The sequence below is a fragment of the Paenibacillus amylolyticus genome (genome assembly GCF_047302515.1).
GTDB lineage: Bacteria > Bacillota > Bacilli > Paenibacillales > Paenibacillaceae > Paenibacillus > Paenibacillus amylolyticus_G.
On record NZ_CP168019.1, the window covers coordinates 2,306,852 to 3,229,597 of the forward strand.

A 922,746-nucleotide genomic window follows, 5' to 3' on the forward strand; every position below is an offset into this window, starting at 1 on the left:
TATTCGCTTGGCAGAAGACCTGTCAGTTCGCGGAAAATCCGGCTGAAATATTTTTCATCCGTATAACCCACTCGCTCCGCAATCCAGAAAATCGTATTATTCGTATTGAGCAAGTACTCTTTGGACTTCTCTACCCGGATGAAGCGGGAGTACTCATTAAAGGTTTTCCCCATCAGATCTTTGAAACATTGACTGAAATAACTTCGGCTGATGTTGAGTTGTTGGGAGAGACCTGAAGCTGTATAGGCCTGCTCCAAATCATGCTGCACGATCATCACTGCTTTTTTCACGGCATCGATGATTTCCTGTGAATACGAAGTCTGTTCATCAGACTTTCGAATGCTTACAGCAGTCTGTTTAATCCATTCTTCAACCTCGTACCAGGACTCGAAAGAATGGATCATCGAGATTCTTCCAAGCGTAGTTTGGGCAAAAAGGTGGTTCCATTCCATCACGATCGAGTACAGCAATCCCATCAACTGACCTTTATGTAATCGTAAGGATATAAACTGATCAATGAGTTGATTGTAGTAACTGTCGTGGTGGGTCCATGGGGTTTGGAACCAACTTTGCTTAATCCGATTAAGGTCCTCATCCTGCGGTTCTTTTGAAAATGTATTTTCCTCATTCATCGAAACGGCAATGACTTGGTTATTGGGGTTGTATGCATAGAATAAAGACGTCTCTGTATAATTCATAATCCAGTTTTTGATTTGCGACCATGTTCGCTCTTGTACATCAGACAAAACCAACAACGTACACTGGGGAACTTGATTCAGGGATTCCTTCAATTGATGAAAAAGTTGATCCTCTTCGTGCGCGGGAGCTGCCCACATCCAGCTATTTCGCTCAACCTCCCATCTTATCTCATCTTCATGCGCAGTTAGCTCCATTGGCCACTTATGCTCTGATTTCCGATCTTGTGAAACAAGAGCATACACATTTCGATAATGGAAATTGATTTCATTCTGTGAAGGCATCTTTCTTATCGTGCTTGTCAACCCGTTAATTCGGGTATGAATCCGTTGCAGAACATGTTCGAATTGCTCTTTCTCCAGCTGCACTTTGGCTATATAATCGATGGCTCCGAGTCTTAGCGCTTCCTGTATATAATCGAAATCCTGATGCAGGGTTAACACAACGATATGAAGTTCGGGATAGAGCTGCCTCGCAGCTCGCATCAGTTCGATCCCTGACATGACAGGCATCGCAAGATCCGTTAGCATCAGATCGACCGGTTGGGTTTTCAGAAAATCCAGTGCTTTCAACCCGTTGCTTGCTTCTCCTACAACCTCCATGTCGAACTCGTTCCATGGCATCGCAGAGCTAATGCCTTTACGTACCAACTTATCATCATCTACAATCAATACCTTAATCATGCCGAGATATCTTCTCCTTTAATAGGCAATACGAGCAGTATGCTTGTCCCTGTTCCCAATTCACTCTCGATCACCAGTTGTGCTTGATCCCCGTACTGTGCCTTCAACATGCGGTGAACGTAATTGAGTCCGATGCCCATCCCTACTTTTTGTTGTTCAGCTTCACGATTGTTCAGCAGATTATGAATGGTTTCCTCAGTCATACCTGCGCCATTATCTTGTATCATAATGTTCAACGTTGAAGTGCATGTCACTTCAATCTGAATAAAACCTTCGTCACTTAATCCATGATATAACGAATTTTCAACCAGAGGTTGCAGAATAAAGCGGGGCACAGGAATTTGAAGCACTTGTTCATCTGCAGTAATGCGAACGTCAAATTCAAAGTCATAACGAATTTGCTGCAAAATCAGATACTGCCTTAACGCATCAATCTCCTCTTCCATTGTGGACACTTGCCCTAATTTGCCCAAATTGTAATAGAGCAGTTTGTTCAACGACTGTACCAGCTTGTCGATCTCCCCTTGTCCGTTCATGACCGCTAGCCAGTGCACCGTATCCAGCGTATTCATCAGAAAATGTGGATTGATCTGATAGAGCAGTTTTTCCACTTCCAGGTCTGCACGAATCTTCTCTTTCTGCTGCACTTCCCTGAAGAGGTCACCGATTTGATGCTGCATATTCGAAAATTCACCCAACAGAAAATCAAATTCAGGAATCTGAGTTCGCGCTCGTCTCCCTGTTGTTTGTGGATTTTTGGACATCCCATTGATTTCCGAATGGAACAGGCCGAGTGGTTTGTACACCATCTTCCACAGAAGCCAAGCAAGAAATACAGTAAAACCAAGGAAGAATAAAGCGACCAGCAATATTTGAAGCAACCATTGGTTTTTCTCCTGTTGATATTGGGCCTGCGAAATGACCGATACGACACTCCATTTCTGTGAGGCATCCTCCTTGAACCAGTGATACCCGCGGGATATCCCGTCCTTGGCAGGATCTACTGTTAAGCTGGAGAAATTCTCCCCTACCTTCATGGCTTCCGGTATTTCGCTGTACACAATGTTGCCTTCACCATCCAGGATGAGATGAGATAATGCGCCGTTGTATTGATTGTAGCCCAAGATATCTTGAGTGAGGCGAAAGCCTGATTCTACGTAAATGAACACGTCGTTCCTCTCGGATAGTTGTACTTTACGCATAGCAGACAGAACGAGTTGATCATCAAATCGGTTCATACTCATATGGGGGCCATAGTACTTAATGCCATAGGTTTGGAAGAGCACAGGCAGAGACTCAGGAGAGAAACGATCCTTGATTGGAAAGTTGCCGAACTGAGTAGTACCTTCTTTTTGAAAGTAATATAGGGTCAATCCGATATTAGGATTGGTGAAGGTCACAACACTTAACTCGTTTTTTAATTCGTCCCTGGCCTCAATCAGTTCGAAGATATCGGAGGACGGATTCAAGAATTCATCTAATCTTTTGCCTAAAGTACCCCTGTAAGATAATTGTTGCGTAACATGATTCAGATTGGTGATGGAATTCTCCAATGATGATGTCACCTGCTGCAAATTGCTACGGATACCATCATCGATCTTATTTGCGAAAATGGAGTCGATCGTATAATAAGAAATCGCAAATATACTGATAAAGGGGATAAACGCACTGAGAAAGAACAGTAAAAAGATTCTTTTTTTAAGTGTCATGGGAACCTATTCTCCTTCTGAAAATGAAACAGCAAGCCTCCTGCGTATGGAAGCTTGCTGTGGATATACATACAGCTATGCCGGTTATCGTTTTCTCCATAGGCCTCGTCCAAGTCCAATTTCCTTTCATCATTATAGATTGATATTCAAATAAGTCAAACGCTTTCATACTGTGCGCATATAAAAAGTGCTACTCCTCAAAATAATGAGGAATAGCACTTTTATATGCGTACCTTACTTCAGTTGTAATCACTTCTTGTTAATGGAATGCTCAAACATTTCAGTCTACTCTCGTACCGTCACATTTAATTTGTGTGATCTGGTTTCCCCTGAAGAATTACGAAGTACAGCTTCATACTCGTAGATTCCAGGTGCCCTTCCAGAGATTGAGGTAACCGCAGACTGTGCACCAGGCGAATGTGATTGCAGCGATTGTGTGTCAATCGATACACCATTTTCGTAAAGTTCGTATTCGGTTGCGTTTGTTCCCCACCACAGATTCATGGTGACATTATAGTTGCCGTCACCGTCCCAGTTGTCGTTCGACAGAACAGCTTGCCCCGGGGAAGCATCCGTGACGATGACTGTCAGTGGAACACTCATGGTTGAACCCAGTGCATTGATCAATTCTCCAGTATAGATATAGGTGCCATTTTTCTTTCCAGTAATATCAACTTGAACAGATTGGGCGGACGGGGATTGATCGACCAGAGAAATTTCTTTAATCAATTCACCGTTCTCATACAGTTTGAACTGATTGCCGTTATTCCCCCACCATAGATTCATCGTGATTGTGTAGTCGCCGTCTTTGAGCCCCGTGTCGTAACCATTATTATCAGATAACACCGGGGTGCCTGGGGCACCGTTTGCAAGTGGCGTTGTCTGATGGAGCCATTCCTCCCACTTAATCAGCACACTTGTCTGCTCATCCGTAAATACGGTTCCTCTAGCTGCTTGAACGTCATTACCGAAGGATGCAAGCAATTGACGCGCTTTTGCTCCTTCACGATCGTTTGCTGCCTGTTTGGCCTGCTGTAACGTGTTTGTGAGCTGATCAGCAAGAATGCTGGCATTAGGATCGATCGATTCATCAGCAAAGGTGTTGGTCAGATTAATCAGGCTGTCGAATGTAGTAATAACTGCAAAACTATATTCTACCGTCTGTTCCCACCCAGCCAAATCGGAGACGGTTGCCGTAACCTGGTTCAGTCCGGGTTCCAGTGTATACGCAGGAGTGTCGATAAGCACACCCTCTGGTTCTTCTACACCGGATACCGAATCGGAGGCTGTATAGCCAATTTCCACCTGCTGATCAATGGTGTATTCGGTTTGACCATGAATTTCAATGGTTGGAGGTACGAGATCAATGGATATGGACAAAGACTGTTCGCTCTCTTTGTTACCGTCAACATCGACGCTCCAGTAGGTGATGGTATGTGTTCCTTCTTCAGTTAGGGTCAACTGTGTGCCACTCACCGTTTCGCCACCATTAATTTGATAATAGGTCCCTTCGATATCGGAATCTTCATCGCTTGCTGTGAAGGTTACTTGTGCCGGAGAAGTATACCAGCCGTTTTGCAATTCTCCTTCCACAGTTGCCGTAGTATGCGGGGCCTTCTGCTCCGGAGATTCTCCTTCCAACGTAACAAAATCAGATAAAGGTATATTCAATTCCTTCACAAGGTGTGCTACGAGTTCAGACACCTTGATTGCACCGTTCATTTGCAAATGTGTATTGTCTTCCGTTGTGCCTACCCACATGAATATCGATTTGGTTCCTTCTGTGCCAAGCTCCTGGAAATGCTCCCAACTGGCTTGGTTCAGATCGATGATAAGCGTTTCCGTTTCCTGCGCCGTTTCTTTCATCGCCTGTACGTATTCCGGGAAGCTTTTGTTCAGCACCTCTCCGGTAAAATCACGACGGTTCACTGGTGTGACCAGAACCGGAATCGCACCTCTCTGCAGAGCACCGTTAATGTATTCTTTCAGATATACCTTAAATTGCTCTGGTGTAAGATAACGCTCTGGACGTGAAGGTGTGGAATCGTTATGAGACCACTGCATGAATAGATAATCGCCTTCTTGAATGTCGAGTAAAATATCGTTGAGATATCCACCGACCAGGAAGGTCTTACTGCTCAAACCTCCAACTGCCCGGTTATCAATACTGACTTCATTTGGATCAAAATATTCACCCAACGTTTCTCCCCAGCCCGCTTGCGGACGATAGTTTTCCGCGTAATTGGCTACAGTGGAATCGCTGGCCAAATAAATAACTGGTTTATCGCTTGCACTGTGATCTGGCAGTCGCTCCAGCTTCAGCGCATTGATTTTCGGTGCATTTCCGGTAAAGTTGAAGTTAAATACCCCATCAATCAGGGCAACGTCATACGTGATTTCTTTGAATTCGCCCTTGGCAATGCTTGTAAGCGGCAGCTTTGTCATCTGCTCTACAACCACATTTGCGCTGGTTGATTCCTGCGCATCCCCGATGGTCATCGTTACCCGGTAATTCGCCGGCTCCATTTCCGTCAGGAAAGAGGTACCGTTTACTCGTGTGAGATCTTCCTTGAGCAAATCTCCGGTTCCCCGGTTCTCATCTTTGGTCAGCGCAGTATCAGCAAAGCCGTACCCATTGCCTTCAATGTACGCTCTTTTGGCATCTACCTTGATGTATCCGTCGGCTGCATTGCCAGAACCAAAGTCAAATTTGTATTCACTTATCTCTTCGCTTGGTTCACTTGTCAATGAATCCTTCGCCACAGTTAACATGTTAAACGTATGGTCAACTTTAGCCTGGGTGGCTTCCGTATTGAATATAGCTTCCGCAGCTGCCAAAGCCCGGTTCACCACGGCCTTCGATGCATCTGTATAATCCGACAGATTCAGTGCTTTGATCTCATCGTACAGAGCGATTAAGGCCGTCTGATCGCCGCTCTCCGAAGAGAGCTGAGTGCCTTCAATTCGCACGTTGTCGATCTGGGTAGTCCAGTTCAACGTGCCTCCACCACCTTTTCTTGTTCCCAGGAACCGCATGGATCTGACGTTGTCCGCATATGCGGCGGAACTCAGCGAGATATCTGCAATCGTTTGGGTAACTGTCGGATCGGCTAAGTTCGTTAATGTCAGATCCAATGTTTTCTCGGGAAAATTAACGGTTGCATCCACATTGACCCACTGGTTCTTCGAAATATCTGTAGTCGTTCCCCCTTCGGGTATGGCTGTATCCCCTGTGCCGTAGTCTGGGTTATATGCACCGACAAAATAATGAATTTTGGTGCTTCCGGTTTTGGTATACAGCGTGAACAGGGCATTTTCGTTAGAATCCTGTATTGTGAGATGACCTTCTGATGGATAGGCACTCACATTACCGGATTGCCAGTCAAAGTTCACGTTCACCTGATCGCCGTTTACGGCATCAAACAGACGGAATACCTTGGCCCGATTGCCCGATCCGGAACCCGCGACGGACAGTAATTTATTTCCAGACTGTTCAACAACGGTTCCCGTCATGGTTCCTGCAATACCCGTGGCATTGACCATAGCATATTGGTAGTTGGCAGCGTCGCCTTCAAAGTCCTCCTCATATAGCTGGGCTTCCGGCTCTGGCTCGGGTTCGGAAATATCCGGGTCGATGACCAGTGATGAAATGCTCAGCTCCATGTCTTTAACTGCACCAGCAACGAGTCCGGCAATTTTCTGTGCACCATAGCTGCTGAAATGCGTATTATCGTTGATCCCATTCGGGTATTTTGGATATTCACCCGGATTAGCATATAGGAACACTTTTTCCGTAGCTGTATTTCCAATTTTGTCGTAGTAAGCAATACTCAACTTGCTGAGATCAATCAGCGGCACGTCCTGCTCCTCCGCCACTTCTTTGGCAGCCTGAACGTATGCCGGGAAGCTGACGTTGAATTCTTGAGTCACCGTGTTGAAATCTCTGCGTCCAACCGGAGTGAGCAATACCGGTGTAGCGCCGCGCTGTTTGGCACCGTTTACATAACGAGCCAAGTAAATCTTATAGTCCTCTGGTGATGCGTAACGGTCCGGTATCCCTGCACTGGCGTCGTTATGACCAAAGGAAATGAAGAAAAAGTCCCCCGGCTTAATTCGTTGCAGGATCGTATCCAGACGACCGTCTACCATAAAGGATTTACTGCTTCGGCCACCGATCGCATCGTTCACGATCACTGCCCCATTGGAGAAATAACGTCCGAACTGCTGCCCCCATCCTTCTTGAGGAGCCTGCGCTTCACTGTACGATTGCATGGTTGAATCACCAGCCATATAGATCGTTGTTGCCGCACCAGCCGCTTTCTCTGGATATTTCTCGATGATGACGTCTTGGATGTCTATGGCTGTACCCGTGAAGAGAAGATCGAGCTGTCCATCCACCAATGCAACATCATAGGAATACTCCAGTGGTGCTCCTGCTGTCACATTGGTTAAGGCGAGCTTCTGGACGAATTCGGATTTGACTCCAACGTTCGAGTCATTTGCATCATTGCCCAATCGCAGCGTCACCTTATAGTTGGCATTTGGCAGGTCAACAGCAAATGTCGTACCTGTAGCGACCGAGACCTGGTTTGCCCCTACCGTAACACCACTTGTATCCTTGAAGCCGTATCCCGGATCTTGTGCGTAGAGCGTATCCTGTATGTTCGTACTTCCTGACGCAGTCTCTGTACCGAAATTAAAGCGGTAGACCGGCTCCAGCATTTCAGCTTCGCGAGTCAGCGCCAGATCGGCTTTAGGGAATGCTGTAGCTTCCGCTCCAAGATAAAAGCCGGTATGAGGCGGCTGGTTGTAGGCTACATTTTGCCAGGCTACGCCAAGTCGATACACAGGGTCCTGCATCAGCGTAGGGATGCGATAGTCTGAAGGAATGGTCGTTGTGTAGAGACGATACTCCGAACTATCTTCGCTCCGCAGCAGAAGCTCCTCACGCCAGTCACCCAGAATGTCCGCCTGAAGTGCCGGATTGCCTTTGGTATGGTTGTTCGTTAACGTACCGGTTGCCCGGAAGATTTCATTCAGCTTTTTGTTTTGGTAATCCCACTTATAGATGAGCGGAATTCCTTTGGCTGTGCTATTATCCCACTCATGGTCCAACAGCTCCCGCTGAAGATCTCCATCCCACCAGATGGCGAAATTGGCGGTTTTGGGCCCTTCCTCCACAGTATAGATAGCCTCTCCTGCTGCTGAATAGGTATTGGTTACAGGTACACTTTGCCCGTTGGTAACGGTCGTGGCCCATGATTCGTAACCTGGATAGTTCGGATCAATGTCCGCCGACATCCCGCGACCGGTGTCAAAACCTGTTTTCTCACCCCAGAGGATTTCACCTGTTGCCGCATTGCGCATCTCCAGTCCGTATGCTGCATCCGAATGCTCGTGCACGCTTACGACCTGATAGCCCTCCCGGTTCGGATCGAGCTGGCCGGCGTGCATGGCGTCACCGTGGCCGAGTCCAGTGCTGTACAGCAAGCTGCCGTCATCATCAATGGCCAAGGCGCCAAACATAATTTCGTCCTTGCCGTCCTTGTCGACATCCAGCACACTTAGATTATGGTTGCCCTGTGATTGATATTGTGATCCTGCTTGGTTTGTATCGAACGTCCAGCGTTTGACGAGTTCCCCGCCAACATAATCATAAGCAACAAGCACTGTGCGGGTATAATAACCCCGGCTCATTACGACACTTGGCTTCGTACCGTCCAGATAAGCAATCGCGCCAAGGAACCGATCTACACGGTTGCCATAGCCGTCACCCCAATCGTTGACGTTGCCTCTTGGCGGATCATAATTCACGGTGGATACAGCCGCGCCAGTCTCACCGTTAAACAGCGTGAGATATTCTGGACCTGACAGTATGTATCCGCCGTCGTTGCGATAATCCTTCGTGCCATCACCAATGACTGTGCCTTGGCCATCCTTTGTGCCGTCCGCCGTCTTGACAACAACCTCGGCCTTTCCGTTGCCATCGAGGTCATACACCATTAACTGCGTATAATGCGCTCCTGCGCGGATGTTGACTCCCAAGTCAATTCTCCACAGCTTGGTGCCATCCAGTTTGATAGCATCGATATACACATTGCCGGTATAACCTGCCTGCGAATTGTCCTTTGAATTGCTCGGACTCCACAGGAAAACAATTTCATATTCACCATCCCCGTCCAAGTCAGCTACGGAAGCATCTCCTGCATAATAGGAGTATGTTCCGCCGTCCTTAGTCCGGCCATCGGCTGGTTTATCGAGCGGAATAGGGAGATAATCGTTATGCCAGACTGATACAACCTCCGGTTGCATTTGCTCTTTGCCTGCAATAACGGTGGAGATCTGATATTGCGAGCTGTCGAAACCAGTGGTGTCCACATAGTTCGTCACATCGCTTATGGGTGATGTGTTCACTTTGGTTCCATTTTTATATATATTGAAAGCGATATCATCTGGATCGTTGTTTAAATACCTCCAGCTTAAAAAAACGCCGTTGTCTACAAGAACCGCAACCAAACCCCGGTTAAGATACTCAGCTTGGCGACCCGGCTGGCTACTTGATGACTCTGCACGTATCGGCGCCGGAGGGACAGCCAGTGAAATAACCATAAGGAGTGCTAAAAAAGAGACAAACATCGATTTCTGGATGGAAACAGTTCTTCGGATCATTCGATTAACTCCTCCTTATCTAAAAATTCATTTTTAGAATCATCAGTTCGATCCTGCCCTGCTTGTTGTCATATGAACACAATTTACAGCCACCTCCTCTTTATGTTACCGCTTACATTTATCTTACAGGTCTAAAAAAAGACAGACAATCTAAAAAATGTGACGTATTATATAAGATAATTGACTTTTTTAGGAAGGAGATGAAACGATGGTTCATACGGTTTCTTATGCTTTTCGTAATGATGATACATCAATCATGACACTGGACTCTATTGGATGGCAGATCGTTTCTAGCGAGGAATATCGTTGTCCAAGTGATGATAGACCAGACCCGGGGCATGTCGTTTTTCAATACACACTGAATGGTCAGGGTTATCTGGATATTGACAATCAAACGCTCCCTTTACCGAAGGGGCATGCCCTACTTGTCAAAATTGCAGGAGAACATTGCTATTACTATAAACAAGAGAACAACGAACCATGGGAATTTATATGGATCAACATTCGCGGGGATGAAGCCAATCGAATTTGGGATATGATGCATGATAATGAGGGACATGTCATTCGACGAAACGCAGACTCTCCCTTGATTCAAGAGTTATGGCAAATTATCCATTTGATTCATCAAGAGAAGGTTACGGACAAGTATCGCTTGTCCATGCAAGTCTATCGGTGGTTGCTGATCCTGGTACAGACGAGTCGGGATGCGGAGAAGGATATCGGTGCCCTATCCATAACAACGATTGAGAAATGTAAAAAGTTCATCCGAGAGAATTATGCATCTCCATTGACGTTGGATCTTCTAGCCAGCCATTGCGATATCAATAAACACTACTTGTGCAGGTTATTTCAGAAATCAGAGAAAACATCACCGCTAGCCTATCTCAAAGACAGACGGATTGAAGTTGCAATCCGACTACTCCGCACGACGGAACTTCCGATTTCCCAAATTGGTCAACAATGCGGTTTTGAGAGTCCCAGCTATTTCGGCAAAGTTTTCCGTCAATATATGTCCATGTCACCCAAAGAATATCGCTTGAATAAGTTAGAGTTTCCTTATGAGGCCATCTATTATGAATAGCTAAATTCGCTGTTTGCTAGTTGTCCTTGGATTGGGAACTTGCTCTTATACCAATACAATAAAAAAAAGCCGCTAGAATAGCGACTTTTAATGGAACTATGTTCTTTGTGTGCTTCGACAATCGCTGCACTTATTGAGCGGTGTATCCTCCATCTATGATCAGGCTATTTCCTGTCATATATGAAGAATCGTCGCTAGCTAGGAACAGAACGGCTTTGGCCATCTCTTCTGCTTGACCCAGACGTTTCATTGGTGTTGCCGCAGAAAGTGCTTGCTTGCTCTCTTCCGGGATAATCGGTGTATCGATAAAGCCTGGGCAAAGCGAGTTCACCCGAATATTCTGCTCAGCATACTCCAGCGCAAGCGAACGAGTCAGGTTTACAACGCCGCCTTTAGCTGCATTGTAGGCTGCTGAACCAGGCGAACCAACCCATCCGTACATGGAAGCCGTGTTGACGATTGTGCCTCCACCAATTTTGAGCATTTCGCGAATCGATTCACGAGCGACCAAAAATACGCCGTCCAGATCAACATTGACTGTATTGCGCCATTCGGCATAATCAAGCTCATGCGTCGGATGAACACGTCCGATTCCCGCATTGTTGAATACGATATCCACTTGACCAAATGCTTCTACGGTTTGTTTGAAAATCTCAGAAACCTCTTCTTCACTTGTTATGTTTGCTTTAATAAAGAGAGCTTCTGCTTTAAGCGCTTTCAGTTCCTGCTCAAACGCCTTGCCTTTTTCTTCATTCAGATCCACCAAGACCACTTTAGCTCCTTCGGAAACGAATAAGCGAGCTGTCGCTGCGCCAATCCCGGATGCTCCTCCTGTGATGACTGCAACTTTATCTTGAAGTTTGCCCATGAATAAATCCCCCAGTATAATATTTTGAATAGCGCCTATATAAATAGTGCTATATGATGTTTACAAAACTTATTTTATGCTTAAAATTGTAACATTCCAATCATTAAGATGTGACCAAGTGTCTACCTCGTAGACACTTTATAAAACTATGTCTATATTTATAGGAGTTTTTTTGAATGAATAATGAACTTATTGTGACATCTCAACATCGTAATCGAACCAAGGAGCACCTAAAAACTGCTCTGATTCAGCTCATTAAGAAAAAAGGATTCCATGGTGTTTCTGTCAAAGACATCGTTGATCAGGCGGGTTATAATCGCAGCACGTTTTATTTACACTACCAGGATAAATATATTCTCGCCGAAGAGTTGTTGATTTTGACACTCGAAGGATTGAGAGGCGCAGTAGGCAAACCTTATTGGCACGGTCAAAAGGTTTCAACAAACAAGCTGGATGCCGAATCTTTTCAAATCGTGGATTATATCTACGAGCACCGTGACTTCTTCGAACTGATTCAATACGATGATACGTTACCCGGTTTACATACAGGCTTTCCACAGACCATACTCAAAATCTATCAGGAGCAATTTGTCTTTGAGACGATCAACAACTCCCCAGTTAATATGGATTATTTCAAGTACTATACCGCCTACGGTTTTTTTGGACTATTAAACAATTGGATATTAAGCGGATATCGTGAATCACGTGAGGCATTTATCAAAAACGTGATTGAACTCACCAAAACGCATATTCACTCTTTTCATTATGTCGGTAATACGTTTGAATCATGATCTCAAGTAAGTTGATTTGAACATCACGATGAACGATATGTCTGCCTTAGATAACAGGCCAGTTGCAGATGGAGCAGATGCTCCTGATTACTCAGGGACATGCCCAGAATCTCTTCGATTTTATGAATACGCTGATACAAAGTATTGATATGAATATGAAGTGCTGCCGCAGCTTGGACCGCAGAACTTCCGCACGCCATATACGTCATGAGAGTTTCCTCTAGTCCGCCGGTCTGCCCTTTGGCAGGCCGAAGCGGCTCAAATATCTCTGCCATAAATGCATTTAAATCCTCAGCCGGTTGCCGGATAAACAACCGGTTAACACCAATATCCGTATATCGGATCGTCCCCTGTTCTCCTCTTGTCTTCTGGTATGCAAGCGCCTTGTCCGCTTCCTGGTATCCCGTATTAATGGCATCGACCCCAGACCGCACTGAACTTAATCCCCCCAACAATTTCACATGATTACGATGTTCCCACTCCGGCAGTAATGCGCTGAACTGTTGTTCCAGTTTGCCTGGCTTGTGCGACTCGTTTAGCATAAGCAGTACTGTAATTCGTCTTTCATTGCCAAACGCAATGGGCAGCGCTCCTGCTGGCATTTTCTCTCTTAGATAAGCTACCAATTGAACAGACAACGCGCTAAGCGTAGAAGGGTTGACCCACTCCGCAAACTCCAGCAGTCCCACCACGATGGAGGTTGAAGGAACGATTCCGATCTCCCCGGACTTCTGCCAATAATCCTCTGAATCCTGACTGAGCCTCAAGTCGTTGAAAAATTGCTGTGTTTTTTTAAAATAAAATTCGGCCAGAGACTGTTTGCGCATTAATTCCAGGGCCAAAATGGAGCTTCCCTGCTCCAGCGCAATTAACTGCAATGGTTCAAGCTTTGTGTTCATCTGGATAATAAGATAACCAAGGCACTGATTGGCTGAAGCAATCGGATATAGATATTGATACGATCGGTCGGCTACTCCCTCGATACACGTCAGATAATCCGGATGATGCAAGGATTCGTACAAGCTGCGAAGACTTTCTGCATTCCAGCCATTCATGATTTTGCTGCGTTTCGGAATCCATTCGTTGTCGATAAAATCCACAAAGGTCATCGATACGCCAATAACACGTGCCAGTTCGTTAACAATAGATACCGCGCCCTTATTTTGCAGCGAAAGCCGCATAAGCGAGGAGTGAATCTCATCCCGTTTCATGAGTGTCTCGTTCTGTTTGCTCAGATTCTCGTACAGTTTGGCATTGGTGATCGCAATCGAAACCTGATCTGCAAAGCTTTGCAGTAGCCTAACATCCGACTCCGTGAATAGCGGGACCCTTCCTTTTTGATAAACGATTAACACACAATCCGATTGGCCTTCTACCTTGATCGGCACCGAAATAATTGAACCTATATCTTGAAAATTATACGCCGAATTCAGATGATATTTGTTCTCCGATGTCATATTGCCAAAGTCGTCTTCTACTGTAGATAAGCCGTTGTAGAGCTTTGGTGTACCTCGCTTAAAGGTGTTCCCGATGATCCCTTCACCTGGCTTCAGTTTCATTCTCAGCATGCCTTCACCCATCTCCCCTGCTCTTGCCTTGACCGTCAACGCGTCGATCGCAGGGTCATATCTCCACAACACACCTATGCACTCATAAGGGATAACCGATAATGCACTTACCAAAATCCGTCCAAGCAACTCGTTCAGATCCAGAAGTTGAGTCACATCCCTGATACTGTTCATGATTTCATTCAAGGCTCGTTCATTCTTGCTTGCCACAGCTTCCGTATAGTATGGGTAAAGCAAAGACGACAGTGTAACTAAATCTTCCGCAGAAAACTCCCAATTCTTAAATACCCGGATAGCCACACATATATTGTTATTGTATGGAAGAAAAACTAACATATTTTCTTCTGATTCCCATTCTACTTTGGGATGTTGCAGTGGAAGCTGTTCCGCGAAACAAGGCGGTGTACTTTCTCTTCTGCCTATCGCTTCGATCAGTACCCAATCCGCCCAGTTACTGCTGATCCATACCTCATAATCGCAGTTCCCCAAGCGTTCTTGCATGATTTTATGTAAGATTCCATTCAATGCAGCCGCCTCCTGTCAATGTAGGTTTTCACATCATGATTCAGATAATTATACAGAGATATACATTGTCTTGAAACCCCTACATCATGTAACTTTAAAGCAACACAGAAATTTAGTTAACATTTGATGAGAAAGAAGGTAACGCGATGTCTAAAATCATGCACAGTAAACACTTCAAGTACATTGTTCTCACTCTCTTGTTTCTCGGCTGGTGTCTTGGCAACCTGGATCGTTTCGTCATCAACTATGCCATTGTAGGCATTACTCAGGATCTGGGCCTAGGTGCTTCTGCACAAGGAATTATCCTCAGCAGCTTTTTTCTCGGATATGCCATTATGCAAATTCCAGGCGGAGCACTCGCCGACCGTTTCGGTTATCGGAAAGTTATTCTCGTTTCCTTATTCTCCTGGTCTGTGTTCACTATTCTGACTGGTTCAGCCTGGTCGCTGTTCTCACTCATCTTTGTTCGTTTCCTGTTTGGGATCGGAGAAGGCAGCTTCTTCCCTTCCGGTTCCAAGGCGATTGCCACGAACTTTCCCATTAATCAACGCAGTGGAGCCATGTCCATTATGCTGTCATCCGCAGCCATTATGGGGGTAATTACTCCGATTCTAACCGGACATGCCCTTGTAACCATTGGCTGGCGCAACCTGTTCTATATCATTGGTGCGGTAGGGATCCTCATCACAGCCTTGATGTTCTTTTTATTAAAAGAACCCGCCAAGCCTGCACTTGCGACCTCCGGCTCGGCCCAACAACCCAAAACGTCACTGAAAACCGTCCTGAAGACGCCTATGATCTGGAATTTGTTCATCAGCTACTTCAGCATTTATGCAGTGAACTGGGGGCTTCAATCCTGGATGCCGACGTACATGGTCAATGTCCGGGGACTGGATATGACTCAAATGGGACTGCTCGCTGCCATTCCGGCTTTGGTTAGCATTTTCACCATGATTCTCAGCGGATATGTGCTTGACCGCATCCCGGCAGGCAAAGATCGAATGATCGCTTCCGTGTTCGGTGTACTTGTGGCCTTGTTCCTGTATCTGATGGGCTCCGCGGGCAGCATCACCACATTCATTACGTACATGACAATCGTTACGGCAATGGCCGGATTTATCTCAACACTGATCATTTCGAAGTCCCTTAAAACGATGCCCGAATCTGTCGTCGCAACAGCCAATGGATTCATTAACACAGGAGCTCAGCTTGCAGGTTTCCTGACTCCGATGCTGATCGGATTCCTGGTTGAAGCTTCCGGAGGATCTTATGCCACTGCCTTTATCATGCTGATCGCTTTCGCTCTGATCTGCTCCATTACCCTGATGTTCTCCCGTCGTTCGAATTCGGGTCAGGATAACACAACTGAGATGCAAGCAAAAGCGGTCTAAACACAAGAGTTTGCCGCCACATGTTACTTCGACATTTAGTTCATGTTCTATATGAAAATACAACCATTTTAACGAATAAAAGGAGCAAATAATTATGACTACAACTGTAGATTTGACTCAATTTATATCGGAAGCGATTGAGGGAAAACGCGATATGTTCACCAATGCCAGTGACCAAATCTGGGGATTTGCAGAGACCCGTTTCGATGAATTCCAATCAGCAGAGCTGCTTATGGGGATGCTGGAATCCGAAGGCTTCACGATTGAGAAAGGTGTGGCAGGATTGGAAACTGGGTTTATCGCTTCCTTTGGTTCGGGGTTGCCCGTCATTGCTCTATTGGGCGAATATGATGCCCTGGCTGATCTTAGCCAGGAAGCCGGAATCAGCACATATCAACCTGTTCAGCCGCGTGGAAACGGTCATGGATGCGGGCATAATCTTCTCGGCATCGGTGCATTAGCTGCCGCAGTTGCGGTCAAAGACTATCTTCAGGAACATCCGGAAACCCCAGGGACGGTGCGCTTTTACGGATGTCCCGCAGAGGAAAGTGGATATGGTAAAACGTATCTGGCTCGCGAAGGTTATTTTAAAGATGTAGATGCTGCTCTCTCCTGGCATCCTCATTCCTTAAATGCCGTTATGCATGGAAGCTCCAATGCTGTCATTCACGGTACATTTACCTTTAAAGGCATTAGTGCTCATGCTGCTGCCGCTCCTCACCTGGGACGTAGTGCTCTCGATGCAGTTGAGCTGATGAATATCGGTTCGAACTATATGCGTGAACATATGATTGATCAGGCCAGAATTCATTATGCGATCACGAACTCAGGCGGCTTGGCTCCCAATGTAGTGCAAGCGGAAGCCGAGGTCACTTATCTCGTTCGAGCTCCCAAGAGCGCACAGGTACGCAGTCTGTTTGAACGTCTGGTGAAAGTGGCCGAAGGGGCCGCCCTGATGACCGAAACAACGATGAACTTCAAATATGAAGGCGCCTGCACCAACCTGATTCCGAACAGTACGCTTGAAAAAATAATGCATCAACATCTCGTTGCCTTCGGTGCACCTCAGTATGAAGAGGATGAATACAATTATGCCAAAGCGATCTATGATACGTTGCCCCTGCAGAACCAACAGGAAGCTGGTACGTTAGTTGGCCCTGAACTTGCGCCTCTTTTGGCTGAACGACCACTTCCGAACTTTATAGCTCCGTATTCGGACGAGCGGGAAACGTTCATGGGTGGTTCAACCGATGTAGCAGATGTCAGCTGGAATGTGCCGACAGCGCAGTGTATCACGACCACGATGGCGTTTGGCACGCCGCTTCACGCATGGCAAACCGTTGCTCAGGGCAAGAGCAGCTTTGCTCACAAAGGCATGTTGCTTGCAGCCAAAGCGATGGCGGCTACGGCCATTGAGTCCATTTTACATCCAGAGATCGTCAAGGAAGCGCAGCAGGAATTACTGGACAGACTCGGTGGGGAAGCCTACGACTGTCTCGTTCCGGCAGATGTGCAACCTCCGAAACGGGGAGAATAAGACAGTGAGGTTCAAAGACGTATTTTCCATTATCGGTCCAGCCATGGTTGGACCTTCAAGCTCCCATACCGCTGGAGCAGCACGGATTGGACGGACGGCTAGACATCTGTTCGGGGAATGTCCTTCACATGCGGAGATCCTCATGTTTGGTTCTTTTGCCGCAACGTACAAAGGACATGGAACCGACACCGCCATTGTCGGCGGTCTGCTCGACATGGACACGGATGACCCGAGACTACCTGATGCATTTGCCCATGCAGACACTGCCGGTATGGAAACCATCATCCGTCCAGGGACAGGTCTGTACCCTCATCCGAACACGGCCGAGATTGTATTAACCAACGCTGCGGGAAATCGCATATTGAATATGGTAGGCACGTCGATCGGCGGAGGGAATATCGAAATCGTCCGGATCAACGGCTACAACCTCAAGTTGACGGCGCTCTACCCTACACTCATCATCCGTCATAGCGATGAACCGGGTGTCATTGCTGTCGTCACTCGGTTGCTCGTGGATAATCATATTAATATTGGACACATGTCCGTCGATCGAAAGAACCGACGCGGCGAAGCCATGATGGTACTGGAGTGTGATGGCAAGATGGATCCTGTCGTGGTCCGCCAGATTGAGGTGCTCCCGGAAGTCCATGATGTCACTCTACTCTGTCTATAGCTTAAATATCTGACTTCAGCTCTCTCAAAAAAAGGAGTTAACACCAATGAATTTCCGAACGTTAAAACAACTTGCTGAACTGGCGGAGACCCGTAACCTCACCCTTGGCCAGCTCATGCTGGAAGAGCAATGTCATGAGTCGGGCGAAGACAAGAACGTGGTCTTCAGCCAAATGCATGAGTATTATGAAATTATGAAAAGTGCGGTTCATCAAGGTCTTCACACCGATACAACTTCCAAAAGCGGCTTGACTGGAGGAGATGCTCGTAAGCTGATGGCCTACCGTACAGGTGGACAGTCCCTACTCGGCGATCATGCCAGTCTGTCGATGAGTTACGCCCTTGCAGTTTCTGAGGTCAACGCCTCGATGGGCCGAATTATTGCTACACCGACAGCGGGTTCCTGTGGCATTATTCCTGGGGTTTTTATCAGTAGCCAAGAGCGGTTTGGATGGACTGATGAACAGATGGTCTACGGCCTGTTTGCCTCTGGAGCCATTGGTTACGTCATTGCTAACAATTCGTTCATTTCTGGCGCGGAAGGCGGCTGTCAGGCGGAAGTGGGTTCTGCCATCGGGATGGCAGCCGGGGCTTTGGTGGATATCCGGGGTGGGTCCCCTTCTCAGTCTATCCACGCCGTTGGACTTGCTTTGAAAAACACACTGGGCCTGATCTGTGATCCGGTAGCTGGCTTGGTCGAGATACCTTGCATTGTGCGCAATGGCTTTGGCGCAATTACGGCTCTCGGAGCTGCCGATATGGCTCTAGCCGGAGTACGCAGCATCATCCCTTCGGATGAGGTTGTACAAGTCATGCTAGAGGTTGGATCAGCCATGCCTGAATCTCTTCGCGAAACAGCCGGTGGCGGCCTCGCCCAGACACCAACGGGACGCAAAATCACAAGGGATTTACAGCATAAATAAAAAAACGGGCATGTCATTTATACGAGAGGAATAAAATCCTCAAGATAAATGCATGCCTAATTAAAAATTAATTTAGATACAAGCCTAAGCGGTAAGTAATTGGACTATTTTCTTTTCTCTAGACGATTGAACATAGACTACTCTGTATAAATTAAATCATTATAATACGGGTCCCATTCTCCAGTTACAAATCTAGCAATGACTGCTTTTTCTAAACTAACAGGTGACCAAGACTCCAGTTCGGAGGCAACTTCAATCTGTGAAGCACTGGGAGTTTCAGTCACAATATCACCCTTATGATCTACCAATGTATATCCATCTTCAGTTTCCTCTTTGTACATGGGAAATGTCATCCTAGGTATTGGAGCATTACCAATCACTTTCCAGATACCATCTTCAATCCTGGAGTTTACAGTCTGTATTAAGAAAATGATTGGTTTGGAAGTGATCTCACTTACTGTTGGGTGTTCCATTGATATCAAATCAAATACAATCATACAATCTGATATTCTTCCTTCAGAAACAACTTGTCCATAACAATCCAAATCCTGATTTAGTTTTATTGAGAAGACATCTCCTATCTTCACCGAAACTCTTTTTTTCATTATTTTATCCTTTACTATTTCTTTTTTATTCGACCTAGTCTTCTAAGTGGAAGTTTTAACAGCGTATTAATTATTCAGGGTTGCAGAATACTTTTCAGTACCTGCTTTATTAATTAAAGCAACTTCAAAATCAGATACCCATGTAAGTTCACCTAGATGTTCAGCATAGGCAAATTCATCTGGTTGTTCTGATATGACCTTCTCTACAAGTACTTGCGTACCATCACGTTGTAAAATAGATAGGAATATATCCATGCTATCTACATTATGATGACATATGACTCTAGCATTGTACTTCTTATTAGGGCTCTTTACATCCTTTTTCCAAGTCCATTCATTTACATAATCTAACTCCTCTATTTGCAAAGCTATCTCCCTAAATGGATCAATATCCCAATTATTACGTAGAGCAAGTTTCTCTATGCCTTCCATTAGCAGGCGAAGCGTAGCCTTTTTTTTCTCCAACTCATTTTTTCCACTAAAGTCATTCAAACTAAATTGGATCGGTACCGAACACACACCAGAATCGTTAACAATACGTTCATCCGTAATGTTTTCTACACACTCTATTAGGACTTTCCAACAATCTTTCGTTTTGTATTTCCCCAACAGACGTTCATACATCGCTGTAATACAGCGAGTTTCCAAACTAAAAGAGCGTCTTTTCCATTTCCAATTCAACGCATAATCTAATTTTGTTGCTTCGTTGTACTCACATTTTTGTTTTTTCATTATAGATTCAATATTTTCATCATCTACAATATACGGTAAATCCAAATTGAGTTCTTTTAGATACATCTGGTTCTCTCCTTAGATTACTCCCGATGGTTAGTGCATTATTAACTTCTTTCCAAACTTGAAGCCCAATTTTTAAAGCAATTAAGCATTTCTTCTAAATTTTTTGCTCCCCCTGCACTGTGAAACACTCCATCTCTCACGATACAGTAGAACCAATCTTCTTCATTTCTCTCTTCTTCAATCGAATCAAATGGCACATCTTCTAAATAGGTATCCGTCAAATCGATTTCGACAGACCAACCAGGATTATCCACCGTATCAATTCGCACACCGTATAAATGCTCCCAATCACCGTCACAGTTTTCATAATACCAGCTTTGAATCCATTTTAGGATATCCATCATCGTGACCTCTTTTTTTGTTTTTTCTACTCTAGGGACTTATTATTTAAAGGAATTCTCATGCCATGTTGCATACTTTTTTCGTATGAATTACCTTTTAGTAATAATTTGCTTTTTTTACGTAGGGTATACTTAAAAACAAGGGGAAAACTTTATTTCAAATCAAGGAGGTCATTATGAAAAAAATAATATTGTTTATCTTCATTAGTATGATTATACTTTCGGGCTGTTCTAACAAGGATGAGAAAGAGAATTATCCAGTTTTCGAGGGCACTGTAGTATTTAAAACAGATGAAAATGACAAGTACAAATTTCTTGTTCTTCAAAATGTAAGTAAGGAAGACCTGGAGAATGGAAATCTTGAGGATTTTATAGAATTAGCACAAGACCAGGATGGTTCGTATTATTTGGTCAATAGAGAAACATATAAAACAATTGAGGTAGGGCAAAGAGTAAGAATTACTACTGGCTTTGACCAACTAGAACCCTCGCCACCCATTAGAACCGTTGTGAGTATTGAAAAAATCAATGATTAAAACTTATTAAATATGAACTATTTTAAGTTATGTATCATTCTCTCATTCGAAATATATTTCCCCAAATGATAAAAAGACCTTAACGTTTTAAAGCAAAAGTAAGGTCTCTTTATCATTTTAATTTCAAGATCAGAGTTGAATCACGTGCAGTTAAATCCGACCACCCGGTTCTCTCCTTTTATTACGCGATAAACCCTCCCGAAATTCAGGCAAATCAATACTAAGGCTTTTGAGGTTTTTTAATCATCTCTACGCCGTCAAAGGTAAGGCTATCAATATCCGCATCCTTTTTCAACATATATTCATCAAAGAACGCCTTTGTATAAGAAGTGATAATGTTGCGCTGTTCCATCGCGTCCCGGGTTCCTCTGGATGCTTTATCCGTAGTTGTAAACAAGGAATCGGAGAAGTCACCATGGACTACATTATCAATAATGGCAAAGTAGGTGTCCTTGCTGTTGGATTCAAGAAGAAATGCATTCGTATTATAGGCAAGTACAGTGCTGAGCTGCATGAAGGGTTTCTTAAAATCACTATCCAAGGCACCTAACATATTACCGTCAAGGTTTACAGCGCCGACAAATCGGTCATCGTCACGGCTAACAATTGCCGCTGTCGTTCCTCCAAAAGAATGTCCGAACACACCCATACCGAGATCAAGCTGCAATCTGCCTTTAAACATAGATTCCATGTCACCTGTATTCATTTTGTACAAGTTATCTGCAACATATCGAATATCCTCGCTCTGTAAAACGGCATAGTTAGCAAACTTGACTGCTTCAGGCGCGGAAGTTAATTTGCGAGCAATCTCAATAGCTTCTTCTTCCTCAAGCTTCTCTGTCACAATTTCAGGTGGTGTTAGGGTGGCCGCCTCCATTCCGTATTTCGTTACTTCGTCCATAAATTTCTCTGACATACCAACCGTTCGTCCATCTTTAAGTTTGTACACACCACTTTCGGCATGGCCGATGGATACCACAATATAGCCGGCGCTTGCCAGGTCTTGAGCGAATAAAGTGCCTTGCTGTGGGTAAGCGCCTGCGCCATGAACAAAGAATAAAACCGGATATTGTTTTTCCTTTTCAGACAAGGCCAGATCGTCGTAAGACCACGTCTTGAAATTGGAATCAAAAAGCTGCTCACCACCCGCCGTGCCCCCTAATCTAACCAAAAGCTCATCCCTCAGTGAATGAAACTCCGGAAATGCATACTCTGCCGTCGGCTTGCCCTCATTGCTGTCGGACGGATAGAAAAATAATGCTGTCAGTTCTCTTTCTGAATGGTCTGATGCTGTGTACTTGAAGTCCATCTGTGTACGCCCGACCGTATAACTTCCCAACGGTTTCGGAAACTCATTCTGATCGGAAGCGACTTTATTTTCAGGTTTCGGAATTTCCTCCTGTTTGGAAGTACCGATACTAGTGCTACTGCAGGCGGATAGCATGGTCAGTGAGAGAACAGTTGCCAGAATCGTTGTCAGTCTTTTTTTCATCATTTTTCCTCCAATTTGTATTCATGCAACTATCATAAACGGAGGAGAAAAATAAAAAATCGTACAAAAGGGCAAGACCCAAGTGTACGATCGGGCAAATCTATGAAATGTTCGATTATAAATGCAATATTCCACGTTCTACCGCAACGGCGACGGCCTGCGGTCTCGAATCTACACCCAATTTATTGTAAATACTCGTTAAATGAGTCTTTACTGTCCGTTCGGATATCCCCATGTCAAAGCCGATCTCTTTACTTCGAGCTCCACGGGCAATCGCTTGAAGTACGATCAGCTCTTTGTCTGTAAGAGATATCCTGGCGGAGGATGACTCTTTCGCCTTTTCTGATGTCTTGTGAGCAAATACTTTCTCGCTGATCTCCGGAAGTAGCAACGTTTCCCCCCGCATCGCTGCATCAATCGAGCGAAATATCATCTCTCGTCCCGTGTCCTTCAGCAAATAACCTTTTGCACCTAATGCCAGTCCGCGGATCATCATTTCATCCTCGTTATATGTAGTCAAAATAATGATCGGTATATCCATTCCTTTAGCTCTGAGCGCTGTCATGGTATCAAGGCCGCCCATTTCAGGCATGTTTAGATCCAATAGAATAATGTCCGGCTTGTAAGTATCCACCCGTCGAATCGCTTCCATACCGTTAGATGCTTCTGCAACTACCTCGTACCTTTGATTGGTTTCCAGGATCAGCTTAAGTCCCTCCCGAACGACGAAATGGTCGTCCACGATAAGAATCTTGATTGTCATGCGTTGGTGTCCTCCTGTTGTAATGGGATGCGAACAGAAACTTTGGTTCCTTTTTTTCCACTTTCAATTTCGATCTCCCCGCCCATAATTCGGGTTCGTTCATATAAGCCAATTAAACCATAACTACCGGATTGTTTCTCGATGAGGTTAGTATCGAACCCTATTCCGTCATCCGTTATGCTTAGCTCGATTTCGTTTTCCCGTGCAGCAACCACGACTTCTACATTCGTAGCATTAGCATATTTAGCTGTATTGGCCAAGCATTCTCGGATGATATGTAAGCTATGTTCGAAGATCAACTTCGGCACCACCAGATGGGGCATCGATAACCGAGTGACAACACAAATCCCTGTTATATGTGAGAAATGTTCAGCCTCTTCCTTCACTTCTTTAGAAATATCTATGACCTCTGCAGAATACGAACGCAAGTCGTCAATTGCACTTCTCGCTTCTGAAAGCGTGCGCTTTGCTTGGGCTTTTGACAACTGAACAATCTCGTGGGCACGATGGTTATTATCATTTTCTAAATGCGCATCCACGGCATCAAGCTGCATGATAAGACCTGCCAGCCCTTGTGCAAGGGTATCATGTAAATCACGGGCCATCCTTTGACGTTCATTGGCAATCGTTAGCTCCTCCACTTTCCTGTGCGCTCGTTCCAATTCACGTAAAAACGTCTGGGTCCGCAATTTGGCACGAACTTGTTTATAGAACAAAGCAGCATAGCCGATTACGAAAAACATGATGAAGAAGAGCGATGGTACTGTAGATGGCAAATCCTCGGTAGTCCCGTGCCAAACCAGGGAGACAGAAAACAAGGTGCAGTAAAAGGTACATACCAGAAGCACCTTCATCCGTTGAGCGTATACGCCAATACTCTGACCGGCCAAAGCCGTCAATAGACTTACAAAAATGAGAGAATGAGCATTAGGCATGAATAACGCACACCCCCAGACAATACATCCTTGTGTCATAAAATAAATCCAGGGTCTTCGATCGACAACGTATCCGGCATACCAATGCAGCAGAATGTGAACCAGAATGAGAGCTGTAAACATCATAAATTCAAACCATGTGGGCAACATCGGTAGCTGAGAGTACAATGCAGAAAAATAAATCAGAATGCCCCAGATCAAAGCAGGCAGACGAGAATCACGCAGAACATTTTGAATATCAGATCGGGAGCTTGTATACGGTTTGTTTATCGAATAATCACTCATGCTTGATCACCTCTATCAGGTACTGTCTCAAAACAATCTCTCTAAACACAAAAAAAACGGTACATTACTGTACCGATCATTGACTCACTCCATCTATGTTAATGTACGAAGTGTCTCGAAGTCCAGCTCCAGCAGAATCGTCACGATCACACGCAGCCTTACCGCCCCGCACTATCCCCTGATCAATTTTCTTCTGTGAGCATGTATTCTTCTATTCTGCTGCTATACTACCCATTTTCATTTCATGGTCCTCTGCTCCTTCCAAGAAGACCGTCACATGTTTTCCGATACACCAGCTGTATGCTTTGTTTCTTTATACATAAAGTAATCAAAATCGGCATGTTTGCGGGTTCCACCTAGATCCTGCACACAAAGACCGATATAGGTTCCCGTAAACCGGATATACTCCGGAGATTCATCGGACAGATGTGTGATATCAACCCACCCGCCTGCTGTATTCCAGGATGAATCACTATTTATTGCATAATAAAAGCGGGCGCGATCTTGATCCACCACAACCTTTAAACGGAGCGTGCTCACCGACTCTAGCGGAATATCCTCCAGCAGTTCGTCGTATACCCCGTATTTGGACTGAATGATCCCCAGGCAGAGCCCTTTCTCCTCATGATAAGTTACACGTAAGTAGAGATAGTCCTGGGTATCGTAGTACAAAATCAATCCGGCCATTTGCTGTGGATGGTCCGGCGCAAATTCCAGACACGTCTCGGCTTCACACTCCAAGGCCTGAAGTCTCCGTGCGATCATGCTTTGCCTGTGCGTTGAACTCATCGACTCCATGCCGTGCAATCGTAAGTAACCGGGACGTTCCGTCAAGCTGAGCCAAGTTGAATCGGGTGGAATGCGAAGTGTATTCCAATCATGCCGAAGCTCAAAGTGATCGAAATGATCCATTTCAGCAATCGGCTCAAACGGATGGGACTGGATCATCGGTGCAGGCACCTGAACCTCCGGATATCGGTCACCGCTCGCAAGTCTCAGCCAGCCGTCCTCACTCCACGTACATGGCTGAAGTGCGGTCTCACGTCCAAGAATGCAATATTTGTGCTGAACGGGTCGTCCGACCAGATGAGCCATGTACCATTCGCCGGTATGCGTTTCGACCAGACTACCGTGGCCTGCCTTTTGCAGAGCTAAATCCGGTCTGCCGTATGAAGTGAGGATCGGATTGGCAGGATCGACCTCATAAGGACCTTGTAACGTACGGGAACGTGCTGAGGTAACCGCATGCTCATAACCGGTTCCACCTTCAGCCGTAATGAGATAATAATAGTCCTTCTGTTTATACAGGTGGGGTGCTTCGGTCAGGCCTAATTCTGTTCCCTTAAATATGTTCATGGCCGGTCCGATCAGCTTATGTTCCTGGACGGAATATTCCTGAAGAACGATGCCTGCAAACCGATTTTTGCCCTTACGGTGATCCCAGATCATATTGACCAGCCATTTGCGTCCGTCTTCATCATGAAACAGGGAAGGATCAAAACCGCTGCTGTTCAGATACACCGGATCGGACCAAGGGCCCTCGATATCCGTTGCTGTCACAAGGTAATTATGGGTATCTTTAAAAGCGCCTACCCGGCTTTTGACATCGGTGTAGATCAGGTAAAACACACCGTTGTCGTAACTAAGACAGGGTGCCCATACGCCTCCGGAATTAATGTTGCCCTCCATGTTCAACTGCGTTACACGAGTCAGCGGAGAAGCGATGGGCCGCCAATGAACCAGATCCCGGGAATGGTGAATCCGTACACCAGGGAACCATTCAAAGGTGGAAGTGGCGATATAATAATCCTCCCCTGCTCGGCATATGGACGGATCGGGATGGAAACCGGGAAGGATGGGATTGGTGATCATTTTCTTGATCTTATTCATGGAAGAAACCTCCGGTATGAAAGTAATGATCTGTACAACAACAGATACAAAAGGTGGATATCAGTACCAGCCCAGCGCTTTTTTGCCGGCTTCCAGGGCGGTTACGATCCGCTCTACATCATATACATTCCCTCTCCAAGTCCCACCGCTGACCGATTGCAATGCAGCCCAGAGCTTTGTATCATCCGGCAAAGCTTCATCAGGCCTCATATCTGGATGAAAGGGCCTTTGTGCCAGGATGAGAGCACCTTCTTCCGGCGAAAACTCCAGATCGCCTTCTCCGACAAAGTTAATGCTACCCTCCAGCGTGTTACGATCAACCGCGATGTCAATCAGGTCTCCGTTCTGCAGCTTGCCAATCGGTCCGCCTGCCAGCGCTTCGGGGCCAACATGACCAATACACGCTCCGGTGGAAACACCGGAGAACCGGGCATCCGTAATTAGTGACACGTATTTTCCAAAAGGCAAATGTTTAAGCGCAGATGTAAGTTGGTACGTCTCCTCCATTCCGGTTCCCGATGGACCTCGCCCCAGAAGCACAACAACGTCGCCAGCCAGAATACATCCGGTCTTAATCGCATGGATCGCCTCACGTTCAGTGGTAAACACCTTTGCTCTGCCACGATGACGGTATACGCCATGCTCATCCAGCACAGCAGGATCAATAGAGGTGGATTTGATGACAGAACCTTCTGGAGCGATATTCCCGGTTGGAAATGTTACGGTCGAAGAGATTCCAAGCCGCTGAGCGTGTTCTACACTCATGATGACACTGTCCGGATCAATGCCGTCCTGCTCTTTTAACTGCTTCCGCATGAGATGACGGCGTTCCGACGATTCCCACCAGTCCAGTACCTGACCCAATGAAGTACCTGTAACCGTTGGTACAGACTCATCCAACAGACCAAGCTGTCTGAGGTGGAGCATGACCTCTGGTACACCTCCGGCCTGAAAGACACGTATGGTCGGATAAAAGATCGGTCCGTTTGGCAGGGCACTAACCAGCCTTGGAACATTTTTGTTGACCTGTATCCAGTCCTGTACCGTGGGCACGGTTAAACCAGCCGCATGGGCAATTGCCGGTATGTGAAGAAGCAGATTGGTCGATCCGCCAAACGCGGCATGGACGGTCATCGCATTGCGAATGGATGCATCCGTGACAATGTCTGCCATCGTCATCCCCTGTGACTCCATATGGATGAGTGCACGTGACGATTGGCGCGCCATTTCAAACCAGATCGGCTGTCCGGAAGGTGCAAGCGCGGCATGTGGCACTGTCATACCCATTGCCTCGGCTACAACCTGGGCTGTAGCCGCGGTACCTAGAAACTGACAGCCTCCTCCCGGTGTAGCACAAGCCCGGCATCCTAAATCCGACGCCATTTCCAGAGAAAGTTCCCCGTTGACGTACCGTGCACCGATGGTCTGAATTTTACCGGCATCCTCTCCATTGGTAGGCGGAAGTGTGACGCCACCGGGAACGATTACACCAGGCAATTGCGGCATGCCGGCAAGTGCGAGCATCATCGCTGGAAGACCTTTGTCACAAGTGGCGACACCAAGCACGCCTTTACGCGTTGGCAGCGAGCGAATCAGTCTGCGAAATACAATAGCGGCATCGTTCCGGTACGGAAGCGAGTCAAACATGCCGGTTGTCCCCTGTGATCTGCCGTCACACGGGTCGCTGACATATCCAGCAAACGGGATTCCTCCCCGGCTTGACAGTTCTTCTGCGGCAGCCTTCATCAGCAGGCCGACCTCCCAGTGGCCGGTATGGTAACCGAGTGCTGCCGGGCTGCCGTCTTCATTGCGTATGCCACCTTGTGTACTCAAGATCAGAAATTGTTTTCCGTTCAATTCCCCGGGCTTCCAGCCCATTCCAACATTCTGGGACATGCCGAACAAGTCGCCGCTTGGAGAATTCCGCAGCAAATCATCCGTTAAAGGCAGACGTCCGGCAGCCCCTGGAGCATGTGCTATGATATCGAAGCAGTTGGACGCGGTCTCTCCCATAATCGACGTAATCTGTTCGTACATGGTTGCCTCCCACAGTTTATGACTTCACAAAGACCGTTTTGATGGCCGTGAAAAACTCGATAGCCGCTTGCCCCTGTTCTCTTGAATGTGAACTTGACATCTTCATTCCGCCAAACGGAGCCTGCAGCTCTACGCCGGCCGTTTCTGCATTAATTCTGACCAGTCCCGCATCCATGTCCCGGATGAAAGACAACATGGCTCCGACGTTCTGTGTATAGATGGAAGCACTCAAGCCGTAATCGCTATCATTAGCCGCTTCGATCGCTTCCTCGAGGGAATCTACCGCAATCAAGGCCAGAACCGGGCCAAAGATTTCTTCCCGGGCGATGGACATATGGGATTCGACCCCTTCAAATACGGTCGGCTGCACATAGAATCCCTCTTCCAGTCCCGGACCGTCCCCTCTTTTTCCGCCAGTGAGCAGAACGGCACCTTCATCTTGGCCTTTTTGAATATAACTCAGCACGGTATTGAGCTGTCCTTCGCTTGCACATGGACCCATCCAGCTTCCAGAAGACATGCCGTCACCCAGCCGGACTTCCTGGATTTGCGAGAGCAGCTTTTCTTTGAAGGTATCGTATACTTTTCGTTCAATAATGACCTTGCTGGTGGCCGTACATTTTTGCCCGGTCGATTTCAACCCACCGCTGATCGTGGCTTCCACAGCCAAATCCAGGTCAGCGTCAGCCGCGATAATAATCGGGTTTTTCCCACCCATTTCAAGTTGATACTTGGCCCCACGTGCCAGTGCTGCGCCGCCGACCCGTTTGCCCACTTCATTGGAACCTGTGAACGTTATTCCGCCCACATCCGGATGCTCAGCAAGTGCAGATCCGATCACTGAGCCTCTGCCGCATACCAGATTAAGAACGCCTGCCGGAATGCCCGCCTCTTCAAAACACTCCATTACTTTAGCCGCAGTGACCGCAGTTTCCTGAGCAGGCTTCAACACAACCGTATTGCCGTAAATCAAGGCCGGAGCCGTTTTCCAAATCGGAATGGCTACCGGGAAATTCCAAGGAGCAATAACCCCAACAACGCCAAGGGGTACGCGAGTCGTAAACATCAGTGCTTCGCTGTCCGTTGATGGAATGACATCCCCAGTTTTTCGCATGCCTTCTCCGGCGTAATACCTTAAGATTGCTACACCGCGCAGTGTCTCTCCTTTAGCTTCTGGGAGTGTTTTGCCCATTTCCCTGGTCATCGCCTCTGCAACTTCATCGGCCCGGCGTTCCAGCACATTGGCTGCCTGAAATAGATAGTTTCCGCGTTCCGCGCCCGATAACCTCCGCCAATCTTTTGCTGCTTCCTTCGCGGCTGCAACAGCCCGGTTCAGATCCTCTACGCCTGAGGTGGGTACGTAGCCAACTACCTCCTTCCGATTCGCCGGGTTGATGCTCGGTTCGGTTTCACCGGATGTCGCCTTCACCCATTCTCCGTTAATGTAATTGCTGTATGTCTGCTCTACCTGAAATGTGGTCATTGCATTCATCCTCCTTGTACATTAGTTTGAAATGACTGGATTAATAAGTGTCCCGATATCGCTAATGGATATTTCAATGCGGTCCCCTGGTGCAAGTGTAAAATCATTAGGGGGCACAATGCTTGTGCCTGTTAATAACACCGTACCGTCAAACAGATCGTTATCTCTGGCCAGAAAAGAGACCAGTTCATCGAGTTTTCGGTTTAACTCACTTGTGCTTGCCTCGCTTTTGACAACTACTTCACCTTCGCGATATATCTCGCAGACGATGCTGAACGCATATGGATTCTGCACCGTTTCCGCTAGACGAATGGCTGGCCCTATCGAGCAGGAATTGCGCCACATTTTTGCTTGCGGTAGATACAACGGATTCTCCCCTTCAATATCGCGGCAGCTCATGTCATTGCCAACGATGTATCCCACAATGCTGCCATCCGCGGCAAGCACCAACCCCAGCTCAGGCTCCGGGATCTGCCAATTGGAATCGCTGCGAAGTGTGACAGCTTCATTGGGCCCGACGGTGCGGGCTGCTGTAGATTTAAAAAAGATCTCCGGTCTTTCGGCATCATAAACTTTATCGTAAAAGGTCTTTGCATCCAGCTTGCCTTCCGTCGCTTCATAATTTCGCGCTACGCGGCTGCGCTGATAAGTCACACCCGCCGCCCATACTTCCGGAGCTTCCAATGGAGTAATTAGATGTAAGGAAGTCCAATCGTCAGTTAACTTGTTTAATGGTTTAAAAGCGCTTTCAACAAGTTGAACTGGAGAAATCCCCTGCTTTCTTGCTTGATGGATCAAAGTCATAAAATCTGCTTGTGGCAAACGATACGCTTGTTCATCATCCGTAACGGCTGCCAGCCACTTCTGTTGTCCGTCCAGAAATCGAATAATTCTCATTCAAGCTTGCCTCCATTTTTCCCCATCGGGTTGATAATACTACCATAGCACCCGCTATGGTTCATGACGATGTTCTAATCACTCCGAAGATTTACCCTTTTCACGCATTTTTTTCTGTTAAGATGAGGTTAGATCCATTAAACTAAAGATGGTTTACGAGGATACTCCGATGACAGGATGTTGGTATATAGAATAGTACAAGGGGGTTGGTTTGCTGTGACCAAGCTTTCGGATGCTGTGTATTTAGGTCGTCTGCCCGATGTTCGCATGTCTTTTCAATTATTGGGGCTGCATGCAAGAAAGGTAGATTCCAGCTGGACTTATCCGTCTCATGAACATTCAATGTATGAAGTCCACTGGATGATGGACGGGCAGATGAACATGGTTGTCAACGGGCAGTCTTATCGTCAGTCGGTTGGCGACCTTCTGTTCATCCGGCCTGGTATGACCCACTCTTGCACCGGAGCCGGACCGGAGGGGTTCACTTATTTTTCCGTGCATTTCAGCATACACGATACATCCTTTTGCAGAGAACTTAACCGTTGCAAAGACATCTATTATCCGGCAAATTCAAATTTGGCTCTGGGGCTTTCCCCTTCCCTGTCTACCTTGTATGGTCTGGCCACAGAGCATTTGTCTAGCTCGCTATCTTCCTCCAAACAAATGAAGGTACACGCCGCCGTGTTTGAACTGCTCGGTTCCTTGGTCGGTCAGTTATCTCAGCAAGCATCCGTTACGTTGTCGAGAAAAGAAACCATTGCCCATCAGATTGCTGAGCACATTGAGGATTCGGTAAGATATATCCATCTTCACGGGGAAATTCAGGAGAGCGATCGAACCTGGATTCAGGACATTGCCAAGTCGCTAAGCATTAGCCCGTCACAGGTTAATCGTATTTTTCGGCAGGTATACGGCATCGCTCCGCGCAAGTTTCTATCTGAAACCCTTCTGAACGAAGCGCAGCGGCTGTTAAAGCAAACCGACCTGAACATAGACCATATTGCGATGATGCTGGGATATAAGACCAATGCGCATTTTAGCCGCCAATTCAAGCGGTGGACAGGCATCGCGCCTAGCGAATATCGCAGCCGTTCGCAGCATGCAGGAGAAGCCCAATCGGATGTTTGAAGAATACTTTGGATACTCTTTCTAAGAACAGCGCACACTGTTGGCCAAAATAGAGAGCGCAATCATTTTTTCTGGCATGGGGGGCGGTAAGCCCCGTCCTCTTACATCTCCTTACATCTATAAAAGCATTTTATTCCTCGCATATGCAGCTGCACCGATCATCCCTGCTTGCCCGCCTAATTTCGCTTGAACTATTTTACATGCACCGGAAGAAAGCCTTAACGCATGATTCTCAACAGTATCACGCACTGTATTCAGCAAGCGATCACCGGCTGCCGACATTCCTCCACCAACAATAATCACTTTTGGATTGAACAGATTGATAACATTGGAAAGACCAAATCCAAGAGACTACCTGATTGGAATCCTGGAGCTTAACCCCATTTCAACCTTTTTGAATTAGTTATCTATACCTATATCTCCAAACAAAAGAAGTCACTAATTTAGTGACTTCTTCGGACATAAAGTTTCCTATTATAAATTTCTTTAACTTAAAAGGTTCTGATTCATCAATCCTTAATTAAGGGTTCTATTGGGATGAAGTGCACGAGCCATTGCATCCATATAACCCTTAACAGTGCGTTGACTCACTTCTGTTTCTGGAGCAAGAATTTCGAAAAGGTGGAAGCAACCTGGATAGAGGTGAAATTCAACATCCACACCTGCTTGTGCTAGTCGTGCCACATACTCCATCGTCTCGTCCCGGAATAGATCGAGCTGACCTACACAAGTATAGGCTGGCGGCAATCCGGCCAAGCTCTCTGCTCTAGAAGGTACTGCATAAAAAGAACTTTCAATGACATCGTTCTCCTCACCAAGGTACATATTCCAAGCAGCCACGTTGTCCGTTCGGTTCCAGATTGAACCCTCTTCTGTAATCTCATGACTAGATGGCGTGATGTTACGATTATCTAACATCGGGTACAATGGCATTTGGAAAATAATAGACGGACCTCCTTTATCACGTGCCATCAGCGCGAGTGCTGCTGTCAGCCCTCCACCACCGCTAGCACCAGCAATTGCAACCCGATTCACATCGATGCCAAGCATTGCTGACTCCTCCGTCATCCATACCAATCCAGCATAACAATCTTCAATCGCCGCAGGATATGGATGCTCAGGAGCGAGCCTATAATCAACTGATACGACAATACATTCTGCTGTCTGAACAAAACGTTCGCACAATTTGTCGTCCATATCTGGATGTCCTAACACGTATCCGCCCCCGTGAATCCATAACATGGCTGGCAGTAAATCATTCGTTCGATCGGCAGGTTCATATATTTTGACAAGCATCTCACCTCCATCGCTCGGAATTTTCCGGCTGGTTGTGTTTACATGCTCTGATTTTCTCACCGATGCAGCCGATACTAAGTTTCTGCTCCACTCTAAATTTCTCTCCAATTCAAACCCTGGAAATTGTGAATATACCTCTTTTAATTCTGGTAATATACGTGTCTCAATACTCATGATAATTCCTCCAAATATAATAATGAATTCGTTCATTTATGTTTTTTTAGTTAATTCTTATCTCTTTTCAGCTTCCCACTTGGAAATTTCCTCTCGTACTCGCGGTGCAACCTCTTTACCGAGCAATTCTATAGCCCGCATTACCAACTCATGCGTCATCGTGCTTAAGGGAACATACATCATGAAACGTGTAATTCCTACATGCTTGCGAAGATGAATAATTTTTTGAGCAACTGTTTCCGGATCCCCTACATACAACGCACCATCAGAGCGGCGGGCAGCATCATAGCTGGAACGATCATAATATGCCCACCCCCGCTCTTTGCCGAGTTTATTCATGCCGTACTGAGTGGACGGGAAAAAGAGTTCTGCGGCCTTTTCTGTATCTTCTGCAACAAATCCGATAGAATGTGAACCTACCCGAAGCTGCGATACATCATGACCAGCATGAGTTGCCGCCTTTTTATACAGTTCTACAAGTGGCGCAAATTTCGTTGGATTTCCACCGATAATTGCAAGAACAAGTGGCAGACCTAGAATTCCAGCACGTATGGCAGACTCCTGAGTACCTCCGCTACCGATCCATACAGGTATAGAATTCTGAACAGGACGCGGGTATACCCCCAGATTATGTATCGCTGGTCGATGGCCTCCACTCCAAGTTACTTTCTCGGATTCCCGTAATTTAAGAAGCAGTTCAATGTTTTCATTAAATAAATCCTCGTAGTCATGCAGGTTATAACCAAACAGTGGAAAGGACTCAATGAAGGAACCCCGACCCGCTATAATCTCGGCACGTCCATTGGAGAGACCGTCAAGCGTAGCAAAATCCTGAAACACACGGACAGGATCTGCTGAAGATAGGACCGTCACAGCACTTGTCAATCGAATCCGTTTTGTGAGGGGCGCGGCAGCGGACAACACCATTGCTGGTGAAGATGCTGCATAATCATCACGATGATGCTCACCTATGCCAAACACATCAAGTCCTACCTGATCTGCAAGGACGATTTCTTCCACGACTTCTTGCAATCGCTGTGCGTGACTCATCACAACTCCGGTCTTAGTATCAGGCTTTGTTTCTACGAATGAAGTAACACCTATCTCCATAATTAATCTCTCCTTATATTTTTCTTTCCTTAAGAGGAATGCTCAAGACAACGGATTAAAGCCGCCCAATCCAACTCACCATAACCATGGGTAATTCCTTCAGAGAGGTGTTGATGAATAAGCTGACCTAAAGGGAGTGGAGCTTGAACTGACTTGGCTGCCTCGATAGCTAATGCAACATCCTTTAACCCGAGCTTCATTTTAAAACCGGCTGGTTCAAATCGCTGTTCAGTCATGATCGCGCCATAGTTCTGATATACTGGAGATTGAAAAAGAGCATTCACAACATCCATATATCGGGACGGCTTAATGCCGTGCTTTTCAACCATGAGCTGCGCTTCCGACAATGATTCCAGCATTGAAGCAATTAGAAAGTTAACGCCTATTTTGACAATGTTACCTTCTTCGCCATGATCCCCAATCTCAAATATCTCTTGACTTAGTACTGTTAACATGGGAAGTACTCGCTGTCTTGCATGTTCCGGACCAGCTAAAATAATGCGCAATGTAGCTGCTTTAGCGGCATCCGGGCGCCCCATTACGGTGGCAGACACAAAGTGCTGGTGTCTCTCCGCATGCAAAGCGGATAATTTTCGAGCCAGATCTACGCTGATCGTACTGGCAGATACGTGAATTCCATTTTCAGATAATCCGTTCAGAACTCCATTTGGTCCCTCAACAATCTCTCTCAAAGCAGCATCATCAGATAACATGGTAATTACAAGATTGCTTTCTTTCGCTGCCTCTAGTGGTGTTTGGACATATCGTGCTCCCTGTTTTATTAATGGTTCAGCTTTTTCAGGGGTCCGATTAAAGATGACTACTTCATAACCCGCTTTCAAAAGGTTTTGTGCCATTGGAAGCCCCATATTTCCAAGTCCAATAAACGATACCTTCATTGGTTGCATCTCCTTATTGTTGATGGAATGTTTCGATAACGGAATGAATGTTCCAGAATGATTAAAAAAATTATGGTCTTACAGATACTCTTCAAATGGCACCTTCAAAATATGAGGAATATAATAACGGAACAATCATTCCAATATTGCTAAAAAAAATTATATCCCTGCAATTATAAAGCTAATCATCTCTTTTGCACGTTCTGGATTTTGACCTGTTTTGGCCATAATATTTATGCTTTGATGTAAATTCAGCAATAAATAAGACAATGTTTTGATATCTGTTGTTTTATCTATCTCTTCCGATTGTTGGCCCTTCTCCAAAAGCTCACAAAATGCTTGTTCCAAATCCGAAAAACTAGTCTGTATCAAGACATTTATCTGTTCATCTGGTGACTCCAATGTTGTAGCTGTATTCGTTACAAAACATCCGCCCGGTAGGCTGGTATCGTATGCCGAAGCAATATGATACTCAAAAAATTGAAGAATTCCATCTCTTACGCTTGATGCTTGTTCAAGAATAGTCTGCTTATTGGAACTCCCTTTTTTATAATGCTCCAGGGCATCTCTGTACAAGGTTTGCTTGTCGGAAAACGTATCATAAAGGCTGGATCGACTAATGCCCATCACTTCCAGTAAATCCGGTATGCTAGCAGCCTCGTATCCTTTTTTCCAAAACAACAGCATTGCTTCGTGTAACGCTTGATTTTTGTCAAATTCTTTAGTCCTGGCGATAAGTAACACCTCCCGTTTCAGAAATATAACATATCTGAACTGATCAGTCCAGAAAAGAATTTCGCAGATTGTCGATCCTTATTGAAAATTTATCCATTAAAGAAATATATATGCTATATTTGATAGGTAACTTAAAACATATTAAGGAAAAGAGGATGTTCTATGAAAAAATTCTTTTTATCTTGCATTGCCATGCTCTTATTTTTGATTCCATTTTCCCCCGCGACTTCCGCTGCCAGTGGAGATCGGCTGATTTATGACATTATGTATAATGTCGCAGGTGGAGGATTAGTGTCAAACAATAACAGGTTCTCGTTTCAATTTGATAATTATGGGGATGCGCAGATCTGGGACGTCAAGTCACGTAAAATGATATGGCACAGCAACACCAAAGACACAAGAATACATAAACTCCAGATTAATTATTTCAGCGGGAAGTTGGTCATATCAGATCCGCAAAACACACCTTATTGGACATCGGATAACCTGGCGTGGGCTAAGGCATGGTACGGAGCAGATAATGTGCCAGCCAATCTTAGAGGCAATGTGCTCATCATGCAAACTGACGGCAATCTGGTGCTGTACAACAATGAAAATCCGGCCTTGGGCTGGTATCCTGTCTGGGCTTCGAATACAGGTGGACAGTAAACAACATAACAGTAATTTGTTAATGGATTCATGCTCTATTCTACCATGATGATGTAATGTGATTCTCATTATAACTTTGTTATACACCAAAAAGATCTCTTGTGCAGTGAATGCTGAAGAGATCTTTTTTATTTTACATATAACCGTCAATTACATCTCAAAAAAGCCAAGTACTGAAAAGCAAGAATTACCCATCTCTGAAATTACACTGGATCTGGCGTTCCGGTCCTGCTTCTCGATTTCTTAAATAGCAATATGGCAAGAAGTAAAGCAATCCCTACAGCTCCAAAACCCAACCAATTCAAATACATGACAGATGTACGACTGATTACAAGCCCACCTAATCCAGATCCCAGTGCAAAACCAAATTGGATAAACGACGTATTTACGCTAAGGGCAATGTCCGGATTACGAGGTGCCAGTGTAACCAGATATAGTTGCTGGGCCGGAGATATGCTCCACGTTGCTAACATAAAAATCATTAAAACCAAGATTAACATGATAAGATTAACTCCAGCTAGAGCAAACAAAAGAAGAGTTACGCCTTGTAACAGAAGGCCTAGACAAATTGTAAACTTTGATCCCTTTGCATCTGCCAATTGTCCGCCCACTTTTGATCCGACAAAGCTGCAAATTCCCGCGAGAAACAGAACACCGCTTATCTCGGTCATGGAAAGAGAAGACGTAGCTTGTAAGAAAGGCGTAATATACGTGAACAGTGTGGAATAACCGCCGATATACAATAACGTAATAAGCAAGGCAGTCAGAATGAGTGGATTTTTCAAAATGGAGAGCTGCATTCTGAGGGTGATCTTTTCTTCCTCTTTGATTGCCGGAACCTTTTTGTAGATAATAAGTAATGGAAGAACACTTAACAATCCAATGAATACAAATAGAACTCTCCATCCAAACATTTCACTAAAAAATGTGCCCAATGGGACACCAAGCACTAGCGAACTGCTTAGCCCCATCAAAATGATGCCGATGGCATTGCCCCTTTTTTCTTTTTCAACCAGTCGTGTCGATACGGCCATCGCTACTACGGTAGCCACTCCTCCGCTAGCTCCTTGAATAATTCGCACCCATAGTAAAGTTTCGTAAGAAAGGTCAACAAGCATAAGTCCGTTGCTGGCTATAAACACACTGAGGGTGGACACCAGTAACTTCTTGCGATCTATATTTATTGTAAATGCAATGAGAATCGGGGCGATAATGGCCGCTGCTAGAGCAAACACAGTCACCAGTAAACCCACTTCGGAAGTAGATACGCTCAAGTCTGAGGCGATCATTTCTATGACTCCTGTAATAATGTATTCAAGGGTTCCGATCAGAAAAACAGCCAATGCCAAGATATATATAATCCATTTATTTTTCACTTTAATCCACTCCGTCTTCTCTAGTTATCTATTTAGTATTGGAATTTGTATTTCTATAAACTGTACATCTTGTTCTTGAGATAAGGGTAAATATAATTCCCTACCAGCTCCGTTCTCCTTGATCTGATAGTTATTATTCTCAATCCATGTAGCTAGATGAACACAGGCTTTACAGGCAAAGGTGGCATTGGAACGATAAGCAAAGGTGGCCATCATGGGCTCGGCAGGAAGAGTCCGCAGTTGAAATGGGTCGGGAGGTGATCGCAGATCACAGCAGAAGTAACCTATTTCAAACTCGAACTCTTCCTCTTGTCCTGCGATTTCTTTCCACAAAACAACCTGAGGTCCGTCAATCAGTTGGCGCATTTCTTTTGTTACTGACTGATCAAACTGACGAAATAAACTCGGGATCTCCTCTTCCCTCCCGCACCCTGTCTGAAAAAGAAACTGCCGAGCACCTTCCTCTTTGATTCGAATTTCTTGCCCAGTTTCGACGTGCCCCTCTTCCTCTATAAGCTGCATGCGTTCCTCAATCCGGACGAGTTTGGCTTGTTCCGTATCTATAATCTGCTGAATTTCGCTTCTTTTTAGCTTAAACATGCCTTGAATATTCTCCAATGTAATATGTTCCTGTAACAGCTGTGTAATTTGTGGCAACGTAAACCCCAATTCTTTATAAATGAAGATTCGGTTGAGCTCGAGAAGCTGATCTGCGGAATAGTAACGGTAACCCGTATCGTGATCTACCTTTCTCGGCTTAAGTATGCCAATCTGGTCATAATAACGCAGTGTTTTTAATGAGACCCTACTTAGCCTGGAAAACGCACTGATTTTGAACAACATATCATCTCCAATCTAACATAATGCGAGTATATAGTTTCCCGTACAGGGGAAAGTCAAGGGTATATATGCTTCTCATTTGCCTAGCTAAATCAACCACCGTCCTTGTCATCACTCTATGTTGCTGTTATGTGTAAGTCAAAGAACCGTTTCTGAATGAAACGTTCATTTTTTTTGAACAAAAAAATGCCACGCATCGTGGCATCCTCTCGGTACTCATTCAATTATCCTGCTCAGGCAGGTTTGTATTATTTTCCGGTTTCAGCAAATGTTTTAATACGCTCCCCGATCTGGTCTCGAACCCTTTGGAATACGGCCCATTTCTCTTCATCAGACCCTTGCGCTTTTGCAGGATCATCAAATCCCCAGTGTTCCCGCTTCACATGTGGAGGCGTCATTGGACATTTATCTGCGGCATCCCCACACAACGTGACTACGAAATCAGCGTTGTTCAACAACTCTGAATCAATGATATCGGAAGTTTGAGTAGAAATATCCAGAGCAACTTCGTTCATGGCTTCCACTGCTTTTGGATTCAGACCGTGTGCCTCGATTCCTGCACTATAGATGTTCCAGTCCTCACTTAGATATTTCTTGGCCCAGCCTTCGGCCATTTGGCTCCGGCAAGAGTTGCCTGTACACAGGAAGTACAGTGTTTTTTTACTCATATCCATCGTCTCCTCGTTGTTTGAATTATAGAATGCTTAACCACAGGTACAGACCCACTAGCGTAATAAGCAGAGTCGGTACGGTGATCATGATACCTGTCTTGAAGTAAGTGCCCCATGAGATTTTGACACCTTTGGTGCTAAGCACATGAAGCCAAAGCAGGGTCGCGAGTGAACCAATCGGGGTAATCTTGGGACCCAGGTCTGATCCAATAATATTGGCGTAAATGAGTGCCTCCCGAACCGTTCCTGTAGCCGTTGTTGCATCAATGGCAAGCGCATCAAGCAGCACGGTAGGCATATTGTTCATCAAGGATGAAATGATTGCCGCAATAAAGCCCATACCCATCGTTGCAGCAAACAATCTCTGATCCGCCACAGCCTGAATGACCACGGCTAGAAGATCCGTTAAACCCACGTTACGTAGACCATAAACCACGACATACATGCCGATGGAAAAAAATACTATGGCCCACGGCGCTTCTTTGAGAACCAATGTAGTTGGTACAGCTGAACTGCGGGAAGCCATGATCAGGAAGAATATCGCGACAATACCTGCCACAAAAGATACGGGAATGCCGATAAATTCACTGGTAAAGTATCCAATAAGCAGAACCCCTAACACCACCCACGACAACCGGAACATTTTCATATCCTTAATGGCAGATAACGGAGGCTTCAATTCACTGGCATCAAAACGTTTGGGAATACTCTTGCGGAAAAAGAGATACAGTACACCGATACTCGCCGCCAGCGAGAACAGATTTGGAACAAACATCCTTCCCGCGTACTCCATAAACGTAATACCAAAGAAATCGGCAGACACAATGTTGACGAGGTTACTTACAACCAGCGGCAAGGAAGTTGTATCCGCAATAAATCCGCTGGCGATAATAAATGGAAATACTTTTTTCTCATCAAAATTCAGTGCACGTACCATAGCTAAAACAATGGGCGTCAGAATCAGTGCGCCTCCATCATTGGCAAAGAAAGCAGAAACCACCGCTCCCAGGATGGAGACGTAAACAAACATCCGTACACCATTGCCATGAGCGGCTTTGGCCATATGTAAGGCAGCCCATTCAAAAAAACCAATACGATCCAGAATTAATGAGATCAGAATGATTGCGACAAAAGCAAGCGTGGCGTTCCATACAATTTGTGTCACATCCCATACATCTTCAAAATTGACCACACCGACAAGTAAAGCAAGGATTGCTCCGCCGCAAGCAGACCAACCAATTGACAGGTTTTTAGGCTGCCAAATAACGAGTACAAGTGTAATCAAAAAGATGATGCAGGCTAACAGCGTAGAAAACAAAACCATACACCCCCTTCCAGTTCGACTTAATTTATATTTGCATATAATGATATGCTTATATATTGATCAAAAATTAATTACATACTGAAGTAAAGTTTTCTTTATTTAACGATTTAAGAATAGTTGCTGTATCTGGCATCAATTCCAGGACAGATGTAATATAGGGTGTATTCTCTACATTTAAAGAGTAGTATACCCACTGACCACGTTTATTTTCTTTAACCAAACCTTGATCCTTCAGCTTGCGCAAATGTTGACTAATTCCAGGTTGTGACATGTCTAAAATCTCTACAAATTCACATACGCACCATTCACGTTCTTTGAGGAGAGTAAGAATAGTAAGGCGTGTTTTATCGCCCAGCAATTTAAGCTTATCCGCTGCCTCTTGCATAGAATCCATAGCACTTCCTCCTTCAATAATATATAAGTGTATGCTTATATTATAATATCAAAAAAATGAAGTCAATGTTTATTTGATGATTAAGTCCAAAAAGCATTGGTTCGAATTCGAATCAACGCTTTTTGGAGTTTGTGATAATTTTCTATATAAACAGGTTATGATTTGCTTGTGATGCTTGTCCAAGATAATAACCGACCCCACCAATTTTGACTTCCTCTATTAATTCTTCACGCTGAATTCCCATTAAATCCATGGACATTTGGCAGGCAACGATCTCTACTCCTTGTGCAATTGCGCTCTCAATCAATTCTTCCAACGAAGGTACATGATGTTTTTTCATCAAACCACGGATCATCTTCGGGCCTGCTCCGAGCATATTCATTTTGGACATGCCAAGCTTCTGGCTACCGCGAGGTAACATCATATCAAACATACGGCCGATCATGGTTTTGGATAACTTCTGCGGTTGCGGCTTACGAATGATACTCAATCCCCAAAATGTGAAAAACAGGGTTACTTTCCGTCCACTCGCTGCTGCCCCATTTGCAATAATGAGTGAGGCGATCGCTTTATCCAGATCACCACTGAAGACAACCATCGTGCTGGCAGGATCGCTGATGGGGGAATCCGATACGGGTTGTGCTGTATTTTTAACAATGACGGACTCAATGGTACCGCCTTTCATTCTTTCCAACTGCAAGATTGTGGAACCCGACATCGTGGCCCATGCTTTGACATCTTCATAGAATCCTGGATCGGAAGCCTTCACGCGAAGGGTTTCTCCGTTCGAGAGTTGATCCATTTTCTGCTTAACCTGAATTAGCGGACCAGGACAACTTAATCCACATACGTTCAACTCATGATCAATACGTTGCGGCTGTGTTGAGTCAGTCGGAATAGACTTTTTTTCCTTAACGTCCACCGCAGGATCATGATGATCTTGTTTTTCAGTAGTAAATGGAGCAGGCTTAAACTGGGCTTGACGGTATGTTTTATAACCACCACTCAAGTTTTTTACGCTAAAACCATGCTGACGCAAAATTTGCGAAGCAGTGTAACCACGTAAGCCGACTTGACAGTATAGCCAGATTTCTTTGGATGGGTCTAATTCATCTAAACGTTGACGAAGCTCATCAACTGGAATAGAGAGTGAATCCGGAATATGACCATTTTGATGCTCGATTTCACTGCGAACATCCAGAAGTATCGACTGCCCCGGCTGACGATCAGCCAGTTGATTATAAGTGAACGTCTGAACACGTCCGGTAATCATATTCTCTGCTGCATATCCAGCCATATTCACGGGATCTTTGGCAGAGGAATAAGGTGGCGCGTAACTCAGTTCAAGCTCTGTTAAATCCCGGACATGTCCTCCGAAATGAATGGCTACAGCAATATCATCAATTCGTTTATCCACTCCATCATAACCGACTGCTTGTGCGCCTAAAATTTTACCTTGCGGAGTAAACAGCAGTTTAAGAGTAATTGCGCTTGAACCCGGATAATACGATGCATGAGAAGCAGGGTGTACGATAACGGTTTGATAGTCCACGCCCAGACGTTGCAGTGTTTTTTCATTACTGCCTGTCGTCGCTGCGGTCATTCCAAATACTTTGATAATGGACGTACCTTGTGTTCCTTTATAGGTAGAAGGAAGCCCAGCGATACGGTCGGCAACAATACGTCCTTGTTTGTTGGCAGGTCCGGCAAGTGGAATCGTTGCCTTCGTACCATGAATGGTTTCCGTTACTTCGATGGCATCCCCAACAGCATAGATATGTGGCACACTACTTTCCAAGGCTTCATTTACGATAATATGTCCACGTGCACCCAGCGAAACGCCGCTATCTTTCAAAAAATAGGTGTCTGGTGTTACGCCTATCGCAAGAATAACCATGTCAGCTGTCAACACATGACCATCGGCAAGTTCAACCCCTATGCCCTGCTCTAAGGAATGAAATCCCTGAACACGCTTGGAAAACAGCAGGTTTACACCATGATTCTCCATTTCCTGTGCTAATGCGGCTGCTAACTCGGTATCATAGGGTGTGAGTACTTGTGCGTTCCCCTCAATCAGCGTTACATCCAGACCAGCTTCCTTTAAATTCTCAGCCATTTCCACACCTATAAATCCACCGCCTATTACGATCGCATATTGGTTGTTAGACGAACTTATCTGGTCTTTGATCCGATCAATATCTGGAATACTTCGTACGGTATAAATTAGCGGATTGTCCTTGCCCGGCAGATCGGGAATGATCGGTTTAGCACCTGGTGACAATATCAACTCATCATAGCTTTCTTCATATGCACCGCGCTCTTGGGACTGTATCTTAACCACTCGCTTCTGCGAATCAATAGCTACGACCTCACTTCTTAAACGCACATCAATACGAAAGCGATCTGCCATCCCTTTTGGCGTTTGCACCAGCAGACGCTCTCGATCATCGATTGAGCCACCTATATAATAAGGTAAACCACAATTGGCAAATGAGATATAGGGTCCTTTCTCAAAGATAATAATCTCGGCATGTTCATCCAGACGGCGAAGACGTGCAGCTGCAGAAGCACCTCCAGCTACACCGCCAACAATAAGTACTTTTTTGCTCATGATTCACAATCATCCTTTTCAAATAAAGTTTTAATAATCTGTTCAACCCGTTGATCGGCAAGCACATAGTTCACTTCAAGACCATTCCGCTCCGTAGCAACAATACCTGCACTACGAAGTTTCTGGAGGTGTTGAGAGACTGTTGATTGGGGAAGATCCAGACATTCCTGCATATAAGAAACATTACATTTTTTTTTCATCATCAGTCCCCGCACAATGCATAAACGAATGGGGTGAGACAAAGCTTTCAGCAGATTAGCTGGTTCATCGAACTGTTTAATGTTATTGCTGTCAAAAGCGGGAGTGTTCAAAAGTATTCCTCCTAAATCGTTATATCGTAATAATACGATTTATTGATTCTCATGTCAAATGTATTCTGGAGTGAATACGCTCATTAAGTCGCATAGCCTCTCAGCCCTACGGTTTTGACTTGTTCCAGGTGGATGATAAAAATGCCTGCCAAAACCGCTAAAAGCGACATTTGACAGGCAATCATGCTGTATCAGTTCTTCATAAAATAGTGATTTAATTGAACATCTTATGTTAGAGTATGACCGGCTGAATCAGTCCGTCCTTACCAAAAAGAATCGGCTCCATACATATTTCGCGGTGATACCCCTTTCCAGATGAAAATCTGGATAGTGGCGTTACAAAACGGTGATAGGCAATCCGTAGTTGACCGGTTTCATTTTCATTAAAGATACAGTGATGACCTGTTCCCAGCATGCCCTTCTCCACATTTTTGCTCAGGATTGGGTATCGATAGGTAATTGGACCATATAATTGCTCTGCCGTACCATAATTCACATGATAGTCTTCGCTACCTGTGTCATCACAGGACCATGTAAAGTGGTATAGTCCACCCTGCTTCAACACGGCTACCGCCTCACGAAAATCATGCAAGCCCGCCAGATTGCTCATTGTGTCCTCAACGACACTTATCATGTCTTCACCAAGCTCCACAATGGCAGCATGTCCATTACCAAATAGCAGATACGTTCTTCCATCCTCTTCGACATAGATGGAGGGATCAATGGCCTGACCCATGGTGATGCCCAGACGTTTCAACTGCTCCATTGTGATTAAAGGCTGTGACTCGGCCAGGAATGGACCAATCGGTGTATCTGCTACAGCAACGCCAATGGCACTCTCGCCGTTCAGCATTTTGCCACAGAAATAAAAATAGAACTTTCCGTTTCGGCTGGCAATTGCCGGTGCCCAGGCATTACCGGTTGCCCAAGTGACATCCTCTGTTCCCAGATCAAGGATGACACCTTCATCTTGCCAATGCTTCAGGTCTGAAGAAGAAAACACCTTGAATTGTGTCCCTGACCACCCCTCGAAGCCATCTGTTGTTGGATACATATAGTAACGATCCCCAAACTGTGCGATATCAGGATCGGCATATTGTCCGGGAAGCACCTGATGACCATCTCCAAAAGCCGCGAGAAGCAGGCTGCACTCCTCAGCTGTGATTGGCAGGACACTTCCATGACGCTTTTGAGTTGATCCCATATCGAATTCACCATCAGGGACGATTCGGAAGTCTCCACTTCCCAGATCTGTAGTCAGCAGAGGAAGATAACCCTTGCCTTCAGCAAATCGATCAACAATCAGGCACCATTCCTCCCGGTCATTGAATTTAAAGATTTGAGGTCCCTCCACACCTGCCATAGCCTCCAGTACCGGAGCTTGAAGCGTAACAAATGCCCCTTTGTCGAGAGAGTCTCCTTTTTCTACCCGTATGTTTTTGGTTGTTTCATCCTTGGAGTATCGATAATAAGAGCCATCTGCAGGAAGAATCGTTGTATCAATAATATGATTATCCCGCTCAATGTATTTTTCCGATGCAGAAAACGTACGAAAGTCTTTTGTACGAGCACTGTATATTTTTTGCTTTCGTTCTTGCTCCTGAGGTTCCTGCGTCGCAGAAGCCCAGAATACAAGAAACTCATCTGCCATTTCATCATACACAGCTTCTGGTGCCCAGACACATCCAGCGCCCTCAACACCTAGTGTAACGTTCCATGGGGATGACCAGTTTAAGAGATCGCTGGATTCCCATACGATTACGTCACGGCTCCCGGCATTAACGGCATGAGTCCATCCTTTGCCGCTTGCGATGCGGAGATCCGTAGCAATCAGATAAAAATTTTTATCCTTGACTGAACGAACCAGAAACGGGTCCCGTACCCCCTTTTCTCCAAGGTCGGAAAACAGCACAGGTGAGCCTCCATTAAGATCCTTCCAGTGAAGACCATCCTCGCTATAGGAGAAATAAACCTGCTCTCCGTCTGGTTGTTCGCCAATAAAATGTACAAAGAGATACCCATCATAATTTGGAGTTGTTTTGGTCAATGGTAAAGAGCCTCCTGAAAATGAAATTGATGTTATACTAATAGTAATATAAAAATGAAAGCGTTCTACTTATGTTGTATCATACTTCAAAAATAGCAGAATGAGTATATTTTTGTAATCTCGTATGTTGCAGATCATGTGAATCTTTCGCCGGAAACATTTTGCCCTGATTGGAAACCTTAACTTGCTCCTCATGCAAAGAAATAAAGTTATCGCCGTATTTGTTTATTTTACCTCAGGTATACATAATTCTTGGTTTTCATTTACATATAAATGCTAATCTTCTTAATGATGAACAAATGAATATAGATTCATGGATTCATTTTGTTTTTGAGATATTACGAGGAGGAATCATTGTGAAATTATCCAAAAGAGTATTACCAGCGGTAGCGCTGACTCTGGCTGTATCGGCTTCTACTCTCTTGTCCGCCGGACAAGCAAGTGCCGTTCAAGCTGTAAGTGTGGAGAAAAAACAAATCAAGAATATCATCTTCCTCATTGGGGATGGCATGGGGACCTCTTATACTTCAGCCTACCGTTATATGAAAGATGATCCTTCGACAAAGGGCATGGACAAAACCGTATTCGACCCTTATCTTGTTGGGGCACAAATGACCTATCCGGATGATGATAAACAAAATGTAACGGATTCCGCTTCCGCAGCAACGGCTATGTCGGCGGGCGTGAAAACATACAATGCGGCCATTGCGGTTGACCCTGAGCAGAAGGAAGTCAAAACGGTACTTGAGCAGGCCAAAGAAAACGGCAAGTCCACGGGACTCGTGGCTACATCGGAGATCACTCATGCCACACCAGCTGCATTTGGTGCCCATGATATCAGTCGAAAAAATATGGATGCAATTGCCGACGATTATTATGATGAGTTGATTAATGGCAAGCATAAGGTGGATGTACTTCTGGGTGGAGGGAAATCCAATTTTGTACGCGAGGGTCGTGACCTGACGAAGGAGTTCCAGAAGGCCGGATTCAGTTATGTGACGGATCGTTCCTCTCTCCTTGCCGATAAGAATCAACAAGTGCTTGGACTGTTTGCGGACGGAGGTCTGGACAAGTTGATTGATCGTACTGCTGCAACTCCATCATTGGCTGAGATGACCAATACAGCGATTGATCGCCTCAGTTCGAACGACAAAGGATTCTTTCTAATGGTCGAAGGCAGCCAGATCGACTGGGCAGGACATGATAATGATATCGTTGGTGCGATGAGTGAAATGGAAGATTTCGCAGCAGCATTTCAGGCAGCTATTGATTTTGCCAAAAAAGACGGTGAAACACTTGTCGTAGCTACTGCCGACCACTCCACAGGTGGACTTACGCTTGGAAAAGACGGAGAGTACAACTTCTTCGTAGACCCGATCAAAGCTGCACTGCGCACACCTGACTTCATGGCATCAAAAATTGCGAAAGGTGCTTCGGTTGAAGAAACACTGAAAAGTTATCTCAAACTGGAGTTGAAACCTGAAGACATTCAATCGGTGAACGAAGCAGCCAAAAGTGCGGATGTAACAAAGATTGATAATGCTATTGAAGCGATTATTGATAACCGTTCATTTACCGGCTGGACAACAGGTGGACATACAGGTGAAGATGTTCCGGTCTATGCCTACGGTCCGGCAAGTCATCGCTTCGCCGGTTTGATCGACAACACAGATAATGCCAAGATCATATTTGATATTCTCAGCAAGCACCAGTAATTCGACAATAATTCAGTAGTTTACGATCATCCCTTCTCTTCTTTCATCCGAAGAGAAGGGATTTTTTTCATAAAATCCTTATTGATATGCCATTTAGTGTCCATTCACTTCGAGTAAGGCGTACGATGCCAGACGGATGCAAGAGCATGCCTGTTCCGAATTTGCTGATATGCATTATATCCCATGGATTTGGTTACCTTATACAAAACCGCTTGCATTGAAGGGAGAGAAATCCGATAAATGCAGTTAACGATTGGTTAAGGCAGATTAGCCACAATTATATTCTCATTGTCATTGCTGCAGTGCTCTTTTTTGCAGTTAAAGCCGTCATTGGATTCTATACGTACAAGCATTATGATAAAAAATTGGATGCACTGACAGATAAGGTGGATCGCCTTCTGGAGGAGAAGACAACGGAGTGATGCAGCTTATTGTGAGCTATAGAAGTAACAAGCTTTGGAGGAGAATTGCATGTTAGGAAACATTCTGTTGGGTATGGTCATTCCCATTATATTGGGTGTATGGATTCTGCGTCGGAACTTTACAATCCTTATTCTATATTATCCACTTGGTGTGGCTATTTCAGCATCCATCAACAATATCGGGTTTAATTACTTCTGGAATATTCTTCCGAATACTCATAATCAATCCTTGGCTGCTCTTCCAATGGATCTGGGGGTCTATCCGATTGCCGGCTGTTTGATGATGTATGCCATTATAGTCAAAGGTGCCGGGCCATGGTTGGCGATCCTAGTTGCATCATTGTCGCTGACAGTCATTGAATGGTTTGCCAAAATGATGGGGCATGTCATTTATTTTAATGGATGGAACATTATTGGGACCTTTTTGTCATACCTCCTGCCATTTTTTCTTGCTTATGGTTACAGTAAACTATTGAGGTATACGAAGTGAAGTTTCACTGAAGCTTTCGACTAATAAGGTGGGACAGATGATATGCGTTAACGCTGATGGGCATACGTGCATATCTTAACTCATATTGGTCTTGGAGGGATTCGTAATGTATGTGGCATATCCTTATGGTTACAGGTATACTTTTACTCCGGTATGGGCAACATCATCAGTCGAAGCACTTGAATTAATCAAAACGGCTGTACAGGGAGAACGAAACGATGAGATGTTCTATGATTCCCTGATTCAGTTGTCACCCGATGCCAATCAGGCTACCATCATCACGAGCATCCGCAATGATGAACGCGGACATAATCAAATGTTCCGCCAAATGTACAAGGATCTGACAGGTCAGGAGATTTCGGGCGTAAACAGTGAGCCAGTTGAGACGGTCACCTCTTATCTCGGCGGACTGCAAAAGGCGTTTCAGGGTGAATTGGCCGCCGTGGAAAAGTATAGAAAAATATGGTTTGGTCTCCCGTATGGCATATATAAAGACACGGTGTGGGGAATCATCCTGGACGAACAGAAACATGCCGATAAATATAACAATCTGATTACCTACAATTTGCCGAGATAGTCATGTATGGGATAAATAACACGCGTATTTTTTAATGATGAACAATTGAAATCAACGAAAAACCAGTGAATGAGTAAAGCTCACTGGTTTTTTTGCTTTGCCGAGTCGCTCTTTTATAATCCTGAGTTTAAATGCACTCTTCCAACGTATCAGGTTCCACATGAACGTGAACGGTGTATACGTCATGTTCCTCAATTAACTCGTTCTCCACGTCTGTACAGATATCGTGTGCTTGTTGAAGATCCAGCTCAGCATCAACTGTTATGACAACGTCTACTACAACGTTATTGCCATAGTTCCGCGCTCTCACGTCTTTAACTGTCTCTACGCTGTCAATTCCGGCAATCGTTTTTTTGTACTCCTGAATCAGTTCAACATCAAAACCATCCGTCAGATGATGTGTGGCTTCCTTGAAAATGTCCCAAGCGGTCTTGCAGATCAGGAAACCTACAATGACAGCCGTTACAGGGTCCAGCCATGGGAGGCCGAACTGGGAACCCGCGATCCCAATGACCGTACCGGTGCTCACCCAGGCATCGGAGATATTATCTCGAGCTGCAGCCATGACTGCCTGACTTTTAATACGAGTAGCAAGTCTCTTGTTATAGCGATAGACCAGATACATGATAACTGCGCAGAAAATGCCTGTGTACCCAGCGATGATATCCGGAGATTCATGTTTACCCTGAAACACAGAACCAATGGCTTGAAACAGTACTTGTAAACCTACTGCCATCATAATGAAAGAAGCAACAAGTGACGCAACGGTCTCTGCTCTCCAGTGACCATATGTATGATCTGTGTCGGCTGGGCGTTGGGCAAGCTTCAAACCGATCAGTACAGCTATTGAGGCCACAATATCGGTGGCATTGTTTAATCCATCCGCCTTGAGCGCTTCTGATCCGGCCATATTGCCAACGATCAGTTTTAATACGGTCAAACATATGTAGGCGATAATGCTGATGATAGCTCCGCGCTCCCCCAGCTTTAGATTATCGTATTTAAGTTGATCCACATGATATCCTCCTGCAATCTTCAATTCAAGCACGTGTATGATGGTACCATTGAAGATTTGTGTGGGTCTAGAGAAACGTTTTGAGTGTGACGAAACATAATCTGAACGCGGCAATTTTTTTACAAGAATCCAAAAAAGTTGGATTTGGCAAACTTAAGTGATTAATGGGTGGTAAGAGGAAGGTGGCCGACTGCCTTCCCTTGTAACCACACTTTCTTGCACTTAGACATAAAGAGCCGAATGGATCGTTTTGATCCACTCGGCTCTTAGCATTATTTTACAATCATTTGTATAACATCACTTACCGTTGTTCCACTTTCATTCATAAATCACTGCCCTCAATCAGAAAGTGTCGGTTCACCTTGCACCTCATTGGCAAGCAGCTCCGAATCATCAGAATGCCGTTCGAACATAACCGCGTCAACCCTCGTATAGATCATATCCGCAGGAAGCGTTGGAGGGTCTACCGTTGTAGGTGTAACTCTGGTTAACCGGACATACTCGCTGCCGTCACCCGTAAAGTCGAACGTTCCCAGATTAACCCAACCCGATGAGCCGACTGTTGCATCTATATAGGTGATCTCGGTACCCGTTTTATGTTTCACTTCCACTTTGACATTGTTATCGTTTGCGGTCGTATGGACGAGTTTATAGATCGAGACCGTATATTTCCCCTCTGGGAACTGGCCTTTCCACGTTGCTGATGAGCCTTGAACTGTTGAATAGCGGGATTTAACCCCAATTTTGTATCCGGCTAAATTGCTTTGGCTCCACGACCCTTCTGTCGTGTATAACCCCGTTGTATTTGTACTATCGACGATAACCGTTAGGTCCCTGATCGAGATGTTCAAAGGTGGTGTGGTTAAGGTCACTCCGTCAATCGTAACAGTAGCCCATACCTCAATGTGATCCGTGTTCCCATCGAGATTAAGAAGAGTCAACAACCCACTGCTATTCACTTCGGCCAGATCCGTACGATCAACGAAATACTGCACATCGGCCTGTGTTAGATCACCGACCAAACCGTTATCCAAATAACCGGTTACGGTCAGTTGTGCGGTTTGAGTCATCTGCAGTTCGTTCCGATCGGACAGGATCACAGCAGACTCCAATTGCGGTACCCTGTTTGGGTCCACCCACATGATTGCATCGGCAACGACTCTGGACTTGTTGGCCTTATTGGTTAGTTCCACGTACCCGCTATCGCCTGCAGCAAAAGGATAATCCCCCAGGTGCACCCAAGTACCATTCGCCGTTGTCGCATCAACAGTAACCGTATCGGAGCCTCCGCTATAATAAACGGTAAACGAGGCATTTGTTGCCCAATTTTCACTCGCAGTGGTGATTTGCGGAATCTTGTAATACACACTGTAAGTGACACTTTCCGGCAGCTCAGGCCGCCATCTCATTTTGCTTGTCGCTGTGCCGGTCGTAGATTTGGCATACACGTAGTTATCATAATAATAATCGTTAGCTGTCGTATCCCTTATCCAGACCCCTTCTGTCTCCGCCTCCGTATTATCCACGATGATGGTTGAACTATCCTGCCCATCGGGTTGGAGTGGAGTTTCCGATACCTGATCCGGCAGATAGAGTGTCCGTTTACGGGTCTGTTTCCCCTCCGATTCCACGTAATACGTGAAGGTTTGGGATAGATCATTCACCCGTATCGACCATTCCATCGGATATATCGTATCTGGGATGGTCGTGTACGTGGCCCCGCCATCCAAGGAATAATGGATTGTCGCTGGTTTCGTCGTTTTGGCCTGCACATAAGCATCATAGACCGTTTCGTCGGGCTTAACCATCAGCATGCCTTTGACCGCATCGATTGGACTGTGGATGTCGAAAAAATAGCTTGCATCCGATGTATCAGCCGTTCTGACCTGATGCAGCGGCACATTAATGTTAAGTCCTTCTACAATGATCGCGGTGATGCCCTTGCCTGAAACCGTGGCTTGAATGATTCCGCCACTCATAACTGCTTGCTCTGGTGTACCATTGTCGCGGACGATCGTTACGGTGTAGTCCTGTGCCGGGTTGAATCCAATGATATGTTCATTCAATTCAATTGGAGTCTGAACTTCTTCTGAAGATGCGTTGCTTAACCCGATGTAGAATTTATCCCTGCTCTCACCCGTTATCCAATTCAATTGAGGATGATTGGTCTTAATAATCCCCTTGGGCATCCAGAGCCAAACGTCCGAATTACCATAAAATTGCCCTGGTTTATTCCCATAGAGATGATATTTAAACCATAAAAAATTCGTTTCAAAAACGGAAGGAAACGTAATACTCCCGTTTGATTTCAACGATTGTTCGCTGATCAAATAATCCATCGTTTGCCCGAGCTGCCCCGGGATATGGTGATAATAGATGGATGTAGCCCCGCTTGGGCCTTCCAGAGGAAAATCCGGTTCAAGTTGGCTAACGGCGAAGCCTTTATAGTAATAACCTGGATAACTGGAATATCGTCCAATAACCGCATTATGAGCAATATCCTGCAGCAGTTCATCCCCCGTATAGAGCGACAATCTCAGCATGAATGGAGCTTCCTGAGCATTCATCCGATAATAACCGGTTGTACTTCCTGCTTCAAATGTCAATCCGCTCGGTGAAACAAGCCAACGCTCCGCTTGAACACCTCCGGCTATATCTTCGGGAAGCTTGAGCCTAGGATATTGAAATTTACCACTTTCCGGCCAATGGAACGACTCCGCATAATTATACGTCTCAGGCTGAGGAATCGTAACGTTACCTTCAGGAACCGGGCGAGCAACAAACATGGTTGCATACCGTTTGGCTTCCTTATAAGCGGCATTCAAGTATTTGGGATCCTGCGTTTCCTCATATAACTCCAAGATCTCCATCCACAGCTTGCTATAATAATAAATGAACTCATTTTTACTCACATCGATGGATGCAGGCGTATCGATATGTTGCGTGATATAACTATCGGCTGCATCTTTCGCAGCTTGCAAATACTGCGCCTCTCCCGTCATACGATACATCATCAGGGGCTGAATGACAGGCCCGCGGTCTTTCTGATCCGGGTCACGTACGAGGTATTCTTCCTGTGCCAGCGCCCCAATACCAGCTGTAGTGCCCATCATCTGGTGAACAGCGGTGACACTTGAAACATCAAACGGCAGAGTAGCCATTTTCCATAACGAAGGCACACCGTATACTTTTTTCTGCGTTGGCGACCAACCGATACCGTTTCGCGATACGCCATACTGGACGGACGGCAGTGCTCTCGTATCGTATAGCTGGTCATCTCCAGTCAAATAGTAAGCCCCCAAAAGAACCGCATTTGAGCTTGTTCGGACGCTATCCTCGTTTTCGATATCGATAAAACCCTTGGCACGGCTCCACCACCCGCTGGGTGACGGAACATAATTAACAGAGTCGTCTCCTTGCGGCTCAATCTTAAGCAAATCGATCATATTAAACATCGCGTCAGTAAGCGACTCTGACACATTTTCGCGGTATGCTGAATAATCGTACTCATTGCGAAGAATATCCGCGTAGGACTCATACAGATTGCTTTTTTGAGCGATTAGCCCCATATGAAATTGATAGGTACTTTCTGCGGTCATTTGCGAATAAGTCCCTAATTGAGGCGCATACAGGATGGGCTGCACGCTGCCTTCGTTGTTGACCAGGCTCATGCCAAGCCGTTGTTTTGTAACACCTCCCGTCGGTTCAAATTCAACCGGAAGCTCTGCCGAAGGTACAAATACGCCATACGTCAATGGATTTCCTGAACCATCATTTTTCTCAACCAGGCTCATCGGAGCGCTCAGCTCTCTTAAACTTGTTGATTCCACCGTACCTACCATTTTGGCATGTGACCTGAATCCATTTAACACTTCATTGATGCCTGAGACTGCCTCTGTTGTGAAGGACTGATATCCAATCACATAATTGCCGTCGCGGCGAGGTGTAAAGGCAAAAGAAACATCTGGTTTATCCCCTGCCATGGACCAGTTCACTTCAAAATCGTAATCACTGCCATGCGTAGAATCGGTTAATACCGCCGTCTGGCTGTCTGGAAAATGGACCCCGTCGAATGTAATCCAGCGTTTGTTCATCGTATCGTAGTAATTGGTTCGGCTGCCCGCATTCCCATCCAATAAAACCCATTGCTCCTCAAGTCTTTCCGATTCATTATTGATTGGGACCCAGTTCCCTGTCTCCGTGTTTTTGTAGAACATGTCACGAACGATGGATTTGCCCCCATCCCATGCCGCTTCATAAAAGGTCGCCTTATAGTTATCATTTTCGATGCTGCCTTTCTCTGTGTAACTGAGATTCGCTAAGGTACGGCTTCTTAACGGGGAGAGCGGTGGTGCTTGTTGTCGGATATTCCCCTCGAACTTGACTGCATCAGCCCGCGTAATAATTGTACCCGTAGAAGGCTGCGTTCGAGTCAGCCTGACAAATTCGCTATCATCACCACTAAACTCATACTCCCCCAGATCCACCCATCCAACCGATGGACCTGACGAAGGTCTAAGATCCATAAACTTAACATCCGTAATCCCGTTATGAACAATCTCAATTTTCACATTACTATCTGCTTTATCCGCCCAATCCAGCTTATAGAACGATATTCTCGCCGTCCCTGCTTCCAAGCGTGGATTCCAGGTGATGCTTCTACCTACAGCGTCTGTAAATTTGGAACTGGAATTATTGTATCCCTTCACTCCTGCACTTGTCGTCCAATAAGGAGCGGAGAACCCGTTACTGACGTTGCCTGAATCAACCGTAACGACATGATCAATTGTGAGGCTCCCATCATCAATGATGATTGTCTTATGTGGCTCTTTCTGCGTTATATTCCCTTCGAACTTGACCGCATCCGCGCGCGTAAGGATCGTGTTTGTGGTGCCGGTAGACCGGGTCAATTGAACAAATTCTTCACCAACTCCAGAAAAATAGTACTCTCCCAAATCAACCCACCCTGCTGGAGCACCAGATGAGGGTCTTAGATCCATATAGACTACATCCGTTGTTCCATTATGAACAATCTCGATTTTTACATTGCTATCAGCCTTATCCGCCCAATCCAGCTTATAGAACGATATTTTCGCCGTTCCTGCTTCCAAGCGTGGATTCCATGTTATCGTTCTGCCTGCTGTACTCGTATATTTGGTGCTGGAAAGATCATACCCCTTCACCCCTGTGCTTGTAGTCCAATTTGGAGCCACATATCCATTGTTCTCATTACCCGCATCAAGTGTCACAACATCATTGATCTTGATACTCCCGTCATCGATGATAATCGTCTGATAAGGTAAGGTCTCCGCATAAGCGGTCCTTGTTCCGATCAGGCTGGAAGGAACTACGACCGTCAACATGAAAACGATGAAGAAAAACAGCTTCCTTTTGACCATACAATTCACAGCCTCTCCTTAAAATGATAACGCTTCCATAAATGCATTGCCTTTTGCTCAAATGATTGTAAAAAAGCAATTAACCTTCCCCTTCTGTCTAATTCCGCTCTGTCGTTTTTATCTTAGCATGTTACATGACGGTGAAATTTCTTTCATTTTAAGAATTTCTTATACGATTTTAAGTAAAAAAAGAAACCTACATCCTAATTGATTGCTCAGTTGCAGTCAGATAGAATATAGGTCTTCCAAGTGTTCCAAGAGGACTAATCAATTATAAAGGCGGCTGCACCAATAACAACTTTCCAAGCTGAATGACGGTTTGATCATACCAAGCTGGATGCTGCCGAACATGTTCCATACCTCGTTCATTGCCACTTGCCTCAAACACGACAGCTTTGTCTGTCTTCTCGTGACCGATCTCGAAGCGAACCGTATGTTTCCCATTTGGTAGCTCCGGCAAGAAAACATATTGATTTCGATTATGATCGTTATAGGGTGTGAATCGATCAACAAGGAAGGGTTCCCCTCCATCCACCGACACCTTCAATCGGCCAGAATCCGGCCCCCCGATATCAAATAAGCCGATGTGGGTTCCCTCAAACTCCACTGTGATCGTCTCTCCGGCATCAACTGCTCGCCATAGACCGGGGAACAACCAATCGTACTCACGCACTAAAGGAAAATCATCAGGGGTCATGTAAGACCACCCTGCGGAAAAATGAGTAAGACGATCCAGTGGCAGCATGGTTGCATACTCCCAAGGATTGGACGGGACCAAGGGGTCCTGCGGCAAGTGATGTTCGACTTTTCCCACGTGATCACGAAGTTCTCTGATTTTCTCAAACGACCGGGTGATTGTATCTGTGTAAATCTGATGTCCTTTGGGGATCGTTGGATGGATCGAATCATGCGTGAAAATAACTGCTCCGGGGATGGATACGTCTGCCCTTGAAGTAAAAATAAGCTTTCCATCCGAAACCAATTGACTGACCGCTACGCCCAGATGAATCGAAGGAATGCCGTAATAGTCGGCGACTTCCTCTTGCATAAGAGCGCTCTTCTGGTATTCGCCGGATTGAAATGAGATCAAATCCCGCTCCTTAACCGTATATACAAACAGGATATCGGTAAACCGGCTCCTCTTGCGAATCTGTCGGACAATGCCTTCGATCCGCGCTTTGGATTCGGGAACTCCGCCATCGTTGCCAACAAATTCAACAAACACAAGATCAGGCTGATGACTCAGTACATCTGTCTCCAAACGGGCGCAGCCGAGGTCCGATCCTGTCCCATCAATGCCTGCATTCACAGAGCGGATATCCGCATTGGGATATTGCCCCCGCAGCCAATCCGCCGTCATGACCCTGTATCCTTTCGAACGTGTATTACTGCCGCCAAAATAAACGATGGTCACGGTTTCCCCATTTTCCAACTTCTGAATGACATTAGGCAGCCCTCTCCGAGGAAAAAATTCCTTCATTGTGACTTCACCGCCCTCACTTAGCGTTATTAGGAGCAAAAAGTTTTACAGCAAACACTTCATAATAAGGCGAACCATACGTTGCACAGAAATCAAACCGGATTTGGGTTACAGCTTGTGCATGCACCTGATGTTTATTCAACGAAAGATAATTCCCACGGACTTTAGTTACACTCTCGGTCCCGTCTTCTAAAGTTAAGGTCACATCATAATCTTGAATTAATGGTTCGATTGGATCGTCGAAATGCTCCAAATTCAGCTGCGAATTGAAAACAAGGTGGATTTCATCCAGATTCTTGGGGCTTGCAAAACCAAATTCCAACCATTCCTGTCCTTCCGTACGTTCCGAAATCCAGCTGTTCGGCAAACCATAAGGTCTGGAAAAACCGTTGACGACATTTGCGGGATTATACATATCCTGGAATGGTATCAGGTCTTTGAAGCAAATGCTCTTATTAAGTTTCTTCAGCCTGGCAGGCTCTTCCGGTCTATAAAGGAAGCTAACCGCTCCAGTCATTTTCTCTTCATTGCTGTGTACAGTGAGGTCCGCCGTACCTTCCAATACGATGTAGATTTTGTCGTCTTCTGGCTTCTTACAGCTGAGGTCCAGTGTAATCCAGTCATCGTGACCCGCTGAAATCACCAAGTTGTAGCCCTTCAGCTCGCTGGTGGGAATATAGTTTTCCTTCCGATCACCGCCATACAGCTTCACTTGCAGCGTTTCCGAATGCTCGGAACTATTTTTAATTTTGATCTGCACGCTCTCAACCACAGATGTCTGAATCGGCAAGACCAAACATAACGCTTTGTCCAAGGATGCCTCTTCGGTTGGACGAAGATGTTCATAGCTTCGCTGAGATGAGGCACGAATCGTTAATCCGTCTGCGAAATAAGGATCTAACGGCTCTTGGAGGCCTACAATCGTTTGCCCGTCTCGAAGCAGCTGCGCCTGTAGCTCACCCATATGGGCTTTGACTATAGCCGCGGGGTCTGTCTCATATTTTGCGCATAATGCAGCAGCCGTTCCTACCGCCTGCCCCATACAACCACAGGTTGCCATGACCCTTGTAGACCCAAAGGCCACATGAGTAGCGCTTATATTACGGCCAGCGAACATGAGATTAGGAATATTGCGTGAAAATAAGCTGCGGAAAGGGATATTATACAATCCCGGCACAAAATTCCACGCTGTAGCCGGACCCTCATCGTAGATGCCTTTATTCGCATGCAGATCCATATACCAGCCTCCGACGGATACCGCATCTTCGAAATGAGTCTTTGTTGTAAGATCATTCTGAGACAGCATGTGTTCCCCTATAAACCGCCTCGACTCCCGTTTTCCCGGAATCGGGCATACATAATCCAGGATGAGATTGTCTACATCATCAAACTCACCGCTATTTTTGATATAATCCCAGATCCCGTACACCAATTTACGCAGTTCCAATGCGATGTCTTCATTATTTTTGATAATGTCCATATGTCCGCCGTATTCCAGCCACCACAATCCGCCAAGCCCGTTGATTTTCCTTGGAAAAGACCGATGGTTTAATCCTTTTCTGATACTATCAAAAAACTCCAGCTTCGTAATATCATACGCAAAACCTGGCCTTTTGTAAGGAACGGAATAGTCTACGTCACGGGCTTGAAACAGAATCGTATCACCCATGGTGTAATGATCCGCCACTTCTGGAGCGAGCTCCTCCTGGTATTCATGCTTCGCCTCTCTTCCCCATCGGAAGTGAGCACCTGCTTGATATCCAACAATTCCATCACCCGAGCAATCGATATAGGTTGGGCTTTCAAAACGGAATTTTCTTTCGGAAGCTAATTGAAGGCCCTCCACCCATTGTATTCTGCCGTTCTCCATGCCCGTTTCGTGTACACATGTATTGAGAAATAGAGAAATGTTGGGCTCATCATAAACCATGTCGAGCAAGACCGTATCCGAAAGTGAAAGCATAAGCTTTTTGTTATATAACGGATTGCAATGAAAGATTTTCAGTTTGAGTTCTTCTACCAACCCGCCCTCACGAGCATAGTAGGATGGACTATTTCCGAGATATGCCGACCCGTTGATATGAACTCTGACCTCGCTGCTCGCATTTCCACCCAGAACTGGCCGATCATTGATAAGTGAAACCAGGAGTCCTTGGCGTGCGGCAGCAATGGCAGCACATATCCCGGCAATTCCTCCACCTATGACGGTTACATCTGCTTTCATAAGCTCCATTTTGATAACCTCCATGATTAGATGCTCCTATCATGGTAATGGTTTTGGCCCCTTTTTTTTTACAGGATTTCGCGAAAAAATCATACATTTTTTGTATCCTTATTAGGATTTCTACCGTGTCATTTTTATCCGATATTGTTTAGGTGTATCCCCCGTATATTCTTTAAAAAGTTTGCAAAAGTACCCTTCATTGACGATACCTACTTCCTCGCACAATTCCAATAAAGAATAATCCCGACCGTTTAACAACTCGAGGGCGAGATGGATTTTTTTACGGTTAATGTAGCTAATAACACCTTCGTTCATTGTTTTTTTGAATAAGCTACTAAAATACGATGGTGCTAAATTCACTTCCTCCGCAATTGCTTCCAGCGTTAAGCGTTGTTTCAGGTTTGTCTCTATATAATGCATAGCACTCATAATTTCTTCACGATGTAACAGTTGGCCCGCATGCACGTATTCGAATGTGAAGTCGCCAATATAAGCGAGCTGCTCCTGAAAAGCCATAAATTCCATGGGGAAATCTGGAACTTCCGTGGCCATTTTATTCCCCGATTTAAATTTCAAGGTAATGTCTCTGTACAAGTCTCTAATCATTGGCACCATGATGGACTTGTGGATTTTATGGTCGGTAACAAATTGCGACAGATCGGCAAGTGCATTGTCCAGCTCTTCCTTGGAAATCTTCCTCTTCAGGCGTATAAGAAAATCAGCAAGCTTCTGCTGAAAGTCTGCTTTTTTGTCATTATGGTATTGGAACCGATGCATCGGTGTTTTTACGACTTTTTCGGTATGATAATAGAAATCCTCACTCACATTTTTAGCTTCCGTGTACGCCTGTTTGATCGATTCCCAGCCTCGGTGCGGACTTCCAAAAGCGACAGATACCCTTTTATTCAAATATTGATGCAAATGAGAGATGATCTGCCCTCCCAAAGATAGGCAAGCATATTCCGTTTCCATATCACTGCGGTTATTTTCCCAAGATAAAAAGCCAATAAAACGATTATCGGACAGATCCGCAGCTACGCCACTGCTACCATTCATCACCGTTTCTTCGATGATATTTGTTATCGCATACTTCAAGATATTTTGATCTGTGGCCGCGTATTCGTTTCGGAAACTTTCATACGTATTCATCTCAACGATGAAGCAGCAATAGTTGGCTTGAAAGAAATGAAACTGCATGCGATTGGCAAAATCCGATGCCCGATGAGAAGGAATTTCACCTCGGATTAATTCGTTAAAAAATTGCTTGCGGACTCTGTATTTATTTTCAAGCACGGATACGTTTAACGAGTGGAATTCCGCCTCTTTTTTCTCAAACTCATTTAAAATTCCGGCTGCCTTATCCAACGCTCGATTCAAATCAGCTTCCCGTAGTGGAACCTTTACAATGTACTCCAATACGTTGGCTTGAATCGCTCGCTGAGCGTATTCGAAGGATGAATAGGCGGTCAGCAGTATGTATTGGGTATGGGGGAGCTCCGCCTTGAGCTGCTCAATCATGGAGATTCCGTCCATTCGCGGCATTACAATATCAGATATAACGATATCCGGTTTAAGTTTTATGATCTCCTCGATCCCATTCAGCCCATTATTCGCTTTGCCCACCAGAACAAAACGTCTATCCCTGTGAGAGAGTTCATTAAAAAACAATTCCAATCGTTGAATGATCAGGTCTTCATCGTCAACAATGAAGCAGGTATAGTCTCTCCCCATTATGCATCTCCTTTTGGCAATTCTGCCGGGAATACAGCGCGTATACGGGTTATTTCCTTAGGTATGCTAATGATATCCAGCCCGAATTGATCTCCGTAGTGGAGTCTTATTCGCCCATGAATATTGTTCAGTCCGATTCTTTTCCTTTTCACTTCCTCTTCACTCGGTTCTGAGATTAAAATATGTTTTATTTTATCAGCTGGGATTCCCTCACCTTGATCAACAACTTCAATGATGACGATGCCGTCCTCCCTGTACGCATGAATCGTAATAGGCCCCTCAATTCCCCCTCCGTTATAACCATGGAAGATACTATTCTCCACAAGGGGTTGCAGCAGCATTCGGAAAACCGGAAAATCCATTAACCCTGCTTCGATATCTTCAATCAAGTGGAAGTTTCGGTTATACCGGATGTTCTGGATCTCGATATAGTCTGCTACATTGCGTAATTCCTGGCGTAGGGAAACCTTCTCTGATGCATCATCTATCCCATATTCCAATAATGAAATGAGTGACCCGATCACCACATCTACTTTCTCTATTTGTCCGAGACGTATTACATTGCTGATCGAACCAAGTGTGTTATACAGAAAATGAGGGTTAATTTGAGACTGTAACACCTGAATTTCCAACTTCCGCTCAAGTTCATTATGAAGCTCGGCTCGGCGAATCAGTTCAACAATCTGCTGAAGCATACGATCGAATGCTCGTGAAAGATCGCCAAACTCATCGTTTCGATTAATCGTTACTGTCGTTGTGAGGATGCCTTGTTCCACCTGCTTCATTTTTGTTTTGAGCGTATAAAGTGGTTTTCTTATATATTTGGCAACCAAAAAAGAAATGAACAAACTTAAAAGAAGACCTGCAGCGAGAAGCTCAATATAATAGGTTTCCAATCTGGACAAAGCTGCTTTCAAGCGTGATTCATCATTAACGGAGACAATGGTCCAGTTGAATTTCTCCGTTGGTTTTTTCAAAAGGGAGACCGGAGTGCCATCCTTCGTATGCACTTGAAGGGTGGTTTCTGACGTATCCAAAATTTCTTCCGCTGACGTCTCTCCGATTGAAAATGTATGATCTTGAATACTAAGGGGTCCTTTATTTTCAGAAAATCCGGCAATGATCTTACCTGACGCAGTGATCAGAGCCAGATTCATTTGTTCCTGTTTATTAATCTTAAACAAGGTTTCTTCAATGGCATTTAGATCCAAATCAACCGCAATGGCCATAGGAAACGGAGCACCGTTCAGATATCGAACCATCGTAACGGTCCAGCCGGAATACTTCGATTTGTAAGGTTCACTAACAAAGGTAGTCCTTCTATTTTTGTCAGCCGCATCAAATAAAGGTGCTCTTTCAGATAAAGGTTCATCGAATATTCGAGTAGGTGTACTTCCGCCCAGAATGGATAAATCGCTTTTGATCAAATATATATTACTGACATAAATACTGTTGAGTTCATACAGCTCTCTTAATTGCTTTTTTATCACTTCGGTATTGTTAATGTTGGCTTTCACTGATGTTTCGACTGAGAAGAGAATCGTCTGGAAGGAGGAAAAATTAACGGTGAAATACTGGTCAACCTTGTCTAATATTTGATTGGTGTAAAAAATGTCATTGGTTCTTATTTCCTTTTGGACATAGCGATAAGATAATTGGCTTATCAAGATGATGCAGCCTAATACAAAGGCAAATACGATAAAAAATAATTTTAAAGGCAAGCTGATTCTTCTTCGCATCCATCATCTTCCTTTTAGTTCGGTTTTAAACTAAGAATAGCATATGCTAATAAAGAGAGGGGCTACGAATAGCCACTCTCTCTTCGTTTATTTTACTTGATAAGGCCGGCTTCTTTAAATTGCTGGATTGCTGTTTCCTTATATTTCTGCATGTCAAACTTGGTATCCAGCGTCTGGAGGAAATTGTCCCAGTTGGAAAGTGGCTCTTTGCCCGTCATAAATTTAACCAAGCTTTCATTAATGAAACGTGTGCGGTCAGCATCCAAGGTATCGCTGGGGTCAGGGGTCAATAAATTTCCGGGCAACGTTGGCCCCACATATTGCTGATTGTCCTTGAAAGCTTCCGCCGTCTTCGGATTCTGGAAGCTGAAGTACTCCGCATCATCACCACGACGTGGCATTCTATAATGATCAACCCACAGGTACTTTTCTTTCATTTCTTTTGATAACTCAGAGGTTTTATTTTTGATCTTGCCGTCTACGACATCCCAATGAATCCCTTTGATTCCGTATGCAAAGTTTGGATAAGCTTCTTCATCCGTAAAGAGATAATTTAGCATGGACAAGATCCGAATGATTTTGTCCTCATCCACTTTTGCGGATATGGCCCATGAATTACCCTGGAATGATTTTCTCTCTACAATTTGATCCCCGTAAGGACCTTTCATCGGAGGAATGACGATCCATTCCGGCACCTCGCCACTAATTTCTTTCATTTTCTGCTGATAATCCGGCTCCAGTCTGCGAGCATCTCTGATCATGAAGCCAACTCTACCCTTAAACATCTTTTGGTCCAACAGATCAGGCGAATTCATCGTCACCCAATCCGGGTCAACCACTTTGGCTGCCATCATCTTATTAATATAAGCAAGCGCCTCTTTCATTTTGGGATCGATAAACAGAAATACCGGTTCATTATCTTTTATCTCAACGGCCGAAGGAGGATTGACGCCAAACATCCACATCAAGCTATCAAAGCCGTAGGTTTGCAGATTGCCTTCTTTATTCATACCGCCGATGAATCCGTACGTATCGTTTTTACCATTCCCGTCTGGGTCTTTCTCTGTAAAGGCTTTCATAACTTCGAACAACTCATCAGGTGTCGTTGGTACCTCCATATTCAACTTTTTCAACCAATCGTTACGGATGAAGAAGCTTCGACTGATACCGTTTACATTATCATAGCCTGGAACTCCAATGGTTTTTCCTTGATAGGACATCGCCTCCCAGGAGTCGTTGCCAAATCGTTTCTGTAGTTCAGGGAATTGGTCCATATACGGTGTCAAATCCGCAAGAACACCTTGGTCGTAATATTGCGCGAGGTCAGCACGACTCTTCAAGAAGATCAAGTCTGGAATATCCCCGCCTGCAATTAGTGTATTCAGTTTGGTTGTTGCTTGACCAGCCTGAGGAATCATCATCTCCAAGTCGATGTTCATCTCTTCTTCCAACATTTGGCGTTGAATATCTTCATCACGTGGAGGTACCGGAGCAGCAGCATTAAAAGTGCCTTGGTTAAACATTGAGATTTTCATTTTGGTTGCAAACTGGCCAGACTGGCCTTGCGAATTACTCGAAGTTGTCGATGTAACTTCTTCATTTCCCCCACATCCTGACAAAAGCGTTCCAAGCCCTAAGATTGCCGACAGAATAGCAAATGAAATCTTTTTACGCTGCATATTGACCTCTCCTTTGCTTGTATATTATCACGGTTTCCCCGTAATAAGTTAGGTTGGAACACCTTTTATCCTTTAACGGATCCCAGGAGTACACCTTTGGTAAAATGCTTTTGCAAAAATGGATAAACGATCAATATCGGGACTGTAGTTACAACAACTGTAGCCATCTGCACAGCGAACGTACTGACAGCCCCGGAATTGGCGAGCGAATCAGCGCTTTGAGTTGCAACGTTAAGCAGGATGTTACGCAAAATCACTTGAAGTGGCATGTAGTTGGAATCATTGATATATACAATGGCATCAAAATAACTGTTCCAATGCCCAACTGCGTAAAATAAAGAAATGGTGGACAGGACCGGTAAGGACAAGGGTAAAATGATCCGCCATAACGTCTGAAGTTCACTTGCACCGTCTACCCTCGCTGATTCCTCGATTTCACCAGGTAATTGCTCAAAAAAGCCTTTGATGATCACCAGATTAAATGCACTAATGAGATTTGGTATGATCAATACCCAAGGACTGTTTAACAATCCCAGAGAGCGGATTAGTAAATAAGTCGGAATTAATCCCCCACTGAACATCATGGTAAACACAATGAAGAGTAAAAACGGACTTCTTCCGGGCAAATATTTTTTGGATAGCGGGTAGGCCGCGATTACCGTAAAAAACACATTTAACGCAGTCCCTACAATCGTTCGGAACAACGTAATTTTATACGCCTGCCAGATCCCATGAGAAATGAATACTTCTTTATAGGCCAGAAAGGTAAAGGATTCTGGTATAATCACAATCCCTCTTCTTAATACTTCCGATTCTGGTGTTACGGAGACAGCAACCACATATAGGAAGGGCAGCACGCACAGTAGGGATAACAAAATAAGAATTACATAAACGACGGTTTGCCAGACTTTTTCCCCGATTGTCATATGGATCATTCTAAAGACCACCTCACCAGATTTGCCCATCGAATTTTTTGGCGAGCTTATTTGCTGCCAATACTAAAGCAAATCCGATGACAGCTTTAAACAATCCTACAGCAGTAGCCAAGCCAATCTTAAGACGCTCCAACCCTTCCCGGTATACCCATGTGTCGATAATATCGATCTTCTCCTGGTTAAAGGTGTTGGCAAACATGAATATTTGGTCAAAACCCGCATCCAGAATATGGCTTAATTTAAGAATCAGCATCAGAATAATGACTCCTCGAATACCAGGTAACGTGATATGCCAGAGCTGTCTCCATTTGGATGCGCCATCCATTCGTGCCGCTTCATATAAGCTTGGGTCGATTCCTGCTAAGGCGGCAAGGTACAAAATCGCCCCCCATCCAATATCCTTCCATACTTCAGATAAGATGATCAGCATTCTGCCCCAGGCAGGTTCCGTTAGAAACGAGATGGGTTCAACACCAAAATCCTTTAAAATCATGTTAAAGAGACCGTCCCCTGGAGCTAGTAAGGCTACCATAATTCCATAAACAATGACCCATGATAGAAAATGAGGCAAATAAGTGATGGTCTGTACGATTTTCTTAAACCATTGGCTATACACTTCATTGAGGAGTAAAGCAAGTACGATGGGTGCGGAGAAACCAAACAATAGCTTATACAGGGATATGACGATCGTATTTTTCATGATGTCCCAGAAATAAACGCCGTTCATAAAATCCGTAAAATTCTTGAATCCCACCCATGGGCTATCCCATAGTCCCAAAGCCAGGTTGTAGTTTTTAAAAGCAATCATGATTCCCGCCATAGGAATGTATTTGAATACCGCAAAGTAAATTAAAGCTGGTAATAAGAGAGCATACATCACTTTGTGCCTTCGTATCGTCCTTATCCATGTCTTTCGCTTTTTGGAGATGGGAATGGCGTCCGCTGCCAATTTTGCTTGCATTTCATCACCTCGTCTTTGTTTGTATTTGTATAATAGCACCCGCCTATCGGATAAATTTCTGAAATATCAAGAATTTCTTATAAGATTTTAAGGAAGTGTGCCAGGGTTCGTTCCAACAGCTAATTCCGGCAAGTGAGACAAGAACTTGTTCTACTAAAATAAAAAAAGCCGCTATAATAGCGACTTTCAAATGCCGTATTTATACTTCTCCCCAAAAAATCTCAGTTTCATAATCGAATTCAACAAGACCATTTTGATTATTTTTATCAAATAAATTCCGTAGTTCTGTCATCATTGGATCGTAATTTGCATGCCCGGGTACAGGGCTGTAAGAAGATGATAACAACCGGCCCTTCAATCCCTCGAAATCGAACTCCTGACTCATTTTGAATCGCATTTCATGCATTGAACCTTCCTTGAAAAAAGAGAGCAATATCGCCTGAGAAATATTTTTATGATTAACTTTTTCGTAGTCGGTTCCATATGTATGGAGCAGTTGATTGTACTCTTCACGAAATGGAGTACCGTTAGTAAGACGTGAATTCCAGATGAGTATTACTTTCCCACCCGGCTGTAGAATTCTGCGAAACTCGATTTGGGCTGCGGAGCGATCAAACCAGTGAAATGCCTGAGCACAGACAATAAAATCAACCGACTGATCAGGTAATCCTGTAGATTCTGCAGAACCTGATGTACTCTGAAATTTCGGATTACTTTCTAACATTTGCTCGGCGGCTTCCCGCATTGCCTGATTTGGCTCCACCGCGATTACATAGCTTCCGCGTTCCAGAAGTAGTTTTGAGATGATGCCAGTACCTGAACCGATGTCTGCTATATTACTGTTCACACGTAAACCAACGACGTCGTACAAATAGTCAATAACCTCTTTTGGATAACTCGGGCGGTATTTCAAATACGAATCGACCCGGCTCGAAAACCGTTCTCTATTGTTCATCGATCGTCACGCTCCCATCACTATTTTGACATCCTATATACTGGCTTCAGTAACAGCTTCAAAATCTTACTGCCCCAAAAAGCAAATACCGTCGTTCCGGTCCATGAACTGCGCTTATCTTGGCTGTATTGATCGTTGATCATATAGGTCCGAGTTGAAATAGGACTCTTCAGACCGAACTGTTCCCATATCTCGGGATCATTCGAACCTCCGAGTTTTCTAAGCATATTCGCCGACTCATGATCTATTTTAGCCGGAATTTTCTCGAATGATTGGGTGATTTGCGTATGAAACTCGTCGATTGGGTTACGACTGGTAATGCTCTCGAGATGAATGCTTTCACGAATGTAAGAAACGTATGCCAGATGGTCAGCCCAGAACTCGTCGATATAAAAAAGCCGTACACGCCGCTCCGATGGACTCATCAGTCTCTCAGCTTTCAAAATTCCGAACCGTTCTTCATATAGAATTCGCCTCTGATCCTCCACCATATCCGAATAACAGTTCAATTCCCGCTGAATATCGAAGTTTTGACCTATAATAACGCGCTGGATATGCTCGATTTTGCTGTGAAGCGCCGGATCATCAAGAACCTCGTCCTGATTTGGGGCGCGAAACAGTTTATGAATGCCAAAGCGAAGCATCAACTCGTCCTCCAGGCTAATATAAAATACGGAAGACCCAGGGTCACCTTGGCGGCCGCAACGTCCGCGCAACTGGTCGTCAATCCGCATGCTTTCGTTCACATATGTACCTATCACGTATAATCCGCTCAGTTTGGCAACCACTTCTGCCTGTGCGGGATTACCGCCGCCGAGACGAATGTCGACGCCGCGCCCTGCCATATTCGTAGATACCGTTACCGCGCCTATTTCTCCCGCTTTAGCGATGATTTCGGCTTCTTTTGCATCGTTTTTTGCATTCAGAACCTGGCAAGGTACGCCAGCAATGGCAAGCGCCTCCGCGAGCATATCAGATTCCTCGACGCTTGACGTACCAATAAGAATGGGGCGTCCTACCCTATGGACGGAAGAGATTTCTTGTACAAGCGCCTTATATTTGGCTTCTTTATGGGTGTAAATTCGGTGTTTGTGGTCGATCCGTATGTTTGGCTTGTTTGGCGGTATTTGCACGACTTGCAGCGCATAGATATCCTCAAATTCCATTGCTGAAGCATGCGCCGTAGCCGTCATTCCGCAAATTCCCGAATACAGGCTAATAAAATGTTGAATAGTGATCGTGCCGAGAATTCTCCCACCTGCCTTCCACTGCAACCCTTCTTTTGAAACCAGCGCAGCTTGCAGCCCGTCCGGCAAATACCTGTTCTCGGCCACGCGTCCGGTGTGTTCTTCGATTAGCTCGATTACACCGTCCCTGACGATGTAATCAACGTCTTTTTTTAATAACGATTCCACATGCAGCGCACAATTCAATGACGTTAACCAATGACTGTTATGGCTATCGTACAAATTGCCACATCCCAGCAGCAACTCTGCTTTTGCAGCACCCGCTTCATTCAAGTAAACGTTCCGCTGGAACTCGTCAAAATCGTAATGCTCTCCTGGCTGCAGCTGCCGGGCCACTTCTGCGAAAAGAACGCCATCACTCTTGGAAGCACTCGAATCGCCACTAATGACTAACGGCACTCGTGCTTCATCAAGAAGCAATGAATCTGCTTCGTCGACGATGACGTAATGGAAAGGACGATGCACGGTATCAGCTTCATTGAATGCTATTGTGTCACGCAAATAATCAAACCCTGCTTCTTTAGCCGTAACATAGGTTATGTCCTTGGCGTAAGCTTCCCGTTTCTCAAACAGGCTCATGCCCGCTTGAACCGAGCTTACCGTTAACCCGAGGAAACGGTAGATCGGGCCCATCCACGCTGCATCTCGATTTGCCAAGTAGTCGTTAAAAGTAAGCACATGAACACCTTTGCCTGTCAACGCGTTGAGATACACAGGCATAACAGCAGAGAGTGTTTTTCCTTCACCGGTATGCTGCTCGATCAAAAATCTTTCGTGCAAAGCGATAGCAGCCATAATCTGGACATCATAAGGCTTTAATCCGAGTGTCCTCTTCGCAGCCTCGCAGACTAAAGCATAAGCATCGACAAGCAGTTCATCCAAAGGCGTGCCTGATCTTGCTTCTTCTTGCAGCCGAAGCGATTCCGCTTGCAGGCGCTGATCGTCCCAAGTTTCCAAATTCCGTTTCCTTATAAGCTCCACTCTGTCTCGATAATTTTTCAACAAACGCCGGGTATCGCGCTCTTTAAATTCACGTATCAACTTGACGACTACATTCATCGGAATTTGATTCCTCCTTAGTAGAAATAAGTTGTGAAAAGAAAAGACTCCATATGGAGTCTTTTCTTTGGATGATTAACGCGCCACTCAAACCATTTGTTATAAGAGATAACTACATTACTTCTCCGATGGGAGTGGTGTAAAGAGCAGATTGACCGGAAGGTTACTTCCTGGCGCGGCAGAGAATAGAATCGTTACGCTCTCTCCAGTTAATCCTGTGCGGTAAAGAACGCTTTGTTCACTTGAATTGCTAACCGCAACGTTACCTTCAGCAATCGCAACCAACTGATTATTCACCAGAGCTACTCCGGAGTACTTCCCTCCACGTGGGTTAAAGGAGATAAGTGTACGCGGAGCGACATTGGTCAGCGTGATTTTGTACAGTACGCCGAAATTGCCCGCATTGGATGCGTCTGTGTAAGCCATAGGATCTGTTCCTACCAGATTGGGATCGCTTGAATTGTCACCAATTGGCAGACGCGCTGGTTTCGTTCCCACATGCTCATCGTACTTTATGATGCGAGTCGCATTCGGGTACGTACCCCGGTTGTGTACTCCGTCACGATCCAGCACAGGTAGCAATGGCAAAGCCTCGAACGGATCTTTATTTTCTTCCACAAGGATAACGTTATAGTCTAAGGAATAATCACTATAAGCGTCCGAATAGAGAGAAATGACTTGTCCTTCTTTCATCGGCGTTTTATTAAGTTCAGTCAAAATCAGTTTGCTTTCCCCAGGTTGAAGGTACTCTTTCTTTTGATCCGCTCCAGTCTGAATCGACTTGAACCATTTATCAATAGACAATTTCCCAGCTACGGTAGCATACGGTGTAGGTCCGGCAAAGCCCATATTCTGTTGTTCAAATACGGCTGGGTTTGGATTGTTATTGGTTGCAATCACATACATTTTTACTCTTTTGCCTGTATTGTTCACGTGATGAATCATGAAACGGGTCTGCCCTGAAGATGATTCTTTATATACAATGCCTTCTGTATTCACAGTTTCCGGACTGTTACTGCGGATCAGCAAACTTGGCTCATCCATGTACGTATACGGCACTTTCTCCATCGTAGTCACTTCGCCGCCGTTAAAGGTGAATTTCTGTCCTACAGGCGTGAAGAGTAAATTAAAATCGGTAAATGAATATAAGGTTTCGTTCGTTATGGTGATGACTTTGGAGTACGTGTTCGTAGCACCGTGATTGTCAGTAACCGTAAGAGTCACCGTTTTTGGACCCGGTTCAAAGAACGCAAGTGAATTGTTCTCCCACACCGCTTTAACAATATTATTTTCATCATCTGTACTTTGGTCTGTATATGTTATTTTTTCGCCCATTTTGTACTGTTCTTTATCCGTGGCGAACATGGCTACAGGAGGAAGATTAGGAGCCAAAACTTCAATCGTAGTTGAATAGGGATCGCTCCATTGACCATTGGAATCCTGTACTTGATATGAAATCGTATATGTACCTGCTTGATCAAATGAATCCTGGCGACCAGTCCAGCGTTCGTCAACGATATCCATTCCATTAGGTGAACTGGAAGAAGTCACGTAGTCCACTTGATCACCCGCAAAGATTTCCTTTTGGGAAATGGTAAAGCTTGCAACAGGTTTTGTATTAAGATTCAACACAACCGTTTTAGCCGACTGATTCACTTTATAGGTGATGTTCAGAGCTTGAGTAATGGAAGTTAACGGCACCATGAATGTACTTTTTTGCTGATAAGCAGGGCCTTTCATCGTTCTGGTCTCTCCATTTACCGTATAGTCCTTGCTGTTAGTTTTGAATCGGAGTTCATCTTCACCACTAATAATGATGGTTTCCTTGGTTTTGTTATCGTATTTGACGCCATATCCCACACGGTCAACCAGCGCACGGATTGCAACATAGGATACACCGTTTTTTATAGCCATTGGCTGTCCAGCAAGATACGTTTTTCCATCCTGCTCCATTTTGTTGCTATTCATGTACAACGTCAGATTTCCACCTGCTACTGCAGGAGACGTCCCATCAACGGATGGTTGCTCTATCTGGGCAGGCGTAGCTGGCGTTTCAACCTTCTCAGGGGTTTCCTCTTGAACTACAGGTTTTGTACCCGTTTCGTTTGTAGTGGTCTCTCCCCCATCCAAAGCAGCTTTCTCGCTCTCTGTTTTGGGTGTTGCCTCAGTGCCGGTTGAGGTTTGAGTATTCTTGGCTTCAGTGGGCGGAGTATTGATAAATTTGTTATTGCTCTCCGTCTTCACTTCACGCTCTGCAATCGGTTGCTCTTGCTTTAACACCTCAACTGATTCTACATTGGCTGTGTTTACTGACGCGGTGTCACCTTGCGGTGCTGATTGCGCACTCACAGAACCGACTGCAAATGCTTGAAAAACGGCTAAAGCGGTAAAAATGGATAATTTCTTCTTCATATTCATGTTTTGTCTTTGGCTCCTTCTACTCTCTAGTAATTTATAACCCCTCAAAAAGTCATAATATTAGACGCTAGATTTAGGAAAAAGTTTCTAATTGAATTGTAAATTATGGATTTGTGAACCTCCGTATCGAACTTCCAGTAACGATCGTTGAGTATGCAATGAATCATCTTCAGGAAAAAGACACAATTGAACGTCTGAAACCGCAAGTTATCCGATGACATGACTCAGGACGCAGAACAAATTATCAAGACACTTCAGCAAAGTGGTTGTGATTCCTTCGGTATTGGCAGACATTTAATTGCCCATTACCCGGACTTATGGAAAAGCCTAAACTGGAATAAAGAATATGCCCAAGTTCGTTTTCACCCGGAAGTAAAGGTTACAATAGTCGGCAGCGGCGTTTTAAATTAATAACATGCTGTCGTGCAATTGGGAAAGCTCTCTTCCATTTGGAAGAGAGCTTTTGACTGTTGACTTAAAAAGAAGGATTTCCTAATACCTCTAGTCGTTAAGAAGCACTTCAGTGAAAAGTTTTATCGTGCCTGGTTGAGTATAACATCGGCAGTGAAGCTGACCTATAAAATAGGTGAAAGAAGACGTGATATTCCTTCTTTAAATTTGATAATAAGGGACCTATTTCTATAACGATCAGAAGTAAGTTCTGTACTTAACTGGCTATCTTGATGAAACAATTCTTGAAGTTGTTTTGCAACTCGCTCGTCATATACAATTGCATTCACCTCAAAATTCAACCTAAAGCTCCGGGAATCAATATTCATCGTCCCTACTGAAGCGACTTCTTCGTCTACTACAATGGTCTTTGCGTGTAAGAATCCATTATCATACAACAGAATCTTGGCTCCATAGTCCAATAATTCACCAGCATACGCCCAAGTCGCCCAATATACAAACGGGTGATCGGGCTTATTGGGAATCATAATGCGCAGATCCACCCCGGATAGCAGTGCGATTTTACATGCATCCATAAAAGTGCCGTCAGGAATAAAGTAAGGCGTTTGAATATACACACTCTTTTTGGCATTTACTATAAGCTTGATGTACATATTCTTCAGGTGTTCCACCTGTGAGTTAGGACCACTAGACACAATCTGAACTGGACTTGAACCATCAAGCCTTGCTGTGTTGAAGGAGAATTGTTCGTAACTTACTTGATCGGATTTGCTGGCGTGTTTCCAATCCAAAATAAACCTTCCTTGAATATGATTAACGGCATCTCCGTGCATTTTAAAATGTGTATCACGCCAGTATCCAAACTTTTTATCCATGCCTAGATACTCATTCCCCAGATTAAATCCGCCAATATAAGCAATCTCCCCATCAATAATACAAAGTTTTCGATGATTTCGATTATTCATACGGAAATTTAATGGCCTAATCAGTGACGGGAAAAAGACCTCTACTTCTCCACCGGCAGAGATTAGTTCTCTGAAAAACTTCAATGAGAGTTTCTTTGAACCAATTTCGTCATAGAGAACTCGCACTTTTACGCCTTCTTTAGCTTTTATAGTTAATTCATCTCGTAATTTCTTCCCTAAGGAATCCGGTTGAATAATGTAATATTGAATGTTAATCTCTTTCTTGGCTTCCTTGATATCAGCAAATAAAGAATCAAATTTCTCTTGTCCATCATCGAAGATGAATATCTCATTGTCATTGGTTAGGATTGCATTGGATGAAGTGAGATTCAATTGAATCAGGTCAGCATATTTCATGAGCAGTGGGTTGTTTTCCTTACGTTGTTCCTTCAATGTCACTAACTGGTTCTCGACAATTAACTTTAGAGAGTTTCTCTCTTCAGCTGAAAGTCCGTAGAAATTTTTCTTTTTGAGGTTACGTCCCAGAAAGAGATAAACGATAAAACCTAAAATAGGAATGAAGTAAAATATCATGAGCCAGGCCCAAGTATAACCAATGTCTCTCCTTTCAAAAAACAAAAATACCGCTGAGAGTAATATGTTTATAATCATAACGAGCGAAAGTATCAGCGTGACCATACTGCTATATCTCCTGCCTTCCATTGACTTTATGTAAATAATAAAAAATACTTATTACTTAGCTGTTCTCGAATGAAGCCGTCATCACAAAGAATATGATAACATACTTGAGGAATACTAAATCTATTAAATGATAATCACTAGACATCGAACTACAAAAGAATCCACTTCCTATAAAAGAAGGGATTCTTTCACATTGAATATCCTATACTTAGAATCTGTAATTCAAAGAGAACGCAATTTTGATACTTGTTGTTCCCGCACCAGCTCCAATGACACTTATAGAATTAATTGTTGGTGCAGTATAAGATCTACTACTACCTGGGGCTACGACAAAACCAGGAATTTGAACACCGTCAATAAGCAAAGCAGCGGTGGGTGAAGCCCCCACTCCGTTATTCTCAATTAGAATAGTTCCATTTACCAGAAACGTTGAGGAATTTTCATAAATAATTGTAGGTGTCCCACCCGTATCTGACAAACTTATCGTAGTACATACGGCATCGTTTACCACCGCTGGAGAAACGGTATTATTACAGTTCCCAATTTGAGCCATTAATGAACCTCCTTAAAAATACTCTTTCTATAAATATATGTGGGGAGATAGTAGTGGTTCGGGCTATTCCAACTTTGTTTCCATTTATTCCTCATCCTCTTCTTCATTTAGAACTTGATAGTATATATCTATTCCAAATGTGCCGCTTGCAATATTGTTTAAGCTCTTTTCAATCTCCACTTCAATATGATGCATTCCGGCACAGCTAAAAGCACAGGTGTTACCCGGTAGAACAGGAAGCGAACACGTTCCTTCATTATGTATTATGTTCAAAAAGACAGATGAATTACTTTGTTTATGATTATAAATACTTACTGTACCATGTACGTTTAAGGTTGAAGATGCTGACCACAGGGTTAAAACCTCTGTTATGGTTGCTGAATTAATATGGAACTCCCCACAAATGGTTGTTTCAGCGAGACGAGTATTCACTCAGACTGCTCCCTTCCATAATTCTTCCTTTCATCTATTTTATTAGTGATCTGCTGTTTTCATGTATGATCATGCTCCTAATGAACAATAAAAAAAACCGCTACATGGTCATACCCCTGTCAAGTAGACAGATGAAAAAAGCTATGCTGCCAGTGCGCATCGATATTCAATCGGTGCGCGCTGTTTAAGTTTGGCTTGAAAGCGTCGGTAGTTGTAATTGTACATGTAATCTTCCACGGCTTGTCGAATCTCTGCTTCTGAATTACACTGGTTAAGGTACAGCTTCTCTGTCTTGAGATGCGAAAAGAAGGATTCGATGCATGCGTTATCCAGGCAGGTTGCTTTGCGAGAGTGGCTGCCTTTGACGCCGAATGCTTCTAATCGTGTGTTGTACGCCTGAGACGTGTATTGGAAGCCCTGATCCGAATGGAGCACGGCTTCTGAAACGTCTCTTTTTTGTGTCCATTGTTCCACCGTATCCAATACGAGCTGAACATCGTTCCGTTTAGATAACTGCCAAGCTACAATCTCGTTGTTGAACAAGTCTTGAATCACGGACAGGTAAACAAATGAATTCCCATCCGAAATATAGGTAATATCCGTCACCATTTTTTGCTGGGGTGCTGTAGCGTGAAATTGGCGTTTCAGGCGATTCGGATAGATCACAGATGGCGTATAGCTGGACTTCTTCCGCTTCTTACGAATTACCGATTGGATCGATAGTTCCCGCATGATTCGCCATACTTTCTTGTGATTCACGTTCAGACCAGCCTCCCACAACGCCGTTGTCATGCGAGGATAACCAAACTCTCGGTTTTCAAAATGAATAGCCATCATGTGTTCTTTGATCTCACGGTCACGTTCTTGTCTTGCGTCTCGCTGCGGCTGGGTTGCTCGCCATTTATAGTAACTGGATCGGGGTATTCCTGTAATCGATAGTAGGCGTGTAATGCCATGCGAGCAGCGCAATTCATCGATGATATCGTAGTTCTCCCGTTGGCTCAGCGCTTCTCCTTTACTAGATTTGGATACCGCTTTTTTAAATAATCCACCTGTGCTTGAAGATAGTCTCGTTCTTCCTCCACGCTGCCAAAGGCTGTACGAGGACGTCCCTTCAGTGGATTGGGCACACTGTTTTTTCGTTCATCGAATGCTTCCCCTTTTTTCCACTTTTTCACCCACACCTTCAGTTGTGAACAGTTTCGAATTCCTTCGCGTTCAGCGACCACCTTGTAACTTGAAGAACCTTCGACATAGGATCTAACTGCATTCAATTTGAATTCTTCCGTATACGTCTGAAATGTTTGCCCTTTTTTCGCCATAAAAATATCCCCTCCAAGTTTCACTTGAACCCCCATGATAACATGAAGGTTTTTTTAAGTGTCTACTTAAAGGGGATAATACCAACATTAGCGGCTTTCAATAGTACTATAATTCGTTACTTTAAACGATATACGACCGACTATCCAATCTCCCCTGCTCGTTAGTTCCTTACCACAGGAATCCACATTTCACCATATACCACGCCGTTTCTCTCGCCCATTTCAACCGTTGTATTTGGACCGCCAACATAGGCATAATCTTTTTCTACGGGGAGGACTTGACCAAAGGCAATGCCAGTAAGCATGTTACTGAGCGCATCAGCCGTCTCTGCTTCACCCTTCACAACAAGGTATTCTCCCTTAGGAAATTGGATTACTCTCGTTGCTTCTGGCAGAGATTCTTCTGTCATGACACCAGCATAATGCATCATCTGGTTATTCACTGCTTCGTTTACGGCAAAAATGTAGTCGTTTGTTGCCAGAGACTTTAGTTTATCCAGGCTTCCATCCTCTTTCACCGTGGACCAAAAATCCGCCTTCTCCTTGCTGATGCCAACATAGTCTGTATAGTCGCTCTTAAGATCCGTTCCAATACCTAACACGATAAAGCTCTCTTTTTCTTCAAAATGATAATTACTCATGGTTTACACCGTCCTCTTTCAATTTTCAATTGATTTGTGTTTTCACTTGATAGGTTTATAATAACCTTAAATCATGTCAGAATATGATACTGTTTAGGGGGCCCAATGAAAAAAGTTGAACGCATAAATATCATCACGCGTTATATCAATAACCGTGCACACTTTACTATCTCTGAAATCATGCGAGAATTTAATATTTCTCGTTCGACAGCCATTCGAGATATCAGAGAAATTGAAGCCATGGGAATGCCACTTGTCGCTGAAGTTGGGCGGGACGGGGGTTATTTTGTAATGAACAACTCCCTCCTGCCCACGGTACGGTTTACCGATAATGAAATCAAAGCGTTATTCATTGCCTTTATGGCGACAAGAAATCAACAGCTTCCTTATCTAAAGAGTCGTCAATCTTTGGCTGAAAAATTATTGGGCCTTATCTCAGAAAATCAGCAAGATGACCTTGTGCATTTGAATCAAATATTGCTTTTTGAAGGGACCAATCCCCATAATCCAGACTTACTTGATCTATCAGACCTGCCTCACCCTACCTTGGAAAAACTCATCCAAATTCTTCTTATAGAACGTTATTTGTTAGTTACTGTCCAAGAAGAGAATAAAACAAAGTCCTATCCCATTGTTCTCTTGCACCTTCATCATCAAAAAGGCCATTGGATCATTGAAGGTTTTGACTTGGAGGAAGAAAAAAGACGAATCGTATCCGTTGACAACCTCATCCATGTCGAAGCATACCCGGCGAAAAAAAGACTGAGTACAAAAAAGATTGTAGAACAACTCAAACGAAATACGCAGGCAGAAGTTATCAACCTTGTCCTGGAACTTGGCCCAAAGGCGATTGCGCAATTCAAAAAATACCATCCTTTAAAGTTTTCAATTGCCTATACAAATCCATACCAGACTACGGCTCTCTTAAAGGCATTTATGAATGTTCATAACTCAGAAGAGTTAACCGAAATCACCAATTGGTTGCTTTTTCTAGGAGAAGATATCAAGGTGAAGGAGATTCCCAAAGAAGCCCTGAATGCTGTACAAGAGAGATTAAGCTTATATCAAATGAAGCAGTGAGCAGCCCCCTCCTTCCCAGTCTCTCCATTATCTAACAATGCCTTACCTGAATTCAGGCTGAGGGTTCAGTACGAAAAACCAAAAAAGCCGCTATGTTAGCGACTTATAATGGAATCATATTCATATTCATTCATGTCTCACGCCAATGCTTGGCGTGCTGTTCCTTCTGTACTAAAAGTCAGCATTAGACTGGGCATGATTAGGTGTATGCTGCGGGACGTTTTTAACGAATAGAAAATAAGTAACAATCGCAATGATACTGGTCATTAATAAAGTGAGTCCTAACGGGACGGCAGTGTCCTCACCTGCGATACCGACCAGAGGAGCAACCAGCGCACCCAGAAGAAAAGGAACGACTCCGAGCAGTGCTGCTGCACTTCCGGCCATCTTAGCTTGACTCTCCATGGCAAGCGGGAATGCTGCTGTAGACGTAATGCCGATCGAGCAGACGAAGAAGAACAATGGAATGACCAGTGCGAAAAGTGGACCATGAACCAGAGTTACGACCAAAGCAGCAACACTTGCTATTATAGCAAGCCATAGACCAGATAATAGAAGGGTCTGCTCAGGTATACGTTTGGCCAATCGACCCACGATTTGAGAACCGATGATCAAGCTAATTCCGTTTGAAGCAAACAGTATAGCAAATACAGTTGGTGTGACCCCATAAATATTTTGGTAAATAAATGGTGTTCCTGCTACATAAGCAAAGACCCCTGCTGTCATAATTCCTTGTGCCAGCATGTAGCCTACAAACTTACGGTCACGCAGAAGCATTCTGTAATTACCCAATTGCTGTTTGAAGTCAGGAACCATACGTTTTTCTACGGGGTGTGTTTCTTTTAAGCTCCACTTTGTCATGATTAATAAGAAAATCCCCAAGAATGAAAGGCAGATAAATACGCCAATCCATGTTGTGAATGAAAGAACCCCACTTCCCGCGATGGGTGCTGCCAGAGGCCCCAAATTCCCTACAAGCAACAGCAAAGAGAAAAATTTAGTGAGTTCATGTCCACTGTATAGATCTCTAGCTATCGCACGGGAAATGACAATTCCAGCTGAAGCCGCAAATCCTTGCGTGAAACGAAACAAAATCAATAGTCCGATATTCGGAGCAAAAGCACATGCCAAGGAACAAATAATGTAGGCTGCCATGCAGATTAGCAATGGTCTGCGTCTACCGTACGCGTCACTCAAAGGACCCATAACAAGTTGTCCTACACCGAGTCCTAATAAACAAGCAGTAAGACTAAACTGTACAAGTGATGCCGTTGTATTCATATTTTGTGCAATCTCCGGAAAAGCCGGTAAATACATATCAATCGTAAATGGACCTAATGTAGAAAATAAACCTAGTAGTATTGCCAGTCCAAAAACATTCCAATTCGTGCTCTTCGCCATAATAAATAAAATCTCCAATTCCTCATATAATTTGAAAGCCTAATCGGAGTATAAGACATAGAGTTACCTGTAAGTCAAGTCTTGAGAACATTAAAGCGAAAAAAGCCGCTAAAATAGCGACTTTCATTGGTACTATAGTCGAGGGATTTTTTTCGTAGTAGAAATTCTGTTATTTCCACTCTGTAATTTGGCTGATCGGAAGACGAACAGGCGGGCGCGCATCTGAAGCTGCCTTGCCGATTGAAATGAGCAGTATTGGAACATATCGATCTGGATCTAATCCCAATACTGCTGCAATCTTCTCTTTGTTAAAGCCTGACATTGGATTTGTCGCATAACCATGAGCATGTGCCGTAAGCATAAACTGCATAGAGACAAGTCCGCCATCCAGCAACACAGACTCTCTTTTCTTATCCATCGAAAATTGATTATACATGGGTACAACCATAGCAAGCATCTTATCTTTAATTTCCTGCGTTATATAGCCAAGATCAGCGGTTTCCTTGTAAATTTCTTCTGCACTGTCAACAAAATTCAGATCACCAAAGACGGCGATAACTGCTGACGAAGTATTAATTTGTGAAAAGTTGAAAGGCGCAATCTCGAGCAGGTCTTCCTTACCTTGGTCACTTTCAATAACAACAAAACGCCAAGGCTGTAAATTGAATGCTGACGGAGCCAAAGCAGCATCTTCGAGCATTTCAATGATTTCTTCCCGACTAATTTTATAATTTGGATCGTACTTCTTTATCGTACGTCGGCCATGTAAAACCTCACTAAAATCTTTTGTTAATGCATTCATTCTTGTATTCCTTCTTCCCGTAGTCTGTTTAAGCTATGCAAATCATTGCTTATTAACAGCAAGTAGTTGATCAATGATCCCGTTCAAAGCATTTTTTCTCTCCAGATATTCTTGTTCATTCCAAGTAAACACACCGCGATCAAGCCAAAATGCAGCACCTACCAAAAGAAACTCCGCTTTAAGCTCAGGTTGTTGAGCAAGAAACTCTCCCTCTTCTGCCCCTTGCCGAACGATTTTTTTGATATGGGGAATCAATGCATTAATTTCGATAACAATCCATTTTTGATGCAAAGTACTGTTACTTTCCTTATGAAGATATTCAAATACATCCTCATCCTGTTCGTCAGGGGTTGCATCCATAAAAATACGAATGAGTTTTTCTCTCGCGTTGAGCTCGCAATTTTCAACTAAATGATTTATTGCTTCCAAACGAGATGCTAATGTTCGTTCACAAGCAGCATTAAGTACATCTTCTTTGGATTGAAAATAATTGTAGAAAGTTCCTTGTGAGACACCAACTTTTCTTACGATTTCACTGACGGATGTATTTTCGTAGCCATTCGAGTTGAATAATTCCATAGCCACAGTCAGTATTTCATTTTTTCGTTCCTGGGGATTCTTGCTTACTCGTGTCATTGTCAGATCTCCTTTGTCACTCCTTTATATTAGTTTAAATGTACAACTTGACTAACTGTCAGTCAATGTTATAAGCTCAATATACAATATGACTGACAGTCAGTCAATACAATTCGGAGGTGTTTTATGAACAAACGACGATTGCTCTTCATCTTGGGGATTTCTGCCGCTATTGTATCACTTGCTCAAAGCCTGTACATTCCTTTGCTACCTGATCTGCAACAAGATCTAAATACGTCATTACATTTAGTAAATCTAACGGTTACTTTATTCACTGTGGCTATGGCAACCATGCAAATCATACTTGGCCCCATTGTTGATCGTAATGGACGTAAGAAAATTCTAGTCCCGGGTATAATTATTTATGTAATTGCTACTATAGGATGCATGTTTTCAGGTTCGATAGAAATGTTACTCATTTTTCGAGTCATTCAAGGAATAGGCGCATCATCTGTTCCATTAGTAGCTGCTACAATGATCGGAGATGTTTTTGAGGGTAAAGAACGTGGCGAAAGTATGGCTACATATCAGATGATTCTTGGGATTTCACCAGCTATTGGTCCGCTCATCGGTGGCATTATCGGTAGTAAATTCGGTTATACGGGTACGTTTGGTTTTGCAGCAATCAGTGCTCTTCTAATCTTGATAGCAGCCATATTTATGTTACCTGAGACAAAACCAGTCAACATAAAACCAGTGGGAACAAAACTAGGTTTAAAATCATTTGGGAAAATTCTAGGAAACAAAACCGGCGTTGTAGTTCTTTTGAGTGGTTTCATCATGTATGATGTCTTTTACACATTCATCGTATTTTTACCTACAATATTACAAACTAAGTATGCTTTAGGCGCTGCAAGCATTGGCTTTTTCTCCCTTGCCCTCATGATATTCAATCTTGTTGGAAGTAAAATGAGTGGAAGTTTACAAGCCCAAATAGGGTCAGTTCGAACACTCTTCTGGGCCGGTATAATGACCATTTTGAGTCTTGTGATTTTTATTTTTGCTGCAGATTATTCTCTAATTGTTTTGCTTCTCTCTCTGATGCTTACTGGATTCGTGATGGGACTTGCAACACCTGTGATGCCAACCCTCTTGTCCTCAGAGTTTGTTGAAGAGCGTGCTACGGCAATGGGTGTTTATAATTTTGTTCGTTATCTTGGTATGGCTACTGCTCCACTAATTGGAAGCTTTTTGTTTCCTTTAGGCAATATCCAACTTTTAATCGGAATAACAGCTCTTCTCGTTGTAATGGTCGTATTCGTAATAAATCGTTTACTACCAGTTAAAAAGGCCGAGGTGTCAAACTAGACTCACTGATCATGGATCACAAACATCATCTATTTCGTACAACCTGGTTATAAGTTCACAGAAGATCATTCAACGTTAAAAAATAGACGACCCTGGATTAACAGGATCGTCTATTTTCAATGCCTAAATGAAGCCTGGCTGCTTTATCAAAATTTAGTAAGTTCTCTTTCTGAACCCATATGACCCATAATCATTTCGGCAGCTCGCTTGTAACCGCCAGCCTGCCTTAAAGATTCACCAATGAGATAAGCCTGCCGTCTATATTGCGAATTGTGTAGTACTTCTGTTAATGCCTCTCTCAAATCAGTTGCACTGAGGTTATGTTTATTTAAAGTAATACCCGCGCCCAACTCCTGTACCCGATTGGCGACAAGAGGCTGATCCGATGTTAATGGAATCATCACCATTGGAACGTTGTAATATAACGCCTCACTTGTGCTGTTCATTCCAGCGTGTGTAATAAAAACATCGGTATGCTGTAGCATGTCCAACTGGGCAATGTATGGCTTGACGATAAAATTAGGAGGAACTTGATTCGCCAGCGGCGTCATGTCCGTGTACTTTCCTGAAGATAAAACAACATTCACGGGTAGATCCCCTAATGCTTCAAAGCAAAGCTGATAGAAATCCAAATTTTTATTTAAAATCGTACCCATAGCAATGTACACGGTTTGCGGGTACCGTTCACGAAGCACCTCAAACGAGAAGGTTGGAGCATCTTGACGTGTTATGATCGAAGGACCCGTGAAAATAAAACGATCATCCAGCTTTTCTGCCTGCGGCTGAAAATAACGGCTGGTGTACACAAGCTTTAACTGACCTGCATGTGCCGGAATCTCTTCCATGGCTGGAATACTCACTTGAAACGCTTCGGCTAACTCCGTTGTGATCTTCATCGTAGCCTCATATAGCTCCTTCGTCTCCGTCTCATTCAGAACTGAGCTAGACCCCAGAGGCTCCACAAAAGCAAAGGACGCAATCGAGCACACCGCAGGAATTCCCAGTTTTTCTGCAAGAATAGTCCCTCCCCATCCCATCAGGGAATCAAAGATCATATAATCGAACTTTTGATCCTCGACCACCTGTAGCACATTGGGGATGATCCTCCGGATAATACCGCTTACCATCATATAAATGAACTGATAAGAATGCTTGTATTCCTGGGGTTTCAACACCGGATCATGAGAGAAGGCATCTTGTGGAAATGGATAGGTAATGATCTGGGCACCGGTTTGTTCAATTCGGGAACGGTACTCCTCCGTGCACACATAGATGACTTCCTCACCATTGTCTATCAACTGAGTAACTAATCCTAACGATGGATTCACATGTCCTTCAGCTGGAGTAATGACTACTAATACACGTGCCATCTTACCCACCTCCCAATGCAATTAGTCCCCCCGTTCTTCATGATGTATTTAACGACGCGGTCGTCATCCGTTACATGGAGATGTTATCCTTCACTTGGTTGATTGGATGATGTTCTTGATGAACGAGTTTGGTAATTCGTAGTGATGCCAAGAAACTTAACAAGACCCATAATAATTGCAGTGTTAACACGATCAAAACACCTGTCGATATGCCCCACTGTAACGTTTCGGACAAGGCAATCAGAGCGCCACCAACGCCAATGCTTACCCCCATATAGAAGGAATCCACAAATTGTAGATTCGCGGACATTTCGCCCTCTTTCCTGGGCAAGGCATGTTGTAAAGCAATGGCTGCCGTTGTAGGGTTGGCCAATCCAACACCGAACCCTGTAATCATTTGTGAGAGAAGGATGAGTATAATCCCACCGTCCGTCAAAATAAGAGCCAGGATCACAAGTGCAGTTCCAACGATCATAATCCCAATGCCCGTCATGACCCTACCCTTTCGGGCACGACCTTGATCTCGTGCATCAAGCTTGGCTTGTAACCACGCTGCGGCGGACCAGCTCAGGGAACCAGCTGCTACAATGAGGCCAGCAAGGTCGGCTGATAGTCCCTTCACTTCGGTTAGTGCCAAGATCACAAAACTTTCCGTTGTAAAATAACAAGCAACATATAGCCCTCTCGAAACCAAAGTAGCAGGCAATCCTTTTTTTACCGAAAAAGTGCCCACAGGCAGCAATTTACGCATGGGTGTGATCATGATGACTAATCCAGCCAAAGTGAGTAATATACCTCTCCAATCGGTTATCATACCAAGTCCTGTGAGCAACAGCCCCGTTCCAACGGCAAGCAGAATCGCATACATAATCTTTGAGTCGGTTGCTCGCGCTGGACCTGACAGATCTTGCTGAAGCTGCAAATTACGAAAAGAACGGAATGTGAGACTCAACGCTATTCCAATCAAGGGTAAAACGATCCAGAAAACATATCGCCACGAGATGTAGGAAGCTATAAGGCCTGCTGCATAAGGTCCGATTAAGGTAGGCAGGACAAAGGCCAGGGAGAATGCGGCCAGGATTTGAGTACGAAGTGTATCTGGATAATGCAACGTCACACAGGTATAAACACATGTAATCAGGGCCCCCGCTCCAAAACCTTGAAGGGCTCTTCCGGCAATAAGCATATGCATATCGAAAGAGATAGCGGAGACCACAGTTCCTAACACAAAAACACTAAAAGATACCAGCATGGATGTAAAAACACCGCGCTTGTCAACCTGCTGACCCATAACCAAAGTTCCAATAAGCTGAGATAACAAAAATGCGCTGAAGATCCAACCGTATAAATGAATGCCCTCTAAACTTTGTGCCATTTTCGCAGCAATCGTCGTGATAGCCAGTCCTTCGAAAGCTACGGTTGCCAGAACCAGCATAATACCAATTGTAGGCGCCCTATACTGAGCATCAAAAATCCCAATCTGATTGTTGTTTGTCTTCTACACCTCCATAATTTGATGGATATTATGGTAAAATAAACCTTTTAACTTCCTGAATATACATGAAGTGTTATACTTTGTAAAGTTAAATGTTTAAAAAGTAAGATTATGGTCTAGAATAGAGTTCCCATGTTCAATAGGAGATTTTGCTTGAAAATATGCCATTTTCATTACAGTCAATTTGGAGAAGTTCATCTTCCAGAATCCAGGCATCTGTTTTTTCAACAAAGAAATGAAATCCTCCAATGGATTGAACCAATGCGGGATCGACCGGTGTAGCACTGGCATTTATGCCAATTGTAAAAGCATCGGAGCCTCCTCCGACATATTTTGCGTAAATCCTTACATATTGGTCCTCTTCCAATTCCCATTCATTCTTAAATAAATCGATTGCTTGGTCAGATATTACAAATGAGATCATTGCTCTGCACTCCATCCTTCATTAATCACATTTTTTCACTTCGCCACGATAATTGGCCATTCTGAAACTGGCCCCGCATCCACACGAAACTTTGGCATTTGGATTATTCATGGTGAATCCGCCTAACATTCCGCTCTCTTCATAGTCAATCTCAAGACCATCAATATATGGAATACTGTTTGCGTGAACCAATATTTTAAATTGCTTTTTATTTAACACAGTGTCTTCTTCTGCCTGTTGTTCATCCACGATAAGGGTATAAGATAAACCACTGCATCCCCCTTCATCAACGCCTACTCTAAGGAAGGCATTTTGGATATCCGCACCTGATAAGATCTCAACGATTTTGTCCGATGCTGTATCACTGACCTCAATAATCATCTTTATTCCTCCCGGTGGTATCATTTTGAAATTTGGTATCCCAGTCCATTAGACAGGGTATGAATGCTGCAAGAGCAGCTCCTTTTGGCGTAAGTTCATAAATAATTTGTGTAGGACGTGTCACTATTGTTTTTTTGACCAAATGATCATGTTGAAGACCCTTTAAACGTCTGGAGAGGATCATTTCGGAAATGGAAGGAATGTTATCGAATATTTCACCAAATCTCTTCGGGCCTTGAGACAGAGCACATAAAATATGGATCGTCCATTTCGTTCCGATGATGCGATAAGCTGTAAATAGTTTATTCGGATCTTCAGTGAACAATGGTCTGTACACCCACTTTCTTATTCATCCGCGTGGTGAGATCCGAGTGCTGGCAATGATACTCGTGACGATCAACAAGAGATGGAAACCCATGGCTACAATTAAGCCGGATTGAAGTGACATACCGCCAGCCTGACACACGACAAGAATGGAACCACCAATGCCGATCACTACGCCAGGTGTAAAAGAATCTGCAAATTGCAGATTTGCCGAGGTTTGGCCCACGCCTTCTTCCCCCGTTTGGGAAAATGCGACAACACCGCTAATCGGATGCGCCAATCCAATACCAACTCCTGCAATGATCTGACCAATAACTGCAATGGTAACGGTCACAACAGGTACCCAAAATACGATGGCAATCCCTATGGCAAGTAACAATACGCCAAGAATAATTCTCATATGACGTCCACTGCCCTGATCTGCCGCATCCCACCGTCCTTGCAGATACGCAATGATACACCAACTTAATGCAGCACTCGCCACAATTAATCCGGCCTGAGAAGGTGTAATTCCTTTCACATCGATTAGAGCCAATACCAGGAAATTCTGTGTACTAGTATAGGCAGCGAAGAACAATCCACGTGTTGCCAAAATAGCTGGCATTCCTCTGCGCAACGTAAGTGTTCCCTTCGGTAGCAATTTACGGAGAGGAAATATCATCAATACGAAGCCAATTATGACTAAAACAAATCCCATAATGCTCGGAAGCCTACTTAGACCAACCAGGAAAATCCCTGTACCTAACGTTAAGAGTAACGCCATCCAAGTGGATGAAGATCCGCTATCCCCTCCCGTCTTCTGCACTTTCAATTTCCTAAAGGCAGGTAAACTAAGCAATGCTGAAACCACCAGCACAGGTAAGATCCCCCAGAAAACAAAGCGCCAGGACCACTGATCTGCGATAACTCCTGCTACATAGGGACCGAGCATGGACGGAAGAACATAGGCAGTACCAAATGCTCCAAGAATTTTGGCACGCAGCTCATCCGGGTAACTTAACGATATAGCTGTATACACACAAGTCATCATAGCTCCGGCACCCAAACCCTGTAGAGCCCGTGATCCTATCATGGTATACATGTCGCCTGCGGTTGCGGCAGCGATCAGCCCTACGATAAACAACAGAAGTGCAAAAGTGAACGGTGCTGCAGGTCCTCTTTTATCAATGATTCGACCGACGACCAGCGTCCCGATAATCTGCGCAAGCAGATATGTACTGAATATCCACCCGAACAGGCTAAGACCGTTCAAGTCTCCAGCAATTGAAGGAGCAATGGTGGTGACGGATAAACCTTCGAATCCAACGGCCATCACTGACAAAATGATTCCTATGGATAATGCAAAATAACGCGGGCTGAAAATACTCTGATGATTAGAAGACATGAAATGTGACCTCCAAGAAAATTGTTATGTATACATCGTATCCGGATACTTAGTAAACATTTTTGTTTATAATGTCTAAGCTACAGTTCGGCTTTGACTTTGTCAACATTTTTGTTTAAAATGTAGTTAGTCATTAGACTCAGTTGCGTCATAAGGAGGTGCACCATGAGCGGAAATCAAACCAAAAAGGATGCCTCGACCAGTACCCGGAGAGCAATTATTAATCTGTTAAAAGAGCGCGGGGGAATGGATGTTATGGCACTCTCCACTCAGTTTTCGTTATCTGGAATGGCTATTCGTCAACATCTGAATGCGCTAAAAGGAGAAGGATTGGTTACCACTGTGGAAGAGGCCCGTCCCATGGGTCGCCCCACCAAGTTATGGATATTAACTCCCGCGGCTAATCGTTTTTTCCCAAGTGGATATTCCGATTTATCCGTCAGCCTCATCAATTCGATGAAAGAAGCTTTTGGTACTGAAGGGCTGGACAAGCTGCTGGATGTTCGAAATAAAAATATGCAAGAACAATATCTTCAGCATCTTGGGGATGCATCGGATGTTCGAGAGAAATTGGAGAAATTGGCCGAGATTCGCACCAATGAGGGTTATATGGCCGAGGTTCAGGAGCAGGATGATGGCAGTCTCCTACTCATTGAGAAGCATTGCCCCATCTGTGAAGCGGCCGCGGTATGTACCGGGTTATGCAAGAATGAGTTACATTTATTCAAAACAGTTCTAGGCGATAATGTTCATATTGAACGGGGAGAATACATTCTAGCCGGAGGAAGAAACTGCGTATACACCGTTAGGCAAAATAAGTCATGACCAAAAGAGCAACCTCATTGGAGATTGCTCTTTTGGTTTGGATTTTGAACTGATTAGAACGATGCAGATTTCTCTAAATTATCCTTCATTATACCCGTTATTTCTAACTCCTTCATAATCGTATGTACCCGATTATGTAATTTTGAATTGAGATAGAGTATAGTAAGAGTGTCGAAAATATACTCTAGGAGGCTACTACCATGTCACAAAAAATTTGGATGAACCTGCCGGTGAAAGATGTTGTGAAATCCACTACCTTTTTCAATGAGATTGGATTCCATGGGGAGAATGTTGGTAACGAGAGAGCCCAGCTTGTCATAGGCTCAACAACGATTCTCCTGTTTCCGGACGCAACGTTTGAGAAATTTACAGGTGCCAAAACCGCAGATACTTCCCATAGCGCAGAAGTGATATTTTCCATTGGTGCTGACAGCAGAGAAGAAGTTGATGCTTTTATTGAAAAAGTCGAGTTAGCTGGAGGAACCATCTTTGGCAAGCCGGGTGAAATAGACGGCTGGATGTATGGCGCGGGATTTGCCGACCTGGACGGTCACCGCTGGAACCTGCTCTACATGGATGAGAGCAAAATGCCGAAACGGTAATGTATAACGCTTATCACTATGTCCGCCTCTTATCCTCCAACTTTGAAGCCCTCGAATCGGCCAGTCATGGAGATTCTGAAGTAATTCGTTACGATACTAAAGATAAGGAACACGATTCCTCCAACTACAATATATTGTGTACTTATTCCAGTTACGATTAGTCCACATACACTAGCACCAAGTGTTGTTCCCAGGTTGGAAGAGGTCAGAAAGATCCCATTCGACAATTCGGGTGCCTCTGGTGCTGCCGATACCACCCAATATTGAGTGATGTTGCCGCCTATGCCTCCTAAGATCCCCCAAATGAAAATAAGGAAGGCTGTTGGCACACTGAATTGTCCAAAGGTGAACAACAAGATGTATACCGTTATTAATGCAATGGGATACATCTTGATCGTTCTTAAAGGGAAATTAGCGAGCAGTTTCCCTGCTATCATGTTCCCAACCATATTGGCCAAGCCATATAGAAATAACAACACACTGGCGGTGTTCCAGTCATATCTTGTCACGGTTTTCAGAAACTCAGCAAGGTAACTATAGACCCCAAATACAGCTCCGTTCATGAAAATCACGCCAACAATGGATAGCCACATCACGGATCTTCTCAATACATACAGATGAGTACCCATAGAGATTCTTTTCGTAACTGGCATGGAGGGCACAAAAAGAAGTGTTGCTACAAATGCGACGATTGTTACGGCGGCAAAGAACAACATCGCATAGAACAACGATGTGCTGGTGGCAATCAAGCTCGAAAGGGGTACTCCAAGTACCATGCCTGCCGACACGCCTACAAATACTTTAGCCACTGCCTTCGGCGCTTCTTCCTTGGGGACTGACGCCGCTGCGACCGTAAATGCCAATGAGCAATAGACAGGATGGAAAAAAGCCGGAACGACACGTGCAATGACCAATACCGTAAAGTTCGATGTGATGGCGGAGACCAGGCTGCCCACAATAAAAATGCCAAGTACGAACAACATAACATGCTTGCGGTTCATGCCCGAAAATAATAAGGGTAAAATGGGGCCAGATACAGCAACCGCAAGCGCAAAAAGACTCACAATCAAACCAGCGGTTGAGATACTGACCTCGTAATGTTCTGCAATCAAAGGCAAGATTCCGATTACGCCCATCTCCGTATTTAAAATACTGAATACACCAAAGGTCAGAATGAATACAAGCAGGTGATTTCGTTTAGTTGTCATATGCCATGGATTTAGAGAGATCCCGGTAAGCATTGATCTCTGTCTGAAGGTTGGCAATTTTCTGCTCTGCAATGTCTATCGCGTCGGCTCCTGCAATGAAGCGTTGCGGCGGTTGGGCCTCGTTTGCAATCTTGAGGAGGGCCTTGGCAAGTTTTTTTGGATCTCCCGGTTGCTGCCCGTTCTGATTATTAAAAAATTCCATATGTCCAGCTCTCCGGTCATCATAATCTTCAATCGAGGGTTTAGCAAAAGTTGAGGATGCGTCCGTAAGAAATTCTGTTCGGAAAAATCCGGGATTGACTATAGTCGTATGAATACCGAAAGGAGCTACCTCAGGAGCCAGTGCCTCCATCCATCCCTCAAGCGCAAATTTCGCAGCACTGTATGCCGAGTTAAACTCAAATCCTGAAATGCCAGCGCCAGAAGAGATCGAGATCACATGTCCTGAACGTTGGTTACGCATCACAGGTAATATGGCCCGGGTAACGTGCATGGAACCAACCAACGCCACCTGTAGCTGATGTTCAATCTGGTCCGGGGTCAGTTCCTCAAAATACCCTCCACAGAAATGTGCCGCATTATTAACGAGTACATCGATTGCCCCGAACCGTTCAATTGCCGCCTTAACTGCGGAATGTGCATCTGCAGGCTCGCAAACATCTAATGAGACAACCATTACATTCTCGGACTCACCGATCGCACGAACCACTGCATCAGGATTCCGGCCCGTAGCCACAACCTTGTGTCCAGCAGTTAAAGCAGCCTTCGCAATAGTAGTGCCCATACCTCGACCAGTGCCAGTGATAAACCATACCTTTTTCTTATCCATATCAATCATTCCTTTCAATTTCTTCTCCAGTTGCCTTGCTCTATAGTTTAGCGTTTATACACCGCATAGCAAATACTCATATCTCATAACAAGATATGCTTGAAAGGCATTTCTGGTTTATTGTAGAATATAGAAGGATAAAAGGAGGAGTTAAAATGGAGATTAGAGTATTGCGTTATTTTCTTACGGTCGCCAGAGAAGGAAGTATTACACGCGCTGCTGACTTCTTGCATGTTACGCAGCCCACCTTGTCCAGACAATTGAAAGACCTTGAACAAGAGTTGGGAAAGAAATTATTTATTCGCAGTAGTTACAGTATTATTCTCACAGATGAAGGTATGCTTTTAAGAAATAGAGCTGAAGAAATTGTGGGTATGGTCGATAAATTAGAGGCAGAATTTGAATCCATGGAAGAAACCATAAGTGGTGATATTTATATTGGCGGTGGAGAAACGGAAGCCATGAAACAGATTGCAAGAGTGGCAAAAGACGTGCAGAATAAATATCCCAATATACGCTATCACCTATACAGCGGCAACGAAGATGATGTAACTGAGCGGCTCGACAAGGGACTCCTTGACTTCGGTATTCTAATCCAGCCAGCAGATGTTTCCAAATATAACTATATCAATTTCTCAGACAAGGATGTTTGGGGAGTGGTTATGAGAAAAGAAAGTCCACTCGCCTCCAAACATACGATTCGATCTACTGACTTATTGCATGTTCCACTGATCTGTTCAAGACAGTCAATGAAGCAGACATTTTCGAAAAATGAGTTTGCGGACTGGTTTGGTGAAGATTTTGACAAATTAAATGTCGTTACTACATACAATCTTGCATATAATGCTGCCATTATGGTTGAAGAAGGCATTGGTTATGCATTAACACTTGATAAAATAGTGAATACGTCCAGTGAAAGCGATCTTTGCTTCAGACCTCTAGAGCCAAGACTTGAATCTGGCTTAAATATCGTTTGGAAAAAACATCAGGTCTTTTCGACTGCTGCGGATTTGTTTTTAAAAGAAATTCAGGCTAAAATTGTTTAGCATTTATACAGGGTGTGGAGAGCACCGAAACTCTTTCGGTGTTCTTTCTTCGTGCTTTTTGAAAGACTGGATAAAGTGATTAACGTGATTAAAGCCTACTTTCTCGGCGATCTCGGTTATTGTATCATTCGTCGATAATAAGAGATCTTTGCTCTTCTTAATCCGGTAATTAATCAAGTACTCGTATGGCGTCATATGAGCCGTTTTCTTAAAACATCTGGTGCACTCTGAAATGCTCAAATGTGCGACATCAGCAATCTCACGAAGCGTAACCGGATGAGCGTAATTTTGATGGATAAAACTGAGCATTAACTGTAATCTCTCCTGCTGACGCTTCTCGCTTCTTGGGGTTTCTCCGGAAGGAATCGAAATGTTGGATATCAATACAAACCATAACTGTACCGTTTTAATAGAAATTTCATATTCCCATCCCCATTTTTTCTCTGCATTAAACGTCTCCCTCATTCCCCAAAGCATGTCTAATATCTGCGTTTCCCACTCCGAATCTTTTTTAATCACAAGCGAAACCAAGGAAGAATTTGTATACGGCAATACATAATTTTTTTCCATTGCACTGTCTACATGAAAGGCTAATAGCTTTTCCGGAAAATTGAAACTAACATATTGACCATCATGTGTCAGCTCTGTTGTGATATGAAGAATTCTCTTGTTGATCAGGATTGCCTGACCCGTTTCCAATGTATAATCAATTCCGTTAATTTGGATAACAAGCTTTCCTTTTGTGACTAATGTGATCTGTAGATCTTCGTGCCAATGTAGATCGTTGAACCCTCTTCCTGGGGGGATACTTGTATGACGTGTATGTGTGTACATGATATAGGGAAACGAAAGGTCCGAATACAAAATATCCTCATAAAGTTGCTTCACCATGTTATGACGTTCCTTTCTTTGACGATATATCTATATTATATAGTGATTTAATTGCACGAAATCCACAAAAATAATGATATTATTATATCAAATCTACGGCTTATCACAATAGCCTGTGCACAGACGACCGGATAAGAACTTTTGGAGGCTTATTTGTGAAAGAAAATAAATTATCGCTGCTTTTTCATCCCTATGTATTGCTGTTTATCGCCATTTTGTCGGTATCCGTCTCTTCAATCATGATTAAATCTTCGGATACTCCGACCGCTATAGCCGGTATGTACAGGTTGTATATATCAGCCATTATTATGCTTCCGTTTATCCCTTGGAAGACGATCCGATTCTTAAAAATGAATTCAAAGGATTGGAGCACAGTTTTTCTGGCTGGCCTCCTACTAGGTCTATATTTCTTGTTTTGGATGGAATCGCTGGTGTATACCTCAGTCGCTAGTTCCATGGTGATTCTGGCGCTGCAACCTTTGTTTGTGATGATCGGGTCATACTTTATGTTTAAGGAAAGAGCGAGTATACCTACCATTCTATGTTTGATTACCGCCCTGTTCGGTTCGGTGATCATCGCCTGGGGAGATATTGGCGTTTCAAGAGAGGCTCTGATCGGAGACGGTCTGTCACTAATAGGAACCATACTGGTGTCGGCTTATATGCTGGTGGGACAGAAAGTCAGTCGAAAAATCGACGCGAATATATATAGTGTTGCTGTCTTTATTATTGGCGGAAGTGTCCTGCTGGTCTACAGTTTATTGAATAACTTTTCGTTGACCCATTACGACTCATCCGATTGGATGTATTTCCTGCTACTTGCGATCATACCTACCATTTTTGGTCAATATATTTTCAATCTGCTGCTCAAATCCATTGGTGCAACAACGGTTTCTGTAGGCATTATCGGTGAACCCGTTTTGGCCATTATGCTGGCGTATCTAATGTTGGGAGAAACCATCTCTGCTTTTCAATTCGTAGGCGGATTAATTACATTGTTAGGCATGCTGATGTACTTTGGGCTGAAATCTTACCATGTTCAACTTTCGAAGTTCCTGCGCTTTAATCGATTCAGAAAATTAGGATAAAATGAATGTGCTGATTAAGCAGAAACCCACCGGAATTTATTTCTCGGTGGGTTTCTTTATTACTTGTTCGATCCCCAACAAAATCAGTTTCAAGCCGAACTCGAAAGCTCCGTCGGTTCCCATCACCTCAAACAGACCATTCTTGTACATCCTGCTGAAAAGTCCAGCTTCCTTCTCACTCATAGAATCCAGAAGTTGGATCATCTCTTCACCCTGAAATGATTCCTGATCCTTAAGAACAGCAGATATATTGCGCTGATGCTGATAATCGTCTAGTACAAAATAGAATACATAGTTGACCAGTGTAAGAACGGCCTGTAATTTCTGCTCTTGCTCTAGTGGTGTTGATTCCATGCAGAGCAACATGCGGTTGGTGAAGCGGATCATGTCCGGTTCATGGGGCAGCGTCATCATCATAAGCTGTGTGGAGCACGGGTATCTGCTGAGCACACTCCGTACTGTCACCGCAAGCCCCTCCATCTGCTCCTTCCAGTCCCCTTCAGTGTGAAACTCGTCCAGAATTATTTTCGATATCTGGTTGGCCAGACGCTGGTAGAGCGTCTGCTTGCTCTTGAAGTACCAGTATAGAGATGGAGCCTGAATCCCCAACTTGTCTGCCAAGCGTCTCATGCTGAATTTCTCGATGCCCTCTTCCCCGAGAAGCTCCCACGAAATTTCCAAAATCTTATCTTCCGAAATCTGAGGCTGTTGTTTTTTCATCAGTATCCGCCCTTTTATCTAACAGTTTAAGTTTACGCTTTACAGGTTCATAAGTTCATGATAACATCTAACACTGTAAGGTTCAATCTAACGGTGTTAGATTGGATCAATATTAACGAAGAAAGTAGTGACCCACATGGATGCAGAAAACCTCCATTACTTTGAAAAAGCACCAATCGCCAAAGCCGTAGCTCACTTTGCTGTCCCGATGATGCTAGGCACGTCAATGAGTGTTATTTACTCCATCTTGAATGCTTATTTCCTTGGCACACTGGGTAATACGGCAATGTTAACCGCACTCGCATTAACTTTACCTTTATTCGCGGTCATCATGGCCCTTGGTAATTTAATTGGTATAGGCAGCGGTACATTCATCTCTCGTTTGCTGGGAGAGAAAAAAGTCGATGATCTGAAGCATGTATCTTCATTTGCCTTTTACAGTAGTTTAGTTCTCGGGATTATTGTGATGGCCGTTGGGCTCCCGCTGATTGAACCAATCGTTCATGGGCTGGGGGCAACGCCAGAGTCCTTCGGATTTACGAAAGAGTATGTCACGATTATGCTTATGGGTTCACCCTTCGTCATCTTATTCTTTACCCTGGAGAATATCGTGCGCTCAGAAGGTTCAGCAATGACTTCTATGACCGGTATGATTCTCAGTGTTGTTATAAATATTATCCTTGATGCACTATTCATTTTTGTCTTCCATTGGGGCGTGATTGGCGTTGCATCTGCTACCGTCATCTCCAACTTGGTTGCGAGTGCATTTTACGCTTACCATATGAGTTATAAGAGTCAATTCTTAACCGTCTCCCTGAAATGGTTCAAGGTAACAAAGGACATCCTGAGCAATGTGTTCAAAATCGGTGTTCCCGTCTTTGTTATGAGTGTCTTTTTGGGTGCAATGTCGCTTATTCTTAACCTTTTTCTTGTCGAATATGGGGATCAGGCCGTTGCGGGGTATGGAATCTCATCACGTTTACTGCAATTTCCTGAATTTATTCTGATGGGCTTGTGCGAGGGAGTTGTGCCGTTGATTGCCTTCTCATTCACAGCGAACAAATTACGCATGAAACAAACGATTGGATTCACGATCAAAGCTATTTTGGGCTTAGCCGTCCTGTTCGGTGTTATCGTATATCTGATCTCTGACCACTTGATTGGTTTATTTACGACTGACCCGCAATTAATTGAAATGGGTAGCTACATTCTGCATGTAACCTTCTTATCCTTGTTTATTACAGGAATGACTTCTTTGTTTATGGGGATCTTCCAAGCAACAGCCCAAGGAACCGCCGCGTTTGTTATGTCCATAATTCAAGGGATTACACTAATTCCTGTATTGTATATCGCTAATCAAATGAATGGCTTTCATGGAGTGATCTGGTCGCTCGTTATTGCGGATGCCGTGGCGTTCCTAGTTGGGGCCATTATGTTATATGTTTTGCGGACCAAATTGCAGCCGGATCTGGAACATTTGGCACAGTAGTTAACGTATAACACGCAAAAAGGCAGGATAAGGGCGCTCCCTGACCCTGCTCTTTCATTTCGAAATGACAATTATCTATCTGATCGTAAACCCTCTGTTATAAGGAAAACGCGGTCAACATATGTTCTATTTCATCCATATACCCATCCACTGTAATGCTTCTCGGAGCAAACAGAAATCGTAGTGATTGTTTCCATTCCGAGCCTGCAATAGAGGTTGGTAACATCGAATGTTCTGTATTAGAGAAGATTTTCACATGAAGCAAGGAAGATGGCTGAATTCCTTTACGATATGCTTGCTCTGTATCAACAATGTCCACATTCACATCATCTTCTCCAAGCAGAAGGAGTACAGGGGTTTTGAAATGATGCAAATCCGCCGTGGCATCTGAAGCAAAATTTTTCTTTATGAAGTTCCAACGTTCTTTGGAAATCAGATCATCCTCTCGAGCAATCTTGGTGTACTCTTCATATGTGCCATGTTTCTTTAAAATCTCTTTAATCTGGTTTTCATAATCGACCTGATTTTGAATCTCCTCCGTGGAATGACCGTCTTTCGCCATTCGGCTACGTGTGTTGTATTCTCCCTGTTCCAACCAGTTTATCGCTGGTGATACCAAGATACTGAAGGCGAGATGTTCTTTCCCAGCAAGCTTAGGAATCACCCAACCTGCTTGGCTGGCACCCCATACGCCTATTTTGGAATCATCAATGATGGATTGTTCTTTCGCCCATGCAATTGCTTGTTGTGCCTCCACAACACGATCATCCATGCTTTGATCTAGCCAGTTTCCCTCTGAACCCCCGATTCCCCGTTTATCTAGCGACAAGGATGCATACCCGATCGATGCCAGTCGCTCCCACAACGGTTTGTATCCCTCACCCTGAGTAGAGTCTATCGAACCGTCACCGTGAATAAACAGTACTAGACCTAGCTTGCCTGAATGGTTTCTGGGTAACGTGAGCGTACCTGTTAACTTACCCTGTGGAGATTGAATTTCAATGGTTTGTTCCTCCATGTCAAAATCACTTTGATCGACTATGTACAGTCCTGCACCAACCATCAGTAAGATTGCCACAATAACTGAGATGTATCGTTTTTTCCAATTAAACATAACTATCTCCTTTGTAAATCATGTAATGCCATTGATTTTCGCCTAAGAGCAGGCCGGTCAGAAAGCTGTTTGTGCTATACTGCTTGCGAAATTGATAGCGTTCATATAACTGTATCGCTTGATGATTCTGACTTGCCACATGCAAGCTAAGAGATGACATTGATTTCGATTGCAACATATATTTCTGTGCCCATTGAAGCAACTGCGTACCAATTCCCTTGCCTTGGTGCTGTGGATGTACAACCAGATCTTCCACATAACATTCGCCTAATTTAGGAGTATGCTTCAGCAGATGTAAACCAGTTATTAACTGAAGCAGTTTCCACATGCCAACTCTATTGCAGTGGCTCCACCAATGAGGATTGGCACGAACGCTTGTTATTGCTGCTCTGTTATCTGCTTCCTTCCATTTCAAGCACATGGTGCCAACAATCTCCTCATTTTCACGAGCAATGATACGAAGAGTACTTTGTTCCATGGGCGGATAATTGAGCAACTGTTCAAATACGTAAGCCAGATCAGTTATGGACAATGAAGTGATCTTTTGAAATTTGTGTCCAAAACCATAAGCCATGAGTTCAGCAACAGCTTGATGAAACTGGGGACAAACGGGTTCTATCTGAATGGAAGTTGTCACTGTGTGCCTCCCCTAATCGATCATTTGTAACAACAGCTCATAATGAAGCTTTTCTGGTGTGAATAAAGATAAATAAGATTTTTCTACCATAATAAGTGGACCGTGATAGGGATAGCCCTGATCTTCTGCGTAAGCATAAAATTCGTTGATATGTTCTTTGAGTTCAGCTTCAATTTGTACATATACATGACGAGAAAGGTATTTTCCTCTAGGCAAAACTAAATCGTTTGCTCCCTCCTTTTGTGTATAAATTCCTACGGTGTCCGTCTCGTCGTACGCATAATGGATGTCGGCTTCAAATAAATTGGGAATGTTTCCTTTATGTTGGGTCAGTTGCCTTGCTTGCAAGTACCCTTGCGCTTCCATATGGAACCACAGGGATAAGTGAATCTCCTCACGAGTATCAATATAATAAGTCACTTGATCCTCATCACGTGGAATATGATCTTTCTCCTGCAGCAACTTGCTGATAAGGTGCTTTGTTTGCTGAAGCTGAGTGATGGCTGCTTCCGTGTCTGCTAACGCTTGGCGAAATAATGATGTGATTTGAACGGTTGTCAGGTTACTCAAACATTCCTTGATCATTTGAACAGACAGTCCCATTTTGCGAAGCAATAAAATATGAGATAGACGGTAAATTTCATCTACCCCATACATCCTGTATTGGTTTTCTGCTATATAAGCAGGGTGTAACACCCCTTTTTCTTCGAAGTATCGAATTTGATGTACAGAGACTTTCATCAGCTTTGCCAGCTCACTAATCGTAATTTCATCACTCAACCAATTCACCACCTTTGCTGTTTTTCATATTACAAGCATAAACCTTAGGTCTGACCTAAGGTCAAGTCTTTATTTTAGCCTCTCCTGATAACAAAAAAACCACGGCACCAGATTCGGTACCGCAGTTTATTAATCAATCATCCTATTGGATTTGTTTCATGTAAGATTTGAATTCCTCGGCAATTTCTTTGTATTTCGTATGATGCAGGTAATGTGAACCTTCCATTGGGATCATTTTGCCCTGCGCGGATTGTTTGGCTTGTGCTTCATGTAACGGAATCCACTGCGGGTTTTTCTCGTTATTGGATTGAACAAAGAGAAGCACTGGCAGATCACTAGGATACGTGAGTTTTTCTCCATTTTTGAAATTGGAACCCAGATGTTTAAGCTCATTTACTAATGTCGGATTTGTCGAGACTTGATTCGAAATCAACTTCATCTGTTCTTTGGTATGTTCATCATAGTCAAGTGATGCATATGAATCACCACTCACTTTATTGAGTACTCTCATTAAGCCTGATTTTTGAAAGAATTTCATTAAGTTCAAAGGTAATTTAACATCCATGCCAGGTTGATTCGGAACACTGCTATCGATCCCGACAAAAGCAGAGACTTCATCCGGATACGTGTTCACATAAGTCGCCGCGTACAGTCCCGTGATGGAATGCCCCATCAGAATATAACGATCTATACCGAGCTGTTGTACAGCTTCATGAATCTCACTAACAATATTCTCGGTGGTTCTCTCCGTTTCGGTTTGGTCACTTAACCCATAACCGAAAGGCTCAATCGCCACAACTTTGTAATCAGAAGTTAATTCATCGATTAACAATTTGAAATCAAGTACTGGTGACGGTGTTCCTTGTCCGGGAAGTAACACGATGGTTTGTTCGCCGCTACCTTGAATGGATACATTCATATTCTTCCCATCAACATTGACATATTGGCCGTACGATTCGATTTTCTTTTTCTCTGCCCCATTACTTATCGTATGAACGACAAACGTGATGCCCATGAACAGCACCAGCGCGCCGACAATACCACCTATTATTTTCAACCATAAGTACCGTTTTTTACGGCCCTTAGTCCCCGTTGTTGTTACATCCACTGCTTCTGCCATTTCCATCTTCTCCTGTCCTTTATATCTGTAGAGCCGCTCTTGCGACATAGGTATAGTGTAACCATGGAAGATGTCCCCTTCGTGACGGGAATATGAACGGAGTATGAACTACAAAAAAAAGAGAGCTGCTTGTTGAGAGCAGTTCTCCATAGGATAAGACAGTTTTAGTGGTCCAGGAACACAAGTTGAATGAAGAACAATACCGCAAAAATGTAGAAGATTGGATGAACATCTTTACCTTTTCCACGAAGCAGCTTGAGTACCGGATAAAAGATAAAGCCTACGCCGATGCCTGTCGCAATACTATGCGTCAATGGAGTAAGGATGATAATCAGGAAGGCAGGAAATGCTTCTTCGAGATCATCCCATTTGATTTTGCTGATAACGTTAATCATAAAGTATCCAACAATGATTAGTGCCGGAGAAGTGATCGCCGGAATGCTTGATATTACACTTACGATTGGTGTGAAAAACAAAGTCAGCGCAAGCAGCACACTTACCGTTACAGCGGTCAGTCCCGTTCTTCCTCCGGCGGCAACCCCTGTGCTGGACTCGATATAAGCTGATGTTGGGCTTGTTCCGAGCAAAGCGCCACTGGTTGTTCCTACGGCATCTGCCAATAATGCGCCACGCGAGCGTGGGAATTTACCATCCTTAAGCAATCCTGCTTGTTCAGCAACGCCGAGCATCGTGCCCGTCGTATCAAACAGTGTGATCAACAAGAAGGTAAATATAATTGTATATAAACCATTCGAGAATACCCCTGCCAGATCCAGTTGCAAAGCCGTTGACGCGAGGCCTTGTGGCATGGATACAATCGATTCCGGCATTTGGAATAGTCCCATGATCCAGGCAAGTATCGCTGTTACCACCATTCCAATGAACAGGTAACCTTTCACATTATAAGCCATCAGCACAACGGTAATAATCAATCCGATAATGGTCAGATAAGCCATCGGCTCAGCCAAGTTCCCGATCGTAATCAAATTCGATTCTGAATCGGCAATAATCCCGGCATTTTGCAAACCTACCGTTGTAATAAACAATCCGATCCCTGCGGTTATGGCATGTTTTAAGCTAGCAGGAATTGCATCAAGCAACATGTAACGGAATGAAGTCAGTGATAAAATAATAAACAAAATCCCTGCTATAAATACGGCTCCCAGTGCAACTTGCCAAGATACGCCATACCCGGCAACTACACTATAGGCAAAGAATGCATTCAGGCCCATACCCGGCGCAATGACGATTGGATAATTGGACCATATTCCCATAATCAGAGTTCCCACAATACTTGCCAGTACCGTTGCTATGAATACTCCGTTAAAGTCCATGCCTGTGCTGCTGAGTATTCCTGGGTTTACGATAACTATGTATACCATTGTGAAGAATGTTGTAACCCCTGCGATAATTTCTGTGGGGATGGTCGTGCCTCGTTCTTTAAGTTTGAACCATTTGTCCATGGTAAAGCCAGCCTCCAACTTTCAAATTATACTCCAAAGCTAAAAACAAAAAATCCTAATCTTCATATAGGATTGTAATATTGTCGCTCCTATATTCGTTGTTAGGATTAAAAGATTCAACAGCTAAGCTCTAAACTAAACATAAAGATACTCATATCTGTTTTCAACCTGAAGTCCATTTCGTATTCTAATTAAAATTACATGCAATGTCAATGAATTAACGATTTGTTCACAGTTATTTACGAACTATACAGACATTATCTCTTGTGTTCATTCGTTTTTAGAATAGAGTAAGTACGTATCGCTCAATGTCTGCGATATATGAAGAAAAGACTGCCAGCAATGTTTACTGACAGTCTCTTGCTTAATTCGTAGTAGGTTTCTCTTCATATTCGCTGGTTAATTCTTTAAGCGATTTGATTTTGCCATGGGGATGCTGTCATTCCTGGACAACTTTATTCTGCATGCATAGGTAATAAGAGAATTAGGCAAGCATATAAGACAAATTAGATATCGGTTTTTAGAGCAGGAATGCCATAATATAGACATGCCACAACTGGAGGTTAATATATGCAAAAAGTAATTTTAAATAATGGTGTTGAGATGCCTATTCTCGGCTTTGGTGTGTTTCAGATTGCAGATGCAAACGAATGTGAACAAAGTGTTATGGATGCCATATCGGCTGGGTATCGTCTCATTGATACTGCTGCCTCTTATCTAAACGAGGAAGCCGTGGGCAGAGCAATCAAACGTAGTGGCGTGGCCAGAGACGAATTATTTGTCACGACAAAACTTTGGGTTCAGGATACGGGTTATGAACGTACCAAACAAGCATTTGAAAAATCCTTGGAACGATTGCAATTGGACTATTTGGATTTATATTTAATTCATCAACCTTTTGGAGATGTACATGGTTCTTGGCGTGCAATGGAGGAGTTGTATCGTGAAGGAAAAGTACGTGCAATCGGAGTGAGTAACTTCCAGCCGGATCGTCTGATCGATTTGATTCTGCAAAACGAAGTAACTCCTGCTGTAAACCAGGTCGAAACACATCCCTTCAACCAGCAGATCTTAACTGGACAATTCATGAAAGAAAATAATGTTCAGATCGAGTCTTGGGCACCTTTTGCTGAAGGAAAAAATGACTTGTTCCAGAATGAGGTATTGTTATCTATAGGTGAAAAGTACAACAAATCGGTTGCTCAAGTGGTTTTGCGTTGGTTGACACAACGTGAAGTCGTGGTTATTCCAAAATCGGTTCGTAAAGAAAGAATTATTGAGAATTTCAATATTTTTGATTTTGAATTAAGCCAAGCAGATATTGAGTCGATTACTGCGCTAGATACCAAACAGAGCCTATTCTTCTCCCATAACGATCCTGAAATGGTGAAATGGATTAGTACTCGCAAATTAGATATCTAATCCTATCTATCCAATTTAACTATCTATTCCTTCTCTTCACGGAGAGGTCAAAAAATCCGATTCCGGCATCACGGAATCGGATTCTTCATTTATTATTGTAGCCTCAATAATATAGAGAATTCAGAAGCTAATTGGCAGGACCCAGATTAATCAAGCTGACCTCGGATAATGAGACGGTTGTGTTGCCATCTTGCTCACCATCAATGTTACCCAGATCAAATGAAATTCGAGTATTCGCATAGCTGTCTTCTGTTGCATCAAATGTAAACGTGAACTCCTGTTCTTCTGGAGTCAAATCAACTCGTGCCCCAAAGAAACCATGCCATTCATAGTTGGCAGCGGCATCGACCCATCCAATCCCCAAACCCAATTTCCTGGACTTCTCCGCTTTGGCTTTAAACGTTAATTTATATTTAAAACCTTGCTGTATGCCAAATCCTTCATTGATGACTTGACGATCCCATGGATGCTGCCCTGCATGACCAATCTTGGCTTGAAGCTGTTGATTGTTAACTTGCATCTCAAGGTCCGCTGCATTACCGTCCGCATGGGTAAACCAACCTTCCTTACCTTTGGAGAAGTCTCCATTAGGAATAAGATTAACATGAGCAGGCTGCCCTCCTTGATCTGCATTCGGATTCACTTCATATAATTGGACGTTATTGATGTGAATCGAGTGTTCACCTGTAGATAGCGGATATCCTAATCCGAATGCAAGCATAGCTGCCGAATCGGAGGTATCCCCCATGGTGATTGTGTAACTATACGACTTTTGATCCGCGGTTAATTCCACTTCTTCTTCAAAATACTTCACAAAATCCCCTGCATTCTGAGAAAGAACCGCTTGCATGGATTTAGGACTTGAAGAGGATGCCTCGAAGGTAAGTCGGTACGTTTTGTTTGCATCAAGTTTGATCTGATCTTGTTGTAACAAAGCATCCCACCACTGTTCACTTGTACCAGGCAAATTAATCGTTAATCCTTCGCCCTCGTCATGTGAGGCTGTCAGATCATTAGGAATTATCTCCCAATGATTCAGATCAGCTGTTAGCTCACTGTTCTGAATTTTGTTTTGTGAAATATCCACCCAACGTGTATTATAATCTGCTCCTTCAAAATTCACATAATAGGGTTTGCCTGCTGTCAAGTTGACCCTTGGAAAATACACCGTTTTATATGCTTGCCATCCACCCGTGTCTCCGAGACTCAGGTCTGATTGTGCAACGGTTGTACCTTGTTCATCCTGAATGCTGAACTGAACCTTGGAATCACTTTTTCCACTGGCCATTCGGGCAGACAGAACATATACTCCGTCGTGAGCTACATCGATTTTATATTGCAGCAGATCTCCCTGATCCATGTAACTGACATGTTTTCCTCCTTCTACGGAGTCCTCCAGTTGTAAGCCTTGCATCATCCAGGCTTCGGTTGCAGGAACATGTGCGTAGCCATTCACTGACAGAGGTTTGCCGCGTTTCGTCAGACGAACATTGTCCACATATACCTTACCTTTAGAACTGCCAAATAACAGTCTTAGCTCGGATTGTGCGATTGATGCTCCATCTCCAATGATGATTTCTCCGGTGAATGTTTTCATTTCTTGGTTCAAGGAGAGGTTTTGCCCTTGATGAACCTGTACCGTATGCCCATTACTGCTGACAACATCAATGTCGATGCTTCGCGGTGTGTCTGCCTTGGCATCTAAGGAGAAACCATACGTTGTATTCGCTTCCAGCTTCAAATCCGGTTGGTTCACCGAAACTTGTTGTGGGTCATTATTCGTTTGAGTTACATCAACAACCAGTTGACGCTCCATAATCGGGAATTTCGAAAAGTTATTTACACTTATATTGGCTGCCGCACTGTCCTGAATGCTGCTTGACCAGAATCCCAGACGCTCCTTGCCTTGATCGAATGTGCCATTGTAAATAAAGTTGCCATCAGGTAGCGCGTTTCGTTCGACAGGTAACGGATCAGCTTCACCCACCTCAATCAGTCTGGCATTGGCAAACCAAACGGTTGTATCATCCAACCCCAGATTAAATTCGAATCTGGCATTGTTATCCGTGCCATCCCGCATATTGAAGGTGTAGTCATAGGATTGCCAATCTGTCGTGAGTGCAAAGGTGTTATCACCCGAATAATTGGTCCAACTTTTTTCAAATTGGTTCAGTTTGGACATGATTGTACGGTTAGCAGATGCTTTCGCATCAAATTGTATCTTGTACTTTTTGTTTTTCTTGATGTACATCGGCATCTGAGTGAGTTGAACCGAGTAGTTTTCAGTACCCGATGCATCAATGGTAACTTCTGCTGCTTTCCCTTTCTGCTCATCCGTTACAACTTTGACACTGCCAGCTCCATCAGCATTTGTGATGAATTTCCACTGAAGAGGCACTCCATTGTCTGCAGACCCTTCCGCAAAACGATCATTGTAGATTTGATTGCCATTGGTTTGTGGGTCACGCTGTTGCGCAGGCTCGATGGGATTTGTTGTTACATCAGGCCATATGTCTAGATTTTTGTAAGTATATACTCGCACAAAGTCAACATTCATCTTTTCGGAAGTGAAGTTGCTTTCAGGTGCCCCCGGCCAGTCTCCTCCAACTGCCAGATTCAGAATCAGATAGAATGGACGATCAAATGGTGCAGGGAACGTATAATACTCGGGTTGGCCCGCGGCCTTCGTTTGCCAGTTGGTCACTTCATGATGCAGCTTTCCATCCACATAGAAACGAATCATACCCGGCAACCATTCCACCTGGAAATCATGATAATCGTCAGCGAAAGTTTCTCCCTTCGGAAGAGTAAGGCTTCCCTGATCATGTCCATGGGAGCCGTCAGGCTTCACACTGTCATAATGCAATGTGCTATATACCTTGTTATTACTCTCTTTGCCACCAATTAGCTCCATAATATCGATTTCTCCAGAGGCAGGCCATCCACCATAATGTGCTTCATCTGTTGGCATCATCCATATGGCAGGCCACATGCCTTTTTCAATAGGAAGCTTCGCACGTACAACTACTTTACCGTAGGTCCAGTCGCCTTTTCCCATGGAGATCAGTTTGCCAGAGCTGTAATCTTTACCGTTTTTCGGACCCTTTTTTGCTTCAATCTGCAACACGCTTCGATTCTGATCTTTTGTAATGCGAGTGTTATCGGGGCTGTAATATTGCATTTCATTGTTATAAACGAGTCCTGTATCCTGCACGGTCCATTTGGAAGAATCAATCGAAGGTCCGTTAAACTCATCATTCCAGACCAGCTCCCATTGATCATGCGGAATCGTTGTTGCTGGAACCGGTTTTTCGCCCGCCGGATTGCTTGGTGTAGACGGTGATTGCCCGTCTGGAGAAGATGGTGTAGGTGTGCTTGTCACATTGGTTGAACCACCAGGCTGCGCTGAAACAGGTTGTTGGGCTTCACCCACCATGGATGTGCGCAATCCTTGTATTACTTTCTCTCCGTTAATAACAACATCAATGGCGTCTACACTTAATTTTTGGATTGTACCTTTGGTATCCATTTGAGTCTGACTCGCTTCTGCATGAATATTCATGGAATCAATCAGGCTGTTTGAAGAGATCTCCAGAATGGATTTCTGCTTTACATGCATCTCCTGAATGTTACTTTCTTCCGTAATGGCAACTCTGACGGGTTCCCCACGTTTGTCAACGACTACTCGCTTCAGCTTGGAGTTGTTAATGTTGATGGAATGACTGCCTCCGCCTTTAATAATGACACTTCCTGTAACCGTTACGCCCTGAAGAACAACAGATCCCTCGCCAATGCCTTCTGCCAGCAGCAGATTTCCATTGACAATCATATTTTTCAACGTGACATCTGTCGATTTAATAATCAAGTTGCCATCTACCCGGGACTCATATGTTCCAGGAGTGCTTTTTACATCTGCAATCATCGCTGACAGTAACTCTGCCGTCTCCGCTCGTGTAATCGGGGCTTTGGGATTTAATTTGCCTTGGAAACCTTTTATAATATTTTCGTTCACCAGATAGGTAAGCGCTTTCTTTGCATAGCTGGAAAGTTCATCTGCATCCTCAAATTTCAATCCTTCACTATCTTCATTTGAAGTCGCTGAAAGTTGGAAAGCTCGATCTACCATAACCGCTGCATCTTGGCGTGTAATCGGTTGTTGCGGTGACAGATGTTCACGGTCTGTTCCTTCGATGATGCCAGAACCATTCGCTCGTACCATTACGTCATAGTACCAATCGTCTGAAGTCATATCCACATATGAGCCAGTCGCCGCATTACCGGTGAAACCAAAGGCTCGATCCAGAATCATCACGAATTCAGCTCTGCTAATGACCTGACTGGGCTTGAATGTACCGTCCGTATAACCTTTCAATAAATTCAAGTCTTGCAAACGTGTAACTGCAGATTGTGACCAATGCCCGGTCAGGTCTGTATAGGGAACAGAGAAGTGCAGGCTTTTTGCCTGCACATTTCCCACCTCCGCTTGACCCTGTACACTTTCTGCTCCAGCAGTTGCTGGATAAACGAGAGAAGCCATTAAACTCCATGCCACCATACATGCCAGTCCTTTTCTCATCCTTCTTCCTCCCTCAGCTCAGTTATCCTTGCATTTGCATAGCCTATTCCTTAACTGCTCCAATAACGATCCCCTTAACGAAGAAACGTTGTAAAAACGGGTATACCATCAGGATCGGAAGCGCGCCGATAAAGATCTGTGCTGCGCGTACGGTTCGCTGCGAGATATTCTCCAACATGGAAGGATCGACGTTGATTTTGCTGAGATCTTGCTGAACGATAATGGTCTGTAATAGAGAAGCAAGTGGATAATTTTTAATATCAGACATATAGATCATGCCGTCGAACCAGGAGTTCCACTGATACACCATCGTAAACAAGGACAAGGTTGCGATAGCTGGAAGCGACAGTGGTACGTAGACCAGAATCAACGTTTTGATATGACCTGCGCCATCCAAATAAGCTGCTTCCTCAAGTTCTTTGGGCAGACCGCGGAAGAAGTTCATCATGAGAATAACGTTCCACACGGACAGTGCCCCAGGCAGAATAAGCGCCCAGATTGTATTCATCAAGCCAAGCTTCTGGATCAGAATGTAACTTGGAATCAAACCGCCGCTGAACAAAATGGTAAATACGAAAAACCACGTATATAAGGAGCGGCCTTTAAAACTGATATCTTCCTTCGACAACGGAAATGCGGTTATGAGCATGATGACCATACCAATGATCGTCGCAATTACAGTCCGTTTAAGTGATACGATCAAGGAGTTGATGAAGTTTGAATTCCCGAATGTTTTCACATATGCGTCGGTTGTGAACCCGATGGGCCAGAAGGTAACCAGGTTTGATGATGCTGGCGCCATACTGCTGAATGAAACAGCCAATATATGAATAATTGGTAAAATGCAGAGTATCGATAATATCCCAAGAAAAGTATAGTTAGCGATGCTGAATATGCGGTATCCTTTTGTTTTATAATACAAGCCCTTTTCTCCTCTCTAGAAAACTCGATAATTAGCTAGTTTGTAAGCCATTCTGTAAGATATAACAATCAAAATGGTAGCAACCACAGATTTGAACAACCCTACTGCTGTGGCGAAGCTCATCTTCCCGTTCAGAATCCCGAGTCGATATACAAAGGTGTCAATGATGTCGCCTTTGTCATACACAAGCGGATTGTACAAGTTGAACACCTGATCAAAACCGGCGTTCAGGATATTGCCGATAGAGAGTGTCATCAGTACGATTGTAATCGGCATTAATGCCGGAATCGTAATGTGCAGCGTCTGTTTAAATCGGTTGGCCCCATCCACCTCGGCAGCCTCGTAGAGTGCAGGATTAATGCCTGAGAGAGAAGCCAGAAATACGATCGTACCAAAACCAAATTCTTTCCACACATCACTGAGGATCAGCGTTATTCGGAACCATGTACCGTCTCCCAGGAAGAAGATCGGTTCTCCTCCAAAGGCTACGACAAGCTGGTTGACCATGCCGCCCTGAGGAGACAGGATATCGAGCAGAATACCACCGAGAATAACCCATGATAGGAAATGCGGTAGATACACAAGCGTTTGACTTACTCTCTTGAATGCCGTCAAGCGTACTTCATTGAGCAAAATGGCAAACAAGAATGGAGCGAATAGTCCTGCGATGATTTTGAAAAATGCAATGACCAGCGTATTCCAGATCACCTGACCTACGTCCGGATATAAGAATAAATATCGGAAATTGTCCCAACCCACCCATTTGGATTCAGAAAATCCCAAGTATGGTTTGAAATCCTGAAAAGCAATTACAATGCCGCCCATCGGTATGTACTGAAACACCAGTGCCAGCAATACAGCTGGAATGAGCATCATATGCAAGGTCCAGTTCCGTTGCATATTCCAGCGCTGTTTAACCCTGGTGGAGCGCCGTTTATGCGGCGTTTCTAACGTATGTTCCTTCACTCCTGCATCCCCCATGTTCTAAATTTTGTATTTTACAAGTCATCGTGAACTTGTATATTAAAATTATAGCAATGGAAATTTGTGATCTATATCCTAATATTGCAACAACGATATCAATATTTTAATAAGATTAAGGAGGTTGGACTTTGTTCACACGCTTGAATGTCTTTACCAAAATTACACTGTTGTTTGTGATGCTGCTTATTCTGGTGCTGTTTCTCTATACATACTCGAACCGGGAAAGCGTGCGTGTTATCGAACACGAGATTCAGAACAATACCATGAATCATCTCTCAACATTTGCTGACTCAGTAGAATCCAACATTTACCAATTGTCGTTGTATGGGATGTCTATCGGACAAGATTCGAGTATTCAGGAATATCAACGCCCCGACTACAAGGACATTCCCTATGAACGTGTCAAAGTTGGAAGCGCCATTCTGGAAAAGATGAATCTGTACAATGCAGCAAGCAAATGGCATTCGACCATCACACTATACTTCCCGCGGATGCAAAAAGTGATATCAACGGATTATTATGCTTACATTCCGTACAGGGATGATGAATTTAAGGAGCCTCTCTCGCAATCCTGGACCTATGCCGATAATCAATTTATTTGGTACACCACCGATCCAACGACAGCGATGGCGAGACCTGGCAAAGCCAGATTGATTACCAAAATCAGTTTTCCAGTTCATCACTTAACTGCGCTTCTTAATCAAAACAAGTTAAATAATAAAGGCGACCCGTTCATGTTCCATCCCGATTATGGATTAATCAGCAATAGTTCTGGAAAGGAAACCTTGAACGCGATTCTGCCTTCCCTGAAAGAAGCAAAACTGCAGGCCAGCGGTGGATTCAGTACAACGTTGAACAAAACGGAATATTACGTCTCTTATATTCAATCCAAGAGCCTCGGCTGGTATTATGTTGACTATGTGCCTATGCAGCAAATTTTGAAACCGATTACGAGCAGCCGGAATCTTTTTTACGCTTCAATTGCCGTTCTGATCGTGATGAGCGTTGTTGTATTATATACACTCTACCGAAGTGTGCAGCTTCCACTTTTACAGTTGGTGAAAGGGACGAATCGCCTGTCCACCGGGGACTTTTCCGTTCGGCTTCATCATTCTGCACGCAATGAGTTCAGCCTGTTATTTGCACGTTTCAACATCATGGCTCAACGAATTCAAGAATTAATCGAGAATGTATATGAGGAGAAATTAAGAAGTCGGGAAGCCACGCTCAAACAGTTGCAATCGCAGATTAATCCGCATTTTCTATATAACTGTCTGTTCTATATCAAGAACATGGCCCGAATGAAAAATGAAAAGGCCGTGGTAGCCATGGCACTGAATCTGGGGGAGTATTACCGATACATAACCAGGTCCGAAAAGGATCAAGCCACGCTTCGTGAAGAACTGACGATGGTCAAAAATTATTTGGAAATCCAGTCACTTCGTCTGGAACGAATGCATTTTACAATCGACGTGCCCCATGATATTTTAGATAAAACAGTTCCCAGACTAACCCTCCAGCCTATTATTGAGAACGCTATTATTCATGGTCTGGAGCCCAAATCGGTAGATGGTGAGATTAAAATCTATGCGGACTGTGAGGATGATGTGTACACCATTATCGTGGAGGACAGCGGGCTTGGCATGTCTGAGAAACAACTTGATCATCTGAGAGATAATCTTCTTAAACCGCTGGATGAGAATATGGGATGTGGTACATGGAATGTCCATCAGCGTTTATCTTTTCTGTACGGTGAAGGATCTGGACTATCTTATGATCATTCTTCAATGGGTGGGATTAAAGTTAACATCACGTGGCACGACAATACAGACAAGTAGGTGAACGACCCATGCTGCAAATATTATTAGTTGACGATGAACGTTCCGTCGTGGAAACGCTGGCAGAGACCATTCCGTGGGAAAGCTGCGGGATCGGTACAGTTCATGAAGCATTATCCGGTGCAGTAGCGCTGGAAATTATGGACAACCACGACATTGACATTGTAATTACGGATATACGTATGCCCGAAATGTCAGGCATTGCACTGATTACAGCGATTCATGAAAAGTGGCCTCATGTGCAGACGATTCTGTTATCAGGTCACGCCGACTTTGAATATGCGAAACAGGCCATTTCGCAGGAAAGCTTTGATTACTTACTGAAACCCGTTAGTGATGAAGATCTGATCGAATCCGTGCAACGTCTTGTTCATCGAATTAAAGAAAAGTGGGAAACCGCAGCATCTCATCAAAGAGCCTTACACGCCTTTCAGGATCATCTGCCATTGCTTCAATCCACGATGCTGCATGAGTTGCTGACTGGAAAAGTCTATGATCAGAAGACGCTGGCAGACAAGCTTGATCTGCTGGAGCTTCCCTACTCCGTAGGAGAAGATCTCGGCATGCTGATTATTCGTATGGAGAAACATCTATCCGATATGGCACACGGCGACCTGGCCCTAATGGAATATGCGATATGTAATATCATAAGTGAAGTGATGCATAATCATTTTCATATCTGGCATACACGTGACGTTCATGATTACATTGTTGTTCTGGTAAGCATGAAACATTCCACAACGATGAGTTATAGCAGGAGTGAGACGCCTCAGACATTGCTTGAGCAGTATGCTGCCCAGATTCAAACCAATGTTCAGTTATACCTGAAAGGTGCAATCTCCATTTCCGTCTCCAGTTGGGGCAAGTTTCCCCACGAAATTGGAGAACTCTATGAGCGAACGGTTATGTCCATGCGTAAACGGATGGGTCAGGTGCAAGGTTTGTTTGTCACCGCTTCCGATGAAACGGATGCCAATCCTCTACATACGATTAGGTCGCTGTATCAGCCGCCAACGTTGATTAGCCTGCTCGAAGCTGGTCGCTTTGAGGATGTGGAACAGAAAATCGAGCACATTTTTGAGGAACTGCTGCATTCCAATGAACATCATGATATTGCCGAGTCAACCTTTGAGGTGTATTTTGCTATTGCGGGCGCGTTTGCGTACATCATTCATAAAAATGGCAAACAAATCTCTTCTTTGATTCCAGCAGAGTCCTATCGTTACTTTCAAGCTCCCAGCTATTCCACTGCGCAGCAGCTACAGGACTGGTCCGTGCGTACACTTCATTACATACGAGATGATGCTGAACAAGAGCTTAGAGACAATCACAGCACCATTGTGCGCAGCGTCAAAAGTTTTGTCGACCTTCATCTGGCTGGAGATGTATCACTGCCTGCAATTGCCGACCATGTGCATCTGCACCCAGTCTACTTGTCCAAGGTATACAAGGCGGAGACAGGTGAAGCACTTACTGCCTATGTGTACCGGTTAAGAATGGAGAAAGCAGCCTATCATTTGCGAACATCAACCGCCAAAGTGTTTGAGATTGCAGAACTTGTCGGTTACAACAATACCGCATATTTCATCCGAGTTTTCAAGAAATTTTATGATCTTACACCGCAGGAATATCGGGAAAATCTGCCGGTTTAAGAGAGTACACAGACCAGACTTGACGTTCTGGTAATCTCTCCGGTTTCCCCTTCTCCATATCAAATACAAAAAGGCATTGCCGGAGATCTTCTCCTGCAATGCCTTTTTGGTGCTTATGTGGCCGGGATGAATCATTTCAGCCAGCCCTGCGTCATCCTATTTTCCGCTTTTCACGGAATCATACCACTCGTTAACTTCTTTCGTAATCTGATCTCCACCTGAAGACTTCCACTTCTCAACAAATGAGTCGAACGCGTCCACAGAGGTTTTGCCATATACAATTTGAGAGAAGGTGTCTTTCTCCATCTTTGTCAAAATGTCATTGTTCATCTGCATCGTCATTGAAGGTGCACCGGTAAACATTTGATTGAACACGATATCTTTTTGATCCAAAACAATCTTGGCTGCATCAAGCATAGGTACTGGTACACCTGATTTGATTTTCTTCTCAAACGGTGTAGTTGCTTCTTCACCGCTTGCCAGCTTGGCAAGTGTTGTCATGCTTAGATTTGGTATTCTCGCTCCATCAAAAGTCAACGTGTACTTCTCGGGAGCATAACCACCCGTAAGACTTGCATCGGTTGATGGTTTCCCATCTACCATAACCCAATCGTATCCTTCCGCAAATCCATGCTCGAACTCATCGCCCTCTTTAGGATTTGCATAGTGATCAAAGAGATAGTTCTGATAGGTGAAAAAGGCTTCCGGATTTTTCATGTCTTTGTTAATTAGAATTACGCCATTTCCGTTCGACGTACCATGTCTGCCTGCTTGACCGTTTGGACCAGAAGGAATTGGATACGCCTTGTATTCAGCCTCAGGATTGTTTTTCTTCACATCCTCCAGCGGCCAGGATGGCATCCAGTGAGGACCAACCACAATACCTGCTTTTCCGGCAGTAAATTCTTCAGCTGCTTTTGTCTCATCATACACGCCGGCTTCTTCCGGGATATAACCTTTGCTCATCCAGCTCTGTAATTTGGCCAAAGCCTGTTTTGCACCAGGTGTAACGGAACCGTATTCAAGTTTTCCGTCTGCCGTCAGATTCCATTGGTTTGGCATTGTACCATAAGCACCAAATACCCACCCAGCTTCAGACATCCATGTGTTCAGCCAGTTCTTGAAGCCAATGGTGAGTCCGTAAGTGTCCTGCTTCCCATTTCCATCCGGATCTTGATTCGTAAACGTTTCCATAATGACTTCAAGATCATCTATGGTTTTAGGTGCTTCCAGATTGAATTTCTTCATCCAGTCTTCACGGATCCACATGACAGGATCACCATTATAGGAATAGTCCAGAATCGGAATACCGATCTTTTTGCCATCTTGCATGTATGGATACCATACGGAAGGATCTTCGTTTACGGCTGCTTTCCATGTGTCGCTGGCATATTTGTCAAACAACTCGCCCGCATCGACAAATTTTCCGGACTCAATCAATTCACGCACCAGATTGAATTCGCCGCGATACGAAATAATGTCCGGCATGTCCGCATTGGAAGCAAGCGATAGACGCAGTTTTGTCTCAAATGCATTATTGGTGGATGGAGATATCCACTGGTTTTTCAACTCAATTCCGAGTTTCTCCTTGGCCCATTTTGTATGGACGTTGTTATCCTGATCCTCGCCTGACTTAAACTTCACGTCTGGACCCCATGGTCGTAAATACGTAATGGATACTGGTGGATCATACTTCCCATTTTTGAGCTCCAACGTTGTCGCTGGTGTACTCGATTCTGTTTTCTTATCGCTCCCGTTACTACACCCACTCAAGGCTGCAGATAGGGCCAATACACCGATCATGACCAAACTGCCTACTCGTCTCTTTTTACTTGTGTCCAACTTCGTTCCCCCAGTCTATGTAATGTTGCTTACAGGTTAATCATAATGAATTTTTGATATTTATGCCCATACTAATATTGCAACATTTATTGCATTAATTTAGGATATTGGATATTGAATACATATATTGAATAAATACAATGCCAGAATATAGAAAAAAGCAGCCGCTAACGGCTGCTTCAGTCTGCTTAATTACTCGTATATTTGACCCAATCGTACTCTGCATAGAGCGGATTAGCCCCATTATAAGGACCGAGCCAGCTATCTACTCCTGTTCCATTCCACAGGTTCATCATGATTTTTCCGGGTGTTTTAGGAATATTGCTGGTTGCCGTATGTTTCAATACACCATCAACATACCATTTGATATGTCCCGGCTGCCAGTCAAATGCGTAAGTATGGAAGCCCTGGGATGCATCAAACCCTAGATTGATAATCTTCTCATGATTACCAACCCCATTGGTATAATAATTAAACTGAACTTTGGTTGTGTCTTTTCCTAAAAATTCGATATCAATCTCATCCCATTGGGTGCCATGTGCAGGGCCTGTGTATGTGAAAAATGAGGAAACTACACCTGTGTTCTTGGCAGGTTTCATACTGACTTCATACAAGCCGTACCCATACGTATTCGTGGTACGATACTCTCCGCAATCAAACTTGTTCTGTGCAGAGCTGGTCAAACCAAGCTTAAGCTTGCCGTCACTTGTAAAATTAACATTGTTAGCCCTCCACGTACAGTTAAACATGTTCCCATTGGAATACCCATCCGCTTTTTGCCACGTACTTGCGTTAAAATAGGTTAGAGGTTCCCAGAACACATAACCCGCGAAAGCGCTTACCGAAAAAAACAAAGAGATGACACCGGTTACCGCCAAAGTATACCAAGACTTCCTCTTCATCATACACCTCCATGAATGATTCCAACATGTATAATCAGCGCAATAATAGATAGCGCTTACATGGTTGGTATTTCCATTTTATCCGGAAGCATGGTGGTAAACTATAGCAAACTTTAAAGCAGAGATATTCAATTTTTAAGATCTTCGTTCTTGTATCTAATCATGTTATGTTAAGACTATGCCAGTTTCATACACGTAAGATGGATTGAATGAAGCGCCTGCCCTTCAGCATAGAAGGAATCAGGCGCTCCATGAAAACCATTTTTACATATATCTCAACATATTTGTTTCTTTATTCACCCTAAAAGGGTTCTATTTCGCACCAGCTCGTACCAAAATGTCTTCAATTTCTTTGAAGCCATTATTCTTCGCATGACTGAGTGGTGACACCCCATCACGGTCCGATATGTTTACGTCTGCTCCGTGGTCAATGAGTAATTGTATCGTCTCCTGCTGCCGAGCATTGCCATCGTTAAGAATGATCGCTTCGAGTAGTGCTGTCCATCCCAATTGATTCACATGGTCCACATCCACCGAAGTTTGAGTCAGTAGTTCTTGCACTACATCCACATATCCATGCTCCGAAGCTGGAATAAGTGCTGTCCCTCCATATCGATTCGTTATCGCTGGGTCCGCTCCCGCCTCGATTGTCAGCTTCAAAATATCCAAGTATCCTTCAGCGCCAGCATACAGAAACGGAGTATTTTTCATATCGTCCTGTATATTCACATCTGCCCCCGCTTCAATTAACACTTTAGCCGATGTTGAATCATTATTGTAGGTTGCAATCATTGTAGCGGTTCGTCCACTCTGATCTTGAGCATTGATATTGGCACCTGCTTGAATCATTTGTTCGATGCGTTCAGTATCGCTGTCCTCTACTGCCTTGAACAGCTGTTCATCTGCTGAAGTCATGGCCTTTTTCTCCACGTTGGAGTCGTTTCTCATTTCAGGCACGCAGCCCTGGACGATTAACATACTGCTTATCAGGACAACGATGATCAGTGATTTACTCATACTGCCTCCTTTACTCCAGTGTCAAGGTGACCGAAGAAGCGATACTCCAATCCCCAACTGGGTTTATTGTATACGTAGTACCCGGAGTCAACTTTCCATCATTTGTTAGGTCGAATACACCCGTCGCACCTTTTCGGCTTGAATATTTATAAGTGGCCGTCAGAACATCCCCGCTAGGTGAAGTTAACGTTACACTTCGACCAGAGAACAGTTCATCCCCAGGGTCCTGGTCAAGTGTAACTTCAATGGAGGTTTCGCTCACTGCTTGAGCACTTGCAACCACTAGTGCATCAAACGATTTCGCCGTAAATGAAGCATTTTCGATGTTGGCCCAATCCGAAGAAACCGTATATGTGACACCTGATTTCAGCGTTTGTCCCTCAGGCAAACGGAACTTCGGTTCTTGTTTACCGTCTGTGGATTGCGTGAACGGAACATATCTGGCAACGATAGGCTCGTCACCTTCTGGCGTAATTACAACTTGTCTTGCCTGCATGGAAGAGATGATCTGATACGTTTTGCCTCCTGCTTGCTCTTGATCATTCAGCACAAATGCATTAGCTCCTCGACCACCACTGTAAGCCGAAATGATGTAACCATAATCCACGACACTGTTCACTTGCAATGCTTCAATCTCGAATGTATCATTCGTTACTTGACTAACCGTTGTCATGTTTATTTTCGTACCACTGCCTTCAAAGGAACCAGCGTCTTGGCCTTTGTAAGTCAGGTTGTACACTTCACTAGCATCTTGTACGGACGTTGGAACGATGTAAGTCGCGATTGACCCTGTTTTCAAACGGGGCATATTGGTTAACGTCAACCCGCCACTAAACGCAAAGTCCGTTTGTGCCTTGGCAAAAGCTTCATTCGCTGCTGTCAGCGGCTTGTCAAAAGTTACAATTAACGTAATGGCATTCAGTGATCTAACGCTCTTGATTTGAGCTTGCTCCGAAGGAATAGCTTGGTGTGCAGTTTGCAACAGCACTGCTGTTTCGCCGCGCGTTGCTGTACCGTTCTCGGAGTAGAACTCGCTCATCCAATGGTGAACGGACTTTACATCACGTTGCATCGCTTTGGATACGACCTGTTCGAGTTCAGCATCCGACACTTGAGTTTGCGGATTGAATTGTCCATCGTTAGCCTGCATGATGCCAAGTTCAACAAGCTTTGACGCATATGGCGCATACCATGCATTCGGATTCACATCCGTCAATTCTACGGTTTCTCCCGTCTTGCTCTCCAAATTAAACGTTTTGTAAACCAATGAAGCTAACTCCGCACGGGTAATTGCTCGATGTTCACCCATAGATTGATCTGCATACCCGTTCATGATCCCCAAGCTATTCAGATCCTTGATAGCAGCTTCAATCTGTTGTTGGGTAAGCTGTGTGGTTGTTGCCGCAATGTTAGTAACGTATGTAGCTGCATGTACTTGATTCGCAGTTAGCGGGAACACTGCTGTACCTAATGCAGTTATGGTTAGAAATGTAGCGATTTTGCGGGTTGTAGAATTCATAGTTGAATTCCTCCTCTATAGGTTGTAGTTGCCTGTATCTATAGAATAGAGGACAAAAAGAAACTCCCAAGGCTAAAGTTATTAACAAAATATAAACTGGCTCTAAATTTTCACGAAACTTATGCAGTAAACCGGTAGCCTGCACCCCAGACGGTCTCAATATACTCCGGATTTTTGGGGTCTGTCTCCAGCTTGCCGCGCAGTTTGCGAATATGGACGGTAACCGTTGCAATGTCTCCGGTGGAATCCATGCCCCAGATCCGCTCGAACAGATCTGATTTGCTGAATACACGGTTGGGATGACTCGCAAGAAATACAAGTAACTCGAACTCCTTCGTTGTAATGGCAACCTCTTCTCCATTAACAAAAACGCGGCGTGATCCTTTGTCAATGTGAAGCCCCCGAATGTGGATTTCATCCTGCTCAGCTGGTTTGTTTTTGCCAAGTAGTCTCTCGTATCGGGTCAAATGAGCCTTTGCTCGCGCAACCAATTCACTTGGGCTGAACGGTTTTGTAATAAAGTCATCAACTCCCAGATTAAATGTCCTGATCTTATCGATTTCTTCCTTTTTCGCGGAAACGACAAGGATGGGCACCTCCTTCACCTCGCGAATGCGCCTGCAACATTCGAAGCCGTCGAGTCCCGGAAGCATCAGATCAACAATGATCAGATTATAGTCCCCCTCCAGTGCCTGCTTCAGACCTTCATCTCCAGTATGGCAGAGATCCACGGAAAATCCGTTGAGCTCAAAATAATCCCGTTCCAGTTCCGCAATCGTTGTTTCGTCTTCAATGATCAAAATGTTTGCCATTACTCATTAGTTCCTCTCTTCATTCAGCCGTTTCAGCTTGATATATATGCTCGTGCCATCATTGGGCTGGCTTTCTGCCCAGATGAAGCCCCCATGTCCATCAATGATTTGGCGGGCAATTGCTAGCCCGAGCCCACTTCCGCCCGTTGAGGAATTCCGAGATTGTTCTGCACGATAGAAGCGTTCAAATATATAAGGCAGTGCCTCTTCAGGTATTCCCCTGCCATTATCTTTAAACGCCATCGTAATCCAGTTCTCATCAGCTTGAAGTGTAATCTCGAATCGTTTATGTTCATTCTCCATGTATTTGAGTGCATTATCCACCACATTAACAACGGTACGTTTTAACTTCTCCGGATCCACAGCAGCCATAGCGGGACCAGACACCTGGTTAATCCAATCCAGGGCGACACCTTTATCCTCCAGATCATATCTCAGCTCTTCAATGCTATCTTCAAGGAAATCAGCGAGATCAACTGTTTTAAACAGGAAAGGCTCTTGGTTCAAGTCGAGCTTGGAATACAAAAACAGTTCATCCACCAGCTTATCCATGCTAACTGCTTTGGAGTGAATGATATTAACATAACTCTCCATTTTCTCTGGAGTATTAGCCACTCCGTCACGAATACCCTCAATATACCCTTTGATATTGGTAATCGGCGTACGGAGATCATGCGAAATGTTGGAGATGAGCTCTTTGCGGTTCACTTCGTCCTGCTGACGTAACGCATAAGAGCGCTGTAATTGATTCCGCATACTCTCAAACGCTTCGCTGAGTTGACCAACCTCGTCATTGGAATTTAGCTGAAGTTTAAAGGATAGATTGCCATCCTTAATATGTTCGGCTGAACTTCGTAGTTGATTCAAGGGTTTAATGAAGCTGCGCGTGATCCAGCGGAACAAGAGCAGATTTGCAATGATGAGGACGCCAATAAGCAGGAATGACATCACAGGCAGCAACTTGCGAGTAAGCTCCGCAAAGGGGCTTCTCTCACGAATGACAAAGATACTCCCCCGTTCCCCATCTGAATATTGAAAATCAAATTTTGCATACGCGTAAAATCGCTCACCAATATTGAAGGTGCTCCGAATCTGATAATTGTTAAGATCATAGGCAGGCAGTGCTTGCTTCAGTTCTGGCTGGTTGAAGGTCAGCGATTCGAAGATCTGACTATTCTCTCGTCTGATGTAGAGCCCTGACTTCTCAGCTCGAAGCTTCATGTCATATTCACGCAGCAAAACCTTGTTCTGCAGGTCGTCGGGGTCATTTTTGGCCAGGAACTTCATCTCTTGAAAGATCGATTCTCCCTGCTCAGTCAGGGGGTTGATCTGATAATGTACCTTGTATATATCACGGAAACTCTGTAGATCCCCCGTAGCCGCAATCGTATACAGACTTGCCGTAAGCAGGATGAACAGTAGACTTATAACAAGCATGCCCGTAAAGGACAGCAGCATTTTTATTCGAATTGACATGGGTTCCCCTTCTCAAGCAAACAATTGGATTAGTTAGTGCACATGTTAACACAAGATAGATTCTATTGCCCATTTGTATTTCCTCTTACAGGAAAAATACAATTTGAATTTGATGGTACGTCATATATTTTTTCACCAAGAAAAGTTGTACATGGGGGCGCGAAAATGAAACTGGATCAAACCGTGTTTCATAGAACGGACTGGGAATATATCCTCGTTTTATACCGGATATGTAGTTCGGACCTCGAAGAGACAAGCTTTTCCCATCAGCATTTTGAATTATCAACGGGTCAGTCTCCACGTCTGATCGAATTAATCACGCGTCTTTGGCATGTGTATAACCAGCGTGGAGGTATTTCAAAGTTTCAGACCGAAATGCTATTTCGTGATGTACTGAATGAGACCTTAATATGTGTTGATCATAGGCAAAATAGTTGCGAATCAGATGTTTTATTCGAACGGGTCTCTACCTATATCCAAGAATACTATGATCAAAGTCTGACTGTCGCATCGCTTGCAGAACAAAATAACGTTAATCGAAATCGACTTTCCTACGTGTTTAGAAGACATGCAGGTATGGGTCCAGCAGAATATGTATTGAAATATCGTATAAACATGGCACAGCAAATGTTATTGGCAAGTGATGCGTATGTACAACAGATTGCTGAGAGCGTTGGCATTGCTGACCCCTTTTATTTTAGCAGAGTGTTTAAGAAACAATGTGGTATTTCTCCTACGGAGTATCGTCTGAAGTTCATCAATAATCCATCCTGATTTCAATAGGCATCCATGTTATACAAAAGCATAGATCAGTATACTGAACATATAGGATTAATACACAGGAGGAATGACGATGCACTATCAAGCTATTAAATTAAATGAGGAATTTTCGAAATTAAACGATCTTTGGTCTCCGAAACTCATTGGTGAAATGAATGACTATCAATTTAAGATCGTTAAGATTGCTGGAGATTTTGAGTGGCATGTTCATGAGGAGACTGACAAGTTATTTTTTGTGCTCGAGGGGGAAATGATAATTGATTTTCGTGATGGCCAAGTGAAGATTTCCAAGGGCGAGATGTGTATTGTGCCTAAAGGAGTCGAGATCAAACCTTCCGCTGAAAAGGAATGTCATATCATGTTGATGGAGCCTGGAAGCGAAGTAAACAATGGCGGGACTAAGGCGGAATAAGCGTCAGTTATCGGAACCAGGATGTCAATTTGTAATATCAGAGAGCCGATAACCCCGTAATAGGGTTATCGGCTCTGCGTCTGTACGGCTAGCTCTTTGACATGCATTAATCAGCAATCTCGCGGTTATGTCACTTGTTGCTGGTCTTCCTGATCAATTCCACACCATCGTATGCCAGGCTTTCCACACTTGCAGCCTTCTGCAGTATGTAATGATCAAAAAAGTTCTTTGCATAGTTTGTAACAATATTTCGCATCTCCATAGCATCCCGTTCACCTCTAAGTTCCTCATTAACACTGGTAAACACGATGTCACAGTAATCCAAATGCGCAACACGATCGACTGAGAAATAATAGGTTTTCATGCTATTGTTAGCGCCAATAACCGCATTCATATTATAGTTAGGTTCACAAAACAGGAACAAGAAGGGTTTCTTAAGATCGCTGTCAAGAAGGCCAAACGCACCGCTATCCAAGCCAATCCCGCAGGTGAACCGATCGTCATCCCGGCAAACCATCGCCGTGGTAGGCCCTCCATAAGAATGTCCGATTATACCCATGCCGATGTCAAGCAGTAATCTACCCTTAAAGATGGAATTCAGCTCTCCAGAGTCCACTTTGTAAAGATAATCGGCTACATACCTCACATCTTCTGCCTGTAATTCACTAAACTCTGTTATCTTGGAAAGTATCGGTAGTGCAAGCACGTTACGGCACATCTCAATGGCAGTTTCATCGTCAGGACGCATCTCCATCTTACCAGCCAACGCCAGCATCTCCGAATCTTCACCAAACGCTGTAATGACATCCGAAAAATTCTTGGATACATTAAACAGGCGCCCATCTTTACGTTTATACATCGTGCTATTCTGATGGCCGATGCTTACCACAACATACCCCATGCTTGCCAAGTCTGTACAGAGCACTGTCCCCCATTCTGGAGATCCGCCCCCGCCGCAAACATAGAATAACACTGGATAGCGCTTTTCCTTCCCGGAAAGAGCAAGGTCGTCGTAACACTGGGTCTTGATATCTATAGAGAAAACATCCTTCAACGCGGTGACAAGTGGCTGCTCATTAAACATCTCGTAGACTTCAGGAAACATGTACGTTGATGTAGTCTTACCTTCGCTACTGTCAGACGGATAGTACACAAAAGCGGTCAGTTCTCTTTTGGAGTAATCTGATGCCGTGTACTCAAAATCCATCTGGGTTCGACCGACAGTATAGGCGCCAATTGGTTCTGGAAATACGTCATAGGTTTTCATTTTCTTTCCCCCTTGAGATCGCTAACCATTTCAGAATATTTATGATCTTCAAGCAGCCCATGACCCATAAATTCAGCAAAGTACTTGCTGATCTTATGTTGCAGCTCAGAGTCCTTAATATCGAATTCCCTAAAAAACAAGATTAAATTAAGCTGCATTGACTCAAACATAAAAGAAATCAGGTCGTCGTCAACATCCGGTCGAAGATATCCATCAACCCTCATTCGGCGTAAAATGTCCTTGATCATGGGGAATGACTCGCCCTTTAACACATTCACATATACTTTCAGCAAAATGTCCTCAGGAATATATGAAAATGTTTTAGTCAGTTTGATTTCCAACTCATTCAGTGGCTCGGTCACCATGCCATTAACGTTACCAAATAAGCCAGTAAGGAAATAGCTGTAAAGGGAATCTTCATTACTGTTACTGAAGTATGCAGCTCTTTTCTGTGTCACATTACGTATTAAGTGACAATAAAGGTCATCTTTGTCTTCAAAATACCGATAAAATGTTCCGGGATGCATGGACAAACTATCCAAAACCATCTTCATAGTTATATCCTCGTAAAGATTATCAACAAAAAGATGCATAGCGCTATTCGATATTTCCTCGCGCCTTGCTTCGTCTAAACGAAAGAAAGTATTTTTTGGCATAGATTACTCCTTAATTTGAAGTGTGAACTGATTCACACTATACTGATAATACATTCACAAGTCAAGTCGTATTAAAATAGAGTGTTCACTCCATTCTCCCTATCATTCAGGCTGACCGGGAACAGCTTGAAACAGGAATTTGGTCCCTGATAACAAAAAAAGCCGCTAAAATAGCGACTTTTAATGGTACTATGTTTTTGTCCTTGGCTTCATTACAATCCGAGATCATCAGCGAGTCCTTCAACACCTGTGAAGATGGAATCCCCGTAACCCCAGAAGTTGTTGAAATCAATAATGTAGATTTTTTTGTTTTTAACTGCGTTAATGTTTTGTACCTGCTTGTTGGCAAGCAGCTTTTCAATCGTCTGCTCAGGATCAATACCACCTGCATACCTCGAAATAATCATTGCATCCGGATTAATCTCGATTAACTTCTCCAGACTGAGTGTGCCAGTTTCATTAATCAGCATATTATGCATATTGATTAATGACATTGCACTTTCAATAAACGTATCACCATTTCCGTTGTAAATTCCAATGGTTCCATCACCATTATCCGAAAATGATGCATAATTGATCGTCTCAGCGCTAGCTCGGGCCGACAAGGCATTCTCGCGTGCTTTAAGCGTCTCAATATATGCCGCTGCATTGGCTTGTACGTTGAATATCTCACCTAATTCAGTAATATCCTGATACAGACTATCTAACGATGCATCAGGAACACTGGTGCTTTGTACATATGTTTTGATCCCCATATCATTCAAGCTGCTTACTGTACCAACACCCCAGTCCGCATCCTCAAACAATCCACCACGACCAACAACCAGGTCAGGCGTAGCCCCTATTGTCACTTCCTTGCCTACATAGCCTTCAGCAAGCACAGGAATTTGTTTAAACTCGTCAGCAATATCTTCAGGTACACTACCAAACAACGCAGCTACACCTACAAGTTTGTCTATCAAACCAAGGCGAATCATCAGCTCGGCTGCACCCTGGGTATTGGCAACTACTCGTTCAGGTGCCTTGTCAAACGTTTGATCCTTCTTCACCCATGTGCCGTTCTCTGTTGTATAATTTGAAACGGTTACCGGGTAAGTTGTTTCGGAAGGTGCTGAAGCGTCTGCGTCGGTTTGTTCCCCATTTGTTGCTTCATTCGTGGCACTGCTCTCCGCAGCCTGCTGTGAGCTGCCATTTGCATCTTTGCTGCCACCATTGCTGCTTGAACACGCTGCGAGCACCAAAATCATTGCAGTAATTAAACAAAGAAACATCCCTTTTTTAACGGATACCAACATGTAAATAATCTCTCCCTTTTCAATTCTCTCTTGTCTTTTATACCAATATGTAAAATAACTATTGTCAGTATACAGTAAATGTCGAAGCGTGTAAATGAGAACAATAATCAATATCATTCGTCTGATGAATAAAAAGAGACCCCCATATGGTGCCTCTTACTTTGGCCATAAATTTTAGTTCATGCAACCTGGTGGCTCACAAAGAAACCAAGTTCAGGTCCTTTGTTTAGGATTGAACTTGGTTCCTCTTTTACTTAACTATTCATTACGTGCCTGATTAACCTTGGCGATAAGTTCATTAATAATTTCATCAGGTGACCGCTCATTCATCCATTGTTGACCGAACATTTGGAATACTTTGATCATTGGGAAATCTGCCCAGAATCCCACAAACTCCTCGTTAAGGTATACCTTGTCCGTAACGTGCTCGTTCATTTCATTCAGGCAATGCTCCAATTCCTTTTTCGCTGCAGGATCACTCATCCACTCACTGAGCAGACTGAATTTTTGGAACGTGATTTCTTCCTTACCAAAGTCACAATGCAGACGTTCCGTAATTCGGAGATCTTTGGACGAGCTGCCAAGTGAAATTTGGAAAAACCCGGTCTCTGCCACCCAACGGTTATACTTGGTGTTGTAATATGAGAAATCTCTTTCTTCCAGTTCAAAAGTAATCTTGCGTTCTTCACCCGGCTCCAGTTCAACTTTGGCAAAAGCTTTTAATTCTTTCTCAGGACGGGTCCATGTGCACTCTTCATCGTGAACATACAATTGAACAACTTCTTTCCCCTTGCGCTTCCCGGTATTTTTCAATTGGAAGGAGACTGTAACACCGGTGTGGGTCTGAGCCACTTCCAGATCCGTATAGGAAAACGATGTATAAGACAATCCGTGTCCAAACGGGAATTGAGGTGCCAGTTCTTTCCGGTCATAATATCGATAACCCACGAACAAGCCTTCGCGATAATACAGCTTGCCGTTCTCTCCGCGAATTCGCATATGTGAAGGGTTGTCCGACAGTTTGACAGGGAATGTCTCAGACAGTTTGCCCGAAGGATTTGTCTGTCCGAATAATACATCTGCAATCACTTTACCCATGCCTTGACCAGACAACCAAGAATGAATCACACCAGGTACATGCTGTACCCATGGGCGCATCGCCAGTGCGGAGCCGCTGCTCGTTACGACAATACACTTGGGCTGAACCGCGGCTACCGCGAGAATCAATTTCACTTGATGCTCGGGAAGATCAATGCCTTGCAAATCATGCATCTCCGATTCCGCATATTCCGGTTGGCCAACAAACAATACAGCAACATCGGAATTCATGGCTAATGACACACTTTCCTTGATTAGCTCATCATTGATGGAGTCATCCTCCGGGTACCCTTCTGCATAATTCATGGTCATGGCATCACCAGCCAGTTTTTTTATCTCATCCCATGGAATATCGACTCTTGTAGGCGTTACCTTCGCACTGCCCGCTCCCTGAATTCTCGGTTTTTTGGCAAACCGTCCGATCACGGCAATCGACGAAATGGACTCCTGCCGTAGCGGGAGAATCGCGTTCTCATTTTTCAGAAGCACAATACTCTCGGCCGCCGCTTTACGTGCGAGTGTATGATAGTCCGAATCTGGAGAAGAATCCATGTCTTTCTTGCCCGTTACCCGCTCAACCAGCTTCAAAATACGACCCACGCTGCGATCCAACTGTTCTTCGGAAAGGCTTCCGTTCTGAACCGCTTCAATGATCGCTTTGGCATTGTAATTGGCGGGACCCGGCATCTCCAGATCAAGCCCAGCCTTCAGACCGCGTATGCGATCATTAACAGCTGTCCAGTCGGATAGAACAACACCTTCATAACCCCACTCTTCTCTCAAAATGTCATGCAGCAAATGTTCGTTTTCACTCGTATACGTTCCATTCAATAAATTATAAGAACACATAACCGTCCAAGGGTCGGATTTCTTAATAATACGTTCAAAGGCGCTCAGGTAAATCTCGCGAAGCGTTCGCTCGTCGATTTCCGAACTGGTTACCATCTTTTCAAACTCCTGGTTGTTTCCTGCAAAGTGTTTGACAGAAGCGCCCACGCCTTCGCTTTGGATCCCGTTTATAAACGCCGCTCCAAGTTCCCCCGTCAAGTATGGGTCTTCCGAGTAGTATTCGAAGTTTCTTCCGCCAAGCGGCGTTCTTTTCATATTGACACCCGGTCCAAGCAGCAGCTCAACGTCCATGGTTTTTGATTCACGTCCCAGTGCCACACCAACTTCATATAACAATTCCGTATTCCACGAAGAACCGATGGCTGAACCCGTAGGGTAACAGGTTGCGGGTACATTTTCCGTTGTAATCCCCATTTCTTCGTCGCTGTTTGTTTTACGAATGCCGTTTGTCCCATCGTACATATGAACTGGCGGAATGTTTAACCGCTCGATTCCTTTTGTCATCCACATATTCAATCCTGCGCAGAGTGAAGCTTTCTCGGCCAGCGTTAATGCCGACAACAATTCATTAATTGATTTATCCATAGTACTCACCCTTCTGATATCAATTTTGTTCCTGTTCTTTCTTCAGTTCCTGTGCATCATACAGTTTGAAAAACGGAAACCAGACAATAAATACAATCACCAGGACGACTGCCAGCAAGATAAGCCCATTGAGTCCGGACATAATATAGGTGGACAGGCCGATCGGTGTGTACCATAACTGGAAGATCTGGCTCGGAATCCGCACCCAACCCCAGTCGAGAGCCAAATACACAATCATCGGCGTGATAAGTGAGTTAATCCACATCGGTACCATGAGTAATGGATTAAAGGCAATCGGTGCTCCGTACACGACGGGTTCATTGATGTTGAACAAGGATGGGATAATAGTTGCCTTGCCGACAGATTTCAGTTTTTTCGAACGTGCCATCAGGAACCAAACAACTAACGGCAAGGTCGCTCCCATTCCTCCAATACCCAGCCATCCGGAGAAAAAGGTTTCAAACGTGTTGATATTGACGGGATCTTGTCCCGCTGCCACAAGAGCTGCATTTTCTTCGATGGCAGGTATCCAGATCGCGTACCAGATCGGTGTCATGACCCACGGGCTTACGCCGAAAGAATACAGTACAACGCCAATGAAATTGAACAATAAAAATCCGGTTAAACTCTGCCCTACGGCATTGATCGGCTCAAATACGTTTACGATCAGTCCAAAAATATCAAAATGAAGCTGATATACAAGCACCCATCCTGTTGCTAATACCAAGGCGATCGGGACGAGAAAATCGAACCAGTCCATAATGAATTCGGGAAGTGAAGACCCCTTTTTGAAGAACGAAAATTTGTTACACATGATCATTACAAGAGCGACAAATACACCTACTAGGAGTGCTGTTATCATCCCCGAGGGTCCAAATCGTTCAAGGATAAACTGAATGGTACCGTCTTCGTTTACCGTCGGGTTAAGCAGCATGACGAACAGAGATATCCCCGTCATTCCCGCCAGCAATTTGATTTTGTGTCGTTCTCTTTTTTCCATCACGACATAAGGCGTCAGAAAAGCAATAAATAACCCGAGCAAACCAAAACTGAATGTCGTGATAGGTGTCAGGTCCGGCATTCCCGGAATGAAATCCTGCAAAATTGAAATCAATGTAATAATCGAACCGATGAAAATCATCGGAATGGCGACCATGATGGCTTCTTGAATCGAAGAAACCCAAATATTGTTCGTAAACGCCTCCAATCTTGGCGCAAACGAATCTGTCATCCATTTCATGAAACGCTTCATCCAAAACTCCCCCTGTCTTCCTCTAAGCTGCCACAACCATAGTATATCGATTTGTGTTAACGCTTTCTTGTTGGAACTTGCCGCATCATGGTTCGTTTTTTGCCCAATCCATCGCTATAGTTCTAGCTTGCCAGCCTGAACAAGAAATAAACAACAAAAAACATCCCTTCAAACTGAAAGGATGTCTTATAAGCACTTTTTTTAATATTGTCTATCCAAAATGAGCAGCATTACCCCATGCGGTGGAAGCAAAATCTCTCGGTGCCAACTTTCATCTCTTACCATCTCTGTCCCCAACACGGGTCCACTCCTGCCGTTTAGATAGGCGATTTCTTCTTCCGCCAAGGAATAGGGCGATCCCATGCGGGTCCACTCATCAAATACCGATCCATGCTCCCGATCCAGTTGATAACTGGTGCATTTATAAGGTCCCTCGAGATTGCTCAGGGTAAGTTCATAAGCTTTGCTGCCTTTTTCCTCAAATACGTCATAGCGGGTTGAGCTGGATAATTCCGACCAATCTCCACTTGCAAACAGCTGATCTACATGAACATAATGATAGAACAAAAATTGCATGCTTCCATCCCCTTTTCGGGTTCCAACATAACCGTCTCCCTTGACCATCAGCTCATCACCAAGCTTTTGCATAAGCTCAAATGCATAATAACTGGGTTTCTTCAGCCCATCGCGGTTAATCAGGCCAAAACCTCCGTAGAAAGGAGAAGCGGGAACGATACTTTCTTCGAATACATCGGTAAAAGACCAGAAAGCCATCGCTTTCACGTCACCGAGTGTGTTCATGGTGTGGTAAATGACAAACGGAGCCATGAACATGGTATCGTGCAGCAAGTTCCGGTCATACAGCGAAAAGTTCCACTCGGTGACATGAAGTTCAACATGACCGTACGAAGACGCATTCATTTTTTGCCGCATAAGTTCAATACTCTCTTTATAAAAAGCTGGCGGCATGATCTGGGTTAAACGATCGTCTTCAACTTTTAGCTTGGGATACTCCGAATAGATATGAAACGAATAAAAGTCGAGAGCCACTTCGCGCTTGCGGCAATAGGACAAAAATTCCTCAGCCCAGGTATCATTCCAGAGAGATCCGTAACCCATAGCTGGGCCCCCCACCGTCAGTTCCGGCAAAATCGATTTGATGGCATGAACGGTCGATTCGTAAAACGCAAAGTATTCTTCTTTGCTTCCTGCCCAACAAACACCCGCCAGGTCAGGCTCGTTCCATACTTCGAAATACCACTGCCTCACTTCTTCCGCACCATAACGATTCAAACAATGGCGAACAAATTCACCAACAAGCGCCTGCCACTTGGCAGGGTCGGATGGCGGGCTAATATTCCCCCTCCACCAAAACAGCGTTTCTTTGGATCTCGCCAGCTGGCTCGGCATAAAACTTAATTCCACAAATGGCCGAACGCCCTGATCCAGCAGGAAATCATATAATTTGTCCACATAAGACCAATTATAGAGGGGAGTGCCCTGCTCATTCTCGCTGTACACCATCAACTCGTCATTAAAGATGCCGTGAAATCGAATATATTGAAAAGGGATTTTTCCTTTCAGCGCGGAGAGCTGCTTCCGCCAATCTTCACGTAAACCTTCAATGGCTCTCCCTGCCGTCATGGTCATATTCCAGTGCTTTTCGTAGACAGACGACGTCTGATCCGCACGAATCTCAATATAAGTTTGGTCTGACAGATGTACAGACGGTACAGGAAGCGTGTCCTGATCGGCGTCAACCTTAACATCCAGATATCGATACAGTAAGCCAATCGCATTCAACGTTTCCATCTCGTAATAATCTCCGCTTGAAGATTCCTCATATGTTTTGGGTTTGCGGTTTACATTCAACTGATGGAGTTCCGGTGTACGAGAATCTTCCCGATAGGAACCGGGCGTACAGCCGTACTTTTCCTTGAAGTATTTGTTAAACAGCTTCACATTGGCAAATCCGCAATCCAGCGCGATCTCCGAAATATTTTTATCGTTTGCTGCCAGCTGAGCCTGAGCCTTCTCCAAGCGAATGAGCGTCAAATACTTTTGGAAAGGTATCCCGATTTTGTCGGTGAAGAAGTGGGAGAAATAATGCAAACTTAAATGTTCGGAATGCGCCATATCCTGCAGTGTAATCTTCTCATTGTAGTGTAAATCAATATATGTGAGGACCCTGTTCAGTCTTTTATAGTCATAATCCCTGCTACCGTCTTCCAATGCGGAATTCGTTCCACTGGAAAAATACCTCTGCAGGCATCCGCATAACATCTGTAATCTGCCCATTGTGAAATTTTGATAACCCGGCGTTTTTTTGTTGATCTCCCATACCATCTGCGCAAGATATTGTTTAATACTTTGCAGGCGAGGAGCGTTTTGTTCCACGTTCATAGCAGAGTTACAGGAGATAAACGCATTATTTTTCATCAACTCGGGACCGAACTGTAATGTTAATAACACATTGTCCTGATTGGTTCGTTCGATCTTGTGGACGGACATACTGTTAACCACGATCACATCATCTTCATGCAGTGTATATTGCTGCTGGTCCAGATACATGATGATTGAACCGTGGAGAACATATACAACTTCCACTTCCTTGTGCCAATGAAAATCAATATGTTTTACCGAGTTCACGAAGAGTTTCATAGGCAGATCGTCCTGATGTTGAATAAACTCATATAGATAGCGAATTGTCTGCACCTTCCTTCATACCGATTATTATAGCCACAGCATTTTGAAGATATCAACAAGCTAAACAGTAAGAACAAAAAAGCCGATCAATTAAGGTTCAATTGATCGGCTCTTCTATATAAATGTTCAAACTACCTATTCAACTAAATGCACTGCTATCTTACCAACCGCGGTTGGACATGCGCTCTTCTGGAGCCAATTTAGAAATTTCGATCCCTTTCATCGGGGCGCCCAAGTTTTTGGATACTTCGGCAATCAGTTTGTAATCTGTGTAATGTGTTGTAGCTTCAACGATTGCACGAGCGAATTTCTCAGGGCTATCGGATTTGAAAATACCTGATCCTACAAACACACCGTCTGCTCCCAGGTGCATCATTAATGCTGCGTCTGCCGGAGTAGCTACACCGCCTGCTGCAAAGTTAACGACAGGAAGTTTGCCGTTTTCATGAACTTCGCGCAGTAACTCATAAGCTACACCCAGATTTTTCGCTTCAGCGTACAGCTCATCTTTGGACATGTTTTGCACTTTGCGGAGCTGGCTGTTAATTAGACGCATATGACGAACTGCCTCAACAATGTTGCCCGTTCCAGGCTCACCTTTTGTACGAATCATCGATGCACCCTCACCAATACGGCGAAGAGCTTCTCCCAAATCTTTGGCTCCACATACAAATGGTACAGTGAACTCATGTTTATCGATATGGAACACTTCGTCTGCAGGAGTAAGAACTTCACTTTCATCGAGATAGTCCACACCTAGGGATTCAAGCACTTTGGCTTCTATGTAATGACCGATACGTGCTTTAGCCATAACTGGAATAGAAACAACCTTCATAACCTCTTCAACGATGGTAGGATCTGCCATGCGAGCTACACCGCCTGCTGCACGAATATCAGATGGTACCCGCTCAAGAGCCATAACAGCTGTTGCCCCTGCCGCCTCAGCAATTTTAGCTTGCTCTGCATTCATAACGTCCATGATGACGCCACCTTTTTGCATCTCAGCCATTCCTCTTTTTACACGATCTGTACCTGTTTGCATGATTGTAGTCCTCCTAATTAACTTTTGGGTGGTTTTCAATAAAGGCATCGCTCTAATCTATGATTTAGTATAGAATGAGAATGGTCATATAAAAAGATCCAATATTTTTGGTTTTTATTGTACCACTTCAATGATAACTCTGGAGGTCCTATGCAATTTCATGTAGCTTACAGTTCATATTTGAACCGAAAATATACAAAGATGAAGGCTCTCTATCATGCCATTCGTGATGCAATTCATGAAGGTAATCTTATACATGGTGAGAAGTTACCCTCTACTAGAGAGTTAGCTGCGACGTATCACATTTCCAGAGGAACTGTGAATCAGGTCTATGATACGTTGACTGCTCAAGGTTACATTCATTCAGAGCATGGAAGAGGAACCTTTGTTGCTTACCAGTTGGATTTGAACAATAATGCGTCCACCGAGAAAGCTTGTACGCATCACTTATCCGCCTGGGGAAATCGTATTCAGCAGTTTGAACAGCAGTCGATTCAAAGAAATTCACCAGCCAATGCTTATACACATGATTCCAGAATGAATAGCGACGAAGTGATCGACTTTAGCAAATATCAACCTGATTTCTCCAAGTTTCCTTACGATGAATGGAATAATCGATTGTATGCAGAGATAAGGCAGCGTGAGCATCACCTGAAAACAACCTCTGCCATGGTTAGTTCAACCGGGGATCCAAAATTGAGAGAAGCCATTGCTGCCTATCTTCGGAGGATGCGGGGCATTCAAGTCGATCCGGATCATATTGCAGTAACTGCAGGCTCCATGCAAGCTATAGCTCTCCTCACTCAATTACTTGCAGATCCGGGGGATTATGTAGTGACAGAGAGTCCTTGTTATGTCGGGATTTCTAAAGCCATATTGGCTGCGGGTGCAAAGTTGATTGAAGCCAATCTCGATGGTCAGGGCGTTGTGCCCCAAGACTGGGAAGCACGTATGTTGTTTGTCACGCCGTCACGACAATTTCCTACTGGTGAAATGCTCAGTCTGGAACGCAGACAAACCTTGCTGGACTGGGCACAGCGAAATGATGCCATGATTGTTGAGGATGATTATGATAGTGAATTCCGATATCGCGGAATGCATGTTGAACCTCTGAAAACACTCGATAAAGCAGGACGTGTAATCTACCTGGGTAGTTTTACCAAAACCTTGCCTTTAGAGGTACGACTTGGTTATGTGGTTCTTCCCCCTACCTTGGCTGACACCTTTAGAAAGGCACAGGCGTTATACGAGCCAAGACCCGTCAACCTGATCGAACAACGGGCATTAGCTGCATTCATGACAAGTGGTCAATATGAGCGTCATCTGCGCAGAATGAATCGATTATACAGTCGCAAATTCCATCTGTTACTCAAACTTTTGAACAAGCAGCTCTCTACATGGTTTGATTGGGTGGAGAATGAAGCGGGTCTACACGTGTTTGGTTGGTGGCGAGGTAATGTGACCACTTATGAGGCCTTTCGGGAATCAGCTAGGTCACAAGGTGTGGTATACTCAGAAGTCAGCAGTTCAACGTCTGTTGGTATGAAGTATGGTATCTATTTGTCTTTTGCACATTTGTCAGATGAACAATTACAGGAAGGCGTATCCAGATTGAAAAATGCCGTTACAACTGCATTGTGAGATAAATCGTCTCCAAAGTAAGTACAAGAAGATCATCATTCGGAAGAGAGGCGATCGTTATGAATTGGTTAAATGAACTTTATAAAATGAATAAACAGGAACCGGACAAGGAAATCGAACGTTCTTTGGTTAACGCCATCTTCCGAATATATGACCGGTTCCCCCGAATTGGCCTTAGAGAGCGAATTGGACAGCAAGAAATGTCTCTCGATATCGCCGATGCTTATATCCATGGGCATAATGCCATGATTGAAGCTGGTGTCGGAATCGGTAAGTCTTTTGCGTACCTGATCCCAAGTCTGCTCACGAATCAAATGTCCCAGAAACCAGTCATTATAGCTACATCCTCCATTCAGCTCTCGGAACAGATACATAAAGATTTAAGAATCATTGGTAGTCGGTTGGGATTCTCAACGGTTCGCTCCGTGGTGGGGAAAGGCATGGGTCAGTACGCCTGTCGAAGTAGAGCAGCGGAATGGATCAATCTTGATGATGCAAACTCCTCCGTATCTACCCTCGCACAGCGCATATTAGATTATGAAATTGATGAAAGAGCCGATATTAAAGCTGGAGTTAGTGATGCCGAATGGTCCCACGTTTCCGTGAATGATTGCAAATTTGAACGTTGTCATCACAAAAATGCATGTTTGTTTTACGATATGAGAGCGAAATTGAATGCAAAAGCTCACGAGATTGATTTTATTATCGTGAACCAGGACTTGCTCATACGAGATTTGATGAAGAAAAAAGAAGGAACCAAGAGCATCATCTCGGAACAGCCTGCTCTGATCGTCATTGATGAAGCGCATAATCTGGAAGCAAAAGTTCGGGATGCCAGAACACTTGAGTTCACTTATCGGGGAATCTGCCGCATTCTGGATAACGCGGTGCAGCTTCTAACGAAGCAGTCCGGGGATAAAAGTCTCTTCTCACAATCCAAGTTCATCAAAAACTGCGCTGAGCGCATCTTCAAACAGGTAAACGCGGATCTGCTCCACCATGCCAAGCAGGATAACGACCGAATCAAAGTGTCGGAAATCAAAGGAATACCGTTAAACCAAGTCTTAAACGATTTAAAAGATCTCAGTCTGCGCCTTTCCATTTTGACCTCACGCCACGAGCGGGAAATCGATGACGCTTTTGAAGCCATCAACGGGCTTATTACCCTTATTAATGTCTTATCTGAAATTGAGGACAACTATCTTTTATGGGCAAGCAGCCCCCTTAGAGTAACCACAATCAGCATCTGTCCCAAAGATATAAGCCAATTTCTGAAATACGCTTTATTTAATGGTAAGGTACCTGTAATCCTAACATCAGCAACACTGTGCCAAGGCGGGGATACGCTGGAGGAACAATATTCTTATATGACGCACTCCCTTGGTTATAAGGGAGATTTCTTAGAGCGCCAACCCTCCCCTTTTGACTACACCAACCATGCCACGATGTACATTTCGAACAAAATTCCATATTACCAACATGACCAGCGCGAAATCTATCTTGAAGCAGCTTATAAGGAATTGGTTCAACTCTGTAATCTAACTCAAGGAAGAACAATCGTCCTTTTTTCAGCAAAAGAGGACATGAAGTACATTCACAAAAAGTTGATCTCAAGGGCTAATGAATACACATGGGCAGTCCATGTTCAGAAAGAGGGTTCATCACAGGACAGTGTCATCGCCGAATTCAGGAAAAGCAAAGGTGTACTGCTGGGTACCGGTGTATTCTGGGAAGGTGTGAATATCGAGGGGTCTGACCTGTCACAGGTCATTATTTTCCGGCTGCCCTTCCCTGTTCCATCGGATCCTGTTTATGAATATAAGTCATCTGTAACGGAGAATCCGTTCATGGAGGTGTTTGTACCGGACATGCTTCTTCGGTTGCGGCAAGGAACGGGTCGTTTGATTCGTAGTGAAACGGACCTCGGCATACTCAGCATACTTGACTCCCGTCTCAGCGAAGCGGCTAAAAAGAGTTATCGGGGACAGGTGCTGGACACGTTGCCGTTCAAAAAAGTGACGGAGGATTTTGCGGTTTTAGAGAAGTTTGTCCAAACTAAGGGGATACGACGAACGGATTAGAAGTGGTATAACCAAACGCTATAAGACTGCTCCATTTACATGAAGCAGCCCTTCCACCTATCAAGCGGAAGGGCCCATTTCAATGCTGGAAGTAAGATTTATGCTACAATATATTCCAGATCTATGATCACAAAGGAGGCATTACCATGGTTGAAAGACCAACTACAGAGGAATATGCAGCTTATTATGAAGGGTACATCCAGCTTGTTCCTGAAGGGAACATCATCGAACGCTTAGAGCTGCAAGCCAACATCATACCAACTTTGCTCTCTTCATTGACAGAGGAGCAAGCAAATTATCGTTACGCCGAAGGCAAATGGAGCGTGAAAGAGGTCATCGGTCACCTTTTGGATAACGAACGCATCATGAGCAGCCGATTGCTTCGCATCGCCAGAGGTGACCAAGCGAATCATCCCGGCTACGATCAGGACGTGCTTATGCAGACCCACCCTTTCAATGCGTATACCCTGGCTGATTTGAGCGAAGAATATGCCGTCACACGCCGCTCAACCATTCTTATGCTTCGTCGCCTCACCCCGGAAGCATGGCTCTGTAGAGGGATCGTCAGTGATAACACTGCTTCAGCTCGATCGATTGCATTTGTTATGGCTGGACATGAGCTCCACCATTGTTCAGTACTTCGCGATCGTTATTCGTTGGATTTGAAATTATAAAATTCATTCAAAAAGACTTTGAACCTGCATTCGCTGTAGGAACAAAGTCTTTTCTCATCAGTCGTTTTATCATTCAAATTATCGTTCAAAATGAATCAGATGTGCGTCCTCTCGCAAAGATAATGTGGAATAATCATTTAGAATCGGAATGTCCCCATTGAATTCAATCGGCAGTACCACATAGCTGGATTGAAAGTAATCCGATCCGTTCCAGCGATCTGCAAAATATAAGTACTCCTCCGCTGATCGCTTCAGCACAAACGCTGGTTGCGTTTGATACGTCGTTTCATCGCCAAAATCGCTTAGCATCCCCCATGGACCATCCATCGTATTAGCCATCGCGTATTTCCCTTGATTGGGAGCCCAACCCGTGCAAAATGAGGTCACCATATAATACTTCCCTTTTCGTTTGAAGACAGCTGGCGCCTCCCGATATTCGCCCTGCCAGAGCTTTCCGACAAGACTTTCTACATTAAGATAATCTTTCTGCAGACGATAGATGTGCAGGTCCGCATTGTCTCTGGCAGCCGAAATAAAATAAGCCGTCCCGTCATCGTCCTGAAAGAGCGTACAGTCACGCGACATATACCCGTACGGATTAAAGCTGCCATGATACACGAAATGACTATCCGGAGAATCCGATGTGGCAATGGAGCATGCGGCATCGTTGTAATTATTACCATTCTCATAGTGAACCCAGAGGACGAACTTCTTTGTCACCGTGTTGAAAAGAACTTTAGGCCGTTCGAGATTTACTTTTCCACCTTTATCGTTCACTAATGCCAGATTTGTCCGAACTCGAATGGGTGCAGCTGGCGTAGAGGTGGTCAAGATATGGTTCCGAAACTCCCAGTTGAATAGATCTTTGGAACGGTAACAACTAACATATATATCGTCCCTCCGATCTTCGCCATACCAGTAATAATAGTCGTCATGGAATAACATATGTCCACCATGGGCATGGATCGGCTGACCGCTTGAATCATTCCAGATGCCACCATTGGTTAATTGATTATTCACACCGTTACCTCTCTTCTGTTAAGAACATCGTTAATTGGTGTCCGATCCAAATACCTTCACTTCCCATAGTCTTGGCGTGTACCAATTGTTTGGATTGTTATGAAGTGCCGCATTTTGCATATTAATTCGTACATACCTGGCAGCAGTGCTCGATAGAGTATCTGAGGTGAAACCGTAAGATGTGTTGTTGGTTCGATCCAATGCCACGGTCCAGTTTACATTATCCGTACTGGTCTCGATTTTGTATTTGTAATAACCTTCGGAGCCTTTTTGCATCCACCAGGAGATTTGCACATTATTCAACTGTTGAACAGAGCCGAGATCGACCTTCCACCAATGTGGCCAAGAACTGCCTGTACCGACCCATTCGGTTTGGTAGTTGCCATCATTAGCATAACTTGCCGGATTTGTTCCAGTAGCCGTTTGGGCTGTTGCTGGTTTACCTTGGGACAGCAGTTTTCCATTTTGAACGGGAACGACAACATCATCGCTTGTGTTATAAAGGACTTGATCAAAATAATCATAAAATGCGTAACCATCAGAGAACCAAACGGGAAGCAGTCGTTCCTCTGTTGTTCCATTTTGCGTACCTGCCCAGCCAAACATCCAGCGATACGCAACCATAACCACGTTGTTACCCATATCTGGCTTCACCCGCATGACGGAACCCGACTGCGCCGAGAAGGTTGACGTGTTGCCAATCGTCCGCAATTCAGACCAATCTCCGTCTATACTTGTTGCTGATGAATACAGGGGGATACTCGGGTACCAACCTGCCGCTTGGGAAGAGAACAAATAATAAATGCCATCTTTTTTGATCATCTTGGGCAGTTCCCTGTGTTGACTTTGATAAATAACAGAAACTTGATGATCCACATCCAACCAATCGGAGGTTAACTTATATAAGATGGTGTCCGAATTATTATTGGCCGTAGAGATCAGATACGCCGAATCATCATCATCTTTGAAAATGGAGATATCCCGGGATTGGTTCCCTTCCGGCCGAAAGCTTTTGTGAAATGTAAAGTCTTCTCCAGGTGTGGCTGAAGCCACCGATACCCTCGCAAGTGTGTAGTCTGTACTGTTCTCATAGTGAGCCCAAAAAACAAATTTGTTCGTGGGTGCATGGTAGAGGATATTGATCCCCTCAAATTTTGAATTCGCCAGATCGGGATGATCCGTGTAGGACAGGACCACTTTGTCGTTACCGTATGTGATGTCATCCGTTGATGTCTGTTGAATCATTTCGCCAAAACCGCCTGATGACTTTTGCACGAAATTAAATCTGTAGTAGGTGTCTCCAACTTTAAGTTCATTCGGGAGCATAAGCGTTGATTGCGTTGTGTTATCAAAAGTTGTGAGGTCCTCTGGAAGGCTGTAAGGGGTATATTCTGGCGAGACAGCGGAGGTTAACAAGGAAGTTCCGCCATATGCCTTCACTTGATACTTGTATGTGTTACCTATATTGAGTTCATAATCATCCGTCGTTGTACCTGTTAAGGTCTGTAATAACGTATAAGGCGCATTGTTCTCTGATCTGTATAACTCGTATACAGTCGCTTCCTGGACAGGTGCCCAATGGATTTTGGCATTGGATACTTCGGATTCATTCTTCAGCACAAACAGTGTTGCAGCAATATGAGTCTCTTCACCAGCAGCGTGAACGGTTTGAGCTGAGGACGTTAAATGAACTATTAACAACATCAATGCAATGACGATAGCCATCCACGATTTACCTTTGATCATGTCTCATCATCTCCTTTTTTAGAAGACCAACCTTCCTGTTGTAGGAAGGCTGATCCAGGTGAAACTTGACTTTATTTCAAATTCATCAGTGTCATTACATCCGTCTCACTGGCTTGGTTGTACCATTCGTTAACTTCTTCGATCACGGTGTCTCCGCCTTTTTCATGCCACTGTTTCACAAAGGTATCAAATGCTTCAAGCGGCTCATTGCCATATATGATTTTGGTGAACGTCTCTTGTTCCATGGTGGTCAACTGTTCCCACACATTTTGCATCGTTGGCGTTGGTGGACCGTTAAACTCATTTGGCAGTAAAACATCTCTGTTTTCATACGAAATCCGGTATCCGTCCTGCGTCGTTTGATCCTTCGAGGCGCTCTGAATGAGGACACCCGTATCGGCTTTAACTCCATTCGCCAGATCGTAGTAGGATTGACCGGGGCCATCAACACTCGGTGTATTTTTGGTAAATGCCATTTTCCCAACGCCTTGCACGGCCTCTAATGGCGTATTAAATTTCGTTGGATCAAAAGTGACTTTATCGTTAACGATATCGTAATCGTATCCTTGAGCGTAGCCGTATTTGAACTCCCCTGTGCTGAACGCTGCGTCGTACATTTTATCGTAGTACAGGAAGAAGGCTTCCATGTTCTGAAAATCCTTGTTAAACATGAATACACCATCGTTCAACTGGGCGGATTGGTAGGTCTTATCACCGTTCACACCTTGAATGGTCGGGTAAGCACTAATTTTCGCACCATCCACATTTTTCTCCACATCTTTCACACTGTCGTACAGCCAAGGACGACCAATGATGATACCAGCTTTCCCCTCCGTAAAATCGGATAATGCATCCCATGCCCCTTGGGTGGCCAATTCTTTGTTCAAGTACCCTTTTGCATACCAATCGCGTAACTTGGCCAATGCCTCTTTGTTGCCAGGAGCCACAGTTCCATAGGTGAGTTTGCCATTGTCGTTATGCCATTGCCTTGGAAGGTGCTTGCCCGTGAATGCGCTGAATATCATGACTGGATCGCTGACCCAGCCCGTATTGTAGGAATCTTTACCTGAAAAAGTAAAGCCGTATGTGTCTTTCTTGCCGTTCCCATCTGGGTCCTCATTAGTGAACGCCGCGATGACTTGTTCAAACTCATCAATCGTTGTTGGCGCTTTCAATTTTAACCTGTCTAACCAGTCCTGGCGGATCAACATGACTTCGCCTTCCGTCAAATTCGGCGCAATCGCCATCCCGTAGACCTTGCCCTCCCTAACCACTGGATTGAAGGTGGTTGGGTATTGTTTGTATATTTCTTTTATCCGGTCAGGCATGTAGGTTGAGATGTCTTCTGTAATCTCCTTGACTTGCCCCGACTCAATCAGATCATTGACCAGCATGGTGTCATAGACGGGCAGAACGTCGGGTAGTTTCTCGGAACCCGTTAACGCCAGCCGCAGCTTGGTATTATATTGTGAAGCATCACCTCCCAGCAGGGTGGTTTGGATTTTGATACCCAGGTTTTGTTCGCCCCAGCGAGTCAATACATTGTCATTTAACGTCTCACCATTGATGTACTTCCCAGCATTTTCATCTTGTTGTTTGGCGATGGTGATCGTAAACGGTGGATCATATTTTCCGTCCTTAAGCACCGATGCCGGTGCGGTCTCGGAAGCACTCTCCCCTTTGTTACAGCCAGCCACAAGAGCAGCCGACAGCATAACCATACTTACCATTTTCCATAAATCAGTTCTTTTCTTCATGGAAACATGCCCCCTTCACTCATACTCAATTTGTTTTCTATATAAGTTCAACTAATTGCATATTTACACTGGTACTCCGATGACAGAACAACCTTCCGATCGCTGTTATCGTGTAAATTTTAGTTGAACTTATATAGCGATCCAATTTTTCGTAATCCTAATTATTCTTTTACAGCTCCTAGTACGATCCCCTTCACGAAATAACGTTGTAAAAAAGGATAGACCAAAATGATTGGTAGCGTGCTGACAAAAATTTGGGCTGCTTTGATGCTTTGCTCCGACATGGCTGCCACCTCAGACTGGCTCATCGCCATATTTTGCATATTGCTCTGCACGACAACCGTCTGTAAGAAAGAAGCCAGCGGATACTTACTCGCATCCGACATGTACAAAATCCCGTCAAACCAGGAGTTCCAGTGCCCTACCATAATGAACAAGGATACGGTCGCGATGCCAGGCAGAGATAATGGTAAATAGATTTTGCTGAGAATTACGAAAAAGGACGCTCCATCAATAAATGCTGCTTCTTCCAAGGCTTTGGGAATCGTTTTGAAAAAATTGACGAGAAGAATCAAATTATAAGCACCGAATGCTCCCGGGAGCACAAGGGCCCAGATCGTATCCTTTAATCCAAGGGCTGTGATCAATATGTAAGAAGGTATCAATCCCCCCGAGAAGAGCATGGTAAAGATAAAAAACCACATGAGCACGTTGCGGCCCCGAAATTCTTTGGACAGGGCATATCCTGCACAGGTAAGGATGAACATGCTGATGGTCGTACCCAAAACGGTTCGAGTGATGGATGTCAGCATGGCACCGTTAAAATTGGAATTGTTGAACGTTTTTATATAGGCGTCCACATTGAATCCGACCGGCCAAAATGACACCATGTTACCGCTAATGGCCGCTTTGCTGCTGAGCGATTGCGCGAGCAGATGAAGCAGTGGTAGAAAACACGCCAGACCTGCCAGTATCATGAATGCGTAATTAAAATAGGAGAATACTTTATAGCCTGTCGTCTTATGGTACATGATCCCTCTCCCTCCTTGTTAGAATATTTTGTAATTGGCATATTTATAGGCCAACCTGTAGGATACGACAATCAAGATCAGGCTGATCCCTGATTTAAACAGTCCTACAGCGGTTCCGAAGCCATATTGCCCGTTTAACAAGGATGAACGGTAGACATAGGTGTCAATGATATCTCCCGTACTGTAGACAAGCGGATTGTACAGATTGAAGACCTGATCAAAGCCCGCGTCCAGAATATTGCCGAGACTCAGCGTAGAAATGACGATAATCATAGGCAACATGCTAGGCAAGGTGACGTATCGAATTTGCTGCCGACGTGTGGCACCATCAATCTCGGCCGCTTCGTAATAAGAAGGATTAATTCCCGCAATGGTCGCCAGATAAACAATCATGCCAAAGCCAAAGCTCTTCCACACATCGCTGATCACAACCGTGAATCGAAACAGATCAGGATCACCCAAGAAGTAAATGGGATCGTTCCCGAAAATCTGGGTCAAGATGTGATTGATCCCTCCATCTAATCCGAGAATGTCAATCATCAACCCCGCGACCGTAACCCAGGATAAGAAATGTGGCAGATACACCAGTGTTTGAACACTTTTCTTAATGCCCATATTTCGGATCTCGCTCAGCAGAATAGCCATGACGATTGGAACGATAATACCAACGATAATTTTAGAAACGGCGATAATTAACGTATTAACAATCGCTTGTGTGGCTTCTTTGTACTGGAAAATTCGTTCGAAATTATCTAACCCGATCCACCGTGAACCTGTGATGCCCAGCCATGGTTTGTAGTCCTGAAATGCCATGAGCAAACCTACCATCGGGCCATAAGAAAAGATGCAGACAAACACAAATGCGGGAATACACAGTACGTACAAAGGCCAGCTTTTCTTAATTTCCTTTTTGAATGAAGTCCGCTGGGAAAGCTTTGTTTTTGTTTTTTTCGCGGATCTGGCGGGCACAATCTCGTTAATGTTGCATACCTCCTCTATGATGGCTTTTCGAAAGCGACCCTTGAAGATAAGCTTAACAAAAGCGCTTTCACTCCAAAATGCCAAAATTTCAAGATCATCACCCCACCCTGAAGCACTTTAAAACCGCTTTCATTTATCGCCGTTGCTGCCCTTCCGCTTTTCGAAGGTTTGGCTTATATTAAAGTTAATCCGATCTGGAGTTTAAACTTCTGCGTTTGGCGATATGAAAGGAAACATATATGATCAGAAAAATGTATATGAAGCGATTCATCTATTTCTTTGTTTTTTTTCTGCTGCTGACGTTAAGTTTGTTTTTCGTGATGAACCGATTAAGCTCCAAGACACTTGAAGAAAATCTGATTGGCGCTTCCAAAAACCAGCTTGATTATGTGAAAGGCATTCTGGACGGGATTATATACGAGGCTAACATGTACGGAGTTCAATATGCGGCAGACAGTGATGTCCGATTTTATCAGAGGCATGTTATCGAGCTGAGCAATTACGATTCCCAAATGAAGAAAAACGATATTGTTGATCGCCTGCGGCAAACGCTCCTCTCCAGTCGATCGATTGAATCGATCGGCATTTACTGGAAGTCTGAAGAAACGTTTCTGTCCACCAACAGTACGCTGGAAGCGAGACTTCCGTTCAAGGATGTTCATCAACGGGGATGGCAAATCGTCGGCAATAGCTTGTATTACTTTGCCCTCTACCCTTACATCCAAAAATCCGGACAAAATGAACCGACTCAGTACGTCGTTGGTGTAAAGCTGAATACCGATTATTTGAAAAATCTGCTGAAAAAGGCTGTGAATAACGACAGCTCAAACGCTTTTTTTTGGTTTAATTCCCATCAGTTATGGAGTGAGAAAGAAGTCGACAACGATCTATTGAAAGCGGTTACTGAAATGATTTCTCCACAGCCGGAGATCACTTTAAAATATGATTATCACACCAAGTCGGACGACTATTATGTTCTTTCCCGATATATTGAATCAATCGACGCCTACCTGATTACATATACACAGACGAATGATTTTCTGCAACCGATTGACCGCAACCGCAAAGTTTTTTTTGCCAGCATTTTAGCCGTTTTCACGCTTGGTCTGGTTGTGATCTTTACGTTTTACCGGAACTATTACCGTAATATTCGTTTGTTGGAGCGGAAGTTTTCACAGGTCGAACAAGGCAATCACAATACACGTATTACCGAAAATACGGATAGAGAGTTCTACAGCCTGTTCAGAAGTTTTAATCACATGGTTACTGAGATCCAGGATTTGTTTGTATCCTTGAAGACTGAAACGGAACTAAGACGAAGTGCGGAACTTCAACAACTCCAAGCTCAGATCAATCCTCATTTTTTGTACAACAGTTTATTTTTCATTATGTCGGTGGCTCAGTTTTCACCTGATTCTGTCATGCGCATGAGCAAACATCTAGCTGAATATTATCGTTATTTAACCAAATTGGACCGGCATGAAGTCACGCTGGAAAGTGAGCTTCAGTTTGCGGAACATTTCCTGATAATTATGGCTCTAAGCAAAAAAATGGAGTACAGCATTGATCTGCCGTCGGAATTGTCCTCCCTTCCCCTCATGCCGCTAATCATCCAGCCAGTGGTTGAAAATGCGATTCAACATGGAATTGAAGGACAACAAGGTGCCCATCGGGTGACGATTGAAGTAAAACAGACGGAGGCTGCAATAACGATCAAGGTATCCGATGACGGCAAAGGTCTTTCGCTGGATGATATCCGTAGTCTGGAGGCTCGGCTTGAGAGTGATACCCCGCCTGAAGGAATTAAAGGCGTAGGGCTCTGGAATGTAAATCAACGTCTGAAAAATACGTACGGCGAACGTAGCGGGTTACATTTTACTACTAATGATTGGGGCGGCTTGTCCGTCCTGCTGCTCATCAGCATTCCCGTGGTGAAAGGAGATAACTAATGCGATTATTAATTGTGGATGACGGACATTATGTCGTTGAGTATATGAAGCACTTGCTCGATTGGAACACCTTTGGCATTGATCAGATCGAGACGATGACCAATTCGATTGAAGCCCGAGAGTTGTTGACTCAAAACCACATCGATATTCTGATTACTGACATCCGAATGCCTGAGGTTTCTGGTATTGATCTGCTTCAACATATCCACCAACATAACTTGCCAACCAAAGTGATCATCCTTTCCGGCTACTCTGAGTTCGAATACGCGCAACAAGGAATTCGTTTAGGAGCGCTGGACTACTTGCTCAAACCTGTCGACAAAGATGATGTGGAGAAAGCCATGTCCAAAGCCATCAACAATATTACAAAGACACGGCCCGCTCAATCTGTTGCATGGGAGAACTTCGATGGATTGGAGTATCTGCTTTCACTTCTTGGTCATAACGAGACATTAAGGAAGCAATATGATGTTTATACTGAATTTTTAGGGCGTCGTCGTATGTGCTGCTTCAAGCTGGACGGTTTCACACAGGAACATGAGGACGTTATAAAACATGCTGTCGGAGACAAATTGGATCGTCTCGTGTGGGCTGCGGGAACGGGACTGTTCGGTCTTGTTCCGGAAGAAGCTGCTGGGGAACTGACCATCAAACTGGAGCAATCGGTCGCGTCTCCTCCCTTTTCATTGACCGACCGAAATGTGACCCGACAGATGTTCTACCGATTCTTTCTTAATGAGGACGTACACTCAGAAGACTTCAATGGCATATTCAACCATTCTCCGTCATGCGGTGATTGGGAGTCGGCGGGAAATATCATTAAAAAATATGAACACATCCATCTCCATAAACAAAAAATAATCTTTCTCATGGAGACCATTCTATATGTATATCTGACGGATAAGGATCGCGATCCCTCTGAAACCGTAGATTGGATATTCAACCAGTTACGGTATCCTGATGAACTATCCTCAACTCTCATGGATCGGGTCAGTCGGATCAGAAACAACAAACAGATGTCCATTCAAACCATCGTTGACAAAGTACAAACGTATATCGAAGACCATCTGTCACATGGCCTTAGCCTGGATGAACTGGGGAAAGTTGCACATCTCCATCCCGTCTACTTTTCCAAACTATTTAAACAGGAGACGGGCGAAAATGTGTCAAACTACATTTCCAGGAAAAGGTTGGAGAAGGCTTCTCAATTGCTTCAAGATTCGGAACTCCGTGTAGCCGATATAGCGCAGATGGTTGGTTACCGAAAAAATCAATATTTTATCCAGTTGTTCAAAGTCGAATACGGAGTTACGCCCTACCAGTACCGGAGAAATATGATCCATCAATAGTGCTGTAAAACTAAACGACCGTTCCCCGGTAGAATACCGTAAAACGGCCTCAGCCTAAATCTATTGGTTTTACAGTTTAGCTAATAGAGCGAATTCGATGATTGGTTCTTCGTAACGGATTAACCGTGAACCTGCTGTTTATGGCTTACTACAACAGTAGGTTCTGAAAGTCCCAGATGCTCTCGCAGCGTTGTCCCCTCATACTCCCCGCGGAAGAGCCCACGTCGCTGAAGCTCTGGAACGACGTGCTCGACGAAGTCATCAAGATCTCCAGGCAGAACCGGCGGCATGATGTTAAAGCCATCGCAGCCGTATCCATTAAACCATTCTTCCATGAGATCGGTAAGCTGCTCAGGCGTTCCTACGAATTGCATATGACCACGGGCACCGAGAAGCCTCCGTCCGAGTTCGGCAATGGATAATTGCTCGTCACGTGCAAGGTCCATAATGAGTTGCACGCGACTCTTCATTCCGTTGCTTGCTTCGACCGGATCTGAGATGTCTGGTAATGGACCGTCCACAGGATACCCGCTGAGGTCTGTTTGAAGCATGCCGGACAGCATCATTACCGCTTCCTGCGGATCGATGAGGTCGAGCAGCTCCCGTTCCTTGCGTCGGGCCTCCTCTACAGTTGAACCGAGGATCGGCGACAAACCCGGCATGATGAGCAAGCTGCCACGTTCACGTCCCATTGCCAGAAGTTTCTCATTCACCGTGCGATAGAAATCTTGCGCAGCAGCGAGTGACGTCTGTGCTGTAAAGATCACTTCGCCGACTTTCGCGGCGAAATCCTGACCTGGATCTGAGGAACCGGCCTGAATAAGGACGGGGTAACCTTGCGGTGGACGAGGGACGTTCAAGAGCCCTTGTGTGGAATACCATTTCCCTTTATAGTCAGCGACACGCAGCTTGGATTCATCGACGAACGTGCCTGATGCCCGATTCATGACGAGTGAATCCTGTGGCCAGCTATCCCATAATGCTGCAACGACGTCAACGAATTCCTGCGCCATCTCGTAACGTGTTCCATGTTCAGGATGCTTATCTCGACCGAAGTTTCGAGCTTCCGTGTCAACTTGCGACGTGACGATATTCCATCCGGTCCGTCCTCCGCTTATGTGGTCGAGTGTAGCTAAACGGCGCGCGGCATTGAATGGCTCGTTATAGGTCGTCGAGAGAGTTGCTGTCAACCCAATTTTATCCGTTACCATGGATAGTGCAGAGAGCAGCGACACCGGGTCCAGCATGCCTGCTGCGGCGCGACTTGGGTAGATCAAGTGCAGTAAGTCAGCAAAAAAAATCATATCAAACTTACCTTTCTCAGCTGTCTGGGCAATCCGCTTATACCATTCGATATCAAACATCTTCTCAACCCCTGAGTCTGGATGCCGCCATCCGGCATGATGATGTCCGGTGAAATATATAAATGCACCAAGATGAAGCTGGCCCTGTCGTTTTTTTGTCATATCCGTTCCTCCGCTTTCATTCTAAATATCTATCTTCAGCCTTTATATGTGTTATTCCATCGCAGTAATCTTCTTTCCACCAGTCTGACTGCCGAATCCGACAGTTTGCCAACCAAAGCAAACATAATTATGCCCACGAAGACGACATCCGTCTGTGCATATACACGTGCGTCTTGTATCATATAGCCGACTCCTGCGCTTGCGCCCATCATCTCTGCCACGGCAAGCAATAGCCAGGAGGCACCCACAGATAACCGAATACCAAGTAGAATGTTTGGCAACGCCGAGGGAATAATTAGCCTGGTTAACAGTCGGAACTTAGAATATTGCAAGATTCGGGTAACCTCATACAGCTTTCTGTCCGCACTCCGGACCCCCAAATGTGTATGGAAATAGAGCGGGAAAAATGACCCTAGTGCAATGAGCAGCACTTTGGATAATTCCCCTACTCCGAACCAAAGAATGAACAGTGGAATAACCGCAAGCAACGGAACCGTCCGCAGCATCTGTATCGTCGGATCAAGCGTTTGTTCGACCCATTTGCCTAGACCAGTAAACACACCGAGCAGCAATCCTGTTACGGCTCCAAGTAAGAATCCACCAATCGCCCGAATGGTGCTGGCTGTGAGATGCTGCGTCATATCGCCGTTTACGCACAGTTGCCAGAATGTTCGAGCAATGCGTGATGGAGCTGGCAGTGCCGAGTCAGACAACAGTCCAAGAGCAGAGCCTGCCTCCCATAAAGCTAATATAATAACGGGCAACACCCAGCCATACAGCCAATTTGGCATTCTCCGCTGGCGCCCCCTTCTTATTGCCCTCTGCTTCTCATTAGCCTTGGAGTTTAATATAATATCGTTCGTACTCATAATCTGTTATCCATCTCCCTCTATGGAATCCTGCCAACGCAGCAACTTCTTCTCTGCCAGCTTAACCAGTGAATCGGTCACTTTGCCAACAATCGCAAAGACAATTATGCCGACGAAGATGACAGACGTTAGTGAGAAGGATCGTGCGTCATTGATGATATATCCGATCCCGGAACTTGAACCCATCATCTCCGCGACAACCAGGCCAAGCCAACTTACCGCAATCGAGAGCCGAACGCCTAAAAACAGGGAAGGAAGTGAGGCAGGAATAATCAGTTTGGTAATGGTCTGAAGTTTCGTGAATTGCAATACGCTTGCTACATCGAACAACTGGCGATCCACCGAACGAACGCCCAAAAAGGCATTTACATATAAAGGGAAGAATGCCCCCTTAGCGATGAGTACAATCTTTGAAGTTTCGCCAAAGCCAAACCACAGAATGAACAATGGCGCAACAGCCAAGTGAGGCAATGTCCGAAGTAGCTGAAGTGACGGATCGAGCAGCCGTTCCGCTTTTAACGAAAACCCGACCCATAATCCTGCGGCTAATCCCAGACCGCCGCCCAACAAGAACCCGAGTGCTGCTCTCCCCGTCGAGATGCGCAAATTCGTCAGCAGTTCTCCTGAAGAGATCATCCGTCCAAATTCAGCCACGATGTCCTTCGGAGGAGGAACTAACACCGGATTTACCCACCCATTCGAGGATACAATCTGCCAAATGATTAATATCGCCGCCGGTACTGACATCCCGATCAGGAGATGAATAGTCCGAAAAACAAGCTTGTTTCCCGATATTTGCATAACCGCACCTCTACTTTATTTAAGAGCTTCTTCAATGTACTGGTTGTCGAACACATCAGCCACGTTGATTTCCTTGCGAATTGTACCTAATTCAAATTGAAAGTTAGCGGTGTTCTGCTGATTGGCAATCGTTTCGTCACTCACCGGAATATTGATCATTGCCGCCCGCGATTGAATACCCTTCACCAGGTCAATAGGAATGTTGCGTTCGTCGGCATAGCGCTGGAACGCTTTCTCTTGATTATTTGCTTCCCACTGACGTGCTTGCTCGAATGTCTTTAGATAAAGCGTAACCAGCTCAGGATAATCATTCGCAAAATCCGAACGAACCAATTGGAAGGATGGAGACAGTACGCCTTCACTTTCCCCATCAGCCAGCACTTTTCCCTTGCCACTTAATGTATTCAGGGTAATGTAAGGATCCCAGACGGCCCAGGCATCCACTTTTCCGCTTTCGAAGGAAGGCTGCGTTTCATCAGGTTGTAATTGAATTTCTTGAATATCGGAGTTATCTAGACCATCTTTTTGGAGTACTTGATATAGGAAGTTATAGGCGTTGCTCCCCTTTGTGACAGCTACCTTTTTGCCTTTGAGATCCGCGATGCTTTTGATCGGGCTGTCGTTCGGCACAATGATCGCTACATTGTTCTTGCCATCAAGTAGCTGTGAGATAATTTTGAAGTCAATGCCAGCTGCTTGTGCAGAGATTGGGGGCATGTTGCCCATGCCAGCAAAGTCCAAATGATTAGAGGCCATCGCTTCGATCATTGGAGGACCGCTCTGGAATTCCAACCACTCCACTTTTACCCCCAACTCTCCGAATGCATCCTCAAACCACTTCTGTTCTTGCGCTTTGCCGAACAAGCCGCCTTTGCCCTGCACACCAATCTTCACCGTGACATCATCATAGGATGCATTCGGATTCGAACTACCTTCTACCGGCTTGGCATCCTCGCCATTGCCAGCATTGTTGTTTGCATTGCCGCATCCCGCTACAACGAGTATCAAAACAAGTATGACTGCGATCAAATTATATTTTTTAACCATATATTCGTATCCCCTTTATGAACGTAAATTCGTTTATGCGTATAATTTAAATGCCGGCACCCTTATCAATTAGGGGAGAATGTTCCACTTTTTCGAACTCGCCTAACACGCGGGAGCGAAGCTCCTGAAAGGACCCTCCACTGCGCTTACGCGGGTAGGGGAGATCTACAGGAATTACATTGCGAATATGACCGGGGCGAGGGTTCATAATGACGACTTTCTCTCCAAGAAATACCGCTTCGTCCAAGTCATGCGTAACAAACAACATGGTCGTCCGGCTGTTCTGCCAGATGTCTAGCAGCGCCTCTTGCATGTGTGTGCGAGTGAAGGCATCGAGTGCTCCAAAAGGCTCGTCGAGCAGCAGTATCTCCGGTTTACGCAACAATGCTCTTGCAATGGCCACGCGTTGAGCCATTCCTCCAGATAACTCCTTCGGATATGCTTTCTCGAATCCTTTCAGACGAACTAGCTCAATCAGCTCTTGGACTTGATGGCGAACCTGAGCATTGCCAAGCGAGAGATTGGCTGCGATATTCTTCTCGACCGTCATCCAGGGGAACAAACGTGGCTCTTGAAAAATAAACCCTTTATCAACACTCGGTCCCGTAATTGCCTTTCCGTTCAGTTCCAATGTTCCTTCATAGGTCGTGTCTAACCCGGCCACGATCTTGAGCAATGTACTTTTGCCGCATCCGCTTGGTCCGATAAAAGTAATAAATTGTCCCGGCTCAACTTGCAACCGTATATTACTTAGCGCCACAATCGGCCCGGTAGGAGAAGCGAACGTTTTGTTCAACCGCTCAATAATCAGCATAGGGTGTTACCTCCAATTAAAATTAATTTTTCGGATCTATTTACTTGGTTTTATAGTTATAAAAAAAGCCTTCTGCTTGTATATCTTTCTCCATGAACGATCTCTGGTTGTCCAGTCGAACTCTCGTTCACAAACCGAGCGATCACTCGGTTTGTTGGGGAAATTGTAGCAGTGGCCTGTATCTGTTGTCAATCATTTCTTTTGGAGTTATGTAGAGACACAGCAAATAAAGAGACAATCGAACGCGCCTGCGCACGGATCGGCACTTCAGCGCCTGGCATTTTCTGTAGCGTCAGTCCTTGAATTAAACTTACAAAATAATAGGCAAGCTCCAAGGGAACACCACTGACGATGAGTCCTTCCTTTTGCCCCTGTTCCATTATGTTCGCGACAGGACCAAGGTTATTCGTGAAACGTTCCGTAACTTCCCGCCTAATCTCTTCGGAGGAAGTTTCCGAAAGTCGGGCTGTGTGGATAAGGATCGTGTAAGCCCAATTGTTTTCCAACGCAAGCCACGACTCAGATAGGAGTAAAAGCTTATTCAGAGCATCGCCTGATTGCTCAGCGAGTTGGGAGACATGTTCTCCGTAACTGGTCTGGCCTCTTCTCAGAATTTCGCTGATAATCTCATCTTTGGACTTGAAGTAGTGATACATGTTCCCAATGCTCATGCCTGCTGCCACTGCGATGTGGTTGATGCTTACTGAACCGATTCCTTTAAGAGCAATGATCTCAAGCGCGGTATCAAGGATGTGGTTGATTCTTTTTTCCCGTTGTTGCAAGTCCTTCTCTATGTTTCTAGGTGACATTAACGTGGCATCCCCTTTCTGAATTTCATTATAGCATAGCCGTTTTCAAGGCTTGATGAACTAAGAAACATGTTACCTGAGTTCCTTGCAAGGATGGCAAGTCAACCTAATGGGACTAACTACCTCGGCATAGGAAAATACAATGTTAACACAAAACAAAAAGCCGCTATAATAGCGACTTTGATTGGTACTTGGATTTTGTGTACGTATCTATTGTTCAGCCAATTTAACATATTCTGAAGCCAAACGGCCAGCCAGGATACTTGCGCTATTCAGGGAATTATCAAAGATAACAAGATGGTTGTTTTTGACCGCTTCCAGTGAATTCCATACCTTTGAAGATTGCTTATCCTTGACTGCTGCCTCTGCGACGTCAATACGATGCTGGATAATAATATAATCGGGATTCATGCTGGAAAGCCTCTCTAACGTAAGCGATTCTCCTCCCTCAGGATATCCCTCTGGTGCCAATAATCCAAAACCTGCAGTTTGATTGTAGTACATCGTGTTTTTAGATCCTTGCGCATTAAAATTGGATTTTCCGTCAACCCGCAACAAGGCAAATGTCTTATTTTCAAGCGTACTTAACTGCTCTTTCTCTGTTCATATGGCTCCCCATCCGATAAGTTATCAATTATTTTGTGTACCAATGTTTCATTAATAATCTATTAAATCCCTAGGTGATCTCGCAAAGTAGCTCCCTCGTATTCGCTTCGGAACATTCCTCGTTCAACCAACTTTGGAATCAGCTGTTCAAAGAATATCTCCATCGATTTTTCTGAACCGCCTGGCAACGCTATGAATCCATCAATCGCGCCAGCCTCAACCCGCTCGATAATATCATTTAATACAGTCTCGACGGTCCCCACAGATACCCAATGGGCTGATCCAACAACCTCCGGTCGATCCAGGATTTCTTTCACTGTAGGCTGATATTTTGTAATAAAGCTACGTAGTAACTCTGCATGTGTACGGCTGCGGACAGCCTGACTTGGATTGGCAAGCATTTCAGCAGTTACGCGTTGATCCAGAGGGTAACCTGTTAGATCAAGACCCATTACCGATTGGAGTGAGGCATGTCTGCGTTCAATATTTAAGTGCGAGTGCGCAGCCTTATGCAGTTCAAGCGCTTCTTCATGCGTATCGCCCAGGAAAAAATACAGACCCGGCAAAACTTTGATGGCATTTGGATCACGCCCATGTTCTACTGCATGGCAGTCACTTTATCCTTATCTGAGAACAGGCCTGACTTGCGGTCAATGACAATGGCTTCATTCGGGAAACTCTCCCAAAGTTTGCATACGATATCCGTTAACTCCATTGCCTTTGCATATCTCTCTTCCGGTGATGGCATAGGTGAATTGCCGAAATTATCGGCCCCTTCAATAGAAGTGACAATATTCCAGCCTGCACGTCCATTGCTTAGCCAGTGTAAAGACTGAAGTTGTCTGGCAACAACATACGGTGGATTGAACGTGGTCGAGATCGTCGTAACCAGTCCGATCCGGTTCGTTTCACGAGCGATTGCTGCAAAGAACAGCGTAGGATCCGGGCTACCAAAGTTGGAGGAATCGCTTAACATTTGCGGGCTAATATACAGATAATCCGCTCTGAAAAGAAAATCAAGTTTGAATTTCTCCGCTATTTTTGCCCAATGAATATAGTAGTCAATGGTTCCTATTTGCTCCACTCCGCTATCCGGGTGCCGCCAGCCGTCACCTTTATTCCATGTTGCATTTAAGAATAATCCAATATATAATTCTTGATTTGAAGTCATTTCTACCAACCTTTCATTTCATTGATTTGCTCCTAAAAGACCTGCGGTCCAACTTTAGGTTTATCTAATTAATAATGATTCTCATTATCAGAAATAAAGTTTAGCAAGGATTCAACGAAATTTGAATACATAAGTTACTAATTGGATATGCATAATTATCTAATCGCTCATCGGAACAAGCGCTTGCCCACGACCCCTGGGATAGGAACTTGTACGGATAAAACAAAAAAAGCCGTCAGTATGACGACTTTTACGCCTTCTTATTTCAGTTTTCAGCTCAGCGCAACATATAACGCCCCGTACTTACGCATGCCAAATGCGTGGCATCGGCATGGACTCTTTACCAAGCTCTGCCCAAGCGTATTTGAGCAAAAGCTCCGTCTTTAACTGGGAATAATCTGGATCATCCCACAAGTTGCGAAGTTCGCCAGGGTCCTCCTGTAAATCAAATATTTCGCCATAAGTCTGGCGGTAGTACAGTGTCAGCTTATACCGCACGTCTACATAGGTTTTTTGATGAATCGTTGTAGGTTCATGATGGAATTCGCATAGTACATGATCGCGAGCCATCGAATCAATCCCCATCCAAACCTTACTCTGATCTAGGCCCGTCATTTCATTCGGAGGTTGAATTCCGCAAAATGACAAGAAGGTAGGTGCAAGATCGACCAGCGATTGAATCGCATCATTTTGTGTATCTGCCGGCACCTTCCCAGGATAACGAACGATGAAAGGCAGCCGAATCAGATCTTCATAATGAAAACCACCTTTATGCTGAAGCCCATGCTGCCCAAAAAAGTGTCCATGATCCGTTGTAAACACAACAATTGTATTATCATATAGCCCTAACTTATCCAGATGTTCAAGAATTTTGCCGATATATTTGTCCATCAGACTGATCATGCCATAATAGGTGGCGACCAGTTGTTTGCGCTCATTTTCTGGAGTCAGATGGGACTGGTAGCCATGAATACTGTGGCTGGTTTCCTGTAAATAACCAAAATCCGGATTCTCTTCCTGCGTTAGCTTAAAATGTGGAGGATTATGATCATGCTCTCCCTCTACAACAGAAGGAATCGTTAACGACTCCGGGTCATACAGCGTATCCCAAGGCTCGGGAACCAAATAGTCAGGGTGTGGGTCGAAAAAGCTGGACCATAGGAAAAACGGTTGCTCTTCCTCCCGATATTGCTCTAGAAGTGCATTCGTACGTTCGGCTATCCAGTTGTTATAATGGTACTCTTCAGGTATCGCCCATTTGTGTTTTACAGAAGGATCCATTGTTCCTGTCGGAGGAAGAAAGTAATCTCGCCAATTGGTACATCCCCTCTCCTCCAACCAACTAGCGTAGTGCTGTCCGACATGTGCTTCGTTTGTATGATTTCGCGCCAGCTCTACACGATCAAATCCATAAAATGGCCCATGAAAGGAACCCCAGAAGTCCAAATCCTGCAAGATCGGATACGACTCAAGGGAGGGATATTCTTCGGTCCCCCGAAGTGGCTGAAAATGTGCCTTTCCAACCAACGCTGTCCGGTAGCCATTCTCATGAAAGTCTTCGCCGACAGTATGGCGGTTCTCCAGCAGCTTCGTTCCCAACGTCCAAGCTCCGTGCTGACTTGGGTACATGCCGGTAATGATCGATGACCTGCTGGGCGTACAGACTGGACTCGGACAGTAGGCCCGCTTAAAGCTTGTTCCTTCCTGAGCCAGACGATCCAGATTAGGTGTCTCGATCTCGGAGTTGAATGCCCCAATGGTATTCCAATGTTGCTGATCGCTTGTAATTAACAAAATATTCGGTTTATTCATACTGCGCCCCCCTGATTCATCCCGTGGCCTGCTTGGTCTGGATTTCCAGTGCATAGATGGAAGCTGGACGCAGGAGATACCCCTGCTGCCAAGCATTTGTTGGAATGACACTCTGTCTACAAAGGATATGTTCAGGATCAAACACGGAATTAATGTCATCTGTGGAATTACCTATGATTTCATACAAGAGGGTTTCCTCGTCAGTGCTGAAAGCGGACAATCTAAGTTCAGCCTTTACAGCGTGCAAACTGCGATTCACCATAAATACAGTGACTAGGCTTCCGTCTTCATTCGTACAAGCCACTACGTCCAGGTCCGGTAGTGTATCAAGCAGGACGGGAGCTGACTTCAGGGTTTCGACCGAGAAAGTCCCGCTCACAACATCCACAGAGAGCAATCGCTGGATGTCCCGTCCCGCATAAAGCTTCAATACTTCATACGTGGGGGTTCCGTATACAACAAGCGGATGCCCGCTCCAACCGGGTACTTTGCCAGCGTATTGATCAGCATAGTTATCCCCTACGCGTATACATCCCCCAAGCCAGCCGTTCACGAGATCGGAGAAGCTGCCGATATGCACCACATCACTGCAACGGAGCATCTCATTCAGGTTTGCGGCATTGGCAACGGCTGCCCCCAGCGTATGCTCGTCAGGGTTTCCTTTTCTCACTGTGTTCGGATAGTACATGGTGTTGTATTCAGTGATGGCCAGCTTCACATGGTGATGCTTCTCATGCTTACGAATATGCTCCACGGTTTGCAAAATGTTGTCACGAGTCCATTCAGGAAAAGACGCCATAGCTTTATATCGCTCCTCAGCTGGTGTGTCCCGATTCATCCCGAACCGTCCATATCCGTGATACAGATGCAGCGTCAAATAATCCATATGTTCACCTGCAATATCGAGCACGGTCCGGTTCCATTCCTGATCGGTATGACCGCAGGCCAAAATAATGAGAGAAGGATCTGCTCTCTTCATGGCCTCGGCAAATAAAATGCTGCGGTGGGCGAACTGATCTGGGGAACAGTGACCCACCTGCCAGTCTCCCCATACTTCATTGCCAATTTCCCAATATCGAACCTGGTACGGCTCGGGAAAACCGTTCGCTGCGCGCCTTGCTCCCATCGGGGTTTCAACGCTTCCATTACAGTATTCGACCCATTTCGCAGCCTCCTCAGGGGTGCCGGACCCGTCGTTTATACAGATGAGAGGTTCCACCTGTAGTTCCCTGCAAAACTGGATGAATTCATCCGTACCAAAATATTTGCATGTCCACCCTCCCCATGCTTCGTTATACATGACTGGTCGTTCAAGTACGGGACCTATGGCAACCTCAAAGTGGTAGGCACTAATGTAGTTACCTGCGAGCCTCATCATGCCTGCATTAAGTCCTCTCGTCATCTCGACAACCTCAGGTTTCACTTGCCCAATGCTGTCAGCTGGCAGCATTGACACATGATCGATCCAAAGCATACCGGTCGACACGTGATCCAGCCATCTGGGATGCTCGGATGGCACATACAGCCGAATTTCGGCATCGGAACAGGCGCGGGTAACGAACATCTTGGCATCATAGTGCTCCCAGTTGTGATTCATGATTGGGATGGTTACCAGCCCAAGCTGCTCCTCCGTACGTCGATCCACCACTTCAAGAACCACATATTGAAGCTCGATGGACGCTCTCGCAACCAGCTTGAGCGAATATTCCATCGGTCCTTTTAATGCTGCGCTCTGTGCGATACCGGCATGCCCTTCATCATCGCTTAATATGCGAATGCGTTGAGCACGCCCCGAATGCCCCCGAGCAGGCGATTCCAGCGCATACTTTGTATTGCGCCCATTCGTATAGGGCCTCCAGCTTCCAGATACAGCTGTTCCTATTAACGCATCGCTTTCAAAATCCATGTCTTTCAAGGGATAGGCCAGCATGGCTTCCATGTGATCCCGAATATCTTCCACAAAATGCCCGAACAGATAAGGGCTGATGACATGTTCGCTTTTTTGGCTACAGTCGATTGTAATCGTTGCTTTCGAAGTCAATCTAAAACCTCCAATCCCAATTAACCTTTGATTGATCCAATCATCACACCTTTGACAAAATGCCGTTGCACAAAAGGATACATGATCCATACCGGCAAGCTTGATACGATGATGACCGCGTATTTGATGCTTTCAGCCAGCATAATCTTATCCTCCAGACCAACGGTGCTATCCATGGCATCGGATTGGCTGAACATCAATATTTCACGCAGAATCAGTTGAAGCGGATATAACGCTTCGTTGCGAATATAGATCAGAGCATTAAAATACGAATTCCAATGGCTAACCGCATAGAACAAAACCATTACTGCCAGAATCGGCTTGGAAAGCGGCAAAATAATGCTCCGCAGCAACCTCCAGTTCGAGCAACCATCTATGGAGGCAGCTTCTTGCAGCTCCCAGGGAATGGTCTGGAAATACGTTCTCATAACGATCAGATTGTACGTAGAGATCGCGCCGGGAATAATCAGCGACCAGATCGTATCGACCATGCCCAGATTTTTGATAAGTAAATAGGTCGGAATCAGTCCTCCACTGAAGAACAGGGTTAGTGTTATAAATAACATCAATATTTTGCGACCGGGAAGATCAGGTCTCGACAATGGATATGCAGCCAAAATAGTCATGATCACGTTGATCACCGTGCCGATCACGGTATAGAAGATCGTATTACGGTATCCCAACCAGATCTTTTCGTTATGCAAAATGTTGGTATAGGCATCCAGGGTGAAGCCCTTGGGCAGCAACCAAACCTCCCCGCTGAGTACTTTCGCCGGATCACTCAACGAAGCGCTGACCAAAAAAAGCAGCGGATAGAGCACGAGGACGATGATAACCGCTGCGATTGTGTAGACAATTGCGTCAAACACCTTTTCATCCCATACCCCTTTTGTCGTAGCTCGCTTGATCACTTGCTTCCTCCTCCCCTCTACCATAGACTTGTTTCGGATGTCTTACGCGCAATACGATTCACCAGCAATAGCAACGTAAGATTAATCACCGAGTTAAACAGCCCGATCGCGGTCGTATATCCATACTCTCCCTTGAGGATACCCGTTGTATAAACAAAAGTAGAGATCACGTCGCTCGCTTCGGAATTCAAGCTGTTTTGCATGAGCAATACTTTCTCAAAACCGATATTCATGAAATGGCCGACATCCAAGATGAGCAAAATGACAATTGCCGGAACAATCCCGGGCAGGGAGATATGCCAAACACGCCGTAATCGGGAAGCACCGTCGATCTTGGCCGCTTCATAGAGCTGCGGGTTAATCCCGCTAAGCGCCGCGATATAGATGATGGACTGCCATCCCATGTTCTGCCAGATATTCGAACCGATAAATATCGTCTTAAACCAACCGGCTTCCTCAATGAAGCGAATTGGCGTACCTCCAAATGTCTGGATCAGAAGATTGACCGGGCCACTTGTTGGAGAAAAGAATAAAGAGATCATGCCTACGATAACAACAACCGAAATGAAATGTGGGATGTACGTAATATTTTGCAGCCATTTACTGAAAGCTTTATTGGGAATCTCATTTATGATTAATGCCAGAAAAATAGGGATCGGAAAAGCAATCAATAACGAGAACAAATTGATGGATACCGTGTTCCATAGCAGCCTCCAGAAATAATAGGAATCGAAAAATCGTACGAAGTGCTCCAAGCCCACCCAGCTACTGCCACCAATTCCTTTGCCGGGATTGAAGTTTTTGAATGCAATTTGCAGCCCGTATAGCGGAGCATAATGAAAGATGAGATACCAGATGATGGGAAGAAGAAGCATCAGGTATAAATCATAACGTCTGGCCATTTGCCTTAGCAGCCCAATCCCCGGTTTTGAACGAGCTCGGGGCAAACCAGATGTGGGAACGACCCCAGCCTTTTTCATGAGCTTCCTCCTTCCTTGTTGCTTAAAGCATTCTTTCTGCAAAAACAATAATCATTTCTTCATCGAGTCGTAAGCATCCTGATACAGCTTTTCCAATTCGTCGATCTTCATCTTCTTCAAGGTGTCTTGGAATTCGTTCCATTGATCGAAGCTCAGTGAACCGACGATAAATTTCGTAGTCTGTTCCTCGTAATACTTATCGATGTCGTTGCGAAGGATTTCGACTTTGCGGGCGGTTTCCTCGTCAAACATCGGTGATGAGTAGCGAATGTCCGGCAAATACGGATCTAGTTTTTTCTGAGCTTCTTGTACCTGAGGAGGATTGATATAAGAAGCAACTTCTTCACTGATCAGATGAGGTGCGCCACCTCCAGCATAAGGGGTGATTTTTGACTGATTGCCAGAATTCAGGAAGTCCTCTTTGTAATAGGGGATGCCATCCTTAAGCTCGTAATGCTCTCCTTCTCTTCCGAATCGGAGCAAGGTTGAGCCTTCTTCACTATAGAAATAGTCAATCCAGCGCAGCGTCGCTTCAGGATACTCATTGACTGAAGTAATGGCGAACGCTCCAAAGTCTCGTGGAACCGGTGCGCCCTGGCTTTGCAGACGATCCCCGTGCGGACCCTCAAGAGGGGCTATTCCGGTATATTGGTCAGCAATCTTCAGAAACGGATTATTCGTTTGATCAAAGAAGAAACCGGTGTTTCCCGACGCCTGTTTGGCAAGATACTGAGCTTCTGTATGCGAGAAAATCTCGGGATCTAGCAGCTTTTCCTGGTAGAGCTTGTTCAGATACATGAGCAGTTCCTTATTGCGCTCGCTCCCCATCCAGATGTTCACCTTGTCGTCTTCCAAATTAATGTTATAGCCTAATTGCATATCCAAGCCGAATGATCCGCTCATCATCGCCACAATAGGCAATCCCTGACCCTGGCCACCGCCTGCACGTGCCGTCATCGGAATTTCATCCTGTTTCCCATTGCCATTAGGGTCTTTGTCCCGGAAGGCGGTGAGCACCTGATACAGGTCCTCGGTCGTTTCAGGCTCCTTCAGGCCAAGCTTTTTCAGCCACTTCTGATTGATCCACTTTTTGTCCATGCGTGCAGAGCTTAAGGTGACCACTGCGGGGAGACTGTAAATGTGACCTTCTGGGGTCGTTATCGCGGGAAGGATTTCAGGATACTGTTCCATCAGTTTCTTAAAATTAGGCGCATACTCGTCGATCAGATTTTCCAGCGGAATCAATTGGCCGGACGTTCCGTAACGAATGGTCTCCAGCGGACTAAGACCAGTGCGGAATAGCGCATCGGGGAGCTCATTTGAGGCGAAGAGCAGATTCTTTTTCTCTTGGAAACCGTCAGTAGGCACTTCAGAGAATTCCACTTGCACGTTACTATTTTTTGAATAATCCTGGAATATCGGCATATCCTTGAATGGGCCGTTCACAGGTGCAATTCGGGTGAACATCTTGAGCTTGAGCGGTTCTTTTACGATCGGAAAGCCCTCTTTACTCACATCAGCTGCATGCTTTCCAGGCACAGCCTCGTTCGTTGCCACGATGCCGGAATTACATCCGGATAACACTAGACTGAACATGATCATCGTTCTTAAGGTTAATTGCTTCCATGGTTTACGCATACACACTGCATCCTCCTCTAAAACATAGTATTACTAGAAATATAGTAGGTATTGAGTTATAGCATAATGTAACCTAATACAAATAGAAATAACATTTCGTTGTCAGTCATTTAGCATTTTGTTAGGGGCAGCATTCTGCTGCGAAAATTGGAAGGTGACATACCGTAATAGATACCAAAGGCTCTGGAGAATGTATACAAGTCCGTGTATCCGAGAGATAACGCAATTTCCGTAATGGATAATGCCCCGTTCTGCAGCATTTCATCGGCACGTTCCATGCGTAGCTTAATTAAATAATCACGTGGGCTTATGCCGAAACATTGCTTGAATCGGGTAGATAGATGCGATCGGTGCATGCCGGTGAACTCGGCAATATCTGCAACAGTAATGCCTTCGGCATAATGCATCTCCATATATTGCATGCAGGCTTTAAGCTTGTCTTCCATCACATTATGAAGTGGGCGTGACAGCATTTCGAACAATCGGTAAAACAGGATCTGAAGCTGTAAATCTCCATCCCTTTGACGGCCACCAATCTGTTTCATACATGCCTTCAACAGCTCTTCCATCTCGCTCGTGAGTTTGTTGCGCAAATACGGCTTCTGTTCCGTAATTTCAATTCTTCTTACTAGTGATTCCGCCTGTGTTCCATTAAACGCCAACCAGCACATGCGTAATGGAGATTCGGGATCGTATTGGGATACCCAATAGCTATATTTCACATTCGGGAATAGACAGAAAATACCACCTTTCGTCAGGGTCACTGTTTCTCCCATGCTGGACAACGTTACCGCACCGCTCAGCACAAAATGAAAGGAAAAACATTCGATGATTCTCGCACCAACGCTATAATTGGCCTTCGCCACATTATGTCCGGTCCGTAGTGGCCAGAGCCCTCCTAGCTTCTCAAACTCATTCGGCGTGTAATAATAGATGTCTGCGTATTCATGACCGTAATCCTTCATAGCCCTCACCCCATAAAAAAAGACATAGCAGGTTGTAACTGCTACGTCTCTAGTTTTCTAGTAAACACTCAGTAGATATAAGTTGTTCGCTGGATTGTTTTTCTATTATACTATTGGGCCTGCTTCCATCGTCAAGAGATTTTATGGACAGTAAAGGTTTCGATATTAAAATAACTACGTAAACTGCTCCCCATTTCGCCTTTACTTATGCGATTGACGTACATATAACCTACTAGTTTCCTCCCATATTTCTCCCATTTCCAAACTGAATAATCCAACTTCATCCAGTTTCATGTCCAGATTGGGAGCATTCACAAGGTTAATCTGGGGTTCCGGACAGAAAAATCCTCCCTGTGCACCATTGTTCCAGATCATCCACTGTTTATAGGACGTTCCCACATCATAGATTAGCGACACGCCACTTTTGGTATCGTGTAGCTCCATCCGGTTCCGCCCATTCTGCGGCACTGCAGTGTAATGGTTATCCATCTCGGCAAAAAAAGGGTACACTCCCGAATCACGCATCTGTTCTTCTTCGGGAACGAATGGCTGAAAATGTGTCGTTGGTAGCATGCGTTCGTCCAGTTCCCATCGGTCTCCTACGGTCAGCTTGAGTTTGTAATCACGAGCCGATCCATCTGCGGTAAATGGAGCATTTATGGAGGTATGGAAGGCAAGCAGGCATGGCATCGTTGATTCTCCATGATTGCGAATTTTCACATGCTGCATAAGTCCATCACTGCTTAGTGCGTAGCGTAATGTAATGCTGAAGCTGAACGGAAAGAACGAGTACACCGGATGGTTCTCATCGATTGTAATAGAGACGGATACATAGCTTTCCTTTCCCGTATGACCGTACTCCTCCACTTTCCACGGGATATTATACAAAAAACCGTGTAAGTGATTGCCCGTAGCTTCTTCATTGACCGGGAGTTGAAGCATCTCTCCATTCCAGGCAAACTGTCCATTTTTATAACGGTTTGGTGGAAACAATACAGGAATTCCGTGAATCATCGGTCTGGCTTTGAAAGATGTCATCTCTTCAGGTGTCGGTTCATGCAAAAATTGATAATCTTGTACATGATCACGATAAGCAACCAGGTTGCCTCCGATTTCTGGAAGCATCACAGCTTCATAGGAACCGTAGCGCAGATAAATGGCCTTCTCCCCTTGATAATCACCTTCTGAGGATGCACTTGCTGCACTGGTAGTATTTGTGTTCAGTCGCGTTTCCCCCTTATTCGTTAACGGATGATGGGTTATGACCATCAATAATGGCACGAATCTGTTCGATCGGCATTTTCGGCTGTCTGTCATATGTCAGCAACCCGTTGATTTCCTGCTCCACATCCGTCAACTGTGTATAACAAAAGCCTTCCACCACAGGAGAATCCAGCAGTGGTTGTATCACGGCATGCAGTCTCTCCGCAAAGTCTTTATCATCCTCTGCTCCGGAATAACCCCAGCCTTCCCAATTGCTCTTCTTGTACCCGATTCCGCCAAATTCAGTAATCAATATCGGTTGGCCATCATAACGGTGCCCTCCTACGCTTAAATGACGATTACCCGGAAGGCCGTTGACCGCATTTTCCCTGGATCGATACCGTTCTTCGAGAACCTCCTTTCGCCATTCGTAATCATGGATATTGTACAAATCGGTCTGAACCATCTCCCAACCATCATTGGAAATGACCGGTCGGGTTGGATCAATCGACTTGGTCAAATAATACATGGATAAGGCATGATACTGCTGTTCCTTGCTGGTCAAAATGTTTGGTACACCCCAACTTTCATTAAGAGGTACCCAGACCACGATACATGGATGATTGTAGTCCCGATCTATTGCCTCCTGCCATTCTCTTGTCATTCGGGAGACATATTCCTGTGAGAATTCATAGGCATTAGCCATTTCTCCCCAAACCATCAGACCCAGTTTGTCACACCAGTACAGATATCTTGGATCTTCGATCTTCTGGTGTTTTCTGGCACCGTTAAATCCCAGTTCTTTCGTCAGTTCCACATCCTGGCGGATTGCTTCGTCACTCGGCGGAGTTAGGTTGCCATCTGGGAAATATCCCTGATCCAGAACCAATTTCATAAAGTAAGGACGATTGTTCAGAAACAACCTACCTTGTTCAATCGAAATTTTCCGCATGCCGAAATAGCTATCCACTTCATCGCTCGGTACACCGTCCACTAGCAAAGTAAAGTGGATATCATACAGATTAGGATGCTCCGGTGACCAAAGCCTTCCAAGTCCGTGCTCGTTAAAGGTATGAAGTCCAATGGTGCGACTCTCTTCCTTGGCACTGATCCGGTACTCATCCGCAGTTAGTTCCTCCCCCTGGTAGGAAATCTGTACACGCAGTCTGACATCCCGCGCATCCAGTGTCCCATGGACATAAGAAGTAACATTTATTTGGTTCCGGTCAATATCCGGGGTCATGCGCACTTTCTGCAAGTGGATTGGGTCCACAGCCTCCAACCATACCGATTGCCATATGCCAGTCGTACGAGTGTAAAATATTTGTGCGGATTGCTCCTGCCAAAATTGCTTCCCGCGGGGTAACGTCACATCCTTGCTGTAATCCAGCGCCTGTACCGTTAATACATTGGTTCCCTCTTGCAAAACGTCTGTAATCTCGCCATGAAAAGGGGTGTGTCCCCCTTCATGCCGAACCACAAGCTGTCCATTGACCCAGACAAAAGCTTCATAGTCCACGGCTCCGAAATGCAACAGCAGACGGTTGCCTATAAACCCATCTGGAATTTCAAATGTGCGTTTATACCAGACGTTGTCGTGGAAATCCGGATCTCCAATATCGCTAAGCTGACTTTGAAAGGCAAACGGAACCTGAATGCGACGACTGAACGATTGGGTACCTTCGCTCCATTTTTCTGAACGTCCACGATGATCGTCATCAAATTCGAATTCCCATTGCCCATTCAGACTCATCCAGTTTTGTCGCACAAATTGCGGTCGTGGATAATCTTCTCGTAACATTGTGATTTACACTCCTGTTCCCCATGAATCTGTAATGTATACTTGAGGCTTCATGCCAGATTGATTTTGCGGATGACTTCCAGCGGCACTTTCGGCTGACGATCTTCCGTCAACAGACCATTAATCTCCTGCTGCACGTCCGTGACCTGTGTGTAACAATATCCCGAAATATAGGGAACAGCTTTGATCGCTTCGGTGATGGAACGAAACCGTTCGATAAAGGCTTCAACCGAGTCCACCTGATTGCCATAACCCCAGCCTTTATCCGATTGGAAAGCAATCCCGCCGAATTCACTGATGATAATGGGTTGTCCTTTATAGTGGTAACCTTCGGCAAAAGCAAACTTCCATCGATTGGAAGCGGTTTTGTTATTTACGATCATGTCCTTATCTTGATACCGTTCCGAAAAAGCTTCTCCTGACTCCACATAATCATGGAGTGTCAAAATATCCGATACCGTATGCTCCCATCCGTCGTTGGTAATAACCGGGCGATAGGGATCGATGGCCTTGGTCAGATGATAGATGGATTGCGTAAACTGCTGCTGTCTCACCTCGTGGGCTATCGTAGGTATTCCCCACGATTCATTAAACGGAACCCAAGTAATGATGCTGGGATGATTGTATTGCTGTGGTACAATTTCCAGCCATTCTTTGGTGAACCGGGAAACAGCCTCATCATTGAACTCAAAGGTCGCCGCCATTTCCGACCAGACCAGCATGCCTTTTACATCACACCAATATAAAAAGCGTGGGTCTTCCAATTTCATGTGTTTACGGATTCCGTTATATCCCATCTCGGCAATTTTATCGATATCCTCAATCAGTGCTTCCACTGAAGGCGGGGTCAAATGGCTCTCCGTCCAATAGCCCTGATCCAGAATCAGTCTTTGGTACAATGGAGCATTATTCAGCAGAATCTGCCCATTTTCAATGGATATTTTTCGCATGCCGAAATAGGAATGAACCCGATCGATTTCCTTCCCATCTTCGTACATCACAAACTCGATATCGTATAGGTTCGGTGAAGCCGGAGACCACAACGACTGTTTCCATGGCCCACCCGCTTCATGTTTGACACTGGCTTCAACGGTCATCCAAGGTCGATCTGGAGACAGACTGATGGATTGCACATGCTGACCCTTCAGCTCAATCCTTGTTTCCAAACGCAAGTTGTTTTTTCCTTCTATTCCATTTAATTGAAAGTCCAAACGTATCATATGACGATCGATATCCGGTGTCATCTTGACCATTTCAACCCTCGCTTCACTTACATGCTCCAACCAAACACTTTTCCATATGCCGGTGCTTTGCACATAAAAGCATTCAAAATTTTCATCCACCCAGCGTTGTTTCCCCCGTGGCTGCATCGCGCTCTGACTGTCTTCTACTTCAAGAACAATATTGTTCTCCGAACCGTAAGTGATATAAGGTGTAATGTCGAAGGAAAAAGCCGCATATCCCCCCTCATGTTCACCCGCAACCGTTCCGTTCACCCAGCATTTGGCGCGATAATCTACACCCTGAAAATTCAAAATGGTTCTCTTCCCTTTGACCTCCTGAGGGATGACGACTTGCTTGCGGTACCAAACTAGCGGATGAAACGTCTCAATCCCGATTCCGCTCGCCTGTGTTTCATAGGTAAAGGGAACTTTAATTTGGAGTCCTTCCGGAAATTGAGCTTGATCATACCAATGCTCGCTTTCGCCCACCTGATTGTCATCAAAACTAAAGTCCCATTCTCCATTCAAATCCAGCCAGTCCTTACGTACAAATTGTGGTCTTGGGTAATCTTTACTGTAAAATTTAGTCGTCATATCGTTTCTCCCATCTCTTTGAGCTACATTGGCTCGCTGGCCTGAAATAGCTGCTTTGTTTTTATGAAATTCGTACTTGCTCACATTATCCCTTAATTCCGGACATACTGATTCCCTTGACAATCTGCTTCTCGAAAATGATAAACAGAATAATAATAGGAACTGAAGCCACTGCATTGATGACCATGGGTTTTACATAATCCTCGGAGTATTGACCCATCAGCGTAGGAATGCCCATCGGTAGTGTAAATAAATTATCATCAGTTATGGACAAGAACGGCCACAGGAAATTGTTCCAGGAACCAATAAACGTCAGAATGGCCATGGAAGCCATTGCCGGACGGGTGAGCGGTAACATAATGCTGGTGAAGATCCTCCAGAAGCCACCACCGTCAATCTGTACACTCTCCAACAGATCATTGGGAACACCGTCAAAAAAACTTTTGAGTACGATGACAGCTACGGGCGAAGCAAGAGCCGGAATAATAAGTCCGCTGTATGAATTCAGCAAATGAAGATCTTTCGCCACCTGATAGAGTGGAATAATGGTAGCTTCCCCTGGAATCAACAGCCCTCCAAGGATGAAAAAGAAAACAATGGTACGGTAGCGAAACGGTACCTTTGACAGCGCAAACCCCGCCATTGCTGCAAAAATGACAGTGAGCACCGTTACAACCACTGCCACGAACAAACTATTGGCAATCCATTGAGACAATTTGGTCGTCGTTAGAATCTCTTCGTAAACGGCTAAAGAATAGGGAGGTTTGAACCAGTCCAGCACTGTAATGATCTTCATGCCTTCTTCCTTAATTGAGACGACAAGCATCCACACCAGCGGAGCCGCAAACATTACAGCCATCAATGCAGAACCCGTACGAAACAGCCACTTCATCAGCTATCCGCTCCCTTCCGGTTGTTAATCCAGTATTGCAGCACCGATAACACCAGTAGAATGACGAATAAAATATAGGACATCGTCGCGGCATAACTGAGGTTATTATTCTTAAATCCGGTTTGATAGATCAACTGAATAATTGGACGAGTCTGATCCAACGGCCCCCCGCCCGTAATAACATATATCTGCATAAATACTTTGTATGAAGCGATGATTTGCAGCATCGTTATGGTTTTGGTCAGTGGAGCTAGATAAGGAAGCGTTATTCTCCAGAATATCTGAGTATCACTTGCACCATCCAAACGTGCAGCTTCATAGATCTCATCCGGGATCTCCTGCATTGCCGAGAGATACAAAATGAAATTAAAACCCACCGTCCACCACAAGGTAATGACTGTAATGACGATCCAGGCCAGGCTCGTTTCGGTTAGCCAAAAAATTTCGCTGTTTTGGGGTAGCAGCCCAATGAGGTGCAGTACGGAATTGACGAAACCCGTATAAGGCTGGAATACGAACAACCCTAGGTAAGCTGCGACAGCAACCGAGAGTACACTTGGGATAAAAAAGATAATCCGGTAGAACTTTTGCAAAACCGATTTTCGATTCGCAATCAGTGCCAGCACAATGGAGAGTACAATCATGGTCGGAGTACTTAGAAAAACAAAGAAGGTCGAGTGCCATATCGCTTCCCAAACTTCCCTGTCCTGAAGTACCTTGCGGAAGTTATCCAGGCCGACAAAATCCATTTTTTTAATTAGTGTCCATTTGTAAAAGGTCATTTCAATGCCTTTGATCATCGGCCAGATCGTAAACAATACATAGACAATTAGGAATGGAAGCAGAAATACAAGTGCCTGCATCTCCAACCTCATTTTTTTGAACTTCATACCCGTCTCCCCTTTGATTGACACGCAAGCCCGCGATAATGCTTACCCTTGCGCAACGCTTGCGTGTCCCGTCTTCCTTCTATTCACTCAGTATTTTCTGAATGCCTGCCTCCATGTTGTTCATGGCATCAGACGGTGTCATTTTGTTGACCCATACTTCATTCAAAAATTTAAAGGCGACTTCTTCACGGATTTGGGCAGTTTTGGTTGATTGTTTACTGAACTTAACGACACTTGCCACCTCGGAGTAATCGCTGCGATAAGGCATATCCTTAAATTCCTGTTTTTCTAGAACGGATGGTTTGGAAGGAATATGGCCAGCTTTGGCCCATACTTGGCCATTGTCTGCAACCCAATCGGCGAATATCATGGCCGCTTTACGTTTGGCTTCGTCTTCATCCTGAGTCAAAGGCAGAACAATCGTGTGGGAGTCTCCCCATGTTGCTTCCTGATTATAAAATTTGGGAATCGGCATAGCACCAAATTCAAAATCTTTGGTGGATTCCCAGGTTCCTGTTGTCCAGACACCCGTCATCGTAATTGCGGCAGTTCCACTTTGGAAATTTTTATAGAAATCCGGATCATTTTTCTTGATATAACCTTCGGTATATAACTTCTGGATGTAATCGGCTGCCTGGATCCCTTTTTCTTTATCAATAGCCGCGGATTTCAGATCATCCGATACTACATCATTGCCACCCAACTGCGTATACAACGACCACCATAGACGGAAAGGATCATCATTGTTATTGGACAGTGCAAACGGAGTAGCCTTGGCCGGCAACTTTTCTTTTAGTGTCTTAAGGAAACTTACAAAACCATCAGCCGATTGCTCCAACACCGGTTTTCCATCTTCGCCGAGCAGACCTGCTTCTTTAAGTAACTTTTTGTTGTAGAACATGATAAAAGCATGTGTATCAATGGGCACTGCATAATGCTGACCGTCCACTGTAACCGCATCCAAAAGATTCTGGTTGTAAGAATTCCAGTCCACATCTGCATCTGTAGCGGGTGTGTCGAGCTCAGTTACAACGCCTTGATCGATTAGATCGGGCAGCCTGGAGGAATGGGAAATACCGATGTCAGGTCCATTGCCATTACCAACAGCAGTAATCAGTTTAGTGTAATACTCACCCCATGCCAGCTTGGTATTTTTCACTACAATGTCAGGATGGGATTTATTGAATTCGTCAACCAATGTCTGCATGTTCGCACCGTCTCCACCATCGAATAGCGTCCAGAAAGACAATGTCACTTTTCCATCACCGGAATCCCCTTCTCCAGCACCGCTATCGCTTCCATTACATGCGCTTAGAACCATTGATAGTAAGAAAAGTATTGTGAGTGCCAACAAGCCCATTCTTCTTTTCATGCGAGTATCCCCTTTGTTCTTGTTTTATAGATACAAACGATATAATCAGTTTATTACACTAATATTGTATCTATACGGGGATTATATCGATGAAATCATCCAATGTCAACGCTTTCAAATGGTTTTTATGTAATTATTAATCAAAAAACAAGCCTTAGTTACAGTATATCCGCAACTAAAGCTTATTTTCACCACATTTCCTGATCCATTGCATAATTCAATGTCATTTTAATATTCTGATCATAATCTCCAAATTGCCGTCCGAAGAGGTTAATTCCCCCTTGATACACGGCATCTGGTTTAATGCCTACACGCATTCTCAACTTATGGGTGTCCTGCAGATTAAGCTGATTCAACGTCACAGTGGAAATTTTCTCCATGTCCAGAGTTGTCTTTTCCCTGTCCACTCGCCATGTCTTCAACAATCCATACTGAGTAGACCACTCGTACCACCAGGCAGGATTCAGTTTGCCTCTTCTGTCTCCAAAATCTCCGGGACACGTCCAGGTGCCAATATCTACACCATTAATCCAAACAGAGATATCCGATGGCCAGTTGTGGTCGTAGTTAGGCGCTTCGGAGCAGATTTCCATGGACAGTTCAAGCGATTCAATCCGAGCCCCAGTCGGGATCTCAAGTGGCATTAAATATTCTACATAACCCTTGCGGAACCACATAATTTGGGCTCCAATATGTTTGGGGTGAAAAAAGCTGGCAGGCTCGTCTTCTCTTATAATCATCCCATCGGCACTCGCCATGCCGCAAGTAGGAGATACTTCGCAATCACTATAATGACCAATAGGCATATCTACCTCATACACCTGTACATCCCCTTTGGGTAGGGCCTTCTCCGTATTCAACGCAATGTGAATGTCATCATAATTGCGGCTACATACCTTCATAGCTCCGCGTGAAGCGGGCAGCAGTTCTGTATTAATTAACCGTGCTGCTTCCAGTACCTTGATGTTGCTTGCTACGGTAGACACTGGAAGTTTGAGGGCTTCAGCGATTTCTACGATATTCAGATTCTTCAAAATCAGAAGGCGGAGAATATCAACTCGGGAGCGTGTGGATAAGGCATGAGTCACTGTCACAAGCTTGTCCGGATCATCAAAACTAAGCTCAAGCATTACAATTCCCACCTCATTTTATGAGTATATTACAATAATTTTACTGGTATACCCCAAAAGAGTCAATATTACTGTATTAAATTATTTATTTTGTATCAAACAGAGTTATTGCATGTATACCCTGGATGGCCAGTTCTGCAGGCTGGAACTTTGACATTAGATGCATAACGACAAAACCCCGCCAAGGTCCGCGAGGGCCTGACAGGGTTCTGATCGTATTATATTGACATCTAGTTCACAGGTTTAATATCAAAAAAGTCCAGTTCTCCATAACCTACACCCTTGGAAAAGCGAATTTTATTCACACCGGCATTCAGCTGTACTCGGGCAGTAGACATTCCCCAGTTCTCCCACCCTTTGTTAGTGATATGAAAAGGACTCGCTGTGCCACCATTAACACTCAGCAATAGATTGGACCAGTTGCCACCAGCAGTACCATTTGCCGTTCTTGCCAGCAAAATATATTGGCCAGCGGACGCTGCATTCACATTAAATTCTACATAGCTGTCGACTGTATCGATATGTCCTGCTTTCATGCCCCCCGAACCGGAAGGACTTTGAGAAGCGTAAGCAATCCCGCCGAACGTCCCCTCTTCACCTTCGTATCGAACAACTGACTTTTCTCCCGAAGGCAAGGCAATTGGAGCATTGGGATTCACCGGTACCCCCAAATTCGGAGTATTATCAGCGTTCCATGTGAATTTTTGCAACCGGATCTCCCGATTCCAACCGGAATTGTTGAACTTCGCTGTATGGTACATGATCCAGTCTTCGGTTCCATCAGGAGACTTGGTAAAGGAATGATGCCCCGGACCATATAGGCCGTTTCCGGATTGGAAGATGGGCTGACTGCGCTTGCTCCAGGATGCCGGACTCAGCAAATTGCTGGAGGTGCTGGCAGTAATAAGACCAAGGCAGTAGTTATTGGTCCAACTGCCACTTGCCGAGTACACAAGGCTGATTACCCCATTTCGAACGATCACTTGCGGACCTTCGTTCACGTTCGGGGAATGATTCGTTTCCCAGGCGTAGGTTGGTCTTGCAATTTCCACACGATTCGAATCGATGGTCCAGGGATTGCTCATATGGGCGATGTACAGGTTCTGCCGCACATTCGTGTCGCCTTCCCATCCTGACCAGATGAAGTAAAGCTGTCCGTTGGACTGCAGCACCGTACCATCAATGGCCCACTTGTTCGTCGGGTCCGTGATTTGACCTTTATATTGCCAGGTTCCCTGGGTCGGATCAGCGGATGTGTTTTCCATAACGTACATGCGATGATTGATGTTGTCTCCGTCATCCTTGGCATAATAGATGTACCATGCGCCATTGATATAGTGAAGTTCAGGAGCCCAGATGCCGCAGCAGCCTGTATTCACCACTGTGGTTGGTGCTGCATCAATGGTTGTTAATTGAGCAGACTTCCAGATCGTTACGTTACCACCTGTCGTTTTCGTAAAATAATAGAATCCATCTGTATGCTTATACACCCATGGATCTGCCCCGTCCTGCATGACAACATTATAGAAGTTATTCTGCGTGGTTGCAGCATGTGATATCTGCCCCATGGGAAAAATGAGAAATGCACATAAGGCCAACAGCAATTTTTTCCTGTAATTCATGATTTTCATCTACAGTCACACTCCCTATCGGATTATGAATCATGTACGTAACGAAGCGATATTGCTCAATCTTCTATGGCAGCCTTGCGGGAATTGATTCGACGAATCGTTTCCGGATTGAACTTTGGACGTCTGTCATAGGTATATAGTCCATTCACTTCCTGTTCCACATCATATAATTGGGTGTAACAAAAACCGAACATCATGGGATGATCCAGCAGAACGTTGGTTAAGCCCTCATACCGGGTAATGAACGCCTCTTCCGATTGGGGTCTGTCGCCATAGCCCCAGGACTTCTCATCCTGCTGATCCGAATTCCACCAGATTCCACCGTACTCACTGATAAAATAAGGCTGCCCTCCATACGTCTGCCGCTCCGGAAACGTATTAAACACTTCTCCACCATTTCTCATCGGTTCATATCTGGCCTGGAACGTTTCGGGATTCTGATCATAATCATGCAAGTCGAAGATATCCGTCACGACATGAAAGTTACCGCTGGTATCGATGACAGGACGTGTCGGGTCAAGACGTTTGGTCATCTCATAGACAATGCGCAGCACATCGTTATCCTGGCGGGTTCCACCGCGATCCCACGTTTCATTGAAAGGACACCAGCCGATCAGTGAGGGATGATTAAAATCACGTTCCATTCCTTCCACCCATTCCGGTAGAAAACGCGCAAGGCTTTCTGTTGTTGTGATATCCAGTCCCCAGTTAGCATGTTCTCCCCATACCAGATAACCGAGTTTGTCAGCCCAGTACAGGAAACGCGGCTCAAACATCTTTTCATGTAATCTTGCCCCATTAAAGCCAAGCTCCATTGAGATTTCGATGTCCTTACGCAGATCCTCGTCACTTGGTGCCGTATAGATGCCTTCCGGATAAAAGCCCTGATCCAACACAAGCCGCTGAAAAACGGACTTCTCATTGATGCGAAACGCCATACCATCCAGTCTTACCGACCGTAATCCAAAATACGATGTTACCGTATCGCTTGCCTGTGACTTCCCTTGGATCTTCAATTCCAGATCATACAGTTTGGCATGCCCCGGCTCCCATAAATGAATCTCTGACAATGGGACAGTAAGCTTCACGGAAGGCCCATGGATAACTGCTGTTTCTGATCCAACATCCCTCCCTTCGAAGCGGGCAGATGCAGACAGTTCAGCTCCAGCAGCGTTACCACAAATCTTCACTTCGAGGTGGGCACAGGCATTATCCGGGTCAGCCACCACTTTCATATCGGAAAGATATACATCTGGCACGCTTTCCAACCACACCGTTTGCCAGATGCCCGTGGTACGGGTGTAATCACAGCCATGCGAGTGGAATCTTTCGCTCTGTTTGCCTCTCGGCTGGCGTCCCGAACGAACGTCGTCTTCCGCATAGACCGTGACCACATTGGTGCCTGATGAAACATGGGGTGTGATATCAAAATGGAATGGTGCGTATCCTCCCCGATGTTTGCCAATGGATGTCCCGTTTACCCAGACCTCAGCCTCATAATCAACCGCGCCAAAATGAAGCAAAATGCGACCATTCATCCAAGTATCCGGTATGGTGAATTCCCGTTTATACCATACGGCTTCGATAAAGTCGGTATATTCCACTCCAGACAGCTTGCTCTCTGGACAGAACGGAACAGTGATTGTTCCGTAGAACTGATGTCCGCTCTGCTCATACCCACGCTCTTTCCCGCTTTTCCCATGATCGATTTCGAATTGCCAGGAACCATTCAGATTGGTCCAAGCCTCTCGAACAAACTGGGGCCGGGGATATTCCGGACGAGGAGTTGATGACATGCTGCTACTCTGTTCTTTCATTGGTAAATCGCTCCTTTTAACCTTTTATTGAACCAACAAAGACACCTTTCACGAAATATTTTTGCAAGAAAGGATAGACCATCAGGATCGGAATAGTGGATACGACTATGGTGCAGTATTTGACCAGTTCCCGATAAGCCGTTGCACTGCTCGCACTGTCAATCACAACGCCGCCTGCACTCCCCATGATTGTTGCACTTGAGTCTTTAGCGACTAGGATCTCTTTCATCAGAAGTTGCAACGGGAATTTGTCCCGGTCCTGCAGCAGAACCATGGCGTTAAACCATGAGTTCCAGTTACCAACCAGATAGTAGAGGAAAATGACAGCAAGGGTGGCCTTAGATAGCGGCAAGATTACATACATCAATATCCTCGCCTGACTCGCACCATCAATCGTTGCTGCCTCTTCCAATTCCAATGGGATTGCCTGTTCGCAAAATGATAATATTCCAGGTACTGAGCGCCGTAGACAAAATCATGGCCCACAGATTATTGAAAAGACCTATATCTTTCATCAATAAGAACCAGGGGATCAGGCCACCTCCGAAGAACATCGTAATTGTGATGACAATCATGATCGCATTTTTAAAATACAAATCACGTCTGGACAGAACAAAGGCTTCCATAATGGTCATGACCATATTAACGAAGTACCCAGTCCCACATAAATCAACGTGTTTCTATACCCCACCAAAAGGCTGTTATCCTTAAAAATCAGCTTGTAGCCATCCAAAGTAAATCCCAATGGTCTAAGCAGAAGCCCTTTGTGAGCCACCAGTCGGGCCGGTTCGCTGAAAGAAGCAAACACAATATGCAGAATGGGGTACAGACAGGCCAGCGTCAGCAGGGTCAGTAACGTATAATTGAAGATGTCGAACATTCGGTTGCCCATCGTTTTGCGATATTTCATATGTCTTCACTCCCTCCTACCACAGGCTGACCTCAGAGTTACGCTTGGCAATTCTATTCGTTGCCCATAGCAAAGCGAAATTGATGATGGCGCTCAACAGTCCGACAGCCGTGGAATAGCTCAGACTCGCTTCTCTTAACCCTCTTCGATACACATAAGATGGAATGACATTGGCGGTATCATAGGTTAGAGGATTATATAGAAGGATAATTTTCTCGTAACCGGATGCCATCAGTCCGCCAATTAGGGATACGCTGAATAATCGTTTGGAATGGTTTCATCGTACAGATCTCCCAAATAAGTGTCGTTTAACGTACGGTTTACCTCATCAGCCTGCGCTTGAGTAGGAGTTTTGTTACCACGGATATTCTGGCTTATATCCGTGAATGTGACCTTGTTTCTCTCTTTTGAAACCTCTTTTCCTGAGTTCCGGCCTCTCCGGCTTCATTTTGGTTGCTGCATGCTGCAGTCCAAAACACCACCTAATGACGCCTACTTAACTTGTAATTTTCTATATTTTAATCAAAATATAATTACATAATAACTGTAAGTTAACGCTTACAATTTATTTTATTGTAATAAATAATTCAGATTACGCTGGTTAAATAATATCTATTTTATTCAAGAGCAATTGGAACTTTTTTAATTACAAATTTATTGTAACTACAGGCATACCTGTACATCATCTCCGCGTTTTCTTTTTCACTCGCCGGATGGAACCTGCAGCGCTTCATTATCACTGAAAGGTACACCAAAGTCAGGGGTTCCGTCCGGATTCCAACCAAATTTTTGAACTCGCGTTGCCCTTAAGACCGTGTCAGCACCAGGATTCGGGAGCGCATGGTATACAATCCAGTCCTCCTCACCATCAGATGACGTAGTAAAGCTGTTGTGTCCTGTGGCATATACGCCATTCTCCAGACTTTTCCGAAAAACAGGTTCTGCAGACTTGGTCCACGAAGATGCTAGCATCGGATCATCCCATTCATTCATGGTCAACATGCCAAGTGCGTAATCTTCCGACCAGGTTGTACTCCCCGAGTATACCAGAAAAATTCGTCCATTCCGGTGTAGCGTAACGGGTCCTTCATTAATCGCCATTCCGCCCTGCTTCTCCCAGATAAAGGTCGGCGCCGTGAGCAAAACATGTTCACCTGTCAGGGAATGTGGGTCGGACATCCTCATAATATAAATTGCTGATCCATAGTCCGGAAAATGACCATATCCAGCATACAAAAAATAGAGTTGCCCCCCAAGCATCAGCACAGTACCGTCCAAACCGGGAACAGGAGTATGTAGAGCCCCCTTCCATACCCATTCACCCTCCATCGGATTTGGACTTTCATTTTCCAGCACGCAAATCCGCCGTGAATCGTCCCCTCCACCATCATTAGCGGTATAGTATATGTACCATTTTTCATTCAAAAAATGAATTTCCGGTGCCCACAAATGATGACTGTAAGGCCCTCCAGGCTCCGGTGTCCAGACGATTTTACGAGTTCCCGCATCAATTTTCGATAAACGGGATGATTGAATTAGTTCAAGCTTATCGGACCGTGTACGCATAAAATAATAATAGCCATCCGAGTGTCTATATACCCATGGGTCAGCTGATTGCAAGGCCACCGGGTTATAGAAAATGGTCTTGTTTGTCATTTCTTCATTCTCCCTTCGTATCGATCTAATTTCTATTATCTGGCAGGTTTTGATTACAAACAACTATGAAAACGCTTTAATTTTATATTCAAAAAAGACAACCTTCAAGCGGTTTCGTCGGTTGAAAAAAACCGTCCGTAGACGGTTTGCCTGTTGAGGCTCTAATGTTTGTTTTGGATTCGCCACTCCAGCGGAGTAAGCCCAACGGATTTAACAAAGAAATCATAAAACCTGCTAGACGAGGTAAATCCCACTTCTGAAGATATCATCTCGACAGCCTTGTTGGTGTGCTGTAACAGCCGCTTTGCTTCCATTAGACGAAGATTGATGATGTACTGCTTCGGGGAGACACCCACGGTTTCCGTAAATTTCTTTCGCAGATTGCTTGCGGACAGAAAGTATCGAGACGCCAACTCGCTAACCGTAATTGGAGTGTAATATGCTGAATGAATCTCTTTCAGCACTTCCTGAATTATGCCTTGACCGGTTGGATCGTTAACAATATGAGGAACTTCTAGCGAGCAATTCCGCTGGAACAGTAGAAGTGTAGTCTCCATCGCTAGACGTATCAAATGACCGGAGTCAGTGCTCTGCTTGTTGCCCGACCGCCACTCCTTCTCCAATTCGGATAAACTGATATCTGCCCAGCGAAAACTGTCTTTATCGAGATGGGCAAGTTGAATGCGATTCCTCTGTTGATCCTGCCCATTGAAGAGATATCGACAATGCACCGGCAGGTGATCATGATAATAATGCACAGAAATGCCCTGCCATGGCTCAGTACACACAAAACCGTGATAAAGCCCTGGCGGGATCATAATGAGGTCACCCGCAACCACTTTGACATTCTGTTCTGGTGAGCTGTAATACCCTTCTCCATCCAGTATAAGTGTCAGTTCATCATAAGCATGTGAATGAGATTTGAATAAACCTTCCCCCTGCTCCAAATGAAACCAATTCGGTTTGAAACGCTCGATACTCACAATAAATGATGTACCGTTATTTGGCATATCTCGCATCCTTATCACCTACATTCATCGTATACCTTACCTGCATTATAATGTTCTGTTCATGATCGCCGAACTCATTGCCAAACAGGTTGATGCCTCCTTGATGCTTGGCATCCGGATGAATTCCAATACGTAATCTTAACTTGGGTTTATCTCCGAGGTTAAGATCTGACAGGGACACATCAGAAATTTTCTCCTTGTCCAGCATGGTCTTGTTGTTATCCACACGCCATTTTTTGAGAAGACCGTATTGTGTGGAACCATCAGGCCACCATGCCGGATTCAATTTACCACGGCGATCGCCCAAATCTCCGGGACTTGTCCACGCCCCGATCTCAATGCCATTAACCCAAATGGAAATATCCGAGGGCCAGTCATTGTTATAGGTTGCTACTTCAGAACAGATTTCCATGGACAATTCCAAAGCTTCAATCGTTGCATCTGTTGGAATATCCATCGGAAGTAAATATTCCAGGTATCCCTTTGCCAGCCAGATAATCTGAGCATCAATATGCTTGGGATGATAAAAACTGGCCGGGTCGTCTTCCTTCAGAATCATGTTCTCTGTGCTCGCCATACCACATGTTGGCGCAACCTCACAGTCACTGTAATGCCCTATCGGCATCTGAACTTCATAGATATTCGAATCGCGTGTGGAAAGTGAGGAAACCAGATCCAGAACAATATGAATATCATCATAATTACGGCTGCAAACCTTCATTGCTCCACGGGAAGCCGGGAGCATTTCCGTATGTATTAAATTGGCCGCCTCCAGCACTCTAATATGATTGGCTACCGTTGACACAGGCAGCTCCAGCGATTCGGCAATTTCGATGATGTTTAATTTGTTGGCATGTAAAAGCTGAAGAATGTCAATCCGGGAACGAGTCGACAGGGCATGGGTTACAGTTACCAGTTTTTCCGGGTCATTAAAGCTAAGTTCGAGCACGGTTTGGTTCTCCTTTGGACAATAGAAATTAAAGTCAATTTTACTGAATAACCGACACAAACACAATTAAACCCTTTATCAGCCCGTATCCCTCCCAACGCATAAATATTTTTAAATTATATCTAATTGGTTATAAGAATCCGTGCGTCCCTTTGTTATACTCCAATATAGAAAGCGTTCACATTTTGGATTCAGGAGGTGTGTTTCTCTCTATTTTGAAATGTATTTTATTAAAAAGCCATTTAATAATGAAGGAGTTGCAATATGAAAAAATGGAGAATTCTGTTTTTAAGTGCAGCCTTATGCTTTCTGATGCCGACCAATATTTATGCGTACAATAATCCGCTTAATTTATCAGACTCTTGGCATTGGTCGAATAGCGATTTTTATGGTGAGGGTGACCCGTATATCTTGAAGTTCAACGGGACCTACTACCTGTATGTGAGCACAGTAGATGACTCGATAGGTGTAAAAGTGTGGTCTTCCACAAATCTGGTTGACTGGACCTATCGCGGTATATGTACGAAGGAAGCGGTGACCAAGGCGGCGTATGCTCCCGAGGTTGTTTATTGGAACGGTCAATTCTATATGTATACCTCCCCAGGAGGTGGCGGTCACTATGTACTTTCCAGTCCCAGCCCCACTGGCCCATTCACGCTTCAAACAGGCAATTTGGGTATGGGCATTGACGGTAATGTCTTCATCGATGATGACGGCAAATGGTACTTCTACTCCACCGGAGCAAATACAATCGAGGCGCGTCCGATGACAAGCCCGACCACATTTGGTGCTCCTATCACAACCGGATTATCCATGGCTGGATGGACAGAAGGATCAACCACTTTTAAACGAGACGGAAAATACTACATGACGTACACCGGTAACCACGTATGGAGTACTGCATACCGTGTCGATTATGCTACGGGAAGCAGTCCTACGGTTGGATTCAAGCCGACGGCGGATCTGAATCCGGTACTTATCAATACCGAAGGCACCAATGTCGGACTTGGCCACAACTCGATCATCAAAGGGCCTGACCTTGATTCAGATTATATCGTTTATCATAGTCATGCTTCTGATGGGAATATAACCTACCCTGGCCGCAAGATGAATATGGATCGGATCGTTTGGAATGGAGAGAAGCTTCTCGTTCAGGGCCCCACAATCGCATCGCAACCAAATCCGGAACTGCCGGATTTTGAGGATCGCTTTAACCGAACATCGATCGGCAACAATTGGACGAATGTTGGTGGCGGCACATGGGGGATTTATAACCAAGAGCTCATGTGGCAAGATACCATAGGTTCAGCATCAACGTACCGGCAGATCACAGCAGTCAACAGCGCCAGCGATTATACGGCCGAGTTTAACCTAAAACAGATAAAACAAGGCACCATTGAAAATCCAGTCTATGGTACTGTCTTCTCCTATACCAACGAGAACTCGTATGGCGTGGCGGTACTGAATCGCAATAAAAATCGTTTGGAGACGAATTACGTTGTAGAAGGCGTGAGCCAGGGCTGGCAATATGCATCGCTTCCAGCAGGGTACGACTACTCCAAGTGGCATCAGATCCGAGTAGAGAAGGCTGGTTCATCCTTTACTGTTTATGTGGACGGGATGAAGAAGCAGACTCGAACAATTCATGGACTCAACGGCGGTAAGATCGGTTACACGACTACGGATGCACACGCTGATTTTGGCTATACGGCATTCAATAATAAAGTGAACGGTAGCAGTGCCTGGAACATGTATAAGCCTTTACCGGGCAAGATTGAGGCCGTTCATTATATGGATGGAATTGAGGGCACTGCTTATCATGATCTTACACCAGCTAATATTGGAGGTGCCTATCGTAAGGACGCAGTTGATATTCGCAGCTCAGCGGCTGAAGGCAAAAATGTTGTTGGCTGGAATCAGACTGGCGAATGGCTTAAATACCGCGTCAATGTAGCTGAGACCGGATACTATGATTTGGATGTTCGACTAGCCACGACGTTTAACGATGCAAGCTTCCGCGTATGGGACGGGGCAACCGATCTGACAGGCATCATAAGTGCACCTAATTCAGGTGATTGGGAAAAATGGACAACGGCCAGCAAGAAGGGATTGTATTTAACTGCTGGCAACCATGAATTACGGTTTGAGTTTGTGCAAGGAGAATTTGATTTCAGCGATATGACTTTTACGCGTGGTGAGGCAGTGGCAGACATGGTGGATGATTTTAATGATGGCAATGATAATGGCTGGACTCGATTCGAGGGAAACTGGTCCGTTATTGGCGGTGAGCTCGATTCTGCAGGCAACGGCGTATTCGGAAAGACAACTATAGGCAAAGAGTCTTGGGCTGACTATACGGTTGAATCGGACATTAAACTTATTGATACTAGTGGGGATGCTGGCATTCTGTTTCGGGTCAACAACCCTTCGAATGGTAAAGTACTTGCGAACAATCCGGATTATGTACAAGCATACTATGCATTCATCAAGCCAGATGGTGTCTACCTGGGCAAAATGAACTACGGCTACGAACAACTCGCTTCAGTCCCCCTTTCAATTGCTTCAGGTATCTGGCAGCATATGAAGGTAGTTACATCCGGCACGACAATTAGAGTGTACGTAGAGGATATGAACACTTCAAAGATTACGTACAAAGACAATAGCATGAATCCGTTCACACATGGCAAAGTCGGCCTGCGAACTATGAACAATCACACGCGGTTCGACAATTTCCGTATAACACCATAATAAAAAGAAGTGATCCGGCATAACTGCTGCTGGATCACTTCTTTTTATTTTATTATTGTTATGATGATGGAATCCATTCCATTGGCACAAAGAGATTTTTGGGGGTTCGTATGCCGTGATGTATCTGATCCAATAGCAAGGTGACAGCCTGTATACCAATCATCTTCTCATCTTGCTGAACATAGGCAATACCATCGATCCCGGGATCATCGAACGTGACGATCGCTATGTGTTTTGCCTTCTCCCTGCCAATAGTACGGATTAACGAATAATGAGCTAAACGGGCTAGTTCAACATCAACAGCCACCAACGCTGTAAATCGACCATAATATTGACTTATCCAATTGTCCAAGATCTGTTCTCTATGCTGAATCGATTCAATAAAAATTTCATAAGGCAACGTAAGACGAATAATATGCTCTGGTGATATATGTGCTTTCGCAGCCGCTTTTTCAAAACCTGCAATTCGTTCGATAACGACGCTGTGTGCCTTGGGTGGGGTAACTAAAGCAAACTTTCGAAACCCTTGCTTAACCAAATTAGTTACCGCTTTGTATGCCCCCTCTATATTATTCGAGCAGACGCTTACGTTTGGTTTGTCCGTATAATAACGGTCAATTAATACATAAGGGAATCCTAGTTCTGTAGCTCTGTCAACCGTTTGTCGTTCATGTTCACTCCCAATGGAAAACAGCACTAACCCTACAACTTTCAATTCATAAAGCTCATCAATAGCTAGGAGTTCTTTTACTGAACTGCCTCTCGATACACGAATAACCAACGTATATCCGTTTTCATTGACAGCGTTCTCAATTGCATCGAGCAGACGCTGCTCCACTTTGGTACGCATTGACGGGATGATTATGCCTATCATTTCTTTTGCTTTTGGAGGTAACGGGATGTGATGAGCCGCAAGGCTCTCGTCTGTTTTTTGGTATGTCTCAATGGGTATGCGTAGTTTGAACGAGGCTTGGCCAGCAACGAACGTCCCTTTTCCTTTTATGCGAACGACCACACCCTCTTCTGCTAGCCCCGCCATAGCATTTTTGGTCGTTATTAAGCTGACGTGGAATTGTTCAGCCAGTTCTTTTTCCGAAGGAATTCGGTCTCCTGAACGCAGATTTCCGAGCCAAATTTGATGTTTTATTGCATGTTGAATTTGTTTGTATAATGGTATGTTCTTCATGACAATCACCATGTTTAATATACTATGTGTGCTACTCCTAGGACAACTAATTTCGTCAAGTGAAGGCTGCTGATTATACACCTACGATCCAAGGTAATACGTAGACCTTTTAATAAAAAGTTACACATGTTCTCCATAAGAAATCGACTGAAACAATGGACCATATATACAACCTGATCTCCACGCATTAATCTATAAAATATTTCCCTGAGTGCAAATCTTCTATTTCTTGAGAAAGTCTTTTAGTCTGTGGCTTCATATAACTTTGAGCTATTTGCAAAATATCTGATTGCCCACCTAGATCATACAATATTGTAGTAGATAACACTTGTACAATATAAAGGTCCGATTGAATTGCCATCCATTCAAAAAAATTGAAAAACTTCTCAATTAGTTCTGTGTCATCATTTTCACGAAGCAATCCTTCAACATAAGTAGCCACTTCATCACCAAAAAACACATGTCCCAGAAACTCTTGATTTAAATCCAGATGTTCGATGTAACAATCGTAGAATTCAGGGAAAAGTCTTAGGAACTGATTGATTAAAATGTCACTATCCATGCTCCAGCCTCCTATCTACTATTTCAGGCCACTTTTAACTCAGAACTTAATATATGTATCATCTGCAGACCATTTTTCGATTGGTCTACTGTTCTTTGCGTTTAAAAAACATCTTGCCAACAATAAGTCCCATAGCCGATGAACAGATCAGATATCCAAAGAACAAGAAAAGTAAATAAACACCATGAAGATCTGCAGGAATTTGTTTCAAACCTTCAAACCAAGCAAAACGAAAAGGATAAAAGATGACTACCCAAATGATCAGCAAGAAAAGAAGAAAATTAATTATTTTTAGCACAATAATGATCCTTTCAAGCTTGAGTGGAACAGTTGAATGTATATGCTTTATCTTTCATTTCGCATTACCTTACCACTGCCCGCACTATAATAGTTAGCTTATGTATTAGGGTTGATATGTTGAATCTATAAATAACTACTAATTATAACAGGAAACACTAGGGGGATATCATATTCTTCAGTCCAACGTTAAAGTTAAGTAGATAATTCGTGTCTTACTTTAATTTTAGGAAGATGATCGTTACGGCATAAAGAAGCCCTTTCTTTTGGTAGAACGAGCTTCTTTTTGCGTTTCACGATAACACTTTATGCTTACTGGACACCAGGCGCGTTTTCATGCGTAGTTAAGTTCGATCTTTTCTTCTTTCTTGGCTGCCCTTTCCAGGACAGATATGTCCAAATCCGTAGCAGGTACTCGATAGGACCATTGCTAAATTTCTTGAGATATAGCGGACTGAGCCACAATTGAATGCCGTAGACAGCAAGCGCAATAATTGCTCCGATAAACACGCCAGCACGACCAAACAGTCCTAGGCCGTATCCATAGAAAATTGTCGTACAGATTACGCTCTGCATCAGATAATTCGTCAACGAGAGACGGCCAACCGCCTCGAACCTACCCATCAGGCTGGAACGGCGGTTTCCCGCATACAACAGCGCAAATGCGTATATATATCCCAATGCAAGCAACGTTCCTCCAAGCGTCCCCCCGATTCCGATTCCGAGCCAACCTTCCGCACCCAATTGTGGCGCCAATACACCGTATGTTTTGAGTATCAAACCTACTGGAATCAATAACGATGCCCGGCGAAGATACATAGCTCGCATCGTTTGGGGATCGCTAAACGTGCCGATTCTGGCAGCGTGCATGCCCAGCAGGAACATCGGTACTGTCATGAGTGGAGCTAACAGCAGGATCAATAAGGCGAATGACACCTCCAAATCCCCGCCGAATGGATCGCCGTTATTACTGAAATCCCTTATCTCCGCGTAGCTGCCGTTGCCGTATACATCCTGACTTTGAATGATGTAGTTCTCCATATGAATGGACTCAATCGCCAGCGGGTTCATCGGATTAGATGCCGGGAGACCAAGTATCCCCGCTCCCATGAGTAGCAGTACCGCCCAAATGAGCAGCGTTTTGGGTTTCCGATTAAGGAACATGAGCAGGAAGAAACCGAGTACGCCATAAAAAGCCAGGATATCCCCTTCCCACAGATAGATGATGTGCAGTAATCCGATTCCAAATAGTAGGAGAAAACGGCGTGCCAGATGACACTTTGGTCGTAAATCTCGTGATTTTAGGCTTTCCGAGAGCTTAACCATTCCAAAGCCAAACATAAATGCAAAAATCGGCATAAAACTGCCCACCACAGTGATCAGCAGGAATGAGAGGAAAGCCTGATCTGCTCCGCCAATCCCGAACAGTTGGGGTTTACTCTGCCCATACATTCCATATTGGAAAGCCAGCATATTTGCCAGCACAATGCCGGCAAGACTGAATCCACGCAGTCCATCAATGAATTGAACGCGCTTTTTTGATGTGCTCAATCAATCACCTCTGTCTATAACATAAAGATCAGATCTAAATATACGTTAAATCCTTCCATAATTTCAACATAAATTAATAAGTGAACGTTGATACTAAGATTTATTTTGACGTACCAATAAAACAAAAAAAGTCGCTAAATTTAGCGACTTTCAGTTTGAACACCTTAAAGAGTGACAATAATTGGACCATTTTTAGTAAGAATAATGGTATGTTCTATTTGAGCTACATAGCTGTTTTTAGTAACAAAGGTCCAGCCGTCTCCTGTTTGGTCTACTTCTTCTTCTGAAGTTGAGATAAATGGCTCGAATGCGATAACCATTCCTTCTTTTAACAATTCATCATCCGATGGATCATTATAATTATAGATGTGATCAGGTGCTTCGTGTATTCCACGTCCAACACCATGTCCTGTAAGGTTTTTAATAACCGTTAATTCATGTTGTCTGGCAGTTTGGAATACGGCTTTTCCGATTCCGCTTTTTTTGGAGCCCGGTTTTGCTTTTTTAAGACCTGCTTCAAATGCTAGTTTAACAACGTCGCATATTTTCGTTAACACTTCTGCACCTTCGCCTACGACAAACGAGAGTCCCGTATCTGCAAAATAACTGTTCTTGGAGCCAGACACATCAATATTGACGATGTCCCCTTCTTGAATAACCCGGTCTCCCGGAATACCATGTGCCACTTCTTCATTAACACTAATACAAGTAAATCCAGGGAAATTATATTCACTTTTTGGAGCAGAAACTGCGCCAGCTTTCTCAAAAAGCTCTCCTGCCAAATCATCAAGTTCTTTAGTCGTTATGCCTGGGATGGTTCTTTGAACCAATTCATCTCGAATAGAAGCCACAATTTTGCCAATTTCCTTCAAGCCATTAAAATCTTCTTCTGTTTTTGCGATCATTTTTTCTACCTCACTATCTTTTATCATCCATTGATTACATAAGTGTTATCTTTGATTGCACATTAGATAATCATATCCAAAGCAGCAAAGCTTCGCAACTTTTTTATCAAGCTCACAGATCAAAATCCGATGGGTTCAAATACGGTCAGTGAAGCTGTTAAAGTTGATAGTATTCCATTAACTCGGATACAACAGCAACAAGTCTGTCCTTCAAACGCTGTGGTTCGATGACTTGAATGGATTTTCCATAGGATAGGAGAAAATAGGGGACGTATGTATCAATTGATTTTTCATCAAATAAAAAGATGGCTTGATTAGAAGTCCGCTCTTTCAGATAATGTCCCATAAACCAATGCAGCCCCAAGTCATCCAATGCCTCTGATCGGCCTTCGATAACCAAGGAAATTAACCCTTCTTTGCCCCCTACATCAGGTAACAAATTTTGCAGAAAAAATTCACGAGCAGAGAAAGCTTCCGAACGCTTAAAGCGGAGCGGAGTAAGCTTGATTCCCAGAATACGATCTGCCCGGAAGCTGCGGAATTCATTCCTCAAGTGGCAAAACGCAATGGTATACCATTTATTATTCCAGTGAACCATTCCATACGGGTCTATTACTCTATTCTTGGGTTGTTCATCACGGCTTCTGAGATAATCAATTTCGACAGAGCAATCATTAGCCACGGCTTGCTCCAATTCCGCCAAGATCGGCTGAACGGATGGATCTCCCATGCGATTGATAACGTTAAACCCGGCTAAATGACGGCGAAGTGTGTTTTCCTGATCCTGATTTGTATACATTTTCAATTTTGATGTGGCATTGTCCAATGCCTCACTCAAAGGGTATCCAGCTTCTTTTGCAAACACAGCAGCTTGGAGAAGCGCCTTTTTTTCATCAATATCAAATAACAGAGGTGCTTTAATATGCTGATTCAGCAAGCTATACCCGCCGTTGTGACCTGTATCGGAAATGATCGGTACTCCACTGGCACATAATGCATCAATATATCGATATACGGTTCTTATATTGATTTCTAACTTTTCGGACATTTGTTTTGCAGTTACTTTGGTGCCTGAATTCAGCATCCATAGAATGGCTAACATATTATCGTTCTTTGGCATAACCTACATCCTCATCTAAAGAAAATATTAGTTTGCGAATTGAATAAGTCCTCTAGCATCAATCAACTATACATTTTTAAACAAGCATAACTAAAGACAATGGGATCAGTATACCATTTATTGAAGGAATAATTACTGTTACATTTGCACACAAAAAGAAACCAATGAGAGAAGATAAGTCTCCCATTGGTTTCTCTTGTATTATTTTCACTAAGTCATTTCATTTTACCTTATCCAAAAGTCCGATAATAAGTGTGATTGCCTCCGCCCGCGTAGCTGTCTGCATCGGTGCAAAACGATTGCTGCCCACACCGCCTACCAATCCGGATTCTACAGCAGAAGCTACATACGAAACTGCCCATGCCGGAACATCCTTGGCATCTTTGAAGTTTAGTTTCGTATTAGAATCCGTAGGAATTCCGCCTGCACGCACGATCATGGTGACCATCTCGGAGCGGTTTAATGTTTTGCTCGGGCCGAAAGAACCATTTGCGTAACCATTGATAATGCCTAGGGATGTAGCCGCTGTAATGTAAGGCTTAGACCAAGAGGGAATCTTGTTTTCATCCGTATACTGAACATTGTCGCTTATGTTATTTAGATTCAATGCACGACCCAGCATCGTGATGAATTCAGCACGTGTAACCTTCTGATTCGGACGGAATGTATCGTCGCCGTATCCATTCACGAATCCAGCTGCAAGCGCCCGATCAATGGCAGACTTGGCCCAGTGCCCAGCCGTATCTTTCATTGGAGGTGTATTTTCACTATTACCATTGTTGTTTGATCCTGTATCCGTCTCATTCCCGGGATTACTTCCATCACCAGTACCGTTGTCTGGACGGTTATCGGTTGCCGTATTTCCAGCGTTTCCTGAGGAGCTATTCCCGCTGCTAGACCCGTTACCTGAGCCAGGATTTGATGTTCCCGGATTGGTTGTACCAGGATCCGGAATCGTAGTCTCTGTTTTCTTCACAATACCAAACTGATCAATGATGAACGGAGTTGCCCCATTCACATTCTGATCAATTTCATACGTTATCGCCGTCAGTTTGCTACCATCTATCGTAATACCCACAAAGTTCTGGACCTGACTACGTTTTGGACGACGGTTGTCACTTGGGTCCGGTCCATATTGAGCCGCATGATTTTCTTCCGCGCGCTCAAAAAGACTGTAGTAGGCCTCTCCCAGACTTGTGCTTTGATTTTTGTAATAAACTTTTGGACCTGCTGTTGCCGGAATCAGATAGATTGTACCATCAGGATTCACAGAGTACTCCATCTTTTGTCCATTTTGCATTTCCGTGATCATCTCTGGTTGACGTGCATTCCCCTTCTGATCAATTGGTTTTGTGCGGGCATAGATATGGTCATGCCCCTGAAGAACAAAATCAATGTCAAGTTCCGCCATGATCGGAGCAATTTTGGAGCGCACTCCATTCACTCCCATAATGTCAGAATCTGTTGCATGGTTCGATGTTGTGTATGGGCCTTTGTGAATGTTGACGATGACCCATTCTGCTCCCTTTTTCTTGGCAGCCTGAACATCTTCCTTGAGCCACTTGACTTGCTCTAAAGAAAAGTTGTCATACTCCGTTGAATCCTCATTGGAATTCAATACAACAAAATGCGCATTGCTATAGTCGTACGAATAATAAGCTCCTGTTTCTGTTGCGGAATTCGCTGGAGGCTGTACATTAAAATGATCGATGAATGCATAGTTTTCGTCCTCATGATTCCCTGAGGACGGGACAATGGTTGTATTCAACAGGCTTTCCTGTGAGTGTCCGAGCAGCCAGTTCCACTGTTCTTCTTTGACACCTTTATCAACAATATCACCGTTATGCACAACGAACTGTGCATCCGGTACAGTAGTCAGTGCTTTGGCCAACGTCTCGGAGGACAGAATAGCTTCATCTTCTTCTTTTGCTTGTGTATCCGCCAGATCAATGAAGGTAAATTTGCCTTTTGCCGGTGCTGTACGGAACGTACCTGTCGCACTCCATACTTGCTTGGTAGCGTCACCTACACGGAAGAAATAGGTCGTATTTGCTTTCAGATCTGTCGCTTCTGCTTTGTGCATCCGCTCCGTTGGAGAATTGGCAGGCTGTACAGAACGTCCTTGAAACAGCTTGGCTTGATTGAAATCAGGTGTTGCTTCTGTTTTCTCCACGACTTGAAGGTCGCTTTGCAATAATTGATCCGATGTGTACCATGTAAAACCTTTATTCTTGGTCGGATCTCCATGGAAAGTTACCGTTATCTTGCTAATCTGTTCCGGAACGGGAACTGTATCTGTTTCTTTGAGAATTCCGAATTGATCTACAATGAATGGCTCACCGTTATTGGTATGTTGGTCAATCTCATATGTTACAGCAGTAAGCTTGCTGCCATCGATTGTGAATGACACGAAATTCTGAACCTGTCCTCTGGCTGCACTCGTAGTATCACCATACTGCCTTGCATGGTTCTCTTCAGCACGCTCGAACAAGCTGAAATACGCTTCGCCTAATTCTGGCTTTTGGTTCTTAAAATATACTTTTGCCCCTGCGGTAGCAGGAATCATATAGATCGTTCCATCTGGCTTCACTGCGTATTCGATACTCTGTCCGTTCAGAGTCTCCGTAATTTTGGACACGTCTTCAGCCGTGCCATCGCTTTTTATTGGCTTGGTCCGTGCATAGATATGGTCATGTCCTTGAAGAACCAAATCGATACCCAGTTCGTTCATCAACGGAGCAATTTTATTTCGTACACCGTTCGCGCCGATAATGTCGCTGTCTGTGGCGTGATTGGATGTTGTATATGGCCCTTTATGGATGTTGACGATGATCCACTCTGCTCCGGCAGCCTTTGCCTCTTCAACATCCTGCTTCATCCATGCCACTTGCTCGTTGGAGAAGTTGGCGTACTCCGAGGAATTTTCGTTGGAGTTCAATACGATAAAATGAGCTTTACTGTAGTCATAAGAATAATATGCACCTGTTACTGTTGCAGCATTGTCTGGCTGCTTCAGGTTAAAGTGCTCGTAGAATGCATAATTCTTGTTCTCATGATTGCCCGCGGATGGAGCAATGGTCGTGTTCATCAGACTGGATTGGGAGTGACCAAGCAACCAGTTCCATTCCTGCTCTGACGTTCCATTTTCTACAACATCACCATTATGAACAACAAACGCAGCATCTGGAACTTGGCTCAACGCTTTGGAGAGCGTAGAGCCAGATAGAATAGCCTCATCCTCTTCTTTAGCTTGGGTATCCGTCAGGTCAATAAACCTAAAGGCTCCGTTAGTGGGAGCTGTTTTGAATGTACCAACCTCACTCCATATGCCCAGATCTTGATCGCCAACACGAAAATAATAGGAGGTATCGGGTGTCAGTTCTGTTGCTTCGGCCTTATGCACCATCTCTCCCGGGGAATTGGAAGCCACGGATGAGCGTCCGTTGAAGCTTTGCGCCTGACTGAAGTCAGCAGCCGATCCTTGGTTTGGTACCACTTGGACAGTGCTTTGTGTGGATGCAAGAGGTGTATACCAAGTAAAGCCTTTACTCGTTGTAGCATCACCATAGAAGGTAACGGTTACTTTATTGATATCCAACGATGGTGCTTCCGCCAATGCTTTAAGCTCCATGTCAAAATACAAATCTGAGCTGCTGTCGCTTTGTTGATGAACTTCGACCGCAATTTCGTTGTTGCCATCGTGCAGGTAGGCTTTCAGCGGCTCAGTCAGATCTATGTCCTCATACATTACAGGCAAGTCCTGACTTGATGTTGCTTTGGTTGAGTACTGAATCTCGCCTTCAGGCATGCCAAAGCGACGTACTTCAACACCATTTACATAGATAACTGCCCCATCATCAATACCGAATGTGCCGAGAATCTGTCCATAACCATCAATCTCATCCTTGTTGACGGTTAGGCTTGTTCTTAAATAGGTCGTGCGGTATTTTAACTTTTTGTCTTCACCATAGCTTACTTCCGTTTTGAGAGGTCCAAAATAGGAAGTGCTTATGCCATTGCCGTTATCCTTGTAGCCAAACGGTGCGAGGCCGAATTCCCATGATGAATCATCATATGAAGCACGCCATTGCGATTCCAGATTCTGTCCTTGATCGAAGTATTTCCAATTGGCATTACGTTCTAACAGAATGTCAGGCTCAGATAACGATGCGGCTTGAGCTGAATTTGCTCCCCCAAATCCCGCAAACCATCCGATTACTAAAGAAAGCGATAACAGGATGGGTAACATCTTTTTGTAGAGGTGACTGATCATAATTCTCTCCCTTGTCTGTTTAATAGATTGACTTATGTAACTCCAAACAGACCTAGCATAACAAGAGAAGATCAAAGGTTCATTACCTAGAGGTAAAACTTATGTAAAGAATTACATTTTATAAATTTCATATAAGCTCTAGCTGTTACAATCGGAGAGACACAAACAATCCACTCGTCAGAACTAGGATATATATTCAAAGGGTTAAGCTTAACTCATCCAACTGAATTTTTACATAAAATAACTGCGTTGGGCGATACTACAAACAAATTCTCCGGTTTGGAGTGAAGCCAATGAAGCAAGCCACAACCAAGATCAATACCTCTGAGGTTATTATTGTGGTTATCAATTCAATACTCGGAGCTGGAATTCTAACACTCCCTCGCACCATTAGTAAAGCAGTAGGAACACCAGATGTATGGATTTCTGTCATTTTATCAGGATTAATTGTAACCACAATCAGCATCCTCCTTGTAACCTTGTGTCGTAGGTTCCCCGGTAAAACGGTATTCGAATTTATACCCGAAATCACAGGTCATTGGATTTCTTATCTATTGGGACTTTTAATTATCGTGTATTTTGTTGTTCTTTGTTCATTCGAAGTTAGAGTGATGGCCGAAATTACAAGTATGTATATCCTTGAGCGCACGCCTACTTGGGTCACCATTATGGTCAGTTTGTGGATTGGTATTTATATGTTAACGGGTGGTCTTAAGGTCATCATCCGGGTCTTTTCAATCGTGTTGCCCGTTACGCTCGCGTTACTAGCGCTGGTGTTCCTTTTAAGCAGCAAGTTGTTTGAACTTAATAACCTCAGACCACTCCTGGGCGATGGATTCATGCCTGTGTTGAAGGGTCTTAAACCTTCGTGTCTCTCCTATTCTGGATATGAAGTTTTACTCATCATCACAGCCTACATGGTGGACCTGAAAGCGAGCAATAAGGCTGCTATATACAGCATACTTAGTTGTACGATCATATATTTGGTCACGATTGTCACCGTTGTAGGAAATTTATCTTTGCCAGGAATTCAAACACGAATGTGGCCAACGTTCGACATGGTTCGGAGTTTTGAAATTGAGGGATTTCTTTTTGAGCGTTATGAATCACTGTTCATTGTGTTTTGGCTGATGCAGATCTTTGCAACCTATGCTTTTAAACACTATTTTGCGGCAATCGGGGTCCGAGATTTGTTTCGTCTCAAAAATATAACGAGCATACAATTCGCGATGTTGCCAGTCTTGTATGTAATTGCTTATTTGCCTAAAAACCTGGATGAAACGTTAGCTTTGGGTGATTTTCTCGGAAACATGTCCATTTTCTTATTTGGCTTGTTACCACTGCTACTGCTGATCATTAGTTTTGTTCGTAAAAAAGGCGGGAAGCAGGCTTCTAGTGAAGCGCTTAAGGCAAGTTGAATGTTTGGTTCTTATTGTATGTAGACAGTAAAAAAAAGCAAAAAAGCCGCTAAAATAGCGACTTTTAATGGGATTAGATTTTCTTCATTATTTATTAAAAGTAACCTTTTCTGTACCGCCTTCAAAAATGATAGATGTGTCCCGCGGCTTCGATTCCGCAATTTTACGGCCGCCTCTGTAGGAATAAAGTACGCCGGCTTGTTTGCGAACAGCCTCATATTCGTTCTCTGCTTCAAGTACGATGAAGTTAGCAGGTTTACCTTCTTCAATACCGTATACATCCTCAATGTGTAACGTTCTTGCGCTGTTTTTCGTAATGAGGTCGATCGAATTCACGATCTGGTCGTAACCAAGCAACTGCGAAGCATGAATCCCCATGTGCAGTACTTGCAGCATGTTGCCTGTACCGAGCGGATACCATGGATCGAAGATGTCATCGTGACCAAAGCACACATTTAGACCTGCTTCCTGCAACTCTTTGACACGCGTCAGCCCTCTTCTTTTTGGATACGTGTCGAAGCGTCCTTGCAGGTGAATGTTAACCAGCGGATTGGAGACAAAGTTCAAATCGGCCATCTTCAGCAAACGGAACAATTTGTACGTATAAGCGTCATTGTATGACCCCATTGCTGTCGTGTGGCTTGCCGTTGTTCGTGAACCCAGTCCACGTTCGTAAGCTTCCTTGGCAACAACTTCAACAAAACGGGATTGCTCGTCATCGATTTCATCGCAATGGATATCGATGAGACGATCGTATTTTTCGGCCAGATCAAACGCAACTTTCATTGAATCAACGCCGTATTCGCGTGTGAATTCGAAGTGTGGAATGCCGCCGACCACGTCAACGCCCATTTTCAGTGACTCTTCCAGCAATTCTGCCCCGTTTGGATAAGAGTGAATGCCTTCCTGTGGGAAAGCAACAAGCTGAATGTCCATATATGGAGCCATTTCTTCTTTTACTTCAAGCATCGCTTTAACAGCAATCAAGCTTGGATCGGTAACGTCCACATGGGTCCGTACATGCTGGATACCTTGTGCCAATTGCCATTTCAGTGCCGTTTTGGAACGTGTTTTGACATCCTCATGTGTCAAGAAAGCCTTGCGCTCTGACCAGCGTTGGATGCCTTCGAACAGCGTTCCGCTTAGATTCCATTCCGGCTCACCTGCTGTGAGCGTTGTATCGAGATGAATATGCGGCTCAATGAAAGGTGGCAGCACAAGCGATCCGTTGACATCCAGGATCTCTTCATTTTCGGTCGTTTCCAGCGATTGTGTGATTCGTTCGAACTTTCCGTCTTTCACAACGATATTCCATAGTCCTTCTTTACCCCGCAATTTTGCGTTCTGTATAATCATTTATTTTCCCCATTTCTTTGGATTCTTTCGCAGGAACAATCAGCATCAAGACGATATAGGCCACTGCTGTACCAAGCAGTGCGTTCAATGGTGTTACGCCAGGAGCCAGTTGGGCGAATGCAACGCCGATGGCCCAGGCCACCATCGCTACCCAGTTTACATTTTTGAATGACATGTCGGCAAATGGCTTATAGTTTCTACGTTTCACAATGAAGTAATCTGCGATAATAATAGCCCCGATGGATGGTACCGCCGCGCCCAGTACGTTCAGGAAACTGACGAAGTTGTTGTACATCCACATGGCGAATACGGTACCCACGATGCCGTTTACGATGACGAAGAATTTCTTTGAGATTTTGGTGATGTTGGCAAAACCAAGACCTGAAGCGTACAGTGCATTATCGTTGGTCGTCCAGATATTCAGGCCCAGAACGATGATCGCCGGGATGATCAATCCTTGCAGGAACATGACCTCCGAGATATCAGCCAGGTTATAAGCCATTGCGCCAACTGCTCCGAACAGAAACATAAGTGAGTTACCCAGGAAGAAAGCAATAACGGTTGCGGTAACTGCCTGTTTGGATGTCCGGGAGAACCGGGCAAAATCGGGTGTCAGCGTTCCTCCGCTTATGAATGATCCGATACAGATCGTCAATGCAGCGGCAGCCGTAAGTGTCTGTGTTGGTGTGTAATCAAGCAACCCTTGCAGACCTCCCAGCGAACCTGCACCTTCGAACATGGAGTAACCACCGAGAATGGCAATCGCAGGAACTGCGATATAACCAAGAATGACGAGTGACTTCATACCGAAGATGGCTGATGCCGTCATGGCAAGTCCAAATACGATGATCAGCAGGTACACGTTCCAGTCCATGGCTTTGGCAACCGGGATTGCGAACATGGCTACGCCTACTCCGAACCATCCGACTTGTGTGAATCCTAACAGGAACGAAGGCAGATACGACCCTTTTGCACCGAATGCATATTTAGCGAGCAAATGTGTGGACAAGCCTGTTTTGGCAGCGATATGCGCCAGTGCCCCTGTATAGATACCGAGCACCAGATTGCCTGCAAGTACGATGCCAATGAACTCCATGAACGTCAAGCTGACGCCCAACGTGCCTCCTGCCAACATGCTTGCTGAGAAAAATGTGAAACCGAGCATGACGGATAACGTCTTCCAAAAGTGGTTTCTTTGCGATTTCGGCACAGCTTGCCATGAAAACTCTTGATCTTGTTTGCTCATCAGAATACCCCCAACATAAAGTGTATCTGATACCAAAAAAAGCAGAAAAAAGAGGCTACTCGTCAAGTTATACACTGACAAGTAGCCTCTTTTTGCATCATAATCCGCGCGAAGACACAGAGCATCCCATGACGGAATATGCCCTTGATTCTCGCGTGATTATGAAATCCGCTGCCCTTGCCAGCCTCTCTGGACTGAATTAAAGGTACCAGTATTCAATTACATACTATTATTTTGGAAAACTCTGCAGTTGTCAATGTCATTATTATCCAACTGTTATTAATTTCTTATACAGCAAGCTATTTTTTTGATCATTCCTCCTTAACTAGTGGCTGGAACAAGCAAATAAATAATGTCGAGTTTACGATATGTGTTCAACAACTTCTGGTAATACTCTTTCATATTCCTTATACAAGACATAACGATTAACACCTCTGGAAGAGTTAAGTGCTTCATGAGCGTGCTGGATGGCGGTATCACGGTTTTCTGCTTTGAGTTCAAGACCCGCGAGCAATGTTGATCGCATCCACTGTTTTTTAATGGATTGAAGTCTTTCACGCGCATCTTCACTTTTCCCGTCTTCCAAGAGTAGAATGGTTTCGTAATATGTACGGTAGTCCGATAAGCCGATATGAGCTACAGCTTGCCGAATGGCAAACATATCCTTGAGATATAATCCGTAAGCTGCCTTGAACTGTGCTTGTGTTGTTTTTCGCTTATATTTCTGCATAATCTGCTCCATAACTAGTTCTACCTCATCATCAAGTCTGTTCGCAAGAACATAAATAATGTATGTCCCAGGTGTATTTTGCTGCTTGGATAAAAAGGACTCTAAACGATCTATACGCTTATCGAATACTAAAGGATAAAAAACATGCTTAATAAACGCGATAAGAATGGTAACGACTACAACCCCCACAATCAGAAATAGAGGATATTCGTTTATTTGCATAAACAAGACAAACATCAATACAACCAAATAAAACCCGAATTCCCACCAAGAGTACCTCATAATGAATCTCCTTCTAATAGAAAAATAACCAGCAAGTCTATATTATATCAAATTTAATTCCCCTTTTTGTATAATCTTAGGAAGAAAATCACGAAGAATATTCTATCTGTCGCAAAATCAAGCCTGATTAGATTTACTAATACAACAAAAAAAGTCGCTATACTAGCGACTTTCAGTGTAAACATATGAATTTATTTATGTGCACTTAATATTTCTTCAAAAGCTTTTATGTTCGTGTCAAAATCAGGAACGGTTTGAGTTTCTTCAGCAGATTTAACCAGTTTTACAACTAAATCATTATATGGTGTCGCAATTCCCGTACCTTCTGCCCTGCTTGAAACAACCCCATTAATATAATCAATTTCCGTTTTGCGGTTCTTCTCCAGATCTTGAAGCATGCTTGCTTTGAGCAGTCTGGAGGGCTCCATCACGTAACGTAATGTTTTCACCCGTTCAGGGATATCTTCTTCGCTGTTCAGTTCGAGTGAAGCGATGTCGAATCCATTCATTTTAACCAATGTGACCCCATTGGCGCGAGCAACTTTAATCGTCTCGTCCGCAATATGAGCTGCACTTACAATGCCGGCTTCGTGATCAATAATGTCCCCGTATTCACCATTCAATGCAGCCGATAAACCACTAAATGCATTGTTGATCAGCAATTTGGACCATTTGGTTCCAACCAGGTTATCGGAAATATGTGTTCCCCCCACAAGATCCAACACCGACTTCACACGTTGAATTCGTTCGGTGATTTCACCATTTAATTCGCCAATCTGAAAAGCATACTGCTTAAATTGAGTGTACTCGGTAGTCAGACTTGATACACCTGGTTCAATGAACGTAGCGCCAAATTCAACGGAGCCTGCAATGACACGTTTTTCACCCACGATGGACGCCACTTTTTCTTCCGGAATCCCGTTCTGCAAGGAACATACCATACTGTCTTCTTTCAAGAATGGAAGTAATTCCTGAAGAATGGAATTGTTATAAAGTTGTTTGGTTAAAAGTAAAACAAGGTCATATTGTCCTGATTTCTGATCAGGAGTAATTGCTTTTACTTTGGCCTGAAACTCTGTGGTACCCGTCACTTTAGCACCCGTCTGATTTAAAGCATTTACATGTTCCTGATATGCATCAATTAACTCAACGTCCAGTCCACCATCCGCAAGGTATGCACCTACGATGGTTCCCAAAGACCCTGCTCCTACAATTGCAATTCTCATTTTATTTTTCCTCCTTATTTCTCTTCCAGGTAGTTATATACAGGTTGTGCAGCATTTAAGGTTAGGTTGGTAAGGATATGAGAAGCGGACACCACTTCCAACACAGGCAGATCTGCAAGAGGTGCCAACGCATGTTCGAACAGTTGAAGTCGGGCAGGTCCTGTCCAGGCTTCCTTCACTTCGATGTCCGTAATTTGAGTACGGATCAGATCACATATTCTTAAATTCCCGGTATAGTCGGTAGCAATCTTAATCATAAAATTAGGTCGGCATATTTCACGTTTGGCGAACTCTTTATCCATCTCCACATGTTTATATCCCATCGTTGCCGTGGCTACACGCAGCGTTCCATAATCTAGTGTGCCAACAAGTGTATCCGAATCGGTATACAACTTGGGTGCGCCCAACTTTTTCGGATAGGCGGTGAGCTCTCGACCACTTGCAATCGCGGGGAAATTGTCTACGTACATCGAATGCACATAATCGCCTTCCTCCCCATTGAATTGCACAGGGATAACTTGTCCAGCTTCTGTATAAGCACCCAGTCCAGAAACATCCGGCATCCACATCACTTCGAATTTAACCAATGGTTCAGTAATTTCCAGAGGCTCTGGTACAGCTGCCCGCAACGCTTTTTCATCGGTTCGATAAATAATATTCAAGTATTCACGATTTACGAATTTGTACGGTGGCATCGGGTATGCCGGAGCCGTTAGGGGTGTATTCAGATTTTTAGCTATGTTATTCACATCGATTTTCATCAAAGACACCAACCTTATAAATTTAGTTGAATTTTGGTATTTAAAATTTGATCTGTATCTCATAAAAAAATTCTACATCAATATTTAAATTTAATATAATACATAATAAGTACTATATATATTTATCAGAATAAATAAGGAGTGCGCGTGAATGGAATTGCTTCAGCTCAAATACTTTCAGACCGTTGCCTATACTGAACACATCTCCAAGGCAGCTGCGCAATTGAATATTGCTCAACCTTCCCTAAGCTTGACGATTAAAAGACTTGAAGATGAACTGGGTACCCTCTTATTCCACAGAAGAGGACGAAATATTCAATTGAATCCCTCAGGTGAGATTTTATTGAAGCACGTGAACAGGATTTTTATTGAAATTGAAAATGCAGAGATGGAGATTAAAGCGGAGGAACAGCAAATATCTAATACAATCAGGATCTCGATTACGAATACTCGGTTCCTCACAGGTCTCATTAGTGACTATATCAACGGTTCCCCCGAAACCAAGCTTCATCAGGGTATTGGGACCCGCAGTGAAATTATTACAGGTTTGAAGAAAGGCGACATGCATCTGGGCATTACGGGGCATCCGATTCAGGATGAGGAGATTGAGAGTGTTGTCCTGGTTGAGGAGGATATTGTTCTGGTTGTGCCCATGAATCATGCATACGGCGGAGAGACAAGCATTTCATTAAGTGTTGTTGCAAATGAGCCCTTTATTTCCCTTGCCGATAATAAGGAGTACAGCCGGTTTACCACCATGCTCTGTGAAAAAGCAGGCTTTCTGCCCAATCATGCATTTGAGGTCGATTCCCATACCCTGCTCGAAATTATTAGACTTAACCAGGGTGTTGCGTTGCTTCCTGTCTCCGTATGTAGAACACTAGGGTTACGTTATGCGAAAATTGCTGATGATTCAGCGATATATCCAATTAGCCTCTCCTGGGTCAAACAAAAATGGTTATCTCCTGCTGTAAGAGAATTTCGTGATTTTATTACTTCGTACTATGAAGACCATGCTGGATTGTTTAAAGTGGAGTAGGATTTTTTTGAAAATAGTAAAGAGCAAAGACCACATTAGCCCTTTAAACGAGCTTACGTGGTCTATCATCATTCTCCATTCTTAGCTATACTGCAGTCTATCCTTGTACCAAACGTCCGGAATCATCTTACGCTCCAGTTCCAACAATTCATGGATGATCTTGTCCGCATCACTGATGGAACTCACGAGCGGGTCGGTGAGCATCGCCCTTCTCAGCTTCTCGTAGCTCTGTTCCAGAACAGCTTCAACTGTGAGCTCATGCGTATCCAGTACAAGTTCTTGCATCCCTCTTATCCCACGTGGCATCTCGCCTACATGGAGTGGCTTCACTCCATCCATATCTACATCGCATAGTAGTTCCAGGAACGAATCCGCATTCATATTAGTTACCGCGCCTTGATTGAGCGTATTGATGAAGAACTTTTTGCCCAAGTTACCCACCATATTCTCGATGATGTCAGTCGCATGATCTGGTCCGAAGGTGCTCATGTAATCGGCAATTGGGATGTTCCCCGCTAGAAAGTCATCCACCTGACGCCACATTTCGTCGTGACGCTCATATCTGTCCTCTGTCTCCCAGATCGATAATGGCGGGATGGTGTCCGCAGTTTTGCCAAGACCCTGCCAATACCGAACGTATTCCTTCGTATGCGCCGTACAAGTAGGAATGATTCCGAAAATATCATACAGTTCATAGGTAATTGCATCGTTATACAGAGCTTTTGCGCCGCGATCACCGCCGTTATTCTCATCACCTGCCATCTTACGCATGGCTTCTGCGATCGTGGGCATCACATTTGTTCCTTCATACTCGGCTTTGAGCAGCCAAGTGAAATGATTGACACCAGCGATACGAAAATCGAATTCCTGGTTGATCTCTTCAGTGAACTGGCTATTGTCTCCAATGATTCCGGCTCGTACAGCGTAATAGGCTTTTTTATGCGGCATATGATGACTATCGCACAGCGCAAATGATTTGAGCTTCGGTGCATAACGATGTAAAGCGATGCCGTGAACGGTAGACGGGTTAATATAATTGATCACCCACGCATCCGGACACAACTCCTCAATGTCTTTGGCGCATTCCATAATAACCGGCAGTTCACGCATTGCACGAAAGATCCCACCCGGACCAATCGTATCGCCAGAACACATGCGAATCCCATACTTTAGAGAAATCTGGCAGTCGATGCCCCGATATTTCACCGATTCTTCCGCAAAGCTGAGCACAACGAAGTCGGCTCCCGTTAGTACCTGTCTTCGGTCCACTGAACCCTCAATCTTTAGGGATACGTTGTTCTCCTTGGCGACCATTTCCGCTAGTTTCACCATTTTCGAAAGCCGTTCCTCGTCCGTATCCACCAAAGCCAGCGTTCCCTGATTCAAATATGGGGAGTGTACCATCTGCCAGATGGACTGCCGACCAAAAAACAGGCTGCCCGCCCCAATAACAACTACCTTTGGATGCTGTGTACTTTTAGCATTCATCAATAACCCCTCCTCTTAACGATATAAGTTCATTATAGGTGAGTGGGCTGGAATCGGAATGTGTGATAGTTTTCAAAACATGTCATATCGTACGATAGTTAACAAGAGATAAATCCTTTGTTATGATAGTAAAATATAAAGGATGTCATAAAGTCGAGAGGATTAGGTTGGATTAGATGCACACAGGAACTGTAAATATGAGTATAATCGACGAACTTTCGGAGTATATCACACTTCGCATGAGCTCTTATTTGGAACAAACGCACGACAGTAATTGGACGGAGCACAAGTCTCATTCCGATTATGATCTGTGGTTCATTACAGCTGGCTCCGTGCTAATTACCATCGATGGAATCGAGCATATGGCGAACCCGGGTGACGTCGTGTTTTTTTATCCAGATATGCCCTACACCGCTTCCACGACCGGAGAGTTGTGCCGATTCGTATACATGCACTTTGATTTCAGCATCGCTGAGCAAAAGCGAATTCTCGGCGAGTTTCAGCTCCCGGGCATCGTACTTGGCAATCTGATTCAAGAGGAATCAACGCTGTTCACCTCGTCCTATCGAAGATTCAAGCAGAGTAGCGGCGCTTCCGCCAGTCCACTTTATTTGAAAGCCTCTCTACTTCTCGTCATCGCCAAAATTTTGGAATTACACGGGCAAGGCTTATATCACGGTGAGTTTCTGAAAGACCGAAAACCGAGGAAGATCGAAGGAAGTCTGGAGGTTCTGCAGAATGTCTTTCCATACGTGGATGCAAATCTGCATCGTGCCATCCGAGTTAACGAACTTGCAGATATTGCCGGCGTCTCTGAGAAATATTTTATTTCGTTGTTCAAGAAAATTCTCGGTATTACACCGGGGCAGTATATCAATCAGATCAAAATGAACCGGGCCAGAGACTATCTGTATGAGAAAAAATATACGATTCAGCAAATTGCCGGATTTCTGGGTTATCCCGACCCCTTTACGTTCTCCAAAGCATTCAAAAAATTCTACAACGTGCCCCCTTCCAAATTTGAATAACATACCGCAGACAAACAAAGAGGCAACCGATCGATCCGGCTGCCTCCCCACTTGATGAATCCTTGGTTATTCAGGGTTTAGTTTACGTACAAATCTCTTCAGCGTCCCTCATACTCAAAAGGAGCTTCAGTGGAATACATCTCATGGAAAAATCCTTTATACGGTATATCCTCTTCCAGACATTTAATGAGATACAACAGTTCTTCGTTAGCTTCCAGTTCTTCGCCAGCACGCTGCATTTCCTCAAATTGACCTAGAATATTCTCCAAGAGAGTGACTTGAATAAATAAAGGCAGCTTCTCCAGCATCGAATCTTCGATCTTGGTTTCGGAAGTATATCCAGCGAGGGCGGTTTGGAAATAATCATCCATGAACTGTTTGCGTTTATCCGCATTCGGCTCAAATTGAATCCAGCCGACGCCGTGTGTCCATAGATCTGCCAGATCATACATATACCAACCGAAGCATGAATTATCAAAATCATACACGGTGATCTGACCGGTATCAAAATCAATCGAGTAATTCCCATCGTTATAATCAAAATGGATCATGCCGAATGTCTCTTGGTTTGTATCCAAACCTTCTAAGGTATTCAGAAGCTCAACCATCTTCTCCTTAAGCAGAGGAAATGATTCAGGTACCAGGTTATCGATATATTCACCGCTGTAATTGTCAATCAAATGATGCCGGCGATGGATGGGAGTGTACCCTTTCGATAGTTGATGCATTCTGCCCAGAACTTTTCCGCTATTATAATAGTATTCGCTAAGTGGGACCCCTTCACGGTACTGATAATGGTTCTCTACCAGTAACTTCCCCTTGGCCTTCACAAACATGCAGACAAAGAACGTATGCTCATCATAAGTGATCTCTTCCAGAAGATGGCCCTTTTTCGAGCTGACTACATTCGAGACACTTGCACCGTGCTCAAACAGATACCGGACATACTCCAGTTCGGCAATGTAATCTTCCCGCTTTCTGTCAGGCAAAAAAGACACCCGTAGAATTAGCGATTCACGCCCCTCTTGCTCGCAGATGTAAACGACATTCCGTCCACCCTCATGAGGCGGAATAAGCTGAATGTTGTAACCCTCCAAATGAAACAGCTCGGATACCAGCGTCAGTAGATGCGTATTGCTGATGTTAACAGCTTCGTTAAAATTAATAATAATCTCCTCCAGTAAACATTGTCGGGACGGTTTCCCGCAATGCAATGTCCACAAAAGGAATCCCTGTAACGCAAATATCCTTCTGTGAACCTAAAGCACAATCACATTGTTAGACATTGAATTCACTCCTCTTGTTTGAATACCACAATTTTACATAATTACCTCTTATTTTACTAGTGTAAAATAAAGAACCGCCCATACGGGCGGCGTGTAAGAATTTTGTATAATTACAGGATTTCTCCGTTCGTTTCGATAACTTGTTTGTACCAGTGGAAGGAGTCCTTGCGAGTTCTTTCAAGCGAACCATTGCCGGCATTGTCTTGATCTACATAAATAAATCCATACCGTTTTCCCATTTCAGAAGTCGAGCAACTAATGATATCGATCGGTCCCCAACTGGTGAAACCCATCAGTTCCACGCCATCAGCAACCGCTTCTTTCATCTGCTCAATGTGACTGCGAAGGTACTCAATCCGGTAAGTGTCATGTACACTGCCATCCTCTTCCAGTGTATCCTTAGCGCCAAGTCCGTTCTCCACAATGAAGAGCGGCATCCGGTAACGATCATACAATCGGTTCAGCGCGACGCGAAGACCAATCGGATCGATAGGCCATCCCCATTCAGTAGCTTTCAGATGAGGGTTTTTGATCTGACTGACCAGCATACCAGAGTTGCTGTTGTCATTGGGATCATATTTTCCGATATACGTCATGTAATAACTGAAAGCAATAAAGTCCACGGTATTGTCCCGGATAATAGCATCGTCGTCAGGAGCTTTAACCAGTTTGATGCCGTTTTCCTCAAAATATCTTTGCATATATGACGGATATTCTCCTCGTGCCTGCACCTCTGGGTAGAACAGGTTCATCTGATCTTCCTTCATCGTCTGCAGCACATCTTCCGGTTTACTAGAAGCAGCATACGTTTCCAGACGGCAGATCATGCAGCCAATCTGAGCATTTGGCATCTTCTCTTTACCACTCTTGACAGCCAGTGCGCTTGCCACAAATTGATGGTGAGTCGCCTGATATGCCACCTGTTCCTGCGAACCTTTAATTTTATCTTCCAGAATGCCGCCGCCAGTATACAGACTTGTCAGCATCATGTTCATTTCATTGAAGGTGATCCAGTATTTCACTTTGTCTTTGTAACGGTCAAACAGCGTATTGGCAAATTTCAGATACAGATCGATCATCTCGCGGCTTTCCCAGCCGTTGTATTTGCGGGTTAACTCTACGGGCATCTCGTAGTGAGAGATCGTTACGAGCGGCTCAATGCCATATTTCAAGAGTTCATCGAGCACGTTATCATAGAAGGCAAGACCAGCTTCATTGGGAACTGCTTCTTCTCCTGTTGGGAAGATCCGTGTCCACGCGATCGAAAGACGAAACACTTTGAAACCCATCTCTGCAAACAAGGCAATGTCTTCTTTGTAGCGATGATAGAAATCCACGCCGTTCCGTTTAGGGAAATATACGTTGGTGTTACCGCTCAGATATTCTTCCAATTGAACAGAATCCACGTCGAAGGTGAAATCCTTGCCATTGCGCTCCTCATGAGGAACGAATGGAGCCATGTCTGAGGTAGATAGTCCTTTGCCGTCTGCGTCATATGCACCTTCGAGCTGATTGGCAGCGGTAGCTCCGCCCCATAAAAATCCTTCGGGAAATGAGTGTTTAATTGTTTTTGTCATGTTGTTTCTCTCCTTTTTTGTATGTGGTATTTCATGAAGCTGTCAACGAACGGTGAGGAGAAGCAATTCATTCATTGGAATCACCCCCTTCACCTGAACAGGTACTACATCGAGATAATCCGGCGTATTGGTTACGATGACTGGTGTCACAAGATCAATACCCGCACCCTGGATGCCATCCATATCAAATTCCAGAAGCAAATCACCCTTCTTCACTTCTTGTCCGGTAACAACCTTCACGTCAAAATATTTCCCTTTGAGCGACACACTGTTTAGTCCAACATGAATGAGAATGTCGATTCCACTGGACGAGGTCAGCATAATCGCATGTTTGCTCTTGGCAACCAACGTGACGGTTCCGTCAAAAGGAGCTGTAACACGTCCATCCTGCGGACGAATGGCAATACCTTTCCCGGTCATTTCCTGAGCAAACGTTTGATCCGGAAGCTCTGCGAGCGGCACCAATTCACCAGTGAGCGGGCTGAACACCTCCCCCTTCTTTTCTTCAATGGAATGTACTGTGACAGGTGTCACGGTTTCTTGAGAAAAGGCAGTGGTTGTATCCTGTTCCTGTTCGGTTAAAGTTTGTGCTGAGTCGGACATGTCGGAATTACGTGCATTTGTCTCATCCCACTTGAGCAGCAAAGTCACCACGAAGGAAACAGTAAAGCTGATGCCAATTCCGATTAATGCATACCAGAAATTGGACATGCCACCATTCGGGCCAATGTATAACGGAAGTGACAGCAATCCTGGTACAGCAAAACCGAAGCATTTCAGACCCACTGCGGTAATAAAGCCACCCCCTGCTGCCCCACCAATGAGTGAAGCGTAAAACGGTTTTTTCAGCTTCAAGGTGACACCATACAGTGCGGGTTCAGTAATGCCAAGCAAGGCGGATATGCCACTGGATAAAGCAATGGATTTCATTTTTTTATCTTTGGTCTTGAGGAAAACAGCCGTGACTGCACCAGCCTGACTCATATTGGTTATCAGGTTGATCGGCAGCAAAAGCACGTCATATCCGAGTTTGCTCAGATTCTGCAATGTGCCTGGGAAGAACGCATAATGCATACCTGTCATAACAATCAGCGGCATGAAGCCGCCAAGAATTATGCCGGTTAACGGACCCGAATGGGCAAAGAGCCAGGAAGTACCCATTTCCAGATAGATGCCCATGTAATTCCCGAGGGGGCCAATCGCAATTAATAGAATCGGCACCGTGATGACTAGCACAATCATCGAGGTAAAGATGACTTTGACCGGACCGGGAATAAAACGATCCACCCAACGATGTACATAACTCAGAAGCCACACACCCAGAATAATGGGAATAACGGACTGGGTGTAATTCACAATGGACACGCGCAGCGAGAGAAAACGAATCGGTTCAAGCTGGTTTGCCAGATACGCGTTCAGCATCGTAGGATACAATAAAGTACCTGCAAGCGTCAGGGCGATATATTCATTCACTTTGAATTTTCGGGCTGATGATAGAGCCAGAAGGAAAGGCAAGAAATAAAAGGCCGCATTTGCGATGGAAGACAGAACTTGATACTCACCGCTGTTCTCCTGTATCGCTCCAAGTGTAACGAGCAGTGCCAGAATCCCCTTTAACATCCCGGTACCTACGATGGCAGGCAGAATCGGAGTGAAAATGCCGGAGATCGTATCCAAAACAGCATTAATCCCTTTAGAGCGTGGCGCGTCTGTTTCGGGCTTCGCTATGCCACTCTGCTTCATCTGATCCTCGATCTGCTCATATACGGCTGCAACCTGGTTGCCAATGACCACCTGAAACTGATCGTTCTGAAACTGTGCACCGAGCACACCATCAAGCGCTTTGATCTGTTCCAATTGAACTTTGTTTTGCTCTCGAACGTTGAAACGAAGCCGTGTGATGCAATGCCAGGCTTGGGTAATATTCTCTTGCCCTCCTGTTAACTGGATAATTTCTTTGGACAACTCCCGATGATTCATGTTGCTTCCTCCTTTTTTGGCGAAAAAAAAACCAAATGTAATACCGGCCCGCCGCAGATGCGGAGTCGGAAACATTTGGTGGTGCCTGATCGAATCAGTAACACTCCATATTCAATTCATATTGCTGATGGTATAACTTCAAACAGGTTGTATGGAGATCAATCCGTATCGGTACGGGATGTCACTCTCTCGATGTGGATCATGAGATATACCATCTCATCGGGAGTAATCACAAATCCGCGTTGCTGCTCCATCGCCTCCTTTATTTTGAGTGCGCATTGGAAACTGACAGGATATCGCTCCGACAATACATCATATAGAAATTGCTGATCTTTGAAAGAGAGCACTTCCCGGTTCAACTGACGAACAATGAAGTATCTCAGATGGGTGATGAACCTGGAAAAATCAGCAGATTCCTGATTCAGTGCCATTCCAAAATGTTCTGTCATGATACCTAAAATGTCGTTAATCATCTGTGTAATTTTAATTGTTTGGTTCATACTGCCCGAGTCGAATTGTGAGTTCACGAAATGAAGGGCAATAGAGCTTGATTCACCAGATGGCAATGAGACTAGAAAAGCATCATTGATTTTTTGAACTGCCCATTCTCCGGCACGGTATTCGGCAGGATATAGATGGCGAATGTCCCAATGAAGCGGATTTTGCACATCCACGCCTTTTTTGAAACGATCCAGCGCAAAATGAATATGGTCCGCAAGTGTTAACAGGATCGAGTCATTCAGCTTTTTTCCGATCATTGTCTTGCCTTCTTCAATAATCTGATCCGTAATGTCGATGACTTGCAGTGGGATATCACTGAGAAATTGCTCGACTCGCTGATATTTATCATTCGAGCCGATTCGGAACATTTTCTGGATCTGGCTCTGCTCAATCGGCTGTCCTTTTACTTTTTTGAAGCCAACACCCGTTCCGATGACAATGACTTCGCAGCCTTCGGCGTCTTCCGCCAGTGCGATATTGTTATTTAACGATTTTTTAAACCTCATGATGCAATCACCCCCAGTATGCAAAAAGCACCACCAATGTCCAATTCACAAGTAATAAACAAACTTGTGAGATCCAGACTTTGGTGGTGCCTGATCGAATCAGTGACACTCCTTATATAGCTGTATCTTATATCAGCTATGTAATCGTTGTCAATACCATTACTCTGGAATTGTTCTGCAGGTGGTTCATCGTGGAACTCCCTCTATAAACTGACATCAAAACGAAAATCCTATTCGTCTGGAGTCTTATTTTCCTGAGCATCATAATAGTATCGAATCAGAATATCCTGATCATAGTTGCCAAAACCTTTGCCAAACAGGGTGAGTCCGCCTCGGCCAGCAACTCCCTCTTCCGGCTTCAATCCAAAGGTCCAATAGGTGGATGCACCCAGCTCCAGGTCTTGAACGCGCACGTCCGAGATGCGCTGACCATCAATAAACGTGCCTTCCCCGTTAATACGCAACATTTTCAATACACCATACTGGTTGACATCCAGCTTCCACCATAGTGGCGTATGTTTACCTTTCCGATCCCCGAAATCACCAGGGCTTGTCCAAGTACCGAGGTCATTGCCGTTAAGGGTAAAGCGAATATCTGACGGCCAGTTTTCGTTCACCTTTGGTGCTTCCGAGCTTAATTCAAGGGAAATTTCAATCTCTCGAAGATGCTGATCATTATACAGATAATTGGGAATCTTATATTCAAGAAAACCTCGTGCCATCCAAAGGATTCCCGCGTTCACCCGATCCGGGTCCATAAAGCAGGCCGGTGTGTCGTACTGTCCAATCATCTGCGTAGTTGTTGCAATCCCGCAAGTCGGCCACGCTTCATAATCTGTATACTGACCTACCGGTATGGATATTTCATGGTAAGGAGCATCAACAGGCTCTGGTGACAGGTTAATAGTCATGAACTCTCGTACGATAAAACAGTATTTATAGGTTCCACCGTTCTCCCGTTTCATTCGGCTACCGACAATTCCGGCTTTTTGCAGCTTACTTACATGTGTACTTACAATAGCTTTGCTCAGAAAAAGCTCTTGGGCAAGCGCATTGATATGCATTTCCCTGTTTTGTAGCAGCAGGCGCACAATGTTTAAACGGGCTTCACTTGCCAGTGCCTCGTAAATTAGTAATGAAGCTGCATCTGTCCCAAGCATCATGATGTCCACTTCCTTTTTGAGTAAAATCGATCTATTTCAATTTCAGGATTCGTTATTTAGCGAACTCATCAAAATGAACTTGCTCAATATATAAGCATTATGATACATATTAGATAACAAATCAATGAATTGATTTTGCTTTTAAGCGAATTCAATATCGCTGTTACTTCTTTCAAGAATATGAATTCATCCAATGGAGGTACTTACCATGCTTACATCCAAAATGCTTATCGATAAAGACTTTCAGATTGCTGAAGTAGATCCGCGTGTCTATGGTTCATTTATAGAACATCTGGGACGGGCCGTATACGGCGGTATTTATGATCCAGGTCATCCTACGGCAGATGCTCAAGGTTTCCGTCAGGATGCCATTGAAGCGATTAAAGCTTTGAATGTGCCAATTGTTCGTTATCCGGGCGGCAATTTCGTATCCGGTTACAATTGGGAAGACGGTGTGGGCCCGGTAGCCGAGCGCAAGCGCAGACTTGAACTCGCTTGGTGGACGATTGAAACAAATGCGGTAGGAACAAACGAATTTGCAGATTGGGCCAAACTGGTTGGAACCGAAGTCATGATGGCTGTAAATCTGGGTACTCGCGGCATTGATGCGGCCAGAAACCTGATCGAATACTGTAACCACCCATCTGGCACATACTGGAGTGATCTGCGTATCTCTCACGGTTACAAGGACCCGCATAAATTCAAAACCTGGTGTCTAGGCAACGAAATGGACGGCCCTTGGCAGATTGGTGCAATGACTGCATATGAATATGGCCGTATTGCCAATGAGACCGCTAAAGCGATGAAATGGGTTGATCCGGATATCGAGCTTGTGGCTTGCGGCAGTTCCAGCCGTGACATGAATACATTTGCAGATTGGGAAGCAACCGTGCTGGATCTCACCTATGAAAATGTGGACTACTTGTCCCTGCATCAGTACTACAACAATAATAAAGACAACACGTATGACTTCCTGGCGACATCGCTGGATCTGGATCAATTTATTGATAGTGTGGCTTCAATCTGTGATTTTGTACAAGCCAAGAAACGCAGCAAAAAGAAATTAATGCTGTCTCTGGATGAATGGAATGTCTGGAAATCCATCGGCACAAGCCGTATGGAAGAACGGTGGCAGATTGCGCCTCCAGAGTTTGAAGATGTGTATACACATGAAGATGCACTGGCTGTGGGCTGTTACCTGATTACCATACTCAAGCACGCCGACCGTGTAAAAATGGCTTGCCTTGCTCAGTTGATTAACACCATTGCACCAATTATGACCGAGAATAACGGAGCGATCTGGTTCCAGACGACCTATTTCCCGTTCATGCATGCATCCAACTTCGGTCGTGGTACGGTGTTGCGATCCATCACCTCTTCACCTAAATATGATTCCAAAGACTTTACAGATGTGCCTTATCTCGAAGCGATCAGTGTGCATGATGAAGAAAACGGCACGATCACAATCTTTGCGGTGAACAGACATCTGGATGAGAAGTTGGAACTGAATGTGGATCTGCGTTCCTTCGGAGAAACCACATTTGTGGAGCATATCGTATTGGAGAACAACGACTTGAAAGCCACCAATACCAAAGAAAACCCACGTAACGTTGTTCCTCACAACGGCGGATATACAACGGTTGACCAGGGTAAAGTGCAAGCAGTCTTGAACAAAGCATCATGGAACGTGATTCGCCTCAAAACCAAACAGGCATAAAGGCTTAATAACAGCGGAATAGAATCGGTTTCCACTCTGCAATACAGCATTGTTTTTCGCACCGCGTGCAGCTCCCTGCGCGCGGTGCTTTTTGCTGTATGAGGGTAGTCGGCCCAACTACATAGTTCCAAAGTTAGACGTGTGGTGCGTATTGGAAATCTCAGTTTTCATTCCTCGCAACGAACGAATTTAACGAACACAGGAGAAGTTATGCTGCAGAATCAGCCCCTTTATCACACTATACCTACATTTTGCAGAGAATAGGGTTTGTCATGTTCGTTAGAATTTTAATGACTTAATATTGAGCCGAATAAGGTTTCTGAGGTTCGTTAGCACTGAGCAAGCATGCGAAATCGAGCTGGTTTGAACCTCATATACAGCATAAGCAAATAAGCCACCCTCCGTTTTTCGTCCGGAGAGCGGCTTGCAGTTAAGCATCTAGCGAAGCAGCTGAAACAGAACAGATCAGAAGATAAGGAACAGAACAGATCAGAAAGAGATCAGATCACCCAACATACTAGCAATCCTTCCTTCCCAAATGCAACGAAGGTTGTGTTCTATTTCACGATTTTCATTTCAAGTATTATCCTTGTTGTGCTTCCTCTTCACCATCGGTTTCAGCTTGAGCTGCTTGGCTTGCTGGAGTCATCAGCCCTTGAACTGCCCCCATAAATGGCTGAATCTGCTTAATCATGCCATACCCCATTTTGACCACAGGTGTAAACCGCTGGATCATGCCAAACAACCGCATACCACCGCCTAACATACCTCCAATCGAGCCTGCACCGCCAAAGCCACCTAACAATGAGCCTAGCATAGGCATGAAAGATGATACCTGGGCTTGCCTAGACTTTGAACGTGACATCGACCGGGATCGTACCTGCGACTTACGAGTGCTGTTCACCCGTTTACGGTTTCGGGAGGATACTGTTTTTCTCGTAGCCCCTGCTTTAGGTTTGGTTTTGCGAGCACTGCCTTCAGATGAGGGTGCTGTGATTGCGGTCTGTGTAAGCTTTCCGCCCCCGGTAAGCACTACGCCTTCGCTGTTAACGCCAGAGATGTACCCGACGTACGTCTCGCCATTATGAAGAGTCACGCAGACTGGGCGATCCTTGAGCCGTTTCACCCGGACGTGTATTTCATTGGTTTTAGCCATGGAATTCACCTCACTTGACTTGATCTACTTCAGTCTACGCAATGGGTGGACGACTTGCCTGTGCGAATAACACATCCGTGTGCCGAAAGCAGGAAGATTCTTACATGGCTCCTGTCTCAAATATGCTCAATATACATCTCATTCAAAATATGACCTATACGATATGTGTGCTCTGCCAATTCAGATTTCACATATGATTCAATATCACTCTTTTCGATACTGTACAAGCCCTCAATTTCTTTAGAGAAAAGAAGGTGTCCCTCATTGATTTTCTGTTCCAACGAGGTTATCTGTTTGGGTTTCAGATCACCACCGAGTACCTGCTGAAGTGCTTGCACATATGTTTCAAGAGAACGCGCTCCGACAATTTTCATACCCTGGTTCTCTTCATTCACAATGATAATGGATGGGAAACCTCTAACTCCCAAACTAGCCACACTCTCAAAGTCTTCCTCTAATAACTCTTGTGCAGATTGCTCTGCAGCCGCCTCAACCACTTCTTTTCCATTCAAGCCCAGTTGATTGACGATATCCGTCAGCACATCATCTTCTCCAATATTTCGATTAAATGCAAACACGGCTTCACGCGCACGTCTTAAGAAGTCCTGCTCTTTACCAGGGTGTGTACTCTGAATGACCTTAAATACGCGAGATGGCGGATAGGAAGAAAGTATGGGATTATCATGCCATAAGGAACCGTCGATGGGCATGCGTGAATGTTCACCCACTTCCTTCCAATGCTCTGCAACGTCCGAAGGTTTATGAATCCCGTTAGCGCCATCCGAGAAACCATTCCAGTTAGCCAGTAGCCCACCCATTTTAATTTGCAGCGTAAAATAATGACCGTATTCCTCAATAAACCGATGAAGCACAGGCTCAAGCGCCCAGCAGTGAGAGCAGATCGGATCTGTTGCGTAATATAGAGTTATCCTTTTCTCAACATGATTCAGATTGATTTCTTGCATCGCCTCTTCCTCATTCACACCACATACGCCTGTTTCCAGATCACACATCATTGATTCGTTACTCACGTTTATCCCGCCTTTATCTTGTCTTATGAATTGATTTTCTTGTGTTAGTTTGATTATAATGTCTACAATCTTCTGAACAAGTACGATTCTTTTTCTGACTTAGTATCAAAAAGTATACTATTGGAGGGTATCAAGTGAAATACGAGTTTAATTTCGATCAGTTATGTCCAGCGACTTATGCATTTCAGGTCATTGGAGGCAAGTGGAATCTTCCGATCCTGGCAATCCTCAGTGAAAATGACTGTATACGTTACAATGAATTAAAAAGAAGACTGCCTGGCATTACCGGAACGATGTTAACGAACTGTTTGAAGGATTTGATTCATTCCGGCATCGTGCATCGGGAGCAATATAACGAGGTGCCACCGAGAGTGGAGTATTCGCTCACAGAATCAGGCAAGGAATTGGTTCCTTTAATTGAATCCATGGTAATATGGGGTCAGAAAAATATGACAGCAGGCGTGAAGCAACAAGATATATAACTCTTGGCCTAATTTAACCCCTTATAATAGACGTTCATTTTTGAATCGCTTTGTCACTTTGTTCAACGACAAAAAGGCTATTTCACTGGACCATCATGTCCTTTGAAATAGCCTTTCCTTTATAAATACAAGACGGCCGCTTGTTTACGACGTGTACACATCTAACTATTCAGGTCGTCATCTTCCTCATTTCCTAAATACATAACCGTTTTTTCTCCCTCAACCAATCTAATGATCTGCTTTCGTAATTTTGAAGGAAATAAAGGTAGTTCGTTTATATTTTTAATTTCGAGCCATTCATATTCCACCTGATTTTCGTCACTTGGCAGAATAGAACTATCTTGGTCCATCAAACCTATGTACTCGCATAAAAAAACAAAATCTACACGATGAAGGGCTTCACCGTATACACCTTCAATGACAAATTCCAGTGATAACGGTTCTACATCTATTCCGATTTCTTCCGCAACTTCACGCTTCACAGCATCCGTCAGGGTTTCACCTGCATTCTGGCTCCCACCAGGCAGGATGTAGATGACTTCATCATTATCATCCTGCTTCATTGCAAGCATTCTCCCGTCTTTAATGATCAATGCTTTTGCAGAATTTCTAATCTTTCTCTCCATTGCTAATCCCCCATATATATCTGTATCATGTTGTTGAAGGTTGATTCCATTTAACCTCACGATCTCCATGAAAAATATTTTAACATATACATCTAAACAAATTCTGAACAATCAAATCAACTCACTCTTGGCGACCTCCATGAAAGCAGCCATGGACGGAGAGATCCATTTTTCCCGATGCCAGAGCATTTGCGCAGAAAAGGATACATCTGATAAATCCCACGGCAGAGCAACCACTTCCCCATCGCTCAACTCTTTCTTCAAAGCCATTTCAGGTAATAAAGCGATCCCTAGACCAGCCGCAACACATTGTTTAATAGCCTCTACACTGTGAAACTCCAGCTCTGTCAGAGCATCCGCACCTTTCTTCGTTATGGATTGGTCAAAATAAGTGCGATACGAACAGTTCTTCTCGGTCAGCAAAAAATGCTGTTTGTGGAAGTCATCGATAACTAACGCGGAACGCGATGCTAACATATGATCGGGAGAAACCACCATTTGAAAGGTCTCATCCTTTAAAAACTCTGAATGAAGGTCTTTGGAATTAATAGGCTCATCCAATACAAAAACGACATCGGTATGCCCTTCTCTCAGACTTGATTTAAGCTCTTGTCCAGACAAGGGGCGGAACAATAACCGCACACCAGGATAGTCCGCTCGGAAGCGTTTGAACAAGGCTGGAAGAAGATATGCACACAGCACTTCGTCTGCTCCGATCACAACCGTTCCCGCTAATTCTCCGTGCTGACTGGATATGCACTTCGCTTCCTCTACATCGTTTAATATCTTAGTGGCGTAAGGCAGAAACTGCTGGCCAGCATCTGTTAACACGACCTTTTTGCCTAATCGATCCAGCAATTTCACCCCAAGCTCTTCTTCCAGCGATTTGATTTGCATGGTTATGGTAGATGGTACATAGCTCAATAATTCAGCAGTTTGACTAAAGCTGCAGGTCGATGCAAGTGTCCAAAAGGTTTTTAGCTGGCGTATTTCCATGAGTCAGGCACCTCCTAAGTTCAAAATAAATGAATGATATGTTCGATAACGTTTCGTTGAATTGATAATAGACGTATTGTAGAGTGAAATCAAGTTATTACTATTTTATAAGGAGAATCAATCTATGAACGATTATGAAACATATAACCTTGGAGATACATTACTTCAATCGGGACAACAGCTCCCTCAAGCCTTTATCGCTTACAAGACCTATGGAAACTTAAATGCGGCAAAGGACAATGTTATTGTTGTCCCAACATGGTTTGCTGGAATTCACACAGATAATGAATGGTTAATTGGAACAGACAAGGCACTGGACCCCAGTCGCTATTTTATCATTGTGCCCAATATGTTGGGTAACGGTTTATCTTCCTCTCCAAGTAATACCCCTGCCCCATATGATAAGAACAACTTTCCCCTCATCTCCATGTATGACAATGTGCGCGCCCAACATCAACTCATCACTCAAAAATTCGGTATTTCCAAAATTAAACTTGTTGTGGGGTGGTCTCTGGGAGCCACGCAGGTTTATCAATGGGGAACCAGTTATCCTGAGATGGTCGAGCGTATTGCCCCCTTTGGCGGAACGGCAAAGAGCAGCCCCCATACACAGTTGGTATTCGAAGCAATGATCGCGGCGTTACAGGCAGATTCAAATTATAAAAATGGTAGATATGAACGCCCTCCGGTTGCCGGTCTCGCAGCGATGGGAAGAGCTTATGCTCCATGGGGGTTCTCGCAGGCGTACTATTTGGAGAAATTGTACCAATCTGAGGGTTACGACTCCTTGAAATCTTATGTAGAAGATTACTGGGATCAAGTATTTCTACCCTTCGATGCTAACGACTTGATTACCATGTTGCGTACAGGAATCTATGGAGACATTAGCGATAATCCCATAGATGACGGCAACTTCGAACAGGCGTTAAGCAAGATCACTGCTCCTGCACTCGTTATGCCAGGATCAAGTGACTTGTTTTTCACGCCAGAAGACAGTTCATATGATGCTCAGCATATGCCAAACGCGGTGTATCAGCCTATAGAGTCCAAGTGGGGACACTGCTTTGGAATCGGAGCAAACGAAGAGGATTCACTCGTTATCGATCATCATCTAAAGCAATTTTTGGAGACATGAGTAAAAAAAGAAGAAGTACAAAGTAAAAAAAGTGCACAAAGCTCTTTTATCTTTTCTCCGCTACAACTCAAAAGTAAAAAAAGATACCAGTTCTCGTCAATAACCTTTATATCACGTTCCCCCTTTCTCGTTTAGAATATTTTCAAGAAAGCGTTATTGAAATATGACTGATAAGGGGGAAAAGAAATGAACAAGAAAACAAAAGCCTTAGTCTTGTCTGTGTGCATGTCAACCTTATTACTCGCAGCCTGTAGCAATGGAAGCGGTGCTGATAAAGGTTCAACGACGGACACGGATTCCAACGAGGCTGGAACGACAACCATTCATACCGTAACATCAGAATACTCTTCTGCAAAATATCCAAAGGGCGACGACATCACCAACAATGTATGGATTAAGCGATACAAAGAGAAGTTTAATATTGATGTCAAAACAGACTGGGTTAGCGATGAGTACGATACAAAACTCAATCTGGCTATCGCATCGAACGATCTTCCTGACGTATTCAGAGTTAATCCATCACAACTGAGACAGTTAGTCGAAGCAGATATGGTCATGGACCTTTCCGAGGTCTTTGATCAACACGCTTCAGATCGTCTCAAAGGTTATATGGAAGCAGATGCGGACAGTTACGAGTCTGGAAAGAAGGACGGTAAGCTGTACGGGATACCACAGATGCACTGGGGATTAATTGAACAACCAGACTTCATCTGGATCCGGAACGACTGGAAAGAAGAATTGGGAGTCCAAGATCCAAAATCTGTGGAAGACATCAAAAATATCGCACTAAAATTCATGGAAAAGCACGGTGGTTATGGTATAGCGGTAGACCAATCGTTGGATTACCTCAACCTGCTCGCCATTGCATGGAATGCGCATCCAGATATGTGGATGGAGGATAGCACTGGAAAACTCGTGTACGGCTCCGTGCAGCCTGAGATGAAGAATGCGCTGGCTGAGTGGTCAGAATGGTACAAGCGAGGCATCATTGATCCGGAATTTGCAATCAAAGACTTTAATGCGATGAACGCGGACATTGTAGCCGGCAAAGTGGGCATGCAACCTTATTACCAGTGGTGGGGTTATAATCCGGGTGTCGATACGGTATCCAATCTGGGTAAGGACGCTATCTTCTACCCTTATATCATCCCTACCGTTGATGGGAAAGAAGCCAAACAATCCATCTTTTTCGCCAACAACAATTATATCGTCATGAAAAAAGGATTTAAGAGCCCTGAAGAAGTGATCAAAATTTTGAACGACTATGCTTATATTGTGGATGAAGGCAATGGCAAGGAATCCACAGAAACGTTATCCGCCTTGCTGGACAACGATATTGCCCATGTTGTTGGAGCGTTCCGTGTACTTAATCCGAATTCCGATTACGAGCAATTTGAGGCGGTCTCCGCTGCCCTTCAATCCAAGGATACCAGTGGACTCACGACTTCGGGTATGTGGCAAAAATATAACAACAGTGTGGAATTCATAGAGAATGCAACCCCAGGAGCAGTTGGTGATTATTTGCAACAAGGGGCTCCAAAGAATGCGTATGGTCTTGCCAAGAAAGTACTGGACAGCGAGAACTATACAAAGACGGCCTTATGGGGTGTTACGCCAGAAATACTTTCAAGCTACGGAACAACCTTGGATGATATCCTGACCGAAGGCTTCACCAAGATCATTATGGGTAGCGAAAGTATCGATTATTTCGATGTTATTGTCCAGAATTGGCGTGCAGCCGGGGGCGATGACGCAACTCAGGCAGTTAATGAAGCCTACGGGAAGAAATAATCTCGTTTGTCACAAAGAGGGGATGAGGGTCATCTCTCCCCTTTATTTGATAGCGATTACATTTGGCGTACAAGGAACGGAGGAATATGTATGTTGAGAAAATGGAAGCAGCAGAGTCCTTACCATCTCATGTTGATCCCAAGCCTGGTCTTGGTCTTCATCTTTTGTTACATCCCTTTCTACGGACTTATTATTGCGTTTCAGAAGTACAATCCGGGGCTCGGCTTCAACTCGCCATGGGTAGGGTGGGATAATTTTACCCACATATTTAATCAGCCGAACTTCGTAAGAACGATCTGGAATACATTGTACATGTCTGTCTTTAAGATTATCGGTGGTATAATCGTACCCGTAATTTTTGCATTATTGCTTAACGAGGTACTACACAGTGGAATTAAACGTACATTTCAAACACTTGTCTACATTCCGAACTTCCTCTCTTGGGTCATTATGGCTGGCATCATGCTGGATATCCTTAGCTCCGACGGCATTATCAATACATTTCTAAGTGTATTTGGTATTGCACCGATCTCCTTTCTTGGCACACCCTCTATTTTTCCTTGGACGATGATTGTGAGTGACATATGGAAAGGTTTCGGGTTTGGCACGGTTGTTTATTTGGCAGCCCTGACCAGTATTGATCCGGGACTTTACGAAGCCGCGGTGATCGACGGAGCGAAACGGTGGAAACAAACCATCTACATTACGTTGCCTCTACTAATGCCAACCATTGTTTTAATGACCGTACTTTCACTTGGGAACGTACTCAATGCTGGCTTTGACCAAATCTATAATCTCTACTCCCCTGTTGTCTATCAGACGGGTGATATTATTGATACCTATGTCTACCGTTTAGGAATTCAACAAGCACAGTATTCAATTGGTACCGCTGTCGGGTTATTCAAATCGATCATTTCCAGTGTTCTCGTTGCTGTATCGTACATCCTGGCTTACAGAGTGGCTGGCTATCGTATCTTCTAAGAAGGAGGAACTTACATTATGATCTATGATAAAAGTATGAGCAGACGTGTATTTCTTATCATAAACTACACCATATTGCTTCTAATCTCTCTCCTATGTATTCTGCCGTTTATCAACCTGCTGGCTGTTTCATTCAGCAGCAGCGCGGCTGTATCTGCGGGGAGTGTTACGTTCTGGCCTGTGGAATTTACGACAAAAGCCTATGAATTTGCATTAACTGGAGGATCATTTTTCTCCTCTCTCTGGGTAGCCATTCAACGAACCGTTATCGGAACGTTGGTGAATCTGGTTCTGATCGTACTCACGGCTTATCCCCTCTCCAAATCAAAACAAAAATTGATGGGGCGTAATATCTATATGGGATTTTTCATCGTAACCATGTTATTCAGTGGAGGTCTAATTCCAACCTATCTGGTAGTCGTCAAAATGGGACTGATCGATTCCATATGGTCTCTGATCCTGCCTGGGGCCCTCCCCGTATTCAGTATGATTATCCTCATGAATTTCATTCGGGGGCTGCCCGAGGAGATTGAAGAATCAGCCATTATCGATGGTGCTGGGCCTGTACAGGTATTGCTTCGTATTCTACTCCCACTTCTCAAGCCCGCTCTCGCTACGGTTGGTTTGTTCAGTATCGTTGCTCACTGGAATTCGTGGTTCGATGGCATTATCTATATGAACAATCCAGACAATTATCCATTACAAAGTTACCTCCAGACCCTTCTGCAAAGTTTTGAGCAAATCATGCTGAAATCTGGGTCAGATTATACGCAGCTGTTGTCCATGATGAACGCCAGAACGGGGCGCGCCGCTCAGATGTTCTTGGGTGCCATTCCGATTTTACTTGTGTATCCGTTTTTACAGAAATACTTTACCAAAGGTTTGGTGCTAGGAAGCGTCAAAGGGTGAACAAAAGGGCTTGCAGTTCATACCTGTAAGCCCTTTTGTTCATATCTAAACTTATTTTTGTGATCGCTGTACCGCATTATGAGATGCTTAAATGAAAGTATGAATGACTATTTGGCTTCTATGATGGCAGGCAGCAGAATGGAGAAAATGGTGCCTTCACCCATTTTACTCTCCACCTGTATTCCATAGGGTTTCCCAAAATGAAGTTGAATCCGCCGCTGCACATTATGCAATCCAATCCCATTGGTTCCCGTACTTGCACTGGACTTTTCTTCCAATAGATTCTGCATCGTATGATGATCCATACCAACGCCATTATCGCAGATTTCGATTACAACTGTATCCACCCGCAGTTGAATCCGAATGGTAATGATTCCGTCTTCCTCAAGCTCGGCCAGACCATGAAAAATAGCGTTCTCCACAATGGGCTGCAGGATCATTTTGGGCATGTGATAATCCAACACTCTATCCTCAATCTCATACCTCATCTGAATACAATCGTAGTACCTGACTTTCTGGATCGTTACGTAATTCGTTATATTATCAAGTTCCTCACGAATAGTTACGAGGGTTCCATCAGATTTTGTTGCATAGCGGAGCATCGAGATTAAGGCATCGGTCATTTCCACAATTTTATCAGCCTGCTGCATCGAGGCAATCCATTTCACTGACCCAAGGGTGTTATACAGAAAATGTGGCTTGATCTGGTCATGGAGCGCACGCATCTCGGCCTTGGCTTTCTCTATTTCTTCCTGCTGCATCCGTTCGACCAACCGCTTCAATTCATGCGACATTCTGTTAAATCGAATGGATAAATGTCCAATCTCGTCTCTTGATCCAATAGGTTCAACTTGTTCAAACTGACCTTTCTCGACTAGAGCAATATTCCGCAGCAGTTTTTTAATGGGAGTTGTGATCACGTGAGATAAAAAGATGGATATGACGGCAGCAAAAAGAACAATGACAATGGCAAGCGTCACCAGATTACGGCCCAATATTTTGCCATCAGCAGTGAGCTCATCCAAAGGCATATATAAGTAAGTTGTCCATTTTTGCTGACTAAGGGGACTGGTCACCACGACATTTAGTGCTTCAGGCGGACGAACGTTGTCCCGGAACAATGTCCCGATTAATCGTTCGTTCACGTTATATACGATCTTGTCATCCTCATCAACGATCATGAATCTGGAGCGCAGCCCTTCCTGCAAGTTGCGGTTGACGATTTCAATGAATTTGATATCAATGCTGACAACAATCACGCCAAGCAGTTTTCCACTAGTTACATCATGAATTTTGCGAGCGTGTGACACTGCCAGTATTTTATTCTCCAATTGCTCGTCAATTCGTGTTGTGAGGGTAATGGTTCGATCCTTATCATGCATGAACTTTTTAAACCACAATTCGTTTGCTACTTTGAAGTTTGGATCAATGGGTTGATGTGGACTGACAAAAAGGTCTTGCCCCCCGTTCATATTGTAGAGGTAGATGGAGAATACGCGATCTTTCATCATGATATAATTCATCAGAATATTGTATGCGGCAATCTCATGTTGTTCATCACCCTCTCGCAGGAAATCCTGGATCGGAAAACTCCCTTCATGAGTCGCAGACAGATTGTCACTAAGCCCATTGCTGGCGAGCAGCGAAATTTTCTCAATCTCCTTGAGGAACTCGTCAATGCGAATATTCGTCTGTTTGGCCAGATCGTTTAGCAACGTTGTATAGTTCTGTGCCAACAACCGCTCTGAGGAGTAATACGAATTGATTGTCATCACCAATACCGGAAGGATAATGACCGTCATACAGATCACCATAATTTTGTATTTAATTCGGAAGGGCCGAACATGCTTCATATGCTGCACCTCTATTCACCGATTACATTCATCCCTGCTGTAATTCTCGATATTCCTCCGGAGTGACACCTACCGATTTTTTGAAAATTTTACTGAAATACGTGTAATTATGGTAGCCCACCTTTTCTGCGATTTCATACACTCTCATTCCTCTGCTCAATAGATACGCCTTGGCATGTTCAATTCGAACTCGGGTCAAGTACGTAATAAAGTTCTCTCCTCGTTCCTGTTTGAACACACGGCTGAGATATGACGGATTCACACTGATTTGGCTAGCGATACTTTGCAGTGAGATATCTTCCGCATAATACTTGTCGATCAATTCAGTGGCGAGATCGGTGTAAGTGCTTTCCTGTTTGATTTGGGAATCGGTTTGGAAGTAATACGCAATATGAGCAAGCATATCTTGGTGGATATCCTCCCAATACTCCCCCTTTAGAACGATTTCATAGGGTGATTTCTCTGTTAAAGAAGGCGCACCTCTTTCCGTAGCTCGGGATAGATGGGAATGTATCGTTTCCATTACCATGATATATTGCTTGCGAATGCTATTCTCATCTGCTCGCAGCTGTTCCAGATTGGATCGGATTCCTTCAAGGAACTCTTCCGCCTTTTGGTTGTCTTTGCTTACCCACAACTTCAACAAATCTCGTTCTTGTTGCGGGCTTAAAGCCCCCTTAACTTCATGTCGATCTGGGGATTGAACCATATCATCGTAATACAACACCTGATTGCTTCCTGTGAAGAAACCCTGTTGTAGAGCCGTTTCTGCCTCTTGGCAGGCCTTCCTGATGTGAAGGAAACCGGAAGTCATTCTACTTACCCCAGCCGTGAGCGATAGATTCATAAAATCCTTGATCGAAGATAGCAATTTATTACATAGTTTATTCAAGTCGGCGTGTACAGATTGGCTCTCAGGAAGTACATTGACGATCACCCAATATTCTGAGGAACTTTCAACAAAAATCTCTTTCTCCCACTTCGATGGAATGATCTCTTCCATAATATTAAGAATCGAAAATCGGAGCAGCTTTTCCCCCTTCTCAATATATTTCCGCTTTGCATCCTCGTAATAGTTCACGATGAACTTCATGACAACCAACTGGTCCGAACGTATACGAAAATGCAGTTCTTCCGCTTTGGTGACGATATCTTCCTCACTAATGAATCCGCTTACAATATCTTGAAAGAAACTATCCTTTAGATATCTTAGGCTCTTGGAATAGTCCTGTGTTATAGAGGGTGTGTTGGTTGGGTGAACATGTTCACTTTGCAGTTTCTGTCCAACAGTGCTCAGGAGGTCAATAAGGGAGGATTCGGTGATCTCACTTTTAATCAAGTAATCTGAAGCGCCAAGTTTTAGCGCCTCTTTCACATAATGAAATTCGTCAAAATTACTCAGGATGACATACTTACAGGTTTTCAGTACGCAGGAAGCCTCTTGTATAAGCTGTAGCCCATCCATAATCGGCATCTTAATATCTGTAATAATTAGATCAGGCATCACTTCAAGCGCAAGGCTTAATGCCTCTTTTCCATTTGCCGCCTCACCAACAACATAGAAATTATACTCTGCCCAATTCAGCATGGAACGAATTCCAACTCGCATGAGCAATTCATCATCTACGATCATCAGTTTATACATGCGTATCCCCCAACATGAACCATTTTTAGATATTTTACCATTAAACGAACTGTTGCAAAGATGTCTAGCGAACCTTATTGAATTACGGGTATCATAAATAACACTTTTACAGAACGTATGTTCCTGTTATAATATGATTATCGTATTTGGTGTAGCATAACATGCCCGTCTGGAAAGGATACATATCATGAATTTATACAAGTTTGAATTAACGGTGAATGGATATCTATTACGTGTTCATTTCAGTGCATCTGAAGAAAGTGGATTGAAATGGTGCAAACGAGTTGCTTCTGAATTCCAGAATAACGTTGCCAATCTGGAGATCAAGGTTGATATACATAAAAAGCAGAAACAAAAGCATGCACGGGAATATCACGGAAAGCCATATTTGTATGATAGGACACTAAGGAAAAAGCCGCTTGCGAAGAAAAATAAGGTGTCTGAATCATCTGCTGTTATGTAAAGATGTTTACAAGACGTAAGAAAAGACAAAGAACACATTCAATCGTTGTTTGATTTTCATGTTGAGTATAATTATGAGACGTTCTTCTGATGTACCGCATAAGAACCAAGCTTCTTAAAAACAAAAAAAGTCGCACTCTATTTATGCGACTTTTTTTAAGGGATATTCTATTTTATAGTTCTCCAGTTTCTCTAGGTTTCCTTTCTCAGTGCCTCTACAATACTCGTTTGGTTTAATCGATACATCGGCCAAACTGTAGCAACGAGTGTTGTTGTTATGGCACCTGCACAAGCAAGAACAATACTAGACCATGGAATGGCCCAACCTACGTCGAAAGCACCTTTGAAGAGATGATGAATGCCATAGCTCAGTACTGTTCCGAGTATACTACCGTATACCGCAGCGTATAGGCCGTATAAAACACCTTCTAATAGGATCATTTTCCCAACATTACGCTGTGCCATGCCGATCGCTTTGAGTACCGCAAATTCTTTGGAACGTAGAATGAGATTGGTGCTGACGGTGTTCAGTATATTCAGAAAGGCAATCAGGACAATGACACCAATAAATCCATATAAAAAGATCTTGGCGGTTGTCGCGTCGTTTTTAGCTTGAGCAAGTTGTTCCACCTTATCTGTGTAGCTGTAACCTGCATCTTTTTGAGGCAAGGATTTGAGATAGTCCGTGATTGGTTTGTTGGAAATATCGGATTTGGCAAGAATAAAGATTCTGGAGTACGTATCGTTTCCCGTAACCTTCTCTACGACTTCAGGCGTCGTTATGAATTCAAGCACTGCACTCTCATTGTAGTTGCTCGACAATAAGCCTTGATCAACAATTCCAGTTACCGTCATTGTTGTGTAACCACGACCCTTCTCGTCCGAGTCCAAGCTGCGTACTTTGATGTGATCCCCAACCTTGAATTGGGTTTGATCCATAACGATCTGTCTGCCATCCTCTGTTGTCATTCTTAATTTCTGATTGACGATAACACCATTTTCCCGGTTCATCTTCTCTTTGTCGATCTTACCAGCCGTTAGTTTGGATTTCAGAGCATCGAGTCCGTTATCTCCGTAAGATTCGAGGTAATTGTTATCTGTGCGATACCCCTCTCCTTCTTCAACAGAATACATTCCTGGACGGAGTTCATAGTACTTGGGATTCACTTTTTCTTTCGGAAAGGTAGCCATCACTTGATTAATGTAATACGGATAAGCATGTTCTACTGCATCAAGCTTAACAATGTCAGAATATACGGAATCATCGATCCGTTTGGAAGGTCCTTCATAGATAACCGAGTAGGAATAATCGATACCTGATTGCGATGTCTGCCCCAGCAAACCAGCTAGTCCGCTAAAAACAATAAATAGAATCATGCTGACCACTATGGAAAAGGCAGTGATGCGGAAACGCTTTTTGTTCCGCCTGATGTTTCGACTGGCAAACTGTCCTTCAATACCCAACAGTTTTCCCAGCAGTTTTGATTTTCGAACAGATGTGATGTCCTCCACCTTGGTGCTTCCCGAGCTATGAATCGCCTCAAGTGGGGATACCTTCGCTGCCAGTCTCGCTGGTCCGATTGCCGACAGATAAACAGTCAATAATCCCAGTACCCCGGCGATGATCAAAATTGGCAGGGAGATGACCATTTGCATATCATTCAGAAATCCCAACGCCAAAAAGCTGATGTTGTAAAACAGAAGTTTCATAAAAACAGTTCCTGTCAATAATCCAATAGGAATGGCAATCAGACTGAGTATTGTCGCCTCTTTGAGAACTAATTTACGTATTTGTGATGGGGTAGCCCCAATGCACCGCAGCATTCCGAATTGGGAGGTCCGCTCCAGAACAGAAATATGAAACGTATTATATATCACTGCACTCGTACAACCCATAATAATAATGATGATTGCTGCGAATGCATATAACAAACTATGATTTACACCTTCATAGGTGCTTTTGCCATACAGCTTAAGCAGTTCATTATTATATTCGACTCGAATATTTTTATATTGAATATCCTTATCCAACGCTATGGCAGAGCCTTGATCCACTTGCTCTAGCTTCAACGAAGAAATCATCGCTTCCGTCTTCGCCTTAATATGATTCATCGATTTCATTTTGACATAAATAAAATAATTTTTATCCGCATCGATTTTTTCATTATCTTCATACGTGATGGCTGGTAAAATGAAGCTGGCAGACCACGAAGCGTTAGTACCTGTCTTCATAAACCCTACAACGGTGAATTCTCTCTCTTTTTGTGGGTGAAAGTCTTCATCCAGATCCCAGCCAAAATCACCCAAGCCATTGATCGGTTTGATCTCCCCGGTTGATGCGACAGTTCGCTCTCCCAGACTCAGAGTAATCGAATCTCCAAGCTTTGGTTTGGTCGCAAAACGATCCAGGCTCCAGGTCGAAAGAAGAACCTCATGCGAATTTTTGGGCAGCCTGCCCGAATCCAGCTGAACCTGGAGCATGTTCATCGCATCGGCATCATAGCCTTTGAGATTCAAATACCGATAAGGTGCAGCAAACGGGTTTTCCTTCTTTTCTTTCTCACTCGTTTTGCTGATGACCGAATAACCTTCTCTGCTGATAATTCCAGCACTCTCTACGGATGTGTTATTGACGACTCTTGAGACTGCTTCTCCTGGTAATCCGTTAAAAGAAACATGGTAATCCCCGTACTCTTGAACGGTTTGTCGAACCACCTTGTCTCTGAAGCTAAGGCCAATGGTTCCGATGGCTGTAAGTAGTGTCACGGACAAAATAATACCAACAATCGTGAGTATTGATCTTTTTTTCTGCCCTAGCAAATATTTTTGGGTAAGACTGGTATACCTATTCACGATTCTTTCACCCCTGTTTGCTGCAAGAGTGTGCCGTCTTTTATATTTACAACACGGTCCGCTCGCTGGGCCACATTCAAATCATGTGTGATCATAATCAAGGTTTGATTGTACTTTCTGACGGAGTAGGTAAGCAGATCTACGATTTCTTTACTGTTCTTGCTGTCCAGATTGCCCGTTGGTTCGTCAGCCAAAATAATCGATGGTTTATTGATCAATGCACGTCCAATTGCAGTTCGCTGCTGTTGCCCGCCTGATAATTGGGACGGAAGGTGCTGCCTTCGATCGCTGAGTCCCAGCACGCTCAATAATTCCTCAAGATAACCCTCGTCCACATGTTTATTCTCAAGCAGCATCGGCAATTTAATGTTCTCTTCCGCAGTTAACACCGGGATCAGATTGTATGATTGGAAAATAAAACCGATTTTGCGTCTTCTGAACACAGCCAGTTCATTTTCACTTTGAGAATACAGGTCCATACCGTCAATAATGACGTGGCCACTTGTCGGTTGATCCACTCCCCCGAGCAGATGCAGCAATGAGCTTTTGCCAGATCCGCTGGCGCCCACGATCGCAACGAATTCTCCTTGATTGACGGACAGATTAACATCTCTCAATGCTTCCACCCTAGCCTCAGCACTTCCGTATATTTTACATAAATGATCGGTCTTCAAAATTTCCACCTTGTTGTACCTCCAGTTGTATGATTAACATTGCTTGATTGTTATTATAGGTGTGGAAGCTTACGTTGAAGTGAAGAAGAAGCTTACATTATCGTAAGCTTCTTCTTAAGTCCTCTCTTTTTTGAAAAATGAAATTCTGAATGTTGTCCCTTCTTGAAGCACACTCTCCACCGTAATGATCCCTTGTTGTTCCTCAATGATCGATTTGGTCAAAGCCAGACCAATCCCTATACTGTTGGGCTTGTTATGGTTCTTTCCTTTATAGAATCGCTTGAAGATGTGAGGCATATCATCGGGATGAATACCTTCGCCGTTGTCCTGAATAATGATTGTATCAAACAGTGCGTTCTCCTCCAAATGGATTCGAACCTCCCCCTCTGGTGGGGTGTGTTCCAGTGCATTTTTTATCAAATTCATGACAGCTTCCTTAAGCCATTCTTCATCTGCCTGCACAAACGCATTCTCACTTCCGAGGATGGACATGTTTGGCCGCTTCTGATCTGCTACCGTCCGGAGTGAATAGACAACGCTCTCCAACATCTCCCTTAGCTCGATCCTTTCTTTTCGAAATCCAATTGCGCCTGCTTCGACTCGTGCCAGCTTGAGCAGGCTGATGATGAGCCATTCCATTCGATCAAGCTGCTGCCGACTTCGTTCCAAAAACGTCATTCTCATTTCTTCTTTCATCCCGGGATCATTCAGCAGATTTTCATTGAACACAATCAGAGAAGCCAGGGGTGTTTTCAGCTGGTGGGAAATGTCGGATAACAGATTGCGCAGAAAGGTTTTTTCCTGCCGGAGTAGCTCCAAGCTGTTGGTTAATCTTCCAGCCATTGCATTAAAGCTCCGGCCGAGCGCACCGAAGTCTCCATCCTCCGTCTCAGGCAGTTTTTTATCGAATTGCTGTTCCACAACCTGCTCCGCCGCATGGGAAATGGTTCTGATTTTTACGAAAAATGTACGATACTCCCACAGAAGCAATACCATGAGTGGAATCAGGAACAACAATACTTGAGTCGCTGTTTTTAAGGGTAATGCTCGTCCTGAAAGAGCCGGCTGCTCTTCTATAGGCATGTCCTCCTGATAACCGTATTGTGCAAGGATACGTTGCCCCTTAGCGATTTCATCGGTCTGGGCTCCTTGGGTAACAAAGTGAATCACCTCACTCTCCAACTGGGGATTTTTCATCAACAGATGTCCGATTAGGGCGCTATTTTGATTCACGATAGTTGTATTGATGCTATCAACTTGATGCTGCATGTATAAAAACATCATTAACGACAAAAGAACTTGCAGAGCAAGCACTTTAATGGCGATGGATTTCCACTCTGGATTTCGCATGACTTCAAACATGTTCATCTCCCTATAACTTCCACGTTCCATTTATATCCGATCCCCCGAACGGTTACGATATATTGTGGTGCTGCAGGAATATCTTCGACTTTCTCTCTTAATCTGCGGATATGGACAGAGAGCGTATTATCATCAATGAAGTCACCCGAGAGATCCCAGAGATGATTCAGAATTGAACTTCTGCTGCATATCTGCTTCGGATGAGAGATCAACATCAATAGTAGTCGGTATTCAAGCGCCGTCAGTGTAACTTCACTATTGTATTTGAGTACAGTTCCCTCTAAAATACGCACCTGGATGTTATCGGATATCCATAAGCTTACTTCTTGTTTTCCCTTGTTGTTACGTCGTAATACGGCTTTAATTCGTGAAATAAGTTCTTTGGTTCGAACAGGCTTGGTTACATAGTCGTCTGCTCCGAGATCAAGCCCTGCGACTACGTTTGCTTCCTCATCCAAAGCCGTCAAAAAGATAATGGGCACTTGCGACGTTACCCGAATCTCACTGCATAGTTGATATCCCGATCCATCAGGCAAAGTGACATCCAACAAAATCAGATCGATCGACTTTGCCTGCAGTGCCTGTCTAGCTTCTTCCAAGTTCCCCGCCACAACGACCTCATATCCTTCATTGGACAATGTATATTGAATACCAAACACCAGATTATCATCATCTTCTACGAGTAATAAGCGATTCATCGTACACCTCAGCTCATGCTAGTTTAAATTTGTATTTATTTCATGTTGATTATAGAGTTCCTGCGTCATTATACATCATTTGAGTTCATACAAGTGAATGTTTGCTCACTTTACGATGTTCTCGATGGATCAACAAAAAGACTAAAGAACAACTTACTGATGAGAACAGATAACATCAGTAATGTTCTATAGCCTGCTATTAAATACTACCGACACCTTGAATAGGACTGATATTCGTTTTTACGCCCCAGCGTCTCCAATCATTTGTCGTTCAATTTGTTTCATTTCATAAAAATAACCTTTTTGCTCCATCAGCTCGGAGAAGGAACCCGATTCCACAATCTTGCCTTGGTCCATGACCACAATCCGATCCATTTCTTCCAATCCCGTCAGCCGATGGCAGATCAGGAGAAGTGTATCTTCGGCAGCTTGTGCAAAAAGATGCTGGAGCACACGTTGTTCTGTGACGTAATCCAGCGAAGAAGTTGGCTCGTCCAGAAGCCATAACCGTCCTTTGCGTAGCATGGCCCGTGCGAGAGCCAGCCGCTGCTTCTCACCATCCGACAGGTTCTCCCCTTTTTCATAAACCAAATCACTCAACAACTTATTCGACAGTTGGACTTTATCCAGCACAGCCGACAGTTGTTCATCTGAATGTTCTTCTCCATTCAGCAACAGGTTGTCCCGGATGGTTCCCCGGAAGAAATGACTTTGCTGCAACACAACATTCGCGTTTTGCCAAATGCTCTCTTCATTTAATTCCTGCACCGGAACATCGTTTAACCGGATATTGCCAGACGTTGGTGTACGTAGCTTGAGTAACAGATCGATAATCGTTGACTTACCTGACCCGCTCGGCCCGACAATCGCTGTTTTGGAGCCTGCTGCAAGTTGCAGGGAGAGCTCCCTCAGCGCCGGTCTCCATTCCCCTTCATATTGGAAGTTAACACCGGATAGTTCAATCGAAACCGACTGATCGGCTGACACTTCACCGCTTGGCTGTACAGGTTGCACATCGGAGGTTGGCACCGTTTCCGCCAGTCGCTGAGCGGCGTGTTCACTGTCCAGTTTATATAGAGGCAATATAGCCATTGCGGCAGCTTCTTCGAACACGGTCTGCGTGGCCAGGATCAACATGGCGAGAAATACACCGGCAAACGCTCCATTCACAATTAAGAAGGCGCTCAGTGCTAGCACACCCCATGTAACAAGATACGTCACAAAAACGTGCATGGATTGCCCGCGCAACAGGTGCGAAGCGGCTTGTTTCTGTTCCGTTGCCAATGCAGCGGAAGCCTGCTGAAGCTGTTGCTCACGCTGTTCCAATTGGCCGTACACTTTCAAATCCCTGAAACCATACAACACTTCGGTTACTTCCGTGGACAGCAAGGCCCGTTGCTGGCGGACACGTCCGTGTATTTTTCGCTGACCTAACAAGACAATACCTGGTACAACAAATGCCGTAATCAGCATACCTAGTACTAACAAACACGCAATCCAGATCGAAAAGGCCGAAGTGAACAGCATGGTAGCCAAAAACACCATAACGACCATGATGGGTGGATACGCGACCCGCAAAAAGTAATTTTGCAAGCTTTCCACATCACCCACGATCCGCGCAAGCAGATCCCCGCTTCGGTTTTTGTTCAATATACCTGGCGTTACCGGGATCAGTTTGGCAAAAAAGGACGTCCGCAAACGGCTCAGCATGGAGAATGTTGCCCTGTGCGAATACAAGCGTTCCCCGTAGCGACTTGCCGCTCGAAGGAAACCAAGTAGTTTGACCATGGAGGTGAGTACAATTAAGGTGTACAGCGGTGGCGCAAATACCGTTTGCGATATCATATACCCACTCGCGGAAAAGAGAGCTACCCCTGCTATGCCGGCGATAAATCCGCCCAATATCGAAAGCAAGATATCCTTGAGCTCCTGAATCATCGCTTTTGACAGAATCGTCAGCTCATTCATGCTAACCCTCCTTTCCGTTGTACATCAACCATCTCCGCATATTGAGGCAGGCGCGCCAGAAGCGCTTCATGATGTCCTGAATCCACTAATACCCCACTATCCATAAACAAAATGTTGTCCGCATGTTGAATTGTATATAAACGGTGTGCCACCGTAATCATCGTTGCCGTTTTGGCTAATGCCGCAATAGATTGTTGCAATACCCGCTCGGTGTGTAGATCCAGTCCTACGGTGGGTTCGTCGAACAAAATGACGGATGGTCTCTTCAGAAAAGCACGTGCTAAGGCAAGTCGCTGCTTTTCCCCACCAGACAGCCCCCGGCCACCTTCACCAACAAATGTGTCCAGTCCCTGCTCCAATTGAGCGACAACGCCAGCAAGTCCTGCTTCCTCTGCCGCCTGCTCAATTTTAGCTCTGGAGACGTTCCGACCCGCGCCAATCGCTATATTTTCGGCAAATGTACCTGCAAAAATATACGGATGCTGTGTAATATAGCTAACACGTTCAAACCATGCAGCCTCATCATGTTGCGAAAGCTGGCTTCCGTTAACCAGAACCGCTCCCGAATCTGGTTTCAGTAAACCGGCAATGAGATGAAGCAACGTGGTTTTACCTGAGCCGCTTTTGCCTACAATAGCAATCTGTTCTCCCGGTCCAATCGAGATCTGTCCTGTCTCAAGTCCAAAGGAATCAGGTGTGTACTGGAATCGGACATCGTTCAGTTCAATGGTTGGTGGCATTGGAATCAACTCGGCACGAGCTGTACGAAGCTCTTCCGTCTTTGCAATTGCATCGACATCGGTTAATTCGCTTTGATCCGGTCCTTCTTCAGGCTTCGTTTGTGTGCTCTTGACACTAGTGTCCGCGAGCATCTGTTCCACCTTGCGAATGGCCCCCATACTGGTTCGCCCGCTGTGAAAAGCCGTTCCTGTATTCTTCAACAGACTGTAAAACTCAGGGACGAGTAACAACACGAGAAAGGCTGTGTGGAAGCTCATCGATTTGAACACGAGTAACTGGATAGCCAGTTCAAGCGCGACGATACCAATGCTTAACATCACAATGGATTCCAGCATAAACGTATTAGTAAATGCAATCTTCAAAATGCCCATGGTGGCATCACGATACCCCAGACTGCTGCGTTCAATTTCCTGTTGCTGACGTTTAGCCCGTCCGAATATTTTTAACGTAACCAGCCCTTGAAGCGAATCCAGGAATGTACCGGAAAACTCGGCAAGTTGCGCGTATTTCTCTTCTGATTTGTTCTTTGTCTGGAGCCCAACCAGGATCATGAACAGCGGGATAAACGGTGCCGTAAACAGCATAATCCAGCCTGTGTTGGCGTGCTGCGTAAACGTAACAACCAGAATCAGAATCGGGATCATCGCAGCTTCCATCATTCGAGGCATATATTGACTGAAATAACTGTCAGCCTCATCCACAGCATCCAAAGCAACGCTGACCTTTCCTCCCGTCTGCCCACGAAGGGTTGAAGGCATGGAAGCGCGGGTCAGATTTTGCAACACAGATGCTCGCATATTCGTCTTGGCACGGGCTGCCATATGCAAGCCCACTTTCCCATTACCATACGACAATAGTGAGCGTACAGCCATAACAACCAGTAATAGGCCAAGCAACAGGATCACTGATGAAAAGGAAGCTTTCTCTACAAAGATTCGCTGGACTGCTTCAGCCACCAAGGTGGCCTGGCTTATAATAGCTACACCAAGGGCCAGCGAAATGATCGCAAGGAGAAGTCTGTTTTTTCGTTGTAAAGACATTTGTTGCGAGATCAGATTGGATTTGGCTCTCCTCTTCATTGAACGCTCCTCCTTTATTTTTTCCCTTTCACATAATCCGCATCAAACAGGAACAGTTTGAAGACCAGAATAAGAGAAGGAATTAACAGGCACAGACCACCGATAAACACAACGACGAGTGCAAAGCCCATTGCAGGTGATGTGGCGCTACTCTGAATGGTGATGTATGGATCGAGAATGTAAGGATATTGCCCAATCCCGTAAGCGAAAAAGGCTGTGAGAAATTGCAGCATGATGCATATAAAAGCTAAACCATAACGGCGTCCGTTATATAACAGCCACATGGCAATCATGAAAAACGCAACGGAAAGCGCCAGCAGCCACCATAAATCCATCATATTTTGAAAATGACGCTCATTGTGTTGACCCAAATATATAAATGCAGTCAGCGCGAGAATAATGGTCGGTGTGCTCCAGAACAAAGCATAGTTCCGCATCAGCTTCAATGCCGAATGGTCCTCTGCGCGAGAAGCGTAAAATGTGAGAAATGACCCACTAATGAACAATACGGACACGATCGCCAGTCCAACGATGCTCCACGATAATGGATTCGTAAATAGCGCCCAGTAATCCAGGGAAACGGTATCTCCCTGCTTCAAAATAAAGCCACCTTCAGACAGGGTCAGTGCCACTGATAATGACGCTGGAATAAGCAACCCTGTAGCTCCATATAAGAACAAATACACGATACTTTTTTTGGAACCATAATTTTCGAAAGCATAGAACGACCCACGAATGGCAAGTAGAATGACGGCAATACTTCCTGGAACAAGCAGCGCGGAGCCATAATAATAGGCCGTGTCCGGGAAAAATCCGACGATACCAATATAGAAAAAGACAAAAAATACATTGGTGATCTCCCAGACAGGTGATAGATAACGGGAGATCAGACGATTAATCAGATGATCCTGCTTTGTCAGGCGTGCATAAAAGGCAAAGAAACCTGCTCCAAAATCAATGGAAGCTACAATAAGATAGCCGTACAAGAACAGCCAGAGTACCGAAATACCAATTAATTCATAACTCATCAGACCTGATCCCCTTTCTTGGCTGATTGATCATGCTTCTCCTTCAACCATTTCTCCATCTCGAGTTCAGCAGGATTGTTATTGAACAACCGTCTCAGTACGACGACACACATAACGCCTAGCAGGATGTAGAGAAGCAAGAAGACAAAAAATAAAATTCTCACACTCGGTGAAGAAGTAGCAGCCTCTTCTACCCGCATATAACCTCGGATGATCCATGGCTGCCGCCCGATCTCTGCATAGAACCAACCCATCTCAACGGCTAGAAAAGCAAGCGGTGCACTCAGTGCAACCATACGAAGCATCCACTTGTTAAACTGATTACGTTTCTTCCAGAATACAAACAGGAAGTACAGACTTGATATAGCAAGCAGAGCGAATCCAATACCAGCCATTAGATCAAACAAATAATGCACAAGTAAGGGCGGGTGTTCATCTGGTGGAAATTCGTTCAGCCCGGTTACCTCGGCGTTAAAGTCTCCAAAGGCAAGGAAACTGAGCAGTTTCGGCAAATGAAGAGCGCCTATAATTTCATGTTCTGCATTCAGCCATCCCAAAAAAATCAAATCCGCGCCGCTTTCCGTCTCGAAATGCCACTCGGCAGCTGCGAGCTTCTCCGGCTGATGCTCAGCCAAAAACTTGGCAGACACATCTCCAGCTAAGGAATTTAATAAACTGAATACCAGCACAACGGCCATCATGAGATTCAAGCCTTTTTTGTGGTAGGCTGACACTCCTTTTCTCAGCATCGCAAAGGCTGCTATTCCTGCTAACAGGGCAGCTCCTGTCAGATAAGCCGAGCTTAATACATGGAACACTTTGGAGAACGTCGCCGTATTCAGCATCGCTTGCACGGGGTTCACTGCCATGAATTGACCTGCTTCCATAACAAAACCTTCAGGCTGGTTCATGAATCCGTTCACTGTTGTAATAAAAACAGCAGACATGCCTGCCCCGGCGACAATTGGGATAGTTAGCAACCAGTGGATATACGGATTTTTGAACCGATCCCACGTATACAAGTAAATTCCCAGGAAGATGGCTTCAAAAAAGAATGCGAATACTTCCATAAATAGTGGCAGTGCAATGACATTCCCGGCCAGCTTCATAAAATTCGGCCATACCAAGGCCAACTGCAGTGAGATCGCTGTGCCTGTCACAACACCAACAGCCACAGATATGACGAACCCTCGTGACCACCTCTTTGCCATAAGTATGTAATGGTGATCCTTCTTCCGAATGCCGATGAACTCTGCAATAGCAATCATCAAAGGTACGCCGACACCAAGCGTTGCAAAAATCACGTGAAATCCCAGCGTCAAACCAGTCACTAACCTGCTCCATAACACCGTATCAATAGCCATTCTTTGTGTTGCCTCCTTTCAAACTCTGTTCAATTTAGAAACATTCAATATCAGCTTTGGCCAAGCTCAATGCAGAGTTGCGAAAAAATTCACAAAGTTAGGTATGACGATATCTTGCCACACCTTGATGCACTTAAAGTACTAACCAAGCCTATTAATCAAAATTATTATATCTTTATTTTTACCTAATTCAATCAAAGACACCTCTTCTACCCTAAACGTTCAAGAAAGGATCAACTCTTTCTGACAACTTGGTGAAAATCAAAAAATACACCCAATGGAGCTATTGATTCATTGGGTGTAAACGTGTTATTGCACGGAAAATTCTCTATTTTACTTTCTCCGGACTCACCGCACCTGCCTCGCGACGTACGCTCATGATGATCAGTGATGCAGCTAATACCGTAAGGATGATTCCAAGCTTCTGAAATCCTGTCACATTGAATGTATCCCCCATAACAATTCCAATCAATAACGACGATAAAATGGTCCCCAGGTAGCGTGATGTATTAAAAATACCCGATGCCACTCCGATCATTTCTTTCGGTGTGCTTTTAAACAGTGCTGCTTGCATGCCGACCGCGTTTAGGCCATTACTTATTCCAAATAAAGCTAAAGCAACAATGATTATGAAGATTGGAGAAGTTTCATTCATAACAACGATCAATATAGAGCCAAATGTCATTAAAGAAGCGGATACGATCAGAGCTGGCCGTGATCCTGATCCGTCAATCCAGCGCCCTGCGATCGGAGCAATAATGACTGAACATAACCCCAAAGCTAGCATACTCATTCCTGTATGAACTTCGTTGAGATGTCGTACCTGCTTCAAATACGTAGGAACTCCAAAAAAAAGTGCGTAAAACAGGATGTTCACCAGCATGTATTGCACATTCACCCAAGTCATCTCCGGATATGAGGAAAATGTTCGCAGAGGGATAAAAGGCGTGGCTGCTTTTAATTCATGTCGGATGAACATGACGAGTGCGATTAACCCGATCCCCCCTGTCAGCAGATGCCATGTTGAAATATCTCCTGTGGAATTTACTGAAAGTAAACCGATGAGCAGAGTCACCAAAGCTACCGTAAACATCAGGATACCTGGTGCGTCAATTAACGCAAGCCATTGCCGAATGGACATGTGACCAGAGATAGACGGAGATTGCTCGTCCTTCGGAATTGTTTTCCAGGCGAACCAAAAACTCGCCAAGACAAACGGAATATTAACGAAGAATATGCTGTGCCAGTCCCACCAATGAATCAATACTCCACCAATAAAAGGTCCAATTGCAGCCGCTCCAGAAAGGAATATAGCCAAGGTGGACAAGGCGGAGGCTTGTTTTTCAGTCACGTTAATTCTGACAATCGCCATTCCGACGGCCACCATCATGCTTGTGCCAATTGATTGAACGATCCGGAATACGATGAGCCACGAAAAACTGGGAGACCACGGAGCTAACATGGACGATACAAAAACAATAACAAGACCCATGAGGAATATCTTCCTGCGGCCAAACAAATCACTACACTTGCCCATGACGGGTTGAGCGACAGCACTGGCAATGTAAAATGATAAAATAATCCACGAAACGGCTGTAAAATTAAGTTGATACACTTGTTGTAGCCTGGAGATTGCCACCGAAATCATGGAGGAATTCAACGGATTCAACATAATTCCGAATCCAACAGCTAACATCAATCCTTTATTTCGAACGTTCATTGGTGCACCTCTCTCTCTTCTGCTGTTATCTTACTTGAACCTATTCATTTATTCCAACGCATTATATGTTATGATTTGATGAACTAGAAGGAATGAAGGAATGGTGTAAATGGAACTTCTTCAACTAAAATATTTCCTGACAGTGGCCCGATGCGAACATGTTACGGAAGCTGCGGGAAAGCTGCATGTCACGCAATCCTCCCTGAGCAAAACGATACAACGATTAGAGGACGACTTGGGAGTCCCTTTATTTGATCGAATCGGGAGAAAGCTGCGACTAAACGACTTTGGAAGAACATTTCTTCAGCGAACTGAAAAAGCCTTATTTGAATTGGAACAAGGAAAGCGGGAAATCGCTGACCTCTCCAACCCGGATCAGGGTACACTGCAATTGGCGGTGACTACGGCGAGCACATTGCCAGGTATACTGCGGGAATTCCGGAAAAACAAGCCGGATATTCAGTTCCATGTGCAAATGGTTTCGTTAGAAAACATGTCCAGACTTCTACATCGGGGCGAGGTGGACTTTTGTCTCTCCTCCCCTCCGATTCAAGGTGACGATATCGAATGTCAGATACTATATGACGATCCGATTGTAGTCGCTGTTCCTATGGGTCATCGATATGCAGACCGAAGCAGCATTCAATTAACCGAGCTTAAGGACGAGCGGTTTGTTGGGGTGAAGCAAGGGTATGGGGTTCGTGATATGGTAGATTCCGTATGTCAATCCGCTGGTTTCCTACCGAAGTATGTATATGAAGGTGATGAGCCTGCAAGATTAACAGCCCTTGTTGAAGCGGAGATTGGTCTAGCATTTATACCTAGCACAGCCAGAAACCCGCATGAGCGCATTAGATATCTTCAGGTAGAGGAACACCAGCTCGTTCGGGAAATCGCTCTACTTTCGCACAAAAACAGATATATTTCCAAAGCCGCTTTAGAGTTTCGCAGCGTGGTTATGGACTATTTCAGTGCTATGCCATGAGCATAAATTCAATCCAAAGGAGATGTCATTTTGATATTAAAAGCAGAAAAAATTTGATCATATTTCAGAAGAACGGCTAGTCATCCGACCATTACAGAAAGACGACTATGAAAATAGGGTTTATACACGAAAATAATGAATGGACCGATCACTTGGTGTATTACAAAAATTCTAATTAAACGGTTCATACAACTTACTCTAAAACAAGGGAACTCCATATCAAGAAGTTCCCTGTTTTCTATGTTTGTTGAATATTCTTCTTTTTGCGATGAAGGGTTACCACTCCAAAACTAGCTACTGAAACCAACAATAGGATCATTGCATTACTGGAGATTAATGATTGCACTGTATCTAGTTGTAATAATTGCGTAATTATCCTTCCCTCATACGGTGAAAGTGTGGCTCCCAAGTTATACGCGATCAGAACAATGGTGGTACCCAACTTTGCCACTTTGGCGATGTGTTGAGCAAAAGTATGCAATAAATAGGGCATTATACAGCGGAATGAAAACCCGATGATCATTGAGCACACGGTAGTAAGAATAATACTTTGCGAGATCGTCGTAACGAACATCGAGCTTCCAAGTAACAGAATCGATAATGGAACGATATAGTTACCGAATGTTTTGTATACTTTTCCAAAAGAAAAGCCGGCAACAAAAGCTCCCAAACCTATAAATGCAATTATGTTGCTTCCGTTTGTCGCAGTTCCGATATTTTTTTCCAAAATCAAAGGAGTAATCTGTAAATTATAATTGATGAAGATAGCTACAATCACAAATAATAAGAGACCATAGCCAATCATGGAGTGCACCCCTTAGAATAGACATTGGAAAAACCCCTGGGTTTAGCCGATGAAATTCTAGGGGGTGCATTTTTTTATGGCGATTAAAGGACAAAAGTATAAAACGTATTCGGAGAAGATAAAAAAGAGGCTATTCGTCTGCATACGGTTGAGGGCTGGACTTACCGAAAGATCAATGAACATTTGGGAATTCATGACCCGGGACGAATGAAACGCTGGATGCGAAAACACCGGGAACAAGGCGAGTTTGGACTGATGGATCAGCGAGGTCGACGGAAAGAATATTTGGATCAAGAACGCTATGTGCAAAAACTGAAACGGGAGAATGAGTTGCTAAAAAAGTGCTTGGTAATCTGGAAGGAGGAAGCAAACAAGAAAGATTTCAGATCATAGAAAAAGTAGCGGCATACGGGGATATCCAGAAACTTTGTGATGTGTTTGGCGTGTCACGGAGTGGATTTTATGCCTATGTAAAACGTAAACGATTCGATCGCGACGCAAAGGCGAAGAAACAGGTGCTTCAAACGTATCAACGATATGAAGGCAAATATGGTTATCGGCAGCTCCAGTTGTTCCTTTGGCAAGATCAGGGGATTTGGATGAACCACAAAAAGGTGCTACGCCTGATGCAAATGCTCGGTATTCAATCTCGAATCCGTCGTAAACGGCGCTCCAACAGCTCGTATGCACCTGCGCAGCGTGTAGCAGAGAACCGCTTGAAGCGAGATTTCAGTGCAGAAAAACCGAATCAGAAATGGGTCACGGACATTACCCAGTATCGTGTGGGAGAGCGCTGGATATATCTTTCAGCCATAAAGGATCTGTTTAATAACGAAATTGTGGCCTACGAAATAGGCGAACGCAATGACAATGAACTGGTGCTCCGCACATTCAGCAAGGCGTTTGCGAAGCAAACAGACGTGACCGGACTAGTCGTTCACAGCGACCAGGGATTCCAGTACACATCTCATGCTTACCACGACATGCTGCCAAAGGTTGGCGCCCAAATCAGCATGTCTCGCCGAGGAAATTGTTATGACAATGCCTCGATGGAGAGTTTCTTCTCGCATCTCAAAACGGAAGGACTCTATCCTTATCATATCCGAACGCTTACCGAAGCACAAAGCAAAATCGAAAAGTATATCCGTTTTTACAACCGAAAACGACCACAACGGAAACTAAAAAAACTGACGCCGGTAGAGTACCGACGCCAGTTTGCAGCCTAGGGTTTTTTTTATAATGTCTACTAAATGGGGTCTTGACCAATCATGACTTGAAGGGCTTTTTTATTATTTGTGTGGCTTGGATTCGTGGTGACCTCTTCTCTTCTATTAAGCTCTTTTTTATCAGAAGGAACGAAAATCAGGAATGCAATGAAAATAGGAAGTGCCAGGGCGTAGACATAAAATGATGTGTGCCAGCCCATTTTCAATAGTTGACCAACGAGTAGTGTTAGACAAATGCCTCCTAATCCCTCAAAGGCACTTTCTAAGCCAATTACGGTTGCTTGTTTACCTGGATTTTTATGATACATATCACTGATCATCTGAATGATGAGCCGGTTAAATAAACCTACACCTAACCCAAACAAACAGCGAGAAATGAACAGCAACGAAAAAAGGTCATGATACAATGCAGGGAATACTCCCGCAATGAGAACAAGTCCTAATCCAGTTAGTATAGTTGCTTTCTTCCCAATAAGAAGTTCAAGTCGATTAGCAATTAACACACCAAGAATGACAAATAATGAAGGTATGGTCGTTAATAATCCTACATGTGTTACCGATATCTCTGGAAAATCATTGGTTATCGCAGGAATGTTAGCGGCAATCACTGGACCTGAAGAATTTAATAACGCAACGGACAATAACGAATATGTTTTAAGCTTCTCCATGGATATTATAAAAAACCAACTCCTAATGTTTGTATTTGCTCCATATGGCCGATAGTTAGCCTTGATGCTACGATAAATGGATAAAGCAGTAACGCATAAGTCGATGACTTCATACGTTACTGCTCAGTCGATTAGAGTTCTTTGCCGTTACTTTGAACAACTTTTTTGAACCATTCAAAGGATTTTTTCTTGTTGCGTTTCAACGTACCATTTCCAGCGTCATCTTTGTCGACATGTATGAAACCGTATCGTTTACTCATCTCTCCAGAACTTGAGCTTACTAAATCGATGCATCCCCAGGACGTGTAACCCAACAACTCTACGCCATCTTCTTCCACTGCTGTTATGAAAGCTTGGATGTGTTGACGTAGATACTCGATTCTATAATCATCAGCAACATATCCCGTCTCATCAGGAGTATCTATCGCTCCTAAACCATTTTCAACGATGAATAGTGGCTTTTGATAGCGGTCATACAAGGAGTTCATTGTAATTCTGAGACCTTCAGGATCGATTTGCCATCCCCATTCACTTGTTTTCAAATGAGGATTGCGCAGTGTCGGAAACAGGTTAGCTGCCGTTTGTGTGTTTACTTCCGGGTCTGCACTGGTTAATCGTGAACCATAATAACTGAACGAAACGAAATCAACCGTATTATTTTTCAAACATTCCTCGTCCCCGTCTTCCATGGCTAAATGAATATTCATTCGTTCTAACATTTTCTTGGCATAGTTTGGGTATTCTCCCCGGGATTGTACATCGACGAAGAAGTAATGCTCGCGATCTCTTGTCATGGCTTTCCAGACATCATCTGGTGCACATGTATAAGGGTAAGTGTTGGCGCCCGCTAACATACACCCAATCTGAAATGCCGGGTTAATTCTACGCGCAATTTCAGTTGCTTTTGCACTTGCGATCAATTGATGATGAGCCGCCTGATACTTCACAGCGTCCTCATTCTCACCTTCTTCAAACACTAGACCTGAGCTGCCAAAAGGTAGATGCAAGAGCATGTTAATTTCATTAAAGGTAAGCCAATACTTCACTTTATCTTTATAACGGGTGAAGATCGTTTCACACAATCTCTCATAATAATCCACCATTTTTCGACTTCTCCACGATCCAATGGTTTTCACCAAATGAATAGGGACATCAAAATGGGTAATGGTGACTAACGGCTCAATGCCATACTTCAAACATTCATCAAATACATTTTCATAGAATTTCAAGCCCTCTTCGTTGGGTAACTCGTCATCTCCATTAGGGTAGATCCGAGTCCATGCCAAAGATAAACGGAAACACGTAAAGCCCATCTCTGCTAATAAAGCAATGTCTTCTTTATAACGATGATAAAAATCAATAGCCTCATGACTCGGATAAAAATGCTCTTGATCACACTCCAACATTTTTAATTGCCCTCGCATGACAGGAACACGATCTTTCCCTGCCGGGATTACATCAACTGTGGATAGTCCCTTGTTGCCTTCTGCATATCCACCTTCACATTGGTTAGCAGCAACTGCCCCACCCCACAAAAAGTCTTTTCTTAAAGTCATTAAAACACACTCCTAACCTGTAGTTTTGTTAAGCTTTGACAACCAATAATGTATTGTTAAAATCAATATTTTGGGGACTAATCTCTGCGATCACATCCGAGTAACTATACGAATTGGTTACAATAACGGGCGTTTGAGTGACATATCCTTCTTGTCTGATTTTGTCCAGATCAAAAGTCAGCAAGGTCTGTCCTTTTGTGATTCTCTGACCTTCTTCAACAAAAGCTTCAAAATATTTTCCGTTCAGCTTTACCGTATTCAAGCCGACATGAATAAGAATTTCGACTCCTTCATCGGATAATAGTCCAATAGCATGTTTCTTAGGAAATAGGGACACAATCATGCCATCAAATGGAGCAATGACTTTCCCCTCGCTAGGTTCAATAGCAATTCCTTTACCCATTGCCTCTGAGGCAAACGCTGCATCTTGTACATCCTGAAGTTGAATAAGCTGACCTTTAAGCGGAGTTGCAATAACAGAATCTTTAATTGTAATGACTTCATCCGCAACCCCACTCCCTGCGTTCGTATTTGAAACAGTGTTCTGTGAAGGTGCATCTTTTTCATATTTCAAACTGAGCAAATAGGTAAGCACAGCAGTTACGACAGTTGTTATAACAAGTGCGATCAAAATGTTATATAGATTCCAGATATTTTCACCAATGTACAGAGGAATCGCCGGGATTCCTGAAGCGCCTGTTGCGTAACGAGAAACATCCATTAGCCCTGCAAAGAGTCCCCCACTGGCAGCTCCAATCATACCCGCGACAAGCGGGTATCTCTTCGGTAAATTTACGCCGTAAAGAGCTGGTTCCGTGATTCCCATCAACGCTGTGATCCCACTGGAAGCAGAAATTTGTTTTAATGCTTTATCCTTGGTTCTCATCCCTACAACTAATGCCGCGACACCTTGACCTATACAATTGATCATCGCTCCAGGACCGAGGATATTCTCATAACCTGATGTGGTGATTTGAGCAATGGATAGAGGCACAATATTATGGTGTAGTCCAAACATAACCAGTATTGGCCAGAAGGTTGCAACCAGGAAAATAACCAGCCAGCTACCATGTGCGCCCAAGAAGTCAAAGCCCATCGCTAAATACGTTCCGAAAAATGACCCCAGTGGTCCTAATACGGTTAAAGCCAGAATTCCCGTTACTAAAATAGTGCACATGGGAACAAAAATAACTTTCACTGCATTCGGAATGATCCTTTTAAACAACGATTCAATATATGATTGTGACCAAACTATTAAGAGAATTGGAACTACAGAAGAACTATAAGATACAAGAGTTAGCGGGATTCCAAAAACACTTACGTCAGTCCCATCCAAACGTAATTGTGTCAAGTTGGGATGGAGTAAAACACCGGCTAAAACGAGTGCTAAAACGGGACTGCATTTTAGTTTGTTTGCAGCTGAAAACGCCAACAAGAATGGTAAAAAGTAGAAAATAGCATCTGACATAAGACTTACGACATAGTAGGTTTGGGAATCTTTTGAAATCCAGTTGAACAAAATAAGTAGAGCGAGTAATGCCTTGATCATACCAGCCCCAGCTATAGCAGGAACAATCGGACTAAATGTTCCCGAGACGAAATCGATTAATTTCCCCAAAATACTAACTTTCCTAGCTTGAGTTGGTTCACCCGATGAACTCGCGTTAGGTTGAAGATGCTTGATCACTTCTTTGTAAACGTCTTCAACATGTGTGCCGATGACGACTTGAAATTGTCCGCCGCTCTCAACCGCATCAATAACACCATCAAACGATTTAAGCGCTTTTTGATCTGCTTTATTAGTATCATTCAGTGCAAATCTAAGCCTAGTCATACAGTGAGTCAGAGTGGATACATTCTCACTACCGCCCACTTTCTCTACAATATCTTGAGCCAACTTCTCGTATTTCTTGCTCATCCAATAATGCCCCCTCTTGTTGTTGCCATCTAAATGAATGAGACCAAAAGCGCTCTAAATAACTTCTCTTTGCAATAAAAAAAGCTATTTATCTGAAATACATAAAGGCTGCATTCATTACACCTTTAAAATATCATCTGATAAACAGCTATAGCCAATACCTATAATTCATACTTTATTATGCCTGAAAGGCATGCCTGATATGTTCCAAAAAACGTACCTCCGTTTGACTGAATACCTTATGTTTTTTCCAGACAATCACTGTTGGAAACTGAAGTTCCGGTTGAAAAGGTCTAAAGCATAATGTGTCAGACTGCTTCATTGCAAGCGCACCCTCAATACAGATGGCCGTTCCTAACCCCTCCTCCACGAGGTTAAGTATGTTAGATATTAAATTATAGGTCGCAACAAAGTTTAAATGTGCATACTCATCGGCAAACCAGCTTGCAATCTCATTCTGTACGACAGATCGGCTGGATATGAGCAGAGGCACTCCGGCTAAATCGGTTGAAGTGACATATTCTTTCTGGGCAAGAGGTGATGAGGTCTTCATAAGGACTCCCCAACGCTCCTTCTGGGGCAGTCTGATGAAATCGTATTTCTCAATGTGGATGGGCTCTAACAAAATGCCCACATCGAGCAGTCCTTTATCGATTCGCTCCTTTATGTCATCCCCCGTTCCACTATAGATGTGATATTTAACCTGCGGATACTCCATATTGAAGTCTTTTAATAATTGTAAAATAACATTGGACGTTAATGATTCAACACTCCCGATCGATACGGTTCCTCCAACAAGGTTGTTCTGATCTTTAAACTCTTTCTCCGTTTTATCGGCAAGAGTGAGAATTTCTTCTGCTCTTTGACGTAGAAGCATGCCTGCATCTGTTAGTGTTATTTTACTTTTCCCGCGTATAAACAATTGAGTTTCTAAATTTTTTTCCAGATCAGCCAACTGCCTGCTTAACGTCGGCTGTGTCACATGTAAGATCGTTGCAGCATGTGTGATATTTTCTACTCGAGCTACTGTCAAAAAATATCGAAGTACTCTTAACTCCATAATTCCTCCTGATTTACATTCATTTAAGTGTCTCCTGAATCATTCATTTCTTTACTATACCTTCCTGTTAACCAGAAGAAGACAGTTGATTGGGATAATCAACTGTCTGTTGTTTCAAATAAAGAAGATTATTTCTCTGGAATGATTTCATTAACGCAGGCTAAAGCATTTAGTGTTCGAGGAAATCCCATGTAGGGAAGGCAGTGAGTTAGAGCGGTGATCATGGTTTCTTTATTATTGCCAACATTGATGTTACCCTGAACGTGTGCTTTGACTTGACTATCCGCACCTCCGAGTGCACTTAGTATACAAAGAGTAAGAAGTTCTCGTGTTTTCAGATCCAGACCTCCGCGGGTATAGAAGTCACCAAAGCAAAATGCTGAAAGATAGTCCTGTATATGCTTCTGATTTGACGGGGCATTTTCCCGGTTTTTCTCAATAATATCGCCAAAAATCTCTTTTTGAATACCAAGTCCTTTGTCAAAGCGATTATCTTCTTCAACCCGTTTTTGACTTTCGAGAGGCAGTGCAACATTTCGCTCTTTGAACACTTCAATCATTTCCGATATGGCATTTAAGGTTTTGGGGAATCCCAAATAAGGTGCGCATTGATAGAGTGCTTCTTGGATCTCCGTTGGTGTCAACCCAACATTTAGCGCTGCACGAGTATGTGCTTTGAGCTGTGGCAACGTTTGATTAGTAGCCAGTACGACCAAAGTAATAAGCTCACGTTGCTTATCGTCAAGGGCACCTTGATCAAAAATTTCACCAAATATGAAGCGACTCAATATGTCCTGAAATTCAGGATGTGTAGCATATGCCGCTGGAACTCCCTCGCCGAATAGCCTTTTATATGTTTCCTGGCTCTTTTCGATTCGATTCATATTCATCTAACCTCCTGTTTCTTTTTAGTTAAAACTAGGTGTACCCATTTTACATTGAAAGAGGAAAGAATCCATATCCTATTCATATCATTTTATTGCCTAATCCTATCAAATGAATGTTTGTTGATGAAAAAAGCGAACAAAGCACTTGCGTGCCCTGTTCGCTCTTCTTGGTGCAGCCATATTTCTGTCTTCGCCTTACTCACCCAAGCTGTTCCAGAATGATTGGAACGCGCCTTCCTCCACTTCCAGGAATGCCGGAACATTACCGTAACGCACCAGACCATCACCAAACAGAACCAGTGGGACCTGCGTTTTATCTTCCAGCGTGAGATAGATGATCTTGCGATCTTCCTTGCCGTAGAGGTTCTCTTCCAACTCCAGGCTCGTTGCGATCGGTTTGGCAGCATTTAGCGATGAGATAAAGTTGTCCAGTGCTTCATCCGCTGGTAACGGTTGAAGCTGCTGCAATCCGTTGTTCCAGCTATTAAACGTCTCCCATTGCGCCGAGGCGATGTTGCCTTCGAGATGAAGCTTGCCGATCAGGTCGGCACCAGTACCAATGGTGATCCCGTTGTTCTTGTCGAATAGCTGGGCATACACCTGACCATCGATCTCGGTGTAGGACATGATGCGGAAGTCCTTATCGTAGCCATTAACAGCATAGATGTCAGCTTCGCCAATGTTGGAAGCAAGCTCCGTATATTTATCCTGGCCGCTCAGCTCATCAATGCCGCCAGTGGTGGTACCCAGTTTATCCCCCCGCAGGTTGAGTGCATTTGCGCCTTCAAGCAATGTTGGGGACTGCGTATATACGCTTCCTCCATACACAACCAGTTGCATCATATCAGCCATCGCGCCTTTGCCCTGTGAACTCGGCAACTCCATCTTCGGAATCACGATCGGGTCAACCGACGCGCCTGGAGTCACCGCTGCCACCTGTGGTGTTGGTGCGGCTGGCCCATTGAATTGTTGCCATACACTTGGCGCAGCCAATCCAATGCTGGCAGCGATAACAACACTTGCTGCAATGTATAGTGGTTTACGTTGACGTTTTGGTCCCTGATGTTGCGTGTTTAAGGATTGCTCTACCCGTTTTTTCATTTGTTCGTTTGTTTTCATATGATCCACCGCTTTCTTGTAGTTTTGTTTGAATTGTTCTTCGTTCATTACAGTTCCTCTCCTTCCAGCTCCAGTTTTAACAGCTGTCTGCCACGTTTTAATCTCATTTTCACTGCTGATTCGCTAATCTCCAGGATCTCGCTGATTTCTCGGATCGAATAATCTTCGTAATAATACAGATGAACCACCGATCTATACTTGACGGGCAGTGACAGCACAAGTTCGATCAGCGCGTGATCTTCAGGGTTGTCTGTTGTAAGAGGATCGACTCCCTCCAGTTTGACCTCCCGTTTGCGCCAGCCTCTGCCTAATAAGGATTTGCAATGATTGGTGATGACCCGAATCAACCATGCTTTTTGATGCTCCGCATCGTTGAACGTAGGGGCTTTTTCTATTAGTTTGATGAAGGTATCCTGAGTGGCTTCCTCCGCGTCTTCTCGTCTGCCGAGGTGCACCATGGCAATCCGGAACAGCGTATCCGCGTATGTCTCATAGACTTTCATCACATGATCGCCCAGCTGGGGCACTGATCGCTGCATGGTTGTTATGCCCTCCTTTATACCTCTAACACTCTTACGGACGGCATTTGGTCACATTTTGTTTTAGGATTTTTTTACTGGTCCATTTCATTCAAAATGCAAAAAAAGAAAGCAGCTCCATGAAAAGGAGTTGCTTTCTTCATCCAACCAACTAGAATTTCTTCTGTAAAAGCTCAATGTTGTCTTCCAAACTGCTGTCCAAGCTTACGCCTACCTTCTGCAGTTTGTTTTGGTAATATGCTTTTACATCTTCCCATTTATAGTACGGATAGGTCTTTGTTTCAATCGGGAACGCGATCTCTTCTTCATTTCTAAGCATTTTCACGAGAACATCCTTACCATTGGAATACAGAATCCATTGGATATTTGCTCCCATCGGTGAGATAACCGAGCCATTCCAGTTTTGGGTCACGTCCTGCGGTTTGTCGATACTCACATTAGCTCCTGCGATATCCAGGAATGAAGATAGTGGAATGATGGTTTCTGCGTGAGCAAAACGAAATATACCAGCCGTGTCTTTTTGCTGAATGGACTGGTCGGTAGACACGATTAACTCTTTGACCAGAGGTGCAATGATATTTTGCGGCAGATCCGTTGATGTTAAAGATGGACCTTTTTCATAGAAATCATTGATATTGTCAACGCTCTCGTACCATTTCAACTGATTAGCCGTGAAATACCGCCCGAATTCGAAGTCACCTTCTCCTTTTATATTCGAAGAAATGATGTACAGTTCATATAGATTAGAAGCAGTCTCGGTTGGGTTGCTGAGCTTCACTTTTCCCTTCTCATCCTTCAGTTCAAACTCTTCAGCGTTCAGCCGTTGATAGAAGTCATCAGAGAAAAATTGCAAAAGGACCTCTTTTGCATAATGCGTTCCAGTGCTCTGTGTGACATAATCCTCGTATAACTTAACCCAGTCTCCATCTTCTACGTACTCGTTATACTTCGTAGCCAAGTCGTAGGGCCGTAGATAGGGGTCTTTCCCTTCTTCAAAGGCTGAAGCCAGAATGTCTACCTTATTATCTCCCAAGCTTTCCTTTAACCCGTCAATAAACTGATCTCTGCTCTGCGGCGTTCGATCTTTGAAAGTCGCTTGTGCTATCACTTTTTTATCCGATGTAAATAGTTCTTTGAAATTCTGCCCAACTCTGGCCCCTATTCCTTTCAGTTCTTCTCCACCCGTAGTGGATAACAATCCATAATGATCTTTTTCAACCTTCATCAGATTGCCAATTTCCTTCTTCAGCTCTTTGCCCAGATTAGTGATCTGCCCGTCCTTTTCAGCGATGTCGAGCAGTTCAAATAACGTCTTGTCGTACTTGGAACTGGATAGATGTCTGGAACCATGTCTCCCTATGTAGTTAATAAATATGGGTTCATATCCACTAGGAGCTTTTGTATAACTTGTTTCTTTAAAAGGATACGGCGTTTTGGTACCGCGATACCCCTGCTGATCGTTCATTTTTTGTCCAACAAACACTGATTGGGTGTTGTTATCCCAGTCTACCTTTTGCCCCAAGGCTTCACCAATCGCTCTTGCAGGTACATAAGTAACCCCATTGTAGAGAAATGATTCGCCTTCCACCCTTTGACCGTTCACAACCACGTTAGCCGATTGTTCGGACACTTCGATCATGCGTTTGGAGCCTGCGCCATATACGTCAAACACACTTACAGACGTTAAGATGGCGAGTGATGCTACTGAAATCCCGATTTTTTTGATCATCATATTGATTAGTTTTCTCCTTATTCCGCCTGATTTTGGTTTATTTTCGCTCATCATACTATAGGTGAGAAGTGTCTGCGCCGTATCCATCCTATGTTAATTAATTGTAAAAGAATACATATAAATATTGACGTAAAGTCTCATACGACAAAAAGAGCCGCTTATTTAGCGACTCTGAATCAGCATAACATGCTATCTTGCTCCGAGACACATGAACAAAATAGTTATCACATGTCTAGCATTATCATAGCGCCCTATATATTTTTATATCTATCCCTGACTCCGTCGGATGACCTTCTCCAACAAGTGTCTCACGGTTCAAGAAGGATAAGGCTTTGCTGTCTGTAATCATTTTGGGAGAAGTGCGAAATAAAGCAGTTTTCAGCGTTTTATCAATATTTCCGTTATTTTCGATATAAATTTTGCAGGAATTACCTGTGTTGTCGGTACCTTGGAGCATGTATCTTGCCGATAGCGTATGCGGGTCACCATTCTTCCCGATGATCTGCGTATCCACTCCTCCACCCAGCACAATTCCCTCAAAGTACTTTCCGGTTACGCTGCCTGTAAAAGTAATCATAACAACCGAATCATCTTCGCTATTCTGTAAATCAAATGATTCTTCGATGTTCACACGTACCGTAAACAATTCCTCTAATTTCACGTGTTCCCACCTCCATATGAATTCAATTATAACTCTACTCACTAAAAAAAAGATTTACATAATTCCTTCAAATCATTTAAAATGGTTTACACAATGTAAAGGTTAACAAGTTGTAAATGAAGGGGTTAATGACGTACATGAGTACATTACCAAAATCAGTTCGCTTTCCACTGTTCATTCTGATGTTAAATCTGTTTATCGCTTTATTGGGGCAAGGGATGCTCATCCCCATATTGCCGGAGTATTTGAAGCTTTTTCATGCGGGAGGTACTGTCGCAGGATTTTTAGTTGCAGCCTTCGGTGCCGCTCAATTCTTCTTTTCACCTCTCGGGGGACAACTGTCTGATCGATTTGGACGCAAAAAGTTGATTATCGCAGGTATGTTTCTGTCTGTCATTTCAGATATCATATTTGCGCTGTCGTCGTCATTGCCGTTCCTCTATGTCGGACGGTTTATCGGTGGAATCAGTCTTGGTTTAATGGTTCCTGCCAACCTTGCCTATGTCGCTGATATTACAACGCCAGAGACACGTGCAAAAGGCATGGGATATTTCGGCGCAGCTATGAACTTGGGGATGGTTCTGGGACCTGGTCTGGGCGGGCTCATTGCCGAGATGGGCATTCGCATGCCCTATTTCTTCGCAGCGGGTCTGGGACTGATTGCGGCCCTAATGACGCTGCTATTGCCTGAGACACTTCCCCCCGAGAAAAGAACAGTCTCCATCCGTCTTCAAAAGGGAGATCACTTGGGCAAGAAAATCTGGAGTTCTTTTAAAGTCCCCTATTTCAAATACTTGATAGTGTTGCTTGTCATGACCTTTGGCCTCATGAGTTATGAGACGGTATTCGCTCTTTTTGCAGAGCAAAAATACGGATTCGACGCTGCAACAATCTCCATCATTATTACCTTGGGCGCGATTATCGGTATCGTTGTGCAGATCTGGCTTTTGGATTGGTTCGTACAGAGAATCGGTGAAGTTAAGTTGATCCGTCTATCTTTAATAGTCACACCCATAGCTTTATTGTTAATGTTAATTAAGGTCAACCTTGTGTTTCTGTTGTTCGCTTCTGCGTTATTCTTTGCCTTTAATTCGTTTTTGCGGCCTTCGGTCAGCACGTTAATATCCAAAAATGCAGGAGATCGGCAAGGTTATGCATCGGGTCTGAATACTACATTTTCCAGTCTCGGCACGGTGATTGGCCCGCTGATCGCAGGACTATTGTTTGACAAAAACATAAACTTCCCGTATATTTTTGGTGCAATTATGCTGCTAGCTTCTCTCGGACTGACCTTGAACGCATTTCGTTCGAAGAAAGGACAATTGTATACAAGTGAATGAAAACTGGCATCAACAATTGGGAAATAAACATCGTGATGATTTGATTGCAGCAGGTAAGGAGCTTTTTTTGAAATATGGATTGCTCCAGGTGAAGATTAAGGATGTATGTACGAAAGCTGAACTTAGTAGAGTGACCTTTTATAAACATTTTCAGTCTATGGATGAGCTTCTTCTAGCCATTCAGATGCAACTGATCGAACATTTAACGGATGAGGTTAGCCGTGCTTCAACGAAGGACTTGAACGGGCGGGAACAACTTAGGGTCATGTTGAATGCATGGGTTGTTTATGCCGAGAATCATCCAGATTACATCCGGTTTATTCAATTATTTGATATCAACTATGAGATGTATGATTTTAGCCCTGAATTAAGAGAAGAGTATGATAAGTTTAACCAGAACGGGAAAGAAAATCATTTCCTGATGGGCGCTTTATCCCAAGGCGTTGTTGACGGTAGTATTAAGAACCCATCTCCTCCGCTGGATCTGGCTCAGTTTATCTTCACAACGATGATGGGCATGCTCCAGCGCATGGTAACTATTCGTGCTGCTCATGATAATTCATTGGATATGCGGATGACGGAGCAATTTGTGAAGATGCTGCTCCATTTTGTTTGTAGTGAAGAAATACCCGAGTGATGGCATGGTGGATGGATCGATAAAACAAAAGTTTGAAATAAAAAACGGATTCCGTATGCTGGAATCCGTTTTTTTTTTCATTAATTAAGCGTTAATCCGTTAGTACGGGCAACTGTCCTCCCGCTTTCAGTTGACCAAGCAATACTTTGATCCCGGCAGACGTATTTGGTTCCTGCTTTCCATACACAGCAAGCCCTGAGCGCACGTTCTGCAAATAGATCATCTCGTATGGGTTACCGAGTGAGAACAGCGTGTATCGCTGATTACTCTTGTTCATCGCATTAATCAAGGTTTGATACTCACTCCAACCGAACTGGCTGGCCACATTGCGGAATTGGTAAGAAGCAAGAATAACGTAATCGGCCTTGCCAATCGCCTGAAGTGTTTCATTCGTTTTGCCTTGACCAACAAGTGATATTTCAGTTTTTAACGACAGATTATTAGCGGCTTGCAACAGTTGTTTCTCAAGCTGTTTTGCCTGTTCCTGCTCGGCTGCGACAATAACAACCCGGTCACCTTGCTTCATTGGATCAGGAAGTACACCTTCGCGACTGCTGAGAACAGTGACCGCCCGCTCTGCGATTGTCTGCTCCACTGCTCGGTGCGCTTTCGATCCGATGATACCGTTAAGCTGAGTTAGCTTTTGCGCAAGGGTTTGACTGCGTTCAAATAAACCATATTTCGCTTTCATCTCCAAGATACGTTTCACAGATGCATGTATGGTTGCATCCTTGATCGTTCCATTGTTCACCGCTTTCACCAGCGTTTGATGGGCCGCTGCTGAATCTTTTGGCATAAGGATGATATCAACCCCTGCGGAAACGGCGCGTTCTACCGATTGATTCTCCCCAAAATGCTCCGCAATTGCATTCATGGTAAAGGCATCCGACACAATGAGATCTTCGTATCCAAGCTCTCCGCGAAGAAGTCCTGTCAGTACCTTTTTTGATAAGGTGGCAGGAATCGGCACACGTTCACCGTCTTTGAGCGAAGTGACATGTTCGTTGTCTATGGCAGGGAAAGCAATATGTGCGGTCATAATCATCTCCACATCATTTTTGATTGCAGCCCGAAACGGTTTTAATTCTACCGCATCAAGCCGTTCTCGGTTATGGGCAAGCACAGGCATACCAAGATGGGAATCTACCGTTGTATCTCCATGTCCCGGAAAATGCTTAACTGCCGCCATCACCCCTGATTGCTGTAGCCCTTTTATTGTTGCCAGACCAAGCCGTGTCACCAAATCCGCCTCCGAGCCAAACGACCGTATACCAATGATGGGGTTATCTGGATTGCTGTTGATGTCCAGCACTGGCGCAAAATTAATCTGCAATCCCAGTGCCTTCAGCTCCTCCCCTGTCAGCTGACCAGCTGCTTCGGCTAGTGTTGCATCTCCAGTTGCGCCAAGCGCCATTTGACCTGGCAGGTTCGTACCGCCTGGTATTCGCTTAATAACGCCTCCTTCTTGGTCGATGCTAAGAAATAGAGGAATGTCACCTGCTTCTCTTTGTATATCATGTGTGAACGTTGTAAGCTGCGTCACGTCTACAATATTTTTGTCAAAAAGAATAAGTCCGCCCAAGTCCTGATCATGGATCGTGCGTTTCAGCCCCTCATTAACGGTCGTTGTCGCCTTACCATTCCATTGCCTAATGTCAGGCATAAGCATCTGACCAACTTGCTCACTTACCGTCATATAGGATATCAGTTTGTCCCAATCTTGTGTCCGAATGGCCGCTTCACGTTCGAAGCGAATTACTCTCGCCATAAATACGGCATATTCAGCACGCGTGACAGCTTGATTCGGACGGAAGGTGGCATCTGAATAACCGCCGACCAAGCCGTTTGAACTCATAATAAGAATGGGTGCTGCTGCCCAATGCCTGTCCGTGTCTGTCCATTTTGCGGCGTTCTTACCTTCCACGAGTGCATATGCCCGTGTAAGGAAGGCCGCAGTCTCTGCGCGGCTAAGTGGTGCGTCCGGACGGAAAGTTCCGTTAGGAAAACCACTTGCAAGTCCATTTTTAGCAGCTATCATGATTTCTCGATGGAAAGGATGTGTAGTTGGAACATCGGAATAAGTTGTGCCTTCCACTGCTCTTTGAAGCTGATCTGAATAGAGCTCGCGCACCATAAAAGTGACAGCTTGTGCCCTTGTCACAAGTGCCTCTGGCTTGAAGATCCCATTGCCGTATCCGGCTACTGTTCCCCGTTTCGCCATATACGTGATGCCATCCTCTGCCCACTTTGAATACTTTAGATCAACAAACGTTTCTTCCGCAGCTGCCGTTCCCACCCCTATAAGCATAGAGCCAACAACGGCACCAATAATCGTCATCCATTTTACATGCATTTGTTTCACTCCTGTTGTATTCTATGGATGAATAGACGTTACTACGGTATAGTTTGTTGCGTTTTCATAAGTTCAATGAAATTATATTCAGGTCATGACTAACCCTTTACACCGCCAATCGTCATACCCTGGACAAAGTATTTCTGTAAGAACGGGTACACCATCAGAATAGGAACACTTGCAATAATGGTCATGGTCGCTCGAATCGAGGTTGGTGTGACCGCCGTTGCATTGCTTTCGGCAGACTGATAAGCATCACTTGCTGATGAAGTCGCTGAGGTCGTTGAAGTTTGCAGAATCTTCATCAACTCATATTGCAATGTGCTTAATTCTTTATTGGAAGAGTTGTACAGGAATACATCGAACCAGGAATTCCATTGTCCCACAGCTACAAAGAGTGATACGGTTGCCATTGCGGGAATCGTTAGCGGCAGGACAACGCGGATAAATGTCGTGAACTCCCCTGCCCCGTCAATACGGGCTGACTCCAGAATGCCTTCAGGAAGACCTTCAATAAATGAACGGATAACAATCATATTGAAGACTCCAATTACACCCGGAATGATATATACCCAGAAGGAACCGATCAATCCAAGGTCTCGAATCAGAAGATAACCGGGGATCAACCCCCCGCTGAAATACATGGTGAATACAAAAAACATCGTAACAAACTTGCGAAGCACAAATTCCTGACGACTAACCGTATACGCGAGCATGGCTGTACAGAAGACGGACACCACGGTTCCAATGACCGTACGCAGCGCCGAGATCAGAGTTGCGTGATAAATATCGGATTCTCCAAAAATGTATTTGTAGTTGTCCAGTGTCCATACACGAGGCCATAGATATATTCCACCCCGAATGGCATCGTTTGCATTATTGAAGGATACGGCAATCATATTAACAAAGGGATAAATCGTCACAATCATCAGACATATCATGAAGATGATGTTAAAGGTGTCAAACGCTCGATCCCCGGTGCTGCTATTCCGCAAGCGGGATGTGTTTCCTTTACGCATGGCATAGGCCTCCTTTTAGAATAGTCTGCTCTCTCCCATTTTTTTCGCTATATAGTTCGCTGAGAAAAGGAAGATGAAGCTGACCACCGTTTTGAATATGCCAGCTGCTGTACCTAAGGAAAAGTTCCCCATCCCTAATCCATATTTCAGTACAAAGATGTCCAGATTCTCCGAATAGTCCATATTCATCCCGTTACCCAGTAGATATTGTGGTTCGAATCCGGATTCAAGAATACTTCCCATGTTCATGATCAACAAGATCACAATAACCGGTTTCAAGCCAGGCAGGGTGATATATAACATCCGTTTGAAGCGACTGGCTCCATCAATCTCTGCAGCCTCATATTGCGCAGGGTCAATTGCCGTAATCGCTGCCAGATAGATAATGGTGTTCCACCCGACATCTTTCCAGACCTCAGTTGCCCCCAGAATACCCCAGAAGTATTCACCTTTCCCCATCCATAGTACCGGACTGTCAATCAGGTGAAGCTTCATCAGCAGCAGATTGATAATTCCGTCTGGTGACAGGACTGTTAATACAATGCTGGAAGCAACAACCCACGAGATAAAGTGAGGCAGATAACTGACGGTTTGCACAAAACGTTTAAATATGACATTTTTCAACTCATTCAACAAAAGGGCCAGTGTAATTGCTGTCACAAATCCCAACACCAATTTAATGGAACTCATGACAAGTGTATTTCGCAACACCCGGTAGAAGGTATTGTCCTCAAACAAGATACTAAAGTGATGCCAGCCTACCCACTGCTGATCGGAGAAGGACCTCGCCGGTTTGAAATTCTGAAAAGCCATGGTCCATCCCCATAACGGCAGGTACTTGAAGATAAAAGCCCAGATGACAAAAGGAATACACATCCAGGCAAGCGTTCGTTGCTGCACAAGTCGCTTAAAGAACGAGTGTGCTCTGGTTCCCTTCGGACTCGAGGCTGGAGGCATCGAGTTAAGGGAGACATTAGGTTTCTCCACGGTGAACCTGCTCCTTTCCTGTGCTGTTATTCATGCGAGGAGAAGCCGGAGTTTATGCTCTTTCGTCTTCTCCTGCGCATGTAACAGTTTGTTTTAAAGAGGTTGTTCAAAAAGTCCGCTTTTGATTACGAAAGACGCCTTGCGGCATCATCAGCATCGAATATGGAATTCAGCCGAAATGTCCGTTGCTCACGTAGTTTTCCCTACGCTCCGCTACTCCATTTCTAGCTTCATCCCATCTTCTTGGTACTGAAAACCGGTCTTATTGAACACGCACTTAAAGTGTTCGTATTACCATTTTCCTGCTACACGATCCTTCACAACTTTGGTAATGGTCGCTTCATAACCAGCTTTGTCCAATTTGTTCAATTCAGCCATGTAGGCATCCCACAGCTTATCAAAATTCGATGGTGCCCCCAATATCATTTCCGGTAAATATTTACGCTGCAGATCATCCGATTTGGTAGTGAAGATCTGTTCAGGTGATCCTTGTTCAAGGGCGATGGACCATGCGGGGAACCATGGCCGCTCTTCCGGTTTGTTAAATAATTCACTAAAGGTTTGGATACCGTAGGCTTCAAGGAACTTATTGTCTCCCTCGGTGTAAGATGCAGCGGCTACTTCTGGCTGGTTGCCAGGGCTATAAGCATTACCATCGGTAAGTGTAGATTCACCGCCATATCGCGGCCAGTCTGATCCGAAGTAGGTGAACCCGAATTTACGGCTCAGCTCCAGATCATCATGGACTTTGCGTTGATCCTCATTTGCAAAATAGAATCGTCCCTTTTCATCCACACTGTACGTCTCGTCCTTGATTCCCCATTGCACTAGAACCTGATTCTCTTCCTTCAGCAAATTATCGAAATATTTGATGATACGAACAGGGTCTTCGGCATTCACCGAGATGCCTGTTGCATAGTTGTTGACAAAGCCCGGAGGATCAACATACTGATCCTTAATTCCTTCATCAAACACAATCGGAAGTGGTGCATAACGTTTCTCATCAATGCCTGCCGAGAGCAGGTTTTTCGACGCGTCTCCAACCTGCCAGCCATAATTGAAGTATCCTAACACACGACCCGAAGTCAGCTTGGCCAAATACTGGTCTTTGTTCATCGTAAAGGATTCCGGATCAAGCATGCCTTGAGCATTGATCTCATTTAACTTCTGAATCCATTTTTTCTGGGCATCTGTTCCGGCGACAACTTTTGCTTCATGGGTAGTCATGTCGACCATGACACTGCCATCGTTCGGATAACCGGCAAGATGCATCGCTGGATTTTGCAGTGTGAAGAAGTTATTAGCCACACCCGCAAGTGACACAAATCCGATTGTGTCTGCACCGTCGACAGTTGGATGTTTTTCCTTATAATCCTGAATTAGATCAAAATATTCATCCAGTGTAGTGATCTTGGGATAATCAAACTCTTTGAGCACAGAGCGTTGAATCCAGAAAGCCCCTCCGCCCACATTTGGACTACCTGAATACTCACCCTGATTAGCCGTATAAGGCAGCGCATAGATTTTTCCATCTTCGGCATTTTTCATTTTATCGAAATATGGTCCATACACCCTTTTGATATTAGGACCGTATTCCTCAATCAGATCATCCAGCGGAATATAGGCACCGGCATCCAGTAACTTGGACATCTCACCACTGGAGCTAATGACATCAGGATAGTCTCCACTGGCAATCATGACACCGGCTTTTGTAGCACTATCACCTACCAGATATTCCATCTTCCAGTCCACACCCGTCTGCTCTTGCAACGCTTTACCGATGGTTGTTTCGCTTGCCAGAACATCCTTCTTGCCTGGAGAGAACATGTAATACGAGAACGTGACTGGACTGTTCTCATCATCACCTGTGGCTGAAGGCGCTGATGACGAACTGTTCTGACTGCACCCAGCCAGCAAAGCTGTTAGTAATACAGCTAAACCCACGGTTCTAAATTTTGGTTTTATCATGTGAATATTCCCCCGTTCCGTGTTTTCTCTTATGGATTACACTCACCATTTGCCAGCTACACGATCCTTAACGGCCTGTGTTATCGTAGCTTCGTATGTTTTCTTGTCGAGTTGATTCAATTGACTCATATATTCATTCCATGTGTTCTCGAAAGTGGAAGGCGAATCCATAATCATTTTGGGTAAATATTTCTTCTGGAGGTCTTCTGCCTTGGTGATAAAAATCTGTTCAGGAGAGCCCTGCTCCAGTGCAATGGACCAAGCAGGAGACCAAGGACGCTCATCCGGCGTGCTGAATAATTCTGTGAATGTCTCCACACCATATTTCTCTAACAAAAGCTTATCTCCGTCGGTGTAACTAAAGGTAGCCACTTCTGGTTGATTGCCCGGCCCATAGGCGTTGCCATCCTCCAGTACGGAGTTATTGCCGTAACGAGGCCAGCTGTAATTAAAATAGTCAAAGCCGAATTTACGACTTAATTCCGGATCTTCATGTGCTTTGCGTTGGTCATCATTTTCAAAGTAAAAGCGGCCCTCATCATTCACACTATACGTCTCGTTCTCAACACCCCATTGAACCAGAATCTGGTTTTCTTCCTTGAGCAAATTATCAAAATATTTAATAATTCGCACAGGATCTTTGGCATTTACGGTAATTCCGACACCATAGTTGTTCACAAAACCTGGCGGGTCCACATACTGGTCTTTGACACTGTCATCAAATACGATTGGTAGAGATACATAACGTTTATCGTCAATACCAGCCTTCTTGAGATTGTTCGTTGCGTCTCCAACCTGCCAGGAGTAACTGAAATATCCCAGCACCCGACCAGACGTCAACTTGGCGAGATACTGATCCTGGTTCATTGTGAAGGATTCGGGATCAAACATCCCCTGTGTGTTAACCTCGCTCAACTTCTGAATCCATTGTTTCTGATAATCAGATCCGGCTACCAGTTTGGCTTCATGGCTCTGCATATCCACCATCACACTGCCATCGTTTGGATAACCCGCTAGATGCATGGCCGGATTTAGCAGGGTGAAAAAGCTGCCCGATTCACCCGCAAGTGTGGCGAAGCCGATGGTTTCTTTTCCATCGATCTGCGGATGCTTTTGCTTGTATTGCTCAATCAAGTCAAAATATTCGTCCAGCGTTTTGATCTTGGGGTAGTTAAACTCTTTTAACACAGCACGCTGAATATAAAAGCCGGTCTGAAAATTAGGCTCTGACACATAACCGATGTTGGCAGTGTATGGCAAGAAGTATATCTTTCCATCCTCCTGTCTGAATTTGTCCATATAAGACCCGTATACCCGCTTGATGTTAGGCCCGTATTGATCGATCAGTTCATCCAGCGGGATAAAAGATCCTGCATCCATCAATTTGGCCATTTCACCACTGGAGTCGATGATGTCAGGGTAATCCCCACTCGCAATCATTACACCTGCCTTGGTTGCACCGTCGCCGACCAGATATTCCATCTTCCAGTCAACGCCTGTTTGTTCCTGTAGCTTCTTGCCAATGGTCGTGCTGCTTGCCAGAATGTCCTTCTTGCCACCGCCAAACGTGAAATATTTAAAGGTGACCGGGGTGTTGTCATTACTGTCAGGATAAGAGGCTTCCGGGCTGGCTTTATTACAACCTGCCAGGGTTACAGCCAGTAAAATGGCCAGACCTGTTATAATGTTTTTTTTTCTAAACATGTAGCAAATGCCCCCTTAACGTATTGTTTGTGTCTTTAAGCCTTCTCAATATATCAAGATAGCGCTTTCAAAGTTACCCATGAAAGTGTACCTCCTACTTTGAAAAGTATATCCCTCATATTTAGTCGCCTGGCATGTCTGATGGATCAAGTGGAAGCTTAATTTGGATACGAGTACCTTCTCCTTCCCATGTCTGGATGTCGAATGTAAAGTGATTTTTATAACAAAGTTTTAAGCGACTATACGCATTTTTCATGCCAACATGCTCTCCCATATCGGTGTTTTGATCCAGGTAACTTAACAACTCTTCCAATTTTGCGTGTGACATCCCTATACCGTTATCCGTTAGTCTGATATGGAGCTGGTCATTTTCCATCGAAACGAAGAGTTGAATGATACCTACACCCGGAGATGACTCAATTCCATGAATACTTGCATTCTCAACAAAGGGAAGGATAACCATCTTGGGGATTCGGTACATCAGTACCGCAGGATCTGCCTCAATGGTATATTGGAGTTTTTCTCCAAAGCGGTATTTTTGAATTTGCAAAAAACTCTCGATGAGTTCCAATTCTTCCTTCACTGTCACATCATTCTGATTCCAACTAATCGACTTGCGGAACATCTTGGCCATGTTATGCACGATTTTGGCAGTCTCTTTCTCGCCTTTGATGAGGCTCCGCATACGTACCGACTCCAGCGTATTAAACAAAAAATGTGGGTTGATCTGACTATGGAGCGCATGAAGCTGTGCTTGCTGCTGCTTTAACTCCAGGTCTTTCTTTTGGATGTCGGCGAGATATACTTCATGAATCAGGTTATGGATCGTCTCGGTCATTCGATTAAATTCCATCGTAAGTTGACCTATTTCATCTCTTGCATCTTCAGGCGGAATCGTCTGGAAATTCTGTGTTTTTACTTTTTTCATATGTTTTAGAATGCGCACCAACCTGACATGGATAGTTCTGGACATCGCCGCGATGATAATAGAAGGCAGGACAAAATTAATGCAAGCCAGCCATACGACGAAGGAACGGGACTTCCGCACCTCCTTCAACACAATTTCTTCATCCATCACCCCTTGCAGGGACCACCCTTCCAGATAATTAATACCTGTATACGTAAGTTCAAAGGGAATCATTTTGTTCGGGAACTGGATCTCGCTGTAACGTTTCCCTATCTGAGCTTCTTCCGCTGTGGGATCATTTGAAAATTGGATGTATCCCCCCGGATCAAGAAGATACACTTTTCCATCAAATCCGCTGTTGTGAAAATACTGCTTGATCATATCCATATTCAGGTCAATTTTAAGTAACTGCTCTCTCCCCCCAGTGTCCAGATTGTCGAGTCGTTGAACCAGACTTAACATCTGATCCGATGAGATCAGTGCCGGATAAGGGGCAGAGTATGCCTGAAATTGAACGTACCAGTTAGAGCTTCGGACCACGTCAGTCAAACGATCAATATAACCGGAAGATAAAATGGTAGAATTATCGGTATACACTTGATACCAGCGAATCCCCTGATTCAATTGACCGGAGAATTGCCCTTTTAGATAGGAATTATAAGCGTCAATGTACTCAAAATGACTTTGAAATGAACGGGAAATGGTGTCGTTGAATACAGGGTCAGTATATAACGAATAAGAGAGGCCGACGCCCTGATCAATGGTTACCCGCAGATCGTTCTTCAGATTGTTCAGTGCCATGCCGGCATCACGAGTTTTCTGACTACGAATATTGGCGGATGTGACATTGTAGAACACCACATTGGTGACAACGATAGGAATAAACACGGACAGGACATACATCAGTAGTAGTTTATCTCGAAGCTTCATGTAGTTCAGGTTCCATCTTGGCATTGTGCACCTCGCTGCTCATTTCCCATAAGGAGATTGCGATACTCTGTAGGCGATAACTTAACCAATTTCTCAAACTGGGTTACGAAATAATCCGCATTCTGAAATCCTACGCGTGCAGCAACCTCGTACATTCTCAGATCCGTCTGGCGTAATAACTTCTTCGCCTCATGAATCCGCAGGTTCAGCAGATAGTCATTGAAATATTGATTGTAGCTTTTGCGGAATAACCGTCCAAGATAAACGGGATTCATATAGAAAAGCGCAGCAATGCTTTTGAGATTAATGTTCTCGGTATAATTTGCATCAATATATCGTTTGATCTTGCTGATATCCCCTTTGGATCGCTCCATCCTCAGATGAGAGACATACTCCTCGGCTTCCTCCAGCGCGATGAGAAATGCATTCTTCAATAGTCGTAAATTCCAACCGTCATGACTTTGTTGTGCAAGCTCCTTCAGTTGCTGTAACCCTTCATCATTACCACCCATTTCGTTGACTACAGCGAGAATACCCGTTATATAACGCAAAAGAGAACCCGATACAGCCTGAGGAGAAAATCGATTCATATGAAACAATATGAATTTCTCTTCTACAATCTTGTGGTAAGCAGGTCTATTCCCCTCTTCCAGGCTCAAAATTAATTGATCCACCTCGTCCTGGTATACATTGAAAACAAACAGCGGTTTGTCCTTGATCTCCGTATAACGTACGACACTACTAGTTTCTGCATATTTATGCTTGGCTGCTTCTTCAGCCGCCACAAGGGATTGTGGGACATCCCCAATTTTTTTGACGAGCGTTCCAGCGTAAAGGCCAATGTCCAGATTGAACCTTTTGCTCATTGTTATATGAATACTATGCAGTTTATCCTGTAACGCCGAGCCCCCTTGATGATGATCAGGCCACAACAGTAATAATGCAAACGTGCCGCGTTGTTGCTCACTGATGAACATTTTGCATAAATTACTCTCGAGAGAATGTACTGCTTCACGTAGCTGTTCGATCGTAATTTTAATTGCATCTAATCCGGTCTGAAGTTCAATCAAAGTCATGAGCAGACTGGAGTTACGATTGATCCCAAGCATCTCGGCATATCGATGTTCATCTTCCACCTGTACATGGCCTTTGATCACATCCTCCAGCATGATGTTACTGGCCTGTCCCTCAGCCAAAAGAATATGTTTTCTTTTATTGCAAATGAGTTTTGCCGACTTCTGCAACGTCGCCGTCAGTTCTTCATCATCAATAGGCTTCAGGATATAGTCATGAACACCGTACCTGATTGCCTGCTGTGCATATTTGAAGTCATGATAACCACTGATGATAATGAACACAGGTTCCAGATGTGGCATTTTCTCTACGGCACGTATAAGTTCCAGTCCATCGAGGATTGGCATACGGATATCTGTAATAATCACGTCTGGTTGCAGGCTTTCAATCAGATTTAATGCCTCTGCACCGTTCTCTGCCTCTCCGATAATCTCCATATTAAGATCCATCCAATTTATGAGTTCATACAGCCCCTTTCGTACATACATCTCGTCATCTACCAGTAATACTTTTAACATTCGTGTGTCCCCTTTCCTCCAACGAAAATAAACCGCCGGTAGCATCTCTCCCTATCGGCGGAATGAATCTAATATGGTGACTGTTGTAGTTATTGCAAAATACATTCATTCATGTCGTGCATAATCCCAATAGTCGCCAACGAGGCCTTCGATGATCGATCCACTGGCCCATGGCATCAGGCAAAACCAGGTGCTGGCTGGTGTACCATCCGCATATTTTTCAGTGACCAGTCCTTCCGAATGACAGAAGCGTTCAGACATCCATCCTTTTTTGCCATAGCCGAATTCTTGATCATAACGATTATAGGTCTGACAACCCCACCCGATGGTATCCATCATGCGTTGACGAACATAATTCTCGTCCCGCTGTCCAACATAATACAACAGCTCATCCACTAGATTGCTGGACATGGGGTGAATATGCGGATTAGCTACTGAAGTAACACTTCCCCCGGAACTGGACCAGCCTAATATACTGAGAGGCGGAATCTTAATAGGAGAGTTGTAACAAAATTTGAAGCTGAATTCATAACTGATCGCATCTCTCATGTGATCTAGAAACAGCTCGTCACCGGTCAACGCGTGTAGAAACCGAACAGCTTTGATGTAAGCCAGAATGCCTTCCGAATCCACTGCCTTGTCCGCATCCAGTGGAGCGCCGTAACATTCCATGTGTTGCACATAGGTGTTGTAATAGTGGGCTTCACTGCGTCTGAGCTCATCCAGAGAAGATTCATCATGGGTTAACCAACAGTAATATGCCTTGGCAGCAAGACACCAGACTCCACTAAAAGCATCATATTCAAGACCTGCTCCGGTCCGCTCTGACAAAATGGTGGGATATTCTCCATCCGTATTTTTCGTGCACTCCAGACGATCAAGTACTTGCTTGACGTAAGCAAGCCAATCATCGTGTCTCACATTTCGAATGTGCTTCTCATAATCGTAGCTTTTCAGAATGTAGAACATCGCTTGAGCTACAAGGTATGAGGAATGTCCTGGGGTACGCATGCCGTCGAACCACCAGCCTTTAACACCCCATATCCCATCCTGATAGGCATCGTACGGAAGTCCGGATTCGGGATTCATGGCATTCTCGATAATATTGTTAATGCAGGATAACGCCTGCTGTCGCATAGGCTCATTATTCAAGCGCAGTGCGGCCATAAGCATTGGAGCAGCTATGGTCATACCATTTGTCCAACTGATTGAGATAATTTTGTTGTATCGGTAGCCACCGGTTTCAGCAGCATCTTCATATACAAATGTGGAATAATGACGATCCTCCGGAAGCCAGGCATACTCATAGATGGCATTGGACAAATCCGTTACCGTTGTCTGAATGTCACTTCCTTCTCTTGGTTTTTCGTGATACCTCTTATAGATTGTTTCCAGTGCAGGATTGATGCCCAGTTCTGATTCAGACTGGTAGTTATATAGTTCAAGTGTGAGCCCAACCGATTCACCTGCCGCAAGTTCAAAACAGTTTTCTCCAAGGGCAGCTCGCTCATGGACAAGTCTGGATTTGATAAATAACAACGGAGCATTCTCATATCCCAACGTATATCCGACCGTACCCTTTTCAATAGAACATGTGAATCCCCCATATTGCACAAACGTTCCTTCCATTCCTGGATACCATTGCTGCTTCTGGTTTCCCGTATTGATCCAGTAGGGACTTGCGCTTAGACCAACAATCCGACCTTCATCATAGATAAGTGCAGCTGGATGAGACAGACGATCACTTCTTACCATCCACCAGGGTGATGAAGGGCGGGAAGGACTGCCCTCCCTTAGTCTGGGGAACTCATTTGGAACATTCTGGGGTGCTTCGCCCCGGTTGCGGCCATACATAAATGCAGGCAAAAAAAACCTCGGATTCTGTTTGTCCAACGGCATTTCCACATGAATAACCCCTGCCCAGGCATTCTGGCCCTCGTTGTAAATCTGAATGTCGGCTTGCCATGGGTCTTCTGCACTGCCGTTCCCGCTTGTTACTTTTACGTCTGCCTTGAGAGCATGCTTATTCAATGCTGTGTACTCCACGGTGTCCTGCCCTCTACTTCGTGCCGTGAAAATCAAATCCATCTTTTCCTCCAATCGCGTTGTACACCACTGAGTGGAAACGCTTGCAATTATGTATCCATCATGCTAGGATGGTTACATTTTATAGGTTCACGTCTGCAATTTCATTGCACAAACGGCTATATTTATTGCGCGAAACGACAAGGAGGTCATATATCTGATATGAATGAGACTTCAGAATACCTGTTTGATCCAATCCAGAATGAGCTGTTGTACCTTCATCGCACCACCACGTATAATATGGGAACGTTTTATCATCGACATAATGCATATGAACTCTACTTGTTTCTTCGTGGCAATGTAAACTTCTATATTGAGAACCATTGTTACCATTTGCAACGTGGCGATCTGCTCGTTCTTAGCCCGGAGGAGATGCACCGTTCCTTTGCTTTGGACAAAAACGAATATGAGAGAATTACCATAAATCTGAAAAAGTCATATCTGAACCGCTTGTCTACTTCAAGCACCAACTTATCCGCATGCTTCGACTACCGTCCTAAGGGTAAGGGTAATATCGTACATCTTGAAGAGGAAGAGCTTCAACGAGTGCTGCAATTAACTGACGAGCTTGAACAGTGTCTCTCATCAAGTGACTATGGAGCGGATATTCTGGGGAATATTTTGATTACACAGCTACTCCTTCTAACAAATCTAACTTTTCAAAATACGGATTTTGTTGCAACGGACATTATGCCTGAACTAGTTCGAAACACGATGGATTACATTGAATGTAATCTGACGAGGCAACTGACGCTCGAACAATTGTCAGAGGCTATGTTCACGAATAGCAGTTATATTAGTCGACAATTCAAAAAGCATACCGGACTCACGATTCGAGCATACATTCTTAGTCGCCGTATAGAGCTGTCGAAATCTTATTTAATGGAAGGATTGAGTATTACAGAGGCCTGTTATCAATCCGGTTTTGGAGATTATGCCAATTTTATTCGCAGCTTCACCAAGCAGGTCGGCACTTCACCTGGTAAATTTGTTAAATATGGAAGGCTGCTTTAAACATTGCATTGAGCAAAAACATGCCAACTCTTGCCTATATCTTATCTCAGCAAATAAAAAGAGCGAATTCGCACGGCAATTTTGTCAGCCGGCATTCGCTCAGGTAATCGGTAAGTTCTTATTTGTTATTCCATTTATTCCCTTTCAATTCAATCATAGCATTGGGGCCAGGAAAGGTTAATTCTATCTTTTGGTCCAGATAGGATACGGTTACTCTTGATTCTGCAATAGAGCGAATTCTGGTATTTAATAGACGACCATTTTCCCATTCCAGATCTATTTCAAATCCGCCACGAGCCCGAATACCACGAATATATCCTTTTGGCCACGCTGCTGGTAAAGCAGGTAACAATCTGATTACTTCGTTATGGCTCTGGAGAAGCATCTCTGCTATCCCTGCAGTACCTCCAAAGTTCCCATCAATTTGAAATGGAGGATGGTCACAAAACAGATTGGGTAACGTGGAGGAACGTAGAAGTTCCACGATGTTATCGTGTGCAAGTTCGGACTCCTCTAATCGTGCCCACATGTTGAGAATCCACGCCCTGCTCCATCCTGTGTGTCCACCACCATGTTCCAGTCTTCTGTCGAGTGTTACACGAGCTGCCTTGGCCAGGTCAGGCGTTGATTGCAATGTAATTTGTGTTCCAGGATGCAAAGCGAATAAATGAGAAATATGTCTGTGGCCCGGTTCCAATTCATCATAATCGTTACTCCACTCTTGGATCTGACCATGTTTTCCAATGGAGGTCTCCGGTATTTTGGTTAAAGCACTACGGAGTACTTCTCCGAATTCCTGATCTTCTTGCAATATTCGGGTACTTTCAATGCAACGCGTGAAGAGTTCTCTAATAATCTGATTGTCCATTGAAGCACCAAAACATAAAGCCCCCGACTCTCCATCATCTAATATATAGCGATTTTCCGGTGAGGACGAAGGACATATCACCCAATTGCCGGAAGGATCCTCTATTAGATAATCCATAATAAACATAGCCGCATCTTTCATCGTGGAGTAAACTTTTTTGAGAAACTGAGCATCCTTATTGTATTCGTAGTGGTCCCATAGATGTAATGAAAGCCATGCTCCTCCCATAGTCCAAAACGTCGATGTCATGCATACATCCTGCGGAGCAGCGTCTGCCCAGATATCCGAATTGTGATGAGCAACGAACCCCTTGCATCCATACATGGTTTCAGCGGTTTCCTTTCCCCGGACTTGCAGTCGATCTATAAAATCAAACAATGGAATGTGACATTCAGACAGATTGCAGCTTTCTGCAGGCCAATAGTTCATCTGTGTATTAATATTAATCGTGTATTTGCTATCCCATACAGGAAGCATGTCTTTATTCCATATCCCTTGAAGGTTTGCCGGTAAAGAACCTGGACGGCTGCTTGAGATAAGCAGATAACGACCAAATTGAAAGTATAGACTCATCAGTTCCGGATCATGCTTACCAGCTCTAAGCCGCTCAAGGCGCTGATCGATTGGAAGTTCGGAGCATATCACATCTTTATTTTCATCTTCGAGATGTATATCCATCTTTTTGAATAAGGATTGATAGTCCGAGACATGATCGGCGAGCAGTTCGCTATATGGTTTTGCGGAAGCAGCCTCAATTCTTCGGAGGCACTCCACTTCGAGTTGTTCCTTGGGTACTCGAAAATCCGTACAAGCCGTGATTAGAATAGTCGCTGAATTACCATCCTTCAAAGAAAGCTGACCGCTTGAATAATGAACCTGCCCCCCTTCAGATATAAGGCGAATCGCACAACAAAATCGAATTCCTTCCTCTCCCCCACTTCTTCCTCGGATGATCAAGTCATTCGTTCCACGCTTCTCGATCCGGTCCAGATAGGATTGGAAACCAACAGGATGCTTAAGAATATCAGAATATTTCGTTGATTCCAGAACGGTTCCCCTGCCAAAAATAGTGGAGAAAGATAACTTTCCAGGTGCGCTAGATTTGAGATGAACAACGAGCACTTGATCCGGGTAGCTAGCAAAATAATCACGGCTGTAAATGGATTGATCTGCGGTATAATTCACGTTTACCTTGCCTTGTTCCAGATCGAGATGTCTTTGATATCCATTTGGTTCATGTTCACTGTGATCCATAGCGATATAGAAGTCCCCTAATGGCTCATAATGTCTTTGCCCGTCAGGAACACCTACCAGAGTATCTGCTGCGAGTTCTTCTGCTTCCCTAATCTTACCGTCAAAAATCAGGCTTCTGATCTGAGATAAAGATTCAAGTGCTTGAGGATTATTCCGCTGCATCGGACCACCATACCACAGACTATCTTCATTAAGCTGAATTCTCTCGATCTGTGTTTTCCCAAAAATCATGCCTCCAAGAGTTCCATTTCCGATAGGCAATGCCTCTTCCCATGTTCCAGCAGGTTGATTAAACCCGATATTTTTGGTCTTCACGTTAAAACCTCCAACGAATTATAATTCCTCACATTTTCATGTTTAGTGTGTTCTGTTTGTATGTTCTTTCAGTGTACTGTAATCTCTTAAGCATCTAAATGAACAAAATTAACTTGAATTATCACAATCTTATCCCAGCATTAGAGGTGTAATCGTGAATTCCGAAACTGACAGTACAAATTCTTTGTTCTGGATAGGGAAGTATAGCTATTGGCAATAAAAAAAGCCGCTATAATAGCGGCTCGGTTTCGTTCATTTATTTAGCTTACGTGAAGCTTGGCATAAGTTATAAGATATTTCGCTCCATTTGTTGCATGAATTGCCTCAATATCAGCCGATCTTCCGAAGAAATGGATTGAAGTAGTTTCTCTTGCTGCTCTCTCCATTTATGCTCAACTGGTTTTTCTAATTCTTTGCCCTTATCGGTTAGAAAGATACGCATAATCCTTGCATCCTGTACATCACGCTTGCGATATATAAATCCGTTCTGCTCCAGTGATTTGACCATGTTTGTAACCGTTGGTGGTTCGCATTTCATATGTTCACTTAGTTGCATCTGTGTTACCCCATCACCCAACCACAGCCGATACAACAGATTATCTTGTCCTACATAGAGATTAAGTTCCCGAAGAGATTCACTATAATTTCGACGCATTTGGGAGGAAATTCGATCTAAAGACTGTCGAATTTCACAATCTACTGTATTTGTCATGAACGATCCCTCCCTAACATCCGAATTATATTTAGCAGACTAAATGTATCATGGAGATATACAGGTGTCAATTCACCTTAGTGTCACCGTCTAATATTTTCATAAACCTAAAATATGGTCAATCGTATCTCAGTTGAACGGAAAAGTAGATTTTCAATAAAGCGTCAGAGTTGGTAACAATGAAATTAAAGTCTTGAAAAAGTGAAATTAATGGCCTTTTGCAGCTTGGCTCGCCATATCGTTAAGTTGGGTTACAAAAGCTCCTTCATTCGGGCCTTGATTATCACGAATCATTTTCGCTTGTTCCACTAGAACCTCTTCAGCATCCGTACCGAGTAATCTTATTGTTCCTTCAATGAATGCTTCAAGTGGCATCGCATGCTGATCGTTACTAAGATCTGTCATGAGTTCCGTTTGAACCCCAGGTGGTATAATTTCTAATACTTTTACTGTTGTATCTTTAAGCAAATAACGTTGTGATAAGGTATAAGAATGGAGCGCTGCTTTGGTTGCCGAATACACCGCAGTCGCTGCGTACGGAATAAACCCGATTGAAGAAGTCGTATTAATGATCACAGCTTCTTCTTTAGACTTCAAATGTTCAATTAATGAAGACGTCATTCGAATTGGTCCAAGCAAGTTTGTTGAGACCGTTGAAACCAGAACCTCTTCGTCAATCACACCCGCAGCCTCATCGAAAAGCATGATGCCGGCGTTATTAAATAAGACATTCAAATCAGGGAAGTCCCGAATAAGTTGCTTAGCGGTTGCCTCAATACTGGAAAGATCCTGTATGTCCAGTTCAACTGCAGACATTCCGGGATTAGCACTAAGTACTTCCTCCAGACGCTCTTTTCTTCTACCCGAGATGATTACTTTGTTTCCAAGCTTGTGTAAAGCTTCTGCCAATGCACGTCCAATTCCTGAGCCGCCACCTGTAATGAAGATCGTGTTTCCTGTAAGTTTCATTTAAGATTCCTCCAATATTTGGTTATTTATTTACTTTGAATTTTATTACATACATTGTTAGATGAAATCGGCACTTACTATTAACCTTGCACTTTAAAGTTTCTGAATGGACTAACCACCTTCTTAGTATTATACTATTACAACAATAGTTGCTTTAGTAGTTCAATTGTACCCGGAACATCATTGAGGAACAACCAACAATGCGAGCCATTTGTTGGTTTAAAAAAGGAGCTAGATCTATGGGACTTAAAGTTAGAAATATTCGTACAACTCGAACAAGAGAATCCATTTTCGAGTCACTTTTTGAACTAATGGAAGAAAAAGATTTTGATAAAATCACAATACAAAATTTAACGGAACGGGCCCAAATCAATAGGGCTACTTTCTATGCTCATTTCCAAGATAAATATGAATTGTTGGATGAGATTATAAGAAAATCAGCGGAAGAACTTATTCAACAACATACTAATGGTGTTTGTGCATTTACAAAAAACAATATGATGCAATTAGTATTCGCAGCATTTGAGTACCATCAACAAGTCAAAAAGAAATGTCGAAGAAACTATAATAAAATTATTCCTCTTCTCTCTTCAAAATTAGTCATTGCACTAAAGCATTATTTGGATCTTTGTATGCAGAACATATACTCTGATGAACGTACTTTGTACGTACAAATCTATGCTAACATGATTAATGAAGCCGTTACTCTGCATACTGCGGAACAAACTAAACTAACAGAACGAAGTATAGCAGAGCATATTGTTCAAATGATAATTTTGGACTGACCGGAAAAGCGAGCGGTAGTTAGGTAACAGCAGCTACGGTTTTTCCATTGTAATTTATAAAATTGCAGCCACGAACCAGCTGCGAATATTACAATCAACTGCATCTGTCATGAATTATCCCCTACTGGAGAAACTCTAAGGTTCAGGACGTTTGGCTTTGTCGTAAACCTATTTTTTAGCAAATCCTTGCTTGTTCAAATAGTCCATCATTTGAGGCTGAATACTTCTCTGGAGATGATCCTGGATGTGGTCACTCCATCCTTTTACTTTTTTCACAGTGAAAGGGGCTCTCGTCGGTCGATTTTCATAATACTTCAACATTGTTTCATCATAGGTTGCTAATTTCTCTTGATCAAGAGAATGGTAATGATTTTCAAGCAACACCATAGATTGCGGTAGCCGAGGTTTCAGCTCAGGTTTATCTCCAGCTGGATTACCTATGCATAATCCTACCAAAGGAATCACATATTTCGGTAAATTTAATACTTCAGATAGTTCGTTAATATTAGCTCTGACCCCACCAATAAACACACCTCCAAGTCCCATAGATTCGGCCGCTGTTAACGCATTTTGTGCCACTAGTCCGGCGTCGAATGAACCGATTAACAGAAATTCAATATATTCGATATCTACTTCTGGGGCAATTTGATGACTGCGGTTAAAATCTGCACAGAAAATCCAAAACTCAGCCGCTTCTTCAATATAAGGCTGATTGACAGAAAGTTTTCTGACTTTGTTTCGAATCACTGGATCGGTGATTCGAATAATGGAAACGGCCTGTAAGAGACTGAATGATGAAGTTTGATTCGCTGCCTGAAAGATCGCATTGATTTGTTCCTCAGTTAGGGGTTGAGATGTATAAGAACGAAACGATGTATGGTTATGAAGCAATTCAAGCGTATGATTCATTAAAATCCTCTCCTCTATTCATTTATTCCATATTCTCTCGTAATATTTTCCTTCAAATTCTTTTTGGTTAGGATTAGAAATATTGACGTTCACCTGTCTGTGCTGATTTTTCGACGGCATCCAGTAACTGATGAAGTTTCACCGCATCTGCAAAAGTAGGTGCTAAGGTCGTACCTTCCTGAATATCTTGGGCGAACTTACGATAAGCCTGAGCCATGTTCAGAACAAATCCTGAATCGTTATATAGAGAATGTGGAGCCCAGTAATAGGCATCGGGAATGGTTAGTTCATGAAGCTCGTTGTCCGTAGCTCCTGCACCGCGTAATTGGTGTGATCCGAATTGAATGGATGCGGGCGCACTCAACACGATTGTCCCCTTATCTCCGAAAATTTCAAGCGTTAATCCTGTCTGATGTTTGACGCCACCTTGAATATGGATACTAGCTGCGGCACCACTCGTTAATTTTCCAGCAATCAGTATTTGATCATCTGTCGTCTTCTTGATGGTTTTCTGAATATCCACCAATTCGACTTCAGGAAACTGCTGTGCTGTGAGAGCAGAAAGTTCCGTAAAGTCCCCAAGCATGTAGGTAAATGCATCCAGATTATGTCCACCTACAATGGTCAGCAAATTCCCTCCAACCTTCCGGTCATACAAGTACGCAGTCGACTTGTCACCAACGCCACCCATGCCATCTATAGAGATCTTCAGGTTGGCAGACAACACTTTACCGACATAACCTTCTGCCAATAAATCTTTAACATATTGAACGGCCGGGGCTTGTCTAGCCTGTAATCCAATCGCATTTGGCAGTTGTGCGGATGCTACCCATTTCTGCATTTCAATTGATTCATCTGTATTGGATCCAAGTGGCCATTCGCAATAGATCGGTTTTCCAGCAGGCGCGATGGTTTTGACGGCGTTATAATGTTCCTTGACATTAATACTGACAACGACCATGTCCACATCAGGATGTTGAGCCAGTTCCTCTATGTTTTCAAAGCCATGATCTGCGTGAAAAGCTTCTGCGCTTTTCTTCGCACTAGCCATATTGCTTGTCCCCACTGCTGTAAGCTCAAACTCATCCAAATGCTCAATAGCTGGAATGTGTGTACCACTCGCCCACCCATTATTAATGGAAGCCCCTATGATTCCTGTACGAATTTTCTTACTCAATGTATAACATCTCCTTTATTTTAAATAACAAATTTCTGATTGTTTACTTCGTGTATTGATTTTCAGGGTAAGGTAGACCTAAATTCCCCCGAAGCGTGTCGTCCTCATATTCCTTGCGGAATATGCCTTTATCTTGCAAGATGGGAACAACCAATTTAATGAAGTCCTTAAACCCTGCTGGATGATCTTGTCTGATGAGCAAGATATCCATGACGCCTGCTCGATACCAATGTTCGATTTGTTCGGCAACGTGCTCCGCCGACCCTATCAACCCAGGCTTCGTCATTCGATAACCTTGTGGCATCCATGATTCCATTTCCCTTAGCTTTTCCAGCGCTTCTTTTTCCGTTCTACCAACGATCGGGTTGTGAGAAGGCATCATCAACAGGTCATGTGGTGAGCGCCCTTGATTTTGAACTTTACGTTTCAGTTCAGCAGTGAATGCCTTGAGATATTCCAAATCATGTCCAGGTGCCATGATGACTTCGGCATGTTTTGCAGCAATATCCATGAATGCTGGGGAAGTCCCAGCTTGGAAGACTACTGGTCTGCCTTGCCTCGACCGACTGATATTTAGGGGTCCCTCCACGGAAAAGTAATTCCCCGTATAATCTAGCGGATGCATCTTTCGGGGATTATAAAAAATCCCACGTTCCTTATCACGTATAAAAGCATCATCTTCATACGAATCCCAGAGGCCTTCAACAATCTCCAAAAATTCTTTTTTCATAGGATAAAGATCTGCTTTCGTTAAATGGGACCGACTGTAATTGGCTAATCCGCCAGGATTCGAAGTGATCGCATTCCAACCTGCTCTACCCTTGCTAATTTTATCGAGTGAGGCGATTTGTCTCGCAACCGTAAAGGGGTCAGCATAAGAAGTCGCTATGGTAGCGGCCAAGCCAATAGAGTGAGTTACCATACTTAGTGCCGACAAAATGGATATGCCCTCAAACATGCTTAGATAGTGTGGGATCATGCCAGGTCCAATATGACTTACGTCTGCTAAAAAGATGAGATCGAACTTACCTTGTTCAAGTTGTATGGCTTTCTGTACGTAATACTCAATATTTTCACTGGCATCTGCTGGAGTATCGGGGTGTCTCCAACCTGTATGATTCCAACCCACGCCATCAATAATTCCTCCTAATTTAAGCTTTCTTGCTGCCATGGTTGAATGATCTCCTTTTCACGAGCTCATCACTTATTTCCTTGTGATAAACCTAATTCTTTTGCCAATAATTCATGCCCTTTCTTGCGGCTCTCTTGATTCGGATAAAAGTCCGCAATCATGATTTCATCCACTAAACTTGCCTTCGCAAGCTGCGTAAGCTGATCCGCAACTTGTCCAACACTTCCAATTACAAAGCGATCTTTATTACGCTCCCTAGCCAGCTCTTCATGTGGTGTGTATCTGTGATTTTTGGCTTCTTCTGGTGTAGGGAAAGTAAGATTTCTCGTCCCTGTGCTCATCTGTGCCCACATTAACTCCGCCGGCCCTGCAATATATTTAGCCTCTTCTTCCGTCTCAGCTGTAATAACCATCGTCGCTAACATACTTTGGGGTTCAGTCAAATAGGATGAAGGCTTGAAATTCGCATGATAAGCTCTCAACACAGGAATAGCCAGTTGTGGTGCCAAATGTGCAGCAAATACAAACCCTAATCCTTTTTCCAAGGCAAAATGCAATCCACCCTCGCTAGATCCCAACATAAACATATCTGGAACCATTGACTGATCTCCCGGAGGATGGATGGAACTAAACGGGTGGTTTTCTTTAAAGTCACGGGCAAAGAAGGAAAGCATTATCTAACTGCTCTGGAAAATCATTCACTTCCATTAATTCTTGAGATCTCAACAATGCCCACATCGTTCTGCCGTCCGTGCCTGAAGCTCGTCCAATCCCGAGGTCAACCCGCCCTGGATATAATCCTTCGAGGAGCGTAAAGTTTTCCATCACTTTCAAGGCACTGTGATTCGGCAACATGATGCCACCAGAACCTACCCGAATGTTTTTCGTGTGAGCTGCCGCATGCATGCTCAGTAAATCTGGTGAAGTACTCATCAAGTTTTTGGTGTTATGGTGTTCTGCAAACCAATATCTATTAAAACCCCACTGTTCTGCTAGTTGGACCATTTCTGTCACGTTCTGAAGGCTTTCTGAAGCCTCATATCCTGCATAGATATGAACAAATTCCAAAATCGAAAGTTTTATTCCATTAGCTGTACTCACATCTGATACTCCTTTCTGTGACATAATTATTATTTAGCTTGCTAACTATAAGATTAAAAAATATAATTACTACTTAGCCTGCTAACTATAAAACCAAAATAAATTTATTATTATTTTACATCTTAGGTAAACTAAAATGGTTTTGTTTTGGTTGTTGACCCAATCATAAGTGTATTCATCTCGTTTGCAAAGAAGGCAATTTAAATGAACATAGTACATTTTTATGTACCTATAGACTAGGAGTGATATGAATGAGAGTTTGCAACGAAGGATTTGAACAAGAGTTTATAGATGGAAAAAGTGACATGTACGCCATTGCTTTTACTCAGAATGTCCTTTCTGGGCGCTGGAAATATTTTATCTTATGGTACCTAAAAAACGAAACACGTCGATATACGGATATCAAAAAATTCCTTGGCGATCTGTCTCAAGGCTCCCTCACAAAGCAGCTTAAAGAGTTGGAGAATGATGGTGTTATTCAACGTGAAGTTTATCCGGAAGTTCCTCCGCGAGTTGAGTATTCGTTAACAGACAAGGGAATGAAGTTACTACCGATCCTTGAAAAGATGGAGGACTTTGGCAAAGAATACGGCTAAGCACTTAAACTAGGCCTCCATATTACTTATCTTTGTTAAAGGGGGGATAATATGTTTTTCTTCTTTTTCTTTCTGTTGCTTGGAATGATTGGTTTATTCTTTGGGGTTAGAGCACTGAGACGACCCAACTCATGGCCTTTTAATCGTACGAAGGATGAACTTCATGAATACGATATGATGGGCATCAAGTTTAGAGGCGTTTTTCTCCTTGCTTTTGGTACTGTTCTGACTATCGCCTCTGTTCGACTTCTCCTTATAGACAAATAAAGTTGCTATTGTAGCAACTTTATTAAAAGGCATTTTTAGATTTCTTCAGCATTTTCAGGTTCATAGATTCCATAACCATTCTTGCCATTCTTTTTAATCTTATACATGGCTCCATCCGCATGTCTCAGAAGTTCGGAAGGCTCCTGTCCATGCTTGGGAAATAGGCTGATACCAATACTCATCGAAAGGTTGATATAGTTTCCGGCAATTTTGAAATGAGTACTGAATGCAGCTTCCAATCTTTTGGCGATGACTTCAGCATCGTGATCATCTTTCAGATGGCTTAAAATGATGAATTCGTCCCCGCCAAGCCGGGCTACAGTGTCCGCACTTGGAATTGTTTCGCTTAATCGCTTTGCCATTTCCAGCAACACTTGATCGCCAACATGGTGTCCATATGTATCATTCACTTGTTTAAATCCATCAGCATCCACAAACATGACGGCTAGTTTATTATGGTTTCTTTTGGCATTACTGATGGCCCAGGCAAGACGGTCATTATAAGCAAGACGATTAGGCAGACCTGTAAGTGGATCATGCAAAGACAAATGCTTGCTGATTTTCTCGGAGATTTTGATTTTGGCGTACTCCGTCTCCAGTTCTTTGATCAGATTTTTAAGTTTATATACCCTGGTATTGGTGTTAGTCATGTCAGTAATCTGAATAAGGGCATAACTCCGATCTTCATGATAGAGCGGTTCAACATGCATATTTTGTCTGAATAATTGTTCATCCTCTCCTTCATTAGGAAGAATGAATGCCTTATGTAAAGCGCTTGAGCAAAATCTGCTCTGTCCATGATACAACGCATTTTGCAAAATATTTAAATACATGTTCGACTTAAACCGTGGGCAGACCTCAAGCAGATTTAAGCCCACTACCTCTTCTACATTCTTGCCAGTAAAACGCTCCAACCAGGCATTCCACACAACAACTTTCAAATGCCTGTCCACGATCATTATTCCCATATGGGCTTTGTTCAAAGCTTGTGAAATAAGATTATCCATTGTCCGCCTCCAACAAAGCGTCCATTTTGGCCAGCAGGCTCGATATGGAGTTCATACTTAATGCTATGACAATGATACCTGTCACATCTGTATCAGCAAGTAAAAACGAGGTATGTAAAACCAGGACATAGACTTCATTCTGAAGCAATATTTGTTGATCGGAATTGGTGACATAGATCAGTTCAATATCAGGCAGGACGTATTCCAGTTTGATCTCCAGGAAATTACCTAATTCCCCAATAATGGCGTTAAGCAGGACATTGCTAACTTCCTTCAAAACGTCCAAATCCGTATCCATCAGGTTCGGATCGTTCGGTATAACGCTCTCACCCAGTTCTCCAAGACAGATGTTTGCCAATACTTTAGCCTGCTCAACAGGAAACATCAGAAATGCTTTTCCCTGAAATTCGTATCCAAACTGTAAAGATGACCTAAACAGGTGACCTTCACTAAAGAAAATGTTGTATCTTCGATCTCCAGGATCAACATCGGATATGGAGATTAGTTCCACTTCCGGAATATTCAAAACGATACGCTTGTCTACAATCTCTGACAACATGTTAGCCGCTTGTCCCACGTAAACGTTTACTAGTTCAGTAAGCAAATCCTTCTGTAAATCATTCAGCATGATAGGCCGCCTGAATCAGTTGAATCATGGTAGTTGCCTTCTCTGCGGTTAACGGTTTATTCAAAAAACCAGAAATGCCTAACATTTCAACTTCATCCCTAGTTGTCTTCTGAATATCTGCGGATAAGATAATAATTTTGACATTGCTATCCGTTTCTCGAATCATACGAAGCATTTCTTGTCCGTTCAAACCAGGCATCAGCAGGTCGGTGGTTATAAAATCAGGTTGAAATTCCTTAAATAGGTTGTATCCTTGCTCTCCATTGTTAGCAATCTGAATCTCGCATCCTGGAATATGATCAACAATCAGCTTTGTAAGCAATTTCTGTACGAAAATGGAGTCTTCCACGATTAATACTTTCATTTTCTCTTCAGTCTCCTTGATAAAATGGTAAGAGCTCGGGATGGTCAGGCGCTGTGGACAGTTCTTGATATAGGGATTTCGCGCGCAGTGGCACCCTGAAAAGAGACTGACTGGTGAATCAAGTAAATATAAATTATAGTAACTTTAATTTAATTGTCAACAACATTATTGAATAAGTTAGATTCGTGTGCAATTGACATACTACGGCCCGCCGTTTAAAAAACATGAAAAAACGGTCACCATAGTGACCGTTTTTGATCGGTTATCTGGAACTGCATTAAGTTTACTCTTTTACCCCTCCAAGCTGCAAGCCATGAACGAAATACTTCTGCAAAAATGGATATACGACTAAGATGGGTAATGCGGCAACAATCGTAATCGCTGCCCGAATAGATACAGGTGTAACCATGTTACGCGCAGCACCAAGATCTGCACCATTGGCAACGGCTGCACTGCTGTTGGAATTCATAGAAGATGATAATAGTTTCATCAACTCATATTGCAGCGTGCTTAGGTTTTGTTTGGAAGATGCATACAGAAACGTATCAAACCAAGAATTCCATTGACCGACTGCAATGAACAGTGCAACAGTAGCGAGAACCGGTTGGCACAGCGGTAGAATAATGGAAATGAATGTTCTGAAATCTCCAGCACCATCAATTTTGGCGGATTCGATCAATCCCTCCGGTAGTGTCTGGATATAGGTTCGAATAACAATCATATTAAAGGCACTGATCAGCCCAGGAATAATGTACACCAGGAAGTTGTTTAACAAATGCAAATCTTTCATTAGGAAGTAAGTTGGAATAAGACCTGCACTAAAATACATCGTAAGAACAACTGTAATGGTAATGGGCTTTCGTAATATATAATCTTTTCGGCTTAGTGTGTAAGCCAGCATGGAGGTTAAGAATAGACTTAAAACTGTCCCCAAAACCGTTCTCGCCACTGATATACCAAAGGCGCTGAAGATGGTCCCTCCTGCAAATACTGCTCTGTAGTTTTGATCTGTCCATACCCGAGGCCACAGATAAATCCCACCCCGGATGGTGTCATTACCGGCATTGAATGATACGGCGAGTGTATTCACAAACGGATACAGGGTAACAATCGCGATTGCGATCATCAGTATACCATTTAACGTATGGAAGACAATCGGTTCAAGCCGAGATTTATTGATTCCCATCTCTAGTCCCCCTTATATTAATCGGTCTTCCCCGAGCCGTTTGGAAATTGAATTCGCCGCAAAGATCAGCGTGATACTAACTACTGTTTTGAAGATACCTGCCGCAGTAGCCAAAGAATAATTCCCGATCTGTAGTCCGTATTTCAGGACAAATATATCTATCGTCTGTGACCAGTCGACAACCACACCATTACCTAACAGATACTGAACCTCGAATCCAGCTTCCAAAATCCAGCCCATATTCATGATCAGCAAAATGATAACAATGGATTTGATTCCGGGTAAGGTCACATACAGCATTTTCTTATATCGGTTCGCACCATCAATCTCTGCCGCTTCATAGAGGGAAGGATCGATAGACGTGATGGCCGCCAAATAAATAATGGCATTCCAGCCAACTTCTTTCCATACATGGGATGCGCCTACAATGCCCCAGAAGTATTCCGGAACGCTAAGCCACATGATAGGTTCTTGAATGATATGCAGCTTCATGAGTACCACATTCACAATACCACCATCTACAGATAGTGAACTTGCTACGATACCTGTCACAATAATCCATGAGAGAAAGTGAGGTAAATACGATATTGTTTGAATGGTTCGTTTATATAACTTATGTTTGATCTCATTAAGTAAAATGGCAAATATAATTGCTGTCGCAAATCCGAGCACCATATTGATGACGCTCATCGCAATGGTATTACGAAGCACGTTAAGAAATGCATCGTCTGTTAACAAAAACTTAAAGTGTTTGAGCCCGACCCATTCCTGCTGCGTGAAACTCTTCGCAGGACTGTAATTCTGAAAGGCCATAACCCAGCCCCAAATGGGATAATACGAGAATACGAGAATGTACGCAACGATGGGCAATGACATGAACATGAGTTGTCTTTGTCCGCGCAATCGTTTTAACAGTGGTGCTTTGGGAACGACTGTACGGGTGGTTTGCTCTGGTATGGCTCCAGGCGTGTTCGCCATCTTTCACTCCTCCTATTGGCTTGCAGCGACTTTAAGCATGATGTCCCCGGAAGGCACTCCCCTGAGTAATCCTTTGGTTGATACCTTCCGAGAGAATCATTGCCGCATTTTTTTATTTAACAGACCAGTTCTCGATTCTCCATTTCAGTTGTTCATTAATCCGATCTTCATAGGATTTGACATCGATCTTCTTGTAAGCGTCTACATATTCAATCCAAATGTTATCGAACTCATTCGGTTTTGACATGATTGCTTTAGGCAAGAATTTCAATGAAGTGTCTGTCATTTGTTTGTTCGCTACAGCAGCATCAGAACCTTCTTTCAGATCGACCTGCCATGCTGGATAGTACACTGGATTTTCTGGTGCAGGAGAGAAGAAGTCACTCCACGTTTTGAAGCCGTATGCATCCAGAAGTTCTTTATCTTCCGGTTTGAGGTTGTCATAGAATTCCTCAGGTTGGTTGATCGCTCCAATTGCATTCCCATCTTCAAATGTTCCTTCGAGCTTCGGTGCAGCAGCGTAGAAACCTTCAGCTTTGTTAACCAATCTCCATGCCGGATCATCCTGCTCTGTCCGTTGCTCTGGTGTACGATAGAATCTTCCCTCTTCATTCACTTGGTAGTCTACACCCTCTTCACCCCATGACAAGAGCTTCTGGTACTTCTCGTCCATAAGCTTATCGAGGAATTTGATGAGTGCGACAGGGTCTTCGGCATCTTTACTGATACCAAAACCATTGTTCAAGTTAATGACCGGACGATCCAGATAATGATCTGTGATACTTGTATCATAGACAAGCGGGAAGCCTACGTATGTCTGGCCAATTTTCCCCTGTGCTACGAGTGGGTCTTCGCCGGCTTGGAAATTCCAGTGCTGGTCGAACATACTAAGCACACGTCCCGAAGAAATTTTGGCCAGATATTGATCGTAGTTCTGAACAAAGGCTTCTTTATCCAGCAATCCCTCGTTGTACAGATTGTTTAGTTCTTTATAATACCGTTTGGAGATATCTTTGTCGGCAAAAACGGTTGCGACTCCACTATCATCTACGACTACGCCCCCGTCGTTGGGGTGACCCGTAAGATGTTCAGGTGGGTTAAGCAAAGGGAACGTCCGCCAGTCTGAAGCCAATGTAGTGAAACCAATCGTCGGTTGACCATCAATAGTTGGATTCTTGGCTGCATAATCACGGACCAACTTTGTGAAATCATCCAACGTTTTTGGAGTTGGGTACCCGGCATCCTTCAGTATGGACTTTTGGATCCAGAATGCAGGACCAGAATAATAGTTACTAATGAACTCTCCTGTATACACTCCATAGTTAGGCAACCAGTAAATATGTCCGTCACTGGAATCTTTCATCCGGTTCCAGTCTTTACCGAAATGTTTCTTCAGATTAGGTGCATGCTCTTCAATGAGATCTTCGAGCGGAATAACCGCACCCGCTGAGACCAACTTGGTGTCTGCTGTGATCAGATCCGGGAAATCGCCCCCAGCAATCATAACGCCCAACTTCTGTTGAAGATCACCTACTAGAAACTCCATCTCAAGATTAACGCCGAGTTCGTCCTGGATCTTCTTGTAGATTCGGTTATCTTTAGCTGGCGCCTGATTTGGCGTTCCGATAAAGGCCGTGATGTTCAGTACCTCTTTCCCATCCTTTGTAGTCGCTTTCTCATTGTCACCGCTGCATCCTGCCAGTGCCAAACTCAAAGCCAGAACGAGTGATACGGAACCCCAAAGCTTCTTTTTCTTAAGTCCCCCCATGTACTTGCCCTCCTTGGAAGTGGTATGTCTTACTGTTTTTAGTATGAAGAAATGTATGCGGTTACAAAATATATACATTTAAGGTCTACCCCCCTGTAATTGTAGGTCTTATTCAGGAGGGGTTCTTCTTTTTCATGGATCAATTCGCATACTTTTGCCTGTATTCTACTGGTTTCATGGCTGTTCGTTTTTCGAAGTGTCTGAGAAAATGCTGGTAACTGCGGTACCCAACTTGCTCCGCAATCGCACTTGATGTTTGATTCGTCTGCTGGAGCAGACGCTTAGCTTCTTCCATTCTTAAATCATGTACTACCTCGATTACACCCTTACCATACTTTCGCAAAAAGGATTGCCCTAAATGGACAGGATTCACGTAGAATCGTTCTGCGAGCTCCTGGATCGTAAATGTCTCCCTGTAATGCATCTGCACATATTCAGCAACCGTCGCCTGGATGCCACCCATTTGCCTCTCCCGGAAAATCGCCAGTGCTGACTTGCATTGTAAACAGAAATGTTCCAGATTGTTAGCAACCTCTTCTATATTTCGATGGCCCTTCTCCAGAATTCCGCTCGCCAATTCGTTCATTAGAGCATTAGGTTCTCCTCCTAATTCTCTGCACAGGGACAATCCGCGGAATATAATATGGGTAGAGAAAATATGTACAATCTCTGGCGCAGCCTTCATCTGTACAAACAGTTCAAAAGCACTCCGAATCGCAGACGAGAGTTCCTCCACAGAACCGTTTTCAAGCAAATCGCAAATATGGTCCACCTCTGACAGCGTTTCCGGATCAAACTGCCAATTCTCCAGCTGAATATCTTTGGCAAACAAAAGACGCTCTTGATTAAAAAACAAATAACGCCCAACTTCCTGAGCGGAGCGGAAGGATTCAGATAAATGCTCCAGTTTGTTGACCGTTAATCCAACCGCGATATGAATTTCTTCGCAGCCGTTATGTTGCATATTATTCATCAAACGCTGGGTAAAAGCTTTAATTGCTTCAAACGTCTCATTTCTATCATTCGTTTCCTCCCCCCATACAAGTCCCAATGAGTCTCTTGTTCTGTCTATCACATAACAGCAAGTTGTTTCTTCAGCCGTTTGTTCGACTACTGAACAGACTTCCTGAATATCTCCCTGAAAGGCTATCCGCAGGTATGCCCAATGGGACTTGTTTAAACGAGGACGTATCTCTGACATCTCCTCCTCCGATATATTTTGCTTATCCTTAATCAGTGCGGACAAAAACGCTTTGATCCTTTGCTCGTTTGCATGTTCCCTTATACGCTCCTGGGTTTCACGCTCCTGCAATTGCATACGGAGACGGACCAACATATCCTCTGCTTCTGTAGTGTCAACCGGTTTGGTTAGATAGTTAGAGACACCTAATCGAATAGCTTGTCTGGCATAATTAAAGTCACTGTATCCACTTGTGATGACAAACAGCACAGACTCATGTTCCAATCGTCGTGCTTCTTCTACAAGTTCCAGCCCATTCATCACAGGCATACGAATGTCTGTCACCACGAGATCAGGTCGATCTTGTTCCATCATCCGAATGGCTTCCTCACCGTTGGCGCACACGCCTCTGATTTCGAAACCATACTTTTCCCAATTGATCAGAAGCTGTAACCCTTCAATGGCATAAGGTTCATCATCGACTAATAGCACTTTATACATGAGAGTTTACCTCCTATTTCCTCTGTTCCAGCTTAGAGATCGGTATACGGTACCCTGCAATGGTTTCCTTTCCAGGTACACTGCTTAGATCAAATATCGCATTTCCTTCATAAAAGAGTTCCAGCCTGCGGTAGACATTGCGGAGTCCTACATGCTCGCCGTTCCTGGGTCTTTCAGAACGAATATCTCGCAGGAGCTCGGTTAATCTCCCTGCATCCATACCGATTCCATTATCGATCACCTGAATAACCAGTTCAGTTGCGTTTCGTCTCGCCGTTATCTTGATCTCTCTTCCATTTTTTCGCGCCTGCAAGCCGTGTTTGCAGGCATTTTCGACAAGCGGTTGAATACTCATTCTGGGAATGAGCAACGAAGCTGCATCAGGATCAACCTCGAAGGTGTAATCAAACAGCTCTCCAAAGCGAAACTTCTCAATCTGGAGATAAAGATTCGTAAATTGCAGCTCTTCTTGCAAAGGAATCAGATTGTCAGAATGACTGAGCAACTGTCTCATCAGTTTGGACAGACTTTTGATAATCTCAATTACTTCTGTATATCCATTCTTCGTACTAACGACCAGCAAAGCATTCAATGTGTTAAATAAAAAATGAGGATTCATCTGACTCTGGAGCATAGACAATTCAGTCCTCACTTGATCCAGCTCCAGGTCTTTTTGACGGATTTCCAGTTTATATACGTCATTAATCAGCGTATGAATTTTACCAATCATGATGTTAAATGTACGAATAAGCCCGCCAATTTCGTCGCGGCCTTCGTGAATTTCAATCAGATCGAATCGTTCGTTACGAACCTTCTCCATATGTCTGGATAACTTGCGAATCCGATAGTGGTAGGAACGCAAAATAATGTAGATCAATACAGAGGGGACCACGATACTTAATGCGAGCAACCCCAGAATTGATTTAAAGGCTTCTTGCAAAAGGTGGTCAAGGTGACGCGTATCGGCAACTCCAATCAATTTCCAACCCTTTAGATAGGCTAGATTCCCCAACGATTTTTCGAGCGTGTAAGCAGAATCTCCAGATTCCTTGAGCATTGATTCATTATCAAGGGGGGATAAGTCGGTTTCGCTGAATTCCCCACTTGAAACGACAGTTCGATTGTTGCTGTCCACCAGACGCAGCTGAAGACTGTCTGATTCACGATTTAAAATGCTATACACCCGGCTAAGTTCCAGATCAATCTTGGAATACTTGTTGTAATTGGCATAGGAAGTATAGGTATCCATTTTGCCAATCACACTGATTCTTCTTCCCGCGTTAAATCCGGATGGCTCAATATAATCAACGACAAGAATGCCTCCACTGGTGGATTTCAGCTGTTTCAATCCAGGGAGTACATTCTTGTCTTTCATGACGATATAATGACTGCCCGTCTGAATGGTATCGTTATCCGTATAGATACGCACCTCCAGAATATTCGCTGACATGTACCGTGTTAATTTATCTCGCAGGAATGCATGGTAGACGTTGTAATAATCCACGGGGGAGTGATAGGTCCGATCCAGTGCCTCATATAGCGAATCGTCTGCTGCAATAATTCGGCTCAGGGCAACGCTCTCATCAATCATGCCTAGCAGTTCCCCCGCAGCCCTGTCGATGGATTTACGCAGATTTTCCTGTTCTCTAATCTTGATATCCGCAGAGGTTCGTTCATAAAAGAAGATATTAATCGTTATTACAGGAAGGAGAATACTAAGTACATAAATAAGCAGAAATTTGGATCGGAGAGGAATATCATTAACCTTACTGAACATCCAGAATTTATGACGCATATAATCACCCTTGGTTTTTGTTTTTATAGACTGACGGAAGCTCCCCTGTATGCGCTCTGAACTTTTGGGTGAAATATTCAGCATCATGATATCCTAGCCTGAATGCAATGTCAGTGATCTTCATATTGGTACGTCGCAGGAGTTTACGGGCCTCCTCAACACGAAGCTGGTGCACATAGTCACTGAAACTGACCCCCATCTCCCGCTTGAACTGTTGACCCAGGTAGGCAGAATTCACGTGAATACGATCAGCTACATCTTGTAATTTAATTTTACTTCGATAGTGTTGCTTCAATTCAATCACTGCTTCTGCAACAAGCCCTCCCGTACCCGTCTTTTGCTTCAATTCAGACTGGAAAAGTTGCTTGGACAGTCGAACACACAGGTCTTGCAATGTTCCGGAAGACCAACTCGCAGCCTCATGCCAATCTTTTTCACATAGTATTTCTCTGCAACCCTCTCTTTTTCCATATTTTCGTAGCAACTCCCCATGGATATATCGGATGACATGATGTATCCATTCCAACGAAACCTCTGCTTTCTCACTTTTCTCTAACAGTGCACTCACTGCAATATCGATGGAATACGTGTTTTCTGCTTCAATCAACGCCAAGATCTCTTTGGAGATATTCATCATTTGCTCTAAATCATATTCTTCGCCTATTCGATATTCATTAAGATGATTCTCATAGGCTTCATCTGTAACCGTGACTCCATTTTTCTGTTTTTGCTCATTTCTGCGTTTGTCCAGAGGTTCAATCATGTCCATAAGGATTTGATGAATCTCCTCGGGAACAAGAGGTTTAAGCACGTACTGATCGACCTGATACCGTATGGCTTGCTTCGCGTAATTAAAATCGGAGTATCCTGTAACGATAACAATTTTAGAGGTATAGGCGAGATCTTCTCGCAAGGTGTGAATCAAACCAAGACCATCCATAACAGGCATTTGAATATCCGTGACGACAAGATCCGGTTCAACCGAGTTGAATAGAGCAAGTGCTTCCTCCCCATCTGTTGCCGTTCCGCAGAGTTCATATCCACAAGCTCGCCAGTCAATCATTGTTCTCCATCCTTCTAGCATAAACGGCTCATCATCCGCGACAATGACCTTGTACATTAGCTCACCTCACTTTTATCCTTGATCAGCTGCATGTATTTTATCTATATCAATAGGTAGATTCCAGTTGTTCTGAAAACGCTAAACAGCAGAACAACAGCAGGATTGTTGTCTGCTCGCACAACTTTGGAGAACAAAATTTCTACCAGTCTCATCGTCATTTATCAATAACATAGAACATGGTTCCATCGGACCGTACTATAAGAACGCTCCGATTGTAGCGAAGCGCCGGGATAACAATTCAAGTGTAACGCTTACATTTTGGTACAACAACCTGTTAAACTATAGGTTTTCACCCGACAAAGTATAGGTTTAGCTCAGAAGTAATCTATTGTCAGTAGAAAGATTTTTCATTCTCCACGTACAATACGGAATCCTTGATCGGGACCAAAACCATTTGCATCAAATTTGCCTCGAAATGATATTTCATTGTTATTGACACCGCCGATCCAGCCTCCGCCTTTCACAACTCGCCAAGTTTGATTTGGACTCTCCGAATCGCTGTACCAGTCCCAGCACCATTCTCTCACATTCCCAGACATATCATAGATTCCTAACTCATTCGCCTTCTGAGTTCCGACTTTTTTGGTTTGATTACGATTGCTCTCAATAGCGGTCCAGCTCCAGTCACCCGTCAGAATGTTCTCGCCGGCATTTACCCAGTACCAAGCAACTTCATCAGGATTGTTACTTCCGCTGTATGTGTAATTTAAGCTCTTTTGACCTCCGCTTGCAGCGTATTCCCATTCTGCCTCTGTGGGTAAACGGTAACCGTTGGCGTCCTCGTTGATCGTTACATTCCATTTTATAGTATCATTTTCATTGTGATTATTCGTGTCCTGGTTGTCTTTATCTATATTGTAATAAGGTTTCAGGTTTTCTTTTATACTTTTTTGATTACAGTATTCCACTGCGTCATACCAGCTGACCATTTCAACAGGCAGGTCATCTCCCTTGAAGCCAGAAGGGTTTTCCCCCATAACCTCCATCCATTCTTTTTGAGTTACTTCGTATTTGCCAATATAGAAGGAATCCAGCGTTTCATTCCTATCGATCTGACTCGGCTTACTGCTCTTGAAGGCTCCTCCTTCGACGAATACCAAGTCATCGCTTAATTTCGTATTACTTGCTGAACAAGCACTTAGACTAACAACTATAGCGATTAAAGTTAACCATACCAGCTTCTTCATTCAATTATTCTCCTTTACTAGCTTAAATCCGGCAACGTCGAGGTCCGTTAGTCTGGAGAATAACGTTACTCAACGCTACCGGAAAATTGAATTTCAAATGCAGGTGCAGAAGTTGAACTGCATCACATCATTTTTACCAAACCGTCACGTTTGCGCTTCCGCTACTTTGATAACCTTCCGTTGCCATCACCTGATAGGACCAGCTGTTGCCTAAGTACATCCCTTTGCTCGCCCATGCATTCACATGATTACTGAACGTGATGGTAGAATTGACTCCGATTGGTTTCTTGGTCTGTCTAACACTCCAATACTGAGGGAAAGTCTGAGTACCATCAATGGAAGGTGCATTGTATCTCATCGTTGTATAGATGTCATATGTGCCGCCATCACTAGTCATCGAGCCCTTATACGTTCCGGTAGGACGATACGTTCCCCAGCTATCCACCACGTAATATTCAATTAGAGCGTTTCTAGTCCAACCATAGAAGGTGAGATAGCCGTTACCTGAAGGAGAGAATACGCCGGCATTATAATTGACCACTCGATTAGGCGTACCGTATGTCCACCCTTTCCCGACAACAAAGTTCCCGGTATTTTGCCAATTCACGCTGTAATTCCCGCCCGATCCATTCACGGCGTTGACCGTTCCTCCACCATCTGTCCAATTTTGCCAATAATCTGTTGCTGCGCTCGATGTGGCTGCGAAGACACCAAAACTCATGGAAGCTGCAAGAACAACGGTTAACAATTTTTTGCTAAATTTAAACATAGATTATACCTCCTGATATTTTAATAGATTTGGTTGATGCTACAATCCGATATGAATGTTCTTCAGCAAATTCACTTGAAAAGACGTTGCGAAAACAGATACAGATCGTTTTTCCACACGGGCCAATCATGTCCTCCACTTTCCTCATGCCAAATGTGAGGTACTCCGTGATGCGCCAGATATTGATGAACCCCAAGACTAATCTCTATAAGATTGTCCTGTTCACCGCAAGAGATCCATAGCAGCGAGAGTGATGAAGGCGCTTTCGAAAGATCAGGGACAAGTAGCTCCGGACTTCTAGTATTTGGGGCTGCGGAGAAAGCACCGATCCATGCAAAATGGTCTAGATTACTTAATCCGATATTTAAGGATTGACCTCCACCCATGGATAAACCAGCAATCGCCCTTTTATCCCGGCTTTTATGCAAAGGGTAGTTCGACTCCATGTAAGGTATCAAATCGTTGAGCAGATCGGATTCAAACCGTTTAAATGCTTTGATTTTCTCAGGTTCAAACAGGTCTCCTTCGGCTCGGTCGTTCGACATAGCGCGACCGTTAGGGAAAACAATAACCATCGGCTCAAGCAAATGATCGTTGTACAGATTATCGAGAATAATTTGCGGAGAACCATGAGTATGCCATTCGGTTTCGTCTCCACCAATACCATGCAAAAGAAAAAGTACAGGATACATCGTTGTCGAAGAAAATTCTGGTGGGGTGTACACCATCGCTTTACGGGAATTGCCAACCGTGGTGGAAGGATACTCTACCGTCTCCATGACTCCACGTGGTATATTCTCCCGATACTGGTCATATCCCGTTACTGCTGGTGAGATCAATTCCATTCTCTTTTCCTCCGAACATATGAGTGACTATCAGTCTTCAGTTAATCCACATAGCCAAAACCCAGAATAGTGAAGCATTTATGTTCATGGCCTTCCGCCATTTCGATCTCGATGGAGTGCTCCCCCACATGCTCTTCGTTAAGCAGAAGGATGGCATGGCAATGGGTCCAATTCACTTGACGCGGATCGACTTTTTGGACGAATACCCCATCTACCTTGATATGTGCAGTTCCGAATTCGTCGTTACCAGAATCCTTGAAGATCAGAATGAGGCGTTTGCACTGCAAACTTATCCGAAAGCTGCTCTGATCCTCTTTTCCCTCTCCTGTACGCATCCAGTTGTTGGGGAACTGAGGTGTACCATAGTCATGAGCATCCATCTCAGCCATCTGCAGATCCGTATCCGTTTTACAAAAAGAGCCTGCATCGATTCGGGCAATGTGATTGCCGTTTTTCCGATCCAACAGCTTCACATTAACAAATTCATTTCCAATTAGCGGAGCTTTTTCAATATCATGATCTTTCTCATCCCACTCAGAACGATTCGTCACGTCGAACAAATATTCCAAACAATCGGCCATAATTCGATGTCCTATGTTAGTTGGATGATATATATCATGGAAAAAATGCTTTTTGGAAATAACGTTGCCTTCACCTCTTGTCTTGCTGAACTGATCTACGACAGCATCTTTCACACTTACCATTGGCAGATCATAATGCCAGCCTACCGGAGCGAGACGATCCTGTAGATTCCAGTCATTTTCGAATACACTGAATAACAAGATGACCGCTGGCTTGTTATCGGCAGTAAGTGCTTTGAGTACCAGACTCTCGTAACATTTACCTTGGGTTTCATCATCTGCGTCATTGACTGCGAATTCAATTATGACAATATCCGGCTGAACGGCACCTCCCCTCAGCACATCACGATCATAACGTACAATCCCCAGTTCTGAAGGAGTTCCACCCACACCTGCTTTAATCAGATGAATCGGACTATCTTTTGAAAGCGCAAACATAAACTTGAACGACTCATACGACCGATAAGCGTAACTTTGGAGATGAATAGGTACTGCACCAGCACCATGGGTAATGGAGCCTCCAATATAAGCGATAACGACAGGTTCGCCGTTTTTTGCCTTCTCAATGGCTCGTTTTAATCTGACATTATTTCCTTTGTTCAGAAGAGATCGGCCAATCATGTCGCGATATCTATGTGACTCAAAATCAATTGCGGGCTTGACTGCCGACGCTGTCACTCCAACTGGATCGCGCGGTGCAGTGAATTCCGTGTTTTCACCTGCATCTCCTGAATCCTGGAGCATAAATCATCATCACATCCTTCCGGTTTAGATTCTGACCATCCTCAAACAACTTTTAAAGAATCACAGCTTGTATTATTAGATCAGATGTGATCCTTCTCCCAAAGTGTATCCCTTACATAATTTTACAACAACCTGACAAAGTATAGGATTTTAACCAATATATCATTTTAATTTGAGTACAATGACATGCAGATCAGAACACCTATAATTTTTCATGTAAACGCTTTAATTTGTATACTATTTCCATGATATAATTTTGAAAAACCGCATTGATGAAGGAGGATACTCATGAATATCACGGGTCAAGGCGCGTGGGATACGGGTACATATACAAATCTGTTCTTGAAGCTAGGCTACGATGAGAATGAGATCACGAACAGATTGGAAGAAACATGGAACGAGCTGTTTTATGGCGATGACAATACTCGAATATATTACCCCATGGGTGAGGACAAGGGTTATTTGCTGGACACTGGTAATCTCGATGTTCGCTCCGAGGGCATGTCCTATGGCATGATGATGGCTGTTCAGATGGACAAAAAGGAAGAATTTGATCGACTCTGGAATTTCTCACACACGTTTATGCAACATAAAGCGGGACGTTATAAAGATTATTTTGCCTGGCATTGCAAGCCTGACGGAACCCGACTCTCGCAAGGTCCTGCTCCTGATGGTGAGGAGTTTTTTGCCATGGCGCTTTTTTTTGCCTCTAACCGCTGGGGCGATGGCGCTGAACCTTATGATTATAAGGCACAAGCCCGCAAGATCCTTCATGCATGTATACATCAAGGCGAAGACGGCGAAGGCGATCCCATGTGGGACCCGGAAACAAAACTGATCAAATTCATACCAGAAACACCGTTTAGCGACCCATCCTACCATCTGCCTCATTTTTATGAACTATTCGCGAAATATGCGGATGAAGAAGATCAGAGCTTCTGGAAAGAAGCTGCGGCCGCTAGTCGGGCTTACCTTCATACAGCCTGCCATCCCGTAACCGGACTATCACCTGAATATGCGAACTATGACGGCTCTCCGGCTCCAATACAGCCGCATGGTGATTTCAGACATTTTTACAGTGATGCCTACCGTGTTGCTGCAAATATAGCGCTGGACTGGGAATGGTTCCGCAAGGATCACTGGCAGATCGAACAATCCAATCGGATTCAATCCTTCTTCAGTGATATTGAAATGTCCGATTATCGTCGCTATACAATAGAAGGTGAACCTTTCGACGAACCTTCACTGCATCCTGTAGGTTTGCTGGCTACCAACGCCATGGCTTCACTGGCTGCGGACGGTCCACATGCTGACACATTCGTTCACAAGTTCTGGAACACACCTCTGCGTCAGGGAGAGCGACGTTATTACGACAATTGCCTGTATTTTTTCAGCATGCTCGCTCTAAGCGGAAGATATCGCATGTACTAAACTAAGGGAATGTGCACGAGCCGTTGAACCTGCCCTGTGAACGTTTGGCTTGCAGGACAGGTTCAATCACAGAACTTTAAGAAGGATGCAATGATATTACGATTTAATCTATATCAATAAAAAACGTTCCCGGCTCGCATATGTTGACTGCGAACCGGGAACGTTTGGTTGTACAAATACAGGCAGTAACTTTTCCCGCTCTGTATGATTCAGATACTTTAATTATTTGGAAACAGAAGAAGTATCATAGGAAGACTGCATAATCTCCAGATATCGATTAATGTTCAATCCCTCCAGGCCTTTCACATATTCATCCCAATCCTTATCCAGACTTTTGGCGCCAGTAATAAATTGCAGGGCGTTCTGATCGATGTAATCCTTGAGATTGGTCTGCATCATGCTGGCTTCATCAGCTTGGGACGGATCTACCCACAATGCCCAATGAGGGAAAATCTCTTTCGGTTCCTTGCCCTCCATTAACAATGTCGCCTCATAGAGACGTCGCTCACCACCATCATTGGCATAGATGTCTGTCCCCTGTACTTCGGAGTCCCGATATGCCTGATAATGATTGTACTGACTCAATGCAGCCCAACTGTCATTACGAGGTTCTTCTCCAGAAGGAAGCGGAATGGCTTTATATAACGGCTCAATCTGATCATTGAGCGCCACTTCTCCTTCTTGTGGTTTGCGCCAGCTTACGCCCTCTTCTCCCAGATATGATGCCATGGTTCCTTCCTGGGTATAGAGATAATCCAGCAGCTTTATGGCCGCGATCTGCGTTTCCTCACTGGCTTTGTTTGTCAGTACAAAGGACGCTCCGGGATCAATCGGATAGTTGTACGTAGCATAAGCAGCATGGGGTCCCTTCAATGGAGGGATGGGATTGTAATCATTCCCGTAAGGAGAACCTTCGGCAGTAGTTACGAATAATGATGGATGCATCGCTGCTCCCGCACCGAGAAGCTGTGCATCAGCGTTATCGCCAATTTTTTTGAAGGCCCCGACGTTTTGGGTAAATGCCCCTGGATCAATCAACCCTTCATCGTACAGTGATTTAATATAGGCAAGCCCTTCTTTCCACTCCGGTTTGTTCACTACGGTCTCCACTTTCCCCTGATTGACAATGAGATAATTCCGATCGTCGTCATAGATAAAACCGTTCATCAAGTACGGAATAATGTGCACACCGAAATTTTCAGTCGAACCGCTTAGCGGTACTTCGTCGGCTTTACCGTTACCGTTCGGGTCTTTCGTTTTAAATGCCCGAAGCATTTCCTTAAATTCTTCTGTCGTCGCGGGTTCGGTCAGGCCTAGTTGTTCCATCCATTTGGTGTTGACCCACATCTTGTTCGGGTAGGAACAGTGAAAACATTCATTCAGACCCGTCAGGCCGTAGATATTTCCGTCAGGAGCAGTGTTCATCGCCCGATAATAGTCATTGCTTTCAAGCACTTTTTTAATATTGGGAGCATGCTGCTCAATCAGATCATTCAGCGGCAAAATAACCCCCTGCTGACCAAACTTCAACAAGTCTGTCTGGGAGAAACGATCTACCCAAGGGATGAGCAGATACAAGTCCGGATAATCACCGGAAGCCAGTGAAATCTGTCTTTTCTCCGCTGCACCGTCGAATGGAACCGTAGTCCAGTTGAACTTAATATCAAACTTCTCTTCCATTTTCTTCGTGAATTTATTAGTGGACAGGTTGGTATCCGAACCCTGGTGAGCAAACACATTAATGGCCGTCTTGCCTGATGGATCGCTGCCTTCCCCCTTCCCCTTATCAGAGCTTGAACATCCGGCAAGTACCAACGAGGTAAACAGCATACAGGCAAGAATGATGAATCCCGCTTTTTTCAATATAATCCTCTCCTTCATGAATGATAGAAAAAATGACTTATCCTTTGACTGAGCCAATCAACATACCTTGCACGAAATACCGTTGAACAAAAGGATAGATGATTAGCACCGGCAAGCTGGCCATTACAATTAACGAGTACTTCATGAGTTCAGCCATCTGCTGCTGTTTGATCATTTCCGATGCATCCATGCTCCCCGTACTGCTGTTCAGAATAAGAATGCTGCGTAATATCAGCTGTAGCGGATAGAGCGACTGTGATTTCAGATAGATGAGGGCGTCAAAGTATGCATTCCACTGACCGACAGCGTACATAAGTGACAACACGGCGATAATCGGTTTGGCGAGTGGCAGGATAATACTGAAGATAAACCGGATGTCACTGCAGCCATCGATGTCTGCTGCTTCGGACAATTCTTCCGGTATCGAATTCTGAAAAAAGGTGCGGGCAATGATGACTTGCCATACCCAGACGGCATTGGGAATCAGCAACGCCCAGCGCGTATCAATCAGTCCCATGGTTTTGACCACCAGATAGGTAGGGATCAAACCGCCTGAGAACAACATGGTGAAGGTAATAAACATCATTAACGAGCTGCGACCAACAAACGTTTTTTTGGATAATGGATAAGCAATCATAATGGTCAGTGCCACGCTGATGAAGGTGCCGCAGGCTGTATAGAAAAGGGAATTGGCATAACCGGTAAGGACTTGATCATTCCGCAATACAGACTTGTAACCGTCAAACGTCAGGTCAATGGGCCACAACCAGACTTTTCCCGAGGAGACGGCAGCTGGGCTGCTGAGCGAAGAACTCACAATATATATCAAGGGATACAGCACGGCAATCAGCACCACTGTCAACATGAAGTAAACAACCGTTATAAATACGCGGTCTCCCCAGGATTCACGAATCGTACTGCTGCTCTTGATCCGCGAACGACCTGCATTTGTCTGTGTGTTAGGCATGGGTTGGTTCTCCTCCTTTCGCTCCCGTTACCATAAGCTTGTATTGGACAGTCGCTTGGCAACCGCGTTTACAATTAATAGCAGAATCAGGTTAATCACCGAGTTGAACAGGCCAACCGCAGTAGCGAAGCTATAATTGGCATTCAGCAATCCTATTTTATAGACATATGTGGAGATAATCTCCGAAGCAGACAGGTTGAGCGGATTTTGCAGCAAATATATTTTTTCGAACCCAACAGCCATGATATTCCCTACACTCAGGATCAGAATGATGACGGCTGCCGGAAGTAGTCCAGGCAGATCAACATTGATGATTTTCTGTATTCGGTTGGCTCCGTCCACTTTGGCGGCTTCATACAGGGATGGATCAACACCTGCCAGAGCAGCCAGATATATCACAGCGGAGTACCCCATTCCCTGCCACACATCGGAGAATACGTAGATGGATCGAAACAGTCCAGGCTCACCGAGAAAATTCACCGCTTCGAAACCAAGGGCACCTGCAATCGTGTTGACAATACCCAGCCTAGGAGACAGAAAGAGCATAATGATGGAGACCATAACAACGGTAGAGATGAAATATGGAGCATAGGTCACCATTTGTACTGTTTTTTTGAATCGTATGTTTTTGATTTCGTTCAGCGCGAGCGCCAGTAATATAGGAATCGGGAAACCAACGATCAGGCTGTAAAACGAAATGTAGAGCGTGTTCTTGATCAGCATAACAAACGCAGGATTTTTAAAAAGTAATTCGAAATACTTGGTTCCGGCCCACGGACTGCCCCAGATCCCCTTGATGACGTTGTAATCTTTAAATGCCAGGACCGCATTCACCATGGGTACATACTTGAAAATAATAAAGTAAGCAATCGGTGGCAGGATCAGCAGATACAGCTGCCAATGTCGCCTCCAGCTTCTGGATAATGCTTGCTTCAAGGCAAACGCTTTACTTGGTTTCTCCACGGACTTTGATTCACTGGTCATTGTGGTTCTCAGAATCATCCCCCCATTCTTGGCTCCCAATCGTGCTGAACTGCAACTCGACTTGGTAGCGCTTACTTTTTGAGTAATCATAAGATTGCGCTGGGGATGCGTAAAGGTACACTTACGCTGAGAAAGTACAAAAAGCGAATATAGTTCCCGAGAAACAGCCTACATTAACCGCTATGAACGTCCATTTTCCGAAATACACTCGGAGAAATGCCGCGTACCCGCTTGAAAGCTCGACGGAATGAATGTGCACTGTTATACCCGGTGGCCTCCGCTATCTCGTCAATGGTCTGACCAGTGGAGTGCAACAAGTTCGAGGCAGCATCAATGCGTACCCGTTCTACATAATCGGAAAGATTCTCTCCCGTGTGTTCTTTGAACAGTTGGGATATAAACTTCTCGGACTTGCTCATGTGCTCGGCAATCCGATAGATCGTCAAGTTTGCATCCCCATAATGTTGTTGGATAAAACAAATCATTTCGCTTACAGTATCCGCATGTGCTCCTGCTCTTCTTCTCTGGAAATCACCGCAGATGTCTTCTGTTAACCGTTTGAATTTTGCACGCAGCGAAGTAATCGTTTCTGTCATCTGAATGGATGTCACCCGAGTTTTATATTCCTCCAGCAGGGAGGCATCCAACTTGAATTTTGGTTCGTCCAGCTTCAGAAAAGTCCCCTTCAGCTCCATGATGAACTGCTGTGTCATCTCGTAGGACAGTTCCCGCTCCTCTAAATTACGAAGAAACAATTGCTCCAGAATACGTACCGCCTCTTCAGGCTCCCCGACTTTGATTGTGTTCAGCAGGCGCTGTTCAGACTCAATCGGATAATAAAACATTTCATTTTCCTTCATCGTATCTTCAAATCTCACCAGATGATCTGTTCCCATATGAATGGCATAATCCAGAGCTTGTTTGGCTTCGTCAAAGGAACGTCCTGCATCATTCCAAACCTCGTAAGCTGCACCTGTGCCAATTGTTGTAGATATCCGATGCTCCCGGTAGATCACTTCCATCAAGGTGTTCAGCTCTTTTTCACATCTCCCTATAGCTTCATTCAGTGAGTTCTCATCCAATGGACAGGCAAAAGCGATCTGGTCTGTTCCCCAATCCGTGATCAGCAGCTGCGCATTCCATTCTGTAAGTACTTGTTTGATGAGCAGCCTTGCAACACCCAGTTCATGGATAGTTTCTTCACTGTCCGGATTGGCATATCCGTTTACCTTCACTAAGCCTGCCAAGCCCTTGCTGCTATGAAGAGAAATGTGCGCCTGGGATGAGATAACCTCCAACTCAAGTGAGGTATAGACTTCTCCGGTTAACAAACGTTTGATAAAACCGTCTCTCAATAACGGAATCTGCTCATTCATGGCGTTTTTAAGTGAGTCATTATTAGCAATGAGATTGTTAATATGGCTTGCCAAAAAATCATATTCATTGCCCCGTCTGCCTGGGGAATCGGTGATTTGTTCCCGAAAAGAGGCCAACAATCTGTATACGGGTGCACTATTCCGATAGGCCAGAACCAGCCCGAATAACAGTCCCAAGGCAATGGTTGCCAAAGTAAAGACCAGCGTGACTTGTTTGATTTGGTCCGCTTTTGTCATGAGTGCTTTCTCCGGAATCCCTGCCATGTAATTCCATCCATTTTGACTGGACTGCATCGATATCAGCAGCCGACCATCACTTCCAGGCTGTACATTCTGCACGTTCAGCTCCGTTTTCGCATCATTACCTTCTCTCTGGCGACTCTGTGCCATTTGCTCGGCTTCGGCTTGTTCAATGCCATGGGAGAAAATGATCTGTCCTTCCGCATCAGTGACGAGAGTCCAGCCGCCATATTGATCCACAATATTTTGAGTAAGGCTGGCCATCTGATCCTGATCAATCATGACACCAATCGTTGCTTGCGGTTTGTTGAAGCTGTTCAAAGGCAGAGATTGCAGAAACGTAATGGCGGGAACGTCTGCTAGCACAGTGCCGAGTATTTCACGTTTATAGTTTCGAAGCGGTATGATTTCATTAAAGTGTGGTTGTTTGAGAATTTGGTCATGCCATTGTTCAAACGACATACCGTCCAGCTGATTGGCAGCATAATAATGCTCTGGACGATAATACACAGTTCTTGGTGTGATGATGGCATTGTAGTTCGGAATGTGAATGAAGAAATGGGACAAGTAATCATTGGTACTGCTGTACATGGAGAGGCTCCGCTGCATACGGTTCATACCATAGACATTGTAGAGATCATGCGGCTTTGGCCCAGCAATTAAATTTTGCAAATCGGGATTGACGGCAAGCTGTCTGGTAAAAGCTTCGACTTGAAGTAGATTTCGCTCAATGATCTCTTTGCCAAGACTCAGCGACTTCAAACTGTTCTCAATGGAGCTGGAACGAGCCGCTTCAATGGAAGCTCGGTAAGAGGCATATCCCGCAATTTGAGGAATCATCAGAATGACAAGATACGAAATGAGGAATCGGCGGAACACGGGTGAAAATTTGGACCATAGGAGCTGCATATGTACCCTCCCTTTTTTTATCGAGCGCTTACATTTCTCTGTGTTAAGGTAGCTGTTCAATGATACACCGGGCATTTCTTCCTGGTGAAGGTACAACTTCTTCCTTATGGTACATTTACATACTGTAGCGTACAATGCTTGCATGAAAATAATTGTTGGTCTGCGGGTTAGCGCACAAATATAGTTGTATTTTACCTTCGCATGACATCCATCCCAAAGTATCAAAAATAAACGCAAAAAACCTCCCCAGTCATGGAATGACTTGGGAAGGTTTTTGTTTAACGTTGTGCTTATTAATTGCTAACGGCAACAAATTTCCATTGTTGGTTTGTAGCACCTGTGTAGGTGTTCTGCTGCAGCAAGGCTCCATCCGAAGTGGAAGCGTTTGCCACTTCAATCGCTTTATTGCTGTTCACGTTGACGATACTCCAGTACCCGTTACCAAGATCGTTGACCTTAAAATGCTGAGCGGTTGTGTTCAGATTGCTCATGAGTTGAACCGCTTCCCCATTGGTGAGGGTACCGTTGCGAATGTCGATGACTTTGTCCGGCGAGTTCACACTTGTCAGTGTATAGTTGCCGTTACCGATCGAAGTCAGAACCCACTTCTGAGGGTTACCGCCCAGATCACTCCACTGCTGGAGCTGAAGATTATTTTCATTTTGACCACCAGGAACATCAACAACTTTGTTGGAATGCCGGGCTACGATTTTATAAGTTGCACCGGATACAAGACCCGTTGTCGGTCCGCCGCCTTGTCCACTGCCCGGGTAAGTCTGAGCACGTTCATGGTACCAGTTGAACAGGAATCGTCCCATGGCACTCCGTGAAGCATCTCCATCCCATTTCAGTCCAGCCGTTGGGTCGGCAAAGGAGCTTCGTGGTCCTTCACTTAGAATGAATCCGTTCATATGAGCTGCAATGCTGACATTACCTGATGCGTTGAAAATCGTTTTGGTATTGGTGCCAAAACCTTCATTGCTACCATTAAACAAGTTCCAATAGGCCGAATCGCCAGGTTTGTTTTTGAACCAGGTTACCTCGGTAATATTAATCGGATATTTGTCAGCAGCTGCCTTCACGTTGGTATTCCACTGGTCTTGCAGGATAGAGAAGTTGTCATATGCGCCATAACCAGGGTACCAGTGAACCGCATATCCATAGTTATTGAGCGGATCAGTCAATGGATGGCTTGCCGTCAAGCTGTAAAATTGGTTGTATCCCAGACCTGCCGCCCAGATGACGTTGTCCGCACCTTTGCTACGAATTGTTGAAATCATGGAATTTTGGAAATTACGCAAGTCATTCCAGTGATCCACAAAGTCATTTTCCCCGTTGTATCCACCCCAATGTCCATTGGCATAGGATTTCACCGGTTCGTTGATCAGTTCAAAGTGAACGTTGTCTGCACTTTTGATCTCCGGGCGTGAAGCGAGATAACCCCAGATTTCGTTGAATTTTTGCAGGTTGGCAGGTGTTGTTGCCTGATCATCCTTCAGTGTGAAGTCCAGTCCCAGGACAACATAGACACCTTTTGTTTTGGCATATTGAATGTACGGAATAATTACATTTTGCGTAACGGTCTGCACACCGGCAAAGTTATATGTACCAGCAGCCACATCTCCCATGTCCTGACGATCGATGAACAGACGCACCTGATTCATATTCCAGCCATGATTGCTTCCGTACTTCGCGCTGGTGTCAGCAAAAGTATCGGTAATGTCTTTCAGATAAGCCAGTGTAGCTGCATGACGGTTATTGCCGTGCAGATTGAGATAATAATTGCTGTCCTGATATGTCCAGTAGGCACCTGAGGGTTGATGCCAACCGTTCAGTAGCACAGGCTGGTTGTTGCTGTTCACCAGGTTTTTGCCGTTTACGTGCAGCTTGCCCATCGGCATGCCCACCCATGCTTCGGCACGGCTGCCTCCCCATGGAGCAATTGTGATCAATAAAGCCAGAATGAGTACAAGTTTACAAGATGTCATGAACTTCTTCACTTTAATTCCTCCTGATCTGATATATTGCCTTGCAATAATGCGAGGTAAGCTCCGTAAGAGTATCTCTGATCAAATAGATCGCTCAGGTCGGCGCCCGCTCCCGCAGCCCGTTCCACACCAGTAGGGGGATCCTGCGCAGGGAAGGATCGCGGTTCTGCTGTGAGCAGACGTTCATGAGATCGTTACATGCCCCCTTTTCACAGATGGAATGTTGCATGAAGTTCATCCTCCCTCTTCCAGTCTGATCCCACTCCAAACGTACAGAAGAACTTAACTTAACCGACGATTCCCGTACGCTCTACACTCTCTACGAAATATCGTTGCACAAACAAATAGATGATGATCAAAGGCAGAATGGCAAGAAGAATTCCTGTATCCTGGATCATGCTCAGATAGAACGGATCGGCCTGGGAAGCTGCACCGTCGGTAACCTGCTGGGCCAGATTATACGGAAGGGACGATAACTGGGTCGACATGACTTTACTTGAAGTCAGATAAGTCGTCGTATAGAAGCTGTCGTTCCACTGCCATACGAAGGAAAACAGCATGACTGTTACCATGGACGGAATGGCATTGGGCAGCATGATTCTTGAAAATGTTCGTCCGATCCCCGCGCCGTCCACATAGGCCGCCTCCTCCACTTCCTTCGGAATACCTCTGAAGAATTGCCGGAAGATAAAGATGTACAAACCGGCCTTAAGTGAATTGGCCGTAATCGCCGTCAGAATAAACGGCCAATAGGTATTAAGCAAATTAACAGGTTTGCCGACTATAAGCGTCATAAGCCCCATGAGATCAAAGCTTTTCAGATTCAGGTATACCGGAATGAGAATGGTCGTTGGCGGTACAAGAATCGTCAGAATTACACCAGCAAACAGCCAGTTGCTTCCCCTGAATTTCAGTCTGGCGAATCCGTATCCTGCAAGTGCACAGGATGCTGTAGTCAGCAGTGTAGTCGTTGCAGACAGGGCAAACGTATTAAACAGCGTTGCCCAGTAATCCATTACGCGTATCGCCTCTTTGAAATTGTCGATGGAGAAGTTCTGTGGAATCCACACCACCACTGCCGAATACAGATCACCTTTAGCTTTGATGGATGTGGAAACCTTCTGAAATATGGGAAACAGGATAACGAAGGAAAGCCCGGTAATCAGAACGAATCGGATCATGGCCCACAGCCAGCCTTTCCAATGCTCCAGCGATAATAATCGTGATGTTGTCACGTGGGACACCCTCCTTTCTAATCTTGATAGAAGACTCGCTTCGAGAAAATGATGTTTACGATAACCAGAATGATGGCAATGGCCAGAAAGTAGACCCATGCCATGGCAGAACTTAATCCAAAGTCAAATTTGACGAAGCCGGTATCCCGGATCAGTTCCGTCATGGCGTTATTGGCAAACGAATCAATGATTGTATAGATCGCATTGACAAAAATAAGCGGGCTGACCATTGGGAACGTAATTTTCCAAAAGGCTTCATAACCCGTTGCACCTTCCATCTTCGAAGCCTCATACAGTTGAGGGGAAATCGTCTGGATCCCTGCCAAAAAGATCAAAATCTGTACACCGGATTGACTGACGATCTGATAGATCCGATCTACGGCGCTGCTCAGATACGTAACGATCCAATCGCTCACTCCGGCGTTAACCATCAGATTTTCGAGTTCAAATGTCCCGAGTGAGCTTCCACCTGTGCTGCTCTGATTAACCGCTTCAATCAGGCTGGTGCTCTCCAGTGTCATAATCACTCCCGATGCCAGAATAACGGGCAGGAAAAAGATCGACCGCGCTACAGCCCGGCCCCTGAACTTCTGATTCAGGATGACGGCAAGGAACAGACTGAATATAACGATAAGCGGTACGTTGATGAGCACGTCTGTGATCGCCTCAATTAACGCACGGTTAAAGCTTGTATTGACGGTCAGCGCCTGAATATAATTGGCAACACCGTTGAACTGAATTGCTATGCCTTCCGCGTTAGCCTGAATTGTACTCATGCTGTATCGCAGAGAGGCTAACAGCGGAATGAAGAAAAACAACACAAAACCAATGAGCCAGGGAAGCACGTAGATTACGCCCCACATGGCTTTCTGCTGAGCATACGTACGACTTCCCCATTTCCATTTCAGGAGCGTCTTCAGAGCTGCTCACCACCAGTCACATAGCTTTGGGCTTCCACTGTATCGTTGTCAACTTCTACAGGGAAGTCGTTATAATTGACAATTACGAACCCGCCACCTTCATATGTTGTCCGGAAGACGCCCTCCTCCAGGGATTCATGTGACATCATGGAACGTCCGGCAAACGGTTGGTTCACCTGGTTCACCTCGTTGTAGATCTCGGCAGCCAGATCGATCCATTGTTCATAATTCGCCGCGTAGAGATCATCATAATCCGTTTCTTTCACAACATGGTTTGGCGCATTGAACCATGCAAAGTAAGGACTGGCTCCATATTCAATCAGCTTCAGCACATATTGCCTTGCATTGGTATATGTGGAGAGATTGTATGGCGTCCCCGTATAACCGATGCTGCCGTGTACAACGAGCTGATAGAACGGAATCTCTTCATCCTCCAGCTTGAAACGACTGCTGGTCATCGGCGCATCTGTCAGACCAGTTACATACGGCAGGGCATAAGCGTTCCCGCCTTCAGCAACAAGCGAGCCAGCCTGCTGCCCGATCTGTTCAAGTGCCTTCTTTACGGAGCCAAGCGCTTGTGTTCGGTCCACCAGCTTTTTCGGATTCATATCGCTGTTTAACTGAGCTGCCAGATCATTCAGGCTTAGTGACAGTCCATCCTTTTGAAGGGACCTCAGCTCATCTAACATGTCTGCCGTCACGTCCTCCAGCATGTTGGGCGAAAGCACATAGGATGGTGAACGATCCCGGTCCCGCCGCTGGATGGCCTGGTTCATCGGATACAAGACCGCCGGTTCCTGAGTTAATGTGCGTGAAGCTTCTTTGGACGGTTTAAACCCTTTTTTGGATTGCACATTCAGCAGAGCGATATCGGGATAGAAGCCGATGCCCGCTTCTTGTGTGTATGTGCTGAAATCCCGCAATCCCTTTTTCCCGCCTACCGCGCCATCTACTTGGATGGAATCCGGCAGTCGATGATGAAGTCCGCCGTTAAGCCATCCCGCATAGCGCACCTGAATATTGGATACCTTCTTCTCCGTCAAGGCGGAGAGAATGTTTTTGGCTTCATCAAACGTGGTCAAAGCCTCCGTTGAATCATACGGTATGCCCAGCATATGCTGCCTTGTTGTCATGCCGCCGAACAGTTGCAGATAAAAGGGAACGTTACTCTGCTCTTTGCTGGCGTTTAACTCGGGAAGTCCACCGTTTTGCATCAGATAATCCCGATAGAGAGATGCAAGCCCTGAGTACGAGGCTTTATCCGCCCCCACAAAAGCATATCGAACGACGAAGTCGGACACAGTCGGGTTCTTCTGGAATTTCGGAAGTGTACGAACCATATCACTTGCCTGAAGCGTCACATCGCTCTTGTTCACTACATAGAAGCTTGGATATACGTTGTTGTAACTGTTCAGTTTGCCGCTGATATCGGCATTCACAACTGCAACGGCATCCCCTTCTTCAATAATGCCCAGGAAAGCTCCCTCTTTCCGAATCAGTCCAAATACGGGCAACCTGGCTCTGGCTTCATTCGAACTTGCTTCCCGAAGTTTCATGGTCATATCCGGTCCGTATATATCTTGTTGATAGGCAGGATACTGCAGCTTGCCATTGTTAAAATGGATCAGTGCTCCCGAACCGTCTGGCACCAGTATGGAGCCCTCTTCTTCTGAACCCCCGGCCCCGAAATAATCCATTACAGATATGCTGTTGATCGGATATTCCTCCGGAAAATGAATACCTGAGGACGGAACACGCACGAGCAGATCCTCTCCATCCAGCTCATATTCCATCGTAAGCATAAACAGCCGTGGTCCACTTCGTTCCTCTTCAATGCCAAACTCGGCATGATCCTGAGCCAAATCCTCCGATGTGTAACCGGCTGTGTCAAAAGCCTTCAAGGCCCGGGACAATTGCAATCCTTGCATCGCCTTATCAATACGGACGTAAGCGCCTTCATCCTTGTCTTCCGCATAGCCGACCTTCAAGGCCCGTTGACCGGCCTTGTCTAGCTGTGCAAGCAGCCTTTGTTCGAATCGCTCCTTGCTGATCTTCATCGGCAAGTCTTCTATGGATCGCTCAGTGCTTCCAAACTGGTAGTGGACCCGCACGCCGCTTGGTAGCACCTCGTAGCTTATCTGCTTGTGTGCAACACTATCCGTGAAGGAATTCACGGTGCTGCTCTGTCCGAGGCTGTTGAAAAAGCTGAGCTTCGTCTGTGATGACAAAAGGTCTTTGTTTATCCCGGCTGCAACCCCATCCTGCTCACGATCTGCAGGATTGCTGCGCCAGATCTGGCCGCTCTGCGTGTGAATCACTGCAATCTCGGCAGTCTCTTCGTTAATGAACAATTGCAGCGCAGCATTCTGCGCAATGCCTACCATGCCGGGAAGGCGGACATCGCTGAACGATGATTTCAGTTTCTCTCCGGGAGGCAGGGAGGGAAAGTCCGTCGAATCAGCGGCAGTCACTGTCTCGTGAGCGAGCGGTGTTGGCGAGAATTGACAACCGCCAAGTAGCAGACTGCCCGCGAGCAGCATTCCTGTTATTTTTTTGGCTACGGTATAATTCATAACAATTTCCTCCTCCCTTAGCCCCGAAGCACTAATTCCTGATAGATGGTTACGACAAACGATACAATCTGCTGTACAAGACTGAAGAATAACAGGCACAGAAATGCCATAAACGCCATCGCTACAAGTGTCAGCAGCATCGTGAGCACCGTTTTGGCTGATGTGTACTGATGAACCGTCATATTCCCCACAAATAACAGATATACCGTCCATGCAACGGCGAGTGCATTGGAGAAATAATAAAAGGCAGTTTCCTGCGCAGAGATCACAAGACTCAGCCAGATCCATGGAAAATGAATGAGTAACAACGGTACCAGTGCAAAGCACGTTGACATGAAAATCTCGGAGAACTTGCCTTCCCCGTCCATCAATGTGGTTAACGACCAGTTAGCCACACACCAAAACAGTACCGGTATAATGACATATAACATTTCGAGCAGACTGTTCAGGTACTTTGGATTACTGAGGTTAATGAGAAAACCGCTGTACTGGGCATGCAAAATTTTGGTGATGACCAGAAGAACCAGGATCATGAAAGCAATCAGCAGTGAGTTTCTCTGGTTCCGTTCATATTTCAATTCCCAGTATCCGTCAAACGGATGAAAAATCAGATGCAGCGGGTACTGGTATAGTTGCTTACTTGATGCCTGCATTCGTAGTCCTCCTTTTCTGCCTGCGAACGATGATGACGGTGACAATCGCAGCGACAGCCAGGAATATACCGGACATCATCCATGAAAAATGCTCACGCATCAGCTCTTTGCGGTACAAAAGAAAAGCTTTGGAATACCCTTTGGGTTCCATGCTGCGCTTGAAATATTTCGCAGACTCGGCGTATTCCTTCTGACGAAGCAATGCTTTGCCAATTCCCGCATACGCATATTCCAAGTTAGCGTTCATCTCGGCAGCTTGGGCAAACAGCACCGAAGATTGATCTTCATCACCGTTATAGTAGCTGCGCACCGCTTCGTGGAGTGTACGTCCGTATTCAGTTGTTTGAAAGACGGTGATTTCACCCAGCGCTTTATCCAGAACTAACATCCGGTCTCCCGCACGTTCCAGGGCAACAGGTGTATTAAATTGGCCCAGCCGGTTCCCGATGCCACCATAAATATGGAGCAGGTATCCGTCTCCATTGTAGGTGAAGATTCGGCCCTTGCTGGAATCCAGTACGGAATACATGTCACTGTCACCCACATCCACATCAATCAGGCGGGATGGCCCTGCTTCTTGGGTATACAGCAAATCACCCTGCGGAGTCTGATAGCCTTCTCTGCGCAAAATGTCTGTACCCTGGGCATTCAGCTTCTTGACCGGATCTTTGCCGCGATCCCCGCTAGTGGCGTAGATGAAGCCCTCTTCATCCATATCCAGATTGGTAAATTCCGTTGGAGTGAACATCACCATCTGGCTCCGCTGCTCCCGTGTTGCAAACCGTTTCCAAAGATATTCCACCGGGTCCACCTGAACTCTGTTCGCTCCAATGAAGGAAGAGAACGTACCGTCGGCGCTGAACTCCATGAATCCATCAAATACGCCTTCGGCCATGACGTAAATACGCTCCCCTTTGTCCATAACAATCCGCATCGGTTTAAACTGGAAGTCTGCTTTTAACAGATCCGATTTTGGTTCAGACACGATCTTGACCAGCTTCCCCTGTTCATCCAGATGCACCACCCGGTGATTATCCGAATCAGCGACCAGCAGATGGCCTTTTTCCGTGACGTACAATCCCTGTGGATTTTTAAAATGATCTTCCTTGCCTTCCTGCTTGAATGAATCAATCGTCCGTACCAGCTTGAAGTTGCGATCCATCTCAATGATGCGGCCATTGCCCGAATCGAGCACAAAGACGTGCTGATTGGCGGTAACATGCATGTCGCTTGGCTCTTTCATAGGAGTTGTGTTCAACTTCTTGCCGGTGATAATGGTTGTTGCCTCATATGCCGCCGGTGAAGGAACTGCGTCACCCCAGAAGGAATAATGATACGCATCCGTTTTACCGTCTGCATTCACGTAGGGCGCCTCTTGAACGAACAACAGGAGGCAGATCATGCCCATGATGATCGATTTACGTTTTTTCCATGTGCTTCTCCGCACCTCGCTGCCTCCTTTCTACTCTTTCATGCCCGAAGTGGCCATCGTCTGCATAACACTGCTCTGAGAGATGATAAACAGAGTGATCGGTACGATCATCAGCAGCAAGGCAACAGCCGCACCTACACCGGCTCTTGCAATCCCTCCCTGCACAATCTGACTGAGCGCATAATGCAGCGTTTTGAGATTTTCACTGTAAATGAAGCTCCCGCCATCCGTTCCCCATAACGCTGGAAACTGCAGGATCATGAGCGTAAGCCATGCCGGCTTCACATTGGGCATCACGATGCTCCAGAATATCCGGTATTCATTGGCTCCGTCGATTTTGGCTGCCTCCAGCAAAGCATCGGGAATCTGCTCCATGAACTGTTTCATCAGGAAAAGTCCCAGCGAGAACGCAAGTGATGGCACAATAATGGACGCATGAGTGTTAATCCAGCCAAGCCAGGACATGACCATGTAGTTCGGAATCGCCGTAACATGCGGCGAGAACATCAGGGACAGAATGACAATGGTGAACAACACTTTGGAACCCGGAAAACGATATTTCGCCAGCGGATAAGCTGCTGCAGATGCAAGCAGGATATGCCCCGCTGTGCCAAGTATCGTAATGAGCAATGTGTTGGCAATATAGCGGGATAACGGCACCCACGAATTGCCCATGAGATTGATCAGATCGGCAAAATTCTCCGTTGTCGGATTGTTCACCCAGAAGCGCGGCGGGAAAATAAACAGCTCATCCAGCGGCTTGAATGCATTGTTGACAGCATAGATGAGCGGAAGCACCATAAAGGAGCCGAACACGCCCAGCAATGCAAATAACATCAGGCTGACGGTAAATGACCGATTAAGCCTTTTTGGCATGCCAAACACGGCACGTACTTTGCTGGTCATCGTCATTCACCTATCTTTCTAAGCATTTTTTGCGTGAAAACGTTTGTACCCAGCATCAGGGCAAACAGGACCGTAGCGATGGCCGAGGCATATCCCATCTCAAAACGAATGGTTCCGAAGTCCATCAGATGTGTGACAACTGTGTGTGCCGCATAGTTTACGCTCGGGAAACCTGCCAGTGCGATGGAAATCTCAGCTACGGCGAAGGAAGCGGTAATCTGCATTACCGCACCAAACATCAGCTGCGGTCTCATTGAAGGCAAGGTGATGTACCAGAGCTCCTGCCAGCGGTTTTTGATCCCGTCTACGGTTCCTGCTTCAACCAGAGAGCGATCAATGGTTTGCAGTCCTGCAATAAAGGCCAGGAAGCTGGTTCCCAGGCTCAGCCACAGCTGTACAATAATGACGATTGCCAGTACATACTTCTCGTCTGCGAGCCATTGGATCGGTTCCAGTACAACGCCAAGGCGCATCAGGAAGCCGTTCATATACCCGTAGCTGTCACCCGAGAAGATGATCAGCCAGATGAAAAAGACGTTGCCCGATATGGATGGGGCATAGAAAACCAGCGTCATGACCGCTCGAATTTTAGGAGACAGCTCATTGATGATCCACGCAAACAAAAAGCAGGCTACATAACTGAGAGGGCCTGTAATTACGGCAAAAAGCAGCGTGTTTTTGAGCGCGATCAGAAATACGTCATCGTTCAGGAAAAGCCGGGAATAGTTCTGCCAGCCGACAAATCGCGGCAGCTCCAGCATATTGAAGTGAAAAAAGCTGAGCCCGAGTGAAATGCCGACCGGAATGACAGTAAACATGAAAAAAATCAGCATAAACGGTGCCATCAATACATAATAATGCCTGCTGAGATACAGATCCCGCTTCAATAGGGACCACCAGCCGACCTGGCGGGTATGGACGGCAGGAGCGGCGGCTGTCTTGGTAGTTTTAGCTTGCAACCGTTACCCTCCCTTTCCTCTATTTCAGATTAAATTCCTTGCGTTTCAACTCAATTTCATCATCAATGTACAACACATAGTCCGATAAGGCTTCACGCGGATTTTCATTAGCATTGACCACCTTGCGGAAGGCGTTGTCCAGATGTCGTCCCGTGAAATAACCTCCAGGAAGCTGCGGGATTCCCTGTACCCATTCCCATTGTTTCTCGAGATTTTGATAATCCTTCACAGGCCAAGGCAATTGCTTCAAGGCTTCGATATTGGCCGTCGGGTAACGGGCAGCCGCTCCCATAAGACCTTCCATTTCTCTCCCGTATTCAATCTGGGTCTGCTCAGCAGTCCACCACTTCATGAACTTCCACGCCGCTTCCTTGTTGTCGGCATTTTCGAGCATCATCACCGCACTCGTAGCGCTGGCCACTTCATGCCGTATGGATCCATCCGGAAGCTGTGTACCCGGAACAATCGTAAAGTCCCAGAGATTGCGGATTTCCGGAGCCATAACTGTCAGCATGTTATACGTGGTGTAATCAGCAATTCCGATCGGCATCTCCCCGGTACGGAATCGGTTCGGAAAATCGGCTTTGAGCGGAAACTTGTAATTGGTATAAAATTGCGTCCAGCGTTTGAACGCGTCCATTGAAATCTCCGAATCCAGTGCACTTTTCTTCTGGTCTTCGGTGTAGAACGTTCCGTCATTCTGATATAACAACATGGCAAAGGTTGAATTCGGAACCAGGTTGGCATTGTTCAGCGTATCCTCTATCGGCAGATAAAACTCCATGTTATGCTTCTGCAGCACGGCGATGGCGTTATATACGTCTTGCCACGTTTTCGGCGGTTCGAGGCCCAGTTCATTCAGAATATCTTTGCGGTAAAAGAGCATTGGAAAATGCTGCTGCTCCGGAAGGGCATATACCCCGTCGTTGTAGCGGTAAGGCGTCAATCCGCTTTCACGGAACCTGCCCGAAATTTCCTCGAAATCGGGGAACTGGCTCAGATCCGCTGTTGCATTCCTCATCGCATAGTTCACCGGAATGTCTTCGCCCATCTGCATGGCAACATCCGGTCCTTCTCCCGAGATTGTTGCGGGCAGCAAAATATTCGGCGGAACGAGACGTAACTGCACGGACACATCCGTATCCGGGGTAAACGAATCGTCGATCATGCCTTTCAGTACTTGGGCCTGATCTCGTCCGGTTGTGATCCATACGGTGATGGCATCCTTCTTTTGTTCCACGTTACCAATGCTGTCGTAATCTTCGGTATACGAGGCAACATATGCGCCCAGTTCGTGCTTCACCTGCTGGACGGTGCTCGCTTCCGCTTTGGGCAACGATTCACCCGGCGGAGATACAACAAGGTAATCCAACGTAATCGGCTGTTCACGTACCGATAGAATCCATGTGCCGAGACCACCTACGTTAATTTTGAACGTATCCAGCCGTTTGGGAACCGTCTCTGGTCTGGCCGCCATATCTTCAAGCTGCAATACCATGGCGTGAAGTACGGCCACTTTGTCACTTTGCTCACCCGTGGCCTTTTCCAGGTAATCTGCAACAGAGCGCAAGGTGTCAGCTTGTCGTTCAAACACCTCCGTCATCTCCGGAATACGCCGTTCCAGCTGGTAATCCCGCAGTGGGTCTGGACTGTTGGAGGTAATCATTAATATTTTGCGATACATCTCATTCAGTTCCAGCACGCTGGATTCCACGGTCCGCAGCAACGGAGCGATGTCGCCAAGTGTAACCGTCATTCGGATTCGGTGTTTCCCTTTTTCAAGATGAAACTGATATGGCTGATCCTCTCCCGAACCCAACACCTGAGTTTGCCAGGCCGGGCTGTAGTTAAATCGAATGCGTTTCATTTCCTTAAACGGAACTTCGCCGTTAATCGTCAGACTGCGGGTGGCATAGATGCCACGCAATTGATCCTGCTTTACCTTAAGCGCCAGTTGATACAGTCCGTCTTCAGGCACGTCAATTTCCCATTCAATCCATTCGCCCGGCAGTTTCCAGTTAATGCCCCCGATGGCGTTCATCCGAATTTTCGATACATTATAAGGCTCGAGTGAAGGGCTTGATCGGTCCGAGATTGGTGCCAGTGTAGGGGATGATTTGCTGACAGCTTCCTCCCCCTGTACTTTCAACATGACAGGAGCCGATTGTTTCAAGCCGAGTGAGGCATAGGTCTGCTCAAGCTCTGCATAGGAAGGAACTTCGCTTTCTTGATACAGCTCGATATAATCGATCGCCATGCTTTCTCTTAATGAAGTGAGCGATAACTTCTGACTGCCTTTTTCAAAATAAAACTGAAACGGTTCCTCGAAGTACCCTGCGCTGTCCTTGAAGGAAGTCAGTTGCCATTCGGGCTGCTCCACTTGTCTGGGTCTGAGCTCGTTGCCACGATCGTCCTGCCGGACGTTATCCTCGCGATTCCCCCATACCCTGTCAAACAGAAGAATATCGGCCCCTCTGAACGGGACCTTACCATTAAGCTCAAGCCTGCGTTCGATCCCGGAGCTTTTGCCTTCTACGGGATAATAGTGAATGCGAATGTTGTACAAACCGCTCACTTGAACGGGAACATCCCAGCGAATGGTTCCAGTTTCCGGCGTAATTACGGCATTTCCGTCTAATCCGGCGTACCCTTGCACAACCTCAAATTCCCCATCCTCTGCCTGAACATAAGATTCGCCTTCGATGCGTACAATTTCATCCGGTTTGGCCGTATTGTCATGAGCAGTCAGATAATGCTCATAACTGAATGAATCCTCGGTTCCCGATACCGCCTCAAAGTCCTCAAGCGCATGTACCGTTCCCGGATTACGATCCCGCGATGGATATAGTGTCCATATGGAGAGCACCAAGGCCAGGACAAGCACCAGGATTAGTCCCTTTTTCTTACGTGACCGCATGTTTGAATGTATCCCCTTTCCTGTAAGCGTTGAGAGAACTGAACGATTGACTAACCCGGACAGACCGCACCTTCACTGGTGCGTTCTGCCCGTGTAACGTGATACTTATTTGTAAACCTCATCAATCGCAGCCTGGAAAGGAGCCTTGTATTTCTCGATCAGCGTAGATACGGATACCCCTTCTTTGAGTTCCCCATCAAAATCCCAGAACGGCAAGGACGGGAATGTGTTATGGTCGAGAACCAACATACCTTCCGCAACCTCTCTGGCGTTGTTGATATCTGCTTCATCGGTCAGATGTGTCTCCAATGTGGATTGTCCTGGATACTCATAGATCGATTCGATCTCATTAATTTTCTCCCAGATGTACATCAGTTGTTCCGGATTCTCTACCGCTTTAGGAATTGTTATAGCTTGGTAACGTGACTCACCGGAGTGATATGCTGTTGCACTTGGACCTTTTGGAAACGGTACAAAACCAATATCGTAGTCCTGCATATCCGTCATAATACCTTCGACTTCGTACATGGCACCTGAATACATCAAGGTGTTGCCTTGACGGAAGAACGTGGATGGCTCTGTCCAATCGCCGCCCTCAGAAGCTCTGCCGACCTTCTCGGTAGCCAGTTTGGACAGGAAGTTCAACGCTTCTTTTGTTTTTGGATCTTCCAGGTTCTGCTTATCCTCTTTGGTCAGAGAAGCCTCGTTGGAATACAGAATCGGTTCCAGCAAGCCCGTTTGAGCGAGTCCCCAAGTGTCTAACTTGCCATCATTGTTTCGATCCTTGTTCGCTTGCTTGGCAACACTGATGAACGTATCCCAGTTCCATTCATCGGCATCCACATACTCCTGGAGTGGCTTCAAGCCGAGCTCTTGCATGAGTGTGCGATTATAGAAAATTCCGTTGATAAACGAGGACTGGTCCTCGGTAAAGCCGTAACCTTTGCCTTCATACTGCATGTATTCCTTGGTTGTTTTCTGGTTGAATACCTTGTCGTTTTTAATATAATCATCCACCGGCCATAACAGATCCTGTTTGGTCAATGCCGGAATGGCATAGTTTTTGCCCAGTCTCACCAGATCGCCAAGCGGTTCACCGGCCATTAGGGAAGCAACTACTTTTTCCTGATATTCACCAAAATCGATGGAAACGTATTCAATATTAAAGTTGTGTTTTTTCTTCAGCGCTTCGAGGTTCTCAAGGCGTTGAATGTTGTCCGGGTTGTTCCCCTGTATTTCCATGTCCCACCAAGCAACAACCTTGATGGTTCTGCCGCCCATGTCAAAGTCCATTTCTGGCGTGGAGTTTTCATTCTTTGGCTCGGTTTCCGCGGGTTTTTGTTCCTCCTGTGGTGTTGTCTTTTCCGGCTCGGGTTGAGCGGTAGGTGCAGAACTGCATGCAGCAATTACCAACAAGACCGCAAATACCAGGCTCAGTAGCATGAACTTGTTTTTTCTCATCGTCTTCCCCCCTGATTGTCGTTTGCTATCACAGTGTATCGTTCAAATGAAAGCGCAAACAACCTGCCGAAATACAGATGTTTACCCGGGCTGAATATAGATTTTCGTAATTTTGCACGAGCAAAGTGCATTATAGGTTTTAATTGGTAAAGAAATGCACTGTCTACAAAAATATGCACATTGTATGCGCTTTCTTTTATTACCATAATGAAATTAAGTCAAATTTCAGTTAATCTAGCGCATTACAATTCAGCAGAAGGTGAGGTATTGCTTCATGTATGATATTTTACTTGTGGATTTCAGCCGTCGTTTGTGCGGAGAGTTGCAACAGATGTTGCTACGGAGCAAAGCTCAATATACTATCGCAAATTGTGTGTTCTCATCGGCCGAGGCTTTGACCGCATTGTCAGAACGAGACTTTTCCCTTGTTATGGTACATACAGAGAGGTTTGATACCGCGGGGCTCTGGTTATGCAATGACATTCGAAAAAAAAGTCAGATACCGATCCTCCTGATGGGTGGAAGAGATCACTTCAGGTTCGTACGCAAAGCCCTGACGTATCAGGTAAATGATTATCTCCCGTATCCTGTTAGTCCCTCTTCTTTACTTAACAGTCTGCATGGACTTAGATCCCACCTTGAAACCGACCCGGCACACAAAACGTCGTCGTTCTTCAAAACACCCGTTCAAATGAATGGTAAGCCCATGCACTCCAGTCATGTTATTCGTATCGTTAAGGCCTATGTACGGGATCATCTGAGTGATGAAATCACGCTGAAGAAGATCTCTGACATGCTTCACTTTAACTGTGCGTACCTTGGACAGAAGTTCAAGCTGGAAGAGAAGATGTCTTTCAACGATTATATGCTCCAGCAACGTATGGAAAAGGCACAGCAGTTGTTGTCTTCCACGAATTTGCGAATATATGAGATTGCTATTGAGGTAGGCTATAAGGATATTGATTGGTTCTATAAAAAGTTCAAAGCGTATGCCGGATCGAGTCCCAATGCTTATAGAAGACAAAAAATCCACACGGCCTAAAGGTGGATTGCCGAATCGGTTTGTTTATCAATTAGATATTAACCACAAAAAAACGCAGGATGTATTCTTCTTCCTGCGTTTTTTTGTGGTTGTTTGGGTTTGGTCATCCAAAGGTTTCACCATTAACGTACCAAAAGGGATTCCCGGTATTCTTGGGGAGTCATTCCCGTTATTTTCTTAAAAAGTCGGGTAAACGAATGTGCAGCCTCGTACCCCACTTGAAGTGCGACCTCACGCACCATAAGATTTGTGTTCTGAAGCAATTCTTTGGCTTTCCGTATTCGGCAGTCGTCAATGAACTCTGACACGTTTATTCCCATTTCCTGCTTAAAGAATCGCGACAGATAGGATGGATTAAAATGATGAAGTTCTGCCAGTCTCACCAGAGAAAGATCTTTCTCCAGGTTCTCCTTGACGTAACTACATAAAGAATGAATGACAACGTTAGCGCGTTCCTGTTCATTTGATCTTTTGTAGCGTACTAATTCATCGGCAGCACGATATAGAAATTGTACTGCATCCTTCATGCATGTATACTCCCCTAAGTGCAGCAAGCTTCGTTGATCCGGGATTTTCTGTTGAAGACCCCAACGATTGATCGTTGAATGCAATAATAAGGCCAGATTGTAGTATGTCTCCATAGCGCGTTCCATCGTAATATCCTGTTGCAGCAGTTCTCCTGCAAGCTCCTCAAATATATCGTAAAATGGCTGAATTCGTCCCGTTTCCAAATATCCTGACATAATCTCGATCCGGTTTGAGATCCGCATGGATTCTTTGGGTACATCAGATGAGAGCTCATTGCGATGATCCGTGAGTACCATGGATACACCATCCCCAATTTTCATCCACTGGAGTAATCTCAGACGTTCATATTGTTTGGTTAACTCGGACCAATTGCAGCTGCGACTACTTAATGAAAAAGCAATGGATACGCCGAGTGATACCATGCATGCTTCCTGTACCAGTTCCAGTGTACCTTCTAGAAACCGCACAAGTTTATCATTTGTCATCTCTTCCTCCTGCTTCGGCTGAAGCAGCCAGATCGTATCCCCATAATGGTCCGTTACACTTGTGCACACTGTACGCTCATTCATCAGAGAGGAGCCGATAATGCGAACAGATTCCTGAACTTGTGTGAGGTCCGAACCTTTTTCTGGCGGATTATTGAACCGACCCAGTATGAGATAAACAGGCGAGTTGATCTGTAATCTTATATCTCGTTTGAATAATTCGTCCTGCATATCCATAGTAGAATCTATAACCGCTGTACAATCTTGAAGTAACTTCCGCAAATACTCTTTTTGCTGAATCAGTGCAAGCTGCGAATTAACTTTATGAGAATGTTCCAACAACTCAACCATGCTGTGACTTCGCCGGATCTCTTCCATCACATCTTCTACAACCGACATCACCTTGTCATAACCTTCCGTTTTGAGCAAGTAACGCACATTAGCCATCTGAAAAGCTTGATATGCATAATCAAAATCGCTATGTCCTGTCAGAAAAATGACGCGACAATTCGGCCAACTGGCTTGAATCCGCTCTGTCAGTTCCAACCCACTCATGCCCGGCATACGGATGTCCGTTAGAACAATGTCAATTCTCGAACGTTGCATCCAGGACAATGCTTCTGTTGCAGAGTAGGCCTTACATACATCAAGCTGTTCGGGTATATGTCTGGCGAACGTTTCATAGAGACTATCCGTAATAATCTCCTCGTCATCTACAATCAAAAGTCGATACATTCGTTTTCTCCCTCTTTCCACTGGATTCGAATTGTGACTTTTAACCCTTGCAGTTCACTTCTGGATAGGAAAAGGCCACTTCCTTCTCCATACGTCAGGACCAGACGTCGATGAATATTGATTAACGCGGTCATTTCGTCTGTACCTCCGTCCTTATGAAAACGTTGTTGAAGAGTTTGAATGTGTTGCTCTTCCAACTCATTTCCATTATCCTCTACGGTGATCTCGGCATATGAACCTTCCATATTAAACCCAATAATTAGAAGACCGGAATCCGTATTCTTTTCAAGGCTGTGTTCGTAGGCATTCTCAATAATGGGTTGAATAATGAGTCTGGGAACTTTAATATGTTCCATCTCAGCAGGTAATGACCCAAAATCAACTTTGATTCGTCTGGAGAATCGTAATTGTTGAATCTCTGTATAGATTCGTGAATGCTCAACTTCCACTTTCAACTTCACATGATCTGTTTCATTCCGGGTAATGAACCTGAAATACTCTCCAAGCATGTTCGTGAATTGCTCAATACGTTCGGTTTCTCCTGTCCTTGCCAGTGAATTCAGAATAAAGAAACTATTATACAGAAAATGAGGATTAATCTGCGATTGAAGCTGTTTCAACTCGGCCCGCTGCATCATCAGTGTTTTCTTGAAATCACGGTCGATAAGGGATTGAAGATTTTCAATCATTAGATTGAAACGGGTGTAGAGGAAGCCAAATTCATCCTTTCGGTTATGCGCAATGGGGACATCAAGCATGCCTCCCTCCATTTTTTTGAATCTTTTCACCAACAACAGTAACGGGATATGAATCAACTTGTAACTTGAATAGAGATACGCCGAGATGGCAACAAATGATGTAATTGCAAACAGCCAAGCCCAATGATAGAACTTGCTAAGTGGCTTCGTAACAATTGCCTCCGGTAGATATGTGGCTACGGATAAGCCTAGGGAGTCCACATGCAACTGACTAACATGGTACATGGTGTCCCCCACCTTCATCCGAAAGCCATCAAGTGTACCCTTTACACTGTGCTCACGGTAATTCGCGAGAATAACACTAGCTTGATGTTTATCTGTGATGGCATGCCCCGTTTTGTCCTCAATCAGAAACGTTGAACTCTCCGGGTACAAATTAAGCCGTGTGAGTTCATTCTGAAAATGGTATGTATCCAGCTCCACCTGAATGACAAAAAGCGGGGGTTCTCCTCTCGTGCCTGTCAACCTGACGGCACTTAAGTTCAAGGCGTCCTCTTTCACAGTGAAACGTGTACCTTTTCCTTGCATGCCTGAACTGAAGTATAGATATGAACTTTTATCGAAATCATCGATGCCTTGGATCGCGGATATACTCTTGCCAACAGAAGGGATATGTACATGAACATTTTTGATATAAGCAGTGCTATTTTTGAATGAAGCGAGTCGTTCAGTCAGGTAATTTAATGTATCACGCCGCTCAACCTGATCCATCATGTCCCAGAGAATGGCCAGACGATTGAGTTTTCGATCCTCAACGATATCAAACTGCTGTAATTCCATCCATTCTATCTCTCTATTCAATTCCACCACATATTGGTTCAACCGTCTCTCCGTTGACAACGATATTTCCTGGCTTGCATTGTCATAACTCCAATGATACAGATACACGCCAAGAAGAATAAGGGGGATTACAAATACCAGATAGGTGATTATTAATCGCGCAAATATACTGTTAAACCATGATTTAGCAGGGATCTTGATCAATACATTCACCTCCAATGCCAAAGGCTGAGTGGGTTCCTTGTATGAATAAAGTGAACATTAGCGCTCCTTTGGCTTGCTGGCGCGAAACCACGCGTTAACCTCCGATGTGATCTGATCTCCCCCCAGCTTGCGCCAGTTCTCAACGAATTGATCAAACTCATCTATCGACCTGCCTAGAATAATGTTCATATAGGCTTCAAGCTGAAGATCCCGAAGAATAATTTGTCGATCAACCATCGTGTCCGTAATTCCGCCCGTGAATTGATCATAGAGAAGTTGGCCGTTCTTCTCGTAAGAATCTGCAATGCTAAAAGCACCCGACGGCCCATAGGTTTGTTTCCAGCCCCAGCCGCTCTCTACATTTTCCAATTCATAGGCCACAATGCGTTTGTGAATGGCGAGAGCTTCATTCTGCAGAGCCGAGAAGTCTCCTGTACTTCTGGCATCACGAATTTGTTTGTATGCATCTATATTTTTATTACCGGGAAAAGGAGTTACCGGTGAAAGCATCCACACAGCTCGGGAGTCGTCATTGTAGTATGTTTCATACTGTGCCTGATCCCCCCAGTTGATGTCCAGATGCAGATTCATGAGCTTTACAACAACTTCCGGATTAGAGAAGCCCTTTTTTACAGCAAAGTATTGCCCAGTGTTGGAACGTAGCGGTACGAACAGGCTCCGGTCCGACTTGGCAACAATGGGATATGCCTGCCATTCTACATCTATATCTGTATCTTTATCACGGGTGCTCTGAAGCATAAAGGATGTCCACTGTTCGCCGTAAAGCATCCCTATTTTTCCATCTTGAACTAGACGAAACGCCTTGTTTCCACTTTTATAACCAAAATCCGGATCAAGTTGGCCTTCACGATACAACGTTTGCAGTACTTTCAGAGCCTCCCGAACTTCAGGCTGTATACCTCCATAAGTGAGGTTTCCTTCTGCATCTTTAACCCATATATTAGGGTAGGCACCGTAGCCGGACATGAACCCTGCAGCTCCCATAACTGGATCCCATAGATGGTTCGTTAGCGCAAGTCCGTACGTATCATGCTCTCCGTTCCCGTCGGGGTCCTCCTCTGTAAACGCTTTCGAAACCTGAAGAAGCTCTTCCATCGTTTCAGGCGGCCGTAGCCCCAGTTGCTCCAACCAATCGGTTCTAATCCACAGGTACTGCGCTGTCTCAATGGAGGAAGATGATTCGGGAATAGCCATGAGTTTGCCATCAATGGTTGCCGCATCAAATGCGCCTCTTCCCTCCGCCTCCAATATACTCTTTGTAAGTGGGGAAGCATACTCTTGGTATACATGGGTTAAATCTTCGATCATTCCAGCGTTGCTCAGTTGTCTAAGTTGATATGGATTAACTTTCACCACATCTGGAAAACGTCCTGCAGCAAGGGATACACCCAACTTCTGATTGTATACATCTCCCTTAGCAGTCCAGTCATAGTGAATTTGAATACCTAGCTCTTTCTCGTACAAACGAGTCCAGCGATTATCCAGTATCGTCTCACCAGGTAACTGACTAATCATGCGCTCAAGGTCATCTCCAGTTTCCCTGACAAAAGAGACCACGATGGGAGGAGAATACCTCTCAAACGTAGCGGGAAGTTGAATCTGCTGCCCATCTTGCTGCGGATGATGTTGTTTGGTATTACCTTCGGTATGACCTGCTGGTATGGATACAGCAAGGAACAGAATGAAGGTCCATCTTGTTATGTCCAGACATCTCTTATACATGACGACATGCCCCCAGTTCGGTTTGAACAACTCTCTTCTCTCTGTCAACTTTAATCCATATCATTGTACAACAACTTGTACTCATTGAATACGAAAAGCCGCCGTTGGGCGGCTTTTCGTATTTTTATTGTTACTCAACAGGATTAATCACGCGATATTCAAAATTCGAAAAGTCAGCTGTTCCTCCAGCTATTTCCGTTGAATATACAAACAACCCCGTTCGACAACCCATAAAATGATCCAGTTTATATATCATTTTGTGGACAATCCCTATATCTCTCCATTCAGTTCCATCGAAATAGGCAAAAGAGCACTCATCCAGATTGTTCTCAAAATTCCCGAATGCCTTTAGTTTAACTACTGGATCTGATACCGGGATACGTTCATGTTCAGTGGCTGGCTTCTGGTCGATCAGGTTGCCAAATATGGTGGAATCTTCACTATCTCTGGCATGCATGACCAAGTAAAACTTGTTATCCTGCTTCGTAAGAGCGATCATACCGTACGAACCGATCAGAAAGCACAATCCGGCATAATCCCCATCATTCAGACGACTGCCGTCAAGCGTAACTATTGCTTCGCAAGCGGGCCCCATTGAACGCTGGGTTAGTGTGTTTACCGCAAACGTCAGATTTGGGCTGATCTGTCCCGTTCGAACACGATACACCCCCGATTTCTCTGTAACAGACCAGAGTTCATGATTAGGTGTATGATTCCATTGCCAAAAATCACGGAGGCGGATGCTTCCATCTTCCTCGGGTTCATAATTGAAACTGTCGCTACCCACTAACGGGTTATAACGGTGCTCTGGTCTCGTGCTCGGGATATCAATCTGCTTCGGAGCTTTGCTTGCAAAGATCGGTTTACCTTGATCAAAGTGTAGCGGAACCAAAACAGGAACCCGGCCAACAGCCCCATGATCCTGAAACAGCATTGCATACCAGTCTCCATCCGGCGTATCCACGATACCGCCCTGAGCAACACCTGAATTGAAATAATCCATATCGTCATTGAATACTTCTCCACCCGTGAAGACATCTTCCAGAGAGTCTGCCATATAAAACGCCTGTGTTCTCCGTCCAGAAGCTTTTGTTATATGAATCAGGAACACAATATATTTACCATTGATCTTGTAAAAATGTGCTCCTTCATAACCAAGGTGATGAGGCTGCTTGTCTTTTACAATCAAGCGATGCACTCCACCAGGTTTGGGCCCGGACAGATCAGAGCTTAATTCGGTCAGATATATCTCGGTATTACCGTACACGAGATATGCTCGTTCATCATCGTCAAAAAATAAGGAGCAATCATGGTAAAACCCTTCCACAATCTGCTTCTTCCACACTCCCGAGATGGAGGTCGACGTATACAAGTATGTCTTACGGGTATCATTCGCAACAAAGATCACATAGAACATCCCTTGATGATAGCGGAGTGATGCAGCCCACATGCCTTTACTATAAACGTGATGACCATCCACCAGACGTTGTGCAGGTGTATCGTCCAATGTGTCGTATACATATGTGGCTACTTCCCAATGGATCAGGTCATATGAACGCAGGATGACACATCCCGGCATCATATGCATGGTTGTACTGACCATATAATATGTGTCATCTACACGAATAACGTCAAGATCCGGGTAATCGGCCCAAATAATCGGATTCGGATACATGCTTTCATTACACCTCATTTTTTCTGTTAAACTTCCATTCTCTTAAAAGGATGGTTGAGCTGTCTGTTGAACTTTTAAACTTAATATACAAGTCTTGCACACCTGTTGCACCCGTAACATTCGTTGTTAGTTCCATCCATTGAAGAGATCCGGTTGCAGGCGGAACAATGATTTCTCCAATTAACAGTCCGTCTGCACGATCAAGTCGAAGTTCCAACGTACCTTCGGTTCCTTGATTCGCAATCGTGGCTGTGAAGGTTGTGGGTCCTTCACTTTCAAAGTCGACCTTGGATATAGCTATCCAGCTGTCATTTTGCAGCTTAGCGGAAATTATATTCGAATCTGATGAAGACAGCTCACCAGAGTCAAGATATTGCTCTGTTGATACTCCGCTACTCCATCCAATCGTCGAACCGCTTACATGTTGATAGGGATCGAAGCACTTGATTTGATCTACGCCCTGATAATCTGCATGTACCTTCTTGATCTTACCCGTGGCCTCATCATGTTCGACTCGATTCAGATGCGTTGAACGGTAACCTTCGGGGATGTTCATGGCTTGGCATAATGTTTGGGCATGATAGGCAATGTACCACTGATCTGCCAGTTGAAATATAGCGTGGTGGTTGTTGCCGCCAATGTCAAAGAAGTGTCCAGGATTCTGGAGTAGCGTGCCTTGATATGTCCATGGCCCCATTGGTTGAACGCTGGTCATATATGCAATTTCACCAGGTGGTGGGCTGCCCTCTGGCCGATCCCCCTCAACAAAATTGGAACAATACGTATAGTAGTAACTATTATTATATTTATGTATCCCTGAACTTTCAAACATATAAGGTGCCTGAATAACCTTCGCTTTGCCAACAACGCTGATCATATCGTCTCCCAATCGCATAACTCTTGCCGTATCCGGTTTTTCTGCTTTTCCGTGTGGAATACCACCACCAAAGTAAAGGTAGGCTTGATGATTATCATCTACAGTGACAGCCGGATCGAATAACCAGGTTACTTCCTCCACTCCCGGAGTCTCTCTTGTAATAAGTGCTTTTCCTATAGGGTCTATCCATGGACCTATAGGTGTGGGTGCAGACAGTACACCTATTCCACTGGCATTGTTGGCGAAATAAAGAAAGAAACAGTCCTTTCCATCCAAGATTCGATGAGCAGCTGCCGGGGCCCAGGATTGCGAAGCCCATGTTGCAGCGCCTTGAGGTCCAGCAACTCTGATCTCTCCATGATCGGTCCAGTTGATTAAGTCATCCGAAGAAATGACCGTAATCCGGTTGATTGAACTGTAGCTGTTTTTCTGAGGAAGACCGTCCTTATCATATTCCAGCTTATCACTAGTCATATATAAGTAGACTCGATTGTTAAATACTAAAGCATAGGGATCGGCTCCAAATTTGTGGGCCACCAGAGGATTACCGTTGGGACGAAGCTTTCCAATCTCCCCTGGAATACGCTCCAGATTGGCAGCTTGATCTTGCTTTTGCTCACCAGCTTGTGGTGTAGAATGATGATTCATCAAAAGAATCCCCCTATAATCGTTTTTAGTTGTTCTTTTTACAAGAAAGCGTTTGCAATACAAAAGGTATCATGATAGGATGATTACATTTTAAGGTAAGCTGAGTACAATTTCATTGCGTTAACCGCTCTATTTATTGCGTGAAATGACGGGAGGTACTTCATGAGTGGATCCTCTGAGTGTTTTTATGATCCCATCCAGCCTGAGCTCTTATATCTACACAGCGTAACGACGTATAAGCTGGAAACGATCTATCATCGCCATAATGCATACGAGATCTACCTGTTTCTTCGTGGCAACGTTCACTTTTATGTAGAAAATCGATGTTACCAGGTACAGCCTGGTGATCTGCTTGTGATGTCACCTGAGGAGATGCACCGAGCCTTTATTCTGGATGAATCTGAGTATGAGCGAATTACAATCAACCTCAAAAAAACATATCTTTTTCAACTTTCCACACCATCAACCAATCTATCGTCATGTTTTGATCATCGCCCCAAAGGAACAGGCAACATCGTACATTTAGACGACTATAACTTGAAGCAGATGCTGCAATGTACGAAAGAACTGGAAGGATTGCTTGCTTCCGATGCTTATGGCACCGATATCAAAATAAATGCAGCCGTAGCCCAATTGTTGGTCATGATTAACGTCTGGTTTCATAACAATTCCTTTGTTCCCAATGACATTATGCCTGAACTAGTTCGTGAAACCATGGATTATATTGAAACACATCTAAATCAAGACATTACACTTCGCAAACTTGCCGAAGTGTTCTACATGAACAGTACTTATATCAGCCGCCAGTTCAAAAAGCATACTGGATTGACCATCCGTTCCTACATTTTGGGTCGTCGTATTGAACGGGCCAAATTCCACCTGTCAGAAGGAATGAGTATTACGGATGCATGCTTTCAATCGGGCTTTAGTGACTATGCCAATTTCATTCGCAGTTTTACCAAAATGGTCGGCATCTCCCCCGGTAGATATATCAAACAAAGACGTGATGTAATTGAAGCACTGCCAAGATAATGATGAGCTCATTCAATGTAAACTGAAAACATCGAGCCATCCTGCATGGCTCGATGTTCTTTAAGTTCTTGATATACTTCGGATCTGCAAACAATTTTATTGTGATTATACGCCAGTTAATTGATCTCTTTACCCGTCCACAATCGAACGCGATCTTTAATCCACTCCGTATACTGCTGTTCCATGGCTACTGCACCTGCATTATCAAGTTCGGTAATCATATTGTCGTATATGTCTTCAAAGGCACTCGGAGAGGATGTAATCGCTTCGGCGATCCGTTTCTGAATAATATCCTGCGTTTTCTGGTACACAACGTTATAATCCACGCTATCCGAAGGAATCGGCATATTGTAAGCAGCGCCCCACTCTTTCACGGGAAACTTCTCTTCGGAAGGGAACAAATCCTTCCATGTGGTGATGCCATAGCCTTTCAAAGCTTCTTTCTCCTCATCAGAATAACTTTGCTGAATCTGTTCAGGATAATTCGTTGTATAGTAGTTATCCGTTGAATCTTTGACGCCATCCCCGTAGTGAGCACCAAAAATGTAATACAAGCCTACTCCGGTTTCTTTGGTAAATGTGTTATTGTCTTTGTTTTTACGTTCCTGTACATCGGCCGGGATGGTGCGAACACCGTCTTCCACATTATATTGCTCGCCTTCAACGCCCCAGTTTCTCAGTACTTGCCCTTCTTCAGAAGACATCCAATCCAAAAATTTGATGGCACGGACAGGATCTTCACAATCGACTGTTATGCCAATGCCATAACCGTCAAAGCCAATATTCTGGAAATCTTTACGCTGAAAGTTGTCATCTAGCGTGACCGGATAGAATCCGTAGGTCATGTCGTCTTTTCCTGCGCTTTTCAAAGCATTTTCCGCATCACTGAATCCCCAGCTTGGATCAAGCAAGGATAACACGCGACCACTGGCGATTTTGGACTTATACTGGTCATCCTTCTGAACAAAACTGTCCTTGTCCAGCAAGCCTTCATTGTACATCTTGTTCAACCACCGGAAATATTCCTTCTCCTCGGGACGTTTGTAATGCAGAACGGCTTCGTAGGTGTCCGGATTGATGAAATATTCACCATCTCCAGGTCCTCCAGTAGACATGACAGCGGGATCAGTAACAGTGATCATTCGCCGCCATCCATCTGCACTAAGCGTCAGCGGAATTGTGGGTTGGCCATCATCTGTGGTCGGATGTTTCTCGTAATATTCACGTAGCACATTTTCGAAATCGTTTAAGGTTTTGATCTCAGGATACCCGAGTTCCTTGACTACACGATGTTGAATGGCGGTACCATTCGTGGCATCGAAGCTCACCTGATCGATCGCACCATTCGTTGGAATCCAATAGATCGAAGGATCGTCATTGCTGTATTTCAACCGATTGAAATGCTCACCGTAGATCTTTTTCAAGTTGGGGGCGTGTTCTTCGATCAGATCCGTCAGATCAATCATTGCCCCGGCATCAACGAGTCTGGTCAAGTTACCTTTGGGGAAAATCAAATCCGGATAATCGCCGCTTGCAGCCATCAGGGAAATGCGGTCGTTTCCGCCTCCGCTCGAAATATCGAATTCTGCATCAATACTTACACCGGTTTCTTCCGTAATTTTCTTCCCTACCGCATCCTGCATTTTGTTCCAGTTGGGACTTGCATCTGCGCCGAAGAAGGTAAATGTGATCGGGCTGTTGGGGTCACTCGTATTTGATTCGGAATTCTCTCCAGCGTTTCCGCAACCGGCGGAAACTAACACAACACTTGTTACGAGACATGCTCCTAGCATTTTTGAAATGACTCTCATTATTTTTCTGCCCCCTAAATGGTGTTAGTCGTAATAACCAATCCAGACATTACGATGGTACACTTTGAAATAGTATACGCTTACATATTCAACCGTCAGTAAACGATTACAATCCTGCCTACCCTATTCCATGTTTAAAGTATAAGGAAGTCTACTAACCCCAACCTTGATTATTAAGCCATGAAAATAGCATGATCTAGACATAAGTCTCAGTAAAAATGTGAAGACCAAAAAAGCGATGGTTGCCCATCGCCTCATAAAGCCAAAGCTGCTTTTCAATAATATAATTCCAACGTAAATCCTTGGATCTCCCCTTCCACATCACGTAATAATTCCATGACTTGGTCAGCGTAATCTCCAAGAATCTCTTTGCTTTTCTCAAAACCAATCCATTGAACAGTAAGCGGCATGCTTACAGCCCCAGTCAAGACATCCCATAGAGCGTCCAAATTGCCTCCATAGCTCTCGTCTAACTCAAGCTGGTTCTGCAAAATTTGATGAAGCTCTTCCTTGCTGTGAAAGTCGTTTCCGTTAATCTGAATGATGCTCATATCATTTCCTCCGTTTATTTTAACTGTTCAAATGACTTATAATGATCTGTCGTCTGGTAGATTAGACCGTCATTCGAGTATAGAATTCGGTCGCTTCCGCGCCGTCCTCCTGAGTAATTTATATCGGCTTCGTACCAGATCCGGCCTTTTTTGTTGGGGAGTAATCCTTCCCGGTTCCTGAATACGTCGCCGCCGATGCTTTTGCCTGGAGCGACTTCTCGCAGGTTACCTTCGCTTGGTTCCCATCCCAGATCTCTTGCCTCTTTCTTGGTAATATAATTTGGTGGGAGTTCATTGTGCTCCGAGATATAGTCGGCAACCTCATCAAATCCCATATCCTCCGAAACTTGAGGTGATCCGAGATCACGCAAAGACTCTGACGTACAACCTGAGAACAATAATGCAGCGAGGATAATCACTAACGTGTAAGCAAATTTTCTGAAAAACATAATCTTTTCTCCTTTTGATGTTCTTGCTCTTGCTGTCTTCCGTTTTGGTGCTATTTCGATGACAATGCTTCTAATGTTAACGATTTGTGGTAATTAAAGCAATTCTGTAAGCCTATTATGGAGTTGAAATTCAATCAATTAAAGTTGTTGCCTTGCTCCATTGAAGCATTATTTTTATTCTACAACAAAAAAAGCCGCTAAAATAGCGACTTTAATCGTACCACGATCATTACCATTCAACACATTCATTTAATACATTATTTTAATTTGCCCATCCAGTTCTCTAGGGCTATAACTACCTCTTCCAATTGCTTTTCTTCCGTAATTACAGGTTGATTATCTCCTTTTTGCATGCCGTACGAGCCAAATTGACCGTGATTTCCACCCTCAATACTCACATATGTCGTGTCTTCCGGAAGATTTGCTTTGGAGTTCTCCCAGTCTTCCCAGTTAAGCACTCCGTCATCCGAGCCTGTAATCTGTAAGATAGACAAGTCCGTATTCTTTACGCTCCCTCCTTCATCTGCATAAGAAGCCAAGAAAAAGACGCCTTCCAACTTCTCATTGTGCTCCGCAGCATACCGTGATGCAAATGACCCTCCCAAAGAATGGCCACCAATAACAAACGCTTCGTCAGGATGTTCCTCGATAAAGGATTCAGCCTTGTTTTGACCGAAAATCGCCAAGTTTATTGGCATGTTCGCGATATATACGCGGTGACCCTGTTCTGCCATTTCTCTGGCAAGTGGAGAATAACTTTCAGGTTCAACCAGACCACCTGGATAAAAAATAATATTCGGTTTGGTTATCTCTGTACCCACGGGTTCAAATCGGTAACCGTCCTTAATCTTGGCGACATTAACCTGAGCATCACTTGTCATCGCCGTTTCAGCTCGCTCAGAAGGACTATACGTAACCGAATTAAGATATACGTAAACGCCGGCCACGATGATAACGATGGACAAGATGGTCCACATGATTATTTTTTTCCATTTGTTAGTACGTTCTGCTGTTTTCAACCTTAAAACCACCTTAGTATGAGGATAATGATATGCCTTTTTTAACTCTTCATAATTATACTTACCGGTAAGTATAATTACAAGATGATTTTGCTTACTATCGTTATTTGTCATAAAATATTCATGGAGGGAAGTCCAATGACAGAAAAATCACCCAAACGATTGCCTGGAAGACCCAAACATGGCAACGACGATATCTCAATTCAGCAAACCATTATTCAAACTGCTTCACAGTTATTCATGGAGTTTGGCTACGAAACGGTCACGCTTCAGCAAATTGGCAAAACATGTAGCGTGTCAAAACCAACCATTTATTATCATTTCACCAGCAAACCAGAGCTTTTTAAAGTTGCCTTTACAACGATGTTACAGAATGTGAGCCGGTTAACCTCGCATATCCTTGATCAAGCCGAGAATCTGGAGTCGGGGCTTGTTCGTCTGGCAGAGGCCAGACTGGGAAATCCACATGCGGAGATTGAAACCATGCTCAGGGAAGCTGAGCCTTTTCTTGAGCCAGCTCAAATTCAGGATATACGCAACGCGGAGCATCAGATTCATGAAGTGTTAGCCTCCCATTTCCAACGGGCAATGGATGAAAACAGACTGCGGACAGACGATCCGTTTTTCCTGGCAGAGACCTTCTCGACATTGATGTTAATGGGTAATCGGGAAGATAACCTGCATAAATATGGTTCCAACTTTTCGCTAGGCCAGAAGCTAGTAGATATTTTCATTCGCGGAGCGCAGTAAAAATTTAGGGCAACAAGGAGAGCTGACATGAATATCCCTAGAGGAACCTATGGGTTTCGATTCGCGGAAGACAAGGAGCTCCAACTGTGTGTACTGTATGCGGCTGGATGTGATTCAATAACCGATCCTTCTTATCATTGGGATGGACTCGAACGTTCGGACGGGCCTCTCCTGTTATTCCAATATACAATCTCGGGTGAAGGTGTATTTGAGTCGAATAATCGCATTCATCATGTTACCGCAGGACAAGCTTTTTTGGCAGAAATTCCAGGGCCACATCGCTATTACTACCATTCAGCATCAAAAGAACCTTGGGAGTTTCTGTTCCTGCTGTTCAGGCCTACTCTTATTCTGTCCCATTGGAGAAAATTTCTTCGTGAAGCGGGAGAAGTTCCCTATCTTCCCGCTGATTGTACACCCATCCGTCTGTTGCGGATGATCGTAACTGATGCCGCAGCAGGCAGAATCACTGATCCTCTGATCGCATCATCCAGCGTATATCAGTTCATGACAGAATTAACGCGATTACAGAAAACAACATTGCGCAACAGGGAGAATTGGTCTGAAAACATTCAAATAGCCGTTGAATACATAGAAAACAACTACTCCAAGATGATCAGTATCGATCACCTAGCGGAGCATGTTTCCCTTTCCAAATATCACTTTATACGTCGCTTTTCCTCCAGTACGGGCTTGACGCCTGGTGCTTATCTAACCCGTGTACGTACCGAGAAAGCAATGGAACTGCTGCGCGGAACTTCTCTTAGCATTGAAGTCATCGCCGAGCAAGTCGGGTATTCCAGCGGAAGTTATTTTATCAAAGCCTTTCGCAGCATAACCGGCGTTACGCCAGGTGAATTTCGCAGTGGCGGAGAAAGCCTTGTGTACCGTAAATTGTTCTTCGATTAACCGCAATATTTTGCTGTTCCACACTCAACATTACTGTAGATATTAATAAAATCCTTTATTATGATGAATTGAGCGAGAGCAATAATTAATCCATAAAGGAGCATTCCCATGAATCATACACTTGCAGCATCAACTCCACCGCTTGGCTGGAACAGCTGGGATTGTTACGGCGCAGCCGTTACGGAAGACGAAATTCGTGGCAACGCCGAGTACATGGCAGAACATCTTAAAGACTTTGGCTGGAGCTATATTACGGTCGACATTCAATGGTACGAGCCTTTGGCCAATTCTTCGCAATATCGTCCGTTCGTTCCACTCATCATGGATGAATATTCGCGGCTTATGCCTGCCGAGAATCGGTTTCCCTCCGCTGCAGGTGGACAGGGATTTAAGCCATTAGCCGACTACGTTCATAGTCTGGGGCTGCAATTCGGCATTCACATCATGCGCGGTATCCCACGTCAAGCTGCACATGCTGGGACTCCGATCCTGGGAACAACCGCCACTGCGCGCGATATTGCTCATCCGAACTCCATCTGTCCCTGGAATACGGATATGTATGGTGTTGATAGCTCAAAAGAAGGCGCACAAGCCTACTACGATTCGCTTTTTGAACTGTATGCACAATGGGGCGTTGACTTGGTGAAGGTTGACGATATTGCTGCTTCAAGGCTCTATGACACCCATCAACCTGAGATTGAGATGATATCCAAAGCGATTGAGCGCTCCGGTCGGCCCATGGTACTAAGTCTCTCTCCTGGCCCTGCTCCAGTAGAATACTCAGAATTCTTGGCTGATCATGCCAACATGTGGCGTGTCACGGACGACTTCTGGGACCTCTGGCCACTGTTATTGGATATGTTCGACCGCTGCCGGACGTGGCAGAGCGTTCCCAAAGCAGGCTGCTGGCCAGACTGTGATATGTTGCCTTTGGGTCATATCGGTATCCGTTCTGTAGACGGTGGTGGAGCGGATCGCTGGACTCGGTTCACGCCTGACGAGCAATTGACAATGATGTCACTGTGGAGCATCTTCCGTTCCCCGCTCATTTTTGGTGGTGAACTGCGAGATAACGATGACTGGACACTGTCCCTGCTAACTAATCGTGAGGTTCTGCGAATGCATCGCGAGAGTTACGGAGCCAGAGAAGCTTTACGCAAAGAAGATCTTATTGTGTGGACTGCCCAGCATGCGGATGGCTCCTCTTACGTTGCTGTATTCAACATCGGTGAGAATACTCTACCTGTGGATCTGTCCATTGATGAGGTGGGACTGTCCAGCATTACCAAAGGTACCGAATTGTGGAGCGGTGAAGCAACTGAATTTACGGAGAATTCCTTAGTTACGACTGTACCTGCGCACGGTGTGCGTCTCTATCGGTTTTCCTAAGCTTGCAAAAGAAAGAGAGAGGTCTGTCGTTCATTAGACAGACCTCTCTCTCATTTCATCAGTATGTATCCATGGCTTGAACGGCCAGATGAAATGCTTTAATCCTTCTTTCTAGAAGAGTCTTTTGTGGGCTAACCTCTTTAGAATTGGCATACATGCTCTCTAGAGATGGGAACAATCCCATCAAGACAAGACGAGCTTCTGCGATATCTTCCTCCGTGTAGGGATGAGATTTCTGATTCCATACCTTGTCCAACAGTGCTAGGCCGATGTATAAAGCTTGGAGACGTTTCTGTAACAATGTTGTGTTATTCCTTTTCTGAGTCATATTCACTAAGGCATTTTCCGATTTGCGGATGGTTGATTGAAAGGCTTTAATGGATTGCAGTTGATCTTCTTGTGACACGTTTTCCATAGAGTACTGACCTCTCTTTCTTGGCTTAGTCTGATCGGTCTTTCTATTAAATCACCTCATAAATATAACAAAAAAAGCCGCTTAAATAGCGACTTTTTTTGTGTTCATTCTCGATTTAGTGCTATAGTACCTTCTCCAAAAAGCTGATCGTCCGTTCATTCTTCGGATTTCCAAATATCTCTTCAGGCGTGCCCTGCTCGACAATATAACCACCGTCCATGAAGATCACACGATCAGCTACTTCACGGGCAAAACCCATCTCATGGGTAACGATCATCATCGTCATGCCTTCGCTCGCGAGGTCCTTCATAACACCGAGGACTTCTCCTACCATCTCAGGGTCAAGCGCCGACGTCGGTTCATCAAATAACATCACATCCGGATTCATAGCAAGCGCACGAGCGATAGCTACACGTTGTTTTTGTCCACCTGAAAGTTGTGTTGGGAAGCTCTCTGCTTTATCAGACAGACCCACACGCTCAAGTAATTTGAGTGCTGTATCACGAGCCTGCTGTGCATTTAATATCCCGAGTTCTCTGGGCGCAAACATGATGTTTTTAAGCACACTAAAATGAGGGAACAAGTTAAAATGTTGAAATACCATTCCAATATTTTCGCGAGCTTTGTTCAGGTTGGTTTTAGGGTCATTCAGATCCTGATCATCCACGATAACTCGGCCTGCCGTAATATCATCTAATTGGTTGATACAGCGCAAGAAGGTACTTTTTCCTGAACCGGAAGGCCCGATGACACAGACAACTTCTCCTTCGTTGACCGCCACATCAATTCCCTTGAGGACCTGATTCGAGCCGAAACTTTTCTTCAAACCTTCAACTTTTATTTTAGCCACGACGAACCTTCACCTCCAGATAATCAGCAATTTTGGTCAATGTGATGATGACAATCAGGTACATAACCGCAACCGTTAACCAAATGTCAAAAGAGGAGAACGTTCTTGCAATAACAATTTTACCCGATTGTGTCAACTCTACGAGACCAATAACGGACAAGATTGACGTATCCTTCAACGTGATAACCATCTGGTTAATGAAGGACGGAATCATAACCCGCACTGCCTGCGGAATAACGATCTTTATCATCGCTTTGCGATAAGGAATGCCCAATGAACGGGCAGCTTCCATCTGACCACGATCAATGGATTGAATCCCGCCTCGGATAATCTCGGTTACGTACGCCCCTGCATTCAGACTAAGTGTCAGAATGGCTGCCAAGAACAATGGCATCGTGAAGCCCATCGCCTGTGGAATCCCGAAATAGATAAAGAATGCCAGGACAATCAGCGGTATACCGCGGAAGATATCCACAAATACGGTGGCAACACCACGAAGGAATTTGTTCTGTCCCACCTTCATAAATCCGAAAATCAGACCGATGATAAACGCGAAGAACAGGGACACAATCGTGTATAAAAGTGTTTTTCCCAGACCTTTAAAAAGTGCAGGAAGAGATTTCTGTATTAACTCCCAACGCCCCAGATTTGCGACTTGTGCATTCTCTCCAACATATTCTTCGATAATGCGCTTGTACTCACCGTTAGCTTTGATATTCACAAGACCAGCATTGAACATCTCCAGAAGTTCCTGATTTTTACCCTTACTTACCGCAAATCCGTAGGAAGCCCCATCTTCTTTGGCGGTAACGATTTTTAAACCATTATTCTGCTTTACCCCATACCTTAGAACGGGTTCATCTTCAAAACAGGCCACCGAATTACCGGTCTTTACATCATCATACATTTGATATGATTCATCGAATGGGACAACGGTAAAGCCATATTTTGAGGCGATGGACTCAGCAAAGCTGTACCCTTCTGTTCCCGTTTTTACAGCGACCTTTTTACCACGAAGATCTTCGTAACTTTTAATGGTATCATTATTGGAACTAATCCCCATAACAACGCCTGAATCATAATATGGCTCTGAAAAATCAAATTTCGCTTTTCGCTCATCCGTAATACTCATCCCTGCGATCACACCATCGACTTGATTCGCCTCAAGTGCCTGTACAGCTGCGTTAAATCCCAGGGATTTGATTTGATACTTGAAATTTTGATCTTTGGCGATGGCATCCAGTAAATCCATGTCGATACCAACAAAATCACCATTCTCATCTTCATATTCGAATGGAGCAAATGTGACATCAGTTCCGATAACATAGGTTTTACCGGAATCGGACGCTGCAGCAGCGTTCCCTACCCATCCTGATAGACCGCTCACCAGGAGCAGCATCAGTGAAAGTATAAAAAATGAGATCTTCGTTGTTTTCATGTGTCCTCCCCGTCTCGGTATTGTCCGAATAATCATTATTTTCTTTGGAATCGGTATTACGGTTATGCTTTTTGTCGATCTTCTGCCCATTTGATTGTTATTATTTACTGTATATTAACAATCAATGCTTTGCCTTTCCACTTGCAACATTTTCCTCCATCATTTTTTTCCAACCAGTAAAAGTCCTTTTAATACTTACCCTTTAGGTAAGCTTCGCGAAACCCAATATTACATTGTGAATCTGAAAAAAGGTACATTTACTTTAAAACGTATTATTTAAAATTTAAAACTCAAAAAAAGCCGCGATTTCCGCGACTTTTATTGTACAGTTTTTTATAATCTATTAATTTGCTCTGGTTGTCAATACAATCTCGAACTTCGAACCAGCTTCACCCGCGAATACAATAGTTCCGTTCTCAGGCAACACAATTTCGTTTTGTCCACTGACCACTGTATGATTAATGCCTACGCCTGCTTGGTTATATACAGCAAATGCGCTGTTTGCAGACATCTTGACCGTCATTTCTTTACCTGCAGCTGATGCTGGAATCGAATACCATGTGGCATGACCATTCGCTTGAATCGTTGTCTTCGATTGTTTGCCCGCATAGATCGGTTTGATGATGTCTTGAGCAGCATAAACGTTGCCTCCAGCTTTAACGTATTCCACGCCATTTTCCTCATAGAAATTAAACTCCATCGTGTCACGGCCCGCTAATCCAGGAATTTGCAATTGGTTCACAGCTTGGTTAGCTCCAACGATTTTATTCGTGTAGACATAACCAGGCAACTCATTAAAAGTATGAATGGGAATCATCGGCATTGCTGCGTTGTACAGTGTTGATGTGTATTTTTCATTGACCAACACGTAGGCTTTGCCTTCCCGTTTCTGCCATGCGGCCTTTACTTCTTCCGACAATTCATTGGTTTCAAGCTTTTCTGCCTTATATTCAGAGGAAGCAACTTGCCCAAGCCCAGGAACAGACTGATACGAGCGAGACCACAAATATGTGTTCCCGTTGACTTCCTGAACGAACTTCAGCTTTTCCGTAGCCGCATCATTAACAAATGATCCATCAGCGGTGTACGTATAGGTCTGATCAGAACTGTTAGGAGACGACAGATTAGATAGCGTTAATTGCCCGTCATCTTTTACGTCCAGCTTCATTAACATGTTTGCCCCACCCGCGTACATGCCTGTGTGCTGTGTAAGTTCCTTCGGCATGGTTGTTTTCATCGGTGCATCATGTGACTTCTCCGGTTTACGCTCTGGAATGATATTCTTCTCCTCAAGCGCACTAAGCAACAGCTCAGTTGCCAGCAATTGATCCGTTGAGCTATGACCACCCGAAGAGGTTACGGCAGCAGCCATATTATACTCCGGAAGTACAATCAATGAGGAATGATAGGTTATTGTATTGCCGCCTTTGCTTACTGCCTGGATGCCGTAATCATTAAAAGGAAACAGGTTAACGCTGTCCCAGCCCAGGCCGTAACCAATAGAAGAATCGCCTTCTTCCGGCCACATGCCTCTCTTGTATTCTTCTTGCTCCATGGCCTCTACGGATTCCTCCGAAAGAATACCTTCAACTTCACCTGTAAAGATTTTCGAGAACTGAACCAGATCTTCAGCGGTGGAATAGATGCCTCCCGAGGCAATCATATTTGTAGTCTCTAATGGGAGTTGCTCCTCATCCGAAGGGGAATATGTTGCTGCCATCTGGCTAAAGTCCACAATATCCTGTGGTGTTTTGGTATGCTCCATACCAAGGGGTTCGGTTATGTACCGGTGCATGAAAGTTGTGAAGTCCATGCCGCTGACCCGCTCAACCAGAATTTCAGCTAATGTAAAACCGTCATTACTATACACCGAGTATGCGCCAGGGTCGGCCTTCAGATGTTGCGTCGCCAATTGTTCCAATAACGTATCATGTGCATGGGTATCATTATCTCTAAACAGTATTGCGCTGTTACTTGACGTTCCGAGAAGTCCGGATGAATGATTCAGTAACATGCTTGGTGTAATCTGTTGGTAACGCTTGTCTTTCATTGTAAAGTCCGGAATATACTTCACGACAGGTTCATCAAGATCGATCTTGCCCTGGTCCACTAGCTTCATTACGGTGGTTGTGAGCATCATTTTGCTGGTTGAACCTATGCCATACATGGTATCTGAAGAAAGCGGGATGTTGTTTTTCAGGTCATTTTTGCCTGCCTGACCGGAGATCACAATCTCGCCCTCATCCATCAGTGCGTACTGCACACTTGTCGTAGCGTATGATTCAGTGAGTACCTTGGCCTTTGCACTTACTGCCTTTTTAGTTAGATCATACTTAGGGCTACTATCGTTACTGGTAGCGGGTGTGGCCATGGCCGACATTGGGGACATCATTGCAAACACCAAGGTTATGGCGGCGATAGACGTTCGTTTCTTTCGTGTCAATCTCATCTTCTCCTGTCTAGTCTATGGATTAGGAATCTCTGTGTTAGTACTCCCGTAGTGTAACCGAAGAAGATGAACTGTCTGTGGCTTGAATATGAATCGAGTATGAACCAAGCAGGACCGACCAAAATAGGTTGGACACACGGTAAAAATCGCTTTAGTCCAGCTTTATTTTGTTTGCAAATTAAACTTTTGCTATAATGGTATATCAATCAATGGAGTGCCAATAACATGGCTAAGTACATAAATAAATGCAGTCCATAATTCAGCATGAGTAATGGAGTTGAAGCAATGCTAAAAGTTAATCGGAATGACCAACGCCCGATCTGGCAGCAACTTTTGGATCAAGCGATTCATAATATCACAACCGGGAAATGGCAACCAGGCGAATTGCTACTCCCCTCACGTGAACTTGCTCAATTAATTGGTGTTTCACGCTCAACCATACAGATTGTGTACGAGGAATTATTCAGCCGAGGGTATACGGTAACCTCCCGACGAGCCGGGACAAGAGTTAGTGATTGGACATATGCACCTCGTTCATCAGAAGGCGTCACGATGCAAGGGCCTATTCCGCCCGATCTGCCTACACTAAACGAATCGATTGGTCATCTGCATAGTTGGTTTGGCAATAGAGACAATCGCAAAATAGAAATTGATTTTAATCCCCACGAGCCTTATCTGGATGAAAGTTTCACAAAAGCTTGGAGGCAATCTTTTTTACAAGCTTCCACTGAACCTAATCTGGATATATGGGCTTATGGCGATGCCAGAGGGTTATTGGCGTTAAGAGAGCAGATTCAACGTTATTTGTCACTTGAACGAGGCATTCATATCGATGTTGATCAAATCTTGTTAACCTCAGGTGCACAACATAGCATTGATTTAATTGCCCAGGCACTTTTAAGTGAGGGAGACACAGTTTCCGTAGAAGATCCCGGCTTCCCTGCTGCTTGGATGGCGATGAAATACCGCCGGATGCAAGTCGATCCCGTTCCGGTTGATGAGTATGGATTATGTGTAGATCATATTCACCCACAGACGAAACTCGTATTTGTCACACCTTCTCATCAATGCGCAGTTGGTGTTATTATGTCGGAGCCACGCAGGCAACAATTGATGCACTTGGCAGCTCATCATCGATATTGGATTGTTGAGGATGACTACGATAGCGAATTTAGGTACCGTGGAGATCCGCTTCCAACTATATTTAGTCAGCAACCTCAGAATACGCTTTATATGATGAGTTTTTCCAAAATGGTTGCACCTGGCATTCGACTATCCGCTATCATCGGCCCCAAAATAGCCATCGATCGCCTAACCCAAGTTCATGAATTAACCTATCGTCATCTGCCGATTATGGAACAATTAACGCTAACTCATTTTATTGAGCGTGGTCATTTTATGCGCCATATGAGAAGAGTTCGGAACATATATCGACGCAGACACGAAGTCATGACCAAAGCCATTGTTGCTTCTGGGCTAGGCTCACGATTTACATTAAGTGGTGTGGAAACGGGATTACATATGCTTCTAGAATCTGAAACGTCATTTGACGAAGAAGCGCTGACAAATGCTGCCCTTGATCAAGGTGTACGCGTGTATCCGCTTAGTAGGTATTGCTTGGAGAGTCATCGAAAAGGATGGATATTAGGTTTTGCGAAAGTGGATGAGGAGCAGATTGAGGAAGGCATACATCGGCTTGCAAAGATTGTATTATGATGGAGAACATGCTCTGCAATCGGATTCGAAAGGATGTTTTTTGTAATGAAAATTTTAGTGTTAGGAGCCACCGGACGAGTTGGAAGTCATTTCGTCTCTAATGCCCTACGTTCCAATCATCATGTAACTGCACTGGTTAGAAGCCCGGATAAGTTACAAATCAACGATGACAATTTCATTCTGCATCAAGGAAACGCTTTAGTCAAAGAGGATATTCATCACGCCATACAGGGTGTGGATCTCGTTGTTAGTTCCTTAAGTACCGATGGAACGACTACATTATCGCAATCCATGGGACATATTGTTGAAGTTATGGCTCAGGAGCGTATCAAAAGAATCATTACCATTGGTACAGCAGGAATATTGGAAAGTCGAACGGATCCTGGCTTGCTTCGTTTTCAATCCCCTGAGTCCAAACGTAAGTCCACGCGAGCAGCTGAGGAGCATCTGGAGATGTACAACATTCTCAAGGCTTCAAAGTTAGAATGGACCATCGTGTGTCCTACCTACTTATTTGATGGAGAATCTCTTGGTAAGTACCGGGTTGAGCGCGACTATTTGCCTGACGGTGGAACTTCTATATCTGTAATCGATACTGCGGAGTTTGCTTATCAGCAATTAATGTCTGATGAGTATGTACAGTCTCGTGTAGGTATAGCCTACTAGGGCCGTCTTAAGTTCAATATAAACAAGCACATTACGAGCCTGCAATTGTTATCCATTAGGAACAATTGCAGGCTCTATTTGTGTCTGCTGTTGAGCTATTTAAGCCCTTCATATAGAGGAAATTGCGAAGTGATTTCACGGACACTACCTAATATTTGATTTTTCACATCCGAGTTCTTTGGATTTTTAAAAGCAAGCCCTATCAGCTGAGCAATTTCTTTCATTTCCCTGGCTCCAAGCCCTCTTGAAGTCATAGCCGGAGTTCCAAAACGAATACCGCTTGTAACCAAAGGACTTGCCGTATCGTGAGGAATTGCATTTTTATTCGCCGTAATCCCTACTTCATCCAGTAAAGCTTCGGCTTCTTTGCCTGTAAGGCCCATAGTTCGTAAGTCAACCAACACGATATGATTATCTGTCCCACCTGATACAAGGGTGAGCCCTTCATTCATCAAAGTTTCTGCCAATACGTTGGCGTTATTCAAAACACCTTCAATATATGTTGTGAAATCGGATTGCAATGCCTCACCTAATGCCACCGCTTTCCCCGCGATAACGTGCATGAATGGCCCGCCCTGAGTCCCAGGGAATACAGCTTTGTCGATCGCCTTTGCCCACGACTCCCGGCACAAAATGGCTCCCCCTCGTGGTCCTCGTAAGGTCTTGTGTGTGGTGGTTGAAACAAAATGGGCATGTGGTACCGGGTTAGGATGCAAACCTGCCGCAACAATTCCCGCTATATGCGCCATATCTACAAAGAAAAGAGCTCCCACTTCGGCGGCAATCTGGGCAAATAATTCAAACTCAATGGTCCGCGGGTATGCACTTCCACCTGCAACAATCATGCGTGGACGATACTTATAAGCAAGTTTACGTACTTCGTCAAAGTCAATGCGGCCCGTCTGTGCATCGACACCATATGAAACAAAATTGTAAAACCTACCTGAAAAATTAACAGTACTTCCGTGGGTTAGATGACCACCCTGGGATAGATTCATGCCAAGGATTGTGTCCCCAATCTCAACCGAGGCAAAATATACTGCCATGTTGGCCTGAGAACCGGAGTGAGGCTGCACATTCGCATGTTCAGCTCCAAAAAGTGCTTTAAAGCGGCTATTTGCTATCTCTTCGACTGTATCGACATGCTCACACCCGCCATAATATCTTCTGCCCGGATACCCCTCCGCATATTTATTGGTCAATACCGAACCTGTTGCTTCCATCACAGCTTGACTTACAAAATTCTCTGATGCAATCAGTTCTATCGTATCCCGCTGCCTTCCAAGCTCTTGCTGGACAGCCATTCCTATTACTTTATCTTGCTTCTCCAAATGTTTCATGAACATCTTCCTCTCAATATTACGGTTATTTATTCGTTCCAAGTTGTTTTTTGGGAAATTTACTATTCATCAGTAGATGTGCCATCATTCCTGCAAACAGTCCCCAAAATGCACCACCCACACCAAGCAAAGTCACATTCGCTGCTGTCGCCAAAAACGTAATCAATGCAGTTTCACGTCCCTTAGGGTCCGTTAATGCATTGGCAAGACTGCCACCGATGGTTCCAAGTAAGGCCAATCCCGCTAATGTTGCAATAAAGGTAGCAGGAAGAATCAAAAACAGAGCAGCCAATGTTACGCCAAAAATGCCGACAAAAATATAAAAAACACCACAAGCAATACCTGCAATATACCGCTTCGTTGAATCCTCATGTGCATCCTTTCCTGTACAAATCGCTGCTGTAATAGCTGCCACATTAAAAGCATGTGATCCGAATGGGGCTGCAAGAAGCGAACCCAAACCTGTTACAGCTAAAATAGGATTGGCACTTGTCTTGAATCCATCATTACGCAGAACAAGCATTCCGGGCATATACTGCCCTGTCAAGGTAATAATGAACAGCGGTAGCGCAACGCCAAGTAAAGCATTTAACGAAAATGCTGGAACAACAAATACAGGCGATGCTACAGCCAATTGGATCGTACTGAAGTCTGTTTTCCCCATGCATATCAAATAAATCAAACCAATTGCCAATATGCCAACAATGGCGTAACGGGAAGTAAACCTTCTTAGCACGATATAGCCTGCAAACAGTACAATCACAAGCAAAGGATCTACCTTCGCCCCTCCAAAGGCCGAAATACCAAACTGTAGTAAAATACCAGCTAACAATCCGGAAGCGATGCCTGGGGGAATAAGTCGAACGAAACGTTCAAACATGCCTGACAAACCTAAAATAATAAATCCGACTGCTGAAATCATGTAAGCGCCAATAGCTTCTGGATAAGGGGTTACCGCTAGTGCTGAAACGAGAAACGCCACACCCGGTGTAGACCAGGCTGTAATAATCGGTTCCTTATATCGATAACTGAGCCAAATTCCCGTTACGCCTACCCCAATCGAGATGGACCAAATCCAGGAAGCGGTCATTTCCGGGCTTAAACCAGCCACTTTTGCAGCTTGAAAAACAAGGATAAACGTACCCCCGTAATTAACAATTACGGATATTAAAGCGGCGATCACCGGCGATATCAAATCACGGCCACGTAACGAAGGGGATGCTGTCTTCATATTTAACACTACCTCTCACTTAATCATCGATGCGTGTGTTTTCATTCCAGTAATACTCGTCCGGTAAGTAGCGTTGACCAAATACACTTGTCCCTACACGTATCATAGTAGCTCCTTCTTCAATGGCGACTTGGAAGTCACCCGACATACCCATCGATAAAATATCCATATCTACGCGTGGAATATTTTTCTCTTTAATCTGTGTACGGATCTGGTTTAACAATCGAAAACAATGTCGTGTTTCTTCGTTTGTCGCATTCAGTTTTCCAATGGTCATTAAACCTTTCACGTTTAATGTCTCGAATTGAGCCAACTGTTCTACAAGCTCAACGGCTGTTTCTGGAGAGGCACCAAATTTACTTTCTTCGTAGGACGTATTAATTTGCACAAGAATGTCTAAGGTCTTATTCTCTTTGAGAAGCTGGTTATGTAACGCTTGACCCAGTTTCAGACGATCTACGGAATGGATGAGAGTAACATATTTAACTACGTCCTTTACTTTATTTGTTTGCAGATGTCCGATAAAATGCCATTCCACCTGCTTGCTTTGTTCCATGAGTGGGAATTTGTCTCGGAGTTCTTGAGCTTTGTTTTCTCCAAACAGGACCTCACCTGCTTGAATAGCTATTTGTAATTTCTCAAGCGGTACCGTTTTGGTCGCGAGCAACAATTGGATGTCCTCTATGTTGCGACCTGAAGCCTGGCAGGCCAATGCCATTTGCTGTCTTACAGCTTGAAGATTTTCTTCTACTAGATGTTTCATGTCAGCCACCTTCTTTCTATTCCAAACAGGAATGAATCAATGAGATTAGCTCCTCCTTATGTATTGTGAAGACTGTGTAGAACGTCATGCTAGTATAGCAACCCATGGATTGGATATACATATCCAAAAGTGCTCTTTTGTAGCAGTCCAAAGCTACAAAGTGGAGATTAATTCAATTGGGGTTCCTTTAATATGCTTTTAAAAGTCAATAATTTGATTGATGTGATGCCGCACGCTTCTTCTGAAATGAAAAAAGCCGCTAAATTAGCGGCTTGGTTTAGTCCTATGTTCATGTCCAAAACGAAGATACATGTTTATGATGATTTACTCATTTACATTTTCCTTCGTTACCAGCTTCAATTCAGCGGGAATCGATGAATCCACCTGCTTGCCACTGAGCACATCCAGTGCTGCTTGCAGCGCCAGTTGGCCAATCAGTATAGGCTGCTGAGCGACTGTTGCTGTCAATTTCCCATCCTGAATGGATTTGATTGCATCATCATTGCCATCAAATCCGATGACCGGAATGTCTTTACCTGAGCTTTGAATCGCTTCAATCGCACCAAGTGCCATCTCATCATTATGGGCAAATACTGCCTGCACGTCAGGATTACCCTGAAGCAGATTCTCCATGACATTTAATCCTTTGGACCGATCGAAATCAGCAGATTGTTTGGAAACCACATCAAGTTGCTTGTCAGCCACTTCATGGAAACCTTTACCCCGTTCTCTTGTTGCGGAAGCGCCAGGTACACCCTCAAGTTCAATGACTTTTGCTCCCTCGCCCAGTTGTTCCACAAAATATTCAGCTGCCATGCGCCCACCTTTAACGTTATCAGATGCCACTAGTGCCGCCACTTCGCCTTTATCTGCGGAGCGATCCAGCGTGATTACAGGAATGCCCACACTATTAGCGGATTGAACCGCTGTGGAGATCGCTGCAGAGTCCGCAGGGTTAATTAGCAGTGCACTAACGCCTTGCTGAATGAGATCATCCACATCATTGGTTTGTTTGGCCGAATCGTTCTGCGCATCCACCACGATGACCTGTATTCCCTGTTTTTTGGCTTCAGCCATTACCCCGTCCTTCAGTGATACAAAGAATGGATTGTTCAGTGTAGATATCGACAAACCTATTTTCTTCTGTCCGTTATTTTTGTTTGGGTTAGGTTTCGCCCATTCCGGTGGCTCCAGAGAGCACCCGGCCAGAACGATGATCATCAGCATACTTATGAGTGTTACAGTCCACTTTTTCATATTCGCTTCTCTCCTTATGCTGTTTTCTTGCGGTCCAGCAGGACAGCAATGGCAATGACGATACCTTTTACAACCATTTGATAAAATGAGTTTACTTCAAGCAAGTTCAATCCATTATTCAATACTCCGATAATCAGAACACCGATCAGTGTACCAACGATGCGTCCGCGTCCTCCAGCAAGACTTGTACCACCCAATACAACTGCTGCGATCGCATCCAGCTCGTAGGATGTACCTGCCGTTGGTTGTGCTGAATTCAAACGAGATGTCAGAATTGCACCTGCCAGAGCAGCTAGCATACCTGTCAGGGAGTAGATCATAATTTTCACGCGATTCACTTTGATCCCCGAGATAATGGAAGCTTTCTCATTACCGCCGATGGCGTACGTTTTGCGCCCAAAAGCCGTTTTATGCAAAACAATCCACAGAATCATGAAGGTAATCAGCATCGTGATTGCAGGTACCGGAATGCCCAGCAGGTAACCGCGGCCAAACAGTTGGAACAACAGGTTATCCCCGAGCCCTGTAATTGGATTACCATTGGTGTACACCAATGTCAGTCCTCTGAATATCGTCATGGTTGCCAATGTAGCGATAAACGGAGCCATTTTACCTTTGGTAATCATTAGTCCGTTCACCATACCCATGACACCACCGAGTGCTACACCAATAATGATGGACAAGATCGGATCGAGACCAGACAACATCATATTTGCTACAAAAGCACTGGATAAAGCCAGGATTGAGCCGACCGACAGATCAATTCCACCCGTCAGGATAACAAACGTCATACCAAAAGCAATCAGCGCATTAATCGAGACTTGACGCAATAAATTCAAGATATTGAGCGGTTCCAAGAAACTTGGATTCAACACCGATACGATGAGAATAAGAATGATTAAGCCAAGCAGCGGTCCCAATTTTTGTATCACGTTTGAGAAACGGAATCCGCTTTTAGCCGTTTTGTTTTCCTGCATTGTTGTCATATCACTGTCCCCCTGTGGCCAATGTCATAATGTGTTCTTGTGTTGCTACTTCCCTTGCAACCTCGCCACTGATGTGTCCCTCATGCACAACCGCGATCCGGTCGCTCATGCCAAGCACTTCAGGCAGCTCCGACGATACCATGATGATTGCAACGCCGCGGTCAGTCAGTTCATTCATCAATTCATAGATTTCGCGCTTCGCCCCGACATCCACTCCGCGGGTAGGTTCATCCAGGATAAGTACGCTTGGTCCGATACCAACCCATTTCGCGATAACCACCTTCTGCTGGTTACCCCCGGATAGATTCCTTGCCGCCGTCTCGGAGGATTGCGTTTTGATCTGTAGACGTTTGATCAGTGTATCTACGAAGTCTTGTTCTTTTGAAGTTGAGATGAAACCTTTGCTTGAGAAACTGAACAGATTTGGCAACGCCATATTCTCGCGAATAGAGAAGTCTAATACCAGCCCCTCATCCTTGCGGTCTTCTGTAATAAACCCGATTCCATGTTTCACTGCATCTGCCGGTTTACGAATGTTCGCTTTTTTGCCGCGGATGAAGATTTCACCGCTATCCAACGTATCCAAACCAAAGATGGTTCTCATGATCTCTGTTCGTCCAGAACCCATGAGTCCAGAGAAACCGAGTATTTCCCCCGCTCTCACGGTGAAGTTAATATTCTCGAATAGACCTTTGCTGCTTGCATTCCTTACTTCGAGGACAACTTCACCATAAGAAGGATTCCGGACAGGATAACGCTCGGTAAGTTCACGACCTACCATTTTCCGCACCACTTCATCAGAGCTTGTCTGCGGAATAGCTTGTGTGTCTACCGTTCTTCCGTCACGCATGATGGTAATCCGGTCACAGATCGTGAATATCTCCTCCATTCGGTGAGAAATATAGACGATGGATACGCCTTCCTTCTTCAGCGAGCTGATTACACCAAACAGCTTCTGGATCTCACGCTCCGTAAGTGCTGCTGTTGGCTCATCCATAATGATGACCTTGGCATCTGTCATTAGCGCTTTGGCAATCTCGATCATCTGTTGCTGCCCGACAGAGCACTCTCCCGCAGGACGTTCCAGTGGTATGTCTACGGAAAGCTTGGCGAACTGTTCTTTGGCAAGCGCTTTCATTTGTCTTGTGTTGAGCAATCCGAACGATGATGTCAGTTCCTTACCAATAAAGAGATTATCCAGCACCGTCATTTCAGGCCATACATTCAGCTCCTGATATATGAATGTGAGACCCAGTTTCTCGGCTTCCTTCGGACTTGCAAAATAGTTTTCTTCTCCGTCTATGGTAATGGTTCCCTGATCACGCTGATGAAGACCGATCAGAATGTTCATCAGCGTGGATTTGCCGGCTCCATTCTCCCCCATCAGGGCATGAACTTCACCATCCTTTAGTTCAAAATCCACTCCGCTCAGCACCTGATTCGTTCCAAACGCTTTATGAATGTCTTGCATCTGAATGTGCATTACGCAACCTCCTTTTAACCGAAATGGACTCCCGATTGTAAAATGCAATTGGCATAAGGTGTGGCTTCACCTGTACGGATAACAGCTTTCACCTGCCGGGTTAATGCTTTGAATTGTTCGTGGCTGACGGAAGCATCGATTGCTTCTACCCCGAATTTCTCTGTGATGAATTGCATGGCTACGGGATTGCCTTCGCAAATCTCTTCAGCCACAATGACTTTCTCAATGACCATATCTTCAGCGATCGCTTCCACCACTTCGCGAAAACTTGGTGTTCCCAGTTTGAGGGCCAGATCAATTTTGAGTACCCCGTCCGGTACCGGCAGACCTGCATCCGCAATCGTAATCATGTCCGTGTGGCCCAGATCAGACAAAATCTTGGAAATGTGACTATTCAACATGCCATTTCTTTTCATTACAAGCTCTCCTCTACTTCATCACGCGTCGGCATGCCGCCCTGCGCTCCGAACTTGGTGACAGACAACGATGCAGCCCGATTGGCGAAGCGTATACTCTCTTGCAACGCTTTTCCTTCAGCCAAAGCAACTGCAAATGCGGCGTTGAACGTATCCCCTGCCCCCGTAGTATCAACAGCCTCAACTTTATAAGTTGGGACTAGAATTTCGTCAGTGCCATCAAAGTAACGTACACCTTTACTGCCCTCCGTGATGAACAACTTGTTAGGATACTGACGTAATGCCTGTGCCGGACTCATGCCCTGAAACAAAATCTCGGCTTCATGCTCGTTCGGTGTGATATATGCGGCATTGTCGATCACTTCTTGCGGCAATGTTCTCGCCGGAGCGGGATTAAGCAGCAGCGGTGTTCCGAATTCTGCACACAATGCACTCACATGCACAACCGTTTCCTCCGGAATTTCCTGCTGAATTAATACGATATCTGCATCGCGGATCACTTCAGCTGCTTCATCGACATATGCAGGAGTGACTTCCCGATTCGCCGCTTCAACCACTACGATACTATTATCACCTTCTGCCAGAATGATATGAGCCGTTCCACTTTCTAAATGTGTAACCGGTTTCACATTTTGCGTATTTACAGCATTTGCTCTAAAGTTCTCTACAATATCTTTGCCAAAAGCATCGTCGCCTACCCGGCCGATCATCGTAACCTCGCCACCCAGTCGTGCAGCAGCAACAGCCTGATTGGCTCCCTTACCGCCAGGGACCGTTTTGAAGCTGTCGCCAAGAACGGTTTCACCCGCCCCCGGCCGTCTTGACGAAGTAACAACCAGATCCATGGAGCTGCTTCCTATTACACATATTTTAGCCATCTGATCTCACCTTTCTCGTAGTGCCCCGTTCGATGAAACTTACGGGCAGCTGTATGTTTTTGTTCTCTATTGCAGCTTGTTCCACAAGCTGGATAAGTAATCCCGCCGCTTCTCTTCCCATCTCGTATGCTGGCTGATGGATGGTGGACAATGCCGGCGATAACAGGCTGCTCATCGGAATATCATCGAAACCAATCACCTGGACGTCATCAGGAACCTTCCTTCCGATTCGTGATGCCTCGTGTAGTACTGCCATGGCTGCGATGTCATTGCTGGCAATGACCCCGTCTGTGTCCGCATACTTCCTGAATAATTCTTCAGCCCACATACTTGCCTCGTTAATTGAAAATGAGGTCGTCTGGATTACCCGGTAGTCTAGCCCGGCCTCTCGTATACTTTCAATCGCTCCTTCGAAGCGATCCTGAGCGGGTCTGATCTGTGACGGTCCTTGCATAACCGTAATCCGGCGACTACCGCGTTTAATGATCTCCCTTGCAGCTAGTCTTCCACCTTCCCTGCCATCCGCATATACGGATGGACGATCCAGTGAAGTTCTATCCAGAAACACCACGGGAATCTTCAGGTTTTCATATATTGAAGAATGAGGATAATTCGTTGAAGAGATTACACCGACCACGTTATTCTGGATAAACGTCTGGATGTAATCCTGCTCCTTCCGTTCATCCTCATCACTATTTCCAAATATCAGTCTGTAATCCTGCTCTTGCATCCGGTCCTCTACGCCGCGGGCCAACTGCGGGAAGTAAGGGTTCGTAATATCCGGCAACAACAGGCCAATCAGTTTGGATTTACGCTTATATAATGAGCGAGCCACTTCATTTGGCGAAAAGTTAAGCGCCTTCACAGCATCTTCCACTTTCTTGCGTGTGTCCGCATGAACATAACCTCTATCATTAATGACCCTGGATACGGTGGCTACAGATACGCCAGCCAGTTGAGCTACGTCTTTAATTGTTGTCATAAGTTGCTCTCCTCTATGTGTAACCGGTTACAGACATTAAATTATCATATTATTTTCAATTTGACAAGCGTTTTAATTCTGGAAATTTCTCCAAGTATACATAAATGTGCACTGGAATTCATCTATATCATGGTTTTCTCCTGTCAGGGAGATCGATACTTCATAGGCGCAAAGAGGCCATCACTCAATTAAAACTCAGAGTGATGGCACCCAGATCAACATAAAATCAGCAAGCCCCTGAACTTAATTGGCCTTTAATTTAACAAATTAGATAGTAACATTTTCCAATAAATCAATTCATAGCGTTTATATTACAACTTCCCGTAAACTTCATCTGTCACTAGTTCCAACCATTCGGGTGTACCCGCAGTGATTGCAATGTGTTCAAACCAACTGTCTTTAGCGGCCCCATGCCAGTGTTTTACACCATCGTGAGTCACAATAACATCGCCGGCTTTGAGGAATTGGGCAGCCTTTCCTTCTTCCTGATACCAACCTTCCCCACCAGTCACTAACAACAGCTGAAATCCACCGCGATGGATATGCCAGTTATTTCTGCATCCCGGTTCAAACGTTACATTCCCAACACCCACATTCACTTTGGGATCAGCAACCAAGGATTGGAGATAACTTTGCCCTATGAAATATTGCGAAAATGCTTCGTTTTTTTCTCCTACCGGGAATATCACTCCATCTTTAACTTCTTCATGTTTAGCCATCTTATTTCCTCCAATGTGATCTTATTGATTAATGCGTCCTTCTCCTATGTTGACCTAAAAGTGATTACACACATACGTGCGATATCGCACATTCGTGTATAATATAAAATAATTGCACTGACTCTGCAAGGATCAAATGAACTCGATCTGTGCCTTATGGCGCAAGGAGACAACATTTGTGCAATTACTCTCTGGAAAGAATGGTGATTACTATCGTTTCTATCACAGATCGAAAAGATCGAAGAATAATTAAGTCTCAGGAAGCGATCAAATCCGCTTTTATCAAACTCATGAACGAGAAACCTTTTGATACCATTACGATGCAAGATATCTCTGATCATGCAAATGTCGGCCGCAGAACGATATACCATCACTATTCGGACAAATTTGACTTGCTGGATAAATTAATTGAAGAACATATCGATGAACTAAGGAGATTGTGCAAGGAAGCATCCGATCTGGATTTTATAGAAAGCAATGTACTTTGGTTCGACTATTTTGAAGTTCACTATTCATTTTTCTCGGCTATGTTACTGAGTAAAGGAGCCCCTTTTTTCCGCAATCGCTTCCTGGCTCTCGTCATTGAAGAACTGGAAGATGAGGTGAATGTAACGGAGGGGAAAAATAAAGGACTAACAAAAGAAGTTATTCTCACGTTCTTTGGTACAGCAATCGTGGGTATCGTGGAATCCTATTTCACGAATGGATTACCCCGGCAACCTCACATTGTCGCAGAACAAGTAGGGATTTTATTAGAAAGGAATCTATAACATAGACTCCTCATGAACCGTTCCTTCTTTATAATCTTACCAATTGAAGAGCGGTTCATTAATTTTCATTACAAACATTGGCGTTATGTGATATGGTCAGTGAGGATATTAATAGATTCATACATACATATGTACATGAAATGTGAGGAGAAGATCGAAAGTGATAGAGAGAAATACCCTTGAGAAACCAAGTAAGTTTAGTGATCCCATTTTTGTCATGCTCGTGGCAAGCCTGTGTTGCTTGTTATGGGGAAGCGCGTACCCATCCATCAAACTTGGATATATCGCGTTTAACATTCTGCCGGAAGATATTGCTTCCAAGTATGTATTTGCCGGATACCGGTTTACACTGGCGGGTATGCTGCTCTTGCTCCTGTCTCGTATCGTTAGAAAACAGAAGCTCCAATTAACCAAGCCTCAGTGGACAGGCCTCATCATGTTAGGTATATTGCAAACCGGTTTACAATACATGTTTTTCTACGTTGGCGTAGCCAATACGACGGGTGTCAAAGGCTCCATAATGAACGCTACTACAACCTTTTTCAGTGTTGTTCTGGCCCATTTCATCTATAAAAACGACAAGTTAAGCAGAAATAAAATCGTTGGTTGCTTGCTTGGATTCGTTGGCGTAATCATCGTAAACTTCCATACGGATCTGCTTGCTTTTTCCTTTTCATTCACAGGCGAAGGGTTCGTTATTATAGCAGCACTTGTTTTTTCCGTTACAGCCCTTTACGCAAAACGTCTCACCGCCACCATCGATGTTCTGATCATAACAGGTGTCAGCTTATTCGTCGGGGGACTGGTACTTACAATGTTAGGTCTATCACTCGGCGGTCGTGTCACCCATTTCACCTTGGAATCCACCAGTAACTTAATCTACCTGGCTTTGCTGTCATCTGTCGCATTTTGTCTCTGGAATATGCTTCTCAAGTACAACAAGGTCGGAAGAGTGTCTGTCTATAACTTCCTAATTCCTGTATTTGGAGCTTTATTATCAGCGTTATTCCTGGGGGAAACGATCTTGGAACTGAAAAATTTGGCCGCATTACTGTTCGTGTCAGTCGGCATTTATTTAGTCAATCGTGTACGTTCTGTGCAAAGCTCTAATGACACTCCAATAAAATAGACTCCCCGTCCACTTCCATGGACAACCAAAAAAGCCGCTAATTAGCGGCTTTTCATGGTAAATACGATTAAGATATACTTTCATTTCTTTACGATGTTATACCTTAATATATACTCGTAAAGTCAATCAAGTCCTCTTCTTCCTCATAGTTGAATACAATTGCGTGATTACCTAATTGATATACCATCTCATAACCACCAACGACTTCATTGTAGTATTCTGAGGAGGGTTTCCCCATCCATATTTTCACATTCCATGGTGAAAGATTCTGCTTTTCATTGTACAAATCAAAAACGGCAATACGTGATTTGTTGGTAAGCTCGTGCATGTATGAATCAAATCCGACGCCGAATTTAGAATAATAATAGAACGCTCCCCATTCCTCATTTGAACGAGAGGTTGGTTTCCCCAGCTTTTTTTGCGCATTTTGAAGCGTCATGCCAATCTTGATGTCCGTCCGGCCTGGTAATGCACCCTTTAAAGCGGCTTCCTTCAGGCTTTTCAGGTAAGCGCGATCGCCAACACCCGAGTTCGGCCAAGCATCTGAACGAAGGTTGCGCGTATCTTCCAACCGCAATTCCGATTTGTTCACATTCAACTTAAACGTATCAACCCCATAGACAAATTGAAGGTTGTTGTAATTTTTGAACTGCACTCGGGCACCTGAAAGAGTACGGATTCCATCATCTCTGCTTGCAGAGTAGGAATCGTCGATTTTTTTCCCCTTATTATCGACATATGTTACACGGCGCAATTCCCCGGAACGAACAATATACGTTTTCACCTCATTAAAATTAGAAGTTCCCCAATCGGTGATCATCAGCATGTCTGGTGTACTAGCCTCTTTGCTTTTCACAACAAAGTTCCAGGTTTGAGGCAAAATAATCGTATTCAGATCCAGTTTTGCTGCCTGAACAGTTCCGTATGCTGCACCTTTTTTCAGCAAGGCTGCACGATACGTGCCTGAATAACTCTTGTCGCCTTTTTTATTGTTGGTCCAACCATTTTCTTCGGTCAGCGTTCTCTTCTGTTCATCATAAGCGAAAATATAAACGGTGTAAGCCGTTTGTTTGGCATCACGAAGCGTAAATGAAAGCCGGCTCATACTTTCGAGCTGTTTGGCGGAAATTTGCTCTCCTTTGGCAGCAGCATTGGGTGGTAGCAGAAGCAATGCGCTCAGAACATAGGCGATTAAGGTAAGTAAGGCCAGAGAAGCCCATTTTGCCGTGTGTTTAGGGTGTATCATTGATGACTCTCCTTTGAGTAAAAAAATAAAAAACTAACAACTCTTTTCTAATTATGAATCGTTCACAATCTCAACATTCAAACAGGTACTTGCTAGCGTGTAATCTTGATCAAACTATGTAATTAATTTAGGTTCATGTTCAATAAGCATATCCTCCTACTAGTACTAATTTCCTAAGAATGATAACATACCCTTTCTAATAAAGAAATAACAATCTAATTAATAGATTTCGACTCATATAACATAAAAAAAGCCGCTATTTAGCGGCTCTTCAAGTAACTTCGAATACGATATGATTTACAGGCAGGAATACACGACATTTCGTAAGCGTCGTTGAACGTATGGTTCCTGACTGTTAAGCAAATGCTGGGCGTACATGACTGTAAGCTCTGAATCCGGATCAATAATAGCCATACAACCAGCAGCGCCGCTCCATCCAAATTCGCCTATTGGACTCAGCGAGCCGCTTCCTGCTTTGGAGATATGTGTGCGAACACCCAGTCCATAGCCGTATCCATACATATGATCCCACGAATAATCACTGCGAGTCATCTCGTTCAGGTGGTCCGTTCGCATCAGTTCCACTGAAGCTTGTGACAGAATGCGCATGCCTTCGGGACTCGTACCATGCCCAGTAAGCGCGTTCAGAAAACGTGCATAATCGCTAACGGTTGATAGCAACCCTGCACCGCCGCTTTCCAGCTCCGTACCCACACGGAATCCATTGCCGTCCAAACGTACAGCCTTTTCAAGCTCATCATTGTAAGCATACTGTGGAATCAGGCGTGTCTGCTGCTCATCGTTCAGATTAAACGCTGTATCGTTCATGCCAAGGGGTCCGGTGATTTCGTCCCGCAGATACGTACCAAAGCGTTTGCCACTTACCACTTCCACCAAGGCTCCTAGCACATCATGGCACATGCTGTAATTCCAGTGTGTCCCTGGTTCAAACAGCAACGGTTCTTTCGCAAGCGCTCTCGCGAAATCACGTGTTGGCAATGTTCCGTCGGTGCTTTTTACAGCTTCTTGAATGCTTGGACAACCAACGTCATACGAGAACCCGGCAGTCATGGTGAACAAATCACGTACTGTAATGGCTCTTGTCGCCTTTTCCAGTCGGATCTCCCCGTTCGCCATTGTTTTTTTCACCGTCATCTCAGCATACTCTGGCAGATAATCAGACAAGGGATCGCTTAACAGCATTGCCCCTTTCTCCACCAGTTGCAGCCCTGCCACGCAAGTCATAATTTTGGTCATGGAGTATAGATTGAAGATCGCTCCATCACCGATAGGTGTTTTCTCTTCCAGATTGGCGTATCCATTACGATAATGGAAAACGGTATCATTTCGATGCATCACCAGCACCTCTGCCCACGGTATACGCCAGGTTGTAATGCGGTCGATAAATGAAGCAAGCGGTTTAAAGTCCATTTTTTCCCGTCCTTCTATGTAAAATCGTTTATCATTTTGCGATGTGGTACATGTTCACTCCCACAATCGACATATTATTAATATACGACCTTTTACAACGATTGACCACCACCTAAATGGCTGAACCATCCATTTATTGACCGCCGAATTTGGATTTCACTTCGTTCATGATTTGGCAGGCAGTGTGAGATAACGTTAATCAGAAACAGTTTGAAATCCTCAATGTCTGACATCCAATCAACATCGATATTCAATTATGCAAAAAAGCCGCTATGTTCGCGGCTTACAATGAGTTCGTTTCACAGCTCGGAACCGTATGAAGTATCACTACTACTGTACTTCTGCTCTTGCCGTGGAGACAAAGGTCATCAATTCTTCTACAGGTGTGCGAGGACGAGGTTTGGGAACCTTGTTTGTATCAAAATACCCCAGATGAAGTGTGCCAATGATTCTCTCCCCTGCTTTTACACCTGTCTTGGAGTAGAAATCAGGATCGAAATTATATTCATTTGTCTTCCACACAACGCCGATATCCTGCTCCCATGCCAGAAGTTGTATATTCTGAATAAGCGCAGCACTTGCGCCCACAGCATCTTCCCATACCCGTTGTCTCGGATCAGCCTCAATCACAACCAGCAGATGGGCTTGGATAGATTCGCAATAGTCCTTTTGCAGCTTCTCTGTCCAGCGCTCCCGCTCATCTTTGGAAAACGTATGTAACACCGCATCAGCAAATTGCTTCCGACCTTCTTCTACAAATAATATGAAGCGCCATGGCTCTTTACGGGAATGAACAGGTGCCCACACGGCCGCTTCCAGCAAGTGCATGATCGTTTCTTTCGCCAGCGGTTTGCCATTGAACTGACGAATGGTTCTTCGTTCACGAATAAGCTTCTCTACGACGGACGTTTTCATATGCATTAATCCTCCTGTCTTGTTTTCTTATTGGGTAAGGAAATTTACCGCTTCGTCGATAATCTTGCTCTGTCCAATGGGTCCTCCCGGACCTTGGAACCACAAGCCGTAGTCAACGATGTAGACATTGTTGTTTTTAACAGCATTCAGGCTCTTCCACACTGCTGTTTTTTGCAATTCTGTCGTTTCATTCTCGTCTGATGACAACAGGAAAATATGATCCGGATTAATCGATGGTAACGACTCCATGGAGATTACTTTCATTGAATCTGTCGGGTCAGGTATGGATACAGGAGGTGTCAGGCCTAGATCGTCGTACAGAACCTCATAGTTTCTTTTACTGTAATAACGCACTTCTTTATCGGATAAACGCAGGAACATCACGGTCTCGTCTCCGATGGATTGCTTGATTTTCTCACGGGCTTCTGCAGCCTTCTTTTCGTATTCTTCAATGACCTGTTTGGCCTGATCCGTCTTCCCTAACATATCTCCCATATGTAACAGGCTTGTCTTCATACGAATAATACCTTGCTCGTCCTGCAGCTTCTCTGCCAGCAAGGTAGGCGCAATTTTGCTGAGGCTGTCATAGGCATCACTCATGAAATCCTGACCGATAATCAGGTCTGGCTCTGCCGCCAATATGCTTTCGTAGTTGGGATCAACCTGCCAGCCCAGATTTTCTTTTCCTTGTAGTTGATCGGACAGGTAGGTAGGAAACTGATCACTCCCCTCCTCATTACTGGATGCTGCCTGGGGTACAATACCGAGTGCTAACAAATAGTCAGTTGCAACCGGGAACAACGAAATAATATGCTGAGGATCACCTTTGATGACCGTTTCTCCCCAAGGATGTTTAACAACACGCTCCTGTACTGCTGATTCGGTGGATTGCGCGACTTCGGTGGTTGGAGCATTGTTACCGCTTGTTCCATTACTGCTTGTTGCTGAACTGCCCTGAGAAGGGGAACAGGCTGATATTAATAATGTAAGGCTGAGCATCAAAAGCAATGCAACGGGTTTTCTCGATCTCATAGATGTAAGTGATTCTCCTTTTGAGTTGTATTGATAATAATTATCATCATCAATAGGATCATAACCGCGATGCATGGGACTGACAATGGACAATTCTGATTCTTGGATAGCATTATTCTGACCGGTTGGCAGGGCGATACATTTTTGTTTGAACCGACCTGGTGAAAGGCCAACATACTTTTTAAATAAACGATTAAAATAGATCACATCCGGAATGCCGATTGCCTCGGCAATCTTCTGAAGAGATGCATCTGTGTGCAACAGCAGCTCCTTGGCTTTGTACATCCGTATCCGAGTTAAATAGGTAATCAGACTGCTGCCTGTCTCTTTCTTGAACGTTCTCGACAGATGCCCTGCACTGCAATCCAGAAGTTCTGCGAGCGGATCGACCATAACGGGCAACATGTAATTCTCTTGAAGATAACGAACGGCTTGAGCTACCAGATCGGGCTTGGCAGTCTCAATTCCTTGTGCACTTAACTGCCTCATTAATTCATTAATAAATTGATAAAATAACGTCTTTACCTGAAATTTCGAGAACGCATCCGTCCGTTCCCAATGTTGCTCTATTCTTTGGACTTTATCATATAATTCAATGGGATAGCTTGGGGCGAAAGCATATTGCACATGAAACGGGACATGTTGCCTGAGCAGAGCTTGATTCTCACGAGTATTGGATAACGACAAATTAGCCCGATAAAACATCAAATAAAATTCGAATGAATCCTCGTTCAGGGAAATATTCATCCATACCCCCTTGCCTCCATGTAAGACTTGCATCTGATTGATCGCGTACATCGTGTCATCCAGCGTAATCGTTGCATTGCCGTGAACTGTATATATAAAACCGCTAATTGGAAATCGATAGGCATGGATGGGTTCGCCAGCGCGCACGACGACGTGACGCACATCCCATATTTTAATTGAGGCCAGATTCCATAACTTCACATGCTCTTCTACGTGCATCTCTTCCTTCACCTTCCACAACCCATTAAGTTAGCAAAACATCAGCAAAATCAGCGGATATTTTCACTTTTCTCCATTCTATCGATAATCATTCTCAACTACAACATATATCTTCCTGTTCAATAAAATGCTTCGCACGAATAAGCCGATCCAATAAAGGATCAGCTTATGTTGTAACGTTTTAGACTTCGCCGCGTCTGTTCTCAACCGATTTCATACGGTTTTGGTCATCTGGCACTCGGTCAACACTGAACTCTTGACCAGCTTCAACCTCACCATGACCTGAAATATTTCGGGAAAAATTAGTGAACTGTCTTTTTTGATCATCCAGTTCATGTTTTTGCTTCAAAAGCTCTTGCGGGTCCTGCTTTGTCACTATGCTAACCTCCCATACATACTTGAAGTCATGCAATTTAATTCGCACTACAGAAGTTTTCCATAAGAGAGCTGTACTTATGCATGAATATAGATGAGATGAATATCGTTCCGTTGTTAGTGCAGCTAATTTATACAGTTAAGAGACTAGTTTCAATCCCACAATACTGATGATAATCCCACTAACGATAGCCAACTTCTTAGCATTTTTGGGCTCTTTGAATACATACATCCCTAATAATACACTGCCCGATGCCCCAATACCTGTCCAGATTCCATAACCAATGCTGATTGGGATCTCTCTCAAAGACAGAGAAAGAAAAATGAAACTTAATGCCAGAAACATAGCGAACATCAATGTATGTTTCAATTTGGTGAATCCATCTGAAAGTTTCAGAAATATTACACCCCCAACTTCAAATAAACCAGCTAAGATCAAGAAAAACCAACTCATATCTATACACCCGCCTTTGGTTTAGGTTCATTAGATACAAATTTCAGACCGATGATGCAACTGATTAATATCATGACCAGCACAATTTTGATTGCACTTACGGAGTCCCCCAAAAAAATCATTCCCACAATTGCGGTTCCAAATGAACCAAGTCCGGTAAACACCGCATACGCCGTTGATACAGGAAGTACTTTAGTGGATTTTGCAAAGAAGTAGAAGCTGCCAATCATTAAAATAACCGTGGGGATTACGATCTCGATTTTCGAAAAACCATCGGAGAATGACAAACCTAATGCCCAACCTACCTCTAAAATCCCTCCAAGAATAAGGAATAACCACGCCATAAAACATTCTCCTCTTCTGCATTCATGTTGTTGTTTTGTAATCAATATTCACATTCAACAATGATAGTTATTTGTATCATTTGATATAATAGTAAACCATCTATATTTTATTTGCAAATTTAAATATTCGTATCGAACTAACAAGAAAATCCGCCTGTTAAAACTCCAAGTTACGCTGTGAACATACAAAAAAAGCCAACCAGAAGTTCTGGTTGACCAACTACGTATAAGTTGATTTTGTTTTTCGGAATCAGTGAATATCTTTCTTTTTGAAATTACCACCTCTGACTTCAGCTACATCGTATACGACTACAAAAGCAGTTGGGTCAATTTCGTGAATGATATCTTTAATTTTACTCTCTTCCATCCGGTTAATGACACAAGTAATTTCCTTGAATTGCTCATTAGAATAGCCACCGTACGCCTCGGTGTACGTTGCACCACGACCTAGTCGGTCACGAATGGTTTCAACCATGATTTCTGGTTGATTCGTAATAATTTTAAATGTTTTGGAGCCGCTCAAGCCCTCTTCAACAATATGTATTACTTTAGAAGCAATGAAATACGCAAGTCCTGACAAGATCGCGCCTTGCAGACCAAACACGGTAGAAACGACAATAAATACAAACATGTTGAGGAACAGGATGAGATCACTGGTTCCAAAAGGTACTTTTCGCGAAAGGAGTACAGCCAGCATATCTATGCCATCCAATGCCCCACCATTACGTAATGCAAGCCCCATACCAAAACCGATGATAATCCCGCCGACAACCGTAACAAGCAAGGTATCACCTTCAATGATGGTTGGTACATGGTGCATCAGACTCGTGCTGATTGCGAGTGAAGCAATACCGATGATCGAATATAACGCAAAGCTTTTTCCGATTTGCTTGTACCCGAGCCACACAAATGGAATGTTAATAATCCCGATGAGCATCCCTAGTGGTAATCCGAACAGCTGTGATCCTACGATACTCAGACCTGTGACACCACCATCTGAGACATTATTCGGGATCAATATGGCTTCGAGGCCGTATGCCGTTATAAATCCCCCAATGATAATCAATAATACTTTGGAGAGAATCTTTAACTTGTTTGACTTTTGTTTTCTGTTTTGATGCATTGCATTTCCCCCTTGATGAACAACCGATAAAAAACAGTCTATAATAAAAATCACTGTTTTGGCAATAGATCGTCATTTATGTGTGTTAGTTCATTGTCCGATGAGCGTTCGATACGACGAAATTTTATGCTCAAGCATCTCATCTGCTGTGTGAAGTATGTGCATCTGTTTTTGAATCGACTCTTTATGCTCCTCCAGCAGCTTCAAACGATCCGCCGCCGTATGCTCCCCTTCCTTAAACAAGGACGCATACTTCTTAATAATAGCAATGGGCATTTGAGTCTCTTTTAATTTGATCACAAATTGCAGCCACTTCAGGTGTGACTCGTTATATCGCCTGTCTCCACTGGCATCTCGGAGAGGAGTTACAATCTGTTCCTTCTCATAATAACGCAACGTATGTGCACTGATATGGAGTAATTCTGCCACTTCACCAATGGTATACATGGTTAACCTCCCCTCCATTTTCCCGCTTGACTTAGAGTAAGCTCTAATCAGTATAATCAACTCGTGGTCACATCACAATAAAAAATGAAATCAGATCTAGGAGGAATTCCCATGAAATATACAGTGATTACCGGTGCCAGTTCAGGCATTGGATATGAAGCGGCTTTAGCTTTTGCAGCTCGTGGCAAAAATATAATCCTGGCAGCACGCAGAACCGATGAATTGGACAAGTTAAAAGCAAAAGTAGCTGAAATCAATCCTGCTCTGGATGTTGTCATTCGTACAGTGGATCTTTCCATTGCCGCTAATGTGCATGAATTCTATGATAGTCTTCAGGCTTACTCCATTGAGACGTGGATTAACAACGCAGGATTCGGAAATTTTGCTTCCGTTGGCGAACAACATCTGCCCAAGATTGAGCAGATGCTTCATCTTAATATAGAAGCTCTTACGATTCTTTCTTCCCTGTATGTACGTGATTATTCAGATGTTGATGGCACACAGATCATTAATATCTCCTCTGGTGGTGGATATACGATTGTAGCCGATGCAGTAACCTATTGCGCAACCAAGTTCTATGTAAGTGCCTTTACGGAAGGACTTGCGCAAGAGTTAAAAGGTAAGAACGCAGCGATGCAAGCCAAAGTTCTCGCACCGGCTGCAACCGAGACCGAGTTTGCGAAACATTCCTTTAATGTAGACGAGTTTGAATATGAAGGCAGAGTTCCCAAATTCCATACGGCGGAGCAAATGGCTGGATTTTTGCTGGAGTTGTATGACAGTGAGAGTGTAGTCGGCATTGTGGACGGGTTGACGTATGACTTTGAACTAAGAGAACCGCTCTTTCCATACGCAGCAAGACGTTAAACATCCGTTAACGTTAAAAAGGGAACCTGTCTCCAGGTTCCCTTCTTTGTATTTATATTGAATGTTTACTATATAATGAAGTAATTATGCCAGCCTCATTTTGAAATCCTGATATCCGAATTCGCGAACAACTTCGCAATCGCCGTCTTTTCTTTTGACTGCAATCGCTGGAAGCGGCATGCCGTTGAACGTATTGGTTTTCACCATGGAGTAAATCGCCATGTCCTCGAATACCAGACGGTCGCCTTCTTGCAAAGGCTGATCGAATGAATAATCCCCAATCACGTCACCAGACAGACAGGTTTGTCCACCTAGGCGATACAGATGAGCCTTCTCACCCACTTCTCCCGAACCGATCAGCGGCGGGCGATATGGCATTTCCAGCACATCCGGCATATGGCATGTAGCTGAAGTATCCAGAATGGCAATGTCCATACCGTTCTTATGGAAGTCCAGCACAGAAGTCACCAGATAACCCGCGTTCAGCGCAACAGCTTCTCCCGGCTCCAGATATACTTCCAGGCCATAGTCGTTCTGCATACGTTTGATGCATGCTTCCAGTCTTGGAATATCATAATCTTCACGTGTGATATGGTGTCCACCACCGAAGTTGATCCATTCCATCTGCGGCAACCATTGTCCGAACTTCTCGACAACTGCGTTCAGCGTAGTCTCCAGATCATCGGAATTTTGCTGACACAGCGTGTGGAAGTGTAATCCGGAGACACCTTCCAACAGGTCTGCATCGAAATCCTCCAGTTTCGCGCCAAATCGCGAACCTGGAGAACACGGATCGTAGATCTCGTGCCCTTCTTGGGTAGAGCATTCTGGATTGACGCGCAAGCCGACCTTACGGCCAGCTTGAAGCGCCTTATCCTTGAATTTTGCAAGCTGCGAAAATGAATTGAAAATAATGTGGTCGCAGATGGAGATAATCTCGTCGATCTCTTCTGCGCGGTATGCTGGAGCAAAGACATGATTCTCTTTGCCCATTTCCTCGTGGCCCAAACGCGCTTCATATAAACCGCTCGCCGTTGCACCGCTCAGGTATTCTCCAATCAGCGGATACATCGCAGTCATGGAGAATGCTTTTTGAGCGAGCACGATTTTGGCACCTGTACGCTGCATAACACCGTTCAGGATTTTCAGGTTTTTCTCAATAAGCGCCTCGTCAACAACAAAACATGGTGTCGGTAATTGCTCGAACCGCATTTTAGCGAACAAGCTCCGATTCTTTAACTTCTTCTGGCAGCTCATCAACGAGTACCGGGTTGAAGTCTTCTACCCATGGGAGGCCCCATTTGTTCAACTCTTCCATGAATGGATCCGGGTTGAACTCTTCTACATTATATACGCCTGGTTTGTTCCATTTGCCTGTCATGACCATTGCTGCACCGATCATAGCTGGAACGCCTGTTGTGTACGAGATTGCTTGGGAACCCACTTCTTTGTAGCACTCTTGGTGATCACAGATATTGTATACATAATATGTTTTGTCTTGACCATCTTTTTTGCCTTTGAAAATACAACCGATGTTTGTTTTACCCACAGTACGTGGTCCAAGGGATGCTGGATCCGGCAGTACTGCTTTCAGGAATTGCAATGGAATAATTTGTTGACCTTCATATTCAATAGGCTCGATTGAAGTCATGCCTACATTTTCGAGAGCTTTCAAGTGAGTCAGGTAGCTTTGACCAAATGTCATGAAGAAACGGATACGTTTCAGACCTGGCATATTTTTTGCCAAAGATTCCAATTCCTCATGGTACAACAGGTACATGTCTTTTTCGCCAACTTCTTTGAAGTCGTAGACACGTTTGATTTCCATTGGTTTTGTTTCGATCCATTCACCATTTTCCCAGTATCTTCCGTTCGCAGATACTTCGCGAATGTTAATCTCAGGGTTGAAGTTGGTTGCGAACGGATAGCCGTGGTCGCCGCCATTGCAGTCCAGAATATCAATGTACTCAATTTCGTCGAAGTAGTGCTTCAGGGCATAAGCGGAGAATACGCCAGTCACGCCTGGATCAAATCCACTACCGAGCAATGCAGTAATGCCTGCTTGTTCAAAACGCTCTTTGTAATCCCATTGCCAGCTGTATTCAAACTTCGCTGTATCATGTGGCTCATAGTTAGCTGTGTCCATGTAATTTGTTTTAGTTGCAAGGCAAGCATCCATGATTGTCAGATCTTGATACGGCAAAGCAAGGTTCATAACGATATCAGGTTTAACTTCGTTGATCAAAGCGATCAGCTCGTCAACATTGTCAGCATCAACTTGTGCTGTTGTAATTTTTGTTTTTCCGCCGTCCAGCTTGGCTTTGAGTTCATCACATTTGGATTTTGTACGACTCGCGATGCAGATTTCCTCAAAAACTTCGCTGTTTTGAACGCATTTGTGTACTGCCACGGAAGCAACGCCGCCGGCGCCGATGATTAGTGCTTTTCCCATTTTACATTCTCCTATCCCAATATGTATTTTTTTAATTGGTTTAATACGGTGACAACAAGACAACAAAAAAAGCAAGGTGAAAAATGCTCGCAATCGCGCATCATCACACTTGCTTATCGATATACATCATAAAAAGACGTGAAGTCTCCATGACCAAAAAAGTTCACAAGAACTCCTTGGCGGAAAGCTCCTTCATGTATATCAATATTGGATCAGAGTCTATATAGCAAATAATTCGCCTTTACCACTCTTATTGACCGTTTCACAAGTTGATGTGCAATTGCACTGGTTGTAAAGTAACCAACTTATAAAATTTGAGCTTTGAACTCAATCAATAAAGCAACGTAAGTTGCCAATCGGCGTTTGACCCGGCTGTCCGTATGGCCTTAACTTCCTGGTGAAGTGGTCAAAATTATCTGCTGGAAAGCTCCAATTCATATTGATAAATAAACTTCCCAAAATCACAGGTCTTACACTATCAGACGTTGAAAAAAAAATCAAGCAATTATTTAAAAAAAATTTGTCCGGATGATGACTAGGCATGAAATTGATATCCTTCGAATACTTTTAACCCTTCTGCATTAAGTAATTCCCCAGTTACTTCAGGCTTTTGAGGACTTTTCTCAAATACTGCGAGCTTGCAGAGCAATCTCAATGACTTTATGCATAAATAATTCATCTTTATTCATAAGGTTTACCTCCACAACAAAATTATGTACTCAAATATAACTTTGCTTTTAAGCATTGATCAATGTCACAGCCAGCCTCTGTTCATTCCATTCTATCATCATTACAAATAAAGAGTATGACGAAAATTCGCCATACTCCAGTGAGCCATACTATGTTCATCTATTAAAATTTTACCGGCAATGATGCCAATCCCTCAGATAATAGTGAGTAGTGCCAATGAATTTCTTCGGGAGGAACACTAAGCTGAAGACCGGGAAGTCGACTTAATAGCGTAGTAAATGCTACGTCTCCCTCAACCCGGGCCAGTGGAGCGCCAAGACACATATGAATGCCGTGTCCAAAGGCCAAATGCCGTTTTATTTTGCGTTCAAGATCCAGTTCTTCAGGTTGGTCAAACTGTAACTCATCCCGATTGGCTGATTTCAAAAGAGGAATCACAACATCTCCTTTTTGGATCGGTTGACCATCTAGTTCTGTGTCCTGCGTTGCATAACGAGGGCCTGAAGAAGTCGCGGGCCCGTTGAATCGTAACAGCTCCTCAACCGCAGAAGGAACCAGATTTAAATTTTGTTTAAGTTGTTCCAGTTGTTCGGGATGTGTCAGAAGAAGATAAGAGCCGGTTGCAATCAGATTGGAAGTTGTCTCATGTCCAGCAAATATTAATAACGTGATCATGGATATTAATTCATCTTCATTCAGTCGATCACCCTCCTCCTCAATCGCAATTAATTGACTGATGAGGTCATCTGAAGGTTCCACTCGTTTGTTCGCCACAAGCTGAGCCGTGTATTCTGCGAATGATCGCAAATGCTGCTCTACTTCAGGGTCTTGTTTACCAAAACCAAGACCTTTGGCAATGGCTTCAGACCATACATGGATCTGAGGTCGGTCTTCCTGAGGTACACCGAGCATTTCGGATATGACATTAATTGGGAAAGGGTAGGCATAGTCTTTTACAAGATCCATCTCTCCCTTCCCTTCAACCTGGTTAATCAATTCATCGGCGATTTCCTGGACGCGTGGACGCAGGCTTTCCATATATCTTGGGGTGAACGCTTTGGAAACCAGGCTACGTAGTCGCCGGTGATCCGGTTCATCAACAAAGAGCATCGACTTTCCGGTAAAAAAGGTCTGGGGTTCCGATGAACCCAGCTCGCCTGAGAGATTCTTTCTAATATCATTGTCACTATCAATAGAGTTCATATCTACCGTAAATCGGGAGTGATCTTTTAACACTTCCATGGCTACATCCATCCGAGTTATAATCCAGGTTTGCTCTGATCCACCCATTGGATTGGGAACAGGAACAATGGAGCCTCTGGCTCGCATCTGTTCAAAGATGGCAAATTGATCTTTAACATTTTCTTCACTAAACAAATTGAACTCTGATTTTTCCGATGTTTGGTTATTATTCATTGAAATCTTCCTTTCGTAGTGAAGTTATTAAAATCTATGGAAATATATGTTCATTTTCATTATATACTAGTCGTATATTTAATTTCAAATCAAAGAGTTAGTTCGACAAAAATCACTATCATTACAACTTTTTATGTATATACGATAAGTATAATAACAGTCATTTTGAAAATAAAAAAGAGGTCGGCTTTTGGCCAACCTCCAAATCAATTACGGTGCTTCACCAGTTCCAAATACCACCAACAGGCTTCGGTCAGTCTATTGGCTTCAGATTGAAACGCACTGGATTTGTACTCTTTGTGAAATGCTTGAAGTACCACTTCGATTACAGGAATATTTAAATCCTCTTGATCCTGTAATAGCGTTAAAAGCCCCTTCGAAAGTTGCTTCAATGATGCAGATTCCTTGGATTTTTGTACACAGTTGTTGAACTCATCAAATTCGATCAATACATTATCGATGTCCAGACCCATATCATGGTTACGCTCATCGGCATTCAGGAAATAGAGAGACTGAACGTCGAAAATATGTTCATTTCTCTGATGCATTGTTCTTAATATCACTTCGATGTAGGTTAATACTTTTGGAACAACTTCGTTCCAAACCGGTTTTTTCGTATTTAGACTTCTCGAGGTGTTGGCAATCTGATGCAGTATGCCATAGCACAATATTGCACCTTCGTTGGCATATAAGCTGATGTCTTTTCCGAACACCTGAATCAAGCGTGTAGACAGCCAGTTTAGATGTACTTTAGCCAATTTCGCTGAGTTGATCTCTCCGGCGTAAAAACCAGTCCAATACAATTCCCACACTCGCTCTTTGTCAGGTCCAGACATGGGAATGGCAATCTGATCAACAAGCAGGGCATAATCCGATGTATAGTGATTTTGTTCAAGCTCTTTACGAATGAAAACATCCTCTTGCATACGCTGATCAATAATAGAATATAAACAGTCTTCTTTGGAACTGAAGAATTTGTAAAATGTGCCTTTGGATACACCTGATTGATCCAGGATCATCTGGATTGTTGTATTTGCATAGCTGTGCTCTAAAAATAGTGCAAGTGCTGTTTCCAATAAACTTTGTTTACGACTACTCATATCTCGTTATCGCCCCAAGTTTTTCTATTGATTTTAACATTCATTCCTCAGGAGTTGAAGCATTGATTCGCAGGATAGCTGTCATATAAAAATAATTGCACAATGAGTAAATTTGCACAATGGGCAACTTGTTTGTTATGATAAACCTCACAAAGTGCATATTCAGTAAGTTTGCTCTTCTTAAAAGAATTAAACCATAGTCATTGATGTTGGAGGTGAACGCATAAGCGGAGAATAATGATCAAACGAAACTTGCGACATTTGAAAAAAGAAGCAACTGAAAAAGCACTTGCTAGTGCTGCATTTGAACTTACCCTTGAACATGGGCTTGATGGCTTTACGGTCGAAGATATCGTGCATCAGGTGGGTTGTTCACGTAGAACATTTGCAAACTACTTCACATGTAAAGAAGAAGCCGTAGCAAGAGGCGCAATATCCGTTCAGAATACAACGGAACTCGAAGAGTTACTTACAGAAATGCCCGACAACGTCTCCTTGCTTGACGTACTGTATAACCTGATCAAGATGCAACTTACAACAGAACTTATAGGAAGACTTCATCAACTACTCTCGCTATCCCAGACCTATCCCGTGTTAGAACCGCATTACCTTGGAGCCATGCACCGGATGCAGACGCAGGCACAAGATACCTTATTAGACTTATCTAACGGGAAATATGATGAGATCTATACTTATCTTCTGATTAACGCACTATATGGATCGATACTGCCATTAATTGATGGAAGACTCAATGTGTTGCTGCCCGGACAAGTCATTACTGAAGATACCAAGCCCGGTGTTTTAACATTCGATCAATTTTTGGAAACCACGTTTAATCATTTACGGGCAGGATTTGAACATGCCAACCATCCACATTCATCATAGAGGAGTGTAAAATAGAGAAATGTCTACGTTATTATACAGAGTGGGGAAAACCGCTTTTAGCAAACCTGCCTATTTCATCATTGGCTGGGTTTTAATTCTGGGAATTGTCATCTCCATGATCAGCATCAATGGTATTCACATCAGTTCCGAAATGAAGATTGAAGGCACAGAGTCACAGAAGGTTCTGGATCAATTGGCAAAAGAACTGCCAGCCGCCTCCGGCGGTCAAGGAAGTGTTGTCTTCAAAGCTCCAGACAACGAGCGTTTGGATACGCCTGAACGTTTGGCGGCCATGATGAAAGGTGTTAATGAAGTTTACGGATTAGACAAAGTCATTAACCCTGCGGACTATGCAGCTGAAGCGGGTAATTCGGGTGCTCAGGCGGAGATGGCTCAGAATGCTCAGGCTACTGATATGGCGCAATCCGCAGCAACCACGCCTCCTCCCTATGGGCCTTTGATGGTGGATGGTGTTCCTGTACCTGGAATGCTGATCTCTTCGGACGGCAGCATTGCACTGTTCCAGTTCCAATTTACAATTGAGCAGTCTGCCATAACACAGGATGTATTTGATTCCGTTATTCAGTCCGTTACGACGGTTGAGCAAGGAACCAATATTAAGGTGCTGCCGGGCGAAACACTCAAAACGGTATCGATTGGAGTCGGCTCGGCAGAGATTGTCGGACTGGTCATTGCTGTCATTGTATTGCTGATCACCCTTGGCTCCGTTGTTGCAGCAGGTCTACCTCTGATCACTGCACTCCTCGGAGTTGCCATTGGAGTTGGTGGTGCGTTCTCCATCTCCAAATTCATCGAAATGCCTAGTGTTACTTCCGTGCTGGCTCTCATGGTTGGATTGGCTGTTGGAATCGATTATGCTCTCTTCATTGTTAATCGCCAACGTCGAATGATCATTGATCAAGGCTTGAGCGCAAAAGAAGCAACGGCCAGAGCCATTGGTACATCGGGCAGCGCAGTATTTTTTGCCGGATTAACCGTCATTATTGCACTGTGCGGTATGCTTGTCATCGGTCTCACATTCTTGTCTACGATGGCTTTGGTCGCAGCTGCCACCGTACTCATCAACGTATTCGTTGCTTTAACCCTGTTGCCGGCTTTACTGGGATTGGTAGGAGAACGCATCTGTTCCGCCAAAGCTCGTGAGAAAAGCACGAAACATCCTAAAGCCACTAACCACGGAGTCGCGGACAGATGGGTGAAATTCGTTATCAAAAATCGTTGGGCTACCATTATCGCCATCATCGTCATTCTTGGTTTTGCCGCGACGCCGATCACCAAAATGGAAATGGGTATCCCCGGCGCTTCCTCAGCGAATCTGGATACAACCGCAAGACAAAGTTATGATGCCATCTCCGAAGGCTTCGGGGAAGGGTTTAACGGGCCACTTATTCTGGTCGCAGAGCCTAATCAATCATCCACAAAAGTTACACCGGAACTCTTGGGCGGTCTGGTGATGGAACTTCAAGGTCAGAATAACGTTGCACAAGTCACACCGCTTGGTATGACAGAAGATTTAGCTATTTTCAGTCTCATTCCAAAAACGGGTCCTAACGATAATCTCACTAAAACACTAGTCACTGATCTACGCGCGGCTGATTCCAGCATCGCACAGACCTATGATGTGAAACTTGGAGTTACTGGACTTACAGCTGTAAACATCGATATGTCAGCCAAACTGGCGCAGGTGTTCCCTATTTATGTAGGCATCATAATCCTGCTCTCGCTGATCATCCTGTTACTCGTTTTCCGTTCGATCATCGTTCCCATCAAAGCAACAATTGGCTTCCTGCTTAGTATCCTGGCTACATTCGGGATCACAACTGCTGTATTCCAATGGGGCTGGCTGCATTCGCTCTTTGGTTTCGATACCGGCGGCCCGCTGTTGAGCTTTATGCCGATCATCGTGACAGGTATCCTGTATGGCCTCGCGATGGACTATCAAGTCTTCCTTGTTAGCTCCATGCGGGAATCCTATGTTCATGGTCATCGCGGGACCGAATCCGTTGTTCATGGATACAATCAGGTAAGTCGCGTGGTTGTTGCCGCAGCAGTGATTATGGTCTCTGTATTTGCAGGATTTATATTCACTGACGATGTCATGATCAAACAGATTGGTTTCACTTTGGCGGTAGGCATTCTGATTGATGCTTTCATCATCCGTATGGGCTTGGTCCCTGCCATCATGGCTATTTTTGGAGACAAAGCTTGGGCACTTCCAAAATGGCTGGATCGCATTCTGCCAAACCTGGATGTTGAAGGCGAGAAGCTGATTGCTTCCCTGAATGCTGAAGAGCATGCCAACACGAAGTCTGGATTAAAATAATCCTGCCAATAGAATGGTGATACCACGATTACTATCACGATTCCATTTACCAATACTAGGACCTCCTCTGTTTTTATAAACAGGAGGTCTTTTTTTCCTTTTCACATTTTATGCGGTGATGTCTTCAATATGGATAGTATAGCGTGGGGATTTAGAAGCATTAACAAACGCCGCAAATAACTTCTGACTATAGTCATCTACTTTATAGCTGTACTCTGGATGCCACTGCACAGCCAAAACAAATGAACGGTTTGGCATGACCACGGATTCAACGAGTCCATCTTCAGCGACTGCCACGGCAGTTAACTTATCCGATAACATCTTGATTCCCTGATGGTGGTAGCTGTTCACTTTTATCGTATCGGTTTGCAAGATATCGTATAGGATATTTTTTTCCTCAATATGTACATCATGTACGAGATTCGTATACGGCGGACTTTGCTTATGATTAACGATCTTGTTCCCATGAAGTTGAAGGCTAGTTGGAATGTCTTGATATAACGTTCCACCCAACATAACGTTAAGTAGCTGTAGTCCACGGCATATGCCAAAGGCAGGCTTATCAATCTCAATTACTTTTTGTAATAATATCGACTCCATCAGATCGCGTTCAATACATAACTCTCCACAGGTAACCTCTGCATACTCATGATACAGCTCAGGATTGAGATCATGTCCCCCGGTGAACAGGAACCCATCGAACTCATGAGCCAACGTAGCAAGGATCTCGACATCCGTTGTCAGAGGTAGCATGATTGGAATCCCACCTGCTCCTTCTATGGCGTTCATATAATCCGGAAGCATCCAGTAACTTTTTTTGTCAGTATCATATAAAGGCAGTACACCGATCATGGGCTTTTTCATAGCTTTACCTCCCAGCTTTTCATTCATTTTATCAGATCTCTTCATATATAAATTCACTGAATTATTGCATTATCCTACCTCTATCATCTGCGAACCCGTTTCATCCGGAATGCTGGAAAACTAAAAAAACAAACAAAGCCGCATAACAGCGACTTTGTTTGTAGTCTAAATACCACGGATATGGATTCATCCATTTAGTTTAAACATCATCTCATCTAAGCTGCTTTTACAGTGGTTGCTTCGTCTGAATTCAATTGGATAGAACGCTGGCATATCAGGGTTATGACAAAAGCCAGCAATGCAAGCATCACAGCCACTGGAGGCACCCAATGAACACCACCCATATTAACGGCAATTCCCCCGACGCCGGAGCCTAACGCTATACCCACATTGGCCGCCACAGGCAGGAGTGTAGATGCAAATGCTTTGGACCCCGGCGCGATCGATCCTGACACATCAAACAAATATAACTGGGATGCCGCGCTCATGGAGGATGACAGACATCCAATCAGGAACAGAAACGCCAAGCCGAGCCACACATTAGAAACGGTAAAACTCATTCCTAGGAACAAAATGGCTTGGATGACGAAAAGTCGCTTGAGCTTGGGCAGGAAGTCACCCTTGGCTATTTTGGCACCAATCCAGTTACTCAGGATGCTACAGGCACCATAGATCAGGAGTATGGCACTAATCCAATGTACTGGCACACCCATCGTCTCACTCAGGAGTGGCGTAATGTACGTAAAAACGACGAAAATACAGCTGTTTCCCAGTACCGGGATCAGACAGGCCAGCAATATCCGTGGTTTCACAAAGAGAGACATCTGATCATTGAACGAACCTGCAATCGTTGTTGTTTGGCGTGGCAGAATACGGAACATGAACACCAGCGGCACAACACCTATGCATGCCGTAACAACAAACGTCATGGACCAGCTCAGATGTTGTCCGATAAATGTACCGAGCGGAACACCAAGCACATTAGCGATTGAAAATCCGCCCAGAATCCAGGCGATAGCTTCCCCTCTTCGCTCCCGGTTCACTGCGTCGCTTACGATCGAGATCGAAAGCGATATCGTAAGTCCACAAGCAACGGCCGACACGATGCGAATGGCCATCAGAGAAGAGAACGTTGTTGAGAACACGGTCAATAGATTTAATGCTAACACGATTGCAAATCCGATCAATATGGAACTTCTTCTGGATATTTTGGCTAAGAAGGCCACAGCAAATGGTGTACCCACTGCGTATGCAATCGCAAAACCGGAGACAAGCATACCCGCGGCAGCAAGTGATACTTTCATATAACTTTCAATTTCCTTCAACACACCCACGATAACATACTCGGTTGTTCCCAGTACAAAGCTAACTAGCGTAAGCGTTAAAATAAGTAGGTTCTCTCTATTTCTAGTCATAAATCAATACTCACTAATCCTTTCTATTGTTGCAAGCGCTTCAATTCTGTCTACGATCATTAATTCATGTATTTTCTGCTTTCCATCCCTTCACTTTCGATATATAGTACATTTTGGATAGTGAAATTGTACTGTCAGATACGCTATGCCGACAATCAAGGTTGTTGTGGTTTTATTGCAAAACATTATATATGTTGTCATTTCAACACAGACTTTCATTACAGATTCTGAAGGGAAGACATAGATGAATACACACCACGAATTCGGCCAACTGCATCCAAATCGAAATTGCACCATTATTTATGTAGGAAAACTGGCCGACAATCCCCATTGGAGTTTTCCGACGCATAAACATGACGATCTGCATGAGATTATCTATGTAACTGAAGGCAAAGGAGTGTTCACCATTGACGGCACCAAACACTGGGCTCAAAAAGGGGACATGCTCATTTATAACAAGGGTACTCTTCACGAGGAGAAGTCCAATGCTGAATTCCCGTTATCCACTTTTTATTGTGGCTTTCGTTTTGCAGAAGGCACCCAATCCCTTGAGGATTGGGTCATTCCTCCCTCTAACAATCCAATCATTCGAGCTAACCGATATTCCGATGAGCTCCATTCGTTAATGCAGACTCTCTTCAATGAATTTTCAATTCGGGAACATGGTTATGAGTCTATCTCTGGACATGTGTTAAAAGCAATACTTCTAATCATCGATCGGCAGTCCCGTCAACAGCTTCCTAGTGGGGAGATCGTTGGGAGCAATACCCTTGCTGAGAGCATTAAAGACTATTTAGATACCAACTATCGGCAGAACATTAAACTTAAGGAATTGGCAGATCAATTTCATATCGATTTCTATTACTTAATTCATATGTATAAAAATCACTATGGCACTTCTCCTTATCATTACCTGATTCAACGAAGAATGGGTGAAGCCACCCGATTATTAGTTTCAACCAACAAAAAAGTATGGGAAATTGCCAAACTGGTCGGTTACGATAACCCCAATTACTTTACGATTTTATTTACCAAAACGGTTGGTGAATCTCCACGGAGTTTCCGAAAAAAGAATCAAAAGGATATGTTCGGGGATAAGGTGTCACATTCTTACTAATCTCACTACTCTCTCTAAGCGCAGAAAGGCGCTCCATTTGGGGAGCGCCTCTAGGCCTTACATATTTCTTTACACATTTACTTACTTCTACTCTAAAGCTTAAAGCGGCGAACCAATTCTTGCATGTTCTCAGCTGTTTTGGATAGCTGTGCAGATGATGCCGATATCTCCTGCATCGCCGCCATTTGCTCTTGGGCTGCTGCTGAAGTTGTCTGAGCACTGTCAGCCGACACTTTAGAGATATGACTCATCGCGGCAACTGTAGCCGAGACTTCTTCCGTACTGGCTGACAACTGTTCTGAAACAGCAGAAATATCCTGAATTTGATCCACGATATGTGTTGTATACTGTTCAATGTTCGATATGGTTGCTGAAGCTTCTTGACTGATCCGCATTCCTTCACCAACTTGATTACGAACTTTATCATTCATAAGAGATGTCGATTTGGCAATCAGATCAAGCATTTTGCCAATGGTAGCGCCAATCTCGTCCGCACTTTGTTTGGATTGCATCGATAACGTTCGTACCTCTCCAGCAACGACAGCAAAACCTTTACCGTGTTCTCCTGCTCTTGATGCTTCAATAGAGGCATTCAGTGATAGAAGATTGGTTTGCCGAGAGATATCCGCAATTGCTTCATTCATTCGATTGGCTTCGGCGGATAGACTGGACAGCTCATTAATCAATGCCGAGGTTTCTTCAACAGCTCCGAGAATATGTTCCATTTGTTCTCCGACCTGATTTATCGTTTTTCCACCTTTAGCAACAGCGCGCTCCGTCTCTTCAGCCGAATGCACAATCGCACTCGCAGATTCTGCAATTGTACTGATGCCTCTCGCCATCTCTTCTACGGCATTCGCGGTTTGTTCCGAATTCTCCGCCCCAACGATAGCTGATTCCGCAGTCTGTTGCATGGTTTCAGCCACATGTTGAACCGATTGAGTCGTTTGTTCTGTGCTCTCCTGAATCATTTGTGAAGAGTGGCTCAACAACGATGATGTCTGATGAAGTTCAGCAACCACCGATTGAAGGGAACTGGTCATTTGATCAAAATCATTTGCCAATATACCAAATTCGTTTTCGGTTTTAAGATTCACTCGTTCAGACAGATTGCCTTCGCTTACGCTACGGGTGGCCTTTCGCAGTTTTTGCATAGGTACGATAAAAGATCTCAGAATGAAGAAAATAATTACACCGGCAATCAATACAGAAATAATAATTACCGTAAAGCTAGTGACCAGGATGGGTTTCGCTGCGGCGATAAAGTCTTCATGACCCATCAAAGCAATGACATTCCAGCCTGTTAAAGCATTAACACCCGAATGTACTTCCAGATCATACGCCAGATCCGTTCTGACAAATTGAGAAAATGCCATCGGTTCATCGGAACTTGAAGCCGTATTTGGATGGACTGGAATTCCCTCGATGAGTGCTCCGCCGAGCTCTCCTCCCCCACCTTTTACAATGGCACCGGACCAAGCCACGATGGTTCGATTGGAGTCAACCACAATCAGACTTCCATTACCTCCGACATCCACAATCGATATTTCATTTGCTAATCGCTCCAGATCAAGTTTAATACTTGCTACACCTTGTTCATTTGACAGAGCTTTTGAAATCTCTACATAAATCTTCCCGGATACCGGATCTTTCATAATACTCGAAAAATAGAGTGATCCATTGTTACTTATACCTTTGGCATACCATTCTGTGCTGCGTGGATCGTATGTTGCATCCTCTATTGCTGGAGATGATATAACATCGCCTTGGTCGTTGCCCACGGTTATGGCAAGAATATCAGGATATGTATCAGCTAACTGGTCGATTCCTACTTGTACTGCTTCGTTGTTCGTCTGACTGGGGGTGGTGCCATACATACTGTCTATGTAACTCAATAATGCTGCTTTTTCCCCCACCAGATTGTTAATATGCTGCCCTGTCATGGTTAAAATGGTGTTGATGGGATCCGTCATTTTTTGTTGTACCTGATCTTTGGCACTATCATATGAAAAGTATCCGATAAGTGCAGTTGGGATGATAAGTACCGCAAGGAAAGCTGCAATTAGTCTGGTGCTCATTAAACGCAAAACGGTTCCTCCTTTCTTCAAAAATGAACTTTCTTTCTTTTTCTTTTCCAAAGTGAATCTTCCTCTCTTTATCTATTTTTGGTAGAATCAATCGGCAAGTAAACGCAAAAAAACCCATATATATGCACACCCAAAGAAACTTTGAGCATGTATATACATAGGTATTGCCTGAATGAATTCAGTAACAAGCCGTATTTGTTTAGTATTATAACATAAATAAAAAGGGTTTGTTAACTATGATTGGGTCTTTATACCAGACATCTGTTGTTTATAATCCGTAGGACTTAGCCCCGTATACTCTTTGAACACCTTCGAGAAATAGTGCTGATCGCTAAACGACAGCAAATCGGAAACTTCTTTAAACTTCATGTCGGGTTGACTTTCCATCAGTCTGCAAGCCTCCTGAATGCGAAGACGGGTGTAATACTGAACAAATGTAATTTGTGTTGCATTTTTGATCACTCTGCTGACGTACGATGGGCTAACGTGAAACTTCATGGCAATGTCGTTGATAGACAATTGAGAGTATTTATTTAGTTTTACGTAATCGTCAATCTGTTCGAAGAGGATCGCCTTGCTTTTTCGTACGTGGGATTGCAGCATATCGAAGCACTGTCCCGTCCATTCCGTCAGTTCTCGGCAAAAATCGGCATAGGACTGTGCCTGGGCGAATTGTCTTGACCGAAGCTCCAGACCCAATCTCATGCCCGCCCCCTGTTCCTCGTACAGATGAGCAAACGTGTCTACAATTAATCCAATAAACCGCTCCACCTCGGTCATATGTACATTTTTCTCTGCCCATCGATTCAGCAATTCAGATAACTTAAGAGCAAACCGTTCTTTCTGCCGAGCCTGTGTCATCTGTACAAAAGCAGATTCCTGCACGGGATCCAGACAGCCTGTCTCAGATCTGGCCATCGACACCGGATTCCCGGTATCCAACACTATTCCTTGTTTCAACCGTTGCTGCTCAGACAAAATGGACGACATGCGGTGATAGAGCTCCGGCAGATTACCAGACTCAGCGAATAGAAGTTGTCCTCCAATGATTGCATCGATGTCATGCGCAACCAAATGCCGTCGCAACGATTCAAGACATTCATGTACGGAAGAGTACACCTCAAGTGCACTCTTGTTAACAAAAGCAATAAATTGATATGGGGTTTGACTGGTGTACACACGACAAGGATGGAATGCAAAAAAATCCTGCACTATACCCTCAAGTTCCACCTGCACCCATCGTTCATGCCCTGCGGTAAAAGGCTGTTTGCTCATAATGATCATCATCTGGCTGAATAAAGGCGGAAAAGCCTCCCCTTGTTTCAGTGCAGTTTCACATTGGGGATGAATGATTTCCTGCAAATCCAGCAGTTCCTTGGACATCTGTTGATCAAGTTGGTCAATTACCCGACCCATGACTTCTTCAAGCGCCTCTCGCTCGACAGGTTTTAACAAATAGTCAAACACTTGCAGGTTCAATGCTTTTCTTGTGTATTCAAAATCGCTGTAACCGCTAATCAAGATGACCTTCAGATCCGGGTTGGCAAGCTTGGCTTGCTCAATCAGGGACAGCCCATCCATTTTCGGCATTCGTATATCTGTCAACAGCAGATCAATCGGTGACTGCTTGATCGCTGCCAAGGCTTCTTCTCCATTCGTTGCCGTAGCAGCTACACGAATCGGGAAGCTCAGCGTCTCCAAGAGCATTTTAATATTACGTAATATCGGTTTGCTATCCTCAACGATCATAACGTTATACATCGCCTATACCCCCTTGCTAGTAAAAATCCTTCGTCAGTGAGCCGATGATCTGAATCGTTGCTCCATGTTGCTCTTCCGCATGATTGTTAAATATATTAATAAAGAGCCGGTTGTTATACATTAGTTTGAGTCGATTAACACTATTGATAATCCCCATGTTACCAAGGGCTGTTCCACAATCGGCGGTCTGGTTCATTCCGGAACCTGATGCCTGAATATTGGCTAAAATCTCCTGGATCTTATCCGGTGGAAAGCCCTCTCCGTTATCTTTGATCTCCAAAGCCCATAATCCGTTATATTGCTTCACGGTAATCTGGATACGCCAAGGCGGCGTGGTGTTGGCAAAGGCATGTTCAATGCAGTTTTCCACAAACGGCTGAATGACCAACCGCGGCAACCGGATATCGTTCGCCAGCTCGTCAGCACAGATGTCCCACTCCAGATCCTCTTCGTACTTTTGTTGTACAAGAGACAAATAATGTCTCGTATGTTGAAGCTCCTCAGCCAAAGTCACATGCGCGTATGGTGAAGAGACAATATAACGCAGACTGTCCGAAAGATGTTTGCACATATCCGATACAACTTTGGTCTTCCCCTCTTGAGCGGCAATACTGATCAGGTATAAGACATTATGAATAAAATGAGGTGCAATCTGGGCTTGCAGCGCCGAATTACGCGCCTTTACTTCTTCATGAAGCGCCGACTTTTCCCGGTCAATCGATTGCTGCAGCCTCTCCATCAGATCCTGAAAGGCTTCATTCAGCAATAAGAGATCGTTATTCTTCGGCGTTTCATCCACTTTCAGATTCATATTGCTGTAGTTCATGCGCCAGATCTGACCGCGCAGCTTGCGGATGGGTAACAGCAGGTTACGTGTCGACAGGAAGATATACACAAACGAAACTAGCATCAGTGCTGTAATCAGCAGAATGGACATCGTCTGAACCGAATGGATCGAGCCTAGAACAGATTTTTTGGGCGTTATGATATACGTGATCCAGCCTGTACTGGGTGAAGTGGAATGCGTGATATAATTGTCGTTTTTGTCCACATCCAGTCCCTCGTCTGATGAAGGCTTTGTCCAATTGGCAAATGTCACACCCGCTTCCGAACCTGTCATCTGCTCCCCTTGTTCATTCAGAATATAGACCTCGCCAGCGGTAATACCCTCTGTTAGGTTCTGTATATAGGCCTGTTCCATCTGGATGCTAAGATAACCGTACACCTTGCCGTTCTGATCATTGATCGTGCGCACAAAGGAGATCGTATCGTCTTGACGCAGCAGAACAAAACCACTTTCCGTCCAATCTCGTCCGACCTGACTACTCTCCATCATGGTGTTCAGGATTGCGGGAGGATTGCCCGAACCCAGATATGATGTCAGGAGAACCCCGTGATTGTCGTAGATGGACATGTCCTTGATATTCATGCTCGGCCCGATGGCCTGAAACATGATGTCTTTGATGATCCGAATCTGTTTCAGCCTTTCATAATTACTATGTGCTGAGGAGCTCTTGTCCATGGCTGCAAATATATTTTTGCTGGATAATATTCGCTGCGACATCTGGTTCTGTTGTTCTACGTAGAGATCAACTTGCTCTCTTACCTTCGTAGCTGTAACGAGCGTATCCTGCTCTGTTTTCAGTTTGAGCGGGCGGACAACGATCACATTCACATAAACGATAAAACAGCCCAGCACGAACAAAAGCAGAGTCAGAAATGTCAAAAACACCTTTGTCTGCAAACTGAATTGAGTTGCTTTATGTATGAGCTTTGCCATTCTCAGAGATGCCCTCCTGTTCTGACTTGATGTGAAATCCCTTATATTCATGTCTACTCTATCACGGTATTTCATGAAATGATAGCGATTTCAAGTTCAGGATTTTACACATCAACGTTCAAGCACAGACATGTACCGGGGCGAGAAAAGAATCTATAATCGGACTTGTAAACGGATTCACTACACGTTTTAGAGGGGGATTTGCATTGAAAACAATAAAAAGAAAAAAGGCGATTTCCATTATTCTGGCCAGTTTATTATCGGTCTCGTTAACGGCTTGTGGATCAGGAGGTACGGATTCCGGCACAGCTGCTGGTGGGGACAGCAAGAGTGGCAAAGTCACATTGGAGCTGGCGATCTCTAAAAGTTCTCAGGACTCTGCTTTCATCCAGCAGGACATTCTCGATGCATTCGAAAAACAAACGAACATTCGTGTCAATTTGCAGCTGATTCCAGCGGAACAAACGACAACTGTACTGCAAACCAAACTGGCTGTAGATGAAACGCCTGACATTATTCAGTACAATCTGGCGAGCGCAGTCACAGACCTGAACCTTGAACGTAACTTCGAGATTCTGGATAACGAGTCTTGGGCGAGCAGAATTGTGAACAAAGACGTCCTCTCTTCTGGTGGTCATCTCTACAGCTTCCATGTCAGCCAAGATACGGGGATGCAAGGGGTCGTTTATAACAAACAAATCTTTGAAGAACTCGGGTTGTCGCTTCCAACCAACTACGAAGAATTCCTGGCGATCTGTGAAAAAATCAAAGCAAGTGGCATTACACCTGTATTCATGCCTTACAAAGATGCCTGGGCTGCCAACATCTGGCCTGCTGCAGCTTTTGCCGATTTTGTAGCCAAAAATGAACCGACTTTTTTTGATGAGTTGAACAGCAATAAGAAAAAATGGTCTGATATCCCGGAATTCAAAACATTCCTGGAACAACAATATGAAATTTACACCAAAGGTTACACCAACACGGATGTGCTTAGCGACAGCTATGACATGGCCGTAGGTAAATTCCTGAACAAGGAAGTGGCCATGATGTTTATGGGCGATTGGTTAATTGAAGGCGTGGCCGAGCAAGATCCAAATATGGAACTGGGCGTATTCCCGATCCCATCGTCGGATAATGCCAGTCTGGGCGCAAGTCCACTGGGCGGACAATTGTTCATTCCGAAGAAATCCAAACATTTGGAAGAAGCTAAACAGTTCCTGGACTATATCGCTTCCAAGGATGTCGCACAACAGATCGTCGATTCCAAAGGATACGTATCTAATTTCAGTGACGTTACTACACCGGAACTGCCAGCCTACAAACAGGATATTGTAGACAACTATATTACGCCGAAGAAAACCGTGCTGACAACGGATGCTTTCATGCTGGTTGATCGCAGCGAACTGTACCGATTGTTGCAGGATCAATTTGCAGGCGGATTGTCACCTGAAGAAGTACTGAAATCCTGGGATGAGAAGTTCAGTCAGCTAATGCAGGATAAAGGGGTAGAAGGTTTCTAAAGAGTGAAATATAAGGCAGCATAACAGATCGACCGTTATGCTGCCTGGCTATAACGGAGTGTGAGACATGAAAAGGACTAAAAATCTGTACTCGTATTACATGATATTTCCCGCACTGATTATCTACTCCATCTTTTTCGTTGTGCCTGCTCTCGCCGCTTTCTATTATTCATTCACGGATTGGCGGCTGGATCGGCTGGAGCTGAAGTTCATCGGGTGGGATAATTTCGAGAAAATTTTCTCGGACAAAACGCTGATCCTGGCGCTGAAAAACACGGCGATATTTGCAATCGTCACCGTCGTTGGCAAGAATGTCATCGGCCTATTGCTGGCCGTAGGACTTAACATGCGATTAAGAACAAAGAACCTGCTGCGCGCGATCTTCTACTCCCCTTCCATTCTCAGCATCCTTGTGATCAGCATTTTGTTCACTCCCATGTTGCGTACCGAAGGTACAATTAACAATCTGTTGGAATCTGTTGGGTTACATTCGTTAAGCCAAGCTTGGCTGACCAACCCATCCATTGTGATCTGGACGATTGCCATCGTCTCGATCTGGCAGAGTGCAGGGTTCCAGATGGCCATCTATCTGGCGGGCCTGCAGTCCATTTCTCAAGAGTATTACGAAGCAGCCAAGATTGATGGCGCAAGTTCGTGGAGAAGTTTTTTCAAGATCACACTGCCACTCTTGCTGCCCGCAATTAACATTAACCTGATGCTGACATTGATCGGTGGACTCAAAGTATTCTCCGAAGTATATGTCATGACCGGTGGTGGCCCGGGTAACGCTTCCCAGGTCGTAGGTACGATCATTCTGCGATCTTTCGGCGAAGGCAACTGGGGGCTTGGTACCGCGGTCAACACCCTTCTGTTCGTGGTCGTTACCATTATCGCTATACCGCTATTGATCTTCATGCGGCGTAAGGAGGTTACGGAATAACATGGGCTATACCCGCAAACTCGCCATCCGCAACTATATCGTGGAAGGTTTCCTGATTCTGGCCTCTCTTATCGTTCTGTTGCCGCTTGTCATTCTGATCTTTGGTTCATTCAAAACCAGTGCCGAAGTGCTTAGCTTTTCCCTGAGTTTTCCGAAAACATGGCAGTTCTCGAACTATGTTCGTGTCTTCCAGGAAGGCGGTCTGTCGCGAGCATTCTTCAACAGCATTTTGATTACTGGCGTATCGTCCATCATTAATATCGTTGCTTCTTCGGCAGCGGCATTCATTCTGGCACGTCGGGAAACCAAATTATCCGGCACGATCTACATGTATTTCTTCATGGGACTGATTGCTCCAATGTCGATTATTACGACCATACGGGTTGTACAGGGATTGGGATTCTACGGTAGCATCACAAGTGTTATCCTGATCTACGCCGCGTTAAATACAGCTTTCAGTGTATTCTTGTATAGTGGATTCATCAAAACCATTCCACGAGCGCTGGACGAAGTGGCATTTCTGGAAGGAGCAAGTGTGTTCGGGGTGTTCTTCCGCATCGTCACACCGCTCATCCTGCCCGTTAACGCAACGGTAGCCATCATGGTGTTCATGTCCGTCTGGAATGACATCACGATTCCTGTGTACTTCCTGACAGACAGTTCCACGTGGACGATGCCACTGTCGATCTACAATTTCTACGGCAAATATAGCCGGGACTGGAACCTGATCTTCGCTAATCTCGTGCTTACTTCCCTGCCTGTATTCATCCTGTATCTATTCGGGCAAAAATATATCGTCAGCGGCCTTACTGCCGGTGCAGTTAAAGGTTAAACCTCATATTCTCACCGTTCTTGAAGGAATGGAATTAGAGAATTCATGACAGACTTAACCCCCACCAGATCTGGCGGGGGTTGTTTTATTTATAACGAGAAAATGCATCTACGCCTCTTTATTTTTGAAACAATTGCGGGTAAAGGGCAGCAACACCTCCAGCAAGACCCTGTTGTACATTCCGACTGGTATCATCAGCAATAATCTCGTAGAGATCCGCTTCGATAGAATCTATTGCAATTTTGGCAATATCCGTTGGGCTCGTTTTTGGTGCGTCGATACCTGCCGTCATATCCGTATCCATGAACGCCACGTGCAATCCGGCAACGCTAACGTTCTTAGGGGCTAATTCGAGACGTAATGCATTCGTAATTCCCCACTGAGCGGATTTTGCAGCTGAATATGCACCTGAGTTACCAAGGCTGAGCCAAGATAGAGCAGACAGGATATTCAGTATAGAACCGCCCCCATTCTTCTCTATCACCGGTGCAAACGCACGAATCATTGAAAGCGTACCGAATACATGTGTATTGAATTCCAAGTGAATATCGTTCAGCTCACCCGTGAGCAGAGAAGCACCCGTAGCGGAACCAGCATTATTGATTAGAAGGGTTACATCACTAGCTAACTCAGCTGCAGCCATGACAGACTGTGGATCAGTAATATCGAGTTGCAATGGAATAGCCCCGGGCAGATCAATGGATTCAGGGTTTCGTGCGCCAGCATACACTTTGGTTCCCCTCGCCAGCAGTTCAAGAGCAAGTTCCTTGCCCAACCCTCGATTAGCCCCACTTACAATAGCAACTTGTTTGGAAATATTCATTTATTATTACTCCCTCTCATTGAGAATTCATTCATTTTCGAGCTGTTATGGGAATGATCATTCTCATAACTCCCAATAACAATCTATCACATCGGGAACGATCAGTAAAGAATAACTTTTATGATTCATGTCTTTAGTAAAAGAAGATGCCCGATAACCTTTGAAACAAGGCTCCGAGCATCTTTCTTTGGTCCTTCATTGAGAACGGATTTACATATGGATTATGATTTTATGTCATACAGGTTCGCAGGTAACGCCTGCACAAATGGTGACCAGTCACTCACTGTATATAGATGAAGTCGGTGCATGGCCCGTGTGCATGCCGTATAGAGGAGCTTGCGATCATATTCTTGGCTGTAAGCAACGGATGAAGCATCATAGACCAGGACAGCATCGAACTCAACGCCTTTGGCGAGATACACAGGAATAACCATGATTCCTTTTTCGAAAACCTGTGTGTCCTTTGTTATGAGCTGTAACCCTTCGCCGCCTTGACTTTGCAACCTTTCATAGGCGTCACGGCTTTCAGCCGCGGTTTTCGTAATCACAGCGATGGAATCAAACCCCTCCGCCTTAAGCGCGGCGATGTCTGTGAGAATCTGTGCACCACGCAGCTTGTCGTCCTTCAATCTTGTTAAAAGAGGCTTCTGATCTCCCCTTTCAAACGGTCTTATCTCTTCTCCCCCTGGTAACATCTGTCTCGTGAATTCAACAATCTCTTTGGTTGAACGATAACTGCGTACAAGGCGTATCAATGTAGTTTCGCCTTCTCCGTAAAGGTGAACCAGTGGCGAGTTGGATGCTGCCAAATCCGTAGCTTGCATAAAGATCGCTTGCCCGAAATCCCCCAGCACCGTCATGCGGGCACGAGGAAACAGCTTTTTAAGATATTCATATTGAAACGCCGAATAATCCTGGCCTTCATCGACAAAGACATAACGAATCTCTGTGTTCGTCCGGACGCCTTCGATCATCTCTTTTACATATAAATACGGAGTAGCGTCCTCATGGAACAACTTGTTCTGGAGAATCATTGCCTTGGTCTGTTTACAAATCTCAGGCCAGTGCAGCGGGGGGATTGCCCCATTCGTTTGTTCTCGATATGCGGTCTCATTTACAAATAGTTGTTCATATATACCTTTCACATCCACGAACTGAAATTTCCGTACACTCTTTCTTAACGGTTTAAACATGTCTTTCACCAATTTCTGACGAAGCAACTCCTCTTCCCGCACTGCAAAGTTAAAGGCGCCCTCATCTTGCACTACCTTGTTATTTCCGTCCTCCCGTGCTGCGTATTTTTCCGCCACATCAAACACAGGCTTTTCTTTGTGCAACATGCGGAAAGCTTCCACGTACTCATCCGTGTCCAGATAATTCAACTCCTCCAGAACCCAGTCTGCTTCCCGTTCCAGACGTTCCAACGAAACAAGTTCTCTCAGCAGCCATTCCTGCAAAAGAAGTATACGGTTGGACAAGGTAAGATTTTGATCCAAACTGTAAAATTGGGTCTTGATTCGATTTGAAGTGATGAATTCACGTCCCCGAAATTGAATGCCGTTGAACCGCATCCCCTCTCTTCCTAACCACTTACCGTAGTTTTGGAGCACTTGCAGGAATGTCTCGGAAGCTTTGTACTTGATCGCCTCCATACGAGCTTCATATCCCGGATCATTCTGAGCTGTCAGCACATATTCAATCTGATCAAAGGCATCCTCTGGTCGGATGGAGGAATCCAGCCAATAATTCAGATATTCCTGGAAAGTCGTCTGCTGCATATTCTCTTCCCCAAGTTCCGGGAGCACAGTCGAGATATAACTGGTAAACATCGGATTCGGCGAGAAAAGTACAATCTGATCTGCTTTAACTGTCTGGCGGTGTTTATATAGTAAGTAAGCGACTCGCTGTAACGCAGCCGACGTCTTACCACTGCCAGCTGCCCCCTGAACGATAAGCATTCGGCTTCGGTCATCACGGATGATGGCGTTTTGTTCCTTCTGGATCGTTGCTACAATACTCTTCATTTGTGAGTCTGCACCCTTGGCGAGCACTTGCTGCAACAATTCGTCACCAATCGTCTCAGTTGAATCAAACATGCTATGAAGCTGCCCATGTTGAATCTGAAATTGACGCTTGAGCTCCATCTTTCCTTCGATTCGTCCTGAAGGTGTGTCATAACTTGCTGGCCCGGGAGAGTGATCATAGTACAGACTCGCAATTGGCGTACGCCAGTCATAGATTAGAAAGTTCAATCCATCTTCATCCATGAAGGATGATACGCCGATGTAGATCTGTTCAGTCAATGTCATGCCTTTTTCCTTATAGTCGAAACGGCCAAAATACGGCGTTGGAAGCAGTCTCTTTGTATTTTTCCATTGTTGTGTTAACAGCTTGTGCCCGCGCTCCCTCTCGGCTAACACTCTGGACTGCTGATTAATGGTATAAAATGCATCTTCAAAATCCGTGTACGAACTCGTATTGATCGTCACGTCTTCCCAGAACCGTTTACGAATTTCGGCAGCCTGTTCATGCAGTCCGGCAACCTTCGGCTCCAGCTCGTCAAGTCGTGCCTGAAGTTTGTTCCTCACCTGCACCAGTCTTTCCTCTTCCAACTTCCATTCATTTGTTTTATCCATGAATAAGTCCACTCCCTTTTCCATTTATTAGGACCAAAAAAGAGCATTGACAAATCGGAATGTCGGATGTAAAATTAAATTAGGAGAAATAATGATTCACCCTTTATATTCAATCAAAATGTCAATTGCGCTATAGATTATATCATGGCTTTTTTTCACGTTCAATGCTTTTTTTCGTTCTGTCTGAGTTGAACAATAATTTATATTATATAAGGTGTCCCTCGAGCTACACTGGGGGGCATCTTTTTTTGTGTCCTGGGCATGGTTCATACCCTGAATGCGCTGTAAGCTATACACCCCTTTATATATTCGATAAAATGAACAAAACATGAAACATGAGTTGATGCTTTTGGGAGGGATACATAAATATGAATATAGAACCTGTGGAGGACCGTTGTCCTGTTGAGTTTGCAGTCAATATGATTGGTGGGAAATGGAAGTTATTAATTATAAATCGGCTCATCCGCCATTCAACAATTCGATTCAATGAATTACAGAAAATGCTGGACCCCATCACGCATCGCACGTTAACCAGGCAATTACGAGAACTTGAAGAAGCTGGTTTGATAAACCGTGTTACCCACCCTGTAGTTCCGCCTAAAGTCGAATATTCCCTTACAGAAAAAGGACAAAGCCTGACTTCGATCTTGTTTCAGCTAGGTGATTGGGGATCGAAACATATGTAAAAACGCCTTCCCATAGTATCCTAAGGGATACTCTATATCATTAATGTGCGTACTTACGCTCCTATTCTAAATCCGTTATGCTGAGGTCATTGCTGAGTGTTAACTCATTCATTCCAATCACATATTGAAAGGAAGTTATTGACCACTATGACACAGAATGATCGATTTTTAGTATATGGGGCATCGGGCTCCCAAGGCGGCGCTGTCGCTCAATTACTCGTTCAACACGGTTGTGAGGTTCGCACGATTACTCGAAATGAGGCAACAGCCAAAACACTAAAGGAACAAACCATTGAAGCTTTCATCGGGGATCTATCAGATGTGGAACAGCTCCATACGGCGCATGAAGGTGTAAGTAAAGTATTCCTGAACCTGCCGGTGGAGTTCAATTCCGATAAGATCAGACAATATACCAAAAATGCAATTGATGCTGCTATACAGGCAAACGTTAAATTGATTGTAGTTAACACGGGCACCTATGTTCCTGACCCTATCACCCATTCCAAAGGAATTGAATTGAAACGTGAAGTTATCCATGAATTGCAGCAAAGTGGTCTTCCATATATCATTGTGGAACCCATTGTATACTTGGAAAACTTCTTGATTCCCGGAATACTGAACAATGGCGTTTTGGCCTACCCGGTACCAGCAGACAAGCCGATCTCCTGGATTAGCTTAAACGATGCAGCTCAATTCCACTATTATGCCTTGACTCATTCGGAATTGGCAGGAAGCATTATCCCAGCACCCGGATTAGAAGCCCTGACAGGTGCACAATTAGCGGAACAATTCAGTGCTGTATTAGGTGAAAAGATCAGCTTCATGTCTCTACCTTTTGATCATTTTGAAGCAGCGATTCAGCCTTTGTTGGGAAGTGAGACAGCAGCAGGTCTTAAAGGATTGTACCAATGGATTGATGGGCATACAGATCTTCTTCCACGGTATCAAGAGTTGGATGATAACATCAAAGCCAATCTTAAATTAACCCAAATAAGTGATTGGATTCATCAAACAATGATTAAATAATATTTTATGAACAAGCCATTTGAATCTCCAACAGAGAAACGAGTGGCTTGTTCTTTTTATATGAGAACTTTAATGGACTCAACTGATTCAGATTCAGAGATTCTGATAGGAATAGGCAAAACTTTGATAGAAATGTGGTACAGGTTATTCCATTCGTTATGACATAATAATGTGTATATAGATCACCCTACAGGTGGCAATAATAAACATTAGAAAGGATTTGAACATAACATGGAATATACGAAACTTGGTAATACAGGCTTGGACGTATCTCGATTTTGCCTGGGATGTATGGGATTTGGGGATGCCAGTAAATGGGTTCATGAATGGGTACTGAATGAAGAAAATTCTCGCCCCGTGATCAAAAAAGCACTGGATCTAGGCATTAATTTCTTCGATACAGCCAATATATACTCTCTGGGCACGAGCGAGGAGTATCTTGGTCGGGCGTTGAAAGATTACGCAAATCGGGATGAAGTTGTCATTGCTACCAAAGTACACGGACAAATGCATCAAGGACCCAACGGTTCTGGTCTTTCCAGAAAAGCCATCCTGAGTGAGATTGATAAAAGCCTGAAACGATTGGAAACCGATTATGTAGATCTGTATATCATTCATCGTTGGGACTACAATACGCCTATAGAAGAAACCATGGAAGCCTTACATGATGTGGTGAAGTCCGGTAAAGTAAGATATATTGGCGCTTCAGCCATGTTTGCATGGCAGTTCCAAAAAGCATTACATGTAGCAGAGAAAAATGGTTGGACCAAGTTTGTCTCCATGCAAAACCACTTGAACCTGATCTATCGTGAAGAAGAACGGGAAATGTTGCCCCTATGCAAGGAAGAAAAGATTGGTGTAACTCCCTACAGTCCTCTAGCTTCAGGCAGGTTAACACGTGACTGGTCCGTATCAACACTTCGATCCGAGACAGACCAAATTCAGAAATCCAAGTACAATGCCACAAGCGATGCGGATCGACTTGTTGTTGAACGAGTTGCATCCATTGCTGAAAAATATGGTGTCCCTCGCACACACATTGCACTTGCGTGGTTGCTGCAAAAAGACACTGTAGCGGCACCAATTATCGGTGCCACCAAAATATCGCATCTGGAAGATGCGGTAGGTGCTCTTTCCGTTAATTTGACCTCAGAAGACGTAACTTTCCTTGAAGAGCCTTATGTACCTCACCCCGTAGTAGGTGCTCAATAATCGCTTTAGCTTAAAGTACAGAAGACCTCCTCTTTCCGCATCCGGAAGTTGGGGGTCTTCTTTTTATATCGCGATTTATTTGCGCCAAAATGTTGAACATTCTGCCTTATCCGCTATATTAAACTCAATCATTCTCTCAAGTAACGAAAAATCAATCTCCTGTTTCCACTTCATCCGCACCAACTCTTTGGTGTGATCATAACCCGCCTGCGTGATCTCTTCCGAAAAACGATTAATTCCCGCCTTCTCGGGAGCAACAGCCAAGTGTTGCTTGGATACACTAAAGCCAATAATAAAGGTCTCATGGTCGGTAAACATCGGTTGATTCCAGGCTATTTTTTGTTTTAAATTCGGGAATTTTTCAGTAATCCAGTTCAAAACTTCTTCCGTTCGTGCCTGGTGTTCCGGGTTATCGATGCGTGCTATAAATTCTGCAAAGGTCTCCATTAGTTTCCCCCTATAACAAGAAATCTACTACTTATATTGTCCAATTCAATCTTATTCTATCATGAATATCAAATTCAAAAACCCTTATCTGCCGATAACTCAACAAAAAATGAGCAGCCTGCTAGACTTTAAATGTTTTCTTTTATCCAAGATCGCAACTGATCAGCATAGAAAGCGCGTTCATCTGGATCGGACGGAGAACCATTTGTCAGATACAGTTGATCATTCACGTATCTAGGGTAAACATGCAGATGATAATGCCAGACGTCTTGATTGCCAGCAGGTTCATTATGTTGCCGTGTCGAAATCCCATCACATCCATATGTACTTTTCATTGCAAATGCTGTAAGCTGAGCCGCGCGGTGAATTTCAACAGCGTAATCCGCAGGGAGTTCAAAGATGTTCTCGAAATGTTGATTTGGAACAATAAGAGCATGTCCTTTATTGTTTGGCCACCATTTGCCCGCTATAAATGCCGTTACCTTTTCATTCTGATAGATGATATCCCTTTGTTTTGTTCCCTGATCAGGTTGCTCGATACCCCAAATACGACAAAATGGACATTCGTAACCTTCCGGCTGATGTGAAAATGATGCTGTCATCTTTCTCATTCCACTCCTTTCATATTTTTCCAACTTGTTATTAGACGCAGGTATCTTCTGTTCGTTGCGAAAAGAGCGCGGGTTGTAGAATGATCAGCAATTAACAAACTGAAAAGCAAAAAGCAGCTGACCTTAGCGGAAGCTGCTTTTTTTCTATCTTTAACTATCACTATTGCACAGTTCACAATTACATGGTGCTGATATCAATAACAAAGCGATATTTCACGTCGGAAGCTAATACACGTTTGTAAGCTTCGTCAATCTGGTCAGCGGAGATGACCTCAATGTTAGGCGCAATATCATGTTCTGCACAGAAATCAAGCATTTCCTGCGTCTCACGAATGCCACCAATCATGGAACCTGCGAATGAACGGCGATGGCCGATAAGAGAAAATACGTTTACGGCTAGTGGCTCAGCAGGAGCACCCACGTTCACGAGTGTGCCATCAAGTGTGAGCAGTGAGAAATAAGCGTTAATGTCAATATTCGCACTTACTGTGTTGATCATCAGATCAAATGTGCCTGCAAGTTTCTCGAATGTTTCCGGCTCGCTTGTGGCAAAGTAGTGATCTGCACCAAATTGTAGTCCATCTTCTTTTTTGCTCAAGGATTGGGAGAGAACCGTTACTTCCGCACCCATCGCATGTGCAATTTTGACAGCCATATGACCTAGACCACCCATACCTACAACGGCAACCTTCTTACCTGGGCCAGCTCCCCAGTGATGAAGTGGTGAATATGTCGTAATACCGGCACACAGCAAAGGTGCAGCAGCATCAAGTGCAATGTTATCAGGGATGCGAACGACGAAATTCTCTACGACAACAATATGAGTTGAATATCCACCTTGCGTAGGCTCACCGTATTTGTCTACTCCAGCGTAAGTTTGAATATTTCCTTTGAGACAGTATTGCTCTTCACCTTTGCGACAGTTAACACATTCACCACAAGAGTCCACCATACATCCGACCCCTACTCGGTCACCGACCTTATATTTGGAGACTCCAGTTCCTACATCGGTTACAATCCCGGCAATCTCGTGTCCAGGAACGAGTGGATAATTCACAGGGCCCCATTCACCGTGGGCAGTATGGATGTCAGAATGGCAGATACCAGCATATTTAATCTCAATTAATACATCATTGGTATCCAGATCACGTCGTTTAATTTCAGCACTTTTGAATTGTTGGTCTGGTCCGTCAACGGCTCTGGCTTTAGCTATAATCAATGGTATAACCTCCTAGTAATTTAAAGTTCAAAATAATCTTACCCCCTCTAGTTAACTCTAGGTCAAATGTTTATCTTATTTTTTTATCTCCAACGTACTTTGACATCCAGTAATCCAACATGTTAGAATTCACTCGGATCATCCTAGAGTTAACTCGAAGTCTACCCCTAGTAGAAAGGAATTCATTCAAAATGACCTATTCAATCGGTGAAGTTGCCAAAAAATTAGACCTTACGGTATATACATTGCGTTACTACGACAAGGAAGGACTCATGCCTTTTGTTGAACGTACCACGAGTGGAACACGTTTGTTCAAAGACTCCGACATTGACTTTCTAAAGATCATCCAATGTCTAAAGCTGACCGGCATGCCTATTAAAGACATTAAGGACTTCATTGAATGGTGCTCTGAAGGGGACTCCTCGCTGAAGCAAAGATATGACATGTTTACGGAGCGAAAAGCTATTGTCGAAGCACAAATGGAGGAACTAAGAAGAACCATGGAAGTCATCGAGCACAAACGCTCCTACTACGAAACAGCTTTGGAAGCGGGAACCGAAGAGATTCATAAAATTAAACCAATGGAAAATGCCATCACCAATTGATGGTTCATGCATTTTCTAAGATAGCGCACAAAAAAAGTAGCTTGAAGTCCTCTAACGGATTTCAAGCTACTTTTTTGGGTACGTCTCTACTCATCATTTTTCCAAAAGTTTCATCGTTACATGGATAATCCGGTTTAATTTTCCCTTATCCATCGAGGTTCTTGCCATGGCTCTGATGCCGACAGAAATATTATGCAGGTACTCTGCCATTTCCTTCGCATCATGATCGAAAGAGAATTCTCCCTCCCGCTGCCCCCATTGAATAATCTGCTCGAACATTCGCTCAGCTTCGTTAAACGATTCAAGAGATCGGTTGTCCACTTCCTGATCACGTGTGCCTAGCTCCACAGCCGAGTTCACGATCAAACAACCCGATGGTGTCTCTTCTGCTTCACTGATCATAACATCGAAAATTTTATGCAGTGCTTCCACTGCCGTCTTGGATGCCTTGATTTCTGCAAGTAATGTGGTGCTGACCTTACCTCTGTAACGATCCATTGCCTGCAAAAACAGCGAATGTTTGTCGTCAAATGTATCATATATACTTCTGCGATGAATTCCCATATGCTCAACCAGGTCACTCATCGACGTTTTCTCGTAACCTTGTTCCCAGAAGATCTTCATTGCTTTATCCAATACTTCATTCACTTCAAACTCTTTACTTCTAGCCATTCGACTTCCCTCCCAAAATCAATCTAACACATCGGGAACGATCAGTAAATAAAAGATGCAGATACCTCTTTTCATTCTCATCTGATCATGTATTAGCTGAACCGTAAGTGTATATCTTCTGTACTTGTTGTATATCATGACCTGTGTACTTGTGATTATGTAACCAGCAATCAGAATGTCTTATCCATTCACATCAAATGTTTGCCTATTCCTATCCGTTTTCTACCGCCTTCGGTCAATATACGATAGAATGTGATTATTATGTTGTGAGGAAAAAGGAGAACTTTGCATGTCTGATCAAATACACGAACAACAAAACGAATTAGCCACACTCATTGACCGTTATTCTGACAAGGATGGGGTGCATCCGACGGCAATCCCTTCATTATTTTTAATCCGCGAATCCGTTGTCACTGAACCTATATTTAGAGTGAATGAACCGTCCTTCTGCATTATCGTTCAGGGTGAGAAAGAGGTCCTGCTGGGACAGGATCGTTTCCGGTATGGTCCAGGAAGTTATATCGTCGCAACCGTTGACTTGCCGGTTAGTGGACAAGTGATTCAAGCCTCGTCTGAGGCTCCCTATCTGGCCCTGAAACTTGAATTCACATCCAGTGAGATTCTGGAGGTATTGAACCATTCCGATTTCCCAGCAAGACCGCGGAAAACGACGAGACGTGCGATGTTTGTCAGCCAAGCTGAGCCGTCTCTGCTGGATGCGGTCATCAGGTTAGCCCGTTTGTTGGAAGATCATTCGGAAGATATCCCTCTGCTCGCTCCTTTGTTCAAAAAGGAAATTCTCTATAAAGTTCTGAAAGGCCCACATGGGATTGCACTAGAACAAGCTACCATGGAAGGCAGCCATACCTATCGAATCAGAGACGTTATTGAATATATTATGAATCACTCTGAGCAAAATTTTCGGGTTGAGGAATTGGCGGATTTGGCCAATATGAGTACTGCCTCGCTGCACAGACACTTTAAAGAAGTGACTGCCATGAGCCCGATTCAATTTCAAAAACAACTTAGGCTGCAAGAAGCGCGCCGCTTGTTATTATCCAAGTCCACCGATGCAGCAGATGTAGCATTTCAGGTAGGTTACGAGAGCCCTTCCCAATTCAGCCGTGAATATTCTCGCATGTTCGGATTTCCGCCCAGAGAAGATATTAAACGCTTGAGAGGCAGAGCCGATGAAACGACTACCATCTCTTGACTGGTTACTGGCTAGTATCGTTCCTTTACCTCGAATAGTTTAACCTCAAAAAGGACTCCTTCTGTTTTGTCAGTCGGAGTCCTTCCCTATGCAAGGATTAATGAAGATCATTAATCGTTAAATCAATAATACATTAAAAACCAGTTGTATATTGTTTTGGAACGTCCGTTGTCTTGCGCAAAGCAGATGCAGCTTCCAAGGCCCAGTAAGGATTTCTTAACAGCCCTCTGCCAACTGCAACGAGATCAGCTTCTTCATTGCCGATGACTGCATTCGCCAACGTAGGATCATCGAGTCTTCCAACAGCGATCACGGGCACATCAAGAGCCTCTTTGATTGCTTTAGCGAGAGGTACTTGATACGCCGCGTGAGTTCCTGGTCTGCCCCATGCAGCAATAGGTCCCTCGCCACCAGATGAGATGTCAAATACGTCGACGCCTGCCTCTTTATATGCTTTGGCAAACTCGGAACTTTCGTTAATGCCATAACCACCTTCTACATATTCTTTGGCTGAAATACGCATCATCAAAGGCATGTCTTCGGGCATCTCTGCCTTTGCAGCCTGAATGATCTCCCGGCCGAATAACGTTAAATCTTGACCATATTCGTCTTCTCGCTTGTTTGTTAGTGGAGAATGGAACTGATGAATCAGATATCCATGTGCGCCATGAAGCTCAATCGCATCAAAACCAGCTTTTACAGCACGAGCTACAGCACTCCGGAATTTTTCAACCATTCCTTTTACTTCGTCCGTTGTAAGCGCTCGAGGTTGCTTGGAATTCTCATCAAAGGCGATCGCGGACGGAGCAACTGGAACCTCAGCATCTTCTGCTTTGCGGCCCGCATGAGCAATCTGAATGCCAACCTTGGCACCATAACTGTGACACGCATCGACGATCCGCTTCAGAGCCGGGATCTGTTCATCTGACCATAACCCAAGATCATAATCTGAGATTCGGCCATCCGGCTCCACATCTGTCATTTCAATGATAATGAGACCTGTTCCTCCCACGGCACGACTAACGTAGTGCATATAATGCCAATCTGTTGCAATACCATCTTTTCGCTCAACTGAATATTGGCACATTGGAGCCATTACAACACGGTTTTTAAGCTCTAGGCTTTTAAAAGAATATGGACTAAACAAATCTGTCATCAAAATAAAACTCCCCTTTTCATGAATCATGAATAATAAAAATGCATGCGCAAGCATCGAATCAATGCCTACAATTAATAACTCGTATGATTTAGATCTCACATTTATCTTTTACTTCATTACATAAATACATTCAAATCCATGCTTTCGCAAAATACGAACAGCCTTTTTAGATTGAAGCATACCAGGTGACATTATAATTACATTATCTTCTCGAAGAAGGTATTTTTCCCATGTGAAAGCAAGACGCCCCAATGAGATGTTAATCGTATCCGGAGTAGGATTAGCCATATAATCCGTCGCATCTCGAATATCAATCACTTTATACTGCCGAAAATCACGCTCTTGTCTGAGAAATACTTGATAATCTATATATTCAAGATTGCGTACTGGCCAAAATTGACGTACAACGATGAAGATACCTAATATGAAGGTCAAAAGCATCAACATAATCATTGTATAGCCCTCTCTTAACTCATCTGATATCGTCGAAAATTTTGTTTTGGATCAGAGCCCACTCAATGCCTCAGATATTGTATCCTCACCAGCGATTAGATCTAATGAACGCTTGTAGGTATTCTTATCACTCAAACTGGCCAAAATCACATGAGCTACATCTTCACGAGCAATCTGTCCATACGATCCTACGACGAATACCTTCATGTTCAATACCTCCTTTATACAAAATCACCGCATCCCTATTAAATTCATGCGCATGCATTTAATTTAACGGATATATTAATGAGTGTCAAGTCTTCTTATAGGGTAAATGACTACATTACCCTATATTCACCCTAGTCTTAGAACAATTCTTTAGTGAGGTTCTCTAATCGAGTCTCAAATCCATCCTGTTCCAATTCAGTTTGCAAGACCTGATTAAACGTTTGAAGTGCTCTCTTGTATTTATTCTCTCCAAGCTCCGTAATTCGAGTGTAAATGCCACGCCGGTCATCTTCACATGCATGTCTTTCAAGAGCCCCACAGTCTTTGGCTTCCATCCTAACGACGAGCCTGGAAGTAGCACTTTGGCTCAACCCTACTAGTTCTTGAAGTTGCTGTAGGCGTAATTCCTTACCCTCCGCATTATATATGAAGTTTAACACATAAAATTCCTTCAAAGATAAGTCATATTGTTGAAGCAGAGCTTGTTCCAGCTTCTCGTTCAGTTGGGTATGAATGTTAGAGAAAGCCAACCAAACATTCAAACGTTCACTCTTTTGCTGCAATCTAGATCACCCCACTTGATATTTAATGTTCATCAGCTGTTATCCTATTGTATCAAGCTTAATTACATTGGTCAAAACCCATCCAAGTTCGACGTATATAACATTCTAAGCTCATAAGAAGAGCATTTCCCCGTCTTGTAACGACGTTTGGAAATGCTCCAGTATTACCATTTATGCAGTCTAATCTTACTTCGCGGTAAGCAGGCTATCGGAAATAAATTGCAGCTGACCTTCCAACGTTAACGGATCGTTGTACGAGTCTGAAGTCGGATCAAGCTGGAACACATCATTTGCCTTCACCGCAGGCAAGTTCTTCCACAAGGTATTATCATATACGATCTTGGGATCGGTTGTATCTCCCGACCAAGGGCTGGTGAAGATAATATCCCCCGCATACTCTGGTAATAGTTCCATGGAGATCGAAGCCCATCCAGTACCGCTGTCAATCGCTTCAGCTTGGGCCTTGGCTGGTGCCTTGAGATCAAACTCCCCGTAAATAATTTCACCGCCTCTACCATAGTTATGACCAAATACAAATAATCCTTTGGCATACGGATTCAATATGGAAACGGTGCGATCGCCCACAGCTTCCTGAACCTTGGGCTTCAGTTCGTTGATCTTCGCTTCCCATTTAGCATTCCAAGCTTTCGCTGCGTCTTCTCTATTGGTGAGCTTACCCATCTCGAGCATGAGATCCTTGAAATCGCGCTTACCAAATGTAATCTGTACGACAGGCGCAATCTGCTCCAGCTTATCGATGCCCTCTGTGCCAGTATACACGATAAATAAGTCAGGTTTTAAACTGATTAGTTTCTCTGGTGTAGGCTCTTGACCCAGATCACTGGTGCCCGCTGCTGCAAGTTGATCCTTGATATATTTGTTGTTCATCGCTCCTGATAATGCGCCGACTACCGGTGCATCCAGGGCAACAAAGTAGCCTGTCGAAAATGATGTCAAATCAATAATACGCTTAGGATTCTTGGGCACCTGTACTTCGCCTGCATCTGATTGATATGTAACAAGTTCCTCTTCGGCAGTTGCAGTTGATTCAGCGGAAGAAGCTGAATCCGAGTTCGTCTTGGTTTCTGTCTCCGTAGCTGCATTCGTGCTATCACCGGTTGTACTATTGGTCGTCGCAGACTGACCACATGCACTAAGTACAATCAGCAAGATAAGTGCCATCATGATCCATATTGATTTTATCTGTTTACGCAAAATAAACCCACCTTTTCGTTGATATTGATAATCGTTATCAACGATATCATGCTATGCAGGATTTGACAAGCTATGTTTATTTCACCCCCTCTATGAACTCTAACTTGCAAGTCACCAAGTTAAACAGCTATCATCAATAGAGTAAACCATTCACTTTTTTTTAAAAAAGAGAGTATTGAAAAGCCAATGAAACATAATCAAGGAGGACAACATGGAAGAGATTATATTGTGGTTAAAGTATTTGTTTTTAGGTATTGTTCAAGGTGCGACGGAGCCAATCCCCGTCTCCTCAAGCGGTCATCTGATCATCGCTCAGAAACTCATGGGCATCAAGCAGAATGGATTGTCATTTGAGATTTTAACAAACACAGCATCACTTATCGCTATTATTTTTATTTTCCGGGAAGATATCAAAAAGTTGATTATTGGTGCATTAGGTTACCTGCGTACTCGTAAAGAAGAATATCGAGCAGACTTCATGTTTTGCTTATACATAATTATTGGTACGATCCCTGCTGCAGTCGTTGCGGTCCTGTTCAAGGATCGGATTGAAGAAATATTCTCGTCCGTATACACCGTTTCCATCGCGCTATTAATCACCGGGGTTGCCTTGTGGCTTATTCGTAATCTTCGTGGTCGCAAGCAAGACGGTGATCTGTCTACGAAAGATGCACTGTTGGTAGGTCTGGCTCAGGCGGTCGCTCTTATTCCGGGTATTAGCCGCTCAGGGGCAACTGTAATTGCGTCCATCGCTGTTGGCATGAAACAGGAAACAGCTTTGAAGTTCTCCTTTATGCTGTACATTCCCATAAGTATTGGTGGACTTATCATGGGGGTATCCGACATTGCCAATGATCCGAATCGATCACAACTGGCTATCCCTTATCTGATTGCATTCATCACGACACTCTTTGTCACGTATTTCTCCATGAGATGGTTTATGGGCATTATGGCCAAAGGCAATCTGAAATACTTTTCGTATTACTGTTTTGCTGCAGGAACATTGTTACTGATCTTCTTATAAAAAATAGTCCACACACCAAAAGGAACAACCAGCGATGGTTGTTCCTTTGTTGTATAGTGGCAGAACCTTAATGACCTATAGCAAGAGCTAGACGGTCAGGCGCGTAGCCTTGTTGCTTCTGTTAACCAGCTCTGTAGCCGCGAACATAACACTGAACAGAATCAGCAGGATCAGGGGTACCATTGACATTCCCCATTGGCTGGCTATAAGTCCCATACCTAACGGGATGAGTGTTGAACCTGTATAGGCACTGGCCATTTCAAGTCCAATTACACTTGGGGATGCCTTCTCACCGAAGCGTTCCGGTGTCGCATGAACAATACTCGGATAGATCGGTGCTCCGCCCAATCCCACGATAAATAAAGCCCCTGCGGCAATCCAGTAAGGAATCGGCATAACCAGGATAACTAATCCGAAGCATCCGACGATTCCACCATATCTGATGAGATTTTTGCTGGATACATGAGTCGAAAGAAAACCTGAGATTACACGTCCCAAGATAATGCCAATGAAAAATAGAGAGGATAGTGCTGCGGCAGTGCCTGGAGAAACTCCTTTGCTAACAATGAAGAAAGAAGCCATCCACAGACCGGCTGCAGTTTCGGAACCGTTGTAACAGAGCATCGCAAGCATCGACATTTTCACGCCGGGGATACGTATGGTCTCACGGTTGCTTACGCGTTTCTTCTCATCGCCTGAACCCTCTACTCTTCCCTTCTCAAAAATCTTCCATAGAGACAAAGTTGATAATAAGACCACCACGATCCCAAGCAAAATCAACGCCACAGTAACGTATCCTGCACGCCAGTTGTTTGCTTGATTCAGCCAATATGCCATAACGAGTGGGCCTGTCACTGCGCCAATTCCCCAGAAACAATGCAACCAGTTCATATGCTTGGCCTTGAAATGTAATGCTACATAATTACTTAGTGCCGCATCCACCGAACCTGCACCTAAGCCGAGAGGAATCGCCAGAATCAGTAAAAACACAAAATTCTCAGAAAATGAGAATCCCAACAGCGCGATCGTTGTTGAGAGGATACTGAACAATGTAACTTTACCCGTTCCGAACCGGTGCAACAATCGACTGGCGGACAGACTGGACACTACTGTACTAAATGAAATGATTAGCGATATGTAACCAGCCATTTCTGTTGTCGCATGTATATCGTTTTTCATAACGGACCAGGCACTGCCAAGTAAAGCATCAGGTAATCCCAGCCCTATAAATGCGAGATAAATAATGATTAACAATAACGTGACCATCTGGGTGTCTCTCCTCAGTTTGTTTAATTTCTGATTCTCGTCGAACCACCCATATAATAATATTGATATTTCTATCTGTAATCTTCCTATATTTTGACTCCTTATATCAGTATTCTGATATATTCTGGCGACTTATAACCTATATCACTGGTTCAGGATAGGTATTTCTCCAAGCAAATTCTTCAAGTTAATGGCATCCCACGGCATATGCTCAGTTATCCCTAATCCAACCACATCTGTTGCTTCAGACAGTTCTTTGATCAGATGAAGCAAGTGAGGTATTTGCATGGTTCCCGCTGGTGACAACACATAAGGTTCCCCTGGTTTGGCGAATAACAATGAACGGAACATGTTGGGATCAAGCACATCCAGATCAAGATGAATTGCCAGATGTTTGATACCAGTCTCTTTAATCCACTTCTTAATCGAATCCATGCCATGGGTTAATTCTTCAGTTCCAGCCGTTCGGATACCTAATCTTTGAATCACTTCGGTTTCCTGTTCCGTGGGGGTTGTCAACCCGGCCATGAAGATATTTCCAGGCTTCAAAGGGACTCTCACATGTCTGGCAAACTCCGGATCGCCTTCCCCAAGAAGGTTCCCGAGCGGTAAAGTATGACCGTTATCATAGCCCTCGTACCTAACCAGATCACCATGTGCATCAATCCATATCAAACCAAGTTCTCCGCCATATCGTTCATTTAAATAAGCAAACGGGGCTTGTTCAACCAAACAGTCACCGCCAAACATGACAATGCGATCGGGCTGGTGAGCTTGAATAATATGCTGGGCAGCCTGCAATTGCTGAAGTAGCTGTGCTCTGCCTTTTATCCCGTTCTCGCTTACCAGAGATGTTCCATCATAAGCCTCAACAGGAACATGAATGAGAGGTTGATCATTGTCAGGTGCAAGCCATGCAAGCAGCTCCGCTCCAAAAGAGTAGTTTGGATTATCTCCACCTTGCCATTGTGGCATAAGCAGACGTATTGTTTTTTGAGTCATCGTAAATCTCCTTTACTTCAAAGTAAGGTTAGTATAAACTGAGCCCAAACAAATAAATAGTACGGTCTTTTATGATAGGTACTACCCGGAAGGATAGTGTAAATGATGAGTATGGCTGAATACCACGGTAAAGTTAAAAACATTCAAGATACCCCTTTTGGATATACGTTGTCTGTCATTGGTGGCAAATGGAAAATGGTGATTATGTATCTTCTGGCTGATAACCAGCCTGTCCGCTTCAATGAACTTAAAAGACAGATCGGCGCCATCACGTATAAAACGCTGAGTTCACAGCTCAAAGAATTGGAAGCAGATGGTATGGTCGAACGGAAAGAGTATCCCCAAGTCCCTCCTAAAGTCGAGTACCGTCTGACAGCCAAAGCTGAAACGTTATTGCCCGTTTTGGAAGGACTTTGCGAATGGGGTGTCCAACATCAAGAACCTTCGATCAATAATAGCGCAACGGATTGAACGCTGTTGTCTATATTTTCAGATGAAATATTTGGAGTAAATGGAGTATGTTAAAATGCAAAAAGTCGCCAATCGGCGACTTTTTTCTTGTATCTTATGCTCCTCTACCTGTTCAGCAAATAAAAGCTGTAATTCGTATAATTATACTTTTTCGTGTACCAGATCTTTCTGGTAGGCCAACACTCTGTCCCAATTGCCACTGAAAACAGGAATTCGATAATACCCTACACGCTCATACAGCGCTGCAGCTTCTGGTTGCAAGGGACCTGTTTGCAGTTTCAGATTGGTATAACCAAGTTCGTTCGCAAGACGCTCTGCCTCGGCTAATATAGCCTGGGCAATCCCCTTACGACGGTAACCACTGCGTGTATACATGCGTTTAACTTCTACAGATGTTTCATCAAGGGGTCTAAGTGCTCCGCAACCAACCGGATACCCGTCGATCCTGGCAACGATAAAAGCCGCACGTGGCACCTCAACGTCTGACAGTTGAAATCCCGCCGTTCCATCACCGCCATATAACAAACCGAGTTCTTCACTCAGTTCCTTGATCAGTAGCAGCGAATCCTCGCTCCGAATATCTTCAGCTGCTGCATGCACGATGTGTGTCACACCAAATACCCCCTTTATCTTATTGGACTTATTGGTTTAAATGATATATCTAAATTATCATTCCCAACAGCAAGCGTCAATTCCCCTATCCATTGAATATTTCTATAAGTAACCCAACGTATCTTTTTGCAGTCTTTATTCGTTTACATAAGAAATGTAATGAGCAACGATGTATATAAAATTTAACTCTCGGAGGTCTGTGATATTATGGAAATTTCAAAGGGAATAGAGATGCTTCAGCTTGATTTTGAGGGGAATATAATTCACCCTGTTCTGATATGGGATGAAGAAATGGTTGTGTTAATTGATACTGGATTCCCTGGACAATATGACGATTTGTGTATCGCACTCGAAAAGATTGGTGTGCCGATCAGCCGACTTAAAGCAGTGATTTTGACGCATCAGGATGTGGACCATATCGGGTGTCTTCCCGAGATTTTGCAGGAGTGTGGCTCACAAGTCAAGATATATGCGCATGAGCTGGATAAACCATATATTGAGGGGCAGCTCCCTCTTCTCAAAGATGGTCACCTTGAACATCCTCCAATGGGAAAAGTAGATGAAACGGTTACTGATGGTCAGGAACTGCCGTTTTGCGGTGGAATTCGCGTTATTCATACACCTGGTCATACGCCAGGTCATATCAGTCTATATTTGATGGACAGCAAGACGCTCATCGCCGGAGATTCAATGTACAGTGTAGACGGCATGCTTGGAGGCATTCATGAACCTACTACGCTGGATACAGAGATTGCTCGAATCTCTTTGAAAAAGTATATCGAACTCGACATTTCATCTGTGGTTTGTTATCACGGAGGACTAACTCATAGGAATGTAAATGAACAGATCTCAGGGCTATATAAAATGAACTAACGAATATTTACACTGGACACTCCGATGACAGAACAACCTTCCGATCGCTGTTATCCCCAGATTTTTTTGATTCTTTTTATAAAGGATAAATCCGGGGATAACGTATGCTTCCGATGTAGCTTTCTTGCAGAAAGCTTGTAGGCGAACGCTCCGCTTCTTCCGCTTCTTCAGGTTCTTTCTGTCCTCTCCGTTTTGTGTAAATGTTTCGTTCAATTTATATAGTTAAGGGTTTATTGTTTGGCATACTGCAAAATGGCTGTAGCCGCACGAATTCGCAGCTCTTCTTCTTCACTGTGTAACGCTTCTCTCAGCACCTGGAGAGCTGTCTGAATCGTGGCTTCATCTACCCCTGTTGAGAGAGAGTTGGTTGCTTCGGCTGTTATACTGACTGCAAGACCTCGATCCAGCTGTGCTTGTGATATGGGATACTCAAACTTCGCAAGGATGGCTGAATCATTTTGCAGTGCCTGCACTTTGTCATTCAGCTCAGCGAGAGGAATACGACCCAACCATGTAACTCCGCGACGGTGACATATCAAGTCCTCTTCAGAACCAGCGGAATCGTCGTAATAATAATCCCCGATATCCCCAACATACGTCCATTCATCATCGCTAATTAATACATAATCTCCATCCTGCATGAGGTTACCAAACATATGTAATGTCGCGAGTGTGCTCGCCAATTCTGCTTCATCCAAGGGATAGTGTTGAACTAACTGTTCCTTCCATAGCTCAGGAGGGGTATGTTCCAGATCCCCTGTACCTGACCAGGCGATTCCAATGTAATTATCCTCCAGAAATGATGCTACTCTGTTGATTCCGTGCACGTTGGACTGGATATGATACAGATTCATGCGTACCGCCTTCCTTTCAATCATTCGTATGAACATAGTTCACCATTGTAACATTAGCGGGGTCTATTTCAAACGTAATGACTTCTTTCCCATATGGCGGGTTATGTGGACCGTCGAAAGTTCTGACTTCCAGAACGGTTCGAAAGCTATAACCACCTTGTGTGTGCCTTTTAAGTTCCAATACGTGAATTTCATATAGCCCATAGCTAGGGACCGGCATATGATTTGCCTGATAATAGTTGGTAATCTCACGGGAAATGTATGGGTTGAGCATCGTAAGTGCTATTGCCTTATAGTCCTGCTCCTGTATGCTCTCAGGATCTGCATATGTAACATCTGTGGATAGGGAAACACTATTTATCATTAATGTTGCTGCAAGTATAAAGTGAAAAAGACGTTTCTGAATTCCCATACTCATCCACCTTTTTACTTTTTATTATCCCGAGTGAATACAAAAGCATACAAAATATGATTATGATCTATTATTTATCCTTAGCTTAGTTGGAAGGTTATTCTGTCATCGGAGTGGCAAGTGTACATACTCGTTAGTTCAACTTATATAGCGTGCACCTTTTGATATAGCCCTAGGCTATAACTAGGTATAATTTAATGGAATTACATTATAACTCCGGATCTGTGATAAATTTTGTGTAACATAAAAGCAGAGGGGTTTTAAACGATGACAAAAAGTAGTGTATTGGGATATCCGCGTATTGGTGCTGATCGGGAATGGAAGAAAGCATTGGAAGCGTTCTGGGCAGGTAAGCTGGAGGAATCAGAATTTCACGCACGTTTGCAGGAGATCCGCATAGATCATTTGCGCAAGCAACAAGCGAAAGGCATCGACATCATTCCGGTGAATGACTTTAGCTATTATGATCATATCCTGGATACAGCTGTGATGTTCGGCATTATTCCTAAACGTTTTTCTTATGATGGTGGCTCGGTTCCGTTGTCCGTATATTATGGCATTGCCCGGGGAACGAAAGATGCCGCAGCAAGTGAAATGACAAAATGGTTCAACACGAACTATCACTACATTGTACCTGAACTGGACGGGGCTTCCCCAACTCTGACGGAGAACAAACCGCTTCTCGCTTATCGTGAAGCAAAAGAAAAACTCGGCATTGAAGGAAAACCGGTTATCGTTGGACCGTTAACCTTCCTCAAGCTCTCCAAAGGCTATGATAAATCCGAGACAGACGCTTGGTTGGACCGCTTGCTTCCACTCTATACTCAATTGCTTCAGGAACTTGCAAGCGAAGGCGTTCAGTGGGTGCAGATCGACGAACCTATTCTGGTAACCAAATTAAGCGATGAAGACGTACAGCGTCTGAATAAAATATATAAAACATTTGCAGCAGCCGTTCCAGGCCTGAATATCATGCTGCAGACGTACTTTGAATCTGTCGAAAACTACAGCGATATTGTTGCACTGCCAGTTCAAGGTGTAGGACTTGATTTTGTACACGGACTCTCTGGTAACACACAATCTATTCGGACATCCGGTTTCCCGGCAGACAAAGTGCTCGGTGCAGGTATTATTGATGGACGTGGGATCTGGAAAGCTTCCCTTCAAACAAAACTGAATTTGCTGAATGAATTGACTGAGTTCGTGACGCCTGAACGTATCATCGTGCAATCATCTTGCAGCCTGCTGCACGTGCCAGTAACAACAGACCGTGAGGCAAAACTTACATCTGAACTGAAAAATGCTCTTGCATTTGCAGATGAAAAGCTGGATGAGATTGTTCTTTTGACTACAGCCTTATCTTCACCAAGTGCAGAGATTACCGCCAAAATAGATGAAGCAGAGCTTACCCTTCTGGCGCTTCAGCAATCCGAAGATCGAAACCGTACCGCTGTACAGAAAGCCGTTGCTTCCATCAGTGTTCAACAGCCGGAGCGCTCCCGTCCTTTTGCCGAGCGTCATGAAGCCCAACAGGCCAAATGGCAATTGCCACTCTTCCCGACAACAACGATTGGTAGTTTCCCACAATCTGCTGAAGTCAGAAAAGCACGTCAGTTGTGGCGTAAAGGCGAATTGAACAACGAACAGTATGCTGCCTTCATCCGGGAGCAGATTGATATCTGGATTAAGATTCAGGAAGAGATCGGAATTGACGTATTGGTACATGGCGAGTTTGAGCGTACCGACATGGTTGAATTCTTTGGCGAGAAACTTGCCGGTTTTGCCTTTACACAGTTTGGCTGGGTACAATCATATGGTTCACGTTGCGTGAAGCCACCTATTATCTTCGGCGATGTTGCGTTTACGGGTGAAATGACGGTGGAAGAAACGAAATATGCTCAATCGCAGACAGAGCGTCCTGTCAAAGGCATGCTGACTGGCCCGATTACCATCATGAACTGGTCATTCGTACGCGAAGACATTGCTCGTGAGCAGATTGCCTATCAATTGGCGTATGCGTTGAGACAGGAAGTCGAGGCACTTGAACAGGCAGGCATTGGCATGATCCAGGTTGACGAGCCGGCTGTTCGTGAAGGGCTTCCGTTGAAAGAAAATGAACAAGCTGATTACCTGGCTTGGGCAGTCAAAGCGTTCCGCATCTCCACTTGCACAGTGCACGAAACGACCCAAATCCATACACATATGTGCTATTGCGAATTCCATGACATGATTGATTCCATCGAAGCTATGGATGCAGATGTTATCTCCATTGAGACATCCCGTAGTCACGGTGAACTGATTCATAGCTTTGAAGAAAATACGTATGAGCTCGGTATCGGTCTTGGCGTATATGACATCCATAGCCCACGAGTTCCGAGTGTAGATGAAATGAGCAGCATGATTGAACGTGCCCTGCGTGTTCTTGATCCGAAGCTGTTCTGGATTAACCCGGACTGCGGATTAAAAACCCGTGGACAGGAAGAAACGGTTGCTTCTCTGCGTAACATGGTTGACGCAACCAGAATCGCTCGTAACAATCACGCTTCAGCTGCTGTATTGTAATCGGCTGCGAAGCAGCATAACTTCAAAAGTAAAGCCGGACACCCCTTCGTTAAATGGGTGTCCGGCTTTTTATATGGTTATTTATGTGGTTACTTTTAACGTACATTCATTTCACTTGTAACATGGCGATCTTTGGCGTTCCTGCCCCTTTTCTCACCATCCAACGCTTACAACTAGATACTATCTTTCAGCCATTGCTGCAATGGTGTATCTTCGGTCAGTTCACCGAGCAGTATGTGACGGAACTCCCCATCCCTATCAATGACCATTGTTGCGGGCAAACCCGTAATCCGATACATGCCTGATATGTTGCCTGTCACGTCAATGATCACCGGGAAATCAAACGCCTGCTTATCCATAAACTCACGAATCGTGCCCTTCGATTCTCCCACATTTACAAACAGGGTTTCCACGTCGTTCTGATAGTCCTCAGCAATCTGGTGAACGAGCGGCATCTCCCTTACACAAGGTGTGCACCATGAAGCCCAAAAGTTAATCATCACGGCTTTGCCCCGATAATCCGACAGCTTGACTTGTTCACCTGCTGAATTAACCGCTGTGAACTCAGGAGCCACGGCACCAACTTCAATGGCGTTACCTCGCTGGGACTCGGGTGTCGATACATTTTCGAAAATGGCCCATGTACCTGTGATCAATGCGATCACACCAATCAAAATTGTAAGTGTACGTCTGCTTTTAAAACTCTTCTTCTGCAATAAACTCACCTTCACTTTAAACCAAGACTTTGATGGAATGCTGCATGGAGCGAACCGAATTGATCACAAAAGTCGTGAGTAGAGCCCTCGCCAACATTACGTCCATGGTTCATGAATATCACCTGATCCGCAATATCGTCTGCGATCTCCAGCTGATGGGTCGAGAACACGACCATGTGTCCTTCCTGTTTGATGCCCTTGAGCAGCTGAGTTAATTCCTGCATCCAGAATGGGTCCAATCCATTCGTTGGCTCATCCATGATGAGCAGTGGAGGTTTCGACAGCACAGCCTGGGCGAATAACACACGTTGGCGCATGCCTTTGGAGAAGGTCGTAACCCGGTTTTTCTTTTGATCCTGCAAACCTACCATAGTCAGTACTTCCTGTACTCTCTCCTTGGGAACTTTCCTCAGAGAAGCCCAGAACAGAAGCATTTCCTCCGCACTCAGTCCTTGATTAAATTGATAATCGTCCGGCATATATCCAATCTGCTCTGAATAACGCTTGCGCTCCTTCAACCATCGCACATTGTTCACCGCAACCTCACCGGAGGTAGGCCGAAGAATTCCTGCGATCATACGCAGCACCGTGCTCTTTCCTGCACCATTCCCTCCACAGAGGGCAAGCACTTGGCCTGAAGTAATGCGAAAGGAGATATCCTCAACAATTGGTTGCTTTTTAATGGATTTGCACAATCCCATCACTTCGAGTCCCATCTTATCCATGAGAACGCCCCCTCTCCCAGATCGCGTATACCGTCAGGACAGAGAAGGCAATCCAGAATAGGCATATCCCGATGAAGATCCAACTGCCACTTGGTTGCTGCACCCACTCCACCCATCGATAATATTCTGGTCCAAGAATGGAGCCGCCTCCCAATTTGATGACTACAAACAATCGCACCAGCTCGGCCGGATTGATGAGTGTTAGCATAACCAGCAGCGGTTTCACCCATAGATAAGGCATCAGTCCCAGCACAGAGAGCAATAAGGTCGGCCATCCAATGACTGCGAAAAACCATACGGTCACGGATATGGTTAACGCCTGCCACCGATTGCGCGACAACGAACCGATAAATAGCGCCAGCGTCAGGAATAACAACACCAGTCCACACGAGAATGCCAGAAAAAGAAGATATGTCATGACATCCAGTGGATTCCCAATCACTCCGCTAATGACCCCCATCAGGCCGTATCCAAACGCAACAATGGTAATTAAAACAATCGATAGCCCAAGATACTTTCCAACAATAAAGGACATCGTGCCAATGGGATACGTGGACAGCAGTTGCCAGCTACCGTCTTCTTTTTCGGATGTTAATGAGAAGGAACCGAGGAATAGCGTCATTAATGGCAAAAGGTAGAGAATGAGATTCAACATGGAACCTGTGGTGCCTGAATATCCTTCAACCAGATTCTGCGAATTCAGAAGTAACAAGCTTAAGCTAAAGGTACAAAAAAGGATCAGAAACGAATACGCCCAAGGATTGCGAAATCCCATTTTCACTTCTCGTCTTGCAATCTGTATCATATCTGACATCATTGATCACCATTTTCTATTGTCATACTTAGTGGCCTGACTCTTCTTTCATCTCACCTTCCTGATGCATCTCATTACCATCTCCTTCTTCACCATGTCCGTGCTCATCATGCCCATGTTCACCCATCATGTCCATATTCTCTGTATTCTGTTTCCAGTCATGAGAGGCAAGATCCTCAGCAGTCATAATGGTTCCAACACCTTGCTCTGCGATGAAAGCTTCAGCGGAGGGCTTGTCCTTAAAGTTAAGAATTCCATAGGCCATAGGCGTACGCAATGACGCGTCGTATACATACGTGGCTTTGCTGTATTCAATCCATTCCTTGTCATTATAATCACGTACATAGTCCATGCCGATGTTATCTGTGCCATTTTCTGTTTTCCACTGGTTCATGCAGCCGATATCATCGAACTTGTAATTTTGGCCGTCTTTCGTAGTGAGCTGTGTTGCATATGCATCGTCCTTCACCTGCATTTTACAGATCGCACAGATATCCACGTCTTCATTGATCGGCAATGCCGCGTATTTTGTTCCGCAAGCGGTTAACAGCACCATGCCAAACATAAGTACCATGAGCAATGTCCATCTTCTGTTCAAACTTCTGTTCATTTTCGTAATACCCCCATATAGATGATTATAAAAGTTGCCATACCCAACAGAACTAACCCGAACATCCACACCATCTTGGAACCTGCTACCCTTTCCACTGACATGTTCAGATCAGATTCCGTATCCATGCTCATTCGTGGCGATTTGTCGGTAGTCCATTGTTCTCTGCCTTCTGTAAACAACCCACTCAGAAAGACCATACCTGGTGATTGGAAAAAGAGCTGATACGCAGAATTTCGACTGACCAGTTGCTCATAAAAAGGATTGATGGCATAGGATATTTCACTGATTCCATCCTGATTCAGATCAAGCCCCTGAAAGGAGTCCCAGTAATTCTCCATCAGGACATTATTCGGGCTATCCAGCGCCGAAGCTTCAATGACATTTGACACCAATTGGTTACGTGTAAACTCATTAGCTTCTGCCAGAACAAGCTGGATACCAACAAAATTCCGAAGCACCGCATTGCCATGGATCTCATTGCCTGAGGATTCTGCAATATTCATGCCAACACGATTACCCTCCACTACATTGTTATGAACAGAGGATTGATGTACGTCATACAGCAGAATTCCTTGGGAGTGAACATTGGTACTTTGTTTGCGAAAAGAATTCCCCGAAATGACCGTATTCTTGACGCCCATAATCATGGCACCTGTCATGTTCTCCTCTCCGGTATTGTCCATGACAGAAGAGCCGTCAATGTACATACAGTGGATGCCATACCTTGTATGTAACAGCCTGTTATTTTGCACGTTAGACTTGCGACTGTTCTCCAGATAGATTCCATCCCTCATACCGGTGATCTCATTGGCCTCAATATAGCTATCATGGGCGTTGTACAGATCAATGCCATTGCCCTTCTGGCCACTGGAAGCAGAATCAGACCCGGCCCACGTAATGTTGTTCCGCTGAATCGTTGCCTGACTCGAATTCCGGATGATCATCCCATACCCTTGGGTCTGAATATGCAGATCCGTGATTTCACTGTTTTTCCCTTCAACCTGAATCGCTGCAGTCTGTTCATTCGTATCATGTTCAATTGTAAAACCGCTCAGTTTCACCCCATCCGAGCGAATCATTATCGTAGAGGTGGCTTCCGCATTAACAACTATGACTGTAGGATCACCCTGAATGGTGATGTTTTTGTCAATCGTCACGGGTCCAGAATAACGACCTGATGCAAGTTCAATGACTTCTCCAGGTGCAGACCGGTCAATCATAGGCTGAAGGGGAATGAGATCACGATGTCCGGAAGAGGCCATGACTGCACCGTGCGGAAGGGATAGTAGGAGCATCATCATTCCGATTAGAAAAATGAAACCCGTAACCCGACTCCTCTTACAACTGTTGAATGCACCCAATCCTGCCCGAGGATTACTCATGATTCAAACCGCGCAATTCCGGCTTCTTGTTACAGTTGCTTATTGCTGTGGCAATGTATTCAACGGGTCTTACGTTAATCCAAAATATACGTTGGTTGTACACACCATCCCTCCATTCCACTTAAAATCAACTCTCCATGTTCCTCATCCATTGAAGCAACGTAATAAATGAAGCGTTATCACAATCCTGATCATAGTGTACTTAAAATGATATTTATTCCATATAGCTCAATTAGGCTATAGACGCTCCATTTTTGTGTCGATATTGTGATGTAAATCAAAAAAAGCCGCCATATAGGCGACTTCTAAGTAATATATTATTCAAATGGATAGGTCCAAAATGTTTCTCTGCCAAAACGTTTCTTGATTTCTTCATTATTCAGCTCACGATTTCCTACAAGCTCTGCTGCCTGGAATTGTGAACGGTGGGCACGAATGGACGCCATTTTTCGATCCAAAAATTCGGATACGTCAACAAATACATCCGGTTTGCCAATGTACTGTTCCTGATTATTAGCGAACGCAACGCAATGAACAATCGGACGTTCATCCACAGGAAGTTTAGCGATTGTACGTATAACAGCGGCTCCCGTTGCATCATGATCGGGATGAACACTGTACCCCGGATAGAACGTTATGACCAGCGTAGGGTTCAACTCTTTAAGTAGCGACATGATGGGGTCTTCCAGTAACTGTGGATCTTCGAACTCCAGCATTTTATCGTGGAAACCCAGCATTCTCAGGTCCTGAATACCAATCGCTTCAGAAGCTTCGATGAGTTCCTGTTTACGGATGCCAGGCAACGTCACTCGGTTGGCAAATGGAGGAATCCCCATATTGCGCCCCATCTCGCCAAGTGTTAGACAAGCATAGGTTACATGGGCACCGCCATCTATGTATTTGGCTAACGTTCCCGATACAGAGAAAGCTTCATCATCTGGATGTGGATATACCACCAAGATTCGCTCATGCTCGTTGTGTGTAGTATTCATCGTTATTCAATCCTCCGCTTTCATCAGAACATCTCTCGGCTTAATTGTAACGCCACAACTAGTTTACCTTGGCTGTCGTGACCGGCGAGAATCAGTCTTTCTTGTTCCTGCTCATCAATATGTGTAAGTCCTTCGGCGTAAAGCCATCCCTGCGTTGTTTTCAGACCAACACGGTATGGACCTGTACCTGAAATGGACCCCTGCGTATATCGTATGGCCGCATTAGTAATGAATGCCGATGCTGGATGTTTTGTACTGTCCATGTGTTGTGCGTAAGCACCTGACGTAAGTTCTAGATGTACGTATAAGTCCTGATCAGCAAGATTATTGATCCGGAGCTGAATATCTTGAGGTTTAATTGGTTGCATAGCGGCCTCCTTGTCTAATGTAATTGTACGAACTTCATTTTAACATAACCAGAAGAGAATATACATGGAGTGACCCTATCGCCTCTTATAGAGCGTTCTCATGATGATTCAGGTTTGAAAACAAGAACAGATTTGCGCGTTTTTTTCTCTTTTTATTCATGGACCATATCTATATTATGAAGTGTAGGCAAAAACGCCCGTGATGAGCACCTTAAATCTTAAATGAATCTTGCTCCAACATGTTTGGAAAGGAGTTTAATTCGACTTGAAATCTCTAATACAACTACTTCATTTTGGCTATCATCAGGCCATGAGCTGCATATTTCCCGTAGCGATCTTTGGAACACTGGCCCTGTCCAGCGTAATTCCTATTCCTTTCCTTCATCGATATGATGCCATTCTGCTCGTATTGCTTGCTGTGCAGTACCTGATGTATCGAAGCGGCTTGGAAACCAAGGATGAAATCAAGGTCATCTGTGTATTTCACATTATTGGCCTGGTGCTAGAAATCTATAAAGTATGGATGGGATCATGGTCATACCCTGAGCAAGCATACAGCAAAATCCTGGGTGTCCCTCTTTATAGCGGATTCATGTATGCAAGTGTAGCCAGTTTTATGTGTCAGGTGTGGCGAAGACTGCGAATGGACATGACCGGATGGCCTGGTTTTGCACCTTCGATGCTGCTGGGAGCAGCTATCTATATTAACTTTTTCACTCATCATTTTATGCCCGATTTTCGCTGGTGGCTGACGGCGCTTGTATTTATTGTCTTCTGGAAAACCTGGATTATTTACCGGGTACGAGCAACGACCTATCGAATGCCGTTATCGCTCGCTTTTATCATTGTCGGTTTCTTCATCTGGGCTGCCGAGAATATCGCTACATTCTTCAATGCCTGGAAATATCCAGATCAGCATGATGCATGGCAACTGGTTAGCTTTAGTAAGATCAGTTCGTGGTTCCTGCTGGTCATCATCAGTGTCATCATCGTTGCGCAACTCAAATATGTGAAGGCCAATCGAACCGCAGGTGATTCAAAGTCCAGTTAACTATTTCATTCTCTAACCGTAAAACAGCAGCAATCTTAGACTCGTACCTAAAGTCTTCGAATGCCGCTGTTTTTTTGCTGTGCTAATGCAACCTTCAACTGATCAGAACCTTAAAAGTATCTTAATCAGCGATCAATCTACACGTAGAAAAGGCTATCACAATGGTGATTCTTTATACGTCTTATGCATCAAATACTGCTGTCTGCTCCAACACTAGTTCCCCTCCAGCTTCAATTTCAAGCTCATAGATGCCATTCTCCTCAAGTTCACATAAGCAGGCTCTTCTGCTGGGCATCTCGCATCCTTTCACCCATTCAGGAATATAAAGCTTCGTATTGATCCGCCGGTCCGCGACAAGTTCTGCCCGGAAGAAGCCCGTGCTCCGATTCCATGTACAGGACAGACTACCTCCATGAAAACGCCAGCCGTGTATGGAACCTCGTACCCAGCGTTCTGGCAAAGCCGGCAGCAGCTTGATCCATTGTTCTGACACATAGAGCAGCATTTCCTGTACTGCATTAACCCAGCCCATATTGGCATCCAGCTGAATCGGAGCAGCGGGCATGGACATACATACCCCCATATTACGCCAGTCATTATGCAAGGTATACCCATTACTCAGAACACAGGAGCGCGCAAGAATATCGAGACTTTCCAGCGCCCGCTCACCATTGCCAAGTCGAGCATATATGGACGACATATGTGCAAGGGACCAACCACTCTGAGCACCAAGCCTTCTCTGATCAACTGCTGTCTCAAACGCTTGGAACAGTTCTGGCTGTTCTTCACGGGTGACCTCTTGTCCTGGAAAAACAGGATACAGGTGTGAAAGATGACGATGATCACGTCGATCTTCAAACGCAGGATGCAGCCATTCTTTTACAGCTCCCTCCGGTTCAAGTAGATAATCGGGCATATGCTCCAGCATGGCTTCCCAGCACGGAATCTTAGTCGTATGCACTCCAGTTAGTCGACTGGCTGCAATGACATGCTGTAGCAGTTCTTTAATAATGGCAATGTCTATGGTGGCGTTAATGGCTGTAGGCATAGGGTGGGCCAGTGGCTGTCCATGCTTAGGCATAAAATTCTCAGGTGTATTTTCTGGCGAAACAGACGGGTACATCTTGTATTTTCCGTCTTCACCCAGCACCAGAAAATCTTCATAGAACTGAAGGGCCTCCTTCATGAAGGGCAAGGCTTCCTCCAGCAGAAACTGCTTATCCCCAGTGAACTGATAATGTGCATAATAATGTCTGGCGATCCATCCTGCTGCTCCGGTCCAGTTTATGATTACCGGAACAATCTGGTTAGGCACCCCAATACCAGGTGTTGTTCCAGCGGGAATGTAAGTCCCTCGGCAGCCATATAACTTGCGAGCATTGTCCCGAAAGTCATCCATTAATCCGTTGTAATAGCGGAACAACGAACGATTCAGCTTGGATAAACCACCTACCGCAGTATGCCAGTACATCATTTGCACATTCTCATTCGCCATATTGTGGCCCCAGATCAAGCGATAATCACCACCCCACAAGCCGTATAATCCAAATGGCAATCCGCTATATTCAGAGGTTCCGCTGATAAATAGATATCGACCATAGGCCCACATCTTGCGCACGAACCCTGTAGGTGCTTCACCTTCATAGGCTTCCAGAAGTAAGTCTTCATTACAGCGCCCGTCATCTGTTTTATCATCCAGATCAAGCTCAGCGGAACTAAACAACGGTTGATGCAGTGAGATATGCCGATCCAGCAACGTATTGTATTCGCTCTCAAGCGATGCGAGTTCCTGCTTCAACCGTGTCCATTCCTGCGCTCGTCTGCCCGTAGCAAACATTTTAACAAGCACAAGCACTTTTCCAGAGGTATGGAAATGAAGTTGCCTGCTAAGCATGTCTTCGTTAGTTTCGCTTTCCTTTTGTTGATCATGACTCGCACCAGGTATTTCGTTCAATTGGATCAGTCGCAGCACCGCTCCGTAGTCCTGTCCATCGTCATTTTGCCCGCCATAGCACAGGTATTCTCCAGCATCATCCCGATCAATTCTTATCGTTATAGACGACTTTAGTACGTTGAACTCATCGTCTTCTCTCACCCGGTCGCCCTGCGGGAATTGCAGGCCTATCGTCCCCGACAGCAATGAATGCTCAGCCGCACCTGTTCCCTGCGCACTTGCTCCATCTTTCACTCTATGAGTCTCGATCTCATAGACAACACAATCGTCTGCACGCGAGACGAACAGACTTCTTGTATAGTTGTCACTTCCGTCCTGCCAGCGCACCTGAACTTCCCCTGTGTCCATATCCAGTTCCCGACGATATTTGCGAAAAGCGTTATTACACTTCATTTCCACCGTCATTGTAGCCAGTGGATATCGGGAGGACAACCTGGACGCGTAACCTTCTGCTTGCAGTGTACGAGTCAGATGCCAGCTTGCCTCTAAATATCGTTCCTCATCCATTGACTTACGGGTTTCTGATAAGGTATGACTGACATCGGGCAGTTCATCTTTGCGCCCCCAATGCCATAATTCACTGTGCTGCAAGAGCACAGTTTCCGTCTGAATTCCGCCTTGCACTGAAGCACCAAGCTTACCGTTTCCGGAAGGAAGCGCTTCTCGCCACAACCCTTGCCACCAGGAAGAAGGATATTTCAGCAACATCTTGTTCCTGTCCGGCCGTATGCCTGTAGTGTCTGTGTGATCAGTGTGTTGGTTCACGCTTTTTCCGCCCCAAGTCTCTCCATCTCAATACTGGCTAGCAAGAATGGGGCTACGCCCATCTGCACATCGCTAACGACCTGTTCACTGATGTAATATTCATAAGAACCGTCCCGATACTTCTTCCCACCGAGTCCGGCACCATGACAGATGTGGTGCAGATGCACCCCTTTTTCATCTTCAGTGACCAACCGCTTCAATATGCCTGCATAGGCATGATCAACGACTTCACGGTCCAGTTCAGCCAGATAATGTAACCGGAGGCCTTTCGCGAGTGCATAGGTTAGCATACAGGAAGCAGAGGCTTCCAGATAATTGCCCGCTCTTCCGTTCTGATCCATCACTTGGTACCAGAGCCCACTATCATGATCCTGAACATGAGCAATCGCGTATGCCATTCGTTCAAATATGCCCATAATCTGTCCTCGCTGTGGGTGATCCACGGGAAAGTGCTCCAGTGCATCCACAACGGCCATTGCATACCATCCCATGGCCCGGCCCCAAACATGAACGGATCGACCAGTATCTTGAGCGCACCAGCGTTGTTCCCTGCTCTCATCCCAGGCATGGTGGAGTAGGCCATTACTCGGATTACGGGTCATTCGCTCGATCAACAAAATCTGTCGTGCCACTTCATCGAAGCTCTCGGGATGATCGAAGGTGCTCGCATATTCCGCCAAAAAGGGTGAAGACATATAAATGCCATCCAGCCACATCTGAAACGGATATATTTTCTTATGCCAGAATCCACCTTCACTTGTCCGGGGCTGTCCTTTAAGCTGGTCAACCAGGTGCAAAATTGCTTTAGCATATTTATCATTGCCGGAATTCTTCCACTGGTTGAACAGATTTTTGCCTTCATTGATCATATCCAGGTTGTAATCATTCAACCGGTAGGTCCGAATGGTGCCGTCATTCTCGATGAGGTCATCCATGTGACGCTGAACAAGTTCCGCGTAGCGGGATTCTTGATTCCATTCGGCGGCGCGTTCCAGTGCCATCAGCGTCATTCCGCCCACATAGCCCCATTTGCCTGCAATCTTGGGATGATTGCCATTCTGGCATTCGGAAAGCAAGGTATCTGCTATTTTGACAGACATTCTCCGTTCTTGTGTCACTGACTTTGTCGAAGTTCCAACCATATCGAAATCCTCCTTCTGATGGATTATGCCATCTTTACCGTTCATTCGGGGTTTAACGTTCTGATGATTACATCAAAGGATTAAGACCTTCCCACTTCACAGTCCAGCTACCATCCCGTGGAAATCCCGGATTCGCTTGTTCTCCTGCCCCTGTCCAGCCGGCGGCCATCATGGCGACAGCGGTTAGGAGACCACCGTTCCCGGGAAGATATGCCCACAACCCTGCTCTCTGATAGTTGTGTCCATTAGGCAGATACGTGTTCTTCGTGGCATCCATCATCAGGAAATACACTGCAAGCTCTGGTTCATTCAATCTGGCTGCTGTCATCGCGCACATCGGAAAATCCCAACCCCAGGCGGATTCCCAGTCCCAGCATTCTTTGACCTTGAGCAACGTATTTCTCATGATCTCCGGGTCGATTAATGAACCTGGCAATAGTCCAAGTGCTCCAACCATCGAGGGATGATCATGGTTTTTAACGGTGTAAGTGTCCGGACAATTCTCGTGTGCGAGATAAACTCCGTTCTCATGTCGAGGTTTAGCCATGTGTGAAGCCACTCTTCGCCAGTCTGGATTGGCTGGATGATTCAAACGCTCTGCCCAAAGGATGGCTATCTCCAAACCGAATTTCCAGTACTCCAGTTCATAGGGCGGATTCAAACTATCGTTCATGGCGTGATTCTCCTGCGCAGGGATAAGCGGCGGACCTAACACATACGCTTGCCTTTTCTCATCCCAATGGGCATAGGACACCATAAAGTCAGCCGCTTCAAATACGATATCCTTATACCTCGTTAACATAGCAGGGTCAAGCCGGGACAGATAACACATCTCAGCTAGTGCCATGGGATGTGGTTGCTGCCAGATCAATCCCGGAGCTACCGGCGACGGAGTCTGATGCCCGTTATAACCCACCATTTTGGGCCATCGCGCACCGACATAACCTTGAGAGCGTGCCAGTTCGCGTGCTTCTGGCAGCATGGTCAGGTACCAGTCCATACTCTTGCACAACAGAGTGGTCCGATTCCAGAGCGGAAAATGCGCTGCATGCCACCAATGCATCTCCAGATGCATTTTGCCGAACCAGCTGTTATACATATATCCGGTCTCTTGCGGTGGCATGGACCCACCACTGTGCACCGCACTCAGGAATTGGGATAGGACCACTCTACGCTCCAGTTCAGCGGCACGCGGATCCGAACTGCCATCAAAATCAATCACTCCGCCATCATTCCAGAACTGATTCCAGTGGACCGAGCTTGATCGCAACACTGTATCTGCTGGCAAGGTTTCCGGCTTATGTGCAGCAAAAGATACACTGCACGACCAGATGTCCAAGTCTGGTACGGCCTTGGGAGATAGTGTGAATTCATGAGTTCCCGTCTGTTCCAGTTGGCCTGCGTCCCAGATCCATTCCAATGTATACTCATCTTCATCCAGCACACGTTTCAATGATGCGGAAGTCGAAGTGACCGATGTCAGCACAGTAGAATGTCTGTCATGTTGCTTCCAGTCGGGGAATACTGATTTTGACCAGCTCCGGTGTGTCATATCGGGCGATGGAAATACAACAAACAGTTGCAGACGCTGCTTACGGATTAATTCGGATTGTACACGAATGGCGATACAATCGAGCCGTGGGTCACAGGCTGTCTCTACACGCACTTCTTCCCCCTGCACGGTAAATTCACTGTGCAGAATTCCGGTCCATAGATTCAATTCCTGACGTACCGGGACGACATGGGTGACGCCCGTCTCCTGACCATCTTCTCCTAGCAAACGAAATGAAATGCGTCCAAGCTGAAGTCGATGCGGGTTCTGCCTAAGCCAGTGATAGGCTTCTTCCTTGTCTTCGGGCTTCATGGGGTATGCCACTTTGCGGCCATATGTCTCAAATGCCTGATAGACAATATCCTCATCTCCGAATACATGATGACCGCCCGTATAATGCCAACCCCAGTTGGATTGTGTACCAAGAGGTATTTCATACAGATCTGGATACGTCTGAAGTCCCGTAAAATCAGCACTGAATGCAAATTCTCCATTACCTACTGATAAAGGCGATCTGGGCTCAAGCTGCGTTAATACCGGATGATTCCTGGTGACGACCGATTGTCGATCCATCAATGGCTCTGCCTCCTTGTCATTCTATGGGTTCAAGTATGGGTCAAGATTCCCGTAGTACACCCCTGCGGCTTCGCATTATCTCCCTGTACTTGCCCGGTGTAATGTCTTTGTATTTTCGATACACACGAATAAAGCTGTTCTCATGCTGATAACCCACCATCGTTGCGATCTCGGAAATTCTATAATCCGTATCCAGCAATAGTTCACAGGCACGTTCCATCCGAAGCTTGGTGAAATATCCGTGGATGGTATCACCCATTTCCTGCTTGAACAACTGGCTTGCCAAACTGCTTCCGATCCCGGCATGCTCGGCAATCTCCTGAATGCTTACCGGGTCTTCCAGGTGCTTGTTCATAAACGTAATCATCTGTTGGCACAGTATGAAATCCTTGCTAAGCATAAGGCTACCGAACCAATCAGCCAAACCTTCGATCTGGCTTCGCAGCACTTCACAGACAGCCTCCAGATGCATGGTCCGCATATCCACCATTTCGAGTCCGCAACCTTCTGTCTCGCGCTTCAGGCGAATTCGGTCAATTGTAGCTGCAACAGCTTCAAGAAAGGCCAGCGCTGATGAAGGATGCCATTGCTCGTGCGTCATTCGACCGACTATCTTGTCAAAAGTCCTAAGGGCCTCTTCGCCCCTGCCTGCTTCGACGGTCTCCGTCAGTTGAGTCATGATTTCATGTTCTTCCGATGTGTTCTCGGTCGGTTGCAGACCCGAGATCTCTTCAAACGAAATAACTCGTTCATACCCCCAGTAGAATCTGTAATCCAGCGCACTCTCCGCCTCATGCATGGCTCGCTGAAGTCGCATGAATCCGTCGTGCCCCCCGCTTACGCCGCTCGACACCTGAAACTTGAGCAAGCGAGGAATCATGCCAATCGTCTCTCGTATTGCTGTGGCTACGCTCTTGCTACCGCCAGAATGAATCGGTTGCAGCATCACGAGCATCCGGTCTCTGCCTAGATCGGCTGATAACACCCGCCATTGTCCAGACAACAATTCAGCTATGATATTACCAATGGCAAATTTCAGCAGGGAGTGATCTGACTTCGTAAAGCGCTCACACCAGGCCTTATAGTTGTCAATCGACAACATGGCAATAGAGAGTGGCTCATCGCTCCAATCCTTGAAATAACGGCACCATTTCTCGCTAATTTCTCGACTTCCTGTCATATGTCCGTTATAGATATCCGTCAGAAATTTGGATGAAGCTTCCGGAAGGGTCTGCCTGAGATTGATGGCCTGCTGAGCATGATCCGTTAGCAGTTGCCCCGTTATTTTCTCCAGATCAATCTGCTCCGGATGGATTCTCTCCTGGTCGTACCCGCTGAGCAGTTGTCTCATGCGTCTTACCGGTCTAAAAGCAGCTGCATTGTAAACTGTGATCGTAACCGCTCCTGCTACAAGAGCCAACAAAGATACGATAAAAACAATATTGCGGATCTTCTGTGCATTAGCCAGGAGACTGTCTTGTGATATCACGGACAGATAACGCCATCCGGTGTACGGTGAAATGGTCTGTGAAGCCAGTAAAAGCTTACCTTCATGTTTAAACTCACCAAGCTTTTCACCATCCAGTTGGGTGAGTACATGACTGACCGCTTCCTCTCCGACGGCATAATTGCCGAGATCATATAAAGGCTGGTTGTTCGTGTCGAGGATGAACCGATGGCTGTCAAGGTCGGAGACGGATGAGAGTAGCATGTGCTCGAACATCTTCTCTGTCTTGAAATTAACTGCGATAATCCCTTTCAACTCGCCAGCGATCATTATTTTTCGGTAAAGTGTAATTTGCGGCATGGACACACCAGAAGATGTGGAAATCTCACGTTGCTTGACCAGCATGGGACGCTCTTCAAGTTCATCGGCAACGCTAACCCAATCCGAATCCGGGAAATTAACCTTGCTGGAGCTGTAGCCTTGTGGGAAGGCAACAATGCTCTCTCGATTCATATCAAAAATGTAAGCGCTCTTAATAAAGGACGTACTACTGATTAAGGTTTCCAGAAATTGTACCAGTTCCGTAATATTGCGGTATGATCCCTGTACTTCATTGGTGAGAAATCGGTATACATTACTGTTCAGTGCAATTTTCACCGCAATCTGATCACTTTCCCGGATCACTTCATCAATATCATTCATGCTGATACGCAGCATCTGGTGTTGCGGCTCACTTAATTCCTGCTGTAACACCGATTTGGAAGAATAATACGTCGTCATCCCCACCGCAATAATAATCATGAAGACAACAACAGTCAGAATCAGCAGCAGCCGGGTCTGGGTATTGGTGACATTGAATTTTAGCCACTTTAAGAAGGAAAGGGTCACAATTATCCCACCTCATATGCAATATACCGATATTATACCGTTCCCATATGCCCAATACGACCCGGTCCAACAGCCTATTTTCTCCCTCTAAAAAGATGATTTCTCCAATTTCTCCGGTGTTCCGACCCTTTCCGTAGCGAAAACCGGCGTGTTTGTCTGCCATTCTTGCATGGAAATTGTTTCAAGCCCAGCAAGAAGTACAATACCGATCCCGTGGGTGTCATTCAGATTCCAACCCAGTTCATGCTTGTAATAGTGATTCGTGAAGGAGTAGCTGGAGCCACGACATACACCGTATACATTGCCTCTTTTATCAATTGTGCGCTCCGAAAGCCCCTTCCACCCTTGATACGCACTTTGTGCATAGGGTTTCGGATCTAAAAGCCAGCCCATTCGCACCCCTCGGGCATACGCATAGATGAACATGGAGGTACAGGATGTTTCCTCATACGACTCCGGGTCCGTTAATACCTGATGCCACAGTCCGTTTCTGCCCTGCAATGCCAAGTACCCTTCACACAATTCCCTGTAGAACTGAATGAGAACTGTATAGGATGAATGCTCTTGAGGAAGGGCCGTGAGCAGCTCCGATATGGAGAACAGTACCCAGCCGTTGCCTCGGCCCCAAGGGGTCCGTGTTGGCTCACCTCGCTCCACATCGAATACATGGGACATGATTTGACGCTCTGGAATATACAGATACTTTTTATACAAAAGAACCTGTCTTGCCGCTTCATCCAGCAGCTTATCGTCACCCGACCATTCGGCGTATCTACACAGGAACGGGATGCTCATATACAGATCATCACACCACATCGTGTTATCCATTGATCTGGAGACACCAATCTTGCGGTATAAAGTGCCATCTTCCAGACGGGACTGTTGATGCAAAATATAGTCAGCGATATGAGCTGCCGTCTCTGAAACGCCGTCCAACTTGCGTTCCCGATCGGCAAGCAGCATGGTGGCGCCGAAAGATCCACAGTCGTCCAGGCTGTCGATATGGGAGAGCTGATTATTCAGCCCAGCTGCACCATAACGTTCTCTGTCCCATAAGGAGTAGCTGAAACGTGAAGAGGCAAATTCAATGTGATTCAGCACGTAATCTCGAATATCCGATCGTTGACCCGCTTTGCCAAGCTGAAGCAACCCGTATAACGTGACGCCCAGGGGATAGTTCCATCGGCCGAACCATTCATTTTCCAGAAATGGACGTACCTCTCCTTCTGGCAGCTCTGTTCGCCAGTATACGTCTTCACCTGTTCCGCTACGAGCAGTCCGCTTCATCTTCTGGCAGGAAGCCAGATCAATCTCCTGTTCCGCTTGAAAAGGACCCAGGTACAGCCACTTGCCTCTGTGCCCTTTCACATCCAGTGCGGGTGTCAACATCTTATCTGTAGTTGCATCCATACGGAATCCCCAATCCCGGTCTCCACCTACACAGTTCGCTGTCAGATCTTGCACGGCAGCAGACAATGGCAGTTCGAAGCGAAAGCGTCCGGCCTGCTCTTGATGGAATACCACCTTTCCCTCCACCGAGAATTCAATCGGGCTGTAGGCCTCACCAGAGATTAGCATAGCCTCCTTGCCACATTTCGTACCACTTATCTTCGTCCATGCATACGCAGACATGCCACTGGTCAGTCCATACATCCGTGCCAACTGTCCATAAGGCGATGCCTTCTCGTGGTCTTCCTCCCGAGGCAACCAGTTAACGCCAGTGGCCTTCTCTCGCATGGGGCCAGAAGGAATTTCCGACAACGGAAAATCCAACGGCTCGCTGTAGAGCCAGCCTTCTTCCCCATCTCGTTCGAGCGACGGCACAATGAAGTGAAGTGGTTTGTTCTTCCGGGAGCCAGTGCCAAACTGCCCACCTCCCCCATTTTCGCCTGATTTGAATTCAAGAACGAAATGATTCCAGCCTCTGACCAGCCCACATTTTAGTTTCAGAACAGGTATAGCTGGATATTCCTCTTCAGGTGCAGAACCATAGATCAGCACGCCATTATGATATAGCCTAACAGGTCCGAAGCAGGTGATATGAAAAACAAATTCCTGATCACTGTCGCTCCAAAGTTTCGCCCAAGTATAGACATGTTGACCTTTGCTCATGTTGGGAAATAAATCCCCCAGCGGGAAGACGTAGCGGTGATCATCGCACTTGCGCACAAGTCCTGGCCTACTCACTCTGTAGACCGGGGGATGCGGAGAATTGGCTCCAATATATCTTCCAGCAATGCTCATCAGGGCGTGCATAACGTCTTCACCACTCTGATAAGCCATACTCTCCTCCGGTTCAAAATAAACGTGGCTACTCATGTCACTTCTCCTTTGTGCGTGGGTACTCTGCTGTTCCAACCACCCAGCACTTCGTCTACGGTAATCGGCCGATGCTTTTCCACGGATCGCCATACTGCTTCTCCAGCGGCAACGGAATAAGCGCCGTCTTCAGCGCCCGACAGAATTCGGTAAGGGCGTCTCTTATCTTCGCCGAGGAAAATATCCTCCAGCAGCAGCGGATCTCCTCCTCCATGCCCGCCTTCTCGATGGACAACATGGATCGTCTCTTTTGAACCAAAGAGCGGAAAGTAATCGATCGTCTGAACTGGTGTGGGAAAAGGCGTCCGGTCCGGCATATGATACTCCAATGTTTCTAGCCTGCCCTTCGTGCCATTTATCGCCAATCGGTACCCTTCGTATGGAAGTGAGAAATTGACCGAATAACTCATCAGCGCGCCGCCACTATATTTCACGGTTGCGGCATACGTGTCTTCAATCTCAATGGTGGAATCGAAGATACACTGGTCGGGACGGTATGAAGTGTACGGAAACTCCTGCTGGCTTGCTATACCGAGCTGGTTCAGATGGTCATCCGGTACCCGGATCTGACGACTGCGGGACGTCCAGCGGGAATAATAGGCACAATCTTCTGAGACATGGCATGTACGGCAATGTCTCCCGTCCTCCTGTGCCGGATTCCATTCACCTTCAGCCCCGTAATAGTTCAGTGCTCCATAGGCAAAAACTTCAACTGGCTTTTGATTGATCCACCACTGGACCAGATCAAAGTGGTGAGTACTTTTATGGACAGACAGACCGCCTGAGAATGCCCGTTCACGGTTCCACCGTTTAAAATAACTGGAGCCGTGATGGGTATCGATATACCAGTTAAGGTCGATGGAAGTGACGCGACCGAGTTTCCCCTCCTGAATTAATTCCTTGATGCGCATGTGGATCGGCATATACCGATAATTGAACGTTACGATGACGTTGCCCTTACTCCTTGCTTCCGCTTCAAGAATGCGTCTGGCATCAGCGCCTGTAGTCGTCATCGGCTTTTCGGTAATAACATCGAGATCCCGCTCCAACGCGGCAACAATATAGTGGGCATGAGTATCGTCCCTGCCAGCCACGATGATACAGTCGGGCCGAGTCTCATCAACCATGACCCCGAAATCCGAAGCTCCATATACTGCTACTTCTGTGTGCTCAGGAAAACGGGCGCGATAGACTTCAAATCGTGCAGGATCGCTATCCAGCAGGGCGACAACCTCTGAATTATGAGAGAACAGCTCATGAATTGGTTTTGCAAATTGTCCCAATGCTCTGCCGCTGACCCCGCATAGGGCATATCTCTTTTTCATTTTCTCACCTTCTCATACCATTCCTGTACACGCTGGGTGACCACTTCGCCCCCGGAAGCATTCCATTTCTTCACATATTCATCATAAGCCTCGATCGGCAGCTCGCCGATGACAATCTTGGTCAATACCTCTTGAAACAACTTGTGAGACTGGATATCAGGAAAACCTTCATACACAGAGGCTGGCAGACCGTCACCTGCAATTTGCCGTGCATCGGCAGTACTGACTTCGAACATGTCTTTGACCATTTGCTGCTGATCTTCCGGATATGTCTCTTCAATTCGTTTATTCATGTCTTCTGCTGTGGTCAGATTCTTCATACCCAAGGCAAGCGGTTTGTTGTCAGCAGGTGGAAGAATAACTTTGCGTCCATCCTTGACTTCATGCTGCTCACCTTCAAGACCGAAGCGACCAAACTCATCATTTTCAGGATTATAGAAGAAGTCCAGTAACTTCAGCGCATTTGGCGCATTATCCTGTTTGGTGGCTGGGATCATCCATTCCGGTTCACCCATGCTTTTTTGGGTGACAAAAGCTTCAAACCCGTCGGCTTTGGGCAACGGCATTGCTGCAATGTAGGCATCTGGAGCCTGGGTCAGCATCGCATTGTACCTATCTCGCACATTTGCAGGCAAATGGTACCAGCTGCCTACGAGGTTATTATTGATTTTGGCCTGCCACACTTCCCCTTTGTTCAGGAAGGTTTCATTGTCCAGCAGTTTTTCCACATATAACATGCGAATGAACTTGATTGCTTCCCGCATATTGTCGGTAGTTCCTGCGTACTGGATCTTTCCATCGTATTCATCCCATTCGGGATACCCTTCCCACATCGCTACCCCGTACATCGCAAACAAATGGTCCATCCATCTGCCGAATTCCCTGCCGCTTGTTGGCAGTTCATCCGTTTTGCCGTTGCCATTCGGGTCCTTGTCACGGAAAGCTGTGAGTAGCTCGACATAATCATCAGTGGTCTTTGGCATCTCCATGCCCACCTTATCCACCCAATCCTGACGAATTAACGGTGCACGTTCAGGCACAAGGAATACCTTGGGTACATAATAGATTTTGCCATCAGGGGAAGCAGAGCGAACGATATCCCAAGCTTCCTGAGGAATACTCTCCCACACATGGGGTGCATATTCAGGCAGCAGTTCATCCAGTGGTAACGCGCCTCCCTGCTGAATCAGTGTCTGCTCAATGCCTCCAATCGGACGCAGGATATCTGGCAGTTCATCGGAAGCAATCATCAGGTTCAAGTATTCGGATGGCTCCGAACCGGGAGGCGTTGTAATGAGCTCATACTGGACCCCCGTCTGTTCAGCAATGTATTTCACATGTGGATTATCCGCAGTTGGCAAGCTGCCAACGCCCATATGGCTTTTGAATACTTTGACTTTTACAGCTCCACCACTGCCTTCGTCGTTACCAACGTCATTTCCGGAATTTGTAGTAGCAGAGCCACAACCAGCGACCAACAGCATGGCTAGACTGAGCATTAGCGGCATCATCTTGCGACTCAGTTGTTTTCTCATGGAATCATCCCCCTGAACATGATTTATTCTTTCAGTGATCCGAGCAATGAACCTTTCACAAAATACTTCTGTAGATAAGGATACACCAAAATAATGGGAACGCTTGCAAAAAGTATTGTCGCTGCCTTTAACGTGGTTGTATTGAAGTTGTAATCCCCAAGAAACATATTTACCTGGGCCAGTTCCTCCGGGCTGGTTAAATACGCTCGCAGCTTCATCTGCAAAGGCCAGAGCCCTGGATCACGTAGAAACAGTACCGCCCGCTGGAACGTGTTCCAGTATCCCACCGCATAGAACAGACTGACCGTAGCCAGAACCGGCTTGGATAGCGGCAAATAAATCTGAAACAGAATTCGGAAGTCATGGCAACCGTCGATTCGGGCCGTGTCATCAAGTTCTTTGGGCAAGCTCATGAAAAAGGTACGCAGAATGACCATATTAAATGTGCCAATTACACCAGGAATAATCAGGGACCAGATGGAATTCATCATGCCCAGCTCCCTCACCGTCAGAAAGAATGGAATCATCGGGGCATTGAAAATCATCGTAATTACGATGCCCAGCATGACTTGTTTCCGAATCATGAATTCTCTGCGCGATAACGGAAAAGCGGTCAGCACTGAAAATAACATACTAAGCGCAGTACCCACTACCGTAATGAATACGGTTACACCAAACGACTGCCATAAGCCCGAGCTTTGTAGAATGTGTTTCCATGACGCGAAAGTAAAGCCGACGGGCCACAGAAATACTTCTTTGGAGTCTGCCGCAATCGGCGAACTGAGGGAAACCGCAAGCAGATGTAGCAAAGGAAGGAGCATCGTAAAGGCCGCAAGCGTCAGGAAAATGTAGTTGGCGGTTTGGAACAGTTTTTCTCCAATCGTCTGCTTGATCATTACCACAACCCCTCTCCTGATTTTCTCGCAAGCCGATTGAAGACCCAGAGTAGAATGAAGCCAATCACCGACTGAAATAGACCAATCGCTGTTGTTACGCTATATTGCCCTTGCAGGACACCAGAGCGGTATACATACGTTTCAATGATATCCCCTACCGAGTAGGTCATCGGTGTCAGCAAGTTATAGATCTGATCAAAGCCAAGTTCCAGGAAATTGCCGATATTCAGCAGGAACAGGGTTAAGATCGTTGGGAACAACGCAGGTAATGTAATGTAGATCGTCTGTTTCCAACGATTCGCTCCATCCATCACTGCCGCTTCATATTGCGTGGGATCAATGCCACTTACCGCAGCGAGGTATATAATCGTTCCCCAACCTACCTCTTTCCAGATGGAGGACAGCACAACAATAGGTCGGAAATATTGCTCCTGCTGCATATACAGGATCGGCTCGAACCCGAACCATCCACGGACAGCGTTTACAAAACCACCCGAGGCTAGCACCTCAAACACAATCCCCCCGACAACAACCCAGGAGAGAAAATGAGGCAGATAAAACAGACTCTGCAAAAAGCGTTTGGCAATCATTTTTCTCACTTCGTTGAACAAGAGCGCCAGCAGGATGGGAGCAGGAAATCCGATCACCAGTTTGTATAAGGCAATCAGAGCTGTATTCCGAAGCACGTGATAAAAATCCTGATACGTAAAAATAAACTTGAAGTTATCCAGGCCAACCCATGGGCTGCTCCATATGCCTTTCATAATCTGAAAGTTCTGAAATGCAATCACGCTTCCGCCAAGTGGAATGTACTTGAAAATAATATAGAACAAAATGCCGGGCAGGATCATGACATACAACATCCAGTGTTTTCGAATGTTACGCAGATAACTTGGTTTGACGGGTTTGTTGACTTTAACCCCGGGTTGCAACGTTGATGTTTCCGACAGCTCAGCCATACGATCGCGGGCCCCCTTTGACAGAATGATGGTGAATGACGAGCAGGCTCCTCTGTTCACATGTTAATGGAGAGCGGGGTCAGCAACAATCGTTCAATCAGCCATAGCATGAGCCAATCGCTTGCGTGACGCGGGTTTGCAGGATCGGTTCATTCACTGGTGGAATGGTTGGTACTACTTTGGCAACAAAAAAAGCCGCCATAGGCGACCTTTCAAGTCATTCATCAAAGCTATTCTCCCAGAAAGATTACTTCGGTTTCCAATTCAACTTGGAACGTATCATATACTTTCTTCTGAATAAATTGGATCAGATCCATATAATCCTGGGCTGTAGCGTGATCCACATTTACGATAAAACCTGCATGCTTCATGGAAATTTCAGCGCCTCCGATGCGAGTGCCCTGCAAGTTACAATCCTGAATCAGTTTACCGGCAAAATGTCCCTCAGGTCGTTTAAATACACTTCCACAAGAGGGGAATTCAAGCGGCTGCTTGGATTCTCTCAAGAACGTTAATTCCTTCATCTTGCTTGCAATATCTTCCTTGTTTCCTTTTTTGAGTCCGAATTCGGCCTCCAGTATGATATAGTGATCCATCTTGAAGAGACTATTTCGATAACCAAACTTCATCTCTTCTCGCGGGATCTCCAACACTGCGCCGTCTTTGGTGATCACAGTTGCACGTTCAACAACATCGGCGATCTGACCGCCATAAGCACCCGCATTCATGTAGAGTGCGCCCCCCGTGCTGCCGGGAATGCCACAAGCAAACTCCAAACCGGTCAAGCTATGCTCCAAAGCAAGTCTGGATACATCAATGATATCAACGCCGCTTTGCGCAATCATGCTGTCCTCATTCACTTCAATTTGATCGAAGTGGCTAAGAGAAATCGTTACTCCCCGGATGCCCCCGTCTTTAATAATGACGTTTGAGCCTTTTCCAATGACCGTCAGAGGTAACTGATGTAAGTTGGCAATTTCCACGATTTTAGTGATTTCGTCTATCGTTGTTGGATGGATGAGAATATCTGCGTTGCCACCTATTTTAATAAACGTGTGATTTTTTAGTGGTTCATTGAATTTCACTTTTTCCAAAGGTATCTGATGCTCAAAAATATTCATGATTTTCTCTCCCTGCGTTCTCAAAAAGAACATGATTCTTCTATTTTAAATGGAAATGCACTCACTTTACAATCCATCACATTTATTTCACTTCACTTAGCCGTATAATGTATCCTTTCTTCCCTATATTATGATATATGATATTCATCTAACCATGAGGGATGTTACTTTCTCAATTCCTAAGAAAAAATATAAAAAAACGCTACTGACAACTTCAATAGCGCTTGGTTTGTACACCGATTTCGTTACTGTCAAAAATCAAGGATTTACGTGGTTGGCATATCCGTATCTGTCAGCTTGGCCGATAGCTCCCATAAACGAATAGCTTGCTCGGGGTCGATAGCATACTTCTTGACCCCATAGAAACCCCCATCCTCTGGAGCCATTTCACTGATGTCACAATCCTCGCAGTAGACACCACCTTTTCCCTCAAGCTGAGGTGAAGTTGCTGCCCAGACTTGCGTCGCTGCCCCCTGCTCAGGTGTTTTGAACGCAGGATTGGCTACTTGTCCAGATTCATCAATCCAGCCCAGAGCAATCATTTCCTCTTTGGGCATATGACGCTGTAGTGGTGTCATAATTCCGCCTGGATGAACTGAGAAAGCCCTTACTCCGTGCTCTGCACCTCGACGATCCAGCTCAACGCTGAATAAAATAGTTGCTGTTTTGGACTGTCCATAGGCAGGGAATTTCTCATAGCCATGTTCAAATTGGATGTCATCCCAACGAATCGGTGAGAAATGATGTCCCGCTGATGCCAAGGAAACAACACGTGCTCCCCCCTGACTAGTGAGTGCTGGCCATAACAGATTAGTCAGGGCAAAGTGGCCCAGATGATTGGTTGCAAATTGAGCTTCCCAGCCCGGACCTACTCTTGTCTCCGGACAAGCCATGATGCCCGCATTAAGAATCAGCATGTCAATGTTCCGATCACTCGCCAGAAACCGCTCGGCAAAAGCACGAACGCTGGATAAATCAGCGAGGTCCAGTGCATCTATTTCAACACCTTCCAGACCGGAGAGTGCTTCCTGAGCAACAGCAGGACGACGTGCAGTCACCACTACCCGGGCCCCCGCATTAACAAGCGCACGTGTCGTCTCCAACCCGAGGCCGGAATATCCACCCGTTACAATAGCAAGCTGTCCTGACAAGTCCAGATCTCTCAATACATCCTCCGCTGTACTGTTATGATTGAAGCCAGAGCCCATTTTATGTTGTAAAGTTCTAATATTATTTTCCTGTTTCATTCTGTTCATCTCCTTGGCAATATTTCTCTTCTTCTTCAAAGTCTACACCCTAGAGCGTACTCTAAGTCAAATGGAAGTGAATACATCACCTCGCAACTTCTCCATGCAATCTGCAAAAGTAAAAAAGCCGCCAGTTGGCGACTTTCGTTGAAATGATTATAGTCATCCAAGTTACGAATCACCCTGAACGGTGGATAACGAAACAAGGACCGGACTGGCGAAATCAGAGCCCTCTTCTCCTTTTGGATTATGAAGACGGAATAGAAATGCTTCCTCTTCTTCTGATTTCCAGACCATATAATCGCTAATGCCTTCTTCACCAGAGGCCTGAAGATAGAGCTCGGCATAACCAAGCGGGTGTTCTACCAGTTCTCCACTATAATCTGATACCTTACCGGCTTTTACTAATTCTTCTTTACCCGCTGTCTCCAGTTCTGCCAGATTATAATCCGAAGGCAGTGGTTCAATATCCACATAATAGTCAGAGTTACTAGTCAGTGACAGACGGCCTTGAGCAGCATCAAATGTGAATTTCTCGAATACGTACAAGGAAAATCCTTCTCCTTGTTGCAAGGTCGCCTCTAGTGATTGATTGCCATCTGCGGTCAACATTTCAAAACTTGCGGTCTGTGGACGCTCCGTTTCATTTGCTTCTTCTGTTCCATCTGTTTCAGATGGTTGTTCATTTCCTGTTGAAGGTGCTGGAGCAGGTTCACCTACTGGCATTGATGGTTGAGGGCTAGGCAAAGGTTCATTACTACCAGAGCAAGCTGCAAGTGTTAGAACTATAACGACTAACGAGATACTCATCATAATAGAACGTGGTTGAAACATCAGGTTCATTCCTCCCTGTCTATATTCTGCGCTTACATGTTATTACCCATGGCAGAGACTCGGAACCCATAGGTCCAACCTATGAGTTTATCCATAATCAGTATTTCCCTAGGGTCAGGGAAGAACCCTTGATACGGACATCTATTACCGCCAGTGCTGGTTAGAAACGATACATCAAAGTGGTTTTTCTGAGGAAGCCATGTCGGCTTCAATAGAAAGACGCAAGGTGGATATCAATGCCACGCTGGAGGATCAATTGGTGTGGTTGGAGGAAGCGGGGTTTCGCGTGGCAGATTGCATGTATAAATACTTGGACTTTGCAGTGTTTTATGCGCAAAAATAAAAAAAGACCGGATTATGAGCTAGCTATGCCGTAATCCAGTCTTCTCACATATTTTTCATTCTAAATCACTTATTTCAGCGACGCTGGCAGCTTAACGCCGAGAAGTTTGCCTTCGGCTTGGATGATGATCATTCCGTTTGTCTTCAATGTCGTGTTATGCAGATCTCCCCCGGTAGCGACTCGAAAAGCTGGCTGACCCGTCATCCTGTTGAGGGCAAGCAGGGTGCCGTTACGTTGAGCTCGATACATTCCTTTACCGTATAACATCAATCTGAGAAACCGGGGCATAACCATGCCACTGAACCTCCTGACCATTAGCCAGCTTAATGCCTTATAAACATAACGTGTGGTGGGTCCGCATAGTTACCGGATTGTTAAATTATTCTAATAAAAAATCAAAAAAGCCGCCATAAGGCGACTTCCTGAATACGACATTATTTGTGTGACAAGATGCGAATGTGACTTTGTAACGCAGACCCTGCTTTACTTTAGTTGGATCTGGAAGACATCACCGGAGTCCCCACCAAAAACGATAAAACCACTTTTCGGGAGTTTCGTCGATTCCTGATTGGTTGCTACAGAGAAGTCAACCATTTCCCCTTTATCATTATACACTGCATAACCTCCGGTCTTCGGAGAATCCACCGTGATGGATTTGTTACCCGATCGGTCGTCGATCGCATACCACCGGGCTTGACCGTTTGCAGGAATAGTCGTAATTCCTTTTTTCCCACCAAAGATTGGAGTAATCGCATCCTCGGCAATGTATTCCTGCCCATCCTGGAGAAGAATCTCGGCGCCATTCTTTGTGTAAAATTTCAGATCAAACGCGTCTCTTCCATTCATCACAGGAATCTCGGCGATATTCTCTGCGTTGTTTGCATCCATAATTTGCGTGCCATTAGCATAGCCATTTTTGGCATCAACAGACAGGTTCTTGATCAGCATGGATGGAAGCAGATAAAAGATCGATGTTATTTTTTCATCCAACGCGTAATATTTCGAGCCGTCACGAGCTGTCCATTTCTCTTTGGTTGCTGCGTCCAGTGCGTTATGCTCCAGTTTTTGATAATCATACGTGTTCATCACCGTTTGGCCTATGCCGGGTAACGTAATCATGCCCTGAACTTTAACATACACCTTGTCATTACGTTCCTTCACAAAACTAGCTTTTACACTGCCATCCGCACTTGTAAAATGTTCGTCGCCTGTGTACACATATTTCTGCTCAGGAATAATTCCTCCCAGCAAAGCAGGTAGTTGCATCTCACCATCCTTAATCGTTATATCCAATGTCTCTCCTACCGTACCATAGAGACCAGAGTACGAATTTAATTCTGTTGGCATCTTCACTTTGACAGGTGGTGAGAAGGTCTGATCGGGTTTAACCTTGTCAATGATGCCTTGATCCGCCAGAACTTCCAGCAGCACTTTGCTGGCAAACATCTGATTGTAGATGGAAGATCCGCCAGATGATAGAACCGCCATTGAAATATCATGTTCAGGTATAGTGATTAACACGGCATGGTACAACATGGTATCCCCGCCTTTGGCAAGCGCGGTAACCCCATAATCGCTGAAAGGTGCAAGGTCAACCGAATCCCATCCCAAGCCATAATTGATCGTATTTTGCTCATCAGATACCCATATGCCCTTACGATATTCATGAGATTGCATGGCCTTCACAGCAGATTCGGACAGAATATCCGGTCTGTTCCCCATTAAAACCTCTCCGAATTGACTCAATTCTTCTGCGGTAGAGTACACTCCGCCTGTGCCGATAATGTTTGCATTTTCGGTAGGCATCTTCATCTCAAGTGTAGGCCAATAGGTTTCGGATAATTGCGCTCTGTCAAAGGAATCTAGTGGTGTCTTCGTTGATTCCAACTTCAACGGCTCGCTGATGAACTTGGCGATATATTCGCTGTAGCTTAATCCACTCACCCGTTCAACCAGAATTTCAAGCAATTGAAAACCGTCATTGGCGTAGACGGAGTATGCGCCAGGTTTGGATTTCAGTTTTTCGGACTGAAGTTTGAGCAATAACTCATCATGATTGCGGGTGTCATTATCTTCAAACAACATGCTGTTTCCATAATGTGTACCGTAAAGACCGGATGAATGATTCATCAACATGCGCGGTGTGATTTGAGTATAGCGCGCATCTGCCATTTTAAAGTCTTTGATATACGAAGTAAGCGGCTCATCCAGATCTATTTTACCGGAATCAACCAGCTTAATGGCGGCTGCCGTAACAACCATTTTGCTAACCGAGCCTATGCCATACATGCTATCCTTGTCTATTGGCTTCTGTGATGCCTTATCGTGCAATCCGACACTATCTGATAAAATATATTCCCCTTCATCCATGATCGCATATTGCACACTGGTGACACCGTAGTTTTGCACCATCTCCTTGGCGATCTGCTCCGCCCGTGCCTCAATCGTACCGCTGTTATTCGCCTCTGCGCTGACATCTGCCAGCGGCGTAATTACAAGCACCGCTGTACATAAAAGACTAATTAATTTTTTCATCCCATGTCCTCCCTCAAATGTTCTTATGAATGAATTCATCATATCCGGGAAGAGACTGATCAAACGCAAACGGACCCTGAATGGAAAAAAACAACCCCTGAACGGCAGGTTCAGGGGTTGTCGGTGTGGAACGGAAGCACGACCATGTTGTTAAATTTCCGATGCTGATGCTCAATACTCATATGTCCACCATATTTCTCGCACATTCGCGATATATTGGTTAGACCGATCCCATGGTACTCCGGATTGGGTTTGTCACTTTTCAAGTCAACGATCGGTTGTTCCACATGATTCATAATCTGGATGACAAGTGCAGATGATGTGGAATGAATGGCAATGAGGATATATCGATCCTCGGCCTGTCTAACCTTCTTGGAGGCCTCAATTGCGTTATCAAGCATGTTACCCAGCACCACACACAGATCATATCGATCGATCTGGATATGCTGCGAGTGGAGCTGGATTTTGGTGTCGATTTTGATCCCGTTTGCCTGCCCCATAGCCAAGGTATTTGTAACGAGTGCATCAATGACCAGATTGCCAGAGTTCACCCGCTGATACGCACCTTCAATGGTATCTAATGTAGACTTAATATGGTCACCTGCCGCTGCCAGTTCGTTACGTTGGATACATTCATCAATATACAGAAATTGCTGATTGATATCATGGATGATGGATTTAATGTTTTTGAAACTGTGAACGGTCTTCTCATAGTTGGCATCCTGGTAGTCCATCTGACGCTGCAACTGGGTATTTTCATGCGCAAGCTGTACCTTTTCCACCATATTATCAAATACATATACAATGAACACGTTGAGAAATAGCGAGCCTAGTACAGAAAAGACGTAGAATATGTTTTTTTCACTATATATGGAGGCTACATTGATCTGATAGATCGTAATAATGGGTACGATAAGAAACAGCAAATAATAACGATAATGCACGGCAAAACTTCTGCGTTTGGCCACTAAACGTACAATTTGAATAACAATGAACATAATACTGCAACCAACCAGCATCACCTTGGAGAGAATCCAGTGGTCTTCCCCGTTGAACTGTTCCCATGAAATGAAATCTGTGGATTCCAAAACTCCGAGAATATATACAGCTATCGTATTTGCCATTGTAATCAGAACCGCATACAGGATGGTAAAAACAAGCTTGATTTTGAACTCCACTTCATAGGACTGTGCCAGACTGAAGATTAACAGCAGAGCAACAGCAGTAGAAACGATATCAGAGAAGGAAGAGACCAAATAAAAATAACCCAACATGACAAATACCATGAAATAGATCGCTCTGCGCGGCTTTCGTCTGGACTTGCCCAACACAGAATCAAAATAAAAATTCGCCTGAAATGCCATAAGTAAGGTCACAAAGATGATGGAAAAGATCATATAGGTATCCATATCATTGAATCCTCATGATCATATATTTGGTGTAGGCATCCTTGATTTCTTTGACCTTGGATCGACCTATGGGCAGTTCCGTTCCATTCAGCATAATGACTTGGGTACCGGAAAACTTCTGAACATGCATAAGGTTAATGATAATCGAGCGATGTATCTGCAAAAAACCATGGTCTTTCAAACCAGATGCGTAGCTAGATAGAATGCCTTTGGTCTCATGTACATTTTCCTGTGTTACAAAATTCAACTTGTTCTTGATTGTTAAACTTTTGACGACCTCAATCCAGAGAATATCATCATATTTCAGCAACAGTTCATCATAGTCTGATTTGATTAGTACATACTTTTTGTCCAATGCCTGAAAATATTGACACAGCTTAATCATCTTTTCCTCGAAAACTTGCGGCTGGATTGGCTTGATCAGATATTGAAAGGTGATGACATCAAAGCTCTCCACCATATATTCCGGGTAACTGGTCAGAAACATAATCTGTACATCCAGAAACTTCATGATCCTGATCTCTTTAGCGGTCTGAATCCCGTTCATTCCGCCCATCTCCACATCCAAGATGAGAATATTGAATGTGTCCCCAACCTCTCTGTAGTGTGAGAGCAGTTGTTCACCAGATGTGAATAGGCTAATTTGAAAATCAAAATTGGTTTTTAGAGATAAGGAGACCAGCATCGTTTTCACACGTTCTCGTTGCTGCTCCTCATCATCACAGATTGCAATATTGAACATGGGGGAACATCCGCCTTTCATCGACATCGACTCTGAATTTCACTCTCGAATATACTATTTTAGCATAGGTTTCGGAGTCGAATGGGGATGAAATGCATTATTTCGACCCTAAAACGCAGATCAACAAAAAAAGTCGCCACATTGGCGACTCTTGAGCTTGAAACCTTCTCCAGCCATTCCTATGAAAAGTCCGGTCTGTTATTTTGTTTTTTTGGGCACAGCATGGCGGTAATATCGTATTACCTTGCGATACATCGTCTTGTCCTTTAATTGATTGAATATATATGGGTCAGGTTTGACATTCACTTCAATAATCCAGGGTTTCAGACTGTGGTCAAGGCCGATATCTACACCAATTTGCTTAAGATGCGGGTACTTCTTTTTCATATGACGAGCTATCCGCAGGCTAAGCTCATTCATCTCTTGAACCAGTTCATTCCTGCGTTTGGTGGATGCATGTGATTTTAGCAGCTTGTGAATATCCATCGGTGTACCACCACTATGATAATTGGTTACGATTTTCTTTGGATGACCCAGTCGACCGATGATTCCGGTAGCTTCCCAATGTTTGGTCGGGCTTAGCTGTATCATGACACGGATGTCAAAACGTCTGTTATTGTGCTTAAGAAGATGGATTCCTCTCTGAATCAGATAACTTCTTTTATTCACCAGACGAGTCAGACTGTTATAAAACGATTCAAAACTGTCAAACGTCAGGCGTTTTTGCTCGATCTGATAGACAAAATGTTGCTGACTTTCCATCTCGGCCTTAATAACACCCATCCCGAAAGTACCTCTCTCGGGTTTGACATAGACCATTCCATATTTGCTGATCATGGATTTCAGATTCGTCTTGTTATATTTCTGTGTGTCGGGGATAAACGGTTTAATTAATTCATTATTAATGATCAATTTTGTTTTTAACCACTTGCTTCTTAACGGCTGCAACTTATCAACTCCCATGTCGTAAACTCTCCCTTCAGCAACCGCATCAAAGCCTGCTGTTTGATCAAGATCCTGCAAGCATTATATGTAATACCGATAAAGGAACCCTCAACAAAAGCCCCTATTCGTAAAAATGTATATTTGCACATGCCCTGACCAAAACACTTTTGCACACATACCATATAATGAGTCATCACGATTTGTGCAAGGAGTTGAGAAGATGTCCGTCCAGCCTGGAATCCGGTTGAATAATGCGCCTAAGATTGATGTTCTTATACCAGCGATCGAGAAAGATCTGGCTACCCTTCCCCTCGTCATCGATAACATTCGCCGTTATGTAAAACATCCCATTGGAAGCATATATATTGTTTCTCCGGTCAGCACCAAGATCAGAAAACTCTGTTCCCTTAAAAACTGCATTTTTGTTAATGAGCGATCCGTCCTGCCTATAACCAAAAACGACATACACTACCAGTCCTCCCGATGGAATCGGTCAGGCTGGTTATATCAGCAGCTGCTCAAAATGAACGGAGATTCCATTGTGAAGGCAAAGTACTTTCTAGTCATGGATGCAGATACCGTACTGATTAAACCTCATTCATTTCTTGTAGAAGGCAAAACAGTCTTTTACTGCCGTGACTGGAGCCAGCCGGAATATTTCAATACCTACCGCAAGTTGTTAGGCATGAAAGCTCCGCGTCCCCGCTCTTTTGTCACCCATTATATGCTGTTCGACAAATCGAAACTCGCTGCCTTAAAACAGAAAATTGAAGCGGTTCATAAACTGCCATGGTACAAAGCCATCATCTCCAATATCAATAAGAAAAAGCAGTTTGGTTTCTCCGAGTATGAAACGTATGCCAATTTTATGTATACGAAAAACCCAGGCAGCATGGTCCTTAGAAGTTCCAAGAATAAAAGTCTGAATGTGAACGCTTCTTCGTTAAAAGAGCAACAAATCCGCAATCTGGCTCTTAAATATCGTTCTCTTTCCTTTCATAAACGGAAAATCTATAGTAAAGCTCCCTGAGCTTAAGGAGGAAGCCCATGCATATCGTAATGCTGTGCGGCGGCTCTGGCAAAAGGCTCTGGCCGTTATCCAATGAGCTTCGCTCCAAGCTGTTCATAGATATACTTCCATCACCCGCTGGAGGTAGGGAATCCATGATCAGCAGAGTATGCCGCCAGCTTGACAGTTCATCCCTAACGGATTCAACACTCATTATTTCACATCAAGATCAGGCTAATATTACGGCACGACATACTCAAGGCAAAATACCAGTCATTGGGGAACCTTATAAACGAGGCACTTTTACTGCGGCGGCCTTAGCGACGTTATATCTGCAATCCTTCCGAATGGCCAAGGATGACGATGTGATCTGTATCGCGCCAGCTGATGTGTTCGCAGGTGAAGATTTTTTCAGCAACTTCCAATTACTGCCGGACATATTGAAACATTCTCAAGCCGAGATCGCTTTAATTGGGACAAGGCCTACACATGCTTCAGAACAGTATGGATACATCCTGCCGGGTGGAGAAGAACGTAATGCTTATGCGCCCATAACACAATTTATAGAAAAACCCGAAGCCACCATTGCTGAAACTCTGCTACAACGTGGGGCACTATGGAACTGCGGTGTGTACGCATTCACCGTCGCGTTTATGATATCCCATATTAAAAAAATGGGGCTTCCGGTTCATTATGATCAATTGTCGTCCCTGTATGAAGCGTTACCTGAACGCAGTTTTGACAAGCATGTTGCAGAAAAGGTACAGCGGGCCGTAGTCCTGCCTTATAAGGGAGTATGGCAGGATATCGGAAGCTGGGATACGCTGTGCGCACAGTTAGATACCCATGTAATCGGACACGGTGGAATCTCGGGTTCTTCCTCCGATTCCTATATTATTAACGAGCTTCCCTACCCCATCCAAGTCATTGGCGTGCCAGGTATTATCGCTGCCGCAAGTCCGGATGGCATTCTCATTGCCAACAAAAATAATTCAAATGAAATTAAAGCCCAATTGGGTAACTGGCCATTAAAACCGATGTATGGTGAAGCAACCTGGGGCAGTTATCGTGTCATTGAGAGTTCGTTAGACGATGAGAATACAACTGTAACCACATTAAACATAACGGTTCTACCGGGCAAACATATCGGGTTGAACTGGCATAGAACTGGGTGTAGAGCATGGACCGTGCTTGCAGGCAGTGGGCAAGTGCTTGTCAACGGAAAGGTCATGCAAGTGAGTACGAGCAATCAGTTCGTGATTACCAAGGAGAGTCTCTTTTCTATTCTGGCTGAAACCAGGATGGTGATCCTTGAGGTCCGGATCGGAGTAACAGAGGATAAAGACAATATACTTTTTGAAGAAGAAGATTGGAATGTAATTCTAAAAAGTGCAGGTTCATCTAACGCTTAATGGGAGAATGAACCGATTCAATCTGCATGTCTTATAGCCCCTTCCATTCGCGGAAGGGGCTCATTAGCATATTTAAGGGAAACCTGACACTTCTTCTCCCTACATCTTAGTTAAACAACTTGCGAAGTTCCTCTACTTCCAGACGTGCAACTGGCTGGTAAGCGGAACTTTGTACATAACGCTGGAAGCTGTATAACAACTGTCTGCCCTCCAATGTAGTCATCAGACGCTCCAGATTCAGCGCTCCCATCAGCACTCTCCCCTTCCGGACCCGACACTCCATCAACAGGCCGAGCTTGTGGTTTCGCTCAAAATTGTCAATGGTCTGCACGATCGGATTCAAGTCTTTATCCAACTCATCCAAGATGATTGATGACGACTCGGACACGATGCTCCACCACGGATAAGTTGAGTGCTCCTCTGTGACAAAATGTTCGAAGGCCGGATGATCCTGTTGAATTAACAAGCCCATTGTGCCCACAGGAACTTCTCTTTTCATATTCTCCGAGATGGATCGGAACATAGGGTAAGACCAGAAATCGGTGCTATAGAAACCTTGGATCGCGTGTTGAAGCTGGTCGGGATTTGGGAAAAGCATGATATCCTCTCCCTGCTCTAGCAACACCAGCGCTACTTCGGAGAGTTCGGTAAAGAGATTTAATCCGGTCAATTCCACGTCCAGTTGGCTCGGGTAGGCCCAAAGGTCATAGGACTTACGGATATCCGTGCCCGGAATAGACAATCTCAGCTCCGCTTTGCTCATATTGGAGACTTCCGGGATACGAATGCTGAGATCCGTGATACTCACATAATGTTCTCCATGGAACGCTGGCAGGTCTGCTTTCCCTTCCATTAGGACGCTTCCTTCGATCTGCTCCCTTTCGAGTTCCCATTTCAGTTGAAGTCCATCCAACGCTTGTCTCCGGAAGTAACTCAGTTCAATGCGTGCTTGGAACAATTCACCCGCTTGATAATTATATTTGGGGAATCTCGCCAGCAGCACAGCATCGGAACAGAACGTTCTCCATTCCTCAGGTGTGATCATGCCTTTGGAATCCATGAATGCGTCCAGTACACCCACCAGCGCTGTTCCCTGACCACTGAAATCCTGGAGATCCAGCAGCTGGAACCCTGCTAGTTGCTGCGAACGAAAAGCAGCTTCCAGTTCTTCCTTGTAACATGCGACCGCGAGTTTACCAGAGGCTCTGAAGTATGCTTCCGCCAGATGTCCCAGCCCTTTGGCATTCAGACGCTCTCGAAACACTTCGAAATTCTTGGCTTTGAGAGAACCCGTATACTTGTTGATCTCCTCGAAATTAGGAAACGTGGCGTACTGTCCAATTTCATGCGAGATGATTGGTAAGTGTGAGACAAGTTGGTCACTTCCAGCTTCGGCCTGCACTGTTTTGGAACCTGTCCCATACTGAATCTGAATCTCTTTGTCCCCAGTCTGACCAGATGGGTCAGCATCGCTGCCTTGCTCAGGTACAATGTTTGAATCGTAATCTTTCAATGTATTTGGCAGGTCGGTCTGCACGTGACCGAGCGGAGCATCACACATCGCATATGAACCTCTGAACAGGCGCTCTTTGGAGAAACGAACCCCGCAGAAGAATTCACTTTCCTCTAGAATATCCGGCACAAACTGAAAGTTATTGGAACCTTCGGTGTATAGATGACGGCTGTCATATGCTTTGTATGCCTTCAGGATCGAATTCAATCTATCCTTGCTTCCCCATAGTTCATTCCCCATGGACATCATGACAAACGAAGGATGATTACCAAAAGCTCGCAGCATCGCAAATCCCTCGCTAATCAAGTAATCCTGCTCTGCTTGATTGTGTCCATCTGAGGATTCATCCGTAATGGTTCCCCAGAACGGAAGCTCAGGTTCCATGTATATCCCCAATAAATCCGCTGCAATAAAAGCAGCCTCCGGAGGACAACAGGTATGGAAACGGTAGTGATTGATGCCGTAAGACTTGGAGGTGGCGAGAATGCGAACCCATTCATCCACATCTGTTGGCGCGTATCCCGTGAGCGGAAAGATCAGCCCGTCATGTTTGCCTCGAAGAAACGTTTTCCGACCATTAATGGTGAATTTGTCTCCATCCGCCCGGAACTCTCGTAGTCCTGTCCATACTTCTGTGGAGTCCAGCACTTCGCCGTCCTGATCTTGCAGATGAATGTGAAGTTGGTACACATTAGGTTCATCATCACTCCACAACATCGCATCTTCGCCGATCTTGTACGTCAGCTGAATCTCCTGCGAATCCGGGGTGAAAACCTGTTCCTCCGTCGTATACACCGGATCTGCACTGACAGCAACAGCCGATACCACGATTCGCACTCCTTGTAGGTCACCGACAAGCGCTGCCTTAATGTCGAAAGATCGAGTCGCCAGAAAGGGGTAAACTTGAACATTATCCAGGAAAACTCGCTCGAAAAATTGAAGTTCCAATTTCCCGGTGATGCCGTTCCAATTCGTCTGTGTGTCTTCCGATGTAAGGTGACCACCTTTGGTTGGATAATCGGTATTGTCCACTCGAATCGTAATTGTATGTGTTCCAGCGGTTAGCCCTGTCTCGATCTCGTATTGGTGAGGTGTGTTCAGACTGTTTTGCGTTCCCCATTCCACCCCATCGATCCAGACCGTGGTAACTCTTGTTCGTTCCAGATGCAAGAAGCAACGTTTGCCAGCCAAGTGTTCGGGAATTTCAATCTCTCGTGAAAACCAGGCATAACCCTCAAATAAATACTCATCCGTCAGCGCACCGATTAACACATTTTCGTTTTTCTTGCCCTTCGCCGCATGAGATGTGGTATTTGGCAATGTAATGACGTCTGAGAAATTCAGACCGGTTTCCACCTTATTTTCATCGAGTTGGAGTTTCCAGACACCTTCCAGATTTAGTGCAGCTATCATTGTATTGTCCCCTTTTATATTCAACTAATCGATACAAGTAATCGCTTCCAAGTAACAGAAACCGTTTTCGGAAAACATACCTGTATTATAAACTCGATTGACCTTCTCGCATAGATCATTTACAAATAAAAAAGCCGCCAATACTGGCGACATCTTAGGGATACATATGCTGTATCCTGAGCAATTTTAAAATATGGTAGGAACCATGCCCCCGTCCATCCGGATGGGAGATCCTCTAAAGGCTGGAGCATACGGGCTGCATACAAAAGTCGCGAGTCTGCCTATTTCACTTGGTTTGATGAATCGCTGTAATTCGGACTGAGGCAGATTGCTCTTCATAAAATCATTCTCTTTTTCCTCAAAAGTCAGCGCCTCATCAGGGTATATGCCCTCAATGATCTCACGTACATTTTCCGACAGTGTCGGCCCTGGAAGGATCGTATTGATCGTAACCTCGGTCCCTGCTGTCAGTTTGGACAAACTTTTGGATAATGACAGCAACATCGACTTAGTCATGCAATATTGCGGCATCTGGCCTGAGGGCATAAGGGCTTCTTCACTAGCTATGAAAATAATACGCCCGTCATTGTTCTTCACCATTTTAGGTAAATAAAATTGAGACAAGCCATTGGCAGCCAGAACATTGGTACGGAAATACCTCTCCCACACTTCATCGTTCACGTCTTCATAACTCATGATCTCATATATGCCCATGCTATTCACTAAAATATCAACCTCAGGAAATTTCTCGAATAAAGCTTGTCTTTGCTCCCGATCCACAAGATCAGCCGTAGCCTTTTGCGGAGAGGTCTCCGGAAAAGTGGATTTGATTTCACGAACGGTTCGTTCCACCTCTTCATCATTACGTCCATTAATCAGAACATGAACACCTTCTCGGGCGAGTTCTATAGCAATCGCTTTACCGATCCCTTTTGTTGATCCTGTAACTAAGGCTGTTTTCTCTTTTAGTCCCATATCCATCCTGCATGTCTCCTTCTTGATTACAACTATCCGGCAGCGGCTTCTAGTAACATTGCCAACAGCTTCATGCACCGGATAGGTATGATATTACGCAGTATGAGGAGCCTAGTAACTAGCACATTGCGCCAGAATTATTGCCTTACACGCCAATTTGAAGGTGTATCCCCTTCCCAATTTCGGAACGCACGATAGAACGAATTTTGGTCTTCATATCCAACCAGGAATGCCACTTCTTTGATATCGAGCGAAGGATCTGCAAGGTACTCTCGGGCCTGCTCACGTCTGGCCTCGGTTAATAATTGCTTGAAGTTCGTGTTTTCCTCCGTCAGTCGCCGCTGCAAAGTACGATCACTCATGCGAAGCTCTTTGGCGACCATCTGAATGTCAGGGCGCTTTCCAATAAGGCTACGTTTCATGATCCATTTGACCACTTCAGTAACGGAACGATTGCTCTCTTGTTCGTCCAGCGACCGATCCAGAGCCGGGGTCAGAATCTCCAGTAACTCCTCGTTATACGATAGAAATGGAAGGCTCAGATCTTTCCGTTCCAGCGTCAGCCGATTATAGTTGGAATTCGTATCGACTCGGCAGCCGAAGTAAGCCTCAAGGGTGGCCACATCACCCATCGGTTGGGAGAACTCAACCCGTTTTGCAATCAAAGGCTGTCCTGTACCCCTCCGTCCAAGTTCGATCAGAAATGCCAGCGTAATACCGACCAGTAATGGCGGACCTGGTTGCTCCTTATGTAACCATTCGAGTTCAATGAACCATTCCTCACCTGCTTCGGTAATCTGCAAACTCTCGGGAGGACACATTTGCTTGTAACGCACCATGCGATTCAACGCATCACGATAATCACGAGCATGGTACATCGCCAGTACAGGCGGAGGATACTTCGATATTTCATATCTGGTTGCAAGTTTGATGATGCCCTCGGCGGTGTCCCCAATGAGATCAGAGTAGGCCTGCCAGATTGCGAAGTATTGAGATTGGGTCACTACAGGTTGATTTATCGTCTCAAGAGATAGTTGTGCTGCGCGAGCGATGTCATCAGCACCAATCCCTAATTGATGTAATCCAGCCCAAAAGCCTGGATGAACTTTAATTCGATCATTCGGTTGAGGTTGCATGTATACAGACTCCTTTAACTTGTTCCATTATTATTCTGATTTCTAATTATAGAATGGATGCACCTATTTTTGAATCTTACCTCAGCGAGCCATTTCGGGTAATACGAAAACACGACTACCCATGAAGGGTCAGTCGTGTTCAAGTCAATCATTCAGTATATTATGAAAGAATGCACATTTGTTTGCCATTTTTACAATGTTAGCTACTCGTTCAACGCAGTTTTGATCAGGGCATTCACCCGTGAGTTAAACAGTAGACCGATATGGGATACGAGGGAAACCGAAACGTTGTTCGCCCCGTTCAAGCGTGAAAGTACCGGGGACACAATCGTGTCACTGGTGGAATAGATCGAAGTCACCTTTATTCCACTCGGAGCTGTCGTTGTGGTCAATCGATTAGCCCCGCCAAGGGTAATTAACTTATCCACTTTGGAAGCGCCTCCACGGTTAAGTATGTAATAGAGACTATTAGCTCCACCCATGCTATGAGCTATAATATTGACTTTTGTATGACCCGTTTCGCGCAGAACATCATCTACGAATCGACTAATTGCTGCGGAGTTCAACAGCTGGTTTCCTTGTTTGCTAGGAAGGTCAATCGCGAATAATTCGTCTCTTGTCCACCCTTGGCTACGCAAATAACTCTCAATTGCTGTAAAATTGCTATCTGAACCGGTCAATCCATGTACCAATACAATGGGTGTACGTGCCGTAGCTGCAGAAGCCTTTGAACTCGATCCTATTCCAGTTATTGATAAGGCAAGGATCATACTCATGAATGCAACAAGTATTAATTTGGTCTTTTTCACTTCATTCACTCTCCTGTAAAATGTTTTATATTCCATATATTACAATCTAACATATGGAATATAAATGAACCTTTAGTCTCATTTTTACAGGATTGTCTAAAGTATACTACAACTAACATGATTACATTTTTATCAAACCTAGTTCTCTACTTCTTATCCTTCAACGATGTCTGCACGTAGATCCGTTGCAATCTCAATCATTTTGGGTACAATAGCTTCGTTAGAAATAGCTACATACAGATCCCCCATGTACAAACGAAAAGCAATCTGTGCACCCTCAAGGTCCCACATAAAAAAGTCCCCCTCGATGGTCATGGTGCTCTCAGCTCCTACAATGTTAAGAACCGGTGAATAGGTAAAATCGGGTTGGGATTCGAAGTAGAGTTTGCACTCTTCCAGCGAGATGGATTGTTCGGTATTACTATCTTGCATGGATCGAGTAATTCGAAAACGTTGATTCATTGATTTGCCTCCAAAACTTTATTAATATATACATGTTCCACAGCATTATATTTTCTCATTTCCGTCTTCCACTGTCAAAACCATACATGCTCTATTCTTTGAATTCATATATACTAAATACAGTGCACAACGAATTTCTACAATCAGGAGGAGTCAAATCAATATGTTGAAAACAGAATTCATTGATGTACTATCTATAGTCTCACATAAATTATATGATTCGGCTGCTAATGTTATGGACACGGCAAGCAGGTTAATTCCTGCAAATACGTTTTGTATCGCCCAGTTGGATCACTTATCCACCAAAGTTCTGAACGTATATAATCGTGACAAACTAATTCTGGGTGAGGGGCTGGTCGTTGATAACGCCGAGTCATACTGTGCACTTGTGACTGAACATTCCCAAGGCCCGTTAGTAATCAAAAATAATCTAACCCATCCATTAACCAGACATATGGACGCAACCGAATTCGTAGGTGGATGCTCATTTGTCGGTGTGCCTATACATAATGAAAACGGAGAAATCTACGGCTCCCTTTGCTCATTTGATCAGGATTTCTATTCCTATCAACAAAAGGACGTGGATCTGCTTCTCTCCTTGTCTTCATTTTTCACGAGTCTTCTTGAGATGGAAACAACTCTGCAACAGTTAAAACAGGCGGAAGAAACCGCTGCAAAAGTGCTGGAAGAGAAGAAAAATCTCTTAGCCGTCCTTAGCCACGAAATCCGTACCCCGATGAATGGTGTTCTTGCAATGGCAAATCTATTGCAATCTACCAAGCTGAATGAGGATCAATCGTTATATGTTAATGTCATAGAGTCTAGTGGAACCAGTCTGCTATCCATGATGGATCAAATTCTCGACTATTCCAAAGCAGAAGCGGGTGCGATCTCTCTGGAGATTAACCCCTACAGTGTCATTAAAACCGTCGACCATGTACTCCAGTTATTCTCATCTGAAGCACAGAAAAAAGGTATCCGATTATACGCAGAATACGATATAAATGATCATTTGATGCTTATAGGCGATCAGCAAAAAGTCCGTCAGATCCTAATCAATCTTGTTGGCAATGCGTTGAAATTCACGGAGCAAGGTGAAGTATGCATCTCTACGCAGGTATCTGCTGATCCAGAAGGTACACTCCATGCATCTTATGAGATAATAGATACGGGCATCGGCATCCCCCAGGATCGCCAAGATCTATTGTTCAAATCCTATTCGCAAATTCACGGCAACTCCGGAAAGTATGGTGGAGCGGGGCTAGGCCTATCCATCTGTAAACAACTCGCTGAATTGATGGGTGGGATTGTATGGCTTAAAGAAACAAGTCACTTGGGCAGTCGGTTTGCCTTTAATATTTCCAGCGCGTCACCAACGTCCATGCAAATCTCTGAATGAGGAATATATTATTCTATCTGAAACAGATAGGAGGTATATACGTTGACACAATTTCTGGATGCAAGATCTTCGCAAAATGCTGCGTTGTTTAATTCCATTTCTATACCGATTCCAGTGATTAATACGCCTCAACTATTTGCACAGATTGGTCTGCAAACGGTTGGAGCTGGAGCCAATCCACGAGTTTCATTAAAAGGAACCATTACGGTGCGACTACCGCTTGCACTCTTTCAAGTCAGAATTACCATTGTTAGAGGCACCGTTGCTACTGATCCGATCGTTTACTCTGCTAACTTCACGTATGGTTTAAGTGGTCTCCTTAACCCCGAAGTTATCATGTTCTCTGCCAACGACTATAATCCACCGATCTCTGCTCAAATAACGTACACTGCATTTATCAGTACCAACCTGCTCGGAACGGTGCGGGTCGGCCCTGAGAGTTTCGACGGATTTATCGTTTCGGATTAGAATGAATACGTCCACCCCCGTACTTTTATCCTGTTTTTACATAGGGTTAAGGTATGGGGGTGTTTCATTTAATTTAAATTAGTTTCCAAAATATACATCCAGCTTACCCGTGGGTGGTGTTGTCGCCATCCACACTGCTGCCAGATTATCAGGACTAACTGTGGCTGCCGTTATGTAGTCTCCGATCAAAATTGTAGGCATCGGGGAGTTACCATTGGGATTAAAGGATGTAGTTGTGATCCGACGGTTGGTGAAACTTGCACCTCCATTGAACGATTCTGCAACAAAAACGTCCAGTAGGAAGCCGTCAATTCGATTGCTGTAATAAATGACCCGGATTGTCCCCGCAAACGGTGATACGGTTATTGAAGGAAAGAAGTTCTGCGTACCTGGAGGTGCGCCTGTAATACTGATCGGGTCTGACCACAGGAGACCATCCGGAGATTCGCAGAGTAATACATCGGTATAGCCAGCTCGTGCATCATTCCATACGGCATATACGGTTCCACTGTTAGGTCCAACGGAAATATCTGCTCCCAGACTTAGATTAGTCTGTACCCGAAAAGCGTAATTCGGTACAGGTAAAGGTGAAGGTGCGGGTACAACAGATGATATAAACGTTGCCTGTCGCTCGATTGGGGGCTGATAAGTAATTCCTCCATCGTATGAAATACGCAAAAGCGCAGAGGGACTGGCAGGCCCCGTTATGATATACCCTGCATAGACTTCACCCGAGAATCCAATAGCCAGCGCTGCACGGTCATGAATTCCTCGCGGATTGGACTGTCGGTCAGGTGGCTCCCAGGTTAGCCCCTGCGAGACAGACCGTTGTGTAAATATAGCGGAAGAAGTCGTGGCAAGTGGTGTATACCCGACATATGCATTGCCTCGATATGGGCTACCTGGGGAACGATCTACAGCTATATAAGGCTCATCATTATGAACAATGGTACCGAAACCCGCCTGTACGATAACCGGTGGCTGCCAGGTTACTCCATCATCAAATGAAGTATAACTTGCAATCGTTCCATCATTGATCCCGTTAAACAAATGAACGGTGACGATAAAGGTACTTGGAAACGTATAGTCAATTGTTGGTGCTTCTGCTCCTGAATACTCTACTGGTTGTGGTAGTACTGTTGTGGACCAGATACTACCTCCATCAATGGAACGATAAAATCCGGTCAATGTTGGTCCGGTGCTGGTATCCACAGCGACTACGCACATAATATTCGGGTTCAGCGTATTCACCGCAATCGAAGGTTCGAATTGATTGCCTGCCAAAGCCCCAGTAATATTCACAACTACCATCTGCTCACCTCAATTCTTCTACGGGATATTTGTGAATCGGTCAATTAATGTCATCTCCGATTGAAGCACACGCTGGATGATCTGACCTGTAGAATTAACACCGTATACATGGATGACTGTGCTTGTAGCACTAAAATAATCACTTTGCACCTCGTAAAAAGCGGCATTGATCAGTGGATAGATCAAGGTTCTTGTCGCTTGAGGCAGTAATTCAAACAGATCATGACCAATCGCAATACGTGCAGTTTGAGTAGTATCCCACCTGAAAACCTCAAGCTCAATATTAACGGGAGCATTAAGAGAATCGTTAATGCAAGTCACGATGAGCTGCGTGGACTGAGTAGCACCCGTGGTCGGATTGTATATAAAACCCGTAGAGTTTGGCAAAAAGCACACTCCTTCCGCAATGTATAGTAAAGTATATTACGATTCTTGCTTCCAATATGACTAAACTTCGACTCTTATATTGGAACGATATGAAAATTTTGTTATGCTACATATGCTAGATTACTAGATTATTTTTGAAGCAAGAATCTACTATTATGTACCGAGTTGGAGGAAAGAGACGATGTTCATTAAGCGTGTAGGAAAAATTGCTGCGGTTACAGTGATTACTCTCTCTGTACTTGGAAGCACCCCAAATATCGGTGGAGCCTATGCTGCCCCGGCCATTTCAGTACACTTGGATGATGTTCCCCTGAAGTTTGATGCAGCTCCACGTATTGATAGAGGTGTCACTTACGTTCCGTTTCGGACAGTCGGTGAAGCCCTAGGTATTGATATTACCTGGAACAGCAAATCACAGACTGTAAAAGCGACGAACACGGTGAAAGGACAAACTACCGAGGTACTATTACAAGTTGGCAGCACCACGGCGACCGTAAATGGAAAAAAAGTTACACTCGCAGCAGCACCCGTTCAGCGGGAGGGCCGAGTACTTATTCCATTAAGTTCATTCAGTAACCAATTCGGTGTACAAGTAAGCTGGAATCAAGCAACCAAGACGGTTTCCCTTGTCTCCCCACAACGCGAGATGCACCTGAGAGCCTTTTATGCATTGCAATCCTTTCAAGAAAAGGACCTTATTACTTCCATGAATTCCGTAGCCTTTGGCTGGAGTCGCATTGATCGTGAAGGTCAGTTCACGCTCCAGGGGGATGAGTACCGTCTCCCTGCTGCTGCGGGTGATATCACACCGCAGTCCATCGTTGCTGACGCAGCAGATCAACAGATCCAACCACAGCTTATGGTGTATGCCTTGGATGGAAACGGAGAACTGACCAAAGTTTTGAGCGACAGCAGTCTGCGGCAGAAATCGATTGAAGGCATAACTGCTGCTGTCGCAGAGCATGGTTTTGGCGGAGTTGTTCTGGATTTTGAAGGACTGGGCTTTAAACTGGATGCAGTAGAACAACAGAAGCTGCTCAATGCTTACGTGAAACAACTAAAGAGTTCCTTGCCCCAGGACACAGCTTTATCTCTGGCGGTACCGCCGTTAAATAGTGCTTATAAAGGTTATGATTACAAAACACTTGCCTCTATTGCAGATGATCTTATCATTATGGCCTATCAGTATAATCCGGTTGGCACCAAGTCTCAAGTACCTGAGCCAAATAGTCTTGTGGATCAGGCAATTCAATTAGCCATACAGGCCGGTGTCCCAAAGAGCAAGCTTCTGCTCGGTATCAGTCTAAGCAGTGAAACGCCGTCCTCTGTTGATGATAAGCTGGGTCTCGCCAAACGTTATGACCTCAAAGGAGCCGCGTTCTGGCGTCTGGGTCTGTTCCGTTCCTACAATACAAAGATGGAAGATGCCGTGAATGTTTCTGTGATCAAAGAGTAAACTTTCTGACTGGATGCAGCTCACTTAACTAAAAGAAGGACCTCGCCTCTGGTACTCAGAGCTTGGTCCTTCTTTCTCCATATCATTTCACTTCATAAATTTATCCACACTTCCAAATACAAGCTTCACAATCTGGGTAGGACCAGGCAAACGGGGCTGAAAGAGAAGAATGATCCCAATTACTGCTGCCACAGCAGTAATTCCCGCGCTCACTATTCTGGCTCGTTTCTCTTTGCTGCTCTTCCACTCTCCATACACTATCGCAGTCGCCAGCAGCAAAATACCAAGGATTGAGCCTAGTTTCATGCAATCACCTCTCTTCTCAGGCTTGTACAGTAGCCGATTCTGTTCAACTTTCGTCCTCATTAGGTATCCCCTGTGGTCCTGTTGATTTTCCGGTACGTACTACATGTGCATCTACGTTGACTTGCACGTCCATATCAGGATAGATGGTTTCCCAGTTCTTCTCCTGCGCCTTCCATTGATGCGGGTAATATCTGCGGAATTCAACTGCGAATTTGAAGAAATCGGAGCGCAGCTCTTTCTGGGACATGACTAAAGCATCATGAGCCAAAGATGTGAGCTTAGCCGACCATTCCTTTTCCAGTTTAGTTAATACAGCAGGATCAGTCAGATTCGCATCCGTCGTATTTAACACCACTTCTCCCCTGGTTTGGATGTCGACCTTCATACTCCACTGTTGGTTTACAATTCGCGGCTTCAAGGAGGTTTTATTTTCAATGAGTCTTATCGAGAAAGAACCCTCTAACGGCTCAAACTCAACAGGCATGATAATGCTGTTCAGTTCTTTTGCAAGTAGTAATACACCCACGCTTAGTGGTTCTTTGATCGTCTTGACATAACGATCCTTCTTATACATACTCAGACCTTTCACATATGGCGTAGTCGTCAGTTTATCCTGATCGGGCTCCGGGGGTAAGATTAACATGCGAGATAAAATGGCAGAACTGCTCGGACCTTCAATAGATTTAGCCAGTTCAAGGGCAGTAACACGTGTACCTAACTTCAGATTGGCCATCTCACGCAACGATTCAGCAGAACTTCGCTCCAGTGGATCAAGTAACGCAAGGATATCTTTCGCAGCCTTTTCGCTGGAAAAGACATATGCATGCTCCCTGAACTGAGGGTAACGCAGGAAGAAATCGATATACTCGCGGATACCGCGTTTGCCGGCTTGCTCACTAATGATTATGACTTCGCAGTGGCCCCAGAACATATTCCGGGGAACTTTACGTTGTAACCGATTCAATGCCTCGGCAATTGTACGTCCTTCCGCTGTTCGAATCATTGTTACTCCGCTTGGACTGCCTCCACTCCCACTGCTATCTCCTGCACTCGCCTTTCGCGGAATGAAAATCTGTGAAGTCAATTGTACTTTACCATCTTCATAATCTATCCCTGTAGCCAGCACGATAGCCAAATCGTTAATCTCGATACGATCCCAGCATCCACTTAAAAGCACACAACACAATATTGGCATTAGTAGTACTCTATATATTCGCAAGTGCTCCTCCCCCATCAATCAGGTGTTCGCTCGATTCTTCCGAAAATGTGCCCACCCTTTCTTCAGCCATGCGACACCGTAGATCATAGCCGGAAGGATTAATAAAATGCTTATTGTATACAAGTTGGCTGAAGCGCTAACCAAACTGGAAACACCAGATCCACCCGACACAACCCAGTAAGCAAATACCATGCACAGGAACGAAAGTGGACCAACCACAGGTTTGTAGTCTCGCAAACCAAACCATTCCGCGGTTGATGTAGCAAAGATATATAGAAAAACGGAAATTTTAACGAAAATACCGAAAATCCAGATAGCAATAATAAGGGATTCGATATGCTGCAAAAAGTCCGCAATGGTTATGTATCTTGCTGCGATCATGACCGGAAATACAAATGTATCCGTCAAATCACCAATTAAAAACAGGCAAAACAGATTGGTAACTGTCATCGCAGTTGTTGTAAACACAAGGGAACCCAGCATGACCCGGGTTATTCGTTTTTTTTCATTCACATAAGGTAGCAGAAATGCCAACACGATATATTCACTAAACCATGCAGCCGGTGCAGCAGCCCCCGTAATAATGGGAATTGGACCCTTCTCCATAAAAGGAAACAGCTCGGCAGGATTCAGTTCACCAATCAATAATATAAAGATCAAAGCCAGCAGCACGATCAGCAGGGTAACAAACACCTGAGCGGTTCGTCCGACAACTTCGATCCCGAGTCTGACATTAATCGCACATACAACAACCATCGTACCCATCACAACAAACAAAGGTGTACGCGGAAGTGCATTATTGACAATGAATTCACCGTATTCCCGAATAATCAAGCCCGTCAGGTGGGGCAAGAAAGCGATATAGATCAGACCGAATAACTTGCCCGGAATCCGACCAATGATCAATACACTGGATTGAATGAGCGTTTTTCCTGGGTACAGACGATCAAGTCCAACGGAAATACCAATGGCAGCCAATCCAACGATTGAACCTATAATTGGAGTCATCCACATGTCATGTCCTGCATAGTGCATTGTAATTCCAGGCACAGACAGGATAGCCGTCGCGAGAATGGCGGGAAAGACCATAAATGCCAATTGAGTCACCGATATTTTCCCTTTGTCCGTCAACATATGTAATCCCGCTCCCTTGTTTGCTCGAAATGTAGATTGTTCTAGTGTGGTTTGTTCCTTGGGGATGGACGCCACCATACATCCTTAAGTTCCTTAGCCATCGTAGGTGCTACCGGTGAGAGATAAGGTGTTCCAAATGAACGAAGACTGCTCAGATGAATGACAACCAAGATGACTCCCAGCATGACACCCGTGAGTCCCAGTGTTCCTGCAAGAAACATCATGGGAAAACGTAGTAGACGGGTCGCGATGCTGGCAGCATAGCGAGGGATCATGAAAGAAGCGATACCGGTAATCGCGACAATGATAATCATGGGGGCTGAGACAATTCCGGCACTCGTCGCCGCTTGCCCAATAATTAAGGCTCCCACGATACTGACCGCTGATCCGACCTGCTTGGGCAATCGGACGCCAGCCTCACGCAATGCTTCAAAGGCAATTTCCATAATGAGCGCTTCCACCAGGGCAGGAAAAGGGATCTCTTCTCTCGCCCGAGCAATACTGAGAAGCAATACGGTAGGAATCATCTCCTGATGAAACGTCGTGATCGCTACATAAGCCGATGGAAGCAGCATGGATAAAACAAAAAAACTGTATCGCAGCCAGCGTACAAAAACACTCATGAATACATTTTGATAATAATCTTCGGGGGATTGTAACATGGAAAAAATGGTTACTGGCGCGATAAGGGTGAACGGCGTTCCGTCAACGAGAATAGCAAACCGACCTTCCAGCAAGTTGGAAACAACGACATCCGGGCGCTCCGTCGCAATCATCTGTGGAAATGGTGAATATCGCTGGTCAACAATGCCTTCTTCAATGTACTGACTCTCCAGTACATCTCGGAGCTTTAAATCGCCAAGTCGTGTCTGCACTTCCTTAACAAGTTTGGGATCAATAATACCCTCCATGTATACAAGTGAAATACTGGTGTTTGTACGTTCTCCCATGTTACGTGTATGAATCTTCAATACAGGTGTCTTGAGACGTTTACGCAGTAAAGACATATTCATGGTCAACGACTCTGTGAACCCATCCCGTGCACCACGCACGGTCGATTCAGCTAACGGTTCTTCCGTTGAACGATTTGCAGCTAGGTATAGAGGGTATGTAGTTCCGCCTATTGAACCGTCCAGCAGTAACAGAGCTTCCCCTTCAAATATGGCCTGTACTGCCTGAGTAGTCGTTTCAACTTGCTTAACAGAAGCTAGGGGAACTTGCGCAGTTTTGATCCCCATTTCCTGAAGGGGCGTTAGTACCTGTCGTTCCAGCCGCTCCGTATCGCATACACCAACACAATATACGCATAACGCTGATGTAAGACACGCGGTTTGGAATGTATGAAATACAACGTCCGAGCAACCCGCAAAAACGGAGCGTAACATTTCTTGATCAATAACAAGTTGTCCGGTTAATGGCAGGTCCTGTTGTGTTATCGCTGATGTGTCCATGACGCCTCCCCTTTCCGTGAACGCTCCGTCCAGATATTCTCAGTTAAAGGTATCCTTTACTTATCAGATGGGATATATACGCAAAATATAGAATGCCAAAAAAGCCGCCCTCATGAGCGACTCTGATGATATAGAACACTATTCATTCCTATGAATCCGTTGATCTTGCTCACTGCAAATCCCTATTTTCTATATATCCCTATCCTTTCACAGCACCCAAAGCAACACTCCCAATAATCTGTTTGGAAAATACAGAGAATACAATAATAATAGGCAGGATAGAGATTGCTACACCCAAATACAAGAGCCCATAATCCATCCCATAGTACCCCTGCACTAGCGCAACCAATACCGGAAGCGGATATTTATCCAGGGAGAAAAACAGCACAAGCGGTGTTAGGAAATTATTCCACGATCCGATAAACGTGAATATGCCAAGGGCGGCGATTGCCGGCCCCAGAATAGGCAGCACAATCTGATTGAACGTCCGGAACTCACCGGCACTGTCCACCCGTGCAGATTCAATAATCTCATCCGGGATGCTGCTCTCCATGAACTCTTTGATAAAAAATACATTAAACGCGTTAGCCGCAGCAGGCAAAATAATTGCGGCATAACTATCCAGAAGTCCCATTATGCTGAATAGTCGATATACGCCAATTAAAGCCAGTTGACCCGGTACCATCATGGTTGCTAACAGAAACAGGAACAATCCGTTTCTTCCTTTGAATTTAAATTTAGCAAATCCATACGCAGTTAGAGCCCCAATATACAGAGATAATACGGTCGATGTTCCGGCAATAAATATGCTGTTGGCAAACCCACGCCATATATTGATTTTGGATACCATGTTCATATAGTTATCAACCAAGAATGATCCAGGGAGAAATGTAAAGGTCGAAGCAATCGTTGCATTATTATGTGTTGAATAGATGAGCATCAGATAAAATGGAATAATGCACAGCACGGCAAGACCAATCAATAAAAGATAGATGATGATCTTGCCTGCCGTCAGTCGCCTTGTGGTGGCATATTGCTGAATCGCTGCATTTGGTTGTTCAACTGATTTTGCAGTTTGCATGAGAACTCCCCTCCCTATGAACGGCTCTTCCGCTTGGTCATGATGAAGGATGCAACGGACAACAGTATGATGATAATAAACAGACAAAATGCGATTGCAGCGCCGTAACCAAAACGAGTGCTCTGAAATGCGACATTATAGAGATACATAATGCTTGTCATGGCTGCCCTGTCAGGACCACCATTGCCATTGGTTAATGTAAATGGCTGATCAAAAATCTGAATGCCACCAATTATGGATGTGATCATCTGAAACAGAATAATTGGACGGAGCATTGGCACGATGATATGAATGAAAATATGTTTCTTTTTCGCTCCATCCATCTGGGCAGCTTCCAGTAGCGACGGGTCTATCCCCTGAAGACCAGCTAGGTAGATGACCATGGAATAGCCGAAGTATTGAAAAAACAAAATGGATGATACAATCAGACGCATAAACCACGGATCATTTTTCCAGTTAATTGGATCTTGTATGATTCCGGTCTGCACCAAAAAATGATTCAATCCGCCAGACTGCCAGTCAAAAATCAGGCTGACAAGCAACCCAAGGGATGCAGCCGTTACGATATTCGGAAAAAAGTATACGGCCCTGAAAAAGTCCCGTCCTTTGAGCAGCTTATCATTCAAAATAAAGGCCAACACCAGGGAGATCGTCAGCTGCGGAACGACAGATACGCCCCAGATGAATAACGTATTAAACAAGGTTTTGTAGAACAACGGGTCTTGTAGTACGGCGACGTAGTTACCGATCCCTACAAAGTCAGGCGTCGTGATGCCATCAAAGTTAGTAAAACTGATATAAAGCGAATATAAAATGGGATACAGCCCAAAAGTGGTGAAAATAATAAAAAACGGAGCAATGAAGTAGTAGCCGTAATGGTCCTTGCGAATCGTTTTGGCAAACATGTTCTATCCCCCCAGTTATCATCGGATGTGTATATTCAATTGCTTACTTCTAAGCTAATCCACTTCCAGTTCCGGAAATCTCAAGGTAACATCACGTTTGATTCGCTTTACGACTTCTTCCTTGGTCTGAATGTCCTTATTGAGATATAACTGGAGTACAATCTTGTAGATATCATTGTTAATCGTGGCATCATATTTGGTGCGTTCGTATACAGGTACCCGTTTTGCAGCCTCCGAGAAAAACTCGAAATGCTTCTGTCCTCCCAAATAGGACGATGAGAGAGACGGGGCAAGTTTATCATTCACAACCATGTTACTGGTGAAATAATCCTGCTCTTTCGCTAACTCGGACAGAAAGTCGTGGTCAAAATTATAGAACTCAATAAACTTCCAGGCCAAATCCTTTTTCTCACTTTTACTGTACATCGCGATATAGGTTCCACCTGAACTAAAGGCTGACGGTCCCTGGGCTAAGCCCCACATGCCTTCGGTATCCGGAGCGTTTGCCTTGAACGTATATTGCAAACCCCAGGTTGCCCCGGGATAGAACATGACCTCTCCTTTTTGCATGGATGCAGCGTAACCGGCACTTCCATCTTCATACTCGGCAAGTACATTCCGCTCACGTGCTTCACGTACAAGATCGAGCACTTCCAAGTACGTTGGATCGATGACAAGTTTGCCGTCCTTCACCCAAGGTATACCATCATATGAATTCGATATAGCATTCCAATTCGCCAATGCATGTACTTTATTCCCGCTAAGTTGCTGTACCTTCTCTCCAATCTCGAAGATCTTCTCCCATGTATTGATCTGTGAACCCACCTTCTCAGGATCATCAGTGCCCAGATATTTCTTCGCCAAATCCCGACGATAATAGATGCCCCCTGGTGTTCCCTGATAACCTATCGCTCTGACATTTCCCTCACTGTCCTGTTCATTGGCCTGAACAAAAGCATATTGTTCCTGGATAAGTTCATTGGCGTTATACGGCGAAGCTGATAGATTCTCCAGATATGGAACGTCAATCAGTTCTCGAATATTTGCATTTTCAATCATAAATACATCTGGAGCCTTCGAGGTTGTCTGTAGCGCAGATTTCAGCTTGGTGATATAGAAATTACCGGGGATGTTGACAAAGTTCACTTTGATGTCAGGATATTTCTGTTCGAATTTCTCAATGGCGTACCCTGCTTCATCCGTAAAACTCCACACAGTAATCTCCTGTTGTTTGGTTTGACTCGATGGGCTGAACTGACAACCAGCTAACAACATCGCTGCACATACCAATACAATAGTTGGCTTAAACCACTTCTTCATAGGCCCCCTCCTTCAAAAAGGAAACGCTTACAATTTATTAGAGTATATTGATTTTGGAGAGGGCTTTCTCCACAAATATTGTGCATTACCCTCCATATTTTGTCATATTCGCACGATGTTTCTTACGAAATTCGGAGGGTGTGCAGTCATTATATTTTTTGAAAAGACGATTATAGGAGTTAACATTGTTGAACCCATGTCCGATCGCAATCTCCAGAATGGTATCCTGACGGAACAATAAGGCCCACTCGGACTTGATAATTCGAAAGTGATTCAAGTATTCCATCAGTGTTACGCCCTTAATCTCTTTGAACAGCTTGCAGACATGGAACTTGCTGAACTTAATATGTTCCGCCACCTGCTCCAGCTTGATCGGTTCAGCATAGTGCTCCTCCAGGTATTCACAGACCGATTCAAGAAATTCAAATTTTTTGGAGGAAGTACAGGGCCATCCTGAAGATGTTGATTCATCGGTGGTAACAGGCACGATTGTACGTAGTAAAAGTATGATGAGATCATATAATCTGGATACCATTAACCATCGGTATCCCGGCTTCTGATTTTTCTTCTCGGTAATGATGTCATCTATATATTGAGTCAGATTGCTCTGACTTCCCTTATTCGAGGGAATAACTGTTGTTCTGTTGAAAAGTTGTCCGAGATCCTGAATTTCGGCTTCGGTCGTGAAACTACCGGTTAACAATTCGAGTCGGAACAAGATAATGGTCAAATGTTCGGTCCCCGGCAAAAAGCAGTGCACATCCCCTGGTTTGATCAGCAGTACATCCCCTTTTTCCAACTCACACACGTGGTCGTTCACGCCAATTCTGGCGCTCTTTCCATTGACGAGAACCAGTTCAACCTCATCATGCCAGTGTGCAGCATAATTGAACTGATTTCCTGTATGAATTACCCGAATGGGAAAACCTTCTTGCATATGGCCTGTCTCCAAAAAAGTGGGTACGCCCATCGTATCAACCTCCATTTATTTCCAACGGAAATTACTCCTCGTCTTTATATTATGCATAGAAGGCTACTCTCCTTTCTTTTTAAGAATTTAAAATTCTATAGAATGCAAAAAAACTCCTCAACTCAGGTTGAGGAGCCGAACAGAATCACGTTCCACGCATTGGATGTCCAGTGTATATAACGTCTCTACGATCTCTCCGTTCAGCAGTTGGAAGAGAACATGACCTGCAAGCTGGCCTGCATCCCTCTTCGGCTGACGAAATGTGGTTAGAGGTGGATTCATGTACTGAGATGCAGGTATATTGTCAAAGCCAATTACGGATAACTGCTCAGGTATTGAGATATCATGCTCCCTGAAGGCTTCCAAGCCGCCGATGGCCATCTCATCATTTGCAAAAAATACAGCGGATGGCAACTCTCCTTCAAGCAGTTTATTGGCTGCATTGTACCCATCTTGCTTCATGTATTGTCCGCCAATTTTCCATTCGGGGTTCTCTTCGATACCTGCCTCCTTCAAGGCTTTCAAATAACCTTGATAACGATGGAGATTACATTCCGATTGTGACGGGCCACTAATATAAGCTATTGTCCGATGCCCTTTATCGATCAGATAACGGGTAGCCAAGTAACCACCTTGCGTATCACTCATCAAAACCTTTACAATATGTTGAGCATCCAGATCCCGATCCATGACAACAATTGGAAACCCTGCTTCAGATGCTTCAATCAGCAACTGATCTTGAATATTCTGAGCGATAACAATAGCTCCGTCAATTCTTCTTTCACGAATGTAACGATGGGCTGTCGACTTCTCTCCACCCAACGAACTACATACGATCATATCGTATCCATGACTCATGACGACGGTTTCTATTCCGTTCACCAAATCCGAGAAATACGGACTGGACATGTCATGGACAATAATACCAATGGTTTGTGTACTATTTCGTTTTAATTCCGATGCAGGACCATGCCTAACGTAATTGAGTTGACTCGCTGCCTCAAGTACTCGAAGTCTTGTCGGCTCACTTACATTCCCTTTATCGTTGAGTACGCAAGATACGGTCGAACTGGCTACACCAGCCATCTTGGCTACATCTTTAATCGTTGTCATCATATATACTCCTCAAAGACAGTTTCATCTGTTTAGTCCATCATGGCAGTAACACAGCAATACACACGGGATAGTTCACTAGCATTTTAACACGTCAGTCCAGTCATGTCTCTTAGCAAACCATCAACTACGAAAAAACATATTAAAGAAACCGAGGTGCCTTCATGAGATTTAGTGAATATGTAATAGGTCAGAGCTACGAAACAAAATCCTTGGCATTATCCAAGAGTGATATTATTGAGTTTGCCACAATCTATGATCCACAGTACATGCATTTGGATGAGGAAAAGGCCAAGCAAGGGCGATTCGGCAGTTTAATTGCTTCTGGCATGCAAACGATGAATATCTCCTTTAAATTATGGATTGAGGTTGGGGTCTATGGAGAGCATGTCGTGGCGGGCACCGGAATGAATAACATTCAATTCCTGAAACCGGTCTTTCCGGATGATGAACTTCATGTCATTGCAGAAGTCATTGGACTGACTCCCAGACGAAAAGGAAATGGGATTGTTACGGTGCTGCTGAGTACTTTCAATCAGAAGAATCAAAAGGTCTTTCAGGCAGAATTAAGTGCATTAATTGATAATTAAGGCTGAGAAAGGCCAAAAAGAAGCCGCCAATGGGCGACTTCTCATGGATATATTGCGTTTTTTATAATATTAAGCGTTATAACCTTTCAATACCTGCCCCAAAATCTCTACACCCTTGACAATCTGTTCGTCTGACGGGGTTGAGAAATTAAGTCTGATGGCATTACAAGGGTCATGCTCGTTCACCAGGAATGCATTTCCCGGTACAACGGCAACCCCTTGAGCTGCCGCTGTCTTGGCATAATCAAGCATTGGCACATGTGCTGGCAGATCACACCAGAGGAAAAGTCCACCATCCGGTTGGGTATAGGTAATGGACTCACCCATATGTTCTTGCAGCTTGTCCATCATCAATGTTGCTTTTCTCCGATATACCTCACGAATGCTGTTAATGTGCCCCGCGTAGTCATACTCTGTCATGAACTTGTACGCCAGGATCTGTGGAAGCATGGCCGTATGTACGTCTTCTCCCTGTTTCGCGACAACCATTTTCTCCACGACTTCATGTGGCGCTTGTACAAAACCAACGCGCAGTCCAGCCGACAGAATTTTGGAGAATGATCCAACATAGATGACCAGACCCTCATCATCCATAGACTTGATGGTTGGCACATCGTCTCCATTGAATCGAAGCTCTCCGTACGGGTTATCTTCCAAAATCATAACGCCATACTTCTTAGCCAGCTCGTATATGGCCTTACGTTTCGCAAGACTTGTCGTTACACCGGTCGGATTCTGGAAGCTTGGGATCACGTAGATCAGTTTTACATTGGGCTCTGTTTGCAGTGCCTGTTCCAGCTTCTCGATATCCATACCGTCCATCTCCATCGGAACACCCGCAAGCTTCGCACCGGATGCCCGGAAGGAGTTCAGGGAACCGATAAAGCTCGGACTCTCACAGATAATCGTGTCCCCTTCATTACAGAACACTTTACAGGCCAGTTCAATCCCCTGCTGCGCTCCAGATACAATGAACAATTGATCGGATGGTTTACCGGTATCAAAACCTGTCTTCAAATGTTGAGTCAATGCTTCCCTGAGGGGAACATATCCTTCCGTTATCCCATATTGCAGAGCTGTGACCGGGTCATGCTCCAGAATGGATTGAGTGAATGTGCGAATCGCCTCGATAGGAAAGGTTTCCGGCGCAGGATTTCCCGCGGAGAATGGAATCACATTTTGCCCCGAAGAAGCCTTCAGAATCTCACGAATAATGGATGGTTGCAGTGCTGCGATACGATTGGAAAATGAATAGTTCATCTTAAATAGTGCCTCCCGACATTTCATCTGAATTAACTCTCTATCATTACATTAGATTCTATTATACGAGCATTTCCCGAATTTCCAAACTGTCTCCACCAAATTAATGTTTGTACACCAAAAAAGAGGCCGCCGTCAGCAACCTCTTTCGCATCAGTATTGAGCAAACTTCCAGCCTATTAGCGCGCTGCGTTCATCTCGGATAACCGTGTGGCCTTCACGACATAAGCAGCTAAACCGGGGATCATCCGGGCCAGACCAGGATAGAATTTATTGGTCTTGGCAAAAGCCAGCTTTTGGATTCTTCTTGCGCGTCTGAGCAATTGGGTGAATTCCCGGCTTGCTTCCAGCGTGTAATTACTCTGCCAATCGGCATGTTCAATGTCGCCTTGCAGGTACTTGTCAGTCCACCTTGCGCACAGGAGTGAGGAGCGAAGGGCAATGGACATTCCGTCTCCACATAAGGGCGGTATCATCAGCATGGCATCCCCAATATGCGGATATTGAGACCACGGCTCAGGAACGTTGGACAGATGCAGCGGCGCAATCGACACTTGCGTTCCATCTACAGGCATTCCTTCGGCTAAACGGGCCGCCAAACTCACATTTGTCAGGGATGCCGCCTGTAAAATATCGTTTACAGACTTGCCACTTCCCTGGACGGTATCCAGTGTCAACAATGCGGCAACATTCACAATGCCATCCTCAATTGGGGAAATGCCCACGTAACCACCCTCGCAAAAATATAACTCTACCCGTGCGGGAATCTCGATACCGCTGAAGTGGGATTTAACACCAACATATACGGTTTGGTCCCGCAGATCAGGTGCGGAAGCCATCCCGCGCGGCTTTTTGGTCCCATGTGCTCCGATGACGGCTTTGGCTCTGTAGCTGATCCGCTCATCTCCCTGTTTCACCTGAACCTCATAACTGGCATCCTCAAGCTGCTCGATGCTCGTTATGGTCGCTTTGGTCACAATCTGGGCTCCGGCCTCCAGCGCCTTCTGATGCAAAATCTGGTCCAGCTCATATCGACTTATGCCATATGCGAATCCCGGCAGCGGTGCTTCAATCACTCCGCCTTGTGGCATAACGATTTTGGCATGATCCATGGTGCTGGGTTTCTTCGACTGGTCCAGAAGGTGAATGTCCAGAACTTCTAACATCTCCTTGGTTTCGGGTGACATGAACTCACCGCAGGTTTTGTGCCGCGGGAACTCCTGGCGATCCAGCAAAAGGGTCCGATGTCCTTTCCCTGCCAGTTGCATTGCACATGTACTGCCGGCAATTCCGGCTCCGATGACAATCACATCTATCGATTTCGACACGTAAGATCACCTGCCTTTCGTGGGAATAACAACAGAGTAACGGAATAAAGGCTTCCATTCATAGGTCATCGTATCATGATTGAGCCGTTGTTTAAGTTCCTTCCAATCCCTCCCTGTAAAACCTTTGGCTACGGAAAGAGGCCCATCATGACGAATGTACCGATTGCGCGAGATAATCCGTGTAGTAATCCAGACCGCCTTATAGGATACGGGATGGCGGTGAATATCATTAATGACGACACCGTATCTGGATGCTCGCAACATATGAGAAACCATATCAACCAGCTGATCTCCGTCAAAATGATGTACAAACTGGGAACCTGTCACAATATCTGCTGAAGCATCCGGCAGTTGTGTAAGATCAGCACGTTGTACCCGGACTCGGGGTTCGTCACGGAATAGTTGTCTCGCTTCCTCACACGCTTCTTCCGTCAGATCAACCAGCGTAATTTCCAGCTGAACACCCTGACGATCCGCCCATTGTAGTAGTTTTTGGTTCACATCCCCTGAACCTGCGCCCACATCCAGCAGAGTCAGCTTATTCGGCTTACCGACTGAATTCCATAACTTCTCTACACCAGCCAGAGTTGGGCCAGGTGCTGCAAATATTTTGTTAAGACGTCTCAGATGTCTAAGCGCTTCACGCAGCTCCTCCCCTCCCAGAGAGAAGTCATCCATCAGTTCATCTTCCTTGGCTCGAATGGACAATGTTCTAAAAAAGGACATGATCGTGCTCCTCCATCACTGAAGATAATGAGGGTACATAAGTGAATTTCATCAACTCTGCGGTGAGTCCCGGTCCAAATGCCATGGCTACACCATCTGTGGAGGATTGAACCTGTGCCTTCATATCCTCACGCATCGCATTCAGTACAAACAGAATGGTATTGGAAGATAAGTTACCATACGTTCTGAGGACATCCCTGCTATACTTCGTTTGCTCGTCTCGCAGCTTCATTACATTCTGCACAGAGTCCACAATCCCACGTCCTCCCGGATGAATGGCCCACAGTTCAGGCAGCTGTTCACTTTGCAATAAGAGACGCAGTTCCTCTTCCAGATGAACACCTAAAAGCTTCGGAATACGTGGGGATAGATATAGGTCATACCCCAGATTTCCCACCTCCCAGGTCATATCTTCAGTCGAATCCGGAAGAAGCACAGAATAACCCGTTCCCAGACTCAAATAATTCTTGTGCTGAGGTTCTGGTGTGCCCACCACACAAGAAGAAGCAGCGTCTCCGAAGAATGAAGCTGCAAACAGCGCTTCCCGATCTTGTACGGGCTGAAAATGAATGGTGCACAACTCTACACAGACCACAAGGACCTGTGATCCGGGAGCTCCCTGCACGACATCTCGTGCCATCTGGATAGCTTTCAACCCTGCAGCACACCCCTGAAAGATCAGCGGCAGTCGATTAACTCGGGCAGACAAACCCAAATGACGGATGAGCATAACATCAAGACCCGGCAGATATTGACCGGTGCAGCTGACCGTGATGATATGTGTGATGCTCTTTGGAGATACGCCTGAATCCTCTAGGGCTTTCTCTGCCGCATCAATCCCGAGCGGAAGCGCCTCTCGCTTGTATGTACTCATTCGTTCTTCGGTTGTCGGGATGTCTGATCGCTCACCAGAGGGCAGATAACGGCATTCTTCCAGTGAACCCAGATAGCTCGGTTCCACGGTATATCTTGTTTCAACACCACAGGACTTGAATATTCGTCTGGCAAAACGGGCCAAATCTGGCCGATCCTGAAGAGAAGAAGCGATTAATTCTGCAATATCAGACTGTGCTACAGGGTGAGCAGGTAGAGCCGTTCCCATGCCAAGAATCGCGATATCGGATGGACTGTTATATTGGTTCATAATAAACCTCCTGTATTGGTCATTATTTCCTCTAATTTAACAACTCTTACCCTTAACGATAGCGTTATAATCTCAATAAGGCTCCTAATCTAGTTTATTAACACATCCGCAAGCTCAGAAGCTTGGTTTCAACATGCCATTGAAGCAATTACACCAATGAACGAAAAAAAGCCGCCATTAGGCGACTTAAAGGTAACTATATTCCTTCTAAGCGTCATTCTGATACACGTTATTTGGTAAATGCTTCTCTGATCTTGTCACTCATCAGGTACCAGGCATCCTCAGCCATCTGGAGATCGCCAAAATGCGTAAATCCATGAGCGGCTCCCTTGTACTCCTTAAGTGTCACCTTCACACCGCTTGCTTTCAGGCTTGCTGCATATGTTCTTGCTTCTTGGGCGAGTGAATCTTTCTCCGCGGTAATAATCAATGCTTCTGGAAGACCCTCTAATGATGTTGCGAGCACAGGTGAAGCCAACGGGTCTTGCGCATCTTCTGACGTATCAAGGTACATGGCATTGAACGTTCTGGCGATATCGGCTGGAATGGCTTCTGCAAAACTCGGTTTCTCGGCCGTATCTGTAGCCACATCCAACACGGCATAATCCATAACTTGCAGAACAATCGGCAGCTCGCTACCTCGTTGCTGATTCAGTAAACACACTGCTGCAGCAAGATTACCACCAGCACTATGCCCCCCAATAGCGAATAGAGACGGGTTAACCGATAAGGATTGCGGATTGGCGTGGATCCACTGTACAACGTCGTAACATTCATGGACCGCCGTTGGGAACTTGTGCTCTGGCGCAAGACTGTAATCGATATTAACGACCACACAATCAGATCGATCAGCGATCAAGCGACACCATGGATCATCCATCTCTGCCTGTCCCAAGATGAAACCACCCCCATGCATATTAAAGAAGACCGGCATAGACGCGGATTGGTCCCTATCCGGTGTATACACAAGTACACGTGTATCACCTTTGGTCGTAGGAATCATGACTTCTTTTACTGTGACAGCATACGTGGAACCGGGTTGAAGAGCTGCACCTGTACCGACGACATTTTGACGCATACGTTGTACCATTTCCAGTTGTTGTTGTTGATCCATAGATATCACTCCTTTTGTGGATTGCCAATACGCCTTCTTCCGTTGTCACTTAAGTATAGATGACACTCGTCTATTCCGTCATGTGCAATTCATTCGATATGTATTGATCAACATGCTGAAACGTCGACCAAAATCACCTTCCCCTGCTCTTGATCTTCAATGTTAACATTCAGTGCCAGGAGATCGATTTGGATCCGTGCTTGTTTCCTTTTTTTTGTGGAACATCATCCAGACCCCCATCAAACAAAATAAAACGCTGCACCCCATGCCAAACAAACTACTGGTTTTTAATGCAAGAGGTGAGCCTTGCATGGTAAGTAATGTCGCTTGGGTCACCACGATGGATACCATCGCATCGGTGAAGTTAATCATTTTTAATGTAGATATGATCGGGTTATGGAGATGACGGTTAGCCCAGGTACCATACACGGCAAAAACCAACTTGGTAAAAGCGACTGTTGCTACGATATACACGATGATACCTTCATATATGAAGGCATCGCCGATTAAATACATTCGCAGGCAGACCATCGAATAGGACGCGCCTAGTAAACACAGGAACAGACCTCCGCGCTTATATACCGTAAGCTCTAATCTATATCTTTCTAAGGGAGATTCCATCCTCTTGGTAACTGTATATTTATGGAGCACTTGGCCTTTTGCCACACACAGAATCAGATAATATACAGCATTTGTAATGAACCATCCCGAAAACAGATATATGCCCAGGATTAACTTGCCTATCCCTGTTACAGCATTGATAACAAGGGAAGCCACATTAAACAAGGCCGTTCGATCTTGTTTATTTCCAAGGTAATGGAACCAAATGGTCTTCAAATATGTCTTCATTTTCATAGGATATTCATTCTGTTAGAGAAGCAGACCATTAGCCTTTTCACCTACCTCTTAAATGTCAATAACATGATGAATGAGGTGTAGAGAAAGTGGTATACGTTCTCCTCATTCGGCCAAAGATTCCCGAATACTTTTTGGAAGGGATTGGATAACCATATCATATGAGTGATCGATCATGACGTAGACATCTTCATCGGACAGTGAACCATCCAGCATAATGGTATTCCAGTGTTTTTTGTTCATATGATATCCCGGTCGAACCGCTTCATGCTGCTCTCTCAGGTTCTCTGCAATAATGGGATCACATTTTAAGTTTAATAGACCATTTTCTTCTTTATCTTCGAAAAGTAATGCAAATATTTTCCCTCCAACCTTAATGGTTACAGGATCAGGCCCAAATGGATAATCCTTGGTCGCACCTTTCTTCTTCAAACTGTATTCAATCATCGTATCCTTCAAGTCAGTACCTCCCTTTCACCAGTGGACGATATAATGATACCGAATGTAAGTTCGTATGTAAATAAGCTCGTTGCACATAAAAGCACATAATAAAACCTCCTCCAAATGAATGGAGAAGGTTTTATCTGGATTTATTTAACTCTTAATTGGCTCTATCATTCCTAGTTTTGCTGCTGCGGCTGAATGAGCCATGGTTTGATTTACTGCTACTGCTGTTTGATCTACTGCTATTGGGTCTACCGTCGTTTGAACGACTACTGTTTGATTTACCACTCTTGGCAAACCATTCGGATTTGGGCTTGCGTGCCGGGTTAGCTTTGGACTTCGCCGGTTTGCCTGCAGCCGATTTGTTGAACGAAGGTTTACTGCCTGATGCTTTGCTGGTTTTATCAAACACAGGTACACCTGTCATTGGATACGGATGACCTTTCACTTCAGGAATCGTCTTTTTGATAACTTTCTCGATATCCTTCAGGAATGGAAGTTCATCCTTCTCACAGAACGAAATTGCCATCCCACTTTTGCCAGCTCGCCCTGTACGTCCAATACGGTGAACATACGTTTCCGGAATGTTAGGCAGGTTAAAGTTAATGACATGTGAAAGTTCCTCTACGTCAATTCCTCTTGCCGCGATATCCGTCGCAACTAATACACGTGTTGCACCACTCTTGAAGTTGTTCAGTGCCCGTTGTCTCTCGTTCTGAGACTTGTTGCCATGAATAGCCTGTGCCGTAACATTCGCTTTGGCCAAATCACGTGTAACCCGGTCAGCGCCGCGCTTCGTGCGTGTGAACACCAATGCCGTGACGATGGATTTATCCTCCAAAATTTGGTTCAACATATGTTGTTTCTTGCCGTTCTCCAGCAAATAAATAGACTGCTCAATGCGGTCTACCGTTGAAGATACCGGTGTGATTTCTACTTTAACTGGATCAACCAGCAGGGTTTTAACCATTTTGGTGATTTCAGGAGGCATCGTAGCTGAGAAGAACAACGTCTGCTTTTTGTTCGGCATTTTGGCAATGATTCTTTTCACATCATGAATGAAGCCCATGTCTAACATCCGGTCTGCTTCATCCAAAACGAGAATCTCAACCATCTTCAGATCAATACGTTTCTGGTTAATCAGATCGTTCAATCTGCCAGGCGTTGCGATAATAATATCTGCACCTTGATTCAGCGCACGCTCTTGTACTTTTTGCGAAACGCCGCCAACGATTGCCGTACAACGAATGTCCGTATACCGGCTATATACCTTGATGTTATCCGCGATCTGAATAGCCAGCTCTCGTGTTGGTGTCAAAATTAATGAGCGAATATGTCGTGCGGACTTCGATCCTTGTCCTTTGGATCTTTCGCTTAATAATTGAATGATCGGCACCGAAAATGCTGCCGTTTTGCCTGTTCCTGTCTGTGCACATCCCAGCAGGTCTCTGCCAGCTAATACAGCTGGAATGGCCTGTTCCTGTATAGGGGTAGGATTAGTATAGTTTGCTTTGCTTAACCCTTCCATAATAGAGGGGATAATATTTAAGTCCTTAAATGTCATGTTGTCTCCTTCATTTACGCACATCTATCAATAAGACGCATCTTTTATTTCACACGTAACGTATAAGGATACCATTAAAAACGCAATCTGTAAATTATCTTTTTATTTTCATTTTTTCAACTGACCAATTTAAGACCAACTGCCGATCCGAGCACCATAGCGATAAACAGAATTCGTAGGGCATTTCGAGGTTCTCCATAAAACACCATGCCCAGAATGGCACCACCGGAGGCCCCGATTCCCGTCCATACGGCATATGCTGTCCCCATCGGAAGAGTTTCCATTGCAATGGACAGGAACAGGAAGCTTAGACCAAATCCGGCTACCAATAGAACCAGTGAAATGAGATTACGGTCTTTGTGCAACTTGTTTATCATCAGCACTCCGATCATCTCAAATATACCTGCCAAGATAAGAAATACCCAGTTCATTATAGTTGCACCTCCTTATTCTTCTCTTTGCTCAGCATTTTAAGACCAATTACGCCGAGTAAAAGTACACCAATGAGTACCATTTTTCCGGCTTGGACAGGTGCATTAAACAGAACAATCTCTGCAAGTACCGTGCCAGCGGTACCTAGGCCAACAAATACTGCATACACGGTTCCCACAGGCAGTGTCCGCGAAGCTGCAATCATTAAGCTGAAACTGATCATAATCGCAACCAACGTAAACCCCCATTCCAGCAGACCACTGGCATGTTTCAATCCAATGACCCAACCTACTTCAAACAAAGCAGCAATCACAACCGACATCCACGTTTTATTCATTCTGGTAACACTCCTTCTCTACTACATTTTTTTGTACAACCTGTAAGTGTTCATTAGCGAAAAAACAAAAAAGCCCGGGAAACAAACTGCATGTAGCAGTTCATCTCCCAGGCTTTTATCCCTCCGTGGCACAACCAACAGGTTGCGGGTTTTCTCTCGGACCAGACCGACACATACATCGCGGAACCCTAGAAAACCTGTTTTTATTCTAATGTGTCTCCAATTATACACACTTCCACTATCTTGGCAACCCCGTAAATGTGATCATGCCATTTATTTGATAATCAAACCCATTAATCCTACAAATGTGGCGGCTTGATGTGGTGAAATCACACAACCGTTGAGATCTTCCATGGTCAACACCAAGGAGTCAAATTCGCAATCGCTAAGATCCAAATCTTTCATTTTGGTCCCCGTTAAGGAAGCTTGGTCGATGTTACATTGACTGAACTCCATTTTTTGCAGTGCCAGATAGGCAAAGTCCGCACCAATCAAGGTACATTCCGAGAAGGAGACCTGTTTCAGATGTGCAAAACGAAAATTGCTGTAGTCGCCTAGACCATGAAGGAAACTGACATTTTGCAATCGGCTATTGGAAAAATCAGTTCCGACAAACTTGCAGTTATGCCATTCGATCCGGTGCATGAAGGCACCAGAGAGATTGACATTGGAGAAGTCACAGTGTTCGAACCGGACATCGGTAAATTCAAATTGTTCCAAGGCAGACTCCGAGATTGTCACATGTCTAAATACAACATTTTCAAAGGAAACCTTACTCGCTTCCTGTTGATCCAATGTAATGTTCTCGATCAGTTTGTGTTTGTACTCCACTTTGGATTCCAGGAATGCAATCGTTTCCGGTTCGAGCAACTGCTCCTGAATCTTGGGTTTGTCCATTTTCATCCCGTATTCCCCTATTCTTTAATAGCTACAACTCGTAGTCGGCTTCTGTCCAGATACCACTGTCCATCCCGCATCAGTTGTGGCCGCACTCTTTTCTCGACAGCTTCCATAATAACATCCTGTTCCGCAGGTTTGATACCACTGAATAAATACTCCGCGAAGCTGGTTAACCACTTTCTGGCACCTGGCTTGAACGGGGTAAATTGATCAACGTGCTGGGCCAGACTAACTCGAAATCCGTGTTGCTCCAGAAGATTAGCATATTCGCCAATGGTCGGGTGATACCACGGATTCCGTCCTTCCCATTTGTATCCACGGGCATCCAGTTCTTCTTGTACCGCTGTAATTAATATAGCCGTGTTGCCATTTGCAGCAAATTCAGCCACGAATCGTCCGCCCGTCTTGAGCGCTAACTGTATTGATTGTACTACAGCTGGAGCATCCTTTATCCAATGCAGAACGGCATGAGAGAAAACCGCATCAAACGGTTCTTCTGTCCGATAATGACAAGCATTTGCTACTTGAATATTCATATCAGGGTATTTCTGTTTAGCTTGCCTAATCGTCTCTTCTGAAAAATCTATACCTGTTGGCAGCGCTCCTGCGGCTGCAATTTTGGCTGTCAGATCCCCATTGCCACAACCCACATCAAGAATACGTTCACCTTGGGATGGCTGGAGCAAGGATATGATAGGTGTTTCCTGTAACGTAGCAAAAGGAGCGGAATGACCACTCCACGATTCGTTCGTTTGACCGGATGAATGTCCGTTACTCATAAAATATAATCTCCTTCTCAATTAAGGATCTAATGTATCTATAATAACTTTAATATAAGAGAACTGTCAATTCACTCATCAGATAACTATAAAAAAAAGCCGCCGAATGGCGACTTTAACATTAAGAATTCGGATCAACTGAGATTTCCAGTTACCGGATGCGGTACATACGCTTCTTCTAGGAAACCGATCTCTTCCACGGTCAGCTTCACCGTAAGGGCTGCTATTGCATCCTCCAGATGGTGAATTTTGGTCGCGCCGATAATTGGTGCGGTTACTGCCTCTTGATGCAACAACCAGGCCAGAGCGACCTGAGCACGAGGAATCTCCCGTTGCTCAGCGACTTTCAAGACTCGCTCCACCACTTGACGATCAGCATCGACCATTGCATTCTCATAGAATGCCTTCCCCGCAGGGTCAATTCCTGAACGCGCTGTCTGTTCATTCCAATCCCTTGTCAGACGTCCTTTGGCAAGAGGACTCCACGGAATAACGCCGACGCCTTCTTCCTGACATAATGGGAGCATTTCACGCTCTTCTTCGCGATACAACAGGTTATAATGGTTCTGCATGGAGATGAATTTTGTCCATCCATGACGCTCAGCTGTATATTGGGCTTTCATGAACTGCCAGGCGTACATCGAAGAAGCTCCAATGTATCTGACCTTTCCGGCCTTAACTACATCATGAAGAGCTTCCATAGTTTCCTCAATAGGAGTTTTATTATCCCATCGATGGATCTGATACAGGTCTACGTAATCTGTGCCCAAACGCATGAGACTGTTGTCGATTTCGTTCATAATGGCTTTTCTGGACAACCCCGCCCCGTTGGGTCCTTCATTCATGCGGAAAAACAATTTGGTCGCCAGCACAATCTCATCCCGACGGGCAAAATCCTTCAATGCACGTCCAACAATTTCCTCACTGGTTCCATCCGAATACATATTGGCCGTATCGAAGAAATTAATACCGGCATCCAATGCTTTCTGTATGAACGGACGACTCTGCTCTTCATTCAGGGACCATGGAGCCATTCCGCGTTCCGGTACACCGTAACTCATGCAACCTAGACATAATCTGGAGACATCCAGACCAGTACGTCCTAATTTCACATATTCCATATTTCACACTCTCCTTGAATTTGTTCTGTAAATGGATGTTGTCTCGACCTCTTCGGTAACTAGCTCTAACCAGCATGTGAAGTATATCTCTCGATGTACGGAATTTTCTTCGAACTTGATCTGTGATTCGAGCCTATCAATCAAAATTTGCCTCACATGGTTTGATAACCACTTCACCTTGTTCACCCAACTTTTCGAATAAACTTTAATTGCTTGGCTCTGTTAACATACTCTTAGTATGCCAAGTCATGGGCTGCAAGCGGTATATCAATCGTCTTAATTGATTGCCTGATCCTCTCAGACCCTCTTTTGGTTCTGTACGGTAAGCTTTATAATGTAAGTAGGTTAAATCCGTGAGGAGGATACGTATGACCGAAGAATTATTTCAATCAAAACAGGAATTGAGTGACCTTATCAAACGCCATTCCAATCATAACGGTGCAATGGAAACGGCGATCCCTTCCCTGTTTGTCTATCACCATTCCAAGATTAGTGAACCGGCATACAGAGTATATAAACCTTCATTTTGTGTGATTGTTCAAGGGTTGAAAGAAGTATTGCTCGCACAGGAGCGTTATGAATATGGACCTTCCAATTACCTGATTGCTTCCATGAATCTACCGGTCATCGGGCAGATTATCAAGGCATCCGCCGATGCACCCTACTTAAGTCTCAAGCTCGAATTCACACCGAACCAAATTCTCGAAGTACTTAACGAATGTAATATCAAGGTAACATTCAACGAAAACGCCAGACGAGCCATGTTTGTAGGTCAGATGGAATCGTCCATTCAGGATGCTATACTCCGACTTGTTCGATTGCTGGATACGCCGGGAGAGATTCCGTTTCTGGCTCCGTTGTACGTTAAAGAAATCCTGTTCCGCCTCCTTCAAGGGCCTTACGGAGGAGAACTGGCGCAGATTGCGGTTGAAGGTAGCAGCACTTATCGGATCAGAGAAGCGATTGAGTACATCGTTCATCATTGGGAGCAGCCATTCCGCATTGAAGATCTGGCTGAGACCGCCAGCATGAGCGTCTCTTCATTCCATCGTCACTTCAAAGAGATCACAGCTATGAGCCCATTACAATTCCAAAAACAATTAAGATTACAGGAAGCCCGGCGACTTCTGATGGCCGAATCTGCTGACGCGGCAGATGTAGCGTTCCGGGTTGGTTACGAGAGTGCTTCTCAATTTAGCCGAGAATATGCACGCATGTTCGGTGCGCCGCCAAGAGCCGATATCCGACGGCTGAAAGAGAAATATGACATGGCCTTGAGTGAGTAACCGAGTATGTACTCTCTATCTCACAACTATCACACAAAAGGCAAACCAAAAAGGACAACCACAATGAGTTGTCCTTTTTTCAGTATCAGAATTCTGCGTAATTGCTTTTGGATTTTTCAAAATACTCATATTTATGAGAAGGAAATCGGAGCTGTTCTCCTTAATTAATGAACAAGATTAGACCAATGCTTCGACCCGTTCTGGCACGTGGATCTCTCCGTGCAATAATTGAGCGATATCACGAGTCAGTGCATCCACATTCTCTTGACGAGTTGCCCAGCTGGTGCAGAACCGCACCGCACTGTGTGTATCGTCAACCTTTTCCCAGAAGGTGAACGTATAACCGCCGCGTAATTTCTCAAGCAAACGGTCAGGCAGAATCGGAAACTGCTGGTTGGTTGGTGAATCGTACAGGAAGCGTACCCCCTGCTGTTCGAGTGAATCATGAATTCTCAAGGCCATATCTACGGCATGGCGAGAAATATCGAGGTACAGACCATCTTCGAACAACGTTTCGAATTGGATACCCAGCAATCTGCCCTTGGCAAGCAGGCCACCTTTTTGTTTGATCATATAACGAAAATCCGGTTTCAGTGCATCATTCAGGATAACAACCGCTTCTCCCATCAATGCGCCAATCTTGGTTCCCCCGATGTAAAACACATCACACAAGCGTGCAAGATCAGCAAGTGTCATATCGCAATCGCGTGAAGCGAGTGCATATCCAAGACGTGCTCCATCCACGAAAAACGGAAGACCACATGCTCTGCTCACTGTATGCAATGCTTGCAGTTCTGCCTTGCTGTACATCGTTCCATTCTCCGTTGGTTGGGATATGTAGACCATTCCTGGTTGAACACAGTGTTCCGGTGACGACTCATTCATGTGCGCATCGTAAACGGCTCTAACCTGCTCAGGCGTGATCTTTCCGTCCTCGCTTGGAACTGTGAGCACCTTATGTCCCGTAGCTTCAATAGCTCCCGTCTCATGAACCGCAATGTGTCCCGAGGTCGCAGCAATCACACCTTGATATGGACGCAAAATAGAGGCAATTACCGTTGTATTTGTCTGTGTACCACCAACCAAGAAATGAACATCAGCTTGCTCATTGTCACAGGCCTGACGAATAAGCATTCTCGCCCGTTCGCAGTGTCCATCCGTGCCATACCCGCTCGTCTGTTCCATATTGGTTTCCATCAGTCTTTGTAAAATGCGTTCATGCGCACCTTCGTTATAATCACATTCAAATCGTATCATCGTGTTGTCTCTCCTGCCTTCTTGTTCAACTTCTCTTGTATGTTCATCATGGAGGTGTATACCTCTTGAATCTCTTCTTCATTCAATTCTTGCATCAGCTTCAGGATCTGTTGATCGGATCGATCATTCAATTGGGCATACAGTTCCTCACCCTTGACAGTAAGACGAATCAGACTGACCCGGCTGTCGGCAGCAGAATTCACTTTCACCAACAGTCCTTCCTTGGAAAGCTTGTTCACAATTCGGCTCATATAACTGCGATCAATGGTCAGTGTATCCACCAAATTGTTCGCAATGCTCTCTCCCCGAATTCCAATTTCAATAATGACCCGTACTTCCGCAAACGAATACCCTGTTCCGAGAATATGCTTGTCGAGTACACCGAGTATGTTGGTATAAAAACGGTTAAAACGTCGCATGTCAGCCAGTATATCTGGATTTATGTACTGAGAGTCGATGTCAAACCCTCCTTTTTAGTGGACATTGTCAACATTATAATAATCACGTTAGTGGACGTTGTCAACATTATATTTTGCATAGCATTTTATAACTTCATTTTTAATATCCTATCAATAAAAAAAGCCGCGCATATGCGCAGCAAGGTTTACTTGTTTAGATACTTGACCAGATACTTAGTCAGCTGCTTAAGTTTCTATATAAATTGACTAAACATTTACACAAAACGGAGAGGACAGAAAGAACCTGAAGAAGCGAAGCGTTCGCCTAAAAGCTTTCTGCAAGAAAGCTACATCGGAAGCATACGCTATCCTCGGATTTTCCTCTTTATAGAAGGAATAAAAAAATCTGGGGATAACAGCGATCGGAAGGTTGTTCTGTCATCGGAGTGGCCAGTGTAAATTCAATTTATATGGATTAAGAGTGACTATATTGCACCTGATGAAGACGGCTGTATATTCCTCCAGCGGCGACCAATTCCTCATGGTTACCCTGTTCAGCGATGCCATCGGTGTTCACTACAATGATTCGATCCGCATTCTTGATGGTCGTCAGTCTGTGCGCAATCACGAGTGTCGTTCTACCCACCGACAATTCAGCGAGTGATTGCTGGATCAGTGCTTCCGTTTCCGTATCCAGAGCAGAGGTTGCCTCATCCAGAATAAGAATGGGTGGATTTTTCAAGAACATACGAGCAATGGATAGCCGCTGCTTCTGTCCTCCGGACAGCTTGACTCCACGCTCTCCAATGACCGTATCCATACCGTCTGGCAACGTAAGAATTAATTCCTCCAACGAGGCACGACGAGCGGCATCCCAGATTTGTTCATCCGTTGCACTCAGGTCACCATAGGCAATATTCTCCTTAATGGTACCCGAGAACAAAAATACATCCTGTTGAACAATTCCGATATGCTTGCGTAACGATTCAAGCTTAACGTCCCGAATGTCCACACCATCTACGGTAATGCGTCCCTCTTCTACCTCATAGAATCTTGGCAGCAAGCTGCAGATGGTCGTCTTGCCTGCACCCGAAGGTCCAACAAAAGCAACCGTTTCGCCTGGTCGAACGGACAGACTGATATCATTTAGAATACGCCGACTGGATTCATATCCGAACGAGACGTTCTCGAAGCGAATATCACCCTTCACACTTTCGAATTCAACTGCGTTTTTGCTATCAGCAATTTCAGGTTCCGTATCAATGATCTCTAGATACCGCTTGAAACCAGCGATGCCCTTCGGATAACTCTCAATGACAGCGTTAATTTTCTCGATTGGACGGAAGAAGATATTGGACAGAAGCAGGAAGGCCATAAATTCACCCATATTGATTCTGCCATCGATATAAAACCATGCCCCGCTAATCATGACAAATACCGTAACTAGTCGCATCATCATATAACTGACCGAGATACTTTTCGCCATCGTTTTGTAGGCAAGCAGTTTGGTTTTACGGAAATTCTGATTGTCCACTGCAAAAAGTTCTTTCTCATGTTCTTCGTTGGCGAACGATTGCACAACACGCATACCCCCGACGTTGTCTTCAATACGCGCATTGAAATTGCCGACGTCTCCGAAAAGTCGCCGATACGTCTTTGTCATGCGACCACCAAATACGATAATGACCCAAGCCATAATTGGGATAATGATAAAGGTAAGCAGCGCAAGCTCCAGATTAATGTTAGCCATCAGCCAGAACGATCCGATTAATGTCATTATTGCGATGAACACATCTTCAGGTCCATGGTGAGCAACCTCGCCGATATCATTCAGATCATTCGTAAGATGACCAATTAAGTGGCCTGTTTTACGATTATCAAAGAACCGGAAGGACAGCTTCTGCAAGTGAGCGAACATCTTCTCACGCATGTTGGTCTCAATGTTAATGCCCAGCATATGTCCCCAATATGTAACTACATAGTTCAATACGGTATTAAGTGCATAGATGGATAACAGCACGACGCAGGCAAGCATAATGAGAGGCCAATCCTGACCTGGCAACAATTCATTAATGAATTTGCTGACGGCAAGGGGGAAAGCCAACTCCAGAAGACCTGCGAGTACAGCGCATCCAAAATCAATCAAAAACAGTTTTTTATAGGGACGATAATACGAAAAAAAACGACGAATCATACTTATTCACTCTCACTCTCCAGATCCTTATTGGGGTTTACATCTTCATTTTGCAGCTCGAAAAGATGGATATACTCGTCGATGACCTGATCAATAGCTTTTAACTCCCCACTGATCACCGGGCGAATATGTTCATACTCCTCCTGTCCAAGTTGTCGGACAAGCGTTGTTCTCCGATTCTGCATTTGTTCCAGAAATACAAGAATTCGGCCGCGACGGAATGTCTGCGCACCACGGCCCCGTTTTCCCTCATGTTCACCATGACCTCTTCCACGTCTGGAACGTTCACTACGTTGCTCATTGTCACTCATATCGCGTCTCGGACGCTCACCTTGACGTACACTTCCATCCATCTCTTCGATAGGACGATCTCTCATTTGTGCCACCCCCATTACGTGTATACATATGTATACAACGTGTTCATGTATACGATTGTATACGCGACAAAAAGAAGTGTCAACCTAAATTTTCCAATAGATAACGAAGTATGTATATTCACCATCTCCCTAACAGAAAAAAGCCGCGATTTCGCGACTTCTTTTGTTGGCGACACTATTTTATCTCACTCATAAACTTTCTATATTCTTGAACCATTTCTTTGGATCGGGTGTGATGCAAATAATGTTCTCCCTCCAATGTCATCACTTTTCCATGCACAGAATCTTTGACTTGCTCTTCATGCAAGGGTATCCAGCCTTCCGTTTCGGTATCATTCGCTTGTAAGAAGAAAATCACAGGAAGATCTTTGGGGAAGGACAGGTTCTCAACTGCTTTGAAATTAGGACCAAAGTTTTCACCTTCATTCAGGTTGTTCGGATTAAACGTATTTTTGAGTGAAAGTATTCTAATTTGCTCTCTGGTTTCATCATCAACATTGGGTGCAATCAGTTGATCAGGGGCCAGTTTCATTAACAATCGATAGAATCCTGATTTTTTAAGCAGCTTGTAGGTTTCGGTTGGAAATGGATCATCGTTACCTCCCTGCGTTGGAACGCTGCTATCAATCCCGACAAAGGCAGTTACTTCGTTTGGATATTTGTTCACATAGTCCAGTCCGTAAATTCCTGAAATGGAGTGACCCATGAGCGTGTAACGATGAATATTAAGCTGCTGTAACGCTTCATGAATTTCACTAACCATATTTTCAGGGGTACGCTCTTTTTCAGTTACGTCACTTAATCCATAACCAAAAGGCTCAATGACAACAACTTTGTAAAATGGTGATAACTCATTGATGAGCGGTTTGAAATCAAGGGCTGGAGCTGGTGTTCCATATCCGGGAAGTAATACGACCGTTTCTTCGCCTTTTCCTTGAATCAACACGTTCATGTTTTTCCCGTCAACTGCTACGGTCTGACCATAGGGTTTTATTTTCCCTTCCTCTGATTTGTTGCTGAATACATTAACAATAAAAACAGTGGCAATAAATAATGCAAAAGCGATAACGATGGCTCCGAATATTTTGAGCAAAATGATTAATATTTTTTTCATCATGGTGGTGTTCTCCTGTTGAGTTCGTTTGTTGTACAGCCGTTTGAAACGCTATTCATTTTACTTTTTTAATGTAATTTCAAATTGAGAACCAGCCTCACCTGCAAATACAATACGACCGTTTTCTGGTAAAACAACTTCATTTTCACCGCTGACCACGGTGTGATTAATACAAATTCCGGTCTGGTCATAGACAGCAAAGGCTCCCTTTGCAGGCATCTTCACTGTCATGACTTTTCCTTTCGCAGTCGCTGGTACCGAAAACCATTTGGCATATCCATCTGCTTGAATGGTTGTTGCGGATTGTTTACCCGAATAGATTGGTTTTACCAGTTCCTCACTGGCGTATACATAACCTAAGGCTGTAAGATACTCTCCACCGTTCTTTTTAGAGAATTGAATGTCCATCGTATCACGTCCGGCAGTACCCGGAATCTGCAAAAGATTGGTTGCTTCGTTTGCTCCAATAATCTTATGATTGGACATATACCCTGGATTCTCTTTATTCATATGAATAGGCAGGATCGATGAAGCATTGAGATAAACCATTGATGTGTATTTCTCATTCACCAGATAATATTTTTTACCATCACGCTTTGCCCATGCGGCATTAATCTCCTTGGATAATTTATTGGCTTCAAGCTTCTCCCCATTATATTCTGAGAAAGCCAGCTGTCCGAGTCCTGGAACGGATATATAAGATCGTGACCACAAGTAGGTTTTACCATTGTTCTCCACAACGAATTTCAACTTGTCTGTACCTTCGTTATTAACAAAAGTACCATCTGCTGTATATGTGTATTCTTGAGCCGGATTACTCGGAGCTGTAAGTGAAGATACAGTCATTTGTCCAGCCTTATTTATTTTGATCTCCATGATCGAATTATTGCCGCCATATATACCTGCATACTTGGATATTCCTTTAGGCATATTTGCCTTCACAGGGACGCCAAATGATTTTTCTGGCTTCCGTTCTGTAATGATGTCCTTTTCCTCAAGTGCGCTGAGTAATAATTCATTCGCAATGAAATTATTGGTTAAGCTTGACCCGCCTGAAGAGATAACGGCTGCAGCCATATTGTATTCCGGAAGTACCACTAATGAAGACTGATAAGATAACGTATCTCCACCTTTCATAACGGCCTTAATGCCGTATTCGTTGAATGGGAACAAGTTCACACTATCCCACCCCAACCCGTAAGACATCAGCGTATCGCTATCCTCTGGCCACATGCCTCTTTTATACTCTTCTTGCGCCATAGCTTCTACAGACTTACTGGAAAGAATACCATCAACTTCTCCCATGAAGATTCTTGAAAATTTGACCAGATCTTCAGCGGTGGAATACAGACCTCCAGTACCGATGATATTATAATTCTCTTTTGGAAGTGGTCCCTCATAAAAAGGGGAATAGATTGCCGCCATGTCTGACGGATTAACCACATCCTGTGGTGTTTTGGTGTGTTTCATATCCAAAGGCTCCGTGAAATACTTGTGTATAAATGCGGTATAACCGATGCCGCTCACTCTTTCGACCAGAATCTCGGCTAACGTAAAGCCATCGTTGCTGTAGACTGAGTATTCGCCGGGATCTGCCTTCAGGTTTTGATTCGCCAATTGCTCCAGAAACGTATCATGTGAATACGTGTCATTATCTCCGTACAATGTGGCATTGCTGGTTGAGGTGCCCAGAAGACCGGAGGAATGATTCAGCAACATACGGGGTGTGATCTGTTTGTATCGGGTATCTTTCATTTTAAAGTCAGGCATATAGTTCACAACAGGCGCATCCAAATCAATCTTGCCTTCGTCAACCAGCTTCATTACAGCGGCTGTAAGCATCATTTTACTGGTTGAACCAATGCCATAGACGGTGTTCGAAGTAAGAGGCACCTTGTCGTTTATATCGTTCTTGCCCGTCTGACCGGACACCACAATCTCTCCACCATCGATGAGCGCATATTGCAGACTCGTCGTGCCATACGTCTCAGTCAGTAATTTGGCTTTTTCGATCACAACTTTCTTTGTTGTCTCATACGTAAGGTTACTGTTGTTATTCATGGCAGTCGGTGCGGCCATTGCAGATAGCGGGGCTAACATCGTTAACACTAGAGTTAAAGCTGCAATTGAAGTTCGTTTTTTGACTGTTCTCTTGACCACGTCCATTTTCTCTTGTTGTATCATCTGCATCTTCTCCTGTCAGTATCTCTTTATTAGAGTATCTAGCTTTGGTGCTAAAATAAGCTTAACCCATGTAAATGGACTGCTCGTGACGTCTATATGAACCGAATATGAACAGGCAAAATAATGTTTGAGTACATGATGATTCACGATCCGTGGTCCTTTTTTGCCATAAAAATAACCCCTTTAAGTGTCTACTTAAAGGGGTTACAGACTCATCTATTTCAATGAAATTTCAAATGTGGAATCCACGTCACCTGCAAATACAATGCGGCCGTTTTCTGGTAAAATAACCTCATTCTTACCGCTGACTACGGTGTGATTAATACAAATACCCTTCTGATCATATACGGCAAAGGCGCCAGTTGCAGGCATTTTAACCGTCATGACTTTTCCTTTCACCGTTGCTGGTAACGAAAACCATCTGGCATATCCATCTGCTTGAATCGTTGCTAGAGATTGTTTACCCGAATAGAGTGGTTGTACCATTTCCTCACTGGCGTATATGCTACCAACGGCTGTAATGTACTCTACTCCGTTCTTTTTAGCAAAATAAATCTCCTTTGTATCACGTCCAGCCAGGCCAGGGATTTGCAGCTCCGTGACTGCTTCGTTTGCTCCAATAATCTTAGTATTGGATACATACCAAGGGGTCTCTTTGTCCAAATGAATAGGGAGAATTGGTGCCGAATTGAGATAAACCGTTGATGTATATTTCTCATTCAGCAGGTAATATTTTTTACCTTCACGCTGCTCCCATGAGGCCGTTATATCCTGGGATAATTCATTAGCTTCCAGCTTCTCCATTTTATACTCGGAGAAAGCCAATTGTCCAAGTCCTGGCAAGGATATATAAGATCGATACCACAGATAAGTCCTTCCATTCTTCTCCTTAACAAATTTCAACTTTTCCGTGCCTTCATCGTTAACAAAAGTACCATCTGCTGTATAGGTGTATTTTTGAGCCGGATCACTTGGAGCTGAGGGTGTGGATACAGTCATTTGTCCAGCAGTATTCATTTCGATCTTCTTAACCGAATTATTGCCGCCATATATACCTGCATTCGTGGCTATTTCTTTAGGTATATCTGCCTTCACAGGCACACCAAATGATTTTTCCGGCTTCCGTTCTGTAATGATGCCCTTTTCCTCAAGTGCGCTGAGTAATAATTCACTCGCAATGAACTGATCTTTGGCACTTGTCCCACCTGATGAGGTAACGGCTGCAGCCAGATTATATTCCGGCAGTACGACTAATGATGAGTGATACGATATGGTATCTCCACCTTTTGTTACTGCCTTGATACCGTATTCACTGAATGGGTACAGATTTACACTATCCCACCCTAAACCGTAAGATATAGACGTATCGCCACCCTCTGGCCACATGCCTTTTTTGTACTCTTCTTGTGCCATGGCTTCTACAGACTTATCGGTAAGAATGCCTTGGACCTCTCCCGTGAAGATTTGTGAAAACTTCGCAAGATCTTCAGCGGTGGAATAAATGCCTCCAGTAGCGATAACATTATAATTCTCTTGTGGAAGCTGACCCTCATACATAGGAGAATAGATTCCCGCCATTGCTGCCGTGTCAACCACATCCTGTGGTGTTTTGGTATGTTTCATGTCTAAAGGTTCCGTAAAATATTGGTGTATAAAAGCTGTAAAACTCATGCCGCTAACACGTTCAACCATAATCTCGGATAACGTAAACCCATCGTTACTATACACCGAGAACGCGCCGGGATCTGCCTTCAGGTTTTGACTCGCCAATTGGTCCAGAAAAGTATCATGTGAGTACGTATCATTATCCCCGTACAATGTGGCATTGCTGCCCGTGCTGCCCAGCAGACCGGAAGAATGATTCAACAGCATGCGTGGTGTGATTTGTTTGTAGCGATGATCTTTCATCTGAAAATCAGGTATATAGTTCACAACAGGCAAATCCAAATCCACCTTGCCTTCGTCAACTAACTTCATAACAGAAGCGGTGAGGAACATTTTACTCGTTGATCCTATGCCATAGATCGTATCCGGCGTAAGAGGCACCTTGTTGTTTTTATCGTTTTTACCCGTCTGACCGGACACCACAATCTCGCCACCATCGACAAGGGCATATTGCAGACTTGTGATTCCATGTTTCTCGGTGAGTAACTTGGCTTTCTCCATCACCGTTTTCTTGGTTGGTTCATACGTAAAATCACTGCTACTTGTAGGAGGCGCAGCCATTGCAGACATTGGAGCTAACATCGTTAATGCCAGCGTTAACACGGCGATTGAAGTTCGTTTTCCCTTTTGTCGTCCCACTCACATCATCTCCTGAATTTTAAGTGTTTTGGTTATTTGATTTCTTCTGGGTCTACAAATTTCACCTCCGGATACAAGTCATTTGGTCCCTGAATCAGATCTCCACCCGTTCCTTTCAGTTGCTTGTTAAAGAAATCGAGTACATATTGATTTACGATGTTTGATCCTCTTTTACCATTGATATCTCCTGTGATACCGGACAGTTTAACCAGCTCTGAATAGAACTGAAGGTCCGTGAAATTGAAGTGCTGGGTTCCTTCTACATAGATCACTTTTCCCCCATGATTCATAACATTTTTCATAATGTGCAGCTCATCTGAAAGAGATTTAGTTACTTCATCCTCCGAATTTCTATCTATTTCAAAGTTGGCGAACCAGTCTTCAAAACTTCCCGATCGGATGAACATAAACGGCTTGTTTATATCATCTCTATTTTCCACTTCATATAGTGACCCATCCATATTAACCCCAGCCTTGATTCTCTGATCTAAATACGTTGCATTAAACGCGGTTGCACCCCCAAAAGAATGCCCCATCGCGCCGATGTGATCTAGATCGATTTTCCCTTTAAACTGACTTTCGATTGCACCTGAATTCAGCTTTTCGATTTGATCGATTACAAACTCCACATCTTTCGTCCATATACTCCCTGTTTTTGTACGTTCATCTAGTGTAGTTGTGCTTTTTTTATAATCCGTTACACGGCCATCTGGAAAAAGAGTAGCAAAGGTGCTGTACGTATGATCGATGGTGACCACGATATACCCATGACTGGCCAGATTCTCGGCCTGTGATACATGTAGAACTCTACTGGTTCCCATACCATGAGATAGTAGTACCACGGGATAAGGACTTGTAGAAGGTAATATTTCAACATTTTCATAAGAGTTGGTTTGACTATACTTCAAGTAGTCGAGCAAAAATTCGGGCAGTTTTAAAGAATTAGAGAAGCTCTGAATATACTTTTTGAACATTTCTTTATCTTTTGGAAACAGCGTGTCACGCTTGTTATTATTGCTGTTTTCAGTTGGGTACCAAACTTGAACCATTAGTTCTCTCTTAGCGCTTTGATCTTCAGTGAAGATTTCGTCTCTGTTCTGGTCTGTTAAATGAAAGGTTTGAGTACCCACCTTCTCTGGACCATCAAGCTTCGGCAGATTAAAAACAGGTAAGTATACAGACAAGACGGTAGAACCAACAAGCAGAATAACGATTAAGGAAGATAAACTATATTTCAAGAACTTCCCTATTTTAAGATTCATCATCTTTTCGGAATGTCTGAATAAAACGATAATTATGAATAGAGCCGTCATGATATATACCAGAAGCAACTGCCATCTGTATCCCTCAACAAACAATTGAACTAATAATATAACGCTACTTCCTATTCCCAAACCCCAGCCTGTTTTCTTTGCACTTTTTGTAATAAATAGTAGGTCTACGAGTAACGCGAAACAGGATAGAACTAACAGTATCTCAAATAATCTCAATTGAATTCCTCTCTCTCATCTCGGACTTTTACAGAATTTTTACTTCGCTTCGTTCATGAATGCTCTTACATCTTCAGCTATTTCTTTAAATAACGTATGGTGCAAGTAATGCTCGCCATCCATGGTGATTACTTTTCCATGTACCGAATCTTTGATCTGCCCTTCATGCAGCGGTATCCATCCTTCAACACCTTCATTATTTGCTTGTACAAAGAGTAGAAGTGGAAGGTCTTTAGGGAAAGTTAAACCCTGAGCCCCTTGAAAATTGGAATAAATATGATCCATTTCGTTTAATGACGTGGGATTATACATGTTTTTATTTGAGATCATTTTCATCTGCTCAACCGTCTGATCATCAAATGCAAGTCCCTCATAAGGGTCTGCATTCACTTTCATCATTAATCTTAAGAGACCTGTATTTCTGAGAAGAGCAAACGTTTTTAATGGGAACTTCGCATCTGTAATACTTGGTTGGGTGGAAACACTACTGTCAATACCGACGAAAGCAGTTACTTCATCCGGATATTTGTTCACATAATCAATGCCATAAATGCCTGCAATAGAGTGACCCATGAGCATGTACTGATGAATATCAAGTTGCTGCAGAGCTTCATGAACTTCACTTACGATATTCTCTGTGGTTCTTTCTTTTTCTGTTTCATCACTTAATCCATAACCAAAAGGCTCAACTGCAACTACTTTGTAATATGGTGATAGCTCATCAATGAGCAGCTTAAAATCAAGAGCTGGTGTTGCTGTTCCATAGCCAGGCAGAAGCACGATCGTTTCCTTGCCTTCGCCTTGAATGAGCACATTCATATTTTTACCGTCTACAGATACGTGCTGACCATAGGACTCTATCTTCTTCGCCTCTGAATTGCTACTGATCACATTGGTGATATAAACAATACCTAGAAATAGAATAATAGCGATTACGATGGCTCCGACTATTTTCAGTATCATGTTTCTCACTTTTTTGGCCCTAGATCTATTCTTTGTTTTCTTTTCCTCTGGCTGTGTCACGCTCATCTTCTCCTGTCTTGAACTGTTTGTTCGGTTGTCTTCTTTGCTGCTAATGAAATCTTATCCAATGAAAATGTACTGCCCGTGACGTCAATATGAACGGAATATGAACAAGCAAAAAAAAGCCACGTATAACATACAAGAAAGCTTGCATGTTACACATGGCATGATAATTCGGTTTAGATAATCCGATGGATATTCTATTCATTGGCCTATCCTGTGAGCCTAACTATCCGTTGGTGGATGAATGGGCAACGTGATCATAAAGGTCGTGCCTTGACCAGGTTCGCTTTCCACTCGGATGTCACCCTGATGAAGGGACACGATCTGTTTAACGATAGCAAGTCCCATACCACTCCCGTCATATTTGCGACTGTGGGAACGATCTGCCTTGAAAAAACGGTCGAATATACGCTTCTGATCTTCCAGAGGAATTCCAATGCCCGTGTCGGATATTCGAACAGTCACATTTTTGAAGTCCTCTTCGATACTGACTTTGATCATACCGCCATCCTTGGAAAACTTGATGCTATTTCCGATGATGTTTGTCCATACCTGATTTAACTGGTCGTGATCAGCCGTTACCTTAACGTTCTCTAACTCAAGTTCGAAATGAATGTTGCGCTCAGACCATTGCGGTTGAAGCGCGACAATAACCCGCCTAATCTGTTCATCAAGGCTTAAGGAGCTCAGCCGTAGTTGCTGTGACTGCGATTCAAGTAAACTCAATTTGAGCAGGCTATCGCTCATTTTGGACATTCTTTTTGCTTCAGAGATGATAATATCCAGGTAACGGTTTCGCTCGTGTTCCGAGAGGTTTACTTGCTTCAGGGCCGAAGCGTAACCGGATATCGAGGTGAGCGGAGACTGAACCTCATGCGAAACATTTGTAACGAATTCCCTGCGCATCTGCTCCAACTGCTGAAGATCATGCATCATTTCTTCAAAGCTGCGGGCCAATGTACCAATCTCCGTCGTTTGTTTAATGTTCAGCTTGACGTTGAAGTCTCCAGCTGCAATCCGTTTGGTCGCTTTGGTCAATTTTTTGATCGGTCTAACCAGATATACAGAAGCAACCACAATCAACAAACTTCCTACAATCAAGGAACAGCTTGCAAAAATCAAGCCAAACTGGACCACAAAAGAGGCTGAAGGCGGTGAGAGTGTTTCTAGAAACATCGCTCTTATACCCGTTTCCGTCTTGATCGGTAGCCCCAAAAGAACGGTAGCGATACCTTTAGGTGTGTCCTGCACAACCCCTCCGTTTAACACCTTCTTGAGTTGATCCGTTGATACGGGGGATGATTTATGTTCGTTAAGCTTCCCATAAGACTGGAACTTGCCCGTTGCATCATAAATTCGAATATGATACGAATCAAGTTGTTTCATTCTACTAACGAATGATTCTGCTTCATCAGCAGGCAGCGTCTTATAAATCTGCACAACGTCCTGGCCAAAGTTGCGTATGTTAATTTGAGCATTTTCATTCAATTGATCTTCGAATATCCAGGTTGACATAAAAAATGAAATAATCGTGCCTGTGATGACTGACACCAGAAAGGTCAGAACAACACGAATATATAAGGATCTGATCATTCATAGACCTCAAGTCTATACCCTAGCCCACGCACCGTTTCAATCCGAAAATCAGGTGTAGTCGCGAATCGTTCGCGCAGGCGCTTAATATGTACGTCTATTGTTCGATCATCTCCAGCGTAATCAATACCCCATATCTGATCAATCAATTGCTCACGTGTATAGACTTGTCCTGGTGTTCCAGCAAGCTTATACAGCAATTCGAACTCCTTAAGTGGTAACGTAAGCGACTCCGTGCCTCTCATCACCTTATACGTCTGACGGTCCAGAATGACGTTTCCAATCTGGATTGTGTGTGTGGAGCCGATCTTGTATCGTTTCAGTAATGCTCGGACACGAGCGGTCAGCTCTAATGGATCAAACGGTTTGGTCAAATAATCATCCGTACCCAGTTCGAATCCTTTCACCTTCTCCCAAGTCTCTCCTCTCGCCGTCAGCATGAGTAACGGGAGGTCGGGATTGGCTCTTCGGAGTTCTTTGCACAGTGCCCAACCATCCATGACAGGCATCATAATATCAAGGACGACCAGATCCACTGGAGTTTCGCCATATATAGTGAGAGCTTCCTTACCGTCCGCAGCTTCCACTGTTGTGAATCCATCGTTTTTGAGAAATAGACAGACGAGTTCACGAATGTTCGCATCGTCGTCTGCAACGAGTATAGTAGCCATAGTTTTTTTCTGTCCTCTCCGTTACGTTTAAATATATAGTTCAACTTGTATAGTAAATAGTAAAACATCTTGCTTATAGTATATCCACAGCAAACATCGTATGTTCTTTCAAAGTTCCCTGGATTGGGACAAGCTGTGACCCATTCTCCTTGAATCCTGCCTTTTGAAGGACACGGATGGAACCTGTATTATCGGGTACAGCGCCAGCTTCGATTCGAGTAATTGCAGTTTCGTGTTTGGCAAATTCCATTACACATTGCAAGGCTTCGCTCATATATCCTTTTCCTTGATGCAGAGTATCCGTCACATAACCAACGATCCATTTTGGGGTAGAATCCAATATGATCTCAAACAAAGAAATTTCACCGACCAGTTCATCCGTTGTATGTAGAAAAATACCAAAAGAATAGCGATTTCCTTCTTCTCTCTTCTTGTTCCAGCTCTCAATAAGTGACCTTTGCCCTTCCGAGCTGTAGAAAGACTCCTCCCGATCACTTGCTGAGATTTTCTCGATTTCCGCACGGTTGCGAATCTGTAGACCCAGAAGCAATGAGGCATCATCCACATTCCAAAATCTCACATAGATGCGTTCTGCACTATATTTCATCACATTATCCCTCCTCTATTAACGTTAGGTGCAATTGTAGCATGATTATATCAGGTCATTATAAGAGTACGAGCGAATCAACGAGAATTGTTTCGCCAAGAAATGAGGTGAATATGGCATATCATTACGCAGCCAGGCAACGATGGTTCCAATCAGGGCGGAAGAACCGTACCATATTGCGATTTCTTTGTGAATGCCGGATTCTTCGAGTTCATCTTCCATTTCTACCCGATCAATTTTGGCTTTGACCAGCGTACTCAACAATTTGAGCAGTCGTTCAGTAAAAATCGGTGTGCGCTTTGTAGCAAGTACCACCTGATAGAACGAGGCGTTCTCTGCAAAATGCTCCAGTAACTTGACCAGAACAGGCCAAGCCTCTTCCGTTCTTTGTTTCTCAAAATGAGGAGCATATTCATCCACGATCCGTTCAATATTCTCAATCATCTCGTCGGCCATCTTCTCCATCATATCCGTAATATCACGATAGTGCAGGTAGAAGGTTACCCGATTGATCGTCGCTCTTTCGGCAATTTTGTTCACTGACAACTTTTCGATATCCATTTCCTGCAGCAACTCAACAAATGCACCTCGAATTAACTGACGCGTTCGCACTATTCTTGGGTCCACGGCTGATTTCTTCTCGTCTTTCACGTGTATCCCTCCTATCAAATTTTAAACATTACAATTTTAAACAATCAGTCGTTTATTTTTGATTTACACAACATATTCATTTTATTTGTAAAATAAACGACGAAAACACGTCATAACGTAAATTGTAATCTGTCCGAATATGTATATAATTCAATAAATACAATGTAAACTATACAACACGTTGTAAATTTAGTCACGCGTGGTTTGAAAGGATGAAAAGGATTGAGTCAGGTTAGAGTACAAGAAGAATTATCCGTAAAGAAAGGCCCCATCCTGTTTATCATGATTTTGGGAGCCTTCCTTGCAACATTGAATCAAACGATCATGAGTGTCGCTACACCGGAACTGATGGGTGATTTTAACATCTCCGCCGCAACAGCACAATGGTTAACGACAGGTTACATGCTGGTGAACGGGGTGCTTATCCCCATTACGGCCTACTTCATGCAACGCTTTTCAACCAAGCAATTATTCCAAGCTTCCATGTTTATTTTCCTGATTGGTACCATCGTATCCGCTCTTGCAGATAACTTTGGCACACTGCTGACAGGACGCATGATTCAAGCAGCGGGTGCCGGCATTATCATGCCGCTCTTAATGCACGTTATTTTGACCTTGTTTGCCCCTGAAAAACGAGGATCTGCAATGGGTATGGTTGGTTTTGCCATCATTTTTGCCCCTGCAATCGGGCCTACCCTTGCCGGTTATATCCTCGAGAACTACTCTTGGCAAACGATGTTCTACGGCATGATTCCATTAACTCTTATTGTCATTGCTTTTGCGTTTGTATACCTGAAGAATGTATCCGAACGGGTCAACACAAAGTTCGACACAATCAGTGTGGTGCTGTCCACGATCGGATTTGGCGCATTGCTCTATGGTTTCAGCAGAGCAGGGAGTCTGGGATGGTCAAGTGCAGAAGTTCTTATCTGTATTGCGGCTGGAATTGTTTCTCTTGCCCTGTTTACATGGAGACAGCTCGTTTCTGAAACTCCGCTGCTTGATCTGCGGGCATTCAAATACAACATGTTCTCCTTGACCACGGTCATTAGTATCGCGATTACAATGATCATGTATGCTGACATGATGTTGCTTCCCTTGTATCTCCAGAACGCACGTGGTTACACTGCACTGGAGTCCGGATTATTACTCCTTCCGGGTGCGCTTGTCATGGGCTTCCTGATGCCAGTAGCCGGAAAATTGTTTGACCGATTTGGAGCGAAATGGCTCGCTGTTATCGGGATGGTGATCACCATCGTGACGACAATTGGTTTCATCGACTTAACGGATTCAACCAGTTATGGTTACCTGGTATTAATGTCTACCGGCCGCCGAATTGGTATGGCTCTGCTCATGATGCCGATTCAGACTGCGGGACTTAACCAACTGCCACCAAGACTTGGTGCACACGGTACAGCTATCTCCAACACCGTCAGACAAGTGGCTGGCGCTGTAGGTACTTCATTGCTCGTAAGTGTCATGACCTCCCGTACATCGGCACACGTACAGGATATGATGGCGACTGGTGCAGCCAATGGTCTCAGTCAACAACAGCTTGCTACAGAATCCATGATCCAGGGTATCAATGATGCTTATGTTGTTATCATCGGTATCGCTGTTGTGGGATTGGTCCTTTCCTTCTTTATCAAACGCACCAAACAAGCCAAAGAGGAAGAAATCAAACAGGTGGTAAGACAAAAAGTTTCCATGAATTCAAATTAAGGTGTCCAGCCTAATACTTGCTTGCATAACAAAGCGGCAGATCAAGACGTTTACGTCTGATCTGCCGCTTTTTAGGTTGTGTCCCGTATGATTCCTTCTCACTCCGCAACGATCTTCACTGGCAGATGGGTCAACGACTGTCCCGGAGCTGAAGTGGCCAGATTATTCTCCAGATCAAAGGACTCCACTGGTTCAATCCGAGCAATCTTCTCCACAAATGCAGTCAAGGCAATGCTGAGTTCCATTCTTGCCAGCGGGGCACCTAGACAAAAGTGTGGGCCATTGCCAAAGGTAAGATGTCTTTTGTTATTCCGACGATGAATGTTTAGCTCAAACGGGTCTTCAAACATCTGTTCATCCATATTGGCTGCACTCATCCAGGAGATGACAACATCTCCTTTTTTCAAATCCACTCCGAGCAGTTGGTTATCCTGCTTCACTGTTCGATGTCGCTTGGCATTGTGGAACCTATAACGAAGCATTTCTTCCACTGCGAGCGGAACCCATTCGGGGTTCTGCCTGAGTTGGTCATACAAGCTCGGGTCATCGTAGAGGAAGGAATAGAACGTATTTGAAACCATATGACTCGTTGTCTCTATACCGGCTCCAAGCAGGAGCATGGTCGTGCGAACAACCTCATCCTCCGTGAACTTCTCCCCCTCAACATCAACGTTCAACAGATCGGTAATGATATCCTCACCAGGATGAGTCCGTTTATGAATCACAATAGGATACAGGAATTGATAGTACTCTTGCGCGGCAGTTTGCTTTTTCAGTTCACTCTCCTCAGCTGTCTTTGGATTGATGGGTTGAAACAGAATATCTACCCAGTTCTTGAAGCGATGGCTGTCTGTAAGAGGGATGCCGAGCAGATCGGCCATAACCATCGAAGGTAGAGGAGCGGCCAACGCTTGAACAATATCAATGGTCGTATTTGGCTCAATATCGGCTACCAGTTGCTCTGCAATGTTGCGAATTCGTGGCTCCCAGTTTTTCAGACTACGCGGTGTAAAAGCAGCCGATAACAACGAACGACTTTTTTGATGAAGGGGAGGGTCGATACTTGATATGTTTAATTTGTCTGGAGGTGTGCCTTCATTGTTCTTTGCTCCAACGGCAATGGTCGTCCGGGTTCCTTCGGCTGAAAAATACTCATGATTACTAAGGACCTGCTTCACATCATCGTATCTGAACACATTCCAGGTGTCTGTATCTTCGTGATAGTACACAGGATTCTCGGACAGCATTTTTCGAAACCAGTGAAGTGGGAAAAACTCTTCAGATCTGGACTGAAACCCCGTAATGTCCTCAACACGTATCACTTCTTTATACATTTGGAATCCACCTCTCAGCATAGTTTCGTGATTGGTTACATGGGTACCTGAATTGACAGTTCAGCACCTCATTCCATTTTATACCATTCGTTCATTTATTGATATAAACCATTTGAACTAAATCAGAAAAACCCCTTTAATATAACGGGTTTTCGTTTTATACGTATCGTATATTATTTCTGTCGGTGTTTCAGAGGGATAAGCCATACGAACCGATCAATCGCCTAGTTTCGCCAATGTTTCCTGTAGTTGCTCCAGTTGTTCAGACAGGGTTTCAATCAAGTTCTTCGTTTGGCTTGCCTTCTCCATTAAGATTTGCTCTTCAGAACTGTCTTCCGATGCATTCCTGATTGGTGATGACTTCAATTCCGACAATTCGCTTTTGTATGTTTCTTGTTTCTCCAAAGCTATTCGCAATTTTTCTTTTGTCGTACCGATCTGATGCTCCAGATATATGATGTCGGACGAGTTCGCTCCATCGGATACACGTTGTGAATATGTCATGACTCACCTCTTTCAATTTCATCCATTGCTTTGCCAACAGTGTAGGGCTCAATATCGATATCCAACTCCGTGCCGAGAGCTAGTTTCGCCAGTTGACTCCCGATAAAAGGACCCATGGTCAATCCAGAGGCTCCAAGTCCATTCGCGGTAATCAGACCTTGCCAGCCTGGAACAGCCCCCATTACTGGCAGAAAGCCAGGTGTGAACGGACGGAACCCAACTCTTACTTCCTGGAATGTGCTATTGGCTAGCCCCGGCGCCAGTTCCAGACCTTTATTCAAAACTTCCTGCATGCCCCCTGCAGTGACTCTTGTATCATAACCCTCCACATCATTTTCATGAGTGGCACCAATCACGATCTTCTGTTGATCAAAGGCCAGCAGATATTGATCAGAAGGTGGCATGATCACAGGCCAGCGGCCTGTATCCTCCCCATCCGTGACATGTAGATGCATAATTTGTGCCTTCTGATAATGCACCTTAAAGTGTATGCGGAGCGGCTTCAGCAGTTCGTTGGCCCATGCACCTGCACAGACAACGACTTCATCTGCCAGGATACTCTGATCATTAACACTCACACCAATGACCCGATCCGCTTCGAATTGAAGCGTGGCGTCTCCATGAATCACTTCCGCTCCATTCCGCTGTGCAGACCGGATTAAGGCATCGCGCAGCGCTCTTCCATCTATACGTGCAGCACCGCTGATATGTACCGATTGATAACGTTCATCCAGTAGAGGAAAACGATCACGGGTTTCTTTGGCATCAAGAGGTGTAATGTCGCCAATCTCCGGCGCATCCTCTTTGCGAAGATGGGCCCGCTCTTCCATCTTGTTGATTTTGTCCTCGTCCGTATGAATACTAAGCGCGCCCACTTGAGCATAACCAGTTTCCGTTTCTCCTTCGGCTTTAAGCTCCGCTATGATGCCAGGATAGAATCGCGCACCTGCCTTGGCGAGCTGATACCAGTCCTGATTACGTCGCTGTGACAGCCATGGACAGATGATCCCAGCAGCTGCATCCGTTGCCTGTCCTATATCTTTTCGATCTACGATGATTACCTCTGCGCCCCGCTTGGCTAATTGATAGGCTGTTGATGCCCCCAGAATACCCGATCCGACTACGATGACTTTCTTCATGTTTGCATCCCTTTCTTTAATCACTCATTCCTTATAGCGTATACCGTTTCGCATTCTGTTGGCAAGGCAGGCCGTACTTTTATATCCATAAATAGAGGCTGATCAGACCAAAGTTCATACTCATTTATCCAATTAATAATTGTTGAAGCATTTATATGAAAACGTTTTATATATTGCCCGTCATTCAATTAAAATTATTCCATTTATGTAATATAATTCTTTCTAGGTTTCTTTTAACGCTGTAACCACGCCACTTACGCACATGATCCTTTAACGAAAAGAGGAATAACACGACGATGCCGAAACCTAGTATGGGGAATCCGCTGGATACCGATATGCCGCTCATGATTACAGGGCAAAACCAGTTGACTGTTGATGAATTGATGAATTGGAGCGACCATTCACGGGATTACAGCATTGTACAGTGCATCGGAGGAACAGGGCGAATCGCAGCAAAGAATCATGAATTTTCGATCAAAAAAGGGACCGCTCTCATTTTGTTCCCGGAGGTAACCTACCGTTACCACAATCTGAGTGATTCATTACGATTTGATTGTCTGTCTTTCAATGGCTATTTGTTGCCACGGTTCTTGCATACCTTGCAGATCGGGGAGCTGCGCGCCTTCAAGCCGGATGGAATGCTTCATATCCTGTTGCGTGAAATTACGTTGGCGCTGCAGTCCCGGCACAAGGATCAGATCTGGCACGTATCCGCATTACTGTACATGCTTTTGGTCAGATTAACCATTGAAGGTGAACGCTATAGTGCTTACGAACGTTCTGATGCCCGATTAAGATTGGATGAACTCATTACTTTTATCAAACAAAATTATCATCAGGATATTTCTCTCCCCATGTTGGCTGAGCAGATGGACGTTACCGAGCAGCACCTCAATCGGATATTCAAAAAAGAATTTCAAATGACTCCATTGGAATATCTGATGCGATATCGGTTGTTGAAAGCCAAGGAAATGCTCATCGAAAATAACGCTACGACCGCTCATGAAATAGCCAAAGCCGTTGGTTTCAACAGTGCCAGTTACTTTGGATCAGTGTTCAAAAAATACGAAGGGATCTCCCCTATCGAGCTACGCAAGCAGTATCTGGATTAAAGCGCCTCCATATCAATCTCGGCCAGCGAGGATAACCGCAGTTCATGCATGGCGAATTCCAGACCACGCGTTACCTCGTTAGGCACGATGATACACCGAATACCTGCTGCATTGGCTGCCTTCAAGCCATTAGGTGAGTCTTCGAACACAATCGCTTCGGAAGCCTCGATCCCAAGACTCTGGAGAGCAAGAAGGTACAGTTCAGGGTCCGGTTTCACTCGCTTCACATCCTCGGATGTATGAACGACTGTGAAATAATCAAAAATGCCTAATTTCTGCAAGTAACCATGCACCCAGTCCCGTGTAGAGCTGGAAGCAACCGCAAGCTGAATCCCCTTCTCCCTCGCAGACTGAAGCAATTCATACACCCCTGGAAGAATGGCAGCCTGTCCCAAATAGACTTCGTATTTCTGTTCAGAGAGCAATTTGATATGATCATGATCTATCTTTTTTTGGAGCGCTTGCTCCAGATACAGAAATGGATGAAACTCCTCAAAGGATGTCCCCACATTTTTCGACCATAGCTCCAGACCAAGTTCCACTCCGTGCTCTTCATAAATATCGCGAAACGCATAATACCAAGGTGTCTCTGTATCGACAATGAGTCCATCAAAATCAAATATAAATGCTTTTACCATGAGCCTGTTCTCCCTCCAATGATCGGCCAGGGGAGCAGATTAGAAACGTGCGGTCAAGTCCGGATGAGTAACGTTCACCGATAAAAAGTGACACGTACAGCCCGTTCCAGTCGGCGACTGAACAACTAATCCAGCTCGAAGTTCCCCTTGTATCGGCATGCCGAAATAACGAATTAGTTTCCACTCATCCCTATCGGGTGAATAAAAGAATGATATGCAGCCCTCTACTTTGCGTATACGCAGATAGGGATTAGGTACGGAGACTTCAACCGAATTACAATCATCGGATGAACCATCACGTGTCACTACCGACACGATGGTAGGCACTTTCCCATCATACTCAAAACAAATTTTGCACCAGTTAAGATCATCCGCCATCACCATCAGGCATCCGGAATCATATTGATTTTTCATATCAACGGTTAATTGGGTTGTGATTTCGAAATCGCCAGGCACAGGCATGGACAGAAATGGTGCGGTTGCACGAATGTGCTTGCCCGCTGGATCTTGGAAAAAGTCGGTGTCCGCCTTCGCTTCCACCAGCACACCTCCCTGATCCGTATAGGACCAGCTTTCGGGCTCGTTCATCCAACTCCATTGCTTCCGTGCTTCTGTTGTCATTATGTTAGTCATTTGTTAGCAGCCTCCCAAGTAAGTTATTTTCTAGTTTTTTCTGTACTACATATTCGCTCCAGATACAGAAAACCCCTTCTTCTACATATTTTTGTAAGGTTCCAGCACTTGGGAGTGCTTTTGCGGATCTGGCAGGAAGAACATAATGACCATGAGTACGACATATAGACCAAGAATGACACTGAACAATAGTGTTGGATTGTGATGGTAGAGCAGGCCCGTCAGGTAACCGGATGGAATGGCTGTGAGCGTCATGACGGTCTGCACGGCCGAGAACATATCGGCTTTCTCATGCGTACCCAATCGGTTCATCAACAGGGAATCCCGGTACGTCTGCAAAATGAAGTTCCCCGCAGCGAGCACGATTAGCGTGAGAAACAACATCCCTATACTCCCCACAGGGATCAATAGAAACAGAATGGCTCCGGCCGTGCTAAGCACAATGGAAAAACCAACATACTTTTCTTCCGAACGCCGTTTCAGTCGCGGAATGATGACCAGATAGAGCAGCATGACGGTTACCGCAGTCACTACTGGGATAAACGAAATGACACGGTCATCAAATTTCAACTGTTCTTTGAAGAAAATGACCTGGAAGAAATTCAGCTGCAAGATCAGATTGGACAACACCGTGATCAGAATAATCGGAAAAAGTCTCCGTTTGTAGAACGATTTGCCGAACAGGCGCAGACTGGAACCCAAGCTCTGAAGCACGCGGGTTTTGCTATGCAATCCCATAAGTTCCTTGCCGACCTCGGTCTCATCCGTGTATCGGTTACGAATGAAAAACATGGCGGTCATGAGGATGCCTCCGACAAAGTAAATGCTGGCGAGTGTAGGCACAATACCATAATCAGCAATGACCACCCCGGCAATTGGCGTTAATACCCCGGCTCCTGTAATGATCATGTTGAGAATGGCAAACACCTTTGATCGTTTGTGTTCCTCCACATCCTCTATGATCAGACAGTTAAAGGCGACCGTTACAAACTTGGATGTAGCATTCAGTAAATAAGCGATCAGGAACAGCCAGAAGTTCTGGGAGAAGGCCCAGATGAACATGGGAACACTCCAGGCAAGCAGATCAAAGATCAGCGTTGTTCGTTTCCGGCCCAGCTTATTCGTAATGGAACCCGCAAACAATTGAAAGATAAAGGCAAAATAAAGATTCACCGAATTGATTAAACCGATTTCTATGTCCGAAAGTCCGGCTTCCTTCATATATAAAGGAGCGTAGAATAGAACGATCGTGCCCGGAATGGCCCATACCGGTTCGAGTAAAATGGAGTAGCGTGGATTCTTCGGCAAATCTTGAAGCAATTTCAATCGATATCCCTTCCTTCTGCGGTTTTCACCGCTGCGAATTCCAACTTCTCGCAGCGGCAAACCCACTAATGTCTACATGCTTATCGTACCTCTTATAGGATAAGAGCTGTTTTGACCGAATTCATCGGCAACTTCTCTCCAGTATGCATGTCATAACCAATCGTTCCATTAAAGGCCTGTTCATAATCACTCAGCAGTTCCTTGGCTGTCACCATCTGTTCAAGTTCCGGGATACTTTGGGCAAATTTCAGTGCCGTACTGATCATCGAGTGATTAGCCACCGCGCCAATGATACTAATGCCATCATTAATGACGGCTGTTGATTTGAACGTCACCTCATAGCTGTCGTCATATCCCATAGGAATAATTTTGCCGCCTTTGGCAATCAGCTCAAACCCTACATGAAGTTGGTTACCAACTGCGTCCACTATAATATCAAACTTTTTGTTATTATTGATCTCGTATACTTTATCCAGTGTCAGATCCTGAGGATAGAACACATGATCCGCGATCCCTGAAGCAAACTCTTTGCGGTATGGATCAACTTCCGTGCCTACGGTAAGCCTTGCCAATCGTTTGCTAACAAGCTGACACAGGGAACCGATTGCTCCAGAACCGAGGACTAGTACAGAGTCACTTGGCTTAGTCCCTGCTTTCATGAACGTCTGAAGTACACATCCCAGTGGTTCAATCATCATGGCCGTTTCCCAACTCATGGAATCCGGGATGGCATAGATATACTTTTCGTCCCCAACAAAATATTCAGCAAAGGTTCCGTGTGTCGTCATCCCTACTTGATAGTCATCAAAATTCTCGCAGTAGATGAACAGACCCTCACGGCAGTATGAGCAGGTACCGCAAGATTGCGTGGGATCAACCAATACCCGATCACCGATCTTGAAACCACGAACGTCGTCACCCACCTCAACCACTGTACCTACACCTTCATGACCAATGATCGTTCCTTTATTCGCCGGCACTTTGCCTTTGACAATATTCAGATCTGTCCCGCAGATGCCGGAACCATAGATTTTAATTTTTACCTGGTTTGGCTTTTGGATGGTTGGCTCCTCAATCTCCTGGTAAGTCACCTGTTTGAGATCCTGATATACGAGTGCTTTCATTGAATAATTCCTCCTAGTCGATTGTCGATTATGATCTATGGATTAAGCTTCAAACGTTTTCGATAGTTGCATCGCATGAAGATGTTCCTGTTTCTGAATCTCTTTCCAGTCTGACAGGATCTGTAACAGCGCTTCCTCCACCCACAGCAATTCTTCCCGTGTATGGGCATCTGAGAAAATAAAGTAACCCTTGGTGAAAATACCGAAGTGAGCCATTCTCTTCACCATGAACTCGCGGAAAGGGTCGGTTTGGAAGTTATCTTCAGCCAAGGATTGAATGCAGAAGCTTGCATATGTCCCTCTCACTTCCAATTGATCCGTCAATCCGAGTAATACAAGTTCAGATTCCAGACGATCCATGATCCGGGTTGCCGGTTCACGCCAAGTCGGCCATACTTTCGCATTTTTCATCAATCGTTCACAGGCAATGGCTGCCGCGAGCGCTGTCGTTTCGCTGGAATGGGCATTACTGAATCTGACCTGTCCTGACAAAGACATCAAGTGCTCAGGCCCCATAACCGCTGCGAGCGGTAAACCGTTGGCCATACCTTTAGAGATACAGAGCAGATCAGGCCAGATGTCATATTCTCCTGCTGTAGCCTGCTTGCCCATCCGAATACCGGAAGTTACCTCATCGAATATGATAATGATGTCCAGAGAGCGACATAGGTTTACGGCTTTCTCCAGCGCGTCCTTTTTCCACTCGTTGGGGCATAGAACAATACATGCGATATCCTCGGGAGACGCGGTAATCTGAGCCTCAATTCGCTCCGTAGTAGGTTTGTTGACCCAGATCGTTGAACGCTCGATATCCACTGGAATGCCACGTTCTTTCGTCTGGCCACCATAATAGCCGTAGGCAGACCAATCGTGCCAGCCATGATAAGCTGTCGCAATAACCTTGCTTTTGCCACTAGCGGCACGGGCCAGACGCACGGCCCCACTCACTGCATCGGCACCACTCTTGGTGAAGCGCAGCGATGGATAACGACCCTCGAACCGCTCCAGAATCAACTCGGCACATTCAAGCTCGATGTCGGCAGGTAAAGAAAAGCTTGTCCCTTTTTTCAACTGGTGAATGACGGTTAATTGGACTTCATGTCTGGCATGGCCCCATGGCGCCGTACCCATGGCCATTTCGCAATCCAGCCATTCATTTCCGTCGATATCTGTAAATCTGGAATTATAAGCCTCTGCACAACATACGGGTGTATGGCCCGGAAATAAACGTTCAGGTGCTTTGGCTAAAGTGCTGCATCCGCTCGGAATTACCTTTTCGACTTGTTCCAACCACTCCAGATTACGGGTAAATCGTACGGCACGATCGAGCGTGCTCTCTTTTTCTTTCACCTTAAGTACCTCCCTGTTTATTTTCGTTGTGAGTGAATTACCGAACTTTGGTTCCAGGCCAGCATCCATCGTATATGCGATCCATCGTGATCACATTGCCATACAGATCAATGATCAGATCCTTGGCTCGATGAGCATGTCTCATCTCAATCCAGTAGCGGTTCTCCAGCAAACGGGCGAAATTGTCCACCAAAAACAGTAACCGGTTCTCACTATGAATCAGTTCCTTGCCCAGTACCTGTGGCAGCCAGATGGCTCCGTTGGAATTAAAGCGGTTTGAATAGTCCCGTACTTCGGCTACATTTGCAAATTCGGCTTCCTCCAGCTTGGTCCAGAATGTATCGGCATCACTTCGAACCTCGGCAAGGTCAATCCCGACAATCGGCAGATGCTGGTATTCCTCTTGGCTTTCCAGCTGTGCTTTCAGATGACTGAAAACGAATGGCCACACATCAGCCTCGATTTGACCGCCCCACTTTTTCCAGAATCGTGCCAGATTGTTCTTGCGGTTGAAGTTGCGGTGAATGCCGCTGCTGCGTTCCCAGTGATACGCTTGAATATTCGGATTAATGACTGTATCGTATCCGGCAGCTCGTGCCCGCATCTGATAATCAAAGTCCTCGTATCCGTTAAAGAACTTCTCATCGAGGTTACCGATCGTCTCGTAGACTTCCCGCTTCATGCCAAACATGGCGAACACCACCAGTTGAACAGAGAAGGTTTCTTTCGGGATATCATCAGGAGATGCGTTCAGGAACAGGTGTCGGCCGATGGTGTCCGCAAAAGCAATGCCGCAATGCTGCACGCCTCCTGTCTGCGGATACAACAGAACCCCTCCAATCATGCCGATCGTAATATCGCTGTCCAGTGTCTCTTTCATCATCGGTTGCCAGTTCGGTTGAAGAATCGTGTCAGAATCCAGAAAGAAAATGTACTCTCCCTTGGCAAGACTCAGTGCGCTATTAATCGACACGGCGCAACCGAGTGGAAAATCATGCTGAAGAATCTCGATGGTCACGCCTTCTCTTACTTCTTGCTTCAGTTTATCCAGATGTTGAAAGACTGCTGAGCCGGAACCATCGTTGATGAAAATAATCTGAGTGGATGGACTTACCGTCCGGAGTAGCGAATCTGTGAACAGGTTCAAAATGTTATAGTCCTGGTTGACTGGCACAATAATGGTGTAAAGCATAGAATCCCTCCTGATTTGGGTTGATGGAATGAGTACATAAGCTGATTTTGAACCGCAAAATTGCAGGTATTTCTGTCCGGCCCCCTCGTTTGAATATTTTGTCTTTATTTGGTAATGATTTGAATCTACTAGAAATTTATATCATTTTTTGTAAACTGAAAATCTTAAATTCTGAACTCTGTTAATATTTGAATATGTGAGAAAAGCAAGTCTTTGCAGCTTGCGCACTGAGAAACGCTGTTGTGAACGTAAAAAAAACACCCCCAAAGAGTCTGCGTATCTAACGATACGATTGATTCTTTGGAGGTGCTTTCGTATTAAAATCTATATTTTTCGTTGGATAGGCCCTGACCTAACTCTGCTTAAATCCATGATAAAACGTATCCACCACAAGCGCAGGGGCTGCTTTTCTCGCGATGTGACCACTTACAACCTGCTGCCACGTAAGGAACATGATGGAATACAGCACATCGACAATCCAGGTTTTTTCGAGATCGGAGCGGAAATAACCTTTCTGTTGTAACAGACCGACCGCATGTAGTACAGGCTCTCTCAGTTTCAGATCTGCTCCCTCAATCTCGGGATTATAGTTAATGGTGGTGTCATGAGCCAAAAAATAAATTTTGTCGCCTAATGGAATCAGCGCTTCAATCAGTTCGGGTATGTACTTTTCACAATGCTCCTCATCCAGTTGGATTTGTTGCATGGTCTCACTGACCACCTCGATTGCGCGTAATCCCAGATGAACCATGAGCTGTTCGCGGCTTTCCACGTATCGATGTAACGTAGCGATCCCGATTTTTGCAGATTCTGCAATCTCATTCATAGAAGCATTCGGTTTTTCAATCAGCAATTTTGTGGCCTCGTCCAGAATGGAATGTAGCCTGGTTTGTTTGATTGTAGTCATTTCTTTTTTCATTGTATTACACCTCTTGGCGAATTAGTCTACAATTGATCTAGTCATCCATCAAATGATTGGATGAGATTATAAAATTATAGCATATATTCTCACGATATCGCATTTTGAACGTAACAAGTCACCTCTTATATATGTACTGTAAATATAAAGCTTAAAAGCCGCCATTTGGCGGCTCTTAACATGGTTATCTTTTATCTCGTCCGTTACTTACAGTTCGATGATTCTCGTTGCAATATTTGTACAAAATTCACGATCATGCTCTACAAAAAGCAGGGTTGGCGAGTATTCCAAGAGTAAGTCTTCGATCTGCATACGTGAAATGACATCTACAAAGTTGAGTGGTTCATCCCAAATATGCAGATGAGCTTTTTCACTAAGACTTTTGGCAATGAGCACTTTCTTTTTTTGACCTGCGCTAAATGTTGAAATATCTTTCTCCAATTGAAGTCTGGAAAAATCCAACTTTCGAAGTATCGATTTAAACAGGCTTTCATCAATCCCCTGCGTGGCCGCATACTCAGATAAATGTCCTCCGAGATCGGACGTGTCCTGCGACACATACGAGATTTTAAGCTGATGATCCTTACGGAAAAGACCTGTATAAGCAATATCTTCACCACAGATCAGTTTAAGAATGCTTGATTTGCCAGATCCATTTTTACCGTATAGGGAAATACGATCCCCTTTTTCAATCGTAATACTGACATCCTTAAACACGGTATTGGAGCCGTATGATATCGACACATGCTCCAATTCGACAAGTTCCTGCTTGTGAAAATCCAGCTGATGAATCTGTAAACGCTCTGCACTCTCGATGTTTTTGAGAAGTTTGGATTTCTCTTGAATCGCAGATTGCTGCCTTTGTTCGATATTTTTGGAACGTTTCATCATTTTGGCAGCCTTGTGCCCAATATATCCTTTATCCACCTTGGAACCGGAATTTCTCGTACCATTTTTGGTTTTTTCAACTTCATGCGACCATCCACCGGTCCGTTTGGCTGAATCGGATAAACGCTTGATATCCTTTATTAATTTCTCATTACTCGCAAGTTCAAACTGATCTTGCCTTCTTTTATTTTCCCACCAAGCGGAGAAATTGCCTTTCTGAATCTCGATGTTACTCTTATTGATGGAAAGGATATGGTCCACGCTGTGATCCAGAAAGGATCGATCATGAGACACCAAAATAAATCCACTCTTGCTGCGGAGATAATCACCTACGATTTGTCTTGCATGAAGATCAAGATGATTGGTAGGTTCATCAATGAGCAGAAACCGATTATCCTTCAGGAACAAGGCAGCCAGCATCACCTTTGTTTGTTCTCCGTTGGATAACGTATCAAAAGGCCGATACAGCACATCTTCCGACACCTTCAACAGGTTAAACTCGCGCACAACTTGCCAGTGCAGATATTCAGGGTGAATCTCGCCGATGACATCGACGGTCATGGCTCCCTTATTTTCTACCTGGAAAGGAAAGTATTCAAAGCTAACATTCGCAGAGATATGTCCGCTGTATTCATATTTGCCAAGCAACAGATTGAGGAAAGTCGTTTTGCCTCTGCCGTTCCTTCCGGTAAAACCCAATTTCCAATCGGAGTCCAACTGAAAACTAACATTTTCAAATATATTATCGTAACTGCCTTCATAGGCAAAGGTCAAGTTGGTAACGTTAATTAAAGACATGCAGATCATCCTTTTTATGTGAAATATAAAAGTAAACTGACGGGATTTCACCATTGAACATGGCATGGATTCCCTCACTTTAATATTTGAACACAATCAGAATTTAGATTCGCTTATACAATAAAGAAACCTGGCGATAAACCACTCAGCGCCAAGTAGATCTATGCATAGGAGGACAAAATGCCGGATTCTGATTAGTCATATTGTGAACCATGCCACTGTTCATGTTCGTTGACAGGTCCACATAAACATCCACAACCTCTAATTCCGTCATCACTCCATCACCCCTTTGAAAACTCACAAATTATTACAGAAAACTTAACATGGAATACGACATGGGTCAAGGCGCCCTTCTTCAATCTTGGCGCGTAGAGATTAATATAAATATCCTAAAAAATCGAGCTCTCCTTCACCCCATGGCATGTTTCCAACTTCTTTAATCATTAAACCCTCTACCGCTTGAGTCCCAACTCCAACTGTGGTTAAGGTTTCATGATCAATTTTTAACCATTTACATGTGTTATTTACCGTTTCGAATCCATTTTTGCTATACAATTCCTCATGATCCGCAAATAAAAGGACAAAATCAACACGCCCTGTTGCCAACCTTTCTACTTCGGATATTAACAAAGAAGCGATTCCTTGAGAGCGAATAGCAGGAGAAACACACAAATCGATTATCCCCAACACTCTTATGGGTTTTCCATTTAAATTCATCATCCTGTAATCTAGTCCTACATGCCCAACTAATTGGTTATCAGGGGTAAATGCCAATACTCTCCCATGTGGTATTTGCTTAAAAAACAATCTGTCTTTTGGATAAACCTCTGGAAAACTGGTAACAAGTAATTCTTGAAGAAGAGTCGACCATTCTTCACTTAGATCCACATCATATGTTTTAATTAATTCCAAAAAAATATCCTCCTAAATCAAGCCATTCTGTTTTTTGCTTGTGTTTTCTGGCTTACACACCTCTACGTAAATTTTGATGATGTACTCATTGGGATTACTTTCTGCAAAATAAGTGAGCAGGTCCAGTGCATACACATGTCCACAGACTTGCAGTCCCTCTTTTTCTATCTCCTCTTTCATGAGAGAATACGTCTCCGGCATGCTTTCGTATGAGCCTCGATGATTCATGACGGCATACATCCCTTTTGGCTTAATCCATATCGTTTCCCCTGAAATGGGAGCTTTTATTTTGTTGCCAAAGTAATCCGGATAGTATTCTCCTGCCTCATAGTGCTCCTGAGTTAAGATCGTCCATACCGGAAACTCATAGTCGATCATCTGTTCATCACAATGGGTCCTGTATTCAATGAACTTACGGAAGAATTCCTTATCCCCATCCCCTTGCTCCAGTTGAACAGTAATAAAATACTCCAACTCACATTGTTCGATATGCAGCCCTTCAGGAGAAGCATCCGTGGCTTGTTTCGTCATTTCTATTGCACCACTTAACAGCTTTTGCATGCGTTTGATTCGTTGTTGTTCCAACTCAAGTGCCTTTAATTTCTGTTCAAACAGCTCAATTAACAATGGTGTATTTTGATTTTGAATGAACGACTTAATCTCTTGGAGTGAGCTTCCTGCCTTCTTCAGCACATGTATGACATCCAGCACATACGTTTGTTGCATACCATAATAGCGGTATCCCTTGGCATTGGTATATTCAGGCTTTAACAGCCCAATCTCGTCATAATGAAACAAGGTATGTTTGGTCACTCCGCAGATCTTGGCAAATTCACTGGTGGTAAAATGTTGTGCGTGATGTCCAGTCATCTATGGGCCCTCCATGTACATATGTAGTCTAAGTTTTATCAATATACATGCATTATAGTGTGTAAAGAAAAGTTTGACTATAGGGTTACCCGATAGTTTAGTCTTTGAATTGTAAGTTATTCATATCGTCGGAGGGAAACATGTCAAAATTCAAACGTTGGATGATTCTTGTTATTGTCTCAAGTGCACTATTACTCATTGTGATGGATATGACCATCCTGTACACCGCTTTACCCAGCTTGACCCATGATCTCGGTGCATCTGCTTCGGAGAAATTATGGATTCTGAATGGTTACTCCCTTGTCATGGCGGGTCTTCTTCCTGCAATGGGAACACTCGGGGACCGTCTTGGTCATAAGAAAATATTTACCTTGGGCTTGGTCGTCTTTTCTGCTGCTTCTCTTGCTGCTGCCTTTTCTCCAGTACCGGCTATGCTGGTCATGAGCAGAATTCTTCTAGCCATAGGTGCCTCTATGATGATGCCAGCAACATTGTCGATTATCAGAGTTACGTTTACGAATGAGCGAGAACTCGCACTGGCAATCGGCATCTGGGGTTCCATTGCATCAGGTGGTGCTGGATTGGGACCGATTGTTGGTGGACTGCTTCTTCAACACTTCTGGTGGGGCTCTGTATTTCTAATTAACCTGCCCATAGCCATTATCGCGTTTGTATTCGCCTTGAAAATGATCCCTAAACATCAAGGGGATGCATCGAAAAAGTGGGACTTCACCAGTTCCATTCAAATCATGATTGCCATGGTCGGAATTATCTATTCTATTAAGGAATTCACAAGACGCGAAGGATCTCTCACACTCGCTATCATAGCTGCTGTGATCGGTGTTCTGTCCCTGATCATCTTTATTCGCCGTCAGAATAACAGTCCCAATCCGCTGCTGGATCTGTCCTTATTCAAAATCCCAAGATTCAGCACCGGCTTTATTACCGCACTGGTTGGCTTGTTTGCACAAATGGGTGTGCAATATATGGTCACTCAGCGGCTTCAGCTGGTGGAAGGCATGTCACCTCTTCAGGCTGGACTATTCACCGTATCCATACCTGTTGCAGCACTCATCGCCGGACCTGTTACGGGGGCTATTATGCACCGTGTGGATGTTGTATATATCAAAAGCTTCACTCTTTTCATCGCTGCCCTTGGCATGGGGACGTATCTGATGTATTTCAATGCTGGCTTCACCGGGCAGATTATCGGTTTGGCACTGCTTGGTGCAGGTCTTGGATCAGGCATGACCGCTGCATCACATTCCATTATGAGTTATGCCCCACCACACAAAGCGGGTATGGCCGCTTCCATTGAGGAAGTAGGTTATGAGCTGGGCGGAGCATCCGGTATTGCGATCATCGGCAGCATGTCGACCCTTTTCTACACACTCGCTATGAAGATTCCTGTGGGAATTAGTGTGCCAGCCAATGCGAAAGACAGTCTGGATGAAGCGCTTATCGCTGCCGAAAGCTTGCCTGCTGCGTCTGCTGAATCGCTCAAAAATGCCGCCTTTGCTGCATTTGACCAATCCTTCTTTGTTGTCATTGCAGGTGTGACCGTATTTCTGTTCATTGCTGCTCTGATTATGAGTTGGGTTGCTGTGCGGTTGAAACGAGCCCAAAAGCACAGTGTTAAAGCGTAATGAAATTCACTTCATGAAACAAAGCGAGGTATATAGAATCATGTGGTTTCCGATAACCAATGGAATTGTTATTTTATTAGGTATATTTGCTATTTTTCTGATCGTTAGAAATATGTCAAAAGAAGAGGATTAACTCAATTAAATTCACATCAAAAACCACTACCTGATTTGTTTCAGGTAATGGTTTTTGATATGCCTGATAACCGAAGCTTACCACCATGCGGCAACTCACGGAAGGTAGGCATCCTCTACCTCAACTTTTCGTTCATTCCCCATCGCAATGTATCTTACGTTAATGACATTTCCTTTCTGAAAATGGGGAATATGTGTGATTGGAATATAAGTCTCTACAATTGTTGGGAAGGTGCGGCCGTCAACTTGGGTTACAGTCAGATCCAATCGCACGCCAGGCCTTCCATCCCTACTGGATGATGTCTGTACAATATCATGAATTATTGCTTCTGTTGGAATTCCGTCCATCAGAATGCTCTTGCGAAGGTGATGTTTCTCTTTATTGTTACGTAGCAGTTTAAATGCAACAATCGTAATGACCGTGCCTGTTATAAGCCCAAAGACAATAATAGCAACAATAATAATTAATGTGACTGTCATGATAACCTCCTTTTAGTTGAAACTTATGTTAACTACTTCTGGTTTAGATCTCTTTTTCCTGCCTATTCTCTCTGAATCGGAAAACCTCAAAGTCAAAAAAGCCGCCTTAAGGGCGGCTTCATGCTGTGTATGTTCAACTCAACTTAGTCTACTTTCGCACCATACGAGCGTACAAACAGAACGGCTTGTTCGCGATCCAAACGTACACCTTTGATATCCAGTGATTTCAGATCGATGCCTTCCAGGTTAGCCCCTCTAAGATCGGCCCCTTGAAGCTTGGCTCTACTTAATACAACTCGGGTAAGATCACAGTCTCTCAAATCCGCTTTGGTGAAATCCGTGTCCGTAAAGTCAGCCTCAAAGAAACGAATTCCTCGCAGATCCTGTTTCCCCAAACGTGTATGTCTCAGATTTGTATAGGACCAATCGCCGTGACTTAGTGTGATGCCATCCATTTGCGCACCTGAAAAGTCTGAGCCTGTCATCTTGCAGGAGCTGAATTTGGAAGCAAAGAGATTCGCACCACCGAAGGTGCAGTTTTCAAAAGCCGATTCCGTATGAATCGAACCATTCATGGAAGCCCCTTTGAAGTCACACTCGATAAAACGACAGTTACTCGTTTCGATTTCTTCCATAGAAGCGTTCATAAATGTACACTGCTTGAAAACACAACTTATGAGTTCTCCATAGCGCAGATCACGTCCCTCAAAATGTACTGCTTCATATTCCTGATCCTTATATTGATACACTGGTTACACCCCACATTGTATATTTCTCCGTCTTTCTTCATTAAAGAACTTTTTATACTATACCACACCCCTGTCAAGTACCTGCTTAAACACACATAAAAGTCAAGTTACTTTTTTTATGAGAAAAATCTGAAAACTAAAAAAGGAACGCATAAAGCGCCCCTCCAGCTCACACTTTTAACTGTTCCAATGTGGGCTTATATATGTGAAACTCTCCAGTTAGCTGCTTGTTCTATTCCTATCAGAAAACATTACACCAGTTTTTTGGACATCCTGTACAGGGATAGCGAAGGTTTATTGATTTCCCCTACTCTCTGGTATCCCAAACGCTCGTAGAGTTTAATAGCTAGTAGATTTTCCTTTTTAACCGTAAGTGAAGATTTGGACAGACCTTGTGTTATAGCTTGCTCCTCAGCAAAATGAATGAGCTGTGTCCCTACACCAAGACCTCTGCTTTCAGGCAACGTAGCCAATGTTCCGATGTGGTACTCGTCGTTCTCCGCTTCTTTTAATGTCACCATGGAGTAGAACTCTTTCCAGTGTTGGAGATTATACTTAATCAGGCTCCATTTCCGAAGTTCAAACAGTTTGGAGAACGTTGGTAAAGCAAGTTTGTTCATTATAGTGGTCGGATAACACATGATCATGCCCAGCGTTTGGTTACCCATTTTAGCTTCATAAGCATATTGGTGACTGAATCGGTTCTGATTCGAACGCCATAACTTGTTAAATGTTTTTTCAATAATGCCTTTATCCTTGGTACCTGCAAGCGAATAGGCCATATATTCGAGTGCCATCTGATTTAGCTGTCCGCCGACTAATGATTGTGGACTGGCTTTTGTTATGGAAATCTTATTCATCGCTGTCACTCCTCTAGGTAGCTGAAATTGGATTAAAGCTTGGCAGCAGGTTGGTTAAATGATAACCCCTCAACGATCACATTCACCGTATCAATGGTTAATCCGGTCAGCTGTTCCACATGTAATCTCACATTGTTTTGCAATTCCCTGCAGACTTCATGCACTTTTGTTCCATAACAAACGATAATCTTTAAGTTTATCTCCAGTCTTGATTCTACCTTGCGGATATCTATGCCATTTTGCAGACTTTTCCCGCTCCACTTTTTGGTGACCCCTTCTATAAGTCCTGTCGACATGGAGGAAATCTCACTGGTGGTATTCGCGATCTTGCCGACAATTTTGGAGATCACATCATCCGATATTTGAATTTTTCCGAAAACATTTTGAATGGACATCCCATGTCCTCCTTTTTACACCTGCATTTTTTGATAGATAATAATATCATTTAATATAAATATAAATCATACAGAGTCCGATTTCAACTTTTGAATTCAGTCATCCTCATTTCTACCTGTACATAGCAAAAAAACCGCGATCGTCGCGGTTTCTTCTTGGTCCATATTAAGGGAACTTCAATTGAATACGGACAGGAATGCGGGAGGATAACCCACTCTCCTTGCTGCCTTCTTCTGCCTGCTCTGTTTCTTCTGCTTGTACGATCCACTGCCTGCCAATTAACGATTGTAGCAGTTCAATCTCTTGTGAGGTCAGATGAATATGCTTCAGTGACAGTTCATCTTGAACGTAATCCCGATCCACCTTACGGTCAAACCGGAAATCGAGCAATCGTTTCAACCCGTTAATATGCAAAAACTTGAACTCATAACCCTGACGTATCGCCTTTTCCCAATCGTCTCCGATATCATCTGCTGTCTGTAGTCTTTCATCAAAATCCATCGCGGATTCCTTAACCAGAGGCAACAAACGGGAATAGTCTCGACGTTGTAAACATTCAATAATCACTTCTTTTGATTCCCCACTTGTCAGAACATTCTCTACAAGAAGCCCTACAGGAATGGACAGCTGAGTTCGACTCATTGCTCGCCCTCCTCATTCCCGAGGTACTGATTGAACCAGGCATTCACCTGTTCGAAGCTATCGATCCGAAGTGAAGGTTTACCGCTTTTCAGCAAACTGTGGTTGGAACCTGGATAACGAATCAGTTTGGTCTTTTTGCCATATCGTTTCAGCGTAGTATATAATTCCTCCGCTTGCGCAATCGGTGTCCGATAGTCCTGCTCTCCGTGCATGATCAGAAGTGGCGTCTCAATGTGATGTGCATGGGCAAGAGGTGAACGGGACCACAGGAATTCAGCGTTTTCCGCCGGATTACCACCAATGACTCCCTCGACATAGGAAATTCCGATATCACTCGTTCCATACATGGACAACCAGTTGGAGATACAACGCTGGGTTACAGCCGCCTTGAAACGGTGGGTATGCGCTACAATCCAGTTGGTCATCACTCCGCCATAACTGCCACCCGCTACACCCAGACGTGATGCATCAAGGAAATCATATGTAGCCAGGGCATAATCAACAGCTTCCATCAGATCCCGGTAATCCCCTCCGGCAAAGTCACCACGGCAAGCTCTGGCAAACTCCTGACCGTATCCCATACTTCCGCGAGGATTGATCCACAGCACAGCATAACCTTGTGCAACGAGTGTCTGCATCTCATGACTATATGTTCCCGTATACATTGCGTGGGGTCCACCATGAATCTGCAAAATCAGTGGCAGTTTCCCATTGGTGTCACGTATTGCCGGTGTGGCTAACCAACCTTGAAGCGGCCATCCATCGGAAGACTTAAACTCTACACGGACTGGCACATTTACAGCCAATTCAGCCATGAATTCATCATTTCGCCGGGTGAGTCTGAACATTTCACCACTGTCGATATACACACGATATAACTCTCCAGGGTGTTCAGCAGTCAACGCAGCGATTACCAGCGACGAACCATCTGGCGCTAAGGTATACTGATACACATCCTTTTCACCAGCGCCCGTCACAGATTGACAATTCCCATTATCTTGAATACGGTACACATCCACATTCCCGTTCTGCGTCCCAAGTACATATACACCACGTTCCGGATGCTTATTATCCGAGATAGGAGAAGGTGACGCACCTGCCGACTTCATATCTCCAAGCGCCGCGTTACCCATCTGCATATCTAATTGAGGTGCAATTATCCTGGGTACACCCCGCTGAACGGGGACAGCGTATAAGCTGTTGTGGCTCCCGCTTCCATACTCACGATCACTGGCGATCAGGATCAGCTGCTGCCCGTCGGACGAATAGGAGAATTGGCTTATCGCCAGACTGGAATCCGTCACTTTGAACAGATCACTCTCTCCCAATCGAACGCTGTATATATCCGTAAAGTACAGCAGATCCGCATCAAGTTCCTCATCCTCTACTTGCTTCGAAATGAAAGAAAGCTGCAGGCTATCTGGCGACCACGCCGGAGCACTGATATTCCATAGCCCGGAAGTCACCTGCGTGATTTCCCCGCTTTTGATCACATATACAAACAAATGGCTGTATTGACCATCCCACCAGCCAGACCCTTCCGCCTTCGGCGTTGTACGCTCAAAGACTTTACCTCGCAGCACAGGTACTGGCTCCTGTTGGAGGTCTGCTTTCTTCTTCTGTTGGTCCTCCGGTTGCACCTTGCTGGTAAACGCAATGTACTCCCCGTTCGGAGACCAGATATAACTCAATATTTTACGTGCGGGAGATATCAGCATGACAGGCTCTTTTTGATCTGAATGGAGCGTCCATAGTCCTTTGCCACCATCCACTGAGCGAATGAATGTGAGCTGTGTGCCATCCGGCGACCAAGCAGGTGAGGAATCTTTTGTTCCATCCGAAAGTGCAATATCTTCATCACCATCGAGGGAAATCCCTCGAATTTGCGTGTTATATTCGTTTTTATCCTGATCTATGGTCTGTTCCACATAAGCCACTTGTCCGTTCAGACTGATTACTGGCTGACTAATCCAACGATAGTGACTCAGATCCTCCGGCATAATTGGTCTTTGATTCATAATGATGGCTCCCTTCTCCGTTTATTTATGGGTTGTCTCCGTACGTGGATCAAGCACATCACGCAGCCAATCTCCAAGGAAAATAACACCGAGTACGGTAAATGTAATGGCTAGTCCCGGGAATGTAGCGACCCACCAGCTTGTTGCAACGTATTGTCTGCCATCACTGAGCATCCCTCCCCAGGATACATCGGGTGGTTTGATACCCAGTCCCAGGAAGCTGAGTGAAGCTTCCATAATAATCGTTGTGCCGACATTCATACCGCAGATGACGATAAAGGATGAAAGGATATTCGGTAGAATGTGTTTCAAAATCAATCTTCCATTCTTCGCGCCAATCGATCTGGCCGCATGAACAAAATCACGCTCTTTGATACTAAGAACCTCACTTCTTACCACACGGGTGAATGGAACCCAGTTCGTCACCCCGATAACAAAGATCAACGTTGTAATACCCGGGCCAACAATCGCCATCACAACAAGCATGAACAGAATAGTCGGAATCGCCATGAATGCATCACCTACACGCATGATGACTGCATCCAGCCATTTCCCGTAGAATCCGGATACCAGCCCCAGAATCGCGCCAATGATTCCTGACACAATCACGGCACCCATCCCCACGATCAATGAAACTCGGGCACCATATACAATTCGACTCCACATGTCTCTGCCGAGATTATCGGTACCCAGCCAGTATTCGGCAGTTCCGCCCTCAAGCCATGCTGGTGGTTTAAGTCGGCCCAGCGGATTCACCGCTGCCGGATCATGACTCGTCAATAGAGGTGCACCTATGGCAATTAACACAACCAACAACACAAGCACAGCACCAAACATTCCGGTCTTGCTGATGATCAGTTGTTGCCAGATATAACGAAATCCCGTTGGTGCACGCCCATTGTCTTGTTCCTGTTCTGTACCCGGAATTGGCATTTCATTGCTGCCTGTCATATGATTGCACCTCCTTCTAGTCGTATTTGATGCGCGGATCGAGCAGCCTGTAAGCTACATCCGTCAAGATGTTGATTACCACAACGATAAAGGCAATGACAAACACCGCAGCCTGTACAATCGCCATATCATGTGTGTTGACTGCAACGACCAGCAACTGACCCAGTCCAGGCCAGGAGAATACCGTTTCCGTAATCAAAGTGCCCCCGATCAGACTTGTAAACTGCAAACTCATAATTGTTACGACCGGAATCAATCCGTTCCGAAAAGCATGTTTTACAATGACAACCATTCGGCCAAGCCCCTTGCTGCGAGCTGTTCGAATATAGTCCTGGTTGAGAATCTCCAGCATGCTGGAACGAATCAGTCGGGTCATCTGTGCAGCCAGTCCAACGCCAAGTGTGAATGCCGGCAAGATCAGATGTGACAATCCTCCGCGACCGGATACCGGCAATACGCCCAGCATGACGGAGAACAAGAGGATAAGCATAATCCCCATCCAGAAGTTTGGCATCGCCTTACCAATAACGGATATTCCTGAAATAATGAGATCAGTAAACGTATTACGTTTGACAGCTGAAATGACTCCAAGTGGCACAGCCATAAGTACAGCAAAAAACATGGCGGCTACCGCCAGTTCAAAGCTGGCAGGCAATCTCTCTAGCACAAGCTCTAGCGCAGGCTGATTGTAGCGAAAAGATTGACCAAAGTCTCCCTGTATCGCACTGCCCAGAAACTTCACATATTGCGTATATAAAGGCTGGTCCAAACCAAGTGCCTGCGTCAAGACAGCACGATCTTCAGCGGTAGCTGTTTCAGGCAACATTAGCGCAACCGGATCACCGGTGACTCGAACCAAAATGAACACAATTAATGAAACAATGAACAGCACCGGAATGATCTGCAGTAATGACTTAAGTACGTATTTGCCCATTCCTTGTTCACCTCCCTTTTAAAAAAGAACGGCAGGAACATGGTTATCCAGTCCCTGCCGTTCACGGCCTATCTTTTCAATGACCGGTGTTATACCCGATGTTACTGTGCAACAGGTGTAATCTCGTCAGCATAGAACATCTCGTCACTGCGTGGCGCGAAGTTCACTTTAGCATTTGTTCCGTAGACACCTTCCATTTGGTACAGATATACGGCTGGGCGTTCTTCAGAGAAGATCTGTTGTACTTGCTGATACTCTTTCTCACGAGACGCAGGGTCCATGTTCACCAATGCCGATTGAAGCAGTTTCTCTACTTCAGGATTGTTGTAATCCGACTCGCCTTTTGCTTCTTCCAACATATAACGATTGTAGTTGTTCGAAGCATCGAACAAGGAGTTACCAATACCAATCATGAAGATTTCTTTGAATGATTTGGAGCTGTAACGTTCACTGAATGCACTTGCTTCCAGGACATCCAGGTTGATTTTGAATCCGGCTTGTTCAAGCATTGCTGCAACAACTTCAGCCTGTTCTTTGTACTGTGCGGAAACGGAGATGGTCATCTCAGCTTCACCTTCCGCATAGCCAGCTTCTTGCAGCAACTGCTTGGCTTTTTCTTGATCATAAAGTGACGTTTTGTACAATGAAGGATCAGCACCGAAGTTGCCTGGTGTTACGGATGTGCGGGTTACGATACCTGCTCCGCCAGCAATGCTGTCCACGATTCCTTGTTTGTCGATAGCCAGGTCAATCGCTTCACGTACTTTCGGATCAGCCGTGATGCTGCCTTCTGTCTGACGGAAGATCAACTGAAGCACACGTTGGATTGGCGCTTTGACAATCTTTTTATCTGCTTCGCCTTCGATCCGGGCAATGTCAGTGGACGGAATGGAAGAAGCCACATCTACACCACCAGCAAGCAATTCGGATACCCGTGTGGAGGCTTCAGGAATAACGCGGAATACCACTTCATTCCATTTTGGTTCACCGTCGAAGTAGTTCTCGTTTTTCACCAGTTCCACACGATCATCTTTGGTCCATTTACTGAACTTATAAGGGCCTGTGCCTACCGGTTGTTTCAGGAAAGCATCGAATCCTTTATCTGCAATATATTTTGCTGGCAGAATGCCTGCTCCCATTTTGGACAGACGATTCAGGAGCAACGGATCTGGACCATCCGTGATGATGTCTACGGTATAGTCATCTACCACTTTAACTTCTACGATATTTTTGAAATAACTGTTTTGTTTCAGTGTCTCGTCCTTGGCTACGCGCTCCAGCGTGTATTTTACATCTGCTGAAGTGAATGGATCGCCATTGTGGAAGGTAACACCTTCACGCAGCTTAAATCTCCACGTTGTATCATCGACTTGATCCCATGATGTCGCAAGTCCCGCAACTTTCTTCTGTTCACTGTCATTTTTGATCAGATAATCAAAAACGTTGACCAGAACCGCCTCACTGGAAGTATTGTTGTTGTTGTGCGGATCGAAACTCTCAATATCGGTTGCCGCAGCAACGGTCAGTGTTGTACTTGCGCTTCCACTGCCCGTTCCTTCTGTTGCGGAACCATCATTTGTGCTTGTCGATTTTCCTCCGCAAGCGCTGAGTACCATTACGACTGCCAGTAACGTGATCCACAAGCCTGTCCATTGTCTTTTTTTCATTGTGATTGCTCCCCCTCAGAAGTTGTATTCCGTGCCAAAAATTCAAGTGCTACTGCGGACAACATGCCCACACCATAAGGCATCGCTGTCTCATCAAGATCAAACATGGGATGGTGGAGTGGATAGCGAGTACGTTCCTCATCATTCCCAGATCCTAGTCTGAAAAACACACCCGGAACCTGTTCACAATAAAACGCGAAATCCTCGCCCCCTGTGGAGGGTTTGATATAAGTCCATCCCTTCTCCGCATTAACCTGATCACAAGTCTCTGTTAGCAGGTCAACCATGCCGAGATCATTCACGACAACAGGGTATCCATCGCCGTAGACAACTTCGCATCCAGCTCCAAAAGAATCACAGACCCCTTTAACAACCTGCTCGATCAATGCTGGCATCCGCTCGCGAATGGCAGGTGAGAGTGTACGAACCGTACCGATCATCTCCACTTCGGGGGCGATGGCTGTTCCCATATAACCTCCCGTGATTTTGCCAATCGTGACCACAGCCGGTTCAAGCGGATCGACCATGCGACTGACGATATTTTGCAATGCGGTGATGACCTGAGCAGATACCGCGATTGCATCAATACCCTCATGCGGACGAGCTGCGTGGCCTCCCTTGCCAAACACCTTGATAATCAAGGGATCAGCTGACGCGAACGCAACTCCCTGACTTACACCCAAGGTTCCCGTGTTCTGTCCAGGTGTCATGTGTAATCCTGCGATGGCATCAACCTTTGGATTCTCCAGAACACCGTCCTGGATCATGGCTCTTGCACCTGCAAGTCCCTCTTCTGCTGGCTGGAAAATAAATTTGATATTGCCTGATTTCGGTCTTCCAAGGCCAGTAAGCAGTTGGGCGGCTCCCATCAGGATGGAGGTGTGAGCGTCATGTCCACACAGATGCGCTTTGCCTTCCACTTGCGAGCGGTATTCCACCGCTTTTTGATCCTGGATGGGCAAGGCATCCATGTCTGCGCGCAAAGCAAAGGTTGGTCCATCTGTCTCTCCGCGAAGCAGGCCTGTAACCCCGGTCTGTCCGACATTGCGTGTAACTTCCAACCCCTGGCTTTCCAGATGCTCAGCTACGATAGCGGATGTGCGATGCTCCTCATAACCGATCTCCGGATGCTGATGTAAATCTCTGCGCCAAGCACTTAACTGGGCTTGTAGTGGCTGAGCCAGCTGTATTAGTTCTGAACGATTCATTCGCTGTCATTCCCTTCATTTTTGTCCGATTCAGAAACCAAACGGGCATAGATTGCATCTGCCGAGAATTCGATATGCCTTTTCATCGTCTCCTTAGACTTGGTGCTATCATGGGCTTTCAATGCTTCAAGAATCTCCATATGTACACCGTGGTTGACGGTACGTATCCGGTCATCATAAGGCATTAGGTCGAGCGCCGGATTAATTTTGGTCCGGATCTGTCTGACGGCTCTCTCGCAGTATGGATTCCCCGAAGCCTTGGCGATGGTCAGATGAAATTTCACATCCAGCGCCCTGAACCATTCCCTTGTGCAGTCTGGCTCTATACTTTGTTCCATGTAACCCTCAAGCAACTCCAGTTCGCCTGCGGTGATCCGCTCAGCAGCGAGAAAAGCTCCCTCCGGCTCGATGATGGTTCGATATTCAAACACCTTCAGCATCTGTGACCAATCCCGTTTAATTTCTTCTCTGGTCCGTTTATGCGAATTGGCTGTCAGAGGCAGTACAAATGTTCCACCTTTGGCACCCACCCTTTTCTCAATCAAGCCTTTCTCTTCCAGTGAAGAGAGTGCCTCACGAACGGTAATCCGGCTTACGTTAAATATCTCTGCCAGATCTCGCTCGGCTGGAAGCTGTTCTTCACTCATTAATTCTTTCAAAATAATGGCTTCTTCCAGTTGTTCCCTAATGAATTCACTAACCTTTTTGGTGGATACTTTCTCAAAACGAAATGAAAACGTACTGGACATCTAAACACTCCGATCTGTATATGGTCTAGACCTTATACCATTAATATAATTCCGACTAAACTTATATGCAATACTTTTTTTCAAGTAAATTCATATTTTTTTCTTACCACCTCCAAATTAAAGCATTTTGGCAAAAAAAAGACGCATCTACACGCAGCAGATGCATCTTCGCTTTCGTTATTCTCCTCTATAACTTCTTATTGGCAAAGGGTCTGAAATCCTCTGTAACCGCAAGTTTTTTGCTTCCCTCCAGGTAAAAGCTGTCATCCGCTCTCCAAGTATGACTCTTTTTGTTCTGTCTGCGGTGATAGACATAATTATAAGGAGAGGTTGCGTACGCTTTGAATCCTTTTTTCCTGCATTGTCTCAGGAAGGTCACATCTTCCCCTATTGAACGGTCCGTGAAGCGGACTTTTTTCAAGATCTCTCTTTTGAATAAAATAGTGCCCCCTTGTACAAATTCAACCGGTTTATTTTTTTCAGCAGGAGATCTGACCAGCAATGTCTTGGATGCGCCTAAATAGACGAGGCAAGAATGTTTGCCCACAATATCACTTTTGGTCCGTCTAAGTTCTCCCACCTGTTCTGTTAAATAATACGGCGAATAGTAGTCATCATCATCAAATTTGGCAATCAACGAAAAGCGTGCCCTTGTCATGCCCGCGTTCAGGCTTTGTCCTAGGGAAATGCTCTCCGGAACTTGATATACATGAACATTGGCAAGATTCCGAACCCGGTTTTGGTATAATGCCAGATTCATACTGTCATGATTCAGGACAATGATCAGTTCTTTGCTTTTATAACGCTGCCGACTGTAATTTTGCAGGATGTTGTCAAAAAATTGTGGCCGATTGGTACATACAACAATGGAAACACCATGACCCGTTTTGTGTTTAGTCAAGACATACCCTCTTTTCAGCTCATTTTTCTCTCATCATATGTGCCGAAATAGAGTCTGGTATGGACCAATAGCTAGTATCCAAAACACCAAAAACCCTCTGTCCCCAAATAACAGGACAAAGGGTTTTGTAATCTATTTTTTATGTCTGTTCTATGCTTCACTACCGTTATTCAAGTACACAGCCTTGCCTGTGCGAGCAGATTCATAGAGTGCTTCCAGGATTTGAGATACAACGAGTGCTTGTTTCGGTGTAACGACTGGCTCCTGATCGTTCTCGATTGCTTCAATCCACTTTCTCATCTCAACATCCGGTGCGCTCTCGCTCTTACCATCGTAGAAAGCTACCCCGCCTGCACTCAGTTCAATCTCATTTGTGTATAGACGGCTGAATTTCTCACCATTGATGCGCAGTCCGTTCTTCATGTCCGCACCCGCTTCGCTGCCGCTCAAGCTACATTTCGCCTCATCCACATCCAGTGAGTTCAGTGCCCAACTGGATTCCAGCATGATCGTTGCCCCATTCTCCATCACAATCATGCCAAAGGCCGAGTCTTCTACGGAGAATTGTTTCGGGTCCCAAGGACCCCAGGCATTGGCCGCATTTTCACGTTGTGAAAGCTCATGATAGGTCGTGCCCAGAACAACTTTTGGTTGATAGTTATCCATCATCCAGAGCGTCAGATCAAGTGCGTGCGTACCAATGTCGATCAACGGACCGCCACCTTGCTTCTCTTCATCCAGGAAAACACCCCATGTTGGTACTGCTCTACGTCTAATCGCATGTGCCTTTGCAAAATAAATATTACCCAGATCACCAGCTTCGCACACCTTCTTCAAATACTGACTGTCTTCTCTGAAACGGTTGTTATATCCGATGGTCAGTTTCTTGCCGGTACGTTCTGCCGCTTCCAGCATGAGCTGTGCTTCAGCAGATGTCTTCGCCATTGGCTTTTCACACATCACGTGTTTCCCCGCTTCCAGGGCAGCAATAGAAATCTCGGCATGAGAAATATTCGGCGTAAGTACATGCACAATGTCCAAAGACTCATCCTTAAGCAATTCCTGATAATCCGTGTAGACTTCGGCTTCAGTAGTGCCATATTTCTGCTTGGCTTCATCCGCACGTTCCTGAACGATATCACAGAAAGCCACCAGTTCAACATTATCTAATTTACTCAGACTCGGCAGATGTTTGCCATTCGCGATTCCACCACAGCCAATAATTCCGATACGATATACTTTACTCATATATATTCACCCTCACTTAAGTATTGGTTGTTTCATTTTACGAAAAGCCGACGGGGTCATCCCCAGACGTTTGCGAAATACAGCATGCAAATAGTTGGCGTTATTGAAACCTGAAGCGAGAGCGATCTGTTCAATGGATACGTTACTTTCCTCCAGATTGCGGCACACGGCGCGCAGACGAATATCCTCCAGTACGCGGCTGAACGGCATCTCCGGCTGTACTTGGTAGAAGATTCGCTGCAATTGTCTGCTGCTAATATGAAGTTTCTCAGCTACATGCTCCAGCGTCACCACTGTAGTGTGATTCGCCTCCATATATTGCACTGCATACTCATAGCGATATACCGACATATCCCGCACAGGGGCTTCCGGTCGATTCCCCCCGGTGTCGTATGCTCGCACGGTTTTGAGTAATATGCTGATAACCAGTTGCTTGATCGACGTATAATAACCTAACAATTTTAGATCACATGCCTCGTAGGCTTCCAAAAAACAATGCATTGCACGATGATAATCATTCACCGGAGTAAGCGGAAGCGTTCTCAGCTTTTCCATCGTTTCCTCTGATTCTGCTGCTTCCCAGGGATCGACATGTTCTCTTGGCTTGTGAACGATATCCACATGAAGACATAGTTCATCCATGTCCTCTTTGGCATCAGCCTCCTGATAATGAACGACACCCGGTCCAGTCAAATACAGCATACCTTCCGAGAGTGCATGTGTCTGATCATCCAGAATAACTTTACCTTTACCTCTCGGGATAAAATGAAACTCAAACTCCGCATGATTATGGAAATCCACAACTCGGCCCGCTGGAAAAGAAGTCAGATGAAATCGCATCACGCGAATCTCATAATGTCCCCATACCATTAGAATATCCAGTCTCTCCAGGAGATCCTGCCGTTCAAGCATTTTCTCATAAGGATACAGGCTCAAGATTGCACACCTCCTTAATAAAAACTAACCCTTCAACTCTTTCAGCGTAATTCTGCGCCCTTCTTTGGCAGAGAGATTCGCTGCTTCCATCAAACGGGTCAGCTCCATAGCGATCTGCACGTTTTCAGTTGCATCCGTATCATTCTGTATATGTGCAACCCATTGATTGAATGCGCTTTCTCTTTGGTCTGCCAAAGGAAGTTCAGTCCACTCTTGATACTGTCCCTGTGCTGCTTTCGTGCGAATCAATAGCTTTTCTTCGGGTGTTCCGTACAGAATTGTACTTTCCGTACCGTGAACCTCAATCGTAAATGGAGAATGGCTGTTCACAAAACCGGCTTCAACAACGCCGACTGCTCCAGAATCCGTAAACAAGGTTGCAACGGCATTATCTTCCACTTCTTTACCTGTAATATATCCAAAGTTCGCATTAACCGCTGTTACTTCCTGACCCAGAAACAGTTTGGCGAGATACATTGGATGACAGCCCAGATCAATCAGCGCACCGCCCTGACAATCCTTCAGATCATAGAAGTGTTCAGGCAACCAATTGGAAATTGCTCCATCATGCGATAAACGCGCTCTAACATAAGTTACTTTGCCAAGTAATCCCTGGTTAAGCACATCCTGAATCTTTAGCGTGTATCCTGCATTCAGACGTGGTAAGGAGACCGTCATTTTGACCTTGTTGGCCTTTACCTCATTAAGGATTCTGTTGGATTCCACCTGTGTCGACGCAATAACCTTCTCTGTGAAAATGTGTTTACCTGCTTTTGCAGCAGCGGTGATCACTTCTTCGTGAATGCGGGTTGGCGCATCTACAATAACGGCATCGATGTCATCCTTGGCCAGCATATCTTCGAGTGAAGCATAGAATGGTACGTTTAAACGTTCAGCCGCTTCCTGACCACGCTTGGCATCTTCATCCCATACAGCGGCGATGACTGTATCCTCATGTTCCTGTGCTTGCTTGATGTAATCCCATGCGTGAACATGCCACAAGCTAATTTTTCCAATTCGAATGGTCACTGTTGTCTTACCTCCATACTATATAATATTCTGACATTTATCTATAAGTTATCACATACTTAATCTATTTTTAATAGAAACTCACGACAATAAATATATAAAATCACGACATGTTCAACCTCTTTTAAAATCATTCAGTTCAATCTCTTATCGTATCTTCCGACTTATATGAGCTATACTCATCTGATCATGAGCACTTCTCTTCACCTTTTTATCGAAACGCAAAAAAGCGAAACTCCGTAAAGGAATTTCACTTTAGTTATCAGTTAAGAAAAAAATCTTATAAAATTAAGGGCTACGGCGTACAGTTTCACTGTTTAATAAATTAACGTTTTGATCATTAATTGAAATTGTATGGTTATCAACCCATTCCAAGTCTACCTGATCCGTTTTTCCCTCATAATAAAATACTCTTTTAAACCAAAGTGGGCCTTTTAATTCCCCCATAACGCCAAACGATCCCATGGCTCCAGCGTCAGTTTTATAGAAACTTATTGTATAGTGCTTATCTGGTGAATGCGTAGTCGTAAGTAATTGTTTGTATCCAGAAAATATCGATGTAAATGACAAAGCACCCAAAAGGATGAAGATCAATACTAAGGATAGAACCGTTGAGATCCAACTTCTTACCTTCGTAGACTTGTTCAAATTATCTTTGAAACCAAGTATAGCTATAGCTAATACTAAAATAGAAAGAATTAGAATTAAATAGTTAGGAGGACTAACTAGCCATTTATTATTCATATGAGAATATAGTGAGTACATCGAAACAAAGTACAAAATCAGGACTAAAAACAAAGCAATCCAGCTCATCTTTTTCACTAAAATTGAACCCCCTCTTCTCACTTAGGTTATGTATGAACAGTCAAACAGTCAACGGAATAAATCATTTTTCTACTGAATAATATGTATGTTCACTTACTCATCACTTTTTTTACATACTTTTCTGCCTTGTAATCTTTTCGAACCTCATGTAACGTGTTGCTATTCGCTTCCGACCAGGATTCAAGGATCATCCTCGGTTCCTCTTCAATAATATCACGCGCCTCAATCATATCACCGTCTCTAAAAGCCTCAATCACATGAATCAAGTCAGTTCGATCAATTAACTTTACAAAGTTAATACCAGCTAATGTCTCACACGACTCTGTGAAATTGGATGAAGTAATTACGATTGCTTTTTTAGCCTTGTAATATCTCATACAAGAAAACACCTCTTGGACAGCGCTGATGCCAACTGGATACTCTATTGAGTATCGCTTTGCTTGGATGACATTTCTAACACCTTCCCGATCAGTGAAAACTACGTCAGCACCAAAATCGCGACTTCCTAAAGTTTTATAGACCCCTGAATATCCCAACTCAATTAATAATCTGTACAAGTACATCTCGAAGCCAGAGCCATCCTCCATCCTGTCTATATCAGCGATAGTAATAGCCTTTAAGTCGTAATTCTCCTCATAAAGCACCGCTGATCTCTTGTGTTTACGTGTCAAACTCAGAATCCAAAGGCTAAGTACAATAATCAATACTACGAATAATACAAATAAAATATAGTTCATTTGCTCTACCTCCATTACAACAAACTAGCACAATAATACCACATTTTTCTATATTGGAAATTAATTATTTTATTGGATAAAAAGAACTTATACCGAGTAAAAAAGCCGCTATATTAACGACCTTTAGTGGGTGATTATTTTGACTACCAAAAACCTCCTGTCCACACTACCGTGAACAGGAGGTTTCTATAGTTATGATGTTCAATAATCAACTCAACGTAATGTGTACCCTTGTGTAACAATCTTGTACCCGGATACCGTCTGGCTTTGCCCCTCCAACGTGTCCTTAACCCGTTCCAGCACATCGCTCTCATAAACGGAGGCTGTTTCGAATCCAGGCTGTACGTTCAACTCAACGGGTTCGGAGTTCAGATTATACCAGCGAGCAATCAAATCTCCGGTTTCCTCTGCGATCTTCAATGTGGAGAAGGCTAGTGACGAACCTTGTGCATTCCATGCCAGCCATTGCTTCGACAGAGGCAGTTCAACCTTGTGTCCATCAGCTCCAGCATGACCTTCTTGCTCAAATGTATACGCAAGTGCTCCTAGTTGCACAGTCGTCCATGGAATCGGATACGTATAGGCAGTTGCACATGCACCTGACTGTGCCGCATCACCTGCAAATGGAATAATCGCATATTCCACGCTCTGAGGTCCCAGACATTGGGCTTCCGGTGTTTCAAACACACCCCAATCTCCCAGTTCCGAAGAGGCACGCAGCAGCGTAACTGCAACCGTACTGCCCTCTTCATGCTGTAAAATCTCGTATTCATTCAGCCCTTTGTTTGCAATCATCAAGCCATGAGCACCATCGGTCACATGTACAAATGCTTGCTGATGCTGTGCATTACTCGGATTCACCCATTCTTTGGCCGGTGTATTGGAGCGTTTAGCGATTTCAAAGATGGAATCTGCGTAATGATCCTCTGTCACCAGTCCTGATGGAAAGAGTGCACGCAGTCGATGATCCTTGGCCTGATTGTTAAAGTCAGATTTTACCTTGACCATATTACTGCCCGCTTCCAACGTATACGTTGTCGTAATCACCAAGGGAACAGTGTTCTCGACTCGCTGTACCTTCCGTTCTGTAAAAGGAACCATCTGGCGCTTCTCCAGCTCGAACAGTTCGTCTGCTCCAGCAGGAATATCCCAGCGTAATACACTTTCCATAACTGCCCGATACGGAGACTGCTCCACAATCCGCAGGTCCGCCTTCAGATGCTCTGTGGTCAGCGTTGTCTCTCCCTCGGGTTGACGGTAGACATATTCATTGCCGATATCACCGGTATTCTCATATGAATTTAATCCCTTGTATACAGTACCTGAGACCTTATCTTCAATCGTTGCCGTACCATTCTCTTCAACCGTCACCCGCAGTTGACCGTTCTCCATCATCATTCCCTGCACCTGGATGACTTCGCGCGTATCTGGCACTTCAACAATCTCAGCAAACTCTGCTTGTTTCTCTACTGGAATGAGAGCATATGTCTTATAACCCAGCGAAAGTACATCCACCGCCTGGAAAGTCACTCTTACTTTACGAGCCATATAAGGCTGGCGGAAGCGATCCTTCGGAAGTTCATAACCGAAATGCGCACCCAGATCCTTGATTTCTGCCGAATACGTGCGTCCACCCGAATCGACCAGCTGATACACTGGCAGTGCATCTTTTTCCATCTTCTGCGCAAGTGCCTGAGGATTAGGACCTTCTGGGAAAAATGCTTTATCCACAATCAGATCCATCTCAATGATTCCATTTCGATTCCACCCACTCGTGTTAAACACAGTGAACAGCACTGCTTCCTCTCCCCAAGTCTCAGCAGATTGCACATGAATAGACTCAGCAATCGCCTGCGCGCTCTGGGAAACCAATTTCTCTGCAAGCTGTCTGCTCTTGGCGAAGCGGGTCACCATCTCACGGTGAACCTCATCGACACTGCATCCACAGATGCTATCATGCGGGTGGTTCTGCATCAGCATCTTCCATGCATGTGTCAACAGATGGTGCGGATAATCTTTTACCCCGGCTATATGGGCCATGGCAGCGAGTGGTTCGGCTACTTTTTCAAGCAACGTCTGCCCCTGCTGATTCAACTGTTTCAGATAAACCCGTGCGGATGCCGTATTCACCAGTGTTCCCCAACCATCCGTGTGCTGACTGCGAAGCTCGCCCTCAATGGTCGCCAGATGCTCAGGGACATCCTTCGTAACTGCCTCAATGTAGTCGTCAAAATTGGAGTGGATAAATTCCACGTCAGGGTACAAGGCAGATGCCGTGCGTAAAGCCTCGGGCATATCCGTCTGGATCGGCTGGTGATCACAACCATTCATGAACAACAGATGTGGAGTCGAGGCAAACTTTTCGGCATCTTCCAGATTTTTATCCCAGTATGATTGGGCTTTCTCCGGATCAACCGGAACTTCCATCCCATTGCAGTACCAGTTCGCGAACAAAATGCCGAGCACTTCCGAACCATCCGGCGAACGCCAGATCATCTCGGAATAAGGAGATTCGTAACTATCCGCATCAACCACCGCATTATTGAATCCGGTGGGCTTTACCCCGCGTCCAAAGATCGCGTTATGAATGTCCGCCTGTTGCAGAATCTGCGGTGCCTGTCCCATATTTCCAAACGAGTCTGGGAAGTATCCCGTCTTGGATATCACACCCAAAGGTCGAGCATCACGATGACCGATGAGCAAATTACGCAAGTTGGCCTCGCTGCTGGTCAGAAACTCATCCTGTAACACATACCATGGACCAAAATGGATGCGTCCTTCGCGGATATAACGGTCGAGCCTCTCCTGTTGTTCGGGCCGAACCTGCAAATAATCTTCACGAATAATCGTCTGCCCATCCAGATGGAAATAGCGATATTCCGGGTCCTGATCAAGCGTGTCCAGCAGTTTATCCATCAGCTCAATGAGCAGTACATGATGGTGTTCATAAGGCATATACCATTCGCGGTCCCAATGGGTATGCGAGATAAGATGTGCCGTCTTTTTGGTAGTCATATGCGTACCTCCTGTCATTAACCTTTAGTTGCCCCACCCATGCTGAAGCCTTTGGACATGTAACGCTGGGAGAAGATATATAGCACAACCGAAGGCATTGTATAAAGTAGTGAAAATGCAGCCAACCTGCCGTATTCAACCATACCGTGGCTGCCGAAGAATTGATAAATCGTGACCGATGCCGGAAGTTTCTCCGGTGTCTGGAGCAGGATGTATGGCACGAAGAAGTTGCCCCAACTTCCCGAAAAGGTAAATATCGCTATCGTTGCAATACCAGGCAACATCAATGGCGCCACGATTCGTCTCAAACTACTCCACACGGACGCTCCGTCAATCCATGCCGATTCTTCCAAATCGATTGGCACCGAATCCATGAAGTTTTTCATCATCCAGATGCCGTAAGGAAGTGAGGATGCGGTCAGGAACAGCATCGTGGCAATGATGCTATTTTGCATTTTGAAGAACAGAAACATTTGAAATACCGGAACCATCACGGCAGTAATCGGAAGAGCTGTCATGAACAGAATCGATAACAGGAAGCTTTTTTTGAATCTCATTTCATAACGGGATAATGGATAAGCAGCAAGAACCGATACCAGAACAACCAATATCGCTTGCCCTCCCGACAGAATCAGGCCCACACCGAATGAACGAAGATTGCTCGAATCCCCGAGTACATCCTTGAAATTTTGAATGGTCCAGGTACTGGGCATTTTGATGCCCTGTTGCGCGTTTGGGTCAAATGAAGCCAGAATGATCCAGAGCAGCGGCAATAAAAAACAGAGCCCTAGAAAGACTAGAATCCCGTACTGGATTTTGCGTTGAAGCCCATGTTTGACCATAGGGATCGAACCTCCTTCATGGTTACACTTTCACTTTCATAGATCGCATGTAGAATAGGCTGGCGATAATACCGATGAACAACAGAACCAGAGATATGGCTGTGCCGTATCCAAATTGATAGTTCACAAAGGCCTGGTTGTACATGAAGATCGGCAAGGTTTGGGTTGAAGTACCCGGGCCACCACCGGTCATCGTATAGATCAGCGTGAAAACACCCAGTGTCTGTAGAGTAACCAACATCATGTTGGTCACGATGGACCCTTTTACCATTGGAATCGTAATGTGTCTGACAATCTGGAACCCAGTGGCGCTGTCAATAATCGCCGCTTCTTCAACTTCCTTCGGGATATCATCCAGTGCCGACTGATAGACCATCATCGAAAAGGCTGTGCCGTGCCAGATATTTGCGATAATGACACTCACCATAGGGAAACTGAATAACCAGGAGACTGGATTCGCCCCAAACCAGCCAAGGATCTGATTCAATGAACCATTGTCACTGAAAAAGGCGACCATACAGAATGCCACGACAATCTCGGGTGTCACCCAACCGGCAATGACGATGATGCCGATGACCCGACGGAACGTCACATTTTTCTCCTTCATTAGAAGAGCCAGAATGAATCCAAGCAATACCTGACCAATCACTGCGGAGAAGATGAGAAAGACCAGCGTACGCCAGACACTAATGCGGAAGTCCGGATCATGGAACATATTAATGAAATTCTGGAATCCGACAAACTCCAAACTCTTGGCTGCCGCCCCAGTCAGAGCCATATTCGTAAAGGCAAAACAGATCGTCAGAATGATGGGAACAATGAAAAACACAAGTAATAACAGTACGGAAGGCATTAGAAACAGAAATGAGCCTGGTGCTTTCCTTTTCATAAGTCACTCTCCATTCGAACCGGAAAAAGGGGAGATTGTGCCTCCCCCTCCGAATATATCGATATCCTTATTTCTCTTCGATGCTGTCCGCGCCAAGGGAACGGGATACGTTGTCCTTCAATTGTGTAACTCCCTCTTCCGGCGTCAGCTTGCCAGAGGCAATACTCTCAACAATGCTTTGCAATTGTGCGGATACCGCTGCATATTGATCGTTCGCTGGACGGAAGTGGGCCACATTCAAGAGTTCCTGTGCTTCTTTGGTATATGGACGATCCGTATAACCTTCAACTTCCGTGGAATCGTTACGTGGGCTGAGGCTGCCTTCCGCTACTACGCGTGCAGTCGCATTTTCCTTATTCATCAGAAACTCGATAAATTTCCAAGCCTCTTCCTTGTTTTTCGCCTGTGCAGGAACAGACCAAGCCCATCCTCCAGACATCGTAGTTGCTCCAGGTTCTTCCCCATTTTGTGTTGGGAATGGTGCAAAACCTATTTTCTCTTCAACGTTGGCGATTGGAGCAGCACCGTTCTCGGCCCATGTCGAACCTGCCCAGCTACCATCTACAGCCATCGCCAATTTGTCTTGCGGGAACTGTTGCTGGAATGCAATACTGCCAGCTTGTCCATTCAAGGCAACCTGCATGGTTGGACCTGTTTTATCCGTGTTAAACACTTGATCTATGAATTTGAAGGAATCCAGCAGCCCCGGGCTGTTCACAACCCATTTCTTGCTGGTTTCGTTATACAACGTATCCGCCGTACCATAGAGCAGCATTTCCAGTGTTTGCATGGTGACACCTTCACCGTTTGCTTTGCCCACGATCATATTAAGTGGCGTCACACCCGGCAGTTTTTGCTTGATCGTACGTGCTGCTTCGAGTACTTCTGCCCAGCTAGCAGGTTTGAATGGAACTTCAAGTCCTGCCTTTTCAAACAGTTCCTTGTTGTACCAGATCCCGCGAGTATCCGAGGTAGCCGGAACGCCATACACCTTGCCGTCTTCACCGGTAACCCCTGCCTTCAGGTTGTCGATGATGTGTTCTGTCCAATCGGACCATCCCTGAACCTGTGTATCTAGTGGCTCCAGATATCCCGCAGCAGCATCAGATTTGATGATGGATGTATCTTCGGCAATGACATCCGGTGCCGTATCCGGGGATTTCATTTGCAAAACCATTTTGGACGTATAATCACCCTCACTAGCCAATACAGGCGCAATGTTGATTTTGATATCCGGGTTTTCTTTCTCGAATTGATCCACCAAGCCTGATTGGAAAAACTTCGTAAGCGTATCTTCAGATCCAGAAGAACGGAACGATACAGTTACTTCCTTCTTGCCGTCACTGGTTGTGCCTGTGCTTGAGCTTCCGCCCGAACAGGCTGTAGTAAGAATGAGCAAGGATGTCATAACTGCTGCTACCGGCATTTTCAATGATATTTTTCTCATGATTCGCTCTCCTCTTGTCGGAATTCAACGAACTCCGAACGTTATGATGTACTCGCAGGTTATCTCTTGCTTCCCTATCTATTTCTGTACGCGGAATCCGCAATAATCCATAATCAGTTCACTAAAGAGCATGTTGGACCATGAAAACCATGGACGTGTATATTCATGTGGATTGTTGGCCGAAAAACCTTCATGGGTCAGTCCGGTATCCGCATCCGTCTTATGGATAAGCTGAAGCAATCGTAGTTTTTCGTTGCGATCCCCTGTAGTTAGCCCTTGCATCGATAAAGCGATATGCCAGATGTACCCTTCTGGTGTATGCGGACTACCGATTCCCGCTGCTGCTGTTCCCTCATAAAAATACGGGTTTTGCGAGGATAGAATGAAACGGCGTGTATTCTGATACACCTCGTCGTTCTCATCCACATATCCGAGATAAGGTAAAGACAGCAGGCTCGGCACATTGGCATCATCCATCAGATTGTGATTGCCTTTCCCATCCGTTTCGTATGCATATATGGTTCCATATTCCGGATGTTCAACAGTGCCATAATCTTGAATACCTTTGTTGATCTGTTCCTCCAACTGCTTAGCAGTCGCTGCCAGCGTTTCATCCTCGAACACAGCTTCAGCAATTTCCTGCAGATATCGAAGCGCCACAACGGCGAACATATTGGATGGAATCAGATAACCATATTCACAGCGATCGTCGCTGGGACGGAATCCCGACCAAGTCATGCCGGTGTAGGCTGTTTCAGTACCTCGTCCCTCTCGGCTGAGCGTATCGGTTTCAGGAGCATCCAGACGTTGGAACGTGTAGGGTGATTTCGTCTCATGATGCTGTTCCACTTGCCATAACTGCATGATAATCTGGGCTGCTTTGCGGAACGTATCATTGAATTGAGTTGTTCTTCCCGTGTTCTTCCACAGGAGATAACTGAGCTGAATCGGATAAGCCAGAGAGTCGATCTCATACTTCCGTTCCCAGATCCAATCATTCATAAGCGTCAGATCTTCCTGATGTCCTTTCCCACTCTCCGTCTCATTAAAAGCGTTTGCATAAGGGTCCAGGAGAATATAATTCAGTTGACGTTCAACCAATCCAGCGATCATGTCAGCGATATCTTCATCCTCTGAAGCGAGAACCAAATATGGTCTGACCTGAGCAGCAGAATCACGTAACCACATGGCAGGGATATCTCCCGTAATCACAAAAGTTGTTCCATCTTCTTTGCGCTGAATTGTGGTCGCCATCGTATTGGTAAAACAATTTTTGAACATTTGATTAAGTTCCGGATGGTCCGGCATACGTTTGTTAACCTGATCAATCATGTCGTATATCGAGGGGGAAATTTCTTGATTATCTCTGGGTGTCAGCATGTTGTCCTCCTTATGTAATCCAGTTTATTAACCGCTTTCATCATCCTAAAACGAATATAATGTTATGTCAATATGTTTATTTGTATATTAGCATGTTATTTTAATTTAACGACACTAAATAATATACCATTTGAAGCAATTCTCCCCATTTTATCCACACAAAAAAGAGACCTCGTTTACACGAAGCCCCTGATTGAACACAATGAATATTAAGTAGTTGCTAAATTAACCCTTTTGTTTCACCATACTCGTTGATTTACCCTTCACCAAGCGGGCAGGCAAAACAACTCTGTTCACTGCCATTTCGTTGTTCTGCATACTTTGAAGCACCATCTCGAATGCCTGTTTTCCCATATCAAACTGGCTTTGTCTCATATGGGTTACACGGCTTCCTTCGGCAGCGTTTGGACTGTCAAAGCAAATGATGGACATATCTTCAGGGATCCTCAGACCAAGCCGATCCGCTGCCTGTTCTGCAAGTAAAGCAATATGATACTCCGCAGCAAAGAGTGCAGTAATCTGGGGGTATTTCTGTAAATGTTCCACCAATGTCTCCACATCACGGACCTCGACTTGAGGATCGAACACACTTGGCAGTGTCGAAAGAAAAGATTCTAACCACAGTTCCCTGTTCACCAGCACACCTTGATCATGATGAGCCTCAATGATTCCTTCAATTCGTTCTTCAATCGGTGTAGTGTTCGCCGGAGGCTGCGTCAGAAAAGCGATATGTCGGTGACCGAGATCGAACAAATAATTCATCCCTTCTCGCGCCGCGCCTACATTATCCGTACTGACAGATGAAGCCGGAATGCCTTTCAAGTACCGGTCAATCAGGACAAACGGGAATTTGTTAACGACCAGTTTAAGAATCTCGTCGCTGAAATATTCACCCTGTGCCGGGAAAATAATCAATCCGTCTACACCCAGTTCCAGCAGTTCCTGAATGCTCTGTTCCTCCTGCTCCGGAATCCCGAAGGAGCGTCTAAGTACGAGAAAACAATCATGCTCTCGCGAAGCTTCTTCCATACCATATAACAGTTCTGTACCATACATATCACTGAAGTTAGTAATGACCAGACCAATGAGCAGCTTCTTTTCTGGATCTTTAACCGCAGCACGCGGAGCAGGTCTGTTAGGTCTTTCTTGTAACACATCTGCTGTGTCGGCTACAAAAGAACCCCGTCCTGGCTGACGAACAATTAATTGTTCACTCGCCAGCATCTCAAGCGCTTTTTTAGTCGTAATCCGGCTAACTCCGAATTCATCACATAATTCCTTCTCCGAAGGAACACGCTCACCCACTTGATATTGGTGAAGCTGTATCCGTTCGCGCAAGGATTCAAAGATCTGTTCATACATCGGCTTGGATGCCGAGTCTTTCCCCAATACAAGCACCTCCATAAATACCCATACTTCTCATGTTCTACATCCTAATATATCATGTTATATCATTAATGTGAAGAAAGGAGACAACTCACCTGCTGTCATATGAGAGCAAAAGAAAAAGCACCCCGATGGTTGCTTCATTTTCAAAGGTTCTGTCTTACTCCCATGAGTGGCTAAATCGCTGCGTATCAGGGATAAATGGTTTGATAGCCGAGTAATCTTAGGCGTCAGATGTGATCGAGACAACAAAAAGCCGACAAGCCCTAATACCTCGGCTTATCGGCTTCTTGCTTAGATGGTCAAAACGTAGTTATCATCCATGTCGTACTTTGCATAATTAAGGTTGCAGACTCTCAGCGGACGGTGGAGCTTCTTCTGTTTCAGTCTCTTCAGGGCTCGAATCTGGTTCTGGAACGGATTGTTCTTGTGCTGCGCTGACGAACAATCGTCCAGCTGCTTCCGACTCTACTTTGTTGCCTGCTGCATCCTGAGCGCGAATCACAATGACTCCACCATCCAGAACAAGGGATGAAGGTGTTGTGTACGTACCCGTGTAACGACCAGGTTCAGTCTCTACCAATGGAATCTCTCCTGCCCCTTGGGCATTCAGATTCAAAGGTAATTGAATACGGAAAGAGGCTTGCAGACCAGGTTTACTGTCAAATGAAACGGTAACACTCTCCCCTGATGTGATTCGAACATCCTCAGCCGGAGTAATATTCGTAAGTTCTGGCAACGCCGTTTCCACATAGACGGTGCGGGTTACGGTCGTTTTGTTACCAGCGATATCGGTTGCTGTGATGGTAATTGTGTTCTCGCCTTCATTGACCAATACACGGTGACTGAAGCTTCTGTCTTTACCCACTTGTACGGTTTGTCCGTTAACGGTTACCTTATCGAGGAATTGTTCCACGACATTACCCGTTACGTGAACAACTTCTGCATTGATGCGATCCCCTTGAGCTGGCGTGAGAATCGTCAATTGTGGTTTGGTCTGATCCAGAATAATGACAACGGGGAGTGAACGGTCCGTTGTTTTTCCATCTACCACTGCCTCAGCAGTAATCGCATTAATGCCAGAACGGAGCTTCACACCGTATGAGAACTTCCCATTTGCCACCGTTGTGGTGCCAGCTAGATCCTTGCCGTTGTAGATCTTGATCTGAGCTCCAGATGCTGGAGACGTTCCCGACACAGTGAAAGTCGATTGATTCGTATACGTGTTCGCAGGTGCTGTGAGCACAGGTGCATTTACCGGATATCTCACAACTGCACGAATCATGTAGTTACCTTCTTCATCAGGTGAAGTGCTCCACGCTCCACCTACTCGCTGCCAGCTTCGACCTGCATTTGGACCATCCTCATCGGTAGCGAGTCCCGGAGCGCTAGTTCCAGCTAAACTCTGTACATACACGATATAGAAATCACCCGTTACAATGACCGGTTCCGGGAATTCAACAGTTGTCCATTGATCGTTACGAAGTGCAGTACCGTCAAATGGTCCAGCCAGTTGTCGTCCCGGAGCTCCGCCCGCACCCGATGCATCATATACGGCATATTGGAACGCTGTGCCTCCAGGTACAGGCCATTCGGTGTTCCAGAATCGGAACGATGCACCTGTCAGTTGAGCGGTCTCCAGCTCTGGTGTCATTCGAACTGCCCAAGCGTTATCCGCAGCATTAAAAGCTCGTGCGTTCTCTGCTGTTCCATCATCATAAGCAATTTCTCCAGGGAAACCGATGAACGGCTTCAAGGCAACATTCGCCTCTGCCGTACCATTACCAGGTACAGTCACAGTGACGGTTTTACTGTAATAATCAGCCGCCCGGATGGATAGAGTGTAGCTTCCTTCTAATACCTGAATCACGAAGCTGCCATCTGAACCTGTGCGAACTTCACCTACATTGGCATCTTCGACCACGAGAACGGAAGCATCAGCCAGTGGTTGTCCTGTCCGCTCATCCGTTACTACACCTTCTATCTGTCCATGCGGGATTGCCTCCAGATTAAAGTTGGCTTTGGCTCCACTGCCATCGGTGATCGTTACCTGCTGAGTTCGAGGATAATAGCCATACGCCTCAGCTTTTAACGTGTAATCACCTGCTACGTGTGTGAAGCTATACTTGCCTGTAGCTGAATCTGTCTTCACCGAACGTCCGGTTTCAAGTACGGTAACCGTTGCACTTGCAGGCAGGCTTTGTGGATTAACCGAACCTGTTTCTGGTTTTTCAACTTCCGGTTGTTGCTGTTTCGTTTTGTTAAATTCCGCTTTGTCTGTCCGCGAAATTTTGTACCATGGATTATCATAGGACGGTTTCGGTTTGTCATTGCTAAGTACAACCGCACTGTCCTCCGTTACCGTCTCCGCAGCAACTCCCAGTACACGGAAATCATCAATGAACCAGCCTGTCTTCACAACACTGTTATCTGAGGTCAGGCGGAATCGGAATTGAACTTCATTACCGGTAAGTGTATCCAGATCATAAAATACGGGTGTCCATTGTTTACCGTTTGTACTATGTGAGAATTTGCCCAGTTCTGACCATGTGGTTCCACCATCCTTAGTGACTTCCACATACCCGTAGTCATATCCGCTCTCAATCTCGTACCAATGATTAAACGTGAGTGTTCCTTCGGACACATCCGTCAAATCAATGACCGGAGATACGAGTGAATAGTTGGAGCCACTCTCGTACGTATTGTCGAGATCAGTCGCCCAGACATTCGGTGGAGAAACCGCGCTGGCAGGTCCCGTTACCGGAATGCCGCGTTCCCACTCATCTTTGGTTCCTGAATGAGTCCAGCCATTATCATCACTACCATCGAAATGATCAATGTAGATATCCTGAGGCACCTCTACTGTAATGGAGACCTCATTCGATTTGTCGCTTTCATTGCCACTATAATCAAGTGCGGCAACGGTATAATAATACGTCGAATCTGTCACCGTAGCCGTATCTGTAAACGTTGTTCCTGTTGCAGTTCCAATGGATTCATAACCTGCACCTGCGGTTGTGGAGCGATATACGATATAGGATTCGAGATCCTCATCGCTCGGACCCGTCCAGCTCAAGGCTACATTACCAAGAATATCGGCCGTCGCAGACAATTCGGCAGGAGCGCCCGGAGCAATCTCATCCAGTTCTTCTACAGCGAAATCATCAATGTACCAGCCAGCCTTTTGCAATGAATTATCGCTCGTCAGATTGAACTTGATGAACACCTGCTGTCCCGCGTATTCGCGAAGATCCACATATTGTGTCTTCCAATTGCCACCTGTACCCGTGAAGGTTAACAGTTCTTCGAACACATAATCGCTATCCTCGGAAGCGATGTATACCTTACCGAAATCGATGTTATTCTCCAAGTCATACCAGTGCTTGAAGGATAACAATGCCCCTTCCGGACTCTCGGTTAGATCAATAGGCGGCGCAAGCAGATATGCATTGCTATTCGCCACATAAGTTCCTTGCAGATTGGTTGCAATCACCTTGTCACCGGAGTATGCACTTCCAGGACCACTGCTTGGTGCTCCCCATACCCAGGTACTTCCGGTTCCGCCAGTCGTGAAGCCCAGCTGATCTTCTTCAAAATCCTGGAGGTATCCTGGCTGAACACCATTGGAGACAGCCACTTTATATACCTGACTTTCGAATCCGTTGTTGCCGTAATCATTCACACGGATATAATACTCTACACCTTGCGGTTCAATAAGAAAAGCAGGGATTGTCGCTGTATACGTCCCATCTTTGTTATCTCCAGCAATCCGGTTCATCGGTAGATAAACGTACTGGTTGGTGCCTGTCGTTTTGGCAAAAGCCTCGACAGAGACTACCGCGACGTTATCTGTCACATGAGCGGTTAATGGTATATCGATGCCTGTAAAGGCTGAATTAACAGGGGTATGTGCCAGTACCGGCTCTTCCAGATCATCTCCGGCCGTAACCACTCTGCCGGATACTGTGCCGATCCCTTCGAGTACAGAACCCACAGCATCTAGGGCATTAATAATGCCGTGACCGTAGCCGTTATTAGGAGATGTCGGATACTGACTATCTGTTCTCGGCGTGGCTGTATCTGTAATGATCTGCTCTAGCTGATCCACCGTAAGGGAATGGTTGGCCTGAAGCAGGAGTGCAGCAAGCGCAGTTGTATGCGGGCCTGCCATGGATGTTCCGTTCCAGCCTCCCTCATATACTCCGCCCGGAACTGATGAACGGATATTCACACCAGGTGCAGATACTTCCGGTTTGATCTCACCATACGGGGATGGGCCCAGCAGGGAGAACGAAGCCAGATTTCCGTTGATATCGGTTGCTCCTGTAGCAAAACTTTCAGGATAGTTGGCTGGGTTAGCAACAGAACCAGGTCCGCCCGGGTTACCCAGTCTCACATTTCCTGCGGAGAATTCCGGGAAAATCTGAGCATCACGCCAAGCTTGCACCATCGGTCGGAACCATTCATCCAATCCTGCGCCTCCGCCCCAAGAGTTGTTGACGACATCCGGTGCAAGTTCAGGATGCAGATTACCTTCCGCATCGACCGGAGCGATCAACCATTGTCCGCCATCCAGAATAATGGCATCTGTTGTTTCCGGATTGAATATCCGCACACCAATCCATTTCGCACCGGGAGCAACCCCGATCTGATTGGTGCCATCTGCTTCCGAGCCAACCATCGTACCCATCGTGTGTGTACCATGCCCGTCTCCGTCCGCAGGGAGGGAAGCATTACTGTGCGGGTCATACCAGCTTAGTTCGGGATCAACGATATTGCCTGAAGCATCCAGTCCCCGCCATTTGCTGCGAAGCGCCGGGTGGGTATAATCCACACCACTGTCCAGATTGGCAACAACAATCCCTGTTCCATCGATGCCCCGATCCCACACCGCTGGCGCATTGATGTAATCCAAGTTCCATTCCACGTTCTCTGTAGCAAGCTTGTCCTTTGCAGCAGGCTCTTTGTCTTTGACTCCGACTGAAGAGTCTTTAGTTGGCGTTTGGACAACATCTTTGCCTGATGCCGCATTCGCCGGTTCTTTACTCACTTCGGCTTTCTGTAAGTATCGTGTCTCATTCGGTAGAATCTTCTCCACCTCAGGCAGCAACGCAATCTGTTCCATGACTTCTTTGGTACTCGTCACTGCCAGTGAATTGACAATAAAATAGCTTTTATATTCTTTGACCTTGCCCAGGTCAACTTCCTTTTCCAGATAAGTTTCCAATGGATATTGTGTACGTGAGGCTGTTTCCCGCAGAGAGCTGACGACCGAATTACGAACGGACAGCTTGGTGGCTGAAGCCGTTTGTTTGGCGATGGTCGCCTTTTCAAGGGCCTGTTTAGAGACTGCTGCTGTATCCACCTGTTCCTTCATTTTCACCAGATAGGTAACATATTCACTACCCTCAAATTCTTTGGTCAACTTGGCGTTTACTTTGGACTCCGTAACTTTGGCAAGTCCAGATTTCATATCCAATTTGGATGATGTGGAGTTTTCAGCTGAAACCGGATGAATGATCGAAAATGCAAGGAGAAGCGAGAGCCCCATGGAGATGGGCTTACGTAACCGATTAATCTTTATCAAACTTTTCCACTCCTTTTACCCGGTTTTTTAATTTAGTCTGGTACATGTGCCCTTCTCTGCAGAATAAAACGGTAAAATAACCTTTATTGCGAACGAAATAGATGCCCTGGATTTCACATAAAGCCTCACCTCCTTTACAGGTCTGGTTAGGGAACAATATGAGTCAGAAGAGATAACAGATCAGTCTATGATTTTTTACTTGGAAGTTTAGGAGATTTGGGTGTCTGAGTAATGCAATGAGAGTGAATGTCTATAAGCATTCATGTGGAAGGGTAATCTGGAGCGTTAGCAGAACGCTTGCTAAGGAGTGGTGGATATGACTTTCGATCGTGATTCGAGTGAGTAGTTAAACATTTTAATTACATATAATAGTCGATTAGGAATTTAATTGGATTTTATTGGTATAGTATAAAATCATTATTCGATATATACAAGCACTTTATTGAAAAATATAGAAAATAAGTCTATTTAATGCTTTTGTGTGTCTCATGTCGCTTACACATTTCAGCTTATTTTGCGTATTCCTGCATGTTTTTGATGAATAACAGTTTTTAGTAGTTCTATATAACCAAGACCTGATACTCAAAATTTCAAATCAAGAAAAAGAACGACATGAGAACTCTCATGTCGTTCATATCAAAATTTATATCTCATCATGTAATGTTCACGCCACCACTTGCATAGCCAATAACCGTATTCACAAGAGTAAGTCCAGTTGCCGTTGCCGAGAACACCAGCAGCAGACGTGTCTGTGCAGTCACAGGTATAGTCAATCCGGTTGTTATGCCATTGGAGATACTACCCAATGCAATAATACCGGTGAGTGGAGGAGCCAGTGTAACGACGGCCCCCGGAACCGCAGTAAATGCATTATTCGGAGTAGGTGAACTAAATAATTGCGCTGTGATGGTCACCGTTGAACCAACCAAGGCCAAGGCTGCTGTGGTACTGAAATAGGCAGCAATGGAAGTGATAACGCCATCACGTGGGACGGAGAACGCAAAGTTTATAAGTGGTCCGACAATCGTTCCCGTTAAATCAATTGTGCCACCCAGAATGCTGACTCCTGTTGCCGAGCTGCCGAAACCGATAAGGCTTGTCGTTCCGACCAGTCCACCAAGAATCGTTGTTAATATTGCAGGTCCGCCTGAAGCAAACGGTATGATGGCTCCAGAACCCGTAGCCCCAGTAACACCTGTAACACCCGTGAGACCTGTAGCTCCCGTCACACCCGTAAGACCTGTAGCCCCTGTCACACCCGTAAGACCTGTAGCCCCTGTCACACCCGTAAGACCTGTAGCCCCTGTCACACCCGTGAGACCTGTAGCCCCTGTCACACCCGTGAGACCTGTCGTTCCTGTCACACCTGTGAGACCTGTCGTCCCTGTCACACCCGTGGCTCCGGCCCCTGTAGCTCCCGTACCACCAGTCACGCCAGGTACTCCTGTTACTCCTGTGGCTCCGGCCAACCCTGCGGCTCCGGTGGCTCCAGTTACACCCGGATCGCCCGTTGCTCCTGTAACGCCCGCTGCCCCAACGGCTCCTGTGCTCCCCGTTACGCCTGTCGCTCCTGTTGCGCCACCTGCTGGGCCTGCCGCACCCGTTGCGCCAGTAACACCTGTCGCACCTGCTGGTCCCTGGGCACCAGCAGTTCCCGGTGTACCAGCTGGACCTACACCACCCTGAGAACCAGCAGCGCCAGCCGGGCCTTGTGGACCAGGTACGCCCTGAGGACCCGCTGGTCCTGCCGGACCTTGACTCCCTATGTTTCTAAGCCCTGTTGTGATAGCCAATTCGGTCGCCCGGATCAAAATGACCAGTTGATCTTTCTCAGCCGAATCGATATTCCCCTGTAAAATGACAGAGAGGAGCACATCCAGCAATTGCTGCAAATTGGTTCCCACACTGATCGGAGAAAATGGAACGGCCTCTGCAGATACAATGGTAAGCTCCAAGATCGCTTCGAGATCTGCCTTGGTTCCCTTTTTCAAATCCGAATGATGAACCAGAGCCAGTAATTTACGCAGTACCTCAATCAGAAGTGAAACATTGTGAGGCGTGGGATTGGCAAAAACCTGTACAATTGCTCCTTTCAACTCACCAATTAATTTGAGAAGGAATTCGGCTTCTTTGTCAAAACACTTATGATGGTGGTTATTGTGGTGATGATTGTGGTGGTTATGATGGTGCTCGTGATGGTGTTCTTTGTGCTGCTCTTGGGGATGGTCACAGTCCTCAGCTTTTTTTTTCTTAAATCCGCTCCAACCATATCTGATGCGTTTCTTTGGTTTCATCTTTTTTGCAGATCCTCCTTAGTGAGTCTCAATCATTCCATTACAGGCGAACATCACTGGTTTGATGATATCAGTATATTAGCAACAACGAATTTCGTGATTATTATATAAGTAAATTTCCGAATTACAGTTTTCAGCTTGGAGGAGCCTCCATTATCATGGAGAGGATTTTGCATGGAATTCAGCCCAATGTATAGCCCAACCAAAAGAGCGCTATCCGATGAGTACAATACTCCTGGATGCGCCCTTTTTATATTTACAGTATTTAATTTATCTTTGTTGATTAGTCCAATTTAATTTTGAAAACAATCGGCGCATTACTTTTCACAGTTGTCGTTGTGATCGTCAGTGAGTCCGCTGTTCTCTCCCATTGCGGCTGTTCTTCATAGCCAAGTACCTGAATATCTTGAATGACCCCTTGAAAATGATGAGAATTTTCCTTCAGGGATTTAATCTGCACCACCCCGTTATCTGGATAGGCAAGAACCGTGGCATACAGACTGCTTTCTTTTAACGTAAACCGTATATCTTCACTCGTAAATATCTTCGTATCCCCATCCGTGAATTGCCCTTCCTTCACCTCTGTTGGACCCTCGCCAAAGGTACGCCAGAATGACGTGTCATAGATCGCTTCCCCATTCACTTCCAGCCACTTGCCAATACTCAGCAAAATGTCGCGATCTTCATCCGGTATGCTGCCGTCTGCTTTGGGCCCAATGTTCAGCAGTAAGTTTCCGTTTTTGCTTACAATATCGACGAGATCCCGAATGATCTCCTCAGCCGTTTTATAGTTATTATTTTCCGTATAACACCATGAGTTTTTAGCGACAGCCGTATCCGTTTGCCAAAAATAGGGCTTGAGCTCAGAGAACTGTCCCCGCTCCACATCCGGAACGGCACTACCAAACATATAGGCCTCATGTTTATAATTGATAGCTACAGGCACACCCCATTCTTCACCTTTGTTATAATAATAGGCAGCAAATTTTTTAAGATAGGGTTTGAACGCAACCGTTTGAATCCACCAATCGAAATAAAAGACCTTTGGCTGATATTGATCGACCAGTTCACAGCAGCGAATCAACCAGTCCTCCAGATACTCCTCGGTTGGAGGTGAGTCATACAAGTCGAAGTGATCCTTGGGTTCAGGCATGGCAGGCCAATAGAAATCCCCACGCTCCAGGGGTTCCTTAATATCTGAATCAAATTCCTTCCCGTGAGACATGAAGAACCAGTGCTCGGCGCGGTGAGACGACACGCATAATGTCAGCCCCTGCTTCTCGTATGCAACCTTCATCTCACCCAGAAGATCCCGTTTGGGGCCCATTTCATATGTGTTATAGTGAGAGATAGAGCTTTTGTACATCTGAAAACCGTCATGGTGCTCAGCCACAGGCATAACATATCTCGCTCCAGCCTGTTTGAATAACGTTGCCCATTCGTCTGCATCGAACTTCTCTGCACGAAACATCGGAATGAAGTCTTTATATCCAAAGTCCTTATGAGGTCCATACACCTCAAGGTGATGTTCATAAGCTTTGGTGCCTTGTATGTACATATTTCGCGAATACCATTCGCTATCATAGGCCGGTACAGAATATAGCCCCCAGTGAATGAATATGCCGAATTTCGCTTTTGGGTACCATTCGGGTACTTGGAAGGCGCTAAGCGAACTCCAGTTGTCCTTGAATTTACCGTTCTCAATCGTTGCTTCAATATGTTGCAAATATTCGTTTTTGTCCATGAGATGTTCTCATCCCTTCTGTTATTGTCTGTAGTTGTATTGTAGTGCTACGGCCGAAAGATAGACATGCAGAACACTAACTTTTAGATGGACAATAATAACCTTGTATGGAGATGAAAAGTATGAATCACCAAACTTTGCTTACGAACTACCTATCTAATCTCCAAGTCGAATTATTCATGGTCAATTATAATCGGTGTGATACGGATTGGCGGGATCTGGATTACACGCCCGATTACAGCAAGTTTTATTTCATATGCGAAGGTGAAGGTTGGCTCAAGATTGGGAATGAGGAGTATTATCCTGCGCCTAATCAGCTTATTTTAATGCCAGAGGGGATCAAACAGTCCTACTCTGCCATTAATGACCTTCCTTTTCTCAAATATTGGTGTCACTTTAGCGCGAAGGTTGGGGGAATCAATTTGTTCCAAATTCTGAAATTCCCACACATCTGTACGATTGATCAACCTGAGTTGATTCAAGGAATCTTCAGCAGTATCCTTACATATGCAAAATCCGATGAAGTCTATGGCCATATGATGGCCAAGAGCAAACTAACCGAGTTACTGTCCCACTATATAATGAATCTGGATCTGGATCAGATCTCTTTTATTAACGTGCCTGTCATGGAGAAACTATCCACCATTCTGGCGTATATTGATTCCAACATCGAAGAGAATATTTCGGTTCAGGATCTGGCCCAGATCGCCTACATGCATCCGAATTATTTCATTCGATTCTTCAAGCAGCAGATCGGTGTTCCTCCGATCCTCTATATTACTGGCAAAAAAATCGATAAAGCCAAGGAACTGCTGACCTGCACCCCGAACACGATAACTGCCATCGCCGAGCATCTCGGTTTCAGTGATTTGTACTATTTTTCCAGACAGTTCAAAAAGCATACAGGGCTCACGCCCACGGAGTACCGCAAACAAAAAACGGTACTGACAACGTAAGACGTAAGCCCTGATGCTCAGGTATGATTACTTATTGGGATGAATTAAAATGGACATAACACTTTTGCTTTCCATTTCAAAACATAACAACTCTTCATTTCGCAGCTTGGTCTGCACATTCGCCGTTTCTTCCCCATCATTGAAAAGGACTAAAGCTACGGAACCATCGGAATTTTTAAAAGCCACAGAACAAATTCCATCATCACTGGATGTTGATTCGATCCGAACAGCCTTCGGACGGATCACAGCACTGAAATGTGCCAGGGCATAATAATCAAGTGTATACGTAAGTTCCTTTGTTTGCTGATTCACCTGTATGATCCCACGGCACGTACTGCGGCCAAATCCAGGAACGGTTGGCCCGTTGTTCTCATCAAGTGCCATATTCCAAAGTACAAAGGACTTGCTGTAATTGCGAAGAATCTGAATTCCCGTTCGCATCACATTTGAGAAGGCTTGCTCAAATGGCGGAATCCACTCTCCACCCGAACCTTCAGTGAAATGCACTTCTTTACCTGCAAAAGCTTCATATACCTTCGTTTGAGCAGATGCATCGCCCCCGTACCAGTGCCAGGCCACTCCATCAACTTCCTCTCCCGCTTGTTCAAGTACGGTCAGAGGATAGTCCGGTTGATCCCAGTTGTGATCGTAACAGAGAATCTTGGTTTGAATATCGTTTTGCACAAAGGCTGGTTTGAGATGATTTTTGATAAAATCTGCTTGCGCTTCGGCTGGCATCAACATACCAGGATAGTGCCCTGGTTCATAAAGCGCCTCATTCTGTGGTGTGATGGCATAGATCGGTAATCCATGCTTGCCATACGCTTGAATGTATTTCACGAAATATTCAGCATAAACGGGATACCATTCCGCCTTCAACTGTCCGGTAATCATCGATCCGCTCGTTTTCATCCATCCCGGTGCACTCCATGGTGAAGCAAATAGCTTCAGTTCAGGGTTCAATGCCAACGCCTTTTGCGTTAAAGGAATAACGTCCCCTTCATCATGTGTAATGCTGAATTGGGTTAATTCCGGGTCTGTCTGCTGTTCTGGCATATCGTTATAACTGTATACCGTTCTCGCATAGTCCGAAGCCCCCATCGGATTACGGATGACTGACAGCCCGATCCCTTTCTTCGGATGGAATAGTCGGGTCATGACCTCATCCCGTTGCTCCTCATTCAAGATTTGGTTGATCAAATAGGCAGATGAATCGGTAAAAGAAGCCCCAAATCCGTCCATCTCCTGATACGTTAGCTGATCATCCAGATGGATCGTCGTTGTCCCCTTATCAGCATCCAGTGGTTGCAATTGATCCGAGGATAGAGATACGAATAAATCTTCTTCACCCGTGGATTTGTACATTTTGAATGTAGTCATAGGATTCTCCTTTGTATTTCTATTATTGAATGCCTAGTTTCTCTTTGTTCAATTTCATCTTTTCACTGCGTACCTTCACAATCTCTTCCCACCGATTTTCACCTAAAAATGATTTGTAAGAAGCCAGTGCACTGTCATACGAGGCATCATCCTTGGAACGTACCATACTGACCAGTGTTGTATTCCACTTCGTATTGATTGCTGACAACGCACGAGCTTCAGGTGTACCTTGATCCGGGCTAATATTCTCCAGAATGAAGTGTGGTTTTAGCTTGCCTTTACCCCACTCTTGCATCTGTTTAATCGCTTCCGGAAAAGCATCTGCACTGAGTGCTTTGTGGCGGTCATGACCGAAGAACATAAACTCACCCATCCGATAATTCTTTTTGAATTGATCTGCGTTATTCAGTTGCATGTCTTTCACTGCTGGAAGCAATTCTACACTACCGTCGGCTTTGGTTTGGAAGGTCTCCCCTTCGATCCCGTAATTCATAAGCGTCTGTCCTTCTTCACTCAGCAAGTATGTGAATATCTGAATGGCCTTGGCCGGATCTTTACAATCCTTGGAAATGAAATTGATCATCCACCCGGTTATTCCGGATTGATTCAATGTTGGTGCATTACCTTTGGTACTCTGCGGTCCATCGATAGCAACATATTCTTTGCCGGGATTGGCACTCATGTAAATTTGCAGATTTCCTCCTTGTTGAGGTGTACCGTCAAGCAGCATGGTCGCATATTTACCGGACTTCACTTTTTCCTCAAAAGCGGTTCCATCATCGGCAAAACTGTCATCACTGATATTGCCGTCTCTGTACACGGTGTTCAATGTTTTCAACCACGTGAGGTAATCTTCATCCAGATTACGATCATAGAATTCTCCATTCTCGTTCTCAAGCGGAACACCTATGAAATCTTGTAACGTATCCCCTAGTGAACCTGTTCCTTCACCAATGGAGTTGAATCCAAACGGAATCAGCGCAGGGAACTCTTGCTTAATTCGTTTCATCACACTCTGGAATTCTTCTGGCGTTCCAATGACCGGACTACCCAAAGCTTCGTACACATCTTTACGAATGATAAATGCCGTTTTGGCAGGAATGTTACCGCTATCATAATCCTCTTGCGTATTGGAATAGTTCGGGTAACCATAGGTTTTACCATCCGCCAATTGGAACCAGTTCAATGTATCGGCAGCCGCAACTTTATTGAAGTAAGGATCATATTTCTCCGCCAGATCATTCAGCGGCATCGCCCAGGTTGCAGCTTTTTGTACCACTGGAGAATTCGAGTCAAACACTGTCAGCAAGTCAGGCATATCTCCACCGGCAAAAAAGGTGTTTAACTTGGTATCATCACCCGTGATGAATTTAATATTGATGTTCAGATCCTCTTTGATTTTCTTGGTAACAATGTCCTTGCCAAAATCAGTGTTCCACCAGTCAGCATTGACGTACCATGTCAGGTCGGTAGCCTCTTCCTTTTTATCCAACTGCCAAGCTGGCTTTTCCGGGTCAACCGTATACCGATCTTCAATGGATACCCAGTTCCCTTCACTGGAGCCCCCCGATCCACCGCTGCAACCTGTAATCATAAGTACGGCTGTGAGCAGTGTCGCGAGCAATTTAATCCCTTTTTTACCTGATGCCTTATTCAACTTCAACATATTTTTTTTCCTCCTCAAAATGGGGTATTGGTTGCTCTATTCCTTGACCGCTCCGAGCATCATTCCCGAGATAAAGTATCTCTGAACGATGGGATAGATCAGTACGATTGGTAACGTAGTAATGACAATAGTGGCCAATTGCACGCCTTTGGTCGTTGTTTCAATCACAGCCGAACCCCCGACATTTTGCATGGACTGTGTCTGGGACTGAACGATAATCTCATACAACATCATCTGAAGTGGATACAGTGACTGATCAGTAATGTATAACTTGGTTGTCATGAAGTCGTTCCATTGCCCCACCCCATTAAATAGCGCAATTGTAGCCATGGCAGGCATGGAGAGTGGAATGAAGATTTTCAGGAAAATATGCCAATCCCCTGCGCCGTCAATCTTGGCCGATTCTTCCAGAGAATCCGGGACATTTCGGAAGAAATTCATTAGAATCACGACATCATAGAAGCTGAACAACGCCGGAATAATGTACACCCAGAAGCTGTTTAACAATCCAAGTGATTTAATTAACAGATACGTCGGGATCATGCCGCCCGAGAAGAACATGGTAATAACACCCATGGCAACGTATAATTTACGGCCTCTTATGTACTTTTTGCTCAGACCGTAACCAACCATGGCACAGAAGAACACATGTGTAACAACGCCGATCGTTGTTTTGGACACCGATATGAAAAATGCCTGCCAGATGCCCTGATCATTGAATACCGCTCTGTAATTCTCCAGCGAGAATTCCGGTGACCAGAAGATGAACCCACCTTCCGCCAGCGCTTTGCCTGAACTAAAGGAAGAGATGATGACATTCCAGAGCGGAACCAGAATAACGACCGTACAGATGATTAGCAAAATCATGTTTAAGGTATCAAAGATCCGACTATCGAGATCTTCTTTTGCCACCTTTCCATTCACGCGGGATGCCTCCTTCTACAACACAGATTGATTATCGTTTAATTTGCTTGTGATTTTGTTTGCCGTGACGAGCAGAATGACAGAGATGATGGAGACACCCAAGCCAACGGCCGTTGCATATGAAAAGTCACCCTGAGACATCCCCATACGATACACGTACGAATTGATGACTTCCGCTTTGTCACGGTTCTGGGAGTTCATGAGAACCAGGGTCTGATCCAGATTCGACCCTAATAAACCGCTTACAGTTAGAATCAGATTTAAGCTGATGATTGATTTCATGTTGGGCAATGTGATATTCCAGATTTGTCTAAGACGGCTTGCACCATCGATTTTGGCAGCTTCATAATACGTTGGGTCAATCTTTGCCATGATCGCCAGATACAGAATCGTTCCCCAACCTGCTTCTTTCCAAATATCCGATAACGTAGCAATCCACCAGTACTTGCCTGCATCCAGCAAGATGTTCTGTGGTTGCGAGATCACTCCCAGGCTAAGTAACAACTGATTAAATAACCCCGTTGTTGAAAACCAGGTGATCAGCATTCCCCCAAGTACGATCCAAGACAAAAAGTGAGGTAAATATGAAACCGTTTGCACAAACTTCTTGAAGCGTCCGCTGTTTAACTCGTAGATCATGATCGCGAGAATGATCGGAATGACAAATCCGATACCCAGTTTCAAAAAACTGATCCCCAGTGTATTCACGACTGCATCCCAAAAGTATTTGTCTGATAAAATGATTCTGAAATTATCCAGCCCTACCCAAGGAGCGGTAGCCAGCGTATCAATGACCGTGTAATTTTTGAAAGCAATTGTCAAACCATAAATCGGAATATAACAGAAAATAATCATAAAGATAATGCCCGGGATAATCATCGATTGAATCTCCCATTGTCTCCGATAATCGACTATGAATTCTTTAATCCGTTGTCCGATGGGTTTCTTCCCATTGGGGCTGATCGCATTTTTACCGGTTGATGTCTCTACGGCTAATTTATCCACGTTCTTTTACTCCCCTCCATCATGCATGTTTATAAAAACGTTTTTATTTTTCGACATAAAAATCCCCTTTGTTTATATTTATGTAAAAAAAGACCGGAGAAGGCACTGAATCAACTTATGTACGGTAGTCTTTCCGGTCGATCTTCACATGGCTTGAACCTCTAACCACCAGCTCACCCGCCAATTTCTGTGCAGCCCCTTGTTCTTTCTCCTTGATCATACCCACCAGTTGATTGATGGCCAGGATACCCTGTCTTGCAATTTGATTTCTTACCGTTGTAAGCGGTGGAGAAAAATACTGTGCGATATCAATATCATCGAAACCCACGACACTAACATCTTGAGGCACTTCGAAGCCCTCAGACTTCAACGCATGCATACAGCCAATTGCACTCAAGTCATTCCCTGCAAGAAATGCATCAGGCCGCTTGCAGGGGTACAAACGAAGAAAAGATTTTATCGCACTATACGTGCTCTCCTCCTCAAAATACCCTTGTATAATGTAATCTTCATCGATTGGAAGCTGGTACTCCCGCAAAGCAGCCAGATAGCCATCCATACGCTGTACACTGTCAAACATCGTGTCCACACCCGAAATATAAGCAATTTTCTTGTGCCCCAGCCCAATTAAATACTTGGTAGCTTCATAAGCCGCCACATACGAGTCAAAAATGACACTTCCCATCGTATCGCTCTGATAGACCCGATCCAGAAAAACTGCCTTGATCTTATCTTTCTCCATGGCGATAATATCTTGCTCATCAATCCGAAGCTCTTCGTAGATAATGACACCATCCACCCGCCGACCCAAAATATTACTCATAATAACGTGTTTATCCTTGGTCACAAATACATTCAAACCATACCCAAGACGATCACATTCGCGAGACATTGACTCAACCAGCTTATAGAAATACGGACCCGATACACTTGTAGTGAAAAAACCAAGCATTTTGGTTTGACCGGACTTCAACAGCTTGCCATTCAGATTGGGCACATAATTTAACCGCTCTGCCACCTTAAGAACATGTGATTTTGTCTCCGGGTTCAAGACATCCACACCATTCAAGGCGTTGGAGACAGTAGATATGGATACGCCCGCTTCCCTTGCTACATCTTTAATCGTTATCTTAGCCATAAGTTTTGTTCCTTTACTATAAAAACGTTTTTATAATGTTTAAATTATCATAAAACCGTTTTCATGGCAACACTTTAATTCTCTTAATCACTTTGTATGCCAAATTACTTATGATTCTTGGCATGATACATGCTCCAACAGAAATATACGTGTAAAGAATAATTCCGTAAAGAAGGGACGATGATAATGGCTTTTATTGAAAGATACGCCATTAATGAGAATGGTGCTGTTACCTTCACCGGAAACACACTAGGGCTTAGTCGCTCGGAGACCACTGGAGTTCCAGGAACTGTAGACAGCATAGGTGCCTATATTACAACGGATACCTCACAACAGTTCGGAACGTATCCGCCAGGAACAACGAATGTTTTCCAGAATAATAGTTCTTCAGCCGTTCTTCAGATTCCCGCAGGCAGCAGCATTCTGTATGCTGAGCTGATCTGGGGTGGTACTTACATTGATAATAATGAGAACAACTCTGCATTTATCAACAATGCTGTACAGTTTACAACCCCATCAGGCCTGACAAGTGTTCTGCCTGATCCAGCTACCATGTTTGAAGTGATCCTTTCAACCGCTGCCGGCTTTCCTACAACCTACGCATATGTTCGTTCTGCCAATGTTACAGATCTGGTATCGGCTGGTGGTGCAGGAACCTACACCACCGGAGGTGTAGTTGGAACACTGTCCATTCCCGATCCTACCTCCAACCATGCAGGCTGGACACTGGCGGTTGTATACCAGAATGCAGCTCTGCCTTTGAGAAACATGTCCATCCGGGTCACCGCTGATGTCATTCTCTCAACTTCAGGCCCCGTCAACTTGATCATCGACGGTTTCGCAACACCTTTTATGGGTCCCCTCGCGGGTCGAGCCCAATTCAGTGCACAAGAAGGTGATGCGAACAAAACGGGAGATCAGGCCCGATTTGGACCGACCATTGCTACTGTAACGAACCTGTCCGGTCCTAATAATTTTGCTACCAATTTCTTTGCTTCACAGATCAATGATGATGCCGGAAACCTGAATACGCTTGGAACCTTCGGGACAAGAAATCAACTTAACGGAACCCCGGGAACCAACATTATTGCTGGCAGACAAGGCTGGGATATTACCAATGTCGATATTGGCTTTACCTTGCTTAATACACAGACACAAGCTGCTTTCCAACTGACAACGAATGGAGATGGTTATCTTGTCGATGGCAATGGCTTGCAAATTGATATTAATCTGCCTGCTCTGACCGCAGTCAAAAGCGCTAACGTTCCTGATGCCGTCGTCGGAGATGTTGTCACCTATTCCATTGTCATTTCGAATACTTCATTAGTTGATGCCACCAACGTCATGTTCTTTGACAATATCCCGGCAGGGAGTTCCTTTGTAACTGACAGCATCACAATAAACGGAGTTCCCCAGCCAGGGGCTAATCCGATTACAGGTGTTCCTATCGGAGCGCTTAACTCCGGAGCATCCGTTACAGTCACTTTTCAGGTTCTGGTTACGTCAGTGCCCACACCGCCACGCTTATTTAACCAGGCCAAAGTAGGATATACCGCCCCTACTGTCCCTGATGGCCCGATTATTAACACCTCTGTGCCCTCTAATGCGGTGGAGATTCCCATCTTTCAACCCAACGTGGCTATTGTCAAAAGCGCTGATACAACAAATGCTTTGGTAGGAGATACCGTTACTTACACCTTGGTCGTAACAAATACGGGAAATATTGACGCCACAACAACCATCCTGGACAATATTCCAGATGGCTCTGTCTTTGTAGCGGGCAGCGTTACCGTGAATGGTGTATCCCAACCAGCTGACAGTCCTGTAACAGGTATACCTATTGGTCCAGTTGCTCCCAACACGGTGTTCACAGTCACGTTTCAAGTAAACGTTGTAAGTCAACCTCTCGGGCTGCAACTGGTCAATCAGGGAACAGCCTCCTATACATTTCAACCGCCTGATGGCAGAGTTATTCCCGGATCGGTTACATCGAATACGGTTATTATTCCCGTCTCACTGCCTATGGTCAGTATAGTTAAATCCACACCTTCTACAGATGCAGTTGTCGGCGATACCATTACTTACTCGCTCACGGTAACCAATCAGGATACAGCTGCGGTTACGAATGTACTGTTGACCGATCCTATCCCGAACGGTTCTGTTTTTCTTCCTGGGAGTGTCACACTTAATGGCGTACCACAGCCAGCAGCAGACCCAGTTACCGGCGTTGCCGTTGGAACACTCCTGCCTGGAGCATCAGCGACAGTAACGTTCAGTGTGAGTGTAACTTTCCTACCTGATCCACCACAGCTGACAGATCAAGCTCAGGTCAGTTTTGACAGTGGTAGCTTTAGCGGGATTTCGTTCTCCAACATGGTCGTAGTCCCTGTATTTCAAGCTATTATTACAGTAAACAAGTCGGCTGTTCCGATTTTTGCCGTTGTGGGTGAAGTGATAACCTTTCAATTTATGGTGACCAATACAGGAAATATTGGAGCAACAACTACATTAACCGATATCATTTCTGCAGATGCCTCCTTTGTTGCAGGCAGTGTGCTTGTGAACAGTATCCCTGTACCTCTTGCCGATCCAAATGTGGGCATTGCTCTGGGCCTCATACCGGCAGGAAGTAATGCTCTCGTCAGCTTTCAGATCGTTGTAACTTCATTACCCGCGGCACTGCAAATCGTCAACCAGGCCATTGCCAGCTTTACGTTCACTCCCCCGGATGGTCGTATTATCCCAGGCAGCAGCAACTCCAATATGGTCATCATTCCGATTTCGCCTGACGATTTAACCGTTGTCAAATCAGCAAGTGAGCTTCAGGCCGTTGTGGGTGATATTGTAACGTATACGTTGGTAGTTCAGAATAATGATCCGGTTGACGCCACGAATGTAACCCTAAGCGATCCGATTCCGGTCGCTTCTATACTGGTTCCTGACAGTGTCACGGTGAATGGCGTATCACTTCCTGGAGTTGATCCAAGCACAGGGATTCCTATTGGTACGATTACTGCAAATGGTTCTGCAACCGTAACATTCCAGGTCACTGTAGTGGGGACAGCTCCCCCGGTTCCATTCCCTCTATTTCTAACGGATCAAGCCACGGTTATTTTTACAACCGGAGAGTTCACGGGAACGGTCTTGTCCAACATCGTCAATGTCAGGGTTTTTGAACCGGTGATCACACTGATCAAATCAGCAGTCCCTTCTTCCGCTGTTGTCGGTGATATTATTACGTATACCGTTTTGGTTTCTAATGACGGCAACTATAATGCGGACGTTATCCTGATTGACCCTTTACCAACGGGGGAAACATTCGTTCCAAACAGCGTACTGATCAACGGAAATCGCTGGAGTAGTGCTGACCCAACAACCGGAATTAATTTAGGTACTGTACAGCCTGCCTTCCCGGTATCCGTTACTTTTCTTGCTACAGTGGTATCTCTACCCGAGCCGCCTCAGCTGGTCAATCAGGCTACAGGGGATTACACCTATACCGTCCCTGATGGTCGTGTCATTCCAGGGTCATCCTTGTCTAATATCGTAACGATTCCTGTGACCGAGCCAGGTGTACTGTCGGTGGTCAAGTCAGCAGATAGAACCGCCGCGACCCCAGGAGATACGATAACATACACGTTGCTCGTACAGAATCCAACTACACTTCAAGCATCCAATGTATTTCTTACAGATCCGATCCCCGTTGGATCAACTTTTGTTAATGATAGCTTGACTCTGAATGGCGTACCCCAACCTGATGCTAATCCAACTGAAGGGCTGAGCATAGGGAATATAAGTGCAAACAGTTCTGCCGTTGTGACTTTCCAGGTCATTGTGATTACGATTAGCCCGCCACCAATTATTGAAATCATAACGAATCAAGCAACTGTAACATTTACAATAAACGGAGTGAGCGACAGTTCTTTGTCCAATATTATTGATACCCCTGTTAATGATGCTGTGATTACCTTGGTTAAATCGGGGGACCCAGCCACCGTAGATCTTGGAGATACTGTTTTCTATCAACTTGTTGTTCAAAATGAAGGAAACATTGCAGCAGATGTAACCGTCATTGATCCAATTCCACCTGAATCTTTCTTTATCCCAGGGTCTCTAACTGTAAACGGAGTAAACGTAAGCGATGATCCCGTTAGTGGAATTCCGTTAGGACTAGTAGCACCAGGTGAAATCTTCAACATTAACTTCCAGGTCAATATTCTGTCTTTCCCATCAAACAATCAAGTCATTAACACGGCAATCGCCAATTACAGTTTCACCCTACCTGACGGAAGGGTCATAGCCAATTCCATTGAGTCTGACACAGTCACCACGTTTATCAGTGACCCTCTTCTGGAGATTGTAAAATCAACTTCAGCAACTCAAGTCGTGCCAGGACAAACGGTTACGTTCTCATTCCTGCTTACGAATGGTAACAATGTACCGTTCAGTGCCATTATATTTACGGATCTAATTCCTGCTGGGATGGCTTTTGTGAATGACAGCGTACGAATTAGAGATGTGAGTGTACCCGGAGTTAATCCGAATAATGGATTCGAGGTTGATAATATTGCAGCCAGATCAACGATTCCGATCAGTTTCCAAGTTACTGTAGATCAGGGGATTACATTGGAACAAATTACCAACCAGGCTACTGTGGCCTATACATTGGGCGAAGTATTATTCAATGTTCCGTCGAACATCGTGGTCATGCAGGTGATCTTCCCAGTTCCTCCAGTTCCTCCAGTACCACCGGGTCCTCCTGTTCCACCGGGGCCGCCAGCGCCACCTGTTAATCCGACCACACCGACAATAACAGGTTCATCTGCTTCCCAGCCATCTACCCCGGGCGTTCCTTCCACATCCATCTCAGCACCTTCCATTCCTGTCCAGAAAACGGCGAATAGAAGTGTTGTAGAGGTTGGAGAAACCGTTGACTATGTGGTTCTGATTCAAAATACGAGTTCATTGAGTGCCATCAATCTGGTTCTCACAGATCAACTACAGTACGGGGCTATAATCGTTTCTGCCAGTGTTACTGTGCAGCATATCGTGCAGCAGCATTGTAACTTGGGGGGAGGAATCTCCTTAGGGGATCTGCAACCCGGAGCATCGGTAGAGGTTGCGTACACAGCCAAAATCAAGCATCAGCCGTCTAATGGAAAAATCATTAATCAGGCTGTAGTCTCCCTCTCCTTTGTTCTTCCAGACGGCAGCTCGATTCCCATTACGTTAGCTTCGAATAAGGTTACCGTGACCGTCGTTGAATCTGAAGAATAAGCTTTATATCCGTTTCTTTTTCTTCTTTGGTTTTTGAATTGTGCTTTTACGTTTGGACTTAAGTCTCCTATTTGTTGCAGGTTCACTCCTCTTTCTGTTTTTGGGTAAGAGGAGTTTTTGCTCTGTAACGGTGCTCTCTTCTTTCCGACTTATGGGCGACAGGTGTTCCATATAAAAAGGTTGCTCTAGCCCCTCCTGCGCCTGAAATTGAATTCTCTGCTCTTTGATGTAATCCGGCTCTTCCAGCAATTCACTAGATTGATATCCATCGACTTCAGCATCCGAGATGGGCTGTTTGACCACAAGCAGATGATACATAATCTGATAAGCAACATTCAGTTGAGACTGACGGAGCAGTTCCAATTCTGTTTCATTATATAGGCCGTGATAAGATGGGAAGTAGAAAAATTCCGTGTTTAGCAATCTGAAGTCAATGTTAGATTCCATATCCTCTTTCTGAAGCCCCAATCGTTCCGACATATACAAAGGGGACTTATCATCCATGGATATGTCACTGGCTTGTGAAGACCAGAATTGAGGCATGTGTTCATTAAACAGTTGCTTAAACCGTGGATTAACCATATGTGACGACACATGAGCATATGGAGCAACAATACAAACGACCGCTTTATGAGAACATATACGGTATATCTCTTCCATTACCTTCTCCAGATTATCGACATATTGCAGGCTGTGAGAACACATCACCAATGTGGCACAATTATCTTCGAACGGTAGAGGAGAATTGATATCATGGATAATGTCCGTTTTGGGATACGCAATTCGATCAACGCCCGTACAATTCCGATGTTTATTTTTTCCGCTACCTAAATCAATCCGCAAGTTCTTCACTTCTTCCTCATGCAATTTAATTCTTTATTTTATTCCACAGCGGGATTACTTGTCTGAGCGTTCACCCCGTGCCACTGCTTATGAGGCAAAAAAAAGCAGCTCACATATGAGCTGCTGAAAATCACGCTTTCTATTCCTGACTCTGTTGCCCAAACATTTTCTTTTCAAACATAGCCTGTTTGGGTTAGAATAAAATGGAATATATCCCCATATGAAAGAGGTTATGGTATGAAAAAATCATTCTTATTTCTGTTCACTGCCCTGGTTGTTGTTACTTCCTTCTCGGCGTATACACCTGTGTCGAATGCCTCTGGCGATATTGGAGTCAGCTTATTGTCGGATCGTCAGCAAGGTACAGTAAAGTAGAACTTGTACAGAAAGTAACAGGCGACAATTCGGATAACATCTGAATTAGTCGCCTGCTTTCATTTATTCTTATTGATTTTCATTTCCAATCTCTCTTCCGAAGATAAGATTCGAATACAAAAGTACCAAACGGCAGTAGACCGGCGAGTCCACCCATTAACCAGCATGTTATCTTCCACTTTTTGACCAGAGCCAAATGCACTAGGGCAATAAGGTACAAAGGAAATAAAATACCATGAATCATGCCCATTACGGCTACAGCGGAAGAGATATCTGCAAAATATTTCAGAGGCATAGCAATAAAAATCAATAGAAGTAAGGATACACCCTCCCATTTGCCCGCAATTCTGAATCGGCCTGTCACTGTCTTCATAAAGTCCATTCTCACCTTTCCCGCTAATCGTTTGTGAAATATGTAACTTGTAACATGATACAAAAACCTCACGCCACATCTCTGTACAGATATGTCGTTCTGAAGCTCAACTTCAGTATAACGTATGAGTTTGACTCGAAGATGCTTCAAATTTGAATAATTATTGAATCCATAAAACCAGATTCCAACATCAGGTCTTACGGATTCAAGTCGTCTCACGCTCAATCAGCTGGTATGTCAGCTGTTCGGTCTGCAACTCCGTTTTACCCAATACTGCCCACAATTGATGGAAAGCCTGGGTGGCTTGCTCTGCAATCGGATTGTGTATGGTCGTGATTCCAAGAACACGGGAAAGCTCGATATCATCAAACCCCACAATGGCGAGTTGTTCCGGTACCTGAATATTCCGTCTGCGTGCTTCACTCAGAATGCCGATGGCTGCATAATCATTTGAACATAATACGGCCTGTGGAAGTTCTGGCCCCTCAGCCATTCTTCGCATAGCTTCTTCGCCATCAGATGAGCTAAATACGGAATATTGATATGCTTCAGTCCACACATGCAACCCTCTGCTCTTCATGAAAGATTCATAGGCTTCACGGCGGCTCTGGGTATTCAAACTTTCAGCCCTGCCAAATGCATTCGCAATTCGGGTGTATCCTCTTGTTACCAGATGCTCCAGAGCTAACTTATACCCCTCTGCCTGATCCATAGCAACAGACGGAATCTCGTCATTCCCCATTCGCTGCCAGGAGACAATGGGCCCATACTCCATATAAGCCTTTAATTTCCTAGGGTCATTGACACAAGCAATAATAACTAGCCCATCGACTCGTTTACTGCGCAGATCTTCGAATGCCTGCAATTCAATCTCCGGATCTCCACGGGATGTATAGATAATCGTCTGAAACCCAAAATCCATGGCTGTATCAATGAATTGATTCATGAATGTAAGAATGATTTCACCTGTGGTAGAGGTCACAATTCCAATCTGCTTTGTTTGCCCTGTAGATAGCGATACCGCATTCCGGTTGGGAATATAATTCAACTGTTTCATAATATCCGTTATGATCTGTCTTGCTTCATCACTAACATGCGGAGAATGATTAATCACGCGTGATACTGTCGCTTTTGAGTAACCGGACCGCTTCATAATTTCATCAAACTTGGACATCGGAGACTCCCTTCTTGCTAACGAACTATATAAGTTCAACTAAGATTATTTACACTGGCACTTCGATGACAGAACAACCTTCCGATCGCTGTTATCCCCAGATTTTTTGATTCCCATATCTAAACGGGAAAATCCGGGGATAAAGGCGACCGCTTCGCTTCTTCTGGTTATTTCTGTCCTCTCCGTTTTCGTGTAAATTTTAGTTGAACTTATTTAGAATAATAGTATGCCTTAATTTGGGGTCAAAAGTAAAACTTGACGTGTAACCCGTTACAACGTTTAAGCTTTTTTTATGTCATACATGAATCATCTTAATATCAATTTGATGAATGGAGCGATACACATGAGTAATCATACTTATCAATTCCCGGAAAATTTCCTGTGGGGTGGCGCAATTGCAGCCAACCAGGCTGAAGGTGCATACAATCAAGGCGGCAAAGGATTATCTACTCAGGATGTAGCTCCCAAAGGTATCATGGGTCCAATCACGGAAGAGCCAACCGAAGATAACATGAAACTGATCGGTATCGATCTGTATCATCGCTACAAGGAAGATGTGAAACTGTTTGCCGAGATGGGCTTCAAGGTATTCCGTACTTCCATTGCCTGGTCCCGGATTTTCCCAAAAGGGGACGAGCTGGAACCAAATGAAGAAGGATTGCAATTCTACGACGATCTGTTTGACGAGTGTCACAAATACGGGATCGAACCACTGGTTACGCTATCCCACTATGAGACACCTCTTCACTTGTCCAAAGAATACGACGGCTGGGTTAACCGAAAAATGGTTGGATTCTATGAACGTTATGTAACTGCCGTATTTAAACGTTATAAAAACAAAGTAAAATACTGGCTTACTTTTAACGAAATCAATTCGATTCTTGAAGCACCCTTCATGAGCGGAGGCATCTATACGCCGAAGGAAAAGCTTAGCAAGCAAGATCTGTATCAAGCGATCCATCATGAGTTTGTAGCCAGTGCTTCCGCTGTGAAGCTCTGTCATGAGATCATTCCTACAGCACAGATTGGTTGTATGATGCTCAGTATGCCTACCTACCCGCTGACACCGAATCCAGACGATATGATCAAAGTCATGGAATTCGAACATAGCAACTATTTCTTCGGTGATGTGCATGTAAGAGGTCGCTACCCTGGTTATATGAAACGTTACTTCCGTGAAAATGGAATCGAGATTCAGATGGAAGCTGGCGACGAGGAAATGTTGCTGAATACGGTAGACTTTATCTCTTTCAGTTATTACATGAGTATCTGTCAGACAGCAGACCCGGAGAAACAAATCGCAGGTGAAGGTAATCTGCTTGGGGGTGTACCTAACCCTTATCTGCCAGCAAGTGAATGGGGATGGCAGATTGACCCGCAAGGATTGCGTTATGTGCTTAACATGTTCTATGACCGTTATCAAAAACCACTGTTTATTGTAGAAAATGGTCTTGGTGCTGTTGATGAATTGATCACGGGTGCGGACGGCGAGAAAACAGTTGAAGATGACTACCGCATCCAGTATCTGAATGATCATCTGGTTCAGGTTGGCGAAGCCATTGAAGATGGCGTTGAAATTATGGGTTATACCTCATGGGGTTGCATTGATGTTGTCAGTGCGTCTTCTGCCCAGTTGAAAAAACGTTATGGCTATATCTATGTGGATCGTCATGACGATGGATCAGGAACACTCGAACGTTATCGCAAGAAATCCTTCCATTGGTACAAAGAAGTGATCAGCAGTAACGGGAAAAGTTTGCAGCGTTAAGGTTTTTTAAGCAAATGTAACAGATACCTTCTTCTATCCCTCAGACATATCACATGAAAGAGTGTCGGTTATACGGTACCTTGGCATGTTTTCTGTCTGGGGGATTTTATATTTATTTTCAAAAAGAAATACCCAATGATACACATCGGGCATTCTCATTAGCTACTATCACGTTGTTCACTATTTATTCTTCACTACATCCCTGCTGTACTTTGTTTTGTCTTCTTCTGTTATCTTGCGAATGACCCTGCAAGGATTACCCGCAGCAATCACACCAGACGGTATACTCTTGGTCACTACACTCCCTGCGCCGATGATCGTATTATCTCCAATCGTCACACCGGCTAGAACTGTCACACCGCCACCGATCCACACATTATTGCCCACCGTGATGGGTCCAACGATCTCCAGACCTTCATTGCGCTGCTCAACATCATAAGGGTGGCCTGCTGTATAAAATCCGCAATTGGGAGCAACAAAAACGTTATCTCCAAAACTGATTTTTCCTCCATCCAGCATGACAGTATTATGATTGCTATAGAAGTTCTCACCAATTTCAATATTATAGCCGTAATCACATACAAATGGCTGTTCAATCAGGAAACGATCCGTCGTTTTCCCCAGCAGTTTCTTGATTAACGCTTCTCTTTCATTGATCTTGGCTGGATGGAGCTGGTTATAATCGTAACAAAGTCCTTTGGCATGTAAACGCTCTTCAATTAACTCTTGATCATAATTGGCATTATACAAGAGCCCTAATTGAGATTTTTCTTTTTCAGTCATCATTTCGTAAGCACTTCCCATCTGCTATCTATAAATAAGTTAAAGCTCATTCTCTCTAAAAACACTTTTTAAAACTCTTTTAATTATATAGATTACGATGAATAAAGCAAGTTTTGCTCTATATAAAAATGGTTTATTTTACTAACGCGTACTCTAGCGTATCAACAATAAAAAACCTCTACACCCATTAGACTAATGGGGATGCAGAGGTTCAAGCTTTTGTCTAATTTCTTTATTCTAAGCAACTGCCTGAACGGTCTTTTCCTTAACGCTAATGGCATAGATGGCAGACACCAAACCAAGCAGTATGAGAACAGAACCAACCCATCCAGTATTCAGAATCGATGAATGATCAATCACCATGCCACCGATATAGGTGCCCAGTGCAATACCTGCATGGGCAATACCTGAGTTGGTGCTGATTAGCGTTTCGGCTGTTTCCGGCGACGTTTTGATAATCAGACTATTCTGTACAGGCGTAACGGTCCAGCTCAGTGCACTCCAGATGCTTAACAGCAGCAAGAAGGCGATCAAAGGCAATCCCACACTGAACGGAATGACAGCCATACTCACGATAAAGGGAATCAGCACAATGATAATGGCTTTAGCAGGATGCAGACGATCGGATAACATGCCCCCGATGCCTCCACCTGCAACAGCGGCGATTCCAAACATCATATAGATAAAGGTAACCATCGTGGCGCTGGCACCCAACGTTTCTTGCAAAAACGGTGTGAAATACGCATATAAAGTCAAATGACCCGCGAGAACAAGCAAAGTCGTAGCATGGATTGCCAACATTTTTGGATTCCACAGAGCCGTAAGCTGTTTCTTCAGGGATACAGCAGGAATAGGCTGCACACGATCCATCGCAATCCAAATGGCTACCATGACCACTGCTGTGAGAATAGCGATCAACATAAACACCTCACGCCAGCCTGCCAAGTTGCCTACAAAGATACCAAGAGGTACACCCAGGATAAGTGATGCACTACCTCCCATGGTAATGATCCCCACGGCGCGTCCTTTATACTGTGGTTCCACAATGCGCGCTGCAAGGGTCAGGGAGAGCACAAAAATAAGTGAGCCCGCGGCGGCTCCGAGTGCTCTGCCCGCCATAAGCATATAAAAGCTGGTACTGAACGCAGAGAGCAGATTACTGATCAGAAAAACAAACAGCGTACACATATATACTTTTTTACGCTCGAATCTGGCTGTCATATTTAATAAAATCGGCGCAGACAACGCATAGACAAGTGAGAAAATAGAGATTAAATACCCGGCTTTCGCCAGGGAAAGATGAAGATCCGTAGCAATCAGGTCCAGAATCCCGCCCAAGATCAGTTCAACGGTTCCGACCACAAATGCTGCGATAGCAAGCACATATACTTTCTTATTCATTTTTGAATCCTCCTCAAAAGTTACAACTACGATAGTAACCCATAAGAATGAAAGTTTCAATAGTTATTTTCATGATTGTTTTCAAACAAAGATATAACAAAAAAACTATCCTCCAAGAGAATAGTTTTAATAGATCAATCTGGTGAGCAGTTTCTCGATTTCAGCATCCTGTAACAGTTGGTCACCGTATTTTTTGGTTATTTGAGTAAGGGCAACATCATGGTAGAAATAATCAGTCATCGCTTTGACAATCGGTTTGGACATCGTCTTGATCGCTCGCCATGAATCGTGCTCTACACCAGCAAACAGCAGATATGCATGATCCACAATAAGCAGCTGTGAAGGTTCCGGTGCATCAAGCAATGGAATCAACGAGTATATCCGGTTTAAGGATGTCTCCATTCCCCCAACGGCAAGCACTTCAACGTACACGCCCTGCTTTTCCTTCTGCTCCAGCAGTTCACGATATTTCTCCATTCGCTCATTCCAGGCCAGAAAAAGAATCGATGAATCTGCTTCCTCGATAAGCTGTTCGATATTCGATGCGATGGACGACTCATCTTTTAACGTCCAGATATGTTCATCGGTGAATGTGCGTTTGATTTTGTAACTCTTCAATTCCTCAATATCTTTCTCAAAATCAGCCTTGATCTTATGAATAATAGACTGAAGATCCACAGCCATATATAGTTTTTTCTTCCCATCCATCGTTGTCAGCACTGTTCCCTTGTCGATCAGGCGATTAAGTACTTCATAGATCTTGGCTTTGGGAACGTTGGAGTAATTTACAATCGATGTGGCATCAAGCGGTTCATCCTGCGCGAATATAGCCTCGTATACCTGACTTTCATATTGTGTAAACCCGAATTTCTGCAACATGGTTTGGATCTGCGCATCCCTTCTTAGTGTGTCTGGTCTATCTAGTTTAGACGCATGAACTTCCCATGTCCAGTATGTCCCAACTGACCTAGGAATGTGGAATCAAAATTAAATTTAGCGATGCCTCCAAAATAAAATCACTTTCCAGTGGTTATATTAACAATCGGGAATACACATTTTGCTTGTGGAAGGAGCTGTAATTTAAAATGGAAAGTACTCAAGATTTTGTGAAGAAAGTTAACGAAAATGCCGAAAAAGAGCGTCACAATAAAAACAACGGCAAGGGAACGCCAGGGGACAAGTTGCCATCGAAACAGCACTCTACGAATAAGTAGAGTCTATTTATTAAACATCATGTCTTCCGTCTAGCACCCTTTCCTCTACTTTTCATCTACTATTAAGAACCTTTAATAGAAAAGAGATGATTAGTATGGCTCGTGTCAATGCTGTTCCACAACCAGATCTGGTATTAATCTATTGGTCTAGAAATCCGCTCATTCCCGGTTCTGCGCGCAGAATCCAAAGTGTACGTGTGATTGGTAATACGTCTCCATGTACATTCACACTGGTTCCCGGTGCACGGCTGATCAATGCACTGAATTGCTTGCTGGACAATGATATTGGATTCAAAGTGGTATACCGCTACAAAACGTCAGAAATCAGCGGAGTTCTGTTATTGAAACGCAAATGATCAGTATCAAAAAAATGGTGCCTCACTTTAGAGAGCGCACCATTTTTTCATTTTTCATTCTTGGATTATATAATCAATCCTTCTATTGGTTAGCTGCGATGGTATCATTCACTTCTTGTGTGATCTGATCCCCGCCAAGTTTCTTCCAATTGGCTACAAAGTTATCGAACTCGTCAATCGACAGATTGCCATAGATGATTTTCAGAAACGTCTCAGCTCTCAGTTTATCGAGTGTTGCCTGCTTCGTATTCATCGTTCTCGTTGGTGCATAGATTAATTCATTCATGACAATCAAGTCATTATCCCGATAATATTTAATCACACCTTGTGAACTTTCGGGGCCAAAGATACGCTCCATATGCCACTTATCGAGATTCCCATTCCGATAATCCATAATATCGTCATAGAACAGCTTCGCTTCGAGTTCCAATCCGGACGTATCTCCTGTTTTGAGCGCCTGCTCTACTTCATCCTGTGCCTTCACATTTTTGTTGGCTGGCAGGTTGGAGACCGTTGCATTATGAAAACCCAGACCTGTCAGTCCATTCAAATATGCAGCCCGTTCTTCCTTGGCAGACTCACCGAACATTTTTTCAGCTTGGAAATTAAGAAGTTTAATCAACGCTTCTGGATGCTCGTAGCCTTTACGAACGGCAAATATACCGCCCAGACTAAGATGATTCTGTGTTTTTGCTGGTTGATCATCAATCGATTGAACCGGGTAAGCCATCCAGTCGATGTTTTTTTCTTTCTTAATCATGCTACTAACCTGAAAAGGTGCCCATTGTGGCAGGAAGAACATGCCTGACTTGCCTGCATTCACATCCTCCATCATTTTAGCAAAATCCTTAACGCCAAATTCGGGATCAAGCACACCCTTCTGATACAGAGTCTGAAGCTCACGCAATCCTTCTTTCACTTCCGGTTGGATCGTTCCATTCACGACTTGACCTGAAGCATCCTTAATCCAGGTTTCGAGATAACCATGATAACCAAGCAAGAACGCGTTTATAGGCAAATCTTTGTTCAAGGCAATACCATACGTATCATCTTTGCCATTTCCGTCTGGATCTTCGAAGGTAAAGGCTTCTGCAATCTGGATAACATCCTGCATGGATTTGGGTGCTTCAAGACCAACCTTTTTCAGCCAATCCTTACGAATCCAGATCATATCCGAGGAATCCAGCGAGCCTGGAAAACTCACCATGGCGTATATTTTGCCATCCTTCGTTACCGGCTTCAGACCCGCTCCATCTTCAGCAGACATGAACTCCTTCACCAGTTCGGATGCATACTTGTCATATACTTCGGTCAGATCCTCCAGCATTCCCGCTTCATGTAGTTGTTCGAATTGAACAGCACTCACTTTCAGTACATCCGGCAGATCACCACTCGCCAACGTGACATTCATCTTATCGTTATAATTGGCATCCGGAACAATCCATTCGTATGTTACATCAATACCGAGTTCATCCTTGTACCCTCTGGTCCAGATGTTATTGGCGTGTGTATCTCCTTGGGCAAGCGATTCTTTCCCCGTTTCATTCATGGTGGAAGTCAATTTAATGGGTGGGTCATATTTCGTAAGTGGTCCTCCCGCATCCTGCTGTGTGTTCGGCTCAGCTTCCTTCTCGGCACTTCCCGCACCAGACGAACAGGCAGCAAGCGTGGTGGCCAGCACTATGGTTAATGTTAACAATGAGAACTTCTTGAATGATATATTCATGTGAATCCCCCTTTTTTCTCCTCCCGTGAGGTATATTTTTATTTTATAAAGAAAGCGTTATCACTTCGAGTGTATCCCGTTGACATCTGGTATCTTTGATTTACCATTTGAGATATCCTCTAACTTTTCTGATCCCGATACTCTTGAGGGGTGCAGCCTGTCGCTTTTTTGAAGAAACGATAAAAATAATGCTGATCGCTAAATCCAACTTTCGCGGATATTTCATGCATTTTGCAGGAAGAACCCAGAAGCAACTCTTTGCTTCGCTCCACTCTGCGGTCATGGATGTAGTCGGATATGCCTTTGCCTGTAATTCGTTTGTACCAACGCGACAGATAAGAGGGGTTAAGAGAAACTTTCTGTGCGATCCGTGTGAGTGAGAGGTCATCCTCCAGATGGTGTTTGATATAATGATGGATCGTAATCAGAATCTGTGATTGGTCATTCAGGCGGGCATCGCTTCGTTTGGAGATCATCCATTCGTATGCCGATTGATAAAAGATGACCAGATCGGTCCATGCGGTATGAATATCAAAATGTAACATTCGAGACAGCGATATTTCTTCCATTGCCGATTCATATAATCCCATTTCATGCAGGACTTCAATGAGTACACTCGCTGCACCCGTATATGTTTTCATGCGAAAGAACGGATCTGGAAGTCCCTCCTTCGCCGCCTCGGTCCATTTATGGAAGGAGTCTATCCATTCCCGATCCCCGGCGGTTATTCGCTGTTTGATCTGATCCAGATGCAGCGTTACAACACCCTGTTGATTCATAATGCTAGGGGTGTAAGGCAATTCATCCTGGATATTTACACGCAGCAGCTTCTCCATCCCAAGCCCGGGACCCTCATGAATCGACAGGCGTAACTGCCCGATTGCCTGATTAACCCTGCTCCACTCAACCGCCTGCTCGCTGACCATAATGGATACAGAAAGGTTCAAGCAGTCCGCACAGGATTGCTGCACAGACTCCAATGTGCCATAGACAAAACGAAGGGTCTGTACCCAGCTCTCCAGCTGACTCCCTCGTTCCCCTTGCGTAGTAGACACGTATGACGGATACGTCTCTTGCGATTGAATAAAACACGCGATGACCTGAGTGTCCAGATCAATCGCCTTCACCTTAGCCTTGTCTTGCAACAGCTCCTCCGCAACATTGGCAACGGCATAGCGGATGAGACTGCGATCCGCCTGAGATTGATAGTTGTTCCACTCCTCTACCCGTATAATCACAGGAATAACGAGTTGATCGGATTCGAAAGGTAACTGCACAGCATCCAGTTCTTCTTGAAGTGAAACGATATCTTGTCTATCCGTTCGCTTAAGCACATCCAGTAGCAATTGACGCTGTAACTGGGGCAGTGCTCGTGGCAATTTACTGCGAAACCAGGCAGCTTGGTAGCGAAAATCATTCTCTTCCGAGATCTGTGTTAACGCCCGTTCTACCGCAGCCCGAATATGATTCATTCCCTCTGTCTTTAACAGGTAATCAACAACGCACGGATTTCGAATGGCTTGGTGTGCATAATCGAATTCGTTATGACCGGTCAGCAAGAGAACTTTGCATCGTGGCCACCGATCCATAATCTGCTCAATCAATTGCATGCCATCCATACCAGGCATACAGATGTCACTGAGTACAATATCAATCTTGACCGAGTTCAGCCAATCGATGGCTTCAAAGGCAGAGTATGCTTTAATAATCTCCATATCCTGAAAGTTCGCCTTTTGAAAGAAAGCATACAGTCCATCTAAAATAACGGGTTCATCATCTACAATAAGCATCCGTTGCATAACACTACTCCCCTTTCCATGGAATTTTCACTAGAATGCACAACCCACCCAGCTCACTTCGCTGCGCTGTAAGACCATAGGCGGCCCCGAATTTGATTCTTAATCGCTGATTTACATTCATGAGTCCGGTTATCTCTTCGTTTCCATGTTTCCGCTCTATTTCCTCAAAGGCAGATTGTAGGTAATTCAAGGTTTCGTCTGATAACTGATCCCCATCGTCCTCAATGCGAATGGACAGATTGTCCTGATCCTGTTGGTACGAAAGTTGTAGAATTCCTCCCTGGCTACGTTTGGCTAGTGCATGCTCAAACACATTTTCCACGATCGGCTGGATAATAACTCTGGGAATCGAAATCATTTTGTACCTCGCATCCAGATCCTCCAATTCCAATTGAATTCTTGAACCAAATCGGATTTTCTGAATGGATGCATAGACCAGCGCATGGTCAATCTCAGCCCCCAACGATACCTCCGTATGAGAATCCCGAGACATGTACCTGAAATATTGACCCAGATAGTCGGTGAATTCCTGAATAAGCTCCACATTCTCCACCTCAGCCATCTGCTTGATGCTGAACAGACTGTTGTATAAAAAGTGAGGTTGAATCTGGGATTGTAGATGTTTGAGTTCCGCTTCACTTGTTCGAATCCGTGCAACATAATTTTCATCGATCAAAATATGTAAGCGCTCTATCATATGGTTGAACCGAGAGTACAAATAGCCGAATTCATCCCTTCTGGATGAAGGAATATGTACGCTTGTCTGGCCCTGCTCTGCCATCCTGAATCCTCGAATGAGTACCGCTAGCGGTTGGTGAATCGATCTGTAGATCGAAAACGAGAAGACAATAATGATCACAACCGACATGAAGGTGACCATCCATAACCATACGTTGTATTGTTCCAGCGGTGCCCTCAGCACATCTTGCGGTATAGTGGCTGTCAGCGTGAACGAGTGATCCTTATCATGTAATGAATAATAGAGATATGGATCAGATTGAAACTTCGTAACTTGCATGGACTCGGACGGTTCAGGCGAAACAGTTCGAATCGGTTTAACAGGTGCTGGCTGGTCGGAAGAAGAGATCACCACATGTTGCTGTTCACCAAAACTCAGTGTAATCTCACTTTCGCCCGTTTCCGACAGCTGCTGCAAACGATGTTTCAGTTCTTCAGCAGACAAGCGTATCCCTAATATGAAATTGGGTGGTTCCTCATGGTTCATGTTATATGGATTACTTTTCAGGAAATAGAGATCGTTATTGGAATGTGATAATTCGCCATTCAGATTCCCCATCGTGGCGAGCAGATTCTGCCACTCGTTATCCTCTACGTCTCGAATCCCGTCCGCGGCACTGACCCGTTTATGTAGAGCAGGAACATAGTACACCACATCACTAATGTAGGGACTTGTCACCATGATCTGACCCAGCTTATTGTGGATATTGTTCAGACTGGACGTGACTTCATACCTGCTCATAATCGCGGCTCGTGTACTTAGAGTGGACATGGTTTCATCAAATGAAAATTCGGTAACCAGCGCACTCATTCGCTCCAATTCGAATTGCAGATGATTATGGTAGAAGTATAATTTGGACTCATGTGCCTTCTCGACTTCAGTCTGCATCTGCTTGGAGCTAACTTGCGTAATCATAATGCTTATCCCATACAAGGGTAGAATGACCAGTACAAAAGCAATCATCAGTTTGACAACAATGGATGACTCTCTCCATCTCCCCCGGATGAATCGCAATATTTCCCTCCTCCTTTCCTCACGCTCTCTCATCAATAGCAAAAAAGGAGCCAAAAATCGGCTCCTTCCATCGATCGGTTTTCCTCCTATCGATCTTATCCCTTTACACTTCCGACAACAAGCCCATGAACGAAATACCTCTGCAAGAATGGGTACACGAGCAGAATCGGAATAACGGACAAAAAGATCTGGGAAGCTTGGGTGGTTCTATCCGATACCTGACTTAAGAGCGTCGCATCCTCCAGCGTCATCATCTCGCTCTGAATCATCGTCACCTGTTGCAACATGGACTGAAGATAGGTAGCCAGCGGATAACCTTCCGGACTCTTCATATAGATCATGCCATCGAACCAGGCATTCCAGTGACCCACCAAAGCGAACAGCGTAATGGTCGCGATACTTGGCAGAGAGATCGGAAGATAAATGCTCCATAGTGTGCGAAAATGTCCTGCCCCATCCATCCAGGAAGCTTCTTCAAGCTCTTTCGGTAATCCCCGGAAGAAATTAAGCATTAAAAGTACATTAAAGATCGGAACAGCGCCTGGCAAAATCAAAGCCCAGATGGAATCCAGCAGCCCCGCTTCCTTAACCACCAGGTAACCCGGGATTAATCCTCCACTGAATAACATGGTGAATACAAAGATCCAGGCATAGAACGTTCTTGAACGGAACTTGGCAGCCTCTTTGGAGAGCGGATAAGCTACGAGAATGGTGAAGATCAGATTGGTCGTAACCCCCAGAACTACACGAAGAAGGCTTGTGCCGAACGAGTTCAGGAACTGCTGATTTTCCAGAATGTATTGATAGGAGGACAATGTGAAATCCACAGGCCAGAATGTGACACTGCCCGCTTTGACCGCATCACTCGAACTAAATGAAATCGCTAATATATTCACAATCGGGAACAGGCATAACAAGGCAAGAATCGTCAGGATGACGTAGTTAAACCCTAGAAACCACCGATAGGCTTTTGATGCGTGGTGCATGATTCTGCCTCCTTTCTAGAATATCCGATAATTCGCGAACCGATAGGCCAAGAAATAACCAAGTCCGATAAAAATGAAAGACACGACAGATTTGATCAGACCCAACGCTGTCGATACGGAATACTGTGCATCCTGCAATCCGATCCGGTAGATCATCGTATCCAGGATATCTCCTGATTCATATACCAATGGATTGTAGAGGTTGAACACTTGGTCAAAGCCGCCGTTGAGTACATTTCCCAGACTAAGCGTTACCATCAAAATTACGATTGGGCGAATGCCTGGCAGTGTAATATGCCATGTCTGTTTCCATCTTCCCGCACCATCCATAACAGAGGCCTCATACAGAGACTTATCAATATTCGTGAGGGCAGCGAGATAGATAATGGTCCCAAATCCAAATTCTTTCCATTGGTCTGTGATGACAAGTATGTAAGGGAACCACTCGTTACTGGCCAGGAATTGAATTGGGTCAATTCCTACGGCTTTCAGCAACAAATTAACGATACCAGTGCTTGGAGATAACACATCCACGATGATTCCCGCCAGAATAACCCATGAGAAAAAATGAGGCATATAGATCACGGTCTGGATCGTTCGTTTAAAACCTGTCTTGCGAACCTCATTGAGCAATAAGGCTACAAGTACCGGAATCACCAAGCCGGATACAATTTTCATCGTTGATATAAATACCGTATTCCATACAACCTGCGAGAAACCCGGTAGATCGAACAGATACCTGAAATTGTCCAAACCCACCCAATTCATATTTTTGAATCCGGCAATGGGAGAGAAATTCTGAAAGGCAATAGAGAGCCCCGCCATCGGAATGTAACCGAATACAATAATAATGAGCAGTCCAGGCAGAATCATGAGATGAAGCGGAACGTTTCGGATAAATTGTTTGTAGTTGGAACGCATAAACTGACTCCTCCTTCAACGTTTATTATAGGAGCAGCCAGATCACCGCAATAGTGTGGGCTATTTACTTTGGGTATCTTTTGTTGACTCTCTGCACTGGAACGCCAAAAAACCGCGATATCCGCGGTCTCTTGTTCACGATGTTTATTTAATTCAGAATATCCATAACTAATACATTCACTGAATGAGCAGTTAAGTTAACGACCACCGCTGTATCGGACAGTGTTATCACCTGTTCTTGGGGAATCACTTTCTCATCATTCTTCTGATTTACATTCGGAACATGCACCAAATGATCTTCCCCAGTAAGTGTGATCAGTTTGGCTGAAGAATTAACTTTCAGATCCTGAAGGCAAATCCGGGTTGATTTATCCACACCATCAGCATTGACCAGCTTCACATACACATGCCGTGCATCCTTCGTAACGGAGTGGAATACTTCCCGGTTGTAAGCTTCCAGCTTGTAATCCAGAACCTTGCTGGTATTTCGTCCGTCTGTATAGGAGCAGACCAGATTCTTTCCTGTATCCCCACCATAGTTAACCGTGATTGTATAATCGGTTCCATTCTCGAGTGGTTCATAGTTGGCCGCTCTCAGGTTACCTGCTGCCGAACTGGATGAATAGTCTCCTAGTGTATAACCTTCAATCCCTTGTTTGTACACCTTCACTCCTGTGGCATTTCCCCCGTAACTGATCGCGTACTCGATGACATCCTTGTTCTCGGGCGAAATATCCGTCAGTCCCACGCCGATGTAAAAACCATCTTCACCTGAAATTCTTTCAGCCTCAACGTGCACCTTGTAGTTGGTCCACTCGTCATTCAGCAGGTACAATCCATTCAATCCACTTGATTGTGCCTTCAAAATGAGTCCTTTCCCTTCGGTTAACGTGTATCCTTCCGATCCGGGAATCTGGTTCCATGTCTCACTAGGCTCTGTACGTTCCCTGAAATCTTCATCAAACATCAAACTGCCATCCACATTGGACGTCACTGTAACTCGTTTCACCACGATGTCTGCATGACCTGTTGCAATCTCGATGCCGCCACGCGGAATGAGACTCAGCGGTTTGCCTTTGTTATAGGTGGAGAATGAAGTCTCAAGCACCTGATCCCCTACATATTTTGCAAAAAGCTGCTGTACATAATAATTCGGTGTATACCATACCGTTTCATCATCAAACCAGATGCAGTCTGGCGTCCAGCGGTAAGTGCCATCCGTTAGTACTTTGTTGAACAATGGCGCATAGGCAGCCAAACGAACAACGTCTGCATTATTTTCAAACCCAGTCATGATCGCAGCTTCTGCGACCGCTCCTGCCAGCGTGTTTTTGTCCGTGGAAGCATATTCTCCAACAAATACTTTGGATGTTTCTTTCCAATCTATACTTCCGTCTTCAAGATAAGCCCGGTCATAATAGTTGTATCGATCTACGTTGTTCAGCAAATATTCATTGGAGCGGTAGTAGTGCTCATCTGCAATGGTGTCCATGTAATTGTCCTGATTCTCATACCAGGTTACGGTCTCCTCAATCACCTCAGCACCATCTGCAAAAGCAACCTGAGCTGATCCGGTGAGGTTCCCACTGAGGAATTTCCATCCTTCCTGGTACGCATCATCATCCGCCTGAGCACCAACCGTCGAGATAATGTGCAGCTCATGATCAGGATAGTTCTGTTTCATGTAGTCATCTATTGAACGTTTGAATACTTCAAAGTTGGCAAAAAATTCAGTGCCCCAGTTCTCATTACCTACGCCCAGATAACGAAGATCAAACGGTTCAGGATGTCCCATCTGGCTTCGCACCGCCGCCCATTCGTTGTGTTCAAAGTCTGTACTGAGCGCAAAGTCAATCAGGTCTGTAAAGTTGCGGATATAATAATCCCTTAAAGCGCCACCCGCAGGGTGAGCATAATCCGAGCGTGCCTGACACAACACACCGCAAGCCATGACTGGAACTGGAGCGGCATTCAGATCTTCCGCCAGTTGGAAGTACTCCATATAACCAAGCCCCATCGTCATCATGTAACCCCAGACATTATAATTCTCTTTGCGGAGCTCAACCGGACCCACAGAATCCTTCCAGTCATATACGTTATCCCAGATAAAAGATCCCTCTGAGATACATCCTCCCGGAAAACGCAAGAACTTTGGATGCAGATCTGCGAGTGCCTGGATTAGATCTTTTCTCAATCGATAGTTCGGATTACCTGTGTAGTTGGCATGTGCTGTAGCCGATATTCCCTCATCTGTCGGATCAGCTCCCCACACATTCTGAGGGACTAAGGACACCATATCGATAGAGATGTCACCTGCAAACATAAGTGCCAGTTGACCAAGTACAGTCTCCGTTCCGGTCAGAGACAAACCGTATTTCTTCCATGTGTTCCCACCTTCAACATGCAGCGTTACCGAATCACTGATGGAAGTGTCACTTCCATCCTGCAATTGAACAGTGATCGTTCCTGCCAATTCTGCTTTTGCCCATACGGTAAAGTCATATGATTCACCCTGCTTGATGGACATGGCACAATGCTGGTTGGAATCTGAGAATCCACGATTTCGAATCGTTGCCCCATCCTGAACCGTTACATAATAAGCATTTACTTCAGGGTCTTCCACGTTAAAGTGAACGTTCAGTCCATCCGTATGCTGCACGCGCATTTTCTCCGTATCGCCTGACCAGGCAAACAAAGGCTCACGATTTCGACCTGTCGAACAACCACATTCTCCAGAGTCATGCGAGTACGTATCAAATGCAAAAGACTCAAATGATCGATTCTGAACAAGCTCTGCATAGATTCCGCCATCTGCCGCGTTGTTAATATCCTCATAGAAAAGTCCATACATGACTTCACTGATGTCAGCCACCTTCTGATCTCCATGGATGGTGACCGTATAAGGCGGAAGATGGGCCGGCACAACAGACACGTCAAAGCTTTGGCTCAGCTTACGATCACCTCTGTTCAGAAGCGCACGGAGCGTAACCTCTTGTGCTGATGTGATCACCTGAACCTCTCCGTTCTCAGACAGAACTTCTGGAGCACTGGAGCTCCATTCAACAGACACTTTACCACCAAGCAAGTCTGCTGGTAATGATACATCCTTGGTGATGATTCGGTTGGGGAAGGACAAGTACTTGTCCGCCGCAAGCTTCACAATCGCTTCATCTGTCAGTGATTCACACATCACTTCAATGACTTCATCCATGGTGAGTGCTGCCCCATAGATCCGAAAGTCGGATAACGAACCTGCAAAGTCCACATCCGCTGCATACTGGGAACGTGCAATATAATTCTGGCTATAATTCTCAGGATCGGTGAACGAATCAAACCATTCGCGCAATTTGGCATAATTGCCGCTCGACGTCTGACTGATCGAACCGTCTGCGGCCTTCTCCCCGTTCACATACACAATTGGACCCGCACTGCTCAACGTTCCCCCTTGGCTACCTGCCACGGAGAGCGCAATATGCAGCCATTCTCCACTTGCAACTCCTCCACTTGGGTGGACAACCAGATTATCGCCGGCATATAACGTTCCCAAGAGCTGACGTGTCAGAAACAAATACGGCCCCTTCTCCCCTTTGCCAAAATCAAAAATGCGTTCCCACACATTAGATCCCTTGCCTAGAAACACCCAAGTTGCAATCGTAATTCCTGTGTTATCGCTTACATCATCAAGCAGATTCGAGGGTAATTGCAGATAAGAAGTTCCATTCGCTCCCCCGTTGAAAGTCACCGCCGTTCTGCCTTTCAACTCGGATATCACAGGCGGGATCTCGCCTTTGGCTATACCATCATGTCCCTTACCGGAGCTGTCCTTCCCGATCTGAACGGTATCTTCAAACGTGTATTGTGCAATTAATTGATTTTGATATGTGCTCATATTCTTACCTCCTATGTAGTTGGGAATTGTCGGTTCACGCTTTTGATTCGCATTAATATAAAATGATTGATAAATAGTTAAATATATTTCTTAAACGTAATAATATCGCATCATCGATCCCCATTTCAATCCCAAATTTGAGAAAGACAACTGGTTTATTTGAATGTAATGACCTTTATCGGCTCTTCCCGTCTCTTATTTATTTTTCATTTTACTCTTATAAACATTAGATTTATGGTTTACAAACATATAAATCAATTGATAATATAACAAATGAAAGCGCTTGATATAATGAAATACTCAAAGGAGGTCTGCCGAACCTTTTATCGTGTGTTGCCAAGTATCGGTTGATTTTTCATTCCGGGGAATAGGAAAGGGGAAACGTATGAAACGTTATTGGGTTCGCGTACTTAACATTTCTGTACTAAGCACCACTTTACTTACTGCAACAACTTTGGCGCCGGTCTCGGTGTTCGCAAATGGTTCAGGGGCAACCCTGGGTAACTCGCAGAGTTCCACCACACCTATCGCTAATTCTGCTCCATCATTCAAAAATGTTTCCGTTCATGACCCTTCTGTCATTAAGGTGGATGATACGTTTTATATTTTTGGTTCACACCTGCAAGTAGCTAAGTCCAAAGACTTTCTGAACTGGGATCTGGTCGCCTCCGGCGTTACAGATAACAACCCTGTTGTCCCCAATGTAACCAAGGAATTCGCTGAAGCGCTGGAATGGGCGCAGACAGATACGTTATGGGCAGCAGATGTCATTCAATTGGCGGACGGCAAATTTTATATGTACTACAATGCTTGTAAAGGGGACTCTCCGCGATCAGCGCTCGGCATTGCTGTCGCAGACAATATCGAAGGGCCTTATAAGGATCAAGGCATTCTGTTGAAATCCGGCATGTGGGATCAGATCAGTGAGGATGGTACCATTTACGATGCAACGATTCATCCCAATGTGGTCGATCCGGATGTCTTTTATGATAAAAACGGCAAGTTATGGATGGTGTATGGCTCGTATTCCGGAGGGATTTTCATTCTGGAGATGGATGCAACGACAGGTAAACCACTGCCGAATCAAGGTTATGGCAAAAAGCTGACCGGAGGCAATCATAGTCGTATTGAAGCACCTTATATGCTCTACAGTCCCGAAACCGATTATTATTATCTGTACCTGTCTTACGGTGGACTAGGTGCTGATGGAGGATACAACATTCGTGTTGCTCGCTCCCAAACACCGGATGGACCTTTCCTCGATGCGGAAGGAAACGATATGATCAACGTTAAAGCGGACAAGGATAAACCGTTGTTTGATGATCGTTCTATTGAACCTTTTGGAGTCAAATTGATGGGGAACTTCCTGTTCGAGAGACAGATCGGTGATCCGGGCACAGGCCTAGGTAGCGGCTATGTATCGCCAGGACATAACTCTGCTTATGTTGATCCGGAGACTGGCAAACAATTTCTCATCTTCCATACCCGCTTTCCAGGGCGTGGCGAAGAACATGAAGTTCGCGTACATGAGATGCACATGAATGCAGATGGTTGGCCTGTTGTTTCTCCATATCGCTATGCGGCTTTGGGAGAAGATACCACGCAACTGACAACTCAGGAGATCGCTGGTCAGTACCACTGGGTGAATCATGGTAAGGACATCACGGCGGACATCAAGCCATCCCAGACCGTTCAGTTCACGGCAGATGGGCAGATTCATGGTGCCGTGACAGGAACATGGAGTCTTGGCGCAGACAACAAGGTTCAGATCACTTCGAATAACGTTGTGTACAAAGGCGTTTTCACACATGAATGGAACTCGGAATCTCAAAGTACGGTTCTGACCTTTAGCGCGCTCTCATCCTCCGGAATTTCCATCTGGGGAAGTCAAGGTGTTGAACGGAGTGATCAAGACATTGTAGATGCGGTGAAAAAGGACCTGAGTATTAGCAATACGGATCACGTGTTCTTCAATCTGACTCTGCCTACCAAGGGAACAAGTGATGCAGAGATTACGTGGAAAAGCTCCAACACTTCGGCTCTATCCACTACAGGTGTAGTGCAGCGACCGCGCGCTGGTAAGGGCGATGCCAAAGTGAAATTAACCGCGACGATTCGTAAAGGAACTGCGGTAAGTTCCAAAACGTTTAACGTTATCATTCCACAGCAAGCGGTAAGCCCATTGCTCGGGGAGTATACTTTTGAACACAAGAAACTTGGCAAAGTCGCACAGGATTACAGCAAAAACGAATATCACGGACAAGCTTTTAACGTGGTCAGTTCTGCTGCTAGTGGCAAAAATCAGGCTGCTACATTCAATGGGACAGACAGTTTCATCCAGTTACCTGGACTCATTACAGATACAACGGATTTCACGTTTAGCGCTTGGGTCAATTGGGACGGCGGCGGGTCCTGGCAGCGTATTTTCGACTTTGGAAATGGCTTGACCAGGCATATGTTCCTCACGCCCTCCCAGCATAATGGGGCATTACAATTCACCATTCATAACGAGGGACGGGATCAGAGCCTGATTGCAGCAAATCCACTGCCTTCCAAAGAGTGGGTTCATGTCGCTGTAACTCTTCAGGGTGATGTGGGTACTCTGTATGTGAATGGTACATCGGTTGCAAGCAGCTCTGAGATTACTTTTAACCCGAAAGATCTGCAGGTAACGGAAGCTTATGTGGGCAAGAGTCGTTATACGGCTGATCCGTTCTACAAAGGCAGCTTGGATAATGTAAAAGTATATGATAAAGCTTTAACAGCCAAGGAAATACAGCGTCAGGCCAAAGAAAAGCCTTAATCTAGAGTCCCCTTCGCTAGAGGTTGGGGCTCCATAGTGCACACATCAATAAAGCAGCCAATGTTTTGAACTGAACCCTTTGTGAGACACGACTAACGAGGGAGTTGCAGTTCATTACATCAGGCTGCTTTATTGTCACTTCACTTCGAATAATGAATAACCATGTTTAATCTGCTCGTCTTAGCACCGGGATTAATATAGGCATGGGGCTTGTCTGCTCGGAACCGGATCGACTCCCCTTGGTTCACTGTATATTCTTCCGCCCCTACTCGAATCGTAACTTCACCTTCAAAGACCGTAATAAATTCTTCCGTACCTTCGATGTGCGGTTCAGCACTTAAAGAAGAATCCACATCCATCTCCATCATATATATTTCAAAGCGGCGTCCTTCTTCAAAAGGAAAATGCGGATAAATCCGAACCCTTCCCTCATCCTCCATCAATACTTGAATATCATCCCCCGTTACAACGGTTGTATCTGACTTAGGCTCGTGGATCAAAGCAGTGAAGGAGGTTTTCAGGCCATTAGCAATCTTCCATACGGTTGCAATGGATGGGTTGGATTCACCACGTTCAATCTGACCAAGCATGGTCTTGCTAATACCAGACATTTCGGCGACCTTGTCCAGACTGAGTTTTCTTTGTTCCCTAAGCTGTTTGAGGTTCTGAGCAAGAATACTATTAATGTTTTTCAAAAATCCATCCTCCTCATTTCATAATTTTGTTGTGCTATATAGTGCACATATTGTACAATAATAAAGACCGTACGCTATAACGTACATTTCAGGTCATTATATCACACAACTAAGAAGACGTGGAGGAACCATGAACATTATACCTTTAGTGACCTATGCAATCATCGCTTCATTTACACCCGGACCCAACAATATCATTTCCATGACGCATGCCAGAAATCAGGGGTTCCGCAAGACCCTTCCCTTTATTAGTGGAGTTGCAGCCGGCTGCCTGCTAATTATGTTTCTGTCCAGTTATTTCAACCTTATTCTTCATCAATATATTCCCAGGATCGCACCCGTATTGAACGTGTTAGGGTGTGTGTACATGCTCTATCTGGCGCTAAAAATCATGCGAAGTAAACCTGCAGATTCACAAGAAAACAAGGTCAATCATTATTCATTTCTATTTGGGTTCACCCTGCAATTCATCAATCCCAAAGTCATTCTGTATGGGCTTACTGCCATATCCGTTTTTGTTCTGCCTCTTGGGCAGTCCCATGTACAATTAATTGTATTTTCCTTACTGCTCACCTTCATCGGTATTAGTGCCAATATGACCTGGGCGTTTGGTGGCATGTTATTCCAGAGCTTTTTATTAAGATACGAGCGTCCTGTTAATATCGTCATGGGTATGTTGTTAATTTACAGTGCACTATCAATCCTGATGTAAAATGCAATAGAAAAAGCGTCCACTCATTCAATGAGCTGAACGCTTTTATTTTTTTATCCTAATTCCGGTCTCCACCATGGATGTGTAGGATATTGCTCCGTATGAAGCACAACCTTCTCGCCGATTTTGGGAGTTGCGATCTTAACGTTCAAAGCATGTGCAGCCTTCATAATCCGTTCGACTGGTTCATTCCAGGCATGATAGGCCAGCGTAAATGCGGCCCAATGAATCGGGATAAGCAACTTCCCCTTTACATCCAAGTGTGCTTGCACCGTTTCTTCCGGCATCATGTGAATGTTGGACCACCGCTCGTCATATTGCCCACATTCCATCAAGGTGAGGTCAAATGGTCCGTATTTACTGCCAATTTCCTTGAAATGAGGACCATATCCGCTATCGCCACTAAAGAACACCTTTGTATGTTGTCCAACGATAACCCACGAACACCACAAGGTAGAATTACGGTCAAATAATCCTCTGCCTGAGAAATGTCGCGCTGGCGTGCAAGCGAATGTTAGACCTTTGAACGATAACTCATCCCACCAGTTATGCTCGGTAATCTGTTCCGAAGGCACACCCAGTTGAATCAGTCGACGACGTACCCCAAGCGGTACGATAAATCGCTTTGTTTTATCCTTTAATCTGCGGATGGAGTCATAGTCCAAATGGTCATAATGGTCATGCGATATAATGATTGCATCCAGCGTTGGGAAATCCTCTGGTTTAATCGGTAGATTGGTGCTGTACCGTTTGGTGCCCACCCAAGACACGGGGGATGGACGATTGCCCAGCATCGGATCAAAGAGCAATCTGTGCCCTTCAATTTCAAGCAAAAAAGCCGAATGTCCGAACCATGTAACCTGTGGATTATCGGATGCACTGAAGGTTTCAGCAGGTTCACATATCTCCATAGGCATCATGCCAGATGGCCTCCGCTCTACATTGCCACGCATGGAATCTCTCAATATACTGATCAGGGACTTGAAGTTCATGCCTGCTGATGTCGGGAGCTGATTTTCGTATTTTGTCATTATACATACCTTCTGTTCTATATAATCAATCTAGGTTCAATATTTGGATAGGAACTATTCATATCATAGCTATATATTAATTCATTGGCCGTTGATATTCAATTTTCGGCTAATTAAGATAGAATTAAGACTCTGTTTTCTCTCCTATAAGATTGGGCATATATGATAGAGAAAATACATGGAGAGTATGTGAGAGAACATGAAGAAATGGCGCAAAAGATTAGTTAAGTTTTTGATATTTGACCTGGCGATAGTTCTGTTGCTTCTGGGTACTGGCGTGATCTACCAACAAGTGGGTTTAAGGCAGGATGCCAAAACACTCGTCCCCCCTGGTAAGCTGTACGAAGTCCATGGAGACAATATGCATCTATACACTGGTGGAGAAGGCGATGTAACAGTCGTACTCGCCTCTGGCTGGGGGACCGCTAATCCCTATGTAGATTATTATCCATTATATGAAAAGCTTGCTCCCAACACAAAATTCGCTGTATATGACCGATTTGGCTATGGATATAGCGATCAGACCGATAAGAAACGTGATGTAGATACCGTAGCTGAAGAATTACACGAGTTGTTGCAGGTATCTGGACAGAAGCCACCTTATGTATTAGTTGGACATTCACTCGGCTCGCTGGAAACCATCCGTTTCGCACAAAAATACCCGGATCTCGTCAAGGGTATCGTCATAATTGATGGCGGAAGCCCCGAATATTATTCGAATGACGATGACTCTTTGGCAGACACAATTGGTGGTTTTGCGAATAAATTCCGTATCCAAACCGGACTATTCCGCCTCTCCATGCAATCTGACATGGTTGTCGAAACTTCTAATGCCAATCGTAATGAACTGAAACTTGTACCCGATGATCTGAAAAAATTGGATACAACTGCGCTGTTGCACAACTATGGTAATGTGAACACGTTGGATGAATTACGTGAAATAGCTGCCAATGCCAAAGTGGTTGTAGATCACAAGCAAACCTTACCGTTTCCACTCACCATACTGACGGCTGATTACCTTGGGGCAAGTGAACCCGAATGGGATAAATCCCAAGTAGAATTCAAATCCTGGTCAGATGATTCTAAACAGGTAACCATTAAAGATACCGATCATTACATCCATCAATATCGCCCTGACCTCGTTGCGGAAGAGATATTGGCCCTGGTGAAGAAGTAACGTACACCCTGCTAAAGTAAGGCTATGTTATATCTTAAAAGAAACCCCAAAGATTCTCTAATATCTTTGGGGTTTTAAGTATGTGATTTATTGTGCTATCGCCAGCCTTGGCCGTTGGGACCTGAAATCGCTGAAAGCTTGTTCGATCTCTAATGAAGTCAACTGGTGACGATAAAAATACTGTTTCATCGCCTCCATTTCGGTTCGATCGCCATTGTAGATGTTATCAATTCTTCGAATGACCTGGTTATATAAGTTCTCACGTCTGGAGTTCACAGGCTCACACAACCAAAAGTTCGTTCTCTTCACATCACCTGTCTTGGTCCAGAGCAAATTCTCATATCGGATGACATCCCAGTCCCAATATCCAGCATGAATCTGCTGAAGTTCCGTCGTAAACATATCGTATATCAAGTTGGGAGGAATGTGTCCATAGGTTACACGGTACTCTTTCAGTTTGAATGCTTCAATCCACTCTGTCAGGGTGTACTCCCCTGGTGAATGCGCATACAATTTAGGTGCATAAGGATTACTCTGCAATTCCCTAAGTGCTTCACTTTCCATCTCCCCATCCAATCTTGCACGTGAAGCGTATACCTTGAGACAATAGTTTTGCAATCTATATACAACCGAGCTATTACTAATAAGCGAAGCCTGTAGAGTGAGATGGCCATTTTTTTCGTAGTGCAACAGCATCTTTTCAATGTTATTGCTAATGGGATTGATGATAATCATAACGATGTCTCCTTGAGTAAAAATAAAATATAAACCGTTTTCGAATTGGTTAAAAATTGTACTAATACATTCTATATTACCCTTTTATATTAGTATGAACATATACAATTTTGCCGGAACATGAAGTATTTGCTCTGAAATTCATTCTTTAGACCGCCGTATTCCGGCTACATTTTTACTCTAATGGCTGTAACCCGTTTCACGTCAACACCGAAAAAGATAGATACGCAAAAAAGCGATGCGTCCTTAGAGTTAAGGGACACATCGCTCTTATACAATATCTAATTATTATTGTTAGTTAATGGATTAATGCATAGGACCTTGTTGTCCTGGCGTTGATCCTACTTTGACCCGTTTCACGAAGAGTGAAGCAATCAGACCGATAATCGACAGAACTAATGCAAATACAAACGCATTCTGTACACCTGACGTGAAACCTGCCAGTTGATTTTCTGGACTTTCCGGATTCGCCACTCCGCTCAAAAAGCGGGATTGTCCTGCGCTCAGTATACTTACCGCAACAGCCGTACCGATCGCTCCGGATACCTGTTGCAACGTATTCATGATGGCAGTACCGTGAGGATAATACTCACGTGGCAATTGGTTCAGACCATTCGTCTGTGCAGGCATCATAATCATCGAGATTCCGACCATCATGAACACATGCAGCGTAATGATTTTTGCCAGTGTTGTTGTAGGTGTAATTCCAGTGTACATGAAGAGTACAACCGTTACGACAGCCAGACCAATAATCACAAGCCACTTCGGACCGAACTTGTCAAACAGTCGGCCCATGACCGGAGACAGTAAACCATTCAGCAAACTACCCGGCAATAGAACCAGTCCGGCAGTTAACGCTGTAACGGCCATACCTTGTTGCAGATACATTGGCAGGATCAGCATGGATGACAGCATCATCATCATACAGATGAATATCAGGATCAAGCCAATCGTAAACATCGGATATTTGAACGCTCGCAAATCCATCATTGGCTGTTTCATTCTCAACTGACGGATACTGAATAACAGCAAGGACAACACACCAATAACGAGAGTGGCAACAACGACCGGACTCGTCCAGCCTCCGCCAGTTTCCCCATGTCCCCCTGCACTACTGAAGCCGTATACGATACCACCAAAACCAAGGGTAGAAAGGATAATGGACAGTACGTCAATTTTGGGCTTGGTCAATTTCGAAATATTCGGCAAGAACAACAAGCCGCATACCAGTGAGATCAGGAAGAACGGTAAGGAGATCCAGAAGATCCAATGCCAGCTCAGATTAGCCAGAATCAGACCGGAGATACTCGGACCGCTTGCTGGTGCAAACATGATAACCAAACCGATCAATCCCATGGCCGCTCCACGTTTTTCAATCGGGAAAATAACCAATATGGTGTTAAACATCAGTGGCAACAATAGCGCTGTACCTATCGCCTGCAGTACCCGTGCCACTAACAGAATTTCGAAGCTAGGTGCAAGTGCAGCAACAAATGTTCCTGCAATCGAGAAAATCAAAGATGTTGTAAACAGCTGTCTTGTGGTAAACCACTGCAGCAGCATACCGGATACCGGTACCAGGATTCCCAACACAAGCAAGTAACCTGTAGTTAACCATTGAATCGTTGTAGGACCTACTTCCAGTAGAGCCATAAGTGGCGTCAATGCCACGTTTAATGCCGTTTCTCCAAACAGACCTATAAAGCCGCTCAGCAGCATCGCGAACAAAATCGGAAATACCTTGTATTGCTTTGTTTCTTGTTGATTCTGTGCAGAATCAGCCTTCATGGAAACCTCCACGATCCCATCCTCCTCAAACGTATCGAACTTTCTTTTTCTCTGTCTCTTGGTATAAATTATTGAATCTGTTTGGCGTTCTTCGTCACAACCGACAAATACTCAGCAGCCGTCAGCAGAGGCTGTTTATCCTGATTCGTCAGGCTGATAATCAGTGCTCCCTCCATCAAAGAAATGATCAGAAGTGCCGTCTCCCGCGCCTTCTCTTCACCAACGCCATCCAGAATCAGATGTTTCTTAATGACATCTTGCCAATCTGCAAATACACCCTGACATGCAATACGCAACTGCTGACTAATACACGATGTCTCCACAGCTGCCCAGAAGCTGAATGGCAGAAATCCGGTAAACCCGGCTGCTTCTGTTTCATGAGCCAAATCATGAATAAATCTCTGAATGGCATCCCCCGTATTGTCGTGGGCTGCAAATGTTTTCTCAAATGTCTGCAAGATATGTTCATTGGCTTTTTGAATACACTCGTGCGCGAGCTCTTCCTTGCCTTGCGGGAAATAATGATACAACGACCCTTTCGGCGTACTACTCTCTTTGATGATCTGATTCAGACCGGTCGCATGATATCCTTGTGAAAAAAACAGTCTCGCTGCTGTGCTGACAATAGACTCTCTAGCATTAGACTTTTCACTCAACGAAAGCCACTTCCTTCAAATAATTATAACAATCGGTCTATATAATTAAACTCGTTCAGATAAGGACTGTCAATCATTTTATTTCAAATTTTAATGTAAACGCTAACAGTTCAGGAGTGAGAAAATGACCCGAGCGACGGCTCATGGTCAGATCATCATAACAGCCGCTAATTTGGAGACAAAGCTCCAGATTAAGCGGCTGTTTGTTAGCTTGAGTATATTAAGGATTGTATATTAGTAGATATTGGAGTCATCTCCGTCTTAATGTACCTCCTCATGCACAGCTTTAGGAGTTTCACCTGTTCGGTTATTACCTGCCCACACGTCTTGCACGTAGCGTCCTTCGGCCTGAAGCTGAATGAGCCAGTCCTTCGCTTGCTGCATCGTTGCTCCCTGCACCTCCTGATATGCTTGCTGTAAAGTCTCTTCTACCGCAGGAGCCATCTGGCTTCCATCCCCGCATACGTAGAGTTTTCCTTTGTTCATCAGCATGTGTATTAACTGTTCGGAATTCTCCTTCATCAGATGCTGTACATACGTTTTGGGCTTGCCATCCGCACGAGAAAAAGCAGTGTGTAGCTTAACGATCCTTTCCCGTTCGAATTGCTCAAGCTCATGACGATATATGAAATCTGATTCATTCCTGCACCCAAAGAATAAATGCGCCTCACTCAGTGGCAAACCTTTCTGTTTCATGACCGCTCTCGCCTGGAGGAAACCTCTGAATGGTGCAACACCCGTCCCCGGTCCCACCATGATCATGGGTACGTCAGCCTCTTTCGGCAAATAAAATTCGGATTCAGGTGTACGTACAAACATCAGAATATCTTCTTCGGATTGACAACCGGCGAGGTACGATGAAGCAACTCCCTGGTATTCCCCTTTGCCACTCCATGCAGGCTCTCTTACTACCGATACAGTTATGCTCGCTTGCTCGGAATTCAGGCTTGGCGAGCTGGATATTGAATAATATCTGGGCTTAAGCGGAGGCAATAGTTCAAGCAGCCTTTCGAAAGGCAACTCACACGCCTCATACCTTTCTAGCAGGTCCAACATGGTGATTCGATTGGCAAGAATATAATCCCTGTAGCTGTTTTCATCCAACATGCCTTCCAGTTCCCGCTTATGAGGTGGACATATCGTATGATTAGCTAACTCCTGCAACTGTGTTCTGGAGACTGGTGTCTGCAATTCCACACAATAAGCGAGCAACTCATGAATCTTGACGGGTCTGTTCAGTGGTAGGTGTGTAAGATGGCTGACGTCCGAAGTTAATTGGATCGGAGTATCCCCACGTAGTCCGAACCGACTGAGTATCCGATCCACATTCTGCTTCTGATTGCTAGGCAACACGCCGAGATGGTCGCCTTCTCTATAATTCATGCCTTCAGGCAGTAACACTTCGATGTGACGTGTGCTTCTTCCACTTCCCAGCGCCTGAAGCTCTTTATTAACTACAACCGTGGCATAGCTGGCATCATAAGTTCGTGCAAGAGGCATATCCGTTTTCTCGCGGACAAACTCCATTTGAAGTCTACTGGCGCTTGGCTTGGAGGATTTGATTGTTTCCTCGCTAATCCCCAAGACACTCAACACCTGTGGCCACACCATATGCTGCCACGCCTCGACTTGTTTCTCCATATCACCTCCGGCATCGGCTTCACCGCGGGATAACAGTCTTTTACCTCCCAATTCTTCAAGCTTCTCATCTATCAATCGAGGAATGCTCTGGTACGTCCCGGACCAACTCCGATCTCCACAGCCCAGAACGGCATAGTTTACATCCCGTGCTTCCTCTGACTCTGTTCCCTTTAACCAGTCTACAAATGCCGTAGCATTTTGCGGAGGTTTACCGTTATACGAAGCTGTGACGATGAGAACGACACCCTGACGGGGTAAGCGGCCCATCCACTCATTGAGAGCGGCTGCTTCACTTGGGATTCCATACGACCTCCCTTTCTCCGCAAGCTCTCGGGCAATGCCTTCTGCCGTTCCCAGATTGGAACCATATAACACTAGGAGCGAAGGCTTAGCATCTGCTTCAACGGCCAGGATTTCTCCCCTCTGGCTGTCACTTGCTATATTTTTATGAACAACAGGAGCAGGTTTCTCTTTCGCAGATACGGTCGACTTATTCCTTGTTTGCGAAGCCGCGCGCGCTTTCACCTGGATCCGGAAGTCTCCCAGCTTCAATGTCAGTGTCTGTTTAACATCTAACTCATAGTTGCTATAATCGATCAGCTCAAAATGTTTGAGGACCATGCCAAGCACAAGTGTTGCTTCATATAAAGCAAACTGCATGCCTATACACGCTCTCTCCCCATTACCAAAAGGTTTATACGCATGATGAGGCACTTTAGTCGTATCTTCAAATCGCTCCGGACGGAAAAGCTCCGCATCCTCTCCCCAGGCCTCTCTGTCACGGTGAAGCTGAGGCAGGAGAATACTGCAGCTTTCCCCTTTCTTTAAGGGATATTTTCCACCTATGATGGTGTCTTCTTTGGCATATACGTCAAATCCCGGGGCTGTTGGCCAGAGACGTAGCGACTCACTAAGAATCATGCGAATATAAGAAAGCTGAAGAATTTCCTCGTACTGTGGTGAGTCACTAACCAATATCTGATCCACCTCGTCATACGCCTTTTGAAGCGAATTCGGATTTTTCAGTAGAAAGTAAAGAGCAAAAGATAATAAACCACTCGTGGTTTCATGTCCGGCAATGAGAAACGTAATAATCTGATACCGGATGTTCTCATCATCCAGCATTTCTCCAGTCTCCGGATCTTTGCCATTCAGCATACGTGCGAGCAAGTCGACCTCTTCGGGTGCTGAACTCGCTTTACGTTCCTCTATAATTTGATCTACCAGAGAGAACATTGTCTGAATATCCTCCTGGAACTGTCGTTTGGTTTTCACCATAAGCAGATTCTGAATTTTCAAACGTGAACTCTTCTGCATCGCTTCATTTAATGCCCTAACCATGCTTTCAATAAAAGGACTGTGGTCCTGTCTGTAAAAACTGTTAAACCGATAATTGAATCCACATAGTCCAATGGTATCCAACGTAAGGCGTGTCATATCATCCGCAACATCAATTGTATCGTTGGAATTGAGGCGTGCCCACTTGTTGATCAACTGTTCGGCAATATCAACCATCATGGGATGATAACCTTTCATGGCCTGTTTGCTGAAGGTGGGAAGCAGAATGTTATGGGCCTTTTTCCAATTGGGCTCCGATGTTCTGCTTGTAAATAAACCATCGCCTCCAAAGGCACGTACATTTTCGAGTTCATTGTATACATATTTGTCAAAACGGGACACATCGCACAACTCAGCGACAAGATCTGGCCCAGATACGATTAAACCGGAATAACCGGGAACGGTAAGTCGATATATTGGTCCATGCTGTTCAGCCAGAACGCCTAGCGACAACGTGGGTTTATCTTTATCAATTAAGGGCAGATTGCCAAGTGGTCCATACATTTTGGGTTGTGGAATGGAAGTTGCATCACTCATGATGATCACCTCTTAACTGTACGCCGTGGAGCAAGGTATTCGTTAGCCATATGATGGCTGTTCTGCTTTCATTCATAAGTGATCTCTCCTTTGATGATTTTATAAATGATAGATAATTGTATCATTTGATAATACAATAAACCAATTTTAAATTAATATCAAATTTTCTTCCGGCTGTATTACTTTCATTTGAATTGTTCAACGTTTAGGTTGAATAACAACAAATAGAGGATTGCATATGCAATCCCCTACTGTATGAACCAATGACGCTATGATTCTATGACGCTTATTAATTTAATCTAACGATGACTTGGCTCATCCCACTTCTCGAAATTCAATTCATTATTAATGCTTACAGCAGACAATGCCCCCAGAGACGCAGCCGTGATTGCCTGATACATCTCGGATGCTGCATCACCAGCACTGTATACACCCGCTACAGATGTTTTGCCGGAAACATCAACGATAACCGTCCCCGACTCTGTAATTTCACAACCGATGGCCTTTGGCAGTTCTGATCCGGTAAACAGTTTCGGTTGGAAGAAAACTCCTGTGCATGGAATCTCTGTACCGTCATTTAGAACAACTTGCTGTACCATCCCTTCTTCAGAGTTAATGGATTGAATCGGTGCATCGAATACAGTAACATTATGCCGCTTCAGCTCTTCACGCTGCTCATCAGTTAAAGAATCTGATCCATTCGTACAGATCGTATAACGTTCTGTCCAGCCGGATATGACTTTTGCCATATGTAATGCCTTATCTCCACTAACGATGATGACCAGCGGCTGGTCTCTTAACTCCCATCCATCACAATATGGACACACAAACGCACTTTTACCGTAAACCTCTGTTAATCCGTTAATATCTAGAGGCAGATCTTTCTTACCTACCGCAAACAAAATCTTTTTCGTGCGATAACTTGCCCCCTGAGTAGTCTTAACTTCAAAATCACCATCGCTACCTGTTATCGCTGTTGCCGTATCGGATGCAAATTGAACTGAGGGATACGCTGCAATCTGTTCTTTGGCAGCTTTCCGAAATTCACGTGGACTTGCCCCATCTCTTGTCACAAACCCATGAGTCTCCCTTGTAACCCAGTTACGCGGTGTCTCATCATCAATGACCACAACGTTCTTGCGGGCCCTGCCAAGTACTAGGGCTGCATTAAGCCCCGCTGGTCCTCCACCAATAATAAGTACATCCAAGAGTTGATTCATATTACTCATACTATACACCCTTTCCAGACATTCAATATCCCTAATCAAGATTTAAAAATAACCTCCGCTCTCTCTTAAGAAAGTAATATCGGAGATTTACAAGAACACATTCAAACAAGACTATTAAAGATATCTTATATCTACAATAAACAAAACCTAAGCATTTTGCAACATATATCTTTAACTACTTTCTTCAATCCAGCCTGTGTGAGTTGAATAAAAGATTATTTACACTTACACTACAATGACAGAACAAACTTTAAATCACTGTTATACCCGGATTTTTCGATTCTCTCCTGTAACACAGAAATAATTATTTAACAATTAAAAACAACCTTGTTTTTAAATTGTTCACAATCAAATGACATTATTTTAAATACTAAAACGTTAATTAAATCACATAGTGTATTGAATGGTATAATAGCGACATAATATATAAGTATAGATATAGGAAGTGAGTTCTTGAAAACATTGAATAATGGTTCACAGACCAATATCAGCCTGGAGTATAGCTCGATTCCGAAAGTATTCTTCGATACGATCAAAATCGGAATCATCAAGTCCAACCTGATCGCCATGTTTGCGGGTTTAAGTTTGGCTTTATATGTATTTGATGCTTCAATCTTAGCTAATATTGTACCAATCATCCTTTCCTTCATTGGCTCTTCTCTCATTATTGGAGCTGCAGGGGTGTTTAACAATCTGTATGATCGTGATATTGATGCGATTATGGAACGTACGAAGAAACGTCCTACCGTTACGGGACTCGTAGATACCAAGTCGGGTCTAATTCTCGGTATTGCAATCACCATCATCGGGGGCATTATGTTGTACATCGCTTCCCCATCCGCTGCTGTATTTGGTATTTTGGGTCTGTTGCTATACGTGTTCCCTTACACGATGTGGACCAAACGTACAACGATCTACAACACAGAAGTGGGAAGTCTTTCGGGTGCTGTGCCTCCACTCATCGGTTGGGCAGCCATTTCACCGGAACTGGGTCATTTCGAGATCTGGGCATTGGTCGTTACGATGCTCTTATGGCAAATGCCTCACTTCTACGGGATTGCGATTCGTCGTTTTGACGAATACAAAGCTGCTGGCGTTCCCATGCTACCCGTTGTTAAAGGCATCAGACGGACATACATTCAGACAAATGTGTATCTGGTACTGTTACTGATCTCCAGCTTTTTATTCTGGCCGATGAGTCCATTTGTCGCTATTGTGGCATTTCTGGTTAGCTTGGCCTGGCTCATTCTTAGTGTGGCTACCTTTGATAAGAAAGAAACAGAGAAATGGTCCAAACGGATGTTTATCTTCTCCATTAACCATATCACTATTATCTTCCTGGTCATCATTGCGTATTCCTTGATTGCTCAGATGATGAGATAAAAATATTCCATCTTCCCACTCGTTATAACGATAAAAAGCCTTACAGACTGTCCTCTTTCAAGGAGTCGTCTGTAAGGCTTTTTTGTTTTTTTATTATCTTTTCTAAATTTTTTAAGCTATCCAACTTTGGCGGGGGTTTGTTCCCCTTGCCACAGCAGCTGCATCTCTTCATTGGTGGCAAGCAATTCGGCCAAACTTCCCTCGGCTTCAATGCGTCCATCTTTCATCACGATAATGTGATCTGCTTTGGAAAGTGCTGCCCTGCGGTGAGAAACTGCAATGCAGGTGACATCCGGCTCTTGGAACAGCCCTTCCCATACTTGTTGTTCTGTCTCCACATCCAGTGCACTGGACAGGTCATCAAAGATAAACAGGTCCGCCTCCGTCATTAACATGCGTCCTGTGGCCGCGCGCTGAATCTGCCCGCCTGACAGCATCACCCCTCTGGGACCAACCGGGGTCTCAAGCCCCTGATCCAAATGTTTGATATCCTTCTCCATCACAGCCAGACGAATGGCTTTTTCAAGGGCTTGCTCGGTGTTACCCTGTTTGCCCTGGACGATATTTTCTTTCAACGTATCACTGAACAATCTTGGCACTTGAGGGGTATACGCGGCTCTAGGCGGCATCAGGAATGTGGCTGGATCAACAGCCGCTCCATTCCAGTGAATGTCCCCTTTTTGTTTGGGTAACAGTCCAAGAAGTGTTCGTACAAGCGTTGATTTACCTGATCCGATCCGTCCTGTAATCACAAGAAATTGTCCGCGTTTCAGACGAAAACTGATCTCTTCTATGCCATTTTCAGAATTCGGATATTGATAAGTCAGCTTATTCACCTCAAGAGATTGCAACTTCTCCTTAGGGTCCCTCTGTTCACTTACAAGCTCCGGCGGATCTTCATACAGATAAATTTCCCTCGAATCCATGATCTGATCTTCTTCCCCTGGGCGAAATAGCTTACGCATACGATCATAGGATACCTTGAGCCTTTTGTGCTGAAACACCATATAACCAAACAGTGAAATGCTAAATCCGATATTGGCCAGATAACTGGTGAATAAGGCAAAATCACCTACGGTAAAGTTCCCTGCTTTCATCTCAGCTGCACACATCAGTAGAATCAATCCGGTACAGATACTTAGAACATGCTGATTCATCGATCTCATCCACTGCTTGAACAGATTGTCTCGAAGTGCAGCCTGGCGACGATCTTCATTCAACTGGTTAAAACGTGAAGCGACGTTCTCTTCCGCCTGACCCAGTTTCAAGGCTTGCACTGCTCCAAACGTTTCCGCAATAAAACTGGTAATTCGCCCAGTCGCTTCACGATTAACCTGTGCATACTTCCGAGCCCGATTTCCGGACAGGTTGTTAAGTAAGGTAACGACCACCAACGGTAGCACGGCAACCAATGTGATCTGCCAATTAATGTTCGCCATAATGACGATAGACACAACAGCAAATACAAGACGTCCCCAGAAGTCTACCCATGATTCCACATACTCGACGACTTCATCCACATCATCCCGAAAGCGACTCATCGCTTCCCCTGGTGAAGCCGGAAGATTACGTCCCGGCCAGCGCATGATCGCTGCGAGCATGTTGGTTCGCAAAATCGCCTGAACATGATACAGATACGTAACCCATGCATAGAAGGCTACAAAAAATGTGCCCACTCTTGCCATTCGGACCAAAGCAATAAAGATAAGCGGCACAGAAAGCCACATATAGTCATTGGAACCCGCTGTCGTCCGATCAAAAAACCACTGCATCCCGATCCCGATAGCTAACGGCAAGGAATGAAATATACACCATAACAATCCGTTGATTACAAATAACAAAGGTCTAAATCGAAACAAACGGCCTATAAATCCTGCTACAGTCATGCCAATTCCTCCTCTCGGCCTGTAATGAGCAGTCTGGCATAGTGAGATGCCGGGTTACTGGCAAGTTCTTCCCTCGCTCCAAATTCCAGTACCCGCCCATCACCTAGCACCATAATCCGGTCCACTTTCTCCAGTGTAGCCAGTCGGTGAGCAATGATGACTCCGGTGGATCGTTTCATTAACTGGTCAATTGCAGATTGCAACATACCTTCGGTCGCAGCATCCAGACGTGACGAAGGTTCATCCAGAATAACCAGACTCGGTTCGGTCAGGAATACGCGGGTTAGGGCAAATAACTGCGCTTCCCCTGCCGACAATGAAGCACCACCTGCAGCCAGATACGTATTAAGTCCTTCTGGTTGTGAATTAATCCATTGGCTAAGTCCAAGACGATCCGTCGTCTCCTTGATCATCTGATCCGATACATCTCCATTGAACAGGGTCAGGTTATCACGCAGCGTGCCATCAAACAACTGCACATCCTGTGTCACCATTCCCACCCTGCGATAGAGCGCTTGTAATGAAAGCTTTGTGATATCCGTTCCACCCACACGGATCGTACCCCGATCCAGATTGTACAGCCGGAGAAGAACACGACTAAGACTCGATTTACCGCTACCTGTGCGACCGATGATTCCCAGACGTTCTCCAGGTTTAATGGCAAAAGTAATGTCCTGCAATACCGGTTTATCCTGGTTATAACTGAAGTGCACCTGACTGAATTCCAGACCAAGAGGTCCTTCCGGCAATTGCTCCTCTGTACCCTCTTCAATCACACTATGCATGGACAACAGCTCTCTGGAGCGCAGCATGCCTGATTTTGCTTTTTGGAACTCCTGCACCTGATCTCCAAGCATCTCAATCGGATCATTCAGCATCTGCGTATATTGGTAGATCAGAAATAATGTTCCGATACTAATTAGACCTTCCATATAATAATGCACACCCAGCAAAAGCACCGCAGTGACCGCCAGTGCGAACAGAACTACTGTGGTATTCCACGGAATAACCCGTAGCAGCCAGGCTTTTCTCCCCTTACGGAATACCGTGCGCATCGTGCGGTAAAAGCGGTTCATCACATAAGGCACATGACCATTTGCTTGCACATCTTCAATCCCGGCAATGCGTTCTTCAATTAATCCGAACAGAGAGGCACTTGCCGCACGTTCATTTTTGGAAGAGTCCACGCCTAGATTTCGGATAAAGACCATGAAAAGGATCGATAATAATGTGAACACGGTCATCACCAAAGCAATGGGCACATTAACACTGAACATGAATCCGAGAATTCCGGCCAGCAGTACAAAACTCCCGATCACTTGCACAATGAACATCGCGAAAAAATTGGAGATACTCGTTACGTCACCATCTACACGTTCAATCATCTCTCCAGGTGTTTTCACATTATGAAAACGCATATCAAGACGCAGGCAGTGCTTCAGCAGATCTCCGCGCAGTTGATTCGTGGCCCGCCAGGCCACGTCGTTCCCCAAATAACTGACCGCTACCGTGATGAGTTGATTAAACACGGCAACAACCAGAAATATTCCTGCGAGCTGAACAAGATTGGCGAGGACTCCCCCACTTGCTGCTGTATCGATAAATCGTTTAATAATCTGTGGATTCAAAAGCTGAAGCCCCGTTGATGTGAGCAACATGATTAAAAGTAAGGCCAGCCGTCCTTTAACGGGTTTCAGATAACGCAGCAGCCATGACATGGAGCGTTTCTCTGTTTTGGGCACAGGTCCCACCTCTTTATCGGTTTATTTATTTAAAATGAACTAAAGAACATTACATTGTAACTACGATGACAGAATAACCTTTCGATCGCTGTTACTCCCACTAGGATGAGTCATACATAATGACATTAAAATCGGGATTTCCCGCCCATAATTGATATGTAGAACATATGTTGACCATTGTACATTCTCCTTTTTAACAAGTTAGTGTTTTATAAAATAACGCTCCAAACGCTCCTTTCCATGTGAACAAATTGGGTGGAATGCATGCAAAAAAGCCATAGATGAACTAATGTTCATCTACAGCTTGTAGCCAAAAGAGATCGAATGAAATGCAAAGCATTTCAACTATCTCCTCTGCATCGCAATAATGATGAGCGTCCACGACAGAGGTGCACAAACATGACTGTCCCAACGCGATCATTGCAAAAAAATCGGATTAATGTCACTATGCTCATGCGTATTCAGTTATCGATTCGAAATCTGTATAGGCATAAACATAATCATCATCCCACCCGTTTCACATATTTGTTGTTTATTGTATTCGCTGGACTAACATCCGTCAAGATAATTTTAACTGAATTGTTATTTAATTCATGCCATTAAACTTTTCAATTCTCGCTACATACTTAATGATGTAGGCTCTGTTTGCTTTTCTCTAACAACAAGACGTCTGTGTGCTATCAGAAGAAAAGGTACTCCCAGGGCAGTCGTCAGTGCAATCGGTAGAAAGACAGCGAGTCCATTCTCCGCTCCAAATTGACTTAACAGCAACCCTCCCATGACAGGAGCAATGACACTACCGATATTATTGAAGCCAATGGTTCCGAAATACGTTCCCTTCCATTCCGGCTTTGCAATACGGTCGATGAGCATATCCATCATCGTGAACAACAGCACTTCCCCAATGGTAAATAGTATGACACTCATCATCATCATGAGTACACCTTCAGCGATTCCAACCATCATCAGACTGGTTGCAACCAGCAGGTTACCCGCAATCAGCGGAACAAGCGGTGGGAAGTTTCGGAAGGTTCTCACAAGAGGATACTGAATAATCAGTACCGTCACGGCATTCAGGGACAGCATGTACGTGAACATCTGACTTCCATTCTCAAAGATCGGGCTCCTCGCCAAGTACTGTGCCAACGTAGAACTAAAGTGGCCGTAACCCAGCACACAAAATGTGGTACCGATCAATACCGGCAGAAATACCCGGTCGCGACCGGTGGTCATAAGTGCTTCACGCAAACGTGGTGCGGTCGCCTGATGACGCTCTGGCAGATTGGCATGCTGTAGCTTGAATTGCAGAAATAATACAAGTCCATAGGCTATGTATACCAAGCCGGAAATCACAAACGGAAACGTCGATTCAGATGATCCCAGCTGAAATCCGATAATTGGCCCAAAGACCACACCGAGATTAATTGCAGCATATCTGAGGTTGAACACCAGCAATTTGTTCTCCGGAGAAGTAATATCCGATAACAGCGCTCTGGAGGTGGGCTCAAATACTGCGCGGCATAATCCGTTTAACGTATTGGCAACAAAGAACACCCATAGATGCTCAGCTGCTGAAAAAATAAAAAACACACCTGCCCAGCTAAATACCGAGATTAACATCACGATTTTGCGCCCGATTCGGTCCGAAATATAACCTCCATAAAAGCTGACCATAACACCTGCCAGCGAGCTAACGGCCACAGTAATACCGGTCTGGGTCGGTGTAGCATCTAGCACACGAGTCAGATAGATGGATAGAAACGGGATGCTCATTGACGTCACAAGACGTCCAAACATGGTTCCGATAATGATCGTCCATGCCAGGGGGTGAATTTGTCTTAAATATTGCTTCATGCGAACTTCTCCTATTCTTTCTAGATGCTTCAAAAGCGGACTTTTTGAACAACCTCTACTAATCCGTGTTCAAAAAGTTCGGTTTTCAGTACCGAGAAGTTGGGATTAAGCTAGAAATGGAGTAGCGGAGCGTAGGGAAAACTACGTGAGCAACGGACATTTCGGCTGAATTCCATATTCGATGCTGATGATGCCTTTAGGCATCTTTCGTAATCAAAAGCGGACTTTTTGAACTACCTCTACTAATGTATAATTGTAAGGATAAAAGGGGGAAAGAAAAGTGTAAACATATGATCACACTTTTCACCTTTAATAGAGGAGTCATGACCATGGATACCCTGCATACACACTTTATAAGGCTCGCCGGGGCCGAACAACTTTCATTCAAGCTCCATGAACCTGTAGCGGTAACGATTGATAGCCTGTCCGCTGCCTTGTGCTGCACCCCTCGCAATGTGAAATTCATTCTCAGAAAATTGGAGGAACAAGGCTTTATCCATTGGCAGCCTGGGCGTGGTCGTGGACATCATTCGGAGTTAACGATGCTGCGTAGCATGAATGAAGCGTTGGAAGCGAGTTTTACCGAACTTCTGGCTAAAGGCAAAATGAAAGATGCTATTGAACTCATCGGAACCGTTCAGATGGATGATACATTGCGAGAACAGCTCATGCTCTCCCTTCATCAACAGATGGGATTTCACGGCCACGATGAAACTGCCTCTGGTCAGGATATCCTGCGCATCATGAGGTCACGCCAGTTAGGTGGTTTGGACCCAGCCTTTGTTTATACTGCATTTGAAACCTACCTATTAAGCCAGGTCTGTAATACATTGATCACTTATGATGCCAAGACGGAATCATTCCTGCCAGCATTGGCGCACATGTGGGAGTGTAGCGAGGACCATCGCTTATGGACCTTCTATCTTCGCAAAGGTGTACGTTTCCACAACGGACGTATCATGACGTCCAGGGATGTGCAAGCGACATTGCAACGATTGATTGATATGCATAGTCCGTCCATCTGGTTGTATCGGGATATTGAACGAGCAGAAGTAGCTGGTGATTACTGCATCAAGTTTGTTCTACATCGTCCTAATCGGTTTTTCTTGCATCTGTTCAGTTGTATTCGGATGACAATCCTGCCCTACGATTACAATGTAGCCAATACATTGGTAGGTACCGGTCCTTTTCAGATCTCTGAGCTGAATGAAGATGTGCTGGAGCTTACCGCTTTTGATGCGTACTACGGCATCCGGCCACATCTGGATCAAGTCCATTTCTGGTTTGTGCCTGACCTGAGTCCGAATGATCGCTATTATGAGCTACCGGGTACAGATCGATTAAGTCTGGCAACAGGCTGTGATCAGACGAACAGTATCAATTATCCGGCGCTGGGTTGTCAGTATATGCTGTTCAATTTTCACAAGGAAGGCATCCATCATCATCCCCTATTTCGACAAGCCCTGCGTATCGTCTATGATTCGGTCGCGCTTGTCCGAGATCTCGGTGGGAATCGGATCACACCGGCCAGCAGCTTTCTGCCCTGGAGAAGTGCAGCCCAAGACTGGACCGCTGCCTCTCTTGAGCATGCTCGTGAATTGTTGCGTAATTGTGGGTACCAGGGTGAGAAGATAACATTATCGTATAAGTATAATAAAGATGCAGACGTTGCGGAGTGGTTTCAATGTCGTGCAGCGTCCATCGGTCTGAACATCAGCATGCAAGCCGTTGTGGATTATTTCAACTCAGAGGAAACCACGAACGCACAATTGATCCTCGCTGAAGAGATACTGGAGGAAGATTGGCAGTACGGCATGATTCATTTTTTCAAAAACCTGTCCAACCATTTTCATATGTGTATGTCTCCTGCATTCCAGTCTCTACTGGATGACAAACTCGATCATTTCGCAAAGCTTCATCGGGCAGACCGTACTGCGCTCCTGGATGAAGCTGAAGCATTGCTACGTGATCATTGTTGGATCTTGCATGGCTGTCACATGAACAAGCAGGCTGAACTGGATCAGAGCATCTTCGGCATGCAGATAGCAGAATTCGGTTATCTGGACATCTCCAAATTGTGGATCAAAAATCCTTAGAGATTTGTGCATAAAAAAGCTGCTAGCCTATTTATGATAAGCAAGCAGCTTTTTACTCATGAATCCATTTGTAGCGCGTTCAGAGATTATTTTTGATGTAATAGGTCTCCAATGCTTGCATAATGGACTCGATTTTTATCGGTTTGCTGACATACGCATCCATGCCTGCCTTCAAGCAGTTTTCCATGTCTCCTCTTACGGCATTTGCAGTTACCGCAATAATGAATGGACAACTCTCGGGGTGCAAAGCATTTTTTATCGCTTTTGTCGCTTCGAATCCATTAAGCCTTGGCATATGCACATCCATGAAGACAATATCATATGAAGTGTGTTTGACCGCCTCGACTCCCTCAACACCGTCGGCCACATGATCCACGAAGTGCCCTTTTTTCTCAACGATTCTGCTAAGGACGAGTTGATTCACCTCATTGTCTTCTGCAATTAAAATCCGTAAGGCTGATGTTCTGCTCTTCTTCTGCTGTTGATCCAACCTGTTGCTCTCTTCACCGTTATTTAATTTAAATTGGGCGGTAAATATAAAGATTGTACCCGGTTCATCCGATTCCTCGATCCAGATCTCACCCTGCATAAGCTCCACCAGTTTCTTGCTAATGGCAAGGCCGAGACCGGTACCTTGAGGTTTGCGGGTCATAAAATTCTCCAGTTGGTAGAAAGGTTCAAATAATTGTTGTTTCCTCTCAGCCGGAATGCCAATGCCCGAATCTTTTACCTGAAAATAAAGCTGCACGTTATTGCCGCATTGCTCCTTAACTCCCACTTTAACTTCCACGCCGCCTTCTGAAGTGAATTTGACCGCGTTACCGATGATATTGGTAAGTACCTGTTTAAGACGATAAGCATCACCATACACCGGAGTTGGAATAGCATCTTCTACGCACATACGAACATCCAGCTTCTTTTCACGAGCCAGTGGTTTTACGATTTGCACCGTCTCGGTTACGATTTCTACGAGATCAAAAGGATCTTCTACCAGATCGGTTTTGCCTGACTCGATTTTGGAAAAATCAAGAATATCATTAATGATGGCCAACAAGGAATCTCCACTCTTCTGGATGATTTCAATATATTCCTTTTGTTCCCCGCTAAGTCCAGGAGTATCCAAGAGCAAATCCGTCATCCCAATTACACCGTTCATAGGTGTGCGGATTTCATGACTCATCATCGCCAAAAATTCACTTTTGGCCTTATTCATTCTCTCCGCTGTCTCTTTGGCTACAAGCAGTTTTTTCTGCTCCGTAATATCCTTCGCAATCAGGTAAAACCCGACATTGGATTTATTAATAATGATTGGAGCAAGCGTAGCCAAGACTTCTGTCTCAGATCCATCCGTGTGCCGAACAGCGTTGATCTCCTTTTCAGCCATCTCATAATTACTGCCCAGAATCAGACCCAGATTACTGGCTCCGATAAATCTGCTAATGCTTGTGTCGATCATTTCAGCCACGGGACAACCCGTCATTTTCACCGCTACTGGATTTGCATTCATAATGTTACCATCCATGTTAAACGAGATAATGGCGTCATGATTGTATTTCTTAAGCGAAGTGTATCGCTCCACAGATTCCTGCAATTTAAATTCGATGCGCTTGCGTTCAGTAATATCCTGTATTGTTCCGTTTAGCTGGACTGGCTGACGATTCTCATCGAGCGTAATCAATCCGCGCAAGTGAAGATACTTCTCATTTCCATCAGAGCTGATGTGTTTGTATTCAAAATCGAGCGGTTCACCCTGTTTAACCCCTGTAATATGTTTTTGTAAGGAGGCTAAATCTTCGGAATCCATAACATCAAAAACATCACTTACTCGATATGGTTTGCAGGTGCGTTCGAGTTCAAAAATCTCAAAGATCTGATCTGAAAATGTAATGTGGTCTTTGACCATATCCCATTCCCAACTACCAATTAAGGCAATACGCTCAGCCTCAGCACTGATATCCTTTTGTTTTTTTCGCTCTGATACATCTCGTCCAATCGAAAGTATCTGCTGTCCATGCTCAGCATCACCAAAGACTTTGTATGTGGTTTCAAACCAAAGGTAATCCCCCTCTTTATGGCGGACCCTGATATTCAACAGATTACCTTTCGTCAAGTCCATCTGTGAGATCCGTTCCAGATCTTGTGGGTGGAAGTATGCGTTATTATTTTGACCAATTACTTCTTCTGGCGAATAACCCAGTAAACCTTGAACTGAGGGTGAGCAGAATCGACAAACACCCTCCTGATCGGCAATATAGATGATCTCCTGAGCATGATCCGTAATAAGTTTGAACATCTCTTCAGTATGCAGAAGCTTTTGTTCAGACATTTTACGGTCAGTAATATCAACAATGTGGCAAATAAAGTAAAGAGGTTCATCCGTAATTTCGCTTCGAACCAAGGAAACATGTAATGACGTCCATAAGATGTCACCATTTTTATTGATGTAACGCTTTTCGTATTGATTTTCTTTTGAGTTCCCTTCAAGTAGCTCGTAACTACAGATCACATCTTGTGGTGAATCCTCCGGATGCGTAATATCCTGGTAACTTAGATCCATTAATTCATCACTTGTATAACCTAGCATGCAGCAAAAAGCAGGGTTCACTTTCATCCATTGTCCTGTTGGAGCAACGAGTGCAATTCCAATAGGCGCTTGATTATAGATCTGCTCGAACAATTCATGATGATCGACCTTTTGAACCTGCATTGTAAGCTCTCCTTTTGGTATATATACTTTAGATAAAGATTGTCGAAATATAAATTTGGCCTAATGTAATTTACTTCATAACAATTAATCCGTTTTAAAACACAATACCTGCTTAATACCCAGAAATTCAGCTGTTGAAACAAATCTTTTTAAGAGATTTGTGTCTTTAAAACCAAACAAGGCCCGGAATCCATCCACATGGAATCCCGAACTTTGTCATTATATATCATTATAAGTCATATGTTGCAAGGAATTGCGAGAAAATGGTTCAGTGCTCCCGCCCTACGAGATAATCCAATAAATGTCTCAAGAAGGGAATGGGTTTCGGCATCTCGTTCAATGCATCTGTAGCAAGACAATAATGCTCCCACATCTCTTTTTTCGCGCCTTCATCACCGAGAATAGACACAAAGGTTGAATTGTTGTTCCGCTCATCCTGACCTGCAGGTTTCCCAAGAATGAGGTGATTTCCCTCGAAATCCAGCAAGTCGTCCTTGATCTGGAAGGCGATCCCCGCATGATAAGCGAACTTTTTCAGCGTAGCCATCTCCGGTTCCTTCACTTGGGCAAGTATCGCTGGCATAACCAGGGCAGCTTCGAAGGCAATGCCTGTTTTGTAAAAACAGATCATGTTCAACTGCTCCAGCGTCAATGCCTTGCCTTTGGAGTTCAGATCCATCGCCTGCCCCATACACATATCCTCTGCTTTTTCAGCCGAATACTGAATGAGTTTGAGCACGGTCGCCGCATCAAAACGATCCAATGAGGATTGCTCTCCAATCGCCTTCTGGATAAGAAATAGACCGGTAAGCTCTGCTGTGGCACTATTGTGCACATGGTGCAGCGTGGAACGTCCACGCCTTGTCGAAGCATTATCCTGCGTAGGCAGATCATCAAAGATCAGGGAAGCGGTATGCATGTACTCCAATGATCTTAGCAGCGGAACGATGGATGATTCAGGTAGACCATACTCGCGCACACCCATAACCCAAGTTAATATGGGGCGTAGCCTCTTTCCGTCTCCCTGCAAACTATAATTAGCCGCATCGATCAGCGTTTCTTTCATCTCATGAAGGCCACCGGGCTTTGCAATCTGCAACTCCACATTAATCTGTTCGCGAACCGTTCGAATGGTCTGTTTGAACTCCTCTTTCTCCTGCTTGTCATTTTTCAATTGAAGCACAACCTGATCCCGTAACAATTTATCAAGGAAATCAACGTCATCTGCTTTTCGCACCATCTGTTGAACCAGTTGATTGAATTCAGGCTGCCCAGAGGCAAAGATCGTCATCACTTCATCATATTTTTGCTGCCCCAACCGTTCTTTACAACGCTTCAGACCGTTAATGGCACGATCCAGTATGACCTCGCGGGTCTTGGCGTCCGAGTTATATACATCATGGATTAGATGAGAGATGACTGCCCAATACAATTCATATGGATTAATCAAGTCGGGACGCAAATCTCGATACTTCAAATAGTACGTATACGGAGTTACTGCCTCCTCTTCCATATCGTCAAACATATCGGCAAAATCATCAGCCAACTGATTATATATCCCGTAATAGAACGTCCGCAGATCAAATCCTTCATCCACCGGTGCACTGAGAACAGACCGGACGATTAATCGGGAAGAAGAGGATTTGATAATAATCGGAATGTACAATTCTTCATTGCTATAATTCGCATTGGCTAATTTCTTGTTGCGATCGATCTCCTGAGACTGAAAGAACACATAGGATTGCTCTAAGAACGTGCGCTGTTTCTCTGGATGCTGGTAGTTCTTGATGTACTCAAATGCTTCCCGAAGCTCCGAATGTACATATTCAATCACTTCAAGGTTGCTGCCTTTCCACTCCCCCAGATCAGGTACGACCCCGGTAAGAAGTGCATCGCGTATCATCATGGAATATTGTTCTTTTTCCTGAACAGTCAAAGCTTGAGAATCCAGCAGATCATCCACAAATGGATACGTCAAACCATACGAATAACCAAGTCGAATCGCAGCATCAAATCTCCGGGCACGTTCTTCTGGTGGTGTCTGCTCATTCATCTCATCGTCCACATGAAGGACCACGCCAAGAATGATCTTGATCAGCTTCCGCTGCGCCTGCTCTGCATCCAGCTCCTTAGGGATGTTGGATGCTACATTCTTTAATTTGTTCATCACCCAGATGACAGCCGTTTCAATGTGCTCCTTCTGTCCCCACCGGTACAACGCAGCCAGACTGATATAATCAGGCTGTCCTTTGCGCCCAGTGGCAGAGCCCATAAAGTATTTTTTGGTATTCTGGACAACGTTCTGAATTCGGGTCTGCGTACCCGGAGAATCAAGGGCTTGCCCCAGATCCCGCATATAAATATAGGAGATACTCCGATCCAGGTAATCATCCAGCTTTCCTGTAGTATTCAGCCAGTGGATATATCTATGAACATCCCGGGGATCCGGTTTTCTTTTGCTAGGTGATAAAAGAGAAAGCCAGGCAAAACGATGAATATGTTTCTTTTGCCATACATGAATATCTTGGGTAAGTGCTGTCGTATACGTATTATCGTTAAGTTGCTGCATAAGAGAAGTAAAATACTGAGATGCTTTCTGCTCAGCTAGCCGATATCCTGCATCAGCCTGTTCTGTAAGTACGTTATTCATAGGGTGGATACCTCAACTTCTATTAATGTTAAACATGTATCCATGAAAGGAGATGAGGTGCTCCATGGACGAAAACTGAACTCATTTGATCGTGTATCCAACGCTTCAGCTCATGTTCATAACCTTTATACGGCGATCCAACCGTTTGGTTACGAAATCGTCATTGTTCATTCCCATATACGTGATTTTACAGAATGGAAGACCAGACTTTGACCGCTGTGATGGCGATAAGTACGATTAATGCATATCGAAGTACCCTCACATTGATCATCGAACTAACCCGTGAACCAAGGGATGCCCCGAGCAGACTGCCGATCACCGTATAGATGATGGGTTCCATCGGAATGTCTCCACCCGTAATTTTCCCTATAACGCCGCCGATTGCGGAGATAAATACAATCGCCAGTGAAGAAGCAATCGTCGTTCGTACGGGGATGTTGAGAATCGTCAGCATGATGGGAATAAGGATAAAGGCACCCCCCGCACCAACAATTCCTGATACAATGCCTACTGCAAAAGCAGTGCCTGCTGCAATCCATCGGTTAAACACCAGTGGAGCTGAGGTATCAAGTTTTCCCTTTCCGGGAATCAGCATAAGCACAATCGCCATGATCGCTAGAATGCCATAGATCAGATTAATAACCCTTCCGTCCAGATGACCGGATATGAACCCGCCAATCAGACTGCCAGCAAGAATGCTGGAACCCATGTACAGCACCAATCCGCGGTGAACGATCGCCCCACCACTTCTACCCGTTCGTACTTTTCTGCGGAATGCAATCACACCGGCAAGTGAAGCAAAAAATACTTGAAACATACTAATCGAAGATACCTGATGTGCTGAGAACGGCTCCAATCCCATCCAGGATGGAACATATAACAGCAGCGGATAATTGATAATGGCCCCACCAATACCCAACAAACCGGAGAAGAATGAACCGACCAGACCCAGTATAAACATGATGACAAAAAGCAGAAGATCCATCGGTTATGCGCTTCCTTTCGTGCAATATAAATCTCATTTCGATATCACTCAAAAGTGGTATACACAGCGAATATTATCCGTTATAATGAAAACCAAGTAAATTAATCTGAAATGAGTGATTAAGCATGTTTAACGTGTTGAAGACTCTTTTTGAAAATAAATGTCCACAGTGCAACGAAAAATTACAAGTTCATAACGATGCGTTATGCTCGACCAAAACTTGTTCTCAATGTCATTACAAAGAAGAGAGTTATGGCTCTCTCGGAGTTCGAATTGTATATGACACCACAAAATGATAAAAAGCTATAGCCTTGTTAATTGTATCACGATCTCTGAAATTTCGGGATGATTCGACAAACTTATTTCCCTCTCATATGCCACGATTACTTTATAATGAAAATACAAAAACGGTGCAAAACGAATAAATCGTTCTGCACCGTTTTTTTCTGTTTTTTGAGATGAGTTGCCTTAATTATAAAAGGGTACTTATTTAGTTTTGAAGCTGAGGAATCCATCATCTACGGCTACGGTTGTACCATTAACTGCACTGGCTGCATCACTGAACAGGAATGTAACCACACTGGCTACTTTCTCGGGTTGAATAAGCTCTCCACGCATATGTTGAGTAGCAAGTGCATCCTTCATGGCTTGGTCATCACCCAGAATCGGTGTTTCGATAAAGCCAGGTGCTACACCAACTACACGAATTCCATGCTCAGCAAGTTCCAATGCACCGGATTTGGACATCATAACAACAGCAGCCTTGGCTGCGTTGTAGTTGAAGCTACCTACTGCAGCAACACTTCCATAGATCGAAGCTGTATTTACAATGGTACCCTGTACGTTCAATTCAACCATTTTTTTCGCGCCATAATACATACCGTAGTATACACTGTGCTGATCTACATCAATGACTCTGTGATAGGATTCCGGGTCCATCTCCAGAAATGGCTTCACAAGTCCAATGCCTGCGTTATTGAAAATACCGCTTAACGTACCGTATTGCTCTACGGTCCAGTCGATCAGGGCTTTGATCTCGTCCCCTTTGGATACATCCACTTTGTACGCGCCCGCTGTTCCGCCTGCTGTCTCAATCTCTGCCGCAAGCTTCTTCGCTCCGTCTTCATTATAGTCAGCGACAACAATAGTCGCACCTTGATCCGAAAGTTGAAGTGCTGTTTCTTTACCAATACCACTGGCTCCACCTGTAATAATGATTACTTTTCCATTGTGTTGAGTCATGACTCAGCTCTCCTTTGGCAAAATATATTTAAGTGTAGTTCAAAACTTATAGTAAGTAACTATATTTTATTAACTTATATACTTATCATACGCTTCTATCCCAACCTTGTCAAACAATATAGGATAGTTACCTCTATATGTAAATAAATTCACACCATTTACATATAGGTATTATATAGTCTTGCTAGTATGAGGCTAAATATTCATCGGAATCGGCAAGCCTCTTCTCAAAATCAGGACTATCCTTACTTAGAGGCCTTCGGCTAATATCCGTTTCAAAAATTGTCCCGTATAGGATGCCTGAACTTCAGCTACCTGCTCTGGTGTGCCTGCGGCCACAAGCTCACCACCGGCTGCTCCGCCTTCTGGACCAATATCAATAACCCAATCGGATTCGCGAATCAGTTCCAGACTGTGCTCTACAACAACAACAGTATTTCCGGACTCCACCAGTTTATCCAGAAGGACATGAAGCTGCTTGATGTCTGATGGATGAAGGCCAGTAGTTGGTTCATCCAACAGATAGAGCGTATGCTTGTTGGTCTTTTTACTTAATTCTTTTGCCAATCTGATCCGTTGCCCTTCACCGCCTGACAACGTTTTGACGGATTGTCCCCACTGAAGATATCCAAGTCCAACTTCACACAGCATCTCGACAAGATCAGCGATTTTGGTCTGGATTTTCAGAAGCGGCAGACTTTCCGCCACGGACATGTTCAATAGATCAGAGATTGAGAAACCTTCATATTGCACCTGTAATACTTCTTCCTTAAACCGTTTGCCTCTGCAGTCATGGCAGGTCACTTCCAGATCAGGAAGAAAGTTCATATCTACAGATAATACACCCAGACCCTGGCAGGTTTCACAGCGGCCCCCGGGTGTATTGAAGGAGAAGTGTTTGGCCGTAAGCTTCCGTGCCTTGGCATCAGGCAAACTAGCAAACAGTTGGCGCAGGTGGGTATACACGTCCGTGTAGGTGGCAACATTAGATCGTTGCATTCTGCCCATCGGCGTTTGATCAAAAATAACGATATCACCTACGTGCTCCAAACCTGTTATCTCTTCACAACCTGTTAGTTTCTGACCTGACTCCATACCCTGTGCAAGGATATCAAATACAAGCGTAGATTTGCCGGACCCCGAAACACCCGTTACGGAGATCAGTGTGCCTAATGGAAAAGATACAACCGGAATATCGATGTTGCGCAAATGCGCTCTCCGAATAGCAAGATGCTGCCCCGTACCTGTTCTTCGGTTATAAGAGGGACTAGCCACAGATTCATTTCTCAGATACGCTCCCGTAACCGAATGTTCACTTATCATTAAATCCTCCAGGCTCCCCTCTCCTACCACTAGTCCTCCATTCAATCCAGCTCCTGGACCAATGTCAATCACATGATCTGCTGCACGCATCATCTCAATATCATGTTCAATGACAAGAACCGTATTGCCCAGATCACGCAACTCCTGAAGCACACGAATCAGGCCAACCGTGTCCCGTGGATGAAGTCCTGTCGTTGGTTCGTCCAGGATATACAGAACACCGGTTAAACCGGAGCCTAGAAGTGATGCGAGTCGCAATCGTTGGGTTTCGCCACCAGACAGGGTTACCGTTTGACGATCCATGGAGAGATAGCCAAGTCCAACATCCATAATGCGTTGCAGCTTGTTGGGCAGTTCATGAAGGATTGGATTCAGGAGGTGGTGCGCTTCAGGTGAGATTATCTCTTGTAGCCCAAGTGTCCATTCCAATACGTTGCTGAACGACCAGTTGGTTACTTCGGAGATGGAAACATCAGCTACGTGTACAGAAAGCACCTCTTTTTTTAATCGAGCTCCCTTACACTCGGGGCACCGTTGTTGATGAAAAAAACCTCCGTCTTTTTCCGTTGTGCCAGCCTCGCCTTCCTTTTCCTTATAGCGACGCCACAGTCCTGGGATCACACCTTCAAACTTGGTTCCCTGGATCGGTTTTATCGGAGGGTAATGTCGTTTGAATTGTTCGCTATCCACACCGTAATACAACAAATCACGCTCGATTTCACCGAACTCTTTCAATGGAAGATCCGCGTCGAATTCGAATCCGAAGTGTTTGCTGGCTGCAACCAGAATGCGGATCTGGATATCACGATGTACACCATTCAACGAAGCTACCCCTCCCTCTCGTACACTGAGTTCCGGATTAAATACAGCTTCTTCATTGATCGTTGCCACATGACCTAGTCCACTGCATTGTTTACAGGCTCCCTCCGGTTTATTGAACGAAAAGTGTGACATGCCCAATTTTTCAATCACCGCACTACAATGAGGACAATTCATCGTTGCATGATCCATGTACTCATCTTCCTCAGCAAGGTGACCTGCAGGTTCCACAGTTGGTGAGATGATACCATTACAAGCGGGACATAATCGCTCCCCAAGTCTGGAAAAAATGAAGCGAACGAACGTGTAAATATCTGTCACTATGCCAACCGTAGAACGTGGATTTCGATTGGTCACGTGCTGTCCCACACTAATTGATGGTGATAGTCCTGTAATGGATTCCAATTTCGGTTTGCTGATCGAATCCGATGTTAATCCCATCGATTCCATGTATTGTCTCTGGCATTCCCGTTGAAGGGTATCCATCGCCAGCGTTGATTTGCCTGAACCGGATGGACCTGTGATAACGACCAGCTTATACTTCGGAATTGAAAGCGAAATATTCTTCAAGTTGTTCTCGCGTGCCCCTTTAATCCGAATTGCGTCTCTCAAACCAATCGTCCCCTTTGCAAATAAGTACAATGTCCGTTAAAATGAGTTGAATTTATTATACGTCAATCTAGTATCTCCATAATCAATTATCTTGTTAATCTAATATCTCGATAATCAAGATATATGTCATCTTAAGAGGAGGCCTACCTTTTGTCAAGAGATCAACAGCAGCAACCTACAGCATTGCAGGAGAATTTTACATTAAGAATGCGGAGTCTGGGCACGCGCACCGTGTTATATCAGCAGCATGTGGCTGCCTCTCTGGGCTTGTACAACAACGATTTTATATCCGTCGATATCCTGCGTGAAAAAGGTCCAATTACCGCAGGTGAATTGTCAAAACTTACAGGTCTGGCTACAGGAAGCGTAACAACGTTAATTGACAGGCTAGAGAAAAATGGTTTTGTTCGCCGTGAAAATGACCCTAATGACCGCCGTAAAGTTATTATTGTTCCGTTGTATGAGAACAAAGAAGAGGTCAGTAATACGTATCTCACCCTTCATTCCGCTATGGTTGACCTCGCTTCCACATATACTGAGGAAGAACTGGCGCTTATTACAGGATTTCTGAGTAAAGCAGGAAATGTATTGGATCAACAGATTGATGATCTAAGCTCCAAGATCCGTAGCAAATCATCTTCCTGAACACTGTTAAAGTTGGATTAAAAAAAGAAAAGACGATATTCCCGATTAGTCAACATGACTTCGGTATATCGTCCTTTTTTTGTTGTTCAGATATTTTTTACATCATATTACTCGATATCATTCCAATTTTATTCGTTCCCAAGCCCGCTAAGCGGATCTTTCAAATTATTAATGTTGGTGATTAGTTCAGGAATGCCCGTCTTCTCCCAATTTTCTGCCGTAAAACCTTGCTCTGCAATTGTATTCTCGAAATTGTCTACAACTTCTGTTAATTGAGTATTGTAACTAACCAGATTTTCATGAATGCTCTCTCCTATTGCAGGAGCAGTCAACTGAGAAAATTCACTTGCTTCTGCTTGGATCAGATCGATTTTCTCCTGAATCTGCGTTGTGATCTCCGGATTATTCGCCGCACTCGATGCGAGCTCTTGCAGATCAGCCCCGGCGTTTGATACCTGTTCTATATAATCAGTAGCCCCACTCACATAATTTAAACTTTGATTGGCTTGTTCCACGACAGAACAGGCTGAAATCAGCAGAATACTTGATGCAATAAGGCCTGTCATCATTAATGTGTGCTTTCTTTTTCTTATAAACATGATCATCTCCCCTTCTCCTGATCGGAATCCTTGTTCCAAGTCCATGATACCTTTTCAGACTGCTTCATTGCAAATGAGTCTGCAGCCAACGTTATTAACATGTATAATAGTAAAATCACACGGTAAAGGGATGTCATGATTATGCTTCAAGCCTTGAACCAACGCTTGAACCGCATCATGCCACTGATTACCCCAATCAGTATTATTATTGGCGTGTTATGCGGGAGTTTTCTTTCTTCTTATACCTTTTTATCTCCTTGGCTTTTTGCGTTCATGACGTTCGCTGGAAGTATCAGTCTGGGGATACGGGATTTTGTGAACGTGCTGAAGAAGCCGTTCCCCTTGTTTGTATGTCTGTTTATTTTGCATTTGGCGATGCCTCTAATTGCTCTTGGTATGGGTCATCTGGTTTTCCCTACAGATGCGTACACCATAACGGGCCTTGTTCTGGCAGCCGTGATTCCGACAGGAATCAGCAGCTTCATCTGGGTCAGCATCTATCGGGGCAATATTGCACTTACGCTTTCCATCATCCTGATTGATACCATGCTTGCTCCTTTTGTTGTACCCGGCGTGTTATCCCTGTTAATCGGCACTAGTGTCACACTGGACACGGCAGCCATGATGAGCAGTCTGTTTTGGATGATTGTTGTACCATCCCTTCTCGGTATGCTGCTGAATGAGTGGACCAAAGGCGCCATTGTCCCGGTCTGGGGACCGAGGTTGAATCCATTATCCAAATTGTTCATGGCATCAGTCGTCGCGATTAACGGATCTGTCGTTGCACCTTACTTGGCTGATTTCAACTGGAAGCTCGCTGGACTTGCGGTCATCATTATTTTCCTGGCGTCATTCGGTTATGCACTGAGTTACTTCATCGCCCGATTGTTGGGCTGGAATGAGGCTGATCAGGTCGCTCTGGTGTTCAATGGAGGTATGCGTAATATTAGCGCAGGTGCAGTACTCGCTGTTTCTTATTTTCCGCCACCTGTTGCTGTCCCAGTCGTGCTTGGCATGGTATTCCAACAGATGCTTGCTTCATTAACAGGTTATCTGCTCGGTCGTCGCTCTCAGCTTCTGCAAAAGTCGGATAAGACATCTGCGGCCTAACAAAATACTGGAATGTAAAAAAACGCCGACACAATTGTCGGCGTTTTGCATTGGATTGCTTTTATTACTACAAGTGCTACGATAATGCTACGTTTCGTAAACCTAGTAATCAGTTCCTGAAAATGCTGCTGTTAAACCTAAAGCTAAGATAAGAATGTAAAACACAATTCCGATGGCTAACCATAACAATGATGCTTTTGCGTAATTTGCTTTGGAAGGGTTCGAATTACCAAACGCCCAAACAAACAACATGATGATGTTAACAAGTGGAATAGCCAAAAGCAATAACGTGAGCATCCAACTACCAAAACTAACTGGCTGTGATCCTGGTTTATGTACGGCTTGATTAGGAGCTGCTTGCATAATAATAAAGTCCTCCTTTCTTCATCTATATAATAGCTATCTGCTAAGACAATGTCCTTCTAAATTAGAGAAGAAAAGTTTGCCGTTAATAAAAATAACTGAAATCTCATGATTTTACAATGTAATATTTTCCATATAAAAATTAATATAATAAACTATTGAATAGCAGCATGAGTAAACCTGCTTCGCTTACTAATGATTGTCCACAATAGAAAAAAACCATCAACGAGTGATGGTTTTACTCTAATCATTTTCAGAAGTATGTTGCTGCTCATGATGCCGTACACTTATTTCGGTTGAATATATCCTTCAGCTTTAAGCAGTTCTGCGATTAGAACCGCACCACCTGCCGCTCCGCGGAGCGTGTTGTGGGACAATCCAACGAATTTGTAATCATAGAGTGAATCTTCGCGAAGTCGGCCTGTGGAGACACCCATTCCGCGTTCGATGTCACGATCCAGTTTTGTCTGTGGTCTGTTCTCTTCTTCAAAATACGTAATGAACTGTTTTGGTGCACTTGGCAGAGCCAGTTCCTGCGGACGGCCTTTGAACTGCAACCAACGCTCCAGAATTTCGTCTTTACTTGGTTTTTTCTCGAAGTTTACAAACACAGTAGCCAGATGTCCATCCGTTACTGGAACACGAATACATTGGGTTGTAATTAATGGAGCCGATGCTTTGACGATCTCATTATTTTCGATGCTGCCCCAGATCCGGAGTGGTTCCTGCTCACTCTTCTCTTCCTCGCCACCAATGTATGGAATGACATTATCGAGCATATCCGGCCAGTCCGTAAAGTTTTTACCTGCTCCCGAGATTGCTTGATACGTGGAAGCGACAACCTGAGTCGGTTTGAACTCACGCAAGGCGTGCAGCGCTGGCACATAGCTCTGAATTGAGCAGTTAGGTTTTACGGCAATAAATCCGGTTTTTGTACCCAGACGTTTGCGTTGAGCTTCAATCACATCCAGATGTCCCGGGTTAATCTCAGGGATTACCATTGGTACATCTGCTGTCCAGCGGTGAGCCGAGTTATTGGACACGACAGGTGTGCCTGTTCTAGCGTAAGCTTCTTCGAGCGCTTGAATTTCATTCTTTTTCATATCAACCGCACAGAAAATAAAATCAACCTGGCTGGCAAAAGCCTCAACCTGGGAAGCATCCTGAACAACGATTTTCTTCACAGCTTCCGGAATAGGAACTGCGAGTTTCCATCTGCCTTGTACGGATTCTTCATATGTTTTACCTGCCGAATTGGCGCTTGCAGAAATAGCTGTTACTTCAAACCATGGATGTTGATCAAGGAGGTCCACAAAACGCTGACCCACCATTCCTGTTCCTCCGACAATACCAACTTTCAATTTTGCTGACATTCAATCATCATTTCCTTTCGGTTTAAGTGATTCTTCTCTTCAAATCAATGTCATAACTCACTAAAAACGTATTATGAAATTGACTTCCTAATTAACACTATTCAGGCAATTCCAAAGCGTGTAGTCACAGCCCGGAAAAACCAAAAAATCCCATCCCCAAGACAATAGTCTCAGGGACGAGATTGAACTCTCGTGGTACCACCCAGATTCGCCAATATGTCACCATATCCGCCTCTTCAAGTAAAGGTTTACAACCATGTTGCTAGCTGTAGACCGTTCATACTCTAGCTCTGTAACAGGAGCTCCTGTCACACCATCCCTTAATGCTAAGTTCCGATGTGCTGCTCTGAGTCTTTATTCAATAAAAAGTTCTTTACTCCTTTTCAGCTACCGGAGCTCTCTTTGAAAGAATGAATTTTTATCTACTCGTCTCTTCGTCGCATTTGATATTGCGATTATAATATCAAAATTACCGTGATGAAGTAAACACATTTTTTTAGATCATGGAATTTATTCGTTATTTCCTTACTGTTTTTTGGCAACCATTGCATACGTTCCCAGTGGGCTCCCGGGCCCTGAGACATGATGTGTCTTAAGTAATTTCAGTTCGGAAAGAAGAAGTGTCTTTACTTTGTCTGGGATTGGAAGCATTTGCAGTTCCACAGGCGCTTCTTGCAGTGTCATTTCGGTTTCCCAGCGACCGTCCTGCAGCTCAGGAGAATGGATCGAAGTCTCTTCCTTAATCGTCCAGCCTGCCGCAGAGACAAGCTCTTGGATATCCTCCGGTGTAAAAAGCGTGCGCACATTGGAGAAGCTGTTCTCCTTGTAACATTCGACCTGAGACTGAATCAGAACGGATAACCAATGTGAGAGCTGGCTCACATCTGTAACTCGCGCATCCCATTCTGCAAAACATAACTGATGTCCCCACGTTCTAACCTTGCTAAGAATCTGGGCGAGTTCGTCAAACGATTTCAAGTACCAAGAACAATGGGAAAGTACGATAACATCAAACTCATTCTCGGCGAATTGAGCCTGATCACTTAGAATGTCAAAATCATAATCCATTCGAATTCGATCACCCAGTGGAGATCTCCGCAGCTTGGCTGCCGCTTCCCCTACAGTCAGCGGTGCACCATAATCCTCTGGTGCAATATCTACACCATGAACGTACCCATTCTCCCCTACCAGATGTGCAAGCACGGCCGTTGTATCTCCCTGACCACATCCGATTTCCAGAACCCGGCTGCCTTCCTGTATCCCCCAAAAGAGTCCCAGTTTCATCCGATGCTCGGTCTGAATGTACTGAATGGCGGCGTTGTCCTCCACGTCCATATACTTAATAAGGTCCCTGATGATAGATTCATTCATGATTCCTCACCCCTCAAAGAGCAACTTGGACTTCTGGCTCATTGTAGCGTTACAGAAAGCAATGTACAATGCTGGAGTCTAGACAGACAGAACCATGGTACGAGGAGACCCCGTCCTAAAGTAGATCTAAACCTCTGCTACATATCATTCTCTAGGCCCACTGGGTTGCAAGCTTCTGAAGATAGGGTGTCAGCATGGGCTGTAATTCCTTGCGCATCAGTCCGATCTCCAAGATCGCCTGAATATATCCGAATTGATCGCCTATATCGTAGCGACGCCCCTCCAGTTCAAGGGCCAACAGTTCCTCCACCTGACTTACTTCTTTCAAGGCATCCGTTAACTGATATTCCCCTCCAGCCCCTCTCTCGATCTGATCCAGGATTGGAAAGATGGAAGGTTTCAGAATGTATCGTCCCATTACAGCTGTTCGGGATGGTGCTTCTGCAAGGGATGGTTTTTCGACCAGATTGGTGACCCGGTGAACCCGGTCCTCTGCACCATTCGAATCAATGATGCCATATTTGCTCACATTTGCCGCGTCTACCTGACGGACACCGATGATCTGGTTGCCTGTCTTTTCATAAAGATGGACCATCTGTGCAAGTGCAGGCGGATCGGACACCATAATGTCATCTCCCAGCAGTACAGCGAAGGCATCATCTCCTACAAATTGCCGTGCACACCCAATGGCATGCCCCAGACCCAGCGGTTCTTTTTGACGAATAAAATGAATATTTGCCATCTCGCTGATGGCCTGCACCTCTTCCAGTAAGGACTGTTTGCCCTTGGCATATAAAGAATGTTCAAGTTCAACCGATTTATCAAAATGGTCCTCTATGGATTTTTTGTTGCGTCCGGTCACAATGAGGATATTCTCAATGCCTGATTGTACTGCTTCTTCAACAATGTATTGGATAGCCGGTTTGTCTACAATCGGTAACATCTCTTTAGGTTGTGCTTTCGTCGCTGGCAGGAAACGGGTTCCGAGACCCGCTGCCGGAATAACTGCTTTTTTAATTTGCATATCATCATACACTCCTTTCATTTGCTTCTTATAACCAATATTGCACGCTGTGGGCAGCTAAGTAGCGATACGAAACACCCAATATCTGCTGGCCATATAGTTCAGAACCATCCCCATCAAGGTCGCCAGGATTTTACTCATCACGAGACTCCAACCCAGCACATCGTGTAAAGTCATCAGAATGAGAGCGGATATAGCAAGAACGATGAGATTGGTGATTAGAAAACGAACAAGTTTCGCTCTATCGTTCCCTCCTCGTGCCGCATCTCGAAAAGTCCACCTGCCGTTCAGCCAATAACTGTTCGCAACACCGCAGCTGTACGAGATTACTTGAGCCATCAGAACCGGTACACCGACCACCGCAAGCAAAGCAAACACCACCGCATCCACTGCCGTATTTGCAACACCCACAATACCGAACTTGAAAAGTGTCACCAGACGCTTAGTCATGATGAGCAACTCGGGATGTCAATCGGGATTGCGCTTGCTGGCCCTCGGCCTGAACCACATCTCTCACAATGTATAGCGGACGTGCCTTAGTCTCATCATAGATTCGGCCAACGTACTCGCCCAGAATGCCCAGCATGATCAGGATGAATCCGTTAAACATCAGCATGATACTCACAATGGATGGCCATCCCTTAATTGTTGAATCCGTAAAGATGGCCGAAATAATAACCGTTAACATATAGATGAATCCGCCAACCGATAGGGTCGCACCTACATAACCTGCGAGCTTGAGCGGTTTATACGAAAATGAAGTAATGCCGTCCAGGCTCAGTTTCAGCATGCGTTTCAGCGGATATTTTGTTTCGCCTGCCAGACGTTCATCGCGTTCATATTCAATAGCAGTCTGACGAAATCCGACCCAACTGACCAACCCGCGCACGAACCGGTTTTTTTCTGGTAGACGTTTCATCTCATCACATACTTTGCGGTCAATCAGGCGAAAATCTCCGGTGTCCACTGGAATATCCGTATCCGTCGACGCACGCAGTACACGGTAGAACAGACTTGCCGACCATTTCTTGAAGCGAGTTTCCCCGCTTCGTCTGGTGCGACGGGCATATACGACTTCATAGCCCTCTTTCCATTTGGCGATCATATCCAGTATCAGTTCGGGAGGGTCTTGCATATCCGCATCAATAATAACGACCGCATCCCCCGCTGCATAATCCATACCTGCTGTTATCGCAATCTGATGACCGAAGTTACGAGCAAAATCAATCAGTTTTACACTCTCGTCCCAACGGGCATAATCACGGATCATCTGTGCACTTCGATCCACGCTGCCATCATTGACAAACAACAGTTCATAACTCTCTCCTGTGCTGCCCATGACCTTCTTCAGACGCCGATAAGTCTCCTCGATCACCGCTTCCTCGTTATACATGGGAATAATAATGCTGTATCGGTACGCGTGAGCCATGTTTATCCCCTCCCTTTTCCAATGGACTTCGTTCGAGATTTTCATTCTATACAAATTGAACTAAAGAATTTACACTGCACACTTCGATGACAGAACAACCTTCCAATCGCTGTTATCCCCAGATTTTTTTGATTCCCTTTATAAAGGGAAAATCCGGGGATAAAGGCGAACGCTTCGCTTTTTCAGGTTTTTCCTGTCCTCTCCGTTATCGTGTAAATGATAAGTTCAATTTATATAGCTACAATTTCACTTCGTACAAGGTGGTCTGTCCGCCGAAACCAAATCCAGCTCTGTTTCCGGTGTCTCCGTTATCCGTAGATCCGCTGTCGGTGCCTGTCTGCCATTCTGACATTGGTATCTCGGTTCCGTGCTCTTTGATCCAATCGCTAATTTCCGAGTTTCCTCCTCGGCCACCCATGCCACCAACCATGAAGTATTTCACTTGCCCGCTCTTGACGAGTTGCTCAAGTTCCTCTGTTGTGTACACCGGGTCTGATCCGGAAAAACCTCCAAGTGTAATGACCGCTGCTCTTTCATCGATGATATAAGGTGCTGCCTGATTATAGTCCGTAGTAGCGAAGAGATACGTTTCGCCTGTATTGTGCTCTTTCAGATAATTCAGTGTGGCTGTATCCACTTCTTCGTTACGGTTGCCCATTCCGCCACGTCCACCCATTGTAGGCATTTCTATGTCTCCTGCACCGTTACCCATCGGCATGCCCATTCCTGCTCCACCAAACATACCATTGGAACCAGTAGGCCCTGCTGCCGGAATCATGCTGTTGCCACCATAAGTAATTGGGGTGAATGCCCAGTAGATTGGACCGATCAGCATCACCATGAATCCCGCGATAATGAAGCCCTGTTTCCATCGATGTGTGCGATGAAGCATAACGACCAGGATGACCGTGACCAGAATGCCTACGATCAATTCACTAATGGACCAGCCTGCACCAATCGTATCGTTATACGCCTGCATGATATACCAGCCAAACTGGGTCGTCAGCAGCACGGACACCGGAAGCAACCATGCCTGCCAGCCATTGCGATCACGATATGACTTCCACATCGCTACAAATCCTGCGCCAGTCAGCGCCGCAATTGGAGGTGCAAGCATAATCAGATAATACTGATGGAAGAAACCTGCCACACTGAAAAAGGCAGCAACGGGAAGCAGCCAGGCCAGCCAGAACAAGGCCTCCTTGTGCTTGTTGGTTATATTTCTCCGTCTTAACCCTGCAAATAGGGCAATGCATCCAAGTAGCACAACGGGCAACAGCCAGCTAGCTTGACCTGACAGTTCAGTTTGGAACAGACGCAGAGGACCTTTCTCCCCTGTACCAAACATGCCGCCCATGCCACCGCCGAAATTTCTTCCGTTTGGCATTTCCATATCATTCGGCATCTGCCCGTTCGGGAAATTGCCATTCGGCCCATTCATGCCGCCCATGGCGTTCAAGCCGTTCGAACCATTCATATTATCGTTATCCGGTGCATTGACATCTTGCCCAGCGCCAGGAACACCACTATCTGTCTGATTAGGGCCTGAAGTCGAGTCTCCTCGATTGTCCCGATTATTTCCCTGTCCCACACCATTTGGCATACCTGCATTACCTGCGGTATTCTGCTGACCCGTTAGACGAGCCAGACCATTGTATCCAAAGGCGAGTTCCATGACCGAGTTTGTTTCACTGCTGCCGATATAAGGCCGCTCGTCTTCGGGTATAGAATCCACAGTGACCGCCCAGGATAAGGAAACGACCGCCAGAACCGCCGTGCTACCGATCAGCAGGATGATCTTCCTTCTCCATTTCGCCTGAAATGCGAGCAGATAGAACAAGTAAAAAGCCGGGAGAATCATGTAGGCTTGAAGCATTTTCATATTAAAGGCTATGCCTATTAACCCAAAGGCAACCAGAATGCGCCAAGTACTGCCTTGTTTGCTGCCTTTGAACAAAAACCATGAACCTAACAACAGCGTGAATACCAGCATGCTATCAATATTGTTGGTCCGGCTGACTGCGGCCACGACAGGCACAGTTGCCATCGCAAGTGCCGAGATTCGTGCTGCTGCAAGACCATATGTAGGTTTCACCATGAAATAGATCAGGAGCACCGAACCGATTCCCGCTAATACCTGCGGCAAAATAACGCTCCATCCGTGCAATCCGAATACATAGGCAAAGGCCGTCTGGATCCAGAAGACAACAGGTGGTTTATCAACAGTTACCGAGCCTGCCGAGTCGAGTGATGCATAGAAAAAGTTATGGAAGTTGCTGAGCATACTCCCAACGGCAGTCGTATAATAGGAATTGGCATATTGATCGTTCCAGATGCCGTACCCATTCAGAAATGCCGCCAGTAATACAATCGGCAGAAGGACAAGATCCATCCTTCTTTTGGTGTTATTCAAAGTTAATCACTCCTTCAAAGTTCTTCATGTCTAGTATTGTGACATGCCAAAATAAAACTGGGATGAGTGCCCGCTGAATGTTGTCTGAGGATAATTCACAATCCTTTCAGCTAAATTTCAGTTTGGCAAGCGATAATACTACATACAGTCCCTCCGAAGTGAGGGAGAAGTCTAGATGAAACGGGCAAGGAGAGAAGGCACATTATGAAGCTTAGCAGCGGAATTAAAATACTATTGGCTGATGATGAACCGCATATTTTACAATTTCTAGAGCTTGGATTAAGCAATGAGGGCTTCGATGTGCGCACCGCACCCGATGGAGCCGCTGCGCTTGAGTTGGCGCTTGAATTCAAGCCACATATGGCTATTCTTGATGTCATGATGCCAGAGATGGATGGATTCGAAGTGGTCGAGCGTCTGCGTAAGACCGGTGCCGAGGTTGGCGTAATTATGCTGACAGCGAAGGATGAAGTCGAGAATCGGGTTAAGGGCCTTTGGTTAGGTGCTGACGATTACATGATCAAACCCTTTGCCTTTGATGAGCTGCTCGCCCGGATTCAGGCCAGACTGCGGAATCAATTTCCTTTATTAATAGGAGCCGTCACCCACGGTCCCTTCCGAATTGATGATCAGCGCAAAGAAATCACCTATCAGAATCAGGTCTTGGAGTTATCTCCTACCGAATACGAACTGTTAAAATTTATTGTGCTTAATCATGGAATTGTACTTAGCAAAGCGACCATTCTGAGCCGGGTTTGGGGGTATGATTTTGGCGGGGAAGAAAATATTGTGGAGGTTTACGTTCGTTCCTTGCGCGACAAACTCGGGGATAAAGAGCATAAACTCATTCGTACGCTTCGGGGTGTCGGGTACAGGGTGGATCTCTAATGAACTCGCTACCTAAGAAAAATAAACTTCGTATAAGACGTCTCCACCACTGGATATGGCCTCGTTCATTACGTTCTCAATTGCTCTCACGTTCTCTGTTCGTACTTGCTGGGCTGTTATTGTTAATCGGTATTCTGCAATTCTGGATCATGGAAAGCTTTCTCTACCGGAATCAGGCAAAAACCATGGAAGAACAGCTCATGTCCATGCCCCCGGTTTGGCTCGGTATCCAGTCACGTAACGGCTCTTCCAACAATCCTTTTGGTGGACAGGTAGGAAACGGGTCTGGTAATCGGGTGTTGTTTATTCCTGACCGTTCACTAGCCCTGTTTGATAACGAAGGTACGTTCGAGGATGTTTTTGGGGAAGACGGTCTGAAAGCCCCTCAACTATCATCCGCTGAATATCAGGACATTACAGATGAGTTGAAAGAACAAAAACACATTCCCTACCGGATCGTCACGGATAGCCAAGGGAATGAGCAATTGATTGTATTTGCTTCACCCGGTCCACGCAATCGTGGTTTACCGATGGTCCAGATGGGCACGGCTACGAAGCCACTTAGAGACTTGATTATTAAACAGCTCCTGATCTTCATCATGTTATCGCTGTTGGCCATGGTAGCCGGTCTTGTTCTATACACTAAGGTATTACGCCGGACGCTGGTTCCCCTGTCCAACATGGTGAATAAAGTACAGCAGATCGATGCAGGCAGCCTCGCAGATCGCCTTCCCGTCGTTCAGGGACAAGAGGAAGTGGATCAGCTCGCAGTTTCATTCAATGGCATGCTTGAAAGGCTGGAGAACTCGTTTGAAGCAGAGCGGGAATCGAAAGAGCAGATGCAGCGTTTCTTGTCCGATGCTTCCCATGAACTTCGTACCCCGCTCACCTCCATTCACGGTTTCATTGAAGTTCTACAACGGGGTGCAGCGACCAATCAAGATCAATTGTATAAAGCACTGGACAGCATGCACGGCGAATCGGTGCGAATTAACAAGCTGGTTGAAGATTTGCTGTTACTAACCAAGCTGGATCAGGCTCCAAAGCAGGAGCGGGAGGTCATTCAGCTAGATAGTCTGCTGCTCGAAATGCAACCACAACTTGCCATTATGGCTCAGCAAAGATCCATTCATCTCGATCTGACGGCTGCGGTGCATATACTGGCTGACCCTTACAAGCTCAAGCAGGTTGTTCTGAATCTGTTCCATAATGCGGTGCAGCACACCGATCCAGAGCATGGAGCCATCTCCATAACGTTGTATGCCACGCACCATAAGGCTGAATTATCAGTGAAAGATAACGGCACAGGCATTGAACCTGAACATCTGCCCCATATCTTTGAGCGATTTTACCGCACAAGCAGTTCTCGTTCGCGCAAACAAGGTGGCGCAGGTCTCGGTCTAGCCATTACCCGCTCGATTGTGGAGTCGCATGGTGGGAAAATTACCGTACAAAGTCAGGTAGGCTTGGGAACTGAATTTATGATTTTGATGCCGCTGCATAAGAATGATGTCTAAGCTGAGCGTCGGCTGCAAGTAGGCTATAAGTTGGCTATACGTAGCTCTAGGTAAGATCTACTTGATCATTATGCATGCTCTAGTCAAGCTCTCCAAACGATGCTTTTCTTCCATCTTCATTCCGGCTTTTCATTGCATGACGAATCCCCCTCTCATTTCGATTGAGGAATGAATGGGGGATTCTTTTTGTATCCGATTGATAGAGTGTAGAGTAGTAGCTCAATTGGTTCAGGCTTTCGGGCTTTCAGGCTAACGAATCTGAGGCGTCTTATTCAAGCATTTGGAGCGTCCGCAGAGATCTAATGAACCTGAGCCACGTTATATTAGAATAAACAGCCGTTTACTGCGTTTTTCTAAGGGGATTTCGGGAAATAGCTTGTCTGATGTTCCTTACAATTTAAAAAGCGTACCTAAAGGACGAATAAGACGTTCTGAGTTCGTTAGAAAATCGTCTAGGCATTCACTAAAATTAGCCAGGATCAGCTATCTTGGACCTCAAGACTTTTGAGACAATGGTATCAATCATCGAATAGCTTGCCTAAGTTTGAATTTGAGTTTGAGCTTGAAGGCATTCTCTAAAATTCATCCCGTTCTATCGTTGCTTTTGGCAACAGTGGATTACCAAGGGTACACGCCATTTTCATCAAGGAACTCCCCATTATGGGGTTTGCCATCCGTCGCATAGCGCACAATAATCGCAGCGCCGGCTTCTTTTGATTTACCGCCTTCGGCATTGCCATTAAGATCTGTTGATGTAAATCCGGGCGTTACTGCAAAGACTTGCGCCCTGCTGTTTTTGACTTCATAAGCCATCGAAAGTGTCATGGCACTGTTGGCCGTTTTGGATGAGTTATAGTCGAAGGCGTTTAAAGTAAATTCCGCATTTTGCATATGGTCCAGAGAAGCCATGTCGGTTGATACATTAATGATTGTGCCTTCATTATCTTTGATTAACGGGAACAATCGCTGATTCAAACGGAAGGTGCCGAAAAAGTTCACTTCGAAGGCGTTCCGCAGATCTTCCTCTTTTGTATCCGTGAAGGAATGAGAGAAAGCACCCGGCATACCCGCGTTATTGATCAGAAGGTTTATTGCAGCATAACTCTTGTGAATTGTATCGGCTGCCTGCTCAATGCTCTTCGAGTCGCACATGTCGATTTGTACAAATTCTACATCTAACCCCCTGGAAGTTAACTCGGAAACAGCTCTTTCCCCCCGTTCGACACTACGTGCGCCAAGGATAACTTTCCAACCTGCTTCACCCAACTGCTTTACGATTTCATATCCAATTCCTTTATTTGCTCCGGTTACAAAAACAGTCTTTTTCATGCGAATCCTTCTTTCCATAATTTGATTTATATTTAACAATGTATAAGTTACTATGCTACACTTAGTGTAGGTCAAATTATTTTTATAAAAAGGGGGATTAACATGTTAACGATTGGAGAAGTAGCGAAAAAAGTTGAGATCTCGATAGGAGCGATCCGCTTTTATGAAAGAAAGGGATTGCTGAAACCTGCTGCACGAAATGAGCAGAATAACCGTCTTTATTTGGAGGATGATCTGAACTGGCTGGTTTTTATCAAATGCCTTCGCGAAACCGGAATGAGTGTGGAAGACATCAAAAAGTATTATGATCAGGTCAACGAAGGAACCTCCACGCTGAAGGAAAGAAGCAAGCTGATTGAGGATCAAAAGCAAAAGTTGCTGAATGATATTGAGGAGAAAAAAGCGCAGCTTGTTCATTTGGATAACAAACTGGAGCGCTATTATCGCGGAGAAAATTATTAATATAAGCCTTATGCTATAGATTAAACTTTTGCATTTTATGTTATAGTACGTCTCCTAACAATGTTTCCTTAGTATTTACATAAAATAAATACAAAAAAGATCAGGCAGCCAGAGCACTAACTGTCCAACCTGATCCGAAATGTTGAAACTTATAGCGATTTTCAATGAGGTTAAAAGTTCAATCAAAAATGATCTTCTCCCTTACACAGTTGATAATGGTTATAGGGTTCATCCTCGATCTCGATTAAATTTAAACGTTCAAAATTACATTTCTGTATCACTTTATTGGATGCTTGATTGGTAGTCAATGCGATGGCATTTAACACTTCCACGTTTGTATGTTCAAACAAATACTCCGTCATTCCGTTTACTGCCTGCGTTGTATAGCCGCGGTTCCTGAAGTGTTTCGAAATACCGTACATAATCTCCCGATTGGGTGCTGGAAGTTCGTCCTTGATCCCTGAGCAACACCATCCTATGAACTCATCATTTTCTTTGAGTACGATAGCCATACGTAAACATAACTCTCCGATATCCCCTCCGGCCATCACAGCTTGTTTAAACCGTTGATTCTCAGGGATTTCATATTCGGTGAGCCACAGGGCCCTCTCTTCAATCGTAGCGTTCCATCCCGGTAGGAATTCATACACCTCAGGTTGCCACGTAATTTCTTGCAGTTTCTCCAAATCTTCAATTCGATACTCGCGCAAATAAATATCCTTGCAATCGATGATTAATTCATCAGCTTGTTTGGGTTGGTACATAATTCCTCCTACTACACACTTAATTTCAGCTTATTAGCCTTTACTTCATACAAGGCCCTCTTTTTCTATAAACTCATCTTTGGTTAATCCAAAGAGGATCATATCCTGGTATTTTCCATCGGTGTAGATCACCTGGCGACGCACACCTTCCTGAATACATCCAAGTTTTCTCATCATCGCTGCGGAAGGTTCATTTCCTTCGAGTACAGAATCATTAAATTTGTTGAGCCTGCGCTCAAAGAAGGCATACTTCAACAAGATTCGAACGGCTCTGGTCCCGTATCCTTTTCCTCGATGATCCCTGTCAATTTGAATGCCAATGCTAAAGGTACCGTTCCTTTCATCAATGCTGTTCAGATTTACACCTCCGACATTTTCACCATCCATATTTACAATTGTAAACATGATCCGTCCTTTGGCTAAAGAAAAATCAGAGAAGTTTTCCGTGAAACTCTTCGCTTCAACATGGGTTGGCGGCAACTCTACTGCACACTCCAATAACCGACGGGCGGGTGTATCAAAGCGGTTATAATAATGATCCTTCCAATCTTCTTCACGCAAAGCACGTAATCTGATCTTATCATCCTGCCAGAAATATTGACTATAATCGATCTCTCTCATTTCAAGTCCCCCCGCATATTCAACCAAATTTTTACTTCGAGCTACACATATAATAACCCATAATGTGGAATTGGAGGAGATTTTGTTTTCATTAAACACAACGAAAATAACCCCCGAACAGGACAAAACCTGTTGGAGGCTACGCTCTATTTTATATCAAAATCTCTTTACGATTCTTCCGTATATTGAGGCTTGGATACGTTATCCGGAACCGTTTCGTCAAAAACATCCTGACCTGGATAATCCCGTACGTCTCCCTCGTGAAGTTCATGATTTTCATAATCAAAACGATGTGCAGACCGCTGGTCCACCCGCCACGGAGAACTTTTCCCAAGAGACTCGGATAGTAAAGATGAACCGTATGGGCCCTCCGGGAATTCTTCGAGTGTGATATCGTTTCGCTGCGACTCCACCGTAGACACATCAGTATATTCTTGCCGTTCTTCACGCAAAAATTTATCTTTCATCGTTTATCCCTCCTGATCCACTTCAGATGACCAACGTCCACTTATTGTGAGCGAGGACAAACGCATTTATGCATGATCTTTGGAAAACACTGCGTTTATTGTTCTAATCCATCGTCTTATTCATTACCGGATCCATCACGATCATTATCACCATCACAATTAGCGAATCCATATTAAAAGTACAAAAACAATGAGGCCAGCCATGCTAATCCAGGTATCACGTTTGGACCATACCAATAACGATGAACGTCCTCCGAGCATAGAGTGCTCTCTAACTTTACGCATTTCCATCGCAATGGTCATATCCTCTGCACGTTGGAACAGTGCCATCAACAAGGGAATCACCATCGGACCAAGGTCACGAATTCGCACGGTATTTGGTCTTAATGCTGCCTTTCCGCGTGCCCGTACAATCAGTGAGAATCGCTGCCACTCACTCCAGATCATCGGGATAAACCGAAAGATTAATGATACAGCAAGAGCAAACGAAGCTACGGGCAACCTGATCTTTTTACCGATACCAAGTACCCAGTTAAGCCCTTCTACCATTCGCCCATAAGGTGTCGTCAACGAAAACCAAAGGCTTGCCAATGTGACGATAAACAAACGATACACATTCAACAAAGTGCCCTCCGCCTGACCCAGGGAAAAACCAAAGTGCAGACCGCCTCCCTCAGTTGAAAGGGTTGTCCCAGATAACGCCGTTGAGATGATGAAAAAGAATAATAATGGCTTCATTAACTTCATACATCCAGCCAAAGTCTGACGCGGGAGCACGGCAAGTGCTGCTAATACCGGTACCAGTGTTAACGTCAATCCCAGCCATCGCTGTTGAAGCATAGCTGCGGTGACCAACAAAATATACAAAATCCATTTCAGACGTGGGTCCATGACGCCATATAATCCGCCTGAATGAGTCAATGTGTTCGGAAGAAGCTTTGGATCATCTTCCGCTTCAAAGGACGACCGCATCAGTGCTTCTTTTTCATACTTCATTACATCGCTCTTGACTTCCATCGTTATCGTCCCTGATGCTTCTTTCGATCCGTTCTGAATCCCCACCTCAAATGACGTGGACTGAACAATACTTTCAGCCATCTCCTCTGGCGTCATTGCGGTCAATGGCAGCTCTAGACCCGCTGCTCTTAGCTGCTGTGCCAGTCTCATCGATGGTGGCAGTCCAATCCCTGTCTGCTCCAGCAGTTCAGGTCTTTTGTGAAGTTCTCTCGGCGTAAGATCGGCGATTAGACGGCCTTCCTGCAACAACAATACTCGATCCGCACAAGGCAAAAATGTATCCAGATCATGGGTTGCTACCACGCCCCCACCACCTGCCAGACGATGTTGCTCCAATACATCCAGCAAAAGCCCGACACTTTGCGCTTCCAACCCGGCGCTCGGCTCATCCAGCAGAAGCCAGTGTGGATTGGTCACACTTCCGAGAGCAAGACCTAGCCTTCGCTTCTCTCCCCCACTTAGAGCAAATGGCGACCTGTCCAGATGAAAACGTCGGTCCAACTCCGAGGATACTGGCGGGTCCCATTGGTTCAGTGCTTTTGTGATCTGTTCTTGTTGCTGTTTCTCTAAAAGTCGATAGGGACGCAGAGAATATGTGAATTCACGCTGAATACTTCGGGCAAACAGTTGTTGTTCCGGAAATTGAAACAACAGTCCCATTTGCAATAAAATCGACTGCGGCACTTTTCCTTCTTTCCAGAAAGCTGTGCCATCCAATGTGATACTTCCTGCATCGGGCGGTCTCAGACCAGCCAACGTCTGTAGTAAAGTCGTTTTTCCTGAACCCGTGCAGCCCAGCAGCAAGGTGATTTCCTCACTGTTCAACTGTACACTCACATCTTCAAGCAGTGCACGTTTGCTCAAATCCGATGCTTCTATACGTATATTCGTTAATTCGATCTCCAACGTGCGACCTCCTTGGCCAGTTGCTCAGGTCGCAGTGGCATGGCTTCTGGCATCATACCTTTTTGCTTGAGCAATAACGCAGTTTTTACAGTAAAAGGAGGGTCCAATCCTAACCGTTCACAGGGAGATAGCTGTACATTTTCCCAAGTAGCCTTCTCATTCAAATCTGTTTCATAGAAAAAGGACTCAGGCATCCCGTTGTACACACAACGTCCCCTCTCCATAGCAATGATTCGATCACACAGGGTTGCTTCCTCCAGATGGTGCGTAATCCAGATCACCGTTGTCCCCCGCTGGGTAATCTTCTGAACGATGGCCTCGATACGGTCTCTTGCTCCCGGATCAAGCATGGCTGTTGGCTCATCCAGAATCAATATATCCGGTTTGGCTGCAAGCGCTACAGCAATATTAAGCAGTTGTTTCTGTCCACCGGATAATTGTGAGACCGCCTTCTCCGGGGGATATTGAAGTCCTACGGTATGTAATGCATCCTGCCTGTGCTCCAATTGCTCTTCTACAGAATCCATCAATGGTGACAGCGCAAAATGAAACTCCTCTTCAATCGTATCACCAAGTACCTGTGCATCCGGTTGTTGCAATACACCCCGAACGGTAAGTTCATCCGAGATATCCCGTACCCCTCCAGATAGTGGAATGAATCCAATCAGTACTCCAGCGAGTGTGCTTTTTCCACTACCATTCGCCCCTACAATACTAATCCATTCTCCTTGGTGCAGCGTAAGTGAGACCCCATCCAGTGCTTTTCTCACCTGACTACCTTCGGAAGCATAATGCACTCGAACATCTTCTAATGTAATTATAGGCAGGTTGCCTTGCATCGTAAATTAGTCCTTTCCCTTTCTATTGTTATGTGGTACGATCCTAATCGTTAACCACATTTATATAATTGGTTAACAATCATATTACCAAAATGGAGAGGATTGTTCAAACATGAAATTATCTTTGCGAGGCATTGTATTCAGCGCACTTATGGCCGCAATTTTAGTACTTTTTGGTTACATAAGTATTCCCATTGGCTTCTCCCCAGTACCGATAACATTACAAACTTTGGCTGTCATGCTGGCCGGAGGATTACTTGGTCCACTCTATGGTTTTCTAAGTGTCACGATGGTTGTTCTGCTCACCGCTCTTGGATTCCCCTTGCTACACGGGACCGGAGGACTTGCAGTACTTCTTGGACCTACCGGAGGATATGTGATGATGTGGCCGTTCTCCGCATTATTGATTGGATTGTTGCTTGCACGAATCAACATCAAAGGTGTAACAGGATTCATTCTCGCTTTTGTTGTATTTGAACTATTTGGCTCACTGCTCGTGTATGTCTCGGGTGTCCCTTGGCTTGCTTATGCATACAAAATGGACCTACCTGAGGCCATGATTCAAGGGTTTTATCCGTACATTATTGGTGATCTGATCAAAGCTGTATTTGCTGCCATCATCATTGCGCCAGTGCGCATGGTTTTCCCACCTCAACGCCTCACAGGTAACATACATTCAACGGTTATAAAAGCGGATTCTTAATAGAAGCTACATATCTTATTAGATCACGAGCCTCCATATTCTAAAACAAAAACAGCCAAAATCACTTTGGCTGTTTTTGTTACTTCTTTTCCTCTAAGATTGTTCTGTCATCGGAGTGATCCGTGTAAATCTTCTTTAGTTCAACTTATATATTCACCTGAATTAATTGACGCTCTGTAATCTGGAATTTTTGATCTGCTGTATTTTCAATAAACCTCTGATCATGAGATACATACAGAATCGTCCCCTCATAGGCCTTGATAAAACGCTCCAACGCTTCCAATGCATGCATATCAAGAAAATTCGTCGGCTCATCCAACAATAGAATGTTATATTGTCCAAGAAACAAGTGACATAATTGAAGACGAATCGCTTCCCCTCCACTTAATGTCCCAACATTCTTCAGCAAGTCATTACCTGAAAACTGCATCGCATGCAACGCACTTCTCAGCTCAGATTCCTCATGTTGCGAACGATTTTTCAGGAATTGTAATACGGTCTCTTTTGTCGTGAAACGATAGCTCATTTGTTGAAAATAACCGAGCTTTGCTTTTGGAGACATCGTGATGTGATCTCCAGCCCGGAAAACATGGTTAAGCAATGTGCTTTTCCCGCTGCCATTGGCTCCGGTTATCGCTATTTTTTGTTTTAATGGAACCTGAAAACTTACATCCTCCAGCAATACGTTACCTTCCACTTCAAGTGTAAGGCGATCCGCCATAATCGGAAATCGATTGTGCAGCTCCAGTGTCTTTGGCTGACGGAAGATCATAGGCCGATCCTCTTGCACTGCTTTTACCTCATGAAGTTGTTGCATCCGCTGTTCAATCGCTTTGGCTGCGCGGTGGACCGCTTTTTGACTGGTGCCTTTGGATTTGGTTTCAACCATACGGTTAGTTTTTGCCTTGGATTCTTTTTTGGACATGCTTCCGGCCTGCGTTATTTTCTCGGCTTTCTTCATCTTTTCCCGAGCGGCCAGCTCCAATCGTCTTTTCTCTTTGGAAAACTGCTCATGCGCCTGGTTTTGTTGTTCACGCTCCAGCCTCTTCTGTGCCTGATAATCACTATAGTTACCGGAATATACGCGAACCTCACCTTGATGGATTTCCCAGATCGTGGTCACCAGTTCATCCAGAACCGAACGATCATGACTGATCAGCACAAGCGCCCCATAGTAATAACGCAATTCATCCAGCAAAAATGTAATGCCCTCTTGATCCAGGTGTGTTGTTGGTTCATCAAGTAACAGTACTTCATGATAATGAGTGAACATTTGAGCCAGTTTCAAACGGGTTTGTTCTCCGCCACTCCATGCTTGGTCGTGTTGAGGTATGGCTAATTTACTGAGTAAAGCCCCGTCAACTTCGAGATTTTCGTTAGGCAGGGGAGGTTCCACTTGTTCCAAATAACCAAACTCTGCAAAACGTTTTACCTTTCCGGCTATTGGCTGGATCTGTCCCGCAATGAGTTTCAACAGTGTACTTTTACCCTGACCATTACCACCCACTACACCAATGCGATCCAGTTGATGCACAGCCAGTCGCTCAATGTTCAGTATTACTTTATCCATATAGGTCATCTCAACCTGTTCTAATTCAAAACATATCTTTTCCATATTCGCTACCTCCGAAATAAGATTTATTTCGTATCGATAGCGAAGCACGCTTCTATCGATACGAGCTGATCGTGCCAGCTCGTATCAATAGAACAGTAACGTCATCATAGCGGTTACCTCCAGTAGTCTGTATTGAGCGCCTTTACCTAATTATTTACCTGATTAAGATAATCAGAAGAAAAAAAACAAAGAATCACAGGCCACGGCCTGTGATTCAACGTAAACGGGAAAGCGAGTATAACACTTATTTTAAGGTTAGGATGATTGAAAATGACAGACTGATCCCGTTTACTCTGAACCAATAGTCAGAGCCTTTGAACGTATTCAATTACCGATTCAAAGGAAGGAAACGCAGTCTCATCGCATGTGTCATATTCAATAATCCACCTTTCATTATCATGTATAGATGTACAATTCTAATTATAATTTTCCAATTCCACCATGTCAACGGAACGATGAAAACTCTACACCATCAGATTAGTACATCAAACTACTTTTGTTCCTGGTCATTACCGCTACTTAATTTCAATAGAAGTTCCTGGCTATGAACCTGACCTGTAGCCTGTGGAATTACTTCCTCGTAGTTGGCGGAATTCGTTACGATAATCGGCGTTACCGTGTGATAACCAGCAGCCTTAATCTGTGCAATATCGAACTCAAGCAACAGATCTCCCGCTTGGACCCTGTCCCCTTCCTTGATATGGGACACAAAATGCTGTCCGTCCAATTTAACGGTATCAACTCCCACGTGAACCAATATCTCAGCACCGGTGTCTGATACTACAGCCAAGGCATGTTTTTTCTTGAATGCAACGGTAACTGTGCCGTCAAAAGGCGCTACAACTCTGCCCACAGTTGGCTCAATCGCAATCCCTTTACCCATTGCTCCCGATGCAAAGGCCGGATCCGGAACTTCCGACAATTCAACAATCGTTCCTTCCATTGGGCTAAATACAATTTCGTCCGAAGCATTCGTTGCACGAACAGATTGCTGATCGGATGTCGTAGATTCGGTTTTTATTTCTTCTTCAACCGGATCTTTGAAGCCCATGATGTACGTTAGTACAGCCGAAACAACAAAGGATACTACGATACCCAGAATCAATCCTGGGAAACCTTGTCCACCTGGTCCGTAGAAGATTGGCAAGGTCAGTAGTCCCGGTGCGCCAGATGCAAATGCCAATGTACCTGCTTGACCAATGATAGCTCCACCAACTGCACCACCGATTACTCCTGCAATGAATGGACGTTTCAGTGGTAATGTTACCCCATAGATGGCCGGTTCCGTAATACCGAACAGAGCGGTCAACGTGGATGATCCAGCCAGCGTTTTCAGTTTTTTGTTCTTTGTTTTCAGCATAACCCCAAAAGCAGCACCCGTTTGAGCAAAGATCGAAGCTGTCGCAGCGGGTTTAACACCATCCTGTCCATACACTGCAACGTTGTTGATAAATACCGGAATCAGACCCCAGTGTATTCCGAAGATAACGAGCAGCTGCCAGCTTGCACCCATAACGGCTCCTGCGAGCAATGGACTGAATCCAAATGCGGCAACCAGTCCAGCTGCAATTCCATTACCAACGTATACGCCAAATGGTCCAAATACAAGCAATGTCAGAGGTACCATAATCACTAGCAAAAACAATGGCGTAACAAAGTTTTTCACACTATCGTGAAGTGTTTTATTAAAGAACTTTTCCAACTTGCTCATGACAATGACAGCTAAAATGATAGGAATAACTGTAGATGAATAGTTCATCAAGATGACAGGGATACCGAAGAAATCCGTTGGTGTTCCCTCTGATTTCAACGTGACGATGGACGGATAGATGAGTGCTCCTGCAATCGTCATCGCGACAAACATATTTCCCTGGAATTTACGTGCTGTTGTAACCGCTAACAACAGAGGCAGGAAGTAGAAGAGACTATCTGCTGCTGCATACAGGATTGTATATGTTGTTTCTGTCGTTTCCAGCCATCCGATATTACTTGCAATCAACAATAACCCTTTTAGAATACCCGCTCCCGCCATAACACCCAGAAGTGGTGCAAAGATGCTGGATATGATATCGATAATACCCCCGAGCCCTTTGGCTGCTTTGCGAGGTTTTTCTTTATCGGACGAATCGTCCAGAATGTTACTGATCTGTCCAATGGCACTATAGACTTCAGGCACCTTGTTACCAACAACCACCTGGAACTGTCCTCCGTTTTCTTTGACTGCGATAATGCCTTCTGTTTTCTCCAGTTTGGCTTTGTCTGCCTTGGCATCGTCCTTCAATACAAACCGTAACCGTGTTGCACAATGAACCAGCGATTCCACATTTTTCTCACCGCCAACCAGTTCTACAATCTCTTTGGCCAGTTTCTCTTGACTCATGATCTGCACCCCCACTTTTTCTCAAACAGGCTCTTTACCGATTTTTTTGCACGCAAAAAACCTAAGCCTTGAGTGAGGGGACACATAGGTCCTGACCTTCTCATGACTTAGGTTTTGCCTGCATAACCAGTAACAATCCCAGTTAAATCGTATTCAATTCCTGTTAATCACATATTATTATAATTAAACCATTTTTGTCAACATTTAAATATTATCGATTAACCACTCGTTCGATATGAACCGTCAGATACAATTTTTCTTCATTCGTCAGCTCGTGGTTGTATTCCTTTTTGACAAACAACTCAATTTTCTCCGCACATGCTGCGGCATCCGGATGCTTCTCTTTAATCATGTCATAGAAATGATCATAGTTGTTGTCGTAATGCGTTCCACTGAGCACACGCTGAGAGAAAAACTTCAGATGTGTGATGAAGCGAAAATAACTGAGGGAATCCTCATCAAATTCCATTTTGAAATGATATTTCGCTATATTAATAATTTGCTGGATAAACTTCGTAATATTCATCGTCGTTATGACTTCTTCATTCATCTCTGCGTTGACAATGTGAAGAGCAATATAAGCGGCTTCATCGGGTGGAAGCTCAATATTCATTCGAGTGTTGATCTGTTCCAGCGTCCTCAGGCCCAGTCCGAATTCGGGCTTGTACAACTGTTTGATCTCCCAAATTAATGCGTTCTTGATCTCCACCCCTTCCCGATAACGTTCGATCGCGAAGTTTATATGATCCGTAAGGGATACATAGATGTTCTCATTCAGCTTTCGGCCCAGATGGTCACGCGCATACGTGATGATCTCTTCCACAATTTCAATCAGTTCCATCGGAACTTCGCGCAGCAGCATTTTGAAATTATCGGATGTTTGTTTGTTTTTCAATGCAAATACTTTCTGGATGCGGGTCTCGTCTACTTTATCCCCCGGTTTTTTCTTAAAGGCAATCCCACGTCCCATCACCACAAGCTCTGCTCCATCCGCCTGATAGATGCTAATGACGTTATTGTTGATAACCTTTGCTATTTTCACTTCAATCCCCCCGTCACGTTCCACTCTCTTGGCAGTTATACATCGTCTTTTGGGCATACAAAAAAAACCTGAAGCATCAAAAAATAAACAAGACATGGCGGTCTGCTTTTTTTGGTGCTTAGGTTTTGCCTACTTCGTGTAGTAACAATCCCAGAAACGATATATTTGCGTCAAGTATAGCGCGAACCCGACTATATGTCAACGCTTTCAATGTGAGGACATTCGGAAGTCCCATGGTTATATAAATTGAACTAGATAATATTTACACTAGCTACTCCGAGTGACAGAACAACCTTCCGATCGCTGTTATCTCCAGCTTTTTTCTGTCCTCTCCGTTTTGTGTAAATGTTTAGTTCAATTAATATAGATGAAACTTCCGATGTTTTATTGCCGTACAAGACCATTTTAATTCAGAAAAATATAAACTACTCCTCACCCAGGTTTGTTCCGTTGGATTCGATCACATTTTTGTACCACTCAAAACTCTTCTTCTTCAGTCGTGTCAGTTCACCTTGACCTTCATTATTACGGTCCACGTAAATGTAGCCATAACGTTTTCTCATCTCACCTGAGGATGCACTTACAATATCAATAGGTCCCCAGCTGGTGTAACCGATGATGTTCACCCCATCTTGAATAGCCTCACCCATTTCAGCTACATGTCGTTTCAAGTAGTCAATCCGGTACGCATCATCCACTTCACCTTCCGGTGTAACCACGTCATTGGCACCAAATCCATTCTCAACAACAAACAGCGGCTTCTGATAACGATCATGTAGTTGATTGGCGGTAATACGGAATCCTTTGGGATCAATCGTCCAGCCCCACTCGGACTTCGCCAGATATGGATTGGCTACCGAGCCAAATACATTACCACTGGTCATATTTTTGATAACTTCCGGATCGGTACTGGTTGTACGACTTGAATAATAGCTGAACCCGATATAATCTACGGTATGATTCTTCAAGATTTCCGCATCACCCGGCTGCATAACAATGTTCAACTCGTGATCTTTGAAGAAACGTTTGGCATAACCCGGATATTCCCCACGTGACTGCACATCGATGAAGAAATAGGACTCTCTATCTTTTTCCATGCCCTGGAACACATCTTCCGGATTACAGGTATACGGATAGAAGCTTCCTGCGGCGAGCATACACCCAATCATGGCACCCGGAATAATCTCATGACATGCCTTGACTGCCAGTGCACTTGCAACCAGTTGGTGGTGAGCAGCCTGATATTGAATTTCCTTGATGTTATCCCCTTCATTAAACGCCAGCCCCGCTCCAAGGAACGGAAGATGTAACAGCATGTTGATCTCATTAAATGTCATCCAGTATTTCACCTTGTCTTTGTAGCGAGTGAATACCGTTGTAGCGTACGTTTCGAATAGCGTTACCAGTTCACGACTTCTCCAGCTGCCATACTTCTCGATCAGATGCACAGGCACATCGAAGTGAGCTAATGTAACTACAGGTTCAATGCCGTTTTTCAACAATTCATCAAACAGGTTATCGTAAAATTGTAATCCGGCTTCATTTGGCTGTGCATCTTCTCCTGTCGGGAAAATCCGTGCCCAAGCAATCGAGACGCGCAGTGCTTTGAACCCCATTTCTGCAAATAGAGCAATGTCTTCGGGGTAACGGTGATAAAAATCGATCGCTTCATGTGAAGGATAGAACTCGGTAGCCAGCGGTGTAAAAGCCGGAACATTGCCTTTCATAATACTTCTGCGGTTCTCTCCTGTCGGAAGCAAGTCAACAATACTCAGCCCTTTGCCATCTTCCAGATACGCCCCCTCCGCCTGATTGGCAGCAATGGCTCCACCCCACAGAAAGTCTTTAGGAAATTTAAAATTCGTCATCATCATTCTCCTTCCAAATATGTAATTCAGCTACCCGCTCCAATCGTAAGAAACATTAAAAAGACAAAATAGAAAAAACCCGAACCAGCCTGGGTACACGATTACGTGTAAACAAGCCAGCTCAGGTTATGCCCATATCGGTAACATTCCCAGATCATGATTATGCGGATTGGATAAAACTTTAGCAAGAATCAGAACAGTTGTCAACTTCTTGAAACCGGTTTAGCTATGGCGTGCCCACTACGATATTTGATAGAACGAAGCACATGTGCCGCCAAAAATCATCTGTTGTTCTGGTATAGGTAGGGCATTAATGTGAGAATTAATAAGACCGTATACTTCAGAATACGTAGCTGAAACGTTGCTCACGGGCCAGTCGGACCCGAACATTAACCTTTGCGCACCAAAGGCTTCTATGGCGATATTCAGATAGGCTGTAAAGTCGCTCGGAGTCCAATTTGCCCAGTCTGCTTCCGTCACCATCCCTGAAAGTTTACAGTACGCATTTGGTTGTGCGGCCAATGACTCAAGCGCTTCTTTCCAGGGTGAGAGTATACCTGATTTTATGTCGGGTTTGGCTAGATGATCAAGTACAAATCGCTGTTCAGGAAACGTCTTAACCAGTTCAACGGCATAAGGCAGTTGCTCCTTGGATACCAACAGATCATAGGCCAAACCATACTCCTTAAGCAATGAAATTCCGCGCTGAAAGTCTTCTCTCAATACATACTTCAGATCAGGTTCATCCTGTATGACATGTCGTACGCCCTTCAGATACGGATTGGACGCGAACAATTCAAGCTGATTCCGAACTTCATCCGAACAAAGGTCCACCCATCCGACAACACCTTTGATACATTCATGCCGATCTGCCAACTGCAGAAGCCACTCGGTTTCTGTCAGTGATTGTCTGGCTTGTACCGCAATACATCCATCCAGTCCTGATTGGACCAATAAAGGTTCAAGATCTTCCGGAAGAAAAGATTGACGAATGGTTTTCATCTCTTCGCCGATCCATCCGTACTCGGCGACATTGTATTCCCAGAAATGTTGATGTGCATCCAACTTCATATTAGATCCCTCCCAGGGTATTTAAATCTAATTATCATTAAAAAGCAATCACTGATTTTCACATGATTTTTATTCCAATTGTGCAGGTATTGTCCAATATTAAATCATGATATAGTAAATTACGAAAACGCTTTCAGTACATAAATCGGTGGTGATTCCAGTATTAAACAAGTGGATTTTTGTTTGCGTTGAGCTCTATTTTCACCCTGCTTAACTGCTATTCACGTTCAACCATTCTCTATTCGAAGGAGACTATATTAATGAAAAAAAACCGCAAATCAGTCCTTTCTCTTACGCTTGTGACTGCCATGATTCTATCTCTATTCTCCTCCGCTATGGCTTCAGCTGCGACTGACAACAGCGAACAGGCCAATACCTCAGCCGCTCCAAGCAAAATGCAGACCTACGTAAACGCCATGGAGCCTGGCTGGAATCTGGGTAACTCTCTGGACGCCGTTGGTGAAGATGAAACAGCCTGGGGCAACCCACGCATTACAAAGGAACTAATTCAGTCGATCGCAGCTGAGGGCTACAACAGTATCCGTATTCCTGTGACCTGGGAAGCCCACATCGGTGACGCACCCGACTACACAATTGATTCCGCTTACATGAACCGGGTTCAAGAAGTGGTAAACTGGGCCCTCGATGCGGATCTCTACGTCATGATCAATCTTCACCATGATTCCTGGCGCTGGATCAGTTACATGGAGAAAGGCCATGACAACGTGCTTGCACGTTATAACTCTGCTTGGACTCAGATTGCGGACAAATTCAAAGATGCATCCGATAAACTCATGTTCGAAAGTGTTAACGAACCACGTTTCTCTGAAGGCGGCACAACAGATGCAGCGATTGGATATCGCATGCTGGACGAATTGAATACTTCTTTTCACAAGATCGTAAGAACTTCGGGTGGAAACAACGAGACACGTCCACTTGTGCTTCCAACGATGCATACCTCTTCCGCTCAGCCTGATCTGGATGAACTGAATAAGACCATTCAAAAATTGAATGACACCAATATTATTGCAACTGTCCACTACTACGGGTTCTGGCCATTCAGTGTGAACATCGCAGGTTACACCAAGTATAACGAGGAAGTACAGAAGGACGTTACCGACACGTTTGATCGAGTATACAATGCTTTCACAGCGAAAGGCATTCCGGTTATCGTCGGTGAGTATGGCTTACTTGGGTTTGACCAACACACAGGTGTCATTGAGCAAGGCGAAAAACTGAAATTCTTCGAATTTGTTGGACAATATCTGCGTCAAAAACAGATGACAACGATGTTGTGGGATAACGGTCAACACTTCGGACGCACAAGCTTTACTTGGTCTGATCAGGAATTATTTGATACCATGAAAGCCAGTTGGACAGGTCGCTCATCCACAGCCGAAACGGACCTCGTATATCTTAAACAAAATGAAGCTATTCAAGATAAGAAGGTAAAACTCAATCTGAATGGGAACAAATTCAATTCGTTGAAAAATGGCACCACCCCTCTTGTAAGAGGTAAAGACTATACGATCAAAAAAGATGTACTTACGTTAAAATCCAATCTGTTAACCAAATTGACAGCCTCTGGTGATTTGGGCGTAAATGCCACACTCACGGCTGGATTCAATGAAGGTGCTGACTGGAACTTTAATATCATTAAATATGACACACCTAAGTTGAACGATGCAACAGGTACAACCAGTGCATTTGCCATTCCGACTACGTTTAATGGGAACCAACTGGCAACGATGGAAGCAACATATGCAAATGGAGAGAACGCCGGTCCACAGAACTGGACTTCGTTCAAAGAATTCTCCTACACATTTAGCCCAGATTACGAACGTAATGTGATTGAACTGAAACCTAACTTCTTCAATGAAACCAATGATGGCGAAGTCACACTTAAGTTCCATTTCTGGAACGGAGATGTGTTGACGTACAAAATCACGAAAAATGGAACCAGCGTTGTTGGCGTAACTTCCAAATAAGAACTCATCTAACGTTCTGTTCAGAGCTTTAAGCTCTGGCAGAACGTTTTGTTTTTGTTTCACAATTGATCGAATAACGTACAAGTGCCCCTTCATACCTTTACACTAACTAGAATTGAGGGGGAAATGTCATGTTTAAACGTGTAGACCGTCTTGCCATCGAACTACCCATATCCAATAATCCGGACCCTAATGGAGCTAGTGCAGTTCAGGAGTTGCTTGGTGGAAAGTTCGGGGAAATGTCAACATTAAATAACTATATGTTTCAGTCATTTAATTTCAGAGGCAGATCCAAGCTGCGTCCATTTTATGACATTGTTGCAAGTATTACCGCGGAAGAATTCGGCCATGTCGAACTTGTCGCCAATACGATTAACCTCATGCTTGAAGGTTCAACTTCACCAGGCGCCCCGGACTCTACCCCGCTACGTGTAGGCAAAGACGCACGGATGACTTCGCATTTTATCGAATCGGCTCAGACAGCACTCCCTTATGACTCCATGGGAAGACCCTGGAATGGTTCATATGTCGTGAGCAGTGGCAATCTGATCTTTGATCTGTTGCATAATTTCTTTCTTGAATGCGGAGCAAGAACTCACAAAATGAGAGTCTACGAAATGACCGACAACAAAACAGCCCGAGAAATGACAGGTTATCTGCTTGTACGCGGCGGTGTGCATGTTCTTGCGTATGCCAAGGCACTGGAAATTGCAACGGGTGTGGATGTAACAAAGATGTTTCCTATTCCACGACTGGATAACAAAGCTTTTGAAACGACACGTAAGTGGGAAGCGAAGGGAGAACATCGCAGGCTGTACACGTTTAGTGACAAGGATTATCAGGGCATTGCCCAGATCTGGAAAGGGACACACCCAACCGATGGTGGTAAACTGGAGGCTTTTGCCGGCTTGCCGGGTTATGGAGGGCCAGTACCTGAGCTACCTGATCTGCCTGAAGAATTTGCGCCAGGGATATCCGCGGAAGATCTGATGCAGATTGCAGAGCGACTGAAACGTCACGCTGGTCTGTAGGATCACGATTAACGTTTGTTTTTCATAGGGCGTCGATTGGATAACCGTAAACTGGTGCTACCTTGTGTGCTAGAACTCTTTGTTTAATTAGATTATTGATGATCTGTTTCTTTGATTTCTTATGGCGCACACAAAAAAGGGAAACGGGAGAGATACATCTCTCCCCGCTTCCCACTTTACATGCCACTATTGTGGCTCAGTAAATTTCACTACCAGCACCGCTTCCCCATTGGCTTGAACATGACCTGTTGAGGTTGCTGTAACAGTTGCTATCGTTTCGTTTCCACTTGGGATCAACACAGGTGTAATCACCGGCAGACCCGCAGCATGAATGACATCCATGTCAAATTCAATCAACAATTGACCTGCAGTTACACGATCTCCGCTATTCACATGCGCGGTAAAACCGTTTCCCTTTAGTCCAACCGTATTAATTCCGATATGAACCAGCATTTGTACACCTGTTTCATGCTCCAGAATCACCGCATGTTTACTCTTGTTCATGACATGTGCAATGACACCATCAAACGGTGCGTACACTTTTCCTTCTGATGGCTCAATGGCAATGCCCTCACCCATGTGTTTTTCCGAGAACGCCGGGTCAGGAACCTGCTCCAGAGCAACGACGGTACCGTTCATTGGCGAAGCTATTTCGAGAAAATCTACCTTAGGACGATTGCTTGTAACGGCATCGGTAACTGAATTAATATGCAGATTAGAGTCCTCTGCTTTAACTTCAGTTAATGTTACTCCACTGTTTTCATGGCTCACCGATTCCTCTGCAACCGGTTGGTCCTTATATCCGAAGAACCAGGTAAGTGCAAATGCAATCGCCATGGCAACTACGTTGGACAAGATATACAACGGCAGTTGGCTGTTCAGATAGAGCAGTGTACCAGGAATAACCGTTACAGCCATGCCTGTACCCTGCAGATGGAACAAGGAAGCGATGAAACCACCTACACCACCACCGACAAGTCCCATAATAAATGGTTTCATATAACGCAAGTTAACTCCGAAGATCGCTGGCTCCGTAATTCCCAGAAATGCGGACAAGGAAGAAGGTAATGCGAGTGCTTTGAGTTTCATATTTTTGGTCTTCAGACCGACTGCGAGACAAGCCGCTCCTTGTGCTGCCATGGCACAGGTAATGATGGCGTTGAACGGATTAAATCCCGTTTTCTCCAGTAGCTGAATCTCCAGGAAATTAAAGATGTGATGTACACCGGTAACGACAATAATCTGATGGAAGAATCCAATGATAATACCTGCGATGCCAAACGGAAGATCCAATACGGCAGTTGTTCCATGCAGCACCCACTCTTCTAGGGAATGGAATACGGGACCAATCGCGAATAGTCCAAGCGTAATCATGACTGTCAACGTAATAAAAGGAGTCAGAATTAAGTCCAGTGCCTCAGGCACCCGTCTTCTTAGTACCTTCTCAAACTTGGCTCCAATCAAACCTACAAAGAACGCGGGCAGAACCGATCCTTGATAACCCACGACAGGTATAAAACCGAACATATGCAGCGGCTGTGCTGATCCATCTGCCACCGCGTAAGCATTGGGTAATGCGGGATTAACCAGCATTAGCCCCAGTACGATACCAAGTACCGGACTTCCGCCAAATACGCGGAATGCGGACCACGCTACAAGTGCAGGTAGAAATGCAAAAGCCGTATCCGTCAGGATTTGAGTGAACAACAGGAAATTGGCCGAGATATCATCCGGTGTTGCACCGAATAACGCCAGAATTTCATTCTGGGTAAGTAATCCGCGCAATCCCATGAACAGTCCTGTAGCTACCAGAACGGGAATGATGGGTACGAATACGTCACCAAATGTGCGAATAGCCCGCTGAAAAGCGTTTCCTTCCTTTTTCCCCTGACTCTTCACATCATCCTTGGACGATCCTTCGATTCCCAGCTTCTCGACCTCTTCAAAGATTCGATTCACCGTTCCCGTACCAAAGATAATCTGATATTGACCTGAGTTGAAAAAAGCGCCTTTCACCTTCTCGATGTTCTCGACCGTTTTCTGATCAATCTTTTCTTTATCTTTCACCATGATGCGAAGACGTGTTGCACAATGTGCAAAAGATGCGATATTCTCTTTGCCCCCGATAGCATGAATGACTTCCTGGGCAATGCGTTGATTCTCCGACATGTTATCTCATTCCTCTCACGTAATACTTAATAATGCCATTGAGTTGCTTCAAAATCAGCTTTGCCTCCGCGTGTAAAGAAACGAATGTCCACGCTGTCCCGGCTGGGGAAAATCCGGCTGGTAAAGACCTCTTCCCCATCGTTCACAAAGATCTCGACCGAGGACGAATCTACGAACAGATGGAACTTAATCACGTCCGCAGTAAGTGTACACCGTCGTACAACGCCATTCTGCTCTGCCAGCTCGGCACCAGACATCGTCCGATCCAAGACAACTTTCTGCTGAATCCGATCATACAGAAGAACCGTCTTTTCAGTTCCATTTGCCCGGAATTCGATGCCTACAACCTCTGCTTCTAGATGGCTTATCTCACATATCAGCTCATAGGCAATCCCATTAAAACCAGTGAAAGATCGACTCTCATTGTCAATTGTTGCGCGAATATGTGTACCTTTATCCTGCTGACGTAATTGGACCATCTCTGCAACCGGTTGTTGAATTAACTTGCCGTCACGGAATGACAATTGCCGAGGAATGGTCAGGCAATGAGCCCAACCGCCGTCATCGGTCGGATACGCCAGATCGGGAAGTCCCATCCAACCAACCAGGATACGTCTTCCGTCCGGGCCCTGCATGGTCTGCGGAGCATAGAAGTCGAATCCACGATCCAGTTCCTGAAATTCACCATGATTGAACTCTCTTGTCTTGAGATTGAGCGGCTCACCGATCAGATAACCGGATTGAAAAATATTCTGATAATGATCTCCCGCAGCATCTAAGCCTTGTGGGGAAAAGACAAGTACACCTTTCCCGTCTATCTCCATATAATCCGGGCACTCCCACATGTAACCAAAGGAAGTTAATTGCGTACGAATTTCACCAAGAAACTCCCAGTTGTTCAGATCAATGGAGCGATACAGCACCGTACATCCCGTCTCGTCTGTTCTCTGCGCACCAATGACACAATAATACGTGTCTCCTTGTTGCCACACCTTTGGATCTCTGAAGTGTTCCGTGTATCCGGCTGGCACAGACGAGATCACGGGATCATTCAGTTTGGTTACTGAACCGCTTTCATCCATAACTGCCAGGCATTGATACGGATGTCTGACCCAATCCTCATCTCTGGTATTGCCCGTGTACAGCAAGTGCAGCTTGCCGTCTTTTTCAATCGCGCTACCGGAATAAGCTCCGTGCGAGTCATACCTGCCACCCGGCTCGATTCCAATCCCGACATTTTCCCAGTTCACCAGATTCTTCGAGCGGGTATGATACCAGTATTTCATGCCATGCTCTGTCCCCAGTGGAAACCACTGATAGAACAGATGATAATAGCCTTGATAATATGCAAAGCCGTTAGGATCATTAAGCAGACCTGTTATTGGCTGAATGTGATAACTTTGTCGCCAAGGACATACGGATATCTGTGCTTCAAGCTTCGCAATCTCTCCAGGCTCCGCTTGCTCAATTCGTCTGTAGCGTTGCTCTCTAGTCATTTTCATAGCTGTTCTCCATTCAAAATATAGGAACCGGTTCCATTCAACGCAAAAAAATAATTCCATATGGCATTAATGCCTGCCCGTGTTCGCATATCCGTATTGGATATTCACAGTGGAACCGGTTCGATGGAATTATCATAAAGGATGTTTTTATAATTTGTCAACGCTTTCTCGAGGAATTAGTTCTACGTCCAGTGTTGTTCGTTCCTCCACCGACTCCCCTTTGACCAGACGAATAATGTGATTAGCCGCTACTTTGCCCGCCTGCAAATAATGATATTTCACAGTCGTCAGCGTGGGATGAATCATCTCCGTAATATCATATCCGCCAAATCCCGTAACGGACAAATCTTGCGGTATGCGGATTTTATTGGAGAACGCAATCTTCATCACGCCCAGTGCAATGTTATCCGTGGCCCCTACAATGATCGTTGGTGTGATTTCTTTCAGAATGGCTTCAGCGGTAACGATGGCTTCCGACATCTTAAAGCTTGTTTCATAATACTTCACTTCACATCCACCACACTCGGCGATTGCTCGCTGGAACCCTTGTTTACGATAGATCCCTACCGCCCGATCCTTCTCGCTAACTCCCATATACACGATCTTGCGGTGACCCTGTTCGACGACATATCTGCCCATCTCATAACCTGCCTGATCATCATTGTGAACCAGACTGTGCAGTTGCTCATGCTGCTGCCCCACCAATAACACCGGAATCCGTATATCCTCAACGGCCTTCAGATGTGCTTCAGTCACTTCAGCAGCCAGCAGAATAATACCCGATACCTTCTGTCGTGCAAAATCATAGATGGCATCAATCTCCCGTTGCATGTCCTGACTCGTATTTGCGATCAGCATCTGGTACTGATTACTCCGCAGTTCTTCATCAATTCCGATCAATGTCTGGGATGTTGCAAAAGAATCAAGACGTGGCACAACCGTACCTATAATACTGGTCTTCTTAGCCTTCAGACTCTGTGCAAATGTATTGGGAACATAATTGTATTCTTTGATAATGCGCTCAATCTTCTGGCGTGTATCCTCACTAACCGATCCGCCATTCAGGAAGCGAGAGACCGTGCTTTTTGCCACACCTGCCATCTGAGCGATATCAGAAATCGTTTTATTCATAAAGACTCCTCTTATTTCTATTAGCTGGTTTACCTTTTATTATACTTCGAATCGCAAACCCATGGCGAATTTGATTCAACTCCATTTATTGCACGTCTATGGTACATTCCCGATGTAATAGCAAAAGCCCGATGGCAATGTGACGTACATACAGAAGTATGATCCGACATTCATCAGGCTGTTAAGCTTCCATATACATGTTTGCACAGATCACTAACATAAGAACGCTCGCCCTACAGTCTCAGACCTCAATAATAATAGGCAAGATCATTGGTCTTCTCTTTGTTTGAGCGTAAATATAGTGACCAATCTCATCTTTCAGCTTTCTTTTGATCACATTCCACTGATTCACACCAGCGCCGGTCAACTCATCCATCCGGTTTAGAACAAGCTCATGGATCTCATGCATGAATTCTTCCGAATCCTTAACAAATACAAACCCTCTGGAGATAATTTCGGGTGACGTGACCATCTGTTTTTCCGTTTTGCTCAGTGTAGTCACAATCACCAGCATGCCATCGGATGACAGTTGCCTGCGGTCACGCAGTACAATATTGCCGATATCACCCATGATCAGACCGTCTACGAGACTATTTCCTGATGCAATTTTGGGACCCAGCGAAGCAATGCCGTCTTTGTACTGGACCATATCCCCATTATTCACGATAAACACATGATCACGCTCTATACCTACGGATTCAGCAAGCAGTCTGTGTTGATACAACATGCGAAACTCACCGTGGATCGGAATCAGATAATCCGGTTTCATCAGAGTAAGCATCAATTTGAGTTCTTCCTGACTGCCGTGTCCGGATACATGCATCCCAGCAGCACCACTTGAACCATATATCACACGTGCTCCGAGAACATACAGGTTATCAATTACATGTGCAAGATTTCGTTCATTGCCCGGAATGGCTCCGGCAGCAATAATGACCGTGTCCCCGGCGTTAATTCTTACGTGAGGATGTTTACCGGATGCCAAACGTGACAATGCTGCCATCGCTTCTCCCTGGCTACCGGTACATAACACAACGACTTGTTCTGGTGGAAACTGATCCGAATCGATAGCTTCAATCAACAATCCGTCAGGAACTTGCAAATAACCCAATTCACTGGCCACCGATACCACATTCACCATACTTCTGCCCAACAGTGTCAGTTTGCGGCCCGTCTCGAATGCTGCATTCACAATTTGTTGTACCCTGCTGACATTCGACGCAAAGGTGGAGATGAATACTTTTTGTTTTGCACGGATAAAGGCATCCAGAATGTGATCCCCCACAACACGCTCAGAAGGTGTAAATCCGGGTCTTTCTGCATTGGTACTCTCGGAGAGCAAAATATGGACACCCTGTTTGCCAATCTCGGCCATACGGTGCAGATCTGGGAAAGGTCCATGTACAGGCGACATATCAAATTTGAAATCTCCGGTATGCACAACATTGCCTGCTGGGGTCTGAAAAAAGATACCAAGACAATCCGGTATACTATGACTGGTTGCAAAAAAGGAAACCTCGATCCCTCCCAGCGTAATGCTGGAATGCGCATCGATCGTATGCAAGTCGGCTTTGCGCAGCAACCCATGTTCTTTCAGTTTAAGTTCGATCAGCCCACGAGTGAGCCTGGATGCATACACCGGGATGTTCATTTGTTTTAACAAATAGGGAATGCCACCAATGTGATCTTCATGTCCATGGGTAACCACAAGACCCCTTACTTTATCCAGATTCTCCAGCAAATACGTTACATCCGGAATGATCAGATCAATACCAGGCAATGTCTCATCAGGAAACTTCGAACCACAGTCAATCACGATGATGTCCTGATGGTACTGGATGAAATACATATTCTTCCCTATTTCATTCACGCCGCCAAGTGCAGCGATATACAGTTTGTTGTGGGCTAGATTCAACTCTATTATTCCTCCTCTGCGTGGCAATCGTATACGATACGGATCTATATTCCTAGTATGGAAGCAATCGCCTCAGTTATGCATTTCAGCGTGATTATGCCAAAAAAACCACCATGGAATTTTCATTCCATAGTGGTTTATACGAAAAATAAATGCGGTTACACCAATGATTTATCACGCTGTAGTAATACGTCTTGTTCATAGGTTTTGATATCGGTGATCCACTTTTCACGGACTGGTACGCCTTGCTGAGCACAATAGTAGTCCCAGATCGCGCCAAACGGATAGGATTTGAACTCTTCCGTTAAGGCAAGACGCAACGTGTAATCCCCTTCCAATTCGGCTTGTTTCAAGGCATCCACTGGTTCGAGCATCGCACGCAGAAGAGCTTTGATCGTGTTACGAGTACCCACAACCCATGCAGCTACACGATTAATACTTGCATCAAAGAAATCCAGTCCAATATGTGTGGTCGCAAGCAGATCATGTCGAACCAGTTCACGGGCAATTTCCAGCAGCTCATCGTCCATGATTACCACATGGTCACTGTCCCAGCGCATCGGGCGGCTTACGTGAAGCAGAATGCCACTTGTAAACAAAGACAAGGACGACAGTTTATTAGAAATAACCTCTGTTGGATGGAAATGACCCGCATCAAGACAGATCAACGTATCATTTTGCAAACCGTAACCCATATAGAATTCATGAGAACCCACCACATATGCTTCCGACCCCAGACCAAACAGCTTACTCTCTACCGCGTCCAGGTTGTGCTCCGGGTTAAGTGGTTCGCCGAATACTTCATCCAGCGATTCTTTGAGACGTTTGCGTGGTGTCAACCGGTCAACCGGATTATCCTTGAATCCGTCCGGTACCCATACATTGGTTACACAAGTCTGACCAAGCTGTTCCCCGAAATAAGCACCAATCCGGCGGGATGCCTTGCAGTGATCAATCCAGAACTTGCGAATTTCAGGATCTGGATGACTGAGCGTGAACCCGTCACTTGATTTTTCATGGGAAAAACATGTTGGGTTGAAGTCCAGACCAAGTCCTTGTTCTTTGGCCCATTTCACCCAGTTCTCATAATGCTTTGGCTCAATCTGATCCAGTTCAACCTGCTCGTCGGTATCCGTGTAAATCGCGTGCAGATTGACCTTATGTTTGCCGGGAATCAGAGCAAAGGCTTGCTCCAGATCGTTACGAAGTTCTGCTGGTGTCGTCGCAGCCCCCGGATATTGACCTGTAACGGAAATACCCCCTGTTAACTCCCCATCTTTATTCAGAAAACCTTTGACATCGTCGCCTTGCCAGCAGTGTACGGAAACTTTGATCTCCGCGAGTTTGTTCAGCACCTCGTCCGTATCAATCCCGTGCTGGGCATACAGTGCCTTGGCTGCTTCATACGCTTGCTTGACTTGGTTATCCATCCGCAAGAACCCTCCTATTTTAACGTGTAAATGCTGCCGGTACACCGCCATCAATGGTCATCATGCAACCGGTTGTTTTTTCGGATTTCGAAGAAGCAAAGAATGCAATTCCTTCCGCAATATCTCTTGGATAGATATTCACGAGCAGTGTCGTCCGTTTGCGATAATACTCTTCCAATTGATCCGGTTCAATTCCATATGCCGCTGCTCGTTCATTTCTCCAGGAACCGTTCCAGATCGCTGAACCCTGTAGAATGGCATCTGGAAGAATCGTGTTGACACGAATGCCATACTCTCCACCTTCTGCTGCAATACAACGTGCCAGATGTGCTTCCAGCGCTTTCGCTGAGCTGTAAGCCGAGGCACTTTTACCTGCATACACCGAGTTCTTGGACCCGATAAATACCATGCTTCCACCAATGCCCTGCTGTTTCATCAGCTTGAATGCTTCGCGAGCCACGAGGAAATACCCTGTACCCAGAACATTCATATTCAGGTTCCATTCTTTCAGGGATGTTTCGTCAAATGGGCTGGATGTCGCCAATCCGGCATTGTTCACGATGATATCCACTCCGCCATACTGCACCGCAACATCAGCATAAGCAGATTGAACGGCTTCCTCATCGGTGACGTCCATTTTCAGCGCATAAGCACGATTCGCACCGTACTGATCATTAATTTCCTGCGCTACTTTCTGTGCGCCCTCCAGGTTGAGATCAGCAAGCACCACATGTGCGCCTTCAGATACCAATCTGCGTGCTGTTTCACTTCCGATCCCGCCTGCGCCGCCTGTAATAAACGCCACTTTACGGGAGAACTCGGTTTCTGCCGGAGCCAAAGACAATTTGTACAATTCCAGCGGCCAGTACTCCACATTGTAAGATTCATTTGCACTGAGTGATACGAATTGACCCAGGCTAGTAGCTCCACGCATAACGGCAATGGCTCTGTGATACAATGCTCCGCTTACTTGGGAAAGCGCCCAGCTCTTGCCTGTGTTGATCATGCCCACACCTGGAATGAGGATAACGCGTGGTGCCGCTTCGAACATGACATCACCTTCGTTTTTGTTGCTCTCAAAATACTGTTGATACTGCTCTTTGTAGGCAGCTACACCTTCTACCAACTTGGCTTTTAAACCTTCAATATCTTCCACATCCGGTGTCCAATCGATGAACAAAGGTACCACTTTGGTATGTACCAGATGATCCGGGCAAGCTGCACCCACCTGAGACAATTCCGGGGAATCTGCTCCGCCCACAAAAGCAAGTACGTCCTCTTGATCATCAAAGGACAAAATCATTTTTTTGCTATCCGATACAGCTCCACGAATTGTTGGCATCACACGTGATACGATCTGACGACGAACATCAGCGGCGAGTGCCGGGTGTTTCACACCACCAAACAAACTTCCTTCGTTCACTCGTGCTTCGATGAAAGCTTCTGCTTCATTGATAATCTTGATCGTTTGAGCGTAACATTCCTCGGATGTTTCTCCCCAAGTCACAAGTCCGTGTTTTTCCATCAGTACGAGTTCGGCATTAGGGTTCGAGAATACGCTTTCAGCAATCATTTTAGATAACGTAAACCCAGGGCGTACGTAAGGCACCCATACAAAACGATCACCGTAGATCTCTCTCGCCAATTCCTTGCCGTTATGCGCACAACACAGGCTAATAATAGCATCCGGGTGCGTATGATCCACATGTTTATATGGAAGAAACGCATGCAGAAGAGTTTCGATAGAGGCACGCGGGTGCTTGGCATCAATCATGCAATGACCCAAATATTCAACCATCTCTTCATCCGACATGGATTCACGCTCAATTAATGGTCGAATGTCTTCGAGCCCAAGTCCGGTAAAATGTTTCGCTTCCATGGAACCCAGATCAGAGCCGCTTCCCTTCACATACATTACTTCTACATCACGACCACGAAAATCCTTCACTGTCGTTTTGGTAGACGTATTGCCACCGTAGATGTTACATACACTGCGATCAGTTCCAATCAGATTGGATCGGTAAACCAACTGCTCAAGTCCTGTTGTTTTCTCAGATGCCTGCGATGCATTCCATAAACTCTGTACCATTTGTTTCCCTCCGATAATGTTTGTTTTAATCCTAATCCGAGTTTAACATCTTTGTTTTATTTTGAAAACAAAATATTTTAAAACCAAACGGAAATATTCAAAAGTCATTATAGATTGAACTATTTTATTAAAAAAACACCCTGACGTGAACGTCAGAGTGTTCCTGTTTCATCGGCGGATTAGAAAATCCCCGCTTTTTGAGAAGTGTTTTTAATACCATAGGTATCATTAACTACGGTGTTGCCAAAACTCGTTAAGCTCCCGTTCGGACCTGTGGCCATGTCCAGATAGTTCAGACCAGAGCTGTTTCCGTACCAAGACCAGGCAAGCCAGCCTACCCCTTTTTCCTGACCATATCTCATGATGGCATACTCGTCCACATCACCGTTTGTGTGATATCCCCCGAATTCACCAATGATCAGAGCCAATCCTTTGTTCAGCACATTCTCCATATTGGCTTTGACCGTTGCAGCATCTTTGCCAGCATACTCATACATATGAATGGAGAAGACGGTATTTTTTTGAGAATCGGCTGCAAATACACTTTGTCCATAATCCACGATGGATTGAGGGAACTGTCCCCATCCGGCTGCATCCACAATGAGCGTATTTTTAATTCCCGCATTTCGGAGTTTCGGAATGGCTTTTTTGTAACCATCAGCCCACGCACTTCCATTCCACGTTCCATACCATTCATTGGCGATGTTGACGATTACCCGATCTTCTTTGCCGATCAAAGCTTCCTTAATGCTAATCCAGTAGTTCACTGCCGCATCCAACGAATTATAATCATCTTTCCCTGTGGCATCATGTACTTCGAGTACGGCTATCATTTTATTTTGGTTAACCACATTAATAATATTTTTAACAGCGTTCAGATCATCTTTGGTGTACAGGCTACCATTCGAAAGAACAATGCGTACCGTATTGGCACCTGTTTTGGCGATTGCAGGGATAGCGGTATTCAAATCATTCTTGAACCAGGAATGTCCGTGATTAACACCTCTCATGACAAAAGCCTTGCCTGTGGAATCGTACAATTTGTTACCGCTTACATAAAAACCTGTAGCAGCAGATGCTTTGGGGGCTGCACTTCCTAATACCATGAACATGAGAGCAGCAATAACCGTGAAGATTGTACACTTTTTCAGATTAACCATTCGTTTGGAACCTCCTGTATTTGTTTTTTTATTTCAATTAACCCTGCTCTAGGCAAGAAGTTAACTAAAATCGTTGGTAATAGAAGTTTTTTTGTTATTAAATAAATAACAATTAACTTTATCAAAGTTACGTAATTTAGTTTAAATGAACTTTATCGTTAAGGTTATGAAGTTATAATAAATTGAAAACGCTTACCAGTCAAGATCTTTTTACCATGATTGGGAATCATTTGTTTTTACATAACACAGCAAAAAAGGCTCTCTCCCCTCACAATCGTTCGGAGAAAGAACCCTCTGTATTATTAACGTCAGTTAACTCTGGTTTAAGTCTTGTTTATCTGTTGTTTAACTCCTGATTTAGACTAAGTGTCTTCTCTAACTACCGCCAATACCAAACCAACCCGATACTTTGGTCTCACCCGAATTTCATTAAACTTTCCAATCTCCACACCCTCAAATCGCTCCACATAAGCCTGATTCACATAACTCTCAATCGTCCCTTTTCGAGTTGGGGTTATAGACAGACGAAGCGCGTGATCAGCCAGCAAATGACGGGATTGCTTCAAACCAAGCATCCAGCTGTGCCCATAGTGAATATGATCTGTTAACATCTGATGATGAATATGTGCTGCTGCAACGTCTCCTTCATAATCAATCTCAATCCACACGTCATCTACTTGTTCCGGCCACGCTGTGTCCAATCTCAGTGTTGCTGCACACTCTTTGGGATAATCAACCTCTACAGCAGGCACGTAAGGCGAAACTTGGAATGTATACGTACCGAATATTCCCTGCTTCGACTGGGATGACACAGCATATTTCGAAGCTGAAACATGCTCTGGAGCCGGATAGAAGGATACCTCCATCTCTGGTTGCTCCACAGATGTACATAGGAGCATCTCATTCTGTACATACAGATGACTGCTGCTAATTACAAGCCTTTCTTCTCCGCCCACACGGAAACGGTAGGTTTGTAATGCCTCTTCACGGGTCAATGTAATGATTCGTATGACCATACCGTCCGATGTTGTAATTCGCAGATGATGGTCCTTGCCTGCAATCGGGTGAATCACAACTTCATTCCCCTGCTCCGATACTGTACCTTCGGGCATATCTACATTTGTAACAGATGATGAATCAATAACATACTCAGGCATCATGCCATCATGGGCATAAAAGACAGCCGTAAGCTCCTGATTTACCATAAATCGGGTCAGTGGCTGAACGGTAGCACTAATGATCTTCATTCCATTCAGATTCATATGGAAAGGCAGAATGGCCGCCATGCCGGATTTCAGCCGCATCGTTCCTTCTCTTGGATAAAAAGCAGTCCCTTTGCTGGTATGCAGTTCCAATTGTATATCTCGATCAGGCAACGCCACATGATCCTGATAATTATTTATGAACAGAAATCCAGAACCATCTTGTTGCCGAACAGACCAACGCAGATCCAACGTGTTCTCCGGGGTTATAGATTGTTGACCATCCGGTATAACACAGCCCATTGGTGCAAGCAACTCACCGTATGCTTCCAGGAACATGGACAAGCTTCGAATGCGGTCATACGATTCACCAACACGTCCAAATTCCCCGAGTGGCGATTGGTAATCATACGTCATTTTCGGCAATGCCTGCTCGTTCATATATGAATTTTTGCCTATCGGATTGGTCCCCCCGTGATACATATAATATCCGACCAGATTACTGCCATTCGCCAGCTTCACAATGGTCATCGCCTCGACACTGTCCGCATCAACAACTGGCCGAGCGTGATAACTGACCTGCATGCCACCAGCAAGCTCGCAGTACGCAGCAGGGTACTCCAGACTGTCATAATCCACATCTTCCACAGGATTCATATGCAGATCCCGGAACAAATACTCCCGGCTTGGAGGCTGATTGGGAATCCATGGTGTGTACGCATACCCCGCTAGCATAGGCAATGTTCCTTCTTCAGGCACCGCAGCATTGCCCCAGGCCGTGGCAGTATAGAACATCGGCTTCATACCGACTTCTTCGGCAATATGGCGAAGCCTCTTCAGATGTTCTCGCCCGTCCCGGCCGGAGGTAATGTATTTTTCACGGGTATACCCCCAGGCATCCATGGGTGCACCAGCGTGCATATACTCATTTTCCAACTGTACCCCGATAACAGGGCCACCCTCCTGATAAAAACAGCCGTTGAGCTGACGGGCCATCTCCCGATATAATCGCTTGGCGTAATACAGATACCCTACATCGTTCGACCTGACTTCGAATGGATAACTGAATAACCAATCCGGCATTCCACCATTACGCACTTCCCCATGACAGAATGGACCAATTCGCACGATCAGAGGCAGCTCATGTTTGCCACACAGATCCACAAAGTGCCGCAAATTCAGGTTTCCTGACCAATTATATTCGCCTTCCTGCTCCTCGTGAAAATTCCAGAAAACATAGGAAGCGACGATGTTCACCCCACCTGCCTTCATCTTCAGTAATTCTTCTTCCCACTGCAAGTAAGCGAATCTGGAGAAATGAAACTCACCTACCACGGGAATATGGGGTTTAGCATTACGAGTCATATAATAGTTGGTAAAATCATACGATTCCCCTCGTGGGCTTTTGCCGCCACTGCCAGTCATGCGACCCGCACGAATCTCTTTATCTTCCGCATCCAATATGAAACGAATCTGGCTACCTGCTATAGTATCATTCATGGATTATATAACTCCTTCGATATAAATGGGATGTGTTGAAACGATTATCAATTATCGATGGATGATTGCCCCTTGATGATTCGGGTTTTTCTCCAATATCCGCTCCAACTCAAGTTTGGCTTCACTTGTCCGCCCCAGCCCCAGAAGACCCAATGCCCGCATATACCTGCAATGTTCTTCATTTCGCTGATTGAGATCGTCGTCAAACACTAGGAAATCGGGCAGAGATACCGCAAAATAGTCCATTCGGATGTGATCATGCATATGTCTTTCCGCATAGTCAATGAGTTTGTTAAAGCGTCGGTTTGCTTCCTTCACATTGCCAAGTTTCTGCCAGGCCAGACCCTGATAATAGATGGATTCCGGCGGTTGATCATTATAAAACATCGCGCTTGCCGGTTCGTTCAAACCGATGGATGCTCTGTGGAAATTCTCCTCTGCCGCCTGATTCTTCTTCAGTTGCTGGTAGGCACAGCCAAGATAAAAGTAAACTGGATTGTCTCCGGCTCCCTCCAGCTTACCTTCACCTAAGTTCTCCGGGTAAACCAAAGCCTTCTGCAACAGCTCCAATGCTAGTTCAGGTTGTTGTTTCTCCAGGTTTTGCTTTGCCAGTTCCGTCAGTGCCGTAACATATTGTCCTGTCACCTTGCCTTCTCCACCCTCCCATGGATGAAACCGCCGGGTCTGAAGGGCATTCCATGCTTCTTGATGACTACCTTGCATATTCAATAAAGTCACCCACTCGATATACAGATCATCACGGTGGTGAACCAACTCCATATGTTGTTCCAGCAATTTGATTCGATGCTCGCAGGAATACCCTATCTTCTTGTGCAATTGATCCAACTCGTAGAAGATTCGGGCATCCTGTGAATCCAATCGGAAAGCTTCCTCCAATGCTGCCAGTGCAAGATCGGGGCGATTCAGCTTGTTATAATAAGCCAGTCCCAGATTCCGATGTACAGTCGAATATGCAGCATTCACCTCGCGTGAAGTTTCCCAATGGATGATTGCTTCCTCGTAGCGTTTATGATCATATAACCAATTTCCCAGGTAATAGTGAGCACGCGCATCATTCGAATCCACTGCCAATGCATCCTGAAGCACCATGAATTCAAATAACGTATTAGGAAAACAATAATCCGTCGGAGCAGCTTTCCCCTGCTTTTGACATTCTCGAGCCTGCTCCATATCCCCCAGCTGACGATACAAGTAAGCCTGAGCATAACCAACCATAGGATATGGCTGTGAATTTTCGGTTTCAACATAAGAGAGTACCGTCAGTGCTTCTTTCCACAATCCACAATCCGCGTAGTCTGCGGCTAGATTCAGATAATTATAAACGTCTCCTCGCATCAGACGATGGAAATGCTCACGTGTTTGCCCCGCTTGTTCTCTCTCTGAAGGTGTAGTCGCTCCGCTATAGATCAGGACTAATTCATGTGCAGCTCCAAATTCAACCGGGTCCAGTTCCAATGTCTCACGCGCATATTGGGTCGCCTGTTTATCTTGACCCAATCTGCGTAACAGAGCCACCTTCAGATGCCGAGCCTTATAATTTCTGGTATTACGAATCAGCGAACGTTCGATGTGATCCAACGCTTCGATGTCCCGTTGTAACGCCGTATCGATCTGAGCAAGCATGTAATAACCTGTATCCTGATACTGTGCAGACCATACGGCTTTATACAGTGCTGCGTAGGCTTCTTCCTGTTTCCCCTGTAGTTTCAAACTCAGACCGAGTTGGTAAAATGCTTCACTATCATATGGATTCGTATTTTTCCACGTCAGCGATTGTACGGCCTGTCTGAAATGCTTCTCTGCATCTTGAAACAGCCCTCTACGCAGCAGCAATGTGCCATAAGCAATGTTTAGACGAATATCCGTTGCATCACGCTTCAAACCTTCCAGATAATAAGGTTCCGGTTCATACGTGGCATGCCGATATTGCTCCAAATGAAGACCAGCCAGATATAGTTGTTCATTCGTACGAATCTCGGATGGTAGCGGGAGTGGTGTGGCCGGATCTGGAACTTCCTGAATCTCAGAACGTTCAGGTTGATAGGCTACAAGTACTTTTCCTTCCGCAGTTCGAACACTTAACTTCAACTGATGCCATTCATCTTGTCCGCTCCACGGGAATGAAGATTTATATAGTTCCGTAGGTGAGATATTACATCTCTCATGGAGATATACCGTGGTTGGACCTATCGCTTCAACGGTCACTTGTTCAAAAACCGACGTCGCATATACCATTACGGTTACCATTCCGGTCGTTTCGTCCATTTCCAGATTAACCGCTGCATCAATCGTTGCATTTTTGACCATACCAATTCCTTTATACGGCATAAAATACTGCGAGAATGATTTCGCTTCATAGGGCTGTAACCATGTAAAATCAGGCTGATTATCGGTATAGATCCCGGTCATTAATTCAATATAAGGTCCATCCTCGTCCGTTAACTGACGATCCCAGGCTTGCCCGAATTCCCCGTTCCCCCAGGTCCATTGCTTCTTGCCAGGCGAAATATGATGATTGGCTACATGCAACAAACCTGCCTGAATCCCATGGTCATAACCCCCTACAAAATTATAATCCGACTTATACGCCATATAGGATGTTGGAACCGGTATGTTTTTGTAACGGGAGATATCTACACCTTCGGAATAGTCCATCTTGTAATAGGTGCCGGTTGCGATGGGAAAGCGGGATACGTCCCGTTTTCCATGGTCCAGCACAGCCGTTACATCAGGTGGAAACACGGATTGCGTATGATCGTTGACAGCTACAGCCGGATTGGCCCACCATAGAAAAGTTTGAGGTGCGCTAGTGCGATTGTATACCTCGGCATGGATTTCAAGATAGGCTTTGCCGGGATGTAATGTGAAGCCAGCTGTCATTTTGGTACCATACATGCGGTCAATCTCACCCACCCACACGGTAGCGCTTCCATCTTCATTACTGCCAAATGTATAATCGACTGGACCAAACGTGTTCGGCCGATGATGCTGGGGCCAGTTGAATTCAATTCCTCCGGAAATCCATGGCCCTGCCAGACCCACAAGCGCAGGTTTAATCACCCGGTTATAATATACAAAATCGTAGTTGTTGGTCCGATCCAGCGCACGATAGACTCGTCCACCCAGTTCGGGCATCATCTCAATACGTACATATTCATTTTCAAGAATAATTAATCGATACGACTTCATTTTCGCATCATCTTCGATGCTGTCGATCACGGGATGCGGGTACACCTTACCCGAACTTCCCTGGTAGATTCTCTTTTCAAGAAACATCGGATTTTTGTCCGGTTTACCTGTACCATAGGTTGGAATATCTCTGGTTTCTTCCCATATGCGAACATTTAATTTTGCTGTCACGTGATTCAATCCCCTCACTCCTCGGCCTCGTATATATTGTGATCATACGCTCCGATATGCAGGAAGAACATTGACATTAAGCGGTTCTTGATGGACGATCTTCGGATTCCCCCATAACCAAAGAGAGCACCGATCCACTGATAATGCAGTGAAAGGTACTCTCTGATCGATCTTGATTAACTTATCTGCGACGTGCAAAATCCACAAATCTGAACTTGTCCGGTCGATGCCTCGACTCCGTATACTGAAATTGACTGGCATCCTCCAGATACACCTGGCTCCTCACCACAACCACATTGTGGAACCCTTCAAGGTCCAGTAGTTCCCTGTCCTCAGCGGTGGGTTCTTCCACCAAAATCTCTTTTTTGGCAAACGAAATGGAAAGCCCGAGCTCTTGCTCAATGTACTCATAGATGGAATCATTACAGATCTCTTTGCTGAGCCCAGGAACAAGCCGCTGGCTAATGTAATCTTTGTCCAGTATGACATGCTCTCCATCCACTTTACGCACACGTCTGATCTCCCAGACCTGTTCATTCAGGCCAAAGTTAATTTTTTTGTGCAACGCCTGATCGACCTGTTGCTCCTCGAAAACCTTCACATACGTTTGAGCACGATGTCCCATTTTTTTGGCCAATTCCTTGAAGCTAACCAGACCTGAGATGGGAAAATCGATCTTGCGTATATCCAGTACAATCGAGCCCTTGCCTTGAATCTTCTGAATATAACCTTCTTCATACAACATTTTCAATGCTTTGCGAATAGTCTCTCGAGACGTTTGATAACTTTCCGATAGATCCAGTTCCGATTGAAGTAACGTCCCTGCCTCAATCTCTCCGGTCCGAATACGATCTGCAATATCTTCATATATCCGGATAAATTTATTATTCATTATTCATCACCATTGTTCATTACCCTTTTTTTATCATATTGGCAACCATTATAGCATTAAAAACCAATCAAGCGGTAATGTCGTTACTGCCGATGATTGCAGTATCACATGTAAGAATCAATTCAATCTAGATATGACGATCAAACGCTGACGCTTTCTCCACTTGATCTGTACGGTTCTCATCCATAACTTGAATCAGCTTATTTAAACGGAAGATCAGCGCTGCAGCTTCTGATCTGCTTAAGTGCTGCATGGGACGGAAGCTGCCGTCTTCATATCCGGTAATCATGTACAAACCTGCAAGTTCCTGCACTTCTTCTTTGGCCCAATTAGATACATCAGTCTGGTCGGTAAACGCTCTTGGGGAAGTCAGCGGTTCCGGTCTGATTTTACGAACAACATTTGCTATAATCTTGGATGCCTGTTCCCGTGTCACCAGCGCATGTGGAGCGAATTTGCCGTTCCCCATGCCTTGAACCATCTCATGGTGAACGGCTGCCTTAATCTCAGGAGCAAACCAATCCTCATCGTTTACATCCTTGAATCCATGCTGTTCATTAACCGCTGTGTCCACACCCATCAGACGCACGATTAATGCGGTAAATTCTGCACGCGTGATCGGACGACGTGGCTCGAAGCGAGTTTCACTTACACCTTGAATGATATTTTGTTCCGCAAGCCAGGTAATCTGATCTTTATTGAATGTTTGGCTGATATCAATAAATTTGATATTTTTTTTCACAGGTACCTCAGGTTGCTCAGACAGTTCTGGTTGTGAACTCACCTCATCGGCTTGTTCCGATGTAACGTTTGGACTCGGGGTTGCACCGCCACCGCTCCAGGCGGATGGTGGATACGGAAAAGTCATGGCTGCTGCCCGTTTTCTTTCACTTTTTTCACCTGCTGAATTCTCCGTCCATACTTCCACCTCATAATGCTGCTCGGCATTCAGTCCTGTCCATACATGACTACGCTTGGTGCCACGATAGATCTCACGATTTTTATGGGTGATCACAATCACCTCATTTATTGAATCCAGTTCCCAAGTTAGCTTAATCGTGTTTGTACCTTGCGCTATGGCTGCTACTGTCAGTTCCTCGGAAGGTAGCGTCTCGAATTCCGGTACTTGAAGCGCCTCACCCTCCCCTGCCTCGTTAAATGGAACGATTGCAAAGTCAGCATAACGCTCTGCACTGTTCAATTCAGACACATGTATGGATGTCTCCGTTGTTGTTCCCACAAGCTCTTCATTTCGATAAACTCGATAACCCCCAGCACCAAGAATCAGTTCCCATACAATGTCTGCACCATACATGGAACGCCCCTCTACTACAGGAGATGAAGCAGCACTACCAGGCAAAGTCATGGCATGAAGGTAATAACCACCATCACTACTGCCGGAGGCATTCATGGTCTTCACTGTATAGATATAGTTCACACCCGGTTCGAGTTCCTTGTCGTCATAGAACAGTTCGTCTGCAGGAACACGAGCAATCTCCACACCATCCCGCTCAATGATAAACTGCTCGGCACCTTCCACCCGGCTCTGTTCCAATAGAAGACGGATGTGGTCCTTCGCCGAATGATACTCCACTTTGACCGGAGCTGCTGGCTTGGTCAGGACAGAATACGCCAGCTTCTCCGATGCATCTCCCTGATCATTCTCTGTATGGATTTCAATCGGGTACTGCTTGCCTGCATCCAGTTGATCAATAATTAACTCTTTTTGTGTGCCTCGGTATACTTCCGTGCCATCCAGCAATACAACGAATGTTTCGTTTACATAAGGGAAATCCCATTCCAAATTAGCGTGATCAGTCTCGGGGTATATCTTCATTTCCAGTGAATCAACATGAGGCAAGGTGTAAAAAGGAGCCACGGTCATTGGGCTTCCTGAACCAGCCGTATTATAAGGAATAATTTGTACCTGATCATATCGGGTTGCACTCTCCAGATGAGTTAATCTCACCTCTGTGATATCACGTTCTTCAATCGTGGTGAACATCTGATCTCCGATACGTATGGTATATCCCTCCGTACCTTGTACCTTTGGCCAAGTGATCCATCCCTCCTTTTCCCCAATCATGCTTGCATGTAAAGGTTCATGAATGGTCGCAGGCAACGTTCGTAAGTAAACTTCGAAACCGGAATTACTCTCTCCCGTTGCATTGGATGTTTTGATGGTATACGTGTAATGCTCTCCTGGTGTCAGTCCATCATCTTCAAATGAAGCTTGATCTGCTGGAACCTTAGCGACTTCAACACCATCCCGCATAATAATGAATTGCTCTGCTCCCCGTGTGGAGCTTCCAGTCAGGTCCAGTACCGCAGTCTGATCTGTGATGTGTGTTATGCCTGCCGTCTGAGGTGATATGGGTTTCGTTAAAACCTGAATCTGAATAGACTCTGACCGATGACCATCTTCATTAATCGCAACAAGTTCGAATTCATACGCTGTGCCATCCAGCATGCTATTGAGATGTACAGACGGTTCAGACACGCTCTGTACATCTCCCGTTACCCGATTTCGAATCTCATATGCAGCCGCTCCCTGAACAACATCCCAAGCCAGATCCACCACATGTGTTCCGGCTTTCACTGTTATACTTTCTGCAACCAATGGCAACGTTTGAGTCATTACACTGAAAGTAAGCGGCGCACTCGTTCCACTCGCATTGACTGCCCGAATTACATAAGTGTATTTCGTTCCTGGCGACAGATCCTTGTCTACAAATTGGGTTTCACTTGAATCCATCTGAGTGATCTCTCTTCCATTCCGTTCAATGACGTAATGATCTGCCCCTTGGACACCTGTGTTACTGAAATCCAGACCAAGGCTGTTTTTCGCCACATCATATACCCCAACCTTAACGGGTTTCTCAGGCAAAGTCAGCAGGGATACATCCTTCGCTTCAGAACGAGTTCCCTGTCTGTTGACCGCCCATAGTTGATAGTGATGCCACGTCCCATCCTGGAGCCCTGTAATCGTTGCTTCATTCTCCATTCCTCTATAGATCTCCTTGCCATTCTGCTCAATTACGTATTCAGCGGCACCTTGCACGACAGACCAGGAAACTTTTGCCCGATGTACTCCTGGATCAACAAGTACTTCGGCAGGCGACACAGGTTTGGACAATCGGATGAGCTGCGCTGCCTCACCTGCACCAGAAGTATTCGCAGCCTGAACTTCCAAAGCGTACTCTGTACCAGGTAACAATCCCTCAACCGTGTAGGCTAGTTCTGATGTTCTGCCCACTTCTGTTCCATTGATTTTCACAATATAGAGATTCGCCGTATCTACAGCTTGCCATGCAAGTCCCATACTTGTTTCACCCGTCCATGTGACATTCAGTCCTTCCGGCCTGCTAGGTAAAGTAAGAATTGTACTACTGGTGGATGCACCGTACCCGGCAGCATTGCCCGCCTGTACTTCATAGGTATACTCACGACTGCTTGACAGATGGTAGACTGCGAGTTGTGTATCTGATATCTCATGGCTCTGTCCATCGATGACCACCCGATATTTCGTTGCCCCAGCTACAGGCTCCCAGCTCAAGATCGCTCCCTGTTCAGTTACTTGAACAACGTGAAGTCCCGACGGGCTCTCCGGTAGCGTTGTTCCTGATACCGAACTGCGCATCCCTTGTCCACTTCCATTCACTGCTTGTACATCCAGTTGATAAGATGTTCCTGAACTCAGTCCCGCAAAGACCCATTCTTGGGTTCCGGCAGGAACCGTTCCCGACTTCTCTCCATTCAACCATAACTCATAACGATCGGCTCCTCGTACTGCTTCCCAATTCAGACGAAGGCTCGCTGTGGAAGCATCTGATACCTGTAAGCCGGGTACCTGTCCAGGTAACGTCTTGAGCAAAGGTAAACCTGCCAACGGCCCTGGTCCTGTCTCATTTCCGGCAATTAACGCATAGCTGTACTCCGTTCCGCTATCCAGACCCGAGTCCAGATACTCCGTCTGCTCTCCTTCATATATGGCTGTTCCATCGCGTGAAAGACCATAATACGTTGCAGAAGTCACTGTCTCCCAATCTAATGAAATATCATGCTCCTGAATTTGAACGGCCATAAACTCACCGGGCATTGCCGGCAGTGTGAGAAATCCGGTTCTGCTGCTACCACCTGCTCCACTTTCATTCATTGCCGTTACCGAGATGTTATGAATGGTTCCTGGAATGAGGTTGCTGACATAGGGAAGGCTGTCAGGATCAGATACTGTCTGATCAAATACGATGGCACCGTCTGAAGTAGTCGCAATAATGCGGTAAGCATCTGCTCCTCGTACTGGATCAAATTGAATCTCGGCCAAATTGGGCTGTGAATCTACTTTTCGAACGTGCAACGTTCCGGGAGCTGTCGGAGTAGTTAATACTTGAGCGCTTACTGCATCACTTACTCCGGTATGGTTTCTCACTCTAACTTCATATTCATAGACCTGACCACCGCTTAGGGAGTGATCGATTATACTGTGCTTAGGATAGTCCAGTGTCCATGACTGTCCTGTCGTTTTATTCGATATCTCATACTGATATCCATCGGTATACCTTTCCCCCGTCGGTAAATCCACTGTAAGTTCAGCTGATGTCTCAGTGATCTGTGTCATTCTCACATGACTCGGTTGCTCGGGCTTGCGTTGAATATGGTAAGGTGATGTTGTTGTCTCATATGTATTCCCTGCTCTGTCCATGGTTTTGGCATGGATGTACCATATGCCTTCCGATTCGATGGATATTTTATGCTCGTAAGAGCGAGCTTCAAGCCAATGATCCGGTGATTCTGCACTGTTCGTAACTTGATAGAATCGTTCCAGTTCCTGAACGCCTGAGTGGGCGTCGGCATACTGAATGGTAGTGGATATGTCCGTGTCCGTCCAGCCATGTCCGTTCGGAGCAAATGTAATCGTTGGAGCCATCTGATCCACATAGGCGATTCGACTGACTTCCTTGCTCACATTGCCAACGGTATCCCTCGCTCGGGCCCGAATGGTGGTAGCCCCGTTTGTACTTACTGTACCGCTATTTCCTGTCATATACGGGGCATCATTCATGCTGTATTCATAGGATATCGCTTGTTCATCCATACTTCCAGCGATCGTGAATTGCACATGTTCTTTACTCCATCCAGAATGACTTATACTAATCACCGGCTCGGTTGGAGCTGTCGTGTCGATTCGAACCGTAGCCTGAGCGGACGTGCTTATATTGCCTACACGGTCAAGTGAGCGTGCATACACGATCGTTTCTCCCTCATCGGTAACCGTCACTTCACCCGTATAATCGATCCAGGGACCTTCTTTGTTAAGTCGATATTGGCTCTTGGCAAGCCCACTGCCCGCATCTTCACCACTGTTTATTGCAAGAGTTACATCCTGATTCGTCCAATCCTCTTCACTTAACGTAATCGTTGGTTGCTCAGGCCCAGTCTTGTCGATTCTGGCTGTTGCCGAAGTGGAAGCACTGACATTGGCGGCCCGATCAAAACTTCGTGCGTAAATCTCGGTTATCCCTTCTTCACTTAGTGTAAGAGGAGCCTTGTAGTCGACCCATTCTCCCTCACTTCCCAGCTTATACTGTGTCAGACTAATGCCACTTGCTTCGTCCGTACCCTCCGTTAATGTCACGATTACCGCCGCTTTTGTCCATTCGGGCGGATTCAGCGAGATAACGGGAGGCGTTGGTGCCGTCCGATCTACCCTGGCTGTCACAGCTGTTTCCTGTCCCGTATTACCAAACGCATCAATACTGCGTGCCATAATAGTTGTGTTGCCTTCACTGTTTACGGCAAACGGAGCGCTATATTCACGCCATTCTCCTGCCGGACCGACTTTAACTTCAGTCTTCTGAGTCCCGCTTAAAGCATCCTTTCCTTCTTCAACCGTGATGAGAACATCTTCCTTGGTCCATGAGGATGGAGTCACTGTAACAGCAGGTGCAGTTGGACCCGTTGTATCTTTAATCATCTCTCCAGCGGATATAAATGGGGTCTGTATCCCTTCTCCATTCAGTGCCGCCACAAATACTTCATATTTTCCATCCGCGAGTCCGGTCAGGGCGAATTCTGTACGTGTGGAAGTTGTTGTTCCCGTTGCGAGGACTTGCCCACCTGGACTGCGTATTTCCGTTTTGTAATGAGTGCCCGCAGGATTTCCATTATTATTCCAGCTCGCTGTAACAGAGTTGCCTGATTGTGTCACAGCCGCAGCAGCCGGTGGATTCGCCAATGTATATTTGGTGGATGGACTGGAGTACCCCGTGAAGGAACTACTTGAATTTTTGGCACGTACAGCAAAAGAATAACTCGTATTCGGAGTGAGCCCTGTCACCTGCCGACTGTTTGACGCACCTGTATCCACGATCTGATTCGTGGTCATATTCTTCAGCTCATACGTAACAGAGGCGTCATTGGCCTTCTTATCCCAGTTGACCGTCAAGTTATTAGAATTAACCAATGTATATGTCGGCGTTCCGGGCACAACAAAACTTCTTACCGTGAAGTTAACGGTTCCTGCTGAGGATACCCCACCTTTGTCATCCATGACCCATACTTGCAATGTGTGTGTACCATCTGGCAGGGTGTCAGGCAACGTGTAATTGGTGTTGAAAGATTGATTCGAACCCGTTGCGGTCATCTGGGTAAGAATGTTCTCAGACCCACCATCAATGGACCATTTCACGGTCAACAGGTCACCTACATCCGTATCTCGTGTTGTACCAGAGATCTGAAGTTGCTCGCCTTTGTAATACGTTTGCCCCGAAGAAGGAGCCGTTAGTGTAAATGAAGGCGGAACGTTCTGAGGGCCGATTCCCACGATCGTTGAAAATTTGCGTGAAGCCTGATTCGCTGTTGCTTTGGCATTCCACCAGAATTGCGCAGCTGTATCGCTCGCCGTAACGGTCTGGCCTGGAGTGAATGACGAAGGTGAAGACCCCCCTGTTAGCTGCGCATTGTCCGGACCGCTGTACTGTCCCATGTATATGCGATCTGCATTCACAACATTGTACGTATTGGCATAAAAAGCCGTTACCTGAACGCCGCCGCTGTAATTGCGCCATCCATTCTCTATGACTTCAAACGGAGATGCATCATTGCCATTCACCATCGTATCCCAATAAAATGTCCCACCTAAATTCAGTGCCGATCCACTACGGTTGATGGCTTCCAGTTCAACCTTCATGTATCCACCTTGTGAGGTAGCATTGACGATAGATACTCGCAAAATATATTCCACATTGTCCTTTTGCCGGGACATTTCAATCACATTATTGTTAATTCGGTAATAATTAAGCGGCAATGTTTTGAAGTTCACGGGTGATCCATTATGGTCGATAATCGTGGATACATTCCCTGTATCACCACCGTAAAATACATTTGTGTTTGGTAGTAATACAATTCTGTATTTGCCATCACTGTTCATCTCTACTTTCACCTTTGATGACTGTACAGCCTTCATGCTGGACGTATCGGATACAATCCCGATCGTTTCAACCGTTTCAGCCATTACCGTGGCTGCACCCCATTCAAGCAACAGGGCTTGAGGTGATAATAACGCAAATGCCAGCACCACTTTGGTTAACTGTTCCGCTTGTTTCTTCACACGTTTTCCTGATTTCTTCAACGTCTGCTCTCCTTTTTGGCACACAAAAAAAGGAGGCACCCCAACAAAGGAACGATGTCCTAAGTTGGGGTGCCTCCCCTAACAAGTGTCATTTTTTCTTGATTATAACGATTAAGCGCATGAATGTAAACACTTGATCATGAACGCCTTACTTCTCATTTCTCATCTCTGATCTTTAATAACGCTTCGTCCAGTGCGCCAACGACCTTGTCACACCATACATCAAATTCCGGATCTTCGGTCTGTAATTCAGGATGCGCCAGAATGTGCTCAATCGTACGTCGAATGCCCTGATCAGCTCTTGTCGTTGCTACAAATTCCGGAACAAGCCGCTTCAGCTTGCTGTTATCAAAGACAACGGTATTGGCTTTGTCACCCAGCAATCCGCCGCGAAGATCCTGATCACTGCATGCGGCCAAGAACTCAGAGGGAACATGTACCGCATGAAGCTTAACACCCAACACGCCAGCTATAATCTCATGAATCTGATTCCAGGTGACGGATTCATCCGAGGTGATATGTACCGATTCACCAATGGCATGGATATTTCCCATAAGCCCGATAAAACCTTTGGCAAAATCAGTATTGTGCGTAATCGTCCACAGTGAGGTGCCATCTCCATGGATGATAACGGGTTTGCCTTCACGTATACGCTTGAGAACCTGCCAGCTGCCTTGAGCACCATGAACACCGAGAGGTACCGATTTGTCGCCATACGTATGGCTCGGACGCACGATGGTCACAGGAAACCCATGCTCGCGGTATTGTTTCATCAGATAGTCTTCACAGGCAATCTTGTTGCGAGAATACTCCCAATATGGATTCGATAAGGGCGTACCTTCCGTGATCCGGTAATCGGCCAGAGGAGTCTGATATGCAGATGCCGAACTTATAAATATAAACTGCTTTGTTTTATCCTTGAACAAACGGTAATCTCGCTCCAATTGAGACGGTACAAAAGCGATAAAGTCTGCCACAACATCAAATTCCAGATCAGCTATCAGTTCCGCTACACGTGTCTCGTCATTAATGTCCGCTTGAAGTACGTTGACCTCACTAGGTAAGTCATCGTTATGATTGCCGCGATTAATTAAATACAGTTCACAGCCTTGCTGTGCAAGCATCTCCGTAATGGCCGTACTGATGGTGCCTGTCCCTCCAATAAATAGCGCTTTCATTTCGCCACCTCCTGATCGATTTTACCCACTTTTCCATGATATCACGCACCAAAAAAAGGAGCAAAGCTCGGCGACCCGAAACCTTGCTCCTTCAGTTATACGACCTTAATCGTTGCATATATCATGTACATGCCGCAATGGATCTCATATTCTCCCTTGGGCAGATCTTTGTCGACCGTATAATAATTGGGTCCCTTTTGCATGTATAGATCCATGCCAAGCTTTTGTGATCCCACTGATTTCACATGTGTCACCGACCGGGTCAGAATAAAGTTGATTTTGGTCGGTACGCCAGCTTTCACCTCGATGACGTCTGGTCCAAAACCATCGTTGCTCACGTCCACATCAATGACTTCATATCCCTTCAAATCCTCCGGAGTATCGGCTTGTGCTGTTACCGCACTTCCCGATCCCGGGGATACGTCTTTGCCCATAAAATAAACCAAAAATGATCCAAGCAGTACAACAACGGTCAGACCCAGCGTTAACCAAGGCCATGTTTTTCCAAACCAGCTTTTCATCAAAACACTCCTCATTCGATGTCCCATCAATATTCAATCAACAGACGGATGTATTCTTTAAGCATACCTGATTCGCATGACAATGAAAATGACCCCTCTGGGCTATTGCGATTGAGCTATATAAGTGGAACTAAAGAATATTTACACTGGACACTCCGATGACAGAACAACCTTTCGATCGCTGTTATCCCCAGATTTTTTTGATTTCCTTTTTCAAAGGGTAAAATCCGGGAATAAAGGCGCACGCTTCGCTTCTTCAGGTTATTTCTGTCCTCTCCATTTCGTGTAAATGTTTAGTTCAATTTATATAGAATATTTCAATAGAAAAAGCCTGATTTCTCAGGCTTATCTACGGGTATTCCCGTTCATGCTTTGCAATATCCCTTTTTGTATAACTCAGGAATAGATCGGTGTATTCCGACTTCGTCTCATGCGTAATTTATACAACTCTGGCAGGGCTACACCAATGAGCACAATAATAACTCCGAACCATTGCAATCCGCTGACATGCTCATGGAGCACGATTGAGGATAACAATACTGCAATTGGAAGCTCCACTGCACCCAGGATTCCGGCCATGTCACCACCAATATGCGGAACGCCGATAGCGAACAGTACTGGTGGAATGAATGCCCCGAAGAATCCAAGCAGCAATCCAAATACAAGCAACTGGCTCCAGATCAATCCGTTAAAGAGGAATGTCGGCGGGAACAAAATGCACAGCAGGATCAATCCGCCTGTAACCATCCACGCACTGCGGAAGGCTGGATGCGCTGAAGGAACCGCTTTGCCGCTGAACAAGACAAACAGGGAATAACTTACGGCTGCCATTAGTCCAAGAGCAATACCCAGACCGTTGAACTCACCCAATCCTTGTTCCAGGAAACCGGCTGCCAGCAAGGTTCCACCAAACAGAATGATCAACGTCAGGAATGTGACTTTGTCTGGACGTTGACGTTTGCTTATCGCCTGAATCAATACACTAATCCAAGTGAACTGGAACAACAGGATAATGGCAAGTGAAGCCGGAATGTAACGCAAAGACTGATAATACACGAGACCTGTAATTACCGTTGGTGTTCCAGCAGCCATCAATATCAGACGTTGTTTCCACGTCAACCGCTTGAATACCTGTGCCACGGCTCCTGATGCTTTGCCATTTGCCTGTGACTTACGTTTTGTTCTAAATTTTGTGTATAGCGCCAGCATCCAGGATAGAAGAAAACCCGTGATCAGCTGTGCTCCCACAACCTCTCCAAGTTTGTATCCTTCGCCGTACGCCAGAACCACAATCGTGGATAATATGCCATAGCTCATCGCTCCCGCGAGAACGGACAGATAATATTTCATTGTGAATAAACCTCCTGATGATAAGAAAAATACGCCCGCATGTTGGTTCATGCCAAGGTCACAGACACCATCTAAATGCAAAAAATCCTAACTACGAGCAAGGAATACATTGATTCCTTGGCATCGTAGTTAGGAAGTATAGGCTTCCCGTAGAGACCCTCGCCCTGTGTACACTTTCGGCCTGCGAGGTTATACGAAATGATATATGCAATTTGATGTAATTCGTGTGTGACGACTTTTCATATATTACATGGGAGGTGAGATGGTGTCAACCCTATTTCGTATAAAAAGTTGAACTAAATTATTACACCGAGTCGCTTCGATCGCGGTACCATTCTTCGAGTACTCTGATTACGTAAAAACGTCATGTTCGATTGGAGCTTGAGGAGTCCCACTCCAATGTTTGCTGTAAACCTGCCTTCAACCCTTCCAGATCCAGCCCATCTACGGCAAAAGCCTCACGGATCAAAGGCTGCGCGACAAATTCATCATACTTGCCCAGATAAGGTGCTTCATCTTCAGCCAGTAACGCAGATGCGTCTTCAGCCGCCCGACACTCACTCATAATCTCGGCTAACAATGTTCGTTCATCGACCTTTCCCGACACTACAAAATAATATGGCTCCATGGGTACAACTGAACGCAAGGCAAGTTTCTTGGACAGATTATGCTTCATCAGGCGCTCCAATGTACGGAATGATTTACTTCCCACCCAAGGAAGAACATACATCGAATCTCCCCCTGCCGGAATCACGACCTGCTTCAACAGTCCGCTTTCACGAGCTAGGCGACGCGCCCGTTCAAGTCGATTGACGGCTTGCGGTGACAAGTAGGGATAGATCACTGAGTCGGACAACACTTCACGCATTTTCTGTACCACCGACGTATGAATATCCCCTCCCGCGCCAAGCCATAATGTATCTACCTTACCTTTTGCAGACTTCACATACACAGCCTTGTGCTTGTGATCGACCTCTTCCACTTTCCACAGTTTGCCTGCGAGCGAGAAGCAATAGCCAGGTGGGGGCACGGTTGTAATCGAACCAATCTCTTCTGAGCCGTTTAGTACTTTATGTTCCTCATCGTCTTTAAACACGGCGTAGAAGCGATAATTATTCACAATTTTCTCACCTGTCAGACCGATGATCAATGTTCGATCCTCTGTCCATTGCAGATGATCCGTCTCAATGAGGTAATTCAGGAATACCTGATATTGATCAGGTCTGATCAACGCAAATGGAGCCAGCGAAAGGATGGCTTCAGCAAGATCTCTCGGCTCCGCCTCCCCCATACTTTTCAACATGCTCATCGTCTGATGATAGAGCACACCTATGGGCATTTTGCGGGCTTCAAGCGGCTCGACCCACTTCGTTTTTACATACAGTTCAATGACAGCAATCGCACGCATCAACGTCCACGGCATACGTGCTGGCAATTGCGCTTCCTCGTCCTCTTCCTCCGGACATACAAAAAGCATCTCCGAAGCCATGTCCTCTCGTCTCCCTGAACGTCCCAGACGCTGTACAAAGCTGGACGCACTATACGGTGCACCGAGCTGAACCACACGTTCCAGTTCGCCCAGATCGATGCCCAGTTCAAGCGTGACCGTTGCCGCAGCAACTGCGGGCCCCGACCCAGTGCGTAGGGCAGCTTCCGTCTCTTCCCTCAGCATGGCCGAGATACTTCCATGATGCACATGGAACACATCACGCTCTTGCCTGCGAGCCGCGACTCGCCGCATCTCAAGAATGGTGACTTCAGCATCCGTTCGGCTGTTGGTGAAGATCAGCGCCTTTTTACGATGTGTGCTCTCATAGATGAAGTCGTAGTAGGCTTTACGTGCGTTATGAAGCTGCTCCGCCTGCTCCTCGTCCTGTGCATCTGGAAAAGAGAAATGTTCCACCCGCAGTCGCAGCTTGCGCCCCCCCGGTGAAGAGACCACATCCACCCCCTGCTGCGTTCCGGCAGCAAGCCAAGATGTAGCCGCATCATAGTCACTAAGTGTAGCGGACAAGCCCACTCTTCGCGGTGCGCAGCCAGCCATACGCTCGATTCTGGCAAGTTCGCTGAGTACTTGAATGCCCCGATCCGCTCCCATGAAAGCATGCACCTCATCGATGATGACATATCGCAAGTCATGAAACAGCGCCGGGATTGCATTCGGTCGATTCATGAGCAGACCTTCCAGCGATTCTGGCGTTATCTGGAGCACACCGGACGGATTTTTCATCAGTTTTGTTTTCTCCGCCTGAGGTACGTCCCCGTGCCAATGCCAAACCGGAATATTTCCTTCGGATAACAGATCCTTAAGACGTTCGAATTGATCGTTAATCAGGGCTTTCAGAGGTCCAATGTACAAAATGCCAACCGATTTGGATGGCCGTTCATACAGCTCGGTCAATGCAGGAAAAAAAGCCGCCTCCGTCTTGCCGGAGGCTGTTCCCGCCGCAATCAGCATATGATGCGGGGTATGAAAACAGATATTGCAGGCCTCAATCTGGGCAGGACGAAGCGATTCCCATCTTTTTTTATATATAAATTCCTGAACAAACGGCGCCAGCCGATAGAACGGATTATCACTCATAATTCAAACTCCGCCAGAAAGTCGTCCAGATCATCTGTATTTGCGGAAGCATCTGCCCCTTTACCCGTTTCCTGAGGTTTGGCAACCCGCTCGCCAAGTAATTGAGTATAAGTCACTTCAGGATTCTGGTGTAACGTATGCAGAACATCCATAAAGTCTCGTACCACTTCACGCGTGGTCAGCAATTCATCCGCACCCAGCCGGTTCACCGCCGTTTGCATAAAATCAACCAATTGTTCATCCGTCAGACTTGCGCTGTATCCAAAATGCAGGGCATGAATCTGCCGCAGCTTCTGAAGTAAAATCATAATCTCTTCATGCGATAACATAGCCAGCTTCAGGATCGGACCTGTGTAATTCGCATACGCTTTGGCTGCATAACGACCATCAATAAGCCTGGAGCGAAGCGCCTCATAGCTGTATAATCCGCGCCGTTCATCCTCCACAAATTGCGGCGTACCGCCTACAAATATGCCCAGGTGCTCTGCCTTGCCCTGCATCGTATCATTGAACATGGTCAGCAATTTTTCATAGTTGCTTTGGCGGGAGACACTGTTTGTAATTTTGTACAGATTCACCGCTTCATCAATGAACAACAGCAATCCTTTGTAACCAATGCGCGCTGTGAATTCAGACCACAATTTGAAGTAGTCGTACCAGTTGTCATCGTCAATGATAACGCCAACAGCCAGTTCTTTTTTCGCTTCCGTTTTGGTTGCAAATTCTCCTCGAAGCCAGCGAAGGGCCGCCTGTTTGCGATCATCATCAGCCAGCTTGTACCCGTTCCAGTATGACGCCAGTACTTTGGCAAAATCAAAGCCGTGTACCAGATTCTGCATCTCCCCCGTCACCGCATAGATCTGCTTCTCTACTTCCAGCGGCAGAGCGGGATCATCCGGGCGCAGGTTCTGACTCTGCATCGTGGACTGTTGCAAACCTGCGATCCATTTTTGCAAAATCGGCTCCAACGCTCCCCCATCCGGGCGTGTGCGTGTAGACAGACGAGTCATCAGTTCGCGATATGTCGCAAGTCCCTGCCCTTTGGTTCCCACCAATCGACGCTCTGGTGAGAGATCGGCGTCTGCCACAACGAAATCCCGATCCATCGCATAATTACGAATCATTTGCAAAAGAAAGCTTTTACCGCTGCCGTAACGACCCGTAATGAGTTTAAACGCTGCGCCTCCCTCGGCGATATTGTCCATATCCCGCAGAATGGCCTCCACTTCCGGTTTCCGACCAACAGCAATCTGCTCCAGTCCTATGCGCGGGACAACACCAGCTGTCAATGAATTTACAAGCGCGGTGGTCAGCCGCTTTGGTATTTTAAGTTCTGTCACTGCGTATCACCTCTTCACATGTTCGAACACATCTATATAATCAGGAACAATCCGATCACCATCAATCAGAAGATCACCGATCGTTTCCATAGCCACATCATTAATTTCATCCAGCAGAAGCGTAGGCATCGTTCCATATTGCTCAGCCAGACGCATCAGCTCCATATCTGGACTTGCACCAAGTAGAACATGAATCGTTTGCACCTGCTGTGGGGAGAGTTCCTTGGCAAAGAGCAGCCATTCCTCTTCCAGATCAGCCTCAGCAGACTCGTCCCACTGCAACCTAATAGATTCTACTTGCGCTCCTGCTGCAATCTCTTCTGCGGATGGCTCCGACTCCATGGAACCTTCAGTTGGAGTGATCTCGTCCCTTGCTTCCAGCACATCGAATGGATTACTTGTAACATTGGCGTTGTTAACCTCTTCATCCTTCACTTCAGAAGGGTGATCATCCTCAATTGTAAGCGCCATTCGCACGTACTCACTTTCCTGCTGTAAAGATGCCAATTTCTCTGTATCAATACGAATCATCGGTTGTTCCACAGACTCCGCCTGCTCGATCGCATATGCTTTGTCCAGGTAACGTTCAATCAGATTTGCAAGTTCGGGTTCAAGAGTCTGTCCTCGCAATCTGCCTCTGAATCCGAGCAGTTCACGAAGTTTATTTTCAGTACATCGATAAATCCGCGTAACCATCTGCACAAATTCAGCATGTTCACCTATGGGCATATATCTGAACGATACCGATCTTCCATAGATCCATTCATCATAGACTGCTTTGCGAAACAGAGTGCGCTCCATGGTGCGTTCATCGTTGGGATCACACTCAGGCAATAGTCCAACTTGTCGCGTACGTTCCAGATACGAATCAACCAAGGCCATGACCCGCGGGATGTACTGATCCATCACCTCTTTGCCGCCATCTCTGTAAAATTTACTGAGTGTAATATCGTAATCATAATATCTTTGCAGCATATTCAGCGAGATATCCGATACCTTATCCTGTAAAATACGTTGCAGTTCCCTATCCAGCATCTCTGCTGGCAGGTATCCGCCCGAAAGGCCCATGACCTCGGATAAGGACATCTCCATCTGATGGACCAGCACATAATCGACCATCCACTCTTGCATATATATATTTAATTGGGGCAGCCGTTCACGATAGTTCACCCATAGCTGCTTCAATTGATCATAACCATCCTGAGGATTCTGCCAGCCAATGCCGTTTATTAACTCGTAGATATGAACAAATAGATAGGACAGATCGGTATCCGGGTATCTCCCCTGACGTACTTCCTTCCTCCAAAACAAATACCACTTGCGCTGGGCCTCATTCATCACGCCATACGTTGGCCAGTAACTCATAAAGGGAACCCACGGGGATACATCCCCCTCCATCTCTGCCCACTGCTTTGCTTCCTCTACAAAACGTTTCTCTGAGGACAATATGCCTCCACGATGCTGCATCGTATCATGTGCAGACTGCACAATGGTTGAACGATCAGGAACCGGCACTGCTGCTGTTTCAGGTTCTTCACTCAGATCTATCTCCATAAATTCCAATTGTCTTGAGTTGTCTCTCATAGAACGTTATCTCACCCTCCTCCTAGACAGAATACGAACAAGTGTATCCATAGGGATCATTATAGCACTTGTCCTGTGTCTGCGGTGACGAAATTTAGACATTCCTGGACACAAAAAAAGAAGACATTTCTGCCCTCTTTTCATCATGATATTATATAAGTTGAAATAATGATTATTTACATTGCACTACGATGACAGAATAACCTTCCAATCGCTGTTATCCCCAGATTTTATCGATTCCCTTTTCTAAAGGGAAAAATCCGGTTATAAGCGTATGCTTCCGATGTAGCTTTCTTTCAGAAAGCTTTTAGGCGAACGCTTCGCTTTTCCAGCTTTTTTCTGTCCTCTCCGTTAGGTGTAAATGTATTATTTCAACTTTTATAGGTTCCTTTTAATATATGAAAAAAAGTCCGCCCTACGTATTAATCCATTGATCCAATAGACGGAATGTCTCTGATGCACTGTGTACCATGTTGTCATGATCTTCTGGAGTACTGATGGACTGCTGCAGCAAACCTGTAAACTCGCTCCATCTTGTTCTTGTATCTGAGCCGTAAGCATTGAAATATTCCAATCCACGATCAGCTTCAATGGGCAGGAACTGCGACAAACGTTTGGTCATAATCTGTCCACCGTTCGTGGACCCCTCAATTACATACAAATATCCGAACAAACGGGCAGGTGTTGAAATATCCGGCAGTTCTTCACAGAGCGGAAATTGGCTGATTTCTTCTTCACTGGCTCCCAGATTTCGTAAATCTTTTTCCAAGAGTCCAGCCTTGCCTCTAATCTCAATATCCAGTTCCGTACTTTCCCAGAAAGGCAGCAAAACAGCCTGATCCTCCAGCGGTTTCAGGAATCCATAAAATTTTTCTAAATACGTTCTATATTCTTCTATAGTCACAGTTTGATTCATAATAGCTTTTGCATAAGGGTTCTGTTCTACTTGTCTGTGATAATGAGCTGTCTCGCTCTTCAGACGTTCCATAATAGTTGTTGCTGTCATTGTAGTTATCCCCTTTCACAATTTGTTTTATTGTTGCAAATGAACGCTTATCCTCAACTGATTCTCAGTATATTGAAATAGAAACTGCTTTCCTTGCACTCAGCTCCATTAATGCAGACAAAGACTCTATGTAAGTATACTTATTCTTGTCAGAGAAAACTATATGAACCCAACAACCTTACACAGCCAATACAGTCCTCCGTTGTTATCTTAACTGACTGTAATCTGTATGTTTTAGTATTAACCGAAAACAATAAAAACGACCCTATAATCTGGAAGGCAGTAGATTTCAGATGTCAACATGGTACACTACCTTTATATCCTGTCATTGGAGGAATGCATTCTATGGATCTTACAGTTCAAGAGGTTGTACTTCATCTCTCAGATAACATTGAATTGCCGGAAAACACGGTAGATCAGCTCATTATGGGCTCACTTGATCGTAAGGTCACAGGTATTATCATTGCTTTTATGCCCACACATTATGTTATTGAACAAGCCATAAACCATGGCGCTAACTTGATCATTGCGCATGAATCTCCGTTTTATAACCATCACAGTCATACGGATTGGCTTGCTAATGATTCGGTTTATGTGGACAAAAGAAAGTTGATCGACGATGCAGGCATTTCCATCTATCGATGTCATGATATCATCCACCGCTTCCAACCGGATGGCATTACCGAAGGACTGATTCAGGCCTTGGGATGGTCCTCTTATGTGGAGCAACGATCAGCGGAAGCAGACATTCTTTCTTTTCCGGAAGGAAGCACCGTTGAAGCTATTGCTCACCATGTGAAAAGTTCCCTAAGCATCGATTATGTACGCGTTGCAGGCAATGCGGAAATAGTCTGTAGACGCGCAGCGGTACTGGTAGGTTTTCGTGGTAATGGACATGTGACGATTCCCTTGATTCAGAACGAGCAATTGGATCTCATCATTGCTGGAGAAGGATTCGAGTGGGAGACACCTGAATATATCCGAGATGCCATGCAACAAGGCAAGTCCAAGGCACTAATCATGATGGGACATGCTGAGAGTGAGGCTCCGGGAATGAAGCTTTTGGCAGACAGGTTGGCAGAACGTTTTCCCGAATTGTCTGTTCGTTTTGTAGGCGAGAAGCCTGTGTACACTGTGATCTGATAATATGATTGGATTTGTACGGAGAGGAGCTTCTAGCTGATTGCTTCTAATCTCATTGCCTATCCTACCCTGGAGTTTTGGATACTTTCTATGCTCCGGGGTACGCTGGGCAGACTCTCGTTTCATTTCTTGGATAGCTACCGAACCTGACACACTCTATTTGGCGAATATTTGCCGATTTTCAAAAGTAACGAATCGTAGACACACTATTCCTCCATTCCCCCCTGTTTTACCGCCCATTTCTACCCGACATAACCCATTTAACGTTGCTGAGATTCGTTAGATTTCTCAATTCAATCGAATCAGTACAATAAGGTGTCACTGGTTCGTTAGATTATGATGAAAAATGAGTACTGAGCACATATGCCGCGTATCTCTTCATGCCCCATCTGGATTTACCGAGTTCTTTATAGTACTCTAGATGCTGTGACTTCAAAGCTCAGGACATTTGTCCTTGGCGTTCAGAGTCAATTTATCATTTAATAATAGAAGTCGAAGTGATTGAATAAGGAGCGTACATATGAGAGGAATTATTTTTGCATTACTGGGCGGCGCATGTATCACGCTCCAAGGGGTTGCCAATACTCGGATTAGCACCGACATGGGCACATGGCAGGCCGCTACGATTACACAACTGACGGGATTCATCTTAGCGGTGCTGATCCTAATGTTTGTTAGAGACACCAACCTTCAAGGACTCAAACAAGTAAAACCTATGTACCTGGCGGGAGGTGCTTTTGGCGCCGTCATTATTTTCAGCGAAGTGACAGCAATTCAGCAAATTGGGGTTACATTCACGATCTCGGCCCTGTTGATTGCTCAGCTGTTCCTGACTTTTCTGGTGGATAGTAACGGATGGTTCGGCGTGGTGAAACAAAAGATGAAACTGCCGCAATTTCTGGGCATTGCCTTAATGGTGACTGGTGTCATTATTATGAAACTATAGTTTTTGGAGAAGGATTGAAACATATCGTCGGGGGTGAATAACAGCGTGCAAGAGATCCATAACGAGCAACAATTAATACAATATCTGAAGCAATATCAACTCGAAACTGTATTTCACGAGCCCCTGCGTACACATATGACGTTATGCCATTTCGAGAAGTGTGAACTGATCTGTCGTGAAGGGGAAACTTCCGAATATTTGTACGTACTGGTCGAAGGTAAAATCAAGATTTTCACCACCTCTGCTCAGGATAAAACGCTGGTGCTTTGCTTCAAAACACCGCTTGAAGTTGTCGGTGACATAGAGTATGTTCGTGAAAGCAATATTGTTAATACGGTTCAGGCCGTGTCACCTGTGGTGATGCTTCGTATTCATTATCAATGGCTCGCTGAGCTTGCCAGCGATTATGCACCTTTGCTTAAATTTTTGCTCAAAATCATCTCACACAAATTCTACATTGACTCGAACTTTTCCAATTTCAACCTGATGTATCCCGTTGAGGTTCGTCTAGTCAGCTACCTGCTCTCCATCTCAATAGAAGAAGCGGGCAACGTCGTTCATGAAGAGCTGGACGCGTTCAATCTGACCGACATCGCGAATCTGATCGGCACCAGTTACCGACACCTGAACCGGGTCATCCAGAAGCTCTGTGCAGACGGGTTAATTGAACGACATCAGGGATTGATTATGATCAAGGACCGGGCAGGTCTACGTGAAATAGCAGGTCACAATATTTATGAATAAGGAGTTCGACAACCATGTTAATCACAGGTATTTCGCTTGCACTACTGGCAGGTGCACTTGTCAGTCTGCAAACGATTTTTAATAGCAAAGTCAATGAACGCACCGGTTCATGGTCCACAACAACGCTGGTGCTTTTCACCGGATTCATTGCTTCTTTCCTCATCTCTCTGCTAGTCGAGGGTAAAAATACATTCAGCTTTCAGCATATGCAACCCTGGTACTGGCTCAGCGGAGCCATCGGCGTTGGCGTGGTCTTCTGTCTCGTGCAAGGGATGAAGCTACTTGGTCCCACATATGCCATCTCGATCGTGCTAACATCCCAACTGAGCTTTGCTCTATTGTTTGATTCCATGGGATGGCTAGGTCTGGAGCAAATTCCTTTTTCGTGGAATCAGCTGCTCGGTGTACTTGTCATTGTTGGGGGAATTGTATTGTTCAAGTTCGGTGGGCGTAAATCTGAAAAATCAGAGCAGTCCCCTGGCACGTTGCAGTCAGACTCGTAAAATAAACAAAAAAGAGTGTCCGTCCAATCGCGTAGATTGGTCAGACACTCTTTTTATGCAATTAAACCACGTATCGTCTCGTTCTCTTACACAAACTCTACGTTATGGTAGACCTGCTGAACATCTTCAAGGTCCTCAAGCGCATCGATCAGTTTCTCGAACTGAGCTTGTGCATCCTCTGGAAGTTCAATATGGTTTTGCGCAAGCATGGTCAGCTCGGCTACTGTGAACTCAGTAATACCAGCAGCTTTGAATGCTTCTTGTACAGCGTGGAATTGATCCGGTTCTGCATATACAATCACAGCGTCGTCTTCGTCCACGATATCACGTACATCCACATCTGCTTCAAGCAGAAGTTCCAGTACTTCCTCGGAGTTTTTGCCTTCTATACCGATAACCGCTGTTGGATCAAACATGTAAGCAACAGAACCGCTGACACCCATGTTACCCGCGTTTTTGTTAAACGCAGAGCGCACTTCCGGCGCTGTACGATTCACATTGTTAGTGAGTGCATCAACGATGACCATCGCACCATTCGGTCCGAAGCCTTCATAACGCAGCTCTTCATAGTTCTCATCCCCGCTGCCTTTTGCTTTTTCCATCGCACGATCAATAATGGCTTTGGGTACATTATACGTTTTGGCACGTTCCAGCACGACTTTCAGTGCACGGTTCGCTTCCGGGTCCGGTTCGCCCTTCTTGGCAGCTACATAGATCTCAACGCCGAATTTAGCGTAGACCCGGCTCGTGTTTGCATCTTTTGAAGCTTTCTTTTCCTTGATATTATTCCACTTACGACCCATATCGTTTCCGCTCACTTTCAACATTTAATCTGCTTTCTACTATGCCATTATATCTTGTTGAGCGTACTTCAACAAGTTAATACACACGAAATAATGGGAATAACTGCGGTGATTATCCATCTCCAGTTGAAGATTAGTCTCAGTTTATCCTCTCATAAATCTCTCAGCAGCAACTAAACGTTACCTCTATTATCTCCATATATAGCAGACAAGAAGCACCCCATAAAGGAATGCTTCCGCCCTAATTCAGTCCTAATTTCAGTTATCTTACCCGGTCAATTAAGCGTGAAATTGTCGACCATCCAACACTTCAGGAACATAACCTGCACGAATGACAAAGTCTCCGAAATGTTCCCCTTCATTGCGCTCTTTGGCATACTGATTCACCATTGGAGTTAACGTGTCCAGAATCTCGGTTTCACCAATGTTTTCTTTGTACAGCTTATTCAAGCGATGTCCGGTGAAGCTGCCACCGAGATACATATTGTATTTCCCAGGTGCTTTACCGATAAATGAAATCTCTGCCAGCATCGGTCTTGCGCATCCGTTCGGGCAACCCGTCATGCGAATGACAATTTCTTTGTCTCTCAGCCCGGCTTCGTCCAGTACAGGCTCCAGTTTATCGATCAGGGACGGCAAGTAACGTTCGGACTCAGCCATCGCAAGGCCGCAGGTCGGAAACGCAACACAAGCCATCGAGCTTCTGCGTAGCGCAGAGTAATGTGCACCATCGGTCAGATTGTATTGCTGAATCAGCGCTTCAATCTTTTTCTTTTTCTGGCTGCTAATATTACCGATGATCAGATTTTGATTCGCAGTCAGACGGAAATCACCCGTATGCACTTTGGCAATTTCACGTAAACCCGTCATGAGCGGATAACCGTCTACATCTTTTACACGACCATTCTGAATGAACAGCGTGTAGTGCCATCTGCCATTATTACCTTTTACCCAACCGTATCGATCTCCGTTAGTCTCAAAATGGTACGGACGTGCTGCATCCAGTTTCCATCCCAGACGGGTGGTCAGCTCTTCGACAAACCACTCCACACCACGATCATCCAGCGTATATTTGAAACGAGCATGTTTACGAACTGCACGATCTCCATAATCACGCTGAATCATAACTGTTTTTTCTGCAACATCAATCATTTGCTCCGGCGTACAGAAACCAATGACTTTGGACACCTGAGGATAGGTTTTGGCGTCACCATGAGACATCCCCATGCCGCCACCAACGGAAACGTTGAAGCCTTGCAGCTTGCCGTTCTCCACAATAGCAATAAAGCCAAGATCCTGTGAATAGACATCTACATCATTGGATGGTGGTACAGCAATACCAATTTTGAACTTCCGTGGCAAATACACTTTGCCATAGATTGGTTCAACTTCTTCGTCCGAGTCCTGGGAATCAATCACTTTCTCTCCGTCCAGCCACAACTCATGATAAGCCCGCGTGCGAGGGTCCAGATGATTGCTAACCTGACATGCCCACTCATACACTTCAGCATGCACATCGGATTGATTCGGATTCGGGTTACACATCACGTTACGGTTCACGTCACCACATGCAGCCAGTGTGCTTAACAACGAATCGTTTACTTCGCGAATGGTGTTCTTAAGATCCCACTTCAGTACACCATGCAGTTGGAAAGACTGACGTGTGGTCAGACGAATCGTCTCATTCGCATATTTATGTGCCACTCTGTCCATCATCAACCACTGCTCCGGGGTTACAATCCCACCGGAAGCACGTACACGCAACATGAATTGGTATGCAGGCTCCAGCTTGGATTTGTGACGCTCATTGCGCAGGTCACGGTCATCCTGCATATAACTACCATGGTGTTTCATCAGACGGTTGTCGTCCTCTGGAATAGCCCCCGTGATACGATCGGCCAACGTTTCGGTCAGACTTCCGCGCAAGTAATCACTTTTGATCTTTATATCTTCCACATCGCTATTCGTGCGCTGTGGGTTAAGTAAGTTATTATAAACCATGCTGCTTTCTCCTCTCGTCTCTGCGGGATGGTGCAGTCCGGCTGGGCCGGTAATTAATAGACGTCCCGCTGATAACGTTTCTCCTGCTGTAACCGTGTCAGATATTCCGATGCCTGCTCAGACGATAAACCGCCTTCTTGTTCAAGAATCGTGGTGAGCGCAGCATGCACATCATGTGCCATTTTTTTCTCGTCACCACAGATATACAAGCTTGCCCCTTCCTGAAGCCACTGGTACAGTTCTTTGCTGTGTTCCAGCATGCGATGTTGTACATATACTTTCTGTTCCGTATCACGTGAGAAGGCTACATCCATCTTAGTGAGCACACCATCTTTGAGCCAACGCTGCCACTCCGTCTGGTACAAGAAGTCCGTGGCGAAATGCTGATCCCCGTAGAACAACCATGTTTTGCCCTCTGCTCCTGTTTCTTCACGCTCACCAAGGAAAGATCTGAACGGCGCTACACCTGTACCTGGGCCAACCATGATGATCGGTGTATCCGGATTCTCAGGCAGCTTGAAATTCGGGTTATGCTGTATATATACAGGCAGGGTGTCGCCAGCTTCGATTCGTTCAGCCAGATGTACCGAGCATACACCGTAACGTTCTCTGCCACGTGCTTCATAACGTACCGAGCGGACGGTTAGATGAACTTCATCCGGGAAAGACTTCGAACTACTCGCTATGGAGTACAGACGTGCCGGAATTTTACGAAGAGTAGCTACGAACTCTCCGGCAGGAATCCCTTTCAGATTATAATCCTGAACCAGATCCAGCAGATCACAGCTATTCATGACCGTGCGGAATTCGGAATCATCTGCGAGTAACGCTGTCAGGCCACTCCCAGGATTCAGTTTCGCAAGTTGTTCCACAACCGGTTTCGTCACAGCTGTAATTTCAAAATAACGCAGCAACGCTTCATGCACAGATGCCTGATCGCCGTTTTTATTCACGGTCACGCGTTCATCGGCATTCCATCCCATGGCTGCAATCAATTCCTCCACAAGGCGCGGATGATTCTCAGGGAATACCCCAAGGCTGTCACCTGGCTCGTAGTCCAGGCTGGAGCCTTCCAAAGACAACTCAATGTGGCGTGTTTCACGATCTGATCCTCTGCCATTCAGATTGAGATTTTCCAACACTTCAGCCTTAAATGGATTCGTGCGATCATATTCGGATTCCCCGCCGCTCACCGCAGCTGTAACAGCCTCAGTGGTTACCGTACTCGCAGCAGCAGATGTACTGTTTAAGGATGCCAGTACTTCATTCATCCACTCCGCAGCTGCTTCATCAAAATCAACATCACAGTCCACACGCGGTACAAGGGCTGTACCACCCAATTCCTGCAATCGTTTATCGAAGTCCTTACCTGTCTGACAAAAGAACTCATAGGAGGTATCTCCCAGAGCCAACACCGAGTAACGAAGTCCTTCAAGCTTCGGAGCCCGTTTGCTGTTCAGGAATTCATGCAGCGGAATCGCATTATCCGGTGGTTCGCCTTCGCCATGCGTACTGACGATAATGAGAAGATTTTCAATTTTCTTGAGTCCGTTCGGTTTGAAATCTCCCATCGATGACAACGTTACCTGAAGACCTTGCTCTTCAAGTTTCTTGGCCAGCTTTTTCGATAGGCCACTGGAATTCCCGGTTTGTGAACCGAAGAGTACGGTAACTTCCCGGGATACTGGCGGAGCACTGACAGGTGCAATACCTGTAGTTGGTGCAGCCTGTACCAGGTTAGCTGGAGCCGCTATTGTCGCGCTTGCCTGAATTGCTGCAATATATCCGCTCAACCAAGTACGTTGTCCATCGGTCAATGTAGGAATAAGACGATTAAGCAGTTCAACTTGTTCTTGATTAAAAGGGCTGTTTGTCACTTGAAGTTCCACTGTTTGCCACCTCGCGCATTGCTTCAATTTTAATTCCGACTAAAATCATCACATTAATTTAATTTCTTCTCTCTAAAACCTAACACACCGGGTGTTGAGGGTCAATTTCAATGATTTTATAGCATTTATCAGTTTCGCTGATAAAGGACAAAAAACAACAAAAACCCTCCTTTTCAAATCAAGGACGGTTTTGGTTTATTTTAAATTTGGCGGCCAGCTCAAGTTGAAGTTGAAAGTGGAATATAGTCACTAAAATGATCTCCAAGCACTCTGCTTTTATCTCCGTATACTCTGTCCAAGTGATTCCCTCCCCATAGACATATGCGGTCAATGATGTCCTGTAGTGTCAAGCCGTACTCTGTCAGCTCATACTCTACCTTGGGCGGAATCTGAGGATGAATGATCCGATGGATGATTTCATTCTTTTCCAGTTCACGCAGCTGCTGGGTTAAGACCTTCTGGGTAATGCCAGGAATGGCTCTACGAAGTTCGCTTGTTCGTTTTTTACCTGATATCAACTGATGCAGAATAAGAATCCTCCATTTTCCACCGACCAGTTCCAGCATCGCCTGCACACCACTCTCATATTTTTTCATTTCTTGTTCCACTTGTACTCCCCCATAATTCACATATATGTATATCCGTTATTAAAAGTAACCGAAGAACCCTAAAGTATCTACAGCACTCTCAGGTGCGTACTTCTCAAGAAGATGTCATGAAACTTATAATAACATTGGTCAATGTTTAACCAAAATAAAAAGAAAAAAGGATGGTTACTCCTACATGAAAGTTAAACTGGTCGTTACTCACCCAAGACAGGATTCCCTAACATTTGCTGTAATGAATCGTTTTATAGAAGGTATGCAAGAGAATTCCCATGAAATCGATATCCTCGATCTATATCATGACGGATTCGATCCACTATATGGTGTTGAAGATGAGCGAGACTGGCAAAATCCCGACAAACAGCATGCTCCTGTGATTCGCAAAGAGCTGGATCGTGTGCTTGCGGCTGATGCCATTGTATTTGTTTTCCCGATCTGGTGGTACAACGTTCCCTCCATGCTCAAAGCTTATCTGGACAAGGTATGGAACATGGGCCTGCTGAACAAGGCAAACTCCAAAAAGGCACTGTGGATTGCACTAGCTGGAGGAACGGAGGCTTCATTCCATAAATACGACTATTACAACATGATTTCCAATTATCTGAATAACGGGATCGCGGGTTATGCAAGAATGCAGGAATCACGAGTCGAATTCCTCTATGAAACCATTTCAGAATCCAAAGAACATATTGAAAGCTTGCTGGAGCAAGCATACCAAATCGGCAAACATTACAATTAACAATTCGCAGAAATTACAGATAACATTCGTAGACATTACAGATAACAACTGTAAAACGACATGAAGTTACATGTTCGTTGAGTAAATTACTTTTCGCCCATGGCTGGCTTATAATTAAGAAGGCTTACTCCAACCTGGGCTCCAGGTCAAAGTAAGCCTTCTTTTTCACGCGCTACGATTCTGGTGTATCATCATTTCTTCCATACCAGTTTGCTCATCATCGCATATAACAACGTAGCCGATTCGGCTCGGGTTGCTTCGGCAAGTGGTTTCACCTCACCGTTGTACCCGTGGGCGATGCCCAGATCCACAAGTAATGCCACACTATCCCGGGCATAAGAGCGAATCTCGGAAGCGTCACGGAAACGAGTAAGGTTATCTGTTCCAGCCTTCTCGGAGTCAACCAGTCCAGCCGTTGCAAGTGCGCGAACTGTTAATGTCATCATCTCCTGACGAGTGATCGTGGACTCTGGCAAGAAGCTCCCGTCACCGGCACCACTGGTGATACCTAGCGAACGCGCAGCTGTAACTGCTTCGTAGTACGGTGCATTTTCGTTTACATCAGAGAAAGTATTCCCGGAAGAAGCATTCAAACCCAGCGCAGTCATCAACCATTGCATGTATTGGCCGCGGGTCATCTCCTCTTTTGGATGTAACTGCGTGGAATCACCGCTTGCCTCAGCATCAATCACACCTCGGACAGCCAAAGCCTCCATTGCTTTCTTGGCCCACTGCACTTCTGCAAGATCTGTGAATATCTGCTCCACAGGCACAACAGCATAATTTCCAGTGAGTGATGTTACGGAAAATACAAGCTGCCCGCTGTTTTGATCGTAGTAACTTTGCGGCAACGGGGTTGCCACACCGTTCGCGCCAATGGCAAATGCTACAATCCGATCCTGCGGAGCATTTTGTGAGGATTGGAAAGGCAGACGAAGTATTAACTTGCTATCCGATGGCCAAGGTTGACCATCCAGTTGAAGTTCAAGCTGGACTCCATATTTCGTGCCGAGCTGATCTGCGACTGTTTTTGGCAGCTCCGTTCTGACCAATCGAATTGATGCAATCCCATCACCAACGATATCCTTTGTTAACAGTGTCGCGGGAAGCTCCAACATTCCCAGTTCTGTATCAATGTTGAACACATGTGACTCACCCCGATCTATCAACGCAGAGGCAGGAAGAGATAATTGATATGCCGTTGCTCCCAAAACCGGCTTCAGCCGAAGTTCGACCAAGCGCTGACCCGCATCTGTTGAGGGGGCAACTTTAAAAGCATCTTTAATCGTTGAAACATCCACGTTGGACTGCACTACACCCTTCTGATCAGACTGTCCCTGCAACTCCAGAACAGAACGGTCCTTCTCCGGTTTAGGTTGTGGTACCACATTCTCTGCACTTGGGTTACCATTTCCTGATTGTCCACCATTGCTGGATGAACCAGAACCATTTCCTGGATTTCCACCGGAATTGCCGCCTGAATTACCACCCGAACCAGGGTCCGTGCCTCCAGGGGAAGGAACAGATGCTGGAACCTTCACTGTCAACGGTATAGTCAGGGCTCTACTGTCGTCAGAAGTTCGAGTAATTTCCAACTCCAGGGTTACTGTTGTTTCCTTGGATGGTGGGACAATCGTTCCATCAGTTTGAATGACCGACGGTACCGAACTGGAAGCGATCTTCACCGTGAAACCTTGCGGCACGGATGGTAACTTCAGTTTTTTCGCACCTGCGGAAGGTTGTTCCAATGCTGTAATGCTTGTAGCTACATCGGCAGCGCTCTGCTGAGCCGTATGCACCTGATAAGCGGAAGATACACCTCTCAAGGATTGCCCCGTGGCATCCAAAGCTTCCACTTTGTAATAATATTCTGTGCCGGGGTTCAGTTTACTGTCCATGTACTCCCGTCCATTGCCGCTATAAACCACCTTATACTCTCCTTGCTCACGATCTGAGCGGTAGAGCTTGTAGCTTGCTGCACCAAGATGAGCATCCCAGTGAAGCGTGGCGCTCGTTGAATCTAACGCATCAGCATTAAGGCCAGCACTATCATTTGCAGGTGGCGCGGCGTCAGGTTTAACGATCATAATCCAGCTAATCATCGGATCCTGTGATGCCGTATTGTGCACGGTCAACTCCAGCTTGTTGTCCGACACGCTGATGCTTTTATGGGCTCTAACACTGGCAGGCGTAAAAGTAACTGCACCGGTATTGGTGCCATTGATGATTAAATTCGCTCTGCGCGATGTATTGGTCCACGGATCGTTGAATCCGGCATACACATCGTATGTCCCGTTTGGCACATCAAATCTATAGGTTAGGTCAGTGCCTTTAGGAGAATTACTGACATTTCCACCGTTCAGATAACGTACGGTCGAGAATATATCCCCGCCATTCGAACCGGATGCCAGTGCATCTGCGCTGACATAACCCCAATTGCGTCCCTCAGCAGGAGCGTACATCTGATCCGCCGTTTCCGGGTTCGCAAGCGTTCCTTTCATATAAGCACCCATGAGACTGTAATCAGCCGTTTCGTAACCTCCGCTATTCACGAAATAAATTGCATTCTCCGGAATGACGTTTACGCGAACTGCCTGCTTTTTGTTGTTATATTCCGGTGTCGTTACCTGTAATGTGAGCGGTCCTGGCTTAGCAAAATCTTCTGCCGTCATGGCCCGGTTATCAATCGTCCATACTGCTGGCGTTGATACCAGTGCTCCACCGTCACGTACATTCAATGTCGTTGGCAGGGATGGTACTTTGCCTAATGCCACGGCTTCTGGCAACGGATCAGCAATATCAACCTTGCCCATCGAATTCAGTAGATCAGGTGTCCAGCTGTTATACCACTTGATTGCGATATCGGAGCCTATTCCAAACTCAATTGGCAAGAACACGTATTTTGCAGCGTCATTCGAGAAATTGCCACCATTCCACGTATCCCCCACGTAAATGAATTTTCCTTTTTCTGGATCAACCGGAATGACGGAAGTGGTCTGTGTGCCAAATGCCTTGCTTGGATCGGGATCACTCGGCAACGTACGCACGAACGGATTGGTCTGCGTTGACCACGGGCCAAAGATGTTGTCCGCAACCGTCACTTTGTTTTCGTTAGGGGCCCAGCCTGAAGCTCCGGAAGTCAAAATATAATATTTCCCCTGATACTTGAACATCGCTGGTGCTTCGCGTTGCCCTCCCGGGAACACCCGCACGTAATCGACGCCGTATTCCGCCTGATAGGTGGAATCTCGTACCGGATTGCCTTTGTCATCCGTTCGTCCTTCCTTATGCCACCCTGTTACGTCACTGTAGTCTTCATTCAGTTTGGAGATATAGAGCGTCAGGTTTTCTTCGCTGGAGTAGATCAGATAGCCAGTGCCGTCATCGTCCTTGAACAACGTCATGTCACGTGCCATACCCCGTTCGCTTGGGAAGAAATCTTTCTCCCCTTCGGGAGCCCTGTCCATCCGGTAACTCTTCTGATACACAAAAGGCCCTGTTGGAGAGTCGCTGATCGCATAACCGGCCCTCGCCTTACCGTAATTTGCATTATCGTTATAGGGGTCCTTGTCTCCGTCCATGTGGGCCCACATCACGTATTTCTTCGTTTTGTCGTTATAGATGACCTTCGGCCGCTCAATGATCCGTCCTCTGCGAATATCTGCCCAGATATCCACCTTGTCTTCGCGTCCTGCATACAATTCGGAAATCAACGGGTCATTGTCAAAATCATCCATGGATTGAAGAGTTGTTAAAGCCATACCTTCATCGGTCCAATTCATCAGATCCTTGGATGAATACACACGCACACCCACAGCTGGCCATCCGCCCGTGTGGTATTCACCATACCAGTAATACATCTCCGTCTGTTCATCATAGAAAAAGCCTGCCCCATGCGCATCAATCGGCTTACCGTCCAGATCCGGCCACAGTTGCCCCGGTGTAATGCTTGTACGAATCGCAGCAACACCCAACGGTGCAGAAGCAGGAGATACGATGCCATCCACGGTTGCCTGGATGATGTAAAAATATCCCGTCCCCATCATCAGACCGCTATCGTTAAACGTGTTTTCATTGCCACTATAGACCTGTTGATACGTACCCGTAGCACTGGTTGCACGGGACACGGTATACGATACATCAGATCCAGGCAAGACATTCCACCCCAGAGAGATTGATGTGTCCGTCACAGCTGTGGCAGCGAACTCTGCTGGAGAGTCAATGGAGTATGTCGTGGCTTCTGCAACAGTGAATGCTGACTCCCCAGCTGCGTTATAGGCTGTTACACGATAGCTGTAGCTGTTGCCAGGCTCGAGTGCATTATCCGTGAATGTGAGCCCTTTCCCTTCATATATCTGCTCATACTGGTCACTGCCAGCTTCGGCCCGAACCACGCGATAACCAGTTGACTTGTCCACAGCGGACCAAGATAGCTTCACGCTTGTGGCATTGAGTGCCTCGGCCTTTAATTCGCCAGGAGCCTGTGGTGCCGCCGCAGTCGTCCGAACTTCCAGCGGAGCAGTCCATTGTGACTCGGTTAGGCCTCCGTATTCATAAGCGATCTTGTAATAATACACCGTATCCCCGCTTAATCCTTCATCCGTGTGTCCCAAAGTCCCGGTATTGGTTACCAGGGAATAACCGCCTTCAGGCGTAGAGGAACGATACAAACGATAGGCTGATGCACCTATGATTTCAGACCATTGCAGTGAAACCGAAGATGCCGTCTGCTCAGCAATAGAGAGCTGAATATCGTTCCCAGGCGGTTGCTCGGCAATGATCACGTCATCTGCATGTACCGACTGCCACTTATTCCGAATGCCCACGGTACCTGACCCGTATGTAGTATCGACCAGATCAAATACCAACCGATCGGAGCCGTTTTCCGCGATATACCCTCGAATGGTGGTACCTGATAGCACCATTTTGAGCGTGTACCATGTATCTTTGGCAAAAGCATAGTCCACCGTTTTCAAAGCTGTATCTGTTCCGTTCACCCGTTTGGAGAAAACAAGTTTATTATTGGGGACCTGCATTTGAAAATAGTAAAAGTTGTTCTTATCCTGAAACCGCGGCAATATTCCCGGATACCCCTGACCGGCTCCCGTGTAAAAGCGCATGGACACGGTCATGTTCGACATGGAGCCTCCAGTAGAGATGATGCCTTCATTGGTATCGCTCTGGAAAAGCGTAAAGTTGGACGTATCTGTCGGGTCCGCGAGTACTTCCCAATTGCCTGAGCTTACGTTCCACGCGGGTGATTCCGTGTAATTCCCATCCGAAAAATCGTCCTGCAACAACGTGGCGGGTATACTGTTCAGATCGGCATACGCCTTACTCGGCAGCATCAACGGTCCCGAAGACAGCGCAAGTGTTGCAGATAACATAAATATCATGGGTTTCCTAAGTTTATCCAATGTTCATTCTCTCCTTTGGCGTGAAAGATGAAAGCATGGTTCTTGTATGCGCGGTGTTGTTGTTCAGCCTATCCTCAGCAACCAGTGGTCAGTAACGAGCTTTGTCCACCTCCTTATTTTAATGAAACCGGTTTCATTGGAGTGCAAAAAAAAGACCCGTCTTCCCTTCTAAGTGCAATGATACCCATACGGAATACCGTGTTTTCTTTGCCCCTATGCAGTGAAACAGGTTTTTAACATATAAATGTAATCGCTTTCCTGAATTATATTATTGCCTTATTCAAGCTGTCAACTATGATTTCAACTCAAACATTTTTCGTTAAAACCACGCAAAAAAGGCGCGAGTTCTGCTTGTTTTGCAAGCAAAATTCGCGCCTTTTTTCACGCTTCGAACTTGTTCGCAAGCTCGCACGTATTACATTACCTTAGAATACTTTTGTTGTCCATGATTCACAGTTCCACGTCTCCGTAACGACATCGCGGTAGAATTCCGGTTCGTGGGAAATCAGAAGAATACTGCCTTTGTAATCCTTGAGCGCACGTTTCAACTCTTCCTTGGCATCAACGTCCAGATGGTTCGTCGGCTCATCGAGCACAAGCAGGTTGGTTTCATTATTGATTAGCTTACAGAGACGCACTTTAGCTTTCTCGCCACCACTCAGTACAGCTACCTTGCTCTCAATGTGTTTTGTAGTCAAACCACATTTTGCAAGTGCAGCACGCACCTCGAATTGGGTATAGGAAGGGAACTCCTGCCAGATCTCTTCAATACATGTATTGTAGTTGGCATCCTTCATCTCTTGCTGGAAGTAACCAATCTCCAGATGTTCACCACGTTGAACGGTTCCTTCCAGAGCTTGAATTTCACCCAAAATACTGCGCATCAGGGTTGTTTTACCGATTCCGTTCGCACCAACAAGGGCAATCTTCTGTCCGCGCTCCATACGCAGATCCAGTGGTCTGGACAACGGTTCGTTGTAACCAATCACAAGTCCTTTGGTTTCGAAAATGAGCTTGCCGGGTGTTCTTGCATCACGGAAGTTGAACTGCGGTTTCGGTTTCTCCTTGGCGATCTCGATGACATCCATCTTGTCGAGTTTCTTCTGTCTGGACATCGCCATATTGCGTGTAGCAACACTTGCTTTGTTCCGCGCTACAAAATCCTTGAGGTCAGCAATCTCTTGTTGTTGGCGTTTGTAAGCCGACTCCAGCTGCTGTTTTCTCATCTCATGCACTTCCTGGAAGTGCTCATAATCGCCCACATAACGAGTTAGATTCTGGTTCTCCATGTGATAGATCAAGTTGATAACACTGTTCAGGAATGGAATATCGTGAGAAATGAGGATAAATGCATTCTCATATTCCTGCAAATAACGTTTCAGCCATTCGATATGCAATTCATCCAGATAGTTCGTAGGCTCATCCAGCAGCAAAATATCGGGTTTTTCCAGCAGCAGCTTGGCAAGCAGGACTTTGGTACGCTGTCCACCACTCAGGTCATTGACGTCTTTATCCAGACCGATATCCGTCAGACCCAGACCACGTGCGGTTTCATCCACTTTGGCATCGATCATGTAGAAATCCTGGTTTGTCAGCGTATCCTGAATCGTACCTACGTCTTCAAGCAGTTGTTCAAGCTCCTCCGGGGTAACATCGCCCATTTTGCCATACATATCATTCATTTCCTGTTCCATGTCAAACAAATACTGGAACGCGCCGCGAAGTACGTCACGGATCGATTGGCCTTTGTTCAATACAGCATGCTGGTCCAGATAACCAACACGCATCCGTTTGGACCACTCCACCTTGCCTTCATCCGGCTGAAGTTTTCCTGTAATAATGTTCATGAAGGTGGATTTACCTTCACCATTGGCCCCGATCAGACCAATATGTTCGCCCTTCAAGAGGCGGAATGAAACGTCGTTAAAGATAGCACGGTCACCAAACCCGTGACTTAATTTTTCTACATTTAATATGCTCATTCATGACACCTTTTCTATATAGACTTAATTCTTTGTATATTATAAGCGTTATATCCTGCACAACTCAACGCCATATTAAAAATTATTCCACCTTTTTGGCGGAAATTTGCCTTATATGATAGTATAGGTTAAAATTTTGCCTTAACGAATTACTACTATATAGAACGGAGCTCTTCGAAGAGCATCAGGTGAAGATTATGATTGAAGTGAAACAATCCAAGTTGGGTGATGGTGGTGAGTTAAACCGCGGGGTATTTGCTACCGTTGATATTGCCAAAGGAACGCTTATCCATCAGGCACCCGTTGTGCCTTACCCAAATGAAGATCATGAGCATGTCGAAAAAACGATTTTGGAAGATTACGTGTTCGAATACGGGGCGAATCATACCGCAATTCTGCTCGGTTACGGCAGTCTGATCAACCACTCTTATGAACCTAACGCTACTTACGATATCAATTTTGATAACCATACCTTTGACTTCTACGCGTATACAGACATCAAGGCTGGCGACGAAATCGTGATCAATTACAACGGTGAGGAAGACAGTATGGACCCGTTATGGTTCCTGGACGATTACGAGGAGCGTATGCTGGAGTTCAATAAGTCCAATGATGATGAGGTTGAAAAAGAGACCGAAACCCAGTCCCTGGACACGGACACGAGTAATTAACGTTAAACCCAAGTGAAGTTCACAAGCACTCTGTTGTATGTGCGAAAAGAACTCACTGACCCCGGTGAATGATGAAATGAGTAACTGGAGACTTTTCACAGTCCAAAGTTTAAACACAAAAAACAAGCAAGTCCTCCGTTAATGGATGACTTGCTTGTTTGTGTTGTCTTGCTTTCTAAGCCAGATACACCTGTTCCTATTTCATTGTTTATCGTGCATCTTAACTTGTTTTAATCCGTAATCGGCGGATCTGTATGCAAGTCTTGATCGGGTGTCGTGGATCTCCACTTGGTAAAGGCTACCTCGAAACCTGCTCGCTTCGGTGAACACAGAAATGGACCTGCATGTTTGTTCGTCGGATAGGCAAACCGTGCAACCCGAATCGTACGCCAAGGATGCTCATCTGTGCGAGCACGAATGACAACGGCCTCATTACTGTAGGAGGCTCTGATTGTTACGATTCGTCCACCCCACTCTGGCACAGGAGAGAGTGACCAATCTGAATACGTATCCGTCACGACAGCTCCAACATGTGCCACGCCATCATTAACCTCAACTCCAGCCTTGATCCATTGGTCTTCTCCGTACCATAACATTAGTCCAGCTTGATCATATAATTCGGTGAATGAGCTTAGATCAAACGATACCTCAATCGCTTCCGTTCCGTCCCATGGAGCAAGCATGGCATGTCCATCCCGATGACAGAACCCGTAGAATGTGTTCTCCCAGAAGTCACTGCCTTCCCGAGCTTCCACAACGAAACGATCCCCATCCATCCGTGCAGCAACGGGTTCCTTAGTCCACTTGCCTTCATGAAGCCCAATAAAATCCGATGACATCGTTGTTTTCATCCTTTCTTCCGTCCCAAAGGGGAGTTCATCCTCACTTCATCACTTCTAAATTAAAGAACCCAGGTCCGATGCAGCAGTAGGATATGCAAAATTCATGGTGTTTAACTGATCGATACTCAGATTGAACTGAATCGCCATTGCAAAAAGGTTGATCAATTCTTCTGTTTTGCTCCCGAGCACATGTGCACCCAGAATACGTCCGGTTGATTTGTCGATCACCACTTTGGCCATGGCAAATTTTTCATGAGTTCGCTTGTAAGTATACCATTTCGACATATCATTTACCTGCACCTCGTAGCCATCCTTCTTGGCTTGTTCCGTGCTCATACCTACAGCTCCAAGGGCAGGGACAGTAAACACAATGGAAGGCATCACTTTATAATTAGGTTTGTGTTGATTTCCCTCCAACAAATTGAACGATACAGCCCGGGATTCCTGACCTGCTAACGGGGTCAAAGGCAACCCTTTTGTATCGGTTACATCGCCAGCAGCATACACTCTCGGATTACTTTCACTTTGCAAGTACTCGTTCACCGTAATCCCCTTTTTGCTGTAGCTGACGTTGGCTTTCTCCAATTCCAGTCCATCTACATTAGGAACACGCCCAGCTCCATGAACGACAATTCCGCACTGCCACTGGTGATCTGCACCATTGCGTGTGCCATGAACGACATAGGCGTTCCCCTCTTGCCGTATGGACTTCACCTCCGCGTTCAAGTGAACATGAATGCCGATCTCTTTCGATTTTTGCAACAAAGATTCTACCAGCTCCGCATCAAACGATTTCAAAGGCTGTTCACTCCGATGCAGGATGTGGACTTCCGTCCCGGCTCTGGCCGCAATATGTGCAAACTCAAATGCAATGTATCCACCGCCTACCAGAACTAAACGATCCGGCAGCTGTTCCAGAACCAAAAAGTCATCACTATATATAAGATGCTCTGAGCCCTCAATCTCAAGTGGCGCAGGTCTTGCACCAGTAGCAATCAGGATGTGTTTGCCATGGAGCACTTCTTCTCCAACTTGAATATGATTTTCATCGACAAATGAAGCTTTACCATGGAACGTATCCATTCCGGCCTGTTTGAATTGATCTTCACTTGCTCTAGGTATGCTCTCGGTAAAGGTGCGTTTAAAGGCCATAAGTTCAGACCAGTTGATGGTCGCCTGTCCCTGAATTCCTTTCCCTTGCATCCGTTCATTCCAGTCAATCAGCTCAGCCGCTCCAGCCAGCACTTTCTTGGGGTCACAGCCGCGCAGCGCACAGGTTCCGCCGAACTCACGTTCATCAATTACAGCAACTCTCCAGCCAGCTTCAGCGCAACGGGTGATTACAGAACTTGCTGCGCTTCCAGTGCCAATCGCAATCAAGTCATAGGTTTCTTGTGTCATCATGGTTCCTCCTCGTCCTCTTGGTACATCTATTTTATGGATGCCTTAAGTTACAGCAATCCAGCTTGTTTAAGGTATTCTCTTGCCACCTGCTCAGGATTTGCTCCCTCTACGTTCACGTCATAGTTCATCTGACGCATCTCTTCATCGGTAATTTTGCCAGCAAGCTGATTCAGCACCTCAACCAGTTGTGGATATTGATCTGCCGTTTCTTGACGAAGCATCGGCGCGCCTTGATAAGGCGGGAACAACTCCTGATCATCCTCCAGCACAACGAGTTCATACTGTCTCAACTCACTGTCTGTGGAGTAAGCATCAACGAGATTGATATCTCCGCGCTGAAGAGCACCATAGCGAAGCTTGGGTTCCATTGTTGCAACGTTCGGGAATTCAATCCCATACTTCTTCTGAATGCCAAGGTAACCGTCTTCCCGATCCGAGAATTCCAGCGTGAATCCTGCCTTCATCTGCTGTTCCACTGGTTTGAGATCCGAAATGGTCTTGAGATTGTACTGATCTGCAATGCTTTGTGGTACGGCCAACGTATACGTATTGTTGTAATCCATAGGGTTCAGCAGCACCATGTTGAACTGGCTCAGCATTCCATCTCTTGCCTGTTCGTACACCTCTGTCCGATCGGTGCTGACTGCTGTTTCCTTCATGAATTCGGAGATCGCTGTCCCGGTGAATTCGGGATAGATGTCAATATCACCTGAGTTGAGTGCATTGAAAAGGAATGGCGTTTTGCCTAATCCGGGTTTTAGTTCAACGGTCAGGTCTGTATCTTTTTCAATCAGCAATTTGTACATATTAATGAGAATTTCGGGTTCCGCCCCCAATTTCCCGGAAATGACGAGATCCTTCTGTCCACCACGTGCCACGAAGGGAATGGTAATCACAAGTATCGCGATTATTGCCAGCGAACCAAGGGTAACCAGTGTTTTCTTAAAGGATAATCGTTGGAACTGACGCAATAGTACATCAAACAAAATAGCCAGCAAGGCGGCCGGAATGGCTCCAAGGATGATCAATGCCGTATCGTTCCGATCAATGCCCAGCAAAATTAATGCACCCAAACCCCCTGCGCCAATCAAGGCAGCAAGTGTCGCCGTTCCTACAATCAGGACCATAGCGGTCCGAATTCCGGCCATAATGACAGGCATCGCCAGTGGCAGTTCCACTTTGATTAGACGTTGACAACTATTCATGCCCATCGCATTCGCCGCTTCGACCATGGAAGGATCAACTTCGGATATGCCTGTGTACGTGTTGCGAAGTACGGGAAGCAACGCATACACCACCAATGCAATAATTGCAGGAAGTGTGCCTATGCCGAATAACGGGATGAGCAATCCAAGAAGCGCCAAGGACGGTATCGTCTGCAACACAGCCGTAACCCCAATAATCGGTTCAGCGACTTTTGGCTTGCGTGTCAAGTAAATACCAAGCGGAATAGCGATGAGGACAGCAAAGAACAATGCGATAAATGAGATCTGAATATGTTCCAGCAGAGTAGACAACAACTGACCTTTGCGCTCACTGAACACCTCCGTGAATCTACTCATGTTCTTCACCTCGTTCCTGTAACTGACCAGACCAGTATTTCATCAGATCAGCCCGACTGATCTCGCCAATAATCTGGCGGTTACGTTCAACCAGCAGATGGCCATGGAAAGCCATGATATCAACTAACTCCGTCAACGTAATGGATACGGGAACAGCGGTTTTGGCCGATTTTGGCACATGACCAGGTGAGATTGGTAACATGATGGATTCGAGATCAAAATCAGATTGTGAACTCGTATCGGTGTTAGGACTTCCAACAAATTCACGTACGAAATCATTAGCTGGCTGTCGGATCAGTTCTTCCGGGGTACCTACCTGCAAAACCTGTCCATCCTTCATAATGCAAATGCGATCCCCCAGCTTCATCGCTTCCTGAATATCATGAGTGACAAACACAATTGTTTTTTTCATCTGACGCTGGATATCCAGAATATCGTCCTGTAATTTCTCCCGACTCATTGGATCGAGTGCACTGAACGGTTCATCCATTAGAACAATCTCAGGATCGGCAGCGAGTGCACGCAACACACCAATTCTCTGCTGTTGTCCTCCAGATAACTCGGACGGTTTACGCTCACTGTAAGTATCTCCGTGCAAACCCACCATGTCCAGTAACGTATGTACACGCTTCTTGATTTGATCTGCCTTCCATTTTCGCAGTTCAGGAACAACCGCAATATTTTCGGCAATTGTCATATGCGGGAATAGTGCAATCTGTTGCAGTACATATCCGATATTCCAGCGCAACTCGTGAATGTTGTATTCATCGATTGGGCGTTCATTAATGCGCACTGTTCCATCTGTTCGTTCAATCAGGCGATTGATCATTTTGAGCATGGTGGTTTTGCCACATCCACTCGGACCAATCATGACAAACAGTTCTCCCTTGTTAATGTTGAGGTTAACCTGACGCAAAGCCGTTGTTCCATCAGGATATTGTTTCGATACATTTTCGAACTGAATCATTCGCTCTCTTCGCCCCTTTATCTAGGGCGTGTCTCAGGCACGCCCTAACATTCATCCTCATCTATTTCCCCAAAAGTGTGTTCGTATAATCACTGCTTTCCGTAGTGTCCCTGGTTAGAGAGAGATCCATATTCGAATCAACGATGTCAACATGTTGGTAGACATGCAAAAAGACGGGCACTAGGCACCGTCTTCTCATTGAATATGAAAATATTCCTTCCATTATTTCCATACTTCCATATGATTTTGAATAAATTGCTCGAATGAAATCGGGTTATTCCCCGTTATTTTTGTCACCGTATCTGTCGCTTGATCTTCTCTCCCCTCCTCCCGGATAGGCACATCCAGTCCTGCGAGGGCAGTAGCGTATTCTTTTGACATTCCCGCCCGAATCATGCTGTTCCTCAATTCATCATCGGACAAAGATTCATGCTGAATGGACTGACCCAGTACACGGCTCAAGACGTCTGCAACCTGTCCATAGGACAACGTCTCCGGCCCTGTAATGATATGCTCCGTATTATGAGGAACAACATCTGTCAGAGCATGGAAGGCCACCGCCGCGATATCATCTGCACTAACAAATCCAATTTTCCCATCACCCGTAGCACTGTAAATTTTCCCGAGTTGTTTCGTCGTCTCCCGATGCGGTCCCTCCGTAAAGTTCTCCATAAAATAGGAAGGCTGCAATACAGCCCACTCAGGAGCATGAGCTTTTAAATACTGATGTACTTTGCCGAAAATAGGACCCTCTTCATCAATTGAAGCACTGCCAAGCAAGACAAATCGCTTAATACCGCTCCATAATGCTTCCTTGAGGAATGGAATCATGACGTCTTCTGGGGTCATGTCCATGACTGGCAAGACAAGGTACACCTGATTCACATTTTTCAGCGCCGGCGCATATGTCTCGGAATCATACCAATCAAAATAGACATAATTATCGGCAGAGCCAGAATGAGATGGTTTAGTTCTTCCTGCCAAACGCACCGGATAATGATGCTTTTGAAGTATGGCCGCTACACGGCTTCCCGTTTTTCCATTAGCCCCTATAATAAGTGTCAACGGTTTATCATTGATCATGCTTGTTTCCTCCTAAGTCCGATTCGAGTACGACCATCGGATTCCAATAGTCTTTATAATGTGTAATTTTTCCATTAGAGTGGCTCACTACAGAGATGTACGTTTGGTTGTATGGCTTGCCTGTAACTAATGAACGCCCTTTACAAGTAAATTCAGCCACAAACTGTTGTTTCGTGGAATCAGCCAAGATCACCGGTTCAGAAAACTGCTGAATTTCAATCATCCCCAGTAGATTATGAAGATGATTCGTAATTGCGGCTTTGCCTTCCAGTTTCTGAGGATATCCTGCTGGTGCATATGGGAATTCGAAAATAGCGTCAGATGTATATAGCTCCAACCATTGTTCTAGTTTTCCCTCCAGTAGCAATTGAGTAAATCCATGCATGATCCGATACGGTATACCATTGCCCTCTTCCAACTGCTGAGATTGTGTCATCCTTATTTCCTCCTTCAGTTTGTTTGGTGTTCTTTTTCCAGACCAATCGGTCTATAATAGTCAAAAAATAAACGCCTTAAGCGTCCATTTTCAAGAAAACGTAAAGAATTCTTACTCAAATCATGTAAAACGTTAATCCAAAGCCCTTAGGGTCATCTGTACAAAATCTCGTAGCGCTTCTGCGCTTGCACCGCTCTTCGCTGTAAAGGTCAATGAGAGTCGGGAATAATTCAGAAAACGGGCAAGCCCGGGCAATTCTTCCTCTGCGTGCCTCAGTTCGCCACTCCTCTGACCACGTAACAGCGCAGTATGAAAAACATCTTCCATTTGTTGGTTAGTGGTTTGAATAAAGGCGGCGATTTCGTGATTTTGTGGTGCCTGTTCAACCGCGCTGTTAATGATGAAACATTCATTACGACGTTCGGTGTCTGTCAACACGTTAACCGCTTCGTTGAACAACTCCGTCACGCCTTGCCTCACACTTGTACATTCGTTTAATAGTCTGATCCCCGCCTCTGTCTTCTGCTGAATATAGAATTTAAGAGCAGAGACAAATAAATCATGTTTAGTTCCGTAGGTGTCATACAGGCTTTGCCGCGCAATGCCAAGTTCACTCAGCAGTAAGCTCAAAGATGTACCTTCATAACCGTACGCTCCAAATACAGACGTTGCTTTTCTTAGAACAGTCTCCGTGTCAAACTCCTTGGCTCTTCCCAATTTCAGACCTCACCTCCCTATTCATTAACTAAAGAATACCTTTTCCAGACTGATCAGTCAAGAAAATAAATGCTTTGATTTTTGCCAAAGTGGTATAATGGGAATAGAAGCTGAATGAATTCTTTTACCACTTACAACCATGACCACATATAAAGGAGTGTACCTATATGTATATTCAAATTACAGATTTGGCTGTAAAACGATTGACGGAAAGCTTGAATGACCAACCTGGATATTTCAAAGTGATCTATGACTTGGAAGGTTGCGGATGTAACGGAGTTATCGCTATTATCATTGTTGATGAACTTGCGGCTCTCGACGCGCAAATTGAAACCAATCTATTTCCGTTCTATGTTGATCCGAAGCAGCAGCTGAACCTAGAACAACACATGAAGCTGGATACAGAAGAGAATTATCCTTCTTTCAAATTAAGCAGTGATTCTGGTGTGCTCAGCGCCAACGTTCGCGTTCGTGACACCCGTGCAGTAACAGCGGGAAGCTCCGGTGGATCCGACGCCTGCATGCTGTAACACAGTCTCCAGCATACTTGAAGTAATCTAGCATTATCTCTCTTCACATCAAAAGCCGTTGCATCTAATGCAACGGCTTTTTTAACGTGCTTTTCTTTATATGCCTCTATCAGAGTTGCAAAAAAGACTCTATAAAAGATGAACTAAACATTTACACGAAACGGAGAGGACAGAAACAACTGGAAGAAGCGAAGCGTTCGCCTAAAAGCTTTCTGAAAGAAAGCTACATCGGAAGCATACGCTATCCCCGGATTTCCCCCTATAAGGAGAATTCAAAAAATCTGGGGATAACAGCGATCGGAAGGTTGTTCTGTTATCGTAGTGTCCAGTGTAAATATCTTTGGTTCAACTTTTATAGCAAACTTTGTTTACAACTCGGAAACAATTGGAGAACCTATGGATATAATCCTCTAGTATACTCGGTATATAGATTCATATATTCCGAGGAGGAACACACATCATGAAATCTTTTACTCGTAAATCCATCATATCTACAATTCTCGTAGGCTCTGTTGTAGCAGGTTCTGCTTTTACTACGTTTCCCATCACTTCAAGCCTGAATCCCGTCGCGTCTGCGGCAAGCTCTAGCTTCACTCAATTTCTGCATGACAATGCACCTGGTCGTACGATCAAAACGATTAAAAATGTGGCAACTGTGACCAATGTGTCCAGTACAGTTGTGCTTGTCAATAAAAAGAGAAATCTGCCTTCAACTTATGCACCTCAAGATTTGGTTGTACCTAATATTCCTTTTAGCTTCTCAGGTTCCAGTCCGAAGAAACAAATGCGTAAAGTGGCTGCAACCGCGATTGAAAAATTATTTGCGGCTGCCAAAAAAGACGGCATCGATATCAAAGCGGTGTCTGGCTATCGCTCGTATGCGACCCAGAAATCGATCTTTGACCGTAATGCCAGCATCAAAGGTGAAGCTGTTGCCAATAAAACAAGTGCTCGGCCAGGACAAAGCGAACATCAGACCGGTCTAGCTATGGATATCTCCAGCGCTTCGGCTGGTTACGATCTTCAGCAAAGCTTTGGCAACACCAAAGAAGGCAAATGGCTGAAAGCCAATGCCCACAAGTACGGATTCATCATCCGTTATGGCAAAGATCAGGAGAAATTGACTGGTTACTCCTATGAGCCATGGCATGTACGTTATGTAGGGGTATATATTGCTGGTGAGATTACCAACCAGAAACTTACGCTGGAGCAGTATTTGGAACGTGCCAAATAAGGCAAGTTTGAACCCAAAGCGTAGACAGTTATGTGATTAGATAAAAGAAGCGTGACTATAGATAACATGACTGAAGGAGAAGATGGGGCCGCAACTGGCCCTCTTCTGCTTCAATCTTTCATTTACACACTTCATCATGTCCCAACGATTTTTCTAAAGACCAGTGGCAGTCTCTTCAGACCTTCTGTTCCAGCCCAAGAGCCTACTCCAGCAAGTATTGCATTATGGCACAAATAAAGTGCGACATTGTACACGATAGGGCCTAGAATAATCTCCACGACTACAAAACGTTTTAACGTCGAAGATTGGATCACATATACCCGAAATTCATGAGGGTCATGTCCTCCCATATACCTTGCGATCAATGCTTTCATGAATCACCTCTAGTGTTTTATTTTAGCGTATGGCAGACGATCCTTGTCTTATTCTAAAATAACACTTACATAAAGTAACTAAGTGTGTTATAGTCAGTTTATAAATCATACATAAGCGAGGGAAACTACCATGAGTGAGTTGGAGAATCTAGTCAAAAACCGTAGATCAGCCGTTATTTTTGAAGAAGGAATTGAAATTTCGGATTCGGAACTGCAAGAAATGTTTGCCCTGAACAAATTTGCACCATCTGCCTTTAACCTGCAACACACGCACTATCTTGTGATTAAAGACGAGGAACAGAAAGAGAAAGTCTATGAAGCTTCCCAGCAATATAAGGTAAAAACAGCTTCTGCAGTCATCGTGGTATTGGGCGACGTCAACGCGCATCATCATATCCGCACTATTAACGAAGGCCTGCTGAACCTAGGCGCTCTTACTCCGTTCCAATACGAGCAGGAATCCCAAAGTGTCACCGAATTTTACGAATCTCGCGGCAGATTCTTCCAACGTGAGGATGCGATTCGCAATGCCAGCCTGTCTGCCATGCAATTGATGCTGATCGCTCAGGATCGCGGTTGGGACACTTGTCCAATGATTGGCTTTGACTCGGAAGAACTGCAACGGAGTCTTGAAATCCCTAACCATTACGTACCCGTTATGCTGATCACTATCGGCAAAAAGTCGGAAGCCAAACAGCGCCCACGCGGTTACCGTAAACCAATTAACGAATATGTTAGCTTCAACAAAATGCACGCTGAATAACATATAATATAACAAATTATATAAGTTGAACTAACATTTACACGATAACGGAGAGGACAGAAAAAACCTGAAAAAGCGAAGCGTGCGCCTTTATCCCCGGATTTTCCCCTTTAGAAAAGGAATGGAAATAAAATCTGGGGATAACAGCGATTGGAAGGTTGTTCTGTCATCGTAGTGTCAGTGTAAATAATCTTTAGTTCAACAAAGCAAAAAAGCCACGTTCTCGTGGCTTTAATACGTTTCATAGATCAACGTATCCAACATGTGAAATTCATCGTCAAACTCCGCATATATGTACAGTCGACCAGCAGGTGTATCCCCCGCATCATAACCCAATCGGAAATATTGATCTCCCTGAAATTCTGCATCAGCCAAAATCAATGCATTGATATCCTCGTCCGGATGAGCCACGGCAATGGTTTTAAGTGCCTGCTCACCAAGCATGTCCCACCGTTTCCACGTCTCTTCCATATATGGGGATAAGGCTTCCATCTCTGTCTTGGTTGAAACCTGTGCAGTGACTATCAGTTCTTTATCCTGAATAAGTAGGCTCATCTGATAGTTGGACATCGAGACGTCATATTGAAACAACCCCATACCCGGAACTTCATGATTGGATTCAAACATTAGATTATCTGCATACTGCAGTCTTTCCAGCTTGGGATTAGCGCTATAATCCAACTCGGTTAATTTGTTCTCTGAACAGTACAACTCTCTTAGTTGTACGTTATGGCGAATATCCAGCTTGCTAATATGGTTGTTAAAACAACGGACACTCTCTAAAACCATATTTGAACGAAAATCCAATTGTTTGATATGGTTGTGGTTACAACGAAGTTCAATCAAGTTTGGACAACCGGTTACATCAAGTTCCAACATGTAATTATTGGCGCAATCAAGTCGCCGCAGTTGCTTATTGTGTTCAAGTTCAAGTGAGAAAAGAGCGTTATAACTGCAACTAAGTTCCTCCAATCGCTCAAGGGGCTCCGTAATCAGCTCCGACAACATATTCCAATGACACTCCACCGTTATAAGTTTGGAATTATGAGAAAGATCCAATTTGCGAAGTCGATTAAAGCTGCAATCCAGCACCTGCAATTCCGAATTGGAACGGAGGTCCAGTGTAAGAAGCTGATTCTCTCTGCAACGTAATATCCTCAGCTTGTGATTCTGAGCTAGATCCAAACCGGTCAATTGATTATAGGCACAATCCAGCTCTTGAAGACCCCTGAAATACTCGATTCCATCAAGATTGCTAATATTGTGATTTGAGAGTTCTAATATCTCAACCTCACAAACGTCACTCTCCTGAATGAAATCCCGCTGCTCACAAAAACGATCCAACACAACTTGCCTGAAATGTTCATCCGTGAAGGCATAAGTAATATCCATGTCTAACGCCTCCCCCTCTCGTTTTTCTCTATTGGAACAGTTTTCCAACATATTATCACTATTCTATGAGTTTCGTCGCCGGGATTCAACAATTACCTAAGCAAATTCTTTTATACCATGTTAGCATCCAATATGTAAGAGAAATCGTACAGAGAGGAAGATTTTCATGGAAATGGTTATCGAAAACCTCCCGTCATATCGTATCGCCTATGTTCGACAAGTTGGTCCTTACGGTCCAGCCAATGCTCAAGCGATGAATACGCTGAAACAATGGGCAGACAAAAAGCAATTGCTTTATGAATCAGCAACATTACTGGGCATACCCCAAGATGACCTAACTACCACACCGCCCGAGAAATGTAGATATGATGCCTGTATTGTCATCACTGAATCTGAACGTCTGGAAGATGAGTTTGTTGAGATTGGCGAGTTATCAGGTGGTGATTATCTCATCTGTAAGGTGAGACATACGGCAGAAGCTATTCAGCAGGCATGGAATGTGATCATCCCTCATTTACAAACAAATGGTTTTCAGATGGACAACAAGCCGGTTATAGACGATATCGTTGGGAACTGCTTAATCAGCATTATTGCGAGATATGTGTGCCTGTAAAACTCGTGTAATTCATGCTATGAAGAAACAAAAAAAGTGACTTCAGGTTGAAGTCACTTTCTCGTTCAGCACTATTACTGCTACTATTTAAGTTGAACTAGTCATTTACACGATAACGCAGAGGACAGAAAAAACCTGAAAAAGCGAAGCGTTCGCCTAAAAGCTTTCTGAAAGAAAGCTGCATCGGAAGTATACGCTATCCCCGGATTTTCCCCTTCGGAAAAGGAATCAAAAAAATTCTGGGGATAACAGCGATTGGAAGGTTATTCTGTCATCGTAGTGTCAGTGTAAATAATCTTTAGTTCAACTTATATAACTAGATTAGATATTAAAATGCCCAGTTGCCTTTACGGAATACCGGCTCGATTGAACCATCCTGTAACTCACCATCGATATCCAGCTCAGCGGAACCGATCATGAAATCAACGTGAGTCAAGCTCACATTACACTCATGCTTCAGCAACTCTTCGTTCGACATCGTTGTGCCATCTTTCATGTTGAATGGATACGCACTTCCCACAGCCAAGTGGCAAGATGCATTTTCATCAATACCTGTATTATAGAAAATGCGATTCAGGTTGGAGATCGGAGAGTCATGTGGTACGAGTGCGACCTCACCCAGATAACGTGCTCCTTCATCGGTGGCAAACAGGTTCTTCAAATGCTCTTCACCGGATGCTGCCGTAAACGCTACAACCTGTCCATCCTTGAATGTGATTCTCATCTGGTCTACCAGTTGCCCGTTCAGGTTCAAAGGCATTGTGCTGCTGACATACCCATTCACTCCGCTGCGCTTAGGCATGGTGAATACTTCTTCAGTCGGCATATTGGCAACCGTATAAATCCCCTGTTGGTTCTCACCACCGCCACCGCCCCAGATGTGATTGTTCACCAGTTCAATTTTCAAGTCGGTACCTGGTGCGCGGTAGTGCAGGCTTTTATAGTTTTTCTGATTCAGTCGATCACTCATTGCATTCAAGGTATCCAGATGTTCTCTCCAATTTTGTACGGCGTCTCCGCCATCTACACGGTTCATTTTGAAGATGGTTTCCCACATCACATTGATTCGGTCTTCTTCCGGGATGTCGGCAAATACTTTGTTCGCCCAAGCCTTGGTCGGGGCCTTGATCAGACACCAGCTAATTTCATGGTTGCGTGTGTATTTGGCATATCCGCGACGTGCGTGTGCAGCTGCCTTGGTAGCACGGGAAACGCTGTCGGAGTCAATTCCGTTATACAGTTCAGGATCTGGAACTTTGATCGTCAGGGTAGCGCCGCCTGCTTCCGCAAACTTTTCCATCATATCCGCTTTCCAAGCTGGATAGTAGTCAAAGCTGTCATTGGAGCCATGTTCAAAACGACTGCGGGTAATGTTGTCGTCATCGAAGTCCACTTGTACATAGTTGGCACCAGCCGCATAGGCTTTTTGCACAATCAGACGTGTGAATTCAAGCGTTTCGATGGGAGCAGTAACGAGCAGATCCTGTCCTTTTTGAATATTCACGCCAACTTTAACAACTAGTTCTGCGTATTGTTCCAATGACTTTTCAAAGGTTTGTTCAAATTGACTCATGGTTGTGTTCACTCCTGTTTCATATATTATGACATGGTTTGCAAGTGACTTGGAATCTGCTGAGTGGCCGTTACAGCGAAGGATCGTTCTTTAGATCGTCGTTGTCTCCAATTTTTCTTCATCGTATTTTTCAAAGGTTAAAATTCGGAGACAAATACGACCGCTTTCGCTTCTGCAGAATCGATTCCTTCTCTTTCACTACGCAGGCTTAATAACTAAAATTTCTTTTATACAAAATGATCTAACCATTACGTTTTTCTTGTTCGCGCAGTTCGATCCGGCGGATTTTACCAGAGTTGGTCTTTGGCAGATCCGTAACAAATTCGATCTTACGTGGATATTTATAAGGTGCTGTGATTTCCTTGACGTGGTGTTGCAGTTCACGCATCAGTTCCGGTGAAGCCAGTGAATCGTCTGTCAACACGACAAAAGCTTTGACAATATTGCCGCGGATCTCATCCGGACTTGCAACCACCGCACATTCCTTCACGCTGGCGTGTTTCATGAGTGCTTCTTCCACTTCGAACGGTCCAATCGTGTAACCCGAACTGATGATGATATCGTCACTGCGACCTTCAAACCAGAAGTATCCTTCTTCGTCTTTGCGTGCACGGTCCCCTGTTACAAAATAATCGCCACGCTGACTCGCTTCCTTCCGTCCCTCATCCTGATAATAGGACCGGAACAAAGCTGGCATCTCTTTGTGTACCGCGATATCTCCAACTTCACCCGCAGGCACAGGTTGTCCCTCTTCATCAATAATTTCAATCAATCCAGGTGTAATCGACTGACCCATGGAGCCAATACGTACAGGAGCGTCTTTGAGACTGCCGATTAACAACGTGCTCTCGGTCTGTCCATATCCGTCTCGAATAGTCAGGTCGAAGTGACGCTGGAAGATTTCAATGACTTCCTGATTGAGCGGTTCACCCGCTGAAACAGCACTGCGCAGATGAGACAGGTCATAATGTCCAAGATCATCTGCTTTGGCCATCAACCGATATTCCGTTGGTGTACAGCAAAGGACATTAATTTGATGTTCCTGCATCAGTTCCAGATAACGCTTGGGCTGGAATGATCCATTGTAGACCAGTCCAGTCGCGCCTCTGCCGAGTACCGACAGGAACGGGCTCCAGATCCATTTTTGCCAGCCAGGTGCAGCCGTTGCCCATACGGTATCTGAAGGTTGAATATCCAGCCATAATGAAGAAGCGATCCGCAGGTGGGCATATCCCCAACCGTGGCTATGTACAACTCCTTTGGGATTACCTGTTGTGCCCGAAGTATAAGCAAGAATAGCCGTATCATCACGATGAGTCTCCACCGCAGCCATCTCTTCGGGTTGATTCTGCATTAACTGATGCACATTCACCCAATCTTCAGCAGGTACGCTAACCTCTCCATTCGGTGATGCCACGATGCGATGTGCCAGTGACGGCAGATCCGCGTCCATCTTTTCTACTTCTGAGGTCGTCTCGGACCATACAATAACAGCCCGCGCCTCAGAGTGACGCAGACGATATTCCAGATCTTTTGCCCGTAACATCTCGGAGGAAGGAATAACGGCAATCCCCAGTTTCAGACAAGCAATATAAATGACATAGGCAATAATACGGCGTGGTACCATGACCAACACCCGATCACCCTTCTCTAGTCCAAGTTCACGCAAACCTCCAGCAAGACGATTCGCCTGCTTGAACAAATCACCATACGTAATCTCTTCCAATTCTCGTTGATCGCTGAGCCATCTAAGTGCAATCCGGTCTGATGGATGATTCTCCATCTCGGATGTCAGGTTATAGCTTTCAGGCGAAATCCACTGTTCAAAGTTCAAATGGAGCCTCTCCTTCGTAGTTCAATTGTAAAGCTTCTATATATTATACCCTAAATCCTAGGACCAGGTGCTATGAACTAGGTTCATTCTGAAAAAATAAACATAGGTCAATTAATGAACTATTATAATAGATCTTATCCTATAAAGAAAATGACATATACAAAATGACGCCTTCCTGATTGATCAGGTAGGCGCCATTTCATTCTTCATTTATATTACATTAGTTTTACCTAACTATAATTTTCACACAGCTATACTGTGTATGTTACCACGGATAATTACCCATGCCGTCCAAAATGCTTTCGATCTCATTCAACTCTTCCGTTGTCAGATCCGGTGCCTGGAAGGCAGCCACGTTTTCTTCGATCTGGGATACACGGCTTGCACCAATCAGGGCAGAGGTGACACGGTTACCGCGCAAGATCCAGTTCAGAGCGAGTTGGGAGATCGTCTGTCCTCTTCGCTCTGCAACCGCCTGAAGCGCATCGAACTTGGCAATCCGTTCGTCCGTGTATGCTTCTTTTTTCAAATTGCCTGTAGAATTGGCTCGTTCTTCCTTGATCTTGTCGACATATTTATTCGTCAGCTGACCGCGGCCGAGTGGACAGAATGCAATTGAACCTACACCTTGTTCATCCAGTACATCCTGCAAACCGTCTTCAATCCAGCGATTCAGCATCGAGTAGTTGGGCTGATGAACCAGACATGGTGTACCCAGACGACGGAGAATACTTACCGCTTCTTGTGTCTGTTCTGCATTATAATTGGACAAGCCCACATACAGTGCTTTACCTTGCCGCACGATATGATCCAATGCCGTCATCGTTTCTTCCAATGGCGTATCCGGATCTGGACGGTGATGATAGAAAATGTCTACATAATCCAGTCCCATCCGACCAAGACTTTGATCGAGACTGGCAATCAGGTTTTTACGGGAGCCCCACTCGCCGTAAGGTCCATTCCACATATGGTAGCCTGCCTTCGATGAGATAAGCAGTTCATCCCGGTAAGGACGAAGATGTTTTTTGTAAATCACGCCAAAGTTCTCTTCCGCTGATCCTGGAGGTGGACCATAGTTATTCGCCAAATCGAAATGGTTAATTCCGAGGTCAAAGGCACGCAAAATCATCTCTTCCTGAACATCCAATGTACGGTTGCCACCAAAGTTTTGCCATAAACCCAGCGCAATTTGCGGCAGTCTGATTCCGGATTTGCCGGAACGTACATATTTCATCTCATCATATCGTTGTTCACTCGCAGTATAGGGCATCGTTATTCTCACTTTCCTGTAAGGTTTGTTGAATTCCTTTTCATCTTAGACATTTTCCTGGATAAACGATATGGCATTTCACTTTGAACATATGGAATAATGATTGTTATCTATATATACTAATGTTAAATAATTAATCTTTTCAGCTATTTAGTATGTTAAAATGCAAGATGAGACGAAATCGTACAGGAGTGAATACCCTTGATTACGTATATGTTCAAAAACAATCATTTTCAGGAGCTTCAGCTCCTTCATTATGGAACCGAAGCCTGTACACCAGGTCACCACTTTGGCCCTGCCATGCGAGACTATTATAAAATTCATTATATTTTGAATGGCAAAGGCACCTTCGAAGTTGGTGGCAAAACGTATACCCTGCACAAAGGACAAGGGTTTCTGATTGTTCCGCATTCTGTCGTGCATTACGAAGCAGATCAGGATGATCCATGGGAATACAGCTGGGTTGCTTTTCAAGGCAGCAATAGTTCTTCCTTTTTACAGCAGGCCTGTCTGTCCGAGCATCACCCGATCTTTGAACTGGGCAATGAGGATGACGAGATGCGATCCTGCCTGCACCGAATGATCAATTCCCGCAATACCCATAAAGGCTGGGAGATTAGCATGACTGGTTTGCTGTATCAATTTTTCTCTATTTTGATTGATCAGGCTAATTCAGAGCATCTTCAACCCATGCCGGATTATTCGAAGGAAACGTACGTTACGCAGGTAATGGACTTCATTGAAATGAACTATGCCAATGCCATTACCGTTCAGTCCATCGCGGCCCATATCGGTTTGCAGCGCAGTTATCTCTGCTCTCTCTTCAAGGACCAGATGGGAAGCAGCATCCAGTCGTATTTGGTTCATTACCGGATGCGCAGGGCAGCCGAATTGACCCTTGATCCCGGTCTGACCATTGGTGATATTGCCCGTTCTGTGGGCTATACGGATCAATTGCTTTTCTCCAAAATGTTCAAAAAAGTGATGGGCGAAGCGCCCACCTATTATCGCAAACATAAAACAGCACCCTCCCAGTTAAGTTGTTAATTGGGAAGGTGCTGTTTGTGCCAATCGTTTATCCTTACAATGTTATTCCTTACATTCTATACGTTTGTTTATACCGTCTCCGGCATGGATATGCCAACAACTTGCACTTTGATTTCATCGACCATAACGCCGGCTAATTGCTCTACAGCCTGTTGAACATTATGTTGAAGTTCACGGCAAACCTCATGCATCTTGTTACCATATTGAATGTTGATGCGCAGTTGGATGGTTGCCTGATCGTCTTTGACGTGTACGTCAATCCCTTTTTGCAGACTCTTGCCGCTGATACTCTTGGCAATGCCTTCAGTCAGTCCAACGGACATGGAGGATACGCCAGCCGTTGATAGAGCGGCCATCCCCACGATCTTGGACAACACATCGTTCGAGATGTGAATGGTACCCATTTGAACAGATTGAGGTGCGATATATTCAGGTTCATTGTATTGTTTTTCGATAATTTCAGACATGTGCTCCACTCCTTCGAATAATTAAATTCTATGCATTCTGCCATTTGTCCTTGAAGAACATATTATAGATTCGAACCAAAAGAATTTTAACGATCATATAAACCGGGATAATAATCAGGATGGCAATAATTCCACCCAGGTCGCCTGCACCCAAAACCAGAATGATGGTTGTGAGCGGGTGAATATCCAGCTTTTTGCCGAATACGTACGGTGCAACCAGGTTGTCCTGAATCTGCTGAGCGACAAGAATAATAATCAGGGACCAGATGGCAACCGATGGTGATACCACGAGACCCATGATCACAATAGGTACGGACGACACAATCGCTCCGATAAACGGAACAAAGTTCATGATGACCGCAATTACCGTGAGCAGTAATGCGTACGGCAGTCCAATGATCAAGAAACCGATATACATCAGTACACCCAGTGCCAGATTCACCAAAACTCTTCCCACAATAAAACCACTCAGCGCCTGATCAATCTCAATTACGACTTCACGGCTGTCATTTTGGAAACGTTTTGGAGCGATATGTGCCAGTTTACGACCAAATTTCTCGCCTTGTAACAGCATATAGAACAAAAGGATCGGTAGTGTAAACAAGATGATCGCAAAACTGGAAACAAGTGAGAAAAATCCACTTACATAGTTGGTTACAAAGTTAAATCCTTTGTTGATATACTCCGTGATCTGGGAGAAAGGTGTCGACCCCTCAGGGAATAAGGCCTGAATGGCACCATTTTGCTCCAGCTCTCTCAGCTGTTCACTTAATGAATTAATTAGACTTGGTGCGTTATCGACCAGATTGATCAGTTGCTCACGTAACGATGGCCATAAACCAATGATGAAGAACACTCCCAGAATAGCAATAACCAGATAGATTAGCAAAATACTTAGCGTGCGATTTATTTTCTTTTTCTCCATATAATTCACAAGCGGCCTTAGCAGATAATAAAAGAACACCGACAACATCATCGGCACGGTAATGACCGTGATCATGGTGACGAGCGGCTGAAAGATGAAGCTCACACGTGATAATAAATAGATATTAACCAATATCAGCGCCAGTGCAATACTGAACCGGACAAACGTATTTACTTTGAACAAAATATTTCCCTCCAGATGGACATTTCTTCTCTTATTTAGTTTGGAATCTGAATGGTAAACACGGTGGTCTCTCGCCCACGCCGGGAAAGGATCAGCCGTCCACCCATTTTTTCCGTATTACGCCGTGCGATGGACAATCCCAGACCAGTGCCTCCGGTCGCTGTCCGCGCCTCATCCCCTCGTACAAACGGGTCAAAGATGGTTGACCACAGTTCTTGTGGTATGCCCACTCCGGTATCTGCCACTTCAATCACAACATGGGTATCCAATGGAATGAGTTCTACGCGCAGTTCGGTCCCGATTGGATTATAAGACAGAGCATTGGTGATCAGATTCTGGATGACTCGGGATAACAGCTCCGGATCATACCTCGCATAGATCACCTCATCAGGAACAAGTACATGAAGGACAAACTGTTTCTGTTCAATCTCCCCATAGGTATCTGCCATAATCTCACGCACAAATTCTCCAATCTCTCTTCTCTGAATATGCATGCGGAAATCGGGAGAATCCACCTTGAGCAGCTCCAGCATATTCTGTATCATGCGTGCAACTTGAACGGACTTGTTATAGATGTATCCCAGGTATCTTTGCTGTCTGTCCTTGTCCTCTCCACGTCCTTCCACCAATGCCTGCGCATATCCCTGTATAGATGTTATCGGTGTCTTTAGATCATGTGATAAGTCTACAATCAGTCGCTGTTTGCTCTCTTCGGCGTAACGTTTCTCCGCAGAGGTGTTCTCAATGACGTCCGCCATGTAGTTGAAGGTCTCACCTATCTGGACAAATTCCCTCTCGGCTGAGATCGACATCCGTGTACTATAATTCCCCTGTATCATCTGCGTAAGACCCGAGGAGAGGATGCCGAGTGGTTTTTTGATTCTCCGTGCGACCCAATAGCTATAGACAAAGATCAACAATAAAACCAAACCGATGCCAATCATAATGTAAAAGGATAATGGATGTTTCAGATTGGTAATCAACTGATTATCATTAATCCGCACGCTGACCAGATCACGCGGGATTTTGAGCAATACATACGCTGACGCTCCTTCTGTCGAGAGAGGAGTGATCGAATAATAGTATTCTTGGTCACTCCGATTTTCCAGTCCATCATACAGATCAGCTTCACTGTATTGGGTGAACGCATCTTGCTTGTCTCCCACATGACGAATGACGTTGCGATTCGCATCCAGAATCTCAATCCAGCCCCCGCTATCCTTGAGACGTTGAATCTCTGTGTCTTTGCCTTTCGACACCGAACCTCCACCGGAGTAAAATTCGTTCTCCAGCTCTGCTACATACACGTGGGCTTCAACATTCAGATCCGGATCAACCACCTGATCCGAAATGCGAAAATCCACGACATCCAGTGAAACCATAAGGTACACAATCAATACCAGTAACAGCAAAAAGAAGTTGAACAGCAAGAAGTCCAGTGTCAGTGATGTCTGCAACAGTCGCTTTTCTCTAGCTTTCCATGGGCGCTTCAATTTTGTATCCCAGTCCCCTTATCGTTTTGAGATATTCCGGTTGTCTGGAGTCACGCTCGATCTTCTCCCGAATGTTGCTGATATGTACCATAATCGTGCTGTCCTCGTGCGCATAATAATCGCCCCAGACCGCTTCGTATATTTTTTTACGGGTGAACACACGGCCAGGTTGATCGAGCAACAATTCCATAATTTTATACTCTGTAGAGGTCAATGTTACAGGATTTCCTGAACGAAAAAGGATACATTGGGATCGATCCAGCGTCAGATCACCTAATACCAGATTCTGTTCTTTCGCTTCAGGGATCTCCGTTGCATCAAATTGATTAACTCTTCTGAGCAACGCCTCTACTCTAGCAACAATCTCAAGCGGGTTGAACGGCTTCGCAATATAATCGTCTGCCCCCAGTCCCAGTCCAAGGATTTTATCGTGATCCTGACTTTTAGCGGATAGGAACAGTACAGGCATGTGATATGTGGCTCTGATCTGTTTGATCAACTGCAATCCATCCATTACAGGCATCATGATGTCCAGTATGACCAGATCGATCTGTGTTGAACGTATGCATTGTAAAGCCTCGGCTCCATTCACCGCAGTTTTAATGGTATAGTCCTTCTCCAGATATATTTGAAGCAGTTCAACAATCTCTGGTTCGTCATCTGCAATTAATACGGTGTATCTCATGTTATTCCTCTCATTTCCTATACTCTATGCCTATCTCTACATTATTACTATATACTACGTCTCTTAATTCAACCTAAATCATTTCTAAAGATAATCTAAATAAATAGAAATAGAGCCCTGGCTCAGGCCAAGGCATTAACTAAAATAGGGCTGTTTTCAGCCTACATTCAAGCTTTTCGTTCTTCATTCAGGCTTCTCAATCTTCATTCGGACCATTTGTATTAGATCATCGGATCAGTCCTTAAGCGAACGTAGCCACGGTTCAACTTTCCCCAATAAACGTTCCTTGTCATACTGCACATATTGGTTCGCCCGATTGCGCACGGGATCACCTGCGTAGAAACGTTCATATAGATCATGCCTTGCTCCGAGTGGACTTCCGGTCAGCTCCCATGCGAGTTGAAAGAGTCGAATCTTCTGCGGAGCTTGCATCGTTACTCCACCAAGATATTTGCCTATCATGGAACTCATCATTTCATTCATCTCAAACGTACCTGACGGAATCTGCATCAGACCACCCGCAGCAATGGTTTTCAAAATCTCCACCGCGCGGGGATAATAGCGATTGCCCAGATTACGTGCGGTTTCAATATATTTGAATTCCGGCAGCCAGTTGCCAAATGTATCTGGTTTGGACTGTGCTTCAGCAGCAATAATCAGTCCCTCGATGGTCTGCATCTGACTGATCAGCTCTCCAAGTTGTTCCTGCACATTCAGGAAAGAGTCCACTCCGATCTCCTTGGCAATGGATGAGGTCACGGCTGTAATGAACTCCAGTTTCGAGTGTAATCGAATCACACTCTGATGGTAGGCCAGACTGGCCGAAGCTGTATTGCAGCGAATCTGCCATACGGCTTCAGGGTTATTGTGCAGTAATACACGTTCCCAGGGCACAAATACATCGTCAAAAAATAATACGGCATCCATCTCATCATACTGCGCACTGAGTGGATGTGATTTATCTGTATCTTTTGTGGCAAAAGATTCACGACACATCATATGCAAGCCCGGACTGTCCGCGGCTACAATTACCATATGGGCCAGCTCTGGCAGGTGGTCCGGAATTCGTTGAACGGGATAAGCAATGATATCATCCGCATAAGGCGCTGCTGTTGCCACCATTTTGGCCCCGCGGATCACTACGCCCTCCGTATTCCTTTTGACAATTCGCAGCATGGCATCCTCATCTTCTCCAACAGGCAAGGAACGATTAATCTGCGGGTCCCGCTGGACAATTGTCAGGAATGCATCTTTTCGTTTGGCTTGTGCAAAATAATCCGATATTTTGTCTGCAAATGCCGGGTCATGCGCTGTCATCTCATGTCGTGTTGCATACCAACCCGTCAGCCTGGATCGGGCATAATCAGACAATCGGCTCATCACCCCATACGTCCGATCGGCCCACAGCCGAAAAGCATCCGCCCTGCTCTTCACATCAGGAAGTGAACGGGGCACAAGAAAAGAGCGATGCACGTAACTTCCCGTCTGTTCGTCCCAATAGGCCACGGTTTCCCTTGTCTCCGGGTCATCCACCAGATTGAACAATCCTTCTATGGTTTGAAGTGTTCCCTGAAAGGCCTGATGCCCAGTTACCTGGATACGCTCTCCGTCCAGCCATACATTCCGCTCATCATTCAGCCGTTGAATGTAAGCTTGTCCACGAGACATCGTGATACTCATGATATGTCCTCCCTCTCAGGCACCGGCCTGACATTTCTCTAACTCCATCCTTCTAACTGCTTGAGAAACTATGTAATGATACATTCTGTATCTAATGAAATAGTACTGTGCCTTAGCTAAAAAAGTCAACAGACACCGAACGATGAGTCCGGTGTCTGTTGGGCCATGCTATTTTAGACTAATTTGGAATACATGTGACGCAGATACCGCCAGCGCACGAGTGCAAAATACAAAATTTGCATGGAAGCAAACACCAAGAAGATGCGCAGGCTGTATCCAAAGACCGAGAAATCAACCAGCTGCTGTAACGCTACAAAGGCAACCGAACTGTGGATGACCGCCACCAGAATCGGCAGGAAGAACATAAGCAATAGCTGCCTTGTTACGATCTTACGGAGTTCGGGACGACTCAGTCCCATTTTGCCAATCATGCGATACTGCGCTTCATCCCGTTCGAGATCTGCGTAAAGTCTGAAATACGTGAAACTTGCTGCAAAGGTGAAGAAAACAATGCCAATCAGACCGCTCAAGATTAGGATGATCCCGTTTGTTTGTTTGGAATTAAGCCAGTCCACCACAAGCGCGCTGGTCTCGAAATAACCTCGATCGGATCTATCATTTTGAATGGATTCGATTAACTCCGGAGCAAAGCTGCGTGTACCCATCCAATCTTTCACGATAAATTGTATCGTTCGACTCGAATAGAAACCTTCAGGCATGCCTACTTCCTCGTTGTACGCAGGTCTCATCTTATTAAACAGTTCGTCGGTTACGACGTAGAGATAAATTTCATATTGAAAAGGAATCACAATCTCGGTACCAGGTGTCGATAGCTGGACAGGTACGTGCTGATTATCAACCTCCAGATTGACCTTTCCTCCCGAGACTCCTTGTTCAACCTGTTCACGGTACTCCTTGCGAATCGCCAAATTGCTTGGTGTCATAAATGACTCATCGATCTGTTTCAACGTGCGTTCTTCATACCCCAGTGCCTTCGCAAGACGGTTATAATCACTCAGTTTGATAATCTTCCCATTATTATTTTCACCTATAGGAGCATAACTGCCCTTCACGTAGGGAACTTGATGATCAATCAACGTTTCTTCAATCTGCCGAATATGTCGATCCGAGTCGGGAGTATCCCATGAATTCATATAACTGAATGCGTATGGATTCGACATGGACGACAACCCCGGGTCAGCAATCGCGAGCATGGTACCAATTCCCGTGAATGAAGAGGCTGAAATGATACTTACCATGAAAAACATGATGGCGTTATCTTTCATTCGATAGGTAAGTTCAGATAGGAAGAGCAGATTGGTTTTACGGAAAAACAATCTTGGATTTCTCTTCAGTGCCCGTATGATGTATACACTGAGCTGTGTGAACAGAAAGTACGTACCTGCAATAACAACCACGACACTTGCGAGTAATAACGGAAAGGAGAAGCTTATCCATACAAAAGTGAATACTCCTGCATAACCCCCGCCAATTAACAATACCGATAACAAGGCGAGCAGACGTGAGGCTTTGGGTTCCGGTTTCGGTTTTTCCTCTGATTTCACAAGGTCAATGAGTGTTCCTTTGCGGATGAGCAAGGATGATGACATCGCGATCACAACAAAGAGCAGCAGAAATGCACCAGCCGTCAGGGCAATGCCTTTTAGCGGAAAATAGAATCGAAGGCTGTTCTCAACAGCCAGCATGGAGCCACAGATCAGCAGGATCAATTTGCCGAAAATAATTCCGAGTCCGATCCCGGTAATGATGGAAGCTAATCCGATACACATGTTCTCCATAAACAGGAGCCGATTCATCTGTTTACGTGTCATGCCAATGATCAGGAAAATACCAAATTCCTTCTTGCGCGTCTTCAGAAATGAACCAACGGAATAGAGCAGGAACAGGAATGAAAAGATGAATATAATGATCTCTGCAATCATAAATCCTTGATTAGCTAGCAACGTTACCGTCCCACTTGATCCCTTTAACCCCGCTTTCAAATCAGGATGGAACAGGAGCAATGCGTAAGTAAAAAAGATCATAACGGAAAATGTACTGCTCAGAAAATGAGCCAGATAAATTCGTTTGTTGCGAACAACGTTATTAATGGCGAACTGGCGAAAATTCATGTCCTGAACCTCCCATTAGGGATAATACATTAATAATCTTCTGGTAAAAGGCTGCGCGATTATCGCCGTAGTGAATTTCATTATACAGTTTGCCATCCTTGATAAAGACAACCCGACTGCAATAACTTGCAGCTACTGCATCATGAGTGACCAGCAACATCGTAGCCTGATCCTCCTGATTGCGCGTTTCGAGAATCTCCATCACATCTCTTGCCGCCTTCGAATCCAGGTTGCCTGTTGGCTCATCGGCCAGAATCAGCTTCGGGGAATGGATAAGCGCTCTGGCAATGGCCGTACGCTGTGCCTGTCCTCCTGATATCTCATATGTCCGTTTGTTCAGAATACCCTCGATCCCCAACTTGCTTGCTAGTTGTTCCACACGTGTGTTCATCTCTGCTAGCGAAACACCGTCAAGAGTCAGTGGCAGCACAATGTTTTCCTTGACTGTCAGTGTATTTAACAGATTGAACGATTGAAAAACGAATCCAAGCTCTTTGCGCCGGAACAGCGCGAGTTCGTCCTGATTCAATTCAAACGGATTCTTCCCTGCAATCCGCAGTTCGCCTGATGTTGGATGATCAATGGTTGAGATCATGTTCAGCAGTGTTGTTTTGCCACTACCCGATGGTCCCATGATGCCAACAAACTCACCTTCCTGAATACTGAGGTCAATCCCTGATAACGCTTCATAAGATACGATGCCTTTGTAGATTTTACTGATCTGTTTCACAGAACAAATCTCCATGGTTACAACCCCTTAGTGATATATGAATTCAAAATCAAGTTACTTTTCATGCTGTGTGCATGCGTGTTGTGCGTGGCCTTTCCTGTACTCTTATGACTATAGTCTATCGAAGTTTCGGCCATTCTCCTATGGTTTAACCTTTCATCAACATGACAATGTTGTAAGGTTGCATCATAAAAATCAAAAAGACGCCTTCGCCCCGATCAGGCAATAGACGTCTATACTTATATTTACACTGTAATATATACTCCACTCACACTTCTTCAACAAAGATACAGACCTCACGTTCCAATCTTATCTTCAACCTGTCACTTCAGGAGTTGAATGTAATTCGGACAGTCGTTCCTTCGCCGTACACGGATTCAAGATCAATCCGATGATTCATCCGTGTTAACACTTCTTTGGCAATATACAACCCCATGCCAGTGGACTCTTTGAAATGCCGCCCGTTCTCCCCAGTGAAGAAAGGTTGGAATACCCGGTTTAGATCAGACTTCGGAATCCCGATGCCTTGATCCTGTACTTCCAGTATGATGGAGCGTTCCGCTTCATACGCACGCACATATATCTTTTGCCCGTTGCCCGCGGAGTACTTGATTGCGTTCGACAGTAACTGTACCAGGACAAACCGAATCCACTTGGCATCGGATTGCACAACCAGCGAAGGTTCTATATGCATCTCTGGATAGACGTGATTGCGAATAAAGAATCGCTTGAGCTCATGGATCGCTTCTTCCCCAGCGGTCTTCAGTATCACAGGTTCCACACTGAAATCCTGTTCGAAGGTATCCAACCGCGCTACATACAGCACAGTCTCCAATCCCCGTCTCATCTGGTCCGCTTCCTCTCGAATGCTTACAAGCCGAGGATCATCATCTTCCTGACCTTCCACGGTCAACTCAATGACGGATAACGGTGTCTTCATCTGATGGACCCACTGGTTCATGAATGTCAGATATTCTTGCTGCCGTTGTTCCAGCCGATGGAGATGAGCATGATACTGGCCGTATTGTGAATCGAGCAGCTTTTCCAGCGCCAGTGATAAAGGACTTGTTTCGTTCAATGGTACAAAATCCTTCAGCGAATCCATCGATCGTGACATCCGGGTATAAAAGGAGCGATGTGAATAATAACGATACACCAAATATCCGATGTATAAAAATAATCCCAACGCTACGGCATAAGCAGCCGTGACCCAATCGTTGTAACCGTCATACCAGAACACTGCAACAACGGTGAACAAGATGGCAACAACCCAGCACGTTAAAGCGAGATGTTCTCGTATAAACAATCTCATGATGGTGAAGCGGCCTTCCAGGTATTGTTCAATCGGTAACCCGAACCTCTGACCGTTTCCAGTGCATCCGTAATAGCAAGCTCGGCTAATCGTTTACGCACCCGAGTAACGTTAACGCTGAGTGTGTTGTCATCCACAAAAGAGTCATCCCACAGCTTCTCCAAGATTGTCTCTCTGCTCACAAGCTTTGGACTGCGGCGCAGTAACGTTTCCAGCAGAATCGTTTCCTTCTTCGTCAGCTGCACTTTGCGATCACCAAGCTGAATTTCCAGTCTTTCCAAGTACACGACCAAGCCGTCCAGTTCCACCTTGCGTTCTTCATCGCGTGCAGCATAGTCCCCATATACCCGGCGCAGCTGACTGCGAATTTTTGCTATAACAATCTCATGCTCAAATGGCTTCGTGATATAATCATCCGCCCCGTTCTCCAGTGCCATGACCTGATCCATCTTCCCACTCCGCGCGGAGATAAACAAAATGGGGCATGTGGACAGCGTACGAATCTGGCGGCACCAATAGAAACCATCGTAACTGGGCAAGTTGATATCCAGAAGTACCACATGTGGCTGTATCTGCTCAAACTGTTGTACAATCATCTCAAAATCCTCGACCAGAACGGCCCGGTCCCCGTAGCGTTCAATATGTGATTTCAATAATCCCGCAATCTTGGGATCGTCCTCTATTATCATAATGGTATACATTATTGGATCTCACCTCTGGCAAAATCATAACACAGGATTTATTATCTAGCATCGATTTGCTTACGCCAATCCACAATATCTGCATTCAATTGCTTCAGGTCTCCGGAAGCTTTCTGATCATCGGATAATTTGTATTGTTGCTTCAATGCCAGGATACGATATACACTTTCATCAATTCGGGACTCGGTGATCTTGCCTGACTTTACTGCACTTATTAGCGTATCAAAAATCGTCTTGGCACTCTCATAACTGTGAGCTACCAACAGAATGTCACTTCCTGCTTTAACCGTTGCCAGGGCTGCCTGGTCCAACTTGAAGTTCTTCGCGATTGCACCCATACTCAGGTCATCTGTGATGACCACACCATCATACTTGAACTTCCCGCGCAAATGTTCACCTATAATGACATCCGATAAGGAAGCCGGATGATCCGGGTCCAGCTTCGGGAACAAAATGTGTGCAACCATGACCGCCTCTACCTGCTCCTTCACTGCGGCCTGGAACGGAATCCATTCAAGCTCGGCCAGTTGTTTTTCCGTTTTGTTCACAACAGGCAGATCGAGATGGGAGTCTACGGACGTATCACCATGACCCGGAAAATGTTTCACTACCGGAATAATGCCTTCACTACGTAATCCCTTCATCTCTGCAATCCCCATACGTGACACCAGTTCTGCCGAGCTGCCGAATGAACGATCTCCAATCACCGGGTTACTCGGGTTACTATTCACATCCAGCACAGGAGCAAAGTCCACATTAAAACCCGCAAGCTGAACCTGTCTCGCCAACAATTCGCCCATCGTTTCAGCAAGCGCGCTGTCTTTCGTCTCCCCTACTTTTCTACTGGAAGGAATGGATTCCACCGTCTCCGGCATACGACTGACTTTGCCGCCCTCCTGATCCACACTCATGAAGATTGGTACCGGGTTGGACTGATTCGCTTCCTTGATGGACTTCACAAACTTGGCTGTTCCCTCGAGTGTTGATACATTGTTGGCATAGAAAATAATGCCCCCTACCTTTTGATTCGTAATCATCTGTTTGGCTTGATCATCCAACGTTGTCCCTTGAACACCGGCCAGTATCATCTGTCCAATCTTCTCTTCTAACGTTAATGAATTGAGCTGCTCCTGCACCGGATCGACTTCTTCTTGCGGTTCCTCTGGTACTTCTTCCTGCGGTGGAGCGGTATTCTGCTCCGGCGATGAGGAAGATTGCCCTGAGTTGGAGCCAGCGTTCGAGCCGGTATTCGAGTCCGTTGCGGAGGAAGGTTTCTGTGCTTGGCCACATGCCGATAAAAGCAGAACGATCCCCAGTAGAAGACACATCATATGCAGTGGTTTTCTCCATTTATTGTTCGAGGTGTACCTATAGTTGTACAAGGATATTCATCCTCCTTATGTAATGTCATCTTGGCAACGCTTGGGTTCAGGCCTAACCTTATCATAAGGTGGTGGATTTTCAAAATAAGTCGTACTGAAGATTGAATCGTTGTTCAGACACTTAAGTGGTAAAAAAAGTGGTTGCACTGGAACCTGAGATGTGGAACTTAATGGTGTTGTGACTAGGCGCGTGTGCGATGTATGTGGAGAATAAAAAGGAGTAACGGTGCAGAAAACGATTTTCTATTGTGAATTTTTCATATGTTGAAATTATTAGTATAGACAAATCGAAAAGCCGCCCAAAGGCGGCCTATTTGTTCGTTTTTGTTTTACTTTTCGTTGTAAATCGTTGCCGTTCAGTGTTAGTTCACCTTTCACCAAACGTTATTAGGCTTCTATTAATGGAGTGTTTGCAACACTTCCGTTGTAAATGGAATGATTTCGGATATGCGATCTTCACGAACTTTGGCAGGCCATTCCGGATCACTAAGCAGAACACGACCCAAGGCGATCAAGTCAAATTCATTGTTCTCCAACTTCTCATTTAATTGATCCAAATGGGCATCACCTGTTCCCTGGTTCTCGGTTGCTCTGTCTACGAATTCAGCTTCAAGACCTACCGATCCAACGGAAATAGCTGGTTTACCCGTTATTTTTTGCGTCCAACCCGCAAGATTCAGCTCAGATCCTTCGAATTCCGGTAACCAGAACCGGCGTGTAGAGCAATGGAATATATCCACGCCAGCAGCACTAAGTGGGGCCAAGAATTGCTCCAATTGTTCTGGCGTCTCCACCAGACGTGCCTCATAATTCCCCATCTTCCATTGGGAGAACCGGAGCACAATTGGGAAATCAGGACCAACCACTGCACGACAAGCTTTAATCACTTCAACCGCAAATTGGGTTCGACGTACCAAATCACCACCATAATTGTCGGTCCGTCGATTCGTCTGCTCCCAGAAGAATTGGTCAATCAGGTATCCATGGGCTCCGTGCAGTTCAATGCCGTCAAACCCGATTCGCTGTGCATCCGCTGCCGCTTGGGCAAATGCCTGTACAAGACCTTGAATCTCCTCTTCCGTTAATGGTTCACGTGATGGTTCACCTGCCATGCTTACCCCTGACGGACTTACAGGGTCAGCTTCTGCGTTAGGCAAGTCACCGGAACGACGTGCTGTACCCACATGCCACAATTGTGGCATGATTTTGCCACCCGCTTCATGTACTGCTTTCACTACATTAGCCCATCCTTGCAACGAATCTTCACCATGGAATAATGGAATACTCGCTCCACTAACCGAAGATGGATGATTAATGCCTGTACCTTCCGTTATGATGAGCCCCACTCCACCTGCTGCTCTGCGACGATAGTATTCAGCAACTTCTGGTCCAGGTACGCCCTCTGGTGAGAATCCGCGAGTCATGGGTGCCATAACGATTCGATTAGACAATGTTAGCTTGTCCGAGGTGAAAGGTTTGAATAATGCTGAAGGTACGTTCATAGTACATTGCTCCTTTGCAATTGGAAGTGTGGAACTCCGCATCCACATGAAATGCGACATGCTTTTGTATATTGTAACACGTGTAATCCAGTTGACTGGTTTAGGATTATTTCTCTATCCATTTTATAGTTTCTTAATTTTATTTTCAAATTTTCGAAGTTGGGCGTTCAAACTACTCTTATAGAAAAAAAAAGAAAGCTACCTTACGGCAGCCTCTGTTGGATCACACTACCGAAGCAGTCTGATATACACTCTACTACATCTTAAAGTATTTTCCCGGTCACCAATAATGTGGATGTAGCATAGTATATAATCCATAATCTTCCTTCCAATTTAATTAGCATTCACGGGGATATCACTGCGGTTCACTCGAAGCAATTTCCCTGATGAAGTTGATAACACATCCGGATCGGTACCCAGACCAAAGTAGAAGTCACCCTCGTTCTCTTCGAAAGACTTGGCATACGTGTCCTGGTTAAAACGTAAAATCTCATTCCATGTGGTCAGATCCGTTGATTGGTAGACCCGATTGATATACAGATTGGCACTTTGGCGAGTATACGTAAGCACATACACCTTGCCATCACGCAACAGCACATCGGTTGGGAGCGCCTTGGCATCTGGGAGATTAACTCGCCTTGCCTGATTGATGTCGGTCATGACATTCAAAGATTTGGGCAGCAGCTGCCCATCATTAAACACACCACCTGCTATATAGAGCAACTTGTTATTGAAGTTAACATTTTTGCCTATTTTATTATAAGGAATCGTGCCCGTTTGATAGGTTAGTCCAGGCAGCATTTTGTTACCATAGATGACAACATCCCGTTTCTCAAGCTTTTCATTAATCTCCAGAATATTAGTTTTGTCATTCCATATTTTATTGGCAGGATACATCATGCCAGATGCATATAACTTGCCATTAAGATGGAACATGGTATATGCCCGGAAACCAAACGTATTAATGGTCGCATATTTTTGCCAAGTTTCACCTTCATTATGAGAGATTAATATGGTCGGTTTGGACTCCGTACCCAGCGCGGCAAACATCTTGCCTTGATAAGAAGCCAAATCGTATACGTGTACACCAAGTGGAAGATTACGATATTTGGTCCACACCTCTCCATCCAAACGATAGAAATTGCCCAATTCCCACTTCTCACTGTCCGAATCATTGCCAGGAATATATAACTTGTCGTTTAGTACTCTGTAGATATCAATCTGTTCCTCATCCACATACATCTTCGTTGATGGCAGGATGCCCGGGTTGCTGTTAGTCACCGACTGGGTCTTGAATTTTGCATTCGCTGTATCATAATAAATGACTGGAATAGGGCCTGAATTAGGAGCTACGCCCAGATTGCTGCTGTTCCCGTGGCCCAAATATATCTTGCCGTTGTACAGTTGCATGTCCCAGACGTTATTAGCATATGGTGTTTTGGTAAAAGGTCTGCCTAACAGTTCGATCTTCGATGTTACATCCGCTGAACTGATTGGTGCATTCGACACCTTGGCAAGCCCACGTTCCGTCGCAGGGGGTTGACTCGTTGACGTGGTGTTTTTCGGCTTGGAGTTCCCCATAAGCATCCAGCTCATTCCTGCGACAATGGTCAAAATTACGGCTGTCCATTTTGTATGTCTCTGCATGTCCACTTCCTCCTTCATTTTTTCATCATCATTACCTTCACACCAAGATGATACAATTTGTATCTTTTTATACTATGTAAAACCACCCGCACATGCAACAAATTCCGCCCTATTTATACAAAAAAAGTAGACAATTACATCTGTTGATGTGCTGTCTACTTTTCTTACTGTCTGTGATTTCTATTCAGCTTTTACCAAAATCTTAACCTGATTTTTCTCTTTCAACAGTGCTTCAAATCCATGCTCTAACACTTCATCCAACGTAATTCGTTTGGTCACCAGCTTGTCAGCCGGGAAGAAACCTTTATCCATCAGACTGATCACTGCCGGGAACACATCGCGATAACCGATAATGCCATTGACCGTACGCTCTTTCATGACAATTGAGTTCGGGTGAATCGGCGCTTCCTGTTCAAAAATACTGACGATCATCAACTCTCCACCAATACGTGTCGAATCGACGGCTTGTTGCAGAACACGTGGAACACCGGTTACTTCATAGGCTACGTTAACGCCGCCTTGTGTACGTTGATGGATCTCTTCCACGACATTAAACTGCATTGGATCAATCACAATGGCGCCGAGCTCTTCGGCTTTTGCTTTCCGTTCATCCGATAACTCCACCACATAAATATCCGACGCTCCCGAAGCTTTAAGCGCTTCAATGACCAGTAGTCCGATTGGGCCTGCGCCAAACACGGCTGCCGTATCTCCCACTTTCAGCTTGCTTTGGCGCACAGCGTGAAGTGCTACAGCTGAAGGTTCAACCAACGCACCTTGCTCATACGAGATTGAATCCGGAATGGCATGTACCATGTTTTCTGCAGCAGTTACATACTCGGAGAATCCTCCTCCGCCTCCAGCGAGTCCAAGGAAACCCATCTGATCGCACAGATTGTATCTGCCCTGTTTACAAGCTTCGCAGTGTCCACATGCATAGATGGGTTCTACCACAACACGATCGCCCGCCTTGAAACGTGTAACACCTTCCCCTACTTCAACCACCTGTCCTGAGAATTCATGCCCCATGACTATAGGCGCTTGTTCCCCTGTTAGCGGATGCGACGCTTGAGCCGGAATGAAGATTGGACCTGCTGTGTACTCGTGTAAATCACTGCCGCAGATACCGCACCATTCCACTTTTATTTTGACCTTTCCTTCTTCAGGGTGAGGTTCATTAATATTTTCGAGACGTAAATCTTTGACTCCATGCCAACGTAATGCTTTCATTCATTTCATCTCCCAGATCATAATTTGTGATATAATCGGAAACGTTTCCGTAAATTAAATATGTCACATTTTAGATACGCTGTCAAACATATTTCTCCACTAATATGTCTATTTCGTGATCTTTTCAAGTTCACTTTCAGAATGCTTATACTTTAATTCAAGTGATCTTAGCGGTATTACAAACGAAGTAATCCTTGTTATTAACATATATTATGGCAAATATTATTGTAGTCCCATTGAAATTTAATCAGGCCTTGCCATAAATCTGGCCCTTTCATGGGATACTTCATTATTCAAATGTTATAATCAAGTTATATAACTATCGTGAAGTTCATACATATTCCTAATAATTCGGAATCGTTTCCGATAAAGTGAGGTAACCGTACATTGAGGAAAGAACAGAAACTTACGATCAAGGACGTTGCAGAGCGTGCCGGCGTGGGCATCGCTACCGTATCCCGGGCCATCAACAATTCAGAAGGCATCAGCAGTAAAACACGGGATAAGGTGATGCAGGCCATTGAAGAACTGGGGTTTGTACCCAACACCTCGGCACAGAGTCTGAAAATCCGGCAAACGCACCAGATCGCGCTTGTTGTACCCGACATACGAAACGCCATCATTCCGGAAATCTCCTGGTCTGTAGAGCAAACGGCGAAGCAACATGGGTACCATGTCGTTCAGATCAATACGGCAGGCAATGCCAGAACGGAGCTTGAAACCATTCGTAATGTCAAAAAATTGCATGTGGACGGACTTATTTTCATGCCTCTGGCGTACCCCAAAACGTTACCCGGACTGATTGATAAGGCGCCGCTCCCTATCTCGATGATTAATTACGGCAAAAAACTGGAACCGGGCATGAAGGCAGATATCGTCTCTCTGTCTCAACCTGAAGGCAAACTGGTGATGGAACATCTGTTCAAAATCGGCCGGACTCGAATCGCTTATGCGGGAGCACCGAAGGACATTATTGAAGAACGCTTTCGTGCGTATGAGCAAGCCGTAGGTCACGTGGACATTTCTCTCGTCTACTTTGGTGAGGACTTTTCATTAAATACAGGTGCCAATGCTGCAGATTATTTTTACGGACTTACGCATATGCCAGATGCCGTCTATGCCATTAATGATATGGTTGCCATCGGATTGGTTAATCGGTTCAAGGAGTTAGGGGTTCGTGTACCTGAAGATGTGGCTGTTGTGGGTGTGGATAACAATCAATGGACAACCGTTACGTCTCCTCAGATTAGTTCCGTGTCCATTATGGGCGAAGAAGTCGCCAGACTTGCTACCGAGCTGTTGTTAAAACGAATTCGGGAGATGAATACGGCCGATTACGAACACATCCAGTTTGAACCACGCTTAATCGTTCGTGAATCAAGCGTCGCCATGATTCATTCTTCCCAGCGAGGACCACACAGTTAAGCTATTCCTTCATTTGTTCTACTAAACAGATATACTAAAAAGGTGTTGCTCAGGACTAACTCTTTCCTGGCAGCACCTTATTTGTCGTTGATTCTATATAATTATAGCCGAGTCATACTCCGCATACGTTCATTCTAAGAATGCAGTTGCCTGATTGGTGTTCCCTTCAGGAACATCACTATATTCTCTACGGTATGATTATAATAGATTTCATAATTGCCACGAGTCACATAACCCAGATGCGGTGTGGCCAGAACGTTGGGCAATGTTCGCATCACATGGTTAACTGGTAGCGGTTCCTGCTCATATACATCCAGACCTGCACCAGCAATCACACCACTCTGCAATGCCTCTACCATAGCTTCCTGATCGACAATGCCCGCTCGCGACGTATTTATTAATAGCGCACTCGATTTCATTTGTTGAAATTCGGCTTGTCCGATCAGATTCCGCGTACGATCACTTAACACCAGATGAATGGATACGATGTCGCTCTGTGCAAGCAGTTGCTCCTTGGTCTCGGCCCAGATCACACCATGTTTTTCGGCTTTCTCTTGTGTCAGATTCTCGCTCCAGGCCATCACATTCATGCCAAATGCTCGTGCAATCTCAGCCATACGAGTTCCTATCTTGCCCAAACCGAGCAATCCAAGTGTTCTCCCATGCAGATCCAACCCTACAGTGCTCTGCCAGTTTCGATTGGAGCGAAGTGCATTATTTTCCGTAACCAGTTGTCTGGACAGCCCTAGAATCAGTGCCCATGTAAGCTCCGTCGGCGGATTAGAGCTTCCCTCGGTTCCACACACAATGATGCCGTTCTTCTCTGCAGCCTTGAGATCTATCGACGCGTTGCGCATACCACTTGTAATCAGAAGTTTTAGCTTAGGGAGCTGCGAAATGACCTTCTCTGGAAACGGTGTACGTTCCCGCATCAGAACCACAATATCAAAATCCTGCAATTCTTGAATGACTTTTTCTTCCGAGCCCATATAGTTGTTGAATGTCTGAATCTCCACCCGATCCATCAACGGACCCCAGTCCGCCGACGTCAGCGCAACGTTCTGATAATCATCCAAAACGGCACAGCGCAACTTCGTATTCATTTCTGATCTCCTCCTATACCTGCTCAATTCTTAAACATATTGTAGCAACTCCGCATCACTTTAAACAGAATAATTCCCTATTAATGTAACAAAGACAGCGTAACCTGGATGCTCTGCTCTACAAACAAGCGGTCCGGTCCTGATTTCATCAGTACGGTCAGTCCAATCATGGATACAACCAGAGACTGTGCGACCGCACTCGCGTTCATGTCAGTAGACAACTCCCCGCTCTGTTGCCCTCGTTCTATCGTTTCTTTGAAAAGAACACCCAGGTACATCTGATGCTCCCGTGTAAGGACAGCGAATTTGGGATCATGTGGAGCCAGCTCAACCATCGTATTAATGCAAAAACAGCCGTGACTAGGCTCGGTCACACTCACCTCTGCTCCAATATGTTCAAACAATCCACGAAAGGCTTCCCGCACGGAGGAGCCCTGTTGAAGTCTGGCTCTGACTTGGGCCGCATGCTGAGTAGTATACCTGCGAAGTGCTGTTTCAAATAATTCCTTTTTATCGCCAAAAGCCGCGTACAGACTGGGACGTTGTATGCCCATTGCGGTCGTCAAGTCATTTAAAGATGCCGCTTCGAACCCTTTGTCCCAAAACGTATGCATCGCTGCATCAAGTGCTTTATCCGTATCAAATTCCCGTTGTCTAACCATACAATTCACCTCTTTATGTATCGATCAGTATGTTTATATATTTTAACCTCACTCTTATTACAAAGTCAAAACCTAATAACAAGAAAGGCGTTTTTAGCTATAAATGAATCGAAAAATCTGGAACAGAAGCGATCGTATGGTTATTTTATCGTCGTATTCTCTGGGTAAATAATCTTCAGTTTAACCCTCACCCAATTCTCTGTTGACAGAATTCACGCAAATAAAGTATGGTTATCCCGAAACATAACATACCGATCAGTACATAATAGAAAGGTGACAAATACTCATGCAAACTTCTTCTCCAGATGCACAATTATCCAATAAGGATCGTCCTGCCATGTCACGGTTAGTTGCTCTACTTTTTGCCGTGTGCAGCGGACTTGCGGTCGCCAATATCTATTATGCTCAGCCTTTGCTGGACTCCATCGCTCAAGAATTCAGCCTCTCTCCATCATCCATAGGGATTGTCATCACAGTGACTCAAATATGTTATGCCTTGGGGCTGTTCCTTCTTGTTCCGCTTGGTGACCTCTTAAATCGCCGCAAGTTGATCATCATTCAAATGCTCTTATCCGTACTTGCACTAGTTCTCGTAGGAACCGCACAATCTAGTTCCCTGTTGTTCATGGGGATGGCTGTCGTTGGTTTATTAGCCGTCATTACGCAAACGCTCGTTGCCTTTGCTGCACACTTGGCAGCCCCTTCCGAACGTGGTCGCATTGTCGGGTTGGTAACCAGCGGAATCGTCATTGGCATTTTGCTTGCACGAACGGTTGCAGGTACGCTGAACGATTCGCTCGGGTGGAGATCGGTGTATCTCTTCTCCGCCAGCCTTACATTACTCGGAATTGTCGCCTTATTTTTTGTTCTCCCAAGGCAACAATCAACACAAATAAAACAAAACTATACCCAATTACTCGGTTCCGTCTTGCAACTGTACCGTGAGTTGCGTGTGTTACGAGTACGAGGTGTGCTGGCCATGCTGATTTTTACAGCCTTCAGCATCTTGTGGACTTCCATGGTACTGCCACTAAGTAGCCCTCCACTGTCCCTGTCTCATACAGTCATAGGTGCATTCGGTCTCGCAGGAGCGGCGGGAGCATTGGCTGCTGCCCGTGCTGGTAAACTTGCCGACCGGGGCCTTGGGCAGAAAACAACCGGTGTCGCCCTTGTCATTCTGCTCTTGTCCTGGCTACCCATCGGTTATGTCCATCATTCTCTCTGGTTTCTGATCCTGGGTGTTATCCTGCTCGATCTTGCCGTGCAGGCCGTACATGTTACCAACCAGAGCCTGATCTACGAAGTTCGCCCCGAAGCACAAAGCCGCCTTACGGCAGCTTATATGATCTTTTATTCCATCGGCAGTGCAACCGGCTCCATCGTTTCTACCCAAGTGTATGCATGGGCGGGCTGGACAGCCGTATGCTGGTTAGGTGCTGGCGTTAGTGCAGCAGCCCTTGTGTTCTGGATGATCGATCGTTATATGCATCGGAATCTCGATCGTTGAATTAGTCCAGTTTATTCCACACCACAATAAAGAGGGTTGCCAACGGACCAAATAACAGGGAAATCAGAAACCAGTTCCGACCACTTCTGTTTTTTCCCTGAGCCAGTCCGGCATTAATCAAGGCAAGTGTGCCCCAACCTACAAAATATTCATTATCCATCAAATGTCTTCTCTCCTCTATCCCTTCAATTCTGGCTACTGCTCAAGCATGTCTTTGAGCTTACGATTACGCTCCTCTAGAAATGCCTGCATGTATCTCTTCAGCACAAGTCGCTCTGTTGCCCATCCCAGTAATCCAAGTGGAGCTTCGAATCGAAGTGTGTCTCTCATGCAAGTCATCTGATCCCCAATTACGCTGAAATGATGTTCATGCCGCATGCTCTTAAAAGCCCCTTTCTCCATCTGATCCACAAAGAGAAAAGGTCGTTCAAACTGCACAATTCGGGACTTCAACTTCTGTCTGACCCCAAAATGAGTAGCCTGAAATGTAACGGTATCCCCTGCTCCAATTCTTCCTGTGGTTACTCCTGCGACTGCTCGCTCTCGCGTATGTTGCCAGACGGTCTGAGTATGTATATCAATATCCCGGGCATAGTCAAAGCATCGTTCAATCGAGGCATGTATCGTAATCTCGGTTGTCACTTCAATCATGGCGATCGCTCCTTGGCAGGAAAAATAAGGTCTTTGCAAAGTATACGCTTGCTTCCTTGGTCGAACAACACATCTAGGATGATATAACAAAAAACGGGTCCCCTGTCTTAGTACAGGAGGCCCGTCTTACATGTAATGATGATATAGCAATGATGGAAAGCGAGAACTATCGATATTAAATAAGCAATTCATCAATGGCAAGCGTACGCTCTTTGGAGAGATCGCGATATTCTTCAGATTCCACTTTGATGAGTGGTTTGAAAATATCGGACGTATTGTTCATGACAATCACACCTTTTTCTCCATTGCTGAGCAGTACCTGTTTCCCGATGAAATTAGGAAGCAAATGTTGCATCAATGCCTGAACCGGTTTTTCATTCAATTTACCAAATCCCATTCCATAGATATCTCTAAGGTTGTTGATCAGGTTTGGATTGCTTCCTCCGTGGTTCCCGGATCTCATGCCTATATAGATATCCGCTACAGATACAATCTGTGTATATGGATGAATTTCACTTTTCTCAAGTTGCATCGGATAACCCGACCCATCTTCCCGCTCGTGATGCTGCAGAGCAACCAGTGCTGTCGCTTCATCCGTCATCGAATTTTTGATAATTTCATGACCATATATGGTGTGACGCTGCATTTCAAGCTGCTCATCAGCGGTCAACGGTTCTGTTTTGTTCCGAATCCGGTGAGATACTTTGCACTTTCCAATGTCATGCAGATAACCACCGCGACTAATCTGATAACTCTCCTTCTGAGAATATCCAAGCCAGTTCGCAAGGTAGAAGGACAACAACCCTACCTGGATTGAATGTGTATAGTTATTGACGTCATCCCGCTCCAGCATCATCAGGAGATGAACGACATCTTTCTGCTCATCCAGTCCCTCAACCATTGGTTGCAGTGCATCATCCACCATGGTGGCGTTGAACTTGCCAACGGTCAGAGCTTCGAGAAAAGCATTTTGATAATTATGTACAGTCTGAATAAATTGGGACTTCAGCTCTTCTTCAGGCGGTTCTTCCTTCGTAGTTATCCCCGAAGCATGCTTTGCGGCTGCTGCAAAAAATTCGGCTTCAGTGATTTCCTCTTCGCGTGATTCAATATCTACATAATCTACACGGTGCTGCATAAGCAAGGTGATATCCTCACCTTTGATCACAGTTCCCTTCCCGAGAACGTGTAATCCTGCATCGCTGAATGTATCCGCAGTTAGACGGTCTCCGTCTTGCAGGTTCATAATATGGATTCTCAAATCGGTATTCCCCCTGAACAATTCATTATAGTAACAGCACCCAACGGAACGGGGCCACAAAAATACCTATACTTCTTTATATCGTTATAATTCTTCATTTCATACATAGTTCAAACGACCTTAATCACAATGGTAAATACGAACGACTAAGACTTTATCCTCACTCCAATATCCAAATTAGTCCCGGTTTTAAACTTTTACACACTTTTGTGCCTCATTGCCGTATCAGAGTAAGCCAAAGAAGTTCAAACGCTCTGTTTGAACTTCTTCAAAACATCTCAAATTAGATTTTGATCGAACCCAGACTAGCCCCTTTAACAAAAAATCGTTCAATGCTCTTCTCGACCGAAGCATCGGGAATCAGCGGCGGTGCCTGGTGAGCTTTGGTACGTGCATCAATAATCACCTGATCACAGCCCCAATGCTTGTGGTCATATCCGCTGTTAACCCCATACATATCATGTGAAGGGTTGCTGCGAGTAAAGGTTGCCCATAAGAAGTTGCTGAGGTTAGCACTCAGGAACGAACTGTCGTCACATAGAATGATCATCGGACACGAGTCCAGACCTCCCTGTTCTTTCAATAGAGACGTGAATGCTTGCATCTCCTGTGCTGTATCCGCATAACTCGTGAAGGCCGATGTCTGGATCGAAACGATACCCGGCATGATGAGCTGTGGATTCTCATAACCACGAATGTTTTTCAAAGACTCTGGCACTTCCGAACACAGCTCCCGAATCTTGTCGCCATACGCTGCAAAAACGACCTTGCTGCCGCTGTTCAGTCCTGTACCCGAATAATCGAGTGTATCAATCGTTGTATGGGTATGAAAATGAATGTCCCGCTGCATATCCATGCGCTCCAAGATATAGGTCAGGAATTCAACTTCCTTGTGGGTATCCAGAGTTTGCTGATCCTCAGCAGTAATAAACAGGTACTTCGCCAGACTGAGCTGACCCGTACCCAAAATGCGATTAGCAATCGTGAGCAACTCTGTGGGTTGCTTCACCGCCTGATAAGGCGTGTAACGTTCACTGCCAATGGCAAACAGCAATGGATGAACCCCTGCCGCATCGACCGCATGCACTTCTTTGACACCTGGAATCTCCTGTTTAATCGCGTCTCCAGTAATCTCATGAATCAAATCGCCAAAAGCCGTATCCTCTTGCGGTGGACGACCAACAACCGTAAACGGCCAGATGGCATTAGGTTTGGCATAGACTTTATGCACACGCATTAACGGGAATTCATGTGTCAGACTGTAATAACCCAGATGATCACCGAACGGCCCTTCGGGTTTTGTCTCGCCTGGATAGATATCACCCGTGATGACAAAATCAGCATCATTACTGATGCAATATCCGTCCTTGTAACTGTACCGGAAGCGACGTCCAGCGAGCAGGCCAGCAAATGTCATCTCACTTAGTCCTTCAGGCAAAGGCATAACCGCTGAAAGTGTATGTGCAGGTGGACCGCCAATGAAAATACTCACTTTCAGTGGTTCTCCCTTTTTGACCGCTTTGGCTTGATGTATACCAATTCCGCGATGAATCTGATAGTGTAACCCTATTTCCTTGTTCATTTCAAAATCATTGCCATCCAGTTGAACCCGGTACATCCCCAAGTTTGAATTCATGATTCCTGGTTTGTCCGGATCTTCCGAATAAACCTGTGGTAACGTCACAAATGCCCCACCGTCCATAGGCCAATGTTTGATGAGTGGCAAGTCCGAGATTTGAATCTCTTGCGCGGACACCGGTAGGCTAATAGACTTCTGTTTTGGCAGCGCCTGCCACGCAGCAAGACCTGTACGGACATGCTGAAATGGCGTCTTAAGCGCCTTCATGGGATCGTCACGAACAGCCATGACCCGTTGTACGCCTTCCAGCGTACCGCGGAACATGAATTTGCTTCGTTCCACCGTACCGAACAGATTGGATACGGCCTGGAACTTTGAGCCTTTTACATTTTCAAATAACAACGCCGGGCCTTTAGCCTCGTGTACTTTCATGTGGATCGCTGCCATCTCCAGATGAGGATCAACCTCTTCTTTGACCCGAATCAAATGACCATGCTCCTCCAGATCGTTAATACAATCTTCCATGTTGCGATATTTCATTGGATGGCTCCATTCTGTGTATGATAAATTAATTAAGTTCATAGATTCACATAACGTCTCTTCTATTTTATCAAATGATCCACTGCTAAACAAAACTATATGTGAAATTTTGTCGCGAATACAGATATTAAAAAAGCAATATGGCAGCAATCTGAATCCTGAACGCACAGGAACCGATTGTTACCATATTGCTGCTCTCTATTTTCTGGCTTTCCTTAAGATGAAGGTGTAATGGTCGATCTGGGGATCGTGACAATAAACTGCGTACCTTTTCCTACTTCGCTCTCTACATCAATTGTACATTGATGCAATTTCAATATTTTAATCACAATGGACAAACCCAATCCATTCCCTCGAAGCGAGCTGCTCCGCGCTTTGTCCACCATGTAGAATCGATCAAAGATATACGGGAGAGCTTCCTCGGGTATTCCTTGTCCAGAATCTCTAATCAATACCTTCACAAATGAAGATGACGTCTCAATTTCGACATGAATGGTACCTTTAGGACCGGTGTATTTGATCGCATTGTTTATTAAATTTTGCCAGACCTGATCAAACAAATCTTTGTCCACTGTGATCTCGCAGGGCAACAAGTCCAGTTCGATCTGGATGTCCTTATGAGCCCACTGCGGCTCTGCCAGTAAAATCGCCCTTCTTAATTGTTCATCTACCTGGAATGTGGTGAAATGAACCGGATGATGCTCCGAATCCAGCGAGGCTAGCCGAAGCAGATTATCACTGAGCCTCGATAAGCGCAGCGTTTCCTCATATATAATATCCAAATGCTCTTTCTGCTCTTCTAATGGAATAACACCATCTTGTAGTGCTCTGGTGAATCCTCTAATTGATGTGAGCGGAGACTGCATTTCATGAGAGACGTTGCTGACAAAGTCATCACGAACCGAATCGATTTTTTGCAACTCACTGGCCATATGATTAAAGCTCTCCATCAGTTCCCCAAACTCATCCTGATTATTATGTTTCAAGCGGACCGACAGGTCACCTGATGACATCTCCTTCGCTGCAACCGTTAATCTCTTAATCGGTTTCACAATGTACCCAGACATGAACAGGATTAATAAGCTACCAATCACCAGAACCGTTAACAGTGAGGTTAAGAGCGTGTTTCGCAGTGTATGAAAAAGAGATGAGAAATCACTTTGAATCAGAAATGTGCCGATCCCCTCGTTTGTTCCGGGAACACCTATGGTCGCGATTCCATCTTTACTGGACAGAAAAATGGCATCCGTTGTACCCGAATCAAATAACAAATGAACTTTGTCCTCTGGCAAGGAAAATAACACTTCACTTTGTTCATTCACGGGAGTGATATTTAAGCCGTAGCGAGCAAAAATCTCCAAGCTTGATTTCACTTTTTCCGGATCATCGATCAGGTTAATCAGTGTAGCCAAATCTTGAGCAAAGGTAACCATAAAACGATTCGGTGTCTTTTCCTGGGACCCGTTATTGATCATAAAGGAGAGAATTAAACTCACCAGAACAATCCCGATAAACGTAGCTACGATGCGAAGTCGCAGGCTTTTCCTAAACATTTTCATGCCCGCTCCAGACGATATCCAAGTCCTCTTATCGTTGAGATCACTAGCTCAGGTACAGGTTCAAGCCGTTCCCTTAACCGTTTGATATGTACGTCAACTGTACGCTCATCTCCTTCGTAATCGATGCCCCATATGTCATCTATAAGCTGTGTACGTGTGAATATTTTCCCTGGCGAACTCGCCAGAGAAAATAACAATTCACATTCCTTCTTTTTCAATTCGATCGTTTGCCCGCCAGCAACAACTATCAGATTGCCCAAATCAATCGTTACACCGCTGACCTGGATCATGTTTGATGAACTTTTGTTATATCGTTTCAATAACGATTTCACACGCAGGATTAACTCCACAGGATCAAATGGTTTAACCAGGTAATCGTCTGACCCAGCATTAAATCCTCTGACTTTGTCCTTGGATTCTCCCTTAGCAGTTACCATCAGGATTGGAATATCCAGATAAGACCGGATATCTTCCGTCAGTTCAATGCCGTCTATTCGCGGCATCATTACATCCACAATCGCCAGATCAACTTTCGTATGAGATAAAATATCTAACGCCTCTTGACCGTCTGCTGCTTCCAGCACGGAGAATTGATTCTTTTCAAGATAGATTCGGATTAATTTGCGGATATGGGAATCATCGTCCACCACCAGAATTGTGTTCATGCAGCCATTATCCTTTCCGCAATTGGTTTATTCGTATCGCAAGGATTCCATCGGGTCCAGCTTCGCCGCTTTTGATGATGGCATCAAACCGGCCACAATACTAATCGCTGTACTTACCACGAGTCCAAACAAGATGTAATATCCCGAGAGATTAATTAGTTTTGCTCCAAATGCATTGTCCAAAAGAATGTTTAACACATAACTAATGATCACTGCAAAGATTACCGCAATAATACCACTAAATACACCTAATAAGGCAGATTCGGAGAAGAATATTCGCTTGATATCTTTCTTTCTTGCTCCAATCGCCCGAAGAATTCCGATCTCCTTTGTCCGTTCCACGACACTAATGTAGAGTACTACCAGTATCATAATACCGGATACGATCAACGAAATACCTGCAATACCCGCGAGTACAATGGAAGCCATACTTACATATGTCGTGATATTCTCCATGACCTTGGCCATCTGTGAGCCTGCGAAGCCAGCGTCAACAGCAGCTTCATTGATTTCATTTACATATTTCATATCGGTTGCATAGGCGTTAACCTGAATCGGCCCGATCGATATTCCCTTGTCTGTATACATTTGCCCCAGCGTCTCCGATGAAATGTATCCCGGGGATTGTTGCATTGGAGATCGCGGATCTGCCGCTTCGTAGATCCCTGAGATGGTTACTTCTTTCTCCAAAGTCACTGGTTTATTATTGCTATCCATCTCGTTGATATATAGAAACACAGACTTGCCGATCATGGAATCAGCTTGGTCATTTCCGCTTAATTTATTTGCTGTATCCAGAGGTAACAACATCTGATTTTCTGCCGGGAGAACCCCCGTTGTCATCAGTGCTGGATCAAAAGCATCCGTTAACGTCGTTAACTGTGTGAGTCCTACACTTTGTTTTTCATTCACCATAGTCGATTGGCCTGTAATGGTCGTAATTGTCTCTACATGATCCACATTAGGAAAATTGAGAATCGTCTCAACATCAGCTTCGGTGAACGGTTCACCTGGTGCCATCAAGGCCTCGGGACCTTGCATATCCTTGGCTTCTTCACTCGGCTTTGTTATATCCACGAGCAAAGGGTCCATACTTGAATTGATTTCGTCATTCATATACGTCGTTATTCCATTCCCCAAGGAGAGCATCAGGAGTACACTTAGTATACCTATAGATCCACCCAATGCTACCAGTACATTACGCTTGCCGTTGAGTTTCATATTTTTAAGTGCCATCTTGAATGAAGCAAGCAAGCTCAGGCTCCGGGAAGAATCCTGACCACTCTCGTAAACAGCCGTAGAAGGATCTTTCAGGTGAATATCGTCACTAATGCGCCCCTCTTCAACCTTCACAATCCGTGTACCGGAGTCAGCGACTTTTTGGGAGTGAGTTACGGCAATCACCAGCATTCCCTTTTTGGCTATACTGTCGAGCAGAGCGAGGATTTGATCGCCGTTTTCCTTATCCAGAGCACCCGTCGGTTCATCTGCAAGAATAATATCCGGATTGTTGGATAACGCCCGTGCGATGGAAACCCGTTGCTTCTGCCCGCCAGATAACTGGTTGGGACGTTTGTTCAGATGATCTTTCAGTCCGACCTCTGTCAATATATCTACGGCACGTTGGTTCCGATCCTTCTCATTGGTATCCGTCATTTGCATCGCAATCGTCACATTTTCGAGGACAGACAGATGCGGGATCAGATTGAAATTTTGAAAGACAAAGCCGATATTATTCTTCCGATAATCATCCATTTCTTTCTCTGTCATAGCACTTAAATTCTTGCCACGAACTACGACGTCCCCTTCATAATCGGAGTCCATGCCACCAATGATATTCATCAGTGTCGACTTACCACAGCCAGATTCACCGAGGATGGAGACAAATTCCCCTGTCTCAAAACTTAAGTTCAAACCGTGGAGTACCGGAACTCTTTCTTTTCCATATAAGGTGTATGATTTCTTCACATTTTTAACTTCTAGTATTTTCATATGGATCTCTTCCTCTCCTGATCATGCACGATATCTATCTATTTGATGTTCATATCGTAACAAATCAGTATGAACTGATAATGAACTGGACCATTGCACCTATAAGAGGTTGTTCAAACACAAATTATATGTAAAAAAACACCTACACTTACTTGAAATGAATCTTTCCAAGTAAGTGTAGGTGTCCAGAAATTTGTTTAGATTAATCCGGCTTTCGCCAGCAGCCTTTTCACAATCGCCGCCGACTGTGCACGACTAATGTCTGCATCGGACATCAGCTTGCCATCAGCACCTTGTACCAGCTCTTGTTTAATCGCGGATGCAACTGGCTCTGCTGCCCATGATTGTACTTTAGCGCTATCGCTGTATGTGCTCAGCAGACTTGTTGTCTCTGACGCATCAGCCTGTGCCAGACCGACCAGTTTCATCGCACGTGACACAATAGTCAGCGCTTCTGCACGAGAAATTTCGTTGTTCGGACGGAAGCTCTCGTCAGCATAACCTGAGATCAGGCCGTAGGACACAGCCGTCTGAACCTCATCCTCATACCAGCTGCCTGTCTTCACATCCGTGAATGAAGCCGCTTCAGTGCTGTTCGGGGAGTGCAGACCCAAACCTCTTAACAAAACAGCCGTAAACTCTGCCCGCGTAATACTCCGGTCCGGCGCAAATACGTTCTCACCAGTACCTTGTACGATCAGACGGGATGCCAGATCCTGTACGTCATCCCGACTCCAGTGACTTGATACATCGCTGAATGTTGCCGGATGATAGATCAGAGCGTAAGTGCTGTTCGTCAAGCTGTTAATAATAGCAGAATCTTGCACGTTACCTTTGATAACCTTTGTCGGTACATGCAGAAGGCTGCCATCTGGCTGAAGCACAACTCCTGTCGTGATCTTTGAACCATCTACACCCTCTGGCAAAGTAATGGAGCGCTCTACATAAGAGTTGAAACGATCCACATTAACTTGCTGCCCATTCCAGATAGCTTTCACTTCAAAATCAACCGGAGTTGCGACCACCGTAGTGTTCTCCAGTTTCTCCGCTGCGGCCTGAATTGTTGTTTGTTTGGATGTAGTACTAGGCGCAATGGCGATCTGAATTGTGATATCTTCGAGTGGAGTCGTTCCTCCAAATTGGTTGAGAATCTGATCCACCTGAATCTGGTTAGCTGGAAGTGTGTACGTACCGCTGTCAGTCTGAATGACAACTTCGGCATTACTTCCTTCCATCGTTTTGACCAGCTTGCCGTTCAGTTCACCAACTACTGCGCCTTTACCAGTACCTGTAATAGGCAGCAGAAGCGTTTTTAGTCCACTTCCAATCTGATTAATGACTTTATTATTATCCACGTGAACAGTGGTTGTGACCTGATTGCCTACCGTTGAAGTAGTAGCCGTTGCAGATTGTTCCTGTTTCTGACCGTTCACATAGATGTCTACACCTTTGGTTACTGCCGGAGTCGATGGAACTGGGGTAACGACAGGGGAGGTTGGTGATACACTTCCTCCTCCACCCGAAGAGTTACCAGGATTCGGTGTAGGTGTCGAGCCAGAGTTGTCGCCACCTGAGTTTGCTGCTGTAATTGTGATTGTTCCACCAGACAACTGAGCACCACTATTGTGTTCTACATTTGTAAAATGCCAATGTTCTGAATCGCTTTGCACCACTGTGAGCTGTTTTGTTCCAGGAGTCGCATTACTTTTGGCTTTGACCTCAATATCAAATAATTGCTGTTCGTCTGAAATCAGACGTTCGCCTGCATTGAAATCAACCCAGATGATACGTACCCAGCCTTCCGCATTATTAATTTGGTACTGGAAGTCTGCTACACCATCTTCATTTGGGGATGTGCTGATGACGTTGACAGATTTAGGCGTGATCCGAACAATTTCCAGTGCAGACGTATCATAATCAATCTGCATATTATAAGCTTTCACCCCGAAATAGGACTTCTTCAATGCAACAGGTACATGAACGGTCTGCCCTGCCTGTACGCTCACATTTGCAAATTGTACTTGTGATGGTTCTACCGGTTCTGCTCCAGCTACATTTGGCAATATGAGTGAAGAGAGTAATGTCAGTGCGATCAGACCTGACATTGTTTTTCTGATTCTAGGACGTTTCTTTTTCGGTTGAAACATGTATTAGCCTCCATGTCTGTATCAATTGATAGATCATTTGGTATAGATATTAATCAGGGCGTTGTATTTTTTCTTTTCCAACAATGTATACTCGTCTAGGTTTCGTATTCGCGTCCGAAGTGGAATGAGCAGTCACTTCGAGCACAAGATAATGATCCTCGTCCTCAAATGTAACGGTATGCTGTTCTTGTGTCTCCCCTTCTATTGAAACCATATCTTCTCCTGAAGGGTCTGTTGCGCGGTACCACTGATAAGAAGGAGTATTGATATAATCAACATGATCATCATCAACATCCATTAAATAATAATCTGTGGCAATTGCGTTCTCCATGTAATTCTTCAATTGACCATTCAGCACATACGGCGCATCGTCCACTTGTTGGAAGGTCAACACATAGTCATTGTTTTTCGCGCCAAGTGTTTTGTTGGCATATCCGTTTAACAACGCATTCATATCCCCCAAAGTGGGCTCCGCATTACGATCCACGTCCATTCGGTTCATCTCTACATAAGAAAAACCGCGGCGACTTACCATGTTACGAAGATATTCCAAAAGGTCTGCTGCATCCAGAGAATTCACTTTTCCGTCTGCATTTACATCCCCTTTTTTACTAATGTAAAGTTCAAAGTTATCCGTAACCGTTTCCGGTACATCAGATACAGTATAATTAGCTTTCAATTCAATATTGATCTTGCCACTTCTATAAGGAACAACAACTAATTTATTTCCACCTTCTATATATACGCTTGCTACACTATAATCACCTGAAGTGGCGCTGATGATATTAAACTCATTCGAATTAAAATGGGTACTTAAATCAATCGTAACTGTTCTGTTCGTTACCTCGATGGGTACACCGGACACAAAAGAAGGATCGTTTTGTTCCGATGAATAATTTAACCAATGGATGCCATCATTGAGCACAGGTCGCGAAATCTTGATCTCTGGACCAATTTCTCCCGCATTAGCTTGAGGAAGCGTTCCACCTATAGGCAATGCAATGCCCAGCCCGAGCGCGGTCAACATGCTTTTTTTCAATATCGGCTTAAGCCGTTTTTTGTTTTGTTTCCCCTTCAATTCATGTTCCTCCTCGTATACATTTCAAATTTGAACAACTACATGCTCAGTATAACGAGTCATTCTGAACCGATTCTGAACAGGACCATGGAACTATTCCCAGTTGTAATTCGACAAAAAACGCTATGGAGTAAACCTCCATAGCGTTTTGAACACAAATCTTTTTCCAGTTCGGATCAAATTCACCTAAAATTAAATTCCCTCAACAATCCGTTTGGCTCTAACCTTCACCTCACGGTAAAGTTCTTCCTCATCGATTGTGAGCAGCTTTCTGCCTCTCATGAGGATCTGACCATTCACAATCGTGGTGTCCACGTCCGCCCCATTTACGCTGTAAGCCAGTAACGATTCTACCTCATGTACCGGTTGAAGATGTGGTTTCGCCAGATCGATCAGGATCAGATCAGCTTTGTACCCCACCTCAAGGATACCCACTTCATCCTGTAGACCAAGCAGACTAGCACTTCCGCGTGTAGCCATGCTTAGTACGTCCTTGGCTGGCAAGCGAGTGGGATCGCCATAGTCCAGCTTTTGCAGCCAGGTCGCGGCTTTGATCTCCTCGAACATATCCACGGTTGTGGCACTTCCCGCTCCATCCGTTCCGATTCCCACGTTAATTCCCTGAGCCAACATCTCGGTAATTGGAGCAATTCCACACCCCAGCTTCAGATTGCTGACTGGATTGTGTGCTACACCGCCGCGCATGCCCTTCAATCTGCCGATGTCCCTGCGATTGAGGTGCACACCATGTGCAAGCAACACATGTGCCTGTTCGAACATTCCCGCCTCTTCCAGATACTCTGTCGGTGTCATGCCATAGCGCTCACGAATCTTCACAACTTCTCCCTTCGTCTCAGCCAGATGAATATGTAGCGGGATATCCTCTGTGACAGCCATGGCAATGACTTCACGAAGCGGCTCCATAGGACAAGTGTAGGGTGAGTGGGGCCCATACATGGTTGTTATCCGTCCCTCGGCCGCTCCAGACCAGCGTTGCACAAGATCGATCGCCTCCTGCAACCTGCGTCCCCCATCCTCCTCCATGAATACCATCCCACGTGTAAGTGATGCCCGCATCCCCGTTTGCTTAACCGCTTCTGCAATCTCATTCATATGAATGTACATATCCGCAAACGCAGTGGTACCCGAACGGATCATCTCGGCGATGGATAACTTGGCACCCCAATAGATGTCTTCCGGGTTCATCCGCGCTTCGGCAGGCAACATTTTGCGTTCGAGCCAGTCCATCAGCTTCAGATCATCCGAGAATCCCCGGAGCAGGCTCATTGGTGTATGTTGGTGGGCATTAATCAGTCCTGGCATGGCAACCTTATTGCGACCATCGATAATCTCATCTTGCGGTTGAGGCAGAATGTGATCGGCAATCTGCTTAATACGATCTCCCTCAACACGAATATCCCCCATAAAGGGGGCATCGGCATCTTTCATCGTTAGGATCGTAGCTTGCTGAATCAGTATACTCATTACATTCACGGCTCCTCTGAATTGGTTATGGTTCTTTCCATATCCGAGGGTAAGCCTTCACGTAACGGCAAGGTCAAGTCATTTTAATTTTTGAATCGTCATCTTTCTGAAAGTTTGTATAAAAGGTTTGGGGTCGATTTCGACCATATATGGATATACTCCTGTGCTTGTGTGCAAATAGAAAAATCCACCTTCATCACCCATACGGCGAAATGACATATCAAACACTTCCGTGATGTTGAACTCGCGGTATTTGGTCACGATTTTATCTGAATACAGAATCATGGAGCGGGCATTCATCTCAATCTCTTGGGCGAGACCCGTCACTTCTCTCTGTACTTTGTAATAAGGTAATACAGCAACGCAGTTCATGATCTCCCTCCATTCATGCCATGATTATTGTTCCATCATAGCAGATCGGAGGGTCACAGCAAAAGAACATGAGACTTGGTGATCTTGGTCGTCACCTTTAGTGGCGTATGAAGTGCATCCTGAATGTCCTGCAAAGAGAGACACTGTTCAATATGAAACACACCATGTGGCAACTCTGTTTTATACACACGTTCTGCCACGGCTGCAGCTACCGCTGCTGTTGCATCTGCTTCCTTTGCACCGACCAGTAGTTGTTCGACGCGGATTTGCTCACCATTTTCCCATCCTACGGCATCGACCTTGACTGCATACATCGGCTCTCCCCCAGGAATAAGGCCAAATGCCTTAACCGTTCCACTCCGAATAGATGGGATACGCAGCAACGAAAACAACCCTGCACGTTTGGAGATTGCCATGGATCCTGTGATCCAGCGGGAGTCCAGACAGAGTCTGGTAGACACGGTTGGAATACGTAACGTTCGAGCAACCACATGCTGATCCGAAAAGTTAAATCGATACGCCTTCCGCTGCCCCAGTTTTGCTCCAAAATCAATCCTTTTGCCATCTCCGAAACTTTGTACCTCAGCAGGTTTGCCCTCTTGCATCACTTGGTAGGTGGCATTCATCTGATCAACGGTCCACTCCACGGCAGCTTTTCCGTGCTTCTCTCCAAGTCCCAGCATTACGGTAATGTCTGCTTCCTCCACCTGATCCATATGCATGGTCGCTTCGCGCACAAGCAAATTAGTCACTCCGGGTGATAATCCAACGCTGAGGATCGCGGTCGATTTGGAACGTTGCATTTTGGTGTGCAGTTGTTCCACCTGGGCGAGAAAATCATATTTTGCAGAAATATCAATATAGTCGGTGCCGGCTTGTGCGCAGGCTTCAACAAAACGGGTATCGCTCTGATCCACACACATGATGACCAGTTTCACAGGCCTTAACATGGATGGCTCTACAGGTCGAGTTACATCCAGTTGAAGCGGTAGTACAGCGCCACTTGTAGACCTGCTGAATTCCTCCGCACGGTTCATGCGTGTACCCGCAGCCCATACTTTACCCGGGAACATTTTCCCCAGTTGAGTACATATCATCTGCCCCACTTGACCATAACCGCCAACCACCCAGATCTGATCTTTAATAGGCTTCACGCTAGTTTCGAATTGCATAATACCCCTCCACCCAGAACGCCCCGAAGTAACGTGTAATATGTGAGAAACCGCATTCGGTCAGTAGCTGAGTCATCTCTTCAGAGGATATTGGATCGGATTCACGGCCCAGGGAAGCAGCAAAACGCTCCCACTCTTCAGGAAGGACGCCCACACTCAACATGTGATCTTTCCAAGCTTGCATCATAGTTGGATGTGCAGGTGAACAAAGATCGGCATTTACAGCCGCAATGATCAGTGGTGCACCCGGTTTAAGTCTCGCTGCGAGGCTGGTCAGAAACGTTCTCTTGGCCTCCATCCCCTGAAGGAAATGTAACATGAGCATGCTTGTCGCCCCATCATATACAATATCCTCCGGCAATTCTTCAACCGTGACAGGTTGCAGTTTCACTCTGGAACCGATGCCTGCTTCCGTGACTCGTTTCTCAGCAAGTTGCAACATGGGCTGTGATGGATCTACTCCAGTCAATGTCCAACCGGCATGACGTGATCCGAGCAGAGCAATCTCTTTTCCCCCTCCCGCACCGGCAACAAGGATATGAATATCGTTGTTATTCGCAAAAGATGCTGAAAGCAGCCGTTCCATTAGATCATGCATATGAGAATAACCCGGAATTTTCAGGGCTATCGATTGTTCGTAACGATGAACTTCTGCTGTTTCCCAGCTCATCGGTGATAGATTGTGATTCATGGACACCGCACTCCTCTTGAATTGAAGTTAGACTTGACTCGTTGTTCGTCTAATTTCATTATAGAAGGATACGGCGAGCCTACAATCCCAGAACATTGGGATATGCGCACAGAGAGAGGAGTAATCTTGTTGACATCACGTATTGATCGGAACCACAGACTTATCACTTCTCTTGAAAAAGGAACCTGGACCTCACGCACCTATCGGGAAGCTGTTCTCAAGCAGATCCATACAGTTGTACATTACGACGCATACTGTTTTACCACCGTTGATCCTCTGACTCTTCTCTCCACAGGAGCCGTGACAGAAGATGGCATTGAGGCCATTCATGATCGGTTATTCATCAATGAATACATGGAAGAAGATATACATAAATACGCTGAATTAATTCGCAGCGGTGAGCACACAGCTACACTTCATACGTCCAACTTACAGCTTGAACAAAGCCCTCGATATATCAACATTCTTCAGCCAGCGGGGTTCGGTGATGAACTACGTGCTGTATTGGTCAGTGGAGACGCTTGCTGGGGATATCTGACCCTATATCGTAAGACAGAAAGTGCTGTCTTTACAGAAGAGGAGCGGATGATGATTCAGTCCTGGACCGCTTCTATTGCATCGATGCTGCGGTCCACCAGCTTGACACTGATCGATGAGATCACGAGTGAAAGTCCCGAGGAACCCGGAATTTTGATCACCTCAGACACGTTCCAGCTCTTATCCCTGAACGCCTCCGCTCAATATTGGCTGTCCCAATTGCGCATGCTGGAACATGTAGGGCCTGATGTTCTGCCCCGTCCGGTACGTGCAGTGAGTTCCCACTTGCAGCGCAAGAATCGTGCAGAACTGGTCGTGGGTACTCAGATTGCAACCGACTTACCCTCCAAAGTTTGCATCCAACTTCCGGATGGGCGTTACCTCATACTTCATGCCAGTCTCATGCAACAGCTTACGGGACCGGATCAGATTGCTATCCGTTTGGAGCAGGCGATGCCACAGGATTTGCTGCCCTTGCTCGCTGAGAGCCATGGATTATCCAGTCGTGAGCGGGAACTGCTCGGATATGTGCTCCGCAGTTATTCGTCCAAGGAAATTGCTGCTGCGATGCATATTTCTGTCTACACCGTTCAGGATCATTTAAAATCCATTTTCGCCAAAACCAAGGTATCCTCACGTCGCGAGCTCATCTGGTATTTCGTTTCCCGTTTCCAGCTATCGGATGAGCCTGCCATATAAATCCTGATGTAATTCCCCCAGTAATCCACTTAACTATCCAATAATGAGAAAAAATCAAAAGATGCCAATACGATATCCTCGTAATGGCATCTTTTTCTATATGCTATTGATTAAGAAGCATAGCGGTAGCAGGCTAGCTTCGATCGTTGAACTTTTGATATCGTGCATTCTGCTTTAAAATGCAGCGCACAGTACTACCAAGCCGTTTTTCACAAAAAATTCAGACTGTATCATTGATTGTGTTATTTGGCTTTTGCTAGTAAATAAAGAAAATATGGAACACTAATGACTGTAATGACGATTCCTGTCGGCACATCTCCTACGAGGCTAACCGTGCGCGTAATCGTGTCAGCCAACACCACGACTAGTCCCCCAGCCAAGCTGGCAGCCGGAATGAGCAATTTGTGATCGGGACCGACCAGTTTTCTGGCCATATGCGGAGCGATCAAGCCAACGAAAAAGAAGCTACCTCCCACGGCTACACTTCCAGAGGATAAAGCAACAGCAGCGATTGACAACCCTAAGAACTGCCGATTTACGGAAACACCAAGCCCCTGTGCTGTCTGATTGCCCAAATGGAGGGCATTCAGTATGCGAGCCTTGTAAAAAATATAGCCGAGTAAGATCAAGACCCATGGTGTCAGTATGGAAATATAACCCCAATCATCGCCCCATAGGCTCCCCGCCAGCCAATACAGCATGAAGTTCATCTGCGAATCATCCAGCTTGAGTGTCAAGAAGGTCGTCAGCGCCCCGTACCCGCTTCCTAACGCGACCCCGGTCAAGATCAAACCGATTGGCGAGATGTCTCGTCCGCGGCGATACGATAATAAGAAGATCAAACCCGCTGCCAATAGTCCGCCTACAAAAGCCAACAGAGGCAGAGCAATAAAGGAACTCTTGCCTGTGGATGCAATGAATACAACAAAGAACAGGACAAACAAACCCGATCCCGAACTAATTCCCAGTGTTCCCGGACTAGCCATGTCATTACGCAGCAAACTCTGCATCACGACCCCCGCCGCTCCCATTCCCAGACCTACCAAAATCGAAAGTACAATTCGTGGCAAACGAAAATCAAACACAATCAGATTTTGCTTATCGGTACCGTTTCCTATGAGAACGTTCAGCACTTCTAGCGGTGAAAGATTCATTTTGCCAGAATTCATGCTAATGATCGCAAACACAAGGATGAGCACCATAAGCACTACATTGATGATAATGCCTCGTTTCATCGTATAACGCCGCTTGATCATTCATATTCCCTCCTTTGTCTTCGAGCCAAGAAGAGAAAATACGGCACACCAATGATAGAAAATATAATGGCAATCGGCGTTTCGAACGGTTTATTGATCAAACGTCCAGCCAAATCGGCCGATACGGTCAGCAACGCACCATATAAAGCCGCTGCCGGAATAATGTATCGATAGTCGACACCTACCATATATCGCACAATATGCGGGGTAATCAGACCCACAAAACCAACCGGGCCAACCACAACAACAGCCAATCCAGTCAGCACAAGTACAATAATTGTCGACAAAATCTTGACCAGTCCGCTACGAATGCCGAGTCCACTTGCCACATCATCTCCCAAACTGAGCAATGTAACGGAAGGGGACAGCGCCAGTGCCAGCAGTATACCAGCAACAAAGAGCGGTGAGATAATCAGCAATTCTCCCCATTTGACCCCCGCTGTGCTACCAGCTGTCCAGAATGTTAATGCTCGGCCCAGGTTATAATTGATCGCCAAGTACTGACTGAGTGCGCCAAACAACATTGAAATAGACAGACCTGCCAGTACAAGCCGCTGAGGCGTCATTCCGCAATTGCCCAGTGACGCGGTAAAGTAAGTCATACCGGTGGCGATCGCTGCTCCCAGACAAGCGAACAACATCATCTGCCAATACGAATAACCCGGCAGAAAGGCCAGGCATAGTGCAATTGCAAATGCTGCGCCAGAGCTAATCCCCATCAGCCCGGAGTCGGCCAGCGGATTACGCGTTGTCCCCTGCATGATAGCGCCACATACCGCAAGGCTGCACCCAACGATCAGATCAGCTACGGTACGCGGGAGACGCATGGTTTGAATAATTTGATGTTCAGTGAGCATTGGATCAAATCGGAAAATAGCCTCCCATACCGTTGCTAACCTCATATCAGCAGCACCAAACATAATGGATGCCGCCGACATGAGAACCGTTAATCCAAGCCCTATTACCATGTACATGGTGAAGTTCATCGCCCCACGGCGTTTTTGTTCAGGCTTGCTTTTCATCTCGTTTCCCTTTCATCACCTATTTACAATCCAAACGAATATGGATATTAACATCCATAAATTCGACTGGTCATGTTTGAAAATTTGGCGTTCTCAATTAAAATTTCGTTCTAACTCTTATTTAGCTAATGCCAGCAATTGACTAACAATATAATCAATCAATGCACTGGAAGTCATTACGTCGGTGGACCAAGATAGCGAAGAATCTACCTTTACGATCCGATCATGTTGCACAGCAGGTATGGCATTCCACACTGCATTATCAGAAGCAACGTTTCCATCTCCTAAGAAGATCATATAATCCCCAGAGTAAGCGGGTAATACTTCCATGGAGACATCGCCCCAATATTTATCTGCATCGATAATATCCGTTTGGACTTTTGAAGGTGCCTGCAATTGAAGTTCATCGTAAACAAGCTCGCCAACGGCATGCTTGGCTCCAGCTATGTAGTTACTTTTATCACTGAATTCTCCAACCGTAATGGTTACATCGGATAGGCCCGCATTCTGAAAAGCTAGCTTTGCTTCTTCAATTTTTCCGGTATAAGCATTCAAAACATCCTTAGCCTCTTCCTGTTTGTTCAAAACATCGCTAATAAATTGTATCCGCTCTTCTGTAGTCATATCACCATAGGGAACATAAATGGTCGGGGCAATTTTGGATAAATCATCATACGACTCATCACTCCATGCCAAAATGATAAGATCCGGCTCAAGCGTCATGATATCTTCCGGCTCCATGGCTACTTTTATGGAGTCTGTAATCTGGTTAGCATATACAGGCTCTGTCTCTCCCCGTGCAGCTCTAGCCACACCTAAAGGAGTTACACCTAGGGCTACCACATCACCAACCAAATAATCGACTACAACTCGCTGAGGGTTGTTAGGTACCTCAACATCACCCTTAACTGTGGATATCGTTCTGGTCTGCGAGACTGCTTCTGAAGCTTTTGTCTCCGACCCTTCTTGTTGTGTCGCCTGCTGTGTCTGCGCAGGTGTTGTATTTGCCGTTCCCCCATTATTCGCTGGCGTTCCCGACGTACATGCCGTCAATAACAGCATCATGCTTATCGCCGCCGCCAAAATCATTTCTTTACTTCTTAATGTTCCAAACATCATTGATTCCCCATCTCTATAAGACTTGACTAGGCTCACTAGTTCCCTCTCATCGTAAGGGAGATGAGAATCATTATCAATACCATCAACCTGCATGGATAGTGCGTTTATTTTCCGATAATCACTTGGTGTCATCTTGTAATGCTTCTTAAACATTCGGAACAGATTTTTCTCATCTGTGAAACCAGCTCCAGTTGCGATTTCTTTAACCGTCGCCTCTGTATGTTTCAAGTCATGACAGGCAGCTTCAATCCTTCTCTGAATGAGATACTCCTGTAAGTTCATCCCTTCCCTTTTTTTGAACAACCGCGTCAATTGTCCACCACTGATCCCAAACATATCGGCAATTTGCTGAAACATGATCGGCTCCCTGTAATGTTTATCGAGATATACCTTGGCAGAACAGGCTGGATCTGGCTGGAGATACCGAATCTCACCACCCTCCAAATCCCTGTACACCTCATGAATCAATTGATATAGAAAACTTTTGGCCTGTAGCTGATCCATCTCCTTGCCACGTTTCCAGCCATTCATCATCCGTTGGAACCAATCGCGTAGCAAGATGGGATTACTTGGCGTATAACCAAACTGTTGAACAAATGGATTTACTTGCTCCAGTAATTGTTGCAGATGTTTCTTGAAAAAGAGAGGTGATTCTGCTCTATAAAACACCATAAAGGTCTTCACCGTCTCCTCTTTAGGCGTAATACTGAGCAGGCTCCCCTTCCCGCCGTGAACTAAACCGAAGCGTTCCATTGCAAATGTGGTTTCATTCAGTTGGATTTGCGCTTCTCCCCCATATGCATAGATAAACATGCTACTAGGCATTTTATATTGCTCCAACGGGTATTGTGACTCTATATTCTGAAAGCGTACATCTATTAATGTAATGATCGAACGTGTCCAGATACTGGCCATCATATCAATCATCTCCGGTGTAAATCCCTGTCTTGCTTCTTCCTCTTGCATCTACCCGCACTCCTCGTTTCACTTTTTCCAATGTATACATCACTCAATAATTGATATTGATTATCAATATCATATTTGATCAGGTAAGTATATATCATTAAGTGATATTGGGGAACAGGCAGTGGACGTTATGCTTCTTATCCCCTTTCGTAAAAAACTAAAAAGGAACACCTGAGAGTACAAAAAAGAAGCCCGATCCATATGGATCAGGCTTCTTCATTATGTTTTTTGTATTCAACAAGTTTACGTAGTCACCATGTTTCTCTTATCACCTGTGACCAAATTTATTAAGACTTTGCAGGTTTCCGAGAAGGTTTGGCGGAGCTGGATTTTTTATTCTTTTTATTACTTACTTCCACAACCACAGGCTCCTGTGGATGTTCCACCGGGTACATTTTACGGAACAATAATGTCTGTAGTACCAGGAACGAACCCCCAACGGTCCAGTAGAGCGGCATCGCTGCCGGAGCTGTAAGAGAAAAGAATGCCATCATTAATGGGGAGAGATAACCCATAATGGCGAACTGTTTTCGCTGCTCAGGCGCCATATTGGCTTGTGATACCTTGGCTTGAATCAGATATATGACCGCGACCACCACAGCGAGAACATAGTCCGGCGCTCCCAGTTTGAACCATAGGAACGAGTGGGAGGACAACTCCGGTGTAAGTCGAATGGCTGTGTAAATACCTGAAAGTATAGGCAACTGAATGAGCATCGGCAAGCAACCAATGTTCAACGGATTGAACTTATGTTTCTTGTATAGCTCCATCGTTTCCTGAGACAACTTTTGCTTATCAGCAGGGTCATTTTTGCCTTCATATTTTTTCTTGAGCGCATCCATCTCGGGTTTCATGGCGTTCATGATGACTCGTGTTCCCTGCTGGGACTTGGCTTGACGCATCATCAAGGGTAACAGAGCTAAACGAATGACCAGCGTAATCACGATAATCGCGACCCCGTAGCTTCCACTAAATATGGTGGCAATGTGCTGAATCAGGTACGACAGTGGAAATACAATGTAATGATTAAAAAATCCCGGTGTCGATGAAGTAATCTCCGACACGTTGTTGCTGCATCCGGCAAGCAGCATGACTGCAAACAAAATGACAATCAGGCCATAGATCCGTCCCTTGCCCGAAGTAAAAGTGAATCCCTTGTTGGTCTTATGTTCCATATATATCCTCCTCGTTGATTTGTTGACCAATCGTTCAACGAGGAATGACAATCTGGTTCATCTTCATCGGGCGCTTCTCTTCGTCTAATCATGCGACTCCAGTCTTCCTGTCTATGCTGTCTGTCCAAACACAGGGCGGGAAGTACAGGTTCAAGTCCACCACCAGCGCCACCTTCCATCCAGTACTCTGTCATGCCACAATGAAGATGGGCAATATAGGCATAACTGACGGTGAAGATGAGTCCAATCGAGAATAAATATGGTAATAACTCCTGCAGTTCAAACAAGGGATTCACCCCCTTTATAGGTTAGTTTTTATATTATAACACTTACATATTGTTTTTGCATAAATCCGTACGTGAAAACAACTACTATTCAGCTATTCCGTTCTCAATTTGGACAACTCTTGCTCAGCTCGGTGTCTTGCCACGTTATAAGAAGGCCATGAACGATCTGATGAATCCACGTCCAGGTAGGCTTGACGTTCCAGCATTTCCCTCTTGAGATCCGGATACTCCTCCAGAGCAAACTCACGAAGTAACGGAACTGCATCTGCTGACAGACTCGCCAGATAGGTTGCATCAATATGGCCAGTCTGATGATAACGTTCAATATTCAGCTCGGCAATCCGTTTATCCATGCCCACATAGTTGACTGCAACATAAGCTGTGAGCGCCAGCACAATATACCAGCGAATCAGCGGTATTGATGTGTACCGTATACGAAGGCCAGCAATCAGCAACAGGAGTGCGAGGAAGATCATGAATGCGTGTACCAGAAAGCGGATGTACGTATATCCATATGCCTGCTCATAAAGATTTAGGCGCATAAACGCGGAATACAACATAATTGCTGAACAACTGACCAGAATCAGGAGAAGTACCTGATGCACGATGGAACCCGTTTTGCCACTCGAACGGGTATACTGCAAAGCAACAATAAGAATAAAGAAGTTAATACCTGTGACGAGAATTAACTCTGCGAATCCACTTCTCGCATAGTCTGCGTAAGACAGATCTACCGGAAGATGCCCCTCTCCTGCACCAAACAGATACGAAAACTGTACAAGTACAAACAAAACGTACACACAGTTAATGACAATCAGCATCGTCCCCACAATGATGGGGTCCAATCTGAATGGTTCCCGCTGAATCGGAGTGCGTTCGGGCTCGGGTGTAATCTTATTTGTAGCCTTACCTTCAATGGCCGGGTCCACAGGAGAGAATATATAGGTGTTATCACGCTTATCAACCGTGGATACTGCTCCATTTTTCCAATGTGCGTTCGCTCTCTTCTCTGCCTCATATTGCATTGGCTGTACAAATCCCCATACATAACCGAACAGCAATACACCTGCGATGACAATCCAGATGATTCTCGGTATCCCTGGAGTAAAAGCCAGCTGATTCAGCCACTCCGGAAAACCGGCTAAATACTGATCAAAGACCCCGTCAGCGGAGGACAGTAATGCAACGACTACAATGAGGATAGGCAAGGACGCCACAAGACCAATGAGTACTTTGAAAACAACTGTTTTCTGGGATTTGCCGATGCCACGCCCGCCTGCTCTCACAGCAATAGCAGCAACAGTCCCCCAATGACGTATGGCTTGAGGCAGCATGTGGTCAATAGCCGTACCAATCAAACCAATCTCCCACCACTGCTTCTGTTTTCTGCCCATCAGATACGTCATATGTAAGATAACTACACCAGGTATGACCAGAAAATTAAGAACATACAGCAGTTCATTGTCGTATAACAGGAACGTTAGCGACAACAATAGCACTACAGCCGCTACAAAAGCATCAATGAACTTGAAAGACCTCATGCGGTCCCGTGCAAACAGATACATGAACACATAAAAGAGAATTACAAAGATAGGATACGATACGCCAATCTCATTACCATAGAATAAATACTGGTGAATAATCGCCAGCATCCATGCGGACAGTAGCGTGATTAGAGCGCGTTGCGGTGAAGCCATTATTTTATCAATCATGGGAAAAACCTCCATTAACCTTTCTATGCTATATTCTAGATGATAAAATAGGAATATAAATAGAAATTATAATCGACAAAACTTCTTATTTTAGAGGAATACGTCAGAGTTCACCTCCTGGAGGGAATCAACACTTGAAATTACATCAGCAATATCTGCTGTTGCATCGTCATTACGGCCACCATACAGAACATGAACTTACACTCGCCGATCTCGCTGAGTTGCTAAATTGTACACACCGCAATACGTTAACGATTGTCAAAAAGATGGTTGCCCATGATTGGATTCGTTGGGTTTCCCAGCGTGGCCGAGGTCGGCGTTCTTCACTGACTTTGCTTGTTCCGGCTGATCAAATCGCCGCAGAATATATGATGCAGGCCATGAATCGCCGAGAGTTACAGGAAGCTGCCGAGCAGGTAAGCGCATTCTCTAGTTCAACAATCATGCAGGATCATCTAAACCAGTGGTTGCTTGGGTATTCAGGACATCATACAGAAGCCGGCACCAATAATGAGCAGATTGATACGCTTCGGTTGCCCCTCCGCCAACAGCTTCATGCGCTTGATCCGTTGTACATTAATCTATTAGCTGAATCCTTTGTTACCAGCCATGTCTTTGACGGGTTGGTTCAGCGGGGTGAACAGGGAGAGATCCTCCCATGTCTCGCTCATACCTGGGATGTCAGTGCAGACCGAAAGACCTGGATCTTTTATTTGCGAAAAGGTATTACATTTCACGATGGTCAGTTGTTGACGGCCCATGATATAGTGCATACGTTTGAACGACTGCAATCTACAGATCGCCGGACACTGTACCGTGATGTAAGTAAACAGATTCTATCTATTGAAGCGGTCGATTCCTTAACCGTGTGTTTCCAGCTTAAAAATCCTCATGAATTGTTTTTGTCCTTCCTGACAACAAGTCGTGCGGCGATTGTACCCTCACCAGGAACAAACGAACATAAGATGAAGCATTCGAGTGATGTGCATGGGATGCAAAAACCTGTTGGGACGGGACCTTTCAAGGTCACCGCCTGGGATGATCACTTGTGCAGACTTGAAGCCTTTTCATCATATTTTCAAGGTAGAGCACATATGGACCGGGTAGATATCCTGCAAATTCCGTGGAGTGCCTCGGCAAAAATGGACGATAGCCAAGATATCGAAACTCCGTTCTTTCATCTTGTTCATAATCCGTCTTCGTCTGCGGGTGCAGACTGGACACAGATTAGTGCAGGTGTAATGGTTCATAAATTACTCACGTGTAATACACAAAAAAACGGACCGTTAAACGATCCGGAAGTAAGAGCACACCTTCAGTCATGCCTTGCTGGAATGTATAGAGATGACGGACATGCAGATGACTCTGAAGTCGTGGAGACTAATTTTAGTGCGGTGAATACCAAGAAAGTCCAGGTCCACTCGGAGGGATTTAGCGATATATCGATAAGTTCCGTATCCTCCAGTCCCATCTCCTTGCACATTGCAACCATTCCACAATATCGCAGGGATGCCCAACATCTGGCGTCCATACTGGAGCAGTGCGGTTTCTCCTGTACCGTCCGTACTGCTACGATGGAGCAGTTCAAAGGAAACCTGCGGCTGGAATCTGATCTGATTCTCTTCTCTCTCATTCGGGACAGGGACGAAGAACTGCGAAGGTATGATCTCTACTCTACGTTATCTGAGCATCTGGAAGATTCTGCTCGTATAACGATCCATGAGATCTTGCAAACCATCGTCGCCTCTCCCATCGCTGCGGATCGAACTTGTGAATTAGACCGCATTGAGCAATTTTTGGTTGGTCAGAATTTACTGTTCCATTTATCCGAAAAACCGGTAGAAACCGCTTATCTGCCTTCGGTACGTGGTCTATCTTTCAACAGCCAGGGCTGGGTAAACCTGCGTCATATCTGGTTTCCGTGAATGCTCGTTAAACGAGCATAATAATACTTTCATTTCAAGATGCGGTAATGATTTTGGATGCCTATGAATTGGTCAGTAGGTCGGCGTCCACCTTCTGCCGTATTTTTTCATTTTTCTTCGAAATAGTATCCTTGCGGCGGTATACCCCAAGAAGTAATCCAATCATGGCATATTCAAAGATCAGATGAGTGCCATATCCAATGAAAGGAAAAGCAATGCTGATGATTGGAACCTTACCAGTAATTACTACAAGAGAATAAATCATCTGCAAAGACAATATCGTAGTGACACTCAAGATGATCATGCGACCATAATCATCCCGAATACGAGGGAGTATTTTCACCATACTACTTACAAACCAGAAAATACCTATCAACAAGAGTATGCCTGCAGACCAACCAAACACATCAATAAGCATTACACCGGGAAAATCGAAATAATTACTTTTGATCAGGTCAAACCGTGTATCTAGTCCATTGCCCCACCATCCGGCTGTTCGCACGATATCCATAATCGAATTATACACAAAACCATTTCCATTGGGGTCATCCTGAAGGTTGAACACGACAGAGAATCTATCCAAACGTCTGTATTCATCCATGAAAAGCAACAATATTAGTGACAGACTTCCAGTAGTTATGGCAGCGATGATCATATAAAGCCATTTTCGTGTAATCCAGCCAAATAGAATGACCGATACAATACCAAACAATAACATACGAACCCAATCTGATATTTGAAACAAGAGCACTGCCGGTAATGCCACCATTGCAATGTAACTTAGTACTGACTGTATACTACAACTTGTTCGAAGTTTATCCAGCATAATTGCACCTATGGCGAGAGGCAATATCCACATTGAAACCGTGGTTACATCAAGTACAAAGCCGAATGGTAATGACAAGTACCTGTCTATACCATTGTAGGCTGAAGATAGCATCGGATTGATCCACAACAGGGCATTGAACAAAATATAAATCCACCAGGCAGCTTTTTTCCATTTGCGGTAATCAAAGAAAATAAAGAAAGACATCATCATCAATCCAACAACGGTGTTTTTCACATGATAGCTGTATAAATATTGATATCTTGCTTGTGTCGTATTAGTCGTAAAAATCCACATCAGTATCAGACTGATTGTAGCCAAGACAATAATTCCAGACACTATGCCCCAATGCATACGATGGCGATGCAACCGGTGCATACTCTTGCCTACGACAGCGGGATCACCCATCTGTTCAATGGCATATGCAATTGCTTCTTCCTCTGTATAACCTTCTTGTTTTTTATACAACTTGATTTCTTCCATGTGGTTTCCTAATTCATCACGCAAGTCGTTATGTACTTCGCGAGCTTTAACCTGAACACACATGTGATCAAGATAATGCTGAATTCGCTCATGTCGATTCGTCATGTCAGGCCTCCTTCCCCAAGCACCCGATCCACAGCTCTACGGAACAAATTCCACTCTGCTTTTTTACTTTGTAAGGCCTCCATGCCCTTGTCAAGAATCGAATAATATTTCCGTTTACGGCCTTCAACCTCCATCCAGTACGACTCTACCCAACCTTCAATCTCCATGGCATGCAAAATAGGATATAACGTGCCCTCTTTCAGATTAAACACACCCTCGGATTGACGATGTAGTTCCTTAATTAATTCATAACCATACAACGGTCGTTCCTGAAGCAAGTTCAGAATCAATGTTTCGGTACTGCCTTTAATCATTTGTTTGTTAACCTGCAACGCGCTCACTCCTTCCTTTTCAATTCATTTAGCATGAGTTTTTAGATTTCGAAAAATCACACTTTCAAATCTCTTCTTTTCATATACATCGGAAATCTATGCATAGAACAACTAGGTATGATATTACCTTATCCTTCCTTTTCTGTCTAGCCAACAAGCTTCTTTATTTATGTTAAAATAAACAAGTCCTTTCATTCACGAACTCTAATGATGAATCTATACATTCGTGTATTTCTCAATTACATATCCTATTTTTTGAATCTAATTAAGGAGGCATTACATTCATGGGCAAACTAATTTTCTTTCTCGGCGGGGCCGGAAGTGGCAAGACCACCCTTGCCAAAGCCCTTTCACGTAAACATAAAGCGGCTTTCTTTGATATGGATATTTTGCTTCGTCCCGCGGCTGAGGCGATCATGACCCTTCAGGGACTTGATCCATCCGACCGGGATTCGCCTGAATACAAAAGGTTATGCCGTGATCTTGGGTACCGCATTACGATGGACGCCGCTCTAGATAACGTTCAGTTGGGTATCGATACGATCGTTGTGGGGCCATTTACCAAAGAAATCGGTACCCCGGATTGGATTGCTCAGGAACTTGCACGAATCGGACATACCCTGGATGATACGGATGTGCGTGTAGCCTATATTTATCTGGAGAATGAAGCGCTATATCACAAACGGATCACAGCGAGACAATCCCCACTAGATGAATGGAAGTTAGCTAACTGGGATGCCTTCACAGCTTCTCTTGTCCGTAAAGAAATAGCCTGGCCCCTCCCTGCTTCATCCGTCGCTTATATTGATAATTCCAGTGATGATCCTGCGATTGCCTATGCTGAACTTGAACGACGGATGTACGAATAAAAAGAAATCACGTGCTCACTCACCTAATCTGTGATGATAGATAGTATCAACGCTTCTCTCGCCAAATTGTGACTCACTTCTTGAACTCTAATGAATCTCAGACACCTTATTGCCTTGATTTGACTAATAGGAAAATTGTAACGAATCTCAGCAACGCTAAACGGGAGCAGACGAGTGGAAATGGGCAAAAACCTGCTAAAAACGAAGAGTTAAGACGTCTCAGATTCGTTGCGATATAAATATGGCTCATATACTTGAAATAGGGTGTGCCAGGTTCGTTAGCGTTTCAAAGAGTGCCCCTTGATGAAACGAAGTGTTTTCCAAAACGCTTTCTGAATGTGATCTGGATGAAAGCTGTACACTGTTCATATATATATCAAATAAAATCAAAAAAGGATCAGTCTCACCAAACCTTCGGGCTGATGAAACCGATCCTTTTTTCCACTAAATATCTCCTCATAACACATGGAATAGACGAAATCCGCTACCCCAATATTAGACGTCAGACATCAGCTGAGAAGAATGCTTCCCATTCGTCCATCGCCCTATCATTTACCCATCTATGCGCTTAGCTTAAAATATACCAATCCTTACCCGCGCTGATGCGACGCATGACGTTCAGCAATACGAGCCGTGATTATTCCATGACTCTCATCGATTTCTTCCGGTGTACACGCGGCTTTTAATTCATATACTTTCACCGGAGAACGGTCGATAATATCCAAAAACGAATCAAAATATGTCATGTCTTTACTATGAATATATGGACACCAATGATCTGATAACCCTACGGTTTCATGAATATGCACGCCAACCACGTGATCAATCAACGCGTTAGCCTCACGTACATTATCGTACAGCCCCATTCGATCCATCATCATGCCGTGACCAATATCGTACCAGAGACCAAGCGGCGCGCCCTTCATTTGTCCAATAATCGTTCCCGCTTCGTGCAAAGTCGGCATCTGATAACAGCGTGAACGGGTCTCAATACCGAAACTCACCCCGTATCCTCGCTGCTCCGACAAGTCACACACCTCTTCCAGACTCTCCTGAATCCGGCTCAGGTAATGTGCGCTGCCATCTTCCCGCTTCTCCAGCATCTCTTGCCATAAAGATTGATATGCCGGTGAATCCGGTCCTTGATCGTGGTATATCTTTTTCAACGCTTCATCTATATTGTATTCAAACGGAACCTCACCGGGATGTACAACAACAGCCTTGGCCCCATAACGATGTGCGTACTCGGCTGAGCGAAGTAACAGTTCTATCGCCCGTCTGCGGCGCGGCTCATCATCGAACCCAAGCAGGACGGAATCCGTCCCGTAATCGGGATCAGCCACATGCGGGAATGTATTATGCACACTGGATACACCGATCTCGCCCCGTTCAATCATCGGTTCTATCGTCTGCAGCATCTCTTCCGTTACGTTGTAATTCAGTTCCACCTGTTTGAATCCAAGAGACTTGATCTCCTCGATCATACCTTGTCCGTTCGTATGACGTTTGATATTCCAACATGTTGAGAATGAATATTCCTGTTTGTCCGTATACATCATTGGTTCCTCCTGTCTCTCATTCTATCGCCCATTCATATTCCATTTATCTCTATCTATATAAGTTGAACCAATAAACTTTACACTAGATCACTCCAATTGCAGTACCATCTTCCGAGCGCTGTTATCCCCTGATTTTTTTGATCCCCTTCTCCAAAGGGAAAAATCGGGTGATAGCTTATGCTTCCGATGCAGCTTTCTTGCAGAAAGCTTTCAGGCGAACGCTCCGCTTCTTCAGATCGGTTCTGCACTCTTCGTTCTCGTGTAAATGTTCAGTTCAACTTATATACCTATTCATCCCGCTAACCGTTGTCTTCACGGAGGGTCAATTCAAATCTCATCCTGTTTGCAGTCTTTCCAGGCACATAACGATAGATGATCTCCGCATGATTCACGTACATTAACACGGATGGTTCAGGTGCTTCAGCCTTCACGGTACACGTAAGTCCAGGGAACTGCCATAACACTGGTGTAATATCCTGCTGACGAAGGAATGGCCCTCTGATTTCAAAATAAACGTCGATTTCTTCAGCCGTATCCAGCTCCACATCAATGGTTAACGAATCTGGTGTGAGATCCGCATCAAACGTTACTCCGCGCAGATGACTGTTCCACCCTTCCCCTACCTCACGACGAATCAAGCGGAGATAATAACGCTCACCCCTCTCTGTCTGCCAGTGAATCGTGGCGGGATGCATCTGGCCGTTGGTATTCACACTTCCCGACATGGCCCCAATCATCCGATCCTCACCGATCCAGGCTTTGGCTGTACACAGATTCCGATTGGACGTTGGATCATTGCGCTCACACAGCTCCATGAACTGTTTCTGCACAAGCCGATCTTCTTGATGAGCCTTGAAAAACGGTACGGCTTCTGCGGGCACATCCACCCCAAGGAGCGCAATCATCGGATCATGACCAGATTCACAGTTGATTCCTGCCAGATATTCATACCCTTCTCCAAGCAAGAGATAGATAAATACACCGATTGAACTATGCTCTCGCATCTCCATGTCGTACGCCCGAGAGAACGGGCCGGAGAGATTCTCCAGATTGGCATTGTAGTATAGCGCAATGTTATTCCACAGCCCGTGTGCGATCCGGTGTCCAATTTCAACCAAACGTTCCGTGAGTCCATACTTTCGATACATGCCAAGCACGGAGAGATCCACCCCGTAATACGTTGTTGTATTGAATTCAGCGAATGTCCCGTCGTACTGTTCAAACTCCTTCATCAATCCCTCCGCCTGTTCATCCGAATGCTGAATCCATTCTGTTCGGTTCAAGCGATGGCCGTAGTAGTGGGTCATGAAAATATGCATTAACTCAATATTCGTATTCATGGGGATTACGTCGGATAACCTGCGTTCTATTGACCCTTGCACAGCCAACTCCATCGCATGGTCCATCCGTTTCATGAGTGTCTCCGGTATAAGTTCACCGAATTCGGCAGTTACGACCACACAGACACAAGCGATAAACTCGCGCCAGTTGGGATCATAGCTGATCCAGACCGGTGGCAGAATCTGATTCACTGCCGAATGAAAAAGGCGTTTCAGTTGTTTGGAATCTGCCGCCTCTGTGAGCAGAGATCCATCTTCCTGTAGTTTATGGATAAACTGCGCAGACACCTTATCAAAGGTGCGTTCCAGGAAATAGGCCGTGCCTGGCGCAAAAGATTTCCAAGCATAGTGACCCGCTGGTGGATGCGCATCAGTTGGTCGGGTCGCGAAGGTTCCGTGATAGATCTCATTTGGAGCGTCATATTGAACATCGAGCACCTTGTGGAACACTCGTATCGCGCGTTCCACATCACCAGGCTCATTTCGAATTAACAACCCGAGCGCATAATGTGCACTGGCTCGTGTACTGTGCTGTGATGAATCCTCTTCTTCGAAACTACGAAGCAGATCCATTTCCTTGTCATAGAAGCTATCCATCATCAACATGGACTGATTTACAAGATACTGTTGCTCTTTCGACATCTTCTCTACCATTCGTTGTGTCATATCATGGACCTCCCGAGACTATTAACCTTTTACAGCACCTACCATTACGCCACTGATAAAGTACCGCTGCAACCACGGATACACAAGCAGGATCGGTAACGTTGAGAATATAACGCTGGCTGCTTTCAGACTCTCAGGCAGGACCTGAACGGCGCCAATGCCTTCGTTCTGCATCAGTTCTGTAATCTGGTTTTGCTGAATCATCTGATACAACTTCAATTGCAAAGGATATAGTTCAGGCTTCGTAATATACATGAGTGCATCTTGGAAACCATTCCAGCGTCCTACCGCGTAGAATAGGCTCAGTGTAGCCATAACCGGAAGGGATAGTGGCAAGATAATGCGCATGAGTGTTCCGAAGTGGCTGCTTCCATCAATGCCTGCTGCTTCTTCCAGACTTTCAGGAATACCTCTGAAGAAGGTAATGAGGATAATCATGTAGAACGGACTAATCAATCCAGGCAGAATAAGTCCCCATATGCTATCGAGTAGATGTAGATTTTTGATCAGAATGTACTCGGGGATAATGCCGCCACTGAAGAACATCGTCACCACAATGACAAGCATAAACCACTTGCGCCCTTTCAGATTACTCTTCGCCAGTGGATAAGCTGCTGCAATGGTCATCACCATGCTTAGCACCGTACTCAGGACGGTCAGCCAAATGGTATAGATGAGGGAACGAATCATCGATCCATCTGCAAATACTTTGGTATACGCCTCAAAGGATAACTCTTTGGGGAAAAAGGAAACTTCTCCTGAACCGATTGCCCGGTTCGAACTGAGCGAAATCGCAATAATATGAATGAATGGTGCAAGACACAGCACCATCGTAATGACAATAAGAATGACGTTTACCGTGTTGAATATTCGATTCGCCGTGTTTTCAGACATCCCACTCACTCCTTACAGATCATATGTGATTCGATCCACTACATAATGCTCTCATCGGTTAATTTCTTGGACGTATAGTTCGCTCCGAGTATCAAGACAAGTCCAACTAAAGCCTGGAACAAACCTACAGCTGTTGCGAGCGTAACCTGACCAGATTGTAAACCGACACGATAGACAAACGTGCTGAGCACATCCGAGTATTCACGTACAGCCACGTTACCGATAATAAATGGTCGGTCGAAGCCGATAGAGATCATGTTGCCGACATTGATAATCAGTAAGGTAACAATCGTTGTTTTGATGCCTGGCAAGGAGATGTGCCAGATTCTGCGTAACCGACTTGCTCCATCTACTTCTGCCGCTTCATACAGTTCCCGGTTAATCCCTGTCAGGGATGCCAGATACAGAATCGTACCCCAGCCTGCACTCTGCCACACACCTACCGCAAGATATGTGAAGAGCCAATAGTTTTTGTCTGAAAGGAAAGGTAACGGATCAAATCCCATGCTCATTAAGATATTGTTAATGAAACCAGATTGTGTACCGAATACCTGAAGTACGATCCCTCCAATAATGACCCACGAAATAAAGTGAGGAATGTACAGTAAAGTCTGTGCCAGCTTTTTGAACCAGGCCTTCTTCAGCTCGAACAATAAGATGGCTAATATAAGTGGTGCCGGGAAGGAGACCAGTAGATCCAGCATATTAAGTACTAACGTGTTGCGTAATGCCGTGTAGAATCCCTGATTTTGAAACACTTCTCTGAATGCATCCAAGCCAATCCACTCACTACCGGCGATCCCTTGAAAGAAGTTAAAGTCCTTGAAAGCAATCTGCACGCCATACATTGGCCCATACTTGAAAATAATGAAGTAGATCATGGGCAGTAGGAGCAACGCATATAGTTGCCAGTTTCTGCGGAAATAGATGCTTGTTTTCATAAACCTTCCCCCCATGTCATTCAGGATTCTTCATCAAGGCGATGTTGCCATCACCCTAATGAAATCCCTGTTCTTTGTTGTCATACACATTAGATGTGATCTCTACTCTACTTATTTCATCGCTTTGTAAGCTTCTGTACGTTCATCCAGGATTGCTTGGCCACCGCTCGCCATGTAGTCCTTCATCATGCTGTCATACGTGGCTTCAAAATCAGCGGGTTTGGAGATGGTTGTTTTCACGAAAAACTCCATAAATTTGTCTTTCAAGCCGTTACCGTAACGTGCTTCTGCATCAATCGGTTTGGAGAAGCGCACCGGTTGAATGGTGTCCGTGTTAGAGATCGCTACCGACTTGCGCATATCATCCCGATACTTCGACTCTACCTGTACGACATAAGCCTCTTCATTTTTCTTGTCATCTCCAACGTATTTACCATTGACGATAATGGCAATGTCACCGGAATTATAGATACGGCCTGCAATTTCAGGAGAAGCATCATCTTTGATCAGTGGTACCCCATCCACAAGTTCATAGTTCTCGTTTTCAACACCGAATTGCAGGTCGAACAGGTTGTTGCCTGAAGCCATCCAATCCAGATACTTCATCGCTGCTTCCGCATTTTTGCTCGATTTCGGGATCATGACATACATCGCATTGGGTGCATATGCCGGTTTGGCAAATTTGCCTTCCGAATTTTTGAATGCATCAATCGGTGTCATCACTGCACCAGGTTGATTGGTTTGCAGGTTTTTGTACGTACCGGAGATATAAATCTCCCCTGCATCCTCAGTGTAGAATCCAACTTTGCCGTTAGATACATCTTCCCACAGCTTTTTCTTGTCTTTGTCGAGTCCAAAGTCCTTGCTCATTAATCCTTCATTATAAAGTGTGTTCATATATTTCAGGGCTTCCTTGAAACCAGGCAACAACGTTGGATAGTCATTGGAACCCAGTTGCTGCGTTAATGTATATTTCTGTTCTTCCGTCAGCGGTTCAATGAATGACCAGATCAGTGGTTCATATTGAGCCGAGGCAATGGACATCCCCATCGGAATAAGTCCTGTGCCAACCTTACCCGGATCTTTTTCCTTGAAGGCCTTCAGTGTTGTATGCAGCTCCTCAGCTGTCTCAGGTGATGGCAATCCGAGTGCGTCCAGCCAGTCCTGACGAACATAGGATGCGTACTTCCCAAGTACAAGACGTTTACCTGGAACCGCAAACTGTTGTCCATCATATTGACCGTAGGCCAGCGTTTCATCTCCCAGCAATTTTTTCAGGTTAGGACCCGTTTGATTGATCAGATCCGTAAGTTCAGTTAAACCACCTTGTTGTGCATAACGGTTGAATGTTCCCGAGTCGTAGGTAAAGACGATATCAGGTACTTCAGAGCCACTCGCCATCAGAACGTTAAGTTTCTGTACTTCCTCCGAGCGTGGTACCGGAACAAACTGAACATCGATGTTGTTTGGGTCACCAAACTTCTCTTGAATGAAGCGAGTCAGATAACTGTCCGAAATGGTGTAGCCTGCCGGAGTGTTTCCCCGATCGAAGATTTCTACTTTCAAAGTCGTTTTTTCCCCCGAACCCGACTCTCCAGATGAAGATGTTGATTCGCTTCCTGATGAACATGCAGATAATAATAGAGTGAATGCTGTTACCACTGCGAGGATTGAACTTGCCTTGCCTGCCTTACGTCTTTGAAATAATCTCATTTGACCTTTCCCCTTTCGCACACTCTCTGAATGGATTCACATGATTGCCACTCCACTTTGTTCATCCCATTTTGTTGCACCTGTGAATGTCACTAATAATTACATACGATCTGATATTTAGACAATAAACTATTTTCGAAATGTGAAATTCACGTTTTATACGTTAAATACCGCGATATATAAACATATTTCCTGACAATATACAATTTTCATGCCTTATATGTTAACTATAATAACATGTAATGTTGTATTTATTTTGATTTCTCATACACAATCTGGCATCACCCAGCTTGCAATAATCTTTTTTCCATTAAATCTCTCTTCAAAAAATGAAAAAGAGACCACATCTTATGTGATCTCCTTGTTTAGCAACACGTGTAGAACGATTCGACGCACTAATTCCTTGGCGGAAGATTAAACTTCATTTGACCAAACAACGTATCGATCGCATTTCCCGCATGTAAAAAATCTCCTGCAAAGGACGATAAGGGACAAAACCTTATTGCCTCATACAGGAGATTTCATTGATACTTCTAAGATTATTGGATTTCACCCGATACTCGGATGTTCTAACACGTGCAATTCCGTTATTGATCCCCTTGTTTTCCACTCTGCTTGCGGTAGTCCCCTGGTGTCACGCCCATAATCCGTTTGAATACTCTGCCAAAGGAGATGGCATTGGCATAACCCACTTGCAGAGCAATATCCTGAACAGCCATATCGGATGCAGACAACAGACGACAGGCCTTTTCGACCCTCAGTTTCACCAGAAAATCAACAAACTTCATCTCAAACTCTTCCTTAAACAGATAACTTGCATATTTGCCCGAAATCTGGAACCGATCACTCAGATGTTTCAGCGACAGATCCGGATCATCAAAATGCTCTTCAATATAGATCCGCAGCTCATTGATCATCGCGCGATGACTTTTCGTTTCATTTACAGATACATAATTGCGATAAACCTCTTTAAGCCACTCCTGCAAAATCTCTTGAATCCCCTCGAGTGTCTCCACCTGCTGGATATCACTGCGAAGACGAGTCAGAATTTCCTCGGCAAATTGGCTTTGCAACCGCTCAGACAGTTCCCCGAACTCACGGGACAACATTTGGATTAACGCCTGCAGCAACATGCGAATATCGTTATCTGTAATCTGATCTTCGTTAAACGCAACAAACATCTGATCCAGCTGCGTTCGCCAACCATCACCGGTTAGTCTGAATTCACGGACAAAGTCTGCGAGCATCTGCAAATACTTGTACGATTGCAGCTCAATACGATCCGGCAGTTGCTCACTGAGAACGATCGCATCTTTACCAAGGGTAAGTCTATGCTGCAAACCCGCATCTGCACTCGCATAGGATCGAGTAATCTCCTCCCAGCCCGATACGGTTCGTCCAATCCCAAACGTAAACCGTAGGCGGAAGTTTTCCGCAATCCACATATGCATCTGCTTAGCCAGATCCATAAGCAATTCACGGTCCAGCCCTTCCTGCTCATCCGATGCAATCACCACAATAAGCCTGCGGTTCCCAAACCATTCAGCCCAACCGCCGAACTGGCTCTCATTCTGCACAAGTTCTTCCACTACGTTCATAAGCGCAATCTTCAGAATATTCTGATTGGTCGAGAGATCGTCACCATTCATCTCCGCAATGAGGACTGCAACACTCTTCGGTTCCATGAATCGTTCCTCTAGCGGTTGCAGATGGCGAAGTCGCTGACGGAACGAATCCATTCGCTCTCCTTCCATCAGATCAACAAGCAACTGTCTGCGATGAATCAGCAAGTTTTCATGATGTTGTTTCTCATAGTCAACCGTTTGAGCAATCAGATGTTCCAGCGCACGGTCGATGAGTGCCAGTTCATCTTTGACGGATGGAGCTACTTCATCCTCCTCGGCACGTGGCTGTAACGCCTGAATTCGATTCATGATCAGCTGGATGGGGCGTGTATTTCTTCGAGTAATGTAGATTAGTCCCGCCACCGCACCAACAATCGTTAATAAACCAATACCGATCCACACATAAGAAACAAGGGATACCCATGAATACAGCTGTCCGGATTGAATACCACTCTCAAAGACCAGACCAAGTTTGTCCGCAGTCACACGATTAAGGATTTCACCTGCTGAAGGGTCCATTTGATGCGCGGTATAGATCAGATTGTCGCTCTTATCCCGAACCTGAAGAACAGATAACTTTTCATTGGTCATGTTATCAATCTGCCGTTCCACTGCATACATGCGGATGGTAATGACTAGCAGTCCTTCCCCGCCCCACGGTAACGGAAGCCACTTATTCATGCTAATCACCTGTGAAGGTACGTCGAAGGAACGTTCCTTATAATCACGTGGCAGATTCCAACCGAGGTTCTCCCGATCTTTCAAGGCTTGCTCAATATAGGCACGATCTTCGAAATCTTCCAAACGCATCATGCCTCTGGGCGTAAGAATCTGGGAATCGGACATGCGATAGAGATAAATGGATTGAATCATATCCTGCTGATCCAGCATACGTCCCAGCCCACTTGCCGCATCATAGATGAATTGACTCGATAATTGTCCCTGTCCAGCTTCCAGAAAGCGACTATATGTTTTGTTTGCACCAATGTCTTCAAGCAACCGAAGTTCAATGTCGCTTAGCGAGCGCTCCAGTGTATCCACGATATAGCGGGTGGAGATCATGTCGGCTTTTTGTGTTTCGTTACGTGAGAGTTCGTTGACAATCAGGAAGGAGAGAAAGATCAGAATGGAAATCGTAAGCAGAAAAATAGGAAAATACGAATACATCAACTTGGTGTGCCAATTCCGCTTCAGATTTACTTTCATAGGCTCCAACTCCTTCCATCTCTATTCTAATGAGTATGCTCTTCTCTGTTCTTTGGCCTGCCTGCTGACGATATACAGAATCACTGATCCTAGTGCCGCACTAATCGTGCAAGCCAGATACATCAGTGATGGACCGCCGGAATCGAGTAAATATCCATTAAGCATATTACCAACAATTCCGCCCAGGCCAGCAAACACCATGTTAAATAAACTTTGTCCTGTGGCCTGCATTTCCCGTCCCGTAACCGAAGCCACATATTCAACTGCTGCGATATAAAAGAATCCGAAGGATAACCCATGCAGCACCTGAACGCCAATCATGACCTCAGGTGTTGGCCATAGCCATTGTATCCCCCAACGTAACATATACGCCCCCGCTGCAAGCAGCATCGTCCGTTCATGTCCCCATTTTCGGAGTATAAATGCCGCTGCCAACATGGATGGAACATTAGTAATTGACGCCAGCAACAGTGCTGTACCCGTCATGGTCACAGAACCGCCAGCCATCTGAAATGAAATAACAAAAAAGGAGTTAAACGCAGTGAGCGTTTGGTTAACCAGGAAACAACCTGTTAGAAATAGAAGGAATGTCCGGTTTCGGAGCAATCTTGCCAAACCTACGGAGAAGGTTACCGAGGACGAGGATATGCTCGTCTGCCGGGGAAGTGTGCTTGCCAGTATAGCGCTCAGAATGTTAAACAGGAGAAATGGTAGCCATAACATGTGAATGGAAAACTGGGAGAGATACATCCCTGCGGCAAATCCCCCAACTCCCGTTCCTATGCTGCCGAAGAGTCGGATCATGCCATATGAGGTGTTCGCGGTTCTCGCAGCTGTAACCGCATAGGAGTCAGCAACGGGTATTTGAGTCACTTGGAATATAGTGCATAAAGTATAAATCAATATTAATATAAAGTACACTTGAATATTGTAGAAATACGCTAACGATGCAGGAACAAGCAGGCTTATCACCAGTACGAACCGTGTCTTTTTAAACTTATCTACCAGAATTCCCCATATTGGTTGAAGAATAATGGATACAAGTGTGCCAAACGCCATAATAAATCCGGTTTCTTTACTGGAAAACCCTTGTGCTACCAATATGGGATTAATGTACGGGTTAAACATCCCCCCGGCAAGCCCCATAAACAGATATAGGCCCTGCAATTGGAGTAAAACACGTTTTGCATCATTGGAATCGGCTTTTATTTTCTCTGTGTAAGCCTTCATATGTCTACTTCTCATCCGGATCTCCATCCTTTATTTCTGTAGTTGCTTCGCCTATTCTCTATTTTTATGTGCGTGTCAGACTCGACTTGATTGCAGCCAATGCCCCGATTGCTCCTGCTTTGTTCCCCAGTTCAGCTATAGCTAAAAGTGTAGGCAGAACAGTGTAACGTTGGAGGCGTGTGCGCACTTCATTTAGATAATAGGATGGGTTGGATGCAGCCACGCCACCACCGATCACTATAATGGAAGGATTGAGTAAAGCTGTAATATTCGCCAGACCTCTCGCCATATAACGCATGGGTAGTTCCAGAATCTCCAGGGCAGCAAGATCACCCGACTCCGCTGCTTTGAATACATGCCTGGCTTCAATCTGTTCCGCTTCCCCTCCTGCCAGACTCATGATCAGGGATAAGGAACTTCCCTTTCCAGCAGCAAAATAACGCCTCGCCTGTTCGGTAATTCCCGTACCTGAAGTCACTTGCTCAAATACGCCAAAGGAATCCGCATCCGCAACATAACCGGTATGAAGCCCTTCTTCTCCTGCAATGAAATGCCCAATCTCACCTGCTGCTCCAGTCTGGCCGCTATAGAGCTGTCCATTCAGGATAAGAGCGGATCCAATGCCTGTTCCAACCGTGACCATTACACAGTGTTGATGTCCCTGTGCTGCCCCTTGATCATATTCTCCCATTGCGGCCAAATTCACATCATTATCCAACATGATATTTCCGCTGTAATACTTCGCAATAACAGGGCGAATATCTAGCTCAGGCCACTGAAAAGCCGGAGCATTTCGCAGTATCCCCTCCTCTTGCAGAATCACACCAGGGAATCCCAAGCCTGCACCTTTAAGTTGATCCAGACTGCATCCAACTTCGCGGCAGAATGTTTCCATTTCAGCGAATAACCATCGGAAGAACTCATCCGGCTGATCACTGGCAAGCGTAGGCAAGATACGTTCATGAACTTCATTTCCAGCCTGTTGTGATGACAAGAGCATTAATGTTTTGGTGCCTCCAATGTCAATACCTGCAATCCAGCCGGATGGATCACCGCCAACCGTACCATCCTGATTGGACTGATAATTATTACTTACGTTTTTCACGGATTCTGTCATGCCTTTTTCCTCCTCACATGTTGTATATCCAATGTCTTATTCCATGGCTTCCTGCTGAAGGTTCAGCATCGTTTGTTGTATAGCTACCTGTACCGCGCCAGTGACAACAGCCTGCTCACCAAGCTTGGAACAGATTAACTGTGGTTGCACCGGGAATTGCTCAGATATGATCTGCCTCAGTAAAGGCAATAACACATCACCGTTCCCTCCTACACCTCCGCCAAGCACAATGAGATCTGGAGCAAGCACAACGCTAATCTGACGCAGAGCTGAAGCAATCTTCTGGCTGTATTGTTGTAGAATGTCTAACGCCTCTACCTCTCCACTGCGCGCAGCTTCAAATAACTTCTCGGGAGTCAGGTGTCTGTGAAGATCATCTGCAACTACATGCTGATCTAGATAATCTTTCGCCAGTTGCATCAGACCATCAGCGGACAATACTTCCTCCAGACGTCGGCCATCGTCCACCAGCATCTCCGCGATCTCTCCAGTTAAGCCACCTAAACCTCGAAGCAGTTGGCCATGTACCATGATGCCAGCGCCAGTCCCTGTACCGATGGAGAAAAAAACAAACAAGGGATATCCTGCTGCTGCACCACTCCGATACTCCCCAAGCGCCGCAAGATTCACATCATTTTCCAGAATTACTTCACAGGGAAAAGCTCCTGACAACGACTCTAAAGAGAAAGCTTCTTCCAGACCCGCTAACGGGTCCACAATACGATTGATACGCCCTGAATCAGGCAGCACTACGCCTGGTATACCGAACCCGATGCACTGAATCTGATCCCAGTTCAGATGATTCTCATCAAGCAGTTCGTTCATATGGCTTCGAAGAAGCTCAAGCATCGTAGCTTCTGCTCGCTCATAAGCTCCTTGAACAACCATGGGATATGTTCGATAGGCAATGATCTCTCCATTCAGATCGGACAATGCAATCCGAATACGTGTTGCGCCGATATCTATACCACAGACATAATAAGCCGTTTCATTGAAACGAATGAGGGTTGCTTTTCGACCCTGAGCGTTGTCAGCTGGCCCCATTTCCCTCACCAGATTACGGTCAATCAGATGTTCGACCGCCAAAGACACTGTTGGTTTACTAAGTCCGGTCTGACGGCTGATATCCGCTCTCGACATGGTTCCTTGAGTTATGAGGGCATCCATAATGAGATTTTCGTTCAGATTGCGGATATACTGCGGTGTGCCAGCCATGTTATCGCCTCCTTTTATAGTCAGCATTTTTCATAATTCGATTAAAGTCGCTCTCGGGTACAAAATATAGACGAACAACACCGTTTCGATCTATATCTTGCTGATTGAAAACGCTCTTGGAAATTATGCTAAATACTTAGTTAGTTAGGTTTATTAACAAATTGATTAAATTCAATATATCATCGTGTTTGGTAGGTGTACAGCTTTTTGTCATTGCACTCTTTTAGTAGAAAGTTTTACTAGAAAGAACCGACCTTCACCTGTAACACAAAAGCCTAATAAAGGAATTATTATACAATAATAGACGTTTATACATTTCCGAAACAGTGACACGCTCATAGAATACCTTATCACGATCAGGGAGGTTTTAATATGTATAGAAAACATCATAAATGTCATCATCCAAGACCAAAGTGTTTTTACAAAAAAATTACGAAAACTTGTGTTACCAAAGTGAAATATGTCCCTACAAAGTGTAAAAAACACTGTCATGTCACTGTTGAATATTGTGGAGTCAAAAAAAGAAGACATTACTAATACTCTTTTGCCCTTCTCTTCGGAGAAGGGTTCTTTCTTATTGAACTAGATTAATACCGGATACCATTAACCTATCAAAAAAGTTGCGGTGATATTTCACCGCAACTCCTTTCTTCCTTATATACATATTCATCAAGTTTTGGAGAGTTCAATAAATCCTTCACCGAAAACATCACGCACGTCATGAATGGTGATAAAAGCAATCTCATCTTCTGCTCGTACAATCTTCTTCAGCATAGAAACTTCCTGCTTGCTAATCACAATGTATAGAATTTCTTTCTTATTTTTCGTGTAATATCCATGACCGGACAGGACGGTTACTCCGCGATCCATCTTCTCAATGACTTGCTTCGCGATTTCATCCTGTTTGGAAGAGATAATCATGACTGCTTTTTTCGGATTGAGCCCTTCAATAATGAACTCCATTGTTTTGGTTCCAACAAACAGCAAGACAATTGTACACATTAATCCTTGTGGTCCAATGATAAAGTATGAGGAGAAAGCCACAATCAGATCGAAGAACAGAAGTCCGTAACTGATATTCCAATCCAGATATTTGTTGGCAAGTCGGGCCAGGATCACTGTCCCCGCCGTTGTGCCTCCCACTCTAACAATTAAGCCAATACCAAGACCGGCAAATAATCCGGCAAAAATGGTATTGATCCAGAGTTCATCCGATGCAATCGTCCAACTCTCCGTCAGATGCAGGAACAACGAGTTGAACACCACTGCAATAATCGTATATACCGTAGTCGTTTTATCAAGAAACCGATATCCCACAATTAACAAAATACCGTTCAGGATCAAGTTCATCAGTCCAGGGGACCATTCAAACAGGTAATACAAAATAATCGTGATACCCGTGACGCCGCCTTCAGCCAAATCGTTCGGGATGACAAACAGGTTCACCGCCAGTGCAAACAGAAATGCACCTGCCATAATAAATAGGATATCCGTAATTCGTTTCTTCATTATGCATTCCATCCAATCCATCAGAAATCAACCTAATCGACCCGTCTCATAAGTTGTCATAACCACTCAAAGATAGATTTTACCATGCTCTCAACAAAATTTGTATACATAATACAAATTGTTGCGTAATTTGTGCAAAGGAATTTCTAAAACCTGCTCTTCTGTCTTCAGCAGAGCTATTGATTATCATACACCCATGACAAATGTCATGGTCCATCATTGATATTCGTCATTACAGAAGGCTGACGTTTATGACTTACTGTCATGTTCGGATTGTTTTACAATGATAAAAACGCTTCCTACAGGAAAGTCTGCGGGAAACGCCAAGTTGTAGCTGATTACAGTTATAACGATTGAAGGAGGACACAATTTTATGAACAGATCAAAAGAAATGGCCTTAAAAAAAGAAGTTACCCCTTACGAAAAAAATGATCTCAGATTAAGTATCCGTCAGTTAATCAATACATTGCTCCCGCTCTTCTTGTTATGGGCTGCAGCTTACTTTAGCTTATCGGTTTCCTACTGGCTGACCTTTCCGATTGCCTTGGTGGCATCCGGATTTGTACTTCGGACCTTTATTATTTTCCATGACTGCTGTCATGGTTCATTCTTCAAGAGCAAACGTGCCAATGATATTCTCGGTACCATTACTGGTGTATTAACAGTTACACCCTATCAGCAGTGGAAAAACGAGCATTCTATCCATCACGCAACAAGCAGTAATCTTGACAAACGTGGTGTAGGTGATATCTGGGTTATGACGGTTGACGAATACAAAGCAGCTTCTCCTTGGGGTCGTCTCTTCTATCGGATTTATCGTAACCCGTTTGTATTGTTTTGTATCGGACCCATTTACGTGTTTCTGTTGGCTTACCGTTTTAACCGCAAAGGTGCAAGACGTAAAGAACGTATCAATACACACCTGACTACCGTATTGATCGTAGTGCTCTATGCATTCATGTCCTGGTTAGTTGGCTGGCAAGCTTTTGTTATGGTGCAGGCACCTATCTTCTTCTTCTCCGGTTTCTTTGGTATCTGGCTGTTCTACGTTCAACATCAGTTCGAAGAGACGTATTTTGAACATGAAGATGAGTGGAGTTATGTAAAAGCAGCTGTTGAAGGCAGTTCTTATTACAAATTACCAAAATTATTGCAATGGATCAGTGGTAATATCGGGTTTCACCATGTGCATCACTTGAGCCCACGTGTACCTAACTATTTCTTGGAAGAAGCACATAACGCAACACCACCTTTGCAAAAAGCAACTACTATTACATTACGTTCCAGTCTAGTTGCCCTGCGCTTCCGTCTGTGGGATGAAGATTCTAAACAGTTTATTAGCTTCAGACAGCTCAAAAAGCTATCCCGCAAGCCGTATGTTCAACCGCCTATCCGAGTAACCAATCCAGCGGGTCTGACAGAGAAGCCTTAACTCTGTCGGATTCGTTTTCTTGTGTTCAAGCCATAGTCATGCTACAGTCATGCTAAAGTTGAGTACAAGTTTGAGGAGGAGAATTCCATTCAAAAGTGGATGCAAAATTTTTATAAAAAAACAGGGTTGAACCTTTATGTATGGCTCGCCTTTTTCATCCTGCCATTCTATTTTATATCGCAATATTCTAAATTATGGACGATGGTAACCGGCATCATCATTATCCTCGTCTTCTTCGTCTGTTACCTGCTCGCCTTCATCACCAAGGGCTGGCAGGTGTACATGTGGATTGGAATGCTTATTGCCATATCCATTACGATGACGATCGCCTATGATTATGCCTACTTCTCATTGTTTCTTGCTTTCTTTATTGGGAATATTAAAAATAAAGCCGGTTTCTTCACCCTCTACTCGGTGAACCTGGGAGCCAGTTTCGTAACCATTAATTACGGTTTCATTAATCAGAGTTCTCTGTTGGTGAGCCAACTCCCGTTTGTATTCATCAACTTAATGGCCTCCATCCTGCTCCCAATCAGTACGTATAACAAAAACAAAACTGAACATTTGGAAGGCCAATTGGAGAATGCGAACAAGCGACTTGATGATCTCGTAAAAATGGAAGAACGCCAGCGTATCGCTCGCGACCTGCACGATACACTTGGACAGAAGCTCTCTCTGATCGGTCTGAAAACCGATCTGGCGAGACGGCTGCTCCGCAATAATCCCGATCAGGCCGAGATTGAATTGAACGACCTCAGACAAACGGCAAGTACAGCTCTGAAGGAAGTCCGGGAAATGGTCACCACCATGCGTGGTACACAATTGGTCGATGAACTGTTCCGGGCGGAGCAGATTCTGAAGGCCGCTTCGATTGAATTTGTGCTGGAAGGTAATCCGAAGTTACAGGATACGTCACAATTGAATGAAAATGTGCTCGGTATGTGCTTGAAAGAAGCTGTCACGAATGTCGTCAAACACAGTCAGGCAACAACCTGTACTATCATCATTAAAGAAACACTAGCGGATAATGTATTAACCATTCAAGATAACGGTATTGGAATAGAACGAACTCGCAAACAGGATCGGCGCGGAACAGGAATTTTGGGCATGAAGGAACGACTTGAATTTGTGAACGGTTGTCTGGATATTCGCTCTGCGACAGACCTCCCGGGTACAGCGATCATTATTCATGTTCCGAAACTCGTTCGCAAACCGATAAAGGAGGCAGAATCATGATTAGAATTGTAATCGCGGAAGATCAGCGCATGATGCTCGGCGCCTTGTCCTCCCTCCTCAATCTGGAGGAAGATATGGAAGTCGTCGGACGTGCCAGCAACGGCCAGGAAGCCCTCGCCCTTGTCCAGGAGCTTGCACCAGACATCTGTCTGATGGATATAGAAATGCCCGTGAAAAGCGGTCTTGAAGCTGCAGAAGAACTCAAAGGAATGAGCTGTAAGGTCATTATCCTGACCACTTTTGCCCGGACCGGATATTTCGAACGTGCCCTAAAGGGCGGTGTCCGTGGTTACCTGCTCAAAGATAGTCCAATTGAAGAACTTGCCGAGTCGATCCGCCAAGTTATGAATGGCAGACGCATCTTCGCTCCCGACTTGGTAGATGAAGCTTATGTAGAAGAAAACCCCCTGACAGAACGGGAGAATGCCGTACTAGGCCTCATGGCAGATGGGAAAAACACCAAGGAAATCGCCGGGCATCTGTTCATCACAACGGGCACGGTGCGTAACTACATCTCCATTATTCTCAACAAGTTAAATGCCAGTAACCGCATTGAGGCCATCACTCGCTCCAAGGAAAAAGGGTGGTTCAAATGAAAGCACCGCTTTAACCCATTGAAACAAAAATAAGCATGTACCCCGGCTGCATAAGCTGCGATAACATGCTCAAAATAAAAAGCTTGGCCCAGCAATTTCTTCCTGGGCCAAGCTTTTTTTAGGTGTATCGTAACAATCCCACACTCATCTCTTCTACATTACAGAATATCCGTAAAACACTCAAGATTTATTTCACAGATACAACCATACCAAGAGCTTCTAATGGCACTTGATCAGTCTTAAGCTGATGAATTTGGTTACCGTCCTGCCATGAGATCATTACATGAACAGACTTTCCACCACTTGGATATTCAACCTTGATATACCCTTTATCTTTGGGTACAGGCAACGTATGTGACTCCAGGTACTCCACCATTTTCTTCGCTATGCCCGAATTATTCATTTCATCTTCGGATACCGAACGAATTTCCAGCGTCCATCTGCCTTCTTGCCAAGTCAGATATTGACTGCCTGCGGCACCTTCACTCATACCTTTGATGCCATGTCCTAGATCCACAGCCATATCTGCTGGAATATCTTTCAGGTCCGTCTCAGGGAAAATTTCTGGCTGATTCGGGTCCTTATAGGTCTTCACTTCATAGGAAGCCAGTACAGGTATCTTACTGTCGGATGCAGTTAAAGATTGATCATTAATGGCAACAGACTGAGTGGTAGCGTAGAAGTTCACCTTAAATGCATCCGCAGTATTGGACAGTATTGCCGCACCCAAAGATGTACCCTTGTCCAATGTGAATGAAGTGGGTAACGCTGCATCCTTCATCTTCAACTGTTTGCGAACTTGCTTGATCACATCATTCACACCTGATTGACCAGTGGCAACTTGGTTGTCAATTGCCTTCGATCCTGATGTGTCTTCATTATCTGTTGTGCCCGTATTCTCTTTGGTTCCTGTTTCATTTTCATTAGAGAAATCAGCACCACCACTACCGGTCTCGGTCTGCTCACCCACTGTTGTCGTTGGTGAAGAACTATTCTCTGATGATGCTGCATTTGAATCCGGTCCGCCACATCCTGCCAGAGCAAGTAAAACGGCTGTCGTTACTGGAATCGTAATCCATAATGGTTGTTTCTTCATGATGTGTACCTCCTTCGTTGTAGCCAATCTAAAAATTAAAAAGATTAACGCTTGTCGTTCCAGAAGTTAACCGGCTGCACTTTTTTGCTTAATACTTCAAAACGATACCCTTCTGCCTTCAATGTTTTTAACACTTGCGGTAATACTTTCAGCGTCGCTTCCTGGTCGTGCATAAGCACAACAGGCGTTGTTCCGCTCTTTTGCACATTGTGGATCTGCTTCATTACACTGTTATAGACTTTCTGATGATCTTTCTGGTATTTCCAGTCTTCCGAATCCACATTCCAATCCCATAGATGGAATCCACCCTGACCCAGCAGTACATTACGGAATGTCGGTTTGAGATAAGGTTTACTACCATATGGCGTCCGCACGAGACTTGTTTTAACTCCGGCAACCTTGTTCAGACTTACATTGGCCTGTTGCATCTCTTTCAATCCGCTATATGCAGATTTATAGAATTTGCTCGGAACGTGAGTCACACCATGCAGACCCAATCCATGCCCGTCAGCTACGATTCGTTTGGTAGCCTTCTGAAATTTCTCCATCTGAGGACCCAGCATGAAAAACGTTGCCTTCGCATGATACTGATCCAGAATATCCAGTAACTGACCCGTATGAGCGGTTGGCCCATCATCAAACGTCAGGTATATGATTTTGGAATTTGCTTTGCTTGCACCATCCTTGGATGCAGCTGATTTGGCAGATACCGACTGCGACAGTAATAGTGGGATGATCAATAGAATTGCAAGTGTGACCATGATAGATTTACGAATATGTAGCATAATTAAAAGTCTCCCTTATGTGTTATATTTCCCCGGGTGTCCATGTTTTTCTACCTTCATCCCTTGGCGATTAATCCTAATACTATCAAAGATAGTGGCACCTGTTCTCGCTCCAAAAACTACGGTAGAGTTACACTTTTGTCAGATAAACCTAAAATTTAATACGAATTTGATAGATTTGCGCAAAATAAGATCCCGTCAGGATAGATCAATTGTGACATATCCTCTATTACCCACATTCAGAATTTTGATAGACCTTTACTCCAATTCAAGCAAATCAATACAATCATTCAATATCTGTGCATGCAAAAAAACCTGCACAAGTGCAGGCTTCTTTGTCTTCAATCAGCATATGGCATCAAACCATCATCCTTTGCATGGGGATTGCCCCCATTGCTTTCAGGATCATTACCTCATGCTGTATGTAAATGGTGTTTTGACCCTGGAATCTTATCGACTCCCTATGTGCATTTATTCAGCAGGAGCAGTGAACGAACGTTTGCCAAACTCTGCATCCAGCATGTAGAAGGCATTACTGTCTTTTTCAATGCGGCGCAGCTTCTGAATAATGTTGTCAAACAATGCTTCCTCTTCAACTTGCTCATCAATGAACCATTTCAGGAAATACATCGTTGCATGTTCACGTTCATTCAGAGCGATGTCAGCCAGATTGTAGAATTTTTTCGTGTTTTGCTGTTCATGAGCATACCCATGCTCAAATACATCCAGCATCGAAGCATATTCATTCTTCGGTTCTGGCAAAGCCGCAAGTGTGGCACGTTGTCCACGATCATTCAGGAATTTGTATATTTTCATGCCATGGAATCGCTCTTCTTCCGCTTGCACGATGAAGAAGTTCGCAAATCCATCCAGACTTTTGCTGGAACAATAGGCTGCCATAGCCAGATATACATGAGCGGAATAAAACTCAAAGTTCATCTGTTCATTTAAAGATTCTGTTAATGTTTGGCTCATAATCAAAACACCTCTTTCTTTCTCTAGGGATGGTTATATTCTAACATAACGTAAGCAGGACTAACACCGATTTTCTACAAAATTCGCCAATGACTGAACGAACAAAAAAGCTCTGCCGCGATGGCAGAGCTTCTTTCATTCTTTAGAGATATGCAATTATACCAAGAACGCTTTGGAGATGATAACCAACAGGATGAACAGAACCAGAATGGCACCTACAGAAGTGAAACCTCCGTATCCGTAGCCTCTTGTTTCTCCACCTAATACTTCGCTCATTGACCGTACCTCCTCTGCAACAGGTATGGGATATCTTATGCAGGAAGAACGACTTTGACAGGGCGGATGCCCTAATTATTCAGATTGCTGTTTTTTTCGTTCAGTACCGGGGAGATTGCACACGCATGATATCCAGAAAAGGCACCTTCGCTGTGAACTCTTCTTCGGTATACTCTACATGCACGAGTCGTGTACGGGAGTCCATTTTGACGATGACTCCTTGCACCTGATCTTCTTTGCCCCATACAGTCAACAGTACTTCCGAACGTTCCCGAAAGGCTTCAACCAACTGGTTTCCCAACTCTTCAAGTTCAAACTCATCCCGTGTAGGTCTTTTTGCTACTTTTGCTTTTGCCAATGTGGCTGCCTCCTCTACTCCGACGTCCCGATTCCACGGGTTGATTGCCGAGTTCATATTCAATTAGTATACCATTCATTTACGTTCGTGTAATCTCATGGCATCCAGAATGAGCAAATTCCTCAGACAAGTTACTGTTAACCGTGATACCTCCTATTCTTCTCCATACTCCACAATAATGCTGTACTCATTCGATCGAGTTTCGCCAGCCCGTTTTTGTCCATTCCAGTCATATGTGTACCTAGCAATCAATGCTCCTTGCAGCGTCCCCGTCTTCTCAGAAGCTAACTTCGCTACATAGGAGATGTTCTTTTCCGTTCCAGGCTCAATCACGCCCACATGCAGAACCCGTGGTGTGGAATACTCTGGTAAGCTCAATTGGATCTCACCCGTAGCTTGCCCAAGCCATCTGGCACCCTCAGGTAAAATGCACCCAAGTTGTACTCGTGCCGGCAAATTACCCGTATTCCCAACACGTACCTGAAATGTGACGGTACCTCCCTGCTCGACCAATGTGGGTGTCACTTGAACGTAAGCCTGAATTATCGGCGCTTTCAATTCGACCACAGCTTCATTGGATGTAATCATCCGCTGCACTGACCGTGAATCCGGCAATCGAAATGTATACATCAGGCTAGCATGATTCACATACCTGTAGTCATCAGGCATCGATTCATCTCGATCTGGAAGTTTCGCTTCGAACTGAATATTCAGAACCGACCGGGCTGTCAACGTCCCCAGATTAAGCCCTTTAGCCAGATTGGTTCCGGGACGTTTAACCCCATTCCAGCCCAAACTGCCTTCGACAAATGTCATACCTGTGGGCAGTACATCCAGGAGAGTTCCATCCACCGCGTAACTGCTTGCATTCGAGACGGTAATATTATATTGGACGACATCACCTAATGTGGCCGTTACCGGGAGCACACTTTTCACCACAGAGACCTGGGGCTGTATCACTTCCAGGGTAACCTGATTGGAGTAAACCGTCTCCTGCTGTCCTGCCGAAATATACGCCAGTACGGCTACACTTGATATCCCGTTTGCATCGCTTCCCCGCGTAACCTGAACCCGATATTGTATCCTAATTGAGCTTCCGGGCAAAATCTCTCCAAGTTGTATGCCCGTATCAGGCGTTACTTGTGGCGCAAACATTTCATCTACGATGACACTCGCGGGTATAAAAACAATACCTTGTGGCAAAGAAATCGTTACTTGGGCATTCGTGGCTGTAATAAAACCCGGATTGCTCACGATGACGGTGTACATGACAATATCCCCTGAGAAGGTATAGATGTGATCCGCCTGAAAGGAGATCTCCAGCCGGGATGAGACCAGATTGACCTCCACGATATTGGATTGTTCCATACCTGTAACCGTTCTGCCTTCCGGTGTCAAAAACTCATAGTTAACCTGTGCCTGATTCAGCAGCTTCAGTGCCTGAGGTAAACGCAAGATTACAACTTGGAAGTGGTATCGCAACGTGGCTCCGGGCGCGATTTCAGCTGGAGGCAATCCTCTCTCCGGTGATGCTCCCGGTAACGGAATACCATCACGCAATACACTGTTGGGAAGCAGTGCCGTCTCTGCAGATAGCTGATCCAATAGGTAAACTAGGGCCGTAAGATTTCCGGTGTTAACAATTTCAACACGGTAGATAAGAGACTGCCCCAAGGCAGCCTCTGTGACATTGCAGACTTTTCTGACTTCAAGCCTGGGGCCGATCCACGGTGTTACAACCGTATTCGAATAGGATACCTGTTCCAGTTCAGTCGCACCCGAGCTGAATCGAACCAGGGACTGATTCTTTAGCCAATGGGACAACGGACCGGAAGATTGGCTCATATCACCACAACCTCTACTCTGAATGTAACCGTAACGGAAGCACCCGCAGCAATCGAACCAAGCGTGATGCCTGTATTCGGATTCCCTGTTGGTCTTGGCACACCCTCCACCGTAACACTTCCTGGCACAAATACTGTACCGACAGGTACCGGGTCAACCATGACCACATTATTCACCACTTCAATGCCGCTATTCGTTACAACAATCGTATAGGTGATCACATCGCCGACAACGGCATCAACCGCACTGGTGCTTTTGACAACAGTCACATTTGGTGCAGATACCGGGATAACCAGAACATTCGAAGATACGGTCCCCGTCAACAGACGGCCATCGGGTGGGCTAAATGTATAGTTGGCGACCGCCTGGTTAACCAGTTGCTGATCCTGCGGCAACGAATCTACAGTCACTTCGAGGGTAACCGTTACTATAACCGTACCTCCGGACGGTATGGTACCCACAGCGATACCCGTCTCCGGATTGGCACCTGGCTGTGGAACACCATCAATCAGAACACTGTTGGGAAGCAGTACGGCTCCATTCGGTATATTGTCCGTTAATGTCAAAATTGCATCAAGATTCCCGCTATTGTTAATGGCAAAAGAATAGGTGATGGTGTCACCAATCGTTGCATTGGAAGTGCTCCCCGTTTTGGTTACGGCAATAATCGGCTGATAGATTGGTGTTACAACCGTATTGGAATACGCTGCTCCCGAGAAGACACCCGATGTGAAACTTACGGAAGACTGACTGCTCACTTGTGGTGGTGTTGGAAGCGTATTGACCCGCACTGCATACGATACCGCTATCGATGCTCCAGGCGCCAAACTACCAAGGGCTATGCCCAGCGCAGGGTTGGCCAAGGCACGTGGGGCGCCGTCCACCAGAACACTGCCTGTAACAAATGTGGTGGCTGGGTTAATCGGATCGGTGATCACAATGTTGTTTACCGGGTCAATTCCTTCATTGGTCACAACCATCTCGTATACAATCGTATCGCCCACCACAGCATCAATCACCGGAGTGGTCTTCACAACGCTGACATTCGGAGCAGATACTTGAATGTTGAGTGCGTTGGACGTAATCGTGCCTCCAAGTGTTCTTCCATCAGGCAATGTATACGAAAATGTAGCAGAAGCCTGATTGGTGATGGACTGGCTCAAAGGTAACGTCACAATCACAACGGAGAAGGTAACTAGAGTTGTTGTGGAAACGACACCAAGCGGAATACCCGAAGCTGGATCTGCACCTGGTGCAGAAGCCCCGTTAATAATAACGCTATTTGGAACAAGCTCCGTTCCTGCCGGAATGGTATCCGTTAACGTGACAGATGCGCCATAGTTCCCAGTATTGGAAATGGCGATGCTGTACACAACGGTATCCCCTACCGTTGCTATCGTCTGATCTCCCGTTTTCACTGCAGCCAGAATAGGTTGAAAGACCGGAGTTGTAACTGTATTGGAGAATGTGGTCGCTGAGAAAGCCCCTGATGTAAAGCTGACCGTGGACTGATTGTTTAACACTGCACTTGCCGGGAGCGCCGTAACCTGCACACTAAATACAACGGTTACCGTAACGCCAGGTGCGATGGAACCAAGTGTTACTCCCGTAGAAGGATTGGCACCAGGGCGCAGAACACCATCTACAAACACGCCGGTTGGCGCAAGAACGGTACTTGTGGGCACTGCATCCGTGAAAACCACATTGTTGACCGTTGCAATTCCGTTATTGGTTACAGCGATGCTATACGTTACGATATCACCAACAGATACCGCCGTTGAAGTTGTGGATTTGACGACATCGACATCCGGTGCCGATACGGTAATGGTCAACACATTGGATAGAACAGACTCCGTGATGTTTCGCCCATCCGGCAATGTATATGATAGAGCTACCGAAGCCTGATTCACCAGTTGTTGCGGACTTGGCAGCGTATCAACAACCACTGAAAAGGTAATGGTGGTCGTAGCTCCGGGAGCCACATTGCCTGCGGGTATGCCCGTTGCTGGATTTCCTGCTGGCAGCGGTTGGCCGTTCACAATAACGCTATTTGGAACAAGGATGGTTCCGGCTGGAAGGTTATCTGTCAGGTTAATCTGGGCTCCATAGTTTCCCTGATTGCTCACGGTTATCGTGTAGCTGACCGTATCCCCAACAGTAGCATTTTGTGTACTGGCTGTTTTTTGTGCTGAAAGAATAGGCTGATACACCGGAGTGACCACGGTATTGGAAAAGGTTGTACTTGAGAATGTACCTGAGGTGAAACTGACCGTAGAGCGATTGCTCAACTGATCACTTGGCGGGATCGCGTCGACACGGATACTGAATGTGACCGTCGCGGACGTTCCGGGCCCCAATGTACCAAGGGGTACCCCACCTGCCGGATTGGCTCCGGGTTGCGCAACCCCATTCACTGTGACACTCCCTGTAACGAAGGAGGCTCCAGCTGGAATCGGGTCCGAAAACTGAATATTGTTCACCGGTGCAATTCCGCTGTTGGTCACCAGAATGGAATAGGTCACCGTATCGCCTACCGTAGCCGCAGTGGAAGCTGTACTTTTGACAACAGCGACGTTTGGTGACGAGACCGGGAACGTGAGTGTATTCGATGTGGCTGAGCCAGTCAACGTCCGCCCATCTGGAGGTGTAAATGTAAAGGATGATGTAGCAAAATTGCTAAGCTGCTGTGGAGATGGAAGTGAATCCACAACAACGGCAAACGTGACAACAGCCGTCGCCCCCGCGGCTACAATGCCTACCGGAATGCCTGCTGCTGGCGTCGCTCCAGGTTGTGGTACACCAGATACCACAACACTGTTGGCTACTAAAGTAGTCGCAGCAGGAATGGTATCGGTCAAGGTAACATTTGCCTCCAGATTGCCTGTGTTGCTGACCGTTACCGTGTATACAACCGTATCACCTACGGTCGCATTTACGGTATTTGCCGTTTTGACAAGTGAAATCTGCGGTTGTATGACCGGAGTCTGAGTGGTATTGGACGATGATGACCCTGAAAATGAACCGGATGTGAAGCTGACCGTCGACTGATTGTTAATCTGCGAAGGAATCGGCATGGTAATCGTCACCTCAAAAGTTACGGTAACCTCGGCTCCTGGAGCCAACGTACCGATTGGAATGCCGGCGGTCGGATTGGAGAGCGGGAACGAAGTCCCGTTCACAATGACACTTCCGGGTACAAATGGGGTATTCGAAGGAAGAGGATTGACATATACCACATTATTAACGGCTACTGTGCCGTTATTACGAATAACAGATGTGTATCGAATGACATCCCCGACTACGCCGTACTCTACATTGTCACTGTTGACAATCGTAACATTGGGGAGAGACACTGGAATAGTGATGGTGTTTGATGACGAGAAACCGGCAACCGTTCTCCCACTTGGAAGCGTGTAGGCAAACGAAGCAACCGCCTGATTAATTACCTGTCTTGCATCTGGCAAACTGGTAACTGTCGCAACAAACGTGACCGTTGCACTGGAGGCAACGGCAATCTCTCCTAGACTGATTCCCGTCTCCGGGCTGACCCCAGGTGTAGGTACGCCATTAATAATGACACTATTCGTACTGAATACTGCTCCTGCTGGGATGGGATCTGTCAAAGTAACCGTTGCGGCAATATTTCCTGTATTGTTAATCTGGATGGTGTAATTAAAGGAATCGCCTACCGTCAAGCTCGTTGTACTTGCTGATTTCACCACTTGCATAACGGGCAGGAATACGGGTGTATTTACGGTTATAGAAGAAGAAACACCATTAAAACTGCCTGATGTAAATGCTGCATTGGCCTGGTTACTAACCAAACCCGTAGATGGAACGGAATTCACTCGGGTCTGATAGGTCACAGTTACACTGCTTGAGCTATTCAATGTACCCACTGCGATTCCCGCAACGGGGCTTGCGCTGGGAACAGCAGATCCATTAATCGTGACACTACCCGGGACAAATTCAGCGCCGGATGGTGCATCCGAAATCACCAGATTTTGTACTGCACTAATTCCTGCGTTTGTTGCAACAACGGTATACGTAAGCACATCTCCAACTGTCGCATCCGGTGTGTTTACTGTTTTACTAAGAGAAATATTGGGAGCCGATGCAGATATACGAACGATATTGGATGAGCTGCTGCCTGAGAGATTCCTTCCACTTGGAAGCTGGTACGTATAACTTGCTGTCCCTTGATTCTCCAGTGTCGGGGGAGTCGGAAGTGTGGTGAGTGTAGCGCGAAACACCACCGTAGCCGTAACTCCCGGTAGGAGGCTGCCCAGTGTTATTCCGGTTAATGGGCTGGTTCCAGGACGTGCAGTACCATTCACAGTTACCGAATTCGGGACAAACGTCAGCCCCGCTGGAATCGTATCCGTCACATTCACTTGAGTCGTTATATTCCCACTGTTCGTGACCACAAGTGTGTATGCAATCTGATCCCCCAGTGACGCATTGGTTTGGCTTGCCGACTTGTTGATACCGACAACAGCTTGGTATACAGGGGTTGTAATGGAATTGGAGTTGGAAATACCCGTGAACGCACCAGAACTATAGGACACTACCGCTCGATTGACTAACGAACCTGAAGCAGGCAAAGACTGCACATTCACCTGAAACGTCACCGTTGCAGAACTTCCGGCCGCCAATGTCCCAATAGAGATACCACTGCTCGGATTCGCAGACGGTACGACAGTTCCCCTTACGGTTGCACTGCCGGGAACAAAAGTTATTCCAGCAGGGAGCGCATCTGTAAGTACCACATTGTTAATCACCTGAATACCGCTGTTGGTAGTAACTACGGTGTACGTGAAGGTCTCCCCGACAGCAACATCTGTGACTGATGCTGATTTTACCGTGGTCACATTGGGCAATGTTACCGGGATTGTTAAGGTATTCGAGGCGATGTTTCCCGTTATCGTCCGACCATCAGGTGAATTGAAGGAATAAGAAGCTGTCGCCTGATCCACAAGAGTCGGCGGTGTCGGCAAGCTTGTTACAAGTACCTGAAAAGTCACGGTATTGGCACTTCCTGCCGCGAGGCTCCCCAGATTAACGCCGGTAACCGGATTGGCGCCAGCAATCACATTTCCATTCAGACGAAAGCTGCCTGCTACATATGAGCTACCACTTGGAATGTTATCCCTCAATGTAACGTTGGCAGCAACATTCCCTCCGTTGTTCACTTGCAGTGTATAGGTTACCAGGTCACCCACCGTGGCATTGGTGGTACTCGCCGATTTCACAATGGACAGGTTTGGCGAATAAACCGTAAGGGTGGAGTTGTTGGACGGAATAACTCCGGTAATGACCGGCCCCCCTGCTACACTTTGAAATGTAAAGGCTGCATTGGCCGAATTCACCAGTTGCAGGATGCTTGCATCCTGACCGATGAGTGCTCGATAGGTTACAACAACACTGCTGGATAAAGTTAACGAACCCAGCGGAATGCCTGCCGTCACATCAAGTGTTGGACGGGATACACCTGCAACCGTGACACTCCCTGGAATAAAAGTAAGACCTGCAGGAAGTGAATCGGATAAAACAACACTGGCCGCACTCGCAGTGCCTGCATTGGTAACGGTAACCGAATATAGAATACTATCTCCGGCAACTGCACCGGCGGCGACCGTTGCCTTAGCCAATGTGATCTTGGGTGCATTAATATCAACTTGAATTGCATTGGCGTTGACAATGTAGGCATCCCCCGAGGTGGTTAATGTCAACACCGCAGATGACTGGTTATTGATCAGTCTTGCTGAAACATCCACATTGGTAATATCCCAGCCTTGACGTCCACCGATAATATTTGTACCTGGAGCTCCGTTGATCTGATTTCGTGTCCCAAACGTTCCTGTTGTATTAAGCGCTCCGGTATCTCCGTTAATCTGAGAAGCAAAAAAATTCGCAGCTAGATTATTGGGCCCGGACAAAGCAACCGATGTAGCTGAAGTTGGCCCGAATAATGCCTGGTCACCGGTCCGGTTCGCGTCGCCCTCCTGCGCACTGAACAGTATTCTTCCTCCCAACACACCGGAAAGGGGCGTTGCAAATCCAGTCAGTGTGGTAACGACAGGTGGTGAAGTGGATTGAACGAGTACGCCCCCTGCACGCAAAGACATGTTGCGAAAAGGCAGATTGGGATTCTGATAAATGACTCCAAGTGTCCACCCCGCATGATTGGCCGTGGAATCATTTGTAATAACAATAGTCCCTACCACTGCTCCGGTGATATATGTACCTGCTCCCCCATTTTGTACAAGTGTGGTCACATTGGCGGAACGTACATAGCCAGCAGCACCGCCCCCCAGATCAAATTGATTGTAGGTAAGTGGATCAGGGGTTACACTGGAAGTCCCTGCTGGAGTAATAAACGTAACCGGATTGTTGATGGCAGCACTCAGATTGACTGTACCATTGATGTAACTGCCGCCCCAGATCAATTCTGCATACAGAACAGTACTTCCAGCAGGTAGTGTAAGAATGGCTGCTGAACTGTTGCTCTGATACAGGCTTGTCGTTCCCAGTGGATAGGTGCCGTACTGGAGGCTGGTGTTGGTTGTGATAAAACCTCCAATACTGTCCTGTGTTCCGGGTACTCCCGCTGTTTCCGAACGACTCAGTCCAAGCGTATTTCCTGTAAATGTAATTGCTCCCGTAGCATTAACGGTTGAACGAACGACAAGAGGAATGAAGATCACCTCCCCTTCATCAATGATTTCCTACATATGGAACGGAGCCATGTATATAGTCTATGAGTGTATCGTTGAGTTTTGTTTGTCCTCCATAAAAAGTTTGTGACACCTCGAAACTTCTGTCAGTCTTGTTCTCACATAACAGTTAAATACATTTGCGTTTTGTTCATTGTGATTTATAATTATCATATACGAGAGTAATTCTGTCGTACCATTATGATGCAGTCAGCGGTGATATATGAAAGGTTTCCATACGCACAATAGCCACATTCCAACAGAGTACGAGTTCAAACATTCCAAATGGATTCAAAAAATGCTCCATGCCTACTGGGTTGTTATCATTGCACATTTCGCCATTCAGATTGGCTGTTTCCTGTTTCTGGAGTATGATCGCACACCTATAGATTTCTTGATGAATGTCCTGTTCTGGCCAACGGCCGTCAGCAGTTCATGCATTTTGTTTGCAAGTTGGGTTGATCGGCGCTTCAGTTCATATTCCTTTTACACCATGTCTATAGCCAGCACGGTTATCGCCTGGACGATTATTCATGTCAATTATGACATTCGGATTATATTAGCAATCTGTCTGTTGCCCATCTTTGCTTCGGTGCTGTTCTTCAGTAAAAAAAGAGTCTGGATTGTCTTTCTGATGCAGATGACTGGTTACTTTCTGGTTTTGTTCGATCCGGCCTACCGGTTGTACCTGTCTTCATTTGACATGGTATCCATTCCTGCTTTTCTAATCCTAGGTACATATGTAGCACAGGTTATCGTAACCAGCGGCGTTGAGGTGCTCGATGATCTTCAGGCAAGCATGCTTGCCAAGCAGGACCTTATTGTGCGAAATGCCATTATGACCAAACAGTCCAAAACAGACGGTTTAACCAACCTTTATAATCAAAGCTCATTCAAGGATTATTATGAAAAAGCATTTGAGTATGCCAACAGTGGCATGAGTCTGCATCTGGCCCTGATCGATATTGATGACTTCAAATCCATTAATGATACGTATGGTCATCGGGTTGGAGACATCATTCTGGAGAAAGTGTCCCTGATCATTCAGGAAACCATTACCTCAAGTGATATTGCAGCACGGTACGGGGGCGAAGAGTTCGCCTTATTGATGTTTGAGCAATCTTTCAAGCAGGCCTATGCCTTGGTGGAACAGATTCGTCAGAAGATTGCCCTGATGGGCCACCTGGAACTTGAAGGAGCTACCATCACCGTGAGTATCGGTCTCAAAAGCTATAGCCCTAATCTAACCAAAGACAAATTGTTCGAGGAAGTGGATGCCTGTCTGTATGCCGCGAAACGAACAGGTAAAAATAAAACCGTAACATCACTTGATCTGACTTCATCCTTGGCAGAGAAAATATAAATAAAAAAAGTTGTGCTGTACACCGGAATTCCGGTTTGTACAACACAACTTTTTTTGGGTCTGAATACGATCAGCACGCCGATCTTCTTCATACGTCTATGTTTTCATTCCGCCCATTCCCAGCGATGGCGATTTTGCTCCAGCATCGGATGCAGGTATTCGGACGATCCGTCAATGATGAGACGCAGCTCTTTGATCCAATCCTTGAAGGAATCAAATGAAGCAAACAGATTCGCCATCTCTATCGTCAAATACAGAAAGTGAGGGGCTGGATATTCCGCAGTGATATGGCGCAGCGCGCTATCCACAGGTGTATATTTCTTTCTCTTGCCCTCAAGCCCCTCCACACGTATACGTGAAGTTGGATGTTCCCGCCGCCAATCATGCAGGCGGTCTTCTCTTTTGTAATATGCCTGTATCGAATCCTTGCTCATTCGTTTAAACGTGCTCTCGTGTAAAGGATACAGCACAAGCTGTATGAATGAACGGGTATCTACCGTTGCAGCGGCGCGCTCGAGTTGCTCATCAGTCACATGTTCAAACGAGTCATAAAAAGTCAGTGTGCCTTTTCGGCTGGCCGCAGGTGGCTCATAACCATAAGGTACAGATGTATATTTTCCAGACATTTCACCCCTCCTTGTTTATACGCACATTCGCACAAAGGTGATTGGGATAACCCAGCTAATGTTATTATACGCTAACGATCTTGCTTCAACTCGGAATAAAATGTCATTCTGTTCTTGCCTGCACGTTTGGACTCATACAAAGCTTCGTCCGCCATCCGAATAATCTCACTTGGGTTGTCGCTGTTGGTTGGATATTCAGCACCTCCGATACTACATCCAATTCGAATGCGCTCGTATTCAATAATAAACGGCTTGTTCAGACTTTGAATGATGGCTTCTGCATAAGCCATGGCTTCTTCCCTCGGATGACTTCCAACAGACTGAAGTACAATCAGGAATTCATCTCCGCCCAATCGGACTGTTATCCCCTTCACCTGAACAAGAGCAGACAGTCGCTGGGCCACTTTCTGTAACAACACATCTCCAGTCTGATGTCCAAGTGTATCGTTGACCCGTTTGAATCCATCGAGATCCAGATAGAGAAAAGTCAGCGTGTGATTTTCACTTTCGGTCTCCAGAGACTCCTCCAGATACACTTCTAGGGCAGTGCGATTCGGCAGTCTAGTCAACTGATCAAAATGCGCCAGATTCTGCATCACGACCAGCTCTGAGTTTTTATTCATAAGAGAGGTCAGCATATCCCGAAGTGAACGGGACAACACTTCAATCTCCTTAATCCCCTTAATCGCAGGAATCTCAAGCTCTTCCCCTGCACGCAGTCGATTGGCTACTCTGGTAAGACGCACAAGTGGGGCAGAGATCAGACGTGAGACAACCCAGCCAATCAGTGCAAACAGCACGGTAACGGCGAGTCCAGACCACACATTAAACCACATCAGGTCAAACACAGAAGCAAAAGCAGATGACTTGACTTGACGAATGACTACAGTCCAGCCTAATCCGGGATAATCCAGATGGCCCTGGCTGTAGGCAAACCCTGTCACATATTCATTACCATCAGGCCACTTTTCAATGGACCAACTGCTTTTGTTGAGCTGGGCCTCTTCGATGCCAGGCAATACCAACGGTTTACCGACCCATTCCTTCGGCCCGAGCAGCACTGTATGTTCCTTTTTGCTCACGATAAAAAACTCAATGTCCTTTTCTTCCCTTTTTAATGGGGCAAGTACGGATTCCTCGACTTCCTTCGCCCATTCCCAGCTTAAATGTGCAGCGAGCACACCTTGAATCATTCCTTTGCTATCCTTCAGCGGAAAACTGATATCGACAAATTGCAACGGCTCTCCCGTTGGATTTGGAAGCAGCTTGGCAAGAAGTACTGCATTATGCACATCTCCAATGAATTTACCCTTGATTCCCTCCTGATACACAGGTCGCTCTGATAAATTTTCCCCAAGCAAGATACCATCCGTAGCAGCTAACACTTTTCCCTTCGGGTCCATGAATCCAACCCATGAGAATGAGGGAAAGCTATCTTGTAACTGATCCAGCAGCATCTGAATCTCATCAGGTTGGAATTCATCTTCCAACGAAGCCATTTGGCCCAGCAGGTCCAGTTCACCCGCGCGAGCCGACATGAATCGATCCAGCTTGTCCGAAGCCTGTGAGGCCGTGCCTGTAAGCGAGTGACCAATCTCAGTCTCTACAGCAACAAATGACTTTTGGCTAAAAATAGACCCAATCGTCAGGGTAACCAGCAAGGATAACACAGCAAAGATGACTGTAAGCACAGTGCTAATTTTGAATGACATTACTTCCTCCATTACACGGTGAAACCATCTTGCTTCTCAACATAACTATGCTGTAAAGAGTACACGGAATGTCACCTATTCGTTTTCATATTTATCGGAACTTGTGTGTTTTTTTATTATACATGCCCATACAATATTATACTGAAATCTTCACCGTGTTTCTTCCATTCAAAGAATAGACACGATTCTGTATATACATACTTGGGTTATGAATATAGAGAGCAAGCATATCCTTCAAAGGATCATGCGCCTGTATGTCACAGAGAGAGTAATCGAAATACTAAACATTGGGGGTGTAATGTTGAGCCTGCTTCATGTTGCTGTTATTCTGCCTTTTGCCGCTGGCATTCTTCTTGCCATGCTGCATCGTTTCTTCCGTAAAAACCATTTGGGATGGCCGGTTCTCCTTGTCCCGGCACTATTATTTGTATACTTTGCGAGTCTCATACCCGCTGTGTCACAGCGCAATACCGTATCCGGAAATATCCCGTGGATTCCTTCACTGGACATTGGATTTAACCTGTATCTGGACGGTCTGAGCCTCATGTTGACACTGCTGATCACCGGAATCGGTGTCCTCGTTGTTCTCTACTCCATCTTCTACATGGATATGAAAGAAGCGCTGAACCGTTTCTACCTGTATCTGTTGATGTTCATGGGAGCCATGTTGGGCGTGGTGCTGTCTGATAATATGATCGTGCTCTACGGATTCTGGGAATTGACCAGTATTACGTCATTTTTGTTGATTGCATTCCATTACAAACGTAAAGCCTCGACTTCAGGAGCACAAAAATCATTCCTGATTACGGTATTTGGCGGTTTCGCCATGCTTACCGGATTCATGATGATGTATCTCATTACCGGAACGTTTAGTATTCGTGCCACCATTACAGGATTGGGGCAGTTTCAGGAAAGCGCACTATTTCTACCCGCACTTATCTTGATCCTGATTGGAGCTTTCACCAAGTCAGCTCAGTTCCCGTTCCATATCTGGTTGCCGGATGCCATGGAAGCTCCGACACCTGTGAGTGCCTATCTTCACTCAGCCACCATGGTCAAGGCCGGACTGTACGTTGTAGCACGGTTTACACCAATCTTCGGTGGACAGGGACTCTGGTTCTGGCTCGTTACCGGCGTTGGTCTTCTGACTTTGTGTTATGGATCATTCCTGGCGGTGAAAAAAAACGATCTCAAAGCGATTCTTGCCTATTCGACCATCTCTCAACTTGGTCTGATCATGTCCCTCTTAGGGGTTGGATCTGCTGCTCTCTACTTCGGATATGGCGAATCCTCTGCGATGTACACTGTGGCAATAACTGCTGCGCTGCTTCACCTGTTTAATCATGCAACCTTCAAGGCCGCTCTGTTCATGGTCGTCGGGATTGTTGATCATGAAACGGGTACACGTGACATTCGGAAGCTCGGTGGACTTGCTTCATTCATGCCAATTACATTCACCGTGGCATTGATCGGTTCACTTGCCATGGCGGGTATTCCGCCCTTCAACGGATTCCTGAGCAAGGAGTTATTCTTCCAGGCGATGGTGGAAGTCACGCATCTGCGAATCTTTGGACTTGGTTCCTGGAGTGTTCTATTGCCGGTATTCGCTTGGCTTGCAAGTGTGTTTACTCTGATCTATGCGCTAATTATCGTGTTCAAAACATTCCTCGGTCGTAGCCAAAGCGAGATCCCTGCCGAGAAGCTGCACGAAGCGCCCGCTGGCATGCTCATTCCGCCTGTTGTTCTAGGTGTTCTTGTCGTTGTATTCGGACTCTTCCCGAATCTGCTGGCCGGATCACTGATTGAACCGGCAATGGCCGCTGTGCTTCCATCCCTCTTGAATGGAAATGAGCGCTTCGATGTACATTTCTCCCTGTGGCATGGATGGACTCCGGAACTGATTATGACGATCGGAGTTGTGATTCTCGGAATCACTCTCTACAAGCTGTTGCCACGATGGAGGAATATTTATGAGCATTATCCACAAGGATTAACAATTAACAATATGTACCATGTCGTGCTGGATAATCTTCAGCATTATGCACGCAAATGGACGGAAGCCTATATGAATGGCTCGGTTCGTAATTATCTCGTTTACATTTTCTCATTCACGGTCGCGTTGCTGGTCTATGCTTTCTTCCGTTCAGGAGAAAATATTACCTGGAATCTGCAAGGCAATGCACCTTACTCATTCTATGAGGTGGTACTGCTAGTCACACTCATCGGTGCTGCAGTTTCGATTCCTTTTGCCAAGAACAGACTGTCGGCAGTCATTATGACCGGAGCGGTTGGTTACCTTGTAACTCTGCTTTTCGTACTCTTCCGGGCGCCAGATCTGGCGTTGACGCAAATGATTGTTGAGACGGTATCTGTGGCACTGTTCCTGCTCTGCTTCTACCATCTGCCTGAGCTTCAACGTGGCAAATCAAGCCGCAGTTATCTCACGGTAAATATGATCGTAGCGATTGCAGTCGGGATCGTGATGACTTTTGTTGCACTGGCCGCAAGCGGAACAGCATCACTGGACAGCATTTCTACCTTTTTCCTTCAGGAAGCGTATGACTCGGCTGGTGGTAAAAATGTCGTGAACGTGTTGCTGGTAGATTTCCGTGGCTTCGATACGTTATTGGAGATTATGGTGCTTGGCGTTGCTTCATTATCCATCTACTCCATGATTAATCTGAACCTTGAAGCAAAAGATCTCGGAGCCCGCTTGAAGTTCCGTAAGAAGGACGAAAGTAAGGAGTCCGAACCTGCTCTGGATGATGAAACGGACAATACGAAAAAGTACGGTAACCGGGAACGCAGCTCATCTTCGTGGGATACTGTACCCTTGCAAAGTAATGATGTATTGCTGCAAACGACTACCAAGGTTGTTGTGTTCATCATACTGACGTTTGCCATGCATCTCTTCTTTGCAGGTCACCACAATCCGGGCGGAGGTTTCATCGGCGGCTTAGTCACAGCGGCAGCGCTCGTATTGATCGCTCTGGCATTCAGTACTGATACGATACGCAAAGCCTTACCCGTTGACTTCCGTATTCTAACAGGAATCGGATTGGGTATAGCCTTACTGACGGGCGCAGGTTCATTTATTTTCGGAGTTCCGTTCCTCAGTCAAACCTTCGGCTATTTCGAACTTCCTTTGCTAGGAGAGACAGAGCTCGCCACGGCCATGCTGTTTGATCTTGGCGTGTATCTCGCTGTCCTGGGTGTCACCATGACCATCATTCTACAGATCGGGGAGGATCGCTGATATGGAAATATTGATGTGTATAGCCGTTGGCATTCTGTTTGCGGTTGCCGTCTTTTTAATCTTGTCGCGGAGCCTGCTCCGCATCGTACTTGGCATGTCCATACTAACTCATGGCGTGCATCTGCTCTTGATCACCATGTCACGTCTCAAAACCGGGGCACCACCCCTGCTTGGGGAGATGGCTGAACGTTATGTCGATCCTCTTCCTCAGGCTTTGATACTGACTTCGATTGTTATTAATTTCGGACTCACTGCGTTCTTCTTTGTTCTCTCCTATCGTTCTTATCTGAAGTTGAAAACAGATGATATGGAAGAAGTAAGGGGGCGCCCATATGAATAATCTCGTCGTTCTGCCGATTCTGTTGCCTTTGATTACAGGTGTTCTGGCTCTGCTGTTTTTCCGGAAAACGAATATCCAGCGGATCATTAGTGTCATCGGACTTTTGTTTACCGCAGCAGTTTCAACGATACTCATTACTCGTGTGACTCAAACTGGAGTTCTAACGCTTAATATGGGCGGTTGGGCACCTCCCTATGGTATTGTGCTCGTTGCGGACATGGTGTCTGCGTTGCTTGTTGTTGCTGCTTCCATCATTGCACTGGCGTGTCTGCTGTATGCGTTCCGCAGTGTGAACAAGGAGCGGGAAGAGCACCACTTTTATCCGTTCTTTCATTTTCTGATCGCGGGCGTTAATGGTTCATTCCTAACCGGAGATTTGTTCAATTTGTTTGTCAGCTTTGAACTGATGCTCATCTCTTCCTATGCACTGATCGTATTGGGAGGTACGGAAAGACAGCTTCGCGAAACGATCAAATATGTCTTGATTAACATTGTTTCTTCAGCTCTTTTTGTCGCTTCCATCGGCTTCCTCTACTCCATTACTGGCACACTGAACATGGCAGATTTGTCCGTCAAAATTGCTGAAGTGGGACAGAGCGGAGTCATTACCTTAATTGCTGTTCTCTTTCTGATCGTATTTAGCATCAAGGCCGGGCTGTTCCTGTTCTTCTGGCTGTCGGGCTCTTATGCGGCACCACCTGCTGTCGTCACTGCATTGTTCGCAGGATTGCTTACCAAGGTTGGCTTGTACGCGATTGTGCGAACATTCACACTGATCTTCTATCATGATCCTGATTTCTTCCATGCACTAATTGGATGGATGGCTGGAGCAACGATGGTCCTGGGTGTCATCGGTGCGATCTCATACCGCGATGTAAACAAGATTCTCATCTACAACGTGGTCGCAGGTGTAGGGTTTGTCGCTTTCGGTATGGCCTCGGCCAGTCGCCCTGCACTGGAAGGTCTGCTCTTCTATATGCTGCATGATATGTTGATCAAAACATTGCTCTTCCTGCTCGGCGGTGCCTTGATCGCTGTTGCCGGAACATCCAAACTCGACAACATGGGTGGGCTAATCCATCGCTATCCGCTGCTCGGCTGGATGTTCTTCATTAGCGCACTTGCCTTGGCAGGTTTGCCGCCATTTAGTGGATTTCCAGGGAAGTTGCTTCTCTTTGAAGGAGGCTTGCAGGCAGGCTTGTATGGTCTGACCGGCATTGCGGTGCTTTCGAGCTTGTTGATGTTATATTCGGTACTACGCATCTTCATACAAGCGTTCTGGGGCGAACCACCTGCCGGGGTTACAAGACGCCCTTACGCGGTGAACGGCCTGCTGATTCCTGCCGGAATTCTGTTTGTATTCATCATCGTAATGGGTGTGGGGGCTGAAGGCATGTTCCAATTGACCTCCCGCGCAGGCGATATTCTACTGCATCCCAATATTTATATTGATGCCGTATTGAAGGAGTAGATGTCTATGGCCTTTCAGATTGTACTGAATCTTATCATTGCTTTTGTATGGATGTTTCTGAACAACGCCTGGAATGGTGTTGGTTTTCTCATAGGTTACCTGCTCGGGCTGCTTCTCATCGGGGGGATGCGCCGATTCTTCCCCCAGCGCTTCTATATTGTGAGAGTCTGGGCCATCATCAAACTGATTAATCTGCTGTTCAAGGAATTGGTGCGAGCCAGCATTGAGGTTATACGCCAGATTATCAAGCCCAAGTTAGATATAAGGCCCGGTATTTTTACGTATAAAACTCAATTGTCCTCGGATTGGGAGGTTACTCTGCTCTGCTTACTGATCTCATTGACACCAGGTTCTCTGCCGCTTGAGATCTCGGGTAATCAACGTAAACTGTTTATTCACGCACTGGATATCAAGGATGAACAGAAAATGAGAGATGATATCCAAAATACATTTGAAAAAGCAATAATGGAGGTGACGCGTTAATGTTATCCTCACTGTTGTTCATCTCATTGCTCATTCTCTCCTTAGCCATTCTGGGTTGCTTGTACAGGGTGCTTCGGGGACCATCCATGGCTGACCGGATCACGGCACTGGATACCATTGGTATCAATGTGATTGCCATCGTTGCCGTTCTGTCGATGATGCTGCAAACCCAAGCCTATCTGGATATTATCTTGCTGATTGGTATTTTGGCCTTTCTAAGTACAGTAGCATTTGCACGTTATATTGAACGGGGGGCGGTATTCAAAAATGATGGAGATCGTTAAAGTAGCCGCTGAAACAGCTATAGGTCTACTCGTACTGCTCGGTGCACTACTCAGTGCACTCAGTGCATTCGGACTTATTCGTCTGCCTGATGTATATCTACGTGCCCATGCCGCAACCAAAAGTATGACGCTTGGTGTGTTCTGTGTATTAAGCGCTACATTTTTCTACTTCTGGTATTTCGATAACTATATCAGTGCCCGCTTGTTGTTAGGTATCCTGTTTGTATTCATCACGGCTCCGGTTGCCGGACATCTGAACGGACGGGCCGCCTATCGCACAGATGTACCGCTGTGGGAGCAGAGCGTGCAAGATGAACTGGAACCCTTGTTAAAAGGGAAAAAAGTGAACCATGAAGCCAAGGATATGATGGAGTAATCCCCAGCCTAGGCATAACAAATACCCCCGAGGATCAGCCGCCCGTTTCGCGGCATGTTCCCGGGGGTATTTTTCATACACGGATCAACACTGATTATACAGACAGATTAAGTAGCATAGCATAGTCAGAATCCATTCAGTCCCTGTCTTCTCAGATCCGCAGCCACAATACGCGCAAGCTCCGCAGCCCCTTGACGATTCGGATGCAGACTATCCCCTGTCATATATAGAGCAAGTGTTGCCGCAGGACCAATGGACGTGAAATAGGCAGAACTTAACTTATTCAGTTCAACAAGGGTAACTCCCTCTTCCTGAGCGAGTGCACGTGTGGATTGATTGTACCAGCGGTTCTCCGCTTGATGCACATTGGCTGTATTAAAGTCCGTTGCCCGGCCCTGAGGTGTTGAGAGGATCACCGTTGCTCCTTTATTCTTCGCCAGACGCACCATATCCCGCATAATCTCCTTGAACTGCGCCTCCGTTGTATTGTTCTTGGCATTGGTATCGTTAATTCCGAATTGCAAAATAAAATAATCTCCCGGCTTGATATACTTGAGAATCGCTTCCATCTGACCATCATCGCGGAAGCCTCTCGCAAATTGACCACTTGACGCCATATTTCGAACCTGGAAGGTGGAATTGTTCACATAGGACGGAAACAGCTGTCCCCAACCTCCTTGTACACTGCTACCCAGCGGATAGTAATTACATACCGTTGAGTCACCACCAATGTAGATCGTGCGGTTGGTAACGGTCTGATTGGATAACTTCCGGATTTCGAGTGCACTAAGTGTGAAGGCGGTACCTGTCTTTCCTTCTGTAACCAGCAGGTTTAATTGCCCGTCAGTCACCGGAATTTGAAACTGGTCCGTTGCCCCGTTGCCCGTCATATTGATGATCTGGTAGACACCTTCTGCAGCCACGCTGGCTCTGGCAGTATTGCCCAGGACCACTTTAACTTCATATAGGCCATTGGACAGATTCACATTGAAGGTATTGGTGCTCTTGGTGCCGTAAGTCAGAAACTGCACAGCGTCACTCTTAACCCCGCTTCCTGAGGCAGACACATTCCTCATCTGTGCAGGTGTGTTGAAGCCATAACCTTTCGTAGGCGTATAAGCATCTCCTGCGGACACGCCTGTGTAACCGCTCTCAACAGCACCCGAACCAAAATCAAATCTGTAATTGTCCGTTGCCGCTTCGGCGACTTGCCCTCCACTGCTTCCCAAACCGATGCCCATTGTACTCGCAAACAGAACAAAACAGAGCAGAAGCTTTACCGATATTGACCATTTCATCACTGAATTCTCCTCTCGAATCAGAATTATATTAGTTGACGATCCTCAGCTTCACAGAACTTGGTCAAGCCAATCATAGGCTTTCGCTCCGCTAATCTCATGTCCACCCGTAAAGAAATCCGCATCCAGTGATTCTGATGCTCCCGCCTGCTCATATATGTGTGTCAAACGGGCATGCGCCTCTCTCGCTGCATGGATGGGGAACACCTGATCATCACTTCCGGCTTCAATAAAAAGTGGTCTAGGCACAATCAGGCCGATGAGATCCGGCAACTCCGCTTCACGCAGGATACCTGGCACATAGTTGTCCAGACAATGGTTCCGATCCAATATGCTGCCCTGGAATGTATTTGCATAACCACTTACCACAGTTGCCCGGAACCGTTCATCTAACGCAGCTGTAAATGCGGTCACCAGACCGCCGCCCGAGATACCCATGCTTCCAATTCGCTCCGAATCCACTTCTGGCCGAGTCGATACATAATCCAATACACGTGTTGTTTCATACACCCTATGACCGGCAAGGGTCTTCCCCACCATGAGCAGATGCGCAGCAATCTTCGTACAGGAACTTACCCCTGGTGGCGCATCGCGGTCCTCTTCCAATCTTCGATCACCAAATCCGAGCAACTCTGGAGCCGCAACCACATATCCACGCTTCACAAGTGCTACTGCAAAGTCCTTGTGTAATCCGGGCTCTCCTGTCCGTGGCGACCCATCTGATTCCATGCCCGATATCTCTCGGCTACCGTAGCCATGCCCATGACAAGCAACGATAGCAGGTCTCTTGGTATCAGTAACGCTTCCATCACCCGGAATTAATAAATATACAGGCATGCGCAGTCCTGCATAGGTCGTGATTTCAATCCGCTCCCGAATATATCCGTCACATGTAATGCGCTCCAGTAAGACAGGATTCAGTGCGGCCGCCATCGTGGGAAAACCGCCCAGCCGTTCTTTCACACGTGTACGTAACTGACTGCGCCATAACTCCAGGGGTTGATCAGCATGATATGCGGAACGACCACGTAGATTCGTTTGTTGTTGTAGATAGGCTTCAATATCAGACATGGGCCTGTGTCCCTCCTGTTTTTCGTAGGATAACGTAGATATAAGACTGTCATATGGAATTAATCCCATCCATTATAGAACATCTATGTCTCCCATGAATTGAACATGTTTGCCTGTTTTGAATGGAATCACATGATTTCTAGCCAAAAAAAGGATATCTCCAACCTGAAGACAGGTTACGGAAATACCCTTCATTTCATCTGACCTGGTAGCCACCAGTTCCACCTGCCCATTAATTTCATCAATGCAGGTACCAGTATTAGACGGATTAATGTAACGTCAATCAACACCGCTGCCGTGATTCCGATCCCTAACTGCCTCACACCTGCGACTTCAGCAAAGGCAAACGGCACAGTCACCGCAAGCAGAATGGCCGCTGCGGAGGTAACCAGACGGCCTGTAGAAGCCAATCCCTGTTGGACAGCCACATCACTGTCTCCGGTTCGTCTATACACTTCCTGAATGCGGCTAAGCATAAACACACCATAATCCATGGATATGCCAAACACCAATCCTGCAATGAATACAGGAATCATAATGGCAATGGCTGACGGCTCCATCCCCAGATGTCCTTCATTAAACACCCACACCAATATGCCAAATGAAGCGGCTAAGCTGAGCAGATTCATCAGAATTGCCTTGATTGGAATGAGCATCGATCGGAATGCCGCCAGTAACACAAGATAATTGGTGACCACTACAAATACCAGCACTTTGGGCAGTTGACTTGTGACTTCCTGCATTATTTCATACTGCTTGGCAGCTTCCCCACCATAACGTAGTTTTACGTTATTGAAACCTGGTGCATGATCCCTATTCCTTATTCGTTCCAGCCAGTCTGCAACCTGTTCCGACCCAGGCTCCCCGTGCACGGTGGCTATCAATCGAATCGAGTGATCAGAGACCGTTGAACGCAGCCATGAGGCCCTTGTTGACTCCTCGCCTTCTATGGAAGGAGTGAGCGCCGGCGGTGGAATTTGAAAAAGGCTCTGCGAGTCAATTTGATTCGGCTGTAATAGGCCCCATGGTGAAACAATGCTCAATACGTCTGAGTCCTGCAGTAGTTGACGGGCTTTGTTGTGGGCCAACTGCCAGTGAGAGGCAGTCAACAGTTCCTGCTGTCCGCCAATCAGAATCTCGATGGCGGAGGTACTCTTTTTCCCCAAATCATGTTGCAACTGCTCGGCTGCCTGGCGGGACTCCATTTTCTCTGGCAGTGAAGAGGCATCCGGGACGGACAGTTCCAGCCGGGTCACTGGATAAACACACAGGAGCAGCACAACCGTACCTCCAATTGCCATACTGACGGGTCGTTTCATGACCATTGCTGACCATCGATGCCAGACGGAGCGTCTGGGTAACGAATGGACTAACTTTCGCCTGAAGACACGATCCGCAGACAGTGATAGCAGAGCTGGCAGTAGCGTAACATTTAACAGTAGCGATAGGAGCAGAACAATAATAGCCCCCAATGATACACTTAGAAACATCGGCAGTCTGATCCAGAGCAAACCCAGCAGCCCAAGGAGCACGCAAGCTGCCGAGAACAACACCGCTCTGCCTGCTGTACGTAATGTTCGCTGAAGAATCTCGCTCTGCATATCCAGACTTCTGCCCAGAACATTAGCTTCGCCTTCATCTTCATAGGCCCGCTGAACTTCTTCCCTGTACCTGCTCAGGATGATCAGGGCAAAATCTATACTCAGTGCCATGCCCACCATGGGAATCACATTAATGATAAAGTTGGACAATTCCAGATGATAACCAAGGAGTGACGTGACTCCCATCGCGGTGATTACAGCACTGATCCCCATCATGACAGCAATCAATGCAGAATATAGCCCCCTGAATGCAAAACACAAAACGATCAGGGCAATCGGCAGGCCCACCATCTCTGCCCGTTCCAGATCACGAAAGCTCAGATGATTGACATCCTGCTGGACGACTGCCTTTCCCGTCAATTGCACCGTACCTGGACCGTCTGTTGCAAGCACGGCGCGCAACTGCTCCAGTGGGGGACCCATCTGATGCGCGGGCACATCCATTTTCACAAGGGCATATGCCCTTTGGTCTTGTAGCGTCACCCTTTCGCTAACATCCAGAGGGGACGTGATAGAAGTTACCGCAGGCAACACTTGAACCTGTGTCAAACGATCCTTGATCCACTGCCGGAACTGTAACGGCGAGGTATTTTCCTTTTTCTCAAAAACCAGAATAACCGGATCAGCAGGAGATCCGAATTCATCCTCCAGAACAAGTTCAACCGCTTGTGCATCCCCGTGAACCCGTTTTAATCCGTGATCTTGAACAATGTCAGGTAAATTCCATGCCCAGACCGCTGACATCCCGATAATAAATACCCAGCAGAGAATAATGAACCGAGGATATCGGCTGATGAGGACAGCAAGTCTGCGATAACCCATACCTTAGCTCCTCTGCGATCAGATTAGTCATTCGATTATGTTCATCGGTAAGATCATAAGTACATTCATACACTTGCGGTGTATATCTCCTTCACTCGGGTTCGCGAACTATTGGATGCCATGATTCACAGGTGTTCTGTTCGCTATGGGGGCAGGGATGTATGTAAAAGGAAGTAACTCTGCTGTTAATCCCGGGCCAAAGGCCAGCGCTATCCCACTGGAATGCTCTTCCTTCTGTCTGTAATCCTCACGGATGGCTTGAAGAACAAAAAGAATCGTCACGGACGACAGGTTGCCATAATCCCGCAGGATGTTTCGGCTGTAGGAGACCTGCTCATCTGTCAACTGATACAGCTTCTGAACGGCATCCACGATGCCTCTGCCTCCCGGATGGATCGCCCATATTTCCGGGAAACCGCTCCCCTCCAGCAATCGTTCTACCTCTGGACCGAGATGCAAACCAAGCAGCTTCGGAATCTGTGGTGACAGGTAGAGATCAAAGCCTGTATTGCCGACTTCCCAGATCATTTCTTCTGCACAATCCGGGAGCAGCGTTGAGTGCCCTCGGCCCAGTCGAAAACATTCATTGCGGTCTGTTCCAGACGCACCAATAACACAGGCAGAGGCGCCGTCTCCGAAGAACGATGCGGCATACAGGTCGTCCCGTTTGGCAGATGGCTGAAAGTGAAGTGTACATAGTTCCACACACACGATGAGAACTGTAGCCTTCTGATCTGTCGTTACAATGGAATTCGCCAGTTGGATCGCCTTCAGACCGGCTGCACATCCTTGAAACACCAGTGGAATCCGGTTGATCTGCGGTGACAGTTCAAGCTGTTGGATCAGCCGAATATCAAGTCCGGGCAGGAATTGCCCCGTGCAACTCACCGTAATGAGATGTGTAAGTTCCGAGGAGGTTACGTCTGCATCCTTAAGGGCCTGTCCGGCCGCCTCGAGACCAAGTGGAACAGCAGCAGCTTTGTATTTGCCCATACGCTCGGATGTAGTCGGAACCTCGTCCGCATTGGTAAAGGGTAAATATCGGCAAGAATCAACAGGCTCAAGCAGATTCGGTTCACACGTATACCGAGTCTCCACACCGCACTGATTAAAAATTCGTTTGGCCCATCTTCTCGCATCTGGCTCATGTTCCAGCGCTTGCGCGAGACGGGCAGATACATCCTTTTGCTCAATACGGTGGGCAGGCCACGCCGTTCCTATTCCCATAATACTTGCCCCAGTAGTTGCCTCAAGCTGGTTCATCGGCTTAACCTCCTATATCGTACGTGTTCAAAAGTAGGCTTTTTAAACAACCTATATATAAAATAGGTTCATATGACATGTGTGCAGGATATAGTACAAGTCTATTCACTCCCTGTCCTGTTTATGTTCATATTAACAAGCAAAGGCGGACAACATATGCGAGTTTCGCACGTGCTGTCCGCCTTTGCTACCGGATTAAACCCATTCCTATTTTACATATACGATCTGTCAGAACTACTCAGGCCGAATTATAGTAAATCTCTCCCCAAGTTTGGCATAATCATTCCCCGCCAGTCGGCTGACTGGTTTCAAATGATCCATCAGGATATAGCCCTTGTCCGGATTGTAGACTTGTTCGCTGAAATGATACTGTACAATGCGTACCAGCAACAGGTCACTCACCGGTTTACCATCATCATTCGTGATGGGAATGTGCTGATACAGCTCACACTCCATCCGAATGAGTGCTTCCTGAATTCCTGGCACAGCAACCTTTGTACTTGGCACTATAGTAAGTTTTGTCCGCTCAAGCTCACTTTCATGGGGTTCCAGTATGGCTGCTGTCTCATTCACTTCTGTTATGATTGCTTCATCACATATATGCACGACCAGTTCTTGATGAGCAAGCACATTACGTGCAGTATCTTTCACGATACCGTCTTTACGTGCAATGGATATGGATAACAGCGGTGGGTCCGAACTAACCACATTAAAGAAACTAAAAGGCGCTGCATTAATTACACCATTCTTATCTGAAAGTGTCGTCACAAAAGCAATTGGACGTGGCACCACCGAACCACTCATCAGTTTATAGTTGTCTCTTCCCGTTATTTCACGTGGATCCAATGTATACATATGTAAATATCCCCTTCCCTACTCATGTTACGTTAAACGTGGTTCACTTACGTTACTTCCTCGTTATTATATATCCATATCTGTTCAAAAAACAAAAAACGCCTTGATGCTCATGGCATCAAAGCGTTCAAATGACTGTTTCGCATATGTTTGGTTGTTACTTCACAATACTGCTTTGAATATCTTGCAGAATTTGCGTATTTGCTTGAACGCCACTGTACAACCAGCTGCTTGTGCTTTCAAATTCGAACACATTACCTGTCTTTACAGCAGGGATGCTCTGCCATACGGCATCTTGCAGCGCTTCTGAGCCTGCTCCCTTGTCACTGTTCACCAGGAATAGATAGTCTGCGTCCATTTCCGCGATCTTCTCCAATGAAATCTCAGACCAGTTACCCGTTGCCTTCGCGGATGCTTCCTTCACAACATTAGGCTCTGCAAGTCCAAGTTCGTTGTACATCACTTCACCACTGGAAACATTGTTGCTTACAACATAAAACTTGTTATTGAACAACCACAATGCTGCGGCCGATTTTGTTCCTCCAGTAATAGCAATTACTTTTTCTTTGATTTCCTTTGCTTTGGCATCATAATCGTCAAGCGCCTTCTGCGCTACATCTGATTTGTTCAGAATCTCACCGATCTTGAGCAGAGCTTGACGCCAATCCTTGTTGACCTCATCTCCGAGTACATAAGTAGGGGCAATTTTGTTGTACTGTTCGTATTTCTCCCCTTCAACTGTACTTTCAGAACCCATAATAATCAGGTCTGGTGAGAAACTGGCCATTGCTTCAAAAGGTAGATCACTTGCAATACCAGGTATGCCATTCAGATCATTTTGCAGATAATCCTGCAAACCATTGCCGTTGTTGATGGACCACTGTGCCGCTGGCTTAACACCGAGTGTAACGAGATGGTCTTCCAGATAAGACGCGATGACACGTTCAGGGTTAGCCGGGATGGTAACCTCGTGTCCCATTGCATCTGTTAATGTGCGCTCTGTAGCGGCTTCTGTTTGTGTCTCAGTCTCCGTTGTTGTATCGTTCTCTCCTGCTGCTCCATTCTCTGCAGGCTTCGCTCCACACGCGGCCAACCAGATGGACATAACCATCACCGTCATTAGAAGCATGATCATCTTTTTATTTCTCTTAAACACTTGATATATCCCCTTTCAATTCATTATAGAAACCTTATTCGGCGCTATTGTGACAGATATCAACGTTCAAAAATATTGACACTATTATTGATACATATAATATCCATATGTACATTTGTCCGATTCCATTGACAATGATAATTGTTATCAGTTCAGTTGTCAATTCGATTATGTGCCGAGGCGATCATATAAAATCTTCTTGGCGGCACTCACATATAGGCGGATGCCGCCATATGCTGAATGCAGAATATGACGACAGGAAGGATGTTCTGTACATGTATTACGAATATAACCCTTATCTAAGTTATGGAGAAGACCGTTCCTTTCAATTACCTCCACTGTTCCCAGGAGGTGGCGGTGGCGGCACACCGGGTGGTCCGACGTTTCCTGGTATCCCTGGCGGTCAAGGCACCTATCCTCCATACATTCCAGGCGGAGGACCCGGTCCATATATCCCTGGAGGCATTCCAGGTACAATTCCGGGTACAGCACCGGGCGTACCTGCGCAACTGACTCAAGGCAACCTGCCCACCCTACTTAGTGCCTATCCTCGTCCGGTAGGTCAGCCTCCGGCAGAAATGCTTTTTCTGTATAACCTGATCAAAAGCAGCCCGGGTCTGCTCCCGCTCTTCCTTCAGCAACAGCCGCAAAGCCTCACTCAAGCTGTGCAATTTGCACAGACTGGTGCAGCGGCACCACGAGATAACGAAGAACGTGCGCTGCCCAACTTTTGCTATAACCGGTGGTCCCTTGTCTTCACATACAATGATGTCTACCTGATGTGGCCTGCGATTAATCTGTTTGGTTTTGTGGTGGGGTACTTTTATCCATTCCTCACGCCAGGTATACTGTCCAATACACAGATTTTGTTTGCGCTCTGCTAAACCTGTCCTTACCTACAGCAAGAGCCCCACTTGGAAGCATAATTCCTTCCAAGTGAGGCTCTTGTTCGTTCTTTTATCCAGATGTACCTTTACATTACTAAGACTCCATAAACGCAAGGTGTGCAGAATCAGTACCTTTAACTCAACACTTGATCGTTGTGGCGCTTCCTGCCTCTACTGACCATTAGGAAGTAAATCACCAAGGCACCGAGATCAGCACACGCAATAACAATTCCCATTGGCACAGCTGTGCCTTCTCCCCCGAGACCTACGAGGGGAGCGACAATACCACCGAACAGGAACGTCATCACACCAATAAGCGCAGACGCACTGCCTGCCGATTTCTCCTGATTGGCCATCGCCAAGGCAAAGGACGCGGTATTGACCAACCCAACACTGGATACCACCAAAAATAGCGGAATCAGTACAGAGATTAGATTACCTCCAGCCAGAATGGCGATGAGCAGTGAAGTTCCTCCGAGCGCCGCGGTTAGCAGCCCCACGATTAACAGGCGAGTCTCTGATACCTTTCCTGCAAGTCTGCCGGCAATCTGACTGGCCAGAATAATGCCTAACCCGTTAATGGCGAAGCAGACACTGAACATTTGCGGGGATACCCCGTATATTTTCTGAAGCACAAACGGTGAACCTGATATGTACGCAAACATGCCAGCAGCTACAAACCCTTGGGTTAACGCATAACCCATAAACTGACGATCCCCTGCGATTTGGCGAAACGTAAGTAATGTCTGCTTCAATCCCCCGCTTGATCTGCGATTGGAAGGTAATGTCTCTCCAAGACCGAAAATGACAGCCAACAGCGTCAGTATACCGATGAGGCTGAGCAAAATAAACACGCCGCGCCACGATGTATACGTCAACAATTGTCCACCAATGATTGGTGCAGCAATCGGGGCTACGCCGTTAATCAGCATTAACAGAGAGAAGAACCGTGTCAGTTCCGGGCCCGAATATACGTCTCTGACGATTGCGCGCGAGATGACAATCCCTGCCGCTCCAGCTACACCTTGAATGAACCGCAGCACAACAAAAGGGCCCATCGTAGGGCTGACCAGGCAAAGTATGGAGGCGATGGTATAGAGCACAAGCCCTGCAATGAGCGGTGTTCGCCGACCACGCACATCACTTAAAGGTCCGGCAAGCAACTGTCCAACCGCAAGTCCAATCATACACGCCGTCAGACTGAGTTGAGCATACGAAGTAGATGAACCAAACTCATCAGCCAGCGTGGGCAATGCGGGTAAATACATATCCAGGGACAACGGCCCGAAGGCCGACAACGTCCCCAGAATTAAAGCCATCCGTACACGGGATGTGGAATTCATGTTCAATGAAGCTGTTGTACTTTTCATCAAATACTACTCCCCGCTACCCAGTAGCTTGAGCAGGTTGGACGGCAGTGTGAACTGTTGATTGTTAATAATAATACGGCGCAATTCTTCTTCATCCCGCTCGTTATCGGCGTCCTTAATCTCCTGAATTTCCCGGTGAAGTCGCTCCATCTGTTGATCCAGCGCATTTGCCGAATCTGCCGCACTCTTTAACTCTCTCGTCAAATGCTCGGGAACATCCTTATTGTATTTATAAAAAATCTTATGTTCCAGACTCGCCCAGAAATCCATCGCGATTGTACGGATCTGGATCTCCACACATGCTCGTTCCTCACCATTGGACATGTACACAGGCACTTCCACCAAAAGGTGAAGGCTTTGGTAGCCGTTTGGCTTTGGATTCTCGATGTAGTCTTTGACCTCCAGTACACGCAGATCACTCTGGTTGCACAGCATATCCTTAATACGATAGATATCCGAGATAAAGGAACATGTAATCCGTACCCCGGCGATATCCTTGATATTTTGCTTGATGCTCTCAAACGTTAACTCATGATTTTTGCGGAACATCTTGTTCATAATGCTCTCAGGTGATTTCAGTCTGGACTTTGTATGTTCAATTGGACTGTAATCATGCAAAGACTGGAATTCTTCCTTCAGGACTTCAATCTTGGTCTCCATTTGATCCAGAGCAAATTTATAGATCATCATAAATCTAGTAATTTCATATTTGAATTTCTTGAATTGATCGATTGGATGTGGAGCGTTCATCATGGCTTTCTCCCTTTCTTTCTGCACACTAAAATTAGTTTTATGAATATGAGAACAAGCGGTCAATCCACATGTCTCCTGAACCATTATAAATCATATGGAGCCAATAAACGAATTTCTCACATTTGGGCTGGCAATTCAGCCTGGAAGGTATGGGAACTTATTTTACGCGCATCCTATAGAAATATCCCTGTCATTTGGCCCGCAATTATTAATAAAAGAGGTGGATTTTCCTGCTCTATCAAGTGACGTATTCATCCGATACACTTCGGGTTAAAGCTTATTTATACCTGCCACAAGGTTGTTCATTACCTGATCTCACATATGAAACTTCTCATCCCGGCTCTGTCTCCTCTGCCTGTCCGGAATTCGCTTCCATACATACATCTCTACATTTGCAACCACTCGCCAGCCATTACCCTGCTGCAACAATGCATGATACGGATAACATACCGGAACAGTGGCCTGTACTGATCTATTGTCGCGGCGGACTTGGCAGCTATGGCGGGGTAAATACTGTTTGGCTTGAGCAATTTGTACATAAAGGTTATATCGTGTTCGCCCCATCCTATCGTGGCAACGAAGGCGGTGAGGGTCGTGACGAGTATGGCGGAAGAGATGCCGAAGATGTGCATGCCGCTTACCGGTTGATACAGCGTTTACCTTTTGTCGACCCGACTCGGATATCGTTAATGGGGTTCTCCCGTGGGGCCATTAATGCTGTACATACCGCAACTGCCTATAATGAGGGGCCGGACAGAGTACATAAGTTAGTTCTTTGGAGCGGTGTCGCCGATGTGGAACGCACTTACCATGAGCGAACCGACCTGAGGCGCACATTGAAACGGGTACTGGGTGGTTCCCCACGCGCAGTTCCGGAAGCTTATCTCGCCCGTTCTCCCTTGTCGAAAGCGAACAAACTATCTTGTCCCGTGCTAATCATGCATGGTACATCGGATACACAGGTGAATTATAGTCATGGAACCCGAATGTATCACTGGCTGAAGCGCGGAGGTGTGAACGTTACGTTTCACGCCTATGGCGGGCAGGATCATCATTTTCACGAGAAAATACATCAGTCAGCAGTGAACAATATGTTTGATTGGCTCACTGCACCTTAAGTCTTGCGCGATGAATTTCATTTTGAAGAAGCATGGGTTATGGCTGTATACTAGAGGGGCTACGTTTTTTTGAAAGGACGGATAGGATGAGTCAGAGCACCCTCCAAAAATACGCCATGCTGCTTCTCTGTATGTCTGCCGGAATGGTGGACCTGATCGGATATCTGGGACTGGGGCATGTGCTCACAGCCAATATGACGGGAAATATTGTACTGCTCGGTATTGCAATTGCCCGTGCTCAGGAGTTTGTCGTGCTGCGGTCATTGCTTGCTCTCATCGGTTTTATTGCCGGCAATGCCATTGCAGCACATATGGTTGGACCTGTGCAGACCAAAAATGGCTGGTCTTCCAGGGTCACAGCCGTGTTCACTGTTGAAAGCATATTGCTCCTGCTGTTCGCGATCGCCATGATTAGTCCATTTTCAGGACAACTGTCTTATCTGTTAATCGTCATCCTAGCCGTTGCAATGGGGATGCAAACAACGGCGGCACGCCGCATTGGCATTGCTGGCATCTCAACAACCGTGCTCACCAATAATTTGGCCGCTGTGGTTGAGGATACCGTAAGCATTCTCAAAAAGCTGCGACATGCCAATATCCGATCGTTAGCCAAAGCCTTGTCCACAGACGCCTACCTTCGCGCAGGTGCTGTTGTCATCTATTTGATCGGCGTCATTGCAGCCGCATTGTTATTCCACCGTGTGCCCATGATTGCAGTCTGGATTCCTGTCCTGATCATTGGAGGCGTAACCCTATACGCCCGATTACATGCATGGGGAACTTCACAACAAAGCAAAAGTTAATAGTTGAAGAAGCAACCTACTCATTTTCAAGAGGCTGTTCAAAAATCCGCTTTAGGTACTGAAAACTGGTCTTTTTGAACACATATTTTAAGTTATTTTTAGTACAATCACGCTATTTATTTCATCAAAGCAACTTCTTGGCGGATAAGCTTGACCAGATGCTGTGCAGCAGGTGATAGTACCTCCCCGGCTCGTGTACATACGGCAACCGTATTTCTCAGCTGTACACCTCGAACAAACACACGTGCCAGTCTGCCTTGCTGCACATCTTCGTTCACAACCAAAGAAGATATAAAGTTGGCCCCATAACCTGCCTTCACCGCACTGATCGTTTCGTTCAGCCCGTTGAACTGAAGCGCAATGCGGGGAGCGGCCAGGTTATTTGTTGTGCAAAGGGAAACGAGTCGCTCACGTGTAGCACTGCCTTCTTCGCGCATGATGAACGGTTCTGCCATCATCTCATGCAGCTCGATTTCTTTTCCCGCATACGGATGGTCGGGATGGACTACAAACCACATCTCATCGTCAAACAATTCATCCCATTGGACACCTGCATGTGTAATGCCACTTCCACCATACACTGCAATCTCTGCCTCATAACGAAGTAATTGGTCAAAAGCCATTCGGGTGTTGGTTGTGCTCACAACAATCTCCACATCCTCGTGCATTTGCTTAAACCGCGCAATCCAGCCCGGCAACAGAAAATTCGAAGGCAAGTAGGTTGCCGTAAGACGGATCAGTCCTTTCTTGCCCTCCCGAAAATCCTGCACAAAATTCTCGACATCCTGCTTCAGCATGAACAGACGTTCCGCATAACCTGTTAACTGTATCCCCGCATCCGTAAGCACCAGTCTTCTTCCCTCCGAAACAAAAAGCTGGATTCCCAATTCACGTTCAAACTTCTTCACCTGAGAAGATACCGCTGGCTGACTAATATTTAGTTCCTCTGCGGCACGAGTGACCCCGCCATATCTCACGATGGCATGAAATAATCGTAATCCATGCAGATTCATGTTTACACCTCTTCCACGTCAATTACATAATCTAAAGTTATATTAACATACATAATATATATTTTATTTATATATACACTCCATTTATAGTTGAAATATGAAATCCAATACAAGGAACAAGGAAAGGAACATGTGAACATGAAAAATATAAATACGACCAACCTACAGCATACCTGGACTCAAGTCGACGACTACATGAATGATCTGCTGATTCCATCAGATTCCCTGCTGGAACATACACTGCAAAGCAATGCCGAAGCTGGACTCCCTGCTCATGACGTAACACCAAATCAAGGAAAGTTACTTCAGCTTCTGCTGCAAATCCAAGGCGCATCCCGTGTACTTGAAATCGGCACATTGGGTGGATACAGTACCATCTGGATGGCAAGAGCGCTGCCTGAACACGGACGCATCGTCTCACTGGAATCGGAATCACACCATGCAGACTTGGCCCGAGCCAATCTCACACGAGCAGGACTGATGCACAAGGTTGACCTGAGAGTTGGTCCTGCCCTAACCACCCTTCCCGATGTTCAGGAAGAATACAGGGAACCGTTTGATATGATCTTCATCGATGCTGACAAACCGAGTAATCCCAATTATCTGAGATGGGCCCTGCGACTGACTCGGCCGGGGAGTCTTATTATTGGTGATAATATCGTCAGGGACGGCGAAGTGATCCGCACAAACAGCACAGACCCCAGAGTTCAGGGCGTTCGATCATTCCTGCAGTTGATCGCGGATTACCCTCGGCTTGAAGCTACAGCACTGCAAACGGTTGGTAGCAAAGGTTACGATGGATTCGTCATTGCTCGTGTGATTGATGCCCCTGAACCAAAATAAACAGTGGTCAATTCTTCCGCAAATTCCCCTTTCCTGTTAAACTGGAATCACTGCACAGGCAGACTGGGGGGAACCACTTGAGAGTTTTACAACATATTAATGATGAAATTCGCGGCTGGTCCCGCAATATTCAACTGTTTTTCCTGGCTAGCATTCTGTATCAGATCGGAAATGGCATGTTCTCTGTCTTGTACAATCTGTACATTCAGGGTCTGGGCTATAATGATACAATGAACGGCCAGATTGTAAGCATTCAATCACTCGCAACAGCCATTATGTTTGTTCCTATCGGTCTATGCGGTGATCTGTTCAGCCGCAAGCGATTACTCATTACCGGGGCGTTATTCAGCGGAATCTTTCTGATCGGACGCTCCTTCGATTATTCGGCTACAGGGCTGATCTGGTTCGCGGTATTCTCTGGCCTTTTCGCTGGGGTATTCCAAGTACTGGCCATTCCTTATCTGGCGGAAAACGTCAAAAAAAGCCAGCGGCTGAAGATGTTCAGTTATTATTCATCCCTTGTGCTCGCTTCCCAGGTTCTTGGTAGCCTGGGTGGCGGTGTATTCGCAGATTTGTTACATACGGCAGGACTCGCCAAAGTGACAGGATTGCAGACGGTTTTATTTGTCGGTGGTGCAGCAACACTGGCTGCGTTTATTCCACTGTTATTTGTAACCGAAGGCAAGGCTGCTCCGCAGACAACAATTCCGGCCCAACCCGTTCTTCAACCCAATGCGGATCTAAAAGAAAGTTCAACGAATACCCCAAGCACGGACGATTCGATCACGAAGAAAAAAGATTCCCGACTGATTGGTCAGTTTATAGTGACTCAGTTGTTAATTGGATTAGGTTCTGGACTGGTTGTACCGTATCTGAATCTGTATTTCACCAATCGGTTCTCGGTTTCTCTGAGCGGCATGAGCTTACTGATTGCACTTGGTCAGATTATGACGATTGTATCCATGCTGATTGGTCCTACCTTGGCGGCAAAGGTCGGAAGCGTAAGAGCCGTTGTCATTTTCCAGGTCATGTCGCTGCCCTTCCTTCTATTAACAGGCTTCACCAATCTGTTGTTCATCGCTTCGCTCAGTTTCTTATTCAGACAAGCATTGATGAACGCAGCCAATCCCATTCATTCAGCCATACTGGTGGATCGGATCTCGGACAAACGCCGCGGCATTGCCAATTCACTGATGCAGACCTCGTTCATGATTGGATGGGCGACCATGGGACCCGTTCAATCCTATCTGGTCACCACGTACGGAACGTATTGGGGTTATGCGATCACATTCAGCATCACAGGCTGTCTATACGTTATTTCATCACTGATGTACTATGTAATGTTCAGAGAACCCAAACCTTCCGCTACGGCTCTGGCAGGATCTTAATGAGTTGAACAGTAGCAGTATGGTTGTTCCGCAAATAACGCAACGTATCTCATCATCAGGAGTGATCACACATGAACATGAATCCTTCATTAAACCTGAATGCATACCTGAATCTCATACCACCTCATTCAACCGGTAGGCTAAACGGATGGAACTGATGCGCAAGCTTGGTTCCCACGTTGTCTTTCGGTTTTTTCTTAGTCTGGGTGTCTCTGTTCTTGGCGGATTGCTGTTCGCAGTCATTCATACACCGATCCCGTGGTTGCTCGGGCCAATGGTATTCATGTTGCTTGGTTCCCAAGTCGCCAAATGGCCGCTCATATGGCCTGCCTCCATTCGGGACTATGGCATTCTGATTGTTGGTTATTCGATTGGACTCACCTTAACAAAAGAGGCACTGCACGGCATTTTGCAACAACTTCCCATGATGCTTCTGATGACCTTGCTGTTAATCGGATTGTGTGTAATTACGGCCTACATCGCTTCAAAGGTAACCGACTTTGACTTCCCCTCCCTGCTGGTTGGCAGCATTCCAGGAGGACTGTCCCAGATGGTGTCCCTTGCAGAAGAGATGAAATCCATCAACTTGACGCTGGTTACTTTTTTGCAGGTGACTCGGCTGATCATGATTGTCTTCTGTGTTCCGTTCTTGCTATTCAGTCCATGGATTGGAGGTACCGCAGGTGGCGGTTTGGATCATCCGTTCATTGACGTAGCGACGTGGGGTACCCTTTTCCCCGAGATTCTTCTCTATGTTCCGCTCTGTGTAGCGGGTGCATGGATTGCACGCAAACTCCGATTTCCGACGGCCTTTATGCTGGGTCCCATGATCGTCATGTGTGTCGTTCAATTAAGTACAACGATGCACACGCCCAGTCTGCCAACCTCCCTCTTAAACGTATCGCAATTGATGATTGGCAGCCACGTTGGACTGATGCTCAAGCCGGAACAGTTGCAACGCAAGACACAGACTGTCACGCTAGCGGTGACTAGTAGTGTACTGCTCATTGTTGGTGCGCTTGGATTGAGTTATCTGTTAATGAATGTGTTCTCCCTCTCCGCGGCAACCTCACTACTCAGTATGGCCCCTGGCGGGATGGATCAGATGAGTATCATGGCACATGAAGTGAATGCCGATCTTTCGGTTGTATCCGGGTACCAATTATTTCGCATCCTGTTTATTTTCTTCATCGTCTCTTCCGTACTGAAGATGATTCTTGTACATATGTTGAAAGAAGAGAAAGCTAAACCCTATCTTCAATGATCAAATTTTGTCTGATCCCATGCCAAAGAGAGTATCCATTTGATGTCACATCCTGCGGATACTCTCTTTTATTTGTACAGACTCATCTTCAACATTTGGCCTCATTCAATTTTAAGCATAATGACTACTTATGAATAAATTCGGTTGTACATCCAGCCTACAATGCCCACCGTAACCACTGTTGCCCCAATAATAAATGCATAATAGCCAATCTTACTTTTGGACTCCGAAGTCTGATGGTCATAATAATCCGAGTTACGTCGGTAAAACCCCATCCATAACTCTCCGATCATATTCACAACAACCAATACAAAACGTTTAACAAGCCCCATTGTATTCGCGTCTCCTCTCTCTAATCAACCTTCTTCCATATTAAGTATAATTATCCCAATTCATTAAAACAACCTACTCATATTACCTTTGGTGCAGTTTCTTGCTCCAACCAGGTTAGAATATTAAAGGCTTCCTGATCGGTGCTACCACACATCTCTTCCTCAGCTTGCAATCCACTGCATACCGCAGGACGATCTTTTTGGCCAAAAATTCCGCAGCGATTATCATCCGTAAGCTGCACACAACGTACACCTGCCGGCTTGCCATGAGCCATGCCCGGTATCGGTGATGATATTGAAATCGCGATACAACATGCGGCACAGCCTGTCCTGCATTCCATACATATTCCCTCCTAAATTCAATACACTTACAATACATGTTCAAAAAGATCGGTTTTCAGTACCAAGAAGATGGAATGAATTCCATCTTCGATGCTGATGATGCCATTAGGCATCCTTCGTAATCAAAAGCGGACTTTTTGAACTACCTCTTATATTATGAACGATTTACCCAGGTCCAGGTTCGTGCCAGTCCCTGAGCAATTCTCCGATTCATACTTCGATTGGAAAAATACCCCCCATGACTTAGTGGATTCCAGCTCAAGGCTAGGCCACCCGAGTTCACTTCAATGTCTTCTTTGACAGCTTTCTCATAAGCCGGATCAATGGGACGCAGCGGATAACCCAGAATATCATCCCGATCATAGAAGTTCACCCATTCCCCTTCCAGCCCGGTATAATAGTGATTCACATGGGAGGAGGGCACCTGAATCGGGCAGCTAAAGTCATGATAACGCAAACTCCATAAGGGCAGGGTTGTACCAAACGAGTAAAAATGGGTCAACGTGTCCCCCCGCTCCAAAGCCGAGTTCACATCCACAATTTCAGGTACACGACTGGACGGATATTGCAGATCGTAGAAGAAGTTACTTGCGATTACTGCACCCAAACTATGAGCAACCACACAGAGCGGAGCCTCTGGTCCGTTACGCTGTGCAAGGGTATGCATCGCCTGGTTCAACGTTCGATGTACGGCATCATAGTTATGGCCTTGATTTTCCACCGGTTGATAAGCAACCGCATCAGCGAGATAATGGATGACAAATCGGCGTAGTGTCTGGTAGTTCAAACCCGGAGAGCTGACGAGCTGCTGAAACAGCGCCTCTTCCCGCTCCTCAAATACGTCGGCCCAATATACAGGTTCGATATCCAGCATCTGTTTGGCGGCTCCAGGCAGGACCATCACCTGATCCAATTCCTTATGCAAACAAGCAATCAGCTTGTCCGCGTAGCCTTCCTTTCGCATACCCAGCCCATGAATGACCATCACCGCAACACGTGTCATGGCTCTCCTCCTCATCGATTGACTAGGATCTCTTTCTCCACCATATGAACGCCACGACTCGAACATGCCTGAAGCTTGCTTTGTCAGAAGAACCTTTCCAACCACCATTATTTTAAAAATGTGATTCTTCCATTTTATATACAGTTTACCATGATCGTCATGAAAATAACGATCTCACTAGAGTAAAGGGTTGGATTCAAACCAGCCCCTCCTCATCAAACCGTACGTGAGGTTTTCCCTCGTACGGCTTTTCGATGTTTGTCATTCATCGGCATGCGGATCACAATAACGTTTTTAGTCCATACATATTGGCAATATACTTGAATTCAGCTCCTGTGCTATCTCTTCTTCGCATAGCACAGGGTTAATCGGTTTCAATGCATTATCTTTCAATCCATGCCATTCCCTTTACGCCGGAGGGTTCTTCGCTGTTGTCCCAAGTTCTGCACAGCTTCCACGGCCTTCGTCCATTGTCACAAGACTCGGCTCCCTCTTTTCCCCTTCGTAGGGCCCTTTTGACGACGTGGCAGGATTCACTTGATGTTGCTGCCTTGGTTGTCGCTCGCCCGGGATCTGACCGATTCTTTTGTCGATGCGCTTTTACACACATATCTCGCCATGTGCAAGCGTCCTGGCTACAAAGGTGGCTTGGCCCCTCCTTTGATTGGACTTTCACCAACTAGATAATGCGTGCATCTGAGTACGTACATAATAATTATCACAAAAGGTAAATATAAAGAGAGCCAATTTAAATTACTGGAGTGCACCCCTTAGAATAGACATTGGAAAAACCCCTGGGTTTAGCCGATGAAATTCTAGGGGGTGCATTTTTTTATGGCGATTAAAGGACAAAAGTATAAAACGTATTCGGAGAAGATAAAAAAAGAGGCTATTCGTCTGCATACGGTTGAGGGCTGGACTTACCGAAAGATCAATGAACATTTGGGAATTCATGACCCGGGACGAATGAAACGCTGGATGCGAAAACACCGGGAACAAGGCGAGTTTGGACTGATGGATCAGCGAGGTCGACGGAAAGAATATTTGGATCAAGAACGCTATGTGCAAAAACTGAAACGGGAGAATGAGTTGCTAAAAAAGTGCTTGGTAATCTGGAAGGAGGAAGCAAACAAGAAAGATTTCAGATCATAGAAAAAGTAGCGGCATACGGGGATATCCAGAAACTTTGTGATGTGTTTGGCGTGTCACGGAGTGGATTTTATGCCTATGTAAAACGTAAACGATTCGATCGCGACGCAAAGGCGAAGAAACAGGTGCTTCAAACGTATCAACGATATGAAGGCAAATATGGTTATCGGCAGCTCCAGTTGTTCCTTTGGCAAGATCAGGGGATTTGGATGAACCACAAAAAGGTGCTACGCCTGATGCAAATGCTCGGTATTCAATCTCGAATCCGTCGTAAACGGCGCTCCAACAGCTCGTATGCACCTGCGCAGCGTGTAGCAGAGAACCGCTTGAAGCGAGATTTCAGTGCAGAAAAACCGAATCAGAAATGGGTCACGGACATTACCCAGTATCGTGTGGGAGAGCGCTGGATATATCTTTCAGCCATAAAGGATCTGTTTAATAACGAAATTGTGGCCTACGAAATAGGCGAACGCAATGACAATGAACTGGTGCTCCGCACATTCAGCAAGGCGTTTGCGAAGCAAACAGACGTGACCGGACTAGTCGTTCACAGCGACCAGGGATTCCAGTACACATCTCATGCTTACCACGACATGCTGCCAAAGGTTGGCGCCCAAATCAGCATGTCTCGCCGAGGAAATTGTTATGACAATGCCTCGATGGAGAGTTTCTTCTCGCATCTCAAAACGGAAGGACTCTATCCTTATCATATCCGAACGCTTACCGAAGCACAAAGCAAAATCGAAAAGTATATCCGTTTTTACAACCGAAAACGACCACAACGGAAACTAAAAAAACTGACGCCGGTAGAGTACCGACGCCAGTTTGCAGCCTAGGGTTTTTTTTATAATGTCTACTAAATGGGGTCTTGACCATTACATAATTGGGTCTTTTTTTGTTTAAAATGCTGAAAACAAGGAGATGTATGTATATGTCACAAAAGATAGCAGTCATTGTTATACACGGCTTAGGTAAACAACATGAGGATTTCGCAACAATATTCAGTGATAATCTACATAAGACCTTTACTACAGTTAGTGGAATGAAAAATCCTGAGTTATGTATAGAAATTAGACCGGTGTGGTGGGCATCTGTTTTTGCTGAGCGCGAGGAAGAGTTAAAAAGGAAGTTAGTAGGAGCACCATATAATCTCCGATACGAAGAACTTAGAGAATTCATGATTCATTATTTGGCAGATGCTGTTGCATACCAGCCTTTAAGGGACGGTGGAGAACAAAACTACGACGCTGTGCATCATACGATAAGCAAGCAACTGAATCGCATAAGTATCGAAGTTGGGCCGGATACTCCTCTCTGTGTGGTTTCACATAGTTTAGGTAGCGTGATCGCTAGTAATTACTTTTACGATCTGCAAAACGCTAAGGAAAAAACAAAAATAATTGATCCTAGTTCCCCTTTAGAACGAGGAGAAACCTTATCGCTTTTCTATACTTGTGGAACTACCCTCCCTTTATGGAGTCTGCGTTATACTTCCTTTGATCATCCAATCCAAGTACCAAGCAAGGATTTTTTAACCATGCATCCGAATATAGCTGGGGAATGGATCAACTTTTATGATAAAGACGATGTCCTTGGATTTCCATTGAAAAGCATACATCCTGAATACGATAAAATCGTTAAGGAAGACCGTGATGTGAATGTGGGGACTATAATCGACCGATGGACTCCCCTTTGTCACAACGGATATCTCCACAGTAATAAAGTGATAAGACCCATTGCAGAGGGATTACATAAGATCTGGCAGCAGATTAATGGACTTTGAATAAATCCAAGTACATTACCTTTTGAAGGGATCTCTTTCAAACAATCCACCTAAAAAAACAACCCCAATCTAATATATAACGATTGGGGTTTGTCTATTCTAAACACCCTCTTTAATTTATCAATCCAAATTAGTAATCATAAGATGTTGGCGTTCCTGCTGGGAATGGATCGCGAGCTGCTTCTCGAACTTGCACAACATCATCAGATTTAATGGGTACTACTTGATTCACAAATTAATAATATAGCTAAAAATAACATAAATCTAATCATAAGTGCTCGCAAAAGCAATCCCAGCAATTTGAAACTGTTCATACTCTGTTAATTCAGGTTGTGTTTCAATCAATCCGTAGACAACATTGGCTGCCCGTTGTGATAATGATCTTCATCAACTTGATGTCAGAATTAACCCTCACATTTCTATGTATTCTTCTTTACCAACCTTACGAGTAAACAAATTGACGATGACCGTGTATGAGAAGCGATAATTTTTACTTTGTTCTCTCACAGCCGCCTTATTCATAGGGTAATAATGCAATCTATTGTCTCCTCCCTCCTATATAATTGCTATTATAAATTCAAAAAAACCGAAAAATATCCTTTTAATTGACGGATTGTAATATGAAGTGCGACACCTACTGGAAATAAATAAAAAGGGCCCATGGCCGGATTCGTGTAGAATGAAGTCACCACAACACCATTCACACAAGGAGAATCCAACCATGAGCTACAGACATCTTAGCATAATCGAACGTAGCAAGCTAGAAGTCCTCCACAGACAAGGTAGAAGCTCAAGAGCCATTGCGAAAGAACTGGGTAGGCATCCATCGACGATTTGTCGTGAGTTAGATCGGGCGACTTCATCACATCCTTATCAGGCAGAACAAGCTCAGAATGCTTATGAGGAGCGTCGTAAGGCTTCAGTCTCTACCGGGAATTGGTCCGATGCCTTGGCTGCTTCACTGGAGGAAAAATTGGAGGCAACGTGGTCTCCGGAACAAATCACCGAACGTTTCCGCATCGAAGGGAGGGATGCAGTCTCTTTCAAAACCATCTATCGCTGGATCTATGCAGGGCGCCTGGTTCGAGGCGTATTACAGGTTCTTCGGCATAAGGGGAAGCGTCAGAAACCCGCAGAAACGCGCGGTAAATTCGCTATTGGAAGGACTATTTCGGATCGCCCAAAAGAAGTCCGTTCCCGTGAAACATTTGGGCACTGGGAGCTGGATACCGTTGTATCGGGTCGTGGGAAAAGTAAAGGCTGTGTAGCGACGTTGATTGAACGCAAGACACGTTTATATACCGCTGTTCTCATGCCTGATCGCACCGCTTTGTCGATGGAGATTGCGCTCGGTGTAGCGATCTCACAGTATCCCACGGGAACCTTCCTCACAGCCACGGCTGACCGAGGCAAGGAGTTTGCATGCTATGCCCATCTGGAAACCACCCATAACCTACACGTTTATTTCGCTGATCCGTATTCATCCTGGCAACGTGGTTCCAACGAGAATGCGAATGGATTGCTTCGAGAGTTTTTCCCTAAAGGTACCGATCTCGCGAGGGTTTATGATGATGATCTCGCCCATTCACTCGATCTAATAAATCACAGACCACGAAAATGCTTAGGTTGGAAGACTGCTCACGAATCTTTCGCAGAAGAACTGTCGCACTTGGTTTGACAATCCGTCAATTCAAAAAACTTCTCACTAGTTTTAGCCAGTGAGAAGTTTTTTCATTCAACGTTTTGTAGAAAGCTACTCAATAAGAGTAAAAAAGTTACCCTCACCGATCAGCCACAGTTAAACATGAGTTTGAACCTTTTTTAATCCTCTAATACAAATGCAATATCTTCATAATATCTTTGTAATGACAAGTTTTTATTTTCAATAACTTTATTAACAAAATCATGAGGCAAACGTTTAAACGCAGGATTACCACCAATGTTATCTACTCTCGGTCCGTTATTTGCATCATACTTCCATTCGCCACCGAATTGACTGATAATTATCTCGCCATAACAGTAACTAATAAAGTAAATATCTTTTTGGGAAAGATTACTTATAACTAATTGATCTAGTATTCCAACAGACTCAGAGTTATTAATATCAATTTTGTTTTTTTTCATAAATTCTTGAATAGAATCTTTCCAGCTTTCATCTAAATAATTTGGAGTAGCGGATGGGATCAATTGAGTATTTTCAGCAAACCATGGTAGCGCATATTGCTCTATAATTTTCCTGAGTTTGTGAAGAACTTCTGTTAATTCTTCTTCATTTTGATATACGTACCATTCATCTACTTTACGCTCCGCAAGCTTAGGGCTACTTACGGATTCTGAACCTGTTTGAAAGGTACATCGAATAGCATTCGATTCCCAATTGCTTTTATCAATTTCAATATAATCTTTGACATAGCCTTCCCTAGCTCTAACAAAAATCCAAGGATTTGAAGAATCCTCAAAGTCAAATGAAAGTTCCTTTAACTTGTCCTCTAGCTCTGAAGAAATAATTTTAGTAAGGTTCATATTCTTCCGCCCTTCCTACAAAATTGGCACTATTGGAATACTCCAAGGGCCTGGGACACCACCATAATTTGGTTTTTTCTTTTTCAAACTACCGTCTGGATTCAATGAGTTATTAGGAGAATGCTCTATAGAAAAAATCTGTTTAAGTATTTCCAATAGATCAACTGGAGCATATTCAAATTCCGGTATTATAATATTCTTAGGATCTATAGATCTATTCCTCTCACCTTAATATATCATACCTGGTTGTGTTGCATAATAGGTGTAGAAAACAATTTCCTTTCTCGAATTGAATGGGCTAGGTATTACTACATTATTAGGGTTCCAAGTCGTTCCTGCTCTGGCTGTTGCTGTACTATCCCCTCTGAATCCATTTAAAATTATGCCGTGTATATATGATTTCAGTTGATCTCTGCCTGATTTATTTAATTGAGGATTGTTATTCCAACTTATTGGTTTAAGTTCATATATTTCATATTGACTTTCTCCAACTTTCAAAGCAAAATCAACTCTGCCACTATTGCCATTAGCTAACTTTACCGTTTTTTCTGTAAATGCAACATCATTTTTAGTAAATAGATTAATTAACTTAAAAATGTTACCTAATGCTTTATGTGCATATTGTCCATATGCAGTGGATCCAAATTTCGCTCTACCACTTGGATCAACATACCTTAAGGGATTATTATGCACATATGCATACAAATTCAAGCTCAATGGATCATCCAATTCACCCTCAAATGTATCCTCATTAATAAATCTGCCTGTATTGGGATCGTACCATCTTGTCCGTAAATATTGCAAACGTGTCGTATCATCCCACAGCTCGCCAGAGTACAAGAACGGATTGTGAACCTTCTCCTCTTTTAGCTCGAGATTTCCCCAAACGTCATACTGATACTTGTTCAGTAACGCACCATCAACATCTCGCAATTCAGTAATATCTCCGTGTCCGTTGCTTTGGACATATGCTTTGCTACCATTGGCATAAACAATAGCTTCCAGCTTAGCACCGCGAATATAGTTTGCTTTTAATTCAGGTGTGCCATTAAGCACTTCCGCCTCAGCAATAATTTGAGCTCGATCATCGTAATAATAACGAGTGGCTACTCCATTTTCAGTACGTTCAACGAGCAGATTGTCACCATTGTACTGATAGTTTACTTTGGCTACGTCTGTGATAACTTGAGTCAAACGATTGCTGGTATCGTACTGATACTCACTTTCAACAGAATTAACTTCCTTATCAGACTGCATCGTCAGGCGGTTACCTTGTTTGTCATACGTGTACTGCTCGTTATTACCACTAGCTGTTGCAATCCGGTCTAGCTGGTCATACGTAAAGTCATCCTGCACGCCTTGCTGAACACGCTTTGTAATATTTTTGTTGCTATCATAACTGTAGTTATACAAAGCGAGTGTATCCTGACCACGTACTTGCTCTAGACTCACCAGATCCAGACCGTTATACGTCCTAAGGGTACTCACATCATTTAGAGACTCGGACGATTTAAACAATCCATTCCCATAATATTTGTACTGAGCATCAGGTGCATCCTTAGCTGTACCAACCGAGGTCATTCGGTTCATCACATCATTCGTGTAATAAACCGTGTTGCCAAATGGCCCTTTCATCTCTGTCCGGTTAAGTTGAACTCTGCAGTGAGTCCGTCTGGATAGGTTAATCGTGTCAATTGCTCTGTTGCTGGGTCATATTGATAACCCGTAGTGCCCGTACTATCCGTCATGCTGATTCGTTTACCAACGGAATCAACAACGAAGAAAGTCGTTTCATCTGAACTAATTTTACGGATCAGATTACCTCGCAAGTCATACTCATATGTGAACGTATTTCCATTGCGATCCACATATTTCGTCAAGTTGCCGCTAGGTCCATAGTAGCTTTTTGTACTATTGCCTGACTTGTCCTTCGTCTGAATGCGGCGATTAAGCTGATCATATGTGTTTTCTTTGATGTTGCCTGTCGGGTCAATCGTCTTGATCAGATTCCCAACCAGATTGTAGTTGTATTGTGTCTGTTCTCCATTTGCACTGGTAACTTGACGAAGCTGGCCCATGACGTCATAGTTAAACGTTTTAACGTTTCCATTACCATCGGTTTGCTCCAAAACTTTGCCACTGATGTTATCATATTTATTTTTTCCCAGGATTTGTAGTATCTAATCCAACTGTGTTTTCTCTTCTGTTTTGATGCCTTTGCCCCACTTGTCGTAGGTTGTAATTTGCACGTAGCCTTCAGCATCAGTACTAGTAGCAGTGTGAACTACATCATCATATTTCATAGATGTCGAAGTACCATCTGCTCCAGTGGTCATGACCGTACGGCTCCAGCTATCATACGTATTACGAGTACGGTTTCCCAACGCATCGTCTGTCCAGGATACCCGACCATAGGGATCGTACCCATTGCGCTGTGACACGATATAACTGTTACCTGAAAAATAACCTTTCTCAATAGCCTGACCGAGTGAATTCCATTTGTTCAATCGCTGCTGACCCAGCTCATCCGTCACTTTGATCGTATTGTTGATATCATCATAATCCGCGCGGAGCATTGTTCCGTCCGGTTGTGTCACTTCAATGGTTCGACCAATGGCATCCAAGCGATATTTTGTTGTACGTTGCTCTTCATCCGTAGATGCAATTAATGCACCCGTAGACAAGTCATATTCCGATAATGAGTTTATTTGTGTTGTTCGACCATCCACATCGGTTACGTTAGTGCTTAGACGAGTTGGAAATGCGTTTTGATAACGACCATCATATTCGAGTGTCGCATTTCGTTCATGTTTGCCATCCGAGATATGCTGAGTTAACAGGTTACCGTAAGCATCGTAGGTGTAATCAGCCTGTGTCAACAGCTCGCCACTGGCGCTGTCTTTACGATTAACGATTTGCTTAATATTACCGACGTTATCTCGGGTAAGAACTGTATATTTTTTGTTCGTCGCATCCACCATGTCTGTTACACTCGTTACCCAGTGTCTTGTATCATCATACGTACTGGTGGTGGTGCGTCCCGTTGCATCCGTTACCGAGGTGATATTGCCGTAGTCATCCAACTGTACGGTGGTGGTTAAGACATCCTTGGCTTGGTTATCCGTTACTGTGGTTACCGTTGGTGTTGGTGCAGCATAACTACGCCCTTTGACGGTTTTACCATAGGTATTCGTTGTTGTTTGGGTTTTACCCTCTGCACTAACCATAGTCCCATCCAGATAGAACTGGGCTTGAGTATCATTGTTAATAAAATCTTTTCGGTAGTTATATTGTGTGTTAGTTAATCCATTACTCACCAAGACAGCAAAAGTTGTGTCCTGTGAAAATGATGCTCCTATATCTGAAGTGTAGCTGTACGTCTGGCGGTTGAAATCCTCTGTTGATCCATTTTCATACGTAATCTGATCTTTACGAGAAAGCACACGATAGGCATCATTGAACGAATCTTCACCAATGTAACGCTTAACTGTTCCATTCTCATATTCATAGAACGTTTTGGCACCCGTGTTATGTTGTACAGATGTCAGCAATGCATATGGATTAAGCGCCGCACGTTCAGGGCTAAATCCAGGCAGGTTAAACTTGGCATCAGCCAGTTTGTAAGAATACGTCGTTTTTCTTCCTAGCGGATCAATGACAGAATCAAGCAACTCTATACCATTTTTCGTCTGTTTGTTATAGGTGACTGTACGATTCCCCTGCACAATTGTTACGGCTGAAGATGTATAACTAATGCTTATCGTATTACCTATAGCATCCTTCACTTGGGTTAACAGTTTGCTGTTATATACCGAGTTATTCTCATAGAAAAATTGAACATCATTTTTCTGCCCATCGGATATCTGGAGTAGACGTCCATCCACAGAAAAATATTGCTTGGTTAATCCATCTGAAGATGTCAAAACGAGTGTAGAGGATTCTCCATTTACCGTTACTGAGGTATCTGGATTTACTGTAATACCTTCCCAGTCATACCCTTTAAGCGTATTTCCTGCAATTTCATAGCGGCCACCATCGGCCATGTTCATATACGACGTACCATTCTCCGTTTCCGTGAAAGGCAGTTTCCAAGACCATCCCTTACCAAGTGGTGCTCGTTTGTCTGCAGTGGCAGGAACCGTTTTGTTGTAGTATGTGACATCGAAGTTACTACCTACTTGATAAGCTCGTATCTCAGCAGAGGGACTAGAAGCCAGATAATAGTTGTAACTACTATCCATTGAAGTAGATATCCCTTTTCCAGCATTACTATTTACGTTGTTTTTCAAATCGTTAACTGCTGACCAATCGGGTGTACCATCCGTGTATAAAGTGATGGTTTCAGCCGGACCTTCTGTTACTTCCTGCTCTACCCAAGGCTGCTCTCGGACGGAATAAGCATAACGATACTGGTATGGAGCCTTACCTGCAATCCAAGAATCATAACGTTGTTGAGAATATTGTCCAGGCTTAACGACACTTCCAATATAGGATTGGGAATAAACTCGGGTATCTGATTCTGGAATGGATACGGACCCGTTATAACGCGCTTCCCATGTTTTAGTACACACATAGTTCGCTACCGATTTATTTGGTGATGGACAAGCTTTCGTAGCCGTCACCGAGGAACGGGTAAGCGTAATCGTTTTGCCCTCAACTGTCGCTGTTTTCGTATCTGGACATGGGCTACCTGAACCTGTCTGAGCCCAGACACCTTTAGAGTCATATTTTCCTGGAATGGAGTTAGTGCACGTCTGTGTTGGAGCAGTAATTGTACGTGCAGGCTGATATTGTCCAGAAATGACCTGAGCACTGCCTGATCTGTTTAGAGTTCCGCTAAATCCACCTTGATTGTAACTTATACTCGAAGGTAGACTACTCAGACCTCCGCTACGGGTTTGTTGCTCGGTACGGCTTTCCGATGGATTCCAAAATGCGATTTGTGTACTCGCCGCTTTCCGAGCATCGGCTTCGGTCGTATATGTGCCTTGCAGGATAGTCGGCGTTTCCACTACAATCGTGTCATTATCTTTGAGACCATCGCCATTATAGTCTTCTTGAACCCACTTGTTGAGTTTGTATTTAACGTGATATTTGGTAATAATTTTTTTCTTCACTGCCTGATAAGTGAGAAAATAATTGTAGACCGGATACTCATATGTATTCGTTCCCACGGCCGGATCATAAAACTGGGCTGAATTCGAGTTATATTGCCTTTCCAATGAAAAGGACATCCCTGCACGTCCAGGCAAAGACGCATCGACATGCTCCAACATAAGGCCACCACTCATGGTCGAAATGCTTTCTCCGTTTTCACCCACGGTATAAGGAGCCTCGTTAAACGACTTTTTACTATAGACTGGTGCTTTTTCAGCGATATGTTTCCCTGGATCTGGGACACTCGTTTGTCCTGCAAGTGGTTTTACATCTGATTTTGATTTTTGCTTCGATGGTGATGATGACTCGGATTGCTTTTTATTCGTAATTGAAGCATCATTGTTCTCCTTAACCTGTCCCTTTTCAGGCACAGATTTTGATACTTTTTCCGAGATATTCTTCGGTTCTGATTTCGATTCCATCGACGTAGAAGATGGAATTTCAGCACTCTCTTGTGATGATGGTGTTTCCTTGGATTCAGCAGCCGGCTTTCCTTCAAGGGTAGAAGTGTTTTCGCTTGAAGAAGGTGCTGTCGGTTCTTGACCTACATCCTGATTCGTTTGAGGTGCGTTTTCATCATCAGTTGTAGTTTCTGTCGATGGTGCTGTTTCTTCAGTTCCTTCAGACTCTTTTTCACCTTCCGATTGGTCATCTGGATCAACCTGTTCTTTTTCCTCACCCTCAGCTTGTTTGTCTTCCTCTTCTTTCGGTTCGTTATCTTTCTCAAGGTCTGTATCTGGCGGGGCAGTCAGTTCCTCTTCCACCGCGAACGTTTCATACCGCTGCATAATACTGGATTGGTCGGCTTCCACACCCGTGAGTGGCGTTTCTTCAGCTAGAGCTGAATCCGTATAAACATCACTCGTGACCGAAGCCGATTCATTAACTTCCTGTGGACGTACGGCTTGCAAGGCTTCGTCGAATCCAATCTGTTCGTCTCTAGCTTTATAAAGAGCTGAAATCACTTCATTCAACGTATAACCTTGATCCAGATAGCCCTGGATAAAACCTTCTGTCCTGTCAAACTGCTCTGCAATAAGAGAAAGGGACTCCAGTGGAGAAGGATTTTGGCCTGTAGAAACTTCTTGTTCATTTTGCTTTTCAGCATATGTAATCGCTGGTATCCAGTTTCCAAAAAGTCCTGAAAATACGGACACGATAAGCAGAATGGATATATATTTTTTTGTAATAGATTGCTTCAACTTGTTCTCCCCGATCAGATAGTGTGAGTTTCAAACTGCTACTATACTATTTTTAATATGCTGTGGTTCCTAAAAATTTGTAATCGTTTTTTTGATCAAATTACCGTTGGCATCATACGTGTATGCTATCTTTTTCCCAGAGGGCGTTAGGATGCTATTCAAGCGACCAGAGGAATCATAATTATATGTGTATTGTTTGAATGGTGTTTTCTTTATCAAATTACTTGGCTCAGACTCGTCTCCTTCACTATTTTTTGAACGCACTAGGAATGTGTATGTCTTCTGTGGATCAAGAAAATTGACCACCTGGCTGGTCTCATTTGTAGTTGAAACTAAAACGTTGTCCTGATAAATGTTGAAACCTTTTGTTCCCCCATTCAGCTCATCTAGTGCCTTCCATGATAATTTTATCGAAGTTTGATTAAGTATTTCTAACTTCAAATCTTTAGGTACTTCTAGAGAACTATTTCCAGATGAGTTACTAACAGAAAAACTTAAAATATTTTTGACATCAGATTCATCAATAATTCCGTCGTTGTTCATATCAGCTAGAATAATCTGCTCCGGTGTAAAAGTTATTTTTCCTTTTAAGTACTTAGTAACCATTAAAGCGTCATTAGCAGTTACCGCTCCGTTTCCATCAACATCACCTTTTAATTCCCTCTTATATTTGGTCACTTGATTACTCGGATCAGACTCGCTCCCTTCACTATATTTTGAACGTACTGTGAATGTATAGTTCTTCTGAGGATCAAGAAAATTGATTATATAATTCGTTCCATTAGTAGCTCCAATTAGAACATTATCCTGATAAATATTAACTCCAACAACATCTCCATTAACTTCTTTTATATTATCCCATGATACGATCACCGAAGTATGACTGAGTATCTCCAATTTTAAATTCTTTGGCACTTCTGGCGTTTTTTTTCAGTTTGGGTTCCAACGTGAATGCTCAGAATACTTACGACATCAGCATTATCAATAATTCCGTCGTTGTTCATATCAGCTAGAATAATCTGCTCCGGTGTAAGAGTTATTTTTCCTTTTAAGTACTTAGTAACCATTAAAGCGTCATTAGCAGTTACCGCTCCGTTTCCATCAACATCACCTTTTAGAACAGCCAATTCTGCTGAATGAACTTCATCTAAAAGCAAAGAAAATGAAAACAAAAAAATAATACATGTTAGGAAAACCCTCCTGCTAGACTTTAAAATTAATAATTCTCTTCCCTCATCCATATCACATTTTCCCCTCTGTAATGATAAATTAAATATTTTTACATATTTTAATTTTAGCCTTCTCTTTCCTACTCCTCTCTACTTTGCCTTTATTGATTAATATATAGCTATCTTATTATCAATTATTTTATATAGATTAGAAATAGGCATTTTTTGTTTTATTTTGTCTTATATTGTCGAAAAAAAACCTATTTTACATATAGGAAATAATAAATATTATGTAATAATCCTTTTCTTGTAGTATGTAAATGATGTAATATATATACACATATTAAATGGAACTATACAATTTTATATAAGAACTGATGATTTTCACTTTGATCTCAAACATAGATTAATAAACACTGTGTAATAACGCAGACCCACATACCTTTTCTTTTATAAAATTCAACCCCTTTTTTAACGAAAAAAACCTTACTAGCTAAGCCAGTAAGGTTACCTCTAACAATATTAAAACCACTGAAATTCTTACTGAAGATAAAAATATATACATAAATACCTATATATTATCCAAAATTTGTTCCAGATAATTCCATCTGTAAGGGGGATTGCTTCATATCCTCCGTCATTAAACTAAGCCTTTTTCGATTAACGCCTTACTAGTCGCACCTTTCTGGCAAGCTGTCCGTACAGCGTATCTACAGAATAACGGTCAATTAATAATGATTCAGTCCATGCTCCAAAATGATCCTCAGACCGTCATGCTGAATCGCATAGTCCACTACTTGAAATAGACTACCAACATGAACCTTTTTCAACACATAACGTTTGGCTGGATCCCAATTACGAAAAGCTGCATCCATATCAAATCCGTTGCCGGGGCTGGAACTTCTTCCAAACTTAAATAAACTTGTTTAAGCTTGACCCACTGAAATCCATGTCCTGGTTAGAGGCTGAAGCAATGAACTGCCAGATGAATTGTTCATCCAAATACCGATTACGATCAGCTTTAGTAAAGCCATCCTCTCAAAGAACAAATGCTGCGCAAGTTCCTGAAACGGTTTCCCTTATTGCAGGACTTAATTTCAATCTAGTTTTCTCTGTAGATGTTAATGACAGACTGATTGACACTATAGAACATCTCTTCCACTTCTTCAAGTGTACATTCACTAAGCTCGGTCACCGTGAAGTTGTACGTAAGGAATTCAAATTGCACATCATAAGTGTCATGTCGTCTACAGGCAATCGACTCACCACTAAAATCCACTGTTCCATTGCTCAACTTGTAATGGTAACGAAGAAAACAGACTCCCAACGCTGTCTGCCATCAATAACCCAGATATACCCGTCTCCGTTATTCCAAACTAGAACATTTGGGATGTAACGATCCCTAATAACAGAATCAACCAGGTACGAACGTCGATCATTCTTCCATACGCTGTTCCGTTGGAATGGCAAATCAAATCGAATAAGGTCACGCATATTTAAAAGGCTTTTTGTTGTTCTCTGAACACTTAATAACAGGACGCAGCGTGCATGTCCTGATATTTGGTCAAATATCAAAAGCTTGCTGTATAGATTGATCCTCAAATGACGAAGCTCGAACAACTCGGTCAGAAAATCCGCCTACTCCATGAATGGACTCTTTGCCCAATAATAAGGATAAGACAGAAAATCCTTTTTGTTCCTTCAAGCTACTCCATGCTTTTAAAAAATCATTATTTACATGTGCTTCCCCATCAGTGACAAAAATAATATCCGCTTGATTAAATCGACTTTGTTTAATGACTTCGCTTGCTTTGTTTAAGGGTTGTACAAAATTCGTACCTCCATCAAGAAAAACAGTTGCAAGCTGAATCATATCTGGAACTTCAATTTTCCCTCGTTCATAGATGATGGCATCAGAAGCATGTGAGGAAAACGGTATCCATGCAAAATCCCTTCTCTGTTTCCGGGCAATGCTCATGAGAGCCAAAGCAAATCCCTTGGAGATCGTATCCTGACCCTTCATACTACCAGATTGATCGAGACACAGGATAATGGGCCCTTTACCGAGATGTTCTTTTCCCTTGGTGTCATACTGAAGTGCCTGTCCTTCCGCATATCGGCGTAAAAAATCCATTTTGCTAATGGGGGGCTGGCGTAACTGCCTAGCTCCATCGGCAGCAGTTGCTCAATGTCACTTCCTTGCCGAATTCCATTCCTATCAATCGCGTCCTTGTGTTTATATCGCTGTTTGCGACTGGCAATGACCTTCATTCGTCCTGTCCATTTTGCGATTTCCTTCAAATTCTTATTATGACTCAATTTTTCAGCAAGAAATAATTGCTCTTTTAAAGGAACCTTCTTCAGCTCACTGTCACTACTTCCAGCCTGTATTCCACCTAACATGAAGTTCACATTTTCTTTAGTCTCTATCGCTTCATCTGAAGCCTGAGCAAGTATTTGTGATAATTGAGAACCGTTCTGATTAAGTGCTGCGGATAAAGCTTCTGTAGCTTGCTCTTTCACCCATCCAAGAACGTTTTCATTGTATTTCGTTGTGCCAATGGCTGCTGCCAGATCATCCAAGCGAGTAAACTCACGAAAATCCAGATATCCTTGATCAGTCATGTTCTATTTCACTTCCACTCCAACCATGTCAGCTTGCAAAATCAAATCGTTTTGTTTGGCGCTATAAATTTGCGCCCATCCTTCGTCATAACTGTTACGCTCCAGCTTGGCCTCGTTATAACCTTCAATCAATACTCTTTTCAACTCTTCAATCATGTGTAATTTTGGCAATATAAATAACCTCACTGACATTCAGTGAGGGTGCTACTCGAACGGATCATCATCTTCATGTCCATGCGTTGATTCATCCTGAGAGGAACTGCCTTCTGGCTTCGTTTCTTCCACATGTGGATATAGGAGGGAACGCGGGAGTTTGGTCAACCAAGCCCGTAGGAACAAACTTCAGTTTGGAAGAAAGCTTGTCTTCCGACCCAGGCTGCTCTGGATTTAACATCGGCTGATCTAAAATTTTAGGCTTGTGTTTAAAATCAAATTTAAACGCCCACAACTTTTTTCTTACCTCCCATTCTCGGCGCTCTTTCCAATCGCGGGGAACAAATGAGCCCTTACCAATCTTCTGCGGCAACGGTGTTCCATCATCCAGTAGCTTTGCTACGTAATGAAATTTGGGTAAGCCATCCATCATCTGTGTGTAAAAAATTCGATCTTCCTCTTTTTCCGTATCTCTAGATTTTCAGGCAGCAGATATTTGTTAATAAAATCTGCTGTTTAAATGTGCTTGGTCTGCTGATAATCTGCTTTTCACCAAACTCCCTGCTAAATCCGAGCGCATCTAGATAAGCAAGGCCGCCAAAAGCAATTTTGTTTCGGCAGCTTGTTAAGATGGACTGCTTCATGGCTTTAGCATTGATTTTCCCCGCTTCAACCTCCAGTTGGCCTGGGGACTGTAGCAATTATTCCGGCTGTCCGATATTCTGCTGCAATGGATAAGAACAACTCCACATCTGGATGAATGTATCTGGAGTATTCATCCACAATCTTAATATGTGGTACGCGCGTGCGCTCCGTTCCTAGTCTCCGAAACGTTCCGCTTTGCAAGTACATGACAACAAACTGTCCAAAGGCATCACTCGCTTTACGTAGTTTACCCATCGCTCTATTTACTGCCAACATGCGCTTTTACACACAGATCTCGCCATGTGCAAGCGTCCTGGCTACAAAGGTAGCTTGGCCCCTCCTTTGATTGGCTTTCACCAACTAGATAATGCGTGCCTCTGGGCACGCTAAAAAAAAAGGAACTGCGCATCACGCAGCCCCTTCTTGTTGTTGTATTCAATTAACCTTTCAGATGAACCTTCAACACACCATTTTGATTAGATGTAACATCACCTGTCGTGACTTCCACCCGTTCAACCATATCTTGACCATCTGGAATGATAATCGGTGTAATCAGCGGGTATCCCGCATCTTCAATGACCTTACGATCAAACTCCAACAGCTTTTGTCCAGCCTTTACATGCTCGCCAGCTTCCACATGCATGTTGAAGCCTTCACCTTTGAGGGATACTGTATTAATCCCGACATGAATCAGAACTTGTAATCCACTCGCGTGTTCAAGAATCACCGCATGTTTACTTTTGATCACATGAGCCACCTGAGCATCAAACGGAGCAACAACAACGTTGCCAGAAGGTTCAATCGCTACACCTTCACCCATCTGTTTCTCGGCAAAAGCCGGATCAGGTACTTGCTCCAGTGACACGGCCTGGCCGGTTAATGGCGCCATGATTTCCAGTGTATTCACTGCTTCGTCCCCTACTTGAGCTGCACTACGTGTGCGCTGGTTTGGATCTGTTTTTGCAGTTGAAGAGGTAACAACTGAAGCAGACTGCGATGTAGCCGCTTTAGGCTCATTAATGGTTTCATTGCTTGCACTACGATCTTCTTTTCTCAGTTTGGCTCTACCAAAAAGGACCGTCAGTACAAACGGTACAACCAAGACAATCGCCATGCCGATGAAGAAGACACCCCATTTGTTAGGGAAAATCGACAGGAATCCCGGTACGCCACCTACACCGATGGAGGTTGCCTGAACATTATTCATCGTCAGCAACACACCACCAATCGCGGAACCGATCATACCAAAGATAAACGGATAACGGTAACGGATATTCACTCCGAAGATCGCCGGCTCAGTTACCCCGAGGAAGGCCGATACCGAGGACGTTGCCGCAAGTCCTCTCATTTTCTTCTCACGCAGGACAAGCATCATCGCAAGTGCCGCCGAACCCTGTGCGATATTGGACAATGCCAGCATCGGCCACAGGAACGTACCGCCCTGACTACCAATGAGTTGAACATCTACCGCAAGGAACGTGTGATGCATACCAGTGATAACGAGCAAAGCGTAGAGACCACCGTAGATCAGACCACCCAGCGCCGCGTATGAATCGTATACATAGATCAAACCAGATGTAATTGCATTTGCAATAGCAAATGTAACCGGTCCAATAATCGTAAATGCCAGGAATCCGGTAATCAGCAACGTAACTGGTGCAACGACCAGCAGTTTAATTGAATCATGCACTCTTTTGTTCAGGAAAATTTCCATCTTCGCAAGCAGATAGGCCGATACCAGTACTGGCAGAACCTGCCCTTGATAACCAATCTTCTCAATCTCCCAACCGAACAGATTCCATGTTGGCACCGTGCCATTATTCACGGCATCAGCGTAACCATATGCACTCAGCAGATCGGGATGTACCAGAATGAGACCCAGCACGATCCCGAGCAGCGGACTGCCGCCGAATCTTTTTACAGCTGCCCAACCAATTAGAGCCGGCAGGAACGTGAAGGCTGTACTTGCGATCGTATTAATAATGGACGCAAGATCCTTCCAGGCTGGATAAACATCCACCAGTGATTTTCCATCAAAGAAAATGCCTGGACCCGTCAGAATATTGTTAATCCCGAGCAATAGACCTGCCGTAATGATTGCAGGCAATATCGGAATGAAAATATCCGAGAGTGTTTTGATTGCTCGCTGAATTGGATTTTGCTTTTTACCAGCAACCGCCTTCACATCATCCTTGGAAGAACGATCTCCCCCGGTAATCTGGATCATCTCATCATAGACCTTATCCACCAGTCCAGGCCCAATAACGACCTGGAATTGTCCTTGGGAAGAGAACTGTCCTTTAACCAGATCATTCTGATCCAGACTCTCGGTATCCACTTTACTCTCATCATACAAGGCAAACCGGAGTCGTGTAACACAGTGTGTTGCAGCTTCAATATTCTCTTTGCCACCGACTGCCCGGACGATCTCCTCAACCTGTTTTTTATCAATTGCCATAGTGTCACTTCCTATTTATAAAATGTGATTAGTCCTGTTGTGGCACAAGCCACATATAGGATGCATACGGGCTGAGAGAGATTTCCTGCGTCAGCGCAGGGGCTGCCTCTGTATTTCCTATGAGTAACTCTGCTGATTTGCTTGCAATGTGATCATTCCAGACAGCTTCTGGAAGCGAGAACGTAACGTCTCGTTTACTGAAGTTGGATACAACAATCAGAGTTTCACTTCCATTGGTTCGTGCGTACGCGAATACATCCGGGTGTGCATCGTCCAATCGTTCATACAGACCGTCGGTCAGCACGTTAACCTGTTTACGCAGGGCAATCAATTTGCGGTAATGATAGTAGATTGAATCCGGATCAGCCAGTTGCTGTTCCACGTGAATGGACGGATACCTTTCATCTACCTTCAGCCAAGGTGTTCCGGTAGTAAATCCGGCGTTCTTACTTCCATTCCACTGCATCGGTGTTCGGGAGTTGTCCCGGGAACGCTCCTTCACGATTTGGAATGCTTCTTCAGCGGATTTACCTCGTTCTTCCTGAAGCAATCGGTACATGTTCGTTGATTCGATATCGCGGAACTCACTAACGTCATTCCAGACTGGATTCGGCATTCCGATCTCTTCACCCTGGTAGACATAAGGTGTACCTTGCATTCCGTGTATCGTTGTTGCAAGCATCTTCGCACTCTCGGCACGATAATCACCATCATCGGCGAATCGGGATAATGCCCGCGGCTGATCATGGTTATTAAGGAACAGCGCATTCCAACCTCCACCGGCTTGCATGCCTGTCTGCCACTCACTGAAGAGCTGTTTCATCGCTTCGAAATCATACGGCATCAGTTCCCACTTCTGACCATTCGGATAATCCACTTTCAGGTGATGGAAGTTAAACGTCATCGAAAACTCCCGGGAAGCCGGGTTCGAATATTGGATACAATGTTCCAGTGTTGTGGAGGACATCTCCCCTACAGTCACCATGTTGTGAGGCCCGAATACTTCATCATACATCTCGGTGATGTACTCATGCACACGCGGTCCATCCGTGTAATATTTGCGTCCATCACCCGGTGACACGCTGCCGTCATCATCAGGGAACCGCTGGTCTTTGGAGATCAGGTTGATCACGTCCATACGGAAACCATCCACACCTTTTTCGGCCCAGAACTTGATCATATCCCGTACAGCTTTGCGTACTTCCTCATTCTCCCAATTCAAATCAGCCTGCGTTTTATCAAATAAAGTCAGGAAATATTGTCCCGTCTGTTCATCGAACTGCCAAGCGGGCCCACCGAACTTGGATTGCCAGTTGTTTGGCACACCGCCATCCGGGGCAGGATCTTTCCAAATATAATAATCCCGATACGGATTATCCTTGGAAGAACGGGATTGCTGGAACCACTCATGATCGGTCGAGGAGTGATTCACCACGATATCAATCATCAATTTCATATCACGAGCCTTCAGACCTTTCAACAGTTCGTCAAAATCCTCCATCGTCCCATAATCCGGATTAATCCGGTAATAGTCCGCTACGTCATATCCATTATCATGCTGCGGGGATACATATACCGGCTGCAACCACACAATATCGATACCCAGATGCTGCAAATAATCAAGCTTCTCGGTTAATCCATGAATATCTCCCGTACCCGATCCGGTTGTATCATTAAAACTCTTCGGATATACCTGATACACCGTTGATGTCTTCCACCAAGATGACGGAGTTGTGTTATTAGAACTCATGTTAACGCCTCCAATAAATTGTAATGCTCTCATGTGATGTTCTCGGTTAACTTCATATCTATATTACATAAGTAAACATGTATATACAAGTTGAAACTATAATATGTATATTCTTCGCCTCTTCTACATATTCCCCATAAATCTTTCCTCTGTAACATTTATTTTGGAACCTGCGTTCGTAAACTCCATGATATCTGTATTGGGACAACAAAAAACCGTCTGTTCTTCCCACCATTGGTGCGGGCAACAGACGGTCTAATTTGGTTGAACTTGGTTGGACTTTTGAAATATATTCTACTGTTTTTTACTACTGTAATGGATTGTTATTATAAAGTAGCTGTCACTTGACTTCATCACCACAGCGTAGACATGTCTCTTACGACATCTCCGGTGAAACTACGGCTTTCCCTTGTTTTTCCTGCATATTCAACTTCAATAGAGATAGTGCAGCTTGCTCTTCCCTTTCCAATTCAGCAGCACTGATCTCACCAGAGAGTACGGCACGCATTCGCTTTTGATCCAGCAGACCTTCCCATTTTGCCACCACAAATGCTGCGACACAGTTGCCCATCAGGTTTGTGAATACACGCATTGTATCCATGAATCGATCCGCACCAAGCAGCAGAGCAACCGCTGCTACAGGAAAAGCATTGACAGCCACTGCCGTTGCGGACAGGGCCAAGAATGCGGAGCCAGGTACTCCTGCCATGCCTTTGGAACTTAACATCAACACCAGCAAAATCGTAATCTGCTGCATCAATGTCAGTTCAATCCCTACGGCCTGAGCAACAAAAACCGTGGCCAACGATAAATAGATTGAAGCGCCATCCAGATTAAACGAGTACCCCGTCGGTACCACAAGCCCCACAACCGCACGATCACAACCCGCCTTAGTTAGTTTGTCCATCATGCGTGGCATCACCACTTCTGATGATCCGGTTCCAATCGCCAGCATCACTTCAGAACGGGTATACTTCACAAATTGCAGGAAATTCAGCCCGGTAATCCACCAGGCAGCCAATGCCAACATGACCAGAAACAGCAGCGCTGCGCCGTAACATGCCAGAATCAGCAGACCAAAGGACGACAATGTGGATGCCCCATAGGCACCTACCGTGTAGGCCATGGCTCCAAATGCACCAATCGGCGCGAGTTTCATGATATAACCGATGATGCGGAACACAATGCCGAGCAAGTTCTCAATCAGCGTCAGTACATTCTCTTTTGCCTTACTCTCTGTTGCTGCCAGGGCAACCCCGAACAGGCAGGCCACGAGCAGTACTTGCAGAAGTGCATTTTGTGCAAAGGCATCTACAACACTTGTCGGAATAATATTCATGATAAAGTCTACCGTATGCGGTAACTCGGAACCATTGGTTTTTGCTTCAATGCCGCTTGCATCTATGGTTGAAGGGTCCACGTTCATTCCGGCACCGGGGCGAAGCAGATTGGCTGTCCCCAATCCAAGTACCAGCGCCACTGTAGTTGCAATCTCGAACCACACGATGGCTTTCAGTCCGATGCGACCTACCGACTTCAGATCACCGATCTTGGCAATCCCTGTGACAATCACCATGAAAATCAGTGGAGCGATGATCATCTTGATCAATTTGATGAAACCTGTTCCGAGCGGTTGCAGCAGGCTACCCAGATCCGGCCACAGAATGCCTACGCCAATCCCGATGATTACCGCTACAATAATTTGAAAAAATAATGATTTCATAAATGACATGAACGCTCCCCCTGTTTGCGGTCAATTCGGATTTCCGTTTGGTTTCCGTGTAACTTTTTATATCATTCTAAAAGGGAGTTCAACAATGGAATTTCAATGTTTTTGTCATTTGTACCAACTCTATTGGTGAAAATTGAACCTGAAACCGAAAAAAGACGAATATCGCGTCAGTTATCTTGACGTGATATTCGTCTTTATCCATAAATCCATTAATTATTGAACAGGGGTTAAATGTGCATCACAGGGTAATCGATTCTCCCGGGGCCAGCACACGGCCTTCCAACCCTTTTGCAGCAAGTTGTTGCACGAAGTGTTCCGCATCCTGACGAATTACCGGGAACGTATCATAATGGACCGGGATCGTCAGTTTGGCATTAAACCATTCGGCCGCTTGCAGCGCATCCTCAGGTCCCATGGTGAAATGTCCACCAATCGGCAAGAAGGCTACATCAATATCATGACGATCACCGATCATTTTCATATCCCCGAAGAGACTTGTGTCTCCGGCATGCAAAATCGTTTTACCACCAATATTAATGATATATCCAGCAGGCAAACCTGCATACATGATCCGTTGTTCTTCTTCGAGCACAATCCCGGAAGTATGGAACGCCTGAATCATTTTGGCTTGAGCAAAGTCAAGATCTACCGTTCCGCCCATGTTCATGCCGAGTGTATCCAGACCTTTCCAAGACATATATGTAGCCAATTCCACAATAGCCACAACTTTGGCGTTATTTGCTTTGGCTATAGGTTCAGCATCGAGGATGTGATCCATATGTGCATGTGTCAGCAACACAACATCTGTCTTAATATCTTCAGGCTTCGTGACGGCAAGCTCGTTGCCACGCAGGAAGGGATCAATGATCAGAGACTTTTCTTCTGTGCCCAGCTGTACACTGGAGTGACCGTGGAACGTAATATTCAACAACTTGGATTCCTCCCGACATATGTTTTGATTATTTTGAAAACCACTATATATTATAAATCATACCTCTTCACCAACGCAAAATCACGCTAGCCTCCGTGTCACCGTTGCTTACGATATACTCTTGCTTCATACGGCTGAAGCTGAATCGCACCTTCATCGGTAGAATAACGTCTGCTCACATTGCTGATGACCAACTTGGCATGCTCGGAAGTCCAACCTTCCGGCCAGTGCATCTCAGGTTCATGCCCACGGAAATTCAGAATGACCAGCATCTGCTCATCTTCCAGCGTTCGGGTATAGGCATAGATATCCGGATCATCCGGTAGCAGCAGTTCATACGCACCATAGATAAGTACTTTATGTTGTTTGCGAAGGGCAATTAACTTACGGTAATAATGCAAAATGGATTGCGGATCACTTTCGGCATCAGCCACATTAATCTCAGGATAATTATCATTCACCTGAATCCACGGCTGACCCTGGGTAAACCCTGCATGTTCCGTCTCATCCCATTGCATCGGCGTGCGGGCATTATCGCGACTCTTCAGCCAGATCGCCTGCATAACTTCATGCTTTGATTTACCTTGACCAATGTAATGATTGAAATAATTTTTGGTCTCGATGTCCCGGTATCGTTCGATATTCGGGAAAGCGACATTGGTCATGCCGATCTCTTCTCCTTGATAGATGTAGGGGGTCCCTTCGAGTGTAAGCATCCATGTCGCCAGCATCTGAGCAGAACGCACCCGATATTTACCATCATCACCAAAACGGGAAACCGGACGTGGCTGATCATGGTTCCCCATATAATTGGCGTTCCAGCCTCTACCATGTAAAACCGTTTGCCACCGGCTCATGATTTCTTTGAGATCTGTCAATTTCCATTCCTTATAGTTCCATTTACCAATTCCGGAGGATTTAGCATCGATAAACATATGCTCAAACTGGAATACCATATTAAGCTCATCACGATCCGTCCCCACATAAGCCAGCGCCTGCTCAGGTCCAAGTCCTGAAGTCTCGCCAACTGTCATGGGTCCGTAGGGTTTCAGGATCATGTTATTCAGTTTCTTCAGGATGGAGTGTACCTGTTCCAGGTTGGAAAAGAGCTGATATGCTGGAACCACCGGCAGATTATCCGGATTGTGGGCACTTGGCAGACCCTCTGCCTTGGCGATATGCGCTACTGCATCGAAACGAAATCCGTCTACCCCTTTTTCCAGCCACCAATGCACCATCTCATACATCTCTTCTGCCATCTGTGCATTGTTCCAGTTGAGATCCGGTTGCTGTTCGGAATACAGATGCAGATAATATTCATTTGTCTCGGGATCATGCTTCCACACCGAACCCCCAAAATAGGACTCCCAATTATTCGGCACCTGCCCATTTTTGCCTGAACGCCAAATATAATAGTCCCGCTTCGGATTCATCTTTGATGAACGCGATTCAGCAAACCAAGCATGTTCATCTGACGTATGATTCAGCACCAGGTCCATCATAATCTTGAGACCACGCTTGTGTGCCTCTGCCAATAATCGATCAAAATCCTCCATCGTGCCATACTTGCGTAAAATGCCGTAGTAATCCCGGATATCATATCCGTTATCATGTCCTGGTGAATCGTAAATGGGACAGAGCCAGATCACATCCACGCCCAAATTCTCCAAGTAATCGAGCTTCTCATAGATTCCCTGCAAATCGCCATATCCATCCCCATCCGAATCCTTAAAGCTGCTCGGGTAAATCTGGTATACGACACTCTCTTTCCACCAAACGATATCGCCCACCTCGCTCTCAACATTGTTCACTATATAATCTCTACTCACGATATAAATAAGCCGTTAATATGTTTTATCCGAAATGATTCCCTTATAAACATTTGAAAGGTATCTTATGCAAAAAGACCCGGTCATGGACCGCGATCTGCGGTTCAATTCCGAGTCTTTTTTTGTGAATATAAGACTAACTTAAATCCAGCGTAACCTATCCAGGCACCGATCGTGTTCAGAATAATGTCATCCACATCAAACGAACCTACACGTGTAATCAATTGTGTGACCTCAACACCCAGCAGAAGCCAAACAACTGTAGATGTAAAGGTCAGGAATGTACGACACCTCCGAAACAACCATGGGATCCAGATGCCCAGCGGAATGAACAATACGATATTGCCAAACAAGTTTTTGACCCAGGTATCTGTATTGTACCTCTCCCTCTCCATAAGAAGTGGACGAATCGTCTCGAAGGGTACGAGATTATATTGATAATACATGCCTGGTGTTCGGCCACTAACAAACAGTAAATTGGCCATAATCAGTATGTAGAGCGCTGCCATGCAAGCAACAATGGTCAACATCCACTTGGAGTGGAGCCACGACTTTTCGTTCATCCATCCGTCCTCCGACCTTGAATTCCGCGAAGCGGTAAGGTCTATTTTAACGGGATATAGATCTTCATGTCCAGTTGTTCAGGGGTCGATTTCCAGACATCCGTCACTTCAAAGTCAGGCCCTTCCCTCCGTTCATTGATACACACTGATGCCAAAATCCCCTTGTTCTACAAGGAGATGCTCTCTACGCTGGTTGATTTACCAGCAGAGATGTCTCTTGCGAACAAGGGGACTTGTTTGTTTAACAATCTATTCTTAACCTTTCCAGTTCCCGGACACCGGATGAATACCCCAGATATCTGTCGCATACTCACTAATGGTACGATCACTGGAGAATATGCCGGAATGAGCCGTGTTCAATATCGCTTTACGAGTCCAGCCCGGAATATCCCGATACGCCTGGTCAATGGCAGCATGCGCGTCTGCATAAGCAGCAAAATCACGCAATACAAAGTATTCATCACCATGGGCCAGCAAGGAGTCATATATATCCCAGAACTCCCCGTCACGATAACAGAATGCACCTGGATGCACCAGTTGCTCCACGACCTCGCGAATGCGTTCATCGTGCTGCACAATCTCATTCGGACGATAGCTGCCGGAACGATAATACTCAAGTACTTCGTCTGCACGCAGACCATAGATGAACATATTTTCTTCCCCAACCTGCTCCGCCATCTCCACGTTGGCTCCATCCATCGTGCCGATCGTTAAAGCACCGTTCATCATAAATTTCATGTTGCCCGTACCGGAAGCTTCCTTACCTGCGGTTGAAATCTGTTCACTAACATCCGCAGCGGGAATGATCTTCTCTGCAAGAGAGACGGAATAATTCTCGAGGAAAAATACCTTCAAACGGTCATTCACGGCCGCATCCCGATTCACCGTGTCAGCCACGTTGTTGATCAGCTTGATAATTTTCTTGGCAAAATAATAACTCGGCGCTGCCTTGGCACCAAAGATGAACGTACGTGGTACCATATCAAACGAAGCATCATTCTTAAGCCGGTTATACAGATGCATAACATGCAGAATGTTCAAAAGTTGACGTTTGTACCCGTGTAGTCTCTTCACCTGTACATCAAAGATGGAATCCGGATTCACTGCTGTCCCGGTATGATCCAGAATATACGCAGCAAGCCGCTCTTTGTTATCCCGCTTAATTGAACGGAACTGCTCCTGGAATGATGTATTATCCGCAAAACCAGCCAACTGGTCCAGCTTGCCCGGCTCTGTTATCCATTCGTTACCGATTGTATCCGTAATCAGATCCGACAGTTTCGGATTGGCATGCATCAACCAGCGGCGATGGGTGATACCATTCGTTTTGTTATTGAAACGCTCTGGATACAGTTCATAGAACGGAGCCATCTCGCGCTCTTTCAAAATCTCGGTGTGCAGAGCAGCAACACCATTCACGCTATGACTGCCTACAATCGCCAAATGCGCCATCCGTACCTGATCGTTTGCAACAATCGCCAAATGCCCTATGCGATCCTGATCTCCCGGATACCGGTCCAGCAGCATGCCACAGAAGCGTTTGTTGATCTCTTCAATGATCATGTAGATTCGTGGCAGCAGCCTGCTGATCATGGATACAGGCCACTTCTCAAGAGCCTCACTAAGCGTTGTATGATTGGTATACGATACAGTACGGGTTGTGATATCCCATGCTTCATCCCAGCCGTAACCCTTCACATCAATCAGGATGCGCATCAGTTCTGGTATAACCAAGGTTGGATGCGTGTCGTTAATGTGAAAGGCCACTTTATCAGGCAAACGATCATACGGTAGTTCCAGCTTGTTGAACGTACGCAAGGCGCTCTGTACACCTGCTGAGCACATGAAGTATTGTTGCTTCAATCGCAGTAGCTTTCCTTCATACTGAGAGTCATCCGGATACAGGAATTCCGAGATTGATTCAACCGATCGGCTATAATCCAGATAACCGTAGTAGTTCGAAGGGGTGTCGAGTGAAGTCTCGCGCTTTGGCTCGGCACTCCATAGACGCAATGTATTCACATGGGTTTGACCATAACCGATGACAGGCACGTCATAGGGTATGGCGACAACCGATTCGGCATCTTTTGTAACAAACTGATATTCTCCATCCTGCTCATGAGCTTCTACTCGGCCCCAGAACTGTACTTCCACCTTTTTGTCTGGACGGCGGACTTCCCATTCATTGCCCTTATCAAGCCAATTGTCGGGTAACTCTACCTGATTACCATTGATGATTTTTTGCTCAAACAACCCGTATTTATATCGAATCCCGCAACCATGTCCTGCATATCGTAGTGATGCGAGTGAATCCAGGAAACAAGCAGCGAGTCGTCCCAGACCTCCATTACCGAGTCCTGCATCCGCCTCCTGTTCTTCTATCTCTTCCAAGGAGAAGCCCAGCTCAGCTAAACTGTCACGCACCAATTCCAATTCATTCACATTCAACAGATTGTTGCCGAGCAGACGTCCAATCAGGAATTCCAGCGAGAAGTAATAGACCTGTTTATCCTGGCGCTGCTTGAACCCCTGATTCGACGCTGCCCAATCCTGGCCTGCATATTCACGAATCATGCTTCCCAGTACATGGTACACGTCTTCCTGTGTTGCTTCTTCAATCGGTTTGCCCAATTTGCTGACCAGATTCCGTGTAAATATACTCTTGAACGTTTCCTTGTTGTCAAACAAAAGTAGGTTCCTCCCGGGGAAATCCTGCAGGATGGTGGCGGTTCATACAAATTGAACTAGAGAATATTTACACTGGACACTTCGATGACAGAATAACCTTCCGATCGCTGTTATCCCCAGATTTTTTTGATTCCTTTTTAAAATGGGAAAATCCGGGGATAAAGGCGAGCGCTACGCTTCTTTAGGTCATTTCTGTCCTCTCCGTTTTGTGTAAATGTTTAAGTTGAATTTATATAATCAAGGGTAAAATTTGAAGACGGCATATGCTTTCGAAGCAGCTTTCTTGCAGAAAGCTTTTAGGCGACCGCTACGCTTCTTCAGAATCGATTTCGTTCTCTTCACTACGTTTGCACGTATGAAAAGCTCTAGCAGTGGTACCCGATGCTTAGAAAGTGTATGAACCTTAAATCCATCCTACAGGATTTTTATTTTATATATATTTATAGAAGATATCGGTTACGTGTGGGCATTAGATAATAGTACTTTTTGCTAAAATGTATGGATTCGACGGGTCGCCGATTAGCGTCTGTCCTCCGGTCAGCTTCACGTCTTTATCGAGAATGACATTCTCAAGGACCGTCCCCTCACCAATGTAACATTTCTGCATGATGATGGAACCTTTTATTTTGGCACCCTTGGCCACCTGTACACCACGGAACAGAATGCTGTCCTCCACCTCTCCACCTACGATGCAGCCATTGGCAAGGAGTGAATGTTTAACGTCGGCGGTATCCAGGTATTTAGCAGGGGCTTCGTATTTAATTTTGGTCTGGATCGGATCTTCTTTGAACAGTTGTTCATATTGCCCTGTGTTCAGCAGATCCATACTGTTGCGATAATAACTGTCAATGGAATTGATGACCGCGTGATAGCCATCATATGCATACGCAGCGATATTCAATCCATCCGGATTTTTTTGGATCACATCCCGGAAGAAATGGCTCTCGCCATGATCAATGCAGCGCTGCACCTGGCGCAGGAACAATTCTTTTTCCATGATGAAAATTTCTGTATATATATTCGGGTGATTAGCGCTTTGGTGAATGTCCACCACGTTACCGTCCCCGTCATGTTCAACTTTGACACAGGCGTCATGCTCAGGCAGCAGCTGATCTACTTTTTTGCAGACCAGTGTAACGTCCGCTCCTTTACTGATGTGATACCTGTAGACATCCTGGAGGTCTGCTTTGGTCACATGGCGACTGCCCGCATGCACAACATATTGTCCTGCCCCTCTGTGGAAAAAGTCCAAATTGTTATGGAAATGCTGCAAGTCCCCTTGTGATGTATCTGTTGGATCGTTCCAGTCTGGTGGCAAAATAAACATGCCCCCATGCTTGCGATCCAAATCCCAAGGTTTGCCGTCACCGAGATGGTCCATCAACGAGCGATATTTTCGCCGTACAAATACACCAATACTCTCAATTCCTGCATTCATCATATTAGATAGAACAAAATCGATCAGACGGTAACGCCCGGCATAAGGCACCGCGGCTCCGCAGCGAAAATACGTCAATTCCTTCAATTCTTCAAGTTCATGGTCAAGGTTAATAACTCCGATCAATGGTTTCATCGCATGCACCGTCCTTTTGACTTCAATTAGGCCTTGCTGGTTATTCCTTGGCGAAGCTGACGTTCCAGTTCTTCCTGATCCACGAGCAATATATCACTCTCATCTTCCGGTGCAGGCGATATCTGTGTTCCATCAGGAATAACCAATCCTTCTGCGATAATAGCTCGGTAAATGCGCACATTTTGCCCGATTTTCACTCTTGGCATGATCACCGAATCGATGACAGCACTGTTCTCACCAACTTCAATTCCGTAGAACAAAACAGAATGATTGACCTCACCATGCACTACAGTGCCTTCACTAATAATACAATTCCGTACCTTGCCCGAAGGTGAGATGTATTGTGCAGGTTGGTTCGGATTACGTGTGAAAATACGCCAGTCCGGATCATTCAGATTAAACGGTGTGTCTTCGTCCAACAGGTCCATATTGGATTCCCAAAGACTGCGAATGGTACCAACGTCTTTCCAATAACCTTCAAATGGATACGCATATAAGGATTTTTCGTTTTCAAGCAACAAAGGAATAATATCTTTACCAAAATCATAGGAGGTGGATGCCTGTTGTTCATCCTGGATCAGGAAACGTTTCAGTACATCCCACTTGAAGAGATAGATACCCATGGAAGCTAGTGTGCTCTTGGGCTCAGGAGGTTTTTCTTCAAATTCATAGATGCTATAGTCATCATTGGTGTTCAACACCCCGAACCGGCTGGCTTCTTCCAATGAGACATCAATGACCGATATCGTGCAATCCGCATCTTTTTCTTTGTGATACTGGAGCATTTTTTCGTAGTCCATCTTATAGATATGATCCCCTGACAGAATGAGCACATGCTCAGGATCGAATTGTTCAATAAAGTTCAGATTGCGGAAGATCGCATCCGCTGTACCCCGGTACCAGTTGCTACCGTCTTCACGTTCATGTGGAGGAAGTACATATACCCCGCCGTTTTTCCGATCCAGATCCCAGTCACTGCCAATGCCAATATAGGAATGTAAGACAAGTGGTTCATATTGAGTCAATACACCCACTGTATCAATACCAGAATTAGAGCAGTTACTCAGCGGAAAATCAATGATCCGGTATGTGCCCCCAAAATATACAGCTGGCTTAGCCAGTGATTTGGTCAATCCTTTTAACCTCTTACCTTGCCCTCCGGCAAGTAGCATCGCTACAACTTCTTTTTTCGCCATCATTACAGCCTCCTCCACGTGCATTCGTTCTGATTCATTTCAGAGCCCATAATCGATATTCTGTTGTGTGGACACTGTTGTCTTGATTAGGAGCTTGCTGTACAGATGTGTAAACGGTGAATCTTTGTTTCAGTTGAACTTCTTTGGATTGTAAAGCCTGAAATAGAGTTGATGCTGGTGTAGAATTGCTTGACTGTCTTACAGAGGTGAATGTTAGATGCAGAACTTAAGGTGTAGCTCGTGAACAATGAAATAGGCTACTCCTATTTAACATTAAACACGAAACGGACTGGGGAATCTTACTGGAAAACATCGACATCAAGTTGCGGGTAAGATACCCCTTTCTCGTGCCGCTGTTATTCATATTGTATTCGATAAAAGGGAATCAAACTCCTTTTGGAAAATTCATGGTAAAAGTGTGACACTACTAGACCCATAAACCTATAAAATCAAAAATGCAGGTCTTACGAATCAGAAAACGGCAATTTATTTGTAAATTTTTAGAGGAATATATAGAAATGTGTCGAATAGATAGTCGTGGTCATAAAAATAGTAATTAGAAATTGCTAAAGAATGATTCTATCGAGGAATTACATACTAATAACTATAAATTATTTGGAGGTCTAGATTGTGGAATTAATTAATAAGTATCTTGATGAAATAACACAACAAAAAGAAAAAGTGACTGTGGTGCTAGTAACTAATGTGGATAACCAGACAAATGAATTTGAAGATTACCATAATAATTCATTAATTTCAGAGTACTTAAGCGAATCTGAGCTAGAAGTGCTCAATCAAGGGTTTGAAAATTTTGGTTTCCGAACTATCATTCATTTTGATGAGACAGAATTTATACAAAAGGTAGCTACGAGCAAACATCCAATATTAAATAGAGATCATATTGGAATAGTATTAAGTATGGCCCAAAAAGGAAAAAAAATCGGCAGAAAATCGTTGTTACCAGCCTTTTGCGATCTATACAATTTAAAATATACAAGTTCCGATCCATACACCGTTAGCCTGTGTAGAAACAAATATCACTCAGGTATATTACTGAAACAGCATGGTATCCTTGTTCCTGAGAGCTGGTTATACACAAAAAAAGGGTGGCTTTTTGAACAAAAGCCACCTCAAGGTTGTAGAGTTATTATTAAATTGAATAATGAATCAGCGAGTATTGGGATTGATCAGAATAACATCATTAATTACGAATCATCAAATGATTTAATGATAGAACAATTGTGCATAGAGTACGGACAGGAAATCATTGTTCAAGCATTCATTGAAGGATATGAAGTAGAGCATCCGTTTGTAGTCGATAAAGAAATTACGCCTTTAATTCCTATGGGAATTCAACTGAACGACAGCAGAAATCTTTCTGATCAAATTTTGACTTATGAAATAAGAGGTAAGGATCAGTATTCTTTTTATAATTATTCTACAGAAAACCAAGTAATAAATGCTAAATTGATTGAGACAACAGCTGCAGTTGCTGAAGTATTAGGCATAACAGGTTTTGGGAGGGTTGATTATCGAATAAATCAAAAAAATGAGTTTTTTGTAACAGATATTGCCACGAACCCACATATTGTTAAACATAGTTCTTTTCATCAATCATTTATTGAATTAGGTTATACATATAATGAAATGTTGGCTACATTTGTAGCAATTACAATTGCAAAATACGACCTAGGATTCCGACCAGAATTGAATATCTGACATAAGGAATCCATTTCCAAATGATTTTTCTTTAGAACGTTCAACAAATTCGGGATACATCTTATCAATAACAGTAAACCATTCTAATCCTGATAACTGTATGTTAGAATCAAACAATTCTTTTATGAGTTCATGGCGTTTTTCGTAATAATTCTGATCTCCAATAGAAGGCATATACGAAATAGTATTCCATAATTCTAAAGCTTCTGATTGGTTACCCAGTAAGTATTCTACTACCATGAGATTAGAGTCAACATAGAATTGATAGTATAACTCGATATTTTTTTGTCGAATCAATTTCTTTTTCAAAGTGTCCAGTATATCCCGAGCATGATCTAACTGGTTAGTTGCTGCATACAACACAGCTTGATTAATTTTAAGTAGTATACTATCTGCACTTGATTTTATTTTATTAAACATTTCATTATATATCTCTAGCCCTTTTTCAAAAGATATATTTTCTGAAGCTATTCCGCTCAAAATATAGTTGTTTAAAGGAATCTCAGGGCGTGGAAATGGGATTCCTTTATGGTTGGCGATAAACTTTCTTAATTGTGTAGCATCTTCAAAACTTTCCTCAAACTTACCCAAAACCAGTGTGTTAGCAATATGGTTGTTTAATGAAAAATAATACTGAATTGGATTAAGTGGAACTCCACCATTTTCTAATGGCCCAAAGTACTTTACACTTTTCATAGTACTTCTTTGAGCAAAAATTATAGAATGAACAGCACTTGATTTTCGACGGAGGATATTGATTTTGTCTTCTGCATCCATGTCATATGATGCCCGATCACCTAAGTAATGCATAAGTAAATTCTCATTTTTTATAGCGCTTGTTTTATCATTAATGTGAATATAACTAATCATTTGCAAAGATAAAATTCTTGACCATAATTCACTTTCACCATCAAGTGAATTAATATCTTTATACTTATCAAGGATAGAAACAGATTTATTTCGCGAATCACTGTCTATTTTTTTTGTCAAACACATGGCTAAGAGATAATCTCTTTCTGCTCTTAGCAAAATTGGATAAGAATCCTCAATCCACCCTAACTCTTCAATAACTTTATCAAAATCTTTGTTCAAATAGTCTGAATAGGCTTGTTGCATGATATCAACATATTCAGCAGCACGAAGCTCGCTTACAGACATCAATATTTCTTGAGAGAAGTCATGATTAATTGTTTCTGAATTACGAAGTTTTTTTACATAAGCAAGAATGTATTGCAATGCCGCTTGATCTACATAACTAGCCTTTAACAGAGCACGTGCTCGCGCAATATAGTCATTTGGCTTAATTACTTTTAGACACTCTGCATAAGCTTGGAAATATGTTTTCTTATCTTCTAATTTGCTCTCAAATAAATTACGAATAATCTCATGTACAAAATTAACTTTTTTATTGTTTTCTTCCACAAAATACAGTTTATTTGCTTCAGTTATAATTTGTTGTAACTCAGCTTGGTTTTTCTTAGTTATTTTTTCAAGTTCAAAAAAGGTAAAAGAAATACCAAGAATAGAAGCATATTTTAAGACTTCAGAGATAACTTCGCCTCTTGCTCCAAGATTTTTTAGTCGGTCTTCAATCAACGTCATAATTTTCTCTGTATTTCCTAAGCTTATCAATTCAGTCGATTCTATAGAAGAATGGTTAAAAAATTGGATGATTTCTTTGGTAAGATGCAAATGTCCACCTGTTATAGAGTATAACCCGTTGATTAAATCATTGTTAATTTCTTTCAGTAAACCCATTGATACCAGTGCAGATTTGTATCCAACTTTTTCGATAACATTTAGGTAGTACGTGTCGAAATGAAATTCTTTAAGAATTTCATTTTTGAATTTCTCGTTATTTAAAGCCTGATCCGATGTCCAATTAATAATAATTACAAGTTCTTCTAGAATGGATAGGTTATTCTCTCTCTCTTTTAGAATTTGATAAATTAAACTTACTGACTTTTCATCCCAAAATTGAAAATTCTCTATGATAAACACAATTCTTTTTTTTGTTAGATAACGTATTCTATATATTATGCTTCTTTCAGAATCCGTTAAATAAGAATTGTCTTTATCGAATTTGTTATCATTATGATTAAGAAACTCTTCTGAGATATGTTCAGCTAAGTCTCCCACAAAGGGAATACCTTTACTTGCTTTGGATACTGTTTTTTTTAGTGTTTTACTGTTATTCCGATTTTTCAAACCACTTTTTTTTGAAGATATGCATCTTTCAAAAGGATAATAATCTCTAGTTATACACTGGCTATCTCCTTCCATAAGAAAAATTTCAAACTCATCTATCAATGATAATTCACTGATAATACTATGAGTGAGGTAAGATTTTCCTGTTCCAGATAAGCCTTCAATAAGAAATAACTTTCTGTTATCTCTTATTCCTCCTAAAATATGTTGCTTAATTTCCTGTTGATGATGTAGTAAAGAGTGAGTCATTCGCAACCTCCAAATAATTTATAGTTATTTGGAGGTCTTTTTCTACACTTTAAAATTATTTCTCGGATTAAACCGTGAAAGCACATCCTTCTTCCGTTCAACAGACACCTCTGTATAAATTTGGGTTGTGCTAACGTTCGTATGCCCGAGAATCTCCTGCACTGAGCGTAAATCTGCACCATTGTTCAGAAGGTGTGTAGCAAAGCTGTGCCTGAGATAGTGCGGTGTTGATTTTTTGCTAACCTTAGATAAGTCCCTGTATTTAGAATAAATATCCTCAATGGAGTAAATAGAGAGTCGATCACCATATTTATTGAGGAACAAGGCATCAGATTGGGGGTCGAAATGTTCGCGGGCATGCAACCATGTTTTAATTTTATGGATAACCTCGCTACTTGAGATGTAGAGCAATCGCTCCTTACGACCTTTTCCAAAAATCAATACGGTTTTCTCTTCGAGATCGATGTGCTCCATATCAATATTCACTAGTTCTCCAATACGAATTCCAATAACATAGAGCAGTTCAATAATAGCATCGTTGCGAAGGTTGATTCTTCTTCTAAAACTCGTGTGTAATTGTTTCATGTGCTCTTGAGGTGCATTTAATAACTTTTCAACCTCATTGACAGAGAGTGTCTTTGGAATACGTCTTGCCGTTTTGAATTTTTTTCCGAAACCAATAATTGGGGACTCGATTATATCACCGTTTTGAACCAAATAATTAAAAAATGCTTTGAAGCATATGTACTTTCTTTTAATGGTCGAGTCTTTAAGTGTGTGTTCACTGTTTAATTGTTCCAGATACATGCGTAAATTTTCTCTGGTTACATCATGGATATGTTTAGTATCAAGCCATTCTACAAGTCTGTTGAGATCAGACAGATAGGCTTTAATGGATTTAAGGGATAGATTTCGCTCTACGCTTAAATAAGTCTCATATTGCTTAATATAGGTGTTTAGGTTACTTGTACTAAGTCTCATGATGCCTCCTGATGTCGATGTCATATGTTGCCAATGGCCCGACCTACATTATTGCGCATTGAACTCCATTTGTGAAGATGCCCAAAGGCATATATACAATATCCGAGATTTGAAAACAAAAAAGAGCCGGATTCCCTCCGACTCGATACACTCGCACTTATATAATTTTGCGGAACAGCTCCATCACTTCATCCTTGGACGGTTGATAGGGATTGCCTGGTGCACTGGCATCTTTCATCGCGTTATCGGCAAGCAGTTCCACATCGGGATCTTTTACACCCAGTTCAGACAATTTCTCTGGGATCCCGACTTCCTTCGATAGCTGACGTATGGCCTCAATGACGTAATCCGAACACTCCTCATCACTTCTACCCTTCACATCCATACCAATTGCCTTAGCAATATGACGGAATTTGCCGGGTACATGCTTGGCGTTCAACTCTTCCACATAGGGGAGTAACATTGCGTTACAGACACCGTGCGGCAGATCATATACGCCACCCAGTTGATGCGCCATCGCATGGACATAACCCAGGCCCGCATTATTAAAAGCAATCCCGCCAAGGAAACACGCATACGTCATATGTTCTCGCGCTTCCAGATCACTGCCGTCTCTCACGGCTCTTGGCAAATATTCAAAGATCAGTTCAACAGCTGCTGCAGCTGTCGCACTTGTCACTGTAAATCCACCCGGTGTAACCATCGCTTCTACGGCATGTGTCAACGCATCCATTCCTGTGGCCGCTGTGAGACTTGCAGGTTTGCTGAGCATCAGCTCCGGATCATTAACCGACAGGGAGACCAGACTATTGCGATCCACCATCACCATCTTCACTTTACGTTCCTCATCTGTAATCACGTAGTTTATTGTCACCTCGCTCGATGTGCCAGCCGTTGTGTTAACAGCCACAAGTGGCACGGACTTATGTTTCGATTGATGAAATCCTTCATATTCACGGATATGCCCACCGTTGGTAGCTACAATGCCAATGCCTTTGGCAGCATCCTGCGGTGAACCTCCGCCTATCGATATAATGGCGTCACAGCCATGATTCTGGAATACTTGTAGTCCATCATGTACATTCTGACATGTTGGATTAGGCTGAACCTCATCATATACTACATAGTCTAACCCTGATTTTCTTAGTATAGACAGTACCTGTTCAGCAACGCCTGAAGTTATCAATTGGCGATCACTTACAACCAGCGCCTTGCGGATACCCATCTGTTCAATCATCTGACCTGCTTCCTGTAAACAGCCTCTACCCATCAAGTTCACGGGCGGAACATAATATGCATGTGTTGCCATTTGAACCAGCCTCCTGTAACCCCTGATTTACTATCTCCATTGTAACTGAATCCGTTTTCAGATATAGTGAAATAAATCACAATGAATCCGATAAATGTTACACTTGAGGTTGATTTTTCCCCGTAATGAAAAAGACGACCCAGACACCCGAAGGTCTCCAAGCCGTCTTAGTTATCTATCTTAAAGCTTTATCCAATACTTATACCTTAACCGAAGGTACTTTCACTAAAAGCATCCTTACGAAGGCTTACAGCGCCTTATCGTTCACGCCGTCAAGCCATGCCTCAATATCACCAATTACAGACGATACACAGCCATCCTCGAATGGAGAGTTCAATCCAGCCAGTTCAACCAATCCAGTGAAGGACAGGCTTCCTCCCGCTTTACACAATGTCAGATAATCGGCCCATGCGGACTTCATGTCCTCATTGCTGCGTTTCCAGAACTGGAATGCACAGATTTGTGCCAACGTGTAGTCAATGTAATAGAATGGCGATGAGAAAATGTGACCCTGCTTATGCCAGAAACCACCCTGCTCCAGATACGCATTATCTTTGTAATTGATGTGTGGCAGATAGGTTTTCTCAATGTTACGCCATGCCTGCTTACGCTCCGTTGGAGTTGCATCCGGGTTCGCATACACAAAATGCTGGAATTCATCCACAGCTACACCATACGGAATGAACAACAGACCGGAAGACAGGTGATCAAACTTGTACTTGTCCGTATCTTCCTTGAAGAACAACTGCATCCACGGCCATGTGAAGAACTCCATACTCATGGAATGAATCTCAGCCGATTCATATGTCGGCCAGTTGTATTCAGGCACTGCAAAATCACGGCTCTCATACACCTGGAAAGCATGACCTGCTTCATGTGTCAATACATCAATATCACCGGATGTACCGTTGAAGTTGGAGAAAATAAACGGCACTTTGTAATCGTTCAGGAACGTACAATATCCGCCGCCCTGTTTACCTTTTTTGCTTACCAGATCCATAAGCTCGTTTTCGGTCATCATCTGGAAAAATGCATCTGTCTCTGGTGATAATTCAGCGTACATTTTTTTACCATTATCGATAATCCAGTCCGCGTCACCCTTAGGTGTCGGGTTACCCGTCTTGAAGCTGAAGCCCTGATCGTAATAATACAGCGTATCCACATCAATCCGATTACGCTGACGCTCTCTGAGCTTGGTCGCCACAGGCACGATATAATCGCGAACTTGTGCCCGGAAGTTAGCAACCATCTCGGCGTTGTAATCCGTGCGGTTCATGCGATCATAGCCGAGTTCCACATAGCTTGGATAACCCAGTTTCTTCGCGATCTGTGTACGCACTTTAACCAGTTCGTCGTAAATGCGATCGAATTCAGATTCATGTTCAGCCATGAAAGTGTATCTGGCTTCCGAAGCACGCTCCCGCATGGAGCGATCCGTGGACAGTTCAAATGGATGAAGCTGTGGCAACGTGCGCTCTTCACCTTCGAACGGAATTTTGGCCGATGCGATCAACTGATTGTATTCTGTGGAAAGTTTGTTCTCCTTCTGGAGTTCTTCAATAATTTCCGGGCTGAATGTTTTCAGTGAAAGATCCGCCAGCTGGAACAGCTGTGAACCCCATTTTTGTTCCAATTCATTGCGGAATTTGGAGTTAACCAATGCACGGTAAAAATCTGTAATATATTCCTGCACAATTGGTGCATTCTCATCCAGAAATTCGTTCTCTGCTTTGTAAAACTCATCATTGGTATCAATGGAATGACGGATGTAGACCAATTGGGCCTGCGTCTCAAAATCACTGCGCAGCGCGTTAATCTGATCCATGAACCCACTCTGTTCTTCAACCGTTGCCGCAGCTTCAAAACCGCTCAACAGCTCACGGAAAGATGTCTTGATGTGTTCCAGATTCGGACGTGTATACGTATACTCACTAAATTTCATTTATGTACACCCTTTCCTGTTTGGCAGAATTTCGGGAGTATCCCGAGTTAAACTACCCCCTATTATACAAAAGAGCAGCTAAAAAATCCCATCTTTACGAAAAATATTTGTCCATCGGTCAAATTTCGCAACATGAATGGTTACATATATTACGTGCTAATGTAAGGTCAGCGTCTCAAAAATTTTCCCCACACAAATAAGCCCGCCTCGCGTTAGCGAAGCCAGCTTATAGGTTGTCTCTTCTTTTCACATTTAAAAATACTAGCTTTGGTCTTTATCCATAATCTGATAGAACCAGCCCATTCCGACCATGCCCACGACCATAATAATGGCCATAATAATGATATATGTCATGAATGTAACCTCCCTGCTTCCGTATATTCATCACACTACTACTAGTGTACACGGTGAAGCGCCGTTTGAATTGACCGAACATTGACAAAAATACGAAATCTTTAATTTTAATAAATGGATTATTTCCCCGATCACACTAAATCATACGTACCTCACTGCACGGTTCAAAGTTTCATCCGCCATGCTTACGGTGTATACTATACTTCTATGAAATGGAATTTGGATTTTTACGCAGAAAGGTTGAAAGACATGTCAACTCGCATCCCCTTACGTCAGCTATTTCTTACTGTTTTATTAGCCCTTATGTTATCGGTTTTAACCGCCTGTGCTGATGGAGAAGCCCATCTAACGGTAAATATGGATGGATCAACGGATCTGGATCTCAATCTCAACGTAAAGAACTCCGCTCTTGGAAAAATTGGACAAGACAATCTCATGCCTCTGATCGCAGATGCATTGAATCGAAATAACTTCCAGGCAGAGGTTTCGGAACAGGGAGATCAGAAGCAGCTCACAGCGACCAGCCATTATGAAAAAAGCAATAAAACCAGCTTTGATACGTCCAAGTTACCACAAGGGATCAAGGTTGAACAATCAACTTCACCCGGCTTCTTCACTTCCAAGATGCACATTACAGCAGAAGCCGACCTCATGGAGTCCATGCCCGATGGTGAGATCAAAAATCAAATGAACAAGGTGCCTAGCTTTCTTAAAAACCTCTTGTTAAAAGATGTTAACTTTGACTTTAAGTTGTCTTTGCCCATCAAGGCAGCCAATTCCAATGCGGATCAAGTGGAGGATGGCGGAAAAACGCTCATTTGGCACGTTTCACCCCTCCAGATGAATAAACTGGATCTGACTGTACAGGTCCCAAATATCCGGAATATCATCATAATTGCAGTCATTGGTCTATTATTAATCGCTGCTCTGCTCATTTGGTTTTTTGTTCGTCGCAGACGGGCCAGACAGCGCCATAGTGCAAGATCACATCGCGAAAAAAATTAATTCTTCACACCAATTTTAATTGTGACTTGCCAAACGGTGTTATGGATAGTAGAATACATCCGTACTGTGTGAACGGTTAATTTTTTATTAAGCAAAGCTAAAGAGGTGACAGGTTTCATGAATATCCGCGAATGCCCACTACCTGGTATCGGAGTTAAGTACCAGTTTGATACAAAGGGCGGCCATCAGTTAGTCATTATTGTGCATGAGGACGGACGCCGTGAATTATTCTCCGTTGATCCACAAGACAACGAAGAACTCACTCTGATTGCAGATTTGGAAGATGACGAATGTGTGACTCTCTCCGGTTTAATCGGAGGCTGGTCCTGATTTTTGTTGTCAGGTGCCAACTAATTTGATTAAATGACAAAATAACCTGTACCTTGAATTTCAAGGCACAGGTTATTTTTCCGTTACGTTACCCTTTGAGAGCGAATATATGGAACCCATGTATTCAGTACGCGGCTAATCTCCGTGGAATGAAACGGTTTGCTGATAAAGTCCTGCATCCCGCATTTCAGACACTCCTCACGGTCACCGGCGCCTGCAAAAGCTGTAATCGCTGCAATAACCGGTATTTCTGGGTGGCTCTGTCTGATGTGGCAGGTCGCTTCAATCCCATCCATAACTGGCATTTGAATATCCATAAACACCAGGTCATATTGAACCTTGTTCAATGAATCGACGGCCTGTGCACCATTCTCAACGATATCACATACTCCGCCAAATTTGCGCAGCATCTCCTCCAACAGATGACTGTTGACCGCTTGATCCTCAGCAATCAAAATTTTGATGTCATGGGCAAGACTCGCTCGATCCAATTGCAGTTCATCATTCGTGGTGATTTCAATCGGGTCATTACTTTCCTCTAACCAGCGCTCCACTACGAGGGTGAACTGGAATTCTGCCCCCTCACCGATCTCACTCTGTACGCCAATCGCTCCGCCCATTAACTCCACCAGTTTTTTGCTGATCGCAAGCCCCAAACCTGTCCCGCCAAACTTGCGATTGATGGCCGGATCAAGCTGTGAGAAGGATTGGAACAACTGATGCTGCTTTTCTATTGGAATGCCAATCCCCGTATCTCTCACCTTAAAGGTCAACATCAGGTTATCCTCACCATGCTCATCTGAGAAATCAGCACCTACACTCACCATAATACGGCCCTGCTCTGTGAATTTAACAGCATTACCCACCAGATTAATCAAAATCTGCCGGATTCGTGTCTCATCCCCTCGAATGCGTTCAGGAATGTGATCCGACACTTCACAATAGAGTTCAATATTTTTCTCTGATGCCTTCAGTGCAAACAGCTCGATCACCCCACCCAGCATCGCCTTAATATCTACAGGTGCGCGCTCAAGATCCATTTTGCCTGCTTCGATTTTGCTGAAATCCAAAATTTCGTTCAAAATGTACAAAAGGGATTCGCCGCTATCAATCATGATTTCCGCAAAACCTTTCTGTTCATCATCCAGCTCGGTTTCCATTAACAGATGGGCCATGCCCATGATGCCGTTTAATGGCGTACGAAGCTCATGACTCATGATGGCGAGAAACTCGGACTTTGCCCGGTCTGCATGCTCTGCTGCTTCCTTGGCACGTATGATGTCCTTAACAGATGTCATATCACGGAAAACCAACACTGCTCCGCGGGTTCTACCCTGATCCATAATCGGCTTCAATTGGAACTCCGCCAAGAAACTGGATCCATCCGGTCTCCAGAATACGGATTCGGTACGCGGCAGACCTCGTCCCTCACGAACAGCCTGTAGAATTGGTGTATCCTTGGATGGGTAGGGGATGCCTTCGCTCTGCATTTGGATCATCATCTGCTCTAATGGTTTGCCATTCAATTCACTTGGACAGAAGTTCATGATCTCCGCAGCGGCCGGATTGGCAAAGTTCAGATTCCCTTCCAGGTCCAGTCCAATAACACCTTCAGACATGCCATTCAAAATCAATGCCCGTTCATAACTAAGATTCTCGATTTCCTCGACGTAACGTTTGGACTCAGTAATGTCACTCGTAATCCCGTAGACCCCAACAACTTTGTCCTCAAGTATAATAGGAACATTAATCACATTTGTTTCAATTCGCTGCCCATTTTTGTGAATTAAACCTATCTCGTAGCTCTGTGCATTGCCCTTCACCGTTTCCTCAAAATGATATCGAGTCTTCTCCAGATCCACAGGATCAATGAGGTGATCAAAAGGCCGACTCAGCAGCTCCTCCTTGGTGTGTCCTGTCAACTGTTCCTGACCCATATTGGCTTTCAGCAGATTGCCTTCCAGATCAAGAGAAGCCACACCTAGGGGATTACAGTCAAATAACGATCTGTACTCCTGCATGCTTAACTGTTGTTGCTGGCTGGCTGTGATATCCCGGGTTACTGCGACCATCTCCATTAATTCACCTGAATCGTCATATACATAGTGCGTAATCGTATCTGCCCATACCGTAGATCCATCCTTATGTAACAGGCGATAATTGAGCCGTTTGGGAGCCAGACCCTTTCTCTGCTCTTCTACGTACGCTTCAACCAAAGGCACATCCTCCGGATAGATCACAAATGTTCCCGGCTTGCCTATAACTTCTTCTAACTCATAGCCCAACATGCTTTTACATGCATTTGATACATATTTAAAGGTACGACTTGAATCGGCATCATGTATTGCAATCAGGTCTAGTGAAGACTCCGCCAGCAGGCGAGAGATGCGACTGCTCTCTTCCAATTGTTTACGTTGCACAATGAGGATTTCCTCTGCATCTTTTTGTTTCGTAATGTCAGCAGCCTGTACCAACAGATACAATGGCTCACCATTCGTTTCATCCCTAACAATGCAAGCTCTAATGGTAGCCCATAATAATGAACCGTCCTTTCGTTTCAGACGAACCTCCGTCTCGTACATCGGACTTGTTTCATGAGTCATTTCCCAGAACTTGCTGCGGAATTCCTCCATATGCAGATCTTCTTCGTAGATCATATGTATGACCGAAGTATCGATCAGTTCATCTTCACTGTATGCAAGCATCTCGCAAAATGCAGGATTAAGCTGCAACCATCGTCCATTTACATGCGATGCGACAGCAATGCCGATTGGTGCGTGCGTATACAATTGTTCGAACAGAGATCGGCTCTCTGTAATGGATTTCGACATTACATGTCCTCCTTTATGAGAATCTGAATGTATTCCGTATGATTAGATCGACCTGAACATAACTTCATCTATAGAGTACTACCCCAAATGCCATGATTGATAAACGAGATCGGGCAAAATCCCTGCATGAATCGACATATACTACACAATACCCGTGCTCTCCTGATTATACAATGTTGAGTATTCGAATAGGAACGGAGGTTATAGATTATGATCATTGTCGCAAATCAACCCGTAGAACTGAACCGCTCGGAATGGTCTGATTTTGAATGGTATTGGTTACAGCAACTCCAGAATCGTCCTACAAGGTATGTGTACCAATCCATGGATCATCTTCGTTTTGAGTGGGACTTGAGGGGCTCTCTCGTGGATGCAGCGGAAGGATTGGATCGAAGCGGTGTGAGTTTTGCATCCTTTGAAAAATCCAGATGTAATCCTGCCTACTGGAATCGTAATGCGGAAGGTGGGTTTGAGCTAAGATCAAACGTGACCCCCGCCGACGGCATCCGGGATATCTGGAGGAATGGTCACTTATATGCTTTTGAATGTGCAACAGCTACCGTTATTGTGCTGTATGGTGGCGTGCTGGGAAGCATTCGCGAAGACGCCTTTAATTCCCTGTTTCGAAATCTGTTACTCTTTGACTGGCATTATGACAGTGACCTGCGATTAACCGAAAAAAACGGTAGCGAAACCGCCCTGCCAGGAGATGTGCTGTATTTCAAAAATCCGGATGTTTCTCCGGAAACCCCCGAGTGGCAGGGAGAGAATACGTTCATGCTGCGCGAGAACTTGTATTATGGTCATGGCATTGGTATTGCAAGTGGCGAAGAGATTATACGTACCCTGAATCAGTTCCGCGTTCCAGTTAGTCGAGTCTCCGCCTACTTAATGGATATGGTGATCTATCCGGACTTCTTTTATTTATCCCGATTCGCCAAAAACAGCCAGAATAATATGGCCGCTGGTTCTACGCCTGTATTACCCGGACAGTTATATGTACGACTTGGTGGCAGCCGTTATTTACGCAGCTGAACTACGGAAACGGCTTTTGCATTAAATTGCGAACAATACCTCAATCCAAGTAATGACAAACAAGCCCAATACAGCAGCAGTTAACCTGCCACCTCATTGGGCTTTTTTTACATCCAAAAAATCATTACTTTATCGACATTCGCGTTACCTTTGTCCTACATCGAGGATCGCTCTTGGCGGTTTACGCATTCGGGTCCAGTTGCACAACAACCTGTTTACCACTTACCTGAACACCTGTCGTTTTGCTACCGAATTCAGCCAGCGATTTGCTCAGCTGCTCAGCCCACTCCTTGCCTGCAACTCCTTCTTTGGCTCCATGCACCTGGATGACGAGTTTCACCGAATCACCCTTCTTCAGAATGCGCTCCGCTTGAGATTGCTTCGTATCCCGGTCATGATCTTCCATCGCAAGGTTCAAGCGAATTTCCTTTACTTTACGTTTATCGGGGGATTTACTCGCTTTTTTCTTCGCCTGCTGTGCTTCCGCTTTGGCTGCTCCAGCTCCAATCAGCTTGCATGGTGGTGGACTCGTCATCAAGGACAAGCACACCAGATCTACTTTATGCTGCTTCGCAAGTAGAAGTGCTTCCTGCGTGGACATCACACCCAGATCCTCACCATTCAGGCCGGTCAGCTGCACTTCGGCTGCTTTGATCTTTTCATTTTTGATCATGATTCTTCCTCCTCTACATCAAAAGCCTGTCCTGACCATTTACGGATCAGAGCAGGCTAGGATGGTGTTACTACTTATTTGTAATACATATCAGCGTACAAATACGCCAATCGGTTTGATTTACAGCGTGTTGAATGCTTCCGTCAGAACCGGTACAATTTGTGATTTGCGTGATACTACGCCTTTCAAGATAGCTCTGCTATCAGACAACGTCACATTGTAGGCTTTCTCCACTGCTTTAGTGGATGTACCATATGCCAAAGCTACGGAATCGTTGTTCAGAATGTCTGTTACGACAAATACGAACAGGTCGAGACCTTTACTGGAGATAATCGCATCAATAGCTGCTTCAAGCTCAGGTTGTTTCACGAGAACGTCATTCACGTCAACGGCATTAACCTGTGCAATTTCCACTTTGGATTGACCCATTACGAATTCTTTGGCATCCAGGGAAATTAGTTCAGCAATTGTTTTTTGGCTCAGATCCGCGCCGGCTTTCAGCATGTCCAGACCATAGCTGTCTGCATCTACACCAGCAATGGCAGCTAATTCACGTGCAGCGGCTACGTCCTGCTCTGTGCAAGTCGGGGATTTGAACAACAGGGAATCGGAGATAATCGCAGACAGCATCAAGCCAGCAATTGGTGCACTCACTTCGATACCATTTTCTTTGTACATTTTATTCAAAATGGTTGCTGTACAACCTACAGGCTCTGCACGGAAATACAGAGGTCCGCTTGTCTCAAAGTTAGCAATACGGTGATGGTCGATAACTTCAACAACAGTCACTTCTTCAATATCGCTTACACTTTGCTGACGCTCGTTGTGGTCAACCAGAATAACTTTGTTTACTTCATTTGCAGCGGTTTTAATCAGGCGCGGTGCTGCAATTTTGAATTGATCCAGTGCAAACTGGGTTTCACCATTGACTTCGCCGAGACGAACAGCTTCAACGTCCTGACCCAATTTTGTTTTCAGATCCGCATAGGCGATTGCCGAACAGATCGTATCCGTGTCGGGATTTTTGTGACCGAAGATTAACGCTTTTTCCATATTCATAGCCCTCCGTCAATTCTGATTTATATAAGTTCAACCAAAGAATGTTTACACTTGCCACTCCGATGACAGAATAACCTTCCGATCGCTGTTATCCCCAGATTTTTTGATTCCCTTTTAAAGGGAAAATCCGGTGATAAAGGCGAACGCTCCGCTTCTCCAGCTTTTTTCTGTCCTCTCCGTTCTGGTGTAAAAAGTTTAGTTGAACTTATATAGAAAATATATGTCATATTTCAATCATACCCTACTGATTATAGCGCTAATAAGGCTTAATTCCAATCCCTTTACAGCGAATTAATTGCAAATCATTCTCAGGCAAGTCATTTTGGAAAATAGCCAAACTTGGTTCATTCCCCTCAAGCTGATATGGTATGTATCCTATTTATTCCATCGTACAACCTTATAAATTAGCATACGAAACTCTGATACGCAACGAAAACATTAAATCTCAGGCTCTTCCGCGCTCTGCCCTTGCCGTACAAAAAAGGTCTGTAGACTCCCGTCTTCACTAATCTCCAGCAGGTTCAATTGCGCTCCGTAGGCACAACCGCCGTCAATGCCAATTTTGTCTCCGCTCGGGTCAAACCATATGCCTGTCTCATCATGCAAATGCTTCACGGGGGTGTGTCCAAATACGACCGTCTCTCTAATCGTCGTTGGTCTGGAATAGAATGATTCACGAATCCAGATAAAGTCCCGCTCGGACTGGCTTCTCCAATCCTCGATATCCGGGTTGATCCCGGCATGTACAAAAATATAACCCGGAATTTCGTACACCAGCGGAAGCTGTTCCAGAAAACGAAGATGGTGTTCATAGTGTGTACGTATCCACTTTTTGGCTTCAGCATAAGCTTCCCAATCTATCTGCTGCTCATCGTATGTAAGCTCCAGATCCAGATAACTTGCCATCGTCTGTAATCCACCATTACGGATCCAGTGTTGATCATATTGCTCAACATCCTGGGTTAACGCCTTGACCATCATGGCATCGTGATTGCCTTTAATCACCATAATATGGTGCTGTTGCTGAAGCTGCATAATCTGTTCGATGACCTGTTTGCTGCTTGGACCTCGATCCACATAATCACCGAGTAAAATCAATTCATCCTGCTGCGGATTATAATCTGCGAGCTTAAGCAATGCATTAAATTCATCGTAACAGCCATGAATATCACTAATGACACATCTGCGCATGTGAATCTCTCCTCTCCCTGATCACGCAAGAGTATAACCGGAACCTTGCATGAGCAAGATTCCAGTCTGTTTAGAGTAGTTATTCCCGCTTGCTTACCATTAGTCCTGCTTGAGTCCAAAGGCTTCTGCAATCAAGCCGAATGAGCGCAGACGTGCTTCAAACGAATGGACTGCTGACGCGATAATAACTTCATCTGCTTCATGTCGTTCAGCCATTGCGGTAATTTTATCTTTCACCTGATCCGGTGTACCCACGATAGAAAAAGAACGGCGTTGACGGATCTGTTCCATCTCCATCGCTGTGAATGGATAGTTGTTCACCGTCTCCAGGGATGGGAATGAACTTTGTTCAAGACCTCGTCCAAGGCGTAAGAAGAAAAGTTCATTGCTACGCGCAAGTTCAGCAGCTTCCTCCTCTGTCTCCGCGCAGAATGCCGAGACAGCAATCATTGAATGTGGTTTGTCATTCAGGATGGACGGCTTGAAATGTCTTCGGTAATGTTTCATCGCTTCTTCGCCGCCTGGTGTTCCGAAGAATTGGGCAAACGCATACGATGTCCCTTGCGCTGCAGCAATTCTCGCACCTTCGGAGCTAGAACCCAGCAACCACACTTCCGGAACGGTTGGAACCGATGGTCCCGCTACAAGAGATGCGAACCGATGATCCTCAGGCAATTGCTCGTGGAAGTATCCGCCCAGATCCGCAATCTGCTGCGGGAAGAATTGTACATTCGATGATTTACCTTCGTTCAGCGCTCTGCTGGCAATCGGCATGCCGCCTGGTGCTCTGCCAATCCCAAGGTCAATGCGTCCCGGATGCAGAGCTTCCAGCAAACGGAAATTCTCCGCAACCTTATAGGCACTATAATGAGGCAGCATGACACCGCCGGAACCTACACGAATTCGATCCGTAAATGCTGCGACATGTGCAATCATAACTTCTGGACTGGAGAAAGACAGTGCACCACTACCATGATGCTCCGACATCCAGAAACGGGAGTACCCCAATTGATCCGCATGTTGCGCGAGTTTCACCGTTTCCTGCAACGTATCCTGTACACTTCGTCCTTCATTGATATGTCCATGTTCGAGTACACTCAGTTTCATATATATTCAATCCTCTCGTCTGTTAGGTCCATAAGTACTGTGAATATGAGATCTGCGAATATTACGCGCTTTTGCTCACTTCATTCTTGCCCATTCCATTGTAACATTAATTATTACAGTTTCAAACTTTAGTTATTCTCTTTATTACCACACTTGTGCAAAAAACATGCAAAAAAACGCCACCAGCTTTTGAACTGGTGACGTTTTTGATCTGACCTATTGCAGAAATATTGATTTATGGTGCACGTTTCGGTAACAACTTCACATACTCGTCAGACAGTTTCATCAGGCTGAGCACATGTTCATAATCGGAACGATACGGTTCCAAATCCGTTACCGGCTCGTATGTTTTCAGCGAATAGGCTGTTCCATCGTCAAAGCCCGCACCCGGGATAAACATGATGTCATTGTTAACAAATGAACCCGTCGGCAAATAATACCGGATACCGAAGGCATTGTGGTCCATGTTGAGCAGATCATGTCCGAAGGCAGTGAATTTCTCATCCTGGAGCGAAACGCCCATCAGATTCATAATCGTTGGCAACATATCCAACTGACCGCCTGGCTGCTCAATCACTTGTCCTTTGGTCTGTTTCGGCGTGTGGATCATGAACGGGATGTTGAATCGACTTACTTTACCGTCATACGGGACGCCCAGATTGGCCTGAATCTGCTGTGTAATCTCTTCGTCAGCAGGCAGACCAAAGTGGTCTCCGTAGAGCACTAAAGTAGTATTATCCCATAATCCGTTCGCCTTCAACTCATTAATAAGTTGACCAATGGCATAGTCCGTATAGTTGATTGCTTGTAGATAATCGTGAAGCAATTTGTTCGTGATGGTTGCTGGAATCGTGATCCGTGCACGATCAGCGGGAACCGTAAACGGCGAGTGGCTCGATGCCGTTATGAACTGAGCATAGAACGGCTGATTCGCAGCCTGATGCGCAGTCATTTTTTCCACACCTACACGGTACAACTCTTCATCCGATGGTCCAAAGTCATTGAATCTGTCATTCTCGAAGCTGGGCTTGTCGAAGTAACGAGTGAATCCGAGTGCCGGATACATCTTGTTCCGGTTCCAGAAGGTGACGTCATTGACGTGGTACGTCTCGGACTCATATCCCTCTTTTCCTAATAACTTCGGAAGACTCGGCAGTTCGCGGTCACTGTACCCTGCTGACATGGGAACAACTCCGGTTGGATAGATAGACGTATTCGACATGAACTCCGCGTCTGATGTGTTTCCCTGTCCGATCTGTTGGAAAAAATGAGAGAAATAATAGCTTTCTTTGGCCAGATCATTCAGTACCGGTGTTAATTCCTGACCGTCTAATGAAGCATTAATCGGGAAATTCTGAAAGGACTCCAGTTGCAGTACGATCAGATTGCTGCCTTTGGCCTGACCAAAATATTTGGCTTTCACAGCTGTGCCGTCACTTGGTGTATCCTGATACGGATACTGGCTAACCAGCTCATTAATCTTGGCAATGGTTTCGTTAATGTTGCCATTCGCAATGGCCTCATTTTCTTTGCTCGTCAGAATCGCTGACGATACCTGATAGTTCAGGAAACCGAGATTCTCGGCCCGCACCAGCTCGTTATCAATCGTTTCACCTTTGACAATAAAACTGCCAGACAGCACAATGCAGAATGCAGCCGTAAGCGCAACGCCGAGTTTGCCCCAGTAACGTCTGCGAATTCTGCCAAACGTCAAACCGCTATCGCGGTAACTGCTGTAGTTACGCCCGCCAGCACGTCTGCGCATAATCAACCATATTGGCAATGCCAGTACGATGTCTGCAAAAAACAGAAAGTGTTCCGGTCGCACCAGCGGTCCGATACTTCCCCGCACTTGGGCAACCTGCCCCAGCTCACTTAGCACGGTATAGGTAGGTACCGAACTGAAATGAACGTTATACAGCGTAGCCGCGAACAGAACCAGAGAAAACAGAATATTGAATCCTCCGTATACAGCTCGCTTCCAGCCTTTGGGCACGATCAGATCCAGCAGGCATACCAACGTTAATGCACCTAATGCGTCAGTTAACAGACCGATGCCGGACAGACCCTGGAAAAAGAAATACCGCAGTAGTGACAGCTTGAGCAGCATAAGAATGAATAACACGGCGAATAAGGTCCGTGATGAAGTTCGTTCATTTTTGGAATTATACATGGTCGCTTTCAACCCTTACCCTGAAATTTTACGTTCCTTTTACAAAACGCATATTTCAGTATAACAGTTTTCTGGTTGCTATTCCATGGAAGTTCCGTGTAGGACAGAGTGATTGTTACGCAATTGTAGAGATATCCGTGTTCTGCGTGTCCGCTCCCTCTCTCTGTCCCTTAATGGCTGCTTGTGCAGCAGCAATTCGTGCATAAGGGATCTGTTCAGGCAAACAGCTTACGTAATCCAGACCAATGCGGTGGCAGAACGTAATCGACTCCAGATCTATAACATTTTCTCCACAGATCCCTGTCTTCAGATGAGGTTTTCGAATTCGACCTTGGACTACCGCCATCTCAATCAGTTGTCCGACTCCCTCAATGTCCAGCACATGAAATGGATTATTCGTTACCGGACGAGAGTCCGTATCACGTTGAAGGAGAAGGAGCCGCTTCTCAGCTTCATGACGACTATATCCAAATGTCATCTCTGTCAGCTCATCCGTGCCAAACGAGAAAAAGTCAGCCTGGCGAGCAATGTGAGTCGCCGTCAGCGCCGCTCTCGGAGCTTCGATCATCGCCCCCACTCTATAGTGACAATGCCGCTTTTCCTCACCAAGCACTTGGTCAGCCACATGATCCACCAGATCTCTCATCACCTGAAGTTCATGCACATGACCGATCTGCGGGATCATAATCTCGGGACGTACCCACCAGCCTTGCCGGATACCTTTCACCGCTGCGCGGAATATCGCTTCCAGCTGCATATCAACGATCTCCGGGAACACCGTACTCAGCCGACAAGCCTGTTGCCCCAATGTCGGATTATGTTCATGCAATTCACTGACTCTGCGAATGACACGCTCCAGTTCCTCCAGTTCAATCTGATGGTCTTTTTGCTCCTGCCACTCCTCTGCTCGTAACCACTCACGTCGTTTCTCCAACACTCCCAGATCTGGTAGCAGTTCATGCAACGGCGAATCGAGCAAACGTATCGTTACCGGGTATCCATCCATCGCTTCAAATATCTGTTCAAAATCAGACTGCTGCATCGGCAACAGACGCTCCAAACCACGCCTGCGTTCGGATTCACTGTCTGCCAAGATCATTTTTTGTACAAATGGTAACCGCGCAGGTGATAACAGCATGTTCTCCGTCCTGCACAGACCTATTCCCTCAGCCCCTAGTAGCCGTGATGTCAGGGCATCCTGTGGTCGATCAGCATTGGCCAGTACCTTCAGCTCTTTCACTTCATCAGCCCAATTGAGCAGTAGTTGCAGATCTGCTGATAAAAGTGAACCTGAGTTGTTATAAGCTGGACACTCATCATTAGTTACTGGCTGGATCTGTATGGGCAGATGTCCATTGCTCGCTTCGCTGATAGAACTAGGATTGGTGTAAAGCTTCTGCACTTCCGTGATATGCGCAGGTTGGATGCGAAGAAGTGCATCCTCCTTGGTGATGAGTCCTTCATGGACAAAATCCACAGTACTCCTCAGTGTGGCTATGGAGGATAATCGTGCGGGCTGGGTCTGCACAACATACAACGCGCCGGATTTAATCACAAAGGTGATTTCCTGCACTTCTCCTTTATGCGTCTCCAGCTGGCTACCTATCTCCAGCAAACTTGTGTACAGCTCAGGTTCGTCATTCCGTAAACGCTCTAGGCCGTGATCTGTTTGGCTCGCGTTCCCGGTTGGGACGTATTGTCCTGTAATTCCCTTTTCACCTGTAAGTGGGTTACACGTATATATTGTTCCGGCCCCGCTTGATTCTCCACATTTTCCATGTATCATCGTCTGTATAAGGACAGGAGCGCTTTGCTCCGAAGAGATGTAATATGATTTACGCATGATCTCGTCCTGAGATCTGGATGCTTTAATACGCTGTGAATGATATACCGCACGTACTGCTTCTTTGAATTGAATTTGAACATCTTGTGGAAAAGGGTTACGCCCCTTCGCTTCAATTAGATATTTAAATTCCGTAATGGTTAATTCAAGTTCCACTTCATCCTGATCCTTGACATGACTCGATATCTCTGTGAAAAATTCAGACGGAATTGCATATACCAGCTGTCCATATTCCTCTAAGTAATCTAGATAACATTGGAGTGCATACAACCGATCACCGGTTTGACGTGCGAGTCCTTCCACAGTAATATCATTCAGACCAACATTGAGCAGTGATCGTGTCGCAGTTGCTGAGGCTCGATCCTGGTCCGTACGTACCGCGAGTAGTAGCGGATTCTCCGAATGTCCGAAGAACTTCCCGGTTTGCTGTTCCAGATGCCGGATCGCGTTAATAATCTCTTCCTCTCCTTCACCGGAAAGATGTCCAAGACGGGTACAGAACTCGCGACAGCATTCCGTTGTGACCACAAATCCGGCCGGGACAGACCACCCTGCATGGATTAGCTCTGCAAGATCAGCCCCTTTACTTACCATTAGCCCTTTCATCTCTGCCGTACCTTCTTCCAACAGAATTACCCGTTTTGTCATTACAGCTCTCCCATCCGCCATTCATGGCTATGCTTAAAGACTTCAAACCCTGCGTTACAGATCAGCCTTCACTCTAATGGTATGTCACAATCGTTCAGTCAAGGACATCCGCTTTTGCATTTTGTGCTCGTTATCCTGTTTTTTTGTAAACGCTACACTAAAATAAGATGAAACAAGCCTTTCGAGCAGTTGCATTGGCTCATTAATCACTGGGAAGCAAAAAGAAGCCCCTTCAGCTAAGCTGGAGGAACTTCACATTTTTTAGTATTCACTTACCTCAAACGTCAACACCCGATCAAACAGGATATAATCCTTCCGACTCTTAAATGGCCCTTTGTTGTTGTCGTGTTTATTGATCGCATACGATGCTTTTCCGCTTCCCGCTTGCTTGGCTTCATACCAGTCGATGAAATCATTTACTTCTTTCATGCTTAGGTCGAATTCTTTCTCCAAGCCCGTTGTCATGGTAACGACAAAGATGGCACGGTTAGTGGAAGGTTCCTCTGGTTGTTCCGGAGTTGTAGGTTCTTCTGGTTCTGGTGTGGTTGGTTGCTCTGCTTCAGGATCAACCTGACCGTTGCTCTCAATAATTGCCGAGGCTTCATTTGAATTAACACTTTCTCCAACAGGATTAACACCCGTCACTACGTAATAATAGGTGGTACCTGGAGTTACATCTAAATCTGTATAATTGGCCTTAGTTACTCCAGTTGCCAATGTTGTATATGGCCCATTTGCCGTAGTGGATCTTTTAATCGTGTAACTGGTTGCTGTCGTTACTTCATTCCAGGTCAATCCAATGGATGATTCATCTGCAGATGCTGCGAGATCTAATGGATTAGCTGGAGGTGTCATATTATACAGCTGAAACTCGGATACACTGACTGTCCTTGTATTGGAATAATTAAACAAGTTAACTTTTGCTATTCCTTTGTACGTTGTAGGAAGATAAATTAATCTTCCATCAGCCTGATTTGCTTTTACTGTGTACCAATACGTCGGTAAAATCGCCTTTCCAGTGGAATCGAATAATCCAATTGAAACATCAAAATCTGCTTTTACACGGATAGCATTCGCTGTAACTGTTCCATTAAAGATTCCAACTGCATGATCCACCGCTGTAGATGGCGTGTTCCATTTTTCTATAATCGCGCTTGTAGCTTCATTATTATCTGTTAATGCATATGTAAATTTACTCCCCTTGCTTTCAGTATCGCTAAGTGTCATTACCATCTTATCCATGAGCCCCCCGCTATAATCTACCGCAGCATGTACCCCTGAATTAGATGCAAAACCAATTGTAAAAATAAATGCTCCAAGAAATAATCCGACTTTCTTAAAAAATGTTGTTTTCACATGAATCCTCCTAAAGTGTTTATGTACAAACTCACTTTAGTGTACATAGGTTCATGTGTCTAAACATAAACTTGCTCATCTATAAAATTCAGCTAAATTCTTGAATTTTTATTTTTTTATTGGATATAAAAAAGCCCAAGAAGAATAAATCTCTCCTTGCGCTTCCAGATTGTAAATCTAATGAATTAGCTATTCCCATTCACCTTTTTTGATGTAAGTTGCATCATAAGCAACAATTACATTCGTTTTATTTGTTACCTTTTGTATATCATCGAACACAATTTCTTCTTCGCCGTAATCTACTAAACTCGAATCCACTTTCTCGAAGACCCCACAATCCTTTACATAAATTATATCTGGATGGTTAGAATCATATCGTAAGCTTTCAGGAAGATCTTCACCCGAAATTTCATGCGATTCGGCAACCGTGGTCGTCGATGTTGCTTTAGCAGGAATCATCCCAATAACAGCTACTACTAAAAGTAAGGCCCAGATTTTTTTCCGCATAGGAAGTTCCTTTCTTCATTTATATTTTCCTATATTATACATTAAAATGGAATGTTATAATATTTTCCTTTTCTCCGATGTTGAATCCAGCCTGTTTGTTATTCAAAACCCATCCATCAAGCAATAAACCGCTGTATATCCTCAATCTTGGGAATAATATGCGCGTCCCTAATTTCTTGAAAGGTTCGGACAACCTTGAACAATACCCGGTAGTAATCGATTTCGTTCAGCGCACCTGGCTAGTCAATATTTTTTCGCAGATGGCGAACAGAAATTTCACTAAAGACCGCCATATAAATGACGATCAGCCTTCTGATTATTGAAGTAGATACTTGAAAAATAAAACTGCACAAAGAACACCTATTATCAAAAATATAATTGCTGAGTTCCGATATTTCTTCCACATCCGAATGGCATTAGCAATATTTAGAATGCCTAGTGCAAGCATGTTAATACGAGAATCTACTTGAAACAAGTTATATACTAGCATAATGACAACTACTACCGAGGTACACCAGAACCATAATGGAATTTTATCCTTTATCATTGATCTGCTCCTTTAGTTTATATCCTATCTGTTATAATATATTCCTCAATCTAATTAAAATTCCTTTATTTAGTCTATTAAACAAGCAGATTATAGATTAACGAAAAGGATAATACCAGTAGATTCATAGAGTGCCCGTGAGTTACATCACAAAATTTTGATAGTTTTGAAAGTTATATGGTTTTCTTGATTTTTTCGAAAAACATCTCACAGACCATTCATTATCAAGCCATAAACCGCAATATATCCTCAATCTTCTTCCCATGAGAGATCACACCGTAGTTCATCCAAGACATAAAATCCACTTCATACACATTACCGCTCTTCACCGCAGGCAGACGTTTCCATTCATCCCTATCGAGCAGTTCGCGCTCCTCTCCAGGTTTAGCAGAATTTCCAGTGTCAAATGTAATCAACAAGTGATCCGCATTAAGCTGACTTAACTGGTCCAATCCAATGAAAATCCTCCGCTCGTGTCTTGTCCATTGCTGCACACGGGAGTGCGGAGTCAGTCCAAGATCCTGATAAATTACAGGTCCAACGTATCCCTGCCGATCCCCATAAAGAGTAATATCCAATGCAGATATACGCAAAAAAGCCACCGTCTGACCACGTAAAGATCGTGCTAACCGACCTTTGGCTTCCATTGCATTATCTTCATACTCACCAATTACATCTTGAACCCGATTCACTTTTCCCAATACATCGGCGGTCGATTTCAAAATGGAACGCCAATCCTCTCCCAGATGATCTACGTAAAATGTAGGTGCTACCTGCTCAAAGCGGTTCAGATTCCATCGATCATATCCCTTGTTCAACATGATAAAGTCCGGTATATTGCCCACATTAAATTGAGCATCCTGCTGGCTTACATCGAATTCGGGTACATCATCCAATCCCAAATAATGCTGTCTCCCCCAAGAATGATGGGAGCATTGAAGTACAGGTTTTACGCCAAGAGCCAACACAAAGTCCTCCAGATACGGAGCAAAGACACGAACCTCTTGACGGTGATGACGGCGGTATAACCCAGGTGAAATACCAGAGTATTGCTTAAATCGGCGACCAAAATAATACTCGCTGCTAAATCCCACATTCTGTGCAATTTCATGGATGCGATCATCCGTCAGCTGCAATAGTTGCTTCGAGCGTTCAAGCCGAACCGCATTTACATATTCAAGCGGGAGTTTGCCCGTAATCCTTTTGAATTGCCGAGTGTAGCTAGCTCTGGTAAGACCAATATCTGCCGCGAGCTCATCCACGGTTATCGTCTGATCGTAGTGGTCGCCAATATAACGAATTGAACTTTGAAGACGAGCACGGTCATCGGGTACCTCTGTTTTGGGGGCACTCTGGCGAATTAAGGCACGGAACCACTCCTGAAAACGAAGCTGTACCTCCCATTGCTCCAGCCAATCGCCAGTGACCTGTTGACGCAGTATTTGTTCCAAGGCTTCCAGACAAGAACTCCACGGACTGAAGCTGAGTTGCATAAGAGGTAATAATGTCGAAGAATCTGGACTTTGGAAAAGTTCCTGCTTCTCCTCCGTGTTTCTTCTAGACAAACCGTTCGAAGTCTCTTCTTTCAACTCAGCCACCATCAGATCAAGCTTATAGTATTGCAATTCATTTTCTGTCCAAGGCGAACCTTCTATTTTAACGGATGTTCCAGCCGGAACAAACATAATCATTCCTTTTTCCAGATGAGATTCCCGATCTGAGCAAACTATTGAACCTTTCCCAGACGTTACAACAAATATGGAGTGTGAAGTCGACATTCTGTATAACAAACGTTTATCGATATGAGACTTATGGTGATCTACGTATTCCATATGCTGAAGTGAGCATAGCCAGGGCTTGGGAATCAGTTGTATTATCGTGTGGCACATGTTCATCGTCCTTAACTGAGAATTATTATCATTTAAAATAGTGTATACGAAAAAAGAAAGCTCTTCAACCCTGACTGAAGAACTTTCTTTCTTATGAGATTATTCTTATGGAGTCATTTTTTCCAAGAGATCATCAATTTTCATGGAATTTGCCGTAATCGCACCTGATTGCCAATGTGATCTTTCCATGATGTACACCTGATTGTTCTTAACGGCGGGAAGAGATTTCCACAATTTGCTGTCAAGTACCTTCAAGGCTTCCTTGTTCTCGGGAGAAGACCATTCTCCATTGGAAGGGAAAATAATAAGATGATCCGCATCAAGTTGCGGAATGGCCTCTTCAGACAGAATTTCCTGATATTCTTCCATCTTGCTAACCAGAGGATGAGGTGTCAGACCAAGCTCCGAATAAATAAAGCCGGTAAATCGATTTTTAACACCGAACAACGCCAGTGTGTCATCGTTAACATTCAGCCGGACCACTGCGACTGTCTCGTCCCCGACTGATTCCTGCAGCTTCGCCTTGGCATCTGCAATCTTGGCCCCAAATGCGGCAGCAACTTCTTCACCCTTGTCCGGTTTACCTACAACATCGGCAATGGTTTTCAAAATTAGATTGGAGTCCTGCAGTACGCTCTCAGGCAAGCGATACGTTGGTGCCACCTTGGAATACATCTCATATTTCTCCATATCCACTCCACCATCTACAATGATGAGATCCGGATCATGTTCCAACAAAGCTTCAATACTGCCTGTGGTATCAAATTGCGGAACATCCAATTCTAAATAATCCTGTACACCCCACAACGGATGATACCACTGTACTACAGGTGTAATATCGAGCGCCTTCAGATAATCTTCCACATATATTCCAGCAATCCGCTGTGGCTGAACCGGAATCGTCACATCTCCAAATTCATCCTGAACAACCCGTGTCGCAGGCGCTGTCTCGGTTTCAGTAGTATTTTCTCCAGAAGCTGCACTTTCAGTTGCAGGAGTCTGTTCCGCATTCGTAGCGGTATTTGTACTACATCCTGAAATCACTAGACCCATGAGCAGTAATGTGATCGTCCACCCTTTGAAACCTTTAATAAAACCTACCATGATACCCTTCACCCCTATGTGATCTGTTGATGTAACCGTGAGAATGTTTTACATATAATGATTATCATTCTCATTAATTGCTTAGGTGAATTGTACCTCATGCTTCAGCCGACTCACAATATACATTTGATGCTATTTTTTTATACAAACGAAAACAACCATGTTCGTCCTCCCCCGCTTATCGCAGGGGCAACCGACCTTGACGATAACTCTCCAATAGCTGATCCACAAAGGAATCGTTCGCCGTACCCTGTAACAGTGCAGCACCAATTAAACCCATATCATCACTTACATACCCCGCTAACTCAGGTTCGCCGGTGAGAGCCAAGGTCTGTTTGAACGCCTGTTCCCTGCATGCGCGCAGCACCTCTTCTTCAGCCACAGCGGTATCTTGAGCCCATCGTTCAAAAGCTTGCATCCACTCGTCAGCAAATGCAGAGGCATCCCTTTCATCCAGGTAAACTTCCACATCCAATCCTTCGAATGTCTGCTGGGTCAGAATCCGTCCCTCGTTAAGATCCGCCAGCAGCTTCTCCACATCCGTTTTGCTCATTGATCTCTCCTCCAGTTCATCATCATGTCAGATACATCTCTGGTATAACAAAACGCTTCATCATTCGATTTGGATCGGCTGTAAAATGATCCAATTGAAGTTCCTCATATTCGCTAAGGATACTTTCAAAGATACCAGCGATCACACCACAATCTGCCAAAGCATTGTGCCTGTGAATTCCATCTGTATTCAGATCGTAATACCGAATCAAAAAATCCGTTGAGACGACCTCGGTAATTTCCGGATGAATGTAGGTGAACATCGCTTTTGTATCGAGTACCGGGTTAGTCAACATCGGGAGACTATACTCATCACAATGCCGCTTCAAGATGGGCAGATCATATTCATATCCTGCTTGTGTTACAAGCACATTATCCCCAATAAATTTCTGAAATTCCTGAAATGCTTCTACGAACGACGGAGCCTCTACCATATCCTCATTCGAAATGCCTGTTAATTTCGCCACAGCTTCTGGTATAGGTTTGTTTGCACGTGTAAGTGAAGAAAATGTTGTATTACACCGTTGACCTCTTTGGTAATACATCGCACCAAATTGAGTCACACTCTCCACCACAGGATTAATGCCTGTACCTTCGAGATCAAATATGCAGTACATTCTATCCTGTAATGAAGATACGCTTAGATTTTCAATAAAGTATGTATCAGGCAACAGCGTAATTTTCATCCGTTCAACTCACTCCTCTCTACTCTCATCACGGTTAATGCATTTCTCATTTTTAACTCTGTTACTCCCACAATCGGGTGACCTGGACCAACTTGCGCGTTCCATCAAACTGCAATTTAAAAATATCCGGCATCGTAGTACTCTCCCAAAAGTCATACCCGTAGGAAGAATCATAGTGTTGTAAAATAAGTGTCATTACATCTCCATGGGTTCCGATGACTACCTTGTGACCCACATGTTTATCCAGAATTTTCTCGATCACCGCTACTGCCCTTGAGCGAGCCTGTTCACCAGACTCCCCACCTGGATACGCATACGTAGGATCACGGTACAACCGCTGCTTGGCTTCACGAAAATTAGCATGCTTCACATCTGAACTCGACAACTGGCGTTCACGCAAATCTTCCTCTGTCACCACAATTCCACCTGACCGATCTGCCAGAATATGAATCGTATCTACCGCTCGTCTGTAAGGGCTAGAATAGAACAGTTGAATCTGCTCCCCATGGAGCAGACTGGCAACCGTTTCTGCATCTTGATGACCTTGCTCTGTCAGTCCACGCTCGCGTTCCTGTCCGTCAACATATCGAGACTCCGCATGTCTGACAAAATATAAAAACGTACTGGCTTCACTCATCATCCATCCGCCAACCCTTTTTTCTTCTCAATTACAATCAGGCAGGTACTGTCTGGCAAAGGCGCAGGTTCACCATTTTCCTCCATGAAGATCATTCGTTCTCCAAGTGCTTCCGTGTACCCCTCCTGAAGGAAATGTTCGAAAGTGATAATCTCGGCTTGTTCACCCAGCGCTTCTCGAATACAGTTCTCATAGGCTGTCGGCGTGAATATACCGAACTGTTCCTGGATTTCATGCACGTATGCCTCTTCACCCCACGTATAGGTATAGAGAAATTCCATCGCATCGTTAATCGGCATCTCTACTTCGTTGTCTGAGATCCGCTCATATTGAATTGCACGTCCCTGAAAATCCTCTGCATACCGCTCCAGCCAGCGCAACCCATCCGCTTCCAGGAAACGAATCCGGCGCTTCTGCGCCTCCGGCTCACTCATGATCCCATCCCGAATCAGAATTCGTCCCCCAGGTGACAGCACACGGAATGAACTTCTCAGCGCTGCTACAACCGTATCGGAATTAAATCTTCGACCGTCCAGTTCAATATATGAATATAATTCATGCAGAATGGATGAAAAAATAACCGTATCCACTGTGCCCGGCTGCACATATTGCTCCAGTTGCAGAGCATCGCCCTTCATCACTTGCCAGCGATGTCCCTCACGTTGTTTTTTGCGTTCCAGCGCTTCAATGACATTGGCTGAGATATCGATACCAATCGGCTCCACTTCCGGTTTTTCCTGCTCAATCAGATCCAGCAGAATTCCTCCACCTGGACCAATATCCAGTATTCGTTTACCAACGATATATTCGAGCAGTACTTTTTTGTAATCACCGGAGCTGTTCATATCGGACAAATACGTCTCTTCGTTATGGAAACGATCATACGCATCCCGGCGTAATCCGAACAGGTCAAATAACAGCAGTACAGCCTTCTCGTATAACGGCGACTTTTCCGCTTCAATACAGAATGCAATCAGCTTCTCAGCCGCTGGAGAAAATTCAAAGGTCACGAATAATGTATCCGGCAGATCCGCATGACGCTCAATGCGATGGGTTAGATGGGGATAGACGATCTGCTCTCCTGACACAATCTGTTCCCACGAATACTGTTCCAAATATTTTTCAATCATTCGTTTCTTGTAAATATTGAGCTTCTTGACGCCCCTGTAGTCGTAATACATCGTATTCATCAATGGTTCGAAGCTGATATGGCGAACGATTTCAGATCGACTCTCCATGGATGTTGGATGCATGCTCTCGCTGCGAAGCGTCAACAGGAACACTTTCACCATCTCCTGCAACGAAAAATCCTGCATGGCCGATTCCACATACCATAATGTGCGATGAGCGAGCGGAGCCAGCGCCTGTTCTACATCCAGTTCCGTTTGGAGCTTGGCGTAAGCCGTATCCATAGCTTCTCCCTGCCGAATGGATGAACTTCTTAAGCGGGATAACCGTTCCTTCACGCTCCAGTCCTCATGATCCGGTCCAACGATAATCCAGCCTACAATGCGCTGCACCTCAGCCTGAACCTGATTCCATAACGCTGGATCAACACCTGCAATAATGCACACATTTAATGCCATCAGTATGGTGTGCAATTCATCTGTAGTAAGCCATCCTTTGACGATCAAGGCGTGGAGCGAAGCATTCTCGGCAAATGGAATCTCACCCCGTATGTATTGACCAATAAGTCCATGTGTAGCAATTAGAGTACGTATAATCTCCTGCCTTGGAGTGTGTGTATTCAGCGCATCATGCTCGCTTATATCCGCATTGTTACTTAGAGCACCACTCGGAGAACCAAGTTGATATATACTCGTCTCCTTGGTCTTATCGATGTCATTATCCAGGTGCTCTGCGCCTGCATATAGATCATATAGCTGAGCGGACCCCACATTGTGTACAAACAAGTTAACGCCCTGCTTTTGCCATACCCGCCGCTGCTCCAATGATCCGGCCTTCGCCGTCTCTGACCAGATTAAGACTTCCTCCAGAATTTCTCGCACCCAAAAAGAAACCTGAAGCTTCTCCAGCACATGCAGTGTACGCTCGGTGTAATCCAGCACCGGATTTGTGCCCTCAAGTTCGGCGATGGAATGAATGCGTTCGAGGTTAATATGGGGCTTCTCTGCTGCTGCCAGCAGTTGCAGCCATTGCTGCTGGGCTTCCGGCGTGTTACCTGACTTGTATGATTGTATGGCCTTTAATGAATGCAGCATGAATATGTCCCCTCTCTTTCTCTACCCTTATATATAAAATCATTAGATTCGTCTATAGATGTTGAACTAATCATTAACACGATAACGGAGAGGACAGAAAAAACCTTAAAAAGCGAAGCGCTCGCCTTTATCCCCGGATTTTCCCCTTCGGAAAAGGGAATCAAAAAAATCTGGGGATAACAGCGATTGAAAGGTTATTCTGTCATCGTAGTGTCAGTGTAAATAATATGTAATTCAACTTTTATAACCGACGAATTCGTTCCTGAACAAACTTGAGCAGCTCTCTCTTGAGCGGGCAAATCCTCGTCTAGACGCGCGGCAGCAACTGGCAGCATCCAGGACTCTATTGCTTCACGTGTAATCCCGGAAAGTTGCATATAATGATGGATGTAATATTCGACCAGCGATTCACGAACCGTTTCAAAACCCATTCGTATAGCAGGCTCTGTATCTTCCGGCAATGTGCCGCTCATTAATATTACCCAGCTTTGAGCCATATCACCCGCAGGATCTCCCGCCATACCAGTCATCCAATCGATGACCCTATATGGATCGCCGCCCTCACTGAGCATAACATTATCAGGGTGAAAATCGCCATGACAGATCTGCTGTTAATCAGGCAATATTTTATTCTTTCTGGACTGCTTAGAGTGGAAAATCCATTCTATATAACTTCATAATGTGCTCGTTCGAATAGGCATAGATTTCCGCAGTTCTTCCCTGACCGATTCGTTCCATATTTACCCTCCGAACTCACTGCCTCTGACTTTGGAGAAAACCATACAATCAACCAGCGTACCTGTGCTGTCACGTCTCATCTTGCGCAGTATACCTTCCAGCGTATAACCCGCTCGTTCGGCAACTTTGGCACTTCGCACATTGCGGGCATCACAGCGGATCTCCAGCCGGTTCGCCTCCAGATGAGTAATGGCAAATTGCTCAATGCCTCTCACCGCTTCCGTCATCAAACCCTCACCAGCTCGCGATGTTCGAATCCAGTAACCGATCTCAAAACAGCGTGCATTCCAGTCAATGCGATGTAACCCACTGCTACCTACGAAATCATCCGTATGTCTATCACGCAAATGTAACATCATGTCGGTACGTTCCAGATATTGCAGCCTTGCTTTGCGAACAGTCACTTCAGACTCTTCCAATGAAGGGATTTTCTCGGCAAAAGGTAACCACAACCGCAGCTGCTCCGCACTCTCACGGACCGCCTCATTAACGGCTGCGCCATCCCCCCACTGTGGTGCTCGAATCGAGAGGCGTTCCGTATGGAAGCTCTCGGGTATCGTTAACATGATCGGATTAAATGAAGACGATTCTGTCATCGTTATACCTACTCCTCTACCTGAAATATGGAATCAATGATCAGCGGCAAATTATCCCTCACAGATACGGCACCGAATACCGAACGGGCGTGTACCCCCTGATCCCCGAATACCTCCATCATCAGATCCGAGAATCCATTTAGCACTTTATGATGCTCCTGGTACGAAGCGGACGCATTGATGAATCCCTGCACTTTAACCACTCTCTTCACCCGATCCAGTGAACCCAACACATCTCGAACGACAGCAAGCACCTCCAGTCCAGCATTCCGGGCAAAATCATACCCCTGCTCTGTTGTGAAGTCTGATCCCAGTTTGCCGCGTTCGGAGGTATCCGGTCCTTTCCCGGATACATACATAATTCCATTCACAATAACGGCATTGGCGTATTTCGCTGCGGGGGCACTGGCCTGTGGCAAAATGATCCCCAGTTCATTTAATCTCGCTTCAATCATCGTATATTCTCTCCCTCTTTTATGGTCCTCACGGAACCCGATTCCTTGTATTCCTGTCTATAAACTCTTGGTGATACCTGAACGGTACGTTTGAACATCTTGCCAAAATGAGAGAAGTTACTGAACCCCGCAAGCCAGGCGATGTCCGTAATGGATTCTTCACTTTCTCGCAGTAAACGTTGTGCTTCCTTCACCCGTAACAGATTCAGATAATCACTGAAGGTAAATCCCGTCGTTTGTTTGAACAATCGACTCAGATAATGCGGACTAATGCGAAACATGCCCGCCACCTCCGGTAATGTCAGTGGTTTCTGATAGTTCTCATTCAGATAGCGCACTACTGCCTGTGTCTTGGGATGAAGAACCGGCTCACGATCATCGGAGCTTAACCTGCCCAAGTGTTGATTACGATAGGCATGCAGCAACAATTCAATAGCCCGGTGACGAAGCAGCAGGTTGCTTCCAGGTTGAGGACGAAGCATTTCATCCACCATTTCGCTAACCATCCGCTCCAAAACCTCCGTGACCTGTGAAGGAAATCTTACAATGGGAATCTCCCAACAGAAGGGTTCCTTCAAGGCTTCAACTAACTCGGGGGAAATAGCTATGGCAGCAAAAAGCTCCGGCTTCAAATATAGCACCATCCGCTCATGGTCGGGCATACCGCTCTCCAATGTCTTGTGAACCGTATTACGGTCAACAAACACCAGATCACCAGCCTTTACCCGGTAGGTCCGGTCCTTAATGAAATAGATACGCTCACCAGACAAAAGGTAATATAACTCATAATGATCATGCAGATGGTCATCCGTCATCGAGAAATATCCAATGCGACGATCATATTCGATGTGCAGTAAATCCGTGGGATCATGAAAATCTGCACTGAAAGGTTCTGTCATGGCGCCCTCTCTCCTTTCCATAAATTATAGCAAAATATGCGGCATTTGAAAGCGGTTACGCATAAAATGCGGCGAAAGAAGTACTCCCTTGTTATAGTCTAGAGCTATATTCAAGGAGGCGATAGACATGAGTAACAAGAAACGTTATGTATTAGTCGGAACCGGCGGCCGTGCCGAATTTTTTTATGGTGCTTTGACCCGGGATTACAGGGATACATCCGAGCTTGTCGGCTTTTGTGATATAAATCAAGTCCGTATGAACTACGCGAATCAACTGTTGAAGGAAAAGTACGAGTATCCTGAGGTACCCACTTATCCTGCAGATCAGTTTGATCAGATGATTGAGAACGAGAAGCCTGACTATGTCATCGTAACGAGCGTTGACCGTACCCATCACAAGTACATCATTCGTGCGATGGAACTGGGTTGTGACGTTGTCACCGAAAAACCGATGACGATCGATGAGGAGAAATGTCAGGAGATTCTGGATGCTGTCAAGCGGACTGGCCAGAACGTCAGAGTCACCTTTAACTACCGTTATGCACCGCACCATACTAAGATTCGGGAACTTATTCTGAATGATACCATAGGGAAAGTCACTTCCGTTCACTTTGAATGGCTGCTGAATACCCGCCACGGGGCAGATTATTTCCGCCGTTGGCATCGGGACAAGCGTAATAGCGGCGGACTGCTTGTGCACAAATCCACCCATCACTTTGATTTGGTGAATTTCTGGATTGGCTCGCAACCGGATACCGTGTTTGCATTTGGTGATCTGATGTATTACGGCAGAGAAAACGCAGAAGAACGCGGTGTAACGCAGTTCTACAATCGAGCAACCGGCAACCCGATCGCAAAGGATGATCCTTTTGCACTGCATTTGGATTCAGACGCACATATGAAGTCCATGTATCTGGATGCCGAATCAGAAGATGGTTATCAGCGGGATCAAAGCGTATTTGGGGATGGCATCAACATTGAGGATACAATGGGTGTTCTTGTGAAGTATCGGAACAAAGCCATTCTGACCTACTCCCTCGTTGCCTACCAGCCATGGGAAGGTTACCGCATTGCCATTAATGGCACCAAAGGCCGGATTGAAATGAACATTGTGGAGCAATCCTATGTCAATTCATTGGGTGACAAAAGTAAAGAAGGTGCATTAATCGGTAAAACGTTGCGGGTTCTTCCAATGTTTGATGCGCCATATGAGGTTGAAGTGGAAGAGAAAGCAGGTGGACATGGCGGAGGTGACCCGGTTCTGCTGAATGATCTGTTTGGAGAGCCTGTAGAAGATCCGTTCCATCGTGCTGCTAACCATGTGGACGGTGCCAGATCCATTCTGACGGGTATTGCTGCCAATCGCGCCATCGCCACGGGTTTGCCTGTCAATGTCAATAATCTGGTTCGTTTCTAAGTCTCCCAGGTCTGCACTACATTATTAATTTCATTATAAAGGCTGCGCATATCACGCAGTCTTTTTTATATTTTTATAATTAATCTGCACGTCGACTCGGTAGAAGGAGGAAATCTATGTTCTTCTCTTTAAAAAACCGCCTGATTGCCTTTATCGTTGTCCTGTTTGTCCTCGCTTTTGGCACACTCTCCTACCTGCTCTTTAAGGAATCACGCACGGTCATTCGCTCTTACATCGAATCCTCTGCTCTTGAGAAAATGGAGGAGTACGGTTCATATGTAGACATGGTACAGATGCAGATCTATGATGTCGCCTCTCTTGTTTTCAATAGTGATATGGGCAAAAACTGGGATAATGCGATCGGAGATTCGAACCTTTCGGAAGGAGAAAAGATGCTGGCCAACCTCGCGATGAGCCGTTTTCTCACCCAAGCAACCAACAGTTACACCAGTATCTCAGATGTATCCATCTATCGACGGAATGGACTGCGAATTGGCAGCGAGAATCAGGTAACATATGACCGTGCCTTTGTACAAGAATCCTGGTATACGAATTTCTACACGTTGGGAGAACGCTGGTTACCTGCACACACCGATCAACATGAACGTGTCAGAGATCATGGTAATCCGGTGGTCAGTCTGCTGATGCCCATTGGCACCTTTCATCATGCTACAGCGCAGAGTGTCATGAAGGTAAATGTCAGTGAATCCTATTTTCTGGAGCCGCTCCGGCGCATACATCTTGCGGAGAGTAGCACTATTTTTCTACTGGGCGAGCAAGGAAATCCTATTCTGTCACAACAGGTAGACACGTTGGGTGCTGTAGCTACCGCAGAGATCGATCGTTTTCGAAACAGCCCGCTCAAATCCGGTGTAGCATACCTCACAAACCAGGAAGGACAGCGAGACATTTTTGTATTCAAGAAACTGGGACGTACCGGCTGGATGTTGGCGGGTCTTGCACCTGAAAAGGAAATGTACCTCTCTCTCCATAAACTCCAAAGCACAATTATGGTGGTGACGATTGCCCTGATTCTGGTCTCCCTCTTGGCTGCTGCATGGCTATCTCATGGCGTAACCAAACCTTTGACCAGACTGGTTCTGGCGATGAGACAGGTTCAACGAGGGGCTTTTGACCAAGCGGATTCACTTCTGCCTCCAGATAAAAATGTAAAGAGTGAGATCAGTTATGTGATCTTCACCTTCCGTTATATGATCAGTCAGCTGCGGCAGCATATCCAGAATGAATTTGAACTGAAACTGCTTCGCCAGCAAGCAGAGTACAAAGCACTTCTTATACAGATTAATCCACATTTTATGTTTAACACCCTGGAGCTGGTGAGCAGCCTTGCCATTCAACGTAGAACGGATGATACGGTTCAGGTCATTGAGGATTTGGGTAAAATGATGCGCTTTTCTATCAACACCAATGACGACCGTGTTCCCCTAACCGAAGAGCTGGATTATGTACAGCGTTATATCTCCATTTTGCAGACTCGTTTCGGTCATAAACTCGACATTTCGGTAACGTTGGAAGGTACACTGAACTCCGTCGTCATCATCAAGTTTATTCTTCAACCACTTATTGAAAATGCAGTGAAATACAGCTTCCAGCATCAGACGACAGCTCAGGTACAGATACGGATCAACCGGATGTATGATCGTCTGCACATTAGCGTTTCAGACAACGGACCAGGTATTCCAGCAGAAATAATCCACAAGTTGCAACATCCCGTAGCTCCCCCCTCATTGGAATCCATATTGCATAACGAAGGCTGGCATATTGGACTGGGCAATGTCATTGCTCGTTGCCGTCTGCATTATGGTGCCTTGTTCACTGTTCATATGGAGAACGATGAAAGCGGAGGCGCATGTATTGAACTGACTCTACCCGTACAGGAGGAATATGATGTACAACGTATTAATCGCAGATGACGAGATCGAAGTTCGCGAAGGGTTAAAATTGAAAGTCGATTGGTATGGCATGGGCTTTGTCATAACAGGAGAAGCCTCTAACGGAATCGAAGCGGATGAACTTTTGAAATCTGAACATTTTGACTTGCTGATTACCGATATGAATATGCCTGTCATGGACGGTGTCCGATTACTGGATGTCTGCCGCAGTTATAATCCTTCTATCCAGATTGTCATAATCACGGGTTATGAAGATTTTCAATATGCCAGAGCGGGTGTCCGCAGCCAGGTCATGGATTATTTACTGAAGCCTGTAGCCCGGGATGAACTGAAAGCGACATTAGGCAAAATCAAAGCGGATCTGGATGATCAACGTAAAGTACGAGGCGATTCCGAATTGATGCAATGGCGATTCTCTCAGTATTACCGGGAAATGAAGGAACGTTTCCTTCTTGATCTCGTCAAAGGTAACCGCCTACCGCCTTCCTCAATGCCAGAACGGCTGAGATTGTTCCATCTCGAATCATGGCAGGATCAGAAGGTCTGTTTCATCACGGCGAGTATAAGTCAATCGGACAAGCAGGCTATTCGAAAAGATCGCTTACACGAGCAGATGCATCTTCCTTTCGAAATGGTATGTTATGAAATCGCCCAGTCGGAATCAGATAACGTCCAGGTTTTTCATGATTCGGCACACGCAGGTATCATGCATTTCATGGTACAAGACGGTATGCAGCACGAATTCATCCAACAGCTCGCGGGACATACGGCATCTGTTTTTTCCATGGAACTCAAGATTGGGGTCGGACTTTCTGATTCTGGACTTGAGCACTGGAAAGAAGGTTATATCCATTCCCTTCTGGCTTGGAATTCAGCTGAACGGGCTGGCAACACTCCGAATCCTCGGGCAGGAACAGACTATAGTCCATTACTGCCCGAGGAAACTACCCGAACGCTGCATCGTTGTCTCATTCGTGGGGAACTGGACTCCTTCCGCAGCATCATCCGTAAGGAACTTCACGAGGCATTCCAGCTCTCTCCCTCCCGAATGACGCGAAGCATTTTGCAAATTTCACTGTTGATGGATTGTCCTATGGCCCCGGAATGGATACTGTGGCTCAAGACGCCAGATCAAGCAGAACGCTTATTAATGCAATGGGCTCAAGACTTCCTGGGTCGACAACTCCCTTCAGAAGATGGGGATGGGACGGTTATAGACTTAGCCAAGCGATATATCGAGGAGAACTACATGCAGGTGCTAACGTTGACGTTACTCGCTGAACGATTTAACTATTATCCTACCTATTTCTCCGAATTGTTTAAGGAAGGTGCCGGTACCTCTTTTATTCAATATGTGACGGGTGTTCGGATGAAACACGCCTTGCAACTGCTGAAGGAAACCCAATTAACCGTATGGGATATTACTGAACTGACCGGTTTCAGTTCGCCAAGTTATTTCAGTTCGAAATTCAAAAGAATGTTCAACATGAGTCCGTCAGACTATCGCTTGCTGCATTCCGAAAAAATCGATAGCCATGATCCGAAGAAATGAGATTCAAGCTTCTCCCCTTCCCCGGTATGATGTGGTTACCAAGAGAACGCCGTATGTTGTAAGCGAATTCATAATTGGTGACTATTATTCTTACCCATTCAGAAGGGAGGCACATGATGAAAAAACAGACCAAGCCCTTATACGGTCAGCACAATACCACAGCCTACTTGTTTCTTCTGCCCTGGCTGATCGGACTCTTCTGTCTGACACTGGGACCGATGGTTGCGTCCCTATACTTATCCATGACCAAATTCAATCTACTGTCATCACCGACTTGGACTGGACTTAGCAACTATGTTCACATCTTTACCGAGGACGATACCTTTCGCAGGTCCCTTGGGTTGACGTTTTATTATGTCTTTCTATCCGTTCCACTAAGGCTTGCCTTTGCTCTACTGGTGGCGATGGCGCTAAACAAGGGAATTCGAGCCCTTGGCATCTACCGGACCGTATATTACATCCCTTCCCTCTTGGGCGGCAGCGTTGCGATTGCAATCGTCTGGCGGCAACTTTTTGAGGGGAATGGATTGGTTAATCAGTTTTTAAGCTGGTTTGGTATCTCGGGACCATCCTGGATTGCGCATCCAGATTATGTGGTCTACACCATCATCACACTATCCGTGTGGCAATTCGGGTCTGCCATGGTCATCTTTCTTGCGGGCCTGAAACAGATCCCGGCAGACTTATATGAAGCTTCCGATGTCGATGGAGCGGGAAAGATACGTCAATTTTTCGGAATCACCCTGCCCATGCTCTCCCCCGTTATCTTTTTTAACCTGATCATGAGCATGATCAATTCATTCCAGGCGTTTACACCAGCTTACGTGATCGGAGATGGCCGCGGGGGTCCACTCGACGCAACAATGTTTTATACCTTGTATCTGTATCTGAAAGGTTTTTCATTCTTTGATATGGGTTATGCTTCGGCTCTGGCTTGGATCATGTTGGTCATTATCGGGGTATTCACCGCAATCGTCTTTGTTACATCCCGATTTTGGGTGTTCTACGGGGACAATCAGGAGGGGAGGTAATGCATATGCCAATCAAACGACAACTGGTTCAGGCCGGGAGGCATGCCGCCATTATACTCTTCGGTCTGCTGATGTTATATCCAGTACTATGGTTGATTCTCAGTTCGTTTAAACCGAATCATCTCATTTTCACCAGCGGCAGTCTTTTCCCAACCAGCTTCACGCTGGAGCACTATATTAATGGCTGGAAAGGTCTGCAGGGCATCTCTTTCGGCCGTTTCTTCGGCAACTCCGTGCTGATCTCGGTCATGAGTGTGCTGGGTAATGTGATCTCCTGTTCCCTTGCAGCATTTGCTTTCTCCAGATTAAAGTTCAGATTCAAAGGCCTGTGGTTCAGCATGATGTTGGTCACGATTATGTTGCCTTACCATGTTACTCTGGTGCCCCAGTACATTCTCTATAATGAGCTTCAATGGATTAATACGTATTTCCCGCTCATTCTGCCTAAGTGGCTTGCGCAGGATTCCTTCTTCATCTTGCTTATGGTTCAATTCATACGCGGTATACCGCGAGAGCTGGACGAGAGTGCAACCATTGACGGTTGCGGGCAATCACAGATCTTTTTCCGAATCGTAGTGCCACTGCTCGTTCCAGCACTGATTACAACCGCGATCTTCACCTTCCTGTGGAGCTGGGATGATTTTTTCAGTCAGATGATCTATCTGAGCAAAATTGATCTGTTCACCGTGCAGCTGGGCATTCGCTCTCTCTTCGATCCATCAGGACAATCCGATTGGGGCGCATTACTTGCCATGTCCACCCTGTCACTGCTTCCCGTGACTATCATCTTTTTACTGTTTCAGCGATATTTCCTTGAGGGCATTGCGACAACTGGTCTGAAGTAACAACACGTTTCTCATATCATTAGACAGGGGGATTTATCATGTTCAAACGTTTCATGATTGGTATGATCACTTCACTTTTGTTATTTGTAACAGCTTGCTCCGGAACAGACCATACCGGTACTAATGATGCAAGCAATGGTAATGATAATGGAACTACCGAGGGCGGACAGGTCGAACTGCGCATCATGTGGTGGGGTGACCAGAAACGGGCAGATATTACGAATGAAGCCCTCAAGATCTTTCAGGCAAAGCATCCGGATATTAAAATTGTAGGTGAATTTGCACCTTCCTCCGGATATTTCGACAAGCTGAATACCCAATTGGCATCAGGTACAGCACCAGATATCTTTTTCCTCGGTGGAAATGTCGTTGATTATGCCAAAAAAGATGTCCTGCTTAACCTGGACCCGTATGTCGGAAACGAACTGAATCTGGATGGTATGGATGAAACCATGATCGAATACGGACGTCTCGACGGGAAGTTGCAACATATTTCTGCCGGTGCAAACGCACGAGGAATTATTGTTAACAAGGCACTCTTTGAGAAAGCCGGCCTGCCTTTGCCAGCTTCCGATTGGGACTGGGCGGACTATGCCGCCATCAGCAAAGAGTTGTCCGACAAGCTCGGAGAAGGCTTCTATGGAACGTACAACTTTACCGTCGACGGGATGGATATTTATCTAAAACAAAGGGGTAAACAACTGTATGACATGAAAAACGGCACACTTGGATTCGCCAAGGAAGACATTCTGGAATGGTTCCAGTATTGGGAAAAGACTTCGGCATCTGGCGGTGTAGTCACACCGGAATTGCAGGTATCCAACCCGCATGATGACACCAGTAAATCCCTGTTGATCACAGGCAAAGCAGCCATGACTCTACTACCATCTAACCAACTTGCTGCATTCCAGAGCTTGACGGAAGATCCTCTGGTGCTACTCCCTGTACCACGAGGCCCTAAGGGAACGGGAGTTGTATTTGAGTCGAGTCAGGGATTATCGGGTTATGCCAATACCAAACATCCGAAGGAAGTGGCAACGTTAATGGATTTCTGGATTCATGATCCTGAAGCAGCCAAAATCCTCGGTAATGACCGCGGGGTGCCCGTTACGGAAGCCAATCGTAATCTTCTTCAGGAAGGTGCAGGCCCTGTGGAGGAGATTGTCTATAACTATACAAATCTTGTCTCTGAAGCAACGAAGACTGAACCTTTTGACGTGAGCTACAACCCTCCTGGATTTGCAGAGTTCTCCAAGTTAGCTCAGACAACGAATCAGGAGATCGGATTTGGACGAAAAAGTGTGGAGCAAGCTGTCTCCGACTTCTATAACGGTACCGTTCGTATCTTTGAATCGAATCAATAAGCAGACGCTGTGAGGAGGAACATATGACAGAAGAGATATTGAATCGGCTACGTAACATTTCGATAATGGATCAAGTTCAGCCAGTTAAACCGGAAGATCAGCAGTTATTACAGGAATGGCATGCGTCGGGTATCCGGTTTGTGGCATCGGGCGGACGAGTGGAAGCTACGTATTATGCAGCAGTGGAGAAATTGCTTGCTTGTATCCTGCCCATGGGAGACAACGATCCCATTTTACAAGAAGGTGGCATCTATCTGGGATGTTGGTTAGAGAGCACAGGTACCATTAATGCGGAGCTGCTGTCTCGCCTGTTGCCTTCCGTGTCCGAAACAACATACCTCGCATTTGCCAAGCAGCAAAGAGATGATGGATTGCTTCCGTATAAACTCACGGCAAACGGACCCTCTTTCCGGCAAATCCAGTTGGTCACTCCACTGGCACGCAGTGTGTGGAACCACTATCAGCTTCAAGGCAAGCACTCGTCTTTCCTCAATACGATGTATAAGGCTATGGTTCGTTATGATGAGTGGATTGCCCACAACCGTAATACCCGAGGAACTGGCTGTGTAGAGGCCTTCAGTACGTTTGACACCGGACATGACTTATCCCCGCGTTTCTGGCATGTTCCGGATACACCTTATATGAATGATGCTTCTGCCTATCACCCGGATTCTCCGATTCTGCCTTTTCTAGCACCAGATCTGACTGCCAATATCTATTGTCAGCGCATGTATCTGTCCCGCATAGCTGAGGAGCTGGGGGAATCAGGAACGGATTGGAAAGCAAAAGCCGAGTCCAGCCTGGAAAGTCTCTTCCGTTATTGTTACGACGAACAGGATATGTTCTTCTATGATCGGGATCGCAATGACGAATTGGTCAGAGTCCAATCTGATGTGTTGCTCCGCGTAATGGCCTGCGAGGTGGGCGACCGTGAATTGTTCGATAACCTACTACGTTGGTACCTGTTGAATACAAGCAAGTTTTTCGCTAAATACCCGTTCACATCGATTTCAATGGATGATCCCAGATTCGATCCCTTTTCCTCCTATAACAGCTGGGGAGGGGCATCCAATTTCCTGAGTCTGATTCGAGCACCACACGCATTCGAGTATCATCATCGATATGTGGAGCTAACCTGGGTAATGCAACCAATCTTGTCCGCTCTATCCAAAGATAAGCGATTTGGTCAGGTACTAAGCCCATGGACGGGAAAACAAGGTTTTACCGAGACTTACTCGCCCTCCATCCTCTGTCTCCTTGATTATGTGGAGCGATTATGCGGAATTATGCCTGTTGGATCGAATCAGCTCTGGTTTACCGGACTGCTCCCCATCGATATGGATCATGGTGAGATCGTATCTGGTAACACGGCTTATAGCCGAAAAGTCAACGGAGTAGGATATGAATTGGTCAACACGCCAGATCGCATGACGGTATATCTGCAAGGCAAGGTTCATCTGGATGGCCCGTCAGGGATTCGACTGGTGACGGATCATAGTGGACATCTGGAAGGCGTTATTGGAATGAGCGTTCGCACCGTTGAGGGAGAGCTTTACTATAAAGGGGAGTGCATCCCAATTCGAATCAAAGGAAATGAAATGCAGCGTTACGCTGATGGAAATTTGAGAACCGAGCGCGATATTGGCATCATCTATCCTACGTATCGTTAATTGTTTGTATGCAAAAAGCGCAAGTTGCCGAGGTTTACTTCCCCTGCACTTGCGCTCTTGTATTTCTTTATTTTTACACCTTCCGGTTCCACGCCGGGTGACGATAAAATTCAATGGTATCAATATAATTTACCGTGAACTGCTGTTCCACATCCGACAGGTTCAACAGTTTGCGGTCGATTTGCTTCATACCCATGACCACATCATGGCGAAGCAGGTCCATCGCAATTTTGCCTACAAACCCGCCTTCCATCTCTTTATGCTTGGTACGAAACTCTTCATTGTAGATCAGTTCAGGTGTGAATGCCGCTTCGACGAAAGCATTAACGAGCGTAAGCTCATTGCCCTCGATCTGCACTGCTAGATAATAATTGCCACGCTCATCCTTAATGAGGTCTTTATACATCTCTACGATCATGTGAATCACTCCTCTATTATAAAAGAAACCCCGTTAGCCTTAACGAACATGGGCTATCAAACGTACACCTTCCGACCCCGTTCCTTCATATACTAGGTACAAATGGCGAACGGAGGAATACTTATGAGCTGGCAGCATCTCCATACTGGAAAAACACTTCAGCAGCGTCTGGCAGAACTCCAGGGGCACCTTGCAGAACTGAATACTCCACTCTCCGGGTTGGAACCGGGACGTATTCGTCGTGTCTATCCAAGGCAGTTTATCAAAGTAAACCGTCAATTATTCATTCCACTCAGTCTGAATTCCATTCGGGTATTCGATATTCCTCGAACACGGCGAGGCGTGAGAGTGGGAATCCGCACGACTTTCCCTTCCAGGAATGCATTTAACAATATCAGACTTGTGGGTGTGGGACTGGATTATCTTGAACTCCAGGGAAAAGGCAGAGTCCCTTCCCGTATTTTATTTCCTCTCTCCAGCGTCGAGTCGATCTATCGGCCAACCACCGGAAGAAAAAACCTGAAACGGCCTTGTAGGCGGAAGTAAAGCTGGTTCTTTTCGCAAGCCATACAATGGTTCCCAAATGTCTGCATACGGGTGCTCCCTTCCAATATATAATTATAACCCATGCAACCACTTATCTGCTGAAGAATCATTTTATGTCAAAAAGCGGTGAGAACAGAACTGCTTCTGTATCTCACCGCTCAGCCAGTTACGGATCAAGCTGACCTTTCACATGTGTACATCAGATGCCTGTCCATACATCCTTGGCATAACGACCTTCCTGCTGAAGCTGATTAAACCAATCTTCTGCTTCCTTCGCGGATTTGCCATGAATATCAGCGTATGCCTGCTGGAGTGCGGCTTCCACATCAGGTGCCATCTTGCTGCCATCACCGCAGATATACAGATGCGCACCCTCTTCGAACAAAGGAATCAGATGATGGGCATCGTCTCTCATCAGATGCTGTACATAACATTTCTCCTCCCCGTCTACACGGGAGAAGGCCGTATGAAGTTTCACAATCCCTCCTTGCTGGGCTGCTTCCAATTCATTTTTGTACAGATAATCATGCTCGGGATTCCGGCATCCAAAGTACAGGTGGGCTTCGCCAACCTCTTGACCTTGTTCCTTCAATACATGCCTTGCTTGCAAGAAACCTCGGAATGGAGCAACACCGGTACCCGGCCCTACCATGATGACGGGAACCTGTGCATCCTCAGGCAGTTGGAACCCGGATTCCGGTGTCCGCGTGAACATGACGATCTCGTCACCCGACTTCAGGTTAGCCAGATAGTTGGACGCAATACCTTTGTATTCTCCCTGTCCACTCCATGCCGGGGCGCGCACAACACTGACCGTAATACTCGCTTGATCGGGCTGAACACGTGGTGAACTGGAGATCGAATAATATCTGGCTTTCAGTGAAGGCAATAATTCAAGGAAGCGCTCAAACGGCAGTTCACATGCCTCATATTTCACCAGATAATCCAGCATGGAGATCCGTTTATTCCGCACTTCATCCATATACACAGATTCATCAAGCAGCGCTTCAAGTTCCTTCTTATGCGGTGGACATACGGTGTATGCTGCCATTTCTCTCAACTGCGCACGCGTTGCAGCTTCCTGAAGCTCAACGCTATGACTGAGCAGATCATACAGGTTCACCGGTTGATGCAGCGGCAGATGCGCGGCACTCCGACCGGATGCATCCAGAACAAGATGCTCCGTTCCTGTGAATCCATAACGACGCAATACACGTTCCACAAGTTCCGGTGGATTCTGTGGCAGAATGCCCAGATGATCCCCTTCCTTGTAGGTTATGCCTTCAGGCAATTTAATCTCCAGGTGACGTGTGCTTCGTTCACTGCCCGCGTCGTGAAGCTCCCTGTTCTCAAGTACTTCTGCCACATGGGCATCATACGTATCCGCAAGAGGTGTTACGGCGAGCCCACTGACAAACTGTACAGATAGGGAACTGCGTTCGCTATTGGAGCTTGTGTTCAGTTTCAGTCCCATCGTTCGTGCGAGATCTGGCCATAATTGCTCTGTCCAATCCCCCACCTGTTTCTCGAAATCTCCACTGGCATCTGACTCACCCAGCGGTGATAACCGCTCTGCTCCTCTGGAAGATAACTGTTCATCTATTAAACGCGGAATACGCTGATAGGTGCTGGCCCAGTTGTGGTCACCGCATCCAAGAACGGCGAAACGCACACCTTTGAATTCATTCGCATCTGCATGTTCGATCCACTCGACAAACATCTTGGCATTACTTGGCGGCTGACCGTTATAGGATGCACTGACAATAATGACGGCACCTTCCTTTGGCAGTTTGCCAACACGATCATCCAGCGTAGCGACCTCACTCCGGAAACCCTGATATCTGGCGGTATCCGCAATTTCACGTGCAATGCCTTCAGCGGTACCCAGATTGGAACCGTACAGAACAAGCATCGGTGTGTGGTGGGCATTTGCTGCATCCGGCTCCGTTCTTTTGGCAACCGGCTTTGGTTCTTCGACCGCTACACCCGGAACGGCCATGACTGGCTGCCCCCCACGCGCACGTACCCGAATTGTGAAGTTATCCGGTTTGAGCGTCAGGGTTTCTTTCACCTTTAACTGATAATCGGAATGATCTATGAAGTCAAAATGCTTGAGCACCATGCCCAGCACCAGCGTTGCTTCCTGAAGTGCAAATTGCTGACCAATACATGCCCGTTGACCGTTACCAAATGGTTTATAGGCATCATGCGGCACTTTGCTCGGATCTTCGAACCGTTCCGGGCGGAATTCCTCTACGTCGTCTCCCCATGCTTCGCGGTCGCGATGCAACTTGGGAATAAGTACACTGACGCTGTCTCCTTTTTGCAAAGGATATTGACCCGCAAGTACCGTGTCCTCTTTTGCATACAGAGAAAATGCCGGGGCCGTTGGCCATAACCGCAATGCTTCATTCAAAACCATACGAACGTACTTCAGATTGCGAACCTGGTTGTACGTGGGAACCGGATCTTTCAGAATCTGATCCACCTCAGCTTGGGCTTTAGCCAGCGTATCCGGATTCTTCATCAGATAATAAACGGCGAAGGATAACAGTCCACTTGTAGTCTCATGTCCAGCGATCAGGAATGTAATAATCTGATAACGGATGTTCTCATCATCCAGCGTTTCTCCTGTTTCCGGGTCCTTGCCGCTGAGCATGTGGGACAACAGATCATCTGCGCCTTCCTGCGGTTTCTCTTTGCGTTCGGCAATAATGTGATCCACCAAAGAGAACATGGAACGAATATCCTGTTCAAACTGTTTCTTTTTGGTGATCATCAACTTGTCTTGCAGACGCAGTCGCTGCAATGAACTCATGGATTCATCCAACGCACGAACCATACTCGTAATGAATGGATGTGGTTCTTCCCGATAGAAGCTGTTAAACCGATAGTTGAACCCACACAGGCCAATCGTGTCGAGCGTAAGACGTGTCATATCATCCGGAACGTTAACCGTCTCATCCGGGTTCAATCGTGACCATTTCTGAACCAGCTGCACAGCCAGATCAATCATTTTGTTGTGATATCCCTGCATGGCACGTTGACTGAAACTTGGCAGCAGTACGTTATGGGCTTTTTTCCAATTCGGCTCCTCGGTCCAACTCGTAAATAATCCATCTCCTGCAAAAGCACGAACCTTTGCAAGGGGTGCCCACACACGTTTGTCGAATTTGGATTCATCCGTTACCTCGGCAACCAGTTCGTGACCTGAAATATACAATTCACTTCGCCCGGGGTACTCCATACGAAAGATCGGTCCGTATTCTTCAGCCAGTTTCACCAAGGATTGCACCGGCTCTTCAAAGTTCAATTGCGGCAAATTGCCTAGTGGGCCAAATGTTTTTGGTTGAGGCACTGAAATTGGTGGCATGACGCTCACTCCTTCTTCCCAAGTTAAGAGTTCTACAACTAAAAAATAATGACTTGATTTACAGACGTGATTACACTTACTCTTCAGATCAACAGATTCAAGTTATTTTTTGCACATTTTCATATTTCATCCAGATAACGAGAAAACCATCAAAGAACTAACTGACTGAAATAGTATATTGGTCATTTTTAATTAAAAAAAATGGAGGACTTCGTTATCTTCTTTTACCCTAACATTTCCAGTTCTAATCTTCAACAGTCCCAAAGTCATAGGACCTCAGGACAGGGATTACGGTATACTTATGAATTCTTTAATAGATTCTGAATAACTGACTCCATCTCTAATGGAGCAACTGTCGTTTCATAACGGCCATGGACGTTCCCACTGCGGTCAATCAGGAATTTGGTGAAATTCCATTTGATGCCGTCACCTTGATACAATTCTGGATGCTTCTCTTTCACAAAGGTGTCCATCCACTCTCCTTCCTTCGTGTCCAGATCATAACCTTGAAATGGCGATTCTGTAATCAGATAACGGAACAATGGATGCATCGATTGCCCAACGACCTCGACCTTCTCCAATATCGGAAAGGATATCTGAAACTGACTTCTGCAATACTCGGCTACCTCAGCGCTACTACCAGGTTCTTTCTCGTTAAACTGGTTGCATGGAAACGCCAGAATCTCCAGCCCCTGATCACCATATTTCTCATACATCTGCTGAAGTTCACTGAATTGCCGGGAGTAGCTACACCGACTTGCTGTATTCACAATAAGCAGCACCTTCCCTTTAAAAGCAGAAAAATCACTCTCGTGTCTATCTATAAACGGAACTTGGTAAGAAAATATACTCATCTGTATTCATCCTCCTCTTTCTCTTTTGTATCTCACATGAATTCTCTCTTGAAATGGATTATACACCTCTATTATTAATAGGTGAAATATATAATTAGTATAATTTTAATAGTTTTTAACTATAGTAGACCAAATAAAAAACTGTCCTTAGCAGTGAAATACTGCATCTCGGACAGTTATCAAAATCATGATGCGCCATCACACCCAACACACCGTTAACCCATAATCAAACCATATACAATACCTGGTCCGTGTACGCCAATGGTTAAATCATTTTCAATATCGGAAGATCGGCTTGGCCCTGAAATAAAGTGGATGCCTGCGGGAAGATTCTCTCTTCCCGCTTCGTCAAATCGATCCAGCGTCTCCCCCAGTCTGGTGTACAGTCGATCCACTGGAATAATGATGATGAGTACCGTAGGCAGCAGACTGACTGAACGACCTTTTTCCGGTGAAGAAAGCACAGTGACCGAGCCTGTGTATGCAGTCGCATAATCCGCCATGACCACACCGATATCAGCCTCAGCTGCCCGAGCCCTCCAGTTCTCATCCGCTTGACTATTCCACACTGAGATCTGTACATCCGGTAACTGCTCTTCCAATCCGAGATCCTGTAACGCCTGTTCATTCTGCCGAATGATATATCTGGCACTCAGTTCATGAGATTTGTTGGCAATAAATTGAGATACTTCTTCCATGTTCTGAACCCGGGCGATGTGTGCGCCTACACTCACAAAGTTATCCGTAAATGCTTGAATACGCTTCTCTTCATCCCATTCCAATTCAGTCCAAAAGTCGGGTGCTCCCCGAAAGGGTTGGGTCGGCGCATGGCGTTGCCTTGGTCTTCTCAATTTCGAAGCAATGTCATTCATGAACTGCTCCTGTTTCTCCATGGACTTCTTCTCCAATTGTGCAAGCCATTGCTGATGTTCAGTGACCATGCTTAGCACCCTCCCCTTCTTCTCGTTCACGAATAATCTGCTCCATACGGCTGCGAACGGAAGAATCCATGGTCGGTTGCTCCTGGTCCAGTTCCTGATCCAGCTTGTTCCATTGCTGCCGGAAGGATTTCTTGGCGAGACTTGGCGCAACCCGATAATTGTTCCAGCCTTTGAGTGGACCCAGTTTGAGAGAAATTCCGTTGTTACGTACAATTGCCTTCTGCCCGATTTGTCCCAGACGTATGGCCGCACTGAAGCGTTTGGAATTGGAAACCACAGCGGCAAATCCCTTCATGCCCATGCTTTCCATTTTGTTTCCATGACCGTCTTCCACTTTACGCCTACGTAAATAAACGAGCATATCATGCAATGGAATTTTAACTGGACATGCTTCATAACAGGCTCCGCACAGACTCGAAGCACCCGCAATATCGTTCCATTCATCAATGTTGCCATTGAGTGCAGGAGTCAGTACTGCGCCAATTGGACCACTATAGGTGCCACCATAGGCATGACCTCCAATATGACGATATACCGGGCAAGCATTCAGACAAGCACCACAGCGAATACAATTCAGCAACTCCTGGAATTCGGGATCACCGAGCTGAAGGGATCGACCGTTGTCCACGATAATAATGTGCATTTCATCTGGCCCATCTCCATCCGCTGTGCGGCGAGGACCTGTGATGCCTGACATATACATGGTTAATTTCTGACCTGTTGCGGAGCGCGGCAATAAGGTTGCCATAACCTCCAGATCCGTCCACGACGGGATGATCCGCTCCATGCCCATCAGTGTAATCTGTGTTTTCGGAACAGTGGACACCATACGGGCATTGCCTTCATTTTCGAACAAAACCATGGAACCTGTCTCTGCAATCGCAAAATTGCAGCCAGTCATGCCGATATCTGCTTCGAGGAATTTCTCGCGCAGCTTTTTGCGAACAAATCCGGCAAGTACCGTTGTGTCCGGCTCCAGAATTTCGCCCGCTTCCTTGGATAACAACTCTGCAATCTGATAGCGGTTCTTATGGATGGCTGGAATGACAATATGAGATGGGGCCTCGCCTGCCAACTGTATGATGTATTCACCCAGGTCGGTCTCGATAGCTTCAATGCCCGCCGACTCCAGCACATGATTGAGATGTACTTCCTCCGACACCATCGATTTGGACTTTACCACCGTAGAAGCCTGCTTGTGCGCCGCAATATCCAGCGCAATTGCCGCTGCTTCCACCGATGTATCTGCAAAATGGATATGAACCCCGTTCGCACGGGCGTTATTCACAAATTCATTCAAATAATAATCAAGATACGCAATCGTGTGCAAACGAATCTGACGGCCACGTTCCCGCCATTCATCCCAGTTTCCATGTTCTTCTGAGGCAGACTTCTTCCCGTTACGCAATCGTTCTGTCGTGAATTTGACCGCTTTACGCAGAAAATCATCATTCAAGGCCAGTCCGGCACGTTCTTTGACCGTAGTATCCATAACTCCCGGTTGGCTCATCCTGTTCGCACCCCCTCATACAGTAGTTCCGCCAAATGCATCACACGCACCGGTTCATTCCGATAACGCAGATTACCTGCGATATTCATCAGACAGGCCATGTCCAGCCCCACCAGTACTTCCGCTTGTGTCTCTTTGATATGATCGACCTTCTCCGTCACCATTGCTCCTGAAATATCGGACATTTTGATGGCAAACGTCCCCCCGAACCCGCAGCAATCCTCAGCGAATGGAAGTGGAACCAATTCCAGACCTTTTACTTGAGAGAGCAGCGCCATCGGTTCATCCTTGACACCCAGCAGACGGCTGCCGTGGCAGGATGGATGATAGGTTACTTTGTGCGGAAAATGTGCGCCCAGATCGGTTATCCCAAGTACCTGAACGAGAAATTGAGTAAACTCATAGGCTTTGGCTTCCAATCGTTTTGCCTTCTCCAACCATACTGGTTCATCCGCGAACAGCTCGGGATAATGATGAATCATATACGTACACGATCCCGAAGGACATACCACAAAATCACTGTCGTCAAACGCTTCAAGAATCGTTTTGGCCGCTACCCGAGTCTCATCCCAGTACCCGCTATTGTAGGAAGGCTGACCGCAGCAGGTCTGCACCGGCGGAAAATCCAGCCGAACGCCATGAGCGGCGAGCAATCTGACCATGGCCTCCCCCACTCGAGGATAGATGGCATCGCTGAGGCAGGTAATGAATAAGGAGACCTTCATAATTACACGCTCCTATTAACTGATTAGTAGATAAATTGACTAAGAATATTTACACTAAACACTCCGTTTCGTGTAAATGTTTAGTTCAATTTATATAAATAAAATTTAAAAGATTAAACCGTGATGATACCAATATCGTATCCGCTCAAACGGTCTGTCTGTTCAGCCTCCAATGGCTGATTGGTAACGATCGTATGGACTGCATTTAACCCGGATACTCGGGCAAAAGCACGGACACCAAATTTACTGGCATCTGCAAGTAAGATGACCTGATCGGATATGCCAACCATCTTCTGCTTCAGCTTTGCCTGGAGTTCATTGGATTCACTGATTCCGCCACCTTCGAGATGTACACCTTTGCACGACATGAACATTTTATCCACGTGATACGTTTCCAGAGAACGCTCCGCGAGCGGCCCAACAAAAGACAACGAGCGAGATGCCAACTGGCCCCCTGTTGAGATGACCTCAACCTTGTCACGGCTGCTGAGTTCAGTGGCGATTTGGATCGAGTTGGTTAAGACCGTTAGCGGAAAATCCGGCATGTTCGCTGCCATATAACCTGCCGTTGTGCTCGCATCCAACAGAATGCGATCACCCGGATTAATCATCGTCAGAGCCGCTTGTGCAATCCGTTTTTTCTCTTCCGCATGAGTTGTCTCCCTGATCCGGTAAGGAATCTCCGGTTGATCTTCCTTCACACTCACTGCACCACCGTGAGATCGGCGCAGTCGACCTGCCTGTTCCAGCCGATCCAGATCCCGCCGGATCGTTTCCTCCGTCACCCGGCAGCGCTCACTAAGCTCGGATACACGCATACTGCCCTTTACATTCACCATCTCCACAATCCGGTCATACCGCTCGGCTGCCAGCATGTTACACCTCACTCCCCGCTTGTGAATTAGATGAAGCCGTCACACGCAGAAATCTGCCGTAAGCATCTTCCCAGATTGACCTGTCCTGCGGCTCATACACAGTTACCGGAAATGAATCACGGATGGCCTTACGGGCTTCCCAGATATCCTTAAAAGCTCCGCTCGCCATCCATTGCACAGCCATATTCCCGATGGCACTTCCCTCTGCCGGACCTGCCCATACCGGCTTGCCAATGGAATTTGCAGTCCACTGACATAACAGGCGGTTCTGGATGCCTCCACCGACCATATGCAATCCGTTGAACGTCTGAACCGACAATTGCTCCGTCCATTCCAGAACTCTTCTATACTTCAATGCCAGACTCTCCAGAATTGCCCGGGCAATAGCCCCCTGATCCTCTGGTACCACTTGCCCTGTATCACGGCAATACTGACGTATACGCGTCGTCATATCTCCTGCTGGCATGAACAGTTCATCATCCGGATCAAACAAACTGGCAAATGGAGGTGCCTGTTCCGCCTGCGCCAATAACGCATCATAGCTAATTCCCTGCCCTTGGCGATCCCACTCACGCATACTTTCCTGCAAAATCCATAAACCCATAATGTTCTTCAGCAGACGGAATGTTCCGCCCGCCCCGCCTTCATTCGTGAAGTTCAAGGCCAGACTCTGGCTACTTATCGCAGGATGATCTATCTCCGTACCCATCAGGGACCAGGTTCCACAGCTCAGATAAGCAAATGAACGTTCCGTTGCAGGAACAGCCACAACGGCTGAACCCGTATCATGCTCCGCAACAGTGATCACGGGAATCGCGGACAATCCCAGATCGTTACAGATACTGCTTCGCAATTGTCCAACACGGGTACCTGGCAGCACGGCTTCACCAAACAGTTTCTCCGAAATACGAATATGCGTCAGCAACTCACTATCCCACTGCCCCGCTGATGGATTGTATAATTGTGTTGTGGTTGCATTGGTGAACTCATTCACCGCTTCCCCTGTCAGGAAATAACGTAGCAAATCCGGAATCATGAGAAAACGCTCTGCTTCATGAAGTAGCGGGGAACCGCTACGTTGAAGCGTCGCCAATTGATACAAGGTATTAAAGCCAAGAAACTGTATCCCTGTACGTTCGAAGATTCTCTGAGAGCTCAGCTCTTGGCGTACCTGATCCATCATGCCGTTAAACTGTGTATCACGGTAATGATACGGGTTACCGAGCAACTCCCCATTACTGCCAAGCAAACCAAAATCAACGCCCCAGGAATCGATCCCCAGGCTCTCTGGCTTTTCTCCCTGCTGTTTCACCAGGATAAGCCCCTGCATTAATTCATGATGCAATCGCAGAATATCCCAGTGCATCCGCTCGCCAACCTTCACTGGTTCATTCTTGAACCGATGAATTTCGCTTGTTTCGATCCCTCGATCATTCAGATGTCCCAGTAGCGCTCTCCCGCTCCCAGCGCCCAAATCATAAGCCAGCACACTCACCGCGCTTCACCAACCTTTCGAACCCATCCTATTTTCCAAACGGTATCCCTTGATTCAGTCCGTAACCCTGTACTTTATTCTGTATTTATTGTTTGTTTGTTTTTGTTTAATACTGTTTAACTTTATTTTACGAGTATATCACCATTGTAAGCGTTTGAATACCCTTCGGTTTTTCTTTCTTTTGGGTATAGCAAAAACGACTCTCTCCCACCTGGGAGGAGCCGCAGTTCTTCTTTCACGTATAAAATTGACCTTTGCTTACCCCCATCTGGGGCTGTACATCTCTCTCAAAATGCTTAAAGCGTGTCCCCTGATACGTAAGCATCCCTCGATCATTTTCCACCATCATGCCATAATGGTTTCCCCCAACAATCAGTTCAGTGCGCTCCCCATTGTCGAATTCAAATGTAACATAATACCGGGTAGTCGCACGGCTATCCCCGCTGCCACCTGAAACTTCCGTTCGTTTGACTACCACCGTTGAGTGCAGGGTTAACAAGGCTGCCGCGTTATTCGATGACCACGTGCGTACTCCTGAAATAATAACAAAAACAATAACTCCCGCAATGATGAGAAATATGCCGCCAATGAAAATCGAAGCAAATGCATTCATTGTAGCAAACTCATTAAATCCCGAAAAAAAACCACCTTGATTACCTTCAAAACCTGGTACCCCATTCATGTCGTCAAACACACCAAAGCCGTCTACGCTTAATCGGCCCATCGATGAGGACACGCTCGTTAATGCCATTCATCATCGTTCCTTTCCCCTTGCAAAAATAAGATGCACCGCCCCCCACGCAAGGAAGGCGGTGCATGCAGACAACCCGTTCTGCCTTGTCCGTATACTATATGAACCAGATCAGGAATACAGACGTTCAAGTTCGTCGACCAGACTGCCGACATAAGCAACCGCAGAGCGAATCGGCTCAGGTCCGGACATATCCACACCCGCAAGCTTCATTAACTCCTGTGGGGTGAGACTTCCACCAGCTTTCAGTGCATCAAGCCAGCGTTCTACCGCAGGCTGTCCTTCTTCCCGAATCTGCTGTGCTGCCGCGGTGGAAGCCGTCAAACCTGCCGCATAGGTATATGGATATAGTCCCATATAATAATGAGGTTGTCTCATCCATGTGAGTTTGGCCCCTTCATCAATTACCAGATCAGGTCCCCAGAATTCGGAAAGGATGTCTCCTTTGAGCTGACTTAACGTCTTCGCCGTAATGGGCTCATCTTTGGTTGCGCGTGCATACACCCTGCGCTGCAATTCACCTTCCAGCAGATGTGTAACAAAGTTATGGTAATACGTGTTCAACAGTTGCAAAATGACCCAACGACGCATTCTCGGATTATCGGAACGCTTCAATAGATGGTCTGCCAGCAGCATTTCATTCATGGTCGATGGTGCCTCAATGAAATAAAGAGATGGCCGTGTATTCGTGAGCCGTTGGTAACGTCCCGCAAGCATGAAGTGACCTGCATGCCCCACTTCATGGGCAAGTGTAAATGCTCCACGCATATTGTTTGCCCATGAAATTAAGATATAGGAGTGTGAACCAAATATAGAGGAGCAAAATGCCCCTGTGGATTTGCCTGCGTTATCTGCGTAATCCACCCAGCGATCACTGAATGCGCGCTCTACGATCTCGCCGTACTCCGGCCCAAGCACATCAAGCGCTTCTCGAATGAGTATGCACGCCTCATCATATGTAATGACAGGGCTAAATTCAGGATCAAGCGGCGCCTTCAGATCACAAAACATCAGTTTGTCCAGACCCAGCTCACGTTTCTTAAGAGCCGCCAGTCTGCGCATATGAGGTGCGAGTTCCTGCTGGATAATATCCAGAATATTATTGTACATCTCTTTGCTCACTTGCTGTGGGCTGAGAAGCATATCTGTAACATCGTCGTAACCACGCAGCCTGGATAAAACAACCTGTTTCTTCACTTCGGTTGCATAACCTTCTGCGAACGTATTTTTGTAATCATTTAATGTCGAGCTGAATGCAGCATAAGCAGAACGGCGTAGCTTCGTATCGGACGACATCTCATAATTATTTTCATAGAATGACCAGGACAGTGGACGATTATTGTCTTCTCCATCAAGAGCATCGTCAAACGTCATGTCTGCTAGTTTACCGCGCAGATAGATACGGTATGGCGAATCCAGTACCTCTCCAAGTGAAGCGAGTACCTTCTCAGTCTCGGGCGTAAGCCGATGTTCTTTTTCTCGAATCAAACGCTCCAAACTGCGCGCATACGGCTCCAATCCCGGAAGCTCTTGAATATAACGCTCTACAGTTCCATCCGGCAGATCAACGATCTCCGAATTGACAAAAGACAAGGACGACGACAGATTTGATAGGATATCTCCTGCTTTAGCTGAATTCTCAATATTGACCGGATTGATGCTGTCCTCTGACTGCTTCAAGCGGGCATAAGAAGCCGTCTTGCCGATCCGCTCCTGCAAAGCTTCACGAGCATCCAGACAAGCCAGCAATTGTTCAGCGCCTTTGCCCAGACGTCCTTTGAACGTTTCGATCTGGGCAGCAGCCAGTGGAAGTGATCGAAGCTCCTGCTCCCACTCTACATCGGTTACAAACAAGTCTTTCAGATCCCAAGTGGTTTCTGGGTTTACCTCAGCACGTGTACGTATTTTTTCCATCTTTAGTTGTCATCCTCCTTGCATTTTCCAATATCTCTCATCGTATCATATTCCGCGCATCTATACATGACATGACCTAAAATGGTTCAGGGGAGTACAGATTGGACTAAATATTATTCACACTTACCACTCCGATGACAGAACAACCTTCCGATCGCTGTTATCCCCAGATTTTTTGATTCCCTTTTTCAAAGTGAAAATCCGGTGATAAATGCGAAGCGTATGCTTCCGATGTAGCTTTCTTTCAGAAAGCTTTTAGCTCCGCTTCTTCAGGTTCTTTCTGTCCTCTACGTTCTCGTGTGAATGTTTAGTTCCATCTATATAAAAGGGGTATCTAGGATAAAGGCCAGTATATGCTTTTGCTCATGTGACCATGGTCTGAAAGCAACTAAAAAACCGCTGGTTTATGGAAGAATCCATTTACCGGCGGCTCATTTTAGAACTTACTTATTTAGCTTTCTTTCCAGATTACATTTTCGCCATAGTTTTTACCCCAGTTATACATTGCGTGCAGGACGGGCATCAGGCTCTGACCGTGATCTGTCAACGTATATTCCACCCGAGGAGGTACCTCTGCATATACCTTGCGCTCAATCAGTTTGTCTTCCTCCAGCTCACGAAGCTGGTTGGTCAGCATCTTCTGGGTGATATGAGGGATTAGGCGTTTCAGCTCACTGAAACGTTTGGTGCCTTCCAGACCCAAATGCCACAAAATAATCAGTTTCCATTTGCCACCGATCACCGCAAGGGTCAATTCCTTCTCACAGTTGATTTCTTTCAGATTAATCCGTTCCTTGACTTCGGCTGCCATGGCTCCGAGCCCCCTCATCTTCAATCTTATATCGCGTATATTACACATATCACGGGGACACTTCACACGAGGTAAGCTTTCCGCTCCATGCATGATGTAATAAGTACATTCATTCGATACAGCTATCTATTAATTCTACTACAGCCTGGTCGGGATGCAAAGTTTAACTGTAAATCACGGATAAAACCTATACAGATGAATGACTATGTATCGCAGAAAAGACCAGAACCCTTCAATTCAAAGGATTCCAGTCTTCATCTATTCACTATTCCAGGTTCGCGTGGCGGCCAAACATATCCGCTCCGGTCATACCCTTCATTTCCATCATCGTAAGAATGAGAGCATCCATACCGATTAACAGTCCTTGCTCGAACAACGAGCCCATCGGCTGAATGGTTACTGCCGCTCCGGAAGTTGCTGTGTCCTCTTTGGCTGAAGCCGGGAGACGCACTACCGTAGTTGCCAGTTTCCCGATTGTGGACTCTGGCTTAATTGTAATGAGACCTACAGGTGCACCAGCTTGACTAGCCTTTTGAGCCATGGCTACCAGACTGCCTGTCTCTCCTGAGCCAGAGCACAGCAAGAGAAAATCCTTAGAGCTGATCCCAGGTGTTACGGTCTCACCCACCACATATACACGAAGCCCCATCTGCATCAGTCTCATGGCAAAAGCCTTTCCCATAAGTCCTGACCGGCCTGCTCCTGCTACAAAAATCTGTTCCGCAGCCAGAATGTGCTCAGCCATCGCTTGCATCTCTGCATCGTCGATCTGGCTTAACGTACGTTCCAGCTCCTTCAAGATGTCAGCTGCGTACTGTGTTTTGCTCATCTGCTTACCCTTGTTTAACGAGACGTTGCATTTCAGCTGCAACTGCCGCTTTGTCTGCTTGTCCTGTGATACCTCCGCCTACAATAACCAGATCCGGTTGTGCTTTGATTACTTCTGGCAATGTTTCCAGCTTGATTCCACCAGCGACAGCCGTTTTAGCGTTTTTCACAGCAGCTTTGATCGTTTGCAGATCTTCGAACGGGCTTTGTCCTTCAGCTTGCAGGTCATAACCTGTGTGTACACAGATGTAATCTACGCCAAGCGCATCAATTTCACGAGCACGTTGTTCAAGGTTAGGCACGTTGATCATGTCCACAAGAACTTGTTTGTTTTGTTTCTTCGCTTCTGCTACTGCACCTTTGATCGTACTGTCATTGGTTGCCCCAAGCACAGTGATCAGATCTGCGCCAGCTTCAGCAGCTTTCATGATTTCATAACCACCAGCGTCCATAATTTTAAGGTCTGCAAGAACTTGCAGATTAGGGAATGCTTCTTTCATTGCTTTAACCGCGTGCAAACCTTCATTAATAACGATTGGTGTACCAATCTCAACGATATCAATATATTGTTCAACCTCTTTAACCAGTGCGATACCTTCAGGGATATTTACCAAGTCAAGCGCCAATTGCAATTTCATCATTTATTTCTCCTTTGTTGTTCAAGTATGAGTCGTTCCTGTAAAAATAATAATCAGATATTTAGCCTGCACCAATTGGTCTGTTCAGATGCATGCAGTGTTTGTTTTGGCTACTCACTCATTGTAGACCCTGACTATCCATTCAGGAAGTACGCACTTTGAAGTGGGGTAGTTACTTGCACGATACTATTGATAATTTTTCGTTGTTAGGTGAATCCAAGATAGAATTAATCCTCTACCCTAATCCACACGCTTACAGCAGAACAAAACCCTAATCTTCCAATTACATATTCAAGACAAAAGACCCCGCCACATGGCAGAGTCTTTATCTTTATCATTTTCAATCCAGCCAAAGCTGGTTTAGAAATTTATCATTTTACAGATATACTGGTTTCACGCATACCGGTTTGGATACACCTGTGCTGTGACCTGTGTATTTCAGACGTCCGCTCTCCTGATCTACCGTGAATGTCACGAGGTTGTTCGTATCGCGGTTAGCTGCGATCAGCAATTTGCCGTTAGGTGTCAGAGCAAAATGACGCGGGTGCTCACCTTCAGCAGATACATGTTCAACCAGTGACAGGTGACCTTTGTCTGCATCTACTGCAAATACAACGAGGCTGTCATGTCCACGGTTAGAACCATATACATAACGTCCATCATTGGAAACTGTGATTTCTGCTGTTGTATTTTCTTTGCCATCATATCCATCAGGCAATGTGGATACAGTAGACAATTCAGTCAACGTGCCCGCTGCTGCATCATATTTGAACGAAGTAATGGAAGAATCCACTTCATTGATCACATAAGCGAATTCACCATTCGGGTGGAATGCCAAGTGACGTGGGCCTGCTCCCGGATGTGTTTTGGTTTCACTGTGCAGCACAAGTTCATTTTTGTCTGCATCAATGGAATAGATCGCGATGTTATCTGCGCCCAGATCCTGTACCATCATGTATTTACCATCTGGGCTGAAGAATGCGGAGTGAACATGTGGCTTGTCCTGACGCTCAGGATGCGCACCTTGTCCTTCATGTTTCTTCTCGTCCAGAAGCGCTCCAACTTCACCGTTATCCGTCAAGGCTTGCAGACCTACCAGACCACCGTGGTAGCTGGAGAGGATCAAGTATTTGCCGGAAGGATCGCGCTGGATATGACATGGTGGAGCTGAAATGGAGTCATTCCGGTTCAGCAACGTTAATTTTCCTGTAGAAGGATCAATGCTCAGGGCTACAGCTTCAGACATTTTGTTGCCTTCAGCTGACGCTGTTTCACCAATCGCATACAGTTTGTTACCTTCAGCATCCACGTTGACAAACGTTGGGTTTTTCACACCCGCGATGCCGTCAAGCTTGGACAAGCTACCTGTATCCTCATTCAATTCATATGCATAAATGCCCTCATTTTCCGCTTCGGCGTAAGAGCCGGCAAGTACGAGCAAGCGTTTTGATTCACTCATTACAGTTTCCTCCTCTATGTGTATGTAATCTTGTTGCACCTCTTCTATAATAAATCTGCCATATCAAAATAGCAATCCGCTGTCGCTGCCCATCAGGGAAATCCTTAGTTAAACAAGGCGATTACTACACATCATCATACTGAAATCCATTCATATGAGATGCATCTTCTGCTATGATAAGATAGGTTTTTCATCCAGAAGGGACTGAATTGCATTGCTTCACTCATTTTTACTCACGTTATACCATGTATTCCTGCCGATATCACTTCCCGTGATTGGAGGTATTCTGTTAAAACGCTTCAAGAATTGGGATACCCGGTCGCTCTCGACCTTTTCCCTTTATATTTTGAGCCCTGCGCTCATCTTCAATACATTGCTGCATGCAGAGATTACCTGGACCGACGTCACCAGCACGTTCTGGTTCTCTATTATTAATCTGATTGCTCTGTGGGCACTCGCCGAGCTGTTAAGCCGGGTGTTCCGTCTGGGTGCAAGCGAAAAAGCGGGTCTCACCCTCGTCTCCACGTTTACAAACTGCGTGAATTACGGGCTCCCGCTTGTACTGCTTGCCTTTGGTCAGCTTGGACTGGACAAGGCTTCCGTCTACGTCATTGGACAGATGATCATTGTTAATACGGTAGGTATCTTTTTTGCCGCGCGATCCGAATTCACGGTGAAAGATGCGATTCTGTCCGTTTTCCGCATGCCATCCATCTATGCTGCTGGCATCGCCATTGCGCTGCGTGCGTCCAATCTGAGCCTGCCTGAAGCGCTGGATGGAGGGATCTCCATGCTGGCTGCGGGCTACTCTCCTGTCGTTCTCGCCATTCTGGGAGCACAGATGCTCAGACCCAAAGGTGCAACGGTGCCTTGGCTGCCCAATGTACGCCGAGCTTTCTGGACCGGGCTTGTAGTACGTCTCGCAGCTGCGCCGATCCTGTCCTGGCTGATACTGACCGTTCTTCAGGTCGAAGGTACGTTGTTCAGTGTGCTACTGATCCTCGCATCGATGCCGACCGCAGTGAACGCCGTTATTTTGGCTGAACAGTTCAATGCTTCTCCGCAGTTTGTATCCCGCTGCATTCTGTGGACCACCGCTGCATCCATGTTGATGCTACCCATTATGATTGTGATGGCTTCCTGATTAATACCGGAGGTGATACCGAAGCGATATCCGCTTGTCGGCGTTTCTCCAGCCGGCGTTCATAACGCCGGTTGAGCGCTCTGACGTAGAAGAATTTCACGACAAAGTACGAAATCACACCCAGAATGACACCAAATACGGACATGCCTGCCAGAATATCCAGTCCACCAAGCAACAATTCACTCACGGCCGACCAGTTACCGCGAAACAGCTCCATGAATGCACTCTCATGTACCGGTCCCTGTCCCATGCTGTGAGCAGGCAAAATCCATGAGCCAATTTGTTTCGCGAGCGGCATCAGGATAATAGGTAAAAACGTAAGTTTCCCGATCACATTACCAACAATGGCTGCTGGCACCGAACCCCCAGACAGTCGCACAATCGGATAAAATACGAGATAGATCAGGGAAGCCGTCGAGATCACGATCAGTTCCAGTCCGAACCCTATGGCAAATCCGGTAGATACTTTATGGGCACCTCCGGGAGCACGTAACAATTTGAGAAAATTCAGCTTCATAGCACGTGTCAAACGTACCCAGCGGTTAGTCTTGCGCTTCTGTGTGTTCATACCGAATTACTCCTTATTTTACACAAATGACAATTTGAATCGTCTATTCTTCAGTATATCACACCGCGTTAGCACCTGTAGTAACAATGACCGGTTGTGTCTCCATCTGGACATTACCTGCCACCGCTCGGGAGATCATACAGGAGGATTCAGCCTTATGCGCCAAGCGCTCAGCCTTGGTCAGATCCGCCTCAGAGGCATCTGCGCTGAGCACAATCCGAGGTCTATGTACGATCCGTTCGTACGTAAATACGTTATTCGTAACATCTACCGTTGCTTCCGATTCAAGCGTTAATTCATCCGGCGTAATATCCGAACGCTCCAGCATCGCTGCCAGCGTGATCAGGTAACAGGTGGAGGCTGCACCCAGCAGCATCTCGTCCGGGTTAGTTCCCGTACCGGGTCCGCCCATCTCCTGAGGAATCGATATGACCGTTTTTAATCCACCTGCATCGATTGTTCCCTCACTGTTACGCCCACCATTCCATACCGCTTTCAGATGAAAAGGATGTTTCATGACATTCATTCCTTTCTTGTTTACACACGTATACACGTAATATTCTGCTCAATCAATGCGCTAACGTGCTCTTCATCTACACCCTGATCTGTAATCACTTTGCCCACACTGCTCATCTCAGCAACTCTGGTAAACGCCTGTATGTTAAATTTGCTGGAATCTGCAAGTAGAATGACCTCATCCGCAATATGGATCATTTTCTGCTTCACCAAGGCCTGTAATTCATTGGATTCACTGATGCCTTTGGTCAGATGCACTCCTTTGCAAGACAGGAATACTTTATCCACATGATAGGCATCAAGCGAACGTTCCGCCAGCGGTCCTACAAAAGACAGTGACTTCGAAGCCAATTGCCCACCTGTGGCAATCACACGAATCTGCTCCTTGTTACTCAGCTCTGCGGCGACCTTAATCGAGTTGGTTAATACCGTCAGTGGAATGTTGGGCAATCCTGCCGCCATATACCACGCCGTTGTACTTGCATCCAGGGCGATCCGGTCGCCGGATTCCACCATTTTCACCGCTTCGCTTGCAATTCTGCGCTTCTCTTCTGCATGGGCTACAGCCCGTTCCGGATACGGAATCTCCGACTGTAACTCATCCTTGTATTTTACGCTGACCGCCCCGCCATGGGACCGTCTGAGCCTGCCCGCCTGTTCGAGCTTGTCCAGATCACGACGAATCGTCTCTTCCGTCACCCCGCAGCGCTCACTAAGTTCGGTCACACGCATGCTGCCTTGCGTATCCACCCATTCCACTATTTTCTCATACCGTTCAGCTACGAGCATATTCCTTCACTCCAAACCGTTGATTATCCAGTTGATCCTGTTCATCCATCATACCACAGAGCGATGACAAGGAGAATTTGGACCATGTGCAAAAAGAGGGAGCTTTCGCCCCCTCCATTCCAGTTCTGAAGTGTATCTTATTTATCTTCTGCCATAGGGAACCAGCCTGGCGTGTGGATGATTGCATTCCACAATCCGTCAGGGATAACCAGACGTTCCTGATCCGATTTGGTCAGAATCGTCTCAATATCTTCTTCCCGTCCACTCTCGATTTTCTCAACCCAAGCTGGTTCAATAATCAACTCACGTCCAATGGCAAGCAGAGGTACTCCCGTTTGAAGCGCCTCAGCAGCCTGATCTGCCGTATGAATCGAACCTACGCCGATCACAGGCAATTTGCCATTCACACGATCCAGGATGAATTCCATTCTCGAACGCGTGTCTGCTTCGCCACGTCTTGGCTTGGACCAGAACTCGTTCACAGAGACATGAAGGTAATCCAAGTTTTTATCTTTCAGCGCATCCACTAGTAGGTACGTATCTTCCATTGTGAGTCCCGGTGTTTCCGGTTCTTCCGGAGAGAAACGGTAACCAATGATGAACGGCAGTTTGGTATGTTCGGCAACCACTTTCTGAATCTCATCCACTACAGCAAGTGGGAATGTCAGACGTTTCTCTACACTTCCGCCCCAACGGTCTTCACGTCGGTTGGAATGCGGGGAGAAGAATTGCTGGATCAGATAACCATTAGCACCGTGAATCTCAACACCATCAAACCCGGCTTCAATTGCACGACGTGTCGCTTCACCAAAGTCTTTGATAATCGAAGTAATCTCGGCATCCGTCAACTCTCTTGGTTCAGGAGATCCTGGACGCTCACTTGCAACCGCACTAGGAGCAACCACCTGACCCGAAGGTACAGCTTGTTCAGGAGTCAGACGGCCCGCATGGAAAATTTGCAATACTGCTACGGAGCCCTGTTGTTTAATAGTATCAGCCAGTTTTTTCAGACCAGGAATGAAGCGGTCGTCATAAACACCAAATTGAGCCGGGAAACCAATGCCTGTCTCTGTTACATGCCCTACAGCCGTAATTGACATGCCCGCACCACCGGTGCGACGTGCATAATAAGCAAGTTCAGCGTCGGATATCGTACCATCAGCATTCGAGGACATATGAGTCATGGGAGCGAGCACGATACGGTTTTTCAGTGTAATGCCAGTCGGTAGTGAAACTTGTTCAAACATCTGGTTAAACTTTGGATTCATTCGTGGTTCCCTCCTGATTATAAATATCTCTTTTAATAGATATATAAATATATGCGTTCACTTACTGTAATGATTATAGTTACGTTTCACTGCAATTGCAACTTTTCATTTTCAGAAAGGAAAAAAAGAGCAGAGTGTCTCCAGACTCTCAGCCCTCTTCATTTTCTTCACATCATCCAAAAGATACTCAGAAACTCCGAACGTAAGCCAGCTTCTGATCCATCTCTTCTACGCATTCGTAACAATCGTGTTCATCGTTGGCGACCATTGGGGTTACTGGATACAGATTCATCTCTGTACTGTTATACGATTTCAATAGCGGTAACAACTGAGTCACCCGTGTATTTGCCGGGTCAAGCCAAGTGTTGATCTCTTCTTCGGAAAGGATCGCTGGCATTTTACTGCCAAACTCGCGTGTAACCATATTTGCGCCTGTCATAAGCATCGTGCAGGTACGAAGCGGCTCTTTCCGTGTATCTCTCCACACCTCATATAACCCAGCAATCCCAAACAGGCCACGATCCGGCATAACAACACGAACCGCATAACTTTTTTTGCCCTCTTGCCGCCAGTAATATAATCCATTGCAGGGAATAACGCAGCGCTTGGTCTCTACCAGTTTGTAATAGGAAGGATTCTCATGCACCGTCATGAGGTTTGCGTTAACGGCATCACGCCCCCAGAATGGAATGAACCCCCACCGGAACTCATCCAGTACACGCTCACCATCCTGATGCAAAATAATCGGCGTATGCTGGGTTGGACTGATATTGTATCGGTTTTTGTAATAATACATCACTCGCTGAATCTTGAAATGATCTCTGACTTCGTCTAAATCGGCTGCCAATGAAAAACGGTTGCACATGCTCAAGCACTACCTTTCCCTGTGTAAGTTGGATGTATTGTTTGTAACTTTAGGGAAATTATGCATGCACATCGAACAGAAAATTACTTATTTTGACACCATTAGGGTCGGATCAAGATATATTTTAGGTTTTTCACGACAAAAACAACGACCTCGGACTCATTCCAACTCAAATATTACTTGTTACTATAATAGAGAATAAAATACATTTATTGGAGGTTTTAAGTATGAAAAGGAAGTTTTTGATGAGCATCATGTTGTTCTCAGCGATTGCGATGTTTGGCAGTACCATCTATGCGGCAACCTTTCTAACCTACGGTTATCCCAGCACCACCATCCCCATTCGTACGTATAATTACGCCTCCGCATGGCAGACTCCCATGGACGCATCCCTTACCAACTGGAACAATGCAGGTGCCAAAGTTAAATTCACCAAAACAAGTAACTCCCCAAACACCATCACCGCAGGAAACTTCAATAATACAGCATATGGTGTCAACTACGCCTCCGTATCCGGCAGTCAAGTCGTAAGCTTCCGCATCGAACTCAATGCATCCACGATCACCCCTGACGCGACCAACTTATCCAACTTCATTCAAAGCGTATTTGTCCACGAACTCGGACACTCCATATGGCTCGGTGACAACCCGACTACAAGCAGTCCTTCCATTATGTCTTACACCCGCAACCGCAATTCCATGACCCAACCCCAAACTTTTGATATCAATAACGTAAGATCCAAGTACTAATCTGCTACGAACTTATCCCAAAATCCAAGGAGGATTCCTGTCCATGAACAAAAATCGAGTATTAACGCTGCTTCTCTCTTCCATTTTCATTTTATCTGCTGTTGGATGTTCTTCTGTTACACCTACCGCGTCCCCATCCGATGCACCCATGACCATTATTGCTTCTGAAGATTACCCGAGTTATGGCAGCATTGGCGACCTGTCCGAGAGAGCAAATACCATTGTAAAAGGTAGTGTTGTTGAGACTCGTGTGGAAGCTTTAAACGATATTGTACAAGTTACTGATGCTGCCAATGAAAACGAGTTAAACCCTGCGTCCGATCCGGGCGGAGAGCCAGCTTCTTTTGACAAAATCTATACGATCCACACAATTCAGGTCGCTGAATCCTATAAAGGCGGTTACACTGCCGGGGAAAAACTTGAAGTGAAGCAACTTGGCGGACAACTTGGCAACACCGAGATTATTAATGATGACAACCTCAAGCTGATTCCTACCAAAGACTATGTACTCTTCCTGGAAACGTATGAAGACACCCCTGCCAGCCTGCTCAACTCCGTTCAAAGTCTCTACGTGATCAAACCTGCCGCCAAGTCGAATCAGCCAGGTCAGCAACAATCAGAGTCAGAAGTCATTGTGAGCGCAAACCCCGAGAATGACCTCACACTCCAGCTGGAGGATCTGCAAGAAATTCAGAACGAACAAAAGAGCGAATAAACTCTTATACGGTAATCACACTGTTATTTCATCTCCGTACAGGCAGCTAATCCCCTCTACTGTTCAGTCCTACATAAGAAAATGAAAACCGTGCTGCTCAGCAAACTGGGCGGCACGGTTTTTGAAGTTCCTTATTTAGACGGTGTATTAAGTCCAATAATCCATTCAGCCAGATCCTGTGTCTGTTTCAACAAGGCAATAGGGTCACGGAACCAGGATTGTTCTTCCGTCCATATGTACACTTTTCCATTTTTGATAGCAGGCAATGAACCCCAGATCGGATCTGCCTGAAGGTCTTTCAACTGAGACTTGCTGGTTAGCACAATGTAATCTCCAGCGTATTTGGAGAGCAGTTCTATGGAGAATTCATGATAGGCGCCCTGCATCAACTCGGATGGAATGTTCTTTGGTGCTTGCAAACCAAGCAATTCGTAGATGTTACGCCCTCCCCGGCCCGACTGATTGCCAAAAATGAAGACTTGGCGATCATATTCCTGCATAACGGAGAATGTAACATCAGCTGGAACAACACTCTGCACCTCCTGCTTGATTTTGGCAATCTCCTCATCAAAATCAGCCAGCCACTTCTCTGCTTCCGCTTCTTTGCCAAGGACTTTACCGAAATAGTTTACTTCGTCCTTCAGTGTCGGAAAAGTGATGGATGCGATCGAAACGGTTGGAGCAATCTTGCTGTATTTCTCATAAGCGGCCTTGTCCGGATTCAATGTAATAATGAGATCAGGTTCCAGCTCCATCAATTGTTCAACGGAATCCCCTATCGTTTCAAGACCATCCATGTGACCTTCCAGATAAGGACTGTTCATCAGAAATTGGCCTCCACCAATCGGTTTGACACCAAGAGCAAGCACCGTTCCCAGATAATCTATGGCAGCAACTCGCTCGGGATGTGCAGGAATCTCTACCTCACCAAAGGTCGTATTTACCATTTGGGTTTCCACGACTGCCGGTTGTTCGGGTTCAGCCGCAACTTCGGATGTTTCTGCCCCCTGCTGGGCTGTTCCACAAGCACTCAATGTGAGTACAAGCGCAAGCGACATAATCGCTGATTTAAAATGGTTAAACATGTTGATTTCCTCATCTCCCTTATATTGATAATGATTATCATCATCAATTAAAGGATAACGTTCATCCCCTCCTGTTACAATGGATTCATTTGTTGCATTTAATGTACTTTTTGAAACTGATTTCGAGTTTTCCTGCTGCTTCAACCGATATTGCCCCGGTGTTATACCGATCTCTTTTTTGAATATACGATTGAAATAAAACGGGTCCATATAACCCACATACGCAGCAATCTCCTGTAATGAAGCTTCTGTGGACGCAAGCAGACTCCTTGCCTCACCCATTCGTAACCGAATCACATATTCTGTCGGTGTACATCCCGTCTGTTCCTTGAATTTGCGTGATAAATATTGCGGACTGTAACTCAAGGACTGGGCAAGCAAATCAAGTGAGATGGATTCCCGGTAATGAGCTTTGATATATCGCAAAACCTGATCGGTAAGCGAAGGCTGCTGAACTTCGTTAAACATGCGACTCCGCTGTAACAAGACAAGCTGTACCAGTTGAAAGAAATACACTTTGACCTGAATTTTGCCCACTCGCTCTTGCCCTGACCAGCATTCATGTATATTCCGCACAAGCTCACGCAGCTCAAGTGTATGATCCGGCACTGTCGCCCAGGACTCTTCAAACGGATTACGCTGGTTAAGCATCATTCGGTACTCCACAAGCACGTTAGAGGGCAAGGTTGATTTGTACAAAATCAGATGTACCTCCATAACCCCTGTCGTTTCAAGTGTCAGACGTCTTCCTTTTCCCCCATGCAGCAGCAAGAACTGGTTTGTAGTCCATACCTCTTCATCGAGCCAGACCTGACCCCTGCCTTGAACATACACAAATGCACTGGTTGGTAACACATAATTGCGTATGAACTCGTGTGTTGCGAGTGATATAAGACGCACATCAAGCACGCGAACCTGAACCTGATCCCACAGCTTGATGTCATTCTGAATTCCCATATAAACTCCCTCTCCTAAGCGATCAAACACACACAATACCTTGGCATTGTGACTAAAAACCTACCTATAATTGATAATGATTATCAATTATAACAATGATGCAACCATCTTTGAAGACTACCTCTGTTTTTGTTAGATGCCGCAAAATAAAAAACGGTCGAAATCCCTCATAGAGAGATCTCAACCGTTCTAAAATTATGGCCTTATTATCTTTTAATAAAGTCAGCTGCCCTTCTCTACTCGATAAATGACAGTAAATACCCGTATCTTTCTTCCTCCATCTTGTCTAACGGAATAAACCGGATCGATGCACTGTTAATGCAGTAACGTTTGCCCCCGCGATCTTCGGGACCATCATCGAACACATGACCGAGGTGGATGTCACCTGCCCGGCTTCGTACCTCCGTGCGATCCATACCAAAGCTCGTATCCGTTGTATAGGTAACAACCTCAGGTACAATCGGTTTTGTAAAACTCGGCCACCCGCAACCAGAATCATACTTATCTCGACTGGTGAATAACGGCTCTCCCGTTGCAATATCCACGTACAGACCTGGCTCCTCATTATCCCAGTATTCGTTACTGAACGCATGCTCCGTATCATTGTTTACCGTGACGGCATACTGTTCATTTGTTAGTCGTTCCTTTAATTGTTCATCTGTTGGACGTGGATATTGAGCGGGATCAATTCCAATCTCCAGGTCATCCAGGACAGTCATATCAATGTGACAATATCCATTCGGATTTTTTTCCAAATAATCCTGATGGTACTCCTCCGCCAAATAATAATTCTGCAGAGGCATCACTTCCGTTACAATGGGTTGGTCATATTTTTCTTGCTCTACCGCTACAGCCTGCTCGATGATTTTGGCATCTTCAGGCAACGTATAATATATTCCAGTCCGATACTGAACTCCACGATCATTGCCCTGCTTATTCAAGCTGGTAGGATCAATAACTCGAAAATAAGATTCAAGCAGTTTCTGCAAAGATACTTGCTGCGGATCATATTTTACATGAACGGTCTCTGCAAACCCCTGGTCCCCGCGAATAACATCCTCATAGGTTGGATTCTTTCCTTCACCGTTGGCATAACCGGAAGTCACATCCTGAACCCCCGGAATACGAGCCATATATGCCTCCACACCCCAGAAACAGCCTCCTGC

Annotated in this window: 734 protein-coding genes, 5 pseudogenes, 2 riboswitches and 1 other annotated feature (2 of these 742 only partly in view); of the genes and pseudogenes, 157 read left to right on the forward strand and 582 right to left on the reverse strand. The window is 44.9% G+C overall.

All coding sequences use genetic code 11. The features are described 5' to 3' along the window. The 3 genes from ACDJ59_RS09925 to ACDJ59_RS09935 all read right to left on the reverse strand — a co-directional run. Window positions 1-1,379 carry the 5' portion of a response regulator transcription factor gene (locus ACDJ59_RS09925; RefSeq protein ID WP_413408663.1) on the reverse strand. It extends 28 nt beyond the left edge of the window, so only the first 1,379 of its 1,407 coding nucleotides appear in the window; it begins with the start codon at window positions 1,377-1,379; its stop codon lies off the left edge, out of view. Continuing rightward, on the reverse strand, window positions 1,376-3,088 hold the full coding sequence (locus ACDJ59_RS09930; protein ID WP_413408664.1) for a histidine kinase: 1,713 nt from the start codon (window positions 3,086-3,088) through the stop codon (window positions 1,376-1,378). Before ACDJ59_RS09930 ends, ACDJ59_RS09925 begins: the two co-directional genes overlap by 4 nt. A 285-nt stretch (window positions 3,089-3,373) precedes the next feature. Then, complete coding sequence (locus tag ACDJ59_RS09935) at window positions 3,374-9,757, reverse strand: GDSL-type esterase/lipase family protein (protein WP_413408665.1); 6,384 nt, start codon at window positions 9,755-9,757, stop codon at window positions 3,374-3,376. A gap of 208 nt (window positions 9,758-9,965) precedes the next feature. On the opposite strand from ACDJ59_RS09935, the gene ACDJ59_RS09940 reads away from it, so the two are divergent. Beyond that, complete coding sequence (locus ACDJ59_RS09940) at window positions 9,966-10,838, forward strand: helix-turn-helix transcriptional regulator (RefSeq protein ID WP_047843149.1); 873 nt, start codon at window positions 9,966-9,968, stop codon at window positions 10,836-10,838. 130 nt (window positions 10,839-10,968) lie between these two features. On the opposite strand, the gene ACDJ59_RS09945 is transcribed toward ACDJ59_RS09940, so the two are convergent. Continuing rightward, entirely contained in the window at window positions 10,969-11,706 is a 738-nt protein-coding gene (locus ACDJ59_RS09945) for an SDR family NAD(P)-dependent oxidoreductase (RefSeq protein WP_076210575.1), read from the reverse strand. 176 nt (window positions 11,707-11,882) lie between these two features. Here ACDJ59_RS09945 and ACDJ59_RS09950 point away from each other — a divergent pair, with 176 nt between their 5' ends. Then, window positions 11,883-12,497: a TetR/AcrR family transcriptional regulator gene (locus ACDJ59_RS09950; protein WP_413408666.1), complete on the forward strand. Its 615-nt coding sequence runs from the start codon at window positions 11,883-11,885 to the stop codon at window positions 12,495-12,497. Window positions 12,498-12,520: 23 nt separating this feature from the next. On the opposite strand, the gene ACDJ59_RS09955 is transcribed toward ACDJ59_RS09950, so the two are convergent. Then, window positions 12,521-14,590: a helix-turn-helix domain-containing protein gene (locus ACDJ59_RS09955; RefSeq protein WP_413408667.1), complete on the reverse strand. Its 2,070-nt coding sequence runs from the start codon at window positions 14,588-14,590 to the stop codon at window positions 12,521-12,523. 146 nt (window positions 14,591-14,736) lie between these two features. On the opposite strand from ACDJ59_RS09955, the gene ACDJ59_RS09960 reads away from it, so the two are divergent. The 4 genes from ACDJ59_RS09960 (at window position 14,737) to sdaAA (ending at window position 19,113) form a co-directional block, all read left to right on the forward strand. Continuing rightward, window positions 14,737-15,981: an MFS transporter gene (locus ACDJ59_RS09960; RefSeq protein WP_413408668.1), complete on the forward strand. Its 1,245-nt coding sequence runs from the start codon at window positions 14,737-14,739 to the stop codon at window positions 15,979-15,981. 94 nt (window positions 15,982-16,075) lie between these two features. Continuing rightward, complete coding sequence (locus tag ACDJ59_RS09965; protein ID WP_413408669.1) at window positions 16,076-17,518, forward strand: M20 family metallopeptidase; 1,443 nt, start codon at window positions 16,076-16,078, stop codon at window positions 17,516-17,518. A 4-nt stretch (window positions 17,519-17,522) separates the two neighbouring features. Then, window positions 17,523-18,191 carry an L-serine ammonia-lyase, iron-sulfur-dependent subunit beta gene (gene sdaAB / locus ACDJ59_RS09970; RefSeq protein WP_413408670.1) on the forward strand — a complete coding sequence of 223 codons (669 nt, stop codon included), beginning with the start codon at window positions 17,523-17,525 and terminating at the stop codon, window positions 18,189-18,191. 46 nt (window positions 18,192-18,237) lie between these two features. Next, window positions 18,238-19,113: an L-serine ammonia-lyase, iron-sulfur-dependent, subunit alpha gene (sdaAA, locus tag ACDJ59_RS09975; RefSeq protein WP_413408672.1), complete on the forward strand. Its 876-nt coding sequence runs from the start codon at window positions 18,238-18,240 to the stop codon at window positions 19,111-19,113. A 137-nt stretch (window positions 19,114-19,250) separates the two neighbouring features. On the opposite strand, the gene ACDJ59_RS09980 is transcribed toward sdaAA, so the two are convergent. The 3 genes from ACDJ59_RS09980 to ACDJ59_RS09990 all read right to left on the reverse strand — a co-directional run bounded on the left by ACDJ59_RS09980 (window position 19,251) and on the right by ACDJ59_RS09990 (window position 20,860). Further along, a complete protein-coding gene (locus tag ACDJ59_RS09980) occupies window positions 19,251-19,718 on the reverse strand; it encodes an Imm26 family immunity protein (protein ID WP_413408673.1) in 468 nt (155 codons plus the stop codon). A 66-nt stretch (window positions 19,719-19,784) separates the two neighbouring features. Beyond that, entirely contained in the window at window positions 19,785-20,516 is a 732-nt protein-coding gene (locus ACDJ59_RS09985; RefSeq protein ID WP_413408674.1) for a hypothetical protein, read from the reverse strand. 41 nt (window positions 20,517-20,557) lie between these two features. After that, window positions 20,558-20,860, reverse strand: a complete 303-nt coding sequence (locus tag ACDJ59_RS09990) for an immunity 53 family protein (RefSeq protein WP_413408675.1) — start codon at window positions 20,858-20,860, stop codon at window positions 20,558-20,560. Between the two features lie 173 nt (window positions 20,861-21,033). Here ACDJ59_RS09990 and ACDJ59_RS09995 point away from each other — a divergent pair, with 173 nt between their 5' ends. Then, window positions 21,034-21,393, forward strand: coding sequence for a DUF3221 domain-containing protein (locus ACDJ59_RS09995; RefSeq protein WP_413408676.1), 360 nt, complete (start codon window positions 21,034-21,036; stop codon window positions 21,391-21,393). 220 nt (window positions 21,394-21,613) lie between these two features. Here the strand turns inward: ACDJ59_RS09995 and ACDJ59_RS10000 are convergent, their stop codons facing one another. From ACDJ59_RS10000 to ACDJ59_RS10030, 7 genes are all read right to left on the reverse strand, one after another. Next, complete coding sequence (locus tag ACDJ59_RS10000) at window positions 21,614-22,888, reverse strand: choline esterase (RefSeq protein WP_413408677.1); 1,275 nt, start codon at window positions 22,886-22,888, stop codon at window positions 21,614-21,616. A 112-nt stretch (window positions 22,889-23,000) separates the two neighbouring features. Then, complete coding sequence (locus tag ACDJ59_RS10005; RefSeq protein WP_413408678.1) at window positions 23,001-23,648, reverse strand: response regulator; 648 nt, start codon at window positions 23,646-23,648, stop codon at window positions 23,001-23,003. Continuing rightward, complete coding sequence (locus ACDJ59_RS10010; protein ID WP_413408679.1) at window positions 23,645-24,868, reverse strand: sensor histidine kinase; 1,224 nt, start codon at window positions 24,866-24,868, stop codon at window positions 23,645-23,647. The genes ACDJ59_RS10005 and ACDJ59_RS10010 overlap by 4 nt, the downstream gene beginning before the upstream one ends. Before the next feature lie 273 nt (window positions 24,869-25,141). Continuing rightward, complete coding sequence (locus ACDJ59_RS10015) at window positions 25,142-26,758, reverse strand: glycoside hydrolase family 43 protein (RefSeq protein ID WP_413408680.1); 1,617 nt, start codon at window positions 26,756-26,758, stop codon at window positions 25,142-25,144. A 60-nt stretch (window positions 26,759-26,818) separates the two neighbouring features. Continuing rightward, window positions 26,819-28,795, reverse strand: coding sequence for a YjhG/YagF family D-xylonate dehydratase (locus ACDJ59_RS10020; protein WP_413408682.1), 1,977 nt, complete (start codon window positions 28,793-28,795; stop codon window positions 26,819-26,821). Between the two features lie 16 nt (window positions 28,796-28,811). Continuing rightward, on the reverse strand, window positions 28,812-30,278 hold the full coding sequence (gucD, locus tag ACDJ59_RS10025; protein ID WP_413408683.1) for an alpha-ketoglutaric semialdehyde dehydrogenase GucD: 1,467 nt from the start codon (window positions 30,276-30,278) through the stop codon (window positions 28,812-28,814). A 21-nt stretch (window positions 30,279-30,299) separates the two neighbouring features. Then, window positions 30,300-31,175: a fumarylacetoacetate hydrolase family protein gene (locus ACDJ59_RS10030; RefSeq protein WP_413408684.1), complete on the reverse strand. Its 876-nt coding sequence runs from the start codon at window positions 31,173-31,175 to the stop codon at window positions 30,300-30,302. Window positions 31,176-31,391: 216 nt separating this feature from the next. Between ACDJ59_RS10030 and ACDJ59_RS10035 the strand changes: the two genes are divergently transcribed. Beyond that, entirely contained in the window at window positions 31,392-32,303 is a 912-nt protein-coding gene (locus ACDJ59_RS10035) for a helix-turn-helix domain-containing protein (protein ID WP_413408685.1), read from the forward strand. A 117-nt stretch (window positions 32,304-32,420) separates the two neighbouring features. On the opposite strand, the pseudogene ACDJ59_RS10040 reads toward ACDJ59_RS10035, so the two are convergent. From ACDJ59_RS10040 to ACDJ59_RS10060, 5 genes and pseudogenes are all read right to left on the reverse strand, one after another. Beyond that, a pseudogene (locus ACDJ59_RS10040) lies at window positions 32,421-32,639 on the reverse strand (ROK family protein); the annotation flags it as partial. A gap of 180 nt (window positions 32,640-32,819) precedes the next feature. Further along, the gene (locus ACDJ59_RS10045) at window positions 32,820-33,773 is read right to left on the reverse strand and encodes an alpha/beta hydrolase (protein WP_413408686.1); all 954 of its coding nucleotides are present in this window, start codon (window positions 33,771-33,773) and stop codon (window positions 32,820-32,822) included. 57 nt (window positions 33,774-33,830) lie between these two features. Beyond that, window positions 33,831-34,883, reverse strand: coding sequence for an LLM class flavin-dependent oxidoreductase (locus tag ACDJ59_RS10050; protein WP_413408688.1), 1,053 nt, complete (start codon window positions 34,881-34,883; stop codon window positions 33,831-33,833). Between the two features lie 29 nt (window positions 34,884-34,912). Next, window positions 34,913-35,806, reverse strand: a complete 894-nt coding sequence (locus ACDJ59_RS10055; protein ID WP_413409763.1) for an NAD(P)-dependent oxidoreductase — start codon at window positions 35,804-35,806, stop codon at window positions 34,913-34,915. A 135-nt stretch (window positions 35,807-35,941) separates the two neighbouring features. Then, window positions 35,942-36,526, reverse strand: coding sequence for a TetR/AcrR family transcriptional regulator (locus ACDJ59_RS10060; RefSeq protein WP_413408689.1), 585 nt, complete (start codon window positions 36,524-36,526; stop codon window positions 35,942-35,944). 153 nt (window positions 36,527-36,679) lie between these two features. Here ACDJ59_RS10060 and ACDJ59_RS10065 point away from each other — a divergent pair, with 153 nt between their 5' ends. Further along, window positions 36,680-37,165: a hypothetical protein gene (locus ACDJ59_RS10065; protein ID WP_413408690.1), complete on the forward strand. Its 486-nt coding sequence runs from the start codon at window positions 36,680-36,682 to the stop codon at window positions 37,163-37,165. Window positions 37,166-37,368: 203 nt separating this feature from the next. On the opposite strand, the gene ACDJ59_RS10070 is transcribed toward ACDJ59_RS10065, so the two are convergent. The 8 genes from ACDJ59_RS10070 to ACDJ59_RS10105 all read right to left on the reverse strand — a co-directional run bounded on the left by ACDJ59_RS10070 (window position 37,369) and on the right by ACDJ59_RS10105 (window position 46,739). Further along, entirely contained in the window at window positions 37,369-38,541 is a 1,173-nt protein-coding gene (locus ACDJ59_RS10070; protein WP_413408691.1) for an MFS transporter, read from the reverse strand. A gap of 24 nt (window positions 38,542-38,565) precedes the next feature. Further along, the gene (locus tag ACDJ59_RS10075; protein WP_413409764.1) at window positions 38,566-39,381 is read right to left on the reverse strand and encodes a MerR family transcriptional regulator; all 816 of its coding nucleotides are present in this window, start codon (window positions 39,379-39,381) and stop codon (window positions 38,566-38,568) included. Between the two features lie 248 nt (window positions 39,382-39,629). Next, window positions 39,630-40,049: an arsenate reductase (thioredoxin) gene (arsC, locus tag ACDJ59_RS10080; protein WP_413408692.1), complete on the reverse strand. Its 420-nt coding sequence runs from the start codon at window positions 40,047-40,049 to the stop codon at window positions 39,630-39,632. A gap of 25 nt (window positions 40,050-40,074) precedes the next feature. Then, a complete protein-coding gene (locus tag ACDJ59_RS10085; protein ID WP_413408693.1) occupies window positions 40,075-41,376 on the reverse strand; it encodes an arsenic transporter in 1,302 nt (433 codons plus the stop codon). 67 nt (window positions 41,377-41,443) lie between these two features. Next, the gene (locus ACDJ59_RS10090; protein ID WP_413408694.1) at window positions 41,444-41,770 is read right to left on the reverse strand and encodes an ArsR/SmtB family transcription factor; all 327 of its coding nucleotides are present in this window, start codon (window positions 41,768-41,770) and stop codon (window positions 41,444-41,446) included. A gap of 142 nt (window positions 41,771-41,912) precedes the next feature. Beyond that, complete coding sequence (locus tag ACDJ59_RS10095; protein ID WP_413408695.1) at window positions 41,913-44,381, reverse strand: FAD-dependent oxidoreductase; 2,469 nt, start codon at window positions 44,379-44,381, stop codon at window positions 41,913-41,915. Continuing rightward, window positions 44,378-44,692, reverse strand: coding sequence for an ArsR/SmtB family transcription factor (locus ACDJ59_RS10100; protein ID WP_036615511.1), 315 nt, complete (start codon window positions 44,690-44,692; stop codon window positions 44,378-44,380). Before ACDJ59_RS10100 ends, ACDJ59_RS10095 begins: the two co-directional genes overlap by 4 nt. A gap of 232 nt (window positions 44,693-44,924) precedes the next feature. Further along, window positions 44,925-46,739 carry a family 43 glycosylhydrolase gene (locus ACDJ59_RS10105; protein WP_413408697.1) on the reverse strand — a complete coding sequence of 605 codons (1,815 nt, stop codon included), beginning with the start codon at window positions 46,737-46,739 and terminating at the stop codon, window positions 44,925-44,927. A gap of 353 nt (window positions 46,740-47,092) precedes the next feature. Here ACDJ59_RS10105 and ACDJ59_RS10110 point away from each other — a divergent pair, with 353 nt between their 5' ends. The 3 genes from ACDJ59_RS10110 to ACDJ59_RS10120 all read left to right on the forward strand — a co-directional run bounded on the left by ACDJ59_RS10110 (window position 47,093) and on the right by ACDJ59_RS10120 (window position 49,943). Next, a complete protein-coding gene (locus ACDJ59_RS10110; RefSeq protein WP_413409766.1) occupies window positions 47,093-48,454 on the forward strand; it encodes an alkaline phosphatase in 1,362 nt (453 codons plus the stop codon). A 471-nt stretch (window positions 48,455-48,925) separates the two neighbouring features. Further along, entirely contained in the window at window positions 48,926-49,366 is a 441-nt protein-coding gene (locus tag ACDJ59_RS10115; RefSeq protein WP_413408698.1) for a hypothetical protein, read from the forward strand. 106 nt (window positions 49,367-49,472) lie between these two features. Beyond that, window positions 49,473-49,943, forward strand: a complete 471-nt coding sequence (locus tag ACDJ59_RS10120; protein ID WP_413408699.1) for a ferritin-like domain-containing protein — start codon at window positions 49,473-49,475, stop codon at window positions 49,941-49,943. A 127-nt stretch (window positions 49,944-50,070) separates the two neighbouring features. Here the strand turns inward: ACDJ59_RS10120 and ACDJ59_RS10125 are convergent, their stop codons facing one another. From ACDJ59_RS10125 to ACDJ59_RS10180, 12 genes are all read right to left on the reverse strand, one after another. Further along, window positions 50,071-50,958 (reverse strand): cation diffusion facilitator family transporter, encoded by an 888-nt coding sequence (locus ACDJ59_RS10125; RefSeq protein ID WP_413408700.1) that lies wholly within the window; start codon window positions 50,956-50,958, stop codon window positions 50,071-50,073. Window positions 50,959-51,296: 338 nt separating this feature from the next. Further along, window positions 51,297-56,321, reverse strand: coding sequence for a hypothetical protein (locus ACDJ59_RS10130; RefSeq protein ID WP_413408702.1), 5,025 nt, complete (start codon window positions 56,319-56,321; stop codon window positions 51,297-51,299). A gap of 307 nt (window positions 56,322-56,628) precedes the next feature. Further along, window positions 56,629-57,837, reverse strand: coding sequence for a GDSL-type esterase/lipase family protein (locus ACDJ59_RS10135; RefSeq protein WP_413408704.1), 1,209 nt, complete (start codon window positions 57,835-57,837; stop codon window positions 56,629-56,631). Between the two features lie 16 nt (window positions 57,838-57,853). Then, window positions 57,854-60,085, reverse strand: a complete 2,232-nt coding sequence (locus ACDJ59_RS10140; protein ID WP_413408705.1) for an FAD-dependent oxidoreductase — start codon at window positions 60,083-60,085, stop codon at window positions 57,854-57,856. Between the two features lie 96 nt (window positions 60,086-60,181). Then, window positions 60,182-61,792, reverse strand: coding sequence for a response regulator (locus ACDJ59_RS10145; protein WP_413408706.1), 1,611 nt, complete (start codon window positions 61,790-61,792; stop codon window positions 60,182-60,184). Further along, window positions 61,792-63,309: a histidine kinase gene (locus ACDJ59_RS10150; RefSeq protein WP_413408707.1), complete on the reverse strand. Its 1,518-nt coding sequence runs from the start codon at window positions 63,307-63,309 to the stop codon at window positions 61,792-61,794. The genes ACDJ59_RS10145 and ACDJ59_RS10150 overlap by 1 nt, the downstream gene beginning before the upstream one ends. Window positions 63,310-63,623: 314 nt before the next feature. Continuing rightward, entirely contained in the window at window positions 63,624-65,210 is a 1,587-nt protein-coding gene (locus ACDJ59_RS10155; protein WP_413408710.1) for an extracellular solute-binding protein, read from the reverse strand. Window positions 65,211-65,275: 65 nt separating this feature from the next. Then, window positions 65,276-66,145 carry a carbohydrate ABC transporter permease gene (locus ACDJ59_RS10160; RefSeq protein WP_076210617.1) on the reverse strand — a complete coding sequence of 290 codons (870 nt, stop codon included), beginning with the start codon at window positions 66,143-66,145 and terminating at the stop codon, window positions 65,276-65,278. Window positions 66,146-66,158: 13 nt separating this feature from the next. After that, the gene (locus tag ACDJ59_RS10165; RefSeq protein WP_413408712.1) at window positions 66,159-67,106 is read right to left on the reverse strand and encodes an ABC transporter permease; all 948 of its coding nucleotides are present in this window, start codon (window positions 67,104-67,106) and stop codon (window positions 66,159-66,161) included. 199 nt (window positions 67,107-67,305) lie between these two features. Further along, the gene (locus tag ACDJ59_RS10170; RefSeq protein WP_413408713.1) at window positions 67,306-68,061 is read right to left on the reverse strand and encodes a class I SAM-dependent methyltransferase; all 756 of its coding nucleotides are present in this window, start codon (window positions 68,059-68,061) and stop codon (window positions 67,306-67,308) included. 20 nt (window positions 68,062-68,081) lie between these two features. Beyond that, the gene (locus ACDJ59_RS10175; RefSeq protein WP_413408714.1) at window positions 68,082-70,367 is read right to left on the reverse strand and encodes a DEAD/DEAH box helicase; all 2,286 of its coding nucleotides are present in this window, start codon (window positions 70,365-70,367) and stop codon (window positions 68,082-68,084) included. A gap of 117 nt (window positions 70,368-70,484) precedes the next feature. After that, complete coding sequence (locus ACDJ59_RS10180; RefSeq protein WP_413408715.1) at window positions 70,485-72,785, reverse strand: stalk domain-containing protein; 2,301 nt, start codon at window positions 72,783-72,785, stop codon at window positions 70,485-70,487. Window positions 72,786-73,004: 219 nt separating this feature from the next. Between ACDJ59_RS10180 and ACDJ59_RS10185 the strand changes: the two genes are divergently transcribed. Further along, window positions 73,005-73,196: a Ger(x)C family spore germination C-terminal domain-containing protein gene (locus ACDJ59_RS10185; protein ID WP_413408716.1), complete on the forward strand. Its 192-nt coding sequence runs from the start codon at window positions 73,005-73,007 to the stop codon at window positions 73,194-73,196. A gap of 164 nt (window positions 73,197-73,360) precedes the next feature. Here the strand turns inward: ACDJ59_RS10185 and cls are convergent, their stop codons facing one another. The 6 genes from cls to ACDJ59_RS10215 form a co-directional block, all read right to left on the reverse strand. After that, window positions 73,361-74,800 (reverse strand): cardiolipin synthase, encoded by a 1,440-nt coding sequence (gene cls / locus ACDJ59_RS10190; protein ID WP_413408717.1) that lies wholly within the window; start codon window positions 74,798-74,800, stop codon window positions 73,361-73,363. 211 nt (window positions 74,801-75,011) lie between these two features. Beyond that, window positions 75,012-75,356 carry a DUF3992 domain-containing protein gene (locus ACDJ59_RS10195; protein ID WP_413408718.1) on the reverse strand — a complete coding sequence of 115 codons (345 nt, stop codon included), beginning with the start codon at window positions 75,354-75,356 and terminating at the stop codon, window positions 75,012-75,014. Window positions 75,357-75,440: 84 nt separating this feature from the next. Beyond that, window positions 75,441-75,788, reverse strand: coding sequence for an S-Ena type endospore appendage (locus tag ACDJ59_RS10200; protein ID WP_341007567.1), 348 nt, complete (start codon window positions 75,786-75,788; stop codon window positions 75,441-75,443). Window positions 75,789-75,929: 141 nt separating this feature from the next. Next, window positions 75,930-76,793, reverse strand: a complete 864-nt coding sequence (locus ACDJ59_RS10205) for an IS3 family transposase (protein ID WP_413409767.1) — start codon at window positions 76,791-76,793, stop codon at window positions 75,930-75,932. Beyond that, on the reverse strand, window positions 76,790-77,110 hold the full coding sequence (locus ACDJ59_RS10210; RefSeq protein WP_413404118.1) for a transposase: 321 nt from the start codon (window positions 77,108-77,110) through the stop codon (window positions 76,790-76,792). The genes ACDJ59_RS10205 and ACDJ59_RS10210 overlap by 4 nt, the downstream gene beginning before the upstream one ends. Window positions 77,111-77,271: 161 nt before the next feature. Beyond that, complete coding sequence (locus tag ACDJ59_RS10215; RefSeq protein ID WP_413408719.1) at window positions 77,272-77,751, reverse strand: GyrI-like domain-containing protein; 480 nt, start codon at window positions 77,749-77,751, stop codon at window positions 77,272-77,274. 105 nt (window positions 77,752-77,856) lie between these two features. On the opposite strand from ACDJ59_RS10215, the gene ACDJ59_RS10220 reads away from it, so the two are divergent. Beyond that, window positions 77,857-78,831 (forward strand): helix-turn-helix transcriptional regulator, encoded by a 975-nt coding sequence (locus ACDJ59_RS10220; protein ID WP_413408720.1) that lies wholly within the window; start codon window positions 77,857-77,859, stop codon window positions 78,829-78,831. Between the two features lie 171 nt (window positions 78,832-79,002). Here the strand turns inward: ACDJ59_RS10220 and ACDJ59_RS10225 are convergent, their stop codons facing one another. The 3 genes from ACDJ59_RS10225 to ACDJ59_RS10235 all read right to left on the reverse strand — a co-directional run bounded on the left by ACDJ59_RS10225 (window position 79,003) and on the right by ACDJ59_RS10235 (window position 81,670). Continuing rightward, window positions 79,003-80,232, reverse strand: a complete 1,230-nt coding sequence (locus ACDJ59_RS10225) for a multidrug effflux MFS transporter (RefSeq protein WP_413408721.1) — start codon at window positions 80,230-80,232, stop codon at window positions 79,003-79,005. Window positions 80,233-80,401: 169 nt separating this feature from the next. Next, window positions 80,402-81,034 carry a nitroreductase family protein gene (locus tag ACDJ59_RS10230; protein ID WP_413408722.1) on the reverse strand — a complete coding sequence of 211 codons (633 nt, stop codon included), beginning with the start codon at window positions 81,032-81,034 and terminating at the stop codon, window positions 80,402-80,404. Window positions 81,035-81,076: 42 nt separating this feature from the next. Beyond that, complete coding sequence (locus tag ACDJ59_RS10235; protein ID WP_413408723.1) at window positions 81,077-81,670, reverse strand: TetR/AcrR family transcriptional regulator; 594 nt, start codon at window positions 81,668-81,670, stop codon at window positions 81,077-81,079. 111 nt (window positions 81,671-81,781) lie between these two features. On the opposite strand from ACDJ59_RS10235, the gene ACDJ59_RS10240 reads away from it, so the two are divergent. Continuing rightward, complete coding sequence (locus ACDJ59_RS10240; RefSeq protein WP_413409769.1) at window positions 81,782-82,978, forward strand: MFS transporter; 1,197 nt, start codon at window positions 81,782-81,784, stop codon at window positions 82,976-82,978. Between the two features lie 146 nt (window positions 82,979-83,124). Here the strand turns inward: ACDJ59_RS10240 and ACDJ59_RS10245 are convergent, their stop codons facing one another. The 6 genes from ACDJ59_RS10245 to ACDJ59_RS10270 form a co-directional block, all read right to left on the reverse strand. Continuing rightward, window positions 83,125-84,348 (reverse strand): macrolide family glycosyltransferase, encoded by a 1,224-nt coding sequence (locus ACDJ59_RS10245; protein WP_413408724.1) that lies wholly within the window; start codon window positions 84,346-84,348, stop codon window positions 83,125-83,127. Between the two features lie 70 nt (window positions 84,349-84,418). Then, window positions 84,419-85,783, reverse strand: coding sequence for an MFS transporter (locus ACDJ59_RS10250; protein ID WP_413408725.1), 1,365 nt, complete (start codon window positions 85,781-85,783; stop codon window positions 84,419-84,421). Between the two features lie 196 nt (window positions 85,784-85,979). Then, a complete protein-coding gene (locus ACDJ59_RS10255) occupies window positions 85,980-86,267 on the reverse strand; it encodes a HesB/YadR/YfhF family protein (RefSeq protein WP_413408726.1) in 288 nt (95 codons plus the stop codon). A 21-nt stretch (window positions 86,268-86,288) separates the two neighbouring features. After that, window positions 86,289-86,648, reverse strand: a complete 360-nt coding sequence (locus tag ACDJ59_RS10260; RefSeq protein ID WP_413408727.1) for a HesB/IscA family protein — start codon at window positions 86,646-86,648, stop codon at window positions 86,289-86,291. Further along, window positions 86,638-86,973 (reverse strand): winged helix-turn-helix transcriptional regulator, encoded by a 336-nt coding sequence (locus ACDJ59_RS10265; protein WP_413408728.1) that lies wholly within the window; start codon window positions 86,971-86,973, stop codon window positions 86,638-86,640. The genes ACDJ59_RS10260 and ACDJ59_RS10265 overlap by 11 nt, the downstream gene beginning before the upstream one ends. A gap of 24 nt (window positions 86,974-86,997) precedes the next feature. Beyond that, window positions 86,998-88,356, reverse strand: a complete 1,359-nt coding sequence (locus tag ACDJ59_RS10270; RefSeq protein WP_413408729.1) for an MFS transporter — start codon at window positions 88,354-88,356, stop codon at window positions 86,998-87,000. Between the two features lie 165 nt (window positions 88,357-88,521). On the opposite strand from ACDJ59_RS10270, the gene ACDJ59_RS10275 reads away from it, so the two are divergent. Beyond that, window positions 88,522-89,181, forward strand: a complete 660-nt coding sequence (locus ACDJ59_RS10275; RefSeq protein ID WP_413408730.1) for a helix-turn-helix transcriptional regulator — start codon at window positions 88,522-88,524, stop codon at window positions 89,179-89,181. A 200-nt stretch (window positions 89,182-89,381) separates the two neighbouring features. Then, the gene (locus ACDJ59_RS10280; protein WP_340914613.1) at window positions 89,382-89,783 is read left to right on the forward strand and encodes a VOC family protein; all 402 of its coding nucleotides are present in this window, start codon (window positions 89,382-89,384) and stop codon (window positions 89,781-89,783) included. 29 nt (window positions 89,784-89,812) lie between these two features. Here ACDJ59_RS10280 and ACDJ59_RS10285 read toward each other — a convergent pair whose 3' ends face one another. Both ACDJ59_RS10285 and ACDJ59_RS10290 read right to left on the reverse strand, forming a co-directional pair. Continuing rightward, window positions 89,813-90,991 carry an MFS transporter gene (locus ACDJ59_RS10285; protein ID WP_413408731.1) on the reverse strand — a complete coding sequence of 393 codons (1,179 nt, stop codon included), beginning with the start codon at window positions 90,989-90,991 and terminating at the stop codon, window positions 89,813-89,815. Next, window positions 90,981-91,820, reverse strand: coding sequence for an SDR family NAD(P)-dependent oxidoreductase (locus tag ACDJ59_RS10290; protein WP_413408732.1), 840 nt, complete (start codon window positions 91,818-91,820; stop codon window positions 90,981-90,983). The genes ACDJ59_RS10285 and ACDJ59_RS10290 overlap by 11 nt, the downstream gene beginning before the upstream one ends. A gap of 155 nt (window positions 91,821-91,975) precedes the next feature. Between ACDJ59_RS10290 and ACDJ59_RS10295 the strand changes: the two genes are divergently transcribed. Beyond that, window positions 91,976-92,866 (forward strand): LysR family transcriptional regulator, encoded by an 891-nt coding sequence (locus ACDJ59_RS10295; RefSeq protein ID WP_413408733.1) that lies wholly within the window; start codon window positions 91,976-91,978, stop codon window positions 92,864-92,866. 3 nt (window positions 92,867-92,869) lie between these two features. Here ACDJ59_RS10295 and ACDJ59_RS10300 read toward each other — a convergent pair whose 3' ends face one another. Then, entirely contained in the window at window positions 92,870-93,757 is an 888-nt protein-coding gene (locus ACDJ59_RS10300) for an AraC family transcriptional regulator (RefSeq protein ID WP_413408734.1), read from the reverse strand. Window positions 93,758-93,912: 155 nt separating this feature from the next. Here ACDJ59_RS10300 and ACDJ59_RS10305 point away from each other — a divergent pair, with 155 nt between their 5' ends. After that, window positions 93,913-94,845: a DMT family transporter gene (locus tag ACDJ59_RS10305; RefSeq protein ID WP_413408736.1), complete on the forward strand. Its 933-nt coding sequence runs from the start codon at window positions 93,913-93,915 to the stop codon at window positions 94,843-94,845. 36 nt (window positions 94,846-94,881) lie between these two features. Here ACDJ59_RS10305 and ACDJ59_RS10310 read toward each other — a convergent pair whose 3' ends face one another. After that, complete coding sequence (locus ACDJ59_RS10310; RefSeq protein WP_413408738.1) at window positions 94,882-95,565, reverse strand: TetR/AcrR family transcriptional regulator C-terminal domain-containing protein; 684 nt, start codon at window positions 95,563-95,565, stop codon at window positions 94,882-94,884. A gap of 136 nt (window positions 95,566-95,701) precedes the next feature. On the opposite strand from ACDJ59_RS10310, the gene ACDJ59_RS10315 reads away from it, so the two are divergent. Beyond that, window positions 95,702-97,054, forward strand: coding sequence for an MATE family efflux transporter (locus ACDJ59_RS10315; protein WP_253508603.1), 1,353 nt, complete (start codon window positions 95,702-95,704; stop codon window positions 97,052-97,054). Window positions 97,055-97,151: 97 nt separating this feature from the next. Here the strand turns inward: ACDJ59_RS10315 and ACDJ59_RS10320 are convergent, their stop codons facing one another. From ACDJ59_RS10320 to ACDJ59_RS10340, 5 genes are all read right to left on the reverse strand, one after another. Further along, a complete protein-coding gene (locus ACDJ59_RS10320) occupies window positions 97,152-98,168 on the reverse strand; it encodes an alpha/beta hydrolase family protein (protein WP_413408739.1) in 1,017 nt (338 codons plus the stop codon). Then, window positions 98,161-98,805, reverse strand: a complete 645-nt coding sequence (locus ACDJ59_RS10325; protein WP_413408740.1) for a GNAT family N-acetyltransferase — start codon at window positions 98,803-98,805, stop codon at window positions 98,161-98,163. Before ACDJ59_RS10325 ends, ACDJ59_RS10320 begins: the two co-directional genes overlap by 8 nt. 12 nt (window positions 98,806-98,817) lie before the next feature. Next, window positions 98,818-99,585: a MerR family transcriptional regulator gene (locus ACDJ59_RS10330; protein ID WP_413408741.1), complete on the reverse strand. Its 768-nt coding sequence runs from the start codon at window positions 99,583-99,585 to the stop codon at window positions 98,818-98,820. Window positions 99,586-99,727: 142 nt separating this feature from the next. Continuing rightward, window positions 99,728-100,705 (reverse strand): alpha/beta hydrolase, encoded by a 978-nt coding sequence (locus ACDJ59_RS10335; RefSeq protein WP_036615620.1) that lies wholly within the window; start codon window positions 100,703-100,705, stop codon window positions 99,728-99,730. A 164-nt stretch (window positions 100,706-100,869) separates the two neighbouring features. Then, a complete protein-coding gene (locus tag ACDJ59_RS10340; protein WP_017688352.1) occupies window positions 100,870-102,168 on the reverse strand; it encodes an NCS2 family permease in 1,299 nt (432 codons plus the stop codon). A gap of 570 nt (window positions 102,169-102,738) precedes the next feature. Between ACDJ59_RS10340 and ACDJ59_RS10345 the strand changes: the two genes are divergently transcribed. Then, on the forward strand, window positions 102,739-103,590 hold the full coding sequence (locus ACDJ59_RS10345; RefSeq protein WP_413408744.1) for an aldo/keto reductase: 852 nt from the start codon (window positions 102,739-102,741) through the stop codon (window positions 103,588-103,590). A 127-nt stretch (window positions 103,591-103,717) separates the two neighbouring features. Here the strand turns inward: ACDJ59_RS10345 and ACDJ59_RS10350 are convergent, their stop codons facing one another. From ACDJ59_RS10350 to ACDJ59_RS10360, 3 genes are read right to left on the reverse strand one after another with little or no spacing between them, the layout of a single operon-like run. Beyond that, window positions 103,718-108,166: a carbohydrate binding domain-containing protein gene (locus ACDJ59_RS10350; protein ID WP_413408745.1), complete on the reverse strand. Its 4,449-nt coding sequence runs from the start codon at window positions 108,164-108,166 to the stop codon at window positions 103,718-103,720. Between the two features lie 43 nt (window positions 108,167-108,209). Then, window positions 108,210-109,088, reverse strand: a complete 879-nt coding sequence (locus tag ACDJ59_RS10355; RefSeq protein ID WP_076210648.1) for a carbohydrate ABC transporter permease — start codon at window positions 109,086-109,088, stop codon at window positions 108,210-108,212. A 15-nt stretch (window positions 109,089-109,103) separates the two neighbouring features. Next, a complete protein-coding gene (locus tag ACDJ59_RS10360; protein ID WP_017688355.1) occupies window positions 109,104-110,054 on the reverse strand; it encodes an ABC transporter permease in 951 nt (316 codons plus the stop codon). 146 nt (window positions 110,055-110,200) lie between these two features. Here ACDJ59_RS10360 and ACDJ59_RS10365 point away from each other — a divergent pair, with 146 nt between their 5' ends. Next, window positions 110,201-111,910 (forward strand): sensor histidine kinase, encoded by a 1,710-nt coding sequence (locus ACDJ59_RS10365; RefSeq protein ID WP_083669649.1) that lies wholly within the window; start codon window positions 110,201-110,203, stop codon window positions 111,908-111,910. 11 nt (window positions 111,911-111,921) lie between these two features. Then, window positions 111,922-113,562 (forward strand): response regulator transcription factor, encoded by a 1,641-nt coding sequence (locus ACDJ59_RS10370; protein ID WP_413408746.1) that lies wholly within the window; start codon window positions 111,922-111,924, stop codon window positions 113,560-113,562. Window positions 113,563-113,718: 156 nt separating this feature from the next. On the opposite strand, the gene ACDJ59_RS10375 is transcribed toward ACDJ59_RS10370, so the two are convergent. The 6 genes from ACDJ59_RS10375 to ACDJ59_RS10400 all read right to left on the reverse strand — a co-directional run bounded on the left by ACDJ59_RS10375 (window position 113,719) and on the right by ACDJ59_RS10400 (window position 121,130). Then, the gene (locus tag ACDJ59_RS10375; protein ID WP_413409771.1) at window positions 113,719-115,365 is read right to left on the reverse strand and encodes an extracellular solute-binding protein; all 1,647 of its coding nucleotides are present in this window, start codon (window positions 115,363-115,365) and stop codon (window positions 113,719-113,721) included. Window positions 115,366-115,592: 227 nt separating this feature from the next. Next, window positions 115,593-116,306 carry a beta-glucanase gene (gene bglS / locus ACDJ59_RS10380; protein ID WP_036615630.1) on the reverse strand — a complete coding sequence of 238 codons (714 nt, stop codon included), beginning with the start codon at window positions 116,304-116,306 and terminating at the stop codon, window positions 115,593-115,595. A 312-nt stretch (window positions 116,307-116,618) separates the two neighbouring features. Beyond that, window positions 116,619-117,323 (reverse strand): ankyrin repeat domain-containing protein, encoded by a 705-nt coding sequence (locus tag ACDJ59_RS10385; RefSeq protein WP_413408748.1) that lies wholly within the window; start codon window positions 117,321-117,323, stop codon window positions 116,619-116,621. Window positions 117,324-117,333: 10 nt separating this feature from the next. Next, window positions 117,334-118,842 carry an S-layer homology domain-containing protein gene (locus ACDJ59_RS10390; protein ID WP_413408749.1) on the reverse strand — a complete coding sequence of 503 codons (1,509 nt, stop codon included), beginning with the start codon at window positions 118,840-118,842 and terminating at the stop codon, window positions 117,334-117,336. 119 nt (window positions 118,843-118,961) lie between these two features. Then, window positions 118,962-119,654 (reverse strand): response regulator transcription factor, encoded by a 693-nt coding sequence (locus ACDJ59_RS10395; protein WP_047843050.1) that lies wholly within the window; start codon window positions 119,652-119,654, stop codon window positions 118,962-118,964. A 6-nt stretch (window positions 119,655-119,660) separates the two neighbouring features. Continuing rightward, on the reverse strand, window positions 119,661-121,130 hold the full coding sequence (locus ACDJ59_RS10400) for an ATP-binding protein (RefSeq protein WP_413408751.1): 1,470 nt from the start codon (window positions 121,128-121,130) through the stop codon (window positions 119,661-119,663). A gap of 42 nt (window positions 121,131-121,172) precedes the next feature. On the opposite strand from ACDJ59_RS10400, the gene ACDJ59_RS10405 reads away from it, so the two are divergent. Both ACDJ59_RS10405 and ACDJ59_RS10410 read left to right on the forward strand, forming a co-directional pair. Next, the gene (locus ACDJ59_RS10405; protein WP_413408753.1) at window positions 121,173-121,904 is read left to right on the forward strand and encodes a helix-turn-helix transcriptional regulator; all 732 of its coding nucleotides are present in this window, start codon (window positions 121,173-121,175) and stop codon (window positions 121,902-121,904) included. Between the two features lie 79 nt (window positions 121,905-121,983). Next, the gene (locus ACDJ59_RS10410) at window positions 121,984-122,322 is read left to right on the forward strand and encodes a cupin domain-containing protein (protein ID WP_413408755.1); all 339 of its coding nucleotides are present in this window, start codon (window positions 121,984-121,986) and stop codon (window positions 122,320-122,322) included. Window positions 122,323-122,452: 130 nt separating this feature from the next. Here the strand turns inward: ACDJ59_RS10410 and ACDJ59_RS10415 are convergent, their stop codons facing one another. The 7 genes from ACDJ59_RS10415 to pdxS form a co-directional block, all read right to left on the reverse strand. Further along, a complete protein-coding gene (locus ACDJ59_RS10415) occupies window positions 122,453-123,589 on the reverse strand; it encodes a choline esterase (protein WP_413408756.1) in 1,137 nt (378 codons plus the stop codon). Next, a complete protein-coding gene (locus tag ACDJ59_RS10420) occupies window positions 123,586-124,245 on the reverse strand; it encodes a TetR/AcrR family transcriptional regulator (RefSeq protein ID WP_036671287.1) in 660 nt (219 codons plus the stop codon). Before ACDJ59_RS10420 ends, ACDJ59_RS10415 begins: the two co-directional genes overlap by 4 nt. Window positions 124,246-124,457: 212 nt before the next feature. Further along, window positions 124,458-125,540, reverse strand: a complete 1,083-nt coding sequence (locus ACDJ59_RS10425) for an ABC transporter substrate-binding protein (RefSeq protein WP_413408758.1) — start codon at window positions 125,538-125,540, stop codon at window positions 124,458-124,460. Window positions 125,541-125,798: 258 nt separating this feature from the next. Continuing rightward, on the reverse strand, window positions 125,799-128,072 hold the full coding sequence (locus ACDJ59_RS10430; protein ID WP_413408759.1) for a beta-glucosidase: 2,274 nt from the start codon (window positions 128,070-128,072) through the stop codon (window positions 125,799-125,801). 19 nt (window positions 128,073-128,091) lie between these two features. Beyond that, on the reverse strand, window positions 128,092-129,324 hold the full coding sequence (locus ACDJ59_RS10435) for a PTS sugar transporter subunit IIC (RefSeq protein ID WP_413408760.1): 1,233 nt from the start codon (window positions 129,322-129,324) through the stop codon (window positions 128,092-128,094). A gap of 201 nt (window positions 129,325-129,525) precedes the next feature. After that, window positions 129,526-132,039 carry a GH39 family glycosyl hydrolase gene (locus ACDJ59_RS10440; RefSeq protein WP_413408762.1) on the reverse strand — a complete coding sequence of 838 codons (2,514 nt, stop codon included), beginning with the start codon at window positions 132,037-132,039 and terminating at the stop codon, window positions 129,526-129,528. Between the two features lie 151 nt (window positions 132,040-132,190). Further along, window positions 132,191-133,075 (reverse strand): pyridoxal 5'-phosphate synthase lyase subunit PdxS, encoded by an 885-nt coding sequence (pdxS, locus tag ACDJ59_RS10445; protein ID WP_200869424.1) that lies wholly within the window; start codon window positions 133,073-133,075, stop codon window positions 132,191-132,193. A 147-nt stretch (window positions 133,076-133,222) separates the two neighbouring features. Here pdxS and ACDJ59_RS10450 point away from each other — a divergent pair, with 147 nt between their 5' ends. The 3 genes from ACDJ59_RS10450 (at window position 133,223) to ACDJ59_RS10460 (ending at window position 137,468) form a co-directional block, all read left to right on the forward strand. Then, window positions 133,223-134,713, forward strand: a complete 1,491-nt coding sequence (locus ACDJ59_RS10450) for a PLP-dependent aminotransferase family protein (RefSeq protein ID WP_413408764.1) — start codon at window positions 133,223-133,225, stop codon at window positions 134,711-134,713. 59 nt (window positions 134,714-134,772) lie between these two features. Then, window positions 134,773-136,794 (forward strand): ATP-dependent DNA helicase, encoded by a 2,022-nt coding sequence (locus ACDJ59_RS10455; RefSeq protein ID WP_413408766.1) that lies wholly within the window; start codon window positions 134,773-134,775, stop codon window positions 136,792-136,794. Between the two features lie 146 nt (window positions 136,795-136,940). Beyond that, window positions 136,941-137,468, forward strand: a complete 528-nt coding sequence (locus ACDJ59_RS10460) for a DinB family protein (protein WP_047843041.1) — start codon at window positions 136,941-136,943, stop codon at window positions 137,466-137,468. 78 nt (window positions 137,469-137,546) lie between these two features. Here ACDJ59_RS10460 and ACDJ59_RS10465 read toward each other — a convergent pair whose 3' ends face one another. From ACDJ59_RS10465 to ACDJ59_RS10485, 5 genes are all read right to left on the reverse strand, one after another. Beyond that, window positions 137,547-138,488, reverse strand: a complete 942-nt coding sequence (locus ACDJ59_RS10465; RefSeq protein ID WP_413408767.1) for a family 43 glycosylhydrolase — start codon at window positions 138,486-138,488, stop codon at window positions 137,547-137,549. 30 nt (window positions 138,489-138,518) lie between these two features. After that, on the reverse strand, window positions 138,519-140,234 hold the full coding sequence (locus ACDJ59_RS10470; protein WP_413408769.1) for a discoidin domain-containing protein: 1,716 nt from the start codon (window positions 140,232-140,234) through the stop codon (window positions 138,519-138,521). A gap of 71 nt (window positions 140,235-140,305) precedes the next feature. Beyond that, window positions 140,306-141,991 carry a hypothetical protein gene (locus ACDJ59_RS10475; protein WP_413408770.1) on the reverse strand — a complete coding sequence of 562 codons (1,686 nt, stop codon included), beginning with the start codon at window positions 141,989-141,991 and terminating at the stop codon, window positions 140,306-140,308. Between the two features lie 161 nt (window positions 141,992-142,152). Next, a complete protein-coding gene (locus ACDJ59_RS10480; RefSeq protein ID WP_413408771.1) occupies window positions 142,153-143,022 on the reverse strand; it encodes a carbohydrate ABC transporter permease in 870 nt (289 codons plus the stop codon). Between the two features lie 18 nt (window positions 143,023-143,040). Next, window positions 143,041-143,925 carry an ABC transporter permease gene (locus ACDJ59_RS10485; protein ID WP_026081071.1) on the reverse strand — a complete coding sequence of 295 codons (885 nt, stop codon included), beginning with the start codon at window positions 143,923-143,925 and terminating at the stop codon, window positions 143,041-143,043. Between the two features lie 317 nt (window positions 143,926-144,242). On the opposite strand from ACDJ59_RS10485, the gene ACDJ59_RS10490 reads away from it, so the two are divergent. Together ACDJ59_RS10490 and ACDJ59_RS10495 are read left to right on the forward strand one after the other, a co-directional pair. After that, entirely contained in the window at window positions 144,243-145,952 is a 1,710-nt protein-coding gene (locus ACDJ59_RS10490; protein ID WP_413408772.1) for a sensor histidine kinase, read from the forward strand. Further along, a complete protein-coding gene (locus tag ACDJ59_RS10495) occupies window positions 145,952-147,301 on the forward strand; it encodes a response regulator transcription factor (protein ID WP_413408773.1) in 1,350 nt (449 codons plus the stop codon). The genes ACDJ59_RS10490 and ACDJ59_RS10495 overlap by 1 nt, the downstream gene beginning before the upstream one ends. Before the next feature lie 119 nt (window positions 147,302-147,420). Here ACDJ59_RS10495 and ACDJ59_RS10500 read toward each other — a convergent pair whose 3' ends face one another. The 28 genes and pseudogenes from ACDJ59_RS10500 to ACDJ59_RS10635 form a co-directional block, all read right to left on the reverse strand. Continuing rightward, complete coding sequence (locus ACDJ59_RS10500; protein ID WP_413408774.1) at window positions 147,421-148,767, reverse strand: LLM class flavin-dependent oxidoreductase; 1,347 nt, start codon at window positions 148,765-148,767, stop codon at window positions 147,421-147,423. Window positions 148,768-148,802: 35 nt separating this feature from the next. Continuing rightward, window positions 148,803-149,558, reverse strand: a complete 756-nt coding sequence (locus ACDJ59_RS10505; RefSeq protein WP_413408776.1) for an ABC transporter permease — start codon at window positions 149,556-149,558, stop codon at window positions 148,803-148,805. Window positions 149,559-149,642: 84 nt separating this feature from the next. Further along, entirely contained in the window at window positions 149,643-150,437 is a 795-nt protein-coding gene (locus tag ACDJ59_RS10510; RefSeq protein WP_413408778.1) for an ABC transporter permease, read from the reverse strand. Between the two features lie 15 nt (window positions 150,438-150,452). Then, on the reverse strand, window positions 150,453-151,484 hold the full coding sequence (locus tag ACDJ59_RS10515) for an aliphatic sulfonate ABC transporter substrate-binding protein (protein WP_413408779.1): 1,032 nt from the start codon (window positions 151,482-151,484) through the stop codon (window positions 150,453-150,455). A 46-nt stretch (window positions 151,485-151,530) separates the two neighbouring features. Further along, window positions 151,531-152,298, reverse strand: a complete 768-nt coding sequence (locus ACDJ59_RS10520) for an ABC transporter ATP-binding protein (RefSeq protein ID WP_413408781.1) — start codon at window positions 152,296-152,298, stop codon at window positions 151,531-151,533. 188 nt (window positions 152,299-152,486) lie between these two features. Then, window positions 152,487-153,107 (reverse strand): TetR/AcrR family transcriptional regulator, encoded by a 621-nt coding sequence (locus ACDJ59_RS10525; protein WP_413408782.1) that lies wholly within the window; start codon window positions 153,105-153,107, stop codon window positions 152,487-152,489. Between the two features lie 210 nt (window positions 153,108-153,317). Continuing rightward, window positions 153,318-153,611: an ABC transporter substrate-binding protein gene (locus ACDJ59_RS10530; protein WP_413408783.1), complete on the reverse strand. Its 294-nt coding sequence runs from the start codon at window positions 153,609-153,611 to the stop codon at window positions 153,318-153,320. Between the two features lie 164 nt (window positions 153,612-153,775). Continuing rightward, window positions 153,776-154,884 (reverse strand): annotated as a pseudogene (locus ACDJ59_RS10535) (LLM class flavin-dependent oxidoreductase). Between the two features lie 303 nt (window positions 154,885-155,187). Then, the gene (locus ACDJ59_RS10540) at window positions 155,188-156,696 is read right to left on the reverse strand and encodes a sulfatase (protein WP_413408785.1); all 1,509 of its coding nucleotides are present in this window, start codon (window positions 156,694-156,696) and stop codon (window positions 155,188-155,190) included. Between the two features lie 16 nt (window positions 156,697-156,712). Then, a complete protein-coding gene (locus tag ACDJ59_RS10545) occupies window positions 156,713-158,737 on the reverse strand; it encodes an alpha-L-arabinofuranosidase C-terminal domain-containing protein (RefSeq protein WP_413408786.1) in 2,025 nt (674 codons plus the stop codon). A 20-nt stretch (window positions 158,738-158,757) separates the two neighbouring features. Further along, the gene (locus ACDJ59_RS10550) at window positions 158,758-159,672 is read right to left on the reverse strand and encodes a carbohydrate ABC transporter permease (RefSeq protein ID WP_413408787.1); all 915 of its coding nucleotides are present in this window, start codon (window positions 159,670-159,672) and stop codon (window positions 158,758-158,760) included. Next, the gene (locus tag ACDJ59_RS10555) at window positions 159,666-160,628 is read right to left on the reverse strand and encodes an ABC transporter permease (protein WP_413408789.1); all 963 of its coding nucleotides are present in this window, start codon (window positions 160,626-160,628) and stop codon (window positions 159,666-159,668) included. Before ACDJ59_RS10555 ends, ACDJ59_RS10550 begins: the two co-directional genes overlap by 7 nt. Window positions 160,629-160,679: 51 nt before the next feature. Next, entirely contained in the window at window positions 160,680-162,266 is a 1,587-nt protein-coding gene (locus ACDJ59_RS10560; protein ID WP_413408790.1) for an extracellular solute-binding protein, read from the reverse strand. A 110-nt stretch (window positions 162,267-162,376) separates the two neighbouring features. Then, a complete protein-coding gene (locus tag ACDJ59_RS10565; protein ID WP_413408791.1) occupies window positions 162,377-163,231 on the reverse strand; it encodes a helix-turn-helix domain-containing protein in 855 nt (284 codons plus the stop codon). A 201-nt stretch (window positions 163,232-163,432) separates the two neighbouring features. Further along, entirely contained in the window at window positions 163,433-164,512 is a 1,080-nt protein-coding gene (locus tag ACDJ59_RS10570; RefSeq protein WP_413408793.1) for an aldose 1-epimerase, read from the reverse strand. Next, complete coding sequence (locus ACDJ59_RS10575) at window positions 164,469-166,235, reverse strand: glycoside hydrolase family 2 protein (protein ID WP_413408794.1); 1,767 nt, start codon at window positions 166,233-166,235, stop codon at window positions 164,469-164,471. Before ACDJ59_RS10575 ends, ACDJ59_RS10570 begins: the two co-directional genes overlap by 44 nt. A gap of 50 nt (window positions 166,236-166,285) precedes the next feature. After that, window positions 166,286-168,052, reverse strand: a complete 1,767-nt coding sequence (locus tag ACDJ59_RS10580; protein ID WP_413408795.1) for a glycoside hydrolase family 2 protein — start codon at window positions 168,050-168,052, stop codon at window positions 166,286-166,288. 85 nt (window positions 168,053-168,137) lie between these two features. Next, window positions 168,138-168,944 (reverse strand): carbohydrate ABC transporter permease, encoded by an 807-nt coding sequence (locus tag ACDJ59_RS10585; RefSeq protein WP_413408796.1) that lies wholly within the window; start codon window positions 168,942-168,944, stop codon window positions 168,138-168,140. Beyond that, window positions 168,944-169,834, reverse strand: coding sequence for a carbohydrate ABC transporter permease (locus tag ACDJ59_RS10590; RefSeq protein WP_413408798.1), 891 nt, complete (start codon window positions 169,832-169,834; stop codon window positions 168,944-168,946). The genes ACDJ59_RS10585 and ACDJ59_RS10590 overlap by 1 nt, the downstream gene beginning before the upstream one ends. 79 nt (window positions 169,835-169,913) lie before the next feature. Further along, window positions 169,914-171,206 (reverse strand): ABC transporter substrate-binding protein, encoded by a 1,293-nt coding sequence (locus tag ACDJ59_RS10595; protein ID WP_413408799.1) that lies wholly within the window; start codon window positions 171,204-171,206, stop codon window positions 169,914-169,916. 188 nt (window positions 171,207-171,394) lie between these two features. Continuing rightward, window positions 171,395-172,336, reverse strand: a complete 942-nt coding sequence (locus ACDJ59_RS10600) for an ArsR/SmtB family transcription factor (protein ID WP_413408800.1) — start codon at window positions 172,334-172,336, stop codon at window positions 171,395-171,397. A 230-nt stretch (window positions 172,337-172,566) separates the two neighbouring features. After that, a complete protein-coding gene (locus tag ACDJ59_RS10605; RefSeq protein ID WP_413409772.1) occupies window positions 172,567-173,958 on the reverse strand; it encodes a family 43 glycosylhydrolase in 1,392 nt (463 codons plus the stop codon). Between the two features lie 65 nt (window positions 173,959-174,023). Beyond that, window positions 174,024-175,784: a glycoside hydrolase family 2 protein gene (locus ACDJ59_RS10610; RefSeq protein WP_413408801.1), complete on the reverse strand. Its 1,761-nt coding sequence runs from the start codon at window positions 175,782-175,784 to the stop codon at window positions 174,024-174,026. Between the two features lie 16 nt (window positions 175,785-175,800). After that, window positions 175,801-176,694: pseudogene (locus ACDJ59_RS10615) on the reverse strand (carbohydrate ABC transporter permease). A 16-nt stretch (window positions 176,695-176,710) separates the two neighbouring features. Beyond that, window positions 176,711-176,938: pseudogene (locus tag ACDJ59_RS10620) on the reverse strand (sugar ABC transporter permease); the annotation flags it as partial. A gap of 458 nt (window positions 176,939-177,396) precedes the next feature. Then, the gene (locus ACDJ59_RS10625) at window positions 177,397-178,350 is read right to left on the reverse strand and encodes a family 43 glycosylhydrolase (RefSeq protein WP_413408802.1); all 954 of its coding nucleotides are present in this window, start codon (window positions 178,348-178,350) and stop codon (window positions 177,397-177,399) included. A gap of 161 nt (window positions 178,351-178,511) precedes the next feature. Continuing rightward, on the reverse strand, window positions 178,512-179,369 hold the full coding sequence (locus ACDJ59_RS10630; protein ID WP_413408803.1) for an AraC family transcriptional regulator: 858 nt from the start codon (window positions 179,367-179,369) through the stop codon (window positions 178,512-178,514). Continuing rightward, window positions 179,350-180,309 carry an ArsR/SmtB family transcription factor gene (locus ACDJ59_RS10635; protein ID WP_413408804.1) on the reverse strand — a complete coding sequence of 320 codons (960 nt, stop codon included), beginning with the start codon at window positions 180,307-180,309 and terminating at the stop codon, window positions 179,350-179,352. Before ACDJ59_RS10635 ends, ACDJ59_RS10630 begins: the two co-directional genes overlap by 20 nt. Before the next feature lie 264 nt (window positions 180,310-180,573). On the opposite strand from ACDJ59_RS10635, the gene ACDJ59_RS10640 reads away from it, so the two are divergent. Next, entirely contained in the window at window positions 180,574-183,057 is a 2,484-nt protein-coding gene (locus tag ACDJ59_RS10640) for a family 43 glycosylhydrolase (RefSeq protein WP_413408806.1), read from the forward strand. Between the two features lie 58 nt (window positions 183,058-183,115). Here the strand turns inward: ACDJ59_RS10640 and ACDJ59_RS10645 are convergent, their stop codons facing one another. The 6 genes from ACDJ59_RS10645 to ACDJ59_RS10670 all read right to left on the reverse strand — a co-directional run bounded on the left by ACDJ59_RS10645 (window position 183,116) and on the right by ACDJ59_RS10670 (window position 192,951). Continuing rightward, entirely contained in the window at window positions 183,116-184,255 is a 1,140-nt protein-coding gene (locus ACDJ59_RS10645) for a GntR family transcriptional regulator (protein WP_413408807.1), read from the reverse strand. 175 nt (window positions 184,256-184,430) lie between these two features. Further along, the gene (locus tag ACDJ59_RS10650) at window positions 184,431-184,805 is read right to left on the reverse strand and encodes a hypothetical protein (RefSeq protein WP_413408808.1); all 375 of its coding nucleotides are present in this window, start codon (window positions 184,803-184,805) and stop codon (window positions 184,431-184,433) included. Window positions 184,806-185,414: 609 nt separating this feature from the next. After that, the gene (locus ACDJ59_RS10655; protein ID WP_413408809.1) at window positions 185,415-186,653 is read right to left on the reverse strand and encodes a DUF418 domain-containing protein; all 1,239 of its coding nucleotides are present in this window, start codon (window positions 186,651-186,653) and stop codon (window positions 185,415-185,417) included. 164 nt (window positions 186,654-186,817) lie between these two features. After that, window positions 186,818-187,558, reverse strand: a complete 741-nt coding sequence (gene map, locus ACDJ59_RS10660) for a type I methionyl aminopeptidase (RefSeq protein WP_413409774.1) — start codon at window positions 187,556-187,558, stop codon at window positions 186,818-186,820. A gap of 157 nt (window positions 187,559-187,715) precedes the next feature. Continuing rightward, window positions 187,716-188,678 (reverse strand): helix-turn-helix transcriptional regulator, encoded by a 963-nt coding sequence (locus tag ACDJ59_RS10665; RefSeq protein WP_413408811.1) that lies wholly within the window; start codon window positions 188,676-188,678, stop codon window positions 187,716-187,718. 220 nt (window positions 188,679-188,898) lie between these two features. Continuing rightward, on the reverse strand, window positions 188,899-192,951 hold the full coding sequence (locus ACDJ59_RS10670; protein WP_413408812.1) for an S-layer homology domain-containing protein: 4,053 nt from the start codon (window positions 192,949-192,951) through the stop codon (window positions 188,899-188,901). 293 nt (window positions 192,952-193,244) lie between these two features. Here ACDJ59_RS10670 and ACDJ59_RS10675 point away from each other — a divergent pair, with 293 nt between their 5' ends. Continuing rightward, window positions 193,245-194,369, forward strand: coding sequence for a GerAB/ArcD/ProY family transporter (locus ACDJ59_RS10675; RefSeq protein WP_413408813.1), 1,125 nt, complete (start codon window positions 193,245-193,247; stop codon window positions 194,367-194,369). A gap of 87 nt (window positions 194,370-194,456) precedes the next feature. On the opposite strand, the gene ACDJ59_RS10680 is transcribed toward ACDJ59_RS10675, so the two are convergent. The 5 genes from ACDJ59_RS10680 to ACDJ59_RS10700 all read right to left on the reverse strand — a co-directional run bounded on the left by ACDJ59_RS10680 (window position 194,457) and on the right by ACDJ59_RS10700 (window position 199,970). Beyond that, window positions 194,457-195,725 (reverse strand): cytosine deaminase, encoded by a 1,269-nt coding sequence (locus tag ACDJ59_RS10680; protein WP_339187257.1) that lies wholly within the window; start codon window positions 195,723-195,725, stop codon window positions 194,457-194,459. Continuing rightward, window positions 195,694-196,971 (reverse strand): cytosine permease, encoded by a 1,278-nt coding sequence (codB, locus tag ACDJ59_RS10685; protein WP_413408814.1) that lies wholly within the window; start codon window positions 196,969-196,971, stop codon window positions 195,694-195,696. The genes ACDJ59_RS10680 and codB overlap by 32 nt, the downstream gene beginning before the upstream one ends. Window positions 196,972-197,332: 361 nt before the next feature. Continuing rightward, complete coding sequence (locus ACDJ59_RS10690; protein WP_413408815.1) at window positions 197,333-197,983, reverse strand: hypothetical protein; 651 nt, start codon at window positions 197,981-197,983, stop codon at window positions 197,333-197,335. A gap of 191 nt (window positions 197,984-198,174) precedes the next feature. Further along, window positions 198,175-199,209, reverse strand: a complete 1,035-nt coding sequence (locus tag ACDJ59_RS10695) for a ketopantoate reductase family protein (protein WP_413408816.1) — start codon at window positions 199,207-199,209, stop codon at window positions 198,175-198,177. Between the two features lie 14 nt (window positions 199,210-199,223). Then, a complete protein-coding gene (locus ACDJ59_RS10700; protein WP_082704226.1) occupies window positions 199,224-199,970 on the reverse strand; it encodes an acetoacetate decarboxylase in 747 nt (248 codons plus the stop codon). Between the two features lie 151 nt (window positions 199,971-200,121). Between ACDJ59_RS10700 and ACDJ59_RS10705 the strand changes: the two genes are divergently transcribed. Further along, entirely contained in the window at window positions 200,122-201,009 is an 888-nt protein-coding gene (locus ACDJ59_RS10705; protein ID WP_413408817.1) for a LysR family transcriptional regulator, read from the forward strand. 81 nt (window positions 201,010-201,090) lie between these two features. On the opposite strand, the gene ACDJ59_RS10710 is transcribed toward ACDJ59_RS10705, so the two are convergent. Beyond that, window positions 201,091-202,497: a glycoside hydrolase family 4 gene (locus ACDJ59_RS10710; RefSeq protein ID WP_413408820.1), complete on the reverse strand. Its 1,407-nt coding sequence runs from the start codon at window positions 202,495-202,497 to the stop codon at window positions 201,091-201,093. A gap of 176 nt (window positions 202,498-202,673) precedes the next feature. Here ACDJ59_RS10710 and ACDJ59_RS10715 point away from each other — a divergent pair, with 176 nt between their 5' ends. Then, on the forward strand, window positions 202,674-203,525 hold the full coding sequence (locus tag ACDJ59_RS10715) for an AraC family transcriptional regulator (RefSeq protein ID WP_413408821.1): 852 nt from the start codon (window positions 202,674-202,676) through the stop codon (window positions 203,523-203,525). A 98-nt stretch (window positions 203,526-203,623) separates the two neighbouring features. Here the strand turns inward: ACDJ59_RS10715 and ACDJ59_RS10720 are convergent, their stop codons facing one another. The 5 genes from ACDJ59_RS10720 to ACDJ59_RS10740 all read right to left on the reverse strand — a co-directional run bounded on the left by ACDJ59_RS10720 (window position 203,624) and on the right by ACDJ59_RS10740 (window position 210,538). After that, window positions 203,624-204,748 carry a phosphotransferase enzyme family protein gene (locus ACDJ59_RS10720; protein WP_413408822.1) on the reverse strand — a complete coding sequence of 375 codons (1,125 nt, stop codon included), beginning with the start codon at window positions 204,746-204,748 and terminating at the stop codon, window positions 203,624-203,626. A gap of 173 nt (window positions 204,749-204,921) precedes the next feature. Next, a complete protein-coding gene (locus ACDJ59_RS10725) occupies window positions 204,922-206,388 on the reverse strand; it encodes a glycoside hydrolase family 1 protein (protein ID WP_413408824.1) in 1,467 nt (488 codons plus the stop codon). A 42-nt stretch (window positions 206,389-206,430) separates the two neighbouring features. Then, window positions 206,431-208,368 (reverse strand): beta-glucoside-specific PTS transporter subunit IIABC, encoded by a 1,938-nt coding sequence (locus ACDJ59_RS10730; protein WP_413408825.1) that lies wholly within the window; start codon window positions 208,366-208,368, stop codon window positions 206,431-206,433. Between the two features lie 158 nt (window positions 208,369-208,526). Continuing rightward, window positions 208,527-209,375: a BglG family transcription antiterminator LicT gene (licT, locus tag ACDJ59_RS10735; protein ID WP_105598763.1), complete on the reverse strand. Its 849-nt coding sequence runs from the start codon at window positions 209,373-209,375 to the stop codon at window positions 208,527-208,529. A 230-nt stretch (window positions 209,376-209,605) separates the two neighbouring features. Then, window positions 209,606-210,538: an ArsR/SmtB family transcription factor gene (locus ACDJ59_RS10740; RefSeq protein ID WP_413408827.1), complete on the reverse strand. Its 933-nt coding sequence runs from the start codon at window positions 210,536-210,538 to the stop codon at window positions 209,606-209,608. A gap of 208 nt (window positions 210,539-210,746) precedes the next feature. Here ACDJ59_RS10740 and ACDJ59_RS10745 point away from each other — a divergent pair, with 208 nt between their 5' ends. Further along, window positions 210,747-212,255, forward strand: coding sequence for an alpha-N-arabinofuranosidase (locus ACDJ59_RS10745; RefSeq protein ID WP_413408828.1), 1,509 nt, complete (start codon window positions 210,747-210,749; stop codon window positions 212,253-212,255). A 583-nt stretch (window positions 212,256-212,838) separates the two neighbouring features. Here ACDJ59_RS10745 and ACDJ59_RS10750 read toward each other — a convergent pair. After that, on the reverse strand, window positions 212,839-213,411 hold the full coding sequence (locus tag ACDJ59_RS10750) for a hypothetical protein (RefSeq protein ID WP_413408829.1): 573 nt from the start codon (window positions 213,409-213,411) through the stop codon (window positions 212,839-212,841). A 116-nt stretch (window positions 213,412-213,527) separates the two neighbouring features. Continuing rightward, window positions 213,528-214,442: a DsbA family protein gene (locus tag ACDJ59_RS10755; protein WP_413408830.1), complete on the reverse strand. Its 915-nt coding sequence runs from the start codon at window positions 214,440-214,442 to the stop codon at window positions 213,528-213,530. Between the two features lie 134 nt (window positions 214,443-214,576). On the opposite strand from ACDJ59_RS10755, the gene ACDJ59_RS10760 reads away from it, so the two are divergent. After that, on the forward strand, window positions 214,577-214,924 hold the full coding sequence (locus tag ACDJ59_RS10760; protein ID WP_076253083.1) for a winged helix-turn-helix transcriptional regulator: 348 nt from the start codon (window positions 214,577-214,579) through the stop codon (window positions 214,922-214,924). A gap of 161 nt (window positions 214,925-215,085) precedes the next feature. Here the strand turns inward: ACDJ59_RS10760 and ACDJ59_RS10765 are convergent, their stop codons facing one another. Then, window positions 215,086-215,550, reverse strand: a complete 465-nt coding sequence (locus tag ACDJ59_RS10765; RefSeq protein ID WP_165980276.1) for an NUDIX domain-containing protein — start codon at window positions 215,548-215,550, stop codon at window positions 215,086-215,088. A gap of 111 nt (window positions 215,551-215,661) precedes the next feature. Then, window positions 215,662-216,546, reverse strand: coding sequence for a LysR family transcriptional regulator (locus ACDJ59_RS10770; protein WP_413408832.1), 885 nt, complete (start codon window positions 216,544-216,546; stop codon window positions 215,662-215,664). 124 nt (window positions 216,547-216,670) lie between these two features. Here ACDJ59_RS10770 and ACDJ59_RS10775 point away from each other — a divergent pair, with 124 nt between their 5' ends. From ACDJ59_RS10775 to ACDJ59_RS10790, 4 genes are all read left to right on the forward strand, one after another. Continuing rightward, a complete protein-coding gene (locus ACDJ59_RS10775) occupies window positions 216,671-217,681 on the forward strand; it encodes an alpha/beta fold hydrolase (RefSeq protein ID WP_413408834.1) in 1,011 nt (336 codons plus the stop codon). A gap of 186 nt (window positions 217,682-217,867) precedes the next feature. Continuing rightward, on the forward strand, window positions 217,868-219,472 hold the full coding sequence (locus tag ACDJ59_RS10780; RefSeq protein ID WP_413408835.1) for a hypothetical protein: 1,605 nt from the start codon (window positions 217,868-217,870) through the stop codon (window positions 219,470-219,472). A 90-nt stretch (window positions 219,473-219,562) separates the two neighbouring features. Continuing rightward, the gene (locus ACDJ59_RS10785) at window positions 219,563-220,453 is read left to right on the forward strand and encodes an ABC transporter permease (RefSeq protein ID WP_036615758.1); all 891 of its coding nucleotides are present in this window, start codon (window positions 219,563-219,565) and stop codon (window positions 220,451-220,453) included. An 18-nt stretch (window positions 220,454-220,471) separates the two neighbouring features. Next, window positions 220,472-221,362: a carbohydrate ABC transporter permease gene (locus ACDJ59_RS10790; RefSeq protein WP_307412710.1), complete on the forward strand. Its 891-nt coding sequence runs from the start codon at window positions 220,472-220,474 to the stop codon at window positions 221,360-221,362. A 107-nt stretch (window positions 221,363-221,469) separates the two neighbouring features. Here the strand turns inward: ACDJ59_RS10790 and ACDJ59_RS10795 are convergent, their stop codons facing one another. Together ACDJ59_RS10795 and ACDJ59_RS10800 are read right to left on the reverse strand one after the other, a co-directional pair. Further along, on the reverse strand, window positions 221,470-223,215 hold the full coding sequence (locus tag ACDJ59_RS10795) for a cache domain-containing sensor histidine kinase (protein WP_413408837.1): 1,746 nt from the start codon (window positions 223,213-223,215) through the stop codon (window positions 221,470-221,472). Window positions 223,216-223,243: 28 nt separating this feature from the next. Further along, window positions 223,244-224,860: a helix-turn-helix domain-containing protein gene (locus tag ACDJ59_RS10800; RefSeq protein WP_413408838.1), complete on the reverse strand. Its 1,617-nt coding sequence runs from the start codon at window positions 224,858-224,860 to the stop codon at window positions 223,244-223,246. 187 nt (window positions 224,861-225,047) lie between these two features. Between ACDJ59_RS10800 and ACDJ59_RS10805 the strand changes: the two genes are divergently transcribed. Further along, window positions 225,048-225,323, forward strand: a complete 276-nt coding sequence (locus ACDJ59_RS10805; protein ID WP_413408839.1) for a hypothetical protein — start codon at window positions 225,048-225,050, stop codon at window positions 225,321-225,323. A 191-nt stretch (window positions 225,324-225,514) separates the two neighbouring features. Here the strand turns inward: ACDJ59_RS10805 and ACDJ59_RS10810 are convergent, their stop codons facing one another. The 9 genes from ACDJ59_RS10810 to ACDJ59_RS10850 all read right to left on the reverse strand — a co-directional run bounded on the left by ACDJ59_RS10810 (window position 225,515) and on the right by ACDJ59_RS10850 (window position 238,809). Further along, the gene (locus ACDJ59_RS10810) at window positions 225,515-228,175 is read right to left on the reverse strand and encodes an ABC transporter permease (protein ID WP_413408840.1); all 2,661 of its coding nucleotides are present in this window, start codon (window positions 228,173-228,175) and stop codon (window positions 225,515-225,517) included. Further along, window positions 228,172-228,858, reverse strand: coding sequence for an ABC transporter ATP-binding protein (locus tag ACDJ59_RS10815; protein WP_413408841.1), 687 nt, complete (start codon window positions 228,856-228,858; stop codon window positions 228,172-228,174). The genes ACDJ59_RS10810 and ACDJ59_RS10815 overlap by 4 nt, the downstream gene beginning before the upstream one ends. Window positions 228,859-228,963: 105 nt before the next feature. Then, on the reverse strand, window positions 228,964-230,241 hold the full coding sequence (locus tag ACDJ59_RS10820; RefSeq protein ID WP_413408842.1) for an ATP-binding protein: 1,278 nt from the start codon (window positions 230,239-230,241) through the stop codon (window positions 228,964-228,966). Continuing rightward, entirely contained in the window at window positions 230,214-230,909 is a 696-nt protein-coding gene (locus ACDJ59_RS10825; RefSeq protein WP_413408843.1) for a response regulator transcription factor, read from the reverse strand. The genes ACDJ59_RS10820 and ACDJ59_RS10825 overlap by 28 nt, the downstream gene beginning before the upstream one ends. 240 nt (window positions 230,910-231,149) lie before the next feature. Next, on the reverse strand, window positions 231,150-232,877 hold the full coding sequence (gene cydC, locus ACDJ59_RS10830; RefSeq protein WP_413408844.1) for a thiol reductant ABC exporter subunit CydC: 1,728 nt from the start codon (window positions 232,875-232,877) through the stop codon (window positions 231,150-231,152). Beyond that, window positions 232,874-234,697, reverse strand: coding sequence for a thiol reductant ABC exporter subunit CydD (cydD, locus tag ACDJ59_RS10835; protein WP_413408845.1), 1,824 nt, complete (start codon window positions 234,695-234,697; stop codon window positions 232,874-232,876). Before cydD ends, cydC begins: the two co-directional genes overlap by 4 nt. A 14-nt stretch (window positions 234,698-234,711) precedes the next feature. After that, entirely contained in the window at window positions 234,712-235,725 is a 1,014-nt protein-coding gene (locus tag ACDJ59_RS10840) for a cytochrome d ubiquinol oxidase subunit II (protein ID WP_179086461.1), read from the reverse strand. Next, on the reverse strand, window positions 235,725-237,089 hold the full coding sequence (locus tag ACDJ59_RS10845) for a cytochrome ubiquinol oxidase subunit I (protein ID WP_413408847.1): 1,365 nt from the start codon (window positions 237,087-237,089) through the stop codon (window positions 235,725-235,727). The genes ACDJ59_RS10840 and ACDJ59_RS10845 overlap by 1 nt, the downstream gene beginning before the upstream one ends. Window positions 237,090-237,417: 328 nt before the next feature. Next, window positions 237,418-238,809, reverse strand: a complete 1,392-nt coding sequence (locus ACDJ59_RS10850; protein WP_413408848.1) for an MFS transporter — start codon at window positions 238,807-238,809, stop codon at window positions 237,418-237,420. A 109-nt stretch (window positions 238,810-238,918) separates the two neighbouring features. Here ACDJ59_RS10850 and ACDJ59_RS10855 point away from each other — a divergent pair, with 109 nt between their 5' ends. Next, complete coding sequence (locus ACDJ59_RS10855; protein ID WP_413408849.1) at window positions 238,919-239,794, forward strand: LysR family transcriptional regulator; 876 nt, start codon at window positions 238,919-238,921, stop codon at window positions 239,792-239,794. 238 nt (window positions 239,795-240,032) lie between these two features. Here the strand turns inward: ACDJ59_RS10855 and ACDJ59_RS10860 are convergent, their stop codons facing one another. Beyond that, the gene (locus tag ACDJ59_RS10860) at window positions 240,033-240,599 is read right to left on the reverse strand and encodes a hypothetical protein (RefSeq protein ID WP_413408850.1); all 567 of its coding nucleotides are present in this window, start codon (window positions 240,597-240,599) and stop codon (window positions 240,033-240,035) included. 171 nt (window positions 240,600-240,770) lie between these two features. On the opposite strand from ACDJ59_RS10860, the gene ACDJ59_RS10865 reads away from it, so the two are divergent. After that, entirely contained in the window at window positions 240,771-240,992 is a 222-nt protein-coding gene (locus tag ACDJ59_RS10865) for a hypothetical protein (RefSeq protein WP_413409775.1), read from the forward strand. Continuing rightward, window positions 240,941-241,825, forward strand: coding sequence for an IS3 family transposase (locus tag ACDJ59_RS10870; RefSeq protein ID WP_413406016.1), 885 nt, complete (start codon window positions 240,941-240,943; stop codon window positions 241,823-241,825). Before ACDJ59_RS10865 ends, ACDJ59_RS10870 begins: the two co-directional genes overlap by 52 nt. A 20-nt stretch (window positions 241,826-241,845) precedes the next feature. Here the strand turns inward: ACDJ59_RS10870 and ACDJ59_RS10875 are convergent, their stop codons facing one another. From ACDJ59_RS10875 to ACDJ59_RS10915, 9 genes are all read right to left on the reverse strand, one after another. Further along, window positions 241,846-242,493, reverse strand: coding sequence for an MFS transporter (locus ACDJ59_RS10875; RefSeq protein WP_413408851.1), 648 nt, complete (start codon window positions 242,491-242,493; stop codon window positions 241,846-241,848). Window positions 242,494-242,624: 131 nt separating this feature from the next. After that, window positions 242,625-244,049 carry a 6-phospho-beta-glucosidase gene (locus tag ACDJ59_RS10880; protein WP_413408852.1) on the reverse strand — a complete coding sequence of 475 codons (1,425 nt, stop codon included), beginning with the start codon at window positions 244,047-244,049 and terminating at the stop codon, window positions 242,625-242,627. A gap of 28 nt (window positions 244,050-244,077) precedes the next feature. After that, window positions 244,078-245,967: a beta-glucoside-specific PTS transporter subunit IIABC gene (locus tag ACDJ59_RS10885; protein WP_413408853.1), complete on the reverse strand. Its 1,890-nt coding sequence runs from the start codon at window positions 245,965-245,967 to the stop codon at window positions 244,078-244,080. A gap of 178 nt (window positions 245,968-246,145) precedes the next feature. Then, a complete protein-coding gene (locus ACDJ59_RS10890) occupies window positions 246,146-247,027 on the reverse strand; it encodes a LysR family transcriptional regulator (protein ID WP_413408855.1) in 882 nt (293 codons plus the stop codon). A 128-nt stretch (window positions 247,028-247,155) separates the two neighbouring features. Then, complete coding sequence (locus ACDJ59_RS10895; protein WP_413408856.1) at window positions 247,156-247,911, reverse strand: carboxymuconolactone decarboxylase family protein; 756 nt, start codon at window positions 247,909-247,911, stop codon at window positions 247,156-247,158. Between the two features lie 198 nt (window positions 247,912-248,109). After that, window positions 248,110-249,081 carry a hypothetical protein gene (locus tag ACDJ59_RS10900; protein WP_413408858.1) on the reverse strand — a complete coding sequence of 324 codons (972 nt, stop codon included), beginning with the start codon at window positions 249,079-249,081 and terminating at the stop codon, window positions 248,110-248,112. Continuing rightward, entirely contained in the window at window positions 249,081-249,572 is a 492-nt protein-coding gene (locus ACDJ59_RS10905) for an RNA polymerase sigma factor (RefSeq protein ID WP_413408859.1), read from the reverse strand. The genes ACDJ59_RS10900 and ACDJ59_RS10905 overlap by 1 nt, the downstream gene beginning before the upstream one ends. Window positions 249,573-249,723: 151 nt before the next feature. Further along, entirely contained in the window at window positions 249,724-251,304 is a 1,581-nt protein-coding gene (locus ACDJ59_RS10910) for a histidine-type phosphatase (protein WP_413408860.1), read from the reverse strand. A 241-nt stretch (window positions 251,305-251,545) separates the two neighbouring features. Further along, window positions 251,546-251,965 carry a DUF3237 domain-containing protein gene (locus ACDJ59_RS10915; RefSeq protein ID WP_413408861.1) on the reverse strand — a complete coding sequence of 140 codons (420 nt, stop codon included), beginning with the start codon at window positions 251,963-251,965 and terminating at the stop codon, window positions 251,546-251,548. A gap of 137 nt (window positions 251,966-252,102) precedes the next feature. Here ACDJ59_RS10915 and ACDJ59_RS10920 point away from each other — a divergent pair, with 137 nt between their 5' ends. Both ACDJ59_RS10920 and ACDJ59_RS10925 read left to right on the forward strand, forming a co-directional pair. Beyond that, window positions 252,103-253,305, forward strand: a complete 1,203-nt coding sequence (locus tag ACDJ59_RS10920; protein ID WP_413408862.1) for an MFS transporter — start codon at window positions 252,103-252,105, stop codon at window positions 253,303-253,305. Then, window positions 253,298-253,942, forward strand: coding sequence for a TetR/AcrR family transcriptional regulator (locus tag ACDJ59_RS10925; protein WP_413408863.1), 645 nt, complete (start codon window positions 253,298-253,300; stop codon window positions 253,940-253,942). The genes ACDJ59_RS10920 and ACDJ59_RS10925 overlap by 8 nt, the downstream gene beginning before the upstream one ends. 91 nt (window positions 253,943-254,033) lie before the next feature. On the opposite strand, the gene ACDJ59_RS10930 is transcribed toward ACDJ59_RS10925, so the two are convergent. The 8 genes from ACDJ59_RS10930 to ACDJ59_RS10965 all read right to left on the reverse strand — a co-directional run bounded on the left by ACDJ59_RS10930 (window position 254,034) and on the right by ACDJ59_RS10965 (window position 267,490). Further along, the gene (locus ACDJ59_RS10930; protein WP_413408864.1) at window positions 254,034-256,295 is read right to left on the reverse strand and encodes a glycoside hydrolase family 3 N-terminal domain-containing protein; all 2,262 of its coding nucleotides are present in this window, start codon (window positions 256,293-256,295) and stop codon (window positions 254,034-254,036) included. Window positions 256,296-256,393: 98 nt separating this feature from the next. Further along, window positions 256,394-257,314 (reverse strand): carbohydrate ABC transporter permease, encoded by a 921-nt coding sequence (locus ACDJ59_RS10935; RefSeq protein ID WP_315935434.1) that lies wholly within the window; start codon window positions 257,312-257,314, stop codon window positions 256,394-256,396. Window positions 257,315-257,329: 15 nt separating this feature from the next. Further along, a complete protein-coding gene (locus tag ACDJ59_RS10940; protein ID WP_051153902.1) occupies window positions 257,330-258,271 on the reverse strand; it encodes an ABC transporter permease in 942 nt (313 codons plus the stop codon). Between the two features lie 321 nt (window positions 258,272-258,592). Further along, window positions 258,593-260,269: an ABC transporter substrate-binding protein gene (locus ACDJ59_RS10945; RefSeq protein WP_413408865.1), complete on the reverse strand. Its 1,677-nt coding sequence runs from the start codon at window positions 260,267-260,269 to the stop codon at window positions 258,593-258,595. Window positions 260,270-260,311: 42 nt separating this feature from the next. Then, window positions 260,312-261,973 (reverse strand): ABC transporter substrate-binding protein, encoded by a 1,662-nt coding sequence (locus ACDJ59_RS10950; RefSeq protein ID WP_413408866.1) that lies wholly within the window; start codon window positions 261,971-261,973, stop codon window positions 260,312-260,314. A gap of 121 nt (window positions 261,974-262,094) precedes the next feature. Continuing rightward, complete coding sequence (locus tag ACDJ59_RS10955) at window positions 262,095-263,834, reverse strand: sensor histidine kinase (protein ID WP_413408867.1); 1,740 nt, start codon at window positions 263,832-263,834, stop codon at window positions 262,095-262,097. Next, complete coding sequence (locus ACDJ59_RS10960; protein WP_413408868.1) at window positions 263,816-265,402, reverse strand: response regulator transcription factor; 1,587 nt, start codon at window positions 265,400-265,402, stop codon at window positions 263,816-263,818. The genes ACDJ59_RS10955 and ACDJ59_RS10960 overlap by 19 nt, the downstream gene beginning before the upstream one ends. Window positions 265,403-265,507: 105 nt before the next feature. Further along, the gene (locus ACDJ59_RS10965; protein ID WP_413408869.1) at window positions 265,508-267,490 is read right to left on the reverse strand and encodes a hypothetical protein; all 1,983 of its coding nucleotides are present in this window, start codon (window positions 267,488-267,490) and stop codon (window positions 265,508-265,510) included. 159 nt (window positions 267,491-267,649) lie between these two features. Here ACDJ59_RS10965 and ACDJ59_RS10970 point away from each other — a divergent pair, with 159 nt between their 5' ends. Then, complete coding sequence (locus ACDJ59_RS10970) at window positions 267,650-268,501, forward strand: helix-turn-helix domain-containing protein (protein WP_413408870.1); 852 nt, start codon at window positions 267,650-267,652, stop codon at window positions 268,499-268,501. Between the two features lie 118 nt (window positions 268,502-268,619). On the opposite strand, the gene ACDJ59_RS10975 is transcribed toward ACDJ59_RS10970, so the two are convergent. From ACDJ59_RS10975 to ACDJ59_RS10985, 3 genes are all read right to left on the reverse strand, one after another. Then, window positions 268,620-270,938: a glycosyl hydrolase family 95 catalytic domain-containing protein gene (locus ACDJ59_RS10975; protein WP_413408871.1), complete on the reverse strand. Its 2,319-nt coding sequence runs from the start codon at window positions 270,936-270,938 to the stop codon at window positions 268,620-268,622. Between the two features lie 286 nt (window positions 270,939-271,224). After that, window positions 271,225-271,650 (reverse strand): MarR family winged helix-turn-helix transcriptional regulator, encoded by a 426-nt coding sequence (locus tag ACDJ59_RS10980; protein ID WP_307412756.1) that lies wholly within the window; start codon window positions 271,648-271,650, stop codon window positions 271,225-271,227. Between the two features lie 207 nt (window positions 271,651-271,857). Next, entirely contained in the window at window positions 271,858-272,619 is a 762-nt protein-coding gene (locus ACDJ59_RS10985) for an SDR family oxidoreductase (RefSeq protein ID WP_413408872.1), read from the reverse strand. A 239-nt stretch (window positions 272,620-272,858) separates the two neighbouring features. Between ACDJ59_RS10985 and ACDJ59_RS10990 the strand changes: the two genes are divergently transcribed. Further along, window positions 272,859-273,404, forward strand: coding sequence for a TetR/AcrR family transcriptional regulator (locus ACDJ59_RS10990; protein WP_413408873.1), 546 nt, complete (start codon window positions 272,859-272,861; stop codon window positions 273,402-273,404). Window positions 273,405-273,572: 168 nt separating this feature from the next. Here ACDJ59_RS10990 and nfsA read toward each other — a convergent pair whose 3' ends face one another. From nfsA to ACDJ59_RS11015, 5 genes are all read right to left on the reverse strand, one after another. Next, window positions 273,573-274,313, reverse strand: a complete 741-nt coding sequence (nfsA, locus tag ACDJ59_RS10995) for an oxygen-insensitive NADPH nitroreductase (protein ID WP_413408874.1) — start codon at window positions 274,311-274,313, stop codon at window positions 273,573-273,575. A gap of 73 nt (window positions 274,314-274,386) precedes the next feature. Then, window positions 274,387-275,490 carry a Gfo/Idh/MocA family protein gene (locus ACDJ59_RS11000; protein ID WP_413408875.1) on the reverse strand — a complete coding sequence of 368 codons (1,104 nt, stop codon included), beginning with the start codon at window positions 275,488-275,490 and terminating at the stop codon, window positions 274,387-274,389. Window positions 275,491-275,533: 43 nt separating this feature from the next. Further along, window positions 275,534-276,661, reverse strand: coding sequence for an NtaA/DmoA family FMN-dependent monooxygenase (locus ACDJ59_RS11005; RefSeq protein ID WP_413408876.1), 1,128 nt, complete (start codon window positions 276,659-276,661; stop codon window positions 275,534-275,536). Between the two features lie 29 nt (window positions 276,662-276,690). Then, entirely contained in the window at window positions 276,691-277,296 is a 606-nt protein-coding gene (locus tag ACDJ59_RS11010; RefSeq protein ID WP_413408877.1) for an LLM class flavin-dependent oxidoreductase, read from the reverse strand. After that, on the reverse strand, window positions 277,274-277,723 hold the full coding sequence (locus ACDJ59_RS11015; protein ID WP_413408878.1) for an MsnO8 family LLM class oxidoreductase: 450 nt from the start codon (window positions 277,721-277,723) through the stop codon (window positions 277,274-277,276). The genes ACDJ59_RS11010 and ACDJ59_RS11015 overlap by 23 nt, the downstream gene beginning before the upstream one ends. Window positions 277,724-277,974: 251 nt before the next feature. On the opposite strand from ACDJ59_RS11015, the gene ACDJ59_RS11020 reads away from it, so the two are divergent. Beyond that, window positions 277,975-278,319, forward strand: a complete 345-nt coding sequence (locus ACDJ59_RS11020; RefSeq protein ID WP_413408879.1) for a winged helix-turn-helix transcriptional regulator — start codon at window positions 277,975-277,977, stop codon at window positions 278,317-278,319. Window positions 278,320-278,621: 302 nt separating this feature from the next. On the opposite strand, the gene ACDJ59_RS11025 is transcribed toward ACDJ59_RS11020, so the two are convergent. From ACDJ59_RS11025 to ACDJ59_RS11085, 13 genes are all read right to left on the reverse strand, one after another. Continuing rightward, on the reverse strand, window positions 278,622-279,593 hold the full coding sequence (locus ACDJ59_RS11025; RefSeq protein WP_413408880.1) for a diguanylate cyclase domain-containing protein: 972 nt from the start codon (window positions 279,591-279,593) through the stop codon (window positions 278,622-278,624). Continuing rightward, on the reverse strand, window positions 279,586-280,221 hold the full coding sequence (locus ACDJ59_RS11030) for a chemotaxis protein CheC (protein WP_413408881.1): 636 nt from the start codon (window positions 280,219-280,221) through the stop codon (window positions 279,586-279,588). Before ACDJ59_RS11030 ends, ACDJ59_RS11025 begins: the two co-directional genes overlap by 8 nt. Next, entirely contained in the window at window positions 280,211-280,585 is a 375-nt protein-coding gene (locus ACDJ59_RS11035; protein WP_413408882.1) for a response regulator transcription factor, read from the reverse strand. Before ACDJ59_RS11035 ends, ACDJ59_RS11030 begins: the two co-directional genes overlap by 11 nt. Before the next feature lie 283 nt (window positions 280,586-280,868). Then, entirely contained in the window at window positions 280,869-281,771 is a 903-nt protein-coding gene (locus tag ACDJ59_RS11040; protein WP_017688457.1) for a carbohydrate ABC transporter permease, read from the reverse strand. A 12-nt stretch (window positions 281,772-281,783) separates the two neighbouring features. Continuing rightward, window positions 281,784-282,749: an ABC transporter permease gene (locus tag ACDJ59_RS11045; protein WP_017688458.1), complete on the reverse strand. Its 966-nt coding sequence runs from the start codon at window positions 282,747-282,749 to the stop codon at window positions 281,784-281,786. 112 nt (window positions 282,750-282,861) lie between these two features. Beyond that, the gene (locus tag ACDJ59_RS11050; RefSeq protein WP_413408884.1) at window positions 282,862-284,517 is read right to left on the reverse strand and encodes a sugar ABC transporter substrate-binding protein; all 1,656 of its coding nucleotides are present in this window, start codon (window positions 284,515-284,517) and stop codon (window positions 282,862-282,864) included. Window positions 284,518-284,656: 139 nt separating this feature from the next. Next, window positions 284,657-286,198, reverse strand: a complete 1,542-nt coding sequence (locus ACDJ59_RS11055) for a response regulator transcription factor (RefSeq protein WP_413408885.1) — start codon at window positions 286,196-286,198, stop codon at window positions 284,657-284,659. A gap of 13 nt (window positions 286,199-286,211) precedes the next feature. Further along, the gene (locus ACDJ59_RS11060; RefSeq protein ID WP_413408887.1) at window positions 286,212-287,993 is read right to left on the reverse strand and encodes a sensor histidine kinase; all 1,782 of its coding nucleotides are present in this window, start codon (window positions 287,991-287,993) and stop codon (window positions 286,212-286,214) included. Between the two features lie 4 nt (window positions 287,994-287,997). Continuing rightward, complete coding sequence (locus ACDJ59_RS11065; RefSeq protein ID WP_413408889.1) at window positions 287,998-289,113, reverse strand: response regulator transcription factor; 1,116 nt, start codon at window positions 289,111-289,113, stop codon at window positions 287,998-288,000. A 350-nt stretch (window positions 289,114-289,463) separates the two neighbouring features. Continuing rightward, complete coding sequence (locus ACDJ59_RS11070) at window positions 289,464-290,303, reverse strand: formylglycine-generating enzyme family protein (protein WP_413408890.1); 840 nt, start codon at window positions 290,301-290,303, stop codon at window positions 289,464-289,466. A gap of 133 nt (window positions 290,304-290,436) precedes the next feature. Further along, a complete protein-coding gene (locus ACDJ59_RS11075; RefSeq protein ID WP_036615877.1) occupies window positions 290,437-291,072 on the reverse strand; it encodes a glycoside hydrolase family 11 protein in 636 nt (211 codons plus the stop codon). Between the two features lie 71 nt (window positions 291,073-291,143). Further along, on the reverse strand, window positions 291,144-291,917 hold the full coding sequence (locus tag ACDJ59_RS11080) for an alpha/beta hydrolase (protein WP_413408892.1): 774 nt from the start codon (window positions 291,915-291,917) through the stop codon (window positions 291,144-291,146). A 41-nt stretch (window positions 291,918-291,958) separates the two neighbouring features. Next, window positions 291,959-293,242: an SGNH/GDSL hydrolase family protein gene (locus tag ACDJ59_RS11085; protein WP_413408893.1), complete on the reverse strand. Its 1,284-nt coding sequence runs from the start codon at window positions 293,240-293,242 to the stop codon at window positions 291,959-291,961. Between the two features lie 288 nt (window positions 293,243-293,530). Between ACDJ59_RS11085 and ACDJ59_RS11090 the strand changes: the two genes are divergently transcribed. After that, window positions 293,531-294,673, forward strand: a complete 1,143-nt coding sequence (locus ACDJ59_RS11090; RefSeq protein WP_413408895.1) for a glycosyl hydrolase family 8 — start codon at window positions 293,531-293,533, stop codon at window positions 294,671-294,673. A 222-nt stretch (window positions 294,674-294,895) separates the two neighbouring features. On the opposite strand, the gene ACDJ59_RS11095 is transcribed toward ACDJ59_RS11090, so the two are convergent. The 14 genes from ACDJ59_RS11095 to ACDJ59_RS11160 all read right to left on the reverse strand — a co-directional run bounded on the left by ACDJ59_RS11095 (window position 294,896) and on the right by ACDJ59_RS11160 (window position 316,056). After that, window positions 294,896-296,554 carry an ABC transporter substrate-binding protein gene (locus ACDJ59_RS11095; protein WP_413408897.1) on the reverse strand — a complete coding sequence of 553 codons (1,659 nt, stop codon included), beginning with the start codon at window positions 296,552-296,554 and terminating at the stop codon, window positions 294,896-294,898. Window positions 296,555-296,573: 19 nt separating this feature from the next. Then, window positions 296,574-297,503 carry a carbohydrate ABC transporter permease gene (locus ACDJ59_RS11100; protein WP_036615892.1) on the reverse strand — a complete coding sequence of 310 codons (930 nt, stop codon included), beginning with the start codon at window positions 297,501-297,503 and terminating at the stop codon, window positions 296,574-296,576. Window positions 297,504-297,530: 27 nt separating this feature from the next. Next, complete coding sequence (locus tag ACDJ59_RS11105) at window positions 297,531-298,385, reverse strand: ABC transporter permease (protein ID WP_036671100.1); 855 nt, start codon at window positions 298,383-298,385, stop codon at window positions 297,531-297,533. A 275-nt stretch (window positions 298,386-298,660) separates the two neighbouring features. After that, a complete protein-coding gene (locus ACDJ59_RS11110) occupies window positions 298,661-301,012 on the reverse strand; it encodes a helix-turn-helix domain-containing protein (RefSeq protein ID WP_413408898.1) in 2,352 nt (783 codons plus the stop codon). 293 nt (window positions 301,013-301,305) lie between these two features. After that, window positions 301,306-303,012: an RICIN domain-containing protein gene (locus tag ACDJ59_RS11115; RefSeq protein WP_413408899.1), complete on the reverse strand. Its 1,707-nt coding sequence runs from the start codon at window positions 303,010-303,012 to the stop codon at window positions 301,306-301,308. 275 nt (window positions 303,013-303,287) lie between these two features. Continuing rightward, window positions 303,288-304,235, reverse strand: coding sequence for a carbohydrate ABC transporter permease (locus ACDJ59_RS11120; protein WP_413408901.1), 948 nt, complete (start codon window positions 304,233-304,235; stop codon window positions 303,288-303,290). Between the two features lie 17 nt (window positions 304,236-304,252). Further along, the gene (locus ACDJ59_RS11125; protein WP_082219083.1) at window positions 304,253-305,098 is read right to left on the reverse strand and encodes a carbohydrate ABC transporter permease; all 846 of its coding nucleotides are present in this window, start codon (window positions 305,096-305,098) and stop codon (window positions 304,253-304,255) included. Between the two features lie 53 nt (window positions 305,099-305,151). Next, window positions 305,152-307,728, reverse strand: a complete 2,577-nt coding sequence (locus ACDJ59_RS11130) for a DUF5696 domain-containing protein (RefSeq protein WP_413408903.1) — start codon at window positions 307,726-307,728, stop codon at window positions 305,152-305,154. Between the two features lie 17 nt (window positions 307,729-307,745). Then, window positions 307,746-308,381 carry a YIP1 family protein gene (locus ACDJ59_RS11135; protein WP_413408904.1) on the reverse strand — a complete coding sequence of 212 codons (636 nt, stop codon included), beginning with the start codon at window positions 308,379-308,381 and terminating at the stop codon, window positions 307,746-307,748. Continuing rightward, window positions 308,365-309,828, reverse strand: a complete 1,464-nt coding sequence (locus tag ACDJ59_RS11140) for a hypothetical protein (RefSeq protein WP_413408906.1) — start codon at window positions 309,826-309,828, stop codon at window positions 308,365-308,367. Before ACDJ59_RS11140 ends, ACDJ59_RS11135 begins: the two co-directional genes overlap by 17 nt. Window positions 309,829-309,843: 15 nt before the next feature. Continuing rightward, window positions 309,844-310,719 carry a carbohydrate ABC transporter permease gene (locus ACDJ59_RS11145; protein WP_026081082.1) on the reverse strand — a complete coding sequence of 292 codons (876 nt, stop codon included), beginning with the start codon at window positions 310,717-310,719 and terminating at the stop codon, window positions 309,844-309,846. 2 nt (window positions 310,720-310,721) lie between these two features. Next, complete coding sequence (locus ACDJ59_RS11150) at window positions 310,722-311,678, reverse strand: carbohydrate ABC transporter permease (protein ID WP_076317896.1); 957 nt, start codon at window positions 311,676-311,678, stop codon at window positions 310,722-310,724. Window positions 311,679-311,697: 19 nt separating this feature from the next. Continuing rightward, a complete protein-coding gene (locus ACDJ59_RS11155) occupies window positions 311,698-314,595 on the reverse strand; it encodes an extracellular solute-binding protein (protein WP_413408907.1) in 2,898 nt (965 codons plus the stop codon). Window positions 314,596-314,700: 105 nt separating this feature from the next. Continuing rightward, the gene (locus ACDJ59_RS11160; RefSeq protein ID WP_340020376.1) at window positions 314,701-316,056 is read right to left on the reverse strand and encodes an extracellular solute-binding protein; all 1,356 of its coding nucleotides are present in this window, start codon (window positions 316,054-316,056) and stop codon (window positions 314,701-314,703) included. A gap of 274 nt (window positions 316,057-316,330) precedes the next feature. Between ACDJ59_RS11160 and ACDJ59_RS11165 the strand changes: the two genes are divergently transcribed. Continuing rightward, window positions 316,331-317,098, forward strand: coding sequence for a helix-turn-helix domain-containing protein (locus tag ACDJ59_RS11165; RefSeq protein ID WP_047842955.1), 768 nt, complete (start codon window positions 316,331-316,333; stop codon window positions 317,096-317,098). A 122-nt stretch (window positions 317,099-317,220) separates the two neighbouring features. Here ACDJ59_RS11165 and ACDJ59_RS11170 read toward each other — a convergent pair whose 3' ends face one another. The 5 genes from ACDJ59_RS11170 to ACDJ59_RS11190 form a co-directional block, all read right to left on the reverse strand. After that, window positions 317,221-318,846, reverse strand: a complete 1,626-nt coding sequence (locus ACDJ59_RS11170; RefSeq protein ID WP_413408908.1) for a response regulator transcription factor — start codon at window positions 318,844-318,846, stop codon at window positions 317,221-317,223. Then, window positions 318,831-320,597, reverse strand: coding sequence for a sensor histidine kinase (locus ACDJ59_RS11175; RefSeq protein WP_413409776.1), 1,767 nt, complete (start codon window positions 320,595-320,597; stop codon window positions 318,831-318,833). Before ACDJ59_RS11175 ends, ACDJ59_RS11170 begins: the two co-directional genes overlap by 16 nt. A 48-nt stretch (window positions 320,598-320,645) precedes the next feature. Next, window positions 320,646-322,331 (reverse strand): extracellular solute-binding protein, encoded by a 1,686-nt coding sequence (locus ACDJ59_RS11180; RefSeq protein WP_413409778.1) that lies wholly within the window; start codon window positions 322,329-322,331, stop codon window positions 320,646-320,648. Between the two features lie 130 nt (window positions 322,332-322,461). Continuing rightward, complete coding sequence (locus ACDJ59_RS11185; RefSeq protein ID WP_413408910.1) at window positions 322,462-324,006, reverse strand: glycoside hydrolase 43 family protein; 1,545 nt, start codon at window positions 324,004-324,006, stop codon at window positions 322,462-322,464. A 7-nt stretch (window positions 324,007-324,013) separates the two neighbouring features. Next, window positions 324,014-325,531, reverse strand: a complete 1,518-nt coding sequence (locus ACDJ59_RS11190; protein WP_413408912.1) for a glycoside hydrolase family 43 protein — start codon at window positions 325,529-325,531, stop codon at window positions 324,014-324,016. A 162-nt stretch (window positions 325,532-325,693) separates the two neighbouring features. Here ACDJ59_RS11190 and ACDJ59_RS11195 point away from each other — a divergent pair, with 162 nt between their 5' ends. Beyond that, window positions 325,694-326,563, forward strand: coding sequence for an AraC family transcriptional regulator (locus ACDJ59_RS11195; RefSeq protein WP_413408913.1), 870 nt, complete (start codon window positions 325,694-325,696; stop codon window positions 326,561-326,563). Between the two features lie 116 nt (window positions 326,564-326,679). Here ACDJ59_RS11195 and ACDJ59_RS11200 read toward each other — a convergent pair whose 3' ends face one another. The 4 genes from ACDJ59_RS11200 to ACDJ59_RS11215 all read right to left on the reverse strand — a co-directional run bounded on the left by ACDJ59_RS11200 (window position 326,680) and on the right by ACDJ59_RS11215 (window position 330,393). Further along, complete coding sequence (locus ACDJ59_RS11200; RefSeq protein WP_413408915.1) at window positions 326,680-328,374, reverse strand: ABC transporter substrate-binding protein; 1,695 nt, start codon at window positions 328,372-328,374, stop codon at window positions 326,680-326,682. 275 nt (window positions 328,375-328,649) lie between these two features. Beyond that, on the reverse strand, window positions 328,650-328,925 hold the full coding sequence (locus ACDJ59_RS11205; RefSeq protein ID WP_017688496.1) for a barstar family protein: 276 nt from the start codon (window positions 328,923-328,925) through the stop codon (window positions 328,650-328,652). Between the two features lie 14 nt (window positions 328,926-328,939). Beyond that, the gene (locus tag ACDJ59_RS11210; protein ID WP_036615937.1) at window positions 328,940-329,374 is read right to left on the reverse strand and encodes a ribonuclease domain-containing protein; all 435 of its coding nucleotides are present in this window, start codon (window positions 329,372-329,374) and stop codon (window positions 328,940-328,942) included. A gap of 257 nt (window positions 329,375-329,631) precedes the next feature. Further along, a complete protein-coding gene (locus ACDJ59_RS11215) occupies window positions 329,632-330,393 on the reverse strand; it encodes an alpha/beta hydrolase (protein ID WP_413408916.1) in 762 nt (253 codons plus the stop codon). Window positions 330,394-330,531: 138 nt separating this feature from the next. Here ACDJ59_RS11215 and ACDJ59_RS11220 point away from each other — a divergent pair, with 138 nt between their 5' ends. From ACDJ59_RS11220 to ACDJ59_RS11230, 3 genes are all read left to right on the forward strand, one after another. Then, window positions 330,532-331,143 (forward strand): TetR/AcrR family transcriptional regulator, encoded by a 612-nt coding sequence (locus ACDJ59_RS11220; RefSeq protein ID WP_413408917.1) that lies wholly within the window; start codon window positions 330,532-330,534, stop codon window positions 331,141-331,143. Window positions 331,144-331,170: 27 nt separating this feature from the next. Next, window positions 331,171-332,052, forward strand: a complete 882-nt coding sequence (locus ACDJ59_RS11225) for an AraC family transcriptional regulator (RefSeq protein ID WP_340029492.1) — start codon at window positions 331,171-331,173, stop codon at window positions 332,050-332,052. Window positions 332,053-332,160: 108 nt separating this feature from the next. Next, entirely contained in the window at window positions 332,161-333,441 is a 1,281-nt protein-coding gene (locus ACDJ59_RS11230; RefSeq protein ID WP_413408918.1) for a glycoside hydrolase family 27 protein, read from the forward strand. A 58-nt stretch (window positions 333,442-333,499) separates the two neighbouring features. Here ACDJ59_RS11230 and ACDJ59_RS11235 read toward each other — a convergent pair whose 3' ends face one another. From ACDJ59_RS11235 to ACDJ59_RS11250, 4 genes are all read right to left on the reverse strand, one after another. Further along, the gene (locus ACDJ59_RS11235; RefSeq protein ID WP_413408919.1) at window positions 333,500-333,856 is read right to left on the reverse strand and encodes a hypothetical protein; all 357 of its coding nucleotides are present in this window, start codon (window positions 333,854-333,856) and stop codon (window positions 333,500-333,502) included. Window positions 333,857-333,977: 121 nt separating this feature from the next. After that, on the reverse strand, window positions 333,978-334,706 hold the full coding sequence (locus ACDJ59_RS11240; RefSeq protein WP_413408920.1) for an amino acid ABC transporter ATP-binding protein: 729 nt from the start codon (window positions 334,704-334,706) through the stop codon (window positions 333,978-333,980). Beyond that, window positions 334,699-336,144: an amino acid ABC transporter substrate-binding protein/permease gene (locus tag ACDJ59_RS11245; RefSeq protein ID WP_413408921.1), complete on the reverse strand. Its 1,446-nt coding sequence runs from the start codon at window positions 336,142-336,144 to the stop codon at window positions 334,699-334,701. Before ACDJ59_RS11245 ends, ACDJ59_RS11240 begins: the two co-directional genes overlap by 8 nt. A gap of 343 nt (window positions 336,145-336,487) precedes the next feature. After that, on the reverse strand, window positions 336,488-338,593 hold the full coding sequence (locus ACDJ59_RS11250) for a serine hydrolase domain-containing protein (protein ID WP_413408922.1): 2,106 nt from the start codon (window positions 338,591-338,593) through the stop codon (window positions 336,488-336,490). A 285-nt stretch (window positions 338,594-338,878) separates the two neighbouring features. Here ACDJ59_RS11250 and ACDJ59_RS11255 point away from each other — a divergent pair, with 285 nt between their 5' ends. Further along, complete coding sequence (locus ACDJ59_RS11255) at window positions 338,879-340,309, forward strand: PLP-dependent aminotransferase family protein (protein ID WP_413408923.1); 1,431 nt, start codon at window positions 338,879-338,881, stop codon at window positions 340,307-340,309. Between the two features lie 45 nt (window positions 340,310-340,354). Further along, the gene (locus ACDJ59_RS11260; RefSeq protein WP_413408924.1) at window positions 340,355-340,975 is read left to right on the forward strand and encodes an NAD(P)-dependent oxidoreductase; all 621 of its coding nucleotides are present in this window, start codon (window positions 340,355-340,357) and stop codon (window positions 340,973-340,975) included. Window positions 340,976-341,070: 95 nt separating this feature from the next. On the opposite strand, the gene glyA is transcribed toward ACDJ59_RS11260, so the two are convergent. The 10 genes from glyA to ACDJ59_RS11310 all read right to left on the reverse strand — a co-directional run bounded on the left by glyA (window position 341,071) and on the right by ACDJ59_RS11310 (window position 351,030). Continuing rightward, window positions 341,071-342,315, reverse strand: coding sequence for a serine hydroxymethyltransferase (gene glyA / locus ACDJ59_RS11265; RefSeq protein WP_413408925.1), 1,245 nt, complete (start codon window positions 342,313-342,315; stop codon window positions 341,071-341,073). A gap of 25 nt (window positions 342,316-342,340) precedes the next feature. After that, entirely contained in the window at window positions 342,341-343,546 is a 1,206-nt protein-coding gene (locus ACDJ59_RS11270) for a benzoate/H(+) symporter BenE family transporter (RefSeq protein ID WP_101313745.1), read from the reverse strand. 19 nt (window positions 343,547-343,565) lie between these two features. Next, window positions 343,566-344,309 (reverse strand): YggS family pyridoxal phosphate-dependent enzyme, encoded by a 744-nt coding sequence (locus ACDJ59_RS11275; protein ID WP_413408926.1) that lies wholly within the window; start codon window positions 344,307-344,309, stop codon window positions 343,566-343,568. Window positions 344,310-344,633: 324 nt separating this feature from the next. Next, window positions 344,634-345,566, reverse strand: coding sequence for a ribose ABC transporter substrate-binding protein RbsB (rbsB, locus tag ACDJ59_RS11280; RefSeq protein ID WP_413408927.1), 933 nt, complete (start codon window positions 345,564-345,566; stop codon window positions 344,634-344,636). Window positions 345,567-345,580: 14 nt separating this feature from the next. Further along, window positions 345,581-346,543: an ABC transporter permease subunit gene (locus tag ACDJ59_RS11285; protein WP_370511443.1), complete on the reverse strand. Its 963-nt coding sequence runs from the start codon at window positions 346,541-346,543 to the stop codon at window positions 345,581-345,583. Window positions 346,544-346,553: 10 nt separating this feature from the next. Then, window positions 346,554-348,035, reverse strand: coding sequence for a sugar ABC transporter ATP-binding protein (locus tag ACDJ59_RS11290; protein WP_413408928.1), 1,482 nt, complete (start codon window positions 348,033-348,035; stop codon window positions 346,554-346,556). A gap of 14 nt (window positions 348,036-348,049) precedes the next feature. Further along, window positions 348,050-348,451: a D-ribose pyranase gene (gene rbsD / locus ACDJ59_RS11295; RefSeq protein ID WP_413408929.1), complete on the reverse strand. Its 402-nt coding sequence runs from the start codon at window positions 348,449-348,451 to the stop codon at window positions 348,050-348,052. After that, entirely contained in the window at window positions 348,451-349,329 is an 879-nt protein-coding gene (gene rbsK / locus ACDJ59_RS11300; protein WP_413408930.1) for a ribokinase, read from the reverse strand. The genes rbsD and rbsK overlap by 1 nt, the downstream gene beginning before the upstream one ends. Next, on the reverse strand, window positions 349,322-350,311 hold the full coding sequence (locus ACDJ59_RS11305; protein WP_413408931.1) for a LacI family DNA-binding transcriptional regulator: 990 nt from the start codon (window positions 350,309-350,311) through the stop codon (window positions 349,322-349,324). The genes rbsK and ACDJ59_RS11305 overlap by 8 nt, the downstream gene beginning before the upstream one ends. A gap of 311 nt (window positions 350,312-350,622) precedes the next feature. Next, entirely contained in the window at window positions 350,623-351,030 is a 408-nt protein-coding gene (locus tag ACDJ59_RS11310) for a cupin domain-containing protein (RefSeq protein ID WP_413408933.1), read from the reverse strand. Window positions 351,031-351,230: 200 nt separating this feature from the next. On the opposite strand from ACDJ59_RS11310, the gene ACDJ59_RS11315 reads away from it, so the two are divergent. Together ACDJ59_RS11315 and ACDJ59_RS11320 are read left to right on the forward strand one after the other, a co-directional pair. Next, the gene (locus tag ACDJ59_RS11315) at window positions 351,231-351,800 is read left to right on the forward strand and encodes a TetR/AcrR family transcriptional regulator (RefSeq protein WP_413408935.1); all 570 of its coding nucleotides are present in this window, start codon (window positions 351,231-351,233) and stop codon (window positions 351,798-351,800) included. A 160-nt stretch (window positions 351,801-351,960) separates the two neighbouring features. After that, window positions 351,961-352,929, forward strand: coding sequence for a DMT family transporter (locus tag ACDJ59_RS11320; RefSeq protein ID WP_413408937.1), 969 nt, complete (start codon window positions 351,961-351,963; stop codon window positions 352,927-352,929). Window positions 352,930-353,032: 103 nt separating this feature from the next. Here the strand turns inward: ACDJ59_RS11320 and ACDJ59_RS11325 are convergent, their stop codons facing one another. The 9 genes from ACDJ59_RS11325 to ACDJ59_RS11365 form a co-directional block, all read right to left on the reverse strand. Next, window positions 353,033-354,175 carry a DUF4309 domain-containing protein gene (locus tag ACDJ59_RS11325; protein WP_413408938.1) on the reverse strand — a complete coding sequence of 381 codons (1,143 nt, stop codon included), beginning with the start codon at window positions 354,173-354,175 and terminating at the stop codon, window positions 353,033-353,035. A 297-nt stretch (window positions 354,176-354,472) separates the two neighbouring features. Continuing rightward, window positions 354,473-355,606 (reverse strand): serine hydrolase domain-containing protein, encoded by a 1,134-nt coding sequence (locus ACDJ59_RS11330; protein ID WP_413408939.1) that lies wholly within the window; start codon window positions 355,604-355,606, stop codon window positions 354,473-354,475. A 330-nt stretch (window positions 355,607-355,936) separates the two neighbouring features. Beyond that, window positions 355,937-356,521: a nitroreductase gene (locus ACDJ59_RS11335; protein WP_413408940.1), complete on the reverse strand. Its 585-nt coding sequence runs from the start codon at window positions 356,519-356,521 to the stop codon at window positions 355,937-355,939. Between the two features lie 27 nt (window positions 356,522-356,548). Beyond that, window positions 356,549-358,531, reverse strand: a complete 1,983-nt coding sequence (locus tag ACDJ59_RS11340; protein ID WP_413409779.1) for an ABC transporter substrate-binding protein — start codon at window positions 358,529-358,531, stop codon at window positions 356,549-356,551. A 169-nt stretch (window positions 358,532-358,700) separates the two neighbouring features. Then, complete coding sequence (locus ACDJ59_RS11345; RefSeq protein ID WP_245838061.1) at window positions 358,701-358,895, reverse strand: hypothetical protein; 195 nt, start codon at window positions 358,893-358,895, stop codon at window positions 358,701-358,703. A 138-nt stretch (window positions 358,896-359,033) separates the two neighbouring features. Further along, window positions 359,034-359,348 carry a DMT family transporter gene (locus ACDJ59_RS11350; RefSeq protein WP_413408941.1) on the reverse strand — a complete coding sequence of 105 codons (315 nt, stop codon included), beginning with the start codon at window positions 359,346-359,348 and terminating at the stop codon, window positions 359,034-359,036. 2 nt (window positions 359,349-359,350) lie between these two features. Next, window positions 359,351-359,692 carry a DMT family transporter gene (locus ACDJ59_RS11355; RefSeq protein ID WP_076327622.1) on the reverse strand — a complete coding sequence of 114 codons (342 nt, stop codon included), beginning with the start codon at window positions 359,690-359,692 and terminating at the stop codon, window positions 359,351-359,353. Between the two features lie 250 nt (window positions 359,693-359,942). Beyond that, window positions 359,943-360,815, reverse strand: coding sequence for a YitT family protein (locus tag ACDJ59_RS11360; RefSeq protein WP_036670902.1), 873 nt, complete (start codon window positions 360,813-360,815; stop codon window positions 359,943-359,945). Window positions 360,816-360,905: 90 nt separating this feature from the next. Further along, window positions 360,906-361,262, reverse strand: a complete 357-nt coding sequence (locus tag ACDJ59_RS11365) for a MerR family transcriptional regulator (protein ID WP_413408942.1) — start codon at window positions 361,260-361,262, stop codon at window positions 360,906-360,908. A 111-nt stretch (window positions 361,263-361,373) separates the two neighbouring features. On the opposite strand from ACDJ59_RS11365, the gene ACDJ59_RS11370 reads away from it, so the two are divergent. Then, window positions 361,374-362,129 (forward strand): SDR family NAD(P)-dependent oxidoreductase, encoded by a 756-nt coding sequence (locus tag ACDJ59_RS11370; protein ID WP_413408943.1) that lies wholly within the window; start codon window positions 361,374-361,376, stop codon window positions 362,127-362,129. An 84-nt stretch (window positions 362,130-362,213) separates the two neighbouring features. Here ACDJ59_RS11370 and nspC read toward each other — a convergent pair whose 3' ends face one another. From nspC to ACDJ59_RS11390, 4 genes are all read right to left on the reverse strand, one after another. Next, window positions 362,214-363,341 carry a carboxynorspermidine decarboxylase gene (gene nspC, locus ACDJ59_RS11375; protein ID WP_100526213.1) on the reverse strand — a complete coding sequence of 376 codons (1,128 nt, stop codon included), beginning with the start codon at window positions 363,339-363,341 and terminating at the stop codon, window positions 362,214-362,216. A 1-nt stretch (window position 363,342) separates the two neighbouring features. Beyond that, entirely contained in the window at window positions 363,343-364,581 is a 1,239-nt protein-coding gene (locus ACDJ59_RS11380; RefSeq protein ID WP_307412866.1) for a saccharopine dehydrogenase family protein, read from the reverse strand. 852 nt (window positions 364,582-365,433) lie between these two features. Then, window positions 365,434-366,687 carry a cytochrome P450 family protein gene (locus ACDJ59_RS11385; RefSeq protein WP_413408945.1) on the reverse strand — a complete coding sequence of 418 codons (1,254 nt, stop codon included), beginning with the start codon at window positions 366,685-366,687 and terminating at the stop codon, window positions 365,434-365,436. A gap of 206 nt (window positions 366,688-366,893) precedes the next feature. Then, on the reverse strand, window positions 366,894-367,787 hold the full coding sequence (locus ACDJ59_RS11390; protein ID WP_413408947.1) for a TetR/AcrR family transcriptional regulator: 894 nt from the start codon (window positions 367,785-367,787) through the stop codon (window positions 366,894-366,896). A gap of 237 nt (window positions 367,788-368,024) precedes the next feature. Between ACDJ59_RS11390 and ACDJ59_RS11395 the strand changes: the two genes are divergently transcribed. Continuing rightward, window positions 368,025-368,672, forward strand: coding sequence for a TetR/AcrR family transcriptional regulator (locus ACDJ59_RS11395; protein ID WP_413408948.1), 648 nt, complete (start codon window positions 368,025-368,027; stop codon window positions 368,670-368,672). Window positions 368,673-368,691: 19 nt separating this feature from the next. Further along, complete coding sequence (locus ACDJ59_RS11400) at window positions 368,692-371,016, forward strand: MMPL family transporter (protein WP_413408949.1); 2,325 nt, start codon at window positions 368,692-368,694, stop codon at window positions 371,014-371,016. A gap of 108 nt (window positions 371,017-371,124) precedes the next feature. Here the strand turns inward: ACDJ59_RS11400 and ACDJ59_RS11405 are convergent, their stop codons facing one another. After that, the gene (locus tag ACDJ59_RS11405; RefSeq protein ID WP_413408950.1) at window positions 371,125-371,880 is read right to left on the reverse strand and encodes a gamma-glutamyl-gamma-aminobutyrate hydrolase family protein; all 756 of its coding nucleotides are present in this window, start codon (window positions 371,878-371,880) and stop codon (window positions 371,125-371,127) included. A gap of 215 nt (window positions 371,881-372,095) precedes the next feature. Beyond that, window positions 372,096-373,295: an MFS transporter gene (locus ACDJ59_RS11410; RefSeq protein WP_413408951.1), complete on the reverse strand. Its 1,200-nt coding sequence runs from the start codon at window positions 373,293-373,295 to the stop codon at window positions 372,096-372,098. 244 nt (window positions 373,296-373,539) lie between these two features. Between ACDJ59_RS11410 and ACDJ59_RS11415 the strand changes: the two genes are divergently transcribed. Continuing rightward, complete coding sequence (locus ACDJ59_RS11415) at window positions 373,540-374,412, forward strand: AraC family transcriptional regulator (protein WP_413408952.1); 873 nt, start codon at window positions 373,540-373,542, stop codon at window positions 374,410-374,412. Between the two features lie 92 nt (window positions 374,413-374,504). Here ACDJ59_RS11415 and ACDJ59_RS11420 read toward each other — a convergent pair whose 3' ends face one another. The 3 genes from ACDJ59_RS11420 to ACDJ59_RS11430 all read right to left on the reverse strand — a co-directional run bounded on the left by ACDJ59_RS11420 (window position 374,505) and on the right by ACDJ59_RS11430 (window position 380,040). Further along, window positions 374,505-376,490 (reverse strand): methyl-accepting chemotaxis protein, encoded by a 1,986-nt coding sequence (locus tag ACDJ59_RS11420; RefSeq protein WP_413409780.1) that lies wholly within the window; start codon window positions 376,488-376,490, stop codon window positions 374,505-374,507. 243 nt (window positions 376,491-376,733) lie between these two features. Next, window positions 376,734-378,260, reverse strand: coding sequence for a response regulator transcription factor (locus ACDJ59_RS11425; protein WP_413408953.1), 1,527 nt, complete (start codon window positions 378,258-378,260; stop codon window positions 376,734-376,736). Window positions 378,261-378,276: 16 nt separating this feature from the next. Then, entirely contained in the window at window positions 378,277-380,040 is a 1,764-nt protein-coding gene (locus ACDJ59_RS11430; protein WP_413408955.1) for a sensor histidine kinase, read from the reverse strand. 206 nt (window positions 380,041-380,246) lie between these two features. Here ACDJ59_RS11430 and ACDJ59_RS11435 point away from each other — a divergent pair, with 206 nt between their 5' ends. From ACDJ59_RS11435 to ACDJ59_RS11445, 3 genes are all read left to right on the forward strand, one after another. Beyond that, the gene (locus tag ACDJ59_RS11435) at window positions 380,247-381,560 is read left to right on the forward strand and encodes an ABC transporter substrate-binding protein (RefSeq protein WP_413408956.1); all 1,314 of its coding nucleotides are present in this window, start codon (window positions 380,247-380,249) and stop codon (window positions 381,558-381,560) included. Window positions 381,561-381,627: 67 nt separating this feature from the next. Further along, window positions 381,628-382,500, forward strand: coding sequence for a carbohydrate ABC transporter permease (locus tag ACDJ59_RS11440; protein WP_062834362.1), 873 nt, complete (start codon window positions 381,628-381,630; stop codon window positions 382,498-382,500). A 1-nt stretch (window position 382,501) separates the two neighbouring features. Beyond that, window positions 382,502-383,332, forward strand: a complete 831-nt coding sequence (locus ACDJ59_RS11445; protein WP_413408958.1) for a carbohydrate ABC transporter permease — start codon at window positions 382,502-382,504, stop codon at window positions 383,330-383,332. A 118-nt stretch (window positions 383,333-383,450) separates the two neighbouring features. Here the strand turns inward: ACDJ59_RS11445 and ACDJ59_RS11450 are convergent, their stop codons facing one another. Together ACDJ59_RS11450 and helD are read right to left on the reverse strand one after the other, a co-directional pair. Further along, window positions 383,451-384,155: an SDR family oxidoreductase gene (locus tag ACDJ59_RS11450; RefSeq protein ID WP_413408959.1), complete on the reverse strand. Its 705-nt coding sequence runs from the start codon at window positions 384,153-384,155 to the stop codon at window positions 383,451-383,453. A gap of 221 nt (window positions 384,156-384,376) precedes the next feature. Beyond that, entirely contained in the window at window positions 384,377-386,791 is a 2,415-nt protein-coding gene (helD, locus tag ACDJ59_RS11455) for an RNA polymerase recycling motor HelD (protein WP_413408961.1), read from the reverse strand. A 368-nt stretch (window positions 386,792-387,159) separates the two neighbouring features. Here helD and ACDJ59_RS11460 point away from each other — a divergent pair, with 368 nt between their 5' ends. From ACDJ59_RS11460 to ACDJ59_RS11470, 3 genes are all read left to right on the forward strand, one after another. After that, window positions 387,160-387,477 carry a winged helix-turn-helix transcriptional regulator gene (locus tag ACDJ59_RS11460; protein ID WP_017688544.1) on the forward strand — a complete coding sequence of 106 codons (318 nt, stop codon included), beginning with the start codon at window positions 387,160-387,162 and terminating at the stop codon, window positions 387,475-387,477. Window positions 387,478-387,624: 147 nt separating this feature from the next. After that, window positions 387,625-388,503 (forward strand): SDR family oxidoreductase, encoded by an 879-nt coding sequence (locus tag ACDJ59_RS11465; protein ID WP_413408962.1) that lies wholly within the window; start codon window positions 387,625-387,627, stop codon window positions 388,501-388,503. Between the two features lie 231 nt (window positions 388,504-388,734). Beyond that, window positions 388,735-389,715: an aldo/keto reductase gene (locus ACDJ59_RS11470; protein ID WP_413408963.1), complete on the forward strand. Its 981-nt coding sequence runs from the start codon at window positions 388,735-388,737 to the stop codon at window positions 389,713-389,715. A 75-nt stretch (window positions 389,716-389,790) separates the two neighbouring features. Here the strand turns inward: ACDJ59_RS11470 and ACDJ59_RS11475 are convergent, their stop codons facing one another. From ACDJ59_RS11475 to ACDJ59_RS11485, 3 genes are all read right to left on the reverse strand, one after another. Continuing rightward, the gene (locus ACDJ59_RS11475; RefSeq protein WP_062834357.1) at window positions 389,791-390,162 is read right to left on the reverse strand and encodes an iron chaperone; all 372 of its coding nucleotides are present in this window, start codon (window positions 390,160-390,162) and stop codon (window positions 389,791-389,793) included. Window positions 390,163-390,290: 128 nt separating this feature from the next. Beyond that, complete coding sequence (locus tag ACDJ59_RS11480) at window positions 390,291-390,764, reverse strand: HIT family protein (RefSeq protein WP_413408964.1); 474 nt, start codon at window positions 390,762-390,764, stop codon at window positions 390,291-390,293. Between the two features lie 187 nt (window positions 390,765-390,951). Further along, the gene (locus ACDJ59_RS11485) at window positions 390,952-391,992 is read right to left on the reverse strand and encodes an NAD(P)-dependent alcohol dehydrogenase (protein WP_413408966.1); all 1,041 of its coding nucleotides are present in this window, start codon (window positions 391,990-391,992) and stop codon (window positions 390,952-390,954) included. Between the two features lie 191 nt (window positions 391,993-392,183). Here ACDJ59_RS11485 and ACDJ59_RS11490 point away from each other — a divergent pair, with 191 nt between their 5' ends. Then, the gene (locus ACDJ59_RS11490) at window positions 392,184-392,597 is read left to right on the forward strand and encodes a MerR family transcriptional regulator (RefSeq protein WP_017688550.1); all 414 of its coding nucleotides are present in this window, start codon (window positions 392,184-392,186) and stop codon (window positions 392,595-392,597) included. Between the two features lie 93 nt (window positions 392,598-392,690). Here the strand turns inward: ACDJ59_RS11490 and ACDJ59_RS11495 are convergent, their stop codons facing one another. Next, window positions 392,691-393,269 (reverse strand): TetR/AcrR family transcriptional regulator, encoded by a 579-nt coding sequence (locus ACDJ59_RS11495; protein WP_413408967.1) that lies wholly within the window; start codon window positions 393,267-393,269, stop codon window positions 392,691-392,693. Window positions 393,270-393,558: 289 nt separating this feature from the next. Between ACDJ59_RS11495 and ACDJ59_RS11500 the strand changes: the two genes are divergently transcribed. Further along, entirely contained in the window at window positions 393,559-394,482 is a 924-nt protein-coding gene (locus tag ACDJ59_RS11500) for an AraC family transcriptional regulator N-terminal domain-containing protein (protein ID WP_413408968.1), read from the forward strand. Between the two features lie 133 nt (window positions 394,483-394,615). On the opposite strand, the gene ACDJ59_RS11505 is transcribed toward ACDJ59_RS11500, so the two are convergent. The 5 genes from ACDJ59_RS11505 to ACDJ59_RS11525 form a co-directional block, all read right to left on the reverse strand. Next, the gene (locus ACDJ59_RS11505; RefSeq protein WP_413409781.1) at window positions 394,616-395,638 is read right to left on the reverse strand and encodes an NADH:flavin oxidoreductase/NADH oxidase; all 1,023 of its coding nucleotides are present in this window, start codon (window positions 395,636-395,638) and stop codon (window positions 394,616-394,618) included. 111 nt (window positions 395,639-395,749) lie between these two features. After that, a complete protein-coding gene (locus ACDJ59_RS11510) occupies window positions 395,750-396,094 on the reverse strand; it encodes a rhodanese-like domain-containing protein (protein ID WP_047842903.1) in 345 nt (114 codons plus the stop codon). A gap of 51 nt (window positions 396,095-396,145) precedes the next feature. Then, window positions 396,146-396,301, reverse strand: coding sequence for a hypothetical protein (locus ACDJ59_RS11515; RefSeq protein WP_413408970.1), 156 nt, complete (start codon window positions 396,299-396,301; stop codon window positions 396,146-396,148). A gap of 137 nt (window positions 396,302-396,438) precedes the next feature. Then, the gene (locus tag ACDJ59_RS11520) at window positions 396,439-396,864 is read right to left on the reverse strand and encodes a MarR family winged helix-turn-helix transcriptional regulator (RefSeq protein WP_413408972.1); all 426 of its coding nucleotides are present in this window, start codon (window positions 396,862-396,864) and stop codon (window positions 396,439-396,441) included. A gap of 186 nt (window positions 396,865-397,050) precedes the next feature. Continuing rightward, window positions 397,051-398,079, reverse strand: coding sequence for an ABC transporter substrate-binding protein (locus ACDJ59_RS11525; RefSeq protein WP_413408973.1), 1,029 nt, complete (start codon window positions 398,077-398,079; stop codon window positions 397,051-397,053). Window positions 398,080-398,290: 211 nt separating this feature from the next. On the opposite strand from ACDJ59_RS11525, the gene ACDJ59_RS11530 reads away from it, so the two are divergent. Then, the gene (locus ACDJ59_RS11530) at window positions 398,291-399,103 is read left to right on the forward strand and encodes an undecaprenyl-diphosphate phosphatase (RefSeq protein WP_036608062.1); all 813 of its coding nucleotides are present in this window, start codon (window positions 398,291-398,293) and stop codon (window positions 399,101-399,103) included. 87 nt (window positions 399,104-399,190) lie between these two features. Here ACDJ59_RS11530 and ACDJ59_RS11535 read toward each other — a convergent pair whose 3' ends face one another. Beyond that, window positions 399,191-400,369 (reverse strand): MFS transporter, encoded by a 1,179-nt coding sequence (locus ACDJ59_RS11535; protein ID WP_413408975.1) that lies wholly within the window; start codon window positions 400,367-400,369, stop codon window positions 399,191-399,193. Between the two features lie 144 nt (window positions 400,370-400,513). Further along, window positions 400,514-401,371 (reverse strand): arginase family protein, encoded by an 858-nt coding sequence (locus ACDJ59_RS11540; RefSeq protein ID WP_413408976.1) that lies wholly within the window; start codon window positions 401,369-401,371, stop codon window positions 400,514-400,516. 105 nt (window positions 401,372-401,476) lie between these two features. Between ACDJ59_RS11540 and ACDJ59_RS11545 the strand changes: the two genes are divergently transcribed. Next, window positions 401,477-401,842: a winged helix-turn-helix transcriptional regulator gene (locus tag ACDJ59_RS11545; protein WP_026081085.1), complete on the forward strand. Its 366-nt coding sequence runs from the start codon at window positions 401,477-401,479 to the stop codon at window positions 401,840-401,842. A 141-nt stretch (window positions 401,843-401,983) separates the two neighbouring features. Here the strand turns inward: ACDJ59_RS11545 and ACDJ59_RS11550 are convergent, their stop codons facing one another. Further along, the gene (locus tag ACDJ59_RS11550; RefSeq protein WP_091016394.1) at window positions 401,984-402,454 is read right to left on the reverse strand and encodes a GNAT family N-acetyltransferase; all 471 of its coding nucleotides are present in this window, start codon (window positions 402,452-402,454) and stop codon (window positions 401,984-401,986) included. Between the two features lie 207 nt (window positions 402,455-402,661). Between ACDJ59_RS11550 and ACDJ59_RS11555 the strand changes: the two genes are divergently transcribed. Then, entirely contained in the window at window positions 402,662-403,327 is a 666-nt protein-coding gene (locus ACDJ59_RS11555; RefSeq protein WP_413408979.1) for an MBL fold metallo-hydrolase, read from the forward strand. Window positions 403,328-403,557: 230 nt separating this feature from the next. Here ACDJ59_RS11555 and ACDJ59_RS11560 read toward each other — a convergent pair whose 3' ends face one another. Together ACDJ59_RS11560 and ACDJ59_RS11565 are read right to left on the reverse strand one after the other, a co-directional pair. Further along, window positions 403,558-404,181 (reverse strand): hypothetical protein, encoded by a 624-nt coding sequence (locus tag ACDJ59_RS11560; protein WP_413408980.1) that lies wholly within the window; start codon window positions 404,179-404,181, stop codon window positions 403,558-403,560. Between the two features lie 16 nt (window positions 404,182-404,197). Next, a complete protein-coding gene (locus ACDJ59_RS11565; protein WP_413408982.1) occupies window positions 404,198-404,593 on the reverse strand; it encodes a DUF3888 domain-containing protein in 396 nt (131 codons plus the stop codon). Window positions 404,594-404,860: 267 nt separating this feature from the next. On the opposite strand from ACDJ59_RS11565, the gene metE reads away from it, so the two are divergent. Beyond that, entirely contained in the window at window positions 404,861-407,155 is a 2,295-nt protein-coding gene (metE, locus tag ACDJ59_RS11570) for a 5-methyltetrahydropteroyltriglutamate--homocysteine S-methyltransferase (RefSeq protein ID WP_413408983.1), read from the forward strand. A gap of 173 nt (window positions 407,156-407,328) precedes the next feature. Here the strand turns inward: metE and ACDJ59_RS11575 are convergent, their stop codons facing one another. From ACDJ59_RS11575 to ACDJ59_RS11605, 7 genes are all read right to left on the reverse strand, one after another. Then, window positions 407,329-407,820 (reverse strand): TlpA family protein disulfide reductase, encoded by a 492-nt coding sequence (locus ACDJ59_RS11575; protein WP_413409783.1) that lies wholly within the window; start codon window positions 407,818-407,820, stop codon window positions 407,329-407,331. A 62-nt stretch (window positions 407,821-407,882) separates the two neighbouring features. Continuing rightward, window positions 407,883-408,596 carry a heme ABC exporter ATP-binding protein CcmA gene (ccmA, locus tag ACDJ59_RS11580; protein ID WP_413408984.1) on the reverse strand — a complete coding sequence of 238 codons (714 nt, stop codon included), beginning with the start codon at window positions 408,594-408,596 and terminating at the stop codon, window positions 407,883-407,885. Further along, a complete protein-coding gene (locus tag ACDJ59_RS11585; RefSeq protein ID WP_413409784.1) occupies window positions 408,589-409,410 on the reverse strand; it encodes an ABC transporter permease in 822 nt (273 codons plus the stop codon). Before ACDJ59_RS11585 ends, ccmA begins: the two co-directional genes overlap by 8 nt. Before the next feature lie 28 nt (window positions 409,411-409,438). After that, window positions 409,439-410,020: a nitrous oxide reductase accessory protein NosL gene (locus tag ACDJ59_RS11590; protein WP_413408985.1), complete on the reverse strand. Its 582-nt coding sequence runs from the start codon at window positions 410,018-410,020 to the stop codon at window positions 409,439-409,441. Continuing rightward, window positions 410,017-411,285: a nitrous oxide reductase family maturation protein NosD gene (locus ACDJ59_RS11595; RefSeq protein ID WP_413408986.1), complete on the reverse strand. Its 1,269-nt coding sequence runs from the start codon at window positions 411,283-411,285 to the stop codon at window positions 410,017-410,019. Before ACDJ59_RS11595 ends, ACDJ59_RS11590 begins: the two co-directional genes overlap by 4 nt. 437 nt (window positions 411,286-411,722) lie before the next feature. Beyond that, a complete protein-coding gene (gene bshB2 / locus ACDJ59_RS11600; RefSeq protein ID WP_413408987.1) occupies window positions 411,723-412,397 on the reverse strand; it encodes a bacillithiol biosynthesis deacetylase BshB2 in 675 nt (224 codons plus the stop codon). Window positions 412,398-412,420: 23 nt separating this feature from the next. Beyond that, on the reverse strand, window positions 412,421-412,765 hold the full coding sequence (locus ACDJ59_RS11605) for a YojF family protein (RefSeq protein WP_017688572.1): 345 nt from the start codon (window positions 412,763-412,765) through the stop codon (window positions 412,421-412,423). Window positions 412,766-413,030: 265 nt separating this feature from the next. Here ACDJ59_RS11605 and ACDJ59_RS11610 point away from each other — a divergent pair, with 265 nt between their 5' ends. After that, complete coding sequence (locus ACDJ59_RS11610) at window positions 413,031-413,816, forward strand: DUF817 domain-containing protein (protein ID WP_413408989.1); 786 nt, start codon at window positions 413,031-413,033, stop codon at window positions 413,814-413,816. Window positions 413,817-413,997: 181 nt separating this feature from the next. On the opposite strand, the gene ACDJ59_RS11615 is transcribed toward ACDJ59_RS11610, so the two are convergent. From ACDJ59_RS11615 to ACDJ59_RS11670, 12 genes are all read right to left on the reverse strand, one after another. Continuing rightward, entirely contained in the window at window positions 413,998-416,535 is a 2,538-nt protein-coding gene (locus ACDJ59_RS11615) for a glycosyl hydrolase family 95 catalytic domain-containing protein (RefSeq protein WP_413408991.1), read from the reverse strand. After that, window positions 416,532-417,677: a glycoside hydrolase family 88/105 protein gene (locus ACDJ59_RS11620; protein ID WP_413408993.1), complete on the reverse strand. Its 1,146-nt coding sequence runs from the start codon at window positions 417,675-417,677 to the stop codon at window positions 416,532-416,534. The genes ACDJ59_RS11615 and ACDJ59_RS11620 overlap by 4 nt, the downstream gene beginning before the upstream one ends. A gap of 67 nt (window positions 417,678-417,744) precedes the next feature. After that, a complete protein-coding gene (locus ACDJ59_RS11625) occupies window positions 417,745-419,802 on the reverse strand; it encodes a glycoside hydrolase family 65 (RefSeq protein ID WP_413409785.1) in 2,058 nt (685 codons plus the stop codon). A gap of 43 nt (window positions 419,803-419,845) precedes the next feature. Next, window positions 419,846-422,140, reverse strand: a complete 2,295-nt coding sequence (locus ACDJ59_RS11630; protein ID WP_413408995.1) for an AraC family transcriptional regulator — start codon at window positions 422,138-422,140, stop codon at window positions 419,846-419,848. 87 nt (window positions 422,141-422,227) lie between these two features. Continuing rightward, entirely contained in the window at window positions 422,228-424,459 is a 2,232-nt protein-coding gene (locus ACDJ59_RS11635; RefSeq protein WP_413408997.1) for a glycoside hydrolase family 88/105 protein, read from the reverse strand. Then, window positions 424,456-425,784, reverse strand: a complete 1,329-nt coding sequence (locus ACDJ59_RS11640; protein WP_413408998.1) for a Gfo/Idh/MocA family protein — start codon at window positions 425,782-425,784, stop codon at window positions 424,456-424,458. Before ACDJ59_RS11640 ends, ACDJ59_RS11635 begins: the two co-directional genes overlap by 4 nt. Beyond that, window positions 425,781-427,319, reverse strand: coding sequence for an extracellular solute-binding protein (locus tag ACDJ59_RS11645; protein ID WP_413409000.1), 1,539 nt, complete (start codon window positions 427,317-427,319; stop codon window positions 425,781-425,783). Before ACDJ59_RS11645 ends, ACDJ59_RS11640 begins: the two co-directional genes overlap by 4 nt. A gap of 23 nt (window positions 427,320-427,342) precedes the next feature. Next, window positions 427,343-428,212 carry a carbohydrate ABC transporter permease gene (locus tag ACDJ59_RS11650; RefSeq protein WP_413409786.1) on the reverse strand — a complete coding sequence of 290 codons (870 nt, stop codon included), beginning with the start codon at window positions 428,210-428,212 and terminating at the stop codon, window positions 427,343-427,345. A gap of 2 nt (window positions 428,213-428,214) precedes the next feature. Then, on the reverse strand, window positions 428,215-429,174 hold the full coding sequence (locus tag ACDJ59_RS11655; protein WP_413409002.1) for an ABC transporter permease: 960 nt from the start codon (window positions 429,172-429,174) through the stop codon (window positions 428,215-428,217). A 230-nt stretch (window positions 429,175-429,404) separates the two neighbouring features. Beyond that, on the reverse strand, window positions 429,405-430,295 hold the full coding sequence (gene murB, locus ACDJ59_RS11660) for a UDP-N-acetylmuramate dehydrogenase (RefSeq protein ID WP_413409003.1): 891 nt from the start codon (window positions 430,293-430,295) through the stop codon (window positions 429,405-429,407). A 266-nt stretch (window positions 430,296-430,561) separates the two neighbouring features. Then, window positions 430,562-431,542 carry an SDR family NAD(P)-dependent oxidoreductase gene (locus ACDJ59_RS11665; RefSeq protein WP_413409005.1) on the reverse strand — a complete coding sequence of 327 codons (981 nt, stop codon included), beginning with the start codon at window positions 431,540-431,542 and terminating at the stop codon, window positions 430,562-430,564. Window positions 431,543-431,713: 171 nt separating this feature from the next. Beyond that, window positions 431,714-432,376 (reverse strand): hypothetical protein, encoded by a 663-nt coding sequence (locus ACDJ59_RS11670; RefSeq protein WP_413409007.1) that lies wholly within the window; start codon window positions 432,374-432,376, stop codon window positions 431,714-431,716. Window positions 432,377-432,575: 199 nt separating this feature from the next. Between ACDJ59_RS11670 and ACDJ59_RS11675 the strand changes: the two genes are divergently transcribed. After that, window positions 432,576-432,719, forward strand: a complete 144-nt coding sequence (locus tag ACDJ59_RS11675) for a hypothetical protein (protein ID WP_413409009.1) — start codon at window positions 432,576-432,578, stop codon at window positions 432,717-432,719. Window positions 432,720-432,788: 69 nt separating this feature from the next. On the opposite strand, the gene ACDJ59_RS11680 is transcribed toward ACDJ59_RS11675, so the two are convergent. The 5 genes from ACDJ59_RS11680 to ACDJ59_RS11700 all read right to left on the reverse strand — a co-directional run bounded on the left by ACDJ59_RS11680 (window position 432,789) and on the right by ACDJ59_RS11700 (window position 438,368). Next, the gene (locus ACDJ59_RS11680) at window positions 432,789-433,013 is read right to left on the reverse strand and encodes a hypothetical protein (protein WP_413409010.1); all 225 of its coding nucleotides are present in this window, start codon (window positions 433,011-433,013) and stop codon (window positions 432,789-432,791) included. 189 nt (window positions 433,014-433,202) lie between these two features. Beyond that, window positions 433,203-435,254 carry a serine hydrolase domain-containing protein gene (locus tag ACDJ59_RS11685; RefSeq protein ID WP_413409012.1) on the reverse strand — a complete coding sequence of 684 codons (2,052 nt, stop codon included), beginning with the start codon at window positions 435,252-435,254 and terminating at the stop codon, window positions 433,203-433,205. Window positions 435,255-435,364: 110 nt separating this feature from the next. Then, on the reverse strand, window positions 435,365-436,663 hold the full coding sequence (locus ACDJ59_RS11690; protein ID WP_413409013.1) for a GHKL domain-containing protein: 1,299 nt from the start codon (window positions 436,661-436,663) through the stop codon (window positions 435,365-435,367). A 1-nt stretch (window position 436,664) separates the two neighbouring features. Then, window positions 436,665-437,405, reverse strand: a complete 741-nt coding sequence (locus ACDJ59_RS11695; RefSeq protein WP_413409015.1) for a LytR/AlgR family response regulator transcription factor — start codon at window positions 437,403-437,405, stop codon at window positions 436,665-436,667. Between the two features lie 198 nt (window positions 437,406-437,603). Continuing rightward, window positions 437,604-438,368: a YheC/YheD family protein gene (locus ACDJ59_RS11700; protein WP_413409017.1), complete on the reverse strand. Its 765-nt coding sequence runs from the start codon at window positions 438,366-438,368 to the stop codon at window positions 437,604-437,606. A 202-nt stretch (window positions 438,369-438,570) separates the two neighbouring features. Here ACDJ59_RS11700 and ACDJ59_RS11705 point away from each other — a divergent pair, with 202 nt between their 5' ends. Beyond that, window positions 438,571-439,380 carry a DUF6492 family protein gene (locus ACDJ59_RS11705; protein WP_047842887.1) on the forward strand — a complete coding sequence of 270 codons (810 nt, stop codon included), beginning with the start codon at window positions 438,571-438,573 and terminating at the stop codon, window positions 439,378-439,380. 17 nt (window positions 439,381-439,397) lie between these two features. Then, a complete protein-coding gene (locus ACDJ59_RS11710) occupies window positions 439,398-440,771 on the forward strand; it encodes a sugar phosphate nucleotidyltransferase (protein WP_413409019.1) in 1,374 nt (457 codons plus the stop codon). Window positions 440,772-440,877: 106 nt separating this feature from the next. On the opposite strand, the gene ACDJ59_RS11715 is transcribed toward ACDJ59_RS11710, so the two are convergent. The 5 genes from ACDJ59_RS11715 to ACDJ59_RS11735 all read right to left on the reverse strand — a co-directional run bounded on the left by ACDJ59_RS11715 (window position 440,878) and on the right by ACDJ59_RS11735 (window position 447,079). Then, window positions 440,878-443,697, reverse strand: a complete 2,820-nt coding sequence (locus tag ACDJ59_RS11715; protein WP_413409021.1) for a glycoside hydrolase family 2 TIM barrel-domain containing protein — start codon at window positions 443,695-443,697, stop codon at window positions 440,878-440,880. A gap of 186 nt (window positions 443,698-443,883) precedes the next feature. Next, window positions 443,884-444,678: an SDR family NAD(P)-dependent oxidoreductase gene (locus ACDJ59_RS11720; protein ID WP_413409022.1), complete on the reverse strand. Its 795-nt coding sequence runs from the start codon at window positions 444,676-444,678 to the stop codon at window positions 443,884-443,886. 131 nt (window positions 444,679-444,809) lie between these two features. Then, window positions 444,810-445,808, reverse strand: coding sequence for a helix-turn-helix domain-containing protein (locus tag ACDJ59_RS11725; protein ID WP_413409023.1), 999 nt, complete (start codon window positions 445,806-445,808; stop codon window positions 444,810-444,812). Between the two features lie 203 nt (window positions 445,809-446,011). Then, entirely contained in the window at window positions 446,012-446,617 is a 606-nt protein-coding gene (locus ACDJ59_RS11730) for an esterase/lipase family protein (protein WP_124114605.1), read from the reverse strand. 153 nt (window positions 446,618-446,770) lie between these two features. Continuing rightward, complete coding sequence (locus ACDJ59_RS11735; protein WP_413409024.1) at window positions 446,771-447,079, reverse strand: hypothetical protein; 309 nt, start codon at window positions 447,077-447,079, stop codon at window positions 446,771-446,773. A gap of 163 nt (window positions 447,080-447,242) precedes the next feature. Here ACDJ59_RS11735 and ACDJ59_RS11740 point away from each other — a divergent pair, with 163 nt between their 5' ends. Next, window positions 447,243-448,478 (forward strand): ATP-binding protein, encoded by a 1,236-nt coding sequence (locus tag ACDJ59_RS11740; RefSeq protein WP_413409025.1) that lies wholly within the window; start codon window positions 447,243-447,245, stop codon window positions 448,476-448,478. Window positions 448,479-448,520: 42 nt separating this feature from the next. Beyond that, on the forward strand, window positions 448,521-448,946 hold the full coding sequence (locus ACDJ59_RS11745) for a hypothetical protein (protein WP_339301338.1): 426 nt from the start codon (window positions 448,521-448,523) through the stop codon (window positions 448,944-448,946). A gap of 78 nt (window positions 448,947-449,024) precedes the next feature. On the opposite strand, the gene ACDJ59_RS11750 is transcribed toward ACDJ59_RS11745, so the two are convergent. Both ACDJ59_RS11750 and ACDJ59_RS11755 read right to left on the reverse strand, forming a co-directional pair. Beyond that, window positions 449,025-450,257 carry a sialidase family protein gene (locus ACDJ59_RS11750; RefSeq protein ID WP_413409027.1) on the reverse strand — a complete coding sequence of 411 codons (1,233 nt, stop codon included), beginning with the start codon at window positions 450,255-450,257 and terminating at the stop codon, window positions 449,025-449,027. An 18-nt stretch (window positions 450,258-450,275) separates the two neighbouring features. Beyond that, window positions 450,276-450,644, reverse strand: a complete 369-nt coding sequence (locus ACDJ59_RS11755) for a hypothetical protein (protein WP_413409029.1) — start codon at window positions 450,642-450,644, stop codon at window positions 450,276-450,278. Between the two features lie 181 nt (window positions 450,645-450,825). Between ACDJ59_RS11755 and ACDJ59_RS11760 the strand changes: the two genes are divergently transcribed. Next, entirely contained in the window at window positions 450,826-452,100 is a 1,275-nt protein-coding gene (locus tag ACDJ59_RS11760) for a stalk domain-containing protein (RefSeq protein WP_413409030.1), read from the forward strand. Window positions 452,101-452,187: 87 nt separating this feature from the next. Here ACDJ59_RS11760 and ACDJ59_RS11765 read toward each other — a convergent pair whose 3' ends face one another. From ACDJ59_RS11765 to ACDJ59_RS11805, 9 genes are all read right to left on the reverse strand, one after another. Next, on the reverse strand, window positions 452,188-452,466 hold the full coding sequence (locus ACDJ59_RS11765) for a hypothetical protein (protein WP_413409031.1): 279 nt from the start codon (window positions 452,464-452,466) through the stop codon (window positions 452,188-452,190). Beyond that, a complete protein-coding gene (locus ACDJ59_RS11770) occupies window positions 452,450-453,601 on the reverse strand; it encodes a Ger(x)C family spore germination protein (RefSeq protein WP_413409032.1) in 1,152 nt (383 codons plus the stop codon). Before ACDJ59_RS11770 ends, ACDJ59_RS11765 begins: the two co-directional genes overlap by 17 nt. Before the next feature lie 42 nt (window positions 453,602-453,643). Beyond that, window positions 453,644-454,759: an endospore germination permease gene (locus ACDJ59_RS11775; RefSeq protein WP_341007343.1), complete on the reverse strand. Its 1,116-nt coding sequence runs from the start codon at window positions 454,757-454,759 to the stop codon at window positions 453,644-453,646. Between the two features lie 41 nt (window positions 454,760-454,800). After that, window positions 454,801-456,210, reverse strand: coding sequence for a spore germination protein (locus ACDJ59_RS11780; RefSeq protein WP_413409034.1), 1,410 nt, complete (start codon window positions 456,208-456,210; stop codon window positions 454,801-454,803). Window positions 456,211-456,409: 199 nt separating this feature from the next. After that, on the reverse strand, window positions 456,410-457,291 hold the full coding sequence (locus ACDJ59_RS11785; RefSeq protein WP_413409035.1) for a carbohydrate ABC transporter permease: 882 nt from the start codon (window positions 457,289-457,291) through the stop codon (window positions 456,410-456,412). Between the two features lie 14 nt (window positions 457,292-457,305). Beyond that, on the reverse strand, window positions 457,306-458,196 hold the full coding sequence (locus tag ACDJ59_RS11790) for a carbohydrate ABC transporter permease (RefSeq protein WP_036608160.1): 891 nt from the start codon (window positions 458,194-458,196) through the stop codon (window positions 457,306-457,308). Window positions 458,197-458,250: 54 nt separating this feature from the next. Next, entirely contained in the window at window positions 458,251-459,516 is a 1,266-nt protein-coding gene (locus ACDJ59_RS11795) for an ABC transporter substrate-binding protein (RefSeq protein ID WP_413409036.1), read from the reverse strand. 85 nt (window positions 459,517-459,601) lie between these two features. Beyond that, window positions 459,602-460,486 (reverse strand): AraC family transcriptional regulator, encoded by an 885-nt coding sequence (locus ACDJ59_RS11800; protein ID WP_413409037.1) that lies wholly within the window; start codon window positions 460,484-460,486, stop codon window positions 459,602-459,604. A gap of 117 nt (window positions 460,487-460,603) precedes the next feature. Next, the gene (locus ACDJ59_RS11805; protein ID WP_413409039.1) at window positions 460,604-461,602 is read right to left on the reverse strand and encodes a LacI family DNA-binding transcriptional regulator; all 999 of its coding nucleotides are present in this window, start codon (window positions 461,600-461,602) and stop codon (window positions 460,604-460,606) included. Window positions 461,603-461,763: 161 nt separating this feature from the next. Here ACDJ59_RS11805 and ACDJ59_RS11810 point away from each other — a divergent pair, with 161 nt between their 5' ends. Then, a complete protein-coding gene (locus ACDJ59_RS11810) occupies window positions 461,764-462,189 on the forward strand; it encodes a MaoC family dehydratase (protein WP_413409040.1) in 426 nt (141 codons plus the stop codon). Window positions 462,190-462,258: 69 nt separating this feature from the next. Here ACDJ59_RS11810 and ACDJ59_RS11815 read toward each other — a convergent pair whose 3' ends face one another. The 13 genes from ACDJ59_RS11815 to ACDJ59_RS11875 all read right to left on the reverse strand — a co-directional run bounded on the left by ACDJ59_RS11815 (window position 462,259) and on the right by ACDJ59_RS11875 (window position 474,193). Beyond that, window positions 462,259-463,449: a PLP-dependent aminotransferase family protein gene (locus ACDJ59_RS11815; protein WP_413409042.1), complete on the reverse strand. Its 1,191-nt coding sequence runs from the start codon at window positions 463,447-463,449 to the stop codon at window positions 462,259-462,261. 179 nt (window positions 463,450-463,628) lie between these two features. Continuing rightward, window positions 463,629-464,777, reverse strand: a complete 1,149-nt coding sequence (locus ACDJ59_RS11820) for an NAD(P)/FAD-dependent oxidoreductase (RefSeq protein ID WP_413409043.1) — start codon at window positions 464,775-464,777, stop codon at window positions 463,629-463,631. A gap of 6 nt (window positions 464,778-464,783) precedes the next feature. Further along, a complete protein-coding gene (locus ACDJ59_RS11825; protein ID WP_413409044.1) occupies window positions 464,784-465,503 on the reverse strand; it encodes a methyltransferase domain-containing protein in 720 nt (239 codons plus the stop codon). Beyond that, window positions 465,490-466,647, reverse strand: coding sequence for a type III polyketide synthase (locus ACDJ59_RS11830; RefSeq protein WP_413409046.1), 1,158 nt, complete (start codon window positions 466,645-466,647; stop codon window positions 465,490-465,492). The genes ACDJ59_RS11825 and ACDJ59_RS11830 overlap by 14 nt, the downstream gene beginning before the upstream one ends. 229 nt (window positions 466,648-466,876) lie before the next feature. Further along, a complete protein-coding gene (locus ACDJ59_RS11835; RefSeq protein ID WP_413409049.1) occupies window positions 466,877-467,761 on the reverse strand; it encodes an alpha/beta hydrolase in 885 nt (294 codons plus the stop codon). A gap of 162 nt (window positions 467,762-467,923) precedes the next feature. After that, window positions 467,924-468,616 carry a hypothetical protein gene (locus ACDJ59_RS11840; protein ID WP_413409051.1) on the reverse strand — a complete coding sequence of 231 codons (693 nt, stop codon included), beginning with the start codon at window positions 468,614-468,616 and terminating at the stop codon, window positions 467,924-467,926. A 105-nt stretch (window positions 468,617-468,721) separates the two neighbouring features. Beyond that, complete coding sequence (locus ACDJ59_RS11845; protein ID WP_413409053.1) at window positions 468,722-469,075, reverse strand: MmcQ/YjbR family DNA-binding protein; 354 nt, start codon at window positions 469,073-469,075, stop codon at window positions 468,722-468,724. 142 nt (window positions 469,076-469,217) lie between these two features. Next, window positions 469,218-470,624, reverse strand: coding sequence for a DEAD/DEAH box helicase (locus ACDJ59_RS11850; protein ID WP_036608186.1), 1,407 nt, complete (start codon window positions 470,622-470,624; stop codon window positions 469,218-469,220). A gap of 116 nt (window positions 470,625-470,740) precedes the next feature. After that, window positions 470,741-471,055, reverse strand: coding sequence for a DMT family transporter (locus ACDJ59_RS11855; protein WP_307412998.1), 315 nt, complete (start codon window positions 471,053-471,055; stop codon window positions 470,741-470,743). Further along, window positions 471,055-471,393, reverse strand: coding sequence for a DMT family transporter (locus ACDJ59_RS11860; protein WP_413409055.1), 339 nt, complete (start codon window positions 471,391-471,393; stop codon window positions 471,055-471,057). Before ACDJ59_RS11860 ends, ACDJ59_RS11855 begins: the two co-directional genes overlap by 1 nt. 102 nt (window positions 471,394-471,495) lie before the next feature. Beyond that, a riboswitch (guanidine-I (ykkC/yxkD leader) is annotated at window positions 471,496-471,596 on the reverse strand. A gap of 70 nt (window positions 471,597-471,666) precedes the next feature. Further along, window positions 471,667-472,296 (reverse strand): pentapeptide repeat-containing protein, encoded by a 630-nt coding sequence (locus ACDJ59_RS11865; RefSeq protein WP_413409056.1) that lies wholly within the window; start codon window positions 472,294-472,296, stop codon window positions 471,667-471,669. Between the two features lie 11 nt (window positions 472,297-472,307). After that, window positions 472,308-473,072: a class I SAM-dependent methyltransferase gene (locus tag ACDJ59_RS11870; protein WP_413409058.1), complete on the reverse strand. Its 765-nt coding sequence runs from the start codon at window positions 473,070-473,072 to the stop codon at window positions 472,308-472,310. A gap of 134 nt (window positions 473,073-473,206) precedes the next feature. After that, on the reverse strand, window positions 473,207-474,193 hold the full coding sequence (locus ACDJ59_RS11875) for an aldo/keto reductase (RefSeq protein WP_413409060.1): 987 nt from the start codon (window positions 474,191-474,193) through the stop codon (window positions 473,207-473,209). 368 nt (window positions 474,194-474,561) lie between these two features. Between ACDJ59_RS11875 and ACDJ59_RS11880 the strand changes: the two genes are divergently transcribed. Then, window positions 474,562-475,479 carry an AraC family transcriptional regulator N-terminal domain-containing protein gene (locus ACDJ59_RS11880; protein ID WP_413409062.1) on the forward strand — a complete coding sequence of 306 codons (918 nt, stop codon included), beginning with the start codon at window positions 474,562-474,564 and terminating at the stop codon, window positions 475,477-475,479. A 177-nt stretch (window positions 475,480-475,656) separates the two neighbouring features. Here the strand turns inward: ACDJ59_RS11880 and ACDJ59_RS11885 are convergent, their stop codons facing one another. From ACDJ59_RS11885 to ACDJ59_RS11945, 13 genes are all read right to left on the reverse strand, one after another. Next, entirely contained in the window at window positions 475,657-476,736 is a 1,080-nt protein-coding gene (locus ACDJ59_RS11885) for a threonine aldolase family protein (RefSeq protein ID WP_413409064.1), read from the reverse strand. Beyond that, window positions 476,733-477,155 carry a MarR family winged helix-turn-helix transcriptional regulator gene (locus ACDJ59_RS11890; protein WP_413409066.1) on the reverse strand — a complete coding sequence of 141 codons (423 nt, stop codon included), beginning with the start codon at window positions 477,153-477,155 and terminating at the stop codon, window positions 476,733-476,735. Before ACDJ59_RS11890 ends, ACDJ59_RS11885 begins: the two co-directional genes overlap by 4 nt. Before the next feature lie 454 nt (window positions 477,156-477,609). Beyond that, window positions 477,610-479,328, reverse strand: coding sequence for an ABC transporter ATP-binding protein (locus tag ACDJ59_RS11895; RefSeq protein WP_413409067.1), 1,719 nt, complete (start codon window positions 479,326-479,328; stop codon window positions 477,610-477,612). A 2-nt stretch (window positions 479,329-479,330) separates the two neighbouring features. After that, a complete protein-coding gene (locus ACDJ59_RS11900; RefSeq protein WP_413409069.1) occupies window positions 479,331-479,705 on the reverse strand; it encodes a hypothetical protein in 375 nt (124 codons plus the stop codon). Window positions 479,706-479,880: 175 nt separating this feature from the next. Next, window positions 479,881-480,822, reverse strand: coding sequence for an alpha/beta fold hydrolase (locus ACDJ59_RS11905; protein ID WP_413409071.1), 942 nt, complete (start codon window positions 480,820-480,822; stop codon window positions 479,881-479,883). Between the two features lie 57 nt (window positions 480,823-480,879). Continuing rightward, a complete protein-coding gene (locus ACDJ59_RS11910) occupies window positions 480,880-483,003 on the reverse strand; it encodes a serine hydrolase domain-containing protein (RefSeq protein ID WP_413409072.1) in 2,124 nt (707 codons plus the stop codon). 216 nt (window positions 483,004-483,219) lie between these two features. Then, a complete protein-coding gene (locus tag ACDJ59_RS11915; protein WP_413409787.1) occupies window positions 483,220-485,250 on the reverse strand; it encodes a serine hydrolase domain-containing protein in 2,031 nt (676 codons plus the stop codon). A gap of 89 nt (window positions 485,251-485,339) precedes the next feature. After that, on the reverse strand, window positions 485,340-486,572 hold the full coding sequence (locus ACDJ59_RS11920) for an alpha/beta hydrolase family protein (protein ID WP_413409073.1): 1,233 nt from the start codon (window positions 486,570-486,572) through the stop codon (window positions 485,340-485,342). A gap of 264 nt (window positions 486,573-486,836) precedes the next feature. After that, entirely contained in the window at window positions 486,837-487,820 is a 984-nt protein-coding gene (locus ACDJ59_RS11925) for an alpha/beta fold hydrolase (protein ID WP_413409075.1), read from the reverse strand. Window positions 487,821-488,045: 225 nt separating this feature from the next. Continuing rightward, window positions 488,046-489,416: a sensor histidine kinase gene (locus ACDJ59_RS11930; protein ID WP_413409077.1), complete on the reverse strand. Its 1,371-nt coding sequence runs from the start codon at window positions 489,414-489,416 to the stop codon at window positions 488,046-488,048. Then, window positions 489,413-490,087 carry a response regulator transcription factor gene (locus ACDJ59_RS11935; protein ID WP_413409079.1) on the reverse strand — a complete coding sequence of 225 codons (675 nt, stop codon included), beginning with the start codon at window positions 490,085-490,087 and terminating at the stop codon, window positions 489,413-489,415. Before ACDJ59_RS11935 ends, ACDJ59_RS11930 begins: the two co-directional genes overlap by 4 nt. Window positions 490,088-490,160: 73 nt before the next feature. Next, the gene (locus tag ACDJ59_RS11940) at window positions 490,161-490,694 is read right to left on the reverse strand and encodes a GNAT family N-acetyltransferase (RefSeq protein ID WP_413409080.1); all 534 of its coding nucleotides are present in this window, start codon (window positions 490,692-490,694) and stop codon (window positions 490,161-490,163) included. 45 nt (window positions 490,695-490,739) lie between these two features. Further along, the gene (locus ACDJ59_RS11945) at window positions 490,740-491,345 is read right to left on the reverse strand and encodes a TetR/AcrR family transcriptional regulator (RefSeq protein WP_339301292.1); all 606 of its coding nucleotides are present in this window, start codon (window positions 491,343-491,345) and stop codon (window positions 490,740-490,742) included. A gap of 282 nt (window positions 491,346-491,627) precedes the next feature. Here ACDJ59_RS11945 and ACDJ59_RS11950 point away from each other — a divergent pair, with 282 nt between their 5' ends. Continuing rightward, window positions 491,628-493,067: a DHA2 family efflux MFS transporter permease subunit gene (locus ACDJ59_RS11950; RefSeq protein ID WP_413409788.1), complete on the forward strand. Its 1,440-nt coding sequence runs from the start codon at window positions 491,628-491,630 to the stop codon at window positions 493,065-493,067. A gap of 98 nt (window positions 493,068-493,165) precedes the next feature. Here ACDJ59_RS11950 and ACDJ59_RS11955 read toward each other — a convergent pair whose 3' ends face one another. The 3 genes from ACDJ59_RS11955 to ACDJ59_RS11965 form a co-directional block, all read right to left on the reverse strand. Then, window positions 493,166-494,401 carry a cytochrome P450 gene (locus tag ACDJ59_RS11955; protein ID WP_413409082.1) on the reverse strand — a complete coding sequence of 412 codons (1,236 nt, stop codon included), beginning with the start codon at window positions 494,399-494,401 and terminating at the stop codon, window positions 493,166-493,168. A gap of 216 nt (window positions 494,402-494,617) precedes the next feature. Continuing rightward, on the reverse strand, window positions 494,618-494,905 hold the full coding sequence (locus tag ACDJ59_RS11960) for a hypothetical protein (protein ID WP_413409083.1): 288 nt from the start codon (window positions 494,903-494,905) through the stop codon (window positions 494,618-494,620). Then, window positions 494,902-496,044 (reverse strand): NAD(P)/FAD-dependent oxidoreductase, encoded by a 1,143-nt coding sequence (locus ACDJ59_RS11965; protein ID WP_413409085.1) that lies wholly within the window; start codon window positions 496,042-496,044, stop codon window positions 494,902-494,904. The genes ACDJ59_RS11960 and ACDJ59_RS11965 overlap by 4 nt, the downstream gene beginning before the upstream one ends. 296 nt (window positions 496,045-496,340) lie before the next feature. Here ACDJ59_RS11965 and ACDJ59_RS11970 point away from each other — a divergent pair, with 296 nt between their 5' ends. Then, window positions 496,341-497,156, forward strand: coding sequence for an AraC family transcriptional regulator (locus ACDJ59_RS11970; protein WP_076249418.1), 816 nt, complete (start codon window positions 496,341-496,343; stop codon window positions 497,154-497,156). Here ACDJ59_RS11970 and ACDJ59_RS11975 read toward each other — a convergent pair. From ACDJ59_RS11975 to ACDJ59_RS12020, 10 genes are all read right to left on the reverse strand, one after another. Beyond that, window positions 497,153-497,794 carry an HAD family hydrolase gene (locus ACDJ59_RS11975; RefSeq protein ID WP_127548321.1) on the reverse strand — a complete coding sequence of 214 codons (642 nt, stop codon included), beginning with the start codon at window positions 497,792-497,794 and terminating at the stop codon, window positions 497,153-497,155. The two genes, ACDJ59_RS11970 and ACDJ59_RS11975, sit on opposite strands and share 4 nt — an antisense overlap. A 39-nt stretch (window positions 497,795-497,833) precedes the next feature. Further along, the gene (locus tag ACDJ59_RS11980; RefSeq protein WP_413409086.1) at window positions 497,834-498,427 is read right to left on the reverse strand and encodes a DUF1349 domain-containing protein; all 594 of its coding nucleotides are present in this window, start codon (window positions 498,425-498,427) and stop codon (window positions 497,834-497,836) included. A gap of 81 nt (window positions 498,428-498,508) precedes the next feature. After that, window positions 498,509-499,753 (reverse strand): MFS transporter, encoded by a 1,245-nt coding sequence (locus ACDJ59_RS11985; protein WP_413409088.1) that lies wholly within the window; start codon window positions 499,751-499,753, stop codon window positions 498,509-498,511. Window positions 499,754-499,845: 92 nt separating this feature from the next. Continuing rightward, window positions 499,846-500,877, reverse strand: a complete 1,032-nt coding sequence (locus ACDJ59_RS11990) for a zinc-dependent alcohol dehydrogenase (RefSeq protein WP_413409089.1) — start codon at window positions 500,875-500,877, stop codon at window positions 499,846-499,848. A gap of 42 nt (window positions 500,878-500,919) precedes the next feature. After that, entirely contained in the window at window positions 500,920-502,227 is a 1,308-nt protein-coding gene (locus ACDJ59_RS11995) for an aminotransferase class III-fold pyridoxal phosphate-dependent enzyme (protein ID WP_413409090.1), read from the reverse strand. A 37-nt stretch (window positions 502,228-502,264) separates the two neighbouring features. Then, the gene (locus ACDJ59_RS12000; RefSeq protein ID WP_017688647.1) at window positions 502,265-503,419 is read right to left on the reverse strand and encodes a glycosyltransferase family 2 protein; all 1,155 of its coding nucleotides are present in this window, start codon (window positions 503,417-503,419) and stop codon (window positions 502,265-502,267) included. A gap of 352 nt (window positions 503,420-503,771) precedes the next feature. Beyond that, window positions 503,772-504,338, reverse strand: a complete 567-nt coding sequence (locus ACDJ59_RS12005) for a TetR/AcrR family transcriptional regulator (protein ID WP_413409091.1) — start codon at window positions 504,336-504,338, stop codon at window positions 503,772-503,774. Between the two features lie 207 nt (window positions 504,339-504,545). Next, window positions 504,546-506,024, reverse strand: a complete 1,479-nt coding sequence (gene abc-f / locus ACDJ59_RS12010) for a ribosomal protection-like ABC-F family protein (protein WP_413409093.1) — start codon at window positions 506,022-506,024, stop codon at window positions 504,546-504,548. 375 nt (window positions 506,025-506,399) lie between these two features. Then, window positions 506,400-506,936: a GNAT family N-acetyltransferase gene (locus ACDJ59_RS12015; protein WP_413409094.1), complete on the reverse strand. Its 537-nt coding sequence runs from the start codon at window positions 506,934-506,936 to the stop codon at window positions 506,400-506,402. 12 nt (window positions 506,937-506,948) lie between these two features. Next, entirely contained in the window at window positions 506,949-507,806 is an 858-nt protein-coding gene (locus ACDJ59_RS12020; protein ID WP_413409095.1) for a MerR family transcriptional regulator, read from the reverse strand. A gap of 140 nt (window positions 507,807-507,946) precedes the next feature. Here ACDJ59_RS12020 and ACDJ59_RS12025 point away from each other — a divergent pair, with 140 nt between their 5' ends. Continuing rightward, window positions 507,947-509,452 carry an MFS transporter gene (locus ACDJ59_RS12025; RefSeq protein ID WP_413409096.1) on the forward strand — a complete coding sequence of 502 codons (1,506 nt, stop codon included), beginning with the start codon at window positions 507,947-507,949 and terminating at the stop codon, window positions 509,450-509,452. Window positions 509,453-509,680: 228 nt separating this feature from the next. Here the strand turns inward: ACDJ59_RS12025 and ACDJ59_RS12030 are convergent, their stop codons facing one another. The 26 genes from ACDJ59_RS12030 to ACDJ59_RS12155 all read right to left on the reverse strand — a co-directional run bounded on the left by ACDJ59_RS12030 (window position 509,681) and on the right by ACDJ59_RS12155 (window position 544,498). Continuing rightward, window positions 509,681-510,064: a hypothetical protein gene (locus tag ACDJ59_RS12030; protein ID WP_413409097.1), complete on the reverse strand. Its 384-nt coding sequence runs from the start codon at window positions 510,062-510,064 to the stop codon at window positions 509,681-509,683. 143 nt (window positions 510,065-510,207) lie between these two features. Further along, window positions 510,208-510,813 carry a pentapeptide repeat-containing protein gene (locus ACDJ59_RS12035; protein ID WP_036608249.1) on the reverse strand — a complete coding sequence of 202 codons (606 nt, stop codon included), beginning with the start codon at window positions 510,811-510,813 and terminating at the stop codon, window positions 510,208-510,210. Between the two features lie 251 nt (window positions 510,814-511,064). Then, window positions 511,065-511,673, reverse strand: coding sequence for a GNAT family N-acetyltransferase (locus ACDJ59_RS12040; RefSeq protein WP_101314034.1), 609 nt, complete (start codon window positions 511,671-511,673; stop codon window positions 511,065-511,067). Window positions 511,674-511,705: 32 nt separating this feature from the next. Continuing rightward, on the reverse strand, window positions 511,706-512,068 hold the full coding sequence (locus ACDJ59_RS12045) for an Asp23/Gls24 family envelope stress response protein (RefSeq protein WP_413409098.1): 363 nt from the start codon (window positions 512,066-512,068) through the stop codon (window positions 511,706-511,708). A 166-nt stretch (window positions 512,069-512,234) separates the two neighbouring features. Next, window positions 512,235-512,711, reverse strand: coding sequence for a hypothetical protein (locus ACDJ59_RS12050; RefSeq protein ID WP_413409099.1), 477 nt, complete (start codon window positions 512,709-512,711; stop codon window positions 512,235-512,237). Continuing rightward, window positions 512,708-514,729: a S9 family peptidase gene (locus tag ACDJ59_RS12055; protein WP_413409100.1), complete on the reverse strand. Its 2,022-nt coding sequence runs from the start codon at window positions 514,727-514,729 to the stop codon at window positions 512,708-512,710. Before ACDJ59_RS12055 ends, ACDJ59_RS12050 begins: the two co-directional genes overlap by 4 nt. Before the next feature lie 21 nt (window positions 514,730-514,750). Further along, window positions 514,751-515,680 carry an ABC transporter permease gene (locus ACDJ59_RS12060; RefSeq protein WP_036670788.1) on the reverse strand — a complete coding sequence of 310 codons (930 nt, stop codon included), beginning with the start codon at window positions 515,678-515,680 and terminating at the stop codon, window positions 514,751-514,753. A 16-nt stretch (window positions 515,681-515,696) separates the two neighbouring features. Continuing rightward, window positions 515,697-516,614, reverse strand: coding sequence for an ABC transporter permease (locus tag ACDJ59_RS12065; protein ID WP_017688654.1), 918 nt, complete (start codon window positions 516,612-516,614; stop codon window positions 515,697-515,699). Between the two features lie 101 nt (window positions 516,615-516,715). Further along, a complete protein-coding gene (locus ACDJ59_RS12070) occupies window positions 516,716-518,281 on the reverse strand; it encodes an ABC transporter substrate-binding protein (RefSeq protein ID WP_036608267.1) in 1,566 nt (521 codons plus the stop codon). Next, window positions 518,278-519,489, reverse strand: a complete 1,212-nt coding sequence (locus ACDJ59_RS12075) for a M20 metallopeptidase family protein (protein WP_413409102.1) — start codon at window positions 519,487-519,489, stop codon at window positions 518,278-518,280. The genes ACDJ59_RS12070 and ACDJ59_RS12075 overlap by 4 nt, the downstream gene beginning before the upstream one ends. Then, window positions 519,486-520,238, reverse strand: a complete 753-nt coding sequence (locus ACDJ59_RS12080; RefSeq protein WP_413409103.1) for a FadR/GntR family transcriptional regulator — start codon at window positions 520,236-520,238, stop codon at window positions 519,486-519,488. The genes ACDJ59_RS12075 and ACDJ59_RS12080 overlap by 4 nt, the downstream gene beginning before the upstream one ends. A 187-nt stretch (window positions 520,239-520,425) precedes the next feature. Then, on the reverse strand, window positions 520,426-521,139 hold the full coding sequence (locus tag ACDJ59_RS12085; RefSeq protein WP_413409104.1) for a glycosyltransferase: 714 nt from the start codon (window positions 521,137-521,139) through the stop codon (window positions 520,426-520,428). A gap of 150 nt (window positions 521,140-521,289) precedes the next feature. Further along, complete coding sequence (locus tag ACDJ59_RS12090; RefSeq protein WP_036608277.1) at window positions 521,290-522,387, reverse strand: Gfo/Idh/MocA family protein; 1,098 nt, start codon at window positions 522,385-522,387, stop codon at window positions 521,290-521,292. Window positions 522,388-522,399: 12 nt separating this feature from the next. Further along, window positions 522,400-523,323: an AraC family transcriptional regulator gene (locus ACDJ59_RS12095; RefSeq protein WP_413409106.1), complete on the reverse strand. Its 924-nt coding sequence runs from the start codon at window positions 523,321-523,323 to the stop codon at window positions 522,400-522,402. Window positions 523,324-523,347: 24 nt separating this feature from the next. Next, window positions 523,348-524,352: a Gfo/Idh/MocA family protein gene (locus ACDJ59_RS12100; protein WP_413409107.1), complete on the reverse strand. Its 1,005-nt coding sequence runs from the start codon at window positions 524,350-524,352 to the stop codon at window positions 523,348-523,350. Between the two features lie 288 nt (window positions 524,353-524,640). Then, a complete protein-coding gene (locus tag ACDJ59_RS12105) occupies window positions 524,641-525,096 on the reverse strand; it encodes a DUF5412 family protein (protein ID WP_413409109.1) in 456 nt (151 codons plus the stop codon). A 170-nt stretch (window positions 525,097-525,266) separates the two neighbouring features. Beyond that, window positions 525,267-525,914, reverse strand: a complete 648-nt coding sequence (locus ACDJ59_RS12110) for a restriction endonuclease (RefSeq protein WP_413409112.1) — start codon at window positions 525,912-525,914, stop codon at window positions 525,267-525,269. A 213-nt stretch (window positions 525,915-526,127) separates the two neighbouring features. Then, a complete protein-coding gene (locus ACDJ59_RS12115) occupies window positions 526,128-528,929 on the reverse strand; it encodes an alpha-mannosidase (protein ID WP_413409114.1) in 2,802 nt (933 codons plus the stop codon). A 17-nt stretch (window positions 528,930-528,946) separates the two neighbouring features. Next, window positions 528,947-529,771, reverse strand: a complete 825-nt coding sequence (locus ACDJ59_RS12120; protein WP_036608291.1) for a carbohydrate ABC transporter permease — start codon at window positions 529,769-529,771, stop codon at window positions 528,947-528,949. A gap of 22 nt (window positions 529,772-529,793) precedes the next feature. Next, window positions 529,794-530,660, reverse strand: coding sequence for a carbohydrate ABC transporter permease (locus tag ACDJ59_RS12125; protein ID WP_036608294.1), 867 nt, complete (start codon window positions 530,658-530,660; stop codon window positions 529,794-529,796). Between the two features lie 67 nt (window positions 530,661-530,727). Beyond that, a complete protein-coding gene (locus ACDJ59_RS12130) occupies window positions 530,728-532,107 on the reverse strand; it encodes an extracellular solute-binding protein (RefSeq protein WP_413409115.1) in 1,380 nt (459 codons plus the stop codon). Between the two features lie 78 nt (window positions 532,108-532,185). After that, window positions 532,186-533,487, reverse strand: coding sequence for a glycoside hydrolase family 125 protein (locus ACDJ59_RS12135; RefSeq protein WP_413409116.1), 1,302 nt, complete (start codon window positions 533,485-533,487; stop codon window positions 532,186-532,188). 225 nt (window positions 533,488-533,712) lie between these two features. Beyond that, on the reverse strand, window positions 533,713-534,891 hold the full coding sequence (locus ACDJ59_RS12140; protein WP_413409117.1) for a GntR family transcriptional regulator: 1,179 nt from the start codon (window positions 534,889-534,891) through the stop codon (window positions 533,713-533,715). Window positions 534,892-535,213: 322 nt separating this feature from the next. Further along, entirely contained in the window at window positions 535,214-540,460 is a 5,247-nt protein-coding gene (locus ACDJ59_RS12145) for a S8 family serine peptidase (protein WP_413409118.1), read from the reverse strand. Between the two features lie 653 nt (window positions 540,461-541,113). Beyond that, complete coding sequence (locus ACDJ59_RS12150; protein WP_413409119.1) at window positions 541,114-542,754, reverse strand: exosporium glycoprotein BclB-related protein; 1,641 nt, start codon at window positions 542,752-542,754, stop codon at window positions 541,114-541,116. A gap of 283 nt (window positions 542,755-543,037) precedes the next feature. Then, on the reverse strand, window positions 543,038-544,498 hold the full coding sequence (locus tag ACDJ59_RS12155) for an alpha-L-fucosidase (protein WP_413409120.1): 1,461 nt from the start codon (window positions 544,496-544,498) through the stop codon (window positions 543,038-543,040). Window positions 544,499-544,620: 122 nt separating this feature from the next. Between ACDJ59_RS12155 and ACDJ59_RS12160 the strand changes: the two genes are divergently transcribed. Continuing rightward, the gene (locus ACDJ59_RS12160; RefSeq protein ID WP_413409121.1) at window positions 544,621-545,454 is read left to right on the forward strand and encodes an AraC family transcriptional regulator; all 834 of its coding nucleotides are present in this window, start codon (window positions 544,621-544,623) and stop codon (window positions 545,452-545,454) included. Between the two features lie 27 nt (window positions 545,455-545,481). Here the strand turns inward: ACDJ59_RS12160 and ACDJ59_RS12165 are convergent, their stop codons facing one another. From ACDJ59_RS12165 to ACDJ59_RS12185, 5 genes are all read right to left on the reverse strand, one after another. Then, window positions 545,482-546,834: a glycoside hydrolase family 30 protein gene (locus ACDJ59_RS12165; protein ID WP_413409123.1), complete on the reverse strand. Its 1,353-nt coding sequence runs from the start codon at window positions 546,832-546,834 to the stop codon at window positions 545,482-545,484. Between the two features lie 22 nt (window positions 546,835-546,856). After that, window positions 546,857-548,500, reverse strand: coding sequence for a sugar ABC transporter substrate-binding protein (locus ACDJ59_RS12170; RefSeq protein ID WP_413409124.1), 1,644 nt, complete (start codon window positions 548,498-548,500; stop codon window positions 546,857-546,859). A 36-nt stretch (window positions 548,501-548,536) separates the two neighbouring features. After that, the gene (locus tag ACDJ59_RS12175; protein ID WP_076211802.1) at window positions 548,537-549,424 is read right to left on the reverse strand and encodes a carbohydrate ABC transporter permease; all 888 of its coding nucleotides are present in this window, start codon (window positions 549,422-549,424) and stop codon (window positions 548,537-548,539) included. A gap of 15 nt (window positions 549,425-549,439) precedes the next feature. Then, complete coding sequence (locus ACDJ59_RS12180) at window positions 549,440-550,429, reverse strand: ABC transporter permease (RefSeq protein WP_200868492.1); 990 nt, start codon at window positions 550,427-550,429, stop codon at window positions 549,440-549,442. A gap of 115 nt (window positions 550,430-550,544) precedes the next feature. Further along, window positions 550,545-551,567, reverse strand: a complete 1,023-nt coding sequence (locus tag ACDJ59_RS12185) for a LacI family DNA-binding transcriptional regulator (RefSeq protein ID WP_413409126.1) — start codon at window positions 551,565-551,567, stop codon at window positions 550,545-550,547. Between the two features lie 186 nt (window positions 551,568-551,753). Here ACDJ59_RS12185 and ACDJ59_RS12190 point away from each other — a divergent pair, with 186 nt between their 5' ends. Further along, complete coding sequence (locus ACDJ59_RS12190) at window positions 551,754-556,844, forward strand: hypothetical protein (protein WP_413409128.1); 5,091 nt, start codon at window positions 551,754-551,756, stop codon at window positions 556,842-556,844. A 3-nt stretch (window positions 556,845-556,847) separates the two neighbouring features. Here ACDJ59_RS12190 and ACDJ59_RS12195 read toward each other — a convergent pair whose 3' ends face one another. Then, entirely contained in the window at window positions 556,848-557,711 is an 864-nt protein-coding gene (locus tag ACDJ59_RS12195; RefSeq protein ID WP_413409129.1) for a methyltransferase domain-containing protein, read from the reverse strand. Between the two features lie 213 nt (window positions 557,712-557,924). On the opposite strand from ACDJ59_RS12195, the gene ACDJ59_RS12200 reads away from it, so the two are divergent. Then, entirely contained in the window at window positions 557,925-558,062 is a 138-nt protein-coding gene (locus tag ACDJ59_RS12200; protein ID WP_017688678.1) for a hypothetical protein, read from the forward strand. 79 nt (window positions 558,063-558,141) lie between these two features. Here the strand turns inward: ACDJ59_RS12200 and ACDJ59_RS12205 are convergent, their stop codons facing one another. After that, window positions 558,142-558,435, reverse strand: coding sequence for a DUF3817 domain-containing protein (locus tag ACDJ59_RS12205; RefSeq protein ID WP_413409131.1), 294 nt, complete (start codon window positions 558,433-558,435; stop codon window positions 558,142-558,144). A 205-nt stretch (window positions 558,436-558,640) separates the two neighbouring features. Beyond that, window positions 558,641-559,609: a LacI family DNA-binding transcriptional regulator gene (locus ACDJ59_RS12210; RefSeq protein WP_310335020.1), complete on the reverse strand. Its 969-nt coding sequence runs from the start codon at window positions 559,607-559,609 to the stop codon at window positions 558,641-558,643. Window positions 559,610-559,952: 343 nt separating this feature from the next. Between ACDJ59_RS12210 and ACDJ59_RS12215 the strand changes: the two genes are divergently transcribed. Then, window positions 559,953-561,377 (forward strand): glycoside hydrolase family 1 protein, encoded by a 1,425-nt coding sequence (locus ACDJ59_RS12215; RefSeq protein ID WP_036608339.1) that lies wholly within the window; start codon window positions 559,953-559,955, stop codon window positions 561,375-561,377. Between the two features lie 180 nt (window positions 561,378-561,557). On the opposite strand, the gene ACDJ59_RS12220 is transcribed toward ACDJ59_RS12215, so the two are convergent. The 3 genes from ACDJ59_RS12220 to ACDJ59_RS12230 all read right to left on the reverse strand — a co-directional run bounded on the left by ACDJ59_RS12220 (window position 561,558) and on the right by ACDJ59_RS12230 (window position 564,440). Beyond that, window positions 561,558-562,160 (reverse strand): sugar O-acetyltransferase, encoded by a 603-nt coding sequence (locus tag ACDJ59_RS12220; protein WP_413409790.1) that lies wholly within the window; start codon window positions 562,158-562,160, stop codon window positions 561,558-561,560. A gap of 237 nt (window positions 562,161-562,397) precedes the next feature. Beyond that, window positions 562,398-563,561 (reverse strand): MFS transporter, encoded by a 1,164-nt coding sequence (locus tag ACDJ59_RS12225; protein ID WP_413409133.1) that lies wholly within the window; start codon window positions 563,559-563,561, stop codon window positions 562,398-562,400. A 126-nt stretch (window positions 563,562-563,687) separates the two neighbouring features. After that, window positions 563,688-564,440 (reverse strand): TrmB family transcriptional regulator, encoded by a 753-nt coding sequence (locus tag ACDJ59_RS12230; RefSeq protein WP_036670754.1) that lies wholly within the window; start codon window positions 564,438-564,440, stop codon window positions 563,688-563,690. Window positions 564,441-564,646: 206 nt separating this feature from the next. On the opposite strand from ACDJ59_RS12230, the gene ACDJ59_RS12235 reads away from it, so the two are divergent. Next, window positions 564,647-564,775: a DUF4023 family protein gene (locus tag ACDJ59_RS12235; protein WP_339301222.1), complete on the forward strand. Its 129-nt coding sequence runs from the start codon at window positions 564,647-564,649 to the stop codon at window positions 564,773-564,775. 95 nt (window positions 564,776-564,870) lie between these two features. Continuing rightward, window positions 564,871-565,131, forward strand: a complete 261-nt coding sequence (locus ACDJ59_RS12240) for a hypothetical protein (protein ID WP_047842808.1) — start codon at window positions 564,871-564,873, stop codon at window positions 565,129-565,131. Window positions 565,132-565,213: 82 nt separating this feature from the next. Here the strand turns inward: ACDJ59_RS12240 and ACDJ59_RS12245 are convergent, their stop codons facing one another. The 6 genes from ACDJ59_RS12245 to ACDJ59_RS12270 form a co-directional block, all read right to left on the reverse strand. After that, the gene (locus ACDJ59_RS12245) at window positions 565,214-566,857 is read right to left on the reverse strand and encodes an extracellular solute-binding protein (protein ID WP_413409135.1); all 1,644 of its coding nucleotides are present in this window, start codon (window positions 566,855-566,857) and stop codon (window positions 565,214-565,216) included. A gap of 119 nt (window positions 566,858-566,976) precedes the next feature. Continuing rightward, window positions 566,977-568,656 (reverse strand): response regulator transcription factor, encoded by a 1,680-nt coding sequence (locus tag ACDJ59_RS12250; protein WP_413409136.1) that lies wholly within the window; start codon window positions 568,654-568,656, stop codon window positions 566,977-566,979. Window positions 568,657-568,660: 4 nt separating this feature from the next. Next, window positions 568,661-570,409 carry a sensor histidine kinase gene (locus ACDJ59_RS12255; RefSeq protein WP_413409138.1) on the reverse strand — a complete coding sequence of 583 codons (1,749 nt, stop codon included), beginning with the start codon at window positions 570,407-570,409 and terminating at the stop codon, window positions 568,661-568,663. 95 nt (window positions 570,410-570,504) lie between these two features. Beyond that, window positions 570,505-571,395, reverse strand: coding sequence for a carbohydrate ABC transporter permease (locus ACDJ59_RS12260; RefSeq protein WP_413409139.1), 891 nt, complete (start codon window positions 571,393-571,395; stop codon window positions 570,505-570,507). Between the two features lie 15 nt (window positions 571,396-571,410). Next, window positions 571,411-572,316, reverse strand: coding sequence for an ABC transporter permease (locus ACDJ59_RS12265; RefSeq protein ID WP_413409141.1), 906 nt, complete (start codon window positions 572,314-572,316; stop codon window positions 571,411-571,413). Window positions 572,317-572,464: 148 nt separating this feature from the next. Then, a complete protein-coding gene (locus tag ACDJ59_RS12270; protein ID WP_413409143.1) occupies window positions 572,465-576,205 on the reverse strand; it encodes an alpha-L-arabinofuranosidase C-terminal domain-containing protein in 3,741 nt (1,246 codons plus the stop codon). A gap of 385 nt (window positions 576,206-576,590) precedes the next feature. Here ACDJ59_RS12270 and ACDJ59_RS12275 point away from each other — a divergent pair, with 385 nt between their 5' ends. Then, window positions 576,591-579,008 carry a family 43 glycosylhydrolase gene (locus tag ACDJ59_RS12275; protein WP_413409144.1) on the forward strand — a complete coding sequence of 806 codons (2,418 nt, stop codon included), beginning with the start codon at window positions 576,591-576,593 and terminating at the stop codon, window positions 579,006-579,008. 140 nt (window positions 579,009-579,148) lie between these two features. Here the strand turns inward: ACDJ59_RS12275 and ACDJ59_RS12280 are convergent, their stop codons facing one another. Next, on the reverse strand, window positions 579,149-579,703 hold the full coding sequence (locus tag ACDJ59_RS12280; protein ID WP_413409145.1) for a helix-turn-helix domain-containing protein: 555 nt from the start codon (window positions 579,701-579,703) through the stop codon (window positions 579,149-579,151). 130 nt (window positions 579,704-579,833) lie between these two features. Here ACDJ59_RS12280 and ACDJ59_RS12285 point away from each other — a divergent pair, with 130 nt between their 5' ends. Then, entirely contained in the window at window positions 579,834-580,415 is a 582-nt protein-coding gene (locus ACDJ59_RS12285; protein ID WP_413409147.1) for a LysE family transporter, read from the forward strand. A gap of 53 nt (window positions 580,416-580,468) precedes the next feature. On the opposite strand, the gene ACDJ59_RS12290 is transcribed toward ACDJ59_RS12285, so the two are convergent. After that, window positions 580,469-581,446: an MBL fold metallo-hydrolase gene (locus ACDJ59_RS12290; protein ID WP_413409148.1), complete on the reverse strand. Its 978-nt coding sequence runs from the start codon at window positions 581,444-581,446 to the stop codon at window positions 580,469-580,471. Between the two features lie 199 nt (window positions 581,447-581,645). Between ACDJ59_RS12290 and ACDJ59_RS12295 the strand changes: the two genes are divergently transcribed. Further along, a complete protein-coding gene (locus ACDJ59_RS12295; RefSeq protein ID WP_413409151.1) occupies window positions 581,646-582,623 on the forward strand; it encodes an alpha/beta fold hydrolase in 978 nt (325 codons plus the stop codon). Window positions 582,624-582,710: 87 nt separating this feature from the next. On the opposite strand, the gene ACDJ59_RS12300 is transcribed toward ACDJ59_RS12295, so the two are convergent. The 5 genes from ACDJ59_RS12300 to ACDJ59_RS12320 form a co-directional block, all read right to left on the reverse strand. Next, window positions 582,711-583,358: a hypothetical protein gene (locus ACDJ59_RS12300; RefSeq protein WP_413409152.1), complete on the reverse strand. Its 648-nt coding sequence runs from the start codon at window positions 583,356-583,358 to the stop codon at window positions 582,711-582,713. A gap of 306 nt (window positions 583,359-583,664) precedes the next feature. Continuing rightward, window positions 583,665-585,146 (reverse strand): DHA2 family efflux MFS transporter permease subunit, encoded by a 1,482-nt coding sequence (locus ACDJ59_RS12305; RefSeq protein WP_413409791.1) that lies wholly within the window; start codon window positions 585,144-585,146, stop codon window positions 583,665-583,667. A gap of 68 nt (window positions 585,147-585,214) precedes the next feature. Beyond that, the gene (locus tag ACDJ59_RS12310) at window positions 585,215-585,802 is read right to left on the reverse strand and encodes a TetR/AcrR family transcriptional regulator (RefSeq protein WP_047842796.1); all 588 of its coding nucleotides are present in this window, start codon (window positions 585,800-585,802) and stop codon (window positions 585,215-585,217) included. A gap of 261 nt (window positions 585,803-586,063) precedes the next feature. Beyond that, complete coding sequence (locus ACDJ59_RS12315) at window positions 586,064-589,318, reverse strand: bifunctional cytochrome P450/NADPH--P450 reductase (RefSeq protein ID WP_413409154.1); 3,255 nt, start codon at window positions 589,316-589,318, stop codon at window positions 586,064-586,066. 299 nt (window positions 589,319-589,617) lie between these two features. Beyond that, on the reverse strand, window positions 589,618-590,538 hold the full coding sequence (locus ACDJ59_RS12320) for an NAD(P)/FAD-dependent oxidoreductase (RefSeq protein WP_413409155.1): 921 nt from the start codon (window positions 590,536-590,538) through the stop codon (window positions 589,618-589,620). Between the two features lie 462 nt (window positions 590,539-591,000). On the opposite strand from ACDJ59_RS12320, the gene cyoE reads away from it, so the two are divergent. Beyond that, complete coding sequence (gene cyoE / locus ACDJ59_RS12325) at window positions 591,001-591,930, forward strand: heme o synthase (RefSeq protein WP_413409157.1); 930 nt, start codon at window positions 591,001-591,003, stop codon at window positions 591,928-591,930. A 116-nt stretch (window positions 591,931-592,046) separates the two neighbouring features. Here cyoE and ACDJ59_RS12330 read toward each other — a convergent pair whose 3' ends face one another. The 3 genes from ACDJ59_RS12330 to ACDJ59_RS12340 form a co-directional block, all read right to left on the reverse strand. Then, window positions 592,047-593,816 (reverse strand): ABC transporter ATP-binding protein, encoded by a 1,770-nt coding sequence (locus ACDJ59_RS12330; protein ID WP_413409158.1) that lies wholly within the window; start codon window positions 593,814-593,816, stop codon window positions 592,047-592,049. Then, entirely contained in the window at window positions 593,813-595,558 is a 1,746-nt protein-coding gene (locus ACDJ59_RS12335; protein WP_413409160.1) for an ABC transporter ATP-binding protein, read from the reverse strand. Before ACDJ59_RS12335 ends, ACDJ59_RS12330 begins: the two co-directional genes overlap by 4 nt. Window positions 595,559-596,176: 618 nt before the next feature. Further along, complete coding sequence (locus ACDJ59_RS12340; protein ID WP_413409162.1) at window positions 596,177-597,412, reverse strand: MDR family MFS transporter; 1,236 nt, start codon at window positions 597,410-597,412, stop codon at window positions 596,177-596,179. 329 nt (window positions 597,413-597,741) lie between these two features. Here ACDJ59_RS12340 and ACDJ59_RS12345 point away from each other — a divergent pair, with 329 nt between their 5' ends. Then, on the forward strand, window positions 597,742-599,508 hold the full coding sequence (locus ACDJ59_RS12345; RefSeq protein WP_413409163.1) for an ABC transporter substrate-binding protein: 1,767 nt from the start codon (window positions 597,742-597,744) through the stop codon (window positions 599,506-599,508). Window positions 599,509-599,587: 79 nt separating this feature from the next. On the opposite strand, the gene ACDJ59_RS12350 is transcribed toward ACDJ59_RS12345, so the two are convergent. The 5 genes from ACDJ59_RS12350 to uvrA form a co-directional block, all read right to left on the reverse strand. Continuing rightward, entirely contained in the window at window positions 599,588-602,215 is a 2,628-nt protein-coding gene (locus ACDJ59_RS12350; protein ID WP_413409164.1) for a PAS domain S-box protein, read from the reverse strand. A gap of 268 nt (window positions 602,216-602,483) precedes the next feature. Next, entirely contained in the window at window positions 602,484-604,865 is a 2,382-nt protein-coding gene (locus tag ACDJ59_RS12355) for a polyprenyl synthetase family protein (protein WP_413409166.1), read from the reverse strand. A gap of 187 nt (window positions 604,866-605,052) precedes the next feature. Next, window positions 605,053-605,850, reverse strand: a complete 798-nt coding sequence (locus ACDJ59_RS12360; RefSeq protein WP_413409168.1) for a sulfite exporter TauE/SafE family protein — start codon at window positions 605,848-605,850, stop codon at window positions 605,053-605,055. 486 nt (window positions 605,851-606,336) lie between these two features. Then, window positions 606,337-607,092 (reverse strand): SDR family NAD(P)-dependent oxidoreductase, encoded by a 756-nt coding sequence (locus ACDJ59_RS12365; protein ID WP_076318015.1) that lies wholly within the window; start codon window positions 607,090-607,092, stop codon window positions 606,337-606,339. A gap of 249 nt (window positions 607,093-607,341) precedes the next feature. Next, complete coding sequence (uvrA, locus tag ACDJ59_RS12370; protein WP_413409171.1) at window positions 607,342-609,846, reverse strand: excinuclease ABC subunit UvrA; 2,505 nt, start codon at window positions 609,844-609,846, stop codon at window positions 607,342-607,344. 207 nt (window positions 609,847-610,053) lie between these two features. Between uvrA and ACDJ59_RS12375 the strand changes: the two genes are divergently transcribed. Next, window positions 610,054-610,491, forward strand: coding sequence for a MarR family winged helix-turn-helix transcriptional regulator (locus ACDJ59_RS12375; protein ID WP_413409792.1), 438 nt, complete (start codon window positions 610,054-610,056; stop codon window positions 610,489-610,491). A gap of 128 nt (window positions 610,492-610,619) precedes the next feature. On the opposite strand, the gene ACDJ59_RS12380 is transcribed toward ACDJ59_RS12375, so the two are convergent. Further along, on the reverse strand, window positions 610,620-611,060 hold the full coding sequence (locus ACDJ59_RS12380; RefSeq protein WP_413409174.1) for a DUF6376 family protein: 441 nt from the start codon (window positions 611,058-611,060) through the stop codon (window positions 610,620-610,622). A gap of 171 nt (window positions 611,061-611,231) precedes the next feature. Between ACDJ59_RS12380 and ACDJ59_RS12385 the strand changes: the two genes are divergently transcribed. Then, window positions 611,232-612,200, forward strand: coding sequence for a bile acid:sodium symporter family protein (locus ACDJ59_RS12385; RefSeq protein WP_074094894.1), 969 nt, complete (start codon window positions 611,232-611,234; stop codon window positions 612,198-612,200). Between the two features lie 102 nt (window positions 612,201-612,302). Here the strand turns inward: ACDJ59_RS12385 and ACDJ59_RS12390 are convergent, their stop codons facing one another. The 7 genes from ACDJ59_RS12390 to ACDJ59_RS12420 all read right to left on the reverse strand — a co-directional run bounded on the left by ACDJ59_RS12390 (window position 612,303) and on the right by ACDJ59_RS12420 (window position 620,152). After that, complete coding sequence (locus ACDJ59_RS12390; protein WP_340020251.1) at window positions 612,303-612,563, reverse strand: hypothetical protein; 261 nt, start codon at window positions 612,561-612,563, stop codon at window positions 612,303-612,305. Window positions 612,564-612,850: 287 nt separating this feature from the next. Further along, a complete protein-coding gene (gene asd / locus ACDJ59_RS12395) occupies window positions 612,851-613,936 on the reverse strand; it encodes an aspartate-semialdehyde dehydrogenase (RefSeq protein WP_413409175.1) in 1,086 nt (361 codons plus the stop codon). A 169-nt stretch (window positions 613,937-614,105) separates the two neighbouring features. Continuing rightward, window positions 614,106-614,383: a binding site (T-box leader), on the reverse strand. 78 nt (window positions 614,384-614,461) lie between these two features. Beyond that, entirely contained in the window at window positions 614,462-615,307 is an 846-nt protein-coding gene (locus tag ACDJ59_RS12400) for a class I SAM-dependent methyltransferase (protein ID WP_413409177.1), read from the reverse strand. A 151-nt stretch (window positions 615,308-615,458) separates the two neighbouring features. Beyond that, on the reverse strand, window positions 615,459-616,331 hold the full coding sequence (galU, locus tag ACDJ59_RS12405; protein WP_413409179.1) for a UTP--glucose-1-phosphate uridylyltransferase GalU: 873 nt from the start codon (window positions 616,329-616,331) through the stop codon (window positions 615,459-615,461). Window positions 616,332-616,388: 57 nt separating this feature from the next. Beyond that, window positions 616,389-616,781: a GtrA family protein gene (locus ACDJ59_RS12410; protein ID WP_413409180.1), complete on the reverse strand. Its 393-nt coding sequence runs from the start codon at window positions 616,779-616,781 to the stop codon at window positions 616,389-616,391. Then, window positions 616,774-617,760 carry a glycosyltransferase family 2 protein gene (locus ACDJ59_RS12415; RefSeq protein ID WP_413409182.1) on the reverse strand — a complete coding sequence of 329 codons (987 nt, stop codon included), beginning with the start codon at window positions 617,758-617,760 and terminating at the stop codon, window positions 616,774-616,776. The genes ACDJ59_RS12410 and ACDJ59_RS12415 overlap by 8 nt, the downstream gene beginning before the upstream one ends. Before the next feature lie 238 nt (window positions 617,761-617,998). Continuing rightward, the gene (locus tag ACDJ59_RS12420; protein ID WP_413409793.1) at window positions 617,999-620,152 is read right to left on the reverse strand and encodes a glycosyltransferase family 39 protein; all 2,154 of its coding nucleotides are present in this window, start codon (window positions 620,150-620,152) and stop codon (window positions 617,999-618,001) included. Between the two features lie 225 nt (window positions 620,153-620,377). Between ACDJ59_RS12420 and ACDJ59_RS12425 the strand changes: the two genes are divergently transcribed. Both ACDJ59_RS12425 and ACDJ59_RS12430 read left to right on the forward strand, forming a co-directional pair. Continuing rightward, entirely contained in the window at window positions 620,378-621,061 is a 684-nt protein-coding gene (locus ACDJ59_RS12425) for a response regulator transcription factor (RefSeq protein WP_036670730.1), read from the forward strand. Then, window positions 621,061-622,578: a sensor histidine kinase gene (locus ACDJ59_RS12430; protein WP_413409183.1), complete on the forward strand. Its 1,518-nt coding sequence runs from the start codon at window positions 621,061-621,063 to the stop codon at window positions 622,576-622,578. The genes ACDJ59_RS12425 and ACDJ59_RS12430 overlap by 1 nt, the downstream gene beginning before the upstream one ends. Window positions 622,579-623,196: 618 nt before the next feature. Here the strand turns inward: ACDJ59_RS12430 and ACDJ59_RS12435 are convergent. After that, window positions 623,197-623,907, reverse strand: coding sequence for an SDR family NAD(P)-dependent oxidoreductase (locus tag ACDJ59_RS12435; RefSeq protein ID WP_413409184.1), 711 nt, complete (start codon window positions 623,905-623,907; stop codon window positions 623,197-623,199). Between the two features lie 102 nt (window positions 623,908-624,009). On the opposite strand from ACDJ59_RS12435, the gene ACDJ59_RS12440 reads away from it, so the two are divergent. After that, window positions 624,010-624,369 (forward strand): MerR family transcriptional regulator, encoded by a 360-nt coding sequence (locus tag ACDJ59_RS12440; protein WP_413409185.1) that lies wholly within the window; start codon window positions 624,010-624,012, stop codon window positions 624,367-624,369. 182 nt (window positions 624,370-624,551) lie between these two features. Here ACDJ59_RS12440 and ACDJ59_RS12445 read toward each other — a convergent pair whose 3' ends face one another. The 5 genes from ACDJ59_RS12445 to ACDJ59_RS12465 all read right to left on the reverse strand — a co-directional run bounded on the left by ACDJ59_RS12445 (window position 624,552) and on the right by ACDJ59_RS12465 (window position 628,983). Further along, complete coding sequence (locus ACDJ59_RS12445; protein WP_413409186.1) at window positions 624,552-625,133, reverse strand: GNAT family N-acetyltransferase; 582 nt, start codon at window positions 625,131-625,133, stop codon at window positions 624,552-624,554. 45 nt (window positions 625,134-625,178) lie between these two features. Continuing rightward, window positions 625,179-625,754 (reverse strand): GNAT family N-acetyltransferase, encoded by a 576-nt coding sequence (locus tag ACDJ59_RS12450; protein WP_413409187.1) that lies wholly within the window; start codon window positions 625,752-625,754, stop codon window positions 625,179-625,181. 167 nt (window positions 625,755-625,921) lie between these two features. Then, window positions 625,922-626,221, reverse strand: coding sequence for a hypothetical protein (locus tag ACDJ59_RS12455; protein ID WP_036608432.1), 300 nt, complete (start codon window positions 626,219-626,221; stop codon window positions 625,922-625,924). 159 nt (window positions 626,222-626,380) lie between these two features. Continuing rightward, window positions 626,381-628,144 (reverse strand): ATP-binding cassette domain-containing protein, encoded by a 1,764-nt coding sequence (locus ACDJ59_RS12460; RefSeq protein ID WP_413409190.1) that lies wholly within the window; start codon window positions 628,142-628,144, stop codon window positions 626,381-626,383. Then, the gene (locus tag ACDJ59_RS12465; RefSeq protein ID WP_413409193.1) at window positions 628,129-628,983 is read right to left on the reverse strand and encodes an energy-coupling factor ABC transporter ATP-binding protein; all 855 of its coding nucleotides are present in this window, start codon (window positions 628,981-628,983) and stop codon (window positions 628,129-628,131) included. Before ACDJ59_RS12465 ends, ACDJ59_RS12460 begins: the two co-directional genes overlap by 16 nt. A 112-nt stretch (window positions 628,984-629,095) precedes the next feature. Here ACDJ59_RS12465 and ACDJ59_RS12470 point away from each other — a divergent pair, with 112 nt between their 5' ends. Then, complete coding sequence (locus ACDJ59_RS12470) at window positions 629,096-629,686, forward strand: biotin transporter BioY (protein WP_413409194.1); 591 nt, start codon at window positions 629,096-629,098, stop codon at window positions 629,684-629,686. Window positions 629,687-629,831: 145 nt separating this feature from the next. Here the strand turns inward: ACDJ59_RS12470 and ACDJ59_RS12475 are convergent, their stop codons facing one another. The 5 genes from ACDJ59_RS12475 to ACDJ59_RS12495 form a co-directional block, all read right to left on the reverse strand. Beyond that, complete coding sequence (locus ACDJ59_RS12475; RefSeq protein WP_413409195.1) at window positions 629,832-631,301, reverse strand: Msr family ABC-F type ribosomal protection protein; 1,470 nt, start codon at window positions 631,299-631,301, stop codon at window positions 629,832-629,834. Between the two features lie 490 nt (window positions 631,302-631,791). Beyond that, entirely contained in the window at window positions 631,792-633,681 is a 1,890-nt protein-coding gene (locus ACDJ59_RS12480; RefSeq protein WP_413409196.1) for a beta-glucoside-specific PTS transporter subunit IIABC, read from the reverse strand. A gap of 211 nt (window positions 633,682-633,892) precedes the next feature. Then, window positions 633,893-634,723 carry a BglG family transcription antiterminator LicT gene (licT, locus tag ACDJ59_RS12485; RefSeq protein ID WP_413409197.1) on the reverse strand — a complete coding sequence of 277 codons (831 nt, stop codon included), beginning with the start codon at window positions 634,721-634,723 and terminating at the stop codon, window positions 633,893-633,895. Between the two features lie 425 nt (window positions 634,724-635,148). Continuing rightward, window positions 635,149-636,591 (reverse strand): 6-phospho-beta-glucosidase, encoded by a 1,443-nt coding sequence (locus tag ACDJ59_RS12490; protein WP_413409794.1) that lies wholly within the window; start codon window positions 636,589-636,591, stop codon window positions 635,149-635,151. 240 nt (window positions 636,592-636,831) lie between these two features. Then, window positions 636,832-637,662, reverse strand: coding sequence for an amidohydrolase family protein (locus ACDJ59_RS12495; protein WP_413409198.1), 831 nt, complete (start codon window positions 637,660-637,662; stop codon window positions 636,832-636,834). A gap of 260 nt (window positions 637,663-637,922) precedes the next feature. On the opposite strand from ACDJ59_RS12495, the gene ACDJ59_RS12500 reads away from it, so the two are divergent. Further along, a complete protein-coding gene (locus ACDJ59_RS12500) occupies window positions 637,923-639,650 on the forward strand; it encodes a cellulase family glycosylhydrolase (protein ID WP_413409199.1) in 1,728 nt (575 codons plus the stop codon). A gap of 131 nt (window positions 639,651-639,781) precedes the next feature. Next, the gene (locus ACDJ59_RS12505) at window positions 639,782-640,681 is read left to right on the forward strand and encodes a manganese catalase family protein (protein WP_101313990.1); all 900 of its coding nucleotides are present in this window, start codon (window positions 639,782-639,784) and stop codon (window positions 640,679-640,681) included. Window positions 640,682-640,867: 186 nt separating this feature from the next. Here ACDJ59_RS12505 and ACDJ59_RS12510 read toward each other — a convergent pair whose 3' ends face one another. The 18 genes from ACDJ59_RS12510 to ACDJ59_RS12595 all read right to left on the reverse strand — a co-directional run bounded on the left by ACDJ59_RS12510 (window position 640,868) and on the right by ACDJ59_RS12595 (window position 676,245). Continuing rightward, on the reverse strand, window positions 640,868-642,850 hold the full coding sequence (locus ACDJ59_RS12510; RefSeq protein WP_413409201.1) for a sucrose-specific PTS transporter subunit IIBC: 1,983 nt from the start codon (window positions 642,848-642,850) through the stop codon (window positions 640,868-640,870). Window positions 642,851-642,876: 26 nt separating this feature from the next. Continuing rightward, window positions 642,877-644,352, reverse strand: a complete 1,476-nt coding sequence (locus ACDJ59_RS12515; protein WP_413409204.1) for a glycoside hydrolase family 32 protein — start codon at window positions 644,350-644,352, stop codon at window positions 642,877-642,879. 147 nt (window positions 644,353-644,499) lie between these two features. Further along, entirely contained in the window at window positions 644,500-645,483 is a 984-nt protein-coding gene (locus tag ACDJ59_RS12520; protein WP_413409206.1) for a LacI family DNA-binding transcriptional regulator, read from the reverse strand. Between the two features lie 241 nt (window positions 645,484-645,724). Next, window positions 645,725-647,398, reverse strand: coding sequence for a ribonuclease J (locus tag ACDJ59_RS12525; protein WP_413409208.1), 1,674 nt, complete (start codon window positions 647,396-647,398; stop codon window positions 645,725-645,727). Window positions 647,399-647,556: 158 nt separating this feature from the next. Further along, entirely contained in the window at window positions 647,557-648,828 is a 1,272-nt protein-coding gene (gene rhaA, locus ACDJ59_RS12530) for an L-rhamnose isomerase (RefSeq protein ID WP_101313986.1), read from the reverse strand. 19 nt (window positions 648,829-648,847) lie between these two features. Next, window positions 648,848-650,917 (reverse strand): bifunctional aldolase/short-chain dehydrogenase, encoded by a 2,070-nt coding sequence (locus tag ACDJ59_RS12535; protein ID WP_413409210.1) that lies wholly within the window; start codon window positions 650,915-650,917, stop codon window positions 648,848-648,850. A 179-nt stretch (window positions 650,918-651,096) separates the two neighbouring features. Beyond that, complete coding sequence (locus ACDJ59_RS12540) at window positions 651,097-652,029, reverse strand: glycoside hydrolase family 5 protein (RefSeq protein WP_370739085.1); 933 nt, start codon at window positions 652,027-652,029, stop codon at window positions 651,097-651,099. 410 nt (window positions 652,030-652,439) lie between these two features. Then, window positions 652,440-654,779, reverse strand: a complete 2,340-nt coding sequence (locus tag ACDJ59_RS12545; protein WP_413409211.1) for a beta-galactosidase — start codon at window positions 654,777-654,779, stop codon at window positions 652,440-652,442. A 51-nt stretch (window positions 654,780-654,830) separates the two neighbouring features. Continuing rightward, entirely contained in the window at window positions 654,831-658,169 is a 3,339-nt protein-coding gene (locus tag ACDJ59_RS12550; RefSeq protein ID WP_413409213.1) for a DUF5107 domain-containing protein, read from the reverse strand. 172 nt (window positions 658,170-658,341) lie between these two features. Next, window positions 658,342-659,052, reverse strand: a complete 711-nt coding sequence (gene treR, locus ACDJ59_RS12555; RefSeq protein ID WP_413409215.1) for a trehalose operon repressor — start codon at window positions 659,050-659,052, stop codon at window positions 658,342-658,344. 127 nt (window positions 659,053-659,179) lie between these two features. Further along, on the reverse strand, window positions 659,180-666,682 hold the full coding sequence (locus ACDJ59_RS12560) for a fibronectin type III domain-containing protein (protein WP_413409217.1): 7,503 nt from the start codon (window positions 666,680-666,682) through the stop codon (window positions 659,180-659,182). Window positions 666,683-666,837: 155 nt separating this feature from the next. After that, on the reverse strand, window positions 666,838-667,860 hold the full coding sequence (locus tag ACDJ59_RS12565; protein ID WP_221819554.1) for an SDR family oxidoreductase: 1,023 nt from the start codon (window positions 667,858-667,860) through the stop codon (window positions 666,838-666,840). A gap of 95 nt (window positions 667,861-667,955) precedes the next feature. Continuing rightward, window positions 667,956-668,381 (reverse strand): cupredoxin domain-containing protein, encoded by a 426-nt coding sequence (locus ACDJ59_RS12570; RefSeq protein ID WP_413409219.1) that lies wholly within the window; start codon window positions 668,379-668,381, stop codon window positions 667,956-667,958. 396 nt (window positions 668,382-668,777) lie between these two features. Beyond that, window positions 668,778-669,731, reverse strand: a complete 954-nt coding sequence (locus tag ACDJ59_RS12575) for an EamA family transporter (RefSeq protein ID WP_017688752.1) — start codon at window positions 669,729-669,731, stop codon at window positions 668,778-668,780. A 106-nt stretch (window positions 669,732-669,837) separates the two neighbouring features. After that, window positions 669,838-669,948, reverse strand: a riboswitch (purine riboswitch). A 147-nt stretch (window positions 669,949-670,095) separates the two neighbouring features. Next, a complete protein-coding gene (locus ACDJ59_RS12580) occupies window positions 670,096-672,315 on the reverse strand; it encodes a DEAD/DEAH box helicase (protein WP_413409221.1) in 2,220 nt (739 codons plus the stop codon). Beyond that, the gene (locus ACDJ59_RS12585; protein ID WP_413409223.1) at window positions 672,312-673,655 is read right to left on the reverse strand and encodes an ATP-binding protein; all 1,344 of its coding nucleotides are present in this window, start codon (window positions 673,653-673,655) and stop codon (window positions 672,312-672,314) included. Before ACDJ59_RS12585 ends, ACDJ59_RS12580 begins: the two co-directional genes overlap by 4 nt. A 6-nt stretch (window positions 673,656-673,661) precedes the next feature. Continuing rightward, complete coding sequence (locus tag ACDJ59_RS12590) at window positions 673,662-675,239, reverse strand: TerB N-terminal domain-containing protein (RefSeq protein ID WP_413409225.1); 1,578 nt, start codon at window positions 675,237-675,239, stop codon at window positions 673,662-673,664. 415 nt (window positions 675,240-675,654) lie between these two features. After that, complete coding sequence (locus tag ACDJ59_RS12595) at window positions 675,655-676,245, reverse strand: biliverdin-producing heme oxygenase (protein WP_413409227.1); 591 nt, start codon at window positions 676,243-676,245, stop codon at window positions 675,655-675,657. A gap of 345 nt (window positions 676,246-676,590) precedes the next feature. Here ACDJ59_RS12595 and ACDJ59_RS12600 point away from each other — a divergent pair, with 345 nt between their 5' ends. The 4 genes from ACDJ59_RS12600 to ACDJ59_RS12615 all read left to right on the forward strand — a co-directional run bounded on the left by ACDJ59_RS12600 (window position 676,591) and on the right by ACDJ59_RS12615 (window position 679,581). Continuing rightward, the gene (locus ACDJ59_RS12600; RefSeq protein ID WP_413409229.1) at window positions 676,591-677,388 is read left to right on the forward strand and encodes a Nif3-like dinuclear metal center hexameric protein; all 798 of its coding nucleotides are present in this window, start codon (window positions 676,591-676,593) and stop codon (window positions 677,386-677,388) included. 520 nt (window positions 677,389-677,908) lie between these two features. Continuing rightward, window positions 677,909-678,334, forward strand: coding sequence for a DMT family transporter (locus ACDJ59_RS12605; RefSeq protein ID WP_413409231.1), 426 nt, complete (start codon window positions 677,909-677,911; stop codon window positions 678,332-678,334). Window positions 678,335-678,379: 45 nt separating this feature from the next. Continuing rightward, window positions 678,380-679,078: a Crp/Fnr family transcriptional regulator gene (locus ACDJ59_RS12610; protein ID WP_413409232.1), complete on the forward strand. Its 699-nt coding sequence runs from the start codon at window positions 678,380-678,382 to the stop codon at window positions 679,076-679,078. A 14-nt stretch (window positions 679,079-679,092) separates the two neighbouring features. Beyond that, window positions 679,093-679,581, forward strand: a complete 489-nt coding sequence (locus ACDJ59_RS12615; RefSeq protein WP_413409233.1) for a DMT family transporter — start codon at window positions 679,093-679,095, stop codon at window positions 679,579-679,581. 86 nt (window positions 679,582-679,667) lie between these two features. Here the strand turns inward: ACDJ59_RS12615 and ACDJ59_RS12620 are convergent, their stop codons facing one another. From ACDJ59_RS12620 to ACDJ59_RS12635, 4 genes are all read right to left on the reverse strand, one after another. Continuing rightward, the gene (locus tag ACDJ59_RS12620) at window positions 679,668-680,384 is read right to left on the reverse strand and encodes a YebC/PmpR family DNA-binding transcriptional regulator (RefSeq protein ID WP_036608916.1); all 717 of its coding nucleotides are present in this window, start codon (window positions 680,382-680,384) and stop codon (window positions 679,668-679,670) included. A 279-nt stretch (window positions 680,385-680,663) separates the two neighbouring features. Then, window positions 680,664-682,385 carry an assimilatory sulfite reductase (NADPH) hemoprotein subunit gene (gene cysI / locus ACDJ59_RS12625; RefSeq protein ID WP_413409234.1) on the reverse strand — a complete coding sequence of 574 codons (1,722 nt, stop codon included), beginning with the start codon at window positions 682,383-682,385 and terminating at the stop codon, window positions 680,664-680,666. Window positions 682,386-682,438: 53 nt separating this feature from the next. Continuing rightward, window positions 682,439-684,274: an assimilatory sulfite reductase (NADPH) flavoprotein subunit gene (locus ACDJ59_RS12630; RefSeq protein WP_413409235.1), complete on the reverse strand. Its 1,836-nt coding sequence runs from the start codon at window positions 684,272-684,274 to the stop codon at window positions 682,439-682,441. A gap of 218 nt (window positions 684,275-684,492) precedes the next feature. Beyond that, complete coding sequence (locus tag ACDJ59_RS12635; protein ID WP_413409797.1) at window positions 684,493-684,870, reverse strand: winged helix-turn-helix transcriptional regulator; 378 nt, start codon at window positions 684,868-684,870, stop codon at window positions 684,493-684,495. A 187-nt stretch (window positions 684,871-685,057) separates the two neighbouring features. On the opposite strand from ACDJ59_RS12635, the gene ACDJ59_RS12640 reads away from it, so the two are divergent. Continuing rightward, a complete protein-coding gene (locus tag ACDJ59_RS12640; protein ID WP_341007180.1) occupies window positions 685,058-685,618 on the forward strand; it encodes an NAD(P)H oxidoreductase in 561 nt (186 codons plus the stop codon). A gap of 191 nt (window positions 685,619-685,809) precedes the next feature. Here the strand turns inward: ACDJ59_RS12640 and ACDJ59_RS12645 are convergent, their stop codons facing one another. Both ACDJ59_RS12645 and ACDJ59_RS12650 read right to left on the reverse strand, forming a co-directional pair. Beyond that, a complete protein-coding gene (locus tag ACDJ59_RS12645; RefSeq protein WP_413409236.1) occupies window positions 685,810-691,035 on the reverse strand; it encodes an S-layer homology domain-containing protein in 5,226 nt (1,741 codons plus the stop codon). A gap of 425 nt (window positions 691,036-691,460) precedes the next feature. Further along, a complete protein-coding gene (locus tag ACDJ59_RS12650) occupies window positions 691,461-693,017 on the reverse strand; it encodes an ABC-F family ATP-binding cassette domain-containing protein (protein ID WP_413409237.1) in 1,557 nt (518 codons plus the stop codon). Window positions 693,018-693,214: 197 nt separating this feature from the next. On the opposite strand from ACDJ59_RS12650, the gene ACDJ59_RS12655 reads away from it, so the two are divergent. Continuing rightward, window positions 693,215-693,688: an SET domain-containing protein gene (locus ACDJ59_RS12655; protein WP_413409238.1), complete on the forward strand. Its 474-nt coding sequence runs from the start codon at window positions 693,215-693,217 to the stop codon at window positions 693,686-693,688. Between the two features lie 230 nt (window positions 693,689-693,918). Here ACDJ59_RS12655 and ACDJ59_RS12660 read toward each other — a convergent pair whose 3' ends face one another. The 7 genes from ACDJ59_RS12660 to ACDJ59_RS12690 form a co-directional block, all read right to left on the reverse strand. Further along, the gene (locus tag ACDJ59_RS12660; protein ID WP_235200736.1) at window positions 693,919-694,539 is read right to left on the reverse strand and encodes a DUF1349 domain-containing protein; all 621 of its coding nucleotides are present in this window, start codon (window positions 694,537-694,539) and stop codon (window positions 693,919-693,921) included. Window positions 694,540-694,584: 45 nt separating this feature from the next. Next, window positions 694,585-695,931, reverse strand: a complete 1,347-nt coding sequence (locus ACDJ59_RS12665; RefSeq protein WP_413409798.1) for a dihydrolipoyl dehydrogenase family protein — start codon at window positions 695,929-695,931, stop codon at window positions 694,585-694,587. A 50-nt stretch (window positions 695,932-695,981) separates the two neighbouring features. Next, a complete protein-coding gene (gene opuFB / locus ACDJ59_RS12670; protein ID WP_413409240.1) occupies window positions 695,982-697,496 on the reverse strand; it encodes an osmoprotectant update ABC transporter permease/substrate-binding subunit OpuFB in 1,515 nt (504 codons plus the stop codon). Further along, window positions 697,489-698,463 (reverse strand): ABC transporter ATP-binding protein, encoded by a 975-nt coding sequence (locus ACDJ59_RS12675; RefSeq protein ID WP_413409241.1) that lies wholly within the window; start codon window positions 698,461-698,463, stop codon window positions 697,489-697,491. The genes opuFB and ACDJ59_RS12675 overlap by 8 nt, the downstream gene beginning before the upstream one ends. A gap of 222 nt (window positions 698,464-698,685) precedes the next feature. Next, a complete protein-coding gene (locus tag ACDJ59_RS12680; RefSeq protein WP_413409242.1) occupies window positions 698,686-699,546 on the reverse strand; it encodes an ergot alkaloid biosynthesis protein in 861 nt (286 codons plus the stop codon). Next, entirely contained in the window at window positions 699,536-699,982 is a 447-nt protein-coding gene (locus ACDJ59_RS12685; protein WP_413409243.1) for a nuclear transport factor 2 family protein, read from the reverse strand. The genes ACDJ59_RS12680 and ACDJ59_RS12685 overlap by 11 nt, the downstream gene beginning before the upstream one ends. Before the next feature lie 132 nt (window positions 699,983-700,114). Further along, the gene (locus tag ACDJ59_RS12690; protein WP_413409244.1) at window positions 700,115-700,699 is read right to left on the reverse strand and encodes a TetR/AcrR family transcriptional regulator; all 585 of its coding nucleotides are present in this window, start codon (window positions 700,697-700,699) and stop codon (window positions 700,115-700,117) included. 167 nt (window positions 700,700-700,866) lie between these two features. Between ACDJ59_RS12690 and ACDJ59_RS12695 the strand changes: the two genes are divergently transcribed. Together ACDJ59_RS12695 and ACDJ59_RS12700 are read left to right on the forward strand one after the other, a co-directional pair. Beyond that, a complete protein-coding gene (locus tag ACDJ59_RS12695) occupies window positions 700,867-701,229 on the forward strand; it encodes an iron-sulfur cluster biosynthesis family protein (RefSeq protein ID WP_413409245.1) in 363 nt (120 codons plus the stop codon). 460 nt (window positions 701,230-701,689) lie between these two features. Next, on the forward strand, window positions 701,690-702,463 hold the full coding sequence (locus ACDJ59_RS12700) for a D-alanyl-D-alanine carboxypeptidase family protein (protein ID WP_017688779.1): 774 nt from the start codon (window positions 701,690-701,692) through the stop codon (window positions 702,461-702,463). A gap of 134 nt (window positions 702,464-702,597) precedes the next feature. On the opposite strand, the gene ACDJ59_RS12705 is transcribed toward ACDJ59_RS12700, so the two are convergent. After that, window positions 702,598-702,837: a hypothetical protein gene (locus tag ACDJ59_RS12705; RefSeq protein WP_017688780.1), complete on the reverse strand. Its 240-nt coding sequence runs from the start codon at window positions 702,835-702,837 to the stop codon at window positions 702,598-702,600. 130 nt (window positions 702,838-702,967) lie between these two features. Between ACDJ59_RS12705 and ACDJ59_RS12710 the strand changes: the two genes are divergently transcribed. Further along, window positions 702,968-703,600, forward strand: a complete 633-nt coding sequence (locus ACDJ59_RS12710; protein WP_076214767.1) for a nitroreductase family protein — start codon at window positions 702,968-702,970, stop codon at window positions 703,598-703,600. 231 nt (window positions 703,601-703,831) lie between these two features. On the opposite strand, the gene ACDJ59_RS12715 is transcribed toward ACDJ59_RS12710, so the two are convergent. Next, a complete protein-coding gene (locus tag ACDJ59_RS12715) occupies window positions 703,832-704,992 on the reverse strand; it encodes a leucine-rich repeat domain-containing protein (RefSeq protein WP_413409248.1) in 1,161 nt (386 codons plus the stop codon). 166 nt (window positions 704,993-705,158) lie between these two features. Here ACDJ59_RS12715 and ACDJ59_RS12720 point away from each other — a divergent pair, with 166 nt between their 5' ends. Then, on the forward strand, window positions 705,159-705,605 hold the full coding sequence (locus tag ACDJ59_RS12720) for an AraC family transcriptional regulator (protein WP_413409250.1): 447 nt from the start codon (window positions 705,159-705,161) through the stop codon (window positions 705,603-705,605). Between the two features lie 328 nt (window positions 705,606-705,933). Here the strand turns inward: ACDJ59_RS12720 and ACDJ59_RS12725 are convergent, their stop codons facing one another. From ACDJ59_RS12725 to ACDJ59_RS12735, 3 genes are all read right to left on the reverse strand, one after another. Then, window positions 705,934-707,178 carry an aminopeptidase gene (locus ACDJ59_RS12725; RefSeq protein WP_413409252.1) on the reverse strand — a complete coding sequence of 415 codons (1,245 nt, stop codon included), beginning with the start codon at window positions 707,176-707,178 and terminating at the stop codon, window positions 705,934-705,936. A 241-nt stretch (window positions 707,179-707,419) separates the two neighbouring features. Further along, window positions 707,420-708,961 carry an acyl-CoA synthetase gene (locus tag ACDJ59_RS12730; RefSeq protein ID WP_413409799.1) on the reverse strand — a complete coding sequence of 514 codons (1,542 nt, stop codon included), beginning with the start codon at window positions 708,959-708,961 and terminating at the stop codon, window positions 707,420-707,422. Between the two features lie 316 nt (window positions 708,962-709,277). Further along, the gene (locus ACDJ59_RS12735; protein ID WP_413409253.1) at window positions 709,278-710,282 is read right to left on the reverse strand and encodes an aldo/keto reductase; all 1,005 of its coding nucleotides are present in this window, start codon (window positions 710,280-710,282) and stop codon (window positions 709,278-709,280) included. Window positions 710,283-710,483: 201 nt separating this feature from the next. Here ACDJ59_RS12735 and ACDJ59_RS12740 point away from each other — a divergent pair, with 201 nt between their 5' ends. Further along, window positions 710,484-711,329, forward strand: coding sequence for an AraC family ligand binding domain-containing protein (locus ACDJ59_RS12740; protein WP_413409254.1), 846 nt, complete (start codon window positions 710,484-710,486; stop codon window positions 711,327-711,329). A 68-nt stretch (window positions 711,330-711,397) separates the two neighbouring features. On the opposite strand, the gene ACDJ59_RS12745 is transcribed toward ACDJ59_RS12740, so the two are convergent. The 13 genes from ACDJ59_RS12745 to ACDJ59_RS12805 form a co-directional block, all read right to left on the reverse strand. Continuing rightward, the gene (locus ACDJ59_RS12745; protein WP_413409255.1) at window positions 711,398-711,796 is read right to left on the reverse strand and encodes an Asp23/Gls24 family envelope stress response protein; all 399 of its coding nucleotides are present in this window, start codon (window positions 711,794-711,796) and stop codon (window positions 711,398-711,400) included. Between the two features lie 28 nt (window positions 711,797-711,824). Next, on the reverse strand, window positions 711,825-712,904 hold the full coding sequence (locus ACDJ59_RS12750; RefSeq protein WP_253508009.1) for an AI-2E family transporter: 1,080 nt from the start codon (window positions 712,902-712,904) through the stop codon (window positions 711,825-711,827). A gap of 35 nt (window positions 712,905-712,939) precedes the next feature. Beyond that, entirely contained in the window at window positions 712,940-714,397 is a 1,458-nt protein-coding gene (locus ACDJ59_RS12755) for an ATP-binding protein (RefSeq protein ID WP_413409256.1), read from the reverse strand. Next, complete coding sequence (locus ACDJ59_RS12760; RefSeq protein ID WP_413409257.1) at window positions 714,375-715,082, reverse strand: response regulator transcription factor; 708 nt, start codon at window positions 715,080-715,082, stop codon at window positions 714,375-714,377. Before ACDJ59_RS12760 ends, ACDJ59_RS12755 begins: the two co-directional genes overlap by 23 nt. A gap of 234 nt (window positions 715,083-715,316) precedes the next feature. Next, window positions 715,317-716,762: a 4-hydroxyphenylacetate 3-hydroxylase family protein gene (locus ACDJ59_RS12765; protein WP_413409259.1), complete on the reverse strand. Its 1,446-nt coding sequence runs from the start codon at window positions 716,760-716,762 to the stop codon at window positions 715,317-715,319. Between the two features lie 173 nt (window positions 716,763-716,935). Beyond that, entirely contained in the window at window positions 716,936-718,894 is a 1,959-nt protein-coding gene (locus ACDJ59_RS12770) for an ABC transporter permease (RefSeq protein ID WP_413409260.1), read from the reverse strand. Then, the gene (locus ACDJ59_RS12775; protein WP_036608600.1) at window positions 718,869-719,639 is read right to left on the reverse strand and encodes an ABC transporter ATP-binding protein; all 771 of its coding nucleotides are present in this window, start codon (window positions 719,637-719,639) and stop codon (window positions 718,869-718,871) included. Before ACDJ59_RS12775 ends, ACDJ59_RS12770 begins: the two co-directional genes overlap by 26 nt. A gap of 313 nt (window positions 719,640-719,952) precedes the next feature. Continuing rightward, entirely contained in the window at window positions 719,953-720,936 is a 984-nt protein-coding gene (locus tag ACDJ59_RS12780; protein ID WP_413409261.1) for a sensor histidine kinase, read from the reverse strand. Then, on the reverse strand, window positions 720,933-721,637 hold the full coding sequence (locus ACDJ59_RS12785; RefSeq protein WP_413409262.1) for a response regulator transcription factor: 705 nt from the start codon (window positions 721,635-721,637) through the stop codon (window positions 720,933-720,935). The genes ACDJ59_RS12780 and ACDJ59_RS12785 overlap by 4 nt, the downstream gene beginning before the upstream one ends. A 41-nt stretch (window positions 721,638-721,678) precedes the next feature. Continuing rightward, window positions 721,679-723,019 carry a beta-N-acetylhexosaminidase gene (gene nagZ, locus ACDJ59_RS12790; protein ID WP_413409263.1) on the reverse strand — a complete coding sequence of 447 codons (1,341 nt, stop codon included), beginning with the start codon at window positions 723,017-723,019 and terminating at the stop codon, window positions 721,679-721,681. A gap of 398 nt (window positions 723,020-723,417) precedes the next feature. Continuing rightward, the gene (locus ACDJ59_RS12795; RefSeq protein ID WP_340936118.1) at window positions 723,418-724,521 is read right to left on the reverse strand and encodes an NADH:flavin oxidoreductase; all 1,104 of its coding nucleotides are present in this window, start codon (window positions 724,519-724,521) and stop codon (window positions 723,418-723,420) included. 333 nt (window positions 724,522-724,854) lie between these two features. After that, a complete protein-coding gene (locus ACDJ59_RS12800; RefSeq protein WP_413409264.1) occupies window positions 724,855-726,168 on the reverse strand; it encodes a hypothetical protein in 1,314 nt (437 codons plus the stop codon). Window positions 726,169-726,348: 180 nt separating this feature from the next. Next, window positions 726,349-727,398 carry a 2,3-butanediol dehydrogenase gene (locus ACDJ59_RS12805; protein WP_413409266.1) on the reverse strand — a complete coding sequence of 350 codons (1,050 nt, stop codon included), beginning with the start codon at window positions 727,396-727,398 and terminating at the stop codon, window positions 726,349-726,351. Window positions 727,399-727,785: 387 nt separating this feature from the next. On the opposite strand from ACDJ59_RS12805, the gene ACDJ59_RS12810 reads away from it, so the two are divergent. After that, window positions 727,786-728,823, forward strand: coding sequence for a LacI family DNA-binding transcriptional regulator (locus ACDJ59_RS12810; RefSeq protein WP_413409267.1), 1,038 nt, complete (start codon window positions 727,786-727,788; stop codon window positions 728,821-728,823). Between the two features lie 134 nt (window positions 728,824-728,957). On the opposite strand, the gene ACDJ59_RS12815 is transcribed toward ACDJ59_RS12810, so the two are convergent. Together ACDJ59_RS12815 and ACDJ59_RS12820 are read right to left on the reverse strand one after the other, a co-directional pair. Continuing rightward, entirely contained in the window at window positions 728,958-729,926 is a 969-nt protein-coding gene (locus ACDJ59_RS12815; RefSeq protein WP_413409268.1) for a D-2-hydroxyacid dehydrogenase family protein, read from the reverse strand. 80 nt (window positions 729,927-730,006) lie between these two features. Beyond that, complete coding sequence (locus tag ACDJ59_RS12820; protein ID WP_413409269.1) at window positions 730,007-730,588, reverse strand: TetR/AcrR family transcriptional regulator; 582 nt, start codon at window positions 730,586-730,588, stop codon at window positions 730,007-730,009. Between the two features lie 286 nt (window positions 730,589-730,874). Here ACDJ59_RS12820 and ACDJ59_RS12825 point away from each other — a divergent pair, with 286 nt between their 5' ends. Beyond that, the gene (locus tag ACDJ59_RS12825) at window positions 730,875-732,095 is read left to right on the forward strand and encodes an MFS transporter (RefSeq protein ID WP_413409270.1); all 1,221 of its coding nucleotides are present in this window, start codon (window positions 730,875-730,877) and stop codon (window positions 732,093-732,095) included. Between the two features lies 1 nt (window position 732,096). Here ACDJ59_RS12825 and ACDJ59_RS12830 read toward each other — a convergent pair whose 3' ends face one another. From ACDJ59_RS12830 to ACDJ59_RS12890, 13 genes are all read right to left on the reverse strand, one after another. Beyond that, the gene (locus ACDJ59_RS12830; RefSeq protein WP_155985038.1) at window positions 732,097-732,258 is read right to left on the reverse strand and encodes a hypothetical protein; all 162 of its coding nucleotides are present in this window, start codon (window positions 732,256-732,258) and stop codon (window positions 732,097-732,099) included. A gap of 32 nt (window positions 732,259-732,290) precedes the next feature. Next, window positions 732,291-732,746, reverse strand: a complete 456-nt coding sequence (locus tag ACDJ59_RS12835) for an SRPBCC family protein (protein WP_413409271.1) — start codon at window positions 732,744-732,746, stop codon at window positions 732,291-732,293. A gap of 175 nt (window positions 732,747-732,921) precedes the next feature. After that, a complete protein-coding gene (locus tag ACDJ59_RS12840; RefSeq protein ID WP_047842713.1) occupies window positions 732,922-734,007 on the reverse strand; it encodes an HD-GYP domain-containing protein in 1,086 nt (361 codons plus the stop codon). Window positions 734,008-734,290: 283 nt separating this feature from the next. After that, window positions 734,291-736,126, reverse strand: a complete 1,836-nt coding sequence (locus tag ACDJ59_RS12845; protein ID WP_413409273.1) for a UbiD family decarboxylase — start codon at window positions 736,124-736,126, stop codon at window positions 734,291-734,293. 215 nt (window positions 736,127-736,341) lie between these two features. Then, complete coding sequence (locus tag ACDJ59_RS12850; RefSeq protein WP_413409274.1) at window positions 736,342-737,679, reverse strand: ATP-binding protein; 1,338 nt, start codon at window positions 737,677-737,679, stop codon at window positions 736,342-736,344. A 2-nt stretch (window positions 737,680-737,681) separates the two neighbouring features. Further along, a complete protein-coding gene (locus ACDJ59_RS12855; RefSeq protein ID WP_413409275.1) occupies window positions 737,682-738,350 on the reverse strand; it encodes a response regulator transcription factor in 669 nt (222 codons plus the stop codon). Window positions 738,351-738,377: 27 nt separating this feature from the next. Beyond that, entirely contained in the window at window positions 738,378-740,342 is a 1,965-nt protein-coding gene (locus tag ACDJ59_RS12860; RefSeq protein ID WP_413409277.1) for an ATP-binding cassette domain-containing protein, read from the reverse strand. A 197-nt stretch (window positions 740,343-740,539) separates the two neighbouring features. After that, on the reverse strand, window positions 740,540-742,489 hold the full coding sequence (locus ACDJ59_RS12865) for an S-layer homology domain-containing protein (RefSeq protein ID WP_413409279.1): 1,950 nt from the start codon (window positions 742,487-742,489) through the stop codon (window positions 740,540-740,542). A gap of 49 nt (window positions 742,490-742,538) precedes the next feature. After that, window positions 742,539-743,567 (reverse strand): dockerin type I domain-containing protein, encoded by a 1,029-nt coding sequence (locus ACDJ59_RS12870; RefSeq protein ID WP_413409281.1) that lies wholly within the window; start codon window positions 743,565-743,567, stop codon window positions 742,539-742,541. A gap of 192 nt (window positions 743,568-743,759) precedes the next feature. Continuing rightward, a complete protein-coding gene (locus ACDJ59_RS12875; protein ID WP_413409282.1) occupies window positions 743,760-745,052 on the reverse strand; it encodes an amidohydrolase in 1,293 nt (430 codons plus the stop codon). Window positions 745,053-745,130: 78 nt separating this feature from the next. Next, window positions 745,131-745,424 carry a hypothetical protein gene (locus tag ACDJ59_RS12880; protein WP_074094818.1) on the reverse strand — a complete coding sequence of 98 codons (294 nt, stop codon included), beginning with the start codon at window positions 745,422-745,424 and terminating at the stop codon, window positions 745,131-745,133. A 53-nt stretch (window positions 745,425-745,477) separates the two neighbouring features. After that, window positions 745,478-746,596 (reverse strand): saccharopine dehydrogenase family protein, encoded by a 1,119-nt coding sequence (locus ACDJ59_RS12885; RefSeq protein WP_413409284.1) that lies wholly within the window; start codon window positions 746,594-746,596, stop codon window positions 745,478-745,480. Continuing rightward, on the reverse strand, window positions 746,580-747,287 hold the full coding sequence (locus ACDJ59_RS12890) for a class I SAM-dependent methyltransferase (protein WP_413409285.1): 708 nt from the start codon (window positions 747,285-747,287) through the stop codon (window positions 746,580-746,582). The genes ACDJ59_RS12885 and ACDJ59_RS12890 overlap by 17 nt, the downstream gene beginning before the upstream one ends. A gap of 129 nt (window positions 747,288-747,416) precedes the next feature. On the opposite strand from ACDJ59_RS12890, the gene ACDJ59_RS12895 reads away from it, so the two are divergent. Continuing rightward, the gene (locus tag ACDJ59_RS12895; protein WP_413409286.1) at window positions 747,417-748,523 is read left to right on the forward strand and encodes a helix-turn-helix transcriptional regulator; all 1,107 of its coding nucleotides are present in this window, start codon (window positions 747,417-747,419) and stop codon (window positions 748,521-748,523) included. Window positions 748,524-748,765: 242 nt separating this feature from the next. Here ACDJ59_RS12895 and ACDJ59_RS12900 read toward each other — a convergent pair whose 3' ends face one another. The 6 genes from ACDJ59_RS12900 to ACDJ59_RS12925 all read right to left on the reverse strand — a co-directional run bounded on the left by ACDJ59_RS12900 (window position 748,766) and on the right by ACDJ59_RS12925 (window position 756,060). Then, on the reverse strand, window positions 748,766-749,779 hold the full coding sequence (locus tag ACDJ59_RS12900; protein ID WP_413409288.1) for a FecCD family ABC transporter permease: 1,014 nt from the start codon (window positions 749,777-749,779) through the stop codon (window positions 748,766-748,768). After that, window positions 749,776-750,801 carry a FecCD family ABC transporter permease gene (locus ACDJ59_RS12905; RefSeq protein WP_413409290.1) on the reverse strand — a complete coding sequence of 342 codons (1,026 nt, stop codon included), beginning with the start codon at window positions 750,799-750,801 and terminating at the stop codon, window positions 749,776-749,778. The genes ACDJ59_RS12900 and ACDJ59_RS12905 overlap by 4 nt, the downstream gene beginning before the upstream one ends. A 117-nt stretch (window positions 750,802-750,918) precedes the next feature. Beyond that, window positions 750,919-752,886, reverse strand: coding sequence for an AraC family transcriptional regulator (locus ACDJ59_RS12910; protein WP_413409291.1), 1,968 nt, complete (start codon window positions 752,884-752,886; stop codon window positions 750,919-750,921). 287 nt (window positions 752,887-753,173) lie between these two features. Continuing rightward, window positions 753,174-754,061, reverse strand: coding sequence for a membrane protein insertase YidC (gene yidC, locus ACDJ59_RS12915; protein WP_413409293.1), 888 nt, complete (start codon window positions 754,059-754,061; stop codon window positions 753,174-753,176). Beyond that, on the reverse strand, window positions 753,998-754,348 hold the full coding sequence (locus ACDJ59_RS12920) for a hypothetical protein (protein WP_235193801.1): 351 nt from the start codon (window positions 754,346-754,348) through the stop codon (window positions 753,998-754,000). The genes yidC and ACDJ59_RS12920 overlap by 64 nt, the downstream gene beginning before the upstream one ends. Before the next feature lie 92 nt (window positions 754,349-754,440). Beyond that, window positions 754,441-756,060 (reverse strand): DUF4153 domain-containing protein, encoded by a 1,620-nt coding sequence (locus ACDJ59_RS12925; RefSeq protein WP_413409295.1) that lies wholly within the window; start codon window positions 756,058-756,060, stop codon window positions 754,441-754,443. Window positions 756,061-756,194: 134 nt separating this feature from the next. On the opposite strand from ACDJ59_RS12925, the gene ACDJ59_RS12930 reads away from it, so the two are divergent. Beyond that, complete coding sequence (locus ACDJ59_RS12930; protein WP_413409297.1) at window positions 756,195-757,985, forward strand: ABC transporter substrate-binding protein; 1,791 nt, start codon at window positions 756,195-756,197, stop codon at window positions 757,983-757,985. A gap of 61 nt (window positions 757,986-758,046) precedes the next feature. Here ACDJ59_RS12930 and ACDJ59_RS12935 read toward each other — a convergent pair whose 3' ends face one another. Both ACDJ59_RS12935 and ACDJ59_RS12940 read right to left on the reverse strand, forming a co-directional pair. Next, window positions 758,047-759,399, reverse strand: coding sequence for an FtsW/RodA/SpoVE family cell cycle protein (locus ACDJ59_RS12935; protein ID WP_413409298.1), 1,353 nt, complete (start codon window positions 759,397-759,399; stop codon window positions 758,047-758,049). Continuing rightward, window positions 759,396-759,731 (reverse strand): PadR family transcriptional regulator, encoded by a 336-nt coding sequence (locus tag ACDJ59_RS12940; RefSeq protein ID WP_413409299.1) that lies wholly within the window; start codon window positions 759,729-759,731, stop codon window positions 759,396-759,398. The genes ACDJ59_RS12935 and ACDJ59_RS12940 overlap by 4 nt, the downstream gene beginning before the upstream one ends. A 284-nt stretch (window positions 759,732-760,015) precedes the next feature. On the opposite strand from ACDJ59_RS12940, the gene ACDJ59_RS12945 reads away from it, so the two are divergent. After that, the gene (locus ACDJ59_RS12945) at window positions 760,016-760,600 is read left to right on the forward strand and encodes an AAA family ATPase (protein ID WP_413409300.1); all 585 of its coding nucleotides are present in this window, start codon (window positions 760,016-760,018) and stop codon (window positions 760,598-760,600) included. A gap of 590 nt (window positions 760,601-761,190) precedes the next feature. Here ACDJ59_RS12945 and ACDJ59_RS12950 read toward each other — a convergent pair. From ACDJ59_RS12950 to ACDJ59_RS12995, 10 genes are all read right to left on the reverse strand, one after another. Next, window positions 761,191-762,156: a sugar phosphate isomerase/epimerase family protein gene (locus ACDJ59_RS12950; protein WP_413409801.1), complete on the reverse strand. Its 966-nt coding sequence runs from the start codon at window positions 762,154-762,156 to the stop codon at window positions 761,191-761,193. A gap of 302 nt (window positions 762,157-762,458) precedes the next feature. Next, complete coding sequence (locus ACDJ59_RS12955) at window positions 762,459-764,165, reverse strand: hypothetical protein (RefSeq protein ID WP_413409301.1); 1,707 nt, start codon at window positions 764,163-764,165, stop codon at window positions 762,459-762,461. A 21-nt stretch (window positions 764,166-764,186) separates the two neighbouring features. Next, window positions 764,187-765,059, reverse strand: a complete 873-nt coding sequence (locus tag ACDJ59_RS12960; protein ID WP_413409303.1) for a carbohydrate ABC transporter permease — start codon at window positions 765,057-765,059, stop codon at window positions 764,187-764,189. 38 nt (window positions 765,060-765,097) lie between these two features. After that, complete coding sequence (locus tag ACDJ59_RS12965; RefSeq protein WP_413409304.1) at window positions 765,098-766,000, reverse strand: ABC transporter permease; 903 nt, start codon at window positions 765,998-766,000, stop codon at window positions 765,098-765,100. A 111-nt stretch (window positions 766,001-766,111) separates the two neighbouring features. Further along, on the reverse strand, window positions 766,112-767,713 hold the full coding sequence (locus tag ACDJ59_RS12970) for an extracellular solute-binding protein (protein WP_413409306.1): 1,602 nt from the start codon (window positions 767,711-767,713) through the stop codon (window positions 766,112-766,114). Window positions 767,714-768,300: 587 nt separating this feature from the next. Next, the gene (locus tag ACDJ59_RS12975; RefSeq protein WP_413409307.1) at window positions 768,301-770,544 is read right to left on the reverse strand and encodes a helix-turn-helix domain-containing protein; all 2,244 of its coding nucleotides are present in this window, start codon (window positions 770,542-770,544) and stop codon (window positions 768,301-768,303) included. Window positions 770,545-770,565: 21 nt separating this feature from the next. Next, window positions 770,566-771,789 (reverse strand): MFS transporter, encoded by a 1,224-nt coding sequence (locus tag ACDJ59_RS12980; RefSeq protein ID WP_413409308.1) that lies wholly within the window; start codon window positions 771,787-771,789, stop codon window positions 770,566-770,568. Window positions 771,790-771,838: 49 nt separating this feature from the next. After that, window positions 771,839-772,891 carry an ROK family protein gene (locus ACDJ59_RS12985; protein ID WP_413409310.1) on the reverse strand — a complete coding sequence of 351 codons (1,053 nt, stop codon included), beginning with the start codon at window positions 772,889-772,891 and terminating at the stop codon, window positions 771,839-771,841. Window positions 772,892-772,927: 36 nt separating this feature from the next. Continuing rightward, window positions 772,928-774,106, reverse strand: a complete 1,179-nt coding sequence (locus ACDJ59_RS12990) for an ROK family transcriptional regulator (protein ID WP_413409311.1) — start codon at window positions 774,104-774,106, stop codon at window positions 772,928-772,930. Window positions 774,107-774,775: 669 nt separating this feature from the next. After that, window positions 774,776-775,615: a YitT family protein gene (locus tag ACDJ59_RS12995; protein WP_017688839.1), complete on the reverse strand. Its 840-nt coding sequence runs from the start codon at window positions 775,613-775,615 to the stop codon at window positions 774,776-774,778. A gap of 373 nt (window positions 775,616-775,988) precedes the next feature. On the opposite strand from ACDJ59_RS12995, the gene ACDJ59_RS13000 reads away from it, so the two are divergent. The 3 genes from ACDJ59_RS13000 (at window position 775,989) to ACDJ59_RS13010 (ending at window position 778,879) form a co-directional block, all read left to right on the forward strand. Further along, window positions 775,989-777,047: a fatty acid desaturase gene (locus tag ACDJ59_RS13000; RefSeq protein WP_076249560.1), complete on the forward strand. Its 1,059-nt coding sequence runs from the start codon at window positions 775,989-775,991 to the stop codon at window positions 777,045-777,047. Between the two features lie 87 nt (window positions 777,048-777,134). Continuing rightward, on the forward strand, window positions 777,135-778,283 hold the full coding sequence (locus ACDJ59_RS13005) for a sensor histidine kinase (protein WP_413409802.1): 1,149 nt from the start codon (window positions 777,135-777,137) through the stop codon (window positions 778,281-778,283). Next, the gene (locus tag ACDJ59_RS13010) at window positions 778,280-778,879 is read left to right on the forward strand and encodes a response regulator transcription factor (protein ID WP_036608692.1); all 600 of its coding nucleotides are present in this window, start codon (window positions 778,280-778,282) and stop codon (window positions 778,877-778,879) included. The genes ACDJ59_RS13005 and ACDJ59_RS13010 overlap by 4 nt, the downstream gene beginning before the upstream one ends. Window positions 778,880-779,066: 187 nt before the next feature. Here the strand turns inward: ACDJ59_RS13010 and ACDJ59_RS13015 are convergent, their stop codons facing one another. From ACDJ59_RS13015 to ACDJ59_RS13045, 7 genes are all read right to left on the reverse strand, one after another. Then, entirely contained in the window at window positions 779,067-779,975 is a 909-nt protein-coding gene (locus tag ACDJ59_RS13015) for a hypothetical protein (RefSeq protein ID WP_413409312.1), read from the reverse strand. A 44-nt stretch (window positions 779,976-780,019) separates the two neighbouring features. Continuing rightward, complete coding sequence (locus ACDJ59_RS13020; protein ID WP_413409313.1) at window positions 780,020-780,760, reverse strand: polysaccharide deacetylase family protein; 741 nt, start codon at window positions 780,758-780,760, stop codon at window positions 780,020-780,022. A 471-nt stretch (window positions 780,761-781,231) separates the two neighbouring features. Beyond that, window positions 781,232-781,735, reverse strand: a complete 504-nt coding sequence (locus ACDJ59_RS13025; RefSeq protein ID WP_076217026.1) for a ferritin — start codon at window positions 781,733-781,735, stop codon at window positions 781,232-781,234. 156 nt (window positions 781,736-781,891) lie between these two features. Next, window positions 781,892-782,011: a hypothetical protein gene (locus tag ACDJ59_RS13030; RefSeq protein ID WP_017688846.1), complete on the reverse strand. Its 120-nt coding sequence runs from the start codon at window positions 782,009-782,011 to the stop codon at window positions 781,892-781,894. A 100-nt stretch (window positions 782,012-782,111) separates the two neighbouring features. Further along, a complete protein-coding gene (locus tag ACDJ59_RS13035; protein ID WP_036608707.1) occupies window positions 782,112-782,369 on the reverse strand; it encodes a YolD-like family protein in 258 nt (85 codons plus the stop codon). Between the two features lie 153 nt (window positions 782,370-782,522). Then, the gene (locus ACDJ59_RS13040) at window positions 782,523-784,214 is read right to left on the reverse strand and encodes a hypothetical protein (protein WP_413409316.1); all 1,692 of its coding nucleotides are present in this window, start codon (window positions 784,212-784,214) and stop codon (window positions 782,523-782,525) included. Then, a complete protein-coding gene (locus tag ACDJ59_RS13045; protein WP_413409317.1) occupies window positions 784,211-790,921 on the reverse strand; it encodes a hypothetical protein in 6,711 nt (2,236 codons plus the stop codon). The genes ACDJ59_RS13040 and ACDJ59_RS13045 overlap by 4 nt, the downstream gene beginning before the upstream one ends. 232 nt (window positions 790,922-791,153) lie before the next feature. Here ACDJ59_RS13045 and ACDJ59_RS13050 point away from each other — a divergent pair, with 232 nt between their 5' ends. Then, window positions 791,154-792,293 (forward strand): GGDEF domain-containing protein, encoded by a 1,140-nt coding sequence (locus ACDJ59_RS13050; RefSeq protein WP_413409318.1) that lies wholly within the window; start codon window positions 791,154-791,156, stop codon window positions 792,291-792,293. A gap of 104 nt (window positions 792,294-792,397) precedes the next feature. On the opposite strand, the gene ACDJ59_RS13055 is transcribed toward ACDJ59_RS13050, so the two are convergent. Then, window positions 792,398-792,919 (reverse strand): hypothetical protein, encoded by a 522-nt coding sequence (locus ACDJ59_RS13055; protein ID WP_413409320.1) that lies wholly within the window; start codon window positions 792,917-792,919, stop codon window positions 792,398-792,400. Window positions 792,920-792,990: 71 nt separating this feature from the next. Next, window positions 792,991-794,631, reverse strand: coding sequence for a diguanylate cyclase domain-containing protein (locus ACDJ59_RS13060; protein WP_413409322.1), 1,641 nt, complete (start codon window positions 794,629-794,631; stop codon window positions 792,991-792,993). A 301-nt stretch (window positions 794,632-794,932) separates the two neighbouring features. Between ACDJ59_RS13060 and ACDJ59_RS13065 the strand changes: the two genes are divergently transcribed. The 6 genes from ACDJ59_RS13065 to mnhG are packed head-to-tail and all read left to right on the forward strand — an operon-like array spanning window position 794,933 to window position 800,841. Then, complete coding sequence (locus ACDJ59_RS13065; protein ID WP_413409803.1) at window positions 794,933-797,887, forward strand: Na+/H+ antiporter subunit A; 2,955 nt, start codon at window positions 794,933-794,935, stop codon at window positions 797,885-797,887. 1 nt (window position 797,888) lies between these two features. Next, window positions 797,889-798,227: a Na(+)/H(+) antiporter subunit C gene (locus ACDJ59_RS13070; RefSeq protein WP_017688852.1), complete on the forward strand. Its 339-nt coding sequence runs from the start codon at window positions 797,889-797,891 to the stop codon at window positions 798,225-798,227. Continuing rightward, a complete protein-coding gene (locus ACDJ59_RS13075) occupies window positions 798,220-799,698 on the forward strand; it encodes a Na+/H+ antiporter subunit D (RefSeq protein WP_211081500.1) in 1,479 nt (492 codons plus the stop codon). The genes ACDJ59_RS13070 and ACDJ59_RS13075 overlap by 8 nt, the downstream gene beginning before the upstream one ends. Before the next feature lie 6 nt (window positions 799,699-799,704). Continuing rightward, window positions 799,705-800,181 (forward strand): Na+/H+ antiporter subunit E, encoded by a 477-nt coding sequence (locus ACDJ59_RS13080; RefSeq protein ID WP_211081499.1) that lies wholly within the window; start codon window positions 799,705-799,707, stop codon window positions 800,179-800,181. Then, window positions 800,181-800,465: a Na(+)/H(+) antiporter subunit F1 gene (locus ACDJ59_RS13085; RefSeq protein WP_017688855.1), complete on the forward strand. Its 285-nt coding sequence runs from the start codon at window positions 800,181-800,183 to the stop codon at window positions 800,463-800,465. Before ACDJ59_RS13080 ends, ACDJ59_RS13085 begins: the two co-directional genes overlap by 1 nt. Next, window positions 800,449-800,841 carry a monovalent cation/H(+) antiporter subunit G gene (gene mnhG, locus ACDJ59_RS13090; protein ID WP_017688856.1) on the forward strand — a complete coding sequence of 131 codons (393 nt, stop codon included), beginning with the start codon at window positions 800,449-800,451 and terminating at the stop codon, window positions 800,839-800,841. Before ACDJ59_RS13085 ends, mnhG begins: the two co-directional genes overlap by 17 nt. Before the next feature lie 125 nt (window positions 800,842-800,966). On the opposite strand, the gene ACDJ59_RS13095 is transcribed toward mnhG, so the two are convergent. The 6 genes from ACDJ59_RS13095 to ACDJ59_RS13120 form a co-directional block, all read right to left on the reverse strand. Beyond that, complete coding sequence (locus ACDJ59_RS13095) at window positions 800,967-802,082, reverse strand: rhamnogalacturonan acetylesterase (protein ID WP_413409804.1); 1,116 nt, start codon at window positions 802,080-802,082, stop codon at window positions 800,967-800,969. 108 nt (window positions 802,083-802,190) lie between these two features. Next, the gene (locus ACDJ59_RS13100) at window positions 802,191-803,210 is read right to left on the reverse strand and encodes a dienelactone hydrolase family protein (protein WP_413409325.1); all 1,020 of its coding nucleotides are present in this window, start codon (window positions 803,208-803,210) and stop codon (window positions 802,191-802,193) included. Between the two features lie 191 nt (window positions 803,211-803,401). Continuing rightward, on the reverse strand, window positions 803,402-805,633 hold the full coding sequence (locus ACDJ59_RS13105) for an MMPL family transporter (RefSeq protein WP_413409327.1): 2,232 nt from the start codon (window positions 805,631-805,633) through the stop codon (window positions 803,402-803,404). Window positions 805,634-805,741: 108 nt separating this feature from the next. Next, entirely contained in the window at window positions 805,742-806,896 is a 1,155-nt protein-coding gene (locus ACDJ59_RS13110; RefSeq protein ID WP_413409329.1) for a type III polyketide synthase, read from the reverse strand. A gap of 234 nt (window positions 806,897-807,130) precedes the next feature. Then, window positions 807,131-807,751 (reverse strand): flavin reductase family protein, encoded by a 621-nt coding sequence (locus ACDJ59_RS13115; protein WP_413409331.1) that lies wholly within the window; start codon window positions 807,749-807,751, stop codon window positions 807,131-807,133. A gap of 157 nt (window positions 807,752-807,908) precedes the next feature. Next, the gene (locus ACDJ59_RS13120; protein ID WP_413409333.1) at window positions 807,909-808,907 is read right to left on the reverse strand and encodes an ABC transporter substrate-binding protein; all 999 of its coding nucleotides are present in this window, start codon (window positions 808,905-808,907) and stop codon (window positions 807,909-807,911) included. Between the two features lie 233 nt (window positions 808,908-809,140). On the opposite strand from ACDJ59_RS13120, the gene ACDJ59_RS13125 reads away from it, so the two are divergent. Then, window positions 809,141-809,791 carry a hypothetical protein gene (locus ACDJ59_RS13125; protein ID WP_413409335.1) on the forward strand — a complete coding sequence of 217 codons (651 nt, stop codon included), beginning with the start codon at window positions 809,141-809,143 and terminating at the stop codon, window positions 809,789-809,791. Between the two features lie 137 nt (window positions 809,792-809,928). Here the strand turns inward: ACDJ59_RS13125 and ACDJ59_RS13130 are convergent, their stop codons facing one another. Next, window positions 809,929-811,164: a multidrug effflux MFS transporter gene (locus ACDJ59_RS13130; protein WP_413409337.1), complete on the reverse strand. Its 1,236-nt coding sequence runs from the start codon at window positions 811,162-811,164 to the stop codon at window positions 809,929-809,931. Between the two features lie 6 nt (window positions 811,165-811,170). After that, on the reverse strand, window positions 811,171-811,914 hold the full coding sequence (locus ACDJ59_RS13135; protein ID WP_036608962.1) for a GTP pyrophosphokinase family protein: 744 nt from the start codon (window positions 811,912-811,914) through the stop codon (window positions 811,171-811,173). A 245-nt stretch (window positions 811,915-812,159) separates the two neighbouring features. On the opposite strand from ACDJ59_RS13135, the gene ACDJ59_RS13140 reads away from it, so the two are divergent. Further along, complete coding sequence (locus ACDJ59_RS13140) at window positions 812,160-813,035, forward strand: alpha/beta hydrolase family protein (RefSeq protein ID WP_413409338.1); 876 nt, start codon at window positions 812,160-812,162, stop codon at window positions 813,033-813,035. An 86-nt stretch (window positions 813,036-813,121) separates the two neighbouring features. Next, on the forward strand, window positions 813,122-813,838 hold the full coding sequence (locus ACDJ59_RS13145; protein WP_413409340.1) for a YoaK family protein: 717 nt from the start codon (window positions 813,122-813,124) through the stop codon (window positions 813,836-813,838). Between the two features lie 116 nt (window positions 813,839-813,954). On the opposite strand, the gene ACDJ59_RS13150 is transcribed toward ACDJ59_RS13145, so the two are convergent. Further along, window positions 813,955-814,851 (reverse strand): LysR family transcriptional regulator, encoded by an 897-nt coding sequence (locus tag ACDJ59_RS13150; RefSeq protein WP_413409341.1) that lies wholly within the window; start codon window positions 814,849-814,851, stop codon window positions 813,955-813,957. 138 nt (window positions 814,852-814,989) lie between these two features. Here ACDJ59_RS13150 and ACDJ59_RS13155 point away from each other — a divergent pair, with 138 nt between their 5' ends. The 3 genes from ACDJ59_RS13155 to ACDJ59_RS13165 all read left to right on the forward strand — a co-directional run bounded on the left by ACDJ59_RS13155 (window position 814,990) and on the right by ACDJ59_RS13165 (window position 818,346). Then, window positions 814,990-815,694: an O-methyltransferase gene (locus tag ACDJ59_RS13155; protein WP_413409343.1), complete on the forward strand. Its 705-nt coding sequence runs from the start codon at window positions 814,990-814,992 to the stop codon at window positions 815,692-815,694. Window positions 815,695-815,771: 77 nt separating this feature from the next. Next, window positions 815,772-817,082, forward strand: a complete 1,311-nt coding sequence (locus tag ACDJ59_RS13160; RefSeq protein WP_339308031.1) for an MFS transporter — start codon at window positions 815,772-815,774, stop codon at window positions 817,080-817,082. 148 nt (window positions 817,083-817,230) lie between these two features. Beyond that, window positions 817,231-818,346 (forward strand): AbrB family transcriptional regulator, encoded by a 1,116-nt coding sequence (locus ACDJ59_RS13165; RefSeq protein WP_413409345.1) that lies wholly within the window; start codon window positions 817,231-817,233, stop codon window positions 818,344-818,346. A gap of 128 nt (window positions 818,347-818,474) precedes the next feature. Here ACDJ59_RS13165 and ACDJ59_RS13170 read toward each other — a convergent pair whose 3' ends face one another. The 3 genes from ACDJ59_RS13170 to ACDJ59_RS13180 all read right to left on the reverse strand — a co-directional run bounded on the left by ACDJ59_RS13170 (window position 818,475) and on the right by ACDJ59_RS13180 (window position 820,023). Continuing rightward, the gene (locus tag ACDJ59_RS13170; RefSeq protein ID WP_017688872.1) at window positions 818,475-818,678 is read right to left on the reverse strand and encodes a hypothetical protein; all 204 of its coding nucleotides are present in this window, start codon (window positions 818,676-818,678) and stop codon (window positions 818,475-818,477) included. 77 nt (window positions 818,679-818,755) lie between these two features. Then, window positions 818,756-819,019: a YkgJ family cysteine cluster protein gene (locus ACDJ59_RS13175; protein ID WP_413409347.1), complete on the reverse strand. Its 264-nt coding sequence runs from the start codon at window positions 819,017-819,019 to the stop codon at window positions 818,756-818,758. A 155-nt stretch (window positions 819,020-819,174) separates the two neighbouring features. Then, window positions 819,175-820,023: a chemotaxis protein gene (locus tag ACDJ59_RS13180; RefSeq protein WP_413409349.1), complete on the reverse strand. Its 849-nt coding sequence runs from the start codon at window positions 820,021-820,023 to the stop codon at window positions 819,175-819,177. A gap of 834 nt (window positions 820,024-820,857) precedes the next feature. Here ACDJ59_RS13180 and ACDJ59_RS13185 point away from each other — a divergent pair. From ACDJ59_RS13185 to ACDJ59_RS13200, 4 genes are all read left to right on the forward strand, one after another. Beyond that, entirely contained in the window at window positions 820,858-821,175 is a 318-nt protein-coding gene (locus ACDJ59_RS13185) for a transposase (protein ID WP_413406014.1), read from the forward strand. Beyond that, window positions 821,124-822,008 carry an IS3 family transposase gene (locus tag ACDJ59_RS13190; RefSeq protein WP_413406016.1) on the forward strand — a complete coding sequence of 295 codons (885 nt, stop codon included), beginning with the start codon at window positions 821,124-821,126 and terminating at the stop codon, window positions 822,006-822,008. Before ACDJ59_RS13185 ends, ACDJ59_RS13190 begins: the two co-directional genes overlap by 52 nt. Window positions 822,009-822,103: 95 nt before the next feature. Further along, entirely contained in the window at window positions 822,104-822,955 is an 852-nt protein-coding gene (locus tag ACDJ59_RS13195) for a chemotaxis protein (protein WP_413409351.1), read from the forward strand. A gap of 721 nt (window positions 822,956-823,676) precedes the next feature. Further along, complete coding sequence (locus ACDJ59_RS13200; protein WP_413409352.1) at window positions 823,677-824,633, forward strand: IS30 family transposase; 957 nt, start codon at window positions 823,677-823,679, stop codon at window positions 824,631-824,633. A gap of 143 nt (window positions 824,634-824,776) precedes the next feature. Here ACDJ59_RS13200 and ACDJ59_RS13205 read toward each other — a convergent pair whose 3' ends face one another. From ACDJ59_RS13205 to ACDJ59_RS13320, 24 genes and pseudogenes are all read right to left on the reverse strand, one after another. Then, a complete protein-coding gene (locus tag ACDJ59_RS13205) occupies window positions 824,777-825,478 on the reverse strand; it encodes a hypothetical protein (protein ID WP_413409354.1) in 702 nt (233 codons plus the stop codon). A gap of 228 nt (window positions 825,479-825,706) precedes the next feature. Beyond that, the gene (locus tag ACDJ59_RS13210) at window positions 825,707-827,059 is read right to left on the reverse strand and encodes an RHS repeat domain-containing protein (RefSeq protein WP_413409355.1); all 1,353 of its coding nucleotides are present in this window, start codon (window positions 827,057-827,059) and stop codon (window positions 825,707-825,709) included. A 50-nt stretch (window positions 827,060-827,109) separates the two neighbouring features. Then, a complete protein-coding gene (locus tag ACDJ59_RS13215) occupies window positions 827,110-827,556 on the reverse strand; it encodes a hypothetical protein (RefSeq protein ID WP_413409357.1) in 447 nt (148 codons plus the stop codon). A 102-nt stretch (window positions 827,557-827,658) separates the two neighbouring features. Continuing rightward, on the reverse strand, window positions 827,659-831,837 hold the full coding sequence (locus ACDJ59_RS13220) for a hypothetical protein (RefSeq protein WP_413409359.1): 4,179 nt from the start codon (window positions 831,835-831,837) through the stop codon (window positions 827,659-827,661). A 69-nt stretch (window positions 831,838-831,906) separates the two neighbouring features. Next, window positions 831,907-832,710, reverse strand: coding sequence for a fibronectin type III domain-containing protein (locus ACDJ59_RS13225; protein ID WP_413409360.1), 804 nt, complete (start codon window positions 832,708-832,710; stop codon window positions 831,907-831,909). A 26-nt stretch (window positions 832,711-832,736) separates the two neighbouring features. Continuing rightward, window positions 832,737-833,078, reverse strand: a complete 342-nt coding sequence (locus ACDJ59_RS13230) for a dockerin type I repeat-containing protein (RefSeq protein ID WP_413409362.1) — start codon at window positions 833,076-833,078, stop codon at window positions 832,737-832,739. A gap of 656 nt (window positions 833,079-833,734) precedes the next feature. After that, window positions 833,735-833,881: a hypothetical protein gene (locus ACDJ59_RS13235; RefSeq protein WP_413409363.1), complete on the reverse strand. Its 147-nt coding sequence runs from the start codon at window positions 833,879-833,881 to the stop codon at window positions 833,735-833,737. A gap of 227 nt (window positions 833,882-834,108) precedes the next feature. Further along, complete coding sequence (locus tag ACDJ59_RS13240) at window positions 834,109-834,300, reverse strand: hypothetical protein (protein WP_100528836.1); 192 nt, start codon at window positions 834,298-834,300, stop codon at window positions 834,109-834,111. Further along, window positions 834,297-834,500 (reverse strand): DUF262 domain-containing protein, encoded by a 204-nt coding sequence (locus ACDJ59_RS13245; RefSeq protein ID WP_413409364.1) that lies wholly within the window; start codon window positions 834,498-834,500, stop codon window positions 834,297-834,299. The genes ACDJ59_RS13240 and ACDJ59_RS13245 overlap by 4 nt, the downstream gene beginning before the upstream one ends. A gap of 70 nt (window positions 834,501-834,570) precedes the next feature. Beyond that, window positions 834,571-835,140 (reverse strand): vWA domain-containing protein, encoded by a 570-nt coding sequence (locus ACDJ59_RS13250; protein ID WP_413409365.1) that lies wholly within the window; start codon window positions 835,138-835,140, stop codon window positions 834,571-834,573. Continuing rightward, window positions 835,026-835,631, reverse strand: a complete 606-nt coding sequence (locus tag ACDJ59_RS13255; RefSeq protein WP_413409955.1) for a hypothetical protein — start codon at window positions 835,629-835,631, stop codon at window positions 835,026-835,028. Before ACDJ59_RS13255 ends, ACDJ59_RS13250 begins: the two co-directional genes overlap by 115 nt. A 3-nt stretch (window positions 835,632-835,634) precedes the next feature. Continuing rightward, a complete protein-coding gene (locus ACDJ59_RS13260) occupies window positions 835,635-835,802 on the reverse strand; it encodes a hypothetical protein (RefSeq protein ID WP_413409366.1) in 168 nt (55 codons plus the stop codon). 73 nt (window positions 835,803-835,875) lie between these two features. After that, a complete protein-coding gene (locus ACDJ59_RS13265; RefSeq protein ID WP_413409368.1) occupies window positions 835,876-836,217 on the reverse strand; it encodes a hypothetical protein in 342 nt (113 codons plus the stop codon). Window positions 836,218-836,453: 236 nt separating this feature from the next. After that, the gene (locus tag ACDJ59_RS13270) at window positions 836,454-836,684 is read right to left on the reverse strand and encodes a hypothetical protein (RefSeq protein ID WP_133120469.1); all 231 of its coding nucleotides are present in this window, start codon (window positions 836,682-836,684) and stop codon (window positions 836,454-836,456) included. Between the two features lie 184 nt (window positions 836,685-836,868). After that, a complete protein-coding gene (gene treP / locus ACDJ59_RS13275; protein ID WP_413409370.1) occupies window positions 836,869-838,887 on the reverse strand; it encodes a PTS system trehalose-specific EIIBC component in 2,019 nt (672 codons plus the stop codon). A 28-nt stretch (window positions 838,888-838,915) separates the two neighbouring features. Next, window positions 838,916-840,637 (reverse strand): alpha,alpha-phosphotrehalase, encoded by a 1,722-nt coding sequence (gene treC, locus ACDJ59_RS13280; protein ID WP_413409371.1) that lies wholly within the window; start codon window positions 840,635-840,637, stop codon window positions 838,916-838,918. A gap of 376 nt (window positions 840,638-841,013) precedes the next feature. Further along, on the reverse strand, window positions 841,014-842,369 hold the full coding sequence (gene dctA / locus ACDJ59_RS13285) for a C4-dicarboxylate transporter DctA (RefSeq protein WP_036670619.1): 1,356 nt from the start codon (window positions 842,367-842,369) through the stop codon (window positions 841,014-841,016). A gap of 238 nt (window positions 842,370-842,607) precedes the next feature. Then, complete coding sequence (locus tag ACDJ59_RS13290; protein WP_017688878.1) at window positions 842,608-843,300, reverse strand: metal-dependent hydrolase; 693 nt, start codon at window positions 843,298-843,300, stop codon at window positions 842,608-842,610. Window positions 843,301-843,398: 98 nt separating this feature from the next. Beyond that, complete coding sequence (locus ACDJ59_RS13295) at window positions 843,399-845,111, reverse strand: glycoside hydrolase family 13 protein (RefSeq protein WP_413409372.1); 1,713 nt, start codon at window positions 845,109-845,111, stop codon at window positions 843,399-843,401. 122 nt (window positions 845,112-845,233) lie between these two features. After that, window positions 845,234-845,692 carry a VanZ family protein gene (locus tag ACDJ59_RS13300; RefSeq protein ID WP_413409374.1) on the reverse strand — a complete coding sequence of 153 codons (459 nt, stop codon included), beginning with the start codon at window positions 845,690-845,692 and terminating at the stop codon, window positions 845,234-845,236. Window positions 845,693-845,733: 41 nt separating this feature from the next. Then, window positions 845,734-845,826, reverse strand: a pseudogene (locus ACDJ59_RS13305) (AraC family transcriptional regulator); the annotation flags it as partial. Window positions 845,827-845,947: 121 nt separating this feature from the next. Then, window positions 845,948-848,380 (reverse strand): glycogen/starch/alpha-glucan phosphorylase, encoded by a 2,433-nt coding sequence (locus ACDJ59_RS13310; RefSeq protein ID WP_036608763.1) that lies wholly within the window; start codon window positions 848,378-848,380, stop codon window positions 845,948-845,950. 469 nt (window positions 848,381-848,849) lie between these two features. Then, window positions 848,850-849,953 (reverse strand): glucose-1-phosphate adenylyltransferase subunit GlgD, encoded by a 1,104-nt coding sequence (gene glgD / locus ACDJ59_RS13315; RefSeq protein ID WP_413409376.1) that lies wholly within the window; start codon window positions 849,951-849,953, stop codon window positions 848,850-848,852. A gap of 26 nt (window positions 849,954-849,979) precedes the next feature. Beyond that, window positions 849,980-851,149, reverse strand: coding sequence for a glucose-1-phosphate adenylyltransferase (locus ACDJ59_RS13320; protein WP_036608767.1), 1,170 nt, complete (start codon window positions 851,147-851,149; stop codon window positions 849,980-849,982). Between the two features lie 630 nt (window positions 851,150-851,779). Here ACDJ59_RS13320 and ACDJ59_RS13325 point away from each other — a divergent pair. After that, on the forward strand, window positions 851,780-852,868 hold the full coding sequence (locus ACDJ59_RS13325; RefSeq protein WP_413409377.1) for a hypothetical protein: 1,089 nt from the start codon (window positions 851,780-851,782) through the stop codon (window positions 852,866-852,868). On the opposite strand, the gene ACDJ59_RS13330 is transcribed toward ACDJ59_RS13325, so the two are convergent. The 4 genes from ACDJ59_RS13330 to ACDJ59_RS13345 all read right to left on the reverse strand — a co-directional run bounded on the left by ACDJ59_RS13330 (window position 852,839) and on the right by ACDJ59_RS13345 (window position 859,557). Further along, window positions 852,839-855,325 (reverse strand): hypothetical protein, encoded by a 2,487-nt coding sequence (locus tag ACDJ59_RS13330; RefSeq protein ID WP_413409379.1) that lies wholly within the window; start codon window positions 855,323-855,325, stop codon window positions 852,839-852,841. The genes ACDJ59_RS13325 and ACDJ59_RS13330 overlap by 30 nt on opposite strands. Before the next feature lie 42 nt (window positions 855,326-855,367). Beyond that, complete coding sequence (locus tag ACDJ59_RS13335) at window positions 855,368-856,306, reverse strand: tyrosine-type recombinase/integrase (RefSeq protein WP_413409380.1); 939 nt, start codon at window positions 856,304-856,306, stop codon at window positions 855,368-855,370. 157 nt (window positions 856,307-856,463) lie between these two features. After that, on the reverse strand, window positions 856,464-857,615 hold the full coding sequence (locus tag ACDJ59_RS13340; RefSeq protein WP_413409382.1) for an iron-containing alcohol dehydrogenase: 1,152 nt from the start codon (window positions 857,613-857,615) through the stop codon (window positions 856,464-856,466). A gap of 247 nt (window positions 857,616-857,862) precedes the next feature. Then, window positions 857,863-859,557, reverse strand: coding sequence for a M3 family oligoendopeptidase (locus tag ACDJ59_RS13345; RefSeq protein WP_413409383.1), 1,695 nt, complete (start codon window positions 859,555-859,557; stop codon window positions 857,863-857,865). Window positions 859,558-860,268: 711 nt separating this feature from the next. Between ACDJ59_RS13345 and ACDJ59_RS13350 the strand changes: the two genes are divergently transcribed. Further along, window positions 860,269-860,916 carry a hypothetical protein gene (locus tag ACDJ59_RS13350; RefSeq protein ID WP_413409384.1) on the forward strand — a complete coding sequence of 216 codons (648 nt, stop codon included), beginning with the start codon at window positions 860,269-860,271 and terminating at the stop codon, window positions 860,914-860,916. 117 nt (window positions 860,917-861,033) lie between these two features. Beyond that, window positions 861,034-861,246 carry a hypothetical protein gene (locus tag ACDJ59_RS13355; protein ID WP_017688899.1) on the forward strand — a complete coding sequence of 71 codons (213 nt, stop codon included), beginning with the start codon at window positions 861,034-861,036 and terminating at the stop codon, window positions 861,244-861,246. Between the two features lie 83 nt (window positions 861,247-861,329). Here the strand turns inward: ACDJ59_RS13355 and ACDJ59_RS13360 are convergent, their stop codons facing one another. Continuing rightward, window positions 861,330-864,077, reverse strand: a complete 2,748-nt coding sequence (locus ACDJ59_RS13360) for a PAS domain S-box protein (protein ID WP_413409386.1) — start codon at window positions 864,075-864,077, stop codon at window positions 861,330-861,332. A 210-nt stretch (window positions 864,078-864,287) separates the two neighbouring features. On the opposite strand from ACDJ59_RS13360, the gene ACDJ59_RS13365 reads away from it, so the two are divergent. Further along, a complete protein-coding gene (locus tag ACDJ59_RS13365) occupies window positions 864,288-865,112 on the forward strand; it encodes a protein-glutamine gamma-glutamyltransferase (protein ID WP_413409387.1) in 825 nt (274 codons plus the stop codon). A 181-nt stretch (window positions 865,113-865,293) separates the two neighbouring features. On the opposite strand, the gene infC is transcribed toward ACDJ59_RS13365, so the two are convergent. From infC to ACDJ59_RS13455, 18 genes are all read right to left on the reverse strand, one after another. Beyond that, window positions 865,294-865,785, reverse strand: a complete 492-nt coding sequence (gene infC, locus ACDJ59_RS13370) for a translation initiation factor IF-3 (protein ID WP_091031425.1) — start codon at window positions 865,783-865,785, stop codon at window positions 865,294-865,296. A 120-nt stretch (window positions 865,786-865,905) separates the two neighbouring features. Beyond that, window positions 865,906-866,838, reverse strand: coding sequence for a manganese-dependent inorganic pyrophosphatase (locus ACDJ59_RS13375; protein WP_017688903.1), 933 nt, complete (start codon window positions 866,836-866,838; stop codon window positions 865,906-865,908). 444 nt (window positions 866,839-867,282) lie between these two features. Then, window positions 867,283-868,035 carry a metallophosphoesterase family protein gene (locus ACDJ59_RS13380; RefSeq protein ID WP_100528824.1) on the reverse strand — a complete coding sequence of 251 codons (753 nt, stop codon included), beginning with the start codon at window positions 868,033-868,035 and terminating at the stop codon, window positions 867,283-867,285. Window positions 868,036-868,134: 99 nt separating this feature from the next. Then, a complete protein-coding gene (locus ACDJ59_RS13385) occupies window positions 868,135-869,142 on the reverse strand; it encodes an LLM class flavin-dependent oxidoreductase (protein ID WP_413409390.1) in 1,008 nt (335 codons plus the stop codon). Between the two features lie 235 nt (window positions 869,143-869,377). Beyond that, window positions 869,378-871,315 (reverse strand): LTA synthase family protein, encoded by a 1,938-nt coding sequence (locus tag ACDJ59_RS13390; RefSeq protein ID WP_413409391.1) that lies wholly within the window; start codon window positions 871,313-871,315, stop codon window positions 869,378-869,380. Window positions 871,316-871,430: 115 nt separating this feature from the next. After that, on the reverse strand, window positions 871,431-873,806 hold the full coding sequence (locus ACDJ59_RS13395) for a putative PEP-binding protein (protein WP_413409394.1): 2,376 nt from the start codon (window positions 873,804-873,806) through the stop codon (window positions 871,431-871,433). Window positions 873,807-874,067: 261 nt separating this feature from the next. Continuing rightward, window positions 874,068-875,162: a hypothetical protein gene (locus ACDJ59_RS13400; protein WP_413409395.1), complete on the reverse strand. Its 1,095-nt coding sequence runs from the start codon at window positions 875,160-875,162 to the stop codon at window positions 874,068-874,070. Window positions 875,163-875,351: 189 nt separating this feature from the next. Next, window positions 875,352-875,669 carry a hypothetical protein gene (locus tag ACDJ59_RS13405; protein ID WP_413409396.1) on the reverse strand — a complete coding sequence of 106 codons (318 nt, stop codon included), beginning with the start codon at window positions 875,667-875,669 and terminating at the stop codon, window positions 875,352-875,354. Window positions 875,670-876,440: 771 nt separating this feature from the next. Continuing rightward, window positions 876,441-878,111, reverse strand: coding sequence for a helix-turn-helix domain-containing protein (locus tag ACDJ59_RS13410; protein ID WP_413409397.1), 1,671 nt, complete (start codon window positions 878,109-878,111; stop codon window positions 876,441-876,443). Window positions 878,112-878,210: 99 nt separating this feature from the next. Then, entirely contained in the window at window positions 878,211-879,209 is a 999-nt protein-coding gene (locus tag ACDJ59_RS13415) for an ABC transporter substrate-binding protein (RefSeq protein WP_413409398.1), read from the reverse strand. Window positions 879,210-879,387: 178 nt separating this feature from the next. Beyond that, the gene (locus ACDJ59_RS13420; RefSeq protein ID WP_413409399.1) at window positions 879,388-879,762 is read right to left on the reverse strand and encodes a hypothetical protein; all 375 of its coding nucleotides are present in this window, start codon (window positions 879,760-879,762) and stop codon (window positions 879,388-879,390) included. Between the two features lie 22 nt (window positions 879,763-879,784). Continuing rightward, on the reverse strand, window positions 879,785-880,447 hold the full coding sequence (locus ACDJ59_RS13425; protein ID WP_413409400.1) for a PolC-type DNA polymerase III: 663 nt from the start codon (window positions 880,445-880,447) through the stop codon (window positions 879,785-879,787). A 61-nt stretch (window positions 880,448-880,508) separates the two neighbouring features. Beyond that, window positions 880,509-881,087: a histidine phosphatase family protein gene (locus tag ACDJ59_RS13430; RefSeq protein ID WP_413409402.1), complete on the reverse strand. Its 579-nt coding sequence runs from the start codon at window positions 881,085-881,087 to the stop codon at window positions 880,509-880,511. After that, window positions 881,084-883,306: a class I SAM-dependent methyltransferase gene (locus tag ACDJ59_RS13435; RefSeq protein ID WP_413409403.1), complete on the reverse strand. Its 2,223-nt coding sequence runs from the start codon at window positions 883,304-883,306 to the stop codon at window positions 881,084-881,086. The genes ACDJ59_RS13430 and ACDJ59_RS13435 overlap by 4 nt, the downstream gene beginning before the upstream one ends. A 194-nt stretch (window positions 883,307-883,500) precedes the next feature. Continuing rightward, on the reverse strand, window positions 883,501-883,911 hold the full coding sequence (locus ACDJ59_RS13440) for a phosphotransferase family protein (RefSeq protein ID WP_413409806.1): 411 nt from the start codon (window positions 883,909-883,911) through the stop codon (window positions 883,501-883,503). A 135-nt stretch (window positions 883,912-884,046) separates the two neighbouring features. Continuing rightward, window positions 884,047-884,640 (reverse strand): GNAT family N-acetyltransferase, encoded by a 594-nt coding sequence (locus ACDJ59_RS13445; protein ID WP_413409404.1) that lies wholly within the window; start codon window positions 884,638-884,640, stop codon window positions 884,047-884,049. Between the two features lie 8 nt (window positions 884,641-884,648). After that, window positions 884,649-885,095: a RidA family protein gene (locus ACDJ59_RS13450; protein ID WP_047842646.1), complete on the reverse strand. Its 447-nt coding sequence runs from the start codon at window positions 885,093-885,095 to the stop codon at window positions 884,649-884,651. Next, entirely contained in the window at window positions 885,092-885,994 is a 903-nt protein-coding gene (locus tag ACDJ59_RS13455; RefSeq protein WP_413409405.1) for a helix-turn-helix domain-containing protein, read from the reverse strand. The genes ACDJ59_RS13450 and ACDJ59_RS13455 overlap by 4 nt, the downstream gene beginning before the upstream one ends. Window positions 885,995-886,121: 127 nt before the next feature. On the opposite strand from ACDJ59_RS13455, the gene ACDJ59_RS13460 reads away from it, so the two are divergent. The 7 genes from ACDJ59_RS13460 (at window position 886,122) to ACDJ59_RS13490 (ending at window position 895,786) form a co-directional block, all read left to right on the forward strand. After that, entirely contained in the window at window positions 886,122-887,411 is a 1,290-nt protein-coding gene (locus ACDJ59_RS13460; protein WP_036670584.1) for a Gfo/Idh/MocA family oxidoreductase, read from the forward strand. A 116-nt stretch (window positions 887,412-887,527) separates the two neighbouring features. After that, entirely contained in the window at window positions 887,528-889,345 is a 1,818-nt protein-coding gene (locus ACDJ59_RS13465; protein WP_413409407.1) for a sensor histidine kinase, read from the forward strand. After that, on the forward strand, window positions 889,320-890,876 hold the full coding sequence (locus tag ACDJ59_RS13470) for a response regulator transcription factor (RefSeq protein ID WP_413409409.1): 1,557 nt from the start codon (window positions 889,320-889,322) through the stop codon (window positions 890,874-890,876). Before ACDJ59_RS13465 ends, ACDJ59_RS13470 begins: the two co-directional genes overlap by 26 nt. Before the next feature lie 116 nt (window positions 890,877-890,992). Further along, window positions 890,993-891,907, forward strand: coding sequence for a carbohydrate ABC transporter permease (locus ACDJ59_RS13475; protein ID WP_047842642.1), 915 nt, complete (start codon window positions 890,993-890,995; stop codon window positions 891,905-891,907). A gap of 5 nt (window positions 891,908-891,912) precedes the next feature. After that, a complete protein-coding gene (locus ACDJ59_RS13480; RefSeq protein ID WP_047844271.1) occupies window positions 891,913-892,752 on the forward strand; it encodes a carbohydrate ABC transporter permease in 840 nt (279 codons plus the stop codon). Window positions 892,753-892,790: 38 nt separating this feature from the next. Then, entirely contained in the window at window positions 892,791-894,116 is a 1,326-nt protein-coding gene (locus ACDJ59_RS13485) for an ABC transporter substrate-binding protein (RefSeq protein ID WP_413409411.1), read from the forward strand. A gap of 23 nt (window positions 894,117-894,139) precedes the next feature. After that, window positions 894,140-895,786 carry an MGH1-like glycoside hydrolase domain-containing protein gene (locus tag ACDJ59_RS13490; protein ID WP_413409412.1) on the forward strand — a complete coding sequence of 549 codons (1,647 nt, stop codon included), beginning with the start codon at window positions 894,140-894,142 and terminating at the stop codon, window positions 895,784-895,786. 73 nt (window positions 895,787-895,859) lie between these two features. On the opposite strand, the gene ACDJ59_RS13495 is transcribed toward ACDJ59_RS13490, so the two are convergent. Then, complete coding sequence (locus ACDJ59_RS13495; protein ID WP_047842639.1) at window positions 895,860-896,204, reverse strand: hypothetical protein; 345 nt, start codon at window positions 896,202-896,204, stop codon at window positions 895,860-895,862. A gap of 123 nt (window positions 896,205-896,327) precedes the next feature. Between ACDJ59_RS13495 and ACDJ59_RS13500 the strand changes: the two genes are divergently transcribed. After that, the gene (locus tag ACDJ59_RS13500; protein WP_036608832.1) at window positions 896,328-896,750 is read left to right on the forward strand and encodes a hypothetical protein; all 423 of its coding nucleotides are present in this window, start codon (window positions 896,328-896,330) and stop codon (window positions 896,748-896,750) included. 199 nt (window positions 896,751-896,949) lie between these two features. Here the strand turns inward: ACDJ59_RS13500 and ACDJ59_RS13505 are convergent, their stop codons facing one another. The 13 genes from ACDJ59_RS13505 to ACDJ59_RS13565 form a co-directional block, all read right to left on the reverse strand. Continuing rightward, window positions 896,950-900,123 (reverse strand): bifunctional cytochrome P450/NADPH--P450 reductase, encoded by a 3,174-nt coding sequence (locus tag ACDJ59_RS13505; RefSeq protein ID WP_413409413.1) that lies wholly within the window; start codon window positions 900,121-900,123, stop codon window positions 896,950-896,952. Between the two features lie 299 nt (window positions 900,124-900,422). Next, window positions 900,423-900,977 carry a glutathione peroxidase gene (locus tag ACDJ59_RS13510; RefSeq protein ID WP_413409414.1) on the reverse strand — a complete coding sequence of 185 codons (555 nt, stop codon included), beginning with the start codon at window positions 900,975-900,977 and terminating at the stop codon, window positions 900,423-900,425. Between the two features lie 215 nt (window positions 900,978-901,192). After that, window positions 901,193-901,918 (reverse strand): LutC/YkgG family protein, encoded by a 726-nt coding sequence (locus ACDJ59_RS13515; RefSeq protein WP_413409416.1) that lies wholly within the window; start codon window positions 901,916-901,918, stop codon window positions 901,193-901,195. Then, on the reverse strand, window positions 901,908-903,428 hold the full coding sequence (locus ACDJ59_RS13520) for a LutB/LldF family L-lactate oxidation iron-sulfur protein (protein WP_413409418.1): 1,521 nt from the start codon (window positions 903,426-903,428) through the stop codon (window positions 901,908-901,910). The genes ACDJ59_RS13515 and ACDJ59_RS13520 overlap by 11 nt, the downstream gene beginning before the upstream one ends. Then, complete coding sequence (locus ACDJ59_RS13525; protein ID WP_211081435.1) at window positions 903,425-904,153, reverse strand: (Fe-S)-binding protein; 729 nt, start codon at window positions 904,151-904,153, stop codon at window positions 903,425-903,427. The genes ACDJ59_RS13520 and ACDJ59_RS13525 overlap by 4 nt, the downstream gene beginning before the upstream one ends. A gap of 113 nt (window positions 904,154-904,266) precedes the next feature. Beyond that, a complete protein-coding gene (locus tag ACDJ59_RS13530; protein ID WP_413409419.1) occupies window positions 904,267-905,028 on the reverse strand; it encodes a DeoR/GlpR family DNA-binding transcription regulator in 762 nt (253 codons plus the stop codon). Window position 905,029: 1 nt separating this feature from the next. Next, entirely contained in the window at window positions 905,030-906,523 is a 1,494-nt protein-coding gene (locus ACDJ59_RS13535) for a rhamnulokinase (protein ID WP_413409421.1), read from the reverse strand. A 235-nt stretch (window positions 906,524-906,758) separates the two neighbouring features. After that, window positions 906,759-907,274, reverse strand: coding sequence for a DUF2500 domain-containing protein (locus ACDJ59_RS13540; RefSeq protein WP_413409423.1), 516 nt, complete (start codon window positions 907,272-907,274; stop codon window positions 906,759-906,761). A 111-nt stretch (window positions 907,275-907,385) separates the two neighbouring features. Next, entirely contained in the window at window positions 907,386-909,188 is a 1,803-nt protein-coding gene (pepF, locus tag ACDJ59_RS13545; protein ID WP_413409424.1) for an oligoendopeptidase F, read from the reverse strand. Window positions 909,189-909,639: 451 nt separating this feature from the next. Continuing rightward, window positions 909,640-909,999 carry a winged helix-turn-helix transcriptional regulator gene (locus tag ACDJ59_RS13550; RefSeq protein ID WP_062833989.1) on the reverse strand — a complete coding sequence of 120 codons (360 nt, stop codon included), beginning with the start codon at window positions 909,997-909,999 and terminating at the stop codon, window positions 909,640-909,642. A 265-nt stretch (window positions 910,000-910,264) separates the two neighbouring features. Continuing rightward, entirely contained in the window at window positions 910,265-910,828 is a 564-nt protein-coding gene (gene hxlB, locus ACDJ59_RS13555; protein ID WP_047842632.1) for a 6-phospho-3-hexuloisomerase, read from the reverse strand. A 4-nt stretch (window positions 910,829-910,832) separates the two neighbouring features. Next, complete coding sequence (gene hxlA / locus ACDJ59_RS13560) at window positions 910,833-911,465, reverse strand: 3-hexulose-6-phosphate synthase (RefSeq protein WP_036670570.1); 633 nt, start codon at window positions 911,463-911,465, stop codon at window positions 910,833-910,835. 376 nt (window positions 911,466-911,841) lie between these two features. Continuing rightward, the gene (locus ACDJ59_RS13565; protein ID WP_413409426.1) at window positions 911,842-912,924 is read right to left on the reverse strand and encodes a lactonase family protein; all 1,083 of its coding nucleotides are present in this window, start codon (window positions 912,922-912,924) and stop codon (window positions 911,842-911,844) included. 214 nt (window positions 912,925-913,138) lie between these two features. On the opposite strand from ACDJ59_RS13565, the gene ACDJ59_RS13570 reads away from it, so the two are divergent. Further along, on the forward strand, window positions 913,139-914,068 hold the full coding sequence (locus ACDJ59_RS13570; protein WP_413409428.1) for an AEC family transporter: 930 nt from the start codon (window positions 913,139-913,141) through the stop codon (window positions 914,066-914,068). On the opposite strand, the gene ACDJ59_RS13575 is transcribed toward ACDJ59_RS13570, so the two are convergent. The 5 genes from ACDJ59_RS13575 to ACDJ59_RS13595 form a co-directional block, all read right to left on the reverse strand. Continuing rightward, the gene (locus ACDJ59_RS13575) at window positions 914,046-914,636 is read right to left on the reverse strand and encodes a DUF2062 domain-containing protein (RefSeq protein WP_036670565.1); all 591 of its coding nucleotides are present in this window, start codon (window positions 914,634-914,636) and stop codon (window positions 914,046-914,048) included. The genes ACDJ59_RS13570 and ACDJ59_RS13575 overlap by 23 nt on opposite strands. A gap of 58 nt (window positions 914,637-914,694) precedes the next feature. After that, window positions 914,695-915,153 carry an OsmC family protein gene (locus ACDJ59_RS13580; protein WP_338594104.1) on the reverse strand — a complete coding sequence of 153 codons (459 nt, stop codon included), beginning with the start codon at window positions 915,151-915,153 and terminating at the stop codon, window positions 914,695-914,697. Between the two features lie 20 nt (window positions 915,154-915,173). Then, window positions 915,174-915,941, reverse strand: a complete 768-nt coding sequence (locus ACDJ59_RS13585; RefSeq protein WP_036608860.1) for a DeoR/GlpR family DNA-binding transcription regulator — start codon at window positions 915,939-915,941, stop codon at window positions 915,174-915,176. Between the two features lie 137 nt (window positions 915,942-916,078). After that, window positions 916,079-917,209: an NADH-dependent flavin oxidoreductase gene (locus ACDJ59_RS13590; RefSeq protein WP_413409429.1), complete on the reverse strand. Its 1,131-nt coding sequence runs from the start codon at window positions 917,207-917,209 to the stop codon at window positions 916,079-916,081. 187 nt (window positions 917,210-917,396) lie between these two features. Next, a complete protein-coding gene (locus tag ACDJ59_RS13595; RefSeq protein WP_091016984.1) occupies window positions 917,397-918,074 on the reverse strand; it encodes an SOS response-associated peptidase in 678 nt (225 codons plus the stop codon). Between the two features lie 227 nt (window positions 918,075-918,301). On the opposite strand from ACDJ59_RS13595, the gene ACDJ59_RS13600 reads away from it, so the two are divergent. Further along, the gene (locus ACDJ59_RS13600) at window positions 918,302-918,823 is read left to right on the forward strand and encodes a hypothetical protein (protein WP_133384442.1); all 522 of its coding nucleotides are present in this window, start codon (window positions 918,302-918,304) and stop codon (window positions 918,821-918,823) included. Window positions 918,824-918,866: 43 nt separating this feature from the next. Next, entirely contained in the window at window positions 918,867-919,538 is a 672-nt protein-coding gene (locus ACDJ59_RS13605; protein ID WP_413409430.1) for a hypothetical protein, read from the forward strand. Window positions 919,539-919,669: 131 nt separating this feature from the next. On the opposite strand, the gene ACDJ59_RS13610 is transcribed toward ACDJ59_RS13605, so the two are convergent. Together ACDJ59_RS13610 and msrB are read right to left on the reverse strand one after the other, a co-directional pair. After that, window positions 919,670-921,580, reverse strand: a complete 1,911-nt coding sequence (locus ACDJ59_RS13610) for an AraC family transcriptional regulator (protein WP_413409432.1) — start codon at window positions 921,578-921,580, stop codon at window positions 919,670-919,672. 236 nt (window positions 921,581-921,816) lie between these two features. After that, window positions 921,817-922,746: the 3' portion of a peptide-methionine (R)-S-oxide reductase MsrB gene (msrB, locus tag ACDJ59_RS13615; RefSeq protein WP_413409433.1), read on the reverse strand. The gene runs 153 nt beyond the window's last position; 930 of the gene's 1,083 nt are visible here — the last part of the coding sequence; the start codon falls outside the window, past its right edge; its stop codon occupies window positions 921,817-921,819.

Bases quoted from the DNA above. Each gene is read 5' to 3' on its own strand.
- ACDJ59_RS09930 (WP_413408664.1), bottom strand. From the start codon at position 3,088: ATGACACTTAAAAAAAGAATCTTTTTACTGTTCTTTCTCAGTGCGTTT.
- ACDJ59_RS09935 (WP_413408665.1), bottom strand. From the start codon at position 9,757: ATGATCCGAAGAACTGTTTCCATCCAGAAATCGATGTTTGTCTCTTTT.
- ACDJ59_RS09940 (WP_047843149.1), top strand. From the start codon at position 9,966: ATGGTTCATACGGTTTCTTATGCTTTTCGTAATGATGATACATCAATC.
- ACDJ59_RS09945 (WP_076210575.1), bottom strand. From the start codon at position 11,706: ATGGGCAAACTTCAAGATAAAGTTGCAGTCATCACAGGAGGAGCATCC.
- ACDJ59_RS09950 (WP_413408666.1), top strand. From the start codon at position 11,883: ATGAATAATGAACTTATTGTGACATCTCAACATCGTAATCGAACCAAG.
- ACDJ59_RS09960 (WP_413408668.1), top strand. From the start codon at position 14,737: ATGTCTAAAATCATGCACAGTAAACACTTCAAGTACATTGTTCTCACT.
- ACDJ59_RS09965 (WP_413408669.1), top strand. From the start codon at position 16,076: ATGACTACAACTGTAGATTTGACTCAATTTATATCGGAAGCGATTGAG.
- sdaAA (WP_413408672.1), top strand. From the start codon at position 18,238: ATGAATTTCCGAACGTTAAAACAACTTGCTGAACTGGCGGAGACCCGT.
- ACDJ59_RS09980 (WP_413408673.1), bottom strand. From the start codon at position 19,718: ATGAAAAAAAGAGTTTCGGTGAAGATAGGAGATGTCTTCTCAATAAAA.
- ACDJ59_RS09985 (WP_413408674.1), bottom strand. From the start codon at position 20,516: ATGTATCTAAAAGAACTCAATTTGGATTTACCGTATATTGTAGATGAT.
- ACDJ59_RS09990 (WP_413408675.1), bottom strand. From the start codon at position 20,860: ATGATGGATATCCTAAAATGGATTCAAAGCTGGTATTATGAAAACTGT.
- ACDJ59_RS09995 (WP_413408676.1), top strand. From the start codon at position 21,034: ATGAAAAAAATAATATTGTTTATCTTCATTAGTATGATTATACTTTCG.
- ACDJ59_RS10000 (WP_413408677.1), bottom strand. From the start codon at position 22,888: ATGATGAAAAAAAGACTGACAACGATTCTGGCAACTGTTCTCTCACTG.
- ACDJ59_RS10005 (WP_413408678.1), bottom strand. From the start codon at position 23,648: ATGACAATCAAGATTCTTATCGTGGACGACCATTTCGTCGTTCGGGAG.
- ACDJ59_RS10010 (WP_413408679.1), bottom strand. From the start codon at position 24,868: ATGAGTGATTATTCGATAAACAAACCGTATACAAGCTCCCGATCTGAT.
- ACDJ59_RS10015 (WP_413408680.1), bottom strand. From the start codon at position 26,758: ATGAATAAGATCAAGAAAATGATCACCAATCCCATCCTTCCCGGTTTC.
- ACDJ59_RS10020 (WP_413408682.1), bottom strand. From the start codon at position 28,795: ATGTACGAACAGATTACGTCGATTATGGGAGAGACCGCGTCCAACTGC.
- gucD (WP_413408683.1), bottom strand. From the start codon at position 30,278: ATGACCACATTTCAGGTAGAGCAGACATACAGCAATTACATTAACGGA.
- ACDJ59_RS10030 (WP_413408684.1), bottom strand. From the start codon at position 31,175: ATGAGAATTATTCGATTTCTGGACGGACAACAGAAGTGGCTGGCAGCC.
- ACDJ59_RS10045 (WP_413408686.1), bottom strand. From the start codon at position 33,773: ATGAGTATTGAGACACGTATATTACCAGAATTAAAAGAGGTATATTCA.
- ACDJ59_RS10050 (WP_413408688.1), bottom strand. From the start codon at position 34,883: ATGGAGATAGGTGTTACTTCATTCGTAGAAACAAAGCCTGATACTAAG.
- ACDJ59_RS10065 (WP_413408690.1), top strand. From the start codon at position 36,680: ATGAAAAAATTCTTTTTATCTTGCATTGCCATGCTCTTATTTTTGATT.
- arsC (WP_413408692.1), bottom strand. From the start codon at position 40,049: ATGAGTAAAAAAACACTGTACTTCCTGTGTACAGGCAACTCTTGCCGG.
- ACDJ59_RS10085 (WP_413408693.1), bottom strand. From the start codon at position 41,376: ATGGTTTTGTTTTCTACGCTGTTAGCCTGCATCATCTTTTTGATTACA.
- ACDJ59_RS10090 (WP_413408694.1), bottom strand. From the start codon at position 41,770: ATGGATTCTATGCAAGAGGCAGCGGATAAGCTTAAATTGCTGGGCGAT.
- ACDJ59_RS10095 (WP_413408695.1), bottom strand. From the start codon at position 44,381: ATGAGCAAAAAAGTACTTATTGTTGGCGGTGTAGCTGGAGGTGCTTCT.
- ACDJ59_RS10115 (WP_413408698.1), top strand. From the start codon at position 48,926: ATGTTAGGAAACATTCTGTTGGGTATGGTCATTCCCATTATATTGGGT.
- ACDJ59_RS10120 (WP_413408699.1), top strand. From the start codon at position 49,473: ATGTATGTGGCATATCCTTATGGTTACAGGTATACTTTTACTCCGGTA.
- ACDJ59_RS10130 (WP_413408702.1), bottom strand. From the start codon at position 56,321: ATGTTGACGGTCGTAGTTCCTTCCAGCCTGATCGGAACAAGGACCGCT.
- ACDJ59_RS10135 (WP_413408704.1), bottom strand. From the start codon at position 57,837: ATGAAGGAATTTTTTCCTCGGAGAGGGCTGCCTAATGTCATTCAGAAG.
- ACDJ59_RS10140 (WP_413408705.1), bottom strand. From the start codon at position 60,085: ATGGAGGTTATCAAAATGGAGCTTATGAAAGCAGATGTAACCGTCATA.
- ACDJ59_RS10145 (WP_413408706.1), bottom strand. From the start codon at position 61,792: ATGGGGAGAGACTATACCTGCTTCATTGTTGACGATGAAGACCTGATC.
- ACDJ59_RS10155 (WP_413408710.1), bottom strand. From the start codon at position 65,210: ATGCAGCGTAAAAAGATTTCATTTGCTATTCTGTCGGCAATCTTAGGG.
- ACDJ59_RS10160 (WP_076210617.1), bottom strand. From the start codon at position 66,145: ATGATCCATATGACAATCGGGGAAAAAGTCTGGCAAACCGTCGTTTAT.
- ACDJ59_RS10165 (WP_413408712.1), bottom strand. From the start codon at position 67,106: ATGCAAGCAAAATTGGCAGCGGACGCCATTCCCATCTCCAAAAAGCGA.
- ACDJ59_RS10170 (WP_413408713.1), bottom strand. From the start codon at position 68,061: ATGAACAATAGAGAACGGTTTTCGAGCCGGGTCGATTCGTATTTGAAA.
- ACDJ59_RS10175 (WP_413408714.1), bottom strand. From the start codon at position 70,367: ATGAATGTAGTCGTCAAGTTGATACGTGAATTTAAAGAGCGCGATACC.
- ACDJ59_RS10180 (WP_413408715.1), bottom strand. From the start codon at position 72,785: ATGAATATGAAGAAGAAATTATCCATTTTTACCGCTTTAGCCGTTTTT.
- ACDJ59_RS10185 (WP_413408716.1), top strand. From the start codon at position 73,005: ATGACTCAGGACGCAGAACAAATTATCAAGACACTTCAGCAAAGTGGT.
- cls (WP_413408717.1), bottom strand. From the start codon at position 74,800: ATGGTCACGCTGATACTTTCGCTCGTTATGATTATAAACATATTACTC.
- ACDJ59_RS10195 (WP_413408718.1), bottom strand. From the start codon at position 75,356: ATGGCTCAAATTGGGAACTGTAATAATACCGTTTCTCCAGCGGTGGTA.
- ACDJ59_RS10210 (WP_413404118.1), bottom strand. From the start codon at position 77,110: ATGGCGAAAAAAGGGCAAACATTTCAGACGTATACGGAAGAATTCAAA.
- ACDJ59_RS10215 (WP_413408719.1), bottom strand. From the start codon at position 77,751: ATGAGTAATTATCATTTTGAAGAAAAAGAGAGCTTTATCGTGTTAGGT.
- ACDJ59_RS10220 (WP_413408720.1), top strand. From the start codon at position 77,857: ATGAAAAAAGTTGAACGCATAAATATCATCACGCGTTATATCAATAAC.
- ACDJ59_RS10225 (WP_413408721.1), bottom strand. From the start codon at position 80,232: ATGGCGAAGAGCACGAATTGGAATGTTTTTGGACTGGCAATACTACTA.
- ACDJ59_RS10230 (WP_413408722.1), bottom strand. From the start codon at position 81,034: ATGAATGCATTAACAAAAGATTTTAGTGAGGTTTTACATGGCCGACGT.
- ACDJ59_RS10235 (WP_413408723.1), bottom strand. From the start codon at position 81,670: ATGACACGAGTAAGCAAGAATCCCCAGGAACGAAAAAATGAAATACTG.
- ACDJ59_RS10245 (WP_413408724.1), bottom strand. From the start codon at position 84,348: ATGGCACGTGTATTAGTAGTCATTACTCCAGCTGAAGGACATGTGAAT.
- ACDJ59_RS10250 (WP_413408725.1), bottom strand. From the start codon at position 85,783: ATGCTGGTTCTGGCAACCGTAGCTTTCGAAGGACTGGCTATCACGACG.
- ACDJ59_RS10255 (WP_413408726.1), bottom strand. From the start codon at position 86,267: ATGATCTCATTTGTAATATCTGACCAAGCAATCGATTTATTTAAGAAT.
- ACDJ59_RS10260 (WP_413408727.1), bottom strand. From the start codon at position 86,648: ATGATTATTGAGGTCAGTGATACAGCATCGGACAAAATCGTTGAGATC.
- ACDJ59_RS10270 (WP_413408729.1), bottom strand. From the start codon at position 88,356: ATGTCTTCTAATCATCAGAGTATTTTCAGCCCGCGTTATTTTGCATTA.
- ACDJ59_RS10275 (WP_413408730.1), top strand. From the start codon at position 88,522: ATGAGCGGAAATCAAACCAAAAAGGATGCCTCGACCAGTACCCGGAGA.
- ACDJ59_RS10280 (WP_340914613.1), top strand. From the start codon at position 89,382: ATGTCACAAAAAATTTGGATGAACCTGCCGGTGAAAGATGTTGTGAAA.
- ACDJ59_RS10285 (WP_413408731.1), bottom strand. From the start codon at position 90,991: ATGACAACTAAACGAAATCACCTGCTTGTATTCATTCTGACCTTTGGT.
- ACDJ59_RS10290 (WP_413408732.1), bottom strand. From the start codon at position 91,820: ATGGATAAGAAAAAGGTATGGTTTATCACTGGCACTGGTCGAGGTATG.
- ACDJ59_RS10295 (WP_413408733.1), top strand. From the start codon at position 91,976: ATGGAGATTAGAGTATTGCGTTATTTTCTTACGGTCGCCAGAGAAGGA.
- ACDJ59_RS10300 (WP_413408734.1), bottom strand. From the start codon at position 93,757: ATGGTGAAGCAACTTTATGAGGATATTTTGTATTCGGACCTTTCGTTT.
- ACDJ59_RS10310 (WP_413408738.1), bottom strand. From the start codon at position 95,565: ATGAAAAAACAACAGCCTCAGATTTCGGAAGATAAGATTTTGGAAATT.
- ACDJ59_RS10315 (WP_253508603.1), top strand. From the start codon at position 95,702: ATGGATGCAGAAAACCTCCATTACTTTGAAAAAGCACCAATCGCCAAA.
- ACDJ59_RS10320 (WP_413408739.1), bottom strand. From the start codon at position 98,168: ATGTTTAATTGGAAAAAACGATACATCTCAGTTATTGTGGCAATCTTA.
- ACDJ59_RS10335 (WP_036615620.1), bottom strand. From the start codon at position 100,705: ATGGCAGAAGCAGTGGATGTAACAACAACGGGGACTAAGGGCCGTAAA.
- ACDJ59_RS10340 (WP_017688352.1), bottom strand. From the start codon at position 102,168: ATGGACAAATGGTTCAAACTTAAAGAACGAGGCACGACCATCCCCACA.
- ACDJ59_RS10345 (WP_413408744.1), top strand. From the start codon at position 102,739: ATGCAAAAAGTAATTTTAAATAATGGTGTTGAGATGCCTATTCTCGGC.
- ACDJ59_RS10350 (WP_413408745.1), bottom strand. From the start codon at position 108,166: ATGAGAAAAGGACTGGCATGTATGGTGGCATGGAGTTTAATGGCTTCT.
- ACDJ59_RS10370 (WP_413408746.1), top strand. From the start codon at position 111,922: ATGCTGCAAATATTATTAGTTGACGATGAACGTTCCGTCGTGGAAACG.
- ACDJ59_RS10375 (WP_413409771.1), bottom strand. From the start codon at position 115,365: ATGATCGGTGTATTGGCCCTATCTGCAGCCTTGAGTGGGTGTAGTAAC.
- bglS (WP_036615630.1), bottom strand. From the start codon at position 116,306: ATGAAGAGGAAGTCTTGGTATACTTTGGCGGTAACCGGTGTCATCTCT.
- ACDJ59_RS10385 (WP_413408748.1), bottom strand. From the start codon at position 117,323: ATGAGTAAATCACTGATCATCGTTGTCCTGATAAGCAGTATGTTAATC.
- ACDJ59_RS10390 (WP_413408749.1), bottom strand. From the start codon at position 118,842: ATGAATTCTACAACCCGCAAAATCGCTACATTTCTAACCATAACTGCA.
- ACDJ59_RS10395 (WP_047843050.1), bottom strand. From the start codon at position 119,654: ATGGCAAACATTTTGATCATTGAAGACGAAACAACGATTGCGGAACTG.
- ACDJ59_RS10400 (WP_413408751.1), bottom strand. From the start codon at position 121,130: ATGTCAATTCGAATAAAAATGCTGCTGTCCTTTACGGGCATGCTTGTT.
- ACDJ59_RS10405 (WP_413408753.1), top strand. From the start codon at position 121,173: ATGTTAACACAAGATAGATTCTATTGCCCATTTGTATTTCCTCTTACA.
- ACDJ59_RS10410 (WP_413408755.1), top strand. From the start codon at position 121,984: ATGCACTATCAAGCTATTAAATTAAATGAGGAATTTTCGAAATTAAAC.
- ACDJ59_RS10415 (WP_413408756.1), bottom strand. From the start codon at position 123,589: ATGAAAACCTATGACGTATTTCCAGAACCAATTGGCGCCTATACTGTC.
- ACDJ59_RS10420 (WP_036671287.1), bottom strand. From the start codon at position 124,245: ATGCCAAAAAATACTTTCTTTCGTTTAGACGAAGCAAGGCGCGAGGAA.
- ACDJ59_RS10425 (WP_413408758.1), bottom strand. From the start codon at position 125,540: ATGTTGGTATCCGTTAAAAAAGGGATGTTTCTTTGTTTAATTACTGCA.
- ACDJ59_RS10430 (WP_413408759.1), bottom strand. From the start codon at position 128,072: ATGGATAAATCAATTAATGAATTGTTGTCGGCATTAACGCTGGCCGAG.
- ACDJ59_RS10435 (WP_413408760.1), bottom strand. From the start codon at position 129,324: ATGAAGCGTTTCATGAAATGGATGACAGATTCGTTTGCGCCAAGATTG.
- ACDJ59_RS10450 (WP_413408764.1), top strand. From the start codon at position 133,223: ATGCAATTTCATGTAGCTTACAGTTCATATTTGAACCGAAAATATACA.
- ACDJ59_RS10455 (WP_413408766.1), top strand. From the start codon at position 134,773: ATGAATTGGTTAAATGAACTTTATAAAATGAATAAACAGGAACCGGAC.
- ACDJ59_RS10460 (WP_047843041.1), top strand. From the start codon at position 136,941: ATGGTTGAAAGACCAACTACAGAGGAATATGCAGCTTATTATGAAGGG.
- ACDJ59_RS10470 (WP_413408769.1), bottom strand. From the start codon at position 140,234: ATGATCAAAGGTAAATCGTGGATGGCTATCGTCATTGCATTGATGTTG.
- ACDJ59_RS10475 (WP_413408770.1), bottom strand. From the start codon at position 141,991: ATGAAGAAAAGAACTGATTTATGGAAAATGGTAAGTATGGTTATGCTG.
- ACDJ59_RS10480 (WP_413408771.1), bottom strand. From the start codon at position 143,022: ATGTACCATAAGACGACAGGCTATAAAGTATTCTCCTATTTTAATTAC.
- ACDJ59_RS10490 (WP_413408772.1), top strand. From the start codon at position 144,243: ATGATCAGAAAAATGTATATGAAGCGATTCATCTATTTCTTTGTTTTT.
- ACDJ59_RS10495 (WP_413408773.1), top strand. From the start codon at position 145,952: ATGCGATTATTAATTGTGGATGACGGACATTATGTCGTTGAGTATATG.
- ACDJ59_RS10500 (WP_413408774.1), bottom strand. From the start codon at position 148,767: ATGACAAAAAAACGACAGGGCCAGCTTCATCTTGGTGCATTTATATAT.
- ACDJ59_RS10505 (WP_413408776.1), bottom strand. From the start codon at position 149,558: ATGCCAAATTGGCTGTATGGCTGGGTGTTGCCCGTTATTATATTAGCT.
- ACDJ59_RS10510 (WP_413408778.1), bottom strand. From the start codon at position 150,437: ATGCAAATATCGGGAAACAAGCTTGTTTTTCGGACTATTCATCTCCTG.
- ACDJ59_RS10515 (WP_413408779.1), bottom strand. From the start codon at position 151,484: ATGGTTAAAAAATATAATTTGATCGCAGTCATACTTGTTTTGATACTC.
- ACDJ59_RS10520 (WP_413408781.1), bottom strand. From the start codon at position 152,298: ATGCTGATTATTGAGCGGTTGAACAAAACGTTCGCTTCTCCTACCGGG.
- ACDJ59_RS10525 (WP_413408782.1), bottom strand. From the start codon at position 153,107: ATGTCACCTAGAAACATAGAGAAGGACTTGCAACAACGGGAAAAAAGA.
- ACDJ59_RS10530 (WP_413408783.1), bottom strand. From the start codon at position 153,611: ATGTACTACAATCAAACTGCAGGTTTTGGATTATTGGCACCAGAGGGA.
- ACDJ59_RS10540 (WP_413408785.1), bottom strand. From the start codon at position 156,696: ATGAATAAACCGAATATTTTGTTAATTACAAGCGATCAGCAACATTGG.
- ACDJ59_RS10550 (WP_413408787.1), bottom strand. From the start codon at position 159,672: ATGGTAGAGGGGAGGAGGAAGCAAGTGATCAAGCGAGCTACGACAAAA.
- ACDJ59_RS10555 (WP_413408789.1), bottom strand. From the start codon at position 160,628: ATGAAAAAGGCTGGGGTCGTTCCCACATCTGGTTTGCCCCGAGCTCGT.
- ACDJ59_RS10560 (WP_413408790.1), bottom strand. From the start codon at position 162,266: ATGCGTAAACCATGGAAGCAATTAACCTTAAGAACGATGATCATGTTC.
- ACDJ59_RS10565 (WP_413408791.1), bottom strand. From the start codon at position 163,231: ATGAAGGATTACGGTCATGAATACGCAGACATCTATTATTACACGCCG.
- ACDJ59_RS10575 (WP_413408794.1), bottom strand. From the start codon at position 166,235: ATGTTACGAGAAGATTATCCACGACCGCAATTTGTGCGACAAAACTGG.
- ACDJ59_RS10580 (WP_413408795.1), bottom strand. From the start codon at position 168,052: ATGACGACTAAATTTTACAGTAAAGATTACCCAAGACCACAATTTGTA.
- ACDJ59_RS10585 (WP_413408796.1), bottom strand. From the start codon at position 168,944: ATGAAGTGGCTGTTTCGTACGGGTTCTGCATTGATGGCTGTAATGTTT.
- ACDJ59_RS10590 (WP_413408798.1), bottom strand. From the start codon at position 169,834: ATGAAGTTCAAAAAAATGAGGTTGGAGATGCAGGCACTTGTATTTCTG.
- ACDJ59_RS10595 (WP_413408799.1), bottom strand. From the start codon at position 171,206: ATGAAAAGAAGAATGGGCTTGTTGGCACTCACAATACTTTTCTTACTA.
- ACDJ59_RS10600 (WP_413408800.1), bottom strand. From the start codon at position 172,336: ATGCTTGAGCTTAGTTTTGATGATCCGGACAAGCTTGTGACAGTGACT.
- ACDJ59_RS10605 (WP_413409772.1), bottom strand. From the start codon at position 173,958: ATGAATTACAGGAAAAAATTGCTGTTGGCCTTATGTGCATTTCTCATT.
- ACDJ59_RS10610 (WP_413408801.1), bottom strand. From the start codon at position 175,784: ATGAAAGAACAGAGTAGCAGCATGTCATCAACTCCTCGTCCGGAATAT.
- ACDJ59_RS10625 (WP_413408802.1), bottom strand. From the start codon at position 178,350: ATGACAAACAAGACCATTTTCTATAACCCGGTGGCCTTGCAATCAGCT.
- ACDJ59_RS10630 (WP_413408803.1), bottom strand. From the start codon at position 179,369: ATGCGAGATATGCCAAATAACGGTACATCATTTATTGTGAGTATCGAG.
- ACDJ59_RS10640 (WP_413408806.1), top strand. From the start codon at position 180,574: ATGAAAAAATGGAGAATTCTGTTTTTAAGTGCAGCCTTATGCTTTCTG.
- ACDJ59_RS10645 (WP_413408807.1), bottom strand. From the start codon at position 184,255: ATGGTGATTGTCATGAAGAACATACCATTATACAAACAAATTCAACAT.
- ACDJ59_RS10650 (WP_413408808.1), bottom strand. From the start codon at position 184,805: ATGGATAGTGACATTTTAATCAATCAGTTCCTAAGACTTTTCCCTGAA.
- map (WP_413409774.1), bottom strand. From the start codon at position 187,558: ATGATCGCAAAAACAGAAGAAGATTTTAATGGCTTGAAGGAAATTGGC.
- ACDJ59_RS10665 (WP_413408811.1), bottom strand. From the start codon at position 188,678: ATGCCAAAGAACGATAATATGTTAGCCATTCTATGGATGCTGAATTCA.
- ACDJ59_RS10670 (WP_413408812.1), bottom strand. From the start codon at position 192,951: ATGATCAGTCACCTCTACAAAAAGATGTTACCCATCCTGTTATCGCTT.
- ACDJ59_RS10675 (WP_413408813.1), top strand. From the start codon at position 193,245: ATGAAGCAAGCCACAACCAAGATCAATACCTCTGAGGTTATTATTGTG.
- ACDJ59_RS10680 (WP_339187257.1), bottom strand. From the start codon at position 195,725: ATGATTATACAGAACGCAAAATTGCGGGGTAAAGAAGGACTATGGAAT.
- codB (WP_413408814.1), bottom strand. From the start codon at position 196,971: ATGAGCAAACAAGATCAAGAGTTTTCATGGCAAGCTGTGCCGAAATCG.
- ACDJ59_RS10690 (WP_413408815.1), bottom strand. From the start codon at position 197,983: ATGAGGTACTCTTGGTGGGAATTCGGGTTTTATTTGGTTGTATTGATG.
- ACDJ59_RS10695 (WP_413408816.1), bottom strand. From the start codon at position 199,209: ATGAGAATTGCAATTGTAGGAGCAGGGTCTTTGGGAACCATCGTAGGT.
- ACDJ59_RS10700 (WP_082704226.1), bottom strand. From the start codon at position 199,970: ATGAAAATCGATGTGAATAACATAGCTAAAAATCTGAATACACCCCTA.
- ACDJ59_RS10705 (WP_413408817.1), top strand. From the start codon at position 200,122: ATGGAATTGCTTCAGCTCAAATACTTTCAGACCGTTGCCTATACTGAA.
- ACDJ59_RS10710 (WP_413408820.1), bottom strand. From the start codon at position 202,497: ATGAATGCTAAAAGTACACAGCATCCAAAGGTAGTTGTTATTGGGGCG.
- ACDJ59_RS10715 (WP_413408821.1), top strand. From the start codon at position 202,674: ATGCACACAGGAACTGTAAATATGAGTATAATCGACGAACTTTCGGAG.
- ACDJ59_RS10725 (WP_413408824.1), bottom strand. From the start codon at position 206,388: ATGACAAAAACAATTAAACACTCATTTCCCGAAGGATTTTTATGGGGC.
- ACDJ59_RS10730 (WP_413408825.1), bottom strand. From the start codon at position 208,368: ATGAATCATCGGGAGTTGTCCAAAGAAATTATCCAGTTAACAGGAGGG.
- licT (WP_105598763.1), bottom strand. From the start codon at position 209,375: ATGAGGTTTAAAAAATCGTTAAATAACAATATCGCACTGGCGGAAGAC.
- ACDJ59_RS10740 (WP_413408827.1), bottom strand. From the start codon at position 210,538: ATGATGCTTGGGACAGATGCAGCTTCATTACTAATTTACGAGGCACTG.
- ACDJ59_RS10745 (WP_413408828.1), top strand. From the start codon at position 210,747: ATGCTTACATCCAAAATGCTTATCGATAAAGACTTTCAGATTGCTGAA.
- ACDJ59_RS10750 (WP_413408829.1), bottom strand. From the start codon at position 213,411: ATGGCTAAAACCAATGAAATACACGTCCGGGTGAAACGGCTCAAGGAT.
- ACDJ59_RS10765 (WP_165980276.1), bottom strand. From the start codon at position 215,550: ATGGAGAGAAAGATTAGAAATTCTGCAAAAGCATTGATCATTAAAGAC.
- ACDJ59_RS10770 (WP_413408832.1), bottom strand. From the start codon at position 216,546: ATGGAAATACGCCAGCTAAAAACCTTTTGGACACTTGCATCGACCTGC.
- ACDJ59_RS10775 (WP_413408834.1), top strand. From the start codon at position 216,671: ATGAACGATTATGAAACATATAACCTTGGAGATACATTACTTCAATCG.
- ACDJ59_RS10780 (WP_413408835.1), top strand. From the start codon at position 217,868: ATGAACAAGAAAACAAAAGCCTTAGTCTTGTCTGTGTGCATGTCAACC.
- ACDJ59_RS10785 (WP_036615758.1), top strand. From the start codon at position 219,563: ATGTTGAGAAAATGGAAGCAGCAGAGTCCTTACCATCTCATGTTGATC.
- ACDJ59_RS10790 (WP_307412710.1), top strand. From the start codon at position 220,472: ATGATCTATGATAAAAGTATGAGCAGACGTGTATTTCTTATCATAAAC.
- ACDJ59_RS10795 (WP_413408837.1), bottom strand. From the start codon at position 223,215: ATGAAGCATGTTCGGCCCTTCCGAATTAAATACAAAATTATGGTGATC.
- ACDJ59_RS10800 (WP_413408838.1), bottom strand. From the start codon at position 224,860: ATGTATAAACTGATGATCGTAGATGATGAATTGCTCATGCGAGTTGGA.
- ACDJ59_RS10805 (WP_413408839.1), top strand. From the start codon at position 225,048: ATGAATTTATACAAGTTTGAATTAACGGTGAATGGATATCTATTACGT.
- ACDJ59_RS10820 (WP_413408842.1), bottom strand. From the start codon at position 230,241: ATGGAACGTGGAAGTTATAGGGAGATGAACATGTTTGAAGTCATGCGA.
- ACDJ59_RS10825 (WP_413408843.1), bottom strand. From the start codon at position 230,909: ATGAATCGCTTATTACTCGTAGAAGATGATGATAATCTGGTGTTTGGT.
- cydC (WP_413408844.1), bottom strand. From the start codon at position 232,877: ATGAATGAGCTGACGATTCTGTCAAAAGCGATGATTCAGGAGCTCAAG.
- cydD (WP_413408845.1), bottom strand. From the start codon at position 234,697: ATGAAGAGGAGAGCCAAATCCAATCTGATCTCGCAACAAATGTCTTTA.
- ACDJ59_RS10840 (WP_179086461.1), bottom strand. From the start codon at position 235,725: ATGAGTTATGAATTAATTGGTATTTCGGTACTCTGGCTGTTCTTGTAC.
- ACDJ59_RS10845 (WP_413408847.1), bottom strand. From the start codon at position 237,089: ATGGCTATTGATACGGTGTTATGGAGCAGGTTAGTGACTGGTTTGACG.
- ACDJ59_RS10850 (WP_413408848.1), bottom strand. From the start codon at position 238,809: ATGAACGTTCGAAATAAAGGATTGATGTTAGCTGTTGGATTCGGAATT.
- ACDJ59_RS10855 (WP_413408849.1), top strand. From the start codon at position 238,919: ATGGAACTTCTTCAACTAAAATATTTCCTGACAGTGGCCCGATGCGAA.
- ACDJ59_RS10860 (WP_413408850.1), bottom strand. From the start codon at position 240,599: ATGATTGGCTATGGTCTCTTATTATTTGTGATTGTAGCTATCTTCATC.
- ACDJ59_RS10875 (WP_413408851.1), bottom strand. From the start codon at position 242,493: ATGGAGAAGCTTAAAACATATTCGTTATTGTCCGTTGCGTTATTAAAT.
- ACDJ59_RS10880 (WP_413408852.1), bottom strand. From the start codon at position 244,049: ATGACTTTAAGAAAAGACTTTTTGTGGGGTGGGGCAGTTGCTGCTAAC.
- ACDJ59_RS10885 (WP_413408853.1), bottom strand. From the start codon at position 245,967: ATGAGCAAGAAATACGAGAAGTTGGCTCAAGATATTGTAGAGAAAGTG.
- ACDJ59_RS10890 (WP_413408855.1), bottom strand. From the start codon at position 247,027: ATGGAGTTAAGAGTACTTCGATATTTTTTGACAGTAGCTCGAGTAGAA.
- ACDJ59_RS10895 (WP_413408856.1), bottom strand. From the start codon at position 247,911: ATGAATCGAATCGAAAAGAGCCAGGAAACATATAAAAGGCTATTCGGC.
- ACDJ59_RS10900 (WP_413408858.1), bottom strand. From the start codon at position 249,081: ATGAACGAAGAACAATTCAAACAAAACTACAAGAAAGCGGTGGATCAT.
- ACDJ59_RS10905 (WP_413408859.1), bottom strand. From the start codon at position 249,572: ATGCAGCGATCAGTGCCCCAGCTGGGCGATCATGTGATGAAAGTCTAT.
- ACDJ59_RS10910 (WP_413408860.1), bottom strand. From the start codon at position 251,304: ATGATGATCAAAAAAATCGGGATTTCAGTAGCATCACTCGCCATCTTA.
- ACDJ59_RS10920 (WP_413408862.1), top strand. From the start codon at position 252,103: ATGAGTACATTACCAAAATCAGTTCGCTTTCCACTGTTCATTCTGATG.
- ACDJ59_RS10930 (WP_413408864.1), bottom strand. From the start codon at position 256,295: ATGCATGTAAAATGGATGACGATTATTGGTGCCGTTGTTGGCTCTATG.
- ACDJ59_RS10935 (WP_315935434.1), bottom strand. From the start codon at position 257,314: ATGCGTAAAGGAAACACATCCCGCTTGCGGAATAGCAGCACCGGGGAT.
- ACDJ59_RS10940 (WP_051153902.1), bottom strand. From the start codon at position 258,271: ATGCCTCCAGCCTCGAGTCCGAAGGGAACCAGAGCACACTCGTTCTTT.
- ACDJ59_RS10945 (WP_413408865.1), bottom strand. From the start codon at position 260,269: ATGATAAAACCAAAATTTAGAACCGTGGGTTTAGCTGTATTACTAACA.
- ACDJ59_RS10950 (WP_413408866.1), bottom strand. From the start codon at position 261,973: ATGTTTAGAAAAAAAAACATTATAACAGGTCTGGCCATTTTACTGGCT.
- ACDJ59_RS10955 (WP_413408867.1), bottom strand. From the start codon at position 263,834: ATGCCAAGATGGAACCTGAACTACATGAAGCTTCGAGATAAACTACTA.
- ACDJ59_RS10960 (WP_413408868.1), bottom strand. From the start codon at position 265,402: ATGTTAAAAGTATTACTGGTAGATGACGAGATGTATGTACGAAAGGGG.
- ACDJ59_RS10965 (WP_413408869.1), bottom strand. From the start codon at position 267,490: ATGGATTTGATTTTCACGGCACGAAGTAGAGGGCAGGACACCGTGGAG.
- ACDJ59_RS10970 (WP_413408870.1), top strand. From the start codon at position 267,650: ATGAATGAGACTTCAGAATACCTGTTTGATCCAATCCAGAATGAGCTG.
- ACDJ59_RS10980 (WP_307412756.1), bottom strand. From the start codon at position 271,650: ATGACAAATACAGTAGATTGTGAAATTCGACAGTCTTTAGATCGAATT.
- ACDJ59_RS10985 (WP_413408872.1), bottom strand. From the start codon at position 272,619: ATGAAACTTACAGGAAACACGATCTTCATTACAGGTGGCGGCTCAGGA.
- ACDJ59_RS10990 (WP_413408873.1), top strand. From the start codon at position 272,859: ATGGGACTTAAAGTTAGAAATATTCGTACAACTCGAACAAGAGAATCC.
- nfsA (WP_413408874.1), bottom strand. From the start codon at position 274,313: ATGAATCATACGCTTGAATTGCTTCATAACCATACATCGTTTCGTTCT.
- ACDJ59_RS11005 (WP_413408876.1), bottom strand. From the start codon at position 276,661: ATGGCAGCAAGAAAGCTTAAATTAGGAGGAATTATTGATGGCGTGGGT.
- ACDJ59_RS11010 (WP_413408877.1), bottom strand. From the start codon at position 277,296: ATGCTTTCCTTCTTTGCCCGTGACTTTAAAGAAAACCACCCGTTTAGT.
- ACDJ59_RS11020 (WP_413408879.1), top strand. From the start codon at position 277,975: ATGAGAGTTTGCAACGAAGGATTTGAACAAGAGTTTATAGATGGAAAA.
- ACDJ59_RS11025 (WP_413408880.1), bottom strand. From the start codon at position 279,593: ATGGATAATCTTATTTCACAAGCTTTGAACAAAGCCCATATGGGAATA.
- ACDJ59_RS11030 (WP_413408881.1), bottom strand. From the start codon at position 280,221: ATGCTGAATGATTTACAGAAGGATTTGCTTACTGAACTAGTAAACGTT.
- ACDJ59_RS11035 (WP_413408882.1), bottom strand. From the start codon at position 280,585: ATGAAAGTATTAATCGTGGAAGACTCCATTTTCGTACAGAAATTGCTT.
- ACDJ59_RS11040 (WP_017688457.1), bottom strand. From the start codon at position 281,771: ATGGGAATCAATAAATCTCGGCTTGAACCGATTGTCTTCCATACGTTA.
- ACDJ59_RS11045 (WP_017688458.1), bottom strand. From the start codon at position 282,749: ATGGCGAACACGCCTGGAGCCATACCAGAGCAAACCACCCGTACAGTC.
- ACDJ59_RS11050 (WP_413408884.1), bottom strand. From the start codon at position 284,517: ATGGGGGGACTTAAGAAAAAGAAGCTTTGGGGTTCCGTATCACTCGTT.
- ACDJ59_RS11055 (WP_413408885.1), bottom strand. From the start codon at position 286,198: ATGTATAAAGTGCTATTAGTCGATGATGAACCTTATGCCATTGAAGGG.
- ACDJ59_RS11060 (WP_413408887.1), bottom strand. From the start codon at position 287,993: ATGCGTCATAAATTCTGGATGTTCAGTAAGGTTAATGATATTCCTCTC.
- ACDJ59_RS11065 (WP_413408889.1), bottom strand. From the start codon at position 289,113: ATGTACAAGGTCATTGTCGCGGATGATGAGCCGTTTATGCTAGAAGGA.
- ACDJ59_RS11070 (WP_413408890.1), bottom strand. From the start codon at position 290,303: ATGAAGAAGCTGGTATGGTTAACTTTAATCGCTATAGTTGTTAGTCTA.
- ACDJ59_RS11075 (WP_036615877.1), bottom strand. From the start codon at position 291,072: ATGTTTAAATTTAGCAAAAAATTGTTAACCGTTGTTCTTGCAGCTTCC.
- ACDJ59_RS11080 (WP_413408892.1), bottom strand. From the start codon at position 291,917: ATGGAATTGATCTCACCAGCAGTAACGGGATATGACCAGTATCGGGAG.
- ACDJ59_RS11085 (WP_413408893.1), bottom strand. From the start codon at position 293,242: ATGCTCCAGGATTCAGGAGATGCAGGTGAAAACACGGAATTCACTGCA.
- ACDJ59_RS11090 (WP_413408895.1), top strand. From the start codon at position 293,531: ATGAATATCACGGGTCAAGGCGCGTGGGATACGGGTACATATACAAAT.
- ACDJ59_RS11095 (WP_413408897.1), bottom strand. From the start codon at position 296,554: ATGAAGGAGAGGATTATATTGAAAAAAGCGGGATTCATCATTCTTGCC.
- ACDJ59_RS11100 (WP_036615892.1), bottom strand. From the start codon at position 297,503: ATGCCTAACACACAGACAAATGCAGGTCGTTCGCGGATCAAGAGCAGC.
- ACDJ59_RS11110 (WP_413408898.1), bottom strand. From the start codon at position 301,012: ATGCAGCTCCTATGGTCCAAATTTTCACCCGTGTTCCGCCGATTCCTC.
- ACDJ59_RS11125 (WP_082219083.1), bottom strand. From the start codon at position 305,098: ATGTGGGGCGTAATCTACGTGCTTCCCTGGCTCATTGGTTTTGTGTTG.
- ACDJ59_RS11130 (WP_413408903.1), bottom strand. From the start codon at position 307,728: ATGAATTATACCGTAGCCAAAAAAATAACAGGAATGCTGCTCGCGGGC.
- ACDJ59_RS11135 (WP_413408904.1), bottom strand. From the start codon at position 308,381: ATGCAGGCATCAAGTAAGCAACTATACCAGTACCCGCTGCATCTGATT.
- ACDJ59_RS11145 (WP_026081082.1), bottom strand. From the start codon at position 310,719: ATGACCAGCAAAGTACGTGCCGTGTTTGGCATGCCAAAAAGGCTTAAT.
- ACDJ59_RS11155 (WP_413408907.1), bottom strand. From the start codon at position 314,595: ATGCGGTCACGTAAGAAAAAGGGACTAATCCTGGTGCTTGTCCTGGCC.
- ACDJ59_RS11160 (WP_340020376.1), bottom strand. From the start codon at position 316,056: ATGAGAAAAAACAAGTTCATGCTACTGAGCCTGGTATTTGCGGTCTTG.
- ACDJ59_RS11165 (WP_047842955.1), top strand. From the start codon at position 316,331: ATGTATGATATTTTACTTGTGGATTTCAGCCGTCGTTTGTGCGGAGAG.
- ACDJ59_RS11170 (WP_413408908.1), bottom strand. From the start codon at position 318,846: ATGTATCGACTTTTGATTGTAGATGACGAGGAGATTATTACGGATAGT.
- ACDJ59_RS11180 (WP_413409778.1), bottom strand. From the start codon at position 322,331: ATGTATAAGAGATGTCTGGACATAACAAGATGGACCTTCATTCTGTTC.
- ACDJ59_RS11185 (WP_413408910.1), bottom strand. From the start codon at position 324,006: ATGTATCCGAATCCGATTATTTGGGCCGATTACCCGGATCTTGACGTT.
- ACDJ59_RS11190 (WP_413408912.1), bottom strand. From the start codon at position 325,531: ATGAATCATCATTCTACACCACAAGCTGGTGAGCAAAAGCAAGATCAA.
- ACDJ59_RS11195 (WP_413408913.1), top strand. From the start codon at position 325,694: ATGAGTGGATCCTCTGAGTGTTTTTATGATCCCATCCAGCCTGAGCTC.
- ACDJ59_RS11200 (WP_413408915.1), bottom strand. From the start codon at position 328,374: ATGAGAGTCATTTCAAAAATGCTAGGAGCATGTCTCGTAACAAGTGTT.
- ACDJ59_RS11205 (WP_017688496.1), bottom strand. From the start codon at position 328,925: ATGAGCATCATTCAGATTAACGGAAACGACTTTCACAGCAAGGAAGAG.
- ACDJ59_RS11210 (WP_036615937.1), bottom strand. From the start codon at position 329,374: ATGTTTTTCAGAAAATTTGCTTACACGTTAGTGATTATCCTCGCTGCA.
- ACDJ59_RS11220 (WP_413408917.1), top strand. From the start codon at position 330,532: ATGACAGAAAAATCACCCAAACGATTGCCTGGAAGACCCAAACATGGC.
- ACDJ59_RS11225 (WP_340029492.1), top strand. From the start codon at position 331,171: ATGAATATCCCTAGAGGAACCTATGGGTTTCGATTCGCGGAAGACAAG.
- ACDJ59_RS11230 (WP_413408918.1), top strand. From the start codon at position 332,161: ATGAATCATACACTTGCAGCATCAACTCCACCGCTTGGCTGGAACAGC.
- ACDJ59_RS11235 (WP_413408919.1), bottom strand. From the start codon at position 333,856: ATGGAAAACGTGTCACAAGAAGATCAACTGCAATCCATTAAAGCCTTT.
- ACDJ59_RS11245 (WP_413408921.1), bottom strand. From the start codon at position 336,144: ATGAAAACAACGAAGATCTCATTTTTTATACTTTCACTGATGCTGCTC.
- ACDJ59_RS11250 (WP_413408922.1), bottom strand. From the start codon at position 338,593: ATGAGATTGACACGAAAGAAACGAACGTCTATCGCCGCCATAACCTTG.
- ACDJ59_RS11255 (WP_413408923.1), top strand. From the start codon at position 338,879: ATGCTAAAAGTTAATCGGAATGACCAACGCCCGATCTGGCAGCAACTT.
- ACDJ59_RS11260 (WP_413408924.1), top strand. From the start codon at position 340,355: ATGAAAATTTTAGTGTTAGGAGCCACCGGACGAGTTGGAAGTCATTTC.
- glyA (WP_413408925.1), bottom strand. From the start codon at position 342,315: ATGAAACATTTGGAGAAGCAAGATAAAGTAATAGGAATGGCTGTCCAG.
- ACDJ59_RS11270 (WP_101313745.1), bottom strand. From the start codon at position 343,546: ATGAAGACAGCATCCCCTTCGTTACGTGGCCGTGATTTGATATCGCCG.
- ACDJ59_RS11275 (WP_413408926.1), bottom strand. From the start codon at position 344,309: ATGAAACATCTAGTAGAAGAAAATCTTCAAGCTGTAAGACAGCAAATG.
- rbsB (WP_413408927.1), bottom strand. From the start codon at position 345,566: ATGAAAAAGTGGACTGTAACACTCATAAGTATGCTGATGATCATCGTT.
- ACDJ59_RS11285 (WP_370511443.1), bottom strand. From the start codon at position 346,543: ATGCAGGAAAACAAAACGGCTAAAAGCGGATTCCGTTTCTCAAACGTG.
- ACDJ59_RS11290 (WP_413408928.1), bottom strand. From the start codon at position 348,035: ATGCACATTCAGATGCAAGACATTCATAAAGCGTTTGGAACGAATCAG.
- rbsD (WP_413408929.1), bottom strand. From the start codon at position 348,451: ATGAAAAGAAATGGCATGTTGAATAGTCACATTTCCAAGATTTTGTCT.
- rbsK (WP_413408930.1), bottom strand. From the start codon at position 349,329: ATGGCTAAAATATGTGTAATAGGAAGCAGCTCCATGGATCTGGTTGTT.
- ACDJ59_RS11305 (WP_413408931.1), bottom strand. From the start codon at position 350,311: ATGACAACAATTAAAGACGTAGCTCAACTGGCTGGCGTATCTGTAGCC.
- ACDJ59_RS11310 (WP_413408933.1), bottom strand. From the start codon at position 351,030: ATGGCTAAACATGAAGAAGTTAAAGATGGAGTGATATTCCCGGTAGGA.
- ACDJ59_RS11315 (WP_413408935.1), top strand. From the start codon at position 351,231: ATGGTGATTACTATCGTTTCTATCACAGATCGAAAAGATCGAAGAATA.
- ACDJ59_RS11325 (WP_413408938.1), bottom strand. From the start codon at position 354,175: ATGATACACCCTAAACACACGGCAAAATGGGCTTCTCTGGCCTTACTT.
- ACDJ59_RS11330 (WP_413408939.1), bottom strand. From the start codon at position 355,606: ATGGACTTTAAACCGCTTGCTTCATTTATCGACCGCATTACAACCTGG.
- ACDJ59_RS11335 (WP_413408940.1), bottom strand. From the start codon at position 356,521: ATGAAAACGTCCGTCGTAGAGAAGCTTATTCGTGAACGAAGAACCATT.
- ACDJ59_RS11350 (WP_413408941.1), bottom strand. From the start codon at position 359,348: ATGAGTTGGTTTTTCTTGATCTTAGCTGGTTTATTTGAAGTTGGGGGT.
- ACDJ59_RS11355 (WP_076327622.1), bottom strand. From the start codon at position 359,692: ATGGCGTGGTTATTCCTTATTCTTGGAGGGATTTTAGAGGTAGGTTGG.
- ACDJ59_RS11360 (WP_036670902.1), bottom strand. From the start codon at position 360,815: ATGCATCAAAACAGAAAACAAAAGTCAAACAAGTTAAAGATTCTCTCC.
- ACDJ59_RS11365 (WP_413408942.1), bottom strand. From the start codon at position 361,262: ATGTATACCATTGGTGAAGTGGCAGAATTACTCCATATCAGTGCACAT.
- ACDJ59_RS11370 (WP_413408943.1), top strand. From the start codon at position 361,374: ATGAAATATACAGTGATTACCGGTGCCAGTTCAGGCATTGGATATGAA.
- nspC (WP_100526213.1), bottom strand. From the start codon at position 363,341: ATGCGGTTCGAGCAATTACCGACACCATGTTTTGTTGTTGACGAGGCG.
- ACDJ59_RS11380 (WP_307412866.1), bottom strand. From the start codon at position 364,581: ATGGGAAAAGCACTAATCATCGGCGCCGGCGGCGTTGCTTCCGTGGCA.
- ACDJ59_RS11385 (WP_413408945.1), bottom strand. From the start codon at position 366,687: ATGAATAATAACCAAACATCGGAAAAATCAGAGTTCAATTTGTTTAGT.
- ACDJ59_RS11390 (WP_413408947.1), bottom strand. From the start codon at position 367,787: ATGAGTAGTCGTAAACAAAGTTTATTGGAAACAGCACTTGCACTATTT.
- ACDJ59_RS11395 (WP_413408948.1), top strand. From the start codon at position 368,025: ATGATCAAACGAAACTTGCGACATTTGAAAAAAGAAGCAACTGAAAAA.
- ACDJ59_RS11400 (WP_413408949.1), top strand. From the start codon at position 368,692: ATGTCTACGTTATTATACAGAGTGGGGAAAACCGCTTTTAGCAAACCT.
- ACDJ59_RS11405 (WP_413408950.1), bottom strand. From the start codon at position 371,880: ATGAAAAAGCCCATGATCGGTGTACTGCCTTTATATGATACTGACAAA.
- ACDJ59_RS11410 (WP_413408951.1), bottom strand. From the start codon at position 373,295: ATGACTAGAAATAGAGAGAACCTACTTATTTTAACGCTTACGCTAGTT.
- ACDJ59_RS11415 (WP_413408952.1), top strand. From the start codon at position 373,540: ATGAATACACACCACGAATTCGGCCAACTGCATCCAAATCGAAATTGC.
- ACDJ59_RS11420 (WP_413409780.1), bottom strand. From the start codon at position 376,490: ATGAGCACCAGACTAATTGCAGCTTTCCTTGCGGTACTTATCATCCCA.
- ACDJ59_RS11425 (WP_413408953.1), bottom strand. From the start codon at position 378,260: ATGTATAACGTTATGATCGTTGAGGATAGCAAACCGATATTACGTAAT.
- ACDJ59_RS11430 (WP_413408955.1), bottom strand. From the start codon at position 380,040: ATGGCAAAGCTCATACATAAAGCAACTCAATTCAGTTTGCAGACAAAG.
- ACDJ59_RS11440 (WP_062834362.1), top strand. From the start codon at position 381,628: ATGAAAAGGACTAAAAATCTGTACTCGTATTACATGATATTTCCCGCA.
- ACDJ59_RS11445 (WP_413408958.1), top strand. From the start codon at position 382,502: ATGGGCTATACCCGCAAACTCGCCATCCGCAACTATATCGTGGAAGGT.
- ACDJ59_RS11450 (WP_413408959.1), bottom strand. From the start codon at position 384,155: ATGAATATTTCCAAACAAGTTGCTATTGTAAGTGGGGCTAATCGAGGG.
- helD (WP_413408961.1), bottom strand. From the start codon at position 386,791: ATGGATAAAACAAATGAATGGAAGTTGGAAGAGGAAAGACTGGTGCAG.
- ACDJ59_RS11460 (WP_017688544.1), top strand. From the start codon at position 387,160: ATGAATATAGAACCTGTGGAGGACCGTTGTCCTGTTGAGTTTGCAGTC.
- ACDJ59_RS11465 (WP_413408962.1), top strand. From the start codon at position 387,625: ATGACACAGAATGATCGATTTTTAGTATATGGGGCATCGGGCTCCCAA.
- ACDJ59_RS11470 (WP_413408963.1), top strand. From the start codon at position 388,735: ATGGAATATACGAAACTTGGTAATACAGGCTTGGACGTATCTCGATTT.
- ACDJ59_RS11475 (WP_062834357.1), bottom strand. From the start codon at position 390,162: ATGGAGACCTTTGCAGAATTTATAGCACGCATCGATAACCCGGAACAC.
- ACDJ59_RS11480 (WP_413408964.1), bottom strand. From the start codon at position 390,764: ATGACAGCATCATTTTCACATCAGCCGGAAGGTTACGAATGTCCATTT.
- ACDJ59_RS11490 (WP_017688550.1), top strand. From the start codon at position 392,184: ATGACCTATTCAATCGGTGAAGTTGCCAAAAAATTAGACCTTACGGTA.
- ACDJ59_RS11495 (WP_413408967.1), bottom strand. From the start codon at position 393,269: ATGGCTAGAAGTAAAGAGTTTGAAGTGAATGAAGTATTGGATAAAGCA.
- ACDJ59_RS11500 (WP_413408968.1), top strand. From the start codon at position 393,559: ATGTCTGATCAAATACACGAACAACAAAACGAATTAGCCACACTCATT.
- ACDJ59_RS11505 (WP_413409781.1), bottom strand. From the start codon at position 395,638: ATGACAGATTTGTTTAGTCCATATTCTTTTAAAAGCCTAGAGCTTAAA.
- ACDJ59_RS11510 (WP_047842903.1), bottom strand. From the start codon at position 396,094: ATGATTATGTTGATGCTTTTGACCTTCATATTAGGTATCTTCATCGTT.
- ACDJ59_RS11515 (WP_413408970.1), bottom strand. From the start codon at position 396,301: ATGAAGGTATTCGTCGTAGGATCGTATGGACAGATTGCTCGTGAAGAT.
- ACDJ59_RS11530 (WP_036608062.1), top strand. From the start codon at position 398,291: ATGGAAGAGATTATATTGTGGTTAAAGTATTTGTTTTTAGGTATTGTT.
- ACDJ59_RS11535 (WP_413408975.1), bottom strand. From the start codon at position 400,369: ATGGTCACGTTATTGTTAATCATTATTTATCTCGCATTTATAGGGCTG.
- ACDJ59_RS11540 (WP_413408976.1), bottom strand. From the start codon at position 401,371: ATGACTCAAAAAACAATACGTCTGCTTATGCCACAATGGCAAGGTGGA.
- ACDJ59_RS11545 (WP_026081085.1), top strand. From the start codon at position 401,477: ATGAGTATGGCTGAATACCACGGTAAAGTTAAAAACATTCAAGATACC.
- ACDJ59_RS11555 (WP_413408979.1), top strand. From the start codon at position 402,662: ATGGAAATTTCAAAGGGAATAGAGATGCTTCAGCTTGATTTTGAGGGG.
- ACDJ59_RS11560 (WP_413408980.1), bottom strand. From the start codon at position 404,181: ATGAATCTGTATCATATCCAGTCCAACGTGCACGGAATCAACAGAGTA.
- ACDJ59_RS11565 (WP_413408982.1), bottom strand. From the start codon at position 404,593: ATGGGAATTCAGAAACGTCTTTTTCACTTTATACTTGCAGCAACATTA.
- metE (WP_413408983.1), top strand. From the start codon at position 404,861: ATGACAAAAAGTAGTGTATTGGGATATCCGCGTATTGGTGCTGATCGG.
- ccmA (WP_413408984.1), bottom strand. From the start codon at position 408,596: ATGGATAAGATGGGACTCGAAGTGATGGGATTGTGCAAATCCATTAAA.
- ACDJ59_RS11585 (WP_413409784.1), bottom strand. From the start codon at position 409,410: ATGTCAGATATGATACAGATTGCAAGACGAGAAGTGAAAATGGGATTT.
- ACDJ59_RS11590 (WP_413408985.1), bottom strand. From the start codon at position 410,020: ATGAACAGAAGTTTGAACAGAAGATGGACATTGCTCATGGTACTTATG.
- ACDJ59_RS11595 (WP_413408986.1), bottom strand. From the start codon at position 411,285: ATGGCCTCTTCCGGACATCGTGATCTCATTCCCCTTCAGCCTATGATT.
- bshB2 (WP_413408987.1), bottom strand. From the start codon at position 412,397: ATGAATACTACACACAACGAGCATGAGCGAATCTTGGTGGTATATCCA.
- ACDJ59_RS11605 (WP_017688572.1), bottom strand. From the start codon at position 412,765: ATGCAACCAATTAAACCTCAAGATATTCAGCTCCGGATCAATAATCTT.
- ACDJ59_RS11620 (WP_413408993.1), bottom strand. From the start codon at position 417,677: ATGGTTGGAACTTCGACAAAGTCAGTGACACAAGAACGGAGAATGTCT.
- ACDJ59_RS11625 (WP_413409785.1), bottom strand. From the start codon at position 419,802: ATGGATCGACAATCGGTCGTCACCAGGAATCATCCGGTATTAACGCAG.
- ACDJ59_RS11635 (WP_413408997.1), bottom strand. From the start codon at position 424,459: ATGAGTAGCCACGTTTATTTTGAACCGGAGGAGAGTATGGCTTATCAG.
- ACDJ59_RS11640 (WP_413408998.1), bottom strand. From the start codon at position 425,784: ATGAAAAAGAGATATGCCCTATGCGGGGTCAGCGGCAGAGCATTGGGA.
- ACDJ59_RS11645 (WP_413409000.1), bottom strand. From the start codon at position 427,319: ATGAGAAAACAACTGAGTCGCAAGATGATGCCGCTAATGCTCAGTCTA.
- ACDJ59_RS11655 (WP_413409002.1), bottom strand. From the start codon at position 429,174: ATGGCTGAGCTGTCGGAAACATCAACGTTGCAACCCGGGGTTAAAGTC.
- murB (WP_413409003.1), bottom strand. From the start codon at position 430,295: ATGAATATTTTTGAGCATCAGATACCTTTGGAAAAAGTGAAATTCAAT.
- ACDJ59_RS11665 (WP_413409005.1), bottom strand. From the start codon at position 431,542: ATGAAACAGGAAAATAATATTAGAACTTTACAACATAAAATGGGCTCT.
- ACDJ59_RS11670 (WP_413409007.1), bottom strand. From the start codon at position 432,376: ATGTTTCAACCACGTTCTATTATGATGAGTATCTCGTTAGTCGTTATA.
- ACDJ59_RS11675 (WP_413409009.1), top strand. From the start codon at position 432,576: ATGTCGGCTTCAATAGAAAGACGCAAGGTGGATATCAATGCCACGCTG.
- ACDJ59_RS11680 (WP_413409010.1), bottom strand. From the start codon at position 433,013: ATGGTTATGCCCCGGTTTCTCAGATTGATGTTATACGGTAAAGGAATG.
- ACDJ59_RS11685 (WP_413409012.1), bottom strand. From the start codon at position 435,254: ATGAAAAAATTAATTAGTCTTTTATGTACAGCGGTGCTTGTAATTACG.
- ACDJ59_RS11690 (WP_413409013.1), bottom strand. From the start codon at position 436,663: ATGGATACCTATATGATCTTTTCCATCATCTTTGTGACCTTACTTATG.
- ACDJ59_RS11695 (WP_413409015.1), bottom strand. From the start codon at position 437,405: ATGTTCAATATTGCAATCTGTGATGATGAGGAGCAGCAACGAGAACGT.
- ACDJ59_RS11700 (WP_413409017.1), bottom strand. From the start codon at position 438,368: ATGGGAGTTGATAAGTTGCAGCCGTTAAGAAGCAAGTGGTTAAAAACA.
- ACDJ59_RS11705 (WP_047842887.1), top strand. From the start codon at position 438,571: ATGTCCGTCCAGCCTGGAATCCGGTTGAATAATGCGCCTAAGATTGAT.
- ACDJ59_RS11710 (WP_413409019.1), top strand. From the start codon at position 439,398: ATGCATATCGTAATGCTGTGCGGCGGCTCTGGCAAAAGGCTCTGGCCG.
- ACDJ59_RS11715 (WP_413409021.1), bottom strand. From the start codon at position 443,697: ATGATAGCTGCACTAAATCTGGAAGGTGTCTGGAAACTCCAACTCGAT.
- ACDJ59_RS11720 (WP_413409022.1), bottom strand. From the start codon at position 444,678: ATGGATATGGGACTAAAAGAGAAAACAGCCTTAGTTACAGGATCAACA.
- ACDJ59_RS11725 (WP_413409023.1), bottom strand. From the start codon at position 445,808: ATGCAACCTCAACCGAATGATCGAATTAAAGTTCATCCAGGCTTTTGG.
- ACDJ59_RS11735 (WP_413409024.1), bottom strand. From the start codon at position 447,079: ATGAATCAACGTTTTCGAATTACTCGATCCATGCAAGATAGTAATACC.
- ACDJ59_RS11740 (WP_413409025.1), top strand. From the start codon at position 447,243: ATGTTGAAAACAGAATTCATTGATGTACTATCTATAGTCTCACATAAA.
- ACDJ59_RS11750 (WP_413409027.1), bottom strand. From the start codon at position 450,257: ATGGTAGTTGTGAATATTACTGGGGCTTTGGCAGGCAATCAATTCGAA.
- ACDJ59_RS11760 (WP_413409030.1), top strand. From the start codon at position 450,826: ATGTTCATTAAGCGTGTAGGAAAAATTGCTGCGGTTACAGTGATTACT.
- ACDJ59_RS11765 (WP_413409031.1), bottom strand. From the start codon at position 452,466: ATGAGGACGAAAGTTGAACAGAATCGGCTACTGTACAAGCCTGAGAAG.
- ACDJ59_RS11770 (WP_413409032.1), bottom strand. From the start codon at position 453,601: ATGCCAATATTGTGTTGTGTGCTTTTAAGTGGATGCTGGGATCGTATC.
- ACDJ59_RS11775 (WP_341007343.1), bottom strand. From the start codon at position 454,759: ATGTTGACGGACAAAGGGAAAATATCGGTGACTCAATTGGCATTTATG.
- ACDJ59_RS11780 (WP_413409034.1), bottom strand. From the start codon at position 456,210: ATGGACACATCAGCGATAACACAACAGGACCTGCCATTAACCGGACAA.
- ACDJ59_RS11785 (WP_413409035.1), bottom strand. From the start codon at position 457,291: ATGCAAACTGCAAAATCAGTTGAACAACCAAATGCAGCGATTCAGCAA.
- ACDJ59_RS11790 (WP_036608160.1), bottom strand. From the start codon at position 458,196: ATGTTTGCCAAAACGATTCGCAAGGACCATTACGGCTACTACTTCATT.
- ACDJ59_RS11795 (WP_413409036.1), bottom strand. From the start codon at position 459,516: ATGAAGAAGTGGTTTAAGCCAACTATTGTATTGGTATGTGCAGCGATG.
- ACDJ59_RS11800 (WP_413409037.1), bottom strand. From the start codon at position 460,486: ATGGGCGTACCCACTTTTTTGGAGACAGGCCATATGCAAGAAGGTTTT.
- ACDJ59_RS11805 (WP_413409039.1), bottom strand. From the start codon at position 461,602: ATGATGACAACGATTAAAGATGTAGCCAAGATGGCTGGTGTAGCCAGT.
- ACDJ59_RS11810 (WP_413409040.1), top strand. From the start codon at position 461,764: ATGAGATTTAGTGAATATGTAATAGGTCAGAGCTACGAAACAAAATCC.
- ACDJ59_RS11815 (WP_413409042.1), bottom strand. From the start codon at position 463,449: ATGAACTATTCATTTTCCAATCGTATCGCAGCACTGCAACCATCCATT.
- ACDJ59_RS11825 (WP_413409044.1), bottom strand. From the start codon at position 465,503: ATGTCCTTTTTTAGAACATTGTCCATTCGAGCCAAGGAAGATGAACTG.
- ACDJ59_RS11830 (WP_413409046.1), bottom strand. From the start codon at position 466,647: ATGAACCAATATAACAGTCCATCCGATATCGCGATTCTTGGCATGGGA.
- ACDJ59_RS11835 (WP_413409049.1), bottom strand. From the start codon at position 467,761: ATGGATCAACAACAACAACTGGAAATGGTACAACGTATGCGTCAAAAT.
- ACDJ59_RS11840 (WP_413409051.1), bottom strand. From the start codon at position 468,616: ATGAAAATGAAGACATATTTGAAGACCATTTGGTTCCATTACCTTGGA.
- ACDJ59_RS11850 (WP_036608186.1), bottom strand. From the start codon at position 470,624: ATGACATTTAAGGACTTAAATATTATCCCCTCTATTATGGAAGGGTTA.
- ACDJ59_RS11855 (WP_307412998.1), bottom strand. From the start codon at position 471,055: ATGAACTGGGTATTTCTTATCTTGGCAGGTATATTTGAGATGATCGGA.
- ACDJ59_RS11860 (WP_413409055.1), bottom strand. From the start codon at position 471,393: ATGAATAAAACGTGGATGTCGGTTGTGATTGCTGCTTTGTTTGAAGTA.
- ACDJ59_RS11865 (WP_413409056.1), bottom strand. From the start codon at position 472,296: ATGAAAATGGACAAACCCAAGATTCAGGAGCAGTTGCTCGAACCGGAA.
- ACDJ59_RS11870 (WP_413409058.1), bottom strand. From the start codon at position 473,072: ATGAGTAACGGACATTCATCCGGTCAAACGAACGAATCGTGGAGTGGT.
- ACDJ59_RS11875 (WP_413409060.1), bottom strand. From the start codon at position 474,193: ATGGAATATGTGAAATTAGGACGTACTGGTCTGGATGTCTCCAGATTA.
- ACDJ59_RS11880 (WP_413409062.1), top strand. From the start codon at position 474,562: ATGACCGAAGAATTATTTCAATCAAAACAGGAATTGAGTGACCTTATC.
- ACDJ59_RS11885 (WP_413409064.1), bottom strand. From the start codon at position 476,736: ATGATACGATTTGAATGTGATTATAACGAAGGTGCGCATGAACGCATT.
- ACDJ59_RS11890 (WP_413409066.1), bottom strand. From the start codon at position 477,155: ATGCGACGTTTTAACCGTTTTTATACCAACATACTCGGTGTACTCGAC.
- ACDJ59_RS11895 (WP_413409067.1), bottom strand. From the start codon at position 479,328: ATGATTCGTCGTTTTTTTTCGTATTATCGTCCCTATAAAAAACTGTTT.
- ACDJ59_RS11900 (WP_413409069.1), bottom strand. From the start codon at position 479,705: ATGAGAGATCGTCCTATCGAAGAGATGGATGGAAGTGTACGTCAAGGT.
- ACDJ59_RS11905 (WP_413409071.1), bottom strand. From the start codon at position 480,822: ATGATGAAAAAAATATTAATCATTTTGCTCAAAATATTCGGAGCCATC.
- ACDJ59_RS11910 (WP_413409072.1), bottom strand. From the start codon at position 483,003: ATGATACAACAAGAGAAAATGGACGTGGTCAAGAGAACAGTCAAAAAA.
- ACDJ59_RS11915 (WP_413409787.1), bottom strand. From the start codon at position 485,250: ATGTTAGCTCCAATGTCTGCAATGGCTGCGCCTCCTACAAGTAGCAGT.
- ACDJ59_RS11920 (WP_413409073.1), bottom strand. From the start codon at position 486,572: ATGATGAATCTTAAAATAGGGAAGTTCTTGAAATATAGTTTATCTTCC.
- ACDJ59_RS11930 (WP_413409077.1), bottom strand. From the start codon at position 489,416: ATGATCAGATCCTTATATATTCGTGTTGTTCTGACCTTTCTGGTGTCA.
- ACDJ59_RS11935 (WP_413409079.1), bottom strand. From the start codon at position 490,087: ATGGCTACTATACTCGTTGCAGACGACGATGCGAACATTCGTGAACTC.
- ACDJ59_RS11940 (WP_413409080.1), bottom strand. From the start codon at position 490,694: ATGAAATATAGTGCAGAACGCATCTATGTGAGATTTTGGAATGTGGAT.
- ACDJ59_RS11950 (WP_413409788.1), top strand. From the start codon at position 491,628: ATGATTTTGGGAGCCTTCCTTGCAACATTGAATCAAACGATCATGAGT.
- ACDJ59_RS11955 (WP_413409082.1), bottom strand. From the start codon at position 494,401: ATGTATAAAGAAGTGATACGTGTTGAGGACATTACGGGGTTTCAGTCC.
- ACDJ59_RS11960 (WP_413409083.1), bottom strand. From the start codon at position 494,905: ATGACATATTCACAACGTGTATCCGATGGAGCGAACTCGTCCGACATC.
- ACDJ59_RS11965 (WP_413409085.1), bottom strand. From the start codon at position 496,044: ATGAAGAAAGTCATCGTAGTCGGATCGGGTATTCTGGGGGCATCAACA.
- ACDJ59_RS11970 (WP_076249418.1), top strand. From the start codon at position 496,341: ATGCCGAAACCTAGTATGGGGAATCCGCTGGATACCGATATGCCGCTC.
- ACDJ59_RS11975 (WP_127548321.1), bottom strand. From the start codon at position 497,794: ATGGTAAAAGCATTTATATTTGATTTTGATGGACTCATTGTCGATACA.
- ACDJ59_RS11980 (WP_413409086.1), bottom strand. From the start codon at position 498,427: ATGACTAACATAATGACAACAGAAGCACGGAAGCAATGGAGTTGGATG.
- ACDJ59_RS11990 (WP_413409089.1), bottom strand. From the start codon at position 500,877: ATGAAAGCACTCGTATATCAGGATCTCAAACAGGTGACTTACCAGGAG.
- ACDJ59_RS12000 (WP_017688647.1), bottom strand. From the start codon at position 503,419: ATGCTTTACACCATTATTGTGCCAGTCAACCAGGACTATAACATTTTG.
- ACDJ59_RS12005 (WP_413409091.1), bottom strand. From the start codon at position 504,338: ATGAAAAAAGAAATGACTACAATCAAACAAACCAGGCTACATTCCATT.
- abc-f (WP_413409093.1), bottom strand. From the start codon at position 506,024: ATGTCTTTAATTAACGTTACCAACTTGACCTTTGCCTATGAAGGCAGT.
- ACDJ59_RS12020 (WP_413409095.1), bottom strand. From the start codon at position 507,806: ATGACTGGACATCACGCACAACATTTTACCACCAGTGAATTTGCCAAG.
- ACDJ59_RS12025 (WP_413409096.1), top strand. From the start codon at position 507,947: ATGTCAAAATTCAAACGTTGGATGATTCTTGTTATTGTCTCAAGTGCA.
- ACDJ59_RS12030 (WP_413409097.1), bottom strand. From the start codon at position 510,064: ATGACAGTCACATTAATTATTATTGTTGCTATTATTGTCTTTGGGCTT.
- ACDJ59_RS12040 (WP_101314034.1), bottom strand. From the start codon at position 511,673: ATGAATAAGATTTCCATAACAAAAGCCAGTCCACAATCATTAGTCGGC.
- ACDJ59_RS12045 (WP_413409098.1), bottom strand. From the start codon at position 512,068: ATGTCCATTCAAAATGTTTTCGGAAAAATTCAAATATCGGATGATGTG.
- ACDJ59_RS12050 (WP_413409099.1), bottom strand. From the start codon at position 512,711: ATGAGTCGAACTCAGCTGTCCATTCCTGTAGGGCTTCTTGTAGAGAAT.
- ACDJ59_RS12055 (WP_413409100.1), bottom strand. From the start codon at position 514,729: ATGAATCAAAGACCAATTATGCCGGAGGATCTGAGTCACTATCGTTGG.
- ACDJ59_RS12060 (WP_036670788.1), bottom strand. From the start codon at position 515,680: ATGACAGGCAGCAATGAAATGCCAATTCCGGGTACAGAACAGGAACAA.
- ACDJ59_RS12065 (WP_017688654.1), bottom strand. From the start codon at position 516,614: ATGGGCAAATACGTACTTAAGTCATTACTGCAGATCATTCCGGTGCTG.
- ACDJ59_RS12070 (WP_036608267.1), bottom strand. From the start codon at position 518,281: ATGAAAAAAAGACAATGGACAGGCTTGTGGATCACGTTACTGGCAGTC.
- ACDJ59_RS12075 (WP_413409102.1), bottom strand. From the start codon at position 519,489: ATGAATCGTTCAGAACTAATACAGCTGGCTCAGCCACTACAAGCCCAG.
- ACDJ59_RS12080 (WP_413409103.1), bottom strand. From the start codon at position 520,238: ATGTCCAGTACGTTTTCATTTCGTTTTGAGAAAGTATCCACCAAAAAG.
- ACDJ59_RS12090 (WP_036608277.1), bottom strand. From the start codon at position 522,387: ATGAGTAAAGTATATCGTATCGGAATTATTGGCTGTGGTGGAATCGCG.
- ACDJ59_RS12105 (WP_413409109.1), bottom strand. From the start codon at position 525,096: ATGAATAATAAATGGCTAGTTAGTCCTCCTAACTATTTAATTCTAATT.
- ACDJ59_RS12110 (WP_413409112.1), bottom strand. From the start codon at position 525,914: ATGAACTATATTTTATTTGTATTATTCGTAGTATTGATTATTGTACTT.
- ACDJ59_RS12115 (WP_413409114.1), bottom strand. From the start codon at position 528,929: ATGACTACCAAAAAGACGGCACATCTTATCTCGCATACCCATTGGGAC.
- ACDJ59_RS12120 (WP_036608291.1), bottom strand. From the start codon at position 529,771: ATGGTCAAACATGGGCTTCAACGCAAAATCCAGTACGGGATTCTAGTC.
- ACDJ59_RS12125 (WP_036608294.1), bottom strand. From the start codon at position 530,660: ATGAAAAGGAAAGCACCAGGCTCATTTCTGTTTCTAATGCCTTCCGTA.
- ACDJ59_RS12130 (WP_413409115.1), bottom strand. From the start codon at position 532,107: ATGAGAAAAATATCATTGAAAATGCCGGTAGCAGCAGTTATGACATCC.
- ACDJ59_RS12135 (WP_413409116.1), bottom strand. From the start codon at position 533,487: ATGCTGACACCCAGAGATAATCAAGAAATTTCCCCCTCGATATACGAC.
- ACDJ59_RS12140 (WP_413409117.1), bottom strand. From the start codon at position 534,891: ATGGAGGTGCTTGTATTGGGGAAAGACTCGGCATCCAAGCCGATGTAT.
- ACDJ59_RS12150 (WP_413409119.1), bottom strand. From the start codon at position 542,754: ATGAAACCAAAGAAACGCATCAGATATGGTTGGAGCGGATTTAAGAAA.
- ACDJ59_RS12155 (WP_413409120.1), bottom strand. From the start codon at position 544,498: ATGGACAAAAACGAATATTTGCAACATATTGAAGCAACGATTGAGAAC.
- ACDJ59_RS12160 (WP_413409121.1), top strand. From the start codon at position 544,621: ATGAATCACCAAACTTTGCTTACGAACTACCTATCTAATCTCCAAGTC.
- ACDJ59_RS12165 (WP_413409123.1), bottom strand. From the start codon at position 546,834: ATGACTACATTCAAAATGTACAAATCCACGGGTGAAGAAGATTTATTC.
- ACDJ59_RS12170 (WP_413409124.1), bottom strand. From the start codon at position 548,500: ATGTTGAAGTTGAATAAGGCATCAGGTAAAAAAGGGATTAAATTGCTC.
- ACDJ59_RS12185 (WP_413409126.1), bottom strand. From the start codon at position 551,567: ATGGCTAAGATAACGATTAAAGATGTAGCAAGGGAAGCGGGCGTATCC.
- ACDJ59_RS12190 (WP_413409128.1), top strand. From the start codon at position 551,754: ATGGCTTTTATTGAAAGATACGCCATTAATGAGAATGGTGCTGTTACC.
- ACDJ59_RS12200 (WP_017688678.1), top strand. From the start codon at position 557,925: ATGAAAAAATCATTCTTATTTCTGTTCACTGCCCTGGTTGTTGTTACT.
- ACDJ59_RS12205 (WP_413409131.1), bottom strand. From the start codon at position 558,435: ATGAAGACAGTGACAGGCCGATTCAGAATTGCGGGCAAATGGGAGGGT.
- ACDJ59_RS12210 (WP_310335020.1), bottom strand. From the start codon at position 559,609: ATGTCCAAGTTTGATGAAATTATGAAGCGGTCCGGTTACTCAAAAGCG.
- ACDJ59_RS12215 (WP_036608339.1), top strand. From the start codon at position 559,953: ATGAGTAATCATACTTATCAATTCCCGGAAAATTTCCTGTGGGGTGGC.
- ACDJ59_RS12220 (WP_413409790.1), bottom strand. From the start codon at position 562,160: ATGACTGAAAAAGAAAAATCTCAATTAGGGCTCTTGTATAATGCCAAT.
- ACDJ59_RS12225 (WP_413409133.1), bottom strand. From the start codon at position 563,561: ATGAATAAGAAAGTATATGTGCTTGCTATCGCAGCATTTGTGGTCGGA.
- ACDJ59_RS12230 (WP_036670754.1), bottom strand. From the start codon at position 564,440: ATGTTGCAGAAATTCGGGTTTACACAATATGAAAGTCAGGTATACGAG.
- ACDJ59_RS12235 (WP_339301222.1), top strand. From the start codon at position 564,647: ATGGAAAGTACTCAAGATTTTGTGAAGAAAGTTAACGAAAATGCCGAA.
- ACDJ59_RS12240 (WP_047842808.1), top strand. From the start codon at position 564,871: ATGGCTCGTGTCAATGCTGTTCCACAACCAGATCTGGTATTAATCTAT.
- ACDJ59_RS12245 (WP_413409135.1), bottom strand. From the start codon at position 566,857: ATGAATATATCATTCAAGAAGTTCTCATTGTTAACATTAACCATAGTG.
- ACDJ59_RS12250 (WP_413409136.1), bottom strand. From the start codon at position 568,656: ATGCAACGGATGCTTATTGTAGATGATGAACCCGTTATTTTAGATGGA.
- ACDJ59_RS12260 (WP_413409139.1), bottom strand. From the start codon at position 571,395: ATGCACCACGCATCAAAAGCCTATCGGTGGTTTCTAGGGTTTAACTAC.
- ACDJ59_RS12265 (WP_413409141.1), bottom strand. From the start codon at position 572,316: ATGCGTTCCAACTACAAACAATTTATCCGAAACGTTCCGCTTCATCTC.
- ACDJ59_RS12270 (WP_413409143.1), bottom strand. From the start codon at position 576,205: ATGAGCACATATCAAAATCAATTAATTGCACAATACACGTTTGAAGAT.
- ACDJ59_RS12275 (WP_413409144.1), top strand. From the start codon at position 576,591: ATGAAACGTTATTGGGTTCGCGTACTTAACATTTCTGTACTAAGCACC.
- ACDJ59_RS12285 (WP_413409147.1), top strand. From the start codon at position 579,834: ATGAACATTATACCTTTAGTGACCTATGCAATCATCGCTTCATTTACA.
- ACDJ59_RS12290 (WP_413409148.1), bottom strand. From the start codon at position 581,446: ATGACAAAATACGAAAATCAGCTCCCGACATCAGCAGGCATGAACTTC.
- ACDJ59_RS12295 (WP_413409151.1), top strand. From the start codon at position 581,646: ATGAAGAAATGGCGCAAAAGATTAGTTAAGTTTTTGATATTTGACCTG.
- ACDJ59_RS12300 (WP_413409152.1), bottom strand. From the start codon at position 583,358: ATGATTATCATCAATCCCATTAGCAATAACATTGAAAAGATGCTGTTG.
- ACDJ59_RS12305 (WP_413409791.1), bottom strand. From the start codon at position 585,146: ATGAAGGCTGATTCTGCACAGAATCAACAAGAAACAAAGCAATACAAG.
- ACDJ59_RS12315 (WP_413409154.1), bottom strand. From the start codon at position 589,318: ATGAGTGATGCAACTTCCATTCCACAACCCAAAATGTATGGACCACTT.
- ACDJ59_RS12320 (WP_413409155.1), bottom strand. From the start codon at position 590,538: ATGAATCAACTCTTGGATGTACTTATTATTGGTGGAGGACCAGCGGGG.
- ACDJ59_RS12330 (WP_413409158.1), bottom strand. From the start codon at position 593,816: ATGACTGTAGCAGGATTTATAGGCCGTTTGTTTCGATTTAGACCTTTG.
- ACDJ59_RS12340 (WP_413409162.1), bottom strand. From the start codon at position 597,412: ATGAAGCAATATTTAAGACAAATTCACCCCCTGGCATGGACGATCATT.
- ACDJ59_RS12345 (WP_413409163.1), top strand. From the start codon at position 597,742: ATGGATACCCTGCATACACACTTTATAAGGCTCGCCGGGGCCGAACAA.
- ACDJ59_RS12350 (WP_413409164.1), bottom strand. From the start codon at position 602,215: ATGCAGGTTCAAAAGGTCGATCATCATGAATTGTTCGAGCAGATCTAT.
- ACDJ59_RS12355 (WP_413409166.1), bottom strand. From the start codon at position 604,865: ATGAATAACGTACTTACAGAACAGGCTGATGCAGGATATCGGCTAGCT.
- ACDJ59_RS12360 (WP_413409168.1), bottom strand. From the start codon at position 605,850: ATGGATCTTCTGCTTTTTGTCATCATGTTTATACTGGGTCTGGTCGGT.
- ACDJ59_RS12365 (WP_076318015.1), bottom strand. From the start codon at position 607,092: ATGACTCAACACAATGGAAAAGTAATCATTATTACAGGTGGAGCCAGT.
- ACDJ59_RS12375 (WP_413409792.1), top strand. From the start codon at position 610,054: ATGCGGAGTCTGGGCACGCGCACCGTGTTATATCAGCAGCATGTGGCT.
- ACDJ59_RS12380 (WP_413409174.1), bottom strand. From the start codon at position 611,060: ATGATGACAGGCCTTATTGCATCAAGTATTCTGCTGATTTCAGCCTGT.
- ACDJ59_RS12385 (WP_074094894.1), top strand. From the start codon at position 611,232: ATGCTTCAAGCCTTGAACCAACGCTTGAACCGCATCATGCCACTGATT.
- ACDJ59_RS12390 (WP_340020251.1), bottom strand. From the start codon at position 612,563: ATGCAAGCAGCTCCTAATCAAGCCGTACATAAACCAGGATCACAGCCA.
- asd (WP_413409175.1), bottom strand. From the start codon at position 613,936: ATGTCAGCAAAATTGAAAGTTGGTATTGTCGGAGGAACAGGAATGGTG.
- ACDJ59_RS12400 (WP_413409177.1), bottom strand. From the start codon at position 615,307: ATGAATGAATCTATCATCAGGGACCTTATTAAGTATATGGACGTGGAG.
- galU (WP_413409179.1), bottom strand. From the start codon at position 616,331: ATGCAAATTAAAAAAGCAGTTATTCCGGCAGCGGGTCTCGGAACCCGT.
- ACDJ59_RS12410 (WP_413409180.1), bottom strand. From the start codon at position 616,781: ATGACTAAGCGTCTGGTGACACTTTTCAAGTTCGGTATTGTGGGTGTT.
- ACDJ59_RS12415 (WP_413409182.1), bottom strand. From the start codon at position 617,760: ATGGCTCACGCGTACCGATACAGCATTATTATTCCCATGTATAACGAG.
- ACDJ59_RS12420 (WP_413409793.1), bottom strand. From the start codon at position 620,152: ATGGATCTTGTCCTTCTGCCGATTGTATTACTGGCGGCATTTCTGAAT.
- ACDJ59_RS12425 (WP_036670730.1), top strand. From the start codon at position 620,378: ATGAAGCTTAGCAGCGGAATTAAAATACTATTGGCTGATGATGAACCG.
- ACDJ59_RS12430 (WP_413409183.1), top strand. From the start codon at position 621,061: ATGAACTCGCTACCTAAGAAAAATAAACTTCGTATAAGACGTCTCCAC.
- ACDJ59_RS12435 (WP_413409184.1), bottom strand. From the start codon at position 623,907: ATGAAAAAGACTGTTTTTGTAACCGGAGCAAATAAAGGAATTGGATAT.
- ACDJ59_RS12440 (WP_413409185.1), top strand. From the start codon at position 624,010: ATGTTAACGATTGGAGAAGTAGCGAAAAAAGTTGAGATCTCGATAGGA.
- ACDJ59_RS12445 (WP_413409186.1), bottom strand. From the start codon at position 625,133: ATGTACCAACCCAAACAAGCTGATGAATTAATCATCGATTGCAAGGAT.
- ACDJ59_RS12450 (WP_413409187.1), bottom strand. From the start codon at position 625,754: ATGAGAGAGATCGATTATAGTCAATATTTCTGGCAGGATGATAAGATC.
- ACDJ59_RS12455 (WP_036608432.1), bottom strand. From the start codon at position 626,221: ATGAAAGATAAATTTTTGCGTGAAGAACGGCAAGAATATACTGATGTG.
- ACDJ59_RS12465 (WP_413409193.1), bottom strand. From the start codon at position 628,983: ATGCAAGGCAACCTGCCTATAATTACATTAGAAGATGTTCGAGTGCAT.
- ACDJ59_RS12470 (WP_413409194.1), top strand. From the start codon at position 629,096: ATGAAATTATCTTTGCGAGGCATTGTATTCAGCGCACTTATGGCCGCA.
- ACDJ59_RS12475 (WP_413409195.1), bottom strand. From the start codon at position 631,301: ATGGAAAAGATATGTTTTGAATTAGAACAGGTTGAGATGACCTATATG.
- ACDJ59_RS12480 (WP_413409196.1), bottom strand. From the start codon at position 633,681: ATGAGTCAAGAGAAACTGGCCAAAGAGATTGTAGAACTGGTTGGCGGT.
- ACDJ59_RS12490 (WP_413409794.1), bottom strand. From the start codon at position 636,591: ATGACGAATTTTAAATTTCCTAAAGACTTTCTGTGGGGTGGAGCCATT.
- ACDJ59_RS12495 (WP_413409198.1), bottom strand. From the start codon at position 637,662: ATGAAGTTGGATGCACATCAACATTTCTGGGAATACAATGTCGCCGAG.
- ACDJ59_RS12500 (WP_413409199.1), top strand. From the start codon at position 637,923: ATGAAAAAAAACCGCAAATCAGTCCTTTCTCTTACGCTTGTGACTGCC.
- ACDJ59_RS12505 (WP_101313990.1), top strand. From the start codon at position 639,782: ATGTTTAAACGTGTAGACCGTCTTGCCATCGAACTACCCATATCCAAT.
- ACDJ59_RS12510 (WP_413409201.1), bottom strand. From the start codon at position 642,850: ATGTCGGAGAATCAACGCATTGCCCAGGAAGTCATTCATGCTATCGGG.
- ACDJ59_RS12515 (WP_413409204.1), bottom strand. From the start codon at position 644,352: ATGAAAATGACTAGAGAGCAACGCTACAGACGAATTGAGCAAGCGGAG.
- ACDJ59_RS12520 (WP_413409206.1), bottom strand. From the start codon at position 645,483: ATGAATAAAACGATTTCTGATATCGCTCAGATGGCAGGTGTGGCAAAA.
- rhaA (WP_101313986.1), bottom strand. From the start codon at position 648,828: ATGGATAACCAAGTCAAGCAAGCGTATGAAGCAGCCAAGGCACTGTAT.
- ACDJ59_RS12535 (WP_413409210.1), bottom strand. From the start codon at position 650,917: ATGGTACAGAGTTTATGGAATGCATCGCAGGCATCTGAGAAAACAACA.
- ACDJ59_RS12540 (WP_370739085.1), bottom strand. From the start codon at position 652,029: ATGTTCATGGTATTAGGAAGTGCAGCCCCCAAAGCATCTGCTGCTACA.
- ACDJ59_RS12545 (WP_413409211.1), bottom strand. From the start codon at position 654,779: ATGAATGATACTATAGCAGGTAGCCAGATTCGTTTCATATTGGATGCG.
- treR (WP_413409215.1), bottom strand. From the start codon at position 659,052: ATGAATAATAAATTTATCCGGATATATGAAGATATTGCAGATCGTATT.
- ACDJ59_RS12565 (WP_221819554.1), bottom strand. From the start codon at position 667,860: ATGAAAGCGCTATTTATTGGAGGGACAGGCACCATCAGTACGGCCATT.
- ACDJ59_RS12570 (WP_413409219.1), bottom strand. From the start codon at position 668,381: ATGAAAAGCTGGTTTGGAAAAACATGGCCTTGGTTAACGCTGGGTCTG.
- ACDJ59_RS12575 (WP_017688752.1), bottom strand. From the start codon at position 669,731: ATGAAATATTATCTGTCCGTTCTCGCGGGAGCGATGAGCTATGGCATA.
- ACDJ59_RS12580 (WP_413409221.1), bottom strand. From the start codon at position 672,315: ATGAGTGATAATCCGTTCTATCGGCTGGCGCCGTTTGTTCAGGAATTT.
- ACDJ59_RS12590 (WP_413409225.1), bottom strand. From the start codon at position 675,239: ATGAGAGACAACTCAAGACAATTGGAATTTATGGAGATAGATCTGAGT.
- ACDJ59_RS12595 (WP_413409227.1), bottom strand. From the start codon at position 676,245: ATGACAGCAACAACTATTATGGAACGTCTGAAGAGCGAGACAGCTCAT.
- ACDJ59_RS12600 (WP_413409229.1), top strand. From the start codon at position 676,591: ATGGATCTTACAGTTCAAGAGGTTGTACTTCATCTCTCAGATAACATT.
- ACDJ59_RS12605 (WP_413409231.1), top strand. From the start codon at position 677,909: ATGAGAGGAATTATTTTTGCATTACTGGGCGGCGCATGTATCACGCTC.
- ACDJ59_RS12615 (WP_413409233.1), top strand. From the start codon at position 679,093: ATGTTAATCACAGGTATTTCGCTTGCACTACTGGCAGGTGCACTTGTC.
- ACDJ59_RS12620 (WP_036608916.1), bottom strand. From the start codon at position 680,384: ATGGGTCGTAAGTGGAATAATATCAAGGAAAAGAAAGCTTCAAAAGAT.
- cysI (WP_413409234.1), bottom strand. From the start codon at position 682,385: ATGGTTTATAATAACTTACTTAACCCACAGCGCACGAATAGCGATGTG.
- ACDJ59_RS12635 (WP_413409797.1), bottom strand. From the start codon at position 684,870: ATGAAAAAATATGAGAGTGGTGTGCAGGCGATGCTGGAACTGGTCGGT.
- ACDJ59_RS12640 (WP_341007180.1), top strand. From the start codon at position 685,058: ATGAAAGTTAAACTGGTCGTTACTCACCCAAGACAGGATTCCCTAACA.
- ACDJ59_RS12650 (WP_413409237.1), bottom strand. From the start codon at position 693,017: ATGAGCATATTAAATGTAGAAAAATTAAGTCACGGGTTTGGTGACCGT.
- ACDJ59_RS12655 (WP_413409238.1), top strand. From the start codon at position 693,215: ATGATTGAAGTGAAACAATCCAAGTTGGGTGATGGTGGTGAGTTAAAC.
- ACDJ59_RS12660 (WP_235200736.1), bottom strand. From the start codon at position 694,539: ATGAAAACAACGATGTCATCGGATTTTATTGGGCTTCATGAAGGCAAG.
- ACDJ59_RS12665 (WP_413409798.1), bottom strand. From the start codon at position 695,931: ATGACACAAGAAACCTATGACTTGATTGCGATTGGCACTGGAAGCGCA.
- opuFB (WP_413409240.1), bottom strand. From the start codon at position 697,496: ATGAGTAGATTCACGGAGGTGTTCAGTGAGCGCAAAGGTCAGTTGTTG.
- ACDJ59_RS12675 (WP_413409241.1), bottom strand. From the start codon at position 698,463: ATGATTCAGTTCGAAAATGTATCGAAACAATATCCTGATGGAACAACG.
- ACDJ59_RS12680 (WP_413409242.1), bottom strand. From the start codon at position 699,546: ATGATCAATGATAAACCGTTGACACTTATTATAGGGGCTAATGGAAAA.
- ACDJ59_RS12685 (WP_413409243.1), bottom strand. From the start codon at position 699,982: ATGACACAATCTCAGCAGTTGGAAGAGGGCAATGGTATACCGTATCGG.
- ACDJ59_RS12695 (WP_413409245.1), top strand. From the start codon at position 700,867: ATGTATATTCAAATTACAGATTTGGCTGTAAAACGATTGACGGAAAGC.
- ACDJ59_RS12700 (WP_017688779.1), top strand. From the start codon at position 701,690: ATGAAATCTTTTACTCGTAAATCCATCATATCTACAATTCTCGTAGGC.
- ACDJ59_RS12705 (WP_017688780.1), bottom strand. From the start codon at position 702,837: ATGAAAGCATTGATCGCAAGGTATATGGGAGGACATGACCCTCATGAA.
- ACDJ59_RS12710 (WP_076214767.1), top strand. From the start codon at position 702,968: ATGAGTGAGTTGGAGAATCTAGTCAAAAACCGTAGATCAGCCGTTATT.
- ACDJ59_RS12715 (WP_413409248.1), bottom strand. From the start codon at position 704,992: ATGGATATTACTTATGCCTTCACGGATGAACATTTCAGGCAAGTTGTG.
- ACDJ59_RS12720 (WP_413409250.1), top strand. From the start codon at position 705,159: ATGGAAATGGTTATCGAAAACCTCCCGTCATATCGTATCGCCTATGTT.
- ACDJ59_RS12725 (WP_413409252.1), bottom strand. From the start codon at position 707,178: ATGAGTCAATTTGAACAAACCTTTGAAAAGTCATTGGAACAATACGCA.
- ACDJ59_RS12730 (WP_413409799.1), bottom strand. From the start codon at position 708,961: ATGGAGAATCATCCATCAGACCGGATTGCACTTAGATGGCTCAGCGAT.
- ACDJ59_RS12735 (WP_413409253.1), bottom strand. From the start codon at position 710,282: ATGCCCTATACTGCGAGTGAACAACGATATGATGAGATGAAATATGTA.
- ACDJ59_RS12745 (WP_413409255.1), bottom strand. From the start codon at position 711,796: ATGTCTGAAATTATCGAAAAACAATACAATGAACCTGAATATATCGCA.
- ACDJ59_RS12760 (WP_413409257.1), bottom strand. From the start codon at position 715,082: ATGAGATACACCGTATTAATTGCAGATGACGAACCAGAGATTGTTGAA.
- ACDJ59_RS12765 (WP_413409259.1), bottom strand. From the start codon at position 716,762: ATGAGTATCACGATGTCTCGTGGACAAGCTTACATTCAACGGCTGAAT.
- ACDJ59_RS12770 (WP_413409260.1), bottom strand. From the start codon at position 718,894: ATGAATTTTCGCCAGTTCGCCATTAATAACGTTGTTCGCAACAAACGA.
- ACDJ59_RS12775 (WP_036608600.1), bottom strand. From the start codon at position 719,639: ATGGAGATTTGTTCTGTGAAACAGATCAGTAAAATCTACAAAGGCATC.
- ACDJ59_RS12780 (WP_413409261.1), bottom strand. From the start codon at position 720,936: ATGAGATTGTTTATACGAGAACATCTCGCTTTAACGTGCTGGGTTGTT.
- ACDJ59_RS12785 (WP_413409262.1), bottom strand. From the start codon at position 721,637: ATGTATACCATTATGATAATAGAGGACGATCCCAAGATTGCGGGATTA.
- ACDJ59_RS12795 (WP_340936118.1), bottom strand. From the start codon at position 724,521: ATGAACGTACCTTCAGCATTATTCAAACCTTTCACCTCGGACAAGCTA.
- ACDJ59_RS12800 (WP_413409264.1), bottom strand. From the start codon at position 726,168: ATGCAGAGACATACAAAATGGACAGCCGTAATTTTGACCATTGTCGCA.
- ACDJ59_RS12805 (WP_413409266.1), bottom strand. From the start codon at position 727,398: ATGAAAGCATTACGTTGGCATGGAGTCAAAGATTTACGTCTCGAAAAT.
- ACDJ59_RS12815 (WP_413409268.1), bottom strand. From the start codon at position 729,926: ATGAATACGAAGTTGCGCTGTGCCGTTTTGGATGATTATCAGAACGTT.
- ACDJ59_RS12820 (WP_413409269.1), bottom strand. From the start codon at position 730,588: ATGGTTAGACAACGGGAATTTGATACGGATAAAGCACTTGATGCAGCG.
- ACDJ59_RS12825 (WP_413409270.1), top strand. From the start codon at position 730,875: ATGCAAACTTCTTCTCCAGATGCACAATTATCCAATAAGGATCGTCCT.
- ACDJ59_RS12835 (WP_413409271.1), bottom strand. From the start codon at position 732,746: ATGATTGAAGTGACAACCGAGATTACGATACATGCCTCGATTGAACGA.
- ACDJ59_RS12845 (WP_413409273.1), bottom strand. From the start codon at position 736,126: ATGAAATATCGCAACATGGAAGATTGTATTAACGATCTGGAGGAGCAT.
- ACDJ59_RS12850 (WP_413409274.1), bottom strand. From the start codon at position 737,679: ATGTTTAGGAAAAGCCTGCGACTTCGCATCGTAGCTACGTTTATCGGG.
- ACDJ59_RS12855 (WP_413409275.1), bottom strand. From the start codon at position 738,350: ATGAACACAATTCTGGTGGTGGACGATGATTCCCATATCCGCAAATTA.
- ACDJ59_RS12860 (WP_413409277.1), bottom strand. From the start codon at position 740,342: ATGAAAATACTAGAAGTTAAAAATGTGAAGAAATCATACACCTTATAT.
- ACDJ59_RS12865 (WP_413409279.1), bottom strand. From the start codon at position 742,489: ATGTTTCAACCGAAAAAGAAACGTCCTAGAATCAGAAAAACAATGTCA.
- ACDJ59_RS12875 (WP_413409282.1), bottom strand. From the start codon at position 745,052: ATGAGTATACTGATTCAGCAAGCTACGATCCTAACGATGAAAGATGCC.
- ACDJ59_RS12880 (WP_074094818.1), bottom strand. From the start codon at position 745,424: ATGAACTGCGTTGCTGTATTACCTTATTACAAAGTACAGAGAGAAGTG.
- ACDJ59_RS12885 (WP_413409284.1), bottom strand. From the start codon at position 746,596: ATGCAATTCGAAACTAGCGTGAAGCCTATTAAAGATCAGATCTGGGTG.
- ACDJ59_RS12890 (WP_413409285.1), bottom strand. From the start codon at position 747,287: ATGAATCACAATCTATCACCGATGAGCTGGGAAACAGCAGAAGTTCAT.
- ACDJ59_RS12900 (WP_413409288.1), bottom strand. From the start codon at position 749,779: ATGATCAAGCGGCGTTATACGATGAAACGAGGCATTATCATCAATGTA.
- ACDJ59_RS12905 (WP_413409290.1), bottom strand. From the start codon at position 750,801: ATGAAAAGCAAGCCTGAACAAAAACGCCGTGGGGCGATGAACTTCACC.
- ACDJ59_RS12910 (WP_413409291.1), bottom strand. From the start codon at position 752,886: ATGCAAGAGGAAGAAGCAAGACAGGGATTTACACCGGAGATGATTGAT.
- yidC (WP_413409293.1), bottom strand. From the start codon at position 754,061: ATGGAACATAAGACCAACAAGGGATTCACTTTTACTTCGGGCAAGGGA.
- ACDJ59_RS12925 (WP_413409295.1), bottom strand. From the start codon at position 756,060: ATGATTGATAAAATAATGGCTTCACCGCAACGCGCTCTAATCACGCTA.
- ACDJ59_RS12935 (WP_413409298.1), bottom strand. From the start codon at position 759,399: ATGACGAATCGACATGAGCGAATTCAGCATTATCTTGATCACATGTGT.
- ACDJ59_RS12945 (WP_413409300.1), top strand. From the start codon at position 760,016: ATGGGCAAACTAATTTTCTTTCTCGGCGGGGCCGGAAGTGGCAAGACC.
- ACDJ59_RS12950 (WP_413409801.1), bottom strand. From the start codon at position 762,156: ATGTATACGGACAAACAGGAATATTCATTCTCAACATGTTGGAATATC.
- ACDJ59_RS12955 (WP_413409301.1), bottom strand. From the start codon at position 764,165: ATGACACAACGAATGGTAGAGAAGATGTCGAAAGAGCAACAGTATCTT.
- ACDJ59_RS12960 (WP_413409303.1), bottom strand. From the start codon at position 765,059: ATGTCTGAAAACACGGCGAATCGAATATTCAACACGGTAAACGTCATT.
- ACDJ59_RS12965 (WP_413409304.1), bottom strand. From the start codon at position 766,000: ATGAAAACAAGCATCTATTTCCGCAGAAACTGGCAACTATATGCGTTG.
- ACDJ59_RS12970 (WP_413409306.1), bottom strand. From the start codon at position 767,713: ATGAGATTATTTCAAAGACGTAAGGCAGGCAAGGCAAGTTCAATCCTC.
- ACDJ59_RS12975 (WP_413409307.1), bottom strand. From the start codon at position 770,544: ATGAAAGTAAATCTGAAGCGGAATTGGCACACCAAGTTGATGTATTCG.
- ACDJ59_RS12980 (WP_413409308.1), bottom strand. From the start codon at position 771,789: ATGAGAAGTAGACATATGAAGGCTTACACAGAGAAAATAAAAGCCGAT.
- ACDJ59_RS12985 (WP_413409310.1), bottom strand. From the start codon at position 772,891: ATGACAGAATCCGTGAAAAACGTAAGTAATAATTATCAGTCCAATCAG.
- ACDJ59_RS12990 (WP_413409311.1), bottom strand. From the start codon at position 774,106: ATGGCTGGCACACCGCAGTATATCCGCAATCTGAACGAAAATCTCATT.
- ACDJ59_RS12995 (WP_017688839.1), bottom strand. From the start codon at position 775,615: ATGAAGAAACGAATTACGGATATCCTATTTATTATGGCAGGTGCATTT.
- ACDJ59_RS13000 (WP_076249560.1), top strand. From the start codon at position 775,989: ATGAACAGATCAAAAGAAATGGCCTTAAAAAAAGAAGTTACCCCTTAC.
- ACDJ59_RS13010 (WP_036608692.1), top strand. From the start codon at position 778,280: ATGATTAGAATTGTAATCGCGGAAGATCAGCGCATGATGCTCGGCGCC.
- ACDJ59_RS13015 (WP_413409312.1), bottom strand. From the start codon at position 779,975: ATGAAGAAACAACCATTATGGATTACGATTCCAGTAACGACAGCCGTT.
- ACDJ59_RS13020 (WP_413409313.1), bottom strand. From the start codon at position 780,760: ATGCTACATATTCGTAAATCTATCATGGTCACACTTGCAATTCTATTG.
- ACDJ59_RS13025 (WP_076217026.1), bottom strand. From the start codon at position 781,735: ATGAGCCAAACATTAACAGAATCTTTAAATGAACAGATGAACTTTGAG.
- ACDJ59_RS13030 (WP_017688846.1), bottom strand. From the start codon at position 782,011: ATGAGCGAAGTATTAGGTGGAGAAACAAGAGGCTACGGATACGGAGGT.
- ACDJ59_RS13040 (WP_413409316.1), bottom strand. From the start codon at position 784,214: ATGAGCCAATCTTCCGGTCCGTTGTCCCATTGGCTAAAGAATCAGTCC.
- ACDJ59_RS13050 (WP_413409318.1), top strand. From the start codon at position 791,154: ATGAAAGGTTTCCATACGCACAATAGCCACATTCCAACAGAGTACGAG.
- ACDJ59_RS13055 (WP_413409320.1), bottom strand. From the start codon at position 792,919: ATGTCTGGAAAATATACATCTGTACCTTATGGTTATGAGCCACCTGCG.
- ACDJ59_RS13060 (WP_413409322.1), bottom strand. From the start codon at position 794,631: ATGTCATTCAAAATTAGCACTGTGCTTACAGTCATCTTTGCTGTGTTA.
- ACDJ59_RS13070 (WP_017688852.1), top strand. From the start codon at position 797,889: ATGGAAATATTGATGTGTATAGCCGTTGGCATTCTGTTTGCGGTTGCC.
- ACDJ59_RS13075 (WP_211081500.1), top strand. From the start codon at position 798,220: ATGAATAATCTCGTCGTTCTGCCGATTCTGTTGCCTTTGATTACAGGT.
- ACDJ59_RS13080 (WP_211081499.1), top strand. From the start codon at position 799,705: ATGGCCTTTCAGATTGTACTGAATCTTATCATTGCTTTTGTATGGATG.
- ACDJ59_RS13085 (WP_017688855.1), top strand. From the start codon at position 800,181: ATGTTATCCTCACTGTTGTTCATCTCATTGCTCATTCTCTCCTTAGCC.
- mnhG (WP_017688856.1), top strand. From the start codon at position 800,449: ATGATGGAGATCGTTAAAGTAGCCGCTGAAACAGCTATAGGTCTACTC.
- ACDJ59_RS13095 (WP_413409804.1), bottom strand. From the start codon at position 802,082: ATGGGCATCGGTTTGGGAAGCAGTGGAGGGCAAGTCGCCGAAGCGGCA.
- ACDJ59_RS13100 (WP_413409325.1), bottom strand. From the start codon at position 803,210: ATGTCTGATATTGAAGCCTATCTACAACAACAAACGAATCTACGTGGT.
- ACDJ59_RS13105 (WP_413409327.1), bottom strand. From the start codon at position 805,633: ATGGGTTATCGCAGACTTGCTGTCCTCATCAGCCGATATCCTCGGTTC.
- ACDJ59_RS13110 (WP_413409329.1), bottom strand. From the start codon at position 806,896: ATGAACCAGCTTGAGGCAACTACTGGGGCAAGTATTATGGGAATAGGA.
- ACDJ59_RS13115 (WP_413409331.1), bottom strand. From the start codon at position 807,751: ATGTATACATTGGATCCACGTGAAATAACGGGAAGAGACAACTATAAA.
- ACDJ59_RS13125 (WP_413409335.1), top strand. From the start codon at position 809,141: ATGCTGAATGCAGAATATGACGACAGGAAGGATGTTCTGTACATGTAT.
- ACDJ59_RS13130 (WP_413409337.1), bottom strand. From the start codon at position 811,164: ATGAAAAGTACAACAGCTTCATTGAACATGAATTCCACATCCCGTGTA.
- ACDJ59_RS13135 (WP_036608962.1), bottom strand. From the start codon at position 811,914: ATGAACGCTCCACATCCAATCGATCAATTCAAGAAATTCAAATATGAA.
- ACDJ59_RS13145 (WP_413409340.1), top strand. From the start codon at position 813,122: ATGAGTCAGAGCACCCTCCAAAAATACGCCATGCTGCTTCTCTGTATG.
- ACDJ59_RS13150 (WP_413409341.1), bottom strand. From the start codon at position 814,851: ATGAATCTGCATGGATTACGATTATTTCATGCCATCGTGAGATATGGC.
- ACDJ59_RS13155 (WP_413409343.1), top strand. From the start codon at position 814,990: ATGAAAAATATAAATACGACCAACCTACAGCATACCTGGACTCAAGTC.
- ACDJ59_RS13165 (WP_413409345.1), top strand. From the start codon at position 817,231: ATGGAACTGATGCGCAAGCTTGGTTCCCACGTTGTCTTTCGGTTTTTT.
- ACDJ59_RS13170 (WP_017688872.1), bottom strand. From the start codon at position 818,678: ATGGGGCTTGTTAAACGTTTTGTATTGGTTGTTGTGAATATGATCGGA.
- ACDJ59_RS13175 (WP_413409347.1), bottom strand. From the start codon at position 819,019: ATGGAATGCAGGACAGGCTGTGCCGCATGTTGTATCGCGATTTCAATA.
- ACDJ59_RS13180 (WP_413409349.1), bottom strand. From the start codon at position 820,023: ATGACACGTGTTGCGGTGATGGTCATTCATGGGCTGGGTATGCGAAAG.
- ACDJ59_RS13185 (WP_413406014.1), top strand. From the start codon at position 820,858: ATGGCGATTAAAGGACAAAAGTATAAAACGTATTCGGAGAAGATAAAA.
- ACDJ59_RS13195 (WP_413409351.1), top strand. From the start codon at position 822,104: ATGTCACAAAAGATAGCAGTCATTGTTATACACGGCTTAGGTAAACAA.
- ACDJ59_RS13200 (WP_413409352.1), top strand. From the start codon at position 823,677: ATGAGCTACAGACATCTTAGCATAATCGAACGTAGCAAGCTAGAAGTC.
- ACDJ59_RS13205 (WP_413409354.1), bottom strand. From the start codon at position 825,478: ATGAACCTTACTAAAATTATTTCTTCAGAGCTAGAGGACAAGTTAAAG.
- ACDJ59_RS13210 (WP_413409355.1), bottom strand. From the start codon at position 827,059: ATGACCTCGGTTGGTACAGCTAAGGATGCACCTGATGCTCAGTACAAA.
- ACDJ59_RS13215 (WP_413409357.1), bottom strand. From the start codon at position 827,556: ATGGGCCAGCTTCGTCAAGTTACCAGTGCAAATGGAGAACAGACACAA.
- ACDJ59_RS13230 (WP_413409362.1), bottom strand. From the start codon at position 833,078: ATGGATGAGGGAAGAGAATTATTAATTTTAAAGTCTAGCAGGAGGGTT.
- ACDJ59_RS13235 (WP_413409363.1), bottom strand. From the start codon at position 833,881: ATGGATGCAGCTTTTCGTAATTGGGATCCAGCCAAACGTTATGTGTTG.
- ACDJ59_RS13245 (WP_413409364.1), bottom strand. From the start codon at position 834,500: ATGCGTGACCTTATTCGATTTGATTTGCCATTCCAACGGAACAGCGTA.
- ACDJ59_RS13250 (WP_413409365.1), bottom strand. From the start codon at position 835,140: ATGGATTTTTTACGCCGATATGCGGAAGGACAGGCACTTCAGTATGAC.
- ACDJ59_RS13255 (WP_413409955.1), bottom strand. From the start codon at position 835,631: ATGACTGATCAAGGATATCTGGATTTTCGTGAGTTTACTCGCTTGGAT.
- ACDJ59_RS13265 (WP_413409368.1), bottom strand. From the start codon at position 836,217: ATGATGGATGGCTTACCCAAATTTCATTACGTAGCAAAGCTACTGGAT.
- ACDJ59_RS13270 (WP_133120469.1), bottom strand. From the start codon at position 836,684: ATGGGTAAACTACGTAAAGCGAGTGATGCCTTTGGACAGTTTGTTGTC.
- treP (WP_413409370.1), bottom strand. From the start codon at position 838,887: ATGGCAATTGATAAAAAACAGGTTGAGGAGATCGTCCGGGCAGTCGGT.
- treC (WP_413409371.1), bottom strand. From the start codon at position 840,637: ATGAGTTCTAATAACACAACTCCGTCATCTTGGTGGAAGACATCAACG.
- dctA (WP_036670619.1), bottom strand. From the start codon at position 842,369: ATGTCATTTATGAAATCATTATTTTTTCAAATTATTGTAGCGGTAATC.
- ACDJ59_RS13300 (WP_413409374.1), bottom strand. From the start codon at position 845,692: ATGAACGAAAAGTCGTGGCTCCACTCCAAGTGGATGTTGACCATTGTT.
- glgD (WP_413409376.1), bottom strand. From the start codon at position 849,953: ATGAAACCATTGATCGGAGTTATTAACCTTGACCATGAACTTGAAGAA.
- ACDJ59_RS13320 (WP_036608767.1), bottom strand. From the start codon at position 851,149: ATGGCGAAAAAAGAAGTTGTAGCGATGCTACTTGCCGGAGGGCAAGGT.
- ACDJ59_RS13330 (WP_413409379.1), bottom strand. From the start codon at position 855,325: ATGACTCACTCTTTACTACATCATCAACAGGAAATTAAGCAACATATT.
- ACDJ59_RS13335 (WP_413409380.1), bottom strand. From the start codon at position 856,306: ATGAGACTTAGTACAAGTAACCTAAACACCTATATTAAGCAATATGAG.
- ACDJ59_RS13340 (WP_413409382.1), bottom strand. From the start codon at position 857,615: ATGGCAACACATGCATATTATGTTCCGCCCGTGAACTTGATGGGTAGA.
- ACDJ59_RS13345 (WP_413409383.1), bottom strand. From the start codon at position 859,557: ATGAAATTTAGTGAGTATACGTATACACGTCCGAATCTGGAACACATC.
- ACDJ59_RS13350 (WP_413409384.1), top strand. From the start codon at position 860,269: ATGGATGGATCAACGGATCTGGATCTCAATCTCAACGTAAAGAACTCC.
- ACDJ59_RS13355 (WP_017688899.1), top strand. From the start codon at position 861,034: ATGAATATCCGCGAATGCCCACTACCTGGTATCGGAGTTAAGTACCAG.
- ACDJ59_RS13360 (WP_413409386.1), bottom strand. From the start codon at position 864,077: ATGTCGAAATCCATTACAGAGAGCCGATCTCTGTTCGAACAATTGTAT.
- ACDJ59_RS13365 (WP_413409387.1), top strand. From the start codon at position 864,288: ATGATCATTGTCGCAAATCAACCCGTAGAACTGAACCGCTCGGAATGG.
- infC (WP_091031425.1), bottom strand. From the start codon at position 865,785: ATGATCAAAAATGAAAAGATCAAAGCAGCCGAAGTGCAGCTGACCGGC.
- ACDJ59_RS13375 (WP_017688903.1), bottom strand. From the start codon at position 866,838: ATGGAAAAAGCGTTAATCTTCGGTCACAAAAATCCCGACACGGATACG.
- ACDJ59_RS13380 (WP_100528824.1), bottom strand. From the start codon at position 868,035: ATGCGCAGATGTGTCATTAGTGATATTCATGGCTGTTACGATGAATTT.
- ACDJ59_RS13385 (WP_413409390.1), bottom strand. From the start codon at position 869,142: ATGAAACTGAGTGTACTCGAACATGGACATATCAATGAAGGACGAAGT.
- ACDJ59_RS13390 (WP_413409391.1), bottom strand. From the start codon at position 871,315: ATGTATAATTCCAAAAATGAACGAACTTCATCACGGACCTTATTCGCC.
- ACDJ59_RS13395 (WP_413409394.1), bottom strand. From the start codon at position 873,806: ATGACAAAACGGGTAATTCTGTTGGAAGAAGGTACGGCAGAGATGAAA.
- ACDJ59_RS13405 (WP_413409396.1), bottom strand. From the start codon at position 875,669: ATGCGGAAAAAAATCTGGGCCTTACTTTTAGTAGTAGCTGTTATTGGG.
- ACDJ59_RS13410 (WP_413409397.1), bottom strand. From the start codon at position 878,111: ATGAACATGTGCCACACGATAATACAACTGATTCCCAAGCCCTGGCTA.
- ACDJ59_RS13415 (WP_413409398.1), bottom strand. From the start codon at position 879,209: ATGGTAGGTTTTATTAAAGGTTTCAAAGGGTGGACGATCACATTACTG.
- ACDJ59_RS13420 (WP_413409399.1), bottom strand. From the start codon at position 879,762: ATGAGCAAAACGGATGTGGAGAAGCTGCTGGCGGATCTTAACGAGGGA.
- ACDJ59_RS13425 (WP_413409400.1), bottom strand. From the start codon at position 880,447: ATGAAAATTACGCTGTTGCCTGATACATACTTTATTGAAAATCTAAGC.
- ACDJ59_RS13430 (WP_413409402.1), bottom strand. From the start codon at position 881,087: ATGATGAGTGAAGCCAGTACGTTTTTATATTTTGTCAGACATGCGGAG.
- ACDJ59_RS13435 (WP_413409403.1), bottom strand. From the start codon at position 883,306: ATGCTGCATTCATTAAAGGCCATACAATCATACAAGTCAGGTAACACG.
- ACDJ59_RS13445 (WP_413409404.1), bottom strand. From the start codon at position 884,640: ATGACAGAATCGTCTTCATTTAATCCGATCATGTTAACGATACCCGAG.
- ACDJ59_RS13450 (WP_047842646.1), bottom strand. From the start codon at position 885,095: ATGATTGAAGCGAGATTAAATGAACTGGGGATCATTTTGCCACAGGCC.
- ACDJ59_RS13455 (WP_413409405.1), bottom strand. From the start codon at position 885,994: ATGACAGAACCTTTCAGTGCAGATTTTCATGATCCCACGGATTTACTG.
- ACDJ59_RS13460 (WP_036670584.1), top strand. From the start codon at position 886,122: ATGAGTAACAAGAAACGTTATGTATTAGTCGGAACCGGCGGCCGTGCC.
- ACDJ59_RS13465 (WP_413409407.1), top strand. From the start codon at position 887,528: ATGTTCTTCTCTTTAAAAAACCGCCTGATTGCCTTTATCGTTGTCCTG.
- ACDJ59_RS13470 (WP_413409409.1), top strand. From the start codon at position 889,320: ATGTACAACGTATTAATCGCAGATGACGAGATCGAAGTTCGCGAAGGG.
- ACDJ59_RS13475 (WP_047842642.1), top strand. From the start codon at position 890,993: ATGAAAAAACAGACCAAGCCCTTATACGGTCAGCACAATACCACAGCC.
- ACDJ59_RS13480 (WP_047844271.1), top strand. From the start codon at position 891,913: ATGCCAATCAAACGACAACTGGTTCAGGCCGGGAGGCATGCCGCCATT.
- ACDJ59_RS13485 (WP_413409411.1), top strand. From the start codon at position 892,791: ATGTTCAAACGTTTCATGATTGGTATGATCACTTCACTTTTGTTATTT.
- ACDJ59_RS13490 (WP_413409412.1), top strand. From the start codon at position 894,140: ATGACAGAAGAGATATTGAATCGGCTACGTAACATTTCGATAATGGAT.
- ACDJ59_RS13495 (WP_047842639.1), bottom strand. From the start codon at position 896,204: ATGATCGTAGAGATGTATAAAGACCTCATTAAGGATGAGCGTGGCAAT.
- ACDJ59_RS13500 (WP_036608832.1), top strand. From the start codon at position 896,328: ATGAGCTGGCAGCATCTCCATACTGGAAAAACACTTCAGCAGCGTCTG.
- ACDJ59_RS13505 (WP_413409413.1), bottom strand. From the start codon at position 900,123: ATGCCACCAATTTCAGTGCCTCAACCAAAAACATTTGGCCCACTAGGC.
- ACDJ59_RS13510 (WP_413409414.1), bottom strand. From the start codon at position 900,977: ATGAGTATATTTTCTTACCAAGTTCCGTTTATAGATAGACACGAGAGT.
- ACDJ59_RS13515 (WP_413409416.1), bottom strand. From the start codon at position 901,918: ATGGTCACTGAACATCAGCAATGGCTTGCACAATTGGAGAAGAAGTCC.
- ACDJ59_RS13520 (WP_413409418.1), bottom strand. From the start codon at position 903,428: ATGAGCCAACCGGGAGTTATGGATACTACGGTCAAAGAACGTGCCGGA.
- ACDJ59_RS13525 (WP_211081435.1), bottom strand. From the start codon at position 904,153: ATGAAGGTCTCCTTATTCATTACCTGCCTCAGCGATGCCATCTATCCT.
- ACDJ59_RS13530 (WP_413409419.1), bottom strand. From the start codon at position 905,028: ATGCTGGCAGCCGAGCGGTATGACCGGATTGTGGAGATGGTGAATGTA.
- ACDJ59_RS13540 (WP_413409423.1), bottom strand. From the start codon at position 907,274: ATGGCATTAACGAGCGTGTCCTCATCGATGGGCCGATTAAGCGTAGAC.
- pepF (WP_413409424.1), bottom strand. From the start codon at position 909,188: ATGGAAAAAATACGTACACGTGCTGAGGTAAACCCAGAAACCACTTGG.
- ACDJ59_RS13550 (WP_062833989.1), bottom strand. From the start codon at position 909,999: ATGGCAGCCGAAGTCAAGGAACGGATTAATCTGAAAGAAATCAACTGT.
- hxlB (WP_047842632.1), bottom strand. From the start codon at position 910,828: ATGAGCAAAACACAGTACGCAGCTGACATCTTGAAGGAGCTGGAACGT.
- hxlA (WP_036670570.1), bottom strand. From the start codon at position 911,465: ATGAAATTGCAATTGGCGCTTGACTTGGTAAATATCCCTGAAGGTATC.
- ACDJ59_RS13565 (WP_413409426.1), bottom strand. From the start codon at position 912,924: ATGAGTGAATCAAAACGCTTGCTCGTACTTGCCGGCTCTTACGCCGAA.
- ACDJ59_RS13575 (WP_036670565.1), bottom strand. From the start codon at position 914,636: ATGAACACACAGAAGCGCAAGACTAACCGCTGGGTACGTTTGACACGT.
- ACDJ59_RS13580 (WP_338594104.1), bottom strand. From the start codon at position 915,153: ATGAAACATCCTTTTCATCTGAAAGCGGTATGGAATGGTGGGCGTAAC.
- ACDJ59_RS13585 (WP_036608860.1), bottom strand. From the start codon at position 915,941: ATGCTCGTAGCTGAACGGTATGAGAAAATAGTGGAATGGGTGGATACG.
- ACDJ59_RS13590 (WP_413409429.1), bottom strand. From the start codon at position 917,209: ATGAATCCAAAGTTTAACCAGATGTTTGAACAAGTTTCACTACCGACT.
- ACDJ59_RS13595 (WP_091016984.1), bottom strand. From the start codon at position 918,074: ATGTGCAACCGTTTTTCATTGGCAGCCGATTTAGACGAAGTCAGAGAT.
- ACDJ59_RS13600 (WP_133384442.1), top strand. From the start codon at position 918,302: ATGAAAAGGAAGTTTTTGATGAGCATCATGTTGTTCTCAGCGATTGCG.
- ACDJ59_RS13605 (WP_413409430.1), top strand. From the start codon at position 918,867: ATGAACAAAAATCGAGTATTAACGCTGCTTCTCTCTTCCATTTTCATT.
- ACDJ59_RS13610 (WP_413409432.1), bottom strand. From the start codon at position 921,580: ATGGGAATTCAGAATGACATCAAGCTGTGGGATCAGGTTCAGGTTCGC.